Genomic DNA, 913,079 nt, shown 5'->3' on the forward strand with positions numbered 1-913,079 from the left:
CGCTGGGCGCACGCGGCGCAGGTGGACGGGTTCATCGGGATGATCTGGGCGACCAGGATCTTCATCGTCGGGTTGCTGGCGCGCATCTGGCCGACCAGGGTGGTGTAGGCGGCCAGGATGGATGAGGTCGGCAGGTTGCTCCACACGTCGTTGGTGCCGAAATGCATCAGGACGACGTCCGGGCGGGTCGCGGCCAGCCAGTCGACCAGCAGGTCCTGGTTCGCCACGGTGGTGGCCAGGTATCCGCCGTGCCCCTCGTTCTCGCCGTCGTAGGGGAAGCCGCAGCCCTGGCCGGGCAGCGTGCCGACGAAGTCGACCCGGTCGGCCGGGAGCTTCTGCCAGAGCAGCGCGCGCCAGCAGCCGGGGGAGCCGGTGATCGAGTCACCGAGCGCCATGATCTTGATCTTGGATGAAGGCGGGGTCGAAGGCGGCGTCAACGGAGATGTAGCCGGGGACGACGGGGTGACATCCCCGTTGCACGCCACGCCGTTGAGCGTGAAGCCGGTCGGCACCGGATTCGACCCGGTCCACGATCCGTTGAAGCCGAACGAGGCGGTCCCGCCGGTGCCGACCGCGCCGTTCCACGCGGCGTTGCGCACCGTGACCGCGGCGCCGGACTGGCTGACCGAACCGCCCCACAACTGGGTGATGGTCTGCCCGCTGCCGAAGCTGAACCCGAGCGACCACGCGGTGACCGGGTCGCCGAGGTTGGTGATCTCGACCGCGGCGCCGAACCCGCCCGGCCACTGGTTGGAGACGGTGTACTTCACCGAGCAGCCGGCCGCCGCGTTCGCCCGGGTGGCGGTGGCGAACAGGGAACCGGCGAGGAGGACGCAGGCGCTGGCGAGGACGGCCAGCCTTCGTCGATGCATGGTGTTACCTCCGGAGTGCATGGCGGTGGGAGCGCTCCCATCAACATGCATCGATACGCGAGGTGCGGTGCCGGTCCGTGGCGGGCCGCGGAGCCGTAAGCGGCGGTCCGCAGCCGGTCGGCGATCGCTCCGGGCCCGTGCGCGCCGGTCAACGGCCGGTCAGCGGTCGGTCAACGCCCGGTCTGCGGTCGGTCAACGCCCCGTCAGCGTGGCCGCCCCCAGGTTCCGGATCGACGCGTCGAGCACCTGGGCCGTGTGCGCCAGCGCGATCTCCCCGCCCCGCCGCCGGACCGCCGCGGCCACCTGCATCAGGCAGCCCGGGTTCGCCGTGACCAGCACCGCCGCGCCGGTGTCCAGCACCGCGGCGGCCTTCCGGTCGCCCAGCTCGGCGGCCGGCTCCGGGTTCAGCACGTTCCACACCCCGGCCGAGCCGCAGCAGATCTCCGCCTCGGCGATCTCGCGCAGCTCCAGGCCGGGGATGCCGCGCAGCAGCGCCCGCGGCTGGGTCCGGATGCCCTGGGCGTGCCCGAGATGACAGGCGTCGTGGTAGGCCACCGTGATCGGCAGCGGATGCCGCTCGGCGACCGGCCCCAGCTCGTCGAGCAGCTCGGCCAGGTCGCGCACCTTCGCCGCGAAGGCCGCCGCCCGCGCCGCGTAGGCCGGGTCGTCGGCGAGCAGCTCGCCGTACTCCTTCAGCGACGACCCGCACCCCGCCGCGTTGACCACGAAATAGTCCATGCCGGTGCGCTCGAAGGTGTCGATCAGCCGCCGGGCGAACCGCTCCGCCTCGGCCCGCCGTCCGTTGTGCACGCTCAGCGCCCCGCAACAGCCCTGCCCGGCCGGGATCAGCACGTCACAGCCCTCGGCCGCGAGGATCCGCACGGTCGCCGAGTTGACCTCCGGGAAGAACGCCGACTGCACGCACCCGGTCAGCATCCCGACCACCGCGCGGCGGGTGCCCCGGGCGGCGACCCGGCGCGGCGGCCGCGGCACGCCGCGCAGCCGCGGCGCCAGCGAGTCCAGCGTGGCCAGGGTCGGCGCGAGCCGCTCCAGCAGACCGCTCCGCGAGATCAATTTCTGCAGACCCGATTTCTGGTACGCCCACAGCGGCCCCCGCACCAGCCGAAGCCGCCGCGGATAGGGGAACACCGCGAAGATCGCCGCCCGCAGCGCCCGCTCCCGAGCCGTCCGCGGATGCCGCCGCTCCACCTGCGCCCGGGTGTCCTCGATCAACCGGTCGTAGCGCACCCCGGACGGGCACGCGGTCACGCAGGACATGCAGCCCAGACACCGGTCGAAGTGGGTGACCATCGACTCGGTCAGCGGCTCGCCCTCCAGTCCCTGGGCGATCAGATGGATCCGGCCGCGCGGCGAGTCCATCTCCTCGCCCCACAACACGTAGGTCGGGCAGGTGGTCAGGCAGAACCCGCAGTGCACGCAGTCCGACACCAGCTCACCGGAGGGCGGGTGGTGATCGTCGAAGGCTCCCGGCCCGCCCGCGCTCCCGGCGGCTCGCAGCGCGTCGGGCGGGGCCGGAGCGGTGCCCCGGGTGGCGTCCACATCGGCCATCAGATGCCTCCCACGAAACGGCCCGGCGCGAACCGGTGCTCCGGATCGAACTGGTCCTTGACCCGGCGCATCAGCGCCAGCCCGGGCACCGGCCCCCACATGTCGAGGGTCTCCCGCACCCCGGCCGGCGCGGTCAGCACCACGGCGTGCCCGCCGGCGCGGACCGCCGCCGCGCGCAGCAGCTCGACCGCCCGGCCGGCCTCGACCGTCCCGTCCGGGCACTCGGCGACCGGAGGGAAACCGGCGTAGAGCACCCCGGTCCCGGCCGAGCCGCGCACCGTCGCGCCGGCCCCGACCGCGGTCGCCACCAGCGCCGGGACCTGCGACAACCGGCCGGTCAGCTTGATCCCGACGCCGCCGGGCGGCCAGGGCGGCACGTCCCACCACTCCGGCGGGGTGCCGGCCACCGCGCCGTCGAGCAGCGCGGCCACCGCGGCGGCCCGCTCCCGCACGCCGGCCGGGGTGCCCTCCAGCAGGACCGCCAGCTCGGGCTCCGTCCCGGGGGCCGCGCACACCTCGAGGGCGCTGGCCGCGAACTGCCCGGCGAGGACCCGGGCAGCGTGGCCGGGCGGGGCGCAGGCGCGGACGAAAACCGAGGCGGCCGGCACCGGATGCAACCGGAAGACGCACTCGGTGATCAGCCCGAGGGTGCCGAAGGCTCCGGTGTAGAGCTTGCCCAGGTCATAACCGGCGACGTTCTTGACCACCTTGCCGCCGGACTTGGTGATCGTGCCGTCCGGGCGGACGACGGTGATGCCGATCAGCAGGTCACGGGCCGTGCCGTAGCGCAGCCGGCGGGGACCGGACGCGTTCGCCGCGACCGTGCCGCCGGCCGTCGCGGCGGGCGGTGCGTCCAGCGCCAGCTGCTGGCCGGGCAGGCCGTGCAGCTCGGCCATCCGGGTGCCGGCCCGGACCACGGTGATCAGGTCGCCGGCGGCGTGCTCGACGACCCCGGCCAGCCGCCGGGTGTCGATGATCAGGTCCAGCTCGCGGGGCGGGACACCCCAGTCCAGCTTGGTCCCGCCGCCACGGACCACCACGCTGAGCCCGCGCGCCGCCTCGATCAGCGCGGCCGCCTCGGCGGTGTCCCGCGGCGCGGCGACGAGACGGGCCGGCACCCCGGCGACCACGTCGTCGTCCCCGGCCTTCGTCGTCAGCTCGTCCAGCGTCGCCATCAGAAGACCTCCGCCGCCGCCATCAGAAGACCTCCGCGACATCCTGCTCGTGCAGCGGGTGGGCGCCCTTGCGCGGGCCGGGGCGCTCCCCGCACAACCGCGGGGTGGGGAAGACCTTGCCCGGGTTGGCGATCCCGTCCGGGTCGAAGGCGCACCGGACCAGCTGCATGGTGTCCAGGTCGGCGTCGCTGAACATGCGGGGCATGTACCGCGCCTTGTCGACGCCGACGCCGTGCTCGCCGGTGATCGAGCCGCCGTGCTCGATGCACAGGTCGAGGATCGCCCCGGACACCGCCTCGGCCCGCTCGGCCTGGCCCGGCACGGTGTCGTCGAAGAGCACCAGGGGATGCAGGTTGCCGTCGCCGGCGTGGAACACGTTGGCCACCCGGACGCCGTGCTCGGCGGCGACCTCGCCGATCCGGCGCAGCACCTCGGGCAGCGCGGTCCGCGGGATCACCCCGTCCTGCACGATGTAGTCCGGGCTGATCCGGCCGACCGCGGCGAACGCCGACTTGCGCCCCCGCCAGATCAGCGCCCGCTCGGTGTCGTCGGCGGCGATCCGGGTCTCGAACGCGCCGTTGGCCGCGCACAGCGCGCTGACCTCGTCGAACTGGGCCTCGACCTCGGCGGCCGGCCCGTCCAGCTCGACGATCAGCACGGCGCCGGCGCCGGCCGGATAGCCGCACCGGACGGCCGCCTCGGCCGCCTCGATGGCCAGTGCGTCCATCATCTCGACGGCGGCCGGGACCACCCCGGCCGCGATGATCGCCGAGGTGGCGGCGCCGGCCTGGTCGGTGGAGCCGAACGCGGCGAGCAACGTGCGCACCGTCTCGGGCAACCGGGTCAGCTTGACGGTGACCTCGGTGGCCACCCCGAGCGTGCCCTCCGAGCCGACGAACGCGCCGAGCAGGTCGTAACCCGGGGTGTCCGGGGCCGGGCCGCCGAGCCGGACCAGCTCGCCGTCCGGCGCGACCACCTCGAGGCCGGTCACGTGGTTGGTGGTGAAGCCGTATTTCAGGCAGTGGGCGCCGCCGGAGTTCTCCGCGACGTTGCCGCCGATCGAGCAGATCTGCTGGCTGGACGGGTCGGGGGCGTAGTAGTAACCGTGCGGGGTGGCCTCCTTGGTCACCTGCAGGTTGATCACGCCGGGCTGGACCACGGCGCGCTCGTCCTCCGGCCGGACGTCGAGGATCTCGCGCAGCTGGGAGGTCACGATCAGCACGCCGTCGGCGTGCGGCAGGGCGCCGCCGGACAGCCCGGTGCCGGAGCCGCGGGCCACGAACGGGACGCCGGCCGCGGCGCACTCCCGGACCACCTCGGCGACCTGCGCGGCGGTGACCGGGAGGGCGACCAGAGCGGGGATGACCTTGTAGTGCGCGAGGCCGTCGCACTCGTAGGTGCGCAGCTCCTGCCGGTCGGTCAGGACCCGCCGCGCCCCGATCGCGGCCCGCAGCCGAGCCGCCAATGCATCGATGTCGGTCATCGCCGGCCTCCTCGCTGACGCCTACCGCCACGCTATCGGTGATCGCCGCACCGCGCGACGGCTGACCTCGCGCCTGTGGAAAACCGGCCGGGCCGGCACACGCGTTTTTCGCCTGGCGGCCGGAGTCTGTCACTATGGCCGGATGCTCGTGACCGCCAGCCCGCTCCGGGTCGCCCTCGCCGCCGCCTTCGCCCTGGTCGCGGTGGCCGGCTGCAGCTCGGACGACGAAGCGCCGGACGCCGGCCGGATCGAGGTGACCACCATGCGGGGCGCGTTCCTGCAGGCCGCCGACATCGGTCCGACCTGGAGCGCGCCGGAGACCAGCGCCGACCCGCAGCAGATGGTGAGCTTCTGCGGCGGCACCAGCACCCCGCCGTCGTTGCCGCCGGGCGCCGAGCCGGTCGCCGCGTCGTTCGCCGACGAGGGCGAGACCGGTGCGCAGACCCTGGAGCAGCTCGCCCTGGTCTACCCGGATCAGAAAGCCGCGCAGGCCGGTCAGGCGCTGCTGCGCGCGGTCGCCGACGGCTGCCCGCCGAGTGTCTCGGTGCCGGCCACCTCCACCACCGGCAAGTCCGAGCCGGCCTACGCCGAGACGGTCGAGGTGCAGGAGCTCAGCGAGGGGGACTGGTCCGGGTTCGTGCTGCTCCGGCACAAGAAGTACGAGGCCGCCCACCCGGGCACCGCGGACACCGCGGTGGCCGTGCTGACCACGCGCAACGTGGTGCTGGTCGACACCTACGCGATCTACCAGCTGAACAAGTCGACGCCCGCGCCCGGCTTCGAGGCGGACTGGAAGAAGCTGGTCGGTTCGGTCGTCCAGCGGGTGGGATAGACAGGCGGACGCGCTTGGTCTAATGTTCGCGGTGCGCCGTTGCGAGTTCTTCCCCCGTGGAATTCGCAGCGGCGCCCTTATTTTGCCCTCTCATGGGCTACTTCTCCCGGTGAACCTTGAGCGATGCTCAACTCTCGCCTAGGCTCATGCCTGGCTCATCAACCTCAGTTTACGGCCGCCGGCATCGGGGGATGTGCATCAGCGTGCCCGCAGGGCTTCGTTGCTGCCCATGGCGTCCATCTGAGAGGGTCACCGGTGGGGGGTGGTGCGGAGTGGCCGCTACAGAGGGGGTCTTCTCGATCGCGGGGAAGCTGGATCGGCTCTTCCGCACCACGGGCGGGCCGGAGCCCAGCCACATGGCGGTCGCCGAGGCGATCCGGGACGGGCAGGGCGTGCCGATCTCGCACACCTACATCTGGCAGTTGCGCACCGGCCGCCGGGACAACCCGACCGTGCAGCACCTGACCGCCCTGGCCGGCTATTTCGGCGTGCCGGTCGCCTACTTCCTCGACGACGAGCTGGCCGCCCGGGTGGACTCCCAGCTGGAGCTGCTGCGCAGCCTGCGCGCCGCCGGGGTCACCGAGATCGCGCTGCGGGCCGCCGATGTGTCGCCGCGTGGCCGCGAGGCGATCAGCGAGGCGATCCGGCAGGTCTGGGAGTCCGAGCACCCGCCGACCGCCTGAGCACCCGGAAAGCCGCGCTCACCCGGGACAGCCAGGCCACCTCGTCGGCCATCTCCGGGCCGACCGTCGCCCACGATCCGCCCGGGTCGGCCGGCGGCTCGCCCCGCTCCCGTCGCCGCAGCGCCTCGATCAGCGCCCGCGCCTCGGTCACCGCCGGGTCCTCGCCGGGCGGCGCGGCCGGGCAGGCCGGCAGATGCTCGCGCAGCGCCAGCATCCCGTCCCGGATCTCGATCACCCGGCGGTAGACCCGCAGCCGGGCGCCGGCCGAGCCCGGGAACAGCAGCGCCGAGCGGGCCGGCGGCATCAGCACCACCTGCGGGAACGCCTCACGGATCGCGTTCCACAGCGGTCGCAGGACCAGCAGTTGACGGTACGCCCCGAGCGCCGACCGCAGCCGGGCCACCGGGGGAGCGGTGCCCCCGGCGACGAAGAGCACCAGTCCGGCGGCGCGCAGCGCGTTCGGGTACGGCTCCCAGACCGCGAAGTCCAGGTGCACCCCGGCGCCCCGGGTCAGCACGAGCAGGAGTTTGCCGGTGGCGTACCCGGCCATCAGCAGGCTGCCCGCGCCCATCGCCAGCAGCCCGTCGCGCAGTGCCCCGGCCGGGGCGGCCCGCCGGACCGTCGCGCACGCCCAGCCGGCCAGGAACAGCACCGCCGCCAGGTAGCCCTCCAGGACCACCCAGTACGCCGTCTCCAGCGGGGTGAGCCCGGCGGTCAGCCGGGCCGGGCTGGCCGGCACCCCGTGCCGGCCGGCGAGCACCAGGAAGATCAGCGTCGCCGCGGTCAGCCCCCGCTGCCAAGCCACCCGCCCGGACCCGGTGACCAGCGAGATCAGCCGCAGCAGCAGGTACGCCGACACCACCCCGAGCAGCTGCGCCACCATCGGCACGTCCCGCCCGGCGTCCAGCGCCGGCACCGCCACGGTGACCGCGAGCGCGCCGCTGACCAGGCTGCCCCAGAGCACCAGCTGCCGCCGGTTCTGCCGGATCGCGGGCAGCCGGGCCAGCACCCCCAGCCAGAGCACGACGGCCAGCGCGATCCCCGCGGTCACAACGGGTGGGCGCCGAGCGCGGTGGCGAACCGGCCGAGCGGGTCGTCGCGCTCCGGCACGCCGGCCGTCCGGATCATCGAGGCCAGCATCTCGGCCTCCCGTTCGTCGGCGGTGGTGTGCCCGCTGCGGCCCAGCGCCCGGACCACCAGCTCCGGGTCCAGGTCGGGGAAGAGGTGGGAGAACGCCGGGCCGGCCGAGTGCTCGCAGAGGATGTGCGCGATCTCGTGCAGCACGATGTGCTCGGCGTGCAGCGGGGTGGTGCCCGGGTCGTAGAAGACGTAGTCGGCGGCGGGCAGCGCCAGCCACAGCCCGCAGGGGGCGCCGCTGCCCATCCCGGGCAGTGGGCGGCGGTGCAACGGACGGCCGCGCCGGGCCGCCACTTCAGCGCTGAAAACGTCGAGGTCGAAAGGATGCGGAACGCGGATGCCACGCAGCCGCCGTTCGCAACGCCGGCGCAGACCCTCCATTGCCGAAACGGTACCCGGTGGCCGCTCGATGCTCGTAACTGCGCGGAGAGAGCGTGATCCGATCAGCCACCTTCGCGGGGGTGTGTAAAAGTCCACGGGACTGTTAACTATTCGCCGTAGACGTGCTTAGCCTTACGAATCCCGGGGCACGAGCGTATTCAGCCGCGGATTCTTAGGTGGAGGTGGGTGCGGCATGAAGTTCGTCTACGACTTCCATGAGGGCAACAAGGACCTCAAAGACCTGCTGGGTGGCAAGGGCGCCAATCTCGCGGAGATGACGAACCTCGGTCTGCCGGTGCCGCCCGGCTTCACCATCACCACGGAGGCGTGCCAGGAGTTCCTGCGCAACGGCACGCACGTCCCCGGCCTGGCCGCCGAGATCGACGAGCACCTGGCCACGCTGGAGCGGGCGATGGGCCGCCGGCTCGGCGACCCGGAGGACCCGCTGCTGGTCTCGGTACGCTCCGGCGCCAAGTTCTCGATGCCCGGCATGATGGAGACCGTCCTCAACGTCGGGCTCAACGACGCGTCGGTGGCCGGACTGTCCCGGCAGGCCGGTGGGAACGACCGGTTCGCCTGGGACTCGTACCGGCGGCTGATCCAGATGTTCGGCAAGACGGTGTGCGACGTGCCGGGCAGCGAGTTCGAGGACGCGCTGCACGAGGCGAAGGCGGCCAAGGGCGTCAAGGACGACGTCCAGCTCGACGCCGACGACCTGAAAGCACTGGTCACGGCGTACAAGAAAGTCTTCGTCAAACACACCGGGCATGACTTCCCGCAGGATCCGCGGGAGCAGATGGACCTGGCCGTCGCGGCCGTCTTCCGGTCGTGGAACGCGGACCGCGCGGTGCTCTACCGCCGGCAGGAGCGGATCCCGGCCGACCTGGGCACCGCGGTCAACGTGGTCGCCATGGTCTTCGGCAACCTGGGCGCCGACTCCGGCACCGGCGTCGCCTTCACCCGCGACCCGGCCAGCGGCGAGCAGGGCGTCTACGGCGACTACCTGGCCAACGCCCAGGGCGAGGACGTGGTGGCCGGCATCCGGAACACCCTCGCCCTCGCCGAGCTGGAGAAACTCGACAAGCGCAGCTACGACGAGCTGATGCGGATCATGGCCACCCTGGAGGGCCACTACCGCGACCTGTGCGACATCGAGTTCACCATCGAGCGCGGCAAGCTGTGGATGCTGCAGACCCGGGTCGGCAAGCGCACCGCGGCGGCCGCCTTCACGATCGCCGCCCAGCTGGTTGACGAGGGCGTGATCGACCTGGACGAGGCGCTCACCCGGGTCACCGGCAGCCAGCTCGGCCAGCTGATGTTCCCGCGCTTCGACCTGTCGTCCTCGCCGGAGTCGATCACCCGGGGCATCGGCGCCTCCCCGGGCGCGGCCTACGGCGAGGTGGTCTTCACCTCGAAGCGGGCGGTCGAGGCGGCCGCCGCCGGCAAGGCCGTGATCCTGGTCCGCCGCGAGACCAACCCGGACGACCTGCCCGGCATGATCGCGGCCAACGGCATCCTGACCAGCCGCGGCGGCAAGACCTCACACGCCGCCGTGGTGGCGCGCGGCATGGGCAAGACCTGTGTCTGCGGCGCCGACGAGATGGAGGTCGGGCCGGACTACTTCACGATCGGCGCGCAGCGGGTCGACGAGGGCGACGTCATCTCGATCGACGGCACCACCGGCCGGGTCTACCTCGGCGAGGTGCCGGTCCGGCCCAGCGAGGTGGTGCAGTACTTCGAGGGCGACCTGGACCCGGCGCACGCCAACGACCCGCTGGTGGCGGCGGTGCACCGGATCATCACGCACGCCGACGAGAAACGCCGGCTGAACGTGCGCACCAACGCCGACACCGGGACGGACGCGGCCCGGGCCCGGCGCTTCGGCGCGCAGGGCATCGGCCTGTGCCGGACCGAGCACATGTTCCTCGGCGACCGCCGGGAGCTGGTCGAGCGGCTGATCCTGGCGCGCACCGACGCGGAACGCAACGACGCCCTGGCCGCGCTCCAGCCGCTGCAGCGCGCCGACTTCCTGGAGATCTTCCGGGAGATGAACGGGCTGCCGGTCACCGTCCGGCTGATCGACCCGCCGCTGCACGAGTTCCTGCCGTCGCTGGAGGAGCTCGCGGTCAAGGTGGCGGTCGCGCACGAGCACGGCAAGCGGGTCGAGCACGACGAGCAGATGCTCGCCGCGGTCCGCCGGATGCACGAGCAGAACCCGATGCTGGGGCTGCGCGGGGTCCGGCTCGGCCTGGTCATTCCCGGACTCTTCGGGATGCAGGTGCGGGCCATCGCGGAGGCCGCCGTGGCGCTCGCCGCCGAGGGTGGCAACCCGCGACCGGAGATCATGGTGCCGCTGGTCGGCGCGGTGCAGGAGCTGGAGACGGTCCGCGCCGAGGCCGAGAAGATCATCGCCGAGGTGATCGGCGACTCCGGCGTCGAGGTGCTGATCGGCACGATGATCGAGGTGCCGCGGGCCGCGCTGACCGCCGGGCAGATCGCCGAGGCGGCCGAGTTCTTCTCCTTCGGCACCAACGACCTGACCCAGATGGGCTGGGGTTTCTCCCGGGACGACGTGGAGGGCGCGTTCTTCTGGCGTTACCTCGAACTCGGCATCTTCGGGATCAGCCCATTCGAGTCGATCGACACCGACGGGGTCGGTCGGCTGGTCCGGATCGCCGCCGAGGAGGGCCGGGCCACCCGGCCCGGGCTCAAGCTCGGCGTCTGCGGCGAGCACGGCGGCGACCCGGACTCGGTGCACTTCTTCCACGAGGTGGGTCTGGACTACGTGTCCTGCTCGCCGTTCCGGGTGCCGATCGCGCGCCTGGAAGCCGGTCGGGCGGCGGTCGAGTCGGAGGGCTCGGACCACCGCTGACCTCCTGACCCGGGCGGCCCCGCAACCACTACGCGGCGGAAACGGGGCCGCCCGCCTTTCTCTCGGTCGCCTTCCCGGCGCTCCGGGGCAGCGGCCTCAGGCCGCCTCGGGCCGGTACTCCTTCACCCCCAGCAGGGCGAACAGCAGCGGCAGGCGCGGCTGGTCGTCGGGCAGGCGCCAGAAACCGTCGCCGGTCGCGACCATGTGCGGCCAGCGCGGCCACGGGATCCGATCGCTTTCCGACATTTTGCGTACGACGATCCCGGCGCCCACCAGCGCCGAGACGATCTCGCCGAGCCCGTGCTCCCACTCGTAACTGGTCGTCGCCCGCTCCAGCGGCGGCCCGTCGGTGTAGGTGAACGTGGCGTCCAGCTCGATCGCGCCCCGGCCCTCCAGATAGTCGTTGCGCAGCACCAGCTCGCGGTCGTCCGGCCCGCGCGGAACCAGGCCGAGCGAGCGCAGCACCGGGTGGAACTCGACGATGTAGACCGTCCCGCCCGGACGGAGCAGCGCCGCCACCGTGTCGGCCCAGCGCTGCAGGTCGGGCAGGTAGCAGAGGGCGCCCTTGCCGGTGTAGACCACGTCGAAGGTACGGCCACCGAGCGCCGCCACCGCGTCGTAGACGTTCGCCTGCACGTACTCCGGGCGGTTGTGCTCGGGGAAGCGGCCGGCGACCAGCCGGCGGGCCTCGCGGACCGCGGCCTCGGACAGGTCCAGCCCGACCACCGAGCGGGCACCGCGCCGGGCGAACGCGGCCGTCTCGGTGCCCAGGTGACACTGCAGGTGCAGGACGTCCCGGCCGGTCAGATCGCCCAGGTCGGCCCACTCGTAATCGGCGAACCAGCTCTCCGGCGCGCGATTCACCACGTCGTAGAACCGGCTGCTCAGGTGGATCGGGGTGCGTTCGTCCCAGTTCGCGGCGATGGCCGCCATCCGCTGCTCGGTCGCCTCGTCGAAGGTCATCCGGCCTCCCTGGTCTCATCCGGGTTGGGGCTGCGTCGATCCGTCGAAAAATGTCGGGGGGTGGGTTTAGCGTCCGGGGTGACAGCGTTCGATCGCAACTTCTACGGCAAAGGAGCCTGTGATGGCGTCACGCCTCAACCCGTACCTGTCCTTCGACGGCAATGCCCGCGAAGCGATGGAGGCCTATCAGCGGATCTTCGGCGGCGAGCTGCGGATCACCACGTTCGGCGAGTTCGGCGCCCCGGACGAGTCGATCAAGGACAAGGTCATGCACGCGATGCTGGAGACGCCGCAGGGCTACACCCTGATGGCCTCCGACACCCCGCCCGGGATGCCGTTCACCCCCGGCACCACCAGCACGGTCAGCATCTCCGGCGACGCCGGCGACAATCTGCGCGAGTTCTGGGACAAGCTCGCCGAGGGCGCGACGATCAACGTCCCCCTGGAGAAGCAGATGTGGGGCGACGAGTTCGGCCAGCTGACCGACCGCTTCGGGGTCCCGTGGATGGTCAATGTGACGGCTGGGTGAGTTCGGCTCGTCCGTCGGGACGGGGCGCCGGGGGTCGGCTGGGTCGGGGCGGGGTTCCGGGGGCGGCTGGGGCGCCCGGGTGTGTGGGTCGCGGGGCCGCGGGTGGTCCGGATCGCGCGCGGGTCCGGATGGTCCGGGGCTGCGGGGGATCCGCAGCGTGCGCACGGCCGGGGTTCGCGGCGTGCGCGCAGCTGGGGTTCGCGGCGTGCGCATGGTTGCGGCGTGGCGGGGGTTCGCGGTGCGCGTGGCTGGGGTTCGCGGCGTGCGCATGGTTGCGGCGTGGCGGGGGTTCGCGGTGCGCGTGGCTGGGGTTCGCGGCGTGCGCATGGTTGCGGCGTGGCTGGGGGTTAGCGGTGCGCGTGGCTGGGGTTCGCGGTGCGCGCATGGTTGCGGCGTGGCTCGGGTTCGCGGCGTGCGCACGGTTGCGGCGTGGCGGGGGTTCGCGGTGCGCGCGGCCGGGGTTCGTGGCGTGCCCACGGTTACGGCGTGGCGGGGGTTCGCGGTGCGCGCAGCTGGGGTTCGCGGTGCGCGCACGGCCCGGCGACGCTGCGGTGGTCGGCGCACGGTGCGGCGGGGCGGAAGCCGGCGTGCGGTGCGGCCGGGCGCTCGGGCCGGGTGGCTGCCGAGCGCCCGGGTGGCCGCTACTCCGGGCCGTCGTAGTAGTCGTAGGGCTCCTCCGGCGGCGGGAACAGGTCGTCGTCGGGCTCATCAAAATCGGCCATGGTCGTGGGACGGCTCGGTGCGGCGGGAGACTGGGCGCGAGGGCTGGTGAAGAGCGCATCGCCCGGAGGCTCGGCGGCGGACCGATAGCCGGTGGCGGGCCCGGCCGGCGAAGGATCGGCTGTGGAGGGGCCGGTCGACGAAGGATCGGCTGTGGAGAGGCGAACCGACGAAGAATCGGCCGTGGGGAGGCGGACCGACGAAGAATCGGCTGTGGAGGGGGCGACCGGCGAAGGATCGGCTGTGGACGGGCCGGCCGTTGACGCAGGGGCGGAGGGTTCGGTGGCGGACGGGTCGTCGCCGCGGACCACGGCCAGGACGTCGTCGCCGAACTTGGTCAGTTTGCTCTGGCCTACGCCGCTGACGGTGGCCAGCTGGTCCATCGTGGACGGGGAGAGGACGGCGATGGCGCGCAGCGTCTTGTCGTGGAAGATGACGTAGGGCGGGACGCTCTGCTCCTTCGCGGTGGCGGCCCGCCAGGCGCGCAGGCGCTCGAAGAGAGGCTCGGCCTCGGCGGGGAAGTCGGCCGGGGCCGCCGCCGGCGCCCGCGAGCCCGACGCGGACGAGGAGCCGGACGCGGACGAGCGGGAGCCGGCCCGCAGGCGCTGGACCGGGATCTCGCGGCGCATCATCACGGTGACCTCGCCGCGCAGCACCTCGGCGCTGCGGTCGGTGAGGACCAGCGTGCTGTACTCACCCTCGACCGCCAGGTAACCGCCGGCCAGCAGCTGCCGGACCACCCCGCGCCACTCGGTGTCGCGCAGCTCGGTGCCGATGCCGAAGACCTTCAGCTCGTCGTGCCGGAACTGGGACACCTTGTCGGTGCGCTTGCCCAGCAGGATGTCGATCGACTGGCCGGCGCCGAACTTCTGGTTCCGCTCCTTCTTCAGGCGGAAGACCGTGGACAGCAGCTTCTGCGCGGCGACCGTGCCGTCCCAGGACTCCGGCGGGGTCAGGCAGGTGTCGCAGTTGCCGCACGACGCGGCCGGCGCCTCCTGATCGAAATAGGCCAGCAGCTGCCCGCGCCGGCAGGACACCGTCTCGCACAGGGCGAGCATCGCGTCCAGGTGCCGGGCCGCGTTGCGGCGGAACGCGAGATCGCCCTCCGAGCTGTCGATCATCTTGCGCTGCTGCACCACGTCCTGCAGCCCGTAGGCCAGCCAGGCGGTGGACGGCAACCCGTCCCGGCCGGCCCGGCCGGTCTCCTGGTAGTAGCCCTCCACCGATTTCGGCAGGTCCAGGTGGGCGACGAAGCGCACGTCCGGCTTGTCGATGCCCATCCCGAAGGCGATCGTCGCGACCATCACCAGGCCCTCCTCGCGGAGGAACCGGGCCTGGTTGCGCGCCCGGGTCCGCGCGTCGAGACCGGCGTGGTAGGGCAGCGCGGGAATCCCGTTCTGCGTGAGGAACTCGGCGTGTTTCTCCACCGAGGCGCGGGACAGGCAGTAGACGATCCCGGCGTCGCCGGGATGCTCGGTGCGCAGCAGGTCGAGCAGCTGTCGTTTCGGCTCGTTCTTCGGAACGATCCGATACTGGATGTTCGGCCGGTCGAAGCTGGCGGTGAAGTGCCGGGCGTCGGTGAGCCGCAGCCGGGTGGCGATCTCATCCCGGGTGGCGGTGGTCGCGGTCGCGGTCAGCGCGATCCGTGGCACGTCCGGCCAGCGCTCGTGCAGCATCGACAGGGCCAGGTAGTCCGGCCGGAAGTCATGGCCCCACTGCGACACGCAGTGCGCCTCGTCGATCGCGAACAGCGAGATCTTGCCCCGGTCGAGCAGCCGCTGCACCCCGGCGGTGCCGAGGCCCTCGGGCGCCACGTAGAGCAGGTCCAGCTCGCCGGCGACGAACTCGGCCTCGACCAGGCGGCGCTCCTCGAGATCCTGGGTCGAATTCAGGAAGTTGGCCCGGACGCCGAGCGTGCGCAGCGCGTCGACCTGGTCCTGCATCAGCGCGATCAGCGGCGAGATGACCACGCCGGTGCCCGGCCGGACCAGCGCCGGGATCTGATAGCACAGCGACTTGCCGCCGCCGGTCGGCATCAGGACGAGGGCGTCGCCACCGCCGATCACGTGCTCGACGATCTCGCGCTGCTGGCCGCGGAACTCCGGATAGCCGAAGACGCGGTTGAGCGCGTCGACGGCGTCGGACACAGGGATCGGGGGAGCGGAAGTCACCCCGCGATACTAGAGAGCCGGACCGACATTCTGCCCAGCCCTGTGGATGACCCCGGCCGGGTGACGCCCCGGCCCTGTGGACAACGCCACCAGAGGATGGGGGCGCCAAGGAGGAAGAGGCCGGGAGGAAGGGCGCCGGGGAGGAAGAGGCCGGGACGAAGAGCGACGGGGAGGAAGAGCGCCGGGAAGGAAGAGCGCCGGGGAGGAAGGGAGCCAGGAAAGCGACGACTACCGACTGACCGGCAGCCCGACCAGGTCCAGGATCCGCCGCGCGGGGCTGTCCGGGGCCGCGATCAGCGTCAGCGGCGCCTTCTCGTCGTGGTGCCCGGCGACCTGGAACAGCGCGGCCACCCCGGCGCTGGCCAGCAGGGTCACCCCGGTCAGGTCCACGGTCATCGGCACCGTCCCGCCCCGGCTGCGCCGCAGCAGCTCCTGTCGCACCTGCACGGCCGACACGGCGTCCACCGGCCCGTCCACCCGGACCCGCGCCTCGTCGTCGCCGGGCAGCTCGGCGAGGGACATCTCGGTCCGGGCCGGCGGGGCGGGCGGGGCCTCGTCGAAGCTGGCCAGCAGCCGGGCCGGCCGGTTCAGCGGGTGCCGCACGGTGGCCACCGTCCCGGTCTCGCCCGGCTCCACCCGCAGGCTCTCCACCAGCTGCGCGGTCAGCGCCAGGCCACGGCCGCGGACCGGCTGCCGGGCCGGCGCCCGCCACCCGCCGCGATCGGTGACGGTGGCCTCGACCCGGCCCGCGGCGGTCAGCTCCGCCCGTACCGTGATCGGGTCGTGATCGGGGGTGCCGCCGCAGGCGTGCTCGATCGCGTTGGTGGTCAGCTCCCCGAGCGCGTGCTGCAGCACGAACGCGTCGTGCTCGGCCGCGCCCACCGCGGTCAGCCATTTCCCCAGCTCGGCCCGGGCGCCGCGCAACGCCGCCGGGTCCGCCGGCAGTTCCAGGACCAGCTCCGGTACGACCTCGACCCGTTGCGCGGCCAGCAGGGTGATGTCGTCCGCGTGCCCGCCGGCCCGCACCAGCAGCTCGATGGCCTGCGCGCAGACCCGCTCCGCCGCGGTCGCCCCGGGCTCGTGCAGCGCCCGCCCGATCGTCGCGTCGGTGGCCACCCGGGCCAGGTCGGCGTCGGACGCCGGACCGGCGAGCGGGCGCTCCACAATCCCGTCGCTGTAGAGCAGCAGCAGGTCGCCGGGGGCCAGCCGGTCGTGCCGGACCGGGAAGGCGCCGCCGGTGGCGAGCGGCGACCCGCCGGTCGGCGGCAGGTAGCGGCTCTGCCCGGCGGCCGAGATCACCAGCGGCGGCGGGTGCCCGGCCGTGCAGTAGGTCAGCTCGCCGGTGGCCGGGTCGAGCAGGGCCAGGCAGACCGTGGTGGCGTGGGCGGTCCGGATCCGCCCGGCGAACCGGTCGGCCGCGGCGAGCGCCTCGCCGACCGACGCGCCCGAGTCGAGCCGCTCCTGGAGCACCGCCCGCAGCTGACCCATCGCCCCGGACGCGGTGATCCCGTGCCCGACCACGTCGCCGACCAGCAGGGCGACCCGGCCGTCGGCGCGCGGCACCGCGTCGAACCAGTCCCCGCCGGCCGCGGTGTCCGCGTCGGCGAGCAGGTAGCTGGCCGCCATCTGGAGGCCGGGCAGCACCGGCAGCCCGGCCGGCAGCAGCTCCCGCTGCAGCTCGGTGATCACGTCCCGGCTCTGCTCGTAGCGCCGGCGCAGCTGGGCCGCCTCGGTCTCGGCGGCCTGCCGGGTCCGGGCCAGCTCGGTCACGTCGAACGCGGCTCCGATCACCCCGCGCACCGACCCGTCCGGGTCGCGCCACGGCACGATGGTGAACGTCGCGAACATCTCGTGCACCGAGCCGTCCGGCTGGTCCAGGTGGGCCCGCCACTGCCGGCCGGCGATCGGCACGCCGGTGCGGTAGACCTCGTGGTACGCGTCCACGAACTGCTGCCCGACCAGGTCGGACAGCACCTCCTCGATCGGCCGGCCGATCGCCTCCCGGCCCGGGATCACCGCCCGGGTGGCCGCGTTCCAGCCGGCCAGCCGCAGCTCGTCGCCCTCGAAGACGGCGACGATGAACGGCAGCTGGTCGACTGCGGCCAGCATGGCGTCCAGATCGCCCGCCTCCGGAGTGTTCACGCTCGTCACGATGCCATCGTGCCGGAAACGCCGCCAGGCGGGACCGGGCGTCACTCGGCCAGGGGCAGTTCGATGGTGTGCGAGGTGTGCGAGGCCTTGGTCCGCAGGTAACGCACGTTGGCCGCGGAGACGTGCACCCCGGTCGGCACCCGCTGGGTCACCTCGACGCCCAGTTTCCCGAGTTGCGCCGCCTTGTCCGGGTTGTTGCTGAGCAGCCGGATCCGGTCCGCGCCGACGGCCAGCAGCATCTGCGCCGCCGCGGTGTAGTCCCGCTCGTCCTCGCCCCGGCCCAGCGCCACGTTCGCCTCGTACGTGTCCAGGCCGTCGTCCTGCAGCGCGTACGCGTCCAGCTTCGCGTAGAGGCCGATGCCCCGGCCCTCCTGGCGCAGGTAGAGCAGGAAGCCGCCCTGCTCGGTGATCCGCTCGGCGGCCTCGCGCAGCTGCGGGCCGCAGTCGCAGCGCTGGCTGCCGAAGACGTCCCCGGTGAGGCACTCGCTGTGCGGCCGGACCAGCGGCGCCCGGCCCCCGGCGGCCGACTTGGTCAGCGCCCGCCGCCAGTCACCGAGGCCGAGCAGCAGGTGCTCGCGGCCGTCGGCGAGCGAGTCGAAGGTCATCACCTGCGCCGTGGTGCCGTAGCCGTCGGAAAACCGCAGCGGAACGGTCACCTGCCGCCGGACGGTGGCCTTGATCATCGGTCCTCCCCATTGATTGATGCCGCCGGCGGAAGCTGTGCCCGAAGATCGGTCGCCGCACACCGCGGATTATCGTGGACGCCACGATGGCTGAGCGTCCTTACACCTTGTTGAGTTGTGGGATGTCGATCGACGGATATCTCGACGACACCACCGAGGAGCGACTGCTCCTGTCGAACGAAGCTGACTTCGACCGGGTCGACGAGGTGCGCGCGGGCTGCGACGCCATCCTGGTCGGCGCCGCGACGATCCGCCAGGACAATCCGCGCCTGCTGGTCCGCTCGGCCGGCCGGCGTGCCGCCCGGCTCGCCCGCGGCCTGCCGGAGAACCCGGTCAAGGTGACCGTGACCAGCCGCGGCGATCTGGATCCGGCGGCGTCGTTCTTCGGCACCGGCGAGTCGGAGAAGCTTGTGTACTGCGCCACACCGGCGCTGGCCGAGGCCGGTGAGCGGCTCGGCGCGGTGGCCACCGTGGTGGACGGCGGCGACCCGGTCGACGTGCACCGGGTCAGCGCCGACCTGGCCGCGCGCGGGGTGCGCCGGCTGATGGTCGAGGGCGGCGGGATGATGCACACCCAGTTCCTCACCCGCGACCTGGCCGACGAGCTGCAGCTGGTGGTGGCGCCGTTCTTCGTCGGTGACTCGCGGGCGCCGCGGTTCGTGCACGACGGCGTCTTCCCGGCCGGGCCGAAGAACCGCGCCCGGCTGGTCGAGGTCCGCCCGATCGGTGACGTCGTGCTGCTCCGCTACGGCCTCTCCGACCGCTGCGGAGCCTGAGCTCTCCTGGGTCAAACCGCGACCCGCTCCCGGGCCGAGGACCGGTGGGCCCGGGCGGGCTGGGCGGGGCCGGGAGTGCGTACCGGAAGAATGATCCGGGTCCGCAGCGGCGAGGAGGCCGCCGTGGCCGGCCGGACCACCAGCGGCGTCGCGGGTGTGCCGGCGGGCCGGCGCAGCTTCCGCGCGGCCCGGACCGCGACCACGATCGCGCCCGGCGCGGCCGCCACGAAGGCGCAGATGCCGTAGGCCACCGCGATCGTCACACCCTGCTCGGCGCTCAGCCCGGCGGCCCCGAAGGCCCAGGCCAGCACGCCCTCGCGGGGACCCCAGCCGCCGACGTTCAGCGGGATGCCCATCGCCAGCAGGGCCAGCAGCAGCATCGGGGCGAGGGTCAGCAGCGAGGTCCCGTTGCCGGCCACCCGGGCGGCGACCAGGAACGTGGCCAGGTGCCCGGCGAGCACCACGGCCGAGGCGAACAGCACGCCCGGCCAGTTGCGCCGGGCCAGCAGCCCGGAGCGGATCTCGGTGGCACCGGTCCGGACCGCGCCCCGCCGCGCCCGCTTCACCAGGAGGAACAGGCCCAGCGCCAGGACCGCGGCACTCGCGGCGGTCACCGCGACCACCGGGCCGTGCGCCCCGAGCAGGGCCGACACCGGCGACGGTACGGTGACCAGCACCGCCCCGCCGACCACCAGCAGCACGACCTGCCCCGCGGTGCGTTCCAGGACCACCGCGCGCACCCCGCGCCCGACGTCGCCCTCCTCGCGTCCGTGCGAGACGGCCCGGCCGACGTCGCCGAGGACCCCGCCGGGAAGCGCCGCGTTCAGGAAGAGCGCCTGGTAGTAGTCGGCGGTCGCGTCCCGCAGCGTGAGCCGCAGCCCCAGCCCGCGGGCCACCAGGCACCACCGCCAGGCGCTGAGCACCGTGGTCAGCACGCCGATCCCGAAGGCCAGCGTGAGCGTGCCGGCGTCCAGCACCCGCAGCCCGTCCAGGAAGGCGCCGGTGCCCAGTCGCCAGAGCACCAGCGCGATGATCCCGGCGCCGCCGAGCAGGCGGACCCAGGCCCAGAACGATCGGCTCACTTTGTTTCGTCCCCTCGTCGATCCCTCAGGGACTAGTACGCCCGACCGCCGCGCCTTGGTTCACTCGAAGATCGTTAAAACATCCGTGTGCCCGACCGTGACCTCCGGAACGGTCGCCGTCCGGCTCGCCAGGTAGTCACCGAAGTCCAGGTCGGGGCGCTGTTCGGCGGCCGCGCCGACCCAGCCGCGCAGCCACTCGGTGGTCAGTTCCGGACAGTGCGGGCCGAGCCGCCACGGGCTCTCCCGGGTGACCACCTTGGCGCCGGCCCGCTCGAACGCGGCCGCCGCGTAGGCTCCGGCGTCCGGCCCGAGCAGCGCGTTCCGCCGCTGGTGGGCGTTGAACGCGTCGCGCACCTCGGCGTCCCGCGGATCCGCCGGGGTGAACCGGACGTCGCCGGTGACCGAGAGGGTGAACAGCGCGTTCGCCCGGGCCTCGGCGCACACCTCGACCAGCCGGTCGATCTGCGCGGCGGTCAGCAGATCCAGCAGCGCGGAGCAGGTGACCAGGTCGGCGCCGGTCAGGTCGTCCCGGGTGAGCGCGGTGACGTCGCGCTCGTCGATCGCCACGTTGACCCCGTCCGGCATCCGGTCGGCGGCGATCTCCAACAGGTCGTGGTCGCGGTCGGTGAGGATCCAGAACTGCGGGACCGGCAGCCTCGGCGCCAGCCAGCGGCCCAGCGAGCCGGTGCCGCAGCCCAGGTCCCGGATCACCTTGACCGGGCTCGGCAGCAGGCCGAGCAGGTCCAGGGAGCGGGCCTCGGCGTCGGCGGGCTCGCGCAGGGCCAGCCAGTCGGGGCTGAATTCTCCGGTCATGCGGTTCCTTTCTCGATGTCTTCCAGGATGGTGGCCAACTGCCGGGCGGTGTCGTCCCAGCCGGTCAGGGTCTCGCGGCGGGCGCGCGCCCGCGCCCGCCAGCGGTCGCGCAGATCAGGATCGGTGAGCCAGGTCCGCAGCACGGCCGCGAGGTGGTCGGGATCTTCCGGAGGCACCAGGCTTCCCGGTACGCCGGACGGCGCGCTGCCCAGGGCCTCCGGGACGCCGCCGACCTCGGTGGCGACCACCGGGAGCGCGTGGGCCAGGGCCTCGGTGATCACCATGCCGTAGGTCTCGGCTCGGGACGGGAGGACGAAGAGGTCGGCGTTCGCGTAGGCGGCCTCCAGATCCGCGCCCGCCAACGCTCCGGTGAACCGGATGTTTCCGGTGTCCGGGTGAGCGGGGATCGGACCGGCGCCGACCAGGGTGCACTCCCAGCTCAGGTCGGTGAGCTGCGCGAGGGCTCTGATCAGGAGATCCTGGCCCTTGCGGTGGGTCAGCGACGCCACGCACAGCAGGCGGTGGCCGGTCGGGCTCGGCGTGGCCGGTTCGGCGCGGTCGACGCCGGGGAGCGCCACGTGCACCCCGGTGAGGTCGTGCATCGCCGCCACGTGGGCGGCGGCCTGCGAACTCGTGGCGATCACGCCGGCCGCCAGGTGCAGCGCCCGGCGTTCCAGGGCGCGCAGCTCGGCGGCGTCGGCGGCGGAGAGGCCGGTCTCGTCGCTGAGCGGCAGGTGCACCAGGATCACCAGGCGCAGGCGGGCGGCGTGCGGCTCCAGCACCTCCGGGACACCGCAGGCGACCAGGCCGTCGATCAGCACGGTCGCCCGGTCCGGGATCTCGGCGAGCACCCACGACAGCTGCTCGCGGTCGGCCGGGGCGGGGCGGGGCCAGGTGCCGGGGGCGGTGCTCTCGCGTACCCCGGAGGTGGCGGATCGTGACCCGGCGCCTGCCCGCAGCCGGTCGACGACCTCGCGGTCGTAGCGGTTGCCGCCGCTGGGTGCTGCCGGGTCGTCGACGCCGGCCGGCAGCACCACGTGGAGCGGGTGGCTCACCGCAGGGTTCGCTCGTAGCTGGCCCAGGCGATGTGCGACTCGTGCAGGGTGACCTGGATGCCGGTCAGGCCGGACGCGCCCGGGCCGAACTCGCCGGCGCCGATCCGCACGGCCAGCCGGTCGGCGATCACCTTGGCCAGGAACTCGGTGGAGGTGTTCACGCCGGAGAACTCCGGGTCGTCGTCCAGGTTGCGGTAGCTCAGCCCGGAGCAGATGGTGTGCAGCTGCTCGCTGGCCTTGCCGATGTCGACGACGATGTTGTCCTCGTCCAGCTCCGGGCGGCGGAAGGTGGCGTCGACCACGAAGGTGGCGCCGTGCAGCCGCTGCGCGGGTCCGAAGACCTCGCCGGAGAAGCTGTGCGCGATCATGATGTGGTCGCGGACGGTGACGCTGAACAAGGGCTCTCTCCTCGGCTCGCTGATCTCTACTGCTCTAACGGGTACCCGACCCGGGAAGATCAATTCCCGGCCGGGTAGTCGATCACGTGGCAGAGCGCCGGCCGGCTGCCGTCGGCCAGGCCCGGCATCACCTCCGGCAGCTCGTCGAAGGGCGACCGGCCGGTGATCAGCGCGTCGAACCGGTCGTCGCGCAGCAGTTCCAGGGCCAGCGCCAGGCGCTGCGCGTAGCTGCGGCCGCGGGCCGGGGCGATGCCGCCGACCTGGCTGCTGCGGATGGTCAGCCGCCGGGCGTGGAAGTGCTCGCCGAGCGGCAGCGGGACGGTACGGTCGCCGTACCAGCTGAGCTCGACGACGGTGCCCTCGGTGCGGAGCAGGGTCAGGGCGTTGGCCAGGCCGGCCGGGTTGGCGCTGGCGTGGATCACCAGGTCCCGGTCGCCGGCCGCCTCGTCGGGGAGCGCGAACGGGACGCCCAGCGCGTCGGCGGTGCCGGCCCGGGCCGGGTCGGCGTCGACGAGCTGCACGTCGGCGCCGGGATAGCCGGCCAGGATGGCGGCCACCGAGGCGCCGACCATGCCGCCGCCGATCACGGTGATCCGGTCGCCGAGCTGCGGCCGGGCGTCCCAGACGGCGTTGACCGCGGTCTCCACGGTGCCGGTCAGCACCGCCCGGTCGGCCGGAACGCCGTCGGGGACCACGGTGACGCTGTCCGCCGGCACGACGAATCGGGTCTGATGCGGATAAAGGCTGAAAACGGTGCGGCCCTCAAGGTGGGCCGGGCCGGTTTCCACCACACCGACGTTCAGGTAGCCGTACTTCACCGGCGCGGGGAAATCCCCAGCTTGGAACGGTGCGCGCATGGTCGCCCACTGGCTCTCCGGCACCCGCCCCTGGAAGACCAGCGTCTCGGTGCCGCGGCTCACTCCGGAGTGCAGAGTGCGCACCATCACCTCACCCGGACCGGGATCCGGCACCGATTCGGTGCGTATCTCCCCCTGACCGGGGGAAGGCAACCAAAAGGACCTCGCGTCGAACACGAACCAACTCCTCTGAACCGAAAGTCCTCGACAAGCGTGTGAGTGGAGGACAGCGGTTAGACCCTATGTCCAGGAGGCACGGTGACCCTCAGTACCGCCACCACGACCACCCCGTCCCGGGCGCCCTTCGCCGGGTTCGCGGCGCAGCTGGTGCTGCTCGCCGTGCTGGCCGGGACCGCGGGGCTGACGCTGGGCGGGGGGATCGCCGGGATCGCCTACGGCGTGGTCCTGTGCGGTGTGCTCGGCGCCGCCCTGCAGCGGGCCGGGATGACCTTCGTCGGCTGGGCCAACCTGGTCACCTTCAGCCGCGCGATCCTGGCCGGCGGGGTGACCGCGCTGGTCACCAGCGCGGTGCTGGGCCACCCGGTGCCGGTCTGGCTGCTGGTCACGATCGCCACCGTGGCGCTCGCCATGGACGGGGTGGACGGGCAGGTGGCCCGCCGCACCGGCACCAGCTCGGAGTTCGGCGCCCGCTTCGACATGGAGGTGGACGCGTTCCTGATCCTGGTGCTCAGCGTCTACGCGGCGGTCAGCCACGGCTGGTGGGCACTGGCGATCGGCGCCTTCCGGTACGCCTTCGTCGCCGCCTCCTGGGCGCTGCCGTGGCTGAACGCCGCGCTGCCGCCCCGTTTCTCCCGCAAGGTCGTCGCCGCCCAGCAGGGCATCCTGCTCGCCGTGGTCGCTTCCGGCCTGCTCCCGGACTGGGCCTCGGTGACCGTGCTGGCCGTCGCTCTGGCCTCCCTGACGTGGTCCTTCGTCCGCGACATCGTCTGGCTCCACCGGGCCTCGCAGATCCGAGCCGCCGCCCAGACCCGCTGGTCAGCGCCGCGTCACCCGGCCTTGGCCCGCTGATCGGGTCGGTCGTCAGCCGACCCTGGCCACGCCCGGGTGGGTGGCCGGGAAGACCGCCGGGTGCAGGACCGACGCGATCGCTTCGACGCCGTCGATCAGGCGCGGTCCCGGGCGGACCACCAGGCCGTCGCCGTCGATCGCCCACACCTGCGCGTCCGGGAAGTGCGGCAGCACCGCCTCCGCCTGCCGCACCGCGCCGTCCAGGTGGTAGCCGCACGGGGTGACCAGCACGATCTCCGGCCGGGCCGCGGTCAGCTCGGCCCAGGACACCTGCACCGACCGCTTGCCGGGCCGGGCCGCCACCGCCTCGCCGCCGGCCGCGGTGATCAGATCCGGCACCCAGTGCCCGCCGGTGAACGGCGGGTCCACCCACTCCACGACCGCCACCCGCGGGCGGGGCCGGCCGGCCACCGCCGCGGCCACCTCGGTCAGCCTCTTCTCCAGGCCGGCGACCAGGTCCCGGCCCCGCTCCGGCACGCTGGTGGCCGCCGCCACCTCGACGAACGTGGCCAGCACGTCGGCCAGCGAATACGGGTCCAGGCTCAGCACGTCCGCCCGGCAGCCGAGATGGGTGAGCGCCTCGCCGACGTGCCCGGACGGCAGCGCGCACACCCGGCACAGGTCCTGGGTCAGGATCAGGTCCGGCGCCAGCTCGGCGAGCGCGTCGGCGTGCAGCGTGTAGAGGTCGCCGCCGGCCGCCATCTGGGTGCGCACGTAGTCGTCGATCTCGGCCGGCGTCATCCCGCTGGTGTCCCGCCCGCCCACCACCACCGTCTTCGACGAGCGGGCGACCGCCGGCTCGTCGCACTCGAAGGTCACCCCGACCAGGTCGTCACCGAGCCCCAGGGCGTAGACGATCTCGGTGGCGGAGGGCAGCAGAGACACCAGGCGCATGTCCTCAACATAGGCCGAAAGTCTGATATGAGAAGCGGCGAACCCTACTTCGGTCCGATGTGCGCGAAGCGTCGCGTGGCGAGGCTGAACGGCATCGCTGGCACGCTTGGAGGGGGAACCGAGATGACGACAGCCCCGTTGGCTCACGCCGACACCCTGGTGCTCGACTACCTGGCCGCGCTCTGGGCGGCGAGCGAGGACCTGCCGCCGCACCGCCGCGACGAGCTGATGCAGACGGTGACCGACTACCTCGCCATGCGGCACGAGCCGGGCGCCGACCCAACGCCGGTGCTGACCAGGCTCGGCCCGCCGCACGAGCTGGCCGAGGTGACCCGGCGCGGCTACCTGCCGCTGCACCTGCGGCTACCGGCGCCGTCCGCGCCGCCCGCGGCTCCGGCGCCGGCCCGGTCGCCGGTGGTCGCCGGCTCCGAGTCGGCGGCGATCGCACTGTTGATCGGCGGCACGTTCCTGCTGCCCGGGGTGAGCCCGGCCGCGGGCATGCTGATCGCCACCGGGTCGGCCCGGTGGACGGTGGGACAGAAGGCGGCCGGGTGGGTGCTGACCGCCGGGTCGGCCGGGATCGCCCTGCTGGTGGTGCTCGCGCTGGCCGGCTGGGGCGCCGGGGCCGGGGTGGCGCTGCTGTTCGGCTATCTGGCGGCGTGCGCCGGGTCGGTGGTGACCGGGCTCGCCCTGCTCACCGGGATGCGCCGGGACGTCTGAGGATCTCGGTGAGCACCTGGGCCCAGACCGCTCGCGGCGGGACCTCGTGCCCCACCCCTTCCAGCCAGACCAGCCGGGACCCGGGGATCATCCGGGCCAGCTCGCGCGGGTGCTCCTCCGGGAACCGCTGGTCGAGCGTGCCGTGCAGGATCAGCGTGGGCGCGCTGATCCCGGGCAGCCGGTCACGCACCGGTGGGCCGTAACCCGCCCGCCGGTGGTTGAGCCGGGCCGTGCCCAGGTCGGCGGACCGGTCGAAGACCCGCTCGGCGAGGCGGCGCAGGTGTGGATCGTCCGGGGTGAACGGGCCGCCCCGGGCCTTGACCTCGGCGATCAGCCCGGCCACCGCGGCCCGCCGGTCCGACCAGTCCACCTCGTCGGCGGCGGCGCGGACCCGTACCTCGGTGGCGGCCGGCGCGCGCACCGCGACCGCGCCCACCCCGGCCAGCACCGGGGTGGCGTCCGGGCCGAGGCCGGCGCTGGTCGCGATCAGGGTCAGGGTGAGCACCCGGTGCGGGTGCGCGACCGCGATCCGCTGGGCGAGGGCGCCGCCCAGGGAGAGCCCGACCAGGTGGGCGGCGGGCACGCCGAGCGCGTCCAGGACGCCGAGCGCGTCGTTCATCAGGTCCACACCCGAGTACGCCGCGCCGGGTGGGAAGGGCGTGGACCGGCCGGTGTCGCGATGGTCGTAGCGGATCACGAAGCGACCGCCGGCGGCCAGCCGGCGGCAGAACTCGTCGTCCCACCAATCCATCGAGCTGGCCTCCCCGGCGAGGAGCAGCAGCGGCGGATCGGTGCGTTCACCGAAGGTTTCCAGGCACACCTCTATGCCGTTGACCGGCATCATCGTCTCGGTCACCACCAGGCCATTGTGGGGGCGCTGCCCGACAGTCTCGTTACCACCGGATCACAACGGATGACGAGATCGATGTGACCGGGTTCCGGGCCGGGGTGTGCTTGACTATCTTCGTGGATTTACCCGAATTGTCGGAATTCGTGGCGCATCGGACCGAGCACGACGCCGCGTTCGAGGGCCAGCACGTGCCCGGGTTGCGCGCCGAGTTCTTCCGCCGCCCCGAGGGCACCCGGATCGCCAGCGTCGGGCGGTACTCGCTGGGTGACCGGGAACTGCTGATGGCCTGGGGCTTCGTCGACGAGGAGCACTGCCGGCGGCACGCCGTCCGGGACGCCGGCGGACGCTGGCACCCGGCGGCCGACGGCTGCCCGCAGGTCGAGCTGATAAAAGACGGCCAGGCCGTGATCGGCCTGGCCGTGCGCGCGTCCACCGGGGACTGGGTGCGGACCCTGACTTAGCGGTCCGCGGGCGCCAGGGCGGTGGCGCGGGCCTGGTTGCGGACGATCCGCAGCGAGACGGCGGTCAGCGTGATCGCCGCGAGGAAGAGCGCGAGGTGCAGGTAGGGGTTGACGATCGGCACGAAACCGATCACCGCGGCCGGGATCTGCACCACCGCGATCAGAGCCGCCAGCAGCCACTTGCGGTGGCCGCTCCACAGCATCGCGGTCCACACCGGCGCCGAGACGACCAGCAGGGTGAGGCCGTCGAGCACCGCGTGCAGGTAGGTGTTGTGGACGTTGTTGTGGGCGAACGCCTGCGCCGGCGACGCGATCCAGAGACCGGCGAGGACGAGGGCGAGAACGACAGCGGCACGACGCATGGGATCCTCCAGCGCTATCAGACCGTTGCTCCGAGTAATCACGGTATGAAAGCGGCAGGCTTCGCGTAAAGCCTCACGGGGATTCATTCCTCCGGAATGGCACACCGTCACGCTGCGTTGCTTTCCGTACCGGCGATCCTGCCCGAACGGGCCAGTGTGACTCGCAGTGATCATCACTAGCCTCCTCCCGTGCGCTTGATCGAGATGGCAACGGCCTGTGCGGTGACGATGAGTATCGCTGGCACTTCTTACACCGCGTTGAACCCGCCGAAGCTGGAGGCGCAGGCGCGGATGGTCGCGGACAAGGCGACCTGCCGCACGGTGAACACCGCGATCGTCGGCTTCATCGCGATGAACGGCACCGACCCGACCAAGATCGCGCAGCTGCGCCCGTATGTCTCGGGCGATATCTCGCGCTATCGCATCGTGAAAGGGATGGCCGCCGGTCCGGGCTGCTGATCGTCCGGCGGTCTTACCAGCCCATTCTTCAGTGACGCAGGCCTGGCGGGGTGCGGATCGCTAAGTAGCGCGGGCCGGGGGCCGGCGATCAGGACGCTGGCGCGTCCCGGACGATCACCGGCCCCCTTCACTGCCCGCGGGTTGTTCCGGAGCTCAACCCGCGCCGGTGATCAGCCGATGTGGATGGTCTTCGCGACGCTGGGGACTCCCTTGGCGTCCAGGGCGAACAGCATCCAATAGCCCGGCAGGGCGATACCCGGATCGGCCGGGATGGTGAGGCGGTAGCCGCCGGTGACCGCGGTCGGGGTCAGCGACAGGCGGCGCTGATCCGTGTCGACGCTGTGCGTGGCGGTGCCCATCCGGACGATGGCGAACGACTTCACCGCCTTGTCGGTGCTGACCGTGATGCTCGCGCCGTTCGCCGCGCTGGCCGGGGCGGTGGTGATCGACGGGCGCGGGGCCGGCTTGCCGTCCTCGGTGAGCAGGTACGGCGGGGTGAAGATCTCCGCGTCGAAGTGGTTGGTCGCGCACCCGGTGCCGCACAGCCCGCCACCGCCGGTGAACACCCGGGCGTCCGGCATCAGCAGCGCGACGCTGTGGTAGGTGCGCGGGATCGCCGCCGGTGACAGCGTGCTGAACGACTCGGTCGCCGGGTCGAACAGCTCGGCGCTGAGCACCGCGGTGTTGTCCGAGAACGGCACCGGATAGTTCTGCCCGCCGAAGACCGCCACCTTGCCGTCCGGCAGCACCACGCTGTTGTGGAACGCCCGGGTGTTCGCCATCGGCGCCGCCTTCCGGCTGGTCACCGTGGTCCCGTCGATGCTCAGCAGGTACGCGTTCGCGGTGGCGTCGTTGTTCTCGTAGTTCGGCGCGCCACCGATCGTCAGGATCTTGCCGGTGTCGAACATGACCGCGTTGCCGTTCATCGCGTCGCCGTCGTCGCCGCGCGTCCCGGCCGGACTGACCCCGCCGGTGCCGCTGGTGCTGTACCAGTTCATCGCCTTGCTCGGGCCGGCCTGCAGCACCTTCCCGCCGGACCAGGCGAACAGCCACGCGTGGTTGTCCTTGCGGTAGTCGCCGCTCGGGTTGGCGTCCGCGGTCAGCATCGGCGCGGCGTCCGCGCCGGGCAGCGCGGTCCACCCGGCCGACGGCGACCACACCTCGCCGGCCTTGTGCGGGCTGCCGTTGTACCCGCCCCAGCCGCCGCTCCACGAACCGCCGATGGTGAACACCCGGCCGTCACCCAGCGTGGTGCTGGCCTGGTAGCCGCGCGGCGTGGTCATCGCCGGGCCGGCCGTCCAGGCGTCCGTGGCCGGGTCGTAGACGCTGGTCTTCTCGCTGTTGTTGCCGCCGGTCACCAGGATCCGGCCGTCCGGCAGGGTGGAGATGCCGGGGCAGAACATGTCGTGCCCGGTCTCGGTGATCATCCGCTGGGTGACCACGCCGGTCGCCGGGTCGTAGGTGGCGGTCAGGGTCTGCCCGGTGCCGCCGCTGAACGAGTCCGGCCGGAACGCCGACCAGGTCAGGATCTTGCCGTTGGGCAGTTGCGCGGCGGCCACCGGGACCAGCGGGAAGCCGACCGGGGCGCTCCATACGCCGCGTTTCGGGACCACCGAGCCGCTCGGGCCGAGCAGGTCGAGTTCGGCGGCGCTGCTCCACGGGCCGCGGGTGCCGGCCTCGGTGAGCGCGGTGAGCCGGACGTACCGGGCCCGGGCCGGCGGGAAGATCACCGTCTGCCGGGCCGGGCTGTCCGCGAACACGCCGTCGCTGACCCGGTCGGTCCAGGTGGTGCCGTCCGCCGAGGTGGCGATCTGGTAGCGGCCGATCCGCCCGTTCGCCGACGCGGCCGGCCGGGGCAGGTAGGCCAGGCCGCCGACCAGCACCGACGCGTGCAGGTCGACGGTGACCGCGTGGGGCAGCGGGGCCGGGGTGCCGCTCCACGCGCTGTGCCAGATGGTGGCCGGGTCGCCGTCCAGCACGTTGGCCACCGCCCCGTTCTCGGACGCGGTCTCCTGGCTGTCGGCGGTCGCCGTCCAGCCGGTCCGGGCCAGCGTCGGATCGGTCCGGCCGAGCAGATTGATCTCGGCGGCGCTGCTCCACGGGCCGCGGTTGCCCGCCTCGGTGAGCGCGGTGAGCCGCACGTACCGGGCCAGCGCCGGGGCGAAGGTGACGGTCTGCGCGGCCTGGCTGTCGGCGAACGCGCCGGTGGCCGCGGGCGGCGCCCAGCTCACCCCGTCCATGCTGGTCTCCACCCGGTACTGGCCGATCAGGCCGTTCCGGCCGCCGTCCTGCCGGGGCAGGTAGCTCAGCCCGGACACCAGGTTGGTCACCTTCATGTCCACCGTGAAGGTGTGCGGCAGCGGCGCGGCCGGCGCCACGCTCCACGCGGTGTGCCAGATCGACGCGGTGTTCCCGTCCAGGGCGTTCGCGGCGGCGCCGTTCTCGGCGGCGGTCTCCTCGCTGTCGGCCGCCACGGTCCACCCGGTCCGCGGCAGGGCCGGGTCGGTGCCGCCGAGCAGGTTGATCTCGGCGGCCGCCGAGCGGGTGCTGCGCCCGCCCGCCTCGGTCAGCGCGACCAGCCGGACGTGCCGGGTGATCACCGTGGTGAAGGTGACCGTCTTGAGCGTCGCGTCGTCGGCGAAGGTGCCGGTGGCGACCGGCGCGCTCCACGTCGTCCCGTCGTCGCTGACCTCCACCCGGTACTGCCCGATCCGCCCGTTGGCGGTGGTCCGGGGCAGGTAGGTGAGCCCGCTGACGGCCACCCGGTTGCCGGTGTCCAGGGCCACCCGGTGCGGCAGCGCGCCGGTCCCGCTCAGCCAGGCGGTCGTGGTGTCCCCGTCGAGCACCCGGGCCGCGGTCGACTGCCCGCTGTCCGCGGTCGCCACCCAGCCGGTGCGCGGCAGCGGCAGCGGCGTGGTCACCGCCACCGGCACGGCCCGCGGCATGATGTGCCCGGCGTGCGGATCCGGCGGCGCCGGCGGGGCGGCCGGCGCCGGCCGGTGCACCGCCACCGCGACGCCCGCGAACAGACACATCACCAGGGTGGCCGCCGTTCTGGCCCACCACCCGCCATGTATACGCATGCATGTCCCCCCAGATCGATCTCGGGAGAACTCAACAACAGAGGTCGATGCCGGACTATCGGCGAACGGACAGTCCGGTGTGGTTCGGAGGGTCTTTCCCGTGCTGCTGACCGGGCGGCCCGGCGGCCGTCATACGATCGGCCGGGAAACACCGCACAAGGACGGAAACGGGTGACGATGGAGACGTTGGAGTTCCAGGCCGAGGCGCGCCAGCTGCTGCAGCTGATGGTCCACTCGATCTATTCGAACAAGGACATCTTCCTGCGTGAGCTGATCTCGAACGCGTCCGACGCGCTGGACAAGCTGCGCCTGGCCAAGCTGCAGGACGGCCTGGAGGCGGACACCTCCGACCTGCACATCGAGATCGAGGCGGACACCGAGGCGCGGACGCTGACCGTCCGGGACAACGGCATCGGGATGACCCGCGAGGAGGTCGTGGCGCTGATCGGCACGATCGCCAAGTCCGGGACCGCCGATCTGCTGGCCAAGCTCAAGGAGGCGTCCGAGAAGAAGGGCGAGGCCGAGCTGATCGGCCAGTTCGGCGTCGGGTTCTACTCGACGTTCATGGTCGCCGACAAGGTGACCCTGGTGACCCGCAAGGCCGGCACCGAGGGGCACGGCACCCGCTGGGAGTCGGCGGGCGAGGGGACCTACACGATCGACGACGCGCCGGACGCGCCGGTCGGTACCACGGTCACCCTGCACCTGCGGCCGAAGGACGAGGAGGACGCGCTCTACGACTACGCCGACGAGTGGCGGATCAAGCAGATCGTCAAGCGGTACTCGGACTTCATCTCGTTCCCGATCCGGCTCGGCGACGAGACGCTGAACTCGCAGAAGGCGCTCTGGGCCCGGCCGCGCAGCGAGGTCACCGACGAGGAGTACCACGAGTTCTACAAGCACATCAGCCACGACTGGACCGACCCGCTCGAGATCATCAACATGAAGGCGGAGGGCACCTTCGAGTACGAAGCACTGCTCTTCATCCCGTCCCGCGCCCCGCACGACCTGTTCCAGCGGGACGCCCGCCGCGGCCTGCAGCTCTACGTCAAGCGCGTCTTCATCATGGACGACAGCAAGGAGCTGATCCCGGACTACCTGCGCTTCGTCAAGGGCGTGGTGGACGCGGCCGACCTGTCGCTGAACATCTCCCGGGAGATCCTGCAGCAGGATCGGCACATCCAGATGATCCGCCGCCGGCTGGTCAAGAAGGTCCTGTCCACGATCAAGGACCTGATGACCAGCAACCCGGAGAAGTACGCGACGTTCTGGCGCGAGTTCGGCCGGGCGGTCAAGGAGGGCCTGCTCAGCGAGCCGGACAACCACAAGCCGATCCTGGAGATCGCGTCCTTCGCGACCACCGCGCAGGACGAGCCGACCACCCTCGCCGGTTACGTGGAGCGGATGAAGGAGGGCCAGGAGGAGATCTACTTCCTGACCGGGGAGAGCCGCGCCCAGGTGGTGAACTCGCCGCACATGGAGGCGTTCGCCGAGCAGGGGTACGAGGTGCTGATCCTCACCGACCCGGTCGACGAGATCTGGGTCGACGCGGTGCCGGACTTCGACGGCAAGAAGCTGCGCTCGATCGCCCGCGGCTCGGTCGACCTGAAGAAGGACGAGGAGGAGAAGGAGCCGGAGGGCGACTTCGGCCCGCTGCTCGGCTTCCTCAAGGAGAAGCTGGACGAGCAGGTCAAGGAGGTGCGCCTGTCGCACCGGCTGACCACCTCGGCCGCCTGCCTGGTCAGCGACCAGGACGACATCACGCCGGCGCTGGAGAAGATGTATAGGGCGATGGGCCAGGAGGGCCCGCGGGTGAAGCGGATCCTGGAGCTCAACCCGAACCACCCGCTGGTCGCCGGGCTCCGGTCGGCGTACGAGCGCGGCGCCGAGGACCCGGCCCTGCCGGAGACCGCCGAGCTGCTGTACGGCACCGCGCTGCTCGCCGAGGGCGGCGACCTGGAGGACCCGGCCCGCTTCGCGAAGCTGCTGGCCGACCGCCTGGCCCGCACGGTCTGACCGCCGGCCGCCTCGCGGTCCGTCACCCACGGAGCGCGAGGCGGGCGCGGGAACGGAACGGCGCGGCCCCCGCGGGGGCCGCGCCTTCGTTTTTGATCTCCGGAACTACCCGCGGACCGTGCAGGGTGCGGCGATCGTTCTGGACGCGCCAGCGGCCAGATCGCCGTGCCCGGCCCGCGCTACTTAAAGAGAATTTGGTGTACGACCGCGGCCCGGCCAGGCTTGGTCGAGGTGATCGGTAGGGTGCTCAGGCCCGCGCTGCCCACTCATATGGCGGGGTGTGGCTCTCTCCCGGCTTGGACCCTGCCGGTCACCGTGGCGCGGAGTGGCTGAAGAGGGGTTTGCCCAGCTGTAAGTAGCGTTGCCCTCCCGCTGGTGTGGTTCTGCCGCGACGACGGGAAGGTCAACGGGTACATGGGTCAGCTGATCATTGGAGTCGATCCGCACAAGCGGTCCGCGACGATCGAGATCATCAACGAGCGTGAACAGGTGCTGGCCCGTGGCAGGTACGGCACCGACACCGGTGGCTACCAGCAGATGCTCGCCGCCGGCCGCCGTCACGCCGGCCGGGTGTGGGCGGTCGAGGGCTGTAACGGCATCGGCCGGCACCTGGCCCAGCGGCTGGTCGCCGACGGCGAAACCGTGCTGGACGTCCCGGCGAAACTCGCCGCGAAAGCCCGCAACTTTGACACCGGGCACGGCCGTAAAACCGACGGTCACGACGCGCACCACATCGCGGTGACCGCCCTGCGCACCCCGGGCCTGCGCCGCGTTCACGCCGACGGCGCCACCGTCGCGCTGCGGCTGCTGGCCGACCGCCGCGACCAGCTCGGCGCCACCCGCACCGAGACCATCAACCGGCTGCACCAGCTACTGCTCGAACTGATCCCCGGCGGCGCGAAGAAGAACCTGACCACCGACCAGGCCCGCACCCTGCTCGAACGCGTCAGCGTCCCGGCCGGCGACATCGTCACCGCCACCCGCTATCAGCTGGCCGGCGACCTGGCCGACGAGCTCACCACCCTGGACACCAAGATCAAAGCAGCCAACCGGCAGCTGAAGACCGTGCTGGCCGCCACCGGCACCCAGCTGACCAGCCTCAACGGCATCGGCCCCTCCGGCGCCGCCCGCCTGCTCGGCGACATCGGCGACATCAGCCGCTTCCCGACCCGCGGGCACTTCGCCACCTGGAACGGCACCGCCCCCATCGACGTGTCCTCCGGCGACAACCATCATCACCGGCTCAACCGGGCCGGGAACCGGCGCATCAACCGGGTCCTGCACATCATGGCCATCACCCAGCTCCGCTTCGACACCCCCGGCCGCGCCTACTACCAGCGCAAACGCGCCGAAGGCAAAACCGCGATGGAAGCCATGCGAGCGTTGAAACGACGCCTGTCCGACACCGTCTACCGCCAAATGATCAAAGACGACCACACGGCACAACAGACAGCGACGGGTCCGGGAGGACACACGGGGGCGACTCTGAACTCCAGCGCGGCCGACCCAAACCCCAAGATCGACACTTCGGAAAAGTCACAACCCGGACCCGCCAACCACCACCCTAAAACACCCCTCACACCAACCCCTTGACAGAGGGGTGCCGGGAGCATGCGATCCGCACCCCGGCGGACCTGCGTAAATATGGATCTTGATCTTCAGGGGTCAGCCGTTCGCCAGCTCGACGAAGAACGTGCCGATGTTGGTGAAGATGTTGGTGATCCCGTCCCAGATGCTGCGGGCCACGTCGGCGGCCGGTCCGGGGCTCGTGCCGATCCAGAAGACCAGCAGGAACAGCAGGACCCAGCCGAGCACCTTCTTCATGGCAATCCCCACCCCCACATCGCCATCCAAGATCTTCACACAACCAGGGAGAACTGTAGGGAAGACGCGCCAGCCTGAGAGGACTCTGAGGAAACTGGAAGTGACTAGATTTTGAGAGTTACTGTCATTTCATGGCTACTTCCCAGGCGCGCTGGTTCGCGCTCGCCGCACTCTGCTTCTGCACGCTGGCCGTCGGTCTCGACGGCACGGTGCTGAGCGTCGCGCTGCCGACCCTGGCCCGCGACCTCGGCGCCTCCACCGGTGACCTGCAGTGGTTCACCAACTCCTACCTGCTGGTGCTGGCCGCCGCGCTGCTGCCGGCCGGGATGCTCGGCGACCGGTACGGCCGCAAGCGCTTCCTGCTCGGCGCCCTGGCGCTGTTCGGCGCCGCCTCGGCCTGGTGCGCCTACGCCACCACCAGCGGCCAGCTGATCACCGCCCGCGCGGTGCTCGGCCTCTCCTCGGCGGTGATCATGGCGCTGATCGGCGCGGTGCTGACCGTGGTCTTCGACGAGAAGGACCGCCCGCGCGCGCTGACCATCTGGATCACCGCGAACGCGCTCGGCATCCCGCTCGGCCCGCTGCTCGGCGGCTGGCTGCTGGACCACTTCTGGTGGGGCTCGGTCTTCCTGATCAACCTGCCGATCGTGGTGTTCGGCCTGCTGGCCATCGTCGCCTGGGTGCCCGAGTCGCACGGCGACCGGCGCCGCCGCCTCGACCTGCCGGGCGTGCTGCTCTCCGCGGCCGGGCTGGTCGGCCTCACCTACGGCATCATCGAGGCCGGCGAACGCAGCGTGACCGACCCGGGCGCGCTCGTTCCGATCGCCGGCGGCCTGCTCGCCCTGCTGCTCCTGGTCCGGTGGCAGCGCCGGGCCGCCGCCCCGCTGATCGACCTCGACCTGTTCCGCTCCCGGGGCTTCACCGGCGGGGTGGTGCTCGCCACGGTCGCCAGCTTCTCCTTCTTCGGGCTGCTCTTCGCGCTGCCGCAGCTGTTCCAGGCGGTCGGCGGCGAGGACTCGTTCGGCTCCGGCCTGCGCCTGCTCCCGGTGATCGGTGGCCTGCTGGTCGGCGCCCGGCTCGCCGACAAGCTGGTCGCCCGGTGCGGGGCCCGGCTGGTGATCGGCGCCGGGCTGGCCCTGATCGCCGGCGCGCTGCTGGCCGGCTCCCGGACCGGCGTGGACACCGGCTACGGCTACGTCGCCGCCTGGATCACGGTGGCCGGCATCGGGCTCGGCTTCACCCTGCCGCCCGCGATGAACGCGGCGCTCGGCGCGCTCACCCCGGAACGCAGCGGCGTCGGCAACGGTCTGATCCAGGCGATGCGCCAGGTCGGCAGCGCGATCGGGGTGGCCGTGCTGGGCACCGTGCTGAACGCCGGCTACCGCGACCGGGTCGGCGCCGCCGGGCTGCCGGCCGCCGCCCGGGACAACGCCGCCTCCGGGGTCGCGGTCGCCCAGCGGTCCGGCGACCCCGGGCTGCTCGACACGGTGCGGCACGCGTTCACCCACGGCATGGACGCCGCGCTGGTCACCACCGGGGCGGTCGCCGCGGCCGGGGTGCTGCTGGTGCTGATCCTGCCCCGGCACACCCGCCGCCCGGCCGGCGATCCCGAGCAGCCGGTGCTGGCAGAATCGGGGGTATGACAGCCACCCCGAGCCTGCGCGAACGCAAGAAGGCGAAGACCCGGGCCGCGATCCGCGAGCACGCGATACGGCTGTTCGAGGAGCAGGGGTTCGCGTCGACCACCGTGGACCAGATCGCGGAGGCGGCCGAGGTCTCGCCGAGCACGTTCTTCCGGTACTTCCCGGCCAAGGAAGACGTCATCCTGACCGACGACTACGACCCGATGCTGGTCGCCGCGGTCCGCGCCCAGCCGCCCGAGGTGCCGCCGATCGAGGCGGTCCGGCGCGGCATGCGCGAGGTCTTCGCCGGCCTCACCGCCGAGGCGCTGGAGAGCGAGCGCCGCCGGCAGCGACTCCTCTCCGAGGTGCCGGAGCTGCGGGCCCGGGCGATGAGCCAGATCGCCGAAGCGCTCGAGTTGCTCGCCGACGTGGTCGGCGAGCGGTGCGGGCTGCCGGCCGACGACCTGCGGGTCCGGACGATGAGCGGCGCCATCGCCGGCGTGGTGCTGGCCATGGTGCCGCCGGGCCGGATGGCCGGCCAGGCCACCATCGACGACGTCGACTTCGACCGCATGATCGACGCGCTCGACCTGCTTCAGCGAGGTCTTCCGATCAGCTGAGAGCCGCTCGTGCCTCCGTCAGGATCCGCTCGGAGAGACCGGTTCCCGCGGTCGCCCGGGCCAGGATCAGCGCGCCGACCATGGTGCTGACCGCGGCCAGATCCGCTTCGCCGTCCGTGCCGAGCAGCCGGGCGTAGGCCTCGACCCCCGCGGCGTAGGCGTGCCGGGCCGCCTCGCCCCCCGCTGCGCGGGCGACATCGCCCGCGAATCCGGCAGTCGGGCAGCCCACGGCCGGCTCATCCCGATGTCCGATCGAGAGGTACGCGTCCAGCAGCGCCCGCCGCTCCGCGTCGTCCAGCCCGTCCCGTGCCTCCGCCGCTCCCGCGCTCCGCGGCCCGGCGTCGCTCTCGTCACGTCCGCTCCCGAGGCCGGCCGTGAGCCGGGCCGCCTGCTCCGCGAAGGCATACCCGATCGCCTCGGTGACCAGCGCGTCCTTGGACTCGAACTGCTTGTAGAACCCGCCGTGGGTGAGCCCCGCCGCGGCGCTGATGTCCGCGACGCTCACCCCCGCGATGCCCCGCTCCCGGAACAGCCCGGCCGCCGTCGCGACGATCCGCTCCCGGTTCTCCCTGGCCTGCGCCTGCGATACCCGTCCCATGCCCTCAACTATAGATTACGTGTGTCATCTATTACCTTGCCGCCGTTAGATTATGCTCGTAATCTAAACCGCATGGAACTCACCACCGCCACCGCTGTCGTCACCGGCGCCAACCGCGGCTTCGGGCGCCACCTCGCCGCCCAGCTGCTCGAGCGCGGCGCCAAGGTCTACGCCGCGGCCCGCCGCCCGGAGTCGATCGACCTGCCCGGCGCCATCCCGCTGCGCCTCGACGTCACCGACCCGGTCTCGGTCGCCGAAGCCGCCGCGACCGCCGCCGACGCCACCCTGCTGATCAACAACGCCGGCGTCGCCACCGGCCAGCCGTTGCTCGGCGGCGACCTCGACCTGATCCGAGCCGAGCTGGAGACCAACTTCTTCGGTACGCTCGCCGCCACCCGCGCCTTCGCCCCGGTGATCGAGGCCAACGGCGGGGGAGCGGTGCTGAACGTCCTCTCCGTACTGTCCTGGCTGCACCCGGCCGCCTACGGCTCCTACTCCGCGGGCAAGGCCGCCGCCTGGGCGCTCACCAACGCCACCCGTGAACAGCTGGCCCCGCGCGGCATCACGGTGACCGGCCTGCACGTCGCCTACATGGACACCGACATGGCCGCCGACATCCCCGCCGACCGCAAGACCGACCCGGCCGTGGTGGCCAAGCTGGCCCTGGACGCCGTGGAGGCCGGCGCCCCGGAGGTCCTCGGCGACGACCTCACCCGCACGGTCAAGGCGACCCTCGCCACGACGCCCGCCTGACCGCGGACCGGATCCTCCAAGCGCCTCCCACGCCCGATCGTCGGTCCACACCCGCGAAGCGCGCCGTGGTCCAGGCCGCAGCGCGCCTCCCGCCGGTCCGGCTGGGCCTCAGGGGTGTTTCGGCCGCTCCGAGGCACCCGTCAGGCCCAGCCGGTGACCGCGACCGGCGGAGGTCAGGGCTGGAGGAAGAGTTTGGCCCGCTCGCGCGCCTCCGCGTGGGCCAGCGTGCGGGCCGTGGCGGCGTCGGCGGTGGCCAGGTTCGGGCGGAAGTGGATCTCGGCCTGGTCGTGGACGCCGGCCCAGCGGAGCCAGTCGGCGAAGTAGGTGGCCTGGAAGTCGCTGCCGAAGGCCGGCGGGCGGTCCGGGCCGTAGACGGCGCTGGTGTAGACGACCGCCGCCTTCTTGCCCCGCAGCAGACCGGTGTAGCCGTCCGCCGGGTCGAAGCCGAAGACCAGGCCGGGCTGGCTGACCACGTCGATGAACTGCTTGAGGATGTAGGGCACGCCGGCGTTCCACATCGGGACGCTGAACAGGTAGCGGTCGGCGGCGTCGAAACGGTGGAAGGCGGCGATCGCGGCGGCCCAGGCGTCGGCGGCCGGGCCGGTGGGCTCCTCGCCGGCGAAGACCGCCATCTTCGCGGCGGCGGCGTCCGGGCCGAAGGCCGGCAGCGTGCCGTCCCACAGGTTCCACTCCTCGACCTCCAGGCCCGGCTGGGCCTCCCGGGCCGCGGTCAGGAAGGTGTCGGCGAGGGCGAGCGACTCGGACCGCTCGCCGCGCGGGGAGGCGGCGATGTGCAGCAGTTTCACGGTGACTCCTTCAATCGCGATGGAAGTGCGTGCGCACGCACATTTCTACGCCCAGTGCGTGCGCACGCACAAGTTTTCGGTACGCTGAGGTGATGAGCGACACCGACACCGTTGCCTGGGCAGCCCTGCTGCGGGTGCACGCCACCGTCGTGCCGGTTCTCGACCGCACCCTGCAGGCGACCTGCGGACTGCCGCTGACCTGGTACGACGTTCTGCTGGAGCTGCACCACGCGCCGGACGGCCGGCTCAGCATGGGCGAGCTGGGGGAGCGCGCCGTGGTCAGCCGCACCCGGGTCAGCCGGGTCGTCGACCAGCTCGTCGGGGCCGGTCTGGTGGTCCGGGAGAGCAATCCGGACGATCGCCGGTCCGCGCACGCCGCGATCACCGACGCCGGCCGGCAGCGGCTGCGCGAGGCGGCGCCGGTCTATCTGGACGGGATCCAGCGGCACTTCACCGGCCTGATGTCGGCGGCCGAGGCGGCGACCGTGGCTACCGCGTTGGCGAAGGTGCTCCGGAAACAGGAGTGAAACATTCGCCGGATGGGTAACCGCGCGTCATGTCGACCATCACCGATGCCGGCACCGGCCAGCTGATCGTCGCCGCGGTCCTCGGCATCGCGGCGGTGGTCCTCCTGATCGCCTGGGCCAAGTGGCACCCGTTCCTCGCCCTGATCACCGGCTCCGGCGTGCTCGGCCTGGTGGCCGGCGCGGCGCCCGGCAAGGTGGTCACCTCGTTCACCACCGGGCTGGGCAACACCACCGGCAGCGTGGGCGTGCTGATCGCGCTCGGCTCGATGATCGGGGTGCTGCTGGCCGAGTCCGGCGGCGCCGACGGCATCGTGCGCCGGATCGTCGCGGGCGTCTCCGGCGCGGCGCTGCCCTGGGCGATGGCCGGGGTCGCGGCGCTGGTCGGGCTGCCGCTCTTCTTCGAGGTCGGCGTGGTGCTGCTGGTGCCGATGGTGCTGCTCGTCGCCCGGCGCACCAGTGTGCCGCTGCTGCTGATCGGCATCCCGGCGCTGGCCGGCCTCTCCGTGCTGCACGGCCTGGTGCCGCCGCACCCGGGGCCGCTGGTCGCGATCGACAGCTTGCACGCCGACCTCGGGCTCACCCTGATGTTCGGGCTGATCTGCGCGATCCCGACGGTGATCGTGGCCGGTCCGCTCTTCGGCAAGTGGATCGCGGCCCGGGTGCCGGTCGCCGTCCCGGAGCGCGGGATCACCCGGGAACCCTCGGACAACGCGGACGCGGACGCCAACCGGGCCGCCGGGGGACCGGGCAACCCGGCCGATCTCGACGCGGACGGCGTGCCGGACCGTACCGAAAGCCCTCGCCGGAATCCGGGTTTCTGGCCGGCCATCCTGACCGTCCTGCTGCCGATCGTGCTGATGCTGGCCCGCGGCGTCGCCGAGCTGACGATCGACGAGGGCAACAACGTCCGCGACGTCCTCGAAGTGCTCGGCCAGCCGGTCGTCGCGCTGCTCTTCGGCGTCTTCCTGGCGATGTGGACGCTCGGGCACCGGGCCGGGATGGACCGCCGGCAGACCAACGCGGTCATCGGCGGGGCGCTGCCGCCGATCGCCGGCATCCTGCTGATCGTGGCCGCCGGCGGTGGCTTCAAGCAGGTCCTGGTGGACAGCGGCGTGGGCAACGTGATCGCCGACGCGGCCAAGGACGCCAACATCAACGCGCTGCTGCTCGGCTTCCTGGTCGCGGTCGGCATCCGGGTCGCGACCGGATCGGCCACGGTCGCCACGATCACCGCCGCGGGCATCGTCGCGCCGCTCGCCACCAGCCTGGACCGCCCGACGGTGGCGCTGCTGGTGCTCGCGATCGGTTCCGGCTCGCTGTTCTTCTCGCACGTCAACGACGCCGGCTTCTGGCTGGTCAAGGAGTACTTCGGGATGACCGTCGGCCAGACCATCAAGACCTGGTCGGTGATGGAGACGATCATCTCGGTGGTCGGCTTCGCCTGCGTGATGCTGCTCAGCCTGGTCGTCTAGACCCCGGCCGGGACCGGCCGCACCGGAGCCGAGGTGGACGATCAGGGGCGTGCCCAGCGGATCGCGCCGGGCACGCCCCTCGGCCTCAGCCCCGGCCGTTGACGTCGTCGCGCCAGGCCAGGGCCTCGCGCAGCTCGCCCAGGTCGGGTTTGGGGCCGCCGACGCCGATGGTGAAGAGGCGGGCGCCCAGCTCGTGCATCCGGTCCCGGCTCTGCGGGTTGCCGGCCACCGAGACCTCGATCTCGGACGGGTCGCGGCTGACCGTCTCGCAGTGGCCGCGCAGGACGCCGAGCTTGCGCTCGAGCGTCTCGGCGTCGGCGAACGAGTGCCAGATGTCGGCGTGCTCGGCGACCAGGCGCAGCGTCTTCTTCTCGCCGCCGCCACCGATCAGGACCGGGATCTTGCGGGTCGGCGGCGGGTTCAGCTTGCCCCAGCGGGACTCGATGCGGGGCAGCGCGGTGGCCAGGTCGTCGAGGCGGCCGCCGGCCGTGCCGAACTCGTAGCCGTACTCCGTGTAGTCCCGCTCGAACCAGCCCGAGCCGATGCCCAGGATCAGGCGGCCGTCGGAGATGTGGTCGACCGTGCGCGCCATGTCGGCGAGCAGCTCCGGGTTGCGGTAGCTGTTGCAGGAGACCAGCGCGCCGATCTCCACCCGGGACGTGGACTCGGCCCAGGCGGCCAGCATGGTCCAGCACTCGAAGTGCAGCCCGTCCGGCTCCCCGCTCAACGGGTAGAAGTGGTCCCAGTTGAACAGGACGTCGGCACCGGCCTCCTCGGCCTCGGCGGCGGTGCGCCGGATGGTGGCGTAATCCATGTGTTGCGGCTGCAACTGCAGCCCGATCCGAACCGGCCTATCGATCATGAGGAAAGCCTAGGGGCAGGTGCTGTCGATTTTCTGCCCGATGGTGACGAAGTCTCCGTTGAGGAATGCCTTCGGGTCGGGGGACTGGCTGCCCTTGGTGAGGGCGGCGGCCACCTCGTCGACGGCGGCGCGCTGGGCCGGGTCGCTGCTCTTCGCCCCGGCCTCGGTCACCTGGGTGGCCATGTCGGCGAAGGTTTTCTGCAGGCCGGCGGTGGCGTCGTCGCCCTTGCGGGTGGCCCAGCCGGCGGCCTTGACCGCGCCGTCGGTGAGGATCTTGTAGACCGCGGTGCACACGTATTTCGGCTGGTCGGCCGAGGCGGAGGGCACCGGCGCGACGCTGAACGGCGCGGGGATGGTCTCGGGGTCGAGCTCGATCTCGCAACCGGCGGCCAGGGCCGCGGTCGCCAGCAGGGTGACGGACGCGGCGACACGGCGGAGCATCGGCACGGCATTCCCCTTTCTCTATCGCGTACGCGGCAGCATAGTTCGGACCGCCGACAGTCGCCCATCCTGTGCGCCACCTTTGCCCGATCCGGAAGTTAGCTACGGACGTGGCCAATTTCCCGAAAAAAGCCCTTATCGCCGGAATAGCGACTACCCTCGTCGCGGCCGGTGGCACGGCCTTCGCCGAGATCGTCTCGTCCAGCCCGGTGACCTCCCCCTCCTTCAACGGCTCGGTCTACGCGGTGGCCTACCACGGCAGCACCGTCTACGTCGGCGGCGCCTTCACCCGGGCCATCGTCGACGGCCGCAATGTGGAACGTACCCGGCTGGCCGCCTTCGACTCGCGCACCGGCGCCCTGCTCGACTGGAAGCCCAGCGCCGACGCCAACGTCCGGGCGCTCGCCGTGGACGGCGACACGGTCTACGCGGCCGGCGACTTCGACCGGATCAACGGCGAGCCGCGCGACGCGATCGCCGGCCTGACCGCCACCGAGGGCACCCTCACCCCGCTCCAGCACACCGTCAGCGGCCAGCCGAACGCCCTGGCCGCCGGGCACGGCCGGGTCTACCTGGGCGGCCGGATCACCGCGGTGGACGGCACCCCGCGGGCCAACCTGGCCGCGTTCGACACCGCGACCGGGGCGCTCGACGCGTGGGCGCCGACCACCGACGACACGGTGAACGCCCTGGCCGCCGGAACCGACCGGATCTACCTGGGCGGCCGCTTCCACAAGACCAACGGGGCCCGGTCGACGCTGCGGCTCAGCGCGGTGCACCCGGAGACCGGGGTGCTCGACCGGACGTTCCTGCCCAAGCCGGTGTCCCAGGTGTTCGCCCTGGCGACGAACGGCCCGGCCGGGGAGGACGGGGTCTACGCGGCGCTCGGCGGGCAGGGCGGACGGGCGGTCTCGTACGCCCGGGACGGCGCGACCCGCTGGACCCGGGTCTTCGACGGGGACGCCCAGGCGATCACCGTGCTGGGCGGGACGGTCTACGTCGGCGGGCACTTCGACAAGGCGTGCACCACTACGAACAACGGGGTCAAGGGGATCTGCACGGACGGCTCGGCGATCCGCGGCAAGCTGGCCGCGATCGACCCGCAGGGCAACCTCCTGGAGTGGGCGCCGCAGGCCAACGGCGTGGCCGGCACCCGCTCGCTGGCGGCCAGCGCGGAACTCGGCGCGATCAGCGCGGCCGGCGACTTCACCATGGTCGGCGGCTTGCCGCGCAAGCGGTACGCGGAGTTCGGCGCGGTCGCCCCGCGCACCGAGGACGCGCCGGCCGCCGCGCAGTACGTGGCCGCCTACAACTTCGACACCACGATCGCGGACGGGACGTTCGACGACGGCTCGGGGCGCGGGCACCTGCTCCGGATGGTGGCCCGGGCCGGAGGCGTACCGAAACTGGTGCCGCACGGCAACGGGCAGGCCCTGCAGTTCCCGGCGAAGTGCACCGGCGCCACCTGCCCGCGCCTGGTGCTGCAGGGCGAGAGCACGCCGGACCTCAACCCCGGGACCCGACCGCTGCGGTACGGCGCGGGCGTGCTGCTGTCCCCGGCCGAGACGTCCAGCGGCGAGAACATCCTGCAGAAGGGCTACTCGACCGGCGGTGGCCAGTACAAGCTCCAGGTCGACGGCGTCTCCGGCAAGCCCAGCTGCGGTTTCGGCGCCGACACCGTCCACCTGGTGCGCAGCCGGGTGTCGGTGGCCGACGGCAACTGGCACAGCCTGGAGTGCCGGCGCACCGGCCCGACGCTGTCCATCCTGGTCGACGACGTGCTGCAGGCCAGCGTCCCGGTCCCGATCGAGGCCGCGGTGGACACCAGCTCGCCGTTCACCGTCGGCGGCAAGGGCGCCGGCGCCAACAACGACCAGTTCCACGGAACTCTCGATGACGTCTGGGTGCACATCGGCTAACTGTCGTACCGGTCCGGTACCTTGCGCGCATGCCTGATCTCGACCGCCTCCTCCAGGCCGGTGCCCGTTACCTCCAGGACGACGTGACCTATGTCGTCGAGTCGCACCCGCTCGGCGACCTCACCCTGCCCACCGGGCAGCTGGCCGCCTTCGACCCCGGGGTCACCGACGAGGAGGACGAGCCGTTCTCGGTCACCGTTGCGCCGGGGCGCTATCGGATGGTCGGCTGGGTCGCGGTCCTGGAGAAGGAGGAGCGCGAGTGGCAGCGCCGGGTCGCCGCCGTGCAGCTGGTGATCCGCGACGAGCCGGCGGTCTCCTGGGAGCTGGCGCTGGTCGACGGCGACGACCCGGACGCGCTGGAGGAGGGCGAGTTCTACGGTTACGGGGTGGACACCGGCGCCGGCGCGTTCGCCGACATCAGCGTGTCCCGGGCGCTGGCCCGCTGGGACTCGGAGGAGTTCGAGGAGACCTTCGACCCGGAGGACTTCCCGGACGAGCCGGTGCCCGGCCTCTTCGACCGGGTGATCGACCGGCGGACCGGGGGCAACGTGATCATGGTGGAGTCCGGCTGGGGCGACGGCTACTACCCGACCTTCATCGGCCGCACCGCGACCGGCGAGGTGGCGTCCTTCGTCACCGACTTCCTGGTCCTGCCCTGATCGCTTCCGGTCATGCCGCGCACCTATCGCTATGTCGGCCCGGCGGACGTCGCGGCGTCCGCCGGGACCGGCCCGGGCCGGCCGCTGTCCGCTCCCGGTCCGCTCGCACCTGAAGCGCCGGCGGCGCCGGATCCGCTCGGTTCCGGCCCGCCGCCGGGTCCGGGTGCGCTTGTCTCCGGCGACCTCTTGACGTACGTGGTGAGCCCGGCCGGCGTCCTCCTCCTGGCGCCCCGCAACTCGGAGCACGTCGCCTGTGCCGGCGGCGGCCCGGTGCTCGCCGCCGGTGAGATCGGTTTCCGCCGCGACGGCGACGGCTGGCGGGTCGACCAGGTCACCAACCAGTCGACCGGCTACTGCCCGGAGCCGTCCTGCTGGCCCGCCGTCGCCGCCGCCCTGGACGCCGGCGGGGTCCGGCACGACGACGGCTTCACCACCGAGTTCACCTTCCGCCGCTGCCCGCGCTGCCACGCGGTGAACCTGGTCAAGGAGGAGGTCTACGTCTGCGACCTGTGCGACGCCGATCTGCCGCCGGAGTGGAACTTCGCCTAGAGAAGGCACAGCGTGTGCCGGTCGGAGGTCCGGCACACGCTGTCTTCGCTCGCCGGGGGCGGTGAGCGGTGCTCCGCGCTGCGTAGGGTGGCGCTCGCGAGGTTGCGGGGTCGGACCGGCCGGACGAAGCCGGTTCCTCGCGCGCCGGTGCGGCTCGGAATTGAAGGTCATCGTTGCAGCCATGTTGCGTCAGTGCAACAGTTCATCTCGCGTTTGTTTCGGGCTGTCCTGTTCCGATCACCGGCCGTCGCTGCTGACGGGCCTGGCGGAGGAGGAAAACCGGGAGTTCCGGCCGCGGATCGCGCGGGGCGGGGTGCGGGGCAGCCGGGAGTCCCGACCACAGATTGACCGGCGCGGGGCGACTGGGTCCTGGTCGCTGACGGCGCGGCGCGAGGGGATCGGGGTCTTGTTCGCGGACCGTGTGGCGCGGGGCGGCCGGGAGGTCCGGCCGCCCCGCGTCGTACCGGAAATCAGGCCCTGCGGGGGAGGAAGAGCGCCACCACCGCGCCCACCGCGATGATCGCCGCACCGGTCAGCACCGCCGGGCGGGTGCCGTCGAGGAAGGCGTCGAGGCTGGTGTAGCCGCCGAGCGAGCTGAAGATCGAGGACAGCGCCGCCACGCCGGCCGCGACGCCGAACTCGCGGATCGTGTTGTTGGTGCCGGACGCGACGCCCTGCTCGGCCACGTCCACGGTGGCCAGCACCATCGTGGAGACCGGCGCGAAGGTCAGCCCCATGCCGATCCCGGCCAGCACGAACGCGCCGATCAGCGACGGGTAGGACGCGGTCAGCGACAGCCCGAGCGCCATCCAGAACAGGCCGGCCGCCAGGAAGACCTGTCCCGCGACGATCAGCACGCGCTGGCCGATCCGCCCGGCGAACATCCCGGCCAGCGGCGCGACGATCATCGGCGCCGCGGTCCACGGCAGCGTCCGCAGCCCGGACTGCAGCGGGCTCAGTCCCTGCACCACCTGGAAGAACTGGGCGAGCAGGAAGACCGACCCGAACGCGCCGGCCGAGAAGGTCAGGGTCACCGTGTTCACCAGGCTGAAGCCGCGGCTGCGGAACAGGCGCAGCGGCAGCATCGGCGTCCGGTTCCGCGCCTGCCAGAAGAGGAAGCCGGCCAGCAGCGCCACCGCCGAGCCGAGCATGGCCAGCACCCGCGGCGACGTCCAGCCCTTGTCCGGCCCGTCCACCACACCCCAGATCAGCAGCAGCATGCCGCTCGCCGACAGCACCAGGCCGAGCGGGTCGAGCCGGCGGCCGTCGCCCCGGGACTCGTCGAGCACCGTGGCGGCCAGCACCACCGCGAGCACGCCGACCGGCACGTTCAGCCAGAAGATCCAGGACCAGTGCAGGCCGTCGACGACCGCGCCGCCGACCACCGGGCCGACCGCCACGCCGAGGCCGGTGATGCCGCCCCAGATGCCGACCGCCGCGTTGCGCAGCCGGGGTGGCACCGCCCGGGCCAGCAGGGTGAGGGCCAGCGGGGTGATCGCCGCACCGCCCAGCCCCTGCACCGCGCGGGAGGCGGTGAGCTGCCACGCCTCGGTGGAGAGCGCGGCCGCCGCGGAGGCCAGCGTGAAGACGATGATGCCGCCGAGGAACATCCGCCGGCGGCCCAGCCGGTCGCCGAGCGCGGCCGCGGTGAGCAGGAACGCCGCGAACGGCAGCGTGTACGCGTTGACGAACCACTGCAGGTCGGTGATCGACGCGTGCAACTCGGTGCGGATCACCGGCAGCGCGGTGCTGACCACCAGGTTGTCCAGCGAAACCATGAAGGTCGGGATGCCGACCGCGGCGAGCACGGCCGCGAGGGGCCGGGTGGAGCGGGCCCGGGTGGTGGGCCGATCCGAAACGAGAGTGGTCACGTCTTCCCCCTGGAGCGCGCCGTAAGTTGTTATCGACTGATAACTAAGGACGGTAAGCATCAACTGATAACCTGTCAACGTGACTCGGACCCGCCTGACCGCCTCGGAACGCCAGGACCAGATCGTCGAGGCCGCCCTGCAGGCCTTTGCCCAGGGCGGATACGCCGGCACGTCGACCGACCAGGTGGCCCGGCTGTCCGGTGTGTCACAGCCCTATGTGATCCGCATCTTCGGCTCGAAGCAGGAGCTGTTCCTCACCACCGTCCGTTATGCCGGCCGGCGCATCGAGGCGAAGTGGCACGCCGCCGCCGATCGCGAGCCGACCCTGGCCAGCCTCGGCAGCGCCTACAAGGACCTGCTCGCCGAGCGTGAGCTGCTGGTCGTCCTGCTGCACGGCTTCGCCGCCGCCGAGGAGCCGGTGGTCGGCGAGGCCGTCCGCACCTGTTACGGCAGCCTCTACCGGACGGTCCGCGACCTCACCGGCTGCTCCCCGGAGCAGGCTCGTGACTTCTTCGCGATGGGCATGCTGATCACCGTGCTCGGCGCGATGCGCATCCTCGGGCCGGACTCGGTGCCGCCGCAGCCGTGGATGACGTCCCTGCTCGACACCTTCCACGACCACACCGAGCCCTGAGGCCCAGCCGGTGAGCACTGCCGCGGCCGGGACGGTGACCGGCCGCGGGTCTTGCCGGCAGCCACGGGTCGCGCGGATGCGCTGGGACGGGGCTCACGGCGTACCGGAAAGCGGGTTTCAGATGTTGTGGCGCAGGTAGGCCGGTTCGCGCCAGCCCAGCATCGCCTCGGTCATCCGGATGGCGTCGACGGCGGCCCGGACGTCGTGGACCCGCATGATGCGGGCGCCGCGCAGGATGCTGAAGACCACCGTGGCCAGGGTGCCGGCGAGGCGTTCCTGCTGGGGGCGGTCGAGGGTCTCGCCGATGAAGTCCTTGTTGCTCAGGGCGGCGAGCATCGGGTAGCCGATGGCGGCGATCTCGTCGAGGCGGCGGGTCAGCTCGAGCGAGTGCAGGGTGTTCTTGTTCAGGTCGTGGCCCGGGTCGATGATGATCTGGTCCGGGCGGACGCCGCGGGACAGGGCCAGCTCGACCTTCTCCCGGAGGAAGGCGCCGACCTCGGCGGTCACGTCGTCGTAGCGGGGGCTGGGGTGCTCGGTGCGCGGCGCCGCCAGGCTGTGGCAGATGACCAGCTGGGCGTCGGTGCCGGCGACCACGTCGGCCATCGCCGGGTCGCGCAGGCCGGAGGTGTCGTTGACGACGCCGGCGCCGTGCTTGATCACCTCGGCGGCGACCTCCGGGCGGAACGTGTCGACCGAGACGACCGCGAGGCCCTGAGCTGCCTCGACCACCGGCAGCACCCGGTCCAGCTCCTCGGCGGCGGTCACCTCGGGGCCGGGCGCGAACGGCACCCCGCCGATGTCGATCCAGTCGGCGCCCTCGTCGGCCGCGGCCCGGACCGCCTCGGTGGCCTTCTCCAGGGCGAACGTGCGGCCCTTGTCGTGGAACGAGTCGGGGGTCCGGTTGACGATCGCCATCACGACGACCCGGCGGGAGAAATCGAAGGTCCGGCCGCCGATCACCCGGGCGCCGCTGATGTCGCTCACGGTCGCCGACCCTAACAAGGGGTGGTTAGCGTTTTGGCATGCGCATCCCTTTCGCGCGGACCAGCGCCGAGACCACGCTCTTCCTGCAGTTCGCCCGGTGCCCCTGCGGCAACGGTGACTTCCCAGGTCACGGCCTGCCCTGGAGCGCCGCGGTGCTGGCCGTGGGGGAGCAGAACACGCTGCGGTACGACTGGGACTGCCCGGGCTGCGGCCGGTACCGGGAGTACTCGTTCCGCACCCCGGGGGTGCCGGAGCCGTTCCCCCGGGCGGGGGAAATCTTCCGCTGGGGCGACGGCGTCACCCCGTCCCAGCTGCTCGACCCGGGCCAGTGGATGGTGGTCGCCGACCGGTACGCGGACCGGGACGGCGCCCGGGCGGCGGCGGCCGTCGACGAGGTGCTGCTCTTCGTCCGGAAACGGATGCTGGGGCGCTGGGCGGTGCCCCGGACGGCGTTCCGGACCGCCGACGGCTGGCGGAGATATCGCCGGGATCCGCGCGAGTTCACCCGGGATCGTCTGTTGATCGCCCGCGACGGCTACCGGGATGCCACTGTGAAGGGGTGACTCGTCTGCTCGCCGACCGGCGGGTCGGCACCAAGATCATGTTCGCGGTGCTGGTCGTCGCGCTGCTCAGCGTGGTTGACGGGCTGTTCGCGATGAACCGCCTGGGTGTGACGAACGACCAGGTCAAAACGGGCTACCAGCACAGCCTGGAGCTGGAGGCGATCGGGAACCTGCGTAGTGCGGTGAACCGGGCGTGGCTGGCGGTCGGTGACGATCTCCTGGCTGCCGACGACGCCGGCCGGTCGACCGCGACCTCCTCGCTGACCGACGCGGAAGAGCAGGTCAGCGACTACTCCGCGAAATATCGGGCCTATCCGATCAACAACGCGGAAGTGTCCGCCCTGTCGGCCTTCCTCGATTCTTGGGCGAAATATCGGAACATCGTCACCGAAACCTTGCTGCCCCTCGTGGCGAGCGGGAACCGCGCCCGGCTCGACTCCGTGCGCTCGTCCCAGATCGTCCCCGTGATGTCCGAGGTGCGCGACCAGCTCACCAAGCTCTCCGATCTCACCGTGCAAGCCACCGCCGCCCAGGAGGCCGACGCCGAGGGGCGCTACCAGTCCACCAAGTGGCGGGTCCTGCTGCTGCTCACGCTCAGCGCGCTGGTCGGAGTGGCCCTCGCGCTGACCGCCAGCCGGATGATCGTCCGGCCGCTGTCCGCCTGCGTCACCGTCCTGGACCGGCTCCGCGACGGTGACCTGACCGCCCGCGCCGACGTGCACAGCCGGGACGAGGTCGGCCGGATGGCGCAGGCGCTGAACCACACCGCCGAGGCGATGGACGCCATGGTCGGCCGGGTGCGCGGCAGCGCCGACGTGCTCGCCTCCGCCTCGGAGGAGCTGTCCACCGTCTCGGCCCAGCTCTCAGTCTCCGCCGAGGAGACGTCGGCGCAGGTCAGCACGGTCTCCGAGTCGGCCGGGCGGGTGTCCGACGGGGTGCGGGCGGTCTCCGCCGGCGCCGAGGAGATGGGTGTCTCGATCCGGGAGATCGCGAACAGCGCGAACGAGGCGGCCGGCGTGGCGGCCGACGCGGCCCGCACCGCCGAGGTCACCAACAGCAGCGTGTCCCGGCTCGGGGAGGCGTCCGCTCAGATCAGCACGGTGGTCGCGCTGATCACCAGCATCGCCGAGCAGACCAACCTGCTGGCCCTGAACGCGACCATCGAGGCGGCCCGGGCCGGCGAGATGGGCAAGGGATTCGCGGTGGTCGCGGCCGAGGTCAAGGACCTGGCGCAGGAGACCGCGCGGGCCACCCAGGAGATCACCGCGCAGGTGGCCGCGATCCAGACCGAGTCGGACGGAGCGGTGCACGCGATCCAGCAGATCGCCGCGGTGATCGCGACGATCAACGACTACGCGACGACGATCGCGGCGGCGGTGGAGGAGCAGACCGCCACCACGGCGGAGATCGCCCGCAGCGTCGGGCAGGCGGCCGAGGGCTCGACCGCGATCGCCGGGACCATCGCCGGGGTGGCGCAGGCGGCGGCGCAGGTGACGTCCGGGGCCACCGAGACCCAGCAGACCGCGGCCGACCTGGCCCGGACGGCGGCGGAGTTGCAGGCGACGGTGGCGGCGTACCGGACCTGATTAGATCCTGCGGTGGGCGATGTCGAGGTGCGGTTGGTCGGTCCGGGCGGGCTGAGCGCGGTGGATGCGCTGGTGCTGGCGGAGCTGGTCCGGGAGTTGGTGGCCGGGGGAGCGGCGCTGGGGTGGGTCGAGCCGCCGCCGGTGCCGGAGGTGGTGGCGCTGTTCGCCGAGGAGCTGACGCTCGCGGTCGCCTATGTCGGGCTCACGCCGGTCGGGTTCGGGTATTGGCGGCGGTATGCGCGGCCGACCCACCGGGTGAACGCGGACATCGAGAAGGTCGCGGTGAGCCCGAAACATCAGGGCAGGGGGGTGGGGCGGGCGATGGTGAGCGCGCTGATCGAGGCCGCCAGGGAGCAGGGAATCGAGGTGCTGACGCTCGACGTGCGTGGCGACAATGTCCGCGCGGCTGCTCTGTATGAGTCGCTCAGTTTCCGGAGATATGGGGTCTTGGAGCGGTTCGTCGCTTTCGGGGATGACCGCTACGACAAGCTGCTCTACGCTCTCGACCTCCGCGCGGCGTCGAAGACCTGAGCCAGCTCGGCGGCGTCCTCCCCGGCGTGATGCGTGTGCGGAACGTCGGTCAGCCCGAGCTTGTGCTTGATGATCCCCTTGCGGGTCTCCACCCACTCGCTCCCGGTCAGGCCCATCCAGTAGCTGCGGAGATCGACGCCAGACCCGGTGGCGCCGAACGGGTTGTGCCCGACGAACCGTACGAAATACCAGTGGACGAACATGCCGTCCCAGACCGCCGGCGCGGCCAGGAACACCGGACGACCTGTGGTGCGCAGGCCGTTGACCCATCTGGCGGCGATACGCATGGCTTCTTCGGCGGGAGGCGCTTCGCGGAGCAGCCGATCCCGGTCGAGCCCGGAAACGGCCAGCGCGGCCGGCACGAATTCGTCCGAGATCGGCCGCAGCTCGGTGTAGAAATTCAGATCCGGTCTACCCGCGACGGCCATGCCGAGGGACAACATGCTGTAAGGCCCGGGAATCGGCCCGTCCGCCTCGACATCGACGGCGACATAAAGCTCTGGCAGCTGGGGCATTTCGGTAGCATAGTAGCCTACAGGCGATCCTCGAAATTTGCGCCGACCACGGCCTTCGCGCCGGCAGTCAAGAAATGCCGCTGCAGGTCGCGCGCAAGGACGATCTGATGATCCTCGTCCAGATCGCTGCGATATGGCGTGACGTTCAACTCCCATGCGAAATGGAGATACCCATCCGCGGGGTCGGTGGCGAGATTCCGATCGGCGTCCTCGTTGGGAAGGAGTTCCAGCCAATTGCCGCGGAGCCGGCAGGAATGCGCTTTGTGTGCTTCCGCTTCGGGAAATGATCGGAGCAGGTCTTGCATCAGTTGGGCGCGGTCGTTTTCGCTGTCCACCATGATCAAGAATTGGAGCATCGTCTCCACTTCCGAATCTCCTCAGCCTAGGGGATGAACGGGCCGGTGTCGAGCTTACCGCCGATCTGAAGGACGGAGAATTGGACATCGTAGGGAGATTCGGGGTCGAGCAGCGTGTGCCGGAGATTCTGGAAGTCGTGACCTAGGTCAAAGCTCGACAACTGGCCGTTCTTCCTGATCCGGCGCAACATGCGCTCGCGGAGTTTTGTGCCGAGGCGGGCACGGCTGAGCATCTGCTCCGACAGGTCGAAGAAGGTTTGCTCATCGACCCGCAAGGCGACGTCGAGGTCGGATCCGGCCCGCGCTGTGCCCCGGGCCCGGCTGCCCTGCACTACTAAGTCTCCGTCCGGCAGCCCGGCCTGTCGGCGGAGCTGTCGAGCGCCGCGGGCAAGCTTGTTGAATTGTCGATCTGTGAGCCCTTGCGGAACCTGGCGGACATTCTTTGCCGCGGCTTCGACGGCGCCCTGGACCAGGTCTCTAGCTATAACTTCGGTGGCTTCTTTGCCGAATTGTTTGGCAGCCAGCCTGGCGATTATGCCGATGGCCTCCCCGGTAGCTCTTCCACCTTTAACCAAGGATCGCCTCCGTGGCCTTGCCGATTAGGAAATCGATTGCTATGCCAGCGATCTCCTTGAAGGCTGGAACCTCCAGTAACGAGGCGCCGAATGTGATTTCGGCGGTCGCTATTGCTTGAAGGATCTCAACCGCAAGGAGCGCTAGTTGAGTGAAGATTCGTTGAGTAGCTCTGCAAGTTGGTGAGGTAGCTGGATACTCATGAGATAAATTTGGTTACGGCGACGATGTCTTCGCCGTTCGCCTTGTCGGTCTCGTCGAAATCGTCCGCGATGCTGTGGAGAGCGCCGCCGAATCCGGAGATGCTGCGGCTCACCGAGCTGTATATTGCGGCCGCGATCTGGTGTGCTGTCTGGTAGGACGTACCGATGAGTGAGCCGACAGGATCCGTTCCGAAGACTTCGTCGGAGGCGGTGACTTCGGCGATATGATGCTGCCATGCGTTTGTCAAGCTAATGGCACTGTCATGTAAATGGTCGCCGGAAGCTCGTAAGGCTGGCGGGTGGATGTCCACGCCGTTTCCGGGTGTCGCCGTCACCGGTCACGATCCCGGTCGATCCGGGTTGCCACGTGCTGCATGGCCTGCAGGAACATTGTCATGCTGCGTGCCGACTCGTCGCGGATCGCATTCACCTGTTCCGCTAGGTCCTGGCTCACCTCTCGGGCGGCGGCGGCAGTGTCGGCATTTGACGGGCTTATGGCCTCGAACGCCTCGTTGATGGCATAGCGAATCTGCTCGGCCAATTCGGCGGATCCCATCCGCATCGCACGACTGTCGATGGTAAGGGATTCGACCCTTCGCGGGCCGACGCGTGCCCGAATAAGGTGGTCAGCCGCGGTGCCCTCGGCCGTAGGCGTCTCGGCGTTTCCGCCGGTAGCGGCGGCCTTCTTCATCACCTGGGCGACGTTGTCGAGGAGAGCGTCAAGTCGGTGGATGTCGGCAGCGTCGTACGTCATGGCATCCCCGCCTTCCCTGCGATGGGTTTCGCAGAGCGGGTAGCTGGTTCTGTTTTCCTGTCAACCGCTGGAGGCCGGACAGCTGAGTTCGACATTTGGCCATGGTGGGGTGTTTATGGCATTGATGAACCTTATTGTCCTTGATCTGACGGGCGGACCAGCTCGGTGATCCAGTCCAGGGCCACCCGGGCCTGCTCCGGCGGGCCGCTGTGCAGCCCGTCCACGATCAGCCAGATGCGGTCGGCCAGCAGCGCGTCCCCGCCCAGCTCGCTGACCAGCCGGTCGACCACGGCGCGACTGTCCGCCAGATAGCCCCGGGCCACCTGGGCCGGCTCATCCGTCGCGCCCGGGAACTCGGTCAGATAGTTGCGGAAGGCGCAGCCGCGATACCCCGGACGGCGGGTGCTCTCGGCGATCTCGCTGACCAGCGCGATCAGCTGCTCGGCGGGCGTGTTCGCCCAGCGCAGCGCCTCGGCGGCGGCCCGCTCCCGCTCGCGCCGGGCCAGCGTGAGGTAGGCGGCGGCCAGCTCCGCCTTGCTCGGGAAGTGCCGGTAGAGCAGGTTCTTGCCACACCCGGCGACCTCGACGACCTGGGCCATGCCGACGGCGCGGACGCCGTACCGGTAGAACAGCCCGGCGGCCGCGGTCAGGATGGTGTCGCGGGTGCCCGGGACCGGCGTACGTGCCATGATTCCCAGCCTAGATGACCCCGACATTTAGCTTAGCGCTGGACAGTTCGTAAATTTCGTCCACGAGGTCGAGGCCCTCCGTGCGGTGCGCGAAGACCAGCACGGTACGCCCGGACGCCGCGCCCAGCAGGTCGGTCATCAACGCGTGCGCCCCGGCCTCGTCGATCCCCTCGGTCGGCTCGTCCAGGATCAGCAGCGCCGGATCGGCCAGCAGCGCCCGCGCCGTCGCGAACCGCCGCCGCTGCCCGCCGGACATCGTGCTGCCCCCGGTCCCCAGCCAGGTGTCCAGGCCGTCCGCCAGCCCGGCCAGCCACGGCCCGAGACCGACCCGCCGCAGCGCGGCGACAAGCTGCGGATCGGTCGCGGCCGGCATCGCGAGACGCAGATTCTCCCGTACGGTCGACGCGAACACGTGCCCGGTGTCGTCCCCGACCAGCACCACCCGGCCCCCGACCCGGACGTCCCCGGCGCGCGGCGCGAGCAGCCCGCCGAGCACCGCGCCGAGTGTCGACTTCCCCGCCCCGGACCGCCCGGTGACCGCGATCCGCGCCCCGGCCGCCAGCTCCAGATCCACCCCGTCCAGCGCCGGCTCCGCCTCCGGATCCCAGCCCGCCACCAGCCCGGAGACCCGAACCTCCCCGTCCGGTATCCACTCACCCGCAGGCCCGCTCTCGGCGATCCGATTCGCAGCCGTGCCGTCCGTGACACGCGCGCCCGAGCCCGCGCCTGTGCCGTCCGTGATGCGCGCGCCCGTGGCGGTGCCGTCTGTGGCGCCCGCGCCCGCGGCCGTGCCGTCCGGTCGTGTGCCGGTCGCCTGGTCGCCGATGGTCTTGCCGTGTCGCCGCGTGCTCGCGCCGGCCGTCAGGGCGGCGACGCGGCGTTCCGCGCCGGCGGCCTGACGCCGGGCGATCGCTGCCTCCGGGAGGGCGACCAGCGGCTCACCCAGGGCGACGACGCCGAGCAGCAGCACCGCGCCCCACTCCGCGGAGATCCCGGCCCCGGCCAGGACGAGGGCGGTTCCGGCCACCGCGACCGCCCATCCGAGGTGCGCGATCGCGGCGGCGAGCCCGGCGGTCCGGGCCGCTCGCGCCTCCAGGTCCGCGAGCATCCGGCTACGGCTTTCCGGTACGCCGGACCGCCCGCCCCCGGCCCCCAGCTCCTCGACCCCGTCCACCGTCTCGACCATGGCGTCCCGCAGCGCGGCCCGCGCCACCGCGGTGGCCGCGTCCTGCCGGTCCGCCTGCCAGCCCGCCACCAGCGGCGCGATCACCGCGGTGACCAGCACCCCGATCGCCAGCGGCGCCAGCAGCCGCGGCGTGATCAGCACCGCCGCCGCCCCCGCCACGAGCACCGTGACCGCCGCGGTCCAGGCCGGCAGCCATCCGCGGAGCAGCCCGTCCACCCGAGCGTCCACATCGTCGACGAGCCGGGTCAGCAGATCCCCGCGCCGGTGCAGCCGCGGCCCCGGCACCCGCGGGATCAGCTCGGCGTACACCCGCGCCCGCCGCCGCCCCAGCCGCGCGAACGCCACATCGTGCGCCACCAGCCGCTCCAGATAGCGCAGCAGTGGCCGGGCCACCGCACTCCCGCGCACCAGCACCACCGCGGTCGACAGCGTCAGCACCGGCGGCAACGAAGCCGCCCGCACCAGCAGCCACCCCGCCGCCCCGGTCAGCAGCAGCCCACTGAGCACCGCCGCCGCCCCGAGTCCGACCGCCACCCACGGCCGCCGCCACCACCGCTCGGCGGCCGCCCCGGACGCGCTCGCACGTCCGCCGTTGTTGCGCGCGTCCTGAGCCGACGCCGACGCGCCGTCGACCGCGTTTCCGGACTCGTGCGCCGGTCCGCCGACGGTTGTCGGCTTCGGGCCGGAAGCCGACACGCCCTCAACCGTCGCCGCGGACTCGCGTGCGCGTCCCTCGACCTTACTGTCCTCCGAGCCCGCAGTTGATGCGCCCGCCGCAACGACCGGGCGAACGGAGATGCCCGATCGTGCCACGACGCCAGCGGCCGCACCTGGCACAGCGGCAGACAGTGCGGCTGCGCCTGGCCCGGCGGCGGGGTGGGTGACGGCGCCGGCCTCGGACGCCGGCGGGTCCAGGTCGACGACGCGGTCGGCGGCGGCGAGCAGGGCCGGGCGGTGAGCGACTGCCAGCACCGCGCAGCCCCGGCCGGCGAACTCTCGCAACCGGGCCACCACCAGGCGTTCGGCGGCCGGGTCCAGGTGCGCGGTGGGTTCGTCGAGCAAGAGGGTGACGACCGGCATCGGGTGGCGTTTCGGGCCGGGCTCGTCGCGGTGCGGGCGGTCGGCGGCCCGCTGGGTGGCGGCCACCGCGCGGCCCGCCCGGTGCAGCAGCGCGGCCAGTGCCAGCCGCTGGCGCTGACCGGCCGAGATGCCGTGCCCGTGCTCCCCGAGCGGTGTCGCCGGGGTGACCTCGCCGTCCAGCCCGACCAGGCGCAGCGCCGACCGTACCTCGTCCTCGGTCACGTCCTCCGGGAAGGCCTCCGCGACCGTCCGCGCGTGCGGCAGCGCCGGCCGCTGCGACAGGTGGAACGCCCGCCCCACCGCGACCGCCCCGGCGCCGGCCGGGTGCAGCCCGGCGAGCACCCGCAGCGCCGTGCTCTTGCCCGCCCCGGACGGCCCTCGCAGCGCGACCAGCTCGCCCGCCCGCACCGCGAGCTCGTCCAGGTGCACCGCGTCCCCGACGGCGCCCGGGTAGCCGGCCCGCAGCCCGGTCGCGAGCACTCCCCACCGGCCCACCCGAGCCAGCCGGGCCCAGGCCGCTTCCGGCATCCGCCCGGCATCCCCGGCTGCCTCCCGCGCACCGGCGTCAGCCGCGTGCTCCCAGCCGTCCGTGCCCGACCCGTCGGCATCGCGCCGATCCCGCTGGCTGAACGTTCCTGAACGCGGTCCGGTCCGCCCACGTCCCCGTCCCCGCCCACCCAGGGGGAGCCGCCCCGAAGACAGTGTGGTGCGGCTGCCCGAGCGAGCAGCTCCCGCCTGTGGAGGACGCCCTGATGTGGAAAACTCGTCGTCGATCGAAAATTGACCAATCTCGATCGAGCTGCGGAGTTCGTTCGGTCTGCCGGCCGGACGCTGGCCAGCCGACCCCTGCACGTGAGCTGGGCGAACAGCGCTGTCCGGGGCCGAACCGGCTGCGCCGTTGCTCGGCACCGCGCCGCCGCCCGGAACCGCACCGGCCGCACCGGCCGCACCGGTGAGAATCTCGTCCACGTCCGCGATGACCGCCGTGGCGTCCGTGGCGGCGTGATACCGGCCGGCCATCTCCCGCAACGGCCGGTACACCTCCGGAGCGAGCAAAATGGCCAGCAGAGCCGGCGCCAGCGACATCGAGCCACCGGCCACCCGGATGCCGGCCTGCACGGCGATCAGGCCGACCGACAGCGTGCCGACCAGGTCCAGGGCCGTGGACGAGAGGAACGCGACGCGGAGCACGCGCATGGTGGCCCGCCGGTGCCGGTCGGTGAGGTCGGCGATCACGGCGGTCTGGCGTTCGGCGCGGCCGAAGGCCTTGAGCGTGCCGAGGCCGTGCACCACGTCGAGGAAGTGGCCGGCCAGCCGGGCGTCGGCGGCCCACCGCTGCCGGGCGCGGGACTGCGTGGCCCAGCCGATCAGCGCGCCGAGCAGCGGGACCAGCGGCAGGGTGAGCAGGGCGATCAGTGCGGAGGCCGGGTCGACCAGGGCCATCACGACCAGTACGGCGGGCGGCAGCAGGACGCCGAGGACCAGCGACGGCAGGTAGCCGGAGAACCACGGGCGCAGCGAGTCGAGGCCGGTGCCGAGGACCGTGGTGAGGCGGCCGGCGCCGGACGAGGCCACCCACGCCGGGCCGCGCCGGACGATCGCGGCGAGCAGCGAGCGCCGCAGTTCGTCGGTGACCCGGGCCGCGGTGCGGCGGGCCACCACCTGTTCCGCCCAGGAGAACAGGCCGCGGGCCGCGAACGCTCCGGCCAGCAGGGCGATCGCCGCGGTCCGGGAGCCGCCGAGCAGCAGCGAGCGGGAGAGCGACGGGGCGACCACCCAGCAGAGCGCCACCGCGATGGCCAGCGTCGCGGCCGCCTGCCCGGCTCCGATCAGGGCGAGCAGGGCCACTCCGGCCCGCCCGGTACGCGCGTGCCGCAGCAGCCGCGGGTCGACCGGGCCGCGGGCCGGACGCCGGTCGGGGGCTGCGGTCGTACCGGAAAGGGGTCTGCTCGAAACCCGGCGCCGGAGAGCGGACCGCACCCGGAAGCGGGCGGACCGGGGCGCGGGGAGGGTCATGACGGGACCCGTTCGCTCGCGACGCGGCGCCGGAAGACCCAATAGGACCAGGCCTGGTAGGCCAGCACCCCGGGCAGGATCAGCACCCCGGCGACGGTGATCAGCTTGAGCGCGGACGGGCTGGCCGCGGCCGCCTCCCGGGTCAGCGACCAGCGCGGATCCAGGGTGCTGCGCAGCACCACCGCCCCGTGCGCGGTGAAGACCGCGACCACCGACCCGGCCACCCCGAGCGCGGTCGCCGCGAACGCCACGCCCTCCCGTCCTTGCCGGGCCAGCATCCCGGCGATGAGGCAGAGCACCGCGGCGACCAGCGCGAGCCGCGAGCCGGTGGCGATCCCGGCGAGGAGCAGGCCGACCGTGCCGGCGTTGCCGCCGTGCCGGGCCAGGGCGACCGCGCGGCGCCGGACCGGGCCGGTGGTACGCAGCGCCAGGAAGGTCGCGCCGAGCAGCACCGTGCCGAGCAACGCGGCCAGCGCACCGAGCCCGGCGGCCGGGGTGAGCAGCGGAGCCAGACTGCGGCCGAGACCGTTCCCGATCACCACGCCGTCGGCGTCGATCCGCAGGCCGTGGACGAAGACGCCGAGCTGCGCGCCCCAGAGCAGCACCACGCCGGCCGACGACCCGGCGAGCAGCCGGTCGCAGCGGCGGCGCCAGGCGGGGGAGTCGTGCTTGCCGCGGAACTCCAGCGCCGCCCCGCGGACCGCGAGCAGCAGCAGGATGCCGACCATCGGCAGGTAGAGCGCGGACAGCAGGACGGCGTACCAGTCGGGGAAGGCGGCGAAGGTGACGCCGATCGCGGCGACCAGCCACACCTCGTTGCCGTCCCAGAACGGGCCGATGGTGCGGATCGCCGCGCCGCGCTCGTGCTCGTCGCGGCCGAGGAACGGGGCGAGCAGCCCGACGCCGAAGTCGAAGCCTTCGAGGACGAAGTAGAGCACCCAGGCGAGGACGAGGATCGCGAACCAGAAGGTGATCATGCGACGGTCTCCTAGTAGGCCGGGGCGGGCTCGGGAACGGGCGACTTGTCCGAGATCTCGGGACTGAGCGGCTTCGTCGAGAGATGGACGACGAGCTTGAACCAGGCCAGGGCGAGCAGCCCGTAGACGGCGGTGAACCCGGCCAGCGACGCGATGACCTCGGCACTCGTCAACCCGGGGGAGATCCCGTCGGAGACCTTGGAGATCCCGAAGGCGAGCCACGGCTGCCGGGCCGTCTCCGTGAAGATCCAGCCGAACGTGTTGGCCGCGGCCGGCAGCAGCGGCGAGAGCAGCAGGATCCGCTTGGCCCAGCCGGGCACCCCGGCGCCCCTCTGCAGGACGGCGGGAAGCAGCGGGAGTCGTGACTTCTTCTCGGCTGAGGCCCAGAGGTAGTACGCCGCGAGGATCATCCCGGCGATCCCGGCGCCCATCATCAGCCGGAAGGTCCAGAACGCCACCGGGATCATCGGTACGTAGCTGCCCGGCCCGTACTGCGCCACATACTGCGCCTGCAGGTCGTCGATCCCCTGCACCGTCCCGTCGAACGAGCCGGTGCCCAGGAAGGACAGCAGCCGGGGGATCTCCACGGTGAGGAACGGCTTGTCGTGCCCGAGCTTGCCGACCGCGAGAACCGAGAACGGCGCCCCGGTGGTGGTCGAGTAGAGCGCCTCGGCCGCCGCCATCTTCATCGGCTGCACCGCGGTCATCACCTTGCCCAGGTGGTCGCCGGTGAGCGCGGTGAGCGCCCCACCGACCAGGGTCAGCCAGGCGCCGAGCCGGGCCAGCGGCCGGAACCCGCGGTCCGCGGTGAGCCGCCAGACCCCGAGGGCGAGCAGCAGTCCGCCGCCGGCCATCGCCGCGCCGGCCATGGTGTGCGGGAACGCGGCCAGCACCACCTCGTTGGTCATCAGCGCGGAGAAGCTGGTCAGGTGCGCGCGGCCGGTGGTGGCGTCCAGCTCGTACCCCACCGGGTTCTGCATGAACGAGTTGGCCGCCAGGATGATGTAGGCGGAGAGCAGCGTCCCGACCGCCACCACCACGATCGTGGCGGCGTGCAGCTTGCGCGGCAGCCGGCCCCACCCGAAATACCAGACCGCGAGGAAGGTGGCCTCCAGGAAGAACGCGAGCATCCCCTCGACCGCGAGGGTCGGGCCGAACACGTCACCGTAGAACTTGGCGAAGGCGCTCCAGCCCAGTCCGAACTGGAACTCCTGGACGAGCCCGGTGACCACGCCGACGGCGAAGGTGACGATCAAGAGCTTCCCGACGAACTTCGTGAGATCCAGGTACTTCCGCGAGTCGGTGCGCAACCAGGCCAGATGCAGACCGGCCGCGACCGCCGACAGGCTGATCGACAGCGGCACGAACAGGTAGTGATAGATCGTCACGACGGCGAACTGCAGCCGGGTCAGGTCGAGCACGTCCATCGGGTGTCCCCCTCTACGACTCTTCGTAGTAGATACTACGAGACGTAGTACGACTGCCCCTAGTAGGATGGGTCACATGGCACTAGGCGATCTCGAACGCGAGGTCATGACGCAGCTCTGGGACGCTCCCGAGGCGCTGACCGTGCGACAGGTGCACGAGCGGATCAGCAAGAACCGGGATCTGGCGTACACGACGGTGATGACGGTCCTGGACCGTCTCGCCAAGAAGAAGCTGGTCGTCCAGATGAAAGCGGACAGGGCTTACCAGTACGCCGCGGCCCAGTCCCGTGAGGAGATGACCGCGGCCGTGATGCTCGACGCCCTGAGCGCGTCCCCCGATCAGGACGCCGCGCTGGCATACTTCCTCGGTCAGCTGCCCCCCGGCGCGATCCAAGCCGCCCTGAACGCGACGCCGAAAGAGACGTGACCGCACTCCTCCTCGGAACCCTCGGGCTGACCCTGTCGCTGGTCGTCCCGGGCGTTCTGGCCGGCGCCCGCTGGCCGGACCGCGCCCCGGTCGCCGCCGTCCTGCTCTGGCAGGCGCTCACCCTGACCGCGGTGCTCTGCGCGCTCGGCGTGGTCCTGGCCGCCCCGGAGGAGCTGACCCGGGCGGCCGGCGCCGATCACCCGTGGACCGTGGCGGCGCTGGTGTTCTCGCTGGCGGTCGCGGCCACCATCGTGATCCGGCTGCTGATCTCGCTGATCCGGGTGAGTGCCCGGGCCCGGGCCCGCCGCGAGCGGCACCGCACCCTGGTCGACCTGCTGGACCGGGTGGAGCGGCACCGCGAGCTGGGCGGCGCCGAGGTGCGGGTGCTGGACGGCGCGCTGCCGCTGGCCTACTGCGTGCCCGGCCGGGAGCCCCGGGTGGTGCTCAGCGACGCGGTGCTGCGGATCCTGGACCGCGAGCAGGTGGACGCGGTGCTCGCCCACGAGCAGGCGCACCTGCGGCACCGGCACGAGCTGGTGATGGAGTCGTTCACCGCGTTCTACCAGGCGGTGCCGCGCCCGCTGCGGTCCCGGGCGCCGCTGGACGCGGTGCATCTGCTGCTGGAGATGGTGGCCGACGACGCGGCCCGGCGGCGGACCGGGCCGGTCCCGCTGCGCGCCGCGCTGGCCCGGCTGTCCGACGCCGTCCCCCTGGCGGAGGAGGCCCCGGCCGACCCGGCGGGTGAATCGCGCTCCCGCAGGCTCGACCGGCTGGCCGGTCCGGCGCCCACCTCGAGGGGTCTGTCGGTGCTCGCCGGGGTCGCCGCAGCCGGTCTGCTGGTGTTACCCACGGTGATTCTGGTGGTGCCCTGGCTGGGGCAGGCCCTGGATGCCTGGCCGTTCCGGTCACTCTGAGTGCCGCTCGCTGTGCGGGCGGTATCGCCACGCGGGCAAGCTTCATTTGCCCGCATGATCCGAGTACGGTGGTCCCCGGTTCGGCAGCCCCCCATCGTCCAACCGGCCGATCTGACGAACCACCGCCTAATCGCCGCAACGGCGAGCCGGGGACCCAGGTGTGTGGGGTGAAGCCGCGTTCCCGCGGCCGGGCGTGCTTCCCGCTCGAACCCGTCAGCTAACCCGGTCGGCGGCCGAGTGGAAGAAAGGACAACGCACCTACGTGAAACGCGGACTACGCGGCCTGCTTTTCGCGGTGGCCGCTGCCGGACTCGTTCTCACCGGACCTGTCGTTGCCCACGCCACGCCCTCGCCGGGCAGCGTCGAAGATCAGATCGACAAGCAGTGGAACGAGCTCGAGCCCGTCATCGAGGACTACAACGACGTGCACGGCAAGCTCCTCAAACTGCAGAAGCAGCAGAAGCAGCTGAACCAGACGCTCGCTCCGCTGCAGAAGCAGGTCGACGCGGCCCTGGTGGAGGTGCGCGGCCTGGCCTCGGACGCCTACATGCAGGGTCCGCCGAGCGCCCTCGGCGCGATCCTCAGCGGTGATCCGAACGCGCTGACCGAGAAGCTCTCGCTCCTCGAGCAGCTGGCCAGCGACCGTCAGGAGTCGATCGGCGACGTCGTGAAGCTCCGCGACAAGTACGCAGCCGACAAGGAGAAACTGGACGCTCTGGCGTCCGAGATCGCCACTCGGGACACCGACCTCAAGACCAAGAAGTCGGCGATCGAGAAGGAGATCACCTCCCTGCAGAAACTGCGGATCAAGGCGTACGGCGACACGGACGACGGTCCGTTCAAGACCGGTCCGTGCCCGGTGGACTACACCAACGACAAGGGTGGCCGGGCCGCGCAGCGGGCCTGCGACCTGATCGGCAAGCCCTACGTCTTCGGTTCCGAGGGTCCGAACAGCTACGACTGCTCGGGTCTGACGAAAGAGGCGTGGAAGGCCGTCGGCGTGCATCTCGAGCACTACACCAAGGACCAGTGGGGGTCCACGAAATCGGTGAGCCGGAGCGAGTTGAGGCCGGGTGACCTGGTCTTCTACTACTCCGACGTGCACCATGTGGCGATCTACATCGGTGGCGGCATGGTGGTGCACGCTCCGCACACGGGCGACCACGTGCGGATGGCGACGATCGATCGCGGTCCGATCGCCGGCTATCGCCGGCCCGCGGGCTAGCGCTCCGGCTCAGGTGACAGGGCCGCTTCCGGTTTTCTCCGGGAGCGGCCCTGTCTCTTTCACACCCCTGGCGTACGGCCGGAAGCGCCGGCCAGCACTTTCCTCAGCAGCGCGGTGAACTGGTCGCGCTCCTGCGCGGTCAGCGGCGCCAGCAACTCGTCCTGGATCGCCGCCGCCCGCTCGGCCAGCTCCCGCGCCCGCTCCTGACCCTTCTCGGTCACCGTGATGACGTTGCGCCGCCGGTCCGCCGGGTCGGGCGAGCGCGCCACATAGCCGTCCGCCTCCAGCTCGTTGAGCGCGCCCACCAGGTCGCTGAGGTGGATGCCGGTGCGCCGCCCGAGCGCCGCCTGGCTGGCCGGCCCGTCGGCGAGCAGCGACTCCAGCAAGCGGTAGTGATAACCGCGCGCCCCCACCGCGGCGAATCCGTCGCCGACCAGCCGGTGCGCGTGCGCGGCGGTCTGGGTGAGCAGCCAGCTCGGCAGATGGTCCATGTGTCCAGCGTAACATTGGACTGACTAACGTTAGATGCTCTAACGTTAGTCGTATGAACGAATTCCGGCTCCATCTCCCGCAGTCCGATCTCGACGACCTGGCCGACCGGCTGTCCCGCACCCGCTGGCCCGACGAGCTGCCCGGCGCCGGCGACGACTACGGCATCCCGCTCGCCCGGGTCCGTGCCCTCGCCGACCGATGGCTCAAGTTCGACTGGCGCGCCCACGAGGACGAGCTGAACGCGTACCCGCAGTTCGTCACCGAGATCGGCGGCGACCGGGTCGACTTCATGCACCTGCGGCACCCCGACCCGGCCGCGCTGCCGATCGTGCTCACCCACGGCTGGCCCGGCTCCACCGTCGAGTTCCTCGACGTCGTCGACCGGCTCGCCGAGCACTTCCACGTGGTCGTCCCGGCCATCCCGGGATTCGGCCTGTCCGGGCCGACCACCCGGCGCGGCTGGAGCCAGCAGCGGGTCGCCGAGGCGTGGGCCGAGCTGATGGCCTCGCTCGGCTACCGGCGCTACGGCGCACAGGGCGGCGACTGGGGTTCCGGCATCTCCCGGCACCTGGCCGGCGCCGCCCCGGACAACGTGGTCGGCGTGCACATCAACTACCTGCCCACACCCGGCTCGCCGGACGGGCTCTCCCCGGCCGACCAGGCCCGCCTGGCGAAGACCATGGAGCTGGCCAAGAACCGCCATCCGCACCAGCTGCTGTTCGCCTCCGGTCCGCAGACCCCGGCCTACGCCCTCAACGACTCACCCACCGGTCTGCTCGCCTTCTGGGCGGACAAGTTCGACCGCTGGTCCGACCCGGCCACCCCGGTGCCCGACGACCGCATCCTGGCCGACGTCGCCCACCACTGGTTCCACCGGACCGCCGCCTCATCCGCCCGGCTGGTCAAGGAGAGCGGCGTGAACGTCCCGGTGACCTGCGCGGCCCCACTCGGCGTCGCGGTCCTGCCGGCCGACATCACCCAGGCGATCCGCCCGCTGGTCGAGCAGCGCTACGACGTCCGGCACTGGACGGAGTTCCCGCGGGGCGGCCACTTCGCCGCGCTGGAGGTCCCGGACCTGTTCGCCGAGGACGTCACCACGTTCTTCCGCACCCTCGACAACCGCTGACCGCGCGGCTGGTCCGTGCCCGCGTTCCGGTCCGCGCCCATCTTCGTGTTTCGGCCCGCGTTGGGTCCGTGCCCGCGTTGGGTCCGTGCCCGCGTTGGGTCCGTGCCCGCGTTGCCGTCCGCGTTCGCGTTGCGGTCCGTGCCGGCGTTGCGGTCCGTGCCGGCGTTGCGGTCGGTGCCCGCGTTGCGGTCCGTGCCCGCGTTGCGGTCCGTGCCCGCGTTGCGGTCCGTGCCGGCGTTGCGGTCCGTGCTCGCGTTGCGGTCCGTGCCCACCTTCCAGACCCCGCCCACCCAGGGGGAGCCGCCCGAAGACAGTGTGACGCGGAAACGAGATCGCGCGGGGATGGGCTGTGGACAACATGCTGATGTGGATTACTCGCGGCTGAGCCGGCAGTGGCCGCCCTTGGGCCAGCCGGCTGAGTCACCCGTCAAGGCCGGTTTGAGATACCCCTCAGCGCCAGCCGGGGACGGTGGGTGGGCCGGGCGCGGGCATAATCGCGTCTCATGAGCGACGCGTTGATCGACAGCCTCACCGCGGCGGTGCAGGCGCGCCCGGACGACCTGCCGCTGCGGCTGCATCTGGCCGAGTTGCTGGTCGCGGCCGGGCGTGGGGTGGAGGCGATCGAGCACGCCGCTCAGGTGCTCAGCCGGGAGCCGGGCAACGACGCGGCTCGCACCTTGATGGCGTCCGCCCTGGCCGGCCCGGCCTCCGCAGCGCCGTCTGCCGTCTCGCCCTCGACGCCGTCCCCGGGGTCACCTTCCGCCTCTCCGCCCTCGGCCCCGTCTCCCGTGCCATCCTCGGCGCAGTCGCCCGAGCCGCCCTCGGCTCCTTCTCCTGCGCCGCCGTCGGCCTCCCCTTCTGTGCCGCCGTCGGCTCCCTCCAACGGAGCGCCCGTGGACTGGGCCGCCATGGAGCAGCAGTTCGGTGACGTCGTCCCGCCCCGCTTCGCGCGCTCCGGCGACGAACCAGAGCCGGTGACCGGTCACGACGACCGGTCCTTCGACGTCGAGCGGTCCACCGTCACCCTCGCCGATGTCGGCGGCATGGCCGAGGTCAAGAAGCGTCTGGAAGTCTCCTTCCTCGGTCCGCTGCGCAACCCCAAGCTGCGCAGCCTGTTCGGCAAGAGCCTGCGCGGCGGCCTGCTGCTCTACGGCCCGCCCGGCTGCGGGAAGACCTTCCTGGCCCGGGCGGTGGCCGGTGAGATGGGCGCGGCGTTCATCTCGTTGTCGATCACGGACGTGCTGAACATGTGGGTCGGCAGCTCCGAGCGCAACCTGCACGACCTGTTCGAGTCGGCGCGCGGGCACGCGCCCTGCGTGCTGTTCCTCGACGAGATCGACGCGCTCGGGCACAAACGCAGCCAGCTGCACTCGTCGGCGATGCGGACCGTGGTCAACCAGCTGCTCACCGAGCTGGACGGGGTGCAGGGCGGCAACGAGGGCGTCTTCGTGCTGGCCGCGACGAACGCGCCGTGGGACGTGGACGCGGCGCTGCGCCGGCCGGGACGGCTGGACCGTACCGTGCTGGTGTTGCCCCCGGACGGCCCGGCGCGGGCCGCGATCGTCGAGTACCACCTGCGGGACCGGCCGGTGGCCGGGGTCGACCTGGACGCGGTCGCCGCGGCCACCGAGAACTTCTCCGGCGCCGACCTGGCGCACCTGTGCGAGACCGCGGCCGAGTTCGCGATGCGCGACTCGATCGCCACCGGCGAGATCCGCATGATCAACCAGGCGGACATGCTGGCCGCGGCCGGCGAGATCCGCCCGTCCACCGACGCCTGGTTCAGTACCGCGCGCAACGTGGCGATGTTCGCGAACCAGAGCGGCGAGTATGACGACCTGGCCGCCTACCTCAAGAAGCGCAAGTCCCGGTGACGGCGCGTTGACGGCCACCTCGCGGGCCCGGTCGCTCGCCGGTGGCGGGCCCGTGGTGACGGCGGCGTCAGGGGAGCGGCTTGCCGGACGGGTGCGGCAGTGACCGCGGCTTCAGGGGAGCTGCCCGCCGGGACGGGGCGACGGTGACGGCGGCTTCAGGGGAGCTGCCCGCCGGCACGGAGCCGCGGTGACGGCGGCTTCCCGGGCGCGGATGTTCGCCGAGCTCGGCCGGTTCGACCAGGCCGAGGCCGAGCTGCGCCGCGCGCTGCTGAACCGGCCCACGGACGTCGAGCTGCTCGCCCTGCTCGCCGCGGTGCTGCGCCTGTCCGGCCGGCCCGCCGAGGCGCTCGCCGTCGCGGACACTGCGGTCGCGGCGGGACCCGCTGGGGCAGGGGCGCATGCGGAACGGGCCGAGAATCTGATCGCGCTGTCGCGTACGGAAGACGCCGTCGCGGCCGCGAGTGAAGCGGTCCGGTTGCGTCCGGGCGAACCGGAAGCGCATCGCGTGCTGGCCCGCGCCCATGTGGCGGCGCGGGATTTCCGGCGGGCCCGGGTCGCCGCCCGGCAGGCGCTCGCCTTCGACCCGCGGTCGGTGCCCAGCCTGCTCACCCTGGCCGAGGTGGAGCGGGTCGCCGGGCATCGCCAGGCCGCCGCGCGAGCCACCCGGGCGGCCCTGGCCGAGGACCCGGACAGTCCCGGCGGCCGCTGGTTGATCGCGCTGCTCGACGCGGAACGGCTGCACGTCGCGGACGCCATGCGCGGCCTGCGGGAACTGGCCGCCGATCATCCGGCCCGGCTCGGCGGCGAGGCGCTGGCGTGGCCGGTCCTGGGCGTGCTGGCCGGTCTGCGGCGAGGGCTCGGGGCGGGCGTGCCGCTGGTGCTGGCGGTGCGTCTGGCGGCGGTCCGGTGGCCGTTCGCCGAGCCGCTGGCGCAGGGGGTCGCGCTGGTCGTCGCGGTGGTGATGGTCGCCTTCGCGGGCCGGGTGCTGCTGCCGGCCGGACGCCTGCCGTGGCGGTGCCTGCGGTTCCTGCCGCGGCGCGCGGTGATCATCGGATTGGTTGCGGCGGGCGCTTCGGTCGCGCTCCTCTTTTGGTACGCGGTGAGCGCGCTGTGGCCGCCCCTGGTCGCCGCTGCGGTGGCGGCCCTGGTGCTGCTCGTCCCGCCGTTGTCGCAGCGGCCGCGCTGATCGCCTCGCTATTGTCGCCGCGCCTGCGCTGATCGCCTCGCCGTTGTTGCCGCGCCTGCGCTGATCGCCTCGCCGTTGTTGCCACGGCGGCCCTGCTCGTCTCGGTGGTGATCGGGTCGCGGCTGCTGCTCGTCCCGGTGCGGGGAAAGTCACTATCAGGGGCATGAATCTTGCACAACTGGCAAGATCGCCGGATGCTGGGCGTCATGGTTGATTCAGGCTCCGCTTGACCGGTGGACACCCGGACTTTGCCGTCCCGGTGACGCCGCAGGTCGGCGAGGGTGTTGCGAGCCGGTACTAGGGTCACCCCGGTGTCCCGCCATATCGCTCTCCTCCAGCGATGTAGCGACTTTTCTCTTTTTATCGGTTCGTGCCGCCCGTCCTGCCTTTCTCGTCGTCGAGGAGCCTGGTGTGACCGTCGCCCCGCCCGCCGCCACCCGGTCCCGCTGGCTCTCCGCCCTCCGCGAGCTCGGCCTGGTCGCGGTCATGTTCGTGATCTACAAGATCGGCCGGCTGGCCGCGAACGGGCACGTGGGCGAGGCCTTCGACAACGCGAACCGGGTCTGGGACCTGGAACGCTGGCTGCACCTGCCCGGTGAGCTGAGCGTCCAGCGCGGGTTGCTGTCCTGGCCCACGCTGGTCGAGGTGGCGAACAGCTACTACGCCTACGTCCACTTCCCGGCCACCGTCGCCTGCCTGATCTGGCTCTACGTCTACCGCCCGGCCCACTACCGCTGGACCCGCAACGTGCTCGCGCTGGTGACCGGCGCGGCGCTGCTGGTGCACTTCGTGATCCCGCTGGCCCCGCCCCGGATGCTGGCCGACACCGGCATGCTGGACCTGGGCCGGCTCTACGGCCCGGCGGTCTACGGCGCCCCGGAAACCGATCAGCTGTCCAACCAGTACGCCGCGATGCCGTCCTTGCACGTCGGCTGGGCGGTCGTGATCGCGGTAGCCCTGATCGCGGCGACGTCCGCTCGCTGGCGCGCACTGTGGCTGCTGCACCCCTTGATCACCTTGCTGGTGGTGGTAGCCACCGGAAACCACTACTGGCTGGACGCCATCGCAGCCGGCGCCTTGCTGGCCATCGCATACGCGCTGGTACGCACCCACCGTCCCGTCGCCAGCCCCGAGGCGGCAATCCTGCCCCGTCAGCGCGACGGTTCCCGCGAGCCAGCCCTGCGCCCGTAGTCCGCCGGCCCCGGCCCTGCGCTGACGCCTGACTCAGCTTCGCGCTTGTGCCTGACTCAGCTCCGCGATTGCGCCTGCACAGGCCCCGTCTGCGTCAGCTCCGCGTCTGCGTGAGCTTCGCCTGCGTCAGCTTCGCCTGCGTCAGCTTCGCGTCAGCCTCAGCTTGCGTCGACTTCGCGTCAGCCTCAGCTTGCGTCGACTTCGCGTCAGCGCCAGCCCCGCGTGTGCACCGGCCGACGGACAGCGGTGGGCCACTGCGGCCGCCGTCCGGTTGCCGTTGGGTGACCGAGCGATCATGGTGCTGACCTGGGGCGACGGCCATAATGGCGGCCATGAAGATCGCTCGTTGGTTCGTTGGAACCTGGGTTTCGCGGATCTATCTGGCGCTGGTCGCCGCGGTCACGGCCTACGTCGTGGTGTCCGAATCGATCCAGATGGCGCAGTCAGGTCCGACCGACAGCCAACCCGAGATCGTGCTGCTTCCCCTCTCCATGCCCGGGGTGATCCTGACCCTGCCGGTGATCAACACGATGCAGGAGCCCTGGTGGTTGTCCCTCACTCTCTGCGTAGCGGTAGGCGCCTTGATCAACGCGGCGGCGATCAACGGCGTAGCGGCGTTACTGCGGCGATCCCGCACACGCCGCGATGAGGTCAGCGGGCGAGCAGCCAAGGCGGCCGCCTAGTCGGCTTCGCCGGCGCAGCTCCTAGGTGAAGCCTGCCGGCGCTGGTCCAAGGCGAACATGCAGGCGCAACTCTAGGACGAGCATGCCTGCGGAGCTCCAAGACGAGCATGCCTGCGCTGAAAGCGCGTGCGCGCCAGCGTTTGCGGTCCCGTCGACCCGAAGGGATCGAAGCCCGACGACCTCGGCAAAGGGTCGACACGGCCGGCCTCACTGCCACCGCGTCGGCGGCTTGCCGTCCAGCCGCGCGAGTCCCTCCACCTCGGTGGGCTGTCGTCCGTTTCCGAGCCGGCCTGCTCGGATTCGGTGGGTTGTCGTTCGGTGCGGTATCAGTCCCACCAGTTCAGCGGCTTGCCGTCCGAGTCGTAGACATTGCCGTACTCCCAGTGGAAGCCTCGGGGACCGGTCCACTCGTCGATGGCCGCCTCGACCGCGTCGAAACCAGCGGCGGCCGGCACGGTGATCACGATGAAGCGGCGGTCCGGCGGCAGCTCCACGATGCCGCCCAGGTCGTCGAAGCTGTCCCGGAGCGGTGCCAGATCGTCCGGTCCGGGTGGGTCGCCGGGCACCACCAGCAGACAGATGTTGCCGCCGCGCTCGACAACCTCGAAGCCGCCGCCCGCTCGCAGCCGGATCCGGTCACCCGCCGCGATCCCCTCAACGAACGCCGGCGTGCCGAGCACGAGGTGCAGATCCGGCTCGATGGTCCGGGTCAGCACCGTCTCGTAGACAAGTTGGCCACCCGCCCCCAGCCCAGCCACCAGCCGGACGTGCGAGTGCCCCGCCAATTCCTCAACGGTCACGCCGGGCATTCTGGGTCATTTCGGTCACCAATACCCACACAACGCGCCGCAGTCTCGCATATCGTTGCCGACCCGCGATCTTCCCACCCGCCCTCCATCAGCGAACCCGCGGATGCCGCCGCATGGCCTGGCTGACTGCATTTCGCCCTCGCCGCTGGCCGCGGCGAGCCTCCGGTGGCAGGCAGGGTTTTGCGGCGTGGCCATGTCGCGACCGTTGGCAGCCTGCTGCCCGGGTCACGTCTCTCGCCGAAGCGCTGCCTTGCTGGTGGGGAGCCCGCCGGTCAGTGGAATGGGCTGGTGTGAGAGCGGGAGTGCCAGCGCGGCGACGAACCGGCGGGGACCCGTCCCCGGTGGCCGCGGAGCGACGGGACCCGGATGCTGCGGCGTACCGAACAGGGTCTTCATGCATGGCTGAGTACCCGGGCGACGGAGTTGCGGGTCGCCAGGGTGAGGCGATGGGCGGGAACCAGCAGGGTGGCGGCGAGGTGGACGCGACGCTGTTTCTGGGCGGTCAACTTGCGGTGGTTGGACTCATAACGCCGCAGGGCGGCCTGGGGGTCGCCGGGGGAGGCGGCGAGGGCGCTGGCCAACTGGTGGGCGCCGGCGATGGCCATCGTGGAACCGTCGCCGAAGAGCGAGACACAGGACGCGGCGTCGCCCAGCAGGACGATCCGGCCGCGGGACCAGGAGGCCAGACGGACGCGGGTGACCGCGTCGAAGTAGATGTCGTCGGCTTCCTGGAGGCGGTCGAGAAGTTCCGGTACGCGCCAGCCGATGCCCTGGTAGGCCCTCGTGATCACCTGCTTCTGCGCCGTGGAGTCGTGGCGGTCGACGCCGGTCAGCTCCGGGTGCCGGAAGATGAACGCGACACCTGCCTCGCCGCGTGCCGGATGCAGGCCGAGCAGGCGGCCCGGGACGTTGAGCAGCTCGACCTCGTCCGGGTTCGCCGGTGGGCCGCCGAACTGGACGGTCGCGACGTAGAGGCCGAGGTAGTCGGAGAACTCCCGCTCCGGGCCGAAAGCGATCCGGCGGACCGTGGAGTGCAGGCCGTCAGCGCCGATGACCAGGTCGAAACGGCGCGGGCCGGAGCGTTCGAAGGTGGCGTCGACGCCCTCCGGGTCCTGCTCCAGCCCGGTGATGGTGTCGTCGAGGATCAGCTCGGTGTCGTCCTCGGTGGCCGACCAGAGGACTCGGGCCAGGTCGCCGCGCATGACCTCGACGTCGCCGTCCTCGGAGCCCATCGGGAGGCGGGCGATCGGGCGGCCGGTGGGGTCCAGGATGCGCATGCCTTTCGCGTGGGTGGCGACGGCGCGCAGGCCGGGAAGGACGCCCATCTGCTCGGTGACCGGGAGAGCCGGGCCGCGCACGTCAACCGGGTTGCCGCTGGAACGGAGATCGCCGGATCGCTCGACGATGGTGGTCTCCCAGCCGTGCCGGGCCAGCCAGTAGGCGGCTGTCGTGCCGGCGATGCCGGCTCCGGAGATCAGTGCTGTGCGCTTCATGGTCGGTCCCTCTCTGAGGTGCCCGGTTCGGTCTCCACCGATAAAATCGCACTCAGTGCAGAAATGCAATGACTGCTGATTTGCAGCTGGTGCGATATGGTGCGAAGCGTGTCCCTCCGTGATCGCAAGCGCGCCCGGACCCGGCAGGCTCTCGTCGCCGCCGCTGCCGAGCTGTTCGAGTCCCGTGGCTATGACGCGACGACCATCGCGGACATCGCAGCGACGGCGGAGATCGGCACCCGGACGTTCTTCAGCTACTTCGCGAGCAAGGAAGATCTGCTCTTCCCGGATACCGACGGGCGGGTGCGGGCCGCGCTGGAGGCCATCGCCAGCCGCGGACCGGACGACGGGCCGGCCGAGGTGCTGTTGGAGGCGCTTCACCGGATCGGAGACGACAGCGATGATCTGACCGGCCGGGTCGCGGCTCTGCGCCTGCACATGATCCGGACGGTTCCCGCGGTCCGGGGGCGCGGTCTGCAGATCCAGATGGACACGCAGCGCGAGATCGCCCGCCACCTGGCAGCCGCCTTCCCCGACGAGATCGACGAGGTCGGTGCGGCAGCCCTGACCGGCGCTTTCGTCGGCGCGGTGACCGGCGCACTCCAGGTCCTGCTGGAGGACATGGAGCACCCCACCGACCCGACCACCGTCCAGCGGGCGGTCGAGGTGGCGGTGGAGGTGGCGCTGACCCCGTGGTTCCGCAAGTGACGCGGTGACCAGGCCGAGCCGACGATCGCGTGGCGGAGGACCCGTCGCCCGCGGTCCCATCGGCTCGCCGCTCGCCGCCCTATCGGCGTGCCGACTACCCGGCCTGCCAATCGTCCAACCTGCCAACTACCCGGCCTGCCGAACACCCGGCCTGCCGAACACCCGGCCTGCCGCTCTCGGCTCGCCGCTTGGCGTCTCGTCACCTACGGCCCTGCGGCGTGTAGGCCGCGGATGCGAGCAAGCGACCCGACAGGAGAGCGGCGCGATGCTGTGGCTGATCAGGTTGTCGGGCGACTCCAGTGGACGGACAGGCCGGAGGCGGCGCGTTCGGTGCGGATCTCCATGGCTGAGCCGAGCATGGTGGCACGGTCGACGACCAGCGCCGACCCGTCCAAGGCGTAGGTGACCCGCTCGGAGACCAGCACCGGCTCGCCGGCCGGTCGCCGGAGCAGGCCGGCCACCGGCTCGGCGAGCAGGCCGGGTCGCACCACCTCGGAGGCCCGGTGCACCAGGTGGCCATGATCGATCAGCGCGCCGTAGAGCGACGTGTCGCTCAAGTCCGCCGTGGCCAGGTCGGTGCCGCGCACCCAGGACATCTGGTGCACGGCCGGCCGCCCGGCGACCAGCCGCACCCGCTCCAGGCGCATCGCCGGCCCGTCCCCGAGCGCCGTGGCGGCCCAGTCCGGCGGGGCGCCGACGACTTGGTCCAGGATCTCCGTGGTCACGGTGTGACCCTGGGCCCGCAGATCGTCGGCGAACCCGTGCAGCGTGGTGAGCTGATATTTGGCCCGGGGGAACACGAACGTGCCCCGGCCGGGCTCCTGCGACAGCAGGCCCTCGTCCTCCAACTGCTTGAGGGCCTGCCGCAGCGTTGCCAGCGTCACCCCATAGCGCGTGCTCAGCTCTTTCTGCGGGGGCAGGGCGGCCCCGGGCGGCAACTCGCCGTCCCTGATCTTGCTGGTCAGGTCATCGGCGATGACCTGATATTTCGGCGTGCGCGGGGGCAGCGGGCACCTCCTGGTCGACCTGGTCGAGAGCGGCGCGGAACGCGGCGACCTCGGCTCGCAGGTCATCAGGTGACGCACCGTCCAGAACCCTACGCATCAGGGCGGCGCCGATCACCACCCCGTCCCCGGCGCGGGCGGCGGTGGCGGCCTGGGCGGGCGTGGAAATGCCGAACCCGAGCAGCACCGGCAGGTCGGTGACCGCCTTGAGCCGGGCGGCGAGCGGCGCCGCGGTCGTGGCCAGGGCATCGCGCTCGCCGGTGGTGTCCATGACGCTCACCGCGTAGATGAAGCCGCGGCTCCGCCGGCCGATCTCGGCGAGCCGATCGGGTGGCGTGACCGGCGCTGCCAGCAGCACCAGATCGATGCCGGCGGCCGCGGCGGCCGCCTCCAGACGGTCCACCTCGTCGAGCGGCACGTCGGGCACGATCAGGCCGGCGACCCCGGCGTCAGCGAGCCGTCGGCAGAAGGCTTCCGGACCGCCTTCCGTCAGCGTGCGATGGCCTCCTCGGCCGGCGTCTGTCGCGGCTGGGGCGGTGGCGAACGGGTCGCCTCGGAAGACCAGGTTGGCGTAGGTCATCGCGAACAGCGGGATGTGAATGCGATCCCGGGCCGCGGTCAGGTCGGTCAGGATGGACGCGACCGTGGCGCCGCGGCGCAGGGCCTGGTCGGACGCCTGCTGGATGGTGGTGCCGTCGAGCATGGGATCGGAGAACGGCAGCCCGATCTCCACGCCGTTGGCGCCCGCCTCCTGATAGGCCAGCAGGTAATCGATCCAGTCCGGGGTGATGCCGCCGGTGAGGTAAGGGTTGAGCCGCTTCACGCGACCTCACCCGCCAGCGTCGCCATGTCCTTGTCGCCGCGCCCGGAGAGGGTCAGCAGCACCGTCGAGCCGGTGGGCAGGTCGGGCGTGCCGGCCGCACGCAACACCCAGGCCACGGCGTGCGCCGACTCCAGCGCGCAGATGATCCCCTCGCTGCGGGCCAGCCGGCGCACCGCGTCGAGAACCTCGGTGTCGGTGACCGTCCGATACTCCGCGCGGCCGGTGGTGCCCAGATGCGCGTGCTCCGGGCCGACCCCGGGATAGTCCAGGCCGGCCGCGATCGACTCGGCCTCGAGCACCTGGCCGTCGGCGTCCTGCAGCACCAGTGAGCGGTAACCGTGCACCACCCCCGGCCTCCCGTTGGTCATCGCCGCGCCGCCGGCCGCCTCGACACCGATCAGGCGAGCCGGGGTGTCGACGAAACCGGCGAAGGTGCCGGCCGCGTTCGACCCGCCGCCGACGCAGGCCACCACGACGTCGGGAATCACCGGCGTCTGCGCCCGGGCCTCCTCGCCGATCACCCGCTGCAACTCCCGGACGAGCCATGGATAGGGGTGTGGGCCGCCCACCGAGCCGAGACAGAAGTGTGCCTCGTCAACTGCGGCCACCCAGGCCCGCATCGCCTCGTTGGTGGCGTCCTTCAGCGTGCGGCTGCCGCTGGTCACCGGGATGACCTCGGCCCCGAGCAGCTCCATCCGGAAGACGTTGAGCCGCTGGCGGGCGATGTCGCGCTCACCCATGTAGACGGTCGCCCGCATGCCGAACAGGGCGGCCGCGGTGGCCGTGGCGACGCCGTGCTGACCGGCGCCGGTCTCGGCGATCAGCCGGGTCTTGCCCATCCGCTGTGCCAGCAGCGCCTGACCGAGCACGTTGTTGATTTTGTGCGAGCCGGTGTGCGCCAGGTCCTCCCGCTTGAGCAGGAGGGTCACGCCGAGCTGGGCGGACAGTGTCTCCGCCGGGGTGAGCGCGGTGGGCCGGCCGGCGTAGTCCTGCCGCAGGCGGGCCAGGCGCTCGTGGAAGGCCGGGTCGGCCCAGGCGTCGCGGAACGCCGCCTCCAGGGCGGCGCAGGCCGGGACCAGGGACTCGGGCACATAGCGCCCGCCGAACTCGCCGAACCGGCCGGTCGCGGTGGGAACACTCATCGCTGCCACGTCGGGCACTGCTTGCTTCGCCATCTGCCGCTCCAAAGTTATAGAACTCTGCCGCCCAAGCATGCCATGCTGGGCGGCAGAGTTCTAGAACTATTTGGGAGAGGGGGTCAGGCGACCTTGTACAGCGCCTCCGGCGTCACCAGGCCGGCCAGCACCTGTCCGTCGTCGGTGATCAGCACGCTGAAGAGCGATCCGCTCAGCAGCCGTCCCTTGCCCCACGACCCGCTCACCTCGGGCAGCACGCCCAGCAACGCCTGGACCTGCTGGGCCTCCTCGCCCTTGCCCTGGCCGGCCTTGGTCAGCTCGGAGAGGGCGTCCTTCGGGACGGACGCGGAGATGATCGTGGTCCAGCCCTTGCCGATCACCTTCGGCTCGGCCTGCTTCGACCCGGCCGGCGCGGAGGCGTGCGGCACGGGCTTCTTCGCGCCGTTCGACGGGGCGAGGTCCTTCGCGCCCGCCTCGTCGATCTTCGCCCCCGGCGGCGGGTTGAAGGTGAACTGCTGCGCGTCCGGCACGGTGAAGCTGATCGTGTCGAAGGCGACCCGGACCGCCGGCTTCACCGCGTTCTTGGCGTACACCTCGACCCGCAGCGGGATGTGCTGCTCGGCGTCGATCGCCAGCCGCACCTGCCCGACCAGGGACTCGGTGTCCTTCGGGCTGAGCACCAGTTCGTACGCGTCGCGCCCGGCCACCTGCGCCGCGCCCGTCGTCTCCACCTTGGTGGTCGGGTCGATCGCGGCGAGCGCCGCGTCGGCAGCCTCCTGCGGCGTCGACGGCACCGCGCTGGGCAGTGACTGCTTGGCCTTGCCGGCGTCGGCGGGCAGCTTCAGGTGCGTGCCCGTGTTGTCCGAGCTGCTCCACTGCCACACGTCCGACCCGTTGCGGATCACGTCGGTCTCACCCTGCGTCCCCTGCAGGGCGACCCGCACCTTGTCCTCCCCCGCGTACCAGACGCGGGCGGTGTTGCTTCCGGCGATCAGGCTGGTCAGGCCGTTGCCTCCGCCGGCGCCGCCGAGGCTGCTGGCCAGTCCGGCGATCCCGGGCAGCCCGAGGTCGGCGCTCTGCACCACGGTGCCGGAGAGGCCGGCCGGGTTGGCGCCCTGCAGGTCCACCAGCAACTGGGCCGCGCTGCGGTCCGGCAGCGACGGGTCAGCGCTGGCCACGATCGTGCCGGCCGCCGCGCCGCCCCCGATGACGACGAGCGCGGTGGCCCCCGGCACCAGCCAGCGAAGCGCCGGCCTGGATTTCCACACGGACACGATGTCCACCTCCCGTTGGTATGCAGCAATCGTGCTTCGGCACCGCTGTGACCAGGCTGAGAGGGACCCGTAGGGGCCGGGCTCTAGGGGGCCGGGCTGTGAGGTGACTGAGAGCCGATGTACGCGCTGGAGGAGGCATGCCAAGGTGGGTCCGTGCGGTTGCTGGTGGTGGAGGACGAGGAACGGCTGGCCGCCGCGCTGCGTCGCGGCCTGCAGGCCGAGGGGTTCGCGGTCGACGTGGCCCACGACGGCCAGGACGGCCTGGAGATGGCCCGGCACGGTGGGTATGACGCGATGATTCTCGACGTCATGCTGCCGCGGCTCTCCGGATATCGAGTGGTGCGGCAGTTGCGCGCCGAGCGGCATTGGCTGCCGGTGCTCATGCTCTCCGCCAAGGACGGCGAATATGACCAGGCCGATGGCCTGGACTGCGGCGCCGACGACTATTTGACCAAACCTTTTTCGTACGTCGTTCTGCTCGCCCGGCTGCGCGCCCTCTTGCGCCGTGGTACCCAGGCACGTCCCGTGGTGCTCGCGTGCGGTGACGTCGAGCTCGATCCGGCCGAGAAACGCGTGCTGGTCGGCGGGACCGAGGTGACCCTGACAACGCGCGAGTTCGCCCTGCTGGAGTACCTGATCCGCCGCCCCGGCGAGGTGGTCTCGAAAACCGAGCTGCTCGACCACGTCTGGGACGCCGCCCTGGACACCGCGCCGAACGCGGTCGAGGTGTACATCGGTTACCTGCGCCGGAAGATCGGCCGGGAGCGGTTGGAGACGGTCCGGGGCGCCGGCTACCGGCTGGTCGCCGCGGACCGGACCGCCGGGGTCCCGGGGGACTAGATGCGACGGCGGCTTCAGGAGCTCAGCCTTAGGGCCCGGCTGCTGCTGATCTCAGCGGCGGCGCTGGCGTTCGGCCTGGCCGCCGGCGGGGTGCTGCTGGTCACCGCGCTGACCTTCGTGCAGGGGCGAGCGGTGCAGTCCGAGGTGCTGGAGACGGCCGACGGCGTGGCGCGGATGGTCAACGGGGGACAGCTGCCCGAGCGGATCAACGCCCCGCCGCAGATCCAGGTGCAGGTGATCGACGAGCAGGAGCGGGTGCTGGCGGTCTCGGCGACCGCCGACCGGATGCGGTCGATCCTGTATGAGGACGAACTGCGGGACCTTCCCGACCGGGAGGGCAAGGACATCCCGGGCACCCGGATCGGTCTGGACGGGACGGTGCGGGTCATCAAGGTGACCGCGGGGAAGCCGACGCATCCGCTGCGCATCCTGGTGGCCCGGTCCAACAGCCAGCTCACCCAGACCGGGCATCTGCTGCGTGTCACCCTGCTGATCGCCTTCCCGCTGCTGGTGGTGCTGCTGGCAGCCGGGCTGTGGCGGGCGCTGGGCGCGGCGCTGCGGCCGGTCGACGCGCTACGCGCCGGGGCCGAGGAGATCACCGGCGGGACCCGGGCCGGGCGGCTGCCGGTGCCGGACTCGCGGGACGAGATCGGCCGGTTGGCGATCACCCTCAACGACATGCTGCACCGCCTGGACACCGCGCGGGCGCGGCAGCGGGCGTTCGTCGCGGACGCGGCGCACGAGTTGCGCAGCCCGCTCACCAACATGCGCACCGAGCTGGAGGTGGCGCAGCGGCTGCCGGACGACACCGACTGGCCGGCCCTCACCGACGACCTGCTCGCCGACGTGCAGCGGCTGTCGCGGCTGGTGGACGACCTGCTGTTGCTGGCTCGGGCGGACGACGGGGCGGGCCGGGCGGTCGCCGGGCGGCGACCCGAGGAGATCGATCTCGGACAGCTGGTCGGGGAGGTGGCGGCGCGCTACCCCGAGGTGGTGCACGAGGACAGCGGTGAGCCACTGACCCTGACCGCCGAGCCCGACGCGCTCGCCCGGGTGGTGGCGAACCTGCTGGACAACGCCTGCCGGCACCGGCGTTCGGCGGTGACGGTGCGCACCGCGGCGGACGGCGCGGACCTGCTGATCGTGGTCACCGACGACGGGCCGGGGATCCCGGCGGCCGACCGGGAGCGGGTGTTCGACCGGTTCACCAGGCTGGACGATGCTCGGGCGCGGGACGCCGGTGGGTCCGGGCTGGGGCTGGCCATCGTGCGGGAGCTGGTTCGCCGGCACGGTGGTTCGGTCACGCTGGGCGACGCGGAGCCGGGATTGCGAGTCGTGGTGCGCCTGCCCCGGCCTGCGGAGAACGCACCACCTGCCACGGACGCCCCGGCGAAGGCAACGGCAGAGGTGATCACCAACGGGTGAGGTGTGCGGAAAAACGCCGGCGAGGGTGGGAACTTTCCGCATCATCGGGCCGACCAAGGAGCGTGCCCGGCAGCGGGCGACGATACGACGGAAGGTTCCCCCAACAATGTCGCTGCTCAAGCGTTCCGCAGTGGTGGCCGCCGCGGCCGGCTTGCTGACCCTGGCGCTGGCCGGTCCGGCTTCGGCGCACGTGACGGTCAACCCGAACACGGCCACCGCCGGCGGGTACGCGAAGGTGTCCTTCCGCGTGCCGAACGAGTCGGACACCGCCTCCACCGTCAAGCTCGAGGTGAACCTTCCCGCCGACCAGCCGATCGCGTCAGTCTCGGTGAAGCCGGTGCCGGGCTGGACCGCGGTCGCCGTGAAGAGCAAGCTGGCCACCCCGATCAAGGCGCACGACACCGAGATCACCGAGGCGGTCTCCAAGATCACTTGGACCGCGGCCAAGGGCTCGGAGATCAAGCCGGGGCAGTTCCAGGAGTTCGACGTGTCGATGGGCGCGTTGCCGCAGTCCGGGCAGCTGGTGTTCAAGGCGCTGCAGACCTACTCGGACGGCAACGTGGTGCGCTGGATCGACGAGCCGGCCACCGACGGCACCGAGCCGGAGCAGCCGGCGCCGGTGTTGAAGATCGTCCCGGCCGCGAACGGTGGGGCAGCGTCGTCGGCGGGCGCGGTGGCGCCGGTCGCGGAGGATTCCGACGACGACGACTCGGACGGCGGCAACGGCCTCGCGCTGGCCGGGCTCATCGCCGGGCTGCTCGCGTTGGTGCTGGGCGGTCTGGCGTACGCGAAGGCCAGCCGCAAGCCGGACGCGACCGCGCCCGGCAAGCCCGCCGCGAGCTGAAGCAAACCAGCCGGGTCCGAGGCGACCGTGCCGGGCGAGCCTGCCGCGAGCTGAAGCGACCTGCCAAGTTCTGCAGCGACTGCGCCGGGCGAGCCTGCCGCGAGCTGAAGCGACCTGCCGGGTCTGAGGCGATTGCGCCGGGCGAGTCGGCGGCGGGCTGAGCGGGAGCGGGCGTGGCTGTGGCGATTCTTGTCGGTCACTGGGGGCGGGTCTGGGGATTCCCGGGCCCGCGCGGCCGGTGGCCTGCGTTAGGCTGCCGCGGAAGATCATCATGGGCGGTCGACGACGGTGCCGGGAGAGAACATGAAGTCGCGCATCTGGCACGGCACGCTGGCGTTGATCGTTCTTGCGTCGCTGCTCACGCAGATCGTGCTGACGGCCACGGACAGTGCGCCGCACGCCGGGCCGCCGGTGGACGAGAGCGCGGCGACGCGGTTCGTGCGGCTGTTCAGTTACTTCACGATTCAGAGCAACCTGCTGGTGCTGATCGCCGCGGTGGGGCTCGCCCGGGACCCGGGGCGGGACGGGCGGATCTGGCGGGTGATCCGGCTCGACGCGCTGCTCGGCATCGTGATCACCGGGATCGTCTACAGCACGATTCTGGCCGGGCAGGTGGAGCTGCACGGCGCGGCGTACCTCGCCAATCTCGGCTTCCACTACCTCTCGCCGTGGGTGGCGCTGCTCGGCTGGCTGCTCTTCGGCCCGCGGCCGCGGATCGACGCGCGCACCCTAGCTTGGGCGGCGGTCTGGCCGGCGCTGTGGATCGGGTACACGCTGGCGCACGGTGCGGTCACCGACTGGTACCCCTACCCGTTCACCGACGTCACGACCCTCGGCTACGGCCAGGTGCTGATCAACCTGTCGATGGTGGTGCTGATCGCGATGCTGCTCGGCACCCTGCTGCGGGTGCTCGACCCGCGGCTGCGCCCCGGCACGCCGGCGGTCCAGGACGACGCCGCGCCGGTCAGCCTGCCGCGGCAGCGAGAGGCCGCCGACCGCGGCGTCGATCAGGAAGCCTGACCGAGCCCAGACCGCCAGAGCCCCGGCCGGGGAAGGTCAGGAGGCGTAGCGTTTTTCGGCTCGGGCCCGGGCCTTTGCCGCCTCCACCTCGCGGTCCTTGGGCGGGGCCGTGGTGACCAGGCCGTCCAGGAGCTCCTGGGTGGCGGCGGCGATCGCGGCGACCGCCCGGTCGAAGACGGCCTGGTTCGCCTGGGAGGGGCGGGTCGCTCCGGCGACCTTCCGGACATACTGCAGCGCCGCGGCGTGTACCTCGTCCGGGGTGGCGGGCGGCTCGAAGTTGTGCAGCTGGTGGATGTTGCGGCACACGGGCGTCTCCCTCAGCGGTGTCGGTACGTCCCTGTGAATCTATGTGACGTCCGGGGATGTCGTGGGGCGGGCAGGGGACCGCGGACCCGGCCGGACGCGTGGCTTCGGAATTAGGCTGGTGAGATGGACGCATACTGGTACGAGTCGTCGATCGACCGGCAGTTGCGGGACGCCACGGAGCGCGGTGAGTTCGAGAATCTGCCCGGCGCCGGCAAGCCGCTCTCCGGCTACGGCGAGGAGTACGACGAGGACTGGTGGGTCAAGGACTGGCTGCGGCGGGAGGGCGCGACCGCCGGGGTGATCCCGCCGACGCTGGCGGTGCGCCAGGCCGTCGAGGACCTGGAGACGGCGGTCGACCGGCTGCATACCGAGCGTGCGGTGCGTGAGCACGTGGCCGCGCTGAACGCGCGGATCGACAAGGCCCGGTGGGGGCATCTGGACGGGCCGCCGGTGATCGTGCGCCGCTTGGCGGCGGATGCGGTGGTGGCGGCCTGGGCCGCTCGTGCGGCCGCTGTTCGGGACGCGGAGGTCGTCGTGCAGGTCGAGGCCCCGGCTACCCCGCGAAGCCGCCTTGCCCGCCTGCTCGGACGAACCGCCTGAGGAGAACGCGGCTCAGGCGGCACCCTTGGGGAGAACGTCAGCTCAAGCGACACGCCTGGGAGAACGTCGGCTCAAGCGGCACACCTGGGGAGAACGCGGAACGGCCCGGCTGAGAGCAGCCGGGCCGTTCGGTGAGCTAGCGGGGGGATCAGCTCTCGGTGATGGTGATCGGGTCCGCGGTCAGGGTGTCGCAGCTGACGAAGGCCAGGTCGATCGTCACGTTGGTGAACCAGAGGAACGGCAGGGTCAGCGGCGGCGGCTGCTCCGGCGTGAAGGTGATCGGGATCAGGCCGAACAGGTTGCCGGTCATCTTCGGGGTGTAGAACTTGACGTTGCCCTCGGTGACCAGCTTCTTGCTCTTGATCGTGGTGGTCGCGTTGCCCGGCTCGTCGATCACCAGGCTGAACGGCTCGTTGACCGCCTTGGTCATGTTGAGCTGCAGCGCCTTGATCGTGCCGTTCGCGGTGGGCACGTCGGCGACGCCCTCGTAGGTCGAGTTGTAGAGGCTCAGCGAGCTGACCTTCATGACGCCCGGCTTGATCGCCGACCGCGGGATGCCACCGTCGTCGGCGACCTTGTTCTCCTGGCGGGCACCGAGGCAGGGGATCACGTCCGGGTCGGTGCTGGTGCTGACGCTCGCGGAGGGGCTGGTGGTCTGCACCGGGCCGCTGGTCGCGGTGGTGGCGCCGTCGCCGGCCGGGGTGGTGGTGGCCGCGCCGGTCGGCTCGGTGGTCGGCTTCGCCGTCTCGGTCGCCGACGCCGTCGGCGACGCGCTCGGCGAGGACGACTCCTCGTCGCCGCCGATGCCGAGCAGGTTGCCCACGCCGTCGACCACGTCGGAGATGCCGTCAAGGATCGGGTTGCCGTCCTCCTGGGCGGTGGCGGAGGCCGAGGCGGAAGCGGAGGCGGTGCTGGTGGCCTTGCCCGAGTCGGCCGGCGCGGTGGTGGTCTTCTTCGGGTCCGGCTTGCCGGTGTCCTTCGGCTCGCCGGCCTTCTTCTCGGACGTCTTGGCCGCCGACGAGGTGGAGGCCGACGGCGAGACCGAGGTGCTGATCGAGGGCAGGCCCTCGGGGCAGTCGTCGGCGCTGGCCGGGATGCGGCTGCCGATCAGCACCGTGGCGCCCACGAAGGCGGGCACCACGATGATCGCGAGAGCCTTGCGGTTCAGGCCGCGGCGCGGACCGGGCAGATCGCCGCGTGGCTGATCAAAACCGGGCAGGATGCTCGGGTCGCTCTGCGCCGGACGGACCGGGGCGGTCTCGTGCGGGCGGTCGTCGTGACCGGCGATCTGGATCGCCTCGGTGTTCTCGCCCGGGCCGCCGTGGTGCCGCGGGGTGTCGGACGGGCCCTGCGCGTGGTTGTCCGGGCCGATCCCGTCGACCGGACCCTGCCGCGGGATCTCCGGCTGGGTGGGGCGCGGCGTCCAGGCCACCGACAGCGCGCCGCCGATGATGCCGAACAGCATGCCCAGGACCCAGCCGCCGAAGTTCAGGCCGATGAACGAGTAGAGCGCGGTGAGCAGGCCGACGATGCCGTAGAACATCCGCTGCGCCGGGGTGAACCAGACCAGGACGCCGCAGAGCAGCATCAGGGCGGGCAGCACGTAGGACAGGAAGCCCTGCGGCCCGATGTGAATCTCGACCTTCATCTCGGTGAAGACCGAAAGGTTGGAGCTCAGGAGCAGGAACAGCCCAGACAGCACTAGGAACAAGCCGCCCCAGAACGGCCGGCTCCGCCGCCACCGGCGGAACTTGCTCCCGAATTCGTCCGTCGCCACTCGTCCTCCAGCGTTTCTCTTACAGGCTCACAAAGGGATGGGGCTCGCGGAGTGCTGCTCCACGAGCCCCGGAAATCTAGATCAGAAACACTCGTTGCCGGAACCGACGAGCAGCTTGAGGCTCATGCCCTTGAGCTTGAAGCTGGAGGCGGTGGTCAGGTACGCCTTCTGCTTCAGGTTGTCGATGCTGACCTTGCTGGCCTGCTGGCCGAAGCCGCCCTTCTCGCCGTGCTCGGCCTGGCCGTCAGCGTCGAGGGTGGAGGCGTCCACACCGATCTGGATGTTCTTGAACGTGGCGTCACCGCCGAGCTCCGACATACCGATCAGCAGGTCGTCGGCCTGGACCGCGTTCGCCGCCGAGCCGCTCGGGTCCGACGCGTTGAACTTCGCGGTGGTGGCGGCCGTGATCTTCAGGGTGATCGGACCGGCGTTGACCGACTGGCACAGGTTGTACAGGTCGGCGTGGTTGATACCGGACATGGCGGCCGGAATCGAGTTGTTGTTCAAGCCCTTGCTGTACTGCGTGAAGCCGGTGCCCTCGAGGTGGTCGGCCGTCAGCTTGAACTGCGTGCCCGAGACCGTGATGTTCGCGGCCAGGGCACCCTGCGCGAGGGCGACGACGAGACCGGTGGCCACGGCGGTGGGCACGCCCACGGCCACCGCGAACCGGCGCCAGTTGGTGCGTCCAGCGGCCGGAACGCTCTGCGAATCCTCCACGGATCCTCCTATTGAAGAGATGACGGCTGTTCAAACCACACCGCCAATGGCTCGCATCGACGGGCGACACTGGTGCCAACCGTCGACAGTGAGGCAAGTCGATGCCGTCGTCGTAACGTTCGGGAAATGTTGCCGCCCCTGCACGGTGACTACAAGGGCCAGGGCTACTAGTCAGTAACCCACATCACTTGATCTTGATTACGCACCGTGATGTTGCTGTCCGCCGTGTCCGAAATTCCGACAACAAACCGGACAACCAGCCGTTATTGAAGGTCGTGACGGTAACCACAGGTGACACCTCATCGTCGGTCACGGATCGGTAACGAAATCCAGACAACTCTCAGCAACCGGTTTCTCGGGCCGCTACGCCGATGCGTCTCGCCGTTCGGCCGATGTTGATCTCCCCTGAATGGCCGGGCTGCCTCATGTCCGGCCCGGCCCCTGCCGATGTGAGGAACATGATCGCCTCAGAGGAGCGCGGCCGGTGAGGCTGCAGCGCCGGCTCAACCTGGGCTTCGCCGCCCTGTTGGTGCTGTTCACGGCGTTCCTTGTGGTGCAGTTCGGCGTCGGTTCGCGACTGCGCGAGGAGCACGACCGGCGCTCGGCGCGGATCGACGCCGCTCGCGAGGCGAACCGGCTCGCGCTGCAACGGATGACCGATGCCGAGACCGGGGTGCGCGGCTTCCAGCTCACCGGCGAGCGGCTCTTCCTGGAGCCCTACCGCAACGGCCGGGGCGCCGGGCTCGCCGCGCTGGCCCGGGCCGCCGCGCAGAGCCGTGACGTCTCGGCCCGCAAACTGATCGAGGCCGAGCGGCAGGCCGCCAACGACTGGCTCGTCCAGTACGCCGACCGCGCCGCCAGCGGGGCCGACCGCGACAACGTCCTGGGCAAGCAACTCTTCGACCGGCTCCGCGCGGTCAACGCCGCCGCCGACGACGCGCTCGGCGCCGAGTTTCGCGCCGAGCACGCGGCCGCCGCGCGCGACGAACGACTCCTCGCGGCCGTCTCCGGCGTCCTGGTGCTGGCCGTCCTGGTGGCCGGCTATCTGCTGGCCCGGGTCAGCCGCCGGCAGCTGCTGGTCCCGCTCGCCCGGGTCGGCGAGACGATCCGGCGGCAGGCGGCCGGCGACCGGTCGGCCCGCGCGGAGGCGGGTGGCGCGGCTGAACTGAGTACCGTGATCGAGGCGCTCAACGACCTGTCCGCGCAGACCGAGCAGCTGCTCGCAGCCGAGCAGGCCCGGACCGCTCGCGCCTGGCTGTGCCAGGCGGTCGCCGCCGAGCTGCAGCAGGAGGGCGACGACCCGCTGGTGGTCGGCACCCGGGTGGTCGCCCGGATCGGCGGCGCGCTCGGCGCTGACGCGGTGTACGGCAGCCTATTCGTGCCGGGCACCGGTCAGATCTCGGTGCGCTGGCCGGACACCGCCCCGGAGCTGCCCGCGGCGGCCGCGGCCGAGCTGCGCGCGGTGCCGCCCGGCGGCCCGGTGCCGTGCGCCGGTGGCCTGGCCGTGGCGATGGGCGGCGACGCCGAGTGCCCCGGCGGCCAGCTGCTGGTGATCCGGGAGTTCCTGCCGGCCTTCACCGAGCCGGAGCACCGGCTGCTGACCAGCGTGGGCCGGGAGATCGAGCGGGCGCTGCGCCAGCTCAGCATCCGGGTGCATCAGGACCTGCTGATCAGCGAGCTGCGGATGCTCGACCAGCGCAAGGACGTCTTCATCCAGACCGTCACGCACGAGCTGCGGACGCCGCTGACCAGCATCCTCGGGTACGCCGAGATGATCGCCGACGAGGAGGACGAGCTGAACCCGATGCAGCGCCGGTCGGTCAACGCCATCCTGCGCAACGGTCACCGGCTCCAGGACACCATCGGCGACCTGCTGCTGCTCGACCGGCCGGACGACGGGGCGGGCGCGGCCGCCGAGCCGCTCGACGTGGCCACCCTGGCCACCGTGGTGCACGCCGAGCTGGACGCGGCGGCGCGGGCCAAGAATCTGACGGTCAGCTTCGACGCCGGGCCGGCCTGGGTGCGCGGCGACCAGACCCAGCTGCGCCGGGCGCTGCGCAAGCTGATGGAGAACGCGATCAAGTTCACCCCGGCCGGCGGCAGCGTGACCTGGCAGTGCGGCGCTGACGAGCGGACCGTCACGGTCGCCGTCACGGACACCGGCATCGGCATCCCGGCCGAGGACGTGTCCGGCCTGTTCACCCCGTTCCACCGGGCCGGCAACGCGATGGACCAGGCGGTGCAGGGCCCCGGCCTGGGCCTGGCGATCGTCCGGGACATCGTCCGCGACCACGGCGGCAGCATCGCCGTGCAGTCGGTGGTCGGCCGGGGCAGCACCTTCACGATCACCCTGCCGGCGGTCCCGGCGCCCGTCCCGGTCCCGGTTCCGGCCTCCTCACCGGCCTGATCGGAGAGCGGGCCGGCCGGCCTGACCGGCCGCCGAGGGCAGCTTGACCTCCCGCAGACCGGCCAGTTCGGCGGTGCGGTGGGTGATCAGCAGGACGGTCCGGTCGCCGGCCGCCGTGAGCAGATCACGGATCAGGGCCCGGGCCGTGGCGTCGTCCAGGTGCTCGCCCGGCTCGTCGAGGATCAGCACCCGGGCCCCGGTGAGCAGCAGCCGGGCCAGCGCGAGCCGCCGCCGCTGCCCGCCGGAGAGCGCCATGCCGTGCTCGCCGACCAGCGTCTGCAGCCCGTCCGGCAGCGACGCGGCCCAGTCCCGGAGCCGGGCCTGGCCGAGCGCGTCCAGCAGTTCCGCGTCGGTGGCGGCCGGCCGGCCGATCCGCAGGTTGGCGGCGATCGTGGTGTCGAACAGGTAGGCGTCCTCTGGCAGGTAGCCGACGACCTCGCGGACCCGGTCGCCCGGAATGTCGCGCAGATCCACCCCGTCCAGGGTGACCCGTCCGGCCACCGGGTCCAGGAAGCGCACCAGCAGCGCGGCCACCGTGCTCTTGCCCGCGCCGCTCGGCCCGGTCAGCGCCACCCGGGCGCCCGGCGGCAATACAAGATCCACATCGCGGACCGCGACCCGGTCGGGCGTCCAGGCCGCCGTGACGCGTTCCAGGCGCAATTCCGGGACTCGGTTACCGGTGGGGCGCGCCGCGGCCGTAGCGGGGCTCTCAGGGCCGCTACGCAACGGTTCCGGCGCGGCGCTGATCTCGGCGAGGCGGCACAGCGAGGCGCGCGCCGTGGCGTACCGCTGGGCGGCGGCCGGCAGCGGCGCGGCGATCTCGAAGACGGCGAGCGGGGTGAGCACCACCAAGGCCAGCAACTCGCCGGGCAGGTCACCGGCGCGGACCGCGGCGGCGCCGGCGAGCAGGCCGGCCAGCACGGCCGCGCCGGTGGCCAGCGTGGTGACCGCGGCGCCCAGGCCGGCGGTCGCCGCCGAGCGACGCGACGCCGAGGTCAGCCGGGCGTCCAGGTCCGCGAGCCGGTCCCGCAGGACGTCGATCCGCTGGTACGCCAGCAGGTCGGGCAGCCCGTGCACCAGGTCCACCACCGCGGTGGCCAGGCCGGCCCGCAGCGGAGCGAGAGCCCCGTCGGCCCGGCGCGCGGCGACCCGCTGCAGCAGCGGCACCGCCACCCCGGTGACCAGCAGCGCCACCGCCAGCGCCAGCCCGGCGACCGGCACCAGCGCGCCGATCACCAGCACCGAGGCGAGCCCGGTCGCCGCGGCCACGGCGTACGGCAGCAGCACCCGGGTGACCAGGTCGAGCACCGCGTCCACGTCGGCGGCGAGGCGCTGGGCCAGGTCGGCGCGGCGGAAGCCGGCCAGCCCGGCCGGGGCGAGCACCTCGAGCCGGCGGTAGAGGGCGATCCGTACCCCGGCCAGGACCCGGAACGCGGCGTCGTGCCCGATCAGCCGTTCCAGGTAGCGCAGCACGCCCCGGCCCAGACCGCAGGCGCGGACCGCGACGATGGCGACCATCAGGTGCAGGATCGGCGGGTGCAGCGCGGCCCGGGAGATCAGCCAGGCGGACACCGCGGTGAGGGCGACCGCGGCGCCGGCCGCTCCGGTTCCGGCCAGCACGGCCAGCGACAGCCGGCCCCAGGCCGGGCGCAGCACCCGGAGAGTGGAGGTCGTCATGCCGGCTCCAGAACGGTGGCGCCGGTCGTCCCGACCTCGATCACCCGGTCGGCCAGGCTGACCAGTTCCGGTCGGTGGGCGGCGATCAGCACGGTCCGGCCGCGGGCCAGCTCACGGATCGCGGCCATCACCCCGGCCGCGGTCGTCTCGTCCAGGTTGGCGGTCGGCTCGTCGAGCAGCACGATCGGGGCGTCTCGCAGGAAGGCCCGGGCGAGCGCCACGCGCTGGCGCTGCCCGGCCGACAGCCCGGTCCCGGCGTCGCCGAGCAGCGTGTCGTAGCCGTCCGGCAGACCCGCGACGAACCCGGCGACGCCGGCGGCCTCGGCCGCCGCCTCCGGCCGGCCGGAACCGAAGGTGATGTTGTCGCGCACCGTGGCGGCGAACAGGTGCGGCCGCTGCGGCACCCAGGCGAGCCGGCTCCGCCACGCGTCCAGGTCCAGGTCGGTGAGCGGGATGCCGCCGACGGTGACCCGGCCGGCGGTGGGTGTGGCGAAGCCGAGCAGCACGGCGAGGGCGGTCGACTTGCCGCAGCCGGACGGCCCGGTCAGCGCCACCACCTCGCCGGGCGCGACGGTCGCGGTGAGCCGGAGGGCTGGTTCGGCGCGTCCGGGGAAGCGGACTTCGACGTCGTCGAAGACGATCGGTCCGGAGACCGGCGTCCGGGTCCCGCGCGCCGGCTCCGGGCTCTCCAGGATGGTGAAGACCTCCTCGGCGGCGGCCAGCCCCTCGGCGCTGGCGTGGTAGTTCGCGCCCACCTCACGCAGCGGGCGGTACGCCTCCGGCGCCAGGATCAGCACCAGCAGCGCGGTGGTCAGGTCCAGTTCCCCGGCCACCAGCCGCAGCCCGATGCCGACGGCGACCAGGGCCACCGACAGGGTGGCCAGCAGTTCCAGGACCAGCGAGGAGAGGAAGGCGGTGCGCAGCGTACGCATGGTGTGCCGGCGCTGCTCGGCGCTGATCCGGGCGATGATGCCGGCCTGGGCGCGGGCTCGGCCGAGCAGTTTCAGCGTGGGCAGGCCGGCCACCACGTCGAGGAAGTGGTGGGACAGCCGGGACAGCAGCCGGAACTGGCGGCGGTTCTGCGCCTCGGTGTGCATCCCGACCAGCGCCATGAAGACCGGGATCAGCGGCAGGGTGACCATGATCGTGATGGTCGCGGTCAGGTCCGCGGGCAGCAGCCGGGCCAGCACGATGCCCGGCACGAGCACCGCCAGGACCAGCTGTGGCAGGTACCGGGCGAGATAGCCGTCGAGCGCGTCCAGGCCGTGGGTGACCAGGGTGGCGACCTCACCGGCCGGGCGGCGCCGGGCCGGGCCGAGGGCGATCAGGTGGTCCAGCAGCTGACCGCGCAGCTCGCTCTTGACCGCGGCGGCCGACCGGGCGGCGGCCAGCTCCTGGAGCCAGGACACCGCGGCGCGGGCGGCCAGGACCACGGCCAGCAGCGCCCAGGACGGGTGCCGGTGGCCGAGGAAGACCGCGGTGATCGCCTGGGCCAGCAGGGTGGCCTGGGCGACCAGGAGCACGGCGTGGACGACGCCGAGCGCGACGGTGGCCGCCAGGTACGCACGGGTGCTCCGGGCGTACGAAAGCAGTCGTGGATCCAAGGGTTTCATCCGGGGATGTCGCTGAGCTTGAGGCGCTTGCGGAACACCCAGTAGGTCCAGCCCTGGTAGAGCAGGACGAGCGGGGTGAAGAAGACCGCCACCCAGGTCATCACCCGGAGCGTGTACGGCGTCGAGGAGGCGTTGTGCACGGTGAGGCTGTGGGCCGGGTCGAGGGTGGACGGCATGACGTCCGGGAACAGCGTCACGAACAGCGCCGCGACGGCGAGCAGCAGGGTGGCGCCGGTGGCGGCGAAGGCCCAGCCCTCCCGCCGCGCCCGGGTCAGCGGGATCGCGCTGACCAGAGCGATCGCGGCGGCCGCGGAGAGGGTGACACCCCAGCCGTCGGTGTGGGTGATCCCGGTCCAGATCAGGAAACCGGCGGCGACCGGCACCGCGACCAGGGCCAGCGTCTCGGCGATCCGGCCGGCCTGGACGCGCATCGGGCCGTCCGTCTTGAGCGCCAGGAACACCGCGCCGTGCAGGGTGAACAGCGCCAGCGTGGTCAGTCCGCCGAGCAGCGCGTAGGGGTTGAGCAGGCCGATGAAGCCACCGGCGTACTCGTGCTGGGCGTCGATCGGCACGCCGCGCAGGATGTTGCCGAAGGCGACACCCCAGAGGATCGCCGGGACCAGGCTGCCCACGAAGATCGCGAGGTCCCAGCGCTTGCGCCACGCGACGCCGTCCCGCTTGCCGCGGTACTCGAAGGCCACCCCGCGCACGATCAGCGCGACCAGGATCAGCAGCAGCGGCAGGAAGAAGCCGCTGAACAGGGTGGCGTACCACTCCGGGAAGGCGGCGAAGGTGGCGCCGCCGGCGACCAGCAGCCACACCTCGTTGCCGTCCCAGACCGGGCCGATCGTGTTGATCGCCAGGCGGCGGGAGCGTTCATCGGTGCCGACGAAGGGCAGCAGGATGCCGACGCCGAAGTCGAAACCCTCGAGCAGGAAGTAGCCGGCCCAGAGCACAGCGATCAGGGCGAACCAGACAGTGGTGAGTTCCATGGGTGCGTCCTCAGTAGGCGAAGGCGAGCGGCCGGTCCTCGGCCTCGTCGACGGCGGGGATGTCCGGGGCGCCGGCCCGGGCGTACTTCAGGAACAGCCCGATCTCGATCACCGCGAGGACGCCGTAGAGCAGGGTCAGCACGATCAGGCCGGTGGCCGCCTCGCCGGTGGAGACCGCCGGGCTGCCCGACTCGCCGGTCCTGAACAGTCCGAACACCGTCCACGGCTGGCGGCCCATCTCGGTGAAGATCCAGCCGAACGAGTTGGCCAGCAGCGGCATCGCCACCGTGCTGATCCCGGCGATCCACAGCCAGCGGCCGGTTGCCCGCCGCCCGCCGCGGTTGGCCCAGAGCGCGGCCAGGGCGACCAGCATGGCCAGGCCACCGAAGCCGATCATCAGGCGGAACGACCAGTAGGTGACCGGGACGATCGGGGTGTAGTCGCCCTCGCCGTACTTCTCCTGGTACTCGGCCTGCAGGTCGTTGATGCCCTCGACCTCACCGGACGGGTCGCCGGTGGCCATGAAGGAGAGCAGCGACGGGATCCGGACGCTCCACACCTCCTCCCGGCCGTCCAGCGAGCCGACCGTGAAGACCGAGAACGACGCCGACTCGGTGTTCTCGTAGAGCGCCTCGGCGGCGGCCATCTTCATCGGCTGCTGCTCGGTCATCACCCGGGCCTGCAGGTCGCCGCTGATCAGCACGCCGATCCCGGCGATCAGCACCACCCAGGCGCCGAGCCGCAGCGACGGCCGGAAGACCTCCTCCTGGTTGCGCCGGCGCAGGTGCCAGGCGCTGACCGCGAGGAGCAGCGCGCCGGCGGTGAGGAAGCAGGCGGTCAGCGTGTGCGGGAAGGTGACCAGCGTGGTGCTGTTGGTGAGCACCGCCCCGATGCTGGTCAGTTCGGCCCGGCCGGCGCCCATCCGCCAGCCGACCGGGTGCTGCATCCAGGAGTTGGCGGCCAGGATGAAGTAGGCGGACAGCATGGTGCCGATCGAGGCGGTCCAGATGGTGGCCAGGTGCAGGCGCTTCGGCAGCCGGTCCCAGCCGAAGATCCACAAACCGAGGAACGTCGACTCCAGGAAGAAGGCGAGCAGGCCCTCCATGGCCAGTGGGGCGCCGAAGACGTCGCCGACGAACCGGGAGTAGTTGGACCAGTTCATCCCGAACTGGAACTCCTGCACGATGCCGGTGACCACGCCGATCGCGAAGTTGATCAGAAAGAGCTTGCCCCAGAACTTGGTGGCCCGCAGGTAGTGCTCTTTCCCGGTCCGGACCCAGGCCGTCTGCAGACCGGCTACCAGGGCGGAAAGGCCGATCGTGATCGGAACGAAGATGAAGTGATACACGGTGGTGATTCCGAATTGCCACCGCGACAGGTCGAGCGAATCCACCAGAGATCCTTTCCGCAATGTCGTTCCGAGCCTTGACCAGCGGACATCAACACCTCAGGGCCGAAAGACCCGGTTTCGGTACGCGGAAGGTCCCGCGTCCCGGAGTGCCATGATCGGAAACACGCGGCGCGTAGCGTGCGGACGTGGACCTGCACACCGTGACCGAAGTGATCAGCCCGGCCGCGCCCGGGATGTGGCGGCCCGGCGACGCCTGGCTGGGCGGCGGGACAGCGCTCTTCGGTGAGCCACGCCCGCGGATCACCCGGCTGCTCGACCTGCCGTCGGCCGGCTGGCCGGCGATCACCGAGCGGGCCGGCGGCGTGGAGATCGCGGCCACCTGCACGATCGCCGAGCTGTCCGGGCACTTCGCCGGGCATCTCGCCGGAAGTGAGCTGGTCCAGCGGTGCTGCCACTCGTTCCTGGCCTCATTCAAGATCTGGAACGTCGCCACCGTCGGCGGGAACCTGTGCGCGGCGCTGCCGGCCGGGCCGATGATCTCGCTGGGCGCGGCGCTGGACGCGGTGTGCACGCTGCTCGGCGCGGACGGCGGGGAGCGCCGGGTGCCGGTGGCGGAGTTCGTCACCGGGGAGGGGGCGACCGTGCTGCGAGAGGGCGAGCTGCTGCGGTCGATCTTCCTGCCCGGGCCCGCGCTGGCGGGACGGACGGCGTACCGGAAAGGGTCTTTGCATGTGCATGGCCGATCCGCGGCGCTGGTGATCGGCCGGGTGGAGCCGGCCGGAGGACTGACACTCACGGTGACCGCGGCGACCCGGCGGCCCTGGGTCTTCCGCTTCCCGCCCGGGCCGGCGGCGGCCGACGTCGAGGCGGCCCTGGCGACCATCCCGTTCGACGCCTACACCGATGACGTGCACGGCCGGCCGGTCTGGCGCAAGCATCTGACCAGGCACTACGCGGAGCAGATCAGGACGGAGCTGAGCGGATGAGCGTGCAGATCAACGGAACGCCGCACGAGCGCGCGCCCCGCCCCGGTCAGTGCCTGCGCACCTACCTGCGCGAGGAGGGCTGCTTCGGGGTCAAGAAGGGGTGCGACGCCGGCGACTGCGGAGCGTGCACGGTGCACGTCGACGGGCAGCCGGTGCACTCCTGCGTCTACCCGGCCTTCCGCGCGCAGGGGCGGTCGGTGACCACGATCGAGGGCCTCGGCACGGCCGACGACCCGCACCCCGTGCAGCAGGCGTTCCTGGACGCGCAAGGATTCCAATGCGGCTTCTGTACGGCCGGCCTGATCATGACGACCGCGTCGCTCACCGCCGAGCAGCGTGCCGACCTGCCCCGGGCGCTGAAGGGCAACCTGTGCCGCTGCACCGGTTACCGCGCGATCGCGGACGCCGTCGCCGGGCGCTGTCACGTGTGGACCTCCGGCCCGGCGGTCGGCTCGCCGCTCGGCGCCCCGGCCGGGCCACAGGTCGTCACCGGGACCGCGCGGTACACCTTCGACCTGGACGTGCCCGGCCTGCTGCACCTCAAGGTGCTGCGCTCGCCGCACGCGCACGCCCGGATCGTGGCGGTGGACACCGCGGCGGCCGCGCTCGTGCCCGGGGTCGAGCTGATCCTCACCCACAAGGACGCGCCGGACCGGCTCTTCTCCACCGCGCAGCACGAGAACGCGGCCGAGGACCCGGCGGACACCCGGGTGCTGGACGAGGTGGTGCGGTTCGCCGGGCAGCGGGTCGCGGCGGTGGTGGCGACCAGCGAGGCGGCGGCCGAGGAGGCGTGCCGGCGGCTGCGGGTGGAATACGAGGTGCTCCCGGCGGTGCTCGACCCGGTCGCCGCGCTCGCCCCGGACGCGCCGCTGGTGCACGGCGACAAGCTGGACCGGAACGTGGTCGCCGAGCTGCACGCGACGTTGGGCGACGTGGCGGCCGGGTTCGCCGCGGCGGACGAGGTGTACGAGGCGACCTTCACCACGGCCCGGGTGCAGCACGCCGCGCTGGAGACGCACGGGGCGGTGGGCTGGCTCGACGACGACGGGCGGCTGGTGATCCGGTCCAGCACGCAGACGCCGTTCCTGACCCGGCGGGCCGTGGCGCGGCTCTACGACCTGCCGCTGGACCGGGTGCGGGTGCTGACCGGGCGGGTCGGAGGCGGGTTCGGCGGCAAGCAGGAGATGCTGGTCGAGGACCTCGTGGCGCTGGCCGTGCTGCGGACCGGGCAGCCGGTGAAGTGGGAGTACACACGGTCGGAGCAGTTCGCCGGGGCGACCACCCGGCATCCGTTCGTGGTGACCGTCAAGGCGGGGGCGCGGCGGGACGGGACGATCACGGCACTCGGGCTCGAGGTGCTGGTGGACACCGGGGCGTACGGAAATCATGGTCCTTCGGTGATGTTCCACGGGTGTCATGAGTCGGTCGCGGTCTACAAATGCGCCAACATGCGGACGGACGCCCGGACGGTGTACACCAACACCGTGCCGGCGGGGGCGTTCCGTGGCTACGGGCTCGGGCAGGTCACCTTCGCCGTCGAGTCGGTGTTGGACGAGTTGTCACGAAAAATCGGCATGGACCCGGTGGACTTCCGCGAGGTGAACGTGGTGCGCTCCGGGGATGATCTGACCGCTCCCGGTGATCACGTCGATGACCTCGGGATCGCTTCCTATGGGCTGGACCAGTGTCTGGACCGGATGCGGGCCTGCTCCGGGACTGCGGAGGAGGCGCCGGACGGCTGGCTGGTCGGCGAGGGGATGGCGATCGCGATGATCGCGGCCGGGCCGCCCGGCGGGCACTACGCGGACGCGACGATCCGGGCGCTGGGGGAGGGGCGGTACGAGCTCGCGGTCGGCACGGCCGAGTTCGGCAACGGGAGCACCACGGTGCACGCGCAGATCGCCGCCGACGAGCTGGGCACCACGCCGGACCGGATCGTGATCCGGCAGTCGGACACCGACCTGGTGCCGCACGACACCGGGGCGTTCGCGTCGACCGGGGTGGTGGTCGCCGGGGAGGCGGTCCTGCGGGCGGCCCGTGAGCTGCGCGGTTCCGGCGGCGAGGTGGGGCACGGGCACTTCGACGGGACGCCGCGGTCGGTGGCGTTCAACGCGCAGTGGTTCCGGGTGGCGGTCGATCCGGACACCGGCGAGCTGCGGATCCTGGCCAGCGTGCACAGCGCGGACGCCGGGACGGTGATGAACCCGCTGCAGTTGCGCGGCCAGATCGAGGGCGGGGTGGCGCAGGCGCTCGGGGCGACCCTCGCCGAGCACGTGGACCTCGACGCGTCGGGTGCGGTCAGCACGACGACGTTCCGGCAGTACCATCTGCCGACCTTCGCGGACACGCCGCTCACCGAGGTGCACTTCGCGCGGACGTCGGACGCGATCGGTCCGCTCGGCGCCAAGTCGATGAGCGAGAGCCCGTTCAACCCGGTCGCGCCGGCCCTGGCCAACGCGCTCCGCGACGCCACCGGCGTCCGGATGACCGACCTGCCGTTCACCGCCGACCGCATCTGGCTGGCCCTGCGCTCCCGCTGACCGGTTTCGCTTCGCCGGGGTTGGGGCTAGATTGCGGGAAAGGTGATCGACGTCCCTGGATGGCTGCCATGGCGGATGTCCTGCTCGCGGAACAGTTCCAGATCGTTACCGATCCCGTCGCGGACTCCGTGGCGCTGTCGGCGATCTTCGCCGTGCTCGCGCTGCTGACACTGTTCCTGCTGCTCGGGGTGTTCCGGGTGCGGGCCTGGCTGGCCGGGCTGATCTCGCTCGGGGTGGCGCTGATCGTGGCGGTCACCGTCTACTCGATGCCGGTCGGGCAGGCGCTGCTGTCCGCTTCGGAGGGTGCGGCGTTCGGCTTCTTCCCGATCCTGTGGATCGTGATCAACGCGATCTGGGTCTACAACCTGACCGTGGTGAGCGGGCACTTCGACGTGCTGCGGCGGTCGATGGAGCGGGTCAGCCCGGACATGCGGATCCAGGCGATCATCGTGGCGTTCTGCTTCGGGGCGCTGCTCGAGGCGCTCGCCGGGTTCGGCACGCCGGTGGCGGTGACCGTGGTGATGCTGATGGCGCTCGGGTTCCCGCCGATCCGGGCGGCCTCGGTGGCGCTGATCGCGAACACCGCGCCGGTCGCCTTCGGGGCCCTGGCCACGCCGATCACCACGCTCGGGACGGTCACCGCCGGGGCGTCCAGCGACCCGCGGCTGACCACGGAGACCCTCGGCGCGATGGTCGGGCGGCAGACGCCGATCCTGGCGGTCGTCGTACCGTTGGTGCTGGTCGCCGTGGTGGACGGGCGCCGCGGCGTCAAGCAGACCTGGCCCGCCGCGATCGTCGCGGGGGTGGTCTTCGCGGCCGGGCAGTTCGTCGCGTCGAACTACATCTCGGTGCCGCTGACCGACATCATCGCGTCGCTGGCGGCGGCGGCCGCGGTGGTCCTGCTGCTGCGCTTCTGGCAGCCGGCCCGCGTCGACCCGGCCGTGGAACCGGAGCCCGCCGGCGGCGGCACCACCCGCACAGTCGTTCAGCGGGACACCAACGTCGAGGTGCTACGCGCCTACGCGCCCTACCTGATCATCATCGTGATCTTCGCGATCGCCAACCTCGGCCCGATCAAGGACGCCCTGGCCCAGGAGCCCTGGACCGTCGTCTTCCACTGGCCCGGCCTCGACGTCCTGGGCGCCAACGGCAAACCCCTGTCCTCCACCAACTTCACCTTCGGCTGGCTGGCCGCGGCCGGCACTCTGATGATCCTCGCGGGCGTGCTGACCGCGATCGTGCTGCGCGTCCGCCCCGGCGCGGCGCTGCGCGCCTACGGCCGCACCTACGTCGAGCTGCGGCACGCGATCGTCACGGTGATGGCCGTGCTGGCCCTCGCCTACGTGCTGAACCAGTCCGGCCAGACGAACACCCTGGGCGCCTTCCTGGCCACCGCCGGCAGCGTCTTCCTCTTCCTCTCCTCCATCCTCGGCTGGATCGGCGTGGCCGTGACCGGCTCGGACACCTCGTCGAACGCGCTCTTCGGCGCGCTGCAGGTGCAGACCGCGGCGAAGGCCGGCCTGGACCCGCTGCTGCTCGCCGCGGCCAACTCGTCCGGCGGCGTGCTCGGCAAGATGGTCAGCCCGCAGAACCTGGCGATCGCCGCGGCCGCGGTCGGCATGGCCGGCAAGGAGGGCGACATCTTCCGCAAGGTCGTGCTGTGGAGCGCGGTCCTGCTGCTCTTCATGTGCGTGCTGGTCACCCTGCAGGGGACACCGGTGCTGGACTGGATGGTCCCGCGGGGATGATTCCGGACGGTCGGTGGATGAACCTCGGGTCCCCGGAACTGGTACGCATGGGTGGAGTGACCGTCTGGACACTGCCCGTGAGGAGCGTTCCGCATGACCGCCGCCGACCTGATCCTGATCGCGGACCGGATCCACACCCTGGTCCCCGGTCCACAACCGACCGCGATCGCCGTCGCCGACGGGCGGATCGCCGCGGTCGGCGAGCGCGCGGACGTCCGTGACTGGCGCGGGCCGGGCACCCAGGTGCTCGACCTGGGCGCGGCCACGATCACGCCCGGCCTGGTCGACGGGCACGCCCACCCGGTGATGGGGCTGAGCATGACCCGCGGCGTCGACCTGTCCGCGGTGCGCACCCGGGACCAGCTCGTCCAGGCGTTGCGCGGGGCGTCGGCGTCGGACGGGTGGATCGAGGGCTTCGGGCTGAACCCGGACGCGTTCGACGGCGCGCCGGTCACCCACGCGCCGCTGGTCGAGGCGCTCGGCCCGGACGTGCCGGTCTTCCTGGTCCTCTTCGACGCGCACTCGGCGCTGGTCAGCCCGAAAGCGCTGGAGATCGCCGGGATCACCGGGCCGCGCGAGTTCGCCTCCGGGGCGAGCGTCGTCTGCGACGCCACCGGGACGCCGACCGGCCACCTGCTCGAACTCGAAGCGGCCATGGTGGTGCACGCGATGCTCCCCGAGGACCCGCCCGCGGACCGGCGTGCCCGGCTGCACGACCTGATGTCCCGGATGGCCGCCAGCGGGCTGACCGCGGCGAACGCGATGGACTTCGGCCTGGACTCGCTGGAGCTGTTCACCGCCCTGGAGGCGGACGGTGAGCTGCCGCTGCGCTGGCGGTGCGCGCCGTTCGTGATGCCCGGCGACGGCCTGGAGACAGTGGTCGAGCAGCAGCGGCTCAGCGGCCGCCGGTGGCGGGTCGAGGGCGCCAAGTTCATGATCGACGGAACCGTGGACGGCGGCACCGCCTGGCTGGAGGAGCCGGACACGCACGGCGAGTCGACCGCGTGCTTCTGGCCCGACCCGTGGGAGTACTCGGCGGCCGTCGAGGTGCTGGCCGGCCGCGGCATCCCGATCGTCACGCACGCCATCGGCGACGCCGGCATCCGCTTCGTCCTGGACACCCTCAGCCGCCTGCCGCACCCGCGCGTCCCGCACCGCATCGAGCATCTGGAGACGCTGCCGGCCGAGCTGCTCGGCCGCTTCGCCGAGCTGGACGTGACGGCGAGCATGCAGCCGACGCACTGCACGCACTACACCCGGGCCGACCACAGCGACAACTGGTCCCAGCGCCTCGGCGACAAGCGGGCCGACCGCGGCTTCCGGGCCCGCGACCTGCGCGATCACGGTGCGCGGCTGGCGCTGGGCTCGGACTGGCCGATCGCCCACTTCGACCCGCGCGGCATCATCGCGGCGGCCCAGCTGCGCCGCCCGGCCGGCGACCCCGACGTCGAGCCGATCCTGCCCGACCAGGCGCTGACCGCCCGGATGGCGCTGGAGGGCTTCACCACCGAGGCCGCGGCGGCCGCGGCCCGCTCCGACACGGGCCGCATCGCTCCCGGCTGCCAGGCCGACCTGTCGGTCTTCACCCTGGACCCGCTGACCGCCCCGCCGGACGAGTTCGCCGAGTCCCCGGTCCCCCTCACCGTCGTAGCCGGCACCATCACCCACCGCGGCTGAGCCCATCCGGCACTCTCTGACGACGGCTTGGCCGGGTGCGCCCGTGTCGCGCGGTCGCTTGTCCAGCTCCGCCGTTTTTGACGACCGCTTCGTCACCAGGTGGCGGTATCGCTTCCGGCTGCCCGCATTCACTTTCCTGTACGGCCTCGGGCTGCCCCAACCGCAACCACACCGCCCCGAGCTACCCCGCGAGGCAGTCCCACCCGAGACCGACCAGCGACGCACGGGTGTGTCCCGGCGCATCGCGAGGTCCGCTCCGCTCCGGACCGCTGCGCGTCTCCCGGTGTCCCGGTCGCCGTTCCGCCCGGCCTCCCGCGTCCCGTGTCCTTTCGGCCGGCCCTGTCGGTGTCCCGGTGTCCCGGTTCCGTCCGGGCTCCCGCGTCCCGATGTCCTTTCGTCCGGGCTCCCGCGTCCCGGTGTCCTTTCGTCCGGCCTCCCGCGTCCCGGTGTCCTGCTTTCGGCCGGCTCCTCGGGTCCCGGTGTCTCGCTTCCGTCCCGCATCCCGCATCCCGCATGGTGTCCGCAGGTTGGTCATCGCGGCGGGGGATCGGTGGCTCCGGTCAGCGCAAGGCCCACTGCTGATTGGCATCGCCGGTGCAGCGGACGACCACGACCCGGGTGCGGGGACGGGCGCCGCCGGACGGGTCGGTGAGGCACTCGTTGCTCGCCAGGTTGACCAGCTCCCGGTTCCCGGTGGTCCGCCACTGCGACGTGGTCCGCCGGTCGCACTCGGTCAGGTGGACGGTGTCGTCGCCGACCAGCAGCGCGCACCGGCCCATCACCCGCAGCGTCCCGTCGTCGGACAGCGTCCACACCTGGGCGATCGAACGGTTGCAGTCGAACACCTGGAGGGCGTTGTCGTCGGCCGGGATCGCGTTCGGCAGGTCCAGGCAGAGGCCGTTGCCACTGACCAGGAGGCCGGTGCCGGTGGCCAGCGGCGACGGGGCGAGGGCGGCCGGTCCGTTCGTCGCCGACGCGGCGGGCGCCGCCGCGCTGGCTGCCGCCGAGCCGGGCGGCGCGGCCGCCGGTGCGGTGGTCGGGGCGGTCGATCCGGTGGAGGCGGTGGGGTCGCCGGTCGGCTCCGGGTCCTGGCCGGAGCCGCTGTCCCCACCGGGCTGGCCGCCACCGGTCGTGCCGTCGCCCGACTCCTCGTCCGGGGACGGCGACGTGGCGGTGGCGGCCGGGCCGGTCACCGCCGGCAGCGAATGCTCGGGCAGGTCGGCCGAGAGTGTCGGTTCGAGATCGGGCCGCAGCGCCGTGTAGCCGGCCACCGCCAGCACCGTGAGCACCCCGGCGCCGACCCCGGCGACCAGCAGCGGTCGCCGTTTCCGGCGCGGCCCGCGCGGCTTCTTCGCCTCGGCGCCGGAGAAGACCGGAAGGATCTGGGTGGGGGAGTCGGAGGCCGTGCCGGCCGGCCAGGTGGCTCCGGACGAGACGTGCTCCGCGGGCTCGCCGTCCTGGACAACGAACGGACGCACCAGCAACGGGTCTCGGTCGGTACCGAAATCCTCGTCGTCCACGGACGCGCCACCCCCTGGTCAACAATCGATGAATCAACTTACCGGCACTGACGGCTCGGCGTGGGGTCCGTTCGGCTGAGCCGCCCCCAGCCGACCCGCCCACCGGGCTCCGCCCGTTGATCCGAGTCCCGCCCCCGGAAGCGCCCGGTTTGGCCCGTGACGTGCGCCCATGGAGCGCGAACACGCCGTCTGCCATACCCCGCTTCCCGGCCGACCGACCCCACTCCAACTGTCGGGAATTCCACACCTCTCGATGGCCGCATCCGGTCGAGCCCACCCGCATCCGTCCGCGATCCCGAGCGAGCCGGGTCCCCGCCGCGATCTGACCGAACCCTGGCCGAGCCGAACCAGAGCCGATCAGATGTCCCGAACCGCTGTGGCGCCCCGGCCAGGAGCGCGTCCTGGCCGGGGTGGGCATCGGTCATCGGCCGGTCGGCCTGGAGAGCGACCGGCCGGGCTCGCGGCTCCCGGACGGCCGAGGTACTCCGGCCGGAGGCGCCTGGCAACGGGCGGGATGGTGGCGTCGGCCACCGAGCGGCCCGACCAGCGCGCCGGCCGGGCCGGGGAGCGGCCTGGATGCGGTCATCGCTTCCAGAAGGGCTTGGTGGCGGGCTTGGGCGGGGCTGACCCGAACTCGGACAGCACCCGCACGGCCGTGGACCACTTCTCGTCCAGCGAAGCGTCCCCGGTCAGCAGCGTGACCAGGTCGTGCAGCGGCGTGAACGCCTTGTCGGTCAGCGGCGTGAGCAGCACCGCCAACCGGCTGGCCAGGTCGTCGAGCAGGTCGCGGCGCTCGTGACCGGGCCGGTCGGCGGCGTCGTGCAAGCGGGCGGCCTCGACGGCGACCAGCTCCCGGACCTCGGCGAGCGAGGTCTCGCCACCGGCGATGCCGGTCGCCCGGCGGGACCGGCCGAAGCCGCGGCCACCACCCGCGACCGGCGGCGGCCCACCCACGACCGGCGGCCGGCCGGCCGGAGCGGAGGATGCCGGGGCGGAGGGCGCCGGAGCCGGGCCGGCGAGGAACTCCGGCGCGGCGGCGTCGGCGGTGCCGGTCGCGTGGACGGACTTGGTGTGCCGGGTGTTCTCGGCGCGGGCCGGGGCGAACCGCGGGGCGCCCGGCGGCGGCGGGGTCGGCGGCATGATCCGCGGCGCGGCACCCACCGGGCCGCCCGGGAACGGCGACTGCGCCGCGGAGAGGATCATCCCGGCCGCCGCGACCGGCACCGGCGGCGGTTCCCACCCGGACGGCATCTCGACCGGCTGGGTGACCTTACGGACCTGACCGCCCTCGTTCACCACCCGCTCGTCGACCGCCACGTAGGCCGTGAAGCGGCAGAGCACGCCGAACCGCAGCGACGTCTGCACGATCCGTGGCTCCAGAGCGCTGTCGCCGGCCGTGTACGCGTCCTCCATGTCCCGCAGCCGGGCCCGCGCCCACTGCTTGGTGACCGCCGGCTCGGCCCGCTCCCGCACCGCCACCGTGATACGGAATTCCTGCTCGTCCCGGGTCCGCCCGGTGACCGTGAGACTGCCGGCGGCGGCGCCCACATAGCGCCCGGAGAGCACCAGCGGCACGCCCGGGTAGAGCCCGGGGATCCGCTGCGGCGTCCGCGTCCCGTTGACCGGGGAGAACCCCTCGGCTCCCAGCGACAGGCCGGTGACCAGCGGGGCGCCGATCCGGCGGTGGATGTGCTCCATCGCCTCGTCCAGCCGGTCCTCGCTCTCCACCAGCTCGGCCCGGCCGGCGCCGAGCGCGGCGAGCCGGCCGAGGAACCCGGCGTTGACCGCCCGGTCGATGCCGATGGTGTGCAGCCGGGTGCCGCCGATCAGCGGGGTGACCTCGTGGACGATCTGGTCCTCGTTGCCCACCTGGCCGTCGGTGACCAGCACCAGCACCCGGTCCCGCCCGGTGCTGTCGCTGAGCAGCCCGAGCCCGGCGGTGAGCGGGCTGAGCAACTCGGTGCCGCCCCGGGCGTCGGCCCGGGCCAGGTGCTCGACGGCCCGGTAGCGGTTGCGGTCGGTGGCCTCGCTCAGCCCGGCCTCCAGCCCCGGGGGCCGCTCCACCTGGTGGTCGAAGGTCAGCACGGCGAACCGGTCGGCGGTGGTCAGCGTGTCGATCACCCGGGCCGCGGCGCGCCGGGCGGCCACCATCTTCCAGCCGCCCATGCTGCCCGAGCGGTCGAGCAGCAGCACCACGTCCTTGGGGCGGGGCGGCGCGGCCTCGGCCGGCGGGAGCACCACCAGCTGCCAGGTGCCCTCGTCGCCCTCGTCGTCGGGCACCGCCACCGCGGTCTGGCCGCCGGGCGCGTAAGCCAGCCGCAGCACGAAGTCACGGTCGGCGCGCTCGCCGGGAGCGATCCGCAGGGTGCCGTCCTGGTCGGTGACGGCGTGCAGGCTGGACCGCACCTCGCCGAGCTCCAGCCCGGCCGGGTCGACGGTCACGCCGAGGGAGAGCCGCAACGGGTTGGGGAAGCCGGGCAGCAGCACCGGCGGGGAGATCCGGGAGGCGTCCGGCACCGCGTCGGTGTCCGGCGCCTGGCCGTCGCCGGCGTAGGGGCCGGGCAGGGCCGCGCCCGGGAGGTAGCGCGGCGCCACCACCAGCGGGAACCGGAAGGTGGCCGCGCCGTCCTCGAACGGCAGCGGGCCGACCAGCCGCAGCCGCACCACGATCCGCTCGCCGGGCAGGATGTTGCCGGCCCGCATGGTGAACACGTCGGGGCGCTCCTCCTCGGCGATCGAGGCGCGCCGGCCGGCGGCGATGGCGGTGTCGTACTGCTCGCGGGCGGCGGCTCGCTCCTGCAGCTCGGCGGTGACCGTGCGGCCGTCGGCGGTCATCGTCATGCCGGTCACCGCGGCGCGGTCGGGCAGCGGGAAGACGTAGGTCGCCTCCAGCGCGGTGTCGTGCGTGTTGACGAACTCGGCGGTGACCTCGGTGCGGGCCACCAGGCCGCTGATCGCGGCGGACACGTCGAGCCGGTCCAGCGGGAGGTTGCCCCGCTCGGTGCGCATCGAGCCGAGGCCGGACTCCGGCACCTGCCGGACGCGCTCCAGCTCGCCCGGACCCATCGGATTGACGTAGATGATCACTGATCTCTCCTATCGGTGAGCCCACGGGATGCGAGCAGGTCGAGCAGGGGGCGGGCGGCGGTGGCCAGCTCGGCGCGATCGAGGTGGCCGGCGTGCAGGGCGCCCGGCACCAGCAGGATCACGCCCAGGCCGAGCGGCACGCCGGTGAGCACGGCGTCCGTGCCGAGCGGCGTCAGGCCGGGGTCGGTGGGTGGCGGCGGGACGTCAGGCGTGCCGGAAGGCGCGGCCGCGGGCATGCCCGAAGGCGCGGCCGGGGGCGTGTGCGGAAGGGTGCCCGGCGGCGCACTGAAAGAGATGTCGTCGCCTTGCGGGAAGGCCCAATCCGCAACCGGCGGGGTCTTCCAGAACGGCGGCCGGGCCGCCTCCGGCGCCGGTGCCGGCGCGGGATCGTCGGTGAGCAGGTCGGCCGGGACCCGGGCGACCTCGGTGAGCGTCTCCTCCGGCGCGCCGGCCAGCTCGGCCTGGATCTCGGCGAGGGTCCGCCCGGCCGCCTGCAGCCGCTTGATCGCCACCAGCTGGAGCAGGTGCCGGGGACCGTAGAGCGCGGCGCGCCCGCGGGTGCCGAGCGGGCGGTCGACCAGGCCGATCGTCGAATACCACCGGATCGATCGGCGGTCCGGCAGATCCCGGACACGGCCGTTGGGCGCCCCGGAATACTCCGCGGCGAGCGCGACCCGCACCCGGTCGACCAGCTCCTCCATCGTCCACATGCCGCAAGCTTGACACTGTCATCGTGACAGTGTCAATGTCGGAGAGCAGAACCGCCCGCCACCGGACGAGCCGGTGACGGGCAGCCGAGAGGAGTGAGCCGGTGTCAGGGCGTGCCGCTACCGCCGGGCTGCACCACGCCGTCCACGGTCAGGGTGTAAGGGGCGTATTGGGTGACCGCCCCGGTCGGGTCGTCCTGCGCCACGATCGCCACCACCTTGGGATAACCGTGCAGCGCCGCGACCTGGTCGACCGGCACCACGGCGGCCCGCTTCGCGCCGAGCCCGACCAGCGACACGTGCCACCCCCGCACCGGCACCGGATACCACTGGGTCGGCGATTTCCATCCGTCGAGCGCCCCGCTCGCGATCTTGTTCTTCCCGATCGACACCTCGCCGAGGTGCCAGCCGCCCAGCTGCACCGCGGCGTCGCTGACGTATCGGAAACCGAGCAGCACCTTCTTCCCGGCGTAAGCCTTGAGGTCGTAACTGAGCTTGACGTCCGCGGCCTGCCCGGTGATCGCCGCGCCGAGCGGCCCCTTGACCGTCCGGTCCCCGGCCACCGGCTGATAACTCCGGCCGCCGTCCGCCGAGATCGTCACGTAGCCGTAGTCGAAGTCCTTCTCCAGGCCGTAAGTGGCGGTGAAACGCAGCACCGGGTCGTCGGCCGGCACCTCGACCTGCCGGGCCGCCGTCTCGTCGGTGTCCGGCGTGTTCCCGGAGAAAAGCAGGCCGGCGTCGATCTTCCAGGCCAGCGGCGTGGCCGGCAGCGTGGCCGCCCCGCTGAAGGTGACCGTGGACAGCTTGCCGCGCGGCAGCCGGATGAAGTCGGCCCCGTTCGGCGCCGCCCCCGGTTTGTCATAAGCGGCCTTGTTGGCCAGGTTGACCGTGGAGCGCAGCCCGGCCGCGACGACCCGCTCCCGGGGCACCCCGGTGATCGTCCCGCCGGGCGCGCCGACCTCCTTGTCGACCAGCGTCATCAGCTGGAAATCGTGCAGCACGTCGGTGAGCTTGACGCCTTTCGGCAGCGCCGACTGCACCGCGTCGAGCGACTGGTGCTCCTTGTCCCGGTGCAGCTCGGAGAGCAGCTTCGCGCCGAACCGGTCCCGCAGGTAAACCATGAACTGATAGGTGATGCCGTAATCGGCGAGCACCTCGTTCGGGTCGCCCTCGTCCCACAGGTTCAGCGAGTTCTGCGGCCCGCCGCACTCCCGCGGGTTCGCGTTGTAGGTCGTCTTGACGTTGCCGAAACCCTGGTAACAGGCGAGGTGGCTGTCGTAACCGGCGTGGTGCACCCCGATCCGGGCGTCGACGTAACCGACCACGGTCTGCGCGTAATCGGACAGCCCCTCGTTGAGCCAGTCCGCCTCGCCCGGGTCGGCGTAATACTCCAGCAGGTGCTGCCACTCGTGGGCGAAGGTCCCCTCGTACATCCGGGGCCGGGCCGGGCGGCTGGTGCACAGGTCGTCGGTCGGCTCGTTCTTCGGCTCGGCGCCCAGCCGGTGCTGCCAGTCGTAGGCGTCGATGGTCATCACGTTGCGGTCGAAGAGCTCGTTGAGCTGCGCCGAGAAGAAGCCGGCGATGTAGGTGGGGCGCTCCGGGAAATGGAAGTAGTTGTCGTCCCGGACGTTGTCGACCAGCGTCACGGTCTTGTCGCCGTCGCCGGTGAAATCGCCGTCCATCCCCGGGTTGGCCCCGGACCGGTCCGGCGGCGTGCTGAAAGCCGCCGTCTCCTTGGGGTAGATCTGCGTGTCGAACTGGGTGACCAGATCGGCCACCTGCGCGTCGGTCACCTCGGTGGCGTTCTTCCGGCAGTCGCCGGCCGGGAAGGCGATGTCCTTGGCCACCCACACCTCGATGTGCTTCCCGACCGCCCGCAGCGTGTAGTCCTTGCGGTAAAGGTCGCCGTCGGTGTCGTCCAGCCCCACCCAGCTGCGCACGGTGCCGACCGCCGGGGTGCCGGCGATCGCGCGGCGGGCGGTGGGTTGTGGCCGGTAACGCGCCGCCGGCAGGGCCTTGCCCCGCAACTTCAGGCGGGTCCGGGTCAGCTCCCGGCCGTCCTGCGCCGGAAGCACCCCGGCGTGCCGTTGTCCGGCGGTGACGTGTGGCCGCTGCTGTGCCTCGGCCGGGCTGGTGAGAAGCGAGCTGAGGGTCACGATCGCCGCGACGCTGGCGATACCGGTGCGATTCACGAAGCGGACGTTACCTGCACAAAGGTGCGAATGACCCCAACACGCGCAGTCGATCATGACGAGGGGGTGCCGACCGTCTTTCAGGATGGCACCCCGCCCGTCACGACGACCCGGGAATCGCCTCAGACGACCTCGCGCCGCAGCACCCGCACCGCCCCGGCGGCCAGCGGCAGCAGCACCCAGACCGCCACCGAGACGCCGAGCCGGGCCCACTCGCCCGAGGTCATGTCCGGTTCGGACAGCGGCGCCGTGGTCACGTTGATGTCCAGCCACCCGGCCGCCGACTTGAGCCCCTTGATCGTGCTGCCGAGCACGGTCCAGACCATCGGCAGCGCGAAGTACAGCACGATCGCCAGCGGGGTGTTCTGCAGCAGCGCGCCGAAACCGATCCCCATCAGCACGAAGATCACCTGGAGCAGCAGGCCCTGCCAGACCAGCGACGCGTCCAGGCTCCAGGAGCCGTCACCGCCGACCGCGCGGGCGATCACGGTGGCGACCGCGCTGAGCGCCGCCGTCGCCACGGTCGCCGCGATCGCGATCAGCACGCCGGCGGCGATCTTCGCGATCAGCACCCGGCCCCGCTGCGGCACCAGGGTGAAGGTGGCCAGCGCGGTGCGTTGCGACCACTCGCTGGTCACCGACAGCACGCCGAGTACCGGCAGCAGCACCGCGGATGGCGCCAGGCCGAAGGCGAAGAACGCGCCGAAGGTCATCTCCTCGTCCGGGGCCCAGCCCAGGATCACCCCCGAGGTGGCCACGGTGGCCAGCCCGATCACCAGGAGCAGCCAGAAACCGGCCCGGGTGTCGGCGAGTTTGCGCAGCTCGACCAGGGTGAGCCGGGTCGGCGGCAGGGTTGCGGTGACAGTCATCGGGTCGCTTCCTCCAGCTCGGCGCCACCGGTCAGGCGCAAGAACATCTCCTCCAGGCCGCCGGCGCCGGCCGGCCGCAGCTCCAGCAGCACCACCCCGGCCCCGGCTGCGGCCCGGGCGATCGCCTCCGGCTCGGCCGGCACCAGCACGGTGCCGTCCGCCGAGCGGGTGCCGGTCAGGCCCATGGTCCGCAGCACCGCGTCGAAGGCGGCCGGATCGGTCGGCCGGACCACCGTCCCGGCCGCGCTGAGCAGCTCGTTCTTGTCGCCCTGGGTGAGGATGCGGCCCTTGCCGATCACCACCAGCCGGTCGGCGACCGCCTCCACCTCGCGCAGCAGGTGCGAGGAGAGCAGCACCGTGCCACCCCGGTCGGCGAACTCGCGCAGCAACCCGCGCATCCAGTAGATGCCCTCCGGATCGAGGCCGTTGGCCGGCTCGTCGAGGATCAGCACGGCCGGGTCGCCGAGCATCGCGTAGGCGAGCCCCAGCCGCTGCCGCATGCCCAGCGAGTAAGCCCGGACCCGGCGCTTGCCGGCGGTCGCGTCCAGCCCCACCCGGGCCAGCCGCTCCGGCACCCGCCCGGTGTCCAACCCCATGGTCAGCGCGGCCAGCGCGAGCGTCTCCCGCCCGGTCCGCCCGGCGTGCTGCGCCGACGCGTCGAGCAGCACCCCGACGTGCCGGCCCGGGTTGCCCAGCTGCCGGTACGGCCGCCCGCACACGGTCGCCGATCCGGCGCTCGGCGGGGTCAGCCCGCAGATCATCCGCAGCGTGGTCGACTTGCCGGCGCCGTTCGGGCCGAGGAACCCGGTGACCGTGCCGGGCTCGCAGGTGAACGACACGTCATCCACGGCACGCTGGTCGCCGTACCGTTTGGTGAGGTTCTCAACCGCAATCATGGGCATCAGCCTGCGGGGCGGGCGGTGCCCGGCGCGTCGGCCTTCGGTCGATGTCCGGAGACCTTGGTCTACCGGCCGACTACGACTTTGGTCGGTATCGACGGCCGGCGCTGCCCTCGTAGAGTCGACGCGTGGGAACGGTGGAGATGAGCTGGTTGCTGCCGGCCGCGCTGTCCGCCGAGCCGGACGCGCCGCCGCGCCGCTCCACCCGCGACTGGGTGATCGACACGGTCTGCTTCGTGCTCGGTTTCGGCTTCACCGTGCTGGCCACCGCCGACCTGCTCGGCTGGCACACCGGCGTGGTGCGGGAGTGGCATCCCACCGACAGCTGGATGATCTGGCTCGACGGCGTGCTCAGCGGTATCGCCGGGATCGGCCTGTGGTGGCGCCGCCGCTTCCTCTGGCCGCTGGCGACCCTGGCCCTGGTGCTCTCCGCGTTCAGCGTGGCCGGCGCGTTCACCCTGCTCATCCTGATGCTCACGGTGGCCGTGCACTGCCCCTTCCGGGTGCTCGCCGGCTACGCCGCGGCCGCCGCCGCAACAAATCTGATCTTCGCGGCGGCCCGGCCGGACAGCGCCGGCAGCTACTGGGAGACCGTCTGGTGGGGTGTGATGATCGTGGTAATCATCTCGCTCTGGGGGATGGTCGTCCGGGCCCGCCGCGAGCTGGTCGCCTCCTGGCGCGACCGGGCCGCCCGTGCCGAGGCCGAGCAGCAGCTGCGCGTCGAGCAGGCCCGCACGCTGGAGCGCACCCGGATCGCCCGGGAGATGCACGACGTACTGGCTCACCGGATCTCGCTGCTCAGCCTGCACGCCGGCGCCCTGGAGTTCCGGCCGGACGCGCCGCCCGCGGAGATCGCCGGGGCCGCCTCGGTGGTCCGCGCCACCGCCCACCAGGCGTTGCAGGATCTGCGCGAGGTGATCGGCGTGCTGCGCGCCGGGCAGGTCGACGACGCCGAGCCCGCCCCGGAGCGGCCGCAGCCCACCCTGAGCGCGCTGCCCGCGCTGGTCGACGAGGCGCGGCTGGCCGGCGACCGGGTGGCTCTCGACATCCGGGTCGACCTCGGCGAGGTGCCCGCCGGCACCGGCCGCACGGCGTACCGCATAGTGCAGGAGGGTCTCACCAATGCCCGCAAGCATGCCCCGAGCGCGGTGGTCCGGGTGACGGTCGGTGGCGCCTGCGGCGCCGGCCTGCACATCGAGATCGTCAATCCGCTTCCGGTGGGCGTCCCCGGCGGACCGCCGATTCCCGGTACGGGCGTGGGCCTGATCGGCCTCGCAGAGCGCGCCTCGCTGGCCGGCGGTCACCTCACCCACGGCTCGGACGGCGCCACCTTCCGGCTCACCGCCGACCTGCCCTGGCCGGTGTCCCGATGACCCCGGTGCGGGTGCTGATCGTCGACGACGACGCGCTGGTCCGGGCCGGTCTCTCGATGATCCTCAAGGGCGCCGACGACGTGCACGTGGTCGGCGAGGCCAGCGACGGCAGCGAGGTGCCGGCCGCGGTCGCCGAGCACCGGCCGGACGTCGTGCTGATGGACATCCGGATGCCCGGCGTGGACGGCCTGGCCGCCACCGAGACCCTGCGCAACCGGCCGGGCGCCCCCGAGGTGCTGGTGCTGACCACCTTCGACGCCGACGAGTTCGTGCTCCGCGCGCTGCGTGCCGGGGCCGGCGGGTTCCTGCTCAAGGACACCCCGCCCGGCCAGATCCGGGACGCGGTGCTGCGCGTCGCGCGCGGCGAGGCCACCCTGTCGCCGAGCGTCACCCGGCAGCTCATCACGCACGTCACCACCGCCTCGCCGCGGGACCGCAGGGCGGCCGGCCGGCGGCTGGATCAGCTGAGCACCCGGGAGCTGGACGTGGCGCTGGCCGTGGCGCAGGGCAAGTCGAACGCGGAGATCTCCGCCGACCTGTTCATGTCGGTCGCCACCGTGAAGGCGCACGTGTCCCGGCTGCTCACCAAGCTGGACCTGAACAATCGGGTGCAGATCGCCCTGCTGGTGCACGACGCCGGGCTGGCCTGACCGTCACTCGAAGAGGCTGTGCCGCTTGCCGCCCTCGGCGCGCCGCCGGGCCCGGCGGCGCAGCTGGATCACCACCATGTCGGCGACCGCGGCCACCGCCCAGGCGGCCAGCAGCCAGCCCGGCACGGTCCAGCCGGCGCGGAAGAGCAGGATCGACAGGACGGTGCACACCACCAGGCCGATGGCGGCGAGGACGAGCCGCAGGTTCAGCGGACTGTACGGCTCCTCGACAGTGCCGCGGCGGCCGTGCGGCTGCGGGCCGATGGGCATAGGTACGAATCTACCCGTGTCGGGCGGAGCGGAAACAAGCCGCCCCAAGATCGGGTAACTTCGATATGTTCGGCGTCTGGCACTGATCCGCTGTGGACAGGAGGCGCCGTGTCGGATTCGGGGCTCACCGAGCAGACCACTCGCAAACTCGGCACCTGGTCGGTGTTCGTCATCGCGGTCTCCGCGATGACGCCGCTCACCGTCGTCGCCGGCGCGCTGCCCCTGGGCTACGGCGAGGTGAAGGAGAAGGGCATCCCGGTCGCCTACGTGCTGGTGGCCGCGGTGCTGGCGATCTTCACGGTGGGCCTGGTGGCGATGGCCCGGCACGTGCCGAACCGGGGCGCCTTCTACGCCTACGCGGCCACGGGCCTGACCCGTCCGGCCGGCGTGGGCACCGCGTTCATCGCGCTGCTCGCCTACAACGCCATGCAGATCGGTCTCTACGGCGCGTTCGGCGTCGCCGCGCACAACGCCGCCGCGATCTTCGGGCTGAAGATGTCGTGGATCGTCTGGGCGCTGCTCGGCTGGGCGGTGATCGCCCTGCTCGGCCTGCGGCAGATCGACTTCAACGCCCGGATCCTGACCGTGCTGGTCTGCGCCGAGGTGCTCATCGTGCTCACCCTCGACCTGGTGATGGTGGCGCACCCGGCCGGCGGCTCGGTCGCCTTCGACACCCTGAACCCAGGGCTGATCGCCAGCGCCGGTGGGGTGTCGCTGCTGGTCGGCGCGGTCGCCGGGATGGTCGGCTTCGAGGCGCCGCTGGTCTACGCGCCCGAGGCCCGCGACCCGCGCCGCACGGTGGCCCGGGCGATCTTCATGACCCTGGGCGTCGCCGCGATCCTGTACGGCGGGTCCGCCTGGGCGATGTCGGTCGTCGCCGGCCCGGAGCACATCATCGACGTGGCCGCGCAGTACCTCAACGACCTGTTCTTCGTGCTCCCCGACCCGTTCCTGCCGGCCGTGATCACCGACCTGGCCCGGGTGTTCTTCGCGACCAGCCTGTTCGCCGCGATGCTCGCCTTCCACCACACGGTCGCGCGGTACGCGTTGACCGTCGCCCGCGAGGGCGTGCTCCCGCCGGCCCTGGCCCGCACCCGCGACCAGGTGCCGGTCGCAGCCTCGCTGGCCCAGTCCGGGCTGGCCCTGGTGGTGCTGTTGCTCTTCGCGGCGCTGGTCCTGAACCCGACCACCGACCTGTTCTTCTTCGGCACCGTCTCCGGCGGCCTCGGCGTGCTGGCGCTGATGACGATCGCGTCGTTCGCGGTGGTCCGGTTCTTCCGGCGCGACCCGCACGGCGAGACGCGGTGGCGCCGCTCGGTCGCGCCGTGGATCGCCACCGTCTTCCTGACCCTGATGCTGCTGCTCTCGGTGGCGTTCTTCGGTGACCTGCTGGACTCCGACAACCCGCTCAAGGTGTGGTCGCCGCCGCTGGCCTTCCTGATCGTCTACCTGCTCGGCGTCTGGTGGGGCCGCCGGCTGCGGCGGGACCGGCCCGCGGTCTTCGCCGCGATCGGCACCGGCCTGCCGCCCGAGGTCGCGGTGGAGAGCGAACCGGACGCGGAGAACGATCACTCCAAGTGACCTCCCGTGCGGGGTGCGTGCGCCGCGGCACCCGCCGGGGCGCTGCCGCCCGCGCGCACTAGAGTTCCTGCCGTAAGCCGCGTCACCATTCGCTGCCCAGCGCTGGACCCCGGCCCGCAGAACCGTATGATCTTCACCGTCGAGCGGGCCACACCGCTTGTCATCCGGCAGTCGTCGTGAAACCCAAGAAGTTTTACGGCGATGCGTCGGCCGATCCGCCGGTGTCCCCGGCATCCGAACCCACCAGTCGGGCCCCGGCGGATCCGTAAACTTCCCGGCGCCACAAGCGGGCCGGGCTGCTCTGGGCGGCGCGTCAGCGCCGCCCAGACTTGTTACCGGCGGTGACGACACCCGCAACCTCCCCGCACCGGCACGGGCACTTGCCGTGCACCCCACGCCCTGGAATCTCTTCTCATGCCCGGCGGGACACACCGCCGGACAGGTGCCCGGCGGCCAACACCCGCCGGACAGGCCCGGCGGTCTCGGCCGCTGGACAAACGGGGGGATTTCTTCATCTTGATGCGTTCGACGCTGCGCAAGACCGTACTGACGCTGACCGCTCTCGCCGCCGGTGTCACCGGCGCCGTCGCGGCCACGCCGGCACAGGCCGCTACGCAGGCTGCCGACGCGGGATGCGTGACCGGCGCGAAGCTGGTCCCGACCTGTGGCGTTCTGTGGGGCGGTGCCGCTGGTGGCTTCACCAGCGCGCCCCGGGACCAGGCGCTGAAGACGTGGGAGAAGGCGAGCGGCCGGACCGCCAGCATCTTCCACCAGTACCACAAGGGCAACGAGCCGTTCCCGACCAAGGCCGAGATCGCGATGACCACCGACGCCGCCCGCCCGCGGGTGCTGCTGGAGAACTGGAAGATCGCGTACGGCACCACCTGGGCCGCGGTCGCCAAGGGCCAGCAGGACAAGCGGATCGACGCCTTCGCGGCGCGCGCCAAGGCGTACGGCAAGAAGTTCTTCCTGGTCCTGAACCACGAGCCGGAGAACGACGTGGTGGCGAAGGCCGGCTCGGGCATGGAGGCCAAGGACTTCGCGGCCATGTACCGGCACACCATCCTGCGGCTGCGCGCCCAGGGCGTGACCAACGTGGTCAACGTGCTGGCCTACATGGGCAACGAGAAGTGGATGGCGCAGTCGTGGTGGAAGGACCTCTACCCCGGCGACGACGTCGTCGACTGGATGGGTCTGGACTCCTACGTCTCCGTGGAGAAGGGCTACTACCACTTCGGTGACTTCTCGGCGCTGCTCGACCGCAAGGCCAAGGGCGGCGCGCAGGGCTGGTACGACTGGGCCGTCACCAAGCACGCCGGCAAGCCGGTCATGATCGCCGAGTGGGGCGCCTACCACCGCGTGGGCAAGAAGGCCGACAAGTCCTTCGTCTACAACAGCGTCGTCGAGCAGCTGAAGAAGCGGTCCGCGATCAAGGCGATCGTGCACTTCGACACCAAGCACGACGACGAGGGCGACCGCGACATCAGCATCGACAGCACCCCGGCGTCGCTCGCCTCCTTCAAGAAGCTGGCCGCCAACCCGATCTTCAACGTCAAGATCGGCTGAACTTCACTCACCCCCTGAGAAAGCGCCGCCCGGGTCCCCCGCCCGGGCGGCGTTTTCGCTTTCCCGGCGTCCGCTTCACCTGTTCGTCCGCTGAGTTCACGCGGCTGTTCGCCGGCGGGACACCGGCGGGTCGGGACCGGCTGGTGCAATGCGCCGTGTCGTCGAGCCTGATCACCGCGCCGCCGCGAACCACCGCCGCGCCGGCCGCTCCGGAAACGGGGCATCCGAAGTTCCGCCCGGACATCGAGGGACTGCGCGCCGTCGCGGTGACCCTGGTGGTGCTCTCGCACGCCGGCGTCGGCCGGTTCGCCGGCGGCTACGTCGGCGTCGACGTGTTCTTCGTGATCTCCGGGTTCCTGATCACCACGCTGCTGATCGGGGAGCACCGGCGAGCCGGGCGGATCTCGCTGCCCCGGTTCTACGCCCGGCGCGCGCTGCGGCTGCTCCCGGTCGCCACCGTGGTGGTGCTCGCGACCGTGCTGGCCAGCTGGCTGTGGCTGCCCGCCACCCGGTTCAAAGGCATCGCCCTCGACGCGGTGTCCAGCACCTTCTACGGCATCAACTGGCGGCTGGCCGCCGCGGGCATCGACTACCTGGCCTCCGAGACCGACCCCTCGCCGCTGCAGCATCTCTGGTCGCTGGCCGTGGAGGAACAGTTCTACCTGATCTGGCCGCTGCTCCTGCTGATCACGGTGCGCTCGTCGCGGCGGCTGGCGGTGGCGCTCGGCGGCCTGGCCGTGGTCTCGCTCGCGCTCAGCGTCCAGCAGACCGCCACGGTCGCGCCGTACGCCTACTTCGGATCGCACACCCGGGCCTGGGAACTCGGCGCCGGCGCGCTGCTCGCGGTCGGCGCCGCCCGGCTGCGTGGCCTCCCGCGCGCCGCGGCGCTGACGCTCTCCTGGGGCGGGCTGGCCGCGGTGCTCACGGCCGCGGTCCGCTTCGACGAGCAAACCCCCTTTCCCGGGTACGCCGCCGCGCTGCCCGTGCTCGGCGCGGCCGCGGTGATCGCCGGCGGTACGCCGGGCGGCGGCCGGGGCGGAGCGGCGGCGCTGCTCGGCACCCCGCCGATGCAGCTGGTCGGGAAGCTGTCCTACGGCTGGTACCTGTGGCACTGGCCGGTACTGATGATCTGGCCGGCGGTGCTGCCGCGGGACGAGACGACCACGCTCAACCTGGTCTTCGCGGGCGGCGCGCTGGTGCTGGCCTTCGTCACCTACCACCTGGTGGAGAACCCGCTGCGGGCGCAGCCGTGGCTGCGCGGGAAGGCACGCCGCGGCCTGGTCTTCGGGCTCACCCTGTCGCTGATCACCGCGACCGCCGGCCTGGCCGCCGGCAGGCACGTGCCGCCGCTGCCGATCGGGGCGGCCGCGCCGCACGTCGCCACCGAGCTGGCCGCCGCGAGCGACCCGCAGGCCCGGCTCACCGAGCTGATCACCGCGTCGGCGAAGGCGAACCGGATGCCGTCCAACCTGCAACCGAAGCTGACCGAGGCCAACGCGGTGCTGCCGGCGCACTACGCGGCCAAGTGCCACCTGGCCGACTTCCGCTCGGCGGAGCTGGGCGGCGACTGCGTCTACGGCGACCCGGCCGGGGCCAGGACGCTCTACCTGATCGGTGACTCGCACGCGGCGCACTGGTTCCCGGCGGTCGACGAGGCGGCCCGGCAGCAGGGCTGGAAACTGGTGGCGCTCACCAAGGCGGCCTGCCAGGTGCCGTCGGTGCTGGTCCGCAACACCGAGCTGAAGCGGCCCTACACCGAGTGCGTGGACTTCCGCGACAAGGTGCTGAACCGGATCCGCGCGGAACGGCCCGACCTGGTGCTGCTGGTCTCCAACAACGCGGACAACGGCGGTCTGATCGACGCGAGCGGCAAGCCGGTGCCGCGACCCGGCCGCGCGGACGATCCGCTCTGGGCCGAGGGCTGGCGGAAGACCTTCGACCGGCTGTCCGGTCTGGACCTGGTGATGCTGCAGGACACGCCGTGGCTGCACCAGGCCGCCCCGGAGTGCGTCGCGGCCAACGCGGCCCGGATCACCCGCTGCCTGGAGTCGATGAAGGGCAGTGTCACCGAGCCGCACCGCCGCGACCTGGTGGCGGCGGCGGCCCGTGCGTCGGGTGTCCGGGTGGTCGACCCGACCCGCTGGTTCTGCACCGACGTCTGCCCGATGATCATCGGGGACACCCTGGTCTATCGGGACAACAGCCACCTCACGGTCGCCTACACGCAGGCCCTGGCTCCGCTGATGCGCTCCGCCCTCTTCCCGCCGTCCTGACCCACCGCCCGGTGGGGGCGGCGCAGTGCGGGTGGTGGCGCGGCGCGGTGTGGTGCGGGCGGTCGTGCGGGCGGCGGTGCGGTGCGGGCGGTCGTCGTGCGGGTGGCGGTGCGGTGCGGGTGGCGGTGCGGTGCGGGCGGCGGCGGTGCGGGCCGCGGCGGTGCGGGCCGCGGCGGTGCGGTGCGGGCAGCGGTGTGGTGCGGGCGGTCGTCGTGCGGGTGGCGGGTGCGGGCGGTCGTGCGGGCGGCGGTGTGGTGCGGGCGGTCGTGCGGGCGGCGGCGCGGTGCGAGTGGCGGCGCGGTGCGGGGGCGGCGCGGCGCGGTGCGGGTAGCGGCGGGACGGGGTTACCGCGCGGGAAGGGGACACGCGGCAGGGGTTGGCGCGCGGGAAGGCCGCCACGTGAGACCGGCCGCTCGGTGGTGGCGAGCTGCGGCCGGGGCGCGGCCGCACGCGCCCGGTCCGGAATCCCGGGTTCCGGACCGGGCGTGCCGCCGGTCTGCCGCCCGGCTGCGGGGCCACCCCGGGTGAACCGGGGCCCCGCGGGCTCAGGGATGGAGGACGCTGTGCAGGCGCTTCGCCTCCTTGACCAGGCGGGTGGTGCCGGGACGGGCGGCGATCTCGGCGAGGCCCGGGATCGCGCTGCGAGCTCGGACCGCGCCGGCCACCTGGGTGGACAGTTCGAGCAGGTCGGGCAGGCCGCGCTGACCGGTGGGCAGCAGCGGCGGGAGAGCGGCGGTCAGCAGCTCCCACAGCGCCACCGAGGCGCCGGCCAGGTGGATCTCGGCCAGGGCGGGGACCAGCCGGGACAGTTTCACCAGGCCGTCGGCGCACAGGTCGGCGAGGGCCGCGCCGACCGCCGGGGCGAACGGCTCCGGGCGGGCCGCGAGCGTGACCAACGCGTCAACCGCCGCCAACCGGCTCTCCTGGTGCCGGGCGCCCAACGAATATGCCAAGCCGTAGGCCAGGGCCGGGCCGACCGGCCCGCCGCACTCGGCGAGCAGCGGCAGCACCTCGGCGCCGTCGCGCTGGTCCTGGTCGGCGAGCGCGGCCAGCTCCGAGAGCATCCAGGCCGCGGTCACCTCCCGGTGGTGCGGCAGCACCATGGCCAGCACGTCACCGCGCCGCCGGAAGTCGTCCGGCCAGAGCTGGGGGAAGGACCTCGGCTCCAGGGTGAGCAGCTGGCGCTCCAGCCGCAGGCCGCCGTCGCGGGCCGGGCGCACGGCGGCGACCGCCCGCCGAGCGACCGGAGCGTACTGCTGGTCCACCGTGGCCGGTCGCTGCTCCCAGCGGGTGCTCACCGGGTCGGGCAGGCCACCGGCGGCCAGCCAGGCGGCGAACTGCTGACCGGCCGGCGAGGTCAGCTCGGCGGCGCCGGCGACGACCGCCGGATCGGCCTGCCGGGGCAGCCGCAGCAGCGCCTGCTCGAAGTCGACCGGCCACGGCTGCCAGCCCTCCGCCTCGGCCCGCCGCAGCCGGTCCAGCAGCACCGCCGGGTCCAGGCTGCCGGTCACGTGCGTCGGGGTGGCCACCACGGCCGGCACCAGGGTGCGGGTGAGCTGCACCGCGACCTCGGCGACGCGCAGCGCGAGCACGCCGTCCGGGGTGGGGGCGAAAGCCGCGTCCGGACCGCCGCGGACACCGCCCTGCCAGGCGGTGCGCACCGCGTCGAAGGTCCGCTGCGAGACCCGCAGCAGCTGCCGGCCCTCGATCCCGGCCAGCATCCGCCGCCACACACCCGGCCGCTCGGTGTCCAGCGCGGCGCGGATCGCCTCGCCGAGGTAGACGCCGGGGGAGGTCCGGTTCCACGAGTTCTCCGTGAAGGTGGACGGGTAGCGGTCGAGCACCGGCTGCAGGGCGGTGGCCAGCGCCGCCGAGCCCGCCACGGTGTAGAGCGAGACCAGCCCGGCCAGCACCCGCTCCCAGCGGACCGCGGTCTCCTCGTGGCAGAGCGCGACCAGCTCCTCGGCCAGCTCGCCGGCCGTGGCGATCGGCGGCGGCAGCTCGGCCGGCGGGGCGGCCGGCGGCAGCTGCGGGATCGCGGCCGGCGCCTCGGCGACCGTGCCGAACAGCTCGGCGGCCCGGCCCGGCAGGTCGCCGGCCAGGGCGGCGGACGCCTCGGCGAGCCGGCCCACGGTCGCCGGGTCGAGCCGGCCGGCCTGCTTGCCGATCAGGGTCAGCGCCCGCTCCTGCACGTCCAGGGCCGGGTGGCCGAATGCGGCGGCGACCGTCTCCAGCACCTCGCCGGCCCGGTCCGGCTGCCGGCGGGCGACCCTCTCCAGCCAGGAGAGCTGGGCCTTCACCAGAGTTTTCTCGGTGCGGACCAAGGTCGGCTGACTGGCCTCGAGGAGCGTCTCCAGCTCCAGGCGGCCGGCCTCGTCGACGGCCCGCAACGATCTCTGCGCGAGCGTGGCCACCGTGCCCGGCGCCTCCGGCAGCAGCCGGGCGTAGTCCGCGGCGTGCCCGGCCAGCTCGTCGACGGTCGGCGCGAGCGCGTCGTGCAGCAGGACGAACGGGCGCACATCATGCGGCTTGCCGCCGCGCAGCAGCCGGTCGACGGTCAGGTCGAGGATGGCCGGGCGGGCCAGCGTGCCCTCGGCGACCAGCTCGGCGACCACGCCCGGGAAGCGCGGCGCGCTCTCCCACCGGTTGGTCGTCTCGTCCCATGAGCCGCCGGCCACGACGGCGCCGAGCCGGTCGATCTCGAAGACCGCCGGCAGCAGCAGCGGCAGGTAGGGGTCCTCGCGCATGCGCTGGACCAGCGGCGCCCGGCGCTGGCCCCGGCCGGGGGAGTCGAACAGCTCGCCCAGCCAGCCGCGCACGAAGCCCTCGGTGACCGGTGGCTCCACGCCGCCCTCCCGGAGCACCGCGGTGATGAACCGCCAGTCGACGGCCCACGGGTCGCGGGCCGGGATCCGGTCGGCCAGCCGGCGGCCCAGGTCACCCAGCCACGGCAGCTGCCGGGACCGGGCGATCTCCAGGAAGAACTCGGGGGAGCCCTGGGTCCAGAGACGCATGCCGCGCCGGCCCAGCGCCGCGGCGGCCCGGGCGGCGGACGGCATGCAGCCGATCACGGCCAGGGCGTAGCCCGGGTTGGGGTTGCCGCGGCGGCCCCACCAGCGGTCCGGGTCGGCGCTCTTGATGCCGGCGTCCACCGCGGGGGCCAGGGCGACCCGCTCCTCCTCGGGCGTGGCGAGCAGCAGGAGGGTGAGACCCGGCAGATCGTCGTGGCGGGCCAGGTGGTCGATCGCCGCCCAGCTGAGCGGCTCGGTGCGAGTGCGCCGGGCGCGGGCCACCGAGACCGCCGAGATCGAGCCGGTCATGCCGCCGCCTCGGCTTTCTCGATCGTCTCGGCGGTCTCGCCGGCGCGGGCCATCCGGACCGCGAGGACGTGCTTGCACGGGCCGCGGCCACCGCGGTGTTTCGCCCACCACGGGCAGGTGCAGGACTGCGACTCGTGCCGCACGTGGTAGGTCTGGTCGCCGCTGACCACCACCGACACCTCCGGGCCGAGGGTGACCGCGCCGGCGCTGATCAGCGCGCGGGCGCCGGCCAGCCGCGGGTTCATCCGCTCCACCGCGTCCGCCGCGTAGGGCAGGGTGCGGTGGAAATAGCCGGCCTCAGCCACGTCATAACCGACCCGGCCGGCGGTGCCCAGCTGGGTCAGCGCGTCGCGGACCCGAGTGGCGCCCAGCCCGGATGCGGTCGCCAGCGCGTCCACGTCGATCGTCGGGTCCCAGGAGAGCAGGGCGCTGACCAGGTCGGCGTCGTCGGTCACCTCGTCGGAGGCGAGCGACTCCAGGACCGCGCCCTCGCCGGAGAAGCCGCGGTACGGCTCCGGGGAGAGGGTCACCGACAGGCGGAGGGTGGGCATGCTCAGCTCCCAGGTGCTGGCCACCGGGCCACTGCCCGCGGCGACGGCCGGGCCGTAGACGCGCAGGCTCACCGCGTACCGAAGGAAGGGTTTCAGCGCAGCCAGGCGGCCCGCACCGGGCAGGCAGACCGCGCCCGGCACGGGCCGGGAGGTGAAGCGCAGCGAACGACCGGCCGGAACCGCCCAGAGCACCGACTTGTCGGTGGCGGGCAGCCGGTTGACCAGGGCGCGGGCCTCGGCCACGCCGATCTCGGCGCGTGGGTCGAAGCGGGCGGTGAGCACCTGCGCCTCGGCGAAACCGCGCAGCCAGCGGGACGGGAGCGGCACCTTCCGCTCCACCAGCGGACCGTCGAAGGTGGTCACGGTGAGGTCGTCGGGGCCGACCGCGACGTGCATCGGGTCGGACCGGCCGACCCGGGTCAGCGCGCGCTGCAACGGCAGGTTGACGTCGACATTGGTGGTGCCGTGGGCGAGGATCTCGCCGTCCAGCCCGCCGGGGAGCACGTCGAGCCGGGCATAGACGCCGCAGCAGCCGGAGAACGACTCGAACCGCAACCGGTCGGAGCCGGCCGTCACCACCGGGTCCAGGCTGGCCGGCGGCAGCGGCCGGAAATAGCGGGTGCGGGCCACCTCGGCCACGGCCAGCAGGCCGGTCGCCGCGGCGCCGGGCGAGGTGAGGAAACCGGTGAAGAAGCGCGGGTGCGCCGCCGGCCCACCGGAGGTCTGCAAGGTCAGCCGGTCGTCCAGAGTCGACGAACCGAGGTACGTGTAAGCCGCGGTAACCATGCGCGAGAACCTAGGAGAGGGGTACGACAAATTTCAGCCGCGCCGCCGCAGCAGCCGCACCGAACCGATGATGGTCGCGGCGACCAGGCCCGGCGCGACACCCTCGACCCGCCGCCGAGATGTTCAAGATCATCGGCGGATGATAGCTACCGGTGGCGGCGGCGGTAGCCGCGGATCGCCTCGACCACCAGGCCGCCGGCGGCCATCGTGAGCGCGCCGGTGACCAGGTGGACCACGACCGCGCCGGCCGAGTCCTCGCCGAACCGGCCGTCGGCCCACACCTCGATGCCGATCGCGCAGGGGAACAGCAGCAGGGCGGTCAGCACGGCCGCCGCCAGACCGCGGCCGGTCCACACCGGCGTGTCCCGTTCCAGCTCGGCGCGGTCCCCGGTGGCCTCGGCCAGCCGGTCGAGCCCGTCCCGGGTGCCGATCCGGGCCCGTTCCGCCGGGTGCGCCAGGTAGTGCCGGAGCGCGGCGGCGACCAGCTCCGGCCGGATGCCTTCGGTGATCACGGTCCGGCGGCGGACCAGCCGGCCGGTGACCCGGATCAGGTCCGGCCGGTGGTAGTGGATCTCCACCTCGTGCGAGACGACCTTCGGCGGCCGGTCCGGGTCGAGCGCCTCCCAGGGGAAGGTGAGCGAGCCGGTGTACTTGTCGGCGTGCACGCCGTCCGCTGTCAGGGTGACGCCGAGCCCGTACCAGAGCGCGCGGGCGTAGCCGAGCAGGGCCAGCGCGGCGACCGGCACGATGAGCCGGTATTTCGGGGTGTCGGCCGGGATCAGCAGGAGGATGCCGAGCAGGGTCAGGTGGATCACGCCGAACAGCGGCACCACGCCGGTCCGCGGGGTGCGGAACGAGCGGGTGGGCTCGTCGAGCCGTAACCCGGTCCGCTTGCGCCAGACCGGGGCCACCATGATCGGGAACACCAGCAGCAGGGCGACGGCCAGCGGCACGGCCAGTCCGGCGGCCAGCGGGTCCGGGTCCGCGCCGGCGGCGCGCGCGGCCAGGGCGGCGGCGGTGAGCGTGACGGCGGTGAGCACGATCGGTCGCCGGTGACGATCCACCGCGGTCGCCAGCTGCATGATCACTCCGGCAGCCTACAAAGGAGCGGGACGCGCCGGGGCCGCAAAGGTACAGAACGGCAGTGGTCGCCTGCAGCGGGATCAAGGGGACGCGCTGGCGGGTTGCGGTCGTCGTGGGGATAACCTCGCGGTGGGCGCCAGGACGGCTCCGTCTATGAGCCCCACTTCGCCGCGTCCGGCAGCGGTACGTGCCACGATGGGCGAAGTGTGCGAGTGTCCCGGTCCGGAGTGGGAGAGATGAGCGAACACGTTTCCGACAGCGCCGAGTGGCAGGCACTTCAGGGCCACGCGGAGAAGTTCTCGGCGGTCCACCTGCGTGACCTGTTCGGCAGCGACCCGCAGCGCGGCGAGCGCTACGCGGCCGAGGTCGCCGACCTGTACGTCGACTACAGCAAGAACCTGGTCACCGACGAGGTGCTGGCCTCCCTGTTCGCGCTGGCCGGCCGGGCGAAGCTGAGCGAGCGGATCACCGCGATGTTCGCCGGCGAGCACATCAACGTCACCGAGGACCGCGCGGTGCTGCACACCGCGCTGCGCCTGCCGCGGTCGGCCTCGCTGGTCGTCGACGGCCAGGACGTGGTGGCCGACGTGCACGAGGTGCTCGACCGGATGGGCGCGTTCGCCGACAAGGTGCGCTCCGGCGAGTGGGTGGGGCACACCGGGCAGCGGATCACCACCGTGGTCAACATCGGGATCGGCGGTTCTGACCTGGGCCCGGTGATGGCCTACGAGGCGCTGAAGGACTACTCGCAGCGCGACATCGAGTGCCGGTTCGTCTCCAACATCGACCCGACCGACCTGTACGAGAAGACGCGTGACCTCGACCCGGCCACCACCCTCTTCATCGTGGTGTCGAAGACGTTCACCACGCAGGAGACGCTGACCAACGCGCGGGAGGCCCGGTCCTGGCTGCTGCGCGGTCTGTCCGACGAGTCCGCCGTCGCGAAACACTTCGTCGCCGTCAGCACGAACGCCGAGAAGGTCGCTGACTTCGGCATCAACACCGACAACATGTTCGGCTTCTGGGACTGGGTGGGTGGCCGCTACTCGCTGCCCTCCGCGGTCGGCCTGTCCGTGATGATCTCGATCGGCAAGGAGCAGTTCGCCGAGATGCTCGCCGGCTACCACGCCGTCGACGAGCACTTCCGGACCACGCCGATCGAGCGGAACGTGCCGGCCCTGCTCGGCCTGCTCAACGTCTGGTACGACACGTTCCTCGGCGCCCAGTCGCACGCGGTCCTGCCCTACGCGCAGTACCTGCACCGGTTCGCCGCCTACCTGCAGCAGCTGACCATGGAGAGCAACGGCAAGTCGGTGCGGCTCTCCGGCGACCCGGTCACCTTCCAGACCGGCGAGGTCTTCTGGGGCGAGCCCGGCACCAACGGCCAGCACGCCTTCTACCAGCTGATCCACCAGGGGACCAAGCTGATCCCGGCCGACTTCATCGGGTTCAGCAAGCCGAACCACGACATCGGCGAGATGCACGACCTGTTCATGTCGAACTTCCTGGCCCAGACCGGGGCGCTGGCCTTCGGCCGGACCCTGGAGCAGGTGCGGGCCGAGGGCACCAAGCCGGAGGTCGCGCCGCACCGGGTGATGCAGGGCAACCACCCGACCACCACGATCCTCGCCGACAAACTGACCCCGGCGGTGTTCGGGCAGCTGGTCGCGCTCTACGAGCACATCACGTTCACCCAGGGCGTGATCTGGGAGATCAACTCGTTCGACCAGTGGGGTGTCGAGCTCGGCAAGGTGATGGCCAACCAGCTGGCGCCCAAGCTGACCTCGGCGTCCGCGCCCGCCGACGACGCGGACTCGTCGACGAACGCGCTGATCAAGCGGTACCGGGCGGCCCGCGGCCGCTGATTTCTGTCGGACCTTGCTTCTAGGCTCAGTGCCGTGGACACCAACACGGCACTGAGCCTTCGCCTGACCAGCCTCCTGCTCGGTTCCACCGGCAAGGAGTCGGTCCGCGAGGTCACCGAGTGGTTCGGCGCCCTGCAGGCGCAGGATCTCAACAGCGTGCTCTGGTCGCTCGGCGTGCGGCTGCCCGGCCGCACCCGCACCGAGATCGTCGCCGAGACCGAGCGGCGCGACGTGATCCGCACCTGGCCGATGCGCGGCACCGTGCACCTGATCCCGTCCGCCGACGCGCACTGGATGCTCGAGCTGACCGGCGTGCGCGCGCTGGCCGGCGCGGCGAAACGCCGCGAGTTCCTGGGTCTGTCCGAGGCCGATGCGGACAAGGCGGCGGACATTCTCGGCGCCGCCCTCGCGGGCGGCGGCCGGATGACGCGATCAGCGTGCGTGGCCGCGATCAACGAGGGCGGCGTCGCGGTGAGCGGTCAGCTCGGCTACCACCTTCTGTGGTACGCGAGTCAGCGCGGCGTGACGGCGATCGCGCCGAACGAGGGCGCCGAGCAGACGTTCGTGCTGCTCGACGAGTGGGCGCCGGCCCGCAACTCGCCGTCGCGCGAGGAGGCGCTGGGCATCCTGGCGCATCGCTACTTCCGCAGTCACGGTCCCACCACGGCCAAGGACTTCGCCGGCTGGACCATGCTGGCGATGAAGGACGCCCGGGCCGGGATCGCCGCCGCCGGCCTGGTGGCGGTGGACGTCGACGGCGTCGAGATGTGGGCCGATCCGGCCGTCCTGGACGCCGGTCCGGTGCGCGGCTGGCGCGCGCTGCCCGGCTTCGACGAGTTCATGCTGGGTTACAAGGACCGGTCGATGATGGCCACCGTCGACCAGCTGAAGAGCATCGTCCCGGGTGGCAACGGGGTGTTCCAGTCGACGCTGTCGCGCGACGGCAAGGTGATGGCCGTCTGGAAGCGCACGCTCGGCAAGAAAGCGGTCTCCGTGCAGGTTTCGCCCCTGACCGGCTTCACCGCCGCGGACTGGGTCGCGGCGGAGGAGGCGCTGCAGCCGTTCGGGGCCTTCGTCGAGCTGCCGGTGACTGTTAAGAGACTTGCATAATTTACTGTTAAGAACCCTTGATATTTGTGAACGTGAAAGCCACGATGTGGTGGCACAGGTCACGTTCGCTGTCGAGGAGTCGCCATGGGTGTTCGCCGCAAGGTGTTAGCGCTGGTCGCCGGGGTGGGGGTGGCACTCGGCTCGGCCGTGGCGTTCGCCGCCACCGGTGAGGCCGCGGTGGCCTGCTCCTCGACGGTCTGGGCGGAGGGAGTCACCTACACCGCCGGCCAGCAGGTGACGTACCAGTCGAAGCTCTGGCAGGCGCTGGTCACCCACACCGCCTACGCCGGCACCGGCTGGAACCCGGCCGCCACCCCGACGCTGTGGAAGGACCTCGGCGCCTGCAGCGGCGGCGGCACGCCGTCCCCGTCGGTCTCGGCGACCACCAGCAGGCCGCCGTCGCCGTCGCCCTCGGTGACCACCTCGCCCACCGCCAGCCCGTCCCCGACCGCGACCGGCGGGACCTGCGCCGTCAAGGGCCGCCCGGCCGGCAAGGTGCTCCAGGGCTACTGGGAGAACTGGGACGGCGCGTCGAACGGCGTGCACCCCGGCATGGGCTGGATCCCGATCAACGACAGCCGGATCACCCAGCACGGCTACAACGTGCTGATGGCCGCGTTCCCGGTGATCCGCTCGGACGGCACGGTCCTCTGGGAGAACGGGATGGACGCCGGCGTGAAGGTGCCGACCGCCGCGGAGATCTGCGCGGCCAAGGCCCAGGGCGCCACCATCCTGATGTCGATCGGCGGCGCGGCGGCCGGCATCGACCTGAGCTCCAGCGCGGTCGCCGACAAGTTCGTCGCGACCATCGTGCCGATCCTCAAGGCGTACAACTTCGACGGCATCGACATCGACATCGAGACCGGGCTCTCCGGCAGCGGGAGCATCGGCACGCTCTCCGCCTCGCAGTCGAACCTGATCCGGATCATCGACGGGGTGCTCGCCCAGATGCCGTCGAACTTCGGGCTGACCATGGCGCCGGAGACGGCGTACGTGACCGGTGGCAGCGTGACCTACGGCTCGATCTGGGGCTCGTACCTGCCGATCATCAAGAAGTACCTGGACAACGGCCGGCTCTGGTGGCTGAACATGCAGTACTACAACGGCTCGATGTACGGCTGCTCCGGCGACTCGTACTCGGCCGGGACCGTGCAGGGCTTCACCGTGCAGACCCAGTGCCTGAACAACGGGCTGACCATCCAGGGCACGACCATCAAGATTCCGTACGACAAGCAGGTGCCCGGCCTGCCCGCCCAGCCCGGCGCGGGTGGCGGGTACATGACGCCGGCGCTGGTCAGCCAGGCGTACAACTCGGTGCCCGGGATCAAGGGCCTGATGACCTGGTCGATCAACTGGGACGGTTCGAAGAGCTGGACCTTCGGCGACAACGTGAAGGCTCTGCAGGGCCGCTGACCGTACCGACTCCCTGATCACCGGCCCGGACCGTCCCCGGGCCGGTGATCCTTTGTGGGGTCCGGAACCGGTTGTCCACAGGCTGGAGATCAACATCTACGTTGATCAATCAAACTGGCTAGCCTGGCCGCATGCACATCATCTACGCGCCCGGGGGACGCGAGATCGAGGTGCGGCCGCGCAGCCGCGAGGCCACGCTGGCCGATCTTCTCCGGGCGATCGGCGTCCCCGACCCCGGCGTCGCCGGGGTGGACGGGCACCCGGTCGCGACGTCGACGCCGATCGAGGAGTCCGGCCTGCACGAGGGCGCGGTGCTGGACCTGGCGCCGGCGCCGCCGTCCGGTCCGCCGGTCCCGGCGCCCCAGGAGATGGTGCTGGTCGCGGGGCTGGCGGCGGGCCGGGCGTTCCCGTTGCCGCCGGGGCACTGGGTGGTCGGGCGAGGGCCGGCCGCCGGGCTGCGGCTCGACCACGACACCGTCTCGCGCGAGCACTGCCTGCTGACCGTCACGCCGCCCGGTCCACCGGCACCCGGAGCGGCGGGCACGGTGACCGTGACGGATCTCGGGGCGGCCAACGGCGTACAGAGAAATGGGGTGACGGTGACCGAGCCGGTCACCCTGACCGGCGGCGATGTCCTCGGGGTCGGAGCGGTGGCGCTCAGCCTGCGCCCCGGTGGCGAGCGGGACCGCCCGGCCGGCCTGGACCTGCGGCGGCACCTCGGCCGCGGCGGGACCGTGTCGTTCAACCGGCCGCCGCGCGTGGCGCCCCCGGAGCGACCGGGCCCGCTGACCGCCCCCGGCGAGCCGCGCGAGCCGGCGGAACCACACTTCAGCGTCGCCTCCACGCTCGGCCCGCTGGTTCTCGCGGTGGTCATGGTGGCGATCACCCGGGACATCCGGTTCGGCCTGTTCGCGGTGCTCTCCCCGCTGATCGGGATCGGCACCTACCTGGAGTCGCGCCGCCGCAACCGCAAGGAGACCGCCGAGGGGCAGCGGACGTTCGACGAGGGGCTGGCCGAGCTGGAGTCCGGCCTGGCCCGGGCCGGCGAGCAGGAGCGCGCCCGGCTGCGGAGCCTGCTCGGCGACCCGGCCGAGACCCTGCGCCGCGCCGCGCTGCCCAGCACCCGGCTCTGGGAGCGGCGGCCCCGGCACGACGACTTCCTGCTGCTTTACGCCGGGATCGCGGACACGCCCTGGCAGCCCGAGGTGACCGCGTCCACCGGCCGGCTGCCCGACCGGGTGCGCGAGCTGACCGGCCGGGCGGTGCTGCGCGCCGCGCCGGTCCCGGTCGCTCTGGGCGGTGGTGGCATCGTCGGGATCGCCGGCGACCGGGCCGCCGCCCTGGCCGTGGCCCGCAGCCTGCTCTGCCAGGCCGCGGTGCACCACGGTCCGGCCGACCTGACCGTCGCGGTGCTGGTCGACGACGGCCGGGAGCCGGAGTGGGACTGGTGCAAGTGGCTGCCGCACACCCGGCTGCCGGACGACTCCGGCCGCTGGCTCTCGCACCGGCGGGAGACCAGCGAGGCGATGGCCCGGCAGCTGGCGGCCGGCGGCGCGCTCGGCACCGCGCTGGTCGTGCTCGACTCCGACGTGCTCACCGAGGGCACCCGGGCGCCCGCCCGCGACCTGCTCAACCAGGCCCGGCCGGCGACGCCGGACCCGCTGTCGCGCGCCCCGGCGGTCCCGGTCGCCGGGATCGTGCTGGCGGCCAGCGTCGACCGGCTGCCGGCCGCCTGCGACACCGTCATCCAGATCCTCGACCCGGACGGCGACGCCGTGGTCCGCCGGCCCGCCGAGGGCACCGCCGTCGACGACGTGCTGCTCGCCGGCCTGGCCGTGGCCGAGGCCCGGGCCTGCGCCCGGGACCTGGCCCGCTTCGACGACCCGGAGGTGCGGCGGACCGGGGCCGGGCTGCCCGACGGCGTGCGGCTGCTCCCGATGATCGGCCTGGCCCAGGTCGACGCGACCAGCGTCCGGGAGCGCTGGCAGCGGGCCGACCCGGTGGCGATCACCGCGCCGCTCGGCGTCACCGACCGCGGCGTGTTCACCCTGGACCTGATCCGGGACGGGCCGCACGGCCTGATCGGCGGCACCACCGGCTCCGGCAAGAGCGAGCTGCTGCGCAGCCTGGTCGCCGCGCTCGCGGCGAACGCCGACCCGGCCCGGCTCACCTTCGTGCTGATGGACTACAAGGGCGGGGCCGCGTTCGACGAGTGCGCCCGGCTGCCGCACACCGTCGGCATGGTCACCGACCTGGACGAGCAGCTCGGCGAGCGGGCGCTGCGGGCCCTGGAGGCGGAGCTGCGCCACCGGGAGCGGCGGCTGCGCGAGGTGCGCTGCGACAACCTGGTGGAATACGTGCGCAGCGGCGCCGCCCAGGCCGAGCCGATGCCCCGGCTGGTCGTGGTGATCGACGAGTTCGCGACGATGGCGAAGGAGCTGCCGGACTTCCTGACCGCGCTGGTCGGGATCGCGCAGCGCGGCCGGACCCTCGGCGTGCACCTGATCCTGGCGACGCAGCGGCCGTCCGGCGCGGTCAACGACAACATCCGGACCAACACCAACCTGCGGATCGCGCTGCGGGTGCAGGACGCGGCCGACTCGGTCGACGTGATCGGGATCCGGGAGGCGGCCGAGCTGAGCCGGTTGCTGCCCGGGCGGGCCTACGTGCGGCTCGGGCCCGGTGAGGTGGTGCCGATCCAGACGGCGCTGGTCACCGCGGTGTCCGGGGGCGGCGACGACGCTCCGGTGGCGGTGACGGCGTTCACCTTCGGGGCGGTGGCCGACGGCGGGGCGGCGGGGCCGCGTACCGGGAACGGGGTGGAGCAACGCACCGACCTGGCCCGTCTCGTCGACGCGATCGCCGAGGCGGCCTCGGATCTGCCGGCGCCGCGCCGGCCCTGGCCGGAGCCGCTCGGCGGCGATCTCGACCTGGCCACCCTGCCGCCGGAGCCGGGCCGGGCCACCGTGGCGCTCGCCGACGACCCGGACCGGCAGGCGCAGTACCCGGTCGGCTGGGATCCGGCCGAGGGCAACCTGCTGTTGTTCGGGATCACCGGCAGCGGCACCACGACCACCCTGCAGGCGCTCGCGCTCAGCCTCGCCGTGGCCCGCGGGCCGGACCAGCTGGAGCTGTACGCGATCGACTACGGCACCGGTGACCTGGGGATCCTCGAGGGACTGCCGCACACCGGCGCGGTGGTGGCGGCCGACGACCGGGAACGGCAGGTGCGGCTGATCCGGCACCTGCGCGCCGAGCTGGACCGGCGGCGGACCGCGCCGGGCGGGCCGCGCCGCACGATCATCGTGCTGATCGACAACCTGGCGGCGATGCGCGCCGAGTTCGACGACATCGAGGGCCTCACCGTGCTGGACACGCTGACCAGGCTCTACGGCGACGGGACGGCGGCCGGGATCGGATTCGCGGTGACCGCCGACCGGTTCAGCACGGTGCCACCGGCCTGGACCTCGGTGACCACCCAACGGTGGCTGTTCCGGCTGCCGGACCCCTACGACTACGTGCAGGCCGGGCTCGGCCGCAAGGATGTGCCGGCCCGGCTCCCGGGCCGGATGGTCACCCTGCCCGAAGGGCTGCAGGCGCAGGTGGGACGGCCCTCGCCGGGGCCGGCCGCGATGGTCGCGGCGGTGGCCGCGAAATATCCGGACGCGGTGATCCGGGCCGCCCGGATCGGCGTGCTGCCGACCTCGGTGCTCGCCGGCGACCTGCCACCCCCGGCGCTCGACGACGAGCCGTGGCGGCTGCCGGTCGGCATCCGCGAGTCCGACCTGGAGGCCGCCCGGCTGGTCCTCTACGAGGGGGACCACGCGCTGATCGCCGGCCCGGCCCGGTGCGGGAAGAGCACGGTGCTGCTCAGCCTGGCGGCGGTGCTGCGCGGGCGGGCCCACCTGGCCGGGACCGGCGGGCGGCGGTCGCCGCTGCGCGACTGCGCCGACCTGGACCGGTTCGCGCCGGCCGGGGGAGCGGCCGCGGCGCTGCTCGCCGACCTGCGGACGGTCGACGGGCCGGCGGTGCTGTTCATCGACGACGCGGAGGGCTTCGACGACGCGGACGGGGCGATCGCCGGGCTGCTCTCCGCCGGCCGGCCGGAGCTGCACGTGGTCGTGGCCGGGCGGGCGGACGCGTTGCGGTCGCTCTACGGGCACTGGACGCAGACCATCCGGCGGTCCAAGGCCGGGCTGCTGCTGCGGCCCAACATCGACCTGGACGGGGATCTGCTGGGCGTGACGCTGCCGCGGCGGGCGCCGGTGCGCCTCGGGGTGGGCCGCGGTTACCTGATTCACAACGGGGAGTGGGACATCGTGCAGGCCGCCGTTGTGCTGAATGACCATGATGGTGGTCATGAGTGATCTTGCTGGGCTGACCGAGGAAGCCGTCGCGGCACTGACGCCGAAACGGCCGTGCGTGGTGGTGGCCGCGATCGCCGGTGACGAGGTGGTGGTCCGCGGGTCGGCCGGGGTGGACGGGACGACCCGGTTCGAGATCGGCTCGGTCACCAAGGTGTTCACCGCGCTCACCCTGGCCAGCCGGGTGCAGGCCGGCGCGCTGACCCTCGATCAGCCGCTCGGCGATCTGCTGCCGGTGCCGGACGGGTGCCGGATCACGCTGCGGCAGCTGGCGACGCACACCTCGGGGCTGCCGCGGCTGCCACCCGGGATGCTGCTGGACGCGCTGCTGCATCCGGGCAAGCGCGATCCGTACGCGCACTGCTCCGCCGACTTCCTGCTGGGGGCGCTCGGCCGGACCCGGCGACGGGCGCCGGGGAAGGTCCGCTACTCCAACTTCGGCGCCGGGTTGCTGGGGCTGGCGCTGACCCGCCACGCCGGGCTCGACTTCGACGGGTTGGTCACGGCTGAGCTGGGCTCACCGCTCTCCTTGACCGGTACGGCCACCGCCGGCCCGGCCGTCCAGGGCCACCGGCGCAACGGCCGCCCGGCGGCGCCCTGGCACCTGAACGCGCTGGCCGGCGCGGGCGGCCTCCGGTCCACCGCCGACGACCTGGTCCGCTTCGTCCGGGCTCACCTGGGCGAGTCGCCGCTGTCCGGGACTGTCCGGCTGGCGCTGTCGGTGGAGGAGCGGGCCAACCCGTTCCTGACCGTGCACCTGGGATGGATGTCGCGGCGACTCAAGGACGATCGCCGGCAGTACTTCCACAACGGCGGGACCGGCGGGTTCACCTCGTTCGTGGGCTTCGACCCGGCGGCCGGGGCCGGGGTGGTGGCGTTGAGCGCGACGGCGCGCTCGGTGGACGGGCCGGCGGTGAAGCTGCTGACCGCGCTGGGCGCCGCCGGCTGAGTCTCAGTCGTCGGGGTCGAAGAGCATCTCGCGTACTGTCCGCTCCCGATGCTCCCGCGACTCGCGTTCCTCCTCCGGCGTCAGGTCGAGAGGGAAGTCGTCCTCCGGCTCGGCGGCCGGAGGCGGGCCCCACGGCGCGGGCAGCCGCCCCAGCCGCTGCAACCGCCGGCTCCGCGCGCTGTTGTGATATTCGAGTGGGATCTCGTCGAGCGGGACCGGTTCGCCGGTGCGGCGTCGCCAGGCGGAGATGATCTCGACGTACGGCCGGGGTCCCGGCCCGAGGCGGAGCCACTCGGTGAGCGGCGCCGGGACGTTCCCGAACGGGTGGGCGACGGCGACGATCACCTGGTCGTAGTCGGCGGGATCGAGCACGGTGCTCCTCTCAGGGCTTCATGAACGGGTTCGGGATGGTGTCGACGATGTGCTTGACGAGATCCTCTCCGTGATACACGACCTCGGTCTCCGCCCGCGACAGCGCGTTGGAGGCGTCCGGGAAGATCAGCTGTGAGCGGGGTATCCGGAAGGTGCTCATGTCCGGCGCCTGTCGCACGTGCATGACGTCGGCGAGGTGTTTCGGGTGCCCGGTGATGATCTTCCGGAGCCAGTCGTCGGTGGTGTTCGCCCCGGCGTTCGTGTCCAGCAACAGGCTGACGAACGGACTCCGCTGGGTCGCGCCCCGCATGTGCGCCTCCGCCCGGGCAGCGATCTTCGCCGGGGTGTCCAGAGCGCCGCGCACGCTGGCCTGCACCGCCGCCGACTCCAGATTGAGGTTCGACTGCAGGGTGCGCGGGTCGGCCGCGGTGTGGAAGCGGTACACCGTCACCAGGTCGTCGGCCTGCGCCTTCGCCGCGCCCAGCTTGCCGCCGACCCCGCCGGTGACGCCGCCGAGCAGCAGGTCGGTGGCGAGCCCCCGCGGGTCGAACGGGTTCTCGCCGTTGAAGCCGCGGGTGGCCGCGCCGCCGAGCAGGCTCTCCGCGCCGCCGGCGATCGCGCCACGGACGAACGGGCTGGTGGCGGCGAACCGGGCGCCGCCCGCGAGCATGCCCGCGCCCGCGCCGAGCCCGCCACCGGCCGCGCCGATCAGGCCCTGGACCGCGACCTGGCCCCAGTCCACCTCGCCGGTGGTGGCCTTCTGGATGCCGGTGCTGGCGCCCATGCTCAGCAGCGCGCCGCCGATCATCGCGGCGCCGATCGGGCCGCCGACGCCGGTCGCCATCACCGCGATGCCACCGACCACCATCGCGCCCGCGGCGATGTACTCCCAGTTCTCGCCGACCCATTCGCCGGCGTCCTCGAAGAAGCCGCTGGACATCTCGTCGCGGTAGGCGCGCAGGTCGGCATCGCTGACCGGGCGCAGGCCGAGCGGGTCGGCGTGCCCGACCGGGTCGTTCCCGGCGTAGTGGTAGGGGTTCCCGGCGACCGCGGTGCCGGCCGACGGCGGCAGCGGGTCGGTGCTGAGGAACGCGCGGGCCGACGGGTCGTAGACGCGGTGGCGCAGCCAGACCAGCCCGGCGAATTCCAGCTCCCCGCGATAGCCGATGCCCGGTTCGGTGCCGGCCGGAGCGCCCCAGGCGTCCCGGTCGCCGGGCGTACCCTGCCAGTCCGGGGTCAGCGGCGTCGCGCCGACCGTCCAGGGCGTGCCCGGGCCGGTCACCGGGCGGTCGCCGAGCCAGCAGGGCATGCCGGCCGCCCCGGGCTCCCAGAACACCGCCTGCCCGGCGACCTCGGCGAGTTCCCCGAACGGGTCGTGGCGCAGCGTCAGGTCGTCCACCGCGGACAGCCGCCCGAGACCGTCCCAGACGTACCGGCGGTCGCCCTCGCGGGTGCGGCGGCCGGCTCCGTCGTACTCGAAGACGGTCCCGCCTCTGCTGATCAGCTGCCCGGCGGTGTCGTAGGCGTAGACCGAGGCGCCGTCGTGGACCAGCCGGCCGGCCCGGTCGTACCGGAACTCGGTGTCACCGGCGGTGATCAGCTGTCCCGCCGCGTCATACCGGTAGGTGCGCGTTCCGTCGTCGACGACACGCCCGGCGGCGTCGTGCGAGAGGTGGGCGGTACGCCGCCCGGATGGGCCTTCGCAGACGTACGACGCGGGCAGCCCTCCAGCATATTCCCAGGTCATCGTGGTGTCGCCGCCGTCGGCCCGGATCAGGCGGCCGAGGGCATCGCGGCGCAGCGTGATCTCGCCGGCCGCGGCGAGTGCGCCACCCTCGTCGTACCGGTAGGTGACCACCGACCCGTCCGGCCGGGTCAGGGTGATCGGCAGGCCGTCCCGGTCGTAGCCGTGCCGGACGGTCAGCCCGCCGCGGCTGCGGGAGATCAGCCGGCCGGCCGGGTCCCACCCGAGGTCGACGCGCCGGCCGCCCTCCTCCGCGGACACCGGCCGACCCAACCGGTCGCGACGGAAGGTGAGCGTCGCCCCGTCGCCGGCCGTGATCGTGACGATTCGTCCGGACGGGTCGTAGGACCAGCGGAGCGTCCGCCCGGAGCCGTCGGTCCGCGCGAGCATCCGTCCGGCCGGATCGTATTCGGTCGTGGTGCGCCGCCCGAGCGGGTCGATCCGCTCGGTCAGGCGGCCCACCTCGTCGTACCCGAAGGTGGTCACCGCGCCGAGCGGATCGGTGACCGTGGTGACCCAGCCGCGGGGATGGTGCTGGTAGGTGGTGCGGCCGCCGAGCGGGTCGATCGCGGCGGTCATCCGGCCGGCGGCGTCGAACTCGAAGCGCCGGGTGCCGCCGGTCGGGTCGGTGACCGCGGTGATCCGGCCGGCCGCGTCGTGGGCCAGGACGAATCGGCTGCCGTCCGCGGTGGTCTGTGCGACCAAGTGGCCGTCCGGGCCGTACTCGTAGGACTCCTGGAGTTCGCCGCGGACGACCGCGACCAGCATGCCGTCGGCGTCGTAGCGGAAGTCGACGCGCCGTCCCGCGCCGTCGGTGCGGGACGACGGGCGGCCCGCCGCGTCGTACTCGAAAACGGTCACCCGCCCGGCGGGCGACACGGTGCGGGCGACCCGCCCCGCCGGGGTGTACTCGATCCGGCTCCGCCCGCCGTCCGGCCCGATCACCGTGGTCCGGCGACCGCAGCGGTCGTACTCCGCGTGCGCGCCGGTCCCGTCCGGCCGCAGGTGGGCGGTGGCGCGGCCGAGCGCGTCGTACTCGAACGCGCTGCCGGTGAGCCCGTCGTTCACCGCGGCGATCCGGCCGTCGCGGTCCAGGACCGCGCTGCGGCGGACTCCGGCCGGATCCACCGTCGCGGTCAAGGTGCCGGTCGCGTCGTACTCGCGCAGCCAGGTCGCCCCGGCCGGGTCGGTGGCGGCGGTCAGCCGGGACAGCGCGTCGTGGCTGAAGTCCCATTTCGCGCCGCCGGGCAGGACCACCCGGGCCAGGTTGCCGTTGTCGTCGTAGTCCATCGTGGTGCGCTCGCCGAACACGTCGATCACCGCGGAGGTCTCGCCGTGCGGACCGAACTCGGTGGTCCGCCGGGCGCCGCCGGGATCGGTCACGGCCAGCAGCCGGCCGCCGGGGGAGTACTCGTAGCGCCACGTCGCGCCGCCCGGACCGACCCGCTCGGCGAGGCGGCCGCGGTCGTCGTACCGATAGACCGTGCGGCGTCCCAGCGGGCTGATCGCGGCGGTGACCCGGCCGCGGTCGTCGCGTTCCAGCCGAGCGACGTGGCCGAGCGCGTCGGTGGCGCTGAGCAGGCGGCGCGAGTCGTCGAAGCCGAAGTCGAGGGTGACCCCGTCCGGATCGGTGACCCGATGGACCAGGCCGTCGCGCACGTCCAACCGGGTGACACCGCCCTCCCCGTCCACCACCTCGGCGGGGATGCGGTCGGCGCCGGCGTAGCGGTACCGGAACGACGCCCCGGTGCCGGCCGTGACCGCGACCAGGCGGCCCAACTCGTCGTAGGTGTAGTCGAACGCGCCGCGCCGCAACAACCTCCCCCGGTCGTCCCAGCGCATCGTCACCACCGACCCATCACGGTCGGTGACCGTCACCGGGTTGCCCCACTCGTCGTAGGTGCGGCTCAGCGTGTGTCCGTGCGCGTCGGTGACGGACAGCAGCCGGCCCCGGTCGTCGTGCACGTAGACGTCGGTCTCGCCGACCACGGTGACGTGGCCGGGGAGGTAGACGTAGCGGCTCTCCCGGCCGAACCGGGAGACCTGGGTGAGCACCCGGCCGTCGGCGTCGTAGGTGTTCCGGACGTGGACGACGCCGTCGGCGTCGGTGACCGCGGTGATCCGGCCGTCCTCGACGGTGTAGGTGTAGGTGCCGTCGTCGGTCAGGAAGCCGTCGTAGACGAAGGGGACCAGGCCGACCGCCGTGATCCGGTCCCCGGTCCAGCTGATCGGGACGTCGTCCACGCTGGTCAGCCGGCCGTCGGTGTAGCCGAAGGTGAGCCGGTCGGCGCTGCGGATCCGGCCGGTCGCGTCGAAGCGCCAGACCCGGCCGTCGAACCAGCGCAGCTCCAGGCCGTCGTCGACCGGCTCCACGGTGGCGTTGATCCCGACGACCCGTCCGTAGCCGGCGCCCTGCCGGCCGAAGAACGCCGCCTGCCCGTCCGGCCCGGTGTAGGCGACGCCGTCGCTCGACGCCCGCAACCGGACGTCCGCCCACGACGACCAGCCCGGCCCGAACGCGCCGACCACCGTGGACCGGCTGTTGTAGACCCGGGAGAACCCCGGAAGATCAGACACTTTGTGTACGAAGTTCCCGCTCGCCGTGTTGACCGGGTCGTCGGCGAACCCGCTGGTGGGCGGGAATCCGTACGCGACGGGTGCGTCGAAGGTCAGCGACGTGCGGCCCTCGGTGAGCCCGGCGGCCTTGAGGCTGGCGGCGATGGCCGCGTCCGGGAGCCGGCTGATGTCCCCGTCCCCGCCCGCGGCCCGGAACGCCTTGGCGATCGCGGCCACCCAGTCGGCGTCGATCCCGTTCAGCACGATGTAGTTGCCGAACGCGGTGATCAGCGACGACGCGTCGAAGTGCCCCCACTTGTTGCCGTCGGAGAACTCGCCGTAGGCGCTGCGCACCCGGGTGTCGTGGGTGCGCAGCTCGTCGTCGGCCGCCCGGCTGCCGCGTACGAAGTCGTCCAGGTCGTCAGGACGTGCCGAACTGGTCCCCATCAGTCCTCCTCGTCACGTAGCCGCGCAGGAACAGGTCGAGGATCTTGGTGCGGTGATCGACCAGCGTCCGGCAGGCCGCGTGCAGCTCCTCGACGAACTCGCGGTCGGTGATCGCATACCGGTCCGGCAGGACCAGCAGCCGGTCGCTGCCGTTCGGATCCCGGCCCGCCGCGCAGGCCGACGACGTGATCAGCCACTCGCCGGCGCGGTAGGTCAGCTCCAGCAGGTAGTCCAGGGTGAAACCGCTGGCCGGGTGGCGGCCGCTGACATACCACTCGACGCGCAGCCCGAGATCCTTGCGGACCAGGTAGAAGCTCGGTCGCACCTCGGCCATCCCGGACTGCTTGCGCAGCCAGGCGGCCAGGCCGTTCAGGGTGTGCTGCACGTCGGCGGCCGCGGACAGCACGGCCGCGGCGGACGGATGGTCGTCGACACCCATGGTCAGCTCCCTCGACAGACCCGGGTCACTCCCGGGACGGCGCGGTCGGGGCCGCCACGGTGTAGTGCGGTGGGGTGACCGGCGGCGGGATCGGTGGCAGATCGTCCTCGTCCTCGCCCAGGAAGAAGTCACCCACCTTCTCCAGGAAGCTCTCGTCCTCCTGCTCCGCGGCCCAGGCCCGGGCCTTCTCCCGGCGGTCCTGCTCCTCGCGGGCCAGCCGGGCCAGCTCGTCCACCTGGTTGGCCGCGGTGCGCATGGCGGTGGCCAGCCGGCGGGCGTCACCGGTGCAGATGTCCATCCGGCCGCCGAACTGCCGGCCGTAGACACCGCGCCACTCCTGCGACGCGTGCGAGGCGAGCGAGGTGCGCCGGGAGATCTGGCCCTCGCAGGCGTCGGCGGCGGAACGCAGCTGGGTGGCCAGCCGGTCGGCCGCGTCCCAGTCGAACGGAACGTCCTCGGAAATCCCCCGTAGATCGACCATCGTCGTCCCCTGCTGGTTGTCCTCTTTGTTGTCCACAGATATCGAGAGGTGTTTGCGGTGGCGGCTCTCCTGTGACGACAATGGCAGTCCGGGAAGGCGGAGTCAAAATCGATCAACAGAACTCGGGGGAGTGGACCGATGCCGGGACGAGTACTCTCGACTGATCAGGCCAAGACGTCTATCCAGCAGGTTCAAGCGATCATCAACGGCGGGCTCACCGACCAGATATCGCAGCTCGACGCGCAGGGGAAGATGCTGTCCAACCCGGATGTCTGGGACGGTCCGCTGGCTCAGCAGTTCCGCGATCAGACGTGGCCGGAGACCAAGGCCGCCCTCGACAAGGCCAAACAGGAATTGGATCAATTGCGCGAGCAGTTGCAGAAGATCGCGCAGAACATCATGACCGCAGGCGGCGGATCATAATCGGTCGTCCGGCTCTTTAGATCATTTCTGGAAAGGGTACGGGGATGGCCGATCAGGAAGCGCTCGGCCGGGAATACCTGCTGCACGAGGAGATCGGACGGGGCGCTCTCGCGGTGGTCCGGCGGGCCACCCGGCGCTCCGGCGGCCCGTCGCTCGCGGCCAAACTCCTGCGCCCCGAGCTGGCCGGCGACCGCCGGGTCCGCGAGCTCCTGCTGCGCGAGGAGGCGGCGCTCCGCGACCTCGACCATCCGAGCATCGTCGGCCTGCGTGACCTGGTCGTCGAGGGCGGCACCGTGGCCCTGGTGATGGACTTCGTGGACGGCCCCGACCTGCGCCGCCACCTCGCCGCCCGGGGTGGCCGGCTGGGCGCGGCGGAGACCGCCGCGATCATGGCGCAGGTGGCCGGCGCGGTCGCGGCCGCGCACGCGCAGGGCGTCGTCCACCTCGACCTCAAACCCGAAAACCTGCTTCTGGTACGCGACACCGCCCCGCCCGTGACCCGGGTGATCGACTTCGGCGTCGCGGTGCTGCTGCTGGACGCCGACCGCGGGGTGGCCGGCGGCACGCCGGGCTACACCGCCCCGGAGATCTGGCACGGCACACCCCCGACGGCGGCCGCCGACGTCTACTCGCTCGGCGTGCTCCTGGTCGAGCTGATCACCGGCGACATCCAGGGCGACCCGGACGCGCTGCCCGACGAGCTCACCGGCCCGGCCCGGTCCTGCCTGGTCCCCGATCCCCGGCAGCGCCCCACGGCCCGCCGCGTCGCCTCCTACCTGCGCACCCTCGTCGACTCCGGCGCCCTCGACGCCCCGCCGGCCTCCCTCGCCGGCACCCCGGCGCCGCCCAGTGGCGCGGGCCGGGCCGCGCCCGGTCCGGGTGCTGGTGGCGGGGGAGCTGGCGCTGCTCCGGGCGCTGGTGCCGCGGGAGGTGCCGCCGGGCCGGCTGTCGCCGGGGCCGCGGCGGGCTCGGCCGCTGCGGCGTCTGCTGGAGCCACCGGGTTGGCGGGCGGTCCCGCGGGAGCCGCGGGATGGCCCGGCGGAGCAGGTGCCGGCGGCTTCGACCGGGGTGCGCCTCTGGCAGGCGACGCAACGGCCGACCTGCCGGGGCAGGCGCCGCTCTCTCGGCAGACGACGCTGCGCGGGGCTGGAGCCGCGTCTGGGGTGCAGGCCGGCGTCGGAGCCGGCGCGGCAACAGGCGCTGGCGTCGGTGGCTCTCCGGGCGCTGGCAGCGGTGGCGGCAGTGGCGGTTATCCGGGCGCGGGTCCCGGTGGTGACGGTTCGGGTGGGGGCGCCTGGCGGTGGCCCGGTGCCGGGAGCTGGGCCACGAGCGGGCCGGGCGCGCCGCCCGACGCCGGGGCGGGCGATCCGGATCATGTGGGCCTGTGGGCGGGGCAGTTCGGCAGTGGGCCGCCGCCCGAGGTGCGCGAGACCCGGCTGCGGCCCGGGGTGACGCCGCCGGTGAAACCGCCCGCGGCGCCGCCGGCCGGCGGGGGATCGGGCGGCTGGCGGCGCGGGCCGCTGGTCACGCTCGGCGTGGTCGCGGTGATCGCCGCCGCGCTGATCGGGGTGAACGTCTTCCGCGCCGCTGACGAGCGCGCCGACCGCGCCGCCAACGTGGTCGGCGTGACCAGCGCCGCCACCACCGACCCGGCCGGGGCGGTCGGGCAGCAGCCCACGCTGCCGCCCACCGACCCGGTCGCCACCAGCGCCGCCACCACCGCGCCGGCCGCGATCCGGGTGACGCTGGCCGGGTTCGTCGAGGACGACGCCGGCACCCTCGCGCTGTCGATCCGGGACGGCAAGGCGATCGCCTACGTCTGCGACGGCGACAAGGTCGAGGCGTGGCTGCAGGGCACCGCACAGGACGGGAAACTCCGGCTCACCGGCAAGAACGGCGCCAAGATCGTCGGGACGTTCGACGCGCGCAGCGCCAAGGGCGATCTCACCATCCTGGGCGACACCCACGGCTTCACGCTGCGGACCGTGACGAAGCCGTCCGGGCTCTACCGGGCGTCCGCCCGGGTGCGCGGCGCCAAGGTGGAGGGCTCCTGGATCGTGCTGCCGGACGGCCGCCAGGTCGGCGTGCTCACCGAGGGCGACGAGATCGGCCCCGCCCCCAAACTCGACGTCACCAACCGCACCACCGAGGTCGGCGGCACCGAGATCGGCGTCGACCCGATCGACGCCACCACCGGCGCGGGATTCTGACGTGCGCTGCCCCGGAGCTCCTGACACGCGCGGGGCGCTCCGGTGTGCGGGGCACGGCGACCCGCGTGGGGTGCGGGGGTGGGCCGGGCGCGACGACGGGCGGCGGGTGCCGTGCTGCACTGGGCGCGGCGGCATGCAGGAGGCGAGGACGTGACGGCGCCGGTGGCGGCGCGGCGGTCGCTGTGGTGGCTGCCCGCGGTTGCCGGGGTGGGCGTCGCCGTCGGCCTGGGGGTCTACGGCCGCCTGCACGAGCCGTCGGCGCTTGCGTTGTTCGACGTCTTCGGCCGTCCGATCGTCGTCAAGGCCGGCCTGACCAGTGGGGCCGCCTTTCTGGCGCTGGTCCAGTTGGTCTCCGCCCTCGCGCTCTACGGCCGCCTGCCGTCCAAGTCCTGGACCCCGGCCCTGCACCGCTGGAGCGGCCGCCTCGCGGTCGTGCTGTCGCTGCCGGTCGCGGTCCACTGCCTCTACGCCCTGGGGTTCGGCTTCGACAGCCCCCGGGTGCTGGCCCACTCCCTGCTCGGCTGTCTCTTCTATGGCGCCTTCGTCGCCAAGATGCTGATCATCAGCCAGCCGGACAGCGGCCGCCCGTGGACCCTCCCGCTCGCCGGCGGCCTGACCTTCACCGCCCTGACCGGCGTCTGGCTCACCTCCGCCCTCTGGTTCTTCCTCACCTGACCCGAGCTTGTCGGCGAGCTTCACCCCAGCCTGCCGGCGAGCCTGCCGGCGAACTTGACCCCAGCCTGCCGGCGAGCCTGCCGGCGAACTTGACCCGAGCTTGTCGGCGAGCCTGACCCGAGCCTGCCGGCAAGCCTGACCCGAGCCTGCCGGCAAGCCTGACCCGGGCTTGTCGGCGAGCCTGACTCGACCTGGCCCGAGCCTGACCCCAGCCTGTCGGCGAGCGGACCTTGCGTGCGGCGCCGGGCGGGGCCGCCCGCGTACCGGAAAAAGGTCTTGAGGGGCCGGGGGACTTGAGGGAACTCCGGGACGGGACGTGTGACCCCCGCCGCTGCCGAAGTTCTTTGAATCTGAAATAGTTTCTGCGTCAACAACGTTGTGCGGGGCAGTCCGGGACGACCAGCCCCGGCCGGAGGTTTCAGGAGCGGGTCATGCAATTCGGCATCTTCAGCGTCAGCGACATCACCACCGACCCGACCACCGGGAAGACCCCGACCGAGGCCGAGCGGATCAAGGCCATCGTCACCATCGCGAAGCACGCGGAGGAGGTCGGCCTCGACGTGTTCGCCCTGGGTGAGCACCACAACGAGCCGTTCTTCTCGTCGTCGCCGACCACCACGCTGGCCTACATCGCCGCGCAGACCACGACCCTGCAGCTCAGCACGGCCACCACGCTGATCACCACGAACGACCCGGTGAAGATCGCCGAGGACTTCGCGATGCTGCAGCACCTCGCGGACGGCCGGGTCGACCTGATGCTGGGCCGCGGCAACACCGGGCCGGTCTACCCGTGGTTCGGCAAGGACATCCGGGCCGGCATCCCGCTCGCCATCGAGAACTACGCGCTGCTGCACCAGCTGTGGCGCGAGCACGTGGTCGACTGGGAGGGCAAGTTCCGCACGCCGCTGCAGTCGTTCACCTCGACGCCGCGGCCGCTCGACGACGTCCCGCCGTTCGTCTGGCACGGCTCGATCCGCTCGCCGCAGATCGCCGAGCAGGCCGCCTACTACGGTGACGGTTTCTTCGCGAACCACATCTTCTGGCCCGCCTCGCACACCCAGCGGATGGTGAAGCTCTACCGGGAGCGCTTCGAGCACTACGGCCACGGCTCCGCCGACCAGGCCTACGTCGGCCTCGGCGGCCAGGTGTTCATGCGCAAGAACAGCCAGGACGCGGTCAACGAGTTCCGGCCCTACTTCGACAACGCCCCGGTCTACGGCCACGGCCCGTCGCTGGAGGACTTCAGCCGGGAGACGCCGCTGACCGTCGGCAGCCCGCAGCAGGTGATCGACCGGACCCTGAAGTTCCGCGACTACGTCGGCGACTACCAGCGCCAGCTGTTCCTGATGGACCACGCCGGCCTGCCGCTGAAGACCGTGCTGGAGCAGCTCGACCTGCTCGGCTCCGAGGTCCTGCCGGTGCTCCGCAAGGAGTTCGCCGCCCTCAAGCCGGCCCACGTGCCGGACGCCCCGACCCACGCGTCGCTGCTGGCCGCGAAGAACGCCGAGCAGGCCGAGAAGAAGGAAGAGGTGCAGGCATGAAGCAGCGCAACCTCGTGGTGATCAGCGCGGGCCTGAGCCAGCCGTCCTCCACCCGCCTGCTCGCGGACCAGCTGTCCGCGGCGGCGGGGCGAGCCGCCGCCCAGCTCGGCGTCACCCTCGACGTCCAGGTCATCGAGCTGCGCGACCTGGCCCACGAGATCACCGACCACATGCTGACCGGGTTCCCGGCGGCCGCGCTGAAGCAGGCGCAGGAGTCGGTGGCCGCCGCGGACGGGCTGATCGTCGTCACTCCGGTGTTCAGCGCCAGCTACAGCGGCCTGTTCAAGTCGTTCTTCGACGTGCTGGAGCAGGACACCCTGACCGACAAGCCGGTCCTGCTCGCGGCGACGGCCGGCACCGCCCGGCACTCGCTGGTGCTGGAGCACGCGCTCCGGCCGCTCTTCGCCTACCTGCGGGCGGTGCCGCTGCCCACCGCGGTCTTCGCGGCCAGCGACGACTGGGGGGCGAACTCGGTGGAGGGCCCGCTGCGCGGCCGGATCGAGCGGGCGGCCGGCGAGCTGGCCCGGGAGCTGGAGCGGCGGGTGCCGGCCACGGTGGCCGACCCGTTCGCGCTGACCGAGAGCTTCGAGGACATGCTCAAGAGCCTCTGACCGCTGCCATCGAACGGCCCGGCGTCCGCCGGGCCGTTTTGGCATACGGACGGCATCGACGGCGGCACGGTCCGTTGTTCAAGCTGGTCCGGTGGAGCCGGTTCGACGGCATCTCGTCGCCATTGACCGTCACCGCCCGGCCGTCCGGGCGGCGGTCCACCGGCACCTGGTCGCGATCCCCCGGGGCCGGCTCGATCCGGAGCCCACGCTGGTGCTCGAACCGGGTGCCCCGGAGCCCCCGGCAACCCGCTCGGTGCTGGCCGTGCTCGCCTCGTTCGCGCTGCTCAGCCTGCTCTGTTGCGGCGCGGTGGTGTCCGTCCTCCGGGTGACTTGATCTTGTGAGGTGGGTCGCCGCCCCGGCCGTCCAGGGCCGCCCGTATGGTGTGCGACACACCGGCGGCCGCCTCGGGTCACGAGCCCGGATCGAGGCCGTCCGTTAACCGAAGGTTGTACCTGGACCACCCGACCGGGGTGGATTCGCCGATGCCACCGTCTGCACAATGCGACCATGAGGCATCGGATAGCGGCAAAGGAGGCGCTATGACCATGACCGGCGCACGGGGACCGGTACTGGCGGAACGGCCTCGCGCCGACCTGCCGACCACCCCGCTGACCTGGCAGCGGACCGACATCGTCGGGACCGAGCTGGTTTTCCCCCGCGGGTCGCGGCCGAGCGGGTCGGCGATCGTCGCGGGCAAGCGGGCCTACACGCTGACCTGGCAGGCCGAGCTGACCGGCGCCGTCGAGGTCGAGTCGCTGCACGTCACCACCCGGGGCGACGGCTGGAGCCGGGAGCTGCGGCTGGGCCGCGCCGCCACCGGCTGGAGCTGCCGGGCCGAGCACGACGGAGACGCCGGCGATCTGCCGTTCGCCGGCACCGAGCAGCTCGACGCGCTCGACCCGGCGGCCGTGCTGCGTCTCGCCGACTCGCCGATCTTCGTCTCCTGGGCGGTCCGCAAGCTCGGCCTGACGGTGAAGTCCGGCCCGGTCACCGTCCCGGTCGTCCGGGTGGAGGTGCCGTCCCTGGCCGTGGTGCCCGGCACGATGACCTACCACCTGGTCAGCCCGCAGCGGCTGCGGATCAGCGGGGACTTCCCGGCGGCGACGCTGGAGCTGGACGCCGCCGGCATGGCCGTCTACCAGGCCGGCCGGATGCGCCTGGCGCGCTGACCTCGAACGATCGTTCGTTTTTCGGGTAGGCTGGGTGGGTGCCCCGCGTCTCGGAAGCCCACCTCGCCGCCCGCCGCCAGCAGATCCTCGACGCGGCGGTGCGCTGCTTCGCGCGCAACGGCTTCCATCAGACCTCGATGCAGGATGTGATCAAGGAGGCCGAGCTCTCGGTCGGCGCGTTCTACCGCTACTTCAAGAGCAAGAACGAGCTGATCATGGCGATCGCCACCACCAAGATCGGCGAAGTCACCGGGACCCTCGACCACCTGCTCGCCCTCGACCCGATGCCGCCGCTGCCGGTCTTCCTGGACGAGGTGATCACCATGGTCGAGACGGCGCTGAACGCCGACCAGACGGTGCGGATCGCGGTGCAGGTCTGGGGCGAGGCCACCTATGACGACGAGGTGGCCGCGGTGGTGCGGGAGGTCTACGGGCGGATCCGGGAGCGGATGGTCCGGGCCGCGGAGCGCGCCCAGACCGCCGGTCAGCTGCCCGCCGACGCTGACGCGTCCGGCATCGGCGCCGCCGTCTTCGGGCTGATCCAGGGCTACATCCTGCAGAGCGTCCTGATCGGCAACCTGGACCGCGAGACGTATACCGCCGGGGTCCGGGCCCTGCTCGGTGCGGGCCGCTGAGAGGCGAGCCACTTTTCGGTACGAGGTGAGCACCCACCGCGACGCTCCGCCCGTACCGGAAACGCGTGACGATCGGCGCCGGCAGCGGCCTCGCCGATCCGACGTGCCGCTGTCCGGTCGGCGGCGCTGGTCAGCCGGGAGGGGTGAGGCGGCGGCGCTGGTTGGGTGGCGGGGCGAGGCGGTGACGCTGGTCGGGTGGCGGGGCGAGGCGGCGGCGCTGGTCGGGTGGCGGGGCGACGCGGTGACGCTGGTCAGTCGGGCGGGACGAGGCGGCGGATCGCGGCGGTCAACCCCGGCTCGTCCAGCTCGCCCTCGGTGACCAGGGCGCGCAGGATGATCCCGTCGAGCAGCGCGCAGACGTCCCGGGCGGCCGCGGCGCCGATCGCCGGCTCCAGGACCTCCGGCAGACCGTCCATCCAGGCCGCGGCGAGCGGCCGCAGCGCGGCGTCGCGGGCCGCCGCGACACACAGCTCGTACTCGATCCGGACCTGCCGGCGATCGGCCAGATACTCACTGGTCAGCGTGGTCAGCTCGGCCGGCAGGTCGGGCGCCGCCGCGAGCCGCGCCGCCCACTCGTCCAGATCGGCTTGCATCGCGTCGCAGGCGTGCTGCAGGCCGGCGGCGATCAGATCATCCAGGGTGGGGAAGTAGTAGGTGGTCGCGCCGAGCGGCAGCCCGGCCCGGGCGGCGACCGCCCGGTGCGTGGTGCGGCCGACGCCGGACTCCGCGATGACCTCCATGGTGGCCACGGCCAGCGCGGCGCGGCGCGCCTCCGGATCGCGGGCACGCTGGGTGCGGCGCTCGGTCAATGCGCCTCCGCGCCGGTCAGGTTCAGCATCACGACTCCGGCAATGATCAGGACGATGCCGCCCACCTTAACCAGGGTGACCGGTTCGTCGAGGAAGAGCGCCCCGATCACCACGATCGCGGCGGTGCCGACCGCCGACCAGATCGCGTACGCGATACCGACCTGGATGCCGCCCTTGATCGCGTGCGACAGGGCGGTGAACGAGATGGCGTAACCGGCGAGGACGGCCAGCGTGGGCCAGAGCCGGCTGAAGCCGTCGGTGGCTTTCATCATGCTGGTGGCGAAGAGTTCACTCCCGATGGCGAGAGCGAGAAGGACGTACGGCACTGCTATGCACCTCATCTTGTACGTTCGTACAAGTACGATCGTACAAGAAAGTCTCTCGGAAGTCTGCGATCATTTTTCGGTGGCTGACGATGTGCGGGGGCGGCGGATCGCCGCGATGCGGGGGTGTGACCGGCTGCTGTCCGGGGTGCGGCCGGCGACGGTGCGGGAGCGGCTGGCCGAGCTGACCGCGGTGGCCGGGCCCGAGCTGATGCCGGACTACTACGGGGACGGGCTGGTCGGCGATCTGGAGGAGCGAGTCGCCCGGCTGCTCGGGACGCCGGCCGCGGTGTACTTCCCGACCGGGACGATGGCGCAGCAGGTGGCGCTGCGGTACGGCGCCGAGGTCACCGGGCGCCGGGCGGTGGCGCTGCACCCGCTCGGGCACCAGGAGGTGCACGAGCGCCGGGCGTACGCGGACCTGACCGGGCTGCGGTCGGTCCACCCGACGACGGCGCCGCGCAACCCGACGGCGGCGGAGATCGCGGCGCTGGACGAGCCGGTCGGGACCGTGGTGTTCGAGCTGCCGCTGCGGGACGCCGGGTTCGTGCTGCCCGGCTGGGCGGAGCTGGCCGAGGCGGCCGGGGTGGCCCGGGCGGCCGGGGCGCGGGTGCACTTCGACGGGGCGCGGTTGTGGGAGTCGGCGCCGTACCTGGGGCGCGGGCCGGCCGAGATCGCCGGGCTGGCCGATTCGACGTACGTCTCGTTCTACAAGACGCTGGGCGGCCTGAGCGGGGCGGCGGTGGCCGGGACCGACGACTTCGCCGGGTACGCCCGGGCGTGGCGGCACCGGCACGGCGGCCAGCTGTTCCAGCAGTGGCCGGCGGTGCTGTCCGCGCTGGCCGGGATCGAGCGGGAGCTGCCCCTGGTGCCGGAGTACGTGCGGCACGCCCGGGTCGTCGCGGCCGGGCTGGCGAAGCTGCCCGGGGCGGTGGTCTTCCCGCAGCCGCCGCACACCCACCAGTTCCGGCTGTGGCTGCCGCATCCGGCGGCGCGGCTCAACCAGGCGACGCTGGCGCTCGCCGAGCAGGAGGGCGTGTGGTTCGCCGGCGGGTGGCAGGACACCGAGCTGCCCGGGCACGCGATGGCGGAGATCAGCGTGCAGGGCCCGGCCCTGGAGTGGTCGGCCGGCGACGTGCTGGAAACCGGTCTGCGGCTCCTCGACCGGATTCAAGATCGGGCAGCTGGGTAGAGGGAGGGTGTCCCGTTCTCACCGGATGCAGGAGGTTCTGATGACTGCAGTCGCGAACCCGGCCACCGTGCAGGAGTGCCTGCGCGTCGGCGCCGGCTTCTCGCAGGGCGACCGCAACTGGCTCGCCGAGCAGTTCAGCCCGCTCGACGCACGGCTCGCCGCGTTCCACGCCGACGCCACCGAGCTGGAGATCATGGTGAAGGACCGCGACGCCCGCGGCCAGAAGGTCACCCTGGAGTGCTGGATCGGCGGTCGCGAGAAGATCGTCACCACGTCGACGGAGGAGGACCTGCACGCGGCGATCATGGACGTCCGGGACGACCTGCGCCGCCGGCTCAACGACTCGAAGACCAAGCAGGAGCCGCGCCACAACCGGCACCTGCGCGAGGTCCCGCAGGTCGCCGACCTCCCGGAACTCCCGGAGTAGCACCCGTCGCGGCCGGTCGGCTGGGCCTCTGGGGTGCCTCAGCGGCGCTGAGGCACCCCGGAGACCCAGCCGACCAGCCGCGAGGCGCGCTTCGGCCCGGATCCGCAGGCGCGTCGCGATGCGGGCTGGTCGTCAGGGGTGCCTCAAGGGCCTTGAGGCACCCCTGACGACCAGCCCGGGTCAGGGCAGGTCCTTGCCCAGGTAGGTGAGCGGGCCGGGGTCGGGCACCGGCAGCTCGGTGAAGCCGATCCGGTCGTAGAAGCCGCGCGCCCGGACGTTCGCGGTCAGCATCCCCAGATGCACCCGGGGCGCCCCGGCGGCGGCCGCCGCGCGCCCGAAGGCCGCGATCAGCCGCCGGCCGAACCCGCGCCCCTGATAGGGCGGGAGCAGGTCGATGTGCAGGTGCGCCGGCCAGTCCGCCAGCTCCGGGACGATCATCCGTTCCGGCCAGAAGTGCAGCGCCACCATGTCCTGCTCGGCGGTGCGCGGCGGAGGTGGCGGCGCCGGGTACTTGTCGCCGACCAGCGGGATCCACTCCTCCCGGTAACGCTTCACGAATCCGGGGGTGTCCGCGGTCCCGACCACGTAGCCGACCGCGTCCCCGCCGTCGTCCAGCACGAACGCGAGTTCCGGCTCCAGGTGCACGTAGGGCCCGGCGAACAGGTCGCCCATCAGGTCGTCGGTGGAGTACTGCCCGCGGGCGTCCGCGCCGGCGTCGGCGGTGCGGACACAGATGTCGTAGACCGCGGCCCGGTCGGCCGGTCGGTAGGGTCGAATCTCAGGCACTCCCGCACGCTAGGCGGTGGAAGCGCTTCCACCGCAAGCCCCGGTCAGGCCGTCGCCCGGAAGACCGGCGAGCTGGGGAACAGCGTCACCGGCACCGCCTCCCCGAGCGCGCTCCGCGCGGCGGCCGCCGCGATCTCCTCGACCGGATGGGTGGCCGTGGACAGACCCGGGTGCACCGCGCCGGCCAGCGGGCCGTCGTCGAAACCGGTCACCGCGACGTCGTCCGGCACCGGGATGCCCAGCGCCGCCAGCGCTTGCAGGACACCCAGAGCGGTGGCGTCGCTGACCGCGGCGATCGCGTCGGTGTCCGGCCAGCGGCGCAGGATCGCCCGGGCCGCGGACCGGCCCCGCTCGCTGGTGAAGTCGCCGCGCACGATCCGGGCCGGCAGCCCCGCCGACCGGGTCAGCTCCCGGTAGGCCGCGACCGGCGCCGCCGACGCGGCCAGCCACGGCGGGCCGGCGATCAGGGCGATCCGGCGCCGGCCGATCACGTACAGGTGGGCGAGCAGCGCGCCGACGCCCGCCGCGCTGTCGACGTCGGCGCCACCCGCGCCGATCACCGCGGTCCGGCCGCGCAGGCGGGACGGCAGGGCGTCGAGCATCGCCCGGTCGTGCCCGGCCAGCACGAGCGCGGCGAGACCCCGGTCGGTGGCCAGCTCGTCCAGGTCGGGGGCGCAGTCCAGGCTGAGGTGGCGGGACGCGACGCCCAGGCCGTACGGGAAGAGGGCGGTCGCGATCGCGGCCGTGGCCCGCGTGACGAACGGGTCCCGCAGGATGTCCGCGCGCTGGTCGCGCACCGCGAAGACGACCCGGGTCCCGGAGCCGCTGGCCAGCTGCCGGGCCACCGGGTGCGGCCGGTAACCGAGCTGCTCGGCGGCGGCCAGCACGGCCGCCCGGCTGGCCGCCGACGCCGGCCCGGACCCGGTCAGCGCCCGGGAGGCGGTGGCCGGCGACACCCCGGCCCGCCGGGCGACGTCGCTGAGTCCCGCACGCGTCTCTCGCATGTCCCCAGTGAACCACCGCGGTGAGGTCGGGACTTTGGTCCCGACCGGCCCGGGACCGCTGCCCTGGAGCGCGGGCTGCCTGATCGACAACTCTGGGAGGCGAGCACCGTTCACCGACCTGGGAGTGCCGACGTGTCACCCGAACCCGCTGCGCCCTTGCTGGCCGCGCGTCGCTTCCTCACCAGGGAGACGGTTGCCGACCACGGCCGCACCCTGCACCAGGTCAGCGACAACGACTGGGACGCGTTCTACCGCGACCGCTGGAAGTACGACAAGGTGGTCCGGTCCACGCACGGCGTGAACTGCACCGGCTCCTGCTCGTGGAACGTGTTCGTCCGGGACGGGCTGATCACCTGGGAGCACCAGGCCACCGACTACCCGACGACCGGCCCGGACGCCCCGGACTACGAGCCCCGCGGGTGCCCGCGCGGCGCCTCCTTCTCCTGGTACGAGTACTCGCCCTCCCGGGTCCGCCATCCCTACCTGCGCGGCACCCTGGCCGAGATGTTCCGGGAGGCCCGTGCGCGGCTCGGCGACCCGGTGCTGGCCTGGGCCGAGATCGTGGAGACCCCGCTCAAGGCGCGCGCCTACAAGTCGCAGCGTGGCCGGGGCGGGTTCGTCCGGGCCAGCTGGGACGAGGCGATCGAGATCGCGGCCGCGGCGCACGTCTACACCACCAAGACCTACGGACCGGACCGCGTGGTCGGCTTCTCGCCGATCCCGGCCATGTCGATGGCCTCGTTCGCGGCCGGCACCCGCTACCACGCGCTGCTCGGCGGCACCCTGCTCAGCTTCTACGACTGGTACGCGGACCTGCCGATCGCCTCTCCGCAGATCTGGGGCGACCAGACCGACGTGCCCGAGGCCGGCGACTGGTGGAACGCGACGTACCTGATGATGTGGGGCTCCAACATCCCGGTCACCCGCACGCCGGACGCGCACTTCCTGGCCGAGGCGCGCTACAAGGGCACCAAGGTCGTCGCGGTCAGCCCGGACTACGCGGACAACGTGAAGTTCGCCGACGACTGGCTGGCGCCGCACCCGGGCACCGACGGCGCCCTCGCGATGGCGATGGGCCACGTGGTGCTGAAGGAGTTCTTCGTCGACCGTCAGGTGCCCTACTTCCAGGACTACGTCCGGAAGTACACCGACCTGCCGTTCCTGGTGACCATCGCGGACGGCCGGGTGGACCGCTTCCTCACCGCCGCTGACCTGGGCGATCCGGACGGATCGCACAAGACGGTGCTCCTGGATTCCGGCACCGGCGAGGTGGTCGTCCCCAACGGTTCGCTCGGTTTCCGGTACGCCGAGCCCGGTCGCTGGAACCTCGACCTCGGCGACGTCGTCCCGGCCCTCGGCATCGGCGGCGACGAGACGGTGGCGATCGAGCTGGCCCGCTTCGACGTCGGTGACACCGAGGGCGGCGCCACGGTCACCCGCCGGGTGCCGGTCCGCCGGGTCGGCGAGCACCTGGTCACCACGGTGTACGAGCTGGTGCTGGCCCAGTACAACGTCGGCGGCGAGGACGACCTGCACACCCCGGCGTGGCAGGAGCGGATCACCGGCGTCCCGGCCGCGCTCGCCACCCGGATCGGCCGCGAGTTCGCCCGCAACGCCGAGCGCAGCCACGGCCGCTCGATGATCGTGCTGGGCGCCGGGGCGAACCAGTGGTTCCACTCCGACATGACCTACCGGGCGTTCATCTCGCTGGTCACGCTGACCGGCTGCCAGGGCGTCAACGGCGGCGGCTGGGCGCACTACGTGGGCCAGGAGAAGGCCCGCCCGATCACCGGCCAGCAGCACATGTCGTTCGCCTTCGACTGGCAGCGCCCGATGCGGCACCAGGCCTCCACCCCGTTCTGGTACCTGCACACCGACCAGTGGCGCTACGAGCGGGTGCCGGCCGACGAGTTGTCCTCGCCGCTGGGCACCGGCCGGTTCAAGGGGATGGCGTTCGCCGACACGGTCGCCGCCGCGCAGCGGATGGGCTGGAGCCCGGGGCACCCGTTCTTCAACCGCAACCCGCTCGACCTGGCGGACTCCGCCGCGGCCGCCGGCAAGCCGGTCCAGGACTACATCGTCGAGGAGCTCCGGGCCGGCCGGCTCACGCCGGTCGCCGAGGACCCGGACGACCCGGCCAACTTCCCGCGCTGCCTCACCCTGTGGCGGGCCAACCTGCTCGGCTCGTCCGGCAAGGGCAACGAGTACTTCATGCGCCACCTGCTCGGCGTCGAGGGCTCGGCGACCGCCACCGAGTGCGGCCCGGGCGAGCGTCCCCGCGACGTCACCTGGCGCGACGAGGCCCCGGTCGGCAAGCTCGACCTGCTCACCGCGATCGACTTCCGGATGACCAACACCGGCCTGCACGCCGACCTGGTCCTGCCGGCCGCCACCTGGTACGAGAAGCACGACATCTCGACCACCGACATGCACCCCTTCGTGCACGCGTTCAGCCCGGCGGTGGAGCCGGCCGGCGAGGCGCACACCGACTACGACACCTTCCTGGCCCTGGCCGACAAGGTCAGCGAGCTGGCCGTGACCCACCTCGGCACCCGGACCGACGTGCTCGCGGCGCCGCTGCAGCACGACACCCCGGACGAGCTGGCGATGCCGAGCGGCCGGGTCCGGGACTGGAAGTTCGGCGAGTGCGACCCGGTGCCGGGCCGCACGATGCCGAAGCTGATCACGATCGAGCGGGACTACACCCAGCTCGGCGCGAAGATGCGGACGGTCGGGCCGCTCCTCGACAAGCTCGGCACCACGACCAAGGCGATCACCGTCGACGTGCAGCCCGAGATCGACTACTTGAAGCACCAGAACGGCACGATCGACGGCCGTCCGTCGCTCGCCACCGCCGACCGGATGTGCGAGGCGATCCTGGCCCTCTCCGGCACCACCAACGGGCGGCTGGCGCACGCCGGCTTCGCCGAGCTGGAGAAGCGGACCGGCCAGCGGTTCACCGATTACATCGAGGGCCACGAGACCGACCGGATCACCTACGCCGACACCCAGGACGCGCCGCAGCCGGTCTTCACCAGCCCGGAGTGGTCCGGCTCGGAGAAGGGCGGGCGCCGCTACTCGCCGTTCACGATCAACGTGGAGCGGCTCAAGCCGTGGCACACGATCACCGGCCGGCAGCACTTCTTCGTCGAGCACGACTGGGTCGCCGAGCTGGGCGAGCAGCTGCCCGGGTTCCGGCCGCCGCTGAACATGGCCCGGCACTTCGGCAAGCCGGGCGACGCGGTCGACGGCGGGGTGACCGTACGGTTCCTGACCCCGCACGCCAAGTGGTCGATCCACTCGATGTACCACGACAACGAGCTGATGCTCGCGCTGTCCCGCGGCGGACCGGTGATCTGGATGAGCGTCCCGGACGCCCAGAAGATCGGGGTCCGGGACAACGACTGGATCGAGGCGCACAACCGCAACGGCGTCGTGGTGGCGCGGGCCGTGGTCAGCCACCGGATGCCGGAGGGCACGGTCTTCCAGTACCACTCGCCGGAACGCACGGTGAACGTCCCCAAGGCGGAGAAGTCCGGCAGGCGCGGCGGTTACCACAACTCGATGACCCGGCTGCTGATCAAGCCGACCCATCTGGCCGGTGGGCACGCCCAGCTCACCTACGCCTTCAACTACTACGGCCCGATCGGCAGCCAGCGCGACGAGATCACCGTGATCCGCCGCCGTACGCAGGAGGTTGAGTACTGATGCGGATCCGCGCCCAGATGGCGATGGTGATGAACCTCGACAAGTGCATCGGCTGCCACACCTGCTCGGTCACCTGCAAGCAGACCTGGACCAACCGGGAGGGCACCGAGTACGTCTGGTTCAACAACGTCGAGACCAAGCCCGGCATCGGGTACCCGAAGCACTACGAGGACCAGGAGCGCTGGAAGGGCGGCTGGAAACTCGACAAGAAGGGCCGGCTGACGCTGCGCTCCGGCGGCCGGCTGGCCCGGCTCGGGCACATCTTCGCCAACCCGGACCTGCCGTCCATCGACGACTACTACGAGCCGGCCACCTTCGACAAGGACATCCTGGTCAACGCGCCGGGCGGGCTGACCGACACCCCGGTGAAGAAGCCCTACTCGAAGCTCACCGGCGAGCCGATGGCGATCACCTGGGGCGCGAACTGGGAGGACTCGCTCGGCGGCGACACCGCGCGGGAGGACCCGAACCTGCGCCACCTCGCCGACAAGGTCACGTTCGAGTTCGAGAAGACGTTCCTGTTCCACCTGCCCCGGATCTGCGAGCACTGCCTCAACCCGGCCTGCGTCTCGGCCTGCCCGTCCGGCGCGATGTACAAGCGCGAGGAGGACGGCATCGTCCTGGTCGACCAGGACCGCTGCCGCGGCTGGCGGATGTGCGTCTCGGCCTGCCCGTACAAGAAGGTCTACGTCAACCACGCCACCGGCAAGGCGGAGAAGTGCACGTTCTGCTTCCCGCGCCTGGAGGCGGGGCAGCCGACGATCTGCTCGGAGACGTGCGTCGGCCGGCTGCGCTACCTCGGCCTGCTCTGGTACGACGAGGACGCGGTGCTCGCCGCGGCCGGCGTGGAGAACGAAGCGGACCTGCTGGACGCCCAGCGGTCGGTCTTCCTCGACCCGGCCGACCCGGCGGTGCAGCGGGCCGCCCGGGACGCCGGGATGCCGGAGGACTGGATCGAGGCGGCCGCCCACTCGCCGGTCTGGAAGCTGATCGGCGAGTACCGGATCGCGCTGCCGCTGCACCCGGAGTACCGGACGCTGCCGATGGTCTGGTACGTGCCGCCGCTGTCCCCGGTGCTGGACGCGGCCGGGGCCGCCGGGCGCGACGACACCGACGCCGACGACATCTTCCACACCATCCGTGACCTGCGGATCCCGGTCGAGTACCTGGCCGAGCTGTTCACCGCCGGGGACGCCGAGGTGGCCGCCGGGGTGCTGATGAAACTGGCCGGGATGCGGGCCTACATGCGGACCCGGACCCTGGACGGGACGGTCGCGCAGGAGCTGCTCGACGGGATCGGGATGACGGCCGAGCAGGTCGAGGCGATGTACCGGCTGCTCGCCATCGCCAAGTACGACGAGCGCTACGTGATCCCGGTCGCGCACACCAAGCAGGCCGCCGAGCTGGAGGCCCAGGCGACCGCGCAGAACGACTGCTCGCTGGACTGCTCGGGCGGGCCCGGCATGGGTGGGCCGGCCGAGGACTTCCACCTGGTCAAGTCGGACGGCCGCCGCCGGCTGAGCATCAACCCGCTGCGGGGGCGGGCATGAGCGCCCCGGACCGCGCGCGGATCTTCCAGCTCGCCTCGCTGCTGCTCACCTACCCGGACGCCGAGCTGCTCGGGGCCGGCTCGGAGCTGCGGGCCGCCGCTGCGGAGATCGAGGACCGGCGGGCGCGGACGCTGTTCACCGAGTTCCTCGACTGGTGTCTCACGCAGAGCCCGATCGAGGCGCAGCGGCACTACGTGCAGACGTTCGACCTGCGGCGGAAGTCCGGGCTGTACCTGACGTACTACCTGCACGGCGACACCCGGAAGCGGGGGATGGCGCTGCTCATGCTCAAGCAGCGGTACCGGGCGCACGGACTGCGGCTGGCCGGCGGCGAACTGCCCGACCTGCTGCCGGTGGTGCTGGAGTTCGCCGCGACGGCCGGGCCGGGGGACGGGGAGGCGCCGCTGCGGCAGCATCGGCAAGGGCTGGAGCTGCTGCGGGCGGCGCTGGGGGAGACGCTCACGCCGTACGCCAAAGTCCTGGAAGCCGTGTGTGCCGTCCTGCCGCAACTCTCCGATGCCGACCGTGCCGCCCTCGCGGCCCTCGCCTTCGACGGCCCGCCCGTCGAGACCGTCGGTCTCGACGCGGTCGGCCGCGGGCCGGCCCTCGCCCCTCGCGGGCCGGACCTCGCCCCCTATGCCACCTGCGGAACCGCGGAGGTCTCCCGATGAACACCCTGGTCTGGGTGGTGCTGCCGTATGCCTGCCTGGCCGTCTTCGTGGCCGGGCACGTCTGGCGGTGGCGTCATGATCAGTTCGGCTGGACCACGCACACCAGCCAGCTGCTGGAGAGCCGGCTGCTGCGGCTCGGATCGCCGATGTTCCACCTCGGCGCGTTCGGGGTGATCGGCGGGCACGCGATGGGCCTGCTCGTCCCGGCCTCGCTGACCGAGACGCTGGGCATCCCCGAGCACCTCTACCACCAGGTCGCGGTCTGGGGCGGCACGGTCACCGGCATCGTCATGGTGGCCGGGCTGGCGCTGCTGATCGCGCGGCGGTTCGTCAGCGGCCGGGTCCGCCGGGTCACCACCCGGATGGACAAGGTGCTCTACGTCTTCCTGGCCGCCATGGTGGTGCTCGGGATGACCGCGACCGTGGGCGAGAACCTGCTCGGCTCCGGCTACGACTACCGGGAGACGATCGCGGTCTGGTTCCGCGGCGTCTTCTGGTTCCAGCCGCACACCGAGCTGATGACCGGCGCGCCGCTGGTCTACCAGCTGCACGCGATCGGCGGGTTCCTGTTCCTGGCGCTCTGGCCGTTCACCCGGCTGGTGCACGTCTGGTCGGCGCCGCTCGCCTACCTCTGGCGGCCCTACGTCGTCTACCGCGCCCGGCGCGGGCCGGTGCCGGCCGGGCCGCCGGCGCCCGCTGTGGTCCGGGACGCCGCGCGGCCGGCTGCCCGCTGAGACTGTTTTCGGTACGACCGGAGCGGCCGGCGGCCACCGGAAAATGTCACAGGGTCGTCCTAGGGTGAGAGCGACTTCTTCCGATGGGGGTTTTGCCATGACGACTCTGTCCGACCGGCCCGGCACCGCGTTGCTCGTCATCGACGTGCAGCGCGGCGTGCTGGAGGACGCGTTCAACCGGGACGCCGTGATCGCCAACATCGCCGCCCTGGTGGAGCGGGCCCGCTTCGAGCAGGTCCCGGTGGTCTGGGTGCAACACTCCGACGAGGAGAACCTGCCGCTGCACAGCCCCCAGTGGGAGTATGTGGCGGAGCTGCCCCAGGCCGACGGCGAGCCGGTGGTGCACAAGAAATACGGGGACGCCTTCGAGGCCACCGACCTCGAGGAGCGGCTCGCCGAGCGGCGGGTCGGCCGGCTCGTGGTGACCGGCGCGTCCTCCGACGCCTGCATCCGCTCGACCATCCACGGCGCCTTCACCCGGGGCTATGACGTGACGCTGGTCAGCGACGCGCACACCACCGGGGACCTGAGCAAGTGGGGCGCGCCCAGCCCGGAGCTGGTGGTCGCGCACACCAACCTGTACTGGGACTACACGAGCGCGCCCGGCCGCACCGCCGGGACGGCGCCGACTGCGGGGGTCAGCTTCGCCGCCGGATGATCCGTCGTAGCGTGTGGGCATGGACGACGCCTACCTGCCCCAGGTCTATCAGCAGTTCCTCGGCCGCTTCCCGGAGGTGGCCGAGGCGCAGGGCGCGCTCGCGCAGGTGGTGCGCGAGCGCAGCCCGTTCGATCCGCGCACCGATCGGCTGCTCCGGCTGGCCATGGCGATCGGGGCGCAGGCCGAGGGCGCGGTGCGCTCCAACGTCCGCAAGGCGCTCGAGCACGGCGCCACGCTGGACGAGGTGCGGGCGGTGGCCCTGGGCGCGATCACCACGTGTGGTTTCCCCACCGCGATCGCCGCGATGGGCTGGATAGAGGAAGTCGCAGAGGCACAGTGACGGTGGAGAACGGGTGGCTGCGGAAGATCGCCGAGGACCCGGGGCATTCGCAGTGGTACATCAAGCGGTTCCGGGACATGGCCGCCCAGGGGCACGACCTGGTCGGTGAGGCCCGCCTCGTCGACACCATGGTGCCGCGCGGGGCGCGGATCCTGGACGCCGGCTGCGGGCCCGGCCGGATCGGCGGCCACCTGGCGACGCTCGGGCATGAGGTGACCGGCGTCGACCTGGACCCGGAGCTGATCGCCGCGGCCGTCGCCGACCATCCCGGGCCGGAGTGGCTGGTCGGCGACCTCTCCCAGCTGGAGTTGCCCGGGCCGCCGTTCGACGCGATCGTCTGCGCCGGGAACGTGATGACCTTCGCGGCTCCGGGCAGCCGGGTCGAGATCCTCCGGCGCTTCGCCCGGCACCTGGCGCCCACCGGGCGGGCGGCGATCGGCTTCGGCGCCGGCCGGGGCTACTCCTTCGACGAATTCCTGGCGGACGTCGCGGCGGCCAGCCTCACCGCGGACCTGCTGCTGAGCACGTGGGACCTGCGGCCCCTCACCCCGGAGTCGGACTTCCTGGTCGCGCTGCTCCGCCATCCCTGACCGAGCCGCCACCCGCCGCAGCCCTCTACCGCCCGCGGCGGCTTCCGCCCGGCACCCCAGCACCCTTACTGCCCGGGGCGCCTTCCGCTCGGCACCCCCGGCCCCGCAGCGCTCCCAGCCCGGCGCCCTCCGCCTACCCCCCGGCCCCGCGGCGTTCCCAGCCCGGCGCCCTCCGCCTGCCCCCGGCCCCGCGGCGCTCTCAGCCCGGCGCCCTCCGCCTACCCCGGCCGGCGGCACACGGTTGGGAGCGCGCCCGGTTTGGGCGGCCCGTTCCGTTGGTAGCGGGCTTGCTGCGGAGGTGGTGGACGTGGGCCGGGCGGCGGTGACCGGCCCAGAGCGCCCGGGCAGGACAACGCGCGCCGCGGTGGCGCTGGTCCAGTCCGGGCATGTGGCGCTCGGGGTGCTCGACGCGGCAGACCGATCCCGATCAGCCGGTCCGTGGGGACGGGACTTGGGGGTTCCGGAGGACGGGTCCAAGGTCCCTGTCTGCGCCGGTCAGGAGACGGGAGTGTGGTCATGCAGCGCCCGGCCGGTGGCCGGGGCGAGTGACGGACAGTGGAGTGGACCATGAGCACAACCGTGGCCCGGGCGGCAGGCGTCGCCGGCGAGACGGCACCGCGGACGGCGCGGCGAGGGTTGATGCTGGCGCTGGCGACGATCGGGTTCGCCGTGAACTTCTGGGCGTGGGCGCTGCTCAGCCCGCTGGCCGCGAAGTTCCAGGCGGCGCTCGGACTGAGCTCGTTCCAGCAGGCGCTGCTGGTCGCGGTGCCGGTCGTGGTCGGGTCGCTGGGCCGGATCCCGGTCGGGGCGCTGACCGACCGGTTCGGCGGACGGGTCATGTTCCCGCTCGTCTCGCTCGCCACCGTGGTCCCGGTGCTCTTCCTCGGCCTGGTCGGCCACGACTCGCTCACCGCGCTGCTGGTCGGCGGCTTCTTCCTGGGCATCGGTGGAACGGCCTTCGCGGTCGGCGTCCCGTTCGTGAACGCCTGGTTCCCGCCGGAGCGCCGCGGTCTCGCGGTCGGCATCTTCGGCGCCGGCATGGGTGGCACCGCGATCAGCGCGCTCACCACCGTCCGGCTGGTGACCGTGGGCAGCACCGCCACCCCGTTCATCCTGACCGCGATCATGCTGGTCGCCTACGCCGTCGTCGCCTGGCTGCTGCTGCGGGACGCGCCCGGCCGGGTCGTTCCGACGGCGCCGCTGACCCAGCGGCTCGGCGCCACCCTGCGGCTGCGGGTCACCTGGCAGGCGTCGGCGCTCTACGCGGTCGCCTTCGGCGGGTACGTCGCCTTCTCGGTCTACCTGCCGGCCTACCTGAAGACCGCCTACACCCTGACCCCGGCCGACGCGGCCAACCGGATGGCCGGGTTCGTGCTGCTCGCCGTCGTGATGCGGCCGGTCGGCGGCTGGCTGGCCGACCGGTTCGCGGCCAGCCGGGTGCTCGCGGTGGCCCTCGGCGTGGTGGTCCTCGGCGCGGTCGCCCAGGCCTTCACCCCGGGCCTGGCCCCGATCGGCACGGTCGCCTTCCTGGCCATGGCCGCCGCGCTCGGCGCCGGCAGCGGTGCGACCTTCGCCCTGGTCGCCCAGCTCGCCCCGGCCCAGCAGGTCGGCTCGGTCACCGGCGTGGTCGGCGCGGCCGGCGGTCTCGGCGGCTTCGTCCCGCCGCTGGTGATGGGCATGATCTACGGCCACTTCCAGTCCTACGCCCTGGGCCTCGCCCTGCTCGGCGTGGTCGCCCTGGCCGCCCTGCTCCTGGACATCCTGTCGGTCGGCCGCCGCTCGGCCGCCGCTCAGCCCTGACCCGGCCGCCGGGCCGCCCGCCCGGCAGCCGTCGGCCGGGCGGACCGCTCTCGCCCGACCCGGGAACCGCGGCCCGCCGGCCTCATCCACCGGCGGGCCGCGGTCTTTTGCCGTGTCGACGGGGTGGTCAGTGCCAGGTGCGGTGGCGGGCTCGATCGACGGCGATCTGGAAGGACAGCTCGAAGCGGTGGGCCGGGTTGGCGTGGTACCAGCGGAGCGTCTGCAGGACGAGCACCGGGTCCGCGGCCAGCCAGGGGATCTGGATGGTCACGCAGTCCGAGGTCCGGAACAAGGAAGGCCTGACGCGAGCGGTCGGAACAGGGCCTTCTGGGAGCGCGACCAGCGAAAGATCGGCTGAGACCGCGGAGGGGGAGGTAGCGGAAGGGAAGGTCGCGGAGGGGGAGGCCGCGGAAGGGAAAGTCGCGGAGGCGGAGGTAGCGGAGGGGGAAGCCGCAGGGGCCGCTGGGAGCGTGATCACCGGGATGCGGGCCTGCTCGTCCGGGACCACTTCGCGGATCGACTGCCAGGGGACGAACTGCTCGGTCCGGATACCGCGGTGATACACGCCGTCCGGGGTGAGCGCCAGCCGCCCCGGCGCGTGCCGGAGCAGCACATACAGCGCCGACGCGCTGAGCAGCGCTCCCACGGCTAGCGGCGGGGTGCGCAGCGCCAGCGCCGCCTGGGCCAGGGTGAGCAGGGTCAGGAAAGCGGAATACCAGTAGTAGAGCCGCCGCGAGTAGCCGAAGGTCAGCCCGGGCGTGCCGTCGTCGATCCGGGTGATCCGCATCCGGTCGCCGGTGTTGTGCGGGCGCACCCAGAGGTTCAGCAGCAGGCCGAACAGGTGCCCGAGCAGCAGCACGGCGATCCCGCAGGCCAGCGCGGCCCCGGCGTCGCCGGCGATTGCCGACCAGACGGCGGCGGCGAGCAACAACACGGCGACGACGCCGCTGCCGACGGTGGCCTGTGCCAGACGCGGTGACGGGCGGCAGTCCCGCCACGGTGACGGGTCGGCGGTGATCGGGGTGGTGCGCGGCAGGTCGAAGTAGAGGGTCATCGGGCCCGCCGGATCCGGCGGGCCAGGGGAGCGGCCGGTTCGCCACCGGCGACCGACCGGATCGGCGGCTGTGAGGCGGCGCCGACCGGCCGGATCGGCGGGAGTGAGGCAGTGCCGACCGGCCGGATCGGCGAGAGTGAGCCGGCGCCGACCGACCGGATCGGTCGTTCGGGGGCGGCGACCCGGCGGGCGGTCTCGTTGGCCCGCCGGAGACAGTCGGTGATCGTGCGCAGGATGTCCAGGTCGATGCGTGGGCGATCGCTCATCAGGTTCCCTCTTCCGGTCCCCCGGGGTTTCGACGCCCTGGGGTACGGACATCGAGAGCGATCAGTTCAAACGCGTCGTAGCCATGGAAGCGCTCCCGGCAGAAAAATCTAAACGCCCTTAAGTAAGTGGTCAAGAGCAGGCCCGTCCCGCATCCAAGAGAGCCGATGGAAATCGGGCGTCCACCAGGGCGCGGCCGAGTGGGAACTCGGTCGGGCGGACGCCGCCGCCCCGTGTTGGCGGGCGCCGGCCAGACCGGGCACTCGCCCAGACGGCGCACGTAACCGTTCCCGGGCCCGGCCGGGTCCTCCCGCTGTCCACAGTCGGTGACGCGGTCGCCCGTACCCAAAACCGGGGTTTTGCCCCATCCCGCACCTCCCGCTTTCCGGTCGTGCCGGGAAATCGCGCACCGAGCGACGACCCGACATCTCCTCTTGACATCGCAAACTTAAGCCACTTAATAATGGCCCCGTCAAAGGTGAACCTCGCGTGTGGGCTGGGCATGCGCGGGCGACCCGGGCCGATAACCCGCCGCCGGTCACGACGGCGTTGAAGATCGAGGTATTCGCATATGTCCAAGCTGAAGGCCGCGGTCGCCGCGGCTGCCGCGCTGACGCTGGTCGTCGTCGCGGGTTGCTCCGGCGACAAGAGCGACGGCGGCACCAAGGGCAACGCCGGGAACAGTTCGATCACCGTCTTCAACGGCTCGACGGGCACCATCGTCGAGAACTGGAACCCGTTCAGCCCGACCCTGTTGCAGCCCACCCAGGGCCTGATCTACGAGACGCTGTACTGGTTCAACTTCGCCAAGGAGTCCGACCCGACGCCGATGCTCGGGACCGCGTTCTCCTGGGACTCCGCCGGCAAGGTCCTCACCATCACCACCCGGGACGGGGTGAAGTGGTCGGACGGCCAGCCGTTCTCCGCCAAGGACGTGGCGTTCACCTTCGACCTGGTCAAGCGCACGCCGGCGATCAACGCGAGCGGCCTGAAGCTGGTCTCCTCGGTGGCCAAGGACGACAAGACCGCGGTGCTGACCTTCGCGGTGCCGTCGTTCACCGCGGAGGCGGCGGTCATCGCCAACACCCCGATCGTCGCCGAGCACGTCTGGAGCAAGATCGACGACCCGGCGAAGTCGATCAACCCGAACCCGGTCGGCACCGGGCCGTACCAGCTGAAGACCTTCTCCGCGCAGAGCTACGTGATGGAGAAGAACCCGAACTACTGGCAGGCCGGCAAGCCGCAGATCCAGAACGTCCGGTACGTCGCGCTGGCCACCGCCGACGCCGCCACCGCCGCGCTGACCGCCGGCCAGGTCGACTGGATGAGCGCCTTCCTGCCCGGCCTGGAGCAGCTGCTCAAGAATCAGAAGAACCTGACCTACGTGAACACCCCGGCGATGACCACGTCGATCTTCACCTGCGCCGGTGCCGAGCTCGGCTGCGAGGGCCCGCAGACCGACCCGGCGGTACGCCAGGCGATCTACTACGCGCTCAACCGTGACCAGCTCAACAAGCTGGCCGGCGGCGGTTTCGCGGAGACCGCGTCGCCGACGCTGCTGCTGCCCGAGCGGGACAAGAAGTGGATCGCCGATCAGGCGAACGCCACCACCCCGGGCGCGCCGGACGTCGCCAAGGCCAACCAGGTGCTGGACGCGGCCGGCTGGGTCAAGGGCAGTGACGGCATCCGGGCCAAGGGCGGCGAGAAGCTGTCGATGACCATCCAGACGGTGACCGGCTGGAGCGACTACATCTCGCTGAACGACGCGATGAAGCAGGAGCTCAAGGAGGTCGGCATCGAGGTCAAGCCGACCCAGCTGTCGTGGAACGAGTGGAACAACAACCAGGTGCAGGGCAAGTTCCAGCTGTCACTGGACTCGATCGGCCTGGGCGCGTCGACCAACCCGTACTTCACCTACCTGAAGTACACCACCGTCACCACGGCCAAGGTCGGCGAGGCGGCGCAGAACAGCGGCAACTACTCGCGGTACAAGAACCCCAGGGTGGACGCGGCGATCGCGGCGGCGACAAACACCAACGACGAGGCCGCGCAGAAGGCGCAGTACGCGATCATCCAGCAGGAGATCGTCAAGGACCTGCCGTACATCCCGATCTACGTGAACTCGATGCTGACCGAGTTCAGCACCGCGAACGCGGTCGGCTGGCCCACCAACGAGAACAAGTACGCCCTGCCCGCGTCCTGGAAGAGCTGGGACAACGGCGTCGTGCTGAGCAACCTGCAGCCCGCGAAGTAAGGACGGCCGGCCGTGCGCTACCTGCTTCGCAAGTTGGGGTTCTACCTGGTCGCCCTCTGGGCGGCGCTGACGGTGAACTTCTTCGTCCCGCGCCTGATGCCCGGCGACCCGGTCGACATCCTGCTGTCGAAGCTGGGTCAGCGCGGGCCGGTCACCCCGGAGATGCGCGCCTCGACCGAGGCCTTGCTGGGTACCAGCAGCGGCAAGTCGCTCCTGAGTCAGTACCTGGAGTATCTCGGGAACCTGGCACACGGGGACCTGGGCGTCTCGGTGACGTTCTTCCCCGCGTCGGTCAGCTCGATCATCGAGCAGACCCTGCCCTGGACGATCGGCCTGATCGGTCTGGCCACGGTGATCTCGTTTCTGGTCGGCGTCGGTCTCGGCACCGCCGCCGGCTGGAAACGGGGCTCCTGGCTGGACAGCCTGATCCCGGTCACCACGATGTTCCAGTCGGTGCCGTACTTCTGGCTGGCCCTGATCCTGCTCTTCCTGTTCGGCAGCGTCTGGCCGCTCTTCCCGCTCAACGGCGGTTACGACGTCTACACCGTCGAGCCCGGCTGGAACCTCGACTTCATCGGCTCGGTGCTCTATTACGGCGCGCTGCCGGCGCTCACCATCATCCTGTCCAGCGTCGGCGGCTGGATGCTCGGCATGCGCAACATGATGGTCTCCACGCTGTCCGAGGACTACATGGTCACCGCCGAGGCGAAGGGCCTGCGCCCGGGCCGGATCATGCGCCGCTACGCGGCCCGCAACGCGATCCTGCCGTCGGTCTCCGGCTTCGCCATCTCGCTCGGGTTCGTGGTGGCCGGCTCGATCGTCACCGAGGCGGTCTTCTCCTACCCCGGCATCGGCTCCGCGCTGCTGCAGGCGGTCGGCGGCAACGACTACGCCCTCATGCAGGGCATCTTCCTGGTCATCACGCTGTCCGTGCTCGGCGCGAACCTGCTGGTCGACCTCCTGTACTCGGTGATCGACCCGCGCACCCGCGCCCGGGCCTGAGGGAGGCCGACATGACCATGACCACCGAGCTGGCCGACCCGAGCATCGACGCCAATGCCAAGGCGCTCAGCGTACGGAGACTGCGCCTCACCAACCACAAACTCCTGGCCGGACTGATCATCGGCGGCGCCATCCTGCTCTTCGGGCTGCTGGGCCCGCTGGTCTGCCAGGATCCGTCCCTGGTCAACGACATCGGGCTCACCCCGCCGAGCGCGGAGCACTGGCTCGGCACCACGCAGACCGGGCAGGACGTGCTGGCCCAGCTCGCCTACGGCACCCGGGGCTCGCTGGCCGTCGGCGCGGTGGTGGGCGTCCTGACCCTGCTGCTCTCCGCGTTCTTCGGCGTCGTCGGGACCTACGCCGGCGGCTGGGTCGACGAGGCGTTCTCGCTGTTCACCAACGTCGCGCTGGTCATCCCCGGCCTGCCGCTGGTGATCGTGATCTCCAGTTACGTCCCGGACAAGAGCATCTGGCTGGTCTCGCTGGTCCTGGCGATCACCAGCTGGGCCGGCTCGGCCCGGGTGCTGCGCGGCTACACGCTGAGCCTGCGCAACCGCGACTACGTGCTGGCCTCCCAGGTGGCCGGCGAGAAACGCTGGCGGATCCTGACCGTGGAGATCCTGCCCAACCTGATCCCGCTGCTCGCCTCCCAGGTGGTGTTCGCGGTCATCTTCGCGATCCTCGGCGAGGCCGGCCTGTCCTACCTGGGTCTCGGCGCGAGCGGCTCGTTCACCTGGGGCACCATGCTCTACTACGCGCAGAACGGCCTGGCCCTGCGGCTCGGCGCCTGGTGGTGGTTCGTGCCGCCGGGCCTGATGCTGGCGCTGTTCGGCGCCGCGCTCTCGCTGATCAACTTCTCGATCGACGAGATCATCAACCCGAAGCTGCGCCACCAGACCCGGTCCGCCCGGAAGAACTGGCGGATGTCGCGCGAGCAGCTGGACAAGGCGAAGGAGGCCACGCTGTGACGGTCCTGAGCATCGAGAACTTCAGCGTGGACTACCTGGTGGACCCGGTGGTGCACGCGGTCAGGAACGTCTCGCTGGAACTCGAGCGGGGCGAGGTGCTGGGCCTCGCCGGGGAGAGCGGGTGCGGCAAGAGCACGTTGGCGTACGGAATCATCCGTCTCCTGAAACCGCCAGCCATGATCACCTCGGGCCGGGCGGTGTTCCACTCCCGCGAGGGCTACGAGATCGACTGGAACGAGCTGCACGCGGAGGACCTGCGGGCGAACCGCTGGGAGAAGATCTCGATGGTCTTCCAGGGCGCGATGAACTCGCTCAACCCGGTGATCAGCATCCAGGACCAGTTCGAGGACGTCTTCACCACGCACCGGCCCGAGATGGGCAAGAAGGAGCGTCGCGAGCGCTGCGCCGAGCTGCTGGAACGCGTCGGGGTTGACCGGAAACGGCTCCGCTCCTACCCGCACGAGCTGTCCGGCGGGATGCGGCAGCGGGTGATCATCGCGATGGCGATGGCCCTCGAACCGCAGGTGATGATCATGGACGAGCCGACCACCGCGCTGGACGTGGTGGTGCAGCGGGAGATCCTCCGGGAGATCACCCGGCTGCGCGACGAGCTCGGCTTCGCGGTCATCTTCATCACCCACGACCTGCCGCTGCTGCTGGAGATCAGCGACCGGATCGCGGTGATGCGGCACGGCGAGATCGTCGAGCTGGGCGACGCCGTCGATCTGTACACGAATCCGCAACACGACTACACGAAACAGCTGCTGGCGTCCTTCCCCAGCCTGACCGGCGAGCGCGGCTCGTTCGTCCGCGGCGCGATGGACGACCACCTGCTGGCGCTGGACGCGGTCAAGGTCGGGGAGGAGAAGTCGTGACCGAGCTGGAGGTGCGCGGACTCGGCAAGGAGTACCGGTTGCGGGACGGGTGGCGCAGCAGCACGCTGCGGGCGGTCCACGACGTCAGCTTCACCCTCGACCACGGCCGGACGACCGCGCTGGTCGGGCAGAGCGGCAGCGGCAAGTCCACGGTCGCCAAGCTGTTGCTCCAGCTGGAACAGCCCACCACGGGCGAGATCCTGCTGGACGGCGAGCCGGTGGCGCGGCGCGGGGCCGGGCTGGCCGCCTACCGCCGTACCGTGCAGATGGTCTTTCAAGATCCGTTTGCCAGCCTCAACCCCTATCACCCGATCGGGCATCATCTGGCCCGGCCGATCCGGCTGCATCATCCGAGGATGAGCGAGGCGGACGTACAGAAAAGGGTCCTGGAACTGCTCGAAAGGGTCCGCCTGACGCCTGCGGACAACGTCGCGAAAAGGCGGCCGCACGAGCTTTCCGGCGGCCAGCGGCAACGCGTCGCGATCGCCCGCGCCCTCGCACCGGAGCCGGGCGTGCTGATCGCCGACGAGCCGGTGTCTATGCTCGACGTCTCGATCCGGCTCGGCGTGCTCAACCTGCTCGCCAGCCTGCAGCGCGAGGAGGACCTGGGCGTCCTCTACATCACCCACGACCTGGCCACCGCCCGGCACTTCTCCGACGAGATCCTGGTGATGTACCAGGGCGCCATCGTCGAGCGCGGGCCGGCCGACGACGTCATCCTCAACCCGCGGCACGAGGACACCAAGACGCTCGCCGAGGCCGCGCCGAACCCGGAACGGAGGATCGGGCAGCTGCGCTCACCATCGTGAATTTGTCCGGCGCGGCTACCGTGGTTCGTAACGTTCCCGCAGGCAGGAGTGTCGCAGTGGGCTTTGTCAAGCGGATGGTGCTGTCCATGGTGGCGTCGAGACTGGAGCGCCGGGCACAGCACAGCAGGAACCCGATGGTGCACAGCATGCTCCGAGAGGTGAACCACAAGCTCGGCCGGCACGGCGGTTACCCCTACGGTGGCTACCCGACTTATCACGCCGGCCCCGCCTATCACGGGCACTACCGGCACCACGGACATTACCGTCGCCGCTTCTGGTGACAACGGGGTTTACGTTGGGCGGGGTGATCGCTCATCCGGGACTCCGTTTCATCGACCACACCGTGACCGTGCCGCTCGACCACCGACGGCCGGACGGGCCGGGCATCGAGGTGTTCGCGCGGGAGGTGGTCGCCGCCGACCGGGCCGGCGACGACCTCCCCTGGCTGCTCTATCTGCAGGGCGGGCCGGGCGGCAAGGGCCCCCGGCCGCTGCGCGCGGAGGGGTGGATCGGGCACGCGGTGCGGACCCACCGGGTGCTGCTGCTCGACCAGCGCGGGACCGGGCGGAGCACGCCGGTGACCGCCCGTACCGTCCAGGGCCTGTCCGACCCGGACCTGGCGGCCTACCTGCGACATTTCCGGGTCGACAGCATCGTGGCGGACGCGGAGATCCTACGGGCGAAACTCGCCGGCGGCGCCCCGTGGGACACCCTCGGCCAGAGCTACGGCGGCTTCATCACGCTGAACTACCTGGTCAACGCCCCGCAGGGGCTGCGTACCTGCTATGTCACCGGTGGCCTGCCGGGCCTGGACGTGCACGCCGACGACGTCTACGCGATCACGTACCCGCTGGTCGCGGCCCGCAACGCGGAGTTCTACCGGGCTTTCCCTGAGGACCGGGCGCAGGTCCGGCGGATCGCCGACCACCTCGCCGAGCGGGACGTGCGGCTGCCCGACGGCGACCGGCTGACCGTCGGCCGGCTGCGGCTGCTCGGCAACATGTTCGGCGGCAGCACCGGGTACGCCCAGCTGCACTGGATCCTCGACGAGGCCTGGCACGGGACCGAGCTGTCCGACACGTTCCGCCACGAGGTGCTGCGGGCTACCGCGTTCGTCGACGTGCCGATCTTCGCGCTGCAGGAGTTCACCTTCGGTCAGGGCACGAAGCCGACCGCCTGGGCGGCCGACCGGGCGATCAAGAACCATCCGGAGTTCGCGGTCGACGCCGATCCGCTGCTGTTCACCGGCGAGATGATGTACCGCTGGATGTTCCGGGAGATCGCCTCGCTGCGGCCGTTCGCCGGGGCCGCCGACCTCCTCGCCGCGGCCGACGACTGGCCGATGCTCTACGACTCGGCGCGGCTGGCGGCCAACCAGGTGCCGGTCTACGCCGCGGTCTACGCGGACGACATGTATGTGCCGGCCGAGCTGTCGCTGCGGACCGCCGCCACCGTCGGCAACCTGCACACCTGGGTCACCGACGACTACCAGCACGACGCGCTGCGGGTCGCGGGCGAGGCGGTGCTGACCCGCTTGATGGGCATGGCCGCCGCGGGAGCACCCCGATGACGCCGCCGGCCCCCGCCAACACACCGCAGGCCTCGCCCGCCGCCTCGCCACCCCCGCCCGCCGCCTCGCCGCCCCCGCCTGTCGCGCCGCCGCCCCCGCCTGCCGCACCGCCGGCCCCGCCTGTCGCGCCGCCGGCCCCGCCTGCCGCACCGCCGCCCCCGCCTGCCGCGCCGCCGGTCCTGCCTGTTGCGCCGGCGGCCTCGCCGCTCCTGCCTGTTGCGCCGGCGGCCTCGCCGCTCCTGCCTGTTGCGCCGGCGGCCTCGCCGCTCCTGCCTGTCGCGCCGCCGGCCTCGGCCGTCGCGCCGCCGGTCCTGCCTGTCGCGCCGCCGGCCTCGCCCGTCGCGCCGCCGGCCTCGCCCGTCCTGCTGCCGGGATCCGCCGTGACGCCGCCGTCCGTTCCGCTGGGGAGAGCACGGCGCGAGGCTGGGCTGTGGGGGCTGCTCGCCCTGGTGGCGGTGGCCGCGGCGGCCGGTGGCGCCTTCGCCGCGCTCGACACCCGGCCGGCCGGGCCAGGCCCGCAGCCGCGTCCCGGACCGACCGAGATCATGATCCCGCGCCATGGGTCGCCGACCGAGATCCCCATGCCCACGGCCCGCACCCATGACCTGACCGCAGTGCCGGTCGCGACCCGTCTGCCCAGCTGACGGGCCGCTCCTGGGCGCGGTCCGCCGCTTTCCGGTACGCCCACCCCGCCCGCCGTCCCCGCCCGAGCGTGCGCCCCGCCGTGCGCTGCGCTCCGCCGTGCGTGCTCACGCGAGGCCGTCCCGCCCTGCGCAGTTGCGCGCGGTCCCGGGTCGCCGGCTGGGTGTGACGGGTGTTTCGGGGTGGTTGAGGCACCCGTGTGGCGCAGCCGGTGACGGTGAGGCGGGCTGCGGTGTGGGGTGCTGCGGCGGTGTGGTTGTCGGCTGGGCGTGACGGGTGTTTCGGGGTGGTTGAGGCACCCGTGTGGCGCAGCCGGTGACGGTGAGGCGGGCTGCGGTGTGGGGTGCTGCGGCGGTGTGGTTGTCGGCTGGGCGTGACGGGTGTTTCGGAGTGCTTGAGGCACCCGCGTGGCCCAGCCGGTGACCGTGAGCGGCGCTGCGGTCTGGGGTGCTGCGGTGGTGTGGTTGTCCGCTGGGTGTGACGGGTGTTTCGGGGTGCTTGAGGCACCCGTGTGGCGCAGCCGGTGACCGTGAGCCGCGCTGCGGTCTGGGGTGCTTCGGCCGTGCGGTTGCTGGCTGGGCGTGAGGGGTGTCTCGGCGGGGCTGAGGCACCCCTCGGGCACAGCCGGGATTGGCGGCGCGGGGCGGTCGTGCGGCGGGGCGGACTCGAGGGACTGCTTCGGGTACCGGGAAGGGCGTGCCGGAAGGGCGTGCCGGAAGGGCGTGCCGGAAGGGCGTGCCGGAAGGGCGTACCGGCAAGGGTGTGGCGGGAGGGGCGTACCGGGAAGGGGGTGGCGGGAGGGGAGCGGGCCGGCGGTGGGGCTGGGCCGATCAGCAGGTGATCTTGGGGTTGAGGGTGGCCAGTTCGCCGTTGGGGTTCTGCAGGTAGAGCCAGACGTGCAGGTCGTAGTGGACCGGCATGGGCGGGGCGCCGGGCGGCACGTGGTGGCCCTCCATCGGGCCGTCGAACGGGTGGCCGAAGAGGTTCGGGCGGTCGCGGTCGGTGTGCAGGTCGCCGTCGGCGTCCGGGTGGAAGTACTCCAGACCGGTGAGTTGCGGCTTGCCGTGCTTGTCGAGGGCGTAGAGCAGGATCGGCGGCTTGGCCGGGTCGATCCGGGTGGCACTGGTGCGGGCCGGGTTGGCGTAGTGCAGGCCCATGCCCGGCACGCAGTCCTCGGTCGGGAGGTAGCCGGCCTTGATCGCCTTGCGGACGTCGCGGAAGCGGTGGGTGGCGTCGATCAGGAGCTTGCGCTGGGCGTCGGTGAGGTGCTGCGGGCGGGGGCGGGGGCTCGCCGGGGCGCCCGTGGGTGGTTCGTGGCGCGGGGCTTCGCGGAGCGTGGCCTTCTCCGGGACCGCGCCGGCTGCCTCCGCCGGGGTCGCGGCGGTGGACAGGAGGCCCGCGACGGTGGCCGCCGCCGCGACACCCCGGACTAGCTGCGAAATCGTCATGACCCCAGGGTCCAGCGGAGATCGACTTGGTGAAGGGAGGGGCCGTCGCGCTCACTGAGTCGGGTGACGGCGGGGCGGGTGGGCTGCCCGAAGGGTGGGTGACGGGGGTCAGTGGAGGGGGAGGTCGGAGTGGTCGCCGGACGGGCGGGCGCCGAAGATACGGCGGTCGGCCTCGCTGATCCGGACGTCGTTGATGCTGGCCTCGCGGCGGCGCATCAGGCCGCTGCCGTCGAACTCCCACAGCTCGTTGCCGTAGCTGCGCCACCACTGCCCGGTGGCGTCGCGACATTCGTACTGGAAGCGGACCGCGATCCGGTCGTCGCCGAACGCCCACAGCGACTTGCGCAGCGCGTAGTCCTGCTCGCGCGCCCACTTGGCGGTGAGGAATTCGATGATCGCGGCCCGGCCGGTGACGAAGGTGTCCCGGTTCCGCCACACCGAGTCCTCGGTGTACGCCAGGGCGACCCGCTGCGGGTCGCGGGTGTTCCAGGCGTCCTCGGCGGCTTGGACCTTGGCGGCGGCGGTGGCGGCGGTGAACGGCGGCATGCTGGCTCCCGGGTGGAGAACGACGGTTCTCCGGTAGGGTAGAGAACCGTGGTTCTCGAAGTCAACGAGGCGCGCGACCGGGTCCTGGACGCCGCCGAGGAGCTGATCTACGCGCGCGGCATCCGCGCGGTCGGGATGGACGACGTCCGCACCCGGTCCGGGGTGGCGCTGAAACGGCTCTATGCGCTCTACCCGAGCAAGGACGCCCTGGTCGAGGCGGTCCTGGAGCGACGGGACGGCTGGTGGCGCGGGCGGCTGGCCGCCTTCGTCGAGCGGGTGGACGACCCGGTGGAGCGGGTGCTGGCGGTCTTCGACTGGCTCGGCGGGTGGTTCGCCGAGCCGGGCTTCCGCGGCTGCGCCTGGATCAACGCGTTCGGCGAGGCGGGCGCCACCTCGCCGGCCGTGGCGGCCCAGGTGGAGCGGCACAAGCGGGCCTTCGCCGGGCAGCTGGCCGGGTGGGTCGCCGCGGCCGGGCGGCCGCCGGAGCTGGCCGAGCAGCTCTTCCTGCTGGCCGAGGGCGCCATGGTGACGGCCGGCATCCGGGGCAGCGCCGAGCCGGCCAGCACCGCTCGGCAGGCAGCCGCGGCTTTGATGGTTTGAGCCTCAGCACCTGCTCTGATCGCGCGAAAGTCTTCCGCGAAGGTTCAACGATACGGTCGAGGTCATGACTGATCTTCTGGAGATGCTGCCGGTCCGGCCGCGGGTGCTGGCCCTCGGTGAGCCCACGCACGGCGAGGACGTGCTGCTGGAGGTGCGGAACGAGCTGTTCCGGCAGCTGGTCGAGGACGCCGGGTACCGGACGATCGCGCTGGAGAGCGACTGCCTGCGCGGGCTGCTCGTGGACGACCACGTGCGGACCGAGGCCGGCACGCTGGACGAGGTGATGGAGCACGGGTTCAGCCACGGGTTCGGCCGGTCGCCGGCCAACCGGGAGCTGGTCCGCTGGATGCGCGCGCACAACGAGCGGCGGCCGGCCGCCGAGCAGGTCCGGTTCGCCGGGTTCGACGGCCCGCTGGAGACCGCCTTCGCGGCGAGCCCCCGGCAGGCGCTCACCCGGCTGCACGCCCACCTGGCCGAGCGGGTCGACGCCGAGTTGCTGCCGTGCACCGCGGCGACGCTGGACGAGCTGCTCGGCGACGACGACCGGTGGACCGACCCGGCCGCCATGATGGACCCGGCGCGCTCGGTGGGGCGCACGCCCGAGGCGGTCCGGCTGCGGCTGCTCGCCGACGACCTGGTCGCCCTGCTGGACGCGACGCCCGGGGCGGACACCGAGCTCGCCCGGCTGCACGGGCGGACCGCCACCGGCCTGCTGCGCTACCACTACTGGTTCGCCGACTCCTCGCCGGGCCGGCTGCCCTGGGTGCTGTCCGTGCGGGCCGCGATGATGGCCGCCAACCTGCTGGCGCTCGCCGAGCGCGGACCGGTGCTGGCCTTCGCCAACAACGGTCACCTGCAGCGGCACCGGAGCGGCATGAACCTCGGCGGCCGGGAGGTGGCCTGGTGGAGCGCCGGGGCGATGGTCAGCGCCCGGCTCGGCACGGACTACGCCTTCGTCGCCACCGCGGTCGGCGCGATCCGGCACCGCGGGATCGACGTGCCGCCGCCGGACACCGTCGAGGGCATGCTCTACGCCGAGCCGGGCGACTGGCGCCTGGTCGACCCGCGCCGGCTCGGCGGCTCGCCGGTACCCCGGGTGTCGCCCTGGTTCGGCTACACCCCGCTCGACCCGGCGCACCTGACCGGCCACGACGCGATCGTCTTCGTCAGGGACGTGCCCGAGGGCGAGACGTGGTGGCCGGTGTGAGCCGCAGCGCGGTGGGTAGTAGTACGGCCGTTCGAACGATCGGATCGGAAGGTGAACGGCATGGCTGACAACCGGGTGAAGGATCCGCAGGACTGGACCACCGGGGACGAGCCGGCGACCGGGGCGCAGGAGTCGTACCTGAACACGCTGGCCACCGAGGCGCACGAGGACGTCCCGGACGACCTGACCAAGGCCGAGGCCTCCCAGCGCATTGACGAGTTGCAGGAGAAGACCGGCCGGGGCCGGTGACCCCGGAGGGGCGTCGCCCGATGGGGTGACGCCCTCCCGCCCCGGGGCCCGGATGCCCGAGACTGTGACCGCTGCGGGTTGCCTGACCGGGGGAGGGCCATGCGGTCATGACACAGACTTTTGAGTACGTCGCGGCGACCGATCTCGACGAGGTCCTGGCCGCGCTCGCCGACGGGCGTACGTCGGTGCTGGCCGGGGGACAGAGCCTGGTCCCCGAGCTGACCGCGCCGGACGCGCCGCCCCGCCGGGTGGTCGACATCAACCGGGTGGCCGGGTTCGACACCCTCGCCGAGGCGGACGGGTTCCTGCGGGTGGGGCCGCTGATCCGGCACCGGACGTTCGAGTCGGAGGCGGTCGGCGGCCCGCTGGGTGAGCTGCTGCGCGCGGTGGTGCGGCACATCGGGCATCCGCCGATCCGGGCTCGCGGCACGATGCTGGGCAGTCTCGCGTACGCCCATCCGGCCGCCGAGTGGCCCGCGGTGGCCGTGGCGCTCGGCGCGCAGCTGGTGCTGACCGGCCCGGCCGGGCGCCGGACCGTGCCGGCCGCGGAGTTCTTCACCGGGCCGTTCACCACCGCCCGCCGCCCGGAGGAGCTGCTCGCCGAGTGCCGGCTGCCGGTGCTGGCGCCGGGCACCGGGATCGGGTACGCCGAGGACCGGCGCACCACGGTCTTCCCGGAGGCGGCCGCGTTCGCCGCGGTGACGGTGGCCGCGGGACGGGTGACCGCGGCGGCGATCGGGCTGGTCAACGCCGGGCCGTGCCCGGTACGGGCGCGGACCGCGGAGCGAGCGCTGGTCGGGTCGGACTTCTCGGACGCGGCGATCGGGGCCGCGGCGGCGACCGCCGCCGACACGGACGCGGCGTTCGGCGCGGGGGCGGGGACGGCCGCCGACCTGGAGGTGGCCATCGGTTCCGGGCCGGCCGCCGGCCTGGGCACGGCGATCGGGTCCGGGGTGGTCGCGGCCACCGAGACCGTGCGGCGTCTCCGGCGGCAGGCGGTCCGGACCCTGACCCGCAGGGCGCTCTCGCAGGCCCGGGAACGGGCGGTGGCCAGGTGCGAGTGAGGCTCGCCGTGAACGGGCTGCACCGGGAACTGGACGTCGCGCCGCATCAAAGCCTGGCCGCTGTGCTGCGGGAACACCGCGGTGCCGGGGGACCCGGCTGCCCGGACGGCACCTGCGGCGGGTGCGAGGCGACGGTCGACGGCGAGGCGATCCGCACCTGCCTGATCCTGGCGGTGCAGTGCGACGGCGCGCGGGTGCTGGTGGCCGACGAGGAAGCGGCCGCCTGAGGAGCGGCCGGCGGTGAGAAAGGCGACGGTCGGTCAGGCGCGCAGATGGGACTGGAGGACCAGGGCCGCCGCGCCGGTCGCCGAAGCGGTCGCGGCGGCCAGCGAGACCGTCACCGTCACGTTCCGGTGCCAGGTGCGCGCGTCCGCGGTGGCCAGCCGCCGCATGATCGCCGGACCGTAGATCGCCGACGCCGCCGCGAAGCCCGGCCCGGTCAGCACGACCAGGTCGATGTCGAGCAGGTTGACCATCGACTCGGCGGCCGCCGCCACGTAGCGCGCGGAGGACTCCAGCAGCGACCGGCAGTGCGGCGCGCCGGCCCGCGCGGCCCGGGCGACCGCTCCGAACTCGGCGGCCACGCTGCGGATCGGCTGGCTCAGGTCGAGACCGGCCTCGGCCGCGGCGACCCGGTCCGAGCGGGCCGCGGTCACCACGGTCCGCGGGCCGGCCAGCACCTCCAGGCAGCCCCGGCTGCCGCACCAGCACTCCGGGCCGAACACCTCCAGGCAGAGGTGCCCGAACTCGCCGGCGCTGGCGTGGCTGCCGCGCATCGCCCGGCCCTCGACGACGATCCCGGCGCCGATCCCGCCGCCCATGTAGAGCGCCGCGAACGCCCGGTCCGGCCCGACCCGGGCCACCCAGTACTCGCCGACGGCGGCGGCGGTCGCGTCGTTCTCCACCAGCACCGGCCAGCCGGTCGCCGCGGAGAGCCGCCGGCCCAACTCGTCGCCGCGCAGCCCGCGCAGGTGCGGCAGCACGTCGTCGGAGGGCAGGCCGCCGCTGTGCGGGCCCGGCCAGACGATGCCGACGCCCAGGCAGCGGGCCGGGTCGACGCCGGAGCCGGCGAGCAGCACGTCGATGTCGGCGGCGAGCGCGGTCAGCACCGCGTCCGGGTCGTCGCCGAGCGGGGCCGGCCGGGCCAGCCGGGAGATGACACCCCCGGTCTGGCCGGTCAGCACGTACGTCGTGGCGTCCTCGTCCAGGTGCACGCCGACCGCCAGCCGGGCGGCCGGGTCGAGGCGCAGCAGGGTGCGCGGCTTGCCGCCGGTCGGGGTGCGCCCGGTCTCCACGACCAGGCCCTCCTCCAGCAGACGGCGGACCGTCATGGAGACCGCGGCCTCGGTGAGCCCGGTCATCCGGGCCAGCTCGACCCGGCTGAGCGGCTCGGAGGCGCGGATGGCGTCGAGGATGCTCTCCCGGGCGCCGGGGCGACGGCCCCGTCCGGGGCGTCCGGCCGGCGCGGTGGCGCCGACTGCTTCTCTCACTCGGTCACCTTCTCCGGGCCGGAATCCGCTGTGACGCGCACGAGAAGGACGCGATCAGGAAAGAGCACCGGGAGCCGGAGTCCGACGGTGCCGAGCGTGCGGCCGAACAGGTGAACCCCCTGGGGCGTGCACCAGGGTAACTCAGCGCCCCAGGCGGCGGCGTTACCGTCAGCTACGTCACCCGGCGGCTGCGGGCGCACGTGATAGGTCCGGTCCGGGTCGAGGCCGGGCAGGCCGACCGTGCCGGGTGGGTAGGACGCGCTGCTCGACGTGGCGATCATCGCGTAGAGGGCGTCCGATCGGTCCCGGGACACCACGCCGGTCAGGTGGAAGGCGGGATCCGCGAGATCCGCGTGCACCAGCGTCCCGGTGTGCAGCAGCTCGCGGAGGTCCTTGTACAGAGCCACCCATGCGGACAGGTCCGCGATCTCTCCCGGAGAGGCCCGGGTGAGGTCCCACTCGATGCCCAGGTGACCCCAGATCGCCGTCCCGGCGCGCATCGAGAGCGGCAACGAGCGGTGCGTGGTGTGACACAGCGGGGCCCCGATGTGCGACCCGATCAGTTCGAGAGGGATCAGCAGGCTGGTCCACCGTTGGATCATCACCCGCTCGTGCGCGTCGATGCAGTCCGACGCCCACACCCGGTCGGTCCGCTCCAGGATCTCCAGGTCGACCCGCCCGCCCCCGGACGAGCAGGACTCGATCTCCACCCCCGGGTGCCGGAGGCGCAGCTCGTCCAGCAGCCGGTAGACCGCCCGGGTCTGATCGTGCACGCCGGCCCGGCCGCTGCCCGGATGCCCGGCCTCGACCAGGTCCCGGTTGTGGTCCCACTTCAGGTAGGCGATGTCATATTCGGTCAGCAGCGCGTCGAGGCGGCCCAGGATGTAGGCGAACGCGTCCGGGTTGGCCAGATCAAGCACCTGCTGATGGCGGGCCGGCCGGGGGAGCCGTGCGCCGGTCGCCATGATCCAGTCGGGGTGCTTCCGCGCGAGGTCCGAGTCCGGGTTGATCATCTCGGGCTCGACCCAGAGGCCGAACTCCAGGCCCAGCCCGCGCACCACGTCGACCAGCGGGCCGAGCCCGTCCGGCCAGACCTCCGGCGAGACGAACCAGTCGCCCAGCCCGGAGGTGTCGTCGCGGCGCGAGCCGAACCAGCCGTCGTCCAGCACGAACCGCTCGGCGCCGATCGCCGCGGCCGCCTCGGCCAGCTCGGTGAGCCGGCCCAGGTCGTGGTCGAAGTAGACCGCCTCCCAGGTGTTCACCACCACCGGGCGGGGCGTTGCCGGGTGCTGCGGGCGGCCGCGCAGGTGCTGGTGGAAGCGGTCCGAGACACCGTCCAGCCCGGCGTCGCTGTACACCGCGTACAGCCACGGGGTCTGATAGGTCTCGCCCTCGCCGAGGCTCACCTCGCCGGGCAGCAGCAGCTCGCCGCCACCGAGCGCGGACCAGCCGTGATAGGTGCGCTCGGCGATCGAGCGGGCGCCCCCGGAGAAGGCGGTGTGCAGTGCCCAGACCTCCCCGGCGCGGTTACCGACATCGGACGTCCCGGCGCAAAGCAGGTAGGCCGAGTCGTAGCCGGTGCGGCCGGTGCGGTTCTCCCGGACCCGCAGGCCGTGCGTGAAGGCGGTCCGCTGCGGCTGCCGCTCGCGCAGGTGGTGCCCGGTGAAGTCGAGCAGCTCGGCGACCCGCTCGGGCACCGGAAGGAAGACCGTCAGATGTTCCAGCCAGTAGACGCCGGGCGCCGTGCTGGTCAGCGCCGCCCGCGTGCGCAGCACCCCGGCGGGGTGCAGTTCCAGATCGATCGCCAGGTCCAGGCCCGCTTCCGGATCGGTGGCCGTTATGCGTACGGTCCGAGCGTCCCGGTCGATCCCGGTGACCTGAAAAGCCGTGGCCCAGCCCCGCCCGTCCCGATGCCCGGCCAGCCCCGGCGTGCCCAGCCAGCCGGACGACTGCTCGGGCACCAGGGACACCCGCACCTCGCCGTCCACCGAGAAGCCGATCGGCTGCGGAGCGACCGCGGTCAGCAGGTCCGGTGTGATCTGCTCGTCGTCGAGCGCGGCGCCCCAGTGCGCCACCGACGGCAGCCCGGTGCCCCGGCAGTCGAGCACCAGGCTCACCCCGGCAGCGCTCAGGTGTAACAGAGAGGGGTCCACGGGTGTCTCCCTACCAGCGTTGACGGGCTTCGTTCAGTTGCTTAAGAATGTTAGCCGCCCCGCCTGCGGCGGCACTACGACAGGAGCCACTCGACATGCTGAGAACCGACCTGCACGCGGGCTGGACCGTGCGCGCCGCCGGTGGACCGGTCCCGGACGAGATCGCCGCCGAGCGGGTCCGGGCCACCGTGCCCGGCACGGTGCACACCGACCTGCTGGACGCCGAGCTGATCCCGGACCCGTACCTGGGCGAGAACGAGGCGGCGCTGGTCTGGTTCCACCGGGCCGCGTGGCTCTACGAGACGACGCTGCGGGCCGCGCCGGCCGCCGCCGACGAGCGGGTCGACCTGGTCTTCGAGGGGCTCGACACGGTCGCCACGGTGAGTCTGGACGGGGCCGAGCTGGGCCGCACCGCGAACATGCACCGGAGCTACCGGTTCGATGTGCGGGACCGGCTGCGCGACGGCGGGATCCCGCTGGCGGTGCGGTTCGACCCGGCCATCGAGTACGCCGAGGAGCTGCAGAAGGTGATCGGGGAACGACCCCGTCCCTATCCGCACCCGTTCAACGCCGTACGCAAAATGGCCTGTTCCTTCGGCTGGGATTGGGGTCCTGACCTGCAGACGGCCGGGATCTGGAAGCCGGTGCGGCTGGAGCGCTGGCGGGTGGCCCGGCTGGCGTCGGTGCGGCCCCTCGCCACGCTGGACGCCGACGGCACCGGCCGGCTCACGCTGCACGTGGACGTGGAGCGGTCCGGGCTCACCGAGGCGACCGACTTGACCGTGGAGGTGACGCTCGGCGAGCAGGCCACCAGCTTCACCATCAAAAAAGACGAAATTTCGGGCATGATCGAAATTTCGGTGCCGAACGCGCCGGTCTGGTGGCCGATCGGCTACGGCGACCAGCCGTTGGTCGACCTGAGCGTGCGACTGAAAGAAGATCATTATCAGACCCGGATCGGCTTCCGCGCAGTAACGGTGGATGAGACGCCGGACGAGATCGGGAGCGCTTTCACGCTGCACGTGAACGGCCGGTCGATCTTCGTCCGCGGCCTCAACTGGATCCCCGAGGACCACCTGCTCACCCGCCTGACCAGGGACGTCTACGCGGCGGCGATCGACCGGGCGGTCGAGGCCCACACCAACCTGCTGCGCGTCTGGGGCGGCGGCATCTACGAGAACGAGGACTTCTACGACCTCTGCGACGAGCGCGGCATCCTGGTCTGGCAGGACTTCCCGCTCGCGTGCGCGGCCTACGCCGAGGAGGAGCCGCTGCGCTCGGAGATCCTCGCCGAGGCCCGGGAGAACGTCGCCCGGCTCACCCCGCACCCGTCACTCGCGCTGTGGAACGGCGGCAACGAGAACATCTGGGGCCACCAGGACTGGGACTGGAAGTCGAAGCTCGGCGACCTGACCTGGGGTGCGAAGTATTACTACGAGGACTTCCCGGCGCTGCTCGCCGAGCTGGACCCGACCCGCCCGTACCATCCGGGCAGCCCGTCCAGCCCCGGCCACGACCCCGAGGTGGTCCACCCGAACGACGACCGGTACGGCACCCGGCACGAGTGGGAGGCGTGGAACCGGGAGGACTACACCCACCACGACACCTTCCTGCCCCGGTTCTGCTCGGAGTTCGGCTGGCAGGCGCCGCCCACCTGGTCGACGCTGCGCGAGTCGCTCGCCCCGGAGGACTTCGACCAGGAGTCGCCGGCCTTCCTGCGGCACCAGAAGGCGGAGGACGGCAACGGCAAACTGAACCGCGGGGTCGCCCGCCACATGCGGGTGCCCGAGGAGTTCGAGGCGTGGCACTGGGCGACGCAGCTCAACCAGGCGCGGGCCACCTCGTACGCGATCGCGCACCTGCGCGGTCACGCGCCGCGCACCATGGGCAGCATCCTCTGGCAGCTCAACGACTGCTGGCCGGTCACCTCGTGGGCGGTCGTCGACGGCGCCGGCCGGCGCAAACCCGCGTGGTACGCGCTGCGCCGCTCCTACGCGCCCCGGCTGCTCACCTTCCGCGGGCCGGAATTGGTCGCGGTCAACGACACCGGCACGGCCTGGCAGGCGACGGTCCGGTTGCGCCGCGCCGGCTTCGACGGGTCGCTGCACGCGTCGTCGGAGGTCACCGTGGACGTCCCGGCCCGGTCGGTCGCGGCCGTCAAGCTCGGCGAGGCGCTCACCACGCCCGGCGACGCCACCCGCGAGGTGCTGGTCGCGGACGTCGGCGGGCTGCGCGCCACGCACCTGTTCGCCGAGGACTTCGATCTCCGGTACGACCCCGCGGCCCTGACAGCGGACATCAGCGCGGCCGAGGGCGGATACTCCATCACCGTGACCGCTGCCTCGTTCGCCCGTGACATCGCCGTGCTGGCCGACAAGGTCGACCCGGACGCGGTGGTCGACGACATGCTCGTCGACCTGCTGCCGGGCGAGACCCACACGTTCCGGGTGCGGACCGCCTGGGCCGACCCCGACGGCTTCCTCGCCCCGGCGGTGCTGCGCTCGGCGAACACGCTCGCCGCTCCGGCCGGGGCCTGACCGCGGTGGCCGGCGGGCTGATCGGGCTGGTGCTGACCGGCAGCGCCGACCGGATCGGGGTGGAGCCGTTCTTCATGGAGCTGATCGCCGGCATGGAGGAGGCGCTCGCCCCGGCCGGGGTCACCGTGCTGCTGCTGGTGGTCCCGGACCTCGACGCCGAGCTGGCCACCTATCAGCGCTGGGCGCGGGATCGCACGGTGGCCGCCGTGGTGGTGGTCAACCTGGTGCACGACGACGTCCGGCCGGACCATGTGGCCCGGCTCGGCCTGCCGGTGGTGCTGGCCGGCAAGCACCCCGGGCCGTTCGCCAAGGTGGTCACCGACGACGCCGGGGCGATGACCACCGCGATCGAGACGCTCAGCGGGCTCGGCCACCGGGTGATCGGCCGGGTCAGCGGCCCGGCCGAGCTGCTGCACACCGCGGAGCGGACCAGCGCGATCCGGTCCGCGGCCGCGGCGCACGGCGTCTCGGTGGTGATCGTCGAGGGTGACTACAGCGCCGAGGGCGGCGTGCGTGGCCTGCGCGAGCTGCTCGCCGGGTCACCGGCGCCGACCGCGATCGTCTTCGACAACGACGTGATGGCGGTCGCCGCGGAGCAGGAGCTGATCCGTTCCCGGGTGCCGGTGCCCGGCCGGATCAGCCTGCTCGCCTGCGACGACTCGCCGCTGTGCGAGCTGGCCGTGCCGCCGCTGTCGGCGCTCAGCACGGACGTGCACGAGCACGGGCTGACGCTCGGGCGGGCGGTGCTCGACCTGGTCCGGGGTGAGGCCGGGCGGGAGCACCCCGGACCGTCGGTGAGCATCCGGCAGCGGGAGAGCACCGGCCCGGCGCCGGCCCAGGATCTCCTCAGCGGCCGGCGGCCGCCGGGATGACGTGCGCCTCCGGACCGGGGAAGACCAGTCCGGTGTGGCCGTCCGACCACCGGACCTCGTAGGGCGGCGTGCCGTCCTGATGGTGCAGCCGGACGATCGTGCCGACCCGGTCGCCGTCGCCGACGTGCCGCCCGTTGACCACGATCCGGTCCCCTTCGTGCGCGATCATGTGCCTGCCTCCGTTCGGGTTGTCGTCCTGGCAGCATCGCACCGCCGGGCCGTGGTGCGTCCGGATTGCGCCATCTGCCAGGACGGGCATCGTGCCCGAACCCGGTGATCAGCATGAATGCCCAGGTCAGCGCGGAATGTCGGAAGTCTGCCGGAAGCGACTCCCCGGCCGCTCGGGAAGGATGTCCGGAACGGGGATTCAGGTACGGGGGTGCCGATGATGATGATCGTGATCGTCGCGCTGACCGGGTTGGTGGTCGCGCTCGGTCTGGCCTTCTGGCCGTGGCCACGGCGACGGCCGGTGCCCCGGCACACCGGCCGCCTGGTCGCGCCGCCGCCACCCCTGCCGGACAGCCTGGAGGGCGTGCTCACCGCCCAGCTGCTGGCCGGCGAGATCTCGTCGCAGCAGTACGTGCGCGCCCTGGAGCGGATCGCCGCCCGGGACGAGCGCCGGCACCCGATGTCGGTGCCCCGCGACTACCGCCCCTGAGTGGATCATCAGCTGGGCTCGCTCCCAGAATGCAGGTGTGCGCACCACGACACCGGGGTATCGAGGGGCGACCATGACTGTCCGGGGGATGATCGAGATGGTGTTGTCCGTGCTCGGCGGCGGCGTGCTGGCCGCGCTGACGCTGGCCTTCTGGCCATGTCGCCGGGGTGGCCCGGCGGGACCGGTGACCGGCCCCGGCCCGCTCTCCACCGTCCTGCTGCCGGCCGCGGTGGTCGCCGCCCCGCCGCCGGTGCCGCGCGCCGAGAGCACCGAGGGACTGCTGGTCGTCCAGCTGCTGCGCGACGAGCTGAGCCCGGCCCACTACCGCACCGCGATGGCGTCGCTGGCCGCCCGCGAGGAGGCCCGCAACCCGATGCGCCTGCCCGGCGAGATCGGCCCCGCGGCGGACTAGCTAGGCACCGGCACGGCGGTCCAGCGGGCCCCACTCGGCCGAGCCCTGCGACTCGACCAGCTCCCGGGCCTCGTCCAGGGCGGCCAGGTCGATCCAGGCGACCGGGCGGTGGCACCGGACCAGCGGCTCGTTGTCCGGGCCGCGGCCCGCCTCGGTGCCGGTCAGCAGCCACGGGCGCACCCCGGGGCCGCGCAGGTCGCGCAGGTGCAGGTAGTCGTAGAGGCGCCGGGCCACCCACAGCCTCGGCGAGCGGTCCCCCCACCACGGCTCGACGGCGAGCGAGCTGGCGGACAGGCCGGGCAGCCGGATCCCGGTCAGCGAGTCCCGGCTGCTGCCCTCGCCGCACTCCCGCAGATCGGTGGCCGGGCCGCGGGACCAGCGCACGTAGAGGTCGTCGCGATGGGCGCCGAGGGTGGCGGCGACGGCGTCCAGGTCGGGGAGCACGGGCAGGTCGTCGTACGGGTGAGGCACGGACGGCGGATGCCCGCCGGAAGTCCGATCAATCCTGTGCGCGGCGGCACACCGGGCGGCGGGCCCGGCGTGGAAAGGTGGAGCCGGGCGACGAAAGGGCGGGGCATGACGGAGATCGTGCTGATCCGGCACGGGCAGACCGAGTGGAGTGCGAACGGACGGCACACCTCGTTCACCGATCTGGAGCTGACCGGGGAGGGCGAGGCGCAGGCGCGCCGGGCCGGCGAGCGGCTGGGCGGGCGGCGGTTCGCCGCGGTGCTGTCCAGCCCGCGGCGGCGCGCGCTGCGGACCGCCGAGCTGGCCGGGCTGACCGTCACCGAGGTGACCGAGGACCTGGCCGAGTGGAACTACGGGGAGTACGAGGGGATCACCACCAAGGAGATCCGGGCCGGGCGGCCGGACTGGTCGCTGTGGGCGCACGGCTGCCCGGGCGGCGAGTCGCCGGCCGAGGTCGGCGCCCGGCTCGACCGGGTGCTGGCCCGGGCCCGTGAGCTGGACGGCGACGTGGCACTGGTCGGGCACGGGCACAGCCTGCGGGTCGCCGGGGCGCGCTGGGTCGGGCTGCCGCCGAGCGCCGGCGGCTTGCTGAAACTGGACACCGCGACGCTTTCCACGCTCGGTTTCGAGCACGCCGTCGACCCGGTGCTGACCAGCTGGAACGCGCCCTGCTGAGCAGGCGGTGACCCGTCATCGGGCGGCCGGCCCGTCATCGCAGGACGGTTGCGATGACGGGCCGGCCGGCCCGGTCACAGGGTGGCTCGGATGTCGCCCAGGCCGCGAGCGATCAGCAATTGTCCACCGGAGGCACGCTCCCAGTCTCCCGTCGTGGTATTCCACACACGCCACATCCGCGCGTCGGTCGCCACGGTGACCCGGGCCGACTCGCCCGGCGCCACCGTGACGGCGGTCCAGCCGGCCAGCCGGACCGGCTGCTCCGGGTCGTCCGGGCGCAGGTAGACCTGCACCACCTCGCGGCTGGTCCGGGTCCCGGTGTTGGTCACGGTCGCGGTCACCGACGGCGGCTCGCCGTCGATCAGGCGCACGTCGGAGTACTCCCACGCGCCGTAGCCCAGCCCGTGACCGAACCAGAAGGCCGGCTCCGGGGCGCGGCCCGCGTAGTGCCCGCGATAGCCGAGGAACGGACCTTCGGCGTACGCCAGCTTGCCGTCCACCGGCGTCACCGACCAGGCCGGCGACTTCTCGTCGGCGGCCGGGAACGTGGTGACCAGCCGCCCGGCCGGCTCGATGTCGCCGAGCAGCGCCGCCGCGACCGCGTGCCCGCCCTCCTGGCCGGGCAGCCCGGCCCAGAGCACCGCGTCGACCCGGGACAGCCAGGGCATCAGCACCGGGGTCGCGGCGTTGACCACCACGACCGTCCGGCGGGCCGCCCCGGCTACCGCCTCGACCAGCGCGTCCTGCGCGCCGGGCAGGGCCAGCGTCGACTTGTCCACCGACTCGGTCTCCTGCTCCTCGGTCAGGCCGACCACCACCACGGCCACGTCCGCGGTGGCCGCCGCCCGGACGGCGTCGTCCAGCACGTCGACGGTGGAGCGCGGCGCCACGTGCCCGATCAGGCCGAACAGCCCGGTGTTCGCGAACGTGCCGTCGGTGAGCAGCTCGACCCGGGCGGTCAGCAGATCGCCCTCGGCCGCGGTGACCGGGTCGACGCGCAGCGGCGGGGTGAGCACCGGCTCGGCGAACCCGTTCCCGGTCAGGTCGAGCCGGTAGTCCATGGTCTGCCGCCCGGCGCTGACCGACCAGGCGCCGGCGCCGAGGACGCCCAGCTCGACCGGGCCGGCCACGGTGACCCGGCCGGTCAGCTCGGCGGTGTGCACCACGCCGTCGAAGTCGTCGTCCATCCCGACCATGGTCGAGGACTGCGCGCAGTAGCGGCTCTCCAGCTCGGCCCCGTCCGCGTCGAACAGCCGGACCCGGATGCCCGGCCTGCCGCTGACCGGGTCGGTGAGGAAGCCGCCGCGGGCCGGGACCGGGCGGGTGCGCACCTCCACGCCGTCGGTCACCGTCACCTCGTCCAGCAGCGCGGTCATCCCCTCCGCGACGCTCGCCTGGTAGGGCGGGTTGACCTGGGCGGAGCCGCCGCCCATGGCGATGGTCTGCACGGCGTGCCGGCCGATCACCGCGATCCGGGCGCCGCGGGTCAGCGGCAGGGTGTCGTCCTCGTTGCGCAGGACCGTCATGCCGGTCGCGGCGAGCCGGGTGAGCTGCTCCTTGCGCACCGCGCTGTCCGGCGCCGGGAGATCGGCCGGGTAGTCGCGCGGGGTGCCCAGCGCGCCGACCCGCCCGGCCAGCCGGAGCAGCCGCTCCAGGTGGTCGTCGATCACCGACTCGTCGACCTCGCCGCGCTCCACCGCCTCGACCAGGGCCCGGCCCCACGGGCCGCCCGGGCCGGGCATGACCAGGTCCAGCCCGCCGTTCGCGGAGGCCGCGGTGGTCCTGGTGGCGAACCAGTCCGACATGATCAGGCCGCGGTAGCCCCACTCGCCCTTGACGATCTCGTTGTTCACGTGCCGCTGCTCGGTGGCGGCGACCCCGTTGACGTCGTTGTAGGCCGCCATCATGGTCCAGGCGTCGGCCTCCTCGACGGCGATCTCGAACGGCAGCAGGTACACCTCGCGCAGGGTGGCCTCGTCGACCACACTGTCCACGGTGTTCCGCTCGGTCTCCGACTCGTTGGCCACCAGGTGTTTCAGGCAGGCGGCCACGCCCTGGTCCTGCATGCCGCGCACGTAGGCGGCGGCCAGTTTGCCGGTGAGCAGCGGATCCTCCGAGTACGCCTCGAAGAGCCGGCCGCCGAGCGGGCTGCGGTGCAGGTTGATGGTCGGGCCGAGGACCACGTGGACGCGCTGGGCGAGGGCCTCCTCAGCGAGGATGCGGCCGACCTCGTACGCCGCGGTGGTGTCCCAGGCGGAGGCGAGCAGTGTCGCGTTCGGAAAGAGGGCGACCACCCGGCCGCCGCTGAACTTGAGGCCGCGGACGCCGGTCGGCCCGTCGGAGAGCCGGATCTCGTGCAGCCCGATCCCGTCGTGCGGCGCCAGGGTGAACGTGCTGGCGCCGGTGAGCAGAGCGACCTTGGTGGCCAGGTCGAGTGTCATGCGTCCTATGCTGACACGTGTAAGTAGTAAAGTCACCCCATGCCCGAGACCCGCCGGATCACCAGCGCCGATGTCGCCCGCCGCGCGGGCGTGTCCCGGGCCACGGTCAGCTACGTGCTGAACGCCACGCCCGGCCAGAGCATCTCGCCGGCCACCCGGGACCGGGTCCTGCGGGCCGCCGCCGGGCTCGGCTACGCGCCGTCGGCGGCCGCCCGCACCCTCCGCACCGGACGCTCCGACGTGGTCCTCTGCCTGCTGCCGGACTGGCCGATCGGCAACGAGGTGGGCAACCTGCTGGGCAACCTGTCCACCGCGCTCGCCCGGGAGGGGCTCACCTTCGTGGCGCACCCGGGCAGCCGGGCGGACCGGCCGATCGCCGAGATCTGGAAGGCGATCACGCCGGCCGCGGTGCTGTCCTTCACCGACTTCTCCGACGACGAGACCGAGGCGATGCGGGCCGCCGGGGTGGCGCTGGTGGTCGCGCTGCTCGGCCGCGCCGGCCGGCACGGCCGCGAGCTGGAGGTGCCGCAGCAGCTGGTCGGCAGACGACAGGCGGAACACCTTGTGGGTACGGGCCACGCGCGCCTGGGCTACGCCTACCCGGACGACCCGCGCCTGCGGATCTTCGCCGACCCGCGGCTCGCCGGGGTGCGCGCCGCCCTCGGCCGGCAGCCGGTCGTGGAGACGGTGCCGCTCGACGCCGAACCGGCCGCCGAGGCGGTGCGGCGATGGCAGGCGGCCGGGGTGACCGGGGTGTGCGCGTACAACGACGAGGTGGCCCTCGCGGTCCTCGCCGGTGCGCGGACGCTGTCCCTGACCGGCCTCGCCGTGATCGGCGTGGACGACATCCCGGCGGCCCGGCTCGCGGTGCCCCCACTGACCACGGTGACCACGGACCAGCGGACCCTCGCCACCCACCTGGCCACGACGGTGGTCGCCGCGGTCAGCGGCCGCCCGGCCCCGATGCTGCCCACCGCGGACCTGATCCGAGTCGTCACCCGCGAGTCCGCCTGACCCCGCTTCCGGCCGTCGTCTCCCGCGAGTCCGCCTGACCCGGCGTCTCCCGTACCGGCCGTGGCTCAGGCTGCCGTCGTGCCCCGTGTTGTCGCCTCCGGTCCCACGCTGACAACGAACGCACAGGTCCGGCACATGGTCATTTCAGGACCGGGGCGAAGGGTGAAGGCATTACGGGGAACCCAGTCGAGGGGAAGCACCATGATCACCGAGTTGAACCGTGGAGCCGGCACCACCAACTCGACCGCTCCGGCGCCCGCCGCGGATCCGGTCGTCGCCGTGTTCGGCCAGCAGAGCCGGGTCGCCGCGCTGCCGCCGCACCTGCCGTCCGGCTGGCGGATGCGGCAGCTCGGCTCGATCGACGAGGTGCGGCCCGGCGAGCTGGTGCTGCTCAGCGGCGCCCGGACCGAGGACGTGCGGCTGGCCCGCACGGTCCTGCCCCGGGCCACCCGGGTGGTCGCCCTGATCGACGAGTGGGCCCCGGCCGAGCTGGTGGCCGGCGTGCTGACCGCCGGCGCCGACGTCTGCGTGCGCGGCGGCCACCCGGCGATCCTGGCCGGGCACCTGGTCGCCTGCCGCCGCCGCCAGCTCGCCGAGCGCTGGGCCGGCCTGGACCTCGCCGACAACGCCTGACCCCGCCCGAGGGGTCAGCGGGCGGCGAGCAGGTGGGCCATCTCGGTGCGGGACCGGACGCCCAGCCGGGCGAAGACGTTGCGCAGGTGGTGGTCCACGGTCCGGGGGCTGAGGTGCAGCTCCTGGGCCACCTCCCGGTTGGTGGCGCCCTCGGCGACCAGGGCCGCGATCCGCTCCTGCTGGGCGGTCAGCCCGGCGCCGTCCAGCGGCTGCGGCCCGGATCGTCCGGCGGCGGCCCGCGGTGCGGAGCGTTCGCCGGCGGCACGCAGTTCGCGGATGCTCTGCGCCGCCCACGGTTCGGCCCCGAGCAGCCGGAACGTCTCCGCGGCCCGGCGCAGGTGCTCGCGGGCCGCCACGTGCCGGCGCCGGCGGCGCAGCAGCCGGCCGTAGAGCAGCTCGGTGTGCGCCCGCGGGAACCCGGCCTCGCCGACCCGCCGCAGCGCCGCGTGGAAGTGCGCCTCGGCCGCCTCACCGTCCCGGGTGCGCAGCGCCCGGCACCGGTCGCGCAGCGCCAGCCACCCGTCCTGGCCGGTCCGTCCGGCCCAGTCGTCGAAGGCGGCCGCGACCGGGTTCAGCGCCGGTTCCGGTCCGGCCGCCTCCAGCAGGTGCGGGACCACCGCGACGCGCAGCAGCACCGAGCCCCGGCCGGGCGGCCCGGCCACCACCAGGTGCAGCCGTTCGGCGGCGGCGCGGCGCTGCCCGTCGACCAGGTCGAGCACGGCGAGGGCCCATTCGCACAGCGGGCGGGCCTGTTCGGTGCCGGTCGCCGCGCGGATCCGGGCCTGCCCGCTGTCCCGGTCGCCGACCATGGCGGCCAGCACGGCGAGCAGCCCGAGGTGGGTGCCGGCCAGCGCGCTCTGCCCGGTGCCGCGGGCGGTGGCCACACCGTCCAGCGCGGCGGCGGTCGCCGCGTCGTAGTCCCCGGACGCCATCCCGGCCAGCGCGGCCAGTTCGAGCGCGCGCGGCACCAGGCTGTGCGCCCCGTCCGCGCCGGCCAGCACCACGGCCCGCCCGGCGGACGCGGTCGCCATCCGGGCGTCCCCGACGAGGATCGCCGCGGTTGCCGCCCGGATCAGTGGGATCGGTTCGCGCACCGCCCCGGCCAGTTCCAGCTCCTGCCGGAACCGCGCGAACGCCGCCTCCTCGTCCCGGCACGCGATGTCGGCGAGCCCGGCCACGTGGTGGTAGGCCATCGTCACCGCCGCCGCTTCGTCCCCGCGCCGCCCGGCCGCGACCCGGCGCGCGAGCGCCGCATAGCGTCCCTGCTCACCGGCCAGGCCGGCCGCCTCGCCGGCCAGCGACAACGCGTCGAGCGCCGCGACCGGATCGCTCTGCGCCAGGTCCGCCGCGACGTCCATCAGGATCTCCCGGGAGGCGGGTCCGTCCGGCCGCATCTCGGCGGCCAGCCCGCGGGCCCGCACCCGGGTGCGGGCCACCGTCACCTGACGCAGGAGCAGGCCGGCCCGGTGCGGACGGCCGGCCAGCCAGGCGGTGCGGGCCGCGTCGACCAGGGCGGCGTCGCGGACGGTGGGGTCGGTGGAGAGCTGCGCGGCGTACCGGAAAGCCTCTGTCGCCTCGGCCGGCGCGGCCGTCGCGGCCGCCTCGGTGAGCTGGGCGGCGAGCGCGGGATCCGCGGTGGTCGAGGCCGCGGCGCGGTGCAGGAGCGCGTCCAGGCGGCGGCCGTGCGCGGCCGCGACCCCGGCCAGGGCGAGGTGCGCTGTCCTTCTGCCGACCGATGACATCTCCCGGTACGCCACCCCGCGCGCGACCTCCGACCCGAAGTGGACCGCGTCCCCGTCGACCGTGACGAGTCCCGCGCGCTCGGCGGGCCGGAAGTCGGCCAGCCCGGCGTCGGCCGCGGCGAGCAGGTCGGGGAGCGGGGCCGGGGGAGTGGCGGCGGCCAGCAGGAGCAGCCGGCGGGTGGCCGGTGGGAGGGCGGCCAGCTCGGTGTGGAGGCGGCGGCGGAGCGGGCTGTCCGGGTGGAGTTCGGTGGGGAGCGGGGTGTAGCCGCGGCGCTGCTCCGGGGAGAGGGAGCGGGCCAGGTCGACCAGGGCGGCCGGGTTGCCGCCGGACAGGTCGGCCAGGGTGAGTGCGACGTCGGCGGCGAGGTCCGGGGCGTGCTCGGCGAGCAGGGTGCGGCACTCCGGCGGGGTGAGCGGCCGGAGGTGACGGGCCGGCAGGTCGAGGTCGGCGAGGCTGGGCGGGCCGGCGGCCAGGACGGCGATCCGGTGACCGCCGACGCGGCGGGCGGCGTAGCCGATCACCTCGCGGGACGGGGCGTCGAGCAGGTGCGCGTCGTCCAGGAGGCAGAGCAGCGGGCGGCCGGCGGCGGTCGTCCGCAAGAAATCCAGGAGGGAATCGCCCGCGGTGACCACCGCCTCGTCGTCGCGGGCCGCGGGCCAGGTGATCCGGTCGGTGAGGCGGCGCAGGGCGGCGCACGGGAAGGAGCGCTCGGCGGCGTGGCCGGGGACGGTGTGCACGGTCCAGCCGGCGGCGTGCCGGAGCGCGGCGCGGAGCAGGGTGCTGCGTCCGGAGCCGGGGGCGCCGCAGAGGACGAGCGCGCCGCCCTGCCCGGCGGCGGCCGAGTGCAGGAGGCGCTCGACTTCTTGCACTAGTGGTGCATGAAACATGTCGAGAGTGTTGCGCGATCGGGTCCGGCCCGAAAGAACAACATCGATGTCGTGCAAGGGGTGAAATTTCCGGGATGTTGCCAGCTGATGAACGCAAGGCCGGTGATTTCGCCGATGCGTGGCCGCCGAGGCGGTGCGCAGACTGGCGCTCGTCGAACCGTCCCCCCAGGTGAAGGAGTATTCGACGTGCACCGGACTTGGAAACGCATGCTGGTGACCGTGGCGGCCACCATCGCGCTCACCGCGCCGCTCGGCGCCACCGCCGCGCACGCCGCCGACAACCCCTACGAGCGCGGCCCGAACCCGACGCTGGCCGCGCTGCAGGCGAGCCGCGGCCCCTACGCGGTCTCGACCACCTCGGTCTCCCGGCTCAGCGCTGTCGGCTTCGGCGGCGGCACCATCTACTACCCGACCAGCACCGCGGACGGCACCTTCGGCGCGATCGCCATCTCGCCCGGCTTCACCGCCTACTGGTCCAGCATCTCCTGGCTGGGACCGCGGCTGGCCTCGCACGGCTTCGTGGTGATCGGCATCGAGACGCTGACCACCGCCGACCAGCCGGACTCGCGGGGCGACCAACTGCTCGCCGCGCTCGACTACCTGACCAGCCGCAGCTCGGTACGCAGCCGGATCGACTCCAGCCGGCTCGCCGTGGCCGGGCACTCGATGGGCGGCGGCGGCAGCCTGGAAGCGGCCAGCGACCGGCCGTCCCTGCAGGCCGCGGTGCCGCTCGCGCCGTGGAACCTGGACAAGTCGTGGACCGAGCTGCGGGTCCCGACGCTGATCGTGGGCGGCGAGGCGGACACCATCGCGCCGGTGGCCAGCCACTCGATCCCGTTCTACACCAGCATCCCGTCGTCGGCCGAGAAGTCCTACCTGGAGCTGAACGGCGCCAGCCACTTCTTCCCGCAGTCGGTGAACACGCCGACCGCGGTGCAGGCGGTGGCCTGGCTGAAGCGCTTCGTGGACGACGACACCCGGTACAGCCAGTTCATCTGCCCGGGACCGAGCAGCCTGTCGATCTCGGACTACCGGAGCAGTTGCCCGGTGTGAGTGGGTCGCGGTGCTAGCGTACCGCGCTCGCCGGCCCTGGTCACTCGGTCGAAAGACCGTGTCTGACCAGGGCTTATCGCCGTAAGGTCGGTGACCGTCGCCGATCTGTGGAGGAATCCTGAACGTCGCAGAGCTGACCCTGGCCCGACTCCGTGGCCTGGGTCGCAACCCGGCCATCACCGAGCACCTGTTCCGCCGGGTGATCGGCCGTCCCGATCTGGAGGGCTGGTACCGGAGCTGGCTGATCAAGAGTCGTGACCCGTGGACCGACGAGATGTTCGACGCCGTCGCCGCCCACCCCGATCCGCTGGTCCGGGTCGCGCTGGCCCAGTCACCGTACAGCTCCGGAGCGCAGCGCGCCCGGCTGGTGGACGATCCGGACGCGGAGGTGCGCCGCGCGCTCGCCGAGGGACCCGACATGCCGTGCGAGCCGATGCCGGCCGAGGCGTACCGGCGGCTGGCCACCGACCCGGAGCGCCGGGTGCGGCGGATGTTGTGGCTGGTGGACTCGCTGCCCGAGGTGGCCAGGGCGGTGCTGGGCGGCCTGGAGAGCCCGTTCCCGGCCTCGCCGGCCCAGCCCGCGCCACCGCCGGAGCCGGACGTCCTCTCCCCGGCCGAGGTGGAGCGGCTGGTCCGCAGCGAGGACGCGGGGGACCGGTGGCGGGCCGCCCGGTACGCGCCGTCGCCACCGGCGCTCAGCGCGGATCCCGACCCGGGTGTGCGCCTGTGCCTGTCGATGCGGCCGGATCTGACCGAGGAGGAGCGGGCCGCGATCGACTACTACGTCGGCCCGCACGACCGGCTGCCGGTCCTGCCCTGGGTCCGCGATGCCGACGCGCGGACGCTGGACACGTGCGTCCGCTCCCGGCACATCGGGCTGCGCCGCAGCGCGACGCACCATCGGGCGCTGACCGCGGACCAGATCGCGATCCTCGCCGAGGACCCCGACTTCGCGGTCCGGTTGATGCTCTGCGAGCGGCACGACGACGTGCCCGGGCACCTGGTGGTCCGCACCTACCTCGAGGCCCGGGTGATCACCCGGGGCAACCTGCTGCGGCATCCGGCGTTCCCGCGTACCGAACTGGCCCGCTACGCCGACTCACCGCACTGGGAAGCCCGCGCCCTGGTCACCATGGATCCGACCGCCGCGGCCGAGCTGATCGACCGGCTCAGCCGCGACGAGCACCCCGGCGTGCGGGCCTGGATGGCCGCCGACGAGCGGCTGTCCGTCGCGCGGATCCTGGAGTTGCTGGACGACGAGGAGACCGCTGAGCCAGCCGCGGCCAACCCGGGACTGCCCCGTGCGGTGATGGAGCAGATCGTGGATGCCACCCCGTCCGTTCCACCGGACCGGCCGGGGGTGCTCGTGCTCGGGCACACCACCCCGTCGCACCAGGAGCTGACCGGGATCTGATCCGGAGATGACCGTGCCGGCCTCGTCACGACGGGGGGACGAACGAGGCCGGCACGGGGTCTTTCTCAGGAGGCCGCCGAGGGCCGCAGAACCTTGCAGGTCTCGACGGCCTTCTTCGTGGTGGCGTCCGACTCGTCGAGCTTGCCGGTGTCGGTCACGCCGTTGTCCTTGAGGCAGTTCAGGTACGCCGCGTTCGCGCCGTTCCCACCGGTGCCGTTGCCGGGGCCGCGCCCGCCGAAGCTCGGCCGCACCGACGCGCACGCCTCCTGCGCCTTGGCCCAGGTCGCGTCGTCCACGCCGTCCGGCTTCGGGAAACCGCCGCCGCCTCCCGGGAAGCCACCGCGGCCGCCGAAGCTCCCGGAGGGCCGGGGCTGGCCGGACGGACGGGCCTCGCCGGAGGGACGCATCCCGCCGTTGCCCGGGCCACCCGAAGGCATCGTGACGGTCACGCCGTTCTTCGCGAGACACTCGGTGTACGCCGCGAACGCCGAGGTGCCGCCGCCGTTCTGGCCGGCCGTGCCGTTCGCCGAGCTGTTGCTGTCGTCCTGGTCGCCGCACGCCGCGGTGAAGGCCACCGACACGAACGCCACCGCCGCGCACGCCGCGACCCGGCGGGCCACCTTCGACTTGACTACCGGCACAAGCGTCTCCTTGATTCGTCGGGCGGGTACGACGGCATAGCGAACCCGGCGTTCCTATGCGGAAGATCGGACGCGGCTAGGAATTGCCTTTGAGCCGGTCCGGCGGCTCCGAGGGAACTCCGAGGCAGGACCGAGCCGGTGGCGAGGACGGCTCGCCAGACTCCTCGGCCATGGGTGTTGCACTGGCCGGTCGCCGGCGTCTGATCTGGCTCGGCGTGACCGTCGTCGTGCTCGCGTTGCTCGCCTACGGCGTGGTGCGCGCGCTGACGGCGGACGGCGCGGAGGAGTCGAAGGCGGCCGAGACCGTCACCGTGGACCGGGGCGCGGTGACCAGCGAGGTCGCCACCACCGGCACGTTGCAGCCGGCGCAGACACGCAGCCTGTCGTTCGCGGTGGACGGCACCGTGGAGACCGTCCAGGTCCGGGCCGGGACGACGGTGACCGCGGGGCAGGTGCTCGCGGCGGTCGACGACGAGGACGCGCGGGACGCGGTCGACGACGCGCAGGACGCGCTGGACTCGGCGGAGGACTCGCTCGCCGACGCCAAGGAGGCCGCCTCCACGACCTCCACCACCACCGGCTGCGACGCGGCGGCGGCCTATCGGCTGGGGGCCACGGCCACCGCCTCGGCCTCCGGCTCACCCTCGCCGACGGCCACCGCGACGGCTTCCGCCACCCCGACCGCGACGAAGACGGCGCAACCGGCCGCCACCGCCACCAAGACCAAGGGCAGCGGTGGCACGACGGGCGGGACCACCGGCGGCGGCACCACCGGCGGCGGGACCACCGGTGGCGGCGCGTCCGGGGGCGGCGCCTCCGCGTGCACCGGGACCAGCGGCGGCCAGCCGGGCGGTGGCCAGCAGGGCAGCAGTGGCGGTGACGCCATCCTCACCGCGCAGCAACGGGTGAACCAGGCCGAGGTGGCCCTGGAGAAGGCCGAGGACGCCCTGGCGGGCGCCACCATCACGGCGCCCATCGCCGGCAAGATCCTCACGGTCGGCGGCAAGGTGGGCAGCCAGGTCACCGCCGGCTCGGCGTTCATCACCCTGGCCGACGTCTACGACATGCAGATCAGCGCCGCCTTCCCGGAGGCCGACGCGGACCACCTGGCGGTCGGGCAGAAGGCGGTGATCACCCTGGCCGACAAGCCGGGCGAGACGTTCGACGCCACCCTGGTGGTGGTCGACCCGGTCGGCACCAGCGACGGCACGCTCACCACGTTCGGCGTGGTGCTGTCCTTCGTCGACGCCCCGGAGGACCTGCTGGTCGGGCAGAGCGCCCAGGTCAGGGTGACCACCGGCAGCAAGGCGGACGTGCTCCGGGTGCCCAGCACCGCGGTGCACGACGTCTCCGGGACCAACGGGACCGTGCAGAAGGACGGCGCCGTGGCCGAGGTGCGGATCGGCCTGCGCGGCGACCGGTACACCGAGATCACCGCGGGCCTGAGCGAGGGTGATGCGGTGTCCCGATCCTGGTGACAGCGGGCTCATAGCCCACTCAAAGAAAACGTTGATAAGTCTGTGCGGTGCTTTCCGAGACCCGATACCCGATGACCGTCGGCGACACGTCGGCGCGGCCTGCCCGCGTCCTCGTCGTGGACGACGAGCCGAACATCTCCGCGCTGCTCAGCGCCACTCTGCGGCTCGTCGCCTTCGACGTGCGGGTGGCCGGGACCGGCACCGCCGCCCTGGTGGCGGTGAGCGAGTTCGAGCCGGACCTGATCGTGCTCGACGTGATGCTGCCGGACCTGGACGGGTTCGAGGTGGCCCGGCGGCTGCGCGCCGCCGGGTGCCGGACGCCGGTGCTGTTCCTCACCGCGCGGGACGCGGTCGAGGACCGGATCCTCGGGCTCTCCACCGGTGCCGACGACTACGTCACCAAGCCGTTCAGCCTCGAGGAGGTCGTGCTACGGATCCGCGCCATCCTGCGGCGCAGTCAGCCGGAGGACCCGAAACCGGACACCGGGGTGCTCCGGTACGCCGACCTGGAGCTGGACGAGGACGCCCACGAGGTACGCCGGGCGGGTCGCCTGATCGAGCTGTCGCCGACCGAGTTCAACCTGCTCCGGTACCTGATGATCAACGCCGGTCGAGTGGTCAGCAAGGCGCAGATCCTGGACCGGGTGTGGAAGTACGACTTCGGTGGCGACGGCCGGATCGTCGAGTCGTACGTCTACTACCTGCGCCGGAAGATCGACCGGGCCGAGCCGGCGCTGATCCACACCGTGCGCGGCGTCGGCTACGCCCTCCGGTTGCCGCGCGGCGCGCAGGAGTGACCCGCTGGACGCTGCGCTCCCGCCTCGTCCTGGTGGTCGGCGTCCTGGCCGCGATCGCCCTGATCGCCGCGAACGTCGCCGGCGTCGTGCTGATCCGCTCCTACCTGCAGGGGCGCATCGACAAGCAGCTGACCGACATGGCCCGTCCGCTGGAGTTCGCGAGCCAGCAGCAGGACAGTGGTTTCGGCCCGCGAAGCCGCTTCTTCCGAGTCGGCCCGGACCAGGTCGCCTACCTCTACCGGGCGGACGGGACGCTGGACACCGACCGCAGCTATCCCGCCGATGACACCCGGCCGGCCGTGCCGTCGTTCGCTTCGCTGGCCGCGCGCGCCGCGGAGAAGCTGCCCTACACGGTCTCCAGCCCGGACGGCACCGACTGGCGGGTGATCGCCCTTCCGGTCGGCAGCACCGGTGGGTATGCCCTCTTCGGCTCGTCGCTGGACGAGGTGCGGCAGACCACCGACCAGCTCATGCTCATCGACGGCGGGGTGCTGCTGCTGATCCTGGCCCTGCTCGGGCTGGGCGCGGCCTACGTCGTCCGGATCGGCCTGCGTCCGCTGACCGAGATGGAACAGGCGGCCACGGAGATCTCCGGCGGCGACCTGTCGCTGCGGGTGCCCGGCGCCGGCCCGCACACCGAGCCCGGCCGGCTCGGCCTGGCGCTCAACTCGATGCTCAGCCGGATCGAGACCGAGGTGGCCGAACGCTCCGCGGCCGAGCAGCGGCTGCGCCAGTTCGTCGCGGACGCCTCGCACGAGCTGCGCACCCCGCTCACCTCGATCCGCGGCTTCGCCGAGCTGTACCGGCGCGGCGGCGCCCCGCCCGGCCCGCTGCTGGACGAGACGATGAGCCGGATCGAGGCCGAGGCCGGCCGGATGGGCGTGCTGGTCGAGGACCTGCTGATGCTCGCCCGGCTGGACCGGCAGCGCACCCTGGACCTGCGCCGGGTCGACCTGCTGGAGATCGCCGCGGACACCATCCGGGACGCGCACGCCCGGGTGCCCGGCCGGCAGGTGCTGCTCGCCGGGCTCAGCGACGACGAGGACACCTTCGAGCCGGCCACCGTGCTCGGCGACGACCACGGGCTGCGGCAGGTGGTGACCAACCTGGTCGCCAACGCGCTGAACCACACCCCGGACCGGACCCGGGTCACCGTCCGGGTGGGGCAGGCGGGGGAGTCCGCGGTGCTCGAGGTCGAGGACGACGGCCCCGGGGTCGCGCCGGAGCACGCCCCGCGGATCTTCGAGCGGTTGTACCGGGCCGACCCGAGCCGCAACCGGGCCACCGGCGGCGGATCCGGTCTCGGGCTGGCCATCGTGGCGACCATCGTGCACGGGCACGGCGGTGCGATCGAGCTGCGCGAGACCCCGGGCGGCGGGGCCACGTTCCGGGTGCTGCTCCCGTCCGTCGGTGACGGGGCGTGAGATTCAAAGCTGGCTCCGAGGTTCCGCCGAATCTCCTCCCAGGCCGCCCCTCAAAAGTGTCCGGCATGAAGCTACGCAGTGCTGATCCGCGGCGGACGACACCATGAAGAATCGCGTTTGGAGCCGCCACCCGTCACTGGTGGTCAATGCCGTGATCGGCATCGTGCTCGTCGCCGGCGCCATCACGGTGTACGAGACGTTCTCCGGGTCCGGCGACGGGGGAACGGCCGCCGTGGCCTCCGAGCGCACGGTCACCGTCCAGCGGGGCACGGTCACCAGGACGGTGACCGCGGACGGCACCGTGGAGAGCTCGACCACCGCGAGCGCCAGCTTCGAGACCAGCGGAACGGTCACCGCGATCACCGTCAAGGTCGGTGACAAGGTCAAGAAGGGTCAGGTCCTGGCGAAGGTGGACCCGGCCGCGGCCAAGCGCACGCTGGCCGCCGCCGAGGCCGACCTGGACGCCGCGAACGACGCCCTGGAACGGGCCGAGGACGCCGGCTCGGACACCTCGGACGCCGAGAACCAGGTGGCGGAGGCCCAGCTCGCGGTCGACGACGCCGAGGCCGGGGTGGACGGCACGGTCCTCAAGGCACCGATGGCCGGCACGGTCACCGCGGTCAGCGGCACGATCGGCAGCTCCGCCTCGGGCACCGGCTCGTCGAGTTCGTCGTCCTCGTCCGGCGGCGGCGCGCAGGGCGGCGGCGGTTCCGGCAGCAGCAGTTCCTCGGCGTCGACCGGCTTCATCGAGATCGCCGACCTGACCAGGATGTCGGTCTCGGCCAGCTTCGCCGAGGCGGACGCCACCCAGCTCAAGGAGAACCAGGTCGCCACGGTCACCTGGAACGCGCTGAGCGGGACCAGCCAGAGCGCCAAGGTCACCGCGATCGACCCGTCCGGCACCACCACGAACAGCGTGGTCACCTACGGCGTCACGCTCAGCCTGGACAAGGTGCCGACCGGCGCCAAGGTCGGGCAGACCGTCTCGGTCGTGGTCACCACCGGCGCCAAGGCGGACGTGGTCATGGTCAACTCGGCCGCGATCACCACGGTCGGCAAGCGGCACACCGTCACGGTCGTGGCCGGCGGCGTGCAGGAGACCCGGTCGGTGGAGATCGGCTTGGAGGGCGACGCGGCCACCGAGATCACCTCCGGGCTGACCGCCGGCGAGCAGGTCACCGTCAAGACCACCTCGACCGGCGGCAGCGGGACCACCGGTGGCTTCCCCGGCGGCGGCCTCACCGGTGGCGGCGGCTTCCCCGGTGGCGGCGGCAACTTCCCCGGTGGCGGCACCGGCGCCCGGACCGGAGGCGGCCGATGAGCCGCCCGGTCCTCCAGGTTCACGATCTCAAGAAGATCTACGGTACGGGTGAAGCCACGGTCCACGCCCTGCGTGGCGTCTCGATGACCGTGCACCGCGGCGACTACGTGGCGATCATGGGATCGTCCGGCTCCGGCAAGTCGACGCTGATGAACATCCTCGGCGCTCTGGATGTGCCCACCCACGGGTCGTACAAGCTGGACGGCGTCGAGGTGGGCACGCTCTCCGACGGTCAGCTCGCGCTGGCCCGGAACCGGCTGATCGGCTTCATCTTCCAGGCGTTCAACCTGATCCCGCGGACCACGGCGGTGGCCAACGTCGAGCTGCCGCTGGCGTACGCCGGGGTCCGTCCCAAGGAGCGGCGCCGCCGCGCGATGGCGGCCCTGGACATCGTCGGTCTCGCGGACCGCGCCGGTCACGAGCCCAACCAGCTCTCCGGCGGCCAGCAGCAGCGCGTCGCGGTGGCCCGGGCGCTGGTCACCGAGCCGGCCCTGCTGCTCGCCGACGAGCCCACCGGCAACCTGGACAGCAAGTCCACCGACGACGTGCTGCGGGTCTTCGACGACCTGAGCGCGGCCGGCCGGACCATCGTGATCATCACCCACGAGGACGAGGTCGGCGCCCGGGCCAAGCGGCTGATCCGCCTGGTCGACGGCGCGATCGTGACCGACGTCCGGCAGTCCCCGATCGACCGGCCGCCGGTGGGTCATCCGTACTCTCTCGCCGGGCGGCACAGCGCATGAGCTTTCTCGAGGTGATCCGGTTCTCGCTGCGCGGGCTGTCGGCCAACAAGCTGCGCTCGGCGCTCACCATGCTCGGCATCCTGATCGGTGTCGCCGCGGTGATCCTGCTGGTCGCGGTCGGCAACGGCTCGGCCAAGGCGATCAGCGACCGGATCGAGGCGCTGGGCACCAACACGATCACCGTGATGAGCACCGGCCGGGGCGGCTCCAGCAGCACCGCGCTGACCAAGAAGATGGCCGACGCGCTGGTCGACCCGGAGCTGGCCCCGGACATCAAGTCGGTGTCGCCGGTGGTCAGCGCGTCCTCGGCGACGATGACCTACGAGGGCGCCGACCACGCGGTCAGCACCTTCGTCGGCACCACCCCGGACTGGTTCGGCGCGTCCAGCACCCCGGTTGAGACGGGCGCGTCGTTCACCGCGGACGACGTCGCCCAGGGCCGCCGGGTGGTGGTGATCGGGCAGACCGTGGCCGAGGAGCTCTTCCCCGGCGTCGACCCGATCGACAAGCAGGTCACCGTCAGCGGCGCGCTGTTCACCGTGGTCGGCGTGCTCAAGGAGAAGAGCTCCACCGGGTTCCAGGACTCCAACGACACCGCGGTCGCCCCGCTCACCGCGGTCCAGCAGGTGCTGGCCGGGTACGGCTCGCTGACCTCGATCCTCGTGGAGGCCAAGGACCCGGACAAGGTCGACGCGGTGCAGAGCGAGGTCTCCACGATCCTCGACCAGCAGCTCGACGTCTCCTCGTCCACGTCGTCGCGGACCACCGGCACCGGCACCAGCAGCACGCCGTACCGGATCCAGAACGCGTCGTCGCTGCTGGAGACGCAGACCGAGACCGCGGACACGTTCACCACGCTGCTCGGCGCGGTGGCCGCGATCAGCCTGCTGGTCGGCGGCATCGGGATCACCAACATCATGCTGGTCACGGTCACCGAGCGGACCCGGGAGATCGGCATCCGCAAGGCGCTCGGCGCGCCGCGCCGGGTGATCCTGACCCAGTTCCTGATCGAGGCGACCCTGCTGAGCGTGCTCGGCGGCGCCCTCGGTGTGGCCGCCGCCCTGATCGGCAGCCATTTCACGATCGTCGGGGTGAAACCGGTGATCGTGCCCAGCTCGATCGGGCTCGCCGTCGGCGTGTCCGTCGCGATCGGGCTGTTCTTCGGCGGGCTGCCCGCCGCCCGCGCCGCCCGCCTGCGTCCGATCGACGCGCTGCGCTACGAGTGAGGACTCCGCTGTGAACCGGATGAACGACGAGACCGCCCTGCTGCCGGCCGTGCCGGCTCCCGCCCCCGCCGACGCCGACGCCGACGCCGACCACGAGGGTCTGGCCGAGGAGCTGGCGGCGGCCGCGCCGAAGAAGTGGTGGAACAAGGGCACCATCGGGCTCGGCGTCGGGCTGCTGCTGATGGGCGGCTTCCTCGGCGGCGTCCACGCGCAGAAGCAGTGGGGCACGTCGACGGCCACCACCGCCGGCTTCCCCGGCGGCGGCACCCGCGGCTCGGGGAACTTCCCGGGCGGGCTCAGCGCCAGCGGCTTCCCCGGTTTCGGGCAGGGCGCCCAGGGCGGCGGCACCGGCGGCACGACCACCGCGGCGGCCGCCGGCACCACCGGCAAGGTCAAGCTGGTCAACGGCAAGACCATCTATGTGGAGACCGCGGACGGCACCGTGGTCACCGTCAAGACCGACGGCTCGACCGCCGTGTCGACCGCGAAGAAGGGCAAACTCAGCGACGTCAAGGCCGGCGACTCGGTGACCGTCGAGGGCGCCGCCGGCGCCGACGGCGCGGTCACCGCCACCTCGGTCACCGCGCGAGGCAAGTGACGAACTAGTTATTGATGACCACGCCTCTCGCTCCCTAGGCTGAACCTAGATCTAGGGGGTGAGCCGCGTGCAGCGCGACCTGCCCACACTGCACGGCCGGGAGGCGTTGCTCGCGGAGATCGACGCGCGGCTCGCCGCCGGCGGCGGGGTGGCCCTGCACGGGCCGCCCGGCATCGGGAAGACCGCTCTCCTGGACGCCGTCGCCGAGCCCGCCACCGCCCGCGGCGAGCTGGTCCTGCGCCTGCGGCCGGCCCGCGGCGAGCGCACCCTGGCCTGGGCGGGCGTCGCCGACCTGATCCGGCAGATCCCACCCGGCGCGGTGGCCGCCCTCCCGCCCGCCGCCCGGCACTCGCTCGCCGCCCTGCGCCAGGGCCGTCCGCCGCGCACCGGCGTGCCCGCCCTGGCCCGGCGCCTGCTGCTGCCCGCTCTGCTCGCGCACTGCGCCCGCACCGGCCCGGTGCTGCTGGTGCTGGACGACGTGCAGTGGCTCGACCCGGAGTCCGCCGAGCTGCTCGCCTTCGCGATGCGCCGCCGCCCCGGCCCGCGGATCCGGGCGATCACCGCCGAGCGCCGCCCGGACCCGGCCGGCCGCCGCCGCGCCGCCCGGCTCTGCCCGCCCCCGGTCACCGAGATGGCCGTGCCGCCGCTCGCGCCGGACGACCTGACCGCCATGCTGGAGGCCCGCGGCCTGCCCTGCCGCACCGCCAGCCGGCTGCACCGGGCCAGCGCCGGCAACCCGTTCCTCGCCCTCGCGCTGGGCAGCACCGGCGGCGACGGCCCGGCCTGGCGACCGGCGCCGCTGCCGGAGATCGCCCGGGACCTGGCCCGCGAGCGGCTCGGCTGCCTGTCCGCCGAGGTGAACCGGACGTTGCTGGTGGCGGCGCTGGCCACCGACCCGACGGTCACCCTGCTGCTGCGCGCCGGGCGCGCCGACGCCGCCCGGGAGCTGCGGCTGGCCGCCGCGGCCGGGGTGGTGGAGATGACCGGTGAGGCGATCCGGTTCACGCCGCCACTGATCGCCCAGGTGCTGATCGACGAGACGCCGGCGGCCGGGCGTACCCAAATCCATGCCGCACTCGCCGCAGCCGCGCTCGACCCCCTGGACGCCCTGCGGCATCGCGCCCTGCGCGGAGCCCGCCCGGACGCGGCCACCGCCCGGCGGCTCGCGGACGCCGCCGACCAGTGCGCCGCGCGCGGCGCGGACCGGACCGCCGCCGAGTTCTACCTGCTCGCCGCCGACCGCTGCCCGCACCAGCTGGCCGCCGCGCGCCTCGACTGGCTGGTCGCCGCGGCCCGCACCGCGCTCACCGGGGGAGCGCCCGCGCTGGCCGGCCGGGCCGCCGAGGCGGTGATCGCGGCCGACGCCCCGGCCGGGCACCGGGTCCGCGCCCGGGTGGTGCTGATCGACCTGGCCGGGCAGGCGCTCGGCGAGATGGGGGAGATGTTCGCGGCGGCGCTCGCCGAGGCCGGCGACGACCCGGCGCTGCTCGCCCCGGTCCGGCTGCGGCTCACCTGGCAGGCGATGATCACCGGCGACCCGGACCGGGCCGCCTACGAGGCACGCAGCACCGCCGCGATCGCCCACCGGGTCGGCGACGCCACCAGCGAGGCGATGGCGCTCAGCAGCCTGGCCCAGATCCAGCGGATGCGCGGCGAGCCGCAGTGGCAGGACTCGCTGGCCCGCGCCCTCATGCTGCCCGCCTCGCCGGCGCCGGACTGGCTGCACTACGGCCCGCACTACATCGCCGCCCGCTTCGCGCTGATCGACGACCGGCTCGACGAGGCGCGCGCCGAGCTGCTCCGCCTGCTCGCGGTCGCCGAGCACGACCGGATCGGCGAGGCCCGGGTCGAGGTGCTGCGCAGCCTGTCCGAGGTGGCGGCCCGGGCCGGTCGCTGCCGGGAGGCCCTACGGTACGCACACCGCGCGGTGCAGGCAGCGCAGGAGGCCGGCCTGAGCCCCGGCCCGACCTGGTACACCGCCGCGGTGGCCGAGCTGGCCGGGGGCAGCCTGGCCGCGGCCGCCGGTTTCGCCCAGCGCGGCATCCGCGCCTCCGAGCAGGAAGGCGACAACCTCTACCTGCGCCGCCACCTGCACGCGCTGGGCCAGGCCCGGCTCCGCTCCGGCGACACCCGGACCGGGGTGGCCGCGCTGCGCCGGCTGCGCGAGCTGGAGGCCGAGGCCGGCAGCGCCGACCCGATGATCGTCCGCTGGCACGCCGACCTGGCCACCGGGCTGGCCGCGCTCGGCGAGCACGTCGAGGCGGCCGAGACGCTGGCCGGCGCGCGCAAGGCGGCCGAGCGGCTGGGCAGCACCCCGGCGCTGGCCGGATACCTGGACCGGGCCACCGCGATCGTGCACTCGGAGAGCGGCCAGGCGGACTCGGCGGTCGAGCTGTCCACCGCCGCGGCGGCCCTCTTCGAACAGCTCCGGCAGCCGGTGGAACAGGGCCACGCGCTGCTGGTGGCCGGCGGCGCGGAACGCCGCCGCCGCCGCTACGCCGCGGCCCGCCTGCTGATCGGCGCGGCGCTGTCGATCTTCATGGCCGCGGACGCGCGCCCGTGGGCCGAGGAGACCGAGCGGGCCCTCGCCCGCACCGAGGGCAGCCTCGCGCCGGAGCAGGGGCTGACCTCCACCGAGCTGCGGATCGCCGGGCTGGTCCGGGACGGCGCCAGCAACCGGGAGATCGCCACCCGGCTGTACCTGAGCGTGAAGACGGTGGAGGCGACGCTGACCCGGGTCTACCGCAAGCTCGGGGTCCGCTCCCGGACCCAGTTGTCGTCCCGCTTGCAGGCGGTCGAGGTGGGGCCGCTCCCCGAGCCCACCTCCCCGGCCTGACCACCACCCCACCTCACGGTCCGGCGGCCCCGTCTTCCAGCGACCTCCGCGCCTCCCTAGCTCCTTGCCTTTTCACCGGCCTCCGCGCCGATCTGCCCGCGCTTGCCCGCCGGAGTCTGCGCCCACCTGCCCGCGCTTGCCCGCCGGAGTCTGCGCCTACCTGCCCGCGCTTGCCCGCCGGAGTCTGCGCCTACCTGCCCGCGCTTGCCCGCCGGAGTCCGCGCCAACCTGCCTCCGCCTTCGTGCCGGCCTGCCCGCCTGCCCGGTTTCCGGGCCGACTCGTCTCCGCTTCCCTGACTCCCCACTGGCCCTCTTCTCTCCCTTCCGCGCCAGCGTTCTTGTTCCCTCGCTACCGACTCATCGCTTCCTCTCCGCCGGCATGCCGGCCTTCCGCCGTTGCGCCGGACCGCTGGCTGTCGCGTGCAGCGGTGGGCGACGTCACGGCATTCGCCTGACCAGGATTTCCGCGACGGAGAGTGACCTGGGTTACCGCAATACCGTGGCGGCGATCACTTTCATCTTCTAAGTTTTACCTGGTTGATTTGGTGATGAAGCAGAGGCTCGGCATTGTTGTATGCGGAAGCGACGAGGCTTTCTCCGTCACTATCCGTTAGGAGTGCCCGATGCCGTTCATTCGTGAGATCCGTACCGCCATCGTCAACCGCATCGCCGAGCGCCGTGCGCACCGTCAGCTGAGCACCGAGCTGGCCGCCTTCCGCACCGCCGCCGAGCGCACCGAACTCGACCTGATGCTGGGCCGGCACACCGCCGAGGAGACCCGCGAGATCGAGGCCATCCTGGCCCGGCAGGACGCCCAGCGCCGCTACCAGGCCACCGTGCAGTCCGGCGTTGGCGGTTTCCACAGCTGACCCCACACTGAACATCGGGTCGCCAGCCGACCCGGTGGGCCACGCCCGCCTGCCCGGACCGTCCCCGGACAGCGAAGGCCGGCCCACACCCGCCCCCGGCACCCCGTGCGCCGGGGGCGGTGTCATGTCCGGGCCGTTCTCGGGTGGCGGAGATCGGCCCGCGCTCGCCGCCGGTGCCCCGTGCGCCGGGGGCGGTGTCATGTCTGGGCCGTTCTCGGGCGGCGGAGATCGGCCCGCGCTCGCCGCCGGTGCCCCGTGCGCCGGGGGCGGTGTCATGGCTGGGCCGTTCTCGGGCGGCGGAGATCGGCCCGCGCTCGCCGCCGGTGCCCGGTGCCCGGTGCGCCGGGCAGCGCCATGTCTGCGCCTCCCCGGCATCTCCTGTTGTCCGGTTTCGATTGGTGGTCAATGTGCTGCCGAACCTGCGGATACCTTGGTGCTCATCGGCGACGGGCGGAGGTGGTGCATGAGAGCGTCACTGATTCCGCCTTCCGGTTGCACCGTCCGTGCCGGCGGCCATCGCTTCTCGGCGGGTAGCGGTCCGCGTCGCTCAACACCTGCGTGGCGCGGTCGCGTAGTCGCGGGGGAGGTGGTGGCGGCCGTGCGGTTGCGTAGTCGCGGGGGAGGTGGTGGCGGCCGTGCGGTTGCGTAGTCGCGGGGTAGGCGGTGGCACCCGTGCGGTTGCGTAGTCGCGGGGTAGGCGGTGGCACCCGTGCGGTTGCGTAGTCGCGGGGTAGGCGGTGGCACCCGTGCGGTTGCGTAGTCGCGGGGTAGGCGGTGGCACCCGTGCGGTTGCGTAGTCGCGGGGTAGGCGGTGGCACCCGTGCAGTCGCGTAGTCGCGGGGGAGACGGTGCCCGCCGTGCGATCGCGTCGTCCTATTGGAGACGGTGCCCGCCGTGCGATCAGGTCGCCCGATTGGAGACGGTGCGGGCCGTGTGGTCGCGTCGTCGCATGAGAGACGGTGCACCGATCATGCGGGGAGGACGATCGCCCGGCCGCGCGCCGGAACAGGGGCGCGGCCGGGCGTACCGAAAAGGGTCAGTCCTGGGGTTGGCGGTCGGGGTGGCTGTGGAGGCTGCCGGCGTGGGCTTTCAGGGACGGGTCGCGACGGGATTTGATCAGGCTGGCGACGGTGGTGACGACCAGGATCCCGATGATGACGATGAGCGAGACGGGGGTGCTGACTTCGGGGACCGCGTCGCTGAGTGACTTGTGGGCCCAGTGCAGGACGAGTTTCACGCCGATGAAGGCGAGGATCACGGCGAGGCCGGTGGACAGGTAGACCAGGCGGTCCAGCAAGCCCTTGACCAGGAAGAACAGGGCTCGCAGGCCGAGCAGGGCGAAGGCGTTGGCGACGAAGACGATGTACGCCTCCTCGGTGACGCCGAAGACCGCCGGGATCGAGTCGAGGGCGAACAGGATGTCCGTGCTGCCGATCGCCAGCAGCACCAGGAACAGCGGGGTGACCATCCGCCGGCCGTCGACCCGGGTGATCATCTTGCCCTCGACGTAGTCGTCGGTCACCGGGAGGAACCGGCGGCCGGCGCGGACCAGGGCGTTGTCCTCGATGCTCGGGTCCTCGTCGCGGTGCCGGAAGAGCTGCACCGCCGTGTAGATCAGGATCAGCCCGAAGATCAGGAACATGAACGAGAACAGGTTGAGCAGGGTGGCGCCGAGCGCGATGAAGACCACCCGCAGGACCAGCGCGATGATGATCCCGAAGGTCAGCACCTCCTGCTGGTACCGCTCGGGCACGGCGAACGTGCTCATGATGATCACGAAGACGAACAGGTTGTCGACGGACAGGCTCTTCTCGACGATGTACCCGGCGAAGTACTCCGTGCCGTAGGTCCATCCGGCGACCTGCGCGAAGACCAGGCCGAACGCGATCGCGACGACGATATAGAAGATCGACCAGCCGGCGGCCTCGCGGAAACCGACGACGTGCGGACGCAACACCCCCAAAGTCAGGTCGAGGGCGAGCAGGGCGACGATGACGCCGATCGTCAGGGTCCAGCCGAGCGCGGTGACCTCAAGCATCATCAAAGCATCCCCAAAGTTCCTGCAAAATATGCCCGGAACTCCCTGCAAGATCCCTGTAAACAGCGTCAGCGGGCGTCCACGTAGACGAAACCGCCGGAATACGGTCGGAGGCCGAGCCGGATCCGGTACACGCCCGGCCGGTCGAAGCAGAGCGTGCCGCGCGCGCGAGCGGGCACCGGCCCGGCCGGCGTGGCATAGGAGGACCCGGACCGGTTGTCGATCACCACGCAGCCGCCCGCCCGGATGCGCAACCACTCCGGGCGGAACCGGTCCACCCGCACGACAGCGACCGGCGGGCCGCCGTGCGCCAGGGCGGCCGCCGCGCGCTCCGGTTCGGTCACGTGCCAGGGGCGATGCCAGAGAACGACGGCCGCGACCGCGAGGAGCAGGATCAGCGCGACACTGTGCCGGCCGGCCCGGCGCAGCGCGGCGTCGGTGGCGTCCAGGTCCTGCGCCAGCCGGCCGACCGGCCAGCCGTAGAACACGTGCGCGCCGAAGGCGATCAGGATCGGTACGGCGTGACCGGTGAGGCCGTAGCGCGCGGCGAACGGGCTGAGGATCGCGACCGTCTCCAGCAGCAGCCCCCACCCGACACCCCAGGGCCACGGGCGGCGAGCCGCGAGCACCGCGTAGGCGATGCCGAACGTCACGCCGTTCGACAGGTGGTAGAGCCAGCCCAGGGTGCCGGTGAGGGCGGAGGAGGCGGAGGCGTCGGCGATGAGGATCCCGTAGGTCTCGACGGGCGCGAAGACGCGCTGCCCGGCCAGCGCGAACGGGATCCGGACCAGGTCGTAGCCGAGGGTGCCGAGTGCGCCGGCCACCGCGCCGACCCGGATCCTGGCCCGCAGGTCCGCGCCCACACCGGGCAGGACCGGCAGGACCGCGAGGGCGGCCATGGCCGGGACGGAGACCAGCCAGAAGACGGCGTGCATCGGCGCGACACCGTAGAGGTCGGCCAGCAGCGCCGCGATCGAACCGCCGCAGAGCAGGGCGACCGCCAGGCGCGGCGGCCAGGGGTGCGGTGGGCGCTCCTGAGGTGGGGCGGTGGGGCGCGGTGCACCGGGGATCATGGTTCTCGCGGGGGCACCGGTGGCCGGATGCGGTAGCGGCGGCCGGGGTCGGCGCGGCCAGTCGCGGGCGGGGCAGCGTCCGCTTCGTGCTCCTGCTCCCGTGCCCGGTGCCGACCGACCCGCTCCACAGCCTGCGGCCGCCGGCCTTCCTCTACGGCCCGCGGCCGGCGGGCCTGTCCTTCAGCCTGTGCTTCTTCGCCGGTCTGAGGCAGACGGGCTTGTTCTCGAGCCTGTGGCGGGCGGGCTTCTTCCTCGGCCGGTTTCTGGTGGGCGTCGGCTGGGGCGGTTGGTTCCTTGCGTTCGGGCACGTCCGGCATGAAGTCCTCCAGGTCGTCCCACTTGATGCCGGGTGACCGGCCGATCGCCGGGGGACCGGACGCGGGTGGATGGGGGATCGGGTGGACGTCGGCGGGCAGGTCCGCCGAGGCCGAACGGTAGAGGTGTCCGTGCGCCGGGCCGGCCGTGTCGTAGGTGGCGGACCGGTAGATCGTGCCGCCCTCATCCGGTCCGGGCTGCGGCTGGGGGTGGGGCGGCGAATCGGCTCCGTGGCCGGCCGGCACCTCCCACGATGGCGGCTTGCCGTCCGGATGACGCTGCGCCTGGTGGTGCGGGAGCGGTTCAGGCCGTGGCGGTGCTTCCGCGCCGTGGCCGGCCGGCTGGTGGTGTCCGCCGGGCGGCACCTCCCATGGCGGGGCACCGGAACCGTCGGGGCGAGGCGGTGCCTGGTGGTGTGGTCGCGATGGCGTCTCGTGGTCAGGGGGCGCCGACGTGGGTGCGGCCGGTGGTGGTGGCTGCGGCGAGGGGGCAGAGGGCGCCGACGTCGGTGCGCCTGGTGGTGGGTCCGGTGGTTCCGGGGGTGGTGGCTGCGGCGAGGGGCGCGGCAGCGAGGGGGCAGGGGGCGCCGACGTCGGTGCGCCTGGTGGTGGCGCCGGTGGCTCCGGGGGTGGGGGCTGCGGCGAGGGGCGCGGTCGCGGTGCGGGGTGTGGCGGCGAGGGGTCAGGGGGCGTTCGGGTGGGCAGGGGCGGTTCGGGATGAGGCCGCGGCCGCGGGATGCGGGTGGCCGGCCGGCGGCTGTCATCGGCGCCTGAACTGCCGGTCCGGGCGTGCGCGACGGCCGCCGCCGCGCCCAGGCCCAGGCCCAGCAGCACGCCCAGCGCGGCGGACACCCCGCCGATCGAACCCATCGTCAGGACGTGCGAGGCGCCGTCCGATCGCATCCAGGCGAGGACGCCCGCCAGCCCGAGGTCCGCGCACGGACGCCCGTCGGCGGTGACGCACTCCAGCCAGCCGCCGTCGTCGGCGTAGGCGCCGCGGACCCGGAGCACCTGCGCCGCCACCACCGCACCGGCCACCACCAGGACCATCGCGGTCCGGGGGCGCGGCGCGCCGCGGACCAGCAGGAGGGACGCGGCCGCGGCGATCAGCCCAAGACTCAGCTTGATCGGCCAGTTGTCGATCACTCCGTCCACCAGCAGGCCGGCGGCCTCGCCGAGCATCACCATGAACGGGCTGATCATCGCGGCCACCCGGGGGCCGGCCTTGGGCGCCACGATCCCGCACAGGCCGCGCCACACCCGGATCAGCGCGAAGTTCAGCACCACCCCGATCGGTGAGGCGGCCAGTGCCAGCAGCGCCAGTGCGAGGACCTTGGCGACCGCCGAGGAGATCGCCGTGGCGATCACCAGCGCGACGGAGGAACCCCACAGCAGCATGGCGACCGCGCCGGCGGGGTGTTCCGACATGGCGGCGGAGATCCGCCGGGGGAACTCCGCGACGTCGGCTTTGAAGGCGGTCCATCCGCGGGTCCAGGCGTACGTGATCACCGCGCTCACCATCGTGAACAGGATCAGCCAGAACAGTCCGTTACCGGTGTGCCCGTCGGCCGTGGCGGTCGTCGTGTCGCCCGGCGCGACCTGGCTGCCCTCGAGTCCGACCGCCATGGCGTACGTGTTCCAGGCCCAGCCCGTGAAGAACGCCAGCACGCTGAGCGCCAGAGTGAGGCGCCAGTTGGTACGCGTCCAGTGCCGCCACTGGCGCATGACGTCACGGGTCCACCCCAGTGCGTCCTGCAGCGTCATCGTCTCAGCCACGCCGACCACCCACCCGGGATCGGCGTCGGCGCCGTACGGCCGAGGCCGACCACCAACGACGCTAGGCACGGGTGGGGTGCCGTGGAAGGCGGAAGTCGCCTTTCCGTCCCGCGGCCGGGATCGAGCGGACCGGGGCAGGGGACAAAAGCGGCCCGGTGGGGCCGGCCGCGAGGGGAGTCGCGGGCGGCCCCACCGGGCAAGGGGGGCCGGCCGGGCGCAAGCAAAGGGCAAGGCCCGGCGGGAACGAGAGGCAAGGCCAGGCGAAGCGAAAGGCCGGGTCCGGCGGGAACGAGAGGCAAGGTCAGGCGAAGTGAAAGGCAGGGCCGGGCGGGAAGCGAAAGGAAGGCAGTGGTGGAGGCAGGTCGTCAGGCGGTGACGAAGGACCGCTTGGCCAGTCCCATCCAGAAGCCGTCGATCGGCTGAGCGGGGGACTGGTCCGGGGTGCCGGAGGCGCCCAGCGTGAGGAACATCGGGGCGAAGTGCTCGATGGTCGGGTGGGCGTAGGGCATACCGGGGGCGACGGCGCGGAAGTCGGCCAGCTCGTCGACGGCGCCGCGGGCGAGGGTCTCGGCGGCCCAGGCGTCGAACTCGCGGGACCAGCCGGGGGCGGCCGCGTCCGGGCGCCAGTCGCGCAGGAACGGCAGGCCGTGCGTGGTGAAACCGGAACCGACGATCAGCACGCCCTCGTCGCGCAGCGGGGCCAGCCGGGCGCCCAGGTCGAGCAGGCGGTCCGGCTCCAGGGTGGGTAGCGACATCTGCAGGACCGGGATGTCGGCCTCCGGGTACATCACGGTGAGCGGCACATAGGCCCCGTGGTCGAGGCCCCGGCTGGTCCGGGCGACCGTCTCACCGTCCGGCATCAGCGCGGCGACCTGGTCGGCCAGCACCGGCGCGCCGGGCGCCCGGTACTGCACCTCGTAGTAGTGCTGGGGGAAGCCGCCGAAGTCGTAGACCAGCGGGACGGTCTCGGTGGCGCCGAGCATCAGCGGCGCCGACTCCCAGTGCGCGGAGGCCATCAGGATCGCCCGGGGCCGCGGCAGGGCGGCGGCCAGCTCCCGCAGCTGCGCGACCCAGGTCGGGTCGTCCACCAGGGGCGGTGCGCCGTGGCTCAGGAACAGGGTGGGCATCCGCACGGGAACCTCCGTTGAAACTTCAACTACCTGGCACCTACCGTACGCCGAAGTGTTTGATTCTTCAACTATCCCGGCGGAAGATTACTTAACGTAGTATCTGATCTTGATTGGTGACGCTCCGTCCACCATCTCGCGATCTCATGGACATCGATGGACGTTTCCGCGACGTCCCTTCGTAGTTGATCACCAGGTTCGCGGCCGTTTATTGATCAATGCTCGAAATACCAGGCAGAAGGTGTGATCAACTTCGCCCACAGTGGAACACCCTTTTGTCTCTTCTGGACGTTGCGAAGTTCCGGCGGGTTTGGCAGGCTACTCGCGATCGCGCTTCGGGGAGCGGCGACATCAGTGTTCGTGACACCTCACCTTGACTACGTTCGGTGAAATACGCGGGCATTCCCAGGCGTCGAGAGGAGAACCAGCCGTGGCGTTGCCGCCGCAGCTACCGCCCGCGGACGATCTCTACCTGACCGCGCACGACACCATTCGCGGCAAGTCGTTGCTGTCCCCGGCCACCCTCGGCCTGGGCCTCGGCGCGGCGCTGCTCGGCGAGCTGATGCTGTGGCGCCGGATCGACCTGGCCGAGACCGAGCTGCTCGTGATCGACGAGCGCCCGACCGGCGACGCCGCGACCACGGCCCTGCTGGAGCAGATCCGGCGTGAGGCGGGTCAGCACGGCGTCCGCAACTGGATCGCCTATCTCTCCACCGGCATCGCCACCGACCTGGTCGAGCGCCGCCTCGCCCGGGGCGGCCTGATCAAGCGGCAGGAGAAGCGTGGGCTGCTCGGCACCAAGATCTCGATGGTGCCGGCCGACTCGATGACCGCCGGCTGGCCGGCCACCCGGCTGCGCACCAAGGTCTCCCGCGACGAGCAGCTCGACGTGGCCGACCTGCTGCTCGCCGGGCTGATCCTGGCCACCGGCCTGGACCAGCACGTGCTCGCCACCCTCAACGCCCGGGACCGGGCCCGCCTGTTCGACCAGTTCCGCCGGGTGTTCCCGGCGATGCTGCAGCAGCTCGTCGCGCATGCCGAGGCCGCCGTCGGCGACGCCGTGATGGCCCGCCGCGCCTGAACCACCTGAATCACCCCTCCTTTCGCCCCCCTCATCAAATCGGGAGATACGCGTGTCCTCGACCGCAACCCAACCCGCGGAGAGCCAGCTCTCCAACGCCCTGGCCCGGGACCGCCTCGGCGTCGCCGCCGTGGTCTTCTTCGTGATGTCGGCAGCCGCCCCGCTCACCGTGGTCGCCGGGGTGGTGCCCACCGGTCTGGCGGTCACCGGCCTGACCGGCATCTCGGTCGCCTTCGTCGCGGTCGCGGTGGTGCTGGCGATCTTCTCGGTCGGCTACGTCGCGATGGCCCGGCACATCTCCAACGCCGGCGCCTTCTACGCCTACGTGGCCCGCGGCCTCGGCCGGCCCACCGGCGTCGGCGCCTCCTGGGTCGCCCTGCTCGCCTACAACATGTTCCAGGTCGCGTCGTACGGCGGCTTCGGCGCCATCGCTCAGCCGCTCTTCGTCGACTGGTTCGGCCTGGACGCCCCGTGGTGGTCGTTCGCCCTGGTGGCCTGGGCGCTGGTCGCCGTGCTCGGGGTCCGCGACGTCGCGGTCAACGGCAAGGTGCTGGCCACCCTGCTGGTCGCCGAGATCGCGCTGACCGTGGTCTTCAGCGTCGCCGAGATCCTCTCGTCCGGCTTCCACCCGTCGGCCGCCCCGGTCGACGTCTCCACGCTGACCGGTGCCGGCTCCGGCGCGCTGCTGGTCATGGCGATCACCGGCTTCGTCGGCTTCGAGCAGTCGGTGGTGTTCAGCGAGGAGTCGCGCGACCCGCGGCGGACCGTGCCCCGGGCCACCTACATCGCGATCGCGCTGATCGCGGTGCTCTACGCCTTCGCCTCCTGGGCGATGATCTCCGCGGCCGGCCCCGACCAGGTGGTCGGCAAGGCCGCCGAGGAGGGTCCCGAGCTCTTCTTCAACCTGGCCGCCGGCCCGCTCGGCAGCATCGCGCTGCACCTGGGCCACATCTTGTTCCTGACCTCGCTGATCGCCGCGATGATCTCGTTCCACAACATCATCTCGCGGTACATGTTCTCGCTGGGCCGGGAGGGCGTGCTGCCCCGCCTGTTCGGCCGGACCGTGCCGGGCACCGGCGCCCCGAAGAACGGCTCCCTCGCCCAGTCCACCGTCGGCCTGCTGGTCATCGTGCTCTACGCGGTGATGGGCTGGGACCCGCTGGTCCAGCTCTTCTTCTGGGGCGGCACCGGCGGTGGCCTCGGCGTGCTGCTGCTGATCACGCTGACCGCGTTCGCGGTGATCGGCTACTTCGCCCGCCACCCGGAGGGCGAGGACGTGCTGCACCGGATCGTCGCCCCGGTGGTCGGCGCGGTCCTCCTGCTGGTCGTCTCCTACCTGGCCCTGGACAACATCGCCACGCTGCTCGGCGTGGAGCCGGGCAGCAAGCCGGCCGTCGTGGTGCCGGCCTCCTTCGGGGTGCTGCTGCTCGGCGGCATGCTGTGGGCGTTCTTCCTGCGCGGCTCCCGCCCGCAGGTGTACGCCGGGATCGGCCTGGGCGCGAACAGCGCCACCACCGGCGGGGGCTTCGCCGCCGCGCTGAACGAGGGCGCCGACCCGGGGGCGATCCGATGACCGCCGTCATCCGGCCGGCCCGCGCCGACGAGCTCGCCGCGATCGGCGCGCTGATCTCGCACTCGTTCGACCACCTGGCCGCGGACGCGTACCTGGTGCCGGTCCCGGCGGACCGGGAGCGGGTGATGGCCGACTTCTTCACCCTGGAGACCGAGTACGCCTTCAGCCACGGCAAGGTGGAGGTGATCGACCACCCGGACGGCGGGCACGCGGCCGCCGCGGTCTGGTTCGACCGGGTCACCCCGCTGCCCGAGTTCCCCGGGTACCTGGAGCGGCTCACCGCGCTGGCCGGCGACCACCTGGAGCGGTTCGGCGCGCTGGGCGAGCTGTTCGAGAAGAACCACCCCACCGAGCAGCACTGGCACCTGCAGTTCCTCGCGGTCCGGCCGAGCGAGCAGGGGCACGGGCTGGGCGGCGCGCTGATGCGGAACGTGCACGACCAGCTGGACGCGCGGGGGCTGCCGGCCTACCTGGAGGCGACCAACGAGAACAACGTGCGGCTGTACCGCCGGTACGGCTACACCGGGATGGACCCGTTCGAGATCCATCTCCCGGACGGCACCCCGTTCTACCGGATGTGGCGCCCGCCGTCCTGACCGAGGCCACCCGGAGGGGGCATGAGCTGAGGCTCGTGCCCCCTTTCCGTTTCTGTGCAGCTATTGACGTGGACGCACAGCCGTAATTACATCGAAAACAGGTCCACTCAGCGTCGCTGGACGATCACCGACGGCTGACGGCTTGGTTGATCACGTCCGTGACCGCACGGGACCTGACCCTCCCGGGTGGATGGCCGGAGGGACGGCGATGTCCGCACACGAGGTCCTCACGATGGGGCGGATCGGCGTCGACCTGTATCCGGAGCAGGCCGGGGTGGGGCTCGCGGAGGTGCGGACCTTCGCCAAGTTCCTCGGCGGGAGTCCGTCCAATGTGGCGGTGGCCGCCGCGCGATATGGCCGGCGGGCCGCGGTGATCACCCGGGTGGGCGCGGATCCGTTCGGCGGTTATCTGCGGTCGGCGTTGCGCGGCTTCGGGGTGGACGATCGGTTCGTCGCCGAGGTGGACGGCTTGCCGACGCCGGTGACCTTCTGTGAGATCTTCCCGCCGGACCGGTTCCCGCTCTATTTCTACCGCTACCCCCAAGCCCCGGACATGATGATTTTTCCGTACGAACTGGACGCGGCGGCGATCCGGGCAGCGGGGATCTTCTGGGCGACCGGGACCGGTCTGAGCGCGGAGCCGAGTCGAGAAGCCACCTTGACCGCGCTGAGATGTCGCGAAAGAACGGGCGTGACGGTGCTCGATCTGGACTGGCGGCCGATGTTCTGGCAGGAGCCACCCCAGCACGTCTACACCGAGGCCCTGGCCCACGCCACGGTGGCGGTGGGCAACCTCGACGAGGTGGAGATCGCGACCGGCACCCGCGACCCGGAGGCGGCCGCCGACGCGCTGCTGCGGTCCGGTGTGGAGCTGGCCGTGATCAAGCAGGGCCCGGCCGGAGTGATGGCGCGGAGCCGGACCGAGCGGGCCCGGTCCGAGCCGGTGCCGGTCAAGGTGATCAACGGGCTCGGCGCGGGCGATGCCTTCGGCGGAGCCCTCTGCCACGGCCTGCTCGCGGGTTGGCCGCTGCAGGCGTCGCTCGACTTCGCGAACGCGGCGGGGGCGCTGGTCGCCGGACGCTTGGCCTGTGCCGACGCGATGCCCACCGAGCCGGAGGTCCGGGCGATGCTCCGCCCGGAGGAGGGGAACGACAGCCGGGAGAGGGTGGGAGACCACATCCGCGAGGGGCCGGGGGACGGGTGCGGCGGGGGAACCGGGAACGGCTTCGGTGGCAGTGCCGGGGATGGCCTCCGGGAGGGGGCCGGGCATGGCTGAGGCCCGGGCCAATCCGCTGGTCCGCCGGGGCAGCACCGCGGAGCGCCCGTTCGAGGTGGTGGTCAGCCCGGAGAACGCCGGCTGGCGGCACAGCGGCCTGCGGGTGGTGAACCTGCCGGTCGGCGGCCGGGTCAAGTTCCACACCGGCCACGACGAGGTGCTGGTCCTGCCGCTCACCGGCGGCTGCGACGTGGCCTGCGACGACGAGCGGCTCACCCTGACCGGCCGCCGCTCGGTCTTCTCCCGGGTCACCGACTTCGCCTACCTGCCGCGGGACACCGTGATCACCCTGCGGGCGCCGAACGGCGGCCGGTTCGCGCTGCCCGCCGCCCGGGCCCGGCGGCAGCTGCCGTTCCGCTACGGACCGGCCGAGGACGTGCCGGTCGAGCTGCGCGGCGCCGGGCAGGCCAGCCGGCAGGTCAACAACTTCTGCACGCCCGAGTCGTTCGAGGCGGACGCGCTGATCGCGGTCGAGGTGCTCACCCCGGGCGGCAACTGGTCGTCCTACCCGCCGCACAAGCACGACGAGGACTCTCCCGAGGAGAGCCGGCTGGAGGAGATCTACTACTTCGAGGTGGCGCCGTCCCCGTCCGGCCGGCCGGGCTGCGGGTACCAGCGGGTCTACGGCCATCCGGACCGCCCGATCGACGTCTGCGCCGAGATCCGCACCGGTGACGTGGTGCTGATCCCGTACGGCTGGCACGGCCCGTCGATGGCGTCCCCCGGTTACGACCTCTACTACCTGAACGTGATGGCCGGCCCCGGTGAGCGCCGCTGGCTGATCCGCGACGACCCGGCGCACGGCTGGGTCCGCGGCACCTGGACGACCCAGAAGATCGACCCTCGGTTACCGCTGACCACGGCCCGGGAGCGGAGGCGGATGTGAGGCACTGGCTGACCACGGCCCCGGAGCGGAGGCGGATGTGAAGCACCGGCTCACCGTCGCGCAGGCGGTGGTGCGTTTCCTGGCGAACCAGTTCACCGAGCGCGACGGCATCCGGCAACGGGCGGTCGCCGGGTTCCTCGGCATCTTCGGGCACGGCAACGTGGCCGGGATCGGGCAGGCGCTGCTGCAGGCGCAGCGCACCGGGTCCCCGGAGATGTCCTACCTGCTGGCCCGCAACGAGCAGGCGATGGTGCACACCGCGGTGGGCTACGCCCGGATGCGCAACCGGCTGTCCACCCTGGCCTGCACCGCCTCGATCGGCCCGGGCTCCACCAACATGCTGACCGGCGCGGCGCTGGCCACCGTCAACCGGATCCCGGTGCTGCTGCTGCCCTCCGACGTCTTCGCCACCCGGGTCGCCGTCCCGGTGCTGCAGGAGCTGGAGGATCCCCGCTCCGGCGACGTGTCGGTCAACGACGCGTTCCGGCCGCTGTCGAGGTTCTTCGACCGGGTCTGGCGCCCGGAGCAGCTGCCGGCCGCGCTGCTCGGCGCGATGCGGGTGCTGACCGACCCGGTGGAGACCGGCGCGGTCACCGTCTGCCTGCCGCAGGATCTGCAGACCGAGGCGTACGACTACCCCGACGAGCTGTTCGCCGAGCGGATCTGGCACGTCACCCGCCCGGCCCCGGACCCGCTCGCGGTGGAGCGCGCCGCCGCGGTGATCCGGGGTGCCCGCCGCCCGCTGATCGTGGCCGGCGGCGGGGTGATCTACTCGGAGGCGACCGCGCAGCTCGACCGGTTCGCCCGGGAGACCGGCATCCCGGTGGCCGACACCCAGGCCGGCAAGGGCGCGCTCAGCTGGGACCACCCGAACGCGGTGGGTGGCGTCGGCGCGACTGGCAGCCCGGTGGCGAACCGGCTGGCCGGGCACGCCGACGTGGTGCTCGGCATCGGCACCCGGTACTCCGATTTCACCACCGCCTCGCGGACCGCGTTCCGGCATCCGCAGGTCCGGTTCGTCAACCTCAACGTGGCCTCCTTCGACGCCGGGAAACTGTCCGCGCTGCCGCTGGTCGCGGATGCCCGGGCCGGGCTGGCGGCGCTCCGCCCGGCCCTGCACGGACGGCGGTTCACCGGCGACTTCCACGACGACGTGGCCGCCTGGAACGCGACGGTGGACCGGGCGTACCGGGGAAGCAAGAGCAACCACCTGCCCACCCAGGCCGAAGTGATCGGGGTGGTGAACGACGCGTGCGGAGCACGCGACGTCGTGGTGCAGGCGGCCGGCAGCCTGCCGGGCGACCTGCAACGGCTGTTCCGGGCCCGGGACCCGAAGCAGTACCACGTCGAGTACGGCTACTCCTGCATGGGCTTCGAGATCGCCGGCGCCCTGGGGATCAAGCTGGCCGACCCGGCCCGCGAGGTGTACGCGCTGGTCGGCGACGGCTCCTACCTGATGATGGCGCAGGAGCTGGTGACCGCGATCGCCGAGGGCGTGAAGCTGATCGTGGTGCTGGTGCAGAACCACGGCTTCGCGTCGATCGGCGCGCTCTCCGAGCAGGTCGGCTCGCAACGGTTCGGCACCAGCTACCGGTTCAAGAGCGCGCAGACCGGCGACTACGACGGCGCGCTGCTCCCGGTCGACCTGGCGGCCAACGCGGAGAGCCTGGGTGCCGCGGTGATCCGCTGCCGGACCGCGGCCGACCTGGCCGAGGGCCTGAAACGGGCGCGCGAGGCGGACCGGCTGACCGTGCTGCACATCGAGACCGACCCGCTGGCCGGCGGGCCCGGCTCGGAGTCGTGGTGGGACGTGCCGGTGGCCGAGGTGGCCACCCTGCACAGCACCCGGCACGCCCGCACCGGATACCTGGAGGGCAAGCGCGACCAGCGGCATCACCTGCGACCCGGAGGCTGAGGCATGAGCGTGATCGAGCACTGGATCGGTGGCCGGTTCACGGCGGGTGTGTCGACCCGCCGGTCGCCGGTCTACCAACCGGCGACCGGGCTGCGGCAGCACGAGGTGCTGCTCGGCGAACCGGACGATGTGGACGCCGCGGTGACCGCGGCCGCGGCCGCCTTCGAGGACTGGCGCGAGGAGTCGCTGAGCCGGCGCACCAAGGTGCTGTTCGCGTTCCGCGAGCTGGTCAACGCGCGGGCCGGGCGGCTCGCCGAGATCGTCTCGGACGAGCACGGCAAGGTGCTCTCCGACGCGGCCGGCGAGGTCCAGCGCGGCCTCGAGGTGATCGAGTTCGCCTGCGGCATCCCGTCGCTGGTGGCCGGCTCCTACTCGCACCAGGCGTCGGCCGGCGTCGACGTCTTCGACTTCCGCGAGCCGCTCGGGGTCTGCGCCGGCATCACCCCGTTCAACTTCCCGGCCATGGTGCCGATGTGGATGCACCCGATCGCGATCGCCTGCGGCAACACGTTCGTGCTCAAGCCCAGCGAGCGGGACCCGTCGGCGTCCGGCTTCGTGGCCGAGCTGTGGCGCGAGGCCGGGCTGCCGGACGGCGTCTTCAACGTGGTGCACGGCGACAAGGTGGCGGTCGACGCGATCCTGGCGCATCCCGGGATCGCCGCGGTGTCGTTCGTCGGGTCCACCCCGATCGCCAGGTACATCCACCAGCAGGCGAGCGCGGCCGGCAAGCGGGTGCAGGCGCTCGGCGGGGCGAAGAACCACGCGGTGGTGCTGCCCGACGCCGACCTGGACTTCGCGGCCGACCACCTGGCCGCCTCCGCGTTCGGCTCGGCCGGGCAGCGCTGCATGGCGATCTCCGCCGCGGTCGCCGTCGGCGGCGCCGCCGACGAGCTGGTCGACCTGGTCAGCCGCAAGGCCGGCGAGGTGGTGGTCGGCCCGGGCCGGGACCCGGCCAGCGAGATGGGCCCGGTGATCACCGCGGCCGCCAAGGACCGGATCGAGGGCCTGGTCGCGGCGGGGGAGCGGCAGGGCGCGACGCTCGCGGTGGACGGGCGGGGGATCAAGATCCCGGGGTACGAGAACGGCTTCTTCGTCGGCCCGACCGTGCTGGACCGGGTCGCCGCCGGGATGGACGTCTACCGCGAGGAGGTGTTCGGCCCAGTGCTGTCGGTGCTCCGGGTGCCGGGCGTCGACGAGGCGATCGACCTGATCAACAGCAATCCGTACGGCAACGGCACCGCCCTGTTCACCGGCAGCGGCGCGGCGGCCCGCCGGTTCCAGCGCGGCGTGCGGGTCGGGATGATCGGGATCAACGTGCCGATCCCGGTGCCGATGGCGTACCACTCGTTCGGCGGCTGGAAGGACTCGCTGTTCGGGCAGAGCCACATCTACGGGCCGGAGGGAGTGGCCTTCTACACCCGGGCCAAGGTGGTCACCCAGCGCTGGCCGGGCGAGGAGAGCTCCGGGGCGTCGCTGCACTTCCCGACGGCGCGGTGAGCGGCATGCTGCGGCTGGGCAGCTGTCCCGACTCGTGGGGTGTCTGGTACGCCGACGACCCGGCGCAGACCCCGTGGTCCCGGTTCCTCGACGAGCTGGCCGAGGCCGGTTACCGCTGGCTGGAGCTCGGCCCCTACGGCTATCTGCCGACCGATCCGGCGCGGCTGGCCGACGAGCTGGCCGGGCGCGGGCTGCGGTGTGCGGCCGGGACGGTCGGCGGGGTGGGCGGACCGCACCGCGACCTTCCCGCCGTGCTGGCGGAGACCCGGCGCGTCGCTGAGCTGACCCGCGCCGCCGGTGGCCGCGACGTGGTGTTCGTGCCGGTGCCCGGTTACCGGGACGACGCGACCGGCGGGTATCTGGAGGCGTCCACGCTGAGCGACACCCAGTGGCGCGACCTTCTGTCCCATACCGACATTCTGGGCCGGATGCTCGCCGAGGAGTACGGGCTCAGCCTGCGGTTCCATCCGCACGCGGACTACCAGGTGGAGAACCAGGCGCAGGTGGAGCGGTTCCTGGACGGGACCGATCCGCGCTTCGTGTCGTTGTGCCTGGACGTCGGGCACCTGGCGTATCGCCGCGCCGACATCATCGGACTCATCCAGAAATATCCATCGCGAATTGGATATGTCCATCTCAAGCAGATGGACCCGGAACTGGCCCTCCGTGCGGAAGCCGAAGATCTCGCCTTCGCTCAAGCCGTCCGGCTGGGGGTGAGCGTCGCGCCACCGGCCGGCGCACCCGACATGCCCGCGGTGCTGGCCGCCCTCGCCGCCCTGGACACCGACCTCTTCTGCGTGGTCGAGCAGGACATGTACCCGGTGGACTTCGACATCCCGTTGCCGATCGCGATCCATACCCGCAGATACCTCGAGGAGACAGGAGATTTCGACACATGAGGCCATTTCTCGCCGCGGCCGCCGTGGCAGTCCTCTCCCTCGCCGCGTGCAGCAGCGGCGGTCGCGACGACGGCAAGGCCGACAGTGACAGCGGTGGCGGCAACGCCGCCGGCAGCTCCGGTTACACGGTCGCCTTCGTGACCCACGAGACGCCCGGGGACACCTTCTGGGACAAGGTCCGGGCCGGCGCCGAGCAGGCCGCCAAGGACACCGGCGTGACGCTGAAGTACTCCAACGACCCGGACGCCGCCAAACAGGCCCAGCTGATCCAGAGCGCGGTCGACGCCAAGGTCAGCGGGATCGCCACCACCCTGGTCACCCCGGACGCCCTGGCCGGCGCGGTCAAGTCGGCCGGCACCGCGGGCATCCCGGTGGTCGGCCTGAACGCCGGCATCGACCAGTACCAGAAGCTCGGCGCGCTGATGTACTTCGGCTCCGACGAGTCGCTGGCCGGCACCAGTGTCGGCAAGCGGATCGCCGCCCAGGGCGTCAAACACCCGCTCTGCGTGATCCACCAGACCGGCTCGGTGGCCCTGGAGGCCCGCTGCGCCGGCGTCAAGAGCGCCGTCCCGGGCACCGAGAACATCCAGGTGAACGGGGCCGACGACAGCGCCGTGACGACCACCCTGCAGGCCAAGCTGGCGCAGGACAAGTCGATCGACTACGTGGTCGCGCTGAACGCCCAGGTCGCTCTGGACGCGATCAACGCCAAGCAGCAGTCGTCGTCCACGGCCAAGGTGTCCACCTTCGACCTGAACCCGGAGATCGCCAAGCGGATCAAGGACGGCCAGGTCGAGTTCGCCATCGACCAGCAGCCCTACGTGCAGGGCTACCTGGCGGTCAGCTCGCTCTACCTCTACCTGAAGAACGGCAACGACATCGGCGGCGGCAAACCGGTGCTGACCGGGCCGTCCTTCGTGGACTCGGCGAACATCGAGAAGATCCTGCCGTTCACCGAGAAGAACACCCGGTGAGGCGGTCGCTCCGGCTGCTGGCGCGCCCCGAGGCGGGCGCGCTCGCGGCAGCCCTGGTGATCTTCGTGTTCTTCCTGGTGGTGGCGCCGTCGTTCCGCTCGATGGCGGCGTTCTGCACGGTGCTGTACCAGTCGTCGACGATCGGCATCGTCGCGGTCGGCGTCGGCCTGCTGATGATCGGCGGCGAGTTCGACCTGTCGGCCGGCGTGATCACCATCAGCGCCGGGCTGGTGAACTCGATGTTCTGCTGGTACCTGGGCGTCAACCTGTGGGCCGGCGCGCTCCTGTCGCTGGCGTTCTGCCTGCTGGTCGGCTTCCTCAACGGATGGCTGGTGATGCGCACCGGGATACCCAGTTTCCTGGTCACGCTGGGCACCTTCTTCGTCCTGCAGGGTGCCAACCTCGGGGTGACCAAGCTGGTCACCGGGTCGGTGTCGAGCCGCGACATCAGCGCGATCGACGGGTTCACCTCGCTGCAGAAGGTCTTCGCCTGGAGCTTCCCGCTCGGCGCGGCGACCGTCTGGATCACCGTGCTGTGGTGGGCGCTCTTCGTCGCGCTGGCCGCCTGGACCCTGCAGCGCGCCCGGATCGGCAACTGGATCTACGCGGTCGGCGGCGCGGCGGACAGCGCCCGCGCGGTCGGCGTGCCGGTGGTCCGCACCAAGATCGGGCTGTTCATGACGGTGTCGTTCCTCGGCTGGTTCGTCGGCATGCACCTGCTCTACCGGTTCAACACGCTGCAGGCCGGCAACGGCGTGGGCAACGAGTTCCTCTACATCATCGCCGCGGTGGTCGGCGGCACGCTGCTCACCGGCGGGTTCGGCAACGCCTTCGGCGTCGCGATCGGAGCGTTCATCTTCGGTACGACCAGTCTGGGCATCGTCTACGCGGGGTGGGACCCGAACTGGTTCAAGGCCTTCCTCGGCGTCATGCTGCTGCTGGCCGTGCTGGTCAACACGTACGTCAGGCGGCTGTCCTCGGCGCCGGCCCCGGCCGCCCCGGCGGCCGGCCCGCCCGTGCCGGTGCCGGCCGCGTCCGGGAAGGAGGGCTGACGTGACCGACACCCTGGCCGACCACGCGGACCGCGCGCTGCGGCGCGGCGAGCCCCTGGTCGAACTGATCGGCGTGGGCAAGTCCTACGGCCCGATCCGGGCGCTGCGCGACGTCGACCTGGTGGCCGCGGCCGGTGAGGTGACCTGCGTGCTCGGCGACAACGGGGCGGGCAAGTCGACGCTGATCAAAATCATCTCCGGGCTGCACCCGCACACCGCCGGGACGATGCGGGTGGACCGGGTGGAGCGGTCGTTCGGCTCGCCGCGCGAGGCGCTCGACCTGGGCATCGCCACCGTCTACCAGGACTTGGCGGTGGTCCCGCTGATGGAGGTGTGGCGCAACTTCTTCCTCGGCTCCGAGCTGGTCGCCGGGCGCTACCCGCTGGCCGGGATGCGGATCCGGGAGATGCGCCGGATCGCCGACCAGGAGCTGCGCAAGATGGGCATCGCGGTGGCCGACATCAACCAGCCGATCGGCACGCTGTCCGGCGGTCAGCGGCAGTGCGTGGCGATCGCCCGGGCGGTCTACTTCGGCGCCCGGGTGCTGATCCTGGACGAGCCGACCGCGGCGCTCGGCGTCAAGCAGTCCGGGGTGGTGCTGAAATACATCGCGGCGGCCCGGGACGCCGGCCTCGCGGTCGTCTTCATCACCCACAACCCGCAGCACGCCTACCTGGTCGGCGACCACTTCGTGATCCTCAAGCTGGGCGCCGCGGTGCTCGACGCCCGGCGCGGCACGGTCACCCTGGACGAGCTGACCACCCAGATGGCCGGCGGCGACGAGCTCGCCGAGCTGGCCCGCGAGCTGGACCGCCGGTGACCGGCCTGCGGGTCGGGGTGATCGGCACCGGCATGATCGGGCGCGACCACATCCGCCGGATGGGCACCGTCCAGGCCGGCGTCACGGTGGTCGCGGTGACCGATGTGGACGCCGCGCTGGCGGCCCGGGTGGCCGCCCCGCTCGGCGCCGCCACCCACCCGGACGGGCTCGACCTGATCGCCTCGCCGCGGGTGGACGCCGTGCTGGTCTGCTCGTGGGGCGGCGCGCACGAGGAGTACGTGCTCGCCGCGATCGCCGCCGGCAAGCCGGTCTTCTGCGAGAAGCCGCTGGCCACCACGCCGGAGGCGTGCCTGCGGATCGTCGCGGCCGAGACCGGGCACGGCCGCCGGCTGGTGCAGGTCGGCTACATGCGACGGTACGACGCCGCGTACCGGGCGCTGAAACGGGTGCTGGACAGCGGGCTGATCGGGGCGCCGCTGATGATGCACTGCGCGCACCGCAACGCGGGCGTGCCCGATTTCTATCAGCCGGACAACATCATCACCGACACCGCGGTGCACGAGATCGACATGGTGCGCTGGATGTTCGGCAGCGAGGTCGCCGCGGTCCGCGTGCTCCGGCCGCGGGCCAGCCGGAACGCCGGTGAGCTGCCCGATCCGCTGCTGCTCGTGCTGGAACTGGCGAACCGGGTGCTGATCGACGTGGAGATCTCGGTGAACGTCCGCTACGGGTACGACATCCGCGGCGAGATCCTCGGCGAGGACGGCACGGTGTCGCTGGGCGATCCGGGGCTGATCGCGGTGCGGCAGGGCGGGCGGCTGGCCAGCCCGGTGCCGGGGGACTGGCGGGACCGGTTCGGCGCGGCCTACGACGTCGAGCTGCGCGAGTGGGCCGCCGCGGTGGCCGGCGGCGGGCCGCCCGACGGGCCCGGGGCGTGGGACGGTTACGCGGCGGCGGCGGTCTCTGCCGCGGCGGTGCGGGCGCTGCGGACCGGGGAGCGGGTTCCGGTCGACCTGGGGGAGCGGCCCCGGCTCTACGACGCGGGGCGCTGAACGTACCGAAGAAGGAACTGACCGGAAGTGGTCAGCGGACCGGCGCGCGGGAGTGTCATCGCCGACGTCGTTGGCGGCGATGACACCCGGTCTCCGGGCGGATCCGTCCCGCGCGCGGCCCACGGCCGCTGGGGATATTCCTACCCGCCTGATGCCAGGTTAACTCATTGGTCGGCTTGCTCACCTTGATCATCTGTTGTGTCGATTGTCCGAAGTCCGTCGGAGCGGCCGAAGCTGCTCCTTGAATAACTGACCGATAGGTTGGTAAAAAAGAGGGGTGACCGCACCCGCAGACCTGTACGCCACCCACCGCGAGCTCCTCGAGCGCGCGATCGCCGCAGCCGCCGCCCGCGACTACTGGTCCGCGTTCCCGGAGTCGCCCAGCAAGGCCGTCTACGGGGAGGACGCCGCGCCGGCCGGCGAGCGCGCCTTCGCCGCCCTGCTCGGCAAGCCGTTCCCGATCGAGGTGCCCGGTGCGGTCGGCACCGTCGCCACCGAGCGCTCGCCGTTCGGCATCGAGCTGGCCGTCAGCTACCCCCGGGCCGACCCGCTCGCCCTGGTCGCCGCGGCCCGCGCCACCATCCCGGCCTGGCGCGCCGTCGGTCCGGAGGGCCGTGCCGGGATCGCCGCCGAGATCCTGAAGCGGATCAACGCGCGGATCTTCGAGCTGGCGCACGCCGTCCAGCACACCTCCGGCCAGGCGTTCGTGATGGCCTTCCAGGCCGGTGGGGCGCACGCGCAGGACCGGGCGCTGGAGGCGATCGCCTGCGCGCTGGCCGCCACCACCCGGATGCCGGCCCGGGCGTCCTGGTCGAAGCCGCAGCGCGGCGGCGACCCGCTCGCGCTGACCAAGACCGGCACCGTGGTCGGCCGGGGCGTCGCCCTGGTCATCGGCTGCACCACCTTCCCGACCTGGAACAGCTACCCGGGCCTGTTCGCCAGCCTGGTCACCGGCAACCCGGTGATCGTCAAACCGCACCCGGGTGCGGTGCTGCCGCTCGCCATCACCGTGCGGATCTGCCGCGAGGTGCTGACCGAGGCCGGGATCAGCCCGGACGTGGTCACCCTCGCCGCCGAGGAGCCCGGCGACGGCATCGCGGCCACCCTGGCCACCCATCCGGACGTGCGGATCGTCGACTTCACCGGGTCCAGCTCGTTCGGCGACTGGCTGGAGGCGAACGCGCGGCAGGCGGTCGTCTACACCGAGAAGGCCGGGCTGAACACGGTCGTGCTCGACTCCACCGACGACTACCGGGGCCTGCTGCGCAACCTGGCGTTCTCGCTGTCGCTCTACAGCGGACAGATGTGCACCACCCCGCAGAACCTGCTGATCCCGCGCGACGGCATCGACACCGACCAGGGCCGGCGCACGCCGGAGGAGTTCGGCGCCGACCTGGCCACCGCGCTCGACAAGCTGCTCGGCGACCCGAAACGGGCGGCCGGCACGCTCGGCGCGATCGTCAACGACGGCGTGCTGGCCCGGCTGACCGAGGCGGCCGGGTCGCCGGGGGTGGTGCACCCGTCGGCACCGGTGACCGACGAGCAGTTCCCGGGGGCCACCATCCGGACGCCGGTGGTGCTGCGCCTGGACGCGGCCGACGAGAAGACGTACACCCGGGAGTGGTTCGGGCCGGTGTCGTTCCTGATCACCACCGACTCGACCGGGCACAGCCTGCGGATCCTCACCGAGACGGTGCGGGCGCACGGGGCGCTGACCGCGCTGGTGCACTCGTCGTCGCCGGCGGTGCTGGCGGCGGCCCGGGAGGCGGCGCTGGACGCCGGGGTGCACCTGTCGGAGAACCTGACTGGAGGAGTTTTCGTGAATCAGACGGCCGCGTTCAGCGATCTGCACGGGACGGGGGCGAATCCGGCGGCGACCGCGTCGCTCACCGACGACTATTTCGTCGCCGGCCGGTTCTTCACGCTGCAGTCCCGGCGTCACTGCCCGGACGCGTCATGAGCGGCTCCGCGGCGGCCGGCCCGGCGCGGACCGGCGAGGCCGTCTTCACCGAGACCATCGCCCGTGACCAGCGGGTCGAGCCGCGGGACTGGATGCCGGACGGCTACCGGCAGACGCTGATCCGGCAGATCGCCCAGCACGCCCACTCCGAGATCATCGGCATGCAGCCGGAGGGCGAGTGGATCACCCGTGCCCCGACCCTGCGGCGCAAGGCGATCCTGCTGGCCAAGGTGCAGGACGAGGCCGGCCACGGCCTCTACCTCTACTCGGCCGCCGAGACGCTCGGCGCCGACCGGGGTGACCTGACCCGGCGGCTGATCGAGGGCCGGCAGAAGTACTCGTCGATCTTCAACTATCCGACGCTGAGCTTCGCCGACGTCGGGGTGATCGGCTGGCTGGTCGACGGCGCGGCGATCTGCAACCAGGTCCCGCTCTGCCGCAGCTCCTACGGCCCGTACGCGCGGGCGATGATCCGGATCTGCAAGGAGGAGTCCTTCCACCAGCGGCAGGGCTACGAGCTGCTGATGACCATGATGGGCGGCACGCCGGCCCAGCGCGACATGGTGCAGGACGCGGTGAACCGCTGGTGGTGGCCGTCGCTGATGATGTTCGGCCCGCCGGACGGCGACTCGCCGAACTCGGCCCGTTCGATGGCCTGGAAGATCAAACGGCACAGCAACGACGAGCTGCGGCAGCGTTTCGTCGACATGACCGTGCCGCAGGCGCAGGCGCTGGGCGTCACCCTGCCCGACCCGGACCTGCGGTGGAACGAGGACCGGCAGAGCCACGACTTCGGCGAACCGGACTGGTCCGAGCTGAAGCGGGTGATCACCGGGGACGGGCCGCTGAACCGGCAGCGGATCGAGCGGCGCAAGCAGGCGGACAGCGACGGGGCGTGGGTGCGCGAGGCCGCTGCCGCGCACGCGGCGAAACACAGGAGTGGATCATGAGCGAGGACGTCCGGCACGAGTGGCCGTTGTTCGAGGTGTTCGTACGGGCCAAGCGCGGGCTCAACCACGTGCACGTGGGCTCGCTGCGGGCCGCCGACCACCGGATGGCGGTGCACCACGCGCGGGATCTCTACACCCGGCGCAACGAGGGGGTCAGCATCTGGGTGGTGCGCTCCGACGACGTGGTGGCCAGCGATCCCGAGGAGAAGGCGGCGCTGTTCGAGCCGAGCGCCGACAAGGTGTACCGGCACCCGACGTACTACGCCATCCCCGATTCGGTTCCGCACATCTGATGGCCTTCGACGACGCGTACGGCGCGCTGACCGACCACGATGACGACGCCCGCTGGGCGTACGGGACCGGCTTCACCGACCCGCTCCACGGCGTGCCCGCGGAGATCCCGGACGGGGTGGACCGGGCCGGGCTGTTCGCCCGCTGCCTGGCGCTCGGCGACGACGCCCTGATCATGTCGCACCGGCTGCAGCAGTGGGTGACCCGGGCGCCCGAGCTGGAGGACGAGCTGGCCCTGGCCAACATCGGGCTGGACCTGCTCGGCCAGGCCCGGCTGCTGCTCACCCGGGCCGGCGAGGCCGAGGGGGCCGGGCGGGACGAGGACGATCTGGCGTACCGGCGGGAGCCGCACGAGTTCCGCAACGTGCGGCTCGCCGAGGTCGCCGACGCCGACTTCGCGCACCTGGTGGCCCGGCTGCTGGTCTTCGCGACCTGGCGGCTGGCGCTCTTCGACCGGCTGACCGCCGACCCCGACCCGGTGCTCGCCGCGATCGCGGCGAAAGGCGTCAAGGAGATCACCTACCACCGGGACTACGCCGCCCAGTGGGTGGTCCGGCTCGGCGACGGCACCGAGTTGTCGCACGAGCGGATGGTCGCGGCGATGACCGCGGTGGCTCCGCTGATCGACGAGCTGTTCGACGGCGATGCCGGGCTGCGCGCCGAGTGTGACGCGGTGCTCGCCCAGGTGCTCACCGCGGCGACCGTCCCGGCGCCGCCGATCCCGGCCGGATCGGGCCGGCGCGACGAGCACACCGCGGCGCTGACCGAGATCCTCGCCGAGATGCAGCAGCTGGCCCGCGCCGTCCCGGGCGGGTCCTGGTGAACGCGCAGGCCGTGGTCGGCACCGTCACCGACCCGGAGCTGCCCATGGTCACCCTGGCCGAGCTGGGCATCGTGCGCGAGGTGCGGCAGGACGGCGACGGGGTGGTCGTGACGATCACCCCGACCTACTCGGGCTGCCCGGCGATGGAGAGCATCCGGGCCGACATCGCCACCGCGCTGCGCCGGGCCGGGTTCGGGACGGTCGAGGTGCGTACCGTGCTGGCGCCCGCCTGGACCACCGACTGGATCAGCGAGAGCGGCCGCCGCAAGCTGGCCGAGGCCGGCATCGCGCCGCCCGGCGCGGCGCCGCGCCGGGGTGCCGGGCCGATCCCGCTCACCCTGACCCCCCGGTCGTCCGCGGTCCACTGCCCGCGCTGCGGGGCCGCGGAGACCGAGGCGGTCGCCGCGTTCGGCGCGACCGCCTGCCGCGAGCTGCGCCGCTGCCCGGCCTGCCGGGAGCCGTTCGAGCACATGAAGGAGATCTGAGGTGGCGATCGGCGAGTTCCACGCGCTGCGGGTCGCCGCGGTCGACCGGCTCTGCCCGGACGCCGTGGCGGTCACCCTGGCCGTGCCACCCGACCTGGCCGACCGGTTCGCCTTCCGGCCCGGCCAGTCGCTGACCGTCCGCCGGGCCGGCGAGCGCCGCACCTATTCGATCTGCGCGCCGGCCGGCGCCGCGCCGCGGATCGGCGTGCGGGAGGTGCCCGGCGGCGCGGTGTCCAGCTGGATCGTCCATGAGCTGCGGCCCGGCGACGAGGTCGAGGTGGCGCCGCCGTCCGGCACGTTCACCCCCGACCTGGCCACCGGCGGCCGGCACGTGCTGATCGCGGCCGGTTCCGGGATCACCCCGGTGCTGTCCATGGTGGCCTCGCTGCTGCGCCGCCCGGACACCGAGGTGACCCTGCTCTACGGCAACCGCCGGGCCGAGACGGTGATGTTCGCCGAAGAGCTCGCCGACCTCAAGGACCGCTACCCGGCCCGGCTGGAGCTGGTGCACGTGCTGTCCCGGGAGCCGCGCGAGGCCGACCTGTTCTCCGGCCGGCTCGACGCGGCCCGGCTGCGCGCCCTGCTGCCGGCGCTGATCGACGTCCCGGCGGTCGACCACTGGTGGCTGTGCGGGCCGTTCGGCATGGTGACCGACGCGACCGAGGTGCTCGGCGAGGCCGGGGTGGCGCCGGAGCGGATCCACCGGGAGCTGTTCTGGGTGGACGAGGCGCCGCCCGAGCCGGTCCGTCCCGAGGCCGAGTCGCACGGCCCGAGCAGCGAGGTCACCGTGCACCTGGACGGCCGGGCCACCACGGTCACCGTCGAGGAGGGCGTCACCCTGCTGGACGGGGTGCAGCGGTCCCGGCCGGACCTGCCGTTCGCCTGCAAGGGCGGGGTGTGCGGGACCTGCCGCGCCCGGGTGGTCGAGGGCGAGGTGACGATGCGGCGCAACTTCGCGCTGGAGCCGGCCGAGCTGGCCGCCGGGTTCGTGCTGACCTGTCAGAGCACGGCCGCGTCAGCCAAGGTGGTGGTCGACTTCGACGAGTGACAGATACTCGTCGAGGACGAGCCGGAACTCGTCCGGCCGCTCCACCCACGGGTAATGGCCGCACTTCGGCAGCACCTCGGCCCGGCCGGCCGGGAAGAGGCCGGCCAGCGCGACCACCGGGGCCAGCCCGGTCAGGCAGTCCTCGGCGCCGGCGACGACCAGCACCGGGGCGGTCACCCGGCCCAGGCGGGCGGCGAAATCGGCCGGCGGCGGCACGCTGAAGAACGCCACCATGGCCGGCAGCGCGAACTCGCCGACCGCGGCGTGCGCCTGCTCGGCCGGACCCCAGGCGGCGTAGCCGAGGGGCGCGCACACCCGGAACCAGGCGGCGAAGGCCTCCGCGCCGGACAGGTCCGGTCCGGCCTTCGCGGCCGCCGCGGCGGCGTCGAAGACCGGCTCGCCCCGGCGGCGGGCGATCAGCTCCTCGGCGTCCGGCGGCGTGTCGACCAGGTGGGTGGCGGGCGGCGTGATCAGCGCCAAGCCGGCCACCCGCTCCGGGAACCGGGCGGCATAGGCGGTCGCCAGCCGGGTCCCGGCGGAATGTCCGGCGATCACCAGCCGGTCCCGGCCCAGGTGCCGGCGCAGCTCGTCGAGGTCGTCGGCCTGGTCCCAGTAGGAGCCGGACGGCCCGGCCGGGGAGCGGCCGACCCCGCGCAGGTGCGGGACCACGAGGCGGTGCCGCCCGGTCAGCCCGGCCAGGTCACCCAGGTAGTCCGGGTGCCTGGCCGCGCCGCCGGCCAGCACGATCACCGGCGGCCGGTCAGCGGGTCCGTGGTCGTCGTAGTGCAGGGGCGTTCCGTCAGATCCGGAGTAACTCGGCACGCCCCGACCCTAGCGGCTTAGTCCCGGAGCCGGGCCAGCGCGAAGATCTGGCTCTCCTGCGGCCCGTCGGTCGGCGTGAAGAAGACCGTCTCGATGCTCTCCACGGTGAAGCCGTGCGCCTCCAGGACCGCCTTCAGATCCGGCTCCAGGTAACCGGACACGGTCACCGGGACGCCCATGAACTCGATCGGGATGCTGTCCGCGTCGAAGTTGACCATGCCGATCGCGAAGTGACCGCCCGGCTGCAGCCAGCCCGCGACCTTGTCGAGAGTGCGCTCGATCTCCGCCTTGCTCAGCATGAGCAGCGAGAAGAACGCGGTGACCGCCTCGAACCTCCCGAAGTCGGCGGGCAGCTCGGCGAAGTTGCCGTGCACGAACTCGGCCGCGGGCACCTGCTCGCGGGCCAGCCGCAGCATCCCCTCGGCGATGTCCACCCCGACCACCCGATGACCGTCATCGGTCAGGAGCTGGGCGGTCGGGACGCCGGTGCCGCAGCCCAGATCGAGCACCGAGGCAGCGGCCGGAAGCAGCGCGCTGACCTTCTCGATCAGCGCTGTCTGGAACGGATTATGGCTGTGCTCGCCCTGGTATTTCTCAGCGAGTTGATCGAAAACCTCCATGGGCGCACGCTACCGCCCAGACCTTCCACAGTGGAAGAAGATCAGAACACGCATGTCACGCCCTCGGCCGCGATCCGCTCGTCCCGGCGCGACCGATCAAGCCCGGCGCAGAGCACGATCGACGCCCCGGCGGTCAGCGGTGCCAGCAGCCAGATCAGCGGCTCCTCCGAGGCGGCCGCGTCGATCAGCACCCGGTCACCCCGCCGCAGACCGCGCGACCGGGCGACCTCCGCGGCAACCGCGCCGTATGCACCGAAGGTGGTCCCGTCCGTCGCGGCCGGCTCATCGAGCCGGACCCGATCCCGCGGCGGGGCCGCGCCGAGATGCGCGCGCACCGCGGGCAGGAAATCACGGTAATCCTCCGGTACGTCGTCAGCCCCCGCCCCGAGCACGAACCGGTGCCGCGCCGCCGGCACCTCGTCCAGCCAGCTGCCCACCCGGCGCCGCTCGACGAACGTCACGTCCAGCTCCGCACCGCCCGTGCCCGGCCCGGCCGCGTCCCCTCGGCTTCCGCTCAACCCGGCCGGCCCCCAGCCACGGAACGACACCTCGAGCCCGGCCGCCCACGCGCCGAGCAGCACCACCGCCGTCTGCCAGTGCGGCGGCAGCAGCACCCCGGCCCGGCTCCCGGCGGCCAGCCCGCACTCGTCGGCCAGCAGCGCCGCGGTCGCCGCGCTCCACCGGCCCAGCTCGGCCGCGGTCAGCCCGACGCGCTCCCCGCGGGCGTCGTCGTAGTAGGTGATCAACTCGACGGTCCGCTGCTCAACGCTCATCATCGGCCAACCTACCGAGACCGGGCGGCGGTGTCCCACGATGGGGTGATGACCGCGACCGCGACCCGCCATCCCGCCCCCGGTGGCGTCCGCCTCGACGTCCGCGGCCCGGTCCGCCCGGCCCTGCGGATCGAAGCCGCCGGCCGCAAGCGTTTCGTGCTGCGCCAGCCCGCCGGCCCGGTCCTCTTCGGACGCGTCGAGGGCGACTGGTCCGGCGCCGACTATCTGCGCACCGGTCGGTTCCGCTCGCCGATCGGGCCGCTGCGCACGCCTGCGGACCGCTTCGAGGAAGAGGACGATTCCTGGTACGCCCGGTGGGCGCACCACCTGGCCACTGAACTGCTCGCCTCTCCGGACGGCCCGCTCTACACCGGTCAGTGGCTGCTCAGCTCGGCCGTTCGCAGGCTGGCGGTCCGGCCCGGGAGCATGCCGGTCGCCCGGCGCTGGGCTGAGCTGCTGTGCGCCCCGGACCGGGACGAGCTGGACTGGATCTCGCAGGCCGGGCTGTGGCGGGTGCTGCCGCTGCGTGACCTGTCCGCCCCGGACGCCGGGCGGGTCAAGGCGTACCGGAAACAGGCCCGCGCCGGGGTCCTCCCGCCGGTCCTGCTCTGGTGGCTCAGTGCCCTGGAGTGCCATGTCGTGCTGGACGGCCACGACCGCCTGGTCGCGGCGATCGCCGAGGACCGGGAGCCGCCGCTGCTCGGCCTGGCGACGGTCAGACCGGCGGTGGCGGCCCGGGAGGCCGAGGAGGCGGTGGAGCGCTACCTGACCGCGACGGTCCAGCCCTGGGCCGGCTTCGTTCCCGATCTCGGCGACCGGCTCGCCGGTGAGCTGCGGGACGCCGACGCCGCCCCGGCACGGACCCGGGCCTGGCCGCTCCGCGGCGGCTCCGCTGCCTGGTCCGCTTTGGTCGCCGCACACGCCACGGACTGGCCACCGGGCGGCGACGACCGGTAGGCCGCGGCGCTTTGGCCGGCGGGCGGTGACGGTGGTCAGGCCGCGCTGCGGAAGGCGGCCAGGGCGCGGGCCTCGCGGGCGTAGTGGGCGAGCAGGTGGACCGTCTCCGGGCCGGCCTCGCCGTCGGGGTCGATGCCGACCCGGGTCTGGAAGGCGCGGACCGCCTCGATGAGCTCGGCCGGGTCCGGGCCGACCTGGACGCCGAAGTCGGCGAAGTGCGCGCGCAGGCTTTCCGGGTCCGCGGTGGGCGGGGTGTCGGACCAGCCGATCAGGCCGCCGACGGCGGAGCCGACCACGGTGAGCATTCCTCGTGCGGTCATCGTTACCTCCCGGATTCGCTTCGTGATTCCAGGATCGGAATTTCCGCTGTGCCTGACATCTGCCGAGGGGCTCGATCCCCTGTGCGCCCCTCTTACTTTCGGCCGATCGGTTCGGCCGTCCGCAAGGACTACCGGCCGAGCCACCGGCTCCGGGTGGACCCGGAGTCCCCGCAGGTCACGCCGCTCGGGGTCGGGTCCGGCCGGCTCGGGGTGCAGCCGGGACAACGGCCCGCCGGGCCAGCCGTCCGACCCGACGCCGCGGGTCCAGGGACCCGGCCGGGGAGGGACCCGGCTCGGGCAGCTTTTCAGCGGGGGCAGAGGTCGGTGAGGGCGACCTCACGCAGCCGCCGGGCCTGGGCGGCCGAGACCCCGGAGGCGGTCAGCTCGTCCTGCCGCCCCGCCGCGGCCGGCGAGCAGGCGTCGAGGCCGAGATCGGCGATCTCCTCGTCCCGCCGGTCCAGCGCCAGCTCCGGCAGCTCCCGCCGGATGGCCGCGACGAACCGGTCCGGACTCCCCGGCGCCGCCGCCGGGCCGGACCGGGCCCCGGCGGAGGCGGACGGGTAGGCGCGTCCCTCCAGCCAGACCGGCGCCGGCTCGGAACATCCCGCCACCGCGCCCAGCGCCAGCACGGCAAAGCCAACAGAACCGATAATTCGCCCAGAAATCACTCGAGGGACGGTAGACCATCGCACCGCCCGGACCGGTCCGGCACGCCGCGGGCGCACAGCGAAGTCACAGACCGCTCACCGCCCGGGGACAATTTCCGGAGCGACCTTGGATCCCATGAGTGATCCGCTGAACCGCCTCGCCGAGCACCCCTACGTCACCCACATCGCGCCGGTGATGGTCGCCCCGCCGCGCGACCCGCGCTGGAAGCGCCGGCTCGCCGGGGGCGCCGCGGTCCTGGTCCTGGTCGGTGGCGGCGGCACGGCCGGCGCGTTCCTCACCGAGAAGTACCTGGACGGGACCCCGGCCGCCGCGGTGAGCACCGCGACCGGCAGCACCGTCGCCGCCACCACGGTGACCGAGGACGACGAGCTCGCCCCGGTCGTGGCGAAGGTGCAGCCGAGCATCGTGACCGTCCTGGTCGACGGGGCCCGCGAGTCGTCGCTCGGCTCCGGCGTGGTGATCGGCGCCGACGGCCTGATCCTCACCAACAACCACGTGATCGCCTCGACCGGCACGGTCAGCGTGCGGCTCTCCACCGGCGAGACGGTCCCGGCCAAGGTGGTCGCCGCGGACAGCGTCCACGACCTGGCCCTGGTCCAGGCCACCGGGCTGTCCGGGCTGACCCCGGTCACCTTCGCCGCCGACGACAGCGTCGCGGTCGGCGACACGGTGCTGGCCTTCGGCGCGCCGCTCGGCCTGGAGGGCACCGTCACCTCGGGCATCCTCTCCGCCAAGGACCGCAGCCTGAGCACCGGCGAGGAGACCCTCACCGGGCTGCTGCAGACCGACGCCGCGATCAACCAGGGCAACTCGGGCGGCGCGCTGGTCGACACCGCCGGCCAGCTGGTCGGGATCAACGTCGCGATCGCCACCGCCGGGGAGAGCACTGGCAGCGTCGGGCTCGGCTTCGCGATCCCGTCCGGCACCGTGGCCGGCGTGGTCAAGCAGCTCCAGGCTCAGATCGACAGCTGAGGACCACCGAACCAGCGGGTCAGCGCGGTCACCAGCCCCTCGGTGTCCGGCACCGGATCATCCGACGACCAGGCCACGTAGGTGTCCGGCCGGACCAGCATCGCGGTCCCGGACGGCAGCGACGCGGTGACCAGCTCCACCCGGTCCCGCCACGGCGCGACCGTCCCGGCCAGGGTTCCGGTGTTGTCCACCAGCAACGGCCGGCCGGCGTGGGTCAGGGCGCCGAGATCCGGGGCGAGACCGGCCACCCCGTCGTACCGGAAATCCGTCCCCGCGATCAACGCGGCCAGACGCCGGACCACGGCCTCCTCCTCCAGCAACTCGGCGAAGAGCGCGCGCAGCGCGGTCACCGCCGGCCCCGGCCCGGCCAGCACACTCTGCGCCTGGGTGTGCATCACCACCCGCTCGGCCACCGGCCGGCGCTCCGACTCGTAGGTGTCCAGCAACCCGGCCGGCGCCCGGTGGTGAACCTGCGCCGCCAGCTTCCAGCCCAGGTTGATCGCGTCCTGCAGGCCCAGGTTGAGGCCCGGACCGCCGATCGCCGAGTGCACGTGGGCGGCGTCGCCGAGCAGGATGACCCGGCCCCTGCGGTAGTGGTCGGCGATCCGGCTGTTGCCGCCGGCGAGCCGGCGCAGGGTGTGCGGTTCCGGACCGGTCGGCGGCCGCAGTGGCACCGCGACGCCGAGCACGTAGTGCAGCGTGTCGAGCACCTCGGCCAGCGTCACCGGTGCGTCGCCGGCCGGCCGCGCGGTGGTCGCGACAGTGATCAGTTTCCGCCCATCCGGGAACGGCGCGAAGGCCACCATGCCACGCTCGGTGCGGTGGTGCTGGAACGGCGGCACCCGGCCGTACCCGGGAATCAGCAGGCCGCCGGTCTCCGGATCGAGCAGCTCGGCGGGCACGTCGACCACGGCGGTGCGCGACACCGAGTGGTCGTCGGTGACGCCGGGGAAGGCGAAACCGGTCAGCTTCCGGGTCACGCTGCGCCCGCCGTCGGCCCCGACGAGATAGCGGGCCTCGATCCGGTAGGCGCCGTCCGGGCCGGTCACGTCCGCCACCACCCGGTCGTCCTTCTGATCCAGACCGGTCAGCTCGTGTCCACTGCGGACCTGCACGCCCAGTTCGGCGGCGCGCTCGGCGAGCATCGATTCGATCTTCTGCTGCGGCGCGAGCAGGATGTGCATCGGGTTGTCCGAGATCCCGGCCAGGTGCAGGGCGAAAGCGCCGAACACGTGACCCGGCGCCGGTTCCGGCCCGCCGGGGCGGCCGGTCAGCCGCTCGTAGAGGCCGCGCCGGTGCAGCATCGGCACGATCTGGCCGACCAGGCCGTTGGCGCGCTGCTCGGTGGACGGGCCGGTGCGGCGCTCCAGGAGCAGCGGGCGGACGCCGTTGAGGGCGAGTTCGCAGGCGAGCATGAGGCCGTTGGGCCCACCCCCGACGATCACAACATCAAAAGACATGATAAAACCCCTTTTCCCGTACGAAGATGGCCGCGCATCGTGGTCCTCAGTTCTGTCCGGTGTGGCCGAAGGCCGCACCCCACCCCGGGGCGGTCGGAGCCGTGGCTTTGTGGGCCGCACCCTGCTCCCGGCCGGGCAGTGCGGCCGTGGCTTGTGGGCCGCACCCTGCTCCCGGCCGGGCAATGCGACCGTGGCTTGTGGACCGCGCCCTGCTCCGGCCGGGCGATCGGCGGGGCTCGCAAGCCACCCCGGTTTCTCGTCGTGTCCTGCGGTTTGTGGTCGTGCCGTTCCGGCTGCTCGTCGTTCGCTGCTGCTTCTCGCCGTGCCGTGCCGGTTTCTCGCCGTGTCCTGCGGTATCTAGCCGTGCCGCGCCGGTCTCTCGTCGTGCCGTGCGGTTTCTTGCCGGGCCGCGCCGGTCTCTTGTCCTGTCTGCGATTTCCACAGTCATGGGTTGTCCACAGCCCGTCCGGAGTGGGCCTTGGCTTGTCGCGATAATGGCTGTGGCGGGGGTCCCCCCAGGGAGGGTGGGACTTTGTGCTCGGGCCAGGGCGACCCGCGGATGTGAGGCTCGGGCCGGGAGACCCGCGGATGTCGCGCGTGGCCCGGGGAGACCGCGGATGTCGTGCGCGGCCCGGGGAGGCCCGCTCAGATCTGGCGTCAAGGCTGCGGCAGACCCGCCCGCAACTGGCGCAGCGCCTCGGTGAGCAGCTCCGGAACCGTGTGCCAGCGGTCGCCGCCGGACGACTGGAATTGGCGGACGGCCACGTTGTTGGCCGCGAGCACCGCTGCCGCGACCAGTTTCGGATAGAGGTCCCGGTCGACGTCGAGGCCGGTCCGCTCGGCGACGGCGGCGCCGATGGCCCGGGCTGCGTCGTCGCTGCCGCGCAGGATCTCCGCCTGGATGGCCGGCACCGTGACCATCTCGCGGATCCCGGCCAGCCACAGCTCCATGTCCGGTTCCGGGTGGGCGGTGACCTCCGGGCCGGGGGTGAACGCGGTCAGCACGGCCTGGGTGATCGCGTCCCAGAGTGGCTCGTCGGCTGGTCGCTCGCGCAGCGCGTCCGCGACGGCGAAGCAACGGTCGCGGTGCCGGGCCGCGACCGCCTCGGCCTTGCTGGCGAAGTAGTTGTTGAAGGTGCGGGGTGACACCCCGGCGGCCGCCGCGATGTCCTCCACCAGCACCCGGTCGTAGCCGCGCTCGACGATGAGCCGGATCGCGGCCCAGCTGAGCGCGGCCCGGGTGGCCTGCTTCTTGGTCTCCCGGAGTCCCATGCGTCCACCGTAACAAAAACTGCGTGCCCCGCAAAGTTGCGGGGCACGCAGTTTTCTCAGCGCCGTCTCAGCTTGCCGGCGCGCGGCCGGGCTGGCTCCCGCGGGTGTCTCCGCCGTGCGGAGACACCCGCGGGGCACAGCCGGCCACCCGCCGGTGTCAGCCCGCCAGGTGGCCCCAGCGGTCCTCCAGCTCCGGCCAGGTGCCCTGGTCCTCGGCCTTGCCGCCGATCAGCACGACCACCCGGTCGGCCTGGGCCAGCGCCGCCCGTTTCGACGTCGATCCGACCACGGTCACCCCGTGTGAGCGCAGCGCCCGCCAGAGCTCCAGCTCCGTGGTGACGTCCAGGGCGGACGACACGTCGTCCGCGATCAGCAGTTCGGTACGCGGGGCGAGCGCCCGGGCCAGCGCCAGCCGCTGCAGCTGGCCGCCGGAGAGCCGGGTGCCCTTGTGTCCGATCAGCAGGCCGAGGCCGCCGCCGGACGCGGTCAGGTCGTGCTCCAGCTGGGCCACCGAGACCGCGTCGGCCGCGTCCACCTCGTGCCCGAGCTGGATGTTGTCGGCCACCGTCCCGGACAGCACCCGGGGCAGCTGGGCCACGTAGCCGACCTGGTTGGGCCGCAGGAACAGCTCCGGGTCCCGCACCGGCTCGCCGTTCCAGCGCAGGTCGCCGGTGTGGTGCACGATCCCGGCCAGGGCCCGCAGCAGCGACGACTTGCCGGAGCCGACCGGGCCGACGACCAGCACCAGCTCGCCGCGCTGCACGGTCAGGTCGACGTCCCGGACGCCCTGGGCGCCGTTCTCGTGGACCGCGCTGAACCCGCGCAGCTCCAGCGTCCGCAACGGGTTGCGGGGCGCGGCGGGCGGCGCCGGCGCGGTGCCGGCCGAGATGTCCACCCCGGTGACGCCGGACGAGTACTCCGCGGCGCCGGTCATCGCGACCGTCCGGGCCGTCCACACCTTGGCCGACGGGTAGTGCGACACCAGCGACGCGGTCGTCCAGGCGAACCACCGCGCCGAGCCCAGCGTCGCCACCGCGATCAGCGTCGCCGCCGAGCTGAGCCGGTCGGACAGGTACAGCGCCCAGACCGCGATCGGCAGCAGGCCGCTGGCGATCGACGGCGTGGACCGCGCCCACACCTGGATCGCGATCTCCCGCCACTGCAGCTCGCTGCGCTTCGCGTCGAGCCCGGCCAAATGGTCGAGCACCGGCTCGGTCGCGCCGGCCAGCTTCACCGTGCGCGCCGCGGACAGCGACGACACCAGCGAGGTGGCGAACGCCGCGCGGGCTGCCACGGTCCGCCGGGCGGCCTGCTCCAGCCGCGGCCCGAACAGGGTCGCGGCCAGCCCGGACACCAGCATGGTGCCGAGGAAGAACAGGGCCGGCACCAGCGACTGCGAGGTCACCGTCATGGCCACCGCGACGATCAGCGCGACACCGCTGTCGATCAGGTTGTCGGCCAGCATCACCACCCGCTCGGTGTCGCCGCCCTGGGCGACCACCTCGGCCGGGGTGTGCTTGCTGACCCGGCGCGGCCCGATCTGCCCGTGCACCAGGCGCAGGCTGATCCGCAGCATCTGCCGCACCCACCACTCCGGGAACCAGGCGCCGGTGTAGTACAGCGTCGGGATCAGGGCGAGCAGGGCCACCGCGATGCCGAGCGCCGGCAGCATCGGGCTGCCCACACCGTCCACCACGTCCGACCAGAGCAGTGGCAGCACCACCCCGTCCAGTCCGAAGAGGACCAGCAGCACGAACAGGCCGACGGCGCCGAGACCGTACCGGGCGTCGTTGGTGGCCAGCCGGGCGATCTCGCGCATCGTCCGGGTCGGCGGCGGGGTGGGCAGCGGCGGCGGCGCCACCGCGGGCAGCGGGTTGGTCAGCGCGTCCGCGCCGAGCTCCAGCCGCACCGCGGCGTCCCAGTCGCCCGCCTCCTCGTCCTCGACCAGCACCCCGCCGTTTGCCGGCGCGGCCGGCGCCGGGACGGCCAGGTTGCTGCTCGCCATCAGCTCGGCGAACCGGCGGGACTCGCGCAGCGGACCGGCCTCCATCACCTGGCCGTCGGCGAGCACCACGACCTCGTCGCAGCGCTGCACCGAGGAGAGCCGGTGCGCCACGATCACGCCGATCCGGCCGGCCAGCAGGCGGTCGGTGGCCCGCTGCACCCAGGACTCGGTGACCGGGTCCATCCGGGCGGTCGCCTCGTCCAGGATCACCACCTGCGGGTCCCGGACCAGGATCCGGGCGAACGCCACCAGCTGCTCCTGCCCGGCGGAGAGCTTGTAGCCGCCCTCGCCGAGCTTGGTGTCGATGCCGTCCGGCAGCCCGTCGACCCAGGCGGTCAGACCCAGCTCGTCGAGCGCCGCGCCGGCCCGGGGCAGCAGCTCCCGGTCGAAGAGCGCGATGTTCTCGGCGAGGGTGCCGGCCAGGATCTCGGTGCGCTGCGGGACGATCGCGGTCCACCGGCGCAGCCCCTCGACGGCGAGGTCGTTGATGTCGGCGCCGCCCAGGAACACCGTGCCGGACGGCACCTCGACCGCGCGGGTGAGCACCTTGGCCAGGGTGGACTTGCCGGAGCCGGTGCGGCCGATCAGCGCATAGGAACGGCCCCGGGCGAAGGTGAGGGTCACCCCGCGCAGGGCCGGCGGCCGGCTGCTGTCCGCCTCGCCGTACTGGAAGGTCAGGTCTCTGACCTCCAGGTCGCCGTCGGTGGGGGCGGCGCCCTCGGTGGGTTCCTGCGTGACCGCGCGGAGCATCTGCACCCGGCCCCAGGCGCCGAGCGCGTTCTGCAGCTCGGGGACCATCCGGGTGACGTGCTCCAGGGTGCCGCCGAAGCCGAGCGCGAGCAACCAGATGCCGGTCAGCCGGGCGCCGTCGATGTGCCCGGTGACCAGCGCCCAGGCGCCGACCAGGACGAGCGAGGCGATCAGCGAACGGGTGATCGCGCCGGCCCACATGGTGACCCGGGACGAGGAGCGCCAGACCCGGCGGCCACGGGCCAGCACCTCGCGGGCCCGGTCGGCGAAGAGGCGGTGCACGTACGGCGCGGCCAGGCTGGTGCGCACGTCGTCCTGCCCGTGGATCGCCTCCTCCATCACGGCGGCCAGGTCGGACCAGGCCTCCTCCTCGGCGATCCGGACCGGGCCGATCCGCTGGATCGGCTTGTTCATGGTGAGGTAGATCAGGACGCTGACCGCGATCATCGCCAGGCCGGCCGGCCACCAGACGAAGAACGCGGTGACGATGGAGAGCGTGGCCACCGCGAGCGACTGGGCGATCCGGACGCCGCTGCCGCGCAGCTCCGAGCCGACCTGGTAGACGTCCGAGTCGATCCGGTCGAGCAGCTCGCCGACCGGCGTGTTCTCCAGCGTCGGGATGTCCTGGCCGAAGGCGACCCGGTTGAGTCCACGCCGGACCTGGGCGGCCCAGTCGGCGGTCAGCCGGGCGGCGACCAGCCCGACGACGACGTCGCTGACCACCACCGCGACGAGCGCGACGGCCAGCGCCACGAACATCGGGGCGGACCGGTCCACCAGCACCGGGCCGGCCAGCGCGAGGGCCACGGCCGATCCGGCCGCGCCGAGCACGATCAGGAACGCGGCCAGCGCCGTGCGACTTCGGGAGGTAACCCACAGGTCGCTGAGCAGACGCATACGAAGTCCTCTGGACGATGGGAGAAGGGCGGTACCCCATCCTGCTGCGGCCCGTTCGAAGCGCTCAACCGGTTTAAATAGGACATGTCATCCGCCCGGGGGCGGAAAGTGATCATGGCCTCGGGCGACTCGGGAATCGGCTGGCGGTGGCGTCCGCGGGTGCGATGTACTGCCGGCCATGGGCGGAACCGCACTCAGCATCCTCAGCCCGCTGACCGCGGCCCGCGCCGAGCCGATCGTGGTGGCCGAGATGGCCGCCGAGGGCCTGACCCGCTACCCGCCGAGCCCGGACCTGCTGGCCCGCCTCGACCGGGCCGGCCGCTGCCTGCGCAGCCCGGACCTGCACGGCTCGGTGCTGCTGGACGCCCCCGCAGTCGCCGCCTGGCGAGCGCACCCGGACTTCCACATCGTGAAGTAGTCAGGCGGCGCGCAGGGTGAGCAGGGTGATCTCGCTGGGGGCGAAGATACGGAACGGCGGGCCCCAGAATCCGGTGCCGCGGCTGGTGTAGAGCTGGGTGCGCTCGGAGTGCCGGGACAGGCCCTGCAGGACCGGCTGGTCGATCCGGACCAGGTAGTGGAACGGCCACATCTGGCCGCCATGGGTGTGGCCGGACAGCTGCAGGTCGATGCCGTGCGCGACGGCGCCGGAGATCTGCTGCGGCTGGTGGGCGAGCAGCAGCACCGGAAGCTGGGGGTCGGCGCCGGCCAGCGCGGCCTCGTGGTCCATGTGGTGGCCGGGGACGCCGGAGCCGGCCGCGGTGCGGTCGTCGACGCCGGCCACGACGAGCGAGTCGCCGCCGCGGGAGACGACCAGATGCCGGTTGTGCAGGGCCTCCCAGCCGAGCTCGGACATGTGCTCGACCCAGCCCTGGGCGCCGCTCATGTACTCGTGGTTGCCGGTCACGTAGACCCGGGCCAGGCTCGCGCGGACGTCGCCGAGCGGCGCGGCCATCTCGCGGCGCTGGTCGACCTCGCCGTCGGCGATGTCGCCGGTGTGCGCGACGATGTCCGCGTCCAACGAGTTGATCACCTCGGTCACGCCGCGGGACCAGCGTGCCCGGTCGATCGGGCCGTAGTGGGTGTCGGTGATCAGCACCACCCGCAGCCCGTCCAGGCCCCGGCCCAGGCGCGGGATGGTGACGTTCACCCGGCGCACCCGGGAGACCCGCATCGCCTCGGCGTAGCCGTAGACCAGCAGGATCAGCGAGACGGCCAGCACGGTGCCGGTGACCACCCGGGAGCGGACCGGGTCGGCGACCCCGGCGAGGGCCAGGACCAGGCCGAACAGCTGGCCCAGGAGCGACCAGACGAAGAGCACCCAGAGCACGCCGAGCGTGGTGTCGGCGATCCGGGCGGCGGTGTCGTCGCGCCGGCCGTGGCCGCGGAACATCAGCACCGGGAAGGCCGCCGCGACCAGCACGACCAGCACGGTGGCGGTGACGACCACCGGGGTGGGCCAGGCGTTGCCGGACCAGACCAGGGTGGCCCACGGCACCCCGAAGAGCAGGGCGAGGACCGCCACCAGGATCACACCGAACCGGGCGCCCGCCCGTCGCCGCCGGGGCTTGGCCTCGACCGCCTCATCCACTGACATGCGAGCAAGCATGCCACCGCGTCACGGCGAAAACCCGTCCGCCGGATCAGCGCGCAGCGAACACAGCAGCGCGGACGGCACCACCAGGTCGGCCCGGTCCCGGGTGGTGGCGATCAGTGCGGCGTTCCGCTCGTCGGTGCCGGTCGCCCAGGCCCGCGCGGCCTCCGGTGACTTGCCGAAGCGGACGTGCCGGGCGATCAGCCGGCGCAGCCGCTCGGCCGGGTCGAGATCGGTGTACCAGACCTCGCTGAACACCTCCCGCAATCCGGCCCACCGGCCCTCGCCGAGCAGCAGGTAGTTGCCCTCGGTGAGGATCAGCCGGGCGGTGCGGGGCACCCCGATGGCGCCGGCGATCGGCTGCTCCAGGACCCGCTCGAAACCGGGCACGTAGACCATGTCGTCGCGGTCGTCGAGCAGCCGGCGCAGCAGCGCGGAATACCCCCAGCCGTCGAAGGTGTCCGGCGCGCCCTTGCGGTCGCGCAGCCCGAGCCGGTCCAGCTCGACGTCGGCCAGGTGGAAGCCGTCCATCGGCACGTGCGCCACCCAGCCGCCGGCGGTCAGCCCGGCCGGCGGCTCCGGGGCGAGGGCGGCCAGCAGCGACTCGGCCAGGGTGGTCTTGCCGGCGCCGGGCGGTCCGGCGATGCCGAGGACGGCGCGCCGCCCGCCGGCGACGAGGGACCGGGCCCGGCGCACCAGATCGGGGAACGTGCCTGTCATACCGCAGACCGTACCGGGGGTCGGATCTCCGACTGGGACGAGAGATGCGCGGCGGCGCCGTGGACCCTGACGGAGTTCCCGGCTACTACCGAGAGGAATTAGATGATCACGTTCGGCTCGGCGGCGATGGCCGCCCTTCTCGTCGTCCCGGCGCCGGTCGCGCCGTCCGCGGAGTCGCCGGCCGGTGCGGAGGCGGCCGGCGGTTCCGCGGTGACGCGCGGCCCGGACGGCGCCTACTACGTCGGTGACCGGGCCGGCCGCGTCCTGCGGATCGCGCCCGGCCACGTTCCCCAGGTCTACGCCACCGGCCTGCCCGGCCTGGTCAGCCTCGCCTGGGGCGCCGATCACCGGCTCTACGCGCGGGCCACCACCCGTAAGCGCCTGCGCTCCACCGTGCTGATCCAGGTCAGCCGCACCGGCGCACACCGGCTGGTGGAGATCGACCCGGTCCCGGCCCGGCGCTAGGCACGGTCCGCTCCGGGTGCGGGCCGCCGCTTTCCGGTACGCGCGAGGCGGTCCCGGCGCGAGGCCGCCTCGCGCCGGACGGCCGCGGCGGGACCGCTCCGGGCGTACCGTCAATCGGTGGTCCCGATCGGAGCGGACCTGGCGCGGGCCCGCGGACCGGCGGGGGTGCTCAGCCGAGACCGGGGCGCAGCCCGGCCACGCCGGCGGGTTTGCTCAGCCGAGACCGAGGCGCAGCCCGGCCACGCCGGCGGGGGAGAGCGGCCGGGAGGTGGCCCGGGCCAGGTCGGTACGGATGCCGTCGGGGAGTTCCTCGCCGAGCGCGCAGAGCGCCGGGTAGAGGTCGAGGACCTGGCGGTGGCTGAGCGCGCCCGCGCCGATCAGCAGGCCGTTGAGCGCGGTCGGGGTCTGGCTCAGCTCGCCGCACAGTTCGGCGCGCCAGGACGGGTCGTGGACGTGGTCGGCGAACTCGCGGGCGATCCGGTTGCCGGCCGGGGAGCGCAGGCCGCCGAGGGAGCTCTGCCGGTGCCGGCTGATCGGCGGGGCGAGCCGGCAGGCGATCCCGAGCCGGCGGGCCAGCTGCGGCACGGTGAGCACGTCCAGGCCGGCCGCGCATCCCTCGCACAGCCGCTGGAAGGTGGTCGCGTGGATCACCGAGGCGGGCCGCTGGCAGGCGCCGTCCAGGCCGCAGGACGGGTCGAGGATCACCTCGGTGAGGGTGCCCTCGTGGTCGAACCGGCCGACCGCGAAGTAGGTCGCCGGGGCGGTGCGGTAACGGGCCAGCGCCGCGCGGGCGCTGACATAGCCGTCCGGGTCGACGCCGATGCGTGGCACACCGGCGTCGGTGTGCAACTGGATGAGCCGGAACATGGGCACGCTCCCGGGGTGAAGCGAATTCGGTGTCGTCCTCCGGTACGTCAGCCGCGCGGCAAAGGTTCACAAGTCACTCTGTGTCACCAGATCGTGACGGCGTTTGCGCTGGCAGACGTCCCGGATGGGAGCGAAGATTACTCCGGGTAGTGGAAATTGGCTAGGGCGAACGGAGGAGGCCGCAAGATCGGGATTTGGGTACGGTGGGTTGCCGAATGGCGGGACAAAGGGGGACTTTGTGGGCTGGAGCACGTTGCCGGCGCTGATGTATCACTCGGTCTCCGCCGTGGACGGCCCGCTGCGTGATCTCGCCGTCCCACCGGACCGGCTGGCCGAGCAGCTGGAGGCGCTCACCGCCGCCGGCTACCGCCTGGTCGGCCTGACCGAGGCGCTCGACCAGGTGCGCGCCGGCAGCACCGAGAAGCTGCTCGCGGTCACCTTCGACGACGGCTACCGCGACTTCCTCACCGCCGGCGTCCCCGCGCTGCGGGCGGCCGGCGCCGGCGCCACCCTGTACGCGTCGGTCGGCCACCTCGGCGGCCGGGCCGGCTGGCTGGGCCGCTGGTCACCCGACTTCGGCCCGATGCTGACCTGGGAGGAGCTGGCCGAGGTGGCCGCCCAGGGCATCGAGATCGGCAACCACAGCCTGATCCACCACCCGCTCGACGTGCTGCCCCCGGCGCTGCTGCGCGACGAGGTGTACCGCAGCCGCGACGAGCTGGAGCAGCGCCTGCAGCGCGGGGTGCGGTCGTTCGCCTACCCGCACGGCTACAACAGCCGCCGGGTCCGCGACGTGGTCGCCGCGGCCGGGCACGACAACGCCACCGAGGTCGGCTACCGGGTGCACACCCCGCGCGAGCGGCAGTTCGCGGTGCCGCGCTTCCAGCCCACCCCGGACCACACCGGCGCCGACCTGGTCGCGCTGGTCGAGGGCCACGGATCCGGCCTGGTCCCGACCCTGAAGCGGTACGCTCAGCCGGGCTGGCGCCTGGTCCGCAAGCTCGCCCGCGCGACGGGCCGGACCCTGACCTGAGGTGCCCGTGCTGATCTCCCGACGCCACCTGCTGCTGCTCGCCGGGTCCGCGGCGCTGGCCGGCTGCACCGCCCCCGACAAGCCCTCCTGGCCGCCGGTGCCGTCCGCGCTGCCGTCCCCGTCCGCGGTCCGGACCGGCGGCGGACCGGTGCCGCTGCAGCCCGGCAAGGTGATGCTCGGCGCCTACGTCGCGCTCCACGGGATGAGCCCGGCCGGCGGGCTGGCGCTGCGCCGCCGTCAGCTCGGCCACGACCTGCGGATCGTGCACCGCTACTACTCGTGGACCGATCAGCTGCCGACCCGGCTGTCCTACCTGCCGCCGGCGAGCACGCTGATGATCTCCTGGCGCGGCCCGCGGCTCACCGACATCACCACCGGCCGGGCCGACCGGCTGATCACCGCGGCGGCCCGCCGGCTCGCCGCCGGCGACCGGCCGGTCCTGCTGCGCTGGGGCTGGGACATGAACCGCGACTTCTACCGCTGGGGCGGCGCCGCCAACGGCCGGTCGCCGGCCGGCTACGTGACCGCCTGGAAACGGCTGCGCGGACTGTTCGCCGAGGCCGGCGCGGACAACGTCTCCTGGGTGTGGAGCCCGAACTGGAACACCCACCCCGAGGAACCCTGGAACAATCGGGACGGGTACTACCCGGGTGACGACCTGGTCGACTGGGTGGGCGTGTCCGGGTACTCGCAGGGCGAGACCCCGGAGCAGATGTTCGACCCGGTCTACCAGACGTACGCCGCCCGGAAACCCATCATGATCACGGAGGTGGCGGTGGCGGACCGCGGCGGCGCCAGCAAACCGGACTGGATCCGGGACTTCGCGGCCTGGGCGCGGTCCCGGCCCGCGGTCGGCGCCGCCGTCTGGTTCGACACCGACACCCACCCCGGCTCGACGGAGAAGTGGCGGATCGACTCGGACCGGGCCAGCCTGGCCGCGTACCGGGCGATGGCCGGCGATCCGGTGTTCGGCGCGTGAGACGGGTCGTCCTCGCGGTGGCGGTGCTGATCCCGCTGGTGGCGCTGGTCGCCTGGGCGTTCACCCACGAGCCGTCCGGCACCGCCGAGGCGCCCGCCGGCTACTGGGTCTCCGCCTACGGCGACGACGCCGGCGACGGCAGCTCCCGGCACCCGTGGCGCTCGGTCACCAAAGCGGTCAGCGCGGTCCCCGAGGGCGCCACCATCCACCTGCGCGGCGGGGACTACCGCCCGTTCACGGTGGACCGGCCCGGCCTGACGATCACCAGCGCGCCCGGCGAGAAGGCGACGATCGTCGGGCAGTCCGGCACCCGGGACGTCATCCTGGTCACCGACGACCACGTCACGCTGCGGAACCTCGAGGTGCGCGGCTGCGTGCCCAACCCGGCCCCGGACGCGGCGGAGACCGGCGACCACGGCAGCGGCGTGCGGATCCACGGCACCACCGGGGTCACCGTGCAGAACGTGCACGTGCACCACAGCGCCGGGACGACCGCGGCCGGGCTGCCGGTCGGCTGCTACGGCATCCTCGCCACCGACGCCCGGGACCTGACCGTGAGCGGCAACGAGGTGGACCACAACGGCGCCGGGATCGTGGTCTCCGGCGGCGGCCGCGGCGTGCTGGTGGACGGCAACACCGTGCACGACCAGGACCGGATCATCCACAACACGGCGGCGCCGCTGGACGACTTCGGCGGCTACGGGCTGGCCGCGACGTTCGTCGAGGACGACCCGGGGCCGGTCTTCCGGAACAACACGGTGACGCACAACCTCGGGCCGTCCACCGACTACGGCGTCGACGGCGGCGGCATCGAGATCTACGACGCCGGGCACGTGACGATCACCGGCAACACGTTCGCCGACAACGACGGCGCGCTGGAGACCGGCACCGGCTCCGGCGGCGGCTGCGACGGCAACGTCTTCGCCGGCAACACCGTCGCCACCCGCGACCACGGCGACGACCGCTCCACCGGCCTGGTGCTGCGCTGCGCCGCCGACATGCGGGTCACCGGCAACACCTTCGAGAACCTCAGCCAGTTCACCTTCCTGATCTCCACGGACGGCGACTTCGCCGGCCGCATCGACGGTCTCACCATCACCGGCAACGATGTCCGCCAGGCGCCGGGCGTGGTCGTGCACCGCCTCCAGGTGCCCTCGACCGCGTCGCTGCCCCGCATCACGATCGACGCCAACCGCTACCGGCTGGCCGGCGCGTCCTTCGCGGTGATCGGCCCGGACGACTCGCCGGACGCCGCCAACACGGTCGACTTCGCCACCTGGCAGCAGCGCACCCGCTTCGACGCGACGTCCTAGATCCGGACCACCCTCGCTGCCGCGACGCCGCCCTCCCCCTTCCGGATCCTTGTCCGGTACGACTCGGAGCCCCGTGCGAGCCGGCCCGCGATGCCCCGGCCCGCGCAGGACCGCCACGCGTGTCGTGCGGGTCCGCCGGCGGACCGCGACGCCCGCCGCCGGTCACGGCTGCGGCCGCGCCCCCTGTCCCGGGCTGGCTTCCACGGGTGTCTCACAGCGGTCGAGACACCCGTGAGAGCCAGCCGGGGGCGGGAGCCGCGGCCGGGGCCGTGACCAGAAGCGGGCGTCGCGGGCCAGCGGCGGACCCGCACGACACGCGCGGCGGTCGGGGGTGGGCCGCAGCCTCGCGGGCCGACTGTCACGGGACTCCGAGTCGTACCGGACAAAGGATCCGTAAGGCGGAGGGCGGCGTCGCGGCAGCGGGGAAAGGCGACGGCCCCGGCACCTCGGGGTGCCGGGGCCGTGGCGAAGCCGCTATCCGGCCAGCTGGTAGATGGTGACGCCGGGGGCCTGGTAGAAGACCTTCCACGCCGGGGACGCGGACAGGCCCTGCTTCAACGAGGTGAAGGAGCCGTCCGGGAGGGTGCCGAAGTAGGCGGTCTGGCGTTCCATCGAGTCGCTGACCACCAGGTAGTTGGTGGGGTAGTTCATCGCCTTGACGTACTCGGTGAGGTCGGCGATCCGGGAGCTGTTGATGTTGCCGGTGAAGTACGGGTCGCCGATCAGGGAGATGTCGACCGAGACGTGGCCCTTGTTGAAGGAGCCGTAGTTGCCCCTCAGCTTGGTCGGGAAGTTCGGGGCGATCAGGATGACGCCGGAGTCCGGCTTGGCGTGGTCGTAGAGGTAGTTCGCGGCGACGATGTCGGTGCGGGTGACGAAGTGGACCTCGCTCTGGCCCTGCAGGCCCTGCAGGCCGGCGAACATCAGGACGCCGGTCAGGACGCCGGAGCCGGCCTTCCAGTACCAGGAGCGATGCGGCTTGCCGCCGGCCCAGAAGGTGGCGACCAGCAGCGCGGTGAACGGCAGCGAGAAGGCGTAGACCCGGTAGATCGCCTCGCCGCCGTAGCTGCCGCCGGCCAGCGTGGTGATCGGCAGGTAGGCGAGCAGGGCGGCGACCAGCACCGTGCCGAGCTTCTTGCGGGCCCGCCAGACGGTGAACAGGCCGGTGGCCCAGAGGCCGATCGCCAGGGCACGGGCGACCAGGGCGGAGAACTCCTGCTGCGGGGTGCTCCAGCTGGCCGCGTTGCCGGACGCGTTGGCGAACAGGTTGAAGTCGAAGATCGAGTACTGGCTGCTGACCGAGCCGATCCGGGGAGCCAGGAAGGCCACCAGGACGGCGCCGAACAGCACCGCGAGCAGGCGCGGCCGCAGGATGCCGAGCATCGCCAGGACCACCACCGGGACCATCATCATCACCGGGGTGAGCTGGTGCGACACCACGATCGCGGCGTAGATGACGGTGGCCGCGGCGGCCGCCCAGAGCCGGCTGCGGCGGCTGACGTCGGGACGTTCCGGCAGGTCCCGGGTGAGCCAGGCGCGCAGCCGCTCGATTCGCGGGAACCGCTGGATCTCGCCGGTCGGCGGGCCGGTCAGCCAGCGGATGACGATCACCCAGAAGGCGAGCATCAGCGGGTAGACGTAGCCCTGCGGGGAGAAGTAGCCGATGTCCACCCACATGCACGCCTGGGCCATCAGCGTGCCGAGCGCGATCACCCGGCGGTTGGTGGTGAACTGGCGCAGCAGGGCTGCGGTCATCAGGCCGTTGAGCACCATGCAGGCCAGCGACGACCAGGCGGCGAACGAGATCGGGTCCAGGCCGGAGACCTTGGACAGCAGCGCCATCACCGCGAAGAAGCCGGGCCACTGCTGGTAGATGTCGGTGGAGTCGATCAGGTGGCCGTTGTCCCGGATCAGCTCGACGACGCCGAGGTGCTTGTAGGTCCAGGCGTACTCGGTGGTGCCGCTCAGGATCGGGACGGTGGCCTGCATGATCGCCGGGACGGCGAGGATGCCGGCGGTCAGCACCAGCGGGCGGGCCCGGCCGAACAGCTCGGCCGCGAAACCGATGCCGAGCAGCGCGAGCGCCACGAAGAACGGGACGCCCAGGGTGGTGGAGAGGCCGTAGGCGCCGAAGTGGGCGGGGCTGAACCGGACCAGCGTGAAGATCCACAGGGCCAGGCCGGCCGGCAGGGTGACCAGCGGCAGCAGGGCGGTCAGCCGGTCGGCGCCGCGCTCGGCCGGGTCGCTGAGGACCGGGCGGGTGAAGCGGGCGCCGGAGCGCCACTGCCGGGTCAGCTGGACCAGGCCGGCGAGCATGCTGCCGCCGGCCAGCACGCCGAGCGAGGCGGCCGGGTGCCAGAGGTGCAGCCAGAGGGTGAGCACGGCCGGGGCGACGCTGATCGACAGGCTCAGCGCGGTCGCCATCGACCAGGCGGTGAGCCGGTTCTGCAACGGGACGAAGCCGAGTACCGCGGCGCCCGGGGCGACCAGGATCATCGCGAGGAGCAGCAGCAGGCGGGTGCCCGGGTGCGGGACCAGCTCGCCGGCGACGCCGAGCAGCCCGCCGAGGACCGCGATGGCGGCGAACTCCAGCCGGGTGTCCAGCCCCGGGGTGTCGTCGGCCGGGGCGGCCGACGGCTGTGGCCGCCCGGCCTTCACCGGGCGGCGGATCATCTGGGTGACGCTCTCCAGCCGGGGGATCAGCTGGGTGGCGTTCTTGTCGACCTGGGGGATGACCTGGGTGGCGGCGGCCTCCGGAGCGGCCTTCTCGGGCAGCGGGATCCGGACGGTCTTCTCGCCGAGATCCAGGCGCGTCGTCTCCTCGCCGACCGGCTTCGTGGCCGGCGCCGGGATCACCGCGGTCGCCTCCGGGTCCTGGCGGGCCGCGTCCGTACGGATGATGACGGTCGCCGCCGGGTCCGGCGACGATCCGTCCTTGGTCTCGGGCGAGCGCTGCTGCGCCATGCGGTGGGGCCTCCAGAGGTATGTCTGTCGGGTCGGCTCAGGGGCGCCGGCGGAGCGTGGCCCGGGCGGCCCGCCGCCCGCGCAGGTAGGCGCGCGGGCCGGCGATCATTCCCTTTCGGTTGGCGCCGAGCAGTTCACGAGGGAAATCGGCCTGCAGGGTGGCGACCCGCGGGCTGTCCGAGCCGGTCAGATCCCGGTACGCGGTGGGCGCCAGCTTGAGCAGCCGCCAGATCAGCCCCGGCCGCCCGAGCAACAGGCTGGTGTACGCCGCGGTCAGCCCGGTGCCGTACCCGACCATCTGCTTGCGCAGCCCCTCGAAGTCCCGCCGGTGGTAGTGGTGGGTGACCGCGGTCGGCTGGTAGACGATCGTCCCGCCGGCCAGCAGCACCTGGGTGAAGGCGAGAGTGTCCTCGGAGCCCATCGCCGGGGTGCCGGCGCCGAGCGCGGTGTCCCAGCCGCCGACCCGCTCGATCACGCCGGGCCGGAAGGTCATGTTGGCCCCGGTGCCGAACGGCGGCAGCGGGTAGAGCGGGCTCTGCGGGTGCCGCGGCCCGAACACGTCCGGCACGAACCCGCGGCCCTTGCTGTGCCCGCCGAACTGCTCGAACCAGATTTGCGCCCGGGTCTCCAGCTCGGCCGGGACGATCACGCCGGAGACCACGTCCGCCTCCGGGTGCTCGACCAGCGCCCGGGCCACCTCGGCCAGCCAGTGCGGGTCGGCCAGCTCGTCGTCGTCGATCCAGGCCATGATCTCGCCGGGGCAGGCGGCGACCGCCGCGTTGCGGGCGAACGACAGGCCGGCCTTCGGCTCCTTGAGGTAGGTGACCGGGCCGCGCCGGGCCGCCGACCGGACCACCTCGGCGGTGGCCCCGGTGACCGGCGCGTTGTCCACCACCAGGATCCGGAAGTTCGGGTACTGCTGGCCGAGCAGGCTGTCCAGGCAGCGGGCCAGCGCACCAGGCCGCTCCCGGGTGCAGATCACCACGGTGATGTCCGGGGCGGCGGCCAGCACCGCGCGCCGGGAGGCCAGGAACGCGGGCTCGGTGGCCGGGGTGAAGCCGGTGGCCGGGATGGCCGCGCCGCCCAGCCGGGGGCGCACCACGTCGCCCAGCTCGTCGTCGATCGCGGCGGCCAGGTCGACCGGGCTGAGGCCGTACTCCGGGACGTCGACCAGGATGGTGCCGAGCGGCTCGGTGAAGAGCCGGACCAGCGCCCAGGCCTGCTGCACCCGGCGGCCGTCCGCGGTGGTCGCGGAGACCCGGGGCAGCGGCTCGGACAGTTCCAGGTCGAGCACGACGGCGGGGAGCACGGCGTCGGTGGAGAAGACGGGGGCGGTGGTCACTGGGCGGCCTTCACTGCGGGGCGCCGGGCGGACCGGCGCGAGCTGACGGTTTCCACGAGGCCGCCGACCCCGGCGGCGGCCACTCCGGCGACCACCCCACCGGCGCGCAGCAGCTGGTTCACGCCCTGGCCGCGGGCGGCGCCGGCGAGGTGCCGCAGGAACGCTTTGGGCAGCGACCGGAGATAGCTGCGCTCGGCGCCGAGGGCGTCCTGTTCGTGCAGGCCGGCCATCTGCACCTTGCCCCGCCCCTCGGCGTAGCAGCGGCGCACGAAGAACCGGAACGAGGCCCGCTCGGCGGGCACCTCGTGCTGGATGACGGCGCCCGGCACGTACATCCAGCGGCCACCGGCGACCTGGCTCATCCGCAGGCAGAGGTCGGTGTCCTCGGGCCGGTTGCGGTCGCCGAGCTTGCCGAAGCCGACCCGGAACCCGCCGGCCGCGTGGAACGTGTCCCGGCGGACGATCATGTTGGCCGACCAGACGTTGCGGATCGGCGCGGTCTCGGTGGGCATCCCGGCGTACGACCCGCCGACCGCCCACAGGAACTCGGCCGGCATCCAGCGCGGCTCGCCGTCCTCCCAGGCCGGGACGATCGCCCCACCGGTGCCGACCACCGCCGGGTCCGCGAACGGCTCGATCTGCCGGGCCAGCCAGTGCCGGTCGGCGATGATGTCGTCGTCGAGGAACGCGATCAGCGGCGTCCGGGCGTGCTCGGCGCCGGTGTTCCGGTTGCCCGAGACGCCCTGCGGGTAGGCGTTCTCCAGCACGGTCACGCCGGTCAGCTCGTCCGTGGCCCGGGCGTACATCGCCGGGTTGTGGTCGACGACCACGACGACCTCGTCCGGCTGGTGCGTCTGCGCGCGGGCCGACTCCAGCGTGCGCCGCAGACAGTCCCAGCGCTTCTCGGTGTAGGTGGGGATGACGATCGTGGTGGGGTGGGTCACGAGGGGGTGCTCCTGACGGCGGGGCGGGCGTCCTAGTTCTGACGCGACCGCAGGTCGCGGGTAGGACGGGTGCCGAGGTCGTCGATGCCCGGGGCGCGCAGCTGGTTCAGGTCCTGGGTGGGGCGGACGCCGAGGTCGTCGCGGCGGGCCCGGTTGAGGTGGCCGCGCGGGCCGACGGCGTGCGGCCCGGTGACGGCGGCGGCGCGGCGGGCGGCGGCCTGGCCGGCCAGCTTGGCGGCGAACGGCTCGAGGCCGGCCCGGCGGCGGACCCGGGCCCGGCCGAACTCGCTGAAGATGGTGCGCAGCACGCGGAAGCCGTCGCGGAAGGTGTTCAGGTTGCTCTGCCCGTGGATCCGCTCGTGCTCGGTGCTGCCGACCTCGCCGACCTTGAGCTGCTCGGCCACCGCGCGGATGTTGATCATGGTCTCGATCTCGAAGCCGTCGCCCCACAGCTTGCTGCCGTCGGCCGGCCGGGGCAGGTCGACGTCCGGCAGGTCGAGGGCCGGCACCACGTCGCGCCAGAACGCGTTGTAGCCGTAGCAGAGGTCGGTGAACTTCGTCTTGAACAGGACGTTCACCACCAGGTTGAGCCCGTCGTTGCCGAGCTTGCGCAGCCGGGTGATGTCGTGGCTGTGACCGCCGAAGTTGAACCGGGTGCCCTTCACGAACTGGTCGCCGCCGGTCAGCTTGGCCACGAACAGCGGGATCTCGCCCGGGTCGGTCGAGCCGTCGGCGTCGATCATCACGATGATGTCGCCGGTGCAGGCCGCGAAACCGCAGGCCAGGGCGTTGCCCTTGCCGGTACGGGTCTGCTGCACCACGACCACGTCGGGGCGCAGCTCGCGGGCCACCTCGACGGTCCGGTCCTTCGACCCGCCGTCGACCAGGATCACCTCGGTGATCATCGCCGGGAGCTTCGCGAACACGTGCGGCAGGTTCCGCTCCTCATTCAGCGCGGGGATGACCACGCTTACGGTCGGTGACTGCGGCCGGTTACTGTCGGTGCTCGTGTTCACGTGCGAAAGCTCCATGTCGGTCCCTTCCGGGGGCGGCAATACGGCCGGTAACGCGATTTCCTGAATCGGAGTTCACGTGGCCGCTCGCTTCAGGGACCGAATTTAGCAACACATTACGTAGCGTCAACAGCCGTCAAGTTGGTCGCGCGTCACAACCGATCGTCTGAGCGCGGAGGACCGTACGAACGGCTGGCGACCTTGGTCACATCGCTACGGTGGGTAACGGACATGGCGTCGCTCCGTGGATCTTCCGCGCGATTGCCGCGGCGGCCTGCCGATCCCGAGAAATTCGGAAATGCCGGAGATGTTCGGAACGCGGGCATTTGGTCACCCTGCGTGCCGGGGTCCGGCGGGCGTGACGGCCGGTGAGGTGGCACCCTGGTGACTGTGGGAATGACGACCGAGGACGCCGGCTGTGTGTGCGGGCACCCCTTCGCCGCGCACCAGCACTACCGCGCCGGCAGCGAGTGCGCGCTCTGCGGGCCGCAGCGGTGCCCGCGGTTCCGGCGGTCGCGCTGGTGGCGGCGGCTCCTGCCCGCATCCTGAGCGCCGGGTAGCGAAAGCCTATTACTTCTGTAGGCTTAGCTCACTTTGACGCAGGGAGGCACCATGTCACTTCCCGACTTCCTGATCGCCGGAGTCCCCAAGGCGGGCACGACGGCCCTGCACGCGGCCCTGACCGCGCACCCTCAGCTGTTCCTGCCGTCGGTGAAGGAACCCAAGTTCTTCCTCTCCGACGGGCCCCCGCCGGCCCACGGCGGACCCGGCGACGTGCAGACCTACCAGGAGCACGTCTGGCGCCGGACCGACTACGAGGCGCTCTTCGCCCCGGCCCCGCCGGGCGCCGTGAAGGGCGAGGCCACCCCGTTCTACCTGCACGACGTGGCCGCGCACGACCGGATCAAGGCGCTCGTCCCGGACGTGCGGATCATCCTGTTGCTGCGCGACCCGGTGGACCGGGCGCACTCCAACTGGACGCACCTGTGGAACGCCGGCCTGGAGCCGGAGGCGGACTTCCTGGCCGCCTGCCGGGCCGAGCCCAAGCGCCGCGCGGCCGGCTGGGCGCCGTTCTGGCACTACCTCGACCTGGGCCGTTACGGCCACCAGGTGGAGCAGCTCTACCAGCGGTTCCCGCGCGAGCAGGTGCTGCTCCTGCGGTACCGGGAGCTGAAGGACGCGCCGGCCGCCACGCTGGACCGGGTCTGCGCCTTCCTCGGCGTGCGCACCGGCCTGCTCGGCGCCATCCCGAAGGAGAACGTGAACCGGCACGTCGTCGAGGACACCGCGGTCAACCGGGTGCTGCGCGGCCTGCTCCGCTCCGGCGGCACCTTCGGCCACCACTTCCCGGTGCCGCTGCGGCTGGCCGCCCGCGGGCCGCTGCTCACCCTGCTGCACCGCAAGAAGGGCAACCGGCCGGTGACCACCCCGGCCGAACGGGCCGAGCTGCTGCCGCACTTCGCCGCGGACATCGCGCTGCTGCAGGACGTCACCGGCGAGCGGTACGACGACTGGCTCAGCGTGGACCGACACGCCCGGATCGCAGATACCCCACCAGTCCAATAGGTGATGGCAAAATCGTCAGAAACCACTCATTTCTCCCGGAGGCCGCGTTGACCGTCGGAATAACCGCTCTGCCCCTGCCGAGCTGGGAAGACGCCACGGTGGTGGTGGAGCCGCCGAGCACCGAGCCGGGCGCCTGGTCCGGTGCGCCGAGCACGATCACCGTGGACGGGCACATCTACCTGGCCTACCGGGTGCGGCTGCCGATCGGCGCCGGGCGCGGGATCGCCAACGTGATCGCCCGGTCCGCCGACGGCCTGACCTTCACCGTGGTGGCCGAGGTGAGCAAGGACCGGTTCGGCGCCGAGTCGCTGGAGCGCCCGGCCCTGGTGCACACCCCGGACGGGCGCTGGCGGCTCTACGTCAGCGCGGCCACCCCGGGCACCAAGCACTGGCGGGTCGAGCTGATCGAGGCGGACACCCCGGAGGGCCTGGCCACCGCGACGCCCCGGACCGTGCTGGCCGGCGACGAGACGGCCGGGGTCAAGGACCCGGTGCTGCACCACGACGAGCACGGCTGGCACCTGTGGGCGTCGGTGCACCCGCTGGAGTCCTGGGACGACGCCGACCGGATGACCACCGAGTACGCCACCAGCCCGGACGGCGTGCACTGGACCTGGCGGCGGACCGCGCTGGCCGGCCGGCCCGGGCAGTGGGACGCGCGCGGGGTGCGGGTGTCCTCCGTGCAGGTGGTGGGCGACGAGATCACGGTCGCCTACGACGGGCGGGCCACGGCGGGGGAGAACTGGGAGGAGCGGACCGGGACGGCCCGCGGCACGCGCCTGCCGGACGGGTCGTTCGGCGAGCTCACCGCCGAGGAGCGGGAGCCGGTGGGCAGCCCGCACGCGCCGTACGGGCTGCGCTACCTGAGCCTGGTCGAGGCGCCGGGCGGCGGGCGGCGGCTGTACTACGAGGCGACTCGCGAGGACGGGGCGCACGACCTGCGTACCGAGAAGGTCTGAGAGTGCGGTCACTCCCGCCGGGGGTGACCGGAGGCGCCTCGGGAGCCCCGGCCTAGCGTGGTCTCCGACGGCAGATGGTCGCGCACAGCGACGACGCGTCGATGGGCGGAACCGGTCTCACAAGGACCCGGTTCCGCCTTTCCTTTTCCGTACGGCGATTACCGACAGTAAGCGCAGGCCGTCCCGTTTGTCCCGCCTTTGCATTTCCTATGAATAGACACGCGACAATTCTTGAGGCCACTGTGGAATTGTCGGTCGCTCGTTCGGCGGAGATCACGTTTGTCCCACGGACGCCGGGGTATCGCCGAAACCAGCGAAATTTCGGGAGGGGAGCGCCGTGCGGACACTGGGCGGGCGGTATCAACTGGTGCACCGCATCGGCTGGGGCGGCATGTCCGAGGTGTGGCGCGGTCACGACCAGGTCCTCGACCGCCCGGTCGCCGTCAAGATCATGGCGCCGGCGGTGGAGGGCACGCTCGGCGAGGCCGGCGTCGAGCTGATCCGCGCCGAGGCCCGCTCGGCGGCCCGGCTCGCCCACCCGAACGTGGCCGGCGTGCACGACTTCGGCACCTCGCCGGCGCCCGGGCGGCGCGACGTGCCGTACATCGTGATGGAGCTGGTCGAGGGGCAGACGCTCGGTCAGCACCTGGCGCTCGGCCGGCTGGACTGGCGGATCGGGGTGCGGATCTGCGCCGAGGTGGCCGCCGCCCTGGCCGCCGCGCACGCCGAGCAGGTGGTGCACCGCGACATCAAGCCGGCCAACGTGATGCTCACCCCGAGCGGCGCCAAGGTCCTCGACTTCGGCATCGCGGCGGCGGTCGGCGCGCCCGAGCCGGACCCGGACGGCCCGGTGATGGGCACCCCGGCCTACGTCGCCCCGGAGCGCTTCGAGGGCTGCCCGGCCACCCCGGCCTCGGACATGTTCGGGCTCGGCTCGCTGCTCTACCACTGCCTGGCCGGCCGGGTGCCGTGGACCACCAGGTCGCACACCGAGCTGATCCACGCCCAGCGCTACTGGGACCCGGAGCCGCTGCCCCGGGTCGACGGGCTGCCGCCCGAGGTGCTCGACCTGTGCTTCCGCTGCCTGCGCCGGGACCCGGCGGAACGCCCGACCGCCCTGGTCGCCGCGCTGCTGCTGGCCGAGGCGGTGGACGCCCGGGTCTACGTGCCGCTGGCCGACATCGACCCGGCCACGCCGGCCTGGGACCAGGGGGCGATCGACGAGCCGACCTACCACCGCAACTCAGGCGCGCGGAACCACGACCAGTGGCACACCCGCCCGACGGAGCATGCGCCCCGACACGCCGCCGAGTAGCACCCGGCGGGCCGGGCCGTACCCCCGGGAGCCGCAGAACAGCACGTCCAGGCCGGTCAGCGCGGCCAGCTCCTCGATCACGTCGCCGGAACGCAGCTCCCACTCCACGGTGACGTCCGGGACGGTGGCGGCGGCTTTCCGGAGTGCCTCCTCGTAGGTCTCCCGGGCGGTGTCCAGGAAGGCCCGCTCGGCGTCGTCGCCGATCATGAACGGCAGCGCCGCGTCCCCGCCGGCCACCACGGTGACCAGCAGCAGCGGGCTGCCGGTCCGCCGGGCCAGCCCGGCCGCCGCGTCGAGCGCCGCCCGGCCGTCCGGGGTGTCCACGTAGGCCACCCCGATCCGGCCGGCGGTGCCGGGCGGCGCCGCGCAGCCCGCCGGGGTGACCGCGACCGGGCAGACGCTGCCGGCCAGCAGCCGCTCGGCGGTGCTGCCGGCGAAGATCCGGGCGGCCGGCGCGGCCGTCCCGGACCCGACCACCAGCAGCGCCGCGCCGGACTGCTCGGCCAGGTCGTGCAGGCCGTGCGCGGCCGAGCTGGACGCGACGATCCGGTAGTCCACCCCCGGTGGATCGTCCAGGGTGGCCCGGGCCTCGGCCAGGATCCGCTCGGCGGCCCGGTGCCGGTCGGCGATCCACTCGGCGTCGACCCGGCCGGAGCCGAGCGCCGACGGGGCCGGGTGCACCACCGCGACGATCAGGCCGGTGGCGTAGGCGCCGGCCAGCCAGCGCCCCAGCGCGAGGGCGTCGGCCGTCCCCGCGCCATGGTCCGCGCCGACCACCACCGGCGCGCTCATGATCCGGACCGTTCCGGCGAGCGCAGCCGGGAGTGCCGGTAGCCGTAGAGGCCGTAGATGAGCAGGCCGACCGCCAGCCAGGCGACGAACCGGACCCAGGTGTCCCACGGCAGGTCGGACATCAGGTAGACGGCGAACGCCACGCCGATCAGCGGCAGCACCGGCGACCACGGCACACGGTAGGGCCGGGGCATGTCCGGGCGGGTCCGGCGCAGGATGATCACCCCGATGTTGACCAGCACGAAGGCGAACAGCGTGCCGATGTTGACCAGCTCGACGATGGTGCCCAGCGGCACCAGCGCGGCCAGGATCGCGATCAGCCCGCCGAGCACGAAGGTGAGCTTGGCCGGCGTGCCGTAGCGCGGGTGCACGGTGGCCATCCGGCGGGGCAGCAGACCGTCCCGGCACATCGCGAAGAAGATCCGGGTCTGACCGTAGAAGATCACCAGGACCACGCTGGTGATCGCGATGACCGCGCCCAGCGCCAGGATGCCGGCCGCCCAGCTCATCCCGGCGCCCTCGTCCAGCGCCGCGGCGAGCGGGGCGTCGCTGTCCTTCATCTGGTCCGGGCTGGCGATGCCTAGCGCGCCGACCGTGGTGAGCACGTAGAACACCGTGCAGATGGCGAGCGAGCCGATGATCGCCCAGGGCAGGTCGCGGGCCGGGTTGCGGGCCTCCTCGCTGCCGGTGGAGACCGCGTCGAACCCGATGTACGCGAAGAAGATGATCGCCGCGGCCGCGGTTATCCCGTCCACGCCGGCCGGGGCGAACGGGTGGAAGTTGCCGGTCCCGAAGTTGGCGAACGCCACCACGATGAAGAAGACCAGCACGACCAGCTTGATCACGACCATCACCAGGTTCACCCGGGCGCTCTCGGTGACGCCGCGGACCAGCAGGAACGTGATGGCCAGGACCACGAAGACGGCCGGCAGGTTGAACATGCCGCCGTCCTCCGGGGACTTGGCGATCGCGTCCGGCAGGCTGAACCCGAACGCCGCGTCCAGGAACGCGTTCAGGTTGCCGCCCCAGCCGATCGCGATGCCGGCCACCGAGACGCCGTACTCCAGGATCAGGTCCCAGCCGATGATCCAGGCGACGATCTCGCCGAGGGTGGCGTAGGTGTAGGTGTACGCGCTGCCGGAGACCGGGATCGACGAGGCCAGCTCGGCGTAGGACAGTGCGGAGAACGCGCAGGCCACCGCGGCCAGCACGAAGGACAGGATGACCGCCGGCCCGGCGATGCCGGAACCCTTGCCGATCACCACGAAGATGCCGGTGCCGATGATCGCGCCGACCCCCATCGCGGTCAGCTGGGTCACCCCGACCGCCTTCTTGAGCTCGGTGCCCTCCTCGGACGTCTCGTGGATCAACGATCCGACGTCCCGGATGGCGAACAGTCCGCTTCCGGCCATGCCGCGCCCCCTTTCGCTGCCTCAGGCCACCGTCATCCCGCGATCACCCCGCCCGCAAGCCGGGCGGGGAGACGATCGGCGCGATGTGGGAAGTTCGGTTGCCCGGCTTGCCTACTGACCAGCGCGGTGGGTGAAAAACCGTTCGGCGTACGGGTTGTGCGCCGTCCCCGACAAACCGCGCGGCAGCCTGCGAGGGGTACGGCGGGGCGGGTACGGTGGGGTGAGAAGGGGCAAATCGCCTCTTTGGGTCAGTTCGGCCGGCTCGGGTCTCCCCGGCCGGCCCAGGCCGGTTCTTCAATCTGCCCGGAGCGTCCGGCTCGGGGCTTCTCCTGGGGGGACGCGATGGGGCAGGCCGTGATGACGACACGGCGACAGGCCGACGGCGCCACCGTCGTCGACGTGCGCGGCACCCTGGACGCCGCCACCGTCGACGCCCTCCGCGAGATCCTGGTCGACACCCTGCAGCGCGACCGCCCCACCGCGATGATCGTCGACCTCACCTACGTCACCTTCATGGACTCGGTCGGCATCGGCGCCCTGGTCGCCGGCCAGCGCGCGGCCCGCGACATCGGCGCCCGCTTCCAGCTGCGCAACCCGAGCGACTTCGTCCACCGCCAGCTCCGCGTCACCGGCCTCACCGACCTCCTCGGCTGCATCTGACCGGGCTGTCGTCCCGGCCGCTCGCGGTCCGCCTCTCGTCCCCGACAACCATCCCGCTGCCGCGACGCCGCTCCCCAGCTCGCGGTCTTCTTTCCGGTACGACTCGCAGCCCCATGGCAGCCGGCCCGCGATGCCCGGCCCCCTCGCGGCCGCAGCGCGGCGCACGGTCCCGGCTGGTTCTCACGGGTGTCTCAGGGCGGTTGAGGCACCCGTGGGAGCCAGCCGGACGACCGTTGCGCGCGGCTGGGCGGTGCGGTGCACGGTCCGGGCTGGTTCTCAGGGGTGTTTCAGGGTGGTTGAGAGACCCGTGGGAGCAAGCCGGACGACCGCTGCGCGCGGCTGGGCGGTGCTGGTCCTGAGGGGTGTTTCAGGGTGGTTGAGAGACCCGTGGGAGCCAGCCGGACGACCGCTGCGCGCGGCTGGGCGGTGCGGCAGGGTGGCCGGGCGGCGTCAGCGCGTGGCGGGGCGGCTTCGGGCGTACCGGAAACGGGGTAGGCCATGAGCGGCGGCGGTCTTGCGCCGGGGGTGGGGGTTCAGCGGGGGGTGAGGACTCGGGCTCGGAGGGGGAGGGAGAGCGGGCCGCGGATGATGCTGGCGTCGCGGCGGCGGAGCGGGCCGGCTCGGCGGAGGTCGGGCAGGCGTTCGGCGAGCATGCGGAGGGCGATGCCGGCTTCCAGGCGGGCCAGCGGGGCGCCGACGCAGTAGTGGATGCCACTGGAGAAGGCCAGGTGGTCGGCTTCCGGGACGCGGTGCAGGTCGAACTGGTCGGCGCGGGCGTAGACGGCCGGGTCGCGGTTGGCGCCGCCGAGCAGGGAGACGACGAACTGGCCGCGGCGGACCGGGACGCCGGCCACCTCGACGTCCTCGCGGGCGCAGCGGGCGGTGCGCTGCACCGGCGGGTCCCAGCGCAGCGTCTCCTCGACCGCGGCGTCGGCCAGGCCGGCCGGGTCGGCGCAGAGCGCGGCCCACTGCGCGGGGTGGTCGAGCAGCGCGCCGACCGCGTTGCCGATCAGGTTGACCGTGGTCTCGAAGCCGGCCACCAGCAGCAGGCGGCACATCGGCAGCAGCTCGTGCGCCTGGATCTGGTCGCCCTCGGCGGCCAGGATGCGGCTCACCGCGTCGTCGGCCGGCTCCCGGCGGCGCAGCACGAACAGCCGGATGAAGACCTCGTCGATGGCGTCGCTGGCGGCCTTGAGCCGGGCCGCGTGGCGCAGCGAGCGGACCCCGTCCAGGGCGCTGCCGACCACCGCGCCGTGCGCCGCGAACGCCTCGGCGTCCGCGTCCGGGATGCCCATCAGGTCGGTGATCACCGCGATCGGCAGGGGCGCCGCGAAGTCGCTGACCAGGTCGAAGGTGCCCTTGGCAGCGGCCTTGTCGAGCAGTTCGCCGACCACCCGCTCGACGCGGGGGCGGTAGCCGGCGATCTCCTTGGGGCTGAACGCCGGCTGGGCGACCCGGCGCAGCCGGGTGTGCTCGGGCGGGTCCTTGTCCAGGAACGACATGTCGATCTCGTCGCCCGGCGCGCCCGGCCCGTTCATCGCCACCGCGCGGGGGCCGAACCGGCGGTCGCGCAGCACGCTGTTGCAGACGGCGTGGGTGGCGGTGGCGTAGTTGCCGAGCCGGGTCGGCATCAGCGGGCCGTGGGCCCGGACCTCGTCGTAGACCGCGTACGGATTCTCCCGGCCCTCGGCCAGGTGCAGGCGGGACAGTGGATCCCGCCGCACCCGGCCCCAGTAGTGGATGGCGAGCTGGCGCCCGTAGAGGGCGGCGGCGAATCGCAGCACGTGCATGGTGGGCACGTTACGCCACGAGACGCCGCCGTCGCGGTAGGTGATCTAGTGGAGTTCGGCGACGTACCCGGTCAGGCGGGCGAGCGCCGCGTTCCAGTTGATGGTCAACTCGTTGGTGGACCAGGACTGGATGTCGTCGATGTAGCAGAACTGGCCGACGCAGCCCTTGAGCTTCTCCTGCGCGAGCGGGTCCTGGATCGACGAGTTCGGGCCACCGGCCAGGCTGCCGGCCGGCGGGTGCGGCAGCGCCGGGTCGAGCTGGGCGGCGTACCAGCGGCTGTGCTCGTTCTGCGCGCTGACCTCGCCGTAGCCGGTCACGTAGGAGCGGTTCAGCGCGTTCCGGCCGAACAGCCAGTCGAGGCCGGTGAGCACGCCGTACTCGTACTTGTACGTGCCGGTCAGCTGGTGCGCGGCGGTCAGCACCACCAGGTTGTTGGCGATGATGCTGGACGAACCCCAGTCCCAGACGTTGTTCGGCGGGGCGTAGGCGACGCCGTACGGGTGCGCCTCCTGGATCGCCAGGTACTTGTCGGCGCCGGCCAGCACCTGCGCCTTCACCTTGCCGAGGCCGGGCAGCTTGTTCGGGATCAGCGCCAGGTCCAGCTTGGCCGGCACGGCGGTGGCCGCCCAGTCGAAGGCGACCGGCCCGAACGAGTCGGCGGTGTGCTCGGGCGAGGTCAGCACGTCGGTGGCGTACTGGTGCTCGCCGGTGGTCAGGAACAGCTCGGCGGCCGCCCAGTAGAAGTCGTCGGAGACCTTGGTGTCGTTGTAGGCGCCGCCGCCGACCCCGTCGGACTCCGGCGCGAGGACGATCGGGTTGGTCTTGGCGGCGGTGTACGCCTTCTTCGCCGCGGCCAGCGCCCGGGTGGCGAACGCCGGGTCGTAACGCTTGTAGACCCGGGCCGCCTGGGCCGCGGTGGCGGCCAGGTTCAGCGTCGCCGCCGTGGAGACCGGGTGCAGCTCCCGCGGCTGCGGGTCGGCCGAGGGCAGCAGCGGCAGGCCGGTCCACGCCTGGTCGTGGATCTTGTGGTGCACCATGCCGTTCGGCGCCTGCATCTTGAGCAGGAAGTCCAGCTCCCAGCGGGCCTCGTCGAGGATGTCCGGGGTCCGGTCGCCGCTCTCCGGGATGGTCAGGCTGACCTTGCGGACCTGCTTGGACTGCTCGTACTCGCTGAGCAGGCCCCAGACCGAGATGCCGCCGTTGACCACGTACTTGCCGTGGTCGCCGGCGTCGTACCAGCCGCCGCGCACGTCCAGCCGGTAGTCGCAGACGCCGGGCTGGCAGGGGACGTTGCCGTCACCCTGGTTCGGGGCGACGTCGACGTGCCCGGCGGCGCGGCCGTAACCGGGGCGCAGGGTGTCGTCGATCGCGATGCCGGAGCGCTGCGTGTAGAAGAACTTCAGCGAGTCGGCGCGGAGCCGGTCGTACGCGTCGCCGCCGATGTCGAACGGCCGGGAGGTCTCCCCGTCGACGGTCAGCGTGTAGCCGGTGCCCTTGCGGCTGTTCCCGGAGAAGTCGACGGTGTGCACGTTCTGCCCGGACGACACGTCCAGGCCGCGCGGCTCGCTGCGGCCGGTGTCGACGACCTTGCCGGCGGCGTTCCGCAGCTCCCACAGCAGCGGGGTGGTCTCGGTGGTGACCAGGGTGGCGACCTTCGGGCCGGACGGCAGGTAGCTGACCTGGTTGACCCGGATCCGCGGCCCGGTGTCCGGGACGTAGACCTCCGGCGGCACGCCGCCGACCAGCGAGACGTTGTCGACGCAGAAGTGCCACGGCTCGGCGCTGCCGCCGACCTGGAAGGCCACCTGGCCCTGCGCGGTGGTGGCGCTCGCGGTGAAGGTGTATTCGTAGTGCTGCACGGCGCCGAGCACCGGTGACTGTTCGAAGTACGTGTCGTAGGGGCTGACCGCGAGCCCGGTGACGGCCCGGACCACGTGGCCGGCGTCGCCACTCGCGTCGAAGCTGAACCGGTACGTCTCGCCGGCCACGAGGTCGATGTCGTTCTGCCCGACCGCGGCGTCCCACCGGTTGGCGGTGCCGCCGGGCACGTCCACGCAGGCCCGGCCGTCGCTGAGCGCGATCGGCATGCCGCTGGTGGACCAGAAGGGGTCGGAGGTGCCGTCGAAACCGCCGTTCACGACCTGCTCGACCTCGTCGGCCTGAGCGGGGGTCACGGCGGCGCCGACCAGTAACAGGGTCGCCGCGGAGAGGGCGAGGGAGCGCTCCCATAGATGCATGGAGACATACTGATGACCAACATGTGACCACGTCAACGCCCTTGGTCACGAATCCAGGCGTCGATCAGGCCGCCGAAGTGCCCGAGGAACCGTTCGTGCTCGTGCACCGGGTAGGTGGCCCGCACCGTCTCGCGCAGCAGCGACCGGAACTCCTCCGAGGTCACCCAGTCGTAGACGATGTCGTCGACGTTGCTCAGGTGCTTGTCGCAGAACTCGCGGTACCGGTCGATCTCGAAGTAGCGGTCGGCCAGCTCGCGATAGCCGGCCAGCTTGTCCGCGTACGACCGGGCCGGGTCGTCGGCGATGTCGAAGTAGTCCCGGGTGTCGGTGTCCAGCCGCATCCGCCGCCCGGTCACCACGCAGAACACCGTCCAGCGCAGCAGCGCGGTCATCGCCCACGGGAAGTAGTAGTGCAGCGAGGTGAGCGCCACGTCCGGGCAGGCGTTGGCGTAGTCGATCGGGTGCACCTCGTCGCCGCGGACCAGCGACTCGCACGAGTTGAACTCCCACCGGAAGAACGCGTTGACCAGCCGGGACACGGTCACCACCTCGTCGCCCGCGGCGTCCGAGAGGAAGTCGTGCTCGACCTGGTAGCGCAGGTGCATCGGCTGGTCCGGGCGGAACCGCATCACCATCGTCTCCGGCCCGATGGTCAGCGAGCGGGCGAACACGTCGTAGTCCTCGACCGACGCCTGCAGATGCATCAGCCGCTCGCCGGAGGCGTCGTACGCGGCGTGCAGCTCCCGCTCGTTCCGGATCTTCGAGACGCCCACCCAGGCGCCGCCGTCGTAGGGCTTCATGTAGAGCGGGTAGCCGACCGACGCGGCCGTCGCCTCCAGGTCGAACGGCCGGTTGTAGCGCGCCGCGGTGTACGCCCACCGGGAGTTGTCCAGCGGGTTCTTGAACGGCACCAGCACCGTCTCCGGCACCTTCAGCCCGAGCCGCATCATCGCGCAGTACGCCGCGTGCTTCTCCATCGACTGGAAGGTGAACGGGCTGTTCAGCAGGTACACGTCGTCCATCAGCGCGATCTTCTTGAGCCACTCGCGGGGGTGGTAGTACCAGTACGCCAGCCGGTCGATCACCAGCTCGTGCTTCGGCTTGTCACGCAGGTTGAACGGCTCGATGGTGACCCGCACCGGCCGGGTGCGGTGGGTGCGCCCGTCGGCCGCGGTGACCGTGCCCAGCCGGCGCAGCAACGCCTCGTAGGCGCGTGGCCAGTCGTCCTCGGTGCCCAGCAACAATCCGATGGTGTGCTCGACGTCGGCCACGGTCGCCTCCGATCAGTCCGGCCAGACCCGGCTCAGCAGGGTGGTCAGGTGCGGGTCCAGGGTGTTTCGCCAGGTGCTCCAGTCGTGCCCACCCGGGCCGACGGCGAGATCCACTGGATACCCCTGTTTCGCCAGGGCATCCGTCATGTCCCGGTTGTTCGCCAGGTTCTCCTCGCCGGCGCCGCACGTCAGGGTGGCCGGCACGGCCGGGCCGCTGGCCGCGGTGCGCACCCGCCGGACGTACCGGATGATCCGTGACCAGTGCCGGAAGCCGGACTCCTGCCGGTCGTGCCGGGGCTGGAAATAGCTGCCCGACTGCAGGTAGAGCCCGGCGAAGCCGGCCGGGTGCGAGCGCTGCGCGTGCAGCATGGCGAGCGCGCCGAGACTGACCCCGGTGCCGACCGCCCGGCCGGCGCCGAGCCGGGCCCGCAGCCGGGGCAACACGTCCAGGGCGAGCGAGTCGGCCCAGGCCGGGCAGGCCGAATACCAGTTCTCGCGGTCGCCGGGCGGCAGCAGCACCAGGTGGTAGCGGCCGGATGCCGCGGCGTGCTCGGCCAGGCCGCCGCGCGACCGGTACTCCGGGCCGTCGTGGGCCACCAGCATCCGGTCGCAGTCCCGGTCAGGTGACCAGACGTCGGCGGTGATCGTCGACCGGAGCCGGGGCAGCGGCAGGCGGACCCTGCGCCATCGGCCCGCTCCCATGAACGCACATTAACGCCGCGCCGCCGATCCCGCCGCTCGTGCCCGCGAACCCAACTCGGACATCCGCGCCGACACGTCGTCGACCAGCGCCGGATCCCCGGTCGCCGCGGCGGCCGCCAGCAGCACGGCCAGCGCCGCCGCGCTCCGCTCCGCGGCGCACTCCGGCAGCAGCGCCGGCAACCGCGCGGTGAGCAGCTCCACCGCCGCCCGCGGATGCCCGCGCCGCCGGTGCAGGAACGCGCCGCGCATGGTGACCGCCTCGATCGCGTTGTCCGGCCCGACCGAGGGGTGCGCGGCCAGCTCGGCCGCGTGCCGGGTCAGCCGGTCCACCCGGCCGCTGTCGCCGCGCAGCCCGGCCGCGTCCGCCCGGTTCAGCACCGACCGCAGGTAGTCGTCCAGTGCCTCCGGCAGCACGCTGCGGAACAGCCGCTCGGCCGCCGCGAAGTGCGCCTCGGCCTCGTTCAGGTGCGGCTGCGGCGGCCCGCCGGTGACCCGCGCCAGCTCCACCTCGACCACCCCGAGATTGTCGTAGGTGATCGCCCGCCCGACCGGATCCCCGACCAGCGGCCCGACCTCCAGCGACCGCACCAGGTAGCGTTTGGCCAGCGCCAGCTCGCCCCGCTCGTGCGCGCTCAGCGCCAGGTTGTTCAGGATCGCCGAGTGCGTCCCGGGATCCGCGTCGATCACCCCGTCCAGCATGGCCAGCGCCCGGGCGAAACACTCCGCCGCCTCGGCCGGCCGCCCGGCCCGCCGCAGCAGCTCGCCCCGCTCGTTCTCGGCGGCCGCCCGGCTCACGGCCGCGTGCGCGCTGCGATAGACCTCGGCGCCGGGCGCGCCGCCCTCGGCCGCCCGCGCGCTGCGATGGGTCGCGGTCGCCGCCGCGTGCGCACTCCGGTAGACCTCCGCCACCCCGCCATCATAAAAGCGGCATTTCGGATAAATGCCTCCGAAGGCAGGCGTTTCCCTCCAGCACAATCCCTTTTTCGTACGCACAACGCAGACTCCCCGCCTCGCCGCCCCGTCCGCTGCGCGCGTTTCGGACGGGTCGGTGCGCTGCGGGCGTACCGGGATGGGGCGGCGACGGGAGCGGGCTTCGGACGGGTGGGTGGGCGCCGGGCGTACCGGGAAGGGGGTCAGCCGGACGGGGAGCGGACCGGGAGTGGGGGCCGGGCCTAGGGTTGAGGGGTGCGGATCCGGATCGAGGGGCGAGAGCTTCCACAGTCGCCGGAGCTGCGGCTGAACAACGTGCACGTCGGGATGCAACGGCGCGCCGAGGTGGTCGAGCGGGTCCCGGTGACCGAGAACCAGGCGGTCTGGGAGCTGGAGGTGGCCGGCCGGGAGGTGGACGGGCTGCTCGACGTCGGCGGGCCCTGGGTGCACGGGCCGCCCGGAGCGCGCTTCCTCTATCTGAGCTGGGGCGCGGTGCACGGGGCCGACTTCGTCATGTTCCGGCGGGCCAAACTGCTGTTCGGGGATGTGCCGACGGAGCTGTTGCGGGCCGCCTTCGACGACGAGGGTGTGCTGGTCGGGCGGCTGACGCTGACCGACGGGGCGGGCGATCCGCGCTGCGCCCGGGTCCGGCCGCCGGTGATCAGCTGGACGCTGGAGTGAGCGGTGACCGGTTCGGCGCGCCGGCCGTACCGGAAAGTGTCGGAGGGTCCGCCTAGAGTCGTCCGCGTGCCTGACCTGCTGCCCGCCTCCGAGCCCGCCGTGCGGGTGCTCCATGGCTTCGTCTCGCGGGACGGGTCGCTCAACCTGTGGGCCGAGGGTGGCGCCACCGGGCCGGGCGGTGGCCGGGGAGTGCCCCGGCATCCGTTCGCCGTTCCGGCCGAGGCGCTGCCGGCCGGCGAGGCGCGCGAGCCGGCGCTGCTGCTCCTGCCCTCCACCGGGGCCGGGCCGCTGCCGTCGCCGCAGGTCGGCCTGCCACCCCGGCGCGGGGTGCGGCGGGCCCGGGTGTGGCGGGTGCCGGCGGTCGGCGTGCCGTTCCTCGACGCCGACCTGGCCGCCGAGTTCGACGGGCGGCTCGCGCCGAGTGTCCGCTGGCTGATCGAGCTGTGCGGGTTCGCCGCGAGCCTGGTCCGCCGGGGCCGGGTGCTGCCCGCCGTCCGGGTCGACGGGCCGCGTCCGGCGGCCTGGTGGCGGCCGGTGCTGATCGGCGCCGACGCGGCCCGGCACGCCACCCTGCTGGACCGGATGCCGCCGGCCTGCCGCGCCGAGTCCGCCCCCGGCGCGGAGACCCGGCCGGCCCGGATCGGCGACACCGCCCCGCCCGTCGCGAGCCCCGCCGAGCTGCTCACCGCGGCGCTGGAGCGGCTGGTCGACGGCCTGGTCCGGACCCGGCTGGCGGAGGCCGGCGTGACCCTGGCCGACGGGGGCTGGCTGGCCGCGCTGACCGGCGAGCCGGAGTTCGCGGCGCCGCCCGACGAGCTGGACGAGCTGATCCGGGCGCTGGACGCCTGGTTCGCCCAGGCCGCCCGGGGCGCCGAGGTGCGGGTCTGCTTCCGGCTCAGTGACCCGCGCGAGCACGAGCCGGTGCTGCCCGGCGAGGTCGCGCTGCCCGAGGCGGCCTGGCGGCTGGAGTTCCTGCTGCAGGCCGCCGACGAGCCGAGCGTGCTGGTCCCGGCCGCCGACCTGTGGCGGGACCGGTTCGCCCCGCTGCGCCGGTGGACCCGGCACCCGCAGGAGCGGCTGCTAGCCGGGCTGGGCCGGGCCGCCCGGCTCTACCCGGCGCTCGGCGACGCCCTGCACACCGCCCACCCGACCGAGATGATCCTGGACACCGAGGGGGCGCACGGCTTCCTCAGCCACGCGGCGCTGCTCGAGGAGGCCGGCTACGGCGTGCTGCTGCCGGCCTGGTGGCGGCGCCGCTCCGGGCTCGGGCTGGCGCTGCGGGTGCGCACCCGGGAGCCGATCGCCCGGGTGATGCGGGACCGCACGACCGGGTTGCGCGACCTGGTCGACTACCGCTGGGGGCTGGCGCTGGGCGGGCGCACGCTCACCGAGGACGACCTGGCCGACCTGGCCAAGGCCAAGGTGCCGCTGGTCAAGCTGCGCGGGCGGTGGGTGTTCCTGGACGCCGACCGGCTGGCCGCCGGGCTGGCGTTCCTGAGCCGCGGCGGCGGCACGATGACCGCCGGCGACGCGCTGCGGGTGACCCGGCTGCTGCCGCCCGAGGAGCTGCCGCTGCCGGTCACCGACGCGCGCGGCGAGGGGTGGCTCGGTGACCTGCTCAGCGGGGAGCTGGACGAGCGGCTGGAGCTGATCGAGCCGCCGGACGGGCTGCGGGCGACGCTCCGGCCGTACCAGAGACGGGGTTTCTCCTGGCTGGCCTTCCTGGACTCGCTGGGGCTGGGCGCCTGCCTGGCCGACGACATGGGGCTGGGCAAGACGATCCAGCTGCTCACCCTGCTGCTGCACCGGCGGGACGGGCCGGCGCTGCTGGTCTGCCCGCTGTCCGTGCTGGGCAACTGGCAGCGGGAGGCGGAGCGGTTCGCGCCCGGCCTGCGGGTGCGGGTGCTGCACGGCGCCGACCGGACGCTCGCGGTGGACGACGTCGATCTGGTGCTGACCACGTACGCGACCGCGGTGCTGGACGCCGACGCGCTCGCCGCGATCAGCTGGGACCGGGTGGTGCTCGACGAGGCGCAGCACATAAAGAACAGCGCGGGCGCGGCGGCCCGGGCGGTGCGCCGGTTCCCGGCCCGCAACCGGATCGCGCTGACCGGCACCCCGGTGGAGAACCGGCTGGCCGAGCTCTGGTCGATCCTGGACTTCGTCAACCCGGGGCTGCTCGCGTCCGCGCACATGTTCCGGGCCCGGTTCGCCGTCCCGATCGAGCGGTACGAGGACGAGGAGGCCGCCGCCCGGCTGCGCCAGGCCACCCGGCCGTTCCTGCTCCGGCGGACCAAGGCCGACCCGGGCATCGCCGGCGACCTGCCGGTCAAGCGGCACGTCCGGCACCTGTGCGGGATGACCACCGAGCAGGTCAGCCTCTACCGCGCGGTCCTCGACGACCTGCTCGAGCGGCTCGCCGAGCACAACCAGGCCCGGCACAAAGGCCTGGTGCTGGCCGCGATGACCAAGCTGAAACAGGTGTGCGTGCACCCGGCGCTGCTGCTCAAGGACGCGTCCCCGCTGCCCGGCCGGTCCGGCAAGATCGACCGGCTGGAGGAGATCGTCGACCGGGCGCTCGGGGCGGGGGAGAGCGTGCTGGTCTTCACCCAGTTCGCCCGGTTCGGCGGGATGCTCGCGCCGCACCTGGCCGCCCGGTTCGGGGTGCCGGCGCCGTTCCTGCACGGCGGCACCCCGCGCGGCGCCCGGGACGCGATGGTCGCCGAGTTCCAGCAGGAGCGGCGGCCGGGGGTGTTCGTGCTGTCGCTGAAAGCCGGCGGCACCGGGCTGAACCTGACCGCCGCCAACCACGTGGTGCACGTGGACCGCTGGTGGAACCCGGCGACCGAGACCCAGGCCAGCGACCGGGCGTTCCGGATCGGGCAGCGGCGCGACGTGCACGTGCACACGCTGGTCTGCCTGGGCACCCTGGAGGAGCGGATCGACCAGCTGCTGGTCGACAAGGGCGCGCTGGCCGAGCGGGTGGTCGGCTCCGGCGAGGGCTGGCTGACGGCACTGTCCACGAGCGAGTTGCGTGACCTGTTCGCGCTGGCCCCGGAGGCGATCGTTGACTGACCTGTCCCGTACGGCTCCGGAGGCGACCCGTGACTGACTTCGCGCCCGCGTTCCTCGGTATGTTCGAGTCGCTGCGGATGGGGTCGACGTTCTCCCGCGGCCGGCGCGACGAGCGGGCCGGGCACGTCCGGAGTTTGACCGTGTCGTCCAGCCTGGCGGTCGCCCAGGTGCGCGGGCCGGACGACCCGGTCGCCTTCCGGGCCCGGATCGCGGTCCGGGCGTTCGGCGCGTCCGACTGGGCCCGGGTCGAGTCGGCGCTGGTCAAGGAGGCGCGCTACCTGGCCGGGCTGCTCGACGGGCGGATGCCGCCGGGGATCGAGGCGGTCTTCGCCGAGTCCGGGCTGACGCTGTTGCCGCTCTCGCTGGACGAGGTGGCGATGGACTGCACGTGTGAGCGCTGGCCGATGCCGTGCATGCACCTGGCCGCGACGTGTTACGCGCTGGCCCGGGCGTTCCAGACCGATCCGTTCGAGGTGTTCGCCTGGCGGGGGCGGCATCGCGACGAGTTGCTGATGCGGCTGCGGCGGTTGCGGGAGGCCGCGGCCGTCGACGAGGCGGCTGCCGCGGCTACCGGCGGGGCTGCCTCGGCGGAGCCGTCCTCGACCCGGGGCGGGTTCGCCGGTGCCGCCTCGGCCGGATCGTCCTCGACCCGGGGCGGGTTCGCCGGTGCTGCCTCGGCCGGATCGTCCTCAACCCAGGGCGGGTTCGCCGGTGCTGCCAAAACGGCCAGCGGGGCGGAAAGCTCCGCCGCCGCCGACGAGCAGCTGATCGATCCGGATGATCCGGACCGGTTCTGGGGGACCTTTCTGGACCTCGGCGAAACGCCTGATCAGGCGATGTCCGGCGGGCGGTCCGACGCGTTGCTCGACCAGCTCGATCCACCGCGGCTCAGGCATCACGGGCGTCCCATAAACGAGGTGCTTCGTGTCGCCTTCCAGAACCTTTCGGACACGCCGGGGGTCGGCCGAACGGATTAGATCCCGGGAAACCGCGAAACGCCTTCGGCGGCCATGATGCGCTAAGCACGTAATGGCGTTATGTCCGAAAAAGGTGTGACATGAACAAGGCACAGCGTTTCCTCGCGCTCACCGGCATGGGTATCGCCGCGGGCGCGATGATCGGCATGGGCCCGGCGCAGGCCGCCCCGTCCACGACCCAGGCGTCCGCCACCGGCGGTGGCACCACCCGGGTATCGGACTGGGACGGCGAGTACGTGGTCGGCTACTACCGCACCGAGTGGGCGTGCGAGCGGGCCGGCTGGACCGGACGGCGGCACGGGGCGTGGGACGCCTACGACTGCGACCCGGTCCGCTACGGCTGGCGCGGCTGGGTGTTCCGGCTGGTCGTCGAGGAGGACGACTGGCAGTGGGACGACTGGCGCGGGCCGTGGCCGGGCGACTGGCCGTACCGGCCGGACTACGCCGGGCGGCCGTTCCACATCCGCGGTGGCGGACACCACGGACCGCATGGCGGACCCTGGGGCCATCACGACAACGACGGTCCCAAGGGCGGTGACAAGGACTGGCCCAAGGGCGGTGACAAGGACTGGCCCAAGGGCGGTGACAAGGACTGGCCCAAGGGCGACGGACCCAAGGGGATGCCGGACGGCCCGAAGGACCTGAAGGACAACCCGCCCAAGGGGATGCCGCCGAAGGGGCCCGGCGACAAGGTCGGGTGGCCGAAACCGTAACCCGCTCGCGGGCCGCACCCTCTCGGGTGCGGCCCGCGGCCGTTTCTACCGGTAAGGCCCCGGCAGCGGCCGTTTCCAGGGGTGAAGCCCCGGGCAGCGGCCGCTGCCCGGCACGGTCCCGGCAGTGGCCGTTTCGGCGGCGCCGGCCCAGGAAGCCCGCTCCTACCAGGCGACCGGGGCGTAGTCCTTGAGGAAGCAGCCGTAGACGTCCTCGCCCTGCTCGCCGCGGACGATCGGGTCGTAGACGCGGGCCGCGCCGTCGACCAGGTCCAGCGGGGCGTGGAACCCCTCCTCGTGCAGCCGCATCTTGGTCGGGTGCGGGCGCTCGTCGGTGATCCAGCCGGTGTCCACGCTCGTCATCAGGATGCCGTCGGCGAACATGTCGACCGCGCTGGTCCGGGTCAGCATGTTCAGCGCGGCCTTCGCCATGTTGGTGTGCGGGTGGCCGGCGCCCTTGTAACCGCGGTTGAAGATGCCCTCCATGGCGGAGACGTTCACGACGTACCGGCGGGGGAACTTCGATCGGGTCATCGCCGGCCGCAGGCGGCTGACCAGGATGAACGGCGCGGTCACGTTGCACAGCTGGACTTCCAGCAGCTCCAGCGGATCGACCTCGTGGACCCGGTCGCTCCAGCTGTTGGTCGGCGTGGTGTCCGGCACCAGGCCGCCCGCGTCGATCTCGACGGAGCGGGCGGTGAGCGCCAGCTCGGTGATCTGCTGGGCGGTGAGCGCCGACGTCCCCGCGGTCAGCACCGCGGCCGGCGAACTCCCGGCACTGCCGAAATACTCCAGCTCGGGCAGCTTGCCGCTGGGCAGCGGCTCGGACTCGGCGGCCGCGATCGCCGCGTACGACCCGGCGGTCCGCCGCACCGTCTGTGCCGCGTTGTTGATCAGGATGTCCAGCGGGCCGCGCGCCGCCACCGAGTCGGCCAGCCCGACCACCTGCGCCGGGTCGCGCAGGTCGATGCCGACCACGTGCAGCCGGTCGATCCAGTCGGCGCTGTCCGGCATCGCGGTGAACCGCCGCACCGCGTCGTGCGGGAACCGCGTGGTGATGGTCAGGTCGGCGCCGTCGCGCAGCAGCCGCAACGCGATGTACATGCCGATCTTGGCGCGGCCGCCGGTGAGCAGCGCGCGCCGCCCGGTGAGATCGGTCCGGGCGTCCCGGCGATCGTGGTTGATCTTGGCGCAGTCCGGGCAGAGCTGGTGGTAGAACGCGTCCACCACGGTGTAGCGCTGCTTGCACACGTAACAGCCGCGGGCCTGCTTCAGCACCCCGGCGCTGGCGCCGGCCGTGGCGCTCTTCAGCGGGATCCCGGCGGTCTCGTCGTCGATCCGGCCCGGCGCCCCGGTCGCGGTCGCCGCGGTCACCGCCCGGTCGTTGGCCAGCACCGCCTCCCGCCGCTCCTTGCGCCGCTGCATCTTCACGGTCTTGAACAGGCCGGCGGTCGCCCGCCGTACCGACACCGCGTCCGGATGCTCCGGCGGCAGAGCCTCCACCTCGGCCAACACGGCGAGACAGACCGCCAGGCGGTCCGGGTCGACGCCCACGGTCGGGTCACTGCCGGTCATCCGTAACTTCCCCCTCTGCACTGCACTGACGGAGGCACTGTATTACCCTGCGCTCCTATCGGCCGCCTCGCGCGTCTGCGAAGGGGTCCGGGTCACCCGGCTCCCCGGCCCGGCGAGGCGGTGACTCAGCCGACTCCTCGGCCCGGTGAGGCCGTGACTCACCCCGCTCAACGGCCCGATGGGGGCCGTGACCACCGGCTCCCCGGCTCGGCGGGGTGCGCAGCCGCCCGGTCCTTCGGTTCGGCGGCAGTCCGCGGCGCGGGTCAGAACAGCCGCATGCCCGCCCGGCGGGGCCGGACGGGCATGCGGGTCGGTCGGGGTCAGGACGCGGTCGGGTCCGGGTCGGTCTCGCGGTCGGGGTGGCGGTCGGTTGCGGCGGGACCGGTGTTGGTGGGGCGGTCGCCGGTCTCGGTGCGGTCGTTGCCTCCGGGACGGTCCTTGCTCACGGAACGGTCGTTGCCGCCCGGCGTGGTGGTGGCCGGGCCGCCGTTGGCCGGGCGGGAACGGTTCGGGTCGGGAGCGTGGTCGGCCAGCGAGGCCGGGCGGCGGGTCGGTGCCGGGGGGTTTCCGCCGCTCAGCCAGTCGCTGAGGCTCTGGGGCCGGGGCCCGGCGGAGCTGACCGGTCGGTTGTCGCCGGTCGGTAGGTCGCCGAGGGTCTGCGGCCGGGGTGCGGCGGAGCTGACCGGTCGGTTGTCGCCGGTCGGCAGGTCGCCGAGGGTCTGCGGCCGGGGTGCGGCGGAGCTGACCGGTCGGTTGTCGCCGGTCGGCAGGTCGCTCAGGCTCTGCGGGCGGGGTGCGGCGGAGCTGACCGGGTGGTTCTCGCCGGTCACCCAGTCGTCGAGACTTTGGGGGCGGGGCTGGGCGGGATTGCCGTGCAGCCACTCGTCCAGGGTCTGGGGACGGCGGGGCGCGGCCGAGCTGACCGGGATCGAGCTCACCGGGGAGAGGTCGCCCAGGGTCTGCGGGCGGGGTTGCGGCTCGGTCGCGGAGGTCGGTTCGCTGCCGGACAGCCACTCGTCCAACGTCTGCGGGCGACGACCATGGCCGGGGGCGCTGCCCGGCGCGGCCGCGGGGGGCTCAGCGGCGGCCGTCTTTTCGTCCGGGGCCGGTGCCTGGGCGTCGGTGGAGACGTGGCCGGGGACCGGCTCCTCGACGATCGATGCGGCGGGTGTCTCGGCAGGGACCCGCAGCGCTGCCTCGGAGAGGCCGTCGTTTGCGGCCGAGGCATCCACAGCGTCGACGTCCGGCGGGGTGGTTGCCACGTCGGCCTGCTCGGCTTCCGTGATCGACTCGACCGGGCGGGTGGGCTCGTCGGCCTCGGCCGGCTTGTTCGCCGCTGGGTCGGCAGGCTGCGCGGCGTCCGGTGCCGTCGACACTGTTTCGGTGACAGTGGGCGCGGCGGGCTGGGCTTCCGTGGTGGCTGAGGGTTCAGCGGTCGTCGGAGCTGCGGGCTGGACCTCCGCGACGGCCGGTTCCGGGGACGGCGGCTCCGTAGCGATGGAGGCTGCGGGCTGGGCTTCCATGGCGGCCGGTTCCGGGGATGACGGCTCCGCGGTGGTCGGGGCTGCGGGAATGGTCGGCTCGGCGGTGGGGGATTCCTCCGCCGCGGCCTCCTGAGTGCGGCGGCGCGGAGGAGTGGGGAGGTCGCCCAGGGAGGCGGGACGGTTCTGCCGAGCAGCGGGTGCGGCGAGGCGGTCCTGGGCGGGCGTGCCGGTGGGCTTGCTGCCCAGCCAGTCGTCCAGAGTCTGCGGGCGGCGGAGGTCCGGCTGCGGTGCGGCCGCTGGTTCGGGAGCGGTGGCGGGCTCCGGCGTTGCGGCGGGCTCGGGGTTGGTGGCGGGCTCCGGCGTTGCCGCGGGCTCCGAGTCGGCAGCGGCGTCCGGCGGGGCAGCCGACCGGGCGGCGGTAGTGGTGGGCAGAACGGTTGTCGGGCCGGTCAGCCAGGTGAAGTCCGGGTCGGTGGTGTCGCTCGGGGTTTCCTCGCCGCCGACGATCCCGGCGATGCGAGGGTCGGACATCCAGGTGAACGCGTCAGCGACTGCCTCGGGGATCGCACTGACCGGCGCCGCGATCGCGGGTGATTCGGCTGTCGGCTGGGCCGGTGTGGGCTCCGCCGGTGCGGGTTCCGCTGGGGTGGGCTCGACCGGGGTGTGGTCGTCGGGGCCAGTCGCCTCTTGAGCGGCGGCCTTCGAGGCGCCGTCCGGCTCGGGGGTAGCGGCGGGGGAGTCGGCGGCTGCGGCTTCCGTGCCGGCGGCCAGCGTCGCTTCGACCTGGGCCCAGAGTGAGTCGCTGTCGAAGGTTCCGGCCGGTTCCGTGGCAGGCAGGACTTGTTCCGCAGACGGAAGCGGGTCCGCCTCGGCCGGGGACTCGGCGGCCGAAAGCGCGGCGTCCACGGGCAGCGACTCAGCGGTCTCGGCGTCCGCGCCGGCTTCGGCGGATGCCGCAGCCTCAGCCCGGGCGGGCTCCGTGTCTGCGGCGTCCGCGGTGAGTTCGCTGTGCTTGGGGGTCTCGGCTTCGAAGGCGGACTCGCCGGGCTCCGCGTCCGCGGCTTCCGCAGTGGGCTCGCTGCGTGTCGCGGTCCCGGCTTCGGCTTCGAGCGCGGCGTCGTCGAGCTGGGTGGTCGACGCCGCCGAGCTGGACGGAGCGGGCTGGTAGAGGGGGAGCACCTGAGTGGCATCGGCCGGGGTGGGCTTGGCCGACTCGGGGGAGAGGTCTTCCGAGAGGACCGGGAGGAGCTGGGTCCGGCCGGCGGCCTCTGTCGGCTCGATGGAAGGCGCGGTTTGACCGGAAACGATCACGCCGCCTTCCGGATCACCGTTGTCGATCGGCGCCGGTTCGTCAGACGGGGTGTTGTCCGTGGTTACTTCGCTGCCGGAAACCTCGTCGGCGGACGCGGTGCCGGCGGTCGAGGCGGCCTCCACCGCGGTCGCGGCCGACTCGGCGGGCGATGTGTCACCTGCGGGAGAGATGTCCTCCGGCGAGGTACCAGCGGCGGAGTCGTCCTGGACAGCGTCCTCCGCGGCCGGATCCGAGGCGGGAGTGTCCGCCAAGACCGGATCGGAGGCAGGCGAGTCCTTCGTAACCGATTCGGCGGCGGGTGAGTCGGCCGCCTCCGCATCGGCGGTGGATGAGTCGGCCGCGTCCGAATCAGCGGCGGGTGAGTCGGCCACGCCCGGGTCCGCGGCGGGTGAGTCGGCCGCGACCGGGTCCGCGGCGGGTGACTCCTCCGCGACCGGATCCTCGGCGGAAGACTCCTCCACGACCGAGTCGGAGGCGGGGGAGTCCTCCGCGACGGAGTCCTCCTCGGCACGGTCCGAGCCGGGCGCTTCGTCACCCTCGACAGGATCCGGCCCCACCACGTCCGAGGCGGACGGGTCGTCGACCGTGCCGGCCGCTTCCGCCTCGTCCTCGCCCCACACGATGATGGAGGTCTCGTCCGGGGCGGTGACCAGCGGCTCCTCCGCCGGCTTGATCACCGGCAGGACGGTGGTGGCCGCGTTCGAGCCCGCCAGCGCAGCCGACATGTGCGCCGCCACGGCCGCGTAGTCCAGGACTTCTGTCTCGGCGTCGGCGGGCGTACCGGAAAGCTCCGGAAGCGGACCGGAAGCCGGCAGCGGACCGGAAGCGGGCAGCGGACCCGTGTGTTCCGCGAGGCCCGCCCTCTCCTGGAGGCGCCGCAGCGGCCCGGGCGCCCACCAGGCCGCGTCCCCGAGCAGCGCCAGCACCGCCGGGACGAGCAGCATCCGGACCACCGTCGCGTCCAGCACCAGCGCGATGATCATGCCGACGCCGATGAAGCGCATCGTGGTGATCGCGGACAGGGCGAACGCGCCGGTGACCACGATGAGCAGCAGGGCGGCGGCGCTGATCACCCGGCCGGTGCTGGTCAGGCCGGTGCTGATCGCCTCCTTGGTGGCGGCGCCGCGGGTGCGCGCCTCCACCATCCGGGACAGCAGGAACACCTCGTAGTCGGTGGACAGGCCGAACACCACGGCGGCCATCAGCACCACGATCCCGGCCTCCAGCGGGGCCGGGGTGACCGACAGCAGGCCGGAGCCGTGGCCCTGCTGGAACAGCCAGACGAGCACGCCGAAGGTGGCGCTCAGGCTGAGCGCGCTCATGATCACCGCCTTGATCGGCAGCAGGATCGAGCCGAAGGCGAGGAACATCAGCAGCAGGGTGGCCCCGACCAGCAGGCCGATCATCAGTGGGAGCTGGTCGGCGATCGCGTCCAGGCTGTCCACGTTGCGGGCGGTGACCCCGCCGACCAGGATCTCGCCGCCGGCCGGGGCGGGCAGCGCGCGGATCGCGTCGACCACCTGCCGGGCCTCGGCGCTGAACGAGTCCGCGCCGGTCAGCGCGGCGTTGAGGACGGTGACGTTCTTCGCCGAGCCGGCCCGGTCGACCGAGGTGACGCCGGGGATCGCCGCGATGGCCGAGGCCAGGTCGCCGGCCGGGCCGCGCACCACCACCTGCACGCCGTCGCTGCTGAACTGCGGGTAGGACGCCTTGAGCGTCTCCACCGCGACCCGGGCCGGGTCGCCGGCCGGCAGCACCCGCTCGTCGTTCTCGCCGAACCGGACGTCCTTGATCGGCAGGGCCAGCACGATCAGCCCGGCCAGGATCGGGATCGCCACCAGCACCGGGCGGCGCAGCACGAAGGCGGCCAGCCCCTGCCAGCCGCGGCCGGACCGGGCCGCGAACGGCAGCCGGATCGGCAGCTTGTCGACCCGCGGGCCGAGGATCGCCAGGATCGCCGGGAGCAGGGTGAGGGAGAGCAGCATGGCCAGGAAGACGGCGGCCAGGCCGCCGTAGGCCAGCGACTTGAGGAAGCCCTGCGGGAAGAGCAGGAGGGTGGCGAGCGCGGTCATCAGCAGGGTGGCGGAGAAGACCACGGTACGGCCGGCGGTGCCCACCGTACGCCGGACGGCCTCGGCCGGGTCGTGCCCGGCGGCCTGCTCCTCGCGGAAGCGCCCGACCATGAACAGCCCGTAGTCGATCGCCATGCCGAGCCCGAGCAGGCTGGCCACGTTGACCGCGAACGAGTTCACCTCGGTGCCGAGCGCGACGGCGTGCAGCACGCCCAGCGAGCCGAGCACCGCGGCCCCGCCGACCATCACCGGCAGCGACGCCGCGACCAGCGAACCGAAGATGAACAGCAGCAGGATCAGCACCACCGGCATCGAGATCAGCTCGGCGAACGCCAGGTCGTCGGTGGAGCGCTGGTTGGAGGCGTGGGTGAGCGGGATGCTGCCGGCCAGCTGCACGGTGGCGCCGTCGACGGCGAAGTTGTGCTCGATCTCGGCGTACGCGTCGGTCTTCGCCGCCGGGTCGTCGCCGGCCAGGGTGAGCACCGCGACCGCACTGGACTTGTCCTCGGCGGCGTACGCCGGGTTCTTCTTGTCCCAGAACGACGTGGTCGCGGTGACCGCGTCCGCCGGCAGCGCGGCCAGCCGCTCCTTGATCCGCTTGGTCAGCGCGGCGTCGGTGATCGCCGTCCCGGTGGCCGGGGTGTAGATGGCGATGACGTCACCGTCCTGCCCGCCGGTAGCGGCGGCGGCCACCTCGGCGGCCCGGGCCGACTCGCTCGTGGGATCGGCGTAGCCACCCTCGGTGAGCTGTCCGAAAACGCCCAAGCCCCAGATGCCGGCGCCGAGAACCGCCACGAGCGTGACGATCAGCACCGGCCAGCGGAGGCGGGCGACCCGCGATCCCCAGCCCGCGAACACCCTGTTCCCCTTTCCCGGCAGACACCGGTTAGTCACGAAAAATGCTTAGAAAAGAGTGGCGGCTTGCAGGGCCACCCCACCGCAGTCCGCGGCGAACGACTCGTCGGTGATCCACTCGATGGAGATCTTGCCAGCCTTGGTGGCCTGGTAGTCGATGGTGTACTTGGCCGTCTCCAGCGAGCTCCCGCGCTGGGTCATCTCGGTGGTGACCGTCTTGCCGCCGCTGGAGAGCTTGAGCTTGAGCAGCCCGGTCGCCCCGGAGACGCCCAGGTAGAGCCGCAGCCGCATCGGATTGGTGGTGGCCGGCGCGGAGAGGCGGAACCCGTTGCCCTCGCCGCAGGTCCGCACCCCGCTGGTCGTCCCGCTGTTGCCGGCCGCCGGGGTGCCGCCGGTCCACCGGAACCGCTGCGGGCTGAGCGTGTGCCGCTCGCGCGGCGCGTCCGGGGTGCCCTCCAGGATCGCGAACCCGCCCCGGGCGCTGCGCTCCATCGCGTAGGGGCCGGCCTCGCCCCAGTGCACCCAGTCGATCTTGCCTTCGGCGGCCAGGTCGACGGTGTCCGGGACGCCGCCCTCCTCGACCACGATCGAGTTGACCGGCACCGGGGTGGTCGACACGGACGGGCTGGGCAGCGGGATCGGCACCTGCGCCACCGGCGCGTCGGTGACCTCGGCGACCACCGGCTGGGTGTGCACCGGCTCGGCCGAGCGGCTGGCCCGGACGCCCAGGCCGACGGCGACCACGGCGAGCACGCCGACCAGGATCACCGCGGCCGGGACGAGGTGGTCCCGCCAGCGCGGCCGGCCGGTTTCCAGGAGCACATTCGGCACCTCGGGGCGTCGACGGCGCAACGGTTCTCCAGTGTTCGGTGCGGGGAGGCGCTGAAACGATCTCATCTTCACCGCGGCGGGTGAAGGGCGGGTTCGGGTACGGACCGTACGGTTGATCAACCGCATCGGTGATTCGGCGGAGGTTCTTCGCGGCATTCCTACCGGCTGCGAGTACGGTGTCCGGAGTTTCCGAACTGATCACCGGAGGGCGTGCGGATGAGTGACCGGACCGTTGCGGCGAGCAAGCGTCGCAGCCAGGCGATCGCGGGCGGGGTGGCCGGCGCGCTCGTCTTCGTGGTGCTGGCGATCGTCTTCTTCGTGGTGCGTTCCGGCGACGACGACAAGCAACCGGTGGCGTCCGCGACCGCCACCACCGCCGCCACCGCCGACGCGGCCGCCGCTCCGGAGCCGGCCGCCAGTGCGGAGCCGACCGCCAGTTCGGCGCCGGCCGCGGCGGGCAGCGGCGCCGCCGCCGGCACCCTGTCGCCCGAGCTGTCCAAGGAGCCGGAGATCAAGCCGGGCACCGGCGGCCCGCTCAGCAAGCTGGTGATCACCCCGCTGGTGAAGGGCACCGGCCCGGTCGTCAAGGCCGGTCAGACGGTGACCTTCAACTACAAGCTGATCCCGTACGCCGGCGGCGCCGTGATGGACTCCTCGTGGAGCCGCGGCCAGCCGTTCACCTCGGTGATCGGCGCCGGCCAGCTGATCGCCGGCTGGGACCAGGGCATCCCGGGGCAGAAGGTGGGCAGCCGGATCCAGATGGACATCCCGGCCGCCCTCGCCTACAAGGACCAGGACCTCCGCTTCATCGTGGACATCCTGGACGCGAAGTAGCCCCGCGGGCCTACAGTTCCGCGACGACGACGTCGAGCCGGCGGGGCTTTCCCGCCGGCGCCGGCTCCTCCTCGACCGTGAAGCCCAGGTCCCGGATCGCGGTGATCAGCTCGTCCACCGACTCCGGCGCGGCCTGCCCGGCGGCGAGCGCGCGCACCAGCCGCCCCTTGGTGGCCTTGTTGAAGTGGCTCACCACGGACCGTTTCGGCACCCCGCCGACCACCTTCTCGTGCAGCACCCGCAGCGCCGCGACCCGGTCCGCGGCCCCGGCCGGCGGCGCCCACATCGCCGCGTAGGCGCCGGACCGCAGATCCAGCACCGGTCCGCCGGCCGCCGCCTGATCGAGGGCCGTCCGCAACGCCTTCTTCCAGTACGCGGTGAGCCCGCCCAGCACCGGCAGCGTCACCCCGACCGAACACCGGTAGGCCGGGATCCGGTCGCCGAGCCGCACCACGCCCCACAGCCCGGAGAACACCACCGCGGTCTCGAACAGCCACTTGCGCGCCGCCTCGTCCAGCGTCCCGGCGTCCAGCGCCTCGTAGAGCACGCCGGTGTAGACCTCGACGGCCGGCGCGGCGGGCGCCACCGGCAGCTCCGCGTTGCGCGCCAGCTCACCGCGCTGCCCGTCGCTGAGCCCGAGCACGCTCAGCGAGTCGGCCACCGAACGCGCGCTGGTGCGCTTGCAGAGCGCCACCAGCCGGCTCTGCACCCGGGACCGGGCCGGGCCCAGCTGGGGCAGCCAGAGCGTGGCGTGGTCGACCGGATCCCCGGTGGTGGCAGGGGTCTTCCCCTCGGACGGCGGCAACAGGATCAGCACGCCGCGACACTAGGACATGTCACCGGCTGGCGGTCCGCGGACCCGCGCACCGATCGCGGCGACTTGTCACAGGTCGTCGGCGCGGCCGGCCAGCGCGTCGCCGACCGTCGGGTAGACGCCGAGGCGGCTGGCCAGCCCGAGCGTGTCGAGCAGCCGCTCCAGGAACTCGCCGGGCGAGGCGAGCCGCAGCCAGCCGCCGGCCGCCTCGGCCCGCTTGAAGCCGACCACGAACGTGCTCAGCCCGATCGAGTCGCAGAACTCCACGCCGGCCAGGTCGACCACGATCCGCGGGTGCGGCCCGGTGAGCGCCTCGTCCAGCCGGGCGGCCAGCTCGGGCGCGCTGTCCAGATCGAGATTCCCCCGGACCTGCACGATCACCGCGCCGGCCCGGTGGACGAGCGAGACATCCATGCCCGCTGCTGTGCCCAGAAACCGCCCGGCTGTCACCTCCGCCCGCGCCGATGTCAAAGAAGTTTGACATCGGTGCTACCTTCGAGATGTCAAACATTTTTGACTTGGGGAGGGATCGTGGACGAGATCGACGACGAACCGCTGCGCACGACCAGGGAGGAGCGGCAGATCTGGGCCGGTCTGGTGAACGTGGTGGTGTCCTCGGCGGTGTATTTCGCCTATCTGGCACCCGAGGTGCGGCGTACCCCGATCGGGGAGATCTCCTGGATCGGGCCGATGGCCTGGTCGATGGTCGCCGGGATCGCCGGCACCATCGTCACCGCGATCGTGCTGGAGATCGTCGTGGGGGTCCGGCGCCGGAGCGAGCTCGGCGAGGTGGCTGTCGACGTGCGCGACCGGGAGATCGGCCGGCGCGGCGGCCGGTTCTCGACCCCGATCCTGGCGACCGGGATGACGCTCGTCCTGATCCTGGCGTCGGCCGACGCGGACGGGTTCTGGATCGGCAACCTGGTGTTCCTGTGCGGCCTGCTCACCGCGGTGGTCGAGGCGGCCGCGAAGCTCCGCTACTACCGGCGAGGATTCTGAGTCCGATGGCCCCGAAACCGACCAAGGTCACCAATCGGATCCGCGCGCTGCGGGCCGCGGCCGGCGGCATGACCCAGGCCGACCTGGCCCGCGAGCTGGGCGTCACCCGGCAGACCGTGATCGCCATCGAGCAGGGGAAGTACTCGCCGTCGCTGGAGCTGGCGTTCCAGATCGCCCGGCTCTTCCGGCAGCCCCTCGACGAGGTCTTCCAGTACGACGAGGAGGCCTGATCCGTCAAGGCGACGGCGAGGTGGCCTGATTCAGCACCGAGGTCACCATCTGGTGGACCCGGGCCGGGCCGGGCCGCTCGCCGGTGCGGTCGGCGAAGAGCAGGTGACCGGTCCCGATCAGCATCGCCGCCAGCACCTCCACGTCGGTGCCGGCCGGGACCCGGCCCCGCTCCCGCTCGGCGGCCAGGTAACCGGCGATCATCTCGGCCGCCTCGGTGAGCACCGGCACCCCGGCCGGCCAGGTGTGGCGCAGCCGGGCACGCAGCCCGTCGCGGAAGGTGATCAGCGCGACGATGGCCACCGCCACCGACTCGAAGACCGCGATCAGCGCGGTGGTCAGGTTGCCGGCCACGGTGCCGGTGCCGGCCGTCTCGCGCAGCGCGGCCGTCTCCGGGGCGAGCCGCTCGACCCGGTCCAGCACGTAGTCGGCGAGAAACGCGTCGAAGTCGTCGAAGTGCCGGTGCAGCACGCCCTTGGCGCAGCCGGCCTCGGTGGTCACCGCCCGGCTGGTCAGCGCGCTCGGCCCGGCTCGCAGCAGGATCCGGTCGGCGGCCTCGAAGAGCTGGCGGCGCACGTCGCGAAGGGCAACCCCGGTTGGCACCAGGTCAACCTACCGCCTTCCCTAGTGGGCGCTTGCCCACTAGAGTGGGCGCATGCCCACTCATCACCTCCGGCAGACCGCCGAGTCGTTCGGCGTCGACGCCGCGCGCTACGACCGCACCCGCCCGCCCTACCCGGTCGCGCTCCTCCGGCGGATCGTCGACCGGTCCCCGGGCCGCGCGGTGCTGAACGCCGGCTGCGGCACCGGCATCGAGTCCCGCCAGCTGCGCGAGCTGGGCTGCACTGTGCTCGGCGTCGAGCCGGACCCGCGGATGGCCGATGTCGCCCGGTCCACCGGGATCGCCGTCGAGGTGGCCACATTCGAGGACTGGGAGCCCGGCGGCCGGGAGTTCGACCTGGTCGTGGCCGGGACCGCCTGGCACTGGATCGACCCGGTGGCCGGCGCGGCCAAGGCGGCGGCGGTGCTGCGGCCGGGCGGGCGGCTCGCGCCGTTCTGGCACACCTTCCAGCTGCCCGACGAGCTGGCCGCCGGGTTCGCGGAGGCTTACCGGCGACTGCTGCCGGACTCGCCGTTCCAGTTCGGCCAGACGCCGGCCGCCTCGGCGCTGGACGGTTACCGGCCGATCCTGGACCGGGCCGCGGAGGGCATCCGGGCGGCCGGCGGCTTCGGCGAGCCGGAGGTGTGGCACGTCGACTGGGAGCGGGTCTACTCCCGGGACGATTATCTGGACCAGCTCCCGACGTCCGGGGCGCTCACCCGGGCCACCCCGGCCCAGCTCGCCGAGATCCAGGAGGCGGTCGGCGCGGTGATCGACCGGCTGGGCGGCAGCTTCGTCATGCGCTACACGTCCGCCGCGGTCACCGCGGCACGCGACTGATCCGGACGCCGCCGTCGCGAGGCCCGTGGTGGGTCCGGACCGAAGCGCGCCGCTGGTTGTCCGGCTGGTCCTCAGGGGTGTCTCACGACGCGTGAGACACCCCTGAGGACCAGCCGGGACCGCGTGGCGCGCAGCGGTCCGGACCGGGCGCGGGCCTCGCGACGGCGGCCGGCGGTCAGGCCTTCGGGGGGACGGTGACGGTGGTCTTGACCGTGGCCCGGTTCAGGTCGTCGACCCGGATGGTGAAGGCGATCTCGTAGGTGCCGGGCAGCGGGAAGGAGATCGACCCGAGCGCGTGGTGCGGCGGGTCCAGCCCGAGCAGCGGCTCCTTCACCGCCTCCAGGCCCTGACCGGCCAGCTGGGTGCTGATCTGCCACTCGGCCGGCGGCAGCGGCTTGCCCTCCGGTGTGTAGAGGAAGGCGTGCACGGTGTTGTACTCGCCCAGCTCCACCGGATAGATGTTGAACTGCAGCGTGTAGAGCGGGCTGGTCAGCGTCTCCGACACCCCGTTGCCGGTGACCGCGCCGGCCTGGGCGCCCGCGGTCCGGCCCGGGTCGACCTGGACCAGGACCGCGCTCATCGCCAGGATCACCGCGGTGGCGGCCACCTCGATGCCGATCGTACGGCGCAGCCCGGCGCCGGCCGCCGAGCGGCTGACCAGCCGGCGGGCGACCGCGGCGGCGGCCAGCACCAGGACCAGGACGCCGAGCTTGGCGAGCAGCAGCCGGCCGTACCCGGTCCGGACCAGCGCCTCCGGGGTGCCGACCTGGACCGCGGCCTGCACCAGGCCGGCCAGCGCCAGCCAGATCACCGACAGCGCGGCCCAGCGCGACCAGACCGGCAGCAGCACCCGGAGCACCCGGCGGTCGGTGCCGCGCAGCAGGACGCCGAGCAGGGTGATCAGGCCGCCGATCCAGATACCCATGGCGGCCAGGTGCACCACGCCGACGGTCACCGTGACCGCGGGCAGCGGAGCGGCGATCGCGTGCCCGGTCAGCGGCCAGGTGGCCAGCGCGGCGATCCCCAACACCAAGATCAAGATCCGTTGGGGGTACGTCCGCCGCGCCCGTTTCCCGCCCGGCTCCCGCGACCGCTCCTCGTGCGGCCCGGGCTGCTCGCTCTCGTCCGGCTGGCGAGCCGGGCTCTCGTGCGGGCGGCGCTGCTCGCTGAGCAGGGGGTGCAGGAGGGCGGCCAGGACCAGCAGGATCGCCAGCCGGGCCAGCAGCAGCAGGCCGAACCTGCTGGTCGCCACCTCGCCCAGCTCGGCGGCCGAGACCTGCCAGAGGGCGGCGCCGCTGCCCTGTTGCGCCTGGGTGCCGAGCGCGCCGAGGGTGGCCACCACGGTCAGCGCCAGGCCGATCCGGACCAGCCGGATGCCGCCGGTCCGGGCGCGGCGGCGGGGCCAGAGGAACAGCAGGAACATCAAGGGGCCGACGACCAGCGTGATCCCCGCGTACCCCAGGAATCGCAGCGCCGGCACAGCGGCCCGCACCGTGGCATCGGTCTCGATCGTGCTGGTGGCCTCCGGTCGCGCCGAGGGCGCGCCGACCGAGAAGGTGATCGCGCCGCCCACCGGATGGCTGTCCGCGGAGATCACCCGGAAGCTGATCAGGTAGGTGCCGAGCGGGCGCTTCGCGGTGCGGACCGGGATGTGCAGCACCGCGCCGCGGGCCGTGGCCAGGCCGGAGATCCGCTCGCCGTCCGGCGCCACCACCTGGATCCGGCCGGCGACCGGGGTGATCGTCTCGCTGAAGGTGACCGTGACCTCGGTCGGGGAGGCGCCCACCACGCTGCCCGGCGCCGGGCTCGACCCGACCGTGGCGGCGTGCGCGAGGGCCGGTTCCGGGATCGCCAGGAACGCTCCCAGGGCGATCAGGAGCAGCACGAACAGGCGCGGAAGTTTCCCGGTCACGCAGGTTAGTTCGGATGGGGGTGCGGAAAGGTTCAAGAGGTGCCCGGGTCGATACCATCCGGGGACAGCTTGAGGAGGCTTGATGTCCGTCCACTCCCGTGCCGGCCGGCCCGCCGAGCCGTCCGATCTGATCGACGTGCCGAGGGTCGTCTCCCGGTACTACACCGAGCACCCGGACCCGGCCGAGGTGGGCCAGCGGGTCGCCTTCGGCACCTCCGGGCACCGCGGGTCCAGCCTGCGCACCGCCTTCAACGAGGACCACATCGCGGCGACCAGCCAGGCGATCGTGGAGTACCGGCGGGAGCAGGGCACCGACGGCCCGCTCTTCCTGGGCCGGGACACGCACGCGCTGAGCGAGCCGGCGCAGGTGACCGCGCTGGAGGTGTTCGCCGCCAACGGGGTCACGGTGCTGATCGACAGCCGGGACGGGTTCACCCCGACGCCCGCCGTCTCGCACGCCATCCTGTCGTTCAACGCGAAGAACCGCGCCAAGGCGGACGGCGTGGTGGTCACCCCGTCGCACAACCCGCCGGACGACGGCGGCTTCAAGTACAACCCGCCGAACGGCGGTCCCGCCGACACCGACGCCACCAAGTGGATCCAGGACCGGGCGAACGAGCTGATCGCCGCCGGGCTCAAGGACGTCCGCCGGGTGAGCGCCGTGCGGGCCCGCGAGTCGGCCACCATCTCCGGCTACGACTTCCTCGGCAGCTACGTCGACGACCTGCCCTCGGTGATCGACATCGAGGCGATCCGGACCGCCGGGGTGCGGATCGGGGCCGACCCGCTCGGCGGCGCCAGCGTGGCGTACTGGGGTGAGATCGCCGACCGGCACGGCCTGGACCTGACCGTGGTCAACCCGGCCGTCGACCCGCGCTTCGGCTTCATGACGCTGGACTGGGACGGCAAGATCCGGATGGACTGCTCGTCGCCGCACGCGATGGCCTCGCTGATCGCGCAGAAGGACCGTTTCCAGATCGCCACCGGGAACGACGCCGACGCCGACCGGCACGGCATCGTCACCCCGGACGGCGGCCTGATGAACCCGAACCACTACCTGGCCGTCGCCATCGACTACCTCTACCGGGCGCGCGACGGTTGGCGGGCCGACGCCGGCATCGGCAAGACCCTGGTCTCCTCCTCGATGATCGACCGGGTCGCCGCCGACCTGGGCCGCAAGCTGATCGAGGTGCCGGTCGGCTTCAAGTGGTTCGTGCCCGGCCTGCTGGACGCGTCGATCGGGTTCGGCGGCGAGGAGAGCGCCGGGGCGTCGTTCCTGCGTCGCGACGGCGGGGCGTGGAGCACCGACAAGGACGGCATCCTGCTCGACCTGCTCGCCTCGGAGATCATCGCGGTCACCGGCAAGACGCCGAGCGAGCACTACCGGGCGCTGGCGGGGCGGTTCGGCGAGCCGGCGTACGCGCGGATCGACGCCCCGGCCACCCGCGAGGAGAAGGCGATCCTGGGCAAGCTGTCCCCGGAGCAGGTGACCGCCAAGGAGCTCGCCGGGGAGCCGATCACCGCGGTGCTGACCAGCGCGCCGGGCAACGGCGCGGCGATCGGCGGGCTCAAGGTGGTGACCGGGAACGGGTGGTTCGCCGCCCGGCCGTCCGGCACCGAGGACGTCTACAAGATCTACGCCGAGTCGTTCCACGGGCCGGACCACCTGACCCGGATCCAGGAGGAGGCACGCGCGGTGGTGTCTGCCGCGCTGCAAGGCTGATTTTCGCTCAGTTCCGGCCGGGGGCGGCCGACTGGTAAGCCATCATGAGCGGACGCGAGACTGCCGGCGACCGGCTACGACCCGGTGGGCTCGCGCCCGCCGCGGTCGCGCTCGCCGCCACCGTGGCGGTGCTGATCTGGCTGCTGCTCGGCGCCCCCGGCACCCTGTACCTCGGCTACGCCGGGGCCCCGATCGCGATGCTGCCGGCGGTGCTCGCCTGCCGGTCGATCGGCTCCCAGGTGCGGCTGCCGCCCCCGGTCCGCTCGTTCTGGCGGCAGATCCAGCTGGCCTGCACGTTCCTGTTGGCCGGCACGGTGATCGCGCTGTTCCGGGCGAACAACAACACCGGGATGTCGCCGTACGTCGGGGTCCCGATGCTGGCCGGCGTGCTGCTGCTGATGGTCGCCTTCCTGCGCCTGCCGATCGGCGAGCGCACCCCGCTCGGCTGGTGCCGGGCCCTGCTGGACGGCGCCACGGTCGCGGTCGCCAGCACCCTGATCTTCTGGTACGTCGTGCTGGACCTGGCCCCGGCCGGGACCTCGCTGGTGGCCCGGGTGGCCGCCGCGGTGCTCGGCGTCGGCGGCGTGCTCCTGCTCGTGGTGATCGGCAAGGCGGCCGCCGCGCCGGGAGCCGCCGTGCACCCCGCTTCGCTGCGCCTGCTCACCATCTGCCCGCTGGCTGACATCGCCGGCACCGTCCTGCTGCTGGCCGGGCCGGACTGGAGCCGGCTGGCCCTGTCGGTGCTGGCACTGCCGCTGGTCGGGGTCGCCGTGACGGTCGCCGCCCTGCTGCAGCAGCGTTCGCTCGACGCGCCCGGCCCGGCGGCCGGCGGGGTGACCGGCCGCTCGGTGTTCAACCTGCTGCCGTTCGTCGCGGTCACCGCCACCGCGATCCTGGTGATCAGCGTCAGCGCCCAGGACCTGAGCGCCCGCCAGCGCACCGTGATCATCGGTGCGGTGCTGATCGCCGGGTTCGTGGTCGCCCGGCAGCTGCTCAGCCTGCGGGAGAACACCGTCGCGCTGCGCGGCATCCGGGAGCAGCAGGCCGAGCTGGAACGGCTCGCGCTCAGCGACAACCTGACCGGCCTGCCGAACCGCACCAAGTTCGGCGTCGCGCTGGCCGAGCGGATCGACGCGCGCCAGCCGGCCACCGCCCTGCTGATCGACGTCGACGACTTCAAGATGATCAACGACACGCTCGGCCCGGCCGCCGGCGACCAGCTGCTCTACCACGTGGCGCAGCGGCTCCGGCAGCACTGCGTGCCCGGCGAGCTGCCGGCCCGGCTCGGCGGCGACGAGTTCGCCGTGCTGCTGCCGGTCGACGAGCCGGCCGCGGCGGAGACGGCCGCCGCCCGGCTGCTGGCCGCGCTCGGCGAGCCGTTCCGGGTCGGCGACCAGCAGCTGCTGCTGCACGCCAGCGCCGGCATCGCGGTGGCCTGCGGCGGCGAGACCGCCGACGAGGTGCAGCGCAACGCGGACATCGCGATGTACGCCGCCAAGGAGTCCGGTAAGGCGTCCTGGGTCCGCTTCGAGCCGCGGATGCGCCAGGACATGGTGCACCACGCCCGGCTCGCCAGCGAACTGCACAACGCGATCATCCGCGGCGAGCTGCGGCTGCTCTACCAGCCGGTGTTCGATCTGGTCACCGGCCGGGTGGCGGGCGCCGAGGCACTGGTCCGCTGGCAGCACCCGACCCGCGGCTTCGTCTCGCCGGCCGACTTCATCCCGGTCGCCGAACGCTCCGGCCTGATCGTCCCGCTCGGCGCCTGGGTGCTGCGCGAGGCGTGTGCCCAGCTCTCCCGCTGGCGCGCCGAGTTCGGCCCGGACGCCATCGAGTCGGTCAACGTCAACGTGGCGGTCCGCCAGCTGCGCGAGACCGGCTTCGTCGACGAGGTGGCCGCCGTCCTCAGCGACCACGGCCTCACCTCCCGCAACGTGATCCTGGAGGTCACCGAGTCGTCGGTGGTCGACGGCTGGCAGGTCCGCGACACCCTCGAGGCCCTGCACGAGATGGGCGTGCACCTGGCCCTGGACGACTTCGGCACCGGCCAGTCCTCGCTCAGCCTGCTCCGCCAGTTCCCGGTCGACGTCCTCAAACTCGACAAGTCCTTCGTCGACGGCATCGCCTCCGGTGCCGACCGGGGCCGCCTGGCGGTCGCCGCCGCGGTCGCCCAGCTGGCCGAACACCTGCAGCTGAAGGCGGTGGCCGAGGGCATCGAGAACGAAGAGCAGCTGGACCGCCTGCGCGAGATGGGGTATCGCTACGGCCAGGGCTACTTCATGGCCAAGCCGCTCCCGGCTGCGGAATGCGGGGCGCTGATGTCCGGAGCCGGCCGCTCCTTCGCCGCTTGACGCGGAGCCGTCGCCGCTGCCTCCTTCGCCGCTGCCCGTTCGCCGCTTCCTGCCTTGCCGCTGTCTGTTCGCCGCTTCCTCCCTCGCCGCTGTCCGTTCGCAGCGGCCCCTTGCCGCTGCCTCCTCGCAGTTGCCTCCTTCGCTGCTTGATCCATGGCCTGAAGATCAACTTCAAGACCTTCATCTACGCAGGTCCGCTGGGGTGCGGATCGCATGCTCCCGCGCGGGCCGGGCGGGCTGATCTGGCCGCTGGCGCGTCCATGACGATCAGCCCACCCTTTGCTGTCCGTGGGTGGTCACCGAAGATCAACTTCGGGACCGGCCCAGGACAGTGAGGGAGGCGAGGCCGGCTACGGCTTGGAGGTCCACGCCGGTCCGAGGGCTGCCCGGGCCGGTGGCGGTGCTGCCCGGGCCGGTGTTGCCCGGGTCATCGGCGGTGCTGCGCGGGTCATCGGCGGTGCTGTCCCAGCCGTTGGCGGTGAAGGCTCGGCCCGGGGCGATGCCCTGGTGGGTGGCGCCGCCGACGGTGACCTGGCCGGCGCCGGACTCGACGCGGACCCGGACCGGGGTGGTGTCCGGGAGGGTGACCCGGAACTGGTCGACGCCGCCGGTCATCCGGACCGGCAGGACGCCGCGCGGCTCGGGCAGCGACAGGTCGATCCGGCTGGCGCCGCCGTTCAGGTCCAGGGCGGCGAGATCAGCATCGGTCAGGTCGAGGCGGCTGTGCGCGGCGCCGCCGTCCAGGCGCAGGGTCCAGCGGACCGCCGAGCTGAGCACGATCGTGACCACGGCCGAACCGCCGCTGCCGTCCGAGCGCAGCCGCAGCCGGACCGCGTCGCCGTCCTGGTCGACCGCCGGGGTCAGGCCGCTGTCCCGCGGGGTGCTGATCCGGAACAGGTCGTCGCCCAGGTCGCCGGCGCTCAGCTCGACGACGGTGGCGCTGTCGACGAGGTCGAAGGAAGCCTCGGTACGGTCGCCGGCCGGCGCGGTGATCGGCTCGCCGGGGGCGTTGTCGGCGGGCGGGTTCGCGGTCCGCTGCGCGGGGGCGGTGGCCGCCGCGGCGGCCCGGGACGGGCCGGCGTCCTGGCGGGGGACCAGCAGGAACGCCGCGACCAGGGCGGCCAGTCCGAGGGCGGCGGCGGCCAGCAGCAGGGGCCTGCGGCGGCGGGCCGGGCCGGGGAGCGGTTCGAGGTCCGGTGGGGCGGTCCAACCGGGCAGGGGATAGGCCGAGGTGAACCCGGGATCGTCGAACGGGTCGGTGGCCGGGGGATAGGGCGCTCCGGAGACCGGCGCGAACCCCGCCGGGTCGGTGTCCTCCTCGGCGAACCCGGCCGGGTCCGGCGGGGGCCACTCGCCGGTCGGCTCGATCTCCGGCCACTCGCCGGTCGGCTCGGATGTCGGCCGCTCGCCGGCCGGGTCGGGTGTCGGCCGCTCGTCGGCCGGGTCGGGTGTCGGCCGTTCGCCGGTCGGATCGAGGGGTGGCCGTGCACCGGTCGGATCGAGAGGCGGCTCCCCGCGGGACGCCTCGGGGAGCGGCTCGCCATCGGCGTCGGCCAGGGTGGCCGGTCGTGGTGCCGGGACCGGATGGCCGCCGGGGAGGAACCGCACCGGCTGATCGTTTTCGGCCGCCGGATCGCCGGCCGGATCGTCGCTCATCGCTCCTCCTGGTGCCGTGGTCTCGACCATGACTACGGAGCGGGACGGGCCGCGGATCGAAAACGTCGCGCGAGGGCGCCGGTGGGGACGGCGAGACGCCCCGGCCGGAATGGCCGGGGCGTCTCGCGTACCGAAAAGCGGGTCGTGAAGGATCAGGCGTCGACCTCGGGACGGTCGTCGGTCGCCCAGAGGGTGTGGAACGACCCCTCCTTGTCCACCCGGCGGTAGGTGTGCGCCCCGAAGAAGTCCCGCTGCCCCTGGATCAGCGCGGCCGGCAGGCGCTTCGCCCGCAGACCGTCGTAGTAGGCCAGCGCGGACGAGAAGCCGGGCGCCGGGATGCCCTGCTGCGCGGCGGTGACCACGACCCGCCGCCAGGCGTCCTGGGCGCCGCTGACCGCGTCCAGGAAGTAGTCGTCGACCAGCAGCGTGGCCAGCTCCGGGTTCTTGTCGTAGGCCTGCTTGATGAAGTCCAGGAACTTGGCCCGGATGATGCAGCCGGCCCGCCAGATCTTGGCCATCGCGCCCGGGTCGATCGCCCAGCCGTACTCCTTGCTGGCCGCCTGGATCTGCTGGAAGCCCTGCGCGTACGCCACGATCTTGGAGGCGAACAGCGCCTGCTCGACGTCCGCCCGCAGGTCGCCGCCGACGTGCTCGGACCCCGCCGACGGGCCCGGCAGACCGGCGTCGGCCGCCGCCTTGCGCACGTCCGCGCCGCCGGAGAGGGCGCGGGCGAACACCGACTCGGCGATGCCGCTGACCGGCACGCCCAGGTCCAGGGCGGCCTGCACGGTCCAGCGGCCGGTGCCCTTCTGCTCGGCCTGGTCGGCCACGATGTCCACGAACGGCTTGCCGCTGGACGCGTCCACCTGCTTGAGCACCTCGGCGGTGATCTCGATCAGGTACGACCCGAGCCGCCCGGCGTTCCACTCGCCGAAGACGCCGGCGATCTCCTGCGGGGACAGCCCGCCGACCTGGCGCAGCAGGTCGTACGCCTCGGCGATGAGCTGCATGTCGGCGTACTCGATGCCGTTGTGCACCATCTTGACGAAGTGGCCGGCGCCGTCCGGGCCGACGTGCACGCAGCACGGCTCGCCGTCGACCTTGGCGGCGATGTCCTCGAGCAGCGGGCCGAGCGCGTCGTACGACTCCTTCGGCCCACCCGGCATGATGCTCGGGCCGTGCAGCGCGCCCTCCTCGCCGCCGGACACCCCGGCGCCGACGAAGTGCAGGCCCTTGGCCTTGAGCGCGGCCTCCCGGCGGCGGGTGTCCGCGTAGTGCGCGTTGCCCGCGTCGATCAGCATGTCGCCCTCTTCGAGCAGCGGGGCGAACTCGTCGATCACGGCGTCGGTGGCCGGGCCGGCCTTCACCATGATCACCACGCGGCGGGGGCGCTCCAGGCTCGCGACGAACTGCTCGGCGGTCTCCGCGGGCAGGAAGGTGCCCTCGTGACCGAACTCCTCGACCAGCTCCTTGGTCCGGCCGTAGGAGCGGTTGTGCAACGCCACGGTGTGACCGTGCCGGGCAAAGTTGCGGGCCAGGTTGCGGCCCATCACCGCAAGGCCGGTGACTCCGATCTGCGCTTTCTGCGACATCCCTACGTCCTTTCGTTACCGGCCCGTGACGGGCCCCGCATTAGTTTCTACGGGATCGGGGAGTTCGAGGTTCGATCCCGTCCACGTGGTGAACAGCTCAGCCACGCGGGGCGGGGCGGACGCGACGGAGATCCGCGCGGCGGTACGCTTCGTGCCATGCCGAACCGGACCGTGCCGTCATCCGGTTGGTGCTGACGTGCGCCGGGGCGAGATCTGGACCATCGGCGATCGCTCCGATCTGCGGTACCGCGTGCTCGTGCTCTCCGCCGACAGCTACAACGAGCGGGACAACGCGTCGCCTTACTGCGCGCCGATCGTCCGCCAGCGTGGCGTGACCGAGCTCCCACCGTACGCGGTCGCCCTCACCGAGCAGGACCCGATCACCGGGGTCGTGGTGGTGAACCGGATGCGCCGCCTGCCGGCGTCGGTCGGCGCCGAGCGGATCGGGATGGTGACCGGCGCGAGCATGGCCCGGCTGGCCGAGGCCGTGCGCGATCTGTTCGAGCTGTGACGCCGCCGGCCGCGCCGCGTGACCGAAAAGACCGCGCCTCGCCGCCGATCAAGCCTGACCAGCCCCCGAAAGCCTTACGCCTGACCGGGTGACCTGTCCGTCGATGCCCGCAGGCAGCGCCCCGCCCCGGATGATCGGGGGATGCGACCGTCCGCGCGCTGGCGTAAGCAAGAGGCCAGAGGCAGGCGGGGAGGTTCGGCAGTGGGTTCTCAGGCGTTCGCGGAGACGGCGAGCGATCGACGGCTGGCCGCCGGCACGGCGGTCGAGCGAGCGGTCGGCCTGCTCGCCGGGCGGGCCAGGTGCCGGGCGGTCGACGCCTACCGGCACCTGATGCGGATCGCCGCCGAGCAGCGCCGCGAGCCGGCCGAGGTGGCGGTCCGGATGCTCGGGCTGCTGGACAGCGCGGCGGGTCCCGGCCCGCTCGACCCGGCCACCGACCGGCTCGCCGCGGTGGAGCGGCTGGCCAGCCTCGGCTGGGGCGAGTGGGATCTGATCACCGGCGAGGTCTACTGGTCGCCGCAGCTCTACCGGATCTACCAGCGTGACCCGGCGCTCGGCCCGATGACCCCCGCCGAGGGGCGGCGGGTGGCGGTGGACGGCGAGCACTCGCTGCGCGAGGCGGCGCTGACCGCGTCGCGCGGATCGGATCGGTTCGAGCTGCTGACCCGGGTCCGGATCGCCGGCCGGATCCGCCGGCTGCGGACCATCGCGGAGACCCTGCGGGACGCCGACGGCCGGCCGGTCCGCCTCTTCGGCATCGTCCAGGACGTCACCGAGCAGCAGGTCAGCGCGCAGCAGCTGGCCAAGGTGGAGCACGAGCTGGACGAGCAGCGCCGGGCCGCGGACGCCGAGCACGACCTGGCGCTGCGGCTCCAGGAGATCATCCTGCCGATCCCGGACGAGCCGATCGAGCTGCCGGGGCTCAAGGCCGCGGTCCGCTATCTGCCCGCCGGGCAGGACTCGATGGTCGGCGGCGACTGGTACCACGCGGCCGCGCTGCGCGACGGGACGGTGCTGCTCGCGGTCGGTGACGTGACCGGGCACGGCACCCAGGCGGCCAGCAACATGGCCCAGCTGCGGCACGCGCTGCGCGCGCTGACCGTGGTGGACAGCGATCCGGCCACCCTGCTCCGGCACCTCAACCGGCTCACCTGCGAGCTGGAGCGGGAGTCGCCGGAGCTGGCCGCGACCGCGGTGATCGCCCGCTTCGACCCGGCCCGCCAGGAGCTGACCTGGGCACAGGCCGGCCATCCGCCGCCACTGCTGTGCCGGGCCGGCCGCACCGCGCCGCTGAGCCGCCCGGCCGGGCCGATGCTCGGGGTGATGGAGGACGCCCGCTACGCCTCCGCGGTGACCGTCTTCCGCCCCGGCGACGTGCTGCTGCTCTACACCGACGGCCTGGTCGAGTACCGCGGGCAGAGCCTGGACGCCGGCCTGGACGCGGTGATCGGCGCGGTCGACGACGCCGTCCGCACCGCCCCCTACCAGCCGCTCGCCGAGCTGGTCGGCCGTCTGCGCCGGGCCAACCCGGACGACGACACCTGCATCCTCGCGGTCCGCCCGGCCACCGGACACACCGGCGACCTGCGCCGCCTGATGACCCGCCGCTGACCGGCTCGGTCAGTGCCACCTCCGGTGCGGACCGTGTCACGTATCGCGTTGTCGGCACCCCGTACTGTCATCGGCAGTTGTCTGTGAACCCAGGGGGTGGGCGTTGCCGACAGTCCTGCGCCGTCTCGCCACGCCGGACCTCTATCGCCTGATCGCGGTCGCCCTGATCGTGCTCGGCGTCGGTCTGGGTGGCACCGCGCTCGCCACGGTGCACCATCGCGCCGCGCTGACCGAGGACATCACCACGCTCAGCGGGCCGCTCAGCGTCGGCGCCCAGGAGCTCTACCGCTCGCTGTCCGACGCGGACGCGACCGCCGCCACCGCCTTCCTGAGCAACGGCGCCGAGCGGACCGAGCTGCGCCGGCGCTATCTGGACGACATCGCCCGGGCCAGCGCCGCGCTGACCGTCGCCACCCGGGACGCCGACGACGCGGACGCGGCCCGGCTCGCCGTGCTCACCGCGCAGCTGCCGGTCTACACCGGGCTGGTGGAGACCGCCCGGTCGTACAACCGGCTCGGCACCCCGCTCGGCGGGGCCTACCTGCGGGAGGCGTCCGCGCTGATGCGCCAGACGCTGCTGCCGCAGGCGCAGGGGCTGTTCGCCTCGGCGCAGGGCCGGGTCGACGGCGCGCAGCGGGACGCCACCGGGTTCCCGTGGCCGGTGCTGCTGCTCGGGGTGCTCACCGTGGCCGGGCTGGTCGGGGCGCAGGTGCTGATCGCCCGCCGGACCAACCGGGTGTTCAACGTCGGCCTGGTCGCGGCCAGTCTGGTCGCGCTGGTCGTGCTGGCCTGGTCGGCCACTGCGCTGAGCGCCGCGGCCGGCCGGGTGGACGCCGGCCGGGGCGAGGGGTCGGCGCTGGTCTCGGCGCTCGCCGACGGTCGCCGGCTGGCCCTGCAGGCCCGCGCCGACGAGGCGCTCACGCTGATCGCCCGGGGCAGCGGCGCCGCGTTCGAGAAGGACTACGTCGCGGTGATGGCCGACCTGGACCGGGTGCTCGGCACCGCGGCGGCGCACGCCCCGGCCGCCGACCGGCGGCTCATCGAGCAGGCCCGCGAGCACGCCGACCGCTGGTCCGACATGCACCGCAACCTGCGCGAGCTGGACGACCGCGGCGACTACCTGGGCGCCGTGGCGCAGGCCACGGCGACCGGCAAGACCGACCTGCCGGCCGCCTTCGAGCAGCTGGACAGCGCGATCAGCACGGCGCTGGCCACCGCGAACGAGCGGGTGGACAAGCAGGCCGGGCAGGGTGACTCGGCGTTGACCGGCTTGGAGATCGGCCTGCTGCTGCTCACCGGCGGCCTGGCCGCCGCGGTGATCCTCGGCTTCCGCCCGCGCCTCCGGGAGTACCGGTGACCACCCCGGCCCTCCGTCCCGCCGGCCCCCCGGTTCCGGCTCGACGACTACCTCGAGGAGTGCCCATGAAGCCGGTCGTCGCCGCGTTCACCCTGCTCGCGCTGCTCACCCCGCTCGCCGCCTGCGGCTCGGAGGCCACCCCGCCGGCCTCCGCCGAGGGCGTCCGGGCGTCCCTGCCGCTCCCGGAGAACGTGCAGGACCCGGCCGAGATCCCGAGCGCCAAGCCGGCGCCGGACTGCGATCCGCGGGCCAGCCTGCGCCCGGCCGGCGCGCTGCCCGCCCCCGGCAGGATGCCGGCCGGCTCGACGATGGCCAAGATCGTCGCCCGGGGCCGGTTGATCGTCGGCATCGACCAGAACGCGTACCTGTTCGGCTACCGCGACCCGAACACCGGGGACCTGGTCGGCTTCGAGATCGACATCGCCCGGGCGATGGCCCAGGCGATCTTCGGGGACGCCAAGAAGATCCAGTTCCTGGCGATCACCACGGCCGACCGGATCCCGGTGCTGCAGAACGGGAAGGCCGACATGGTGGTCCGGACCATGTCGATGACCTGTGAGCGCTGGCAGCAGGTGTCGTTCTCCACCGAGTACCTGACCTCGCACCAGCGCCTGCTGGTCCGCAAGGGCTCCGGGATCAAGGAGTTCACCGACCTGGGCGGCCGCAAGGTCTGCGCCACCCGGGGAAGCACCAGCATCGTCACCATCGCCGAACAGCCGTCCAAGCCGATCCCGGTGGCCACCGACAGCACCCTGGACTGCCTGGTCATGCTCCAGCAGGGCCAGGTGGACGCGGTGTCCACGATCGACGTGCTGCTGGCCGGCCTGGCCGCGCAGGACCCGAGCACCGAGGTGGTCGGCAAGGACAGCTCGAACGAGCCGTCCGGCGTCGGCATCTCGAAGAACTCGCCCGACCTGGTCCGCTTCGCCAACGGCGTCCTGGAGAAGATGCGCGCCGACGGCTCCTGGACCACCATCTACAACCGCTGGCTGCGTCAGCCCCTCGGCCCGGCCCCGGCACCCCCGGCCCCGGTCTACCGCGACTGACCGATGCCCGCGCCGGCCGGCCCGTCGCCGGGCGCCACCGGATCCGGTGTGGCCGGCCGGGCCGCGGGCACAGCCGGCGGCGGAGAGGCCGTGGCGGAAGGTTCGTCTGGCTGAGCCGGGGGTGTCGCCGGGGCCGGTTGGCGCAGGCGGGTGGCGAGCAGGGCGGACAGGAGCATCAGGACCGCCGCGGCCGCGAAGACGGTGTCCACGCCGGCGGTCAGGGCCTCCGGCGTGGCGGCCGACGCGGCGACCGGCAGGCCGCCGGATCGGGACCGGATGACGGCGGTCAGCAGGGAGCCGAAGGCGGCCGCGCCGATCGCGCCGCCCAGCGACTGGAAGAACCGGACGCCGGTGGTGGCCGCCCCGAGCTGGTGCCGCGGCGCGGCCCGCTGCACCACCATGATCAGCTTGCCGAGGAGCTGGCCGAAGCCGATGCCGAGCAGGACCAGTTCGGCGCGGATCAGCCACAGTGGGGTGCCGGTCCGGGTGAGCGCGAGCGCTCCCAGGGCCAGCGCCGCGCAGCCGGTCCCGGCCACCATGGTGGTCCGCAGCGACCAGCCCAGCCGGGCCAGGGCGATGCCGGACAGCGCGATCCCGGCGGCCAGGAACGCCGGGTAGGTGCCCGCCGCGCCGGCGCTGATCCCCCGGCCGACCTGCAGGTAGACCATCAGGTAGACCATCACGCCGACCAGCGCCATGCCGACCAGCGCCTGGATCACGAAGCTGTCCCGGACGGCGGCGATCCGGAACAGGCCGGGCGGCAGGATCGGGTCCGGGCTGCGCCGCTGCCACCACAGGAAGGCGGCCAGGCAGGCGACCGCGGCGGCGGCCAGACCGAGGACGGCCGGCGACGACCACGGGTAGCGCTCGCCGCCCCAGTCGCAGACCAGCAGCAGGGCCGCCGCGAACCCGCCGACCAGGGCCGCGCCGGGCAGGTCGAGGTGGGTGCCGGCGCCGTGCCGGGGGAGCCGCAGCACGATCAGGGCGCCGGTCAGGATCAGCGCGCCGAGCGGCACGTTGACGTAGAAGATCCAGCGCCACTCCCCGTGGTCGGCGAAGAACCCACCGATCAGCGGGCCGATCGCCATGCCGAACCCGCCGACCAGCCCGGCCACCCCACCCGGGCCGTGCCGGTCACCGGGCCGGCGCAGCTGCGCCATCACCACCATGGAGACGCTCATCAGGCCGCCCGCGCCCAGCCCCTGCACCGCCCGGAAGGCGATCAGCTGGCCCATCGTCTGCGCCGCCCCGCAGAGCACCGAGCCGATCAGGAACAGCAGCACGGTGCCGAGGAAAACCCGTTTCGGCCCCCAGGCGTCGCACAACCGCCCGTAGAGCGGCAGCACCACGGTGGCCGCCAGGGTGAACGCGGCCACCAGCCAGGCGACCTGGTCGACGCCGTGCACCGGGTCCAGGTCGCGGACGATCGGGACGATCGCCGCGGACACGATGTTCTGATCCAGGATCGCCAGCACGATCGTCGCCAGGCACAGGGCCATGCCGATCGCGCGTTCCACTCTGCTCATCTCGGTCATGCTCCGACCGTACGGAAGAATTTTGGTCTCGGTCAAGGTTTTGTCTGCGACCAAATTTGACTCTGGTAAAGTTCCGGCATGGACGTCGGCCTTCGGGAACGCAAGAAGCTGGAGACCCGCCGGGTGCTCTGGGAGACCGCGCTGGACCTGTTCGCCGAGCGCGGCTTCGACAACGTCGCGATGGCCGAGATCGCCGCCGCGGCGAACGTCTCCAAGACCACCGTCTTCAACTACTTCGGCAGCAAGGAAGACCTGGTCATGAGCCCGGTCGAGGAGCACCTCGACGAGCCGGCCCGGGTCGTCCGGGACCGGGCGCCGGGCGAGTCGCCGGTGGCCGCGCTGCGCCGGCACTTTCTCGCCGCGCTCGCCGCCCGGGACGCCGCGACCGGGATCAGCGACCAACCCAACGTGCTGCGGGTGCAGCGCCTGATCACCAGCACCCCGGCGCTGCTGCCGCGGCTCTACACCGCCGCCGCGCGCACCCAGGAGCTGCTCGCCGCCGAGCTGGCGACGGTGCTCGACGAGCCGACCGCGCGGCTGGCCGCGGCGCAGATCGCCGCCACCCGGATGGTGCTGGTGATCGAGAACCGGGACCGGGTGCTGGCCGGCGAGCCGGCCGACCAGGTCTACCCGGGGGCGGTCAGCCGGGCCGCCCGGGCCTTCGACCTGCTCGACGGGGGGTTAGCGGTGCTCTTTCATCAGGTGGACCAGGGTTAGGTCGAGGCGGATCTGCTCGCGGTGCGTCTCGGCGTAACCGGCGCGCTGGTAGAGCCGGATGTTGCCGTCGCTGAGATGGCCGGTGAAGAGGGCGAACCACTCGGCCCGCCCGTCGGCGGCGGCCTCGATCGCGGCCAGCAGCCGGGTGCCGACGCCGCGGCCCTGCTGGTCCGGGGCGACCACCAGGCGGCCGATCCGCAGCACCGGACCGTCCAGTTTGCCGCGGACCGCGCCGACGATCCGGTGGCCGAGGACGGCCTTCACCGAGTGATCCTCGGCCAGTTCGGCGGTCAGCTCGTCCAGGGTCTGGGTCAGCGCCGGCAGATGCGGGTCGTCGTAGAGCTGCGCCTCGACCACGTAGGCGGCCCGCTGGAGGGTGAGGATCTCGCCGGCGTCGGCCGGGCCCGCCGGGCCGTACACGATCTCAGCCATGCGCCCCATGATCCTCCGTGCCGCCCGGTTTGACAGGATGTCCCGGTGAAACCCTCGGTGTCCTGTGTCTTCGTCTGCCACGACGGGGCCGGTCGGATCCTGCTGGCCCAGCGCTCGGCGCGGGCCCGCGACGAACCCGGCGCCTGGGACTGCGGGGCGGGCGCGCTCGAGTTCGGCGAGACCTTCGAGGAGGCGGTCACCCGCGAGGTCGTCGAGGAGTACGTCGCGGCGCCCCTGGAGATCACCCAGCTCGGGGTGCGCAACGTGCTGCGGGCCGATCCGCCGTCGCACTGGGTGGCGGTGGTCTTCGCGGTGCGGGTCGACCCGGCCGCGGTCCGGATCGGCGAGCCGCACAAGTTCGACGAACTGACCTGGTGCACGCCGGACGCGCTGCCGAGTCCCCGGCACTCCCAGCTCGCCGAGACCCTCGCCCTGCTGACGGCCGCCGCCCCGGGCACGGTCCCCGGCTGGTCCTGACGGGTGTCTCAAGCACGCCGAGACACCCGTGAGCGCCAGCCGACGACCGCGAGCGGTTCGCTTCGGGTGCGGGGACGGGTTTTCGGTACGCCGGAAGTGCCGCCCGCACGGCCGGGCCGCGGGCGTACCGGAAAGCGGCGGCCGCGAGAAACAGCGGACCTCGCGCGGAGGCCGGGTCCGGGTCCGGCTCGGGGCGTCGCCGGGATCGCGGGCGGCGACTAGCCTCGGCGTCGATGAGCGTGGAGCTGACCCTATTGACGCGGGTGTGCCACCGTGGCGTGGAGATCGGCGGTTCCCGGCTGGGTGACCTGCTCGCGCTGCTGGCCGGGGAGCCGGCCGGGTGCGGCGCGGCTCGCCTGATCGCCGAGCTGTGGCCCGCGGAGCAGCCCGAGCATCCCGCGAAGGCGCTGCAGACCCTGGTCGCGCGGGCCCGGGCGAGGCTCGGCGCGGAGTCGATCGTGAGCACGCCGACCGGCTACCGGCTGGCGCTCGGTCCGGAGCGGGTGGACGCCTCGGCGGTGCTGCTGCGGGCGGCGGCGAGTGAGCGGCATGCCCGGGCCGGGGAGCATGCCGCGGCGCTGGCCGAGGCCGAGGCCGGGCTGGCGCTGTTCGGCGGGGAGGCGGCGGACGGGCCGCTCGGTGAGTTGCGGGCGGCGCGCGAGGCGACCCGGCGCGAGCTGGTCAGGGCGCGGGCGCTGGCGCTGGCCCGGCTGGGCAGGCCGGACGCCGGGGCGATCGAGGAGGTGCTCGCGGACCGGCCGCGCGACGAGGAGGTGCTGCTCGAACTGCTGCGCGGCGAGGCCGCGACGCAGGGCCCGGCGGCGGCGCTGGCCCGCTACGACGCCTATCGCCGGGCGCTGCGCGACGAGCTCGGCGCCGATCCGGGTCCGGCGCTGCGCGCGGTGCACCGGGAGCTGCTGCTCAGCGACGCGCCGATGGTCCGGCAGGGCCTGCGCCACGAGCCGAACGAGCTGCTCGGCCGGGACGCGGACGTCGCCGCGGTCGGGGCGCTGCTGCGTACCCGGCGGGTCGTCTCGGTGGTCGGCGCCGGCGGACTCGGCAAGACCCGGCTGGCCCAGGCGGTCGGCCGGCGCGCCGGGCACCGCCTGGTCTACCTGATCGAGCTGGCCGGGGTGAGCCGGGACGCCGAGGTGCTGGGCACGGTCGCCGCCGCGCTCGGCGTGCCCGAGGCGGCCGGGGTGAGCGGGCTGGCCGCCGCCCTGGAACCCGGGCCGGCCCTGCTCGTCCTGGACAACTGCGAGCAGGTGATCGACGGCGTGGCCGGCCTGGTCCGGGACCTGGTCGGGCTGGCCGGCGGGCTGACCGTGCTGACCACCAGCCGGGCGCCGCTCGGGCTGTCCGCGGAGACCGTCTATCCGCTGCCCGAGCTGGACCTGCCGACCACGGTGGCACTGTTCACCCAGCGGGCCCGGGCCGCCCGGCCGGGCGCCGAGCTGCCGCCGGACGCGGTCCGCGACCTGTGCCGCCGCCTCGACGGGCTGCCGCTCGCCGTGGAGCTGGCCGCGGCCCGGATCCGGATCATGTCGCCGGCCGAGATCGCCGGCCGGTTCTCGCTGCACCAGGGCGGCAGCCGGGACCTGCCGGAACGCCACCGCACCCTGCACGCGGTGATCGACTGGAGCTGGCACCTGCTGGACGCGGACGGCCAGGCCGCGATGCGGGCGCTGTCGATCTTCCCGGGCGGGTTCACCGCGGACACCGTGCGGCAGGTGCTCGGCGACGACGCGGTGGTCGGGCAGCTGGCCGACCAGTCGCTGGTCAAGGTGGTCGACAGTCCGGCCGGCACCCGGTTCCGGATGCTGGAGACGGTGCGTGAGTTCAGTGCCGCCCGGCGCGACGAGGCCGGCGGCACCGAGGCGGCGACGGAGCGGTTCCTGGCCTGGGCGCGGGCGCTGGGTGTCCGGGAGCGATCGGACTACGCGGCCGCCCTGGTGTTCGCCGCCGAGGAGATCCGGGCCGAGCAGGACAACCTGGTGCTGGCGTTGCGGCTCGGACTGGACCGGGGTGACGGGGCGACCGTGGCGGCGGCCGGAGCGCTGCTCGGGGCACTGTGGCTGACCGATTCGAACCTCGGCCGGCTGACGTCGCTGGCCGGCGACGTGCCGGAGGTGCTGGCCCGGTTCCGGCCCGGCCCGGCGTACGTCGAAGCCACCCGCACCACCGCGGTCTGGTGCGCGATGACCGCCTTCATCACCCGCGGTCCGCGGCCGTTGCGGGCCCTGGCGGTCCTGCGCCGGCTGCCGCGGCCGGAGCCCGGCACGCTGATCGGCGCGGCGCAGGCGGTGCTCGGCGCGGACGACCCGCGGGTGCTCGCCGACAGCGCGGATCCGCTGCTGGCCGGGCTGGCCTGGTACGCCTTCTCCTACCGGGCCGAGAACGCCAACGACTCGGAGTCCGCGCTGCTCGCCGCCCGCCGGATGCTGGCCCGGGTGGCCGGCCTGGACCCGTGGCTGCGCGCCCTCGCCCACGCCCGGATCGGCGAGTTGTGCCTGCAGGCGGCGCCGGGCGAGGAGGCGTTCCGGCACCTGGACACGGCTCTGTCGATCATGGAGGAGCTGGGCGCCTGGTCGAGCGCCGCCCGGGCCCGCTGGGCGATCGTGCTCGCCGACCTGCAGCGGGGCGCGCTGGACCGGGCCGAGCAGGGCCTCGAACACCTGAGCCGCGGGGTGCTCACCGAGGAGGCCGGGACGATGATGTTCGACCTGTGCAGCCGGGCCGAGATCCGGCTCGGGCGCGGCGACGTCGACGGCGGGCTGCGGCTGTGGCGCCAGGCGGCCGACGGGTTGCGGACCGACGAGGGGCTGTGGGCCGGCGAGGTGCTCGCCGTCGCGGTGATCGTGCACTGCCGGCACGGCCGGTCCGGGCCGATCGCGGACATCGCCGGGCTGGTGATCCGGCGGCTGCGGGCGGCGCTGCCGGACGCGCCGGTCGCGGTCTTCCGGATCCACGGCGTGATGCTGGTCGCGGCGGCGGCGTTCGCGCAGGCCCGCGGCTTCACCGCGGAGGCCGGGAGGTTGGTCGCGGTCGCCGGCCGATTCGGATTCTCCGGTACGTTCCCGTCGGTGCCGATCGCGGCCGAGGCGGCCCGGGAGGCGGGTGGGCCGGCGTACCCCGCGGCGGTGGCGGAGTACGCCGGCCTGGAGCCCGCCGCGCTCCGGGCGGCCGCCATCCGGCTACTGGGCCGGATCTCGCCGGAAGAGCAGGCGGGCCCATAGATAACCGGCGGTCGCCAGGAGCAGGCACCAGCCCACCGCGAGCGGGCCGCTGCTCCCGATCGCTCCGCCCAGCAGCAAGCCGCGCAGGCTGTCGATGATCGGCGTGAACGGCTCGTGCGCGGCGAACCAGCGGACCGCGCCGGACATCGACTCCGGCCGGACGAAGGCGCTGCTCAGGAACGGCAGCACCTGCGCGATCAGGGTGAACGGCGCGGTGCCCTCGGCGGTCTTCGCGGCCAGCCCGACCGCCACCCCGATCCAGGTCATCGCGACGGTGAGCAGGGCCAGCACCCCGGCCGCCGCGAGCCAGCGGACCGGGTCGCCGGTCGGCCGGAAACCCAGCGCCAGCGCCACGGCCACCACCAGCACCGCGCTCAGCAGCGTCCGCAGGGTGGAGCCGGCCACGTGCCCGGTCAGCACCGACGCGCGCGAGATGGCCATGGTCCGGAACCGGTTGATGATGCCCTGGGTCATGTCCCGGTTGACGGCCAGCGCCGTGGTCGTGGAGCCGTAGCCGACCGTCATCAGCAGCACCCCGGCGACCAGGTAGTCGATGTAGTCGTCCTGGGACATCCCGGCGCTCAGCGTCCCACCGAGGACGCCGACGAAGAGCAGCAGCAGGACCACCGGCATGCCGACGGTCATGATGATGGTGCCCGGGTTGCGGGCGGTGTGCCGGGCGTTGCGCCGCAGCATGGTGATCGCGTCACGCATCAGGCCACCGCTTTCCGCTCGGTCAGGGCCAGGAAGACGTCCTCCAGATCGGGGGAGTGCACGGACAGCTCCTCGGCCTCGATCCCGGCCCGGTCCAGCTGGTCCAGCAGCTCCCGGGGCTTCGTGGTGGGCAGCCGGAGGGCGAGCGCCTCGTCGTCGCGTTCGCTTCCGCTGAACAGCGCCGCCGCGGCGGCGAGCGTCCCGGCGTCGGCGAACCGCAGCCGGACGTGGCCGCCCGGCACCCGGCTCTTCAGCTCGGCGGGGGTGCCGGCCGCGACGATCCGGCCGTCGTCGAGCAGCGCGACCCGGTCGGCGAGCTGATCCGCCTCCTCCAGGTACTGCGTGGTCAGGAAGATCGTGACGCCGCCGGCCACCAGCTCCCGGACGGTCTGCCACATCATCCGCCGGCTGCGCGGGTCGAGCCCGGTGGTCGGCTCGTCCAGGAAGATCAGCCGCGGCTGCCCGACCAGCGTCATCGCCAGGTCCAGCCGCCGCCGCATCCCGCCGGAGCAGGTGGCGGCCGGCTTGCCCGCCACCGCGCCCAGGTCGAACCGATCGAGCAGCTCGCCGACCCGCCGCCGCCGGGCGGTCCGCTCCAGGTGGTGCAGGTCGGCCATCAGCTCCAGGTTCTCCGCGCCGGTCAGCAGGTCGTCGACCGCGGAGAACTGCCCGGTCACCCCGATCATCCGCCGGATCGCCTCGGGCTCCCGCCGCAGGTCGTGCCCGCCGATCGTCACCTCCCCGCCGTCGAACCCGATCAACGTGGACAGGATCCGCACCGCCGTCGTCTTCCCCGCCCCGTTCGGCCCGAGCAGCGCGAACGTCGTCCCGCCCGGTACCGCGAAGTCGATCCCACCGAGCACCACCTTGCTCCCGAACGACTTCCGCAGCCCGCTGACCGCGACTGTCATGGCTCTCCCCTCTCCTCGTGCTGAGGGGAGGAAGCCTGCGCGGCCCCGGCTTCACCCCGGTGTCATCCCGGCGTCAGCGCGGCTCCACGCCGATCCGGTGCTCGGTGAGCAGACCCGGCGGACAGCCGGCGGTCAGGCGTGCCCGGCCACCGCCGAGTCGTGCCGGACGACCTCGCGGTGGTCTCCGTGACTCATGCCGGACATTGCGTCGGGGGCGGATCGAGTAGCGTCACGGGGCGTCGTCGGGGGGCGGACGGGAGGGGGTCGTTCGTGGAGCAGGTGTCGCCGGCGGTCGGGTACGGGCATCCGGACGGGGTGCGGATCTCGCCGGAGGTGAGTCCGTTCGGGCGGCTGGCCGGGCAGGTCATCGACGCGGTGCTGTTCGTCGGGACGGCCGGGGTCGGGTGGCTGGTGTGGGCGGTGCTGGTGGCCGGGCGGGGGCAGACGCCGGGGCGGCAGCCGCTCGGGCACGCGGTCGCCGACGTGCGCACCGGGCGGCCGGTCGGGCGGGGCCGGATGGTGGTGCGCGAGCTGCTGGCCAAGTGGCTGCTCTGGGCCGTGCTCGGGGTGCTGACCCTGGGCGTCTACCCGGTGGTCGACGTGCTGTTCGTCTTCGGGGACCGGCAGCGGACGTTGCATGACCGGATCGCCGGGACCATCGTCGTCCACAAATGGGGTGTTGATCTCTGACCGCCCCGAGGTCCCGGTGCGGCGCGGGTGGGCGGCGGCCAGTATCGTCACGCGCCATACCGCGGGTCGCACACCCGCCAGATACAGGGAAGTGACAGACGTCATGAAGGCTGCAACCCGCGTCGGCCTGGCCGCGCTGACCATCACCGCCGCGCTCCTGGCCGGCTGCGGCAATGGCGACAAGCCGGACGACTCGGCCCCGGCCAAGGCGGCCGCCAACGGCGTCGCCGACCTGGCGGCCCCGGCGATCCTGGACAAGGCCAAGGCCGCGCTCAAGGCGGCGTCGTCCTTCCACGTCAAGGGCGCGATGAGCGAGGACGGCGACGTCACCCAGATCGACCTGAAGGTGGCCGGCAAGGACCTGGCCGGTTCGATCCAGATGGGCGAGGCCAAGCTGCAGATGCTGTCGGTCGCCGGCGCCCGCTACATCAAGCCGAACGACGCGTTCTGGACGATGATCGACTCCTCCGGCGCCACCGCGAAGCTGATGAAGCAGGCGGTCGGCGACAAGTGGATCAAGCCGACCGCGAACGACGCCAGCCTGGGCTCGTTCTTCTTCGGCGAGTCGGACATCGACGAGATGCTGACCCCGGGCGGCGCGGTGACCAAGGGTGAGGCCAAGGCGGTCGACGGCGTGCCGGCGATCGGCCTGGTGGACAGCTCGGACACCAAGACCGTGCTGTACGTGGCGACCAGCGGCGAGCCCTACCCGATCAAGATGGAGCGGCCGGCGCCGGAGGGCCTGACCTTCAGCGAGTTCAACCAGACGTTCGCCGAGATCAAGGCCCCGGCCGAGACCGACGTCGTCGACCAGTCGAAGATCCAGAAGAAGTAGTCCCGGTCAGTCCGGCAGCAGCGGGCGCATGAAGGTGCGCTCGTAGCGGAGCACGCAGCCGGACTCGTCGCGGATCCGGTCGGCGGCGATGAACTCCGGGTCGCTGCCGAACCGGGTGCGGTACTGCTCGTAGGCGGCCAGGCTGGGGAAGCTGAACAGCGCCTCGGCCCGGTCGCTGGCCCCCTCGGCGGGCAGGAAGTAGCCGTGGTGGACGCCGCCGTGGGCGCCGACCAGGCGGATCCACTCGCGGGCGAAGCGCTCGAACGCCTCGATCTGCCGGGGGTCGATGGTGTAGTGCACGACGCAGGTGATCACCGGGACAGTGAACCCGACCACGACCACCGCGGCATCGGCGAGTCGGGCGGCACGGTCGCCGAGGTCGGGAAGATGCCGGCCACCTCGCGGGTCGCGCAGTGCATGTAGTCGTGCAGGACGGCCTGCAACTCCGCGTCGTCCGGCAGGGTGTGCGCCACCGCCTCGTCGAAGACCTCGGCGAACCGTTGCGAGAACGGGTCCTCGTCGCACTGGTTGGCGTGCACCCGCAGCATCGCCGGGTGCCCGCCGAACCGCTCCGAGTAGACCGGCGGCCCGCCGAGCACCTCACCCCAGTAGTCGGCCAGCCGCTGCACGTGCTCCGGGTTGCCGACGTGCGAGAACGGGTGCTCCAGGACCGGGTCGGCCAGGCAGCGGGCGTGGAAGTCGGTGGCCAGGGCGAGCATCGCCGGCGCTCCGCCGGCGGCTTCGAAGAGCGTAGGGCGTTCCATCCGCTCATCATGCCAGCCGGACAAAGTCTGACGTATGGGGCGAACTGCCGAGGGTAATCCTCGGCGAATGATCCGGTACGGGGACGAGGTGGCGTCGATCTCCCGGGAGCTGAACGACCCGGGCGACCTGGAGATCCTGCTCGACCGCGCGGACTCCGCGCGGGTCGTGATGATCGGCGAGGCCACCCACGGCACGCACGAGTTCTACGCCTGGCGGGCGGCCCTCACCCAGCGGCTGATCACCGAGCGCGGCTTCTCCTTCGTCGCGGTCGAGGGGGACTGGCCGGACTGCCAGCGGGTGGACGAGGCGGTCCGCGGCGCGCCGGGTGCGCCGGACGACCCGCGGTCCGCGCTGATCCGGTACGACCGCTGGCCCACCTGGATGTGGGCCAACGAGGAGGTCGTCGACTTCGCCCGGTGGCTGCGCGGGCACAACGCGGTGATCCCGGACGAGGACCGGGTCGGTTTCCACGGCCTGGACGTCTACTCCCTGTGGCAGTCGATGCGCGAGATCCTCACCTGGCTGCGCGAGCACGACCCGGACCTGGTGCCGGTCGCGCTGGACGCCTACCGCTGCTTCGAGCCGTTCAACGAGGACCCGAACGCGTACGGCTGGGCCACCCAGTTCGTCGGCGCCACCTGCGAGCAGAAGATCGTCACCATGCTCGCCGAGCTGCGCGACCGGGATTTCGGGGTGTGGCAGAACGCGGCCGTGGTGGCCGGCGCGGAGAGCTACTACCGGAGCATGGTCCGCGGCGGCCCGGAGGCCTGGAACGGCCGCGACCGGCACATGGACGAGACCCTGGACCGGCTGCTCACCCGCTACGGCCCGGACGCGAAGGCGGTGGTCTGGGCGCACAACACGCACGTCGGCGACGCCCGCGCCACCGACCAGGTGGACCACGGCGAGCTGACCCTGGGGCAGCTGGCCCGGGACCGGTTCGGCTGGGACGAGGTGCTGCTGGTGGGCATGGGGTCGTACCGCGGCAGCGTGGTGGCCGGCTCGGAGTGGGGCGCGCCGATGGAGGCGATGCCGGTGCCGCCCGGCCGGTCCGGCTCGCTCGAGGAGATCCTGCACCTGACCGCGCCGCGGAACGCGCTGTTCGTCTTCCCGGCCGGCGACGACGCCCCGGACCTGCTCACCACGGTGCTGCCGCACCGGGCGATCGGCGTGGTCTACCGCCCGGAGCGGGAACGCTGGGGCAACTACGTGCCGACCGTGCTCGGCGACCGGTACGACGCCTTCCTCTGGTTCGACGAGACGCACGCCCTGCGACCGCTGCACACCCTGCGGGTCAACGCGCACGAGCCGGAAACGTATCCGAGCGGTGTGTAATCACATTTGAAGAAGCGATTAAATCGATCTTTCGAATGGCGAGTATGCATCAGCCTAGTGACGTGCGCCAATGAATGATCGTTTCGGATGCCTGGCCGGGGAATGGTCCCCTTCCGACTGTGATCCGCATTACGCTGAGCCATCAGCAGCCGATCATCCACATCGGAGCTTCCTCGGAACTGGGGTGTCCATGAACACAATCGTCCGCCTGATCCTGGCCGCGGTGCTCGGCGCGATCGGGATCCTCGCCGCGGCTGTCCCACCGGCCTCCGCGGCTCTCGCACCAGGCATCGTGCTGAGCAGCTCGACCGCCACCCTTCCGGCCGAGCTGTCCGCGCTGGCGACCGGGAAACGCATCCAGTACACCTCCACCTCGATCACCGGCAGCACGATCACCGCGACCGGTCTGGTCATGACGCCGAAGGCCGGGAAGAAGAACAAGATCGTCGCCTGGGCGCACGGGACCACCGGCCTGGCCGACCAGTGCGCGCCCTCCACCAACCAGGCGGTGTTCTGGGAAGAGGCGCGGATCGCGGTGGCCGAGCTGCTCAGCCGCGGCTGGACGGTGGCCGCGACCGACTATCCCGGCCTCGGCACGGTGCTGCCGCACCCCTACCTGATCGGCGCCAGCGAGGGCCGGGCGATCATCGACAGCGTCAAGGCGGCCCGCAACCTGGACCCGTCGCTGAGCACCCAGTACGCGATCGACGGGCACTCGCAGGGCGGCCAGGGCGCGCTCTTCGCCAGCCAGCTGGCCCCGTCCTACGACGGGAACCTGGTGCTCAAGGGGACCTCGTCGATCGCCCCGGTCTCCAACACCGACACCATCGTGCCGCTGATCCCGGGCACCCCCGGGCAGGGCTACCTGGTCATGGCACTCTTCGGGCTGGCCACCGTCGACTCGTCGGTGCAGCCGCTGACCATCCTGGCCGCCCCGGCCAAGGCCAAGCTCGGCGTGCTGAGCTCCGGCTGCCTCAACGAGATCCTCGCCGCCTACCAGGACCTGACCGCGAGCCAGCTGGTGGTCGGCGGCACCGTGCCGGACGCGGTGCTGGCGAAGTTCGCCCAGTATGACAATCCGGCGCAGACCGCCCCGAGCGCCCCGATCCTGGTGGTGCAGGGCACCGACGACGACGCGGTGCCCTACTTCGTCACCGCGGACCTGCTGATCCCGCAGCTGGAGGCGTACAGCCAGCCGGTCACCTTCGTGCCGATCGAGGGCGCCACCCACGACACCTCGGTGATCCTCTCCGCCGATCTGGTCGCGGACTGGATCGCGGCCCGCTTCGCCTGACGGCCCGCTTCCGGAAACGGTCGCCTCGCCTGACGGTGCGCTGTCCGGCGCGCGGAGGCGGCTGGTCCGGGTCCGGCAGAGCGCTTGACGGTACGGCCGGAGCGCCCGTTCGCACGCAGCTGTGGGCGGGGTGCTCCGGCCGTACCGAAAGTGGTGTCAAGCGTGATCGGCAGCGGTCTCGCGCGTGCCGGAGGGTGTCCCGGATCCGGAGGCGACGCGGGTCAGGATGCGGTCCAGAGTCGCCAGGTCGGCGGCGGGGAGAGCGAGCAGCTCGGGCGGGGGAGTGCCCAGGATGCGGTCGGCCTCGGCGGCGGCCAGGTGACCGGAATCGGTCAGGGTGACCAGGCGGGAGCGGCCGTCGGCCGGGTTGGGCTCGCGGCGGACCAGGCCACGGGCCGCCAGGTCGGCGGTGATCACCGTGGCGTAGGGCGGGTCGCAGGCCAGGGTGGCGGCCAGCTCGCGCAGCGTCCGCGGGCCGGCCGCGAGCAGGCCGAGGGCCTTGACCCGGACGAAGCTCATGCCGAGCGCTTCACAGACTCGCGTCTTGGTGTCGTGCTGCTCGGTGACCAGCGACCGCATCAGCCGCCAGGCGTGCCGGGCGGCCGCGTGCGAGGGGTCCGCGAGGGTCGCTTCTCCGGCGGCCGGGTGCGAGGGGTCCGCGCGGGTCGCCTCTCCGGTGGCCGGGTGCGAGACGTCCGCGAGGGTCGCTTCTCCGGCGGCCGCGGGCGAGGGGTCCGCGAGGGTCGCTTCTCCGGCGGGCGGGTGCGAGACGTCCGGGGGAGCGGGGCGATCGGGAGTCATGCCGGGACGTTAGCCGGAGTGTGGGCGTGCTCGCGGGCCCAGGCACCGGTGCTGGCCCGGCCGAGGACCAGGACCGCGACGCCGAGGCCGGTCAGGATCCACGCGCCGGCGTGCCCGCCGCCGGAGGCCAGCACCGCGCCGATCACCGCGACGCCGAGGGCGCTGCCCACCTGCCGGCTGGTCGAGGCGATCGCGGCGGCCACCCCGGCCCGCTCGCGCGGCATGCCGGAGACCGCGGTGGTGGTGATCGGCGTGTTCACCATCCCGAAGCCGACCCCGAACAGCAGGTAGCCGACCAGCAGCGGCCAGACCGGGGTGGCCGGGCCGGCCCAGGTCAGCGGCAGCACGCCGAGCGCCATCCCGCTGCCGGCGATCAGCAGCGGCAACCGGGTACCCCGGGTGCCGACCAGCCTGCCGGCCAGCGGCGAGACCAGCGCGGTGGCCGCCGCCATCGGCAGCGTGCAGAGCCCGGCCTGCCACGCCGACAGGCCCCGGGTCTCCTGCAGGTACAGCGTGTTCAGGAAGAGGAAGCCGCCCAGGGCGGAGAACGCGCAGATGGCGATCACCACGGCCCCGGAGAACGGTGGACTTCGGAACAACGCGAGGTCGATCAGCGGCTCGGCGCGCCGCGGCTCCCACCACAGCAGCCCGAGCAGGGCCAGCGCACCGGCCCCGAAGCAGGCGATGATCTCCGGCGACGACCAGCCGGCCGCCGGCCCCTCGATGATCCCGAAGGTCACCCCGGCGAGCAGCAGGAGCACCAGCAGCTGGCCGACCGGGTCCAGGCGGCGCGGGTGCGGCGCGCGCGACTCGGGGACGAACAGGGCGGTGAGGACCAGCGCCGCCACCCCGACCGGCACGTTGATCCAGAAGATCGACCGCCAGCCCAGCCCGTGCACCAGGAAACCGCCGACCAGCGGGCCGATCGCCATGCCGAAGCCGGTCACCGCGCCCCAGACGCCGATCGCCCGGGCCCGCTCGCGCGGCTCGGTGAAGGTGTTCGTGATGATCGACATGGCGACCGGGTTGAGCATCGAGCCGCCGATCGCCTGCAGGATCCGGAAGCCGATCAACGCCTCCAGGTTCGGCGCGACGCTGCACAGCAGGGAGGCGACGGTGAAGACGGCCAGCCCGGTCTGGAAGACCCGGCGGCGGCCCACCCGGTCGGCGGTCGACCCGGCCAGCACCAGCAGGCTGGCCAGCACCAGCGTGTACGCGTCGATGGTCCACTGCAGGCCGGAGACCGGGGCGCCCAGGTCGTCCCGGATGGCGGGCAGCGCGATGTTCATGATGGTGACGTCCAGGCTGATGATCAGCAGACTCATGCAGCAGATCGCCAGGACGAGGTAACGGCGGGGCACGGGTTTAGTTGTACCCGTACAACTAACTGGCTAGACCGCCGGAACGCCCTTGACTGTCGTGCCGTCGCTCACATCGCGGACGACGCAGCCGTTGGCGCCGACCCGGGCCCCTTCGCCGACCGAGCGGCCCTGCAGCACCGAAGCGTTCGTGCCGATCAGCGCCCGGCTGCCGATCCGGCAACTGCCGGAGACCGCCGCGGACGGATTGACCTGCACGCAGTCGCCGAGCACCGTGTCGTGCCCGACCGTGGCGTTCTGGTTGAGGTGCACGTGCCGGCCGAGCGTGACGTTGGTGGTGACCCGGGCACCGGCGAACAGCACCACGCCCTCGGCCAGCGTGTTCGCCAGGCCGACGGTGGCCGCCGGGTGCACCAGCGGGGCGGCGGGCCGGGCGACGCCGTCGAGCCGCGCGGCGACCGTGGCGCGGATCCCTGGGTCGCCGATGCCGATGACGTAGTCGGCGTCGAGCTGGGTGAGCAGGTCGCTCGGGCCGAGCCAGGAGGTGCCGAGCGGGTCGAGGCGGCGCAGGTTCTCCTCGGACGGGGCGTCGTCGACGAAGCCCACGACCTTCCAGGGCGCGTCGCCCGCGGCGTTGACGGCGGCGATGATGCCGAAGATCTCCCGGCCGTGGCCGCCGCAACCCACGATCACGATCGGCTGGTCTCTAACGCGAATAAATCCCATGATATCCGGCTTTGACCGCCTAGGCTGAGCGGCGAGTCACATCGACACCGCGTTTTCGAGCGGCGAGCATGTGGGCATGGCAGGCGGCATGAAAATCTGGCCGGGCAACCCGTACCCGCTGGGCGCGACCTACGACGGCGGCGGCACCAACTTCGCCATCTACTCCGAGGCCGCCGACCGGGTGGAGCTGTGCCTGTTCGACGACGCGGGCAACGAGACCCGGGTCGACCTGCCGGAGCGCGAGGCGCTGGTCTGGCACGGCTACCTGCCCCGGGTCACTCCCGGCCAGCGGTACGGCTTCCGGGTGCACGGGCCGTACCAGCCCGGCCAGGGACTGCGCTGCAACCCGAGCAAGCTGCTGCTGGATCCGTACGCGAAGGCGATCGACGGCGACTACCGCTGGGATCAGGCCCTGTTCGCGTACAACTTCGGTGACCCGGCGTCGTACAACGACACCGACTCGGCCCCGTTCGCGCCCCGCTCGGTGGTGATCAACCCGTTCTTCGACTGGGGCAACGACCGCCCGCTGAAGATCCCGATGTGGCAGACGGTGATCTACGAGGCGCACGTCAAGGGCATGACGATCAACCACCCGGCGATCCCCGAGGACGTCCGGGGCACGTACTCCGGCCTGGCCCACCCGGAGATGATCAAGTATTTCCAGCGGCTCGGGATCACCGCCGTCGAGCTGATGCCGGTGCACCAGTTCGTCCACGACAGCGGCCTGGTCGAGCGCGGCCTGACCAACTACTGGGGTTACAACACCATCGGCTTCTTCGCCCCGCACAACGGCTACTCGTCGTTCGGCGGCAGCGGCGGCCAGGTGCAGGAGTTCAAGTCGATGGTCAAGGCGCTGCACCAGGCCGGCATCGAGGTGATCCTGGACGTGGTCTACAACCACACCGCCGAGGGCAACCACCTGGGCCCGACGCTGTCCTTCCGGGGCATCGACAACCCGGCGTACTACCGGCTGGTCGACCAGGACAAGAACTACTACTACGACACCACCGGCACCGGGAACAGCCTGAACGCCCGGCACCACGAGTCGCTGCGGCTGATCATGGACTCGCTGCGCTACTGGGTGACCGAGATGCACGTCGACGGCTTCCGGTTCGACCTGGCGTCCGCGCTGGCCCGGGAGTTCCACGAGGTGGACCGGCTGGCCGCGTTCTTCGACCTGGTCAACCAGGACCCGGTGGTCTCCCAGGTGAAACTGATCGCCGAGCCGTGGGACGTCGGCGACGGCGGCTACCAGGTGGGCGGCTTCCCGCCGAACTGGACCGAGTGGAACGGCAAGTACCGCGACTCGGTCCGCGACTTCTGGCGCGGTGAGCCGTCCAGCCTCGGCGAGTTCGCCTCCCGCTTCACCGGCAGCTCCGACCTCTACCAGGACGACGGCCGGCGCCCGATCGCGTCGATCAACTTCGTCACCGCGCACGACGGCTTCACCCTGCACGACCTGGTGTCGTACAACGAGAAGCACAACGACGCGAACGGCGAGGGCAACCGCGACGGGGAGAGCTACAACCGGTCGTGGAACTGCGGCGTCGAGGGGCCCACCGACGACCCGGAGATCGTCATCCTGCGCGAGCGGCAGAAACGGAACTTCCTGGCCACCCTGCTGCTCAGCCAGGGCGTGCCGATGATCGCGCACGGCGACGAGCTGGGCCGCACCCAGCACGGCAACAACAACGTCTACTGCCAGGACAGCGCGCTGAGCTGGGTGGACTGGGTGGCGGCCCGCGAGGAGGACCCGCTCACCCACTTCGTCCGCCTGCTGCTGAAACTGCGCGCCGAGCACCCGATCTTCCGCCGCCGCCGGTTCTTCACCGGCGAACCGGCCGGCGACTCGAAACTGCCGGACATCGCCTGGCTGCGCCGCGACGGCGAGGTGATGACCGAGGCGGACTGGAACACCCGCAGCGGCATGACCATGACCGTCTTCCTGAACGGGCACGGCATCCCGGAACGCGGCCCGCTCGGCGAGGAGATCACCGACGATTCGTTCCTGCTGCTGTTCAACCCGCTCGACGAGGACGTGTCGTTCACCCTGCCGGCCCGCGACTACGGCAAGACCTGGGAGATCGTCGCCCACACCGCCGACCCGCTGCTGGCCCGCCGGCGCAAGACCGCCCGAGCCGGCAGCCGGGTCGACGTCATCCGCCACGCCCTGGTCGTGCTCCGCTGCCGTTACTGAGAACCGGTTCTCGGTACGCCCGGCGCGCCGCCGGCGACCCGGCGGTGCGTCAGGTCCCCTGGCGGCTGACCATCTCGGCGATCCAGACCGGGGCGAACGGTGATGTGCAGCCCGGTGGCGTCGGGTAGTCCTTGAGCACCTGCAGGCGCTCGCCGATCTCGACGGCCCGGGCCCGCTGCTCCGGATGCGAGATGCCGATCTGGGCCAGGCAGTGGTTCATCGCCCACTGCAACCGGTCCGGCGCGTCCTTCATCTCCGCCTCGACCCGGTCCAGCAGCGCGGCCAGGTCGAGCCCGTCCGGTCGCCGCGCCACCCGCTCGGTGGTCAGCGCCCACCCGGCGCTGGCCACCACCGGGTCCGGGTCGGCGAGCCAGGCCAGCCGCAGCTCCTCGGCGTGCGGGCTCTTCTTCACCACGTAGTTGACCAGCCAGTCGTGCACCTTGGGGGTGCGCGCCTCGCGCAGCATGGCGTCCAGCTCGTCGCGCCCGAACAGCCTCGGCCGGCAGATCAGCAGGGCCAGCAGCCGGGCCGCCGAGTCCCCGGTCGCCCACAGCGCGACGGCCAACTCCTGCTGCGTTTTCAGCCGTTTCGCGATCGCCCGCAGCCCGCCCAGATTGACCCCGTGATCGTCCCCGTGCCGCTCGTTGACCGCCCGCACCCTCGGATCGTCCAGCGCGGCCAGCTCGGCGAGCAGCTCATCGACCGTGGTCCCGCCCATCCCGCCCTCCCGGTTCTCCCGTAGCGCACCCAGGCTACGAGGACCCTCCGACAAAACCCGCCGACGGGACGCTCAGGCCGTACCGAAAATCTGTAGTCGTTGCCGGATTCCGGGCCTGCGCCGCTTTGATCGCTCAGCCGGACGCCGATAGGAAGACCGAGACACCCGGGAGTGGTGCGCTCACCGCATCGATCGCCGAGGGAAAGTCGATGAGTCGCCGCAGCCCCGATCTGTCCCCGTGGGTTTTGCGGTCCGTCGCCATCGCAGCCGTGGCGGCCGCCCTGGTAGCGGTGCCGCTGGTGCGCGCCCATCGTGTCTCGGAGGGCACCGCCGCTGGTGATGCCGCCCTGTTCTCCGTGGCGCGGAAGCTTTGCGGCGGCGGCGAAGGTGCCGATGTCGAACCGTATCCGGGTTCGTGGGCGAGCCGGCCGTGCGAGGCGGAGCAGTTCGCCAGCGAGGCGAGCACCACGAGATTCCTCATCGGCGCGGGGTTCTTCATCGATCCGGAGCCACCCGTGCGGGCGGTGGCCTGGCAGGTGCGGGCGGACCGCGGCGGCGTACGGATCAATGTCGTCGGTTCCCGCCCGGCCGTGCTGGAGTTGCAGGCCCGCCAGCGGTGGCCGGGCCTGCTGGGCTGACCTCCAGCGCCGTACGTCAGTAGTTGTTGTACTTCTCGGAGTGTTGCCAGGCGCCGCATGGGGTGTCGTAGCGCTTCTTGATGTAGTCCAGGCCCCACTTGATCTGGGTGGCCGGGTTTGTCTTCCAGTCGTCGCCGAAGGCGGCCATCTTGCTGCCGGGCAGGGACTGCGGGATGCCGTAGGCGCCGGAGCTGCGGTTCTCCGCGCGGTAGTTCCAGCCGCTCTCCTTGGCCCACAGCTTGTTCAGGCAGGCGAACTGGTCCAGGCCGAAGCCGGCCTGCAGGGTGAGCGCGCAGCCGATCGCCCGGCTGCCGCTGAACTCGTTGCACGACTTCGGGATCGGGCCGGCGAAGGCCACCGGACCGGCCGCGGCGGCCGCGGCCGCCTGCTTGGCCTTGGCGACGCTCTTGTCCAGGTCCTTGGCGTGGGCGGCGGCGGTCCGGGCGACCTCGGTGGCCTTCTGCTGCGCGGCGTTCTCCGCGACGGTCTGCCGGGCCCGGGCCGCAGCGTGCTCGTTCTGGCGGTCCTTGAGCAGCTGCATGTCGGCGATCTCGGCCTGTGCCGCGCTCGGCGCGGGGTCGTCGGCCGGCCGCTGCTGTCCCACGTAGACCCCGCCGGCGAGTCCGGCCAGCAGCAGCGCGACGGACGCACCGCGGATCGCGATCCGGGTCACCGAGCCTCCTTCAGCCGAGCGGTCTCGGCACGGTACCAGGCGATCTTGTCGCGCACCCGGGCCTGCTCCGCCCGCAGCTGCGCCACCTTCTCGTCGATCTCCCGGTCGTGCTCGGCGAGCAGCTCGACGCGCTGCTCGGCGGCGCCCGGCCCGTCGTGCAGCAGCTCGGCGAAGCGCCGCAGCCGGGCGATCGGCATGCCCGAGTCGCGCAGGCAGCGCAGCAGCCCGATCCGGCCGAGGTCGTCGTCGGAGAAGACCCGCTGGCCGCCGGCGGTCCGCTCGATGCCGTGCAGCAGCCCGATCCGCTCGTAGTAGCGCAGCGTGTCGATACTGACGCCGATCTTTCCGGCGACCTCACCCGGCGTGTAGGGCATCCCCCGACCTCCCCGTCAGAAGAGGTGACCGTACCCGGATACCGTTCCGGTGTGCGATCCGGTGTCCAGGCCCTGCATGTGGGCTGCGCGATGTGGTCCCTGAAGTCGTGGCCGTTCTCCCGGCCGGCCACCGGGAAGCTGCGCGCCTATGCCGGGTGGTGCAACGCGGTGGAGGGCAACACCACGTTCTACGCCACCCCGGCCCGGCCGACCGTGGCTTCCTGGGCCGAGCAGACCGGCCCGGACTTCCGGCTGATCCCGAAGATCCCCAAGCGGATCACCCACGAGCTGCGGATGACCGGCGCCGAGGAGGAGCTGCGGATCTTCCTGGACGCGATCGAGCCGCTCGGCCCGCGCGCCGCGGCGCTGTGGATCCAGCTGCCCGGGTCCTTCGGACCCGCCGACACCGCTGTCCTGTCCCGGTTCCTGCGCTCCTTGCCCGCCGATTTCCGGTACGCCGTGGAGGTCCGCCACCCGGATTTCTTCGCCGACCCGCGCGGCCTGGAACGGGTCCTGTCCGAGCACGGTGCCGAGTGGGTCCCGTTCGACACCGTCGCGTTCTTCGACAGCCCGCCGACCAGTGACGCCGAGCGGGACGCCTGGCTGAAGAAGCCCCGGATGCCGCGCCGCGACACCGCCCTCACCGACCGCCCGATCGTCCGTTACCTGGGCCGCGACGACACCGCCCGGACGGTGGCCGGCTGGCAGCCGTGGGTGGCGACGGTGGCCGGCTGGCTGCGCGAGGGCCGCTCACCCACGGTCTTCCTGCACACCCCGGACAACGCCGACGCGCCGGAGCTGGCCCGCCGTTTCCACGCCGAGGTCCGCGCCCGCGTGCCGGAGCTGCCGCCGCTGCCCGACCCGGCCCCGCTGCCGGAGCCGGACGAGCCGCTAACCCTCTTCTGACGGCGGGCGGGATCCGGTGAACCCGCGGCGGGCCATGCGGTTTCCGGTGCCGCCTCAGCGGGACGGGCTGCCGCGTGCGGTGTGTGCTGATCCCTCTCGCGCGGTGCGCTGACCCTTTTCCGACGCGCCTTGCATGCCTGCGGGAGGCAGCCCGCGGGCTTCCTTCGGTGGGCGAAGCGCCGAAGCACGCTTCATCCGGGCTTCAGCGCCCGCTTCACCCGGGATATCAGGCGCGTTTTCGCCCCGTGTGAGGCGCACGCGCGAACGCACGTGCATCGATTGTGCCGTTCCCGAACGTGAGACAAATCTCGGACAGTCTGAGATCTGAGCAATGCTCAGAATGTGCCAGGAGGTGCGAGATGACAGAGAAGACCTATGCCGCGAAGTTCGACCGGCGCACGGCGGTCTGGCGCCGGAGCACCCGGAGCTACTCGGACAACTGTGTCGAGGTGGCCGACCTGCCCGACGGGGGACGCGCGGTCCGCGACTCGAAGAATCCGGACGGACCGATCCTGTTCTTCACCCCGTCCGAGTGGGCCGCGTTCGTCGGCGGCGCGAAGGACGGCGAATTCGACAACTGACCCGCTTTGGCACTCTGCGCTCTGGCGCCGGCGACCCGGCGATGTTACGCAGAGGCATGGATGTTGAGCAGGGCGTGGGGCTCCGGCCCCGGATGCACTTCACACCGCGCGACGGCCGGGTCGGCGATGTGCTCGGGGTGCTCCGGGTCGACGGGCGGTACCACCTGTTCTACGAGCACCGCACCGCCGACGACGAGGCCATGGGCTGGGGGTCGGCGGTCTCCGACGACCTGGTGATCTGGCGGGAACGCCCGGTCGCCCCGGCGCCGGCCGACCAGGGGCTGCCGCGCTGCGGCTCGGTCGTGGACGGTCCGGGCGGCCCGGTGCTGTTCCACGCCCGCGAGGGCGACGGGGTCTGGCGCGCGACGGCCGCGCCGGGCCTCGGCGGCTGGCGGGCCGAGCCGGCCCAGCCGGTGCTCGGCCCGGTCACCGAGGGCTTCACCGGCCTGCGGGACCCGTTCGTCTGGGCGGCCGGCGACGGCTGGCGGATGCTGGTCGTGGCCACCCCGCCCAACGGCGGCTCCGCGGTCCTGCACTACCGCTCGGCCGACCTGCTCGCCTGGGACTACGACGGGGTGCTCGCGGCGCGCGCGGACGCGGCGTGGGGCTGCCCGCGGCTGTTCCAGGTGGACGGCGAGTGGGTGCTGCTGGTGGCCGGCGCGGACCCGTCGTACGCGATCGGGGTCTATGACGGCCGTGACTTCACCGCCCGCACCTGGGGCGTCTTCGGCCGGGGCCGGCTCGGCCCGGCCGCGCCGTTCCTGGACGCGGCCGGCCGCCGCTGCGTCCTGGCCCGCGTCGGCGGCGCGGAGAGCGACGGGTCACTGTGGGCGGGCACGCTCAGCATTCCCTGGATCCTTTCGGTACGCGGTGAGCACCTGATCGCCACCCCGCACCCGCACCTGGACCGCTACCTGGTCAACGGGATCGCCGGGATGACCGCGGTGGACGGCGAACTCCGCGACCACGGCGACCTGATCCTGCGCATGCCCCCGGGCGGCGAAACCACCGTCCTGGCCGACGCGGACATCGTCGAGGTGACGGTCGAGGGCGTCAGCGGACTGGGCGCGGCCCGCCGCTCGGTCCCCGGCGACCCGGGCGCCCACATCGCCCGTATCGCGGGTCCCGGCTGGTCGGCGGCCTAGCATCGGACGGATGAGTGACCTGGAACGGTTCGTCCGCGCGCAGGACGGCGTCTACCAGCAAGCCCGCGCCGAGCTGGCCGCGGGCAGCAAGCGGTCGCACTGGATGTGGTTCGTCTTCCCGCAGCTGGCCGGTCTGGGATCCAGTCCGACCGCGCGGGCCTTCGCGATCCGGGACCTGGACGAGGCGCGGGCCTATCTCGCGCACCCGGTGCTCGGGCCGCGGCTGATCGAGTGCGCCGAGACGCTGCTCGCCGTCGAGGGCCGGACCGCCGCGCAGATCTTCGGCTACCCGGACGATCTCAAGCTCCGCTCGTCGATGACCCTGTTCGCCGAGGCGGCGACCGATCCGGGGGTGTTCCGGCAGGTGCTGGAGCGCTACTACGACGGCCCCGACCCGCGGACCCGGGAGCTGCTCGGACTCGAGCCCACCGGCGGGTGACGCGGCTGCTCGGAGCGAGCGCGTCGGTGGGTGACGCGGCTGCCCGGAGCGAGCGCGCCGGTGGGTGACGCGGCTCATCGGAGCCGGCCTGGCTGCTCGGATAGGGTCGCGGCATGGTCGACACCGCCCCGTTCCCGTTCGATGCCGTGCTGTTCGACTGTGACGGGGTGCTGGTCGACTCCGAGCGGATCACCAACGGGGTGCTCCGGGCCATGCTGCACGAGCTGGGCTGGATGGTCAGCGAGGCGGACTGTTTCCGGCTCTTCGTCGGGCGGGCGCTGGCCGACGAGGTCGGGGTGATCACGGCGCACACCGGGTTCACCGTCACCGCCGAGTGGATCGCCGAGTTCCGCCGGCGGCGCAACGAGGCCCTCGCCGCGGACCTGCGGGAGATCCCCGGGGCGGTGGCCGCGGCGCACGAGATCGACCAGCTCTTCGCCGGGCGGCTGGCCTGTGCCAGCGGCGCCGACCGGGCCAAGGTCGAGCTGCAGCTCAGCAAGGTGGGGCTGGACCGGGTCTTCGCCGGCAAGATCTTCAGCGGGATGGAAATGCCGCGCAGCAAACCCGCCCCGGACGTCTATCTGGCCGCGGCCGCCGCGCTCGGCGTCGACCCGGCCCGCGCCGCGGTCGTCGAGGACACCGCGACCGGCGTGCGCGCGGGTGTCGCGGCCGGCGCGGTCGTCTTCGGCTACTGCCCGCCGGACAGTCTGGCGCACCACGAGCCCCGGGTGCTGCTGGAGGCGGGCGCCACGCACATCTTCACCCGCATGGCCGACCTGCCGGCCCTGCTCACCCGGGCCGCGTCACCCACCGCCCACTGAGGCCGTCCCGCCGTCGCGGTGACCTGGCTCACAACGTGTCACGGCGTACCGGGCCGGTGGTGTCCCGTGGCCATGAACATCGCACTGTGGATCGCCGGTGGCCTGCTCGCCCTCGTCGCCCTGGCCGGCGGCCTCACCAAGACGTTCGTGCCCCAGCAGAGGCTGGCCGCGCAGCACGGCGGCGAGTGGACCGCCAACGCCGGCGTCGGCTTCGTGAAGGGGCTGGGCGTACTGGAAATCCTCGCCGCGGCCGGCCTGATCCTGCCGGCCGTGACCGGCATCGCGCCGGTCCTCGTGCCGATCACCGCGGCCGGCTGGATCCTGCTGATGATCGGCGCGCTGATCACCCACCTGCGCCACGAGGGGGTCAGCACACTGATGCTGCTGCACGTCGGCTACCTGGCGCTCGCCGCCTTCATCGTCTGGGGCAGGTTCGGCCCCGAGTCGTTCACCGCCTGAACCGCCCGGCCGCACCGCCGACCCGACCCGGAAGGTACCGAGAGTGATGCCCGACCCGGCCACCGAGGCGTTCGTGACGCACCGGAACCTGCTCTTCACCGTCGCCTACGAGATGCTCGGATCGGCCGCCGACGCGGAGGACGTGCTGCAGGAGACGTGGCTGCGCTGGGTCCAGGTCGACCTCGATCAGGTTCAAGATCAAAGGGCCTATCTGGTACGTACGACGACCCGCCAAGCCCTGAACCGGCTGCGCACCCTGAGCCGGCGCCGCGAGTCGTACGTCGGACCGTGGCTGCCCGAGCCGATGCTGACCACCCCGGACGTCGCCGAGGACGTGGAGCTGGCGGAGAGCGTCTCGATGGCGTTGATGCTGGTCCTGGAGACGCTGACGCCGACCGAGCGGGCCGTCTTCGTCCTCCGCGAGGCGTTCGACCTGGGGTACGACGAGATCGCCGCCGCCGTGGACAAGTCCCCGGCGGCGGTCCGCCAGATCGCGCACCGCGCCCGTCAGCACGTCGACGCCCGCCGCCCGCGCGCGGCGGTCACCGCGGCCGAGACCCGGGCCGCCCTGGAGTCGTTCCAGCGGGCGCTGGCCACCGGGGACCTGCAGAGCTTCCTGGACGTCCTGGCCCCGGACATCGTCCTGGTCAGCGACGGCGGCGGGATCAAGCAGGCGGCGGTCCGCCCGATCCTCGGCGCCGACAAGGTGGCCCGCTTCATGCTCGGCGGCCTGCGCAAGACCGCCGAGACGATCACCCTGGAGCCGACCGTGGTCAACGCCGGCCCGGCCCTGCTGGTCCGCCTCGACGGCGACCTCGACGGCGTCCTGGCCGTCCGGGTCGAGGAGGGCCGGATCACCGGTCTGTACTACGTCCGCAACCCGGAGAAGCTCACCCGCGTCACCGCCGAAACCCCACTGACCCGCCGCTGACCAGCCGCCGGAGCGCCGCACCCTCCGGATGGCCGATGGAGCCGGCGCGGTGGCGGGTTATCCACATCAGCGCGCCGTCCACAAGCCGCCCCTTCGCGGCCGCCCCTCCGCGCGACACTGTCATCGGGCAGGCCCCCCTGGGCGGGCGGGGTTCGGGAAGTGGCCGGATTGCTTTGTGTCCGCGCCGGGTCGGCCAGCGGGACCGGTTCCGGATTGCTTTGTGCCCGTGCCGGGTCGGCGAGCAGGACCGGTTCCGGATCGCTTCGTGCTCGCCCCACATCGGCCGGCAGGACTGGCCCCGGATTGCTTCGTGCCCGCGTCGGCCAGCCGGACGGCCCGGAACGGCCGGCCAGGGCGCGGGAGCGGCTGGCGAGCGGACCCGCGGGGGCGGGGGTGAAGATCCGTCTGGGAGAGTCGGGGGATGTCCGGTCTGCTGTACGACGTCATTCATCGCCGCCGGGACGTGCGGGGCGAGTTCACCGGCGAGGCGCTCGCGGAGGGCGTACTGGAACGGGTGTTGACCGCGGCGCATGCGGCGCCGAGCGTCGGGCTCTCGCAACCGTGGGATTTCGTGGTGATCCGGGACCGGGAGGTGCGGGCGGATTTCCACCGGCACGTTCATGAGGAGCGGGAGGTCTTCGCGGGCACGCTGAGCGGCGCGGAGGCCGAGCGGTTCGCACGGATCAAGATCGACGGGATTCTGGAGTCGACGCTGTCGGTCGTGGTCACCTACGACCCGGACCGGGGTGGGCCGGCGGTGCTCGGGCGGCACGCGATCGCGGACGCCGGGCTCTACTCGGTCTGCCTCGCGGTGCAGAACCTGTGGCTGGCGGCGACCGCGGAGGATCTCGGGGTCGGCTGGGTCTCCTTCTACCGCGAGGAGTTCCTGCGGAAGCTGCTCGGCATCCCGGAGCGGATCCGGCCGGTCGCCTGGCTCTGTCTCGGCCCGGTCACCCGCCTGCAGGACGTCCCCGACCTGGAACGCCACGGCTGGCGCACCCGCCGCCCACTCGACGCGGCCCTGCATCAGGACCGCTGGTGACCGCGACACCGTGAAAGGCGCCGCCACAACGCGCCATGGCCTAGCCGGCAGGTCGTTGAACGCGGTGCCTGCCCGATGACGAGCGCGGCGTCGTGGACGGGTGAGTGTGGGTGGTCGGTGCGGCGGTGAGGGTGGGCGGTCCGTGCGGCGGTGAGGGTGGGCGGTCCGTGCGGCGGTGAGGGTGAGTCGTCGGTGTGGCGGTGAGTGTGGGTGGTCGGTGTGGCGGTGAGTCCGCTGCCGGCGGTGCGGGGGAGCGGGGTGGCGGCGGGTGCCAGACGGCGCGGGTGTGGTCAGGGGGCGGGGTCGGTGGTGAGCTCGGCTGGGGCGCGCATCTGCCAGGCGTCGGTGACCAGCTCGGTCAGCCGGTCCACGTCGACCGCCGGCAGCCGCAGCATGACCAGCGGCAACCCGTCATAGCCCGGGACCGTGAAGAACAAGTCGGGCTCGCCGAGCAGCAACGCCTGTTTCTCCGCCTCGTCGCCGACGAAGAGCACCGCGACGTCGGTGCGGATCACCCGGGGCTTGCCGGGGAGGCGCTCCGGATAAGACCAGACGAACCCCTTGCCGCCCACCCGGAAGTCGAAACCGTCACTGTCGATCTCCACCACCCCGGGCAGGCTCAGCGCGAGCCGGCGCACGTCATCCGCATCAGCCATGCCCGGAACACTAGTGTGACCCTGTGACAGAAACCGTCTGCGAAGTGGTGATCACCGCGAGCGACGCGGAGTGGCTGGCCGCGTTCACCCGGCGGCTGGTGGAGCGGCGGCTGGTCGCCTGCGGGCACACCATCACGGCGATCCGGTCGATCTACCGGTGGCAGGGCGCGGTGGAGGACGAGGCGGAGGCCCGGGTGGCGCTGCACACCCGGTTGTCGCTGGTCGACGAGATCGTCGCGGTGGCCGAGCGGGAGCATCCCTACGACGTGCCGTGCGTGCTGGCCATGCCGGTCGCCGGGGGGAACCCGCGCTACCTGCGGTGGGTGCTCGACGAGACGGCGGCTACCGGATGACGACCTCGGCGAGCCGGGACTGATCGTTCACCGCGTTACCGGCCAGCGTGACGATCCGCACCGCTGCGGCGCGCCGCGGGGCAAATCTCGTGATGTGCCGGACGGCGGTGTTGCCGCGCACCGATCGCACGGTCACCCATCCGTCCGGGGCGGCGACCTGCACGTCCCAGTCCCGCAGGCCCCACTCCGCGGTCGTCACCACCTCGACCCGGCTGATCCGGCGCGGCCGGTCCCAGTCGAGCTGCCACCAGTCCGGCCACCGTTTGCCGGTCGCGTCGTTCCAGATGGTCCCGGGATCCCCGTCGATCGCCGCGCACACCGGCCCGGTGGCTCGCGCGGAAGAGGCGGTGACCCGGGTCGCCAGGCGCATCAGCCCGGCATCCGGCGGTGGGGCGCTGACTTTCACCGGGACGTCCACGCTCGTTCCGGCGCTGCTGATCCGGAGGTGATAGGTGCCCGGCTTGGTCCGGTCCGCCGCCCGGACCGCGACCGGCACCTTCCGGGTGTAGCCGGGCGGCAGCCAGCTGGAGATCAGCCGGCGGGGGAGGTGCAGTGCGGGGTCGGCCGCCAGCCACGCGTCAGCATAAATCGGCTTTGTCGTCGTATTGGTGAGGTGGACCAGAAGATCCCGCCCGTTGCACTGACCCGTCATGATCGCGAGTGACCCTGGCTCGGCCGCCACCGGGCCAGGGTCCCCACCAGACGAGGAAGTCCCGGCGGCGAGGGCCAGGGACGGCGAGGAAGTCCCGGTGGCGGGGCCCGTGGACGGTGAGAAGGTCCCGGCGGAGAGGGCTACGGGCGGCGAGAAAGGAGGCGTGGCCGAGGCGGTGGGTGACCAGAACGCGCCCCCGGCCGGACCGGCTGCCAGGGTCAGGGCCAGCAGCGCCGCTGTCCGGTTCATGCCGGTACCAGCCCCGGCTCAACCCGCTCCGACACGAACGAGGCCCGCGTCGAGATCGTCCCCCCACGCCGGGTGACCTGCGACATCACCCGGAAGTCCGCCCGCAGCCGGTCCCGGGTCAGCTCGCACCGCACATACCCGCGCTGCGCGTTCGCCAGCCGCAGGTGCGGATTGTGCTTCAGCTGCATGTCCAGTTGCGGGGTGCTCTCGCTCCCGTCCCCACCGCTGGTGATCGACGTCCCGACCAGCTCCACCGCCACCGCCGGCCGGTCCGGCCGGAGCCGCAGGTCGGCCGCGTAGTTGTAGTGGATGTCGCCGGACAGCGCCACGGTTCCGGGCATCCGGGCGGCGAGCGCCAGGATCCGCTCCCGGTCCGCCGCGTACCCGTCCCACTTGTCCATGTCGAGGCGGTTCGCCGGGCCGCCGTACCGGCACTCGGCCATCATCACCTGCTGGGCGAGCAGGTTCCAGCGCGCCTCGGATCGGCCCAGCTTGTCCAGCAGCCAGTCCCGCTGCGGGGCGCCGAGCAGCGTACGCGAAGGGTCGTCCCGGTCGGCGCAGCCGGCCCGCAGGTTGTCCCCGCACGCCTGGTCGGACCGGTACTGCCGGGTGTCCAGCACGTAGGCGTGCGCCAGGTCGCCGAAGCGGAACCGGCGGTAGAGCGACATGTCCGGCCCGGCCGGTTGCCGGGGCGGCCGCAGCGGCTGGTTCTCCCAGTACGCGCGGTAGGCGTCGGCCCGGCGGAGCGGGAAGTCCGGCGTGGTGGGGAAGCGCGGCACCCCGGCCGCGTAGTTGTCCTGCACTTCGTGGTCGTCCCAGGTCAGCACCCACGGGCCGGCGGCGTGCGCGGCCTGCAGGTCGGGGTCGGTGCGGTAGAGCGCGTACCGCATCCGGTAGAGGTCGAGCGTGTCGGTCTCCAGCTCGAAGGTGTCCGGCAGGTTCAGCGTGGCGTCCATCCGGTTGCCGCCGGCGCTGGTGATCGCGCCCTCGTAGATGTAGTCGCCGAGGAAGAAGACGACGTCCAGGTCCTCCGCGGCCAGGTGCCGCCAGGCCTCGTAGTAACCGTCGGCGTAGGACTGGCAGGAGGCGATCGCGAACCGCATGGACGCCGGTGACGCGCTCTTGGCCGGGGCGGTCCGGGTCCGGCCGGCCGGGCTGAGGTGGCCGCCGCTGCGGAACCGGTAGAAGTACTCCCGGCCCGGACGCAGGCCCTGCACGTCGAGGTGGACCGCGTGGCCGTACTCCGGGCGGGCCACCGTGTCGCCGGAGCGGACCACCCGGCGGAACGCGCTGTCCTCGGCGACCTGCCAGGACACCGGGTAGCGGACCGGCGGCAGCCCACCGGCCGGTTCCAGCGGCCGCGGCGCGAGCCGGGTCCAGAGCAGCACCCCGGTCGGCAGTGGATCCCCGGACGCCACGCCGAGGGTGAACGGGTAGGCGAGGCTCGCCGGCGGCAGTCCCGCGACCAGGGCCGCGCCGCCCAGCGTGAAGAGGCGCCGCCGGGGCAGTCGCAGCATCCAAACTCCCATATAACGAAATTTCCGGACAACCGAGGCTACTGCGTGAACCGGGCAGAACGACGATGACCGGCCGCACCCCTCAAGATCCGATCAAGACCCGATTTCCGTACGGCCGACGCGGCCTCCCCGTTCGAGGGAACCCCGGCACGATGGTGCGCAACGTCACCGCGATGGTCCTCACGGTGCGTGACCAGTGTGGATCGTCGGTCCGCCGCCGGTCAGAGCGCTGACCTGGTGATCCAGAGGGGTGCCGAAGCCGCTGAAGTGCCGCGGGGCCGGACAGGGGTGACAATTGGTTCATGCGGCCACCAGCAGGTAGCCTCGCCCGCGCCATGCCAGACCTTTCCTCCGCCTCCGCCCCCGTCCTCGCCCCGGTCGTCGGGTCCCCGCCGGCCCACCCGTCGCGCCGCCGCCTGGCCCTCGTGCTCGGCGCGGTGGTGGCGATCCTGGCCGCGGTCAACGTCGCCGACAAGTACGGCCCGCACCACACCGGCCTGATCGCCGGGCCGATCGTCGCGCTCACCCTGGTGCTGATCGCCCGCCGGGCCGGTCTCACCTGGCACGACCTGGGCCTGTCCCGGCGCACCTTCCTGCCCGGCCTGAAGTACGCGGTCGGCGCCGTCCTGATCGTCGCGGTGGTCTACGCGATCGGCGCGGCCATCCCGGCCACCCGGGTCGCCTTCCACGACGTCCGCTACCACCTGCACCCGGGCGCCGCCCTGCTGACCGCGTTCGTGGTCGTCCCGCTCGGCACCGTGCTGCTGGAGGAGGTGGCCTTCCGCGGCGTACTGATGGGCCTGGTCAATCACCACCGGGGCGCCACCTGGGCGAGCATCACCTCGTCGGTCCTGTTCGGCCTCTGGCACATCCTGCCGTCGCTGCGCCTGGCCCAGGTGAACCAGGCGGTCGGCGCCACGTTCGGGGTCGGCGCCACCGGGCGGGTGCTGGCCATCCTCGGGGCGGTGGCCTTCACCGCGCTGGCCGGCCTGCTGCTCTGCGAGCTGCGGCGCCGGTCCGGGAGCCTGCTCGCGGCCGCCGCGCTGCACTGGGCCACGAACGGGATGGGGCTGCTGGTCGCCACCGCGCTGGCCGCGACGAGTCTGAGCTGAGCCCGGCCGCGACGAGTCTGAGCTGAGCCCGCGGCGGTGCTTCCGGCCGTACCGTCAACCGGTCTGGACCGGGCCGGCGAGCGGACCGGGGGCGGGCGGCGGCGGGTAGGGTCGGGCCATGCGTGTTCCCACCGCGGTGATCACCGCAGGCTCTCTGATCGGTGGCTGGCAGCTGGCCCGCCGCACCGGCATCCGGCCCCTGGGCGGCGCGGTCCTCGCCGCCGGTGGCGTGCTGGCCGGGCGCGAGTGGGCCCGGCGGACCAGCCCGGGCGTGACCGCCGCGCTGGCCACCACCTATGTCGGCGCCTTCGGGCTGTCCCACCCGCTGGCCAAGCGGATCGGTTCCTGGCCGGCCGTGCTGGCCGTCTCCGCGGTCACCGCCGCGGCCTCCTACGCCGCCGCCGACCGCCGCACCCCGCGCTGACATGCGGGAGACTCCCGACCAGCTCGCCGAGCTGCAACGTCTGCTGGAGACCTCGCTCGCCGGGTCGACCGCGCACCTGCGGTCGATCGTCACCGAGCGGACACTGACCGCCGAGCAGGTGACCGGGGTGCTGACCGGCATGTGCACGCTGTCGCTGGCCACCGTCACCGCGCGGGGCGAGCCGCGGATCAGCGCGGTCGACGGGCACTTCCTGCACGGCCGCTGGATCTTCGGTACGGCCCGCACCGCCGCGAAAGCCCACCACCTGGCCGCCCGGCCGGCCGCCAGCGTCTCCCACCTGCGCGGCGAGGACCTGGGCGTCTTCGTGCACGGCCGGGCCGAGGCGATCGACCTGACGGCCGAGCCGGAGGTGCTGGACTACCTCAAGGAGTTCTACGGGGCGGACGCCTTCGACTGGACCACCGAGGTCGTCTACTACCGCCTGCATCCGCACTTCATGACCGTCTACTGCCCGGATCTGCTGAAGCTGAGCTGAGGTGACCGCGGCAGGGCCAGGGGGCCGGCCCTGCCGCGGCGTCCCTCACTGGTAGACGCGCACGTAGTCGACCAGCATCCGGCTGGGGAACGGGGTGGTCGCGTCGATCGGACCGGGGAAGTCGCCGCCGACCGCCAGGTTCAGGATGAGGTAGAACGGGTGGTCGTAGATCCACGGGCCGCGGGTGTTCTCCACGGTGTCCTTGGCGGCGGTGAAGACCAGCGTGTTGTCGAGGAAGAAGCGCATCCCCTTGCTGTCCCACTCGACCGCGTAGACGTGGAAGTCCTGGGACAGGTCCACCGATGAGGTGTACTTCTGGCCGTAGCCGCCGGCCCCGTTGTACGCCGGCGCGTGCAGCGTCGTGTACAGCTCGTTGGTGTTGCGACCGAGGATCTCCATGATGTCGATCTCGCCGTTGTAGGGCCACGGGCGGCCCTGCAGGAAGTCGGCGCCCATCATCCAGAAGGCCGGCCAGAGCCCGTTGCCCTTCGGCACCTTGATCCGGGCCTCGACCCGGCCGTACTGGGTGTGGAACTTGTTGCTGGTGTTCATCCGGGCCGAGGTGTACTGCCGGCCCTGGTAGTCCTGCTTCCGCGCTTCGATGACCAGCTGGCCGGCGCCGTTCATCGCCGCGTTCTCGCTGTTCGGCGTGTAGTACTGGATCTCGCCGTTCTGCGGGACGCCCGGGTCGTAGGTCCACTTCGCGGTGTCCGGCTTGGCGCCGTTGCCGCCGTTGAACTCGTCGGCGAAGACCAGGCGGGTGGCCGGGAAGCTCGGGTCGGCCGGCTTGGCGGGCGGGTCGACCGGGTTGCCGCCGGTGCCGTAGACGCTGAACTCCCAGAGCGAGTAGCCGTACGGGCCGCTGCGGGCGGTGCCGTACATCCGCACGTAGCGGCCGGAGCCGGTGGCGGTGATGACGTCCTTCAGGCCGTCACCGGTGGTCGTCGAGTAGACGCTGGTCCAGGCGGTGCCGTCGTTCGACACCTGGATCTGGTACGACTTGGCATACGCCGGGTCCCACTGCAGCACCACCTGGCTGATCTGCGCGGTGGCGCCCAGGTCGACGGAGATCCAGCCCGGGTCCACCCAGCCGGTGGTGGAGCTGGTCGCCCAGCGGCTCGCCGGGTCGTTGTCGAAGGCCTTGTCGGCGGTGCACGGGTTGCAGTTGACGTCGTTCTGCTCGGACGAGGCACGGGCGGGTTTCCCGTACGAGAGCAGCCTGGTCGTCGGGTTGGTGGGGCCGTCCCCGGAGAACACCTGGAACTCCCAGAACGAGTATCCGTAGAGCTCCAGGGCGCGCTGGGTCAGGTTGATCCGGACGTAGCGGGCGGTGCCGCTGACCGGGATGCTCTGCTGGCCGCCGGTCCCGGTGCTGGTCGCGTAGGCCTGGGTCCACGCGGTGCCGTCCGCGGAGAACTGGATGGTGAACGCCTTGGCGTAGGCGTTCTCCCAGTTGATCGCGATCCGGCTGATCGAGGTGGCGGCGCCCAGGTCGACCTGGTACCACTGGCTGGCGGCGAACGCGCTGGACCACCGGGTGCCGGTGTTGCCGTCGTTGCCGGAGGCGGCCGGGGTGCCGGCCCACTCCGAGGACGAGGCGGTGGCCGGCTTGTTCTGTGAGACCAGGGTCTCGGCGGCCTGGGCGCCGCTCGGCGCGCTGACCAGCGCGGCGAGGAGGCCGGTCGCGGCCGCGACGGCCCATTTCCGGGCAGGGGACATCGGGGACTCCTTGGGGATGGAAGATGTGACGGAGCCGTTGCGGGTGGGGGAACACCCTGTGAAATCGCTCTCTTGCCGGACACTGTGTCCTCGCCACCAACCGGTGTCAATGCCTCCCGGAACCGGTTCCGGCAGCGGTTCCGGCATTGGCCCTGCTCACGCCGTGCTTTCCCGGAGAAGTTCCGGAACCTCGGAGGCCTATGTGTACGCTCGTACACATGACTTCGATGCGTGAGCGGATGCTCGCCGGCGAGCTCTACCTCGCCGACGACCCGGAGCTGGCCGAGGCCGCCCTGCGGGCCTTCGAGCTGACGGACGAGTTCAACGCGACCCCGATCCGGGACGGCGACCGGCGGCGGCAGCTGCTCACCGAGCTGCTCGGCGAGGTCGGCGAAGGGGTGGAGATCCGGCCGCCGCTGCGCGTCGACTACGGCCGGCACCTCCGGATCGGCGCCCGCACCTTCGCCAACTTCGGCCTGGTCGCGCTGGACGTCGCCCCGATCACCATCGGCGCCGACGTGCAGATCGGCACCAACGTCCAGCTGCTCACCCCGACCCACCCGATCGAGCCGGGCCCGCGCCGGGACAAGTGGGAGGCGGCCAAACCGATCACCATCGGCGACAACGTCTGGCTCGGCTCCGGCGCGATCGTCCTGCCCGGCGTCACCATCGGGGAGAACACCGTGGTCGGCGCCGGCGCGGTGGTGACCAGGGATCTGCCGGCCGACGTGGTGGCGGTGGGCAATCCGGCGCGGGTGATCCGTAACATCGGCGCGGATGACTGACCGAGAGGCGATGCGGCACGATCCCGGGCGGCGCGGATGACTGACCGACGGACCCGGCGGCACGATCCCGGGCGCCGCGACCGGCTGATCGACGCCGCCCTGCAGGTCATCGCCGAGCGGGGCGTCGCCGGCACCACACACCGGGAGATCGCCCGGGTGGCCGACGTGCCGCTCGGCTCGATGACCTACCACTTCGGCTCGCTCGACGAGGTCCTGGCCGAGGCGTTCGGGCGGCACGCGGCGGCCGCCGCCGACGTCTTCGACGCGCGGCTGGGCGCCGCCACCGACCGGGACAGCGCCATCGAGGCGGTCATCGCGCTGATCCGCGACGACCTGATCGGCTCCCCGAAAGACCTGGTCATGGCGGTCGAGCTGTACGTCGCGGCGGCCCGCAACCCGGGCTTGCGGGCGGTCACCCAGGCCTGGATGCAGCGCAGCCGGGACGCCCTGGAGACGCACTTCGACCCGACCACCGCGCGCGAGCTGGACGCCCTGATCGAGGGCCTGGTCCTGCACAGCGTCCTGTCCACCGACCCGATGACCCCGGACCAGATCCGCCACGCCGTCGAGCGCTACCTCCGCTGAGCCGGCCCGCCCCCCGCGGTTTCCTTCGCCTGGACGGGACGGCTGACGTCGAGGACGAACGGACGTACGTCGTAGCCGGCCGGCGCCTCCGACGCCTGGCGCTCCAGCTCGGCCAGGAGTCCGGCGGCAGCGGGGTGCGCGGGAGTGCGTTCCCGCCAGCGGGCCGGACGCTGGTCGGGCCGGACCCAGTACACCAGGAGCAAGCCGTGACGCAGCCCCATCGCGGTGAGGTAACGGTCGATGAGCTGATTCCGCGTCGCCGTCTCGATCTCGGGGTTGTTGACCAGCTTGGCCTCGATGACGACCCGGGCGGTGTCGACCGTGGCGGTGGCCGAGCGCGCGGAGACCGTCAGATCCATGCGAGTGCCGATGCCGGATGCGCTGCGGCGCTGAACCTGGACCTCGCGGTCGATCGTGCCGCCGTTGAGCCGCTTCTCGAGGTGTCGCTGGACCCAGTCGGAGATGTCGTCCTCGCTGCCGATGTCGGTGAGATCGCGTGACCAGAGATCACGGAACGCGTTCCGGTGGGTCAGTTCATGCTGCAGCTCCACCAGGTGATCGATGACGGCGTCGAGCAGATCTCGCGCGTCCTGGACGAGCCGGACATCGGACCGGCCCAGTACGACGAGCAGATGTTCCGGGGTCAGCCGGGCCATTCTGGTGTCGGCGGCTATCGCCTGTGCTGACTCGCTGAAATGTCGGAGATAACGGATCTCGAAAGCCGTTCGGCCTTCCGCGAGACGTTCCAGAGTCCGTGCCTCACCCCGTTCCATCAATACTTGGAGGGCGCCCTTCCGAGCCTGGACGCCAGGATGGTCGAAGCTCTTCTCGAACGGTGGGTCGTCAGCGGGCGGGAAGCGGTCGAACAGGAAACGGGTGAGATCGCCCAGGGTGTGCGTGTCCAGCTCGCTGAGATGCAGCCCGGCGATGCGTTTCTCCACGACCGCACGGTCGGCGTCCCCGGCCAGGACGGCCTCGGCAACCTTCTGGGGCTCCGTCTCGGCGAGATGCCTCCTGGCTCTTCGAGCGAGCGGGGAATCGTCGTCACTGGCCAACGAACGACACAAGCCGGCCACTTCCGCCGGGGTGAATTCCAGCAGGAAGCCGAGAATGTCCGCGCTCGTCGTGTCGTCGAACCGTCGGTGCCGCAGGTAGCCGACCAGCGTCGGCGCCAGGTCCTGGGCGAAGTACTCCTGCACAGGCGTGCGCCACCATCCCGGCCGGGCGTCCATGACGCGCCGGACGGTGGTGAGTACCTGCTCCCTGGGGTCGCCGGGCATCAGAGCGATCAGCTTCTTCAGCGGTTCGCCCTCGTAGTAGGGATGAACGCCGCCGATGACCGGCGCCCACGTCGACCAGCACGCGCCGGGCAGCCCAGCCAGTCGCTCGGGATGGTGCTCCGCCACCGTGGTCAGCAGGTACACGCCGGCCCAGTCCCGGTATGCGTCCCGTGAGACCGCCGCTGAGTCCAGCCATGTCTCCGGATCCGGCCGATGCCGGATGACGTACTGCCAGCCCAGATCGATGACTTCCCGCTGTTCCTCCGCCGTCAACAGCGACCAGCCCGGTCGTGCGGTCAAATCGAAGGACCACATCTCGGGTGAGGACTCGCCGCTCAACGCGATCACTGTCCGCCACCAGCCGAGGAGATCCTGACGAGCGGCGACCAGGGATTCGCGGATCCGGCGGGACTCAGGGCGCTCCTCGGGGACGGCGGGATCCCCCGGCGGTTCGTTGATCTTCGCGAGGCACCGATCGAGCGCGGCCCGGGCCGCAGCCGGGAAGGTGCCCGCGTCGTCCGTCAGCCATGCGGCGTCCTCGGGGGTCACCAGACCGGAACGGAGAAGTTCCCACCAGCGACCCTCGCAGCGTTCGGCGACCGCCACGGCGAGTTCGCGACGGCGGCGCCGGTCGCCCGTCCAGGGCGGATCGAACCGTTGGCCCAGTGGTGCTTCGGCAAGCAGCGAACTGAGGGCTTCGAGCTGCCCGGGCTCGTGCAGATGGTCGAAGGCCCGGGTGACGGCCGTGGTCAGGAACTCGTTGACCCAGTAGGCGAACTGGAATCTGTCGTCCTCCGTGCGCTGCGTGGCCCAGGAGAGCAGCATGGGCAGGTCGGAGGGGGCGACCCTGTCCGGGAACTCGCCGAGGAGCTTCTTGTAGGCGCCGATGTAATTGTTCGTCCGGGGCGCATGCAGCATCGGCAGGATCTCGGCGAGCGGCAGATGCCTCGGAAACATCCCGTCGATGAACGCGGCGCGCAACTCGTCGTCCGGATCGGCCTTCTCGGTCAGGTCCAGCCGGGAGCGCAGGGCCTGCCGGTCACTGTCCGTACCCAGTTTCAGGATCAGGGTGATGGCGGGGCGCCGTGCCCAGGCGAACCATTCCCGCTCCCCGGCCACCCGGGTAGCGAAGGGAAGCATCTCGGTCACCCGGCACGCGAGGGCGATACGGCAGATCCACCACGATTCCAGTTCTGCGACGGAGTGTTCCGCCGCATGAGCCGTCAATTGGCGGGAGAGATCAGGATGGTCGAGCAACGAGAGGTCGACGGACCACACCGGTGCGAGCCGTGCCTCTCGTGCCGCGTGGAGCAGCGCACCGACAAGCGCGGCTCGCACGGGGGCCGGGAACTCGACTCCCGATGCGAGCAGCGCACCGACGTTCTTCGGAGCCAGCAGGTCGACGGCTTGTGGGCGCAGCGCGGCAACCCACGCGGCAACGCTGCGCATCGCTCGCGGGAGAACGCCGTCCGTCATGCTCAGCACCTCGGTGAGCTGACGCGACGTCGGCTCCCGGCCGGCCACGTACGCCGCGGCCAGATAGTCGGTATAGACCTGATGGCGGAAGACCACACTGCCGGGCGCCCCGGACTCGAACAGCGCGCTGCCGAGCACCTCCTTGTGGATCTCATGGCCGAAGGTGTGATCCGGGCGGTCCGGCTCGGCGGTCGAGGGCAGGTCGCCCAGGCTGACGTCGGCACCCGTGGGTGTGCCGCGAAGGGTGAACCGGGTGACTCCGGAGAAGACGCTGAAGGCGGCGAGCCGACCGGCTGCCCGCCGGCGCAGGTCGGCCGGAACGCGGAGTGACTCCCGGCCGTCCTCCCGCTCGGCCAGCAGCCTGACGATTTCGTTCTCCAGGATGTCGGCCTGCCGCGCCGGGAGATGACCGAGTTGTTGCCAGCGCTGCGCCGCCGCGACGAAGTGCAGCGCCGATCCGGTCAGCCGAGCGGATCCGGCCCGCCCGAGCGCGTCGAGGAACCCCTCGTCCACCCCGGCCGCCGTCAGCCACTCCGTTGCCGCGTCCCGGCTGAGCGGGAGCAGCCGGTATGTCGCCAGATCAGGCATGCCGAAGTCGTTCCACGCGGCCGGCCGGCAGGCGAGCCGCCAACTGACCCCGGCCGCCTCCGGCCGTTGCATCGCTCGTTGCAGGCGCCGGAACATCGCGGGCTCGAACGCGTCAGCCTCGTCGAGGGAGTCGAGGTAAACCGGTCGAGACGTGGCGACGGCAGCGGCGACGGCCGGTTCGATCTCGCCTCGGTCCAACCCGACCAGATCGACAGCGACGCCACCCTCCAGATCTCTGAGCTCGTGGAGAATTGTCGACTTCCCGGCACCTCCCGGGGCCAGGAGCACGTAGCCGCCCGCGGCTCCGGCCAGGTCCGTCGCGGGGACCACCCCGGCTGCGGCCGGGTCAAGAAAGCCATCGCGCCCGAGAGGCGTCTGGGGTGTTGCGCTTCCCGGTGGGATCAACTGGACGTGACGTCGGATACGCGAGTCTGGCAACCGTCTTCCTCGAGCCTGGGGAGAGCACCAGTTTACCGGCGGGGAGGTCCCGGACCGGTGGGTCATGACAAGCGTTTCCGGGCCGAGGCAAGATCGCACGGTGGAACAGCTGAGCAGTCGCGTGGTCTATCGGAATCCGTGGATGACCGTGCGGGAGGACGAGATCCGGCGGCCGGACGGCAGCGCGGGGATCTACGGCGTCGTCGAGAAACCGGACTTCGCGCTGGTGCTGCCGCGCTGGCGGGACGGGTTCTGGCTGGTCGAGCAGTTTCGCTATCCGGTCGGGCGGCGGGCCTGGGAGTTTCCGCAGGGCAGCTGGGGGAGCGGGGCGGGCGGCGACCAGCTGGCTCTGGCCCGGCGGGAGCTGGCCGAGGAGACCGGGCTGCGGGCCGGCGCCATGGTGCACCTCGGGCACCTCTACGAGGCGTACGGGTACTCGACCCAGGGCTTCGACGTCTACCTGGCGACCGATCTGGCCGAGGGCGAGCCGGACCGAGAGGTCACCGAGCAGGACATGGTCCACCGCGCGGTCACCGACGCGGAGATCACCGGGATGATCCGGTCCGGTCAGATCGTCGACGCGCCGTCGCTGGCCGCGCTCACTCTGTACCGGCTCGGGTCCTGAGCCAGCAGCGCGTCCAGTACCGGGTTCGCGATGTCGCCGGCCAGCAGCCGCGCGGCGTCGTGATCCCCGGCGTGCCCGAGCGCCGCGCCGTGCCACATCGCCCGCACGATCATCTCCCGCATCCCGGTCCGGGACGCCAGGCGCCGCAGCGCCCCGACCCAGAGCGGGGCGTTCGGATGACCGTGCCGCCGGCCCAGCTCGCACTGCGCGTCGAGGATGTAGGCGTCCAGCCAGACATACGAGTCGGCCATCCGGTTCGACCGCCGCCGGGCGTCGGCGAGCAGCGCGAAGGCCTCGGCGGTGCGGCCGGCCGCTTCGGCGGTCAGGGCCAGCGACCGGGCGGCGATGCCCTCCCAGCAGGGATCGCCGAGCTGGCAGGCGCGGGCGAAGGCCTGCTGGAGCACGGCGGCGGCCGCCGCGGTCTCGGACGCGGCCAGGTGCACCTCGCCACGCAGCGCCTGCGGCCAGGGCAAAAAGGCCAGCCAGTGGTCCCGCTCGGCGAGCCGGATCGCCGCGTCGAGGTGCTCGGCGGCCGGTCCGACCGCCCCGGTGAGCAGGTGCACCCGGCCGAGCATGGACAGCGCGTACGCCTCGGTGCGCGGGTCGGCGCAGGAGCGGGCGAGCCCGGCGGCCCGGTCCAGCAGCCGGACGGCGGAGGCGTAGGCGGCCCGGTCGCTCTCCACCGCGCCGAGATAGGTGGTGGCCCGGGCGGCGATCGGCCCCGAGCCGCCGGCCACGGTGAGCGCGTCGGTCAGCCGGCGGTGGCTGCGGTCGTACCGGGCGCGGAGGAAGTCGACGTAGCCGATCTCGGCGCGGGCCCGGGCCACCGCGGCCGGATCACCGTCGGCCAGGCCGAGCCGTTCCGCCTCGTAGAGGACGGCAAGCCCCTCCTCGTCCATCCCGCGCGTCGAGTGGATCAGCGCCTCGGCCAGCCGCAGCCGGGCGGCCAGCCGGGACGGCGCGTGCCCGGACCGGTCGGCCAGCCCGATCGCGGTGCGCAGCGACCGGACGCCGGTCTCCACCGCGCCGGCCGCCACCGCCGCCGCGCCCGACTCCACGATCGCCTCGACGGACGCGTCGTCCGCGACCACCTCCCGGTGCCGCCGGCCCTCCGCCATGGCCTGCTCGACCGCCCGGCCCGGCGCGACCCCGAGCTCCTTGCGGAAGAGCGCGGTGACCGCCGCGAACTGCTGCTCCGCCGCCCGGTCGTCGCCGGCGAGCCGGTACAGCCGGATCAGCAGGGCCTGGTGGTTCTCGTCCAGCGGGCTCATCGCGGCGGCGCGCACCGCCAGCCGGCTCGCCGCCTCCAGATCGTCCTCGGCCAGCCGGCCCAGGGCGGCCTCGTGCAGAATCGCCTCGGCCGCCGCGGCGATCCGCCGCCGCTCGGAGAGCAGCCACGACTCGAACGCCGGCGCGTCCCGGACGGTGACGCCCTCGAGCAGGTCGGCACCGAGGCCGGGCAGGTCGACGGCGGCCGCCCAGGCGCCGTGCGTGAGGACGGTGACGTCGACGACGGCGTCCGGTGGCAACCCCAGCACCACCGGATCGCCGTCCAGGGTGACGCCCAGGCAGCGGCGGATCTCGGCCAGCCCCCAGCGCAGGGCCCGCATCGGGTCCTGCGCCTCGGCGTACAGCAGGCCGGCGAGCCGGCTCCGGGTCGGCGGGCGTTCGCCGAGGACCAGGCAGGCCAGCAGCGCCCAGCTCTTGCGGCTGCGCATCTGGTGTCCGTCCCCGTCCGGCCGCTCGACCCGGGGTGGACCGAGCAGGTGCACGGTGAGACCCATCGCCGGCCCGGTCCTCTCGCCTCGTTCAGCCCTGCGCGCTGATCGGGTAGATCTCGTCGGCCACCAGCCCGTGCGCCTTGCGGTGCACGGTGGCCGCGGCCTCCGCGTCCGGCGCCTCGACCAGGCAGAAGATCTTCCCGCCGGCCTCGTCCACCCAGTACTTCAGGTAGTTGACCCCGAAGCCGTCCTGCACGGCCAGGTCGGCCTCGTGGGCGGCGGCGACATCACTGGCCAGCACACCGTCGCCGACATTGTGGACATCCATGAACAGCGGCACTGTCGTCTCCTGACACTAGCGGCCCGGGCGCTTCCCGGGCCCCTGCGTCAGATCAGACAGCCGGGCCGTTTGACGCGCCGTTTGACGGATGGCGTCAGGCCGCGGCGCCGGCGGCCCGCGGTTCCAGGGACTCCTGCCAGATCGCCCAGCGGGTCTCCGGGCCGAGCGCCTTGGCCCGGTACATCGCCAGGTCGGCCCGGTGCACGATCTCGTCGTGGGTCAGCTCGCCGGGCCCGGACACGGCGACGCCGATGCTCGCGGCCAGCTCGATCAGCCGGTTGTCGATCACCACGGGGCCCATCGTGGCGGCGATCAGGCCGGCCACCTGGTAGGCCTGCTCCGGGTGGTCCAGGTCGGTCAGCAGCACCGAGAACTCGTCGCCGCCCATCCGGCAGGCCAGGCCCGGCGCCCGCACGCAGTGCTCGAGCACCTTGGCGAACTCGACCAGCACCAGGTCACCGGACTTGTGCCCGAGGGTGTCGTTGACCTCCTTGAACCCGTTCATGTCGATGACCAGGACGGCCGAGTGCCGGCCGGTCCGGGCGGTGCGGGCCAGGTTCCGGTACGACGTGGCCCGGAACCGCGATCGGTTGCCCAGCCCGGTCAGCCCGTCGGTCATCGGGACGACCGCCCGCCACGCCTGCCGCAGCCGGGGACGCCGGGCCCGCGACCGGGACGCCCGGATCCCGGCGGCCAGGCCGATGACCCCGACGACCAGCGCGGCGCCCTCGATGACCTCGACCAATGCCCCTCCTCCGCCGTGCTGACCCGCGTTTGATCGGTCACCGTGCGGGCCACTTGAGAAACGGCCGCGATCGTAGGATCGGTGGATGTCCGTTCCCCAGACGCACGACGAGGCGGTCACCGCCGCCCACCGGCTCGCCGCCGGGCTCGCCCCCGGCGCGATCCAGCGCGACCGCGACGGCGCGACGGTGATCCCGTCCGAGGCACTCGCCGCGCTCGACTCCTCCGGCCTGCTCGCGATCACCGTCCCGGTTGCCGACGGCGGTCCCGGGCTCGGCCCGCGCACCCTGGCCGAGGTCGGCCGGGTCATCGCGGCCGCCGACCCGTCGATCGCCCAGGTCCCGCAGGCACACTTCCTGCTGGTCGACGTGCTCGCCGTGCACGGCGGCCCGGAGGCCCGTAAGCGCCTGTTCGGCGAGGTCCTGGCCGGCCGCCGCTTCGGCAACGCGCTGGCGGAGCGAGGCGGAAAACACGCACAGGACTTGCGTACGAAGATCAGCGGCGGCCTGCTCGACGGCGTCAAGTACTACACCACCGGGGCCCTGACCAGCGCCTGGATCGCGGTCAGCGCGCTCGACGAGCAGGGCAGGCTGGTGCTCGCCTTCGTCGCCCGGGACGCCGCCGGGGTGGCTGTCGACACCGACTGGGACGTGATCGGGCAGCGCGCCACGATCAGCGGGACGGCCACCTTCACCGGTGTGCCGGTCGAGCCGGGGCTGCGGCTGGACTACGCGCACGCCTACGAGCAGCCGCAGCAGCTCGGGGCGCGGGCGCAGCTCTACCACGCGGCGATCGAGGTGGGCATCGCCGGCGCGGCGCTCGCCGACGCCCGGGACTATCTGCGGACCAAGGCGCGCCCGTCGACCGAGGCGGTCCGGGCCGGCGCGTCCACCGCGGCCGACGATCCGCACGTCCGGCACCGGTACGGCCGGCTGGCCAGCCGGGTGCGGGCCGCCGAGGCGCTGCTCGAGTCGGCGGCCCGGACCCTCGAAGAAGTGACCTTGTTCCCGGCGGACGCCGACGCCGCCGCCCGGGGGTCGCTCGCGGTCGCGGCCGCGAAGGCCTTCGGCAGCGAGATCGCGGTCGAGGCCGGCTCGGAGCTGTTCCAGCTGTGCGGCACCAGCTCCGCCGCCGCCAAGTACGACCTGGACCGCCACTGGCGCAACGCCCGGACCCACAGCGTCCACGACCCGCTCGACTGGAAGTACGCCCACATCGCCGCGTATGAGCTGGCCGACGTCCTCCCGCCCAATCACGGCCAGCTCTAGCAGCCGTCATGCGGGCCGGCGGCGTCCGCGCGAACACGCCGCCACCAAGCCGAGTCACCGTCCCGGCCGCGGCTCCGCTCCCGGGCTGGCCCTCACGGGTGTCTCAAGACCCTCGAGACACCCGTGAGGGCCAGCCGGGACCGTGCGTGGCGGCTGCGACCGCGGGGCGCGGCGGGTCGTGGCGGGCTCCCGGCGGGAGCGGCACGGCGGCTAACTCGGGTTGATCACCAGGTCGAGCAGGAGCGCGGCGAGGAACAGGAAGAAAGATCCGGTGGCCAGGACCGTGCTGAGGGTCCACCTCTCGCTGCCTGCGGCGTCGGCGCACGTGGCCGCGGTGACCAGGGAGCCGAGGATCAGCAGCGTGAGGAAGTAGCGGAAGCGGGCTCGGCGGTGACCGGCGGTCCGTTCTCTCATGGCCGCTGATCCTAGGCGGCCGCGAGGGGCAGCCGGGCCCGCACGACGCGCGTAGCGGTCGTGCGGGGGCCGGGCCGCGCGGGCCGACCGGCACGGGACTCCGAGTCGTACCGAAAAATCGGACCGCGGCCGGGACGGGGGAGCGGACCGTGCGCGAGCCGGTGCGGCGGAGGCGGACGGCGGACCGGAACCGGCCGGGCGCCTCCGGCGAGCTAGCCGGTGTAGCGGAAGCTCGTGAAGACCACGTCGGCGCTGTGTTCGAAGCCGAGGCGCTCGTAGAGGCGGATCGCGTTGTCGTTGTCGTGCACGGTGTGCAGGAACGGCAGCTCGCCGCGGGCCAGGATGCCGGCCGCGACCGCGAGGGTGAGGCGGGCGCCGAGGCCCTGGCCGCGGAACTCCGGGTCGGTGCAGACCGCGGAGACCTCGGTCCAGCCGGGCATCCGGAAACGCTCGCCGGCCATCGAGATCAGGCGGCCGTCGCGGGAGCGGATGCCCAGGTAGCGGCCCAGGTCGATGGTGCGTTTGCGGAACGGGCCGGGCTGCGCGCGGGCCACCAGGTCGAGCATCTCCGGGACGTCGTGCTCGGTGAGCGGGACGGCCTCCGGGTCGTCGACGGCGGTCATCGCGGTGCCGACCATCTGCACGCCCTGCGTCCGGACGTCCTCCACCCAGCCCGGCGGCGGGGCCAGCGCCGGGCCGGTGAGCAGCGCGTAGTCGGTCAGCGTGGCCAGGTCGCGCCAGGCTGCCGGGTCGGCCGGGTCGCTCACGGCGCAGAACGGGGCGATGTCGGGCTGGTATCGGGCGGCGTCTCCGGCGGCTTCGGCGTAACCGGCCTGCGGCCCGGAGAGGGCGGCCCACACGGGGTTGTTCAGCACCCCTGTGACCCTGCCCCTTCCGGGCCGGACGCGCCAGTCGTTAACCGGTACCTCACCCTGTCAGTGAATGTTCAGTTACTGACAGTGGACAATAAAGCGGACTTCCCGCGCCTAAGGTGGATCGTTGCAGGATCGGCGGGTTCAGCTCACGCGCTGAGCGCGGCCGGCCGGGCCGCCGCGACCAGCGCCGGGATGTCCACCGGCCAGAGCGGCTTGGCGAAGTGGTAACCCTGTCCGTACTGGCAGCCCATGGTGTCCAGGGCGATCCGCTGGCCGGGCTCCTCGATGCCCTCGGCGACCACGGCGAGGTCCAGGTTGCCGGCGAGCGTGACGATCGCGTCGACCAGGGCGTGCTGCTGGCGGCTGGTAAGAATGTCGTCGATGAACGACTTGTCCAGCTTCAGCACGTCCACCGGCATCTGCCGCAAATAGCTGAGGGAGCTGTAGCCCGTACCGAAATCGTCGATCGCCACCCGGACCCCCAGGGCGCGCAACGCGCGCAGGTCCTGGACCACCTTGGCGGCGTCCTTGAGCACCAGGCTCTCGGTGACCTCCAGCAACAGCCACTCCGGCCGGGCCCCGGCCGAGGCCAGCGCCGAGCGGACCTGCTCGACGAAGTCCGGGGCGCGGAACTGCCGCGGCGACACGTTGACGCTGATGTAGCGCAGCGAGGTGTCCGGGTCCTCGGCCTTCCACGCGGCGAACTGGCGCAGCGCCTCGCGCATCACCCAGCCGCCGATCCCGATGATCGTGCCGTTCTCCTCGGCCGCCTCGACGAAGTGGAACGGGCTGAGCAGCCCGCGCGCCGGGTGCTGCCAGCGGACCAGCGCCTCGACGCCGGTGACCCGCTGGTCGGCCAGCTCGACGATCGGCTGGAACTGCAGCACGAACTGCTCGTCCTCGATCGCCTCGTGCAGCTGGGTGCGCAGCTCCAGCCGCTGCACCATGGCGTGCGCCAGGTCGCTCTGGTAGCGCTGCCAGCCGCCCTTGCCCATCCCCTTGGCCAGGTAGAGCGCCAGGTCGGCGTGCCGCAGCAGCTCGGTGGCGTGCTCGGCGTCCCGGTTGGTCGCGACGCCGATGCTGACCTGGCCGCTGACCAGGTGCAGGCCGCCCTCGCCGTCGGGCACCTCGAGGGGCGCTTCCAGCTCGGCGACGATCCGGGCGGCGACCTCCTCGGCGGCGTCCGCGCTGTCGCTCTGCTCGACCAGGATGGCGAACTCGTCGCCGCCCATCCGGGCCGCGGTGCTGCCGGCCCCGATGATCGCCGAGATCCGCTGCGCCACGGCGAGCAGCAGCTGGTCGCCGACCGCGTGCCCGAGGGTGTCGTTGACCTCCTTGAAGTCGTCCACGTCGACGAAGAGCACGCCGAGCGTGGCACCGTCCCGCTCGGCCACCATGAACGCCTGCTCCAGCCGGTTGCGGAACAGCACCCGGTTGGCCAGCCCGGTCAGCGAGTCGTGGAACGCCTGGTGGGTCAGGTCGTCCTCGAGGCGGCGCTGCTCGGTGACGTCGCGCAGGGTGACGACCAGGCCGTTCACCGTCGGGTCGTCGAGGTGGTTGCGCAGGTCGCACTCGAGCAGCATCCGGCGGCCGCCGGCGCCCCGGGCGGTCAGCTCGACGCCGGCCAGCCCGCCGTGCCCGCGGCGCAGCCGGGACAGCACGTCGCGCAGCGCCTCCTGGGCGTCCTCGGTGATCAGCGCGGCCATTGGGGTGCCCACCGGCAGGATGGCGCCGAACAGCTTGATCCCGGACGGGCTGGCGTACCGGATCGTGTCGTCGCCGTCCAGGATCAGGATGACGTCGGCGGTGCTCTGGATCAGGGTGCGGAAGTACGCCTCGCTGTCCCGCTGGTTGATCTCCGCGGTCAGCGAGATCCGCTCCAGCACCACGGCGATCTGCGCGCCGAGGGTCTCCAGCGACGGGCGGACCGCGTGCAGCACGTCCTCGGCCGCGCCGAGGATCAGCTGGCCGTGCCGCTCGCCGCCGGGCACCGGCTGGGTGGCGAACAGCACCGTCGGGAACCCGCCCGCGTCGATGCCGACCGGCAGGTCGGCGGCGGCCCGCCAGTGCACGGCCACCTCCGCGGTGCCCGGCACCTGCGGCGGCAGCACCAGGTGGTACGGCTCGTTCGGCGGCATCAGGCGGCCCACCGCCTGGCGCAGCGCCGCTACGACGTCCCGCTCGGAGGTCGCCGCGAACAGCAGCGACCCGGCCTCGCGCAGCGCCCGCTCCCGGGCCATCGCCTGCCGCTGGGCCATCGCCAGGTCCGCGACCCGGGCCAGGACCAGCAGGAACATCACCGCCGCGGCGGCCGCGATGATCGGCGCGTCGACGATGCCGCTGCGGGCGATCTCGGCCGGCCGGCCCTGCAGGTACTCCAGGCAGAGCACCGCCGGGGCGATCAGCGCGGCCGCGGTCAGCCAGACCAGCCGGTGCCGGCCCATCTCGCCGCGGGACCGGCCGGCCCGCTCGCTGAGCTCCCGCATCGACGGGCGCAGCGCGGTGTACCCCATGGTCGCGTAGAAGACGATCCAGCCGAGGTCGACCGGGCCGCCCAGCGTCCAGTCGCTGCGCAGCTGGGACTGGCCGTAGAAGACGTCCGAGATGAGCAGACCGACCATGGCCAGGCCGAGGCCACCGAGCGCGGCCGGGCGCCTGCCGGTGGCGGTGAACATCCGCAGGACCATCGCCAGCGCCAGCACGTCCCCGAGCGGGTAGCCGACCGAGACGACCTTCTCCAGGACGGAGAGGTCCTCGGCGCGGGTGAACGGGGCGATCCAGTAGACCCAGGCCACCAGGCCCAGGCCGACGGTCGGGACGAGCGCGTCGAGCAGTGCCGCCTTGTTGTCCCCGCGGCCCCGGCGGGCCCGGACGAAGATCAGGAACGCGGCGGTCAGCAGCGGGTAGACGAGCAGGTAGAGGACGTCGTTGACGGCGGGGAAGCCGGGCTGGCCGCCACGCGCGAGGATCAGGTTGTACCAGCTGTCGCCGGTGGTGAAGAAGGCCAGCGCGGCGCTGATCAGATACCACGGCAGGCGCTGGGCCGGCCGGTGGAGACGCACCCCGGCCAGGATCGCGACCGCCGACGAGTACCCGAGCAGCGCCCAGGTGTACAGGTGGGCGTCCGGGAACGCGTAGTACAAGCAGACCAACGCCAGGATCCAGGCGCTGAAGCACGCGCGAGCGGCTCGCGTCGTCATGCTTGCTCCGTTCGAGAGGGTGGTTCCGACTCTGGCGTTATCGGGCCCGGCGGCATCGGCCTGAGGGCTGGCGTCAGGTCGCACCCACTTGGCAACATAGACGGATGTCTTTCCTTAACCTCGCGGCAACGTGGTGTGTCGGAACCTGTTGATGATCTTGGGAAGGATGCGGGCATGTCCCTTCGGCGTATCGGGATCGCTCTGGCGTCCCTCGCTCTCCTCGGCGTCGCCACGCCGCCACCGGCCCAGGCGGCCGCCGCGGTGCCGGCCTTCGACCACATCGTCCTGGTGATGTTCGAGAACAAGAGCGCCTGGCAGCTCACCTCCTCGTCCTCGCCCTACTTCACCTCGCTGGCCGGACAGGGCGCCAAGTTCACCCAGTCCTACGCGATCACCCACCCCAGCCAGCCGAACTACATCGCGCTGTTCTCCGGCGGCACCCAGGGCGTCACCAACGACGACTGCCCGAAGAACTTCACCGGCGACAACCTGGGCAACCAGCTGATCTCGTCCGGGTTGTCGTTCAAGGGCTACTCCGAGGCGATGCCCTCGGACGGCTACACCGGCTGCTCCAGCGGCACCTACCGGCGCAAGCACAACAGCTGGGTCGACTTCAGCAACGTGCCGGCCAGCAGCAACGTGACCTTCGCCAGCTTCCCGAGCGACTACAGCAAGCTGCCCACCGTCTCGTTCGTCAGCCCGGACATGTGCAACGACATGCACGACTGCTCGATCGGGACCGGCGACGCCTGGCTCAAGAACAAGCTCGACGGGTATGCCCAGTGGGCCAAGACGCACAACAGCCTGCTGATCGTCACCTTCGACGAGGACAACTACCTGGCGCTGAACCGGGTGTACACGTTCTTCGTCGGGGCGCACGTCAAGCCCGGCTCGTACTCCTCGAAGATCACCCACTACACCGTGCTGCGCACCATCGAGACGGCGTACGGCCTGCCCGCCCTGGGCGGCGCCGCGAACGTCTCGCCGATCACCGACGTCTGGCAGTAACCGCATGTACCTGGCCTCGGTGGAGAAGCCGGCCGCCGGCCGGACCGACCGCACCAAGCGCGTCGCCGGCACGGTCCTCGCCCTCGGCACGGTCAGCCTGATCACCGACGTGTCCAGCGAGATGGTCTCGGCGATCCTGCCGCTGTACCTGGTCGCCGGCCTGGGGCTCAGCCCCGCCGTCTACGGGCTGATCGACGGCCTCTACACCGGGGCCACCGCCCTGCTGCGCCTGGCCGGCGGCTATGTCGCCGACCGGGCGCGGCGTCGCAAGGCGGTCGCCGCAGTGGGGTACGGACTCTCCGCGTCGATGAAATTCGGCCTGCTCGCGGCCGGTACCTCGGTGCCCTGGCTGAGCGCCGCGATCGTCGCCGACCGGGCCGGCAAGGGGCTGCGCACCGCGCCCCGGGACGCGCTGATCACCCTGTCCACGCCCGCCGGTCAGCTGGGCCGCGCGTTCGGCGTGCACCGCGCGATGGACACCGCGGGCGCCTTCGCCGGACCGCTCGTGGCGCTCGCCGTGCTCGCCGCCTCCGGCCAGGCCTACGACTCGGTCTTCGTGGTCAGCGGCTGCATCGCGGTGATCGGCGTGCTGGTGCTCGTCCTGTTCGTCGGTGACCACCGCGGTCCGCGCCCGCCCGCGGCCGCGGTCAGCCTGACCGCGGCGGCCGCCCTGCTGCGCCGCCGGCCGATCCGGATGCTGCTGCTCGGTGCGGTGCTGCTGGGCCTGAGCACGATCGGTGACGGCTTCGTCTTCCTGCTCCTGCAACGCCAGGAGAACCTCGCCTCCGGCTGGTTCCCGCTGCTCGCGGTCGGCACCAGCCTGACCTACCTCGCCCTGGCCGTGCCGTTCGGCACCCTGGCCGACCGGATCGGCCGCGCCCCGGTGGTCCTCGGCGGCTACGCCGCCCTGCTGATCGTCTATCTCCTGCTCGGGTCCGGGTGGGGCGGTCCGGTCACGGTCGTCGTCGTTCTCGTCCTGTACGGCGGGTACTACGCGGCGACGGACGGCGTGCTGATGGCGCTCGCCGGTCCGTTGCTCCCCGCCGAGCTGCGCACCACCGGGCTGGGCTTGATCCAGACCGGTCAGGCGCTCGCCTACCTGGTGTCGTCGGTGCTGTTCGGGCTGGCCTGGCAGCGCTGGGACGCTGCCGGGGCGATCCACGCGGCGACCGCGTTCGGGTTCGTCACCCTGTCGATCTCGGCGATCCTGCTGTTGCGGCGGCCCGCCGATGCCTGAGCGGATGTCGCTGACCGGGCGGATCCTGCTGCTCGGCCTGGTCGTGGTGGTCGTGCTGGGCGGCGCCCTCGGCTACGTGATGAACCACGCGAACCGCCCGGGTCTCGCCGCGACGTCGGCGGTGGACGCGAGCCCGGGGGACCGGGTGCTGTTCCGGAACACGGCGGCGTCCGGGTACGGGCACGTCGCGAGCGTGGCCCGGGGCGGTGAGGCGGGCGTACGGCAAGTGTCCGATCTTGCTTGTGATCGTCTGTACGCGGCCGCCGGGCGCGGGGTCTGCCTGCGGCCGGACGGGTCGCTGGCCACCTATCAACTGGCGGTCCTCGACTCCTCGGTGCGGGTGCGGGACACCTATCCGGTGGTCGGGGTGCCGAACCGGGCCCGGGTCTCGCCGAGCGGCAACGTGGTCGCCTGGACGGTCTTCGTGACCGGGGACTCCTACAACGGCGGGAGGTTCTCCACCCGGGCCGGCATGATCAATCTGGCTACCGGCGAGACGGTGGACTCGCTGGAGCTGCTGTCGATCACCCGGGAGGGGCAGCCCTACCACGCGGTGGACGTCAACTTCTGGGGTGTGACGTTCGCCGACGACCAGCACTTCTACGCGACCATGTCGACGGCCGGCCGGCGCTACCTGGTGGCCGGGGACGTGGCCGCGCGGTCGGTGCGGACCCTCGCCGCGAACGTGGAGTGCCCGTCGCTGTCGCCGGATCGGACCCGGATCGCGTTCAAGGAGGCGATCGGCGGGGATCCGGCCAAGGGGTGGCGGCTGACCGTGCTCGATCTGGCCTCGATGCGGCGGACCGCGCTGGCCGAGACGCGCAGCGTCGACGATCAGGCCGCCTGGTACGACGCGGGCACCGTGATGTACGGCATCCGCCGGGGCACCCGGCAATCGGACGTGTGGGCGGTGCCGGCCGACGGTGGCGGCGCGCCCCGGCTGCTGATCCCGGACGCGGAGTCGCCGGCCGCGCTGTGGAACTGAGTTTTGACCCGTCCCGCGCCGGGCACTGCTGCGGCATGTTTCCCGCGGAGAACCTGCGTGACTGGCGTGGCCAGAAAGTCATCGACCCGGACGGCGACAAGATCGGCGAGCTGGAGGCGGTCTACGTCGACACGGCCACCGACGAGCCGTCCTTCGTCACCGTGCGGGTCGGCTTCATCGGCCGGCACCGGCTGGTCTTCGCGCCGCTGACCGGCGCCACGGTGAAGCCCGACGCGCTCCGCGTCCAGTACGCCAAGCAGCAGGTCGGCGACGCTCCGGCGATCGACGTCGACGGGGAGCTGGCGGCGGTGGACGAGCCGCGGATCTTCGCGCACTACGGGCTGCCCTATGTCCCGGGCGCCGGTGGCGAGCGCCGTCTCGCCCGCCGCTGACCTTTTTCTGCGGGAGTAGGCCGTCCGGACGGTTGTGGCGCCTTCCGGCGCTTTGTACGGTTGGCCGCCATGGAGCTCGATCAACGCGACCAGACCGCCCTCGCCGCGGGCGCCCGGCTGGCCCTCGACCGGTGGTCCCGCCGTCTCGGCTCGCCGGCCGCGGAGCCCGGCCTGCTGGCGTTGCTGGACCAGCACACCGCGCGGATCCGCGAGGCGCTCGGCGGGCGGGTGGACGCGGTGAACCTGGCGGCGTACGCGGACGGGGTCGCCGACACGGCGGCCGCGCGCGGCTGGCCGGTGCCCGACGACGGCGGCCTCGACTGGCGGCAGGCGCCCTGGCCGGCCGTGCACCTGCTCGCGGTGTGCCGGCTCGCCACGGAGACGGCCCCGCCCGGATGACCGGACGGGGCCGTGCTGTCGTCGCGCCGCTCAGCCGAGCCGGCGGCGGCCCTCCTCGCCGGGCAGGTCGGCCTCGATCCGCTCCTTGCGGACCTCGCCGCCCACGGTCTGCTCCTCGGTGACCGTCTCCTTGCCGAGGCGCACCCGCTCCACCGGAACGGTCTCGGTGTTCACCACCGGGCGCTCCTCGTGCAGGGTCACCTCGTGCTCGGACTCGGTCAGGTCCGGGCCGCGGAAGGCGCTGTCCCGGTTCGCGTCGGTCACCGGCTCACGCTCCAGCCGGACCTCCTCCCGGGTGACCGGCACACTCACCTGCTCCTGCTCGGTGACCACGTACTTGCGCAGCCGGGCCCGGCCGGTCCGCTCCCGCTCGGTGCCGACGTCCAGCCGCTCCTCGGAGCGGGTCATCGCGTCGTCGCCGGTCCGGTAGTGGCCGTCGCCCTGACCGGCGCCCCGCTCGTAGTCGGTGGGGCGGGGGTCGCTGTCCCGCGCGAAGTCGGCGTCCCGGCGGTGGTCGACGTCCCGGGCGAAGCCGGACTCGCCGCCCGCGTAGTTCTGGCCGGTTGCGGTCGCGCCGGCCTGGTAGGACCGGTAGCTGTCGTGGTGGCTCAGGCCGTAGTAGGCGTAGAGCTGGTCCACCTCGTCCTGGGTGAGCGGCTCGTCGTGGTCGGCGTCCACGTTCGGCGCCTCCTTGACCTTCGCCTTGTCGAACGGCACCACCAGGCGGTCGCCCTGCAGATCGGCGTCCTGCAGCGGGATCAGCGACTCGTGCAGCCCGAACAGGCCGGTGCGCACGCTGATCCAGGTGGGCAGGCCGGCCGCGTCGGTCCACACCTGGCCGGCCGAACCGATCTTGTCGCCGTCCCGGTCGTAGACGGTGGTGCCCTGCAGCGTGCTGATGTTCTCCTGCGTGATCACGGGGGGTCTCCCATCACTCGGGGTTCTCTACGTCTTGCACACCTTTTGCGATGATGTGTGGGGTTTTGAGCACCCGAGTTAGTTGTGCCCACCGCCGCGCGGATCTAACAAAATCGGTCGACTCATTCATGCGCCGGGGTAGCCGGCCAGCAGTCGGCGCAGCTGGGAGCGGACCGCGTCGGCGGGGGAGCCGTCCCCGGTCATGCCCCAGGTGATCAGCGCGCCGTTGTAGGCCGCGTGCACCGCCCGGGGCAGCTCCGGATCGGTGCTGCCGAGCACGCCGGCGATCGCCCGCTCGACCGCCCCCGCGTAACCCCGGGTCACCTCGCAAAAATCCGGGTCGGCGACGTCGAGCAGCAGGAACTGCAGGTGGTTGGCGAACTCGGCCGGACCGGAGATGCCCCCGGCCAGCGCGGCGAACAACTCGATCAGCGCCGCGGCGTCGGGCGCCGCGGCCAGCCGGGCCGGCAGCGTCTCCGACTCGCGCCGGGCCAGCGCCAGCAGCAGCTCCCGCTTCGAGCCGAACCGCTGGGACAGCGCGCCCGCGGTGACGCCGGCGCGCCCGCCGATCTGGGCCAGGGTGACCGCGGCCGGGCCGGACTCGGCGACGGCGGCCGCGGCGGCGTCGAGGATCGCGTGGTCGGAGACGGTACGGGGACGGGCCATGTTCCCCATATTACTAAATGATGGTTCACTAACTCCATGCAGACTCTTCACGGACGCGTCGCGCTGGTGGCCGGCGGCACCCGGGGCGCCGGGCGCGGGATAGCCGTCGAACTGGGAGCGGCGGGAGCAACCGTCTACGTCAGCGGGCGCAGCACCCGGGAACAGCGGTCGGACATGGACCGGCCGGAAACCATCGAAGAAACCGCGGAGCTGGTCACCGCGGCCGGCGGCGACGGCATCCCGGTGCGCTGCGACCACGGCGACCCGGGCCAGGTGCGGGACCTGGCCGAGCGGATCACCGCGACGCACGGCCGGCTGGACATCCTGGTCAACGACGTGTGGGGCGGCGACCCGCTGAGCGAGTGGGGCACGCCGTTCTGGGAGATGGACCTGGACAAGGCTCGGGCCATGTGGGAGCGGGCGGTCTTCACCCACCTGGTGACCAGCCGGCACACCGTGCCGTTGATGCTCCGCACGCCGGGCGGCCTGATCGTCGAGATCAGCGACGGGCTCGGCCGCGAGTATCGGGGCAATTTACCGTACGACCTGGTCAAGACCGCCGTGAACCGGCTCGCCCTGGCCCAGGCCGAGGAACTGCGGGAGCACGGCATCACCGCGGTCGGGGTGACACCCGGCTTCCTGCGCAGCGAGGCGATGCTCGACCACTTCGGGGTGACCGAGGCGAACTGGCGCGACGGCGGCCGGACGGACCCGCACTTCCTGGCCTCCGAGACGCCGCACTACGTGGGTCGGGCGGTCGCCGCACTGGCCGCGGACCCGGCGGTGTCGAAGCGGTCCGGCCAGGTCCTCACCTCGTGGGACCTGGCCGAGGAGTACGGCTTCACCGACGTCGACGGCCGTCGCCCGCACTGGGACCGCCACATGCGCGGGGAGCCGGAGCTACCCGCCCGCTGACCAGCACAGGCGCTGCCGGAGGCGGCATCGACAGCCTCCGGCCCGCCTGTCCGCCGGCCCACCGCGCAGTCCCCGCCCGCCCTGGGGGGCCTGCCCAGTGCCAGCATGACGGTTATTCGCGATCTTGGTTCGCCGGACTGTGGACGACGTGCTGATGTGGACAACCGGCACTCGCCGCCCCGAGCGGCCGGCAGAGCCCGGACTCCGTCAGCCGGCCAGGGCGTCCACCAGGCGGCGGGCGGAGCCGGCCAGGTTCCACCGCTCGGCCAGGGCCAGCAGCGCGTCCGGGTCGCGGGGCTCGCGGGGCAGCGCCGGGTCGAAGTCGGGCAGCTTGACGTCGAGAGCGACCCGGCAGACCGGCAGCGCCCTCGCCAGGTAGTCCCGGGAGGCGTCCAGCTTGGTCCGGACACCCGGGGCGAAGCCGGACGCCGGGTCGTCGAGCGCCGCCATGATCTCGGCGATCCCGCCGTAGCGCTCGATCAGGCGGGCCGCCGTCTTCTCCCCGACGCCCGCGACGCCGGGCAGGCCGTCGCTGGGGTCGCCGCGCATCGCCGCGAAATCCGCGTACCACCGCGCGGCCACCCCGTATTTCGCCTGGACCAGGGCCTCGTCGGCGTCCTCGAGCTTGGCCACGCCCCGGCCGCAGTAGAGCAACCGGGTGCCGCGGGCGTCGTCGACCAGCTGGAACAGGTCACGGTCGCCGGAGACCACCTCGACCGGGGCGGCCTGGGTGGCGGCCAGGGTGCCGAGCACGTCGTCCGCCTCGTAACCCGGCACGCCGAAGGCCGGGATGCCGACCGCGGCGAGCACCTCGAGCAGCACCGGCACCTGGCGCTCCAGCGACGCCGGCACCTCCTCGACGTCACCGTGGGCGACCCGATGCTTCTTGTACGACGGGAGCAGCTCGACCCGCCACGCCGGGCGCCAGTCGGCGTCGAGCGCGCAGACCAGGCGGTCGGGGCGCCTGGTCCGGACCAGCTGGGCGATCATGTCGAGGAAGCCGCGGATCGCGTTGACCGGCTCCCCGGCCTCGGTCCGGGCCGCTTTCTCCGGGATGCCGTGGAACGCGCGGAAATACAGGCTCGGGGCGTCGACGGCCAGCAGTGGTCGAGTCACCCGCTAACCCTGCCACACGGGTCCGACAAAACCTCAGTGACCGATCACCGCGTGCGGCCGGTAGGGCGCCTCCAGGCGGGCGATCTCCTCCTCGGTCAGTTTCAGGCCGACCGCGGCCACCGCGTCGTCGATGTGTCGCTCCTTCGACGCGCCGATGATCGGGGCGGTCACCGCCGGCTTGGCCAGCAGCCAGGCCAGCGCCACCTGGGCGGCCGGCACCCCGCGGGCCGCGGCCACCTCGGCCACCGCGTCGGCGACCAGGAAGTCCTCCTCCTGGGAGAGCCGCGCCACCAGCGGATCGGTCTGCGCCCGGCGGCTCTCGGCGGTCCGGCCACGGGCCAGCACGCCCTTGGCCAGCGGGCTCCACGGGATCACCCCGACCCCGGAGTCCAGGCAGAACGGCAGCATCTCCCGCTCGTCCTCCCGGTACGCCAGGTTGTACTGCGGCTGCATCGACACGAACCTGGTCCAGCCGTGCCGCTCGGCCACGTGCTGCGCCTTGGCGAGCTGCCACGCGTACATGCTGGAGGCCCCGATGTAGCGCGCCTTGCCCGCCCGGACCACGTCGTGCAGCGCCTCCATGGTCTCCTCGATCGGCGTGCTCCGGTCCCAGCGGTGGATCTGGTAGAGGTCGACGTGGTCGGTGCCGAGCCGGCGCAGCGAGGCGTCGATCGCCGCCATGATGTGCTTGCGGGACAGGCCCCGGTCGTTCGGCCCCGGGCCGGTCGGGAAGAAGACCTTGGTGGCCAGCACGTAGTCGTCGCGGCTGGCGAAGATCGAGCGCAGCAGCCGCCCGGTGATCTCCTCGCTGACCCCGTCGGAATACATGTCCGCGGTGTCGAAGAAGGTGATGCCGAGCTCCGCCGCCCGCCGCACGATCGGCCCGGCCGCCTCCTCGTCGAGCACCCAGTCCCGCCAGCCGGCCGAACCGTACGTCATCATGCCGAGGCAGATCCGGGACACCTGGAGTCCCGTCCCGCCGAGTCGGGTGTAGTCCATGATCCGCACCCTATTCGTCCGGCGTGGGGACCGTCTGCCCGGTTTTCGCCGGGCAGACGGTGCCCTGCGTCACTCGCTGTGCAGCACCTGGGCGATCGTCAGCCGGGCCGCGGCGCGGGCCGGGAGCAGCGCGCCCGCCACCGCGATCAGCACCCCGGTCAGGACCAGCACGATGACCAGGCCCGGGCTCCAGACCGCCGCCACCGACATCGGCAGGTGTGCCTGTGCCGCGCTGGACACCATGGTCAGCACCAGCCGGTGCGCCACCATCCCGAGCGGCAGGCCGAGCAGGCCGCCGATCGCCCCGAGCGCCGCCATCGAGGTGACCATCATGGCCACCACCTGCCGCGGGGTCATCCCGATCGACTTGAGCATGCCCAGGTCGCGCCGGCGCTCCAGGGCATTGAGCGCGACCGTGTTGAGCACGCCGAGGGCCGCGACCAGGGCGAGCAGCACGCCCAGCACGGTGGAGAAGCCGGTCACGATCACCGCGAAGTCGTCGGTGCCGACGTTGTTCCACACGTCCAGGCCGATGTCCGCCGCGCCCACCGCGGCGACGAAGCCGTCCAGGTCGGTGCCCGGGGTGACCTGCACCTGGTAGAGGAAGTCGCTCGGCTCGAGGCGCACGCCGGGGACCGCGCCGGCCAGCGCCGTCCACTCGGCGAACAGGGCCGGCGGCCCGGACGGCCCGCGCACCGTCTCCCCGACGATCCGGAACGTGGTGCGCCGGCCGCCGGACTCGACGGTGATCGGATCACCCACCGTCAGCCCCCGCTGGAGCAGCAGTTTCGACGGGGCGACCACCTCGTCCGGCGCCGACATCCAGCGACCCTCGAGAAGCTGGGCCCGGTAGCCCAGGTCGGCCACGTCGCCGCGGCCGAAGTAGACCGGGAGCGGATTGCTGCTGCCCGGCACGCTCAGGTCGACGCCGGCGAACACCCCGACCCGGGCCGCGCCTGGCAGGCCGCGCAGCATCTCCTCGACCTGCGCGTCGGTGCGGCTGGTCGGGGTGCCGAAGGCCGGGCTCAGGCCGCGCACCCCGATGTCGCCGCTGACCTGGTTGTCGATCGCGGTCACCCGGTTGAGCGTGCTGCCCAGGCCGGTCGCGAAGGTCACCGTGGTCACCCCGAGCAGCAGCGCCGCCATGGTCAGCGCGGTCCGCCCGGGCCGGGCGAACGGCAGGCCCAGGCCGAGGCTGACCGCCCGCGGCAGGCGGGACGCACTCAGCGCCCGCTGGACCCGCAGGGCGCGCCCGCGCCGCTGCGCGCTGCCGGCACTGATCGCCTGCGCCGCGGAGAGCGAGTGCGCCCGGCGGGCCGGCACCAGGGCCGCGACCAGCACCAGCAGCGGCACGCCGAGCAGCGCGGCCAGCCACACCCACCAGCGGATCGAGGTGTCCCCGAACCCGAAGCCGCGGAACGCCTGCTCGATCAGGCCCTGCCCGCCCAGGGCGCCGATCGCCGCGCCGGGCACCGCGCCGGCCACCGCCGGGACCGAGGCCATCAGCAGGTAGACCGCGACGACCTGGCGCGGGGTGAAGCCGATCGCCTTGAGCACGCCGATGTGCCGGTACCCCGAGACCACCGCGCCGGAGACCACGTTGGCCACGATCAGCACCGCCACCAGCAGCCCGAACACGCCGAACGCGCCGAGCAGCGGAAGGTAGGTGCCGAGGTCCTGGGCGGCGTCCTCCTTGACCGCGAGGTACGGCTCGGCGGCGATCAGCGCGCCGCCGGGGAGCCCCGTGGTCACCCCGGCCAGGCGTGCGGTCACCGCCTCGCGGGTCGCCACGTCACCGGCGAACCGGTAGAGCATCTGCCACCCGGTCGGGCGCAGCGCCCGCACCTGCGCCGGGGTGACCCAGGCGTCCGCCGACTCGGTGATGCTGTCGGCGAACCCGACCACCCGGAACGTGACCCCGCCGGCGGTGACCGAGGTGAGCTCGGCGAGCGGGCCCATGCTGAAGTCGTCGTCCGGCGGGAAGGCCAGCACGATCTCGCCGGGGGCGGACGGCCAGCGCCCGTGCCAGACGTCGAGCCGGTCGACGGCGCCGCCCGGGTCGGCCCGGCCGACCACGGTGAGCGGGCCGGGCAGCGGGAGGAACTGCCCGTTCCGGTCCGGATCCAGCACCACCTGGCCGAACGGGCCGGCCGCGGCGGTCACCCCGGACCGGGCCGTGGCCAGCTGCGCCTCGGTCACCTGGGCCGGGTCGAAGACGGCGGCCGCGTGCGCGCCCTGCCGGGTCCCGAAGGCCCGGTCGAACGGCGCCGACGACGCGTCCAGCAGGGCCAGCGAGACCACCGTCGTGGCGCTGCAGAGCAGCACCACCAGGGCGATCAGGAAGGTCTGCAACCTGCGGCGGCGGACCGCGGCCCGGGCCGCCCGCCAGACGGCGCTCACGCCCGCTCCAGGGCGGCCTCGCGGGCGATCCGCCCGTCGCTCATCTCGATCAGGCGGCTCGCGCAGCGGTGCGCCAGCCGCTCGTCGTGCGTCACGATCAGCAGCGTCTGACCGATCTGGTTCAGATCCAGCAGCAGGTCCATCACCTGCTCACCGGCCTTGGAGTCGAGCGCGCCGGTCGGCTCGTCGGCGAGCAGCAGGGCCGGCCGGTTCATCAGCGCCCGGGCCACCGCGACCCGCTGCCGCTCGCCGCCGCTGAGCGCGGCCGGATAGACGTCGCGGCGGTCGGCGATGCCCAGCTCGTCGAGGAGTTCCAGGGCGCGCTTGCGGGCCGGGCCGGCCTTGCCACCGGTCAGCTGGGCGGCCAGCGCCACGTTGTCCAGCGCGGGGAGGTCGTCCAGCAGGTTGAAGAACTGGAAGATCATCCCGAGGTGGTGCCGGCGGAACAGGGCCAGCCCGGTCTCGGTCATCGTGTCCAGCCGCTCGCCGTGCACCCGGACCGTGCCGGCGGTCGGCCGGTCCAGCCCGGCGATCATGTTGAGCAAAGTGGACTTGCCGCACCCGGAGGGGCCCATCACCGCCACCGCCTCACCGGGGTGGATCTCCAGTGACACCCCGTCCAGGGCGACGGTCTCGCCGTACTCCTTGCGCACCCCGTCCAGGCGCACCACCGTCTCGTTCGTCATGGCCGGACCGCTCCTCTCGTCATGGCCGGAACGCTACGGAGGCCGTCCGGCATCGGCATCGGACCGGGGGTTGACATCCGGGGGACGTACCACCCGGGATGTACGCGGCCTCGGCGCCGGGGATGATGTGCCCGCGCCCCGCTTCTGCCAAGGTGTCTCCCGTGGGGACGCTGGTGCTGGCCGGAGCGCTCGCGGTGGCCGTGCTGGCCGCCGCCGGACTGGGGATCGCGCTGGTCCGCGCCCGGCGCCGGCACGAGCGGGCGATGGGCGAGCGGGGCTGGCTGCTGGAGCGGGAGCGGGAGACCGCCGCGCAGGCCGCGGTCGGTGAGGAGCGCGCCCGGATCGCCCGCGAGCTGCATGACATCGTCTCGCACAACGTGAGCGTGATGATCGTGCAGACCGCCGCCGCCCGCGAGGTGCTCACCTCGATGCCGGAGACCGCGGCGGGCGCACTGGCCGAGGTGGAGAAGGCCGGCCGGACCACGATGACCGAGCTGCGCCACCTGCTCGGCCTGCTCGCGCCGGACGCCGCCGGGACCGACGCGGACGACGATCTCACCCCGCAACCGACGCTGCGCTCCCTCGGACCGCTGGTCGACCGGATCGCCTTCGCCGGGCTGCCGGTCGAGGTGCGGGTCTCCGGTGCGGCCCGTCCGCTGCCGACCGGCGTCGACGTCACGGCTTACCGGATCGTCCAGGAGGCGCTGACCAACGCGCTGAAACACGGCGCCGGCGGCAAGGCGGAGGTGACCATCCGCTACGCCGAGCGGGCCCTGCGGGTCGAGGTGCTGACCACCGGGCCCAGCGTGCTCACCGGGGATGCCGTGCCGCGAGGCGGCGGCGCCGAGGACTCCGGCGCCGGTCGCGGTCTGCTCGGCTTGCGGCAGCGAGTTGCGGTGTACGGCGGGGAGCTGGACGCGCGGCGCCGGCTCGGTGGCGGGTTCCGGGTGCGGGCGAGGATTCCGGTGTACGGGGCATGACGGCGTACCGAAAGGATCCGGAGATCTCCGGGAGCGCGCCGCCTCCGGTGGGCGAGCCCGCGCCGCGCGTGCTCGTCGTCGACGACCAGGAGCTGATCCGGGCCGGGTTCCGACTGATCCTGACCGCGCGGGGGATCGACGTGGTGGGTGAGGCCGGCGACGGCGCCGAGGCGGTCGAGGCGGAGCGGCGGCTGCGGCCGGACGTGGTGCTGATGGACATCCGGATGCCGGTGCTGGACGGGCTGGAGGCGACCCGGCGGATCCTGGCCCGCAGCCCGCACTGCCGGGTGCTCATGCTGACCACCTTCGACCTGGACCGGTACGTCTACGCCGCGCTCGCCATCGGGGCCAGCGGCTTCCTGCTCAAGGACGTCACCGCCGACCACCTCGCCGCGGCGGTCCGCCTGGTCGGGACGGGCGACGCGCTGCTCGCGCCGTCGATCACCCGGCGGCTGGTGCAGCGGTTCGCCGGCGCCCAGCCGGCCGTGCACCGCGACCTGTCGCCGCTGACCCCGCGCGAGATGGAGGTGCTCGCCCTGCTCGGGCGCGGCCTGTCGAACGCGGAACTGGCCGCGGAGCTGACCCTCAGCGAGGCGACGGTGAAGACGCACGTCGCCCGGATCTTCGCCAAGCTGGAGCTGCGGGACCGGGCGCAGGCGGTGGTCCTGGCGTACGAGACCGGGCTGGTCACGCCGGGGTCGTGAGAAAAAGTGTCGGACCGCTGGTCTAGCTTTCCGGCCATGGTTCTCGGGTGGGAAGTCTTCGACGAGCGGGTCCGCGACGGCGACGTCAGCGGGGCGGCCCGGCTGCTGCGCGAGGCGACCGAGGCCGAGCGGCTGGCGTTCGGACGCGAGGTCAAGGCGCACTTCGCGGGCATCACGGCACCGGTCTGGTGGCGGGGCCGGATCGACCCGAGCGGGTCCTGGGGACTGGCCGTGCTCGGCTCGATGCCGTCCGCCGCGGCGACCATGACGCTGCTCCGGCGTCCGGACATGCGGGAGAAATGGGGCCGCATCCCGGTCGCCGAGGCGGTCGCGGTGCTCCGCGCCCGCCGGCTGCCCTGGCTCGCCGACCTGACCGGGCGGATGGCCGCCCGGCTGGACCGGGGAAATCCGTGGCCGCACGGCTGGGCGCTGGTCGCCGCGCTCTGCGCCGAGGCGGGCACCGTGCCGCCGGTCACCGAGGACGTCACCCGCAGCTGGATCGCCGAGCTGCAGTGGACCGGGCCGGGCGCCGGTCCCGGGACCTTTCTCGACCGGCTCCGCGCCAGCCCCCACCTCGACCTGCTGCTGCCGTCCGTTTTCGAGCTGGACGGCAACGTGGTCGGCTCGGTGATCGACGACGCGACCTTTCCCGCGGCGTTGGTGGCGCTGATCACCGAGGGGCGGCTGGACCGCACGACGATCCTGGCCGCGACCGTCGACCGCCTGTCCCGGCCCGGCAGCTCAGCGGCGCTGCGGCCGTTCCGGCTGCTGCACGACGCCCTCGCGCCGACCGGGGCGGAGGCCGCCGAGCAGGCGGCGGCGTATGCGCGGATGCTGGCCTGGTCCGCGTCCGGCCCCGCCGGGATGGCCCAGCGGGCGTTGCGGGTCGCCGACGAGGCCGGTTCGCTCGATCTCGAGGTGGTGCTGGAGGTCAGCGCCCCGGCGCTGATCCGCAAGGAGAAAGCCCTGGTCAAGGCGCAACTGGGCTGGCTCGATCAGGTGGCCCGCCGCCGGCCGGACCGGGCCGGCGAGATCGCGGAGGTGGTCGCGGTCGCGTTCGAGCACCCGGCCCTCGACGTTCAGGACCGGGCGTTGCGGCTGGTGGACCGCGAGCTGCCGGGGCTCGACCCGGACGTGCGGGCCCGCCTGGCCGCGGCCGCCACCGCCCTGGAGGGTGACCTGGCCGCTCGTGCGGCAGCGATCTTCCGCATCGCGGACTCCCCGGCGGCCGTTCCCGACGTTCCCGCTGCTTCACCACCGGTCCTGGGTGCGGCGCCGATGCCGCCGCCGGTTCCGGGAGCGGCGCTGATGCCGCCGCCGGTTCCGAGTGCGGCGTTTTTGCCGCCGCCGGTCGGTGGTCCGGCCGAGCTGGCCGAGGAGATCGCCACGCTGCTGGCGGGCGGGGAGACCCCGGTTCGCTGGGAGCGGGTGCTGGCCGGGCTGGTCGCGCTGCGACCCGGCGACGACACCGCGCCGCTGCGGCATCTGCTGGAGCGCTATCACCCCGGTCACGAGCTGCCGTTCCCGCGGTCGCCGCACTTCACCTACTTCCTGCCGCTGGTCCAGCGCGCCGTCGACCCGTCCGTGGCGACCCCGCCGTTGCTGTCCGACCCGGTTCCGTCCGGCGCACCGGACCGCTTGCTCGCCCTGCGGATCGTCGAGATCTACACCGGCCTGGGGCCCTCCGCGGTCCGGGCGGCGTCGCTGGTGGCGACGCCGACCCGGACCGACGGCAGCCTCGACGCCGAGGAGCTGGTCGCGCGGCTGCGGCAGGCCGCCGAGGAAGGCTGGGAGCCCTGGCCGATAGACCTCGAGCAGGCTTTCCTCAGGCTGCCGCGGGACACCGCGCCGGAGGTGGCGGACGATCTCGGCTCGGGGCCCGGGCAGCGGCTGCGGGCCTGGCTGGCCGGTGGTCGCCTGGCGGACCCGGTGAGCACCCGCGTCGAGCAGCGTCAGGGCAGCTCGGGTCCGGTCGCCCGGCTGGTCGTCGACCTCGCGCCGCCCGGGCCCGCCGATCTCGCCCCGCCTGGGCCCGTCGATCTCGCGTCGCCTGGGCCCGTCGATCTCGCGCTGCCCGGGTGGGCCGGCGGCGCCGAGCAGGGGGTCGCCCGGCAGTGGTGGACGCTCAACTGGTACCGGGACGTTCGGTGGGACCGGGGGCGGTGGATTCCGCAGCCTCCGCTGCTGACCGCCACGTTGCCGCACCATCCGGAGGTGAACGCGGCCTGGGCGATGGCCGGCTTCGCCGCCGCGGCCGTCGACGATCAGCGTGGCTACGGTGACCTGCTGCCGTTGCTGGCCGAGAGCGACGGTCCGTTCGGGCCGGCGATGGCGTTGGCCGTCGCCTACGGCCTGGCGGCGCGGTATCCGGAGGACCGGGTCGCCGCCACCGACGCCTTCCTGATCCTGGCCGGCCGGTCGCAACCGTTCACGCCGCCGGGCCATGCGGCTGTGGCGGCGGGCCGTGCCGGCGCTGCGGCGGGTGGTGCACAGGCGCCGCCGGGTGCACAGGCGCCGGTGGGTGCGGAGGCGCCGGTGGGTGCGGAGGCGCCGGTGGCTGCGGAGGCGTCCGCCGGTGCGGAGGCGTCGGCGGGTCGTGCAGAGGCGGCGGGTTGTGCCGGGTCGTTCGCGGCGGCGGTCGGGGGGCAGCTCGCTGACCTGGCCGGGCTCGGGCTGATCAAGCTGCCGCGCGTGGTGGCGGCTCTGCGTGACGCTCACCAGGCGGGTGCGACCGGGGCCGTCTGGGAGCTGCTCGCCGCCGTGCTCCCGGGGCTGATCCCGCAGTGTCCACGCGGTTTGCCCGAGGTTCTCGCGCTGGCCAGCCGAGTCGCGGCCGTGCTCGGCATCCGAGGGGCGATCCCCGGGCTCGCCGACCTGGCCGCGAACCGCGGTGCCACACGCCTGCTGACCGAGGCACGCCGCTTGCACACCGTGGTGACGGGCTGAGGCGGGAGCGGGGGGGCGGCGCGGGCAACGGGAGGGCTTCGGGCGTACCGAAAGAGGGTGAACCGGAAGGGGAGCGGGCCGGAAGGGGAGCGGGCCGGAAGGGGAGTGGGCCGGAAGGGGAGCGGGCCGGAAGGGGCGGGGCGGATGGGGGGCGGGGCGGATGGGGAGCGGGGCGGATGGGGAGCGGGGCGGATGGGGAGCGGGGCGGATGGGGAGCGGGGCGGAAGGGGAGCGGGCCGGATGGCGGTGGGCGGAGCAGGGGGATTTGCGCCGCCGGGGGGTCGGGGTCGGGGTGAGCGTGCCATCTCCGGGGCGAGGAGGTGGGCGGGGTGTTCGCCGGGGGTGAACGACCGTTAAGCTGGCCTGGTGACAGTGGATCGACTGCTTCCCACCCCTGAGGCACACGACCTGCTCGACCTGACGCGTGAGCTCGCCACCCGAGAGCTGGCCGGCAAGGTCGACGACTTCGAGGCGCGCGGCGAGTTCCCCCGGGAGGTGCTGCGGACGCTCGGGCGTGCCGGGCTGCTCGGCTTGCCCTATGCCGAGGCCGACGGTGGCGCCGCCCAGCCGTATGAAATCTATCTCCAAGTCCTGGAGATCCTCGCCGGAACGTGGCTCGGCATCGCCGAGGCGGTGAGCGTGCACACGCTGTCCTGCTTCCCGGTGGCCGGGTTCGGCAGCGAGCGGCAGCGCAAGGCGTTGCCCGACATGCTGGGCGGCGAGCTGCTCGGCGCCTACTGCCTGTCCGAGCCGCAGGGCGGGTCGGACGCGGCCAACCTGACCACCCGGGCCGTGCCGGACGGCGACGACTGGCTGGTCAACGGGACGAAGGCGTGGATCACCCACGGTGGCTACGCCGACTTCTACAACCTCTTCGTGCGCACCGGCGGCCCCGGGCCGAAGGGGATCTCCTGCCTGCTCGCCGACGCCGGCACGCCGGGCCTGCTGCCGCAGGCCCGGGAGCGGCTGATGGGCCTGCGCTCGTCGGCGCCGGCGCAGATCGTGCTGGAGGACGCCCGGGTGCCGCACGACCGGCTGGTCGGCCGGGAGGGCGAGGGGTTCGCCATCGCCATGCAGGCACTGGACGCCGGGCGGCTCGGCATCGCGGCGTGCGCGGTCGGGCTGGCCCAGGCCGCGACCGACTACGCGGTGGCCTATGCGAGGGAGCGGGAGCAGTTCGGTCAGCCGATCGGGCGGTTCCAGGGGGTCGGCTTCATGCTCGCCGACATGGCCACCCAGGTTTCCGCGGCCCGGGCGTTGCTGCTGGCCGCGGCCCGGTTGAAGGACGCCGGCCGGCCGTTCTCGATCGAGGCGGCGAAAGCGAAGCTGTTCGCCACCGACGTCGCCATGCGGGTCACCACCGACGCCGTGCAGGTGCTGGGCGGATATGGGTACAGCGCCGACCACCCGGTCGAGCGCTGGTTCCGCGAGGCGAAGGTGCTGCAGATCGTCGAGGGCACCAACCAGATCCAGCGGATGGTGATCGCCCGGTCGCTGACCGGCTGAGACCGGCGGTTCGCCCGGTCGTTACTCTTACCGGCGTGGAAGAGATCGACCGGGCGATCGTGTCCGCCCTGACCGTGGACGGCCGGCTGTCGTACACCGACCTGGCCGAGCGGGTGGGCCTCAGCGTCTCCGCCGTGCACCAGCGGGTGCGGCGGCTGGAGCAGCGTGGGGTGATCTCCGGGTACACGGCGAAGGTGTCCTACGAGGCGCTGGACCTGCCGTTGACCGCGTTCGTGGCGATCCGGCCGTTCGACCCGTCGCAGCCGGACGACGCGCCGGAGCGGCTGGCGCACCTGGCCGAGATCGACTCCTGCTACTCGGTGGCGGGGGAGGACTTCTACATGCTGCTGGTGCGGGTGAAGAGCCCGGCCGACCTGGAGCGGCTGCTGCAGGACATCCGGACGGCGGCGAACGTCACGACTCGGACGACGGTGGTGCTCTCCACGCCGTACGAGAATCGGCCTCCGCGGATCGCGCCGCCAGCGGCCGCTGAGTGAGGCCGCGGCCGCTGGTGATCGCGGCCGCTTGTGTTTCTGGTGCTTCTGATCCTGCGCTTTTGATCGCGTCCGCGCCGAAGCGATCCGTTCCTGATCGATGCGGCCTCCAAGAGCCGCTCCTTTAGGCTAGCCTCCTAGGATGGTCTAGACGGTGTGCGCTGGGGCGCCACGGAACTGGCAAGCTGAGAAGCATGGATGCGAGCTCCGTCGAATCAGCCCTCGACGACCTGCGCCGAGCGCTGGCCCCGCACACCGCCGCTGACTGGACGGTCCGGGCCGGTGACCTGGACTGGACTTGCCGGGACACCGCCGCGCACATCGCCCACGACCTGCTCGCCTACGCCGCCCAGCTGGCCTCCGGGGCGGACGACGGCTACCTCCCGCTCGACCTGACCGTCCGGCCGGACGCGGCACCGGCCGAGATCCTCCGGGTGATCACCGCCGCCGGGACCCTGCTCAGCACCCAGCTGCGGGCCGCGAAGCCGGACGACCGCGCCTGGCACTGGGGGCCGACCGACCCCTCCGGCTTCGCCGCGCTCGGCGTCAACGAGATCCTGCTGCACACCTACGACATCACCCGGGGCCTGCGGACCGGCTGGCTGCCGCCGGCGACCGCCTGCGCCGCGGTACTGGCCCGGCTCTTCCCGGACCACCCGGCCGGCGATCCGGTCCAGGCGCTGCTCTGGTGCACCGGCCGGATCGCCCTCCCGAAGCTTCCCCGCCGCACCTCGTGGACCCTGCGGGCCGCCGTGGAGTGATGCCCGTGTCGGGTCCGCCGGGTGCGCGTTGTCCCCACGACATCGGCGAAGGGCGGACGGACAGATGCGACGACGAACCCTGCTGGCCGCCGGAGCGGTGGTGGCCTCGGCGTCCGCGGCCGGCGCGTGGGCGTACCGGTCCGGTCAGGCGGCCGTGACGCCGCTCGGCGTGCCGTCGGTGCCGCCCGGCCCAGAGCGCTGTGAGCTGCGGTATTCCAAGGCGCGCGGCTCGACCGTCGACTTCTACACCGCGGTGCCGGCCGGGCACGGGGACGGCGCCGGGCTGCCGGTCTGCCTGGTGCTGCACGGGGGGTCGAAGCGGCCGGCCGACTTCGCCGGGCTGGGGCTGGGCCGGTTCCTGACCGACGCGGTGAACCGGGGTGCGGCGCCGTTCGTGCTGGCCGGGGCTACCGGTGACCGGCTGGCCTGGCAGCCGAGCGGGCGCGACGACCCGCAGCGGATGCTGCACGACGAGCTGCCGGCCTGGTGCGCGGCGCGCGGTTTCGACGCCGGGCGGCTGGCCGCGTGGGGCTGGTCGATGGGCGGTTACGGGGCATTGTTGCTGGCCGAGGCGTTTCCGCGGTTCGTCCGGGCGGTGGCGGCGTTCTCCCCGGCGGTGGTGCCGGGCGACGCGGTGTTCGACGGCGTCGATCGGTTGGCCGGCACGCCGGTCGGGTTGTGGTGCGGGCGGGCGGATCCGCTCGTGTCGCATGTGCGGGCCCTGCGGAGGGCGTTGCCGGGGCCGCCGGTGGCCGGGGGGTTCGGGCCGGGGAAACACAATTTCGAGTACTGGAGCACGGTCATTCCGGCGGCTTTCACGTTCGTCGCGGCGCGGCTGTCCGTCGGCTAGCTGTGCTGTCGCCGCGTGATCTCGGGCCTTCGCGCGGTGGCGGGTCCAACTCGACGGTGACGAGGGCGGGCGGGGATCGCGTCGCCGCCGGCCCGCGTCGAGCGGCTGGCCGAGCGGTGAGCCCTGCTCCTGGACGCGCCGCCGCTGCACGGCGCTCAGGCGTTGGTGCTGCCCGGGTGAGCGGCGACGGTTCGCCCGGGGCCGAACGGTGCGGGTTCTAGCTTGGCGGGGCTGATGGCGTACCGAAAGGAAACGACGCGATGCCGGAACCGGGCCGCATGATCGAGCAGGCTGTCTCTCATGCTCTGCGCCTCGCGCGGAGCTGGCCGGCGTGGGACGGGACGCCGATTCCGGTCGATGATCGGGTGTTCACGCCGCACAAGGTGGTCCGGCGGATCGCCGACCATCTGATCGACCATCTGGCCGAGGTGGAGGCGCGGCTGGCCGGGGTGCCGACGATTCCGGATCACTGGCATGCCTCGGCGAGCACCACGCCGGGCGATCTGGCGCCGTTCACCGAGGCGGACCTGGACGAGGCGCGCAGCAGGTTGACCCGGCTGGCGCAGATCTGGGTGGTGCGGCTGGACTCGCTCAGCGAGGAGCGGCTGGACCGGGAGGAGCCGGGGGCGTGGACGATCCGGCAGATCGCGGAGCATCTGTCCGACACCTACTACGCGGACGCGGTCGGTGAGCTGGGCCGGTGACCTCGCCGGCCGCTTCGGTGCGGGGAAACTGTCGCACGTGGACCGTATGGTGCCGGCAGGGGTTTCGCCCGGGGTGGTGAGGAGGCGCTGTGCGGGATCGCTTGGTGGAGGCGTGGCTGCTCGAGATCGACGACCGGGGTGGTTTCCGGTCCGCGGGTCCGGTGGTGCCGGCGACCTTCGTCGACCTGGTCGAGCAGGGGGTGCTGACCGTGCGGCCGGGCGGGCCGGGCGTGCTGGTGACGCTCGCCGACCCGGGCCGGGCCGACGGGGAGGCGGCTCGGGGGCTGCTGGCGATGATGTTCCCGGCCGGGCGGACCGAGGTGCTGCTGACCCGGGGGAGGTTCGCGGCGACGGTCGCGCCGTTGCGCAGGGCGGCCCGGCGGCGGGCCCGGGAGGCCGGGCTGTGGCGGCTCGCGGTGTCGGTGCCGCGGGTGCTGATCGCGGTGCTCGGCCTGTGCCTGGGTGCCGGCCTGCTGTGGTCGCTGGCGGCGGCCTCGTTCATGCCGTCCTGGGTGTCGCCGGCGGTGACCGCTGGGCTGTTGCTCACGGTGCCGCTGGCGGCGCTGCAGCTGCGGGACTGGGCGGCGCCCCGGGTGCTGACGCCGGCCGGTCAGGCGGTGGCCGACGAGGCGAGGGCACACATCGAGGCGTGCCGGGCCGATCCGGCGGCCGGGTTCGGCGACCGGGTGGCCTACGGGTTGGTGGCTGACTGGCGGGACGGGGAGGGTGAGCCGCCGGTGTGGGCGGCCGGGTTCGCGGTGGCCCGGGCGCCGGGTGCGGACCCTGCCGATGATCTCGGGGGAGCCGAGGTCGTGGCGGCCGACCGGCAGGCGACCGTGGCGTTGGTGCGGTCGATCAGAGACGCCTTCGCCGATGCGGCGCGGGGCCCGGAGTTCGCTGGTGGCGGGGGCGGAGGTGCCGGGTCCTGACACCCCTGCCCGCCGCCACGTCGGGTCGTCAGCCGGGTGGCCGCAGCCGCAGGACCGGGTCGGACCAGCCGGTGTCGGGGACTCCGGCGGCGAGGGCGGCGTGGAGGGCACGCTCCTCGTAGCGGAAATGCGACTCCATGATCGCGGTGAGCCCGTCCAGCTCGCGGCGGATGGCGTCGGGGTCGATCGCTTCCGGCGCGCCGCTGGAGTCCTTGGTCCGTGGCGCGCGGGTGCGGTCGCTCGGTCCCGCCGCGACCTCTGGCGCCCGGGTGGGATCGGCGGTTCCCGGCGCGGTCCTTGGCGCTCGGGTAGGCGCGGTGACCCCCATCGCGATCTGTGGTGCCCCGGTGGGCTCGGTGGCTGGCGGGGTGACCGGTGCGGCGCCGGTGGGTCTGGCGGTTGCCAGCGGGTGGCGGTCGTGGGCCGCGGGGTTGCCTTCGGCCAGGTCGGCGATCCGGGTCAGGATGTGGGTGATCAGGTCGTGGTCCTGGATCAGCTTGGTGATGGTCGGGGCGAGGTCGGGTCGTTCCCGCAGCAGCGCGGTGAAGAGGCCGTTGTCCTCACCCTGGTGGTGGGTGGTCAGCGCGGTGCAGAAGGCCGGGCAGTGGCTGCGCAGGTCATCCGGTCCGAGCCGGCCGTCCTTGAGCGCGGCGAGACGCCGCCGCAATTCCTGATGTGCTTCGGCGAGCTGTGCGGTGAGTGCCGCGATCCGGTCGCCGGTGGGGGAGGCCACGTCGGGCAGTCCCTTCGGTTCCACACCTCCATGCCCGGCGCAGTCCGCCGCCGACACGCGATGCTGCCCGCCATCCGATCACACCCACCCGCACCCCGGCAACCTCCCCGCGCCGGCACCATCGCGTCTGACGAGCCTCTGTCCAGCACCGTGGTTCCGGCCGACCGCTGGCGCCTGGTACCGCGCGTGTGGCCCACCGTTTCCGGCACTGCCCGCGTGTGACGCGCCGTTTCCAGCACTGCCGCACGCCGCACGCCGCACGCCGCACGCCGCACGCCGCACGCCGCATGCCGCGGGGCGCACGCCGCCGGGGGGCGCACGGGTGCGGGCACGGTTGGAATCGGGCGAGTGGATGGCGGGCTTGTGATGGAGGTGCCGGAGCCCGGGCTGCGGAGGGGCGTGCCGGTGGGGCCTGGGACCGAGTGCTGGGGTCAGGCGGGGGATTTGGTGGCGAGCCACTGTTCGTGGGCGGTGGTGAGGCGGGACCAGAGGGTGTCCCGGCCGGCGGGGGAGACGTCGGCGAAGGTGATGCCGAAGATGTCGGCCATCGCGGTGAAATAGTCGCTTCGGGTGGTCAGCTCGGTGCGGGCCGGGTGGTCGCCGACGCGGGTCAGCACCAGGGTGCGGAGGATGTCGACGCCGGTCGCGTCGCGGCGGGCGGCGGTGGCGACGCGCACGAAACCGGACTCCGGGGACGTGGACAGGTGCCGGTGCTGGTCGGCGAAGGCGGCCATGGTGGTCGGCTCGGCGCGGAAGTCCATGCCGACGAACGAGCCGCGCGGGTCGTGGTCGAAGCGCCAGCCGCCCGGTTCGGCCTCGGACGGTCGCAGCCGATAGTGGAATCCGCCCTGCTCGTAGTCGCCGGCGACCAGCGGCAGCGGCGCGTGCAGGCCGTCACCCATACCGAGGTCGACGAGCCAGGCGCCGTCCGGCGACTGCGGGGCGGGCAGGCCGGTGACGGTGAGGACGAGGTGGTTGGCGGTCGCCCCGGCCGGATCCGTTGCGCTGCCCTGGACCCCGCCGACGTGCCGGGTGACCTGGTAGCCGAGGGCCCGCAGCAGCTCGGCGAAGGCGCCGTTCAGGTGGAAGCAGTAGCCGCCGCGCCCGGCCACGATCCGGCGTGCCGAGTCGAGCGGGTCGATGGTGGTGGGGCGGTCGAGCCAGATCTCCAGCACCTCGTAGGGCACCCGCTCGGCGTGTGCCGTGTGCAGCGCGTGCAGAGCGGGCAGGCTGGGGGGCTGCCCGGTGAGGTCGCCGAGTCCGAGCCGGTGCAGGTATCCGGGAACGTCCACGATCGAACCCTATCCACCGGAGGTCGAGTGATCATCATCGCTGGAGAGCTGCGGGTCGCCGCCGAGGACCGCGATCGGTATCTGACCGCGGTCGCCGAGGTGGCCCGCGCGGCTCGCCGCGCGCCGGGCTGCCACGATTTCGCCCAGTCCGCGGACCCGACCGAACCGGATCGCATCCTGGTCTACGAGCGGTGGTCCTCCGACGAGGCGCTGCTCGCCTTCCGGAACGCCGACGCCCCCGCCCTCGACCTCCCTCCCCTGCTATCCGCCGATGTCAGTAAATATCGGATTTCCGCGGTGGAGGCGCCGTAGCGGGCGGGGTGAGGAGCCCGCGAGACACGGCCGGCGCAGATAGCAGAGACGGCCTGTGCGCGACAGCGGTGGTGGCGGCGGAGGGTATGCCGGCGGGTGCGGGGGCCGGGTTGCCGGGCCGGGTGCGGGCCGGGCGGCGGGTCGGGTGTGGGCCGGGTCGGGTGCGGGGGATTTGGGGTACGGCCGGAGCCGGGCGATCAGGCCGGCAGCTCCGCATACGCGCATTCGGTGAGGTAGGGCAGGGTGTAGGTGTCCCGGCCGAGCAGGGCCGGGTGGGTGCTGGTGAGCTGGCGGACCTGGGCGAGGACGGCGGCCCGTTCGTCGGCGGGCAGCAGGATGTTCCCGCTGCGCGAGGCGACCAGGTCGAGCAGCTCGCCGGGGCGCAGGGTGTGCGTCCAGCCGATCTCGGCGCGGGTGACCGGGCCGAACGGCGCTCCCATCGTGGTGTCCCGGGCCCGGTCCTCGCGGCCGATGATGGTGCCGAGGCGGTGGACCCAGTCGGTGCTCTCGTCGCGGACGTTCCAGATCAGGCCGAGGCGGCCGCCGGGGGTGAGCACCCGGGCGATCTCCGGCAGGGCGTGGGCCGGGTCGACCCAGTGCCACGCCTGGGCGACCAGCACCACGTCGACGCTGGCGTCCGGCAGCGGGAGCTGTTCGGCGGTGCCGACGTGGGCGGGTACGCCGGGGACGGCGCGGCGCAGCTCGGCGAGCATCCCGTCGGACGGGTCGACGGCGGTCACGTCGAGGCCGCGGGCCCGGATCTGCCGGGTCAGTTTGCCGGTGCCGGCGCCGAGGTCCAGCACGCGTGGCCGCCCGGCGGGCAGCAGGAAGTCGAGGGCGGCCTCGGGGTAGGGCGGCCGGCCCCGCTCGTAGGCGTCGGCGGCCGCGCCGAAGGAGGCGGCGGCGGGGGGCGGGGCGGCAGCGGCTTCATGATCCACAAAGGTGATGGTATTTCGCATTGCCGCCGGCTGCCCGTACAGCGGGTGCGTTTCAGGATCCGGGCCGGTGGGCATGTCGCTGGTCGAGGCACTTCAGCCAGAGACGACCACGGAGGGTTGACCAGTGAGCTTCACCGACAAGGTCAAGAACAAGGCCGAGGAGCTGGCCGGCAAGGCCAAGCAGGGCGTGGGCGAGGCGACTGACAACCCGCGCCTGTACGCGGAGGGTGAGGCCCAGGAGGCCGCCGCCCACACCAAGCAGGCCGGCGAGCACGTCAAGGACGCGGGCCGCGACGTCCGCGACGCCTTCAGCTGACCCCGGCCGCGCCGGGAGGCGCGACAAGCCGAGTACACGGAAACGGGCCCCCGGTGCGGGGGCCCGTTTCCGTGTGCGCGATCAGGCCGGGGTGGTGGCCTGCTGCTTGCGCCACCACTGCTGCCCGGCCTCCGGCAGCGTGTCGATCGGGTCGTAGTAGGCGTAGAGCTTGGACAACGCCTCGCTGTCGTCCTTCTCGATCGACGTGCGGTAGTTCTTCGTCCAGTAGGAGATGCCGTTCTCCCGGTCGTACTCGGCGACCATGTGCACCCAGCGCTTGCCGACGAACGGCACGTCGCAGACGATCCGCGGCGTCGCGTACCCCGGCAGGTAGCCCATCAGGTCGTGCTGCAGCTGCTGGGCGTGCCAGACCGGCACCCGCCAGTGCTCCGCGTTCGGGATCATGTCGCACATGTAGAAGTAGTACGGCAGGATCCCGGCCTCGCCCTGCAGCCCGAAGCACAGGTCGAGCAGGTCCGCCGCGGTCGCGTTCACCCCGCGCATCAGCACGCCCTGGTTGCGCACGTCGCGCACGCCGATCTCGAGCAGCGTCTGCGCGGCCCGGGCCACCGCCGGGGTCAGCGAGTTCACGTGGTTGACGTGGGTGTGCACGGCCAGGTTGACCCCGCGCCGCTGGGCGGTCACCGCGACCCGGTGCATCCCCTCGACCACGTCGTCCTGCAGCCAGTGCTGCGGCAGGCCCATCAGCGCCTTGGTCGCCAGGCGGATGTCGCGGACGGTCGAGACCGAGAGCAGACCCATGAGGTACGCCTCGAGCTGCTTCCACGGCACGTTGGCGACGTCGCCGCCGGAGACCACCACGTCGCGGACGCCGGGGTGGGCTTTCAGGTAGTCGAGGTGCGCGGCGTACCGGTCGACCGGTTTCTGCAGCAGCTTGAGCTTGGCGACCGCCGGGGTGCTGTTGCCGACCAGGTCCATCCGGGTGCAGTGCCCGCAGTACTGCGGGCAGGTGGAGAGCAGCTCGGCGAGCACCTTGGTCGGGTAGCGGTGGGTCAGGCCCTCGGCCACCCACATGTCGTGCTCGTGCAGCGAGTCGCGGCTGGCGTTCGGGTGTGACGGCCAGTCCTGGCGGCGGTCGGAGGCGACCGGCAGCATGTAGCGGCGCACCGGGTCGGCGTAGAACGCGGCGGTGTCCGGCACCGCGTGCGGCACCATGGTGTTCAGCATCTGCGGCGGGAGCAGCATCGACATGGTCGCCAGGTGCTGCTGGTCGGCCTCCAGGTCGGCGTAGAAGGTCTCGTCGACCAGGTCGCCGAGCACGGTCCGCAGCTGCTTCACGTTCTTCACGCAGTTGACCCGCTGCCACTGCGCGGAGTCCCACTGCGCGGCGGTGACGTCACGCCAGCCGGGGAAGCGGGTCCAATCCGGCTCCACCAGCTCACGCCGCTGGTACTCGTAAGGCTGTCCGGCGGAGAGCTCGGTCACCGCGTCCTCCCTGAAATGGCGTGGCCGGCCCGACGGCTCCGGGTCGCGGGGCCGGCGAGACGACCGGTTTTGCTCGGTCGGCTTGACGAGAACCCAACGTACTGGAGAATCTTCGGTCTAGAAACCCAAGGTACGAAAGATTTACGGTAGTGCGGCACTTGCAGGCGAGGGTTTAACGTGAGGGAGCTGTTGATGGCGGGATCGGTGGGTCTGAACCGGGTGCTCGAACCGGCCGGGGTGCTGCCCCAGGCCGCCTGGCGCCTGGACGCCTCCCCGCAGATCGGCCCGGACGAGGTGCGGATCCGTGTGCAGCGGCTCAACCTCGACGCCGCCAGCTATCGGCAGCTCGCCGAGAAACATGCGGGGGACGGGGAGAACATCCGCGCCGAGGTCCTGGAGATCGTCGAGACGCGCGGGAAGATGCACAACCCGGTGACCGGTTCCGGCGGCATGCTGATCGGCGTGGTCGAGGAGGTCGGGCCGGAGTCGCCGCTGCCGGTCAAGGTCGGTGACCGGGTCGCCACCCTGGTCAGCCTGACTCTGACGCCGCTGCGGATCACCGACGACCTGCAGGGCTGGGACGGCCTGTCCGAGCAGGTCCCGGCGGACGGCACGGCGATCCTGTTCGGCCGCTCGATCGTCGGCGTGCTCCCCGACGACCTGCCCCCGGAGCTGGCCCTCGCGGTCTACGACGTGTGCGGCGCGCCGGCGCTGGTCGACCGCGTCGTCCGGCAATACCGGGACCCGTCCGTCGTCGTGCTGGGCGGCGCCGGCAAGAGCGGCTCGCTGTCGCTGGCCGCCGCGAGGCGCGCGGGGGCGCGTACCAAAGCCATCGTGGTCTCCGAGGCGGAGCGCGACGCGCTGAGCGAGGCCGGGCTGGCGGACGAGATCGCGATCGCCGATGCCCGCGACGCGGTCGCGGTGGCCGCCGCGGCCGGCCCGAACGACATCACCGTGGTCTGCGTGGACGTGCCGGGCTGCGAGCACGGCGCGATCCTGGCCACCGCCCCCGGCGGCACCGTGATCTTCTTCTCGATGGCGACCAGCTTCGCGGCCGCCGCGCTCGGCGCCGAGGGCCTGGCCGCCGACGTGACCATGCTGGTCGGCAACGGGTACGTGCCCGGGCACGCCGAGTTCGCGGTCGATCTGCTGCGCACCACGCCCGCGGTCCGGCGGTTGTTCGAGAAGCGGATCGCGGGAGACTGACCGCATGACTATTCCCCTGGTCCGCTACACCAACGGTCGCTTCTACTCCGCCGCCGAGCCGCGCGCCACCGCGATGCTGGTCCGCGGCGGCACCATCGCGTGGCTGGGTGACACGGCCGACGCGCCCGCCGCCGACCGCACCGTCGACCTGGACGGCGCGCTGGTCACCCCGGCGTTCGTCGACGCGCACCTGCACGCCACCGACACCGGGCTGGCGTTCGACGGGCTGGACCTGTCCGGGGTGCGCTCGGCCGGCGAGCTGCTGGACGCGGTGGCGGCGTTCGCGGCGACCCGGCCGGCCGGCGGGGTGGTGCACGGGCACGGCTGGGACGAGTCGACCTGGGCCGAGCAGACCCCGCCGACCGCGGCCGAGCTGGACCGGGCGGCCGGTGGCCGCAGGGTGTACCTGTCGCAGGCCTCGGTGCACTCGGCCCTGGCCAGCTCGGCGCTGCTGCCGGCGGCCGAGGGCGTGGACGGCTACCACCCGTCCGGCTGGGTGCGCGAGCAGGCGCACCACGCGGTCCGGGCGGTCGCGCTCGGCGCGCTGACGCCGGAGCAGCGGACCGCGGCGCAGCGGACCGCGCTGCGCCGGGCCGCCGGGATGGGGATCGCCGCGGTGCACGAGTGCGGCGGGCCGGGCACCTCCAGCGAGGCCGACTTCCAGTCGGTGCTGGCGCTGTCCGGGCAGGGCCTGCCGCAGGTGTTCGGCTACTGGGGTGAGCTGGGCGGCGCCGAGAAGGCCCGCGAGCTGGGCGCGCACGGCGCGGCCGGCGACCTGTACGCGGACGGCGCGCTCGGCTCCCGGACCGCGTCGCTGCGCACGCCCTACCGGGACGGCGACCACGGCTGCGGCGAGGCGTTCCTGACCGCCGAGCAGGTCGGCGAGCACCTGCTGGACTGCGTCCGGATCGGTTTCCAGGGCGGCTTCCACGCGATCGGCGACGCCGCCATCGAGACCGTCCTGGACGGCTTCGCCCTGGCCGCGAAGCAGGTCGGCGTGGACACGCTGCGCGAGGGGCACCACCGGATCGAGCACGTCGAGCTGATCGACAAGGCGATGATCGCCCGGATGGTCGAGTTCGGCGTGATCGCCTCGGTGCAGCCGGTCTTCGACGCCCTGTGGGGCGGCACCGACCGGATGTACGCCCAGCGCCTCGGCGTCGAGCGCGCCCTGGCCAGCAACCCGATCGGCGCCATGCACGCGACCGGCGTGGCCCTGGCCTTCGGCTCGGACTCGCCGGTGACCGCGCTCGACCCGTGGTCGACCGTGGTGGCCGCGGCCGCCCCGCGCAACCCGGTCTACCGGATGAAGGTCCGGGCGGCGTTCGCGGCGGCCAGCCGCGGCGGCTGGCGCGGCGCCGGGGTCGGCGGGGTGGGCGTGCTCGCCCCCGGCGCCTCGGCCACCTTCGCCGCCTGGGACACCCCGGGCGGGCTCAGCGAGGGCCTGCCCGCGCTGCTGCCGGACCTCGACGGCGTGGTCCCCGCGCGGCCGGTCTGCCGGCGCACGGTGCTGCACGGCGAAACCATCTACGAGAAATAGGAGTTCCTTCGTTGGCCGGGAAGCTGGATCTGGACCCGCGGATCGTCGCGCGGGCGCGGGCGCTCGCCGTCAAGGCCGGGCAGCCCGTCGTCGACCTCGCGCGGTCGCACACCACCGTGTCGGTGGAGCGGGCGGTGCTGCGCCTGGCCGGGGTGCACGGCGCCGACTCGGACGGCATCCCCTGGGTGAACCGTCTGGTCGACGCCGTGCGCGCCGACGTCGGGCTGGGGCACGGGGTGGCCGTCCCGGTCTTCCACGCCGCCGCCACCACGGGCGTCGACGACCTCACGGTGCTGGCGCAGAAGGCGGCGGCCGGGGCGGTGCGGTTCGACGTACCGGAGAAGAAGGCCGACGTGGCCGCGGCCCGGCGGCGGGCCAAGAAGGCCGCCGCGGGCGGCATCAAGATCGTGGATCGGCGGCGGGCCGAGCGGGACCGGCTGATCAAACGGTACGGCGACCCGGCGCAGCGCCCGTGGATCTACCTGATCGTGGCGACCGGCGACATCTACGAGGACATCCCGCAGGCGCAGGCGGCGGCCCGGGCCGGCGCGGACATCATCGCGGTGATCCGGTCGACCGGGCAGTCGCTGCTGGACTACGTGCCGGAGGGCGCGACCCGGGAGGGGTTCGCCGGCACCTACGCCACGCAGGAGAACTTCCGGCTGATGCGGGCCGCCCTCGACGAGACGTCCAAGGAGCTCGGCCGCTACATCCGGCTGACCAACTACGCGTCCGGTCTGTGCATGCCGGAGATCGCGGCGCTGGCCGGGATGGAACGCCTGGACATGATGCTGAACGACTCGATGTACGGCATCCTGTTCCGCGACATCAACCCGATCCGGACCTTCGTCGACCAGCGCTTCTCGCGGCAGGTCCACGCCCGCGCCGGCATCATCATCAACACCGGCGAGGACAACTACCTGACGACGGCGGACGCCGTCGACGCCGCGCACACGGTCACCGTCTCGCAGTTGCTCAACGAGTACTTCGCGCACGAGGCGGGACTGGAGGACTGGCAGCTGGGGCTGGGGCACGCCTTCGAGATCAATCCGGATCTGCCGGACTCGTTCCGGCTGGAGCTGGCCCACGCGCTGCTGGCCCGGGAGCTGTTCCCGGACGCGCCGCTGAAGTGGATGCCGCCGACCAAGCACATGACCGGTGACGTCTTCCGCGGCAACCTGCTCGACGGCTTCTTCAACCTGGCCGGCGCGCTCACCGGGCAGGGCATCCTGCTGGTCGGCATGATGACCGAGGCCGTCGTCACCCCGTTCCTGTCCGACCGCGACATCGCCCTGCAGAACGTGAAGTACGTGCTCAACGGCGCGGGCAACCTGCACGAGGACTTCGTCCCCGGCCCGTTCATCAAGGGCCGCGCGAACCAGGTGCTCGGCGAGGCCATCGACCTGCTCGAGCGGATCGTCGACGACACCCTGATGGACGCCATCGCGGACGGCACCTTCGGCCTGATGAAACGCCCCGCCGACCGCGGCAAGGGCCTCGACGGCGTCGCGAAGCAGGAAGCCGACTACTACAACCCGGTCACCGAGGAGCTGGCATGAGCATCGTCCGTCCCTACGGGGACACCACCGGCGACGGCATGGTGCAGCTCTCCTTCACCCTGCCGATCCCGCACGACAAACGCGCCGAGGGCGCCGCCCTGCAACTGGCCGGCAAGATGGGCATGGACCCGGCGATGCTGGTGCACGCCAAGCAGATGGGCGACGGGTTCACCTTCTTCGTCGTCTACGGCAAGGTCACCCACCTGGTCGACACCGACAAGGTGCAGGTCGTCGAGCGCGACTTCCCGCTGCTGAGCGCCAAAGAGGTGAACGCGGCGATCAAGAAGGGGCTGCGCCGCCCGCTGAACGTGGTCGGCGCCTGCATCGGCACCGACGCGCACACCGTCGGCATCGACGCCATCCTCAACCTCAAGGGCATCGCCGGCGAGAAGGGCCTGGAGTACTACTCCGAGGTGTCGGTGACCAACATGGGCGCCCAGGTGTCGGTGCCCGACCTGGTGGAGACCGCCCGGGCGAAGAAGGCCGACGCGGTGCTGGTCTCGCAGGTGGTCACCCAGCGCGACGCGCACCTGCACAACACCCGGGCCATGTCGGCCGCCTTCCGCGAGGCGCTGCCGGCCGGCAAACGCCCGCTGCTGATCGTCGGCGGCCCCCGCTTCGACGAGCTGATGACCGGCGAGCTCGGTGTCGACCGGATCTTCGGTCGCGGCACCACCCCCCGCGAGGTCGCCTCCTACCTGGTCCACGCCCTGATTGCGAGCAAGAGTTGATCACCGTCACGCACCGCCGCTACGTCCCCTACTCGCACGCCCACTACGCCGGGAACCTGGTCGACGGGGCGTACTCGCTCGGCCTGTTCGGCGACGTCGCCACCGAGGTGTGCATCCAGCTCGACGGCGACGAGGGGCTGTTCGCGTCGTACGACGACGTGCAGTTCAAGGCGCCCGTGCAGGCCGGCGACGTCCTGGAGATCACCGCCCGGGTGGTGCACATGGGCACCCGCAGCCGGCGGATCGAGTTCGCGTCGACCGTGGTGTGCCGGGGGACCGGCGGCTCGGCGGCCCGGGTGCTCGACGAGCCGATCGTGGCGGTGACCGCGGTGGGCACGGTGGTCGTGCCACCCCGGGCGTGAGTGTCGCTGTCTGCGTCGACGTCGGGTCGACGTACACCAAAGCCGCCAAGATCGATCTCAGCGGCGCGGGACTGATCGAGCGGACCGAGGTCCCGACGACGTCCGGCACGGACGTCCTGGACGGGCTGAACGCGGCCGTGGCCGCGGTCGGCGGCCACGGCGCGCCGCTCTACGTCTGCTCGTCGGCGGGCGGCGGGCTGCGGCTGGCCGTGGTCGGCTACGAGAGCCTGGTCACCGCGGAGGCCGGGCACCGGGTCGGGCTGTCGGCCGGCGCCCAGGTGGTGCACGTCGCCGCCGGTCCGCTGACCGGCGCCGCGGTGACCGCGCTGCGCGCCGCCCGCCCCGACGTGGTGCTGCTGGTCGGCGGCACCGACGGCGGCGACGGCGAGGTGCTGCTGCACAACGCCCGGCGGCTGGCCGCGCAGCGCCTGCGGGTGCCGGTGGTGCTGGCCGGCAACGCCGACGTGCGCCCGGAGGCCGCCGCCGCGCTGACCGCCCGCGGCGTCCCGGTGACGGTGACCGGCAACGTGCTGCCCCGGATCGGCGTGCTCGACCCGCTGCCGGCCCGCGCCGCGATCCGCGACGTCTTCCTGCGGCACGTGATCGGCGGCAAGCGGCTGTCCAAGGGGTCCCGGTTCGCCTCGCTGGTCCGCGCCGCCACCCCGGACGCGGTGCTGGCCGGGGTGGAACTGCTCGCCGACCGGGCCGGCGCCGGCGTCCTGGTGGTCGACGTCGGCGGGGCGACCACCGACGTCTACTCGGCGCTGGTCCCGGACGCCGAGGCGGAGACCGGTCCGCGCCGCGACGTGGCCGGCACCCTGTGGCGGTCCCGGACGGTGGAGGGCGACCTCGGCGTCGCGGTCGGCGCGGACGGCACCCGGGCGGCGGCCGCCACCGAGAAACTGCCCCCACCCGGCGACGACCGGGACCTCGCCGCGACCGCCGCGACGATCGCGTTGCGCCGGCACGCGCGTGGTCACTCGTCCGGTCCCGGCTTACCCCGCACGGGTGGCCGGGACCTGCGCGACGTACGGATCGTCATCGGTTCCGGCGGGGTGCTGCGGCACGGCGGGGGCGATCACGTGCTGGGCGCCGTACTGGCCGACACGGCCGGCGGCTGGGCCCTGCCGGACCGGGCCCGGACCATCGTCGACCGCGAATACCTGCTCGCCGCGGCCGGGTTGCTCGCCGTCGATCACCCGGCGGCGGCGGCCGGGCTGGCCGGCACGCTGCTCGGCTGACCGGTCCATCGACGGCGTGCATTTTCGGACACGCCGAGAAACGCGACACGCCGGAAGGCGCACCACCCGGTTGACAGACCGCCCCCGTCCGGACGTACCGTCTTCAGGTCCTGTTTCACGGCATGCGACCGTGTTCCGCTTCGTTCCCCCACTCACTGGCCCGCAGTCCTCGCCGGGGTCGCGCGTTCAGCCAGGTCCAGGGGGTGGGGGTGCGCGGGCGGCGCGGACCGGGTCGCGACACCGGGAGTCGAGACGAGCCGAGCCTGGCCAGTAGACAACGGCGCGGCGTGGGCAGCCAGCCCGCGGCGAGTCGGTCCGAAGGTCAGCGGGAGGGTCGCTGGGCACACCGGCCGGAGCGGACAGAAGCACCCCGAGGGGCGCGGCCACTGGACGCCGCGCCCCTCAGCAAGCTCTCCCCACCCGTTCCCAGCGGTTTCCCATCCGCTCGGTACCGTTTCGCGGCCGACTGCCCGGCGGGACCGTCCCCAACCAGCAGGTAGCCTGCCTGGCGTGGAAATGACGATGCCGCCACCCGACCTCGCGCAGCCGGGGCCCGGCACCCCGCCGGCGGCCGGGCCGGGGCCGCTGCGGCTCCCGGTCGCCGCTGCCCTCGCGGTGGCCGCCGGCCTGGCGCTGCTGCTCGCCCTCCCGCCGTACGACGTGTGGTGGCTCGCCCCGGCCGGCGTCGCCCTGCTGGCCGCGGCAGTGCACCGGCGGCGCCTGCGGGCCGGGTTCGGGCTCGGCCTCGTCACCGGGCTGGTGCTGTTCTACCCGCTGCTGGAGTGGACCCGGATCGCGGCCGGCTGGCTGCCCTGGGCGCTGCTGTCCACCGCGCAGGCGGCGGTGCTCGGCCTGACCGGCCTGGCCGCCGCCTGGCTGTCCCCGCTGATCGACCGGTGGCGGGCGCTCTGGCCGCTGCTGACCGGCCTGCTCTGGGTGGCCGACGAGGCGCTGCGCGACCGGGCCCCGTTCGGCGGCTTCCCGTGGGGCCGGCTGGCCTTCAGCCAGGGCGACGCGCCGTCGCTGCGGCTGGCCGCCTGGGGTGGCGCGCCGCTGGTCACCTTCACGGTCGCGGCGGCCGGTGGGGCCCTGGCGGCGCTCGCCTGGCGCCGCTGGGACCGGGCCGGGCTGCTCGGCGCGGCCGGGTTCGCGGTCACCGCCGGGGTGCTGATCGGCGCGCCGGCCGCGGTGCCGCTGTCCACCCCGCCCGGCCCGGCCTCCACGGTCGCCCTGGTGCAGGGCAACGTGCCCCGGCTCGGCCTGGACTTCAACGCGCAGCGCCGGGCGGTGCTGGACAACCACGTGACCGCCACCCGGCAGCTGGCCGCCGACGTCGCCGCCGGCAAGCAGCCGAAACCCGACCTGGTGGTGTGGCCGGAGAACTCCAGCGACATCGACCCGCTGCGCAACGCCGACGCGGCCCAGGAGATCTCCGACGCGGCCCGCGCGATCGGCGTGCCGATCCTGGTCGGCACGGTGCTGCGCACCGACACCCCGGGCGACATCAAGAACGCCGGGCTGCTCTGGATGCCGGTCACCGGGCCGGACCTGGACCAGACCTACGTCAAGCAGCACCCGGTCCCGTTCGCCGAGTACATGCCGCTGCGCTCGGTCGCCCGGCTGGTCAGCGACAAGGTCGACCTGGTGCGCAACATGCTCCCCGGCGACCACGCCGGGGTGATCGACACCGGCGCGCTCACCCTGGGCGACGTGATCTGCTTCGAGGTCGCCTACGACGGGATCGTCCGCGACACCGTGCGGCAGGGCGCGCAGATCCTCACCGTGCAGACCAACAACGCCACCTTCGACGAGGGCGAGGCCCGCCAGCAGCTGGCCATGGTCCGGTTGCGGGCGGTCGAGCACGGCGTGGACTCGCTGATGGTCTCCACCGTCGGCATATCCGCGTTCGTCGATACGACGGGTGGGGTGCATGGTGCCACGGCGTTCAACACCGCGAAAGTGGTAACCCATAGGATGGCCGTGGGGGGTTCGCGTACGCTGGCGACTCGTTCGGGCATCTGGCCCGAAACCATCGCGGTCGGACTGGCCGTGATCGCACTGGCTGGCGCACTGCCCCTGCGTCGCCGGCGCAGCACTGACATGGACCGCACGGTCGACGGAGCAGGTACGGAGGAACGGTGAGCGAGGCCGAAGGCTACCCGGGAGTGGGACGGGTCCTCGTGATCATTCCCACGTACAACGAGGCGGACAACGTCCGTCTGATCACCGGGCGGGTCCGTGCCGCGGTGCCGGACGTCGACATCCTGGTCGCCGACGACAACTCACCGGACGGCACCGGTGACATCGCCGACGAGCTGGCGCTCGCCGACGACCACATCTTCGTGCTGCACCGGGCCGGCAAGGAGGGCCTGGGCGCCGCCTACAAGGCCGGTTTCGCCTGGGCCAAGGACAAGGGCTACGACGCGGTCGTCGAGATGGACGCGGACGGCTCGCACGCCCCCGAGGAGCTGCACCAGCTGCTCGACGCGCTGGCCGGCGCGGACGCGGTGCTCGGCACCCGCTACATCCCCGGCGGCAGCGTGCACAACTGGCCGGTGCACCGGCTGCTGCTCTCCCGCGGCGGCAACATCTACATCCGGATGGCGCTGGGCATGCCGTTCCGCGACGCGACCGGCGGCTACCGCGCCTACCGGATGACCGTGCTGGACGCCATCGACGTGCCGAGCGTCGCCTCCACCGGCTACTCGTTCCAGGTCGAGCTGGCCTGGCGGGCCTACCGCGGCGGGTTCCGGGTGGTCGAGGTGCCGATCACGTTCACCGAGCGGGAGCACGGCGTCAGCAAGATGAGCGGCAACATCTTCAAGGAGCAGCTGCTCCGGGTCACCCTGTGGGGCGCCCAGGCCCGTAAGGAGTCCCTGCTCAACGTGCTCGGCCGCAAGCCGAAGCGCGAGCAGACCTGGCCGTGACGGCGCACTCAGGCAGGTCGCAGGTTCCGGTGTCATGCTGGAGAGGTATCGCATGACACCGGGAGGACTCTGATGCGTCGCAGCCGGATGGCTTACCTTCCCTTCGTCTTCCCGCTGCTCGCGTTCGCCGAGATCTCGGCCTTCGTGGCGGTGGCCCACCTGATCGGCGCGGGCTGGGCGTTCCTGCTGCTGGCCGGGTTCACCCTGGCCGGGTTCGCGCTGCTGCGCCGGGAGGGCATCCGCGGCTGGCGGTCCTTCCAGCAGGCCGCCGCGGCCGGCCGGCCGCCCGGCGCCGAGGTGGCCAATTCGCTGGTCGGGCTCGGCGGGGCGCTGCTGCTGGCACTGCCCGGCTTCGTGACCGGCCTGGCCGGGCTGGTGCTGCTGGTGCCGCCGGGGCGGGTCCTGGGCCGCCGGGCGGTGGAGCGGTTCGCCGAGCGCCGGCTCGGTGGGGCGGCCGCCGGCGACCTGTTCGGGCCGCGCAAGGTGCGGGTGCGGGTCGACGACCCGACCGTGGTGGAGTCGTCGGTGGTCGACGACGCGCCGCCGGCGCCGCGGCAGCCGGTCGCCGCGATCGAGGGCGAGATCGTCCGATAGGACATGACGACAAGGGCCGTCCCCGCGGGGACGGCCCTTGTCGCGTGTGGTGTTCGCTGCGGTCAGCGGCCCCGGCGGGTCCGCACCTCCTGCAGGCGCTCGTTGAGGATGTCCTCCAGCTCGGCGATCGAACGCCGCTCCAGCAGCATGTCCCAGTGGGTGCGCGGCGGCTTCGCCTTCTTCTGCTCCGGCTCGCTGCCGTCGACCAGCCGGGCCACGCTGCCGTCGAACTTGCACTCCCAGGTGGTCGGCACCTCGGCGTCGACGGCGAACGGAACCTCGAACTGGTGACCCTTGACGCACAGGTACTCACGGGTCTGTCGGGGCGCCAGCTCGGTGTTACGGTCGGACTCGTAGCTGACTGCGCCAAGACGGCTGCCGCGCAGCATGCGTTCGCCCATGATCGGCTTCCCCTCGCTCGTGGTGCTGCTCTCGTTGGTGTAACGAAAGGGGCGGCCGCCGGATTCCTGCGCCCGCCGAGTATCTATCGGTCTTTTACCCGCCCGGTAAAGGCGTTGTAACGCTACGAGCGTAACCGGCCAGCGACCATACCCCGTAATTTGAACGCTCGTGAAGTGGACCTTGGTCCAGTTTACGAGCGTTTGACCCGTCTACGGGTGGTGCGATGTCGGTCACTCGGACGTTCACCACCCATTAACCCGCCGTTGTCGGTGACCGCGTGGTAGCGGACCGCGACCCGGCTCAGCCCTCCGGCGACGTGGCCTGGGCCGGCGCCGGGGCCGGCCGCGCCGACCCGAGCGCGGCCAGCGCCGAGGCCAGATCGCTCACCTGGCCGGTGAGTTGCGCCACCCGCTGGTGCGCGGCGTCCGCGTCGGCCCGCGCCGCCGCCAGCCGCCGCTCCAGATCGGCCCGCTCGTCGGCGGCCCGCGCCAGATCCGTGCGAACCCGGTCGAGATCGTCTAGCTGCCGCCGCAGCCCGTCCCGGTCCGCCGCCACCGCGGCCAGCTCCCGCCGCACCTCGGCCACCTCCGCCGCGGACTGCTCCGCGCGCGCGACCGCCGCCGCCGTCGCCTCCTCGGCCCGCGCGACCGCCGCCGCGGCCGTCTCCTCCGCGGCCTGCGCCCGGCGGTCCGCCTTCCCGGCCGCCTCCCGCAGCTCCGCGGCATCCTTGCGGGCCACCGCCAGCGCCTCGTCGGCCCGCGCGGTCGCCTCCTCCGCCGCCCGCCGGAACTCGTTGTGCTCGCGCAACGCCGCCGCCAGATCCCGCTCGGCGCCGTCCCGCTGACCCTTGGTCTCCTGCAGCTCCCGCCGCGTCGCGGACAACTCGTCGGCGGCCGCGTCCCGCTCCGCCTCGGCCCGCTCCCGCAGCGCCGCCGCGGCCGTCGCCGCCCGCACCGCCTCGTCCCGCGCCGCGACCGCGGCCTGCTCCCGCTTGCCGGCCTCCTCGGCGGCCCGCTCCGACTCGACGGCCCGCTGCCGGGCCTCGTCGCGCTCCGCGGTCGCCGCCGCCGCGATCTGCTGCGCCGCCGCCGTCGCGGTCGCCGCCTGCTCGGCGTCCCGGCGCGCGTCGTCCCGCTCGCCGTGCGCGGCCGCCACCGCCCGCGAGGTCTCCGCGCGCACCTCGGCGACCTGCCGTTCCACCCCGGCCGGCGACATCTCCGAATGCAACGCCTCGGTCAGCGTGCCGACCATCTGGTCGAGGCGGTCCACCACCTCCCAGGTGCGGGCCACCGAACCGGCCAGCCCCGGCGAGGAGCGATGCCGCATCCGCACGTTGCGCGAGGCACGCTGGCACTCACCGTCGTTGTCCCGGCAATACCGGAACGGCCGGCCAGCAGAGGCCCGCTGCGGCACGGGACGCCCACAGTGGGCGCAGGGTCGAGTCTCGAGCGCCTCACCGGCGTCCTGATCCGTCGTCATAGCAGCTACCACCCTAGGCGCACTGCCGATCTTCCCGCCGTCACCACACCGACGCCCCATCGACGCGCCACCCACACCGTCCGACACCCCCCCCACCCAATCGCCCCGCCCCCAACCACGCCACCCGTCGTTACCTCCGCCCCGAGCCACGCCATCCCGTCGCTACCCCGTCCCGAGCCACGCCATCCCGTCGTTACCTCCGCCCCGAGCCACGCCATCCCGTCGTTACCTCCGCCCCGAGCCACGCCATCCCGTCGTTACCTCCGCTCCGAGCCACGCCATCCCGGCGCTACCTTCGCCCCCGCTGCCGCGCCGCATCCGCTCTCCTTTTGCTGTCGCATAGCACCGGCGCCACATCCGCCGGGCAAACCACCCTCGCTGCCGCGGCGCCGCCCGCTCGCTTCCGGATCTTTTCCCGGTACGACTCGTGGCCCCGTGGCAGTCGGCGCGCGATGCCCGGCCTGGGTCACGACCGTGCCGCGTGTCATGCGGGTTCGCTCGCCCACCGCGATGCCGCGGCCCGCTCCGGGTCGCAGCGCGTCTCGCGGTCCCAGCTGGCTCTCGCGATGCCGCGGCCCGCTCCGGGTCGCAGCGCGTCTCGCGGTCCCGGCTGGCTCTCGCGATGCCGCGGCCCGCTGCGGATCGCAGCGCGTCTTACGGTCCCGGCTGGCTCTCACGGGTGTCTCAACACGGCTGAGACACCCGTGAGGACCAGCCCACCGGCGTGACCGGCGTGGCGTTCCTCCAGGCGGGGGCACCGTCTCCGGGCTCGCTCTGGTGGGGGACGCGAGCGGGATGTCGTGGCCTGCTCACGGTCGTGGCGCGACTCGCGGTCCCGGCTGGCTCTCGCGATGCCGCGGTCCGCTGCGGATCGCAGCGCGTCTAACGGTTCCGGCTGGCTCTCACGGGTGTCTCAACACGGCTGAGACACCCATGAGGACCAGCCCACCGGCCTGACCCGTGTGGCGTCCCTCCAGGCGGGGGCACCGTCTCCGGGCTCGCTCTGGTGGGGGACGCGAGCGGGATGTAGCGGCCTGCGCACGGTCGTGGCGCGACTTGCGGTCCCGGCTGGCTTTCAGGGGTGTTTCAGCCGCCCCGAGACACCCCTGGGGACCAGCCGGGACCGTGAGTCGCGCTGCGGTCCGGAGTGGGCCGCAGTGTCGCGGTGGGCGAGCGAACCCGCATGACACGCGTGGCGGTCTGGACGGGGTGCGGCCTGGCGTGCCGACTGCCACGGGGCTCCGGTCGTACCGAAGAAATGGGTCAGCGGGAGCCGAGCGGACCATGCGGGTGACGGGCCGGGACGCGTCAGTGGGATCGGAGCGGACCGGGCGGGTGATTAGGCCTGCGGGCCGGGACGCGTCAGTGGGGTTTGAGCGGACCGGGCGGGTGATGAGGTGTGCGGGTCGGGACGCCTCGGTGGGAGCGGAGCGGACCGGGGCGGACCGGGGCGGGGGATGGGGGCTGCGGGCCGGAGGCCTCGGTGGGAGCGGAGCGGACCGGGCGGGGGATGGGGGCTGTGGGCCGGAGGCCTCAGTGGGGGCGAGCGGACCGGGATGGGAGGAGCGCGGGGGTGTGGGGCGGGACGGATGTGGCTTGGATGAGACGGATTTGTCTCGGGTGGGTTAGGGTTGTCTCATGGGTGGTGAGGAGATTCTGCGGGCGGCGGCGGAGTTCTTGGGGCGGCGGCCTAACGCGACTCAGGACGAGATCGCGGAGGCGGCGGGGGTCAGCCGGGCGACGTTGCATCGGCACTTCGCGGGGCGGAAGGCGCTGCTGGAGGCGATTGACGCGCTGGCGGTTCGGGAGCTGCGGCAGGTGCTGGCGGAGGCGCGGCTTGACGAGGGGACCGCGGGGGAGGCGCTGACCCGGCTGATTGTGGCCAGTGAGCCGGTTTCGCCGTTTTTGTCGCTGCTGTATTCGCAGAGTCAGGCTTTTGAGACCGACGAGATCGACGGGGACTGGATCGAGTTGGACGAGGCGCTTGTCGCGCTGTTCCGGCGGGGGCAGGAGGCGGGGGAGTTCCGCACCGATCTGAGTGCGGCGTGGTTCACCGATGCGCTGTTCGGGCTGGTGGCGAGTGCTGGCTGGTCGGTGAAGGTGGGGCGGTCGGCGGCCCGGGACTATGCGGCGATGCTGACCGGGCTGCTGCTCGACGGGGTGCGGCGGTGAGCGGGCGCGATGAGCGGGGTGCGCCGTCGAACGGGCGCGACGGCCGGGAAGCGGGGGTGAGTGGGCGCGGCGGCTGGGAGGCGGGGGTGAGCGGGCAGGACGGGCGGGAAGTGGTGGTGAGGGGGCGCGGGGAGCGGGAGACGCGGGCGGGCGGGGGCTGGGCGGGGCGAGCGGGGGACGGGGGGACTCGGCTGGCACGGTGGGCGGCGTTCAGTGTGCTGGTGCTGGCGGTGCTGCTGATCGCGGTGGACGCGACGGTGCTGAGTCTGGCGACGCCGTTCATCAGCCGGGACCTGGCACCGACCGGGACGCAGCTGCTCTGGATCGGCGACGTCTACTCGTTCGTGCTGGCCGGGCTGCTGGTGACGATGGGCAGCCTGGGCGACCGGATCGGGCGCAAGCGGCTGCTGCTGATCGGGGCGACCGGGTTCGGCGCCGCGTCCGCGCTGATCGCCTACGCGCCGACGGCGGAGGTGCTGATCGCGGCCCGGGCGTTGCTCGGCGTCGCCGGCGCCACCCTGATGCCGTCCACGCTGGCGCTGATCCGCAACATCTTCACCGATCCACGCGAGCGCAGCACCGCGATCGGCATCTGGGCGGCCAGCGCCTCGGCCGGCGCCGCCTTCGGCCCACTCGTCGGAGGGTTCCTGCTGGAGCACTTCTGGTGGGGTTCGGTCTTCCTGATCAACGTGCCGGTGATGGCGGTCCTGGTCCCGGTCGGCCACCGGCTGCTGCCCGAGTCCCGGGATCCGGCGCCCGGCCCGTGGGATCCGGCCAGCGTCCTGCTGTCGCTGACCGGCATGATCGGCACGGTCTACGCGATCAAGGAGGTCGCCGCGCACGGCCCCCGCCCGGCGGCCGCGGTCGCGGCGGTGCTCGGCCTGGGCGCGCTGACCCTCTTCGCCCGGCGGCAGTTGCGGCTGCCGCACCCGCTGATCGACGTCCGGCTGTTCCGGCACAAGATCTTCGCCGGGGTCATCGGGGCGAACCTGGTCTCCGTGCTCGGGCTGGCCGGCCTGGTCTACTTCCTGTCGCAGTACTTCCAGCTGGTCGCCGGCTACAGCCCGCTGCGGGCCGGGCTGGCCGAGCTGCCGGCCACCGTGGCCGCCACGGTCTCCGGCGTGCTGGCCGGCGCGCTGGTCCGGCGCACCTCGATGCGGGCCGCGCTGGCCGGCGGCATCGGGCTGACCGGGCTGGCCATGGCGGTGCTGACCGTGCTCCGGCCGGACACCGGCTATCCGCTGCTCGGGGCCGCGCTGTTCGTGCTCGGCGCCGGTGTCGGGATCGCCTTCACGCTGGCCAGCGACGTGGTGCTGAGCAGCGTGCCGAAGGAGCAGGCGGGCGCCGCGTCGGCGGTCTCCGAGACGGCCTACGAGCTGGGGATGGCGCTCGGGATCGCGACGATCGGGTCGATCGTGGCGGGCGTCTACCGGACCATGACGGTGCCGGCCGGGGTGCCCGGCGGCGTGCGCGAGTCGCTGGCCGCGGCGGTGGACACCGCGTCCGGGCTGCCCGCCGGACCGGCCGGGGAGCTGCTGGTGGCGGCGCGGGAGTCGTTCACCAGTGGGCTCGCGGTGGCGTCCGGGATCGGGGCGGTGCTGCTGCTGGCGGCGGCCGGGGCGGTGTGGGTGGTGTTCCGGGACCATCCGTGACCAGCGGCGGACCCGCACGACACGCGCTGCGGTCCGGGGTGGCCGCGGCCTCGCGGGCCGGGTGGCACGGGGCTCCGAGTCGTACCGGAAAATGGGGTCAATGCTCCTGAAGTGGGGATCGCCGCAGGTGGGCGGCGTTCCAGCGGAGGTCCACGGTGGTGCCGTCCGCGCCGGCCAGGCCGAGGTAGAGCCAGGCGTGGTAGGCTGGGGTGATCAGCCGGCGCTCCAGGTCGGACAGCGGGCGCACCTCGTGGTAACCGCTGATCACCGCATCCTGGTAGCCGCGCCAGGCCAGCGCGAAATCGGCCACCAGGAAGCTGCGGTGGCTGGCCTCGAAGTCCAGCACGCCGGTCAGCCGGTCACCCTCGAAGAGCAGGTTCCACGGGGTGAAGTCGCCGTGCAGCACGCCGCGCGGGGCGGCATCGGCCGGGTTCGCCGCGAACCAGGCGGCGACCGCCTCGCGGCCCGCCCGCAACAGGGCGCCGTCGTCCGGATGCAGTTTTTCGTACGCGACAAGCGTCCCCTCCACCGCCGGGTCAGTGACCACCTCGGCCGGTTCCCGGAAGCCACCGCGCTGCCCGGTGATCCCGCTCCCGGCCAGGGTGGCGTGCAGCTCGGCGAGCCGCCGCCCCCGGTCCCGCTGCTGCTCCGGGCTGTCCGCGCCGGTGCTGACCCGGGGCCGGCCCGGCAACCGGAAGGTCAGCAGCCAGACGCCGGTCGGGGTGACCCGGGGTTCCTCGGCGAGCTCCGGAGCCGGCCAGCCGTGCGCGCGCAGCGCCGCCGCGACCCGCAAGGGGTACCGCCAGTCCGGCTGGTCGGCCGGGTCGACCCGCTGCAGGATGTGCGGGCGGCCGTCGCGGGTCACCGCCCAGGTATGGGTGGAGCGGGCGCTCAGCAGCGGACCCGGGGTCAGCCGCCATCGCGCACAGGTCTCCGGATCCGGCCCGGTCACCCGTTGTCGCCGTCGTAGCAGTACTCCCGATCCCCGCCGGGCAGCCGGATCTCGTGCCCCGGGGACGGCCGGGCCAGCCGCAGCCCGTCGTCGGCGACCGGCATCCGCATCCGCTCCACCGCGTCGTGCACGGCCATCGCGAAGATCAGCCCGCCGGCCAGCACCACCACGGTCAGCACCAAACCGAGCCCGCTGGTCGTCGCGCTCCGCGCCGCCCAGCCGAACCCGACCAGCCCGCACAGCACCGCCCCGGCCCGCAACGCCCGCAGCAGCAGCCGCCGCCGGTGCGCCCGCGCCCGCCGCCGGTCCCGGACCGCGATGCTGCTCACCACACACGCGACCGGCTCGTCGCAGGTGCCGCAGGCCACCACCGCCACGACCTCCCCGGCGACCGGCCGGTCGACCGGCACCGGATGCAGCTCGAACCACTGCGCCACCCCGGCCGGTGGCCGCGGCAGCCGATGCCCGAGCCGCCACGACGGCCGCAGATCCCCGTCCGCCATCGGTTGATCCGCCATCCGCTCCCCCGAATCGCCGGCGATCATCGATCGAGCCGAGGGTAGCGTCTTCGATGCGTTCCGTGGTGTCGTGGAGGAGACTGATGATCGCGCGGATCTGGCGGGGCTGGGCGCCGGCCACGACGGCCGACGACTACCAGCGGCACTACGCGGCCGAGGTGGCTGGGGAGCTGCGGCGGGTGCCGGGCTTCCGTGGGGCGCGGCTGCTGCGGGTCGGGGAGGGCGACGAGGTCCGGTTCACCTCGATCGTGTTCTTCGCCGGGATGGACGACGTGCGGGCGTTCGCCGGGCCGGACCTCGAGTGGGCCGTCGTCGCGGAGCCGGCCCGGCGGGCGCTGAGCCGCTGGGACGAGCACGTGGTGCACGAGGAGGTGGCGCTCACGATCACGGCGGGCTGACCCGCGCAGGTCGGCGGCGGATCACGCCGGGCTGACCGGCGCGGGCTTGCGGCGGGGGAGCAGCAGCACGCAGAGCATGGTGCCGACGCCGGCCACGCCGATCGCCAGGGCCGGGGCGGTGAGCTGGGCCAGGGTGCCGAGGAGCACCGGGGCGACGCCCTGCAGGGTCATCAGGCCGGTGGAGAGCAGCGCGAACATCTGGCCGCGGCGGGATTCCGGGGTGGCGTCCAACAGCGGGCGTTGCAGGCCCAGCTGGAAGGCGTGGCCGGCGCCGGCCAGCAGCAGCACGGCGAGGGTGGCGCCGAACGGGACGCCGGCGGCCAGCCCGGCGAGCGGGGCGCCGGCCAGCAGGACCAGCGGGCGGGAGAGACGTTCGCGCGTCGCCGGGCGCACCCAGCGGCCCACGATCAGGTCGCCGAGCAGCATGCCGACCGGGAGGGCGGCCATCAGCGCGCCCGCCGAACCGGCCGGGAAGGCGCGCGCGGTGGCGTAGGCGACCAGCAGCGCCTCGGCGCCCGCCACGCACGCCGACGGCAGCCACTGGACCAGCAGCAGGCGGCGGATCAGCGGGTCGCCGAGCAGGTCGCGGACGCCGGTCAGGCTGGCCCGGACCGCCGAGCCGCGATCACCGGGCAGGGCGGCCAGGTCGGGAAGGCCGAACCGGACGATCAGCGCGGCCAGCACGTGCCCGCCGGCCGCGATGAGCAGCGCCTGCCGCGGCCCGGCCGTGGCGACCAGCACGCCGCCGAAGGCGAGTCCGAGCAGTTGCGCACCGGACGACGCCACGGTGAACACCGAGCGGCCCAGCACGTAGGCGTCCCCGGTGAGCACCTCGGCGACCAGCCGGCTGGCCGCGCCCATGAACACCGGCGTCCCGCAGGCGACCCCGCCGATCACCGCGAGTTGCAGCGCGACCGGCATCGGCGTCACCGCGATCAGCAGCGCCGCCGCCCCGCCGGCCAGATAGCCGGCGACGATCAGCGGCCGCGGCCGGATCCGGTCGGTCAACGCCCCCAGCAGCAGCCCGCCGGCCAGCTGCGGCAGGAACCCGGCGGCGAACGCCAGCGCGCTCCACAACGCCGACCCGGTCCGCTCGAAGACGAACACCGACAACGCGAAGATCCGCAGCGATTCGGCGGCGATCCCCGCGGTCCGCGCCAGGAACAGCACCCGGAACCGCGGTTCGGCGAAGACCTCTCGATAGGTCGCGCCCCGCTCGGCAACAGTCATGCCCCGACGATGTCGCCGGCGTCGCGGGGGCGCGACTGATTCGCCAGGGGGCGTAACGTCGGGGCGGTGATGCGCTTCGAGGTGGGCGCCGAGGACCTGCTGCGGACCCGGTTCGCGGTCTCGCCGATCTTCGAGCTGCAGTCGCTGATCCGGGTCCTCGCACTGCCCGCGCCGGGCCTGCCGGAGACCTGGCTGTCCCGGTTCCGGCCCGCTTTTGATCAGCTGCGCGAGCATCCCGGCCTGGCCGTCACCCTGGCCCTGAAGACCGCCAAGTCCGGCGCGAACTTCTACGCGCCGCCGCCGCGCGGCATGGATCAGACCATCGAGCGGGACCTGGCCGCGATCCGCGCCTGGCCGCTGGCCGCGGCCCGCGAGGAGATCGCCTGGTATCTGGCCCGCCGCCGGGTCACGGCCACGACCAAAGCTTTCCTGTACGCCGAGGAGCTGCTCGACCGGCTCGCCGACTTCCTGGAACTCGCCTGGTCGACCCTGCTCGCCGCGGAATGGCCGCAGATGCGCGCGGTGTGCGAGCGCGACGTCGTGCACCGCGCCGCCGAACTCGGCCGGGCCGGCTGGGCGGCGGCGCTGGCCGGGCTCGGCCCACGGGTCCGCTGGCACGACGGCGGCATCGAGCTGACCGCGCACCACGGCCCGGCCGGGGCGCTCGGCGGGACCGGTCTGCTGCTCGTACCGTCAATGGTGATCTGGCCCGGCACCGCGGTCTTCGGTGACGACCCCTGGCCGAAAGCGATCATCTACCCGGCGCGCGGTGTCGGCGCCCTCTTCGAACCCGCGCCGGCCGCGGTCCCGGACGCGCTCGCCGCGCTGCTCGGCCGCAGCCGGGCCCAACTGCTCGCGGCGCTCGCCGAGCCGGCCAGCACCACCCAGCTGGCGGCGGTCCTCGGGCTGGCCACCGGCGCGGTCGGCGACCACCTCGCGGTCCTGCTCCGGGCTGGGCTCGTGATGCGGGCTCGCTCGGGGCGGTCGGTGCTCTACAGCCGTACGGTGCTCGGTGATCAGGTGATGCGTGGCGCCGCGGGTCTGTAGGTTGGCGGGGCGGACTCGGCTGGGCTGTTCGTGGTGGCTGTCGTCGGTTTGGCGGGAAGTTGTCCACATCGGCGCGTTGTCCACAGTGCGGGCCCGGGTGATCTGGTTTCCGCGTCACACTGTTCTTGGGCGGAGGGGCGGGCGGGGACTGGGACGTGGGCGGGCACTGGGACGTGGGCGGGCACTGGGAAGTGGGCGGGCACTGGGAAGTGGGCGGGCATTGGGAAGTGGGCGGGCACTGGGAAGTGGGCGGGGACTGGGACGTGGGCAGGCCGCCCGCGACGCCCGCTGCACTCCCGGCCGCCATGCGCGTCACGGTTTCGGCTGGGCGTGACGGGTGTTTCGAGAGGGCTGAGACACCCGTCAGGCCCAGCCGGACCACCGCGAGGCGCGCTGCGGTCTGACGGTCAGCGGGCCTCGCGGTCGGTTCGGCGTGCAGCGCGCCTCGCGGTCGGTTCGGCGTGCAGCGCGCCTCGCGGTCGGTCCGGCGTGCAGCGCGCCTCGCGGTCGGTCTGGCGGGCAGCGGCCGTCGGTCCGGCGTGCAGCGCGCCTCGCGGTCGGTCTGGCGGGCAGCGGCCGACGGTCCGACGTGCAGCGCGCCTCGCGGCTGGTGCTGGGATCAGGGGCTGGACAGGGCTCGGCGGGCCCAGGCGCGGACGTCGGCGTCGGCGTCGGCGCTGGCGTCGGTCAGGGCGGCGCGGACGTCGTCGCGGTCCGGCCAGGTGGACAGGGAGCGGATGGCGGCCTTGCGGACGTCGAGGTTCGCGTCCTTCGCGGCGGTCAGCAGCACCGGGACGGCCAGTTCGGCGGGGGCCGCGGCGAGGGCCTTGGCGGCGCCCTCACGAACCTGCCAGGCCGGGTCGTCCAGGCGGGCGATCGCCAGTGAGGCCAGCGGCGGCGGGCAGCCGATCGCGGCGGCGGCGGCCAGCGCGGCGGCCTGGACCAGCAGGTCCTCGTCACCAGCCAACCGCTCCAGGGCGGCGGCAGCCCGCGGATCGCCGACCGCGCCAAGACCGTGCGTGGCGGCGGCCTGGAGGTCGCCGACCGTGCCGGGTCCGTGCGTGGCGGCGGCCTGGGACTCGCCGACCGCGCCGGGATCGTGCGTGGCGGCGGCCCGGGGCTCGCTGAGCGTGCCGGGACCGTGGGCGGCGGCGGCCCGGGGGTCGCTGAGCGTGCCGGGACCGTGGGCGGCGGCGGCCCGGGACTCGCCGACGGTGCCGAGGCCGTGGGCGGCGGCCACCCGCACCTCGCGGGCCGGGTCGAGCGCGGCCGCGGCCAGACCGGGGACGTCGTCGCGGCGCACCAGGCCGCGGATGGCCTGCAGCCGGACCGCTACCTCGACGTCCTCGGCGGCCGCCCGGAAGTCGGCGGCGGTGCCCAGACCGATCACCCGGAGCAGTTCGACGACCACCTCGCGGACGGCCGGGTCGGTGCCGGCGTAGGCGCTGCGCAGCCGCTGCGCCAGGTCCTCGGCGGCCGGCAGCACGTCGGCCAGTTCGCGCAGCCCCGCCACGGCCGCCGCGCGGACCGCGGGGTCGGCGTCGGCCAGCGCGGTGACCAGGGCGTCCGCGACACCCGTCGGGGCCACCTCGGTGAGTGTGGTGACGGCGGTTCGGCGGACTCCCGGGTCGGGGTCGGTCAGGTAGGGCTCGAAGGCGGCCAGAGCGGGCTGGTCCTCGACCGAGGCGAGGGCGAGAACCGCGACGATACGGTCTGCCGCAGGCGCGACGGCGGTGTGCTCCGGGCGTACCGAAAGCGGGTTGTGGGTGACGGTGCCGAACTGGCGGACCTCGGCCACCGGGGTCTGCTCGGGCCCCGCCAGGGGCTCGAAGCCGTCGACCGGGAACAGGTAGGCGGCGACCGGGCGCTTGACGAACTCCATCTCGCCCTCCGCATTGCGCCGCAGGTTGAGGTGGTAGAGCCACTCGGCGTCGTCGCGCTGCGGGTGGTCGGCGCGCTCGTGGTAGAGGCCCCAGCGGCTCTCGGTGCGGACCAGCGAGGCGCGGGCGGCCATCTCGGCGCAGTCCCGGATGAAGCTGACCTCGACGCAGCGCATCAGTTCGTGCGGGGTGCGGCCGCCCATGCCGTCGATCTCGGTGGTCATCCGTTGGAAGGTCTCGACCGCGATCTCGAGTTTGGCGGCGGACTTGGGCGGGGCGACGTAGTCGTTGACGAAGCGACGGAGTTTGTATTCGACCTGCTGTTGCGGCGGGCCGTCGGGGTGGTCGAGGGGGCGGTAGATCAGTTCCTTCGCCGCCGAAATTTGATCTTGCGGCAGGTCGGCAGGATCGACTGACCGGGAGGCGGCGTGCGTCCCGGCCAGATCGCCGAAGACGAACGCGCCGATCATGTAGTTGTGCGGCACGCACGCCAGATCCCCGGCCGCATAGAGCCCCGGCACCGTGGTCTGACCGTTTTCGTCCACCCACACACCGGACGCCGAGTGCCCGCCGCACAGCCCGATCTCGGAGATGTGCATCTCGATGTCGTGGGTGCGGTAGTCGTGGCCGCGCCCGGCGTGGAAGGTGCCGCGGGACGGCCGCTCGGTGGTGTGCAGGATGCCCTCGATCGCGCTGATCGTCTCGTCCGGCAGGTGGCTGAGCTTGAGGTAGATCGGGCCGCGGTCGGAGTCCAGCTCGCGGGCCACCTCGGACATCATCTGCCCGGACCAGTAGTCGCAGTCGACGAACCGCTCACCCCGGTTGTTGACCTGGTAGCCGCCGAACGGGTTGGCGACATAGGCGCAGGCCGGGCCGTTGTAGTCCTTGATCAGCGGGTTGATCTGGAAGCACTCGATCCCGGACAGCTCGGCGCCGGCGTGGTACGCCATCGCGTACCCGTCCCCGGCGTTCGTCGGGTTCTCGTAGGTGCCGTAGAGGTACCCGCTGGCCGGCAGGCCGAGCCGCCCGCACGCCCCGGTCGCCAGGATGACCGCTTTTGCCCGCACCGTGACGAACTCGCCGGAGCGGGTGTCGAACCCGGCCGCGCCGACCGCCCGGCCCTCGGCGGTCAGCACCCGGACCGGCATCACCCGGTTCTCGATCTGGATCTTCTCGCGCATCTCCCGGCGGCGCAGCTGGCGGTAGAGCACCTTCTTGACGTCGCGGCCCTCCGGCATCGGCAGCACGTACCGGCCGGAGCGGTGCACCTGGCGAACCGCGTACTCGCCGTACTCGTCCTTCTCGAACTTGACGCCGTAGCGCTCCAGGCGCTGCACCATGGCGTGCCCGCGGGTCGCGGTCTGGTGCACGGTGCGCTGGTTGACGATGCCGTCGTTGGCCCGGGTGATCTCCCGGACGTAGTCCTCCGGGGTGGCCTTGCCCGGGATGACCGCGTTGTTCACCCCGTCCATCCCCATCGCCAGGGCGCCGGAGTGCCGGACGTGCGCCTTCTCCAGCAGCAGCACCCGGGCGCCGTGCTCGGCGGCGGACAGCGCGGCCATCGTGCCGGCCGTGCCGCCGCCGATCACCAGGACGTCGGTTTCCAGTTCGCGGGTCACGCGGCGTTCCTCTCGAAGAGCGCGGCGAGCAACTCGTCCCGGGCCTCGCGGACCAGGGGAGTGCCGCGGGTGGCCGGGTCCCGGGGCTCCGGGACCTCGACCAGGGTGCGGATGCCGGCCGGGGTCAGTACGGCCACCCGGTCGGCCACGAACAGCGCCTCGTCGACGTCGTGCGTGACGAAGACGACGGTGGCCGCGGTGCTGCTCAGCACGTCGGCGAGCAGCCGCTGCATGGCGCCGCGGGTCTGCGCGTCCAGGGCGCCGAACGGCTCGTCCATCAGCACCGCGCGCGGCTCACCGGCCAGCGTGCGGGCCAGCTGGACGCGCTGGCGCATGCCGCCGGAGAGCTGGGCCGGCAGCCGGTCGGCCTGATCGGCCAGGCCGACCCGGTCCAGCCACTGCTCGGCGCGCGCCCGGCGGTCGGTGCGGGACAGGGCGCGGATCGCCAGCGGCAGCTCCACGTTGCGGCGCACCGAGCGCCACGGCAGCAGGGCGTCGTCCTGGAACATCAGGGCCCGGTCCGGGGACGGGGCGAAGATCGGCTTGTCGTCCGCGAACAGCGTGCCGTCCTGCACCCGGAGCAGCCCGGCGATGCTGCGCAGCAGGGTGGACTTGCCGCAGCCGGACGCGCCGAGGACGGCGAAGACCTCGCCCGGGCGTACCTCGAAGGAGAGGTCTCGCACCACCAGCCGTGAGCCGTGGCCCAAGCTGACCCGGTCGGCGCGCAGCGCCAGGCCGCTCATCGTTCCTCCCTGAGGTGTTTCGGCAGCCACCGGGTGACCCGGCGGCCGAGCAGCTCGACCGTCCCGGCGGTGGCCCAGCCCAGCACGCCGATCGTGATCATCCCGACCAGGACGGCGGGGTAGTCGACGATCGTGTAGGCGTGCCAGGTGCGGTAGCCGACCCCGAAGTCGCCGGAGATCATCTCGGCGGAGATCACGCAGATCCAGGCGACGCCCATCCCGACCGACAGGCCGCCGAAGACACCCGGCAGGGCGCCCGGCAGCACCACGCTGACCAGCACCCGCCAGCGGCTGCCGCCCATCGTGCGGACCGCGTCCTCCCAGACCGTCGGCAGGGCGCGGACCGCGTGCCGGGTGCTGACCAGGATCGGGAAGAACGCGGCGGTGCAGGTGATGAAGACGATGCCCTGCTCGTTCTGCGGGAAGATCAGGATGGCGACCGGGACCAGGGCGATCGCCGGGATCGGGCGGACCACCTCGAAGAGCGGCTGCAGCAGGTCGGCCAGCAGCCAGGAGCGGGCGACCGCGATGCCGGCGCCGATGCCCAGCACCGCGGCCAGGGCGAAACCGGTCAGGATGCGGACCAGGCTCTGCGCGATGTCCTGGTAGAAGACCGGCTCGCGGAGCAGGGTGGTGAGCTGGTCGGCCACCTCGAGCGAGGTGGGCAGGCGGTCGAAGCGGAGCCAGAGGTCGATGTCGGCGGCGGTCAGCCACTGCCAGAGCAGTAACGCGGTGATCAGGGACGCCGCGCGGAGGAGCCAGCGGAGTCGGGGGCGTCTCCGACTGGTCCGGAAAAGTGGCTTGATAGCGGTCAGGGTGGTCATGCGGCGGCCACTGCCTGGGCGTAGGTGATGACGGTGCCTTTTCCGTATCTGTTCGCTCCGGCCCGCGTCGTGAAGGGGAGCAAGCGAGCGCCGTCCTGGACCCAGACGCTCTTGTCGGCGAACCAGCGGGTGCCGGTGGCGGTGTCCGGGACGTAGGCGGCCCGTACCTTCTTGCCGGACTTTTCGGCATTTTTGATCGCGCGCAGCAGGCAGGTCGGGTCGGCGGCCGGCTGCGTGACCTCCTCACCGGTGAGCCAGAGCTCGCCCGCACCGCCGCCGACCGGCGTCTTGCAGATCGGATCGATTCCGGACAGGACCGCGCCGTTCGACCCGGTGACCTCCGGCAGGTAGGAATCGTCGATGAACGCGTCCAGATCGATGCCCTGCAGCACCCCGATCGACTTCAGGAACGGGACGTCGTTCCGCAGGGCCTGCGTCAGCGAGGACTTCAACGGCAGCTCGAAGGTGGCGATCCCGTTCGCGCCGTTGTAGAGATAGACCACCTCGGCGGGCAGCCCGGTCTGCTCAGCGACGATCTCCGCGGCCTTCAGCGGCTGCTGCCAGAGGAATGCGGTGGCGTCCTGCTGCGCCTTGAGGAACGCCTTGACCACGTCCGGGTGGTCGGTGGCGTACTGCTGGCGGACCACGGTGCCGTGCAACGTCGGCACGTTCAGCTCGCCGCCGTCGTAGAGCACCTCCGCCTCGCCGCGGTTGACCAGCAGGCCCGGCCAGGCGACGAACTGCGACAGCGCGGCCACGTTCCCGGACTGCAGGGCCGAGGCGCCGACCGGCGGCTGCTGGTTCTCCACCTTGACGTCCTTCTCCGGGTCCACGCCGGCCTTGCGCAGCGCCTGCACCAGCAGACCGTGCGCGGCCGAGCCGACACTGGTGGAGACGGTCTTGCCGCGCAGGTCGGCCAGACTCCTGATCGGCGAGCCGGGCGCGACCACCACGGTGTTCAGCGCGCCGTGCGGGTTGTAGCCGGTGATCGCGATCATCTTGGTCCGGGTCTGCTCGGACTGCTGCCCGTGCGACCCGTTGATCAGCAGCGGGTAGTCGCCCATCGAGCCGATGTCGATCTTCCCGGCCATCATCTGCGCGGTGATCGGCGCGCCGGTGTCGTAGTCCTGCCAGACCACGCTGACCTTCCGGCCGGTCTCGGCCAGCCGCTTCTCCAGGAAGCCCTGCGCGCGCAGCAGCGTCCCGGCCGTGACCGTGTTGATCGTCTTGGACTGGTAGCCGACGACGAGCACCTCGGCGCCGTCCTCGGCCGCGTTCCCCGCCACCGTGCAACCCGCGCTCAGGGCCAGGACCAGCGCGGCGATCCCGGCGCCGGCCGCTCGCGAGAACTTCGCGGCGCCGCGGCGGGCCGCATCGTCCGTCGCCGGCCTCATCGGATCAGCACCGGCATGTTGACGGTGACCGCGCCGGTGGGGCAGCGGGCCGCGCACGGCCCGCAATACCAGCATTCATCCACGTGCATGTAGGCCTTGCTGGTCTCCGGGTCGATCGCCAGGGAGTCCAACGGGCACATGTCGACGCAGAGGGTGCACTCGTCGATGCAGAGGCTCTTGTCGATCGTCACCGGAACGTCGACCCGCTGGTTGACCAGCGCCATAATGCCCTCCTGAGCTTTCGTGTTCCATCGTTGTCAAGATCAACTTCAAGATCGGGAGATCCCTGACTCGGATCCGCGCTGATCACTGATCGCCGCTCCCGCCAGGGACCCTTCCGGGCCGGGCTGGCCGCTACGCGTCCAGAACGCCCGGCCCTCCAGGGCGACGCCCGTGGCTGGTCACGATCCGCCAACCCCCAACCCCGCGATGCCCGCCCCACCCCGGGACCGCCACGCGCCTCCCGGCAGTCCGGCTGGCCGTCACGGGTGCCTCAACCCTGCTGAGACACCTCCCAGGCCCAGCCGGTCGACCGCGACGCGCGCTGCGGCCCGGACCGCGACGCGCCTCGCGGTGGGTCCGGCTGGCCGTCACGGGTGTCTCAACCCTGCTGAAACACCTCCCAGGCCCAGCCGGTCGACCGCGACGCGCGCTGCGGCCCGGACCGCGACGCGCCTCGCGGTGGGTCCGGCTGGCCGTCACGGGTGCCTCAACCCTGCTGAGGCACCTCCCACGCCCAGCCGGCTGACCGGGACATGGACCGGTGACCCGATGCCGCTCGGTCCGGGATCGTCCGGGCGGAGGTGGCTGGGTGACGGGGTCAGCCGGCGCGGGGCTGCGAGTCCGGTGGGGTGGCGGTGAGGTGGGCCGGGGTGGTGCGGCGTAGCTGGGTCTGCAGGGTGAGGCGGTCGCCGCGGAAGCGGATCCACTCCAGGTCGACCGGGCGCCCGTCGGCCAGGTGGGTGACCCGCTCGACCATGAGCAGGGCGGCCCGGTCGGTCACGTCGAGCAGGGCGGCGCAGTGCGGGTCCGCGTTGACCGCTTCGACGCTGACGTCGGCGTGCCCGAGGCTCTGCCCGGTCAGCTCCTCGATCAGCACGAACACGTCGCGGTGTGCCAGGTCCTCGCCGAGCAGCGGGACCCCGATGTCCTGCGGCAGGTAGGTCAGGTCGAGCGAGACCGGCACCCCGTTCAGGCTGCGGACCCGTTCCAGGTAGACCACCTGCTCGCCGTCCGGTACCCGCAGCCGCCGGGCCACCACGGCCGGCGGGTGGATCACGGTCAGCGTGCGTACCTGGTTGGTGATCTCGCCGTGCTCGTGCAGCGTCTCGGCGAGCCCGGCCAGCCGGTTCAGCCCGTGCCCGTACTTCCCGGAGACGACCAGCGTGCCCACGCCGGGCAGCCGTTCCACCAGGCCTTCGGCGGCCAGCAGCCCGAGCGCCTCGCGCACGGTGTTGCGGGAGGCGGCGTAGTCCCGGCACAGCATCGACTCGCCGGGCAGCGCCCCGTCCCCGAACGCCCCACCGAGCACCTGATGGCGCAGCACGTCGGCGACCTGCCGGGCGCGGTCGGCCCGGCGGCGGCGCGCCTCGGTCAGCGCCGTCGTCTGCGGTTGCGGTGTCATCCCCTCCACGCCGTGAAACCTATTAACCTCATAGGAAAAGTGGAAGAGGCATGCGCCTGCGCCACCTTTGTGCCCCGTCGTCGCGTCGATGACCAGCGCAAATGCTCGTCTCCGTGGTAGTTGCGCCGCGAAAGACGTCCGCATGCTGGAACCAGTCAGCCCACCGGATGTCACCAGGTCACCGAGGCGCAACCGAAGGTTGCGCTTTGGAGGGGATCGGCCTACCGTAAGCCGCAACAAAAGGTTGCGGGAGGGTGTTGTGGAGCTGGGGACCATCGAGCGGGAGATCTACATCGACGCCACGCCTGAGGTGGTGTTCGACGTGGTCAGCAGTCCGGAACATGTCAAGGGGTGGTGGCCGGACGACGCGGACTACGACCCGGTGCCCGGCGGCGCCGGCACGATCAGGTTCGGTGACTGTGCCGCCGGGGGGAAGGTCGAGCAGTTCAGCGTGGTCGACGCGATCCCGCCGAAGCTGTTCGCCTTCCGCTGGACCCACGAGCTGGGTGAGCCGGCCACCGAGGGGAACTCGCTGCTGGTCACCTTCGAGCTGACGCCGTCCGGGAGCGGCACGCTGCTGCGGATGACCGAGACCGGCTTCCGGGAGCGCGGCTGGTCGCAGGCCGTGCTGGAGCAGTGCTACCGGGAGCATGTCACCGGCTGGGACCACTTCCTGCCGCGGATCGCACCCTACGCCGCCACGCTGCGGGGCCGGGCGTGACCACCGCGGTCGACGACGATCTCTGGTCGGCGATCGGCGACCCGACCCGCCGCCGGATGCTCGACCTGCTGCTCGCCGACGGCGAGGGCACCGCCACCACGCTCAGCCAGCAGATGACCGTCACCCGTCAGGCGATCGCCAAGCACCTCGCCGTCCTCGACCGGGTCGGCCTGGTCCAGGGCACCCCCACCGGCCGGGAGAGGCGGTACCGCGTGGACGACCAGCAACTGGCCCGAGCCGTCGCGCAGCTCACCTCGGTGGGCTCCGCCTGGGACGCCCGCCTGCGCCGCATCAAGCGCATCGCCGAGGCCGTGCAGAAGACCAAGAATCCTTAAGACCGATTTCGGTACGCGGAAAGCACCGTGGCGCCGGGGCGATCCAGGCCCCGGCCCCGCGGCGTCCCGTGATCGACGGTGGTCAGTCCAGGCAGAACTCGTTGCCCTCGGGATCCGTCATCACGATGTGTCCGGCCTCCAGCGGCGGCGCCGGCTCCCGCCGGTTCACCCGGGTGGCGCCGAGCCCGATCAGCCGCGCCGCCTCCGCCTCCAGGGCCGCCATCCGCTCGTCCCCGGTGAGCCCGGGCGCCACGCGCACGTCGAGATGCACCCGGTTCTTGGCGGCCTTCCCCTCCGGAACCCGCTGGAAGAACACCCGCGGCCCGGCGCCTTTCGGGTCGACCACCGCGTTGGCGTCGTTGTGGCGCTCCGGCGGAATGTTCATCGCCTCCAGGGCCTGCACCCACGAGTCGAACCCGGGCGGCGGCCCCTGCGTCTCATAGCCGAGCGCCTCCGCCCAGAACCCGGCCAGCCCCAGCGGGTCAGCGCAGTCGATCGTGATCTGAACCTCACGTGCAGTCTCAGGACTCATCCGGCAAGCCTCCCGCACATTGCGGCCACCTCCTGTCCTGAAGCCGAGAATCGTCGAGGGGCTGGGCGTGACGGGTGTTTCGGGGGTCGTGAGGCACCCGTGGGAGCCAGCCGGAGTGCCGCGAGGCGCGCTGCGGTCCGGGCCAAGAGCGCGTGTCGCGGTGCTGGGCTGGGCGTGACGGGTGTTTCGCGGGGTGTGAGGGACCCGTGAGAGCCAGCCGGGCTGCCGGGAGGCGCGCTGCGGTCCGGGGGCCAGCGCGTGTCGCGGTGGTGGGCTGGGCGTGACGGGTGTTTCGGGGGGTGTGAGGGACCCGTGGGGGCCAGCCGGACTGCCGGGAGGCGCGCTGCGGTCGGGGCCACGAGCGTGCCTCGCGGTGCGGGCGGCGGACCCGCACGACGCGCGTGGCGGTCGTGCGGGGGCCGGGCCTCGCGGGCCGGCTGCCACGGGGCTCCGAGTCGTACCGGAAAAGGAACCTGGAACGGGCGAGGCGGCGTCGCGGCAGCGGGGATGGTGGTCAGGCGGCCGGCGGGCCGACGTGGTCGTCGAGCCAGTGGCGCAGCGGCAGGCTCCCGCGGAGGAAGTCGACGATCTTCTTCTGCGCGGCGGCGGTGCCCAGCCACGCGGCCGGCGGCCACTCCTTCCAGGTGATCAGGCCCTTGTGGCGGAGCAGCTCGATCCGCGGATGATCTTTCGGGTAGCCGCGCGGCGCGGTCTTCAGGGTGCCGTGCCCCTGGACGCCGAAACCGGCCTTCTCAATCCGGGCGATGACCTCGGTCAACTCGGCGCCGGTCCGGTCGTCCACGACGGCCCGCCGATAGCGGTCCAGCTGAGCGGGGTCCATCTGGTAGTACCCGGACCCGGCCGCCAGCCCGTCCGCGGACAGTTGCAGGTAGCCGCCCGCGTTCAGCCACGCCCCCAGATGCGTCTTGTAGGGCGACTTGTCCTTGCTGAACCGCACGTCCCGGTACGGCCGGAAGATCTTGCCCGGACCGAACTCCGGCTCCAGCGCCGCCAGCAGCTCCTCCATCGGGCCGCGCACCCGGGTCTCGTAGAACTCGAGGTGCTTGGTCCAGTACGTCTTCGAGTTGTCGGCGGCGAGGCCCTCGTAGAACTCGAGCGCCTCCGCCGGCCAGCCGCGGAACGTCATGGGTGTAAAGGTATGGCATGTTCACGGTCTTCCTCGTCGCGCTGTGCCTGCGCCCGGCGATCACCGCGGTGGGCCCGCTGCTGCCGCAGATCGGCGTGGCCGAGGGGCTGGGGGAGACCGCGCAGGGCGTGCTCGGCGCGCTGCCGCTGCTGGCGTTCGCCGCGGTGTCACCGCAGGTGCACCGGCTGTCCGGGCGGCTCGGGATGGAGCGCGCGGTGCTGGTGGCGCTGCTGGTGCTGGCTGCCGGGGGGATCGTCCGGTCGTACACCGGGCCTGCCGGGCTGTGGGCCGGCACGCTGATCGTCGGCTGTGCGATCGCGGTCGGCAACGTGCTGGTCCCGGCGATCGTGAAGCGTGACTTCGCGAGCAACGTGTCCCGGGCGACCGGGGTCTACACGGCCTGCCTGACCCTCGCCGCGGCGACCGCCTCGGCGGTGGCGGTGCCGCTGGCCGACGCGGCCGACTGGCGGCTGTCGCTGGCGGTCTGGTCCGGGCCGGCGCTGGCCGTGGCCGTGGCGTGGGCTCCGCGCGCTCGTCACCCGACACCCCATGTCACGAAAAATCCGGCAAGAGTCTGGCGGCAGCCACACGCCTGGGCGCTGACCGCCTTCATGGGGTTGCAGTCGACCACGTTCTACCTGCTGGTCACCTGGCTGCCGACGATCGAGATCGCGGACGGCGTCCCGGAGCGGACCGCCGGCCTGCACCTGTTCGTCTACCAGGGGATGGGCATCGTCGGCGGGCTGACCATCCCGCTGCTGCTGCGCGACCCGCGGCGGCGGATCGCCGGCGCGGTCACCTCCAGCGTCCCGGTGCTGGTCGCCGTGCTCGGCCTGCTGTTCGCCCCGGCGCTGACCGTGCTCTGGGTGGTGGTCGCCGGCCTCGGCCAGGGCGCCGCGCTGGTCGCCGCCCTGACCCTGATCACCCTGGGCGGGCGCACCCCGGCCGAGACCACCAAGCTGTCCGGGATGGCGCAGTCGCTGGGCTACCTGCTGGCGGCGACCGGCCCGGTGCTCGCCGGGCTGCTGGCCGAGCGGACCGGCGGCTGGACCGCGAGCCTGGTGGCGGTCGCCGTGCTGGCGTTGCTCCAGCTGACCGCCGCGGCGGTGGCCGGCCGCGGCGACCGCCGGCGCCACGAGCTGGTGACCGCCGCCGGTTAGTGCGACGGCAGGCCGAGCCGCTCCAGGATCTCCCGGAGCCGGTGCCGGCCGGCCATCGACTCCGGGCCGCGCAGCCGGGCCAGCACCCGGTCGCTCCAGCCGCCGGCCAGGCCGTACCTCTCGTTGTAGGCGGCCAGCCGCGCGTCGTAGGCCGGGATGTGCGCGTCCGCCTCGTCGGCCCGGTAGACCTCGTGGTGCAGGACCGCCGCCTGCGGCAGCCGCGGTTTCACCCCGGCCGGCTCGTCCGGGTCCGGCGTGCCGACGGCCAGGCCGAAGGCGGCCACCGTGTGCGGCGGCAGCCGCAGCTCGGCGGCGATCTCCTCGGGGTGGTTGCGGACGCCGCCGACGAAGACCGAGCCGAGGCCCAGCGACTCGGCGGCGAGCACCGCGTTCTGCGCCGCGAGTGCCGCGTCCACGAAGGTGAGCACGGTGCTCTCCAGGTAGTCCGCGGCCTCGACCGCGGTGCCGGCGCGCCGGGCCAGCCGGCGGGCCCGGTCCAGGTCGGCGATCCAGACCAGGAAGAGCGGGGCCTGGGCGATGAACGCCTGGTTGCCGGCCAGGGCGGCGAGCCGGGCCCGGCGGTCCGGGTCGCGGACCGCGACCACGCTCCAGGCCTGCAGGTTCGACGAGGTGGGGGCGGACTGCGCGGCGGCGACCAGCGCGGTCAGCTCGTCGGCGGTGACGTCGCGGCCGGTGAAGCGGCGCACCGAGCGGCGGGCCAGTTGCAGCCGCAGCGTGTCGGTGAGCACGCCGAGGCGGGCTTCGGGGTCGCCGTAGCGGGCGGTGGTGAGCAGGTCGGACACGGGCACTCCTTGCGTCGGGCGGCTTCCATATATTAGCTATAGAGTGAATAGGAAATACGCCGGGAGGCCGCTGATGAGTTCCGAATTCCTCTGGTACATCCCCAACCAGGACCGTCCCGGACACCGCGGCGACGACGTGGTCGCCGGGCACAACAGCCTGGACACCCTGACCAGCCACGCGCTCGCCTGCGAGCAGCACGGCTGGGGCGGCGCGCTGATCGGCACCGGCTGGGGCCGCCCGGACACCTTCACCGTGGCCACCACGCTGGCCGCCCGCACCACCACGTTCCAGCCGCTGATCGCGGCCCGCCCGGGTTACTGGCGGCCGGCCCACTTCGCCTCGTCCGCGGCCACCCTGCAGCACCTCACCGGCGGCCGGGTGCTGATCAACATCGTGTCCGGCAAGGACAATCTGGCCGCCTACGGCGACACCGAGGGGGACCAGGCCCATCGGTACGGCCGGACGCGCGAGTTCCTGCGCATCGTGCGCCGGCTCTGGACCGAGGAGAACGTCACCTACCAGGGCGAGCACTTCCAGGTCACCGACGCCACCGTGGTGCCCCGGCTGGCCAAGCCGCCACGGCTGTACTTCGGCGGCGCCTCGCCGGCCGCCGAGCGGGTCGCCGCGGCGGAGGCGGACGTCCAACTGTTCTGGGGCGAGCCGCTGGACGGCGTACGGGAAAGGATCGACCGTCTCCGGCAGCTCAGCCGTGAGCTGGGCCGCGAGCATCCGCCCCTGGAATTCGGCCTGCGGGTGACCACGCTGGTCCGGGACACCACCGAGCAGGCCTGGGCGGACGCCGAGGCGAAGGTCGCCGAGATGGCCCGCACGGTCCAGGCCGACCCGATCCGCAAGGGCGCGGTCGGGCAGCAGCGGCTGCTCGACCTGGCCGAGCGCGGCGAGGTCCTGGACGACAACCTCTACACCGCGCCGGGCCGGTTCGGTGGCGGCGGCGCCGGCACCACCTGGCTGGTCGGCTCGGCGCAGGACGTGGCCAAGTCCCTGCGGAAATACCAGGACCTGGGGATCAGTCACTTCGTGCTGTCCGACACGCCCTACCTCCCGGAGATCAGAAGGCAGGGCGATCAGCTGCTGCCGCTGCTCAGAGCCTGAAGCCGGCGACCAGTTCGCGCAGCTCGCTGCTGGTCCGGGCCAGGTTGGCCGCGTTCTGCTGTGCCTGGTTGACCACCGCGGTGGTGGTGCCGACCGCGGTCGCCACCCCGGCGATGCTGGTGGCGATCGACGTGCTGCTGTCCGCCACCTCGGCCACGTTGCGGCCCATCTCGCTGGTCGTGGCGGTCTGCTCCTCGACGGCCGCCGCGATCAGCGTCTGGAAGTCGCTGATCCGGGAGACCACCTCGCCGATCTGCCCGATCGCGCCGACCGCGTCCGCCGAGTCGGCCTGGATCGCCTGGACCAGCCGGCTGATCTCGTCGGTCGCCTTCGCGGTCTCCTGGGACAGCTCCTTCACCTCGCCGGCCACCACCGCGAAGCCCTTGCCCAGCTCACCGGCGCGGGCCGCCTCGATGGTCGCGTTCAGCGCGAGCAGGTTCGTCTGCTCGGCGATCGCGGTGATCATCGCGACCACCTTGCTGATCTCCGCGGACGACTCGCCCAGCTTGCCGACGGTCTGGTTGGTGCGGTCCACCACGCCGACCGCCTCGCCGGCCACCTTGGCGGCCTCGCCGGCGTTGCGGGCGATCTCGTCGATCGCCTGGGTCATCTCCGAGCTGCCGGCCTGCAGGGTCTGCACGTTGCCGGAGACGTGGTCGGCCGAGCCGGCCACGGCGGTGGCCTGGGAGTCCATCTCGGCGCTCGCCGCGGCGATCCGCGCGGACACCTCGGACAGCTCGCCGGAGGCGGTGGAGACGGTGCCGGCGTGCCCGGCGATCGCCGACATCGTCGCGCTGAGCGACTCGGCGGTCCGGTTCACCGCCGCACCGAGGCGGCCCAGCTCGTCCTTGCGGTCCAGCTCGACGCGCACGGTCAGATCCCGCTCGGCGAGTCGCTTGAGCGCCTCGACCACCCGGGCCAGCGGGCCGGTCACCGATCGGGTCACCCAGATGCCCATCAGCACCGCCAGCACCACCGCCAGGGCCAGTGCGATGGCGAGCATGCGCAGCGCGGCGTCGCGGATCCGCTGCACCTCCGCGCGCAGCGCGTCGGCCCGGGCGTTGACCGATTCGTCCAGGGCCGCGGTCACATCCAGGACTTTTCCGTACGCGGCCCCGGCGTCCCCGCCGTTGATGCTGTCCATGGCCTTCTTCCGGCCGGCCTGGTCGTCGGTCGACAGCCACTCCATGACCTTGTCGTCCCAGACGAAGAAGCCGTCCCAGGCCGGCTTGAGCTTGGCGAACTCGGCCCGCTCCGCCTCGGTCATGTCCCCGGTGTGGGTGGTCCGGAGCCCGTCGTAGGTGGCGTCCTTCGCCTTCAGCTCACCCTGCCGGTTGTAGCCGTCCGGTCCGACGGCGAACGCGTAGCCGTACGCGCCCGCGTCCCCGACCACCAGAGCCTGCCAGCCGGTCACGTCCGCGGCGTTGAACTTGGCGGCCTGGATGTCGTCGCGCAGCCGCTCCAGCGCGGCCAGATCCTGCTCGGCGCCGACCTGCTGCCGCATGCCCCACCAGCCCACCCCTGCGGAGGTGACGATGAGGGCGGTCAGGACAAGATAGGACGCGCCGAGGCGTTTGCCGACGCTGACGTCACCGATGCGCATGAACCTCTCCCGGACTGTGGTACCAGTCAGTCGGCAGGAAACGCCCCGGGCTGAGCTTCCGGCCTGTGATCCACCCCCCCAGCCTTCCCGCACGGTCCGCCGCGCTTCCGCTCCGCCATCTCCGGTACGCCGGGAGCCTGGTCCCGCCAAGCCGCTCCGCACGGCCGCCTCCCCCCGAGGCCACCCCGCGCCTCGGATGTCCGGCTGGTTCTGAGAGGTGCTTCCACGAGCCCGAGACACCTCTCAGAACCAGCCGAGGCCGGGGCAGCCCCGCGAGGAACCGGCTACTTGGTGAGCGGCGCCAGCTTCGGGTCGTCGGCGTAAGCCTCGGCGGCGTTGGCCTTGGTGACGATGACCGGCGGGAGCAGGTAGGCCGGGACGACCTTGACCCCGTTGTTGTACGACTGGGTGTCGTTGACCTGCGGACTGTTGCCGGCCTGCAGGCTCTTGACCATGGTGACCGTCTCAGCGACCAGCTTGCGGGTGTCCTTGTTGATCGTCGAGTACTGCTCACCGGCCATGATCGACTTGACCGACTCGACCTCGGAGTCCTGGCCGGTGACCACCGGGATCGGCTTGCCGGCGCCCTTGACCGAGGTGATGATCGCGCGGGCCAGGGTGTCGTTCGGCGACAGCACCCCGTCCAGTGTCTTGCCGCTGTTGTAGGTGCTGTTCAGCAGCGAGTCCATCCGGCTCTGCGCGTTCTCCGCCTTCCAGCCCTGGGTCGCGGTCTGCTTGATCTCCGTCTGGCCGGAGCCGACCACCACGTCACCCTTGTCGATGGCCGGTTTGAGCACGTCCATCGCGCCGTTGAAGAAGACGCCGGAGTTGTTGTCGTCGGGCGAGCCGGAGAACAGCTCGATGGTGTAGGGCCCCTTCGGCTTCTTGGCCTTCATGCCGTCCAGCAGCGCCTGGCCCTGCAGCTGGCCGACCTTGAAGTTGTCGAAGGCGATGTAGTAGTCCACGTCCGGCGTCTGGGTGATCAGCCGGTCGTAGGCGATCACCGTGGCGCCGGCCTGCTTGGCCGCGGCGACCTGGGTGGCGAGCTGGGCGGCGTCGGTCGCGCCGATCACGATCACCTTGGCGCCGTTGGTGACCATCGCGGTGATCTGGTTCTGCTGGTCGGCGACCGTGGTGGAGGCGCCGGCGTACTGCACGTCGGACTTGAAGCCGGCCTCCTTGAGGCCGTTGGTGAACAGATCGCCGGCGAGCACCCAGTTCTCCGACGTCTTCGAGGGCAGAGCGACCCCGATCAGGGAGTCGGCGGGGAAACCCTTGGCCGCGGTGCCGCTGTCGCCGCTGCTGGACTTGTCACGTTCGGTGGAGCAGGCGGTCAGCGCGAGCAGAGCGGTGGCGCTGACAGCCAGACTTTTGATCAGGAAGGTGCGCACGTGGATCCAACCCTTCTATATCCGGGCCTTCTCCCGATCGGCTGAGGCGGGCTTCTCGGGCGACGCCGAGGGACCGGGACGGAACTGGCGCATCAGGGATCCGATGATCGAGAAACGACCCTGCTTCTTGTTGTAGACATCCAGGGCGACGGCGCCGAGCAGGAACAGACCCTTGATGATCTGGACCATGTCGGTGCCGGTGCCGGTCAGCTGCAGACCGTTGGTGAGCACGGCCATCACCAGACCGCCGACGATGGCGCCGCCGATCGTGCCGAGGCCGCCGGCGACGGCCGCGCCTCCGATGAACACCGCGGCGATCGCGTCCAGCTCCCAGTTGAGGCCGTCCTGCGGCCCGGAGGCGGTGGACCGGGCCACGAAGATCATCCCGGCCAGCGCGGCGAGCACGCCCATGTTCATCATCACCAGGAAGTTGACCCGGCGGAGTTGCACGCCGGACAGCTCGGCGGCCCGGGAGTTGCCGCCGACCGCGTAGATGTGCCGGCCGCCCGAGGTGTTGCGGGTGTAGAACGAGTACGCGAGCACCAGGACGGCCAGGATGATGCCGGAGACCGGGAAGCTGGTGCCGACCCGGCCGCCGGCGAACCGCAGCGTGGCGAAGATGATCACGCCGATCATCACCGCCATCCGGATCACCGAGATCCACAGTGGTGTCGGCCGGGCGCCCTCCATCTTCTTGCGGACCTGCCGGGCGCGCAGCTCCCGCCAGACCACCGCGACGCAGGCGAGCAGCCCGAGCAGCAGGGTGAGGTTGTTGTACCCGGTGTCCGGCCCGACCTCGGGCAGGTAACCGGCGCCGATGGTGCGGAAGCCGGGCGGCACCGGGACCGTGTCGGCGTTGCCGATGTACTGGTTGCCGCCGCGGAACAGCAGCATGCCGGCGAGCGTGACGATGAAGGCCGGGATGCCGACGTACGCGACGAAGAAGCCCTGCCAGGCGCCGATCGCCGCGCCGACCAGCAGGCCGAGCAGGATCCCGGCCGGCCAGGGCAGGTCGTGCTCGGCCATCGCCTTGGCCACCACGATGCCGGTGAACGCGGCCACCGAGCCGACCGACAGGTCGATGTGCCCGGCGACGATCACCATCAGCATGCCGACCGACAGCACCGAGATGTAGGCGTACTGCTGGGTCAGCGCGATCAGGTTGCCCGAGGTGAGGATGATCCCGTCGGTCCGGATCTGGAAGTACAGGATCACCGCGATCAGCGTGAAGATCATGCCGAACTGGCGGGCGTTCGAGGTGGTGCCCCCGAACAGGTTCTTCTGCAGCTCTTTCATCCGACTCATGGGGTGGCCAGCCTCTTCGTGGAGGTCATCTGCTTCATGAGCAGTTCCGGGTCGGCGTCGCGGCCCGGCAGTTCGCCGGTGATGGCGCCTTCGAAGACCGTGTAGATCCGGTCGCAGAGCCCGATCAGCTCGGGCAGCTCGGAGGAGATCAGCACGACGCCGCGGCCCTCCGAGGCGAGCCGCTGGATGATGCCGTAGATCTCGTACTTGGCGCCGACGTCGATGCCGCGCGTCGGCTCGTCGAGGATCAGCAGGTCCGGGTCGGTGAACATCCACTTGGCCAGGACCACCTTCTGCTGGTTGCCGCCGGAGAGCTTGCTGACCCCCTCGTCGACGCTCGGCGTCTTGATCCGCAGATTCCTCCGGTACGCCTCCGCCTCGTGATATTCCGCCGCCTCGTCGATCACCCCGTTGCGGGTGATCTTCGACAGCTTGGCGGCGACCACCGAGGTCTTCACGTCGTCGAGCAGGTTCAGGCCGACCGCCTTGCGGTCCTCGCTGACGTACGCCAGGCCGTGCCCGATCGCCTCGGCCACCGAGCGCAGCTGGATCTGCCGGCCGTCCTTGAACACCCGCCCGCCCAGCCAGACCCCGTACGACCGGCCGAACAGGCTCATCGCCAGCTCGGTGCGCCCGGCGCCCATCAGCCCGGCGAACCCGACGATCTCCCCGCGCCGCACGGTGAAGCTGGAGTTCTTGCAGACCAGCCGCTCGGTCGAGATCGGGTGCCGGACCGTCCAGTCGCGCACCTCGAAGAACACCTCGCCGATCCGCGGCTCGTGCTCCGGGAACCGGCTGCCCAGATCCCGCCCGACCATGCCGCGCACGATCCGGTCCTCGTCCGCGCCGTCGCGCGCCACATCGATGGTCTCGATCGTCCGGCCGTCGCGCAGAATGGTGATCGAGTCGGCGATCGCCTCGATCTCGTTCAGCTTGTGCGAAATCATGATCGACGTGATGCCGCGTTTCTTGAAAACGCGGAGAAGATCGAGAAGGTGCCGCGAATCGGTCTCGTTCAGCGCCGCGGTCGGCTCGTCCAGGATCAGCAATTGCACGTCCTTGGCGAACGCCTTGGCGATCTCCACGAGTTGCTGTTTACCGACCCCGATGTCCTTGACCAGGGTGTCCGGATCCTCGTTCAGCCCGACCTCGGCCATCAGCCGGAGCGCCTTGCTGTTCGCGGCCTGCCAGTCGATCCGGCCGAACCGGCGCGGCTCGTTGCCGAGGAAGATGTTCTCGGTGATCGACATGCCCGGGACCAGGGCCAGCTCCTGATGGATGATGACGATCCCGGCGTGTTCGCTGGCCCGGATGTCGGCGAACCTGGTCTCCGCGCCGCGATAGACGATCGAGCCCTGGTACGACCCGTGCGGGTGGACGCCGCTGAGCACCTTCATCAGGGTCGACTTGCCGGCCCCGTTCTCCCCGCAGATCGCGTGGATCTCGCCGTCCCGGACGGTCAGGTTCACTTCGGACAGGGCCGTGACACCGGGGAAGGTCTTGGTTATCGACCGCATCTCCAGCAATGGCGGAGCAGCACCCATGCCGCCTCCCAACAGGCGTTACGCAAAGATCAAAGTCAATGGCGTCGGCGTTTCCAGACTGTAAATCTTATTTATTTACTAAGTCAACGGCCCGGTGGCATCATGGTCGGCATCGATCTCGTAACGGGTCACCGAAGCAGACCGGGAGGCGTTTCTCCGGTGCGGCGCACAGGAACCAACCTGCCGAAAGTCGGCCAGTACAACCGGGCCGTCGTGCTCGATCAGATCCAGCTGACCGACGGCATCAGCCGGGTGGAGATCGCCGAGCTGACCGGGCTGACCCCGCAGACGGTGTCCGGCATCGTCCGGCGCCTGATCGGCGAGGGCATCGTCCGGGAGGACGGCGCCGCCGTCTCCAACGGCGGCAAGCCACGCACCAAGCTGCGGGTCAACGCGGCCGCCGGGCTCGCGGTCGGCGTCCACTTCGACCCGTCCGAGTTGTCCTGCGTGGTCGCCGACCTGCTCGGCCGCCCGCTGGCCACCCGGCAGCAGCCGGTCCGGCCGGGCGCCACCCCCGGCGAGGTGGTCGCCGCGGTCACCGGGCTGGTCGACGAGGTGCTCGGCACGGCCGGCGTGGACCGCGGCCGGGTGCTCGGCCTCGGCCTGGCCACCCCGGGCCCGATCGACCAGACCCTCGGCTCGCTGGTCGGGCCGCCGCAGCTGCTCGGCTGGACCCGGGTGCCGATCAAGGACATGCTGGCCGCGGCGACCGGGCTGCCGGTCACCCTGGACAACGACGCCACGGCCGCCGCGATCGGCGAGTGCTGGGCTGGGGCGGGGCGCGGCGTGGCCGATTTTGCCTACTTCTTCTTCGGCGCCGGGGTGGGCGGCGGCCTGATCCTCGGCCACCAGGTCTACCGCGGCGGCTCGATGAACGCCGCCGAGTTCGGCCACCAGTCGGTGCAGCCCGGCGGTCCGGCCTGCTACTGCGGCAACCGCGGCTGCCTGGAGCGTCTGATCAGCCCGAAAGCGCTGGTCGAGGCGACCGGGCTGGCCGACTATGACGCGGTCCGGCGGGCCGCGACGGCCGGCGACCCGCTGGCCGTCGCGGCGGTCGAGGCGGCCGCCGGGCACCTGGCCACCGCGGTGGTGAACGTCGCCAACATCCTGGACATCGACCTGGTGGTCCTCGGCGGGCACGGCCTGCGCCACCTCGAGGACCGATTCCGTACGGCGGTGGCAGAGGCCCTGGCCACCCGGCCGCTGGCCCGCCGGATCCGCGCCGTGCGGGTGGAGGTGTCGCCGCTCGGCGCCGACGCCGCGGTGGTCGGCGCCGCCGCGCTGGTCCTGCACACCACCTACGCCCCACAGGTGTCCGAGCTGCTGTCGCTGTGAGCGATCACGCCCCGCGCCATCGGGGAGCGTGATGTGATCACAGCATGACGTCGCCCGGGCGCCGGATCGCGCACCTGATCTCGGACGGCGTCCCGGACACGGCCGCCGCCAAGTTCGCCGCGGTCGTCGCGGGCGCGGTGCGGGCGCCGACCGTGCTGATCCTGCTGGCCGACGGCGACCGGCTGCGGATCGCCGGCACCGCCGGCGTCCCCGAGCACTGGCCACGCAGCGGCACCGCGCCGGCGCGCTCGACGCTGGCCGGGCTGGTGGTCACCGAGAACCACCCGGTGATCATCACGGACCTCGGCGACGACCCGCGGGTGCCGGTGGCGGCGCCGGCCGTGGACCTCGGGGCGCGCGGCTACGCCGGATTCCCGATCCGCGACCCGGACGGCGGGATCGTCGGGGTGCTCGCGGTGGTCGATCTGCAGCCGCGATCCTGGTCGCTGGAGGAGCTGGCGGTGCTCGACGACGCCGCGCAGGCGTGCGCCGCGTTCGTGGCCGTGCAGTGCGCCCGGGAGGCCGCCGACCGCGAGCACCGTTTCCTGGACGCGCTGCTGCAGAGCCTGCGGGTCGGCGTGGCCGCCTGCGACGCCGACGGGCAGATGATCTTCACGAACGAGGCGATCCGCCGGCTGACCGGGCACCCGGCCACCCCGCAGGGCCAGGCCGACTGGACCCGGCGGACCGCCCTGATCGACGGGCACGGCCGGCCGTTGCACCCGGAGCAGCTGCCGCTGATCCGGGCGCTGCGCGGGGAGACGCTGCGCGACGTGGAGTTCCGCGCCGAGACCCCGGACCAGAGCATCCGTACGGTCAGCGCGGACGCCCAGCCGATCGAGAGTGCCCAGGGCGACTGCCTGGGCGCGGTCGCCTGCATCCGGGACGTCACCGACCAGCGCCGGGCCGAGGAACTGGCCACCGCCCTGGCCCGCTCCAAGGACGAGTACCTCACCCTGGTCGGGCACGAGCTGCGGACCCCGCTCACCTCGATCGCCGCCTACGTCGACCTGCTGCGCGACACCGACCCGGCCACCGTCGCCGACGAGCTGCCCGGGATCCTCGACGTGCTCGGCCGCAACGGCGCCACCCTGCGGCACATCGTCGACGACCTGCTCGACCTGGCCGGCATCGACAACGGGCACACCGATCTGGCCGACGAGGTGGTCGACCTGGCCGCCACGGTGACCGACGCGGTCCGGGCCGCCGAGGCCGACGCGGCCGCGGCCCGGGTCACGCTGGTGCTCGACGTCTGCCCGGACGGGCTGGTCACCGGCGACCCGAAACGGCTGCGCCAGGTGGCCGACCACCTGCTCGCGAACGCGATCAAGCACAGCCCGCCGCACAGCGCGGTCACCGTGTCGCTCACCCACGCCGGCCCGGCCGCGGTCGAGCTGACCGTCACCGACGACGGTCCGGGCATTCCCAGCGACGAGCAGGACCGCGTGTTCGGCCGGTTCTACCGTTCCCGGCAGAGCCGCGAGCAGCGGGTTCCGGGCACCGGGCTGGGCCTGACGCTGAGCCGGGCGATCGTCGAACGCCACCACGGCAGCATCCGCTTCGTGGCCGGCCCGCCGCCCGGCGCGCGGATCACGGTCCGGCTGCCGTCGCTCAGCCGGACGCGGTGACCAGCGCCCGCACCGACTCGACCAGGCCCTGCGGGGTGAACGGCTTGGTGATCACCGCGGTCGCCTGCGCCCGCGCCGGCCGGTCGTCGCCCGGCATCAGGCTGCCGCTCACGAAGAGCACCGGCAGGTCCCGGGTGGCCGCGTCCGCGCGGATCTCCCGGCACAGGTCGACGCCGGACATCACCGGCATGTCGATGTCGCTGACCACCGCGGCCGGCGTCTGCTCCCGCACCGCCCGCAGCGCCTCGGCACCGTCGGCGGCCTCGACCACCGTGTAGCCGGCCCGGCGCAGCACCCGCGCCATGATCATGCGGATGTCGTCATGATCGTCGGCGACCACGAGAGTTGTCATGTCAGATCGTTCCTAGCGCGTAGATCGCTTGACCATTCCACGCCGGAGCCGGTTCAAACCCCGCCGCCAAGTCGGCATCCCGTCAACGCGCACCACCGGCACCACCGGCCTCACTAGGCTGTCGGCACGGGGAAAATAAGTCCCTTCCCGATCCAGGTGACGCCATGCCGGCGACAACCCGATCACTGCCGATCGCCACGGCGATCGTGCTCGCTTGCTGCTCCTGCGCGGCCCCGGCGCCGGTGCTGCCGAGGACCACGGCACCACAGCCGTCCGGTGCCGGGCCGGCCGCCGCGGCCCGCGCCGGCTTCGACCGGCGGGTCGCCGGGGCGATGACCCGCGCCGACCGGTTCTGGGCCGGGTACTTCGCCGCGCGCGGCCTGCGCTACCAGCCGGTGCGCGGCCACCGCGGCTACGACGCGACGCACCCCGTCGACTGCGGGTCGGCGCCGCTGCGCCGCACCGACGCGATCTACTGCCCGGCCGAGGACGTCGTCGCCTTCGACATTCCCTGGCTGCGCGAACTCGACGCGACCGCCGGCGGCGACGCGGTCGCCCTCGTGATCGCGCACGAGGTCGGGCACGCCGTGCAGGCGCGGCTCGGCCTCGGCGGCGGCCCGCCGGTCCGGCGCGAGCTGCAGGCCGACTGCCTGGCCGGCGCCTCCACCGCCGCGGTCGCCGGCGCGGACCGGGCCTTCGCCGGCCTGGCGGCCACCGCCGATCCCGCCGACCAGTGGTGGATGCCCGACTTCCACGGCACCGCCGCCGAGCGGGTCGCCACCTTCCGGGCCGGGTTCCTGGGCGGCGTCCCGGCCTGCGATCCGTACCAGGGGGGTACCTGATGACATCCGGACAACCCGGCGTCCTGGCCCTGTCCGAACTCGTCCTGGGCCAGCTCAGCCCGGCCGAGGTGCCGCTGGTCCAGGCGGTCGGCCCGCGCCTGCTGTCGGCCCGCCGGCGGTGGTGGCAGCGACGTCCCCGGGACGGCGCGCTGGGCATCGGGGTGGACGAGTTCGCCTGGACCGTCGCCGTGCTGCCGGTCGCCAACCACGTCGTCACCTGGCTCTTCGACCAGGCGAAGGAGTTCGCCGGCGAGGAGCTCGGCAAGGGCGCGCGCCGGGCTCTCGACTGGCTGAGCGGCCGCGACGCCGGCGCCGCGGCCGATCACGCGGAGTCCGCCCCGCACCTGCCGGTTCGCCAGGCCATCGAGCTGTGGTGGGTGACCTACCGCAACGGCCTCGCCGTCGGACTGGACGAGCAGAAGGCGCGGCTGCTGGCCAACGCCACCGCCGGACCGTTCGGGGCGCCCGCCGATCCCGCCGACCCGGGATGAATCTCAAGGCCCTGCCGCACGAGACGACGCTGCGCTTCGTCCTGCTGATCGCCGTCGCCTTCGCGCTCGCCCTGGACGTGGCCGACCGGCTCTCCTGGCACGTCTTCCTGGCCGCCACGGACCAGGGCCGGGACCAGTGCCGGGCGGCCGGCGTGGTCCTCGCCGAGCTGGACGCCTGCATGATCGAGTTCACCCGGGCCCGGCTGCGGTGGGACCTGGCGGTGGCGCTCGGCGTGCTCGCTCTCGGGGTGGCCGTCGCGCTCGTCGCGTCCGTGGTGCGGCGCCGGGGGCTGGAGCCGGCCCCACCGCAGGTCGTCGCGGCGCTCCAGCAGGCCGGCGGACCGGACCCGCGGCCGCCCCTGCTGAGCAGGTCGGGCGTCGATCGGGTGTCCGCCGCCCGGGCCGACGGCATCCGGCGTCCGTACGTGGAGATCAGCGCGGGCTTCATGGGGTCCGGCCTGGCCCGGCCCCAGGCCGGACTGGCCAAGCTCCGGCACGAGTACGCCCATCACGAGCTGGGCGACGTTGTCCCGACCCGGATCACCCTGTGGTTGCCGTGGGTGCTGGTCGCCATGGTGGGCACGGTCCTGGTCCTGCCGCAGCCGGCGGCCTGGCGCCCGGTGATGCTCGGCACGGTGCCCCGCACCCTGCTGCTCGTGATGCTGATGTTCCTGATCCGGGCGTCCTTCCTGCGGGCCCGGGAGATCGCCGCCGATCACGAGGCCCGCGAGCCGGACCCGGACGATCTGCTGACCGTCCTCCGCTCGGTCCGCACCCCGGACGCGTGGTGGCGGCGGCCGTTCGCGTCGCACCCGGTCTGGTCCTGGCGCGAGCAGGCGCTGCGCGACCCGGCGGCGGCCTGCCGGGTCACCGCCGCCGACGGGCTCCTGCTCGGCCTGGTGACGGCCGCCTGCGGCACGGTCGTCAGCGGGGTGCTGGTCGCCTGGACCGGCTGGCAGCCGGCCGACCCGGCCGCCGCGCCGGTCGTCTGGGGAGTGCTGGGCGGCGCGCTCGGCTACTGGGTCGCCGCGATGATCTTCCGAGTGGTGGCCGCCGCACGTTGCGGCCGGGACGTCTCGCCGGCCGGGTTCGCCCTCGGGCTGGGCGCCGGCGTCGCGGTCGGCGGATTCCTGCTGCTCGGCCAGCCCGGCACCCCGGGCATCTCGTTCGGCGTGCTCACCTGGGCGGCCGCCGCGCTGCTCGGTGCGACGGCCGTCGCGCTGGCCGGCTGGCTCTGGAGCGCGGCCCACTGGTGGCTGGACCTGGACCTCGCCGACCGGGGCGCGGCGTGGACCGAGCGGGGCGTCCAGCTCGTCGGCGTCGTCGCCGGCGGCGCGCTGCTCGGCGCCGCGGCACAGCTGCAGGTGCAGGCCTGGACCGCGGTGGACCGGATCGCGATCTTCCTGGCCGAGCACTCGATCAACGAGCATTCCGGGTACGACCTGCTCGCCGTCCTGGTCGTCGCCGGCCTGCCGCTGTGGTTCCTCAGCCGGCCGCGCCGACCTCTCGGCGGCGTCCCCGGGTGGCTCTCCCGGTCGCCGCGGACCGACGCCGTCCCGGCCGCCCCGGCGATCCGGCCCGGCCTGCGCACCGCGGTGATCGGTGGCCTGGTCGCGACCGGCGCCTACGCTGGGGCGGCGGCCGTCTGGACCCGGTCGATCCCGCGGCCGGAATCCTGGTTCGCCGCGCTGATCGAGGCGCCGACCGTGCTGCTCGCCCCGGCTGGGGTCGTGGCGGTCACCGTCGTGGGCGCCGCGCTGCGGGCCGGCCGGTGCCGGCTCGCGGCGGCCATGGTGCCCGGCTGCCTGGCGGTGGCGGTCGCCACGCTCGGCATCGTCGCCTGGCGCAGCGTGCTCGGCGGCCGCCCGGACTGGCCGGCGATCGAGTACGTCCTGGCGAACCTGGCGGTCGGCGGCCTGCTGGGCGGCCTGGTGCTGGCCGCGGTGGTGCTGCCCGTCGCCCGCTCCGGCCCCGCGCCGGTGCTGCTCGCCCTGCCGGTCCTGGCCGCCGTGGCCGGGGTGGCGCTGGTCGCCGGCGCGGCCCGGCTGTCGCTGTCCCCGGTGTCCGACCTGCATCAGGTCGGCTTCGTCCACCAGGTCGTGAACAGCGCCGCCGCGGACGCGCGCGATCAGTGCCGGGGCGAGCCGGTGACCGCCGACGGCGCCCGTCAGGCGCGGGCCGCGGTCGACCGGCTGCACGAGCGCGACGCCGGCCCGGTCACCGCCGACGTCCGCCGTGCCCACCTGCGCCGGGTGGCGATGTGGCAGGCGTGCGCGGCGGCGATCGAGGCGGCGCTGGCCGAGCGCCGCCCGACGACCACTTCCGACCAACAACGGCAGTTCATCATCGTCGACGGCGGCACCGTCTGGCTCCGGCTGCCGTCGCTCTGCGAGCGGTGGGCCGACCTGAACGCGCCCCGGGTCGCGGTCACCTGCGATTGACCGATCAGGCGCGGATCGCGTGGACCGCCGGGCCCGCGGTGGCCCGGCGGGTGGTGCCGAGCAGGGCCGCTCCGGTCAGCAGGATCGCGATCAGGACCACGGAGGCGTACGCGAGAAGGTCTTGATCGGGCCACATGCGCCGGCTCGCCGGGGTCCTGCGGATGCCGACCATGTCGCTCTACCGGCACGTCGCCGACCGGGACGAGCTGATCCTCCCGATGATGGCCCGGTTCCTGGCCGCCGAGGATCACGAATTCGATCTCGACATCCTCGTCGAGTTCGGCCTGCAGAGGATTCTCGACGGTCTGGAAGGAATGATTTCCGGGCGGCGCGCCGAAATGTGAGTTACGACCTTGGCGGCGCCGGCCATACAATTCGCCGTCACTTTACAATTGATCATTAATCGGAGAGCTTCATGGCTGCCGAATTCGAGATGCTCGCCACCTCCGCCGCCACCACGATCGTCGGGCTGATGGCCACCGACGCCTGGCGGCAGGCCCGCTCGCTGCTCGCCGGCGTGTGGCGCCGGAACCTTCCGGACCAGGCCGGACGCCTGGAACAGGACCTGGACGGCGCGGACCGGATCGTCGCGGTGGCCCGGCAGGGCGGCGCCGACGCGGTCGAGGACGCGGTCCGGACCGACTGGCGCCGGCGGATCACCGATTTCCTCGCCGAGAACCCGGACGCCCGCGACGATCTCCGGGAGGCATTGCGGCAGATGCCCGAGCCGCCCCGCCAGGAATCGAACAGAACCACGTTCATGTATTCCCGGGTGCAGGACTTCGGCCGCAATTATCAAACGGCCGGCAACATGGAGATCCACGAGTGAGCTGGTTCGGGATGCGGGCCTCGTCGCGCGGGCACGGCCGGACCTACATGGCCGGCGGCGACATCTCGTTCTCCGGCACCCACCACCACCGGCACGAGCACCACCGCGACGAGGGACCGTTCCAGGCGTTCTTCGTCGGCGCCGGACCCGGGCGGATCCTGATCGCGGCCGGCATGCTGATCGCCGCGGCCGGGTTCACCGGCTGGGCCTCGATCATCTTCGGCGAGCGGTCCGGCAGCAGCTTCCTCGGCGCCACGCTGCCGTCCGGGGTGCCGGTCGGGGTGGTCTACTTCCTCGGCTTCGGCCTCGGCGGCGTGCTGGTCGCGGTCGGGTCGTCGATGGCCAAGGCGGCGTTGCACGGCGGCAGCCGGATCGCCCACTACGTGATCACCGCGGTGCTGCTCGGCGGCAGCGCGGGCGGGCTGAACCTGGCCCTGGCCGGGGCGCCGCTGTCCACCCTCACCCCGAGTTTCGGTCCGCGCGACGCCGGCCCGGTCGAGGTGGTCTCGACGAGCGAGCGCACCGGGCGCAGCGGCGGCCTGATCATGACGGTGACCGGCATCGAGAACGCCGGCGGGACCGGCCGGGTGCACCTGCGGGTGACCAACAACTCCGGGGAGAGCCTCACCCTGCAGGCCGCGCTCTTCCAGCTGTCGGACGCCGAGGGACGGACCTACGCCGGGGACCACTTCGGCTCGGACTGGGAGGCGGACATCGGCGACGGCGCCACCCACACCGGCGTGATCCGGCTGGCGAAGCGGGTCGTGCCCGGCGCCGGGCCGATGCGCGCCGAGTTCACCACGGTGTTCGGGATGAGCGTCCGCTCGATCAAGGTCACCAAGATCCCGGCCTGACGCCGCTGCGCGATATCGATTGACGGGCGTGACAGGGTGAGCGCATGTCGGTCACTGTCAGGGCGATGAGCAGCGCGGATGTGGCGCAGGTGGTGGAGTTCTCGGTGCGGGCCTGGGAGCCGGTGTTCGCGTCGTTCGCGAAGGTGCTCGGGACGGAGATCTACCAGCGGGTCTACCCCGACTGGCGGGAGTCGCAGGCCCGCGACGTGGCTCGCACCTGCACCGAACACCTGGCCACCACCTGGGTCGCGGACGTGGCCGGCGCGCCGGTCGGCTTCGCCGTGGTGATCTTCGACGAGGAGCGGAGCGCCGCCGAGATCGAGATGCTCGCGGTCGACCCGGACCACCAGCGGCAGGGCATCGCCGGCACGCTGATGGAGTTCACCTTCGCCCGGATGCGCGAGCGCGGCGTCCGGCTCGCCGGCGTCGGCACCGGCGGCGACCCGGGCCACGAGCCGGCCCGGCTCGCCTACGAGAAGGCCGGCTTCACCCCGCTGCCGCTGGTCCACTACTACAAAGCCCTCTGACAGGTGTGACCCGAACCCGCAACCGGTGACCGGCCAGCTGCCGTTCGCGGCGCTGGCCGACGCCGTCGACGCGGCGGGCGTTCACCGTGGCCCCGGCTGCTGCGGACAGGCCCGGTCCGCTTCAGCTCACGGCCGCCATGTCCCGGTACGCGGCGAGCCGCCCGCCGCCCGTCCGCGAGACGCGCTCGCCCCGAGACCGCACGGCGACTGCCGCCCGGTCGGCTGGTCCTGACGGGTGTCTCGGCGCTGCCGAGACACCCGTCAGGACCAGCCGACCGGGCGGAGGGCGCGGGGCGGGCCTGGGGCGGAGGCGGTCTCGCGTGGGGCTTGGCGGGACCTTGCTCGGGGCGTACCGGAAAGGGTGTGGCGGAAGGGGAGCGGGCCGGGCGACGCGGGCGGTCAGGAGGCCGGCTCGACCATGGCGAAGGATGCGTTGAGCAGGCCCTTGCGGGTTTGGACCTGGTAGCGGCTGCGGCCCTGTTTGACGATGGTGCCGACCAGGCCGCCGTACTTGCCGGCGCCCTTGAGGCGGACCCGGGCGCCGACGGTGAGGCCGGGGGCGGGGGAGGCGGCGGTGCGCAGGCGGCCCAGCTCGGCGACATACCCGGGGTGCAGCGGGGCGGGATGGCCGCGGTAGGTCCAGGCGAACAGGGCGGAGCGGTCGAAGGCTCGGGAGCACTGGCGGCAGGAGCGGACCCGGACCGGGCGGCGGTGCGCGGTGGTGCGGTGGCCGGAGCGGCAGACGCCCTCCCAGGCGCCGTCGACCCGGGGCGCGTCCTCCGGGACGCAGCGGCGGCCGGAACACCCGATCCGGACGGCGATCCGCCGCCAGGTCGCGTCGTGGCCGTGACCGGGGCCGGCGAGCGCGTGCGCGATCTCGTGCAGGATCGTCTCGGTGACCTGCTCAACCGAGTAGAGCCTGATCAGCGGGCGGGACAGGCCGATCTCGCGCCGCTCGACCCGGCAGACACCGGCCCGCGTCTTGGCGTCGTCGAAGGTGAGCCGCCACCCGGTGAGCTCGTGCTTGGCCATCAGGCCGGCGGCAAGCTCACGCGCCTCGATCAGATCCAACCGTGCCGCTCCATCATCTCCGCTTCTGCCGGGGAACATGGTATCGCTGCGCGGTGGGGTGGGCTATTCGAGGAGTTTGTCGGGGCGGGCCGGGAGGTGGCGGATGCGGGTGCCGGTGGCGTGCCAGACGGCGTTGAGGATGGCGGCCGGGGAGCCGACGATGCCGATCTCGCCGATGCCGCGGGCGCCGATCGGGTTCAGGTCGTGGTCCGGGGTGTCCAGCCAGGCGGCGTCGATCCACTCGACGTCGGCGTGCGTGGGGATGTGGTACTCGGCCAGGTCGTGGTTGACCCAGGTGCCGACGGCCGGGTCCAGGACCGACTCCTCGTGCAGGGCCATGCCCATTCCCATGATCATCGCGCCGAGGAACTGGGAGCGGGCGGTGCGCGGGTTCAGGATGCGGCCGGCGTCGTACATGCCGAACAGGCGGGAGACCCGGACCTCGCCGGTGACCGCGTCGACGCGTACCTCGGCGAAGTGCGCGCCGCAGGCGTGCCGGTTCTTCTCGTTCTGCTGCTCGACCAGGTCGGTGGTGTCGAAGACGGCCTCGCTCCGCTTGGAGGCGACCAGGTCCCGGCAGGCGCCGGTGACCGCCCAGCCCCAGGAGGCGCTGCCCGAGGAACCGCCGGCCACCGACGCGGCCGGCAGGGTGCTGTCGCCGATCCGGATCCGGATCTGCTCGACCGGCACGCCGAGTTCGTCGGCGGCGATCTGGGCCAGCACGGTGCGCGCCCCGGTGCCCAGGTCGGCCGCGCCGATCGCCACCTCGTAGCCGCCGCCGTCCAGCGCCCGGACCCGCGCGGTGGACGGCATCGCGGTCGCCGGATAGGTCGCGCCGGCCACCCCGGTGCCGATCCACCAGTCGCCCTCGCGGCGCTGCCGGGGCCGCGGATCCCGGCCGGACCAGCCGAACCGGTCGGCGCCGGCGCGCAGGCAGGCGGCGTGGGCCGGGTCGGCGGCCCGGATCCGCAGGTCGAGCGGGTCGGCGTTGAGCTCGGCGGCGAGCTCGTCGAGCGCGCACTCCAGGGCCACCATCCCGGGCGCCTCGCCGGGCGCGCGCATCCAGCGCGGGGTGGGCATGTCCAGCGGGACGACGCGGTGCGCGGTGCGCAGGTTCGGGACCGGGTACATCGAGCGGGTCACCACCGCCGCGGACTCGACGAACTCGTACAGGCGGCTGGTCTGCGTCCACGTCTGGTGATCGATCGCGGTCAGCGTGCCGTCGGTGCCGGCGCCGATCCGGAGCCGCTGGACGGTCGGGGCGCGGTGCCCGACGACGCTGAACATCGCCTGCCGGGGGAGCGCCACCTGGACCGGGCGCTCGATGACCGAGGCGGCCAGGGCGGCCAGCACGGCGTTCGGGCGGGCGGTGCCCTTCGAGCCGAAGCCGCCGCCGACGTGCTCGGTGATCACGTGGACCCGCTCGGCGGTGAGGCCGAAGACCGCGCCGACCGCCTCGGCGATGCCGGACGGGTGCTGGTTGGAGTCGTACAGGACCAGCTCGTCGCCATCCCAGCGGGCGATCGTGGCGTGCGGCTCCATCGGGTTGTTGTGCAGCGCCGGGATCGTGTACGTCACGTCGACGGTGACCGGCGCGGCGGCCAGCGCGGCCTCGACGTCACCCTCGGCGGTGTCGGCCGGGACGTCCGGATTGACCTTCTCCGGCCGGTAGTGATCAGGATGGTCGGTGCGCAGCGCGACGTCGTGGTCCTCGGCGGTGATCTCCAGCTGCAGCACCTGCGCGGCGCGCCGGGCCGCCTCCAGGGTGGTCGCGACGACCAGGGCGAGCGGCTGCCCGCGGTAGGCGATCCGCTCCGACTGCAGCACGGCCAGTTCGGCGTCGTCGGAGCCTCGCAGCCGCGGGGCGTTGCCGTGCCAGAGGACCGCGAGCACGTCCTCGGCGGCCGGGTCGGTGAGGACCGCGTCCAGGCGGCCGCGGGGGACCGGGGACGGGACGATCCAGCCGTACGCTAACTGATCTTGTGGGTATTCGGCCGCGTAGCGGGCCGCGCCGGAGACCTTGGCCGGGCCCTCCAGGCGCGCGACCGGCGTGCCGACGGCGCGCGACAGCATGGACGTCATCGGACATCTCCGCTCAGCGAGGTCAGCACGGCCGCGGTCAGGTTCCGGATCAGGGGGATCTTGTACGCGTTGTCCCGCAACGGCGTGGCGGCCGCCAGCTCGGCCTCCGCGGCGGCCCGGAACCGCTCCTCGGTGGCCGGCTGCCCGCGCAGCGCCGCCTCGGCCACGGTCGCCCGCCACGGCTTCGGCGCGACCGCCCCGAACGCCAGCCGAACGTCGCTGACCAGCCCGTCCTCGACCGACAGGGCGGCCGCGACGGACCCGATCGCGAAGGCGTAGGAGGCCCGGTCGCGGGCTTTCCGGTACGCCGACCGCGCCGCCACCGGCAACGCCGGCAGATCCACCGCGGTGATCAACTCGCCGTGCGCGAGCGTGGTGTCGTGCTCCGGAGTGTCCCCGGGCAGCCGATACAGATCGGTCACCGGGATCGACCGGGCGCCGGTCGGCCCATCGATCTGGATCACCGCGTCGAGCGCCGTCAAGGCGACCGCCATGTCCGACGGGTGGGTCGCCACGCACGCCTCCGAGCCGCCCAGGATCGCCAGGTTGCGGTGATCGCCGTCGCGGGCCGGGCAGCCGGAGCCGGGCCGGTGCTTGTTGCACGGCATCGTGGCGTCCATGAAATATCGGCAGCGGGTGCGCTGCAGCAGGTTGCCGCCGGTGGTGGCCATGTTGCGCAGCTGTCCCGAGGCGCCGGCCAGGAGCGCTTGGCTGAGCACCGGGTAGGCGGCCCGGATCCGGCGATCCGCGGCGAGGTCACTGTTGCGTACGCCGGAACCGACCCGGATCCCGCCGGCCGGCAGCTCGTCGATCCCGTCCAGCGGCAGCTTGTTGACGTCGACCAGCACGTCCGGGGTGGCGATGCCGAGCTTCATCAGGTCGACCAGGTTGGTGCCGCCGGCCAGGAAGACGGCACCCGCCTCAAGGCCGTCGGCGGGGGCGGTGGCGGTGCGGTACTCGAAGGTCTTCATCGGCCGGCCGCCTCCGTCGTCCCCTCGGCGGTCGTCGCGGCGGCCGCTTCCCGGATCGCCGGGATCATGTTCGGGTACGCGCCGCACCGGCACAGGTTGCCGCTCATCCGCTCCCGGATCTCCGCGTCGCTGAGCAGGTCGTCGTCGTTCCTGGTCACCGCGCTCGGCCAGCCCCGGGCCACCTCGGCCAGCATCCCGACCGCCGAGCAGATCTGCCCCGGCGTGCAGTAGCCGCACTGGAAGCCGTCGTGCTCCAGGAACCCCCGCTGCACCGGATGCGGCTCACCCCGGTGCCCGAGCCCCTCGACCGTGGTCACCTCGGCGTCCTGCTGGCTGATCGCCAGGATCAGGCAGCTGTTCACCCGGCGGCCGTCGAGCAGGACCGTGCACGCTCCGCACTGGCCGTGGTCGCAGCCCTTCTTGGTGCCGGTCAGGTGCAGCCGTTCGCGCAGCACGTCGAGCAGCGTGGTGCGCGGATCCAGCCCGACCAGGTGGTGCTGGGCCCCGTTGACGGTGAGACGCATGTCCCGGCGTTACCCGCGCAGCAGCGCCTCAACCGCCTGGCCGGATCCCGTTGATCGAGGGCATTCGAGCCGCTGTCGGCGGCCGTTGCGGCTCCCTGGGTGCGGGGCATGCCGGTTGTCGCCCCGATCCTCGTCGGGATCGTCTTCGTCCTGTTCATGTCGCTGCTCCCGGACCGGCCGCGGCTCGAACTCAACGCGGTGCTGGTCGCCGGGGCGGGCGCGGTCTACTGGACCGGCTGGGCGCCTGGGAGTTCGTCTTCGGGACGGTGCTGGCCTACGTCGCGTATCGCGGGCTGGAGTCGTGGCACTGGCTCGGCGCCGGCAGTCCGGCTGGCTCTCACGGGTGCCTCACGTTGTCCGAGACACCCGTCACGCCCAGCCCATCACCGCAACCTGCGCTCGTGGCCCGGACCGCAGCGCGCCTCGCGGCGGTCCGGCTGGCTCTCACGGGTGCCTCAAGCGCTCCGAGGCACCCGTCACGCCCAGCCCATCACCGCGACCTGCGCTCGTGGCCCGGACCGCGGCGCGCCTCGCGGTAGTTCGGCTGGTTCTCATGGGTGCCTCAAGCGCTCCGAGACACCCGTCACGCCCAGCCCATCACCGTGACCTGCGCTCGTGGCCCGGACCGCAGCGTGCCTCGCGGTAGTTCGGCTGGTTCTCACGGGTGCCTCAAGCGCTCCGAGACACCCGTTATGCCCAGCCCACCACCGCTGTGGTGGTTTGCCGGCGGGCTGTTGGTGCTGCGGGGCCAGCGGTCACTCCGGTGGCGGCATTGACCGGGTGCTCTCCGGGACGATGCGGCTGTCGTCGGACTCAGCGGTGCCGTCCGCCGCGACGTCCGGATGCGCGACCCGCCGATGATCCTCGATCTCGTCGTCGGCGAAGTCCCGATGACACAGGTTGCAGGTGGCCATCCACCCACCCAACCAGATCCCGCCCCGGACCGTGGCACCATGCCGGGATGATGATCATCGAGCGTGCTGTCGTCGTCGCGGTGTGCGGCTCGCCGGGTGCCGGGAAGACGACGACCGCCCGGAAGGCGGCCGCGCGGCTCGGGGTCCCGCTGCTGAGCCGGGACGAGATCGCCGACGGACTCCGGTTGTCCGGTGTCGCCGCCGAGGCGATCCGGGGCCGGGCCGAGACGTTGCTGGTGGAGGCGGCGGTCCGGTTCGCGGCGGCCGGCCTGAGCTTCGTGCTGGACAACTCGGTGCTGTCCCGTTCGCTGGTGGAAGGTCTGCTCGGCGTCGAGGCTCGGGTGCTCGCGGTGCACGTGATCGCCCGGGACGAGGTCATCGGCGCCCGGCTGCGGGAACGGGTGACCGCGGGCCGCGGCGGTCGTGGGGACGTGGCGGGTCCGGGTCTCGCGGGCGGTGAGGGCGAGCCGGGGTCAGGGGATACGGCGGCACCGCGAGGTGGGGTGCCGACCGTGGTCCGGGACGGGGACCGGCGGCTGCTCGCGTTGTTCGAGCAGGGCGAGATGCCGAGGTCGATCTTCGAGCCGCCGGTCGGGCCGCATGCGGTGGTCGAGCTGGACACCTCTGACGGGTCGCCCGCCGTCGAGCCGATCGTGGCGGCGGCGATTGCCTTGCGCGGCAACGGATTGCGTTGAACCTTTTCGGACAGAATCCGTTTCATGAAGTGTCCGGGCGCGTGCGACCCCAGCGCCGCGCCCGGACGTCTGCCCGCGCCTGGTGTGCTCTTCTCGGCTGTCCACACGAGCTACGGCAGCGAGCAGCAGCGCGGCCGGCTGTCTTCCGAGCTTCTGGGCCGAGGCGACGGACAAGCGTGGTGTGGCCGGCCCGCTCGGGCTCCTGACGGCCGGCGATCCGGGCAACACGGAAACGGTTCGGAGAGCTGGGCGGAGGCTGCGATCATCCGGCGATGGAGATCTGGTCCCACGAGGGCAAGCGGTACGAGCTCATCTCGACGTACAGCGGCTCCGATGACGCCTGGTACTACCAGGTTCGAGGGTTGGCTGAGTCATGCAGCGCCGAGCCGAACCTGACCGTCGCGATTCCCGACGCCACTCCGGAGGGGTCGTTCACGCCGATGTCGGCTCAGCACATCGTCTTCTATGCCGACGGCGGTGTCCTGCCCTGGCCGATCCTCGGCAAGCTGATTCACCTGCTCGAATCCAGGGGCGATCTGGTGGAGGAACAGCGCGACCGGTCGAGCGAGGCGATCGCGCTCCCGCTGACGCTCACCAGCTGGTCGCACGACGGCCGGCGGTTCGAGGTCAACCAGTTCCACCACGGTGACGCCGGATCATGGAGCTACGAGCTGTACGAGCTCGACTCCGACACCCCCGGGAACAACTACATCGAGGTCCGGATCCCGGACGCCTCACCGGAGTCCGGCTCGTTCGTCCCGATGCCCGCCGCGCACGTGACGCTGACCATGCACGGACACTGGGCGCTCCCGTGGCCGGTCTTCCGCCGCTTCCTCGACGCCATCCAGGCCGCCGGAGACATCGTCGAGCCCAGCGACGAACCGCCGATCGTGCCCTGAGCAGGCAACCCTGGCGGGCCAGGCCAGGAGCAGCGGTCTCCCGATCTGTGACCTGCGTGACTCGGCGTCACAGAACGGGGGGCTGCGCTGTCCTGTTCACGTGCGAACGATTCTGGTTGTCGGCGGTGGATACGCCGGGTTCTACGCGGCGTGGGGGCTGGAGCGGAAACTCCGGCGCGACGAAGCTCGGGTCATCATGGTCGACCCGCGGCCCTACATGACCTATCAGCCGTTCCTGCCCGAGGTGCTGGCCGGGTCGGTGGAGGCCCGGCACGCCGCGGTCTCGCAGCGACGGCACCTCAAGAAGACCACGATCATTTCCGGTACGGTCGTCCGGATCGACCATGCCGCCCGTGCGGTGACGATCCGCCCCGCGGAGGGTCCCGAGTACCTTCTCGGCTACGACGTGATCGTGGTGACCGCCGGCGCGGTGACCCGGAAGCTGGCCGTTCCCGGCGTGGCCGACCAGGCGATCGGCCTCAAGCACGTGGAGGAGGCGGTCGCCATCCGGGACCGGCTGCTCACCGCGTTCGACCGGGCCGCCACCCTGCCGCCCGGCCCACGCCGCCGGCGGCTGCTCACGGTCACCTTCGTCGGCGGCGGCTTCTCCGGCGTCGAGGGCTTCGGCGAGCTGCTGTCGCTGGCTCACGCGCTGGTCCGGCGCTACCCGGAGCTGGATCCCGCGGAGCTGGGTTTCCACCTGGTGGAGGCCCGGGACCGGATCCTGCCCGAGGTGTCCGACAAGCCGGGCCGGTGGGTGGTCCGCTCGCTGGAGAAGCGCGGCGCGCATGTGCACCTCGGCGCCCAGGTGCGGTCCGCCCGGGACGGGCACGTGGTGCTCTCCACCGGCGCCGAGTTCGACTCGGACCTGATCGTCTGGACCGCCGGCAACGCCGCCAATCCGATGGTGCACAACCACACCGACCTGCCGATCGACGCCCGCGGGATGCTGGTGGTCCGGGCCGATCTGCGGGTCGGGACCGCGGACGCGCCGGTCCCGGACGCCTGGGGCGCCGGTGACGACGCGGCCGTCCCGGACCTCGCGGCCGGCGACGGCCGGGCGACCGTGCCGAACGCGCAGCACGCCGTGCGCCAGGGCAAGCTGCTGGCCCGCAACCTGATCGCCGACCTGCGCGGACGCCGGACCAAGGAGTACTTCCACCGGAGCCTCGGCACGGTCGCGACGCTCGGCCTGGGCCGGGGGATCTTCGAGTGGAAGTTCATCGTGATCAAGGGCTTCCCGGCCTGGCTGATGCACCGCGGCTACCACGTGCTCGCGGTGCCGAGCTGGGAGCGCAAGGTCCGGGTGCTGCTGATCTGGGTGGCCGCGGCGCTGTTCGGCCGGGACATCGTGTCGCTCGCGTCGGTGCAGCATCCGCGCCGGGCCTTCGTCGCCGGCGGCGAGCCGGAGCCGGTCCTGGCCACCGCCGACCGGTCCGGCGAGGGGTGACAGGGTCCGGATCCGGCTCTTACCCGATCCTGACAAAGCCGGCCTAGCGTCGCCGGCATGACCGAACGCGCCGAGGTGTCGCACCTGCTCCGGAGGCTGACCTTCGGCCCGACCGCGGCCGAGGTGGACGCCGCCGTGCGGGCCGGCCGGGACGCCACGCTGCGCACGCTGCTGAGGCCGGCCGGTCCGGTGACCGGTCCGGATCTGGGTGAGCCGCGGCAGGACGCCGCCGGGCAGGAGGCGAAGAAGCAGCGGAAGGATCAGGCGGCCACGGCCACCAGCTGGTGGCTGCGGCAGCTGGCGACCGGTGGCGCGGCCGAGAAGCTGACCTTCTTCTGGCACGGGCACTGGGCGACCAGCGTACGGAAGGTGAAGTCGGCGCCGTTGATGCTGGGTCAGCTGGCGACCTTCCGGCGCTACGGGCACGGCGACACCGGCGCGCTGGTCCGGGCGATGCTGCGGGACCCGGCGCTGATCCTCTGGCTGGACGGGCAGCGGAACACCCGCAAGGCGCCGAACGAGAACCTGGCCCGCGAGGTCATGGAGCTGTTCACGCTCGGGATCGGCGCGTACACCGAGGACGACGTGAAGGCCGGCGCCCGGGTGCTGACCGGTTGGCAGGTGGACCGGGCGGCCGGGACCGCGCGGCTGGCGCCGAAACGGCACGACGGGCGGCCGGTGACGCTGCTCGGGCGGACCGGGACGGTCGACCTGGACGGGTACGCCGACCTGCTCGTCCGGCATCCGGCGCACGTGCCGTTCCTGGTCCGGCGGCTGTGGGTCCGCTATGCCGCGGGTGCCGGCCCGTCCCCGGCGGCGGCCGCGCGGATCGCCGGCGCCGGCCGGGACACCACCGCGCTGCTCACCGCGCTCGGCACCGATCCGGAGTTCGCCGCGACCAGCGGGACGCTGGTCAAGCAGCCGGTCGAGTGGCTGCTCGGCGCGGTCCGGCAGCTCGGCGTCCCGGTGCCGGAGCAGGCGATCGGGATGTTGCGCGGGCTCGGCCAGCTGCCGTTGCGGCCGCCGTCGGTGGGCGGCTGGCCGGTCGACCGGGCCTGGCTGACCACCTCGGCGACGGTGGCCCGGCTGCGGGCCGCGCAACGGCTGGTCGCCTCCGCGCCGGCCGCCGTCGACCAGGTCACCGACCCGGAGGCGCTGGCGCATCTGCTGGTCGTGGACACCTGGACCGACCGGACCCACGCGGTGCTGCGCGAGGTGAAGGACCCGAAGCGGCTGCTGGCGCTCGGCCTGGTCAGCCCCGAGTACACGGTGCACTGAGGAGTCAGCTGATGGACACGCTCACCCGCCGCCGCTTCCTGGTCGCCAGCGGCGTCACCGGCGCCGCCGCCCTGGCCGCCGGCGGCACCCTGGGACTGCGGGAGCTGCTGGCCACCGCCGGTGACCGGGACCCGGCCGCGAAGACCCTGGTCCTGGTCACGCTCTACGGCGGCAACGACGGGCTGAACACGTTGATCCCGTACGCCGATCCGGCCTATGCCGCGGCCCGCGCCGACCTGGCCTACCAGCCGGACGAGCTGCTCCGGCTGGGCGACCGGTTCGCGCTGAACCCGGGACTGGCCGGGCTGCACCGGCTCTACCAGGACGGCGGGCTGGCGATCGTGCGCGGCGTCGGCTACCCGAAACCGGACCGCAGCCACTTCCGGTCGATGGACATCTGGCAGACCGGGCAGCCGGCCCGGCCGGAGGGCACCGGCTGGCTGGGCCGCTGGCTGGACGCGGCGGGCGGCGACCCGCGGCTGGCCGTGTCGTTCGAGCCGGTGCTGCCGCCGCTGCTGGCCGGCGCGACCAGCGCGGGCGCCACGGTGCCCGGCGGCGAGCTGAAGCTGCCCGGCGTGATCACCCCGGCCCAGGTGCGCCGGCTGGGCGCGGCCGCGCCGGGGGAGTCGCCGGCGGCGGCCCGGGCGGCCGCCTGCTTCGCCGATCTGGTGCGGATCCAGGACCTGATGAACCGGGTGGCCGAGGGTGCCGCCGACGAGGAGGCCGAGGACGACGACGCGGACCCGGCCACCGCGACCGGCGGCGGCGCGCCGCCGCTGGACCAGCAGCTGGCGCTGGTGGCCCGGTGCGTCGAGGCGGGCGTGGCGACCCGGGTCTACTCGGTGTCGCTGGGCGGGTTCGACCTGCACGCCGGCGGCAAGGTCGCGCAGCGGTCGATCCTGGCCCGGCTGGACAAGCCGCTCGCCGCGTTCCGCGAGCGGATGGCCGGCAAGGGTGTGGTGGTCGCGGTCTACTCGGAGTTCGGCCGGCGGGTGCGGGCCAACGCCTCGGAGGGCACCGACCACGGGACGGCCTCGGACATGTTCCTGCTGGGTGACGGCGTCAACGGCGGCATGTACGGCGAGGCGCCCAGCCTGACCGACCTGGACGACGGCGACCTGAAGTACACCGTGGACTTCCGTGACGTCTACGCCACGCTGCTCGCTGGCGTGCTGGGCAGCGACCCGGCACGCATCTTGGACGGCTGGACCGGGCGGATCGACGAACTGCTCTGACAGAACCTTGCGCCGCAAGGTACTGTGCGGCGCATGACAGAGCACCTGCGAGTAGCGGCGCTGGACGTCAGGTACGGCCGGCGGCACGCGGTCCGGTCCGTGTCGTTCGCCCTGGGCGCCGGCGTGACCGGTCTGCTCGGCCCGAACGGCGCGGGGAAGTCGACCCTGCTGCGCACCGTCGCGACCGCGCGGCGACCGGACGCCGGGTCGGTGACGATCGGCGGGATCGACGCGACGACATCCCGTCATCACCGCCGGGTCCGGCGCGGTATCGGTTACCTGCCGCAGCAGCCGGGCTTCTATCCGGGCAGCACCGTGGCGGCTTTCGCCGAGCACATCGCGATCCTGCGGGAGATCGGCGGCCGGGCCGCGCGGCGGGCCGAGGTCGACCGGGTGCTGACCGCGGTCGAGCTCGGTGACCGGCGCACCGACCGGATCCGGTCGCTCTCCGGCGGCATGCGCCAGCGTCTCGCCCTGGCCTGCGTCATGCTCGGCGACCCGCGGCTGCTGATCCTCGACGAGCCCACCGTCGGCCTCGACCCGGAACAGCGGATCAAGTTCCGCGGGATCATCGCCGAGCTGGGCCGCACCCGGGCGGTCCTGCTCTCCACCCACCAGACCGACGACGTGGCCTCGCTATGCTCCCGGGTGATCGTCCTGGACCAGGGCACGGTCCGGCTCGACGACACCCCGCGGGCGCTGGCCGAGGTGGCCCGCGGCCGGGTGTGGGAGAGCGCCGACCGGGCGCCCGGTGTGCTCGCCTCGTGGACCACCGGCGACGGGACCCACCGCAACATCGGCACGCCGCCGCCCGGCGCGACGCCGGCCACGCCGACCCTGGACGACGGCTACCTGATCCTGATGGACTCCGGCTCCCGGCCGGTCACCGCGGCGGGAGCGGGCCGATGAGCACCGGGCTGGCCAGCCGGTCGTCCACCGGCGTGGATCCGGTCCGGCGGGTGCCCGGGGTCTGGGCCGGGCTGCTGCTGGCCGAGACGCGCGGGCTGCTGCTGCACCCGGCCACCGTGGTGACCGTGCTGCTCGCCCTGGCGCTGTGGCTGATTCCCGGCGTCCCGGCGTTTCCCGACGTGACCAGCACGTCCTGGGAGGTGCAGTACACCCTCGCGGTGGTCGCCGGCGGCGTCTTCGTCGCGGCGAACCTGCGGGCGCTGCGACCGTACCGGCACCGGACCGCGGACTTCGAGGGCGTGCTGAGCCTGCCGATGGGGCAGCGGACCGCGGCCGCGCTGCTGGCCCCGCTCGCTCCGGCCGCGCTGGCCCTGGCGGCCGGCGCGGCGCGGATCCACGTGACGTCGCTGCGGCGCGGGGCGACCGGCACGGTCCAGATCGGCGAGCTGCTGACCGTGCCGGCCGTGATCGTGCTCGCCGGGATCCTCGGGCACCTGGTGGCGGCGGCCAGCCGGAACACCGCGGCCGGCCTGGTCGCCCTGGTGGTGCTGGGCATCGCCGGACTGGCCGGGATGGCGAGCGCGCCGGCCCGGTGGCGCTGGTTCACGCCGGTGGCCGGCGAGGACCCGTTCGCCGCCCCGCCGCTGCCGGCCGGCCTGGTCGACCGCCCGGAGTGGTGGCACCTGGCCTGGCTGCTCGGGCTGGCCGCGCTGGCCGCGGGCGGGGCGCTGCTGCTGGCCGGGGCGGGGCGGGTGGTCGTACCGGGAATCCTGGTCCTCGGGGTGATCCTGGCCGGCGTGGGTGGGGTCATGCAGACGCGACCGGCGTCCGCGGAGTTCGCGGCGCAGCTGGCCGCGGCGCGCGACCGGCCGTCGGCGACGCAGGTCTGCGAGACCCGGGGCGCGGCGACCTATTGCGCGTTCCCCGAGTTCCGCGGGCGGATCGGGGAGTGGGCGCGGATCGTGGAGGCCCAGGACGCACTGGTCCCCGGCCCGGCGGCGCGTCTCACCGTGCGCCAGCACCTGCAGGTCCCGATCGGCGACCAGGGGTTCGTGCTGCCGTTGCCGGCCGGCACGTGGGCCGCCGACGACCGGGCGGCCGGCACCCCGGACGCCATCCCGGTCTCCACCCGGTGGGCGGCCGGCGGCAGCGGCGGCTTCGCCGAGAGCGAGGTGATCGGCTTCTCCGCGCAGGTGGCCATCCGGCTGGTCACCGGCGGGCCGGTCGAGGCGGAGGGGCCGACCGTGTGCGGCGGGCGCGGCGCGCTCATCGTCTGGCTGGCCGCGACCGCCACCCCGGACACCCGGGCGGCGCTGCGCACCCTGCAGTCGCACACCAGCGGCGGCGCCGGGCTCGACCTGGCGGTGCTCAACTCCAGGTCCGGGTTGCGTACCGGCGAGCGGGAGACCGCGCTGGCGATGGCCCTGCTCGACGCCGACCAGGCCACGGTCCGCCAGCTGGTGGCCGAGCAGTGGTCCGAGCTGACCGCGCCGCGGACGGACGTCGACACGGCCGCCGAGGCGCTCGGCATCGGCGCGGTCAGCACGCGGCTGACCCCCGGCGGCGGGATCTGCGTGTGATCGCCGCGGTCACCGGAACCGTCGTCCGGCACACCCGGCTGGCGCCGCTGGCGGTCTGCGCGGCGCTCAGCGTGCTGATCCTGGCGGCGCCGATCGCGCTCGGCGCCGAGCTGGACTTCCTGGACGCCACGCTGGCCCTGCGCCTGGCCCTGGTCGCGCTGCTCACCGGGGCGGCGTTCGTGCTCGACGACCCGGCCCGGGTGACCACCGAGACGCTGCCGATCTCGGCGCGGCGGACCACCGGCATCCGGATGCTGGTGGCGCTGGCACCGGTCAGCGTCTGCTGGGCGGTGCTGCTGTGGCTGGCGCCGTACACCGTGGCCAGCACGGCCGGCTATCCGCGCGGCGGACTGGTGATCGAGGCGTTCGCGCTGCTGGCCTGGGCCTGGGCGGTCGCGGCGCCGGCCGGCGGCACCCGGGCCGGGCCGTTCCTGCTGATCCTGACGGTGGCGCTGGCGATGCTGCCGGACCGGCTGGCGTTCTTCGTGTCGCCCGGCGCGCCCGGGTATGACGCCTCCCGGGTCCGCTGGGCGGTTTTGCTGATCGCTGGTTGTGTCCTCCTGGCGCTGACCAGCGGGACTAGCCTGCAAGGAAAGATCTCGGCAAAACGGCATTAGGGGTCAGGATGGGCCGCCGATCGCGATCGCCCTACGTCATGGTCTCGTTCGTGACGGTGACCGTTCTCGCGGGGGTCGCCGCGATGGCACCCCCGGCGAAGCTCACCTTCGGCATGGTGGCCCTCGGGCCGGCGCTGGCCGGAGCCACCGCCAACCCGCCGGCCGTGCTGGCCGTCGGCGGCTACGCGTTCGCCCTGGCCTTCGCCATCTCCAGCTGGCAGGGGCTGCTCGGCACCACCGACCAGGTCTCCCGGCTGCTGGTGGTGCTCGGCGCCACCGCGATCGGCTGGGGCATCGCCCGGCACCACCGTGCCCTGCTGCGCGAGTCGGCCGAGGCGGCCCGGGAGCGCGAGATGCTGGCCGTGGTCGCCGAGCAGTCCGCCGACGCGATCGTCGCGAGCACCCTGGACGGGGTGGTCACCGCGTGGAACGCCGGCGCGGAACGGATGTACGGCTGGCCGGCCGGTGAGGTGATCGGCCGCCCGATCGCCGAGCTGATCCTGCCCGAGGACCACGGGCCGGACCTGGAGCGGGCGCTCGCCGACCTGGCCGCCGGGCGGCAGCTGCACTTCGAGGAGTCCCGCCGGGTCCGCCGGGACGGCACGTCGCTGCTGGTCGAGGTCAACGTGTGGCCGATCCGCGACCAGAACGGCATCGTGGTCGCCGCGGCCGCCACCGAGCGGGACATCACCGAGCGGAAGCAGGCCCGGGAACGCTCCGCGCGCGCCGACCGGCTGGAGAGCCTGGGTCAGCTGGCCGGCGGGGTGGCGCACGACTTCAACAACCTGCTGGCGATCATCCTGAACTACGCCGACTTCCTGGCCGACGAGGTGACCGGCGACGCCGCCGACGACCTGTCCCGGATCCGCAACGCCGCCGACCGGGCCAAGTCGCTGACCGGACAGCTGCTGCTGTTCGCCAAGCGGGAACCCACCCAGGTGGAGATCATCGACCTGAACCAGGTGGTCACCGAGGCGGACGAGCTGCTCAGCCGGACCATCGGCGAGAACATCCGGCTGGTCAGCCGCCCGGGCGCGGGGACCATGCCGGTGCGGGCGAACCGCGGCCGGCTCGACCAGATCCTGCTCAACCTGGTGATCAACGCCCGGGACGCGATGCCGGACGGCGGCGTGGTGGTGGTCGAGACCGACTGCGTGGAGACCGACGGCATCGCCTTCGCCCGGCTCACCGTCAGCGACACCGGCATCGGGATGACCGCCGAGGTCCGGGACCGGCTCTTCGAACCGTTCTTCACCACCAAGCCGGCCGACCGGGGGACCGGGCTGGGACTGTCCACCGTCTACGGCATCGTCGGCGAGGCGAACGGGCACATCGGCGTCGACTCGGCGCCCGGGGTCGGCACCACGTTCCGGATCCTGCTGCCGTCGGCGGCCGCGCCGGCCGGCCGGCGGTCCGACAGCCCGGAGCAAGAACTCGCGTACGGCCACGGCGAGCTGATCATGGTGGTCGAGGACGACGACTTCGTCCGGGACCTGGTGATCCGGATCCTGCGGGACAACGGGTACCGGGCCACCGCCCTCGGCGACGGCTCGCTGGCCGATCTGGACCTGCACGACGTCGCCCTGCTGATCACCGACGTGGTGCTGCGCGGCCGGTCCGGCCCGGCACTGGCCGGGCGGCTCCGGGCCCGCCGGGCCGACCTGCGGGTGCTGTTCATGTCCGGGTACAGCGACGCCGAGGTGCGCCGGGAGCACGGCATCGACCCGGCGGTCCGGATCGTGCAGAAGCCGTTCACCGCGGTGGAGCTGCTCGCCGGGGTGGGCGAGGCGCTGTCCGACGTTCCGGCCGCCCATCACGCACCGCGCACCTGACCGCCACGCGATGTTGACATTGACGGTGAGCAGCGGGTCTACTTCGTGACGACGTCGTCAGCGGTGTGGGATCGTGCACAGAAAGGCGGGTCGTCACCTTGCTCACCCCGGCCCAGATCGGCAGTGTCGCGTTCCATCGGCCACCCGCGGGTGCGCGGGGATACCACCCGGACGAGGTCGACGCGTTCCTCGGGGACGTGGCCGGCGAGATCCAGCGGCTGGCCCGGGAGAACCGCGAGCTCAGCGACCAGCTCACCCCGCACGACCTGGCCGAACGGGTCCGCCGCCTGGAACTGGAGTACCTGGACGTCCAGGAGCACGTGACGATGCTGGAGGCCGAGCTGGAGCGGTTCCGGCGCCCGGCCGACACCCGGATGCTGGCGGTCGCCCAGCGCAACGCCGACGACCACGTGGCCGAGGCCCGGCAGCAGGCCGAGACCGTGCTGAGCCAGGCCACCACCAAGGCCGCCCAGCTGATCAGCGAGGCCGAGCTGAAGGCGTCCACGATCGTGGCGGACGCCCGGCACGCGCACGCCGAGGCGGTCGCCGGGCTCGCGGCGAAACGGGCCGCCGCGCTGGACGAGATCGCCGAGCTGCGCGCCGAGGTGGAGCGGCAGCGGGCGGCGCTGGCCGAGGACATGCGCGAGCGCCTCGCCGAGTTCACCGGCTGACACCGGGCCCTATCGTCGGACCCGTGACCGAACCTGCCCGGAACCCGCGGGACGCCCGCGTCATCCTCGTCGGCATCGATGACTACCGGGGCGGCCCCGGCTGGTCGCTGCGCGGGCCGGTGGACGACGCCCTCCGGTTCGCCGAGTTCTTCGTCGCCCAGGGCGTGCCACCGGAACGGGTGACGGTGCTCACCGCGCCGGCGGCGGCTCCGGACCGGCTGCCGTCCGGGGTGGACTCGCGACCCGCCGACCGGGCGACGATCCGCGAGGTCCTCGTCCGCGAAACCGGTCCCCAGACACCGGACGGCGACCTCTACGTGCTCTGGGGCGGGCACGGTTTCGTGGATCTGGACCGGCGCCGGCGGCTGCTGTATCCGGACGCCACCGAAGCCGACCCGCTCGACCTGGACCTCGACTCGCTGCTGCGCCGCTACCGCTCCGACCGGGTGTCCGGACTGGACCGGCAGACCTGGCTGATCGACGTCTGCCAGGTGCACGAGCCGGAGGGGCTGGACGCGACCGGCCACGAGACGTTCGCGGCCGGCACGGACGTGCCCTACCGGGTCCAGGAGGTCTACCTGGCCGCCGCCCTCGGCCAGCCCGCGGTGAACCTGGGCCGGCAGCGCACCGGCCTGTTCAGCCGCGAGGTGCTGCGCCTGCTGGCGACCGGCGGGCTGGACCTGCTGGCCGACCCCCGGCGGCTGGCCACCGCGATCGAGGACCGGTTCACCGAGCTGCGGGCCGGCGGCGCGATCGACCAGACACCCACCTACCTGTGGTACCGGGACGCGCTCGGCCGCGAGGAGGGGCAGTTGCTGCGGCGCCGCCCGCCGTCCCTTGCGGGCACCCGGCCGGAGCCGCCGGCGACTAGACTGAAGCCGGTGGTGGACGCTCTCGTCGACCTCCCCGAGTTCCGCCGGCCGGCCGACCGGGAGCACATCCTGTCCCTGCTCAGCGCCTCGGTGTATGGATCGATCCGGCGCAACGATCAGACCCGGTTCGACGCGGTCGGCATCATTCGCGGCTGTTCGCGTCATTCGGGTGGTCTGGCGGAGTTGGTGGAGGCGGTGCGATTCTTCGTACCGGAGGGCACGGCTGTCGATCGGTTCGCGTCCGCGGTCAGCCACCTCCAGGCTTGATCCGGGCGCAACGGTGCGGACCGGGTGGCCCCGCGTAACGCTATCGTCGCAGTCAGGAGATAGGCGATGATGGCTATCGACATCACTGTCCTGGAGGGCTACCGCGGATGGAAGAAACCTCGGCCGCAATGGAGTCCGAGCTGCTCGATCTCTCGGCGGAGAACGTGGCGACCCTGCGCTCCGTCGAGCTGGCCGGCATCACCGCCGCGATCGCGCGGGTGAAGGAGACGATCGCTGACTCAGAGGGCAGCATCAGTGGCTTCAACCCTTCGTTCACGAGCCGTCCGGGGGACAGCGGCTCGGAAGCGGAAGACCATGTCGCTTGACCGGGGCAGCGGCCCGGTCGAGGCATAGATTCGACCCCGGACACTTCGAGATCCTGGCCGCGGGCGGTGGCGACGGCCAGGTCGTGGCCCGCTTCTGGGCGTCCGAGCGCAGCTGGCGGCTGACGGTGCTGCTCACCCTCGTCGAGGTGTGCTCCGCCGTGCCCGGGGTGACCGGTCCGCTGCCGTCCCTGGACACCACCCTGGACCTGCTCAGCCAGGCCTACCGCGCCGACCCCGGGGTCTGCGAGGACGTGCTGTCCCAGCCCCAGGTCGGCGTCTGGGCGGCGTGGACGCTGCGCCGGGCCGGCGAGCCACGGGCGGACCGGCCGCTGTGGACGGACCTCGGCTATCTGCACGCCCTGGCGGTCGCCTGCGCGGTCCGGGCCGGGGTGCCGTTCGAGCTGGCCGTGCCGATCCGGCACGGCGTGGCGGTGGTGCCCACGGTCGGGGCGGCCAGCTTTCCCGGGCCGGCCGGGCACGCGCGGGCGTCCAGCGACGGGAAGGTGCTGGCGCTCGACGACGGCACGGTGACCGTGCACGCGACCGCGGAGGATCCGGGCTGGCGCGACCCGGTCCGGGTCGAGGTCGAGGCCGGCGGGCTGGACCTGAGCGTGGCGCTGCTCGACCACGACGCGTACCGGGACCTGCGCCGGCCGTCGGCGCCCCGGCCACTGGCGCCGGAGGAGACCCGCCGCTGGCGGGCGCTGCTCGGCGACGCCTGGCGGCTGCTGGTGCGCGAGCAGCCGGAGCGGGCCGCCGGGATCGCGGCCAGCCTGCGCTGCCTGGCGCCGGTGCCGCGGCAGGCGCCGTACCGTCAGCTGTCCGCCTCCGGCGCCGAGGCCTTCGGCGGGGTGCTGCTCTCCGAGCCGGACGACGCCACCCAGCTCGCGGTCACCCTGGTGCACGAGGCGCAGCACCACAAACTCGGCGCCCTGCTGCACCTGTTCACGCTGGTCGAGGCCGATCCCGCGGTGCGCTACTACGCGCCCTGGCGCGATGACCCGCGCCCGCTCGACGGGCTGCTGCAGGGGGTCTACGCGTTCGCCGGGATCACCGACTTCTGGCGGGTGCACCGGGAGTTCGCGGCGGGGCGTGAGGCGGCGCTGGCCCACTTCGAGTTCGCGCTGTGGCGGCGGCAGACGTTCGGGGCGGTCCGGGTGCTGGCCGATTCCGGGAAGCTCACCCCGCACGGATCGCGGTTCGTCGGCCGGTTGCGCGAGCGGGTGGCCGGTTGGCAGGACGAACCGGTGCCGGTCGAGCTCGCGGAGGCGGCGGAGGGGATGGCGCTCGATCACCACGCCGGGTGGCGGGCGTCGAGCATCCGGGTGGATCCGGCGGCGGGGGACGCGCTGGTGGCGGCGTTCCGGCGAGGGGAGCCGGTGCCGGGTGCGGTGCTGGAGGCCACGGACCGGGCGGTGGTGAAGCTGCCGGAGGTCCGGTGGCTTGATGGGCGGGCGGTGCTGCTGCGGCATCGGCTGGCGGGGCAGGAGCCGGGGGAGATCGCGGGGACTTCGGCGGCTGACTTCGATCTGGTGGCGGGGCGGGTGGACGCGGCTCGGGCGGGATATCTGGGGGCGTTGGCGCGGGATTCTCGGGACGCGCATGCCTGGATCGGGTTGGGGCTGACGCTGGATCGCAGGGTGGATCCGGGTGCTCGGGCTCTGCTCGGGCGGCCGGAGCTGTTGGTGGCTATGGCTGGGGCTGGGGCGGATCCGGTCGCGGTTGCTCGGTGGCTTGGGGGTGGGCTGTCCGGGGAGCTTGGGGAGCCTCGGCCGGGTGGGTGGGGTTTGTAGCGGCTTGGCGAGCCAGGCGCCCTGGGGCTGCTGGCGGCGGTCGCTTGCGGGCCGTGGGTGGCTGGGGTTCGCGTGCCAGGCCCCGGGGCTGTTGGTTGCGGTTGCGGCCGCCGCTTGCGGTTCGTGAGTGGCTGGGATGGGTTGCGGTGCGCTCACGGCGAGCGGTTCGCGCTTGTTCGGGTTTGTGCCCGGTTTCGGTACGGCCGCCGCACCGGATTCTGCGCGCGGTGGCCCTCCGGCCCTGGATTGCCACGGGTGCGTGCCCGGTCGGGAGTGGGCGGGGCGGGGTTCGTACCGGGAACTGGGGTCCGCGGCCTGGTGGGGCCGCGGACCGTGGGCGTGGGCTGGGTCAGAGCGGGAGCGGGTCGATGTCGCAGTTGGCTCGGACGCCGGCGTCGGCTGCGGTGGTGGCCGGGTGGTCGGCGCCCAGGCTGTCCCGGAACTTGTCCATGGTGTCCTCGAACAGCGTGCTCGCCTCGGCGTCCTGGCCCAGGCCGCGCATGTCGGCGGCCAGGTTGACGCCGCAGGCCAGGGTGGTCGGGTGGGTGGGGCCGAGGACCTCGCGGCACTGGGCGAAGCTGGACAGGTCGAGCGCGTGGGCTTTCTCGAAGTCGCCCAGCTCGAAGTGGTCGCTGGCCAGGTTGATCCGGGCCGCCAGGACCAGCGGGTGTTTGTCGCCGAGGCGGTCGGTCAGTGCTCGGACGGCGCGTTCGTTCTGCTCCCGGGCGTCCTCGTAACGGTCCAGCAGCCGCAGCGTGACGCCCAGGTCGGAGCGGGCGCCGGCGGTGTGCGGGTGGTCGTCGCCGTAGAGCGAGCGCAAGCCCTCGACCGCCTGCACGCCGTTCTCCCGGGCGGCGGCCAGGTCGCCGGTGACCCGCTGGTCGATCGAGACGGCCAGCAGGGCCAGGACGGTCTCCGGGTGCTGCCGGCCGTACCTGTTCTGGAACCGGCGGAGGACGTCGCTGGACAGGTCCAGCGCGTCCTGGTGCAGCCCGGCCTTGCGGCGGAAGCTGGCCAGGTGGTGGTTCTGCCGCAGCAGGTCCGGGTGGTCGTCGTAACGCAGCAGCCGGCGGCCGGTGGCGACCACCGTCTCCTGGTCGACGTGCGCGGTCACGTAGTCGCCGCGCTCCCGGCGGTCCAGGTTGATGCCGCCGTAGGTGAGCAGGCTGTCCGAGTGGTCGGTGCCGTAGATCTGCACCAGCCGGTGGTAGGTCTGGTTGTCCAGCTGCAGGGCCCGGCCGAAGTAGCCGGACAGCCGCATGCTGACCGCCAGGTTGTGCGCCGCGCGCAGGGTGAACGGCACGTCCGGGCCGAAGTTGTCCAGCGCCCGCTCGTAGACCGTCTGGGACAGCTCGAGGGCGCGGTCGAAGTTGCCGATCACCCGGTGGTCGGCGGCCACAAAGCCGATCACCTGCAGGGTCTGCTCGTCGTCCTCGCCGAGCGCGTCCCGGTAGAGCTCCAGGGTGCGGGAGTTCAGTTTCCGGGCCGCGGCGTAATCGCCGACCACGAAGTGCATGGCGCCCAGCCACTGGGCCATCCGCAGGCTGTCCGGGTGGGTCTCGTCGCCGTTCGCGATCCACGAGGTGTAGGCGCGCTGCGCGAGGGCGTGCGCCTCGGCGTGCTCGCCCCAGCGCCAGAGGTAGACCGCCTCGTTCAGGATCATGTCGCGGACCAGCTCGTCCAGGCACTCCTCGGCGCCGGACGCGACGATGTGCGGGTACAGCTCGGCGTACCGTCCCCAGTGCTCGGCGTTGTCCGGCTGGTCCGGGTCGTTGCCGGCGAGCAGCAGGTGCGCGGCGTGCCGCATGTCCTCCCGGGTCTGCGCGTCCATCTGGTGGACCAGCACCCGCTGCACCAGCCGGTGCATCTGGAACGAGCCGGTCCGGTGGTCGATCCGGGCCAGCGCCAGCTTGCCGATCGTCGCGATCGCCTGGTCGCGCTGGGCCTTGTTGCGCATCAGCTGGTCGAGCTCGGGGTCGATGCGCAGTGCCCGCGGCTTGGACAGCAGGATCCGGCTGATCGGCTCCGGGGCGAAGAAGGCGCACAGCTGGAGCAGCCGCAGCGCGGACGGTTCCAGGCCGCGCAGGCCGTCCAGCGTCACGTTCCACACCGCGGCGACCTCGATCGGGAAGTCGCGGATGTCGTCGGCCGGGGTCTCCGCGGCCAGTCGCCGCCGGCTGTCCTGGAAGTGCGCCATGTACTCCGGCACGGTCAGGTTCATCTCGGCGCGCCAGGCGGCCGCCGCCTCGATCGCCAGCGGCAGGTCGCCGAGCGCGGCGGCCAGCTGGTTCGCCTCCGGGCCGGGCAGGTCCGGGTCGCGGCGGCGCATCAGCTCGATGCTCTCCTGCCGCTCGAAGACGTCCACCGGCAGCGTGCTCGCGATCCCGCTCCAGCTCGGGTTGCGCGAGGTCACCACGATGCTGCCCGGGCCACCCACCGGGAAGAACCGCTTGACCTCATCCGGGTCCTCCGCGTTGTCGAAGATCAGCAGCCAGTTGGAGTAGCGCCGGCCCTTGCTCAGGTAGTCCAGGACCGCGGGCACCGCGGTGTTCGCGGTCGACGGCACCGGCAGGTCGAGGCGGCCGGCCAGCTCGGCCAGCGCCGACTGGATCTGCGCGGGCCGCTCGGCGGGGATCCACCAGATCAGGTCGAAGTCCTGTTGGTGCTGATAGACGTACTCGATCACGAGCTGCGACTTGCCGACCCCGCCGGCGCCGTGCACCGCCTCCGGCAGCACCGCGGTGGTGCCCGCCCGCAACCGCTGGTGCAGCGCGTCGAGCAGCTCGCGGCGGCCGGTGAAGTTGGCGTTGCGCAACGGCAGGCCACCGACCACGGCCGGCAGCCGGGGGTCGCGCGTTGGAGTCGTCCGCAAGCCGTCGGTGGTGACCGGCACCGTGTTCCCTTCCGGATCATGGCCGGTCCGCAGCGTCGACGGTCCGGCTTCCTGCGGGTTCACAGAACCCTGCGAAGGTAGTATTTCAGACACTGCGGACTCCAGGCGTGAATCAGGCAAAGCGTTTTGATGGGGGAACCTGCGCCTCTGCGCGGGCGCGGGAATGCCGATCTTGGGACCGAGCTGCCGGGCGGCGTTCAGGTTCGGGCCGCCGAGCGCGACGTGCACGGCGTACTCCACCCGGAGGTAGGGCAGTGCCGCCGGGCTCGGGCGCTGGTAGGCGGCGCGGCGCGGATCCTTGACGCGCAGCGCCAGGTTGCGGACCGCCTCGACGTCGCGGGCCAGGGTGCTCTCCACGATGTGCTGGACCTCGATCGTGCGGTCCCGGTAGGCGTAGGAGAGCAACTGCTGACGGACGCCGTAGACGAACTCGTACACGATCCGGGTGTCGCCGGTCGTGGTCCACTGCCGCACCGGGCGCAGCAGCTCGCTGGTGAGCACCTCGGTCAGCGGCCCCGGCCCGGTCAGCCGGCTCATCCGCTGCACGGCGCGCATGGTCCGCACGTTCAGTGGCGCGGCGGCCAGCCGGGTGGCCAGGCCGAACGCGGCCGGCGAGGCGCCGGCCCGGAACCGGGCCACCAGGGTGCGCGCCGATCGGGCCGGGTCCGGCTCGGCGGTGTCGTCCGGCGCGACCAGTAGCGCCGGCATCCGGATCGTCCGCGCCTCCGGGCCGCCGGACAGCCGGGTCCACCGGTCCAACCAGTCGGCGCCGCGCTCCAGGATCGGCACCGCCGTCCGGCCGGGGTCGCCGCTGCGCTCCTCGGCCGAGCGGAGATCCAGGCCGGCCACCCGCCACGGGGTCGCGGCGGTCGGCGCCGGCTCCTCGCCCGGGGTCCAGGCCACCTCGGTGACCCGCAGGCCCCGGTCGTGCCAGTGCTGCTGGGGCAGCAGGTTGACCACGGCGACCTGGCCGTCCCGGGCCCAGCGGGTGAGCAGGCCGGCGATCAGGCCGCGCCGCCAGGCGAGCGACCGGCCGTGGGTGACCAGCAGGACGGCGCGCGGGCCGAGCGGGCCGGAGCCGAGCGAGCCGGGATCGTCCGGGCTGCCGGCCAGGGCGATCCGGTCGCCGGGGCCGGCGGACAGGGTCCGGGTCTCGATCGAGGAGAAGGCGCCGGTGTCCCGCAGTCGGGATCGGAACTCGTCGATCTCGGCCGACCAGAACTCCATGACCGGGTCGTCGTCGAGGACGACGACGGCCTCCCGCTGCCGCCCGGACGGCGGGGTGGCCGGGGTGGGGATCTGCGCGAGCTGACCGTCCCTCATCGGGCGGCCACCGGTCTGCCGGACCCGGCGACCTCGACCGCGAACAGCTCGGACCGGGCGGCCACGCCGCGCGTCCCCCGGTGACTGGTCCCGGTCATGCGCGAACCTCTCCCGTGTCCCTGCCGGGCTGCCGTTCAGGATCGTCCCACAAGATCACTAACCCGTGACCGATCCGCCCTTCCCGTTCGTCTGGATCCTCGTCCCACGCCGTCCGTCTCAACTCTGCGACACCGTGCGGCAGGAACGCCAGTCCGGCGGGTTGGTCATCCAGGCCGACCTCAATCATCGATTCGACAACCTCGCACAATGCCTCCTGAGAACCGGAATTACGGTTCCAGACCATAACCGGCATACCGGACCTAAAGCCCGCTAGGAGCTGTCTCTCGCCGGTCGTGTCCGGCAACGGCGGCTCGCTGAGCACCATGACGACCGCCTTGCCGTCCCGGTTCAGCGCCGCCTCCAGCTGCACGTCGGCGTGCCCGGCCGCGGCCCGGTGGACCAGCCCCGGCGGGACGGCGCCCTCGGTGACCGCCCGCCACCGGCCGCGCCAGACCCGGTGCCACTGCACCGCGCGGATCCGCTCCAGGCTCCGGATCACCAGCGGGAACTGGATCGCCAGCCGGCGGGGACTGGCCGAGTCCAGCTCCCAGCGCCACCGGTCGACCGGCTCGTTGAGAAGCTGGCTGGGCAGCACGAACTCGATCGCGACCGGGCCCTGCAGATGCGCCCAGCGCCGCTCGGTCTCCAGCACCACCTTGTCGACCTCCGCCTCCAGCTGGTCCCGTCGCACGCGACGGTCCTCGCCGCGGCACGGCTCCCAGGTCGATGACGCCCACTGATACCAGTGCGACATGATGAACGTGTCGTCGTCGGCGCCGTACTTCTCGAACTGGAACACCAGATAGGCGGTACGGATCGGAGCGCCGATCGGGATGTGTGCCGGCGCCGCGGATGCCGGCTCGGCGTCCCACTCCTCGGACAGCGTGGCGATCAACTCGCGCAGCCGGGCCCGGGACCGGTCCGGCATCCGGCCCGCCATCTGATCCAGGAAGCGCAGCCAGACCGGCCGGCCGCCGGTCGGCGGATCGCCGGTCAGATGGGCGAAGACCTGCCAGGCCGACTCGCAGTAGTCCGGCACCGGCTCGACCCGGTGCTCGGCGACCAGGGCCCGCACCCGGCCGTCCGCCGCGATCTGGACCAGATCGGCCCGCATCCACTGCAGACGGTGCCCGGTCAGCAGCTCCACCGCCTGCCACTCGTCGGCCAGCCGGAGCAGCGCGGTGACCAGGTCGGCGTCCGCCTCGATCATGTCCAGGCAGTCGGCCAGGTGGCGCAGCCCGCCGGTGTGGTCGATGCAGACGGTCACCAGCGCCACGGCCTGCGCCCGGAACGACGGCAGCCCGGTGAACTGCGGCCGGGTGCCCAGCGCCCGCTCCAGCTCGTCCTGCAGCAGCAACTGGCTGCGCGCGTCGCGCATCGTCTCGGACCGGGTCAGGCGGTCGACGGCCGCCTTGATGATCCGCCGGCGGTCCCCGGCCGGGGCGGCCGGCAGTCGCTCGGCATCACGCAGGGTCATTGGGAGTCCGGTTGCCGATGGCTCCGTCCCGGCCCGACCGCTGCAGACATGGGGCCATCGTATGGGCTGCGCTCACCGGTTGTCTGCTGTCGGCAAGGAGACAGTGGACAATCGTGATCGGCTCGTCGGCCGACCGGGTGATCGGTTCCACCCATCGAGATAGTTGACTGCCTAGGTGGTCAGGCCGAGCGCAGCCGTTCCGGCTGGCGGGTGGCACCGGACAGCGCCATCCCGCTGGTGTAGCCGCGGACGTCGCCGCCGCCGTCGTGCTTCGCGGCGTACATCGCGATGTCGGCCCGCCGCAGCAGCTCACCGGACTCCGCACCGGCCCCGCCGGCGATCCCGATGCTGGCCCGGACCAGCAGGTCGTGGCCCTCCGCGACGACCGGCTCGGCGAGCGACGCGATCATCCGGCGGGCCACCCCGGCGGCCTCCTCCGGATCGAGGCCGAGGATCAGCACGACGAACTCGTCGCCGCCCAGCCGGGCCACCGTGTCGCCCGGGCGCAGGCAGCCGGAGAGCCGGTCGGCGGTGGTGGTGAGCAGGACGTCCCCGGCGCCGTGGCCGAGCGTGTCGTTGACCGTCTTGAAGTCGTCCAGGTCGATCAGGGCCACGCTGACCGGGCGGCGCGGGTCGGCCAGCGCGGCGGTCAGCCGGGCGGTGAACAGCGCCCGGTTCGGCAGCCCGGTCAGCGCGTCGTGCGTCGCGGTGTGGTCCAGCCGGGCGACCAGCTCGGCGTTCTCCCGCATCGCGGTGAGCTGCCGCCACATCACCAGCGCGGTCAGCACCACCACGGCGAGCACCACCATCCGGGCCGCCGGGTACGGCCAGCAGGTCACCACCAGCAACCCGTCGACCGCGACCACCGCCAGGTAGGGCAGCACGCTGAACGGGCGCCGATTCCCGGCCGGCCGGGCCGCGTCGGACGGGCAGCTGCGCAGTTGCACCACGGCGGCCGCGGTCGCACAGACCATGATCAGCGGGATGCCGAGCGGGCCCACGTTCAGATCCGGCCGGTCCGCGATGAACCGCTGCGAGAGCCCGATCAGCACCCCGCCGAGCAGCCCGAGTGCGAACAGCCGCAGCGCACCCGGGGCGATGTAGCGGTGCCCGGCCAGCGCCACCTTGGCGATCGCGAAGACGGTGACCAGCATCAGCACGGTGGTGAAGCCGATCACGACCGGCGAGCCGGCCCCGCGCTGGAACTGCCACATGAAGATCGCCGCGGCGAGCAGCACGGTGCCCGCGTCCAGCCCGATCCGCAGCCGGTCACCGGTGCCGGACGAGCCCATCGGCAGCCGGAACATGCCGGACATCAGCGCCACCACGCACCCGGCGTAGGCGGCCACCGTCGCCGGCGACATGGCCTGGGTCAGCACCGGGCCGCCGACCGCGTCGACGGTGTTCAGCACCCCGCCGACCCCGGCCAGCCCGGCGCAGGCGGCCAGATGAGCCCAGAACACCCGGGTCGGACGCGGGAACCCGGCGGCCCGGGCGATCCGCACGGCGAGCATCACCGGGATCGCGCAGGACGGTGGGACGGCCAGCCAGAGCAGCACCGGCGGACCGTACGGACCGGCCCACCGGGCGGCGAACACGGCCACGGCGACCAGCGCCAGCGCGATGGACGCCAGCACCGGGCGCGGCGCCCGCCGCAGACTGGTGATCACAAGTCCTCATTCCGGCCGATGGTCAACGGTCTGCTGTTCGCCCGTTTCGCCGGCGATCTGAGGAATCGGCCGGGACCTCTCCCGCGGGCGGCGCGCCGGCGGCGCCGCTAGCGTGGGGCGATGCGCGTGCGCGAAGTGAGGCTGCCGGACGGCTGGACGCCCTACGCGGTCGCCGCCGGGCCGGACGGCATGATCTGGACGACCGTGCTGGACCCGCCCGCACTGGCCGGTCTGCGGGACGGCGTGGTGGTGCGGCGGCATCCGCTCCCGGACGAGGTCCGGCCGATGCTGCTCACCGCCGCCCCGGACGGCACGATCTGGTACACCCGCACCGACGACCGGGTCGGCCGGATCGGCCCGGACGGCGACGAGACGTTGTTCGCGCTGCCGGCCGGCGCCGCGCCGTACGGGATGGCACTGGCGCCGGACGGCGCGGCCTGGTTCAGCGCGCCCGGCGCCGAGCGGATCGGCTTTGTCACCGCCGGCGGCGGGATCCGCCTGGTCGAGCTGCCGGTGCCGGACGCGCGGGCCGCGATGGTGACGGTCAGCGCGGACGGTGTGGTGTGGGTGGCGCTGAACGGCGCCGCGGCGCTGGCGGGCTTCGACGGGACGGGTTTCCGGATCGTCGAGCTGGGCGCGGGAGCCGCGCCGGTCGGCATCGCCGCCGGCGGCGACGGCATCTGGTTCGCCGACATCGCCGGGGGAGCGGTGGGCCTGGTCCGCCCGGACGGTACGCCCATCCGCGTCCCCTTCGACGACCCGGGATCCCGCCCGCACGCCGTGGCCCCCGACCCGGCCGGCGGCTGCTGGGCCACCCTGTGGGGCGCCGGCGAGCTGGCCCGGGTCACCGCCGACGGCGAGGTGATCCGGCACCCGCTGCCCGGCAAGGAGCCGCACGGCCTGGCCTTGACCGACGCGACGGTCTGGGTGGCGATGGAGAGCGGCTCGCTGGTCGCCCTCGACCGGGACTAGCGGGCTGCCCGGCCCCGGTGGGCGCGTCGGGGCAGACGGACGCCGCTCAGCGTGTGCAGGGCGGCCGGGCCGCGCGGACGGCGCGGGCGAATCGTGACCGGCGCCGCGTCCGCGGTCAGCAGGTCCGCCGCCGGCGCGTCCGCGGTCAGCGCGTCCTTGGTCGGCGCGTCCGCCGCCGGGGTCGCCGGGCGGCGGACGTCGATCTCGATCGTCTCCCGGGTGCGGATCTCCGCCTCGGCCAGCGGCGCGGCCATCAGGAACGCCTCGGGCAGCGGCGACGGCAGAGCGGACGGCGTCTCGGCCTCGGCGGCCGGCTCGGCGCGGTGGATCAGGGTGGCCGCGCCCACGTTGGCGACCGCGACCAGCGCGCTGAGGAAGGCCAGCAGCGGGGACGAGTCGGCCGCCGCGGCGGTCAGCAGGCCGGTGGTGACCGCGATGCCGGAGGCGGCCACCACGCCGACCTGGCGGTCCCGGTGGTTGCCGCGGGAGCCGATCAGGAACGCGGCGGCCGCGGACGCCGAGCCGAGCACGGCGGAGATCACGCACACCGCGCCGAACGGCCACAGCCAGCCGACCGAGGCGTCGTCGTCGGCCGCGAAGAACATCAGCAGCGGCGTCCCGATCAGCGCGGTCATCAGGAAGACGACCGCCTCGACGGTCAGCACCATGGCGCCGCCGGTGAGCGCGTCCATCCGCTGCAGCCATCCGTCGCGCCGAACTCCGGCGATCTCCGCCATGTGTGACCTCCCCGTGGCATCTTGATCGAGCACCGTACCTTATCGATCCGGTAACACCTCCAAGAAAGTTGTGCGGCTGTCATGCCTCTCGCTCCGGGCGATCTCTTCGCCGTTCCGCTGCCCGACGGCTTCGGCGCGCTCCAGGTGACCGCGCTGACCCCGGACGGCGCGGTGGTCTGCCTGCTCGACTGGCACAGCGCTGGACTTTTCACCGCCGACGACGTGGCCGAGGCGGGGCTGTTCCGGCTCACCCACCACGGGCACACCGGCGGCCGGCAGACGGTGCACGTCAGCGAACCGCCGCCGGGCGAGTTCCTCCTGGTGGGCAACGGCCCGGTCGCCGATCGGCCGACCGGGACGAACGTCTTTTGCGCGCTGGCCGCCCGGGCCGGCGTCGCCGAGGCGGACGCCGACCGGTGGTTCGACGAGTGGCGGGACTTCTAGCGCGCTGCGGCGGCGACCCGCCGGGCCCGGTTGTCGCGCAGCCCGGCGACCACCGCGATGTAGAGGGCGAATCCGGAGCCGACCCCGGCGATCAGCCCGATCGTGGCCGCCGAGGCGCCGGCCGCGTAGGCCACGAAGCCGGCCACGCCGAGCACCGCCATCGCGCCGCCGACCCCGTAGTAGAGCGGCATCCGCCAGGCCCAGGCGAGCGGGAAGAAGTGCAGGCCGACCACGACGGCCACCCAGGCGACCGCGACCTCCGGCTTCTTCAGCACCCCGTTGATCACGTAGAGGCCGCCGAACAGGGCGACGACCTCGAAGAGCACCGCGTACCAGTAGCGCCGGTCGGCGAAGCCCTGGATGTCGCCCTCCTCCGACGGCGCCCCGGCGCGCTCGGCCCGGATCACCAGCGCCAGGAGCGTGACCGCGACCAGCACCGCGGCCACCCGGATCACCAGCCGCCACGGGGACGGCAGCGCCGCGCTGTTCACCACCACGAAGACCGTGCCCATGCTGAGTGCCACCAGCGAACCGATCATCAGCCCGCTGAGCCGTCGCCTGTCGTCCGTTTCCGTCATGCCGCCATCCTGCCGCCCGGCCCGATTTCCCGCTGCCCCAAGATCGACGATCAGCTGTCCCGGACGGCCGTGGTCAGCCAGCCCGCACCGACCGCCAGCACGGCCCACCCGGCGGACACGGCCAGACCTGCCGGACCGGTGAGCGCCGCCGGCGCGGCCAGCCCGACCAGGCTCAGCGTGGCCTCGTGCGGCAGCAGCCGGACCACCCCGGGCAGCAGGCCGCGGAGGATCGGGGAGAGGAGCACCGGCAGCGTCACCAGCACGACGAGCGGCGTGACCACCGACCGCGCCGCGGCCGCGAGACCGAACCCGATCAGGCCCAGCAGCAGGTACCCGAGCACCCGGGCCGCCGCCCCGGTCACCGTGCTCGCGGCGCCGTGCTGCAGCACGTACCCGGGAAGCACCACGACGACCGCCGCGACCGCCGAGACGACCGTGACCACCAGCGATTTCGCGCCGAACCAGCGGTGCCGGGACGGCGCCGCGAGCAGGCTGATCCGCAGCTGACCGGCGCGGTGCTCGCTGCCCGCGGCGAGCACCGGCGCGGCCAGGAACAGGTAGGCCGGGGCGAGCATCAGCGTGCCGATCCGGGCCGTCGGCGTGCCCGCGGCGAACCAGCCGAGCAGGGCGTTCGCCAGCAGGGCGGCCAGCACCGCGGCCCCGGCGGCCGGCAGCGTCCGGATCTTGGTGAGCTCGGCCGCGGCGATCCCGGTCATCGGGCGTCCCGCCGGCTCAGCGCCATCCCGGCCGCGGCCAGCGCCAGCACCGCCCAGCCGGTCAGCACGGCGAGGGCCTGCCCCGGCCCGGCGGAGAGTTCGGCCGCGGCCGGATCCAGCAGCAGGTTGCGGCCGGCGCTGAGCGGCAGCAGCGCGTCCAGGGCCGGCGCCGGCCCGGCCAGCACCTGGGTCATGGTCAGCGTGGTCAGCCCGACGGTGCTCAGCACCCCGGGCAGCGTGCCCCGGCCGAGCACCGTGAAGGCCAGGCTGACCAAGCCGGTGAGCACCGCGAACGCCAGGAACTTGGCCTGCCCGCGCCAGGCGTCCGCGCTGATCACCAGGCCCGGGTCCCAGTCGCGCGCGGCGGCGTGCAGGAAGCCGGCGCTGATCGCCGCGACCACCATCGCGACCAGCAGCAGGAACCCGGCGGCCGCGACCGTCTTGGCGAGCATCAGCCGGCCGCGGCGGGGCGCCGCGAGCAGGCTCTGGCCGAGCTGCCGGGCGCGGAACTCCTGCCCGCCGATCATCGCGCCGAGCACCGGCAGGAAGATGCCGATCTGCAACGACGAGGCGACCAGCATCTCCAGCAGCGCCCGCCGGGCCGGCTGCGGATCGCCGAGGAACAGCTCGATGGTGCCCCGCGGGGTGATCGCCGCGACCGCGTCCCGGGTGACCCCCAGGTTGGCCGACTGGACCAGCACGTGCAGGGCCAGGATCAGGCCGGTGGCGAGCCAGGTGGACCGCAGCGTCACGATCTTCGCGACCTCGGCCCGGAGCAGGCTCACCTGCCGGTCAGCGCGAAGAACGCCGCCTCCAGGGACCGGTGTCCCGCGGTCACCTCGGCCAGCGGGCCAGCCGCGACGACCCGGCCGCGGGCGATCACCACCAGGTCGTCCGCGGTCTCCGCGGTCTCGGCCATCAGGTGGCTGGAGACCAGCACCGTCCGGCCCGCCGCCGCGGAGTCCCGCAGCAGCTCCCGCACCCAGCGGATGCCGTCCGGGTCGAGACCGTTGACCGGCTCGTCGAGCACCAGGATCGCCGGGTCGCCGAGCAGCGCGGCGGCGATCCCGAGCCGCTGCCCCATGCCCAGCGAGTACCGCCGCACCCGGGTCCGGGCGACCGCGGTCAGCCCGGCCAGGTCGAGCACCTCGCCGACCCGGCGCCGGGGGATCCGGTTGCTCTGCGCGATCCAGGTCAGGTGGTCGACCGCCCGGCGCTCCGGCACCGGCCCAGCCCCGTCCAGCAGCGCGCCCACCGTCCGCAGCGGATGCCGCAGGTCCCGGTAGCGGCGGCCGTTGAGCAGCGCGGTCCCGCCGGACGGCCGGTCCAGCCCGAGCAGCAGCCGCAGGGTGGTCGACTTGCCGGCGCCGTTCGGCCCGAGGAAACCGGTGACCCGGCCGGGCCGGGCGGTGAAGCCGACCCGGTCGAGCGCGGGTCGTTTGCTGAGGTCGCGGATCTCGATCACCACCGCAGCCTGCCGAGCATCCGGGTTCCGCCGCGTCCCCCGGAAGTGGACATCAGCGCTGCTCGTGCAACAAGCCGGCCTGATGAGCGAGCACGGCCAGCTGGGTCCGGTCGGACACCTCCAGCTTGATGAACATCCGCCGCAGATAGGTCCGCACCGTCTCCAGGCTGAGGAACAGCTCGTCGGCGATCCGCTGGTTCGAGAAGCCGCGCGCCACCAGCCGGATCACCTGCAGCTCCCGGTCGGAGAGCAGCTTCCCGGCGAACGCGTGCGGCCGGGCCGGGCGGCGCGGCGCGAACCGCTCCAGCAGCCGCGCGGTCACCTCCGGCGCCAGCATCGCGTTCCCGGCGTGCACGGTCCGCACCGCGTGCAGCACCTCGGCCGGCGCGGCGTTCTTCAGCAGGAACCCGGCGGCGCCCAGGGTCAGCGCCTCGTGCACGTACTCGTCCAGGTCGAAAGTGGTCAACATGATCACCCGGGGGCCGCCGGCGGCGAGGATCCGGCGGGCCGCCGCCAGGCCGTCGGTGCCCGGCATCTGCACGTCCAGCAGGACGACGTCCGGCCGGCGGCGGGCCACCAGCTCGGCCGCGGCGGCCCCGTCGGCCGCCTCGCCGGCGAACCGGAACCCGTCGCTGCGCTCGAACAGCTTCCGGTAGGCGGCCCGGAACCGGGCGTCGTCGTCGGCCAGGAACACCGAGATCATGCCGGCTCCTCGACCGGCAGCCGGGCGGTCACCGCGAACCCGCCGCCGGGGCGCTCACCCCAGCTGACCGTGCCGCCGGTCGCCGCCACCCGTTCCCGCATCCCGATCAGCCCCAGCCCGCTGCCCGGCGGTCCGGCCGGCCGGACCGCGCCGTCGTCGCGGACCTCGACCAGCACCGAGCCGCCCACCCGCCGCACCGACACCGAGCACGACGACCCGGGCGCGTGCCGCATCACGTTGCTCAGCCCCTCCTGCACCACGCGGTAGGCCACGCCGCTCACCGGCACCTCCTCGTCGGCGTCCAACTCGACCCGCACCCCGGCGGCCCGCGCGCCGGCTGCCAGCGCGGTCAGATCCCACCGCTGCGGCGCGCGCAACGACCGCACCAGCGCCTGCACGTCCACCAGCGCCGTCCGGGCGTGGCCGGCCACGCCGGCCAGCGTCTCGCGCAGCTCCTCGGCCGGCGCGTCGGGCAGGCTCAGCACCACGCCGGCCTCGGCCGCGATCACCCCGAGCGCGTGCCCGACCACGTCGTGCACGTCCCGGGCGAGGGCCAGCTGCACCCGGGCCCGCTCCGCCTCCCGGGCGGCGGCCAGCTGCCGGCCCACGGCGGTCCCGAGCAGCCAGGCGGTGCTGAGCGCGGCGACCGCGACCACGATCCGCACCCCGAGGTCGTGCCCGGTCCCGTCCGGCACGCCGGCGACCAGCGCCAGCGCGGTGACCAGCAGCGCCGTCGCGATCACGAGGCGCCGGGCCCGGGCGGCCCGCTCGATCGCCAGTGGATAGAGGCACCAGGCGGTGGCCAGCATCGGGTCCTGGCAGACGCCCAGCGCGGTGCCGGCCAGGGTGGCCGCGCCGGCGGTCAGCGTGGCGGCGAGCGGCGCCCGCCGGCGCAGCAGCATCGCGGCCGCGACGACCAGCGCCAGCACCACGCCGGTCAGGATCCGCGGCACGCTGTCCGCCCGCGCGGCGGGCAGCACCCAGAACAGCCCGGCCAGCGCCACGGTCACGGCGGCATTCCACACAGGAGAGACGGTACGTCAGCCCCACCGGGCGAACTGGGCCCGCGCCTGCCGTTCGCCCCGGGCCAGCAGCAGCCGCCGGCCGCCGGGGAGCCGGCCGAGACCGTGACTGATCAGCAGGTTCGCGGCGACCCGGGCCAGGCCGTACCACGGCGGGCGCCAGGGCAGCCGCAGATCCCGCATGGCGCCCCGGCCGAGCAGCCAGGTGCTCACCGAGAGGGCGCGTTCGCGTTCGTAGATCCGCCGCCAGCCGCGCGCGAACTCGTCGCTCATCGCGATCAGGGCGCGGGCCAGCGCGACGCTGTTCCGGTCCGGCGGCGGGTCGTAGGACAGGAAGTGGTAGAGCTGCCGGCGCCCGATCCGCTCGGTGAACGGCAGCCACTGCTCGTCCACCCCGAGCAGCCAGCCGACGTAGCACCAGAGATGCATCACCGCCCGTGCGTCCGCCCGGGAGACGCGCACCCCGAGCAGCCGCAGGTGCAGCAGGAAGCTGGTGGAGAAGACGCCCAGGGTGCTGGCCTGGTCGTACTGGTTGATCGGCAGCCCGCGGAACTCGTGGTCCCAGGTCGGGTCGGCCTCCAGTTGGGCGTTGACCAGGGCGTGCATCACCCGGACGTGCAGGGTGGCGCGGAACCCGGCGCCGTCCGGGGCCAGGCCGCCCGGCGCGGTCACCGCGCGCCACCAGTGCGAGGTCTCCCGGATCCGGCGCAGGGTCTCGCCGCCGGTCAGCCGGCCGGTGCGGACCAGCGGCTCCAGCGCCGCACCGGTCCGGTAGCCGCCGAGCAGCGACCCGTAGGCGAGCACCAGCCCGGCGTCCATGCCGAAGGCCCGGCAGGCCTGCGCTCCGCGGGCCAGCAGATCGTCGTCCAGCCAGGCGGGCCGGTCACTGACCGCGGCGAAGAAGGTCCGGACGGCTTCCGGTACGTCCTCCGCCGGCCCCGCGGCGACCAGCCGGTGCAGGTCCCGGATCGTCAGCCCGGGCGCGTCCCGCACCGCCCGGACCAGCGCGGCCGCCACCTCGTCCCGCCGGTTCAGACCGCTGCGCAGGGCGGCGATCTCCGGTCCGGTCGGCCGCGCGCCGCCACCGGCCAGCAGCCGCAGCGGCCGCGCCGCCCGCTCGCCCCACGCCCGATCCGCCCCGAACCGCCCCGGCACCATGCTCCGACGATAGGAACCGCCGCCCGCCGGCGGAAGCGCCCGGCCCCCGTAAAGTGATCAACTGTGCGGGACGACGAGGCGGACGGGTGCACGGTCACGGTGTGCCGGGACTGCTGCTGCGGCAGCCTGAGCAAGCACCCGGCGGTCGACCACGACCGGCAGATCGAGCGGCTGCGTGCCGCGCTGGCCCCGGCGCACCGGGTCCGGACCAGCCTCTGCCTGGACGCCTGCTCCCAGTCGAACGTGCTGGTCGTGCAGCCCGCTCCGGACGCGCGGCGGGCGGGCGCCCGGCCGGTGTGGTTCGGCCTGGTCCTGGACGACCCGGTCCTGGACGACATCGCCGGCTGGGTGGCGGCCGGCGGCCCGGGCCGCGCCGAGCTGTCCGCCGTCCTGGAGCTGTCCCGGATCGACCCGCCCTGAGCCGCACGCGGAACGGCGGCTGAGGATCGCCGCCGTGGCGGCGCAGGGGAAATCGGGGTCAGCGGTTGAGGATCGCCTGCCGGTGGCGGTGACGCCCGGCGTCCGGGGTCAGCGGTTGAGGACCGCCTGCCAGTGGCGGCGCCGCTCGGCGTCCGGGGTCAGCACGCAGTCCCCGCACGTCCCGCCGCCCGGGATCCGGTAGTAGAGGCAGCAGTTGCGCCGCACCAGGAACCACCGGTCCCGCCCGGGATCCGGCCGGACCAGCTCCGCCGACGCCCGCAACGGGGCCAGCCGCAGCGCCGCCTCGACGATCGCCGCGCCGCGCGCCGCGCTCTCCGGCCGCCCGTCCGCGATCATCCCGGCCGCCCCGCCGAGCGCCGACGCCACGTTGCCCCAGAGCACCCGCGGCGACAGCGCGAACCGCTCCCGGAACACCGTCAGCAGCGGCTCGACCAGGTCGATCAGACCGGCCTCGGCGATCCGGTCCGGCGCCCAGCCGGCGCACGGCGCGGCCGTCAGGTCCCGGAAGGCGAACGGCAGCGGCCCGCCCGGCGCCGCCCGCCACCACAGCCGCTCCGGGTCCGGCCGGACCGCCGCCCCGCCCACCGCCGCGGCCGCGAGCAGCGGCGAGAGCAGCCGGGACGCCAGCCCGAGGAAGGTGATCGAGGCCACCTCCCGCTCGCCGATCGCCGCCGGTTCCCGCCCGGACATCCGCACCAGCGTGTCCCGCCCGAGCGCGACCCGCTCCGCCACCACCCGCTCGTCCAGCAGCTCGCCGAACGGCCGCCACCCGGCCGACCCGTCCCACGGCTCCCAGGCGAAGTAGGCCCCGAGCTCCGCGGCGGCAGCCAGCGCGGTCGACGCGTCCCGAAGTGTCATAGGTGTCCACTATCGTCGCCGCAGACCACGAGGGGGGATGACGATGGGTGTGTTGTACGACTACTTCCGGGCGCCCGGCCCGGCCGAGGTCCGCCGGCACCTGGACGAGAACGAGGGATCGTCCCCGGCGGAGGTGTTCGAGAGCGTCGACCTGAAGATGATCGACCCGGGCGTCGCCCTGTCCCAGGTCCTGGAGTTCGCGACCGGGCGGAAGGCGCCTGGTCGGGAACGACTGATCTGGCCGGTCGGCGTCGCGGACGATCCGGACTACCTGGGGCCGTGGGTGACCGTGCTCGCCGACGAGGCGCGCGACATCCTCGCCGCCATCCCGGCCGGCCGGGTGTCCGAGCTGGCCGAGCGCTGGACCGGCATCGAGGAGTTCAGCGGTTTCCTGGACGCCGAGTTCCTGAGCGGGGTGCTCACCGACCTCACCGCGCTGGCCATCCGCGCCCGCGAGCAGGGCGAGTCGCTCTACTGCTGGTGCTGCCTCTGATCCCTGAAACGTTTCCTACGCCACATCGGGATCGCTCAGACGTTTCCGGTGGCGGCCGATGGAAGCGTCATGAGAGTGGATGTGCGACGGCTGTGGCCGATCCTCGGCGCGCTGACCGCGTGCGTCCTCGGGTTCCTGCTGCTGCGTCAGGTGGCCACCGGCGCGTTCGGTGACCTCGAGGCCCGGCAGGTGGGCCAGGACGCCGACCGGATCCGGATCGGGCTGGACGGGCAGGCCCGGCTGCTGACCGCGTTCGGGGTCACCAACAGCATCTGGGACAACGCCTACCAGGACATCGCGCGGGCCGACCAGGACGCCTTCGCCGAGGACTTCCCGCCGGACACCCAGCACGACGCCAACGACCTGGACGGCGTGCTCGGCATCGGTCCGGACGGCCGGCTCCGGGTCGGTGGCCTGACCACGGCCGCTCCCGGGTTCGGCGCGCTGCCCGCCGCGCTGGCCGACCCGGCGCTGCTCAAGACGCTCTACGACCCGGACGCCGAGGCCGGCGCCGCGCGCTGCGGCATCGTCGACGCCGGCGACGCGTACCTGTACTGCGGGCTGGGCGCCTTCCCGAGCTCCGGCGAGGGCCGGTCGTCCGGCGGGTTCATCCTGCTCAAGCAGCTGTCGCCGGAGCGCCTCGGCGCGCTCGGCAAGGACATCGGGCTGACCATCGCCACGGTGGGCGCGGCCCGCCCGGGCGCGGTGACGCAGCCGTCGCTGGCCAGCATGGTCGGCACGATCGACGTGCACACCGCGGTGCTCGGCGACGACCGGATGGCCCTGGACGCCACCATGCCGACCGTCGGCGGCGGCACGCTCACCCTGGAGGCGGTCCAGCCACGGCCGATCTACCAGGCCGCGAGCAGCACCGCGAAGCGGCTGTTCGGCCTGATGGCGGTGGCCACCGTGCTGTTGGTCCTGCTGCTGCGCTGGTCCACCCGGCGGGCGCTGCGCAACCGGGTCCGGCCGCTGCGCGAGACCACCGAGAAGATCATCGCGTCCGGCGACCACCAGCTGCGGATCGACGCGCGGGGCACCGACGACATCGCGGCGCTCGGCCGGGCGATCGACGGGATGCTGGACACGATCAGCGCCACCGACGAGCAGATCCGCACCGAGCAGGAGCAGCGCCAGCGTGAGCTGGAGCGGGCGCACGAGGAGCAGACCGCCGCCCAGCGGCAGGCTCAGCAGGCCGCCCAGGAACTGGTGACGAACACGTCGTCGGTGGTCAGCGGCCAGCTGGCCGACGTCTCCGAGCGGGCCGGCACGGTCAGCGCCGCGGCGTCCCGGATCGAGGGGCAGGTTGCCGACGTCCGGACCGCCGCCGGCCGCCTGTTGACCAGCAACGGCTCGGCCACCGCCGCGGTCGGGATCCTGCACGACAGCCTGCGCCGGGTGGACGAGGTGGCCCGGTTCATCGGTGGCATCGCCAAGCAGACCAACCTGCTGGCCCTGAACGCGACCATCGAGGCGGCCCGGGCCGGCGAGGCGGGTACCGGGTTCGCCGTGGTCGCCAACGAGGTCAAGACGCTGGCCTCGACCACGGCCGAGTCCACCGAGACGATCACCGCGACCCTGGACGAGCTGAACGAGCACGTCGGTGCGGTCGTCGAGATCATGGCGGCGATGAGCGAGGCGATCGGCGACATCGACGTCACCACCGCCCGCGCTCAGGAGATGACCGTCGAGCAGGCCACCACGCTCGTCGCCCTGTCCGAGCAGGTGGCGGCCGCCATGCGCCGCCTGGAGCAGCTGACCTGAGAAGCCCCGGGCCGGCCGGCTTGCTGAGCCGGCCGGCCCGGGGCGGCGGATCAGGCGGCGACCTGTGCCAGCAGCTGGTCGCAGAAGGCCGGCAGGTCGTCCGGCTTGCGGCTGGTGACCAGCGAGCCGTCCACGTGCACCTGCTCGTCGACCCAGGTCGCGCCGGCGTTGGTGACGTCGGTGCGTAGGCTCGGCCAGCTGGTCAGCGTGCGGCCGTCGACCACGCCCGCCTCGACCAGGGTCCACGGGCCGTGGCAGATAGCGGCGACCGGCTTGCCGGTGGCCACGAAGTCGCCGACGAACCGGACCGCGGCCGGGTCGGCGCGCAGGAAGTCCGGGTTGGCGACGCCGCCCGGCAGGACCAGGGCGTCGTAGTCGGCCACGTGGGCGTCCTTGACCAGCCGGTCCACCGGGTACGTCCCGGCCTTGTCCAGGTGGTTGACGGCCTGGATCGCGCCGTCCTTGATCGAGATCAGCTCGGCGGTGCCGCCGGCGTTCTCCACCGCCTTGCGCGGCTCGGTGTACTCCACTTCCTCCACGCCGTCGGTGGCGAGGAACGCGACCCGCTTACCGGTGATGGACGTAGGCATGCTGCCTCCCTTGTCGGCGTTGTCGGATGGTGAATCGGTGCCCGGCACTCGCCCGGGTAAACCCGGCCGCCGCGGGTAAGGCATCGGGCATGACCATTCCCACCTGGGTGACGACCACGGCCGCGGTGGTCGCGGCGGCCGGCGCCGGCTCGCTCGCCACCGACCCGAAGTCGGCCTGGTACCGCACGCTGCGCAAGCCGTCCTGGCAGCCGCCACCGGCCGCGTTCCCGGCGGTGTGGACGCCGCTCTACGGGCTGATCGCGGTGGCCGGCGCCCGGGCGCTGGACCGCAGCCCGGACCCGGCGAGCCGGCGCGCGTTCGGCCGGGTGTTCGCCACCGATCTGGGCTTGAACGCGGCCTGGACGCTGCTCTTCTTCGGAGCCAAGCGGCCCAAGGTGGCTCTGGCCGAGATCCTCGCGCTGAACGTGGCCAACGTGCTGCTCTGGCGGCGGGCGGCGAACACCGATCGGCTGGCCGGCGCGGCGCTCGCCCCCTATGTCGCCTGGTGCCTGTTCGCGACCGCGCTGAACAGCGAAATCGTCCGCCTGAACCGCCGGGTATCGGGGTAGCTAGATTTTTCGATCACTGCCGTTATTGTGAGGCGTCCTTACTGCCACGGGGGAGTCTCACATGTCTGCCGCCAGCCGTTTCGCCGCGATCACCACGTCCGAGCCACCCGCCGGGACCCGGGTGCTGTTCCGCACCGCTGTCGTGCTCGGCGGCAGCGTCGCCGGGCTGATGGCCGCCCGGGTGCTCAGCGACCACGCCGACCACGTGCTGATTGTCGAGCGCGACGACCTGGCCGCGCTCGACGTCTCCGACGAGCAGCTGGCCGCCGACCCGGTCGGCGCGACCGGTCCGCGGCCCGGGGTGCCGCAGGGCAGCCAGGTGCACGCCCTGCTGCCGTCCGGGCAGCGGCAGCTGGAGCGGTTCTTCCCCGGCTTCGGGCAGCAGGCGCTGGACGCCGGCGCGGTCGACCCGCCGCCCGGCACCAACCGGTTCTACATGGACGGTGAGCTGCGCGACGACCCGCCGACCGGCCCGGCCGCCCAGGCGCTGATCTCCAGCCGGCCGTTCCTCGAGGCGCTGATCCGCAACCGAGTCCTGGCCCTGCCGAACGTCCGGGCCGTGCACGGCCGGGCCGAGGGCCTGCGGATCGAGAACGGCGCGGTGACCGGCGTCCGGGTCGACGGCGCCGAGCAGGACGCCGACTTCGTGGTCGACGCGACCGGCCGGTCCAGCCGGCTCAGCGACTGGCTGGAGGCGGACGGCTTCCCGCGCCCGCCGATGCAGCGGATGGGCATCAAGCTCAACTACGCCACCCAGCTCTTCCAGCGTCCGGCCGACGCCCCGGTCTGGACCTGCATCTCGATCGCCAACCCGGGCCCGGGCAAGGTGGCCCGGATCGGCGGCTTCACCCCGATCGAGGGGGACCGGTGGACGATGCTGGTCTCCGGTTACGCCGACGACAAGCCGGGCCGCGACGCCGACGAGTACCGGGAGCGCTGCGTCCGGGACTTCCCGGCGGAGTTCGGCCGGGTGGCGACCGGGTCGGCGGCGGCCGGCGAGGTGGTCACCTACCACCAGGCGGACAGCCGGCGCCGCGACTTCCACGTGCTGCGCCGCTTCCCGGCCCGGCTGGTCGCCGCCGGCGACGCGGTGGCCTCGTTCAACCCGGTCTACGGCCAGGGGATGACCTCGGCCATGCTGCACGCCTCCTGCCTGTCCGAGTACCTCCGCGGCGCTCCGGCGCTCGACCGGCCGGCGCTCTCCTACTTCGCCGACGTCAAGGTGGTGGTCGACGCCGCCTGGCAGGTGTCCACCATGGCCGACCTGGCGCTGCCGCACGTCGACGGCCCCTACCCGCGCGGCTACAAGATGATCCAGCGGATCAGCGGGCTGATCTTCAAGGCGTCGATGCGGGACCGCCGGATCAACCTGCGGCTCGGCGAGGTGACCACGATGCTCGCCCACCCCAGCGCGCTGACCAGCCCCGGCTTCCTGCTGCGCGCGGTGGCGATCGGCGCCCGGGCCTGACCGTTCCCGGTCCGCGGGCACGCGCCGGGTCCGCCGCGGCTCCGGACCGCCGCTTTCCGGTACGGCGGAAGCTCCCGCCGTACCGGAAAGCAGTCGAAGCGAACCGTGACCTCAAGCGGCCATCTCGACATGCCAGAGCATGACCGTCGGCGTGCCGGCGAAGGCGCCCGCAGGGCCGCCGATCAGATGCGGCCGGGTGGCTCGAAGCGCAGCCGCCGGACCATCTCCAGCCGCACGGCCAGCCGCCCGGCCGTGAGGTCCCGCCACGGCGGGCGCGGGGCGAGCCAGTCGCGCAGCGGCCGCCAAGCCTCGGCGGCCGTCCCCTCCGGCTCGTCGGCCACGGCGCCCAGGGTGGCCGGGACACTCGCGGCCGCCTTGGCGAAGACGGCGTCGGCCACCGTGGACGGTCCGGCGTTGATCGCCGCCAGCAGGCAGACGACGTGCCGCTCCGGCGGGAACCGGTCACCCGGCTGCAGCGGCGGCCGCATCGCGAGCAGCAGCTGGCACGTGTTGACGAACCGTTTGACCTGGCGGGGCGTGTCCCCGACCAGCGGCGCCAGCGACTCGATGAACTCCAGGTCCGGTGGGCTGAGGCTGAGCTGGCTGGTCTCGATCCGCAGCGTCGACGAGCGCTGTCCGAGCATCAGCTTCAGCACCTCCCGCTCGCGCTCGCCGACGTGCAGGTCGACGACGCCGGACGGGACGGGATCTCCGGCCGGGCCCCGGGTGCTCGCCGTGAGCAGCCCACGGACCAGCTGCATCCGGGCCTCGGCGGTGAGCGGCTGCACCCAGTACGGCAGCTGGAAGATCTTCTCCAGGTAGTGGCGCGGCGCCGGGCGGCGGTCGTCCTGACCGGTTTCGGTCAGCACGGGAAGCTGGTCGGTGAGCGCCGCGCTCAGCCACCGGGTGTCCACCGCGACCACCACCACGAACATCTCGAAGGCGAGCAGCAGGTGCACCGCCTCGAGCACCTCGACAACCTTGTCCGGCGGGCAGCGGTCCAGGTCGTCGATGTAGAGCACGATCCGGTTGGGCAGGGCCGGGTCGCCCTTGCCGGCCAGCCGGTCGGTGTTGTTGGCGCCCAGCTGGTTCTGGATGTCCAGCAGATCCCGCCGGACCCGGGACAGCAGACCCAGCCGGCGCCGGTAGTCCGAGCTGCGCTCGTCGGCGAACTGGACGAAGACCCGCTCCGGCGTCAGCTCCGCGATCCGCTGCCGCAGCGACTCGGTGCGCCGATCCAGCACCTCCCGGGCGGCCTGGGCGGCGGCCAGCCGTTGCTCGGCGTCGTCGAGCCGGCGGGCGGCCTCGTCGGCCCGGCGGTCGCGGTCGGCCAGCTCGCGCGCGATGTCCTCGCGGACCTTCGCCTCGGCCGCCTCCAGATCGGCGATGACCCGCTGGGACCAGCCGGTGGCGGCGCGGATCGCGCCGGTCGCCACCGGGACCACCGCGGTCAGGCCGCCGAGCAGCGAGACCAGCGGCGGCACGTCCAGGACGGTCAGCACCCACGCGACCACCGGGATGACCGCGGCGCCCAGGCTGAGCAGCACGATCCGCGAGCGTTTCCGCCAGTACGGCCCGACCGGCTTGCGCAGTTGTGTCTTCGCCTCGCTCACCGCGTCCAGCAGCGCCGCGCCGTCCTGACCGACGATGTCCAGCCGTCGCTCCGCCCAGGCCGCGCCGAGCGCTTCGCGCAGGGCGTCCCGGCCCTGGTCGGCGAGCAGCGCCTCGGTCCGTGCGGGCGCGGCGTCCCGGGCCGCCATCGCCTCGTTCATGGCGAACGCCAGCTCCACCGTCGCGTCCCACACCTCGCTGGCGCGGGCGCCGACCTGTTCCGCCGACTGACCGACGCGTTCCTGCTCGGCCTGCAACTCCGCTTCCAGCGGCTTGCGGGCGGTGTCCACCAGATTGGTCGGCAGTCTCGGGGTGCCGAGCTCGCCGAAGATCCGTTCCAGCAGGCCGGCCCAGAGGTCGCCCTGCACGTACTCCCAGGCGTTGAACTCGATCTGCCGGATCTGCTGCCAGACCGGCGCCTGGTCCTGCTCCGTCCCGTCGACCAGCTCGCCGAGCCGGTGGATCCGGGTCTTGACCGCCTGCATCAGGAAGCTCTTGCCGCTGCCCCAGTCGCCGAACAGCCCGATCGCCAGCGGTGGCGTCAGATCCCGGGAGGCCAGCAGGTAGGCGAAGGCGTCCGCCTCGGCGTCGATGCCGATCAGGTCGTGCCCGGCGTCGATCCGGTCGGAGGCGTAGGCCGGCAGGTCCACCGGCTGCCGCGGGTTGGTGCCACGCAGCCACGCGCGCAGCGACACACCGGCCCGGGGCGCTTGGTCCGCCTCGGTCCGCAGCCACCTTTCGTACGAGGTGCGCACCGCGTCCAGGGTGTCGCCGCCGGCGGCCAGCGCGCCGGTCAGCGGCCCGGTCAGCTCGGTGTCCCCGCCGAGCAGCGCACCGAGCACGTGGTAGAGGCGGACCTTGTCGCTGGCCCGCCGCGGCAACCGGTCGAAGACCGCCTGGGTGAGCGGGGACAGGTCCGGCGGGCCGGTCACCTCGGCGGCCCGGCGTTGCAGCTCGTCCGGCGCGACGCGGGGATAGGTCGGCGGCAGCACGTCGCGGGCGGTCAGTCCGAAGTGGTCGAGCAGCACGAACGCCTCGCCCTCGGCGTCCGGATGGGCCAGCAGCAGCCCGACCAGCAGGTCGAAGCCGGTGACCGGCGGTCCGTCCGGGCCCGGCGGCCGGCCCTCCCGGTGCGCGGCGGCGGCGCCCGCCCAGCGCAGCGCCCGCTGGGCGGAATCGGAGAGCTGGCGGTAAACGGTGGTCGGAACGGCCATGGCGGACTCCTGGCCTCGGACAGACGAGAGCCCCAGCCTGGCACCAGCCCGGCCGGGGCTCTGTCACCTGCGGGACACGTGCGACGGCGAACCGGCCGGGTCGGATTGCATCACCACAGCAGGGCCAGCACAGCGACCCCGATGCCGAGCGCGGCGCCGAAGGCGATGCCGGACCGCATCACGACACCGGGCAGCGCGGCGCCGTCCAGCTGGGTCAGCCAGCCGGCGAGGACCGCGGTCAGCAACGCCACCAGGACGACGATCGTCGCCAGCAAAGCCCGGATCACCATCACTGCCTGCACCATGTTCCCCCGTCTTGATACGAAGCTGAACACGGGAACGCTATATGCTGCGAGCCAGGCGTTATGTTCGACTGAATAATGTCGAACGAAAGCGAACATCCGGGAGGCGGGCGTGGCCGAAGAAGACGATCTGACGGTTCTCGCGATGGAGCTGAACCGGCTCATGGCCGCCAAGAACTGGCAGATCGCCACTCTGGTCCGGGAGTCCGCACGTGGACGGACTGCGGTCAGCCAGGCCCTGAACGCGCGCCGGGGACGGCCGGTGCCGTCGGTGGGCACCGTGGTGGCCATCTGCCGGGCGCTCGGGGTCGACGATCAGCCTCTGGTCGATCTGCTGCGCCGAGCCCGGATGACGCCGAGCACGACGACGCCCGTGCCGACGGTGGGCGACAGACCCGGTGCGGCAGGCGTGGCAACGGCGTCGAGCGGCACGGTATTCAACCCGTTGGATCTGCGAAACTTGGTACGCAGCGTCGAACGGGAACTTGAGTCCGTGCCGCCCGTGCCGCTCGACGCGGAGGTGTTCTCCGACGACGACGGTCTATTCGCCCTCTACTACACCGGTAAGCATCCGCTGTACCGACCGATCTCCTCGCCGCAGTGCGTCACGCCGATCTACCTGGGTTCGGTCCGTGTCGCACGGTCGCCGTCGGTCGTCTCGCGAAGCGGTCTCCGGGTCCGGGCGGCGGCTCACCGGCGCTCGATCGAGCAGTGCTCCGATCTGAAGACGGCCGACTTCCGGGTGCGCGCGCTGCCGACCGTGGCGATGTTCATCCCCGAAGCCGAAGGCCTCATGCGGAGCCGGCACCGGCCTGTGTGGAACGCGGTGGTGACCGGATTCGGGAATCATCCGGGTGGCACGGGCCGATTGGGCGCCCCGCGCAGTGATTGGGACGAGTTGCATCCGGGCCGGCAGTGGGCGGCGCCGATGGCGTCGAGTCGACGGACCGCGGGGGAACTACGAGAAGCCGTCGAGCGGCACTTCTCGGAGCACCCGCCGGCCTGACCCAGCGCCGGTGGCGCCGGCATCAGCCGGCGCCACCGGGGTGGGTGCGGTCAGCCGACCACCGCGCGCAGCGGGATGCCGGCCGCCTTCAGGTCGGTCACCAGATCACGCAGGAACGGGTGCTCGTCCGGCTGCAGGCCGTCCGGGTTGGGGATGGTGAGGTAGCCGGAACCGCCGATCACCGAGGCGGTCGCGGCGCCGGTGTGGCGGTTCACCACGGCCTGCGCCCGGGCCAGGTCGGCGGCGGCCACCTGGATCCGGCTGGGCCGCCACTCGCCGCCCAGGTTGGCCGGGGCCGGCCGGCTCGCGGCGGCGGCGCGGGCCGGGTCCGGGCTGGTGGCGCGCAGCGCGGACGGGGTGCCGGCCGGGGCGAGCAGCGTGTTGGCGAGCAGGTGCTGGCCGCTCTCGTTGTAGCCGCGGAACAGCGGGTTGAAGGCGAACAGCACGGCGCGCCCGGCGCCGGTCGGTTCGTCCACCACCACGGCGGTGCCCTGGAGCAGGTCGTCGCCGACGGTGTAGCCGTTGTGCCAGAACGTGTCACCGGCCGGGTAGCGCAGCACGTTCACGCCGGTGCTGCTCGGGGTGAGGATCGGGTCGTCGTTGTTGAACTCGAAGTCCTCGGCCGGGCGGCCCGCCGCGACCGGGCTGGCCGGGTCGACGTCGACCCGGAAGTGCGACCCGATCACCAGGTAGTCGTCCGGCTTGGCGACCTCCGTGGTGGAGGTCAGGCCGGCGGCCCGGGCCAGCCGGGTGCCCTCGTTGCGCAGCCCGACGTAGGTGTGCCCCTGGGCGATCCAGGCCCGCAGGTTCGCCTGGCCGGCCGCGGTGAGGCCACCGGTCGGGTTGCTGCCGTCCGGGACCAGCAGCACCGTGCGGCCGGTGAACGCCGGGGTGTTGTCGTTGATGTCGGCGGTGGTCACCGGCTTCAGGTCGAGGCCCCACCGGCTGCCCAGCACGTAACGCGCCTCGCCGTAGGAGCCGGAGGTGGTGGAGATGCCGGCGCCGCGGAACAGGCCGACGTCGGGCCGGGTGAGCGCGGCGCCGGCGGCCGGCTTGCGGCTCGGGGTCAGGGTCACGCCCAGTGAGCGGGCCAGCCGGTCGGTGTCCCGGGTGATCGCGGCGGCCGGCACCCGGACCAGGGCGCCGTCCCGGACCGGCCCGGCGCCCTGGCCGAGCAGCCGGAAGGTGAGCTGCGCGGCGGAGGCCGAGTCGAGCGGGTAGCTGTAGGAGCCCTTGGCCGGGGCGTGCCCGGCGCGACCGCCCTCGATCCGCCGGACCAGGTCGGCGCGGGGCCGGACGGTGTCGCCGGTGTAGAGGGTGTCGATGCCCATCAGCAGCGGGTTGCTCCACGAGGACACGTCGTAGAAGTACGGGAACGGGACGTACGGGTCCTCGCCCAGGGTGGCCTGGATCCAGTGCTTCTGCGGCTGCTCCATCGGGATCCAGTAGGCGCCGGCCGGCACGGTGACGTTCTTCGCGGTGCGGCCGCCGAAGACGTGCGCGTCGCGTACCGTAACCGGCTTTTTGATCTCATAGACCTCGACGTCCATCCCGCGCAGCCGCTCGACCAGACGGCGCACGTCGCCGAGCTGACGGTCCGGCAGCAGGAAGTACGACCTGATCTTGAGATTCGGGACCGGGAACTGGACGGTGTTCTCCGGCTGGACCACCTCGTTCGGTTCCAGCGTGCCGGCCCGGCCCTCGGCCAGCGCGTCCGCCCAGATCTTGTAGTAGCCGCTGAGCACCTCGCGCTTGTTGGCGGCCGCCCAGCCGAGCGTCGCCCACTGGGTGTTGAACTGCTGCTGCACCCGGTCCTGGACCGCGGAGGCGCTGCCCTTCTCGTAGGTCATCCCGGCCGCGCCGAACCCGGTCGCCGGAACCGTGTCGCCGTAACCCATGTAGAACAGGTCATAGGTGTCGTAGTTGAAGTAGCACTCGGTGGTGACCGTCTCGGTGCAGGCGCCGTTGTAGCCGAAACCGGCCTTGTTCGCCGCGCCGATCCGGTTGATCCAGTCGACCGGCTCGTCGGCGATCTCGTGGTGGATCGGGTCCGCGTTCGGCGGGAAGAAGTACTGCCGGCCGCCCATCTCGTGAGCGTCGATGAAGACCTGCGGCGGATACTTCCGGAGCAGGTCGATCTTGCGGTCGGTCTCCGGCTGGGTGCGCGCGAACCAGTCCCGGTTCAGGTCGAAGCCGTACTCGTTCTGCCGCCGCACCGCGTCCCGGCCGTCCGGGTTCTGGGTCGGCAGGATCACCGTGATCAGGTTGTCGTTGCGCTCCTGGACCGCGCAGGACAGACCGGCGGCCAGCTCGTAGAGCGTCTTCAGCGAGGCGTCCGCGCCGCTGGTCTCGCCGCCGTGCACGTTGCCGGCGATCCAGACGACGGCCGGTTCGCCGGCCGCGGTCCGCCGGGCCTGGGTCGCGCTGGTCCGCCGCGGGTCGCGCAGGTCGCGCAGGTCGTCCAGGGTGCGCTGGGTGACCCGCTTGCCGGAGACCACCGCGTAGTTCAGCGGCTGGCCGAGGACGCTGGTGCCCATCGTGCCGGTGGTCACCCGGTTCGAGGCCTGATCGACGGCGCTCAGGTAACCGCGGATCTCGGTGTTGGTGACCACCCGCTGCTGGCCGAGGCCGAGCGGGAAGCCGAGGAACTGCTCCGGGCTGGGCACGTCGCCGAGGTGCGCGGCCGGGTCGGTGCTGCACTTGGCGCCGGCGTTCGCCGGGGTCCCGGCGAGGTGCGGGGTCAGGGCAGCCACCAGGAGCACTGCCAGAGCCGAGGGTTTCAGAAGCCGCATCGTGTCCCCGTTCCGTCGGGCGATGAGTGACGCGAAACGATCAGCAGCCTATGTCCTGCCATTTGGGACGGTCAATGAACCGGCGAATCCGCATTGTCGCGGACGAATGGGTTGCGCCGCGGGTCCTGGGCTGGTGGTGGCCGGCGACCACGGACCGGCGTGTGGCCCTCCAGTCCTGGTTGGAGCGTCGGCCGGCGTGCTCAGCGGGCGATCAGCTCGTCGATCAGGTTGTCGGCCAGCCGCTGGGTGCGGGCCTCGACATGGTCCAGCGCGATCACCACCAGGCCGGCACGCTGCGCGGGCAGCCGGGCGATCTGGGCGCTCAGGCCCGCCCACAGGCCACCGTGGCGGTGCAGCGGGAAACCGGCCCGGGTCAGCACGTCGACACCCCAGCCGTACGGGAGGGGCGTGCCGTCGTCGAGCCGGCCCGCCGTGTGCATGAGGCCGGACACGCCCAGCTCGTCGTTCGCCAGGGCCTCGTTCCAGCGCATCAGGTCGGCCGCCGTCGACCAGACGCCGCAGTCACCCAGCGACAGCGGCGCCGGCGAGCCCAGCTCGGTCGGCGTGGCGCCGGGCGGGAACGGCTCCGGGCCGGGCCAGTAGCGGGTGGCGGCCATGCCGAGCGGCTCGAACAGACGCGAACGCGCGAAGTCGGGGAACGGCTCGCCGGCGATCCGTTCGACGATGACCGATAGGCAGGTGTAGCCGGGGTTGCGGTAGCTGAACGCGGTTCCCGGTGTGCTCTCCAGGCTCTCGTGCCCGCCCAGCTCGGCCAGCATGCCGGCGACGGTCCGGTCCCGCCCGGCCTTCTGGAGCGCGAAGAAATCGCCGCTCTCGGGCAGTCCGCCGGTGTGGTGGATCAGGTGCCGCACCCGCACGGTGGCCGCCCACGCCGGCAGCTCGGGGATCCAGGCGGCCAGCGCCGACTCGACGTCGAGCTTGCCCTGCCGGACGAGCAGCGCCACGCACGCGGCCGTGATCTGCTTCGACACCGACGCGACGCAGGCCGCCGCGAACGGCTCGCCGTGACTCACGTACACCGGCGGCCCGTCCCCGTGCCGCAGCCCGACCACGACCCGGTCGCCGTCGCCGTACCCCGCCGACTCGATGAGCGCGGCGGCCCGCTCGGAAAGCCCTTGATCCACCGGCGCAGTATGGGCGGCGGCCGCGACCGGGTACACCGATTTAAGGTGTCAGGCGGTGCAGGGTGACCCTGGCGCGGCGACGCTCAGGTCCATGATGAAAGACCCAGAAGTGCCCGTGCGTCTCCCCATTCGGAATGTCGCGGACCCCTGCCGAATAGATGTGGCCCATCGCCGATGCGGTTGGTCCAAAAAACGCGGCGGAGTATCGCATAGGTGACCCATCGGCCGGGGCGATGCGATGCGTACAGTGGCTCCCGTGAAGATGACCTTCGACGTCGGTGTTGCCGAGCGTCACACCGTCGAGTTCTCCTTCAACAAGTTCTGGGGCAACCTGTCGATCAAGGTCGACGGCATCAACATCGTCCGTACGATCCGCTTCCAGTCGTTCAGCCTGGTGAAGAAGTACGACTTCCGGGTGGGAACGAACGAACAGCACTTCGTGACCATCGAGAAGCACAGGGCGCAGTTCTTCGCCGGTTTCCGTCCTCAGCCGGTCCATGCGTATGTGGATGGTCAGCTGGTCGCTCAGGGCGTCGCCTAGCTTGGCACTGCACCCCACATGATGTGGTGATCGGGAGTGCGCTTCTGTTCTCGGACGACGAAGAAAGCGCCGGGCCGGCTCAGCGGGGTGGCAGGCGGTGCAGGGTGACGTCGCTGAGCTGGCCGGCGTCGGCGGTCGCGGTCAGGTAGGTGCAGTGCGGCTGGCGGCGGCGGTCGGTCGGGGAGCCCGGGTTGAGCAGGCGCAAGCCGCCCGGCGCGGTGCTGTCCCAGGGGATGTGCGAGTGGCCGAAGACCAGCACGTCGGTGTCCGGGAAGCGGGCCGCGCAGCGCTGGTCGCGGCCGCCGGACGGGCCGGTCTCGTGCACCACCGCGAACCGCAGGCCGCCCAGCTCGGCTCGGGCCACCTCGGGCAGCCGGGCCCGCAGCGCCGCGCCGTCGTTGTTGCCGTAGCAGCCGATCAGCCGGGTGGCCCGCTGCTCCAGCGCGTCGAGCAGCGCCACGTCGACCCAGTCGCCGGCGTGCAGCACCACGTCGGCCTCGTCGACCGCGGCCCACAGTTGCGGAGGCAGGTCCCGGGCCCGCTTCGGCACATGGGTGTCGGCGATCAGCAGCAGGCGCATCCGCCCAGCCTAGGGCGGAATCGCCGGGTAACGATGTCTTTCCACGATCCGTAAGGCCGCTGTGCCGGAGGCCGGGGTTCCGGGAGGGTCGGTGCATGTTCGAGCGACCCCTCAGCCGCCGCGCCTTCCTGCGCGCGGTCGGGCTCACCGGCGGCGCCGGCACGATGTTCGCCACGATGGGTGCGCTGGGCCTGGCGCCGGCCGCCGCCGCGACGCCGCCGTTCGATCCGCCGAAGCCCGCCGACTTCCACCTCACCGGGCGCCGCCCGGGCACCGTGATCGTCCTCGGCGCCGGTATCGCCGGGCTGGTCAGCGCGTACGAGCTGGGCAAGGCGGGCTACCGGGTGACGGTCCTGGAGCCGCGTGACCGGGCCGGCGGCCGCAACCTGACCGTCCGCGGCGGCGACGAGCTGACCGACCTGCACGGCTTCCACCAGCGCGCCCGGTTCACCGCCGGGCAGTACATGAACGCCGGCCCGGCCCGGATCGCCCCGTGGATGGTCACCCTCGACTACTGCCGGGAGCTGGGCGTGCCGGTCGAGGTGTTCACCAACGGCAACGCGGACGCGTACATCTACCACAGCTCGATGCCGGCCGGGCAGCCCGTGCGGTACCGCACCGCGAAGGCCGACACCTACGGCTACGTCAGTGAACTGCTCGCCAAGGCCACCGACCAGGGCGCCCTGGACGCCGAGCTGACCGCCGAGGACCGGGCGCGCCTGGTCGAGTTCCTCACCGACTTCGGCGATCTCGGCGAGGCCCGGGAGTACCTGGGTTCCAGCCGCCGCGGTTTCACCAGCTGGCCGGGGGAGGCCGGGGCGCCCGGCGAGATGCTCGGCGACGTGCCGGCGGCCTCGGCGGTGTTCGCCTCCGGCGTCGGCCGGCACTTCTCCTTCGAGTTCGGCTTCGACCAGGCGATGCCGATGTTCCAGCCGGTCGGTGGCATGGACCGGCTGCCGGGGGCGCTGACCCGGGCGATCGGCCCGCGGCGGATCAAGCTCGGCTGCCGGGCCACCTCGCTGATCCAGAAGGGGTCCGGCGTCACCGTCACCTACACCGACGCCACCGGCTGCGCCCACGCGATGACCGCCGACTACGTGATCGCCGCGATGCCGCCGCACCTGCTCACCGGGCTGGTCCACAACCTCGGCGCCGACGTGGTCGCCGCGCTCGGCGCGATCCGGCCGTTCTCCGCCGGGAAGATCGGCCTGGAGTACCGGTCCCGCTGGTGGGAGACCGACCACCGGATCTTCGGCGGGATCACCGAGACCGACCTGGACCTGGCGCACGTCTGGCACCCGTCGCACGGTTATCTCGGTGACCGCGGCGTGCTGATCGGCTACTACCACTACGGCGCGACCGCCGACCGCTACTCGGCGATGTCCCCGAAGGACCGCGAGACCAGCGCCGTCACGCTCGGCGAGCGCATCTACGGCGCGAAGTACCGCACCGAGCTGGACTCGTCGTTCTCAGTGGCCTGGCGGGAGGTCCCGCACCTGCGCGCGGCCTGGCACGACTTCGCCGGCGAGTCGGCCCAGTCGCCGATCTTCAAGCCGCTGGCCGAGCCGACCGGCCGGGTGCTGTTCGCCGGCGACTGGCTGAGCAACATGGACGCCTGGCAGCACGGCGCGATCGTGGCCGCCCGCAAGGCGGTCACCACGCTGCACGCCCGTGCGCTGAAGTAGTCACCGCCACTCGGGCGCGAGGATCGCCCAGACCTGCTTGTCGTAGCGGACGCCCTGGAACGGCCAGGCTTCCCGGCGGACGCCCTCCAGCGTCATGCCGAGCCGCTCGGCGACCGCCGCGCTGCGCTTGTTGTCGGCCCGGCAGTGCCACTCGGCGCGGTGCAGGCCGCGTACCGAAAATGCCCAGTCCAGCAGCAGACCGCAAGCCTCGGTGATCCACCCGTGCCCCTCCGCGGCCGGCTCCAGCCAGCAGCCGATCTCGCACCCGCCGAAGGCGGTGTCGAAGGACGTGAACATCACCCCGCCGCGGAGCTGCCCGTCCTGCCAGATGCCGTAGAGCCGGACCCCGTCGGCGGCCTGCCGGTCGGCGTAGCGCCGCAGGGTGGCCGCGGTGTCGGGGGAGATGAACGCCGGGCCGACCCACGGGCGGATGTGCTCCCGGGCCCGGTCCAGGTGCGCGGCGAACTCCTCGGCGTGCCAGACCTCCAGCGGCGCGAGCCGGGCGCCGGCGCGCAGCGGTAGCGAGAACATCGGTACCTCCCCATTCACATAACAACTGTTGTGGGAATGTACCGTGAGCGGATGGCACGCACCAAGGGAGATCACGAGGCGCGCCGCCGCGACGTCTCCGAGGCGGTCTGGCGGGTGCTGGCCGGCAAGGGCTTCACCGGTCTCACGCTGCGCGCGGTCGCCGCCGAGCTGGGTGCCACCACCGGCCTGCTGACCCACTACTTCCCGACCAAGCAGGCCCTGGTCGGTTACGCCCTGGACATCCTGGAGCAGCGCACCCTGGGCCGCCCGCGCCGCACGGGCGGCGACGGCCTGGCCGCGTTCCGGGACGCGCTGCTGGACATCCTGCCGCTGACCGCGGCAGCCACCGACAGCAACCGGATCTGGGTGTCCTCGTGGGACACCGCGCTCTCCGACGCCGGTCTGAGCGGCGACTACGCCCGCAAGTACGCGGCCGGCCGGGACCGGCTGCGTGACCGGGTGGCCGCCGCGCAGCAGCTCGGCGAGCTGCCGCCCGGCGACCCCGGCGCGATCGCGGCCGGCGCCCAGGCCTTCGTCCTGGGCCTGGTGGTGCAGGCCCTGTTCGACCCGGCGGCGTTCCCGCCGGAGCGGCAGGTCGCGATGCTCGACACCTACCTGGCCGCCCTCACCCGCTAGCGCCTAGTTGTCCAGGGTCACGTCGTCGAACCAGACGGTGCCGGCGTTGTCGCCGGACTTGAGGTGCAGCTGCACGGCAGCCGCGTCCGGCGGGGCGACCGTGTAGATCGCCAGCCTGGTCCAACCGGTGGTGCCCACCGGCAGCCGGGCCGACACGTCCTGGCCGATCCAGCGGCCCCGGGCGTCGAACCAGCTCAGCGCGATCTCGGTGACCCCGGTCGCGTCCTCGCCGCGGGCCCAGGCCGCCGCGTGCCAGAACTGGCCCTGCTGGATCGGGATGATCGGGGAGATCCGCAGCGACGGCAGCCCGCTCTTGCTCCGGCCGGTGCCGGAGAACCGCACCGAGCGCCGGCCGGCGTGCGCCACCGCGTCGGTGGGCTGGGCGGCGCCGTACTGCGGCAGGTTGTCCCGCCACGGCGAGTCGTCCGGGTCGCCCTCGAAGCTGAGGTCGAGCACGTCGGCCGGCTGGTCGGCGCCGGACCAGGCGGCCCGGACCACCGAGGCGGCCGGCTTCGGGGTGCCGTCGGTGCGGTACAGGCCGTACCGGTACTGCGCCGGCATCCGGGAGACCGCCGCGTTGCTCGGGATGGCGTCGTCGGCGAAGTCGGTGAGCGTCCACGGCGCGACCGACTCGACCCCGGCGGTGGCCGCCGCCCGGAACACCCGGGCCAGGTACGCGGCCTGCTCGCCGGGGCTGCTCGCGGCGGTGCTCAGCCCGGTCTCGCCGATCACCATCGGGTCCGGCGCGGCCGCCGCCCGGGCCCGTTCCAGGTCGGGCAGCGCCTGCTCGGACGCCCCGTAGAAGTGGTAGTCGTAGTAGTCCAGCGGGGTGTCCGCCAGTTCCGCCCGGAGCCGGGCCAGGCCGTCCGGCCCGCTGTTCACCGAGACGGTCAGCGGCATCGCCGGGGCGGCCTCGCGGACCTCCGGGATCAGCCCGCGCACCCAGCGGATCGCCGGTTCGTCGTCCGGCGCCATCTCGTTCTTCAGCTCCACGGTGAGCACCCGCGGGTCGTCGGCGTACCGGCCGACCACCGCGTTCGCCCAGGTGGCACTACCGCCCGTGTCGCTGTAGCGGGACCACCAGTCGAACAGGGTGAGCTTCACGGTCATCCGGTGCGAGTCGGCGATGCTGACGAACTTGTCCAGCTTCGCCAGGTACTCCGGTTTCGGCTCGGGGAAGCCGAAGACCTGCGGGAAGACCACCACCCGCACGTTGTCCGCACCCAGCTCGGCGGCGCGGGCCAGGTCCTCGTCGACCCGCACCGGGTTGAACCGGGTCCACATCGCCGACCAGCCGGCGTCCGACGGGTAGTAGTTGATGGTGCGTGCGGTGCGGACCGCGGCGAGGCGGTCGGCCAGCGTGGTGCCCGGATCGGCGGCGGCTGGCGCCGGCGGTGCCAGCACACCGGCGCTCAGCAGGCAGGACAGGGCCACAGCGGTGGTTTTCGAGATACGTCCGGTCACGACCTCCGCTTCGTCCGCGTGCTGATCACCCCGAGTTCAAGCCGGGTGCAGACCGGGATTCGTATGGTGCCCATAGGATTTCGGCGTGCTGGACCGCATCGCGCTGATCTCCGACGTCCACGGCAACCTGACCGCGCTCGAGGCGGTGCTCGCCGACATCGACGCCCGTGGCATCGAGCGGATCTACAACCTCGGCGACTACGTCGGGAAGGGACCGCGTGGCCGCGAGGTGATCGAGTTGTGCCGGCAGCGGTGCGCGGTGCACGTCCGCGGCAACTGGGACGACTTCCTGCCCGACCCGGCCCGGACCGACGACAGCGAGGGGATGGCCTGGTGGCTGGCCCAGCTCGGCGAGGGCCAGGGCGAGTGGCTGCGGTCGCTGCCGTTCTGCCACGACTTCCGGCTCAGCGGGCGGTGGATCCGGCTCTTCCACGCCTCGGCGACCAGCGTCCACCACCGGGTCCGTTTCGACCACGACGAGGCGGAGTTCGCCGGCATGTTCGCCAACACCCCGGCGACCGGCCTGACCGGCCCGGCGCCCACGGTGGTCGGCTACGGCGACACGCACGATCCGTTCTACGAGGTCGGGCCGGGCGGACTGACGCTGTTCAACACCGGCAGCGTGGGCAACTCGATGGACGATCCGACCCCGGTCTACGTCATCCTCGAAGGCGTGCTGGACAGTCCTGACCCGGCGCCGTTCGGCATCCAGTTCGTCCGGGTGCCCTATGACGCCGAGGCCGAGATCGCGGTGGCCACCCGGATGGGGATGCCCGAGCTGGACGGCTATGTCAAGGAGATCCGGCACGGGATCTATCGCCGCCGGGTGACCCCGAGCTATCACCGTCCGGCACGGCAGGCTGTCGCTGCCGGTTAGAGCGATTTTCGGTACGGCCTGGGGCGCGCGCTGCCGGCGTACCGAAAAATGGGGTGGCCAGGCGGCCGGAAGCGGACCGTGCCCGGCGGTCCCCGGGGCGGCCCGGGTGTCCGGCCAGTCGCTTCCACGGGGGCGACCGGGGCGCCCGGCGCGGCAGAGTGGGTCCCGTGAGGCCGGAGCGGTATCCGGCACCGTGGGAGGAGCTGACGATGGTGGACTTCAAGGTGGAGATCGTGGTCCTGCCGGTCGCGGACGTGGACCGGTCGAAGGCGTTCTTCACGAAGCTGGGCTGGCGCGAGGACGTCGACTTCCAGGGCCCGGACGGGTTCCGGGTGGTGCACTTCACCCCGCCCGGCTCGGCGGCGTCGATCATCATCGGCAGCGGTGTCACCGAGGCCGAGCCCGGATCGGCGCGCGGCGTCGTGCACTTCGTGGTCGACGACATCGAGGCGGCCCGGGCCGACCTGATCGCGCACGGTGTCGAGGTGAGCGAGGCGTTCCACGACGCGGGCGGCGTGTTCCACCACGCCGGCGGCGCCGACCGGGTGCCCGGGCCGCACCCGGACCGGCAGTCGTACGGGTCGTTCGCGTCCTTCGCCGACCCGGACGGCAACGTGTTCTTCCTGCAGGAGGTCACCAGCCGCCGCCCCGGCCGGGTCAGTCACGTGGTCTACGGCTCGGTCGCCGAGCTGGAGGCGGCCCTGCGCGACGCGGCCGCCGCCCACGGCCGGCACGAGGCCGAGGAGCTGGACGGCAAGTACGACGAGAACTGGCCGGCCTGGTACGCCCAGCACATGGCCGAGGCCGCCGGCCTGAACGCCTGACCCAGCGATCGTTCCCCGCCCCGGCGGCCGTCATCGGCCGCGGGGCGGCTCATTGATAGGGGTCGGTGATCTCGCGCAGCCGGGTGAGGGCCTGGCGGAGCTGCGTGACGCCGCGCTGCCCGAGATGCTCGGTCCACTCGGCCTCGACCTCGGCCACGATCGCGGCGGCCACCGGGATGGCGGCCGCGCCGCGGGCCGCGATCCGGACCAGGCGGGCGCGGGCGTCGGCCGGGTCCGGCACCCGCTCGACGTAGCCGGCCCGCTCCAGCTGATCGACCAGGAAACCGGCGGACTGCTTGGTGATCTGCGCCTGCTCGGCCAGCTCGGTCAGCCGGGTGCCGTCCGGCCCGATCCGCTGGAAGACCCGCGCCTGGGCCGGGGTGAAGTCGTCGAACCCGGCCGCCGCCAGCCCGGCGAAGACCCGCGCCTCCATCGCCCGGTACGGGATGAACAGCAGCAGTCCCAGGTTCATCCCGGTGCTCCTTGACGTGGTCAGAGTCTCTGACTAATTTAGTAAGAGACTCTGACCATATCAGAGGGGGTGCCGGATGGATCCCGAGGCGAGCTGGCAGGCGATCACCGGGATGCGGCTGCGGCTGGCCGACCTGCTGGAGTCGCTCGGCGAGGCGGACTGGGAGTCGCCGTCGCTCTGCGCCGGCTGGCGGGTCCGGGATGTGGCGGCGCACGTCGCGCTCGCCCCGCAGCCGCCCGGCATGCCGGCCATGCTGGCCTCCGCGGTGCGTGCCGGTGGCCGGTTCCACGTGCTCAACCACGATGTGGCGGTGCGCCATGCGGCCGCCCGGTCATCCGCCCGGTTGGTCGCCGAGCTGCGGGAGCACGCCGCGTCGCGCCGCCTGCCGGTGGTGACGAACTATCGCAACATCCTCTTCGACGTGCTGGTGCACAGCCAGGACGTGGCCGTCCCGCTCGGCCGGGAGCTGCCGGCGCCCCGGGACGCGGCGGTCGCCGCCGCGACCCGGGTCTGGGCCATGGGCTGGCCGTTCTGGGCCCGGCGGCGGCTGCGCGGGCTGCGGCTGACCGCGACCGACGCCGACTGGGCGGCCGGTCGCGGCGCCGCCCTGGACGGGCCGGTCGAGGCGCTGGTGCTGCTGCTCACCGGCCGGGTCGCGGCCGCCGTGCCCCGGCTGACCGGGCCCGGCCGGGCGCTGCTCAGGCCGGCCGGGAGTCCGTCGAGCGGCTGAGTTCCGCCCACCTCTCCGCCTCGGCGTTGCGGGCCGCGCCCGCCTCCGGGGCGGCCCGGGAGGCGCCAGGGTGCCGACCGGTGCGGTGCGCTCGGGGCACCCGGCCGGACCCGCCGCTTCCGGGCCCGGTCAGGCCGGGTCGTAGCCGCCGGCCGCGATCTCCTGCAGCAGCGACCGGCGGGACGGCTTCCAGCCCAGCTCCAGGCGGGCCTTCTCGCCGGTGGCCTGCTGGTCGAGCAGCAGCGCCTCGCCGAACCCGCCGAGCCGCTCGACCAGGGCGGCGGGGTCCTCGGGCACCACCCGGCCGCCGAGACCCAGCCGGTGGGACGCGGCCTCGCCCAGCTCGCGGACCGTCACGCTGTCGCCGTTGACGCCGAGGTAGACCGAGCCGTTCTCGGCCCGGTCCAGCGCGGCGACGTACAGCTCCGCCAGGTCGTCGACGTGCACGCTGGTCCAGTGCTGGGTGCCGGGGCCGACCAGGCGCAGCGCGGCCGGCTCGCCGACCCGCTCCCCGGCGAACAGCACGTTCGGGATGCCGGCGCGGTTGCCGTAGACGGTGCCCGGCTCGATGAGGACCGACCGGATCCCGGGCGCGCTCAGGACCCGGGAGTCCAGCGCCTCGCGCCAGGCGACCAGCGGCGGCGCGTTCCGCGGGGTCGCCTCGGTGACGTCCGGCGCCGACCCGTGCACCCAGACACCACCGGTGCGCAGGAAGGTGGCGCCCGGCCGCAGGCCGTCGAGGACCGCCTCGGCGAACGCGGTCTCCACCGCGCTGCTGGTCGCGTCGCCCGGCGACGCCGTGGCGAGCACGGCGTCGGCGTCGGTGGCCAGCCGGCGGACCAGGTCCTGGTCCTGGATGTCGCCGACGACGACCTCCGCGCCGGCGGCCGCTTTCCTCTCCGAGCGGACCAGCGCCGTGACGGAGTGGCCGGCGGCGATCAGGGCGGGCAGGACCGCCGAGCCGATGTGTCCGGTGGCGCCGGTCAGGAAGACCTTCATGGTGACGAGCTCCTCAGTCAAGATCGGATGTCTGGCCCCAGCCTGCCGTGGACCGATGTTCGCCTCCAACGAATAGTTCCGATATCGGCTATCGCCCCGAGCGATAGGATCGGCGGGTGGAGGAGCGTCAACTGCAGTACTTCGTGGCCGTCGCCGAGGAGCTCAGCTTCACCCGGGCCGCCCAGCGCACCCATGCCGTGCAGTCGACGGTCTCGGCGAGCATCCGGGCGCTGGAGCGGCACCTCGGCGCACCCCTGTTCGAGCGCAGCACCAGCAAGGTCGCGCTGACCGAGGCCGGCAGGGCGCTGCTGCCCGAGGCGCGCCGGGCGCTCGACGCCCTCGACCAGGCCCGCGCCGCGGTCGCCGGCCTGCGCGAGGGGCTGACCGGCAGCCTGCGCGTCGGCACGCTCTCCGGCCTGACCGCCGTCGACCTGCCCGGGCTGGTCAGCGACTTCCGCAGCCGGCACCCGGGCGTGCGGCTGAGCCTGAGCATGGCCGCCGGGGGCACCGACGGGCTGCTGGCCGCCCTGCGCGCCCGGGAGCTGGACGTCGCGTTCGTCGCCGTGCAGGTCGCCAGTGTGCCCGACCTGCACCTGGAGGCGATCGCCGAGTTCCAGCCGCGCCTGCTCGTCCCGGCCGGCCACCCGCTGGCCGGGCAGACCGCGGTGAGCCCGGCCGCGCTGGCCGACGAGCCGTTCGTCGACCTTCCGCCCGGCTTCTGCAACCGGATCCGCACCGACCACGACTTCCGCCGGGCCGGCGTCACCCGCACGATCGCCGTCGAGGTCAGCGACATCACCACCATTCCGGGGTACGTCGAGTCCGGCATCGGCCTGGCTCTGGTTCCACCGCTGGCCGCCGAGGACGGTCACCGGGTCGCCCCGGTCGCCCTCGACCCGCCGGCCGCGTCGTGGACCCTGGCCGCGGCCAGTCTCGGTGGCCCGGCGCCGCGGCCGGCCGTGCGCGCCTTCCTGGACCTGGTCGACGCGCACGTCGTCCGCCGGGACCGTTACTGACCCGGATGGCTCGGCAACCGCACGACCGTCTGCACCGAGTCCCTCAGACCGTGACGACGATCTTGCCGACGTGGTCCGCGGCGGCCAGGTAACGGTGCGCCTCGACGATCTCGGTGAGGTCGAAGGTGCGGTCCACCACCGGGGTGAACGAGCCGGACGCGAGACCCGCGTTGACGAAGGCGACCGCGCGGCGCAGCCGCTCCGGGTCCGTGGTGATCTCGTGCAGCGTGTAGGTGCGGGTGGACAGCGCCGGATAGGACCGCGCGTTCGGCAACGGGGTGGTCCGCGGGTCGAGAGCGCCGTAGACGACCAGGCTGCCGCCGGGGGCGATACCTCGCGCGAGGGTCTCCACGCCCGGCCCGGCGACCGGGTCGAAGGCCAGCCGCACCCCCTCGCCGCCGGTGATCTCCATGATCCGGGCGGGGACATCCTCCTGGTCGGTGACTATGACGTGGGCGGCGCCCGCGTCCAGCAGGCGCTGCCGCTTGGCGGCCGACCGGGTGGTGGCGATCGGGATCGCGCCGACGTGCCGGGCGATCTGCAACGCGGCCTGCCCGACGCTGCTCGCGGCCGCGGTGATCAGCACGTGGTCGCCCGGGCGCACCTCGCCGCTCTCCGCCAGCGGCCCGTAGGCGGTGATGTAGGCCATCCAGACCGCGGCGGCGGTGACCGGGTCCACGGTGGACGGGCGGGGGACCACGGCCGAAGCCGGGACGATCACCAGGTCGCCGTAGGTGCCGTAGTCGTTCAGCGAGAAGGACGGGACCACCGCGACCGGGTCGCCCGGCGCGAAGCCGGTCACGCCCGGCCCGGCCTCGTCGACCACGCCGGCCGCCTCGTAGCCCAGCGTCGACGGGAACCGCGGCTGCAGGAAATAGCCGCCCTCACGGAACATGATCTCGGCCCGGTTCAGGCCGATCGCCTGCACCCGGATCCGCACCTCGCCGGCTCGCGGCGCGCCGGCCTCGACGTCGCGGAGGGTGAGGACTTCGGGGCCACCGAGCCGGTCGAACTGCACGATTCTCGCCATGGAACGGACGCTACTCATAAGTTCGATCAGCGTCAAACTTCGACAGCGTACGGAATATGTACCTAGCGGGTCTCGGCGGCCACGACCGAGGTCAGCACGCCGGGGAAGCGGGTCTCCAGCTCGTCGGCGCGCAAGGCGTTCAGCTTGGTGGTGCCCGAGTACCACTGCCGGATCACGCCGGCCTCGCGCAGCACGTTGAAGTGGTGCGTCAGCGTCGAGTCGGACACCGAGGTGTCGAAGGAGCCGCACGCCATCTCGGCGCCCTTGGCGGTCAGCTGCACGACGATCGACCGCCGCACCGGGTCGACCAGCGCCTCCAGCAGCTGCTGCAGCGACACCTCGGTGACCTCGGGGTGCGTGATGATCCGGGCGGCGGCGCGGGGGCGAGGCACGAGAACTCCTTCGAGGTGAGCGGCCCACCCATGCTACGACCTCCATCGAAATAAGCTCACCGTTCCCGCCGGTGGTGCGAGGTCTGCCGGGCCGGGGCGCTGGACCGGGTGGAGCTCGTAGTTCCAGGTCGGGAGGATGCGGGAGAAGGCGCTCGTCAGGATCCATGCCATAGAGACACGGTCGCGCGCCAAGGTGGTCGCTGACGCCAGGGAGAGGTCCTGGCCGGCGGATCCCCGGGGGTCAGGTGTTGGCGCCGCGGGCGGCGACCGGCCAGCGGTCGACCTGGGTGCCCTCGGAGAGGACGAGCAACTCGTCGGCGAGGTTGACGGTGGCGCAGACGTGGTTGGGGACGACTCGGAGCACCTCGCCCAGCGACGGGACCGGGGCGCCGTCCGGGAAGAGGACCGTGGCGTGGTGTTCGGAGAGGGCGGTGATCCGGGCGTCCGGGTGGTCGAGCAGGCGGCCGAAACCGGTGGTCCAGGACTGGTGGTCGGCGCCGAGCACCTTGCTGCCGGCGTCCAGGATGACCTTCGGGCCGGAGCGGCTGACCACGGTGGACGCCACCGTGAGGGCCACCTCGGTCCAGTCGCAGGTGCCGAGTTCGAGCTGCTGGGCGTCGCCGAAGACGTAGACCCCGGGCCGCATCTCGGTGAGCGCGCCGGGCGAGGTCGGCGTGCCCGGCGAGGTGGGCGCGCCCTGCGCGCCGGGCGCGGCGGCGACGCCGGTGAAGGTGGCGGTCGGGGTGGAGCCGCCGCTTCGTACGCCGGCGTCCAGGCCCGCGGCGGTGACCGCGTCGGCGGCTTCGGTCAGGGCGGCTGCCTCCTCCGTGGCGGCCGGTCGCTGCCGTCCCGGACCGTAGGCGTGACCGGGGAAGGTGAAGACGCCGCGAACCCGCAGGCCGGCCCGGTCCGCGGCGACCGCGACCTCGCCGGCGGACCGTGGCTGCACGCCGCTGCGGTGATGTCCACTGTCCACCTCGACCAGCACCTCCAGGCCGGGCACCGCCCGCCCGAGCGCCTCCGCGCTCGCCACCGAGTCGACGCCGACCCGCAACGCCACCCGGCCGGCCAGGGCGCGCAGGCGGGCGGCCCGCTGCGGGGACGGCCAGATCGGGTACGCCAGGAACAGGTCGTCGAGCCCGCCGCCGGCGAACACCTCGGCCTCGCCGATGGTGGCCACGGTCAGCCCGGCCGCCCCGAGCTCGACCTGCCGGCGGGCGATCTCCAGGCACTTGTGCGTCTTGGCGTGCGGTCGCAGCGCCAGTCCGCGGGCGGCCGCCCGGGTCGCCATGGCCTGCAGGTTGCGCTCCAGCACGTCGGCGTCGACGGTCACGCGGGGGGTGGGCAGTTCAGGCGTCACGGTGGCCTCCGGGTCGGGTGCGGGGTGCCGGTCCAGTAAAGATCATGCGGCGGAAAAATCTCGCCGAAGCGCTTGGCACTCCTGGCGGAGGAGTGCTAAAAAATTACTTGTCGCTGCTGGTCGATCGCGGTGATGCACCGCGAGACCACCGGCCGCGACCTCGGCAGATCCGATCTTTAGCCGAGCGCCACGGTCCGCCGGAGAGCCCGGCGGACGTCCTGAGGAGGTGGTCGTGGTGCTGACTTTCGATCCTTTCCGCGAGTTCGACCGTCTCGCCGGCCAGATGATGGGCAGCGGCGCTGCCGCCGGCCTGGCGATGCCGATGGATCTCTACCGTTCGGGTGACCACTTCGTCCTGCACTGTGACCTCGCCGGTGTCGACCCCGGCTCGGTGGAGATCGACGTCGACAAGCGAGTGCTGACGATCCGCGCCGAGCGTTCCGCTCGCACCGACGACGACGTGCAGTGGCTGCGCCGGGAGCGCCCGACCGGCACCTTCGAGCGCCGGATCACGCTGGGCGACGGCCTGGACCTCGACAAGATCGCCGCGACCTGGCAGGACGGGGTGCTGACCCTGACCATCCCGGTCGCCGAGGCGGCCAAGCCGCGCCGCATCGCGATCAACACCGGCGCCCGCCAGGAGGTCGTCGAGGGCACGTCCACGCCGGCCCTGACCGAGTCCTGACCGGTCCGCAGACACGAAGCCGGGCCTGGCCGGCCCGGCCGCACGAAACCCCCAGCACCGGGCCGGGGCGGGAGGTGCTCCCGCCCCGGCCACCCGCACGATGCTCAGGAGCCGGTGAGCCGCCCGCCCTCCAGCCGCAGCCACCGCGTGATCCCGATCTCCGCCAGGAACCGCTCGTCGTGGCTGACCACCACGAACGCCCCCTGATACGCGGCCAGCGCCGCCTCCAGCTGCCCGACACTGTCCAGGTCGAGGTTGTTGGTCGGCTCGTCGAGCAGCAGCAACTGCGGCGCCGGCTCGCCGAACAGCACGCAGGCCAGGGTGGCTCGCAACCGCTCGCCACCGCTGAGCACCCGGACCGGCAGGTGCGCCCGCGCGCCCCGGAACAGGAACCGGGCCAGCAGGTTCATCCGCTCCGCGTCCGGCAGGGCCGGCGCCCAGGCCGCCAGGTTCTCCGCGACGGTACGGTCCGGGTCGAGCAGGTCGAGCCGCTGCGACAGGTACGCCACCCGGTGCGACGTGTCCGCCGCGGCGATCATCCGCATCAGCGTGGACTTGCCGGCCCCGTTCGGGCCGACCAGGGCGATCCGTTCCGGCCCGCGGATGTCCAGGTCGAGGCCGTCACCGGCGAAGACCGGGCCATCGTCGTACGCGACCTGCAACCGCTCCCCGTGGAAGACCGTGCGTCCCGCCGGAACCGTGGTCCCGGGCAACTCCAGGGCGATCTTGTCGTCCTGCCGCGCCGCCCGCGACGCCTGGTCATAGCGGGCCTTGGCGTCATCGACCCGGTTCGCGTGCGTCTCGTTGGCCTTGGCCGCGGACACCTGCGCGTCCCGTTTCAGCCCGCCGGCCACGATCCGGGCCAGCCCGGCGTCGCCCAGGTTGCGGGCGGCGTTCGAGGCGCGTTTCGCGGCCCGCTCCCGGGCCTGCTGCATCTCCCGCTTCTGCCGCTTGAGGTCCTGCTCGGCGTTGCGGACCTGACGCTCGGCGACCTCCTGCTCGGACTGGCGCGCCTCCTGATAGGCGGTGAAGTTCCCGCCGTACCACCGGATCGCGCCGTGGTCGAGGGCGGCGATCCGGTCCATCCCGTCCAGCAGCGCCCGGTCGTGGCTGACCACCAGCAGGCACCCGGACCAGGAGCGCAGCACCTCGGTGAGCCGCTCCCGGGCTGGGCCGTCCAGGTTGTTGGTGGGCTCGTCGAGCAGCAGCGCGTCGGGGCGTTTCAGCAGCTGGGCGGCGAGGCCGAGGGAGACCACCTGGCCGCCGCTGAGGGTGCCCAGCGGCCGGTCCAGGTCGATCCCGCCGAGGCCGAGCCGGTCCAGCTCGGCGCGGGTGCGCTCCTCGATGTCCCAGTCGGTGCCGATCGTGGTGAAGTGCTCCTCGGCCGCGTCACCGGACTCGATGGCGTGCAGCGCGGCCAGGATCCGGTCGACGCCGAGCACCTCGGCCACGCTCTGACCGGAGGTGAACGGCAGGTGCTGCGGGAGGTAGCCGAGCACCCCGTCGACGACGACGCTGCCGCCGGTCGGCCGCAGCTCGCCGGCGATCAGGCGGAGCAGGGTGCTCTTGCCGGAGCCGTTCGCGGCGACCAGGCCGGTGCGGCCCTCCGGCACGCTCACCGACAGATCGTCGAAGACCGGGGTGTCATCCGGCCAGGAAAACGACAGACTGGTGCAAATGATAGACATGCGCAGACCTTGGAGGCTCGAAGAAAAGGGAACGACGACAGAGGCCACGCGGACGCGCCGGTGATCAGCACGTCGGTGGCCGCAGCGGGGGATTCACCCTGAGATGTCGTCGTCCACTGACACGGCTGCTCCGATCTTCGAGTCGCTGCCGATATTAGCGCGGCCCGGGCCGTCCGAAGGGGCGTCGGTGGTGAGCGTCGCGCGACTGAACTGCGGCCGGGCGGAATCGCCGGACCGGGCATGAATGTCAGCCTTGCCCTTCTCGGCCTGGTCGGCGTATGGCACAGCCGGGGCCGGGGCGGGTTGCGGTCCGGACCGGGCGCGGACCCGGCGCGGTGCCGGGGCGGCTGCTCAGGCGGGGCCGAGCAGGTCCCACTGGTTGCCGGCGATGTCCAGGAAGACGGCGACCCGGCCGTAGGGCTCGGCGCGCGGCGGGCGGGTGAAGGTGACGCCGGCGTCGAGCAGGCGCTGGTGGACGGCGTCGAAGTCGTCCACCCGGAGGAAGAAGCCGACCCGGCCGGCGGTCTGGGCGCCGACCGCCGCGCGCTGCCGGTCGCCGTCGGCGCGGGCGAGCAGCAGGCCGGTCTGCGCGCCGGGCGGGCGGACCACGACCCAGCGTTTGGGGCGGCCGTCGGTGGTGGTGGACGGGGAGTCCTCGGCGAGCTCGAAACCGAGCAGGCCGGTGAAGAACGCGATCGCCGGGTCGTACTCGTCGACGATCAGGGTGACCAGGTCGAGCTGCACCGGCGCAGCCTACCGGGGAGGCGGGCGCTGCGGGCGTACCGGAAGCCCGGACGAACCGGACGGGAAAGCGGACCGGAGGCGATCGGCGGGCCTCGACCGGTCCTGATTGGACTGACCTGCGGATAGGCTGCGCGGCATGCGGCTTGGGGTGAATCTTCCACAGACCAACAAGTACGACCTGGCGCGGGACGTGACCGAGTTCGCCCGGGCGGCCGAGGAGATCGGCTATGACAGCCTCTGGGCCTACGAGCGGATCCTGGCGCCGGAGGACAGCAGCGGGGCGCACGGGCTCTACGGGGTGCCGGACCTGCCCTGGCCGGACAGCTACTCGCACACCACGGACGCGCTGGTCACGCTGACCCTGGCGGCGGCGGTGACCCGCCGGGTGGAGCTCGGCACCGGGGTGCTGGTGCCCGGGCTGCACCTGCCGTTCCGGCTGGCCCGCAGCCTGGCCGCGCTGGATGCGGCGTCCGGTGGCCGGGTGATCGCCGGGCTCGGCAGTGGATGGTCGATCGACGAGTTCGCGGCCACCGCCCCGCGGCCGATCGAGGAGCGGGGCGCGGCGCTCGACGAGTTCCTGGACGTGGCGGCGGCGGTGTGGGGGCCGGACCCGGTCTCCTTCGCGAACGAGCGCTACCGGGTCGCCCCGAGCCGGGTGAACCCGAAGCCGGCCCGGCGGGTGCCGATCTTCCTGGCCGGCGGCAACCGGACCGCGCTGTCCCGGATCGCCCGGCGGGCCGACGGCTGGCTGCCGACCGCGATCCCGCCGCGGCAGGTCGGCGCGGTGCTGGCCGGGCTGCGGGAGCAGGCGGCCGCGGCGGGGCGGGATCCGGCTGCGGTCGGCTGCGTCTTCCAGCTGGGGGTGCGCAGCCTGGCGGAGGTCCCGGACGCGGGGCGGCAGCCGTACACGGGGGGTCCGGCGCAGATCGCGGAGGACCTCGTGGCCCTGGCCGAGGCCGGCGTGGACCACGCCTATGTGACCCTGGCGTCGGCGGCCCGCGACCTCAAGGACCTGATCACCGCGGCGCAGCGGCTGCACAAGGAGGTGCGCGCGGCCGGCCTCTGACAACGCGGTCCCGGTGCGCCCGGGGGGACAACACTGGTCGGCCAGGGCACGTGCCCTGGCCGACCAGTGATCAGTGCTGGACCGGCGGGTGGTTGCCGCGGCCGGTCAGCTCCCGGAGATGGTGAACTGCGAGCCCGGCTGGATGACGACGGTGCCGTCGGCCGCGTTGGTGATCGTGACGCCGGACAGCACCGCGTTGCCGCGGGCCCCGCCCATCGCCAGGATGCCGGCGCCGTTGTTCGACCGGTCGATCCGCACGTTCGTGATGGCGACGTTCGGCATCGCGCCGCCGCCGTTCTTGAACTGGATGCCGTCGAAGGTCGAGTCGACGATGTCGGTGTCCCGGATGGTGACCCCGGTGATGTCCCTCGTGGACGGGAACAGGGTGATCGCGCCGAACTCCTGGGCCTCGTTCCAGAACCGGCCGCCGGTCCGGTAGAGGCCGTTGTTGGCGACCAGCGTGGTGCCGGAGAACGGCAGCGGGCTGTGGTCGGTGGCCAGCATGATGCCCGGGTAGTTCGCGGTGTCGTACACCAGGTTGTTCTCGGCCGAGTTGGCGTAACCCCCGTAGATCGCGATGCCGTTCGCCCGCCAGGGCAGCTGGACGGTGTTGTTCACGAAGTGGTCGTCGTGGTTGACGTCGACGCTCTGGTCCTTGACGTACGGGTTGGCCCAGATCGCCAGGGCGTCGTCGCCGGTGGTCCGGAACGAGGAGTTGAAGACCCGGGAGTTGCGGGTGCCGTTGGAGAAGTTGATGCCGTCGGCGTAGGTGTCCCGGATCCGCATTCCGGTGAACTCGACCCCGTCGCCCGGGTTCCAGTAGGCCGGCGTGTCCGAGTAGTCCCGGCCGACCCAGGCGCCCACGTTGACGTGCTCGATCCACACGTTGCTGATCTTGGTGTTCTTGCCGAACCGGCCGTTCAGGCCGTGGCCGCGGTTCGCCCGGTTCTGCGTGTTGCCGAAGATCGCCAGGTCGGAGATCTGGGTGTTGTCGTCGATGTCGAAGCCGACGTTGCCCTCGTGCGGATGGTTGATGTTGCCGGTCACGTTCTGCGGCTGGGTGTCCGAGTAGAGCCGGGTGTGCCACATGCCGGCGCCGCGGATCACGGCGTTCCGGATGCCCTTCTGGTTGTACTGGTTCCGGGCCGGGTCGGGGGAGAGGATCTTCTGCTCCTGCCGCCACTGGCCGGCCGGGATCCACACACAGGGGATCACGCCGTTCTCGTCGTCGGTGACCGCCCTCTGGATCGCGGCGGTGTCGTCCAGCCCGTCGTTGGCCACCGCGCCGTAAGTGGTGATCGAGACGCAGCCGGCCGGCTGGCTCAGCGGCGCCGCCACCTGCTCCAGGTCGATCAGGTCGATCACGTAGAAACTGGCCGTGTCACCGGCGTCGCGCTGCACCTTGAACCGGGTGCCGGCCGGGTAGGACTGCCCGAGCAGCGCGTTCGACTCGTCGAAGAGCCGCCGCGCGTCGGCCGACGGGGTGTTGGACAGTGACTCGGTGTCGTCGGTGGTGCCGTAGACCCAGCTGTTGCGCGAGCTGAGGGTGAGCTTGCGGGCGAACACGTCGTTGACGTAGAGGCTGATCGTCCAGTCCTGGCCGCCGCCGTTCGGGGCGTCCGGCACCGAGTTGCGGACCACGATCGAGTTGGCCGGGCCGGTCGAGGTGACCTCGACGAACTGGCCGGTCCCGGTGAGCCGGACCGACTGCCGGCCGGACGACTCGGACGCGTAGTTGGTGTGCCCGAAGGTGCGCAGCGGGTCGGCCTGCAGCAGGGTGCCCTGGTAGCGCCCGGCCTCCGCCTCGTACTCGGTGTACGGCACCGCGGCGCCGCGCCCGACCACGATCGGCTTGGACAGCGTGTTGTTGTTCTCGTTGGTCTCGGCGACCACCCCGGCCGCGTCCGCGGTGGCCACGGCGGTCGCGCCGCCGCTGGTCGCGGTCCAGGTCCCGCCGATGGTGACGGTCGTGGTGGCGCCGGCCGCGATCGCCGGGGTGGCGCCGGTCAGCGTGGTCCCGCCGACGACGACGCGGGTGGTGCTGGCCCCGGCCGTGCTGGTGCCGCGGTTCTGCACCGCGGCCGTGAAGCTGACCGCCGCGCCGGCCGCCGGGTTGGCCGGGTTCAGCGAGATCGCGGTGACCTGCAGGTCCGGTCCGGGCGCCTGGCCGACCACCAGCGGGGCGATGGCGGTGAAGGTGTTGCTGCCGACGGTCGCGGCGAGGGTGTAGCTGCCCTGGGCCCGGGGGCTGACGTTCCCGGTCACGGTGGCGGTGGCGCCGGCCGCCAGGGCCGGCACGTTCGCGGTGGCCACGACCGCGCCGTTGAGCTTGAAGTCCAGCGTGGTTGCGGTCGAGGCCAGGGCGCCCGAGTTGCGGACGCCGGCGCTCAGGGTGATCGCCGAGGTCTCGTCCGGGGCCGCCGGGCTCCAGGTCGCCGAGGTCACGACCACGTTCGGGGCGGGCGCCCAGGCGCCGATCACCTGCAGCTCGGCGACCTGGCCGCCGGGCGCGCCGGTGTTGCCGAAGACCTGCAGCCGGACGTCGGACGCCGTGCCGCTGACCGGGATGGTCACCGTGTTCTGGTTCGTCGACGGGTGGAAGGCGTAGTCGGCGCGGGCCTTGAGCTCGGTGAAGCCGGTGGCCGAGCCGGCCCGGCCGAGCACCTGGATGCTCTGGCTGCGCGGGCCCCAGGCCGGGTCCGGGTTGAGCTTGACCACGACGCCGGTGACGTTCGCGTCGGCGCCGAGCTTCACGGTCAGCGTCGACGGGAAGCCGGCCGACTCCCAATAGGTGCCGGTGGTGCCGTCGGTGGCGTTGGCCGCCACGAAGTTCTGGGTGACCGAGGACGCTTCGGCCGCCTTGCCGGTAGCCAGGTTCGTGCCGGTCGGCGGATCCGGGTCGGGATCCGGGTCGGTCGGGCCGGCCACGCCGTAGACCTCCAGCTCGGACAGCTGCCCGGCCGGCCAGCCGGTGTTCGCGGTGACGTGCACCCGGACGAAGCGGACGGTCGCCGCGGTCAGGTTCACCGTCACGGTGTTACCGGTCGCCGGGTTGAACACCCGCCCGGCCGACGCGGACAGCGTGCTGAACGCCGACCCGTCGGTGCTGCCCTGCACGCTCAGCGTCTCGGTGCGGGTGGCCCAGGCGGTGGCCGGCGGCAGCTTCAGCACCACCTGGTCGATCGCGACCGGGCTGCCCAGGTCCACCTGGACCCACTGCGGGAAGGCGTTGTTCGGGCTCTCCCAGTAGGAGTTCGGGTTGCCGTCGTTGACCGCGGAGGCCGGCTGCGCGCCGAGCGCGCCGCTGGCGGTGACCGTCTTGCCGAGCGCGAGGTTGGGCCCGCCGGCGGCGTGCGCGGCCACCGGTGTCAGGCCGAGCACGGCCAGGCCGGCCGCGAGGGCCGTGCTGACCAGCCGGCGGCCGAGGGAGAGGGGCGTCATGAGGTCCGTCCTGGGGGAGAGGCTCGGTTTTCCAGCAAGTCCGAACAGAATTTCGTCGATCTGTTCACTTCTTGCGGAGGGGGGCATCCAAAGTTTCAGATATGTCACTGGTTTGTCAACGGCAACCGCCCTCGGCCGAACGCTGCCCGGACACGACGAAGGCCGGACGCGCTGGGCGTCCGGCCTCCCCCCGTACCGAAAAGCCTGGTCCTGATCCTCAGGCCGCGGTGCTGACCGTGCGGTTGTGCGGGACCAGCTCGTGCGGCGGGCGGTTCGGATCGTCGATGCCGAAACTGATGATGCGGCGGGCCCGGATCCGGATGATCGGCTCCGGGGTGCCGTACGCGGAGTCGGCGGGCTGCTCGATCGCCTCGGCCCGGCCGCGGATCTCCAGGCAGCGCACCCGCCACGGGTCGGTGGAGTAGAGGTCGTCCACCACGAACGCCACCTCACCGGTCGCGGCGACGTTCCGGAACTTGTGACTCGCGGCGAGCCGGAAGCCGACGATGTCGATCGTCTCGGTGGCCGGGTTGTAGCGGAAGCCGACCGGGCTGTTCTGCAGGGTGCCGTCCGGGCGCAGGGTGGCCAGGCGGCCGAGACGTTGCTCGGCCAGGTAGGCGATCTCGAAGTCGGTGAAGGTCATACTGCCACCCTGCGACCTCAATCAAGGTTGAGGTCAACCCGTCAGAGCGAGGCGGTGAACGTGAAACTTCCGGCGCCCACCACGTAGGACGTGCCGCCGACCGGGACCGCCTCGGCGGGCGCGGAGGTCACGGCGGCGCCGGGTACCCGTACCGTCGCCGTGGTCCCCGGCGCGACCACCACCTGCAGCGTGATCGCGGACCCGGACCGGCTCCAGGCGCTGCGGACCCGGCCGTAGGCCGTGGTCAGCTCGGACGACGCGGACGTCAGCGTGCCGCCCGGCTTCGGCGCGAGCAGCACCCGGGCATAGCCGGGCGCGGCCGGAGCGACGCCGCCGACCTGGCGGTAGAGCCAGTCGCCGACCGAGCCGAGCCCGTAGTGGTTGAACGAGTTCATCCCCGGGTCCTGCAGGCTGCCGTCCGGGCGGATGCCGTCCCAGCGCTCCCAGATCGTGGTGGCGCCCCGGGAGATCATGTAACCCCAGCCGGGATAGCCGGGCTGCTGCAGGATCCGGTACGCGGTGTCCACGTGCCCGTGGTCGGCGAGCACCGGCAGCAGGTTCTCCACGCCCATGAAGCCGACCGACAGGTGCCCGTCGCGGGACGCCACCTTGGCGGCCAGCTTGTCGGCGACCGCCTGCGTCCGGTTCGCCGGGACCAGGCCGAAGGCGAGCGCCAGGACGTACCCGGTCTGGCTGCCGGTCCCCACGGTTCCGTCGGCGGCGACGAACCGGCTGGTGAAGGCGGCCGCGACCTGATCGGCGAGGGTGCCGTAGGACGCGGCCTGCGCGGACCGCCCGGTGGCCGCCGCCATCCGCGACACCAGCCGTGCCGACCAGCCGAAATAGGCCGTGCTGGTCAGGTCGTTGCCGGTGCCGTCGTTGACGTTCAGCCAGTCGCCGTAGGTGTCCTGGTCGCGGATCAGGTCGGCGCCGGCCGTCGACCGCAGATAGTCCACCCAGCGGGCCATCGCGGCGAAGGTCCGGTCGGCCGGGCCCAGGTCGCCGTAGCGCTGCCAGATCGTGTACGGCACGATCACCCCCGCGTCGCCCCAGCCCGCCTTGCCCGCGCCGCCGAGCACGTCCGGCGCCACGTCGGTGAACGCGCCGTCCGCGCGCTGCGCGTCCACCAGGTCGGTGGCGAACTTGTTCAGCAGCCCGTAGGTGTCGAAGTTGAACGTCGAGGTGGCGCCGAACGCGGCGATGTCGCCGGTCCAGCCGAGCCGCTCGTCGCGCTGCGGGCAGTCGGTCGGGATCGACAGCAGGTTCGACCGGGCGCCCCAGAGGATCGCCTGCTGGACCTTGTCCAGGGTGGTGTCCGAGCTGGTGAAGGTGCCGGTGGCCGGGCCGTCGGTCCAGGCCGCGAGCCCGGTCAGGCTGTCCGCGGCCGGGGTGCCCGGGAAGCCGGTGATCTCCACGTAGCGGTAGCCGTGCACGGTGAACCGGGGTTCGAACGTCTCCGCTCCGGTGCCGGCCAGGGTGAAGCGGTCGGTGGCCTGCGCGGCCCGCAGGTTCGCGGTGTAGAGGGTGCCGTCGGCGTTCAGGATCTCGCCGTGCCGCAGGGTGATCGTGGTGCCGGCCGGGCCGCTCGCCCGCAGCCGGTCCCAGCCGGTGAAGTTCTGGCCGAGGTCGGCGATGAAGACGCCGGGCTTGGGCTGGGTGATGCTGACCGGGCGCAGTTCCTGCTGCACCGTTACGCCGGGGTCGAGCTGGGGGACCAGGGTGGGGCGAGTACCCGGCTTGACGACTACCGGGGTCCAGCCGCTGTCGTCATAACCTTCTCTGTTCCAGTTCGGGGTTGTCTGCCGGGCATCCTGACTCTCGCCGGCATAGAGGTCATCGGTCTTGATGTTGCTCGACTTGGTGCGCCACGACCCGTCGGTCTGCACGGTGGCCGACGTCCCGTCGGTGTATTCGATGATCAGCTGGGCGGCATACCAGGGTTGGGTGCCATACCGCTGACTCCCGGCGAATCCGAGGTTTCCGGAATACCAGCCTCGGCCGAGCTGCGCCGCGAGCGCGTTGTCACCCTGCTTGATCGCCGAGGTGACGTCGAAACCCCGGTACTGCAGCCGCTTGGTGTAATCGGTCCAGCCCGGCGCGAGCCGCTCGACGCCGACCCGGGCGCCGTTCAGGTAGGTGTCGTGCAGTCCGAGCGCGGTGGTGAACAGCCGCGCCCGGGCCACCGGCTTGCCGACGGTGAATCCTTTGCGCAGGTAGGGCGCTGGTCCCGGGATCTGCACCTGGCTGCCCCACGGCCCGCTGCCATAACTTGCCAGGACCTTCGCGGCCGCCCACCCCGAGTCGTCGAAGCCCGGCTGCTGCCATCCGCTCGGCCCGGACTGCGAGGACTTCCACGAGCCGTCGGTGACCGTCCCGCCCAGCTTGGCGATCAGTCCCGCCGGGCTGACCGTGGTGTTGCTCGCCGCGATCGCGATCGTGCTGGTCCCGGCCGGCACGGTCACGGTCGCCGCGGTCTTCCACGAGTCGGTCACCCGCGGACTGGTGCTCACCGGGACGCCGTTGATCCACACGTCGGCCGTGTCGTCGCCGGTCACCACCAGCGGGGTGCTCGCCGCCAGGCTGACGGTCCGCCGGAAGTACCGGGTCGCCACCGGCGCGCTCGACGCCGGGTCGCCCTCCGGGTACCAGATCCAGCCGGCCCCGGACAGGTCGCCGGCCGGTGGGGCGCCGACGAAGGCCGCGGTCATCGTGATGCCGGTGTCGAACCGGGCGCTCGGGCTCCACCCGCTCGGCCGCCCCTGCGCGTCCCAGACCCGGACCCGCCAGTGGTAGGTCCGGTTCGCGGCGAGGGCGGGTCCGCCGTACCCCAGATCGGTCTGTCGCGGCGAAGCGACCGTGCCGCTGTCCCAGACGTCGGCCGCGCCCGGCGCGGTGCCCACGGTGAGCTGATAGCGCCCCTGCATCTGCCCGCCGATCCCGGAGGCGAGCCGCCAGCCGAACCGTGGCGCGTCCACCCCGACCGGGTTGACCTGCCGGTTCACCGTCAGGCCGGTGACGCTGACCGGCGACGCCGCGGCGGTGTCCGGCAGGCTCACGTTGCTGCCCCACTGCCCGGCGCCATAGGCGCCGAGATCCCTCGCGGTGGTCCAGGAGGCGTCGGAATAGTCCGGGTCAGACCAATTTTCCGGTACGGCGGAAGCCGCCCGCCACGACCCGTCGGTGATCAGGTCGACCGCGCCGGCGTGCAGCCGCCCGAGCACGCCGGCCGGCCCGCCGCTGTTGCGGGCGGCGAGCGCGACCGTGTTCGTCCCGGTGTGCAGCGAGCCGCTCAGGTCGACGTAGATCGCCCGCTTCCAGGAATCGGTCGTCCGCGGCGAGCCCGCCAGCCGGACCCCGTTGACCCAGACGTCCACGGTGTCGTCCCCGGTGACGACGAGCTGCGCGTTCGCGATGTCCCCGGCGGCGACGGTGAAGGTGCGGCGCAGGTAGCGGGTGGCGACCGGCGCGCTGCTCGCCGGATCGCCCTCCGGGTACCAGATCCAGTGCGCCCCGCCGAGACTGACCGGCGGATCCGCCGCGGCGGCCACGGCGGGTGTCGGGGTGAGTAGGAGTGCGGCCGTGAGCGCCGCGAGCGGACCCTTCATCCGGACCTCCTGAGTATCTGAAACGTTTCATAGCGATACTCATCGATCCTATGGCGGGTAACGCTCCCGAAACAAGGCGGCAATCGATACTTTCGCCCCGGGTCAGCCGTGGTGGTGGCCGGTGGCCAGGGTGCGGGAGACCTGGGACTCGGTGCCCGGCGCGACGACGACGAACTGGCCCATCATGCCGCGGTCCTCGTGCCGCAGGATATGGCAGTGATACATGTACGGCATCGTCGCGTCGGTGTATTTCCCGAACGAGATGGAAAGCCGGACCCGGGCCTTCTTCGGAATGAACACGGTGTCCTTCGGCCCGGCCTGATATTCCGGCGGCGGGGCGCCGTTGATGTCGAGAATGCGAAACGTCACGTCGTGGACATGGAAATTGTGCGCGTAGGTGGTGTTGTCGATCTCCCAGATCTCGTGGGCGCCGGCCGGCACCACCTCGTCGATCCGGGCCAGGTCCATGTCCCGGCCGTTGATCTCCGAGCCGCTCAGCGAGAACCGGCGGACCCGGGCGCCCGGCGGCACGACCGGTGGCGGCCCGCCGCCGAGCGCGGCCGGGATCGCCGGGGACGGGGCGAGGCGACCGGCGGCGACGACGGTCAGCAGGTCGAAGTCCTCCTCCTCGATGTCGTTGGCCTGCCTCGCCGGCTCGCCGCGGCTGTCCATCACGACCGTCTCGCCCGGGACGAAGGCGACGACGATCTCGGCCCGCTCACCCGGGCTGATCTTGACGCGGTCGGTGGTCACCGGGCGGGCCAGGGGACCGGAGTCGGTGGCGACCACCCGGAACGACCGGCCGTCGGCGAAACCGGCCCGGTACACCCGGGCGTTGGACGCGTTGAGCAGGCGGAACCGGACCAGCGAGGTGGTGGCCTCGAAACGCGCGCCGGCCGTGCCGTTGACCAGCACGGTGTCGCCGAGCATGCCGAACGTGCCACCGAACCCGCCGGTGGTGAACTCGCCGTCGCCGTCGAACGCCTTGTCCTGGACGATCAGCGGGATGTCGTCGACGCCGTACCGGGAGGGCAGCGGCGGGCCGGCCGGATCGTCGACCAGGAACAACCCGGCGACACCGCGGTAGACGTGCATCGCGGTCCGGCCGTGCGGGTGCGGGTGGAACCACGAGGTCGTCGCGGGCTGGTCGACAGTCCACTCCGGTGTCCAGGTGGCCCCCGGCTCGATCATCTGATGCGGGCCGCCGTCCATCCGGGCCGGCAGGTACAGACCGTGCCAGTGCAGCGTGCTCGCCTCGGGCAGCCGGTTGGTGACCGCGATCCGGACCCGGTCGCCGCGCCGCACCCGCACCACCGGCCCGAGATGCAGGCCGTTGATCCCCCAGGTGGCGGTGCTCCGCCCGGGAAGGATCTCGCTGCGGCCGGTCTGCAAGGTCAACGCGAACTGGCGGGCACCGTCCGGTCCGGTCGTCGCCGGCGCCTGATCCGGAATGCGGAGCCGATGGGAGAAAGTGGGTTTCCCGGTTCCGGAAGAACAGGCGCCGAGGGTGGCGAGGGCGGCCAGGGAAAGCAAGTCACGGCGTTTCATGAAGCAAATTCTGGTGCGCCGGGAACCATTCCGGATCCGTTGTTCTCCCGCATTCCCGACGCCGGTCGGTACCTCTCGCGAGGTATTCGCGCGGGCGGTGACCGCTACCGCGGATGTAGCCAGCCGGGCAGCGCGCGCCCCGACTCGTAGGCCCAGACGACCAGCTGGGCCCGGTCCCGCAGCCCGAGTTTGGTCAGGATCCGGCTGACGTGGGTCTTGGCGGTGGCATGGCTGATCGCCAGCCGGCCGGCCACCTCCTCGTTGGACAGGCCCTGCGCCACCAGATCGGCGATCTCGGCCTCCCGGGAGGTGAGCGCGCCGAGATCCGGGGCCGGCGGCGGCACCCGCCGCACCGCCACCTCGGCGATCAGCCGCCGGGTGACCGAGGGCGCCAGCAGCGCCTCCCCGCCGGCGACCACCCGGACCGCGCGGATCAGGTCGGCCGGCTCGGCGTCCTTGAGCAGGAACCCGCTGGCGCCGGCACGGATCGCGGCGAACACGTTCTCGTCGGTCTCGTAGGTGGTCAGCATGATCACCTTCACCGCGGCCAGGTCCGGGTCCGCGCCGATCAGCCGGGTGGCCGCGAGCCCGTCCAGCACCGGCATCCGGATGTCCATCAGCACCACGTCCGGCCGCAGGTCGCGGCTCAGCGCCACGGCCCGCTCCCCGTTGTCGGCCTCACCGGACACGATCATGTCGGGCTCGCCGGACAGGATCGACCGGAAGCCGGCCCGCACCAGGGTCTGGTCGTCGGCGAGCAGCACCGAGATCATCGGGCGCCGCCGATCGGCAGCCGGGCGCGGACCCGGAACCCGCCGTCCGGGCGGGGGCCGGCGTCCACGGTGCCGCCCGCTGCCGCGGCCCGCTCGGCCATGCCCCGCAGCCCGGTGCCGTTGCTGCCGCCGCGTCCGGTGTCGCTGTTGCCGCCCTCGCCGCTGCCGCTGCCGCTGCCGCTACCGCCGCTGCCGCCGCTGCGTCCGCTGCCGATGTTGCCGCTGCTGTCGCTGTTGCTGCTGCCGCTGCTGCCGCTGCTGCTGTCGGCGTTGCCGCTGCCCCCGCTGCCTTCGCTGCTGTCGCCGCTGTTGCCGCGCAGACCGCTGCCGCCGGGGCGTCCGGCGGCCTCGGCCGCTGGCCCGCCGTCGTTCTCGACCAGCACCACGACTTCGTCACCGGTGCGGCTGATCGCCACCTCGGCGCTGGTGGCCGTAGCGTGCCGGACGGCGTTGGTCAGCGCCTCCTGCACGATCCGGTACGCGGTCGTCTCGACCGCGGCGGGCAACGCGGCCGGTCCCACGTCGACCCGAATCCGGACCGGCAACCCGGCGCTCTCCGTCCGCCGGACCAGCTCCGGCAGCCCGGCCAGCGTGTGACCGTCCCCGCGCAACACCCCGAGCACCGTCCGCAGCTCCGCCAGAGCCTCCTTGGACGCCGCCCGGACCGCCTCCAGCGCCTCGAACGACTGCTCCGCCGACCGGGTGTGCAACGCCGCGCCCGCCTGCACGCTGATCAGCGACAGCTGGTGACCCAGGGAGTCGTGCAGGTCGCGGGCGATCCGCAGCCGCTCGTCCACTGCGGCCCGCTCCCGCGCCTCGGTCACCGCCCGGTCCCGGCCCCGCGCCACCTCGCCGGTCAGCACCGCCAGCGAGACGATCACGGAGACCCCGGCCGCCGCCGCGACCGCGTCCCGCCGGCCGGCGCCGAGCAGCCCGAACGCCGCCACGATGACGACGGCGGCGGGAACCGACCAGCGCAGCCCGCGCCGGCGCCCCACCGTGTAGAGCGCGACGATGAAGGTGAGCGCCATCGCCGAGTCGGGGAAGCCGAGGGGGTAGTAGAGCAGCGCGGCCGCGCTCGCCACGGCCAGTGTCACGACGGGGAACCGGCGCCGCCAGAGCAGTGCGACCACCGCCGCGGCGATCAGCGCCCAGCCCCAAGGAGCCATCGGCCGGCTGCTGTTTTCGCTGGTCAGCGCCGTCGCGCCGGCCACCAGAGCGATGAGGCCGGCGACGCCCGCATCGATCGCCAGCACCCGCATGCCCCCACCCTAGACGGGCGTCGCAGCTTCGAATCAGGTGAGCGGCGCTGTCGGGGTGCTGGATTTTGGTCCGCGGTGGATTCGCTGTCCGGGTGGCGGGTCGGGGTTTGCCCTCGCTGTCCGTGGGGCGGGTTCTGGTTTGCGGTGGATTTGCTGTCCGTGGGGCGGGTTCTGGTTTGCGGTGGATCCGCTGTCCGTGGGGCGACTTTTTGTTTGCGGTGGAATCGCTGTCCGGGTGGCGCGCTACCTTTCAACGCGGCCCGAGAGATGGGGGAGCCCCTGGTGAGCGTGTCAACGAGGAGCAAGCCGGAGCAGGACACTGGCATCGGCTCGCTCGAGGTGCTGGCCGGGGTGCTGGTCGCGCTGGTGCTGTTGCGCGGGCATCTGGCCGGGTTGTTGTCCGGCCCAGGCCTGCAGACGTGGGCGACGGTGTTCGTGTCGGTGCTGGTGCAGGCGGTGCCCTTCCTGGTGTTCGGGGTGGTGCTGTCCGCGGTGATCGCGGTGTTCGTGCCACGCGGTTTCTGGGCGCGGGCGCTGCCGAGTCATCCGGCCCTGGCCGTGCCCGCGGCCGGGATGGCCGGGGTGATCCTGCCCGGCTGCGAGTGCGGCAGCGTCCCGATCGCCGGGTCTCTGATCCGGCGCGGCGTCACCCCGGCAGCGGCGCTGGCCTTCCTGCTCGCCGCCCCGGCGATCAACCCGATCGTGCTGACCGCCACCGTGATCGCCTTCCCCGGCCAGCCACAGATGGCCGTCGCCCGCGGCCTGGCCAGCCTGGTCGTCGCCGTCGTGATGGGCTGGCTCTGGCTGCGCCTGGGGCGCCCCGAGTGGATCCGGCTGCCGCACCGGCCCGACCTCGACGACACCTCCAAGGCCCGGGCGTTCTGGGCCGCCTGCCGCCACGACGTCATGCACGCCGGCGGCTTCCTGGTCCTCGGCGCCGCCGCCGCAGCCACCATCAACGTGGTCATCCCCGCCGCCTGGCTGCAAACCCTCGCCGACAACCCGATCATCTCCATCATCGCCCTGGCCACCTTGGCCGTCCTGCTGTCGATCTGCAGCGAGGCCGACGCGTTCGTGGCCGCGTCCCTGACCCAGTTCTCCCTGACGTCCCGCCTGGTCTTCCTGGTCGTCGGCCCGATGGTCGACCTCAAACTGATCTCCATGCAGACCGGCGTCTTCGGCCGCCGCTTCGCCGCCCGCTTCGCCCCCACAACTTTCCTCGCGGCCATCCTGCTCGGCACCGCCTTCGGGTTGGTCCTCCTATGAGCCCCATGACCCTCGCCACACCCGCCACACCCGCCACACCCGCCACACCCGCCACACCCGCCACACCCGCCGCACCGGCGGCACCCGCAGCACCCGCAGCACCGGCAGCACCGGCCGCACCGGCTGCAGCCGCACCGGCCGCACCGGCCGCAGCGGCACCGGCGGCACCGGCCGCACCGGCGGCACCGGCCATACCCGCCGCAGTTGCCACACCGGCCGCACCGGCCACACCAGCCACACCGGCAATATCCGCCACAGCGGCCACAGCCACACCCGCCGCCGCTGCACCGGCCACACCGGCCACACCGGCACCACCGGCAACACCGGCCACACGGGCCATACCCGCCACATGCGGCACGGCCCGACACCGTCCGCAGGATGGCGCTGCCGATGACTGCGCGGTCCGCCTACTCGCAGCCGTGCCCGTTCCGGCCGCGCCTGCCTCAGTTCGGCGGCGCCTTCGGCCGGGTGTTGCCGTGAGTCGCGCGGTCCGGCATGTCTCGGTCTTGGTCGTCGCCGCGTCTGTCTCGGCCTTAGTCGTCGCCGCGGCCCTGTCTGACGGCGTTTTCGAGGTGTTGCTGTGAGCCGGATGACCCAGGCAGTGATCATGCTGCTGTTCGGCGGCGCCATCATCAAGGCGACCGTCACCGACGTCTTTCTCCGCTACGTCAAGGAAGGTCTGCGACCGTTCCTCCTGCTGGCGGGCATTGTCTTGGTCGCAGCCGCAGTCATGACCATCTGGTATGACCTCCGCGCCCTGCGCACCGCCCCCAAGACGAAAGCCCCCAGCCGCCGCAGCCAGCGGCCCAACGTCACTGTGCCCGGCGGTGACCCCACACGTGACGGCGGCACCAATGGAGGCGGTCCTGGTCATGGCGGCGAACCGGGCCCTGTCGGCGAACCGCGTCATGACGGCGAGCAGGAAATTGGCGGCGGTTCTGGTCGTGGCGGCGGTTTCGGGGACGGGCACGATGATGGCCACGGGCATGCGCACCACGAGCCTCGGGTCGGCTGGTTGCTTCTGCTGCCGGTGCTCGGCTTGTTGTTGATTTCGCCGCCGGCGCTGGGGTCGTTCGCGGCTGGGCAGGCGGGTAGTGTCGGGCCGGCCGCGGCCTCGGACTATCCGCCGCTGCCGGCCGGCGACCCGGTCGAGGTGAGCCTGCTCGACTACGCCTCGCGGGCGGTCTTCGACGGCGGCAAGAGCCTGGCCGGGCGCAACGTGAAGCTGACCGGCTTCATCACCCCGGGCCCGGACGGCAAACCGATGCTGGCCCGGATGGTCCTCACTTGCTGCGCCGCCGACGGCCGCCCGATCAAGATCGGTCTCACCGGCGCACCGATCGACGCCCCCGCAGACGCCTGGGTCCAGGTGATCGGCGTCTACAGCACCCAGATCGGCACCGACCCGGTCAACCAGGCCCAGGTCGCCTTCTTCGACGTCCATTCCTGGCAGGAGATCGAGGAGCCGAAGCAGCCCTACGCCTGACCATCCTGTCCCCAGCCGACCAGCCACGCCGCTGACTGAGTCGCGCCGCCAGCAGGTCGCGCTGTTGTTCGGTCGCGCTCGCCGTCGACCATTGCCGGGTCGTCGGCTATTGCTGGGCCGTCCGGCACTGCTGGGCCGTCGGCTGGCGGGTCGTGGGGGCTGGCGAAGCCGCCGCCCGCGACCTGCTCGCCAGCGCTCCGGACAGCTGACCGGTATCGCGCGTAGTCCTGCCCGGGAGGGGTCAGATGGTTCGGAGGTCGAGGGAGTTGCGGATGAAGGAGGACTGGTCGCCGGTGGACCACCAGAGGACGCCGGCTCGGTATGTGATGTTGCCGGCATCCGGGCTGACCAGGATTGTCTGGCGGGTTTTCAGGTCGTGGATCAGGAGTTCCTGGTTGCCGCTCAGTTCGGACTGGGGGCCGACTCGGGCAAGTACCTCGAAGCGATCCAGGACGGCTACGTCGGTGATGGCGGTGGCTACCGTGCCTTCGGCTACCTTGCGGCGGGCGGAGCCGTCCGGGTGGGACAGCTCCATGCGGGAGTAACCGTCCGCGTTGAGAGAGACCATCTGGCACCAGGCTGGGCTGCAGGCGGTGACGGTTCGGTCGGCTGACGGGACGGCGATGCGCTGGCCCGTCGCGAGGTTGCGCAGCGTGGTGGCGCCGCGGGCGGAGGTCTGGCCGTCGACCGCCCAGGGCCAGGCGGACAGGGCCCAGGTGCCCGGTGATCGGGTGACGTTGACCTTGCCGCCGGCCAGCGGCACCGAGCGGAACTCGGTCTGATCCCCGAAACCGCTGGCCACCCAGTGCACCGCGCCGTCCGCGATCACCAGGTCGTATTGCGAGTCGTAGAACTGCATCGCACCGACATCGGCGGTCACCATGCGGGCCGGCTGCCGCAGCCCGCCGGTCCACAACTGCTGCTTCCCATCAACACTCTCCACCCAGACCAGACTGTCCCCAGCGCCGCTGCTCGCCGCCGCGCCGGTGGTGGGCGCGGCGCCGACGCCAGGCACCGAGCCACCGCTCGGGCTCGTGGCAGCCCCGGTGCTGGAGCTGGGTGCCGGGTCGAGGCTGGGGCTCGTGGCGGACCCGGTGTTGGAGCTACGCGCCGGTTCAGGGCTCGCGCTCGTGGCAAACCCGGTCTTGGAGCTGGGCGCCGGTTCAGGGCTGGGGCTCGTGGTGGACCCGATGCTGGAGTCCCGTGCCTGGTCGGGGCCTGAATCCGTGGCGGACCCGGAGCTGGAGCCGGGCGCCGAGTGGCGGCTTGCGCCTGTGCTGGCGTCGGCGCTGGTGCTCGTGCCGGAGATTGCGGCGCTGGTGCTTGTGCCGGAAGTTGCGACGGCGCTGGTGCTCGGGGCGGGGATGGCGGCGGGGGTGGGGTTGACGCTGGTCAGGGCGGCGAAGGGGGCTCGGTCTTTGGCGGGCACCTTGCGTAGTTCGCGGATGGTGCCGTCGGCCTGGCGGAGGATCAGGCGCAGAGTGTGGCCGTCCGGGCTCTGGACGGTGCCGGCTGAGGTCTTCGCGTCGAGAAAGAGGGCGGGGGAGTACTCGCTGCCGTCCGGCAGCTTCGACGGGACGCTGCCGCGCTGCGCCTGCGGCCAGGTGGCGGCCAGGGGGAGTGGTTGCGGCTCGCCGGACTGTGCGGGCGCGCCGAAGAGCAGGGCCGCGCCTGCGGCGAGCGCCACACCCAGACCCGTCAGCGTACGAAATAGGTGTCCACGCTCCGGCACCCCGCGATGCTAACGCGCTTCCCCGCTACGGCCACCTGCCCTGCACCCACACCCACCCTGGCCGGCGAGGGATGCGACGCGTTCGGGCCAGGGCTGGGGCGGTGGGCGTCCCCGTTCGGGCGGGGATGGGGGCGGTGAGGGTCCGCAGCCGAGCGAGGGTGAGTCGGCTGGTGGGTGGTGGCTCGCGGCGATGGCTGGGTGGGGAGATGGCGCGGGGTGGGTGGGGAGATGGCGCGGGTTGGGTGGGGAGACGGCGCGGGTTGGGTGGGGAGACGGCGCGGGGTGGGTGGGGAGATAGCCGGGGGATGGCCGGGGAGGCGGCGCGGGGTGGGGGAGAGGGAGGGGGACGGCGGGGCGGCGGGCGTACGCGAAGGGGTTTGGTCAGTCGCCTTTGACGTTTACCAGCTGGCGTAGGGTGTGGCGGATTTCCACCAGGCTCGCGGCGTCCTGCATGACTACGTCGATGGGCTTGTAGGCCTGGGGGATCTCGTCCAGGAAGGCGTCCGTGTCGCGGAACTCGATGCCCTTCATGGCGGTGCGCAGCTGCTCGCGGGTGAAGGTCTTGCGGGCCTTCGAGCGGGAGTAGGCGCGGCCGGCGCCGTGCGGGGACGAGTTCAGCGAGGTGGCGTCGCCCTTGCCGGACACCACGTAGGAGGCGTCGCCCATCGAGCCGGGGATCAGGCCGGGCCGGCCCTTCTCGGCGTTGATCGCGCCCTTGCGGGACAGCCACACCTGCTTGCCGTAGTGCGTCTCCTGCTCGGTGTAGTTGTGGTGGCACTGGACCCGCTCGCGTTCCTCGACCGGCCCGCCGGCGAACTCGGCGAAGCAGGCGATCACCCGGTCCATCATCTCGTCCCGGTTGGCCAGCGCGAACTCCTGCGCCCAGCGCAGCTCGGCGAGGTAGGCGGCGAACTCCTCGGTGCCCTCTTCGAGGTAGGCCAGGTCGCGGTCCGGCAGGGTGATGCCGCGCTTGGTCATCAGGTCCTGGGCGATCCGGATGTGATGGCTGGCGATCTTGTTGCCGACGCCGCGCGAGCCGGAGTGCAGGAACAGCCACACCCAGCCGTGCTCGTCGCGGCACACCTCGATGAAGTGGTTACCGCTGCCGAGCGAGCCGAGCTGCAGCTGCCAGTTCTTCGCATAACGGGCCGGATCGAAGGTGGCGCGCGCGGTCAGCTGCTGCACGCGCTTCTGGGCAGAATCGGTCAGCCGGGTGTTGTAGCCGCCGGCCGACAGGGGGATCGTCCGCTCGATCGCGAGCCGGAGTTCGCCGCGGTCCGGGCGCAGGTCCTCGACCCGGTACTGGGTGCGGACGGCGGCCATCCCGCAGCCGATGTCGACGCCGACCGCGGCCGGGATCAGCGCGCCGAGGGTCGGGATGACCGAGCCGACGGTGGCGCCCTTGCCCAGGTGGGCGTCCGGCATCAGGGCGATGTGCGGATGGATGAAGGGGAGCCGGGACGCCTTCTCGGCCTGCTGGAGGGTCTCCGGCTCGATCAGGCTGGCCCAGTTGACCAGGCGTTCGTTGATCCGCTGCACGTGGTGGCTCCTCCCGTGATCGGAGCAGATCCTGCCACGGCGGCCGGCCCGGGACACCGGAATGACGGTGGGCCACTCCGGAGCGGAGTGACCCACGGCGGTGCGCCGGTCGGACCCGGGAGGAGTCACTTGAGAACCGGAGCCGGGAAGCTCCGGTCGTACCGGAAATCGGTCTAGGAATTGGTGGCGGGCTCGCCGGTGAGCGTCTCCTCCAGGTGGGTGACCTGCAGCAGCATGCGGACCATCGGCCCGAAATCGCGCAGCCGGAAGGTGACCCCGCGGGCCTCGGCGGCCTTGCGCGCCGCGACGAAGACCCCCAGCCCGGTGGAGTCGAGGAAGGCGACCTTGTGCAGATCCACCTCCACGTGGGCGAAACCGGTCGTCTCCACGGCCTGCCGGAGGACCTGCCGGAGCGCGGCGGCGCTATCCGCGTCGATGTCTCCGTCGGGCACGACGACGACCCGATCGTCGTGCCGTTCGATCGTGCACTCGAACTCCATCTGCCTGTCCCCCTGTCGCGAAACGGTTTGGCCCGCGCCGTTGCCCAGAATCCCGATCCGTCAAACTTATGGGTGCTATCTGCATGACTTCATACTTTCGGCTAGCCGGATGTCAGCTCTACGGCTAAGGTTCGGCCATCGGTCAAACAGGGTGCCGAGAACGATCCAGGTGTGCTTCAAGGCATCGGGACGTGTCTCTGGTGCCGCGAACCGGCCCGTGCGCGACCCCCGGCGCCTGATTGAGGGGATGTCATGCGCTCGTCCACTGTTCTTCCGTCCGCCGATTTCGACGATCCCTGCTTGGAAGAACTGGCCGCCACCTCGCGGACCGATCCGGACTGGCCGGTGGTGCGCGAGCGGGTGATCAACGCCTGGCTGCCGATGGCCCGTCGGCTGGCCCGGCGCTACGCCAACCGCGGCGAGGATCTCGACGACCTGACCCAGGTCGCCACGGTCGGGCTGATCAAGGCGGTGGACGGGTTCGATCCGGAGCGCGGCGGCGAGTTCGCCGGCTACGCCATCCCCACCGTGCTGGGCGAGCTGAAGCGGCACTTCCGGGACCGGATGTGGAACATCCGGGTGCCGCGCCGGCTGCAGGAGCTGAACATGGCGATCAACCGGGCCCGCGGGGAGCTGGTGCAGACCCTGGGCCGGGCGCCGACCGTCGCGGACATCGCGGGTCACCTGGGGATCAGCGAGGAGGACGTGATCGAGGGGCTGGAGGGCGCCTACGCCTACCGGCCGACCTCGTTGTCCACCCCGGTCGGCCCGGAGGGCGACGCCGAGCTGGGCGACACGATCGGCGGCACCGACCCCGGTTACGCGCTGACCGAGCTGCACATCACGCTGGGCCCGGCGCTGGCCCGGCTGACCGAGCGGGAGCAGCAGATCATCGCGCTGCGTTTCCACGGCAACCTGACCCAGAGCCAGATCGGCGAGCAGATCGGGGTGTCCCAGATGCACGTGTCCCGGCTGTTGACCGGCGCGCTGGGCAAGTTGCGCGAGTTCATGAACTGACCGGCGTCACCCGGGCAGGCATCGCCGCGGAGGTCGGACGGCTGCATCAAGGTGGTTCTCAGGCTCTGATCAGCAGGGCCCGGCCGAACCGGGCCTCGAGCACGGCCGCACCTCGGACGACCGCGGGCAGGGTGATCGCGAAGACCACGCTGAGCGCCAGGTAGAAGAGCACGATGCCGCCATAGCTGTCGGTGATGCCGAGCAGCTCCGGCAGCTCGTGGTTGCCCGGGCCGTCCGGCAGCGACCAGCCCCAGGCACCCCAGGTCAGCGAGCCGAGCATGGCCGACCACCAGGTCGCGGTCAGCACGAACGCGATGGTGCTCGGGATCCACCGGAGCAGGGCGTGTGCCACGTCGCGCCAGCTCTGCGGGTGGGTGAGGCGGGCCTTGATCGTCGTCGGGTAGGCCGGCCGGCGCACCGCGGTGCCGAGCACCGTCGCGATGCGGGCCCGCTCCAGGTCCGCGAAGCGGCGCGCGACCGCCATCGCGAAGATCAGCAACGGTACGCCGATCCAGACCACCGCGAGGCCGAGGCCGGCGGCGAACGGGGTGACCGCGACGATGACCGAGGCCACCGCGAGCGGAAGCCCGGTCAGCGCGTAGCGGGTGTCGGAGAGCAGCCGCGGCAGCAACCGTGCGGCCGGCGCCGGGACCAGGTTCACTTCGAGCTGCGTCGTTGTCATGGGACAGACGCTAGTGACGCCGGCCGACCGCTTCGATGGTGCAGCCGGATCAACCGGTGGTGGGGCTGACCCCACCATCGGCCTTCGTGGAACCGATCCAGTTTGGCCCGGGCGGGCCAGGGTATGCGAGGACGGCCGCATTCCCTTATCGAGAGGTTTGTCCGGATGGAATCCCGAACGCCCGCTGAAGTGATCAAGGATGCCGCGGAGGCTGCCGTGGGTGCGGTGACCGGCGCGACCAAGCCGGACGTGCCCGGGAAGCCGGGCCCGGCCCAGCCCACCGTCGAGGAGCCGACCACGCCGGCCGGACCGCTGCCGCCGAAACAGGAGCAGGGTCAGCCGGACACCCGCACGCCGACCGGCGCGGAGACCGGGGCGCCGCCGACCGCCTTCGCCCAGCAGGGCGCCTACCTCACCACCGCCCAGGGCGCCCGGCTGCGGGACACCGACCACTCGCTGAAGGCCGGCCCGCGCGGCCCGATCCTGCTGCAGGACCACCACTTCCGCGAGAAGATCACCCACTTCGACCACGAGCGGATCCCGGAGCGGGTGGTGCACGCCCGCGGCGCCGGCGCGCACGGTGTCTTCACCAGTTACGGCACCGCGGCGAACCTGACCCGGGCCGGCTTCCTGAAGAAGAAGGGCAAGGAGACCGAGGTCTTCGTCCGCTTCTCCACGGTGCTCGGCTCGCGCGGCTCGGCCGACACGGTTCGCGACACCCGCGGGTTCGCCACCAAGTTCTACACCGACGAGGGCACCTTCGACCTGGTCGGCAACAACATGCCGGTGTTCTTCATCCAGGACGCGATCAAGTTCCCGGACATCATCCACGCCGCCAAGTGGCACCCGGATCGGGAGATCCCGCAGGCGCAGAGCGCGCACGACACGTTCTGGGACTTCGTCTCGCTGCACACCGAGGCGCAGCACCACACCATGTGGAACATGTCGGACCGGGGCATCCCGCGCTCGTACCGGATGATGGAGGGCTTCGGCGTCCACACCTTCCGCCTGGTCAACGACGCCGGCGAGACGGTGCTGGTGAAGTTCCACTGGAAGCCGAAGCTGGGCGTGCACTCGCAGGTGTGGGAGGAGACCCAGATCACCGGCGGCGTCGACCCCGACTACCACCGCCGCGACCTGTACGACTCGATCGAGGCCGGCGCCTACCCGGAGTGGGAGCTGGGCCTGCAGGTCTTCCCGGACACCCCGGAGGAGACGTTCGCCGGGATCGACCTGCTCGACCCCACCAAGATCGTGCCGGAGGAGCTGGCGCCGGTGCAGCCGGTCGGCAAGCTGGTGCTGAACCGGACGCCGACCAACTTCCACGCCGAGGTCGAGCAGGTCGCCTTCCACCTGGGCAACCTGGTCCCCGGCATCGACGTCACCAACGACCCGCTGCTGCAGGGCCGGCTCTTCTCCTACCTGGACACCCAGCTCACCCGGCTGGCCGGGCCGAACTTCCACCAGATCCCGATCAACCGGCCGCACGCGCCGGTGAACGACATGCTGCGGGACGGCTTCCACCAGCACGCGGTGCACGGGGGCGTGGCGCCGTACAAGCCGAACTCGCTCGACGGCGGCAACCCGTTCCCGGCCGGCGACAAGGAGAACGCCTTCGTCGACACCCCGGTCGTGGTGACCGAGGCGCCCAAGGTCCGCGACCTGCCGGTCACCTTCAAGGACCACTGGACCCAGGTCCGGCTGTTCTGGCTGAGCATGACGCCGATCGAGAAGGAACACATCATCCGGGCGTACGCCTTCGAGCTGGGCAAGTGCTACCACCAGGAGATCCGCGAGCGGCAGCTGCAGTGCCTGGCGAACATCGACCCGGTGCTCTGCGAGCAGGTGGCCACCGCGCTCGGCCTGCCCGCTCCGCAGCCGACCATCGAGCTGCCCGAGGTCACGCCGAGCCCGGCGCTGTCCCAGGTGGGTCAGCAGTGGCCGGCCGACGGCCGGATCATCGGCATCGTGGTCGACGACACCGACCTGGACGGGGTGGCCGAGGTCAAGGAGGCGATCACCGCGGCCGGCCTGGTTCCGCTGATCATCGCCCCGCACGGCGGCAAGGTCGGCGGCCTGACCGTGCAGCGCACCTTCGCCACCGCCCGGTCGGTCGAGTTCGACGCGCTGCTGCTGGCCGCCGCGCCGGTGCCGGCGCCGGACGCGATCCCGGCCCGGGACGAGAAGGCCGGGGCGCCGCGGACCGCCGCCGTCGACCCGCGGGTCAACCTGCTGGTCGACGAGTGCTGGCGGCACGCCAAGGCGATCGGCGGCTGGGGGCCGGGCGCCGAGTTCCTGAGCGGGATCGGCCTGACCGAGACGCCGGGCGTGGTCACCCACGAGACCGGCGCCGGCACGCTGGCCGCGGTGCAGCAGCTGATGGCGTCGCACCGGGTCTGGGAGCGGTTCCCGGCGACTGTCGGCTGACCGGGCCGGCGTGTCCGGTAGCGGAGGAGGAGCGGGGGCTCGGTCACAGGGGAGGAAGCGGGACTCATGGGTCAGCGGTTGCGGCGCAGCGTACTGAAGAAGCCTGGTTTCAGCCGGCAGCGGTCCGGGCGCGGCTTCCGCTACCTGGACCCGGACGGGGCCGCCGTCCGGGACCCGGAGACGCTGGACCGGATCAAGGGTCTGGTCATCCCGCCGGCCTGGACCGACGTCTGGATCTGCCCGGACCCCCGCGGGCACATCCAGGCGACCGGGCTGGACGCGGCCGGCCGCAAGCAGTACCGCTACCACCCGGACTGGCGGACCGCCCGGGACGAGGCGAAATTCGATCGGGTACGGGAGGTGGCCGGCCGCCTCCCGAAGATCCGCGACCGGTTGTGCGAGGATCTGACGACCGGTCGCGGACTGACCCGGGAGCGGGTGCTCGCCGCCATCGTCCGGCTGCTCGACCTGGGCATGTTCCGGGTCGGCGGGGACGCCTACGCGAGCCGGGACGAGGATCCGTCCTACGGGCTGTCCACCCTGCGGCCCGAGCACGTCCTGCGCCGCGGTGGCGAGCTGTTGCTGGAATTCCCCGGCAAATCGGGCGTGGAGCACTCGCGCGTCGTCGACGACGGCGAGGTGGCCGAGGTGCTCAGCGCGCTCAAGCGCCGCCGCCGCGGACAGGACCGGCTGTTCGCCTACTGGAACTCGGCCACGAAGAGCTGGCAGGAGATCCGCGCCGACGCGGTCAACGAGTACCTGCGCGAGATCAGCGGCGCGCCGATGACCGCGAAGGACTTCCGCACCTGGCACGGCACCGTGACGGCCGCCGCGGAACTCGCCGAGGCCGGGCCGCAGCCGACGAAGACGAAACGGCGCAAGGTCGTCGCCCAGGCCATGCGCGAGGTCGCCGACAAGCTCGGCAACACCCCGGCGGTGGCCCGGGCGTCGTACGTCGACCCGCGCCTGCTGGAGAAGTACGAGAACGGCGAGGCCCCGAAACGCGGCGACGAGCGGGAGGTGCGGCGCCTGCTGGACGACTCAGCCTCGTCCTGAGCGCGATTGATCGACTGTCACGTATAAGCTGCCGCGGTGCTTGGCGTGGCTCTGCTGACGATCCGTGGCGCAGCCGACCCGCGTTGTAAATATTTCGTCAGATGTCGGACTTCTCATCTGATCGCCGGGCGAGCCGATGAGACCTTCGTGACGAATCCGCCGAGGGTGCCGCCCTTTCGGCTGACGCGTACCCTCGCGGTCGCCGGTGGGCTGGTGGCGGTCGCGGCGATCTGGTTCTGCGTCGGCCTGTTCCACCGCACGCCGCCGGTGTTCGGCTGGCTGCCGCTGCTGGCCGCGGTGCCGATCGCCGCGGTGACCTCGTGGCGGGCCGCCGACCAGGGCCGGACGTTGTGGCGTTACGTCTCGGCCGGCATCCTGCTGATCGGCCTGGGCGCGGCCGGCAACGCCTTCGACTACTTCAGCGGCCGCCAGCAGGGCCAGCACATCAGCGGGTGGACCGCGGGCGTCTACACCGCCGGGCTGGTCGCCATCCTGCTCGGCGTGCTGCGCATCCCGGGCGCCCGCCGGACCCGGATCGAATGGGTCCGGTTCGGCCTGGACATCGCCACCGTGATCGTCACCGTGCTGACCTTCTGCTGGCACCTGATCTACCCGCGCTGGGAGAGCTGGCTCAGCGACAGCGTGGGCGGGGCGATCACCGTGCTGATCGTGGTGGGAGCCGGCTTCATCTGTGTCTTCGCCTTCGTCAAGGTGGCCTTCACCGGCACCGGGCTGATCGACCGGCGGGCGCTGCACCTGCTCGCGCTGACCGGGGCGGTCGGGGCCGGCGGCGGGTCGCTGGCGCCGCTGCTCGCCGACCGGCCGTACCTGAACACCGCGCACGTGCTGCTGCCCTGCACCTGCATGTGCCTGTGCTTCGCCGCCGACCGGCAACTGCGGGCCACCCGGGCCGGCCGGCCGCAGCCCCGCCCGCTGAGCCGGCGGCTGAGCGTGATGCCGTACGCCGCCGTCCTGGCCACCGGCGGCCTGCTGCTGTCCAGCGCGGTCAGCCACACCGCCGACCTGGTGGTCATCGCGATCGGCTCGGTCACCGTGACGGTGCTGGTCGCCGGCCGGCAGGCGGTCGCGCTCCGGGACAACGCGCTGCTGCTCGACGACCTCGACGCCCGGCAGCGGGAGCTGGCCCACCAGGCCACCCACGACGTGCTGACCGGCCTGCCGAACCGGACCGTGCTGGTCCGGGAGATCACCGAGGCGCTGGCCGCCGACCCGGAGTCGGTGAGCGTGGCGCTGATCGACCTGGACGACTTCAAGGAGATCAACGACGACCTCGGGCACGCGGTCGGCGACGCGCTGCTGGTCGCGGTCGCCGAGCGGATCAGCGCCGAGCTGCCGGCGGACGCGATGGTCGCCCGGCTCGGCGGCGACGAGTACGCGCTGCTGCTGCGCTCCGGCGACCACGCCGCCGTCCTCGGCGCGCTCGCCGCGCAGCTGCGCCGGCCGGTGCACGCGGCCGGCCACGAACTGGTCGTCGAGGCCAGCACCGGGCTGGCCCCGGCCCGGGCCGGGGAGACCGCCGACGAACTGCTGCGCCGCGCCGACGTGGCGATGTACGAGGCGAAGGGCCAGGGCAAGGGCCGCCTGGTCGGGTACACCGCGGAGATGGACCAGCGGACCGCCGAGCAGTCCCGGCTCGCCGCCGACCTGCGCACCGCGCTCGACACCGACCAGCTGCACCTGCTCTACCAGCCGATCGTGGCGATGCCCGGCGGCGAACTCTACGGCGTCGAGGCGCTGGTCCGCTGGACCCACCCGGAACGCGGCCCGGTCGGCCCGGCGACGTTCATCCCGGCCGCCGAGCGTACCGGGCTGATCGTGCCGCTCGGCTCGTGGATCCTGCAGGAGGCGTGCCGGCAGGCGACCGCGTGGCTCGCCACCCTCGGCGGCGCCGCGCCGCGCACGGTCACCGTCAACGTGTCCGCCCGCCAGCTGCGCGAAGCCGGGTTCGCCAAGGAGGTGGAGGCGGTCCTGCACCGGACCGGCCTGCCGCCGCACGTGCTGACCGTGGAGGTGACCGAGACCGCGGTGTTCGACGGCGGCACCGCGCTGACCGAGCTGCGGGCGATCGCCGAGCTCGGGGTGAACATCGCGCTCGACGACTTCGGCACCGGGCACTCCTCGCTCGGGCTGCTGCGCACCTGCCCGGCGGACATCCTCAAGGTGGACAAGTCGTTCGTCGACGACATCACCGAGGGCGGCCAGAACGCGGTCGTGGTGGCCGCGCTGATCGGCATCTGCGACGGGCTGCACCTGCGGGCGGTCGCCGAAGGGGTGGAGACCGCGGAGCAGGCGGCCGAGCTGTACCGGCTCGGGTACCGCTACGCGCAGGGCTACTACTACGCTCGGCCGTTGCCGGCCGCCGAAATCGAGGCCCGGTCGCGGTGCGGCGTCGCCGCCTGACCGACATTCACGGTACGGACACCGCCCGTTCGTCTCGCCCCCGTAGTGTCGGCGCGCCCTGGATCATGAACAGTCCCCTGGGAGCGTCCCGATCAGCATCGCCACCACCCGGTCCGCCGTCCTCGCCGGTCTGGTCGCGGCGGCCCTCGCCGGCTGGCGGCTGACCGGTCCCGCCCTCTGGGCCGACGAGCTGGCCACCTGGGGCGCGGTCCGGCTCACCTGGACCGAGCTGCTCCGGCTGTCCGGGACGGTGGACGCGGTGGTGACGCCGTACTACGCGGCGATGAAGCTGTGGACGACGGTGGCCGGGACCGGGACGCCGGCGCTGCGGCTGCCGTCGGCGCTCGCCATCGCCGGGACCGCGATCCTGGTGGCGGTCATCGGGCGCCGGACCGGCGGGGAGCGGACCGGGCTGGCCGGTGGGTTGCTGTTCGCGGCGATCCCGGCGGTCTCCCGCTACGCCCAGGAGGCCCGGCCGTACGCGATCGCGATGTTCTTCGCGGCGCTGGCCCTCTGGTGTCTGCTCCGGATCATCGCGCGGCCGGCCGTGGGCGGGGCAGCCGGGTATGCGGCGGCGGTGGCGGCTACCGGGCTGGCGCACCCGCTCGGCGGGCTGCTGATGGTGGCCGGGCACGCGCTCGTGGTACGTCGGCTGCGCTGGTGGTGGGCGGTGCCGGCGGCGGTCGGCAGTGTGCCGGCGGTGCTGCTGGCGGTGGCCGGGGCGGGGCAGAGCGGGCAGGTCTCGTGGATCCCGGTGGCCGACCTGAACACCTGGCAGGGGTTGCCGCAGACCGTGTTCGGGTCGGCGGCGATCGGTGGGATGGTGATCGTCCTGGCGGTCCTCGGGGTGCGGTGGGACCCCGCTTTCCGGGTGCTGGCGGGAGCTGCCTTCGTGCCGCCGGTGCTTCTGCTGATGACCGGAATGGTCTATCCGATCTGGGTGGCGCGGTATGTGCTGGTCGCCCTCGCCCCGATGGCCGTGCTGGCCGCGTCGGGGCTGCTGCGGGCCGGTCGGGTGCGAGCTGGGGCGGTGGTGGCGCTGGCGCTGCTGGTGTCCTTTCCGGTGCAGCTCGAACTGCGCGAACCGGCCGGGCACGCCGAGGACTCCACGAAGATCGCGCAGGTGATCGGGCCGCGCTACCGGCCGGGGGACGTAGCCGTCTTTCCGGACACGCATCCCAGCATCCCGTGGGCGCCGCGCGACATCTACCAGCGGTATCTCCCCGCGCCGCGGCCGCCCGACGTGCTCGCGACCCGGCCGCAGCGCGCCGACGGCCGGCTGCTCGCCCGGGAGTGCCCGGCCGCGGCGTGCCTCGGCGACCCACCGCGCATCTGGGTGATCCGGGTGGACGACGCGAGCGATCCGCTCCGGAACATGGCACCCGGGAAGCGGCAACGGATCAGCCGGGACTACCGGGCCGTGTCGAGCTGGAAGTATCCGCTGCTCAGCATCACGCTGCTGGAGCGTCGCGGTTAGCCGCCGGTTCCGATCCACCCCATTTTTCGGTACGGACAGAGCGCTCCGTGCGGGCGTCTGGCGTTGCCGGAGCGCTGCGGCGTACCGAAAACTCGCGGCCCGCGCCCGGAGCGGACCGTGTGCTGGGGCCGATCCGGAACGGGCGGGAGCCACGCGGCCGGCCGGCCATGGTCCGGATCGGACCTGTCAGAGGCGCGTCGCGGTCCGGACCAGAGCGGCCAGCGCGCGGGAGCGGCTGTGCGGCGGCCAGGCGATCACGGTGGTGACCCGCGGCGCGTCCGAGACCGGGACGGCGACCAGCCCGTCGTGCAGCTGCGCCCGGACCGACTCCGGGGCGATCACGCAGGCCCGGCCCAGGGACACCAGCTGCATCAGCTGCGTCTGGTTACGGACCTGCGGGCCCGGCCCATCCGGGTAGCTGCCGTCCCGCTCCGGCCAGCGCGGCAGCGGCAGGTCCGGCAGATCCTCGACGTCCGCCATCCGCACCTGATCGCGAACGGTCATCGGGTGCCCGGCCGGCAGGATCACCACCTGCCCCTCGGCGCCCAGCTCCTCGACGTCGAAGCCGGCCGTCGCATCGAAAGGCTGGTGCAGCAACGCCACGTCGGCCCGGCCGTCGCGGAGCAGCTGTTCCTGCTCGCCGACCCCGCACAGCACCACGTCGACCGGAACCGCCTCCGGCTCGCCGGCGAAGGCGTCGAGCAGCTTGGCGAGCAGTTCGCTGGACGCCCCCGCCTTGGCCACCAGCACCAGCCCGGACCCGGCCGACGCCGCGCGCCGGGTCCGCCGCTCGGCCGCCTGCACCGCGTCGAGCACCGCGCGGGCCTCCCGGAGCAGCACCGCCCCGGCCTCGGTCACCGTCGCACCCCGGCTGGTCCGCTCCAGCAGCGTCACCCCGAGCCGCCGCTCCAGCTGGCTGATCGCCCGGGACAGCGGCGGTTGCGCCATCCCGAGCCGCTGCGCCGCCCGCCCGAAATGCCCTTCCTCGGCCACCGCGACGAAATACCGCAGCTCCCGCGTCTCCATCCCGCAAGGCTAGCCCTGCCGCCCCTTCGTCCCGCCGCGCTGCCGCCTTGCCGCGCCGCCGTCCCGCGCCGCCGTCCCGCGCCGCCGTCCCGCGCCGCCGTCCCGCGCCGGCGCCGCGCTGCTGTCCCGGGCCGTTGGCGCGCTGCTGTCCTGCGCCGGCGCCGCGCTGCTGTCCCGGGCCGTTGGCGCGCTGCTGTCCTGCGCCGGCGCCGCGCTGCTGTCCCGGGCCGTTGGCGCGCTGCTGTCCTGCGCCGGCGCCGCGCTGCTGTCCCGGGCCGTTGGCGCGCTGCTGTCCTGCGCCGGCGCCCGCGCTGCTGTCCCGGGCCGTTGCCGCGCTGCCGTCCCGCGGCCCCCCTTGCTCCGCCGCGCGCCTGTCGCCGTGTCCGCTCGCGCTCCGCCAATCCAGGCATCACTGTCGGCGGCCTGTCGCGCGTCTTCCCCGGGGCAGCACCTGTCGGTGTCGGCGCGGCCGTCGGGGTTGCTTCATACCTTGTGGGTATCGGGGACTACCCGATCGGTGTTGGAGGTCGGATCGTGCCGCGGACAGGATCGATGGCATGAGCGAACGAAAGATTGCACTGGTTACCGGCGCGAACAAGGGCATCGGCTACGAGATCGCGGCCGGTCTCGGCGCCCGCGGGCTGACCGTCGGTGTCGGTGCCCGGGACGCGGAACGCCGCGACGCCGCCGTGGAGAAGCTGCGAGCGGCCGGAGTGGACGCCTTCGGCGTGCCGCTCGACGTGACCGCCGACGGCAGCGTGACCGCGGCCGCCGCGCTGATCGAGGAACGGTTCGGCCGGTTGGACGTGCTGGTCAACAACGCCGGCATCACCGGCGACCGCCCGCAGGAACCGACGGTCGTCGACCCGGAGATCATCCGCACGGTGGTGGAGACCAACGTCATCGGCGTCGTCCGGGTCACCAACGCCATGCTGCCGCTGCTGCGCCGCTCCCGGTCCCCGCGGATTGTCAACATGTCCAGCAGGGTCGGCTCGCTGACCAGGCAGACCGCCCCGGGCGCGGAGACCGGCCCGATCGCAGCCGCCTACTCCCCGTCGAAGACCTTCCTGAACGCGGTCACCGTCCAGTACGCCAAGGAGCTGGCCGGCTCGAACATCCTGATCAACCTGGCCTGCCCCGGTTACTGCGCCACCGACCTGAACGGCTTCCGCGGACACCGGACGCCGGAGCAGGGCGCCACCGCCGCGATCCGCCTGGCGACCCTGCCCGACGACGGCCCCAGCGGCGGCTTCTTCGACGAGGACGGCCCGATCGCCTGGTGATGCTCCCGCCGCCGGACTCGCCGATGACCACCCCGGCCGCAGCCGACTCCCTCCCGGCCGGGGCGGTCAGGTGCCGCGCGGGAAGACGGTGAACAGGTCGGCGGTCGCGGTCAGGTGCCGCGCGGGAAGACGGTGAGCAGGTCGGCGGTCGCGGTCAGGTGCCGAGGCGGAGGGCGGTGATCAGGTCGGTGGTGGCGGTCAGGTGCCACGCGGCAAGCGGTGGCCAGGTCGGCGGTCGTGGTCGGGCGTCGGGGTGGAGCGGTGGTCATGATCGGGTTCCAGGGTGGAGCGGTGGTCGTGGTCGGGTTCCAGGGTGGAGCGGTGATCAGGTCGGCGGTGGTGGTCGGGTGCCGAGGTGGAGGGTGGTGCCCAGGCCGGTCCGAAGTCTATGCGGCCGCACCCGCACAAAGGTTCCGCGAAGCGAACCTCACCGAACGACCGGGATCGGCCCGATCGTGATGGGTGGACCGGACTCCCGGTGGCACCACAACCCAGCGCCGGATCAGACGTAAGTGGGCAGCGGCCCGCCGTGGTAGGCGACCGCATCCGAGAACGCCGCGATCAGATCCAGCTCCGCACCCTGCTGGTCGGCGTAGTACCGGTGCAGGTTGAGCACGATCCGCTCGGCGTCCGCCCACCCGGCGAACTCGCCCAGGTCCACCGCGCGGGCCGCCTCCAGCGGGGACAGCCCCTGCTCGATCCCGTTCGCGCCGGCCCGCAGCACCAGCCGGTAGTACCGCCGGTGCTCGTCGAGCACCCGGGCGATCTCGGCGCCGGTCAGGATCGGACCGTGCCCGGGCACCACCACCTCCGGCTCGAACCCGGCGAGCCAGTCCACCGCGGCCAGCGCGCCCGGCACCGACCCCATGAAGACCAGCGGGGTCAGCCCGGCGAAGACCAGGTCCCCGGTGAACAGCACCCGCTCGTCCGGCACCCAGGCGATCAGGTCGCCGGTGGTGTGCGCCGGCCCGCCGGGGTGCCGCAGCTCGACCCGCTTGTCGCCGAGGTGCACGGTCAGCGCGTCGGTGATCGTGAGGTCGGGCAGGCGCCGCCGCACGTCACCCCAGTCCGGCACCGGGCTCCAGAACGGCGGGCAGCCGTCGATGATCGGGTCGACCCGCAGCCCCTCCCGCATCTTCTCCTGGCCGATCAGCGTGGTCGTGGCGGGGAGCAGGCTGTTCCCGTACGTGTGGTCGCCGTGCTGATGCGTGTTGACCGCCAGGGTCGGCGCCTGACCGGTGGCCGTGGCCAGCGCGTCCAGGAACCGCCGGGCCCGGGTGGCGGTGGCGCACGTGTCGACCACCAGCTGCCCCGCCGCCGTGGTGATCGCGCCCGCGTTGTTCAGCCACCAGGACCCGTCCGGCTGCACCCAGGCGTGGATCCTGGGCCGCACCTCGACCAGCTCCGCCTGCTTCGCCACGTCTTCGCTCATGCCGCGAAGGCTATCGCCCGGCCCGGTCGCCTTCTCAGAACAGCAGCCCGCTCAACACGGCGGGGTGCTTGGCCGCGTAGCCGAGCACCCCGGCGGTGCCGCTCACGATCCGCTCCTTCACCCACGCGGCCGGCCGCCCGGTGAGCACCAGGTCCCGCGGCCGGTCGTCGGCATGCAGCACCTGGACCAGGCCGTCGGACCGGCCGAGGCTCATTCAGACCAGCACGTACCTGAGCCGGAACGGCCGCGCTGCCGCCCCGCGCGCCTCCCGCAGGAGGGTGTCGGCCGCGTGGGCCCCGGTCGGCATGGCGGTCGCGCAGGCCATCCGCCAGCCCGCGCCGGCGTCCCCGGCCACCACGATCTCCGGGCGGGTGACCGACCGCAGCGCCGCGTCGACCCGGATCCGGCCCTGCTCGTCGAGTGCCAGGCCGGCCTCGGCGGCCAGCTCGGTGGCCGGGGTCATGGCCGCCGACCAGAGCACCGCGTCCGCGTCGACCTGGCGCGGATCGTCCACGGTGGCGCCCTCCTCGACCGTGACCCCGAGCCGGTCGAACGTGGCCCGCAGGTGGCGGCGGGCCGGCTCGGAGAGGGTCGGCGCCAAGCCGCCGGCGGTGAGCAGCCGGACCTGCCAGCCCGGGTGCGCCTCGGCGAGCTCGGCCGCCATCTCGATGCCGGTCAGCCCGCCCCCGACGACGGCGAGCCGCCCGCTCCGCCCGGCCATCCCGGTGGCCAGGCCGGCCGCCGTCTCCGCGGTGTAGACCGGCGTCGCGCCGGCGTCGCCGGCGGCCGGAATCAGCGCCGGCACCCTGGTCCGGCTGCCCAACGCGTACACCAGGCGGTCGTAGCCGAGGTCGAGCCGCTGCCCGTCGCCCGTCTCCACCGCGACCCGGCCGCCGGCCGGATCGAGCTCGGCCGCGCGGCCGGTGACATGCCGGATCCCGGTGCCGGCGAGAAGTTTCCGGTACGGCCGGACCGTCCCGGCCTGCCCCGCCGCGACCTGGTGCAACCGGACCCGCTCGACGAAGTGCTCCCGGGGGTCGACCAGCGTCACCCGGTGCCGCGGAGCGAGCCGGAGCGCGGCGGTGATACCGGCATAGCCACCACCGAGGACCACGATGTCGGTACGCGTATGTGCTGTCATGCCCACCAGACACCGCCCCGGCCCGCCGCGTGACAGTGACCCACGTCACCCCAGCGCTCGATCCGCGGCATCGGGCGCGCGCCGGCCGACGGATCCGGCACGGGCCGGCAGCACGCTGGCGAGCAGCCCGAGCAGCAGGCACAGCCCGACCACCCCGGCGATCACCGGCCAGGACAGCACCAGCGGAACCGGGGCACCGGTCTGCTCACTCAGCCCGGCGCGGACGGCCAGCAACGCCCCGGCGGCGACCAGCCCGCCCAGCATCGTGCCGATCGCCACCACCAGCGCCGACTCGGCGGCCAGGTAGCCGGTCACCTGCCGGCGGGTCGCCCCGGCCAGGCGGATCACCCGCAGGTCGGGCGCCCGCCCCGCGGCGGCCATCAGCAGCGTGTTCGCGACGGCGATCGCGCCGTAACCGGCCGACACCGCGATCAGCATGAGCGTGAACAGCCAGACCAGCCGGTCCTCGGCGCGGTCCGCCTCCGCCGCCCAGGTGGCCACATCGATCACCCGCGCGCCCGGACCGGCCGCCGCGTCACCGGTCAGATGCACCGCCGCGGTGAGCGCCGAGGGATCGTGGTGCCGCACGGTCGCCCGGGACATCAGCAGGTCGCCGCGGATCGACCGGTCGGCGACCACGCCGACCACCCGCAGCGACACGGTCTGCCCGTCGGCGAAGGTCACCGGGCAGGCGGCGCCGACGGCGAGGCGGGCCGACTCGGTGACCACCACGGTGTCCGCGGCGTGGAGACCGTCGAGGGCACCGGCGACCACGTCGGCTGCCCGGTCGGTCGCGACGAAGGCCCGCGGGTCGACACCGATCGCGTTCAGCGCCCGCCGGTCCGGGCCGAACACGGTGGCCGGCAGGATCGCGGCTCCGGCGGCGCCGGACACCGCGGCGTCGGAGAGCCCCGGCGTGTGCTCCGGCACCAGCACCCGGCCGGTGGCGACGTCCGCCGCGCGGCCTGCCGCGTAGGCCGCCGCCGAGGTGCGGACCATGCCCGAGACCAGCACCGCGAAGGCGACCGTGAGCAGCACCGGGGCCGCCGTGGACGCGGTCCGGCGGGTTGCCGTCAGCGTGCTCTCCCGGACCAGCATGCCGATCGCGCCGCCGCCGCGCCACAGCCGCAGCAGCGGCGGGATCGTGGCCGGCGCCAGCGTGGCCATCCCGACGATCAGGGCCATCGCCGCGTACAGCACATAGGTCGCCCCCTGCTGGGCGTCGTCCGAGGCCGCGGTGGCGACGGCCAGCGCGACGCCGGCAGCCAGCGACACGCCGCCGGCGGTCCACCGGGCCCGGCCCATGCGGCGCTGTTCGACGGCCGCCTCGCGGAGCGCCTCCAGGGGGCGCACCCGGGCGGCCCGGCGCGCCGCCGAGCCGGCCCCGGCCAGCGCCACCAGCGGGCCGAGCAGCAGCGCGGCCAGGATCGGCAGCGCGGCGAACCGCACCTGATAGCCGGCCGGCTCGAACCCGGCCGTGACGAGCAGCCGGGCGGCCGCCGGGGACAGCGCGGCGCCGGCGAGCACGCCGAGGACCGCTCCGGCGCCGCCGACCAGCAGAGCCTCACGCTGGACCAGGCGCCGCACCTGGCGTGGCGTGGCGCCGACGGTCCGCAGCAGCCCGAGTTCCCGCCGGCGCTGCGCGACGGTGAAGGCGAACGTCGACGCCACCACGAACACCGTGACGAACCCGGTGAGCACCGCGACGCCGGTCAGCACCTGCATGCCGATCCAGCGGGTCCGGGCGTCGCCGCGCGGCTCCAGGGCGCCGCGCCCGTCCCCGGTGAGCACCTCGCCGTCCGTGCCGACGATCCGGCCGGCGGCGGCCGCGACCGCTCCGGTGTCCGCACCGGGCTCCAGGACCAGGCCGATCGCGGTCACGCCCGGCGCGAAGCGGGCGGCCACCCGGTCCGGCACCAGGACACCGGGTGCGTCGGCCAGACCGGTCACCCGGTGACGCTCCGGACCGGCCGCGGTCAGCAGCGTCATCAGGTCGCCCGGTCGCAGACCCAGCGCCTCGTCCACCACGACCTCGCCGGCCTGTCGCGGCGGGGCGCCGGAGGTCAGCCGCACCCCGCCGAGCCGGGCCGATGACCAGCCCGACGCCGGGACGGCGGACTCGACGGGCCGCCCGTCGACGATCGCCTGCGCGTAGAAGGACCGATCCGGAACCGCGGCCGTCACCCCGGGCAGCGCGGCGAGCCGGCCGCCCAGTTCGTCGGCGTGCGCGCCGGGCCACGGCACGGCCGGCGGGAACGGATCGGCCGGGCTGTGAGCCGGCCGGGCCTGGACGACGACCGCTGCCCCGACCCACCGGTCCGGAGTCTGCGGGCGGCCCGAGACGAGCAGCAGCAGGGCCGTGGTGACCAGGGCGATCCCGATGGTGACGGCGATCAGCGCGCCGGCCGTCCGGCGCAGGGTCAGCACGGTCCCGCCACCAGCCGCGCGGTCCGGGCGGCGATCTGCTCCGGAGCGAGCGGGGAGCGCACGTCGTCGGCGATCCGGCCGTCGGCGAGGAACACGATCCGGTCGGCGCGGGCGGCGGCGACCGGGTCGTGGGTCACCATCACCACCGTCTGGCCCTGCTCGTCGACCAGGCCCCGGAGCAGGTCGAGGATCTGCCGCGAGGTCACGCTGTCCAGGGCGCCGGTCGGCTCGTCGGCGAACACCACGGCGGGCCGGCTGAGCAACGCCCGGGCCACCGCCACCCGCTGCTGCTCGCCGCCGGACAGCTCGCTCGGGCGGTGCCGGCGGCGACCGGCCAGCCCGACCGCGGCGAGCGCGGCCGCGACGTCGGCGGCCGGCGGGCGGCGGCCGGCCAGCCGGGCCGGCAACGCGACGTTCTGCTCGGCGGTGAGCGCGGAGACCAGGTTGAACGCCTGGAACACGAAGCCGACCCGGTCGCGCCGCAGCCGGGTGAGCTGATCCTCGGTGAGGTCGTCGAGCCGGACGCCGTCGATGCTGACCGAGCCGGCGAGCGGGCGCTCCAGGCCGGCCGCGCAGTGCAGCAGGGTCGACTTGCCGGAGCCGGACGGGCCCATCACGGCGGTGAAGGTGCCGCGGTCGAAAGCCACCGAGACGCCGTCGAGGGCGACCAGCTGACGGTCGCCGGTGCCGTAGCCGGCCCGGATGTCGTGCAGAACAGCCGTCTGTGTCGTCATGCCGGACACGATGCCGCCGGCGGGGTGGACGGCACATCGGACCGGGAACGACACCTCACGTTCCGGCCACAGTGGTAAGCCGTACCGGAAATCGGGGTGTGGTCATCCCTGGGGATGACGGCCCGTGGGCCGACGCGCGGGCCCGCCGCGGACGTTACGGTCGTGCGCATGGATGCCGCTCGACTCGTCCGGCGCTTCCGTCCGGTCGAGTGGTATGTCCTCGACGTGCTGGCGGCGGCGGGCGCCGTACTGATCTCCTACGCGGGCGCTCTCGACGCGCCGATGGACCGGCAGCCGATCGAGCCGGGCTGGCTCTCCTGGGTGGCCGCGCTCGCCATCGGGCTGCCGGTTGCAGTCCGTCGGCGCCGGCCCGCCGCGGTGGCCGTGATCGTCACGGTCGCCGCCGCGGCGGCGCTCGGCACCGAGATCATCCCGACCTTCGCCGCTCCCGGTCCGGCCGGTGCGCTGGCCCTGGTCTTCTACACCGTGGGGCTGAGCGTGCCGGCCCGGCGTGCCCTGCTGGTCGTCGCGATCTGCGTGGTGCTGATGAGCGCCGGCATGGTGGCGCCGACCATCCTCGCGGGGCCGGCCGGTCCGCCGCAGGACGCCCCGTCGACGCTCCTGAGCGCGGTTTTCGGGGCCCTGATCATCGCGCCGTCGGCCATCCTCGGGTTCGCGATCGCGGAGCGGCGGGCGCGGCATGCCGCGCGCGGCGAGCAGGACCGCCGTGCGGCCGTGCTGGCGGAGCGGCTCCGGCTGGCCCGTGAGCTGCACGACGTCATCGCCCACACGATGACGGTGATCGTGGTCAAGGCGTCGATCGGCAACCACGTCGCCGAGACGGACCCGGCCGAGGCGCGGGACGCGTTGCGGGTCATCGAGAAGACCGGCCGGGCGGCGATGGCCGAGGTCCGTGGGGTGCTCGACATGCTGCGCGAGGACGCGCCCTATGCGCCGACCCCGGGCCTCGACGACCTGCCCGGCCTGGTCGAGTCGGCGGCGGTGAGCGACGCCCGGGTCACCCTGACCGTGGACCGGGCACCGGCCGCCGCGGTCTCCGAGTCGGTGCAGCTCGCGGTCTACCGGATCGTGCAGGAGGCGGTGACGAACGTGGTCCGGCACGCGGCGCCGGCCCACTGCCGGGTCAACGTGGTCGTCGGACCGGAGCAGATCCGGGTCGAGGTGGACGACGACGGCACCCGGCCGCCGGGCGGCACGGGCTCCGGGCACGGGCTGATCGGGATGCGCGAGCGGGTGGCGCTGCACGGCGGCACCTTCCGCGCCGGTCCCCGAGCCGGCGGCGGGTTCTCGGTGCGGGCGTTGCTGCCGGTCACGGCTCGCGAGCGGGGGGACGTTTGATGATCCGGGTGCTGATCGCCGACGACCAGGCGCTGCTGCGTGGCAGCTTCCGGGTGCTGGTCGACCGCAGCGGTGACTGCGAGACGGTGGGCGAGGCGCGGAACGGCGCCGAGGCGGTCCGGCTGGCCGCCGAGACCCGGCCGGACGTGGTGCTCATGGACGTCCGGATGCCGGAGATGGACGGTATCGAGGCCACCCGGCGGATCTGCCGGGAGCTGCGGCTGCCGGACGTCCGGGTGCTGATCCTGACGACGTTCGACCTGGACGAGTACGTCTACGGCGCGCTGCGGGCCGGCGCGAGCGGCTTCCTGCTCAAGGACACTCCGCCGGCCGAGCTGCTGACCGGCATCCGGATCGTCGCCGACGGCGAGGCGCTGCTCGCCCCGTCGGTGACGCGGCGGCTGATCTCCGAGTTCGCCGCCCGGCCGCGGTCCGAGCGGCCGATCCCGCGGCTGCTCGACGCGGTGACCGGGCGCGAACGCGAGGTGCTGACGCTGATCGGTCGCGGGCTCTCGAACACGGAGATCGCCCAGCACCTGTCGCTGAGCCTGGCCACGGTGAAGACACACGTGGGGCGGATCCTCGCGAAACTGGACGTCCGCGATCGGGCCCAGCTGGTCATCGTCGCCTATGAGACCGGATTGGTCACGGTCGGTGGCTGAGCGATTCCGCAAGATTTCCGGTACGGCCGGAGCGAAAGAGAAATCGTTGCGCCGAATGGAAACGGCACGTTAACGCAGCGGCGTAACCGCTGGAAATTCCACGGCTCGGGAGGTGTCCGGCAACAAATCATTGTGGTTGTCCGGAGGTGCGCGAGGCTGACAGGATCGCGCCCATGGGTCGCATTTCTGAACGTGTTTCGAGCATCGCCGAATCGGCAACCATGGCGGTCGACGCCAAGGCCAAGGCACTGCGCGCCGCGGGCCGGCCGGTGATCGGTTTCGGCGCGGGGGAGCCGGACTTCCCCACCCCGGACTACATCGTGGAGGCGGCCGCGCGAGCGTGCCGGGAGCCGTGGACGCACAAGTACACGCCGGCCGGCGGCATCCCGGCGCTGCGCGAGGCGATCGCCGGGCTGCACCGGGTGAGCCCGGCCCAGGTGGCCGTGACCAACGGCGGCAAGCAGGGCGTCTACCAGGCTTTCGCCACCATTCTCGACCCGGGCGACGAGGTGCTGATCCCGGCGCCCTACTGGACCACCTACCCGGAGGCGGTGCGGCTGGCCGGCGGCGTCCCGGTCCCGGTCACCACCGACGAGTCGACCGGTTATCTGGTCACCGCCGCCCAGCTGGAAGCGGCCCGCACCCCGCGCACCAAGGTGCTGCTGATGTGTTCACCGTCCAACCCGACCGGCGCGGTCTACCCCCGGGACGCGCTCGAGGAGATCGGCAAGTGGGCGGCCGCCAGCGACCTGCTGGTCGTGACCGACGAGATCTACCAGCATCTGGTCTACGGCGACGCCGAGTTCCACTCGCTGCCGGCCGTGGTGCCGGAGCTGGCCGACCGGACTCTGATCCTGAACGGCGTCTCGAAGACCTACGCCATGACCGGCTGGCGGACCGGCTGGATGACCGGCCCGGCCGACCTGATCAAGGCCGCGCTGAACCTGCAGTCCCACCTCACGTCGAACGTCTGCAACGTGGCTCAGGCCGCCGCGCTCGCCGCGGTGACCGGTGACCTCTCCGCCGTGGCCGAGATGCGCCGCGCCTTCGACCGGCGCCGGCAGACCATCGTGCGGCTGCTCAACGACATCCCGGGCGTGGTGTGCCCGGAGCCGGAGGGCGCCTTCTACGTGTACCCGTCGGTGAAGGGCCTGCTCGGCCGGCCGCTGCGGGGGCGCCGCCCGGCCACCTCCGCCGAGCTGGCCGAGGTGATCCTGGACGAGGCGGAGGTGGCCGTGGTGCCCGGCGAGGCCTTCGGCACCCCGGGCTACCTGCGGTTCTCCTACGCGTTGAGCGACGCCGACCTGACCGAGGGCGTCACCCGCATCGCCGACCTGGTCCGCGGCTCCGCCTGACCCAGGCCCGGGACGGCGGCTGGGCGTACCGAAAAAATGGCCTGCCCACGCGCCGTGAGCGCGTGGGCAGGCCGGAGGGCGGGCGGATCTAGCTCTTCTTCTTGCGCTTGGCGTCGGAGGGGCGGTCCCGGTCCGAGGCGATGTCCTCGGCGTAGGTGGCGCCGCCGTCCGACTCACTGGTCAACGGCCGGGCGCCGCCCTCCGGCGGCCCGGCCAGCGACTGCTCACCGGCCGCCAGGTGCGGGAACTTGAGGTCGAAGGCGGGCCGCTCGGAGCGGATCCGCGGCATGCTGTCGAAGTTGCGCAGCGGCGGCGGGGTGGTGGTCGCCCACTCCAGCGAGTTGCCGTGACCCCACGGGTCCGGCGCGGTGACCACCTTGCCGACCTTGTAGGACTTCCACACGTTGTAGAGGAACGGCAGCGTCGCGGCGCCCAGGATGAACGAGCCGATCGAGGACAGCGTGTTCAGCCCGGTGAAACCGTCGGTCGGCAGATAGTCGGCGTACCGCCGGGGCATGCCCTTCGTGCCGACCCAGTGCTGCACCAGGAACGTCATGTGGAAACCGATGAAGGTCAGCCAGAAATGCAGCTTTCCCAGCCGTTCGTCGAGCATCCGGCCGAACATCTTCGGGAACCAGAAGTAGATCCCGGAGAAGACCGCGAACACGATCGTGCCGAACAGCACGTAGTGGAAGTGGGCCACCACGAAGTACGAGTCGGAGACGTGGAAGTCCATCGGCGGGGACGCCAGCAGGATGCCGGACAGGCCGCCGAACAGGAAGGTGACCAGGAAGCCGACCGCCCAGACCATCGGCGTCTCGAAGCTGACCTGGCCGCGCCACATGGTGCCGATCCAGGTGAAGAACTTCATGCCGGTCGGCACGCCGATCATGAAGGTGAGGAAGCTGAAGAACGGCAGCAGCACCTGGCCGGTCGCGTACATGTGGTGGGCCCATACGCTCATCGACAGGGCGGCGATCCCGATCGTGGCCGCGACCAGGCCCTTGTAGCCGAACAGCGGTTTGCGGCTGAAGACCGGGATGACCTCGGTGATGATGCCGAAGAACGGCAGGGCGATCACGTACACCTCGGGGTGGCCGAAGAACCAGAACAGGTGCTGCCAGAGCATCGGCCCGCCGGTGTCCACGTCGAAGACGTGCGCGCCGACCACCCGGTCGGCGGCCAGGGCGAACAGCGCCGCCGCCAGGAACGGGAAGATCAGGATCACCAGCAGGCTGGTGATCAGCATGTTCCAGGTGAGGATCGGCATCCGGAACATGGTCATGCCCGGGGCACGCAGGGTCAGGATCGTGGTGATCAGGTTGACCGCGCCGAGGATCGAGCCCAGACCGCCGATGGCCAGGCCGACCACCCAGGCGTTGCCGCCGATGCCCGGCGAGTGCAGCGAGTCGCTCAGCGGGGTGTAGGCGAACCAGCCGAAGTCCGCGGCGCCGCCCGGCATCACGAAACCGCTCATCGCGATCAGCGTGCCGAACAGGTACAGCCAGTAGGCGAACGCGTTCAGCCGGGGGAACGCCACGTCCGGCGCGCCGATCTGGATCGGCACCACGTAGTTGGCGAAGGCGAACACGATCGGCGTGGCGAAGAACAGCAGCATCGCCGTGCCGTGCATGGTGAACAGCTGGTTGAACTGCTCCGGCGAGAGGATCTGCATCCCGGGCCGGGCCAGCTCGGCGCGCATCAGCAGGGCCATGATGCCGCCGACGATGTAGAAGATGATCGACGTGATCATGTAGTTGATGCCGATCTGCTTGGCATCGGTGGTGCGCAGGATCCGGGCCAGCGCGGATCCTCTCACCTGCCGGCGGACCGGATGCGGCCGGACAGGGGTCGGCCTCGCGGCGACGGTGGTCATCCAGCCTCCTCGGCTGCACATACGGTGAACTATTGCTCACCCTCTGTTATAGGCTTCGGAGACGGCAATTCGTGCCAGATCAGCTATTCCTCTTTCATCCGTCGAGGGGGAGTCGTGCTGGAGGAGAAGGACCGCCGCGTCCTCGCCGACATCGAGCAGCATCTGTCCGCCGGCGACCCGGCCTTCGCCCGGCGGATGCGCGCCGACGCGGTGCCCGCCTGCCCGTTCCCGACCGTGTCGATGCTCTGCGTGGGCACCTTCCTGTCGATCCCGTTCCTGGCCCTCTTCCTCGGCCCGCGAGCGGTCCTGATCCTGCTGACCGTGACCGCCGTGCTGGTCATGACAGTCCTGCTGAGCCGCAGCTTCGGCGTCGACCGCCGCTGACGCACGGTCCGCCTTCTCTCGCGGTCCGTTTCTTCTCGCGGTCCCCTGACGCACGCCATGGCCGACGCCGGCCTCGGCGCCCGCGGCCGGGTCGAAGTGACCCCCTGATCGGGACGTCGGCACCTGCCCGGCGGGCCGGTGGAGCCCTACCGTCAGGAGTGACCCGAAAGGAAGACGCCATGTCCACACTGAGCGTTTTCGATCAATTGGCCCTGCACGACTTCGCCGCCGACCTGCCCGCCGAGCTGCTGCACCGGCTCTCCGTGCACGGCCGCCCGGTCTTCCACGCCAGCCGCTACCGGCTGTTCTCGGCCGGTGCCCCGGCCGAGCGGTTCTGGCTGCTGAACTCCGGCGCGGTGGCGCTCGACATGACCGTTCCCGGTCGCGGCGACATCGTCATCGAACGGCTGCGGCCCGGGGCGGTGATCGGCTGGTCGTGGCTGATACCGCCGTACCGGTGGCGGTTCGGCGCGGTGGTGGCCGAGGACATCCACGCGCTGGAGTTCGACGCCGCGCGGATCCGCGAGCTGATCGCCGAGGACCCGGCGATCGGGCGGGACCTCACCACCCGCTTCCTGACCGTGCTCGCCGACCGGCTGGAGGCGTCCCGCCACCGGCTCGCCGAGCTCTACGCCTACCCGGACACCCCGGAATAGACCCGTTTCCGGTACGGCGGGGAGCCTCCCGCCGTACCGGAAACCGGGTTTGGTCTATTCGGTGTGGGCCTGAGCAGTCTCCGACAGCATGCCCCGACCATGGCCAGCCGCCCCGGACCACCGCCGCTGATCAGGCCGAACGTGGCGTCATCCGCCGGTAGCCGACCTGCCACAGGGCGAGCAGCAACAGCCCGGCGACCAGCACCCAGACCGGCAGGTGCGTGCCGAAGATCCCGAGCAGGACCGCGCCCGCGGCCGCCGGCAACGCCCAGCCGAGCGTCCACCGCAGCGCCGCCCCGGAGAACCCGAGCGGGCCGGCGACCAGGAAGTACACCGCCGCGCCGCCGCACATCACCCAGCGCACCGCGGCGCCCGCGTGCTCCGCCTCGCCGGCCAGACCACCCAGCCCGGCCGCGATCGCGACGATCGCCGCGGTGGTCAGATAGTGCACCGGCATGGTCGCGCGCAGCGCCCGCGTCCAGGCTCCGGCGACCGGCGCCGCAGCGGAGCCGTACTGCAGCGTCAGCCACCACAGCGCGACCAGCAGACCAAAACCGGTCAATACCAGGAGCCAGATGTCGTACGACCAGAGCGTCACGTCGGCGGCCTCGTTGACCAGCTGCGCGACCGCCTCGCCGAGCACGATGATGACGAACAGGCCGAGCCGCTCACCCAGGTGCGGCCGGTCCGCGGTGACCGCCCGCGGCTCGGGCAGCACCGGCGGCGTGGCCGTCCGGCCGAAGCGGCGGCGGGCCAGCCGGGCCGTCCACCGGCGCTGCCGGCGATCCCGCTCCTCGCGCTCCTCGGCCATCAGCCGGTCCGGGTGCCGGGCAGCGAGCAGCGTGAAAGCCAGGTCGAAGGCGATGCCGGCGGCCCACAGCCAATAGCGGACCGGCGCCTCGAAGCCCAGCGAGGCCACCCAGGGGATCAGCCCGACCGCCTGGTGCACGCCCGGCCACTCGGTCATCACCTCGGCCGACTTCTTCCACGAGGCGATCGCCAGCATCCGGCAGGCGACGTAGGCGATGATGAATCGCTGCGGGTGGTCGTCGTCGACCAGCGGGGTCACCGAGGCGGCCATCACCGCGATGCCGAACATCGCGCCGAGCATGGTGACCAGGCGGATCCGGGTGGCGGCGACGTTCGCGTACAGGGTGAAGCCGGTCCAGACGCTCCACATCGCGTAGTAGAGGATCCCGAAGATCAGCAGCCGCTCGGCGTCCGGCTCGTGCAGCAGGTGGGCCAGCTGGGCCACCGCGGCCACGATGACCAGATCGAAGAAGAGCTCGAGCCAGGTGGCGTGCCGCTCCTCGGCGGCCGGTTCCGACATGATCGCGAACCTATCGTGCGCGGCCTTCCGCGTGGTGCCCGGCTCTTTCTGTGGCCTTTTCCGTGGTGCCCGGCTGCCGGCCGGGCACCACAGTGGATCAGGCCTGCTTGGTCTCCCAGAAGATCTTGGAGATCTCCTCGATCTTGCCGAGCAGCTGGTCGGCGATCGCCGGGTCCACCGAGCCCTTGGCGCCCGCCGCGCCGGCGAGCTTGGTGGCCTCGTTGAACAGCTGGTGCAGGTTCGGGTACTTCTCGAAGTGCGGAGCCTTGAAGTAGTCGGTCCACAGCACCCACAGGTGGTGCTTGACCAGCTCGGCCCGCTGCTCCTTGATGATGATGGCCCGGGTGCGGAACTCCGGGTCGGTGTTGCCCTGGTACTTCTCGGCGATCGCCTTGATCGACTCGGCCTCGATCCGGGCCTGGGCCGGGTCGTAGACGCCGCAGGGCAGATCGCAGTGGGCGCTCACGACGGTACGCGGGCGGAGAAAACGCATCAGAGACCTCTCGTGTGAAAATCGCGGGCGTGGTGGATCAGCGGATGATCCTCGGGGCCGTGGAAGACCTCCAGGATCGACGCGACGACCAGGGTCGACCCGCCCACCGGCAGCCGGTGCAGGGCGGTGCCGCGCAGCGCGGCTACCGCGTCGGACAGGATCGGCTCGCCGGTCGGCAGCACACTCCAGCCCTGATCCGCGGTGAACCGGTCGCCGCCGCTGTGCGAGAACTCCCGGGCCAGCGCGGCATGCCCGGCCCCGAGCAGGTGCACCACAAAACTCGGTGCGGCCAGCAGGAGCCGGGCGGTGCGGGTGCCCATCACCGAGAAGGACAGCGCCGGCGGGTCCACCGCGACCGAGGCGACGCTGGACGCGGTCAGCCCGATCGGGCCGTCCGGTCCGGCGGCGCTGATCACGGCGACGCCGGTCGGGTACCGGCGGAACGCGTCCTTCATCCGCTCGCCGACAGCCGATTCGCGCACAGTTCCCAGATCCACGGCAAGCACGCTAAAACCTCAAGCCGACTTCATGTCAAAGCGTTCTTGATCACTCAGTGTGCTCTCGGTCGCTCCGCCGGCCTTCTCCCCGTGCCGGGTTCCACACGCTGCCGGCCTCTTGTACCGAGCTGGCTTCGCGCGGTGCCGGCCTACCACCGGCCCGGCCTGTCGCCGGGCCGGTTCTCACCGTCGCGGTCGTTTCCCGTCGCGGCTGCCTTCCCAGCGCGGCCGCTTTCCGGCGCTGGCCGCTTCACTCCTTCCCCCGCCGCGGCCGCTCTCACTCCGGCAGAGGGCGGGTGACGTAGACCGGGCAGGCGGCGTGGTGCAACAGCTGCAGGCTGGTCGAGCCGACCAGGGTGCCGGTGACCAGTCCGTGGCCGTGACTGCCGACGATCACCAGACGGGCCGTGCGGGACGCCTCCACCAGGGCGGCCGGCGGGCTGGCCGGCGACAACACCACGTCGACCGGGACGTCCGGGAACTTCGAGCGCCACGGTTCCAGCTGCTCGGCCAGCCGGTCCGCCCGGTCGGCGTCCACCGCGGCGCTGTCCGGGGTGAGCCACGGCGGGATCACCGGCGGGCAGGCGTGCACGATCCGGATCGGCGCACCCTGGGCGTCGGCCATCGTGAACACGGTCTCCAGGACCAGGTCGGCGCTGGGGGAGTCGTCCACCCCCGCGGCGATCGGGCGGTTATCACCTGCGGTGGTCGAGCGGTGGTCGCCGGTGGCGGTCGGGACGTCGTCCGCGGCCGGCTGTGGGCCGACCACGACCACCGGGCAGGGCGCGTGGGTGGCGACCCGCTGGCTGGTCGAGCCGAGCAGCATGCCGGCGAAACCGCCCCGGCCACGGCTGCCCAGGACCATCAGCTGGGCGCCGCGGGCCGATTCGAGCAGGCGGGGGACGGCCTGCCCGATCAGCGTGAAGGTCTGAACGGCCAGGTCCGGGGCGATCCCCTGGACCCGCTCGACCGCGGCGGCGATCACCCCTTCGGCCTGCTGGCGGGCCGCGTCGACGTACTCGTTCCCGACCTCGAAGCGGGACTCCCGCCAATCCCAGTCGAAGGCGTGCACGATCCGCAAGGCCACACCGCGCCGGTGTGCCTCCCGAGCCGCCCAGTCGACGGCGAGGTCGCTAGTGTCCGTGCCGTCAGTGCCGACGACGATGCCAGTGGTCCGCATGGCAGGTTCCCTTCGTCTCTGCCCTCGATCCTCGGCGGTCCCGATCATGGGTGGCAGGGTCTTAGGTCCGTCGGCTCGGGCACTATGTGGGCATGGATTCCGGCACGCCCCACACCCCGTCCCCGGACCCCGCCCCGTCCGCGCCCGCGCGCCCTGTCCCGGACCCTGCGCCGTCCGCCTCTTCGCGCCCCGCCCCGGACCCCACCCCGTCCGCGCGCCCTGTCCCGGACCCTGCGCCGTCCGCCTTTTCGCGCCCCGCCCCGGACCGCGCGCCGTCCGCGTCCTCGGATGCCACGTCGTCTGCGTCCGCTGCACCGGTATCCGCCGGTCCGGAGGCTGTGCCGGGCGGGCGGGTCAGCCGGGACCGGGACGCTGCCGGGCGGGCGAAGAACGCGCGGCCCCGGGACGGGCTCGGGCGGCCACTCCCGCACGGCCTGACCGGGGTGCCGACCACGCCGGAAGACCTGGTGCTGCCGCCGGACGAGGCGCTCCGCGAGGCGCAGCGCCTGCTCGACGCCGGGCGGCCGTTCCACGCCCACGAAGTCCTCGAAGGCGCCTGGAAAGCCTGCGACGACGACAACCGCGAACTGTGGAAGGGACTCGCCCAACTGGCCGTCGGCATCACCCACCTGCGAAGAGGAAACGAGGTGGGTGCCGTCCGCCTGCTGACCCGTGCGGCAGAGCGCATCTCGGCGTACGCCGAAAATCCCCCACACCGGATCGCCGCCGCCGCGCTGACCACCTGGGCCCAGGACCTCATCGCGCGCATCGGCACCGGCCCGGTCCCAGCCGACCTCCTCGCCCCGCGCCTGGTCGCCTAGCTCGACCCGTCCCGTGCCTGGTCACGCGGCCCTCGGCTGTCCTGCTCGCCGCGTGCCTGGTCGCCTGGCTCGCGGCCGTCCTGACGATCTGCCGGTCCCGGGGATGACCGTCCGCAGCTAGATCCTCGGGATGACCTTCTGCGCGACCTTCTTGGCGCCGGCCAGGTTCCGCTCGTCGCTCGCGCCCCGCGAATAGACGTCGACCTGCACGGTCCCGTAGAGCACGTAGAGATGCCCGGAGTGCCAGTAGGCGTCCTCGCCGACCCCGTCGACCGTCTCCGCCTCGGCCACCGTGACCCGGAACTCCTCGGCCGTGGTCCGGCTCAGGAAGAGCGCCAACTGCCCACCCTCCTGCTGCCACTGACAGAACCGGGCCACGTCCCCGGCACTCGCCCCGTCCGGGTCGACCTGCGTCACACCCCGCCCGGTCAGCGCGCGAACCTCCGCCCCCGACAGCAGCGTGCACGGATCCGGAATGTCCCCGGCGTCACGAACCGACCCGCTTTCCCGGCCACCGCCCTCACGGGGTGTCGGCAGTGCCGACCCGATCGCCGCGGTAGCAGCGGCGGCCGGCGCCGGCTCGTCCGCGTTGTTGACGACCCCGCAGCCCCCACCGGCGAGCACCGCAATCCCGACCAGCCCAGCGATCCGCTGCTTCACCAGATTCTCCTCACCACGCGACCCCGCCAAATCGCACCACATCCACCCCAACCCACCCCAGACCCACCGGCCCGAAGTCACCCGGGAGCGTTGCCCCCACCCGATGAACCGGGCGGCGGCGGAGGGCGTACCCATCTGTGTCAGGTGTTCCCAGCGATCGATGAAGCCAGCGTCCGCGCGAGACGGGGAATCGGCGGTCCACCGTGATCAGTGCAGTGCAGGAGAAGGACGCCAGGCGTTTCTGGCGCAATCTGGAGGATGCGGTCGCGCAGACCCGCCCGGGCCAGCCGGTCCCGGGGCTGTCGTCCATCGAGGGATCGGACAACTCCGGGACGGTGTACTGCGTGGTGGATCTCGGCGGAGATCCGATCCGGGTGGAACTCTTCAACGGCTGGTGGGACACGGTCGGGCCGACCCGGGTCGGACCCGCGGTGCTGGACGCGTTTCGCTTCGCCAGGGAGAAGGCCGGTCTGGCATCCCTGCTGCTGAGACGCCATCGGCTGCCGCGACGAGGCCCACGGCGTCGCCTCGAAGTCGCGACTCTGATGCCCGCCTTCGGCGCGTCGGACGGCGCCGCGGAGTTGCGACGAAGCATGGTGCGGGCCGCTGACCAGGCGGAGGCGGTGCTCGGTCTCGTCGAAGCATCGCGAGGTGGGCGGCGGCGGGAAGTGCACGGTCCGCGCGGACTGTTCTCGGTGACGATGGACGGCTGGCAGATCACGTCCGCTGCAGTGATCGACCGGGTGCGTGCCGATGATGGCGAGGCTCTGGCCATGGACGCGTGTGATGCGTTGCTTGCGGCGTGCCCTCGGAAACTGCGATAGGAGGCGACTGTGAGCGACAGCGACTTCGCCTGGTACGACCCGGATGTGGTCGAGGTCGCCGTGGAAGGACTGCGTGACGAGTCCAGGAAGTGGCACGACCTTTCCGACCGGATGGGTGTCGTCGCGCGTCGTGCACAGCATCTGAACCTGAGCGAAAGCGCGTTCATGGTGTCCGACGCGCTGGTGGGCCCGGTCACGGCGGGCGATCTGCTGCGCGGTTACACCGCGATGCAAGACCTGCTGGCCGGGCTGTTCGAGCAGGGGGTGCAGCAGTTCGAGTCGATGGCCGACGCCCTCCGGAAGAACGCTGACGAGTACGAACATGCCGATCGTGCGTCCGCCAAGTCCTTCGACGACATCGCGGTCTCTTGATCGAGGGGGTGAGGACATGACCCAACCGGGCACCCCGGCACAGGCCGGGAGCGAGGTCGGCTTCATGCCGGAGGCGTTGAACCTCTTCCGGAAGGCTGTGGAGGGTCTGGAACTTGGTATCAAGGCGCTCCGCGCCGGACTGACCACCTTCGTCAACGAGGTCGATGCGTTTCTGGCCCGGGCCGAGGAAGGATTGCGGAACGGGCACTGGTGGGACAAGCTCGCCGAATGGGTCACCAGCACGATCGCGGATGTCCTCGCGCACATCCGTGACCTGCTGGAGGACGTGCGGCAGAAAGTCGACCAGATTCTGGCGATGGCGGAGAAGGCGGTTGTCGGCACCACCCCGGTGCTGTCGTTGTTCTCCGCCGGCATGGACTGGGCGACAAAGGTCAACACGCCCCTGTCCGAGGTCGGGCCGGACCTCTCCGCGTCGGGGAAGATCGACTTCTGGCGGACGCCGGCATACCTGACGTTCAAGACCCGGGTCGAGGATCAGGCTGATGCGATCACCTCGGTGGTGGAGAAGGTGAAGGCCACCAGTCGTTGGCTGTCCGATGTCGCCGAGGCCAACACCAGCTACATGGTGGGTCTGGCGGGATATGCCTCCGACGTCGGCGGAGCCCTCGCCACCGCCGCAGCCGATGTGGCACAGATCGGTGCCGGCAACGCGGTCGCGGCGGAGGAGGCTGTGCTGGACATGTCTGATGTCGTCGGTCAGACCGTGACGGCGATCGGCAAATATGTCTCGGGCGTCGTCGGACGGCTCGCACAGGTCATGAACCAGGTCAATGAACTTGTCACCGAATACGGCGATCACTCCGGTCTGCCGGGCGGTCGCTGGCCGAAGGCGGTCCAGGCATCATGAGATCCACCTACCTTGTCGTTACCGCCGCTGTTCTGGTGCTGGCGGGATGTTCGGGGCCGGACGCTGTGCCGGCCGATCCCGCGGCGTCCGGGTCGGTTGCCGGAGGACCGCAAGGTTCACCGTCGGCGGGCCGGCACTGGAAAGGGCTGGCGGCGCAGTGCCCGGAGCTGACCGGTGACGCGGCCAAGGACCTCGGCGTCGGCGGGGCCGGAGTGCCGGGGGACGGGTATCAAACCAATCAGCTCTTCACGAGAGCGGCCTGTCGCTGGGGTGGCGCGGACGGGACGGGCAACGCCGTGGAGGCGGACGTCGGTATCTATCCCGGGAAGAACGGGCAGGTCGGAGCCGACGCGGCGTGGCAGGTGCTGAAGGGGTTCTCCGGGACACCGGTGCCGGTCGGGGACGAGGCTCTGCTGAACGACGAACTCGGGGCCGTTGTGGTGCGGGTGCGGTCCGGGAACGTGGTGGCCACCGTGCGGCTGATCCCGCCGTCGCGCGGAACTGATCCGGCGCCGTTGCGGAAGTCGGCCGTGGCTGTCACCGGCGACGTCCTGGACGACCTCGTCGAGGGTTGACGGGCCGGAACGGCTTCGGGGCCGCTTGTGGGCGGCCCCGAAGGGGTCGGGTCAGCATGGGCCGGGCGGCCGTTCAGGGACGGAGAACCGCTCGACCAGAACTGCGGTGGGGCAGGGCGGGCTGACCGTCAGTGGGGGCTGACTCGGACCTCCGGAGCCGGCAAGCCGTCGAACCAGGAGGCCTCGCGCAGGGTGTCGAGCAGGCGCTGCCGGCCGGCCGGGTCCTGGCGGTCGATGAACAGGATGCCGTCCAAGTGGTCGGTCTCGTGCTGCACGCACCGGGCCAGCAGGCCCGCGCCCACCACCTGGACCGGGTCGCCGTGCGCGGTCTGGCCCTTGGCCACCACGTTCATCCGGCGCTTGGTGTCCAGGTAGATCCCCGGGATGGAGAGGCAGCCCTCCGGGCCGTCCTGCTCCTCCTCGTCGGGGAAGGACACCACCGGGTTGACCAGGTGGTCGAGCTTGAGATCGTTGCCCGGGAGGTCCGGGTTGATCGCGAAGACCCGCAGGCTCACCCCGATCTGCGGGGCGGCCAGCCCGGCGCCCCGGGACTCGGCGAGCGTCTCGGTCAGGTCCTGGACCAGCCGGCGCAGCTCGGCGTCGAACGTGGTGACCGCCTCGGCCGGCCGGCGCAGCACCGGATCGCCGACCTTGCGGATGGAAAGCACCGTCACAGCGGACCTCCGGTAGGGAACAGAGCCGGTCCCGACGCTACCCGGTGGATGTGACAAACCGTCCCGGGTGTGCGCGACCGGCAACCCGGGTACCGCGCAACCGTGGACGTAGACCAGTCACGTGTGGACCAGGCCGGCGGTGTTCGTACCAAAAAGACCCCGGACCACGGGGAGAGCACCTGGACGGTGATCGTCGCGGTGGCCGCGAACGCGGCCATCGCGATCGCGAAGATCGTCGCGGGCCTGTTCACCGGCAGCGCCTCGATGTGGGCCGAGGCCGCCCACTCGATCGCCGACACCGGCAACGAGATCCTGCTGCTGGTCGGGTTGAAGCGCTCGTTGCGCGAGCCGGACCGCCGGCACCCCTTCGGGTACGGCCAGGAGCGCTACTTCTGGACCTTCCTGGCGGCGCTCGGGATCTTCCTGGTCGGCGGCGTCCTGTCGATCGGCGAAGGCGTGCGCAGCCTGCTGATGCCGGAGCCGGTGGAGAGCCTGTGGGTCGGCGTCGGCGTGCTGGTGGTGGCCGCCGGGTTCGAGAGCTACTCCTGGTACACCGCGCACAAGCAGCTGCGCAAGGAGGCCCGCGAGCAGGACCGGTCGATGCGGCACCACCTGCGGCACGCCTCCGACCCGAGCGCCACCACGGTCTTCCTGGAGGACACCGCCGCGCTGATCGGTCTCGCCATCGCCCTGGTCGCCCTGGTCCTGCACGCCGTCACCGGCTGGGCCGGCTGGGACGCGATCGGCAGCATGTCGATCGGCCTGCTGCTGATCGTGGTGGCCTACCTGCTGGCCCGCCGCTCGAAGGGGCTGCTGCTCGACGAGTCGGCGCCGGCCGACATCCTCGACCCGATCCGGGAGCGGGTCGAGTCCGAGCGCTGGATCGCGACCGTCCAGGACCTGCAGGCGGTCTGGGTGGGCCCGTCCCAGCTGATGGTGAACATGTGGGTGGTCCCGGCCGACTCGAACCACCTGGTCGAGCGGGTCGCCGGGCTGCGCCGGGAACTGCTCGAGGATGACACGGTCGCCCAGGTCACGGTGACCCTGATGCCGGGCTGAGCGGGCGCGTCCCCATAACCGGGGCGCAGCGTCACCCGCAGCCGCTTCAGGTCGGTCCGCGGCGGGAACCAGGTCCGGAAGGCCGACGAACCGGTGGAGTCCCGAGGTCCGCTGGCGCCGGGTCGGCGCGGGCACTGCCGCGACGGGGATTGAGCCGTCGGTGAAATGAACTTGGCCGATCCGGACCGCCCGACCAGGATCGTGATCATGACGAGTGAGCAGCGCGTGGTCGGCTACGGCGGGATGTGGGCGCGGCCGGAGGACGATCCGCGGGAGAGCGGCAACCCGGTCGGCGAGCTGGCGACGATCCGCGAGTACCTGACGAACTACCGGAGAACGCTCGCCCTCAAGTGCGAAGGACTCACGCCGGAGCAGCTGGCCACCCGGTCGGTGCCGCCGTCGACGATGAGCCTGCTCGGGCTGGTCCGGCACATGGCCAAGGTGGAGCACGTCTGGTTCCAGCTGGCCCTGGAGGGCAAGCGTGAGCCACGGCTGTTCTGGTCGGCGGAGGTGCGGGACGTGGACTTCGACGGCGCGGTCGCCGACCCGGCGGTGGTCGCGGAGGCGTTCGCGGCGTGGCAGGCGCAGATCGCCGCGGCCGACGAGTGGCTGGACCGGGCGACCGACCTCGGAGCCACGGTGACGCTCTCCTGGAACGGGGACTCGTCGAGCGTGCGGGACATCCTGATCCACATGATCGAGGAGTACGCGCGGCACTGCGGCCACGCCGACCTGCTCCGCGAGTGCATCGACGGCCGCACCGGACAGTGATCCCGCCTCGGGTCCGCCGCCGGTCACGGTCAGACCATTTTCCGGTACGACTCCGTCCCGCCCGTCCCCGTGCCGCGGCTGAGGCCGCTTGAGGTTTGCCGCAGGGCGAGACCAAGTCCCGCACCGCGTGGCAGATCCGTCCCGCGCTCGCGTGGCAGTCCCGGGTCTTGCGTCGCCGGGCGCTCACCGCGCTCACGTGGCAGCCCCGGGTCTTGCGTCGCCGGGCGCTCACCGCGCTCGCGTGGCAGTCCCGGGTCTTGCGTCGCCGGGCGCTCACCGCGCTCGCGTGGCAGTCTCGGGTCCTGCGTCGCCGGGCGCTCACCGCGCCGCGTGGCGGATCGCCCGCGCCCGCCCGGCAGAGGCTGCTTACATCGCGGCGTGGCGGGAGCGCTCCGGGCGTACCGGAAATCGGCGGACGCCAGGAGAAGCGGACCCCGCGCCGGCCCGCGGCCTGAAGCAGCCGGTAGTCCAGCGGACCTCGCGCCGATCCGCGGCCCGGACCGGACGGCGGAGCGGCCCGGACCGGACGGCGAAGCTACCTGGATCAGCCTGCGGAGCGGCCCGGATCGGACGGCGGAGCGGCCCGGTGGCGCGGCGAACCGCGCCGCCGGGCCGGAGCCGGACGGTCGGATCTCAGGAGGCGTAGGTCTCGAACTCGGCGACCTTCGGCGTCCCGGACGCGCTCACGATCTTGAAGGTGATCTTGGTGAGCGAGGTGGCCGGGAAGGTGATCACGCCGGAGCCGGTGCCGGACGTGAGGACCGCGCCGGTGCTGCCGTTGACGACCTGGTAGGAGCCGATCACGCCGCTGGTGACCTCGCGGAGGTTGATCCGGGAGACGGTGGTGGCCGCACCCCACTTGATCGAGATGTCACCGGTGCTGCCGCTCGGCGACCAGTAGGTGCTCAGGCTGCCGTCCTTGACGTTGCCGTAGCTGGTGCCGCTCGCCTTGCTCGACCCGTCCGCGCCGGCCCCGCTGGCCAGGCTCAGGTTGGTGCCGCTGGGCTGCTGGGTCGGGGTGGTGCTCACGCTCGGGCTGGGCGTCGGGCTGCTGCTGCTCGGCTTGACCGTCGGGCTGGTCGTGGTGGCCGAGCAGTTGCCGTTCGAGGTCTTCAGGCCGGTGTTCGCGCCGGCGGTCTGCTGCACGATGGCCGGCACGCAGGAGGCGCCGTCCAGGGTGAACGAGTACGGGATGCTGACGCTGGTGTTCGACACCGGGTTCGGGCCGGCCGGGTTCTCGTCCTCGGTGGCTTCCCACGTCACGTTGTCGAAGATGTTGCCGGAGACCTGCCAGTAGCCGGGCAGATCGGTGTAGAACGTGCCGAGCGGGTTCAGCGAGTCCTTGAAGTAGTTGTTGTCCACCCGGGCCTTGCCGCCGGCCCGCGCGTTGATCCCGGACTCGTTCAGCGAGTGGTAGTAGTTGTTGTAGATGTGCGCGGTGGCGCCACGCAGCAGCGGAGTCCGCGAGTCGATGTTCTCGTACCAGTTGTGGTGGAAGGTGACCGGCCCGTTCGCCAGGTCGCTGTCGCTGGAGCCGATCAGCCCGCCGCGGCCGGAGTCGCGCAGGACGCTGTAGGACAGCGTGACGTACTTGGTGTTGTCCTTCATGTCGAACAGGCCGTCGTAACCGGCCGACTCGCCGCCCGAGGCGATCAGCGTGGCGTGGTCCACCCAGACGTGGTGCACGTCGGTCTCCATGCCGATCGCGTCGCCGCCGTTCGAGGTCGGCGAGCCGGACTTCTTGACGTTCTGCACGGTCACGTTCTGGATGATGATGTTGCTGGCGTTCCGGAGGTGGATGCCCAGCTGGTCGAAGACCGCGCTGCCCACGCCGACGATGGTGACGTTGCTGACGTCCTTCAGCTCGATCCGGTCGGCGGCGGTGTTGCAGCTGTCGCCGGAGACCTTCGTGGTGTTCCCGTGGTTGATCGTGCCGGACACCTCGATGGTGATCGGGGTGCTGCTGCTGGCCCGGCTGCACAGCGCCTGGTGGATCTGAGTGCCGGTGGTGGCCCGGACGGTGGCCCCGCCGGCGCCGCCGGTGGTCCCGCCGTTGACGCTGGCGAACCCGGTGGCGGTGCCGGTCACGGCCGCGGAGGCCTGCGGGTTCGGCAGGAAGAGGGCGATCGCCCCGGCGGTGATCGCGGTGCCGGCGGCGGCCGCCAGTCGAAGTCTGGTCATCGGTACGCGCTCCTGGGGATGCGGCATTGGGATGCGGGAAAGCGCTTTCCTCACCGAGTATGGAGCGGCGTCGATTAACACACAAGAAACTTCGGCGTTTGCATTTTGTTGCATTCCGCGGGCCCGGGCCGCCGCCCGCCGCCGGGTCCGGCATGCCTTGGCCGGGCCGGGCTCGGGTGGTTGCTCGCTCCCCGGTCCGACATGCCCCGGCTGGGCCCGGGCCGCTGCCCGCTGCCGTGCCCGGCGTCCCTCAGGTGCGCTCGGGCCGCTGCTTCGGCCGGGTCCGCTGGGCTTGCGATCGGCGCTTTCCGGTACGCGGCCGCGCGCCCTGCCGTCGCCGGCCGTCCCCGCCGTGGCTTGCCGAGGGAGGCGCGTGGTTGGCGTGGCGGCGAGGTTCGGCGGGTCGGTGGTGTGGCGCGGTTCGTCGGGCGGGTGGTGTGGCGCGGTTCGTCGGGCGGGTGGTGCGGCGCGGTTCGTCGGGCGGGTGGTGCGGCGCGGTTCGTTGGGGGAGTGGTGCGGCGGGGGTTCGTCGGGCGGGTGGTGCGGCGGGGTTCGTCGGGCCGGTGGCGCGGCGGGGTTCGGTGGGCCGGTGGCGCGGCATCATGAGGGGATGAGTCGGTATTTCAAGGTCGTTCCGGAAGGATCGGTGGCTTCGCCGGCGGCGTCGGCGGACAAGTTCGACGGAGCGGTGTGGCAGGCCGAGATGCTCACCCGGCAGCGGGAGGACGGGCTGCGGGGGCATCGGTTCGCCTATGCGCCGGGTGGCCGGTCGCACTGGCACGTGCACACCGGGGAGCAGGCGCTCATCGCGGTGTCCGGTCGCGGGCTGATCCAGTGGGAGGGCCTGGACGAGCCCCGCGAACTGCAGCCCGGCGACTGGGTGCACGTGGAGCCGGGGGTGCCGCACTGGCACGGCGCCGCTGACGACAGCTTCTTCGTGCACCTGGCCGTCACCGCCACCGGCGAAACGGAGTGGGGCGACCCGGCCGGTCGCTGAGCCCACCTCCGGCGGTGACCGGTGGGCCCGCGTCCCGAGGATGGGCGCCGGGTGGTCGGCAGTGCGGCTGCGGGCAGGGGGTGCCGCACCGTGGGCCTCAGCTGGTGGGCTGCGGCGTCGGGAGGCGGTGCCGCACTGTGGGCCTCCGCTGGTGGGCTGCGGCGTGGAGAGGCGGTGCCTTGTGGGCATCCGCTGGTGGGCTCCGGCGTGGGGAGGCGGTGGCGCACTGTGGGCATCAGCCGGACGGCTGCGGCTGGGGAAGCGGTGCCGGCGAGGCGGGGAAGAGGTGCCGGCGAGGCCGGGGTGGGGTTGGTGTGATGCCGCGGGGGTGGCGGAAGGCGGCGTGCCGGGAAGTAGGTGTGGCGCTGCGGGCATGGGAAGCGGCAGCGGGGGGATCCGGGGTGTTTCGTGGCGGAGGGGCGGGGAATGCCGCGGGCATGACTGCGACCAAAGAAGACCGGCAGGCCGACGAGCGGCAGCAGCGGCCGCCCGGTCACACCACACGGATGGACCGTAAGCCGGATCATGGCGAGGAGAGCTACCGCGGATCCGGGCGGATGACCGGGAAGAAAGCGGTGATCACCGGCGGGGACAGTGGGATCGGGCGGGCCGTCGCGCTCGCGTTCGCCCGGGAGGGCGCCGACGTGCTGATCTCCTATCTGCCCGAGGAGCAGGACGACGCGCGGGAGACGGCGGCGCTGGTCGAGGCGGCCGGGCGGAAGGTGGCGCTGGCGCCCGGCGACCTGACCGACCCGGCGCAGAGCAAGAAGATCGTCGAGCAGGCGGTGCGGGACCTCGGCGGGATCGACGTGCTGGTGAACAACGCCGCTTACCAGATGACCCACGAGACCGTCGAGGAGATCACCGACGAGGAGTGGCAGCACACCTTCGACACGAACATCGCCGCGATGTTCCGCCTGGTGAAGGCCGCGCTGCCGCATCTGGAGGCGGGCGCCTCGATCATCAACACCAGCTCGGTGAACTACGACATGCCGAAGCCGACGCTGCTGCCCTACGCCACCACGAAGGGGGCGATCGCGAACTTCACCGCGGGGCTGGCGCAGATGCTCGGCGACCGGGGGATCCGGGTGAACGCGGTGGCGCCCGGGCCGATCTGGACGCCGCTGATCCCGTCGACGATGCCGCCCGACCAGGTCGCCGAGTTCGGCAAGAACACGCCGCTGGGGCGGGCCGGGGAGCCGAAGGAGGTGGCGCCGGCCTACGTGCTGCTCGCCTCCGACGAGGGCAGCTACATCTCCGGGGCGATCATCCCGGTGACCGGCGGCAAGCCGATCCTCTGAAGGCACGCGAAGGGCCACGGGAAGCCGACGGCCGCGCGGAACAGGTGAGGGCCGCGCGCACGAGCGGGAGCTGCGGGCGTACACGAAACAGGCCGCCGGAAGAACCGGCGGCCTGTTGCCGTAGCGGAAATCAGCGCTTGCCGCGCCGAGCGGCGGTCTTCTCGTCCTTGACGCCGGCCGTGGCGAGCGTCCCGTCCGCCGACTCCAGGTGGGCGCGGACGAACCAGTGGTACTGCTCCAGCTGCCCGGCCTGGGCGATCAGCAGGTCCTCGGTGACCGGGTCGGCCTCGCCGGTCTTCTCGATCGCGGCCCGGTGCGACTCGATCACTCCGCTGTAGACCACGTCGAGCGCGGCCAGGTGCGAGTTGGTGTCCGCCCGGCCGATCGAGTAGTCGTCCCAGGACCGCTGCGCGACGAGCGCGCCCGGCGTGCCGACCGGCGAGCCGCCCAGCGTGGCGATCCGCTCGGCCAGGTCGTCGACCATCTCGCGGACCGCGTCGACCTGCGGGTCGAGCATCTGGTGCACCGCGATGAAGTGCGGGCCGACGACGTTCCAGTGCACGTGCTTCAGGGTCAGCGCCAGGTCGTTCAGGGCATTGAGGCGGTCCTGCAGCACCGCGATGACGTCACCGGCGACGTCCGGCTTGATCCCGGGAACGGTGTAGCTCGGGCTGGTAGTGGGCTGGGTCTTGCGTGCGGCCATCGCTGTCTTCACTCCTTCACCAGGGTTCACGAGAGAAGTGCCCCGGCCCGCGCGGGACAAAACCGCAGCGAGGTTGGTCCGCGTCACAGCGGGTACGCGGCGCCGATGGGTGAGCGCGGAGTCGTGGTGGTCGGTCAGCTGGCGCGGGACGTCGTGGTGCGGGTCCGGGAGCTGCCCGCGGCCGGTACGTCGGCGCAGGTCACCGACCGGCGGGAGACGCTGGGCGGGAAGGGCGCCAATCAGGCCGTCGCGGTCGCGCAGCTGGGCCTGCCGGTGAGCCTGGTGGCGGTGGCCGGCGACGACGTGATCGGCGACCATCTGCTGGCCCAGGCGGCCGCCGACGGCATCGACATCCGGCACGTGGTCCGCCGGCCGGGCACGCTCAGCGGGCTGATCGTGGAGGTGCTGGAGGCCGGTGGGCGGTGGCGCTACCTGGAGGATCTGCCGGATCCGGTGCGGCTCACCCGGGCCGATGTGGAGGCTGCCGAACCGGTGCTGAAGAGCGCCGCGGCGGTGCTGGTCCAGTTGCAGCAGCCGGCGGCCGCGACCCGGGAGGCGGCCCGGCGCGGCCGGGAGGCGGGGGCCCTGGTCGTGGTCGACGGGGTGGCCGACGCCGAGATGGCGTCGCTGGCCGACGTGGTGCGCGCCGACGAGCACGAGGCGGGGTTGCTGCCGGACGACCTGCTGACGCTCGGGCCCCGGCTGGTGGCGCTCGGGGTGGACGGCGGGAACCGGTTCTTCTGGGCGGGCGGTGGGGTCTTCCTGCCGCACCCGGACGGGCCGGTGGTGGACACCACCGGGGCCGGGGACGCCTTCACCGCGGCGCTGGCGGTGGCGCTGGTGCGCGGCGAGTCGCCGGAGTCGGCGGCGCGCCGGGCGGTGGCGGCGACGGGGCAGTCAGTGGGCCGGCCCGGGGGCCGGCCCGCGCTACGACCTTGGTGACTCAGACGTGCTGCGTCTCGGTGGTCGAGGGGTGCAGCTCGGCGGTGGTCTTCTTGACGAAGCGGCCGGTGCTGGTGCTGCGGTGCACCTCCCGGTCGCCGTGCCCCTTGCCGACGTGCTCGGTGGACGTGGTCTTCGGTTCTCGCTCGGCGGTGGTCTGCTTGACGAAGCGACCCGAGCGGGCGCTGCGGTTCACGTCGTGTTCCTTGCGGGCCATTGCCGGTGCCTCCTTGCGATCGGGGGGTTCTGCCCTTTCGAATTCCCCGCCGGGCCGCCCGGAAACCGCACCGTCCGGAAACCGCCCCCGCCCGGAAACCCGCCCCCCGGATCGCCCGGATCGCCCGGAGCCGCCTCAGGCTTCCACCACGGTCACGTCGGCCGCCCGGAGCGCGCGCAGCGCGGGATGCGCGGGATCGGCGTCGGTGACGATCCCGGTAACCTCGGCGGGGGCGAGCACGGTGAACGGTGACGCCGTCCCGATCTTCTCGCTGCTGGCCAGCACATAGGTCTCGGCGGCCCGGCCGGCCAGGGTGCGCTTCAGAGCCGCCTCGTCCGGGTCGCCGGTGGTCAGCCCGGCCTCCTCGTGCACGCCGGTCACGCCGAGCAGGAACAGGTCGGCGGTGATCGCCCGGGCCGCCTCGGCGGTGGCCGCGCCGCAGGTGACCGCGGAGTGCTTGAAGAGCCGGCCGCCCAGCACGTAGACGTCCACGGTGGGGTGCGCGACCAGCGCGGCGGCCACCGTGGGGCTGTGCGTGACGACGGTCGCGGCCAGGTCGGCGGGGAGCGCGGCGGTGACCGCGAGCGCGGTGGTGCCGCCGTCGAGCAGCACGGTGCTGCCCGGCCGGATCAGCGCGGCGGCCGCGGCGGCCACCCGCTCCTTGCTGGAGGTGGCCACCGTGGTCCGGGTGGCGTAGTCGGCGACCGCGGGGGAGACCGGCAGCGCGCCCCCGTAGACCCGCTGGCAGAGCCCGGCGGCGGCGAGCTCGCGAAGGTCCCGCCGGATCATGTCCTCGGTGACCCCGAGCTCGGCGGCGATCTCCTTGGCCACCACCTTGCCGGCGGTGTGCAGGCGGGACAGCAGCACGTCACGACGCTCGGCGGCCAGCATCCGTGTTTCTCCTCATTGTTGTCGACTGTTGCGCGTTTCCGAGTGTACGGTGCGGCCATGACGAAACCGATCGAGGGCATCGACGTGCCGGACGCCCGGGGCCGGACCGGCCTGGACCGGGTGGGGCGGGAGCTGAGCGGCAACCCGGACGTGCGGGTGCGGGACGTGGAGCTGCTCGCCGCGGGCTGGCACGTGCTGCGCCGGACCACCTTCGACTACCGGCGGCGGGACGGCAGCTGGAGCCGGGAGCAGCGGGAGACCTACGACCGCGGGGACGGCGCGACCGTGCTGCTCTACGACGCGGACCGGCGGACCGTGCTGCTCACCCGGCAGTTCCGCTATCCGGTCTACGTGAACGGGCACCCGGACGGGATGTTCGTGGAGGCCGCGGCGGGGCTGCTGGACGGCGACGACCCGGCGGCGGCGATCCGGCGCGAGGCGAGCGAGGAGCTGGGCGTGCTGATCGGCGAGCTGGAGCCGGTCTTCGCGGTGTGGACCAGCCCGGGCTCGGTGACCGAGCGGGTGCACTGCTTCGCGGCGCCGTACACCGCGGCGTCCCGGGTCGGGCCGGGCGGCGGCCTGGCCGGCGACGGCGAGGACATCGCGGCCGTGGAGCTGCCGTTCGAGACCGCGCTGGCGCAGGTGGCGAGCGGGGAGATCGCCGACGCGAAGACGATCCTGCTGCTGCAGTGGGCGGCGCTCCGCGGGCCGTTCAGTCGCGAAGCTGCTGGATCTTGTCCTTGACCAGGGTGGTGGCGATCGACGCCTTGTTCGGCTGACCCATCAGGAACGAGGTGGCGAACTTCTTCGCCTGGTCGTAGGTGACCTTCCCGGGCAGCGGCGGCTCGTCCGGGTTGACCGCGACGTCGACCAGGGCGGGACCGTCGTGGGCCAGGGCCTCCCGGAGCGCCGCGGGCACCTGGTCCGGCTTGTCGACGCGTACCCCGAAACCGCCGCAACCGGCGGCCCACCCGGCGTAATCCGGCAACGGCTCGCCGAAGCGGACCCCGTGCTCGGGGAAGCCGAGCACCATCTGCTCCCAGAGGATCTGCCCGAGCGAGTTGTTGTTGTTGATCACGACCTTGACCGGCAGCCGGTAGCGGACCGCGGTGTGGAACTCGGCCATCAGCATGGCGAACCCGCCGTCGCCGACGTAGGCGATCACCTGCCGGCCGGGGTGGGCGTGCTGGACGGCGAGCGCGTAGGGCAGGCCGGGCGCCATCGTGGCCAGCGTCCCGGACAGGTAGAACTCGCGGGTCCCGCGGATCTGCCAGTGCCGGGCCGCCCAGGTCGCCACGGTGCCGGAGTCGCAGCACAGCACCGCGTCGTCGGCGGCCAGCACGTCCAGCTGGTGGGCCAGGTACTGCGGCGCGATCGGGTCCCGGTCGGGTGACTCCAGCGCGGCCATCGCGTGCTGCCAGTCGGCGAACTTCTCCCGGTAGGCGCGCAGGTGGCCGCCGTCCTTGCGGTCCAGCATCGGCAGCAGCGCCCGCAGCGTGCCGGCTACATCACCGATCAGGGGCAGGTCGGTGGGGATCCGGGTGCCGGCCCGGGTCGGCTCCAGCTCGACCTGGACCACCTTGGCCTTGCCGGGTTCCGGGAGGAACTTGGTGTAGGGGAAGTTCGTCCCGAGCATCAGCAGCGTGTCGGCCTCCTCCATCAGTTCCTCGCTGGGCCCGGTGCCGAGCAGGCCGAGGCCGCCGATCACGTAGGGCGAGTCGTCCGGGACGACCATCTTGCCGAGCAGCGACTTGACGATCGGCGCGCCGAGCCGGGCCGCGGTCTCCTCGACCAGCGGCCCGGCCCCGCGGGCCCCGATCCCGGCGAGGATCGCGACCTTCTCCCCGGCGTTCAGGATGTCGGCGGCCCGGCGCAGGTCGTCGTCGTGCGGGCGGACCACCGGGGTGAGCTGGACCGGGGCGGTGGCCGGCGGCCGCACCGGGGCGACCGTCTGGTAGGGGTCCTGGTGGGCCGGGGCGATCTGCACGTCGTTCGGGAAGGTGAGGTGGGCGACGCCGCGGCGGGCGTAGGCGGTCCGGATCGCGATGTCGACCAGGGCCGGCACCTGCGCCGGGTTCATCACCACCTGGTTGTACTCGGTGACGTCCTCGAACAGCCGGTCCAGCGCCACCTCCTGCTGGTACGCGGTGCCGAGCACGCTGCTCTCCTGCAGCCCGGTGATGGCCAGCACCGGGGCGTGGTCCAGCTTGGCGTCGTAGAGCCCGTTGGCCAGGTGGATGCCGCCCGGGCCGGAGGTGGCCAGGCAGACCCCGATCTTCCCGGTCGCCTTGGCGTAGGCGGTGGCCATGAAGGCGGCCGCCTCCTCGTGGTGCACCAGCACGAACCGGACCTGGTCGGCGTGCCGCCGCAGCCCCTCCATGATCCCGTTGATGCCGTCGCCGGGCAGCCCGAACACGGTGTCGACGCCCCAGGCGGCCAGTCGTTCGATCAGGACTTCCGCAGTCAGCTCTGCCACACGCGGGGCGTACCCGCTATCCGGCGGCCCAATCGTCGAGCGCCTTGGCGGTCAGCTCACGACCGACGTCGATCATCTCGGCCGCGCGGTGGAAGTCCATCACCCGGCAGGCGCTGACCGGGATGGCGATCTGGATGTCCGGCGGCAGCCCGGCCATCCGGTACCGGGCGATCAGGTCCTGCATGGCGTCCAGCGAGAGCGACAGCACGTCGGCGATCCGCAGGTCGGCGGGGAGCACGTCGGCGATCGCCTCGGTCACCACGTCGGCGACCGTCTCGGCCGGGGCGTCGGTGGCCGGCCGGCGGAAGACCTGCCGCAGCCGGACCGCCCAGTCCTCCAGCCAGTGCGACTCGGCGGTGGCCCGGACCGGCGCGGCCGGTTCCGACGGCGGGCGCGGGGCCTGCAGCGACACCGCGATGGTGAGGTCGGCGCCGGCCGCCGCGGTCGGCTCGATCGGCACCGGGTTGAGCATCCCGCCGTCGGCCAGCAACCGGCCGTTGATCACCACTGGGGTGATCACGCCGGGGATGGCGATCGAGGCGCGGACCGCGGAGCGCAGCGGACCCTTCTGGAACCAGACCTCGCGGCGCGCGGCGATGTCGGTGGCCACCGCGGTGTACGGGATCGGCAGGTCCTGGATCTCCACGTCGGTGAGGAAGTCGTTGAGCCGGTTGACCAGCCGGTCGGCGGCCATCGCACCGGGCGAGGCCCATTTCGGGTCGATCAGCCGGAGCACGTCGCGCTGTTTGAGCCCGGACGCCCAGTCGGCGAACTCGGTCAGCCGCCCGGCTGCGAGGACCCCGCCGACCAGCGCGCCCATCGACGAGCCGGCCACCGCGGCGACCTCGAACCCGCGCTCGGCCAGCACCTGCACGGCGCCGATGTGCGCGTATCCGCGGGCGCCGCCGGATCCCAGGGCCAGCGCGACCCGCCTCGTCCGGGACATGGGCCGATGCTAACCACCGGGCCGGGGACGCCGGGCGGCGGCACACGAACGGCTGAATTCCGCGGATCCCGGCCGGGCCCGGCCGTCCGATTCGTCGCTTCTCCACAGGCCGGCACGCACGGGCCGGCCGGACCCGCCAGTGGATCGGTCAGACGCTTCCTGGTAGGCGATTAGCGTGACCGACTACTTCGCGATCGTGCCGGGCCCGGTCGAGGCCGCACCGGACGGCCAGACCACCATCCGGGTCCGGCTGGCCGGCTCCCTGGACCTCGGTACCGGCGGTGAGCTGCGCGAGGCGCTGCGCCGCGTGGTCGGGGAGGGCGGCGCCGACCGGATCGTGGTGGACCTGGCCCGGGTGAACTTCATCGACTCGGAGGCGATCAGCGCGCTGATCGCCGGCTATCACGCCGCCGAGGACGCCGGCGTCACCTTCCGCCTGACCGGCCCGGCCGGCATCGTGCAGCGCGTGCTCACCGTCGTCGGCCTGACCGATCTGATCGATTAGGAGCAGGACCAGGTCCGGTACGCGGTGAGCGCCGTGCCTGCCGCGTACCGGAATCGGGTCTGAGCGGGCGCGCGGGTCAGCGGGCCGGAAGTGGCAGGTCTGCCGTGAGGACGATCGGCTCCTCGATCAGATGCGGGCGCAGCCGGCCGGCCGGGGTGAGCCACGGCTCGTGCGCGGCGCCGTCCGGGTTCGCGGTCCACCTGCGTGCCGCGCGGCGCACGCCGATCGGATAGATGGTCAGCGTGCCGTCCGCGGTGATGTGCATCCGCAGGAACGACTTCGAGTCGATGATCCCCTGGGCGGAGAAGAGTTCGTTGAGGTTCACGTCGAAGCGGGCGGCGATCAGCAGGTAGACCGCGGTCAGCTCGGTGGCGGCCAGGCCGGCCGCGACGCCGTAGAGGCCCAGCGCGGCGAGCAGCGACCACGGCCACGGCCAGGCGTGCGGTGGCAGCTCCCACCAGAGCCAGGTGCCGAGCGCGGCCAGCCCGAGGTGGGCGGCGCCGTGCAGCAGGCCCAGCACGCGGCGGCGGAGATGGCCCTGCACCGAGTCGCTCAGGTGCGCGAAGGCGTAGCAGCCGGACATCACCATGGCGACCAGGATGACCAGCGGGACCAGCGAGAACTTCTGCAGCGGGCTGCCGAACCCGCTGGTGATCACGCCGCTGGTGGCGAGCATCAGCGCGACGTGCACCGCGCCGACCATCGCGATGAAGCTCGGGTTGTCCTTGGGCAGGCCGGCGACGATGCTGGCCGCGTAGGCCTGGGAGAGGCGCTTGCCGGGGAAGCGCGAGCGCAGCTGGTACTTCTCCCGCTCGGACGGCGACGGCAGGTCGGCCGGCGGCACCTCGATGGTCTCCGGCAGCTGGTGGGTGGGGTAGAGGTAGGCGCCCCCGCCACCGCAGGTGATCAGGTCCCGGTTCTCGTTGCTGTAGCGGGCGTAGTGGTGCCAGTCGCCGGAGACCATCAGCCGGATCTGCGCGCCGGTCGGCTCCAGCACCGCGCGGACGAAGTAGTCCAGCGAGGCGTAGACCTGCGGCACGTCGTCGCCCTGCACCCAGGTCGGGCTGGCGGTCGCGACGATCACCTTGGACCGCGGCCCGAACCGGGCGGCGACCCGGCTGAAGTAGGCCAGCTGCGGGTCGTCGATGTAGGTGGAGTCCTGGTCGTCCAGCGCCAGCAGCCACCAGTCGCCGGGCAGCTCGACGGCGAAGTAGGAGCGGTGCTGCGGCAGCCGCCAGCCGCCGATGCCGGTGCGGCGGGTGCCGGTGAACAGGCGGAGGAAGGCGGTCAGGCCGTCGTACCAGTCGTGGTTGCCGGGCAGCGCGTACATGGCCGGGCCGTCGCCGGCGCCGGGCGGGGTGGCCGGCAGCGCCGCGCGGTACGGCCCGACCAGCTGGTTCTCGTACCGTTCGGCGCTCGGCGTCGGGTAGACCTCGTCGCCGCCGAGCACCAGCGCCTGCCCGCGGGGCAGCTCCCGTTCGCCGACCGTGAGGGTCTCCTGGGCCAGCAGGTAGGCGACCGAGTAGGTGGCGTCGAACCCGTCGCCGAGGTCGGCCACGAAGTCGATCCAGCAGTCGCCGTCCGGGCCGACCTCGCGGTGCACGTCGTCCGGGAAGGCCGCCTGCAGCTCCCGCTTGTCCAGGTAACCGCCCTGGATCGAGGCGAGCGCGACGCGCAGACCGGTGCCGGCCAGCTGGACCGGGGACAGCCAGGCGACCGGCTGGGCCGGGGTGAAGCCGAGCTCGGCGGGGGTGACGTCGCGTGGCCGGCGTGTCGGGTTGGGCATGGCCTGCTCGGGCCCGTGGGTCATGGTTCCGGTTCCTCCCCTGAGTGCTGCGACACAACTACCAGAACGTGAGGACCTCCCATTAATCGATGGGTGACGATACGGTGTGGCGATGCGACTTGCTGCATCGATCGTGGCGATTGCCATGCTCCTGGCGCCGGCGCCCGCGGCGGCATCGGAGGCCCGGCCGACGTACGACTACGCGACGGCCGTCCGGGAGGAGGTCTGGGTGCGGACCGGTGTCGACAGCGACGCCGACGGGCGGCCGGACCGGGTCGCGGTGCGGATCATCCGCCCGGCGACCAGCACCAAGGTCCCGGTGATCTTCCAGGCCAGTCCGTACTACGCCGGCCTGAACGACGTGCCGAACCACGACGACGTCGACCGGAGCGGGATCACCAGCCTGGCGGCGTCGATCTCGTTCGCCGGCTACCTGGACAACTACTTCGTGCCGCGCGGCTACGCGGTGGTCTTCGCGGACAGCCTGGGCACCGGCGGCTCGGACGGCTGCCCGACCTCCGGCGGGCGCAACGAGACGCTCGGCATGAAGGCGGTCGTCGACTGGCTGAACGGGCGGGCGTCCGCGGTGGACGCGGCCGGCAACCCGGTCCGGGCCGGCTGGACCACCGGGCGGACCGGCATGATCGGCGTCTCCTACAACGGGACCCTGCCGAACGCGGTCGCCGCCACCGGCGTCGAGGGCCTGGAGACCATCGTGCCGATCGCCGGGATCTCCAGCTGGTACGACTACTACCGGGCCAACGGCGGGGTGGTGGCGCCCGGCGGCTTCCCGGGCGAGGACCTGGACGTGCTGGCCCGGGCCGTGCTGACCCGGCAGAACCCGGAGGTCTGCGCCCCGGTCATCGACGCCATCGAGAAGGCGCAGGACCGGGAGACCGGCGACTACAGCCGGTTCTGGGCGGAACGCGACTACCTGCGCGACGTGGGCAAGGTGAAGGCCAGCGTGTTCCTGGTGCACGGGCTGCACGACCTGAACGTGCGGACCGGGCAGGCCGGGCAGTGGTGGGACGCGCTGAGCCGGCGGCACGTACCCCGCAAGATCTGGCTGCACCAGGCGGCGCACACCGACCCGTTCCACGTCCGGCGCGACGTGTGGCTGGCGACGCTGGGACGCTGGTTCGACTACTGGCTCCAGCGGATCGACACCGGGATCATGCGGGAGCCGATAGCCGACGTGGAGGTCGCGCCGAACCAGTGGGAGACCTCCCGGACCTGGCCGCTGCCCGGCTCGTCGGCCCTGCGGCTGCCGGGCAGCGGCACCCAGTCGTTCGTCGACGACCCGGCGCGGACCGCGGAGGAGATCGTCGCGGACGGGGGCGGGCTGGTCTACCAGTTCCCGGCCCTGACCGAGGAGACCCGGCTGACCGGGACACCGGAGATCACCGTACGGGCCGCGCTGAGCGGTGCCTCGCCGTACCTGACCGCGCTGCTCGTCGACTACGGCGCCGCCGAGCGGTACGCCGGGCTGCGGACGCTGCCCGAGCAGGACTGCGTGGGCCCCGGCATCGAGGGCGACCCGGGCTGCTTCAACCGGCGCGAGTACGTCACCGCGACCACCCCGTTCGAGATCGTCACCCGCGGCTGGCTGGACACCCGGAACCGCCTGTCGCCGGCGGTGACCACCCCGATCGTGGCCGGGCGGGAGTACACGTTCCGGTGGAAACTGCAGACCACCGACCACGTGTTCGCGGCCGGCCACCGGATCGGGGTGGTGCTGATCTCGACGGACCGGGCCCACACGCTGCGCTATCCGGCCGGCACCGTGGTCACCGTCCGCCTCCACCTGTCGAAACTGGAGTTGCGCCTGGCCGGTACCCATGGCTGATGGAGACGATCCGGCCGATTGACCTCCCGTTCGAGTGCCACCGGTGCGGGCACCGGCAGCGGGCCGCGTGGTCGCTGGTCACCCGGGTGTCCGCGGACGACTCGTGGCAGCAACTGCGGGCGGTGCTGGAGGTGGTCTGCCCGCAGTGCGGCGGGAGCCGCGTCCCGGCGCTGCCGGCCGTGGTGCTGGAGGGCTCGGACGACGAGGTGCGGCACACCCTCGCCGTGCTGCCGCCGGGCATCGACGACCTCGGCCCGCTGCGCGACTTCCTGCCGCCGGAGGCGATCACCCCGCTGCTGCCGGTGCCGTGGCCGGCCGGTCCGGCGGCGGGCCGGCCGATCGTCGAGGCGGCACGGGACCATCCGGAGACGGCCGCCCGGGCGCGGCGCAACCGGATCATGGCGGGGCTGGAGCGGCTGCTCGGCTCGCCGACCGCGCACGACGCCGGGCGGGCCGTAGCCGACTGCCCGGAGCTGCGGACGCCGCTCGCCGCCGAGGTGGGCGCCGAGTGGGTCGCGCTCATCCCGCCGGAGGGCGACGCGCTCGGCCAGGCGATCACCCGGCTGCTCGCCGAGCTGGCCGGCGGCGCCGACGTCGCCACGGCACACCAGCGATACCTCGACGACTCGACGGCCGCCCGGGAAGCCATCCGGGACGCCGCCCTGGACCACGTGGAGTGGCTGACCGCGCACCCGGACGCCCCGGTGGACGAGTGGGACGCGCTCGCCGAGCGGACCCAGCACCTGTTCGGGATCGCCGGCGACACCGATGAACTCGCCCGGCACCTGCTGCGGGTCGGCAACACCCTGCTGCTGCGCCCGGACCGGACCCGGGACGACCACGCGCGCGCGGCGGCGCTGCTGGAGCGGAGCCATCAGCTGGCGGCCACGCTGGACGACGCCGAGCTGTCTGCCGCGGTCGCGTCGAGTCTGGCCCACGCGATCGGCCGGACCGACATCCCGACCGAGACCGACCTGCGCCGGGCGGCGGCGCTGCAGGACGAGGTGGTGCGCGGCCAGCGGGCGGCCGGTGACCCCGCCGCCCTGGCGATGGCGCTGACCAACCACGCGGTGGTGCTGCTCCGGCTGGCGACCTTCCGGCGCGACGCGGCGCGGGAGGAGACGTTGCGGCAGGGCGTGACGTTGCTCGAGGAGGCGCTGCCGTTGCGGACGCCGGAGCGTGACCCGCTCGGCTGGGCGTACACCGCGGCGAACCTGGCGCAGACCCGGCGGATGCTGGGCGACGACGACCCGGCCCAGGCCGCGCGGGTGCAGCGAGCGGCCGCGGACATCTTCGCCGCGGCGGGCGAGACGGAGAACGCCGTGGAGGCCCGGATCCACCTCGGCCGGGCCCTGGTCGACCGGGCGCGGGCCGGCGGCGCCGACCGCGACGCCCTGCTGGCGGAGGCCGCCGCGCTCGCCGAGCAGCCCGGGAACCCGCTGCAGCTGGCACAGTTCGCCCAGATCAGCGTCCGTGTCGCCGAGGAGCGGCACGGACGCACGCCGGAGCTGGTCGAGCCGCTCGCCACCGCACTCGGCCGGATCGATCCGCGCTGGGCGCCGGACGAGGCGCTGTCCACCGCCGAGCAACTGGCCACGCTGCACGCCGAACTGGACCAGTGGCCGGAGGCGTGCCGGGCCTACGACCACTGCCTCGCCGTCCAGGAGGCGGTGCTGGACGCCTCGCCGGACCGGGGCGTCCGGCTCGACATGCTGGCCGCCGCGCCCCGGCTGGCTCGCGGCGCCGCGTTCGCCCGGGTCCGGGCGGGCGACCCGACCGGCGCGGTGGAGCTGCTGGAACGGACCCGGCTGCGGGCCTTCGAGGCGATCGGCGGCGACCTGGCCGCCGGGCTGAGCCTGCTCACCTGGCAGCAGCCCACGCTGGCGGACATCGGCCAGGCCGCCACCCCGGACTGCCCGCTCACCTACGTGGTCACCACCCCGGGCGGCTCGGCGGTCCTGCTGGTCCGCCGCGACGAGACCGGCCAGGTTGTCGCCGAGGCCCACGACTCGGAGCTGACCTCGGCGACCTTCATCGACCTGCTGCTCGACGTCGGGGAACCGGAACGCGGCCTGATCACCGCGCAGGCCGCCGGGGAGCCGGTGCACGCGGCCGTCGAGCGGCTCGCCGAGCCGCTCGGCCGGCTGCTCCAGCCGGTCGTCGACGCCGCCGCCCCGGACCGGCTGCTGCTCGTCCCGTGCGGCCCGATGGCGCTGATGCCGTGGCCGGCCGCCCGGCTGCGGGACGCGCCGGTCATCTCGGTGGTGCCGTCGGCGGCCGCCGCGGTGCTGAGCCGCCGCCGGATCGACGCGGCCGCGAGCGGCCGGCACACCGGGCGGGTGGTGGTCTTCGCCGACCCGGCGCGCGACGACGTCCCGCCGCTGCGCGGGGCCCGCGCCGAGGCCGAGCGGATCCACGCCGAGTTCGGCGACCGGGTGGTGGTCCGCGGCGGGGCCGAGGCGACCCGGGACGAGCTGATCCGGCTGGCCCCGGACGCCTGGCTGCTGCACCTCTCCTGCCACGGCTACAACGACCCGATGGGCTACGAGGCGATGCGCCTGCTGCTCAGCGGCGGCGACCTCACCCTCGACGACCTGCGCGCCATGCCCCGGCTGCGAGCCCGGCTGGTCACCCTGAGCGCGTGCCAGACCGGGCACGCCGACCTGGTCCGGCTCTCCGACGACATGATCGGGCTGCCGGTCACCCTGCTGGCCGCCGGCTCGGCCGCGGTCCTGGCCACCCTCTGGCCGGTGCACGACCGGGCCACCGCGAAGCTGATCGACCGGATGTACCGGGAACTTGCCCGGATGATCGCGGCCGGCGAACCGGACGACGTGCCGCTCGCGCTGCACCGCGCCCAGCGGTGGCTGAGCACCCAGCCGCGGTACCGGCACCCCGCCTACTGGGCCGCCTTCTACCTGCTCGGCGTCTGACCAGCCGGCCCGGATAACCTCAGGCACAGGTCGTGGGGGAGGGACTGAAGCTTGGTGAGCGAGGACGACCTGATCCTGCTGCGGGCGTACGAGCCGGTGGCCCGGTTCACCGAGGGCGAGTGGTTCTACCCGGTCTCCGTCGAGCGCTACGTCAGCCGGGCCGGCCTGTGGCGTTCGGTGCCCGGCACCGGCCCGGTCCGGGTGGCCGAGGCCGGCGACCTGACCCTGGAGAAGCTCGCGGCGGCCGGCACCGGCGCGCTGTCCGGGATCAGCGGGACCGAGAAGCACCTGGCGCACATCCCGCTGCGGGAGCGCCCGCCGCATCTGCCCCGGGCCAGCCGGCTCGCCTCGGTCGGGCTGACCGCCCGGCTGGTCGACGCGCTGAACCGGTTCTCGCTGCTGTTCCGGGGCAGCCTGCCGGGCGGCAGCGCGGCCCACTCCTTCCTGCTGCAGCGTGACCATCTGGAACCGCACCGGCCCACCTACTACGGCCGGGTGCTGCGCGACGACCCGTGGATCGTCTGCCAGTACTGGTTCTTCTACAGCTTCAACAACTGGCGGTCGGCGTTCGGCGGGGTCAACGAGCACGAGGGCGACTGGGAGCAGGTCACCGTCTACCTGGACGGGACCGGGGTGACCGACCGGGACGGGCTGCCGCCGGCCCGCTGGGTGGTGTTCTCCGCGCACGACGAGGTCGGCGACGACCTGCGGCGCCGCTGGGACGACCCGGACCTGACGCTGGCCGAGGACCGGCATCCGGTGGTGTTCGTCGGGGCCGGCTCGCACTCCGGGGCGTACCTGCCCGGCGACTACCTGATCACGGTGAAGCCGCCGAAACTGCGCGGCCTGGTCACCGCGCTGCGCTGGTCGGCGCGGCTGCTCGCGCCCTGGTCCGCGGAGGACCGGCGGACGCTGGGGATCCCGTACGTCGACTACGCCCGCGGCGACGGCCGGGCGATCGGGCCCGGCCAGGACGAGGGCTGGCACCCGGTGCTGATCGGCGACGACACGCCGTGGGTGCGCGACTTCCGCGGGCTGTGGGGCCGGGACACCCGGGACCGGCTCGGCGGGGAACGCGGGCCGGCCGGTCCGCGCTACTCCCGGGACGGGATCGTGCGGCCGGCCTGGTCCGACCCGGTGGGCTGGGCCGGCCTGGCCAAGGTGGTGCCGAACCCGGCCGCCGGGCAACGGCTCGTCGAGATCCGTACCAAACGGAACAACGACCGGCTGGCGGCCCTGGACCGCGAGATCGACACCCTCCGCGACGACCTGGCGGTGGCCGCGGCCGGCCTGCCGGCGGCCGCGCCCGAGGTGCGTGCCCTGGCCGCCGCCGAGCAGCGGCTGCTCGCCCTGCGGATGGAACGCACCCGGCTGGCCGACGAGCAGCAGCGGACCGCGACCGCCGGACCGGTCGCCGAGGATCCGCACGCGCACCTGATGCACCGGCGGCTGCCGATGGAGAGCGCGACCGGCTTCCTCGGCCGGGCCCGGTCCTGGTGGGCGGTGCTGAGCACGCCGCTGATCCTGTGGGCGATCGGCGCGCTGGTGTCGCCGCTGCCGATCGCCGGCAAGCAGACCGCGCTGATCCTGCTCCTGCTGCTGCTCGTGGTCGAGGGCCTGGTCCGCGAGAAACTGCTCGCCGTGCTGCTGCGCCTGGTCCTGGCCGGCGCCCTGCTGGCCACCCTGGCGCTGCTCTGGTTCGACGGCCGCTACGTGGTCAACTTCGCCTTCTTCTTCGCCGCCGTCCTGGTCCTGCTCGTCAATCTCCGCGAGGCCTGGCGCCGCTAGGGCGGGTCACGAGACACGCCCTAGGTGACTGGTGTTAAACGCGGGTTGATCAGAGTCTTGATCGGCCCGCGTTGTTGTTGAGCGGTGGTTGTGGGTCGGGGTTTGTCCTGTTGGCGGGTTGGAGAGTTGCTGGTGAGCGGTGGGTTCCGACTGTCAGGTGAGGGCCCAGCCTTGGAGTTGGTGGGTGAGGCCGAGGGCGGCGAGGCGGGCGAGGTTGGTGGCGGCTGCTAGGAGGGTGAAGTCGGCGGCGACGCGGTGGAGTCCGCGCATGCGGGCGTGGCGTCCGCCGTGGCGGCGGCGCATCAGGTGGGCGATCTTGCGTTCGACTTTGGGTCGGGTGGCTTGGTAGTCGGCTTTCCAGGCGGGGTCGGTCTGTCGGGTGCGGGCGGCGGCCAGGTGGGTTTCCCAGCGGCTGATGGTGATGTGCCGGCCGGTTTTCGCTGTGGTGCATTGCGGGCGTAGCGGGCAGTCGGTGCAGGCGGCGCCGAAGTCGGCTTGGCCGGCGTGCCGGTCATGGCCGGTGATCGGGCGGATCGTGGTGGTGACCTGGTTCGGGCAGGTCACCGTGGCGTTGTCGAGGTTGACGGTGAACTGGTCCTTGGTGAATTTGCCGCCGGGGGCGACCGGGGCTTGGACCTTGGTTTTGATGTCGATCTCGGCGTGGTGCAGCAGTGCGAGGACTTCGCCGGCGCCGTAGGCGCTGTCGCCGTAGACCGCTGGGTCACCGGCCGGTGTGGTGTCGCAGTCGTCGGCGGGTGCGCTGGTGAGGTCGGTGATCAGGTTCGGGGCGGCTGCGGCGTCGCCGGTGTTGCCCGCGGTGACCTGGGTGGCGGTGATGATCTCGCTGTCCGGGTCGATGGCGAGGTGGGCTTTGTAGCCGTCGAAGCCGTGGTGCTGGGTTTTGTGGCCGTGCCGGGCCTGCGGGTCAACAGTGGAGATCACCCGGTCGGCGGCGACTTTGCGGGCGATCCGCAGCCTGCCGTCGTCGCCGGTTTCCAGATCCTGACCCAGCACGGTGGCCAGCAACGTCATCGCCTCAGCGACTGGTGCCGGAAGTTCTTCACGGCCGTCAAGAGCGGCGAGTAGCGCATAGCCGTCCCGGGCCCGGGAATCGATCACCGCTTCCCGGGCGGTCTTGTCGTCCCAATCCACCACCGGTTTCCCGGTGCTGGTGTAGTCGTCGCCGCTGGTCAGCAGACTGCGTAGCTCAGCGGCCAGGTCACGGCCGGCGGCGGTGAGCAGGCCGCGGATCGCCGAGCGGAGCAGCGTGATCGTGTCCATCGTGGCAACTGCGTCATACAACGGTGTCGAGTCCAGGACCCGGCGCCGGCCCAACAGCCCCGCCTGGCGGGCCGCGGCGAGCGCCACCTCGAAGATCCGGTCCGGACGCGGCGAGCGGCGTAGCCGTTCGCGCATGTCGACCAGCACCGTGTGCACGAACCCGACCCGGCCGGTGTCCCAGTCACCGACCCCGGCCGCGTACCGCCAGCGGGCATCGAAGGTGAACCGGTCGACCGCTTCCCGATCCGACAACCCTTCCAGACGCTGCAGCACCATCACCGTCGCGACCACCGACGGCGGCACCGACCGCCGCCCGACCTGCGCGAACAGGTCAGCGAACAGGCCGTCCGGGAACAGCCGGTCCCGATGCTCGTGCAGGAACACGAAGATCGAGTTAGGGGCGAGAACGTCCCCGCAGAACCGGCTGATCGGGTCGGCAAGGCCTGACTGCTGCGACGCCCTACCCAACGTCATCCCAGCAAACTATCTAAAATAGAAGCAAAGCTATATCCATTACGCGAGTGACAAACCAGCGTTTAACACCAGTCACCTAGCCGAGGTCGACCGTCACCGGCTCGCCGGTGCGATAACCGAACAGGCGCCGGCGGCGGACGCGGGCGGTGACCGTGATCCCGGTGCGGACCGCGGCGCCGGCCGGGCTGCGCACCACCATGACGAACCGGTACGCCCCGGCGACCGGCGTGTGCCGCCCCCGCCGGATGATCCATGCCGGGTCGGCGCGCAGCGGCCGCAGTGCCTCGACCAGCGGCTCCGAGCCCTGCCGCACCCGGGTCCGCTCCACCGACCCGAGCGACGCCTCCACCCCGAGCAGGCTCAGCTGCGGCCCGAACCGGAACCGGTCGGTGAGCTGCGCGGTGTCGGTGACCCGGTCCGGCGCCATCGACCAGGCCACCGCCTCACCGTCGTCACAGGTCAGCGCGACGCCCAGGGTGACCGAGGCGAACGGCGCGTCGTCGTCACCGGTCACCGTCAGCGCCAGATGGGTCAGCCGGTAGTCGAACGCGCCCGCCTCGGCGGCCAGGAACATACGCCCGTCGTCGTCCAGGTCGCCCGGGCCGAGCGGGACGGCCAGCGGGCCGCCCAGGAACAGCCGCCCGGACAGTTCCGCCGGGCCGGCCGGCTCGCCCGGGCCGCGCACCTCGACCGGCTCCCGGAGCAGGGTGATCGGCTGCCGCTCGAGGTGCGGAAGGACGAGTTCCGGCATCGGGTCTCCTCGCAGGACGGTGGGTTAGATTGATGGCCATCCCAGCCTTCTCCAGTGCAGAAGAAGGAGGACCGCCCCGTGACTCCGGACCAGATGACCGTGTTGCGGCTGCTCTGCGACACCGTAGTCCCCTCGATCGACCATCCCGACGACGCCGACGGCTTCTGGGCGCGCCGCGCCACCGACCTCGGGGTCGACCAGGCGCTGCTGGCCACCCTGCCGCCCGAGCAGCTGCCGCTGATCGCCGGCCTGCTGGACGCCCTCGCCGGGCAGGGCTTCCTGACCGCCGCGCAGGCGCAGCGCGAGCAGATCCTGGCCGCCGTGGCGGACGCGGTCGCCCCGCTGACCGCGGCGATCCTGCTGCTGCACTACGGCCTGACCGACGCGCACGGCACCAATCCGAACTGGACCCGGTTCGGCTATCCCGGCCCGGCCGGCCCGGTCCCGCAGGCCGACCCGCCGGCCATCGTCCCGCTGCGCCCGGACGGCGACCTGGATCTGCGGGCCGACGTCGTGGTGGTCGGTTCCGGGGCGGGCGGTGGCCTGATCGCCGGCCGGCTCGCCGCGACCGGCGCCCGGGTGGTGGTGCTGGAGGCCGGGCGGTACCGCACCGAGGCCGACTTCCAGCAGCTGGAGCTGCTGGCGTACCGGAAATCGTACCGGCGCGGCGGCCCGGCCCCGACCGGCGACCTGAACGTCACGCTGATGGCCGGGTCCGGCCTCGGCGGCGGCACCGTGATCAACTGGACGAACTGCATCCGGACCACCGACCGGGTCCGCCGGCAGTGGGCCGAGCACGGCCTGACCGACCTGGCCACCCCGGCCTACGACAAGCACCTGGACCGGGTCTGGCAGGAGCTGTCGGTGACCGACCGCTGCTCCGAGTTCAACCGCGCGCACGAGGCGATGCACCGCGGCGCCGAGGCGCTCGGCTGGTCGTTCGCCACCGCGTTCCGCAACTGGGACGAGAAACGGCACGACACGCTGCTCGCCGGGCACCTCGGGTTCGGCGACCCGTCCGGGGCGAAACGGTCGACGCTCAAGGTCTACCTGGAGCCGGCGGTCACCGAGCACGGCGCCCGGGTGGTCGACGGCTGCCGGGTCGACCGGATCTTCACGGAGAACGGCCGGGCGGCCGGCGTGGCCGGCCACTGGACCAGCGAGGACGGTTCGCGGTCCGGCACCGTCCGGGTGGTCGCGCCGACCGTGGTGGTGGCGGCCGGCTCGCTGGACTCGCCGGGGGTGCTGCTGCGGTCCGGGATCGGCGGCCCGGCCGCCGGGCAGTACCTGCGGCTGCACCCGTGCACGGTCACTCTCGGCGACTACGGCACGGACATGCAGGGCTGGTCCGGTCCGCCGCAGGCGGCGCTGGTCGACGAGTTCGCCGCGGTCGAGGACGGCTACGGCTTCCTGATGGAGAGCGTGCAGTACACCACCGGGCTGGGCGCGTCGGCGGTGCCGTTCACCACCGGCGCCGAGCACAAGCGGGCGATGGCCGACTACCGGAACTACGTCTCGTTCATCGGCCTGGTCCGGGACCGCGGGCACGGCCGGGTCACCGCCGACGACGACGGCGGCGGGACCACCGCGTGGTACTCGATCGACGACGAGCTGGACCGGCGCAACACCCAGCGGGCCATCGAGGCGGAGATCCGGCTGCACCACGCGGCCGGGGCGCGCGGGATCCGGGTGCTCGGGCACGGCCTGCCGCCCTGGGAGGCCGAGTCCGGCGAGGACCTGGAGGCGTACATCGCGCGGGCGCGGGAGATCCCGCTGCGGGCCGGCGGGGCGGTGCTCTTCTCCGCGCACCAGATGGGCAGTTGCCGGATGGGTGACGACCCGGCGACCAGCGTCGCGGACCCGCGCGGCGAGCTGCACGACACCCCCGGCGTGTGGATCGGTGACGCCTCGGCGTTCCCGACCGCGTCCGGCACCAACCCGATGATCACGATCATGGCGCTGGCGTCACGCACCGCCGAGCACATCAGCGAGGCCGCTCGCTGACAGATCAGGATCAAGATCCGCTTGGGGTACGGGGTGAGCGCTCACCCCGTACCCCAAGCGGTGCCCGCGGACCTAGACGGTGACGACGATCTTGCCGGCGTGGGTGTTCGTCTCCATCAGCCGGTGCGCGTCGCCGATCCGGTCCAGCCCGTCGAAGACCTCCGCGACGACCGGGCGCAGACTGCCGTCACGCACCCCGGCGTCCAGGTGGTGCCACATCCGGCGGCGGCCGTCCGGGGTCGCCGAGAGCTGCGGGTTCGCGTAGCCGCGCACGGTCAGCGGCCAGTTCAGCGGCAGCGTCATGCCGGCCCCGCCGAGCCAGCCGTAGACCACCACGGTGCCGTTCTCGGCCGCCGCCGCGCCGAGCGCGGCCAGCCCCGGCCCGCCGACCGGATCGAAGATCAGCGCGACGCCGGTTCCTCCGGTCAGCTCGCGGGCGGTCTCCGGTACGTCCTCGGCGCCGTCCACGATGACCTCGGCGGCCCCGTTGGCCCGCAGCACCCCGGCCTTCGCCGCGCTCCGGGTCACCGCGATCGGGATCGCCCCGGTCCGGGCGGCCACCTGCAGCGCGGCCAGGCCCACCCCGCTCGACGCCGCGGTGATCAGCACGTGGTCGCCGGGCCGCAGCCCGCCGGTCTCCAGCAACCCGCCGTAGGCGGTCGAGTAGGCCACCCAGGCCGCCGCGCCGCGGACCGCGTCCAGCCCGCCCGGCCGGCGCAGCACCGACGTGGCCGGCAGCACGATCCGGTCGGCGTGCACCCCCTGCGCGCTCATCTCGATCCCCGGCCCGGCCAGCACCGGGTCCCCGGCGGCGAAGGCGGTCACGCCGGGCCCGGTCGCGGTGACCACGCCGGCCGCCTCGTAACCGAGCCGGGACCCGGGCAGCGCCGGCTGGTAGTAGTAGCCGCCGGACCGGAACAGCGCCTCGGCCCGGTTCAGTGCGACCGCCTCCACCCTGATGGCGACCTCGCCGAGCCCGGGTGCGGTCACCGGCAACTCGTCGATCTTCAGTACCTCGGGGCCGCCCAGCTCGTCGAACCGGACGACACGTGCCATCTCGCTCATGGATCCGACGCTAGGTCCGCCCGGTGAGACGATCCATGCCGTGCGGTCTCGCTGACATGTCCGATAGTCTCGGCGGGGTGGACGTGCTCAGCGACGCGATCACCGCGATGCGCACCGGGGTGCCGCACGCCTCGCGCACGCTCAAGGTCGCGCCGTGGGGGTTGCGGTTCGGGGCGTCCGACGGCGCCGGCTTCCACGTCGTGCTGGACGGCGCGGCCTGGCTGCTCCCGGTCGCCGCGGCGCCGATCGCGCTCGGCCCCGGCGACGTGGTGTTCCTGCCGCACGGGCACGGCCACGCCCTCGCCGACCATCCGGACAGCCCGCTCGCCGAGGTGCGCCCGCTGCCGGACGGCCGCTGGACCGTGGCCGCCGGGCCGGACCGCGGCGCCGCCGGGGTCCAGCTGATGTGCGGGGCCTACCGGCTGCGCCGGTCCCAGGCGCATCCGCTGCTCACCGGCCTGCCCGAGGTGGTGCACGTGCCGGCCGGCGACCCGGCGCTGGACGCGGCCGTCGGGCTGCTCGCCGGCGAGCTGTCCGACGGCGGGCCGGGCGCGGCCGCGGTGGTCCCGGCGCTGCTGGACACGCTGTTGCTCTACATCGTCCGGGCCTGGCTGCGCGCCGACGCCGGGCGGACTGCGACCGGCTGGGCCGCCGCGCTCGCGGACCCGGGCCTGGCCGCCGCGCTGCACGCCGTGCACGAGGACCCGGCCCGCCCGTGGACGGTGCGCGAGCTGGGCGCGGTGGCCGGGTTGTCCCGGGCGGCCTTCGCCCGCCGGTTCAGCGCCGTGGTGGGCCAGCCGCCGCTGACCTATCTGACCTGGTGGCGGATGACCCTGGCGCGCCGGCTGCTGGCCGCCGGCGACCTGCCGCTGCGGGTGGTGGCGGCCCGCAGCGGCTACGCGAACGAGTTCGCCTTCGCCAAGGCGTTCAAGCGCGAGGCCGGGATCGCCCCGGGCGGTTATCGGATCCGCCGATCCGGCGCCTGAGGGTCAGCGGTCCAGGTCCGGGCAGCCGTGCTCGCCGGGCAGCAGCGGGCGGGCCAGCACCGTGTAGATCTTGCCGCCGCTGCTCCACCGGGACGCGTCCTGCGGCAGCCCGGCCAGCGGGGCGGCGTCGCCGGCGACCGTGCAGCGTCCCTGCTGGGTGCGGACGCCCTGGTCGAGGGGTGTGCCGGGCCAGGGGCGTACCGGCGGCTCGGACCCGGCGCCGGCGACCGCGAGCAGCGCGACCGCCGGTGGCCGGTAGGCGGCCGCGTCCGCCGGGGCGGCGGGCAGGGCGCGGACGAAGGACTCGATCCGGGAACGGTCGCCGCCGCCCGCGTCCGGCGCGACGACCCGGGTGGTCCGCACGCCGTCCGCCGTGGCCAGGGTGATGACCAGCAGCGACGCGTCGGTGTGCGGCTCGTCGGCGATCTCCTCGCCCCGGTCGAGGCGGGCCTCGTAGGCGCGGTCGACCACGTCCCGGAAGGCGTCCGGGGAGAGCTGGAACTCCCGGGCGGAGCGCAGCGCGGCGCTGCCTCCGGCCGGGACGATGACCCGCCCGCTGCCGTAGAGCGAGAACTCCGGCAGCGGTCCGAGGTCCCACGGGTGCGGGATGCTCCGCTGCTCCGCCACCTGGAGCACCAGGACGTCCGGGTCGGCCGGCAGGTCGTCCGGCGCGGCCCGGCCACCGCAGGCGGCCATCCCGGCGAGCAGCAGCACGGCGAGCACAGAGATCCGCATGCCGGGTTGGACGGCGCCCGGCGGCCCGGGGTTCCCGGGCCGCCGGATCTTGGGTGCCGGTCTCAGGACTGGGCCACCGTGTAGGTGCCCGACCCGGCCCGGTTGATCAGGACCACCCCGTAGCAGCCCTCCTGCTGGTCGAAGGTGATCGACTCGGGCTGGCCGGGGCCGTTGCCGACCGATTCGGCGGCGGCCTGGTAGCGGCCGATCGCCCAGCTGGCCGGGTTGGCCGGGTCGGACTTGAGCAGGAACAGCTCGGCGTCCTGACCGGGGTCCGACGGGGTGACCGTGATGGTCGTGGTGGCGGCGGCGCTCGGGCAGTAGTCCCAGACCGCGACCACGTCGTTCGCCCCGTTCATCGCCTGGGTGGCGCTGCCGACCAGCAGCCGGGCGGTGGCGGCCAGCTCGATCCGGTAGTCGCCGGTGCCGGTGGAGCTGGACGGGCGGCGGACCACCGGGTAGTAGTCGCCCAGCGGGCGCCGGCCGCTGTCCACCGCGACGAAGTCGATCGTGTCGCCCGGCAGCACGCTGGACGCGAGCTGCTGCTGCAGCGCCGAGTCATCGTAGAGGTCCAGGTCGTAGTCGACGTTCGCGGGCGGGCGCAGGGCCACCACCGACCAGTACGCGTACTGGGTCTCGTACCGGAAATTGTTCGGGGTCTCCGGGGTGGGCCGGGTCAGCGCCGTCCCGTCGGCCAGGCCGAACCGGAAGCCGTAGTCGATCCCGTTCTGGAAGAGCGCCCCGGCCGGGCCGTCGCCGACGTTGTGCCCCTCCAGCCCGCGGTTCGTCCAGAACTCCCGGAACGTGGTGGAGCGCCGGTCCAGCATGGTGTCCCAGATGGCGTTCTTCCCGTCCTCCTGCCAGGTGTCCCAGCCGTCGTCGGCCGCGTCGATCAGGTCCCAGAGCGAGCCGGTGACCCGGCCCTCGGTGCTGTCGCCCGGCGCGTAGTCCGAGGTGTCCTCGACGTGCCAGCCGCGGTACTCGTCGTCGTGGTAGATCGCCATCGGGTACCAGTTGGCGAAGCCCTCGGTCCAGGCGCAGCCCGGCGAGCTGGCCCGGTTCATCGCGTGCGGGCTGCAGTTCGGGTGCTCCGGCCAGTTGTCCTCGTAGAGGTCGCCCATCACCGCGTGGCCGTACTCGTGCACCGCGTCGGTGCGGTCGTCGGGCGTGGCCGGCTCCAGCCGGACGGTCCGGTCGTTCTGCGAGTAGCGGCTGTTGTCGTTGTCGTCGTCGTCCGGGTAGACGATCTCCATCCGGCGGCAGTCGCCGGTGTCCCGGGCGTCCCAGCACTCGCCGGGCGTCCACTCCTGAGCGTCGTTGGCCTGGTCGAAGGCGTGCAGCACCCGGTGCAGCGCCTGGTCCGCGGGCGCCAGCCGGCCGTAGTCGACGGTCCGGCCGTTCGCCAGGTTGTCCTTGCGCGCCGAGTTGAAGTCGTAGACGTCGCGGACCCCGAGGAAGCCCTCGTCGCTGACCCGCCACAGGCCGTTCTCGGCGACCACCTTGACGTAGACGTCCTGCCCGCCGGACACGTCGGTGCTGTTGTCGAAGCAGAGCTGGTAGCCACCCGATCCGTTGGCGAGCGCCACCGCCAGCAGGTCGTCGCTGCCGATCGAGTCGTAGTCCCAGGCCTGCACCTGGATGTTCGGCGACGGGTGCCCGGTGCCGGCCGGCGCCTCGTAGCCGACCGTGCCGGTGACGCAGGTCAGCGCCTGGATGCTGGCCCCGCTCGGCGGCGGGTCGTCGCTGTGCGGCTCGGGCAGGCCGTCGGCCGGCACCGGCTGGAACGGCAGGTGCGGGCTGGCCGGGACGAGCGGCATCGCGTCCGGCAGCGTCTCCAGCGCGTCCGAGTTGCGCTCCGGGTCCAGGCCGAGGTGCGACTCGGCGGCGGTCGCGCCGACGCTGAGCAGCAGCATGTTCTCGTCGTCGTCCAGCGGCGAGGCGGCCGGCCCGGTCACCCGGGCCCGCAGCGAGGTGGACGCCGCCGCGGCGCCGCGCACCTTCGCCTTGTAGCGCTGGGTCTTCCCGGCCTTGAGATCCACGGTCCGGGAGGCGCGCCGCACGCCGGCGCCGTCCTCGGGCAGCAGCGGGCCGAGGTCGGTCAGCTGCCAGCCGGCCGGCGTGCTCTGCCAGTCGAGCGCGGCCGGCAGATCCGCCTCGATCCGCGCGCCGGTCACGTCGACCAGTGCCTTCACCTCGACGGTGAGCTGCGCGGTGGCCCCGACGGCCGGCGCCCGGTCCAGCCGGGCGACCACCTGGACACAGGACGACCAGTCCGGCGGCACCTCGCATTCGGGCTCGGTCCCGGCGCCCGGCGGCGCCGCGGAGGCGACGCTGCCGGCGCCCAGCACCGTCATGGTCAGCACCGCAGCGGACAGCGCGGCGCCGGTGAAGATTCTGTGTCTACGCACGTGTTCCTCCTGGTTCCTCCGCGGCGCGCGAGGCAGGAAACACTGCGTGAAGACCGATCTGGCCGCCCCCGCGATCCAGCCGCAACTCGGCACAACGTAGCGACCAGGATCGATATAGGCAATAGAAAGCTGTCGATAACTATGACGTCGCGAGCGGCAGCCAGTGCAGCCGCTCGCCGAGGCCGTCCGGTGCCCCGGCGAAGGCCCGCTCCACCGCGTCGCGGCCCTGGCTGAAGTGCGACCAGCCCTCGTAGTGCACCGGGATGATGGTGCGCGGCCGGACCAGCCGGCACAGCTCGACCGCGTCGGTGGCGGTGAGGCTGTAGTGCAGGCCGCCGGTGATCGGGAACCGCACCGCGCCCAGGTGCAGCACCACGGTGTCGACCGTCAGTCGGCGCGGCACCTCGCGCACCCCGTCGAAGAGCACGGTGTCGCCGGTGACCCAGAGGACGCCGTGCTCCTGGCCGGGCCAGGCGAGGGCGAAACCGATCACCTGGCCGACGATCGGCCGGCTGAGTACCGGGCCGTGCCGGCACGGGGTGGCGGTCAGCGTGATCTCCGACTTGTCGGGGTGGGTCAGGGTGAAGGTCTCCCACTCGCGCAGGCCGTGCCCGCCCACCCGGCGCGCCCCCGCCGCCGTGGTGATCACGACCGGCGCCTCCTGAAGGAGTGCCTTGCCGCGATCATCCAGGTTGTCCGCGTGATGGTCGTGGCTCAGTAGCACCGCGTCGACCGGCCCGATCTCCTCGGGGGTGAGCGCCGGCCCGGCCTGCTTGCGCGAGCTGGTACCCCAGCCGAACGAGTACCGGCGCCCGGGCGGGTCGAACGTCGGGTCGGTGAGGATCCGCCACTGGCCGATCTCGATCAGGGTGGTCGGCCCGCCGACATGCGTCACCCGTACGTCTTTCATGCCCCGACCCTGCGCGGTCGAGCGGCGCCGCGCATCCGTCAGTTGACTGATCTTTTTGCTTACAGAGACGTATTCAAGTTTACGATGATCAGGTTGCACCGTCGTACGCTCCTGACCGTGGCCGCCGCCTCCAACCGGTCGGCTCCGCCGACCACGTCTGGACGTTCCAGGACAGCGGAGGTGGCTACTTCCGGATCGTGGCCCGACCTCGGCCTGGCCAACCAGCGCCGGCGCATCATCCCGGCCTGACCGTCCGACTACTTCGATATATGTCGACCGGACGATATGCTTCGCACCCATCACTGCGACGGCACGGGGGTGCGCCGGTGGCCGAGGCCGATGTGCAGAATTCGCTGGCCCAGGTCAGCAAGGCCGCCGAGCTCTACGGCGTGACCGAGGGAGACGTGGACCGCTGGCGCGCCGGCATCGACGAGCGCCCGGCCTGGGCGCAGCGGGCCCACGTCTCCGGCATGCTCGCCCAGCGCCTGGTGATGACCGCGCTGGAGCACCGCCAGGAGTGCGAGCGCGCCGACTGCCGCACCTGCGCCGGGCTGCGCGAGATGCTGATGATCGCGCTGGCCGGGGTGCGTACCGTGGTCGACGACCGGCTCGACGAACTGTACCGGCGGCCGGCCCGCTGGCCCTGGCGGCGCCGCAGCTTGTAAATCTCTTAGGAACCTTGCGGAGTGACCTTGCATCCCATCGTGATCAAGGTATTTACTAGCGTCGCTCTGCGTTGATCCACGTAGGACGCTATGCCCGCTCAGGCAACTCTGGCCCGAGCGGTAATTCGCCGTGCCCGCAGCGGGGTCCGCCGCGCGCGCACCTCGCTAGGGGAGAGGGTGACACTGCCGCATGTCCATCGATAGATTCGGCTACCAGCAGCAACTGCGGCGCGAGTTGCGGATTCGCGACCTGATCGCGTACGGGCTGGTCTTCATGGTGGTGATCGCGCCGTTCGGGATCTTCGGCAGCGTGTTCCAGGCCAGCGGTGGCATGGTCGCGCTGGCCTACGTGGTGGGCGCCGCCGCGATGATCCTGACCGCGTCGTCGTACGGCGTCATGGTCAAGAAGTACCCGGTGGCCGGCTCGGTCTACGGCTACGCCGGCCGGGCCATCGCGCCCGCCGTCGGCTTCCTCACCGGCTGGGCCATCCTGCTCGACTACGTCTGCATCCCGCTGCTGCTGTCGCTGGTCGCCGGCGCCGCGATGAACTCGATCGTGACCAGCGTCCCGGTCTGGGCCTGGGTGATCATCTTCGTCCTGGTGAACACCGTGACGAACGTGCTCGGCATCAAGACCACCAAGCTGCTCAACTGGCTGTTCCTCGCCGCCGAGCTGGTCATCCTGGTGATCTTCCTGATCTTCGGCCTGAAGGCGATCGCGGACGGCAAGGGCCACGGCTTCAGCCTCGACCCGTTCTACAACGGCAGCACCAGCTTCACCTGGACGCTGGTGCTCAGCGGCGTCTCCATCGGCATGCTGTCCTACCTCGGCTTCGACGCGCTCGGCCTGCTCGCCGAGGACGCCGCGGACGGCGCCCGGACCATCCGCCGCGCCATGTACCTGTCGCTGATCGTGGTGGCCGCCCTGTTCGTCGCGCAGACCTACGTCGCGGCGCTGCTGGTGCCGGACCCGGACGGCCTGATCGCCAACGGTGACCCGTCCGGCTCCGCCTTCTACGACGCGGCCGAGGTGGCCGGCGGCGCCTGGCTCGCCAAGCTGACCGCGCTGGCCACCGCGCTCGCCTGGGGTATCGCGAACAACATGGTCGCCCAGGTGGCCACCAGCCGCCTGCTGATGGCGATGTCCCGGGACGGGCAGCTGCCCAAGTTCCTCTCCCGGGTGTCGCTGACCCGTTCGGTGCCGACCAACGCCATCCTCACCACCGCGGCGATCTCGCTCGGCATCGGCCTCTGGATGGCCAGCCGCGACGACGGCATCACGCTGATGAGCGCGATGGTGAACTTCGGCGCCATGATCGCCTTCATCGTGCTGCACGTCTGCGTGATGTGGGAGTGGTTCAAGAACGGCCGGCAGGGCAGCCCGCTGAGCAACCTGATCGTCCCGGTGCTCGGTGCGGTCGTGCTGATCGCGGTGATCTGGAACGGCAACCTGCTCGCCCAGACCGTCGGCCTGATCTGGCTCGCGGTCGGCGCCGTCGTGCTGGTGGTGCTGCTGGCCACCGGCCGCAAGCCGACCCTGCCCGAGGTGCCCGGCGACGACGAGCCGCTGACCAGCCCCCGGACGGTGGAGAATGTCTGAGCCACTGCACCTGCCGGCCGACCCCGGTCAGTACGGCTACACCTTCGGCGGGCGGGAGGCGATCGCCTCGGTCAAGCCGGGCGACACGCTCACCCTGCGCACCCTGGACTGCTTCGGCGGCAAGGTGCGCTCGGTGAACGACCTGCCCAGCCAGGTGTGCGAGTTCCCGTACCTGAACCCGGTCACCGGCCCGCTCCACGTCGAGGGAGCGGAACCGGGCGACACCCTCGCGGTGCACGTGGTGTCGCTGACCCCGGCCTCCCCGGTCGGCATCTCCTCGACCTTCCCGCACTTCGGGGCGCTCACCTCGACCGGGTACACCCGGACCCTGCAGGCCCCGCTCGAGGAGCGGGTCTGGCTCTACGACATCGACCTGGCCGCCGAGACGGTCCGCTTCCAGGCCCGGAACAGCGACTTCACGGTCGACCTGCCGCTCGCCCCGATGCTCGGCACGGTCGGCGTCGCCCCGGCCGCCCACGAGGTGCGCCAGACCATCGTGCCGGACGTGCACGGCGGCAACCTGGACACCCCGCTGCTCGGCCCGGGCGCCACCCTCTACCTCGGAGTCAACGTCCCGGGCGGGCTGCTCGCCCTCGGCGACGGCCACGCCCGGCAGGGTGACGGCGAGGTGTGCGGCGTCGCGGTCGAGGTGGCGATGGACGTCACCATCCGGGTCGACGTGATCTCCGGGGTGCCGACCGGCACCCCGCGCCTGGAGACCGACACCCAGCTGGTGTCGCTGGGCGCGGCCCGGCCGCTCGAGGACGCCTTCCGGATCAGCCAGGACGACCTGGTCCGGCACGTCGCCGAACTGACCGGACTGGACTTGCTCGATGCCTACCAGCTAGTGTCCCAGACCACCAGCGCCCGGGCCGGCAACGTCGTCGACCCGCAATACGTGATGAGCGCCGGCATCGACAAGAAGTACCTGCCCGGGGTCGCCGCCTACAGCGGTGTCCACGAGCGCCTGCGGAACGGCTGACAGAAGGACTATGTGGCGTCCCGGACTCGACCCGACCCTCGTCCGTGAGCAGTTCTACCTGCTGGCTCACGACGAAACCCGGCAGATGCGGCCCCACCTGCATCTGCCGGCCCTGTCCGCCGGCCTGGCCGGCGCGACGGTGATGGACCTGCTGATCGCTCAGCGGGTGACGGTCGAGTCCGGGTCGCTGCGCCCGGACTGGTACCAGCGTGCCTCCACCGGCGACCCGATCACCGACGACGTCCTCGCCCTGATCATGGAGACCGCGCCCGGCCCGGCCCTGCCGGCCCTGATCCGCGCCGCCTCCGCCGGTCTCTACGAACGCACCACCGCCGCCCTGGTCCACAAGGGCGTGATCGTCGAGGGCCCGCCCCGCCGCTGGCGCAAGGGCCGCGACTACGCGATCGCCCACGAGGGCATCGCGGTCCGGGCCCGCGCCCGAGTCGGCTACCGCATGGAGGGCCGCGACGGCCCGTCCCCGGAAGCCGACAGCCTGTGCACCCTGGTCTCCGCCCTGGGCCTGCACGCGGTCCTGGTCCGCGGCACCCGCTCGGAGGTGGAGCCGCTGCTCCAGCGAGTCGTCCGAGACCTCCCGGAGAACGCCGCCGGCCACCCGGTCGGCGAAGCCCCAGCCGTCGCCGCGGCCGTCCTCAAGGTCATCCAAGACATGGCCACCTCCGCCATGATGTAGCCCCCGCACCAGCATCCGTAATCCCCACCCGCACCCCGCCGCGGCCACACCCCGTCCGCGCACGGCCCGCCCAAACCGCGCCTGTTCCGCTTCGGCTGGCGGCTCGCCCTATGCCGTGTCCGGTTCGCGTCATGCCGCGTCCGGCGCGCTTCCGCTGGCGGCTCGCCCTATGCCGTGTCCGGTTCGCGTCATGCCGCGTCCGGCGCGCTTCCGCTGGCGGCTCACCCTACGCCGCGTCCGGTCCGCGTCATGCCGCCTCCGGTCCGCCTCCGCTGACGGCTCGCCCCCATGCCGCGTCTGGTCCGGGTCATGCCGCCTGCGGGTCCGCCTCTGCTAACGGCCCGCCCGCACCGCGTGCGGCCTGCTTGTGCTCGCGGTCCGCGCGCAATACCCACTTCAACCCCATTCCCGGTACGGATGACTGCCCCGTCCGCACCCCTGCGCGAGGCCCCTTCCACCCCGGACCGCAGCGCGACTCATGCGGGCCCGCCGCCGGTCCAGGTCGCCCAACCGCGTCCGCACCTCCACCCCGCGCGACGAACCCCCGCGCTCAGACTCCGGCCGCGCCGCCAGGCCCCGGCTGGCTCTCACGGGTGTCTCGCAGGTCCTGAGAGACCCCTCACGACCAGCCGGCCGCTCGGTCGCACGGCTTCGGTGTCCACTCGCGCGCGGAGCTGCGGGGTTCGGGCGCGCCTGCGCGGAGCTGCGGGGTTCGGGCGCGCCTGCGCGGAGCTGCGGGGTTCGGGCGCGCCTGCGCGGAACTGCGGGTTCGGGCGCGCCCGCGTCGCCAACCTCTGCTGACTCTCGGGGTGCCCGGCTCCGCTGGTCAATTCGGTGTGGGCTCAGCCCGGCCAACTTTGCAGTCCCCGCCCGCCCCTCAGGGGGGCCGCCCCGAAGACAGTGTGGCGCGAGAGCGGCCTCTCCCGCGGCCAGCCTGTGGACAACGCGCTGATGTGGACAACGCGCCGCCGAGCTCATCGGCTGCCCTGGATCGACTACCGGAGTCGCCCCTGAGGATCATCCAGCTGCAGCCGATTGCGGACCGCATGCCGTCAGCCGGGCCGCTGCCGGCGTGGGTGCCGGAGGGCCGGTCCGATCGAGGCCCCGTCACGGCCGGCGCCCCGAGGGCGGCCAGGGCTGCGCGGCACGCAGAGGGCGTACCGCAAACGGCTGACCGAAAGGGACAGCGGACCCGGACGCGGAGCGTGCCTGGACGGGCGGCGGACCCGGACAGAGGGGCGGGCTGGACCGGGGTGCCCGGGACGCGGAAACGGGCTGGGATGGAGCGGCCGGAGGTGGATCCGGGCTGGGATGGAGCGGCCGGAGGTGGATCCGGGCTGGGACGGAGCGGCCGGAGGTGGATCCGGGCCGGAATGGAGCCGCCCGAGGTGGATCCGGGCTGGGATGGGGCGGCCCGAGGTGGATCCGGGCTGGGATGGGGCGGCCCGAGGTAGATCAGGGCTGAACGGAGCGGCCCGACGTGGATCAGGGCTGGGACGCGGTGGGGACCGACGGGACCTCCGGCTCGCGGGCGGGTTCGATCGTGACCGCGGGGGCTTCGGCCGGGATGGTGGCGATGCCGGCCAGGATCAGGGCGCCGCCGGTGATCTGGAGGAAGGTGAGGTGTTCGCCGACGACCAGCCAGGCGAAGATCGACGCGAAGATGACCTCCAGCAGGCCGACGAAGGAGGCCAGCCGGGAGCCGAGGCGGCTGGAGCCGAAGATGCCCGAGGCGTACGCGATGGCGGTGCCGAAGACGGCGACCACGGCCAGCGGCACCCACCACGGGGTGGACGCTCCGAGCAGCGTGACGTCGCCGAAGGTGGCGGTCATCGGGACCGGGTTGGCGAAGCCGAGCCCGGCGGCGGCGCGGCCGGCCAGCCCGAGCAGGCCGAGGGTGGCGCCGCCGAGCAGCAGGCCGACGCCGGCCAGGGCGACCGGCGGGAGGCCGTCGGCGGGGCGGGCGGCGACCAGGAAGTAGACGGCGCAGCCGAGTGCGGCGGCGAAGGCCAGGGCGACGCCGAGCACGTCGACGGCGCGCAGCGCGCCCGGGCCGATCACCAGGATCAGGCCGCCGACGGCGAGCAGGGAGCCGAGCAGCACGGCCGGGCGGGGCGGACGCCGGGTGGTGGCCCACGCCCAGAGGACCAGGAGCAGCGGCGCCAGGTACTCGATCAGCAGGGCGGTGGAGACCGGCACCCGGCGGATCGCGGCGAAGTAGGCCAGCTGGGTGAAGGCGACGGCGATCAGGCCCATGCCGAGCAGCCGCCAGCGGGCTCGCCACAGGGTGTCCCAGCGGCCGTGCAGGGCGACCAGCACGAACGGCAGCAGCAGGAGCCCGCCGCTGAACGCCCGGGCGGTGACCGCGGCGGCGGGGGACCAGCCGGCCTCCAGCAGTGGTTTGACGAATGCCCCGGACGTGCCGAACGAGGCGGCCGAGACGACCGCGGCGACCAGCCCGGCGGACTGCGGCGTGAGCTTCACGGCGACTCCTCTGTCATGGGCTAAATTCGGTATACCGCTGACGCTAGGCCGGGTGGAGTGAGGAGTCAAATTGCTGTTTGCCCCTGACACGGAGGAGGCGCTGGAGTTCGCCGTGGTGCTGGCGAACACCGCCGCGACTGCCTCCCGCTCCGGCCGGGACGAGTTGGCCACCGTCGCTGACCTGGAGCGACTGCTGCGGGTCAACGTGTTCTCCGGCCGCATCGACCGGGACGAGACCGAGCTGCGCGAGGTGCGCGAGGCCCGCGAGCAGATCCGGGAGATCTGGACGCTCGGGCGTGACGAGGCGGTCGACGCGGTGAACCGGATGCTCCGGGAGGCGCACGCGCTGCCCTATCTGACCCGGCACGACGGGTCGGACTGGCACATGCACGCCACCGAGCCGGACGCGCCGCTGGCCGAGCGGATCCGGGTGGAGGCCGCGCTCGCCCTGATCGACGTGATCCGGATGAACGAGACCGGCCGGCTGCGGGTCTGCGCGGCTGACGACTGCACCGGCCGCTTCGTCGACCTGTCCCGCAACGGCTCCAAGCGCTTCTGCTCGGTCCGCTGCGGCAACCGGATGAACATGATCGCCTTCCGCGCCCGCAAGGCCGATTCCTGACAAACCATCCCCGCTGCCGCGACATCGCCGGCACGTCTCGGTCTTTGTTTCGGTACGACCGGAGCCCCGTTCCGGCCGGCCCGCGAGGCCCCGCGGTCAGAGGCGGAACTGGCCGACCAGTTCCTCCAGCTCGTGGGACATCCGGGACAGCTGCTCGGCGGTCTGCCGTGACTCGCTCACTCCGTGCGCCGTGTCCTGCGCCGCAGTCGCCACCCCGGTGATGCCGACCGCGATCTGACCGGAACCGGTCGCCGCCTCCACCACGTTCCGGCTCATCTCGGCGGTGGTCGCGGTCTGCTCCTCGACGGCCGCCGCGATCGTCGTCGAGTGCTCGTTGACCTCGTTGATGATCTCCGCGATCCGGTTGATCGCCTCGATCGCGGCCTCGGTGTCGGACTGGATGGCCTGCACCCGGGCGTCGATGTCGACGGTGGCCCGGGCGGTGGCCTGGGCCAGGTCCTTCACCTCGCCGGCCACCACGGCGAAGCCTTTGCCCAGTTCGCCGGCGCGGGCCGCTTCGATGGTGGCGTTCAGGGCGAGCAGGTTGGTCTGCTCGGCGATCGTGGTGATCAGGTTGATCACGCCGCTGATCTCCGCGCTGGACCGGCCCAGCCTGCTGATCGTGTCGGTGGCGGCGCGGACGCTGTCGACGCCGGTGGCGGCCACTCCGGCGGCCCGCGAGGCGCCGTCGGCGATCTCCCGGATCGCGGCGGTCATCTCCTCGGTGCCGGCCGCCACGGTCTGCACGCTGCGGGTGACCTCCTCGGCCGACGAGGCGACCATGTCGGACTGGCCGGACGCGGTGTCGGCGGCGTCCGCGATCCGGGCCGAGGTGGCGGTCAGTTCGGTGGCGGCGGCGGCGAGCGTGTGGCTGTTCTCGTTCAGCGTGGCGAACGCCGTCCGGAGCACATCCAGGGTCCGGTTCATCGCCCGGCCCATCGAGCCCAGCTCGTCGCGGCCCTGGTCGGGCACCCGGACGCTGAGATCCTTTTCGGCCACCGTCTTGAGCGCCGCCACCGTCCCGGCGAGCGGCCGGGTGATGCTGCGGGTCACCACCACCGCGACCAGCACGGTCAGCACCAGGCAGAGCAGCCCGGCCATGATCATGAACCGTTGCGCGGTGGCGGCCGCGTCGTCGGCCTCGCCCCGCGCGGCCTGGGCCCGCTTGCCGGTCAGCTCGACCAGCTGGTCCACCGAGCCGATGATCTTGCCCATCCATTCCAGCGACTCCCCGGAGGCGAGTTCGTTGGCCTGCGCGATCCCGGCTCGGGTCCCGGTCCGGTAGCCCGCGACGATCCGCTGGTCGACCGCCATGAACTGCTCGAACGACTGCCCGATCGCGTCGACCAGCGACCGTTCCGCGCCGGCCAGCGGCTGCGCGGTCAGGTGCGCCAGGTCGTCGCGGAAGGCGCTGGTCGAGGCGAGGAACTCCTTGCGCTGGCCGACCGTGTCGTCGGTGGCGCCGGCCACCCCGCGCAGGGTGTCGAACGCGTAACCGGTCTGCCAGCCGGCGAAGTCCGCGGTGCGGAACTTGGCCACCAGCGCGGTCTGGCTCACCTCGTCGGCGGCGGCCAGGTCGCGGGTGGCGGCACGCGCGCTCCGCCCGCCCTGCAGGCCGATCCCGATCGCGGCGAACATGCACAGGCAGATGCCGGTGAACGCGATGCCGAGGCGCACACCGATCTTGAAATTGGTGAGGAACCGCACTACTGGCACGTTACGGACCATCGGTGTCCGGACCGCTCGGTCCCGCGCTCGGACCGAGCGGTCCGGCAAAACTCAGTACACGTACGGCCAGCCGGACGAGTCCCAGCCGAGCAGGTTGATGCCGAGTCTCGCCGCGCCGGACGAGGTGTAGTAGTGGTAGACCAGCACGTCCGCGTCACTGTCGGTGAAGACCGCCGGATGCCCGGGGCCGTACACGCTGCCGTGCGTCGCCAGGATCTCGGTGCCGCCGCCGGCCGTGGCCGGCGTCCCGGCCCGGTCGCGGTAGGGCCCGGTGATCGACGTCGACCGGGCCACCATGGTGCGGTAGGTGCTGGACGCGCCCCGGCAGCAGAAGTCGAACGACATGAACAGGTAGTAGTAGCCGCCGTGCCGGAAGACGAACGGCGCCTCGACCGACTTGCTGTTCACGAACCGCTCGGCGACGTTGTGGACGGTGCTGTCGGCGCGCTTGCCGGTCGACGGGTTCAGCTTCACCATCTTGATCCCGGACCAGAAGGAGCCGAAGGTCAGCCACCACTCGCCGGAGGCGGTGACGGTCAGGTTCGGATCGATCGCGTTCCAGTTGCTGCTGCTGGTCGACTCGATCACCTTGCCGTAATCGGTCCAGGTGCCGGCCGCGCCGGTGGTGCTGGCCGCCATGAAGATCGCCGACTTGCTGGAGCCGAAGGTCGACGCGGCGTAATACATCAGGTATTTCCCGCCGTGGTAGGAGAGGTCCGGGGCCCACAGGGTGGCGCTGCCACCGGTGTAGGCGCTGGCCCACGGGGTCCCGTTCGGGAAGGCCTTGCCGGCGTCGGCGAAGGCGGTCCGGTCGGCCGAGGTCTTCAGCGTGATGCCGTCGCCGGTGGTGGCCATGAGGTAGCCGCCACCGGGCCGTTTGACGATCGACGGGTCGTGCGCCCCGGTCGAACCGGTCACCACGCCGGGGTTCGGATAGGCCGCGGCGACGGCCGGTTGCGGGGTCAGGGCGAGCAGGGCCACCGCCAGCAGCAGGAAGCGAGACTTCACGGGGATTCGCCTTCCGTTGAGGGGGTGGCGGCCCCGATCGGGGAATCGGGGCCGCCGTGGGGGACGGGGTCAGCGCGGCCGCACAGTCATCGAAGTCAATTCGATGACATGTATGTTAACGATCACATTTGACAAGTCAAGAAGCAGGTGGAGCGCCTGCGCAGCGCTAACACAAAGGATTCTTAACCGGCCTGGCCCGGGCGTCTCCCAGCCGCTGGCTCGGCCGCGATGGCCGCCGGCATCACCCCGGTCGTCGCCGGGGCAGCCCGGCCGCCGCCATCCCGAGGAGCAGCCGCTGTCGCTGTCCGCCGGTGGCCACCGAAGACGAGCCGCCCACGCACCCCGGCGAATCTAGGTCACCGGGATGCCGTGCCGGTGCAGCAGGCCCATGAGGTTGTCCAGGAAAGCATCTCGGTTGTCGACCAGGATCACCGGGATGTTGATCGGTTTGCGGCCGCGCGGCACGAGTTGGTAGTTGACCAGCTGGCCCTTGCGCAGCAGCGGCTTGCACTCGGCGATCTCGGCCCAGGTGAAGGCCTGCGCCCGGTTGTTGCGCACGTGCACGAAACCGCCGGTGAAGACGTGGAACGACTGGGCGCCCTGAATGAAGATCCGGATGCCCATCGCCAGCGAATAGACCATCAGGAAGCAGAAGAACAGGCCGACCAGGCGCAGCAGTCCGTAGACGATGCCGTCGGTGTCGTGACCGAGGCTGGCCAGGAAGAGCAGCAGCAGGCTGACCGCGGCGACGGCCAGCCAGCTGCCGCCGGCCTTCAGCGGGCTGGGCAGCGACCGGTCGGCCACTTGGTGACCGAGGCCGCGGGAGTAGGCGAGAGAGCTGACGTCGGCGGGCGTTTCCATGACCGGGATCCCCTTCCCGAGTGGACAGTCGCCCCGGTGTACCGCCCGGCAAGCCGGGAGGTTCAACCCACGTCTTCGGTACGCCCCGCGCGTCGCGTACCGGAAACCGCTCTTATCGGGTCTGGCCGGCGTGCAGCATCTCGATGGTCTTGGCGACCCGCTGCTCCCGGGTGGCCTCCCGCTTGGCCTCGGTGATCCAGCGCACGAACTCCTTGCGGTGCGAATAGGCCAGCTTGTCGAACGCCGCCCGCGCTCCGTCGTCCCCGGCCAGCGCGGCCGCCAGCTCCGGCGGGACCTCGACGGCGCGCTCCCCGGTCTCGGCGGCGATGATCACCGCGTAGTCCGCGCCGATCTCCACGCCGGCCTGGGCGCGGGCCGCCTTGGCCAGGCCGATCATGTTCTCCCCGCCCATCCGGGCCAGGCGCAGCGGCAGGGTCACCCCGTTCACGGTGACCTGGACCGGGAAGGCCTTGCGCCCGTCCCCGACGGCAGCCACCTGCTCGTCGGTGAGGACGAAGGCCCCGGCCGGCCCGCGCGATTGCAGTGTCAGCGTCAGTTCCAGTGTCTCGGCCACGCTGACACGCTAGTCAGTCGCGGCGGCGATCGGTGGTGAACTGCCGGGTGAGCATCGCGGCGAGTCCGACGCCGACCACCGCGATGGCGACCTGCACCCCGACCACGGCCCAGTCGAAGGTCCGGCCGGACACCGTGAACATGTGGTCGCTGTGCAGGTCCCACCGGTCGGACGCCCAGGTCCCGGCGACCGCGGCGCCCATCCCGATCAGCACGGTGGCGATCAGGCCGATGTTCTGCCGGCCCGGCAGCACGAGCCGGGCCACCACCCCGATGATCGCGCCGAACACGATCGCCGCCACATAATCCTGACCGTCCACTGCGACCTCCTGTGAGTGCATCCGACGATGCCCATGGTGGCGGCCGCGTCAAGCGTGGATCAGCCCCACTGGCCGGGCACGTAGTCGCCGGCCGGCCGCTGGAGGATCACGTTGAGCCGGTTCCACGCGTTGATCACGGCGATCTGCGCGACCAGCGCGGCCAGCTGCTCCTCGTCGAAGTGCTTGGCCGCGTTCGCCCAGACGTCGTCCGGGACGCCACCGGCCGCGTCGGCGATCCGGGTGCCCTGCTCGGCCAGCTCCAGCGCGGCCCGCTCCGCCTCGGTGAAGACGGTCGCCTCCCGCCAGGCCGCGACCAGGTGCAGCCGGGTGTCGGTCTCGCCCTCGTGCGCGGCGTCCTTGGTGTGCATGTCGACGCAGTACCCGCAGCCGTTGATCTGGCTGGCCCGGATCTCGACCAGGTGCCGGACGGTGGCCGGCAGCGACGAGCCGTTGATCGCCTTGCCGGCGCCGAGCAGGGCCTTCACGACGTCTCCGGCGAGCGGGATGGTCTGGGCGTTCAGCCGTGCGCTCATGGTGTCTCTCCTGTTCCGATGGGCGTGAGTCACCACTAGGACACCGTGGCGCCGAGATTTGTGACTGTGATCTGGCTCTCCTAACGGCACCGGCCGCGGGCCGGCTGCGCGACACCCTGCACCGGCCGGGGGACGCCGCGTTCCGTCTCGGCCCGCCGCCCGGAGCGAATCGCGATGACAGTGCCAGGGCGGTTCCGTGCGGAACCGTCCTGGCGCGATCAGCGTGCCGCGGCTGAGGCACCGGTCCGCCGGAGGACGCGGAGCAGGTATTCCTTGCGGTCGAGTGGATCCGGGCCGGTTCGGGCGCGGGACGGGATCGGGCCGCGCACCGGCGCGTAGTGGTCGAAGGCGCTTTCCAGCACGCCCTCGCCGCGGGTCAGGCCGGGCAGGCGCCGCTGCAGTTCGTGCACCCGGGCCGCCGGGATCTCACCGGAGATGACCGCCGGCTCGGTCGACAGCGGAATCGCCCGCAGACGTGCCAGCAAGGGCAGCACCGCCGGCACGGTGTCGGGCGGCACCTCGGCCCGGAACGTGTGGATCGGCTCCAGCACGTCGGTTCCGGCCCGCCGCAGAGCCGCCATCAGCACCAGTGGTGTCAGGTTCCGGAAATCGCCGGCCGTGCTCGACATGCTCTTGTCGAAGATGGCATGCGCATGGGACTGCCGGGCCGAATACCCGGAATGCGTCATCGCGACCAGCACATCCGGCACCGGCCAGCCCCGCAAACCCTGCCGCAGCGTCTCGTGCACCGTCTGCTCCACCGCCGTGAAGAACGCCGGCGGCATCGACCCGGGCTCCACCTCCAGACCGAAACTGACACCCGCCCCCACCGGCGCGGGCGCGACCCGAAGCCCGATCGTGGCCAGGAACGGGTTCGGCGCCACCTTGTTGAACTCCACCGCCGCCCCAACCCCGAGAACCCGCTCGACGTGCAGCGTCGTCGTCTCCCGGAAGCTCACCCGCAGCCCGTACTGCTCGGCCAGGGTGGCCCCCACCACCTCCTTCTGCACCTCGCCGTAGAGCGACACGTAGATCTCCTGCCGCTCGTCGTCCTGGCGCAGATTGATCAGCGGATCCTGCTCGGCGAGTTCGGCCAGGGCGGCATGCAGGGCACCGCGCTCCGCGCGCCGGGACGCGACCACCGCTGTCTCCAGGCTGGGCGGCGCGAATTGCGCGCGGCGGGCGGCTTTCCGGCGTACGAACGAAGCGTCGTCCTCCGGCGGCGGAGCGGGCTCGTCGCGTACCCCTAGATCGGCGCCGACCCGAGCGGAGCCGAGCCCGCGGACGCGCCCGATCTGACCGGCCGTGATCGCGCCGCAGGCGCGGGCGGCACCGTTCGTGAAGACCTCGATGCCGGTCACCCGCTCGTCCCCGAGCATGTCCCGGACGTGCAGCGTGCCGCTGAACATCCGCAGGTAGGCGAGGCGTTCGCCGGCCGGGCCGCGCTCCACCTTGAAGATCGTCCCGATCGGCGGGCCGGCGGCGTGCCCCGGCGCCGGCGGCAGCAGCCGGGTGATCCCCCGGACCAGGTCGTCGATGCCGGCGCCGGTGATCGCCGAGCCGAAGTAGACCGGATGCACCCGGCCCCGGACCCGGATCGGCGGCGCCGGCCGGTCCTCGACCAGCGCGGCGAGCACCGCGTCGTCGTGGTCGGCGAGCCGGGTCAGGTCGATGGCACCGTGCACTTCCGCGTCCCGGGCGCCGATCCGGTCGACCCGGCTCATCGGCACGATCGCCGGGCTGATCCGCGTCCCGATCTCGTTCAGGACGCCGGAGAAACGGGCGCCGGCCCGATCCACCTTGTTCACGAAAAGGAGCGTCGGAATGCGCAGCCGGTGCAGCGTCCGGGCCAGCACCCGGGTCTGCGCCTGCACGCCCTCGACCGCCGAGACGACCAGGATCGCGGCGTCCAGAACGGCGAGCGACCGCTCCACCTCGGCGATGAAATCCGGGTGTCCGGGCGTGTCGATCAGATTGACGGTACGGCCGTCGAGGGTGAACGAGACGACCGCGGATTTGATGGTGATGCCGCGGCGGCGCTCCAATTCCAGGGTGTCGGTCTGCGTGCTGCCGTCGTCCACGCTGCCGATCTCGTCGATCACCCCGGCGGTGTGCAGAAGCCGCTCGGTGAGGCTGGTCTTACCGGCGTCGACGTGCGCCAGAATGCCGAGATTGAGGATGCTCAAGCGTCATGTCCCTAACGGTGAAGTGGACTCCTTCCGGATGTGACATGCACGCTGCTCGCATCGCTCTGATCTCTTTCCGCTCGGGGCTTCCGACCCGACCACCCCACCAGGAGCGCCGGGCCCCGGGCAACCGAATTAGCCGGCCTCAACCGGCTCGATCCGGTGCCGATAGAGGGCGCGACGAAAGACTGACCGCTCGTCCGGTCCCTCCCGGCCGCGGCTCGTCCCAGGCGATGCTCCTTCCCGAGCCGCTCCTTTCCTACGCGCCTTCTAGGGGCCGCCCATTTCCAAGCCGGCCTTCATTCGGGGGCGCCGTTGCCGAAGTGTGGTCCTTGCGGCCCGTTCTCCTCGCGAAGCCCCGTCCGGGATGGTTCCGGGCGGGGCTTCGTCGTGCGGTCGTCATCGGTTCGCGACATCGGACCAAGGTTCGCGACATCAGACGAAAGTTCGCGACATCGGGCCACGGGGAGCGGGATCAGGCCGGCCCGCGCGGCCGGTCAGAGATAGCGGACCACGGAGCCGGACATCCGGTCGTGCAGGGTCCGCTGACCGTCGCTGAAGACCATGAAGGCGTCGACAAGCGCGTAGAAGCCGAAGGTGAACAGGTTCAGCACCCAGGCGAGCAGCCCTTTGACGCAGAACTCCCGCAACGCCATCCGCCCCCAGTCGAACGGCACCCCGGTCCGCGCGTCGACCACCACGTGCCCGAGCAGCTTCTTCCCCGGCGACTGCCCGTCCGCCCAGGTGAACATGGCCCAGACCAGCCACCCGATCCACAACGTCACCATGATCAGCAGTGCGTCGAGCAGCACCGCGCCGATCCGCCCGCCGGCCGACACCAGCACCGCACCACCCGGCCCGGACTGCGGCACCCCGACCGGCCCGGCCGCGTACGGCGAGTAGGGCGCGGGCAACCCGCCGGCCCCGGAATACGGCATCGGCATCGCTCCGGGCGCACCGGAATAGGGAACCGCCGACCCGGGATGAGGCGCCACCGCACCGGGATGCTGCGCCGGCGCGGAGTAGGCAGCCGGCTGCGGTATGTAGGCGGTCGGTGAATCGCCGTACCCGCCCTGCGGTGAGTAGGCGGCTGGCGGACCGGTGTATGGCCCCGGTGAATAGGGAACCGGCGGTTCCCGAGGTGGCATCGGACCTGTCGGCGGCGACGGGTAGGAGAGTCCCGGACCCGGATAGGGGACCGCCGGGTCCTGGTAGGGCGTCTGACCGGCTGGCGGCGGCGAGTAGGCGACCGGCGGCGCCGGATGCGGATACTGTGTCGCGGGCGGGCCCGGATAGGGGGCCGGCGCATCCGGCTGCGGTGTCTGTCCGGCCGCGGACCAACCCGGCATTTCGCTCATCAGCCATCTCCCCCGGTTCCGCGCGCGGATCCCTTCCTCAGCATTGCCCCAGGCTGTCCGAAATCGCGCCGCCGGAACATCCCTCACCCGGGTATCCGCCCGCCGCCGACGCGCCACCTCGGCCCCACCCGGAGGACGACACTTGTCGCCCTTCGCCGGATCCATTCCGGACCGCGGGTAAGCCGCGGAGTGGATCGGCGTGCCGTGGCGTGGAGAGGCGATCGGCATCGCCATGCGGCGGTTGGGGAGAGGGCGGAGGTCGGGTGCCGGGGCTCGGCGGCGTACCGGGAAGCGGCGGTCCTCGGGAGAAGCGGCCGTGAGCGGGCGGCGGGTCCGCGGGCGGGTGGGGTCAGGCGCCGCCTACTCGGAGGATCTCGCTCAGGCGTCGGCGGCGGCGGACGGCTGCCTCGGCGGGGACCAGGACGGCGACCATGACCGGGAAGGCGGCCGCGACCAGGGTCAGGCCCAGCCACGGGAGGACCAGGGACGGGTCCTCGGTCTGGGCGGTCAGCAGGTGCAGGCCCAGCGGGGCCAGGGTGAGCTGGGCCAGAACTACGCCGAGGAGTGGGCCGGCGACGGCGGCCAGGAGGGCCAGGGGGAGGAGCTCGGCGGCGGCTACCTGGCGGGCCTCGCGCGGGCGGAGGCCCAGGGTGCGCAGCCGGCTCAGGATCTGCCAGCGGTCCTGGGCGCCGGTTGCGGCGCTCAGCGCGAAGCCGAGCAGGCCCAGGGCGAGCAGCGTGCCGGCGGACGCCCATGCCAGCTGGAGCAGGCCGGTCACCAGGGGTGCGTGGCGGCGGGTGCGTTCCAGGTCGGCGCGGATCGTGACGGTGGCGGCGTTGGCGTGCGCGGCCTGGGCTGCGCCGGGGCCGGTGATCCAGATGGTGTTCGGCGGGACGCTGACCCCGGCGGCGGTCATCGCGGCCGCGTCCACCAGGACCACCTCTTCGGCGCCGTCGATCGCGGGGGCGCCGCCCACCGCCGTGAACGGGATCGCGGGAGCGCCGTCCTGGGGCAACCGGAGCGTGCTGCCGATCGGGAGATTCCCGGCCGCGGAACGGACCAGCGCGGGCACGGCGGACCCGGCGCCCGCCGGAGCCGGCAGGGACGGCAACTGGGGGAGCGGCGTGTCGGCCAGCAACTGCCGGAACGAGGCGGGATCGACGACGACCAGACGAGCCGGCCGCTCGGCGTCGCCCACGATGAACGGCGCGTTGTCGGTCACCGCGCCGGTCGCGACGTGCCGCACCCCGGGCGCGGCCGCGATCCGCGCGGCCAGTTCCGGCGTGGACCCGGCAGCGTCCCGCGCCACGTCCACCCGGGCGTCCGCGCCCACCGCCCGCCACGCCCCGTCGGTCAGCCCGGTCCCGGCCGTGGTGCTGAGCGTGAGCGCGAACGCCGCCAGCGCCGCCGCCCCCGCCACGGCCAGCACCGGCAGCGCCCGGGTGGACACCGAGGCGGCGCGGGCCGCGCCGAAGACCGCCAGGGGCCGGGACGACCGCAGCGCCCGCCGCAGCACCAGCCCGGTCACCAACGGCAGCGCCCGGAGCAGCAGCAACCCGCCGACCAGCACGCCGAGCGTCGGCGCCGCGGCCGGCAGCAGGACCGTCCCGCCCGCCGACGGCAGCACCCCGCGCTGGTGCAGCACCACCACCGCGATGGCGGCCGCGGCCAGCACGGCCGCCTCCAGGGTGAGCCGCCGCAGGGCCGCGGTCCGCCGCGCCCGGCGACGGGCGCCGCGGTTCGCCGGGACCCGCCGGTCCCGGGTCGCCCGGTCGGCGGTGACCAGGCCGAACGCCGGCCCGGCGAGGACCGCGGCGAGCACCACCGGGAGCAGCCAGGCCCCGGCGACCGACGGGACGAAGAGCCGGGCGACGAGCCCGCCGATCCCGGCGGAGAGTGCCGCGACCAGCACTGATTCGAGGAGCAGCTCACCGCCGAGGCCGACCAGCGAGGCGCCCCGCTGCCGGGCCACGGTCAGTGCCGGCGCGCGCCGGGCGACCAGCAGTTCGGCGGCCAGCAGCAGGATCAGCACGGCCACCACGGATACCGCGGTGAGCAGCACCGAGGCCTGCGCGGTGGCCGCCTCGATCTGGTCCTGGACCTCGCGCAGCACGAAGTCGAGCTGGGTCTGCCAGTGCGCGGCGGTGCCGCGGTTCGCCGACGAGCCGGAGGACGCCTTGAGCGCCACCACGGTCGCCGCGATCCGCTGCGCGGAGTCCCAGGTCAGCACGTCCGGGTCGGGGCTGAACCGGACGGTACGGGTCATGTCGTCCCGGCCGAACGCCAGGCGGGCGTCCGGCAGCGACTCGTCGGAGAGCAGCCCGCCGAACCGGGTGGTGCCGGTCCCGTCCGACCCGGAGGTCGGGTTGAGCAGCCACGGGGCGAGCCGCCAGGCCGGGTCGGCCGGGTCCCGCGGCCGGAAGACGCCGCTGATCCGTACGTCCTTGGGGTTGCCCTTGTCGTCGGCGACCCGGAGCCGGTCGCCGGGCTTGACGCCGAGCGCCGCGGCGCCGCTCTCGGAGAGCCCGGCCTGCACCGGCCAGGGCGGACCGTTCCACGGCACCTCGACGTCGGCCTGCTTCGGCGTCGCGGCCGGGGCGCTGCCGGCGATCCAGGTGACGGCCGGCCCGGAGGCGTTGGACAGGTAGTCGAGCTGGAAGGTGCGCAGCACGCTGCCGTCGGTCACCTTGAGGGTCGGGGCGGCCGAGAAGCCGACCGGTGGCTGCAGCACGTCCCGCAGCGGGCCGAGCTCGGTCAGCGAACGGTTGGCCAGGTCGAACAGTTCGGCGCCGAGCTGCGGGTTGCGCATCCGGCCGCCGTTGAAGCCGTCGTCGGCCTCCCAGCGCGCTTCGACGCGTACGTCAGCCTGATCCGCGGCCGACCGGACCGCCTGCCGCACCGCCTCGTCGGCCGTGCTGCGCAGCAGCACCGGCACCGCGCCCGCCAGCACCGAGACCACCGCGACCACCAGCGCGGACAGCAGCAGCGGCCCGGCGTCGGCCCGGGCGCGGCCCCGGATGCTGGCCGCGTGCAGACCAAGACCGCATCGCGTCATGAGACCACCCGCAACTGGGCCGCGCCGGCGCGGCGCGACTGGATCGTGGCGACGATGCCGACCGCGAGGGTGCAGCCACCGGCCAGCAGCCCGAGCAGCAGCGCCTCGACGGCCCACGGCCAGTCCGGAACGACCGCGGGCATCGGCGGCGCCCCGGTCTCCGAGCGGATCAGCAGCGGGGAGATGAGCCGGGTGCCGAGCGTCCCGACCAGGGTGCCGGCGGCGAGCAGCGGCAGCAGGATCGCCGCGTGCTGCCCGAGCAGCGTGGTCCGGATCTCCCGCCGGGTCATCCCGATGCCGCGCAGCCGGGCCACCTCCACCGCGCGTTCCCGCAGGTCGTGGGTGACGTGCAGGAGCACCCCGGCGAGCAGCAGCAGGACCGCGGCCGGGACCAGCAGCCGGAGCACGGCCGGCAGCCCGGCGCTGAGCGGGCCGGCGGTCAGCCGCGCCGTCTCCCCGGCCCGGGTGGTGGCTACGCCCAGGTGCAGCCCGGCCACGTCGTCCCGGCGGGGCTGCCCGGCCCACCAGGCGTCCACCGGCGATTCCAGGTCACCGCGCACGGTCAGCACCCGGGACAGCGCGTCCAGATCCGCGAGGGCCGCGGCCGCTCCCGGCGCGCTGGGCACGACCGGCACGACGCCGACGATCCGCATCGGTACGGCGGTGAACCCGACCGTCACGTCCATCGTCGACCCCACCCCGACCCCGAGCCCCTCCGCCAGCCGTGCCGAGACCACCACCGGCACCGCGGCCGGCGCCTTGAACGCCGTGCTGACCAGCGTCAGCGCCGCTTCCGGTGGCCCGCCGAGCACCGCTGTCCCGGTGAACCGCAGGCTGTTCCCGGCGCCGCGCAGCACCGGGTCCTGGAACTGCCCGGCCGCCGGTTCCGCCGAGACGGTCGTCCAGCCGGTCACGTCGGCGGCCGGCCCGGGCAGCCCGAGCGTCACCGCCACCCGGCTGCGCGTCGCCTCCAGGAGGTAGCCGGCGTCGTCCCGGACCGGCAGCGCCACCGCGACCAGCCGCATCCCGTCGACCGGCGCGCACCCGGTGATGCTCCGGCGGGTGCCGTCCAGCGGCATCGGCGCGCTGGTGCACAGCGTGCGCAGCCCGGCCGGATCCTGCAGCAGCAGTTCCGGCGTCACGGTCAGCGGGACCGGCCCGGTCGCCGTCCCGGCCAGGCTGACCGTGCCGCCGGCCGGCACCGGTACGCCGTCGGCCGGACCGTCCGGGGCGAGCCCGCGGGTGACCGTGGACCAGTCGGTCCCGTCCGGCAGCCGGCCGCGCAGCAGCTCCGCCGCGCGCGTGGTGTCGACCGCCACCAGCTGCGGCGGGTCGCCGGCGGTGCCCAGCCACTGCCCGATGGCCAGCGGCCGGCGGGTGACCGGGCTGACCACCGAGGCACCGGTGGCGGTGGTGATCGCCGCGCCCTGCCCGCCGACCGGCGGGGTGCTCAGCCCGATCGCCAGGTCGGTGCCGACCGCGAGGTCGGCCTGGTCGCGCTGGGATCGCTGCCAGGTCGCGTCGAACGCCACCCCGAACGTCGCCACCGCCGCGGCCAGGCAGATCAGCAGCCCGGCGGCCGCGGCCTGTGGCCTGCGGGCGGCCTCGAACGCGGCGAGCGGCAGCGGCAGCCCGTCGGAGCGGCGGGCCAGCCGGTCGGCGACGCTCAGCGCCGGCGGCACCAGCCGCAGCGCGACGGCCGCCCCGGCGGTCAGCAGCAGCGCCGGGGCCAGGCTGTCGAGCAGGCCGGGGGTGGCCGAGCCGGCGTGCAGCTGCCACCAGCCGAGCCCGGCGAACGCGACCAGCAGCACGTCGGCACCGGACCGGGCGAGCGCCTCCCGGCGGCCGCCCGGCGCCTCGGTGCGGACCGCGACGAGCACCAGCAGCACGGTGAGCCCGAACGCCCCGGCCAGCACGGCGAGCACCTGCGCGCCGCCGATCGACGGGCCGGTGGCCAGCCCGGCGCCGGCCATCGGCGGCAGGTGGCTGAGCGCGGCGTGCAGCAGCGCCGAGCCGGGCACCGCGAAGGCCGCCGCCAGCAGCGCGAGCAGCCCGGCCTCGACGGCCGCGGTGACGGCCAGCTGGACCCGGCTGGCCGTCACCGCGGACAGCAGCGAGGTCTCGCCGGCCCGCAGCCCGGCGGTGAGCCGGCCGGCCAGCGCGAGCGCAGTCACCGTGAGCACCGTGCCGAGCACCGCGACGGCGAGCACCGCGGACTGCGTGACATTCTGCTGGTGGCGGGCCGCGCGCAGGGTGTCCGGCAGCGCCGACGCCACCCGGGTGAATCGGGCTCTCCCGTCCAGCGAGCCGGTGAGCCGGGCGTCCGCGTCGAGCACACCGCCGGTCACGGCGCGGAGCTGGGCCGGGGTGGCGTGGCGCAGGTCCGGCCGGGCGTTGATCTCCATCCGGCTCAGCGACGAGCCGCCGCCGAGCAGGTCGTCCAGGTCGACCAGGAACGGCCCGTACGCCGGGAAGGTCCGCGAGCTGCTGCCGTCGTTGTGGTCCGGGTCGAACCCGGCACCGCCGAGCAGATCCCGGTCCCAGCCGGCGCCGGGCAGCGGCCGGGCGATGCCGACCACGGTCAGCTCGACGGCCGGCGCCGGGTCGTCCGGTGGTTTCGCGGCCAGCCGGACCCGGCTGCCGGCGCGCAGGCCGAGCAGCTTGGCGGTCGGCTCCAGCAGCACCGCCTCACCCCGCCCGGCCCGCGGCCAGCGGCCGGTGACCAGCGCGGCCCGCTCCGGCAGGCCCTCGACCGCGGCCAGATAGGTCCGGGCCCCGTCGGTCCGCCCGGGCAGCTCGCGCATCACCGAGGAGGCGCGCGCCGCCGTCGACGCCGGGAACGGGGCGAGCGCCGAGGTCAGCACCCCGCGGGTCCGGTCGGTGACGGCGCGCGAGTCGGTACCCAGGATGTTCGAGGTGTACGCGGTGACCGTCATGCCCGCCGGGTCGGCCTCCGCGGCCGCCACCCCGAGGGCGAGCGACGCGCTCCGGGTGACCAGCAGTGCGCACACCCCGAGCAGGGTCGCGCCGAGGGTGACCACGGCCAGCAGCGCGGCCAGCACCGGCCACTGGGCCCGGGTCCGCTGCCGGAGCAGGCCGATCACTCGTGCAGCCGCCCGTCACTGATCCGGATCACCCGGTCCGCCATCGCCATCATCACCGGGTCGTGGGTGGAGATCAGCGCGGTCACCCCTTCCGACTCGACCACGCCGCGCAGCAGCGCCATCACCGACCGGCCGGTCTCCGCGTCCAGCTGCCCGGTCGGCTCGTCGGCGATCAGCAGCCGGGGCGAGGCGGCCAGCGCGCGGGCGATCGCCACCCGCTGCTGCTGGCCGCCGGAGAGTTCGCCGGGCCGCTGCTCGGCGTGCTCGGCCAGGCCGACCAGGTCGAGCAGCAGCCGGACGCGTTGCTCCCGGTCGGCGGCCGGGGTGCGGGTCAGCCGGAGCGGGGCGCCGACGTTCTCGGCGGCGGAGAGCACCGGGATCAGCCCGAAGGTCTGGAAGACGTACGACACCCGGTCGCGCCGCAGCTCGGACAGCCCGTCCTCGTCCAGCGCGGTGATCTCCGACCCGTCCAGCTCGACGGTGCCCGCGTCCGGGCGGTCCAGGCCGCCGATCACGTTGAGCAGGGTGGTCTTGCCCGAACCGGAGCGGCCGACCAGGGCGACCATGGTGCCCGGCTCGACGTCGAACGAGACGTCCTGGAGGGCGGCGACCGCGGTGGCTCCGGCGCCGAAGGTGCGGCTGACCTGTCGTACCGAAAGAATCGGATTTTTCATTGAAGGTCCTGATCCGGGTGGATCTGCACGTGGGTGGACTCCAAGGCGAGCCGCACCCGGCGGGTCAGCTGGAGCGCCTCGCGGTACTCGCGCGGGATCTGGACCCGGCCGGCCCGGTCCATCACCGCGTACTCCTCGGCGATCACGTGGGTGTCGCCGTCCTCGGTGGTCGCCGTGCGGCGCAGCACCTCGCTGCTGGTCCGCCCGTCCCGGATCGCCACGGTCCGCTCCACCTGCCCGCTGACCTCGGCGTCGTGGGTGACCACCACGACAGTCACGCCGAACCGCTGGTTCACGTCCCGCAGCGCGCCGAACACCTCGGCCGACGTCGCGGTGTCCAGCTCGCCGGTCGGCTCGTCGGCGAACAGCACGTGCGGCCGGTTCGCCAGCGCCACCGCGATCGCCACCCGCTGCTGCTGCCCGCCGGACATCTGGCTCGGCTTGCGGTCCGCGCAGTCGGTCACGCCGAGCGCGTCGAGCAGCTCGTCGGTACGCTCCCGGCGCTCCCTCGCCGGCTTGCGGGCGGCCACCATCGGCAGGTCGATCACCTGCCGGGAAGTCAGGTAGGGCACCAGGTTGCTGGCCGTCTGCTGCCGCACGAACCCCACCGTGTGCCGCCGGTAGCGCACCCGGTCGGCCCGCGACATGGCGAGCAGGTCCCACTCCTCGACCCGGGCCTTCCCAGCGGTCGGCGCGTCGATCCCGGCCAAGATGGACAGCATCGTCGACTTCCCGGACCCGGAGGCGCCCACCACGGCGACCATCTCGCCCCGGTTCACCACCAGGTCGAGCCCCTGCAACGCCTGCACCTCGATCGACCCGGTCTGATAGATCCGCACCAGGCTCTCGCAGACGATCAACGCCTCGGACATCGTCCCCCCATGATCTTGGGCGTGCCTTTCTACCACGTTCCTCACCGTTCCGGCACCGCCCGCCGGAGGCCCCGGACAGCGCGACAACCCCCTGTCCCTGCCGCTTTCCCTCACTGTTCTTTTCCGGTACGACCGGTAGCCCCGTGGCAGTCGGCCCGCGACGCTCCGGCCCCCTCCCGGCCGCCACGCGTGTCGTGCGGGTCCGCCGGCGCATCGCGACGCCCAGCCCGCTCACGGTCCGCTGCGCGGCCTACGGTCCCGGCTGGTCCTCACGGGTGTCTCCGGGTCGTCGAGACACCCGTGAGGACCAGCCCGCCACCCGCGAGCGGCCCTCGTCAATCGGTGCGGTAGCGGCCCGGGGTGGTGCCGAACAACGAACGGAACGCCTCGATGAACGCGCTCGGGCTGCGGAAACCGCAATCGGCCGCCACCCGGGTGACCGGATGCCCGGCGGCGAGCAGGCGCACCGCGTGGTGCAGGCGCAGCTGTGCCCGCCACTGCGGGAAGGTCAGCCCGGTCTCGGCCCGGAACAGCCGGCTCAGGGTCCGCTCCGCGGCGCCCACCTCCCGGCCCAGCTCACCGAGCGACCGCTGGTCGGCCGGGTCGTCGGCGAGCAGTTCGCAGAGCCGGACCAGACGCGGGTCGGTGGGCGCGGGCAGCAGCAGCGGCAGTTGTTCGGCGGACCGCACCTGATGCAGCGCCACCTGCTCCAGGTGGTGGCGGTGCGCGGCGGTCAGCGGCGGCCGCGCGTCGTGCTCGTCGCTCAGGGTCCGGATCACCTCGCGCAGCAGCGGGGCGACGACCAGCACGGTCGGCTCCGCGAAGACCGGCTCCTCGAAGATCAGCGACCGCATCTCGGTCGGCCCGTCGGCCCGGTGCGCGTGCGGGACGGTGGCCGGGATCCACACCGCGCGGTTCGGCGGCACCACCCAGGAGCCGCGCCGGGTGGACACCCGCAGCACCCCGCGCACCGGATGGACCAGCTGGTGCACCACGTGGTCGTGCCAGTCGATCCGCTCCCGGTGGCCGAGGGGCCGGATCGTCGGCCCGGTCAGGATTTGGCGTTCCACCGACACAACGCGGCAGAATATCGGAAGTCCGCACGCCGCCGAGCCGGAAGTCTCGGAGGCATGAGTTCTTCCTGGCGACGGATGCGGCTGTGGGGCACCGCGCACGCCGTCGACGACCTGTACCAAGGCCTGGTCCCGGCCACCCTGCCCTACTTCGTCCTCGATCACCGCTACGGCTACGTGGCGATCTCCGGGCTGACCCTGGCCGCCGCGCTCGGCAGTTCGATCCCGCAGCCGTTCATCGGGGTGCTGGTCGACCGGTACCGCCTGGACTGGCTGGCCGCCGCCGGGGTGGCCGTGGCCGGGCTCGGCTTCGGGCTGTCCGGCCTGGTCGGCGGGTGGTATCCGGCGGTGTGGACGCTGATCCTGCTGTCCGGGCTGGGCGTGGCGATGTTCCACCCGGCGGCCGGGCGGGCGGCGCGGGCCGCGGCCGGGGACAGCGCCGGAGCGATGAGCATCTTCGCGGCCGGCGGCAGCGTCGGCTTCTTCCTCGCCCCGGTCCTGGCCACGCCGCTGCTGGTGCGTTTCGGGCTGTCCTCGACCGCCCTGTTCGTGCTGCCCGCGCTGGTCGTCGCCGGGTTCCTCGTGCGCCGGCGTCGGGTCGCCCCGGCAAGCAAGGCCGCGCCGATCGGCAGCGGAGATCAATGGCGGCCGTTCATCGCGCTGACCGGCATCGAGGTGGTCCGCTCCGCCGCGTTCTTCGCGGTGAACACCTTCATCGAGCTCTACTGGCTGCGTCACCTGCACGCCGGCCGCGGCCCGGCCGGGGTAGCGCTCGCCGTCTTCCTGGTCGGGGGAGTGGCGGGCACGCTGCTCGGCGGCCGGATCGCCGACCGGGTGGGTGCCGTCCGTACCGTGCAGTGGGGTGCCCTCGCCGGACTGCCGGCACTGGCCGGACTCGCCTTCACCAGCGGTCCGGCCCTGCCGTTGATCTTCGCCGGGCTGGCCGGCGTGGCCCTCAACATCCCGTTCGCCGTGCTGGTCAAACTCGGTCAGGACTACCTGCCGTCCCGGCCCGGCACGGCCGCCGGGGTGACCCTCGGGCTCGGCGTCAGCATCGGCGGCCTGTTCGCCCCGCTGTTCGGCCTGACCGCCCAGGCGCACGGCCCGGAGGGCGTCTTCGCGCTGCTCTGCCTGACCCCGATCCCGGCGTTCCTGCTGGGCCTGCTGCTGACCGATCCAGATCGCTCAGCTCGTCAGGATCACCAGCTGCTGGGTGGCCCGGGTCATCGCGACGTAGCGGTCGACCGCCCCCTCGATCCCGTCCCCGAACCGCTCCGGGTCCACCACGACGACCAGGTCGAACTCCAGTCCCTTGGCAAGCGTCGGGGTCAGCGACCGCACCCGGTCGGTGCCGGCGAAGGCGGGATACCCGATCACGCAGGCGATCCCCTCGGCGTTTGCGGCGAGCCATCCGGCAAGGATTGAATCAAGATCAACGACCGATTTGTGTACGACCGGAATGCCGCTGCTCCGGATCGACGTCGGAACGTTGGCATCGGGCAGCGCCGCCCGGATCACCGGCTCGGCCTCGGCCATCACCTCCTCCGGCGTCCGATAGTTGATCGTCAGCGACGCCATGGTCACCTGGTCCAGCCCGACCCGGCGCAGCCGTTGCTCCCAGGTCTCGGTGAACCCGTGCCGGGCCTGCGCCCGGTCGCCGACCACGGTGAAGCTGCGCGACGGGCAGCGCAGCAGCAGCATCTGCCACTCCGCGTCGGTCAGCTCCTGCGCCTCGTCCACCACGATGTGCGCGAACGGCCCGGCGAGCAGGTCGGCGTCGGCCGGCGGCAGCGCGCTGCCCTCGGCCAGCACGTCGCGCAGGTCCTGCTGGCGCAGCATGGTCATCAGGCCCTCGCCGTCGTCGTACTCGTTCGAGGCGATCAGGTCGTCGACCACCCGGTCCATCCGCTGGCGCCCGGCGGCGAGGGCGGCCCGTTCCCGGGTCCGGCGCTCGGCGGCCGACGGGTCGCCGAGCCGCTGCCGGACCGCGTCCAGCAGCGGCAGATCGGCCTCGGTCCAGGCCCGCGGGTCGTCCCGCTGCAGCCGGCGGATCTCCTCGACGCTCAGCCAGGGCGCGCACCTGCGCAGGTAGGCCGGCACCGACCAGAGATCGGCCACCAGGTCGGTGGCCTCCAGGATCGGCCAGGCCCGGTTGAGCGCCGAGCGCAGCTCCCGGCTGCGGGCCGGCGCGGTGCCGTCCCGCTCGGCGAGGATCGCCAGCAGCTCCTCCCAGATCTGCTCGCGGGCCTCGTTGTGCGGGGTGCCCGGGTCCGGCGCCTCGAACGCCGCCGCCCAGTCCCGCGCGGTCACCCGCACCTCGCCGTCCTCGGTCGCCGCGGTCATCGCCGTCGAAGGCGGTTCCTCGTAGAACCGGACCGCGGTCTCCATCGCCCGGACCAGGTCGGCCGACGCCTTGAGCCGGGCCACCTCGGGATCCGTCTCGGGCCGCGCCGCCGGGCCCTCCGGGAGCAGGTCGCGCAGCGTGCAGGTCTGCACGTCCTCCTCGCCGAGGTTGGGCAGCACGTCCGCGACGTAGGCCAGGTACGGCTCGTGCGGGCCGACGAAGAGCACCCCGCCGCGCCGCTGCCCGAGCCGCGGGTCGTGGTAGAGCAGGTACGCGGTCCGGTGCAGCGCCACCACGGTCTTCCCGGTGCCCGGCCCGCCGTCGACGACCAGCGCGCCGCGCGACCCGGCCCGGATGATCGCGTCCTGGTCGGCCTGGATGGTGCCGAGCACGTCGCGCATCCGCGGCGACCGGCTGGTGCCCAGGCTGGCGATGAACGCCGACTGGTCGTCCAGCGCGGCGTGCTGGTGTTCCAGGCCGTCGGCGGTGAACAGCTCGTCCCAGTAGTCCACGATCCGGCCCTCGACCCACCGATACCGGCGCCGGCTGACCAGGTCCTTCGGGTCGGCGTGGGTGGCGCCGAAGAACGGCTCGGCGGCCGGTGACCGCCAGTCGAGCAGCAGCCGGCCGCCCTCGCCGTCGGTCAGCCCGAGCCGGCCGATGTAGACCGTCTCGCCGTCCTCCCGCACCATCCGGCCGAGGCAGACGTCCAGGCTGAACCGGCGCAGCGCGCGCAGCCGCGCGGTCATCCGGCGGACCGCGTCGTCCCGGTCGACCGCCTGCCGCCCCTTGCCGGCCGGCGCCCGCCGCTCGGCCTCCAGGCGGTCGGACAGCTCGGCGATCGACCGGGTCAGGTTCTCGGCGATCAGGGTGAAGTGCTTCTCGTCCGCGGCGATCAGCGCAGGGTCGTTCTTGGCGGTGTCCGGAAGGGCGAAGACGCTCATCGGCGGTACTCCTCGATCAACATCTCGGCGGCGACGGCCGCGCCGTCCTCGACCATCGCGGCGGCGACGGCGGCCGCGGTCGCGGCGGTCTCCGGGGACAGGGCGGTCTTCAACGCCGTCTCGATCGAGCCGTCGGAGGAGGCGGCGCCGATGCCGAGGGCGGTCACCCGGCTCGCCCAGTAGGGCTGGTCACCGCTGTACGGGACGATCACCTGCGGGGCGCCGGCCCGGGCCGCGGTGTGCGTGGTGCCGGAGCCGCCGTGGTGCACCACCGCGGCCACCCGCCGGAACAGTGCCGGGTGGCTGGCCTCGCCGATCACCAGGCAGTCCTCCGCCTCGAGGCCGGCCCAGCCCCGGGACAGGATCACCCGGTGGCCCTGGGCGCGGACCGCCTCGACCGCGGCCCGCCCGGCGTCACCCATCGGCATGCTGCCGAACCCGACGTAGACCGGCGGCTCGCCGTCGTCGAGGAAATCCTCCAGCTCATCGGAGAGCGGGCCCTCGTCCGGCAGGATCCAGGTGCCGGTCTGCACCACCTCCAGCTCGGACGGCTCCGGCCACGGCCCGAGCAGCGAGTCGGTGGCCAGCCAGGGCAGCTCGGTGAACCCGTGGTCCCGGACGTTGCCGACGGGCGGCAGGCCGTGCCCGGCCCGTTCGGCGTTCAGCAGGTCGCGGAACAGCTCGTTCGCGGCCCGGGCGTCCTGCTCCCAGAGCGCGCGGTTGTCGGCGCCGGCCGGTGTCACGCCCGGCCGGGTGATCGGGGCGTGGTGCGGCGACGGCAGCGAGTTCGGCTGGAAGGCCGCGTAGACGTACGGGATCCCGCGTGACTCGGCCACCGACCGGGCGCCCAGCACCGACGGCAGGATCCCGGTCGCCACGATCAGGTCGGCCTCCGGCAGCTTCGCGAACTGCTCGGCGATCAGCGCGGCCGCCCGGTCCCTGATCGTGCCGGTCTTCGGCGCCCGGACCGGTTCGCCGACCGGCAGCAGCGTGACGCCGGCCGCGGCGAAGCGCTCCGGATCGTCGGCCGGGGCGCCGACGGTGACCCGCACCCCGTGTCCCTGCAAGCGCACCGCCAGACCGATCAGTGGTTCGACGCCCCCGCGCGAGTCGTACGTCGACAGCACCACGTGCACTCTGGTTCCCCCATTTTCGCAGCTCACAGCGTTTGACTCGACGATTGTGCGGGAGAACCCGGGTCTTGCCGCAAGACCCCCGGTCTGCTATAGCTTAGAAATGGGAAGAGGTGTGTTCTCCCTTTCCCGGCCCCTTTATCAGCGCCCATGAATGGCGTAACTTCACCATCATGTCCACCGGGCCTCGGTTCCGGTTCGATCAGGCGCTCGCCGACGTCTACGGCGACCTGCGGCTCACCCCGGTGCTGCGCCGCACGCTCCGGCACACCCAGCGGCTGACCGGTTCGGCCGCCGCCAGCGTTTCGCTGATCGACGCCGACCACGGCCGGTACCTCAAGGCCGCGGAGTACGGCGCGTCCTGCCGGCTCGGCCAGACCTTCCCGCTCGACGAGGGTGCCACCGGCCGGGCCGTCGCGCTGCGCCGCCCGGTCGTCATCCCGGACTACGCCCGGCTGCGCTCCGGGCACCTGGCCGGCGCGAACCCGGGCCGGGCGGTCGCCGTCCCGATCTGGTGGCGCGGCGAGGTGATCGCCGTGACCGTGGCCTTCGGCACCCCGGCCGACCTGGACGTCGACGAGCTGGAGGCGTTCGTCCAGTCGGTGGCCGGCGCGATCGTCGAGTCCCGCCGCCGGGCCCCGGTCCACGCCGGCGGTTTCCCGGGCGCGCCGTTCACCCCGCGCGAGACCGACGTGCTGGCGCTGCTGCGCTCCGGGCGCACCGACCGGGAGATCGCCGCCCGCCTGGTCCTCTCGCCGCGGACCGTGGAGAAGCACGTCGCCGCGATCCTGCGCAAGACCGGCGCCGGCAACCGGACCGCCGCGGTGCTGACCGCGATGGACAACGGCTGGATGGGGGAAATCACCCATACCCGAGGGGCGAGCCACGCGGTTTGACTGGTGGCGTGCCCGTGGTGCCGATGAAAGAGCTGCTGGACCGCGCCCTGGCCGACCGTTACGCGGTCGGCGCTTTCAACATCGTCAATGACCTGACCATCGAGGCGGTGCTGGCCGCCGCCGTCGCCGAGCGCGCGCCGGTCATTCTGCAGACCTCGGTCAAAACCGTTCTGCAGTACGGCCGGAGTCGCCTGTTCGGCATCGTCCAAGCCCTGGTCGAAGACGTTCCGGTGCCGGTCACGCTGCACCTGGACCACTGTCCCGACCGGGCGGTGATCAGCGACTGCCTGGCCGGCGGCTGGAACTCGGTGCTGTTCGACGCGCACGAGCTGACCGTCGCCGAGAACCTGCGGCAGACCACCGAGGTCGTGGCCGAGGCGCGCGAGGTCGGCGCGCACGTCGAAGGCGAGATCGAGGGCATCCAGGGCGTCGAGGACGGCGTCGGCTCGGACGCCGCACCGGCCGTCTACGCACTGGACGTGGCCGTCGACTTCATCAAGCACACCGGGGTGGACTGTTTCGCCCCGGCCATCGGGAACGCGCACGGGCAGTACAAGAAGGCACCGACCCTGGACGCGCAACGGGTCAGCGACCTGGTCGCGGCGACCGGGGTGCCGATGGCGCTGCACGGCGGCACCGGCCTCTCCGACGCGCAGTTCACCGATCTGATCGCGCGCGGCTGCGCCAAGGTGAACATCTCCACGGCGCTCAAGGAGAGCTTCATGAAATCCGGCGCCGCCTTTCTCGCCGACGCGGCCGCCCGGGACAGATGGGATCCGCCGGCGCTGTTCACCCAGCAGCGGGAAGCGGTGACGGAGATGGCGCGACGGCACATCCGGCTGTTCGGCGGCTCGGGGCGGGCCTGGTGACCGCGCTCATCTTCGACTGCGACGGGGTCCTCGCCGATACCGAGCGGCACGGGCACCTGCCGGCGTTCAACGCGACCTTCGAACGGTTCGGGCTGCCGGTGCGCTGGAGCGAGGCCGAATACGGGCGGAAACTGCGGATCGGCGGGGGCAAGGAGCGGCTCGCCAGCCTGTTCCAGGACGGGTCGCTGGCCGTGGGCGGAGATCGTACGCAAACCATCGCGGCCTGGCACCGGGCGAAGACGGAGATATTCACCGACCTGGTGTCGTCGGGCCGGATTCCGGCCCGTCCGGGCATCGCCCGAACCATCTCCGCGGCGCTCGCGGCCGGCTGGACCGTCGCGGTCGCCTCCACCTCGGCGGAGGTCTCGGTACGCGCGGTCCTCGCCCACGCGGTCGGCGCCGGCCTGGCCAGGCGCATCCCGGTGTTCGCGGGCGACGTGGTGCCGGCCAAGAAACCGGACCCGGCGATCTACACGATGACCGTCGAGCGGCTCGGGCTCGACCCGGCGGACACCCTGGTCGTCGAGGACTCGCGGAACGGCCTGCTGGCGGCCGCCGGGGCCGGGCTGACCTGCCTGATCACGGTCAACGACTACACCCGGGACGAGGACTTCGGCGAGGCGGTCCTGGTGGTGTCCGAACTGGGTGATCCGTGGCGGCCGCCGATCGAGGTGCTGGCCAATCGGGGCGCGGCGAAACCCGGCGACTACGTGACCCTGAACGACCTGCGGGCGTGCCTCCCGGAAAGGGGCCTGGAATGAACCGGACCGAACTCGTGGTGCGCACCATCGCGGAGACGGCGATCGCCAACGAGAAGTATTTCGGGGACCTGGACGCGGTCGTCGGGGACGGCGATTTCGGGTATTCGCTGGCCCGCGGATTCGAGAAACTCCTGGACGGGTGGGACGACCTCGATCGGACCGATTCCGGGACCTTTCTGAAACGCTGCGGGATGACCATCGCGTCGCGGATCGGAGGGACTTCCGGGCCGCTCTGGGGGACCGCTTTCCTGCGTGCCGGGGCGGCCGCCGTCGATCCGCTGGACCGGGCTCGGGTGGTGACGATGCTGCGCGCCGCGATCGACGGGATCAAGGCGCGCGGCCAGTCGGACCTCGGCGACAAGACATTGCTGGACGCTCTGGTCCCCTTCACCGACTTCCTGGAGAAGAGCGACGACATCTCGGGCGCGGCTCAGGCCGCGCGGCAAGCGGCCGAGGCGACCAGTTCCATGGTCGCGAAACGGGGACGGGCGGCCTACACCGGCGAACGGAGCCGGGGCTCGGTGGACGCGGGGGCCATGGCGGTGGCGGTCATCGCCGAACGCATCAGCGACGTGTGGCAGGGAGCCGGATCATGAAGAAGTTCGTCAACGACCCCAAGAACTTCGTGCCCGAGATGCTGGAGGGCCTCGCGCTCGCCCATCCGGACACGCTCAGGTACGTACCCGCCTACAACCTGATCATGCGGGCCGACGCGCCGCGCGAGGACAAGGTGTCGATCGTGCAGGGCTCCGGGTCCGGGCACGAACCGGCGCACGTCATGGTGGTCGGTAGCGGACTGCTCGACGCGGCCTGCCCCGGTGACGTCTTCGCCGCGCCGCCGATGGACTACGTCTACGAGACGGCGAAGCTGCTGGCCTCCCCGAAAGGCGTACTGCTGCTGGTCAACAACTACACCGGGGACCGGATGGCGTTCGACATGGGCAAGGAGATGGCCGACGCCGACGGTGTCCGGACCGAGATCCTGACGATCAACGACGACGTCGCGGTGACCGACTCGCTCTACACGGTCGGCCGGCGCGGCGTGGCCGGCAACTTCTTCGTGATCAAGGCGGTCGGGGCGGCGGCCGAGCAGGGCGCGTCCCTCGACGAGGTGGTCCGGATCGGCCGCAAGGTCAACGACGTGACCCGGACCATGGGCGTCGGGCTGACCGCCTGCACCCCGCCGGCGAAAGGCTCGCCGCTGTTCGAGCTCGGGCCGGACGAGATGGAGTTCGGCGTCGGCATCCACGGCGAGCCGGGCCGCGAACGCCGCCGGCTGACCGACGCGGACGCCATCGTGGACGCCCTGCTCGACGCGGTGGTCCCGGACCTGCCCTACCGCTCCGGCGACCGGGTCGCCCTCATGATCAACGGCCTGGGCGGCACCCCGATCAGCGAACTGTACGTGGCCTACCGCCACGCCCACCGCCGCCTGGTCGACCAGGGAATCCAGGTGGCCCGCTCCTACGTGAACGAATACTGCACGTCGCTCGACATGGCCGGCGCGTCGCTCACCCTGGTCCGCCTCGACGACGAGATCGCGCAGCTGCTCGCCGCCCCCGCCGACGCCCCGGTGAACCCGTTCTGACCGCCCCGCCACCGCAAGGCCCGCCGTGGTCCGGACCGCAGGGCGCCTCGCCGTTGCCCGGCTGGTTCCCAGGGGTGTTTCAACCGCCGTGAGACACCCGTGGGGCCCAGCCAAGCAACCGCGGGGCGCGTCGTGGTCCGGGCCGCGGCGCGCCTCGCGGTGGTTTGGCTGGCTCTCTGGGGTGTTTCAACCGCCGTGAGACACCCGTGGGGCCCAGCCGGACAACCGGGCGGCGCGTCGTGGTCCGGACCAGGGCGTGCCTCGCGGTCAGTGGGCGAGGAGGACGGCGAGGAGGGCCAGGGCGGCGGGGACGGTCTGGACGTAGAGGATGCGGCGGCTGGCGGTGAGGGCGCCGACCACGCCGGCCACCGCCACACAGATCAGGAAGAAGAGCTTGGCGGCGAAGCCGGTGTCGCCGCCGGCGATCAGACCGGCGATCAGGCCGGCGGCCAGGAAGCCGTTGTAGAGGCCCTGGTTGAGGCCGAGGACCTTGGTCTGCTCGGCGAACTCCGGGGTGAGGTTGAACGCCTTGCGGCCCGGCGGCTTGGTCCACAGGAACATCTCCAGCACCAGGATGTAGAGGTGGATCAACGCGACCAGCGCTACCAGGATGTTCCCGACGATGATCATGGCGCGAGGCTACCCGGGCGGCCGGCCGCCGCGCGGCGTGCGGTCGGCGGCCGGGGGTCGCGAGGGTGGTCGGCGGTCGGGGAGTGGGGGGCGAGGTGCCCGGTGCCGGGGTGGGTCAGGTGCCGCAGAAGGTGCGGTACGGCCCGAAGTCGCCGGGGGCCGGGTCGGCGTAGCGGGCCAGGCCGGGGCGTTCCTCGAACGGGGCGGCGACCACCTCGACCAGGCGCTCGACCGGGGCGAGGTCGCCCTCGGTGGCGGCGGCCAGGGCCTCCTCGACCAGGTGGTTGCGCGGGATGTAGATCGGGTTCACGCGGTCCATCACGGCGGCGTCCGGCTTCAGCGCCAGCCAGCGGGGGAGCCAGGAATCAAAATCGGTCGGGTCCGGGAAGAGGGCACGTGCCGGGTCCGCTTCGCCGCGGGCCGCGCGGGCCAGCGTACGGAAGAAGCTGGTGTAGTCGACCCGGGCGTCGCGCAGTATCGCCGCGAGATCGGTCACCAGCGCCTCGTCGGCGTCGGAGTGAGCGGCGACGTCCGGGTCGGCGGTGGCGGCCTGGGCGCGGGCCGTGGTGAGGCCCAGCTTCTCGTGCATGCCCGCCGTCCACGCCGCGTCGAACAGGCCGCCGAAGCGCTCCAGTGACGACACCGCCAGCGGGACCGCCTGCTCCTGGTCGTCGTGCAGGAGCGGCAGCAGCGACTCGGCGAACCGGGCCAGGTTCCACTGGGCGATGGCGGGCTGGTTCCCGTACGCATACCGCCCGCCGGTGTCGATCGAGCTGTAGACGGTGGCCGGGTCGACCGCCTCCATGAACGCGCACGGGCCGTAGTCGATGGTCTCGCCGGAGATGGTCATGTTGTCGGTGTTCATCACGCCGTGCACGAAGCCGACCAGCATCCAGCGGGCGATCAGCGATGCCTGGGCGGCCACCACGGCGTCGAAGAAGCCCAGGTAGTCGCCGGTCAGCTCGGGGTAGTGCCGGCTGATCGCGTGGTCGGCCAGCCGGCGCAGCAGGCCGGTGTCGCCGGTCGCCCGGGCGAACTGGAAGCTGCCCACCCGCAGGTGGCTGGCCGCGACCCGGGCCAGGACGGCGCCCGGCAGCGGGCCCTCCCGGTGCACCGTGCGGCCGGTGGCGACCACGGCGAGCGACCGGGTGGTCGGGATGCCGAGCGCGTGCATCGCGGTGCTGACCACGAACTCGCGGAGCATCGGGCCGACCGCGGCCAGGCCGTCGCCGCCGCGGGCGAACGGGGTCCGGCCGGAGCCTTTCAGATGCAGGTCGCGGCCGTCGATCTCGCCGAGCAGCAGGGCCCGGCCGTCGCCGAGCCGGGGCGAATAGCCACCGAACTGGTGCCCGGCGTACGCCTGGGCGACCGGGTGCGCCCCGGCCGGCGGCTCGGTGCCGGTGAGCAGGCCGGTGGTCAGCTGCTCCGGGGCCAGGCCCAGCTCGGCGGCGAGCCGCTGGTCGGCGATCAGCACGCGCGGCGCCGGGCAGTCCTCGGCCCGCCAGGCGATGGCCAGCTCGGGCAGCTCGTCGGCGAAGCGGTGGGTCAGGGTCACGGCCGGAGCGGAAACGTCCACCCATCGACGTTAACCCGTTCTGAGCTGGTCTAACCTCCCGGCATGCGGGCGGTCAATCTCACACTGCGATTCGTGCTGGAACTGTGCGCGCTGGCTGCTCTGGCGTACGGTGGCTGGCGCCTGCCCGGGCCGATCGCGGTCCGGATCCTGGCGGCGGTCCTGCTGCCGGTGGCCGCGGCCCTGATCTGGGGCCGCTGGGTGGCGCCGCGCGGCAGTCACCTGCTGCCCGACCCGCAGCGGCTGATCCCGGAGTGGGTGGTCTTCGGCGGGGCCACGGTCGCGCTGATCCTTTGCGGTCATCCGGCGCTGGGTGCGGCGCTGGCCGTGCTCGCCGCGCTGAACCGCTGGCTGCTGCACGTGCTCGGGACGTCGACCGGCGGCGAGCGGCGGGGCTGACCCCGGTCGTGTGAAGGTTGCCGATCCGAGACCTGCGGGGGCAGCGGCAGCCATTGATCAACTAGTAACCTGACGCGCTCACAGGTTCTTTTCAGCACGAGGTGACCATGTCGCAGCCGCAGCCTGCCCCGTGGGGTGGGGCGCCCGCCGATCCCGCTCCGGGCGGATACCCCGCTCCCGGCGCCTATCCTGCCGGGCAGCCGGCTGGTTACCCGGCTCCCGGGGCCTACCCCGGTCAGCCCGCGCCGGGTGGCTACGCCGCGCAGCCGGTGGCCGCCGGACAACCGGGCCACCCCGCACCCGCCGGATACCCGGCTCCAGCCCAGGCCGGGCCCGCCGGCTATGCCGCCCCGGGGCAGGTCGCGCCGGGTGGCTACGCCCAGCCGGGTCAGGCCGGGCCGGGTCAGTACGGGCAGCCGGTGCCGGCGCCCTACGCGGGGCAGGGCGACCCGGGTCAGGGCGGCTACGGCGCGCCGCCGGCCGGGTATCCGCCGCAGGGCATGCTGGCCTGCCGGTTCTGCGGCTCGGTGCCGGCCGTGCAGACCAAGTTCCGCGGGCACCAGGGGATGCTGGTGCTGATGCGGTTCCTCAGCAACGAGGGGCCGTTCTGCCGGGACTGCGGGCTGGGCGTTTTCCGGCACATGACCTCGCGGACGCTGATCCAGGGGTGGTACGGCTACGCGTCGTTCATCATCACGCCGTTCACCGTGCTGATGAACCTGTTCCGGCGCACCAGTGTGGCGAACCTGCCGGCGCCGCAGCCGAACCCCTACGGCCCGAGCCGGCCGCCGATGGACCCGGGCCCGCGCCTGCTGCAGCGCCCGATGACCTGGGCGGGGCTGCTGGTGCCGTTCGCCCTGGCCGCTCTGATCATCTACGCGGCCTCACAGAACTGACCTGACGCGGCGACCGAGGCGGCCGGCGGAGCGGGGCCGCCTCGGTGCGCCGGCACGGTGCTCCGGCCGTACCGGAATCGGCTATTGCTCGTGGTCCTCGATGTATTTCTTCGGGTCCTTGTTGTGGAAGTCGAGGCCCTTGCCCCGCGGATGCTCGGCGAAGAATCGGAGCCACCGCGCGCCCAGCTCGATCCGCAGCTCCATGCTCGCGTGCTTGCGGAAGTCGGGCAGCACCTCGTCCTCCTCCTCGGCCAGGTGCTCGCTGTTCTCGGTGCGGGCCGCCCACACCCCGGCCCACCACTCGTCCGAGCCGATCGGGTGCCCGGCCGCCGCCACGATCCCGTCGCGGATCTTGTTGTGGTCGCGGATCGCGTCGTCGGTCTCCTCCTCCGCGTCCTCGCCGCCGCTGTCGGTCAGCAGGTGCGGGTAGAGGATCTTCTCCTCGGCGTCCGCGTGGATCTCCAGGTGCAGGGCCAGCGGCTCCCAGATCGCGCGGAGCTCGGCCTCGCCCTGCGCGTCGTCGAGCCGGGCGAACCCGACCCGGAACGCGTGGTGATCTTCCATGATCAGCGCGGTGATGTCGTCCATGCAGGCACCCTAATGCGGGTTGCGGTTCCGGGCTGGGCCTCAGGGGTGTCTCAAGGCCCTTGAGACACCCCTGAGGCCCAGCCCGGGCAACCGTGACCGGCGGAACGGCCGTGAGCAACAGCGGACCCGGCCGCCGGGACGAGGTCAGAGGAACTCGCGGCGGTACAGGTCGATGAGCTCCCGGTAGTTCGGCCCGATGTTGGCGATGTAGACCTCGTCGAAACCGGCCTCCTGGTAGGCCTTGAGCTGCTCGGCGTGCCCGGCCGGGTCCGGCCCGCAGACGATCGACTGCTTCGTCATCTCCGGCGTGACCAGCTCGCTGGCCTGCTCGAAGTGCCGGGGCGAGGGGAGCACCTGGGACAGCTCGCCGGGGACCCCGGCGTTCGCCCAGAGCCGGTGCGCGATCTCGGCGCCCTCGTCCTCGGTCGGTGCCCAGCAACCCTTGAACCCGCCCTGGACCGGCTTGCCCGTGCCGCCCGCGTCGCGGAACTGCTGGACCAGGTCGCCGTCCGGCATCGTGGAGACGTAGCCGTCGCCGATCCGGCCGGCCACCTCCAGCGCCTTCGGGCCGAAGGCGGAGACGTAGACCTTCGGCGGCGTCTCCGGCAGGGTGTAGAGCCGCGCCTGGTCGACCCGGTAGTGCTTGCCGTGGTGGGTGACGAACTCGCCGCCCCACAGCGCGCGCATCACCTCGACGGCCTCCTCCAGCATCTCCAGGCGCTCGTCGGCGAACGGCCAGCGCTCGCCGGTGATGTGCTCGTTGAGCGCCTCGCCGGTGCCGACGCCGAGCACGAACCGGCCGTCGTGCAGGACCGCGCTGGTCGCCGCGGCCTGGGCCACCACGGCCGGGTGGATCCGCTGGATCGGGCAGGTCACCGCGGTGGTGACCGGGATGCTGACCACCTGGCTGAGCGCGCCGATGATCGACCAGACGAACGGGCTCTGGCCCTGCGCGTCGTTCCACGGGTGGTAGTGGTCGGAGATCCACAGGCCCTGGAAGCCGGCGTCCTGGGCCAGCTTGGCCTGCTCGATCAGCTGGGCCGGGGTGTATTCCTCGCAGGACAGGAAGTATCCGATTCGCATACCGCCCCGATACCCGGTCGGCGGGGGCTCATGCCGGTTCGTCCATGTCCGCGCCGAGCGGCTGGCGGGCGGCGCTGAGCGCGTCGTCGGCGGTGCGCCGACCGTCCATGTCGTGCTTCGGGTCGGCGGCGATGGTGGGTGCTGAGGCCGTACCGGAAAATGCTTTGACCTGGAGCGAAAAGCGCGGCTTGTCCGATCGATGTGGGAATCTGGGGGACAGATGTGTGAAATCGGCCCGGGTGGGCATACTGCCGGATGGCAGGGCGACAGGTGGCAAATCCTATGTGGTGTTTGCCAGGACCTACGGCAAGAATGACGAAATGGCGGCCATCAGCTGCGCGGTGAGCCAGGTCGGCACCAGGACTCTGGTGCGGATCCATGGCGAGCTGTCCACGGCGAGCGCCCCGCAGGTCCGCACCATTCTGCTCAAGTGCCTGGTGGAGCGGCCGGACGCGGTGATCGCCGAGCTGGCCGGGCTGCGGGTGCTGGAGCCGGTCGCGCTGTCGGTCTTCGGCGTGGTGGCCCGGCAGGCCGCCATGTGGCCGGGGACGCCGCTGCTGCTCAGCGCACCCGGGAGGGAGGTGGCCACATGGTTTTCCTCGGGGCGCTATGGCCGGGTGCCGGTGCTCGCCAGCACCGCCGAGGCCCTGGACGTGGAGCCGCGTGAGCGGATGCCGGCGCTGGCCGACAGTCTGTTGCCGGTCGCCGGAGCGGCCGCGCACGCCCGGCGCCTGGCCGCCGAGGCCTGTGCCCGGTGGGGGCTGGACGAGCTGACCGACGCGGCCCGGATCGTGGCCGGCGAGCTGGTCACCAACGCGATGGTGCACGCCGGCACGATGATCGACCTGCGGTTCTCGCTCGGCCGGCGATACCTGATGATCACCGTGCGGGACGGCTCCCGGGAGATGCCGGAGATCTCCCCGATGGCGTCGGTGGATCCGCTGGCACCCCGCGGGCTGCTGCTCGTCGAGCAGTTCGCCCGGCGCTGGGGCGCCGTCCCGGCCGAGGGCGGCAAGGTGGTCTGGGCCAGCCTCAGCGGTGTGCCGGAGCCCGGCGCACGACGGTCTGGAAGAGGCTGAGCAGCCCGGCGGTGGCCAGCACCCCGTGCACCACCCCGCGCGCGTTCACCACCTGGTACGAGCGGGCGTGCTGGAGCGCCGCGGCCCGCCCCTCGAGCAGCGCGCGGATCCCGGCCGCGGCCAGGAACGGCACCCGCTCCAGGTCGACGATCACCACGGTCACCCCGGGCTGGGCGGCGGCGTTGCCGATGATCTGGGCCAGCACGTCGCTGACCTCGTCGTCGATCTCGCCGCGAACCGCGAGCCGGATGAGGCCCGCGCCCTCGTCGTGCTTGCTCACCGCGAACGCGCCCGTCATGTTCCCCCCGCCCGGATAAGGCTCTGCCAGGGTTTCCCATCGCTGATGATGACCCGTGCCGGGTCGTCCGCGTGGACTTGTCACCCTAACCATGGCGGGGCGGATCCGCACGGGGTCGGCGTTTCGGCCGATTGTGATGGGGAACCCGAACGGTATGCCGATCCTCAACCGCTTGGAAGAAGCCCGCGGGCTCGACGGTGTCAGCGATAAACTGCAGGCCGCGGTCACCGCCGCGGTCCGCCCGCAGCGGCTGCGCGATCTGCTGCACGGCACCTGGCTGGGCCACCCGCTGCACCCGGTGCTGGTGCAGGTCCCGGTCGGCGCCTTCGTATCCACCGCGATCCTCGACCTGCTGCCCGGCGCCCGCAAGGCGGCCACCACGCTGCTCGCCACCGGCACCGCGGCCGCCGTCCCGGCGCTGGCCGCCGGCTGGGTGGACTGGTCGCAGCTGACCCCCGAGCGGCGCCGGGTCGGCCTGGTGCACGCCGGGGCGAACGCGGTGGCGCTCGGCCTCTACACGGCGTCGCTGCTGGCCCGGCTGAGCGGCCGGACCGCCCGCGGCAAGGCGCTCGGTTTCGCCGGCCTGACCGTGGCCGGCCTCGGCGCCTACCTGGGCGGGCACCTCGCCTACGCGCAGGCCGCCGGCACCAACCAGGCCGCCCCCGACCTGGCCCGGCTGCCCGCCGAGTGGACCGAGGTGTGCTCGCTGGCGTCGGTCCCGGAACGCCGGACCGTGGTGCGCCTGGTCGGCGACGTGCCGGTGCTGATCTACCGGATCGGTGACCGGGTCTCCGCGCTGGTCGAGCGCTGCGGTCACGAGACCGGCCCGCTGGGCGAGGGCGAGGTCACCGGCGAGGGCTGGAACGCCTGCGTGGTCTGCCCCTGGCACGGCAGCACGTTCCGGCTCAGCGACGGCGCCGTGGTGCACGGCCCGGCCGCCAACAACCAGCCGATGATCCCGGTCCGGGTGGTCGCCGGCCGGATCGAGATCCGGCAGCCCTGATCCATTCTTCCGAGGAGGTCTCATGCCCGCGCGTGAGGACATGCCGTCCACGCTGAAGCGATCCCCCAAGAAGGCGCAGGACACCTACGCCAAGACCCACGACTCCGCGGTCGAGCAGTACGGCGAGGGCGAGCGGGCGCACCGCACCGCCTTCTCCGCGGTGAAACACTCGTTCGAGAAGGTCGGCGACCACTGGGAGCCGAAGGCCAAGAAGGGCCCGAGTGACGCCAAGGCCGCCGGCGGCCGCGACACCAAGGCGGCAACCGCTGGTGGCGTCGACGCGAACGCCAGCAAGGCGCACCTGATGGACATCGCGAAGCGGCTCGACATCAGCGGCCGCTCCCGGATGACCAAGGATCAACTGGTCGAGGCGATCCAGAAGGCGAACAACCGGGATACCCGGAAGGCGCGCGCCTGATCGCGGTCCATCGCGCGCTGCGATAGCGTGGCGCGCGATGGACGAGGTCGACAGTCAGTTCGAGGCGTTGCTCACCTACTTGAAGGAGGCGCGCGGCTTCGACTTCACCGGGTACAAAAGGTCAAGCCTGATCCGGCGGGTCAACCGCCGGATGTCGCAGGTCCCGGTCAGTGGTTACGCGGAGTATCTGGACTATCTCCAGGTCCATCCGGACGAGTTCACCGCGCTGTTCAACACCATCCTGATCAACGTGACCGGCTTCTTCCGCGACCCGGAGGCCTGGGACCAGCTGCGCACCGACGTGCTGATCCCGCTGGTCGCCGCGAAAGCGCCGGCCACCCCGATCCGGATCTGGAGCGCCGGCTGCGCCTCCGGTCAGGAGGCCTGCACGCTGGCCATCCTGCTGGCCGAGATCCTCGGGCCGGAGGAGTTCCGGGCCCGGGTCAAGATCTACGCCACCGACGTGGACGAGGAGCAGCTCGCCGAGGCCCGGCACGCCAGCTACAGCCTGCGCGACGTGGCCGGCGTTCCGCCCGAGCTGCTGGAGCGCTACTTCGAGCCGGCCGGCAACCGGCACGTGTTCCGCAAGGACATGCGACGGTCGGTCATCTACGGCCGCAACGACCTGGTGCAGGATGCCCCGATCTCCCGGGTCGACCTGCTCACCTGCCGGAACACGCTGATGTACTTCAACGCGGAGACCCAGGCCCGGATCCTCGGCCGGTTCCACTTCGCCCTGGCCGACGGCGGGATCCTGTTCCTCGGCAGGGCCGAGATGCTGCTCAGCCACAGCAGCCTGTTCCTGCCCACCGACCTGAAACGCCGGATCTTCCGGAAGGTGTCCCGCGGCCTGTCCCCGATCGGCCCGGTCCGCCCCGAGCAGTCCGCGCCGCCCCGGCAACCCGAGCCGACCGGGCTGGACCAGATTCGCAACGCCGCCCTGATGGCCGCCCCGGCCGCCCAGGTGGTGGTCAACGCGGACGGGCTGGTCGCGCTCAGCAACCGGCAGGCGGAGGCGCTGTTCGGCGTGTCACCGCGCGACGTCGGCCGGCCGTTCCGCGACCTGGACGTCTCCTACCGGCCGGTGGAGCTGCGCCGCTACATCGAGCAGGCGCAGGTGGAGCGGCGTGCGGTGCACGTCACCGACATCGAGTACACCCGCGGCACCGGCGCCACCGTGCACCTGGACATCCAGGTGAACCCGCTGGTCGACGCGGACGCCGGCCTGCTCGGCGTAGGCCTGGTCTTCCACGACGTGACCGCGGCCAAGCAGCTGCGGACCGAGCTCGAGCACGCCAACCGGGAGCTGGAGGCGGCCTACGAGGAGTTGCAGTCGACCAACGAGGAGCTGGAGACCACCAACGAGGAGCTGCAGTCCACCGTCGAGGAGCTGGAGACCACCAACGAGGAGCTGCAGTCCACCAACGAGGAACTGGAGACGATGAACGAGGAGCTCCAGTCGACCAACGACGAGCTCCAGGGCATCAACGAGCAGCTCCAGCACAGCAGCGCCGAGCTGGACGGGGCGAACGCGTTCCTGGACGCGATCCTGTCCGGGTTGCGCGCCGGGATCGCCGTGGTGGACCGGGATCTGCGGGTCCGGGTGTGGAACCGGCAGGCCGAGGAACTGTGGGGGCTGCGCGCCTCCGAGGCGGTCGGCCAGCACCTGCTCAATCTGGACATCGGGCTGCCGGTGGACCGGGTCCGGCCGCTGGTCAAGCAGTCGCTGGCCGGGGAGACCGAGACCAAGGCGGTGGAGCTGGAGGCGGTCAACCGGCGCGGCCGGCCGATCACGGTGCGGGTCGCGTGCAGTCCGCTCCTCGATCGTTCGGGCGGTCCGGAGGGTGCCATCATCGTGATGGAGGCGGATTAGTTTGACCGCCGCCTCGACGGGCATCCGGTGTTTCTTCGGACGAAAGGCGGTCGGTCGAGCATGACATCGCTGACCTGGACCACCACCGAGCGGGAGGGGTGTGCGATCGTCGGCGTCGACGGCCGGCTCGACCTCGCCGCTGCCCCCGGCCTGCGGACCGCCCTGTTGAAATGCCTCGCCGAGCAGCCGCGCGCGCTGCTCGTCGACCTGTCCCGGATGTCGCTCGGCGACGGCACCTCGCCGGCCGTGTTCACCGCGGTCACCCGGCTGGCCACCGACTGGCCGGGCACACCGGTGCTGCTCTGCGCGCCGCGGCCGGAGGTGGCGCTGCTGCTCGGCCGCGGCCGGTTCGGCTCGCTGCAGGTCCGGCCGGACGTCGACGGCGCGATCCTCGAGGTGCGGCGGAACGGCGCCGCCGCGCCGATGATCACCGATCAGCTGCTTCCGGCCGTGGGTGCCGCACGGCACGCACGGGACCTGGCCGCCGAGGCTTGCGTACGGTGGGGCGTCCCGCATCTCGTCGGCCCGGTCAGCGTGATCGCCACCGAGCTGGTGTCGAACGCCGTCGAGCACGCCGGCACGATGATCACCATCCAGTTCGTCCGCCGCGCCCGTTACCTGCACGTGGTGGTCCGGGACGGCTCGCCGGCCATCCCGGTGGCGGCCAGCGACGGCACCGACCGCGGTCGCGGGCTGCTGCTGGTGGAGAGCCTCGCGGTGCGCTGGGGCACGCTGCCGGCCCGGGACGGCAAGGTGGTCTGGGCCACCCTCGCGGCCTAGGTCCGCTCGGTCACCGGCTCCGGCTGGTCGGCCAGCAGCTCGCGCAGGCCGGAGATGGCCAGCACCCGGGCCACGTAGGGCTGCACGCCGGTCAGCAGCACCCGCACGCCCCGGCCGCGGGCCACCTCGTGCACCGCGTTCAGCATGCCGATCCCGGCCGCGCTCAGCAGCGGCACCCCGGTCAGGTCGACGGTCAGCCGCCGGCCACGCCCGCAGGTGCTCGCCGCGCTCAGCAGCTCGCGGCGCACCTGGTTGGCGTTGTCCCGGTCGATCTCGCCGTGCACCGCGGCGCACACCCCGGCCGGGCCCGCGGTGACCAGCACCCGGTGCTCCGGGCCGCCCGCGCCGGACCACGGCGGCGTGGCGTCCGACAGCATCGCCTCGCGCAGCCAGGTCAGCGTGCGGCTGAGCAGCCGGGACACGTGCATCTGCGAGATGCCCAGCTCCTCGGCGATCTCCACCTGGCTCAGGTTGCCCCAGAAACGCAGCGCCAGCAGCCGCCGCTCCCGAGGCGGCAGCTCGCAGACCAGCGACTCGATCGTGGTCCGGTCGTCGACCAGGTTCAGGTCGAAGTCCAGGGCGCCGACCATGTCGCCCAGCTCGGCGCCGTCCGGACTGTCCCCGATCGGCGCGTTCAGCGACTCGGTGTTGTGCGCCGCCGCCGACGTCTGGGTGCCGCGCACCTCCGCCTCGTCGACCCCCAGGCGCCCGGCCAGCTCGGCGATCGTCGGGGTGCGGGCCAGTTCGCTGGTCAGCGCGGCGCGGGCGTGCACGAACTCGAGCACCCGGTCCTGCTGGCCGCGGGGCACGTGGACGCCCCAGGTGTGGTCCCGGAAGTGCCGCTTGATCTCGCCGGTGATGGTGAGGATCGCGTACGCGGTGAACGAGCCGCGCTCCGGGTCGAACCGGTCCATGGTTTTCACCAGTCCCAGCCGGGCGACTTGCTCCAGGTCCTCCGGTGGCTCGCCCCGGCCCCGGTAGCGGCGGGCCAGGCGGCCGGCGAACGGCAGCGCCTCCCGGACGAAGTCGTCGCGCAGGCGCTCCCGGGTGGGCCGGTCCGCCGAGGCGCAGGCATGCGCGTAGCGGGCGGCGAGCACGTCCAGGTCTTCCAGCGGTTCCAGCCGGTCGTTGTCCGGCATCGGCGCCATCCTTCTTCTCGACGGGACCGGGTGGTTCGCATCCCATCACCTCTGCCCGGTCCGGCGCAGCGGCAAACCTCCGCAACCATCCCGGTTGCGTTCCGGTAGCGCGTGCCGCCAGGGCCGAAGCGCACCCCCGGCACTGCCCGAAGGGTCTGACAGCGCCGAGAGCCGGCGCTGTCGCATTTCCTGGGGGTATCGCCGCCTTGGCTCCGATGTTCGCACCGTTGAAGGAGCGCAACTACCGGCTCTGGGCCGCCGCCGACCTGGTGTCGACGGCCGGCACCTGGATGCAGGTGCTCGGACTGAACTGGCTGATCCTGTCGGACACCGGCTCGGCCGCCACCATGGGCCTGGTCGTCATGCTCCAGGCGCTGCCGGTGCTGGTGCTCGGCACCTGGGGCGGCGCGCTCGCCGACCGGCTGCCGGCCCGCCCGCTGCTGATCGCCTCCCAGGCGATCCGCGCGCTGCTCGCCCTGGCCCTGGTCGCGCACGGCGGCCACGCGCTGATCTTCGCGGTGGCGCTGGCCTCCGGCGTGATCAGCTCGTTCGAGGGCCCGGCGCTCGGCCGGTTCGGCTCGGCGCTGGTCAAGCCGGAGGCGCTCGGCTCGGCCCTGGCGCTCGGCTCGGTGCTCAGCTCGGCCGGCCGGATCGGCGGCATGGCCCTCGGCGGCGTCCTGGTCGGCATCACCGGCCCGGCGGTGCTCTTCGCGATCAACGCGGTGTCCTACCTCGCGGTGATCGGCGCGCTCGCCGCGATGCGCACCGGCGAGATGCGCGACCTGCCGACCGCGGCGGCCGGGGAGCGCGGCGTGCTCGCCGGGCTGCGTTACATCACCCGCCAGCCGGTCGTGCTGATCGTCCTGGCGCTCTCCTTCGTGCTCGGCTCGCTGGGCCGCAACTACCAGGTCAGCATGGCCGCCATGACGGCCGGCCCGCTGCACAGCGGCTCCGGCGGGTACGGCCTGCTCTCCACCGTCTTCGCGGTCGGCGCGGTCCTCGGCGGCCTGCTGCTGGCCGGCACCGGCCGGTCCACGCTGCGCGTCCTGCTCGGCACCGGGGTGGCCATCAGCGCCCTGCAGATCTGCTCCGGCCTGGCCCCGAACCTGCTCACGTTCGCCGCGGTGATCCTGCCGATCGCGGCCGGCGCGGTGGTCTTCGACACCGTCGTCTCCACCCGCATCCAGCTGGACACCCGGGAGGACATGCGCGGCCGGGTGCTGGCCGCGGTCGGCATCGTGTCGTCGCTGTCCGGCATGGTCGGCGCCCCGGCGGTCGGCTGGCTCTGCGACACCATCGGCGCCCGCGGCGCCCTGCTCACCGGCGGCGTGATCACCACGGTGGCGGCGGTGGCCGGCGCCCTCGCCATCGCCCGCGTCCAGGGCCGCAAGCTGCACCTCCCGCACCCGCACATGCCGCACCTGCCGCAGCTCCCGCACCCGCACCTGCCGCAGTTGCCGCAGCTTCCGCATGCCGAGGCGCTTCGCCCCGCCGAGCAGATGGCCTGACCCAGCCCAGTCCCATCATCTGCTGATCCACCCCGTTCCCTTCACCCGGAAGCCCGGCGCCGATCTGGTGCCGGGCTTCCGCGCGTTCTGGGCTTCCACGCGTCCCTGGCCTCGTCCTCGACCCGCCGCCCCCGTTGGGCGCCGCTTTTCGCCGCTTCTTTCTGTTACGCCGCTTTGCTCCTTCCGCGCCGGGTGCTACCTGCCGTGCCGCGCTCCACCTCCGTCTGGCGCCTGATCAGCGCGGGTCCCTCGGCCGGGCGAGCCGGTTCGGCCCCGGCGACTGAATCCGGCCAGAAGGGGTATGCGCCGCGCCATGTCCGTGATCAACAGGCCGGCAGCGCCGGTCGGCATCGAAACCGACGAGGTCACCGTGGTGGTGGCCACCCGCAACCGGCCCGACCGGCTGCGCCAGACCGTCCCGCACCACCACGCCCCGACGATCATCGTCGACAACGCCTCCGACCAGCCGCTGCCCGGTGCCACCTTGGCGCGGGATGCCTTCGATGGGCCGCTGCCCGGCGTCGCCGTGGCGCGGGACGCCTTCGATGGGCCGGTGCCCGGCGTCGCCGTGGCGCGGGATGCCTTCGATCGGCCGGTGCCCGGCGTCGCCGTGGTGCGGCTGGCCGAGAACATCGGCGCGGCCGCCCGCAACGTCGGCGTGCGGCAGGCCAGCACGCCTTACGTGGCGTTCGCGGACGACGACTCGTACTGGGAACCGGGATCTCTCGCCCGAGCCGTGGAAATCTTCCGCAACCACCCGCGGGCCGCCCTGCTGACCGCCAAGGTGCTGGTCGGCCCGGAGGGCCGCCTCGACCCGGTGTCCGCGTGCATGGCCGCCGCCCCGATCGGCACCCCGCCCGGTGCGGCCGGCCCGTCGGTCCTCGGCTTCCTCTCCTGCGCGGTGGTGGTCCGGCGAGACGCTTTCCTCGCGGCCGGCGGTTTCCAGCCCAAACTCTTCGTGTACGGCGAGGAGGCCCTGCTCGCGATGGACCTGGCCGCCGCCGGTCACCAGCTGTCCTACGTCCCGGAGCTGGTCGTCCGCCACTTCCCGGAACCGGCCGGCCGCGACAACCGGGCCCGCTCCCGCCGCGAGGCCCGCAACCGGGCCCTGACCGCCCTGCTCCGCCGCCCGCCCACGGTCATCGCCCGCACCCTCGCCGAAGTGGCCCGCACCCAGCCGGCCGCCCTCACCGACCTCGCCCGCGACCTGCCCTGGGCCCTGCGTCACCGCCGCCCGCTGCCGGCCCCGCTGGAGGCCGCCCTCGGCATCCTGTCCCGCGGCTGAGCCACTGCCCGGCACCGGACGATCGCGGGGCGCTGCAGCCCGCGCCTTTGTCTCGCACGCCGCGTCGGGCCGGTCCCGTCCGGTCCGAGTGCCGGTCGGTCCGTCCACTTCCCAGTCCCCGCCCACCCAGGGGGAGCCGCCCGAAGACAGTGTGACGCGGAAACGCGATCGCGCGCGGCGGGCCTGTGGACAACGCGCTGATGTGGATGGCGCACCGCTGAACCGGTGAATTGGGGGCGGTGCCGCGGAGGGGGGTGTCTCAGGAGCGCTGAGACACCCCTGGAAGCCAGCCGGACGGCGGCATCCGTGGGAGCCTGCCGGACGGAGGCACCCCTGGGAGCCTGCCGGACGGCGGCACCCCTGGAAGCCAGCCGGACGGCGGCATCCGTGGGAGCCTGCCGGACGGAGGCACCCCTGGGAGCCTGCCGGACGGCGGCACCCCTGGAAGCCAGCCGGACGGCGGCACCCGTGGGAGCCTGCCGGACGGAGACACCCCTGGGAGCCTGCCGGACGGCGGCACCCCTGGAAGCCAGCCGGATTGCAGAACCCTGGGAGCCAACCGGACGGCGGCACCCCGGATGCCAACCGGACGGCCGCGACCCGGCGCTGCGGTGACGGCTGGGGGTGAGGGGTGCCTCGAGGGTGGGGAGGCACCCCTCACGGACAGCCGGAGACCGTTACCAGCCGGACGGCGGGGACTGCAGGTGGACGGCCTTGGTGCAGGTCAGCTCGTCGAGGAGTTCGGGGCCGTAGCCGAAACCGGAACCGCTCAGGCCGCGCGGGTGGGCCGCGCCGCCCGGGGCGCCGCCGAAGACCGCGTTGACCTTGACGGTGCCGACCGGGAGGGTGCGCCAGGCCTGCTGGGCGTTGCTCATCGACGGGGTCAGCACGGTCGCCGCGAGGCCGTAGGTGGAGGTGGCGGCGCGGCTCAGGCCCTCCTCGAAGGTGTCGACGACGGCGACCGGGGCGACCGGGCCGAAGGTCTCCTCGCGCAGCACCGCCATCTCGTCGGTGCAGCCGGACAGCACGGTCGGCGGGTAGTACGCGCCGGGGCCGACCGGGATCGAGCCGCCGCGCAGCACCGTCGCGCCGTCCTTGACCGCCTGCTGGACCTGGTCGTCGACGGCGTCGCGCAGCCGCCGGTCGACCAGCGGGCCGATCCGCGACGCCCAGCCGTCCGCCTCGGCCGCCAGGGCGTCCAGGAACGCGTCGGCCACCGAGGCGTGTACGTAGATCCGTTCGACGGCCACGCAGATCTGCCCGGAGTTGGCGAAGGCGCCGAGCGCGGCCTGCTCGGCGGCCCACCGCGGGTCCACGCCGGCATCGACCAGCAGCGGGTCCTTGCCGCCGTTCTCCAGCAGGGCCTTCGCGCCGGTCCGGGCGCAGGCCGCGGCGATCGCCCGGCCGGTGGCGGTGGAGCCGACGTGCGCGACCACGTCGACCGGGGCGGCGGCGAGCAGGGCGCCGGTGGCGCCGTCGCCGTTCACCAGGTTCAGCACGCCGTCCGGGAAGTGCAGGGCGAACAGCTCGACCAGGCGGTGGCCGGTGGCCGGGGTGCGCTCGCTCGGCTTGTGCACCACGGTGTTGCCGGTGACGAGGGCGGCGCCGAGCAGCCCGCAGGCAACCGCGACCGGGTCGTTCCACGGGGTGATCACCGCCACCACGCCGCGCGGCCCGTACGCCATCAGGTCGATCGCCGCGTGGTCGCCGGCCAGCGCCCGTCCTCGGTGGACCGGCCCGAGTTCGGCGTACTGGCGCAGCGTGCCGACGCCGGCCAGCACCGAGTCGCGGGCGTCGCCGACCGGCTTGCCCATCTCCGCCGAGATCAGCCCGGCCAGTTCGTCGGCGGCCGCCTCGACCGCGTTCGCGGCGGCGTGCAGCGCGGCGGCCCGGGCGGCCGGGGCGGTACGCGCCCAGCCCGGTGCGGCGTCCCGGGCGGCGGCGACCGCGGCGTGCACGTCGCCTTCGTCGGAAACGGTCATCCGGGAGACCGGGGTGTCGTCGGCGGGGCTGAGCACGGTCAGGTCGCGGCCGGAGCCGCCGGGGCGCCAGGAACCGGCGATGAATTGCGTGACGTCCTGCATGTGCGCCCGCTTGCCCGCTGCTGACCGGGGCAAACGCAAAAAACTTCGACCGTCGAAGTTTTTTTGGTGATCTTGGAATGTTGCGGAGATCGCCGGGTATCCGCCGCCACATGCGAGTCCTGGGAATCAACGCGATCTTCCACGATCCGGCCGCGGCGCTGATCGTGGACGGGCAGGTGGTGGCCGCCGCCGAGGAGGAGCGGTTCAGCCGCCGCAAGCATGGCAAACGTCCGGTGCCGTTCGCCGCGTGGGAACTGCCCGAGCTGTCCGCCGCGTGGTGCCTGGCCGAGGCCGGCCTGGAGCCCGGCGACCTGGACGCGGTCGCCTACTCGTTCGACCCGGGGATCAGCCGGGACGCCGCCGACCTGGGCCTCAACGACCCATGGGACCACCTGCGGGTGGACTACGCCCGGCGGGCCCCGCAGTTCCTGGCCAGCGCACTGCCCGGACTGGACCCGGAGCAGGTGCGGTTCGTGCCGCACCACGTGGCGCACGCCGCCTCGGCCGGACTGTCCGTCCCGGACGACAACGCGGTGCTGGTGCTGGACGGGCGCGGCGAGGTGGCCGGGCACCTGGCCGGGGCGTACCGGGACGGCGAGCTGACCGTGCTGCGCACCCAGGAGCTGCCGCACTCGCTCGGGCTGCTCTACGAGGACCTGACCCGGCACCTGGGCTTCCTGCACTCCAGTGACGAATACAAGGTGATGGCGCTCGCCTCGTACGGAAAACCGAGGTTCCTGGATCTTCTCCGGGAGCTGGTGAAGCCGACCGGCGACGGCGGGTTCACGGTGGACCGGATCGACTGGAGCGCCCTCGCGAAGCCGGGCACGCCCGGCGGGGACCTCGGCGACGAGCACGCCGACCTGGCGTCCAGTGTGCAGAAGCGGCTCGAAGAGGTGATCCTCGACCTGGCCCGGTGGACCTTCGAGGCGTCTGGCGGGCTGCCTACCCTGACCATGGCCGGCGGCACCGCGCTGAACTGCGTGGCGAACGGGCGGGTCGCCGCCGAGGGACCGTTCCAGCGGGTCTGGGTGCAGCCGGCGGCCGGCGACTCGGGGACCGCGCTCGGGGCGGCGCTGGCCGTGCACGGGCAGAGCATCCCGTTCACCACGGCGGCGCTCGGTCGTGGCTGGAGCGACGACGAGCTGGAGGCCGAGCTGCGGCGGGCCGCGCTGCCCTACACCCGGCCCGCGTCGATCGCCGCGGAGGCCGCCGAGGTGCTGGCCCGCAACGGGATCGTGGCCTGGTACCAGGGGCGCAGCGAGTACGGCCCCCGGGCGCTCGGGCACCGCTCGCTGCTCGCGCACCCGGGCGACCCGGACACCCAGCGGCGGATGAACGACGTGAAGGGCCGCGAGCAGTTCCGGCCGATCGCGCCGATGGTCCGCGCCGAACGCTTCCACGACATCTTCGACGGAGTCTTCCCGAGTGAGCACATGCTCTTCGTGCACCGGGTCAAACCTGACTGGCGGGATCGGATCCCGGCGGTGGTGCACGTGGACGGCACCGCCCGGGTGCAGACCGTGCACGCCGAGACCGAGCCGGTGGTCGCCGAGATGCTCGCCGAGTTCGAGAAGCGGACCGGGCTGCCGGTGGTGGTGAACACCTCGCTGAACACCGCCGGGCGGCCGATGGTCGACACCCCGCGCGAGGCGATGGAGCTGTTCGGCTCGGCGCCGGTCGACCTGCTCGCCATCGGGCCGTTCGCGGTCCACCGGGCCGGGGCGTTCGGCAAGTGATCAGCGTTGTCATCCCGACCCTGGGCCGGCCCAGCCTGCACGAACTGCTGGACCGGCTGGACGACCCGTCACTGGAAGTCATCGTGGTCGACGACCGGCCGGTCAAGGAACCGATCCCGCGGGTGAAGGCCAGGATCATCGCCGGGCCGGCCCGCGGCCCGGCGGCGGCCCGCAACGCCGGCTGGCGCGCCGCCCGGCACGACTGGGTGGTCTTCCTCGACGACGACGTGCTGCCCGACCAGGACTGGCCGCGGCGGCTGCGGGCCGACCTGGCCGCGGCCGGCCCGGAGATCGGCGGCGTGCAGGGCGTGCTGCGCGTCCCGCTGCCCGCCGACCGGCGGCCGACCGACTGGGAACGGGTCACCGCCGGGCTCGCCGACGGCGCCTGGATCACCGCCGACATGGCGTTCCGCCGCGCCGCGCTGGCCGCCGTCGGCGGCTTCGACGAGCGGCTGCCCCGGGCCTTCCGGGAGGACGCCGAGCTGGCCTTCCGGGTCCGGCAGGCCGGGTGGTCGCTGCGCCGCGGCGACCGCCGGACCACCCATCCGGTACGGCCGGAGAGCCGCTGGGTCAGCCTGCGCACCCAGCGCGGCAACGCCGACGACGCGCTGCTCCGCCGCCTCTACGGTCCACGGTGGCGGGACCTGCTGGCCGTCCCGCCCGGCCGCCGGCCCCGGCACGCGGCGATCACCGCGGCCGGCGCGCTCGCCCTGGCCGCCGGGGCGACCGCGGCGGTCACCCGCCGGCCCGGCTGGGCGCTCGCCGCCGCGGCGGCCGGCACGGCGTGGGCGGCCGGGACCGCCGAGTTCGCCGCCGCCCGGATCGCCCCCGGCCCGCGCGACCGGCAGGAGGTCACCACCATGCTGCTGACCAGCGTGGCGATCCCGCCGGTGGCGATCGCGCACTGGCTGCGCGGCTGGTGGCGGTGGCGGTCCGCGGAACCGGCCTCGGCCCCGTCCGGAGCGCCGGCCGCCAGGGCGGTGGCCGCTTGATGTCACGGCTCTACGACGCCGTCCTGTTCGACCGGGACGGCACGCTGATCGTGGACGTGCCGTACAACGGTGACCCCGGCAAGGTCACCCCGATGCCCGGCGCGCGCGCCGCTCTCGACCGGCTGCGCGCCGCCGGCCTGCGCCTCGGCGTGGTCACCAACCAGTCCGGCCTGGCCCGCGGCTCCTTCACCGCCGCGCAGCTGAGCGCGGTCAACCGCCGGGTCGAGGAGCTGCTCGGGCCGTTCGAGACCTGGCAGATCTGCCCGCACGACGACACCGCCGGCTGCGACTGCCGCAAGCCGCGGCCCGGCCTGGTCGAGGCCGCCGCCCGGGCCCTCGGCACCACCCCGGAACGCTGCCTGGTGGTCGGCGACATCGGCCGGGACATGACCGCCGCGCTCGCCGCCGGGGCGGCCGGCATCCTGGTGCCGACCCCGATCACGCTGCCCGAGGAGGTCGCGGCCGGGCCGACCGTGGTCGCCGACCTGGCCGCCGCCGCGGACCTGATCCTGCGGCGGGAGGCGATGGTCCGGCCCGCCGAGCACCGCACGGCCGGGACCGTCCTGGCGGTCCGGTCCGACTCCGCCGGGGACGTGCTGGTCACCGGCCCGGCGATCCGGGCGCTCGCGCACCACAGCGACCGGGTGGTACTGCTCTGCGGGCCGCGCGGGCGGGCGGCGGCCGAGCTGCTGCCCGGCGTCGACGAGCTGATCGAGTGGCGGCTGCCCTGGATCGACCCGCAACCCGACCCGGTCGCCGAGGCCGACCTGCCCGGGCTGACCGAGCGGATCCGCGCCGCCGGGGTCGACGAGGCGGTGGTGTTCACGTCGTACCACCAGTCGGCGCTGCCGCTCGCGCTGCTGCTGCGCACCGCCGGGGTCGCTCGGATCACCGCGATCAGCGAGGACTACCCCGGGTCGCTGCTGGACGTGCGGCACCGCGGCGTCCCGGCCGGGGTGCCGGAGCCGGAGCGGGCGCGCAGCGTCGCGGCGGCGGCCGGCTTCGGGCTGCCCGAGGACGACGACGGGGGACTGCGGATCCGCGGGGTGCGCCGGCGGGGGCCGGGCGACTACCTGGTGGTCCACCCGGGAGCCAGCGTCGAGGCGCGGTCCTGCCCGCCGGAGGTGCTGCGCGAGGTCGTGCGAGCCCTGGAGGAAGCCGGGCACCGGGTGGTGGTGACGGCCGGGCCGGGGGAGCGGGTGCTCGCTTCGTACGTCGGAGGCTCTGTGGTGGAACCGGCCTCCTTGACCGATCTCGCCCACCTGGTGGCCGGCGCGTCCTGCCTGGTCGTCGGCAACACCGGCCCGGCCCACCTGGCCGCGGCCGTCGGCACCCCGGTGGTGAGTCTCTTCGCGCCGACCGTCCCCTACGCCCAGTGGGGCCCCTACCGGGTCCCGGCGATCCGTCTCGGCCGGGCCGGCGCTCCCTGCCGCGACACCCGGGCCACCACCTGCCCGATCCCCGGTCATCCCTGTCTGTCCACCGTCGACCCGGCCGACGTGCTCGAGGCGGTCACCCGCCTCGGCGCCCGGCCCGTCCGCCAAGAAGAAGAGGCCGCCGCGTGAACATCCTGCTCTGGCACGTGCACGGCTCCTGGACCACCTCGTTCGTCCAGGGCAAGCACCGTTACCTGATCCCGGTCAACGAGGCCCGCGACGAGTGGGGCCGCGGCCGCGCCCGGACCTTCGACTGGCCGGACAGCGTCGAGGAGCTGCCGCTCGACCAGATCCGCGACGCCGACGTCGCGATCGTCCAGCGCCCCGAGGAGATCGACCTGGTACCACCCAGCCTGCCGGTGATCTACGTGGAGCACAACACCCCCAAGGGGGACGTGCCGAACACCCGGCATCCGCTGGCCGACCGGGACGACGTGGTGATCGCCCACGTCACCCACTTCAACGAGCTGTTCTGGGACTGCGGCGGCACCCGGACCACGGTCATCGAGCACGGCATCGTGGAGCCGAAGGCGCGCTGGACCGGCGAGCTGGAGCGCCTCGCGATCGTCACGAACGAGCCGATCCGCCGCGGCCGGGTGACCGGAACCGATCTCTTCGAGCGGTTCAGCCGGGTGGCGCCGCTGGACGTCTTCGGGATGGGCGTGGCCGGGCTGCGGGGCGAGCGGATCACCGCGTACGACGACCCGCCCCAGGCCACCATGCACGAACAGGTCGCCCAGCGCCGCGCCTACCTGCACCTGTGCCGCTGGACCTCGCTCGGGCTGAGCCTGATCGAGGCGATGCAGATGGGCATGCCGGTGCTCGGCCTGGCCACCACCGAGGCGATGGCCGCCGTGCCACCCGACGCCGGCGTGCTGTCCACCCGGGTCGACACGCTCGTCGAGGCGGCGCAGTGGCTGATCGACGAACCCGAGGAGGCCCGCCGGATGGGCGAGCGCGCCCGCCGGATCGCCCTCGCCCGCTACGGGCTCGACCGCTTCCTCGCCGACTGGGATCACCTTCTGGAGGAGCACACATGCGGATCGCGATGATCTCGGAACACGCCAGTCCGCTGGCCGCGCTCGGCGGGGTGGACGCCGGCGGGCAGAACACCCACGTCGCCGAACTCGCCGCGGCCCTCGCCGCGGACGGCCACGAGCTGCGCGTCTACACCCGGCGGGACAACCCGGACCTGCCGGCCGTGGTGCCGATGCACGAGCGGATCGACGTGGTGCACGTGCCGGCCGGGCCTGCGTCGACGCTGCCGAAGGACGAACTGCTCCCGCACATGGGGACCTTCGCCGAGTGGATGGCAGCCGACTGGGACGACTTCGCGCCGGACGTCGCCCACGCGCACTTCTGGATGAGCGGGCTGGCCGCGGTGACCGCCGCCCGGCGGCGCCGGGTGCCGGTGGTGCACACCTACCACGCGCTCGGCACGGTGAAACGACGCCACCAGGGCGCCGCCGACACCAGCCCGGCGCACCGGATCGGCTACGAGCGGGAACTCGGCCGGGTCGTCGACCGGGTGATCGTGCAGTGCCAGGACGAGCTGCGCGAACTGGTCCGCCTCGGGGTGCCGCGCAGCCGGACCACGCTGGTGCCGTCCGGGGTCAACGTGGAACGGTTCCGCAAGGAGGGCCCGGTCGCCGAACGCTCCGACCGGCCCCGCATCCTCACCGTCGGCCGGCTGGTGCCGCGCAAGGGCTTCGAGGAGCTGATCGCCGCGCTGCCCGAGGTGCCCCGCGCCGAGCTGGTCATCGCCGGCGGACCGGAGCCGGCCGAGCTGGCCACCGACGAGTACGCGCAGCACCTGCTGCAACTGGCCAAGGACAGCCGGGTCGACGACCGGGTCCGGCTGCTCGGGGCGGTCCCGGCGCACCGGATGCCGGAGTGGTACCGCTCCGCCGACGTGCTCGCCGCCACCCCCTGGTACGAGCCGTTCGGCCTGACCCCGCTGGAAGCGATGGCGTGCGGGGTGCCGGTGGTCGCCACCGCGGTCGGCGGCCTGACCGACACCGTGGTCGACGGCGTCACCGGCGACCTGGTGGCGCCGCGCGACCCGCACGGCCTCGGCCAGACCCTGCGCAAACTGCTCACCGACCAGCACCGGCGACTCGGCTACGCGGCCGCGGCGGTGGACCGCGCGGTGCACGCCTACGCCTGGCCGCAGATCGCGGCCCGGATGAGCGCGGTCTACGCGAGCGTGGCCTCGATCCCGGCGGTGGTCGCGTGACGGACCCGATCGAGAACCACCTGGCCGGGATCGCCGCGGCGCTCGGCCCGTTCCGCACGGTCGCCCCGCGGCTCGCCGACTGGGGCGCCGAGCTGGCCCAGCACCTGGGAAGCGGCGGCCGGCTGCTGGTCGCCGGCAACGGCGGCAGCGCGGCCGAGGCCCAGCACCTGGCCGCCGAGCTGGTCGGGAAGCTGCGCGAGGACCGGATGCCGCTGTCCGCGATCGCGCTCACCCCGGACTCGTCGGCGGTCACCGCGATCAGCAACGACTACGGGTTCGACGAGGTGTTCGCCCGGCAGGTGCGGGCGCACGGACGGCCGGACGACGTGCTGCTGGTGCTCTCCACCAGCGGCCGCAGCCCCAACCTGGTGGCCGCGGTCCGGGCCGCCAAGGAGTGCGGGATGCGCACCTGGGCGATGGTCGGTGCCGGGGCCAGCCCGGTCGGCGACGCCTGCGACGAGGTGCTGCACTGCCCGTCGCCGGACTCCCAGGTGGTCCAGGAACTGCACCTCGTCTCGGTCCACCTGATGTGCGAATACCTGGACCGCGCCCTGGCGAAGACGGAGGAGGAGAAGCGCGTGACCAAACCGCTGCTGGTCGTCGTCGGCGACACCCTGCTGGACCGGGACGTCGACGGCGAGGTGCACCGGATCGCGCCGGACGCCCCGGCGCCGGTCCTCGACGAGAAGTCGGTGCGGGAACGCCCCGGCGGCGCCGGGCTCGCCGCGCTGCTCGCGGCCGGCTCCGACGACTACGACGTCGCGCTGGTCACCGCCCTGGCCCCGGACGCGGGCGGGGCACGGCTGAGCGAGATGCTCACGGCCGCGGGCATTGCGACGTACGCCCTCCCGCTGCCCGGCGTGACCCCGCAGAAGATCCGGCTCCGGGCCCGCGGACAGGTGCTGCTGCGCCTGGACCGGGGCGGCGCCGCCCAGCCGCCCGGTGACGCCCCGGACGGCCTGCTCGACGTGCTCGGCTCGGCGACCGCGATCCTGGTCAGCGACTACGGCCGGGGCGTCGCGGCGCATCCGGCGGTGCGCGCCGCCCTGGAGAAGGCGAGCGCCCCGATCGTCTGGGACCCGCACCCGAACGGCCCGCCGCCGGTGCCCGGGGTCGCGCTGGCCACCCCGAACCTGGCCGAGGCGGTCAAGGTCACCGGGGACGCGGCACACGGCACGACCTTGTCCACCGCGCAGCGGACCGGCCACAAGCTGCGGGAACACTGGCGGGCCCGGGCGGTCGCGGTCACCTGCGGCGGCGACGGCGCGGTGCTGTGCCAGGCCGGTCCCACGCCGCTGGTCGTGCCGGTCGGCGCGGACGCCGGGGACGCGGACACCTGCGGCGCCGGCGACCGGTTCGCGGCCACCGCCGCGCTGGCCCTGGCCGGCGGAGCGCTGGTGTCCGAGGCGGTGCAGGACGCGGTCGCCGCCGCGACCGCCTACGTGCTGGGCAACGCCGCCGGGTCGCCGGCGCCGGCCTCCGCCGGGTCGCCGGCGTCGGCCGAGGGAAAGCCGGAACGCGTCGGCGCCGACGCGGCCGGGCAGCTCGTCGCCGAGGTGCGGGAACGCAACGGCGTCGTGGTCGCCACCGGCGGCTGCTTCGACCTGCTGCACACCGGGCACCTGGCCACCCTGCGCGCCGCCCGGCAGCTCGGCGACTGCCTGATCGTGTGCCTGAACAGCGACGACTCGGTGCGCGGGCTGAAGGGGCCGGACCGGCCGCTGAACTCGCAGACCGACCGGGCCCGGCTGCTCGCCGCGCTGGACTGCGTGGACGCCGTGGTGATCTTCGACGAGCCGACGCCCGAGGCGGTGCTGTCCTGGCTGCGGCCGGACGTGTGGGTCAAGGGCGGCGACTACGCCGACGGCGGTCCCTCGCTGCCCGAGGCCGAGCTGGTCAAGCGCTGGGACGGGCAGACCGTGATCGTGCCGTACCTGGACGGCCGGTCCACCACCAAGACGATCGCCGCGGCGCAGGCCGCGACGGCGGGAAGGTAGAGAGAACATGGACGCAGTCATTGTCACCGGCGGCTCGAGCGGGCTCGGGGCGGCGGTCGCCGACAACGTGATCAAGGCGGGCGGCCGGCCGTTCGTCATCGACCGGCAGAAACCGGCCCGCGACGACGTGCCGTGGATCGAGTGCGACCTGGCCGACACCCGGGCCGCCGAGCAGGCCACCCGCAAGGCGATCGAGATGGCCGGCGGCAGCATCTCCGGGGTGGTCACGGCGGCCGGGTTCGACGTGCCGGGCGCCCTCGACGACGTGCCGGGGGAGGTGTGGGACCGGATCGTGGCGGTCGACCTGCTGGCCACCGCGGCGGTCATCCGGGCCGCGCTGCCCGAGCTGAAGGAGTCGCACGGCGGGATCGTCACGGTGGCGTCCACGCTCGGGATCAAGGCGGTGTCCGACGCGACCGCGTACTGCGCGGCCAAGTTCGGGGTGGTCGGGTTCACCCGGGCGCTCGCCGCCGAGCTGGCCGGGCAGGTCGGGGTCACGCTGATCATCCCGGGCGGGATGCGGACCAAGTTCTTCGACGAGCGCGAGGACCGGTACAAGCCGGGACCGGACGCCAAGCTCAACGACCCGTGCCACGTGGCCGACGCGATCCTGTTCGCGTTGCGGCAGCCGGCCGGGTGCGCGGTGCGGGAGCTGGTCATCGCGGGCGAGACGGAGAGCTCGTACCCGTGATCCTGGTCCTCCGCGCGCTCGGGGTGGGCGACCTGGCCACCGGGGTTCCGGCGCTGCGTGCCCTGCGCGCCGCGTTCCCCGGTGAGGAGCTCGTGCTGGCCGCGCCGACCTGGTTGACGCCGCTGATCGACCTGATCGGCGGCGTCGACCGCGTCCTCCCCACCAGCGGCCTCGACGACCCGTCCGCCACCGCTCCCTCAGCGGCCGCTTCCTCTGCGGTCGCTTCCCCGGCCGCTTCCTCTGCGGTCGCTTCCCCGGCCGCTTCCTCTGCGGCCGCTTCCCCGGCCGCTTCCTCGGCGGCCGCTTCCTCCTCGGCCGCCTCCTCCTTCGCCGACCGCCTCTCCGAGCCGCCGCGGTTGGCGGTCAACCTGCACGGCAGCGGTCCGGAGTCGCACCGCCTGCTGCTGCGGGCCCAGCCGAAGGAGCTGTGGGCCTTCCGCAACCCCGCGGCCGGCCACCTCGACGGCCCGGACTGGTCCGACGAGGAGCACGAGGTCCGCCGCTGGTGCCGGTTGCTGCGCCACTATGGGATCGATGCGGACGAGACCGATTTAACCCTCAAAACGCCATTGGGGTACGCCGGGAGCGCGCTCACCATCGTCCACCCGGGAGCGAAGTCCCCGTCCCGCCGCTGGCCCCCGGAACGCTACGCCGAGGTGGCCCGCCGCCTGCGGGACACCGGCCACCACGTCGTGATCACCGGAAGCCCCGCCGAGCAGGACCTCACCGCGAAGATCGCCGCCGACGCCGGCCTCGGCCCGGAAGCCCTGCCCGCCACCGACGACCTGGCCACCCTGGCCGGCATGATCGCCAACGCCCGCCTCCTGATCAGCGGCGACACCGGCGTCTCGCACCTGGCCACCGCCTACGGCACCCCGTCGGTCACCCTCTTCGGCCCGATGTCCCCGGCCCGCTGGGGCCCACCCGACCGCCCCCAGCACCGGGCGATCTGGCACGGCACCCGCAGCGAGCGAGGCGACCTCCCCGGCCCCGAGGTCCACCCCGCCCTCCTCGCCATCACCGTCGACGAAACCCTCGCCGCCGCCCACCAGGCCCTCCTCCCCACCTGACCGCAGCCCCGCCCACCCGTCGGCTGGCCCCCAGAGGTGTCTCCGGCCTGTCAAAGCACCCGTGACACCCAGCCCAACCCCCGCAAGGCGCGCCGCGGACCCGCCCCGGCCCCGCTCGCGGTGGTTCGGCTGGGCGTGACGGGTGTTTCGACGGCGGTGAGGCACCCGTGAGGGCCAGCCCAACCCCCGCAAGGCGCGCTGCGGTTCCGGTCCCGGCTGCGCTCGCGGTGGTTCGGCTGGGCGTGACGGGTGTTTCGACGGCGGTGAGGCACCCGTGACAGCCAGCCCAACCCCCGCGAGGCGCGCTGCGGTCCCGGCCCCGGCCCCGCTCGCGTGGTTCGGCTGGGCGTGACGGGTGTTTCGACGGGGGTGAGGCACCCGTGAGGGCCAGCCCGAGCACCGCAGGGCGCGCTGCGGTCGGGGCCCGGCTGGGCTTGCGGTGGTTGGGCTGGGTGTGACGGGTGTTTTGATGGGGGTGAGGCACCCGTGAGGGCCAGCCGGGGGCGGGGAGCGCGGCGGGACGTTGGGTTCGGGCGGGTCTCGCGCGCGGTTGTCACGGGAGTGGGTCGACTGCGGGGGCTGGGCTGGATGGTGGTTGGGGTTGATCTCCGGGACCACCCGCGGACAGTGAAGAGGGTGGCGATCGCTTTGGACGCGCAGCGGCCAGATCGCCGCCCTCGGCCCGCGCGGGAGCATACGATCCGTACCCCGGCGGACCTGCGTATCTGAAGATCTTGGGGTGGATTCTGAGCTTGGCGACGGTGCTGCCGGATTAGCCTCTTGGCATGCCTGAGGACGGCGTGCGCGGGCCCGAGGGCGGGGTGCGGAGCGGGCATGTGATCGTGTGCGGGCTCGACGACGTCGGGCTGCGGACCGTTGAGCAGCTCTATCACGCGGGCGTGCGGGTGGTCGTGGTGGAGGACGACGCCGATCCGCGGCTGGTGCGGGTGGTGCGCGGGTGGGGGGTGCCGATCGTGGTCGGCAGTCCGCGGCTGCGCGAGACGCTGGACGAGGCGGGTCTGCCCGGCGCGGTCGCGGTGATCTGCGTGCTCGCCGACGACCTGCACACCTTGGAGGCGGCGCTGCTGATGCGCGAGCAGCGGCCCGAGGTGCGGGTGGTGGTCCAATTGCGCAACCCGGCGGTCGGGCGGGCGCTGGCCGACATGCGGATCAGCGTGCTCGACGTGGCGGGGCTGTCCGCGCCGTCGGTGGTCGAGGCCTGCCTGCGGACCGGGTCGCACGAGCTGGACCTGGACGGGGACCGGTTCGTCGCGGCGCAGGTCACGGTGGACTTCGCCGGGACGCTGCGGTCCCGGTACGGTTCGCTGGCCCCGCTCGCGGTCACCCCGGCCGGCGGCGGCGAGGTGGTCATCTCACCCGGCCGGGACCATCAGGTGCGGCCCGGCGACCTGGTCACGCTGCTCGGCACGCCGGAGGAGCTCGCCGCGGCCCGGGTGGTCGACCGGGACCGGGAGCGGGCGGATGCCGGGCCTGGGCGGTGGGCGCGCGGGCTGCGGCTGGCCGGTTCGGTGCTGCGGGCGATGGACCGCCGGATCGGCTACGCGTTGATCGCGCTGGTGCTGCTGCTCAACTGTTCGATCGTGGTGCTGCAGCTCGGCTACCGGGAGCCGGACGGCACCCGGATGTCCCTGCTCGACGCGGTCTACTTCTCGGTCGAGTCGATCGCCACGGTCGGTTACGGCGACTTCAACTTCCGGGACCAGCAACCCTGGCTGCGGATCTTCGCGATCGGCCTGATGATCCTCGGGGCCTGCTTCGCCGCCACGTTCATCGCCCTGCTCACCAACGTGCTGGTGTCGATCCGGATCCAGGAGGCGCTCGGCAACCGGCTGCTCGACCGGCTCAGCGACCACGTGGTGGTGGTCGGCATCGGCTCGGTCGGGGTGCGGGTGGTGGAACGGCTGCGTGCCACCGGCACCGAGGTCGTGGTGATCGAGGCCGACGAGAACAACCGGTATCTCGACGAGGTCCGCGACAGCGGGGTGCCGGTGGTGATCGCCGACGCCACCCTGCCCCGCACCCTGGACCGGGTGCAGCTCGCCTCGGCCCGCGCGGTCGCCGTGCTGACCAGCGACGACCTGGTCAACCTGGAGACCGGCCTGGCGGTCCGGGACCGGCTGGGGGAGCGGTGGGGCCGGGTGCCGGTGGTGCTGCGGCTGTTCGACCGGACGCTGGCGGCCACCGTGGAGCGGACCTTCGGCCTGGGGCTGGCCCGGTCGACGGCGGCGCTGGCGGCCCCGTGGTTCGTCGGGGCGGCGCTCGGGTTGGACGTGCTGGCCACGTTCTATGTCGGCTCGCGGCTGATGCTGGTGGGGCGGCTGACCGTGGCGCCCGGCGGCGGGTTGGACCGGCTGGCGATGCGGGAGCTGTCGGCTCGGATCCGGGTGGTCGCGATCCGCCGTGCGGAGGTGCTGGAGCACCCGCCGCGCCGGGACAGCCGGTTCGCGGCGGGGGACCAGGCGTATCTGATCGGGCCGTACGAGGAGCTGCTGCAGGTGCTGCGCCGGGACGCCGCCGATCTCAGGCGTGGTGGCCGACCTGCTGGAGGACACTGAGTGCCTGGCCGCCGCCCCGCCCTGCTCGTCTAGCGCCGCCGCAGCAGCTCGTGCATCCGCTGGCGGACGTTCATGTCCGGCTCGGCCGGTAGGGCGTCCCGGATCATCGGCCAGGCCTCCGCCGGGATGGTCTCCGTCGGCCACGCCGCCAGCGCTCTGACAGCCATGGCCCGGTTCCGGACGGTCGCGTTCCGCAGCGCCGTGCTGATCAGCGGCCAGCCCTTGCCGGGATGCTCGTCCAATCGGCTGACCACCAGGTCGAGAACGTGCTCGGGCCGGTTCCAGCCCACGCCCGGTTCCGTGCCCGGTCCGGTGACCAGGTCGGACAGCGGCAGCAGCGCACCGGCCAGCCGGACGGTCAGATCGATCTCCTGAGGATCGTCGACCAGGCTGTACCAGAGGCCGGCGTCGTACGGCCGGCGCCGCACCTGCCGGACCAGGTGCTCGGTGAAGCGCATCCGCAGCTGTTCCGCGGGCCGGACAGCCTGATCAAAAACGGCCGGGTCGTCCGCCTCCAGCCCGGCCTGCACCACGGCACGCCACTCGGGCCGGGAGGTCAGCGTCGCCGCCCGGGCCTGCACCCGGACCCGCTGGCGCGGCGCCCACGGCAGCGGATCGGCCCGCGCCGAGTCGACGAACCCGAGCAGGCTCCCGGTCACCCCGATGCGCATGAGCACCGGCGGGTGCAGCCCGGCGTGGTGCAGGTAGCGCTCGATCGCCCCCGGCCCGTCCGGGTAGTCGGTGATGTCGGCGGCCGGCCCGTCCTCGCACAGGGCCAGCAGGATCCCGCCGGCCCCGTCCAGCAGGTCCTCGTCGATCGACTCGGCCGCCAACGCGTCGGCCAGCCCGCCGGTGGTGGCCGCGGTCCAGGCCAGATATTGATCGAGGATGTCGTTGCGGAAGCCGCCGCGGAGCAGCCAGGCCCGGATCCGCTCGTCGGTGGTGCCGGCCAGCCGCTGGACCGTGTGGATCCGGCCCCACCCGGTCACCCGCTGGGCGAGCGCGAAGAGATCGGCATGCCGGGAGCCGAGCGCCACCGCGGCGTACAGCGTCAGCTCCTCCATGGTCCCGAGCCGGAGCAGCAGGTCGCGGTCCCGGGCATCGCCGGTCAGGCCGAGCAGGACGAGTCCGATCGCCACCGCGCCCCGCCGGGTGCCGTGGGACGCGAGCCACCGCCCGAGCTGCCGGACCCGTGGCGGCGGCGTGTTCCGCCGCCGGAGGTCGTTCAGGATGGCGTCGGCCACGGACAGCGGTGACACTTCCGCGGCCGCGTCGTGCAGGGCCGTGAGGTCGGTGAGGTCGGGCCGGCGCCGGGTCAGGGCGTCGATGCGCTCGGCGAGCGGACCGGCCTCGTCGCTGTTCGCACGGACGGTGTGGTGGGTCCGGATGCCGTCCATGACGGCGTCGGAGATGAGGCCGCCGGCCGGCGGGGTGTCCGGCCACGGGCCGGGGCCGTGCGTGCGGGCCAGGGCGCGGGCACGCGCCAGATAGGTGGAACGGTCCTGCGAGGGGCGTGGCAGCCGCCACGCGTGGGCGCTCATCGCGCGGGGCGGAGGCCGCCCTTCCGGTCGGAAGTCATCCGACCATCATGCCGGGTCGACTGTCCGGATGGGGACTCGCCCCTCGCCCTCAGGAATGATCACTGAGAGTATCGAAAGTCTCACCTTCGGCTGAGGAATGTATCTCACGGCGTCCGCGCCGTCTCTTCATCTCTTACCGACCACCGGATTTGAGGTGTCCCATGACTCACCGACTCAGCTGTGTCACCCCGCCCTACATCCTCACCAGGCTTCTGGAGAGCGAGAACCACGAGATCCGCGACGCTGCCCTGTCCACCCTGCTCACCACCGCCCAGCTGTCCGGCGAGCGCAACGTGCGCGGCCTGATCGCCGGGGCGCTGGCCGCTTCCGAGGACGGCCGGCGCAGCATCTACGACTGCCGGCACAGCACCTTCCTGCCGCTGGCCCGGCTGGTCCGTTCGGAGGGGCAGAAGCCGGTCGCCGACGCCTCCGCGAACCGGGCCTACGACGGCTTCGGCGACACCCGGCAGTTCTACCGGGACGTCTTCCAGCGGGACTCGATCGACGGCCGCGGCATGCGGCTGCGCGGCTATGTGCACCGCGGCCGCCGCTACAACAACGCGTTCTGGGACGGCCAGGAGATGGTCTTCGGGGACGGCGACGGCCAGGTCTTCACCGACTTCACCGGCTCGCTCGACGTGATCGCGCACGAGCTGGGGCACGGCATCACCGAGCACACCGCCGGCCTCGAATACCGCAACCAGTCCGGCGCCCTGAACGAGTCGCTCTCCGACGTGGCCGGCTCGATGGTCAAGCAGTGGAAGCTGCAGCAGACCGCCGAGCAGGCCGACTGGCTGATCGGCGCGGAGGTCTTCACCCCGACGATCGACGCCGACGCGCTGCGCTCGATGAAGGCGCCCGGCACCGCGTTCGACAACAAGCTGTTCGGCAAGGACCCGCAGCCCGACCACATGAGCCGCTTCGTGAAACTGCCGGACACCCCGGACGGCGACAACGGTGGCGTGCACATCAACTCGGGCATCCCGAACAAGGCGTTCTACCTGGTCGCCACCGGCATCGGGGGATTCTCCTGGGACGCGCCCGGGCACATCTGGTATGAGTCGTTGAAGGCGTCGACGGCGACCACCGAGTTCCAGGAGTTCGCCGACACGACGTACCGCAAGGCTGAGGAGCTCTACGGCTCCGGCAGCACCGAGCAACAGGCGGTCAAGGAGGCCTGGTCCGAGGTGGGTATCCCGGTCACCACGACACCGACGCTGGCGGGGCGCCGCTAGATGCGGGTCACGCTCACGACGCGCGGCGGGCTGGCAGCGGCGATCACCCCGCAGCTGCCACCCACCGTCGTCGACACCACCGACCTGAAACCGGACGCCGCCGCCGAGCTTCGCGCCCTGATCGCGGCCGCCGCCTCGGCCGCGCCGGTCGCCCCGAACCCCCGGGTCCGCGACGCCATGACCTACACCGTCCTGGTCGAGGACGACGGCGACACCACCACCCTGACCGCCTCCGACGCCGCGATGACCGCCCCGTTCAGCGCCCTGCTGAGCTGGCTCGAGGACCAATGACAAGACCCGATTTCGGTACGCCCTGAGCGCTGCCGAGGATCTCGGCGATCGTCCCCAGCTCGTCCGTGTCACCGACCCGGACGTGGCGTGGCATCCACGCCTCAACGGGATCCAGGCCGTGGGTTCGAGCAGCGCGCCTGGGCTCAGCGGCGACGTGCGACCAGCCATCCGATCACCACACCAGCAGCGGCGGCAGATGCGGGGCCTGCCCAGCCGCGTTCCTGATTCCGGCGACCGTCAGCCGAGGCGACTCCGACGATCATCTCGGCGGACGGCGGTCCCATCGCTACGGCCGTATGGAACTCCTCGTCAACGATCCGGGCGAAGCGCCGGTAGGTCCGCGACGTGTCGTCATGTAGCCAATGGCGCCGGGAAGCCGCCCAGTGCTGCCGCGCCGCCGCGTTAGCGAAGTGTTTGGGCAGCGCTTCCAAGCGCAGACTGTCCTCTGAGTAGGTGCCGTTCTCGTAGCTCATCCTGAGGTAGTTCAGGAGCATGAGGCAGAAGAATCGGCGGCGCATGTCGAGCGGAGTCATGGCGGCCACGATCGGCCCGAACATGACTCCGTAGGTCTCCGGGTCTTCGGAAGCAAGCGCCATCAAGCGTTCGTGCTTCTCGCGGGTCACCTGAATGCGCTGCAAACGCAGCTGGCGAGCCTGATACAGCAGCCCTGCGGCTATCCCGATGAAGGCGAGGGCCGAGAACAAGGCGGAGGCGGCGCCGTATGCCTGGCCGATGTTGGCGAGTTGCACCCAATCGGTCTCCCACCAGTGGCCGGCCGCGGCGAGTATCAGTGGCGAAGCGGCGGCGCACGTGAGCACGACCGCGGCGAGGACACCCAGGACAAGATCGCGAGTTCGAGGACGCATGGCGGCTCCCGGTACGGCGGGCTGTGAATCCTCATGGTGGAGCGTGTCGGCCAGCGTTCGGATCAGGACGCCGCTGTCCCCAGATCGCGAAATTCTCACTGAGTCAGTAGGTGCCCTGCGGCCTGCAGCTTGCTCGCGCCACAGGTTCGCGCGGCCGGTCGCAGCCTGCCCATAAACAGTTTTGAGTGTTACAGAGTCGCGACGACTGTTCATCGATCTGTCTCGTTGAGGTTGATCGCTCCTACGTTCTGCCGCACAGCAGTGACGAAGGAGGAGATGCCTCGTGTGGCGACGTCTTTCGACAGCCGGCCTGGCCCTGGTCACGGTCGTGACCGGCCTGGCCGCCGGCGGGAGCCCGGCGGCCGCGGACCCGGCCGGGCCGGTGCTCTACGCGGACAGCCCGGGCGCGGTGCCCGGGCGGTACATCGTGACGCTCAAGGATCACGCGTCGATCGGCAATCAGGCGAGCACGCTGGCCCGGCGGTTCGACGGGCAGCTGCGGCACGTCTACGACCAGGTGCAGCACGGCTTCTCGGTGGCGCTGCCGGAGAGCCGGGCGCGCCGACTGGCCGCCGACCCGGCGGTCGCGTCCGTCGAGCAGGTGCAGCGGATCACCGTGCAGGACACCCAGAGCAACCCGCCGAACTGGGGTGACGACCGGATCGACCAGCGCAGCCTGCCGCTGGACCGGGCGTTCACCTATCCGGCGAACCCGGGGCAGGGCGTGACCGTCTACGTCCTGGACACCGGGCTGAACGCGAGCCACACCGACTTCACCGGCCGGGTCGGCCAGGGCGTCGACATCGTGGACGGGGACAGCAACCCGGCCGACTGCCACGGGCACGGCACGCACGTCGCCGGGACCGCGGCCGGCACCACCTACGGCATCGCCAAGAAGGCCCGGATCGTCTCGGTGCGGGTGCTCGACTGCCAGGGCACCGGCACCAACGACGACCTGATCGCCGGGATCAACTGGGTGCGGAGCAACGCGCAGAAGCCGGCCGTGGCGAACTACAGCATCGGCTGCGGCAGCCGCTGCACCAGCCAGGCGATGGACAGCGCGGTGTCCAGCCTGATCAGCTCCGGGGTGCAGTTCGTCCAGGCGGCCGGCAACTCCGGCGACGACGCCTGCTACTACTCCCCACAGGCGGTCGCCGCCGCGATCACCGTCGGCAACAGCACCAGCGCCGATGCCCGGAACAGCACCAGCAACTACGGTTCCTGCCTGGACCTGTTCGCGCCGGGGACCAGCATCGTGTCGGCGTCCTACGCCAGCAACACCGGCAGCGCCACGATGACCGGCACCTCGATGGCGTCCCCGCACGTGGCCGGCGCCGCGGCCGCCTATCTGGGCGCGAATCCGTCGGCGACCCCGGCGCAGGTCCGGGAGGCGCTGGTCGGCAACGGCAGCACCGGCAAGATCACCAGCCCGGGCAGCGGGTCCCCGAACGTGCTGCTCTACACCGGTTTCATCGGCGGCGGCACGCCCGCCGATCCGGTGATCACCAACCCGGGCGCGCAGCGCATGGCGGCCGGCCAGGAGGCCGAGCTGCAACTCACGGTCACCGGCGGCACGAAACCCTACTCCTGGCAGGCGTCCGGCCTTCCCGCCGGGCTCGCGATCGGTGCGGACAGCGGACAGATCTCCGGTACGCCCTCCGCGCCCGGAACCTCGAACGTCACGGTGACCGTCACCGACAGCGCCGGCCGGTCCGGGTCGACGACCTTCACCTGGACCGTCACCTCCGGCGGCGGCTGCCCGCCGGCCCAGCCGATCGGCAATCCCGGCTTCGAGAACGGCACCACGCCGTGGACCGCCACCGCGAACGTGATCGGCACCTGGTCGCAGTACCCGGCCCGGACCGGCACCCGGAACGCCTGGCTCAACGGGGGTGGCCAGGTCCAGACCGACACCCTCGGGCAGCAGGTCGCCCTGCCGGCCTGCGGCAGCGTGTCGCTGCGCTTCTGGCTCCGGATCACCACCGCGGAGTACGACGGCGGCGTCTACGACAAGCTCACCCTGACCGCGGGCAGCAGCACCGTGGCCACCTGGACCAACCTGGACCAGACGTCCGGGTACGTGGAGAAGGTGGTCGACCTGACCGCCTTCGCCGGGCAGACGGTGAACCTCAAGTTCACCGGCGTGGAGGACTGGTCGCTGCAGACCAGCTTCGTGATCGACGACGTGACCGTCAGCGCGTCCTGATCATCTCTGCCCGGCGGGAGTGGGCGGCCGGGATCCGGCCGCTCACTCCCACTCCCAGCGCATGCCGGCGATGCCCGGGGCGACGTCCGCGGCGACCAGGTGGGCGCCGTGCGTCGAGCCGATCCACGCCTCCCAGACGCCCTGCTCCGGGGCGTTCAGCGCGCGCCGCTGGAAGCGGTGGCAGCGGGCCGGGACCGCGTCGTGGTGGAACTGGACCTGCAGCACGTACTCGTTCACCGGGGTGGTGAACGCTCGGTAGTAGTTGTCGGTCGGCACCCGCGACTCGCTGCGGTACTCGTGCTCGATCACCACGGTCTCGCCCTGCGACAGCATCCGGTCGAAGACGATCTCGGCGGCCAGCAGCCCGGATCCGGGGTCGCTGCGGGTCCGCCCGATCCGGCAGTTGCGGATCGCGGCGATCGAGGTGGTCGCGGCCAGGTCGTCGCTGGAGAAGATGCCGACCGTCCGGGACACCCGGTCGACGTTGGCCCGCAGCACCTGCCGGCAGGTCAGGCTCACCTCCTGCCGGTCCGGCCCGACCGTGTAGAGGTCGTGCAGGCTGAGCCGGGTCAGCTCGTGGTACATCCACCGGTCCAGCCCGCCGATCGCCCGGGCCACGCTGACCCCGTCGGAGAACAGCCGGTCCACCTCGATCGTGCCGGGTGGCCGGGTCAGCCACCGCCCACGCGGCCGGCGCGGTCCCAGCTGCACCATCAGCGAGTCCTCGGGCAGCGTGAGGATCCGCTCCAGCAGCCGGACCGCCTTGAGCGACTCGGGCCGCTCCGGCCGGCTGCGCCCCCGCCGCCAGTAGCTGAGCGTGGTCAGGCTCAGGTTGATCCCGGCCGCCGCCAGCTGCTCCTGGATCTCGTCCAGCCGCACCCCACGGTCCTCGATCGCCAGGTGCAGCGCCGCCGAGAACGGCCCGGTCCGCAGCGCATGCGCGAGGTCCCGCCCCAGCTCGGCCCGCCCGTCCTCCATGCCGACCGAGTATCGTCCCCGATCGATCGGATTCAAAGACCTCCGACGTACGCGGCGATCGCCGCGGCGGCCCCGGCGCGCCGGGACAGCTCGGCGACGGCGGTACAGCGACCAGTGCCCGGGCCCCCACCTGGGACACCAACTCGGTGGTCTCCCCGAGGCGGGCGAAGAGCCCGAAGTCCCGGGGTACGCGGGGGCGTGCTCCGCGTCAGCTGGTGGACGCGGCGCGGTCCGCGCGGATCACGGCTTGGGCGGGCATGCTCGCGCGGATCACGGCGCAGGTGGGGCGTGCTCCGCGCGGACGGGGCGTGCTCCGCGGGAATCAGGGCACGGACGGGGCGTGCTCCGCGCGGATCAGGGCGCGGGCGGCGGCGACCGCGCGGGCCGCCACCGCGTCCACCGTCGACGAGCCGCGGGCGAAGAAGCCATCCGCGAACAGTGACGTGTAGCCGTGCCCGACCGCGATGATCGCCTCGACCAGGGCGACGCTCTGCTGGTAGGTCGGGACGTCGGTGGCGGCGGCCAGCTCCAGGACCGTGTCCATCAAGGCCCGGGTGTGCTCCCGCCGACCCTCGTCAGGCACCCGGTACAGCTCAGGGGCGTAGATGACGTGCAGGCCGGCGCCGGTGCGCACGACGTACCGGAAATAGGCGCCGGCGACCGCGGCCAGACGATCGGCCGGGTCCGGACCGGAGTCCTCGGCGGCCGCGAGGATCGCGGACCGCAGGTCGCGCGCGGCCGTGGCGGAGACCGCGGACAGCAGGTGGTCGCGGTCCGGGAAGTGCCGGTACGGCGCGGCGGAGCTCACGCCCAGCCGCCGGGCCACCGCGGCCACCGAGAAGCGGCGCAGCCCCACCTCGGCGAGCAGCTCGAAGCTGGCGCCGATCAGGGCGGCACGCAGGTCACCGTGGTGGTAGGCGCGTTCCCGCGACATGCCCGCCTCCCCGCGGCCGCAGTGTAAGTCCCCTCTTACATTACAGCCCCTCAGCGATCGCCGCCGTGGCCCGCGGCCGGGCCGCCGTCACCGCCCCTCAGCGATCACTGCGGTGGCCCGCAGCCGGGCCGCCGTCACAACCCCTCAGCGATCGCCGCCGTGGCCTGCAGCCAGGCCGCGTGGCTGGCCGAGGAGAGCGCGTCGTAGGCGATCGGCCCGCCGCCGATCAGCGCCGGGTCGTACGGGATGTCGACGACCGCCCGGGTCAGCTGGCCGAAGTGCCGGTGCAGCCGGGCCCGCAGCGCCTTGTCCGGGACCGCGGCCGGCTCGGCCAGCACGGTCACCGCCTTGGCCACCAGCTCGCCGCGACCGGAGGTGTTCAGCGCGTCGGCCATCCAGGCGGCGCTCTGCGAGGTGTCCTCGCGCACCGTGGAGACGATCACCAACTGGTCGGCCTCGGCGACGGCCGCCTCCCAGTTGCTGGCCCGCATGTTGTTGCCGGTGTCGACGACCATCACCCGGTAGAACCGGCTCAGCGTCCGGTGCAGATCCTTGAAGGCCGCGGCGTCGATGCTGGCCGAGGACTCCGCGTCCTCGTCCGAGGCGAGCACGTCGAACTGCGCGTCGCCCTGCGACCGCACGTAGTTGTCCAGGTCGCCGACCCGGGCGCTGCGCACGTCGGCGAACCGGTCCAGGTCGCGCAGCAGGTCCACGGCGGTGTTGGTGTGCCGGGCCGGGTTGGCCCGCCAGCCCATGGTGCCCCGGGTCTCGTTGTTGTCCCAGCCCAGCACGTAGCCGCCGCGGTGGATGCCGAGCGTCCGGGCGATCATCAGGGTGGTGGTCGTCTTGATCGCCCCGCCCTTCGGGTTGACCACCACCACCGTTTTCGGGCCGTTCAGGCTGCGCTGCACGGCCGCGACCGCGGTGCGGTGCCGCACCTCGGCCGGTCCGGGCGGCAGCGCCACCACCCCGGCGGAGGCCCGCCGGACGATCGCCCGCCACCCGGTCTTGGCCGGGCCCATCGGCGGCGCGGGCCGGTCGGCGAGCAGGTCGTCCAGGGTCGGCGGGGTCACCTTGACCGGGGCGGGAGCCGCCGGCTGCGCGGGCGCCGGCAGGGCCGACCACGGCGCGGCCGGCTCCGCCTTGTCCCGGGCCAGCAGGGTGGCGGGTGGCGGGGGCAGCGCCGCCCACGGGCCGGCGGCGGAGCGTTCCTCCGTGCCCGCCTCGGTCCCGGTGTCCTGCACCCACGGCGGGTAGCTGCCGTTGTCCGTTGACATGTCGCCTCCAGCGCCTTCGAGACCAATGCCCCCTATCAATATCAAAGAGCGCCCAGCAACGTCGGACCGCACGCCGGTGCGAGTGGCCTTTTACCTTCGCGCCACGCCGCCGGCTGCCTGCCCCGGTGGTCAGAGCCGCATGTCGGTGACGAAACAGACGACCTCGCCGTCCTGGTCGCGGCCGATCCACGTCGGGTAGGCGCCGTCGCCCCACCCGCTCGAGTAGGCGATCAGCTCGCCGCCGTCCAGCATCGCGAAACCGCCCTGATCGAACTCCAGGAGTTCGTCGGGCAGGTCGTCGTCGAACCAGGCGGCGTAGTGTTCGCGCTGCTCGGCGTCGAGGAAGCAGGCCAGGCCGGCGTCCACCGAGACGCCGTAGTAGTAGCCCTCGCGCAGGTCGAGCGGATCCTGTCCGTCGCACAGTACCAACTCCCAGCGGGCCACCGGCCGATCGGCCACGGTGAGCCGGGCGGCCGCGATCCGGACGTGCTCCTCGTCGCCGGCGAGGTGCGCCCGGCTGATCGTCACCGGATAGCTCCCCGGCGCCACGGTGACCAGGTAGGGCGCCTGGTCGTCGGAGAGCCAGCCGGGGTCGGCCGCGACCAGCCGGCCGGACGGCAGCCGCAGGTCGCCGGCGGCGACGACCTCGATCCGGGCCGTCGTCCGGCCACCTGCCACCGGGCGGACAGCGCCCTCGGTGAACAGGCCGGCCACGTCACCGGGCTGAAGGGAACGTGGCGGCTGCCAGGGCACCGCGCTGTCGTGGACCACCGGCAGGTCGTGCGTGTCGGACTCGACCACCTCCGCCGGTCCGGCCCCGATCAGGGTGAGCAGTCCGGCCCAGTCACCGGGACCCGGCCTGGGCAGCCGGGGTGCCGCCTCGAACCCGGTCTGGGTCCGCAGGCCGCCGCCTTCGCCGTTCGGACGCTCCTCGATCAAAAGACGTCCGTCCGACCGGTAGTAGGTGGCGAAGCGCTGGGCCGCCCGCCGTTCGTACTCGTCACCGACCAGGTCGTCCGGCCCGTCCCAGGTGGCGGCGGTCCACAGGGCCAGACCCCCGTCGGCCGACGGGCGGAACTCGTGCTGAGCCACCTGGCGGCCCCGATCGTCGTAGCGGACCGCGGCGAGGTAGCTGTCCGCCCAGGCGACCCGGATCTCCAGCCGCACCCGGCTGCCGTCGAGGAGTACGACCGCGTACGTGTCGCGGGTTGCCGCCTCGGCCCGGCTCATTGGGTTGACCAGCGCGCGGCCGTCCCAGCCGGCGCCGTAGACCGCCACCAAATTGATCATGGCCGGGGACTCTACGGCCAGCAGCCGCTCCGGTGAAGACGCGGTTCTCGGCGGGAACCGTCCGTGCCCGCTGTCCGACCCGGCCGACGCCTACTTGACCCGGACGGTCGTGGTCTTGGCCGAGCGGTCGGGGAGGACCGAGACCCCTTTGATCTCGTAGGTGCCGGGCTTGGTCACGGTGATGCTGTACGTGTCGTCGGTCGCGGTGAACACGTGCTTCACCGTCTTGCCGCCGAGCTTGGCGTAGACGATGTTGTAACCGCGGTCCTTCCACCGGGGGTCGACGAACTTGCCGGAGATCACCCGGCCCCTGGCCGTCGCGCTCAGGGTGAGCTTCGGTGCCGTAGTCGGGGGCGCCACACCGAAGTCGACCGGGACCGTGTTCCAGTCGGTGCTGAGGTACGGCGTCTGCCAGTTGTAGACGATGGTGACTTTCACGGTTCTGCGGCCGTACTCGCCGTAGCTCGGGCAGAAGTCGAACGTCGTGCGGCCGTTCGCATACTCCGGGTTGCTGACTCTGCGGAGTGGCCCGGCGTTGGAGGCCACGCCGCCGATGAGCACGTAGTCGGCGACGGAGCGGTGGTAGACCGCGAAGTGGACCATCCGGGTGCAGCCGTACCCGGAGCCGAACGTGCTCGCGACCCGGATGTTCCGGTCCTCGGCGGCCTGCGCCGGGGCGGCGACGGCGATCGAGGCGGTGCCGGCGAGAAGCGCGGTGAGGGCGGTGACGAGTTTCTTCATGCCTGGGATGGTCGGTAGGTGACGCGTGCCACTCAAGGTTTCCGGCCGGGCCGGCGAGGTGCTGTCCGGGTGCGGCCCGTTCCCTTCCGGTGCGGGTTGTGCATGGCGCGGCGCCTCACCCACGGGCAACGAATCGCCTCCGGCTGCGGAGGGTCAGGTACCGCACGGGACGGTCAGCCAGTCGGTGGCGGGGATGGCGGTGCGGGACCGGTCGAGTTGGGTCAGGATGCGGTCGAGGTCGTCGGGGGACTGCAGGAACTCCAGGACGGCGCGGTAGAAGGCGTTGGTCATCGCGCTGGGCATGAGGTCGGAGGCGTCGAAGCACAGCCTCGCCTCCCCGGTCAGCGTCTCGGCGATGCGGCGGGTCACCGGGTCGTCGTAGATGGCCGGGTCGACGCCCCGGTTCGCGGAGAACACCGAGCCGTGGCTCGCCGCCGGCCAGATGCTCTGCGCCTCGTCGGTGGCCAGGAAACGGATCAGCTCGCGGGCCTCCGGCTTGTCGGTGAACAGGGCGGCCAGGTCGGCGGACACCTCCCACGCCCGGTCCTCGGCGGACGGGAACGGCACGAAGTCCCGGCCGGCGGCGTCGCCGGCCACGAACGACGCCTGGTGGTGCAGGAAGCATCCGGGTGGGTTGGCGGACATCGCCCGGCCCGCGTCGGCGAAGTTGGTGAACAGCAGGCCCGGCGCGCCGCCGCGGACGAAACCGGGCCGCAGCGCGATCCGGCCCCAGGCCTGCCACGCCTGTTTGATCTCCGGGGCGGTCCAGGCCAGCTTTCCGGCGGCCCAGCGCTGGTACGCCGCGGGGCCGGCCTGGTGCAGCACGAAATCCTCGATCCAGTCGGTGCCGGGCCAGCCGGAGACCGGGGTGGACCCCATGCCCATGCACCAGGCCGCGGCGCCGCCCGTGCTGAGGCGTTCGCTGATCTTGACGAGCTCGTCCCAGGTCGGCGGCCGGTCACCGGACAGGCCGGGGACCCGGCTCGGGTCGTACCAGATCAAGCTCTTGAGAGAGGTTTTGACCGCGACCGAGTAGCGAGCGTTGTCCATCTGCTCCAGCCGCAGCCACTGTGCGCTGTGCGACTGCTCGGCGCCGGCGTCGATCACGTCGTCCAGCCGGCGCACCGCGGAACGGCGCACGTAGCCGGCAAGATCGCCCAGGCTGGGCAGCACCGCGATGTCCGGCGGCGTACCTTTCTGCACCTCGGCGGTCAGCACCTGGTTGAGCGCGCGGGTGCCCTGCAGCTCCACCCGGATGCCGGTCTTGTCGGTGAACCGGTCCAGCACCTGCCGGAACGCCGCCGCCTCGCCGCCGGTCCACGACGCGAGCACGGTCACCGCCGCCCGGTCGTCGCCGGTGCACGCCGCGGTTGCGGTGAGCAGGACGGCGACGGCTGCCAGTGTCACTGCTCGTACGATGCGCATCGCCGCCCCTACCGATACTCGTTGATGCGTGGATAGAGGCCGAGCGGCACCAGCGCCATCGCGATCAGTGCCGCGAGCAGGAGCAGCAGCAGCCGCCCGGTCGTCGCGGTGGCCGCCGCGGCATGCCCGTCCACGTCCTTGATGCGGGCGGTGAGCGCCTCCTCCGCGGGTGGCTCGGCGGCGGCTTTCGCCACGACCATGTCACCGCAAGCACCACGGCACGCCTTCGCCACCGCCTCGCCGAGCATCTTCTGCCCACGCTGGTCGGCGGCGTCGATGCGCGCGTGCCACACCCCGACCAGTGTGGTGCCCGCCTGCCGGGTCGCGGTCAGCTCGCCGCGAGCGGCGAAATCGAAGGACATCCCGGCGGCCAGGGCCAGCACGGCGAGAGTCGCGGCGATCAACGGCGGATTGAAGGTACGGCGGAAGCGCCGGCTCAGGAACACCTGCGTGGCCAGCAGCAGTCCGAGCAGCACGGTCACCGGCACGATCCAGACGGCCACCCAGCCCGGCGCCATCCGGCCGGTCGTGAGCTGCCGGTCGAGGGTCCGCTGCTCGACGGCCAGCAGGTCGTCGAGCTGGTCCAGGATGCCGTCGGGCATGTGCAGCAGGCGCGAGGCGTACCACAGATCGGCGACGGCCAGGACCGACGCGGGATCCTTGCGGAAGTGCGCGTCGGCCTGCTCGATCAACCCGGAGTACGCCGCCAGCTGGCCCTGCACCAGCTGGATGCTCTGACCGACCCCGGCGCCCGCGACGCTGTCCACGGCGAGCTGGGTGAGACTCTGGCCGGCGAGGGCGATCTGGTTCTGATATCGCTCGCCGGGGCCGGTCAGCCCCACCGCCCCGCTGCGGAAACTGGCGACGGCGGCCTGGTCGGCCTCCACCAGCGCGGCGTGTGCGGCCAGAACGTGCTGGATCGACGGCACCGAGTGGCTCCCGACGCGCTCGGCGGTCGCGCGGGTGCCCTGAAAGACCCACGCCGAGGTGCCGAGCACGATCAGCAGCGCCAGCTCCAGCACGACCAGCGCACGCCACAGAGCGGACCGGGTCGTACCCGTATGGATCCCGAACCTGATCAATGGCTGCCCTCCCGCGAGGAACAGTACCAACGGTGTCCACACGACTACCCGAAGTCGATCATCGCCGGTCCGGCGGCCGGCCCCTCAGGGCAGAACCCGGTTCTCGCTGTCGCGATCAGGTGGGACGGCGCAGCGCCGCCCGGTCAGCGGAGGGCGGCGGCGATCGCTTCCGCCGGGGTCGTCGTCGGCCGTCCGATCAGGCGCCGCAAGTCGCCGGAGCCGGTGAACATCTCGTCGTGGCTCATCGCGCGGTCGGCGTCCGCCAGGACCTGCGCCAGCTCGGCGGGCACGCCCGCGCCGACCAGCACCTGGGCGAACTCGTCGACCGGCAGATCGGTGTAGCCGATCCGCTTGCCCGTCGCGGCCGAGATCGCCGCGGCCAGTTGCGTCAGGGTGAAGGGTTCGTCGCCGCCCAGCTCGTACGCCTTGCCGTCGTGGCCTTCGGTCGTCAGCACGACCGCGGCGGCGTCGGCGTAGTCAGCTCGGGTCGCGGCGCTGATCCTGCCCTGGCCGGCGGCCCCGACGAGCGTTCCGCCCCGCAGGATCTGAGGGAGCTGGTCGGTGTAGTTCTCCAGGTACCAGCCGTTGCGCAGCATCACGCTGGGGAGGCGCTCGCGCAGGTACTCCTCGGTGGCCCAGTGGGTCGGAGAAAGGGTGGTGGTGGACGTGTCCGCGTGCAGCATGCTGGTGAACGCGACCAGCGACGCGCCCGCCACCACCGCGGCGTCGATGGCGCGGCGGTGGTTGGCGACGCGCTCGCTCGGGGTCGTGGTGGAGATCAGCAGAAGCTTGTCCACGCCCTCGAAGGCTGCGGGGAGGCTGCCGGGCTCCGCGAAGTCGGCCCGGCGGATCTCGACACCGCGGTCGGCGAAGTCCTTGATCCTGCTGATGTCACGGCTGGTCGCAACGATCTCGGAGGCCGGCACCCCACGGGTCAGCAGCGCTTCGACAGTGAGCCGGCCCAGATTTCCGGAGGCTGCGGTGACAACGATCGACATGGCGGTTTCACCTTTTCTGCCGCGGACCTTCCGCGACGTGAACCCACGATGACCTGGTCGCTCTCCTTTGGTAAGGGCGAACTTTCGGGTAAGGTGCCCACCCGGGCGAAAGGATCCAGGTGAGATTCATGGCGACGGTCGGTGAAGTGAGCGAGTCCACACCATCGTGGGACCCGTATACGCGCGGCTGCCCGTCGCGTGACGTGCTCGACCAGATCGGCAGCAAATGGGCTGTCCTGGTGATGGGCGAGCTCGGCAGGCATGGGGCGCGTCGGTTCACGCAGCTGCGGCAGCAGCTCGGGGGGATCAGCGAGAAGATGCTCACCCAGACGCTGCGCACGCTCGAACGCGACGGGCTGATCCTGCGGACGGTGTATCCGGAGGCGCCGATCCGGGTGGAGTACGAGCTGACGCCGCTCGGCCAGACCCTGCGCGGTCCCCTGAAGGCGCTCACCGAGTGGTCGACGCAGCACATCGAGGAAGTTGTCGACGCCCGCAAGAAGTACGACGAACGTACCGAAAAATAGCGGGCCCCTCCGGAGAAGCGGGGTGATCTCGCCGGCACCCGCCTTCTCGGGGAGGCATGGCGGTTGACTGTCTTGCCGTGCTGGTCGATGGGTCAGGCGATGGCGGTGCGCAGCGCGATGGAGATGCCGATGCAGTGCGCCGCGAAGGCGGTGATCGTCAGGGCGTGGAAGACCTCGTGGAACCCGAACCAGCGCGGGCTCGGGTCGGGCCGTTGGAAGCCGTACACCACGGCGCCCAGGGTGTAGAGGGCGCCGCCGAGAACGAGGAACGTGACGACCGGTGCGCCGCCTGCCTGCCAGAATGCGGGTAGGTAGAGCACGGCCACCCATCCGAGGGCGATGTACACCGACACGTACAGCCAGCGTGGGGCGCCGATCCACAGCACTCGGAAGCCGACCCCGGCCAGCGCGCCGGCCCACACGATCCACAGCAGGGTCCGGGCGTGGCCCGGCGGTAGCAGTAACACGCAGAACGGCGTGTACGTACCGGCGATGATGAGGAAGATGTTGGCGTGGTCGAAGCGCCGCAGGACCTTCTCGGCGCGCCCCACCCAGGCGCCGCGGTGGTACAGCGCGCTGATGCCGAACAGCAGCGCCGCCGACAGGCTGAAAAGTGCCAGCGCCAGCCGGGTGCGGGCGTCCGGGGACAGGACCGTCAACAGCGCTCCGACGGCGACCGCGACGGGGAAGGTGCCGGCATGCAGCCAGCCCCGCAGCCGGGGCCTGATGGCGGCGCTGAGGTGGTCCAGGCCCTGCTCGACCCGGTCCTCGAACCGGTCCATGCCGGTGTCCGGGCGGCCGCCGTCCGATGCCTGCCGGGAACGCTCGATACTCACGCCAGCCGGTTACCCGTTTGACCGGTGGCAAACGGAAAGTTGTTCGCCGGTCGAAATTGCCCCCACTTCGCCCCGGGGCAGCGACCTGCACGGAGATGCCTTACGGCTTCGGCTCAGAGACGGAGGCTGAAGGGCCATGCCCGTCAAGCTTCGTTCTCTCGCCGGTCAAGCAGTCGTGCTTGCTGATCGAGCGCTGCTTGCCGATCGTCGAGCGCGGTCTCCCGCTGTGCCTGCGCGTGGTCGCGGCGATCGGCAGCGTCGGCACGCCGAACCAGCGCGTCGTCACGGACGTTCAGGGCTGCAGTGCGACGCTGCACGGCGTCGTCAGGCAGATCGGCGGCGTGTTCCAGGCGTTGCAGATCGGCCTGGCGCTCATCACTGAGCCTGCGTAGCCGCGCCAGCGATGCCGCCATCTCGCCGGTGGAGTCGAGGTCCTCGGGCATGGTTCAACTGTCCTCCGCGGCGACGCGCCGCGGGCCGATACCGCCGTATGCGGCCCCGCGGAGCGGGATCCCGGTCGGGGCGTCGGTGTTGGCGGTGGTCAGCCACCGCATTGCGGAGAGTATCCGCAGGTCAAGAGTGCGGCCGCCGGGTCCGCTCCTTCTCCGGCCGGGTGGGTGTAAGTTAGCTCTTACATTCCTTGTGAGAGTCCTCTTACATCGTTGGAGGCAAGCGTGAGCATCCGGCTCGGGTATCAGATTCCGAATTTCACCTATCCCGGCGTGCCGGTCGAGCGGCTGTTCGACACGGTGGTGGCGCAGGCCCGGGAGGCCGAGACGGCCGGCTTCGACACGGTGCTGGTGATGGACCACTTCTACCAGCTGCCGGGGATCGGCACGCCGGATCAGAACATGCTCGAGGCGTACACCACGCTCGGCGCGCTCGCGTCGGCCACCTCGACGATCCAGCTGTCCACGCTGGTGACCGGCAACACGTACCGTAATCCTGCTCTGCTGGCGAAGACCGTGACCACTCTCGACGTGGTGTCGAAGGGGCGCGCCATCCTCGGCATCGGGGCCGGCTGGTTCGAGCGGGAGCACCACGACCTGGGCTTCGAGTTCGGCACCTTCGGGCAGCGGTTCGAGCGGCTCGAGGAGGCGCTGACCATCATCGCGCCGATGCTCAAGGGTGAGCCGGCCAGCTTCGAGGGCAAGTGGTACGTGGCCCGCGGCGCGATGAACAATCCGCGACTGCGCCCGAGCATCCCGATCATGCTGGGCGGTTCCGGCGAGCAGAAGACGTTCCGGCTGGCGGCCCGCTTCGCCGACCACATGAACATCATCTGCGACGTCGACGACCTGGCCCGCAAGGTCGGCGTGCTGCGCGAGCGGTGCGCCGAGATCGACCGCGACCCGGCCACCCTGGCCACGAGTTACCTGGTCATGGGCATGGTCGGCGAGGACGAGGCGGAGGTGAAGGAGCTGGCCGCGTCGATCCCGGAGGACCGGCGCAACCGGGCCTTCCTCGGCACCGCCGAGCAGGTCGCCGAGCAGCTGCACGAGAAGGTGATCGGCGCGGGGATCGACGGGATCACCATCAACCTGATCCGTAACGGTCACCGGCCGGGCCTGGTCAGCCAGGTTGCCGAGGCGCTCAAGCCGATCGTCAAGGCCTGACCGGAGCGACCCGCCGGGGCCGGGCCGAGCCCGGCGCCCGGTCCGGGCGGGTAGCGTGACGGAATGGACCAAGCGCGTGTTCTTGTCGTGGGCGGGCACGGGAAGGTGGCCCGGTTGCTCCTGCCCCTGCTGACCGGGGCGGGGCACGAGGTCACCGCGGTGTTCCGCAACCCGGAGCACCGCGCCGACGTCGCCGCGACCGGGGCGACGCCGCTGGTCGCCGACGTGGAGCAGCTCGGCGTCACCGAGCTGGCCGAGCTGTTCGCCGGGCACGACGCGATCGTCTGGTCGGCCGGGGCGGGCGGTGGCAATCCGCCGCGGACCTACGCGGTGGACCGGGACGCCGCGATCCGCTCGATGGAGGCGGCGCAGCGCGCCGGCGCGCGCCGCTACCTGATGGTGTCCTACTTCGGTTCCCAGCTCGATCACGGCGTGCCCGCGGACAGCGCCTTCTTTCCGTACGCGGAGGCCAAGGCCGCCGCCGACACCCATCTCGCGCGGACCGGTCTGGACTGGACGATCCTCGGGCCGAGCCGGCTCACCGACGACCCGCCGACCGGCCGGATCGAGACGGCCGCCGAGGGCGCGACGGCCGGTGCGGTCAGCCGGGCCGATGTCGCCGCGGTGGTGGTGGCCGCTCTGCACGACCCGGGCACCGTGCACCGCACGATCCGCTTCAACGCCGGGGCCACCCCGATCGCCGACGCCCTGCGCGAGTGATCCGCAGCTCCCCGATCAAGATCAAAATCCGCTTGGGGTACGCCGCAGCGCCGTGAATCCCCTGGTCGTTTGGCCTCTGACGAAGCGGGTAAGCGGATCTTGAAGCCCGTCCCGCACCGGGGCGGACCCGCCGCGAGGGAGCCCTGATGCCGATCGAACGCCTGCCGTCCGACCCGGACCGCTACCCGCCGCTGGATCCCGGAGCGCCGATCCCCGACGACCCGGGCGAACTGTCCCCGGACAGCCCCGACCCGCTGCCGCCGGCCCCGTCCGAGCCGATCCCGATGGAGCCGGACCGGGAGCCCGAGCCGGCCTGACGCGCGGCCCCGGTCAGTCCCAGAAGCCCGCGTGCACCTCGGTGGCGGCGGCCAGGGCGACCGGGCCGTCGACGGTGATCGGGCGGCCGCCGCGGGCGAACACCTCGCGGGACGAGAGGCGCAGCGGCGGCTGGCCCGTCCCGTCGGGAAGCATGGCGGTCAGGTCGGCGGAGGAGAGGGCGAAGACCACCCGGCCGATGCCGGACCAGTAGATCGCGCCGGCGCACATCGCGCACGGCTCGGTGCTGGTGTAGAGGATGCTGGCGGCCAGCGTCGCCGGGTCCAGGCGCCCGGCCAGCCGGACCACGTTGGTCTCCGCGTGACCGGTCGGGTCGGCCTCGGTGACCACGGTGTTCTCCGCCTCCAGCACCGACCCGTCCGGCGTCACCAGCAGCGACCCGAACGGATGGTTGCCGTGCTCACGGGCCGAGCGGGCCAGCCCGATCGCCCGTTCCAGGTAGGCCGCGTCGGCCGTGGTGATCGTGGTCATCGGGGTCCCCTTCCGCCCGGGACAGCGTACGACGGACTCACTGTGCGACTTCGGGAACATCATTTCGGCGAGTCGAGTAGCCGATAAACGCGACGCCACACTGTTGACCTTCGATGCCCTGACCTGCGGGAAGGGCTGATCCGGTCCGGGTGGCCGGGTCGTCTCGGTGACGCTAAGTGGCTATCTCGTCATCGACCGTCGACTACCCGCCGTGGCCGCCGACATCTACGGTGCGAGAGAACCGCCCCGCCTTTTGCCGAAGGATGCCGGATGGTGATCTCGCAATACTCCCTGACCGCCCGGCCGGTGATGGCCGGGTGAGATGGCGTGGACTGACCGGTGTGCTGAGCTCGCAGGCCTGCACGTTGTCCGCCAACCGGCTGCTCACCGTCGCGGTGCCCTGGCTGGTGCTGGACCGGACCGGCAGCGCGGCGCAGACCGGGCTGGTGGTGGCGTGCCAGGTGCTGCCGTACGCCTTCACCCAGTGGCTGGCCGGCCCGCTGCTGGACCGGATCGGGCCGCGCCGGATCAGCATGGCCGGCGACCTGGCGTCGGCGTCCGTCCTGATCATCCCGGCGATCTTCGGCACCCCACCGCTCTGGCTGCTCACCCTGATGCTGGTGGTGGTCGGCTGCGCGGACGGGCCGGCCAGCGCCGCGAAACGGATGTTGGTGCCGTTCGCCGCGGCCGACGCCGGCCAGTCCACCACCCGCGGCGTCGGCCTGGCCACCGCGGTGGAGCGGACCGCGACCGCGGCCGGCACCGCGCTGGCCGGCTGGCTGGTCGCCACCCTGGGCGGGGATCGCGCGCTGTGGGCGGCCGCCGCCATGCTCGGCGTGGCCACCCTCATCGTCACGCTGACCGTGACCGACCCGGTGCGCGACCGCGGCCGGGACGACGAGACGTACCTCGACCGGCTGCGCACCGGCGCCGCGTTCCTGCGGCACAGCCGGCCGTTGCGCGCCCTGACCGCGATGTTCGTCATCACCAACCTGCTCGACCAGGCGCTGATGGCGGTGCTGCTGCCGGTCTGGGCCCGGGCCGGCGGGCACGACGCGACCGTGGTCGGGCTGGCGCTGAGCACGGTCGGGCTGGCGTCGATCGCGTCCGCGCTGGCCTCGGCCGGCTTCGGGACCCGGTTGCCGCGCCGGGCGACGTACCTGATCGGGGTGCTCAGCAGCGGGCCGACCCGGATCATCGTGCTGGCGCTGGACCTGCCGCCGCAGGTGGTGATCGGGGTCTACGCGCTGGCCGGGATCGGCTCCGGGCTGTTCAACCCGCTGCTGGAGACGGTGCAGGTGGAGCTGATCCCGGCGGCGCTGCGCGGCCGGGTGCAGACCCTGATCAGCGCCTGGGCCTGGGCCGGCATCCCGGTCGGCGGCCTGCTCGGCGCGGTGCTGCTGAACACCGGCGGCCTGCACGCGGCCCTGTGGATCTGCGGGCTCGCCTACCTGGCCGCGGTGCTCCGCCCGGCCTGGCGGATGGACTGGTCACGGCCGTCGGCACCGGCGCCGCCCGGTGACGGGATCCGGCTGGTCCCGGCCGGCCGCAACCGGATCACCCGGATGCTCCGCGAGCGCCCCTGCCCGCCGAACCGGGACGAGCACCGCCACCTGCTCCGGCGCCGCTCCGGCGGCGAGGTGACGCTCCACCGGTGACTCACCGGCGGGCGGTGGCCAGCATTGTGGTGACGGCGGCGGCGAGCATCAGCGCGTGCGGCACCAGGTGCTCCAGGTCCGGCCACGTTCACCATCGGCGCCGCGCCGGCCGCGGCGACGCCTATGCTGCCGCAGGCACCTCCACCTCCACGGTGAGCACCTGCCCGGTCCGGGCCGCGGCGTTGGCGTCGATGTTCTCGAAGCCGCTCCATTCCGAGGCCAGCGCGAACAGGGTCCGGCCGGCCGGCCCGCCGAGCGCGCAGGAGAAGACCGGCCGGTCGAACTCGACCCGGTCGGTGATCTTCCCGCCCTCCCGGACCCGGATCAGCGCGCCGCCGGGCGCGTCCGGCCCGCCGCCGAGCATCCGGATCCCGGGCGCCCCGCACCAGACCGCGCCCTCGGCGTCGATGCAGATGCCGTCCGGCGCGACCCGGTCGGCCCATACCCGCCGGTTGGTGAGCGTGCCGCCGGCCGCGATGTCGAACGCCGTGATCCGGCTCGCGAACGACTCGCTGACCAGCAGTGTCCGCCCGTCCGGGGTGATCACCATGCCGTTGGCGAACTGCAGGTCGCCGGCCACGATCCGGGTGGCGCCGTCCGGCGCGACGTGCGCGATCACGCCCGGGTTCGGCGCGCCGCCACCGACCAGGTCGAACGCGAACCCGTTCACGTAGACGTCGCCGCCCGCGGTGGTGACGATCTCGCTCCAGCCATGCTCGGCCACGTCGGCGAGATGCCCGTAGGTGGTCCCGTCGGCCAGGGTCAGCCCCGGCCCGGTGGTGAGCAGCCGCCCGTCCGGGAGCCAGTCGAACGCCCAGCCGTACCCGGGTGGGGCGTCGGCCACCCGCTCGGTCGTCCCGTCCATGCCGATCGCCACGATCTCCCCGGACGCCCAGTGCGCCACCCAGAGCCGCCCCTCGTGCCACCGGCCGGATTCGAGCATGGTGAATCCCTCGGCCAGCAGTTCCGGTGTAGATGTCGTCATAGCGCGATCCTGCGCCTCGGCGGCCGCTTCGTGCCAGCGACCGCTAGGTGACTGGTGTTAAACGCGGGTTGATCAGAGTCTTGATCGGCCCGCGTTGTTGTTGAGCGGTGGTTGTGGGTCGGGGTTTGTCCTGTTGGCGGGTTGGAGAGTTGCTGGTGAGCGGTGGGTTCCGACTGTCAGGTGAGGGCCCAGCCTTGGAGTTGGTGGGTGAGGCCGAGGGCGGCGAGGCGGGCGAGGTTGGTGGCGGCTGCTAGGAGGGTGAAGTCGGCGGCGACGCGGTGGAGTCCGCGCATGCGGGCGTGGCGTCCGCCGTGGCGGCGGCGCATCAGGTGGGCGATCTTGCGTTCGACTTTGGGTCGGGTGGCTTGGTAGTCGGCTTTCCAGGCGGGGTCGGTCTGTCGGGTGCGGGCGGCGGCCAGGTGGGTTTCCCAGCGGCTGATGGTGATGTGCCGGCCGGTTTTCGCTGTGGTGCATTGCGGGCGTAGCGGGCAGTCGGTGCAGGCGGCGCCGAAGTCGGCTTGGCCGGCGTGCCGGTCATGGCCGGTGATCGGGCGGATCGTGGTGGTGACCTGGTTCGGGCAGGTCACCGTGGCGTTGTCGAGGTTGACGGTGAACTGGTCCTTGGTGAATTTGCCGCCGGGGGCGACCGGGGCTTGGACCTTGGTTTTGATGTCGATCTCGGCGTGGTGCAGCAGTGCGAGGACTTCGCCGGCGCCGTAGGCGCTGTCGCCGTAGACCGCTGGGTCACCGGCCGGTGTGGTGTCGCAGTCGTCGGCGGGTGCGCTGGTGAGGTCGGTGATCAGGTTCGGGGCGGCTGCGGCGTCGCCGGTGTTGCCCGCGGTGACCTGGGTGGCGGTGATGATCTCGCTGTCCGGGTCGATGGCGAGGTGGGCTTTGTAGCCGTCGAAGCCGTGGTGCTGGGTTTTGTGGCCGTGCCGGGCCTGCGGGTCAACAGTGGAGATCACCCGGTCGGCGGCGACTTTGCGGGCGATCCGCAGCCTGCCGTCGTCGCCGGTTTCCAGATCCTGACCCAGCACGGTGGCCAGCAACGTCATCGCCTCAGCGACTGGTGCCGGAAGTTCTTCACGGCCGTCAAGAGCGGCGAGTAGCGCATAGCCGTCCCGGGCCCGGGAATCGATCACCGCTTCCCGGGCGGTCTTGTCGTCCCAATCCACCACCGGTTTCCCGGTGCTGGTGTAGTCGTCGCCGCTGGTCAGCAGACTGCGTAGCTCAGCGGCCAGGTCACGGCCGGCGGCGGTGAGCAGGCCGCGGATCGCCGAGCGGAGCAGCGTGATCGTGTCCATCGTGGCAACTGCGTCATACAACGGTGTCGAGTCCAGGACCCGGCGCCGGCCCAACAGCCCCGCCTGGCGGGCCGCGGCGAGCGCCACCTCGAAGATCCGGTCCGGACGCGGCGAGCGGCGTAGCCGTTCCCGCATGTCGACCAGCACCGTGTGCACGAACCCGACCCGGCCGGTGTCCCAGTCACCGACCCCGGCCGCGTACCGCCAGCGGGCATCGAAGGTGAACCGGTCGACCGCTTCCCGATCCGACAACCCTTCCAGACGCTGCAGCACCATCACCGTCGCGACCACCGACGGCGGCACCGACCGCCGCCCGACCTGCGCGAACAGGTCAGCGAACAGGCCGTCCGGGAACAGCCGGTCCCGATGCTCGTGCAGGAACACGAAGATCGAGTTAGGGGCGAGAACGTCCCCGCAGAACCGGCTGATCGGGTCGGCAAGGCCTGACTGCTGCGACGCCCTACCCAACGTCATCCCAGCAAACTATCTAAAATAGAAGCAAAGCTATATCCATCACGCGAGTGACAAACCAGCGTTTAACACCAGTCACCTAGGGTGGCTCGGGTGACTGACGAAGCCCCGGGCCGGGACGCCATGCGGATCGCCAGCGGCACGGCTGGGCGGTGAGCGTGCCGCAGCTCGCCCCGCACACCGTCGCCACGGTCGCCGCCGACCTGCGCGCACTGGGCCTGACCGGCGGCGACACGGTGATCGTGCACAGCTCGGTGCGTTCGATCGGGTTCGTCGCCGGCGACGTGCAGGCGGTGGTGCGGGCGCTGCTCGACGTGCTCGGGCCGGCCGGGACCCTGGTCGTCCCGACCCACACGCCGGGCAACACCGACCCGGCGGACTGGGTGAACCCACCGGTCCCGGCCGACTGGTGGCCGGTCATCCGGGCGAACGGTCCCGGCTTCGACCCGCTGCGCACCCCGAGCCACCGGATGGGCATCCTGCCGGAGACGGTCCGGACCTGGCCGGGGGCGCGGCGCAGCGATCATCCGCAGGTGTCGTTCGCCGCGCTGGGCGCCGAAGCGGCCGAGATCGTCGCGGACCACGCGCCGGCCGAGGCGTTCGGGGACGGCTCGCCGCTGGGCGCGATCTACCGGCTCGGCGGCAAGGTTCTGCTGATCGGCTGCGGTCACCGCCGCAACACCTCGCTGCACCTCGCCGAGGCCCGGCAGGAGCAGCCGCCGATGACCGACTACGGGTCCGCGGTGCTCGGGCCGGACGGCGCGGCCCGCTGGCTGACCTGGACCGCGCCGGACCACGACGTCGTGCACTTCGAGGAGATCGGCGCGGCCTTCGAGGCGACCGGCGCGGTCACGATCGGGACCGTCGGCGAGGCCACCGCCCGGCTGATGCCCCAGCGTGAGCTGGTCGACTTCGCCACCGGCTGGCTGGCGCGGGTCAGCTGAGCGAGCGGCCGGCCGCGACGATCGCCTCCTCGGCGGGGCGCGGCTGCCAGCCCAGCACCCGCCGCGCCTTGTCGTTCGAGATCTGCTTCCGGTAACCGAGCTCGCCGACGAACGCCCGCATCGCCGGGGTGGTCCGCACCACCTCGTCCGGGATGGTCGCGGCCGGCACCCGGGCGGCCCGCTCGCCGAGGTGCTCGCGCAGGGTGGCGCCGATGTCCTTGAGGGCGATCGCCGGACCGTTCGCGATCAGGAACCGCTCGCCGTCCACGCCGGGGGTCACCATCGCCCGCACGTGCGCGTCGGCCACGTCGCGGACGTCCACGACCGGGAGGTAGATGTCCGGGAAACCGGGCATCTGCCCGGTCAGCATCCGCTGCACGATGTGGTTGCCGCCGGAGATCTCGCTGCCCAGCACCGGTCCCAGCACGGCCACCGGGAGCAGTGTGGTCAGCTCCATCGCGCCCCGGTCGAACTCCCAGGCGGCCCGCTCGGCGAAGACCTTGCTCCGCCCGTAGGCGTCCATGCCCGGCCCGTCGAGCACCGACCAGTCGTCCTCGGTGAAGACGTGACCGGTGTGCGGGTGACCGAATCCGGCCGCGTGGAACGCCGACGTCAGCACCACCCGCCGCACCCCGGCGTCGCGGGCCGCGCGCAGCACCCGCACGGTGCCCTCGCGGGCCGGGACGATCAGGTCGTCCTCGTTCGCGACCGGCCCCGGCCGCACCGGCGACGCCACGTGCAGCACGTGGTCGACGCCGGCCACGGCCTCCGCCCAGCCCGCGTCGTCCAGCAGGTCGGCCTGGACGAACTCCACCCCGTCGAGGTCCGGTTTCCGCGACCGCACCGTGGCCCGCACCCGGTAGCCCCGGCCGAGCAGTTCCCGGATGACATGGCCGGCGATGAACCCGGCGCCGCCGGTGACAAGCACTCGTTCTTCGTTCATGTCGTCACCATGCGCTCGGCGGACCGGGCCGGCCAGGGCCGTGCCGGGAGGGGGGTCCGCCAGGACCCCCGCTCCGGGTGGCCGCGCGCCCTACCGTGGGGGCATGACTGCCAGCCTGGGCGAATTCCTCCGCGCCCGCCGCGAACTCGTCACCCCTGAGGAGGCCGGGATCCCGGTGGTCGGCGTCCGCCGGGTGCCCGGCCTGCGCCGCGAGGAGGTCGCGATGCTCGCCGGGATCAGCGCCGACTACTACCTGCGGCTGGAGCGCGGCCGGGACCGGCACCCGTCGGTGCAGGTCCTGGACTCCCTGGCCCGGGTGCTCCGGCTGGACGACGACGCCCGCGCGCACCTGCTCGGCCTGGCCGCCGACCGGCCCCGGCGCCCGCGCCGGCCGCGCCGGGAGACCGTCCCGGCCAGCACCGCGGCGCTGGTCGCGACGCTGCCGCTGCCGGCCTTCATCGAGGGCCGGCACATGGACGTCCTGGCCGCGAACCCGCTGGCCACCGCCCTGTCCCCGCGCCTGGTGGCGGGCGGCAACCGGCTGCGCGACGTCTTCCTCGACCCGGCGGAGCAGGCCCTCTTCCCGGATTTCGAGCTGGCCGCCGCCCATCTGGTCGCCGGCTTCCGCGAGTCGGTCGGCACCGACACCGACGATCCCCGCTGCATCGAGCTGGTCGGCGAGCTGTCGCTGGCCAGCCCGCTGTTCCGGCGGCTCTGGGCACGCCACGACGTGCGGTCGCGGGCCGGCGCGGTGGTCACCTTCACCCACCCGCAGGTCGGCGAGCTGCGGCTCAACCGGGAGAAGCTGCTGATCACCGGCACCGACGGCATCCTGCTGGTGGTCTACCACCCCGATCGCGGCTCCGCCGACGCCGAGAAGCTCGCCTTGCTCGGCTCCGCGACCCAGACCCCGCAAACCCGGATTCAGGTACGGCTGGAGCCCCGCAGCGACGCGAACACCACGACGTTGTCCACGTAGTGCCCGGTCTCCCGGTCGAAGTCCCCACCGCAGGTGACCAGGCGCAGCCCGGCATGGTCGATCGGCCCGTAGACCGCCTCGGTGGGGAACGCCCGCTTCGGATACCGGCCGATCCGGTCCACCGCGAACACGGCCACCGTCCCGTCCCGCCGGGACACCCGCACCGGATCACCCGGCCGCAGCTCCGGCAGCCGGGCGAACGAGCCGGCCCGGCCGCGGTAGTCGACGTGCCCGGCGAGCACGGCCGGACCGAGCGAGCCGGGCGCCGGCGCGCCGCTGAACCAGCCGACCGTCCGGGCGTCGGCGGGCACCTGCATGGTCCCGTCCGGCGCCAGGCCCAGCTCGGTCACCGGCGCGGTGACCCGCAGGGCCGGGATCTCCAGCCGGGTCGGTGGCGAACTCGCCAGCTCCGGCCCGGAGGTGAACGCGGAGGCGCTGACGACGGCGATCGGCAGGACCGGCGCCGGTGTGGTGCGGGAGCCGGCCACCGGGGCGGCGGGACGGGCGACGAGCAGGGCGGCCACCCCGCTGAGGGCCAGGACCAGGGTCGCGGTCAGCACCGCGGAGCGGCGGTTCATCGCTCGGCGCGGGGCAGGCGGAAGGCGCGGCGCCGGCCGAGGAGCACGCCCGCTGCCAGGGCGAGCACGACCAGGGACGCATACCCGATCAGCGCGCTGCGGCCGTACCGTGAATCGTTTGTGGGGTGCGTGCTCCCGTCGCCGGCGGCGATGCCGCCCACCGGGACCGACCCGGCGGCCGCGCCGGACACCATGCCGCAGAGCGCCGGATCGGTCGCCTCCTCGGGGATCCCGGCCAGCCCGGCCGCGGCGGCGAACGTGGATTCGCCCAGCCCGTCCAGGTCGTACCTCGCGTTCCGGTTCGCGTCGACGCCGTGCTCGACGATGTGCAGGTCCCGCAGGTGGTCGAGGGTGCCGGGCGGCAGGTCGGCGGCCGGGATGACCCGGTCGTAGGCGAGGCGGCCGTGGGCGTCGGCGGCGGGCATCCGGTCGACGGCGAGGCCGCTGGCGCGCGAGGTGTCGCCGCGGGTGGTCAGCGAGAGGAAAATGTCGCCGTAGGACGGCATGCCCTCCTCGGTGGTGACGTAGCCGTCGCCGTCCCGGTCGGCGGACCGGTCCGGGCAGTGGAAGTCCATCCCGGTGGTGGACCCGTGCAGGTGCTGGGCGTGCGCGGCCCGCGGGACCAGGCCGGTGGAGCGGATGCTGACCTTGAGGTCGCCGGTGGGCAGGGCGGTCAGCGTCGCGGTGCCGGTGGCGCCGGAGCCGTTGAGCGGGAGGAGCCGGACCTGCACCGCGGTGTCGGCGGCGGCGGCGGCCGGGGTGGCCAGCAGCAGCACGGTCACGGCCAGGGTCAGGTGGCGGAAGCGCATCACGATCTCCTTGACTCGGGTGGTCAGCGGGCGGAGGCGAACAGGTCGACCAGGTGGCGCTGCAGGGCCCGGGAGGCGGGCCAGTCGGCGTCAGTGACCGCCCAGCGCAGCAGATAGGAGCGGCCGTCACCGACGGCCAGGAGCACCCGGCGCTCGTGCCGGACGGTGTCCGAGTCGGGGCGCCAGGTGTACTCCCAGTCGGCGCCGCCGTCCCGGAGCAGCAGCACCCCCATGCTGATCCGGGCGTATCCCGGCAGGCTGCCGGCGGCCAGGTCGGCCCGCTCCCGGCCCTGCCAGTAGGCGAGCGGGCGCCGGGTGACCACCGGGGACATGGTCACCGTGAACGCCCGCCGCCCCTGCGGGTCGCTGAAGCAGACGTCGTTCCCGGTCACCGCGCGCCGCCATCCGGCGGGCAGGGCCAGCGCGAACCCGGACGGGTCGCGGAACCAGACCCATCCGGCGGGCAGCCTGGTCGGGACGTTCCGGTCGGCGGCGGTCACCGGCGCGGGCGTGCCGGGTCCGCAGGCCCCGATCCGGGGCGGGGCGGCCAGGGCCTCGGACATCATCGCGGCCGGGGTCACGGTGCGTGCGCGCTCGTCGGACCGCTGACCGATCACGATCAGGCCGGCCGCGGTCAGCAGTGCCGCCGTGCCGGCCAGCACCAGCCGCACCCGCCGGGTCCGCGGTGGTGCCTCCCCGACCGCCGCGCCGTCCGGCCGTGCCCCTGCCGGACCGGACACGATCCCGCGCAGGCGGGCATCCAACTCGGCCGGGCCGGACACGATCGCGCGCAGGCGGGCATCCACCTCGGCGGCGCCGGGACGCTCGGCCGGGTCCTTGACCAGCAGGTCCAGCAGCAACGGTGCCATCGCTCCGGCCCGGACCGGCGGATCCGGCGGCTCGTCGAGCAGCGCCCGCAACGCCGTCCCGGCATCCGCCCGGGCGAACGGGGTCCGGCCCTCCACCGCCGCGTACAACGTCGCGCCGAACGACCACAGGTCCGACGCGGCACCGGCGTCCGCGGCCCGCAACCGCTCCGGCGCGATGAAGCTCGGCGACCCGAGCCGCGGATCCGGGCCGTCCACACCGGCTCCGAACGTCGCCAGCCCGAAATCGGTCAGCACCACCCGACCGTCGGCGGCGAGCAGCACGTTGTCCGGCTTCACGTCCCGGTGCAGCACCCCGGCCGCGTGCGCCGCCCGCAACGCGGCCAGCATCCGCAGCCCGATCCGGGCCGCCTGGTGGACCGGCAGCGGCCCGTCGTCCCGGATGACCTGCTGCAGCGACCGGGACGGGACGTACTCCATCACGATCCAGCAGCGCCCCCGCCGCCACACCACGTCGAAGACCTTCACCACGCCGGGATGGTCGAGCCGGGCCGCCGCCCGGGCCTCCCGCATCGCCTCGCTGACCAGCGGCGCCGCCGACGGCACGGCGACCTCCTTGACCGCCACGGTGCGCAGCAGCAGGTCGTCCTCGGCCCGCCAGACCCGGCCCATCCCGCCGGACCCGACCACTTCCAGCAGCCGGTAGCGGCCACCCACCCGATCGTCGGTCCCGTCCACAGCCATCCCCACACCCCCGAAATCCCGGCGTCACCAGGGATTCGCCACGGGCGCGGCTCCGGATGGGTGCGAATTCACATGCGGAGATTCCTGACTCGGGCCCCGCTGATCACGGATCGTCGCCTCCAGGGCGACGTCCGCGGGTGGTTGCGGAAACCCGACCCGTGCTCAGGTCAGGTTGACCTGGGCCTCGAGTGGGGTGGTGGGGGTGGTGGAGGCGGGGGCCTTCTCGACCGTGACGCCGACCGCGGTGGCGCTCGGGAGGCCGTCGACCACCTGGGTGGCGACCGACTGGCCCTCGCCGAGCGCGCCGGCCGACGCCGCCTTGCCGGAGCGGATCGTCCAGAGCTGGTAGACGCTGCCGCCGGCCGGCGGCCGGGTGGCGTCCAGCTGGATGACCCCGGCATCGCGCAGCCGCGAGGTCGCGACCCGTACCGTGCCGCCGCCGGCCAGGGGCTGTTCGTGCCAGACCACGTCGGGCGCGGTCAGCACGGACCGGACCTGGTCGGCGACGGCGGTCTGCTGCTGGCGTACCCGCTGGTCCTGCACCACGTAGACGGCCGTGCCCGCGCCGGCGGCCGCGACCACCGCGGCGGCCGCGGCCACCCACCGCGTCCGGCGCGGCGCCCGCAGGCGCAGCGGCGACCGGCGCGGCGCGGCGGCCGGCAGCTGCGGGGTCGTCGCGATGGCTGCCAGCACGGTGTCCCGCATCCCGGGCGGCGGCGCCGACCACACCCCGTCGGCGAGCAGCGACGCGGTCTCCCGCAGCTCGTCCGCCTCGATCCGGCACGCCTCGCAGTCGCGCAGGTGCCGGTCGAACGCGGCCCGTTCCAGGTCGTCGAGCGCGTCCAGCGCATAGGCGCCGACCAGCGCGTGGATGTCCGCGGTCACGCCGCCGCCCCCATCCCGAGACAGTCCCGCAGCCTGATCAGACCGTCCCGCATCCTGGTCTTCACGGTCGGCAGCGACACGCCGAGCAGCTGGGACACCTGCGGATAGGAGTGGCCCTGGTAGTACGCCAGGGTGACCGCCTGCCGCTGCAGCTCGGTGAGGTCGTCCAGGCAGTGCCGCACCTGCTGGCGCTCGATCCGGCCGGTCACCTCGTCGGCGACCGCGTCGTAGGGGGTGTCCAGCGAGGCGGCGCCGGCCCGCAGGGTCCGTGCGGTGGCGGCCTGCTCGGCGCGGGCCCGGTCGACCGCCCGGCGGTGCGCGATCGTGAAGATCCAGGAGGTGGGCGAGCCGCGGGAGGGGTCGAACCGGGCCGCGGTGCGCCAGATCTCGACGAGCACCTCCTGAGCCACCTCCTCGGCCTGCGCCGGGTCGCCGAGAATCCGCCGGATCAGGCCGAAGACGCGGGGGGCGAACAGGTCGTACAGCCGGCCGAAGGCCTGCTCGTCGCCGCCGGCGACGGCCTTGAGGAGGTCGCCGGCATCGGGCGGCGCGGTCCGATGCTCCTGGCGGCCTTCGACGCCACTGTCTGCCATGGCTCCTCAGCCTACGGTCCGCGCGCCGCTCCGGGCTGTCACTGATGCGTCGCTCATTCCCGCGCCGGCTCGCGGCATCGGTTACCGTCGTTCTCCGGCGTCCGGAACGCCATCGGACGGGCCCTTCCTGGGGGAGCGATGACGGCTGCCTTCGTGCTCCTGCACAGTCTGCTGCTGGGTCCGCTGACCTGGTCCTCGGTGGCGTCCCGGCTGCCCGCCCGCACCGTGGTCCCGGTGCTGACCGGAGTGACCGCCGGCGACCCCCCGTTCTGGCCGCATGTCGCCGGCCGGGTCAACGACGCCCTCGCCACACTGCCGGCGGAGCAGCCGGTCGTTCTGGTCGCGCACAGCAATGCCGGCCTGATGGTCCCGCCGGTGGTCGCGGCGGCGTGCCGCCCGGTCGTCGGCTGCGCGTTCGTCGACGCGACCCTGCCGGCCCGGACCGGCCCGACCCCGGTGACCTCCCCGGAGCGGCTGGCGGTTCTGCGCGGGATGGCCGTCGACGGCCGCCTGCCGCCCTGGACGACCTGGTGGGACGACGTGGCGGAGCTGTTCCCCGACGAGGGCACCCGGGCGGCGGTCACCGCCGAGCAGCCCCGGCTCCCGCTCTCCTACTACGAGCAGCGGATCCCGGTCCCGGCCGGCTGGGATGCCCGTCCGTGCGGTTATCTGCTGTTCAGCCCGGCCTACCAGCCGGTGGCGCGGGAGGCGGCCGGGCGCGGCTGGCCGGTGACCCGGGTGCCCGGCGGCCACCTGCATCAGGTGGTCGATCCGGACGCGGTGGCCGGGCAGCTCACGGCGATGACCGCCGGGTTCGGGTAGGCCGGCGCGGCGCCGGCGGTCGGGGCTCGGGGCGGCGGTGGGTGAGCGGGCCGAGCAGGCGGCCGGTGAGGCCGAGGGCGATCGCGAGGTGTCTCATGTGGCCAATCTAGGAAGCCACTGGCCCATCGATATAGTCCAGATCCATGGCGGAGGAGTGGGCCAGAAACGGGTTGGATCTGCACCTCGGCATCGATCGGGTGCGGGGGCTGCGGGCCGGGCTGGAGGACGCGCTGCGGACCGCGGTGCGCGACGGGCGGCTCGCGGCGGGGGATCGGCTGCCCAGCTCACGGGCGCTGGCGCAGGAGCTCGGCGTGGCGCGCGGGACGGTCACCCAGGTGTACGAGCAGCTCACGGCGGAGGGCTATCTGACGTCGCGGGCGCGCTCCGGCGTACGGATAGCGCCGCGCCCGCGCCCGGAGAGCACCGTGAGCGTCCCCGCGGTCTCGCCCTGCCCGCCGCTGCCCGGCGGATTCGATCTGCGGCCCGGCTTCCCGGACCTGTCGATGTTTCCGCGCCGCGAGTGGCTCGCGGCCACCCGGCACGTTTTACGGACCATGCCCAGCACCGCCTTCGGGTACGGCGACCCGGCCGGCGATCCAGCTCTGCGTTCCGCCCTGGCCGGCTATCTGGGACGGTCCCGTGGCGTGCTGACCGGTCCGGATCAGATCATCGTGTGCGCCGGCTACACCCACGCGCTGCGGATCATCTGCCAGGCGCTGGGTGGCACGATCGGGTTCGAGGACCCGACCCGGCCGGACTATCCGGCGATGGCCGAGCGGCTCGGCCTGGGCGTGACCCGGCTCCCGGTGGACGCCGACGGGTTGGTCGTGAACGCGCTGGCCGGCGAGGCGGCGGTGGTGGTCACCCCGGCGCACCAGTTCCCGCTCGGCGTGACGCTCAGCCCGCAGCGGCGCCGTGACCTGCTCGACTGGGCCCGGCGGACGGACGCGGTGATCGTCGAGGACGACTACGACGGCGAGTTCCGCTACGACCGGCAACCGGTCGGCGCCCTGCAGGGGCTGGCGCCGGAGCGGGTCATCTACGCCGGGACGGTGAGCAAGACGGTCGCCCCGGGGCTGCGGATCGCGTGGCTGGCGGTGCCGGTCGGACTGGTGCCGGCGCTGCGGGCGGTGCTGCGGTTCGACGAGGCGTACGTCAATGTCATCGATCAGCTGGTCCTCGCCCACCTGATCGGGCGCGGCGACCTGGACCGGCATCTGCGGCGCTGCCGGGTCCGCTACCGGCAGCGCCGGGATCTGCTCGGCCGGGCGGTCGCGGCCCGGCTGCCGGCCGCCCGGCTGTCCGGGATCTCGGCCGGTCTGCACGCGACGCTGAGCCTGCCCGGCTGCTCGGAGCCGGAGCTGCTCGGCCGGCTGGCGGCCCGCGGCGTGGTGACCGAGGGGATCGGCTCGTTCTACCGGGATGCCCGGGACGCGCCGCCGGGCGTCGTGATCGGCTACGCGACGCCGCCGCAGCACGCCTATGCGCGCGCGATCGACGCGTTGCTGGCAGTCTGTGCCGGTGACGACGGAGTGGCGGGTGCGGTTCCCGGTTGACGACCGTGAGGTGAGCCTGCTGCACGCGCGGGCGTTCGGCGGCGATCCGGTCGAGGTCCGGCCGTGGGCGGCGCGGCTGGACCGGTACGCCCTGACCTGGGTCGGGGCGTTCGACGACGGGCGGCTGGTCGGGTTCGTCCAGGTCTGCTGGGACGGTGGGCCGCACGCGTTCGTGCTGGACACCGCGGTCGACCCGGACTGGCAGCACCGGGGGATCGGGACGGCGCTGGTGAAGGCGGCGGCGGAGGAGGCGCGGGCGGCCGGGTGTGAGTGGCTGCACGTCGACTTCGAGCCGCATCTGGAGCACTTCTACGTGGAGCAGTGCGGCTTTCGTCGTACCCCGGCCGGGTTGATCGCGCTCTGACCGTTCAGCCAGTCGATCTCGGCCACTCCGATGATCTTGAGAATCCCAGGACGTTCGTACGGTGAAGAGTCCGCCTCGTCACCGCACGTCATTGGAGCCCGATGTTCACCCCTGACCAGTCCCTCCTGCGCGGCGCCACCCAGCGGAGGCTCGGCCGTCGCGACGCGCTGCGCCTCGGCGGCCTGTCCGCGCTCGGCGCGGCCCTGGCGGCGTGCGGGGTGCAGGGCAAGGGGTCCCCGGAGGTCAGCGTCGACGCGGGCACCCTGGCGAACTTCTGGCAGGGCAAGAAGCAGAACGGCAAGCTCGACTTCGCCAACTGGCCGCTCTACATGGACCCGGAGCGCCCGGAGCTGAAGAAGTTCACCCAGCGGACCGGCATCCAGGTGAACTACCAGGAGGTCATCCAGGAGATGGGCCCCTGGTTCGCCAAGGTGCAGCCGCAGCTGTCGGCGAAGCAGCCGATCGGCTTCGACCTCATGGTGATCACCAACGGCATCCAGTTCGGTCAGTTCCGCTCGGCCGGCTTCCTGGCCCCGCTCGACCACGCCCAGCTGCCGAACTTCACCAAGAACGCCGCCCCGAAGTACGCCCAGGAGGCGTTCGACCCGGGCAACGTGTTCAGCGTGCCGTGGGCGTCCGGGATGACCGGCATCGCCTACGACCCGGCCAAGACCGGTCGCGAGATCACCAGCCTGGCCGACCTGTGGGACTCGAAGTTCAAGGGCAAGGTCGGCATGATGTCCGACCTCACCGAGCTGGCCAACTTCGGCCTGCTGGCGGCCGGGATCAAGCCGGCCGGCTCGACCGAGGAGGACTGGAAGAAGGCGGCCGCCAAGCTCAAGAAGCAGAAGGACGCCGGCATCGTCCGCAAGTACTACGAGCAGGACTACGTCGACGCGCTCGGCAACGGCGAGCTGTGGATCAGCCAGGCCTGGTCCGGCGACGTCTTCCAGAAGAACCTCTCCGACGGCACGAACCTCAAGTTCGTGATCCCGCAGGAGGGCGGCACCATCTGGACCGACAACTTCGCCATCCCGGTCACCGCAGCGAATCCGGTCGACGCCCTGATGCTGATCGACTTCTTCTACGAGACGGAGAACGCGGCGTCGCTCGCCGAGTACATCAACTACGTCTGCCCGGTGCCCGGCGCGCAGGCGCAGATCAAGAAGGACGCGGCCGCGCTGTCCGGTTCCGATCGTGCCGAGATGCAGCAGGTCGCGTCCAGCCCGCTGGTCTTCCCGAGCGACGCGGATTACGCGAAGCTGCACTACTACGTCAACTTCAACACCGCCGAGGAGCAGCAGATCTTCTCGTCGATCTTCGACCCGATCGTCCTGGGCTGATTCCGTCCTGGCGTTCGTCCTCCTGGCCGCTTCTTCCCGATCAAGATCAAGACCGGTTTTCGGTACGCCCTCAGCCCCGTCCGACGTAGGCCAGGGCGAACCCGGCCGTGGGGATGGCGAACAGCAGGGACAGCACGGCCAGCCGGGGGATCGTCGGGTTCCGGGTCAGCGCGGCGTAGCCGGCCACCAGGACCGGCACCGTCACCAGCTGCGGGACCAGGGTCTCCCGCGGCACCAGCACGTCGGCCGCGGCGCTGAGCAGGCACACCGCCAGCGCCGCGCCCCACAGTGCCAGCCCCAGCCGATAGGCCGTCCGGGCGCCGAACCGCACCGCGAACGTGGTGTCCCCGGCCCCGGTGTCGGCGGCCAGGTCGGTCACCGTGGTCGGCACGTAGAGCGCGGCCGCGAACAGCACCCCGATCAGCCCGAACCGCCACGGGAACTCCCATGGCGCCCGGGTGATCGCCCAGCCCGCGGCCGGCGAGACCAGGCCGACCACCAGCGCGTTCACCGCCACGTCCCAGCCCGGCCGGGTCTTCAGGCGCAGCGGCGGCACACTGTAGGCCCAGCCGAGCGCCAGCACCCCGGCCACGCCGAGCACGAACAGCGGGCCGACGTAGAGCGCCGCGCCGACCGCCGCCAGGGCCAGCCCGCGGTACCAGGCTCGCAGCCTCCGTGCCGAGACCGCGCCGGTGACCAGCGGCGCGGTCGCCTTGCGCGGATTGGCCCAGTCGCTGGGCAGGTCGTGCAGATCGTTCTGGGCGAGCACCGCGCCCCAGACCAGCGGTCCGAGAACGATCAGCGCGACGAGCGCCCGCCCGGCGTCCGCCCGGTCCGGCAGCCAGGCGTGCCCGGCCAGCACCGTGCCGAGATAGGCCGGCACCCAGGAGACCGGCCAGAACCACGGACGGGACACCGCGATCAGTACGGCGGTGGGGCGCTCGATCAATGCCGTCATGGCTCGCATCGTGGTCGACGCCGCCTGTGCGGGCGCTGAGCCGTCAGTCGTCCGTCGCCCGCCGGGCGCGCAATGCCCGCAGCTTGTGCCGGTTGCCGCAGCGCTCCATCGCGCACCAGCGGCGGGCGCCGGGCCGGGACGAGTCGACGAAGACCAGCGGGCAGTTGTCGCCGGCGCACTGCCGGATGCGCCCGCCGAGCGGGCCGGTCAGCAGCCCGATCATCTCCCGGGCCAGGGTGGACAGCGCCTGGCCGGCCCGCACCGGGGACGCCCACCGCGACGCCGTCCCGTCCGCGGCGAGCTCGGGGACCAGCGGCGGCGCGGCGGCGAACCGGTTGAGCGCCGCGACCGCGCCGGCGCCCAGCGGCTCACCGGCCGCCCGCTCGTGTGCCGCCACCCAGATCGCCTGCCGGAGCTCGCGTGCCGCGGACAGGTCGGCCGCGGTCACCGCGACCGTCAGGGAGGCGGCCAGCGGCGGCACGGCCAGCCAGGCGGCCAGGTCGTCCGGCTGGTGCAGCGTCTCGAACACCGCGTAACGCCCCTCGCCGCCGGTGTGCGCGAAGTCCAGGCAGAGGGCGCCGGCGTCGAACCAGAACGACCCGCCCTTGGGGTCGTGCAGCATCCGTCCGGTTGCATCGGTCCGCATGTAACCACTATAACTGGTGTTGTTCGGGTAACCCCTATAACCGGTTTCGTGATGCGTGGAGGGTGACATGAGCAAGCGGCACATCAACCCCGAGGGACTGCACCGCAGCCCCGCCTTCAGTCAGGCGGTCGTGGTCGAGCAGCCGGCGAAAACCATCTACGTGGGCGGGCAGAACGGTGTCGGGCCGGACGGCAAGGTGGTCGGCTCGACACTCGCCGAGCAGGCGGTCCAGGCCCTGCGCAACCTGGCCACCATCCTGGAGAGCGAGGGGGCGCGGCTGGCCGACGTGGTGCACTGGCGGATCGCCATCGTGGACGGGCAGCCGGTCGCCGACGGGGTGGCCGCCTTCCAGCAGGTGTGGGATCCGGCCGACCCGCCGCCGGCGATCACCGTCCACATCGTGGCCGGCCTCGGCCCGGACTTCCTGGTCGAGATCGACGCCGTCGCCGCCGTCTGAGCCAGGGACCGGTCAGTCGATCAGCCAGCCGGCGAGCGACTGGCCGGCCGTGGTCAGCGACACCACCATGACCAGCACCAGGGCGGCGACGCCGCCGAGCAGCGGCCGGCGGTGCCGGGTGCGGCCGAGCACGGCCAGCATCCCGACCACGAAGAGTCCCAGGCCGGCGACCAGCGGCGCGGTCGGGACGGTGAACAGCACCGGTGTGCTCCACGTCCAGCCGGCGTTGACGTCGGCGTTCGCGGTGTAGACGTCGTTGGCGGACGGCAGATACCAGTGGCCGGCGAGGTCGGCGGCCCGGGCCAGCGCCAGGCAGAGACACAGGGCGTACCAGGCGGCGTAGCCGTACAACGCCGCGACCAGCACCCATCCGCCGGTCCGGGATCCTGCCGCCGCGCTGCCGCGCCCCGCCACCATGGTCATCGGCGCATCGTAGCGGCCGCGTTCCCGCTGAGCTTTCCGTCCGTGCGCGTTCTTCGTCCGTGCGGTTCCCCGGTCGGCGCGGGGGTCATCGGTCCCCGCGGGGTCTCCGATTCGCGCGGCTCACTTCGCCGGGGGACCGGCCTCCCTCTCGGGAGGGATCGATTCCGGGCCGGTTTCGCCGAGCGTTGGGGGCAACCCGGCAGCGAGCGTCGCGCCAGGGTCGGATCGGATCGGGGGAAGACCGTGGCCGAGATGCTGGGCCGCTCCGCACGCCGTCGCCGGTGGGCGGCGGCGTGCGGAGCGTTCGTCGCAGGTGAGCTGGCCCTGCGCCTGTACTGGCTGGCGGGCGGCCGCTGGGCCTACACCGCTTGCGACCGCACCCACCTGACCGACCCGTCCGGCGGCTGCGGGGCCGACCGGGTCGGCGTGCTGCCGTTCTGGCCGGGCTGGGGGAGCGTGGCCGTGGGCGCCGCCCTCGCGGTGCTGGTCGCGGTGGCGTTCCGGCGACCCGGCCGGTCGGTGGCCGCCGGCTCCTGGGCCGCGGCCGTGCTGTTGCTGGTCGCCGCCTTCCCGCTGCACCTGCTCTTCGAGATCCCGGCCGCCCTGGCCGGCCGCCCCGCGGACTGGCGCGACCTCGGCGCCCGGCTCGCCCTCGCCGTCGGCGGCGCCCTCTTCGCCACCCTGGCCAGCGCCGCCGGCCCGCCCCGTGAACCGTTGACCCCCGGCTACCGTCCGGTGCCCCGCTGGACCCGCCGCTGGGCCTACGCCGCGGTCGCCCTGCCCGTGGTCGGCTGGGCCGTCCCGCACGGCCTGTGGCTGCTCGACGTCCCGTTCGGCGTCTCCGGCCCGAAGCTGGCGGAGATCCACGACGGCATGTCCTCGATGGCCGGCCTGGCGATCACCCTGGTCCCGCCGCTGGCCGGCCTGCTCGTCCTCGGCCTGGTGCAGCGCTGGGGCCAGGAGTTCCCCGGCTGGCTGCCGTTCCTGGGCGGCCGCCCGGTCCCGCGCCTGCTCGCCATCGTCCCGGCCGCCGTGGTAGCCGCCGCCCTGATCACGTACGGCCTGCTGAGCTCCGCCCTCTTCACCGCCGACCTGCTGGCCGGCAAGGTCACCTGGCCGGAGATCCGAGCCGGCTGGGCCGTCACCGCCACCCTCCTGGTCTTCACCGCGTGGGGCGCCACCCTGGCCGTCACCACCGCCGGCTACGCCCTGACCACCCGCCCCCGCGAGAGACCAGACACCCGAGATCCGATGGCCACGGCTTCGTTGCGCTGACGGATCCCGCGCGGGTTCTCTTCTCCTTCGCTCCCGGCACGCGACGTCCCGCACGCGCCGAGTCCCGGCGATTCGGTGATCCTTGTCAGGGCTCGACGCGGGGTAGCCCGGTCGCCCGATGCTTCCGTAAGGTGGCGTCGGTCGGCACTGGAGGGATTTGTGATGGACCCGGTCACGATCGGCACCGTTGTTGCATCGATGCTCAGCACCGCATTCGCGCAGGGGGTCGGTGGTGAGGCCGCAAAGCACGCGGTCCAGTCCATAGTCGGATTGGTACGTGGTCGCTTGACCGGTAACGGCAGAGGCGACACCGAGCTGGCCGCGCTCGAGCAGAATCCCGCGGACGGCGACGCTGTCGCAGCGGTGGGCCGGATCATTGACGCCGAGGCGGCGGACGAGACGTTCCGTCAGCAGTTGAGAGCCTTGATCTCCGAAGCCCGGCAGGACGCGGCGATGAACAATTTCGTCACCAACGTGGAGAGCGGCGCCAACGTCGGGAAGATCGTCAACATCGGTCACATTGACAACGCGCAGTTCTGAGGCTTTCCGTGACCGATGGACCGGAGGATGCGGGTGCTCAGGCTGCGGTGGCGGCGCTCCGTGCCCGAGTGGCCGTCTCGGGTGTGGACCTGGAGGTGGGCGAGAGCGACGCCGAAGGTGACGTAGCCGCGGCGATGTCAGCGATGCGAGTGCTGGCCCTCCGCTCGGATTCGCCACCCCAGGTGCTCAATTACATCGCCGCCGGAGGCTCCGTCCGGAAATTGGTCACCATCGCGCGAGCCGACAACGTGACCATCAACATTCCGCGACCTTCGACCTCTCGCAATCTCCCGGCCGGCAACCCGAACTTCACCGGTCGTCGAGCTGAACTGGCCGCGTTGGTGCCGGTTCTCGACCCGGCGGACGGTGACCGCCGTGCGCAACGGGCGGTGCTGCTCCGCGACGGTCCCGGCGTCGGCAAGACGACCCTGGCGTTGCAGCTCGCACACCTCGTGTCGGCTTCCTACCCGCGGCATCACTTGTTCCTCCGGCTGACCGACGCCGCGCACCGGCCGCTTCCGATCTCGGTGGCGCTCGAATCCCTTCTCGTGGCGATGGGAGTGGATCGTCGTGAGATTCCCAGCGACCTCGGCGAGCGGCAGGCGTTCTACCAGTCCGAGCTTGCCGATTCACTCCTGGTTCTCGACGATGCCGTGGACGAGCCGCAGACCCGGCCTCTCCTGCCGGAACGCGCCGGCTGTGGTGTGATCATCACATCGAGACGGCAGCTGACGGGATTGACCATGGCTTTCACGTACGACGTCGAGCGCCTTCCCGACGACGAGGCGTTGGCGTTGCTTGCCCGGTTGATCGGGCAGAGCCGGGTGGAGAACGACCCGCAAGCTGCTCGCATGATCGTGAGTTCCTGCGGCAACCTGCCGTTGGCGATCTGGATTGCGGGCGCCACGCTGAACGCGACCTCGCGTCTCCGGGCGCCGCTGGCACGTTTCGCTCAGCAGCTTGCCGATGAGCGACACCGGTTGAACCTGCTGCGGGCCGGCGATCAAGCAGTGCGCGCCAGTTTCGACCTCAGTTATCGCCAGCTTTCTGCCGAAGCGGCGAGGATGTTCCGTTGGCTGTCCCTGCTGCAAGCTTCCGAAATCGGCGTTCCCATGCTGGCAGTTCTGGTCGACCGGCCGGAGGCTGAGGTGGAGATGATTCGGGACGAGCTGGCGGATGCGCATGTGATCGAACTGGCCGGCGAGTTTGCCGATCGCATCAAAATGCATGACCTCCTTCGCTTGTTCGCCGGTGAGTTGTTCGCCGAAACTGAGACGGAGAATGACAGGAATGCCGCTCTCGACCGTGTCTATCGGTGGATGCAGCGATTGGTGGACGACCAGACCGCGGCATTGGCTCCCGGCGCAGACCCGCAGGTATCTTCGTCGGATCGCTCGGCCCGCAGGCACGCCGCCCTGCAGTGGCTCGATCTTGAACGCCGGAACATCATGGCGCTTCTCCGGCAGGCGGCAGCCGAAGGCCGTCTCCCGTCGGTGATCTCGCTGGCCGCAGCCCTGACGAGGTACTTCGAGATCGGTAGCCACTGGAGCGACTGGGTGGAGAGTGCGGAAGCCGCGCTCAGCGCTGCTCGCAGCATCCACGACGAGCGCGCCGAGGCGGAGTGTCTCGCCTCCCTCGGCCGGGTGCATCGGCTGCGGCGGCAGCCCGACCAGGCCATCGAGAACTTCGACAGGGCGATCCGTCTCTTCGGCGCGCTCGGCATGTCGCAGGACCAGGCCTCAGCTGCGGGGAACCGTGGGATCGCCTACCGCGAGCAGCATCGTTTCGCCGAAGCGGCTGCCTCGTTCGAGAAAGCTCTGGCGCTGTATCGGCAGGTTGACGACCGGCGAGGGGCCGCCGAGACGCTCAACAACATGGGTTATGCCTATCGTTACCAGCGGCGAACTGATGAGGCGATCCGTTGTCATGATCAGGCGATCCCGGTCTTCCGGGAGATCGGCGATATCGAAGGGCTGGGGTGGGCCTACAGCAATCTCATCGCGGTTTATCGCTTCCAGCGGCGGTTCGACGAGGCGTTCCGAAGTTTCGAATCCGCTATGGACGCCTTCACTGAGATCCATCAACGGCACGGGCAGGCCTGGGCGCACAACCACATCGGCGCCGTTCATCGTGAGCGTGGAGACTTGCGGCAGGCGCGCGACAGCCATCAACGTGCTGAGCGCGTCTTCCAGGAGATAACGGACGCTTATGGCGAAGGATGGGCGGCAACGTATCTCGCACTGGTCGAGCACGATGCCAACAATCTGGACCTGGCCAAGGCGCATGCCGAGCGTGGACTGGACATCTTCGCCGGCATGCCGGACACCTATGGGCAGGCGTGGACACGGCTGTACCTCAGCGACATCTGCCTGGATCTCGACGACCATGCCCAGGCGATCGACCACGCGAGTCAGGCTCTGGAGCTGTTCGACAGCATCCGCAACACGCCCGGACGTGCTCGTTCCCAGTACCAGCTCGGAATGATCTTCGCTCGACAAGGTGATCAGCGGGCGGCCGAACAGTTGACGGCGGCGATGGCGACGGCCGAACACGGTGCCGACGGTTACACCGCAGCCCTGGCCAAACTTGCCGTCACCGACGCCGATGCCCTCACCGAGTTGACCACGTTGGCCTCGGCCTTCGCGACGATGTCCGCTCCCGCCGCGGAGGCCTTGGCGGCTTTGAAGATCGCACGAGCGGAGCAGTCGAGGGGGGATCGGGACGCCGCCGAGCGATGGCGAATGCGAGCACGCGAGCTTGTTCCTGCCCTCGTTCCTCGCCGAGCCGGGCATATCACCCAGTTGCTCGAAGGAATCTGATCTCCTGAAGGGGGCCGCTGGACATCCGCATCACTCCGAGAGGCGCCGTTCCACAGGTTTCAAAGTCCGGCGGCAAGGTACCTAGCTGGGTGGCGTCCGAGCACTCTGTACTCAGGCCGTCCCTGTCCGAGTCAGCAAGGAGAAGCATGGTGTCCCATCCTGACGTTGCCACCGGCGAGAACGCGGCCAGCCCTGATCCGTCGCGGTGGTACGCAGAGAATGTGGACGTTCTGATCTCCGCGGTGCACTCGTCCTTCGCCGCAGGCGCATATTCGGTGACGTGGCAGCTGGCCGTCGCGCTGGCGCCCTACTTCGAAACAGCAGGTCGCTGGGACGACTGGAGGGACACCCATCGCGAGGCGCTGAAGGCCGCTCAGGAACTGGGCGACGACTCGGCCCAGGCTGACGTTCTGGTCAGCACCGCGAACGTGAAACGGCTCGGTCGCCATCACGATGCTGCCGTCAGCAGTCTGGAGGCCGCGCTCGGGCTGACCCAGAAGCTCGGCGACCGGGGCCGGGAAGCCCGGATCCTGAGCCAACTCGGCATCGTTCACCGTGAACGCCACGATTTCGATACCGCGACCGAGGTCCTGCGGCGGGCCTTGGAACTGCAACGTCAGATCGGTGACCGCCCGGGTGTTGCGGAGACGCTGAACAACCTCGGTTACGCCTATCGGTACCTGGGCCAGTACGAGCAGGCGCGCGATGTGCACGAGGAGGCGCTGCCGTTGTTGCAAGCGCTGAACGACGTGGCCGGTCAAGGATGGGCGCACAGCAACCTTGCCGAGGTGGAACGAACCGACGGCAACGTCAGCCAGGCGTTGGACCACGCACGGCGGGCGCTGTCCCTTTTCGAGAGCCTCCAGCACCGTCAGGGCACAGCGTGGGCTCATCATCGGATCGGCACTCTGCTCAACGAACGTGGGGATCATCGGGACGCGATCGACGAACTGACCGAGGCACGGAAGCAGTTCCGAGCGATCGCTGATCGGTACGGCGAGGCGCGTACCGCAGCCGGCCTTGCCACCGCGATGGCCGATGCCGGCCGGTCCGACGAGGCCAGGGATCTTTATCAGGAGGCCATCACGGGATTCCGGGCGGTCGATGACCGGTACCGGGAGGTGGAGTCGGCGATCGCCTTGATCGTCGCATCACGTCCCCAGCCCGAGGCGCTTCCCGGTGAACTGCGGGATGCGCTCGACACCCTGGACCAGGTCGAGGCGGACAGGCTGCGACAACGAGCCGCCGCGGCCGGATTGGTCGTCTGAGGTCGCTGCGGTGCTGTCCGCAAACCATCCGGCACACAGGTAAACCCGCGTCACCGGCCGCCGGGAGAGGGGAGAACGTGGCCGGTGGGGGCCCTAACCTGAGGGGCATGCCGTACGTTGCCGCCCGTGATGGCCGCCGGAATCGCAGCGCCGCCAACCGGGCCCCAGCCGTCCCTGACCGGATCGACGACCTGCACGGGAACAGCCTCGGCGTGCTCGAGGTCCCGCATCACATGGCCTGCGGGCATGCCAGCCGCCGCCGCTACGAGCTGGACGATCCGGCCCAGCTGCGGCACGCCTACGAGCGGGTGCTCTGCGAGGCGGCCGGGTGCGGCGAGATCGAGGAGCTGATCAACCCGATGATGCTCCGCCGGGTCTGGCGTGACCTGCACCTGCCGTCCCGGGTCCGGGAGGCGTGGGAGACCCGGCACCCCAGCCTGCGCCGCACCGTGAACCGCACCAACTCCGGCCCCGGAGCCGGCGAGGTCATCACCCGCACGGTCAGCGCCGGCCCGGCCAACCGCGGCTTCGCCCGCCGCGGCCGCGCCCAGGTCGCCCGCACCGCCACCGCCCGCACCGCGGCGAGGCCGGGCATCGCCGGCTGACCCGCAGCGCCCACCAAGAACCCGGCAGGCGTCCAGCCAATGCCCGGCTGACATCCAGCGGGCCCCCGGCAGTGACACCGCGAGCGCCCGGGCCATCCAGCCCGGACGCCCGGCCCGAGTGACGCCGCGGGTCAGCCGCCGGTGATGGACCAGTGCCACGCCTCCGACGGGAGGTTGACCAGGCCGTACTCCTTGGCGTGCACGGTCAGCCACTTGTAGGCCGGCGTCGACCTGCTGATCGTCCGGCCGCCGGACGAGATGTCGATGGCCAGGCCCAGCTCGTGCAGGGAGCGGCCGGGGATGGCGGTCGGGACGCGGCAGGACGACGCCGGGGCGGTCCACACGTCCGGGCAGCCGTTGATCGTACGCAACTCGATCTGCCGTTCCTTGGTGCGGAAGCCGCCGCCGGAGATCTGGACGCCGTCGGCCTTGGCGTCGTCGATCATCCGTTTGACGGTGAAGGCGATCGTGCGGTTCACCGTGACGCCGTAGACCTGGGTGGTGTCGGCGAGCTTGAAGGTCGGGCGGACCTGGTCGACGACCGTGCGGCTGAGCGAGCCGGCCTGGCCGGCCAGGGCGGCGGCGGTGGGCAGCGCGGCGATCGCCTGCTTGGTCCGGGCAGCCGCCGTGGTGTAGGCGCCGACCTTGGCGTTCGCGGTGGTCACCCGGGTGGTGGCGGTGGCCGCGTCGGTGCGGGCGGTGCTCAGCGCGGTGGCGTAGACCCGGTACTGCTGCTTGCGGGTGGCGACCGCCTTGGTCGCGGCGGTGACCGCGTTGGTGGCCCGGGTCACGGCGGCCTTGCTGCGCGGCTTCTGCTTGCCGGCCGTACGCAAAGTCTGTTGTGCCGTGGTCAGGGCCTTGCGCGCCGCGGCGTGCCGCAACCGGGCGTTCTTCTCGGCGGTGGTGGCCGCCGTCAGGCGGGTCTGCGCGGTGGTGGCGGCCTTGGTCGCCACGGTGACCTCGGCCGCCCACTGGCGCACCGCCTTCTGCTGTCCGGAAAGGCTGGTGCGCAGCGCGGCGAGCTGCTGGTCGTGGGTGAGGCTGCGGTACATCAGGCTGGACCAGGTCGAGGCGACCTTGGGGGCCGCGGCCTGGGCCGGAGCGGGCATGCCGATCGCCGAACCGGCGGCCGTCAGCGCGATGATCGCCGCGGCGGCGGAGCTCTGCAGAGTTCGCTGTCGTGTCGTCACCCGGCGACTGTGAAAGCCGACGGGTCCCCGTTGCGTTCCCGATCGGGTCCAGCTTGGTTGCCAGCGGTCAGTTCGGCGTGAAGAGACCCTGGATACCGACCACGACGGCGATCACTCCGAAGATCGCGACAGCCAGCGCCCAGCCGGCCGGCTCGCTCGTGCCGGTCGTGCCCGGTGCCCGGCGGCCGGTGAACTTCTCCCAGGTCAGCAGCAGGCCGACGGCCAGCCCGACCACTTCGAAGTGCAGGATCCGGCCGTCGAAGAGATGCACGATCAGGAAGAAGCCGGCGGCGACCAGCGCGACGATCCCGATCAGCCAGGACCAGCGGGCCACCCGGTCGGCGAACCGCTCCAGGCCGCCGCCGACGCTCGGCACCCGGCGCAGCAGCGGGACGGCGAGCAGCAGTCCGCCGAGGATGTTCGCGAAGTCCAGCAGGTAGGCCATGGCGCAGAGGGTAGCGGGAGCGCTCCCAATCGGCTATCCGAGCGACAGTTTTCGATCAGCGATCCCGACGCGCACGCGCTGGCCCCAGGAGAGCTCCAGCGCGTCCGCCTCCAGGCCGTCGGCGAACACCACGAGACGCTCGCTCTCGCTGGTCAGCTCCAGTTCCCGCCCCGGGGCCAGGCGGCCGGCCACGTTGCGGACCCCGGTGGCCGGGGACGGCCAGGCCTCCCGGACGAACCAGCACAGCGCCGCCTCGTCCGGCCCGGGCAGGGGTGGTGCGCCGACCCGGTCCCGGGCGATCGACGCGCACCACCCGGTCGCCCCGGTGCCGGTCCCGACGATCACGCCGGAGGACGACTGCCGCTCCCGCCCGCCGTCCGGCACACCGATCACGTACCGCGCCGACTGGTGACCGGCGTGTCCGATATAGATCTCGTTGAGGCCGAACAGCTCCTGCCCGTCGTCGAGCCGGGCCACCACCATCGTCCGGTCCTGCCGGGGGAAACCCTTGCGCAGCAGGCCGCCGACCGCGGCAGGGGAGTGCCGGACCAGCACACCCGGGTTCCGCCCGGGCTCCGGGTCGACGCCGATCACCGGCTGGCCGTCCAGGTACTTCGCCACGTTCGCCACCAGGCCGTCCTGGCCGACGGCCACCACGATGTCCTCCGGCGCGAACAGGAAACGGGGCAGATCCGCTCGCTCGACGTGGCCGCGCCGCCAGTCGGCCGGGACCGCGCCGCCCACCTCGACCAGCGCGGCCCGCAGCGCCTCGTGCCGCGCGGTGACCTCGTCCAGGTCGCGCCCGCGCTGCTTGAGGAAGTAGGCGGCGGCGCCCCGGGTGCCGTGCCGGGCGAGCAGCTCGTCCAGCTCGCTGCGCCGCGACACGACCACCACGCGGGGGCTGAGCGAGCTCATCCGATCCGTCCGATCAGCTTGGTGAGCAGGTCAGGGGTGACGGTGAGCTCCTTGATCGCCGGCAGGTGCGTGGCCAGCTCGCGCAGTGCGAGCGCCTGCAGCACCTCGGCCGGCAGGTCCCGGTACGCCGCCAGCCGGGCCGCCTCGGTCTCCGCCTCGGCCAGGCCGACCACCCGGGCGCCGGCCGCGCGGGCCTCGTCGCGCAGCCGCTCGGCGTCGGCCGCCGCGCTCGCCGCGAGCCGCTCCCGCTCGGCCTCGCCCTGGGCCGCGACCAGCTGCGACTCGGCGTCCAGCTCGGCGCCCCGGCGGGCGTTCGCGCCGTGCTGCTCGACCAGGTGCTGCTCCTGGCGGGCCAGCTCGATCTTGCTCTGCAGCTCGTTCTCGGCGATCGACCGCTCCTGCTGCACCGCGTGCGCCCGCCGGGCGTAGGTGGCCCGGTCGGCGTCCTGCTGCACCTTCTCCCGGGTCGGGGTCTGCAGCGCCCGCTCCAGCTCCGGCTCCGGCCGCAGCGCCACCACCCGGGCGCTGACCACGGTCACCCCGGTCTCGGCCAGCCGCGGATCGGTGGCCAGGGCGTCCGCGACCGACTGCCGGACCGGGGCGATCCCGGTGGTCAGCGCCTCGGCCAGGGGCAGCCGGGCGAGCACGTCCAGAGCGGGCTGCTGGGCCAGCTCGGCGAGCAGCGTGGCGACCTGGTCGAGCGGCTGGCTGTTCCAGCGGCCCTGGTAGGGATCGATCGAGAAGTCCAGCCGGGACGCGGCCGCGGCCGGGTCGCTGAACCGGTAGGTCACCGTGGCCTGCACGGTCACGTCGGCGAAGTCCTCGGTGCGGGCGTGGAACAGCAGCGGCAGCTCCCGGTCGTCGACCGGCACCTCGGAGAGGACCGCGGTCAGCGGCCGGTACCAGAACGCGAGGCCGGTGCCGGCGCGCTTCGCCTTGCCCTGGACGGTGTGGCTGACCCAGCTCGTCGGGGCGGAGCGCAGGTGACGCAGGTGCAGGCGGCGTTTGATGTCGGCCATCGGGGGGTCCTTCCTCGTTTTCGTCATCATGACGATAAAGCCTCCGGGGTATTATCGTCAACATGACGCTAAACATGGCGGCGATCACCGTCGATCTGGTGCTGCTGACCATCCGGCAGGCCGGCCTCCAGGCGCTGCTGATCCGGCGGGGCATCCCGCCGTTCCAGGGGCAGTGGGCGCTGCCCGGCGGCTTCGTCCACGACGACGAGGACCTGGACGCGGCGGCGGTCCGCGAGCTGCGCGAGGAGACCGGGGTGGACCCGTCGGCCGGGCACCTGGAGCAGCTCGCCACCTACGGCACGCCGGGGCGGGACCCGCGCGGCCGGGTGGTCACCACCGCCTACCTGGCGCTGCTGCCGGACCTGCCGGCGCCGGTCGCCGGCAGCGACGCCGCGCACGCCGACTGGCGCCCGGTCGACCAGCGCGGCCTGGCCTTCGACCACGACCGGATCCTGGCCGACGGCGTCGAGCGGGCCCGCGCCAAGCTGGAGTACACGCCGCTGGCCACCGCCTTCTGCCCGCCCGAGTTCACCGTCGCCGAGCTGCGCGCGGTCTACGAGACGGTCTGGCGGACCACCCTCGACCCGCGCAACTTCCACCGCAAGGTGACCACCGCCGAGGACTTCATCGAGCCGACCGGCCACAGTGTCACCCGCGACCGTGGCCGCCCGGCCCAGCTCTACCGCCGGGGACCGGCCACGCTGTTGCATCCGCCACTCCTGCGCCCCTGAGCGCCGATCGCATCGTCCAAAAGTCATAGCCGAAAGTCGTAGGGGTGGACCTGATGTCCGACCATCGGCAGATGTCGGTGGCGCCGCCGGTGCGACAGGCTCCACGATGCGATTCAACCGGGGGGAGACAGGGAGATGACGGTGCTGACGGAGCGTGCGGCCGAGGTCCGGGACGAGGTGCAGCCCCGGTGGGAGCGGCCACCGTCCTCGCGCCGCGTCGTCGCCCGCCTGGTCCAGTTCGTCGGCGCGGCCAGCGCCGTCTTCTCGGTGCTCCCGCCGCACCACCACCGGTTCGGGCTGCTCGCCGACATGGTGCCGACCGCCGGGCTGCTCACCGCCCGGGTCGCCTCCGCCGTGGTCGGCGTGCTCCTGGTCTACCTGGGCGCCGGCCTGCGCCGCGGCAAGCGTCGCGCCTGGCAGCTGGCCCTGCTGCTGTCCCTGATCGGGGTGGCGCTGCACCTGGTCAAGGGTGGCCTGGTGCCGATGGTCTTCGCCGGCGCGATCGTCGCCCTGCTGGTCGCCAAGCGCGACGAGTTCACCGCGGACGGCGCCCCGCGTCACCGGCTGCGGGCGTTCCGGGCCTGCGCCACGTTCCTGAGCGCCGGGTTCGTCCTCGGGTTCGCCGAGATCGCCGTCCGGGTCAACCACCTGGAGGGCCGGCCCGGCGTGCTGAGCTGGGCCGGCCATGCCGCGCTCGGCCTGATCGGGGTCACCGGCCCGGTCCACTTCGTCTCCCCGATCGGCGGGCTCACCGTGTCGATCACCACCGGCGCGTTCGGGCTGCTCGCCTTCGGCGCCGGCGGTCTCCTGCTGCTGCGCCCGAGCACCGGCGGCCGCTGCGACGGCGCGGCCGGCCAGGCCCGGCTCCGCGAGGTGCTGGACAAGCACGGCGACGGCGACTCGCTCGGCTATTTCGCGCTGCGCAGCGACAAGCAGCTGGTCTGGGCCCCGTCCGGCCGCGCCGCGGTGGCCTACCGGGTGGTCAACGGGGTGAGCCTGGCCTCCGGTGACCCGCTCGGCCTGCCGTCGGAGTGGCCGCGGGCGATCGGGCAGTGGCTGACCGACTGCGCCGCGCACGGCTGGACGCCGGCCGTGCTGGCCTGCGGCACCCAGGGCGGCCGCGCCTTCCAGAAGGCCGGGCTGGACTGCATCGAGCTGGGCGACGAGGCGATCGTCGACGTGGCCGGCTTCGCGCTGACCGGGCGGCCGATGCGCGGCGTGCGGCAGGCGGTCGCCCGGATGCGCCGGGCCGGCTACACCTGCCAGGTGGTCCGCCAGCGCGACCTGCCGGCCGACACCCTCGCCGAGGCGGTGGCGTGCGCGAACGCGTTGCGCGACGGCAAGGTGGAGCGTGGCTTCTCGATGGCGCTGTCCCGGCTCGGCGACCCGGCCGACGGCGACTGCCTGCTGGTGCTGTGCCGCGACGAGGAGCAGGCGCTGCGCGGCGTGCTGCACTTCGTGCCGTGGGGCCGGCGTGGCCTCTCCCTCGACCTGATGCGCGGCGACCGGACCGCGCCGAACGGTCTCACCGAGCTGATGGTGGTCTCGGCGATCGAGGCCGCCCCCGGCTTCGGCGTCGACCGCATCTCGCTGAACTTCGCGGTGCTCCGCTCGGTCTTCGCCCGCGCCGAGGAACTGGGCGCCGGCCCGGTGATCCGGCTCTGGTGCCGGATCCTGCGCGCCGCCTCCCGGCTGTGGCAGATCGAGTCGCTCTACCGGGCCAACGCGAAGTACCAGCCGGACTGGCAGCCGCGCTTCCTGTGCTTCCCGTCGGCCCGCGACCTGCCGCGGATCGCGGTCGCCGCGCTCCGCGCCGAGGCGTTCCTGCCGGCCCGCGCCGACGACGCCCGGTGAGGCTCACCGGCATCCCGCTGTTCCTGCTGGTGGCGACGGCGGCGGTGGGCACGATGGCGGCCACGGTGCGCGGCTGGCGGCGGCTTCCGGTCCGGATCGCCGGCCTGCTCGCCGTCGAGATCCTGGCCGTCGCCGCGATCGGCCTCTGGGTCAACCGGTCGCAGCGGTTCTATCCGACCTGGGAGTCGCTGACCGGCGCGTCCCAGGTCGCCGCGGTCACCGAGACCGCGGCCGGCCGCCTGGACCCGCGACTGGCCGGCGCCACCGCGGTCGCCTGGAAACCGGCCGAGGCGGCCGCCTGGCACCTGGCCCGGCCGCCGCTGCTGCTCGCCCCGCCCGACTACGCAGAACAGCCGGATCGCACGTTTCCGCTGCTCGTGGTGCTCGGCGACGACCCCGGCACCCGGCCGGCCGGCGTGCTGACCGTGGTCCTCGCGCCGACCCGGGCCACCACCGCCGCCTCGCTCGGGACGCTGCGCGCCGCGGTCGCCCGCGACGCCCGCAGCGCCGACGCGCTGGCGGTCGTGGCCGGGCCGCGCTGGCACGCGCTGGCCGCTGCCTGGCCCGGCCACCCGGCCGTGGCGACCGGGATCGATCAGGCGGTGCGCGGGTTGCCGGCGCCGCTGGCCGCCCCGCAGAGGCTGCCCTCATGAGCATCGACGGCACCGCGACGGTGCTCCTCGCCGTGCTGCTCGTGGTGGCGATCACCGTGCTGCTGGCGCTGCTCTGGCCCCGGATCCGGGTGCTCGCCCGGGTCGCGCTGGTCGCGGCCGTGCTGCTGAGCGTCACCGCGGCGTCGCTGCTCGAGCTGAACCGGCTCACCGAGACCTATCCGAGCTGGGCTGAGCTGGCCGGGTCCAGCCCGGAGGCGGCACCGCGGACGGTGCTGCCCGGTCACGGCCGGCTGGAGACCTACCGGGTGCCGGGCCCGGCCAGCGGGATGAACCAGGCGATGATGGTCTACCTGCCGGCCGCCTACTTCACCCCGGAGGGCGCGCGGTTGCGGTTCCCGGTGATCGAGGCGCTGCACGGCTATCCCGGCACGCCCGAGTCGTGGGTGCGGCGGCTGGACATCGTCGACCACCTGGACCGGGAGATCACGGCCGGGCGGATGGCGCCGACCGTCGTGCTGCTGCCGCGCCAGACGCCGGACCGGTTGCTGGACACCGAGTGCACGAACCTGGTGGGCGGGGCGCAGGCCGAGACGTACCTGACGGTGGACGTACCGGACTGGGCCCGCACCCATCTGCGGATCCGCACCGACGCCGCGGCCTGGGGGTTGATCGGCTATTCGGCCGGCGCGTTCTGCGCGATGAACCTGGCGCTCAAGCATCCGGACCGCTACACCGCGGCGGCCAGCCTGTCCGGTTTCGCCGACCCCGGCATCAAGGTGGGCGACCACAGCGAGAAGACCACGAACAACATCGCGTGGCGGCTCGCCCATCTGCCGCAGCCGCCGATCGCGCTCTGGATCGGCTGGGCCGCCGACGACCACGGCGCCAGCCGAGGCTCCCGGGACGTGGTCCGCCTGGCGCGGGCGCCGCTGACGGTGACCACGGCGATCGTTCCGAAAGGCGGGCACAGCCACGCTACGTGGCAGGAGATGGAGGCACCCGCCTTCGACTGGCTCTCCGCCCACCTGGCCCGCCCGGCCCCCTGATCACGCGTCGAGCGGGCCGGGCAGGCCGGCCGGGTGTGCCCGATCAGCGGGCCGAGCCGGCGGCCACGGGTGTCATGGCCAGGCCACGTCGTCGAAGGACAGCCAGGGCGCGGCGGCCACCCCGGCCGGGCTGAGCCCGGTGAACGCGAGCACCTCCCGGTGCAGGTGCGACTGATCGGTGTAGCCGCCCTCGGCCGCCACCCCGGCCGGCGGGTGCCCGGCCGCGAGCAGGTGGGCGGCGTGGTCGAACCGGATCAGCCGGGCGGCGTGTTTCGGGGTGATCCCGAGTTGGGCGCGGAACCGGGACCACAGCCGCTGCCGGCTCCAGCCGACCTCGTCGGCCAGCCCCGCCACCCGCAGCCGGCCCCGGGCGCCCAGGGTCCGTCGCCAGGCGTGGGCCACCTCCGGATCGACCCGCCGGGCGGCCGCCCGGCGGGTGACCAGCTCCGCCGCGAGGGCGAACCGGTCGTCCCAGGAGGTGGCCGCCCGCAACCGGTCCTCGACCCGGACCGCCTCCGCGCCCCAGATCTCGTCGAGCGCGACAACCGCGCCGGTGAGCTCGGCCGCCGGGCCGAGGACGGCGGCCGCGGCGACCGGCTCGAGGCGGATCTGCAGGCAGTCCACCCGGGCCAGGCCGGTGGCGTGCAACTCACCGGGAAGGAGTCCGACCACGACGCTGCCGCGCCGGGCCGCACCGTTCACGTCGAAGCTCAGACTGGCATCCTGGCTGAGATCGATCAGCAGGGTGACCGCCGGATGAGCGATCATGCCGATGTCCCGCCGCACCGGGGCGCGCTGGCGGAACCCGGCCATCCGGACCGCCGGCAGCCGCCGGGCCGGGACCGCGATCTCCACCTCGGTCGCATCGAACCGCACCCGGCCAGCCTAGGACCGGGTGGCGAGCGCGAAGTCGAGGAGCAACCCGCTGGTGATCTCCGGGGCTTCCAGGATCGGCACGTGGCCGACGTCCGGCAGGACCTCGACCCGGGCGTCCGGGATCCGCTCGTACTGGCGGGCCGAGGCCGGATCCCACTTGCGGTCGGCGCCGCCGCAGATCGCCAGGACCGGGACGCCGAGCCGGCTCAGCCGGTCCGGAACGCTGCGGTCGGCCAGCCAGGTGAGGTTGGCCCGGAGCACCTGACGCATGGTGCGGTAACTGATCCCGCGAATCCCGGCGACCATGTCGTCCGGCACCTCGACCGGGCGGGCGGCGGTCGCGTTGACCCCCTTGCGGACCGGCCCCAGGAGGCGCCGGACGCACCCGATCCATGGATCAGCAGCAGCGGCGGGGCCTGCCGCGGGCCGTCGTGGACGACGTGCATGCCGTGCTCGGTCATGCCGCCAGCCTGCACAGCCGGCCGCCCGCCGGTCTTGGAGAAATGTCCGGACGAGCTTTCGCCGGGCGGATCGAACCGGATCGGTGTCCGGGGGTGTATCCACCGGCGAGACAGGTCGTCAGGGGGAGAGAGCAGATGAGCCAGGGGCCGCAGTACCCGTCGTGGGATGAGCCGCAACCGGCGATGCCGGCGGCTCCGTGGAATCCGCCTCGACCGGCGCGGGCGTCCGCCCCGGTGTGGGAGCACCCGGCGCCGACCGCCGTCCCGGTGTGGGAGCACCCGGCGCCGACCGCCGTCCCGGTGTGGGAGCACCCGGCGCCGCCCGCGGCTCCGGTGTGGAATGACCCGGCGCCGGCGCCGCCGCGGTGGGATCCGCAGCCGGTCGTCCAGCCCGGCTACTACGGCGGGCCGCAGCCCGGGTACCAGCCGGCCGCCGGCTCGGCGATCGCGATCACCATGCGGTACGCCCCGATCGCCTTCCTGCTCGGCGTCTTCACCCCGGTGCTCACCATCGACAACCAGCCGATCCAGGCCGGCTGGCGGCGCCGGATCGTCGTACCGGTCAGTCCGGGTCCGCACTACCTGCACGCCCACGTGCCGTACCTGATCCCGCGCCGGATCGGCAAAGCCGATCTGCCGGTCAGCGTCGCGCCCGGCGAGACGATCTCGCTGGAGTACCGCGCCCCGGTGATCGTGTTCCTGCGCGGCGCGTTCGGCGGCCCGCCGCAGAAGTATCCGGGCCTGGTCGCCGCCGTCCTGCTCTCGCTCGTGCTGCTGGTGCTGGCGCTCGGCTCCGGCATCGCCGCCGCGCAGAACCGGGCGCTGCCGCTGGGCCCGCCGGCCCGGCCGGCGACGCCGCCGACCTTCACCGCGCCCGCGTTCCCGGTCGACCCGACCGGCCCGGCGGTGCCGACCTTCCCGGGCGCGGGCGGCGACAAGAACGGCGCGAAGCCGGAGCTGCGTCCGGACGCCGAAACCCGCACCGTGGTGGGCGCGACGTTCGGCGCCGGCGACCAGACGTTCACCATGGCGTTCGGGGGCTGGCCGTTCGCCTTCCGCGCGCCGGACACCTGGGGCTGCCGCGCGGCCCGCACCGACCTGCCGGAGGCGCAGGCCTGGCTCTGCGTCGACGAGCGCGACCGGACCGGCGGCGAACGCACCGGCGTCGTGCTGCGCGCCTGCCCGGGCACCTGCGCCGCCGCCGACAAGGCCCGGCTGGTCACGCAGTGGCTCGGCGACGCCCCCGGCATCCGCAAGGCCGGCGGCAACACCCGTTTCCGGCAGCTCGCCACCAACCTGAACGGCAAGTACGAGCTGAAGCTCAGCCACTTCTTCACCGACCCGGCGTCCGGCCGCAAGTTCCAGGTCGGCGTGCAGGCCGAGGCGCTCACCGCGAAGAAGGCCGTGGTGCAGAAGGTGGTCAACGAGATCCTCTCGCAGAGCAGCTTCTGACCGGTGATGACCAGCAGACCCGCGGGTCGGCCCCGGCCGCGACGGCGGCCGGGCCGCCCGCCCAGCCCGATCCGCCGACGGCGACGGCGACGGTTCAGGCGGGGAGGCTGAAGGTGAACCGGGCACCCTTCCGGTACGCCGGGTCCAGGGCGATCTCGCCCCCGTGGTGCTCGACCACCTTCTTGCACACCGCCAGGCCGATCCCGGTCCCGTCGTAGCGGTCGCGCGGATGCAGCCGCTGGAAGATCACGAAGATCTTGTCGGCGAACTCCGGGTCGATCCCGATCCCGTTGTCGCTCACGGTGAACGCCCAGCTCGCGCCGTCGGCGGCGGCGGTGATCTCGACGACCGGCGGCTCGTCCGGGCGGCGGAACTTGATCGCGTTGCCGAGCAGGTTCTGCCACAGCATGGTCAGCAGCGTGGCGTCGCCGGCCACCACCGGCAGCCGCGGCCGGACGATCCGCGCCCCGGTCTCCCCGATGCTGACCGCGAGCGAATCCTCGACCCGGTCGACGATGTCGTTGAGGTCGACCGGCCGCTCGTCGTCGTAGAGCCGGCCGATCCGGGAGAAGGTCAGCAGATCGTTGATCAGCCGCTGCATCCGGGTGGCGCCGTCCACCGCGAACCCGATGTACTGCTTGCCCCGCTCGTCGAGGGCGGCGGCGTACCGGCGCTCCAGCATCTGGCAGAACGAGGCCACCTTGCGCAGCGGCTCCTGCAGGTCGTGCGAGGCGACGTAGGCGAACTGCTCCAGGTCGGCGTTGGACCGGCGCAGCTCCGCCTCGCGCTGCTCCAGGTCGTCGCGGGCCTGCTGGGTGACGGTCAGCGCGTCGACCAGCCGGCGCCGCATCGCCTCCACGTCCCGGCCGAGCTGGGTCACCTCGATCGGCCCGTCCGGGGCCAGCTCGTGGGTGAAGTCCCCGTCGGCGACGCGGCGGGCCGCCGCGCCGAGCCGGTGCAGCGGCTGCACCACGGTGGTACGTAGCAGCACCGCGATCACCACGATCAGCAGCAGCAGCGCGCCGACCGCGGCCAGGAAGACGGTGTTGCGCAGCTCGCGGGCCTCGCCGAGCGCGGCCCGGCCCTCCTGCCGCGCGGTGGACAGCCGCTGGTCGAGGGTGGCGAGGCGGCCGCGGACCGGGTCGAACGCGGCGGTGCTCACGTCCCGGTCCCGGGTCCGCAGGGCCGGCTCGGCGATCCCGGTCCGCCAGCGCGCGGCCTCGTCCTCGATGGCGGCCAGGTCGGCGAGCGGCCCGGCCTCCCCGGCGAGGACGTCGCGCAGGGCGGCGGCGGCGGTCGCCTCCTCGGTGACGCTCTGCCGGTAGAGGTCGAGCAACTGCGGCGCGCCGCTGAGCAGGTAGCCGCGCAGCGCGGTGTCCTGATTGCGCAACGCGTCGCCGAGCTGCACGACGGCGGTCCGGGCCGGCGAGATCCGGTCGTTGAGCCGGTTCGACACCTGCGTGGTCCGGTTCAGCGCCTGCGCCCCGAAGGCCGCCGCCCCCAGGATGAGCACCACCATCGCCACCAGCACCGCCGCGAACCACTGCTGCGTCGTCCACCGCGTCTTCGTCACATCGGCACGGTAGAGGATGCGGAGATCGTCGGCTCGCTCGGCCACGTCCGCGGCTCCCGGCGCCAGGCAGTCTCTCCCCTTGCTCTCGAACCTTTTCTGGTACGACTCGGAGTCCCGTGCCGGTCGGCACGCGAGGCCGCGTCCCCGCACGACCGCAGCGCGTGTCGTGCGGGCAGGCTGTGCCTCCCGGGTGTCTCGGCGCCGCCGAGACACCCGGGAGAGCCAGCCGGGAACCGTGCGCCGCGCTGCGGTCCCGAGGGTGCGCGGCCTCGCGTTGTCTCGGCGGACCCGCACGACGCGCGCTGCGGTCCGGAGTGGGCTGGGCCTCGCGTGCCGACTGCCACGGGACACCCGGTCGTACCAGAGAAATCAGATCCGCAAGGAAGTAGGCGGTGTCGCGGCAGCGGGGGTGGTTGTTGCGCCGAGTTTTCGGCGGCAGGTTCCGGAACCGTCCGGGGGACAGCTCGCTGAGCTGCGGTTACGGCGCCGGTACCGGTTTCGGCGCATTGACATCGGTTAACCGCGCGTTCACAGTGGCGGCGAGAGAGCGCTTTCTCGACACCCCTCCGTCCTCCGTGGCTGGAAAGGCTCGTCAACCATGCGAAAAAGTCCCCTGCTGGCCGGCGTCCTCGGCGCCGTGCTGGCCACCTACGTGCTGGTCGCCGCCACCGCGGCCAGCGCCGCCGACACCCTGCTCTCGCAGGGCAAGAGCGTGACCGCCTCGTCCACCGAGTCGGCCGCCTTCCCGGCCGCGAACGCCGTCGACGGCAACGTCGGCACCCGCTGGTCCAGCGCGTTCAGCGATCCGCAGTGGCTGCAGGTCGATCTCGGCGCGAGCGCCACGATCACCTCGGTCACGATCGACTGGGAGGCCGCCTACGCGAAGTCGTTCACCCTGCAGAGCTCGGCGAACGGCAGCTCCTGGACCACCCTCTACAGCACCACGAGCGGCGCCGGCGGCCGGCAGACGCTGTCGGTCAGCGGCACCGGCCGCTACGTCCGGCTGACCACCACGGTCCGGGCCACCCAGTGGGGTGTCTCGCTCACCGAGTTCCAGGTCTTCGGCTCCGGGGGCGGCGGCACCGGCACGCCGACCATCCCGCCGGGCGCGGTCCGGGTCGCCGAGTTCCTCGCCGACTGCCCGTTCACCCATCGGCTGCCGGACGACCCGATCGTGTTCCCGAACCTGCCCGGCGCCTCGCACATGCACAGCTTCTTCGGCAGCGAGGTGACCAACGCGTCGACCACGGTCACCGACCTGCTCAACGCGAACAGCAACTGCAACCCGTCGATCGACAAGTCGTCCTACTGGATCCCCACGCTGTACCAGGACAACGTGCCGGTCGAGCCGACCACCGGGATCTTCTACTACCTGGGTGAGGGGGTCTCGGACGCGCTGATCGCGCAGACCCAGCCGTTCCCGCTCGGGCTGCGGGTGGTGGCCGGCAACGCGAAGGCGACCGGTCCGGCCGACAACACCATCGCCCGCTGGTCCTGCCTGCACCACGGCGAGGTCAACCCGTCCAGCGACTTCGTGAACTGCCCGGCCGGGTCGATGCTGGAGTCGTACCTCGACTTCCCGCACTGCTGGGACGGGCGGAACCTGGACTCGGCCGACCACAAGAGTCACATGGCGTACCCGGTCGGCAACGCCTGCCCGGCCAGCCACCCGGTGGTCGTGCCGAAGCTGCGCCAGGTGATGCGCTACCCGGTCAACGGCGACCCGGCCCGGCTGCGGCTGGCGTCCGGCCGCGGCTACACGATGCACGGCGACTTCTTCAACGCCTGGCCGGTCGACGAGCTGGCCCGGCGGGTCAACGACTGCATCCGGATCATCGTCAAGTGCGGCGTCGACGGCCGTCCCTGACCGTTGCGGATCAGCCCCCGTCCCGGGGTCGTAAGGCCCTGGGGCGGGGGTCCCGCGGCGGGCTAGCTTGACCTCATGCGATTCAGCCGGCGGAGATTCGTGCCGCCCCAGCACGGCGCCTGGGCGATGCTGCTCCTGCCCTACCTGATCGGCGTGGTGACCGCCGGTTTCCGCTGGCCGCACGTGCCGCTGCTGCTCGCCTGGCTCTCCGGCTACCTGCTGTCCTATTACGCTCTGCTGGCGGTCAAGTCGCGACGGCCGCGGAAATTCCAGGACCAATTGCTGGCGTACGGGGTGAGCACCGCGCTCTTCGGTCTCCTGGTCGTCCTCGCCGGCCCGCGGGTGCTGCTCTATGGCCCGCTGTTCGTGGTCCTGCTCGGCGTGAACACCTGGTATGCCTGGCGCCGCCAGGAGCGCGCCATGCTCAACGACCTGGTCTCGGTCGTGCAGAGCTGCCTGATGGTCTTCGTGGCCGGCACCGTCGCCGGCGTCCCGCCCGCCGACGTGGCGGTCCCGTTCACCGTCGCGCTGCTCTACTTCACCGGCACCGTCCTCTACGTGAAGACGATGATCCGCGAGCGGGGCAGCGTCGCCCACTACCGCGCCTCGGTCGCCTACCACCTGGTCGCGGTCGCCGTCGCCACCTGGCTGAGCTGGCCGCTCGGCGTGCTGTTCGGCGTGCTCGCGCTGCGCGCCGTGGTCCTGCCCCGCCGCCCGCTCACCCCGAAACAGGTCGGGCTGCTGGAGATCGGCGCCTGCCTGCTGATCGGCACCCTGGTCCTACAGTGATCGGATGTGGCGCCGCACCTATCGTGACGTGGACGGCCTGCGGGTCGAGGGCGTCGGGGAGACCGTCCTCGTCCGCAACGGGGGCAGCTACTACCTGCACGACCTGCGGATCTACGCGGACGGCCGGATCGACAGCGGCAGCGGCCCACTGGTCGACCTCGACGGCCTCCGCGCGGAGTTGCTGAGCGGCCGGGTGGCGACCGCGCCGGCTGAGGGTGCCCGGGGTGCCAGTCCGTATGCCGAGTGGCGATTCGCCGACGTCCGCAGCCGTGTGGACGCGGACATGTTCCTCGGCGAGGTCGCCGACCGGATCGACCGGCTGAACCACCGCCCCGACTCGGCACAGCGCTGCCGAGCGGCTCTCGACACCTACCTGGCCGACCCGACCGAGGAGAACCGGCTGGGATTGAGAGAACGATATGAGGCAGTGCCCCGGCATCGGCGCCGGGGGAGTCTCGGGGCCGGCGTCGACGCCGCTCTGCGGACGCTGACCGCCGATGTCGGATCGCTGTTGCCCGCCCTCTTCGAAGGGCAGCCCGGGGAACCGGTGACTGCGGAGAGCCATGCGCGGGCGGTGGCCGGCATCCGTGTCAACGACCAGTGTCAGGCCGATGTTGTTGCCCACAACGTCGACCGCGAAGTCCGCACGCAGGTCGACGGCCCGGCCTCGGCGCCCAGCCACACCGTCTACGCCTACCACGATCCCGCGAAGCAGACCGGCCTGCACAACGGCGACCTGATCCCGGTCACCGTCGAGGGCGTCACCTATCCGAGCGTCACGCATGCCTACTGGGCGCTGGCCACCGGCGACCCGCAAGGCATCCTCGCCGAGCCCGATCCGCATGCGGTGGGCCGCCTGGGTCAGAAGACTCCGATCCCGCCGGGCTGGTCCGCCCGCCGGCTCGCCGTGATGGCCGAACTGCTGCGCGCCAAGGTCGCGCAACACCCGGCGGTGGCCGCGACCCTGCTCGCCACCGGGGAGTCGCCGATCCTCTACCAGGAGGTCTACGCCGGCGACTTCTGGACCTCGGCCGGCGCCAACTGGACCGGCCGCCTGCTGCAACTGATCCGCGCCGAGCTGGCCGACTGACTCCCGGGCGAGTGGGGATTCGTTCGGAGCTAGTCGGCTGGCTCCCGGGCGAGGTGCGCCTGGAGCGCGGCCGCGATCTCCGCGGCGGCGGTGAGCTGGGCCGGGGTGAGCGCGTCGACGAACAGCTCCCGGATCGCGGTGAGGTGCGGCACGGTGGCGGCGTCGAAGGCGGCGGCGCCGGCCGGCTCCAGGATCGCCTCGGCGCCGCGGCTGTCGGTGGCGCACTCCTCGCGGCGCACCAGCCCGCGCCGCTCCATCCGGCCCAGGTGGTGGGAGAGCCGGCTGCGCTCCCAGCCGATCCGGGCGGCCAGGTCGGACGAGCGCATCCGCTGCCGCTCGGCCTCGCTGAGCGCGAGCAGCACCGCGTAGTCGCCGGGGGAGAGACCGGTGTCGGCGTGCAGCCGGCTGGTGAGGCGGCCGCGCAGCGCGTCGGTGCTCTCGATGAAGGCGCGCCAGGCGTCCAGCTGAGCGCGGTCGGGAAGTCTCCGGGACCGGGGCATAAAACCGCACCTCCGATAGTTGACGTGTCCATCATAGCGATTGACGTGTCAATCAACGGGAGGCGAGAGCCATGACCGACCTGATCCTGGGCCTGGACACCTTCGGCGACGTGCCGGAGGACGACACCGGCCGGCTGGTCTCGCACGCGGCCGCGATCCGCCAGGTGGTCGAGGAGGCGGTGCTCGCCGACGAGCTGGGCGTGGACGCGATCGCGCTGGGCGAGCACCACCGCCCGGAGTACTCGATCTCCACCCCGGAGACGGTGCTGGCCGGGATCGCCGGGCGCACCTCCCGGATCCGGCTCGGCTCCGGCGTCACCGTGCTCAGCTCGGACGATCCGGTCCGGGTGTTCCAGCGCTTCGCCACGGTGGACGCGCTGTCGCACGGCCGGGCCGAGGTGATCCTCGGGCGCGGGTCCTTCACCGAGTCGTTCCCGCTGTTCGGCTACGACCTGAGCGACTACGACGTGCTGTTCGAGGAGAAGCTCGACCTGTTCGTGAAGCTGCTCGACGAGCAGCCGGTCACCTGGAGCGGCACCACCCGCCCGGCGCTGACCGGCGCCGAGGTGTTCCCGAGGACCGAGTCCGGCCGGCTGACCACCTGGGTCGGGGTGGGCGGCTCCCCGCAGTCGGTGGTCCGCACCGCCCGGCACGGGCTGCCGCTGATGCTGGCCATCATCGGCGGGCAGCCGGAGCGCTTCGCGCCCTACGTCGAGCTGTACCGGCGGGCCGCCGAACAGCTCGGCACGGTCGCGCACCCGGTCGGCATGCACTCGCCGGGGTTCGTCGCGGACACCGACGAGCAGGCGAAGGAGCTGTTCTACCCGCACTACAAGACGCAGCGGGACCGGATCGGCGCGCTGCGCGGCTGGCCGCCGCTGCGCCGGGCCGAGTTCGACGCCGAGGTGGCGACCGGGTCGCTCTACGTGGGCGCGCCGGAGACGGTGGCCCGCAAGATCGCCCGCGCGGTCAAGGCGCTCGGCGTGGGCCGGTTCGACCTGATCTACACGGTCGGGGCGCAGCCGGTCAGCCCGCGGCTGCGCGCGGTCGAGCTGTTCGGCGCGAAGGTGCTGCCGATGGTCCGCGACCTGATGACGGAGAAGTGATGACCACCCTGGGGATCCTCGGCGCCGGCAAGCTCGGCACCGTGCTGGCCCGGCTGGCCGTGGCGGCCGGATACGACGTGCTGGTGGCCGGCTCCGGCGACCCGGCGAGGATCGCCCTGATCGTCGAGGTGGTCACCCCGGGCGCGGTCGCGGTGACCGCGGCCGAGGCGGCCGCGCGGGCGGACATCGTGGTGCTCGCCCTGCCGCTCGGCAGGTACCGCGAGGTCCCGGCCGAGCTGCTGGACGGCAAGCTCGTCGTGGACGCGATGAACTACTGGTGGGAGGTGGACGGCGTGCGCGACGACCTGACCGACCCGCGGCGGTCGTCGAGCGAGGTCGTCCAGGACTTCCTGACCGGCGCCCGGGTGGTGAAGGGCCTCAACCACATGGGCTATCACGACCTGGAGGAGGGTGCCCGGCCGGCCGGGTCGCCGGGCCGCAAGGCGATCGCGATCGCCGGGGACGACCCGGGGTCGGTGGCCGCGGTCGCCGAGCTGGTCGACACGCTGGGTTTCGACCCGGTGGTCGCCGGTCCGCTCGCGTCCGGGGCGGCGATGGGACCGGGCGCCGAACTGTTCGGCGCGAACACCGACGCCGCCGAGGTCCGGGCGATGCTGGACCGGTTCGCCCCACCGGCCCGGCGGTAGCGGCCCGGCGGGGTGCCGAAACGTCGTTTGAACGCGGCCGCGAAGGCGAACTCCGAGCCGTACCCGATCGCGGTGGCGACCGCGCCCAGCGGGGCGTCCGTGGTGGTCAGCAGCCGGGCCGCGAGGGTCATCCGCCACCAGGTCAGATAGGTCAGCGGCGGCTGGCCCAGCAGCTCGGTGAAGCGCCGGGCGAACGGGCTGCGCGACATCCGCGCCTCGGCGGCCAGGGCGGCGACCGTCCACGCCCGGCCGGGCGCGTCGTGCACGGCCCGCAGGGCGGCGGCGATCGGCGGATCGTTCAGCGCCGCCGCCCAGCCGGTCCGCTCGCCCGGCGCGCGGTCGATCCAGGTCCGCAGGATGTGCAGCAGCAGCGTGTCGAGCAGCGCCGGGACGATCGCGTCGGTGCCCAGCCGGGGCCGTTCCAGCTCGCCGGCCAGCAGGTCGACGGTGGCCCGCAGCTCCGGGCGCAGGCCGAGCCGGGGCAGGTGGATCAGGTCGGGCAGCCCGGTGAGCAGCGGATGAGCCCGGCCGGGGGCGAGCCGGTAGCCACCGCACAGGACGACGGCGGCCGGGTGTGCCACGGTCCGGTTCGCGTAGCGGGCCGCGAACCGCGGGTCGTCCGGGTCGCAGGCCGGCTCGTCCGGCACGGTCGACGGGCTGTCGGCGAGGGTGTGCCCGTCGCCGTGCGGCCGGAACACCACGTCGCCGGCGGCCAGCTCGATCGGGTCACGGCCCGGCCGGGTCAGCCAGCACGTCCCGGAGAGGACCACCTGCAGGCCGGCGGCGCCCGGCACGGCCGCGAACTCCTGCGCCCACGGCGCCGGCCACTCCACCCGGGCCGAGCGCGGCTCGCCGGTCCGCATCACCGCGATCACGTCGCTCAGCACGTCCACCGGGCCGAGCCTAGCGGGACGATCGCGCAGGAAACCAGGCCGCTGACGCATGGATCGTCCCGCGACGGCTGCCTAGGTTCAGGTCATGCGAGCAATGCGAATTCATCGGTACGGCGACCCGTCGGTGATCCAGGACGATGACGTACCGGAGCCGGAACCCGGCCCGGGCGAGGTGCTGATCCGGGTCGCCGGCACCTCGTTCAACCCGTCCGACCTCGGTGTCCGCCGCGGCCTGCTGAGCGACGTCCTGCCCATCGAGCTGCCCTGCACGCTGGGTGGTGAGGTGGCCGGCACGGTGGTCGGGACCGGTGACCGGGTCATCGGCCGGGTCACCGGAGCGGCCGCCGACTACGTGGTCGCTCCGGCCGGCTCGCTGGTCGCCGCCCCGGCCACGATGCCGCTGGCGCACACGGCCGCCGTCCCGATCGCCGGTCTCACCGCCTGGCAGGCGGTCTTCGAGCACGCCGAGGTCAAACCCGGGCAGCGCGTCCTGATCAACGGCGCCGGTGGCGGCGTCGGCGGGTTCGCGGTCCAGCTGGCCAAGCACGCCGGGGCGTACGTGATCGCGACCGCCTCGCCGCGCAGCGCCGAGGCGGTCCGCGGGCAGGGCGCCGACGAGGTGGTGGACTACCGGAGCACCCCGCTGCCCGGCGGGGCCGACGCCGTCCTCAACCTGGTCGACATCGGCCCCGCGCAGGTCGCCGAGCTGCTCTCGAAGGTCCGGCCGGGCGGTGTCCTGGTCTCGGTCACCGTCCCGGTCGGCGTGCACTTCGTGGCCCGCGACGACCCCGGTCAGCTGGCCGAGCTGGTCGCGCTGATCGACGCCGGGGTGGTGCGGGTGGACATCGCCGGCAGCCGCCCGCTCACCGAGCTGGCCGCGGTGCACCGCGACGCCGAGGCCGGCCGGCTGCGGGGCAAGACGATCCTGACCCCCTGAGGCACGCGGTCAGCGATGGCTGGTGACGGTGATCGGGGGTGCTGACCACCGTGGCGCTGAAGGCAGGGGCACGCTCCGGCAGAACCGGAGGAACTGTCAGCAAGCAGGACGCAGGAGGTCGGTACGCATCCGCGGCTCGAACGCCCGGCAAGTGCCCGGACGGGTCTTCTTGGCCCGGTACATCGCCAGGTCCGCGTCCTCCACGAGCCGCTCCGCGGTCCGTCCCGGCCCGCTGTAGGCGATCCCCACGCTGGCCCGGGTGAGCACCTGCCGGCCGGCGATCTCGAACGGCTCGCCGATCGCGTCGATCACCCGCTGCGCGATGTCCCACGCCTGCTGCTCGGCCGCGATCGGCTCGAGCAGCACCGCGAACTCGTCGCCGCCGAACCGCGCCGCCATGTCGGACTCCCGCACCGCCGCGCGCAGCCGGTCCGCCACCCCGCGCAGCAGCTCGTCCCCGGCGGCGTGCCCGAGCGTGTCGTTGACCTGCTTGAACAGATCCAGGTCGAGGTAGAGCAGGGCGGCCCCGGTGTTCTCCGCGAGCACCCGCTCGACCCGCTGCAGGAACAGCGTCCGGTTCGGCAGGCGGGTCAGCGGGCAGTGGTGCGCCTCGTGCATCGCGGCCGCGGTGTGCGCGCCGGTCAGCGCCAGGCTGGCCTGCTCGCTGAACGCCGCCAGCACGTCGCGCCGCTCGGCGTCGCGCACCTCGGCGCCCTCGCCCTTGTTCAGCACGAACGCGCCGGCCACCCGGTCGCCGATGTGCACCGGAGCGGCGGCCAGCAGGCCGTTGCCGACCGGCCGGGCGGTCGCCATCGCCCGGTCCGCCGCGTGCAGGATGTCGTCGCGGTGCCGGAAGACGCCGGCCAGCGACGCCACCGTGAGCACGGCCGGGTCGGCCACGTCGTGCAGCACCAGCGCGGCGCCGCCGTCCACCTCCAGCAGCGCCCGCGCCCCGGTGGTGATCGAGTCGAGCAGCTCGCCCAGCGGGGCGCCCTGGCCGGCCGCCCGCTGCACCCGCAGCAGCGTCTCCAGCAGCAGCTCGCGCCGCTCCAGCGCCTCCACCAGCACCAGCCGGGCCGCCGCCTCGCGCTCCCGCTCCAGGCGCAGCTGCTGCTCGGCGGCGAGCGTCCGTAGCCCGCGCAGGGCCAGCCCGAGCACCTTCGCCATGCCCTGCAGCATCTGGCGTTCCTCGGCGCTGAACGGCTCGCCGGCGCGGGCCAGCACCAGCCGCTCGCCGTGGACGCCGGCCAGCGCGTGGACGGTCACGAAGGCGTCCCCGACACCCGGGAACGTGGCCGTCTCGGTGCCCGACCGGATGCCGGCGAACAGCGCCGGGTCCGGCGAACGGCCCAGCCCGACCGAGGCGGCCAGCACGTCCCCGCAGATCACCGCGCCCAGCTCGGCGTCGGTGGCCTCGGTGGCGCGCTGCACCGCGACCCGGGTGGCGGTGGGCTCGTCACCGGCCCGGGTGATCGCGCTGAAGTACTCGCTGAGCTGGAGCATCGACCAGGCGGTCATGGCGTCAGCTCACAGCGAGGGCGGCCACCGTCAGGTGGTGCATACCCTTCGCGCCGCCCTGCCGGACGATCTCGCCATTGGAATAGAAGCCGCCGAACGGGATCGGCTTGAGCCGGTCCCGGAGCCGCTCGGTGGCCAGGTCCGTGTGGTCCGGGCCGAGCGCGATCGGGCGTACGCAACAGTCGAAGACCAGCACCCCCAGCGGCGCGGCGCCGTCGACGGCGTCCGCGGCGGCCCGGGCGGCGTCCGCCGCCGCGTCCACCACCTGGTCGGTCTCGCCGGCCATGAACCAGACCATCGCGCCCTCCGGCGTGTCGGCCAGGCCGGAGATCGACCGCTCCTCGCCGTCGCACTCGAAGATGATCCGGACGTCCTCCCCGGTACGCCGGGCCAGCCCGAGCGGCCGGATCGTGGCGAACTGCAGGAACGCCTCCGGGTCCGCGGCCAGCTCGGCCGCCCCGCCGGTCCGCCGCAGGTAGACGTCGAGCGCCGGCTCCCCGTCCAGCTCGTAGATCTTGCCGCCCTCGCTGCGGGTCACCACCATCGGCTCGCCGATCCGGTGCCAGCCGTGCGCCAGCCCGATCCCGAACGGCGACGGCGAGCCCAGCGCGGCGCCGAGCACCGCGTTCGGCAGCACCCGCACCTCGCCGCCGTCGCTGAAGAACGCGAACGTGCCGGTCTGCGTCACGTTGTCGCCCGCGCAGCCGCCGACCAGCGGGACCTGGGCCCCGCTGATCGCGTAGGCGCCGCGGACCACCTCCTGCTGGTCGCCGCTGCGCCCGTCGCCGAGCATCAGCAGCACCCGGTGCTCCGCCTCGACGTCGTCGAGCGCGGACGCCACCGTCTCGCCGGCCGCGTAGAGATCCATGCTGTCGTGCGGAACCGCCCGCACCGCCGCGGCGTAGCCGCCCAGCGCGTTGACCACCACCCCGGCGACCGGCCCGTCGGTGGTGTACTCGCCGGACGTCGAGCAGCCGATCATCAGCACGTCACCGCCGGCCGCGGCGTGCACCGCGGCGGCCATCTCCGGCGTCGAGTGCGACAGCGACGCGAAGACGATCACCAGCGCGGCCCGGCGGCCGCCGAGCGCCTCGCGGCACGCCTGGGCCCCGGCCTCGGCCGGGTCGGCCAGAAGGCTGCGCCCCACCCCGAACCACCGCTGTTCCGATCCGCTCATGATCGCTCCCCAGTCGCGCCGCGCTTCCGGGGTGCGAGATCGGTCGGGCCACCCCGGTCCTGAGCGAAACCGGGGCGGCGGGTCTCGACATCGCCGGGCATGATGGCCGGATGGGGATCGACATGGATTTCGACACCGCGGTCGGCTCGCTGTTCCAACCGGAGGGGCGGATCGATCCCTACCCGGCCTATGACGTGCTCCGCGCGCACGCGGCCGCCTTCCCCGGCATGGAGAACCAGTGGTGGGTCACCTCGCACGCGCTGGTCAGCCGGCTGCTGCGGGACCCGAGCCTGCGGGTCGCCGACAAGAGCGACTACGACCAGTTCTGGCCGGACTGGCGGGACAACCGGGGAGTCGCCTCGGTGGTGCTGTCGATGCTGCAGACCAACCCGCCGGACCACTCCCGGATGCGCCGGGCCGCCGCCGCCACCTTCACCGCCCGCCGGGTCGCCGCGATGCGCGACGTGATCACCGCGCAGGTCCACGAGCTGATCGATGAGCTGCCCGCGGAGACCGATTTCGTCAGCTCGTTCGCCTACCCGCTGCCGATCGCGGTGATCTGCGCGCTGCTCGGCATCCCGGAGTCGGAGCGGCACTGGTTCCGGCAGCGGGCCGCCGACCTGACCGTGGTCCTCGAGCCGATCAGCAGCGAGGAGGAGATGAGCCGCGCCGACAAGGCCGGGCGCGACCTGGAGGACTACTTCGTCGGCCTGGTCGCCGACCGGCAGCGGTCCCCGGGCGACGACCTGACCAGCGCGCTCGTCCAGGCCGCCGGCGCCGAGGACGCCGTGCTCACCGGCGAGGAGCTGCTGGCCAACCTGGTGCTGCTGCTGGTGGCCGGCTTCGAGACGACCACCAACCTGCTCGGCACCGGCCTCCAGGTCCTGCTGGACCATCCCCGGGAAGCTGACCGGTTGCGATCAGACGCGGAGCGCGCGCCCGCTGTCGTCGAGGAGATCCTCCGGTACGACTCCCCGGTCCAGCTCACCTCCCGCTTCACCACCACCCCGCTCGACCTGGGCGACGGCAAGCACCTGGGCACCGGCACCATGCTGACCATGCTGCTCGGCTCGGCGAACCGGGACCCGGAGCGCTACCCCGACCCGCACCGCTTCGACCCGGACCGGCCGAACATCCAGCCGGTCTCGTTCGGCGGCGGCGCGCACTACTGCCTCGGCGCGCCGCTCGCCCGGCTGGAGGCGCAGGTGGCGTTTCCGCTGCTGCTGACCAGGCTGCCCGGGCTCGCCCTGGCCGGCGAGCCGGTCCGCCGGGACCGCCTGGTGCTGCGCGGCTACGCCAGCCTGCCGATCACCACCGGGGCCTGATCTCGCTCCGTCCGGCTTGATCGCGGTCGGTCACCACCGGGGCTTGATCTCGCTCTGGAAGAAGTCCATGAACCCGTCCGGGTCCGGTCCGGCGTTCTGCAGCACCAGGTGATCAAAACCGGCCTCGGCATAGGTCCGCGCCGCGTCCAGGTAGGGCTGCGCGTCCGGACCGCAGACGAACTTCTCCCGTACGTCCTCCACGCGCACGGTCTGCGAGGCGGCGTCGAAGTTCACCGGGTTGGGCAGCTCGGCCATCACCTTCCAGCCGGTCAGCGCCCACCGGGAGGTGCGGTGCGCCTCCTCGGCGGCGGCGTCCGCGGTCGGTGCCCAGGCCATCGGGATCTCGGCGTACTTCGGGCCGTCCCCGCCGGCCTTCTCGAAAGCGGTGACCAGGTCGGCGCGCGGCTCGGTGGCGAACAGTCCGCTGCCGTGCGTGCCGGCCAGGGTGGCCGCCTGGGAGCCGCCGGCCGCGACCGCGACCACCGGCAGGGTCTCCGGCAGGTCCCACACCCGGGCGTCCTCCAGCTGCAGGTGCTTGCCCTGGTAGGACCGGTAGCCGCCCTGCCAGAGCAGGTTGATGATGTCCAGCGCCTCGGCCAGCATCTCCTGCCGGACGTCGATGCCCGGCCACGGCCGGCCGACGACGTGCTCGTTGAGCCGCTCGCCGGAGCCGATGCCCAGGGTGAACCGCCCGTCCGAGATGATCGCCAGGGTGGCTGCCGCCTGCGCGATGATCGCCGGGTGGTAGCGGACCGTCGGGCAGGTCACCCCGGTGGCCAGCCCGAGCCGGTCGGTGCGGGCGGCGATCGCGCTCAGCACGTTCCAGGCGAACGGGGAGTGGCCCTGTTCCTCGAGCCACGGGTGGTAGTGGTCGCTGATCTCGACGAAGTCGAATCCGGCCTGCTCGGCGCGGACCGCCTGGCGGATCAGTTCCTTGGGGCCGAACCCCTCGGCCATCAGCTTGTATCCGAATCGCATGCTGATCGCCTTCCCCGGCCGGTGCCCGGGAAACGTGCCAGTGTCGCGAAATCGGGGTAAGGGACACTTCGTGACAGGTTACCGAGGCCAGGTTCGGCGCTACGCTCGATGCTGGTTCGGCCGGGCCGGGGCCCGGGCCGATCCGAGGGCAGTGGCCGGCCTCAGCACGCGCCGGCCCCGGAGAGACGGCCGGAGGGCCAGGAGGCAGCCGATGTTCGGCGCAGCGCGGCCCGGCCGCCTGCGGGGGAGCGGCCACGAGGCGGTGCGATGACCGCCTTCGATCATCCCGGTCTGCTGTACCACAACACCGCCGACTACCTCGCCGGTACGACGGCGTTCGCCCGGGCCGCGGTGGCCGCCGGCGAGCCGGTGCTGGTCGCGGTGCCCGGCGACAACCTGACGATGCTGCGCGACGAGCTCACCGATCTCGGCGACGCGGTGACCTTCGCCGACATGGCCGAGGCCGGGCGTAACCCCGGCCGGATCATCCCCGGGGTGCTGCTGGCCTTCGCCGCCCGGCACCCGGGGCGCCGGGTCGCCGCGATCGGCGAGCCGATCTGGCCCAGCCGGTCCGGCATCGAGTACCCGGCCTGCGCCGCCCACGAGGCGCTGATCAACGCGGCCTTCGCCGGCGTGGCGGCGACCGTGCTGTGCCCGTACGACGCGGGCCGCCTGGACCCGGCGTGGGTCGACGACGCCTGGCACACCCACCCCGTGATGATCGAGTCCGGGCAGCGCAAGCCCAGCCCTTGGTACACCGACGGGGTGACCGCGGCGGCCGCCTTCAACCAGCCCCTGCCGCCGATCCCGGACGCCGCCGCCACCTGGGAATACACTGCGGCCCGGGAGCTGTCCGCGGTGCGCGCCTTCGCCCGCGGGCAGGCCCGGGAGGCCGGGCTGCTCGGCGACCGCGGTGAGGACTTCGTGCTGGCGGTCAACGAGCTGGCCGAGAACACCATCCGGTACGCGCCCGGCGGCGGCGTGATCTCCACCTGGACCGAGCCGGGGCGGCTGGTCTGCCAGGTCGACGACGGCGGTCACCTGACCGATCCGCTCGTCGGGCGGATCCCGCCGTCGGTCAACCGGGAGGGCGGGCGCGGGTTGCTGCTCGCCAATCAGGTGTGCGACCTGGTACGCATCCACACCGAGCCGGGCAGCACCAGCATCCGCCTGCACATGCTGCTCTAGCCGGTCCGGGGCGTGTGGTCAGGTCCGCTCCAGGACGACGATCGGGATCTCGCGGTCGGTCTTCTTCTGGTACTCGTCGTAGTCCGGCCAGGCCTCCACCATCTTCGCCCACATCGCCGGCTTCTCCGCCGGGGTGGCGACCCGGGCCGTCGCCGGGAAGCGGTCACCCTTGATCTGCACCTCGACCCGGGGCTGCGCGGACAGGTTGACGAACCAGGCCGGCGGCGCGGCCGCGCCACCCTTGGACGCGACCACCAGGTAGGCACCCTCGTGCTCCCGGAAGATCAGCGCATGCGACCGCTCCTCGCCGGACTTGCGCCCGGTGGTGAACAGGATCAGGATCTCGGTCCCGTTACGCCAGTGGAACCCGTCCGCACCGTCGGTCTCCAGGTACCGGGCGACATGCGGATCACCGTGCAACTCCATCGCGGAAACCATGCCGTCCAACGTACCCAAATCCTCCCGGCGTAGCCGTCATCGCCACCACCAACCACCCGCCACCGGAAGTCCGCCGCCACCATCCGCGGCCCCGCGCAACCATCCGCCGCGCTCCGCGGCCACCTGCGGTCCTCCGCCACCATCGGCGGCCCTGCGCAACCATCCGCCGGTCTCCGCGGCGACCCGCGGTCCTCCGCCACCATCGGCGGCCCCTGCGCAACCATCCGCCGGTCTCCGCGGCCACCGGCGGTCCTCCGCCACCATCGGCGGCCCCCGCGCGAGCCGCGGCCCCGGCGGTCTGTCGCGCCGGTGAGCGGGTCGCTCGGGCGGCATAGGCTCCGCGGCGTGACGGGATTCGACTGGGCGAGGATCGAGCCGGTGGCGGACGCGACGCCGGACGAAGCGGTGGAGATGATCGAGCGCACGCTGCGGATCCTGGAGGACCTGCTCTGCGGGACGAACCACTCGGTCAGCCTCCGGCTCAGCCAGCAGCCGCTGATCAAGGGCAGCGTGTCCAGGTCGGCCGAGGCGCTGCTCGGCGACGGGCTGCGACCCACGCTGAGCCCGCTCGCGTCCTGGTCCCGGGCGATCCTCGACGTGCTGCCCGGCTGGTTCGCCCCGGCGCACGCGGCCGAGGGCTCGCCGCCGCGCCGGCTGGCCGAAGGGCTGACCGAGTGGCTGGTGGCGCTGCTCGGCCAGGTGTGGCCGCCCGGGGTCGAGGCCTACCTGATGGACGTCAAAGCGGTCGAAAAAGGTGCGTTCTGGGACGTCGACTACGTCGACATCGTGGTGCGTGTCGGCGCGAAGGTCTGGCACCTGCACATCGGCCGCTCCGACTGAGGTCCCGGGGTGCGGCAGCGGGGCGGGCTACTTGAGGTTTCCTGTGCGGGTGAACCGAATGGCAACCGGGGTGTGACCGGTCTGCACTCCGGGCGGTGGTGGATCGCCCGAAGTGTGGGGCATGACCGACACGATGGTGGTTGAGCTGGGGCTGCAGGCGATGACGATCGCGGCGAAGCTGTCCGCGCCGGTGCTGCTGACCGCGCTGGCGGTCGGGTTCGCGATCTCGTTGTTCCAGTCGGTGACGCAGATCCAGGAGGCGACGCTGTCGTTCGTGCCGAAGGCGGTGGCGATCGGCGCGGTGCTGCTGTTCACCGGCAACTGGATGCTGCACGAGATGATCACCTACACGACGCAGCTGTTCGACCGGATCCCGGACCTGCTGCGCTGATCCGCCCCGCACGTCGAAAGCTGATCCGCCCCGCACGTCGAAAAAGGCCGCCCGTCGGGCGGCCTTTTCGCGTCTCGCGGTTGTCCGGCTGGGTGTGAGGGGTGTTTCGGGTGGTCGAGGCACCCGTGAGGGCCAGCCGGGGGAGCGTGGGGCGCGTTGCGGTCCGGCGCGTGTCGCGGTTGTCCGGCTGGTTGTGAGGGGTGTTTCGGGGTGGTCGAGGCACCCGTGAGGGCCAGCCGGGGGAGCGTGGGGCGTGCTGCGGTCCGGCGCGTGTCGCGGTTGTCCGGCTGGTTGTGAGGGGTGTTTCGGGGTGGTCGAGGCACCCGTGAGGGCCAGCCGGGGGACCGTGGGCGCGCTGCGGTCCGGGCGTGGAGCGGGCGTTGCGGGCGTACCGGAAGAGGGTGACGCGGACCTCGGGCCGGCGCTGGGTTAATCGGTGGACCGGGCTGCGAGGATTTCGGCATGCGGAAGATTCCTACGGTGTTCCGGCGGGACCCGGACGATCGCCGGCGGGTGCTGCCCGAGGCCGACCCGGAGTGTCAGTGGGTGCTCGACGGGGCGGGAGTCGCGACCCGGAAATATGACGGGACCTGCGTTCTTCTGGACGAGGACGGGGTCTGGTGGGCGCGCCGGGAGGTGCGGCCGGGGCGGAACCGGCCGGCCGGGTACCGGGCGGTGATGACCGATGAGAACACCGGGAAGACGGTGGGCTGGGAGCCGGTCGCACAGTCGTCCTACGCGGCGTGTCACGTCGAGGCGGTGGCGCGGAGCGGGCGGTGGGCGCCGGGGACCTACGAGCTGATCGGTCCGAAGATCAACGGTAATCCGGAGCGGGTGGCCGGGCACGAGCTGGTCGCGCACGCCGACGCGGAACGGTTCGAGGTGCCGCGGGACCTGGACGGGCTGCGGGCCTGGATCCTGGCGCACCCGGAATATGAGGGCATCGTGTGGCACCACCCGGACGGGCGGCGGGCGAAGCTGAAGTACCGGGACTTCGCCTGACCGCTCGCACGAGTGGGTGGGGCGGCCGGCCGGGGTTACTCGTCCGGGGCGACCCAGTAGAGCTGCTTGTGGCCACGGGCCTCCAGCGTGGCCGCCAACTCGTCGGCCTCGGCGCGGGACCGGCCGCGGGCGACCACGTAGCGGTTGCCGTTGTCGTCCTGGCGCCAGACGACCCACCGCTGCTCCGGGGACGCTGTCACGGGACCAGGGCGACGGCGGGCTGGGCGGATCGGGCGCGGCTCTCCATGCGCTGACCGTAGTAGGTGCCGGCCAGCACCAGGACGATGCCGGCGGCCGCGGCGACGCTGAGGTGTTCGCCGGCCAGGAGGACGCCGATCAGGACGGCCCAGACCGGCTCGGTGCCGAGCAGCAGGCTGGCCCGGGCGGCGGAGGTGCGGCGGATCGCCCACAGCTGCACCACGAAGGCGAAGACGCTGCAGCCCAGCGCCAGGTGGAGCACGCCCAGCCAGGCGCCGGCGTCCAGGGCGGCGGCGCCCGGGAGCAGCGACGAGCCGGCCGCCGCGGTGAACAGGACGGCGCCGACGACGGTCTGCAGGGTGGTCAGCGTGGTGGTCCGGAAGGCGTGCCCCCGGGTCAGGTGCGCGGACAGGGTCACGTGGACGGCCCGGACCACGGCGGCGGCCAGCATCAGCGCGTCACCGAGGGACGGCGCGCGCAGGCCGGGCCCGGCGACCAGCAGCACCACGCCGGCCACCGCGACGCCGGCCGCCAGGAAGAACCGGGCCGGCAGCCAGCGCCGGGCGACGAGACCTTCCAGGATCGGCGTGAGCAGGATGGTCAGGCTGATCAGCACGCCGGCGTTGGTCGCGCTGGTCAGCGACACGCCGTACGTCTCCAGCACCAGGACCGAAGCCTGCGTGACGCCGAGCAGGATGCCGATGCCGGCCTCGGGCCGGCTCGGCCGGTGCCGGACGAGCAACGGCAGCATGGCGGCCGCCGAGACCAGGAAGCGCAGCGCCAGCACGACCAGCACGCCGCCCGCGACCACCAGGGTCTTCGCGGTCAGATAGCTGCTTCCCCAGACCACGGCGACGGCCAGCAACAGGACGTCACCCACACGCGTTGTCGACACAGGGTGAGCCTCAGCCCGGTCGATCCGGTAGACAAGACACCAACCTCTGAATCGACGATGTAGTGGAGCCTGATGGATCCGCACCACCTGCGGCTGTTGCGCGAGCTCGGGGACCGGGGCAGTGTCGCGGCGGTGGCCCGCGCGCTGCACATCACGCCGTCCGCGGTGTCCCAGCAGTTGAACACGCTGCAACGGTCGGCGCGGGTGCCGCTGACCGAGCGCAGCGGCCGCCGCCTGGTGCTCACCGAGGCCGGCCGGGCCCTGGCCGCGGCGGCGGTCGAGGTGATGACCGCGCTGGACCGGGCCGACCGCGCGGTCGGCGCCTACCTGGACGATCCGGCGGCACCGGTCACCGTCTCGGCCTTCCACAGCGCCGCGCTGACCTGGTTCCCGCCGCTGGTCCGGCGGGTCCCACAGGTGCGCTGCGCGGACGAGGACGTGGCGCGCGTCGACTTCCCCGGCCTGGTCGGCGACTACGACCTGGTGATCGCGCACCGGCTGGCGCACAGCCCGCCCTGGCCGGCCGAGCGGCTGACCGTGGTGCCGCTGGTCTACGAGCCGCTCTACGTGGCGATGGCCGCGGACTCGCCGCTGGCCGGCAAGCCCCGGCTGACCGCCGCCGACGTGGCCGGCGAGCCGTGGGTCAGCGTGCACGAGGGGTTTCCGGTCGAGGGGGTGCTGACCGCGATCGGGGCGGCGGCCGGGCGGCCGCTCGACATCGCGCACCGGATCAACGAGTTCACCGTGACCGCGTCGATGGTGGCCGCCGGGGTGGCGCTGGCGCTGCTGCCCGGGTATACGACGGTGCCCGACCCGCGGCTGGTGCTGCGGCCCCTGGCCGACCTGCCGGCCGGCCGCCACATCGACGTGCTGACCAGGCCGGAGACCCTGCACCGGGCGGCCGTGCGGGCGGTCCTGGACGCGTTGCGCGAGGTCAGCCGTGCCGGTGGTGCTTCTTGACGAAGGTGTAGCCCGGGGGCAGCTCCTCGTCCTCGTCGATCAGCTCGTTCTCCACCGCGCGCTGGTAGGCGGAGAGCTGCTTCTCGGACGGCTGGGCGCCGGGCGGAAGCTTGCGGACGAAACCCTTGACCCAGTGCTCGCGGCGGTCATGGTGCTCCGGGTCCCCGTCCGGCTCGCTGGGATGCTGCGCCGGCTCCACCAGCGGGGCGTAGAACAGCAGGTCCACCGGCTCCTCGCCGTCGACGGCCGGATAGGACGGATGGCCGGCCGGGTCGAGGCTGCCCTCGACCCGGGTCACGTAGCCCTCCCGGATCAGCTGGTCGACCGCGTTCTTCAGCAGGAACGCGCCCTTCTGGCCGCGGCCCAGCCCGGACCGCCGGGCCAGCTCGGACTCCGGGAAGACCGCGCTGCCGTCCTCGAAGACCCGGCCCAGCTTGCGGATCGTGGTGAGCACCTGGGCCCGGTTCGACGGGCGGGCCTCGAAGTCGCGGGTGACGGTCTTCGGGTCGTACTCGTGGTAGTAGTTGACGCCGTCGATGCGCATCGGGTCGTCCAGCACCTTGGTGCGGATCACCACGGCGTCCCGGCCGGACTGCCAGGAGATCGTGACGACCATGCCGGTGCGCAGGTCGTCCGGCCAGGTGATCCCGGTGAACTGCCAGGTGATGTCCTGCTCCAGGCGTGCCTCGAAGACCTCCCGGGTCGGGGTCACCCCCTTGACCCGGTGCTCCAGCACGACCACCACCGGGTCGCGGCCGCGCAGCACCTCGGCCAGCTCGTCCGGGGCGGTGCACGCCGAGCCGTCCAGGTCGGCATGGCGCAGCGTGACCCGGCGCGTGATCGTCCGCATCTCCACCCCCGTAACCGCAGGTCAGATCAGCATGGTCGCACAACGGCCGGGGACACCGCGGTGCGGTGGGGCCGTCCCGACACGCCCGTTTTTCCCTAAAAAAGCAATTTTGGTACGGAAGTTGCTACTGTGAACGGGTGCCGGCCTGTGGTGGCCGGCACTTTCTTTTCCCCTCTCGTGCCGTCCAGGCGCTCAGTCGAAGTGCAGGCCCCCCGTCCGGGTGCGCTTGAGCTCGAAGAACCCGGGGTGGTTCGCCAGCGTCCGGGCGGCGTCGAACAGCCGGGCCGCCTCCTCGCCGCGCGGGATCCGGTTCAGCACCGGCCCGAAGAACGCCACCCCGTCGATGTGGATGGTCGGCGTGCCGACGTCCTCGCCGACCGGGTCCATCCCCTCGTGGTGCGACTTGCGCAGCCCCTCGTCCCACTCGGTGGTCCCGGCCGCCTCGGCCAGCGACGCCGGCAGCCCGGCCTCGGCCAGCGCCTGCCGGATCACCGCGGTGAAATCCTTGTTTCCCTGCTGGTGGATGCGGGTGCCGAGCGCCGTGTAGAGCTCGCCGAGCACCTGCTCGCCGTGCAGCTGCGCGGCCGCGGTGACCACCCGGGCCATCCCGAGCGAGCGGTCCACCAGGTCGCGGTACCAGTCGGGCAGCTCGCGGCCCTCGTTCAGCACGAACAGGCTCATCGGCCGGAACCGCAACTCGAGGTCGCGCAGCGGCCGCACCTCCAGGATCCAGCGCGACGTGATCCAGGCGAACGGGCAGGCGGCGTCGAAATACAGATCGACGGAAGTCATGATCAGGCTCCTCACGGGTTTCGCCGACCACGCTAGATCCCAGATTGGCCTGCCGGGTGTGCCAATTCCAGGCCGAATGGATGGGCCAATCATTGGTCCGGGCGCCCTGTCTTGCCGGAGGCTGGTAGCTTCCCGGCTCATGGAGATCAACGAGGTGCTGGCGGCCGAGGCCGGGTCCGGCTGGGGTGGGCTGCTGCTGCCGGCGCTGCTGGCCTTCGCGGTGCTCGGCGGCTTGCTGACGCTGGCCCTCGGCGTGGCCCTGCTGCTCCGCCTGACCCGCTCCCGCTGACGCGGTCGCGCGGACCCGCTCCGATGGGCGCCGCCAGGTGGCGGGAGGGGCCGGGTGGCGGGACGGTCAGGTGGCGTCGAGGATGCCGTAGCGGGCCATCACCATGGCTCGGCGGGAGCTGTTGACCGTGCGGACGCGGCGGGCGATGAAGAAAGCGTCGAGCAGGGTCCACACGCCCAGGCCGCCCAGGGTGAACAGCATCGCTATCGACTGAAGCGTGTCGCCGAGGTAGAAGCGGTGGCCGCCGAAGACGCCGGTCACGCACCACAGGGCGTACGCCAGCCTGGGGTTCTTCTTGATCGCGTCGAACTCGGACTCGGCGCGCAGCAGGCGCAGGCGCTCCCACTCCGGGAGGGTGGCCTGTTCCGGGGAGGGGATCACGCGCGCAACGATAGCGGCCCGGACGGCGAGCGTGATCCAGCCGCCGGTCCGCGCGGGGTCAGGGTTTGCGGGCCACCGCGCCGGACACCGAGGCCTCGACCGGGGTCGGGTGCTCCGCGGCGGACGGGTCCGGGCGGGCCCGCGACAGGCGCCCGGATCCGCGGGGAGAAGGGAGCTTCGGAGGAGGAAAGGGCGGGGCGCGCGATCACTGCAGGTGGCGGGCCGGATGCCGAGAGTGCGGGGATTTGTGAACCGGTCGGTGGCGCGGCAGTATGCACGGGTGCAGCGATACCGGGTGGCGATTATGGCTGTGGCGGCGGCCGTGGTTCTCGGCGGAGGCGGCCTGATCTACGCCGGCCTCAGCGAGGACGACGGCACCGACGGCGGGGGCGTGCTGCCGAGCGCGCTGAGTCTGGGCGGTGGGTCGTCGCCGACCGCCTCGCCGACCCCGACCGGGCCCAGCCCCGAGGAGCTGGCCAAGGCCGAGCGGGCGAAGCGGAAGAAGCAGCTGGACGCCGCGCTGAAGAAGCTGTCCGCCAGTTCGCCGGAGTTCTCCGTCGCGGTGCAGGACCTGACCACCGGCGAGACCTACGCCTACCGCGGCGACGAGCACTACGACACGGCCAGCATCGTGAAGGCGCAGATCCTCGCCTGCATGCTGCTCAAGGACCAGGACGCCGGCCGGGAGCCGAGCACCAGCGAGATGGCCCTGGCCAAGCCGATGATCCAGCTCAGCGACAACAACGCGACCACCTCGCTGTTCCAGCGGCTGGGCGGCAAGAGCGCGGTCACCAAGTGCAACAAGCGGCTCGGCCTGACCGACACCGTGGTCAACAGCTCCTGGGGCCTGACCCGGACCACCGTCGACGACCAGCTGAAACTGCTGGCCAAGCTGGTCGACACCGAGGGCCCGCTGGACGCCGGCTCGCGCAAGACCGCGTTCAAGCTGATGAACACGGTGAACGAGGCGCAGGACTGGGGCGTCCCGGCGGTGGCCAAGTCCGGCGAGACCACCACGGTCAAGAACGGCTGGGACACCCGCTCCGCCGACGGCGGCCTGTGGGCGGTCAACACCATCGGCCGGGTCACCTCCGGCGACGACGTCAACGTCTCGGTCGCCGTGCTGTCGCACAACAACAAGTCGATGGAGGGCGGCATCGCCCTGGTCGAGAAGGTCGCCAAGCTGACCCGGCAGTACCTCAAATACTAGAAATCCCGCTTACGGTACGACCGGGAGCGCCCGCCGCGGAGACAGCCGGGGCGGGCGCTTTCGCGTACCGGAAAGGCAGTGGCCGCGGGTGGAGCGGACCCGTCGCCGGCCGAGTCGAGCGACCGGGCGGCGACGGACCGGCCCGCCGGGGTGCGAAAGATCGCTGATGTTGGCAGACTGCGCTGAGTGAGCATCGGCGGAGGTCTGTTTCTCAACGGGCGCTACCGGCTGCTGGACCAGCTCGGCGAGGGCGGGATGGCCGTCGTCTGGCGGGCGCGGGATCTGGTGCTGGGGCGCGACGTCGCGGTCAAGCTGATGGCCACGCTGCGGTTCGGTGACCGGATCCGGCAGGAGGCGCTGGCCGCGGCGGCGCTGTCGCATCCGAACATCGCGCAGGTCTACGACTACGGCGAGACCGAGCACGACGGGCGCCTTCTCCGGTACGTCGTGATGGAGCTGGTCCCCGGTGGCACGCTCGCCCAGCGGCTGACCGCCGGGCCGCTGCCGCCGCGGTTCGCCATGCGGGTCGGCGCGGAGATCGCGGCGGCGCTGGCCGCGGCGCACGGCGAAGGGCTGGTGCACCGGGACATCAAGCCGGGCAACGTGATCCTCGGGCCGACCGGGGCCAAGGTGGTGGACTTCGGGATCGCCGCGGCGGTGGCGCCCGAGGGGACCGGGTCGCCGGACACCGAGGTGCTCGGGACGCCCGCCTATCTCGCGCCGGAGCGGCTGTTCGGGGCGGCGGTCGCGCCGCCGGCCGACGTCTACGCGCTCGGGGTGCTGCTCCACCTGGCGTTCACCGGACATACGCCGTGGACGGCGGAGAACACCCGGCAGATGCTGGAGGCGCACGTCTACGTGGAGCCGGCCCCGCTGCCGCCGGTGCCCGGGGTGCCGGGGCACGTGGTCCGGCTGTGCGACCGCTGCCTGGCCAAGGACCCGGCGGTCCGGCCGAGCGCCCGCGAGGTGGCCGGGGTGCTGGCGGTCGCCGCGGGCCTCCGGATGATCACCGATGAGCTGCCGGTGGCGGCCGCCGGGGTGCCGCCGGTGCCCGAGCCGACGCTGCTGGTCCGGCCGCCGCAGGGCACCCAGCAGCTGCCGGCCGCGGTCCCGGCTCCAGCCCCGGCTCCGGGCCCGGTCCCGGCCGCCCTCCCGGCTCCGGTCCCGGCCTCGAAGCCGCGCCGGCCGCTCGTGGTCGCCGCCGGGGTGGTGGTGGCGGTGCTGGCCGCCGGCGGCTGGCTGCTCTTTCCCGACCGGGACGGCGGCGGCGTCACGGGCGCGGCGACGCGGGGCACCTCCGGACCGTCCGCGGCCCCGGTACCGCCGGCACCGTCGCAGGAGCCGGGCGCGGCCGGGCCCGCGTCCGCGGCGGTGCAGGCCGGCCGCACCGAGCGGTCCGCGCCGGCCCCGGCCGCGACGGCGGGGACCACCACGAGCCCGGTGCCGACGACTCCCGGGGCGACCCCGGCCACGCCGCCGCCCGCCACGCCGACGACCCCGACCCCGCCGGCGACGCAGCCGACGACCGCGACGCCGGTCCAGCGGACGCTCACCACCAGCGCCGGAACCGTGAAGGCGAGCTGCCCGTCGCCCGGCACCGCGCAGGTGCTGTCCTGGACGGCGGCCAGGACGTACAAGGTCCAGTCGGCCGACGAGGAACCCGGACCGGCCCCGGCGGTCGTCTTCAAACACGGCTCGGCGCAGGTCACCGTCACGGTGACCTGCGCCGGATCGGAACCGTCGGCGTCCGAGAGCTGATCAGCCCCAGGTCGAGCCGGACCAGTCCTCCGAGGACCAGAACCGGCCGGACCACGCGCCCGCCGACCAGAAGCGGCCGGACCAGAAGCGACCGGTCCAGTTCGGGTCGGTCCACGAGCTGGCGCCGCCCCACGGGGTGCCCGCCCAGGTCGCCGGTGCCCACGTCCTCGAGGCGAACGACGAGCCGGTCCAGCCGTCGCCGGCCATCCGCATGCCCATCCACTGGCCGCCCTGCCAGGACGCGCCGGTGGACGAGAAGACCGCCCAGTTCGCGCTGTGGAACGGCCCGAAGATGGTCATCTCGCCGCTGAGCGGGACGTTGTTGCTGACCACCCGGCTGTCGCCGCGGGCGTCGTCGAGGTTGCCGCTGCCGTTCGACGGGGTCCAGGTCTGCTGGCTGGACGACGACGGGGTGAGGCCGAGCGCGGTGCCGACGTTGATCTGCTTGAGGCCCAGGGTGGCCGCCTTGCCGGTGACCGCGGTGCCCCGCTTGAGCAGATCCTTCACCTGGTCCGGGGTGAGCGACGGGCGGGCCTGCAGGAGCAGCGCCACGGCGGCCGAGGTGACCGCGGCGGCCTGCGAGGTGCCGCTGCCGCGGAACAGCGTGGTGCCGGTCCGGGCGCCCGGGTAGTTGTTGTCGATGTTCGAGCCCGGGTCGCGCAGCGACGCGATCGACTCGCCGGGAGCGAGGACGTCCGGCTGCTTCTCCTGGGTGGCCAGGTTGGTGTAGGTGGCCAGGGTGTCGTCGCCGGCCGCGGTGGTCCCGTTGGTCGCGGTGGCGCCGACCGACAGCACGAACGGGTCGGTGGCCGGGTTCGCCAGCGTGGTGCTGCCGTTGCCGTCGTTGCCGGCCGCGGCGACCACCACGATGCCGGCCTTCCAGGCCTGCTCGGCGGCGTACTGCAGCGGGTCGGTCCAGGCCGCCGGGTTGCCGCCGCTGCCGTAGGACAGGTTCAGCACCCGGGTCGGGTTGGCCGGGTCGTCGTTGCGGTGCTCCACCACCCAGTCGATCGCGGCGATCACCTGGGACACGTCGACCGCCCCGTTCGCGGTGCCCAGCTTGACCGAGGTGAGCTTGGCCTTCGGTGCGAGGCCGACGCTGCCGCTGGCCGTGTCGTTGCCGATGATGATCCCGGCCAGGTGTGTCCCGTGACCGTAGGTGTCCAGGTAGCGCAGCTCGTCGGACTGCGACTCGAAGGACAGGTCGGGCCCGTTGACCAGCTGTGCCGCCGGGATCCCGGGCACCGGGGCGACGCCGGTGTCGAGCAGCGCCACGCCGACGCCGGCGCCGGTCAGCGAGGCGGCGGCGCCCGAGTCCGCGCCGATGATCCGGCGGACGTCCCTGAGCGCGGTCCCCGCCGTACCGGTGGTGCCGGAACTCAGCCAGGTCCCGGACCAGCCGCCGCCCGGCGCGGACCGGCTCGCCGCCGCGGCCGGGACGGCCGGGGCGAGCAGGGTGAGGGGCAGCAGCGCCGCTGCGGTGGCCCGGGAAAGCCGGCGAGCGCGGCCGGAACTCGAAGTGGGCACCAGATGTCCTTCCAACGACCGAACCTGACCACGTGCGGTGGTCACGTCCACCACGATCGGTAGCGGAACGGGTGTGCGTCCAGCCCCGGGACCGGCTTCCGGACGTTCGGATGATCAGGGTCGGTGTCCGCCGGCCGGGATCGCGGAAGAACTCTCAGGTCGCCGTCCCGGGCGCCGATGGGCGCTCTCCGCAGAAGCGAGCGAGAGGACGGCGGCATGGGCGGCACGCTGACGCTGGACCCGGTCACCGGCACCGCCGGACGCGCCGATCTCGCCGCCCGGCTGGCCGCGGCGCTGCGCGGGCGCCGCTGCTCGCTGTTCCTCTTCGACGTCGACCACTTCAAGACGGTCAACGACGTCTACGGCCACCAGCGCGGCGACGCGGTGCTCCGGGAGATCGCCGGCCGGGCGGTGACCGCGGTCGGCACGGCGGGCACGGTCTTCCGGTACGGCGGCGACGAGTTCGTCGTGCTGCTCCCGGACCTCGCCCCGGCTGACGCCCTGCGGCTCGCCCTGCGGCTGAGCAGCGCGATCCGGGACCGCCCGTACGGCGCCGAGCCACCCCTGCACCTGACGGTCAGCCTCGGCGTGGCCAGCTACCCCGAGCACGCGGACTCCGCGGACGCCCTGGTCGCCGCCGCCGACCGCCGCAACTACCTGGCCAAACGCCGTGGCCGCGGTGGCGTGGTGGCGGACGACGCGGAGACCCCGGCGGACGGCGGCTCGTCCCGGCTCTGGGAACGCGACACCGCGCTGGCCGCCGTCCACGACTTCCTCACCGAGCTGTCCCTGCGCGGGCACGGCGCGCTGCGGATCACCGGACCGCCCGGCGCCGGGCACACCCGTTTCCTGGACGAGGTGGGCCGGCTGGCCAAGCTGCGCGGGTTCGGCCCGGACCGGCTGCTGCTCGCCGACCTGGACACCGACCCGGCGGCGCTGCTCGGCGGGCGGGTGGGCGGCATCGCGTACGCGACCACCGGCCCGCCCGCCGGCCTGGGCGTCCCGGAGCTCGGGGTGGCCCGGCTCGACCCGTGGTCGCCGGCCACCGTGCACATCTGGCTGCGCGCCGCGCTGGCCGGGGAGCCGTCGCCCGCGCTGGTCGGCGAGGTGGTCCGGCGCAGCGGCGGGCTGCCCGCCGCGGTGGTGCGCACCCTGGACCGGCTGCGCGAGCGGGTCGAGGTGATCCCGGACGGCGCCGGCGGCTGGACGCTGACCGGCACCGCGGCCGGCCGGCCGGCGCGGCGGCTGCGGCTGCCCGCCGAGCTCACCTCGCTGGTCGGCCGGCAGCCGGAACGCCGCCGGGCGGCCACGCTGCTCCAGACCCACCGCCTGGTCACGCTGGCCGGGCCGGGCGGCATCGGGAAGACCCGGCTGTCCGTCGTGGTGGCCCGGGAGGTGGCCGGCGACTACTCGGACGGGGTGCTCTTCGTGCCGTTCGCGGACACCACCGACACCGCCGAGGCGGTCCGGGCGCTGGCCGCGGCGCTGCAGGTCGACGACGTGCCCGGGGTGGACCTGGCGGACGCCCTCGCCGAGGTGCTGGCCGACGCCGAGCTGCTGCTCGTCGCCGACAACCTGGAACAGGTGCCCGGGCTGGCGCTCACCCTGGCCCGGCTGCTCGCCGAGGCGCCCGGGCTGCGGATCCTGGCGACCAGTCGGGAGCCGCTCGGGGTCTACGGCGAGCAGGTCTACCGGGTGCCGCCGCTGCCGGCCGGTGACGCCGAGTCGCTGTTCACCCAGCGCGCCCGGGCCGCCGACGCCGACTTCGTGGCGGACCGGGCCGAGGTCGTCGCGCTCTGCGAACGGCTGGACCGGCTGCCGCTGGCCATCGAACTGGTCGCGGCGCGCGCCGGCGCCTACTCGGTGCCGCACCTGCGGACGCTGCTCGACCAGCATCTCGACCTGACCGGGCCGCGGGACCGGCCGGAGCGGCAGCAGACCCTGCGCGGGGCGATCGGGTGGAGTTTCGGGCTGCTGGACGCGGACCAGCGGCGGATCTTCACCGGGCTGGCGGTGTTCGCCGGCGGGTGCACCGCGGAGGCGGCCGAGGCGGTGCTGCCCGGGGCGGCCGCCGGGATGGCCCGGCTGGTGGACAAGAGCCTGCTCACCGTGGAGACGCCGTCCGGACGGTTCCGGATGCTGGCGACGATCCGGGCGTACGCCGAAGAGCTCCTGGCCGTGAGTGAGGCGGACCTGGCGGCGGTGCGGCGGCGCCACGCCGGGTACTTCGCCGATCTGGCCGCCCTGGCGGCCGACGGGATGACCGGCGCTGATCAGCAGGCCTGGGCGGAGCGGCTGGACCTGGAGTACCCGAACCTGCGCGACGCGGTGCGCAACGCGCTGGACGCCGGCGACACCGCGACGGCGGCCCGGATCTGCCGCGGGCTGTGGCGGCACTGGCGCAACGGCAACCACATCGCGGAGGGCCGGCAGTGGCTGGATCGGCTGCTCAGCGTGCCGGACGGGCTGCCCGACACGGAGCGGGCCGAGCTGCTCTACCCGGCCGCCGTGCTGGCCGCGACGCAGGACGACAACACGACCGCGGCGGACTACGGGACGCGCTGCCTGGCGCTGGCCGTGCGCGTCGGGGAACGGCAGATCGAGGCGCAGGCGCGCAACATCCTGGGCGTGGCGGCGCTGCGCTCCGGGGACTTCGTGGCCGCTGCTGATCACTTCCGGTTCGGACTCGACGTGTGCCGGGAGCTGGACCAGCCGGCCGGGGTGGCGGTCGCGCTCGGCAACCTGGCGAAGCTCGCGCTGCGGCAGGGCGAGATCGGGCCGGCGGCCGGCTACATCGATCAGTGCCTGGAACTGGAGCGGGCCGCCGGGAACAGCCGGGGCGTGCTGCTCGGCCTGGAGTGCCGGACCGACATCCGGCTGGCGCAGGGCGACCCGGCCGGCGCGCGCGAGTCGGCCGCCGAGGCGCTGGCGCTGAGCCGGGAGCTGGGCGACCTGTTCGGCGAGGCGATGGCGCAGCACCAGCTGGGGCTGGCAGCGCAGGCCGAGGGGGATCCGGGGGAGGCGGCCCGGCTGTTCCGGGCCGGGCTGGACCGGCGCCACGAGATCGGCGACCGGGAGGACCTGGCCAATTCGTTCGAATGCCTGGCCTCGGTGCTGGTGGCGACCGAGCCGGCGCGCGCGGTGCGGCTGGTCGCGGCGGCCGGCGAGCTGCGGCGCAAGCACCACCTGGCCGAGCCGGCCGAGGCCGCGACGCGGCGCGACGCGGTGTGCGCGGCGGGACAGGCCGCGCTGGGGGACCGCGGCTTCGCCGGCGCCTGGCGGGCGGGGACGGCGATGAACCTGGACGAGGTGGTCGCGTCCGCCCGGTGAGGCCTCGGCGGCATCCGGATGTCGACGATGACCACGTCCGGGGTCAGCGCGGCCACCGCCCGCCGCGCGGCGTCGGCGTCGGCGCAGGCGGCCACCACGTCGAAGCCGGCCTCACGCAGCATCCCCGCACCCCATCGCGTCATCCCGGCCGTTCCGGGGATGACGTGCGTGCGGAAAAGTGAGGGCTGACGCATCGGTGATCATCTGTTTGACTTGGTGACATGCGTTTGGCGATCGACTACGGGACCGCCTGCACCCGCGCGGTCCTGGTCTGGCCGGAGCGTCCCTGGCACCCGCTGGTGATCGAGGGCACGCCCGAGCCGTCCAGCGCCGTGCACGTCGCCAAGGACGGGACGATCACGGCCGGCGGCGAGGCGTGGCGGCTGGCCGTCGACGACCCGGACGGGTTCGTCGGGGCGCCGCTCGGCGAGGGGACCGGCACGGTGCGGGTGCACGGGCGGACCGTCCCGATCGCCGACCTGGTCGCCGCCACCCTGCGCCTGGTCGCCGACGAGGCGGTCCGGATCGCCGGGGTGCTGCCGTCCGACGTCCGGATGAGCGTGCCGGCCGGCTGGGATCCGGGCCGGCGGACCTGGCTGCGCCAGACCGCGCACCAGGCCGGGCTGGGCCGTCCGCAACTGATCGAGGCGCCGCTCGCGGCGATCCTGTCCACCCAGGCCGGTCCGCTGCCCGCACCGGGCCCGCGCGTTTCCGGGCCGTCGCTTTCCGGTACGCCGTCAGCCGCCCCGCAATCCGCGTTCGTGCTGGTCTGCGACGTGGGCGCGACCGCGGAGGTGAGCGTGGTCCGGGCCGGACCGGACCGGACCGAGGTGCTGTCCACGGTCTCCGGGGTGGACGCCGGTGGCTGGGCGATCGACGAGCGGCTGGTCGCGATGCTGCTGACCACGGCCACCTCCGGCCCGGACACCGACGCCGGTTCCGGGGTCGAGGCGGTGCTCCGGGCGGCGTCACCGGCGGCCGTGGCGGTCCTGCGTACCGGAAAGGAAGCGGTCTCCCAGCAGCCCGCCGTGACCGTGCCGCTTCCCGCGCGTGGCGCGGCGGTCGTGCTCAGCGCGACCCTGGTCGAGCAGGCGGCCGAACCGGCCCTGCGACGGCTCACCGAGCTGACGTCGGAGGCGTTGACCGCGGCCGAGCTGGGCCCGGCCGACCTGGCCGCGGTCTACGCGGTCGGCGCCACCGCCGCGATGCCCGCGGTTCCCCGGGTGCTGGAGCGGCAGCTCGGCGTGCCGGTGCGGACGGCGGCGATGCCGGGCGCGGCGGTGGTGCTCGGGGTGGCCGAGGCCGAGGGTGCGGCCGCGCCGGTCACCGAGCCGGCCCCCAAGGCGCCGAAGCTGACCGTGCTGCGAGCGCTGGGTCTGCTCGCGCCGGGCCTGGCGTCGGTCGGGCTGTTCAGTCATTTCGTGTTCACCGCGCGCGGCGCGACCGCGTCCAGTTGGGCGGAGCTGGCCCTGGCCGGCGTACTGGGGCTGGTGCTGTGCCTGGCGGCCGGCCCGTGGATCGGCGCGGCGCTGGGCCGGGACGCCGGGATCCGCGGCCGGTGGGACGCGGCCGCGCAGATCTCGGCGGGCCTGCTCACCGCGGACGCGTTCGGGGTGACCGTGGCCGCCCTGTACGCGGTGGCCGCCGGCCTCTATCTGGTGGCGCCGTTCGGCGAGCCGTTGCAGTGGTCGCTGTTGCCGGTGCTGCCGGCCGCGCTGCTGGCGGCGGCCGTGGCGGTGCTCATCCGGCGCCGGCTGACACCCCCGGTGGTCGTCGAGTTCCCGCTGGTGGCGACGCTGATCCTGAGCGTCGGGAGCGTGCTGTTCGCGGTGACCGCGGCGGAGACCGGCGCCGAGCCGTGGGTGGAGCTGGCAAGCCGGGCCGGTGGCGCGCTGATCGGGGTCGGGGTGGCGTTCCTGCTGTTCCGCATCCGGGTGCTGCAGGCCCTGGCGGCGGTGGTGCTGGGCGTGTTCGGTTTCTTCATCGCCGATCCCCGAGCCATCGGCGTCTTCGGCGTGGGCGTCGGGATCGCGGTCGCGGTGTGGTGGGGTCAGCGCTTGCTGGCCCTGGTACGCACCTGACCGGGCCACCCACCGTCGTCGGCCAGTCGAGCGTGCCGCCATTGAACCGCGCAGCGACGGAGGGCGTTCCCCTCAATGGACAGAGGTTGCCGGATCGCTATCGGACGGAGATGGCGAGCGGTCGGTCAGTCCAGGTGATGGGGAGAGCGCGGGGAGCGATCATGCCCAAGGAGCACGAAGAACTCGGGGTCGACCTGTACCACCTGTGGCTGGCGGGTGACAAGTTCCTCCCGGCCGTGGCGGCACAGTTCGAGGGTGCACGGCGCGAGTTGTTCGCGTCGGAGACGGCGGACCAGTGCTTCCGGCGTCCCACGGAGTTTCACAGTGGTGATGTGGGACCGGTGCTGGGATCGCTCACCCAGTTGCGCCAGATGCTGGCCGGTGTCCTTCAGGACAGCGCCGAGAACCTCCATGCCGCGGGGGACGCGCTCAAGCTCGCGTCCGAGGTCTACGCCGAGACTGATCTGCGTGCGGCCCGGGAGTTGTCCGATCTGCGGGACGATGCCGGGAAGGGCGAGTTCTGACCATGGCCGACGAGCAGCCCCGGTGGATGTGGAGCTACGAGACCCTGCCATTGGGTGTGGAGGAGCTGCGCAGGGTCGCGATCGAGACGGCGTGCAGGCAGGCCGCGATCCCGGCCGACCCGGCGGGACAGTCCGCCCGGCAGCGGGAGGACATCGCGACGATCGAGTCGATGCTCGCGGGTATTCATGACATGTTCTGGCCGTTCATGTCGTCCATGCCGGCGCCCACCGATTTCGATCCGTTGCTCGACCACCTGCGCCGTGCGGCGCAAGCGCTCGCATCGACGCAGCCTTCCGCGGATCCGAAGCTGGGACTGAAACCGGCGGATCTCAGCCTTTCCAAAGCGACGACGGTGGGCGACTACCTCACCACGTGGAGCGGGGCGGCGGCACGGGAGTTCAAGGCCCGATACCTCGATCCGCTCCCGACGCAGGCGGCGAGCACGTACAACGCGATCGTGTTCGCGAGCAAACTGATCGAGCTGGAGCAGGGCGTCTGGGCGGGGGCGCGCACCGACATCACGAGCATCCTCAACGATGCCATCTTCACGTTGTCGAGCATGCAGACGTCCTATGACAAGGACAGCATGAACACGGTTCTGACCACGGTGGCGGCCTTCGCCACCATCGCCGCGGTGCCGCTGTCACCGATCGGCACCAGTCTTGCCGTCGGCTTGGCGGTGGCTGACGGGGGCGCCTCCATCGGCGCGACGCTCCTGCCCGAGGATCCGCCGCAGAACCTGCCGTTCTCGGCGCCGACCGCATTCGCGGTCATCGACGCGGTGCGCCAGGCCATCGCCGCGTTGTGCACCCGGATCAACGAACAGGAACACAAGATCGCGCGAGTCCTCGACTCGGCTACCGAGGTGATCGGCCAGGAGCGTGACTCGTACGTGCCGCCGCTGCCGATGCTCGCCAAGACCAACCGGCGGAATGCCACCGATCAGGATTTCCTGGGATTCGCGAGCTGAGGGGCTGGACGTGCACTCTTTGATCGACCGATGCGACACCATGGCGGTGCATGCCTCCGCTCCCGCCGGGGGCGTGCACGGCGAGGCGCGATGGCCGGGCAAGGTGGAGATCTCCTTCTCCTCCGGCTGTTACGGGCAGATCAGTGACTCCGAGGTGGAACGCCGTCTGGCGCAGGTCATCCAGTTGCTCTGGACCCGCTACCTGGAGAGGCAACGTGCCGTCCGGGCCGAGTTCGGCGTCCACGAGATCGAGGACGACCCGGTCCGCGACAACGTGTTCCGAGCCGACCGCGACCGGATTGTGGCGGTCGGGCAGTCGGACGACGGCCGGGTCGTCGTGTCCGCTGAGGGCATCCACCGGTGGCGGGTCGTCGTGGCCGACGGGACGGTTCGTGTTCTGACCGAGCGGGATTTTCGTGCCGCGGTGAACACCGCGGTCATGCGTCTCGTTGCGGATCAGGCTCGGCAGGTGCTCGAGTTGAAGGGGCGCGTGTACGGATGATGAGGCGGACTGCCGCGGTGGGTGTCTGCGTGGCGTTGCTCGTGGCCGGTTCCAGCGCGGCCGCCTGTGACGACAGTGGCGAGCCGGTGAACAGCACATCATGCCCCTTTCCCACGCCGCCCGCGCCGGGGCAGGCGGCGATCGGGGTGCCGGGGGTCGGCGGCCAGTCGATCCCGGCGCCGCCCGGGGGAAGCGGGATGATCAAGGTCGTCGAGACCGGCTTCAGCCAATTCGATGACGGGAGCAAGGTGACGATCGGCGCGGTGGTGGAGAACGGAACCGGCCAGGTGGCCTACCGGACCCAGGTCATCTTCCGGGCGGCGACCGGCGGCGGAGAGCCGGGCATCGACAAGGACGAGACGAATCGGCACCTGTTCGAGATCCCGATCCTCCGGCCGGGTCAGCGTGCCGTGATCGGCAATTTCGCCAACGTCGACGACGCCGCGCTCGCCGCGACGGGCAAGTACCCCTCGATCGCCCGCGCGGGCCTCGATCTGCTGCGCACGCAGTGGATCCCGGCGCAGGACACGAACTCCTATCCGACGATCACCACGACGGTGACCGCGCCGGCGAGTGTCGCCGCCGCGAACGCGGACGGCATTCCGGTCGCCGCATCGTCGGACGCCTGCCATGACCTGAGGGATCGAGGGGCGAGCATGGTGTACCGCACCAGCGCGGGGAAGATCGTGGGCGGGACCTTCGACGTGTACGACAAGCTGGGCCTGTGCCGGACACCCGCCGGGCAGCGGTCGATCCTGCCCTTCCCGGCGGTGCCGGCGGGCGCCGACCTGAAGCGCACCGAGGCCACCGCGATGTGCGACGTGACCGGACCAGGTTCGCCGTCGGCGGCGGGACCGGACGGGCCGGTCAACTGAGGCGCGGCGAAGGTCGGACCGGGAAGTGGTTCCGCGTCAGTAGCGGAACTGGCTGACCAAGGTCTGCAGGTTGTTGGCCATGGTGCTCAGCTCGGTGACCGCCTGCTGCGACTGGGCGATCCCCTCCGTGCTCACCTGGGTCGCGGTCGCCAGGCCGGTGATGTTGGCGGCGATGTCGCCGGCGCCGGAGGCGGCCAGGGCCACGTTGCGGGTCATCTGTTCGGTGGTGGCGGTCTGCTCGGCGACCGCCGAGGCGATCGTGGCCTGGTAGTCGTTGATGTGCGCGATGACCGAGGTGATCTCGCCGATGGCGGTGACCGCGCCGGCCGTGTCGGACTGGATGGCCTGCACCCGGCGGGAGATGTCCTCGGTGGCGCGGGCGGTCTCTTGGGCGAGTTCCTTGACCTCGCCGGCGACCACGGCGAAGCCCTTGCCGGTTTCGCCGGCCCGGGCCGCCTCGATGGTGGCGTTGAGGGCGAGCAGGTTGGTCTGCTCGGCGATGGCGGTGATCACCTTGATCACGGTGGCGATCTCGGCGGACGACTCACCGAGCTTGCCGACCTGGGCGGTGGTGGCGTCGGCGACCGCGACGGCCTGTTCGGCGACCCGGGCGGCCTCGGTGGCGTTGTGCGCGATGTCGCGGATCGACGAGCCCATCATCTCGGTGCCCTCGGCGACGCTGGAGACGTTGGCGTTCACCCCGTCGGCCGCTTCGGAGGCGGTGCGGGCCTGGTCGGCGGCCTGTTCGGCGGAGCGCGACATGGTGCCGGCGGTGGCGGTGAGCTGTTCCGCGGCGGCCGCGACGGCCTGCGCGGACCCGGCCACCGAGGAGACCACCCGGCGGGTGTTGGCCTGCGCCTCGTCGAGGGCGCGGGCCATCTGGCCGACCTCATCCTGGCCGCGGACCTCGGCGGCGACGGTCAGGTCACCGCCGGCCATCGCCTGCAGCGCGCCGCGGACCCGCTGCAGCGGCCGGGTGATCGACAGGACGACGAGGCGGGCCAGCACGATGACGGCGATCGCGGCGATCGTGGCGGCCAGCCAGAGGATGCGTTCGGCGGTGGCCCGGCGGTCGGAGGCGTTCTTGTTGGCCCGGGCGACGGTGTCCAGGAACAGCGCCCGTTCGTTGGCCAGCACCGCGCTCATCAGGTAGTTGTCGACGCCGACCTGTTCCCAGGCGAGCCGGGCACCGGCCTGGTCGGCGGCGGCCGAGTCGACGAAGCGTTTCAACGTGCTGGTGTAGTCGGCGGTGACGTCCTTGATCCGCTGGACGGCGGCGTTCAGGCCGCTGGGCAGGGCGATCGCTTCCAGGCGGCGGAGCAGGTCGTTCGCCGACTCGATCCGGTTCTGCAGCAGCTCGCCCTGTTTGGCCGGGTCGCTGCGCACGATCGACTGGATGCCGTTGGCGCGCATCTCGCTGGCCTCGCGGTCGAGTTGCAGGACCAGGGCGCTGGCCGAGTTCAGGTTCTCCAGGTCCCGGGCGGTGTTGCTGGCGGTCCCATCGTTGACGACCGTGACGCCGAGGCAGACCCCGAGCGCGAGCAGGCTGGCGGCGACCAGCACGGTCAGTTTGGTGCGGACCGACAGGTCGAGGAAGCGCTGGATCATCGTGGTCACCCGGCCAGTTGGTCAGCGGTGTAGAAGCCGCCGTCGACGAGGATCCGGCGGTAGTTGCCGCGGTCCACGTTCACCGGCTGCAGCAGGAAGGTGGGGACGACCTTGACGCCGTTGTCGTACTGTTTCTCGTCGTTGACCTCGGGGACGCCGCCGAGCAGCAGCGAGTTGGTCATCTGGACGGCGACTTTGGCGAGTTCCCGGGTGTCCTTGTAGACCGTCTGGGTCTGTTTGCCGGCGGCGATCAGCTTGGCCGATTCGAGCTCGGCGTCCTGCCCGGTGATCACCGGCAGTTTGCGGCCGTCCTCCTGGAGCGCTTCCAGCACGGCGCGGGCGATGCCGTCGTTGGGGCAGAGCACCGCGTCCAGCCGTTCGCCCCGCAGCGGCCCGGCGAGCAGGCGTTTCATCCGCTTCTTCGCCACCGCGTTGTCCCACCGCTGGGTGGCGACCGTCGGGAACGCGGTCTCGCCGCTGACCACCCGCAGCCGGCCGGACTTGAGGTACGGCCTGAGCAGGCTCATCGCCCCGTTGAAGAAGAACGTGGCGTTGTTGTCGTCCGCGGAGCCGGCGAACAGCTCGATGGTGTCGGTGCCGCCGGTGCTGTTCAGCTTGAGCGTCTTGATGATCGTGGTGGCCTGCAGCACGCCGACCTTGTAGTTGTCGAAGGTGGCGTAGTAGGTGATGTCCGGGGTGTCGCGGATCAACCGGTCGTAGGAGATCACCGGGATCTTCGCGGCCGCCGCGTCGGCCAGCACGTCCTTGAGCGCGGTGCCGTCGATCGCGCCGACCACCAGCGCCCGCACGCCGTCCTTGATCATGCCGGTGATCTGCTCGATCTGCCGGTCGATGTCGTCCTCGGCGTACTCCAGGTCGGTCTGGTAGCCGAGCAGCTGGAACTGGCGGACGATGCTCTCCCCGTCGCCGACCCAGCGGATCGACGTGGTGGTCGGCATGGCGATCCCGATGGTGCCCCGGTCCGGCTGCTCGACAGTCGTCTCCGCGGCGCTGGAGCAGCCGGTCACCGAGGCGAGCACCATCGTCGCGACCACCAACCACCGCATGGGCGCACACCTCCTCCTTGCCCTGTTCGGCCGAACAGGGCAGGAGATGAGGCCTATGCGCGAGTTTTCCGGCCGGCTTGGCGCCCGGCGGCCCGAGCTTTCTGGTCGCGCCGGATCACGCTGAGCGCGCCGTTCGGGTGACGGACATACCAGCCGGAGGTGAAGGCGATGTTTTCCACACCAGCACGGTCGGCCGCGCGCCCCGGCCGCTGGAGTGCGGTTCCGGTGCCGATCCGGCGCAGAACCGGGGCCGCTGCCCGCCATCAGGCCGCGGCCGGGTCTCTCTCACCCCAGTTTTCGGTACGCCGTGAGCGCCCCGGTCACCCGGTGCGCCGGGAGACCCGCAGTTTTCGGTACGCCGTGAGCGCCCCGGTCACCGCTGCGCCGCGAGCCACGCCCGGACCACGGCGAAGTCGTCCCCGGTCAGCCCGGCCAGCGGGTCGACCCGGTGCAGCAGCGCCGCGCCCGGATGGTGGTCCCGCACCCACCGCCGATCAACCTCGGTCAGCTCGTCGTCCAGCCAGACGAACGGCCGGCCCGCCGCCCACACGGTCAGGAACCCGGTCTTCCAGTGCAGGCCGCGAACCGGTTCCTCGTCGAGATCCGGCCACTCGACGACGGGCAGCTCGGGCAGTCCCAGCCGCGGCGCGACCACCTCGTTGGCCTCGCCCATCCACGTCGTGGCCCACACCAGCTCGGCGTCGAGCGCCAGCAGCCGCCGCCCGTCCGCCGGGTCGATCCGGTCCAGCAGCGGGTTCCCCTCGTCGGGCACCGCGCCGGGCACCCGCCGTGCCCGCAACGGGATCACCGGCCCGTCCACATCCAGAAACACCACCGGCCGTCCCGTCACGCCCGCAACCCTACGACCGATCTCGTCGTGCCGCGGAGGGGCCGGTCACGCTGCCCGGGCGGCCCCGGACAGCGTGACATGCGTCGGTCGGCCGCTATTTGCTGCTGAACGCCGCGTCGAAGGCCGCGGTCGGCGCGTCGAAGAGGTGCTTGCGGACGAACTCCAGCGCGGACGGCGCCCCGACCAGCCGGTCCATCCCGGCGTCCTCCCACTCCACCGAGATCGGGCCGTCGTAGCCGATCGCGTTCAACGCCCGGAAGCACCGCTCCCACGGGACGTCGCCGTGCCCGGTGGACACGAAGTCCCAGCCGCGCCGCAGGTCCGCCCAGGCCAGGTGCGACCCGAGGCGGCCGTTGCGGCCGTTGCCGACGGCAAGCTTCACGTCCTTGCAGTCCACGTGGTAGATCCGGTCGGCGAACTCCAGGATGAAGTCGGCCGGGTCCAGGTCCTGCCAGATGAAGTGCGACGGGTCCCAGTTGAGCCCGAAGGCCGGCCGGTTCCCGATCGCCTCCAGCGCCCGGCGGGTCGTCCAGTAGTCGTACGCGATCTCACTGGGGTGCACCTCGTGCGCGAACCGCACGCCGACCTCGTCGAACACGTCGAGGATCGGGTTCCACCGGTCGGCGAAGTCCTGGTAGCCGGCGTCGACGGCCTGCTGCGACACGGGCGGGAACATCGCCACGTACTTCCAGATCGACGACCCGGTGAAGCCGACGACGGTGTCGACGCCGAGCCGGGCGGCGGTCCGAGCGGTGTCCTTCATGGCCTGGGCGGCCCGTTGCCGGACGCCCTCGGGAGAACCGTCACCCCAGACCGCGGCCGGCAGGATGTCCTGATGCCGCTGGTCGATCGGGTCGTCGCAGACGGCCTGCCCGGTCAGGTGGTTGGAGATGGCGAAGACCTTGAGGCCGTACTTCTCCAAGATCTCGCGCTTGGCGGTGATGTAGGAATCGTCCGAAGCGCCGAGCGCGACGTCCAGATGATCACCCCAGCAGGCGATCTCCAGACCGTCGTAGCCCCAGCCCGCGGCCAGTTCGCAGACCTCCTCGAAAGGCAGGTCCGCCCACTGCCCGGTGAACAGCGTGATCGGTCGGGTCATGGCAGCCCTTTCACAGGGAGACGGGTTCGACGGCGGTCCACGCGGACGTCTCGGCGGAGCGGGCCACCGCGTCCAGGACCAGTTGCACCTGCAGGGCGTCGCTGAACGACGGCGCCGGATCCTGGCCCGCGGCGATCGCCTGGACCAGGTCGTGGGCCTGGTGGGTGAAGGTGTGCTCGTAGCCGATCAGGTGCCCGGGCGGCCACCAGGCGGCCAGGTAGGGGTGGGCCGGCTCGGTGACCAGGATCCGGGTGAAGCCCTGCTCGGTCTCCGGCACGTCGCGGGAGTAGAACTGCAGCTCGTTCATCCGCTCGAAGTCGAAGACCAGCGTGCCGAGCGACCCGTTGATCTCCACGTGCAGGCCGTTCTTGCGCCCGGTCGCGAACCGGGTCGCCTCGTAGCTGGCCACGACGCCCTCGCCGAGCCGGGCCAGGAACAGGGCGGCGTCGTCGACGGTGACGTCGCCCATCTCGGCGTCGCCGCCGGTCGCGGACAGCCCGGTGGACGCGGCGGGCAGCGGCCGGCGTTTCACGAACGTCTCGGTGAGCGCGCTGACCTCGGTGATCAGCCGGCCGGTGACGTACTGGGTCAGGTCGACGATGTGCGCGCCCAGGTCGCCGAGCGCCCCGGACCCGGCGACCTCCCGTCGCAGCCGCCAGACCAGCGGGAACGACGGGTCCACGATCCAGTCCTGCAGATAGGTGGCGCGGACGTGCCGGATGGCGCCGAGCCGGCCCTCGGCGATCATCTGGCGCATCAGCGCGACGGCGGGCACCCGGCGGTAGTTGAAGCCGCACATCGCGCGTACCCCGGAAGCTCGGGCCGCGAGCGCGGCCGCAGCCATCTTGCGGGCCTCGGCCACCGAATTGGCCAGGGGTTTCTCGCAGAGCACATGTTTGCCCGCGGCCAGGGCGGCGATGGCGATCTCGGCGTGCGTGTCGCCCGGCGTGCAGATGTCGATCAGATCGACGTCGTCGCGGGTGAGCAGCGTGCGCCAGTCGTCGGTGTGCCCGGACCAGCCGAGCCGGGCGGCCGCGGCCGCCACCGACGCCTCGGTGCGGCCGCTGACCACCCGCATCTCGACCGGAGCCGGCAGATCGTAGACGTGGTTGACCGTGCGCCACGCCTGCGAGTGCGCGGCCCCCATGAACGCGTAGCCGACCATGCCGACCCGCAGCGGTTGCGACATGAGACCCCCTAGAAGCCGAGCGGCGCGTACTTCGACGCGTTGTCCTTGGTGATCGTCTCCGACGCGAGCGTGATCTCCTTGGGTACCTGCAGCTCCACCAGGTCGGACATGCCCTTGCCCTGGCCGATCAGCCGGGCCAGGCTGATCGCCGAGGAGGCCATCGACGGGCTGTAGGTGACGGTCGCCTTGAGCACCGTGTCGTCCTTGGCGATGCCGTCGATCGCCGATTTCGAGCCGGCGCCGCCGACCATGAAGAACTCGCTGCGGTTGGCCTGCTTGATCGCGGCGAGCACGCCGATGCCCTGGTCGTCGTCGTGGTTCCAGAGCGCGTCCATCTTCGGCAACGCCTGCAGCAGCGCGGTCGCGGCGGCCTGCCCGGAGTCGGCGGTGAACTCGGCCGGACGCCGGTTGGCGACCTTGAAGCCGTAGACGGCGAGCGCGTCGTTGAAGCCCTTGGTGCGTTCCTGGGTCAGCTCCAGCGAGTCGATGCCGGGGATCTCCCCGATGATCGGGTTGCTGACGCCCTTGGCCTTGAGCTGGTCGCCGATGTACTTGCCGGCGGCCAGGCCCATGCCGTAGTTGTCGCCCTTGATCTGCAGCCGGTAGGCGGCCGCGGACGGGAACGCCCGGTCCAGGTTGACCACCGGGATGCCGGCCTGCATCGCCTCCAGCCCGGCGGCGTTCAGCTCCTTGCCGTCGTAGGGCAGCATCACGATGACGTTCGGTTTCTGGGCGATCAGGGTGGACAGCGCGGCCCGCTGGGCGGCCGCGTCGGTGCCCGCCTCGACGGTCCGCAGCTCCACGTCGGAGTACTGCTTGGCCTGCGCCTTGGCGTTGTTGGTGATGGCGGCGATCCAGCCGTGGTCGGCGGCCGGGGCGGAGAACCCGATGATCACTTTCTGGCCGGCGGCGGCGTTGGCGTTGCCGCTGGTGTCGGTCTTCACCTGGGCGTTGCTGGCGGGATCGTTGCTGGTGCAGGCGGTCAGCGCCAGGCCGGCACCGGCTGCCGCGCTACCGAGAAGGATGTTGCGACGGCTTATCTGGGTCATTTCTCCTCCTGAGGAGGTTGGTGAGGGAGCGGTAACGGAATTGCTGGATGAGCACGGCGGCCACGATGATGCCGCCCTTGACCATGTTCTGAACCTCGGTGGAGAGGTTGTTGATCGCGAACAGGTTGGTGATGGTGGAGAACACCAGCACCCCGAAGAGGGCGCCGACGATGGTGCCGCGGCCGCCGGAGAGCAGCGTGCCGCCGATGATCGCCGCGGCGATCGCGTCGAGTTCGTAGAGGTTGGCCATCGCCGCCTGGGCGCTGGTGGCCTGCGAGGTCAGCATGATCGCGGCGATCCCGCAGCACAGCCCGGAGAGCATGTAGAGCAGCAGGGTGTGGCCCTTGACGTTGATGCCGGCCAGCCGGGCCGCCTCCGGGTTGCCGCCGACCGCGACGGTGCGCCGGCCGAAGGTGGTCCGGTTCAGCAGCACCCAGCCGGCCAGCACGACCAGCCCGAGGATCCAGACCAGCAGCGGGATGCCGAGCAGTTTGGTGCTGGCGATGCTGTTGATCGTCTCGTTCGTCGAGACCTGCGTCTGCTTGCCGGAGATCTGCGCCGCGAGACCGCGGGCCGACACCAGCATCGCCAGGGTCGCGATGAACGGGACAAGTTTTCCGTACGCGATGAGCACGCCGTTGACCAGGCCCACAGCGAGCCCCACCACGAGCGCCGTGAAGATCATCCCGGCGGCGCCGTAGCTCTGCGTGGCGAGCGTGGTCGCCCAGACGCCGGCCAGCGCGATGATCGCCCCGACCGACAGGTCGATGCCCCCGCCGATGATCACGAAGGTCATCCCGACGGTGACCACCCCGATCGCGGAGGCCTGTTGCAGGATGGTCAGGAAGTTGTTCTTCACCCAGGTCGGGTCGGAGTACAACTCCGGTCTGGTGATGATCCCGATGACCACCAGCAGGAGCAGCACCCCGACCAGGCCCAGGTTGCGAACCACCCCGTCGTCTAGTTTGTGGGTTTTCTCTACTCTGGGAAGCGCCGACTCGGTGATCACGCGGCTTCTCCCTCCATCAGCGACCCCGCCATCACGAGGTCGAGCACGGCGTCCTCGTCCAGTTCTCCGGCCGGCGCCTCGCGGATCATCCGGCCCTCCCGCATCACCAGCACCCGGTCGGCGAGGCCGAGCACCTCGGGCACCTCGCTGGAGACCAGCAGCACCCCGACCCCGTCCGCGGCCAGGTCGTGGATGACCTGGTAGAGCTCGGCGCGGGCGCCGACGTCGACGCCGCGGGTGGGTTCGTCGAGCAGCAGCAGCCGGGTGTGCCCGAGCAGCCAGCGGCCGACCACCACCTTCTGCTGGTTGCCGCCGGACAGCGTGCGGGCCGGCCGTTCCACGTCGCGCGGCCGCAGCTCGAGGGAGTCGGCGGTGCGCAGGGCGGCGGCCCGCTCGTCCCGGGCGGCGGTGAACCCGGCGCGGGCGAACCCGGCGAACGAGGCGAGCGTCATGTTCTTGTAGACCGGCTCGTCGAGCAGCAGGGCCTGGCTCTTGCGTTCCTCCGGGGCCATCCCCATGCCGTGCTTGACGGCCTTGCCGACCCCGGTGATCTGGTGGCCGTGCAGGGTGACGGTGCCCCGATCCGGATTACGCGCCCCGAAGATCGTTTCGAGCAGTTCGGAGCGGCCGGAGCCGACCAGCCCGGCGATCCCGACGATCTCGCCGGGCCGGACGGTCAGGCTGACGTCGGCGAACTCCCCGGCCCGGCTGAGGTTGTCCACGGTGAGCAGTGGCTCGGACTCGTCGGCTGCCACGCGCGGCGGGAAGACGTACTCGAAAGGTCGTCCGGTCATGTTGCCGACCAGCTCCCTGGTCGGCGTGCTGGCCGGCAGGTTGGCGGCGGTGGTGCGGCCGTCCTTGAGCACGGTGACCCGGTCGCCGATCTCGCGGATCTCGGCGAGCCGGTGCGAGATGTAGACGACGGCGATGCCGTTGGCGGTCAGCTCCCGGATGATCCGGAACAGGTTGGCCACCTCGTCGTGGGCCAGCACCGCGCTGGGCTCGTCCATCACGATCAGCTTGGCGTCGTGGGACAGCGCGCGGGCCATGCTGACGATCTGCTTGCCGGCGGCCGGCAGATCCTTGATCAGCCGGCGGGGCGGGATCTCCGGGTGACCGAGTTTGGTCATGATGGTGCGGGTCTCGGCGGCGGCGCTGCGGCGCCGGGTGAAACCGAACCGGCTGGGCTCGTGGCCGAGGAACACGTTCTCCGCGACGCTCAGCTCGTCGACCAGGTCCAGCTCCTGGTAGATGGTGGCGATCCCGGCGCGCATCGCGGCCTGCGGGTTCGCCGGGGCGAACGGCTCGCCCTGCCAGAGGATCTCGCCGGAGTCGGCGTGGTGCACCCCGGCCAGCGTCTTGATCAGGGTGGACTTGCCGGCGCCGTTCTGCCCGAGCAGGCAGTGCACCTCGCCCGCCTCGACCTCCAGGTGCACGCCGTCCAGGGCGCGCACCCCGGGGAACGTCTTGACCACGTCGGTGAGTCGCAGGACCGGGCGTCGCTGCGGGCCCTCGGCCCGGCCCGCGGGGTCGCTGGTCAGCTCGCTCATGGGATCTGCTCGAACGCCGCGTCGCTGGCCAGCACGGCGGCGCCGGTGACGCCGGCCCGGCCTTCCAGCTCGGAGAGCACCACCGGGAGGTTGCCGGTGGCCAGCGGCAGCGACCGCCGGTAGACCACGCTGCGGATCTCGGCTAGTAGTACGTGGCCGAGCTGCGCCAACCCACCCCCGATCACGATCATCGACGGATTGGCGAAGCTCACCAGCGCCGCGAGGACCCCGCCGAGGCGGCGGCCGCCCTCCCGGATCAGCTGGATGCAGACCACGTCCCCCTCGGCCGCGCCGTCCGCGACGTCCTTGGCGGTCAGTTCGTGGGTGTCCGCCCGGTGCGCCCGGGCCAGGCGCTCGGCCAGCGCGGGGGAGGTGCCGGAGCGGGCCGCGGCGAGCGCGTCGCGGGCCAGCGCGGCGCCGCTGAACACCGCCTCCAGGCAACCGGTGTTGCCGCACGAACAGGTCGGCCCGGACGCGTCGACCTGGATGTGCCCGATGTCGCCGGCGCATCCGTCGACCCCGCGGTAGACACCGCCGGTGAGGTGGATGCCGCAGCCGATCCCGGTGCCGATCTTCACGAACAGGAAGTCGTCGACCGACCGGGCGACGCCGCCATGGCGTTCCCCGACCGCCATGATGTTGACGTCGTTGTCCACCACGACCGGGCAGCCGTGCTCGCGGGCGAGCAGCTCGCGCACCGGATAGCGGTCCCAGCCGGGCATTATCGGCGGCGACACCGGCACCCCGTCGCGGAAGCTGACCGGGCCGGGCACCCCGATGCCGACCGCGTCGAGCCGGTCGTAGACGCCCTCGGCGCGGGCCTTGGCGAGCAGCTCGCTGACCCGGTGCAGGATCGCTTTCGGACCCTTGCGGATGTCGGCCGGTTCCCGGTACGCCACCAGCGGCTCCAGCCGCCCGTTGACCACCTCGACGTCGATCGATCCGGCCCCCAGGTCGACCGCCGCGAACCGCAGCCGCGGATGGATCTCGACCAGCGTGGAGCGTCGCCCGCCGCGCGAGGCGGCCATCCCCGCCTCGGCCAGGAACCCGGCCTTGACCAGGCGCTCCACCTCGGACGTCAGCCGCGGCCGGGTCAGCCCGAGCCGGTCACCCAGCTCGGCCCGGGACACCGGCCCGTCGTCCCGGAGCGCACGAAGTATCGGTAACACGACGGACCCCTCACTTTCCGTGCTGTGTTCGCCGTCACGGTAGGGCCCTTCCGTCGCCCAGGTCCATAGCTTCGTGCTGTTTGGACAGAACTTTTGTCGCTCCGTGCAAAAGTCTGATCGCGTTATCGCGAAAATGATGCTGGTGGGAAGCCGATCAGCAAGATCAAATTCAAGAGCGTGATGACTCGGATCCGCGCTGATCACTGATCGTCGCTCCCGCCAGGGACCCTTCCGGGCCGGGCTGGCCGCTACGCGTCCAAAACGCCCGCCCCTCCAGGGCGACGCCCGCGGTTGGTCACGACCACCCCCGCGACGCCCGCGGTTGGTCACGACCGCCACCCCGCGACGCCCGCGGTTGGTCACGACCGCCACCCCGCGACGCCCGTTCCACCCCGGACCGCACCGCGACTCCCGGCCGTCCGGCTGGGCGTGAGGGGTGTCTCGGGCCGGTTGAAACACCCGTCACGCCCAGCCGGGACACCGCAAAGCGCGGCGGTGCCTCGGCCGCTCCGAGACACCCCTCAGGCCCAGCCGACAGGGCGCAACGTGCGCAGCGCCGCGGCGGTCGTGGCGCGGCTTGCGGTTGTTCGGCTGGGTTCCAGGGGTGCCTCGGTCGTCCGGAGACACCTTTCAGGCCCAGCCGGTCGAGCGCAACATGCGTGGTGGCGTGGCGGTTGGGGCGGGGTTGACGTTGGCCGGCTGCGTTTCCGGGGTGCTTCGGCTGCATCGAGACACCCTCCAGGACCAGCCGACCAACCGCGACGTGCGCGGCGGTCGGGGCGCGGTTTGCGGTTGGTCGGCTGGGCCTCACGGGTGTCTCGGAGCGGCCGAGGTACCTCTCAGGCCCAGCCGGTCGAGCGCGACGCGTGTGGTGGCGTGGCGGTCGGGGTGCGGTTGGCGGTTGGTGGGCTGGGTCTCAGGGGTGTTTCGGTCGTTCGGAGGCACCCGTCAGGCCCAGCCGGTCGAGCGCAACGCGTGTGGTGGCGTGGCGGTCGGGGTGCGGTTTGTGGTTGGTCGGCTGGGTCTCACGGGTGCCTCGGTCGCCTCGAGACACCCCTCAGGCCCGGCCGGTCGAGCGCGGCGCGCGTGGCCGCTTCGGTGGCGACGTGGCAGGCGGTTCGTCGACGGGGAGGGGTGGCGGAGGGTCTCGGACGGGTGGGCGTTCCCGGCGGCGGGTGGGTGGGGTTGAGGTGCGGCTGCCGCTACCGGGAGGGGCAGCGGATCGGGGTCGCGTTGCGGTCTGGAGAGGGGGCGCCTCGCGCGGGCGGGGGTGGGGCGGGACGGAAGGCGTACCGGAGAAGGGTGAACCGCAAGCCGGAGCGATCCGCGAGCGGGCCGGGGTCGGGTCGGAGCGATCTGCGAGCGGGGTCGAGTCGAGGCGGTCAGCGGGCTGGAGTGGGCCGCGGGTCGGGGTCAGCGAGCGGGCAGAACCAGGACGGTCGGCGAGGGGAGAACGGTCGGCACGGGATCGCTTAGGCGAAGGGGCGGTCGGCACGGGAACGTTGGGCGGCAAGGGAGCGGTCGGGGCAGGGAGCGGTCGGGGAAGAGGGCGGTCGGCGAAGGGAGCGGTCGGGGAAGGGAGCGGTCGGGGAAGAGGGCGGTCGGCATGGGATCGCTTGGCGAAGGGGCGGTCGACACGGGAGGGGTCGGGGAAAGGGCGGTCGGCGGGAGGGAGGCGCAAGAGAGGAGGCGGGGAGGAGGGGGTCAGGGGGCGGGGAGGGTGAGGGTGAAGGTGGAGCCGTGGTCGGGGGCTGGGTGGTAGGCGACGTCGCCGTGGTTGGCGCGGGCCAGTTCGCGGACGATGTAAAGGCCCAGGCCGGTGCCGGGGACCTGGGTGGCGGTGGGGGCGGCTCGGGAGAAGCGGTCGAAGAGGTGGTCGCGGAAGTCCGGGGGGACACCCGGGCCGTGGTCGGAGACCTCGACGGTGACCGGGCCGGCGGTCGTGCCGTGCGCGGTGATCGCGCTGACGCCGCCGCCGTACTTGGCGGCGTTGCTGATCAGGTTGGTGAGGATCTGGTCGACGTGGCTGGGCTGGGCGGTGGCGACCAGGTCGGGCGGGCAGCAGACCGGGACCGTGCCGGACGCGGTCGCGGTCAGCGCGGACGCGATGTGGTCGGCGATCCGGATCGGGCGCGGCGCCGCGGTGATCCGGCCGGCGTCGATGCTGACCAGGGCGAGCACCTCGTCGACGATGGTGGTCAGCCGCAGCGTGGTGACGCGCACCCGGGTCAGCAGCTGCTCGGCCGACGGCGGCAGCGGGTCGCCGGTGAGGACCAGGTCGAGCGAGCCGAGGATGGTCCCCAGCGGATTGTTGATCTCGTGGCCGAGCATCCCGATCAGGTCGGCTTTGAGCTGGTTGGCCGACTTCAGCTCGCGGTTGCGGTCGGCGAGTTCGGCGGTCCGGGCCCGCACCTCGCTCTCCAGCGATTCGTGGACCAGCGCGTTGTCCAGCGACACGGCCAGCTGCCCGGCGATCAGCTCGACGGCTTCCAGCCGGCTGGTGGAGAACACGCCAGGCTGCCGCTGGTTGGCCAGCACCAGCACCGCGTCCTCGGCGTTGTGACAGGTCACCGGCAGTACGAGCAGGCTGCACGCGTCCAGGCCGGCGAAGTAGCGGTCGCCGGCGAACCGGTCGTCGCCGGTCGCGTCGGCGACCAGCAGCGGCTGGTGGGTGCGCCGGACGTAGCGGACCGCGGACATCGGGACGTCCGGGTCGACCTGGTCGCGCAGCGCCAGCCGGACGTCGGTGGCCCCGGTGATCGCGCTCAGCACGTCGCCGACCTGCGCCTTCAGCCCGGCCAGGGTGGTCTGGGAGCTGAGCGCCCGGGACGCCCGCAGGATCGCCATCAGGTCCAGCCGGTCGGCGCCGACCGCGGCGGCGCGGGTTCCGGCGCGCAGGAACGGGTGCTCGGCGTGCAGCCGGGCGACCGGGCCGTCCGCGCCCCACGCCCGGTAGGCGTCCCGGGCCTCGGCCAGCAGCCGGCGTCCGGCGTGGGTCAGGCCCTGGTCCAGCTGGTGCCGGCCGGCCCGTTCGGCGAGCAGCGCGTGCTGCCAGGGCCGGCCGCCGGTCTCGTGCAGCGCCTCGTCGAACAGCCGGGTGGCGGCCGTCCGGTCGCCGCGGGCGCGGGCCGCCTCGGCGTCGACCAGCAGCAGCAGTGGCCGGAAGTTGCGGGGCGCGTCGGCGGCCCGGCGGGCCAGCCAGTCCCGGTCGGCCGGCGCGCAACCGTCGGTGCTCAGGCAGCGGGCCACCCGGGCCAGGGCGGAGGCGTAGAAGCCGCGGATCACGTCGTACCGGATCGCGGCGGCGTGCTCGCGCAGCGCCGGCGGATCGTTGTTGAGCAGTGCGGCGAGCGCCCGGGTCTGGTGGTAGGTGGCCAGCGCCGGCGGGAAACCGGCGATCTCGTCGAGGTCCAGGCCGGTCCGGTCCGGGCTGGCCCGCAGCGACTGGATCAGTTGCTGGTGGGCGAGCGCGATCAGCCGGGCGTACCGGTTGCCGGTGCGCTCGGCGAAGGCCAGCACCGCCGCGGTCTCCTCGGCGCTGGTCTCCAGGCTGTCCTCGGTCTCGAAGAGCAGGGCCAGCATCCGCGCCCAGTGCAGCCCGGCGACCTGCACGTCGCCGGCCTCGAGGAGGTCGTCGCGGGCCTGCCGGGCCGGTTCGGCGATCTCCTCCAGCGGTTCGAACCAGTGCGCGCCGAGCAGCAGGTGCAGGTAGCCGGCGACGGCGCCCTCCTGCTGGTAGCCGTGCCGGCGGGCGGCGGCCAGCGCCTGCTGGGTGAGCAGGTAACCGGTCCGGTAGTCGTCGAACAGGGCCACCGTCACGCAGATCATCGAGCCGAGCGTGCCGGTCAGCGGGGCGCACACGCCGTAGCGTTGCCACAGCTCGTGGGCCTGCAGCACGAGCCAGGTGTGCCGGTCGGGGTCGATCAGGAAGGCCGGCGCGGTCAGCCGGTGCACGATCCGGGCGACCGCGCGGATCCGCGGGTCGGTGGCCTCCACGTCCGGGTAGGCCGGACCGGCGCGGGCCAGCCGGTCGCGCAGTTCGACGACCGCCCGGCGGTTCCATGAGGGCAGGTCGGCGGGCGGTTGCACGCCGAAGCGGCGCAACGCGTCCAGACCGAGGGCGATCGCGGCGCGCGCTTCGCCGCGCTGGGTCAGGCTGTTTATCTGTACGGCGGTCGCCCCGGCCAGCGTCAGCGGCGCCGCGGAGCGCGCCACCAGGTCCCGGTAGACCCGGTCGGCGTCGGCGTGCCGTCCCAGGCAGTACAGCGCGGCGTGCCGGTCGACCGCGATCGCGTCCCGCTCCGCCCGGTCCACCGGCGGGCAGAGCCGTTCGGCGGCCGCGAGCAGCTCGTCGGCGACCAGATAGTTGGTCAGCCCGGTGGTGCGCCGCCCGGCCCGGTGCAGCAGCCCGGCCGCGGTCCGGCGTTCCGCCTCGTCACCGATCAGGCCGGTGACCGCCAGGTACTGCTCGGCGGCCTCCTGCTCGAAGTCGGCGTACCCGGCCAGCCGGCGGGCCATGGCCAGCTGCAGCCGGTCCAGGTCGGCGGCCGGCAGCAGCTCCCGGGCGGCCTGCGAGACCAGGTCGTGCCGGAACCGGATGACGCCGTCGACGCTGATCAGGCCGGCGGCGGCGGCCGGGGCCAGCCCGGCCGGGTCGGCGGCGGTCGCGGCGGCGAACAGCTCCGGGCGGACCTCGGCGCCCAAGCAGGTGAGCGCGGCGAGCAGCAGCCGGGTGACCGGTGGCTGGTGGCCGAGCCGGACGGCGAGCAGCCGGGGCAACTCGTGCTGGGCGACGAACCCGCGCACCGCGTCCGGGTCCCAGCGCCAGCCGGTGGCGTCCGGGGTCAGCAGGCCGGCCGCGCGCACCGCGTTGATCAGTTCGACGGTGGCGTACGGGTTCCCGCCCCCGGCCGCCCCGATCAGCTCGGCGAGCCCGGCCGCGTCGGTCACCGGCAGCCGCAGCACCGCCCCGGTCAGCGCGGCCAGCCCGGCCCGGTCCAGCCCGGCCAGCCGGATCGGCGCCGCGATCAGCCCGTCCCGCTGCCAGCGGCCCGGATCGAGCTGCCCCTCCCGGAACGTGCCGACCAGCAGCAGCCCGGTGATCGGCTGGTCCGCCAGGATCCCCTCGAAGATCCGCAGCGACGAGCTGCTCGCCCACTGCAGGTCGTCGACCAGCACCACCAGCCGGTGACCGGCCGCGACCGCGCGCAGCAGGGCGCCGACCGCGGCGCTGAGCCGGGCCGGTGCGGTCAGCGGATCGCCCGGCCCGGCCGGTGCCTCGCCGCCCAGCAGCGCGCCCAGTTCGGGGATGGCGCCGACCAGCACCGGGGCGTTCGGGCCGAGCGCGGCGAGGATCCGGGCGCGGTCCTCGGCCAGCCGCCGCTCCGGCTCGGCCAACAGCAGCCGGGCCAGGGCGCGCAGCATCCGGGCGATGCCGCCGCTGTTGGTGCCGGTCCGGAACTGGTCGTACTTGCCGGCCACGAACCAGCCGCCGCGCTCGGCGATCCGCGGGCGCAGGGTCCGGACCAGGGCGCTCTTGCCGATCCCGGGCGGGCCGGTGACCAGGATCGGCGGGGTGCCGGTGACCATCGCACGGTCCAGCGCGGCGTCGAGCAGGCCGATCTCCGGGTCCCGGCCGACCAGCTCCGCGGGCGGCGGCAGGAACGCCGGGAAGTCCCGCTCACCCAGCCCGCCGGCGCCGTCCGGGTCGTCGACGCAGCGGTCCAGGTCGTGGGCGAGACCCTCGGCGCTCTGGTAGCGGCGGTCCGGGTCCTTCTCCAGCAGCCGCAGCACGATCGCGGCGAGCCGGGGCGGCAGGTCCGGGGCCGGCGGGACGCGCAGCAGCGTGTCCCGGACCAGCTCGAGCGGGTCGTCGCCGGGGACCGGGGGAGTGCCGGTGGCCAGGGCGTAGAGGGTGGCGCCCAGCCCGTACAGGTCGGCGCGCCGGTCGACGGCCAGCCCGGTCCGGCCGGTCTGTTCCGGGGCCAGGTAGCCGAGTGTGCCGACCGGGCCGTCGGCCGGTTCCGGGACGCCGACCACGGCGAGGTCGAAGTCGATCAGCACCGGTCGGCCGGCGCTGCTGATGATCAGGTTGGCCGGGGTGATGTCGCGGTGCAGCACCCCGGCCCGGTGGATCGCGGCCAGGGTGCCGGCCAGGTCGCGCGCGAGGCGCAGCAGATCCGCGGGCGGCATCGGGCCGCGCGGCGGCCCGGCGCCGCCGTCGTCGGCCAGGACCAGCGTCCGGCGCGGTTGGCGGTCGGCCAGGCGGGGGATGCCGGGGACGGTTGCGAGCATTTTCAGTACGGCCCGCTCGTGCTCGACGCGACGCTGCGCGCCCGGTCCGGTGGCCCGCTTGTGGATCTCGTGGGAGCCGTGGGGGCGGGTGACCTGGGTGCGGTCACTCCGGTACAGCAGCTCATCCCCCACATAACGGATGATGCCCCGCTTAGCAGGATTTTTCTCTTAGTTCCGGTGGGTCGCCGGGGGTCGGGGCGGCACGGCAGAATGCCGCCATGGATGAGTTCGAGGTGGTGGTCGGCGCCGGATCGTTGCGGTCGGCGCGCGGGGAGGCGGTCCGGTTCCCGCACCGGTGGACCCCGGAGGGGGTGACCGTCGAGGCCGACTTCACCGGCGCGCACCTGCTGCACCTGGCCGCCGCCGGCTGCGTGCTCAACGACGTCTACCGCGAAGCCGCCGCCCTGGACCTCCCCGTCGACGGCGTCCGGGTGACCGCGGCCGGCGGCTTCGACATGTCCACCTGGGCGTCGAGCGGTATCACGTACCGGGTCGAGCTGGCCTCCCCGGCCTCACCCACCGATCAGGCTGCGTTGCTGGCCCGGGTCGACGAGGTCGCGGAGATCCCCCGGGCCATCCGAGCCGGCGCCCCGGTCGAACGGCAGCCCCGATGACCCCCACCGACCCTCCCCGCGCGCCTCTGACGCCCGGCGATTCTGCTGGCGCCCCTATGACCCCCGCCGATTCTGGCCGCGCGCCGATGACGCCCGCCGACTCTCCCCGTGCCCCTCTGACGCCCGGCGATTCTGCTCGCGCGCCGATGACGGCTGGCGGTTCTGGCCGCGCGCCGATGACGCCCGCCGAAGTCGTCCGGGCGGTCACCGCGGGTGTCGGCCGTCTGATCGCCGGCAACCTCAGCGAGGCCGACCGCGAGCGCGAACTGGACCAGCTGGCCGCCCTCTACGCCGAGCGGACCGACGTGCGGCACCCGCTCCGGCCGCTCGGCGACACCCCGCTGCGCACCCGGGCCGAACTGCGCAAACACTTCGCCGAGGGCCCCGGGGCAGCCCGCGCGGAACGCTTCGAAGCCGTCGGCGAGGTCCGCGAGACGGACGACCCGGAGCTGGTCGTCTACGAGTTCTGCTACGAGGTCACCGTCAACGGCCGCTCGTTCTCCCTGCCGTGCGTGTTCGTCACCCGGGTCCGCAACGGCGAGATCGTCGAGTCCCGCGACTACAACGACCACCTCGGCATGGCCCGGGCCTTCAACTTCCTGGACTCGCTGGCCGCCCAGCTGACCACTCACTGACGGCCCGCTTCTCTTCCGGCCACGCCTTCCCGGTACGCCCGCAGCCCCCGCCCCGACCCACCCTTCTGTGACAGCCCGCCCGCAAGGCGATCCCGAAACCGGTCCGCGGCGCGCTCGCGGGCTCCGGCTGGTGCTCAGGGGTGTCTCGGCGTGGCCGAGACACCCCTGAGCACCAGCCGGAGCCCTGGCCCGCGTCGCCATCCGGAGTGAGCTCGCGCGTCGCGCGTCGCGCGTCGCGGTGGCGGGTGGCGTCCGGAATGACTCAGCTCGGCGCTTAGCCACTAATGAAATATTTCGGAGATTTCGCCCGGAATGGCTTGGTGGGCAGTGCAGCCGAGAAGCAGTCTGGCCAGGGCGTGCAGCCGCGAGTGGTTCAGCTGGGAGTGGTTCCGCCGGGGGCGTGGTGCTGGGAGTGGTTCCGCCGGGGGCGTGGTGCTGGGAGTGGTTCCGCCGGGGGGCGTGGTGCTGGGAATGGTCCCGCCGGGGAGCCGGGTGCCGGGCGGGGTTCAGCGGGGGCGGTGGGCTCCTGGCCAAGGGCCGGGAGGGTCGGTGGGGAGCGTGGTGGGGGCGGGCTCGGTTTCAGTGCGGTAGATGGTCAGGCCGCGGGCCTGGTAGTTGGCCAGGGCGGTGGGGCCGTCGAGGCTGCAGGTGTGCAGCCAGACGCGTTCCACCGGGGCGAGGTCGGGCCAGCGGGTGCGGAGTGACCAGGCCTTCTCCAGGGCGGTGGTGAGCAGGAAGCCGCCGATCCGCTTACCGGCGAACTGGGGGAGCAGCCCGAAATAGGTGACCTCGACGGCGCCGGGCTGGCTGCCGTCGAGTTCGATGTAGCCGGCCGGGGTGCCCCGGACATAAGCCACCCAGGTCTCCACGCCGGGGCGGTCCAGGTGGTCCTGCCACTGCTGCCAGGTCCACGGCAGCCGGTCGGTCCAGGTCCAGTCGCCGCCGACCGCGGTGTAGAGGAATCGGCTCAACTCCGGCGACGGAATCTCGGCCCGCACCACGTCGACGGGAACGGTGGGTTCGCCACCCTTCTTGATCAGCGCGGCGTCGGTCTGCTCCAGGTACCAGGTCGTGATCTCCACCCCGCCATGATCCCGTGGCAACGACCAGCCGCGCGGTGATGCCGGCCACCACCCAGCACGAACGGCCCGGCGGAGACGCACCGCCATCGTGCGGCCAGAGGTCAGAAGCGCCCGATGATGGCGATGGCGTCCGCGGTAGCGGCCGACCCAGCGGCAGTGTTGGCGGTGGCAGCCTGCACAGCGACAGCGTCCCGGGCGGCGATGGCGATGACGGCCAGCACAGCGACAACGGTGGCGGCCGGCGCAGCGACAACGGTGGCGGCCGGCGCATGGACGGCGGTGCCGGTCGGCGCAGCAGCAGCGTTGGTGGTCGGCGTATGGACGGCGGTGGCGGTCGGGCAGCGGTGGCTGCTGGTGCAGCGTCGGCGTCGGGGGTGGCGGTGGCGGCCGGCCTGGCAACAGCGGCAGCGGTGGCGATCAGGTGTGCCGCGTGGCTGAGTGGGCGGACGCGGGTGGCGCGGGTCACTGTCACAAACGACGGTGCTGGGCGGTCCCTTTCGTGAAACCGAGAAGTAGTGCGTTGCGGAGGTGGGCGGGATGCGGATCGCGGTAGCCGGTGGGACCGGTTGGGTCGGCAAGCTGGTGGTGGCGGAGGCCGAGCAGGCCGGGCACCAGGTGGTGGTGATCGCGCGGTCGCGGGGCATCGACGTGATCAGCGGCGCTGGGCTGGAGGAGGCGCTGCGCGGGGTCGATGTGGTGATCGACGTGACGAACCTGGCGACGCTGAGCGGAACGAAGGCCACCGCGTTCTTCGAGACGGTGACCCGGAACCTGCAGGAGGCCGAGGCCCGCGCCGGGGTGAAGCATCACGTGCTGCTCTCGATCATCGGGGTGGACCGGGTGGAGTGGGGTTACTACCGGGCGAAACTCAACCAGGAGAAGGTCGCGCTGGCCGGGCCGGTGCCGACGACGGTGTTGCGGGCGGCGCAGTTCCACGAGTTCGCGGTGCAGTCGCTGACCCGGATGGGCGGCCCGGTCGCGGTGGTGCCCAAGATGCTCAGCCAGCCGGTGGCGGCCCGCGAGGTGGCCACCGAACTGGTCCGGCTGGCCGAGGGCGCGCCGGCCGGGATGGCGCCGGAGATCGCCGGCCCGGAGACCCTGGAGATGAGCGACCTGGTCCGCAAGGTCTCCCGCGCGCACGGCCCGCACAAGTGGGTGCTCAGCTTCCCCTTGCCGGGCAAGGCCGGCAGGGCGATGGCCACCGGCGGCAACCTACCGACCACCCCGGGTGTCCGCGGCACCGAAACCTTCGCCCAGTGGCTGACCCACCAGCGATGAACCCGTCAACGGACCTGTCAGCGACGACGCCAGAAGCGAGCCGGACGGCGGCGCGGGCGGTGATCGGAGCGGTCGCCGCGGGGGTGCTGGCGCTCAACGGGGCGCTTGTCGGGGTTTGGGCAGGGGCCTTCCCGCTTTCGTTCTACCGCGATTTCCCCTGGCCGGGGGCTCACTGGGTGTCGGCGCTCGGGCCTTACAACGAGCACCTGGTGCGCGACGTGGGTGGGCTTTACCTCGGGCTGCTGGTGCTGTCGGTCGCGGCGCTGCGGCGGCCGGCGCTGCGCGGTGTGGCCGGAGGAGCCTGGCTGGTCTTCAGTGCCGAGCACCTCCTGTGGCACGCCTTCCACCTGGATGCCTTCCCGCGTTTCCACCAGGTCGCCAGCGTGGTGGCCCTGTCCGTCCCGCTGGTGCTCTCGGTGCTGTTGCTGCTGCCCGGCCGCGCCGCCGCACCCGCGGACCGGCGCACCTGATCGTGGGCGGTCGCTCCGGACCGCCCACGAAGACGGCCATCAGCAGCGCGAACAGCTTGGTCACCGCCACGGCCAGCAGCACAGAGAGCACGAGAGTGAGCGCGTCGTTACTCATGCATCCATTCTCGACCGCGGGTACGACAGAAATCGCCCACGATCGACACCTGACCGGATCACGACAGAAAGATCCAGCCGCCATCCGCGCCGAGCCGGCGATCTCTGTGCCGGCGGGCCGGACCGGGATCGCGATCAGGGTGGCGGTGCCCGGCCGCACCCCGATGAGAGAGGTCGCAGCCGGAAGAACCGGCGGGGCTCGGGTGAGGGCGCGGCCGGAGGCTGCACGGCCAAGAGGGCCCGGCTGAGGAAGGCGGAGGGCGGCCGGCACGGCCCGGCACGGAAAGCCAAGGCCAAGAAGGCGCGGCTGGCAAGGTGCGGCGGAGAAGGACGGCTGGCGGAGATACGGCCGGCGAGAGGCGGGCTGGACAAGGCCGTGTCGGAGGGTCCGGCCGGGGTCGTGGTGCAGGGCCCGGCCGGACCGCGGTAAGACTCAGCGCAGCAGGGAGGGCATCGCCTCGCGGAGCATCGAGCGCCACTCCGCCAACGGCGCGATGCCCGTCTCCGCCCACCGATCGTGACCGAGGACGCTGTAGGCGGGCCGCCGCGCCGGCCGCACGAACCGGTCACTGGTCGTCGGCCGCACCCGCGCGGGGTCCAGCCCGGCCTCCTCGAACACCGCCCGGGCCAGCCCGAACCACGTGGTCGACCCGGCGGCCGTGCCGTGGTAGACACCCGGTGCCGCGGACGACCGGCCCAGCGCCACGAGCTGCTCGGCCAGCGCGTACGACCAGGTCGGCGGCCCTTCCTGGTCGTCCACCACGTCGACCGTCTCCCGCAGGGCGGCCAGCCGCAGCATCGTCGCCACGAAGTTCGGCCCGTGCGCGCCGTACAACCAAGCCGTCCGCACCACGAACCCGCCCGCCGCCAGCACCGCGGCCTCGCCGACCGCCTTCCCTCGGCCGTAGGCGTTGATCGGCGCCCGCGTCGCGTCCTCCGGGATCGGCGAGCGTGCCGACCCGTCGAAGACGTAGTCGGTGGAGACGTGGACGAGCCGCTTCCCGGCGGCCGCCGCGAGGTTGGCCGCGCCCTGGCCGTTGACCGCGGTGGCCTGCGCTTCCGCCGTCTCCGCACCGTCCACGTCGGTCCAGGCCGCCGCGTTGATCACGACGTCCACCCCGGCGACCGCGTCGCGCACCGCGGCGGGAGACAGGATGTCCAGGTCCGCCCGGGTGGCCGCGACCACGTCGGAGCCCTGGAGGACCGCGAGCAGGTCCTGCCCGAGCATCCCGCCGGCCCCGGTGATCAGCCAGCGCATCAGAGTCCGGCCCGCGCCTTGAGCGGCTCCCACCAGTCCCGGTTCTCGCGGTACCAGGTGACCGTCGCGGCGAGGCCGTCAGCAAGGGTGACCTGCGGCTCGTACCCCAACTCGTTCTTGATCTTGGTGATGTCCAGCGAGTAGCGGCGGTCGTGACCCTTGCGGTCCTCGACCGGCGTGACCATGTCCCAGTCGGCGCCGCACGCGCTCAGCAGCAGGCCGGTCAGCTCCTTGTTGGTCAGCTCGGTGCCGCCGCCGATGTTGTAGACCTCGCCGGCCCGGCCCTTCTCCAGCGCCAGCTGGATGCCGCGGACGTGGTCGGTGACGTGCAGCCAGTCGCGCACGTTCCCGCCGTCGCCGTAGAGCGGCACCTTCTTGCCGTCCAGGAGGTTGGTCACGAACAGCGGGATGACCTTTTCCGGGAACTGGTGGCTGCCGTAGTTGTTGGAGCAGCGGGTGACCACCACGTCCATGCCGTGCGTCCGGTGCGCGGCCAGGGCGAGCAGGTCGGAGCCGGCCTTCGAGGCGGCGTACGGCGAGTTCGGCGCGAGCGGCCAGGTCTCGGTCCAGGAGCCCTGGTCGATCGAGCCGTAGACCTCGTCGGTGGAGACGTGCACGAACCGGCCGGTCCCGGCGGCCCGGGCGGCGTCGAGCAGCACCTGGGTGCCGAGCACGTTGGTGGTGACGAACGGCACGGCGCTGTTGATCGACCGGTCCACGTGCGACTCGGCGGCGAAGTGCACCACGGCGTCGTGGCCGGGCAGCAGGTCACGCAGCAGGTCCGCGTCGCCGATGTCGCCCTGCACGAACCTCAGTCGGGAATCCGTCACCGGGAGATTGGCGAGGTTGCCCGAATAGGACAACAGGTCCAGGACGGTCACCGATGCGCCAACCGCACCTGGGAATTCATCCTTTAGTACGGCACGCACGTAGGCCGAACCGATGAAACCGGCTCCACCGGTCACAAGAATCTGCACAGCGGCCGAGTGTACTACCGCTTCCACTGTGTTTAGTCTTCCTCGGTGCGCGGAATTCTCCTGGCCGGTGGCACCGGCTCCCGGTTGTGGCCGATCACCATGGCCATGTCGAAACAGCTCATGCCAATTTTTGACAAACCGATGGTGTACTACCCGTTGACCACACTCGTCTCCGCCGGAATTAGGGAGATCCTGGTCATCACCACACCGGAGGATCGACCGCATTTCCGGCGTCTACTGGGTGACGGTGACCGTTTCGGGCTGTCCCTTTCATATGCGGAACAGCCGAAACCGGACGGCATCGCCCAGGCCTTCCGGATCGGGGCGGATTTCATCGGCGACGAGCCGGTCGCGCTGATTCTGGGCGACAACATCTTCCACGGGGTGGGCCTGGGCCGGCAGCTGGCCGCGTTCACCGCGCCGGTCGGTGGGCGGGTGTTCGCCTACCCGGTGGCCGACCCGGAGCGCTACGGCGTGGTCGAGTTCGACGAGGCCGGCAAGGTGCTGTCCATCGAGGAGAAGCCGGAGAAGCCCAAGTCCCGGTACGTGGTGCCGGGCCTCTACTTCTACGACGCGGACGTGGTGGAGATCGCCGGCCGGCTGCGGCCCAGCGCGCGGGGCGAGCTGGAGATCACCGCGGTGAACGAGGAGTACCTGCGCCGCGGCCGCCTGGACGTGACCGTATTGGATCGGGGAACGGTGTGGTTGGACACCGGCACCTTCCAATCCATGGTGCAGGCGTCGGAGTATGTCCGGGTGATCGAGGAACGGCAGGGCCTGAAGATCGGATGTGTCGAGGAGGCCGCCTGGCGGCTCGGCTTCATCTCCGACGATCAGTTGCGTGAGCTGGCCCAGCCTCTGCTGAAGAGCGGCTACGGCGTCTATCTGGAAGGGCTGCTGGAGAGGGGTGTCCGGTGAAGATCCGGCCGCTGACCATCGAGGGCGCCTGGGAGGTGACCCCGGTGCAGCACGGCGACGACCGGGGCACGTTCCTGGAGTGGTACCGCTTCGATCACCTGGCCGCGGTGGTCGGGCATCCGCTCGACCTGGCCCAGGCCAACCTGTCCACCTCGGCCCGGGGCGTGGTGCGCGGCGTGCACTTCGCCGACGTACCGCCCGGCCAGGCGAAATACGTGACGTGCGTCTCCGGCGCGGTGCTCGACGTGGTGGTGGACCTCCGGGTCGGCTCACCGACCTTCGGGCAGTGGGAGGGGGTGCCGCTGGACGACGTGGACCGGCGGGCCGTCTACCTGTCCGAGGGGCTCGGGCACGCCTTCTGCGCGCTGACCGAGGGGGCCACGGTGGCCTACCTCTGCTCGGCGACCTATCGGCCCGGGCACGAGCACGGGGTGCACCCGCTGGACCCGGATCTGGCGATCTCCTGGCCGGTCGAGGCGCCGTCGCTGTCGCCCAAGGACGCCGCCGCGCCGTCGCTGACCGAGGCGCGGGAGAGCGGCCTGCTGCCGAGCCTTGAAACATGCCGTGACTATGTCAAAACAATGCGTCATTTTGATGACACTCAATAGTCCGGTGTGGATGATTGACTCGCGTAGATCCCTGTAGTAAGACATCCCGGAATTTGGACAGGTCCGAACTGGACGCCTTGCGCGTCTTCGTCAAAGGGACCTCATCCGAATAGCCATTCGCGTCGTGCGGAAAGCTGTAGCGCGGGACGGGTAGGGTTCAGCAGTCTGTCTCTTGTGTCCGGTGGGTCTCCGTCGCGTGACCGGCCGGTCACTGCTGAGTGCGGTTAAGTGCCTCGGCGTCATGAGGTGACCGGCATGTCCGGTTTGCCAGTTAAATTAGGTAATGGATTGACCGCAGCCAATGGGGGCAGAGGCGTGCAGACAATCGAGTCGCTGGCCACCGTCGACCTCAGCGATCGTGCTGATCAGGTCCGGCGGGGACGACGTGCCGGCGAGACCCGGGCCGGCTGGCAGAGCCGCTATGCCCGGGTGCTCTACCTCATCGACTATGCCGTCGGACTGGGCGCCGCCTGCTGGGCGCTGGTCCTGCGGTTCGGCCCGGACAACCAGACCGAGCCGAACATCAAGGGCTACGTCCTGCTGACCGCGGTCCTGCCGATCGCCTGGATCATCTGCCTGTCGGTGAACCGCGCCTACGAGCCGCGGCACCTGTTCGTCGGCACCGACGAGTACGCCCGGGTCTTCCGCTCCGGGCTGGCGCTGATGGCCGTGCTGGCCATCGTCTCGTTCGCCTTCGACCTGCGGCTGGCCCGCGGTTACGTGAGCATCGCGCTGCCGCTGGCGATCGTCGTCGACCTCGGCGCCCGCTACCTCTACCGGCAGCGGCTGCACCGGGTCTGGGCGCGCGGCGACCGGCTGCACCGGGTGCTGCTGGTCGGCCACGAGAAAGCCGTCTCGGACATGACCCGCCGGCTGCGCCGCGAGCGCTACCACGGGATGGGCGTGATCGGCGCCTGCCTGCCGGTCACCCCGAACCCGAAGGCGTTCAGCGCCGGCATGCCACCGGTCTACGGCACCTTCGACGCGGTCGCCTCCGCGGTCACCCGCTCCGACGCGGACACCGTGATCGTGCTGGCCTGCCCGGAGATCGACGGCGCGGCCCTGCGCCGGCTCGCCTGGCAGCTGGAGCGCGACGAGATCGACCTGATCGTGGCCAGCACCCTGGTCGACGTGGCCGGCGACCGGACCACCATCCGCCCGGTGGACGGCCTGCCGATGCTGCACGTCGAGCACCCCAAGCTCAAGGGCAGCGCCCGGGTGGTCAAGGACGCCTTCGACCGGATCGGCGCCGCGCTGCTGCTGTTCCTGCTCTCCCCGCTGCTGCTGGTCACCGCCGGCCTGGTGATGTTCGGCAAGGGCGGCCGCGGCCCGGCGATCTTCAAGCAGGAGCGGGTCGGCAAGGACGGCCGCACCTTCATGCTCTTCAAGTTCCGCACCATGGTGGTCGACGCCGAGGCCCGGCTCGCCGAGTTGCAGGCACTCAACGAGCACGACGGCGAGCTGTTCAAAATCAGGCAGGACCCGCGGATCACGCCGATCGGCCACTGGCTGCGCCGGTTCTCCATCGACGAGCTGCCCCAGCTGCTCAACGTGCTCAAGGGCGACATGTCGCTGGTCGGCCCGCGCCCGCCGCTGGCCCGCGAGGTGGCCGGCTACCCGTCCGACATGCTCCGCCGGCTGGTCGTCAAACCCGGGCTCACCGGCCTCTGGCAGGTGTCCGGCCGCTCCGACCTGTCCTGGGAGGAGTCGATCCGTCTCGACCTCAGCTATGTGGAGAACTGGTCGCTCGCCATGGACGTCGCCATCCTGTTCCGTACCGTCAGCGCGGTCCTGCGCAGCTCGGGGGCTTACTGATGACCATCCGTCCGCGCCTGACCGTGATCGGCACCGGGTACCTCGGCGCCACCCACGCGATCTGCATGGCCGTCATGGGCTTCGAGGTGCTCGGCGTCGACGTGGACGCCAGCAAGATCGAGAAGCTGAGCGCCGGTGCGGTCCCGTTCTTCGAGCCCGGCCTGCCCGAACTGCTCACCAAGGCCCTGGAGTCCGGCCGGCTGCGGTTCAGCACCGACTTCCAGGAGGCCGCCGCCTTCGGCGACGTCCATTTCATCTGCGTCGGCACGCCCCAGGCCGCGGGTTCCGAGGCCGCCGATCTGCGGTACGTGGACAGCGCGGTCACCACGCTCGCCCGGCACCTGACCCGTCGCGCCCTGGTGGTCGGCAAATCCACCGTCCCGGTCGGCACCGCGGCCCGGCTGGCCGGCCTGCTCCGCGAGCTGGCCCCGGCCGGCGACGCGGTCGAGCTGGCCTGGAACCCGGAGTTCCTGCGCGAGGGCTTCGCCGTCGACGACACCATGAAACCCGACCGGATGGTCTTCGGGGTCACCTCGGACTGGGCCGAGCAGCAGCTGCGCACCGCGTTCGAGCCGGTCCTGGCCCAGGGCGTCCCGGTCAAGGTGACCGACCTGCAGACCGCCGAGCTGGTCAAGGTCGCCGCCAACTCGTTCCTGGCCACCAAGATCTCCTACATCAACGCGATGGCCGAGATCTGCGAGGCGACCGGCGCCGACGTGCACGACCTGGCCGAGGCGCTGGCCTACGACGAGCGGATCGGCGGCCGGTTCCTGCGCCCGGGGCTCGGCTTCGGCGGCGGCTGCCTGCCCAAGGACATCCGCGCGTTCGCGCACCGGGCCGAGGAGCTCGGCGTGGGCCAGGCGGTCGGCTTCCTGCGCGAGATCGACGGCATCAATCGGCGGCGACGGGCTCGTACCGTGGACCTGGTCGTCGAACTGTGCGGCGGCGACGTGGCCGGCAAGCGGATCGCCGCGCTCGGCGCCGCGTTCAAGCCGAACTCCGACGACATCCGGGACGCGCCCGCCCTGGACGTGGCGGCCACCCTGCACCGGATGGGCGCCGACGTGGTGGTCTACGACCCGGCCGCGATGGACAACGCCCGCCGGGTGCACCCCGAGCTGTGCTACGCCACCAACGCCCTGGACGCCGCCCGGGACGCGGACGTGGTGGTGCTGCTCACCGAGTGGAACGAGTTCCGCGAGATCGAGCCGTCGGCGATGGCCGCCGTGGTGCGCCGTGCCAAGATCGTCGACGGGCGGCACGCCCTGGTCCCGGCGAGCTGGCGCGCCGCCGGCTGGGAGTACCGCGCCCTCGGCCGCCCCATCGTTCCGTCCGCTCAGGGAGCTCAGTAGTGAAGATTTCCGTGGTCCGCCCCGACGAGCTGGGCCCCGGTGAGCTGACCGCCTGGCGACAGTTCCAGAAGGACCAGCCCGAGCTGCAGAACCCGTTCCTCGCGCCGGAGTTCACCGTGGCCGTTTCTCATCAGCGGCCGACCGCCCGGGTGGCGGTCCTGGAGGACTCCGGTGGCATCGCCGGGTTCTTCCCGTTCGAGGTGCGCAACCGGGTGGTCGGGGTGCCGGTCGGGTTCGGGATCACCGACTGCCAGGGGCTGGTGCACCGGGCCGGGTTCGAGTGGGACGCGCTGGCGCTGCTCAAGGCGTGCAAGCTGCCGGTCTGGGAGTTCGACCACCTGATGGCCGGGCAGACCGCGTTCGCCGGTTACCACGCGGAGACCACCGGGTCGCCGCTGATCGACCTGCGGGCCGGCTACCCGGCGTACGTCGAGAATCGCAACAGCGGCGGCGACGTGGTCAAACAGACGCTGCGCAAGCAGCGCAAGATGGCCCGGGAGGTGGGCGAGGAGCGGTTCGTCTGGGACGACCGCGACCCGGGCGCGCTCGCCGCGCTGCGCGAGTGGAAATCCGCGCAGTACCGGCGCACCCAGCAGTACGACCGGTTCGACACCCCGTGGATCGAGGGCGTCCTCGAGGAGCTGCTCGCCTCGACGTCCGACGACTGCCGCGCGGTGGTCTCCACCGTCTACGCCGGGGACCGGCCGGTCGCCGCACACCTGGGCCTGCGCAGCCCGTCGGTGCTCGCCTACTGGTTCCCCGCCTACGACCTGGACCTGTCCAAGTACTCCGCCGGAATCCTGCTCTGCCTGCGGATGGCCGAGGCCGGCGCGGCCGACGGCATCCAGACCATCGACCTGGGCAAGTCCGAGGCGCTCTACAAGACCCGGCTGATGAACGCCGAGACCCCGGTCGCCGCCGGCCGGGTCGGCCGCCCCGGGCTGGTCAGCACCGCGCGGCGCACCCAGACCGCCCTGGCCCGCTCGATCAAGCAGGGCGCGCTGGGGGAGAAGCTCAAGAACGGCCGCACCGGCAAGGTGCTCCGCGGACTGAAGGCGAGGCTGGCCTCCCGATGACGGTGCTGGTCGCAGTGGTCACCTACAACAGCGAGCGGCTGCTCGCCGACCTGATCGACGGGCTGCGCGTCGGCCTGGACGGGGTCAAGTGGCACCTCACGGTCGCCGACAACGACTCCAAGGACGACAGCGTCGCCACCGTCCGCCGGCTCGCGCCGGAGGCCACCGTCGTCGAGATGGGGCGCAACGCCGGGTACGCCGCCGGGATCAACGCGGCGGTGGCCGCCTCCCCCGCACACGACGCGATCCTGGTGCTCAACCCGGACGTCCGGCTCACCCCGGGCTGCATCACGATCCTGCTGGACGCGCTGACCGAGCCGGGCACCGGCATCGCGGTGCCGAACATCGTGGACGGCGACGGCGAGCTGATCTACACGATGCGGCGCGACCCGAGCGTGCTGCGCACCCTCGGCGACGCGTTCCTCGGCGCCCGCCGGGCCGGGCGGTTCGGGCCGCTCGGCGAGGTGGTCGCCGACGAGCGGCTCTACGCCCAGGAGCGGTTCGCCGACTGGGCCGAGGGGTCCACCATGCTGGTCAGCGCCGAGTGCTGGGAGCGGTGCGGGCCGTGGGACGAGTCGTTCTTCCTCTACTCCGAGGAGACCGACTTCGCCCTGCGGGCGAGAGACGCCGGTCTGCGGACGAGGTATGTCCCGTCCGCCAAGGCCACGCACCTCGAAGGCGACTCCCGGGTGTCCCCGGGGCTGTGGTCGCTGCTCACCCTCAACAAGGTCCGGCTGCACCGCAAACGCCACGGGCGGGCCCGGGCGGGCGCGCTGTGGGCGGCCCTGCTGCTGCGCGAGTCGAGCCGCGCCGTGCTCGGCAAGAAGCCCAGCCGCGCCGCGACCCGGGACCTGCTCACCCCGTCCCGGATGCGCGAGACTCCCGGCCCGGCCAGCGTGATCCGCTGGTCGTGACCTAGCTGACTGGTGCTGAACGCGGGCCGATCAAGACTTTGATCAACCCGCGTTCAACGCCAGTCACCTAGCCGGTCGAACAGGCCGGCATCCCGGCCGGCGGGTGCGCCCGGGTGAACACGTCGGCGCCCGGCAGGAAGCCCCAGCCGTCCCACTCCTGCCCGGCGCCGGCCTCGGTACGGTCGCCGCGGGTGTAGTACCAGATCGTCCCGGTCTCCGGGTCGGCCGACCAGCACACGAACCAGCTGCGCGGGGCCTCCATGACCGCGACCTCGCGGGCGCCACCGGGCATCGGATGGAGCACCGCGCCCGCGCGGTTGTCGCAGACGTAGTCGGTGTGCCAGACGCGTCCGCCGAGGCGCGAGTCGACATGGTTCACCCCGGACCGTTGCTCGCACGCTTGTGCCCGGGGACTATCCGCTCCGGTGGCGTTGACCGCGTAGGCGGCACCACCCACGCCGCCCAGCGTGATCAGCGCGCCGAGCACGGCGAACCAGGGGCGCCGGCGGCGAGCCCCGCCGGCGGTGGTTGTCTCGGCGGCCGTACTCGTCTCGGTGACCGGGTCCGGCTCGGTGACCGTGGCCGCCAGCCACAGACGTTCCAGGTCGGCGAGTTCCTCGGCGGTCGCCTCGCACTCGCGGGCCCAGTCCCGGACGATGTCCCATCGTGGCGGCACGGCGTCGCCGGCGGCATAACGGTGCAGCGCCGACTTGCTCACCGCCAGACGTCGCTCCAGTGCGGCGAAACTCCGCCCGCTGCGCCGCTTCAGCGCGGTGAGTGCGGAGTCCAAGGTCTGTTCTCGCAGTCTCTCCTGCATCGATGTCCCCCGTGGATTGGTCCCGTCTCGTTCCGTCCCCTCCCGTCCCGTCCCGTCGACCGGCCGCGGGATGGTGGGACGACGCACGCTCTGACCCAGGATGAGCCGCCGCGGCAACCGTTTCCGTGGCGGCCGACAACGATCGACGTCAGGAGATCAGCGTGCCAGGAAACCCGAATCCGTCCCGGATCACCGACGCGTCATGGTGGCTCATGCAGCAGCTGCTCGCGTTGCAGCCGGGCACCGTGAACGGTGGCATCTACGCCAACAAGTCGGGCTACCACAACACCCGGGCAGCCAACCAGTCGAGCTGGCCGGACAACTACTCCATCCGGGACGCCGAGGACCGGGGTGGCCCGGCCGACAAGGCGGCCGCGTACGACTGGACCTTCCCGGACGCCCAGGGCGGGAACTACACCACGATCGCGAAGTACAGCCGGCGGCTGCTCGACTCCGGGCGCGACGCCGGCGACCCGCGGCTGAACGGCTGGCGCGAGTTCTTCGGACAGACCGACACCGATGGCGAGGTGGAGGGCTGGGACTTCCGCCGCGGCCGGGCCGCGTCGTCGGACAGCTCGCACCTGTGGCACATCCATCTCAGCGAGGACCGCGACAAGGTCACCGACCTGGAGAACAAGAAGGCGGTGCTGAGCGTGCTCCGCGGTGAAACCGTGGCTCAGTGGCGGGCCGGCTCGGGCCGGACCCTGACCGGCAGGCTCGCTGACATCAACGGTGACGGCCGGGTCGACCTTCTGGCTCGTTTCCCGGACGGGAATCTGTTCGTGTATCCGGGCACCGGTAAGTCGGGGACGGAGACGTTCGGGGAGCGGTACCAGGTCGGTATCGGTTGGAACGAGGCTACAGCGATCACGGTCGCGGACGTCAACGGTGATGGCCGGGTCGACCTTCTGGCTCGTTTCCCGGACGGGAATCTGTTCGTGTATCCCGGTACCGGTAAGTCGGGGACGGAGACGTTCGGGGAGCGGTACCAGGTCGGTATCGGTTGGAACGAGGCTACAGCGGTCACGGTCGCGGACGTCAACGGTGATGGCCGGGTCGACCTTCTGGCTCGTTTCCCGGACGGGAATCTGTTCGTGTATCCCGGTACCGGTAAGTCGGGGACGGAGACGTTCGGGGAGCGGTACCAGGTCGGTATCGGTTGGAATGACGCCACGGCGATCACGGTCGCGGACGTCAACGGTGACGGCCGGGCGGACATCCTTGCTCGTTTCCCGGACGGGAATCTCTACGTCTATCCCGGCACCGGCAGGTCGGGGACGGAGACGTTCGGGGAGCGGTACCAGGTCGGTATCGGCTGGAATGACGCCACGGCGATCACCGTCGCCGACATCAACGGCGACGGTCGCGCCGACCTTCTGGCTCGTTTCCCGGACGGGAACCTCTACGTCTACCCCGGCACCGGCAAGTCCGGCACGGAAACCTTCGGCGAGCGTTACCAGGTCGGCACCGGCTGGAACGTCGTCACCGCCCTCACCTGAAAGGACCAACCATGCCAGCGTCCAAGCCTTGTTCGCCGGGCGGCGCCAGCGCCGGCGACACCGCGACAGCCGACCAGTTGCGACCCCGGATGAACGGTCCGCGGCTCGGCCGTCGTATCAGTGGCAACAACGTCTGCTGTGCCCGGGTCATCGTGAACGCCGTGCGGAGCCGGGGCCTGCCGGTCCGGGCCGCGGTCATCGCGGTCACCACGGCGATCACCGAGACCAGCCTGAACAACTACACCGAAGCGGTCGACCACGACAGCCTGGGCCTGTTCCAGCAGCGGCCGTCGCAGGGCTGGGGTTCCCCGGCGCAGCTGACCGATCCGGTGTACGCCACCAACGCCTTCCTGAACGCGATGCTCCGCAAGTACCCGAACAACGGGTGGATGACCGGCGACATCGGCGCCATCTGCCAGCGGGTGCAGGTGTCGGCGGTTCCGGACGCCTACGGCCGGGAGGTGCACGACGCTCAGCTGCTGGCGGACGCGTTGTGGAGTGGCTCCGGCCGCACCCTGACCGGCAGGCTCGCCGACATCAACGGTGATGGCCGGGTCGATCTTTTGGCTCGTTTCCCGGACGGGAATCTGTACGTGTATCCCGGTACCGGTAGGTCGGGGACGGAGACGTTCGGGGAGCGGTATCAGGTCGGTATTGGTTGGAACGAGGCCACGGCGATCACGGTCGCGGACATCAACGGTGATGGCCGGGCGGACATCCTTGCTCGTTTCCCGGACGGGAATCTGTACGTGTATCCCGGTACCGGTAAGTCGGGGACGGAGACGTTCGGGGAGCGGTATCAGGTCGGTATTGGTTGGAACGAGGCCACGGCGATCACGGTCGCGGACATCAACGGTGATGGCCGGGCGGACATCCTTGCTCGTTTCCCAGACGGGAACCTGTACGTGTATCCCGGTACCGGTAAGTCGGGGACGGAGACGTTCGGGGAGCGGTACCAGGTCGGCATTGGTTGGAATGACGCCACGGCGATCACGGTCGCGGACATCAACGGTGACGGGCGGGTCGACCTTCTGGCTCGTTTCCCGGACGGGAACCTGTACGTGTATCCGGGCACCGGTAAGTCGGGGACGGAGACGTTCGGGGAGCGGTACCAGGTCGGCATTGGTTGGAATGACGCCACGGCGATCACGGTCGCGGACATCAACGGTGACGGGCGGGTCGACCTTCTGGCTCGTTTCCCGGACGGGAACCTCTACGTCTACCCCGGCACCGGCAAGTCCGGCACGGAGACGTTCGGTGGGCGGTACCAGGTCGGCATCGGCTGGAACGAGGCCACCGCGATCACCTGAGACAACGGTCCTATCCGAACGGGGTGCGGTCGAAGCTGATCCCACCCCGTTCGGCCATCCGCAGCCGGCGGCGGCCGAGCACCGGTGGCCGGCGCACGACCAGCCCCCAGCCGACCGCGGTGAAGCTCAGCTCGAGTTCGCTCCCGCGCAGGTGCCAGCTGTCATGCTTACCCGGCTCCCGGGTCATCACCGGCCGGTCCAGGTCCATCCGCCGGCACAGGGAGCGGAACCCGCCGTTGACGTCCCAGACGCTGGAGAAGGTCAGGGTGGCCGGGGCGACCCAGAAGTCGACGCTGCGCCACTGCCCGTGCTCCACCCGGCCGACGATGTAGTCCAGGTCGAAGTGCAGCTCCACGGCGGACGGCGCGGTCGGATCGATGTCGTCCCATTCCGCGAACTCCTCGGGCGACAGGTCGTCGGGCGGCCCCTCGTCGTCGGTCACCGCCAGGGCATGCACCTGACAGCGATCCCAGTACATGGCGTCCAGATCCTGATCCGTCCAGCGGGCCTTACGGAGCCCGGACGCGGGGTGCAGCGGAGTCTCCATGGGACGATTGTCGCCCCGTTCGCCGCTCAGGCGGTGGTGGCCGCAGGCTCGGGTAGGTGGGCGGCTTCCAAGGCGGTGACCACGCTCCAGCCGAGCCGCTGGTAGAGCGCGCGCCCGTCGTCGGTGGCGACCAGGACGCCGTGCGGCATGCCGTGGCGCACCGCGTGCTCGGCGAGCATGCCCATCACCGTGCTGCCCAGGCCGCGCCGCCGGTGCGCCGGCGCGGTCTCCACCCGGTCGATCACGGCGATCGAACCGGCGGGCGCCAGGAAGGCGGACGCCGCGGTCGCTCCGTCGGCGTCACGGACCCGCGCCTCGACGACCCGGCCGTCGGTGCGGATCTCCCCGATGTACGGCTCCGGCACCCTTCCGGCACCGGCGCCGAACCGGGTGCTCATCACGTGCAGGGTCTCCGCCGGCACCCAGCCCGCGGGCAGCGCCGCCCGCAACCGGCCGGCCGGCGTGACCGCCTTGATCCAGGTCCCGGGCGAATGCGGGGCGTCCGCCAGGCCGGCGAGGTCGGCGCCGGTCAGCACGTAGCGGATCCGGTGTCCCGGCAGGCCCACGTGGATGCGCCAGCCGCCGGGCACCGCAGTCGGCGCCGGGGTGGCGCGGGAGGTGGCCCACCCGTGCACCCACGCGGTCATCAGGTTCGGCAGATCGTCCGGCACGGACGCTTGACTCGTCGGCACAGATGTCAAGATTCCGTAGTTGCCAGCGATTTGCAATAAGAGTCAGCGCCAGCGTTTGACGACGCCGGCGGCGGCGTTGCGGAGCCGTGGCCGCAGCGACCGGGATCGCTGGACGGCCGCGCGGACCGACTCCGGGGTGTCGTCGCGGTAGACGCTGAAGCGCGGCTGCAGCCAGCGCCCGGGCCGGGCCGGGCGGCGGTCGCTGGTGAAGACCGTGGTGTAGCCGAGCCGGCGCAGCGCGGCCAGCGTGGTGCGGTCGTAGCGGCCCAGCGGGCAGGCCGCCCGGGTGACCGGCCGGCCGATGACCGAGGAGATGCGGTCCCGGGCCTCGGCCAGCTCGGCCCGCGTGGTGGCGTCGTCCATGCCGCGCCACGGGTGGTGCCACATGCCGTGGTTGGCCACCGGCATACCGTTTTTGATCAGCGTGCGCAGGTCGTCGGCGCCCAGGCTGCCGGGCTGGTCGAGGCGGCCGGCCAGGACGAAGAACTCGGCGGTGAGGCCACGCTCCAGCAGGGCCGGCAGGGCGATCTCGACGTCCGAGGTGTTGCTGTCGTCGAAGCTGAGGTTCACGTCGGGCCAGCCGGCGACCTCGTCGAGGATCGCCGCGAAGGCCGCCTCGGAGATCCAGTACTGGTCCTCGCCGGGCTCCAGCTCGCGCTGCGGCTCGCCGATGCCGTGGAACAGGATGTTGATCTGCTCAGGCACGCGACTCCTCCTGGATCCGGGAGGACTCGTCGCGGCCCCAGCCGCCGTCCGGCCGGCGCTTGGCCTGCGCCGCCGCGTACAGGGTGATGCCGACGTAGCACACCGCGGCGGGAGCCAGCCACGGGCGGCGCAGAACCACATCCTTGAGCCAGGAGGAGCGGCCGGAGGGGCGTACCGAAGCGGTGATTTCGCCTCGGGCCGCGGCCTCCCGCATCGCCGCGTTGCCGGCCCGCACCCGGATCAGCCGGCGGATCAGATCCCGCGTCCTGCGCGGGGTCGCCACCAGCGACGGGACCGACGCCACCTGGGTCTTTTCGTCCACAGTGAACAATGAGTCGACGAACAGGTCGTCGGCCACCATGTCGGGAAATTCCCCGAATCGCGCCCGGCCGGCCTCGGACAGCACGATCACACCGCGCCCGAACAGCCCGGTCTGCAGTGCGGGGAGGTGCCGGTGGACGCTGAAGTAGGCCCGGACCAGCAGCGGCCGCCCGGTCAGGTCCAGCTCGCGCCGGGCCGTGGCGGCCGGCGTCTGCCGGGTCGCCGCGGCCAGCGCGCGCAGTCCCTCGGTGCTGACCATGATGTCGGCGTCCAGATAGACGCGCGGAAAACCGGCCGCGGCCGCGTCGCCCGCATTGAGGGCGCCGGGTTTGCCCGGGTCCGGGAGATCGATTATCCGTACGCCCCGAGCCGCCGCGACGGCAACGGTGTCGTCGGTGCACCCGTTCGCGGCCACGGTCACGTCGAACTCGCCGGGCCGCGCGTCCGCCAGCAGCGTGTCCAGGCAGCGGCCGATCACCGCGGCCTCGTTGTGCGCGGCGATGACGACACTGGTCACGGCGCGTCCGCCCGGCTGGCCTCGTCGACCGGCTGCCGCTGGGCCGGGATGGCGGCGGCGGGCACCTTGAGCAGCTCGCGCCAGACCGCGATGTACTTCTCGGCCTGGTGCTCCCAGGACAGGAAGTCGCGGAAGCGCTCCTTGCCGACCTGGTGCATGTGCTGCCGCAGCGCCGGGTCGTCGAGCAGCGTGTTGATCGCCTCGGCGAACTCGGCCGGGTCGCCGTTTTTCACGTAGAGGCCGGCCTCGCCGACGCTGGCCCGGGTCTCGATCAGGTCGACCGCGACCACCGGCACGCCGCGGCCCAGGTACTCCACCGTCTTGGCCATCGTGGAGAGCTGGTTCATCCGGGTCGGCAGGTCGGGCTGGATGGCCACGGTGGCGTCGCGCAGCAGCGCGTCCACCTCGGGCCCGTTGAGCCAGCCGGTGAACTCGACGACGTCGGTCAGGCCACGCTCGGTGGCCAGCTCGCGCAGCGCGGCGGCGGTCTCGCCGTCGCCGGCCAGGACCATCCGCCAGCCGGTCCGGCCGCGCAGCTTGATCAGCTCCTCGGCGGCCAGCACGGCGCCCTCGACGTTGTCCTGGGGGCCGAAGACGCCCAGGTAGACCACCCGGTGCGGACCGTCGGCCGGAGCACCGGAGGCGGCCGCCTTGGCGGCGATCTCGGCGTGCGCGGGACCGTTGCGGACCACGGTCACCTTGGCCGCGTCGACGCCGCGGCGGACCGCGTTGTCCTTGAACGACTCGTTGGTGGCGAACACCGCGGTCGCGGTGCGCAGGGTCAGCCACTCGAAGGCGACCAGCAGCTTGGAGACCAGCGGGTTCGGCTCGCCGCCCCGGGAGATGTAGACCTCCGGGGACAGGTCGTGGTGGTCGAAGACCCACGGCTTGCCCAGCGCCCGGACCAGCAGCGCCAGCGGGAAGTAGACGTCCGGCGGGTTGCACACCTGCACGGCCTGCGCCCGGCCGCGGACGATCTCGCCGAGCACCCGGATGGTGATCCAGAAGAAGGACCAGAGGAACTCCGCGGCGAACGAGACGAACCCGCTGCCGTAGAGCAGCACCGGGTACGGCCGCAGCCGGGTGCGCTGGCTGCCGGGGAGGATTCTGAGACTACGGTCACCGCGCGGTGCGATCACCGTCACGTCGAAGCCGGCGGCCTCCAGGCTGAGGCATTCGCGAATGACCCGGCGGTCCTTCTCGGCGGGCAGGTTGGCCACCAAAATCGCGACGCTCGGTCGGCGGTTCGATCCCATCACGCGAACAACATTTCAGAAACGTGCTCGCGTAGACATGCCGCGTCGGTCACAGCTAAGGGGCTGAACGGACTAGTTGATCAGTCCGATGTGGCGAATCCGCCGTGGCAGCGGCGTTCTTCGCGCGTCGCCGCCGGCGGCCCAGCAGGGCGTCTGTCCAGAATGCGACAGCGCAGGTCCCGACCGCCCCGAGCAGCCCGACGCCGATCAGCGAGCGCAGCGGCGAGTGGGTCAGCAGGGTGGAGCTCGGCGGGACCAGCAGGGCGACCGTGATGCGCAGCCCCTTCTTCACGTTGTACTCGTCCTGCATCTCCTTGAGCTCCTGCTCATAGGTGGTGCGCAGGATCGCCAGCGAGCGCAGCCCGGCCTGCTCGTCGGTGCTGATGTTGGTGATCGACATCGATCCGATCACGTACCGCGGCTCCTGCCGGGTGCCGGTGTTGCGCGGTTCGAACTTGTACGTCCCGGTGACCCCCTTGCCCTTGAACATCTCCTGGGCGTCGGCGGTGTTCAACCTGTTCGCCACGGCCGCCGCGGTCACCGCGATGGACGGGTAGAGCCCGGTGACCGGGTTCGGCGCGTACTCGGAGACCGGGGGCTGGATCATCAGCACCTCGGAGGCCAGGTAGCGGTCCTGGGTGTGCACCGCCGGGTTGGCCGCGGCCGCGGTGAGCAAAGCCCCGGCAAGGATCACATACCACCGTCGTTCCAGCACACCGGCCATATCGGACAGATACATCGTTTTCCCGCTCCCTGCGCCTGACCTGCTGGGGGACTCCTTAGCGCGCCGACCTCGATCTCGTCAACTTCGATTGCAGACGGATGTCCAATAGCCACCCGTGCCTTCGTCGTATAACTTGGCGATCGTGTGTCGGGGGGCACCGGTCGCCCCTCCGTTATGGAACTCCGTGGCGACGAAAGACGTCCTGGCGGAATTTGGAGAAGGCGTCCGTGGACCTCGGCGAGATCCTGCGCATCCTGCGCAACCGCTGGTACATCGTTGTGCCCATGTTGGTACTGGCGGTGGGCCTCGGCATCGGCACCTACATCATGGTGCCGACCACCTACACGACCTACACGATGGTCAGTCTGCTGGCCGCGCCGACCACGAGCAAGGCCACCGCGGTCAACACCGGCCAGGACAACCCGTTCCTCAACTTCAACGGCTCGCTCGTGGCGACCGCCGACTTCCTCGGCCGCCGGCTCGCCTCGACCGACACGGTCCTCGAGCTCAAGGCCACCGGGATCACCGAGAAGTACGAGGTCGCCCTGGCCGAGAACGCCCAGGGCCCGTTCCTCACCATCACTCTGACCGGGGGCGAGGACCGGGAGCACCTGCTCGCCTCGGCGAACCAGCTGGCCGCCTTCGCCGACAAGACGCTCTCCGAGATCCAGAAGCAGAACAACGTCGCCGAGAAGGACCGGATCACGCTGACCCAGGTGATCCCGCCGCAGAAGCCCGAGGCCGAGACCAAGGAGAAGCTCAAGCTGGTCATCGTGGCCGGCGGCGGCGCCGCGGCGCTCGCCTTCGTGCTGACCTTCGTGGTGGAGAGCATCAGCCGGGCCCGCCGCCGCAAGGCGCTCGGCGACGCCGCGGTGCCGGCCGCCTCGGGCGCGGCCACCGCGACCCCGGACATCGAGGGCACCGTGGTGCTGCAGCTGCCGCCCAGCGCGCCGAAGGCGGCCGCCGCGAAACCGGCCGTCGCCAAACCGGCGGCGTCCAAGGCGTCGGCCGCGGTCACCCCGCCGCCCACGGACCCGGAGAAGACGCAGCGTCTGCGGATCCCGTCGCGTCCGGTGAGCAACCCGCCGGCCGAGAACCGGTCGCAGCCGCGTGCCGCCACGACCTACCAGTCGAACGGCGGGGACCGTAGGGGTCAGGATGCCGGCCGCGTCAACGGCAGCTGAGGCGTCCCGCACGGTCCCGGCCACCCCCAGCCGGAACGGCGCCCTCTACCGCTCCCAGCAGCGGCTCCGGACCCTCGGCCCGGATTCGCTGCTGGCCGTCTACATCGTGCTGCTGCTGGTGCTGCCGTCCCGGCTAGTGGTCGCCAGCATCGGCGCGACCGGCACGGTGGCCAACCTCTTCCTGCTGGTGTCGCTGCTCTGGTTCGCGCTGAGCTGGCTGATGCGGCGGGTGTCGACCGCGCCGTTCACCCGGCCGGCCCGGCTGGCCCTGCTCGGTTACGCGGTGGCGGTGCTGCTGGCCTACGTCGCGGTCGGCCGCCGCGACGCCGACCCGACCGAGTACAGCGCCGCCGACCGGGGCCTGCTGCAGCTGCTCATCTGGCTGCCGTTGATCCTGCTCACCAGCTCGCTGACCGAGTACCGGCAGATCGACCGGCTGCTGCGGCTGTTCGTCCGGCTCTGCGCCGGGGTGGCCCTGGTCGCGATGCTGGAGTTCGTCTTCAAGACCAGCCTCACCTCGTGGATCGTGATCCCCGGCCTGTCCAGCAACTCGGCGGCCGAGCTGATCTCCCGGGGCGACTTCGTCCGGCCCACCGCGACCGCGGCGAACACGCTGGAGCTGGCCACCACCATGGTGATCGCCCTGCCGTTCGCCATCCAGCAGGCGTTCCACGGCGAGGGCCGCAGCCTGTGGCGGCGCTGGGTGCCGGTCGGCCTGATCTCGCTGGCCGCCGTGATGACCGTCTCGCGGACCTCGGTGATCGGCCTGATCATCACCCTGGCCGTGCTGCTGCCCACCTGGGAGCTGTCCCGGGTCGGCCGGTTCGTGCTGGTGATGATCCCGGCGCTGGGCGCGGTCCGGGTGCTGGTGCCCGGCCTGGTCGGCACGCTGGTCGGCCTGTTCACCGCGATGCTCGACGGCGGCGACAACAGCACCCAGTCCCGCGAGGCGACCAGCGCCGACGTGGGGGAGTACAGCGCCGGCCACACCTGGTTCGGCCGCGGTCCCGGCACGTTCCTGCCACTGCTCTACCGCTACACCGACAACCAGTACCTGCTGGCGCTGCTGGAGATCGGCGTTGTCGGAATTGTCGCCATCGTCGCCATCTATGTGACGATGATCCACTGTGGCGGCGCCGGACGCCGCCGGTTCACCGATCCGGCACGCCGGGAGACCGGTCAGGGTTTCGTGGCCGTCGGGTTCGTGCTCCTCGTCGTAACGGCCACATTCGACACGCTGAGCTTCCCGATCGTCGCCGGATCCACTTTCCTGATGTTGGGCCTGTCCGGTGCTTATCTGAGCGTGGCCCGCCGCGAACAGGCGCTAATGGGAGATCTTCCACAGTGACGGATTTGAACCGACGGGTGGCCACGGCCGCCCGCTGGAGCCTTGTCAACACCATCGTCCGGCGGCTGGGCACCTTCGCCGTCGGCGTGGTGTTGGCGCGCCTGTACTTCGGGCCCTACGAGTGGGGCCTCTACTCCGTCGGCCTGCTCGTGCTGGCGATGCTGCTCTCGCTCAACGAGATGGGCGTCAGCCTGGCGCTGGTCCGGTGGGAGGGCGACATCCGCCGCTTCGCCCCGACCGTGCTGACGTTGTCCACCCTGTCCAGCTCGGCGTTCTACCTGTTGCTCTACTTCACGGCGCCGACCGTGGCCCGGCTGCTCGGCTCGCCGGACGCCACCCTGATGCTGCGGGTGCTCTGCCTCACCGTGATCATCGACGGCATCGCCTGCGTCCCGCTGGGCCAGCTGAACCGCGAGTTCCAGCAGTTCCGGCGGACCGCGGTGGACATCCTGAACTTCGTGGTCAACACGGTCGCCACGATCGCGCTGGCCGCGGCCGGGGTGGGCGCCATGGCGTTCGCCTGGGGCTCGCTGGCCGGCAACCTGGTGGCGCTGGCCGGCTTCGCGCTCTGTGCGCCCGGCATGCTGCGCTTCGGGTGGAACAAGGAACAGGCCCGGCAACTGCTTCGGTACGGCCTGCCGCTCGCCTCGGCCAGCCTGCTCACCCTCGGCATCGTCAACGTCGACTCGGTGGTCGTCGGCTCGGTGCTCGGTCCCGCCGCGCTCGGCATCTACGCGATGGCGTTCAACATGTCGAGCTGGCCGGTCCGGATGGTCTCGGAGACCGCCCGGCGGGTGTCGTTCGCCGGCTTCTCCCGGCTCGCCGACTCGTCGCCGGCCGAGTTCGCCAGCGGCTTCGTCCGGGCCTTCACCCTGGTCATCGCGGCCGCGGTGCCGATCTGCGTGGTCCTCGGCGTGCTCGCCCTGCCGATCATCACGTTCGTCTACGGCGACCAGTGGGCGGCCGCCGCGCTGCCGCTGCAGTTCCTGGTCGGCCTGGGGCTGCTGCGCACCGCGGTCGAGCTGTCCTACGACGGGCTGGCCACCCGGGTCCGCAAGACCCTGATGGTGATGCAGGCCTGGTGGCTGCTCGCGCTGATCCCGGTGCTGCTGCTCTTCGCCCACCGGTGGGGCGTGCCGGGCGTCGCCGCCGGGCACGTGGTGGTGGCCGGCCTGCTGGTCGCCCCGGTCTTCCTGTGGGCGCTGGTCCGGCTCGGCATCCCGGCCGGCCAGATCCTGCTGGCCTGTGTCCGCCCGGTGCTCGGCGGCGTGGCCATGGGCGTGGTCGCCTGGGCCGTGCACCGGTGGCTCGGCGGCGGGTTCGTCGGCCTGACCGTGGCCGGCCTGGCCGCCCTCGCCGCCTACGTGCCGTTCGTGCTGCCCATCGTGAAACGCCTCCGGTCCGGAGCGGCCGGCGCCGACCCGGCGCCCACCGGCGAGCCCGCGCTCGCCGTCACCGCCGCCGACCCGTCCTAGCCCTGGGAGAACGAGACAGATGCGTTCGTTGAAGCGGCGACTGCGAGCCCGATACGGCTGGCTGCCCCTCGAGGAACTGCGCAACAAGGTGGTGCTCGGACACACCGCGATCGGCCTGGGCCGGTTCGAGCGGTCCGAGATCCGGCGCCTGCTGGCGACCATGCCGGGCGGGGTCCGCCCGCGCGCCCGGGTGGCCACCGTGGTGCTCACCTACAAGCGCCCGGACGGCGTGCTGCGCGCCGTCGAGTCGGTGCTCGCCCAGACGGTCCGGGATCAGGTCGTGGTGGTCGTCGACGACGGCGGCGGCCAGCTGCCGGAGTTCCCGGCCGACCCGCGGCTGCACGTGGTCAGCCTGCGGCACAACATCAACGTGCTGGGTGTCAGCCGCAACGTGGGCATGGGCATCACCGACTCGGACTACGTCGCCTTCCTCGACGACGACAACACCTGGCACCCGCACCACCTCGAGACCACGCTGAAGCGGCTCGACGAGGGTGGCCCGGACGCCGTCTACACCGCCATGCGCCGGGTGCTGCCGGACGGCACCGAGCGCGACATCCTCTCCGTCGACTTCGACCGCAAGCTCGCCTGGGAACGCTGCTTCCTGGACACCAACCCGCTGGTCGTGCGGCGGCTGCCGGGCGTCCGGTTCAGCCGGCTGCGGCGGCACGGGAAGGTCGCGCCGAAGGAGGACTGGGAGTTCGTCTACCGGTTCAGCCGCCGGCACCGCGTCGAGCACATCCCGGAGCCGACGGTCAACTACGCCATCAATCCGGACAGCTACTGGACCGCCTGGGAGATGACATCATGACGGCCGGCAAGCGCAAATTCGTCATTCCCGCCATTCTGGCGGCGCTGCTGGCGGCCGCGGTCGCCGTCGTCGTGTGGCAGCGGGGCTCCGACTCCGGGCAGGCGGTCGGCACGAGCGCCACGGCGAACGGCACCGAGGCCGGCACCGTGCCGGCCACCAGCGGGCCGCGGTCGTCCCCGGCGCCCAGCGCCGGCGCACCGTCCGCCTCGGTGTCGCCCCCGGCCTCCGAGCCGACCGGCGTGCCGTCGGCCACCGCCAAGCCCAAGCCGCTGCCGGCCAACGCCACCGGCGGCGGGCGCTACCCGGCCCGGTTCGCGGTCGGCGCGCCCGGGGTGAAGCCCTACAAGCAGTCGGACGCCGCGCTGCCGGTGCCCAAGGGCTACAAGGTGGTGAAGGCGAGCAACAAGGAAAGCAAGGAGTGGGACCTCTACGACTGCAACGGCACGGTCAACCTGGACCGCAAGTACTTCAAGGCGTTCATCTACATCGGCACCGGCTGCCACGGCACGGTCAACATCACCAACTCGATCATCGCGCCGCCGGCGGGCTCGGCGAACCGCGCGATCCTGGTGAACACCGACGGCTCCGGCAGCCTGAAGCTCAACCTGACCAACGTCACCATCCGGCCGGAGCCGGTGGGCAAGGGTGAGAAGAGCGCGCCGCTCAACGACCACGCGATCAACGACTGCGCCACCTGCACCATCTCGCTGAACCGGGTGGACGTGGCGAACACCGGCGGCATGTGTCTGTGCGGCGCCCGGACCACGATCCGGAACAGCTGGCTGCACGACAACTACATCGCCAACCTCACCGACGTGGCCGCCGCGCACACCGGTGGCGTCTTCCCGTACGGCGGCACCGGCCCGGTGACCATCGAGAACAGCCGGCTGGAGCCGGGCATCGAGGCGCACAGCGGCAAGCCGGTCAAGGACTACTGGAAAGCGATCACCGCCGTCCTGTTCACGCAGAGCGTCGACGGTTCGGTGCTGCGCAACTATTCGGTGCGCAACAGCTTCATCTCGCTCGGCGCGTACGGGCTCTACGCCCAGAACGGCGCCGATCTGAAAATCACGGACAACGTCTTCGGCCCCACCCATTGGGATGCCGCGGGCGGATGCGACAAGAACTGTTCGGTCACGTTCGGGGAGTGGTCGAACAACGTGGTGGGGAGTATCGACGGGGTGCCCACCAAGAAACAGGTACCGAAGCCCAACTGAGTTCTGCCACGAAAAGAGCCGACATTGCGATCCAAAATAATTTCCGGCGCCATTTCGGCGCTGATCGTCGGGGCGGTGATCGCGCTGCCAGGCGCGGTCCTCGCGGCCGACGACCCCTGTGGCGTCAACTCCAATCCGATCGTGTGTGAGAACTCCAAGGAGGGCACGCCGCTCGAGGACTGGTACGGCGACGCCGCGTGGGGCGACATCTCCGGGTTCACCACCAAGGTGAGCGTGCAGCCCGGCGAGACCCTCAAGCTCAAGGTGACCTCGCCGACCACGTTCACGGTCACCTTCTTCCGGCTCGGCTACTACGGCGGTGACGGCGCGCGGAAGATGCCGACCTCGCCGACCACCACGTTCCCGGCCAAGGTGCAGGACGCCTGCCTCAAGGACCCGGCCAGCGGCCTGGTCGACTGCGGCAACTGGACCGCGAACGTCTCCTGGACGGTGCCGTCCGACGCGGTCTCCGGCGTCTACCTGGCGATGCTCGACCAGGGCGGCGGACAGGGCTTCATGCCGTACCCGTTCGTGGTGGCCAACGACAACAGCCACTCCGACATCCTGGTCCAGACCTCGGACCAGACCTGGCAGGCGTACAACTCGTGGGGCGGCCAGAACCTCTACGAGGGCGGCGGCCCGGCGCCGGACGGTCGCGCGTACAAGGTCAGCTACAACCGGCCGCTGCGCATCGCCGGTGACAACGCGATCCTGTCCAGCGAGTACCCGATGATCCAGTGGCTGGAGCGCAACGGGTACGACGCCAGCTACGCGTCCAACATCGACGTGTCCACCAAGCCGGCCCTGCTGCCCAAGCACAAGATCTACCTGTCCTCCGGGCACGACGAGTACTGGGACCAGGGCATCTGGGACAACGTCAAGGCGGCCCGTGAGTCCGGCGTCAACCTGGCGTTCTTCAGCGGCAACGAGGCGTTCTGGCGGACCCGGCTGGAGCCCTCCCTGGCCGCCGACGGCGGCGCGAACCGCACCCTGGTCAGCTACAAGATGACCAAGATGGCGCAGACCCCGCCGAACGGCATCGCCGACCCGAGCGGTCAGTGGACCGGCACCTGGCAGGACCCGGCCGGGGCGGGCAAGGGCGGCAACAAGCCGCAGAACGAGATCACCGGCACGCTGTTCACGGTCAACGGCTACCGGCACGACGCCATCACGGTGTCCTCGCAGTTCAAGAACCTGCGCCTGTGGCGGGACACCACGATCAAGAACCTGGGCTCCGGCGAGGTGGCGACCTTCCCGGTCGGCACCCTCGGTTACGAGTGGGACTCCGACGTGGAGAACGCCGCCCGGCCGCCGGGCGCCGTCCAGTTCTCCTCGACCACCCTGCAGATCACCGACGGCACGCTGCTGCTCGACGAGGGCAACAACTACGGCAACGGCGTCGCCACCCACAACATCATGATGTACCGCGACGAGTCGTCCGGCGCGCTGGTCTTCGGCTCCGGCACGGTGCAGTGGTCGTGGGGCCTGAGCACCCTGCACACCGGGCCGGCGAGCTCCGAGGACCCGCGCATGCAGCAGGCCACCGCCAACCTGCTGGCCGACATGGGCGCGCTGCCCAAGACGCTGCAGTCGAACCTGCACGCGGTCAGCAAGTCGACCGACACGGCCGGTCCGGTGGTCACTGTCACCGCGCCCGCGGCCGGTGCCACGGTGCCGGTGCTCGGCGCGGTCACGATCAACGGCACCGCGTCGGACACCGCCGGCCAGCTCGGCCGGGTGGAGGTCTCCACCGACGGCGGCACCACCTGGTACGCCGCGAACGGCCTGGCGAACTGGACCTACACCTGGACGCCGGTGACCCAGGGCGCCGCCACGATCAAGGTGCGGGCGATCGACGACAGCCTGAACTTCGGGGCGGTCAAGACGGTCAACGTGACGGTCGGGCCGCAGCAGTGCCCGTGCACCACGTACAAGACCAGTGATGTGCCGGCCTTCGCCGACTCGCGCGACGCGTCGCCGAACGAACTGGGCGCCAAGTTCCAGGTGTCGGTCCCGGCCACGGTGACCGGCGTGCGGTTCTACAAGGCCGCCACGAACACCGGCACCCACGTCGGCAAGCTCTACACCACCAGCGGCAAGCTGCTGGCGAGCGGCACCTTCAGCAACGAGACGGCCAGCGGCTGGCAGACCATGACGTTCAGCCAGCCGGTGACGATCGCGGCGAACACGCCGTACGTCGTCTCCTACTACACGCCGTCCGGGCACTACTCGTACAGCAGCGCCTACTTCACCGCCAAGGGCGCCGGCGACGGCGTGGTGAAGCAGCTGCAGTCCGGCGTCGCCGGGCCGAACGGCGTCTACAAGTACGGCACCGGCGGTGGCTTCCCGAACCAGACGTGGGGTGACACCAACTACTGGGTGGACGTGGTGGTGGACACCTCGACCGCGGTCACCACCCCGCCGGTGGTGACGGTCAAGTCGCCGGCCGCCGGGGACGCCGGGGTGGCCCGCAACGCCGCGGTCACCGCGACGTTCGACCACGACGTCGACCCGGAGAAGCTCGCCTTCACCCTGAAGACGGGCGGCACCACGGTCACCGCGAAGGTGTCCTACGACGACGCCACCCGCAAGGCGACCCTGCGGCCGGACGCCGCCCTCGCCGCGAACACCCAGTACACCGCGTCGGTGCAGGCCACCGACGTGTGGGGTAACGCGATGACGGCGCCGACCACCTGGAGCTTCACCACCGGCTCCGGCGTCACCTGCCCGTGCACGGTGTTCAGCCCGGCCTCCACGCCCGACGTGGAGAGCGCCGGCGAGGCCAACTCGCTGGAGCTGGGCATGCGGTTCACCTCGGACGTCGACGGCTACGTCACCGGCGTCAAGTTCTACAAGGGTGACCGCAACACCGGGACGCACACCGGCACGTTGTGGACCGCCACCGGCCAGGAGCTGGCCACCGGCACGTTCCAGAACGAGACGGCGAGCGGGTGGCAGACGCTGCAGTTCGCCACCCCGGTGGCGATCGACAAGGACACCGCGTACGTGGTGTCCTACCACACCAGCGTGGGCTTCTACTCGTACAGCGGCGGCTACTTCTCGCAGGCCCGGAGCTCGTACCCGCTGACCGGCGTGGCCGACTCCAGCACCGGGCGCAACGGGCTGTTCAAGGCGACCGCCAACCGCGAGTTCCCGACGTCCAGCTGGAACGCCACCAACTACTGGGTCGACGTCATCTTCAGCACGACCGCTTCGTGATGCCGGCGGGCCCGGCGCTTCCCGGCGCCGGGCCCGCCGCTCCTTTCTGCTTCACCACTGGGGAGAGAACAGAGTGAGCTCGGTCAGCGTCGTGATCCCGTGCTACAAGTACGGCGATTACCTGCGAGCCTGTGTCGACAGCGTGCTCGACAACCCGGGCCTGGACGTCCGGGTGCTGATCATCGATGACGCCTCGCCGGACGACTCGGCCGAGAAGGCGCACGCGATCGCGGCCGGCGACCCGCGCGTCGAGGTGCGGGTGCACCAGCAGAACAAGCGGCACATCGCCACCTACAACGAGGGCCTGCTCGAATGGGCCGACGGCGACTACGTCGCGCTGCTGTCCGCCGACGACATGCTCACCCCGGGCGCGCTGAACCGGGCGGTCGCCCTGCTCGACGCGAACCCGAACGTCGGCTTCGCCTACGGCCACCCGGTGCACTTCCAGCACCCCGGCCCGCCGCCGCCGGCCAACACCGGCACCGGCGAGACCGCGATCTACAACGGTCACTGGTGGCTGGAGCGCCGCTTCCGCGAGGGCACCGGCTGCATCACCTCCCCAGAGGTGGTGGTCCGCACCGACCTGCAGCGCAAGGTCGGCGGCTACGACCCGGACCTGCCGCACGCCGGCGACATCGAGATGTGGATGCGTTTGGCCGCGCACGCCGACGTCGGCTACGTCAAGGCCGACCAGGCCTACTACCGCCTGCACGGCAAGAACATGTCGGCCACCGACTTCGCCGGTCAGCTCGACGACCTGCGGCAGCGCAAGACCGCCTACGAGGCGGTGCTGACCAAGACCCGCGACCTGCTGCCCGAGGCGGACCGCTGGGACGCCATGGTGCACCGCCGGCTGGCCCGGTTCGCCCTGCGCCGCGCGGTCCGCGCCTACGACCGGGGCCGCACCGCCACCGTCCCGGAGGAGGAGCTGGTCGCCTTCGCCGCCGAGTGCTGGCCGGACTACAAGTCGCTCCCGGAGTACCGGGGCCTCCAGGTCCGCCGCCGCGTCGGCGCCAAGACCATGCCGTACCTGCAGCCCCTGGTCCTCTCCGCGGTCGCCGCGAAAGGTCGCGAGTGGCTCTGGTGGCGCTCCTGGGAACGCCGCGGCATCTGATCCGTTCCGGACGGCGCCTTCCGATCACCTTTCCGGTACGGCCGGGAGGCGCCGTGCCGGTCAGGAGCAGAACACGGTGGTGATCGCCGTGAAGAAGGCCGGACGGGCGTCCGGGATGGGCGGCTGGGCCGGGTCGTGCTTCTTGTCGATCCCCAGGTCGAAGACGTTGGCCGCCAGGACGAGCTGGTGGGACGTGTCGGCGCTGGTCATCGACATCCCGTTGAAGCCCGGGCCGCCGCCGTCGGTCTCCCAGACCGTCACGTCCCCGGTCTCGCAGGGGACGGTGAGCCGCTTCACGCCCAGCCCGTAGTCCTCGCCGGGCACGGTGGCCAGCAACTCGCGCTGCTGGGCCGGCGGCAGCAGCCGGCCGCCGAACAGCGCCCGGCCGAACCGGGCCAGATCTCTCGTCGTGGAGACCATCGCGCCGGCCGTCCACTCGCCGGAGGGGTTGAAGCCGGTGACGTCGCGGCCGCTCAGGTCGTACCCGCGCAGGTGCGGACGGGGGAGGGACGGGTCGTCGAGCGGGAAGGACGTCCCGGTGAGCCGGAGCGGCTGGATGATCCGCCGCTGGATCTCCCGGTCCGCCCGGTGGTGGGTGACCGCCTCCAGGACCATCCCGGCGAGCAGATAGTTGGTGTTGGAGTAGCTGTAGCCCTGTCCGGGCGGGAACACCGGCGGGTACGCGAGGGCGGCGTCGATCGCCTGTCGCGGGGTGTGACCGCCCCGGTCCGTACCGAAATCGGGGTCGGCAATGCCGCTGGTGTTGTTGAGCAGCTGCCGCACGGTGACCTTCCGGCCGTCGTTGCCGTTGCCCCGCACCACGCCGGGCAGCCACCGCTCCACGCTGTCGTCGAGGCTCAGCCGGCCCTCGGCGACGAGCTGCAGCAGCACCACCGACACGAACGACTTGGTGTTGCTGAAGATCCGCCAATGGTCGTCGGGCCGGGCCGGGCGTCCGGTGGCCAGGTCGGCGACACCGGCGGCGAGACGCCACTGCCGGTCGCCCTGCCGGGCGTAGGCGAGCACCGCGGGGTTGCCGGCCTGGACCGCATCCTGAAGCGCGGCCCGCAGCGCGGCCGGTGGGGCAGCCCGCAGGGCGGCGGCCGGCTGGCTCTCCGACGAGTCGAGCGGCCGGGTGGCCCCGTGCGCGGTTCCGCCGGCGGCCGTCACGGCGGCGAGCGCCGTGGCGATGCAGGCGGTCCGGAGCGCGGCCCTGGTCATGGTGGACATCTGGCGGTCCCTTCGTCGGTGATCGTGCGACGAGACCGACTCTTCCGGCCCGGCGGCGCCGGATCGACCAGGCAGACCCCCGTCTCCGACCCCGGGGACAACCCGGTCGGACAACGGGGGCCGACCGGGTGCCCCCGGATGCCGGCCGTCGTCCATCCTGGATGCCGACAGGCGAGCGGACCCACGACGACGGAGGAGCCGGGATGGCGACGACGCACCCCGCAGCGGCCCGGCTGCTCTATGCCGTGGTGGGACTTCCGCTGGCCCTGATCGGTCTGGTCCACGTCCTGGTCACCGTGGTCGGCGGCGCCGCGCTGTCGCTGACCGTGATCGGCCTGCCGCTGCTCAGCGCCGGTCTGCGAGGTGCCCGCCGGCTCGGCGGCCTGCACCGCGAACTCGCCCGGCGACTCCTCGGGGTGCCGGCCGGGGAGCTGCCCCCGCCGCGTCGCGCCGCGGGTGCCGTCGACTGGATCCGGGTCGGGCTGACCGATCCGGCCGGCTGGCGCTCCGCACTGTTCCTCGTGGCGAAAGTGCCGCTCGGCTACCTCGCCATGGCGGTGGTCGTCGTCCTCTATGGCTATGGTCTCGGGGCGCTCACCTATCCGGCCTGGTGGCGCCTGGTCCCGCCGCAGACCGACAACGCGGGGGTGCCCCAGGCCGGTCTGTCGCTGCCCGGCGACCTCCCCTTGGACACCTGGCCGAAGGCTCTGCTGACCGCCCTGGCCGGCGTCCTGCTGCTGCTGGCCGCGCCGCGGGTCCTGCGGGCCGTGCTGGTGCTGGATCGGCTGGCCGTCGCCGGCCTGCTCGGCCGGGGCCGGCTGCGCGACCGGGTCCGCGAGCTGGAGGAGAGCCGGGCGTTCGCGGTGCAGGACTCCGCCGCCGCGCTGCGCCGCATCGAGCGGGACCTGCACGACGGTGCCCAGGCCCGGCTGGTGGCGCTGGCGATGAACCTCGGCGCGGCCAAGGAGCAGCTGGCGCACCCCGACGCCGATCCGCAGGCCCGCGAGCTGGTCGGCAGCGCGCACCGGGACGCCAAGGCCGCCCTGGTGGAGTTGCGTGACCTGGTCCGCGGCATCCACCCGCCGATCCTGGACAGCGGCCTGCCCGACGCGCTGCGCACCCTGGCCGCCGGCAGCCCGGTCCCGGTCGAGCTGGCCGTCACCCTCACCGCGCGGCCGGACCCGGCGGTCGAGACGATCGCCTACTTCTGTGCCGCCGAGCTGCTCACCAACGTCGCCAAGCACAGCGGCGCGGCACGGGCCGAGATCGTCGTCGAGGAGGCCGGCGGCCGGCTGTGGCTGCGGGTCACCGACCACGGCCGGGGCGGGGCCCGGCCGCGCGGCGGGCTGGCCGGGCTGGCCGACCGGGCCCGCACCGTCGACGGCCACCTGGCGATCGACAGCCCGCCCGGTGGCCCTACGGTGGTGACCGTGGAGTTGCCGTGCGGATCGTGATCGCCGGTCCTGGTGGGCCTGTCCCGGGGAGCGTGGAGTTGCCGTGCGGATCGTGATCGCCGAGGACGCCGCGGTGCTGCGCGACGGCCTGACCCACATCCTGACCAGCCGGGGCCACCAGGTCCCGGCCGCGGTGGGGAACGCCGCCGACCTGCTGACCGCGGTCGCCGAGCACCGGCCGGACGTGGCGATCGCGGACATCCGGATGCCGCCGACGCACACCGACGAGGGGCTGCGCGCGGCCATCACCATCCGCCGGGAGCACCCGGGGACCGGGGTGCTGGTCTTCTCCCAGTACATCGAGACCCGCTATGCCGCCGACCTGCTGGCCGGCGGCGCGCAGAAGGTCGGGTACCTGCTGAAGGACCGGGTCGCCGACGTCAGCGACTTCATCGACGCGCTGACCCGGGTGGCCGGCGGCGCCACCGTGCTCGACCCGGACGTGGTCACCCAGATGTTCGCCGGCAGCCGGCAGTCCGCCGACCTGGCCGTGCTGACTCCCCGGGAGCGGGAGGTGCTGGCGCTGATGGCCGAGGGCCGCTCGAACACCGCGATCGCCGAGGACCTGGTGCTCGCCTACGGCTCGGTGGAGAAGCACATCACCAGCATCTTCACCAAGCTCGGCCTGCCCGCCTCGGCCAACGACCACCGCCGCGTCCTGGCGGTCCTGCAATACCTCCGCGCCTAGCGACCGCTCGGGGCGGACGTGACAGCCCTGGTCCGGGCCGCGGCGGGAACCGCGGCCCGGGAAACGGTCAGCGGCGCAGCGGGACGACCGTCGTTGTGACGATCTTCGTTTTGACCACGTGTTCGGCGGGGACCGAGGCGGTCAGGACCGCGCCCGAGGCGACCGCCACGTCGTCGCCGATGACCACGTCGGGCTCGATGACGATGCCGGTGCCGAAGCGGGTGCGGTTGCCGATGGTGACCTTGCCCGAGGTGTAGACCGACGGGCCGGTGGCGTTGTCGTCGCCGATCACGCTGTGGTGGTCGAACGAGTTGTAGGCGGAGAAGAAGTTGTTGTCGCCCACCTTCACCCCGGTCGCCACATGGCAGAACGCGCAGATGATGTTGCCCTGCCCGAGCTGGGTGTCGGTGGCGATCTTCGCGGTCGGGTCGATCGCGTTGGCGAGCGGGATGCCGGCCTGCTCACAGACGCCGCGGAACTTGGCGCGGACCGCCGGCGACTTGCCGATCGCGATGATCGCCGCGTCGAAGACCCCGGCCGCGAACAGCTCGGTGAGCCGGCCGCTGCCGCCGACGACCGGCACCCCGTGCACCTCGGCGCCCCACCGCGACGTGTCGTCGTCGACGATCGCGACCGCCTGCTGGGTGGTGCTGCCGGCCAGGATGTCCAGCACCTGGGTGGCGCCGAGCGCCGCCCCGATGATCAGGATCCGCTGCCGGCCGGGCGCGCCGGCCAGCGGGGCGGGCAGGTCGGCGGGCGCCGGGGCAGCCACCGAGACCGAGGCCGCCGCCTCCACGTCCTTCACCGTGATCAGCCGGTCCAGGCCGAGCGACGCCAGGTCGACGCCCAGCTCGGCGGCGCGCTGCACGGCCTTCACCGTGGCGCGCGGGCCCTCCGCCGGCCGCTCGGCCGCCTCCCGGAGGGAGGAGGCCAGATAGGCGTCGCGCGCCGCGAGGTCGTCGAACAGCATCGCGATCGGCTGCTTGAGCGGCACCTCAGCGCCCTTGCCGGCCTGGTGCAGCAGCACCCCGGCGACCGGCGCGACCACCTCGAGGACCGCCTTGCTCGTCTCCACCTCGGCGAGCAGCTCATCCTTCTCCACCTGGGCGCCGTCGTCGGCGAACCACATCACCAGGATGCCGTGCTCGCTGTTGACGTCGTTGGTGGGAACCAGGACCGGATTCAACGCGACTCTCCTCTAACGGGCGGCGGCGCGCACGGCCGCCTCGATCCGGGCGCTGCCGACCAGCACGTCGGCTTCCTTGGGCTTCGACGACGGGATGATGGTGGGCTCGCTGGCCACCACGTCGACCGGCTGCCGGAGTTTGCCGAAGAGCCGCCGGGAGATCACCGACGCCGCCTCGGAGCCCCAGGACCAGCCGTCGGCGCCCTCCTCGACGGTGACCAGCCGGCCGGTGACCGCCACCGACCGCTCGACCGGCGCCCAGTCCATCGGCGCGATCTGGGCCGGCACCACCAGCTCGGCGAAGATCTCCTCCTCGATGGCGAGCCGCTCGATCACCTGGGCGGCCAGCATCGCCTGGTAGCCGTAGGCCAGCACGGTGACCGTGCAGTCCTCGGCCGGCACCGCGGAGAGCCGGACCGTCGGCAGCATGCCCGGCGCGTTGTCGCTGGTCGCGATCAGGTCGCCGACCCGGCCGCCGACCGGCGGCGTCAGGTGCTGCGGGTAGAGCAGCTTGTGCTCCACGTAGAGCACCGGCTCGTCCCGGCCGAGGAAGTCGGCGAAGACCACCCGCGGGTCGTGGTAGAGCGAGGCGGCGACCACCCGCAGGTGCGGGACGCCGAGGAAGTGTTTCTCCAGGCTCTGGCTGTGGGTGGGCCCGTAGCCGCGGTGCCCGCCGGTGGCCGCGCGGATGATCACCGGGCAGGTGGCCTGCTCGGCGTACATCTTCTGGTATTTGGCGATGTGGTTGACGACCTGGTCGAACATCAGCGTCAGGAAGTCGCCGAACATCACCTCGGCGATCGGCCGGTAACCGGCCAGCGCCAGGCCGGCCGAGATGCCGGCGATCGCGCCCTCGCTGATCGGGGTGGTCCGCACCCGCTGCGGGAAGGCCGTGGAGAGGCCGCGGGTGACCTTGAAGGCGCCACCGTACGGATCGGCGATGTCCTCCCCGAGCAACACCACCCGCTCGTCGTCGCCGAGCGCCCCGCGCAGCGTGTCACCCAGCTCCTTCGCGAAGATCACGCGCTTGCCCTCGCCGTCGCCACGACCTCGCTCAGCGCGGTCTCCACCTCGTCCTCGATCCGTTTCCGGTCGCTCTCGTCCAGCCGGCGCCCGTGCACCAGCAGCGGCTCGACCAGCCAGCGCTCGGCGATCTCCTGCTCCGGCCGCTCGTCGTCGCTCTTGGAGTGGTGGCACAGCCGGTACGTGTGGATCAGCAGCACCCGTGGCCCGGCCCCGGACCGCACCGCCGCCACCTCCTCGCCGGCGATCCCGCTCAGCTCCTCCACGTCGGTGCTGTCCACCTCGCGCACCGGCACGCCGAACGCGGCGAACCGGGACGCCATGTCGCCGGCCAGGTTGGCCGCGATCGGGGTGCTCTGCGCCCACCGGTTGTCCTCGCAGACCACCAGCAGCGGCAGCTTCCACAGCGCGGCCATGTTCAGCGTCTCGTAGACCACGCCCTCGCCGAGCGTGCCGTCCCCGATGAACACCACGCTGACCGCGTCGTTACCGGAGAGTTGATTCGCGAGGGCGATCCCGGCCGCGTTCGGCACGATGCCGCCCTGCACGCCGTTGGACTTGAAGCCGGGCGCGCAGATGTGCTGGCTGCCGCCGAGCCCGCGGCAGACGCCGGCCTCCTTGCCCATGATCTCGGCCATCAGGCCCAGGGCGTCGCCGGAGTGCGCCAGGTAGTGGCCGTGACACCGGTGGTTGCTGAAGATGTGGTCACCCTCGACGAGGTGCTCGGTGACCGCGACCGCGTCGGCCTCCTGGCCGATGCAGGCGTGCGTGGTCCCGTTGAGCGCACCCTCCTCGAACAGCTGCAACAGCGTCTCTTCGAATCGCCGGATGAACCGCATGCGCCGGTACCGCCGGTGGGCGAGCGGCTCGCCGGGGATCCCGGTGAGCCGCTCGTCGGTCCCGTCCTGCGCCGGCGCGAGCGCCGTCGACATCAAAATGTGCCTCCCCCTGGCCGCCCCGCGGGGCGGGTGATCCCATCGCGCCGACGATACCGACGGGAGGTGGTCCGATGGAGACACCTTCAGCCATCGTCGATGCGCCGGGGATCGTCTAATTTGAGCCGAACGGTCGGCGCTCCCCACCCAACGGATGGGACCGGCCCGCGTACGGCGGTGACTACAGTAGTCGAGTCGATCACGACGTACCGTGACGTAATCGGGGTTGCCGGAAAGCCGTCACAGTGCTGCCGGGACCACCCCCGCGGCGGTACCGTCCGACCACTCGAAACGGACCCCGGGAGTGCATTCACCATGATTCCGCTCGTCGATCTGCAAGCTGCCCACGCCGAGGTCGCCGAGGAGGTGGACGCCGGATTCAAGCGGGTGCTCGCCACCACCGGGTTCATCGGCGGCGGCGAGGTGGCGGCGTTCGAGCGTGAGTTCGCCGACTTCTCCGGCGCGGCCCACTGCGTCGGTGTGGCCAACGGCACCGACGCGGTCGAGCTGGCCCTGCGCGCGGCCGGTGTCGGCCCGGGTGACGAGGTCGTCGTGCCGGCCAACACGTTCGTCGGCACCGCGGAGCCGGTCGCCCGGATCGGCGCCCGCGTGGTGATGGCCGACATGGACCCGGAGACCTACCTGGTCGACGTCGACAAGATGCTCGCCGCGGTCGGCCCGAGGACCAAGGCGGTCGTCCCGGTGCACCTCTACGGCCAGCTGGCCGACGCGCCGCGGCTGCGCGCCGAGCTGGCCGGCAGCGGCGTCGCGGTGGTCGAGGACGCCGCCCAGTCCCAGGGGGCGCTGCGGCACGGTCGCGGCGCCGGCGCCGACGGCATCGCCGCCACCAGCTTCTACCCGGGCAAGAACCTGGGCGCCTACGGTGACGCCGGGGCGGTGCTCACCCCCGATCACGATCAAGCGACTTTCGTACGCACGCTGGGCAGTCACGGCGGCCTGCAGAAGTACATTCACGAGGTGGTCGGCGTGAACAGCCGCCTCGACGCGCTCCAGGCCGTCGTGCTGCGGGCGAAGCTGGCCCGGCTGGGCGCGTGGAACAAGCTGCGCCGGGCCGCCGCCGACCGCTACCACGAGCTGCTCGCCGACCTGGACGTGGTCCGCCCGGCCACCCTGGACGGCAACGAGCACGTCTGGCACCTCTACGTGGTCCGGATCCCGGGTGGCCCGCAGCGGCGTGACGCCGTGCTGGCCAGGCTGCACGAGTCCGGTGTGGGCGCGGGCATCCACTACCCGTACCCTCTGCACCTGACCCCGGCCTTCGCCGACCCGAAGTACCCGGCCGGCAGCTTCCCGCACGCCGAGAAGGCGGCCGGCGAGATCCTCTCGCTGCCGCTCTACCCGCAGATCACCGTGGACCAGCAGGAGAAGACCGTGGCCGCCCTCGCGACCGCGCTGGAGGGTTAGGTAACACCGTGTACCTCTCTATTCGGGACCGGCCCGCCGGCGAGAAGGCGGCCGGTTCCCGTGTAGCGACCACCGTGGTGCTGCTCGGAGTGGTCAGCCTGCTCACCGACATCTCGTCGGAGATGGTGGCCGCCGTCCTGCCGCTCTACATGACCGCCGAGCTGGGCCTGAGCCTGCTCGCCTACGGTGTGGTCGACGGTCTGTACCAGGGGGTCAGCGCCCTGGTCCGGATCTTCGGCGGCTACCTGAACGACCGGACCAACCGGCCGAAGTGGGTGGCCGTCTTCGGCTACGGGATCTCCGCGCTGAGCCGGATCGCGCTGGTCCCGGCGCACAGCTTCGCCGCGATCACCGCGGTGATCACCGCCGACCGGCTCGGCAAGGGCTTCCGGACCGCGCCGCGCGACGCGCTGATCGCCGACGCCTCCGAGCCGTCCATGCTGGGCCGGGCGTTCGGCGTGCACCGGACCCTGGACACGATCGGCGCGGCGCTCGGCCCGCTGGTCGCCTTCGGGCTGCTGCTGCTCGTGCCGGCCGGCTACAGCGCGGTGTTCGTCGCGTCGTTCGCGTTCGCCCTGCTCGGCGTCGCGATGCTGGTGCTGTTCGTACCCGACCTGCGCACCTCCGGTAAGGGCCTGCCGGTGCGCCGGATGGTCGCCGAGCTGGCCAGCCCGCGGCTGCGCAAGCCGCTGCTGGCCGCCGGCCTGCTCGGCCTGTGCACCGTCAGCGACGGGTTCCTCTACCTGTCCCTGCAGGACAGCGGCGACTTCGCGGCCCGCTGGTTCCCGCTGATGTACGTCGGCACCAACCTCGTCTACCTGTCCCTGGCGATCCCGTTCGGCCGGCTCGCCGACCGGGTCGGCCGGGCGCGGGTGTTCCTCGGCGGGCACGTCGCGCTGCTGCTGACCTACCTGGTGGCCGGCGGCTCGGACGGCGGGCTGATCGCCACCCTGGTCGCGCTCGGCCTGCTCGGCGCCTACTACGCGGCCACCGACGGGGTGCTGCCCGCGCTGATCAGCCGCCGGGTGTCGGCCGACGCCCGGGGCAGCGGGATCGCCGCCGCGCAGACCGTGGTGGTGCTGGCCCGCTTCGCGGTGTCGCTGGCCTTCGCCGGACTGTGGGAGGCACTGGGCCCGTCCCCGGCGCTCCTGTTCGCCGCTGGTTTCCTCATGGCCGGGATCGGAGCGGCCTCCTGGCTGCTGAAAGGCATCGACAGGTGAGTCTGCGAACCAAACTGGCGGCGTTCGCCGCCGTCCTCGTGCTGGCGGTGGCCGGCACGGTGCTCTACATCGTCGACGTGCGCGAGACGCGGGCCGAGCAGGTGGCCTCGGCGCCGCCGGTGCCGGTGGCCGACCTGGCCACGGTGACCGCGGCGCCGCACATCGTCTTCCGCAGCACCGCGATCGGCGACGAGTACGGCAAGGTGGCGATGGTGTCGCTGCGCGATCCGGCCGGCCCCCGGGCGTTCACCCGGGTGGCCTGCGACCGGGTCTACGCGCACCGCGACGCGGCGGTCTGCCTCTACTCCAAGCCGAGCTTCGTGACCACCTACCAGGCCGAGGTGCTCGACGCGAACTGGGCGATCCGCCGGGAGCTGCCGCTGGCCGGGGTGCCCAGCCGGACCCGGCTCTCCCCGGACGGGGCGTGGGCGGCGACCACCACCTTCGTCTCCGGGCACGCCTACTCGTCGCCCGGTGACTTCTCCACCGAGACGCGGATCAGTTCGCTGCGCGGCGGCCCCAGCCTGAACCTGGAGACCGACTTCCGGCTGATCGTCGACGGCCGGCGGAACACCGCCAAGGATCGCAACCTGTGGGGTGTCACGTTCGCCCGCGACGGCGACACGTTCTACGCCACCGCCGCGTCCGGGACGAAGACCTGGCTGGTCAAGGGCAGCCTGACCGGCCGCGAGCTGGTCGCGCTGCGGGAGGACGCCGAGTGCCCGTCGCTGTCGCCGGACGGCGCCCGGCTGGCTTTCAAGACCCGCAACGGCAAGCCCGAGGGGCAGTGGGCGATCGCCGTCTACGACCTGGCCGCCGGCAAGACCACGCTGCTCACCGAGCAGCACAGCGTCGACGACCAGATCGAGTGGCTCGACGACGCGCAGGTGCTTTACGGGTTGCCGCGCTCCGGCACCGGCCCGTCGGCCAGCGACGTGTGGGCGGCCTCGGCGGACGGCACCGGCACCCCGCGACTGTTCATCCCGGACGCCTGGTCCCCGGCGGTGGTCCGCTGACATCAGGGTCCGTCCTGCCGATCACGCGGGGCTGCGGCGTGGCCCAGGTGGCGCCTGCCGGCGGGTGCGGCAAGGCCACATACAAACCCGGTATGCGACCTTGCCGCACCCGACGTCAGCCCCCACCTGGACCTCGCCTCGCACTCGCGTGATCGGCAGGACGGACCCTGGGCGTCCAGTGCTTGTAGGACATCGCCGGGCGTTCCACGAAGTGCCAGGACGGGATGGCCAGGGCGAGGGTGCCGACGGTCGCGACCGCGATGTACGGCAGCAGACCCCACTTCGGGACGCCGACCAGGGCGAGCAGCTGCTGGACCGGGAAGGCGTAGATGTAGAAGCCGTAGGAGTAGTCGCGGCGGACACCGATCCGCTGGAACGGCCGGGGCAGCCGGACCGCGAGCCACAGCACCAGGTAGGCGAAGGCCGGGTAGCCGAAGACGTCGAAGCCGCCGAACTGCAGCGTGTTGACCAGGACCAGGACGGCCAGCAGGGCGCCGGCGTCGTTCAGCACGATCCGCCGGCGGTAGAGCTCGACCAGGGCGCCGAGCAGGAACACGTAGGTCAGATAGATCAACGAGTACGAGTCGAGGCCGCCGATGCCGAGGAACGGACCGTGCTCGCCCTGCGGGCCGGGGATCCGCTCGGCGGTCAGGAAATCCCGGACGATCACCGCGAACAGGGCGGTGGTCAGCAGGATCACCAGCCAGCGGGCCCGGCGGAAGACACCCGCCACGGCCAGCGCGGCGACCATGAAGTAGCAGAGCACCTCGTACATCAGGCTCCACAGGGAACCGTCGAAGACCGAGTTGCCGGTGAGCCGCCCGTACGGCGTGTCGATCAGCAGGCCGGAGATGCCGTACTGCCGGACGGCGACGGCGGCGTTGTTCAGCACGTAGCCGAACGGGCCGCCCGGCTCGCTGAAGACGCCGGCCAGGCTGCCCCGCTCGATCAGCGCGATCACCGGGGCGAAGACGAACGCCGTGACGATCAGGCACACCCACAGGCCGGGCAGGATCCGCAGGCCGCGGTGCCACAGGTAGCGGGGGAGCGGGACCCGGGTGGCGCTGCGGGTGATCAGGAAGCCGGAGATGGTGAAGAAGCCCAGGATGCCGATCTCGCCGAGCGCGGTCTGCCCGTGGGTGATCCCGCCACCCGGATCCTCCTCGCCGAAACCCAGCGGCAGCGAGTGCGAGACGAGGACGGCGAAGGCGAACAACAGGCGAAGGAAACCGAAACTGTTGTCCGGAGTGGAGAAGGCCGAGTCGACGGTTCGCCGGGACCAGATCCGAGCCAGCATCTCCGTAGTGAACCACGCGCCGAGAACGTATTTCCAGCAGGTCGGGAGAATGACAGAAATGCGCGGCTAATGTCGCTTTTCGCCGGTCCGGCCGCGCTTTCTTCGGTCCCCGGTGGAGACTAGGGTAACCGTATGATTGGAATTGAGCGGTGAGGTCGTTCCTCGCAGTTTCCGGGGCGGCCCCGCGGGCCGACATTCTGGCGCATCTGTCCGGCGATCCGGTCATCTCCCGCACGGCCACCGGGTGGGTCGCCACCGACGAGCCGGTGAGTGGCGCCTTCACCGTTCCGATCGGCAAGGCCGCCCGCACCCGCGGCGGTGACGTCTCCACCGAGGCGCTCGGCGTGCTGCTGCGCGAGGGGGCCAAGGTGGACGGCTCGCTGCTGGCCGCGCTGGTCCCGCCGTTCGCGGCCGCGCACTGCGACGGCTCGACGGTGGTCGCGGCCACCGACTGGCTCGGGTTCCAGCAGCTCTTCTGGTGGCAGGGCGACGGCGTCGCCGCGGTCGCCACCAGCGCGCTCGCCCTGGCCGCGCTGGCCGGCGCCGACCCGGACCGGCAAGCCCTCTCGGTGCAGAGCCTGGTCGGCTGGCAGGTCGGCCTGCGCACGGTCTTCGCCGGCGTGCACAAGGTGCCGGCCGGCTGCCTGGCGATCCTCGAGGACGGGCGGGTCACCCTGCACCGCTACGTCGAGGAGTCGCTCGCCGTGGACGGCCCGGCGCCCGGCGTCGAGGAGGCCGCCGCCGAGCAGGCCGAGCTGATGATCGACTTCCACGAGGCCTACCTGCGTGACCACCCGGAGTCGGTGCTGCAGCTGACCGGCGGCCAGGACACCCGGGTGCTGCTCGCCGCGATCCGCCCGGCGGCGCGCCAGGGCCTCGCCGCGCTGACCCTGGACGTGCACGGCGGCACCGACTCCCGGTTCGCCAACCGGCTCGCCGCGATGACCGGCATGAAGCTGCACGTGCACTGGATGGACGACGGCCCGCGGGTCACCCCGGCCGAGGCGCACGACCTGGCCGTCCGGGCCGCCCGCGACCTGGACTGCATGGCCAGCCCGCTGGCGCTGGCCCCGCTGCTGCGCGCCGAGGCGCAGCTGGAGCAGGGGCACCGGCTCTCCGGGCTGGGCGGCGAGACCTGCCGCGGGTTCTACTACTTCGGGCAGCCCAGCGGCGCCACCACCGGGCCGCGGCTGATCGAGAAACTGGCCACCTGGCGGCTCTACGCCAACGAGGCGGTCCAGACCGAGGCGCTCGCGCCGGAGTTCGCCGCGTCCGCCCGGGCCGCCGCGCTGGAGCTGATCACCGAGTCGTTCGACGGCTACCCGGGCGACTGGCTGGCCGCCACCGACCACTTCTACCTCTACCAGCGGATGCAGCGCTGGTCCGGCGCGCACGGCTCGGTGGCCGCGGCCAACCGGCACTTCATCAACCCGATGTTCGACCGGCGGTTCATCCAGCTGGCCCACGCGGTCAAGCCGGAGGAGAAACGGGGCGGGCTGCTCACCGGCCGGCTGATCAGCCTGCTCGACCCGGAGCTGGCCGCCGTACCGCTGGATTCCGGTCTGATCCCGAACCGGCTCGGCCGGCCGGGCCTGGCCGCGCGGACCGCGGCCTACCGGGTGACCGCGCAGAAGGCGGCCCGCAAGATCCGGCAGAAACTCCGCGGTCAGGGTCGTCCCCAGCTCGGCGCCGCGGAGACCGCCGCCCTGGTGGTGGCGCACTGGCGGGCCGAGCCGGAGGTGGTCGCCCCGCTGCGCGCCACCGGCCTGGTCCGCGACGCCTGGCTGGACGACGTGCTCGCCGGTCGCGCCACGCCGGAGCCGGCCACCGTCGCCTTCCTGATCAACCTGCTGGTGATCGGCGGCGTCCGGTGAGATCGCGTCAGCTGACGTACCAGGACCCGGCGTCGATCCCGGCGTCGATGGCCGTGCCCTTCGTCGTGTCGATCACCGCGATCCTGATGTCGTAGCCGTCGATCGTGCTGACGTAAAGGCGGGTGCCGTCCGGGCTGAGCACCATCGAGGACGGGCGCGGCCCCACGACGATCGGCTGACCGATCCGCTCGCCGGAGGCGGCGTCGTGGATCGCCACGACGTTGGACGACTCGCACCCGACGTAGAGGCGCGTGCCGTCGGCGCTGATGGCCAGAGCCTGAGGGCGGGTGCCGCAGCCGGGGCTGAAGCTGCGGGCGACACCAGGTTGATCGGTGTTCCCCACGTCGATCCGGTCGGCGCCGTAGGCGGCCAGGTAGACATGCTTGCCGTCGCGGCTGATCACCAGGTCACGCGGGCCGGCGCCGACGGTGAAGGACGGATCCGGTGTGCTGGCGCCGAGGTCGAACCGGGCGCCGGCGGCGGGTGGGCCGCCGGCCAGGTAGAGGTACTTCCCGTCCGGGCTGGGCACGAACACCCGGACTGCCAGGGGCACGGTGAGCGTGCTGACCGGCGGGTTAACGAGATCCTTGCCGATCTCGGCCGACCAGAGTCTGCTGCCGCTGTCGTCGGAGACGAACAGGTGCTTGCCGTCCGGGGCCAGCGCGATGCTGCGGTTCCCGGTGCGGTCGCCAGGGGCCCCCGGTAGGTCGAATCCGGAGATGTCCTTCGGGTGCGCGCCGAGCTGGAAGATCGTCGCGACCCCGCTTTGCAGGTAGGAGACCGCGTACAGATGCTTGCCGTCGGCGCTGAGCACGGCGTCGCCCACTCCCGGCGTGACATCCATGGTGCCGCTGACCTTGCGCGTCCGGGTCTCGATCGACACCAGCTTCCCGAGCGGCGCCGGACCGGAGCCGGAAGCCTGACGGTTGATGGTGACGTAGAGCCACCGGCCGTCAGGACTGATGGCGAGTCCGGGTGCGGTGAGGTTGTAGGGCAGGGACCCGCCGCTGGAGGACGATCCGTTGCCGTCCTGCCGGGCGAGGTGCACGATCAGGAGCACCGTGGCAGCCACCAGGACGGCTGCGCCCGCGGCGACCAGCCCGAGCCGGCGCCACCAGGGGATCGGCGTCTCGGCGGGTGGTTCCGGCGTGTCCGGATCGGATCCTGCTGTGGCCGGCGGGTTCGGTGTGGGCCCGGTCCGGGCCAACGGTGGGGGCGGGGCGGGTTCGGCCGGCGCCACTGGCGGGCTCGGCCCGGTCTCGGCTGCCGGAGCGGGCTGCGGTTCGGCGGGCGCCGGGTTCAGCGCCTGCAACCACTCCGTGGCCGCCGCCGAGACCCGCCTGCTGTCATCCTGCGCGAGACGTTCGATCTCTTCCCGTACGCGACCCCGCACCGTCGAGTTCCCCACCCGGTACAGCCGCGCCAGCTGGTCGATCACCGCCAGCCGATCGGCGGCGATCGGGCTGTCGATCGCGTGCCGCAGGTAGTCGGGCAGCGTCCACCCGACGTTGCGCGCGATGACGATCCGCCCCTCGACGTCGTCCTGCTTCTTCGGGCGCTGCTGCGGCATCTCCGCCACCACCCGGTCGTGCACGTAGGAGTACAGCTCGTCGAGCGTGATGTCGCCGTCCCCGTCCAGGTCGGCGCTGCCGTCCCGGAGCCCCTCGACGAGGTAGCGGGTGAACACCGACCGTGCCGCCGCCCCGCTCGTCCGATCCCCCTCGAACGAGTACTGCGTGGCGTCCGAGGCGGTCAGCACCGTCCGCCCCCGCCCCTGGAACCGCTCCAGGGTGTGCACCCCCTCGTCCGCCTTGGCCAGCCGCCCGGCCGGGAACGCCCCGCTGTAGCAGCAGTCCAGGATCAGCACCTTGCGGCGCGACGCGCAACCCTCCAGGGCCCGATCGATCTGCTCCGCCGAGATCGCGCTGAACAGCAGCGAGTCCCGGCGGGTGTCGCTGGTCGCCAGGTAGAGCCGCCCCTCGTCGTCCTTGAGCCCGTGCCCGGTGAAGTAGAGCAGCGTCAGGTCGTCGCGGCGGCGGTCCCGGCACAGCTCGCCGATCGCCGCGCCGACCCGGTGATGCGGCTCGTTGATCAGGGTGGTCACCTCGAACCCGGCGATGGCCGGGTCGCGCAGCACCGCCCCGAGCGCCTCGGCGTCGTGCCCCGGAGCGGTCAGCCGGCGCAGTCCCTCGTCCGCGTAGTCGTACGCGGCGACCAGCAGCGCCAGCCGGCGGCCCATCAGTCCGCCCGCTCACCCGAATGCCGTCGCACGAACGCGTCGATCAGCGCTTTCTGCTCGGCGGCGGTGGCCCGTTCCAGCTCGATCGAGTCACCACCGACGGTCACCGTGATCCGGTGCCGGCCGGACTGCCGGTCCAGCCACGCCCCGAGCGTCCCGACCAGCGTGGTGAACACCCCGCCGGAGGCGCTCAGCGCGACCAGCAACGCCCCGACGGTGACCGGGTCGGCGCCCTTGGCCCCGGCCGGCACCGCGCCGTCCGGCATCGGGCGGACCGCGTCGACGTCGAGATCGTCCAGCTCGGACCGCAGGCGCCGGACGACCCGGTCCGCCTCGGACTCGTCGCTCTCGGGATCGGTCTGGACGACCAGCAGAACCCGCATGGCGCGAGAGTAGTCGCGCCGCGACGGGTGGTAGTACCTCCGCTCGGTCAGTCGGCGCGACCGTCCGGCTGCCCGGGGTCGGTGCCGGCCATCAGGTCGGCGAAAGCGGTGGCCGCGGCCGGGCTGGTGAACAGCCGGTCCAGCCGGGCCAGCGCCAGCCTCCGGCGGAACGGCTGGGACTCGTCGCCGGCCTCGTGCACCATCTCCGCGTACCACCGGGAGAACTCCTGGTAGTCCCAGGTGCGGCGCAGGCAGACCGCGGAGTACTCGCGCAGGCCGGTCTCGTCGCCCTGGTGCACGGCCGCGGTCAGCGCGCGGGCCAGCACGGACGCGTCGGTGAGCGCCAGGTTCATCCCCTTGGCGCCCATCGGCGTGATGATGTGCGCGGCGTCGCCGACCAGGAACAGCCGGCCGTGGTCCATCGGCTCAGCGACGAAGCTGCGCATGTCGACCACCTCCCGGCCGGTGATCGGCCCGGCAACCAGGTCCGGGTCGCCGAGCCGGAGCCGCAGCTGCGCCCAGGTGTGCTCGTCGGTCCACTGCCGCGGGTCCTCGCCCGGCTGGTACTGCAGGTAGAAGCGGCTGGCGTACGGCCCGCGCGCGAACTGGGCGGCGAACCCGTGCCGGCTGACGCCCATCAGTGGATACCGTGGCGGCGGGGCGTCGGCCAGCACCGAGAACCAGCCGATGCCGTGGTCGAAGCTGTAGGTCCGCAGCGCCTCGGCCGGGATGCTGCGCCGGCTCACCCCGTGGAAGCCGTCGCACCCCGCGAGATAGGCGGCGTGCACCTCGCCGCCCCGGTAGGTGACCCGCGGGCGCGGCCCGGTGAGGTCGTGCACGGCCACGTCGGCCGCGTCGAAGCGCAGGTCACCGCCGCCGTCCAGGAAGGCGGCGATCAGCCGGCGGACCAGCATCTGCTGCGGGACGAGCCGGCTGGGCCGGCCGCCGGCCAGCGCCGGAGTGTCCAGGAACCGCGGGACGCCGTCGGTCCGGATCTCCATCAGGGTCTCCACCGGGCCGTCGCCGACGATCCGGTCGGCCAGCCCGTACTCCTCGAAGATCCGCCCGGCGTGGTGGTCGATGATGCCGGCCCGCTGCCGGTTCTCGACGTAGGCGCGGTCCCGCGCCTCCAGGACGACGCAGTCGACGCCGGAACGCTGCAACAGATTGGCCAGGGTCAGGCCGGCCGGCCCGGCCCCGATGATCGCGACGGTGGTCTCGTCAGGCATCCGACCATTGTGGATCAACGCATTGACGGAAGGCCACCGCCGAATGGACGGTGGCCTTTCCGAGGAATTGCTTTACGCGAGGTCGCGCAGGACGCCGACGATGTGATTCTGATCCGCTTCGGTGATTTTGTGATGCAGCGGCAGGATCAGCGAATCCCGGGTGATCCGTTCGGTGACCGGCAGCGGCGCCGGAGTGACATCCGCGTAGGCCGGCTCCAGGTGCGCCGCCATGATGCCGCGCCGCGCCGAGACGCCGCGCTTCGCCAGCTCGGCGAGCAGCTCGTCCCGGCTGGTGCGGTAGTCCGGCGTGAGCAGCACCCAGAACGACTGGTAGTTCGTCGTGCCGTAGGCCGGGTCGCGGACCGGGACCACACCGTCGATGCCGGCGAGCAGCTCGTGGTACCGGGCCGCCAGCTCCCGGCGCTGCGCCACCAGCCCGGCCAGCCGGCCGAGCTGGACCAGGCCGACCGCCGCCTGGATGTCGGTCATCCGGTAGTTGTAAGCCGTCTCCAAGTACGCCTCGAGCACCGGCTGCGAGCTCTTGTGCCGGTCCGCCGCGGACACGTTCATGCCGTGCTCGCGCAGCCGCCGCAGCCGCACGGCCGCCTCGGCGTCGTCGACGGTGACCATGCCGCCCTCGCCGGTGGTGAGCACCTTGCGCGGGTGGAACGACCAGGCAGCGACCGCCGCGCCGGTGCCGGCGGGCGTACCGTAAGCGGTTGATCCGGCCGCGCAAGCGGCGTCCTCGACGAGCGCCAGTCCCCAGCCCTCGGCGGCCTTGCGGAGCCCGACCGTGTCGAACGGCACGCCGCCCTGGTGCACCGCGATGATCGCTGTCGTCCGCGGCGTGCGGACCGCGTCGATCGTCTCCACCGTCAGGTTGCCGGTGGCCAGGTCGACGTCGGCGAAGACCGGCGTCGCGCCGACATAGCGGACCGCGTTGGCGGTCGCGATGAACGACAGCGACGGGACGATCACCTCGTCACCCGGCTGCACGCCGTGCAGCACCAGGGCCAGGTGCAGCGCGGTCGTGCAGGAGCTGACCGCGACGCCGTGCCCGGCACCGACCGTGGCCGCGAACTCCTTCTCGAACTGCGCGACCCGCGGGCCCTGGGCGACCCAGCCGGAACGGACCGCGTCCGCTGCCGCCTGGGCCTCCTCCTCCCCGAGCATGGGGATCATCACCGGGATCACTTGGACGACCGCCACCAGTCGACGAGCTGCTCCAGACCCTCGTTGAGGCCGATCTCGGCGCGGAAGCCGATGGTCCGGGCGGTGTGCTCGGTCTCGGCGAGCCGGCGGGTGACGCCGTTGACCGCGCGCGCCGGGCCGTGCTCCGGCACCAGGTCCGACTTCATCACCGTGGACAGCGCGGCGGCCAGCTCCTTGAGGCTGGTCTCCTCGCCGGAGGCGATGTTGAACACCTCGTCGGTGACGTCCGCCTGCGCGGCCAGGATGTTGGCACGGGCGATGTCGGCCACGTGCACGAAGTCCATCGTCTGCAGGCCGTCGCCGAGGATCAGCGGGGGAGTGCCCGACTCGATCCGCTCCATCCAGCGGATCAGCACCTCGGTGTAGAGGCCGTAGATGTCCATCCGCGGGCCGTAGACGTTGAAGTAGCGCAGCGCCACGTAGTCCAGGTCCTTCATGGCCTTGAAGCTGCGCAGGGTGGCCTCGTTGAACGCCTTGGCCGCGCCGTAGAACGTGTCGTTGTTGTACGGGTGGTGCCGCTCGGTGGTCGGGAACTCCTCGGCCAGCCCGTAGACCGACGCCGACGAGGACGCGATGACCTTCTTGACGCCGGCCTCGGCCGCCGCCTCGATCACGTTGAACGTGCCGTCCACCAGCACCTCGTTGGCCAGCCGCGGCTCCTCGGCGCACTGCGTGATCCGGATCGCGGCCAGGTGGAACACCAGGTCCTTGCCGGCGGTCACCGACCGCACCAGCTCCACGTCGCGGATGTCGCCCTCGACCAGCGTGACCGGCCCGTTCTCCAGCGCCCAGGCCAGGTTCTCCCGCCGGCCGCGGACGAAGTTGTCCAGGACCACGATCTCCGCGGCCCCGCCCCGGACGAGTTCGTCGACCACGTGCGAACCGATCGTGCCCGCCCCGCCGGTGACCAGGGCGCGCGCGCCCTCGATCGATACTGCCGTCACGCCATGCGCCCTTCGTTGAGCTTGATCATCGTGCCGCCCTCGGCGAGGCTACGGGACGCCGCCTGGAGCAGCTCCAGCACCCGCAGCCCGGAGCGGCCGTCGGTGAGCGCGGGCGTCTTCGTGGTGATCGCCCGGGCGTATTCCTCGACCATGGTGCGCAGCGCCTCCCGCTCGGTCAGCGCCGGCGCCACCATGTCGCCGGACCGGTACGAGATCAGGATGTCCCGGCGCTGCTCGTCGCCGAGCTCGTCCGGCGACGCCACGTCGACGCCCCGGTCGTAGATGGCCAGCCGCTGGCTGGGGTTCAGGTCGTCCCAGACCAGGGTCCGCTTGGAACCGCCGAAGATCGCGGTGCGGATCTTCACCGGGGACAGCCAGTTGACGTGGATGTGCGCGATCGCGCCGTTGCTCAGCTGCAGCGTGAGATAGGCCACGCAGGCCCGGCCGGCGCCGATCCCGTCCGCGCCGTGCGCCGCGACCGCCACCGGGGTGAGCCCCGCCGGCAGCACGAAGTCCAGGATCGACAGGTCGTGCGGGGCCAGGTCCCACAGCACGTCGATGTCCCGCTGGACCAGGCCCAGGTTGATCCGGACCGAGTCGAGGAAGTGCAGCTCACCCAGCTCGCCGGCGTGCAGCAGCTCACGGATGCGCAGCACCGCGGGGGTGTAGCAGTAGGTGTGGTCGCACATCAGGGTCAGGCCGCGCTCGTCGGCCTCCTCGACCAGCTGCCGGCCCTCCTCGTAGGTGGCCGCGAGCGGTTTCTCGACCAGCACGTGCTTGCCGGCGCGCAGCGCGGCCAGCGCCACCTTCAGGTGGGTGCCGGCCGGGGTGGCGATCGCCACCGCCTGCACCTGTGGGTCGGCCAGGACCTCCTCGAGGTCGGCGGTGACCTGGACGGTGGAGTATCCACCGAGGACCCGGTGGGCCCGCTCGACGTCGAGGTCACAGAGCCAGTGCAGCCGGAACTGCGGGCTGGCCTGGAAGTTGCGGACGAGGTTGGGGCCCCAGTACCCGGCCCCGATGACGGCGATGCCGATCGGCTCGGACGCGTTCAACAGACTTCCGATCTTTGTCAGGTCAGCACGGACTCACAAACCCTTGGCAAGCTATCGATCCCCTTAGGAGGCGCGCTAGATCGCTGACGGATTTCCGGCGGGGGCGCAGCCGAAGCCGATCCGTTCGGCCGTTCGAGGTACGCCTGTCGGCCACCCCGCGGGCCGCCCAACGGTCACTTCGGAGGAAGTCGTCGTGTTGCTGACATCGCGCGAGCCCCGTTCCGTCTACCCTGGCCCGGATCTTGACTCTCCGGAAAGGGATCCGATGACCGACGTCACCGTCGCGCCCACCGCCGACCTCGACCCGCGCGCCGAGATCGGCGACGGCACCCGGATCTGGCACCTGGCCCAGATCCGCGAGGACGCCCGGCTCGGCCGCAACTGCACCATCGGCCGTGGCGCCTACGTCGGGCCCGGCGTGGTCATCGGCGACAACGTCAAGCTGCAGAACCATGCCCTGGTCTACGAGCCGGCCCGGCTCGGCGACGGCGTCTTCGTCGGACCGGCCGCGGTGCTCACCAACGACGAGTACCCGCGTGCGGTCACCCCGGACGGCCGGCTCAAGACCGGTGACGACTGGACCGCGGTCGGCGTGACGATCGGTGAGGGCGCGGCGATCGGGGCCCGCGCGGTCTGCGTCGCCCCGGTCACCGTGGGCCGGTGGGCGCTGGTCGCGGCCGGCGCCGTGGTGACCACGGACGTACCGGATTTCGCCCTGGTCGTCGGCGTGCCGGCGCGCCGGATCGGCTGGGTCGGGCGGGCCGGCCGGCCACTGACCGCGAAGGACGGCGGGGTCTGGGTGTGTCCGGAGACCGGCGCCGAGTACCACGAGGCCGAGGGCGTGCTGACCGAGGCGTGACGCGCGGTCCGCGTCCGCTTCAGATCACCCCGCTTCCGGTACGCCGACCGCCGTCCCCGTCGTCGCCAGCTCGCGCCGGCGGCCGTCGTCGCGCTTGCCTCCCGCGGCCGTCGGCGATGCCGGCGGGCTGATCTATTGCGGACGTAGCACCATCAGCGTTTCTGCGGGCGCCGCACGATCAGCGCTTGTGCGCGCGCAGCACCATCAGCGGGCCCTCCGCCGCCGCCACCATGGCGAACCCGAACCGGTCGGCCTCCAGGCAGAGCGGCACGTCGTCGGCATGCATCCCGGGGAAGCCGCTCCGCACCCCGTCCGCCAGATCGGCGGCCGCCTTGGACCCCGCGGCCCGCGCCAGGAACCCGTCCGGTGCCGGCTCGGTGCCGGCCGCCACCTCGGCGATGTACTGCGCGCAGGCCAGATCCTCCTCGGCCCGCCCCCGCCCGCCGGTCACCACGAAGGTCACCCGCCGGTCGCCGTGCGCCCGCAGCGCCGCCGCGGTCGCCCCGGCCACCACGAAACTCGCGCACAGCAGCAGCGACGCCCCCTTGGCCGCGTGCACGCCGACCGTCCCGTTGGTGGTCTTCTGCACCACCGTCCGCCCGGTCAGGTCCATCGACCGCAGCAGCCCCGGCGAGTTGACCAGGTCGAATCCGGGCGCCGGCGGGCCGTCCTTGAGCGTCACCCAGTCCGGATGGCCGGCCTTGAGGTCGAGCGCCTCGTCCAGCGAGGCGGCGAGCACCACCTTCTCCGCCCCGCGGTCGAAGGCCCAGGCGGTCACCGTGAAGGCGCGCATCACGTCGATCACCACGGCGACCGGCGGAACCTCGGTGATCTCGGCGATGCCGGCGAAACGAGCGTCCATCCTGACGATCATCGCCGATCCGGAATGCGGTCGTGCCGCCGAGGTCCGCTGGGTACCGTCTGCTCCCATGGGCACCCGTTTCCACGATCCGACGGCGGACCATTCGCTGTACGCCCTCGCGCACCAGCCGATCGACGTGGTCTGCCCGCGCTGCGCCGCGCACGCCCAGGTGGTCGCCGCCCCGTCCGGCCACGACCGGCGCCTGGTCTGCCCGGCCTGCAGCCACACCCGCACCTGGTCGTCGCGCACCGATTCGTCCCGCTGGAGCGGGCTCGTCGACCCGTTCTTCCGCCGGCCGTTGTGGCTCACCACCACCGTCCGCGGCCACGGCCTGTGGGCCTACAACCGCGCCCACCTGGACCTGCTGACCGAGTTCGTCGCCGCCTCCCTGCGCGAGCGCGGCCCTGGCGGCGGCTGCTCGATGTCCCTGATCGAGAAACTCCCGCCGTGGATGAAGTCGGCCCGCAACCGCCCCGACCTGCTGGCCGCCCTGACCCGGCTGCGCGCCCGCCTCGACGCTGATCCCTCCCGGTCACGGTGACGGAGGGTTCCGCCATGGGCATGTATTTCTACGTGGGCACCGCGCCCACGACGCCGGAGGAGTATCGATCTCTGTCGCGTGGCCCGGAGATCTGGGATCGCAGCTGGAACACCAGCTTCATGTTCTGCGCCCAGATCGCCGCCCTGGCGGAGATGCTCAAGCTCCCGAGCGGCGTCCACGACACCGGCATGGACGAGGTCTACATCGACCCGCCGGTGCTGCGCGCCTTCCTGGCCGCCACCTTCGACTACCTGTCCCGCAGCGGTTCCCTCCCGCTGCGCCGCATGCTCATCGGCGTCGTGCAGACCGCCCTGTTCCTGGACGCCCGAGCCACCGGCACCCCGTTCCCGATCCCGCCGGGCTTCGACGACATCGAACAGGACCTCGACGACATCTCCTGACTCCCGGCCCGCTCCCCACCGGACCGCCCCTTCCCGGTACGCCCGCCGCCCGTCCCTATCCGGCACGCCAGCCGCCCGCTTCTTTCCGGCACGCCCGCCGCCCGCTTCTTTCCGGCACGCCCGCCGTCCGCTTCTTTCCGGCACGCCAGCCGCCCGCGCGACTCACCGCGGCTGGAGGACCAGATAGGTCAGTTCGCGCAGCATCCCGGCGTGCAGGCGCAGCCCGGTGACCCGCTCGGCGAGGGCCAGCGCGCGCACCTCCGCGTCCTCGTCGAACTCCGCGTCCGGGTCGAACTCACCGTTGCCGCTCAAGTCGAAGCCCAGCTCAACCATGTCCGCCAGCAGTGCGTCCGGCTCGCGGCCCGTCCGCCACCCGGCCGACCCCGGGTCGAACGACACCCGGACCTCGCCGTCCGACACCCAGAGGAACGCCGGATCGTTGTGCTCCGACTCGTAGACCACCGCCACACTCGTGCCCCGGGACACCGGACCGTACGCCTCGGCGAAGGTCAGCCGGCCGCGGATCGCCTCGACGATCACCGCGCCGCCCGGCAGGTCGGCGACCGCGAGCCACGGGGAACCGGCGGGCAACTGCTCCAGCCCTCGCACCCGACCGGTCTCGGCGGCGCCGAGCCGCGAAGCGACCTCGCCGGCGGTCAGCCCGCGCACGAAGGTCAGGCAGTGGTCGAGCCCCAGTTCTTCCTCGCGCACGTCGCAGCGCCCAAGATCCATCGCCGCAGCGTAGCGACCGGGTCCGACAACTTTTCCGTGGACGCTTTAGACGTTTTGCCAGGTAGCTCCGTTTATCTGAGCAAAGGCGGTGAGCGAGGCAGCACCACCGCCGGAGCAAGAGTCACGGGGGAAACGTGGACATTTGGGGGCCGTTGATCAGCGCGCTGATCGGCCAGCTGATCAGCTTGGTAAGGGCCGGGCTGGGCGGCGAGGGTGGCAACCGCCATCCCGTCCGGGCCCGCCGGCAGCGTTCTTATCTGGAGGTCCGGGTCACCTGGCGGCGCGGCGGAGGCAGATCGGGCCGAACCTCATGGTGACGCTCGCGAGCACCGAGGCGCCGGGCGAGGACGGCGACCATCCAGCCAGCCGGACCGCCTCGAAAGGGACCACCGGTGACCGGGAGGGCAGCTTCGCGCTGTTCTTCCGGGAGGCCTATCCGCGGCTGGTCGGCCGGGCGGTCCTGCGCGGCCTGAGCCGGGACGACGCGGCCGACGCGGCGCAGGAGGCGTTCGTCGGCGTCTACAAGCAGTGGGCGATGTTGCATCCGCAGCCGCCCGACGCCCGGTTCCGCTATGCCGCGCGGGCCCTGGAGAACGCGGTCACCAACGTGCGCCGGTCCCGCGGCCGGGACACCGATCTGTCCAAGGAGCTGTGCCCGTTCGTGCGGTTCACCGAGGACGACTGCGCCGGCACCGACGCGCTGGATCTGGTGCGCCGGCTGCCGGAGCGGCAGCGCACCGTGGTCCTGCTGCTCGACGAGGGCTGGACGGCGAACGAGATCGCCACCCGGTTGCGGATCGGCGCCACCTCGGTGCGCACGCATCTGCAGCACGCCCGGAAGACGTTGCGAGAGAAACTCCGGAAGGAAGGCGACCGTGGATAGGCCGCTGTTGACGCCCGAGGAACGCGAGCTGCTGGCCGAGGCGGAGCGGCAGGCGACAGCCGGGCTGACCGTCGACGTCCCGGCCGCGCTCGCCGACCTGAAGCGACGAGCCCGAAGATCCAAGATCAAAAAGTCCGCTTTCGGTACGCCGTCAGCCTGCCGCCGAGCGCTCCCCCCACCACACCGGGCCGAGCGGGCCACCCGGAACCGGCTGCGTCCCGCGGTGCTCGGCTTCGCCGGCCTGGTCGTCGGTTCGCTGATGCTCGGCACCGCGGTGACCACGCAGGCCCTGGTGCGGACCCCCACCGACCAGCTCCCGCGGCCCGCGGTGGTGGACGTCCCGCACGGATCCACGGCGAGCGGCCTGCTCGGCGACGGCGGCCCAGCCCTGGTCCACCCCGCGAAGCGAACCGCCGGACCAGCCACCGCGTCCAGCCCGGTGTCCGGCGCACCCGGCGACAGCACCGCGCCCACCGGCAGCACCGCGTCCGGCAGCACCGCGTCCGGCAGCACCGCGTTCGGCAGCACCGCGGCCAACGGGAGCGCCGCGCCCGGCAGCACCGGGCCCAACGGCAGCACCACGCCCGGGAGCATCGCGTTCGGCGGCAGCACCGGGTTCGGCGGCGGCAGCGTGCCCGGGTCCGGATCGTCCGGCGCACCCGGCGGAAGCGCCGCGTCCGGGCCTGGATCGAGCGACGGCTCCGGCGGGCTCATCACGGTCGTGGGCCGCCCCGACCGCACGCCCGGTCACCGCCCGCCGGTGACCCCGGTCCGGCCGGCTCCCCACAACCCGGCCCCTGGACTCGGGGCCGGACCGACCCCGCCACCTCCGGCCCGCCCTACGTCGGCTCCCGAACCCACCGCCCCGCCGGCCGCGCTTCCCGGCACCCCGGCCGCCGACGAGTTCCGCCTGCTCTACCAGGCCACCAAGGTCACCGTCCCGCTGGTGCACTCGCAGTCCCGGCCGATCGACCTGGTGCAGCCGCACCTCAAGGTGGACGGCGAGGGCGGCGGCGACGTCCGGATCTCCGAGTCGACCGGTTCGCTCTACCTCTACACCGGCGACGACGTGCGGGCCGCCACCGTCCGCGGCGACACGGCGACCCCGGCCGAGTGCGCGGCCGCGTTCCAGGAGGCCCCGTCCCGGTCCACCGTCGAACTCAACGAGGAGGACACCTACTGCCTGATCACCCCGAGCGAGGAGATCCCCGGGCGCGCGCTGATCCGTCTCAACGTCCTGGAGCCCCCGCCCGGTGCGGAGAAGGTGACTCTCAAGATGGCCGCCTGGGACACCGAGCCGTCCTGAGACCCAGAAAGCGACCGTCAGGCGACGGCGACCGTCAGGCGACGGCCCGGAAGAACGCGTAGCGCCCGATGACCGGCCGCTCCCCGTGACCGTTCTCGGTCACCTCCCGCAGACCCGCCGCCCGCATCGCGTCCCCGATGCGGGCGGGGGTGTGCCCGGCCAGCCGGGGATGCCGGTGGTTGCGTCCGCCGGCGTGCGGCGTCCCGTCCGCGTCCACCAGATGCAGCTCGCCACCCGGCCGTAGCACCCGCAGCACCTCCCGCATGGCCGCGACCTGCGTCTCCGGGTCCAGGTGGTGCAGCATGTACGAGGACAGCACCCGGTCCACACTGTCATCCGGCAGGGGCAGCTGCTCGGCGTACCCGAGCTCGAATCTCATCGCCAGGCCGCGGCGCGCGGCCTTGCGGCGGGCCTTGCGCAGCGCGGCCGGATCCGGGTCGATGCCGGTCAGCGTGGCGCCGGGCACCCGGCGGCCGAGCTGGATCAGCAGGTCGCCGGGCCCGCAGCCGATCTCCAGCACGGTGTGGCCGGGCTGCACGCCGGCCCGGTCCAGCAGCTGCCCGTGCACCCGGGAGACGCCTGCCACGCGGGCGAACGGGTCGTAGAGGAACAGCATCCAGTGGCGGCCCATCGCCGGGATGTACGGCCGGGCGGTTTCGGTCATGACGGCTCCCGCTCTGGTGATCGGACGAAACGTGGTCGTACTCTCAGGTTCGTGCCTGTAGAGAACGGCGGCATCGCCGGATCCGTGGCGGGGATAGGACATTCTTCGGATCCGCCACCGCATGCCCGCCCGACCCGGATGGACCGGCGGACGGCCGGCGGCGTGCCGGTCGCGGTCTTCCGGCGCGCTCCCGGGACGCCGCCGGTGGCCGTCACCCGCCTCCCGGAGCAGCCGCTGATGCCGAGCGCGCTGCCCGGCCCGCAGACCCACACGCACGACTTCCTGGTGCTCTTCTACGCCGCGCGCGCGGACGGCACGATCCTCATCGACGACCGCGAGTGGTCAGTCACGGACGGCGACCTGTTCGTCATCGCGCCGGGCCAGGTGCTGTCCTTCCCGGCCGGAGAGCCGTCACCGGCTGGAGGTCCCGAGCCGGCCGGAGAGATCGTCGAGGACGGCTGGGTGATCTTCTTCCCGGCCGACGTGATCCGGACCGGGGTGTCCGCGTCCTGGCGGGCGCACCCGCTGCTGTTCCCGTTCGCCTGCGGCGCGGACCGTGCCCAGCGGCTGCGGATCCCGGCCGCCGACCGCCCGGCCTGGCTGGCCCGCGTCGCCGCGCTCGACGCCGAGCTGCGGGAGCGCCGCACCGGCTACCCGGAGGCCGCGCTCGCCCACCTGACCTTGTTGCTGGTCGCGGTGGCCCGGCTGGCCGGCGAGCTGAACTCGGCGGAGGAGCCGTTGCTCGCCGCGGTCTTCGAGGTGATCGAGCGGCGGTTCGCCGAGCCGATCTCGCTGGCCGACGTGGCGGCCGAGCTGGCGCTGACCCCGGGGCACCTGACCACGCTGGTGCGCCGCAAGACCGGCCGCACCGTGCAGCAGTGGCTCGGGGAGCGGCGCATGCAGCAGGCCCGCCGGCTGCTGACCGACACTGATCTGACCGTCGCGGCGATCAGCCACCGGGTCGGCTACCCGGACGTCAGCTACTTCATCAGGCGGTTCCGCGCCGATCACGACGTCACGCCGGCGCGGTGGCGTCAGAACGCCTCGCCGGCCACCCCGCTGAACCCGCGCAGCTGATACTTCTCGGCCAGCTCGAAGATCCCCTCCAACCGGCCCAGCATCCGCAGCGGCAGGGTGAGCAGGACGTATTTCGCCCCGTCGTCCGGGTCGTCGATGACGTCCTGCTCGATCGGCTCGAGCACGTCGACCAGGTCGGGCCAGCGCTTCAGCAGCTCGCCGCGGAAGGCGACGACGTCCGGGTGCGGCTGCAGCCCGCTGCTCAGGCCCTCGGCGAGACTGTCGTAGGTGTCCTCCGGAACCGGGACGGCGGTCTTCCAGAACGCGAAGTCACTGCTCACCGCCTCAGCCTCGCACGAGACCCGGCGGTTCGCAGGTCAGGCGGGGACGTCCCGGCGGGACAGCCGGTTCAGGGCCATGCCGATCAGGGCGAACACCACGCCGAGCCCGACCGCGAGGGCGGCCACGCCGAACGCGACGACCGAGGTGAACAGCGACGCCCGCGGGAACGACGCGTCAAACACGGACTCTTGGTTCGGGTCGTCGCGCGGCGATCCGGCGCCCGCTGCCTGCCATGCCGCCACGGTGGCGCCTCGCGGCGGCCGGCATCGTCCACCCGGGATGAAGACCGTCGATGGTCACGCGGTCGCGAGCCGGGCGTCCTGCTCGATCTCCTCCGGGTCGGCCTTGAGGTCCCGGGTGGTGATCTTCTCGGCCTGCACCATCACCTGTTCCACCTTGGCGCCCATGTCGGCGACCGCCACCACGACCAGCCCGGCCTGCCCGGCGTCCAGGTATTCGCCGAGTTCCTTGAGGTCGTGCCGGCTCATCCCGCCGGCCGCGTGCCCGGCCAGGGCGCCGATCAGCGCCCCGCCGCCGGTGCTCGCGGCGAGCAGCCCGCCGCCCAGCCCGGCGATCGGGAACAGCGCCACGACCAGGCCGGTGGCCAGGCCGACGCTGCCGCCCAGCACGCCACCGGCCCGGGTCGGCGTCTCGTGCTTCTTGACGATCTTCGTCTTGCCGTCGTCCCGGCGCTCCAGCACCGCGGCGTCGTAGGCGTCGATCAGCCCCGCGTCCCGATGCAGCGACTTGACCGCGTCGTAGTCGCTGAGCGCGGCCTCCACCGTCGGGTACACACCCACATAGACCAGAAATGTGTCGATAGCCATGCCCGGAACGGTGGCCCAGCCGCCCGTCCCGCACCTCATCCCTGCGGGATGGCCGGCGCCTCGGAGCTCAACCCCCGATTTCGGTACGCCGTGCGCGCTGGAACAGCTGGCGTCCTCAGATCGCCTGCCCGGAGATGAACGGCAGCCAGCCCGCATACCACCCGGAGAGCACGGCGAGTGAGCCCAGCACGATGACCAGGTTCCGGGTCGAGGTGCGGGCCAGCAGGATCGCCGGGATGAGCAGCACCGGGAACGCGGGCATCAGGTGCCGGCCCACCATCGAGATGTGCGTGCTGGTCCCGGTCGCGAGCACCAGCATCGCCGCCGCGAAGACCACCAGCGGCCACGGCGCTCGCGGCACCAGCAGCGCGAACAGCACGATGAACCCGGCCAGGACCAGCACCGACAGCACCCGGATCGGGTGCGCCGCGTTGTCGTCGTCCACCCCGACCAGGATGTCCGACACCATGCCCCAGGTGTTCGCGCCGTTGTCCCAGCGCGCGCCGAACGTGTTGTGGTGGATGTCGACGTACTTGCCGAAGCCACCGAGCCGGTGGGACGCGAAGGCGAAGTAGGCGAGCAGGCCGGCCGGGGCGAGCAGCATCGCGGCGTACGGCCGCCAGCCACCGCGCCGGGAGATCGCGGCGACCAGCGCGGCCAGCCCGACGGTGCCGATCAGCGCCGCCGCGGTCGGCCGGCTCAGCCCGCTCACCGCGGCGAGCGCCCCGGCGAGCAGCCAGCGTTCGGTGAGGACCGCGTAGAGCGCCCAGGCGGCCAGCGCGGTGAAGAGCGATTCGGTGTACGCCCCGTTCTGCGTCATCGCGGCCGGGACCACCGCCCACACGGCGGCCAGCATGATCCCGGCCCGGTGCCCGGCCACGTGCCGGCCGACGGCGTAGAGCCCCCAGGCCGCGGCGATCGCGGCGAGGAACGAGACGATCAGGCACGCGGTGGCCGGCGAGACGAACGGCAAGAAGGTGAGCGGGCGGGCCAGCCACGGGTAGAGCGGGAAGAACGCCAGCCGCAGTTCGTACGGCACCCCGTCGGCGTCGACCGCGCCGACCGGGCCGCCCAGCCCGCCGCCGGCGATCTTCGCGTACCACTGGCCGTCCCAGGAGAGCAGCGCGTCGCGGAAGGAGGTGAAGCTGCGCCACTGGTTGTTGATCGACCCGTCCGGGTAGACCTGCCGGCCCGGCGCCCGCGCGTGCGCGTGGCTGGCCAGCACGTACATGACTTCCAGGCTGAGCATCCGCAGCATCAGGTACAGCCCGATGGCCGGCGCCGCCAGCCGCAGCGCGCTCCTGCCCACCGGCTCCGGCTTCTCGCTCACCGGCGTGCCATCCTCCGCCCCGTCCGCGCGGACCGACACGGCACCGGACATGGCACCACCTCCCGACCCCGCCCTCCGGGAGCGCTCCCAGGGCGCACAGTAAATCGATCCTCGTCGTTGTCGGAGCGTAGCGCATCGGCACCCTCCGTCACGGCCCGACCCACCGCGGGCAACCGTCGGGTGTGGACCGTCCGGCCGCCGCCGTCTCCCGGCTGCCCCCGGACGTGCTGCGCCCGTCGAGCCCGGCCGGGCCATGCCGGCGCACCACCGCGTCCACCTCGACCCGGGCCTGCCTCAGGTCTCTGCGATCCTGCCGGATGTCCACTCCCTGGCGATCCCGGCCCGCCCATGGCACGCCGTGCCCGGCGCGTCGTCACCGGCAGGCGAGGAAGCCATCGGAGCCGCGACCGCTGACCAGGCCGGCGCCCGCGCCCGGGATCCCGCGGAGCGGGGCCGGGAAGTCGTCGGACGCGGCGGCCGGCGGTGTCCCGGCTCCGGCCAGGCGAGATCGTGGGCGCCGGGATGGAGGTGGACCAGGCGGCGGCGCGCCTGGATGACCACGGGCCGCGGTCTAGAAGTCGTCCAGGGTGGGGGACTCGCCGGCGTCGTGCGCGGCCAGCAGCGCCGCGAAGCGGTCCGACGGCATGATCCGCAGGCCCAACTCCTCCGCCTTGACGGCCTTCGAACCGGCGCCGTCGCCGACCACGACCAGGTCGGTGCGCTTGGAGACCGAGCCGGACGACTTGCCGCCCAGGCGCTCGACGGCCTCGTTGCCCTCGTTGCGGGTCAGGCCGGGGACCGAGCCGGTGACCACGACGGTCATCGGGGTGCCGTCCTCCTTCCGCAGCGGGAGGCGCTCGCCCTCGGTGGGCGCCTCCGCGAGAGTGCGCGAAGCGTAGGGCGTCACGCCCGGCTCGACCATGGTGATGCCGCGCTCGGTGAGCTTGGCGATCACCGGGGCCAGGTCGGCCAGCTCGGCGGCGATCGTCGCGGCGCGCTCCGGGCCGACCGCCTCGACCTCCTGCAGCTGCTCGACGGTGGCCGCGCAGAGCTCCGCCATCGTGCCGAAGTGCCGGGCCAGGCGGCGGGACATGGAGCGGCCGGTCATCCGGACGCCGAGACCGGTCAGCACCCGGGACAGCGGCTGCGCCTTGGACGCCTGAATGTTCGCGATCAGCTTGGCGGCCGAGGTGCGGCCGAGCCGCTCCAACTGGGAGACCGCCTCGACGTCCAGGTCGTAGAGGTCGGCCGGGTCGGTGACCAGGCCGGCCGCGACCAGCGCGCGGATCACCTTGTCGCCGAGGCCCTCGATGTCCATCGAGTCGCGGGCCGCGAAATAGGCCAGCGACTCGGTGGCGCCGCAGGCCCGGCCCTGCACGCACCGCCAGCGTTTCTGCGAGCGGTCGATCTCGCCGCCGCAGCGCGGGCAGACCTCCGGCGCCTGGAACGGCTCGGCGTCCGCCGGGCGCTCGTCCAGCTTGGCCCCGGTGATCTCCGGGATCACCTCGCCGGCCCGCCGGACGAAGACCGTGTCCCCGACCCGAACGTCGCGGCGGACCAGGTCGCCGAAGTTGTGCAGGGTGGCCGAGGTGACCACCACGCCGCCGACCTGCACCGGCTCGATCACCGCGACCGGGGTGATCAGGCCGGTCCGGCCGACCTGCACCTCGATGCCGACCAGCCGGCTGGTCCGGGTGTCGGCCGGGAACTTGTAGGCGATCGCCCAGCGCGGCGCCCGGCTGGACGAGCCGGCCGCCTCCCGGTCGGCGGAGGAGTCCGCCTTGATCACTACGCCGTCGATGTCGAAGCCGAGCTTGTCGCGCAGGGCGCCGAGCGCGGCGATCGCCGCGACCAGCTCGTCGACCGTCGTGCAGAGCGCCATGCCGGCCGCCGAACCGCCGGTGGTGGCCACGCCGAGCCGCTCGATCGCGGCCATCGCGTCGCTGTGCGTGAGCGCCTCACCGGTCGGCAGGTCGTGCACCGCGTAGGCCAGGAAGGAGAGCGGGGCCAGATAGGCCCGGTCCTGGGCGCGGAGCGTGCCGGCGGCGGCGTTGCGCGGGTTGGCGAACGGCTGACCGCCGTGCGCGGTGCGCAACTCGTTGGCCCGGGCGAAGTCCTCGTCGGTCATGAACACCTCGCCGCGGACCTCGACCGTCACCGGCTCGGTGAGCCGGGCGGGCAGGCCGGCCACCGACCGGGCCTGCGCGGTGACGTCCTCGCCGGCCCGGCCGTCGCCGCGGGTGGCCACCTGGACCAGCTCGCCGTCCACATATCGCGCGGCGATCGCCATGCCGTCGATCTTGGGCTCGACCGTGTAACCGGCGGCCGGGCGGCCGATCACCTTGTCCAGCCGGGCCGCCCAGGCGCGCAGCTCCTCCTCGTCGAACACGTTCGCCAGGCTCAGCATCGGGGTGCTGTGCTCGACGTCGCCGACCACGCCGCCGCCGGCCGCGACCACCCGGGCCGGCGAGTCGGCCACCACCCAGCCGGGCTGCGCCTCCTCGGTCGCGGTGACCCGGGCCAGCAGCGCGTCGTAGGTCGCGTCGTCCATGGCGAGGTCGGCACCCTCGTAGTACGCCGCGGCGGCCGCCCGGATCCGCTCGACCGCCGCGCGATAGTCGTCGGCGGTGTCGAACGGCGCGGCGTGTGCCGCGTCGACGACGGGGGCGATGTCCGGCTCGGTAGGCATCTCGTACTCGTTTCGTTCGGTCCCCTGTGAGAATGACCTTGATTCAACAGGAGGGGTATGACAATAAAGGTGCTCGTCGTCGACGACGAGGAAGTGGTGCGGTCCGGGCTGCGGATGATCCTGGGGGCGGCGCCCGACCTCGAGGTGGTCGCGGCGACCGGTGGGGGTGACGCCGTGGCGGCGGTCCGCGAGCACCACCCCGACGTCGTGCTGCTCGACATCCGGATGCCTGACGTGGACGGCCTCACCGTGCTGGCGCAGCTGCGCGGTCTGCCCGAGCCGCCGGCGGTCGCGATGCTGACCACGTTCGACGCCGACGAGTACGTGATGACCGCCCTGCGCGACGGCGCCGCCGGTTTCCTGCTCAAGGACACCGACCCGGAGGACATGGCGAACCTGGTCCGCACCCTGGCCTCCGGCGGCGTGGTGATGTCGCCGACCGCCTACCGGACCATGTGGCGCACCCTGGACAGCGAGCGGTGAGCCGCCGGCGGAAGCTGATCCAGGCGGCGCTGGTCGCGGTGGCCGCCTTCGACGTGTGGTTCGGGCTCGGCCAGGACAAGGCGCTGGACATCGCCATCGGCGTGGTGGCCTGTCTCGCGGTGCTCCTGCGGCACCGGTTCCCGGTGGTCGCGTTCCTGCTCACGGTGCCCGCGGTGCTGACCCAGGCGGCCCTGGTCGCGCCGTTCGCCACGCTCTACAGCTATGCGGCGCAGTCCCGGAACCGGCGGCCGCTGATCGCCTGCGCGGTGGTCGCGGCGCTGGCCGCGGCGGTGCCGTCGCCGCTGGCCGAGGACCCGGTCTGGGACAGCGGGAACCTGGTCACCTTCGGATACGCGCTGGGCACCGCGGTGCTGCCGATCCTGCTCGGCCAGCTCGTGCAGACCCGGTACGACCTGCGGCAACGCATCGTGGAGATCGAGCAGGCGAAGGAGAAGGAACGGGTCCGGCACGCCGAGGCGGTGCTCGCCCGGGAGCGCGCGCAACTGGCCCGGGAGATGCACGACGTGGTGTCGCACCAGGTCAGCCTGATCGCGGTGCAGGCCGGCGCGCTGCAGGTGGTGTCCGCCGACCCGGCGGTCAAGGAGGCGGCCCGCAGCATCCGGCGGCTCAGCTCCGGGACGCTCGACGAGCTGCGCACCATGGTGTCGCTGCTGCGCGCGTCGGGGGAGGGGCACACCCCGCTCACCCCGCAGCCCACGCTCGCCGACCTGCCCGCGCTGATCGAGGCCAGCGGGATCACGGTGGAGTTCGACGGCGACGTCGACGCCGAGGTGGGGACACCCGCGCAACGGGCGCTCTACCGGACCGTGCAGGAGGCGCTGACGAACGTCCGCAAACATGCCCCCGACGCCAGCGCGCGGGTCGAACTGTGGCGCGACGAGGCGTACGTCGGCGTCTCGGTGACCAACAGTGCGCCGTCCCGGCCGGCGCTCCCGCTGCCCGGCAGCCACCTGGGCCTGATCGGTCTGCGCGAACGCGCGGAACTGCTGCACGGGACGGTCGAGTCGGGTCCCACCGAGGAGGGCGGTTTCCGGGTCCGGATGCGTCTGCCGCTAGCCGGCGACGTGGTCCAGCAGCCGTAGCGCGCGGTGCACGTGCCCTTCGGTCTCGGCCAGCGCCCGCCCGGCGATCTCCGCGGTGGTGCCGGCGATCAGCGTGACCACCGCGATCTTGGCGTCGCCCCCGGCCTCCAGCAGCGCCTCCCGGCAGCGGTCGGTGGCCGCGCCGGTCGCCTCGGCGAGGATCCGCAGCTGCCGGTCGCGCAGCTTGGCGTTGCTGGCCAGCATGTCGGTCATCAGGTTCGAGTAGGTCCGGCCGAGTCGCACCATGGTCGCCGTGGAGAAGGCGTTGAGCACGAGTTTCTGCGCGGTGCCGGCCTTCATCCGGGTGGATCCGGTGAGCACTTCCGGTCCGGTGTCCGGCGCCACGTGCACGTCGACGGCCGGTGCGATCGGGGACGCCGGGTTCGCCGAGATCAGGACGGTCCGCGCGCCGCGCGACCGCGCTTCGCCGAGAGCGGCTTTGACGTACGGCGTCCGCCCGCTCGCCGTGACCCCGACCACCAGATCGCCGGCCACCACGTCACCGGCCGCCGCCGCGCCCGCCGCCTCGTCGTCCTCGGCGGCCTCGGCCGGCCGGGTCAGCGCCCGCGTGCCGCCCGCGAGGTGCGCGACCACCCGCCCCGGCTCCAGCCCGAAGGTCGGGATCAGCTCGGCCGCGTCCAGCACCGCGATCCGCCCCGAGGTGCCCGCCCCGAAGTAGTGCACCCGGTGCCCGGCGGCGAGCGCGGCCACCGCGAGGTCGACCGCGGCGGCCAGCTCGGGCAGCACGCCGGCGACCGCGATCGGCACCTGCCGGTCCTCGGCGTTGATCAGGTGGAGCAGTTCCAGGGTGGGCATCCGGTCGATCGCGGCGCTGCGCGGGTTGCGCTGCTCGGTTCGCGACAGCGGCACCTCGTCCACCGGCCTCACCCGCGACCACCACGGTCGTCCGCGGCTGCGCCGCCGCGCCGGCGCTCGGTGTCGATCCGTCTGCCCCGGACCGCCGCGTAGGTGGCGTCCAGCGCGGTCCGGGTCTGCTGGTAGGTCCGTTGTGCCACGCCGACGAAGACGCAGTCGATCACGGTCAGCTGGGCCAGCCGGCTGGCCATCGCGCCGGACCGGAACGTGGTCTCCCGGGCCGCGGTGGTCAGCACCAGGTCGGCGACCCGGGTGATCGGCGACTTCGGGAAGTTGGTCAGCGCGACCAGCCTGGCGCCGTGCCGGCCCGCCTCGGCGAACGCGTCGATGGTGTCGCTGGTCGTGCCGGTGTGCGAGATGCCGAACGCCACGTCCCGCTCGTCCAGCAGCGCGGCGCTGGTCAGGGCCAGGTGGGTGTCGCTCCAGGCGAACGCGATCCGGCCGATCCGGTGCAGTTTCTGCTGGAAGTCCAAGGCCACGAAGGCGCTCGCGCCGACCCCGTAGATGTCCACCCGGCGCGCCCCGGCGACCAGGTCGACGACCTGCGCCAGGACCGCGACGTCGATCTGCGAGGCGGTCTCCTCGACCGCCCGGGCGTCGGCGAAGGCGATCTTCTTGACCACCTGGGTGAGGTCGTCGGTCTCGCTGATGTCGCTGCCCACCGCCGCGTCGGCGGCGGTCCGCCCGGCCTGCCCGGCGCCGGCCTCGGCGGCCAGGGTGAGCCGCAGCTCGGAGTAGCCGGCGAAGCCCATCGCCCGGCAGAACCGGATCACCGTGGTCTCGCTGGAGCCGGCCCGCTCGGCCAGGTCGGTGATGGTGAGCCGGGACGCGGTGGCCGCCTCGTCGATGATCACCTGGGCCACCCGCTGCTCGGCCGGGGAGAGCGACGGCAGCAGGCCGCGCGCGCGAACCACCGTCTCGGCCGTCGGTGGGGAGGGTGGCAGGCGGCGCGTTCGGCCAGTCATGGAGAAAATCTTCCTTTGCTCGGCTCTGATGGTCAATATTCTTCACCTATGAGCGCGATGGTGATCGGAGTCGATGCGGGCGCCACGACCACGCGGTGTGTGGTCGCCACCCTCGACGGCGTCGTGGCCGGCCGGGGTAGGGCCGGGGGCGCGAACGCCAACAGCAGCGGCGGGGAGATCAGCGCGACCCTCGGGATGGCGCTGGCCGCGGCGCTGGACACGGTTGATCGTACGGCGGTGCGTTTCGGCGTTCTCGGGGCGGCCGGGTCGGCCGGCGCCGGCCGGGAGAGGTTCCGGGCGGCGGCCCGGCAGGCGTGGCGCGAGGCCGGGCTGGGCGGGGAGATGGCCACGGTGACCGATCTGGAGGTGGCCTTCGCGGCCGGGACCGCCCAACCGGACGGGGTGTTGCTGCTGGCCGGGACCGGGGCGCTGGCGGCGCGGTTCCGCGACGGTGTCCTGGAGCGCCGGTGCGACGGATATGGCTGGTTGCTCGGCGATGAGGGGTCGGCGGTGTGGATCGGGGTGCGGGCGCTGCGGGCCGCCCTCGCCGCGCTGGATGGTCGCGGCGAGCCGACCACGTTGGTGACCACGATGAGGGCCTATTTCAACATCGAGGCGGCCACCGGCGAGGAGGTGGCCCAGGCGTTGCTCCACCAGGCCTTCGCCGTGCCGCCCGCCGAGTTGGGCCGGCTCGCGCCCCTGGTCAGCGAGGCGGCGCACGACCCGGTAGCCGCGAGGATCTGCGCCCGAGCCGCCGGCAAGCTGCTGCACACCTACGACAGCGTCGGTCCGGGGGAGGGCGTCACGGTCATCGCCGGTTCGGTGCTGCTGAATCCGGGCCCGGTGAGCCGGGCGGTGCGCGCCGGACTGCTGGCACGCACCGCCACCCCGCCCCGGCCGGCGCTCGACGGCGCCGCCGGGGCTGCCGCGCTGGCCGTCGGGCGGCTCACCGGCACCCCCGTGCCCCCGGTGGTGCACGCCCGGCTGACCGGTTCCACTCATGACCCGAGCCGGGAGTAGAGCAGATACGGCCGGCGTTGCCGGTCGAACGCGGCCAGTTCACCGGCCCAGGCCCCGACCACCTCGTCGGCCGCCGCGCCCGCGTCGATCATCGTGCGCAGCCGTGCCGACCCGGTGAGCAGGTCGATCCAATGGCGGGCGCCGTCCAGCCGCCAGCTGAACGCCGCCTCCTTGCGCGCCTCCACCAGCATCCCGACCGCGGTCCGGATCGGGTCGAAGGCGGCCTGGTCGGTCACCTTCACCTCGACGCCGGCGCACAGCTGGCCGGTGAACTTGTTGAACGTCGGCGTGAAGTAGGCCTCCCGGAACGCCACGCCGGGCAGGTTCAGCGCGGCCACCCGGTCACCCCAGCGGTAGTCGAAGCCCGGCCCGCCGATCAGCTCGAACGGCCGGGTGGTGCCGCGCCCCTCGGAGAGCGACGACACCCCCTCGAACATGCCGGTCCCCGGGTAGACCACCGCGGTGTCCGGAGTGGGCATGTTCGGGCTGGGCAGCACCCAGGGCAGGTCGGTGTCGCCGGCCCGGAGCCGCCCGGACCAGCCGGTGCAGGCGATCACCTCGAGCTTGACCGGGGTGGTCAGGAACTCGCCGTTGTAGAACCGGGCCAGCTCGCCGACGGTCATCCCGTGCTGCTGCGTGATCTTGAGGCGGCCCACCCCGGAGGTGTAGCCGTCGGTCATCATCGGGCCGTAGGCGCGCCCGCCGATCGGGTTGGGCCGGTCCAGCACCACGTAACGCAGGCCGAGCTGGGCGGCCGCGGCCATCGAGTCGTACAGCGTGTAGATGTAGGTGTAGAAGCGGGCGCCGACGTCCTGGATGTCGAAGACCACCGTGCGCACGCCGGCCGCGGTGAACATCTGCACCCATGTGGCCTGCGACGCCAGGTAGGCGTCGTAGACGGTCAGCCCGGTGCGGGCGTCGGTGCCGGTGCCCTCGCTGCCGCCGGCCTGCGCCGAGCCGCGGAAGCCGTGCTCCGGGCCGAAGACGCCGCCGATCGTGACGCCGTCGGCGTGCATCCGGTCGACCAGGTGCCGGTACTCGCGGTCGACGCCGGTCGGGTTGGAGATCACGCCGATCCGCTCACCCTTGACGGCGGCCCAGCCGGCCGCGGCGAGCCGGTCCAGCCCGGTCTTCACCGGGAGCCGGGGGAGCAGGCCGGGCTTGGCGGAGACCGGTCCCGGGGCGATGAACGCGCCGGCCAGTCCCGCGGCGAGCAGTCCACGACGCCTCATCCGACGCTCCAGGTGAGGCCATGTCCGTACGGATAGATGCCGGGAATCTCGACCGGCAGCTTGCCGCGCGGAGCGGACGCGCCGGTGATGACCTTGGCGAGGGACCGCATGGACACCGCGGTGGAGCTGTAGGTGGCCAGGTAGGTCGGCGCCGTCGGGAACCGGGCGAGGTCGTAGGGGTTGCGGACGGCCACCACGACGATCGGCCGGCCGGTCGCGAGCAGGGCGTCGACCAGCGTCTGCTGGGCCGAGCCGGCGCTGACGTTGCTGGTCAGCACCACGGTCAGGTCGTGGGTCTGTGCGGCGGCCACGGCGGCGTCCTTGGTCGGGGCGACCAGCGGCGTGGCGTTCAGCGCGGTGGCCAGCGAAGTCACCGCGCTCGCCCCGGTGACCAGGATCGACTTGCCGGTGGCGGCGTAGGGGAGCAGCCCGGCGTCGTTGCGGATCGCGGTCACGGTCCGGTCGGTGACGGACTGAGCGACCTTCACATGCTCCGCCGAGCCGACCGTCCGCTCGGCGGCGGAGGGGTCCAGCGGGGTCCAGGTGAGCAGGCCGCGCTTCTGCTTCAGGGCGAGGATCCGGCGTACCGACTGATCGATCCGCTTCTCGGTCAGCTCGCCGGAGGCGACCGCGTCGAGCACCGCGTGGTAGGCCACGTCGAAGTCCGGCGGCATCAGCAGCATGTCGACGCCGGCCTTGAGGGCGAGCACCGGCACCCGGGCGTCGCCGTACTTCTCCCGCACGCCGGCCATCTCCAGCGAGTCGGTGACGATCACCCCGCGGTAGCCGAGCTCCTCGCGCAGCAGCCCGGTGATGATCGGCCGGGACAGCGTGGCCGGGTCCCCGGACGCATCGAGCGCCGGCACCACGATGTGCGCGCTCATGATCGCGTCCACCCCGGCGGCGATCGCGGCCTTGAACGGCGGCGCGTCGATCCGGTCCCACTCCTCGCGGGTGTGCGTGATCACCGGCAGTCCGGTGTGGCTGTCGGTGGCCGTGTCGCCGTGCCCGGGGAAGTGCTTCGCCGCGGCCGACGTGCCGGCGCCGAGCTGGAAGCCGAGCACCTGGCTCGCGGTCATCGCCGCCACCAGGCCCGGGTCGCTGCCGAACGAGCGGACCCCGATCACCGGGTTGGCCGGGTTCACGTTGACGTCGGCGTCCGGCGCCCACGCCTGGTTGATCCCGACGGCGCGCAGCTCCCGGCCGGTGACCTGCCCGGTGCGGTACGCGTCCACCGGGTTGCGCCCGGCGCCGAGCGCCATCCCGCCCGGGAACGGGGTGGCCGGAGCCGGCATCCGCGAGACCACGCCGTGCTCCTGGTCGGTGGCGATGGTGAGGGGCACGCCCTCGGCGGCGGCCTGTAATCCGTTGCTGAGCGTAGTGACCTGCCGGATGTTCTGCAGGCTGTTCGTCCAGGCGAAGTAGATGATCCCCCCGAGGTGGTACTTCCTGACCACTTCGGCGGGTGTGTCGACGCCGTACAGCCGACGGTTGTCAGCGGACGTGGTGTTCGCGTCGTTTCCGTAGACGTAGGTGGTGAAGAGCTGACCGACCTTCTGTGGCAGCGTCATCCGGGACATGATGGCATCGATGGGCGACGATGCGTTGACCGGCGTGGCCGGGATCGTCACGCAGAGAGCCGCGAGGGCGAGGAGAGCGACGGGACGCGTTCGCATGGTGCCCGAAGGTAGCCGGGTCACCGGTGCATGGCAATAACCTTCGCTCCCCTTGCAAGTAGCGAAGGAAACATTCATCCTCTACGGATCGATGTATGGAGAGCCGTTGATGATCAAGGTAGCGCTCAGCATGGTGGCCGGTCTCGTCATCGGCCTGCCCACGGTCACTCCGGCGGACATCCACTTCCGGCACGACGTGCTGCGCCCCGGCACCGCGCGGCAGGCCGGTCTGATTCCCGACACGATCGCGGAGCTGCCCGCCATCGCCGCCGCCTACCTGGCGCCGACCCCCGACCATCCCGGCCACCCCGCCTACGCCGGCGCCACCGTGCTCGCCGCGCACCACGGCATCGTGGTGTCCCGGTTCGCGGTCGGCGACGCGGTCCGCTACACCGCGGACGCGAGCGGGATCGCCGAGCTGCCGCCCGAACAGCGCGTCCCGGCCCGCACCGACACGCTGTGGGACCTGGCCTCGATCTCCAAGCTGTTCACCACCATCGTGGTGCTCCAGCAGGCCGAGGCCGGCCGGGTGGACCTGGACGCGCCGGTGGCCACCTACGTCCCGGAGTTCGCGGCCGGTGGCAAGGCGGCGGTGACCGTGCGGCACCTGCTCACCCACACCTCCGGGCTGCCCGCCTTCCTGCCGTTCTACTCCCGCTACCCGACCCCGGAGACCCGGCTGGCCGCCGCGCTCAGCACCCCGGTCACCGCCGGCAGCTCGCCCGGCAAGCAGTACGTCTACTCCGACATCGGGCTGATCGCGCTCGGCGCGCTGATCGAGCGGGTCACCGGCACGGGCCTGGCCGACGCGGTGCACGACGGGGTCACCGGGCCGCTGCGGATGCGCGACACCGGGTACCGCCCGGGGCCGGAGCTGCGCGACCGGACCGCCGCCACGGAGTACCAGCCCGCGGTGCACCGCGGGATCGTCCGCGGCGAGGTGCACGACGAGAACGCCTGGTCGCTGGGCGGCGTCGCCGGCCACGCCGGGATCTTCTCCACCGCCGACGACCTGGCCGTCCTCTGCCAGACGCTGCTCGACGGCGGCACGTACCGCGGCACCCGGATCCTGTCCACGCCGATGGTCCGCCAGGCGCTGGTCAACTACAACGCGGAGCTGCTGCCGCAGTACCCGGACAGCGCCCGCGGGCTCGGCTTCGAGCTGGCCAAGCACTGGTACATGGACGGGATGACCTCGCCGGTCAGCTTCGGGCACACCGGCTTCACCGGCACCTCGATCGTGATCGACCCGCTCGACCAGTCGTTCCTGATCCTGCTCAGCAACCGGGTCCACCCGGACCGCGCCTGGGGCAGCAACAACGTGGCCCGCCGCGCCCTGGCCAGGGCCTTCGCCGCCGCCCATCCGATCCGGCCGCTGCCCGGCGGCCACCCGTGGCGCACCGAGACCCGCGACGGCGCCGACCTGACCCTGACCGCGCCGCTGCGGCGCGCGGCGGGCGAGCAGGCGCGAGGTTCCTTCCTCTTCTGGTACGACACCGAACCCGGCTACGACACCGTCAGCCTGGAGTCCTCACCCGACGGCGCGACCTGGACCCCGGTACCGATCGCCCTGCCCGGCGTCGAGCCGCAGGCCCGGCTCTCCGGTTTCGGCGGCCGCCACTGGTGGCCGATCACGATCACCGTGCCGGCCGGGTCCACCCGGCTGCGCTTCACCTACCACACCGACGCCGGCTCGCAGGGCCGCGGCGTCCTGGTTGACCGTCTCCGGGTCGTCGAGCCCGGAGCGATTCTCGTCGACGGCCGCACCACGTTCGCCGCCGACGGCTGGCACCTCTGACGGGGAGTGGAGAGAGATGACATACGGGATCAGCCGCCGCGGCCTGTTGCACGGCGCGGCGGGCGTCGCCGCGGTGAGCGCGCTCGGCGGGTGCGCGATGGGTGGCGACGACGGCAACGACACCGGCGGCGGCAGCAAGGGCGAGGTCAGCGCGGCCAACCCGCTCGGCGTCAAGGAGGACGCGCCACTCGAAGTGGTGATCTTCAACGGCGGTTTCGGCGAGGAGTACGCCAAGGCCCACGAGGCGATGTACCGGGAGCGCTACCCGAAGGCGGAGATCAAGCACTCGGCCACCCAGCAGATCGCCGAGACGCTGCAGCCCCGGTTCGTCGCCGGTGACCCGCCGGACGTGGTGGACAACTCCGGCGGCAGCCAGATCGACTTCAACGGGCTGGTCTCCCAGGGCGCGCTGACCGACCTGGGCGAGCTGCTCGACGCGCCCAGCCTGGACGATCCGTCGAAGAAGGTCCGGGACACCCTGCTGCCGGGGATCGTCGACGTCGGGTCGTACGACGGGAAGTTCCTGACCTTGAACTACGCCTACTCGGCGTACGGGATCTGGTATTCGCAGAAGCTCTTCGAGGCCAAGGGCTGGGCGTATCCGAAGACCTGGGCCGAGATGATCGCCCTGTGCAAGAAGATCAAGGCGGCCGGGATCGCGCCGTGGGCCTACACCGGCGTGCACGCCCGCTACATGAGCTGGCCGATCCTCACCGCGGCCGGCAAGCTCGGCGGCCTCGACGTGCTCAAGGCGATCGACAACCTGGAGCCCAACGCCTGGAGGAACGACTCGGTGAAGGCCGCCGCCGAGGCCTACTACCAGCTCGCCGTCGACGGTTTCCTGCAACCGGGCGCCGAGGGGATGGACCACATCCAGGCGCAGACCGAGTGGGCCCGCGGGCACGCCGCGTTCGTCTCCTGCGGATCGTGGCTGGAGAACGAGATGAAGGCGGTCACCCCGCCGGACTTCCGGATGGCGGTCGCGCCCACGCCCAGCCTGACCACCGGCGACAAGATGCCCTACGGCGCGTTCCGCGGCACCGGGAGTGAACCGTTCATCGTCCCGGCCAAAGGCAAGAATGTCCGGGGTGGCATGGAATACCTTCGCGTCATGCTCTCCAAGAAGGCCGCCGCCGACTTCACCGGCAAGGTCAGCAGCCTCACCGCGGTCACCGGCGCGGCGCAGGGGCTCACCCTCGGTCCCGGCCTCACCTCGGTGACCAAGCTGATCGAGGACTCCCAGGGCTCGGCGTTCACCTGGCTCTACTCCACGTACTACCGCAAGCTGGAGCGGGAGCGGGTCAACGCGGCCACCCTGGAGCTGCTCACCAAGCGGATCAACGCCGCGCAGTGGTGCGACAAGGTGCAGAAGGCCGCCGACGAGTTCGCCGCCGATCCCGCGGTCAAGAAGTACAAGCGGGCCTGACGTGCGAGGCAAGCGGCTGTTCATCGCCGTCTTCCTGCTCCCGCCGCTGCTGCTCTACGGCATCTTCGTGGTCTCGCCGTACGCGCAGGCGTTCCCGATCGCCGGGACGAACTGGAGCGGGCTGTCCCCGACGTATGACTTCGTCGGGCTGGACAACTTCGCGCGGCTGCTGGACGACGGATACTTCTGGACCGCGCTGCGGCACAACGGGCTGCTGCTCGTGCTGCTGCCGGTGGCGACGATCGTGCTCGGGCTCTTCTTCGCCTCGATGATCAGTGTGGGCGGCCGCGCCGACCGGGTGGGCGTGCACGGCGTCCGCGGAGCCGGGTTCTATCGGGTCGTCTACTTCTTCCCGCAGGTGCTGTCGGTGGCCATCATCGGCGTGCTCTGGAAGCAGATGTACGCCCCGAACACCGGCCTGATCAACGGTTTCCTCCGCGGCGCCGGGCTGGACGGCCTGGCGGTCGCCTGGCTCGGCGACCCCCGGTTCGCGTTCTGGTGCGTGCTGGCCGTGCTGGTCTGGATGAACGTCGGCTTCTACGTCGTGCTGTTCGGCGCGGCCATGCAGTCGATCCCGCGCGATCTCTACGAGGCGGCCCTGCTGGACGGCGCGAACCGGCTCACCACCCTGGTCCGGATCACCGTGCCGCTGGTCTGGGACACCATCCAGGTGGCCTGGGTCTACCTGGCGATCATCGCGATCGACGGGTTCGCCATCGTGCAGATCGTCACCGACGGCGGGCCCAGCTCGTCCTCGGACGTGGTCGGGTTGCGGCTCTACAAGACCGCGTTCGCGGACGGGCAGTTCGGGTACGCGTCGGCGATCGGCGTGGCGATGTTCTTCCTGACCTTGACGGTGGCCGTGATGTTCCTGCGGGTGACCCGGCGCGAGAGGGTGGAGTTGTGACGGCCGTGCTGACCCCGGCGCCGGTGGAGACAGCGGCGGAAGCGCCGCCGGCCCCGAGCCGGACGTTCCCGCTCATCTCTCACTTTTTCCTGGTCTGCTGGGCGCTGCTGACCACGCTCCCGCTCCTCTGGGCGGTGCTCAGCTCGTTCAAGAGCGACAACGAGATCCTCACCAGCCCGTGGGGCCTGCCGTCCGAGCTGCGCTGGGCGAACTGGGCGCGCGCCTGGAACGAGGCGCACATCGGCCGGTACTTCCTGAACAGCGCCGTCGTGGTCACCGGTGCGCTGGTGCTCACCATGCTGTTCGGCGCGATGGCCGCCTACGTGCTGGCCCGCTACCGGTTCCGGGGCAGCCGGATCGTCTACTTCGCCTTCGTCGGCGGCATGATGTTCCCGGTCTTCCTGGCCCTGGTCCCGCTCTTCTTCGTGGTCCGCGACCTGGGCCTGCTCGGCACCCTGCCCGGCCTCACCCTGGTCTACGCGGCCTACTCGCTGCCGTTCACGGTCTTCTTCCTGACCGCTTTCTTCCGCACCCTGCCCACCTCGGTCGCCGAAGCCGCGATGGTCGACGGCTGCGGCCACTTCGGCCTGTTCTTCCGGGTGATGCTGCCGATGGCCCGCCCCGGCCTGGTCAGCGTCGGCATCTTCAACTTCCTCTTCCAGTGGAACCAGTACATCCTCCCGCTGGTCCTGATGCAGGGCTCCGGCGCGGAACAGAAGTGGGTGCTCGCCCAGGGCCTGGCCGCCCTCGCCGTCAACGAGGGCTACCAGGGCGACTTCAGCGGCCTGTTCGCCGGCATGACCATCGCCATGCTCCCGGTCCTCATCGCCTACTTGCTCTTCCACCGCCAGTTCCAGTCCGGCCTGGCCGCCGGCCAGCTCCGCTGACCGCCGCCGGATCTACTCCCTCACGGTCAGACCGGTTTCCGGTGCCGGGTCTGCTCTCTCACGGTCAGACCGGTTTCCGGTGCCGGGTCTGCTCCCTCCCGGTCAGACCGGTTTCCGGTACGCCCGCAGCGCCCGTCCGTGCGTACCCCGCGCGAGGCGATCCCGGCTCACGGCCTTGCCGCGCCCCCCGACCTCGGCTGGTTCTCATGGGTGTCTCACGGCCCGTGAGACACCCATGAGAACCAGCCGGCACCCGGGGGCGCGCTGCGGTCCGGACCCCGGAGCGACCTGGCGTCGGCGTGCCACGGCGGGGCGGCGGCCGTACCGAAGCGGATTTGATCATCTCGGGCGGGCGTGATGGGATCGGCAGCCCTGACACCGCGATCCGGGAGCCGACGATCTTCTTCTTCGAGGGCGAGCGCGCCGGGCTGAGCAAGCCCCGGACCCCGCTGGCCGGTTTCTGGTCACTGTCGGTCGGCGCCGGCCTGCTCACCTATCTCACGATGGTCCTGCAGCCGGCCACCACCGTGCGGGGTTGCTCGAACTACGGCGGCAACGGCAACGGCACCCCGTTCTCCGACGGCATCTGGGACCTGGTCTACCTGCTCCTCCTGCTCCTGTGGAGCACGGCGGTGATCGTCGAGCAGCTCCTCCCGGTCACCTGGAACGGCCGCAGAGCCGGCCCGATCCTCGCCCGCGCCCTCCTCGCCGTCACGGCGGTCGTCGTCGCCTCCTGCAGCGTGGAGCTGAAGCTGCTCGTCCTCTGCCACTGACCACCCCGAGTGCCAAGTGCCGGTAGTGGCGCGGCTTGCGGTTCGCCGGCTGGGTGTCAGGGGTGTCTCGGGACGGCTGAGACACCCCTGACACCCAGCCGGGCCGCACGACACGCGCTGCGGCCCGGAGTGGGCCGCAGCCTGGCGAGCCGACTGCCACGGGGCGCCCAGTCGTACCGGAGAAGGATCCGGAAGAGACCGGGCGGCGTCGCGGCAGCGGGGATGGTTTCAGGCGGTTGCGGGGGAAGCGGGCGTCGGCTGCGGGGTGAAGGCGTCGGCGAAGGTGTGGGCGAACTCGGCTATGCCCCGGGCGGGACGGCCGAGGAGGGTCGGTACGTCGGTGGTGACCCGGTCGAAGCCGCCCTCGCGGAGGACGCCGAAGACGCCGGCCAGCTGGGTGGTGAGCCAATCCGGCAGGGCGGCGGCGGCGAAGCGGGGGCGGGCCTGCTCCTCGGTCAGGTCGAGTGAGGTGATCCGGCGGCCGGTGGCTGCGGTGAGCGCGGCGGCCACCTCGGCGAACGTGATCGCTTTCGGACCGGTCAGCTCGTAGATGTGGCCGGCGTGCGGGTCAGCCAGCAGGGTCACCGCGGCGACCGCCGCGACGTCCCGGATGTCGATCATCGCGGCGCGGCGGCCGGCGGTCGGGGCGGCCAATGTGCCGGTCTGGGCCACGCCGGCGGCGACCATCAGCAGGTTGGTCATGAAGAACGCCGGGCGCAGCACCACCGCCGGCACGCCGCATCGGTGCAGGTGTTCCTCGATCTCGCCGTGCCAGCGATAGGCGGGCAGCGGCGACGCGGGATCGGCGTGCAGGGCGGAGAGTTTCACGATCCGCTCCACGCCGGCCGCGGCGGCTGCGTCGATCACCGCGGTCTCGTGGGCGACCTTGCGCGGGCCGTCGGCGGCGCACAGGTAGACCCGGGTGACGCCGTCGAGGGCGCGCCGCAGGGACGCCGGATCGTCGAAGTCGCCGTGGGCCAGTTCGGCGTCGCCGAGCCGGGCGGCGGCCGCGGTCGGATCGCGGACCAGGGCCCGGACCGGGGCGGAGCGGGTCCGCAGCTCGCGGACCAGGTGGGCGCCGACGTTGCCGGTGGCGCCGGTGATCAGGACGCGGTTCATCGGAGATCCTTTCGAGTGGTGGCGGGCGGGATGTGGTGGCCCAGGTGGAAGACGTCGTCCGGGTCCCAGGTCCGCTTGAGCTCGGTCAGCCGGGCGTAGTTGCTGGGGGTGAACGCCGCCCGGGTCCGGGCCGGGTCGGTGAGCAGGCTGAGCAGCGGCCCACCGGTGGCGTGCGGGCGCAGCCGGGCGGAGAGCCGGTCCAGGGCCGCGTCGACCGGGCCGCGGTCGGGGGAGAGGTAGGCCGCGACGCCCTGCACCGAGAACGGCACGCCGCGGTGCCCGGCCGGCCCGGCGTCCGGTCCCGGGTCGGCCATCGCGCCACCCCAGTGCCGCACGTCGACGAAGGCCAGCGGCGAGTCGGCGGACCCGGCCTCGACGACCGCGTGCAGCACGTCGTCCGGCAGGCCGGGCAGCATCTCGATCTCCTGCCGGTTGGGCATCGGCGGTGCGTCCGGCCCGTTCGTGGCCTGGCTCGCGGCCGGGAAGTCGCGCACCGCGAACGCGTCCACCAGCGGCGGCCCGGCCGCGGCCAGCAGTGGGGCGAGCGTCCGGCGGCCGTCGTCGCCGTGGTGGAACGCGCGGATGGCCAGCACCCGCCGGCCCGCAGCCGGCTCGCGGAGCAGCAGGACGGCGGTGTTCATCGCCTCCGGCTCGCCCGGCGCCCAGTCCCGGTAGGCCGCGAGCGTGTCGAAGGCCCGCTCGATCGGGTAGAACGACATCCCGCACCAGACCCGGGCCACCGGATAGAGCCGGAACTCCAGCGCGGTGACCAGCCCGAAGTTCCCGCCGCCGCCGCGCAGCGCCCAGAACAGGCCGGGATGCTCGTCCGCGGACACGGTCCGGGCGACCCCGTCCGCGGTGACGATGTCGGCGCGCAGCACGCTGTCCGCCGCGAATCCGAAGGTCCGGGACAGCCAGGACTGGCCGCCGCCGAGGGTGTACCCGGTGACGCCGACCGTGCCGCAGCGGCCGGCCAGCCCGGCCAGGCCGTAGCGGGCGGCGGCCCGGTTCACGTCGGCCCACCGCGCGCCCGGCCCGACCCGGGCGGTCCGACGTTCCGGGTCGATCGTCACCTGGTCGAGGGCGGTCGTCTTGAGCAACAGCGCGCCGTCGGCCGGGGCGATCAGGCCGTGCCCGGTGGCCTGGACGGCGAGCGGCAGGCCGCGTTCCCGGGCGGCGAGCAGCGCGAGACGCACGTCGGCGCCGGTCGCGGCGGCGACGATCAGGGCGGGCCGCGAGTCGACGGTCCGGTTCCAGCCGAGGCGGTGCTCGTCGTAGCCGGGCTCGCCGGGACGGAACACGGCGCCGGTCAGCACAGTGTCGTGGATGGTCATGCGGCGAAGCTAGGCGCGCCCCGGCCGGGCCCGGATGTGGTCCGGATGTGGCTACGCTGAGTCGCGTGATGGTGCGGGTGCTCGGCACGGCGGGCGTGCACGCCCCTGATGTCGCCGCGCCGCGCCTGGAGCGCAAGGCGCGGGAACTGCTCACCGTGCTGGCCCTGCGGGCCCCGGCCGCGGCCGGGCTGGACGAGCTGGCCGGGCTGCTGTGGGACGATCCGCCGCCGTCGGCGGTCAAGACGGTCCGCGCGCACCTGTCCCGGATCCGGGCCGCGCTGCGTGCCGCCGACCCGGAGGCCGGCGTGGACCGGGTCGGGCGGGACGGCTACCGGCTCGCCGTGCCGGCCGGGCGCACCGACGTCGGCCTGGTCGCCGCCGCCCGAGCGCGGGCCCGCCGGCTGCTCGCTGACGGCCGGCCGGACGAGGCCGCCGCCGTGCTGGGTGAGGCGCGTGAGCTGTGGTGCGGCGAGCCGGAGCTGCCGGACACCACCGCGGCAGCCGCTCTGCGCCAGGGCTGGCACCGGGAGCGGCGGCTGCTGGTGCAGGAGCATCTGGGCTGCCTGGCGGCCGGCGCCGACCCCGGCGCGGCGCTCGGCGAGCTGGAGCAGCTGACCGCCGCCGACCCGCTCGACGAGCCGCTGTGGGTGCACTACGTCCGGGCCCTGCACCGGGCCGGCCGGCAGACCGAGGCGTTGCGGGCCGTCGCCACGGCCCGCGCCGCGCTGGTCGAGATGGGCCTCGACCCGTCGGCCGCGTTGCGCGACGCGCAGGCCGAGGTGCTGCGCGCCCCGGCGCCGCCCGCGGCCGCCGTGCCGGTCCGGTACGCCGGCTCCACCGCCTACACCCGGTTCTCCACGACCGGCCGGGACCTGCTCGTGCTGAACCCGGCCATGCTCACCATCGACGGCCTGCTCGACGAGCCGCACGCGCGCGGTGGGCTGGCCACCCTGGCCGGGCACGCCGCCGTGGTGTGCCTGGACCGATCCGGGATCGGCCTGTCCGACCCGCTCGACCCGGCCCGGTCACCGCTGGACCAGTGGGTCGACGACGTGCAGCGGGTGCTGGACGCCCTGGGGATCGGCCGGGCCGACCTGTTCGCCAACTTCGACACCGGCTTGATCGCGCTGGAGTTCGCGGCCCGGCACCCGGAGCGGGTCCGGTCGCTGGTGCTGGCCCAGTGCTATCCGCGCTACACCCGGGCCGCCGACTACCCGTACGGCCTGGACAGCGGCACCACCGCGACGCTGATCCGTGACACGGTGACGCCGGCTGACCCGGATCACGGGGTGGACTCGGTCGCCCAGGCCGCGCCCAGCGTCGCCGCCGACCCCGCCTTCCGCGAGTGGTGGAACCGGATCGGCCGCCGCGCCGCCGGCCCGTCGGTCGCCACCGCGATCCGCACCGTCGCCACCGGCACCGACCTGCGCCACCGCCTGCCCGAGGTGACCGCCCCGACCCTGGTCCTGCACCGCCGCAACTGCCTCAACGTCGACGTCGGCCACGCCTACCACCTGGCCGAGCACCTGCCGCAGGCCCGCCTGCGCACCACGGCCGGCACCGACGCCCTGTGGTTCACCGACTCACCGGAGCTGGTCGACCACGCGGTCGCCTTCCTCACCGCCGACTCCCGGTGACGGGTCCGTCCCGGTTCCGCGTCAGACCGGTTTCCGGTACGCCGGTCCCGTCCGCTGCCCTTCGCGCGGCGGTCAGGGCGGGTGCCGCGGGCCGTACTCATAGCCGGTTCGAACAGCCCCACAGATCAACTTCCATCGCTTAAGATCACCGCCTTGGCGTTGTCCACTCTGGAATGTCGCGGCCACGGGGGCTGCGTGACGACGGGGGCGGGTATGGATGCTGATCGGGAGCGACCTGAGGTGCGGCTGCTCGGCCCGGTCGAACTCGTCCACCCCGACGGCGTCCGGGTCGAGCTGCAACTGCAGTGCCGCAAAGTGCTCGCGCTGCTGGTCACGGCGACTGGCCGGCCGGTGCCGACCGGGCAGCTGGTGCGCTGGATCTGGGGCGACGACGGCACGCCGTCGCACGCGCCGCAGATGGTGCGTTCGCACATCCGGATGCTGCGCGGCGCGCTGCGCGACGGCGCCGGGCGGATCCTGACCACCGGCTCGGCCGGCTACCGGATCGCGCCGGACGGGTGCGCCGTCGACGCCTACCGGTTCCGGGCGCTGCTCGGCCAGGCCGGACAGTCGCTGTCCCGGGACGTGCCCGCCGCCCTCCGGCTGGCCCGGGCCGCGCTCGGTCTCTGGCGGGGCACCGAGGCGATGCCGGACGTGGCCGGCGTGCGGCATCTCCGGGCCGAGGCGGCCTATCTGGAGGAGCAGCGCTGCCAGGCGGAGGAGATGGTGGTGCTGGGCGGCCTGATCTCCGGCCGCGCCGAGCACGTGCTGCCCCGGGCCCGCAAGCTGGCCGAGCTGTATCCGAAGCGGGAACGGTTCTGGCTGCAGCTCATGGTCGCCGAGGCACTCAGCGGACGGCTCGTCGAGGCCACCACGGTCACCTTCTGGCGGGCCCGCCGCAACCTGGTCGAGGAGACCGGCCTGCACGCGGCCGGCCTGGACACCCTGCAGCGGGAACTGCTCAACGGCACCTGCGCGGCGGATCGGCTGCTGGACCTGGTCACCCGGCGTCATCGCGACATCGCCTGACGTGACTTACGCCGGAATGACCTTGCAAACTACGCCGCAGCCGCAGGCTTCTCAGCATCGGAGCCGGTCGGCTCCGCCAGGGATAGGAGGCGAATTGTCACCGAGCAGTTCGACACTGCGCTGGTCTCGGGGGGTGGCGGCGGCCGGGTTCGTGTCCGGCGCGGTTCTTTTCGGGACCGCGATGCCGGCGTCCGCCAACACCAACTTCAACGCGAAATGTGAGTCCTCGGAGGCCTGCGTCTTCGATTGGGACTACTTCGAAGGTCCGCGCTGGGACTACGAGGGCACCGACACCAACTTCTCCAACAACTACTACCCGGACACCTCGCAGTACGGCGAGGGTCCGCCGCTGAACGACTCCGCCGCGGGCCTGCACAACCAGGGTGTCTCCTGCACCGCCGTGTTCGGCCAGAACGCCGGTGGCGCCTCGGCCAGCGGCTGGAAGGTCAGGCACCTGCCGGGCAAGGGCGCCGGCCTCCCGGCCGAACGGGAAGACCGGGTCTCCTCGCTCTACTGGGAGTGCTGAGCCAGCACCGGACGTCCGGGCAGGGGTGGCGCCCGTCGCCCCTGCCCGGCACCTCGACGACGCACGGACCAGTGGACAGGGTGAGACCGACCGCATGAAACGACTTGTCACGACCGCACTGACGGTCGGCTTCCTGGCGACCGCAGGCTGCTCCGGCGGCGGCTCGCCGAGCCCGGCCGAGACCCGGCACCCCGGTGGCGCGCCACTGTCGCCGCCCGCCGTGACCGCCTCGCCCACCGTGTCCAGCCTGAACAGCGCCAGCCTGCCGCTGGACCGCTACCTCACCACGGTGGACGAGTTCATCGAGCTGAACTACGCCTCGAAGCTGATGACCAGCGAGTGCACGAAGCGTTTCGGCATCACCTGGAACCCCGGCGAGCGGCTCAAGCTGCTCGCCTCCCGGGACCGGACCAACGACCTGGGCCTGGTCGACGAGGCGCAGGCGGCGCGGCTCGGCTACCACATGGATCCGGCGCTCTACTCAAAACATGACAAGAAGTACAACCCCGACCCTACCCCGGCCCAGGAACTCATCCTCTTCGGCGACCGGGCCGGCAAGTCCGGCAACCGGGACATCCCGAAAGAGGGCTGCATGGGGGAGGGGTACCGCAAGGTCGGCTGGAACACCGACGACGACGTGTGGCTGCAGGACCTGGTCAACGACGCGAAAGCGCGCGCCTTCGCGGACCAGCGGGCGGTCGCCCTGATGGCCGGCTGGAGCACCTGCATGCGCGAGTCCGGCTACCGGTACGACACCGTGGACGACGCGAACAACGACCAGCGGTGGTGGAAGGACGAGAGCGCCCCAGCCACCGCGGCGGAGAAGAACACCGCGGTCGCCGACGTGCGCTGCAAGAAGAAGCTCAACTATCTCGGCACCATGACCTCGATCCTGGTCGCCTACCAGCAGCAGATCGTGGAGCGCGACCTGGAGCGGCTGGAGTCGGTGCGCGCCGGCACCCAGCAGGCGTTGAAGAACGCCGCGGCGGTGCTGGGTGGACGCTGACACCCCGCCGCCGGCGCCGCTGCGCGCCCGGCGCCGGTTCCTGCTCGGCCTGGTCACCGGCGCGGTGGTGATGGCGCTCGCCGGGCTGGGCGCGTCCACCTTCGTCAAGTCGCCGCAGCAGGCCGCCGCGGAGGCCGCCGCGCCGCCACCGAGCCTGATCACCGCGACGGTGGAACGCCGGATCCTGCGCGAGGACGTGGTGCTGCGCGGCACCGTGGAACCGGACCGGGCCCTCGAGGTCAAGCCGGTGCTCGGCAGCGGCCGCTCGGTGATCTCCCGCCGCGTGGTCAAGGCCGGCGAGCGGGTCGGCGCGGGCAGCGTGCTGGCCGAGATCTCCGGGCGGCCGGTCGTCGCGCTGACCGGGCGGGTCCCGCCGTACCGGGACGTGCACGCCGGGATGACCGGCTCGGACGTGAAGCAGCTGCAGGCGGCGCTGCGCGAGCTCGGATACGCGATCAGCGACCGGGCCGGGGTGTTCGGCGCCTCGACCGGGCGGGCGATCCGCCGGATGTACCAGGCCCGCGACTACGACCCGCCGCTGGAGGACGCGCCGGCGGCACCGGGCCCGGCCCCGTCGGCCAGCGCGAGCGCACCGGCCGTCACCCCCGCCAAGCAGGTCTACCTGCCGATGAGCGAGGTCTACTTCGTCAAGACGCTGCCGGCCCGGGTGGCCGCGGTCCAGGCCACCCTGGGCGCCGAGGTGACCGGACCGGTCCTCACCCTGTCGGTCGGTGACCTGGTGGTGCGAGGCACGCTGCCGCCCGCCGACCGGGAACTGGTCGAGCCCGGCATGCCGGTGGAGATCTTCGACGAGACCGGCGGCACGAAGGCGCCCGGCCGGGTGACCACGATCGGCGAGCTGCGCCAGGGCGAGGGCTCGGAGACCGGCCACCCGATCACGATCAGCGCCACCGGCACGCTGCCGGCCTCGTTCGCCGGCCAGGACGTACGGCTCACCGTCACGTCCGCCACCACGGGCGAGGACGTCCTGGTGGTGCCGGTGTCGGCGATCTTCTCGGCGGCCGACGGCGGCACCCGGGTGCTGCGGGTGCGCGGCGACCGGCGGGAGCCGGTGACCGTGCGCACCGGCGCGTCGGCCGGCGGATACGTCGAGGTCGACGGCGTCGGACTGGCCGAGGGCGACCAGGTCGTGGTCGGCGAGCGGACCGGTGGCACGGGCCTGGACGGCACCGGGTGACGCCGGTCGTCGAGTTCGCCGGTGTGACCCGGGCCTATCCCGGCCCGCCGCCGGTGCAGGCGTTGCGCGCCGCCGACCTGGTCGTCGGCGCCGGCGAGTACGTGGCGGTGACCGGCCCGTCCGGCTCCGGCAAGTCCACCTTCCTCAACGTGGTCGGGCTGCTCGACCGGCCGACCGCCGGCGTGTACCGCCTCGACGGCATCGACACCGCCACCCTGCCCGAGCGGGACCGGACCGCGCTGCGCGGCCGGCGCATCGGTTTCGTGTTCCAGTCGTTCCACCTGCTCCGGCACCGCTCGGTGGTGGAGAACGTGACGATGGCGATGGTCTACACCGGGGTGGCCAGGCCGGCCCGGGCCGGCCTGGCGCTGGAGACGCTGGAGCGGGTCGGGCTGACCCACCGCGCGCACGCTCGCGCCGGCCACCTCTCCGGCGGCGAGTCGCAGCGGGTGGCGATCGCCCGGGCCCTGGTGAACCGGCCGTCGCTGCTGCTCTGCGACGAGCCGACCGGCAACCTGGACAGCGCCAGCGCGGCCGCCGTGCTCGCCCTGATCGAGGAGCTGAACGACGGCGGCCTGACCGTGCTGATGGTCACCCACGATCAGCAGGTGGCTGGCCGGGCGCACCGCTCGGTCCTGATCAAGGACGGGATCCTGCGGTGAGGCGGACGCCATCGGTGGTCCCGGCCACCCGGCTCCGGCTGGCCGACGTGGTGGACGAGGCGGTCGCCGGCATGCTGGCCCGGCCCGGGCGGGCCGCGCTGACCGTGCTGGGCACCCTGCTCGGCGTCGCCGCATTCGTCACCGTGCTCGGCCTGACCAGCACCGTCGAGGGGCAGATCAGCAGCCGGTTCACCGCGCTGGTGGCCACCGAGGTGGTCGTGCAGGACGGCGCCGAACAGGCCGCGGCCGGCGCCGAGCAGGCATTCCCGGCCGACGCCGAGCAGCGGCTGGCCGCGCTGAACGGGGTGCGCGACGCCGGGGTCTTCTGGGAGGTGCCGGACGTGGGCCGGGTCGCCGCCCGCCGCGCGTCCGCGGAGGACCCCGGCGAGCAGCTCCGGGTGCTGGCCGCCTCCCCGGGATACCTGCGGGCGATCCACGCGCACCTCGCCGCCGGGCGGCTCTTCGACGCCTGGCACGACCGCACCGGCGAGCGGGTCGTGGTGCTCGGCTCCGGCGCCGCCGGCCGGCTCGGCGTCACCTGGGTGGACGACCAGCCGGCAGTCTTCATCGGCGGGGCGCCGTTCGCCGTCATCGGGATCGTCGACGATGTGGACCGCAAGGCCGACACCCTGCTGAGCGTGGTGCTGCCGGCCGGCACGGCACGGGCGGTCTGGGGCGACCCGCCGGTCGGCGGCAGCATGTCCGTCCAGGCGATGATCGACACCGAGATCGGCGCGGCCCAGCAGGTCGGGGCGGAGGCGCCGCTGGCACTGCGGCCGCAGGACCCGGCCCGGTTCAAGGTGGTCACCCCGCCCGACCCGCGCCAGCTGCGCGAGGGGGTGAACACCGACCTGGGCACGCTGTTCCTGGCCCTGGCCGCGGTCTGCCTGGTGATCGGCGCGGTCGGGATCGCGAACACCACCCTGGTCGCGGTCCTGGAACGGGTCGGCGAGATCGGCCTGCGCCGCTCGCTGGGCGCCCGCCGGCGACACGTGGCCGTCCACTTCCTCGCCGAGTCCGGCACCCTCGGCCTGGTCGGTGGCCTGATCGGCACCAGCCTGGGTGTCGCCGCCGTGGTCGCGGTCGCGCTGTGGCGGGACTGGACGCCGATCCTGCACTCAGCCACGGTGCTGCCCGCCCCGCTGGTCGGCGCCGCCACCGGCTTGCTGGCCGGCCTCTACCCGGCGTGGCGCGCGTCCCGGATCGAGCCCGCCGACGCCCTGCGCCGCTGACCCGCGGACCTGGGCTGGTTGTCAGGGGTGCCTCAAGGCCCTTGAGGCACCCCTGACAACCAGCCCGTGCCGGGAGGCGCGCGGCGGTCCGCAGCCGGGATCGCCTCGCGTCCGGGGTGCCACGACTGCTCCGGGCTGCTCCACGCGGTCTTCCGCCGCCACGGCGTGCGGATCCCGCGCGACGCCCGGGACATGGCCGGCGTCAGCGCCGGTCTGTCCGCCGCCGAGGCCCGGCCCGGTGACCTGGTGCCACTCACCAGGCCGGACACCGGCGTGCTCTACCACGTGGCGCTTGCCCTGGACCTGCCCCGGGCGCTCCACGTCTCCGAGCCGGACCGGGCCTGCGCCGACACCCGGCTCAGCGAGGCCCGGGAGGTCAGTTGATGTGGAACGGGTCGCCGTAGACCTTGAAGTCGAGCGGGGTGTTCAGGTCGAAATTGCCGTTGTTCAGGAAAACGCGCTGGGCGGTGTCCACCCGTGAGGTGTCCGAATGCGCCTCCTCCTTCTTCATCTCGGCCACCCGCTCGTTCAGGAAAGTGTTCAGCCAGGTACGTTCGTCGCCGCCCTGGGCCGGCGGTTTCGCCTTGCGCAGGGCCCGGCTGCGAATGGCGCGCATCCCTTCGTAACCGTGCATCACCGCCGCGTCGTAATAGGCGAACTGGCCGAGCGCCCGTACCCCGTCCGCCTTTCCGTCGCGCACCGACGGGGTGAAGTAGACCCGGTCCCGTTCGGCCTCCTGAGCAGCCCGGAAGACCGGATCGGCGGCCGCCGTCCGCCAGTCCCGGGTGAAGTTCGGGTCGAGCCCGGAATGCGAATCCGTGCCGTTCACCCGGCGCAGCGCGGGCAGATACCGGGCGAGCACATTCGACGGTTTGGTGGCGGTGTACGCCTCGACGAGGTCGAGCATGTCGCCGGTGCCGGAACAGAAACCGATGATGCCCGCGGTATATCCGCGGCCGTCGTCGATGTCCTCGATGTAGGCGAACTGCGCGCGCCAGTTCAGCGACGAGTTCTCGGCGGCCGAGACGATCTGCATGGCGACGTCTTTCTTCACCGGGTCGTCCAGGTTCTTCGGGGCGGTTCCGGCGCTGGCCGGCAGCAGCCCGACGGCCACGGCCAGGCCGGAGATGAGCAGGCCGATCGTGGCATAGGTGAGGGTTCTGGCGCGTTTCATGGCGCTCTCCATCCGTGGGGGGACGACGGGATGGGGAGCGACGCTACGACTGTTAACTTGATTTATCAATAGGGGTCGATCGGTAAGATCGCACCCCGGAGCGCCCTTGACACGGGTCGATGCGCGAGACCAGGATGAGCGAACTGTTAGTCAGTTTGCCTATCAATCAAGGGAGCGCCCGATGACCCGTCTGGCCGGCTCGTCCAAGCTGCTGCGCGCCATGAACGAGAGCGCGGCGCTCGGGCACCTGCTCGACCCGGGCCTGCTCACCCGCTCCGACCTGCGCAAACTCACCGCACTCTCGATGCCGACGATCTCCGAGGTGCTGCGCCGGCTGACCGACGCCGGCCTGGTCACCGTGGTCGGGCACAGCAGCGGCAAGCCGGGGCCGAACGCGGAGATCTACGCCGCCAACCCGGACGCCGCCTACGCCGTCGCGGTCTCGGTGCGCGACGTCGGCACCAGCGGCACCCCGTCGATCGCCGCCGCCCTCTGCGACCTGACCGGCGCGGTCCGTGCCCGCTTCGAGTCCCGGGTCGACTTCCTCACCGCCGACCCGGTCAGCACGCTGACCGAGGTGGTCGCGCGGTTGCGGGAGCAGGCCGCGGTCCCCGCCGACCGGATCCGCCACGTGCACCTCAGCGTGCCCGGCGCCTACGACCCGCGGACCGAGACCATCCGGCTCGTCGACGTGCCCGGGTTCGCCCGCCCCGGCCTGGTCCCGGAGATCGCCGCCGCGCTCGGCACCGACGTCAGCGTCGACAACGACGTGAACCTGGCCGCGGTCGCCGAGCGCCGGCGCGGCGCGGCCCACGACGCGGAGAACTTCGCCCTGCTCTGGCTCGGCCAGGACGGCCTCGGTCTGGCCATCGACATCAACGGCACCCTGCTGCGCGGCACCCGCGGCGCGGCCGGTGAGATCGGCTACCTGCCGCTGCACTCGCCCAACCGCAAGCTCGACCTGCAGGACCTGTTCGGCGGCGGCGCGATCCTGGAGCTGGCCCACGAGCACGGGATCACCGGCGAGAACCCGGCCGCGATCGTCGCCACCGCGGCGGCCGAGTCGCCGGAGTTCATCGCCGCCTTCGCCGACCGGGTCGTGGTCGGCCTGGCCGCCGTGGTCGCCGTGCTCGACCCGTCCCTCGTGGTGCTCGCCGGCCCGACCGCCCAGGCCGGCGGTGCCCCGCTGCTCACCGCCGTGAACGAGGCGTTCCGCCGGGCCGCCCCGCTGGAGTGCCCGGTCGCGGCCACCACCCTCGACGACGACGCGACCCTGCTCGGCGCGCTCGACGCCGGTCTCGCCGCGGTCCGCGAGGCCCTGATCACCGCCATCCGCGAAAGCTGACTGTTCTGTGAGGCGCACCGTGAACAAAAGGACCCTTCTTGCCCTGACCTCCACCGTTCTGCTGGCCGCCGCCTGCACCCCGGCGCCGAAGGAGAACAAGATCGCCGACCCGGGCACGCAGGTCTCCGGGACCGTCGAGCTGTGGCACTTCTTCACCGAGCGGGAGGCGGACGCCATCCAGCAGGTGATCACCGACTTCCAGAACAGCCACCCGAACATCAAGGTGACCGTCAAACCCGGCCAGGACGACTCCAAGGTCACCCAGGCGATCGGCGCCGGGAACGGGCCGGACGTCGGGCTCTCCTACTCCACCGACATCGTCGGCAAGTTCTGCTCCTCCGGGGCGTGGGTCGACCTGAAGCCGTACATCGAGCGGGACAAGGTGGACCTCGCTGAGCTCAACGCGACGACCCGGTCGTACACCGAATTCGACGGCAAACGGTGTGCCATGCCGTTCCTCGCCGACGCGTACGGGATGTACTACAACAAGGACCTGTTCGCCAAGGCCGGGCTCGCCGGGCCGCCGAAGACACTCGACGAGCTCACCGCGTACGCGAAGAAATTGACCGTCAAAAATGCCGATGGGTCCCTCAAGACCGTCGGGTTCCTGCCGCTCTACGACTTCTACGAGAACGCGGCCGCGCATCTCGCGCCGGCCACCGGCGCCAAGTGGCTGACCGAGGACGGCAAGAGCGCGGTCGGCAGCGACCCGAATTGGAAGGCCCTGATCAGCTGGCAGAAGGACCTGGTCGACTGGTACGGCTACGACAATCTGACGAAGTTCAAGGCCAGCCTCGGCGACGAGTTCAGCGCCGACAACGCGTTCCAGAAGGGCCAGGTGGCGATCAACATCGACGCCGAGTACCGCCTGGCCTTCCTCAAAGATCAAAGTCCGAATCTGCGGTACGGCGTAGCGCCGCTCCCGACCACCGACCCGGCCCGTTACGGGGGCGGCTACGTCACCGGCAACATCGTCGGCATCTCCAAGAACGCCAAGAACCCGGAGGCGGCCTGGGAGCTGATCAAGTACCTCACCACGAACGACACGGCGGTGATCAAGCTGGCCGGCCTGCTCAAGAACGTGCCGACCACGACGAGGGCGATCGCCGACCCGTCGTTGAACGCCGACCCGGACTTCAAGGCGTTCATCGACATCTTCAACAACCCGAACTCGCAGACCTCCCCGCCGTCCGCCTCCGGCCCGGCCTACCAGGAGACCTTCGGGCAGTTCCTGACCAGCTACCAGTCCGGCAAGGTGACCGACCTCGATCAGGGTCTGGCCACCGCCGACCAGCAGATCAACAGCGTCATGTCGCTGGGCGGCTGACCGGTGGACGCGGTCCGCCTGCGCCGGGGCCTGGTCACCTTCTCCTTCCTCGCCCCCGCACTGCTCGGCATCGGCATCTTCTTCCTCTATCCGCTGCTCTCCGCGATCTATTTCTCCTTCACCAAGTTCGATCTGCTCTCCGTGCCGCAATGGGTCGGGCTGGACAATTACCGGCACATGGCGGACGACCCGTTCCTGCTCCAGGCGGTGCGCAACACGCTGTGGATGGTGGTGGTCTTCGTCCCGGTCCGGATCCTCGGCGCGATCGGGCTCGCCATGCTCCTGGTGCGATTCAAAAGAGGAGCAGGCGTCTTCCGTACGATCTACTACCTGCCCGCCCTGGTTCCGCCGGTGGCCGCCACCATCGCGTTCGTCTACCTGCTCAAGCCGGGCACCGGCCCGGTCAACCATCTCCTCGAGATGATCGGCGTCGACGGCCCGCTCTGGTTCAACTCGCCGGCCTGGGCCAAGCCGTCGCTGGTCCTGCTCGGCCTGTGGGCGATCGGCGACCTGATGATCATCTTCCTGGCGGCGGTGCTCGGCGTCCCGGAGAGCCTCTACGAGGCCGCGTCGCTGGACGGCGCGAACGCCTGGCACCGATTCCGGTCGATCACGCTGCCGTCGATCCGGCCGGTGATCCTGTTCGCGGCGGTCACCGGCGTGATCTACACGCTGCAGTACTTCGACCAGGCGGCGGTGGCCGGCTCGATCGCCAGCGGGCAGGCCACCGTCGGCGCCGGCATCTCGCAGTCCTTCGGCTACCCGGAGGGCTCCACCTTCACCTATCCGCTCTGGCTCTACACCATCGGCTTCCGCTACAGCGCGCTCGGCTACGCCAACGCCCTGGCCATCGCCCTGTTCGTGGTCGCCCTGGCGGTCACCGTGATCCTGCTGCGCCGCGCCAAGGCGTTCTCCGGGGAGGAATCGTGACTCTCGCGCTGGACCGCCCGCTGACGGCGGCCGTGGAACGCCGGCGCATCCGGCTCGCCTGGATCGCCCGGCACAGCATCGCGATCGCCCTCGCGGTCATGTTCGTCACCCCGGTCGTCTACCTGGTGCTGCTCTCGCTGATGACCAGCGATCAGGCGCTGACCAGCGACTACTGGCCGAACACCTGGCACCCGGAGAACTACCTCAAGGTCTTCGAGGCCACCCCGCTGCCGCACTACCTGCTCAACACGGTGCTCTACGCCGGCACCGCCACCGCGCTCACCCTGCTGTCCAGCGTCCCGGCCGCGTACGCCCTGGCCAAGCTCAAGTTCCGCGGCCGCAACGCGCTGTTCCTCGTGGTGATCTGCGTGATGATGCTCCCGCCGCAGGTGGTCACCGTCCCGCTCTACCTGATGTGGGCCCGCTACGGCCTGACCGGCTCGCTCGCCCCGCTGATCATCCCGGCCCTGTTCGGTGACGCGTTCTGCATCTTCCTGCTGCGTCAGTTCCTGCTCACCATCCCGAGCGAATACCTCGACGCGGCCCGGGTGGACGGCTGCGGCGAGTGGCGCACCCTGCTGCGCGTGGTGCTGCCGATGGCCCGTCCCGGCATCGCGGCGGCCGGCCTCTTCCAGTTCTTCTACTGCTGGAACGACTACTACGGGCCGCTGCTCTACACCAGCGAGAACGAGAGCTCCTGGACCCTGTCGCTGGGCCTGGCGTCGTTCCGCACCGTCCACCACGTCGACTGGAACCTGGTCACCGCGGCCACCGTGCTGGCCATGGCGCCACTGATCATCATCTTCTTCTTCGCCCAGCGCGCGTTCGTGCAGGGCATCACGCTGACAGGATTCAAGGGTTGAAAATCGCGGTCATCGGTGGTGGATCCACCTACACCCCGGAGCTGGTCGACGGGTTCGCCCGGCTCGGCACCACGGTCTCCGAGCTGGTCCTGATCGACCCGGCCGCCGAGCGCCTCGACGTGGTCGGCGCGTTCGCGGCCCGGATCTTCGCCCACTACGGGCATCCCGGCAAGGTGACCTGGACGTCCGACCTGGACGCCGGGGTCACCGACGCCGACGCGGCGGTCATCCAGCTGCGGGTGGGCGGGCAGCGGGCGCGGATCAGCGACGAGACGTTCCCGCTGGACTGCGGCTGCGTCGGGCAGGAGACGACCGGGGCGGGCGGGCTGGCCAAGGCGCTGCGGACGGTGCCGGTGATGCTGGACGTCGCGGCGCGGATCCGGGACCGGGCGAAGCCGGGGGCGTGGATCGTCGACTTCACCAATCCGGTGGGGATCGTGACCCGTGCCCTGCTGGACGCCGGGCACCAGGCGGTCGGGCTGTGCAACGTGGCGATCGGGTTCCAGCGCCGGTTCGCCGGTCACCTCGGTGTCGATCCCGGGGCGGTGGTTCTGGACCACGTCGGTCTCAACCATCTGACGTGGGAGAGGGCCGCCTATGTCGACGGCGTGGACCGGCTCCCGGACCTGCTCGGCGCACACCTGTCCGAAATCTCGGATATGGTGGACGTGCCGGCGGAGATCATCACGATGCTCGGGGCGGTGCCGTCGTACTACCTCTCCTACTTCTACAAGCACGACGAGCACGTACGGGAAAGCCTCGGGCAGCGGACCCGCGGGCAGCGGGTCGCCGAGATCGAAGCGATCCTCCTCGACATGTACCGGGACGTCACGCTGACCACCAAGCCGGCGCTGCTCGGCGAACGCGGCGGTGCCTACTACTCGGAGGCGGCGGTCGGGCTGCTCGGATCGCTGTTCGGGCTCGACGACACGGCGGTCCACTCGGTCAACGTGCGCAACGACGGCACGCTGCCCTTCCTGCCCGACTCGGCGGTCATCGAGGTGTCGGCCCGGGCGGGCCTGCGCGGCCCGGATCCGCTGCCGGTCGCGGCGGTCCCGCCCGATCTGGCCGGTCTCATCTCCCATGTGTACGGGTACGAGGAACTCGCGCTCGACGCCGCCCTGCGCGGTGGCCGGGACCGGGTCTACCGGGCGTTGCTGGCGCACCCGCTGATCGGGCAGCACTCGCGGGCCGACGCGCTCGCCGACCGGTTGATCGCGGCCGGGCGTGAGCATCTCGCGTGGGCCCGATGAGCACGGTCGACGAGGGGGGTCTCCCGGCCGTCGATGGCTTGTCCCCGGTGCTCGGCTCTCCGGCGGTCGGCGGCTCTGCGGCGGTCAACGGTCTGTCCTCGGCGGTCGATGGCCCTCCGGTGGCCAACGGTCTGTCCTCGGCGGTCGATGGTCCTGCGGCGGTTGGCGACGTGTCTCCAGCAGCCGGCGACCTGTCCTTGGCGGCCGACGGCTTCGCTCGGCCCTCTTCCCGGGCGGCCGCTGCTGGCTCCTTGTCCCGGGCGGTCGGCTCTCTGTTCCTGGCCGTCGACGGGGGGAACTCGAAGACCGACGTGCTGCTCGGGGACACGTCCGGCCGGGTGCTCGCCGTCGTCCGCGGCGGCACCTCCTCCCCGCACAACATCGGGCTGCCCGGCACGATCGAGGTGCTCGGCAAGCTGATCGCCGCGGCGTACGCGCAGGCCGGGCTGCCCGCGGACCTCCCGGTCGACGCGATCGCGGTCTACCTGGCCGGCGCCGACCTGCCGATCGAGGTAACCCGGCTGCGGGAGGCGATCGCCGCGCAAGGCTGGGCCCGGCACACCCAGGTCGACAACGACTGCTTCGCCCTGCTGCGGGCCGGCACCTCGATGCCGGACGCGGTCACCGTGGTCTGCGGCGCCGGCAACAACTGCGTCGGCCGGGCCGCGGACGGCCGGACCGCCCGGTTCGTCGCTCTCGGCCCGATCTCCGGTGACTGGGGCGGCGGCCACGACCTGGCGGACTACACGCTGCGCGCGGCCGCCCGCGGCGAGGACGGCCGGGGCCGGCCCACCGCGCTGTCCGCCGCGGTAGCCGCCCACTTCGGCCTGCCGACGGTCGAGGCGGTGAGCATCGCCCTGCACCTGGGCGACCTGCCGATGACCCGCATCCCGGAACTCACCCCGCTGCTCTTCGAGGTAGCCGCGACCGGCGACGACGTGGCGTCCACCCTGATCACCCGCCAGGCCCGCGAGATCCTGGCCCAGCACCGTGTCGCCGCCACCCGCCTCGACCTGCTCGCCCGCCCGCACGCCCTGGTCCTGGGCGGCGGCGTCCTCCAGGCCCGCCATCCCCAACTCCACGACCAGGTGCTGGCGGGCGCCCAAGCCCAGGCCCCGCTCGTCGAGGTCACGGTCCTGTCCACCCCGCCGGTAGCCGGCGCGGCCTTGCTGGCGCTGGATGCCTTAGGCGCGCTGCCACCCGCCGAACACGCCCTCCGCCAAGCCGTCACGCGGCACCAGCCCCGGCCGGCCAACTCCACCGCCGGGTAGTCATCAGCAACCGGTGGTCGTCAGCAACCGGTGGTCGTCAGCGACCGGTAGTCGTTAGCGACCGGTGGTCGTCAGTAGGCGGTAGTCGTCTGCGACCGGTAGTTGTCAGCCACCGGTAGTCGTCGGCGGCCGGTAGTCGTCAGCGGCCGGCGGCCAGGGCGGCGAGTCGGGGTAGCAGCCATGGGGCGATGACTCGCTGGACGCCGGACGGGGTGAAGTGCAGGCCGTCGCTGCGCATCCGGACGTCGCGGACGTGCCAGGTGAACTTGCCGTCCGGGCAGGTCACGGCGTTGAGGTCGAGGACCGTGACAGTGCCGGGGTGGCGGTCGGCGACCCGGTGGAGGAGGCGGTTCCAGGCGTCCACGCGCTCCGGGCGGTCCTCCGGGTAGAGGCCGCCGTCCGGGCGTTCCGCACGGCGGGTGTAGGCGGCGGTCAGCAGGGCGACGGCGGCCCCGCGCGAACCGGCCACGCGGACCGCCCGCTCCAACTGCCCGATCAGGTAGTCGTCGTAGGCGGGTTCGCCGACATGCTGGTAGCGGCCCTGGTAGCGGCGGTCCATCAGCTCCCAGCGGTTCAGCTCGACAACCGCCACGTCCGGGTTGTCCCGGTCGACCGCGCGCTGCCAGCGCCGCGGCCAGGAGGTGCAGCCCGGATAGTTGGTGTGCGGGCTGCCCAGCTGCAGGATCTCCGGCAGGGTGGCGATGCCGCAGCCTTGAATCGCCCGGACGCTGGTCCACATGCCCGGGTGCTCCGGCAGGTAGCTGCCGATCGTCCAGGACACCGAGTCGCCGAGGAAGGTGACCCGCGGCTCCCGGCCGGGCGGGCGTCCCGGCCGGTCGATCGGCGCCGGGCGGCCTTGTGGGGCAGGTCCGGGGTCGTCGCCGCTCGGGCGGTCTTGTGGGGCAGGTCCGGGGTCGCTGTTCGGGCGGTCTTGTGGGGCAGGCCGGGCGTCGCCGCTCGGGCGGTCTTGTGAGGCAGGTCCGGGGTCGCCGCTCGGGCGCCCCTGTGCGGCGGGCTCGATGTCGCCGTTCGGGCGGGCGTGCGAGGCGGTCCCGGGATTCAGGCCCGGCTGGGCGGGGGCGTCGAGCGGGGCGATGACGATCGGTGCCGCGGCGGTGGCCGGCTCGGCGGGCGTGACAGTGCACCAGCCGATCGCGACGGCGACGGCGGCGACCGTCGCCGTGGTGGCTGCCGCTGGTACCCGCCGGGGCAGCAGCCGACCGAGTGCGCCGTGCCGGACCGGCTGTTCGACGAGGTGGTAGCTGACAACGGCGACGGCCAGGGTGCCGGCCAGCCGGACGGCCAGCAGCGGCCAGCGGGACAGTCCGGTCAGGTCGGTGGTGACGAAGGTGAACAGCGGCCAGTGCCACAGATAGACCCCGTAGGAGATGCGCCCGAGCCGCACGAGGGGCGGCACGCTGAGCAGCCGGGCGAGCAGACCTCGGGGATGCCGGACCACGTCGACGATGACAGCCGCGGCAGCGAGTGCGGCAAGCGTGAGGCCACCCCGGTAGAGCCATGCCGAGTGTTCAGAGGCGGTGTGCCAGAGAACGACCGTGCCGCCGACGCCGGCCCACGCGAGCGCGCCGGCGTACCGGAACCGAGTCGATCTCGCGGCGGGCGCGCTGGTGTACCGGGGCCGGGTTGATCTCGCGGTGAGCGCGCTGGTGTACCGGGACCGGGTTGGTCTGGCGGTGAGCGCGCTGGCGTGCCGGGGCCGGGTTGATCTCGCGGTGAGCGCGCTGGCGTACCGGGACAGGGTTGATCTCGCGGTGGGCGCGCCGACGTACCGGGGAGGGGTTGATGCTGTCGCGGCGGGGGCCGTGAGCAGCGCGGCGACCGCGCCGATCAGCAACGCTTGAGCGCGGGTGTCGGTGCCGAAGTAGGCGCGGCCGATCCCGGATGGCTGGTAGAGCAGTGCGCACAGCACCTGCGAGGTGACCGCCCCGGTGACGCACAGGGCGACCAGGACGGCGCGCGCCCGGCGGTGCACGAGCCAGATCAGCACGCCGGCGACCAGCAGCGGCCAGACCAGGTAGAACTGCTCCTCGATCGCCAGCGACCAGGTGTGTTGCAGCGGGGAGGGCGCGGCGGTCGCGGCCAGGTAGCCGGTGCCACGGAAGATCATCCGCCAGTTGGCGGCATAGCCGAGCGCGGCCCAGGCATCCGCCCGCAGCAGACCGAGGGCGTCACTGTCCAACAGGAAGCGTGCGGTGACGACTGTGGCGACCAGCATGGCCAGCAGCGCGGGCAGCAGCCTACGGGCCCGGTGCAGCCAGAACCGTCCGAGATCGATCCGCCCGCTCCGCTGGTGTTCGGCCAGCAGCAGCGACGTGATGAGGAACCCGGATAGCACGAAGAACGCGTCCACGCCCAGGAACCCGCCGTCCGTGCCGGGGACCCCGGCGTGGAACAGCAGGACTGCGGTGACGGCGAGGGCGCGGACGCCGTCCAGCGCCGGGCGGTATTCCCACACGTCGCGCGGATACCACTCCCGCTCCGGGATAAACCGGGCCGATCACCCCCCCAACTCCCGCCGCCGGTCACGCCGGCTGGGCTTGCCGCAAGGGCACCTCCAACCGCGAGCTGAGCTCCTCGACCGTGATCCCGAACGTCTCCCGCACCACGACGCCCTCGTCGGTGATCAGGAAGGTGGCCAGGTCGGTGTAGACCCGGCTGATGCACCGCAGCCCGGTCAGCGGATAGGTGCACTCGGGCACCAGTTTCGGCGTCCCGTCCTTGGTGAACAGCGTCATCATCACGTAGACGCTCTTGGCCCCGGCCGCGAGGTCCATCGCCCCGCCGACCGCTGGGATCGCGTCGGGCTCGCCGGTGTGCCAGTTCGCCAAGTCGCCGGCCGCCGACACCTGGAACGCGCCGAGCACGCACACGTCGAGGTGCCCGCCGCGCATCATCGCGAACGAGTCGGCATGGTGGAAATACGCCGAGCCGGGCAGCTCGGTCACCGGAACCTTCCCGGCATTGGTCAGGTCCGGGTCGATCTGGTCGCCGACCGCGGCCGGGCCCATGTTCAGCATGCCGTTCTCGGTGTGCAGGACGATGCCCGCGTCGGCCGGCAGGTGGTCGGCGACCAGGGTCGGCTGCCCGATCCCCAGATTGACGAACGAGCCGGGCTCGATGTCCCGGGCCACCAGCGCGGCCATCTCGTGTTTGTTCAGGCTCATGCCGCCACCACCCGGTCGACGTAGATGCTCGGGGTAACGACCACTTCCGGGTCGAGCGTGCCGGTCTCCACCACCTCGTGGACCTGCGCGATCACCAGCGATCCGGCGGTCGCCATCACCGGACCGAAGTTCCGCGCGGTCTTGCGGTAGACGAGGTTGCCCATCCGGTCCGACCGGTACGCCCCGATCAACGCGACGTCCCCCTTGATCGGGAACTCCAGGACATAGGTCCGGCCGTCGATCACCCGGGTCTCCTTGCCCTCGGCCAGCGGCGTCCCCACCCCGGTCGGGCAGTAGAACGCGCCGATCCCGGCCCCGGCCGCCCGCATCCGCTCGGCCAGGTTGCCCTGCGGGACCACCTCGAGCTCGATCTTCCCGGCCCGGTAGAGACCGTCGAACACCCAGGAGTCGGCCTGCCGTGGGAACGAGCAGATCATTTTGCGCACCCGGCCCTTGGCGAGCAGCGCGGCGAGGCCGGTGTCCCCGTTACCGGCGTTGTTCGACACCACGGTCAGGTCGGTGGCGCCCTGCTCGATCAGCGCGTCGATCAGCTCGACCGGCATCCCGGCCATGCCGAACCCGCCGATCAGCACGGTCGACCCGTCCCGGATCCCGGCGACCGCCTCGGCCGTGCTGTCGCAGATCTTCGCGGTCACGCCACATTCTCCAGGACCACGGCGAGGGCCTGGCCGACGCCGATGCAGATCGCCGCGACGCCCCAGCGGCCACCGGACTCCTTGAGCCGGGCGGCCAGGGTGCCGAGGATCCGGCCGCCGGACGCGCCGAGCGGGTGACCGATGGCGATCGCCCCGCCCTTGGCGTTGACGATCTCCGGGTCGATGTTCCACGCGTCGAGGCAGGCGAGCGACTGCACCGCGAACGCCTCGTTCAGCTCGACGGCGGTGACGTCGTCCCAGGTGATGCCGGCCCGGGCCAGGGCCCGCTCGGCGGCCTCGACCGGCGCGTAGCCGAACATCTGCGGCTCGATCGCGGACACGCCGCGCCCGGCGATCCGGGCGATCGGGGCGCTGCCGATCCGCTCGGCGGCCGCCTCGCTGCCCAGCAGGACGGCCGAGGCACCGTCGTTGAGCGGGGAGGCGTTGCCGGCGGTGATGGTCCCGGCAGGGCGGAAGGACGGTTTCAGCTTCGCCAGTTTCTCGGTGCTGCTGTCCGGGCGGATGCCCTCGTCGCGGGTGAGATCGCCGACCGGGACCACCAGATCCGAGTAGAAGCCCTCATCCCAGGCCGCGGCCGCCAGATTGTGTGACCGCGCGGCGAAGGCGTCCTGCCGCTCCCGGGAGATGGAGAATTTCTCGCCGAGCATCTCGTTGCACTCGCCCAGCGAGGCCGTCCACTCCTTCGGCATGTTGTCATTGACCAGCCGCCAGCCCAGCGTGGTGGACACCGCGGTCACGTTGCCGGCCGGGAAGGCCCGGGACGGCTTCGGCATCACCCACGGGGCACGGGTCATCGACTCGACGCCGCCGGCCACCACCACGTCGGCGTCGCCGGACTCGATGGCCCGCGACCCGATGATCGCCGCGTCCAGCGACGAGCCGCACAGCCGGTTGACCGTGGTGGCCGGCACCGACACCGGCAGCCCGGCGAGCAGCACGGCCATCCGCCCGACATTCCGATTGTCCTCACCCGCCTGGTTGGCGCAGCCCCACACCACGTCGCCGATGGCGGCCGGGTCCAGGCGGGGCGCGGTGGCCAGCACACCCCGCAGGGCGGTGGCGGCCAGGTCATCCGGGCGGACCTCGGCGAGGGCGCCGCCGAAACGGCCGAACGGTGTGCGCGCCGCGGCGTACAGGAAAGCGGAAGTCATGCGTCCAACCTAGGCCCGCCCCACCGATCAAGGCCAATACTGAATCCGACTCGATTGATAGCCTCAATGCATGGAACTGCGGCACCTGCGATCTTTCGCCGCGCTCGCCGAGGAGCGGCACTTCGGTCGCGCCGCCGAGCGCCTGCACATCGCCCAGCCGGCCCTGTCCCAGCAGATCAAGCAGCTGGAGCGGGAGTTCGGGGTGGAGTTGGTCAGCCGGACCACCCGCCGGGTCGAGCTGACCGAGGCCGGCCAGCGGTTCGCCGAGCACGCCCGGGCGGTGCTCGGCTCGGTCGAGCGGGCCGCCACCGACATGTCCATGGTCGCCTCCGGGCACGCCGGCCGGGTGTCGGTCGGCTTCATCGGCACCGCCACCTACGACCTGTTGCCGCAGGCCACTCGCGAGGTTCGCCGCCTGCTCCCGGACGTCCGTCTGGAGCTGCACGGCGAGCTGCTCAGCCCGGCGCTGCTGGACGGGCTCGTCGACGGCACCTATGACCTGGTGGTGTTCCGCCCGGACGGACTGGCCCGCCCGGAGATCGACGTCCGGGTGCTGCGCTCGGAGCGGCTGATCGCGGTCCTGCCCGACTGGCACGACCTGGCCGATCGTGAGCGCGTCGACCTGGCCGAGCTGGCTCCGGACCCGTTCGTCATGCACTTCTCCGGCCACCGCTCCTCGGTGCACGAGCACGTCCTGGCCGCCTGTGCCGCGGCCGGCTTCCGACCGACTTCGATCATGGAGGTGGGGGAGACCGCGACCCTGGTCGTCTTCGTCGCCGCGGGTCTCGGCGTCGCCCTGGTCCCGGAGGCGGTCCGCAGCCTCGACCTGGAGGGCGTCGCCTATGTGCTGCTCACCGACGCCCCCACCATCGACCTGGCGATCGCCACCCGGACCGGCGAGACCTCGCGTGCGGTCCGCCAGGTCGCCGACATCGTGATCCGCTGTTCCGAGTCCGGTCGCGATTAGGTCCGCGGGCACGCGCGAGGCGCGCTTCCCTTCCGGAGGCTGATGTCCGGTACGCCACCAGCCCTGTGGCGCCGGAGTCCTGATCAGCGCCAGGTGTGCTCCGGTTCGTAACCGAGCAGCCGGCGCGCTTTGTCGATGGAGAGCAGCGTCTCGTGCTCGCCGAGTTCCTTGGTCACCGGAACGTCCGGATAGACCTCGGCGGCCAGGCTCGCCGACGATCGGCTCATCACCGTGTCCGCGTTCGCGATGATGAAGATCTCCACGCCGGTGGCCGGATAGGCGAGCGCTTTGCGGACCGCCTGGGCGCCGTCACGCGCGTCGATGTAACCCCACAGATTCCATTTCCGCAGGAGCGGGTCGGCGTCGAAGGAGGGGAACTCGGCATAGTCGGCCGGTTCCATGACGTTCGAGAACCGCAGGCCGACCATCTTCAGCGCCGGATCCCACCGGCAGAACTGCTCGGCCATCGTTTCTTCGAGATGCTTCACCAGGGCGTAGCGGGACTCCGGCCGGGCCGGGTATTCCTCGTCCAGCGGAATGTAGGGCGGCGGGGTGTCGAACGGGATGCCGAGCAGCGTCTCGCTGGACGCCCAGACCACATTCGTGATCCGGGCGGCCTTGGCGGCGGCGAAGACGTTGTAGGTGGCGGTGATGTTGTTCTGGAAGGTGGCCGCGTTCGCGGTCAGGCCGGGCGCCGGGATCGCGGCGAGATGCACGACCGCGTCGATCCCGTCGTAACGGTCGTCGATCGCGGTGAGCGCCTCGATCGTCTGCCCGTAATCGGTGAGGTCGATCCGGATGTCCGGGCGCTGCGCGGCGGCATCCAGGTTGACCACCTCGTTGCCGTGTTCCCGCAGATCGGCGACGACCGCCCGGCCGAGTTTGCCGGTGCCACCGGTGACCGCGATCCGCATGCTGGAGCCTTTCGTGAAATGACGTGCCACTGCTGAAGACTAGGCCTTGCCGAAGAGGCGGCGTTCCAGGTTGACGACGAACTTCGGGTAGTAGCGGGGCAGGAACCGGACCAGGCGGTCGGCCATTTTCGCGTCGTTGCCGACCCGGATCCGCGGCGCGCCCTTCTGCACGCCGTCCACGATGATCCGGGCGGCCTGCTCGGCCGGCATTTTCAGCAGTTTCTCGTTGTAGGTGCGCATCCGCGCCTTCTCCGCGGCGGACACCTCGTAGCCCTCGGTCTGCGCCATTCGCAGCGTCGCCGACGCGATGTCGGTCTTCACACCGCCCGGGTGCACGACGGTGACCTTGACCGGATGACCGCCATTGATCATCTCGGTACGGAGCACCTCGGTGAACCCGCGCACCCCGAACTTGCTGGCGCAGTAGGCGCCCAGCGTCGGCTGCGCCATGATCCCGTTGAGGCTGGAGATGTTCACGACGTGCCCGTCGCCGGAGGCGATCAGGTGCGGCAGGAACGCCTTGGTGCCGTGGATGACGCCGAACAGGTTGACCGCCAGGGTCTGATCGATCGCCGCCCAGTCGCTGTCCACGATGGTGCGGCCGCCGCCGCTGATCCCGGCGTTGTTGTAGATCTGGTGGACCACGCCGTAGTGGCCGGCGACCGTGCCGGCGTAGGCCACCACGGCCTCCCGGTCGGTCACGTCCAGGTGCGCGGTGTGCACCTCGGCACCGAGGGCCTTCACCTGCTCGGTGGTCTCGGCCAGGCCGGCGTCGTTGACGTCGCTCAGCGCCAGGCGGGCGCCGCGGCGGGCGAGCTCCAGGGCGAGGGCACGGCCGATGCCCGAGCCGGCGCCGGTGATCACAGCGACTTTGTCTTTCACAGCGAATCTCCCTGCGTGAGGGCGGCCACACGATCGAAGTGCAGCTCACGGTCGGTGACATCGTCGGCGCGCAGCAACTTCACGTCGGACTGGTAGTCCATCGAGGTCAGCCACGGCATCCGGGCGCCCTGGCGGGGCAGCTGGCCGACTACGCGCTGGATGTATCCGGCGCCGAAATCCAGGAACGGGCGGGTCGGCATGTCCGGGTCGGCGACTTCCGGGCGGCAGATGTCGTACCCCTGCGCTTCCATGTGCCGCAGCAGCCGGCAGAAGTGCTCGCAGAGGAGGCCGATCTTCAATGTCCACGACGAGTTCGTGTAACCGATGGCGTAGGCGAAATTCGGCACGCCGGACAGCATCATCCCCTTGTAGGAGACGGTGTCGGGGAGCGCCACCGGACGACCGTCCACGGTGACCGGCACCCCGCCGAAAGCCTGCACGTTCAGGCCGGTGGCGGTCACCACGATGTCCGCGTCCAGATGCTTGCCCGAGTCCAGCAACAGCCCGGTCGGGGTGAACCGGGTGATCCGGTCGGTGACCACCGAGGCCCGGCCACGTCGGATCGCCTTGAAGAGGTCGCCGTCCGGCACCGCGCACAGCCGCTGGTCCCACGGGTCGTAAGGAGGGTTGAAGTGCTCGTCCACCGGAAAACCGGCCGGCAGCTGCTTGGCGTTGACCCAGCGGATCACCTTGCGGGCCGCCTTCGGGTAACGCTGGCAGAAAGACCAGATCGCCTTCTGCTGCGCGATGTTCTTGCGACGGGTCCAGGCGTAACCGCGTTCCGGCCCGAGGTACTTCTTCAGCGCGTTGGCGATCGGGTCCTTCCGGCCCACCGGCATGATGTAGGTCGGGGTGCGCTGCAGCATGGTGACGTGCGCGGCCTCGCCGGCCATCGCCGGGACGATGGTGACCGCGGTGGCGCCGCTGCCGATCACCACCACCCGCTTCCCGGCGTAATCGAGGTCCTCGGGCCAGTGCTGCGGGTGCACGATCTGCCCGCGGAAATCGTCCCGGCCGGCGAAATCCGGGGTGAAGCCCTCGTCGTAGCGGTAGTAGCCGCTGGCCGAGAAGAGCCAGCCGCAGGTCAGCGTGATCCGCTCGCCGGTGTCGGCGCGTTCCACCTCGACGGACCACCGGGCCCGCTCGGACGACCAGGAGGCGGCCAGCACCCGGTGGTGGAAACGGATGTGCCGGTCCAGGCCGTTCTCGGTGATCGTCTCGCGGAGGTAATCGAGGATCCGCGGCGCGTCGGCGATCGACTGCTCGTCCCGCCACGGCTTGAACTCGTAACCGAAGGTGTGCAGGTCCGAGTCCGAGCGGATGCCGGGATAGCGGAAGAGGTCCCAGGTGCCACCGGACGCCGCGCGGGCCTCCAGGATGGCGAAGGACTTGCCCGGCAACTCGGTCTTCAGGTAACGCCCGGCACCGATGCCGGAGATGCCGGCGCCGACGATCAGCACGTCCAGGTGCTCAACGGTGGTCACGCTGTCAAGAATCGGTGTCCGGGCGGTGTTGCGCTAGCGCGAAACGCACCATCATCATCACGATATGGTGCAGAGTGCCGCATGGCCCGAGATCCCGTCCCGCGTCGCGGAGCTGTTCCGGCGAGGCGCCGAGATCGCGCTGGAGCCGCCCGCCGACTGGATCGAGGGCCTGCACGAGGCGTCGCTCAGCGGCGAGCGGATGCGGCCGGTCGCCGAGGACCCGGTGCTGGTCGCCGCGGTGCGCCGGGCCAACGTGGCGAACCTGCGGCAGTGGATCGCGGCCAACGTCCGCAACCCGGGCGCCCGGGTGCCGGCCAACCTCGGCCCGGAGGTGCTGGACACGGCCCGCGACCTGGTGCGCCGGGGGCTGGATCAGCGGGCGCTGGATTCGTACCGGACCGGGCAGAGCGTGGCCTGGCGGCGGTGGATGGAGATCTGCTTCACGCTGGACGCCGAGCCGGGAGAGCTGCGGGCGCTGCTCGACATCTCCAGCCTGTCGATCTCGACGTTCATCGAGGACACCATCGCCGCGGTGTCCGCCCGGATGGAGAGCGAGCGGGCCGAGCTGACCCGGGGCGCGCACGCCGAACGGCGGGCCGCGGTGACCCTGCTGCTGGAGGGCGCGCCGATCAGCCGGGCCCGGGCCGAGGCGCAGCTCGGTTACCGGCTGACCGGCCCGCACACCGCGGCCATCGTCTGGACCACCGCGACCGCCGCGCCGGACCGGCTGGAGGCAGCGGCCGAGGAGCTGATGCGCAGCAGCGGGGCGGCGCACCGGCTGACGATCGTGGCCGGCGCCGGGGTGCTGTGGCTGTGGCTGCCGGTCGGCGCGGTGCTCACCCCGGACGGGGAGGACCCGGAGGTCCGGGTCGCGATCGGCCGCCCGGGGGCGGACGTGGCCGGGTTCCGGCGCAGCCACCTCGACGCGGTGGCCACCCAGCGGATGCTGATGCGGCTCACCTCGCCGCAGCGGGTCGCCCGGTACACCGAGATCCAGCTGGTCGCGCTGCTCACCGCGGAGCCGGCGCAGACCGACGAGTTTCTCGCCGACACCCTCGGCGAGCTGCGCCACGCCGACCCGGAGACCCGCGAGACGGTCGCCACCTACCTGCGCGAGCAGTGCAGCATGAGCCGGACCGCGGAGCGGCTCTTCACCCACCGCAATACGGTCCTGCGCCGCCTGGCCCGCGCCGACAAGCTGCTGCCACAGCCGCTCGCCGACAACGTCCTGGCGGTCGGCGCCGCCTTGGAGGTGCTCCGCTGGCGCGGCTGACCGCCGATCCCGCCGGCAGCCCGCGGGTGGCTGGGGCTGACACCGAGGTGCCGCCGGTAGCCCGCGGGTGGCCGGGGTTGACACCGGGGTGCCGCCGGGAGCCCGCGGGTGGCCGGGGTTGACACCGGGGTGCCGCCGACTGCTCGGCACCCCGGTGTCAGCGGGTCAGTTCCGGTATCGGTAGAGGATCCGGCCTCGAGTCAGGTCGTAGGGCGAGACCTCCACGAGGACACGGTCGAAGGGGAGGATCTTGATGTAGTTCTTCCGGATCTTGCCGCTGATGTGGGCCAGGACCTGGTGACCATTGGGCAGGTCGACCCGGAAGGTGGCGTTGCGCAGGCACTCGACCACCGTGCCCTCCAGCTGGATGCCGCCGTTCTCCCTGGTCATCGCAGCACCAGCTCGAGGTTGCTGCCGGCCCGCCGGGCGCCGACGCTCTCGAAGAGGGCGATCGCCGGGTGGTTGGCCTGGTGCACGTCCGCCGACGCGGTCGCGATGCCGCGCCGGTGGGCTGCGCCCAGCACCTCGGCCAGCAGCGCCCGGGCGATGCCCCGGCGACGCCGGTCGGCCCGGACCGCGATCAGCCCGATCCGCGGTTGCCGGGGGAGCGGTGCCACCCGGGCCAGCCCGACATACCGGCCGGCTTCGGCAGCCACCACGTACCGCGCCGGGTCCGGTGGCGGTGACAGCACCTCGGCCGGCATGTTCTGCCAGCCCAGCGTGGCCTCGACCTGGTCACGGATGACCTGGTCGAGTTCGCGGAGCGCTCCTGCCTCCGCCTGGCCGGCCGGCAGCACGGTGAGCCCGCCGAGCCGCGCGCCGGCGTTTCCCGGCGGTGTCGGGTTGTTTCCGGTGAGCCGTGGGTTGGTGGAAGGGGCGCTGTGCACCGGCGGTGGGGTCGGGTTGTGTCCGAGGAGGTGTGCGTCGGGTGGCGGGATGGTGGGAGCTGCCGGTGGCGATGGGGTGTGTCCGAGGAGGTGTGCGTCGGATGGCGGGATGGTGGGAGTTGCCGGTGGCGGTGGGGTGTGTCCGAGGAGGTGTGTGTCGGGTGGCGGGATGGTGAGAGCCGCCGGTGGCGCCGGGTTGTGTTCGGTGGACCGTGGGTCGGTGAGTGGGAGAGTGCGGGCCGGTGGGTTGGTGTCGAGGCCGGTGAGTTGTGGGTCGGTGGGCATGACGTATTCCCACTCTCGGCGGCGGGGGCCGAAACCGAGCTGTTCCCAGCTGGACAGCAGGTCCAGGTCGGCCTCGTCCACGACGGTGTAGAGCGGCCGGGGCAGCCGGGTCAGCATGGCCTCGGCCAGCTGGTCGAAGACGCTGTCGTGCCAGGCGTCGATGCTGAGGAAGCGGCGGCCGTCGGGCCGGTGGGTGACCTCGCCGCGGCCGACCACCCGGTCGTCGTCCAGAGCGTGCCAGTGCCGCTCGGAGACCTGGGTGACCGCGGTCAGAAATGCGGATTCCATGGTGGTGTCGCCTTTCCGGAGAACCTGGATGCGGCGCTCCGAGGCGACACCTACGTCAGGTCGCCGAACCGTGACGACGAGGGGAGCACCCACATCGAAACATCGTTCACGGTGCTCACCCCCTCAAGTCGTGCCACGGCCGACGGCAGGCTATCCGCGCGCCGCCCCACCCGTCCAACCATTTATCGAGAAGGCCATGCCGCGAGAAGGCCGTGAGGGGGGGGCAGCGCGGTGGCGGGTGGGCGAGGGGAGGAAGCCGTGAGGGGGGAGGCAGCGCGACGGCGGGCGGCCGGGCGAGGGGAGGCCGTGCGGGAGGAGGCAGCGCGGCAGCGGGCGCGCGAAGGGGGAGGAGGCCGTGAAGGGGAGCCAGCGCGGGGGTGGGCGGGCGAAGGGAGGAGGCCGTGAGGGGGAGGCAGCGCGGGAGTGGGCGGGCGAAGGGAGGAGGCCGTGAGGGAGAAGGCCTGCGGGTGGCACGCAGTGTGAAGGAAGAGCGCGCGGAGGGGAACGCCGCCGGGGAGGGGGCGGCCGGCGTCGCGGAGAGGCTGGTGGGGAGCAGAGGTCGGCGGGCGGCGACCGGCGGTGCGCTATGACGACGTGCGCTGGCGGGCTGGGCGCCGGGTTGCGGTGTCCTGGGTGGGGCGGGTGCTGTGCTTGTGCTGGTACATGTCCATGTCGGCGGCGTGTAGCAGGGCGTCCGGGTCGTAGTCCGCGCCGGTGCCGGTGGCCACGCCCACGCTGGCGCTTAGGGACAGCTCGGCCGCGCCGATCAGGACCGTGCCGGAGAGGGCCTCGCGCAACCGGCCGGCGAGCGCGGCCGCTTCCGGCCCGGAGAGCCCGGTGGCGAGCACGGCGAACTCGTCGCCGCCCAGCCGGGCCACCGTGCCGCCGTCCCCGACCCGGGCGCGCAACCGGGCCGCCACCTCGACCAGCAGACGGTCCCCGGTGGCGTGGCCGAAGGTGTCGTTGACCGGTTTGAACCGGTCCAGGTCGATCAGCAGCACGGTGGTCGGCGCGTCCCCGTAGAGGCTGCCGGTCAGCGTCCGCATGAACCCGGTCCGGTTGACCAGCCCGGTGAGCCCGTCGTGGAAGGCCAGGTCGGTCAGCCGGGCGGTCAGCTCGTCGCGCTCGGCGAGCAGCTGGTTGATGTGCTGGAAGGCGAGCAGCTGACGGCAGATGATCAGCATGGTGGTGACCATGGTCCCGGCGAGCACCGCCCAGCAACGCCAGGTCAGGCCCTGCCCGATCAGGATTACTCCGGACAGGGCCCAGGTGGCGGCCATCGCGGCGTACGGAAGACGGCTGAAGGGGTGATCGGGCCGTGCCGTGGTCGCCACCTCGGGGGGAGCGGCCGGCCGGTCCTGGAGGCGGGCGCCGATCGCGGCCAGTCCGCAACCGATCAGGTTGGCGCCGTAGAGGGCGAAGTTCGGGTGGCCGTCCGAGACGTAGAGCGACTCGGGGAGGACCTGGGTGACCGCCTGGGTCACCGCGGCGACCCCGAGGATCAGTCCGACCCGCCGGCTGAACGGGCTGACCCCGCCGAGGCCCAGCCGCACCACCCCGAACAGCAGCACCAGGAACAGGACCGACTGGGTGAGCATGGTGAGCGCGAAGTCCAGCACCCAGGCGCCCCCGGAGACGGATGCCGGCAGCTGCACGACCAGCAGGCCGAAGGTGGCCGCCCCGGCCAGCACGGTGGCGGCGTCGACCCGGAGTCGGGCCCGCCCGTGGGAGGAGAAGCCGGGGTAACGCAGCAGACCGGCGGTGATCAGCAGAATGCCGGCCACGATGGTGCCGAGCAGGAAGCCCGACCCCATGTAGGCGGCCCGGTCGAGCGGCCCGGAGACGACCTCGGCCACCTGCACCACGTTGCCCAGCGCCATGACGGCGAAGGCGAACGCGCAGTACCCCCAGAACCGCCGCCCGGCCCGGCTCACGTCATCGGTCGCCCCGGCCTGGAAACGCCGGGACAACCGGCCCGCGAACACCGCGAACGCCGCCTGGAAGACCAGCATCATCGCCCAGTAGAGGGAGAGCAGCACCCGTTCCGGAGCGTCGCTGAACCCGAACCCGGGCACCACCGCGACGGTCAGCACGACGAGCAGGAGCAGCACCGGATCCGGGCGCACGGATTTGCCGCCGATCGTCATGCCACCTCCCCGGATCCGGTCCTCTCATCGACCGGCACGGAAGGAGTCTGAGAGTTCCGCCGGGGAAACCGGCGGACCTATGTACGGCCGTACGCATGCTATGTACGCTCGTACACATGCCGGAACAATCAATCAGGGCCGCCACCACGGCAACCTACGCCGCCTTCATCGGCTCCGGGTTCGCCTTCGCCAGCTGGGCCTCGCGCATCCCGCAGGTCCGCGACCAGCTCGGCCTCGACGCCGCCGGGCTCGGCCTGGTGCTGCTCGCGATCGCGGCCGGCTCGCTGCTGGCCCTGCCGCTGTCCGGCCCGGTGGTCACCCGGATCGGCTCGTCCCGCACGGTGATGTCGATGGCGGTGCTGCTCGGCGTCGGCCTGACCACCGCCGCGCTCGGCTCGCACGCCGGGGTGCCGCCGGTGGTGATCGGCCTGTTCCTGCTCGGCTTCGCCAACGGCGCCTGGGACGTGGCGATGAACGTGCAGGGCACCGTCGTCGAGCGCCGCCTCGGCAAGTCGATCATGTCGCGGTTCCACGCCGGGTTCAGCCTCGGCACGGTGGCCGGGGCGCTGGCCGGCGCCGCCATGGTCGCCGCGCACGTCTCGGTGGCCGCGCACCTGATCGGGGTGGCGGTGCTCGTGGTGGCCGCAGTGGTGTGGCAGGCCCGGCACTTCGTCGCCGACCACGACCAGGCCGAGCCGGCTGCCGCCGGCGAGACCCCGCGGGTCAGCGCGCTGGCCGCCTGGAAGGAGCCGCGCACCCTGCTGATCGGCCTGTTCGTGCTGGCGTTCGCGTTCACCGAGGGGGTCGGCAACGACTGGATCAGCGTCGCCGCGATCGACGGGCACCACGTCTCGCCGACGCTCGGCACGCTGGCCTTCGCCGGCTTCCTGACCGCGATGACGGTCGGCCGCTGGTTCGGCCCGGGGCTGCTGGACCGCTACGGGCGCACCCCGGTGGTCCGGGTGCTCGCGCTGATCGGCATCGCCGGGGTGGCGCTGTTCGTGTTCGGCCCGTCCCCGGCCTACGCCTACCTCGGCACGCTGCTCTGGGGCCTGGGCGCCTCGCTCGGCTTCCCGGTCGGGATGAGCGCCGGCGGCGACGACCCGCGGATGGCGGCCGCCCGGGTCAGCGTGATCGCCTCGATCGGTTACTGCGCGTTCCTCGGCGGCCCGCCGACCATCGGTTTCCTGGGCGACCACGTCGGCGTGCTGCGCGCCCTGATCGTGGTGGCCGCGCTGCTCACCGTCGCTGTGCTGATCGCCACGAGTGTCCGTCCGCTGCCCGGGAGCGGCGTGCGGCAGGATGATACGGTGACGAAGTCCGATCGAGTCGCTTGAGGTCGTACCGAAGATGAAGGTCGTGAAAACGGACCGGCTGATCCTGCGCGGCTGGCGGGAGGACGATCTCGAGCCGATGGCCGAGGTCAATGGCGATCCGGAGGTGATGCGCTACATCTCCGACGGTTCGGTGCGCGATCGCGCCACCACCGCCGACAATCTCGCGAAATGGACCCGCAGCTGGCAGGAGAACGGTTTCGGCCTGTTCGCCGTCGAGATCGCCGACACCGGTGAGCTGGCCGGATTCACCGGTCTGGCGATTCCGGAATTCCTGCCCGAGGTGCTGCCGGCCGTGGAGATCGGCTGGCGGCTGGGCCGCCGTTTCTGGGGCCGCGGATATGCGACCGAGGCCGCCACGGCGGCCCTCGACTTCGCGTTCCGCGAGTGCGACCTCGACCGGGTCATCAGCATCCGGCACATCGACAACGTGCGGTCCGGCCGGGTCATGGAGAAGATCGGTCTGCGGTACGCATTCCGCACCGTGGTCCCCGGCGTTCAGCAGCCGGTCGCCGTGCACGCGCTCGCCAGGAGCGAGTTCGACTTCTGATTTTCCGCGCACAGGTGCATCCATCCGGGTCGCGCCGAGCGAAGCACGGGGGAGAACCTGTGCGCGGGAGGGAGGTCGATTGAGTTCCGACGACGAGCTCGCCGAGCGATGGCGCGACGGCGACGAGAAAGCGCTGCGGACGGTCTACGACCGGCACGGCGCGGCCGTGCTCTATCTGGCGCAGCGCCTGCTCGGCAACCGGTCGGACGCGGAGGACGTCACCCAGCTGACCTTTGTGGCGGCCTGGGGCGGGCGGGACACGTTCGATCCGCAGCGCGGCACGCTGCTGGGCTGGCTGCTCGGCATCGCGCGGCGCAAGGCCGTCGACCGCATCCGGTCCGCGGCGCGTGACGACCGCTTGACCGAGACGGTACGGGCGCAGCTCACGCCCTCGGACGAGCGGGAGACGCCGGAACGCATCGTCGACCGTCTCGTGGTCGCCGACGAACTGGGCCGGCTGCCCGACGAGCAACGCCGCACCCTGGAGCTGGCGTTCTTCGACGACCTCACGCATCCCCAGATAGCGGCGGTCACCGGGCTGCCGCTCGGTACCGTCAAGAGCCATATCCGCCGCGGAATGGCCAACCTGCGACGTCGATGGGAGGTGGACGGTGCAGCATTTGGATCCCGATCGGCTGGTCCTTCTCGCGCTCTCTGAGGAGGAGACCGAGACCGCCGAGGCGGAACACCTGATGGGCTGTGCCGGCTGCCGGCACGACTTCGAGGCGCTGCGGACGGTGGCCGACCTCGGCGCGCAGGCCGAGGAGCTGCGTGACCTGCCGCCCCCGCCGGAGCGGATCTGGCACGCCATCGAGGCGGACATCGCCGGCCCGGCGCCCCGGCCGGCCCCGGTGATCGATCTGGCCGGCCGGCGGAGCCGGCTCCGCCGGATGCTGCCGGTCCTCGCCGCGGCCGCGGCCGTGGTGCTGGCGGTGGCCGGCACGGTGGTCGTCGACCGGTTCGTGTCCCGGCCCCCGGCCAAGCAGGTGGCGGCCCGGGCGACGCTCAGCCCGCTGCCCACCGTCCCGGCGTCGGCCGGCGGCAGTGTGACGGTGCTGACCGACGGCGACATGCGCATCGACGTGCGCAACCTGCCGCTGACCACCGGCTTCCACGAGGTCTGGCTGATCGACCCGGACGACCTGACGAAGATGGTGGCGCTCGGCAACCTGACCGATCGGGCGGACGCGGTGCTGCCGGTGCCGCCGGGCACCGACCTGAACCGGTACCGCCTGGTCGACATCAGCGACGAGCCGCACGACGGCGACGCCGCGCACTCCGGCCGCAGCCTGCTCCGCGGCACCCTCACCAACTAGGTGCCGGAATCGGCCATCCGACCGGCCACCCCGGACAGATCGTCGGGGTGGCCGGTCGGGCCGTTTCCGGTACTGCATTCCGGGCGGTAGCGCTCAGTAATCTGTCCGTCAGTGACCAGTGACATCGGTGCGAGTCGAGATCCGGTTGCCGGCGACAGGGAGGCGCGTGTGACCACGCCCGAGGAGACCATCACAGAGGACGCGGACGTTGGCGAGGCGCCGGACGCCCTGGCGGAGATCCGGGCCAGGCTCGACGGGCTGGCCGGGTACGTGGAGAAGGCCGACGAGTTCCGCCGGCTACGCGAGCGGGACGCCGAGTTCGTCGATCAGCTGCACCGGGAGAATGACGAACTCCGCAAGGACCAGCTCACCCAGGCGATGTGGCCGCTGTTCCAGGGCTACATCAAACTCTACGACCTGATGACGGCGGCCCCGGCCGGCGACGAGACGACGCCGATGCTGATCCGCCAACTGGTGCAGATCCTCGACATGAACGGCGTCACCGTCTACGAGCCGGAGCCCGGGGAGACCTTCGACGGTCAGTGGCAGGAGGGCATCCCCGTCGACACTGTCGAGCCGGACGCTGCCGGGACGATCGCCTGCTTGCGCAGGGCCGGCTTCCGGCGCTCCACAACGGTGCTCCGCGTCGCCCAGGTGGAGGTGTATCGCCTGGCCCGACCAGCGGATTCGGCGACAGCTCAGTAGCGGCTCATGGAGATCAGTGTGGGCAAAGTCTTCGGCATCGACCTGGGCACCACCTATTCGTGTATCGCGGCCATGGACAAGTGGGGTCGTCCCGTCGTCTACAACAACCGGGACAACCAGGCGACGACGCCGTCCGTGGTGCGGTTCACCGAGGACAACGAGGTGGTGGTCGGTCTCCAGGCGAAACGCAGTGCCCTGGTGCACCCGGACGAGGTGGCCAGCGTCGTCAAACGGAAGATGGGTGATCCCGACTGGCGGTTCCGCGCCTGGGGCACGGATTACGCCGCTCCGTCGATCTCCAGCCAGGTGCTCAAGAGCCTGGCTCGCGACGTGGCGGAGCAGGATCAGAGCGGTGCCACCGTCACCGAGGTGGTCATCACGGTGCCGGCCTATACCGGGCACGAGTTCCGCGAAGCCACCAAGTTCGCGGGTGAACTGGCCGGGCTGAAGGTCATCGACATCATCAACGAGCCGACCGCCGCGGCCTTCGCTTACGGATTCCTCCAGGAGGGGAACACCGCACAGACTGTCCTGGTCTATGACCTGGGCGGCGGCACGTTCGACGTCACCGTGATCCGTCTGGCGGAGAAGAAAATCCAGGTGGTCGCCACCGACGGCGACCCCAAGCTTGGTGGCGTCGACTGGGACGAGGCGATCGCGGCGTTCCTGGCTGACAGGTTCGCCGAGATCCATCCGGACGCGAGACGACCCTCCGACAGTGCCGTGGGCTCCCAGCACCTGATGAACCTGGCCGAGGAGGTGAAACAGTCGCTGAGTCAGCGAAGTTCGTACCTCGCCGTGGTGCAGCACGACGGGGTGCAGGCCGAGATCACGATGACCCGTGACGAGTTGGAGGAACTCACCGCGGGCCTGCTGCACCGCACCATCGACTTGACGCGCCGGGTCCTGGAGAAAGCCGCGACGAAGGGCGTGACCGCCGTCGACCAGATCCTGCTGGTCGGTGGCATGAGCAAGAGCCCGGCGGTGAAACAACGCATCCAGGCGGAATTCGGGATCGACACCAGGCTCACCGACCCGGACCTGGCGGTGGCCAAAGGCGCGGCGATCTTCGGGCAGAAGCGTGAGCTGGAGAGCTATGTGTTGGAGAGCCTTCGCAGCCGTGGCGCGCTGACCGAGGACGAGCAACTGGAGGACGCCGATCCGGCCACGCTGGCGGAGGTGCTCCGGGTCACGGCCGATGAGCGCGCCATGGGCCGCGAGGAGGTCGGTGACCTGGTGGCCACCCAGATCAGCAACGTCACCAGCCGTGGTTTCGGGGTGCAGGTGCTCGACCGGAAAAGCGGCGAGCACCGCGTGGAGTTCCTCGCGCACGCGCAGGACGAGCTGCCGATCAGCGTCGAGCAACAGTTCTACACCTCGGCCGACAACCAGACCGCCGTGCTGATCAAGGTGTTCGAGCAGAACAGCGGGGACGAGTCGCAGGGCCTCGACGCCAATACCGCGATCATCAGCGGTGAGATCACCGGAGTTCCGCACGGATGGCCGAAGGACACGCCGGTCGATGTGCGGCTGGACATGGGCACCGACCAGGTGATCACGGTGACCGCTCGCCACCGCGCGGTCAACGAGCCGCTGGTGCTGACGATCAAGGTCGGCGCCGCGTCTGCGGCGATGCGGGAGGTCGAGCGCGCCAAGGTCGACGAGCTGAAGCAACGCGAGTGATGAGGTTCGACCCCGAGGACTATCGCGCCCGGGTGCTCTCTCGGCTGCAGCGGGACGGCACGTTGGCCGATCCGCAGGACGGCGACCCCTTCCTGGTCTGCGCGATCAGCCTGGACGCGACGACGAAAGAGGTCGCCGAGGGTCTGGACCACATCGTGGCCTTCTGGCGGAAGGAGGAGACCAAGTTCGCCTACCGCGTGGTCACCGGCGAGCTGCTGAGGAACCAGGAAGCCTACCGGCGGCTTCTCGGTCCGGCCGCTAGCCGAGTCGGCGCGGCGGCCCGGGTGCGGCAGCGGCGAGCGGCAGAGGACCAGGCGGCGCGAGCCGAGCTGGACCGGCTCGCCGGCCTGCTGCGCAAGGAGCACGGAGCGCTCCACCGGGACAAGGTGAAGGTCCTCGAATCGATAGCCATCGAGGAGGGCATGAGCCGGTCGGGGTTCGCGACGTGGTTGTCCCGGCAATCGGTGGCCGACCGCCTGCCGGCCGCCCAGCCCTGGGACACGATGGTGCGCCGACGGATCCGGTCCGCCCTGGACGAGCTGGCCCGCATCGACAAGCCGCGGGCCGGACGTTACCGGACCCTGTTCACCTTTCTCGCTGTTCCGTCGGCGCCGTCCCGCGCGGCGCTGGAGGCGGCGCACGAGGAGTTGTCGCGTCAGCGGCTCTCGATGGTGCGGGAGACACCGATCGCGACCCGGACCCACGACGTTCTCACCGAGGTCAAGCTGCGGCTGCTGGTCGACGGTGGCATCGAGAGATATGCGGCCAGCGTTCGCGCCGACGCTCAGGACATGCTCGCCACCGAGTTGCGCCGCCGGGCGAAGCTCACCGGGGTACTGCACGCGGACGAGGTGGAGGCGATGGTCGGCCGGATCGTCCAGCTGCGATGGGGGATCGAGCAGGACGAAGCGACCAGTCTGGTCCGAGCGGCCGCAGCCGCCGAGAAACTCGCGGTCGAGGTGAACATCGCGGTGCGGCTGATCGTGTGCGGCGCCTGCGGACGACCGCAGACAGCCGACGGGCAGGACACCTGCGTGTACTGCGCCGAGCTGCTGTACGTCGGCTGCCTGGCCTGCGGCGAGTCGATCCCGCGGGCCGCCGAGATCTGCCCGCGCTGCACCGCCCCGATAGCCGCACTGCGCCTGGCCGAGACCATCGCGCCGGCGCTTCGTCAGGCCCTCGACGAGGGGCGGGCGGCTCAGGCATACCGGCTGGCGTTGGATATCAACCCGCTCAGGGATCATCCGGCGGCCTCCCGCGGCCTGGTCGCGCTGATCGCGGAGGCGGAGCAGCGCCACGCCGAAGCAGGCCGGCGCTGGACCGCCCTGCTTGCCGACATCCGGCGCGGCGCCTGGTGGAGTGCGATGACCGCGGCCCAGTGGCTGACCACGCAGGCCGGCGACGTCGTCTCGCCGGAACCCGCGTCGCCGTGGTCCGCCGCCGCCCGGCTGAAGCAGATCGAGGAGGCTCAGCGCGCGGCGATCACCGCGGTCCGGCGGGCCGCGGCGCTCCCGGCCGAGTCCAGGGAGGAGGAGCTGCAGCGGCTGCTGACGGCCAACCCGGACTGCCCGGAGGCGATCGACGCGCTGGCCAGGATTCCGCTGCGCCCGCCGGAGAGCCCGGAGCTGGTGGTCACCGAGGACGCCGCGCAGCTGTCCTGGCGTCCGGTCCGCGGCGCGTCGCCGGACGTCGTTTACCACGTGCAGCGGCACGTCGAGTGGCCGGAGCATCTCGCCGAAGTGACGTCGGTGGGCCGGACCAAGAGTACGCGGGTGCGGGACGCGTGCGCGCCGGGCGGGACGGTCGTGCGGTACACAGTCACCGCGGCCGACGGTGATCGGGTCTCACCGAGCGTCGACGTCGGGTCGTCCTGGTTCGTGACCCGCGATGTGCTGCTGGTGCACGCCACGGCGGTCGGGCGGCGTGCCGTCCAGCTGGAGTGGCCGCCTGAGTACCTGGGGGCCGCGGAGGTGCTGGTCGAGCGCCGGTTGGACGCGGAGACCGACGGTGGCGGGCCGGTCAAACGGTTCCGGCCGGCGGCCGCCGGCCGGTACTTCGACGAAACCGTGGAGCTCGGCGTGGCGTACCGGTACCGGGTTTGTCTGGCCTACCGCGACCGGGTGGGCACGGTGACCCGGACGGCTGGCCGGGAGGCCGTGATGACCGTCCATCCGGCGCCGGAGCCGGTGCGTGAGCTGCGGGTGGTCACCGGCGGCGACGGGCGGACCGTGATCTCTTACGACAGCCCGCCGGCCGGCACGGTGCGGGTCTACGCGACCGCCGGCACCAGGCCCCCGGAGGGCCGCACGCTGCGTCAACTCGAGGCATCCGGCGCCCGCCCGGTCGGCGAGGGTGCTGAGCAGGTCGTCGACGACTCCGGGCGCGGCCTGGTGACCTACCGGGCGGTGACGGTGTCCGGGCCGGATATCGCGCTCGGGGCGTACCTCACGCACGTGGCGGCCGAGACGCCCGGCCGGCTGCGGGTGATCGACGACAGCGATGGCCGGCTGCGGCTCGGCTTCGACTGGCCGGTCGGCGTATCCACGGCCGTGGTGCGGTGGAGCCGGCTCGGCCCGCCCGGCGAAGGGGCCGATCAGGCCACGGTGACCGCCGCACAGCTGGCGGGCGACGGCTATCCGATCGAGGTGCCCGCCGACGGTCGGGCGGTGCACGTGGCCGTGCACGCGGCGATACCGTCCGGCGGTTGGCCGGTGGTCGCGTCGGCCGGCGCGACCATGCTGGCCCGGCCCGCGGTGCCGCTGGTCGTGCGCTACTCGGTGAACGTGCGGAGGTTCCTCGGCCCGCGGGTTGACATCGACGTCAGCACGGCGGGCGGGGGCCCGCTGCCGGCCGTCGTCGTGGTGCTGCGGGGCGACGGCGAGCCGGCCGGGCCGGACGACGGCGTGACCGTCTGCTCGTACCCCGGTGGCAGCTCCAGCGTGGAACTGCAGATCAAACGGGCCGATCTGGTCGATGGGCACCTGCGGCTGTTCGCCCGGCCGGAGCCCGGCTTCGTGGTGGAGGTCCAAGACCCGCCGCTGACCAGCCGGCGGGTAGTGCTGTGACGGCCTCGGCTCCGGTGGTGCCGGGCCGGGGCCGTCGTGATCAGGCGGGCCGGCGCCGGTGGGACGGGTCGAGCGCCGGCGGCTGGTAGCCCTGGTCGCGGGCGGACAGCGTGACACCCGGCGGCACGATCTTGTCGATCTCGTCGAGGACGTCCGGGGTGAGCCGGGTCTGCGCCGCGTCGAGCTGACTTTCCAGCTGCTCGAAGGTGCGCGGCCCGATGATCGGCGCGGTCACCGCCGGGTGTTCCAGCACGAACGCCAGCGCCAGGTGGATCAGCGAGATCCCGGCCTGGTCGGCCAGCTGGGCGAGGGCCTCGACGGCGTCCAGCTTGGCGGCGTTCTCCGGCGCGTCGATCTGGAAGCGTCCGGGCTGGTGGGCGCCGCGGCTGGTGGGCGGCTGGGCCCCGCCCTTGCGGAACTTCCCGGTCAGCCAGCCGCCGGCGAGCGGGCTCCACGGGATCACCGCGAGGCCGTACTTCTGGGCGATCGGCAGCACCTCGCGTTCCACGCCGCGGGCCAGGATCGAGTACGGCGGCTGCTCGGAGACCACCCGCTCCCGGCCCCGGCGCTCGGCGAGCCACTGGCCCTCGACGATCGCGGACGGCGGGAACGTGGACGTACCGAAATATCTGATCTTGCCGTGCCGGACCAGATCGGACAGCGCGCCGAGAGTCTCGTCGAAATCCGTGTCCGGCTCCGGCCGGTGCACCTGGTAGAGGTCGAGGTGGTCGGTCCGCAGCCGGCGCAGGCTGTCCTCCACCGCGCGGATGATCCACCGGCGCGAGTTGCCGGCGTGGTTCGGGTCGTCGCCGATCTGACCGTGGAACTTGGTGGCCAGGAAGACGTCGTCGCGCCGGCCCTCCAGGGCCTTGCCGACGATCGTCTCCGACTCACCCTGGCTGTAGACGTCGGCGGTGTCGATCAGGTTGATCCCGGCGTCCAGCGCCCGGTGGATGATCCGGATGCTGTCGTCGTGGTCGGGGTTGCCGCGCGGGCCGAACATCATGGTGCCCAGCGCCAGCGCGCTGACCTTGACGCCGGTCCGGCCGAACGGCCGCAGCGGGATGCTCACTGGCTGATCAGCTCCAGACGGTCGGCGGGGCGGGGGAGTCCGTAGTGCTCGCGCAGCGTGGTGCCGGTGTACTCGGTGCGGAACAGGCCGCGCTCCTGCAGGATCGGCACCACCTTGGTGGCGAACGCCTCGATGCCGGAGGGCAGCACGGCCGGCATGATGTTGAAGCCGTCCGCGGCGCCGTTCTCGAAGTAGTGCTGGATGGTGTCGGCGATCTGCACCGGGGTGCCGGTGAAGGTGCGGTGCCCGCGGCCGCCGCCGAGCTTGCCGATCAGCTGGCGCACGGTCAGGTTCTCCCGCCGGCCCCAGTTCACGATCAGCGTGTACCGGCTCTTCATCCCCTCGATCTCGTCCTCGTCCGGCAGGTCGGCGGGCAGCGGCTCGTCCAGCCTGAGCCGCTCGCGGTCGATCCGCAGGATCGTGGCGAGCTGGGCGAGCGCGTGCTCGGGCGAGATCAGCCGCTCCAGCTCGGCGTCCAGCTCGCGGGCCTCGGCCTCGGTGTCGCCGATCACCGGGACGATGCCGGGCAGGATGACCACCTGCTCCGGGTCCCGGCCGGCGGCCACCACCCGGCGCTTGAGGTCGGCGTAGAAGGCCTGGCTCTCGGCCAGCGTGGGCTGCGCGGTGAAGACCGCCTCGGCCCACTTCGCGGCGAAGTCCTTGCCGTCCTCCGAGGAGCCGGCCTGCACCAGCAGCGGGTGCGCCTGCGGCGAGCGGGGCACGTTCAGCGGACCCTCGACCCGGAAGTGCACGCCGTGGTGGCCGATCGCCCGGATCCGGTCGCCGTCCGCGTGGATGCCCGACTCCTTGTCCGCCAGGATCGCGTCGTCGGCCCAGCTGTCCCAGAGCTTCGTGGAGACCTCGAGGAACTCGTCGGCCCGGTCGTACCGGCTCCGGTGCAGCGGCTGGTCCTGCAGGCCGAAGTTGCGCGCGGCCGCCTCACCGGCGGTGGTGACGATGTTCCAGCCGGCCCGGCCGCCGGACAGGTGGTCCAGCGAGGCGAACCGCCGGGCCAGGTTGTACGGGTCGTTGTAGGAGGTGGAGGCGGTCGCGATCAGCCCGATCCGGCTGGTGGTCACGGCGAGCGCGGCCAGCAGCACGGTCGGCTCCAGCTTGCCGGACGGGCGGCGACCCGGCTCGCTGAACAACGCCGGCCCGTCGGCCAGGAAGACCGAGTCGAACTTGGCGTCCTCGGCCACCCGGGCCAGGTGCTGGTGGGCGGCGAGCGACAGGTTGGCGTGCGGGTCCGATTCGGGCAGCCGCCAGGACGCCTCGTGGTGGCCGGTGTCGTGCAGGAACAGGTTGAAGTGGAGTTGCCGGGTCATCGAACGCTCGTCTCCAGGTGATTGATGGGGCGTGGCAGGCCGTAGTGGTCCCGCAGGGTGGTGCCGTCGTACTCGGTCCGGAACCGGCCCCGCTCCTGCAGGATCGGCACGACCTTGTCGACGAAGGCGGTCAGGCCGGACGGCAGCACCGCCGGCATGATGTTGAAACCGTCCGCGGCGCCGTTGTCGCACCACTCCTCGATCGCGTCGGCGACCTGGACCGGGGTGCCGGCGAAGGTGCGGTGGCCGCGACCGCCGCCGAGGCGGCCGATCAGCTGGCGGACGGTCAGGTTCTCCCGCCGGGCCAGGTCGACGATCAGGGTGTACCGGCTCTTGGCGCCCTCGATCTCGTCCTCCGCCGGCAGGTCGTCCGGCAGCGGCTGGTCCAGGTCGAGGTCGTCCGGGTCGAGCTGGAAACGCTCGGCCAGCTGCCGTTTCGCGTACTCCGGGCTGATCAGCCGCTCCAGCTCGGCGTCCAGCTCGCGGGCCTCGGCCTCGGTGTCGCCGATCACCGGCACGATGCCGGGAAGGATCTTGATGCCGTCCGGGTCGCGGCCCAGCGCGGCGGCCCGTTCCTTCAGGTCGCGGTAGAACGCCTGCGCCTCGGCCAGGGTCTGCTGGGCGGTGAAGACCGCCTCGGCCCAGCGCGCGGCGAACTCCTTGCCGTCCTCGGAGGAGCCCGCCTGCACCAGCAGCGGGTAGCCCTGCGGCGAACGCGGCACGTTGAGCGGCCCGTCCACCCGGAAGAACCGGCCGCGGTGGTGGATCGCGCGCACCTTCTCGGCGTCGGCGTGCACCCCGGCCGCCTTGTCGGCGAGCACCGCGTCGTCCGCCCACGAGTCCCACAGTTTCGTGGCCACCTCGAGAAATTCGCCGGCCCGCGCGTAGCGCTCGGCGTGCAGCGGCACGTCGTCCAGGCCGAAGTTGCGGGCCGCGTCGGCGCCGGCCGTGGTGACGATGTTCCATCCGGCCCGGCCGCCGGACACGTGGTCGACCGAGGCGAACCGGCGGGCCAGGTTGTACGGCTCGTTGTACGACGTCGACGCGGTGGCGATCAGCCCGATGTGCTCGGTGACCGCGGCGATCGCGGTGAGCAGCACGGTCGGCTCCAACCGGCCGGCCGGGCGGCGTCCCGGGTGACCCTGCAGCACCGGGCTGTCGGCGAAGAAGATCGAGTCGAGCTTGCCGCGCTCGGCGATCCGGGCCAGCTCCTGGAAGTGCCGGACGTCCCAGCTGGCGTACGGATCGCTCTCCGGCAGCCGCCACGACGCCTCGTGGTGCCCGACACCCATCAGGAACGCGTTCAGATGAAGACGGCTCACCGGCGGCTCTCCTCGTCGACGCCCAACTCGTCCAGCAGGAAGGTGCGCAGCTCGGCGAAGGCCGGGGCGGACCGGGACCGGTCGGCGAGCTCCACCCGGACGTCGGTGCGGACCACGCCGCCGTCCAGCAGGATCACCCGGTCGGCCAGCACGATCGCCTCGTCCACGTCGTGGGTGACCAGCAGCACCGCCGGCCGGTGCGTCTCGCACAGCTTGCGCAGCAGGGCGTGCATCTTGATCCGGGTGAGCGCGTCGAGCGCGCCGAACGGCTCGTCGGCCAGCAGCAGCTGCGGCTCCCGGACCAGCGACCGGGCCAGCGAGGCACGCTGCTGCTCGCCGCCGGAGAGCTGGTAAGGCCAGGCCCGTTCCCGGCCGGCCAGGCCGACCTCGGCGAGCGCCTGCCGGCCCCGCTCGGCGGCGCCCGGGCCGCGCAGCCCGAAGGTGACGTTGTCCAGGATCCGTTTCCAGGGCAGCAGCCGGGAGTCCTGGAAAACCACCGACACCGAGCCGGGCACCGCGATCCGGCCGTGGCCGGCCACGTCGCGGTCCAGCCCGGCCAGGGCGCGCAGCAGGGTGCTCTTGCCGGTGCCGGAGCGCCCGATCAGCGCCACGAACTCGCCGGCCGCGATGTCCAGGTCGAGCCCGTTGAGCACGCCGCCGTTCCTGCTGAAGCTGCGGTGCAGGTTGCGGACCCGGACGGCCGGCTCGGTGATCAGTCCTCCAGCGTTCGCCGCCACGACAGCACCTTCCTCCCGGTGAAGCGGACCGCGGTGTCGGCGAGGTAGCCGAAGACTCCGTAGATGACCAGGCCGACCACGATCACGTCGGTCTGGCCGTACTGCCCGGCGAGCGTCATCATGTGGCCGATCCCGCTGGTCGCGTTGTACTGCTCGACCACCACCAGGCCGAGCAGCGACGAGGTGACCGCGAACCGCATGCCGAGCAGGAAGCCGGGCAACGCGCCGGGCAGCACGATGTGCCGGATGAACTCGGCGCGGCCGATCCCGATGGTCTCGGCCAGCTCGGCGTACTTGCCGTCGATGCTGCGCAGGCCGTTGTGCGTGTGCACGTAGATCGGGACCAGGCTGATCAGCGCGATGGTCACCACCTTCATCTCCTGGTCGATGCCGAACCAGGCGATGAACAGCGGGATCAGGGCCAGCGTGGGGATCGAGCGCTTGATCTGGATGGGTCCGTCGAACACCGATTCGCCGATCCGGGACAGCCCGGAGACCAGCGCCAGCAGGACCCCGCCCAGCACCCCGAAGGCCAGGCCGAGCACGGCCCGGTTCAGCGAGGAGAGGATGTTGCCGAGCAGGTCGTGCTCGGCCCACTGGTTCTGGAAGGCGGCCACCACGTCCCACGGCGCGGTCAGGATCGCCGGGCTGATCACACCGGCGGCCGAGCCGGCCGCCCAGATGGCCAGCACCAGCAGCGGGCCCACCCAGAAGGCGAACCGGATCCGCCGGCCCGGCCCGAGCCGGCGCCGGACCACCCGCTCGTCGACCGTGTCGCCGGGGTCGGTGACCCGCTGCTCGACGTGCACCGTGGCGGTCATGCGGCATCACCGGTGACCACCTGGGAACCGGCCGCGGCCGTCTCCACCGGCTCGAACCGGCGGTCGACCAGCGTGGTCACGTCGAGCTTGTCGTGCTTCTGCTCGGTGGCCAGCAGGTCGGCGCTCTCCTGCAGGCGGGTGATCGCGTTGTCCCAGCTGGCCGGGATGGCCTTGTCGCCGTAGAGCTCGACGACCGCCTTGGCGTCGGCCGGGGTGAGGCCCTGGCTGTCGACGTAGTACAGCTTGGCGTACTCGTCGGGGTGGGTGTTCTGCCAGAGCAGCGCCTTGGTGCGGACGCTGACGTAGACCTTCAGCGCGGCCGCCTTGGCCGCGTCCTGGACCGACTTGGTGAGGCAGTACACCGTGGCCGCGTCGTCCCGGATGCCGGTGTCGATCGCGCCGGCCCCCGGGTACTTCGCCTCGTAGATCTTGACGTTCTGCGCGCCGAGCGGGGCCACGTCGACCGCCTTGGTGCCGAGCGCGGTCACGTACGAGTCGCCGGTGCTGGTCAGCTCGACCAGCTGGACGTCCTTCTGGGACAGCCCGGCTTTCTGCAGCACCCGGAGCACCAGCGCGCCCTGCGCCTGCCCGGCGCTGTAGGCGATCTTCTTGCCGCGCAGGTCGGCCAGGGAGGTCACGGACACCCCGGGCGCCACGCCGAGCTTGTAGATCGGGTGCTGGAGCGGGTCTGCGCCGACCGACTGGAACACGATCTTGGTGGAGGTGCCAGTCCAAGCGGCGAAGAGTGACGGGATGTCGGCGACCGAGCTGCAGTCCAGCTTGTCGGCGCGGAACGCCTGGATGCTCTGCGGGCCGCCGCTGATGTTGGCCCACTCGACCTTCACCCCGGCGGCGGTCAGCTCCTTGTCCAGGCCGGCGGCGCCGAGCACGGCCTGGACGGCCGGGTCGCCGATCCGGAGGACGGTGCCGCTGGGCACCTGCTCCGGCAGCGCGGCGCTCAACTCGAGGGTGGCGGCGGGATCGTCGTTTCCGCAGGCGGCGGTGCCGATGGCCAGGACCGCGGCCAGTACGGCGGCGGCCGCCTTTCGGGGGGTCATGATCATGGTGTCCTGTTCCGGTCGCAGCGAGGGACGTCAGAGAGCGTGGAAGGTGCCGTCGTGATAGAGCAGCGGCGCGCCCGGCTCGGCCAGCCCGGCCTCCTCGACCCGGCCGATCACCAGGTGCGAGCCGCCGGCCGGGTGGCGGTGCTCGATGGCGATCCGCAGCCAGGCCGCGGCGTCGTCGAGGACCGGCTCGCCGGTGGGCAGCCGGCGCCAGCGGGTGGGCGCGCCGAACCGGTCGATGCCGCTGGTCGCGAAGGTCCGGGCCAGCTCGGTGTGCCCGGCGCCGAGCAGGTGCACCACCGCGGTCTCCGCGTCCCGCAGATGCGGCCAGGTGGAGGCGGTCGCGGTGATGCTGAACGAGAGCAGCGGCGGCTCGGCGGAGAGGGAGGCCAGCGAGGTGACGGTGACCCCGGCGGGACCGTGTCCCGCGTCGGTGGTCACCACGGCCACCCCGGCGGCGTGCCGGCGGAACACCTGACGGAAGAGCGTGGCGTCGACCGGTGCCGAGGCGATCGGCGCGGAAGTCAAAACGGTCATGGCGGGGCTCCGATCAGACGTGCAAGCAGGACGCGCTGTCAGCTGGAATTCATACTATGCCTCTAGGATTAGAGGGCAAGTTTGCGTCGTGCTGAATTAACTAAGCGCAGGTGACGCCGCGTACACCTGGTGCAGCGCGACGGCGCCGCCGGCCACCGCGAGCACGTTCCCCGGGAAGCTGGACGGGTGCACGGTGGCCAGCACATCGACGCCGGCCGACGAGCCCGCGGCCACCTCGGCACGCAGCGTGGCCAGCGAGGCCGGCAGCCGGTTCGCGCCCGCCTCGGCCACCACCAGCACGTCCGGGTCGAACAGGTCGAGCAGCAGCGCCGCCGCCCGGCCGACCAGCCGGGCCCGCTCCCGCAACAGGGCGATCGCCTCGGGATGCCCGGTCGCGGCCACGTCGACCAGGTCATTGATCTCCGGCCGGTCGATCAGCCCGGCGGCCCGCGCGCGGCGCACCAGCGCCCGCTCCGAGACGGCGGCCTGCAGACAGCCGACCCGGCCGCACGGGCAGAGCTCGGCGCAGCCCTCGACCGGCAGGTGCGCGACCGCCCCGGCCGCCGACCGGGGACCCTGGTGCACCACCCCGCCGGCGGCGAACGCGACATCGACCACGTTGCCCGCGAACAGGTGCACGGCGCTCTCCCGGGCCCGGCCCGCCACCGCGCCGAAGAGCTGTTCGGCGCTGAGCAGCGCCCGCGAATTGCTGTCCACCCGCACCGGCAGCCCGGTGGCCTCGGCGAGCGCCGCGCCGACCGGGACGTCACGCCAGCCCAGGAACGGGTGCTCGACGACCGTGCCGTTCGCGGTGTCCACCCACCCGCCGGTCGCGACCCCGAGTCCGAGGATCCGCCGCCGCCCGCCGTGCCGCCGCCGCAGGGCGGCGATCCGCCCGGCCAGGGCCGGCAGCACGCTGGCCGGATCCCGCCCGTCGTGCGGATCGCGGCGCTGCGCGATGATCCGGCCGCGCAGGTCCAGCAGGGCGACCGTGGTGCGCGGCACCGCCACGTGCACGCCGATCACCGCCACCGCGTCGGCGGCCAGGTCCAGCGGCACGTGCGGCCGCCCGATCCCCGGCGGGCCGGCCGCCTCCGGCGCCTCCCGGATCAGCCCCCGCTCCATCAGGGAGGCGGCCACGCCGGTCACGGTGGCCGCGGACAGCCGGGTCACCCGCGCGATCGAACTCCGCGCGATCGGCCCGTGATCGAGCACGGCCCGCAGCACCGCCGCCGCCGAATCCGCCGACCGGCGCGTCTCCACCGGCGGCAGATCCCCGCGCCGGGTCCCGCGCCGCACGCCGACCGGCCCGCTCACGGGCGGCCTGGGTGCGGGCGGATCATTCCGCGAATCTATCCCGGCACCACGGGCCACGCCCCGTTCGGTTACCAGTCGTTTCACGGTCGGTAACACCAGGACCGGCGCGAGGTCCGCGCCGGTCCGACTCACCCCATTTTCCGGTACGCCCTCAGCGCCCGCCGTCCGCTCAGGCGATCAGCGGCTGGGCGGGCCGTCGAAGGGGAACCACTCGACGGCCCGGAAGTCGCCGGTCTCCACCCACTCGTAGGGCGCGCCGCTCACGCACTGCGGCACCGACTCGGTGCTGCCCGGGTCGAGCACCCAGCTGTACCCGACCCGGTCGTGCCGCCCATTGTCGAAAACGGTCATCCCGCGGCGCACCCCGATCCACTCCGGCTTGCTGCTCTCGGTGATCACGCCGGTCACCACCGCCACCTTGCCGCCGACCACCAGGCAGTCGACCTTGCCCTTGACCCAGGCGCCCTCCCCGTTCAGGTAGTGGCTGACCTCGAACGTCCCGCGCACGTCCAACCCGAACCCGTGCGTGTCGAAGGCGAACCGGATGTCGTCCCCGGTCGGCCGCCACAACGTCGCCGACCCGACCAGACTCGCCTCGGTCGGCTTCGGCCGCCCGGCCTTCCCCGCAGCCGGCTTGGGCTGCCCGGCCTTTCCCCCGGCGGCCCGCAGCGGCGCCGCATCCGCCGTGCCCGCCAGGCTCGTGGCCGGCTCGGGCGGCGCCGCGCTCACCGGCGCGGCCACCCCCACCAGGGCCACCGCCGTCACGAGACCCGCCATGACCTTCCGCATCTGCCTTACCTCCCTGTTCGAATCGGACAGGAATCAGCCTCGCCGCCGCGCCACCCGCGAACCTCCCGCCCACGAGGGGACCGCGTCCCCCGGGCGGGGGAGCGGCCCACGGTTGATCCACCGGCCGGGAGGGGGTGGCACGCGGGCGGAGCTGGCGATCAGTGGGGGTGGCGCCCGGCCCGGCCAGTCGGTTGGCGGCGGTCGGGCCGGGGCGGCATGATCAGTTCGCGGGCGGCCGGACGTGGGTGTTCGGCCCGGGTGCGCGGTGGTCCGACAGTGCGGTGGTCGCTTCGCGGGCTCGGTGGGGTGTGGTCAGTGGCGGCCGGCGAGGGCTTCGCCCAACGGAGTGCGGGTGTGCAGGACGCGGCCGCCGGCGCGTCGGCTGTCGACCAGGCCGGCGTCGCGCAGCACGGTCAGGTGATGCGACGCGGTGGACGCGGCGAGGCCGGTGAGCTGGGCGCACTCGGACGTGGACAGCGGCTGCTGGAGCTCGATGACCAGGCGGGCGCGGGCCGCGCCGAGCAGGGCGGTGAGTGCGTCCAGGGCGGCCGACCCGGGACGGTGCCAGGTCTCCGAGATCCCGTGCGCCGGATAGAAGATCGTCGGCTGGGTGGGCGGCTCGTCCAGCACGAAGCAGCGGCGGGTGGCCATCACCGAGGGCACCAGCACCAGGCCGGTGCCGCCGCAGTCCACCGAGTTCGCGTAGTGCGGCAGCTCGACCCGGACCACATCGTCCCGCCAGGTGACCGTCGAGTGCAGGGTGGCGGCCATCTCGGCGATCCCGGCGTCACCGATCCGCCGGGCCCGGACCGCGATGTCGGCGCGCATCAGGCGCAGCATCTGCGGCCAGACCGGCGCCAGCAGCGTCGCCCACACCTCCTGCCAGGCCGCGACGATCGTCGCCCGGGCCCGCGCCGGATCGGCGATCAGCTCCCGGATCTCCCGCTGCCGGGCGCCGCCCGACCGCAGCACCATCTTGTGCAGATCGGCCCGCAGCTGCTCGTCCGGCACGCGACGCAGCCGCTCCAACTCCTCCTCGGGCGTCATGTCCCCGGAGGGCGCCGAGGTGAGGAAGTCCGGCAGGTAGCCGTCGACACCGCTGATCGTCGCCAGCACGCGGAACGCCGCGCTCGCCGGCTCATCGCGCAGCGTGCGGAACCAGCCCCAGTGCAGCGGCGCGACCTGCGGGCGCAGTGCGACGCGCACCGCGTGGACCAGCTCGTACCCGGGGGAGATGCCGAACCGGACCGCGGAGACGTCGGCCGGGTCGAGCCGGAATTCCACCACCTTTCGATCCACATCGAAAGCCTAGTCGGCGCACCGCCCGCTCCCGGAGAGTGAGGACCGCACCGACGGCCGGACCGGCCACGACAGAAAGAGGACCGTCCCATGGCTCAGTACTTCCTCACCGTCCCGGGCGACGCGGCCGCCGAGCCGACGCTGGCGTCCCTGCACGAGACCGACCCGGCCGAACTGGCGGCGCTGGTGGCCGCCGTCGGCCGGGTGAACGCGGCGCTGCACGAGGCCGGCGCCTTCGTGCACGCCGGAGGGCTGCACCCGCCGTCGACCGCGGTCACCGTCGACGCCACCGGCGCCGAGGCCGAGCAGATCCCCGGACCGTTCGCCAGCGCGGACCAGTACGTCAGCGGCTTCTGGATCATCGACGTCCCGGACCGGGAGGCGGCACTCAGCTGGGCCGGCCGGTGCTCGGCCGCGGCCCGGTCGCGGATCGAGGTCCGTGCCCTGCAGGGCTGAGCGCCCAGCGCCGCCGCCTCGCGGTCGCGCCCACCCAGCGGACCCGGCGCCTGCGCCGCTGGGGCGCCGCCACCGGCACGCCTGGCCCGCGCCGCCGCCGGAATGACTTGATCCGCCCGCGTCGATGGGCGTTATCGTCACGGGTATGAACAAGCAGCGTCCGACCCTGGCCGACGTGGCCCGGGTGGCCGGCGTCTCGCGGGCGACCGCGTCGCGCGCGATCAACGGTGAGTACGGCACCTCGGAGGAGTCCCGCGACCGGGTGCGCGCGGTCGCGGCCCGGCTCGGCTTCGAACCGAACGCGGTGGCCCGGGCGCTGGCCACCGGCCGGGGCAGCGCCGGGCGGCGGGAGCGGATCGAGATCCTGATCGTCGACGACGATCCGGACGCGATGAGCGCCAAGCCGTTCTACGGCCGGGTGCTGACCGGCGCGATGCGGGCGGTGGGTGACCGGGACATCGCGGTCGAGGTGCGGCAGGTCGCCCGCCCGCCGGCGCTCGACGACAACGTGCCGTTCGGCCGGCTGCTGGTCAACGTCGCCGGCGAGGCCGGCGCGGCCTACGCCCGGCAGGGCCGGACGATCGCGCTGGGCCGGTCCGCGCCGGGCGTCACCTACGTCGCCCCGGACAACGAGGGTGGCGGGTTCCAGGCCGCCGCGCACCTGGTCAACACCGGCCGCAAGCGGATCGGCGCGGTCTTCGGCCCGCAGACCCCGTGCGCCCAGGAGCGCAAGGCCGGCTTCCTGCGCGTGACGACCGGCGCGGCCCGGGCCGTGGTCTCGGTCGACGGCGACTTCACCCGGGCCACCGCCTACGCCGCCGCCAAGGAGCTGCTGGCCCGCGAGCCGCTGCTGGACGCGGTCTTCGCCGCCTGCGACGTGACCGCGATGGGCGTGCTGCGCGCGTTGCGCGAGGCCGGCCGCCGGGTGCCGGAGGACGTCGCGGTGGTCGGCTTCGACGGCAGCACCCTGGCCGAGGCCGCCGACCTGTCGTCGGTCTACATGCCGGTCGAGGAGGAGGCCGCCTCGGCGGTCCGCCACCTGCTGGACCCGGCCCTGCCACGCCCGGGCCGCCTGCCGACGTCCCTCACGGTCCGCAGCTCCAGCTGACCGCCTCTTTCGGTACGAGCTGAGCACCGTCCGTGCCGCTGCCATCGTGGTCGACGCTGATGACTTGGCAGATGCATCGTGGGGCGGGGCTCACGCCTGCGTGCACTGTCGGGAGGACCGTTCCCGGTGCCGTCGTCGTTCTTCGTGCCGCTACGTCTGATGATCCCGTGCCGATGCGCTTCCGGGCAGGCGAAGGTGCCGACGGCGGACGCGGGCGGGGGGTGATCATCTCGGTGATCATGCACACGGCGCCGCTCGCCCATGCCACCAGGAAGCCTGATCGTGACGGACCCTGCCCTCCTGTGCTGGAACTGATATGGCGCGCCTACTTCCGCTCAGGTGCTTCCGTCGCGCGACGTACGGGAATCTTCGCGACTTCGACAACCTTTTTCTCTTGGAAGAAGTCGTCATCTCCGAAAAAGTCGTCGTACTCCCGAAGTGCAACTCGTGGTTACGGCTTCCGATGCGAGCCGTGCGGGACAGGCGTATTCCGCTGGCAGCGATGAGGGCGCCGGTGGCGCTTGCGCCGGATCCAGCCCGCCAGCCGGCTACGCGGTTCCGGGAGAGGCCGCTAATGTTCGGACATCGCCACGATGAGCGCTCACCGCTGCAACGGGCTCTGGAAGCCGCCGCGTCATTGAAGCCGGGATCGTGGGAGAGCGTGGAGTCGCTGGCGGTGCTCGCCCGTCGAGTGCATGGGGACGCCCCAGGCGGAGCAGCGCTATCAGGCGGCATCCGGTGCGGCAGCACAACGGAGAGCGGGCACGTACGACGCCGTCCGCGCCCTGGCGTGGCTCAGCCGCGCCGGCCGCGAACTGCACGGCGCCTGACGTTCTCGGGCGGTGGGTCACGGCTGAAGATGCCGACGTGCCGGTCCACGCGGGTCAGGCGTGCTCGGGCCGGCCTCGCCGAGGAGCGCCGGGTGTCGGGCTGAACCGCGGGAATCCGGCGGCGGGTGTCCATGGCATTCGGAGAACCGGAGCGGACCATGAGGGCGGCGGTCTGGTGGCGAAGAGGGCGATTCGGCCGGCGCTGTGGCGCGTTCATGCGTATGGATATCATCTGTCGTCCTTGATGGATGATGCGGGGAGAATCTGAGATGTGGCGCCCTATCGCAACAATTGTTGCAGCATTAATGCTGCTGACGACGGGTTGCGGCAATCCAGAACACGATGGTTCTGAGCCTTCCACCGTCCTCGATGACGGTGTCGCCGAGGAATCCAGCATGCCGGCGACTGAGCGGCCGTCAGGTCTGGTGTTCGCCTCGGGCAGCATCCTCACGACGGGCGATGCCGCCCTCTCCGCCTACGATCCGGTCAGTGGCCGGTCGGCGGGTGTCTATCAGCTGCCGGACGAGCTGCACACGGCTCCTGATCGCGCTCAATTCGATGCGGCCCTGACTCGGTTGGCCTACGCCAACGACTGCAAGGTTCACGTTGCCGTCTTGTCGGGAACCAGCTACGAGCCGACGGCCGAATGGTCTCCGGCCCAGGCATACGGCAAGGATCAGCAGTGCTATCGGGACCCAGTTTTCGTGGACGGAAGGATCCGGGTGCGGATGGGCCCGTCCAAGTCCCCCGACTCCTACCACGTGATGTCGTTGGACCCTGACAACCCGGCTACGCCTCCCGTCGACCAGGGACCTGGTCGTCCGTACGAGGAGCAGCAGTACACCGATGCCGGTGGAAGCGACTTCGACGCACGCGTCTACCTCAGGGACGGATCTGTCAGCAACGTGTGGATCATCGGCTATCTGCCATTGAAGAAGGGCCAGTACCTCGGTGACTCCTTCGAGTACAACTGCCGCGTTCACGTCGACGACACGACCTTGCTGTGCACTTCTGGCAATGGCAAAGCACAGCCGTACGGCAGCGTTGCGGTCGCCACGGTGAACACCTCGACCCGAAAGATCGGCCTCAGGAAGGTGCTTCCGGACACCGAGGCCGGCGGAACAGCGGTGTTCCTGAGCCCGGACAAGAAGCAAATCTCCGTTCATGACAACTCCGGCTGGTACGTGGCGCCTGCCGACGGCTCATCGCTTCCTCAGCGCAGCGCGCTGAGTGAGCAGAAACTTGAGGGTGAGCCGCTTTTCTGGAGCTGAGAGACCTTCCGCCCGGCAGGCTGCCGTTCCGCCGGGATCGCGCAGCGTCCCGGCTGGTCCGGGGCGCTCGCCCGGAAAGGCCGTGCGCTTACCGCGTACCGGAAGAAAGCGTCAGGTGACGAAGAGGACGATGGCCACGGCGGTGGCGAAGACGACGATGGTCCAGCGCAGGACCTCGGACGGCAGGCGGCGGGCCAGGCGGGCGCCGAAGAAGCCGCCGACGACGGTGGCCGGGGCAAGGACGGCGACGACCGCCCAGTTCACCGGGCCGAAGGCGCTGTAGATCAGGACCGTGGTGACGCCGACTATCGCGGAGAAGACGTTCTTCAGGGCGCTGATCCGCTGCAGGGTCTCCGCCAGGACCAGGGCCAGGGCGGCGATCAGCAGGACGCCCATCGCGGCGTTGAAGTAGCCGCCGTAGAGGCCGCAGAGCAGGACCGCGAGGCGGAACCGGAACGCGGTGCGGCCCGGGTCGGGGTGGCCGGTCAAGGAGCGCAGCCGGTTCTGGAAGGCCATCAGGGCGGCGGCGGCCAGCAGCAGGAACGGCACCACCACGTCGAAGACCGCGTGCGGGGTGAACAGCAGCAGCGCGCTGCCGCCGAGCGTGCCGAGCACCGCGACCGGGATCAGCGTGCGGATCCGGCGGCCCTGGCCGGTCAGGTCCGGGCGGCTGCCGGCGGCGCTGGCCGCGTAGCCCGGGGCGACCGACAGCGCGTTGCTGACGTTGGCGGCGACGCCGGGCAGGCCCAGACCGACCAGCAGCGGGAAGGTGACCAGGGAGCCGCCGCCGGCGATCGCGTTGATCGCGCCGGCGACCAGGCCGCCGCCGAGCAGCACGAGCGTCTGGCCGGGCGTCATCCGATCATTCTGCGGCCGGCGGAGCGGGGCCGCTGGTCAGCCGGCCCGCGGGTCACCCCGTGTAGCGCGGCTCGGTCAGGCGGCGGCGGAACTCGGCGTGCGCCGACTGGAAGACGGCGTTGAGCCGCTCCAGCTCGGCCTCGGTCGGCTCCCGGCGCAGCTCCACGTTGATTTTGAAGTCGTCGTCGACGATCGCCACGTCCAGGTCGGCCAGCAGGTCGGTGGGCAGCCGGGTGAGGACGAACTCGCGGAACGCCTCGGCGATCGTGCCGGCCATGTCGCCGCAGCCGCAGGTGCGGCCCTCCAGGACGGCGCCCAGGTGGCTGCGGCCGACGATGGCGTCCGGGTGGGCCGGGCCGAGCAGCGGCAGCGTCTCCTCCAGCACCGTGCGCGCCTCCGGCAGCCGCTCCTCGTGCTGCAGGAACAGCCCGAGCGCCACCCCGGCCCGGCCGACCGTCTCGTGGTCGGCGCCGCGCCGGGCCTGCGCCAGCGCCTCGGTCAGCCGCTGCTCGGCCGGGCCGGGCCGGCCGGCCTCGCGCAGCGCGATGCCCCAGTTGCGCAGCACCTGGCTCTGCAGCTCGGGCCGGCCGATCCGCTCGGCCCGCTGGTAGGCCGCGGCGTACGTGTCCAGCGCCCCGTCCGGGTCGCCGGCGTCGTCCCGGGCCATCGCCAGCCCGAGCGCCGCCATCACCGCCTCCTCCTGCCGGCCCTGCCGGTCGTAGGCGGCCAGCACCCGCTCGATCGCCTGCACCCGGCCGGCCTGGTCGCCCAGGTCCTGACCCAGGTTGGCGAGCACCGACAGCGCGTTCAGGGTGGCCTGGTGGTCCGGGCCGAGCCGCTCCTCGACCGCCGCGACCAGCAGCGCGACCAGATCGCGGGACGCCGGGTCCTGGTGGTCGGCGGCCTGCAGGACGGCGTGCGCGATCTGCTCGACCACCTCGTCCGGCAGCTGGGCCAGGCCGACGAAGACCGGGTCGGTGGAGTCCGAGGCGTGCACCACCATGGCCCGCAACGCCAGCGCGGAGGCGACCCGCTCGTGGCCGTTGGCCCACAGGTTCCGCACCGCCTCCTCGACGACCTGCCGGGCCTCGGCGTGGTTGCCGCGGTGCAGCAGCAGGTCGGCGAGCGGCTCCAGGCCGAACGCGAACCCGGCGTGCTCGCGGCCGTAGAACGCCAGCCGCTCCTGGACGCCCTGCCGCAGCTCCCGCTCGGCCTCGTCGAGCCGGTCGGCGAAGCGCAGCGCCATGCCCAGGTTCAGCCGGTAGGTCAGCTGGTCCTTGTGCGACTCCTGGTCGCGCGGCGGCGCCGAGGCGGCCAGCCGGAAACACTCGATGGCCCGGTCCAGCTGGTCCGCGTTGAGCAGCACGTTGCCCAGGTCGCACTGGGCGGAGGCCCAGGCCGGGCTGCCGGCGCCGTGCCGCTCGGTGGCGGTCTGCAGCTCGCGGGCCATCACGTTCTCGGCGTCGACCAGGCGGCCCTCGCGCAGCAGGGCGAAGGCGACATCGACCGGGGTGGGGGCGGTGGTCACGCGGGGCAGTCTACGAGGTCCGGGTGTCGCGGGATTACCATGCGGCGATGATCGATCTGCCGCCGACGGTAACCCTGTTCACCACCCCGGGCGGGGTGGAGGTGGCCGGGTTCCCGGCGGCCGGCGACGAGGCGCTGCGCTGGTGGGAGCGGCTGCGGGCGGCCTACCCGGCGAGCGGCCGCTGGCCGCTGCTGATCGAGGACGACACCCCGGAATATCTGGAGGACTCCTTCACGTACGCCTCCGTCGCGGAGTCCCTGGAGCAGGCGCGCACCCTGGACGGCGCCGCGCTGCTCGCCGCCGACGGTGAGCGGGAGCTGGCCGGGCTGCCCGCCGATCTCGCCGTCGCGGTGCGCCGGGAACTGGCCGGCGAGGGGACCTGGCCGGCCGAGCCGGAACGCCCCGGGTTCGGCCTGCCGTTCTTCCGGAGCGGGCAGCCGGCCCAGGTGACCGTGGCGCTGGTGCCGGTCGCCGAGCCGTGGCTGATTCCGGTCACCCTGCACTACGGCGGCTGGAACAAGTATCCGGCCCCGGGCGAGCACGCCGCGATCATGCGGTACTGGCAGCAGCGGTACGGCGCCGAGCCGGTGGTGCTGACCGGCACCACCGTCGAGTACGCGGTCGCCCGCCCGCCGCTGACCCGGCCGGACGCTCTCGCGCTGGCCTGGGAGTACCGGCTCTACAACGACGGCGAGTACGACCTCTACCGCGCCGAGACCCTGACCGACCTGGCCGGCGGGCTGCTCGGCAACCCGGTCTGGCGGATGTGGTGGGACTGATCCGAGGGTGGTGAGCGACCGGGTCGCCCACCACTCTCCACCCCCGATGACCTGCCCGTTCAGCCTCGGTCAGAGGGTCCTCGCCGATCAAGCACATTCCGTCCTGGCTAAAACAGCACAGTGGACGCCAGGATGGGACCGTGTTGCGCATCCACTTCACGGTCGCCGACGCCACGAAGGTCCGGGTGGCCGTGCTGGGGCCGCTCGCCGAGCTGCAGCTGAGCCTGCACCGGCTGCGGCGGCCGGGACACCAGGGCTGGTTCGACCGGTGGCGGGCGCCGACCGTGGCCGGCGCCCGGACGCTCTCCCCGGACGTCGGTGAGCTGGCCCGCTTCCTCACCCCGGCGGCCGGGCTGGTCGACCTGTTCACCCTGGTCGGGCCGGTGGACGACTACGCCGACGCGGTGGACCGGCTGTGCCGGGCGCCGGCCGGGCCGCTGCGCGACGAGTTCTCCTTCGCGCCGGTGGTGGCCGGGGTCCGGGCCGGGTGGATCGGCGACTTCGCGCACGGCGACCGGGCCGCCCGCTCCCGGCTGGTCCGGGCGCTGGACGACTATCACGGCCTGGCGATCGAGCCGTACTGGCCGCGGATCCGGGCGCTGCTCGACAACGAGCGGGCCGCCCGGATCGACGTGATGGGCACCCACGGGCTGGACGCGATGCTGGCCGGGATGGCGCCGACCCTGCGGTGGAAGGCGCCGGTCCTGGAGGTGCCCGGCTATGTCGGGGTGAACCGGGCGGGCGCCGGCAAGGTCACCGAGGTGCACCTGGACGGGCGCGGCCTGGTGCTGGCCCCGTCGGTGTTCAGCGACACCGACCCGGGCCTGTTCGAGCCGCTGAACGACGACCCGGCGGTGCTGCTGTACCCGATCGGCCTGGACCCGGCTGCCGCGCTGCGGCTGTGGCGGCGGGACGGCGAGTCCGGCGAGCGGGCCCTGGCCGGGCTGCTCGGCGGCACCCGGGCGGCCGCGCTGCGGGTGATCGCCGACGGCTGCACCACCTCCGAGCTGGCCCAGCGGATCGGCATCTCGCCGGGTGGCGCCAGCCAGCACGCCACCGTGCTGCGCGAGGCCGGCCTGGTGGTGAGCCACCGGCACCGGAACACCGTCCGGCACACGCTGACCGGTCTCGGCGCCGGGCTGCTGAACGCGCCCTGACGCTCAGGGGCCGGTCGCGGCCTGCACGAGCAGGGCCAGCCGCACCCGGTTCTGGGTGGCGGTCTTGGTCAGGATGGTGCTGACGTAGCCCTTCACGGTCGGCACGGTGAGGGTGAGGCGGGCGGGGCGTGCTTGAGCGGGTAGCCGATCGCGCCGGCCCGGATCGCCCGAGCCACCAGGTCGTGGTCCTCGACGGTGGTCAGCACGATCACCGCCGGGCCGGCCCCGGCGGGCAGGGTGAGAAGCTGCAGGAACGGTGCAGGATCATGCAGCGGGGGCTCGGTCGGCCGGATGCTCACCGCGTACCCAGAACTGATCTTGAATCTGGGTTGCCGGCTGCCTAGCGTGATCGGGATGCGGGTGCTGGTGGTGGGTGCGGGCGCGATCGGGCTGACGGTGGCGCACGAGCTCGCCGTGGCCGGGCACCGGGTGCGGATCGTGGCGGAGCGGCCGGCGCGGGAGAGCGTCTCGGCGGTCGCGGCGGCGATCTGGTTCCCGCACGACGTGGCGGTCGACCGGGACGTGCTGGAGTCGGGGCGGGTCACCTACGAGAGGCTGGCGAGGCTGGCGGGCGATCCGGCGACCGGGGTGGTGCTGCGCGACGGGCTGGTGCGGGTCCGGCGCGCCGGGACGGATCTGTCCTGGACGGCCGCGGTGCCCCGGCACGAGCGCGTGGCGGACGGGGTGCGGTGCACGCTGCCGGTGGTGGAGACCGGGCGGTACCTGGCCTGGCTCGGTGACCGGGTCGCCGCGCTGGGCGTGCCGACGACGTGGGGCGAGGTCCGGGTGCCGGCCGGGCAGGACCTGGTGACGGCGGCCGGATCGGTCGTGGGGGAGGAGCCGGAGGTCGTCGTGGTGGCCGCCGGGCTCGGATCGGGGCGGCTGCTCGGCGACGACGCGGTCCATCCGATCCGCGGCCAGGTGGTGCGGTTGGCCAACCCCGGCCTGACCGCGTGGGTGCTGGACAGCGACAACCCGGGCGGGCTGACCTACGTGGTGCCGCGGGCCGGCGACGTGGTGTGCGGCGGGACCGGGCAGGTCGGCGACTGGAACGAGCAGGTCGACCCGGAGACCGAGGACGCGATCCTGCGACGGGTGCGGGCTCTGGTGCCGGCGCTGGCCGGGCAGCCGGTGCTGTCCCGGGCGGTCGGCCTGCGACCGGCCCGGACCACCCGGCGGCTGGAGCGGATCGGGCGGGTCGTCGCGTGTTACGGGCACGGCGGCTCGGGCTTCACGCTGTCCTGGGGCGACGCGGCCCGGGTGGCCGCCCTCTGTCACGAGCTGCGGTAGTGACCGGTGTTGTCCGGCAGCGGCCGCAGCTTGGCGCCGCGCACCAGGGCGGTCCGGCGGCCGAGCTCGCGGCCGTCCGGGCTCATCTCGACGCCGTCGACCTCGTACCAGATCTCCGCGTTCAAGCGGTGCGGGGTGTCCCAGCGCACCCGGAGGACGATCATGCGGAGCGGGCCGGCGCCGGACCGGTAGTCGGTCTCGGCGAAGGTGAGGACCGGCCGGGTCGGGCCGCGATTAGGTCGTTTACCCCACTTGCTCACTGATCAGCCTCCTTTCCGCTTCTGTCAGACAATCTGCTCTGCTGCGCTGGCAGATTCAAGCGCCGATGCACGTGCAGCTGCACATGTCGAGAGAGTGGGACGGTTCGGCCCAGCGCCGGTTGACCGAAAGGTTGAACCTTTCTGGATCTACCTCGCGTCGTTCACCGAGGACGCCGCCCCGGCGAAGGTCACCGTGACCCTGACCCCGTTCGACTGACCCGGCGGCCCGGCCTCCTCCAGAATTCCGGCATGCACACCGTCGAACTGCTCCTGGACCCGGCGCTCGAGCGCGGCGTCCGGGACCTGTGGGAGACGCTGCGGGAAGCCGGGCTGCCGAGCCTCGCCGGCCACCCCCATCCGACCAACCGGCCGCACCTGACGCTGCTCACCGCCCGGTCGCTGGCCGGGTTGCCGCCGCTGCCGCTGCCGGTCGCGGCGCGGCTCGGGCCGGTCCGGATGCTCGGCCGGGCGCTGGTCCGCGAGGTGGAGCCGACCGCCGAGCTGCGGGACCTGCAGGGCGCGGCGTCGGCGGCGCTGGCCGCGGCCGAACCGTGGCCGCCGCCCGGCGGCTGGGTGCCGCACGTCAGCCTGGCCCTCAAGGTCCCGCCGGACCGGATCGAGCCCGCGCTGCGCGTGCTCGCGGACCTGCCGCCGGCCCGGGGGCGCTTCGTCGCGGCCCGCAGTTACGACACCCGGTCCCGCACCGTCACCGGCCTGTGACCGGGGACTCGCCGCCGACCAGGCCCGGTGCGGTCGCCGTCTCCGGGGCGCGATGGGCGCGGGGCAGGCTCAGCACGAACCGGCTGCCGTGCGGGACTTCGGCCTCGTACCAGACCTGGCCGTGGTTGGCCTCGGCGAGCAGCCGCGAGAGGTAGAGACCGAAGCCGGCGCTGTTCCTCGTCCCGCCGGACCGGTCAGCCTGGCTGAACCGGTCGAACAGGTGCTCGACGAAGGGGGGTGGGACCCCGTTCCCCTCGTCGGTGACGGCGAACAGGATGTCGTCGCCCGTGTCGTCCAGGGTCACCGACACGTGGATGTCGCCGGGACTGTATTTGATCGCGTTCGTGACGAAGTTGGTCAGCACCTCGTGGGTGTGTACCGGATCGGCCAGCACGGCCACGCCGGGCGGACCGGTGCTGACGCTGACCCGCATGCGGGCCGGCCTGGTCAGGTTGTCGGTGACCCGGGCCAGCGCCTGCTCGACCGGCACAGCGACCGGTTGGGCGTGCAGATCGCCCGGCTCCGCGTGGCAGAGCACGAGCAGGTGCGCGGCCATGTCGAGCAGCTGGTTGACCCGGCTGCCCAGCGCCTCGACGGCAGCGCGTCGTTCCTGTTCGGTGATCACGTCCCAGTCCTGGGTCAGCTCCTCGGAGCAGGCCGAGATCACCGCCAGCGGCTGGTTGATCTCGTGGGAGAGCGTGGCGATGATGTCGCTCTTCCAGGTGCCGGCGACCTCCAGCTCCCGATTGGCGGCGGTCAGGTGCTCGGCCCGGCGGCTCAGTTCACGGTGCGCCCGGTCGAGATCCCGGTGGGCTGCCGACAGTCTGCGGTAAAGACCCGCGGTCTCGGTGAGCAGGGCCAGCAGCACCACCCCGGAGGAGACCAGCAGGGTGACCCGGGCGACGTAATAGCCCAGCGTGTAGCGGTGCGGAGCGGCCAGGTACAGGATCGCGGTGGCCAGCGACGCGCTGATCGCCACCACCACCCACTGCTCCACCGGCGGCCGGTGGCGCAGGTTCCGGACCACCGCCAGCAGGGTGCCCGCGATGATCAGCAGCGTCGCGCCCACCACCCATCGGCCGGCCGCGGTGGGGGTGTCGCCCTGATACATCCGGGGCAGCCGGCCCGCGGCGCCGACGACCACGCCGGTGACCGCGACCACCAGCGCGAACACCGCCGTGACGGTGACCACGACGGCAGCCACCGGCCGGCTCCGGGCGAGCCCGCCCAGCCGGTCCGGCAACGCCGCCACCGTGTACTGCTGGGCCGCCACCAGGACCGAGAAACCGCAGAGCAGGGCGATGAACAGCCACGGCCCGCGAACCTCCGCCCAGATCGAGTCGGCGCCCGCCCGCCGGATCCGGGCGAAGACGACGGCGTACGGCACCATCATCAGCGAGGAGTAGATGTACGCCGAGGAGAGGCCCAGCGTGCTCAGCCGGCCGCCGGCCAGGAACTGCTGCACCAGCAGAACGGCGGTCAGCAGATCCGCCGAGGCCATCAGCACGAAGAACGTGTTGATCAGGTTCGGGTGGACGGCCAGGCGCTGGCCGGCGAGCGGCACGACCAGCAGGGAGGCGGCAACCACCGCGACCGCGTAGACCCACAGACCGCGGCGCACCGGGATCCCGTCCGGGTCCACGGCCCTCGCCTCCCGCCCTCCTGGGAACTGCTTCGATAAAACGCACTTTACAAGGATTTATGCGGTGCGGACCCGGGACGGGCGGGCTCGGGACTGATACGTCGGATGGGCGATCGGCCGGGCCGCATCAGGACGTCGCCGCCGCGCGTCTCTGATGCGACGCGCTTCCGCCGGGAGCGCACGACCGGAAGGACACCCGACATGCTCAAGACCAGGACCACCTACCGGAGTCTCGAGTCGTTCCGCAAGGCCCACCCGCTCGTCACGGTCCCCGGGGACGGTTTCTTCGCCAACAAGACCGAGGCCGAGCTGCAGCAGATCGTCAAGCAGACCCTCACCTCGCTGAAGAAGAAGCGCGTCATCACCGGGCCGAAAGGACAATCGGTCGCCGTCAAGGCCGCGGAGGACCTGCTCAAGGCGGCCGGCCCGGACGACGCGCGGACCGTCTACGTGCGGTGGGACATCCACCAGGCCGAGGCCGGCGTGGCCCGCGGCGGCGGGGACATCACGATGAATCACTTCAGCGTGGAGAACCCGGGCGGCGGCAACGACTGGCACCTCTACGTCGACAAGGGCGAGGCCACCATCATCGCGATGAGCCAGGACCCGGCCGTGATCCTGCGGATCGACAACGTCTGACGGACCGGGCCGTCCGAAGCGCACGGTACGTTTGTTGACTATGGACGCCGTGCGCAGGTGGGCCCTCGTGCTCGTCGGCACCCTGGGCCTGGTCGCGGTGCCGGTGGTGCGCAACGCGTGGCCGGTCCGCGCCGCCGCCCCCGACCCGGCCCGGATCGCCGCCTCGGCCGCCCGGCCCTACCACGGGTACGTGCAGAGCACCGGTCTGCTCGGCCTGCCCGCCCTGCCCCGGCTGCAGCAGGTCACCGCCCTGCTCAGCGGCACCACCGAGATGCGCGCCTGGTTCGCGGCGCCGGACCGCTGGCGGGTGGACGTGCTGGGGCCGGGCACCGAGACCGACTTCTACCGGACCCCGGACGCCGAGTTCACCTGGGACTACGGCGACAACCAGCTGACCCGGATCACCGGTGAGCCGCCGGTCCGGCTGCCCCGCGCCGCCGACCTCACCCCGCCGGAGCTGGTCCGCCGGATCCTGAGCAGCGCCGGCGGCGACCGGGTCGAGCCGCTGCCCGCAAAGCGGGTCGCCGGGATCGCCGCCGGCGGGCTGCGGCTGATCCCGTCCGACCCGGACACCACGGTCGCGCACGTGGACGTCTGGGCCGATCCGGGCGGGCTGCCGCTGCAGGCGGAGATCACCGCGAAGGGCGGGGCCCGGCCGGTGTTCGTCACCCGCTTCCTGGAGGTGCACGCCGAGGCGCCGGACGAGGGCGTGCTGACCCCGCCGGCACCCCGGCCGGGCATCGGCTACACCGAGACCGAGGCCCCGGACCTCTTCCGTACGATCAACCGCTGGCAACCCGCCGCCCTGCCGGACACCCTGGGCGGCCGGACCCTGTCCCACGCCACCTCGGTGGCCGGTCTGTACGGCCGCGGCCTCACCGGCTTCGTGGTGATCGCCCTCCCGGACCGGCTGGGCGCCGCCGCCTACCGGCAGATCAGCGCCTACGGCCAGCAGCTGCCCGGCGGTTCCGCCGCGACCATCACCACCGGCCTGCTCAACCTGCTGGCGGTGCGCGCCGACGACCACACCTTCCTGGTCGCCGGCCTGGTCAGCCCGGCCCTGCTGCGCCAGGTCGCCACCGAGGTCCGCCGATGATCGTCACCCACGACCTGACCAAGCGCTACGGCCGGGTGGTCGCCGTCGACTCGGTCGACCTGGACGTGCGCGAGGGCGACCGCTACGGCCTGCTCGGGCCGAACGGCTCCGGCAAGACGACGCTGGTCCGGATGCTGCTCGGCCTGGTCTACGCCACCCGCGGCACGATCGAGGTGCTCGGCCTGCCGATCCCGAAACGGGTCCACGACGCGCTGCCCGACATCGGCGCGCTGGTCGAGGGCCCGGCCGCCTATCCGCACCTGTCCGGCCGGACCAACCTGGCCCTGTTCGACGCGGCCGGCCCGGGCAGCCGGCGGGGCCGGAAAGCGCGGGTCGCCGAGGCCCTGGAGCGGGTCGGCCTGGCCGGCATCGACCGCCGGCCGGTGCGCGCCTACTCGCTCGGCATGCGGCAGCGGCTCGGCCTGGCCGGCGCCCTGCTGCGCCGCCCCCGGCTGCTGATCCTGGACGAGCCGACCAACGGGCTCGACCCGCGCGGCATCCGCGAGATCCGCGACCTGCTCACCGAGCTGAACCGGGACGGCACCACGGTCTTCCTCTCCAGCCACCTGCTCGCCGAGATCGACGCGCTGTGCACCCGGGTCGGGGTGATGGACCGCGGCCGGCTGGTGCTGCAGGACGACCTGGCCCGGCTGCGGGCGCCGACCGGCCGGGTCACCGTCGGCACGCCGTCCCCGGAGCGGGTGGTGGCGCTGCTCGACGGCCGGGTCGAGCACCGCGACGGCCACACCCTGACCGTCCGGCACGACGACCCGGGCACGCTCAACGCCGAGCTGGTCGCGGCCGGGGTCACGGTCACCGCGATCGGCGCCGAGCGGCGCACCCTCGAACAGGTCGTCCTGGAGGCGACCACCACCAGCGCCGACCGGGTGGAGGCCGGATGATCCGGGTCGAACTGGCGAAAGTCTTCCGGCGGCCACGCACCTACGTGATCGCCGGACTGCTCTGCGCGCTCCCACTGATCGTGGCGATCTTCCTGGCCACCACCCGGATCCCGCCGCCGCCCGGGCAGGGCGGCGCGTTCCTGTCCGCGGTGCTCAGCAACGGCGCGCTCTACCCGGCCGCGGCGATGGCCCTGGTCCTGCCGATCTTCCTGCCGGTGTCGGTGGCGGTGCTGGCCGGCGACGCGGTGGCCGGGGAGGCGTCCGGCGGCACCCTGCGCTACCTGCTGATCCGCCCGGTCGGCCGGACCCGCCTGCTGGTCGCGAAGCTGCTCGCGCTGGTGACGTTCGTCCTCTTCGCGATCGTGGCGGTGGTGCTCACCTCGTACGCGAGCGGGGTCCTGCTCTTCGGGGTGTCGACCAGCTCGGCGGGCGTGACGCTGCCACCGGACGTGACGTCGCTGTCCGGCGTCACGATCAGCCCGGCCGGTCTGGCGCTGCGCCTGCTCGGCACGGTCGGCTACATCGTGATCTCGATGCTCGGCGTGGCGGCGATCGCGCTGTTCCTGTCCACGGTCACCGACTCCGCGCTCGGCGCCGCGATGGGCGCGCTCGCCGTCCTGGTCACCAGCCAGGTGCTGGTCACCCTGGACGCGGCCGCGGCGATCCGCCCCTACCTGCCGACCCGCTACTGGCTGGCCTGGGTCGACTTCTTCCGCGACCCGGTGCTGTGGCGCGACATCGAGCGCGGCGCCGGCATCCAGCTGGTCTATCTGGTGGTGCTGCTCGGCGCCGCCTGGGCCAACTTCCTCACCAAGGACATCACAACCTGATTCCGGTACGCCCTCAGCCCCGCGCCCGCCCCTCGAACCGCCGCCAGCCCCGTCGTGGCCAGGACCGAAGCGCGCCCCGCGGTTGTTCGGCTGGCCCTCACGGGTGTCTCAAGGACCTTGAGACACCCGTGAGGGCCAGCCGGCTTGCCGCGAGGTGCGCTTCGGTCCGGGCCGAAGCGGGGCTTGCGGGGTCAGTCGGGGCAGGTGGTGGGGGTGGTCAACGGGGCGGGGCTGAGGGCGGCCAGGACCAGGGCGGTGACATCCGGGTCGGTGGGGAGCTGGCTGTGGGCGACTCGGGCGGCCGGGCAGAGCTGCTGCAGGGACAGGTTGATGGCGCCGTCCAGGCGGGCTGAGTCGGGGGGCTGCACGGTCTCGTCGTTCTCCGTCCAGATGGACAGCCACGGCAGGCCGTCGGGGAGCGGCTCGTCGAGGTCGCGCAGCAGGTCGCTGCCGGGGGCCAGCTGGCGGCAGGCGGCGGGGCAGGAGCCCGGGGCCAGCGCCGCACCGAGCCCGGCCAGGCGGGCGCCGTGCAGCGGCGAGCCGAGGGTCACCACCCGGCGGGCGACCTCGGCGCCGGCGTGCCGGTCCACCCACAGCCGGGTCACCACGCCGCCGGCCGAATAGCCGACCACGTCGACGGAGGGCGCGCCGGCGCGCAGCGCCTCGCGCACCGCGACGTCCAGCACTTGGGCCTGCTGCAGCAGGTCGCCGTCGCCCTCGCCGGGCAGGGTCAGCACCCGCGCGGTACGCCCGGCGGCCTCGATCCGCTGGGCGAGCCGGGTCAGCGCGGTCCGGCTGCCGCCATAGCCCGGCACCAGCAGCACGGTGCCCGGCCGGGCCTGGTCCGGGCGGGGGCCGTCGTCGCCGTCGCGCAGCCACCGGACGGTCAGCCCGGCCAGCACCGCGACCGCCACCAGGCAGGCAACCCCGAGCAGCAGGGCCCGCCGTCGTGGTGACACCTCTTCATGATGCCGGGAATTCTTCTTGTCCGCGGCGGCACGCTGCCGATGATCGGGCCATGACCGAACAGGCGGACCGCTTCACGCTGACGATCGGCCCGGACGGACGGGGGCTGCTCACCCTGGCCCTGCGGCGCCTGCCCGGGGCGAACGCCGACGGCTACGCGCGGGCGCAACGCTACTGGGCGTGCGCACCCGCCGGCACCCGGCCACGCTGGCTCGCGCTCTCCGGCGCGCCGCACGTGCTGCAGCGTCCCGGCGAACACGTCGACGATCCGCGCGAGGCGGCCGGCGCGCACGCCGCCGCCGAGGCCTACCTGCCCGGGGTGGCGTGCTCCCGGTGCGGCGGCAAATGGTGGAAGCCGGCCAACCGCGAGGCGGTCACCCGGTACGTGCTGACCGGCCGGACCGAGGGCTGCCTCAGCTGCGAGGAGCAGCCGGTGGTCGCCGCCGCGCCCGCCGCCGTCACCCGGCCGGCGCCGGTGCCCGCCCCGGTCGCGGCCCCGGTCTCCGCCCCGGCTGCCGCTCCGGCCGCCGGGTGGACCCCGATGGACTTCGGGCCTCCGCAGACCGTCGACGCGCGCATTCTGACCGGCGTGAACGTGCACCTGGACGGGGCCGCCGCGGCCATGCTGCTGTCCGCCTCCGGTGGCGACACCCGGACCATGTCGTCGCTGGTCAGCGATCTGATCACGCGGACGTTCAGCGTTCCGCGGACCACCGACGTGCTGATCTGACCGATCCGGTGCCGTTCATGGGCATCCGGCCCGCTCACCACCCGGTGCGGCTGGGGGACCGACGGTGCCAGGCGGCTTGGTCGTCGGTGTCCACTGCGGTCCTGCGGCCGGCTGCGGCGGGCGGGTCCGTCGGCAGACCGTGACGGCGCGCCGCTGACGCGCGGTCGCCGCCGGTCGGCTGGCGGTCAGCCGCTGCCGTAGCAGCCGAACGCGGCGGCCGTGGCGAGGCGCGCGTCCGCTTCGCCGTCCGCGCCGGCCACCGCGACCTGGGCGGCGGCCAGCGCCGCGGCCGGGCGGGCGCCGGCGGCCAGCCGGCGGTGCAGGTCCACCATCAGTTCCAGGGCCACCGCGTCGCGGGCCGGGAGGACGCTGGCCAGCACGGTGGCGGTGCCGAGCCCGAGCAGCGCCGAGGTGAGGCCCATCAGTTCCTCGCCCGGGTGCACCGCGGACAGGCCGACGTCGCAGGCGGACAGCACGACCGTCTGCGGCGGCCGGGCGAGCCGCTCGATGTCGTAGACGGTGAACGGCCCGTCGGCGAGCAGCACGTGCGAGAACATCGCGTTGTCCGACCGGAACGCGCCGTGCGCGGCCAGGTGCGCCAGCCGTGCCCCGTCGAGCGCCCGCCGCACCACCTCGGCCCGCGCCCGCTCACCGAGCAGCACGGTCGCGGCCGGGTGCAGCTCGCGCAGCCGGCGGACCTCCGGCTCGGCGTGCGCCAGCCCGGGCCCGGCAGCCAGCAGGATGTGCCCACCGCTCCCCGGCCGGGTCGGCCCGTCGTTCGGCGGCGGGATGTGCCGGCCGCTCACCGGCCGGGCCGGCCCACCGGCCGGGAGCGGGGCGGTGTCCGCGGCCAGCCAGGCGGTTGCCGACGGGGCCACCACCAGGGGACGGCCCCAGCAGGAGGCGGTCAGCGCCCACGGGGTGGCGTGCAGCGGCCCGGCCGGCACCAGCACCAGCCCGGCCGGGACGGTGCTGCCGAGCGCGTCCAGCATCGGGGCGAGCACCAGCGCGTCCAGCCGGTGCGCGGCGTGCCGGGCGCTGGCCGCCGCGGCCCGCCGGGTGGCGGCGGTCCCGCCCGGCAGCAGCAGCCGGCGCAGCGAGAACCGCAGCAGCGTCGACTCCTCGACCGGGGCGGCGACCGGTCCCAGCGGGCGCACCACGCAGCCGTCGGCGCCGACCGCGACGGCGTGCAGCGTACCGTCCACGTTGACCAGCTCGATCAGCGTGCGCCCGGCCAGCCGGTCCCGGATCCGGACGGTGAGTTCGGCCGGGCGCGGCGGCTGCGTCGGGCTGCCCGCTGCGCCGGTCGCCGCGGCCTGCCAGCTGCGCCGCCGGATGCGTTCCTCGACGGCCCGCTGGGCCCGCCACTGCCCGCCGTCCCGGCCGGGCCGCGGGCCGCCGGGCGCCGCCGAGGCCAGGCCGCGGAGCCGGTCGAGGTCGGCGGCCAGGTCGTCCTCCCGGGGCGGCCGGGTCGGCGGCAGCCGCAGGGCGACCGCGCGGCGGCGTTCGGCCCACCACAGCACGCCGGCCGGGCGTCCGCCGCGCAGCGCCAGCCGTACCCCGGTGGTGATCAGATCGGCGGCGTAGCTGCCGGCCAGCGACCGCAACTCGGTGGCGCCCAGCGCCGCCTGGTAGGCGTCCAGCACCCGGATGCCGGCCAGCAGCGCCCGCCGCGCCCCGGCCGTGTCGCCCGCCGCGTCGCGCAGCAGCGCGGCCGCGTGCCAGGCCCGGGCGCGCAGCGCGGCCGGGCCCCGGCGCCCGGCGGTCAGCACCACCCGCAGGTCCTCGGCGGCGTCCGGCCGCCCGGCGGCCAGGCTCGCCGCGAACAGGCGCGCGTCCAGGGCCGCCGCGGGCAGCCCGGCGTCGGCCAGTTCCGCCGCGACCGCGCGGACCGCCCGCAGCCGGGCCGCCGGGGTGCCCGCGGTGTCCGCCCGCAGCCGCAGGTACTGCGCCATCGCCGTCCACGGCCGGAACCGCTGGCGGGCGAAGGACTGCCGGGCGGCGGTCGCCTCGCGCATCGCCCCGGCCGGGTCACCGTCGGCCAGCGCGATCCGGGCGTACATCAATCGGGCTTGTGCCTCGTGCAGCCGCATCGTGCCGCGCTGGGCCTCGGCCACCGCGGCCTGCGCCGCCTCGCGCGCCTCGGGCAGCAGCTGGGCCTGCAGGAACAACTCGCTGCGGCCGATCAGCGCCATCGGGGACCGGCCGTGCACCCGGAAGTAGTCGTCGGCCCGGTCGTACCAGTGGATCGCCGCGAGCAGGTCGCCCGCGCACGCCGCGGCGTACCCCAGATTGTGCTCCACCTGCGCGGCCGCCAGCTGCTGGCCGAGCTCGCGGTAGAGCCGGTGGGCGGCGAGCAGGTCGAGCCGGGCGGCGGTGATCGCCGGGCGGTGGATGTGCAGGTTGCCGCGGTTGGTCAGGGCCCGGGCCAGCCACAGCCGGTCGCCGGCCGCGGACAGCTGCTGGATCGCCGCGGTGTACTCGGCCATCGCCACGTCCAGGTGGCCGAGCCGGTCCAGGATCAGCGCCCGCTGCATGCGCAGCCGGGTCCCGTCCAGGCCGTCCAGGTGCGGGGCGGCCGCCTCGATCTCGGCCAGCGCCTGGGTCGGCCGGCCGGACTCCATCAGCATCAGGGCCAGGCTCATCCGGGCCTGGGCGGCGAAGACCGGACCGGGCGCGCGGGCGCCGGCCCGCACCGCCCGGCGCAGATGGCGCAACGCGTCCCGGGCCTCGCCGTGCTCCCGGGCGGCCAGGCCGAGGGCGCGCAGCGCGGTCGACTCGGCGGCCGGATCACCGGCCCGCCGGGCCGCCTCACCGGCCCGCGCGGCCAGCTCGGCGGCCCGTTCCGGATCGGCGGTGACCTGCTCCAGCGCGAACCGGGCCGCCTTGTGCGGGTCGTCCAGGGCATCGACCGACACGATGGAGTCCTTCCGCCGCCGCGAGAAAACCTCAGCCTTCTCGTATCAGGGCCTGATCGGCACCGTCTGACTGGTGGGACTCTTTGTCCATTGTGACGCCGACCTGCCGTGAAGGAGCCTTGCCATGCCATCGGACGCCCGCCTCAGCGCCTACCGGAACCGCCGCCGGCAGCGGATGGAACGACTGCCCCAGCTGCGCTCGTCACGCTCCGCCGCGGGCGCCACCGCCTGGCACGTGACCGGCGAGCTGCTGGTTCTCGACGACGGCCGGCGGGCCGCCGAGCGCCATCTGGCCGGCGGCGGCATCGACGTGTCCGGCGACGAGGAGCTGATGCCGGGCCTGCGCCGCTACATCGCCCCGCACGCCGACGTGCCGGCCACCGTCGCCGCGGTCCGCGCCGAGGTGGCCGGCCCGGACGCGGTGGTCGCGCCGAACCACGTGTTCGTCGCCACCGGCAACGTGTTCGGGCACGGCGGACCGTACGGGCCGCCGGAGCCGGCCGCGCCGGCCGCCCTGCTGAGCCCGGGCACCGCGGCGGGCCGGGTGCCGGTCGCCGTGGTCGACACCGGACTGTGGAAGGACAGCCCGCTGCCGCCGGCCTGCTACGCCGCCGGCACGGTCGACGTGGAGACCGACACCGACGTCGACAACGACGGGGTGCTGGACGGCGACGTCGGGCACGCCAACTTCATCGCCGGGGTGATCGCGGCCCGCACCGGCCGGACCGGCATCAGCGTGATCCGGGTGCTGGACACGTTCGGCATCTGCACCGAGGACGGGCTGATCCGGGGCCTGGGGCGGGTCGGCCCGGAAGTCCGCGTGGTGAACCTGTCGCTGGGCGGTTACAGCGTCGGCGACACGCCGCCGATCGGGCTGCGGATGGCGCTGCGCCGGCTGCTGAGCACCGGCGACCGGGTGGTGGTCGCGGCGGCCGGCAACGACGGCAACGCCACCGACCCGTTCTGGCCGGCCGCGTTCGCCGGCACCGGCGCGTCGTTCGCCGACCGGGTCGCCGCGATCGCCGCGCACGACGGCACCGGGCTGTGCGACTGGAGCAACTCCGGGGACTGGCTCACCGCGGCCGCCCCGGGCGCCGACGTGGTCAGCACCTACATCGCCCACCAGCAGTTCCCGACCGGCTGGGCGAGCTGGAGCGGCACGTCGTTCGCGACCCCGTACGTGGTGGCCGCGGTGGCCGAGCGGATCGCCCGGGGCAGCACCGCCCGGGACGCGCTGCGCGACGTGGTCGCGGCCGCCGGGCGCCGGTTCGACGACCTCCCGGCGCTCTGATGACGGCCGCCGCCGCGCCGACACCGGACGAGGTCGCCGGCTGGTTGCGGGCCGCCGCCGACGGCGACCGCGCCGCCTGGGCGCAAATCGTGCACCGGTACGCGAACCTGGTCTGGTCGATCGCCGGAAGCTTCCGCCTGGACGCCGCCGACGTCGCCGACGTGAGCCAGATGACCTGGCTGCGGCTGGTCGAGCACCTCGGCCGGATCCGCCGGCCGGAGCGGCTGGGCGCCTGGCTGGCGGCCACCGCCCGGCGCGAGTCGATCAACGTGCTGCGCCGCCGGGAGAGCCCGGCCGCCGAGCACACCTTCGTCAACCTGCTCGACGACGGCCCGCCGCCGGGGCAGGAGATCGTGCTGGCCGACCGGGACCGGGAGCTGTGGACCGCCTTCGCCCGCATCTCGGACCGCTGCCAGGCCCTGCTGCGCCTGCTGGTTGTCGACCCGCCCAGCGGCGGCTACGCGGAGGCGGCCGACCGGCTCGACATGCCGGTCGGCAGCCTCGGCCCGACCCGGGCCCGATGCCTGACGGCGCTCCGTGCGGCCCTCTCCGAAACCGCGGCCACCCCATGACAGGAAGCGCCTCCCTCTCCGCAATGGCGGCCACCCCATGACACGAAGCGCCTCATGACAGGAAGCGACGACATGACCGACGACGAACTCCTCCAGCGCCTCAGCGCCATGCTCGACGGCGCCGACCCGGCGCCACCCCAGGTCGTCGAGGCGGCCCTGGCCGCGTTCGACTGGCGGGACATGGACGCCCAGCTGGCCCACCTCACCGACAGCACCGCGCTGGCCACCGCCGAGGTCCGCGGCGGCTACGGCGTGCTGCGCACCTACCGGGTGAACGACCTCGACATCGACATCGAGGTCACCATCGACGGGCGGCACGTCACCGTGCTCGGGCAGCTGGCCCCGGCCCGCCAGGTGCAGGTCCGCGCGGAGCAGCCGGGCGGCGTCCGAGCCACCGTCACCGACACGTGGGGCCGGTTCGCCTTCGACGGCCTGAGCCCCGGGCCGACCCGGTTCGCCCTCCACGACGGGACCGGCCCGGTCGGCACCACCCCGTGGATGGTCCTTTAAGCGGGGCGGATCGGCTTCCCGGAGCGTGACCCGCGAGGCTTGTCGCTCAGCCGGGTGAGTGAGGTGGTCATCGCTGCGACGAACCGGTCCCGGGTGTCCGCGTCGATCCGGTCGAGTGACAGGTACGGGTTGAGGTCCTCCAGCTCGACCAGCAGCAACGCGCCGTCCCGGGTCCGGCAGGCGTCGACCCGCTGGATGCCGTGGTCGATGTCGTTCCAGTCGATGAAGCGCTGCGCGAAGGCCAGGTCGGCCTCGTCGGGCTCGTAGGGTTCCAGTTCCCACCGCCGGTCCGGCCGGGGCGCGTACAGGGCGTACTGGAAGTCGTGGTCGAGGTAGTAGAAGGACACCTCGTAGGTGAAGTCGACGTGCGGCTGGACCAGCAGATCCGGGTGGTCCAGCCGGGGCAGGCCGGCCCGGTCGACGACGGTCAGGCCGACCGAGTCAGCGCCGTACTTCGGCTTGACGACGTACTTCTCGCTCGCCGGCAGGCGGTCGATCTCCCCGGGCCGGTCGACGGTGGGAATCACCGGATACCCCTGGGCGAACAGATCGATCAGATACTGCTTGCCGGCGGCGTCGCCCTTGCCGGTCAGCTCGGTGAAGACCCGCGCGCCCGTCTCGCCGGCAGCCGCACGGAACGCCTGGTACTCGGCCTGGTAGCCGAGCACCGGGCCGCTGTTGCGGACGACGACCAGGTCGAAGTCGGGCATCAGGGCGCGGGCGTCCAGCGGGTGGCAGATCGCCAGGCCGAAGGCGGCGCGCAACCGCGAGGTCAGATAGATGTCCTCGTCGCAGTAGCGGCGGCCCCGGGCGTCATAGGCCAGATCGCTGACGTAGAGGATCCGGGGCCGATCGGACGTCATCGGCTGATCTTCACACATTGGTGTCGTGTCACGGGCGTACACCGGTTCCTGTCGTTACCCTCCCGAGCTTTCCGGGTAGATCAACTTCGCCATGGTGGTGACGACGGAGGGCGATGGGATGCGATTACGGGTGCGGTCGGCGGCGCGACGTCTGCGCGAGGCGGCGCGGCCGACCGGCGAATCGATCATCGCCGCCGCGCTGGCCTGGGCCGTCGCGGTGTACGTGATCGGCCACCCGGACCCGGTGGTGGCCCCGTCCACCGCCTTGATCATCGTCGGTGAGTCCCGCGGCCGCCGGCTCCGGCAGACCGCCGAGATCGTGCTCGGGGTCGCGGCCGGCGTGCTCGTCGCCGAACTGGTCATCCACGTCCTCGGGCCGAGCGTCGGCACGGTCCTGACCGTCCTGCTACTGACCATCGGGCCGATGGTCGCCGCCGGCGCGTCCAGCACCCTGGTGGTGCAGGCCGCAGTGTCCGCGCTCTACCTCGTCGCGGTCGCCGACCCGGCGGATCAGCTGCTGCCCTTCCGGTTCGTCGACGCGCTGGTCGGCGGCGCCGTCGCGCTGGCCGTCAGCCAGCTGGCCACCGCCCGCGACCCGCTCGCGCCGCTGGTCACCGAAGCGCGGTCGGCCTTCGCCGATCTGGCCGGGGTGCTCACCGACATGCAGCGGGCGGTGGCCGGCTGCGACGAGCGGGCCGCCCAGAAGGTGCTGGACCGAGCCCAGCAGATCACCGGGTGCGTGCACCGGTTGCGGGCCGCGGCGCTCGCCGCCGGCGAGACACTGCGCCTGAGGGTACGCCGCCGCCGGCGTTTGCAGCAGGTGCAGCAGGTCGAAGCGACCACCGACCAGCTCGATCACGTCGTCGGCAACATCTGGATCCTGGCTCGCAACGCCGTGACGCTGACCCGGCTGCACGCCGACACCCCGGAGCAACTCGGCGAAGCACTCACCGCGCTCGCCGACGCGGTCCGCGCGGCCGGCGAGTCCCTGGCGACCGACCTCACCGGCGCCGACGACCCGGGCAAGCACGCCGATCGGGCCGACGCCGCGGCGCTGCACGCCGTCCGGATCGCCGCCGAGCTCCTGGAGACGCAGCCCAGCCTGCCGGTGACGATGATCGTCGGGCAGATCCGCACCACCGCCGTCGACCTGCTGCGCGGCGTCGGCCAGGACGACGATGTCCTCGGCCGGGTCGACGACGCTCTCGGCCTTCACCCGATCACCACGGGCGGATAGCCCGGCGGAGCACCGGACGGGTCCGACTGGCCGGACAACGATTGAAATCCGGGCGGCGGGCTATTCCACGCCTGTAGCTCGACCTATGCAGGAGGCGCGCCATGAGCGTGAAGAATCGTCGTGACCACGGGTCCGACTCGGTCGCGACCACCCGGACGGGGGACGACAAGCCCTACGACCTGTCCGCTCCGCCGCCGGAGGCCGGCCCGGACAGCCCCGCCGAACTGAAGGGTACCGGCCTGTTCGCCGCGCTCAAGCGCACCGTCAAGCAGTTCTCCCAGGACAACGTCTCGGACTGGGCGGCCGCCTTGACCTACTACGGGGTGCTGTCGATCTTCCCCGGGCTGCTGGTCATCGTGTCGCTGCTGGGCATGCTGAACGACAACGGTCAGCAGACGGTCCAGGACGCGGTGCACGATCTGGCGCCGAGCCAGCAGCTGCGGGACCTGGTCGACACGGTGCTGACCCAGGTGCAGGACCCGGGCAAGGCCGGCGTCGCCGCGATCTTCGGGTTGCTCGTGGCGTTCTGGTCGGCGTCCGGCTACACGGCGGCGTTCATGCGGGCGTCCAACGCCATCTACGACGTGCCGGAGGGGCGCCCGATCTGGAAGACGCTGCCGATCCGGGTCGGCGTCACCGCCGTGGTCGGGCTGGTGCTGGTGATCTCCGCGGCGATCGTCATCTTCACCGGTGATCTCGCCCGGATCGTCGGTGACAAGCTCGGGCTCGGCTCGGCGGCCGTGACCACCTGGAGCATCGTCAAATGGCCGGTGCTGCTGGTCCTGGTCAGCCTGATGTTCGCGATCCTGTACTGGGCCTCGCCGAACGCCAAGACCGGCGGGTTCCGCTGGGTCAGCCCCGGTGGCCTGTTCGCCGTCGTGGCCTGGGTCCTGGTGTCCGTCGCGTTCGCGATCTACCTGGCGAACTTCGCCAACTACAACAAGACGTACGGCACGCTGGGCGGCGTGATCGCGTTCCTGGTCTGGATGTGGATCAGTAACATCGCGATCCTGCTGGGCGCGGAACTGGACGCCGAGCTGCAGCGCGGCCGGGCGATCGCGGCCGGTCACGACCCGACCGACGAGCCGTTCCTGGAGCTGCGCGACGACCGGAAGATCAAGCCGGGCAGCGAGCAGGGGCTGAGTACCAACTGAGGGCCCCCGGCCGGCGATCGCCGGGAGCCGTCAGCGCAGCCCGGCGAACAGGTCGTCCTCGGGCAGCGGCGCGCCGGTGGTGTCGTACACCCGCAGGAACGTCTCGACCCCCATCAGGTCGGTGAAGCGCTCCTCGCCCATCCGCAGGAACTCGATGTTCTCGCTCTGGCTGGCGTGTGCCGCGAGCGCCTGGTACTTCTGGGCGCCGAAGGCGCGGGTGTCCACCCAGGTAGTGATCTCCGCGTCGGGCATGCCGATCTGCGGGCCCGGGGTGTCCTCGGCCACCTCGTCCTCGGCCCAGTCGACCCCCAGCTCGCGCAGCGCCTCGCCGAGCGCGGCCATCCCGGAGTGCGGGGCGGTGGTCCAGTACACCTTGGCCGGCACGCCGGTCAGCGCGACCGCCGCCATGGTGACGCGGTGCGCCTGGATGTGGTCGGGGTGGCCGTAGAAGCCGTTCTCGTCGTAGGTGACGACGACGTCGGGCCGGTACTGCCGGATGAGGGCGGCGAGCCGCTCGGCCGCCTCGGCGACCGGCACGCCCCAGAACGAGCCGGGTGCGTCGTTGGTCGGCCAGCCCATCATCCCGGAGTCGGCGTAACCGAGCAGCTCCAGGTGGGTGACCTTGAGGGCGGCGCAGCTGGCCTCGAGCTCCTCGCGACGCATCGCGGCCACCGCCACCGGGTCGTGCCCGGGCGCGCCCGGCTTGACCCCGCCCGGCCCGTCCCCGCACCGGCCGTCGGTGCAGGTCACGAGCACGGTCGTGATCCCCTCCGCGGCACAGCGGGCGAGGACCCCGCCGGTGCTCGAAGCCTCGTCGTCGGGGTGGGCGTGCACCGCCATCAGCGTCAGGGATCGATCAACCATGCCGACACCCTACGACCCTGCCGACACCGCGATCCCGTGGCGCCGGTCCGCCTACCCGGCGGGTGCGGCCGGGGCACCGAAGCGTCCGGCCCGGTTGAGCACCATGGCGTTGTCGCCGGAGTCGATGGCGAGAATCATCACTTTGCGTAAAGGGTCAATCACTAATAGTGGGCGGCTCATGGCGAATCCTTTACGTCTTATCCGTCCTCGAGGCCCAGTGGCCCGGGCCATCGGCCGGCGACAGGACAGCCCGTGCGAAAAAAGCGACAGATTTATCGGCGTCTTTGCCTACGCATGGGTGATCCGGACTCGGGAAAGAGATACCATTCAGGGACAGATCGGTGATTCGTACCCCGCCTTGTTGCCATGACGGTGACTTGCGGCCGCGGACTTTGCTCGCGTGGGTTCGAAGAAGGTAAAGATCTGATGCAGCACTCTCAGCCTCGTGGCACACCATCATCGAAGCGGGCGGCGAGACTGGCCGGCGACGGCCTCGCCGTCGCCCTGAGCTGGGCGGCACTGAGCTGGGATGCCGCGGAGAGCGAACAGGAGACGCTGGAGGCGATCGTCGCGGCCGCCGTGGAGATCGTTCCCGGCGCGCAGTCCGCGGGTCTCGTGGTCCGCCGTCATCGCCGGCTCACTCCCGGCGCGGCCACCGACGAGGCGGCCCGGTGGCTGGACCAGGTGCAGTGCGACAGCGGCCGCGGCCCGTGCCGGGACGCGGTGCGGCAGCAGCGCGGCATCCGGCTGGCCGACATCGCCGGCGCGCAGCGGTGGCCCGAGGTCGAGGCCCGGGCCGCCACGCTCGGCGTGCACAGCCTGCTCGTGCTGCCGCTCGAGGTGGAACGCGGCACGCTGGGCGCGCTCACCCTGTCCTCCCGGCACCCGGGCGCCTTCGACGCCGCCGGGGAGCACGTGGCGACGTTGTTCGCCGTGCACGCGGCCGTCGCCATGTCGAGCGCCCAGCACCAGGAGCAGCTCGGCCAGGCGGTCCAGGTGCGCGACACGGTCGGCCAGGCCAAGGGCATTCTGATGGAACGGTTCGGGCTCACCGCCGATCAGGCGTTCGGCCTTCTGGTCCGGACCAGTCAGCACTGCGAGCGTCCGCTGCTCCAGGTGGCCCGGGAGCTGGCCGAGACGATCGAACCCGGCCCGCTGAATCAGCGCCGGCGGACCGGCTCGTGACAAACGACTCCGGCGCATCGGCGCGCATAACAATTCCGGTGAATCAATAGCGCGCTTTTCCCGGCGGGGTGAGCAGCCCAAACACGCGCCATGGCATTAATGGGAGCGCTCCCGTATGCTCCGGTCCGGACTATTTCTCATCCCCATCGCACGAATTCCCCGGACGTGCGACCCGGTCGACGGTCCGCACCACACGCCGGTCGGAAGACCAATGGCGAGCCGGCTGCGCCCGACGGCCCGAAGGAGGAACCATGACGCAGGATCAGCAGGAGCCGGGAAGTGGCGAGCGGAGGCTGCTCAGCCGCCGGACCGTCCTGACCACGATGGGCGCCGTGCCGGTCATCACCGTCGCGGCGTCGGTGGTCGCGGCGACCGAGGCCTCGGCCGCGGCGGCGAACGTCAACCCGTCCGCGCCACGCCAGACGATCAAGGGCTTCGGCGCGATGGCGCACGCGGCCTGGATCGGCGACCTCACGGCCGCCCAGCGCGACACGGCGTTCGGCACCGGCGAGGGCCGGCTGGGCTTCTCGGTGCTGCGGATCCCGGTCGGGGAGAGCCCGGCGGACTGGGGTCGTGACCTGGCCACGGCGAAACGGGCCGTCGAGCTCGGCGCCACCGTCTTCGCCTCGCCGTGGAATCCGCCCGCCGGCATGACCGAGACCTTCACCCGCGGCAGCCAGACCGACGCGAAGCGCCTCAAATACGGTTCGTACGCCGCCTACGCCCAGCATCTGAACGACTTCACGGCCTACCTGCGGAACAACGGGGTGAACCTGTACGCCATCTCGGTGCAGAACGAGCCCGACTACGCGTCGGAGTGGACCTGGTGGACCAGCGCGGAGATCACCCGGTTCCTGCGGGAGAACGCCGGCTCGATCAGCACCCGGGTGATGGCGCCGGAATCCTTCCAGTACGTCAAGTCGATGTCCGACCCGATCCTGAACGACGCCGCCGCGCTCGCCAACGTGGACATCATCGGGGCCCACCTGTACGGCACCCCGTACGCGAACTTCCCCTACCCGCTGTTCAAGCAGAAGGGCGCCGGCAAGGAACTGTGGATGAGCGAGGTGTACTACCCGAACAGCACCGCCAATTCCGGGGACGCCTGGCCGGAGGCGCTCGACGTGGGCGAGCACATCCACCACGCCATGGTGGACGCCGAGTTCCAGGCGTACGTGTGGTGGTACCTGCGGCGCAGCTACGGCCCGATGCGGGAGGACGGCCAGATCAGCAAGCGCGGTGCGATGATGGCGCACTTCGCCAGGTTCGTCCGCCCCGGCCAGGTCCGGATCGACGCGACGGCGAACCCGGCGTCGAACGTCTACGTGTCGGCGTACCGCGACGGTGACACCGTCGTCATCGTCGCGATCAACAAGAACACCTCGGCGGTCAGCCAGCAGTTCACCCTGGCGAACACCACCGCGTCCGGCAGCGTCGCGAACTGGCTGACCGACGGCAGCCGCACCGTCGCGCCGCAGACCGCGCTCACCATGGCGAACGGCTCGTTCACCGGGCTCCTCCCGGCCCGCAGCGCGATGACCTTCGTGACCAGGATCGGTGGCGGCACCCCGTCGCCCAGCGCCTCGCCCGTCCCGAGCGGCGGCACCGGCCCGCGGGTCGCCTACACGATGAGCACCTGGAGCTCCGGCTTCACGGCCGCGATCACCATCACCAACACCGGCACCTCGGCGATCGACGGCTGGACGCTCGGCTTCGCCCTCCCCGCCGGGCAGGCCATCACGTCCGGCTGGAACGCCACCTTCGCCTCCGCGAGCGGTCAGGTGACCGCGCGCAACGTCAGCTACAACGGCACCCTCGCGCCCGGGGCCGGCGTCGACATCGGCTTCCAGGGCACCCACACCGGGAACACCGCCGAACCGGTCGCTTTCACCCTCAACGGCATCCCGTGCACCGTGGTCTGATCACCGCCGGGGTGCTCAGGACACCGGCACCCGCACCGCGCCGCTGAGGATCCGGTACCGGGCCTTCTCCATCCCCGACTGGTACGGGCCGAGTTGCTGGTTCGAGGTGGCGTAGCCGACACCGTCCACCTTGAGGTCGTAGCGCTTCTTCCCGCCGGCCCGGTCGCCCTTGACGAACGCCTGGATCTCCTGGAAGACGCCGTTGTCGACGCGTTTGAGCATCGAGGTGAGGATGCGGGAGCGGACCGCCTCGTCGGCGGTGGCGTACTGGTCGGAGTCGACCCCGATCGCCCACGCCTTCCGGCCGGCCGCGACCGCCTGGAAGACGCCGGAGCCGGAGCCGCCGGCCGCCGCGTAGACCACGTCGGCGCCGCCGGCGATCAGGCGCGCCGCGGCGGCCTTGCCCTTGGCCGGCGCGCTGAAGCCGCCGAAGTCGGGCGGCCTGGTCAGGTACCGGACGTCGACCCGGATGCCCGGGTCGACGCTGTGCACCCCGGCGACGTAGCCGGCCTCGAACTTGTGGATCAGGGCGACGTCGACGCCGCCGACGAAGGCCACCCGGTCCTTGCGGGTGGCCAGCGCGGCCGCCACCCCGACCAGATAGGAGCCCTGCTCCTCGGAGAACAGCAGCGACACCACGTTGTCCGCGGTCACCGAGTCGTCGTCGATGATCGCGAAGAGGGTGCCGGGGAACTCCTCGGCGACCGTGCCGACCGCGGTGGCGTACAGGAAACCGACCGCGATGACCGGGTTGCTGCCGCCGGCGGCGAGCCCGCGCAGCGCCTCGGCCCGGGCCTCGTCGGTCTCCGCCTGCGTCTTCGCCTCCGACGCCTCGATCAGCAACTCCTGCTTGGCCCGGTCGATGCCGGCCGCGGCCGCGTCGTTGAAGCTCTTGTCGCCGCGCCCCGCGCTGTCGTAGGCGATCCCGACGCGCACCGTCTCGCGGCCCAGGCCGGACGAGTCGGCCGGCGAGACCGGCACCATCACCGCCGAACACCCGGTCAGCAGCAGGGTGAGGGCCGCGGCGAGCACCCCGGCGCGGAAGCGTTCGATCATCGTCCCCTCCTCAGTACCGGAACTGGGCGACCGCGTCGCGCAGCTGGGTCGACATCCGGCTCAACTCGGCGGCTGCCTCCCGGGAGCGGGCCACCTCGGCCGAGGTGGCGGCGGACGCGGCGGCGACCGCCCGGATGTTCTCGGCGATGCTCGCCGTGCCGCCGGCCGCGGCGGTGGCGCCCCGGTTCATCTCGCCGGTGGTGGCGGTCTGCTCCTCCACCGCGCCGGCGATGCTGGTCTGGTAGTCGCTGATCCGGCTCACCACCTCGCCGATCATCTCGATCGCGGTGACCGCCGCCGCGGTGTCCGACTGGATCGCCTGGACCAGCGAGTCGATCTCGTCGGCCGCCCGGGCGCTCTCCTGCGCCAGGTCCTTGACCTCGCCGGCGACGACCGCGAAGCCCTTGCCCATGTCGCCGGCCCGGGCCGCCTCGATGGTGGCGTTGAGCGCGAGCAGGTTGGTCTGCGCGGCGATGCTGGTGATCAGTTTGACCGCGTCGCCGATCGCGGACGACGAGGTGCCCAGGTTGCCGACCGTCTGGTTGGCCGAGTGGGCCGCGGCCACCGCCTCGGCGGCCACCGCCGCGGCCTCGGCGGCGTTGCGGGAGATCTCCTCGATCGAGGCGCCCATCTCCTGCGATCCGGCCGCCATCGTGTCGACGTTGCGGTTCACGTCCTCGGCCGCCCCGGCGACCAGCCCGGCCTGCTCGCTGGTGTCCCCGACCGACTTGGCGAAGGCGCCGGACACCGCGTCCAGCTCCGCCGAGGTCCGGGTCAGGATCTCCGCCTGCTGGGCCACGTCGGAGACGATCGTGCGGACCGCGACCATCGCCTGCCCGAGCGCCGCCGACATCTCGGCCACCTCGTCGCGGCCGTCGTCGGCGGGCGGTTCGACGGTCAGATCGCGGTCGGCCATCCGGCGCAGCGCGTCGCGGGCCGATCCGACCGGCCGGACGATGCTGCGGGTCACCACGACCGCGGAGGCGGCGCCGAGCGCCAGGGCCAGCCCGGTGACCACCATGATGATCAGCTCGGCCCGGGTGGCGTCCTCGGCGGACGCGCGCACCGCCGCCACGCTGCGGGCGTCGACCGAGGCGGCCAGCTTCTGCGCGGCGACCATGATCCGGTAGTAGCTGTTCCAGCTGTCGTACAGGGCGATCTGGTCGGCGTTCCACAGCGCCTGCGCGGTGCCCGGGCGGTAGGCCGCCACCACCTTGTCGTTGACGGCGACGTACGTCGAAAGCTCTTGGTTCAGGGTGTCGAAGACGTCGCGCTCGGCGCCGGTCATGCTGCCGGTGTCGACCTGCCCCAGATAGGTGCGGAACGCGTCCCGCTCCTGCTGCCACGCCTTGTAGGCGACCGAGTCCCCGCCCAGCGCCCGCCCGGCCCCGAGCCGGTAGATGTCGTTGATGAAGCCGGCCTGCCAGCCGTTGAGCGTGGTCGCATGGGTCTTGATTTCGTCGGCCTGCCGGGTCAGCAGCTCCAGCCGGCGCACGTCGGTGGCCGCGTCCCGCTGCGAGACGATGGTCGCGTAGGCGACCACGGCGATGGCGAACAACAGGGCGAGCACACCGGCGAACGCCCCGGACAGCCGGGCGCCGATACTGAAACGCCGCACCGAGGCACCTTTCGTCGACGGGTCCCCCCGTCCTGCCTTTCGGCAGCGGGCGGCCGTCGCTTAGCGGATCCGGCGGTCAGCCGGTGCTGGCGCGGACCTCGAGCTGGTGGGCGACGACGTGGCGGGCCGGCGCCGGCCCGCCGCCCGCGGTGAGCCGCGCGGCGAGGCAGTCCAGCGCGGCCCGGGCGATCGCCACCTTGTCCGGCGCCACCGTGGTGAGCGCGGGGGTGGCGAACCGCCCGTCCTCGATGTCGTCGAAGCCGGCGACCGCCAGGTCGGCCGGGACCCGCAGGCCGTGACCGGCGGCCGCGTGCAGCGCGCCCAGGGCGAGCTGGTCACTGAAGCAGAACACCGCGTCGACGGCGGTCCCGGCGCTGAGCAGCTCGCGCATGGCGGCCGCCCCGTCGGACCGGTGCAGGTGGGCGACCGGCACCTCCAGGGCCGGATCGGCGGGCAGGCCGGCCTCGCTCAGCGCCTGCCGGTAACCGGCCAGCCGCTGGGCGGCGGTGCCGTTGGTCAGGTGCGGCTGCGGGCCGATCGCGGCGATCTTGGTCCGGCCGGTCGCGATCAGGTGCCCGGTCAGCTGCCGGGCGGCGGCGACGTTGTCGATCACCACGTGGTCCAGCAGGCCGTCGGCGTCCTGCTCGCCGAGCAGCACCAGCGGGGCGGCGTCCGGGCGGCGGCGCAGGTCGGCGGGGGAGAGCGCCCAGGGGCTCATCACCAGGCCGTCGACCGCCTGGCCGTGCACGCCGTCGAGCAGCTCACGCTCCCGGCGGGGGTCGCCGCCGGTCTGCTGCACCAGCATCGTCCAGCCACGTTTCTCCGCCTCGTCGGCCAGGTGACCGGCCAGCTCGCCGAAATAGGGCGAGGCGATCTCCGGGATGACCAGCGCGATCAGCCCGGACCGGCCGCCGCGCAGGTGCCGGGCGGCGGCGTTCGGCCGGTAACCCAGCTCGTCGAGCGCCCGCTGGACCCGCTCCCGGGTCTCCGGCGCGACCAGGGCGAAGCCGGAGACGACGTTGGAGACGGTCCGGACGGACACGCCGGCCCGCTCGGCGACCTGACGGAGATTCGCAGCCACGGAAACATCGTACTCAGCACTTGCAACGTTGCATGCCACGTTGCAACATGGCCTTCATGACGTCACTCATCGATGCGGAAGCCGGGCCGGCGGCCCGGGAGGCGATCTACACCGACGGCATCACCGCCCTGCGCGGCGCGTTCAGCAGCGCCTGGGCCGACCGGATGCGGGCCGACGTCGAGACCGCCTTCGCCGAGGCCAAGGCCCGGCCGGGCGGCGCGGTCGGCCGCGGCCCGCACCGCTACTACGTGGAGATCCACCCGGAGCAGCTGAGCGGCTTCGTCGAGCTGGTCACCCACCCCTGGGTGACGGCGGTCTGCACGGCCGTGCTCGGCGCCGACTACAAGATCGTCGAGCTGGGCTTCGACATCCCGTTCCCCGGCGCGGTCAACCAGCCGTGGCACCGGGACTTCCCGATGCCCGAGGTGACCCGCGCCGGCGGCCGGCTCGACTCGCTCGCCTTCAACCTGACCGGGGTGGACACCACCGACGAGATGGGCCCGTTCGAGATCGCGCCCGGCACCCAGTTCGACGACGAGCCGGACTTCGAGCACGGCATGTTCCCGCCGAAATCGCGGTACGCCCGCTACGAGGAGCTCGCCGTCCGCAAGTACCCGCAGCGCGGGGACATCTCGGCGCGGTCCGCGCTGACCATCCACCGCGGCACCAAGAACCTGTCCGAGCTGTCCCGCCCGGTCCTGGTGCTCGGCGTGGACGCGGCGGACGGCACCAACAGCGACAAGCACGACCTGGCCGTCACCAGGGAGTTCTGGGAGCGGCTCCCGGCCGAGGTGCGCGACCACCTGGACTGCCCGGTCGTCGACCGGCTCACCCCGATCACCCAGAAGCACACCATCGAGGGCCTGGTCATGGGCGAGGCGTGAGCTGCGGCTGGAGCCGGGCGGCGCCGATCACGTTGAGCAGTGCACCCCAGAGCAGCGCCGCGGCCGCCCAACTCGCCCACCCGCCCCCGGCGAACAGCTCCTGCGCCGCCCCGTACGGAGTGAGCCAGGGCCGGGCCGCGGCGAGCGGGGCGAGCACGGTGTAGGTGCCGAGCGGCAGCACGATCGTGGCCAGGCAGCCCCACACCGGCCGCGCGATCAGCAGGCCCAGGCCGGTGCCGACCGACTGGGCGAGCACCTGCGCCAGCACCCCGGCCACGGCGATCCGGCCGGCGTGCGCCCACGGGTCGGGCGCACCCGAGCCGGACGCGGCCAGGGCGGCGACCGAGAACAGGACACCGAGGAGCCCGGCGACCACGGCGATCACCGCGGCCCCGGCGAGCGTCGGCAGCACCCGGGCGCCCGGCGTCCGGCGCAGGTCATGGGCGAGCAGGACACCGACGAACGGCAACGGCACCGAGATCAGCAACTGCACCTGCTCGCTGAGCTCGGCGAAGGTGACCTGGCCGGACGGCAGCGCGCCGGGCAGCGCCACCGCGGCGAGCAGGCCGATCCCGGCCGTCACCCCCAGCAGGATCCGGCGACCTCGCGTGCCGGCCGCCCGTCGCAGCGTGCCGGTGATCGTCTCGTTCACTTCCGCCTCCCCGTGATCGTCTGTCCGTTGGACAAGTCGACGATCGCGGATGGACGGACCGGCGCGCACGAGCCGGAGGATGCAGCCGTGACCCTACTTTGGTAGGGCCCGGCGTTCGTCGAGCTGGTTGCCGCCGTCGACGACCAGCACCTGACCGGTGATGTAGGCGGCCCGTGGCGAGGCCAGGAAGGCGACCGCCGCCGCCACCTCGTCGGGCCGTCCCGGGCGGCCCACCGGGGTGGCCGCACCGGCCCGCAGCTCGTCCGGCGTGCTGGACGCGGTGGCGATCCAGCCGGGCGCCACGCTGTTCACGGTCACCCCGTGCGGCCCGGCCTCCAGTGCCCAGGTCCGGGTCAGACCGTCCATGCCGGCCTTCGCCGCGGCGTACGCCGACTGGCCCGGCACGCTGACCAGCGGGCCGGTCACCGAGGAGATGTTCACGACCCGGCCGTACCCGCGCTCGACCATCCCGGGCAGCACCAGGCGGGTCACGTTGAAACAGGTGGTCAGGGTGACGGCGAGCTGCCGGTCGAACTCGGCCGGGTCGAGAGTGGCCAGCTCGGCGGAGCGGTCGGCGTGCCCGGTCTGCGCCATGCCGGCGTTGTTGACCAGCACGTCCAGCTCGCCGACCGCCGCCCGGGCCTGATCGACCAGGAGTCGCGCCTGGTCACGGTCGCGGAGGTCGGCGACCAGCCCGACCGTGCCGTGGCCCAGCTCCGCCGCCCGCTCGTGCACCCGCGCGGTGGTCGCCGTGATCGCCACCCGGAAGCCGGCCGCGACCAGCTCCCCGGCGATCGCGAACCCGATCCCGGCCGGGCTGCCGGCCCCGGTCACCAGCGCCGCCGGGATCCTGCCGTCCTGCTGCGTCATGATCACATCATCGGTCAGAGATCCCCGGCCAGGACGGTCTCCGCGGCCACCCGCACCGAGCGGCCCGACTCGGCGGCCATCCCGACCAGCCGGTGGTAGGCGTCCTGCATCGTCTCCGCGTGCCGCTCCCGGAGCAGCGCGAGGGCCTGCTGGATCCGGGAGCGGACCGCCACCGCGGCCGCGAAGCCGGCCAGCAGCTCACGCGCGCCGTCATCGGCCGGCTCCGGCCGGCGCACGCCGGCCGGCAGGTCGCGGTCCGGGTCGTAGACGTCCCAGACCCCGGCGATCAGCGGAGCCATCGCCCGGTCGTCGCGGCCGTGCAGGTTGAGCGACGCCACGGCCGCGCCGCCGGCGGTGAACAGCGGCAGCGACACCGAGGCGCGCAGACCCAGCCGCAGCGCCACCCGGGCGAAACCGGGCCAGCGCACCGAGGTCGCGATGTCCGGAACGGTGACGGCGCGGTTCTCCCGCAGCGCCTCCAGGCACGGCCCGTCCTTGTCGTCGTACTGGATCTGGTCGACCGCCCGGACCAGCTCGCCGCTGCACGCCACCGTCGTGTAGGACCCGTCCCGCAGCGTGGTCACCGAGGCGAAGTCGGCCGCGGCCACCCGATCCACGGCCAGCCGCGCGATCCGCGCCAGCCGCTCGTCCAGATCGCTCGCCTCGTCCGGGGTGCCGGCCAGCGCGACCAGGGCTCCCGCCAGCGAATCGTCCGCGAAGTCCGCACCCATGCCGTCACCCTTTCCGCGGCGAGCGCGGGCAAACCCCGGGTGCCCCCAACGAATGACCGCCGTTCGCTCCCGGCCCGCGCCGCTTCCGGTCCGACCGCTTTCCGGTACGACCACCGCGTCCCGGCCGGCGTCATCCCAGCGAAGGTCAGGCGCGTCTCGCGTCTCGCGGAGTACCTGCACGCGACTGGCGGAAACGCCGCGCCCAGCGTCCCGGCCTCCTGCACCTAGGGGTCGCTCGTCTCCCGAGGGCCCAACGGCGAGGACAGCAAGGTCCTGGACGTGGCGGAGTGGCTCCCGGCTCCGGGCAGCTGGAACCAGGCCTGGTTCTGACCGGCAAGGGGCGCCTCGTGACGGTTCCGCCACGGGGCGCCTCTCCCCGCGTACCGGAAATCGGTCTTGATCGTCAGAAGCCGGGGAACGTGGTGCGCAGGTCGTCGAGGGAGACGGCGCCGGTGGCGTCGACGCCGGGTGGGGTGTGGCGCGGGCTCAGCCGGCCGTAGACGAGCCGGACCGCGGCCTCGAGCGGGCCCGTGAAGGTGGCCGTGACCGGCAGGTCCTCCGTGGTCAGTCGGGCCTTCTCGTCGAGGACGAGGCGGTAGGGGGTCTTCGCGATCTCGACGACGACCGGCCGGCGCAGCGACTCCGGCTTGCCGATGAAGCCGAGCATGAAGCCGATCCCGGCGCTGAGGTGCTCGGCGAGCAGGGCCGCGGACGCCTCGGGCAGCGTGGCCGCCGGATCGATGCCGGCGCGCACGTCCCAGCTGTGCAGGAGGACCTCGCTGAGCCGCATCGCGGTGAACGACGCGAACGGCAGCGGCTCGGGCAGGAAACCCATGTCCACCCGGAGGTCGTCGTGCCGCTCGGCCGGCACCGCCTCGAGCGCGGCGACCAGCGTCTCGTCCGATCGCGACCAGCCGGCCGCCTGGTCCTGCGGGGCGAGCGCGTTCCACCGGTCCCAGACGCTCTGGTTGAAGCCCGGACCCGGTTTCTCGCTCTCGCCCAGCGCGGCGCGCACCGTGGCGAGGTTGATCTCGGCGCCACTGCCCAGATGCGACAGGACGTCGGCGACGGTCCACTCGGATGCCGCGGACGGCCCGGTGAGCTGCTCGGGGGAGAGGGTGGGGAGCAGACCGGCGAGGGTGTCGTGGTCGGAGCGCAGAGCCGCGATCGTGCGGCCGGCAAGGGATGTCATTCGGCAAAGCGTACTTCCGGATCCGGCCGGCTGACGCGTTTACTGAGCATTGATGTCCGTCGCTGGGCGGGCTCGTCAACACATCGACGACGATGGAGGAGACGCGATGATCCGTGATGTGCGCCGATGGACCTCACCGGTGGTGGCCGGGGTGCTGGCCACCGCGAGTGTGGCCCTGGTCAATCCGTTGACCTCGGGCGACGCCGGCCCCGGGGCGGGCGGGCACCCGGTGGTCCGCAACGTCATCTTCATCAACGGCGACGGGATGGCGGCCGCGCACCGCGAGGCCGCCCGCCTCTACTACGCGGGCCTCGGCGGGCAGCTGGTGATGGACGGCTTCCCGGTCTCCGGCCAGCTGACCACCAGCCCGGACGACCCGGAGGACGTGGTGACCGACTCGGCGGCCGGCGCCAGCGCCTGGGCCACCGGCGTGGCCACCTACAACGGCGCGATCAGCGTCGACACCGCCGGCAACCCGCTGCCCACGCTGGGCGCCCAGGCCAAGGCGGCCGGCAAGGCGACCGGGCTGGTCACCACCGCGCAGGTGACCGACGCCAGCCCGGCGGCGTTCTTCAGCAACGCCGTCGACCGGGCCGCGCAGGACGACATCGCCCGGCAGTACCTGCAGGTCTCCAAGCCGGACGTGATCCTCGGCGGCGGCGAGGACTGGTGGCTGCCGGCCGGGAGCCCGGGCGCCTACCCGGACCAGCCGCCGGAAGACCCGACCGAGGGCAGCCGCGGCACCAAGGGTGACCTGATCGCGCAGGCCCGCGCCGACGGCTACCGCTACGTCTCCACGCCGGCCCAGCTCGCCGCCGCCGGCCGGGGCAAGCTGCTCGGGCTCTTCGCCAACCAGGAGATGTTCCAGCAGCGCCCGGAGGGTCAGGGCGACGTGTACGCCCCGGTGGTCGACCTGGCCACGATGGCCCGCAAGGCGCTGGCCACCCTCTCCGCCGACCGGGACGGCTTCTTCCTGCTGATCGAGGAGGAGGGTGTCGACGAGTTCGCGCACAACAACAACGGCAGCCGCACCCTGCAGGCGATGGGCGAGCTGGAGAAGGCGGTCGCGGTGGCCAAGCAGTTCGCCGCCACCCACCGGGACACCCTGGTCGTGGTGACCGGCGACCACGAGACCGGCGGCCTGGCGGTCGAGGACGTGAACGCCGCCGACGAGTCGGGCACCGGGACCTCCGCCGAGGACGGGCCGTTCCCGGTCCGGGGCAGCGACAAGTCGTTCGTCATCGACTGGACGACGACCGCGCACACCGGGCAGGACGTGCCGGTCACCGCTTACGGCCCGCTGGCCGGCCGGTTCACCGGCAAACACCCCAACACCTATGTGTACGACGTCCTGCAGCCGTTGCTGACCCGCTGACCCGGTCGTCACCCGAGCCGCAGGGTGCTCGTCGTCCGGCCCGGCGCGGTGATCGCCAGGTGCGCGGTGCGGCCCGCGCAGCGCACCTGGTAGTCGCCGAGGAAGCCGCGCACCGGGAAGCCTCCGGCGTCGTCGGTCCGCAGCGTCGTCGGTGGCCGCCACCACTCGCCTTTCACCAGGTCCCGCAGCGCGTGGTAGGCCGGTTTCGGTGTCCCGTCGGCGCGCACCAGGCCGGCCGGGGCGCCGAGCCACGCGCCCCGGTCGGTCAGCCCCCAGTAGGTGATCGCCTGCACGCTCGGGTGGGCGAGCAGCGTGCGGTAGTGCCGGACGATCTCCTCGGCCTGCCGCTGCTCGCCCTCCGGGGTGGAGGGCCAGGACGGCGGCTGGTAGTCGTTGAGGTCCTCGATCTCCGGCGGCATCAGGTCGCCGGAGAGCAGCGTCGTCTCGGTCAGGTGCAGGGGCAGCCCGTACCGGGCGAACCGCTCCAGGATCGCCAGCGTCCGTTCCTCACCCCAGTAGCCCTGGTGCATGTGGCTCTGCAGGCCGATCGCGTCGATCCGGACGCCGGCTTCCAGGACCCCTTCGATCAGGCATTCGTACGCCGTGGAGGTGTCGAAGTCGTTGAGCACCAGCGTCGCCGTGGGGTCGGCGGCGCGCGCCTCCTGGAACGCGAGCCGGATGGTCGCGATCCGGCCCCACGCCCGGGCCAGCCGGGTGATCTCGTTGGGCCGCTCCTCGTTGCGGAACACCGGCATGATCACCGCTTCGTTGATCGCGTCCCAGGTGTGCACGACGTCGGCGAAGTCGGCCACCTCGCGCCGGATCCGGGCGCGCACGGCGGCCTCGACCTCATCGATCCGCAGCCCGCTCAGCCAGCCGGGCGTCAGGGTGTGCCAGACCAGCGGGTGGCCCTTCACCCGGCAGCCACGGGCGGTGAACCATTGAGCGGTCCGGCGCAGCCGCCGGGTGTCCGGCCGGCCGCGCTCCGGCTCGAACCCGGCCCAGTAGAAGGGCAGCGTCGCGGTGTTGAAGACGTCGAGCCACAGGTCGGCGAGCGCGCCGGCCGGCTGGCCGGGCTCCCCGTTGGCCAGCGGGACGAAGTCGAAGCCGATGTTGCCGAAGGCGAAGGCGTGGGTGCGCTGCTCGACGACGACCTCGCGGTCCCGCAGTGGCTGGCCGCCGGCGTCGACCACGGTGGCCAGCACCTCGCCGGAACGATGCCTCATCAACCCGACCTCTCGTCGTCAAAACTTCCAGCAAAAGCCCCGCAACTTACGACCGCCTACGGTGTCGTTCTTGAGGTGGACGACCTTATCTTGACAGCGCAAATGCTGTCTCCCTAGGTTGAGGAACGTGTTCGGCCGGATCCCGAAACTTACGAAAGGTGCCCCAGGATGACATCGCTGCACGTGGCGACCACCGGGTCGGATGCCGCCGACGGCTCGGCGGAGCGGCCGTTCCGGACGATCAACCGGGCCGCAGCGCTCGCCCGGCCCGGCGACACCGTGGTCGTGCACGCCGGCGAGTACCGGGAGTGGGTGACGCCCCGGCGTGGCGGACTGAGCGACAGCCGGCGCATCACCTACCAGGCCGCCGACGGCGAGCACGTCGTGATCAAGGGGTCCGAGCGGGTCACCGGCTGGGAGCCGGACGGCGGGACGGTGTGGCGGGCGACCGTGCCCACCACGCTCTTCGGTGACTTCAACCCGTTCGCCGAGGAGATCGCCGGCGACTGGGTGGTGCACGAGCCGGAGGCGCCGCGCAAGCATCTCGGCGACGTCTACCTCAACGGCGTCAGCTTCTACGAGGTGGGCTCGCGCGCCGAGGTGTCCGCGCCGGAGAAGCGGACCGAGGTGATCGACCACTGGACCGGCGTCGCCGACCGGGTCCGGGACCCGGAGCGGACGCTGCTGGTCTGGCACGCCCGGGTGGACGCCGGGGAGACGACGATCTGGGCGAACTTCCAGGGCGCCGACCCGAACGCCGAGCTGGTCGAGATCAACGTGCGGCGGTCGGTGTTCTACCCGCTGGTGCCGCACCTGGACTACATCACCGTGCGCGGTTTCGAGCTGGCCCAGGCGGCCACCCCGTGGACCCCGCCGACCGCCGACCAGCCCGGCCTGATCGGGCCGAACTGGGCCAAGGGCTGGATCATCGAGGACAACGTGATCCACGACGCGAAGTGCTCGGCGATCTCGCTCGGCAAGGAGGCGTCGACCGGCCACAACTACGCCACCGAGCGTGGCGACAAGCCCGGCTACCAATACCAGCTGGAGTCGGTCTTCACCGCCCGGC

Annotated in this window: 814 protein-coding genes, 6 pseudogenes and 1 riboswitch (2 of these 821 cut by a window edge); of the genes and pseudogenes, 435 read left to right on the forward strand and 385 right to left on the reverse strand. The window is 72.7% G+C overall.

The genetic code is table 11. The features are described from left to right. From BJY16_RS21245 to BJY16_RS21260, 4 genes are all read right to left on the reverse strand, one after another. Positions 1-872: the 5' portion of a cellulose binding domain-containing protein gene (locus BJY16_RS21245; RefSeq protein ID WP_185041338.1), read on the reverse strand. 196 nt of this gene lie to the left of the window's left edge; 872 of the gene's 1,068 nt are visible here — the first part of the coding sequence; the start codon lies at positions 870-872; its stop codon lies off the left edge, out of view. A gap of 192 nt (positions 873-1,064) precedes the next feature. Further along, positions 1,065-2,441 (reverse strand): (Fe-S)-binding protein, encoded by a 1,377-nt coding sequence (locus BJY16_RS21250; protein ID WP_185041339.1) that lies wholly within the window; start codon positions 2,439-2,441, stop codon positions 1,065-1,067. Then, complete coding sequence (locus BJY16_RS21255; protein WP_185041340.1) at positions 2,441-3,616, reverse strand: FAD-binding oxidoreductase; 1,176 nt, start codon at positions 3,614-3,616, stop codon at positions 2,441-2,443. The genes BJY16_RS21250 and BJY16_RS21255 overlap by 1 nt, the downstream gene beginning before the upstream one ends. A gap of 22 nt (positions 3,617-3,638) precedes the next feature. Beyond that, complete coding sequence (locus tag BJY16_RS21260) at positions 3,639-5,099, reverse strand: FAD-linked oxidase C-terminal domain-containing protein (RefSeq protein ID WP_185041341.1); 1,461 nt, start codon at positions 5,097-5,099, stop codon at positions 3,639-3,641. 142 nt (positions 5,100-5,241) lie between these two features. Between BJY16_RS21260 and BJY16_RS21265 the strand changes: the two genes are divergently transcribed. Both BJY16_RS21265 and BJY16_RS21270 read left to right on the forward strand, forming a co-directional pair. Then, positions 5,242-5,931, forward strand: a complete 690-nt coding sequence (locus BJY16_RS21265; RefSeq protein ID WP_185041342.1) for a hypothetical protein — start codon at positions 5,242-5,244, stop codon at positions 5,929-5,931. A gap of 272 nt (positions 5,932-6,203) precedes the next feature. Then, positions 6,204-6,614 carry a helix-turn-helix domain-containing protein gene (locus tag BJY16_RS21270; RefSeq protein WP_185041343.1) on the forward strand — a complete coding sequence of 137 codons (411 nt, stop codon included), beginning with the start codon at positions 6,204-6,206 and terminating at the stop codon, positions 6,612-6,614. On the opposite strand, the gene BJY16_RS21275 is transcribed toward BJY16_RS21270, so the two are convergent. After that, on the reverse strand, positions 6,562-7,665 hold the full coding sequence (locus BJY16_RS21275) for an MAB_1171c family putative transporter (RefSeq protein ID WP_185041344.1): 1,104 nt from the start codon (positions 7,663-7,665) through the stop codon (positions 6,562-6,564). The genes BJY16_RS21270 and BJY16_RS21275 overlap by 53 nt on opposite strands. Then, positions 7,662-7,997: a hypothetical protein gene (locus BJY16_RS21280; RefSeq protein ID WP_203759182.1), complete on the reverse strand. Its 336-nt coding sequence runs from the start codon at positions 7,995-7,997 to the stop codon at positions 7,662-7,664. The genes BJY16_RS21275 and BJY16_RS21280 overlap by 4 nt, the downstream gene beginning before the upstream one ends. Positions 7,998-8,325: 328 nt before the next feature. On the opposite strand from BJY16_RS21280, the gene ppdK reads away from it, so the two are divergent. Further along, positions 8,326-11,004, forward strand: a complete 2,679-nt coding sequence (ppdK, locus tag BJY16_RS21285; protein WP_185041346.1) for a pyruvate, phosphate dikinase — start codon at positions 8,326-8,328, stop codon at positions 11,002-11,004. 96 nt (positions 11,005-11,100) lie between these two features. On the opposite strand, the gene BJY16_RS21290 is transcribed toward ppdK, so the two are convergent. Continuing rightward, entirely contained in the window at positions 11,101-11,967 is an 867-nt protein-coding gene (locus BJY16_RS21290) for a class I SAM-dependent methyltransferase (protein WP_185041347.1), read from the reverse strand. A gap of 121 nt (positions 11,968-12,088) precedes the next feature. On the opposite strand from BJY16_RS21290, the gene BJY16_RS21295 reads away from it, so the two are divergent. Continuing rightward, positions 12,089-12,496, forward strand: a complete 408-nt coding sequence (locus BJY16_RS21295) for a VOC family protein (RefSeq protein ID WP_185041348.1) — start codon at positions 12,089-12,091, stop codon at positions 12,494-12,496. Between the two features lie 1,016 nt (positions 12,497-13,512). On the opposite strand, the pseudogene recQ reads toward BJY16_RS21295, so the two are convergent. The 3 genes and pseudogenes from recQ to BJY16_RS21310 form a co-directional block, all read right to left on the reverse strand. Then, positions 13,513-15,387, reverse strand: a pseudogene (gene recQ, locus BJY16_RS21300) (DNA helicase RecQ); the annotation flags it as partial. A gap of 228 nt (positions 15,388-15,615) precedes the next feature. Next, the gene (locus BJY16_RS21305) at positions 15,616-17,538 is read right to left on the reverse strand and encodes a SpoIIE family protein phosphatase (RefSeq protein ID WP_239177860.1); all 1,923 of its coding nucleotides are present in this window, start codon (positions 17,536-17,538) and stop codon (positions 15,616-15,618) included. Between the two features lie 41 nt (positions 17,539-17,579). Then, on the reverse strand, positions 17,580-18,221 hold the full coding sequence (locus tag BJY16_RS21310; RefSeq protein WP_185041350.1) for a GTP cyclohydrolase II: 642 nt from the start codon (positions 18,219-18,221) through the stop codon (positions 17,580-17,582). A gap of 86 nt (positions 18,222-18,307) precedes the next feature. Between BJY16_RS21310 and BJY16_RS21315 the strand changes: the two genes are divergently transcribed. Then, the gene (locus tag BJY16_RS21315; RefSeq protein ID WP_185041351.1) at positions 18,308-18,997 is read left to right on the forward strand and encodes a RibD family protein; all 690 of its coding nucleotides are present in this window, start codon (positions 18,308-18,310) and stop codon (positions 18,995-18,997) included. An 11-nt stretch (positions 18,998-19,008) separates the two neighbouring features. Here BJY16_RS21315 and BJY16_RS21320 read toward each other — a convergent pair whose 3' ends face one another. Genes BJY16_RS21320 through BJY16_RS21340 form a run of 5 tightly spaced genes read right to left on the reverse strand, consistent with a single transcriptional unit; the run spans position 19,009 to position 23,289 of the window. Next, positions 19,009-20,079: a lysylphosphatidylglycerol synthase transmembrane domain-containing protein gene (locus BJY16_RS21320; RefSeq protein WP_185041352.1), complete on the reverse strand. Its 1,071-nt coding sequence runs from the start codon at positions 20,077-20,079 to the stop codon at positions 19,009-19,011. Between the two features lie 60 nt (positions 20,080-20,139). Continuing rightward, on the reverse strand, positions 20,140-20,892 hold the full coding sequence (locus tag BJY16_RS21325) for a class I SAM-dependent methyltransferase (protein WP_185041353.1): 753 nt from the start codon (positions 20,890-20,892) through the stop codon (positions 20,140-20,142). Continuing rightward, positions 20,889-21,947, reverse strand: coding sequence for a glycosyltransferase family 4 protein (locus BJY16_RS21330; RefSeq protein WP_185041354.1), 1,059 nt, complete (start codon positions 21,945-21,947; stop codon positions 20,889-20,891). The genes BJY16_RS21325 and BJY16_RS21330 overlap by 4 nt, the downstream gene beginning before the upstream one ends. Then, complete coding sequence (locus BJY16_RS21335) at positions 21,944-22,345, reverse strand: 6-pyruvoyl trahydropterin synthase family protein (protein WP_185041355.1); 402 nt, start codon at positions 22,343-22,345, stop codon at positions 21,944-21,946. The genes BJY16_RS21330 and BJY16_RS21335 overlap by 4 nt, the downstream gene beginning before the upstream one ends. Positions 22,346-22,404: 59 nt before the next feature. After that, positions 22,405-23,289 carry a zinc-dependent alcohol dehydrogenase gene (locus tag BJY16_RS21340; protein WP_239177859.1) on the reverse strand — a complete coding sequence of 295 codons (885 nt, stop codon included), beginning with the start codon at positions 23,287-23,289 and terminating at the stop codon, positions 22,405-22,407. Between the two features lie 171 nt (positions 23,290-23,460). Here BJY16_RS21340 and BJY16_RS21345 point away from each other — a divergent pair, with 171 nt between their 5' ends. Beyond that, on the forward strand, positions 23,461-24,231 hold the full coding sequence (locus tag BJY16_RS21345; protein WP_185041357.1) for a CDP-alcohol phosphatidyltransferase family protein: 771 nt from the start codon (positions 23,461-23,463) through the stop codon (positions 24,229-24,231). 12 nt (positions 24,232-24,243) lie between these two features. Here the strand turns inward: BJY16_RS21345 and BJY16_RS21350 are convergent, their stop codons facing one another. Beyond that, complete coding sequence (locus BJY16_RS21350) at positions 24,244-25,125, reverse strand: ABC transporter substrate-binding protein (protein ID WP_185041358.1); 882 nt, start codon at positions 25,123-25,125, stop codon at positions 24,244-24,246. 123 nt (positions 25,126-25,248) lie between these two features. Between BJY16_RS21350 and BJY16_RS21355 the strand changes: the two genes are divergently transcribed. Further along, positions 25,249-25,845, forward strand: a complete 597-nt coding sequence (locus BJY16_RS21355) for an HAAS signaling domain-containing protein (RefSeq protein ID WP_185041359.1) — start codon at positions 25,249-25,251, stop codon at positions 25,843-25,845. On the opposite strand, the gene BJY16_RS21360 is transcribed toward BJY16_RS21355, so the two are convergent. After that, complete coding sequence (locus tag BJY16_RS21360; protein ID WP_239177858.1) at positions 25,820-26,704, reverse strand: alpha/beta fold hydrolase; 885 nt, start codon at positions 26,702-26,704, stop codon at positions 25,820-25,822. The two genes, BJY16_RS21355 and BJY16_RS21360, sit on opposite strands and share 26 nt — an antisense overlap. 134 nt (positions 26,705-26,838) lie before the next feature. On the opposite strand from BJY16_RS21360, the gene BJY16_RS21365 reads away from it, so the two are divergent. After that, positions 26,839-27,156, forward strand: coding sequence for a hypothetical protein (locus BJY16_RS21365; RefSeq protein ID WP_185041360.1), 318 nt, complete (start codon positions 26,839-26,841; stop codon positions 27,154-27,156). On the opposite strand, the gene BJY16_RS21370 is transcribed toward BJY16_RS21365, so the two are convergent. Continuing rightward, positions 27,153-27,518 (reverse strand): hypothetical protein, encoded by a 366-nt coding sequence (locus BJY16_RS21370; RefSeq protein ID WP_185041361.1) that lies wholly within the window; start codon positions 27,516-27,518, stop codon positions 27,153-27,155. The two genes, BJY16_RS21365 and BJY16_RS21370, sit on opposite strands and share 4 nt — an antisense overlap. A 189-nt stretch (positions 27,519-27,707) precedes the next feature. Between BJY16_RS21370 and BJY16_RS21375 the strand changes: the two genes are divergently transcribed. Beyond that, a complete protein-coding gene (locus BJY16_RS21375) occupies positions 27,708-27,977 on the forward strand; it encodes a hypothetical protein (RefSeq protein WP_185041362.1) in 270 nt (89 codons plus the stop codon). A gap of 170 nt (positions 27,978-28,147) precedes the next feature. Here the strand turns inward: BJY16_RS21375 and BJY16_RS21380 are convergent, their stop codons facing one another. Further along, on the reverse strand, positions 28,148-31,060 hold the full coding sequence (locus tag BJY16_RS21380; protein WP_185041363.1) for a galactose oxidase family protein: 2,913 nt from the start codon (positions 31,058-31,060) through the stop codon (positions 28,148-28,150). 171 nt (positions 31,061-31,231) lie between these two features. Between BJY16_RS21380 and htpG the strand changes: the two genes are divergently transcribed. Both htpG and BJY16_RS21390 read left to right on the forward strand, forming a co-directional pair. After that, complete coding sequence (gene htpG / locus BJY16_RS21385; protein ID WP_185041364.1) at positions 31,232-33,076, forward strand: molecular chaperone HtpG; 1,845 nt, start codon at positions 31,232-31,234, stop codon at positions 33,074-33,076. 375 nt (positions 33,077-33,451) lie between these two features. After that, on the forward strand, positions 33,452-34,669 hold the full coding sequence (locus tag BJY16_RS21390) for an IS110 family RNA-guided transposase (RefSeq protein ID WP_311775284.1): 1,218 nt from the start codon (positions 33,452-33,454) through the stop codon (positions 34,667-34,669). Between the two features lie 72 nt (positions 34,670-34,741). Here the strand turns inward: BJY16_RS21390 and BJY16_RS21395 are convergent, their stop codons facing one another. Further along, entirely contained in the window at positions 34,742-34,939 is a 198-nt protein-coding gene (locus BJY16_RS21395) for a hypothetical protein (RefSeq protein ID WP_185046997.1), read from the reverse strand. A gap of 92 nt (positions 34,940-35,031) precedes the next feature. On the opposite strand from BJY16_RS21395, the gene BJY16_RS21400 reads away from it, so the two are divergent. Beyond that, a complete protein-coding gene (locus BJY16_RS21400; RefSeq protein ID WP_185041365.1) occupies positions 35,032-36,543 on the forward strand; it encodes an MFS transporter in 1,512 nt (503 codons plus the stop codon). Then, positions 36,540-37,142 carry an acyl-CoA-like ligand-binding transcription factor gene (locus BJY16_RS21405; RefSeq protein WP_185041366.1) on the forward strand — a complete coding sequence of 201 codons (603 nt, stop codon included), beginning with the start codon at positions 36,540-36,542 and terminating at the stop codon, positions 37,140-37,142. Before BJY16_RS21400 ends, BJY16_RS21405 begins: the two co-directional genes overlap by 4 nt. On the opposite strand, the gene BJY16_RS21410 is transcribed toward BJY16_RS21405, so the two are convergent. After that, positions 37,135-37,740, reverse strand: coding sequence for a TetR family transcriptional regulator (locus BJY16_RS21410; protein ID WP_185041367.1), 606 nt, complete (start codon positions 37,738-37,740; stop codon positions 37,135-37,137). The genes BJY16_RS21405 and BJY16_RS21410 overlap by 8 nt on opposite strands. Before the next feature lie 72 nt (positions 37,741-37,812). Here BJY16_RS21410 and BJY16_RS21415 point away from each other — a divergent pair, with 72 nt between their 5' ends. Beyond that, on the forward strand, positions 37,813-38,493 hold the full coding sequence (locus BJY16_RS21415) for an SDR family oxidoreductase (protein ID WP_185041368.1): 681 nt from the start codon (positions 37,813-37,815) through the stop codon (positions 38,491-38,493). A gap of 173 nt (positions 38,494-38,666) precedes the next feature. Here BJY16_RS21415 and BJY16_RS21420 read toward each other — a convergent pair whose 3' ends face one another. Further along, positions 38,667-39,299, reverse strand: coding sequence for an FMN-dependent NADH-azoreductase (locus tag BJY16_RS21420; protein ID WP_185041369.1), 633 nt, complete (start codon positions 39,297-39,299; stop codon positions 38,667-38,669). 92 nt (positions 39,300-39,391) lie between these two features. Between BJY16_RS21420 and BJY16_RS21425 the strand changes: the two genes are divergently transcribed. Then, the gene (locus tag BJY16_RS21425) at positions 39,392-39,826 is read left to right on the forward strand and encodes a MarR family winged helix-turn-helix transcriptional regulator (protein ID WP_185041370.1); all 435 of its coding nucleotides are present in this window, start codon (positions 39,392-39,394) and stop codon (positions 39,824-39,826) included. Between the two features lie 29 nt (positions 39,827-39,855). Next, a complete protein-coding gene (locus BJY16_RS21430) occupies positions 39,856-41,298 on the forward strand; it encodes a GntP family permease (protein ID WP_185041371.1) in 1,443 nt (480 codons plus the stop codon). A gap of 85 nt (positions 41,299-41,383) precedes the next feature. Here BJY16_RS21430 and BJY16_RS21435 read toward each other — a convergent pair whose 3' ends face one another. Both BJY16_RS21435 and BJY16_RS21440 read right to left on the reverse strand, forming a co-directional pair. After that, entirely contained in the window at positions 41,384-42,160 is a 777-nt protein-coding gene (locus BJY16_RS21435) for an LLM class F420-dependent oxidoreductase (RefSeq protein WP_185041372.1), read from the reverse strand. 9 nt (positions 42,161-42,169) lie between these two features. Next, positions 42,170-42,601 (reverse strand): hypothetical protein, encoded by a 432-nt coding sequence (locus tag BJY16_RS21440; RefSeq protein ID WP_185046586.1) that lies wholly within the window; start codon positions 42,599-42,601, stop codon positions 42,170-42,172. 209 nt (positions 42,602-42,810) lie between these two features. Between BJY16_RS21440 and BJY16_RS48480 the strand changes: the two genes are divergently transcribed. The 3 genes from BJY16_RS48480 to BJY16_RS21455 are packed head-to-tail and all read left to right on the forward strand — an operon-like array spanning position 42,811 to position 45,728. Further along, positions 42,811-44,520 carry a LamG domain-containing protein gene (locus tag BJY16_RS48480; protein WP_239176699.1) on the forward strand — a complete coding sequence of 570 codons (1,710 nt, stop codon included), beginning with the start codon at positions 42,811-42,813 and terminating at the stop codon, positions 44,518-44,520. Between the two features lie 29 nt (positions 44,521-44,549). After that, a complete protein-coding gene (locus tag BJY16_RS21450; protein WP_185041374.1) occupies positions 44,550-45,179 on the forward strand; it encodes a DUF4241 domain-containing protein in 630 nt (209 codons plus the stop codon). Between the two features lie 12 nt (positions 45,180-45,191). Further along, the gene (locus tag BJY16_RS21455; protein ID WP_185041375.1) at positions 45,192-45,728 is read left to right on the forward strand and encodes a hypothetical protein; all 537 of its coding nucleotides are present in this window, start codon (positions 45,192-45,194) and stop codon (positions 45,726-45,728) included. A gap of 470 nt (positions 45,729-46,198) precedes the next feature. On the opposite strand, the gene BJY16_RS21460 is transcribed toward BJY16_RS21455, so the two are convergent. Further along, positions 46,199-47,599, reverse strand: coding sequence for a DHA2 family efflux MFS transporter permease subunit (locus BJY16_RS21460; protein ID WP_185041376.1), 1,401 nt, complete (start codon positions 47,597-47,599; stop codon positions 46,199-46,201). Positions 47,600-47,678: 79 nt separating this feature from the next. On the opposite strand from BJY16_RS21460, the gene BJY16_RS21465 reads away from it, so the two are divergent. Then, positions 47,679-48,233, forward strand: a complete 555-nt coding sequence (locus BJY16_RS21465) for a TetR/AcrR family transcriptional regulator (protein ID WP_185041377.1) — start codon at positions 47,679-47,681, stop codon at positions 48,231-48,233. Between the two features lie 117 nt (positions 48,234-48,350). On the opposite strand, the gene folP is transcribed toward BJY16_RS21465, so the two are convergent. Continuing rightward, entirely contained in the window at positions 48,351-49,208 is an 858-nt protein-coding gene (gene folP, locus BJY16_RS21470) for a dihydropteroate synthase (RefSeq protein ID WP_373873414.1), read from the reverse strand. Positions 49,209-49,255: 47 nt separating this feature from the next. Here folP and BJY16_RS21475 point away from each other — a divergent pair, with 47 nt between their 5' ends. The 3 genes from BJY16_RS21475 to BJY16_RS21485 are packed head-to-tail and all read left to right on the forward strand — an operon-like array spanning position 49,256 to position 51,897. After that, a complete protein-coding gene (locus BJY16_RS21475) occupies positions 49,256-49,780 on the forward strand; it encodes a hypothetical protein (RefSeq protein WP_185041379.1) in 525 nt (174 codons plus the stop codon). Beyond that, on the forward strand, positions 49,777-51,366 hold the full coding sequence (locus tag BJY16_RS21480) for a methyl-accepting chemotaxis protein (protein ID WP_239176701.1): 1,590 nt from the start codon (positions 49,777-49,779) through the stop codon (positions 51,364-51,366). Before BJY16_RS21475 ends, BJY16_RS21480 begins: the two co-directional genes overlap by 4 nt. Before the next feature lie 12 nt (positions 51,367-51,378). Next, complete coding sequence (locus BJY16_RS21485; RefSeq protein ID WP_185041380.1) at positions 51,379-51,897, forward strand: GNAT family N-acetyltransferase; 519 nt, start codon at positions 51,379-51,381, stop codon at positions 51,895-51,897. Here BJY16_RS21485 and BJY16_RS21490 read toward each other — a convergent pair. The 9 genes from BJY16_RS21490 to BJY16_RS21530 form a co-directional block, all read right to left on the reverse strand. After that, positions 51,861-52,412: an exonuclease gene (locus BJY16_RS21490; RefSeq protein ID WP_185041381.1), complete on the reverse strand. Its 552-nt coding sequence runs from the start codon at positions 52,410-52,412 to the stop codon at positions 51,861-51,863. The genes BJY16_RS21485 and BJY16_RS21490 overlap by 37 nt on opposite strands. Before the next feature lie 17 nt (positions 52,413-52,429). Beyond that, positions 52,430-52,777 carry a hypothetical protein gene (locus BJY16_RS21495; RefSeq protein ID WP_185041382.1) on the reverse strand — a complete coding sequence of 116 codons (348 nt, stop codon included), beginning with the start codon at positions 52,775-52,777 and terminating at the stop codon, positions 52,430-52,432. A gap of 17 nt (positions 52,778-52,794) precedes the next feature. Beyond that, positions 52,795-53,343 carry a nucleotidyltransferase domain-containing protein gene (locus BJY16_RS46530; RefSeq protein WP_203758830.1) on the reverse strand — a complete coding sequence of 183 codons (549 nt, stop codon included), beginning with the start codon at positions 53,341-53,343 and terminating at the stop codon, positions 52,795-52,797. 197 nt (positions 53,344-53,540) lie between these two features. After that, positions 53,541-53,879: a hypothetical protein gene (locus BJY16_RS21505; RefSeq protein ID WP_185041384.1), complete on the reverse strand. Its 339-nt coding sequence runs from the start codon at positions 53,877-53,879 to the stop codon at positions 53,541-53,543. Further along, complete coding sequence (locus BJY16_RS21510) at positions 53,876-54,298, reverse strand: YbaB/EbfC family nucleoid-associated protein (protein ID WP_185041385.1); 423 nt, start codon at positions 54,296-54,298, stop codon at positions 53,876-53,878. The genes BJY16_RS21505 and BJY16_RS21510 overlap by 4 nt, the downstream gene beginning before the upstream one ends. A 131-nt stretch (positions 54,299-54,429) precedes the next feature. Next, positions 54,430-54,987, reverse strand: a complete 558-nt coding sequence (locus BJY16_RS21515; RefSeq protein ID WP_185041386.1) for a TetR/AcrR family transcriptional regulator — start codon at positions 54,985-54,987, stop codon at positions 54,430-54,432. A gap of 10 nt (positions 54,988-54,997) precedes the next feature. Continuing rightward, positions 54,998-59,269, reverse strand: coding sequence for a thiol reductant ABC exporter subunit CydC (gene cydC, locus BJY16_RS21520; protein WP_185041387.1), 4,272 nt, complete (start codon positions 59,267-59,269; stop codon positions 54,998-55,000). Beyond that, on the reverse strand, positions 59,266-60,246 hold the full coding sequence (gene cydB / locus BJY16_RS21525; protein WP_185041388.1) for a cytochrome d ubiquinol oxidase subunit II: 981 nt from the start codon (positions 60,244-60,246) through the stop codon (positions 59,266-59,268). The genes cydC (BJY16_RS21520) and cydB (BJY16_RS21525) overlap by 4 nt, the downstream gene beginning before the upstream one ends. Before the next feature lie 11 nt (positions 60,247-60,257). After that, on the reverse strand, positions 60,258-61,673 hold the full coding sequence (locus BJY16_RS21530) for a cytochrome ubiquinol oxidase subunit I (RefSeq protein ID WP_185041389.1): 1,416 nt from the start codon (positions 61,671-61,673) through the stop codon (positions 60,258-60,260). A gap of 76 nt (positions 61,674-61,749) precedes the next feature. Between BJY16_RS21530 and BJY16_RS21535 the strand changes: the two genes are divergently transcribed. From BJY16_RS21535 to BJY16_RS21545, 3 genes are all read left to right on the forward strand, one after another. After that, the gene (locus BJY16_RS21535) at positions 61,750-62,100 is read left to right on the forward strand and encodes a BlaI/MecI/CopY family transcriptional regulator (protein WP_185041390.1); all 351 of its coding nucleotides are present in this window, start codon (positions 61,750-61,752) and stop codon (positions 62,098-62,100) included. Continuing rightward, complete coding sequence (locus tag BJY16_RS21540; protein WP_185041391.1) at positions 62,097-63,014, forward strand: M56 family metallopeptidase; 918 nt, start codon at positions 62,097-62,099, stop codon at positions 63,012-63,014. Before BJY16_RS21535 ends, BJY16_RS21540 begins: the two co-directional genes overlap by 4 nt. Positions 63,015-63,127: 113 nt before the next feature. Further along, a riboswitch (cyclic di-AMP (ydaO/yuaA leader) is annotated at positions 63,128-63,261 on the forward strand. A 15-nt stretch (positions 63,262-63,276) separates the two neighbouring features. After that, positions 63,277-64,239 (forward strand): C40 family peptidase, encoded by a 963-nt coding sequence (locus tag BJY16_RS21545; RefSeq protein ID WP_239176707.1) that lies wholly within the window; start codon positions 63,277-63,279, stop codon positions 64,237-64,239. A 59-nt stretch (positions 64,240-64,298) separates the two neighbouring features. Here the strand turns inward: BJY16_RS21545 and BJY16_RS21550 are convergent, their stop codons facing one another. Continuing rightward, a complete protein-coding gene (locus BJY16_RS21550) occupies positions 64,299-64,730 on the reverse strand; it encodes a MarR family winged helix-turn-helix transcriptional regulator (protein ID WP_185041392.1) in 432 nt (143 codons plus the stop codon). Between the two features lie 53 nt (positions 64,731-64,783). Here BJY16_RS21550 and BJY16_RS21555 point away from each other — a divergent pair, with 53 nt between their 5' ends. The 5 genes from BJY16_RS21555 to BJY16_RS21580 all read left to right on the forward strand — a co-directional run bounded on the left by BJY16_RS21555 (position 64,784) and on the right by BJY16_RS21580 (position 70,791). After that, positions 64,784-65,857 carry an epoxide hydrolase family protein gene (locus BJY16_RS21555; RefSeq protein ID WP_185041393.1) on the forward strand — a complete coding sequence of 358 codons (1,074 nt, stop codon included), beginning with the start codon at positions 64,784-64,786 and terminating at the stop codon, positions 65,855-65,857. 503 nt (positions 65,858-66,360) lie between these two features. Further along, positions 66,361-67,731 (forward strand): tetratricopeptide repeat protein, encoded by a 1,371-nt coding sequence (locus BJY16_RS21565; RefSeq protein ID WP_185041394.1) that lies wholly within the window; start codon positions 66,361-66,363, stop codon positions 67,729-67,731. 187 nt (positions 67,732-67,918) lie between these two features. Beyond that, the gene (locus BJY16_RS46535; protein WP_203758831.1) at positions 67,919-68,917 is read left to right on the forward strand and encodes a tetratricopeptide repeat protein; all 999 of its coding nucleotides are present in this window, start codon (positions 67,919-67,921) and stop codon (positions 68,915-68,917) included. Between the two features lie 411 nt (positions 68,918-69,328). Further along, entirely contained in the window at positions 69,329-70,108 is a 780-nt protein-coding gene (locus BJY16_RS21575; RefSeq protein WP_203758832.1) for a phosphatase PAP2 family protein, read from the forward strand. 332 nt (positions 70,109-70,440) lie between these two features. After that, a complete protein-coding gene (locus BJY16_RS21580) occupies positions 70,441-70,791 on the forward strand; it encodes an SCO4225 family membrane protein (protein WP_185041395.1) in 351 nt (116 codons plus the stop codon). 326 nt (positions 70,792-71,117) lie between these two features. Here the strand turns inward: BJY16_RS21580 and BJY16_RS21585 are convergent, their stop codons facing one another. Beyond that, positions 71,118-71,591 carry a DUF4265 domain-containing protein gene (locus tag BJY16_RS21585; protein WP_185041396.1) on the reverse strand — a complete coding sequence of 158 codons (474 nt, stop codon included), beginning with the start codon at positions 71,589-71,591 and terminating at the stop codon, positions 71,118-71,120. Between the two features lie 401 nt (positions 71,592-71,992). After that, positions 71,993-73,093, reverse strand: a complete 1,101-nt coding sequence (locus BJY16_RS21590; protein ID WP_185041397.1) for an FAD-dependent monooxygenase — start codon at positions 73,091-73,093, stop codon at positions 71,993-71,995. Positions 73,094-73,201: 108 nt separating this feature from the next. On the opposite strand from BJY16_RS21590, the gene BJY16_RS21595 reads away from it, so the two are divergent. Further along, positions 73,202-73,801 carry a TetR/AcrR family transcriptional regulator gene (locus tag BJY16_RS21595; RefSeq protein WP_239176709.1) on the forward strand — a complete coding sequence of 200 codons (600 nt, stop codon included), beginning with the start codon at positions 73,202-73,204 and terminating at the stop codon, positions 73,799-73,801. Positions 73,802-74,079: 278 nt separating this feature from the next. On the opposite strand, the gene BJY16_RS21600 is transcribed toward BJY16_RS21595, so the two are convergent. The 4 genes from BJY16_RS21600 to BJY16_RS21615 form a co-directional block, all read right to left on the reverse strand. Further along, the gene (locus BJY16_RS21600; protein WP_307835698.1) at positions 74,080-74,886 is read right to left on the reverse strand and encodes a GntR family transcriptional regulator; all 807 of its coding nucleotides are present in this window, start codon (positions 74,884-74,886) and stop codon (positions 74,080-74,082) included. Then, a complete protein-coding gene (gene trpA, locus BJY16_RS21605) occupies positions 74,768-75,628 on the reverse strand; it encodes a tryptophan synthase subunit alpha (RefSeq protein ID WP_185041400.1) in 861 nt (286 codons plus the stop codon). The genes BJY16_RS21600 and trpA overlap by 119 nt, the downstream gene beginning before the upstream one ends. Then, a complete protein-coding gene (trpB, locus tag BJY16_RS21610) occupies positions 75,625-76,770 on the reverse strand; it encodes a tryptophan synthase subunit beta (protein ID WP_203758833.1) in 1,146 nt (381 codons plus the stop codon). Before trpB ends, trpA begins: the two co-directional genes overlap by 4 nt. A 116-nt stretch (positions 76,771-76,886) precedes the next feature. Next, entirely contained in the window at positions 76,887-78,038 is a 1,152-nt protein-coding gene (locus BJY16_RS21615; RefSeq protein ID WP_185046590.1) for a LolA family protein, read from the reverse strand. 153 nt (positions 78,039-78,191) lie between these two features. Between BJY16_RS21615 and BJY16_RS21620 the strand changes: the two genes are divergently transcribed. From BJY16_RS21620 to BJY16_RS21635, 4 genes are all read left to right on the forward strand, one after another. Continuing rightward, on the forward strand, positions 78,192-78,878 hold the full coding sequence (locus tag BJY16_RS21620; RefSeq protein ID WP_185041402.1) for a response regulator transcription factor: 687 nt from the start codon (positions 78,192-78,194) through the stop codon (positions 78,876-78,878). Then, a complete protein-coding gene (locus BJY16_RS21625; protein ID WP_185041403.1) occupies positions 78,879-80,303 on the forward strand; it encodes a sensor histidine kinase in 1,425 nt (474 codons plus the stop codon). Positions 80,304-80,409: 106 nt separating this feature from the next. Beyond that, the gene (locus BJY16_RS21630) at positions 80,410-81,147 is read left to right on the forward strand and encodes a YcnI family protein (RefSeq protein WP_185041404.1); all 738 of its coding nucleotides are present in this window, start codon (positions 80,410-80,412) and stop codon (positions 81,145-81,147) included. A gap of 303 nt (positions 81,148-81,450) precedes the next feature. Further along, on the forward strand, positions 81,451-82,167 hold the full coding sequence (locus BJY16_RS21635) for a Pr6Pr family membrane protein (RefSeq protein WP_185041405.1): 717 nt from the start codon (positions 81,451-81,453) through the stop codon (positions 82,165-82,167). A gap of 36 nt (positions 82,168-82,203) precedes the next feature. Here the strand turns inward: BJY16_RS21635 and BJY16_RS21640 are convergent, their stop codons facing one another. After that, positions 82,204-82,473, reverse strand: a complete 270-nt coding sequence (locus BJY16_RS21640) for a DUF2277 domain-containing protein (RefSeq protein WP_185041406.1) — start codon at positions 82,471-82,473, stop codon at positions 82,204-82,206. A gap of 123 nt (positions 82,474-82,596) precedes the next feature. Between BJY16_RS21640 and BJY16_RS21645 the strand changes: the two genes are divergently transcribed. Continuing rightward, on the forward strand, positions 82,597-83,073 hold the full coding sequence (locus BJY16_RS21645; RefSeq protein WP_185041407.1) for a DnaJ family domain-containing protein: 477 nt from the start codon (positions 82,597-82,599) through the stop codon (positions 83,071-83,073). 148 nt (positions 83,074-83,221) lie between these two features. Here the strand turns inward: BJY16_RS21645 and BJY16_RS21650 are convergent, their stop codons facing one another. Together BJY16_RS21650 and BJY16_RS21655 are read right to left on the reverse strand one after the other, a co-directional pair. Continuing rightward, a complete protein-coding gene (locus tag BJY16_RS21650; RefSeq protein WP_185041408.1) occupies positions 83,222-84,850 on the reverse strand; it encodes a DUF6114 domain-containing protein in 1,629 nt (542 codons plus the stop codon). A gap of 81 nt (positions 84,851-84,931) precedes the next feature. Continuing rightward, a complete protein-coding gene (locus tag BJY16_RS21655) occupies positions 84,932-85,567 on the reverse strand; it encodes a DUF6230 family protein (RefSeq protein ID WP_185041409.1) in 636 nt (211 codons plus the stop codon). A 484-nt stretch (positions 85,568-86,051) separates the two neighbouring features. On the opposite strand from BJY16_RS21655, the gene BJY16_RS21660 reads away from it, so the two are divergent. Next, complete coding sequence (locus BJY16_RS21660; RefSeq protein WP_185041410.1) at positions 86,052-87,974, forward strand: sensor histidine kinase; 1,923 nt, start codon at positions 86,052-86,054, stop codon at positions 87,972-87,974. On the opposite strand, the gene cydC (BJY16_RS21665) is transcribed toward BJY16_RS21660, so the two are convergent. From cydC (BJY16_RS21665) to BJY16_RS21680, 4 genes are read right to left on the reverse strand one after another with little or no spacing between them, the layout of a single operon-like run. Further along, positions 87,963-89,651, reverse strand: a complete 1,689-nt coding sequence (gene cydC, locus BJY16_RS21665) for a thiol reductant ABC exporter subunit CydC (RefSeq protein ID WP_185041411.1) — start codon at positions 89,649-89,651, stop codon at positions 87,963-87,965. The two genes, BJY16_RS21660 and cydC (BJY16_RS21665), sit on opposite strands and share 12 nt — an antisense overlap. Further along, positions 89,648-91,264, reverse strand: coding sequence for a thiol reductant ABC exporter subunit CydD (cydD, locus tag BJY16_RS21670; protein WP_185041412.1), 1,617 nt, complete (start codon positions 91,262-91,264; stop codon positions 89,648-89,650). The genes cydC (BJY16_RS21665) and cydD overlap by 4 nt, the downstream gene beginning before the upstream one ends. Next, positions 91,261-92,256, reverse strand: coding sequence for a cytochrome d ubiquinol oxidase subunit II (gene cydB, locus BJY16_RS21675; protein ID WP_185041413.1), 996 nt, complete (start codon positions 92,254-92,256; stop codon positions 91,261-91,263). The genes cydD and cydB (BJY16_RS21675) overlap by 4 nt, the downstream gene beginning before the upstream one ends. A gap of 10 nt (positions 92,257-92,266) precedes the next feature. Next, positions 92,267-93,649, reverse strand: a complete 1,383-nt coding sequence (locus BJY16_RS21680) for a cytochrome ubiquinol oxidase subunit I (RefSeq protein WP_185041414.1) — start codon at positions 93,647-93,649, stop codon at positions 92,267-92,269. A 143-nt stretch (positions 93,650-93,792) separates the two neighbouring features. Between BJY16_RS21680 and BJY16_RS21685 the strand changes: the two genes are divergently transcribed. The 4 genes from BJY16_RS21685 to BJY16_RS21700 all read left to right on the forward strand — a co-directional run bounded on the left by BJY16_RS21685 (position 93,793) and on the right by BJY16_RS21700 (position 100,558). Continuing rightward, positions 93,793-94,593: an FAD binding domain-containing protein gene (locus BJY16_RS21685; RefSeq protein ID WP_185041415.1), complete on the forward strand. Its 801-nt coding sequence runs from the start codon at positions 93,793-93,795 to the stop codon at positions 94,591-94,593. After that, a complete protein-coding gene (locus tag BJY16_RS21690) occupies positions 94,590-97,133 on the forward strand; it encodes a molybdopterin-dependent oxidoreductase (protein ID WP_185041416.1) in 2,544 nt (847 codons plus the stop codon). Before BJY16_RS21685 ends, BJY16_RS21690 begins: the two co-directional genes overlap by 4 nt. A 68-nt stretch (positions 97,134-97,201) precedes the next feature. Further along, positions 97,202-98,881 carry an L-lactate permease gene (locus BJY16_RS21695; protein ID WP_185041417.1) on the forward strand — a complete coding sequence of 560 codons (1,680 nt, stop codon included), beginning with the start codon at positions 97,202-97,204 and terminating at the stop codon, positions 98,879-98,881. Between the two features lie 93 nt (positions 98,882-98,974). Continuing rightward, positions 98,975-100,558 (forward strand): amidohydrolase, encoded by a 1,584-nt coding sequence (locus BJY16_RS21700; protein ID WP_185041418.1) that lies wholly within the window; start codon positions 98,975-98,977, stop codon positions 100,556-100,558. Between the two features lie 560 nt (positions 100,559-101,118). Here BJY16_RS21700 and BJY16_RS21705 read toward each other — a convergent pair. The 6 genes from BJY16_RS21705 to BJY16_RS21730 all read right to left on the reverse strand — a co-directional run bounded on the left by BJY16_RS21705 (position 101,119) and on the right by BJY16_RS21730 (position 109,829). After that, complete coding sequence (locus tag BJY16_RS21705; RefSeq protein WP_185041419.1) at positions 101,119-102,078, reverse strand: ricin-type beta-trefoil lectin domain protein; 960 nt, start codon at positions 102,076-102,078, stop codon at positions 101,119-101,121. Between the two features lie 582 nt (positions 102,079-102,660). Beyond that, positions 102,661-105,165, reverse strand: coding sequence for a VIT domain-containing protein (locus tag BJY16_RS21710; RefSeq protein WP_185041420.1), 2,505 nt, complete (start codon positions 105,163-105,165; stop codon positions 102,661-102,663). Beyond that, positions 105,162-105,875, reverse strand: a complete 714-nt coding sequence (locus BJY16_RS21715) for a helix-turn-helix domain-containing protein (RefSeq protein WP_185041421.1) — start codon at positions 105,873-105,875, stop codon at positions 105,162-105,164. The genes BJY16_RS21710 and BJY16_RS21715 overlap by 4 nt, the downstream gene beginning before the upstream one ends. A 104-nt stretch (positions 105,876-105,979) precedes the next feature. Further along, a complete protein-coding gene (locus tag BJY16_RS21720; protein WP_239176711.1) occupies positions 105,980-108,064 on the reverse strand; it encodes a M6 family metallopeptidase in 2,085 nt (694 codons plus the stop codon). Between the two features lie 122 nt (positions 108,065-108,186). Then, positions 108,187-108,933, reverse strand: a complete 747-nt coding sequence (locus BJY16_RS21725; protein WP_185041423.1) for an ABC transporter permease — start codon at positions 108,931-108,933, stop codon at positions 108,187-108,189. Further along, positions 108,930-109,829, reverse strand: coding sequence for an ABC transporter ATP-binding protein (locus BJY16_RS21730; RefSeq protein WP_185041424.1), 900 nt, complete (start codon positions 109,827-109,829; stop codon positions 108,930-108,932). Before BJY16_RS21730 ends, BJY16_RS21725 begins: the two co-directional genes overlap by 4 nt. Positions 109,830-109,975: 146 nt before the next feature. Here BJY16_RS21730 and BJY16_RS21735 point away from each other — a divergent pair, with 146 nt between their 5' ends. Continuing rightward, positions 109,976-111,205, forward strand: a complete 1,230-nt coding sequence (locus tag BJY16_RS21735) for a sensor histidine kinase (protein WP_185046591.1) — start codon at positions 109,976-109,978, stop codon at positions 111,203-111,205. After that, on the forward strand, positions 111,202-111,855 hold the full coding sequence (locus BJY16_RS21740; protein ID WP_185041425.1) for a response regulator: 654 nt from the start codon (positions 111,202-111,204) through the stop codon (positions 111,853-111,855). The genes BJY16_RS21735 and BJY16_RS21740 overlap by 4 nt, the downstream gene beginning before the upstream one ends. Before the next feature lie 3 nt (positions 111,856-111,858). On the opposite strand, the gene BJY16_RS21745 is transcribed toward BJY16_RS21740, so the two are convergent. Continuing rightward, positions 111,859-112,125, reverse strand: coding sequence for a hypothetical protein (locus BJY16_RS21745; RefSeq protein WP_185041426.1), 267 nt, complete (start codon positions 112,123-112,125; stop codon positions 111,859-111,861). Positions 112,126-112,233: 108 nt separating this feature from the next. Here BJY16_RS21745 and BJY16_RS21750 point away from each other — a divergent pair, with 108 nt between their 5' ends. The 3 genes from BJY16_RS21750 (at position 112,234) to BJY16_RS21760 (ending at position 117,545) form a co-directional block, all read left to right on the forward strand. Further along, a complete protein-coding gene (locus BJY16_RS21750; RefSeq protein ID WP_239176713.1) occupies positions 112,234-113,706 on the forward strand; it encodes an APC family permease in 1,473 nt (490 codons plus the stop codon). Between the two features lie 519 nt (positions 113,707-114,225). Beyond that, positions 114,226-115,272 (forward strand): glycoside hydrolase family 26 protein, encoded by a 1,047-nt coding sequence (locus BJY16_RS21755; protein WP_185041427.1) that lies wholly within the window; start codon positions 114,226-114,228, stop codon positions 115,270-115,272. 155 nt (positions 115,273-115,427) lie between these two features. Further along, positions 115,428-117,545: an acyltransferase family protein gene (locus tag BJY16_RS21760; protein ID WP_185041428.1), complete on the forward strand. Its 2,118-nt coding sequence runs from the start codon at positions 115,428-115,430 to the stop codon at positions 117,543-117,545. 545 nt (positions 117,546-118,090) lie between these two features. On the opposite strand, the gene BJY16_RS21765 is transcribed toward BJY16_RS21760, so the two are convergent. From BJY16_RS21765 to BJY16_RS21775, 3 genes are all read right to left on the reverse strand, one after another. After that, positions 118,091-120,865, reverse strand: coding sequence for a DUF6493 family protein (locus BJY16_RS21765; protein ID WP_185041429.1), 2,775 nt, complete (start codon positions 120,863-120,865; stop codon positions 118,091-118,093). Then, positions 120,862-122,202: an SWIM zinc finger family protein gene (locus tag BJY16_RS21770; protein ID WP_185041430.1), complete on the reverse strand. Its 1,341-nt coding sequence runs from the start codon at positions 122,200-122,202 to the stop codon at positions 120,862-120,864. Before BJY16_RS21770 ends, BJY16_RS21765 begins: the two co-directional genes overlap by 4 nt. A 146-nt stretch (positions 122,203-122,348) precedes the next feature. Continuing rightward, complete coding sequence (locus tag BJY16_RS21775) at positions 122,349-123,290, reverse strand: hypothetical protein (RefSeq protein WP_185041431.1); 942 nt, start codon at positions 123,288-123,290, stop codon at positions 122,349-122,351. A gap of 231 nt (positions 123,291-123,521) precedes the next feature. On the opposite strand from BJY16_RS21775, the gene pgi reads away from it, so the two are divergent. From pgi to BJY16_RS21800, 5 genes are all read left to right on the forward strand, one after another. Continuing rightward, a complete protein-coding gene (pgi, locus tag BJY16_RS21780) occupies positions 123,522-125,150 on the forward strand; it encodes a glucose-6-phosphate isomerase (RefSeq protein WP_185041432.1) in 1,629 nt (542 codons plus the stop codon). A 33-nt stretch (positions 125,151-125,183) separates the two neighbouring features. After that, positions 125,184-126,260 (forward strand): winged helix DNA-binding domain-containing protein, encoded by a 1,077-nt coding sequence (locus BJY16_RS21785; RefSeq protein WP_185041433.1) that lies wholly within the window; start codon positions 125,184-125,186, stop codon positions 126,258-126,260. Positions 126,261-126,344: 84 nt separating this feature from the next. Then, a complete protein-coding gene (locus BJY16_RS21790; RefSeq protein WP_185041434.1) occupies positions 126,345-127,673 on the forward strand; it encodes a carbohydrate-binding protein in 1,329 nt (442 codons plus the stop codon). 131 nt (positions 127,674-127,804) lie between these two features. Then, the gene (locus tag BJY16_RS21795) at positions 127,805-132,040 is read left to right on the forward strand and encodes a type VII secretion EssC family protein (RefSeq protein ID WP_185041435.1); all 4,236 of its coding nucleotides are present in this window, start codon (positions 127,805-127,807) and stop codon (positions 132,038-132,040) included. Then, positions 132,033-132,986, forward strand: a complete 954-nt coding sequence (locus tag BJY16_RS21800; RefSeq protein WP_185041436.1) for a serine hydrolase domain-containing protein — start codon at positions 132,033-132,035, stop codon at positions 132,984-132,986. The genes BJY16_RS21795 and BJY16_RS21800 overlap by 8 nt, the downstream gene beginning before the upstream one ends. A gap of 3 nt (positions 132,987-132,989) precedes the next feature. Here the strand turns inward: BJY16_RS21800 and BJY16_RS21805 are convergent, their stop codons facing one another. The 4 genes from BJY16_RS21805 to BJY16_RS21820 are packed head-to-tail and all read right to left on the reverse strand — an operon-like array spanning position 132,990 to position 139,061. Further along, positions 132,990-133,358: a hypothetical protein gene (locus BJY16_RS21805; RefSeq protein ID WP_185041437.1), complete on the reverse strand. Its 369-nt coding sequence runs from the start codon at positions 133,356-133,358 to the stop codon at positions 132,990-132,992. 10 nt (positions 133,359-133,368) lie between these two features. After that, positions 133,369-138,105, reverse strand: coding sequence for a DUF6531 domain-containing protein (locus tag BJY16_RS21810; protein ID WP_185041438.1), 4,737 nt, complete (start codon positions 138,103-138,105; stop codon positions 133,369-133,371). Further along, complete coding sequence (locus BJY16_RS21815; RefSeq protein ID WP_185041439.1) at positions 138,080-138,544, reverse strand: hypothetical protein; 465 nt, start codon at positions 138,542-138,544, stop codon at positions 138,080-138,082. The genes BJY16_RS21810 and BJY16_RS21815 overlap by 26 nt, the downstream gene beginning before the upstream one ends. Positions 138,545-138,569: 25 nt before the next feature. Then, entirely contained in the window at positions 138,570-139,061 is a 492-nt protein-coding gene (locus BJY16_RS21820; protein WP_185041440.1) for a WXG100-like domain-containing protein, read from the reverse strand. Between the two features lie 102 nt (positions 139,062-139,163). Here BJY16_RS21820 and BJY16_RS21825 point away from each other — a divergent pair, with 102 nt between their 5' ends. The 8 genes from BJY16_RS21825 to BJY16_RS48490 all read left to right on the forward strand — a co-directional run bounded on the left by BJY16_RS21825 (position 139,164) and on the right by BJY16_RS48490 (position 146,290). Beyond that, positions 139,164-139,448: a pyrophosphorylase gene (locus tag BJY16_RS21825; RefSeq protein WP_185041441.1), complete on the forward strand. Its 285-nt coding sequence runs from the start codon at positions 139,164-139,166 to the stop codon at positions 139,446-139,448. A gap of 44 nt (positions 139,449-139,492) precedes the next feature. After that, on the forward strand, positions 139,493-141,658 hold the full coding sequence (locus tag BJY16_RS48485; RefSeq protein ID WP_185041442.1) for a serine/threonine-protein kinase: 2,166 nt from the start codon (positions 139,493-139,495) through the stop codon (positions 141,656-141,658). 150 nt (positions 141,659-141,808) lie between these two features. After that, the gene (locus tag BJY16_RS21835; protein WP_185041443.1) at positions 141,809-142,333 is read left to right on the forward strand and encodes a DUF6529 family protein; all 525 of its coding nucleotides are present in this window, start codon (positions 141,809-141,811) and stop codon (positions 142,331-142,333) included. A gap of 431 nt (positions 142,334-142,764) precedes the next feature. Next, the gene (locus BJY16_RS21840) at positions 142,765-143,874 is read left to right on the forward strand and encodes an LLM class flavin-dependent oxidoreductase (protein ID WP_185041444.1); all 1,110 of its coding nucleotides are present in this window, start codon (positions 142,765-142,767) and stop codon (positions 143,872-143,874) included. Next, complete coding sequence (locus tag BJY16_RS21845) at positions 143,871-144,485, forward strand: FMN reductase (RefSeq protein ID WP_185041445.1); 615 nt, start codon at positions 143,871-143,873, stop codon at positions 144,483-144,485. The genes BJY16_RS21840 and BJY16_RS21845 overlap by 4 nt, the downstream gene beginning before the upstream one ends. 91 nt (positions 144,486-144,576) lie before the next feature. Continuing rightward, a complete protein-coding gene (locus BJY16_RS21850) occupies positions 144,577-144,819 on the forward strand; it encodes a hypothetical protein (protein WP_185041446.1) in 243 nt (80 codons plus the stop codon). A gap of 206 nt (positions 144,820-145,025) precedes the next feature. Beyond that, on the forward strand, positions 145,026-145,655 hold the full coding sequence (locus tag BJY16_RS21855) for a putative glycolipid-binding domain-containing protein (RefSeq protein ID WP_185041447.1): 630 nt from the start codon (positions 145,026-145,028) through the stop codon (positions 145,653-145,655). Positions 145,656-145,693: 38 nt separating this feature from the next. Continuing rightward, on the forward strand, positions 145,694-146,290 hold the full coding sequence (locus tag BJY16_RS48490; protein ID WP_185041448.1) for a TetR/AcrR family transcriptional regulator: 597 nt from the start codon (positions 145,694-145,696) through the stop codon (positions 146,288-146,290). A 251-nt stretch (positions 146,291-146,541) separates the two neighbouring features. Here BJY16_RS48490 and BJY16_RS21865 read toward each other — a convergent pair whose 3' ends face one another. Both BJY16_RS21865 and BJY16_RS21870 read right to left on the reverse strand, forming a co-directional pair. After that, complete coding sequence (locus BJY16_RS21865; RefSeq protein ID WP_185041449.1) at positions 146,542-147,099, reverse strand: TetR/AcrR family transcriptional regulator; 558 nt, start codon at positions 147,097-147,099, stop codon at positions 146,542-146,544. Then, entirely contained in the window at positions 147,096-147,425 is a 330-nt protein-coding gene (locus BJY16_RS21870) for a DMT family transporter (RefSeq protein WP_185041450.1), read from the reverse strand. The genes BJY16_RS21865 and BJY16_RS21870 overlap by 4 nt, the downstream gene beginning before the upstream one ends. A gap of 79 nt (positions 147,426-147,504) precedes the next feature. On the opposite strand from BJY16_RS21870, the gene BJY16_RS21875 reads away from it, so the two are divergent. Further along, positions 147,505-148,614: a threonine aldolase family protein gene (locus BJY16_RS21875; protein ID WP_239176715.1), complete on the forward strand. Its 1,110-nt coding sequence runs from the start codon at positions 147,505-147,507 to the stop codon at positions 148,612-148,614. Positions 148,615-148,654: 40 nt separating this feature from the next. Further along, entirely contained in the window at positions 148,655-149,041 is a 387-nt protein-coding gene (locus tag BJY16_RS21880; RefSeq protein ID WP_185041452.1) for an HPF/RaiA family ribosome-associated protein, read from the forward strand. A 180-nt stretch (positions 149,042-149,221) separates the two neighbouring features. On the opposite strand, the gene BJY16_RS21885 is transcribed toward BJY16_RS21880, so the two are convergent. Together BJY16_RS21885 and BJY16_RS21890 are read right to left on the reverse strand one after the other, a co-directional pair. After that, positions 149,222-149,827: a GNAT family N-acetyltransferase gene (locus BJY16_RS21885; RefSeq protein ID WP_185041453.1), complete on the reverse strand. Its 606-nt coding sequence runs from the start codon at positions 149,825-149,827 to the stop codon at positions 149,222-149,224. Between the two features lie 44 nt (positions 149,828-149,871). After that, positions 149,872-150,831, reverse strand: a complete 960-nt coding sequence (locus BJY16_RS21890) for a LacI family DNA-binding transcriptional regulator (RefSeq protein WP_185041454.1) — start codon at positions 150,829-150,831, stop codon at positions 149,872-149,874. A 156-nt stretch (positions 150,832-150,987) separates the two neighbouring features. On the opposite strand from BJY16_RS21890, the gene BJY16_RS21895 reads away from it, so the two are divergent. The 8 genes from BJY16_RS21895 (at position 150,988) to BJY16_RS21930 (ending at position 160,882) form a co-directional block, all read left to right on the forward strand. Then, entirely contained in the window at positions 150,988-154,539 is a 3,552-nt protein-coding gene (locus BJY16_RS21895) for a nitrate reductase subunit alpha (protein WP_185046592.1), read from the forward strand. After that, positions 154,539-156,089, forward strand: a complete 1,551-nt coding sequence (gene narH / locus BJY16_RS21900; RefSeq protein WP_185041455.1) for a nitrate reductase subunit beta — start codon at positions 154,539-154,541, stop codon at positions 156,087-156,089. Before BJY16_RS21895 ends, narH begins: the two co-directional genes overlap by 1 nt. Further along, on the forward strand, positions 156,086-156,760 hold the full coding sequence (gene narJ / locus BJY16_RS21905) for a nitrate reductase molybdenum cofactor assembly chaperone (protein ID WP_185041456.1): 675 nt from the start codon (positions 156,086-156,088) through the stop codon (positions 156,758-156,760). The genes narH and narJ overlap by 4 nt, the downstream gene beginning before the upstream one ends. After that, complete coding sequence (narI, locus tag BJY16_RS21910) at positions 156,757-157,494, forward strand: respiratory nitrate reductase subunit gamma (RefSeq protein ID WP_185041457.1); 738 nt, start codon at positions 156,757-156,759, stop codon at positions 157,492-157,494. Before narJ ends, narI begins: the two co-directional genes overlap by 4 nt. Positions 157,495-157,591: 97 nt before the next feature. Beyond that, complete coding sequence (locus BJY16_RS21915; protein WP_185041458.1) at positions 157,592-158,152, forward strand: isochorismatase family protein; 561 nt, start codon at positions 157,592-157,594, stop codon at positions 158,150-158,152. A 19-nt stretch (positions 158,153-158,171) separates the two neighbouring features. Then, complete coding sequence (locus BJY16_RS21920; RefSeq protein WP_185041459.1) at positions 158,172-158,492, forward strand: carboxymuconolactone decarboxylase family protein; 321 nt, start codon at positions 158,172-158,174, stop codon at positions 158,490-158,492. Between the two features lie 77 nt (positions 158,493-158,569). Continuing rightward, a complete protein-coding gene (locus tag BJY16_RS21925; RefSeq protein ID WP_203758839.1) occupies positions 158,570-159,082 on the forward strand; it encodes a class I SAM-dependent methyltransferase in 513 nt (170 codons plus the stop codon). Between the two features lie 567 nt (positions 159,083-159,649). Then, positions 159,650-160,882 (forward strand): MFS transporter, encoded by a 1,233-nt coding sequence (locus BJY16_RS21930; RefSeq protein WP_239176717.1) that lies wholly within the window; start codon positions 159,650-159,652, stop codon positions 160,880-160,882. Between the two features lie 127 nt (positions 160,883-161,009). On the opposite strand, the gene BJY16_RS21935 is transcribed toward BJY16_RS21930, so the two are convergent. Both BJY16_RS21935 and BJY16_RS21940 read right to left on the reverse strand, forming a co-directional pair. Then, positions 161,010-161,936, reverse strand: coding sequence for a hypothetical protein (locus BJY16_RS21935; protein WP_185041461.1), 927 nt, complete (start codon positions 161,934-161,936; stop codon positions 161,010-161,012). Next, the gene (locus BJY16_RS21940) at positions 161,933-162,202 is read right to left on the reverse strand and encodes a hypothetical protein (RefSeq protein WP_185041462.1); all 270 of its coding nucleotides are present in this window, start codon (positions 162,200-162,202) and stop codon (positions 161,933-161,935) included. Before BJY16_RS21940 ends, BJY16_RS21935 begins: the two co-directional genes overlap by 4 nt. A gap of 569 nt (positions 162,203-162,771) precedes the next feature. On the opposite strand from BJY16_RS21940, the gene BJY16_RS21945 reads away from it, so the two are divergent. The 8 genes from BJY16_RS21945 (at position 162,772) to BJY16_RS48495 (ending at position 170,322) form a co-directional block, all read left to right on the forward strand. Further along, entirely contained in the window at positions 162,772-164,454 is a 1,683-nt protein-coding gene (locus BJY16_RS21945; protein ID WP_185041463.1) for an ABC transporter substrate-binding protein, read from the forward strand. Positions 164,455-164,466: 12 nt separating this feature from the next. Beyond that, positions 164,467-165,456 (forward strand): ABC transporter permease, encoded by a 990-nt coding sequence (locus BJY16_RS21950; RefSeq protein ID WP_185041464.1) that lies wholly within the window; start codon positions 164,467-164,469, stop codon positions 165,454-165,456. A gap of 11 nt (positions 165,457-165,467) precedes the next feature. Beyond that, positions 165,468-166,424, forward strand: coding sequence for an ABC transporter permease (locus tag BJY16_RS21955; RefSeq protein ID WP_185041465.1), 957 nt, complete (start codon positions 165,468-165,470; stop codon positions 166,422-166,424). Next, on the forward strand, positions 166,421-167,299 hold the full coding sequence (locus BJY16_RS21960; protein WP_185041466.1) for an ABC transporter ATP-binding protein: 879 nt from the start codon (positions 166,421-166,423) through the stop codon (positions 167,297-167,299). The genes BJY16_RS21955 and BJY16_RS21960 overlap by 4 nt, the downstream gene beginning before the upstream one ends. After that, on the forward strand, positions 167,296-168,108 hold the full coding sequence (locus tag BJY16_RS21965) for an ABC transporter ATP-binding protein (protein ID WP_185041467.1): 813 nt from the start codon (positions 167,296-167,298) through the stop codon (positions 168,106-168,108). Before BJY16_RS21960 ends, BJY16_RS21965 begins: the two co-directional genes overlap by 4 nt. 86 nt (positions 168,109-168,194) lie before the next feature. Then, positions 168,195-168,389, forward strand: a complete 195-nt coding sequence (locus BJY16_RS21970; protein ID WP_185041468.1) for a hypothetical protein — start codon at positions 168,195-168,197, stop codon at positions 168,387-168,389. 23 nt (positions 168,390-168,412) lie between these two features. Continuing rightward, the gene (locus tag BJY16_RS21975) at positions 168,413-169,678 is read left to right on the forward strand and encodes an alpha/beta fold hydrolase (RefSeq protein ID WP_185041469.1); all 1,266 of its coding nucleotides are present in this window, start codon (positions 168,413-168,415) and stop codon (positions 169,676-169,678) included. Between the two features lie 380 nt (positions 169,679-170,058). Further along, on the forward strand, positions 170,059-170,322 hold the full coding sequence (locus BJY16_RS48495) for a hypothetical protein (protein WP_185041470.1): 264 nt from the start codon (positions 170,059-170,061) through the stop codon (positions 170,320-170,322). A gap of 828 nt (positions 170,323-171,150) precedes the next feature. Here the strand turns inward: BJY16_RS48495 and BJY16_RS21985 are convergent. Then, positions 171,151-171,768, reverse strand: a complete 618-nt coding sequence (locus tag BJY16_RS21985; RefSeq protein WP_221502019.1) for a hypothetical protein — start codon at positions 171,766-171,768, stop codon at positions 171,151-171,153. A 108-nt stretch (positions 171,769-171,876) separates the two neighbouring features. Then, positions 171,877-172,314, reverse strand: a complete 438-nt coding sequence (locus tag BJY16_RS21990; RefSeq protein ID WP_185041471.1) for a nuclear transport factor 2 family protein — start codon at positions 172,312-172,314, stop codon at positions 171,877-171,879. Positions 172,315-172,362: 48 nt separating this feature from the next. Here BJY16_RS21990 and BJY16_RS21995 point away from each other — a divergent pair, with 48 nt between their 5' ends. The 5 genes from BJY16_RS21995 to BJY16_RS22015 all read left to right on the forward strand — a co-directional run bounded on the left by BJY16_RS21995 (position 172,363) and on the right by BJY16_RS22015 (position 175,661). Next, positions 172,363-172,914, forward strand: coding sequence for a TetR/AcrR family transcriptional regulator (locus tag BJY16_RS21995; RefSeq protein ID WP_185041472.1), 552 nt, complete (start codon positions 172,363-172,365; stop codon positions 172,912-172,914). Between the two features lie 64 nt (positions 172,915-172,978). Continuing rightward, the gene (locus BJY16_RS22000) at positions 172,979-174,121 is read left to right on the forward strand and encodes an erythromycin esterase family protein (protein ID WP_185041473.1); all 1,143 of its coding nucleotides are present in this window, start codon (positions 172,979-172,981) and stop codon (positions 174,119-174,121) included. Positions 174,122-174,181: 60 nt separating this feature from the next. Beyond that, positions 174,182-174,370, forward strand: a complete 189-nt coding sequence (locus BJY16_RS22005) for a DUF3072 domain-containing protein (RefSeq protein WP_185041474.1) — start codon at positions 174,182-174,184, stop codon at positions 174,368-174,370. 107 nt (positions 174,371-174,477) lie between these two features. Then, the gene (locus BJY16_RS22010) at positions 174,478-175,434 is read left to right on the forward strand and encodes an FAD binding domain-containing protein (protein ID WP_185041475.1); all 957 of its coding nucleotides are present in this window, start codon (positions 174,478-174,480) and stop codon (positions 175,432-175,434) included. Next, positions 175,425-175,661 (forward strand): 2Fe-2S iron-sulfur cluster-binding protein, encoded by a 237-nt coding sequence (locus BJY16_RS22015; protein WP_185041476.1) that lies wholly within the window; start codon positions 175,425-175,427, stop codon positions 175,659-175,661. The genes BJY16_RS22010 and BJY16_RS22015 overlap by 10 nt, the downstream gene beginning before the upstream one ends. Before the next feature lie 33 nt (positions 175,662-175,694). On the opposite strand, the gene BJY16_RS22020 is transcribed toward BJY16_RS22015, so the two are convergent. Both BJY16_RS22020 and BJY16_RS22025 read right to left on the reverse strand, forming a co-directional pair. Beyond that, positions 175,695-176,924, reverse strand: a complete 1,230-nt coding sequence (locus tag BJY16_RS22020; RefSeq protein WP_185041477.1) for an ROK family transcriptional regulator — start codon at positions 176,922-176,924, stop codon at positions 175,695-175,697. Next, positions 176,921-179,077 (reverse strand): alpha-galactosidase, encoded by a 2,157-nt coding sequence (locus BJY16_RS22025; RefSeq protein WP_185041478.1) that lies wholly within the window; start codon positions 179,075-179,077, stop codon positions 176,921-176,923. The genes BJY16_RS22020 and BJY16_RS22025 overlap by 4 nt, the downstream gene beginning before the upstream one ends. A gap of 95 nt (positions 179,078-179,172) precedes the next feature. Here BJY16_RS22025 and BJY16_RS22030 point away from each other — a divergent pair, with 95 nt between their 5' ends. After that, positions 179,173-181,614 (forward strand): glycoside hydrolase family 2 protein, encoded by a 2,442-nt coding sequence (locus BJY16_RS22030; protein WP_185041479.1) that lies wholly within the window; start codon positions 179,173-179,175, stop codon positions 181,612-181,614. 5 nt (positions 181,615-181,619) lie between these two features. Next, the gene (locus BJY16_RS22035) at positions 181,620-182,486 is read left to right on the forward strand and encodes a LacI family DNA-binding transcriptional regulator (protein WP_185041480.1); all 867 of its coding nucleotides are present in this window, start codon (positions 181,620-181,622) and stop codon (positions 182,484-182,486) included. On the opposite strand, the gene BJY16_RS22040 is transcribed toward BJY16_RS22035, so the two are convergent. Continuing rightward, positions 182,461-182,655 carry a DUF1918 domain-containing protein gene (locus BJY16_RS22040; protein WP_185041481.1) on the reverse strand — a complete coding sequence of 65 codons (195 nt, stop codon included), beginning with the start codon at positions 182,653-182,655 and terminating at the stop codon, positions 182,461-182,463. The genes BJY16_RS22035 and BJY16_RS22040 overlap by 26 nt on opposite strands. Before the next feature lie 216 nt (positions 182,656-182,871). On the opposite strand from BJY16_RS22040, the gene BJY16_RS22045 reads away from it, so the two are divergent. Continuing rightward, positions 182,872-183,144, forward strand: coding sequence for a hypothetical protein (locus tag BJY16_RS22045; protein ID WP_185041482.1), 273 nt, complete (start codon positions 182,872-182,874; stop codon positions 183,142-183,144). 73 nt (positions 183,145-183,217) lie between these two features. Beyond that, complete coding sequence (locus BJY16_RS22050; protein WP_185041483.1) at positions 183,218-183,556, forward strand: hypothetical protein; 339 nt, start codon at positions 183,218-183,220, stop codon at positions 183,554-183,556. Here the strand turns inward: BJY16_RS22050 and BJY16_RS22055 are convergent, their stop codons facing one another. Beyond that, the gene (locus BJY16_RS22055) at positions 183,557-184,027 is read right to left on the reverse strand and encodes a DUF6098 family protein (RefSeq protein WP_185041484.1); all 471 of its coding nucleotides are present in this window, start codon (positions 184,025-184,027) and stop codon (positions 183,557-183,559) included. Between the two features lie 105 nt (positions 184,028-184,132). Between BJY16_RS22055 and BJY16_RS22060 the strand changes: the two genes are divergently transcribed. Next, positions 184,133-184,699, forward strand: coding sequence for a histidine phosphatase family protein (locus BJY16_RS22060; RefSeq protein ID WP_185041485.1), 567 nt, complete (start codon positions 184,133-184,135; stop codon positions 184,697-184,699). 74 nt (positions 184,700-184,773) lie between these two features. Here the strand turns inward: BJY16_RS22060 and BJY16_RS22065 are convergent, their stop codons facing one another. Continuing rightward, positions 184,774-187,140, reverse strand: coding sequence for a beta-glucosidase family protein (locus tag BJY16_RS22065; protein WP_185041486.1), 2,367 nt, complete (start codon positions 187,138-187,140; stop codon positions 184,774-184,776). A gap of 39 nt (positions 187,141-187,179) precedes the next feature. Here BJY16_RS22065 and BJY16_RS22070 point away from each other — a divergent pair, with 39 nt between their 5' ends. Together BJY16_RS22070 and BJY16_RS22075 are read left to right on the forward strand one after the other, a co-directional pair. Continuing rightward, positions 187,180-188,154: a LacI family DNA-binding transcriptional regulator gene (locus BJY16_RS22070; protein WP_185041487.1), complete on the forward strand. Its 975-nt coding sequence runs from the start codon at positions 187,180-187,182 to the stop codon at positions 188,152-188,154. Positions 188,155-188,355: 201 nt separating this feature from the next. Further along, the gene (locus tag BJY16_RS22075; RefSeq protein ID WP_185041488.1) at positions 188,356-188,787 is read left to right on the forward strand and encodes a hypothetical protein; all 432 of its coding nucleotides are present in this window, start codon (positions 188,356-188,358) and stop codon (positions 188,785-188,787) included. A gap of 14 nt (positions 188,788-188,801) precedes the next feature. On the opposite strand, the gene BJY16_RS22080 is transcribed toward BJY16_RS22075, so the two are convergent. Next, on the reverse strand, positions 188,802-191,399 hold the full coding sequence (locus tag BJY16_RS22080; protein ID WP_185041489.1) for a helix-turn-helix transcriptional regulator: 2,598 nt from the start codon (positions 191,397-191,399) through the stop codon (positions 188,802-188,804). Positions 191,400-191,624: 225 nt separating this feature from the next. Between BJY16_RS22080 and BJY16_RS22085 the strand changes: the two genes are divergently transcribed. Further along, on the forward strand, positions 191,625-192,470 hold the full coding sequence (locus BJY16_RS22085; protein ID WP_185046595.1) for an alpha/beta hydrolase family protein: 846 nt from the start codon (positions 191,625-191,627) through the stop codon (positions 192,468-192,470). 199 nt (positions 192,471-192,669) lie between these two features. Further along, complete coding sequence (locus tag BJY16_RS22090; RefSeq protein WP_185041490.1) at positions 192,670-193,884, forward strand: hypothetical protein; 1,215 nt, start codon at positions 192,670-192,672, stop codon at positions 193,882-193,884. A gap of 65 nt (positions 193,885-193,949) precedes the next feature. On the opposite strand, the gene BJY16_RS22095 is transcribed toward BJY16_RS22090, so the two are convergent. Beyond that, positions 193,950-194,525, reverse strand: a complete 576-nt coding sequence (locus BJY16_RS22095; protein ID WP_185041491.1) for a hypothetical protein — start codon at positions 194,523-194,525, stop codon at positions 193,950-193,952. 170 nt (positions 194,526-194,695) lie between these two features. Between BJY16_RS22095 and BJY16_RS22100 the strand changes: the two genes are divergently transcribed. From BJY16_RS22100 to BJY16_RS22140, 9 genes are all read left to right on the forward strand, one after another. Continuing rightward, positions 194,696-196,003, forward strand: a complete 1,308-nt coding sequence (locus BJY16_RS22100) for an efflux RND transporter periplasmic adaptor subunit (protein ID WP_185041492.1) — start codon at positions 194,696-194,698, stop codon at positions 196,001-196,003. Positions 196,004-196,074: 71 nt separating this feature from the next. Next, positions 196,075-196,800 carry a response regulator transcription factor gene (locus BJY16_RS22105; protein ID WP_185046596.1) on the forward strand — a complete coding sequence of 242 codons (726 nt, stop codon included), beginning with the start codon at positions 196,075-196,077 and terminating at the stop codon, positions 196,798-196,800. Further along, complete coding sequence (locus BJY16_RS22110) at positions 196,797-198,224, forward strand: sensor histidine kinase (protein WP_203758835.1); 1,428 nt, start codon at positions 196,797-196,799, stop codon at positions 198,222-198,224. The genes BJY16_RS22105 and BJY16_RS22110 overlap by 4 nt, the downstream gene beginning before the upstream one ends. Before the next feature lie 103 nt (positions 198,225-198,327). Continuing rightward, positions 198,328-199,545, forward strand: a complete 1,218-nt coding sequence (locus tag BJY16_RS22115; RefSeq protein WP_185041493.1) for an efflux RND transporter periplasmic adaptor subunit — start codon at positions 198,328-198,330, stop codon at positions 199,543-199,545. Beyond that, positions 199,542-200,288, forward strand: a complete 747-nt coding sequence (locus BJY16_RS22120; RefSeq protein WP_239176720.1) for an ABC transporter ATP-binding protein — start codon at positions 199,542-199,544, stop codon at positions 200,286-200,288. Before BJY16_RS22115 ends, BJY16_RS22120 begins: the two co-directional genes overlap by 4 nt. Next, a complete protein-coding gene (locus BJY16_RS22125) occupies positions 200,285-201,514 on the forward strand; it encodes an ABC transporter permease (RefSeq protein ID WP_185041494.1) in 1,230 nt (409 codons plus the stop codon). Before BJY16_RS22120 ends, BJY16_RS22125 begins: the two co-directional genes overlap by 4 nt. Before the next feature lie 19 nt (positions 201,515-201,533). Further along, positions 201,534-202,112 carry a hypothetical protein gene (locus BJY16_RS22130; RefSeq protein ID WP_185041495.1) on the forward strand — a complete coding sequence of 193 codons (579 nt, stop codon included), beginning with the start codon at positions 201,534-201,536 and terminating at the stop codon, positions 202,110-202,112. A gap of 58 nt (positions 202,113-202,170) precedes the next feature. Continuing rightward, positions 202,171-204,948 (forward strand): helix-turn-helix transcriptional regulator, encoded by a 2,778-nt coding sequence (locus BJY16_RS22135; RefSeq protein WP_239176722.1) that lies wholly within the window; start codon positions 202,171-202,173, stop codon positions 204,946-204,948. A 623-nt stretch (positions 204,949-205,571) separates the two neighbouring features. Continuing rightward, positions 205,572-205,817 (forward strand): hypothetical protein, encoded by a 246-nt coding sequence (locus BJY16_RS22140; protein WP_185041496.1) that lies wholly within the window; start codon positions 205,572-205,574, stop codon positions 205,815-205,817. A 1,036-nt stretch (positions 205,818-206,853) separates the two neighbouring features. Here BJY16_RS22140 and BJY16_RS22145 read toward each other — a convergent pair. The 4 genes from BJY16_RS22145 to BJY16_RS22160 form a co-directional block, all read right to left on the reverse strand. Further along, entirely contained in the window at positions 206,854-207,855 is a 1,002-nt protein-coding gene (locus tag BJY16_RS22145; RefSeq protein WP_185046599.1) for a TerC family protein, read from the reverse strand. Positions 207,856-207,923: 68 nt separating this feature from the next. Beyond that, complete coding sequence (locus BJY16_RS22150) at positions 207,924-208,928, reverse strand: hypothetical protein (protein WP_185041497.1); 1,005 nt, start codon at positions 208,926-208,928, stop codon at positions 207,924-207,926. After that, the gene (locus BJY16_RS22155) at positions 208,925-211,018 is read right to left on the reverse strand and encodes a hypothetical protein (RefSeq protein ID WP_185041498.1); all 2,094 of its coding nucleotides are present in this window, start codon (positions 211,016-211,018) and stop codon (positions 208,925-208,927) included. The genes BJY16_RS22150 and BJY16_RS22155 overlap by 4 nt, the downstream gene beginning before the upstream one ends. A gap of 365 nt (positions 211,019-211,383) precedes the next feature. After that, complete coding sequence (locus tag BJY16_RS22160; RefSeq protein ID WP_185046600.1) at positions 211,384-212,145, reverse strand: dioxygenase family protein; 762 nt, start codon at positions 212,143-212,145, stop codon at positions 211,384-211,386. A 430-nt stretch (positions 212,146-212,575) separates the two neighbouring features. On the opposite strand from BJY16_RS22160, the gene BJY16_RS22165 reads away from it, so the two are divergent. From BJY16_RS22165 to paaE, 18 genes are all read left to right on the forward strand, one after another. Then, positions 212,576-213,226, forward strand: coding sequence for a GOLPH3/VPS74 family protein (locus BJY16_RS22165; RefSeq protein ID WP_185041499.1), 651 nt, complete (start codon positions 212,576-212,578; stop codon positions 213,224-213,226). 52 nt (positions 213,227-213,278) lie between these two features. After that, positions 213,279-214,799: an APC family permease gene (locus BJY16_RS22170; RefSeq protein WP_185041500.1), complete on the forward strand. Its 1,521-nt coding sequence runs from the start codon at positions 213,279-213,281 to the stop codon at positions 214,797-214,799. Beyond that, the gene (locus tag BJY16_RS22175) at positions 214,796-215,395 is read left to right on the forward strand and encodes a GNAT family N-acetyltransferase (protein ID WP_185041501.1); all 600 of its coding nucleotides are present in this window, start codon (positions 214,796-214,798) and stop codon (positions 215,393-215,395) included. Before BJY16_RS22170 ends, BJY16_RS22175 begins: the two co-directional genes overlap by 4 nt. Before the next feature lie 208 nt (positions 215,396-215,603). Further along, positions 215,604-216,671, forward strand: coding sequence for a 5-dehydro-2-deoxygluconokinase (gene iolC, locus BJY16_RS22180; protein WP_185041502.1), 1,068 nt, complete (start codon positions 215,604-215,606; stop codon positions 216,669-216,671). After that, a complete protein-coding gene (iolB, locus tag BJY16_RS22185) occupies positions 216,664-217,557 on the forward strand; it encodes a 5-deoxy-glucuronate isomerase (protein ID WP_185041503.1) in 894 nt (297 codons plus the stop codon). The genes iolC and iolB overlap by 8 nt, the downstream gene beginning before the upstream one ends. Positions 217,558-217,594: 37 nt before the next feature. Then, positions 217,595-219,472 (forward strand): 3D-(3,5/4)-trihydroxycyclohexane-1,2-dione acylhydrolase (decyclizing), encoded by a 1,878-nt coding sequence (gene iolD, locus BJY16_RS22190; RefSeq protein ID WP_185041504.1) that lies wholly within the window; start codon positions 217,595-217,597, stop codon positions 219,470-219,472. A 3-nt stretch (positions 219,473-219,475) separates the two neighbouring features. After that, a complete protein-coding gene (locus BJY16_RS22195; RefSeq protein WP_185041505.1) occupies positions 219,476-220,969 on the forward strand; it encodes a CoA-acylating methylmalonate-semialdehyde dehydrogenase in 1,494 nt (497 codons plus the stop codon). Between the two features lie 5 nt (positions 220,970-220,974). Further along, complete coding sequence (locus tag BJY16_RS22200) at positions 220,975-221,868, forward strand: sugar phosphate isomerase/epimerase family protein (RefSeq protein WP_185041506.1); 894 nt, start codon at positions 220,975-220,977, stop codon at positions 221,866-221,868. Next, positions 221,865-222,842 carry a sugar ABC transporter substrate-binding protein gene (locus BJY16_RS22205; RefSeq protein ID WP_185041507.1) on the forward strand — a complete coding sequence of 326 codons (978 nt, stop codon included), beginning with the start codon at positions 221,865-221,867 and terminating at the stop codon, positions 222,840-222,842. Before BJY16_RS22200 ends, BJY16_RS22205 begins: the two co-directional genes overlap by 4 nt. Beyond that, positions 222,839-223,894, forward strand: coding sequence for an ABC transporter permease (locus tag BJY16_RS22210; protein WP_185041508.1), 1,056 nt, complete (start codon positions 222,839-222,841; stop codon positions 223,892-223,894). The genes BJY16_RS22205 and BJY16_RS22210 overlap by 4 nt, the downstream gene beginning before the upstream one ends. Position 223,895: 1 nt before the next feature. Next, on the forward strand, positions 223,896-224,714 hold the full coding sequence (locus BJY16_RS22215) for an ATP-binding cassette domain-containing protein (RefSeq protein ID WP_185041509.1): 819 nt from the start codon (positions 223,896-223,898) through the stop codon (positions 224,712-224,714). Further along, on the forward strand, positions 224,711-225,727 hold the full coding sequence (locus BJY16_RS22220) for a Gfo/Idh/MocA family protein (protein WP_185041510.1): 1,017 nt from the start codon (positions 224,711-224,713) through the stop codon (positions 225,725-225,727). The genes BJY16_RS22215 and BJY16_RS22220 overlap by 4 nt, the downstream gene beginning before the upstream one ends. A gap of 277 nt (positions 225,728-226,004) precedes the next feature. Beyond that, positions 226,005-227,687: a phenylacetic acid degradation protein PaaN gene (paaN, locus tag BJY16_RS22225; protein ID WP_185041511.1), complete on the forward strand. Its 1,683-nt coding sequence runs from the start codon at positions 226,005-226,007 to the stop codon at positions 227,685-227,687. Further along, positions 227,684-228,637 carry a 1,2-phenylacetyl-CoA epoxidase subunit PaaA gene (gene paaA, locus BJY16_RS22230; protein ID WP_185041512.1) on the forward strand — a complete coding sequence of 318 codons (954 nt, stop codon included), beginning with the start codon at positions 227,684-227,686 and terminating at the stop codon, positions 228,635-228,637. Before paaN ends, paaA begins: the two co-directional genes overlap by 4 nt. Beyond that, positions 228,634-228,930, forward strand: a complete 297-nt coding sequence (gene paaB, locus BJY16_RS22235; RefSeq protein WP_185041513.1) for a 1,2-phenylacetyl-CoA epoxidase subunit PaaB — start codon at positions 228,634-228,636, stop codon at positions 228,928-228,930. The genes paaA and paaB overlap by 4 nt, the downstream gene beginning before the upstream one ends. Continuing rightward, on the forward strand, positions 228,930-229,751 hold the full coding sequence (paaC, locus tag BJY16_RS22240) for a 1,2-phenylacetyl-CoA epoxidase subunit PaaC (RefSeq protein ID WP_185041514.1): 822 nt from the start codon (positions 228,930-228,932) through the stop codon (positions 229,749-229,751). The genes paaB and paaC overlap by 1 nt, the downstream gene beginning before the upstream one ends. Beyond that, entirely contained in the window at positions 229,745-230,236 is a 492-nt protein-coding gene (gene paaD, locus BJY16_RS22245; RefSeq protein WP_185046601.1) for a 1,2-phenylacetyl-CoA epoxidase subunit PaaD, read from the forward strand. Before paaC ends, paaD begins: the two co-directional genes overlap by 7 nt. Before the next feature lies 1 nt (position 230,237). Next, positions 230,238-231,284 (forward strand): 1,2-phenylacetyl-CoA epoxidase subunit PaaE, encoded by a 1,047-nt coding sequence (gene paaE / locus BJY16_RS22250; RefSeq protein WP_185041515.1) that lies wholly within the window; start codon positions 230,238-230,240, stop codon positions 231,282-231,284. Here the strand turns inward: paaE and BJY16_RS22255 are convergent. Genes BJY16_RS22255 through BJY16_RS22265 form a run of 3 tightly spaced genes read right to left on the reverse strand, consistent with a single transcriptional unit; the run spans position 231,252 to position 233,502 of the window. Next, positions 231,252-232,106, reverse strand: coding sequence for an alpha/beta fold hydrolase (locus BJY16_RS22255; protein WP_185041516.1), 855 nt, complete (start codon positions 232,104-232,106; stop codon positions 231,252-231,254). The genes paaE and BJY16_RS22255 overlap by 33 nt on opposite strands. Before the next feature lie 17 nt (positions 232,107-232,123). Beyond that, positions 232,124-232,726 carry a class I SAM-dependent methyltransferase gene (locus BJY16_RS22260; protein ID WP_185041517.1) on the reverse strand — a complete coding sequence of 201 codons (603 nt, stop codon included), beginning with the start codon at positions 232,724-232,726 and terminating at the stop codon, positions 232,124-232,126. A gap of 41 nt (positions 232,727-232,767) precedes the next feature. Then, positions 232,768-233,502 carry a TIGR03089 family protein gene (locus BJY16_RS22265; protein ID WP_185041518.1) on the reverse strand — a complete coding sequence of 245 codons (735 nt, stop codon included), beginning with the start codon at positions 233,500-233,502 and terminating at the stop codon, positions 232,768-232,770. Between the two features lie 45 nt (positions 233,503-233,547). On the opposite strand from BJY16_RS22265, the gene BJY16_RS22270 reads away from it, so the two are divergent. Continuing rightward, on the forward strand, positions 233,548-234,456 hold the full coding sequence (locus tag BJY16_RS22270; RefSeq protein WP_185041519.1) for a hypothetical protein: 909 nt from the start codon (positions 233,548-233,550) through the stop codon (positions 234,454-234,456). 35 nt (positions 234,457-234,491) lie between these two features. Here the strand turns inward: BJY16_RS22270 and BJY16_RS22275 are convergent, their stop codons facing one another. Both BJY16_RS22275 and BJY16_RS22280 read right to left on the reverse strand, forming a co-directional pair. Further along, positions 234,492-234,776 (reverse strand): peptidoglycan-binding protein, encoded by a 285-nt coding sequence (locus BJY16_RS22275; protein WP_185041520.1) that lies wholly within the window; start codon positions 234,774-234,776, stop codon positions 234,492-234,494. 305 nt (positions 234,777-235,081) lie between these two features. Then, positions 235,082-235,405 carry a hypothetical protein gene (locus BJY16_RS22280; protein WP_185041521.1) on the reverse strand — a complete coding sequence of 108 codons (324 nt, stop codon included), beginning with the start codon at positions 235,403-235,405 and terminating at the stop codon, positions 235,082-235,084. A gap of 154 nt (positions 235,406-235,559) precedes the next feature. Here BJY16_RS22280 and BJY16_RS22285 point away from each other — a divergent pair, with 154 nt between their 5' ends. After that, positions 235,560-236,417, forward strand: a complete 858-nt coding sequence (locus BJY16_RS22285) for a S1C family serine protease (protein WP_185041522.1) — start codon at positions 235,560-235,562, stop codon at positions 236,415-236,417. Here BJY16_RS22285 and BJY16_RS22290 read toward each other — a convergent pair. From BJY16_RS22290 to BJY16_RS22300, 3 genes are all read right to left on the reverse strand, one after another. Then, positions 236,402-237,877 (reverse strand): FAD-dependent monooxygenase, encoded by a 1,476-nt coding sequence (locus BJY16_RS22290; RefSeq protein WP_185041523.1) that lies wholly within the window; start codon positions 237,875-237,877, stop codon positions 236,402-236,404. The two genes, BJY16_RS22285 and BJY16_RS22290, sit on opposite strands and share 16 nt — an antisense overlap. Positions 237,878-238,534: 657 nt before the next feature. Further along, positions 238,535-239,149, reverse strand: coding sequence for a TetR/AcrR family transcriptional regulator (locus BJY16_RS22295; RefSeq protein WP_185041524.1), 615 nt, complete (start codon positions 239,147-239,149; stop codon positions 238,535-238,537). Positions 239,150-239,306: 157 nt separating this feature from the next. After that, positions 239,307-242,801, reverse strand: a complete 3,495-nt coding sequence (locus tag BJY16_RS22300) for an ATP-binding cassette domain-containing protein (RefSeq protein WP_185041525.1) — start codon at positions 242,799-242,801, stop codon at positions 239,307-239,309. Positions 242,802-242,979: 178 nt separating this feature from the next. On the opposite strand from BJY16_RS22300, the gene BJY16_RS22305 reads away from it, so the two are divergent. Continuing rightward, positions 242,980-243,219 carry a hypothetical protein gene (locus BJY16_RS22305; protein WP_185041526.1) on the forward strand — a complete coding sequence of 80 codons (240 nt, stop codon included), beginning with the start codon at positions 242,980-242,982 and terminating at the stop codon, positions 243,217-243,219. On the opposite strand, the gene BJY16_RS22310 is transcribed toward BJY16_RS22305, so the two are convergent. Then, positions 243,220-244,395, reverse strand: coding sequence for a metallophosphoesterase (locus tag BJY16_RS22310; RefSeq protein WP_185041527.1), 1,176 nt, complete (start codon positions 244,393-244,395; stop codon positions 243,220-243,222). 21 nt (positions 244,396-244,416) lie between these two features. Next, the gene (locus BJY16_RS22315) at positions 244,417-245,112 is read right to left on the reverse strand and encodes a nucleoside/nucleotide kinase family protein (protein WP_185041528.1); all 696 of its coding nucleotides are present in this window, start codon (positions 245,110-245,112) and stop codon (positions 244,417-244,419) included. A gap of 102 nt (positions 245,113-245,214) precedes the next feature. Here BJY16_RS22315 and BJY16_RS22320 point away from each other — a divergent pair, with 102 nt between their 5' ends. Further along, on the forward strand, positions 245,215-245,577 hold the full coding sequence (locus BJY16_RS22320) for a hypothetical protein (protein ID WP_185041529.1): 363 nt from the start codon (positions 245,215-245,217) through the stop codon (positions 245,575-245,577). Positions 245,578-245,790: 213 nt separating this feature from the next. Here BJY16_RS22320 and BJY16_RS22325 read toward each other — a convergent pair whose 3' ends face one another. Beyond that, the gene (locus tag BJY16_RS22325; RefSeq protein ID WP_185041530.1) at positions 245,791-246,444 is read right to left on the reverse strand and encodes a hypothetical protein; all 654 of its coding nucleotides are present in this window, start codon (positions 246,442-246,444) and stop codon (positions 245,791-245,793) included. Between the two features lie 238 nt (positions 246,445-246,682). On the opposite strand from BJY16_RS22325, the gene BJY16_RS22330 reads away from it, so the two are divergent. From BJY16_RS22330 to BJY16_RS22340, 3 genes are read left to right on the forward strand one after another with little or no spacing between them, the layout of a single operon-like run. Further along, on the forward strand, positions 246,683-247,477 hold the full coding sequence (locus BJY16_RS22330) for a polysaccharide deacetylase family protein (RefSeq protein ID WP_185041531.1): 795 nt from the start codon (positions 246,683-246,685) through the stop codon (positions 247,475-247,477). Position 247,478: 1 nt separating this feature from the next. Next, positions 247,479-248,456, forward strand: coding sequence for a glycoside hydrolase family 26 protein (locus tag BJY16_RS22335; RefSeq protein ID WP_185041532.1), 978 nt, complete (start codon positions 247,479-247,481; stop codon positions 248,454-248,456). After that, complete coding sequence (locus BJY16_RS22340; RefSeq protein WP_185041533.1) at positions 248,453-249,769, forward strand: right-handed parallel beta-helix repeat-containing protein; 1,317 nt, start codon at positions 248,453-248,455, stop codon at positions 249,767-249,769. Before BJY16_RS22335 ends, BJY16_RS22340 begins: the two co-directional genes overlap by 4 nt. A 474-nt stretch (positions 249,770-250,243) precedes the next feature. On the opposite strand, the gene BJY16_RS22345 is transcribed toward BJY16_RS22340, so the two are convergent. The 4 genes from BJY16_RS22345 to BJY16_RS22360 are packed head-to-tail and all read right to left on the reverse strand — an operon-like array spanning position 250,244 to position 256,050. Further along, positions 250,244-252,733: a hypothetical protein gene (locus tag BJY16_RS22345; protein WP_185041534.1), complete on the reverse strand. Its 2,490-nt coding sequence runs from the start codon at positions 252,731-252,733 to the stop codon at positions 250,244-250,246. Between the two features lie 37 nt (positions 252,734-252,770). Then, positions 252,771-254,075 (reverse strand): glycosyltransferase family 2 protein, encoded by a 1,305-nt coding sequence (locus BJY16_RS22350; RefSeq protein ID WP_185041535.1) that lies wholly within the window; start codon positions 254,073-254,075, stop codon positions 252,771-252,773. Continuing rightward, positions 254,072-255,019: a glycosyltransferase family 2 protein gene (locus BJY16_RS22355; RefSeq protein WP_185041536.1), complete on the reverse strand. Its 948-nt coding sequence runs from the start codon at positions 255,017-255,019 to the stop codon at positions 254,072-254,074. The genes BJY16_RS22350 and BJY16_RS22355 overlap by 4 nt, the downstream gene beginning before the upstream one ends. A gap of 32 nt (positions 255,020-255,051) precedes the next feature. Beyond that, the gene (locus tag BJY16_RS22360) at positions 255,052-256,050 is read right to left on the reverse strand and encodes a glycosyltransferase family 2 protein (RefSeq protein WP_185041537.1); all 999 of its coding nucleotides are present in this window, start codon (positions 256,048-256,050) and stop codon (positions 255,052-255,054) included. Between the two features lie 378 nt (positions 256,051-256,428). On the opposite strand from BJY16_RS22360, the gene BJY16_RS22365 reads away from it, so the two are divergent. The 4 genes from BJY16_RS22365 to BJY16_RS22380 all read left to right on the forward strand — a co-directional run bounded on the left by BJY16_RS22365 (position 256,429) and on the right by BJY16_RS22380 (position 259,872). Next, complete coding sequence (locus tag BJY16_RS22365) at positions 256,429-256,581, forward strand: hypothetical protein (protein ID WP_221502020.1); 153 nt, start codon at positions 256,429-256,431, stop codon at positions 256,579-256,581. 63 nt (positions 256,582-256,644) lie between these two features. Beyond that, positions 256,645-257,598 (forward strand): sulfotransferase family protein, encoded by a 954-nt coding sequence (locus tag BJY16_RS22370; RefSeq protein ID WP_185041539.1) that lies wholly within the window; start codon positions 256,645-256,647, stop codon positions 257,596-257,598. A gap of 47 nt (positions 257,599-257,645) precedes the next feature. Then, positions 257,646-258,557 carry a glycoside hydrolase family protein gene (locus BJY16_RS22375; RefSeq protein WP_185041540.1) on the forward strand — a complete coding sequence of 304 codons (912 nt, stop codon included), beginning with the start codon at positions 257,646-257,648 and terminating at the stop codon, positions 258,555-258,557. A gap of 337 nt (positions 258,558-258,894) precedes the next feature. Then, on the forward strand, positions 258,895-259,872 hold the full coding sequence (locus tag BJY16_RS22380; RefSeq protein WP_239176728.1) for a serine/threonine-protein kinase: 978 nt from the start codon (positions 258,895-258,897) through the stop codon (positions 259,870-259,872). On the opposite strand, the gene BJY16_RS22385 is transcribed toward BJY16_RS22380, so the two are convergent. Both BJY16_RS22385 and BJY16_RS22390 read right to left on the reverse strand, forming a co-directional pair. Then, a complete protein-coding gene (locus BJY16_RS22385; RefSeq protein WP_185041541.1) occupies positions 259,801-260,664 on the reverse strand; it encodes a universal stress protein in 864 nt (287 codons plus the stop codon). The two genes, BJY16_RS22380 and BJY16_RS22385, sit on opposite strands and share 72 nt — an antisense overlap. After that, positions 260,661-262,076 carry an amino acid permease gene (locus BJY16_RS22390; protein ID WP_185041542.1) on the reverse strand — a complete coding sequence of 472 codons (1,416 nt, stop codon included), beginning with the start codon at positions 262,074-262,076 and terminating at the stop codon, positions 260,661-260,663. Before BJY16_RS22390 ends, BJY16_RS22385 begins: the two co-directional genes overlap by 4 nt. A 357-nt stretch (positions 262,077-262,433) precedes the next feature. Between BJY16_RS22390 and BJY16_RS22395 the strand changes: the two genes are divergently transcribed. Next, positions 262,434-262,736, forward strand: coding sequence for an STAS domain-containing protein (locus BJY16_RS22395; protein ID WP_239176730.1), 303 nt, complete (start codon positions 262,434-262,436; stop codon positions 262,734-262,736). A 533-nt stretch (positions 262,737-263,269) separates the two neighbouring features. Here BJY16_RS22395 and BJY16_RS22400 read toward each other — a convergent pair. From BJY16_RS22400 to BJY16_RS22420, 5 genes are read right to left on the reverse strand one after another with little or no spacing between them, the layout of a single operon-like run. Further along, on the reverse strand, positions 263,270-264,526 hold the full coding sequence (locus tag BJY16_RS22400) for a cytochrome P450 (RefSeq protein WP_185041544.1): 1,257 nt from the start codon (positions 264,524-264,526) through the stop codon (positions 263,270-263,272). A gap of 45 nt (positions 264,527-264,571) precedes the next feature. Then, on the reverse strand, positions 264,572-266,764 hold the full coding sequence (locus BJY16_RS22405; RefSeq protein ID WP_185041545.1) for a glycoside hydrolase family 9 protein: 2,193 nt from the start codon (positions 266,762-266,764) through the stop codon (positions 264,572-264,574). Between the two features lie 32 nt (positions 266,765-266,796). Then, a complete protein-coding gene (locus BJY16_RS22410) occupies positions 266,797-268,035 on the reverse strand; it encodes an ATP-grasp domain-containing protein (RefSeq protein WP_185041546.1) in 1,239 nt (412 codons plus the stop codon). 12 nt (positions 268,036-268,047) lie between these two features. Beyond that, positions 268,048-268,737: an alpha/beta hydrolase gene (locus BJY16_RS22415; protein WP_185041547.1), complete on the reverse strand. Its 690-nt coding sequence runs from the start codon at positions 268,735-268,737 to the stop codon at positions 268,048-268,050. 9 nt (positions 268,738-268,746) lie between these two features. Continuing rightward, entirely contained in the window at positions 268,747-269,646 is a 900-nt protein-coding gene (locus BJY16_RS22420) for a tetratricopeptide repeat protein (protein ID WP_185041548.1), read from the reverse strand. 276 nt (positions 269,647-269,922) lie between these two features. On the opposite strand from BJY16_RS22420, the gene BJY16_RS22425 reads away from it, so the two are divergent. The 4 genes from BJY16_RS22425 (at position 269,923) to BJY16_RS22440 (ending at position 275,113) form a co-directional block, all read left to right on the forward strand. After that, entirely contained in the window at positions 269,923-270,348 is a 426-nt protein-coding gene (locus BJY16_RS22425) for a DUF5990 family protein (RefSeq protein WP_185041549.1), read from the forward strand. Positions 270,349-270,414: 66 nt separating this feature from the next. Continuing rightward, a complete protein-coding gene (locus BJY16_RS22430; protein ID WP_239176732.1) occupies positions 270,415-273,423 on the forward strand; it encodes a DEAD/DEAH box helicase in 3,009 nt (1,002 codons plus the stop codon). Between the two features lie 29 nt (positions 273,424-273,452). After that, positions 273,453-274,400, forward strand: a complete 948-nt coding sequence (locus tag BJY16_RS22435; protein WP_239176734.1) for an SWIM zinc finger family protein — start codon at positions 273,453-273,455, stop codon at positions 274,398-274,400. Between the two features lie 80 nt (positions 274,401-274,480). Next, positions 274,481-275,113, forward strand: coding sequence for a hypothetical protein (locus BJY16_RS22440; protein ID WP_185041550.1), 633 nt, complete (start codon positions 274,481-274,483; stop codon positions 275,111-275,113). Positions 275,114-275,275: 162 nt separating this feature from the next. On the opposite strand, the gene BJY16_RS22445 is transcribed toward BJY16_RS22440, so the two are convergent. The 3 genes from BJY16_RS22445 to BJY16_RS22455 form a co-directional block, all read right to left on the reverse strand. Next, the gene (locus BJY16_RS22445) at positions 275,276-276,685 is read right to left on the reverse strand and encodes an SDR family NAD(P)-dependent oxidoreductase (protein ID WP_185041551.1); all 1,410 of its coding nucleotides are present in this window, start codon (positions 276,683-276,685) and stop codon (positions 275,276-275,278) included. Positions 276,686-277,005: 320 nt separating this feature from the next. Next, positions 277,006-282,411: an MMPL family transporter gene (locus BJY16_RS47320; protein ID WP_311775326.1), complete on the reverse strand. Its 5,406-nt coding sequence runs from the start codon at positions 282,409-282,411 to the stop codon at positions 277,006-277,008. 45 nt (positions 282,412-282,456) lie between these two features. Then, positions 282,457-283,230 carry a hypothetical protein gene (locus BJY16_RS22455; protein WP_185041552.1) on the reverse strand — a complete coding sequence of 258 codons (774 nt, stop codon included), beginning with the start codon at positions 283,228-283,230 and terminating at the stop codon, positions 282,457-282,459. A gap of 225 nt (positions 283,231-283,455) precedes the next feature. Here BJY16_RS22455 and BJY16_RS22460 point away from each other — a divergent pair, with 225 nt between their 5' ends. Continuing rightward, positions 283,456-284,073, forward strand: a complete 618-nt coding sequence (locus BJY16_RS22460; RefSeq protein ID WP_185041553.1) for an FKBP-type peptidyl-prolyl cis-trans isomerase — start codon at positions 283,456-283,458, stop codon at positions 284,071-284,073. A gap of 10 nt (positions 284,074-284,083) precedes the next feature. Here BJY16_RS22460 and yaaA read toward each other — a convergent pair whose 3' ends face one another. Both yaaA and BJY16_RS22470 read right to left on the reverse strand, forming a co-directional pair. Further along, on the reverse strand, positions 284,084-284,890 hold the full coding sequence (gene yaaA, locus BJY16_RS22465; protein ID WP_185041554.1) for a peroxide stress protein YaaA: 807 nt from the start codon (positions 284,888-284,890) through the stop codon (positions 284,084-284,086). A gap of 66 nt (positions 284,891-284,956) precedes the next feature. Next, positions 284,957-285,301, reverse strand: coding sequence for an STAS domain-containing protein (locus BJY16_RS22470; protein ID WP_185041555.1), 345 nt, complete (start codon positions 285,299-285,301; stop codon positions 284,957-284,959). 117 nt (positions 285,302-285,418) lie between these two features. Here BJY16_RS22470 and BJY16_RS22475 point away from each other — a divergent pair, with 117 nt between their 5' ends. Next, on the forward strand, positions 285,419-285,886 hold the full coding sequence (locus BJY16_RS22475; protein WP_185041556.1) for a hypothetical protein: 468 nt from the start codon (positions 285,419-285,421) through the stop codon (positions 285,884-285,886). A gap of 5 nt (positions 285,887-285,891) precedes the next feature. After that, the gene (locus BJY16_RS22480) at positions 285,892-286,116 is read left to right on the forward strand and encodes a helix-turn-helix transcriptional regulator (protein ID WP_185041557.1); all 225 of its coding nucleotides are present in this window, start codon (positions 285,892-285,894) and stop codon (positions 286,114-286,116) included. Positions 286,117-286,120: 4 nt separating this feature from the next. Here BJY16_RS22480 and BJY16_RS22485 read toward each other — a convergent pair whose 3' ends face one another. Continuing rightward, positions 286,121-286,717 carry a TetR/AcrR family transcriptional regulator gene (locus BJY16_RS22485; protein ID WP_185041558.1) on the reverse strand — a complete coding sequence of 199 codons (597 nt, stop codon included), beginning with the start codon at positions 286,715-286,717 and terminating at the stop codon, positions 286,121-286,123. 52 nt (positions 286,718-286,769) lie between these two features. Between BJY16_RS22485 and BJY16_RS22490 the strand changes: the two genes are divergently transcribed. Beyond that, positions 286,770-287,555 carry a class I SAM-dependent methyltransferase gene (locus BJY16_RS22490; protein ID WP_185041559.1) on the forward strand — a complete coding sequence of 262 codons (786 nt, stop codon included), beginning with the start codon at positions 286,770-286,772 and terminating at the stop codon, positions 287,553-287,555. Between the two features lie 175 nt (positions 287,556-287,730). On the opposite strand, the gene BJY16_RS22495 is transcribed toward BJY16_RS22490, so the two are convergent. Further along, positions 287,731-289,467 (reverse strand): copper resistance CopC/CopD family protein, encoded by a 1,737-nt coding sequence (locus BJY16_RS22495; protein ID WP_239176738.1) that lies wholly within the window; start codon positions 289,465-289,467, stop codon positions 287,731-287,733. An 82-nt stretch (positions 289,468-289,549) separates the two neighbouring features. Between BJY16_RS22495 and pgm the strand changes: the two genes are divergently transcribed. Together pgm and BJY16_RS22505 are read left to right on the forward strand one after the other, a co-directional pair. Further along, positions 289,550-291,190, forward strand: a complete 1,641-nt coding sequence (gene pgm / locus BJY16_RS22500) for a phosphoglucomutase (alpha-D-glucose-1,6-bisphosphate-dependent) (RefSeq protein ID WP_185041560.1) — start codon at positions 289,550-289,552, stop codon at positions 291,188-291,190. Between the two features lie 44 nt (positions 291,191-291,234). Then, positions 291,235-293,541, forward strand: a complete 2,307-nt coding sequence (locus tag BJY16_RS22505) for a putative bifunctional diguanylate cyclase/phosphodiesterase (protein ID WP_185041561.1) — start codon at positions 291,235-291,237, stop codon at positions 293,539-293,541. A 306-nt stretch (positions 293,542-293,847) separates the two neighbouring features. On the opposite strand, the gene BJY16_RS22510 is transcribed toward BJY16_RS22505, so the two are convergent. After that, positions 293,848-295,197: a hypothetical protein gene (locus BJY16_RS22510; protein ID WP_185041562.1), complete on the reverse strand. Its 1,350-nt coding sequence runs from the start codon at positions 295,195-295,197 to the stop codon at positions 293,848-293,850. Between the two features lie 152 nt (positions 295,198-295,349). Further along, positions 295,350-296,789, reverse strand: a complete 1,440-nt coding sequence (gene gnd, locus BJY16_RS22515; RefSeq protein ID WP_185041563.1) for an NADP-dependent phosphogluconate dehydrogenase — start codon at positions 296,787-296,789, stop codon at positions 295,350-295,352. A 196-nt stretch (positions 296,790-296,985) separates the two neighbouring features. Here gnd and BJY16_RS48500 point away from each other — a divergent pair, with 196 nt between their 5' ends. The 4 genes from BJY16_RS48500 (at position 296,986) to BJY16_RS22535 (ending at position 301,314) form a co-directional block, all read left to right on the forward strand. Next, complete coding sequence (locus BJY16_RS48500; protein ID WP_185041564.1) at positions 296,986-297,300, forward strand: type II toxin-antitoxin system PemK/MazF family toxin; 315 nt, start codon at positions 296,986-296,988, stop codon at positions 297,298-297,300. Between the two features lie 201 nt (positions 297,301-297,501). Next, a complete protein-coding gene (locus BJY16_RS22525; RefSeq protein WP_239176740.1) occupies positions 297,502-298,911 on the forward strand; it encodes a PP2C family protein-serine/threonine phosphatase in 1,410 nt (469 codons plus the stop codon). A 103-nt stretch (positions 298,912-299,014) separates the two neighbouring features. Further along, the gene (locus tag BJY16_RS22530) at positions 299,015-300,268 is read left to right on the forward strand and encodes a GlnX family signal transduction membrane protein (protein WP_185041566.1); all 1,254 of its coding nucleotides are present in this window, start codon (positions 299,015-299,017) and stop codon (positions 300,266-300,268) included. A gap of 65 nt (positions 300,269-300,333) precedes the next feature. Beyond that, positions 300,334-301,314: a glutamate ABC transporter substrate-binding protein gene (locus tag BJY16_RS22535; protein WP_185041567.1), complete on the forward strand. Its 981-nt coding sequence runs from the start codon at positions 300,334-300,336 to the stop codon at positions 301,312-301,314. On the opposite strand, the gene BJY16_RS22540 is transcribed toward BJY16_RS22535, so the two are convergent. Next, positions 301,302-302,840 (reverse strand): MFS transporter, encoded by a 1,539-nt coding sequence (locus tag BJY16_RS22540; RefSeq protein WP_203758842.1) that lies wholly within the window; start codon positions 302,838-302,840, stop codon positions 301,302-301,304. The genes BJY16_RS22535 and BJY16_RS22540 overlap by 13 nt on opposite strands. 87 nt (positions 302,841-302,927) lie before the next feature. Between BJY16_RS22540 and BJY16_RS22545 the strand changes: the two genes are divergently transcribed. Continuing rightward, complete coding sequence (locus BJY16_RS22545; RefSeq protein WP_185041568.1) at positions 302,928-303,566, forward strand: TetR/AcrR family transcriptional regulator; 639 nt, start codon at positions 302,928-302,930, stop codon at positions 303,564-303,566. Here the strand turns inward: BJY16_RS22545 and BJY16_RS22550 are convergent. Then, positions 303,531-303,998, reverse strand: a complete 468-nt coding sequence (locus BJY16_RS22550) for a GNAT family N-acetyltransferase (protein ID WP_185041569.1) — start codon at positions 303,996-303,998, stop codon at positions 303,531-303,533. The genes BJY16_RS22545 and BJY16_RS22550 overlap by 36 nt on opposite strands. A 45-nt stretch (positions 303,999-304,043) precedes the next feature. On the opposite strand from BJY16_RS22550, the gene BJY16_RS22555 reads away from it, so the two are divergent. After that, positions 304,044-304,475, forward strand: a complete 432-nt coding sequence (locus tag BJY16_RS22555) for an NUDIX domain-containing protein (protein ID WP_185041570.1) — start codon at positions 304,044-304,046, stop codon at positions 304,473-304,475. Between the two features lie 233 nt (positions 304,476-304,708). After that, complete coding sequence (locus BJY16_RS22560; RefSeq protein ID WP_185041571.1) at positions 304,709-307,711, forward strand: ATP-binding protein; 3,003 nt, start codon at positions 304,709-304,711, stop codon at positions 307,709-307,711. On the opposite strand, the gene BJY16_RS22565 is transcribed toward BJY16_RS22560, so the two are convergent. Together BJY16_RS22565 and BJY16_RS22570 are read right to left on the reverse strand one after the other, a co-directional pair. Continuing rightward, on the reverse strand, positions 307,670-308,425 hold the full coding sequence (locus BJY16_RS22565; protein WP_185041572.1) for an ABC transporter permease: 756 nt from the start codon (positions 308,423-308,425) through the stop codon (positions 307,670-307,672). The two genes, BJY16_RS22560 and BJY16_RS22565, sit on opposite strands and share 42 nt — an antisense overlap. Beyond that, on the reverse strand, positions 308,425-309,336 hold the full coding sequence (locus BJY16_RS22570) for an ATP-binding cassette domain-containing protein (protein ID WP_185041573.1): 912 nt from the start codon (positions 309,334-309,336) through the stop codon (positions 308,425-308,427). The genes BJY16_RS22565 and BJY16_RS22570 overlap by 1 nt, the downstream gene beginning before the upstream one ends. Positions 309,337-309,606: 270 nt before the next feature. Here BJY16_RS22570 and BJY16_RS22575 point away from each other — a divergent pair, with 270 nt between their 5' ends. After that, positions 309,607-310,026, forward strand: a complete 420-nt coding sequence (locus BJY16_RS22575; RefSeq protein ID WP_185041574.1) for an RDD family protein — start codon at positions 309,607-309,609, stop codon at positions 310,024-310,026. A gap of 103 nt (positions 310,027-310,129) precedes the next feature. Beyond that, positions 310,130-310,861 carry a hypothetical protein gene (locus BJY16_RS22580; RefSeq protein ID WP_185041575.1) on the forward strand — a complete coding sequence of 244 codons (732 nt, stop codon included), beginning with the start codon at positions 310,130-310,132 and terminating at the stop codon, positions 310,859-310,861. A gap of 6 nt (positions 310,862-310,867) precedes the next feature. Here BJY16_RS22580 and BJY16_RS22585 read toward each other — a convergent pair whose 3' ends face one another. Together BJY16_RS22585 and BJY16_RS22590 are read right to left on the reverse strand one after the other, a co-directional pair. Beyond that, positions 310,868-311,176, reverse strand: a complete 309-nt coding sequence (locus BJY16_RS22585; RefSeq protein ID WP_185041576.1) for an NIPSNAP family protein — start codon at positions 311,174-311,176, stop codon at positions 310,868-310,870. Continuing rightward, positions 311,173-311,625 (reverse strand): group II truncated hemoglobin, encoded by a 453-nt coding sequence (locus BJY16_RS22590; RefSeq protein ID WP_185041577.1) that lies wholly within the window; start codon positions 311,623-311,625, stop codon positions 311,173-311,175. Before BJY16_RS22590 ends, BJY16_RS22585 begins: the two co-directional genes overlap by 4 nt. A 67-nt stretch (positions 311,626-311,692) precedes the next feature. On the opposite strand from BJY16_RS22590, the gene BJY16_RS22595 reads away from it, so the two are divergent. Together BJY16_RS22595 and BJY16_RS22600 are read left to right on the forward strand one after the other, a co-directional pair. Further along, the gene (locus tag BJY16_RS22595; RefSeq protein ID WP_185041578.1) at positions 311,693-312,961 is read left to right on the forward strand and encodes an erythromycin esterase family protein; all 1,269 of its coding nucleotides are present in this window, start codon (positions 311,693-311,695) and stop codon (positions 312,959-312,961) included. A gap of 190 nt (positions 312,962-313,151) precedes the next feature. After that, positions 313,152-314,255, forward strand: coding sequence for an alpha/beta fold hydrolase (locus tag BJY16_RS22600; RefSeq protein WP_185041579.1), 1,104 nt, complete (start codon positions 313,152-313,154; stop codon positions 314,253-314,255). Positions 314,256-314,411: 156 nt separating this feature from the next. Here BJY16_RS22600 and BJY16_RS22605 read toward each other — a convergent pair whose 3' ends face one another. The 3 genes from BJY16_RS22605 to BJY16_RS22615 form a co-directional block, all read right to left on the reverse strand. Then, positions 314,412-315,056 carry a MarR family winged helix-turn-helix transcriptional regulator gene (locus BJY16_RS22605; protein ID WP_239176742.1) on the reverse strand — a complete coding sequence of 215 codons (645 nt, stop codon included), beginning with the start codon at positions 315,054-315,056 and terminating at the stop codon, positions 314,412-314,414. Further along, positions 315,053-316,381, reverse strand: a complete 1,329-nt coding sequence (locus tag BJY16_RS22610; protein ID WP_185041580.1) for an MFS transporter — start codon at positions 316,379-316,381, stop codon at positions 315,053-315,055. The genes BJY16_RS22605 and BJY16_RS22610 overlap by 4 nt, the downstream gene beginning before the upstream one ends. 66 nt (positions 316,382-316,447) lie before the next feature. Next, positions 316,448-317,068 carry an acetyltransferase gene (locus BJY16_RS22615; protein WP_311775327.1) on the reverse strand — a complete coding sequence of 207 codons (621 nt, stop codon included), beginning with the start codon at positions 317,066-317,068 and terminating at the stop codon, positions 316,448-316,450. Positions 317,069-317,189: 121 nt separating this feature from the next. On the opposite strand from BJY16_RS22615, the gene glgX reads away from it, so the two are divergent. Then, the gene (gene glgX, locus BJY16_RS22620; RefSeq protein ID WP_185041582.1) at positions 317,190-319,298 is read left to right on the forward strand and encodes a glycogen debranching protein GlgX; all 2,109 of its coding nucleotides are present in this window, start codon (positions 317,190-317,192) and stop codon (positions 319,296-319,298) included. A gap of 49 nt (positions 319,299-319,347) precedes the next feature. On the opposite strand, the gene BJY16_RS22625 is transcribed toward glgX, so the two are convergent. Further along, positions 319,348-320,016 (reverse strand): DNA alkylation repair protein, encoded by a 669-nt coding sequence (locus tag BJY16_RS22625; RefSeq protein ID WP_185041583.1) that lies wholly within the window; start codon positions 320,014-320,016, stop codon positions 319,348-319,350. Positions 320,017-320,225: 209 nt separating this feature from the next. On the opposite strand from BJY16_RS22625, the gene BJY16_RS22630 reads away from it, so the two are divergent. Further along, a complete protein-coding gene (locus BJY16_RS22630) occupies positions 320,226-320,654 on the forward strand; it encodes a hypothetical protein (protein ID WP_185041584.1) in 429 nt (142 codons plus the stop codon). A 16-nt stretch (positions 320,655-320,670) separates the two neighbouring features. Here BJY16_RS22630 and BJY16_RS22635 read toward each other — a convergent pair whose 3' ends face one another. After that, positions 320,671-321,327, reverse strand: a complete 657-nt coding sequence (locus BJY16_RS22635) for an aggregation-promoting factor C-terminal-like domain-containing protein (protein ID WP_185041585.1) — start codon at positions 321,325-321,327, stop codon at positions 320,671-320,673. Beyond that, on the reverse strand, positions 321,324-321,701 hold the full coding sequence (locus BJY16_RS22640) for a MerR family transcriptional regulator (RefSeq protein WP_185041586.1): 378 nt from the start codon (positions 321,699-321,701) through the stop codon (positions 321,324-321,326). Before BJY16_RS22640 ends, BJY16_RS22635 begins: the two co-directional genes overlap by 4 nt. Before the next feature lie 51 nt (positions 321,702-321,752). Between BJY16_RS22640 and BJY16_RS22645 the strand changes: the two genes are divergently transcribed. The 8 genes from BJY16_RS22645 (at position 321,753) to bluB (ending at position 328,025) form a co-directional block, all read left to right on the forward strand. Continuing rightward, positions 321,753-322,607 (forward strand): DUF72 domain-containing protein, encoded by an 855-nt coding sequence (locus tag BJY16_RS22645; RefSeq protein ID WP_507762596.1) that lies wholly within the window; start codon positions 321,753-321,755, stop codon positions 322,605-322,607. A gap of 359 nt (positions 322,608-322,966) precedes the next feature. Next, on the forward strand, positions 322,967-323,188 hold the full coding sequence (locus BJY16_RS22650) for a DUF397 domain-containing protein (protein ID WP_185041587.1): 222 nt from the start codon (positions 322,967-322,969) through the stop codon (positions 323,186-323,188). A 56-nt stretch (positions 323,189-323,244) separates the two neighbouring features. Then, entirely contained in the window at positions 323,245-324,333 is a 1,089-nt protein-coding gene (locus tag BJY16_RS22655; RefSeq protein WP_185041588.1) for a glycoside hydrolase family 32 protein, read from the forward strand. Between the two features lie 10 nt (positions 324,334-324,343). Beyond that, complete coding sequence (locus tag BJY16_RS22660) at positions 324,344-324,772, forward strand: DUF1810 domain-containing protein (protein ID WP_185041589.1); 429 nt, start codon at positions 324,344-324,346, stop codon at positions 324,770-324,772. 113 nt (positions 324,773-324,885) lie between these two features. Continuing rightward, positions 324,886-325,593, forward strand: coding sequence for an HAD family hydrolase (locus BJY16_RS22665; protein WP_185041590.1), 708 nt, complete (start codon positions 324,886-324,888; stop codon positions 325,591-325,593). Positions 325,594-325,665: 72 nt separating this feature from the next. Continuing rightward, the gene (locus BJY16_RS22670; RefSeq protein ID WP_185041591.1) at positions 325,666-326,052 is read left to right on the forward strand and encodes a DoxX family protein; all 387 of its coding nucleotides are present in this window, start codon (positions 325,666-325,668) and stop codon (positions 326,050-326,052) included. Between the two features lie 46 nt (positions 326,053-326,098). Next, positions 326,099-326,983, forward strand: a complete 885-nt coding sequence (locus BJY16_RS22675) for an RNA polymerase sigma-70 factor (RefSeq protein WP_185046608.1) — start codon at positions 326,099-326,101, stop codon at positions 326,981-326,983. Between the two features lie 421 nt (positions 326,984-327,404). Further along, positions 327,405-328,025: a 5,6-dimethylbenzimidazole synthase gene (gene bluB / locus BJY16_RS22680; protein ID WP_185041592.1), complete on the forward strand. Its 621-nt coding sequence runs from the start codon at positions 327,405-327,407 to the stop codon at positions 328,023-328,025. A 290-nt stretch (positions 328,026-328,315) separates the two neighbouring features. Here the strand turns inward: bluB and BJY16_RS22685 are convergent, their stop codons facing one another. Continuing rightward, positions 328,316-328,681, reverse strand: coding sequence for an MmcQ/YjbR family DNA-binding protein (locus BJY16_RS22685; protein ID WP_185041593.1), 366 nt, complete (start codon positions 328,679-328,681; stop codon positions 328,316-328,318). 23 nt (positions 328,682-328,704) lie between these two features. On the opposite strand from BJY16_RS22685, the gene cutA reads away from it, so the two are divergent. Then, entirely contained in the window at positions 328,705-329,034 is a 330-nt protein-coding gene (gene cutA / locus BJY16_RS22690) for a divalent-cation tolerance protein CutA (protein WP_185041594.1), read from the forward strand. On the opposite strand, the gene BJY16_RS22695 is transcribed toward cutA, so the two are convergent. Together BJY16_RS22695 and BJY16_RS22700 are read right to left on the reverse strand one after the other, a co-directional pair. Beyond that, complete coding sequence (locus BJY16_RS22695) at positions 329,024-329,686, reverse strand: discoidin domain-containing protein (RefSeq protein ID WP_185041595.1); 663 nt, start codon at positions 329,684-329,686, stop codon at positions 329,024-329,026. The two genes, cutA and BJY16_RS22695, sit on opposite strands and share 11 nt — an antisense overlap. 245 nt (positions 329,687-329,931) lie before the next feature. Further along, positions 329,932-331,452 (reverse strand): alkaline phosphatase D family protein, encoded by a 1,521-nt coding sequence (locus BJY16_RS22700; RefSeq protein ID WP_185041596.1) that lies wholly within the window; start codon positions 331,450-331,452, stop codon positions 329,932-329,934. A gap of 335 nt (positions 331,453-331,787) precedes the next feature. Here BJY16_RS22700 and BJY16_RS22705 point away from each other — a divergent pair, with 335 nt between their 5' ends. The 3 genes from BJY16_RS22705 (at position 331,788) to BJY16_RS22715 (ending at position 333,484) form a co-directional block, all read left to right on the forward strand. Continuing rightward, entirely contained in the window at positions 331,788-332,564 is a 777-nt protein-coding gene (locus tag BJY16_RS22705; RefSeq protein WP_185041597.1) for a CPBP family intramembrane glutamic endopeptidase, read from the forward strand. Between the two features lie 118 nt (positions 332,565-332,682). Further along, on the forward strand, positions 332,683-332,988 hold the full coding sequence (locus BJY16_RS22710; protein WP_185041598.1) for a hypothetical protein: 306 nt from the start codon (positions 332,683-332,685) through the stop codon (positions 332,986-332,988). 1 nt (position 332,989) lies between these two features. Then, on the forward strand, positions 332,990-333,484 hold the full coding sequence (locus tag BJY16_RS22715; protein WP_185041599.1) for a pyridoxamine 5'-phosphate oxidase family protein: 495 nt from the start codon (positions 332,990-332,992) through the stop codon (positions 333,482-333,484). A gap of 45 nt (positions 333,485-333,529) precedes the next feature. On the opposite strand, the gene BJY16_RS22720 is transcribed toward BJY16_RS22715, so the two are convergent. Further along, a complete protein-coding gene (locus BJY16_RS22720) occupies positions 333,530-335,203 on the reverse strand; it encodes a discoidin domain-containing protein (protein WP_185041600.1) in 1,674 nt (557 codons plus the stop codon). 218 nt (positions 335,204-335,421) lie between these two features. Between BJY16_RS22720 and BJY16_RS22725 the strand changes: the two genes are divergently transcribed. Together BJY16_RS22725 and BJY16_RS22730 are read left to right on the forward strand one after the other, a co-directional pair. Beyond that, positions 335,422-335,988, forward strand: coding sequence for a sugar O-acetyltransferase (locus tag BJY16_RS22725; RefSeq protein ID WP_185041601.1), 567 nt, complete (start codon positions 335,422-335,424; stop codon positions 335,986-335,988). Between the two features lie 36 nt (positions 335,989-336,024). Continuing rightward, positions 336,025-336,573 carry a TetR/AcrR family transcriptional regulator gene (locus BJY16_RS22730; RefSeq protein WP_185041602.1) on the forward strand — a complete coding sequence of 183 codons (549 nt, stop codon included), beginning with the start codon at positions 336,025-336,027 and terminating at the stop codon, positions 336,571-336,573. Here the strand turns inward: BJY16_RS22730 and BJY16_RS22735 are convergent. Then, positions 336,561-340,247: a DUF8371 domain-containing protein gene (locus tag BJY16_RS22735; protein ID WP_185041603.1), complete on the reverse strand. Its 3,687-nt coding sequence runs from the start codon at positions 340,245-340,247 to the stop codon at positions 336,561-336,563. The genes BJY16_RS22730 and BJY16_RS22735 overlap by 13 nt on opposite strands. 172 nt (positions 340,248-340,419) lie before the next feature. On the opposite strand from BJY16_RS22735, the gene BJY16_RS22740 reads away from it, so the two are divergent. Then, positions 340,420-340,980 carry an NUDIX hydrolase gene (locus tag BJY16_RS22740; RefSeq protein ID WP_185041604.1) on the forward strand — a complete coding sequence of 187 codons (561 nt, stop codon included), beginning with the start codon at positions 340,420-340,422 and terminating at the stop codon, positions 340,978-340,980. Here BJY16_RS22740 and BJY16_RS22745 read toward each other — a convergent pair. From BJY16_RS22745 to BJY16_RS22755, 3 genes are all read right to left on the reverse strand, one after another. Continuing rightward, positions 340,923-342,764 (reverse strand): AfsR/SARP family transcriptional regulator, encoded by a 1,842-nt coding sequence (locus BJY16_RS22745; RefSeq protein WP_185041605.1) that lies wholly within the window; start codon positions 342,762-342,764, stop codon positions 340,923-340,925. The genes BJY16_RS22740 and BJY16_RS22745 overlap by 58 nt on opposite strands. A 25-nt stretch (positions 342,765-342,789) precedes the next feature. Further along, a complete protein-coding gene (locus BJY16_RS22750; protein WP_221502021.1) occupies positions 342,790-343,029 on the reverse strand; it encodes a DUF4242 domain-containing protein in 240 nt (79 codons plus the stop codon). A 106-nt stretch (positions 343,030-343,135) separates the two neighbouring features. Next, entirely contained in the window at positions 343,136-343,786 is a 651-nt protein-coding gene (locus BJY16_RS22755; RefSeq protein WP_239176745.1) for a GGDEF domain-containing protein, read from the reverse strand. 85 nt (positions 343,787-343,871) lie between these two features. On the opposite strand from BJY16_RS22755, the gene BJY16_RS22760 reads away from it, so the two are divergent. Then, complete coding sequence (locus BJY16_RS22760) at positions 343,872-345,053, forward strand: acyl-CoA dehydrogenase family protein (protein ID WP_185041607.1); 1,182 nt, start codon at positions 343,872-343,874, stop codon at positions 345,051-345,053. 210 nt (positions 345,054-345,263) lie between these two features. Here BJY16_RS22760 and BJY16_RS22765 read toward each other — a convergent pair whose 3' ends face one another. The 3 genes from BJY16_RS22765 to BJY16_RS22775 all read right to left on the reverse strand — a co-directional run bounded on the left by BJY16_RS22765 (position 345,264) and on the right by BJY16_RS22775 (position 349,542). After that, positions 345,264-345,467 carry a hypothetical protein gene (locus tag BJY16_RS22765; protein ID WP_185041608.1) on the reverse strand — a complete coding sequence of 68 codons (204 nt, stop codon included), beginning with the start codon at positions 345,465-345,467 and terminating at the stop codon, positions 345,264-345,266. Positions 345,468-345,679: 212 nt separating this feature from the next. Then, entirely contained in the window at positions 345,680-346,342 is a 663-nt protein-coding gene (locus BJY16_RS22770; RefSeq protein WP_185041609.1) for a GNAT family N-acetyltransferase, read from the reverse strand. 146 nt (positions 346,343-346,488) lie between these two features. Further along, positions 346,489-349,542 (reverse strand): putative bifunctional diguanylate cyclase/phosphodiesterase, encoded by a 3,054-nt coding sequence (locus tag BJY16_RS22775; RefSeq protein WP_185041610.1) that lies wholly within the window; start codon positions 349,540-349,542, stop codon positions 346,489-346,491. Positions 349,543-349,716: 174 nt separating this feature from the next. Here BJY16_RS22775 and BJY16_RS22780 point away from each other — a divergent pair, with 174 nt between their 5' ends. The 5 genes from BJY16_RS22780 (at position 349,717) to BJY16_RS22800 (ending at position 353,563) form a co-directional block, all read left to right on the forward strand. Beyond that, the gene (locus tag BJY16_RS22780; RefSeq protein WP_185041611.1) at positions 349,717-350,550 is read left to right on the forward strand and encodes an alkaline phosphatase family protein; all 834 of its coding nucleotides are present in this window, start codon (positions 349,717-349,719) and stop codon (positions 350,548-350,550) included. A gap of 4 nt (positions 350,551-350,554) precedes the next feature. Next, positions 350,555-351,787 carry an MFS transporter gene (locus BJY16_RS22785; protein WP_185041612.1) on the forward strand — a complete coding sequence of 411 codons (1,233 nt, stop codon included), beginning with the start codon at positions 350,555-350,557 and terminating at the stop codon, positions 351,785-351,787. Beyond that, positions 351,780-352,772 (forward strand): TolB-like translocation protein, encoded by a 993-nt coding sequence (locus BJY16_RS22790; protein ID WP_239176747.1) that lies wholly within the window; start codon positions 351,780-351,782, stop codon positions 352,770-352,772. The genes BJY16_RS22785 and BJY16_RS22790 overlap by 8 nt, the downstream gene beginning before the upstream one ends. A gap of 35 nt (positions 352,773-352,807) precedes the next feature. Beyond that, positions 352,808-353,164, forward strand: coding sequence for a PRC-barrel domain-containing protein (locus BJY16_RS22795; protein WP_185041613.1), 357 nt, complete (start codon positions 352,808-352,810; stop codon positions 353,162-353,164). Positions 353,165-353,233: 69 nt separating this feature from the next. Continuing rightward, complete coding sequence (locus tag BJY16_RS22800) at positions 353,234-353,563, forward strand: DUF6401 family natural product biosynthesis protein (protein WP_221502022.1); 330 nt, start codon at positions 353,234-353,236, stop codon at positions 353,561-353,563. A 30-nt stretch (positions 353,564-353,593) separates the two neighbouring features. Here the strand turns inward: BJY16_RS22800 and BJY16_RS48505 are convergent, their stop codons facing one another. Together BJY16_RS48505 and BJY16_RS22810 are read right to left on the reverse strand one after the other, a co-directional pair. Further along, positions 353,594-354,481 carry a DUF2382 domain-containing protein gene (locus BJY16_RS48505; protein ID WP_185041614.1) on the reverse strand — a complete coding sequence of 296 codons (888 nt, stop codon included), beginning with the start codon at positions 354,479-354,481 and terminating at the stop codon, positions 353,594-353,596. A gap of 126 nt (positions 354,482-354,607) precedes the next feature. Further along, positions 354,608-355,147 carry a TetR/AcrR family transcriptional regulator gene (locus BJY16_RS22810; protein ID WP_185041615.1) on the reverse strand — a complete coding sequence of 180 codons (540 nt, stop codon included), beginning with the start codon at positions 355,145-355,147 and terminating at the stop codon, positions 354,608-354,610. Between the two features lie 36 nt (positions 355,148-355,183). Here BJY16_RS22810 and BJY16_RS22815 point away from each other — a divergent pair, with 36 nt between their 5' ends. Next, positions 355,184-356,062, forward strand: a complete 879-nt coding sequence (locus tag BJY16_RS22815; RefSeq protein ID WP_185041616.1) for an SDR family oxidoreductase — start codon at positions 355,184-355,186, stop codon at positions 356,060-356,062. A gap of 207 nt (positions 356,063-356,269) precedes the next feature. Here BJY16_RS22815 and BJY16_RS22820 read toward each other — a convergent pair whose 3' ends face one another. The 4 genes from BJY16_RS22820 to BJY16_RS22835 form a co-directional block, all read right to left on the reverse strand. Next, positions 356,270-357,178: a 5'-3' exonuclease gene (locus tag BJY16_RS22820; protein ID WP_185041617.1), complete on the reverse strand. Its 909-nt coding sequence runs from the start codon at positions 357,176-357,178 to the stop codon at positions 356,270-356,272. Between the two features lie 33 nt (positions 357,179-357,211). Continuing rightward, positions 357,212-358,177: an aldo/keto reductase gene (locus BJY16_RS22825; RefSeq protein ID WP_185041618.1), complete on the reverse strand. Its 966-nt coding sequence runs from the start codon at positions 358,175-358,177 to the stop codon at positions 357,212-357,214. A 69-nt stretch (positions 358,178-358,246) separates the two neighbouring features. Next, positions 358,247-360,577 (reverse strand): ABC transporter permease, encoded by a 2,331-nt coding sequence (locus BJY16_RS22830; protein WP_185041619.1) that lies wholly within the window; start codon positions 360,575-360,577, stop codon positions 358,247-358,249. Beyond that, a complete protein-coding gene (locus BJY16_RS22835; RefSeq protein WP_185041620.1) occupies positions 360,574-361,263 on the reverse strand; it encodes an ABC transporter ATP-binding protein in 690 nt (229 codons plus the stop codon). The genes BJY16_RS22830 and BJY16_RS22835 overlap by 4 nt, the downstream gene beginning before the upstream one ends. Before the next feature lie 263 nt (positions 361,264-361,526). On the opposite strand from BJY16_RS22835, the gene BJY16_RS22840 reads away from it, so the two are divergent. The 9 genes from BJY16_RS22840 to BJY16_RS22880 all read left to right on the forward strand — a co-directional run bounded on the left by BJY16_RS22840 (position 361,527) and on the right by BJY16_RS22880 (position 371,137). Next, the gene (locus BJY16_RS22840) at positions 361,527-362,243 is read left to right on the forward strand and encodes a sensor histidine kinase (protein ID WP_239176757.1); all 717 of its coding nucleotides are present in this window, start codon (positions 361,527-361,529) and stop codon (positions 362,241-362,243) included. Continuing rightward, the gene (locus BJY16_RS22845; protein ID WP_185041621.1) at positions 362,240-362,947 is read left to right on the forward strand and encodes a response regulator; all 708 of its coding nucleotides are present in this window, start codon (positions 362,240-362,242) and stop codon (positions 362,945-362,947) included. The genes BJY16_RS22840 and BJY16_RS22845 overlap by 4 nt, the downstream gene beginning before the upstream one ends. Before the next feature lie 36 nt (positions 362,948-362,983). After that, entirely contained in the window at positions 362,984-365,893 is a 2,910-nt protein-coding gene (locus tag BJY16_RS48510) for an amino acid adenylation domain-containing protein (protein ID WP_185046998.1), read from the forward strand. 366 nt (positions 365,894-366,259) lie between these two features. Next, positions 366,260-367,399 carry an acyl-CoA dehydrogenase family protein gene (locus BJY16_RS22855; protein WP_185041622.1) on the forward strand — a complete coding sequence of 380 codons (1,140 nt, stop codon included), beginning with the start codon at positions 366,260-366,262 and terminating at the stop codon, positions 367,397-367,399. A gap of 35 nt (positions 367,400-367,434) precedes the next feature. Beyond that, positions 367,435-367,896, forward strand: a complete 462-nt coding sequence (locus BJY16_RS22860) for an Lrp/AsnC family transcriptional regulator (protein WP_185041623.1) — start codon at positions 367,435-367,437, stop codon at positions 367,894-367,896. A gap of 191 nt (positions 367,897-368,087) precedes the next feature. Then, a complete protein-coding gene (locus BJY16_RS22865) occupies positions 368,088-368,654 on the forward strand; it encodes a maleylpyruvate isomerase N-terminal domain-containing protein (protein ID WP_185041624.1) in 567 nt (188 codons plus the stop codon). Positions 368,655-368,718: 64 nt separating this feature from the next. Then, positions 368,719-369,504 carry an alpha/beta hydrolase gene (locus BJY16_RS22870; protein ID WP_185041625.1) on the forward strand — a complete coding sequence of 262 codons (786 nt, stop codon included), beginning with the start codon at positions 368,719-368,721 and terminating at the stop codon, positions 369,502-369,504. A gap of 278 nt (positions 369,505-369,782) precedes the next feature. Then, entirely contained in the window at positions 369,783-370,208 is a 426-nt protein-coding gene (locus tag BJY16_RS22875; protein ID WP_185041626.1) for a DinB family protein, read from the forward strand. Positions 370,209-370,297: 89 nt separating this feature from the next. After that, entirely contained in the window at positions 370,298-371,137 is an 840-nt protein-coding gene (locus BJY16_RS22880) for a hypothetical protein (RefSeq protein ID WP_185041627.1), read from the forward strand. 28 nt (positions 371,138-371,165) lie between these two features. Here BJY16_RS22880 and BJY16_RS22885 read toward each other — a convergent pair whose 3' ends face one another. Together BJY16_RS22885 and BJY16_RS22890 are read right to left on the reverse strand one after the other, a co-directional pair. Next, entirely contained in the window at positions 371,166-371,894 is a 729-nt protein-coding gene (locus BJY16_RS22885; protein WP_185041628.1) for a hemerythrin domain-containing protein, read from the reverse strand. A 407-nt stretch (positions 371,895-372,301) separates the two neighbouring features. Next, positions 372,302-373,162 (reverse strand): arylamine N-acetyltransferase family protein, encoded by an 861-nt coding sequence (locus tag BJY16_RS22890; protein ID WP_239176751.1) that lies wholly within the window; start codon positions 373,160-373,162, stop codon positions 372,302-372,304. 27 nt (positions 373,163-373,189) lie between these two features. Here BJY16_RS22890 and BJY16_RS22895 point away from each other — a divergent pair, with 27 nt between their 5' ends. Then, entirely contained in the window at positions 373,190-373,474 is a 285-nt protein-coding gene (locus BJY16_RS22895) for a putative quinol monooxygenase (protein WP_185041629.1), read from the forward strand. 197 nt (positions 373,475-373,671) lie between these two features. Here BJY16_RS22895 and BJY16_RS22900 read toward each other — a convergent pair whose 3' ends face one another. Further along, complete coding sequence (locus BJY16_RS22900) at positions 373,672-374,412, reverse strand: class I SAM-dependent methyltransferase (protein ID WP_239176753.1); 741 nt, start codon at positions 374,410-374,412, stop codon at positions 373,672-373,674. 124 nt (positions 374,413-374,536) lie between these two features. Between BJY16_RS22900 and BJY16_RS22905 the strand changes: the two genes are divergently transcribed. Beyond that, complete coding sequence (locus tag BJY16_RS22905; RefSeq protein WP_185041631.1) at positions 374,537-374,728, forward strand: CsbD family protein; 192 nt, start codon at positions 374,537-374,539, stop codon at positions 374,726-374,728. Positions 374,729-374,809: 81 nt separating this feature from the next. Here BJY16_RS22905 and BJY16_RS22910 read toward each other — a convergent pair whose 3' ends face one another. Next, entirely contained in the window at positions 374,810-376,174 is a 1,365-nt protein-coding gene (locus BJY16_RS22910; protein WP_185041632.1) for a KamA family radical SAM protein, read from the reverse strand. Between the two features lie 192 nt (positions 376,175-376,366). Here BJY16_RS22910 and kdd point away from each other — a divergent pair, with 192 nt between their 5' ends. The 9 genes from kdd to BJY16_RS22955 all read left to right on the forward strand — a co-directional run bounded on the left by kdd (position 376,367) and on the right by BJY16_RS22955 (position 386,334). Continuing rightward, a complete protein-coding gene (kdd, locus tag BJY16_RS22915; RefSeq protein ID WP_185041633.1) occupies positions 376,367-377,380 on the forward strand; it encodes an L-erythro-3,5-diaminohexanoate dehydrogenase in 1,014 nt (337 codons plus the stop codon). A 4-nt stretch (positions 377,381-377,384) separates the two neighbouring features. Continuing rightward, positions 377,385-378,920: an amidohydrolase gene (locus BJY16_RS22920; protein WP_185041634.1), complete on the forward strand. Its 1,536-nt coding sequence runs from the start codon at positions 377,385-377,387 to the stop codon at positions 378,918-378,920. Positions 378,921-378,931: 11 nt separating this feature from the next. Next, positions 378,932-380,479, forward strand: a complete 1,548-nt coding sequence (kamD, locus tag BJY16_RS22925; RefSeq protein WP_185041635.1) for a lysine 5,6-aminomutase subunit alpha — start codon at positions 378,932-378,934, stop codon at positions 380,477-380,479. Continuing rightward, positions 380,476-381,210, forward strand: a complete 735-nt coding sequence (gene kamE, locus BJY16_RS22930) for a lysine 5,6-aminomutase subunit beta (protein WP_185041636.1) — start codon at positions 380,476-380,478, stop codon at positions 381,208-381,210. The genes kamD and kamE overlap by 4 nt, the downstream gene beginning before the upstream one ends. After that, on the forward strand, positions 381,207-381,572 hold the full coding sequence (gene kal, locus BJY16_RS22935) for a 3-aminobutyryl-CoA ammonia lyase (protein ID WP_185041637.1): 366 nt from the start codon (positions 381,207-381,209) through the stop codon (positions 381,570-381,572). Before kamE ends, kal begins: the two co-directional genes overlap by 4 nt. Beyond that, the gene (locus tag BJY16_RS22940; RefSeq protein ID WP_185041638.1) at positions 381,569-382,813 is read left to right on the forward strand and encodes a glutamate mutase L; all 1,245 of its coding nucleotides are present in this window, start codon (positions 381,569-381,571) and stop codon (positions 382,811-382,813) included. Before kal ends, BJY16_RS22940 begins: the two co-directional genes overlap by 4 nt. A 516-nt stretch (positions 382,814-383,329) precedes the next feature. Next, positions 383,330-384,955 carry an apolipoprotein N-acyltransferase gene (lnt, locus tag BJY16_RS22945; RefSeq protein WP_239176759.1) on the forward strand — a complete coding sequence of 542 codons (1,626 nt, stop codon included), beginning with the start codon at positions 383,330-383,332 and terminating at the stop codon, positions 384,953-384,955. Next, on the forward strand, positions 384,952-385,740 hold the full coding sequence (locus tag BJY16_RS22950; protein WP_185041639.1) for a polyprenol monophosphomannose synthase: 789 nt from the start codon (positions 384,952-384,954) through the stop codon (positions 385,738-385,740). The genes lnt and BJY16_RS22950 overlap by 4 nt, the downstream gene beginning before the upstream one ends. Before the next feature lie 87 nt (positions 385,741-385,827). Next, entirely contained in the window at positions 385,828-386,334 is a 507-nt protein-coding gene (locus BJY16_RS22955) for an FxsA family protein (protein ID WP_239176755.1), read from the forward strand. Positions 386,335-386,396: 62 nt separating this feature from the next. On the opposite strand, the gene BJY16_RS22960 is transcribed toward BJY16_RS22955, so the two are convergent. Both BJY16_RS22960 and BJY16_RS22965 read right to left on the reverse strand, forming a co-directional pair. Next, on the reverse strand, positions 386,397-386,735 hold the full coding sequence (locus BJY16_RS22960) for an RNA polymerase-binding protein RbpA (protein ID WP_014689763.1): 339 nt from the start codon (positions 386,733-386,735) through the stop codon (positions 386,397-386,399). Positions 386,736-387,036: 301 nt separating this feature from the next. Further along, positions 387,037-388,062, reverse strand: a complete 1,026-nt coding sequence (locus tag BJY16_RS22965; RefSeq protein WP_307835709.1) for a coiled-coil domain-containing protein — start codon at positions 388,060-388,062, stop codon at positions 387,037-387,039. Positions 388,063-389,853: 1,791 nt separating this feature from the next. Between BJY16_RS22965 and BJY16_RS22970 the strand changes: the two genes are divergently transcribed. Next, a complete protein-coding gene (locus tag BJY16_RS22970; protein WP_185041642.1) occupies positions 389,854-390,387 on the forward strand; it encodes a TetR/AcrR family transcriptional regulator in 534 nt (177 codons plus the stop codon). Between the two features lie 221 nt (positions 390,388-390,608). Further along, positions 390,609-392,039: an MFS transporter gene (locus BJY16_RS22975; protein WP_221502023.1), complete on the forward strand. Its 1,431-nt coding sequence runs from the start codon at positions 390,609-390,611 to the stop codon at positions 392,037-392,039. Positions 392,040-392,136: 97 nt separating this feature from the next. Here BJY16_RS22975 and BJY16_RS22980 read toward each other — a convergent pair whose 3' ends face one another. Beyond that, entirely contained in the window at positions 392,137-392,991 is an 855-nt protein-coding gene (locus BJY16_RS22980) for a phosphotransferase enzyme family protein (protein WP_185041643.1), read from the reverse strand. Continuing rightward, on the reverse strand, positions 392,988-393,494 hold the full coding sequence (locus tag BJY16_RS22985; RefSeq protein ID WP_185041644.1) for a hypothetical protein: 507 nt from the start codon (positions 393,492-393,494) through the stop codon (positions 392,988-392,990). Before BJY16_RS22985 ends, BJY16_RS22980 begins: the two co-directional genes overlap by 4 nt. A 98-nt stretch (positions 393,495-393,592) precedes the next feature. Between BJY16_RS22985 and BJY16_RS22990 the strand changes: the two genes are divergently transcribed. Then, complete coding sequence (locus tag BJY16_RS22990; protein WP_185041645.1) at positions 393,593-393,907, forward strand: antibiotic biosynthesis monooxygenase family protein; 315 nt, start codon at positions 393,593-393,595, stop codon at positions 393,905-393,907. Positions 393,908-393,928: 21 nt separating this feature from the next. On the opposite strand, the gene BJY16_RS22995 is transcribed toward BJY16_RS22990, so the two are convergent. Then, the gene (locus tag BJY16_RS22995) at positions 393,929-395,137 is read right to left on the reverse strand and encodes an MFS transporter (protein WP_185041646.1); all 1,209 of its coding nucleotides are present in this window, start codon (positions 395,135-395,137) and stop codon (positions 393,929-393,931) included. A 69-nt stretch (positions 395,138-395,206) separates the two neighbouring features. On the opposite strand from BJY16_RS22995, the gene BJY16_RS23000 reads away from it, so the two are divergent. Then, positions 395,207-396,184: an ArsR/SmtB family transcription factor gene (locus tag BJY16_RS23000; protein WP_221502952.1), complete on the forward strand. Its 978-nt coding sequence runs from the start codon at positions 395,207-395,209 to the stop codon at positions 396,182-396,184. Positions 396,185-396,803: 619 nt separating this feature from the next. On the opposite strand, the gene BJY16_RS23005 is transcribed toward BJY16_RS23000, so the two are convergent. The 6 genes from BJY16_RS23005 to BJY16_RS23030 form a co-directional block, all read right to left on the reverse strand. Then, entirely contained in the window at positions 396,804-399,683 is a 2,880-nt protein-coding gene (locus BJY16_RS23005; protein ID WP_221502024.1) for a fumarate reductase/succinate dehydrogenase flavoprotein subunit, read from the reverse strand. After that, the gene (locus BJY16_RS23010) at positions 399,680-400,426 is read right to left on the reverse strand and encodes an ABC transporter ATP-binding protein (protein ID WP_185041648.1); all 747 of its coding nucleotides are present in this window, start codon (positions 400,424-400,426) and stop codon (positions 399,680-399,682) included. The genes BJY16_RS23005 and BJY16_RS23010 overlap by 4 nt, the downstream gene beginning before the upstream one ends. Continuing rightward, positions 400,423-401,250, reverse strand: coding sequence for an ABC transporter permease (locus BJY16_RS23015; RefSeq protein WP_185041649.1), 828 nt, complete (start codon positions 401,248-401,250; stop codon positions 400,423-400,425). Before BJY16_RS23015 ends, BJY16_RS23010 begins: the two co-directional genes overlap by 4 nt. Then, entirely contained in the window at positions 401,247-402,644 is a 1,398-nt protein-coding gene (locus tag BJY16_RS23020; RefSeq protein ID WP_185041650.1) for an ABC transporter substrate-binding protein, read from the reverse strand. Before BJY16_RS23020 ends, BJY16_RS23015 begins: the two co-directional genes overlap by 4 nt. Next, the gene (locus BJY16_RS23025) at positions 402,641-402,868 is read right to left on the reverse strand and encodes a 4Fe-4S dicluster domain-containing protein (protein ID WP_185041651.1); all 228 of its coding nucleotides are present in this window, start codon (positions 402,866-402,868) and stop codon (positions 402,641-402,643) included. The genes BJY16_RS23020 and BJY16_RS23025 overlap by 4 nt, the downstream gene beginning before the upstream one ends. A gap of 596 nt (positions 402,869-403,464) precedes the next feature. Beyond that, entirely contained in the window at positions 403,465-404,268 is an 804-nt protein-coding gene (locus tag BJY16_RS23030) for a GntR family transcriptional regulator (RefSeq protein ID WP_185041652.1), read from the reverse strand. Between the two features lie 259 nt (positions 404,269-404,527). On the opposite strand from BJY16_RS23030, the gene BJY16_RS23035 reads away from it, so the two are divergent. Beyond that, entirely contained in the window at positions 404,528-404,989 is a 462-nt protein-coding gene (locus BJY16_RS23035; RefSeq protein WP_185041653.1) for an SRPBCC domain-containing protein, read from the forward strand. Further along, positions 404,986-405,324 (forward strand): ArsR/SmtB family transcription factor, encoded by a 339-nt coding sequence (locus BJY16_RS23040; RefSeq protein ID WP_185041654.1) that lies wholly within the window; start codon positions 404,986-404,988, stop codon positions 405,322-405,324. Before BJY16_RS23035 ends, BJY16_RS23040 begins: the two co-directional genes overlap by 4 nt. Positions 405,325-405,406: 82 nt before the next feature. Here the strand turns inward: BJY16_RS23040 and BJY16_RS23045 are convergent, their stop codons facing one another. Both BJY16_RS23045 and BJY16_RS23050 read right to left on the reverse strand, forming a co-directional pair. Next, positions 405,407-405,856, reverse strand: coding sequence for a VOC family protein (locus BJY16_RS23045; RefSeq protein ID WP_185041655.1), 450 nt, complete (start codon positions 405,854-405,856; stop codon positions 405,407-405,409). Between the two features lie 514 nt (positions 405,857-406,370). Continuing rightward, positions 406,371-407,003, reverse strand: coding sequence for a DUF2461 domain-containing protein (locus BJY16_RS23050; protein ID WP_185041656.1), 633 nt, complete (start codon positions 407,001-407,003; stop codon positions 406,371-406,373). A 17-nt stretch (positions 407,004-407,020) separates the two neighbouring features. On the opposite strand from BJY16_RS23050, the gene BJY16_RS23055 reads away from it, so the two are divergent. After that, the gene (locus BJY16_RS23055) at positions 407,021-408,163 is read left to right on the forward strand and encodes an MFS transporter (protein WP_185041657.1); all 1,143 of its coding nucleotides are present in this window, start codon (positions 407,021-407,023) and stop codon (positions 408,161-408,163) included. Here BJY16_RS23055 and BJY16_RS23060 read toward each other — a convergent pair. Further along, positions 408,160-408,966: an NADPH-dependent oxidoreductase gene (locus tag BJY16_RS23060; RefSeq protein ID WP_239176762.1), complete on the reverse strand. Its 807-nt coding sequence runs from the start codon at positions 408,964-408,966 to the stop codon at positions 408,160-408,162. The two genes, BJY16_RS23055 and BJY16_RS23060, sit on opposite strands and share 4 nt — an antisense overlap. A gap of 73 nt (positions 408,967-409,039) precedes the next feature. Between BJY16_RS23060 and BJY16_RS23065 the strand changes: the two genes are divergently transcribed. Beyond that, a complete protein-coding gene (locus BJY16_RS23065; RefSeq protein ID WP_185041658.1) occupies positions 409,040-410,080 on the forward strand; it encodes an LLM class flavin-dependent oxidoreductase in 1,041 nt (346 codons plus the stop codon). On the opposite strand, the gene BJY16_RS23070 is transcribed toward BJY16_RS23065, so the two are convergent. From BJY16_RS23070 to mmsA, 4 genes are all read right to left on the reverse strand, one after another. Beyond that, positions 410,070-411,683: a methyl-accepting chemotaxis protein gene (locus BJY16_RS23070; RefSeq protein WP_185041659.1), complete on the reverse strand. Its 1,614-nt coding sequence runs from the start codon at positions 411,681-411,683 to the stop codon at positions 410,070-410,072. The two genes, BJY16_RS23065 and BJY16_RS23070, sit on opposite strands and share 11 nt — an antisense overlap. 284 nt (positions 411,684-411,967) lie before the next feature. Beyond that, positions 411,968-413,074, reverse strand: coding sequence for a substrate-binding domain-containing protein (locus BJY16_RS23075; protein ID WP_185041660.1), 1,107 nt, complete (start codon positions 413,072-413,074; stop codon positions 411,968-411,970). Positions 413,075-413,089: 15 nt separating this feature from the next. Next, the gene (gene mmsB / locus BJY16_RS23080) at positions 413,090-414,379 is read right to left on the reverse strand and encodes a multiple monosaccharide ABC transporter permease (RefSeq protein WP_185041661.1); all 1,290 of its coding nucleotides are present in this window, start codon (positions 414,377-414,379) and stop codon (positions 413,090-413,092) included. Then, complete coding sequence (mmsA, locus tag BJY16_RS23085) at positions 414,376-415,923, reverse strand: multiple monosaccharide ABC transporter ATP-binding protein (RefSeq protein WP_185041662.1); 1,548 nt, start codon at positions 415,921-415,923, stop codon at positions 414,376-414,378. The genes mmsB and mmsA overlap by 4 nt, the downstream gene beginning before the upstream one ends. A gap of 159 nt (positions 415,924-416,082) precedes the next feature. Here mmsA and BJY16_RS23090 point away from each other — a divergent pair, with 159 nt between their 5' ends. Then, complete coding sequence (locus BJY16_RS23090; RefSeq protein ID WP_185041663.1) at positions 416,083-417,258, forward strand: ROK family transcriptional regulator; 1,176 nt, start codon at positions 416,083-416,085, stop codon at positions 417,256-417,258. Positions 417,259-417,302: 44 nt separating this feature from the next. Further along, positions 417,303-418,886, forward strand: coding sequence for a sensor histidine kinase (locus BJY16_RS23095; RefSeq protein ID WP_185041664.1), 1,584 nt, complete (start codon positions 417,303-417,305; stop codon positions 418,884-418,886). On the opposite strand, the gene BJY16_RS23100 is transcribed toward BJY16_RS23095, so the two are convergent. Continuing rightward, complete coding sequence (locus BJY16_RS23100; RefSeq protein WP_185041665.1) at positions 418,870-419,238, reverse strand: response regulator; 369 nt, start codon at positions 419,236-419,238, stop codon at positions 418,870-418,872. The two genes, BJY16_RS23095 and BJY16_RS23100, sit on opposite strands and share 17 nt — an antisense overlap. Positions 419,239-419,402: 164 nt before the next feature. On the opposite strand from BJY16_RS23100, the gene BJY16_RS23105 reads away from it, so the two are divergent. The 3 genes from BJY16_RS23105 to BJY16_RS23115 are packed head-to-tail and all read left to right on the forward strand — an operon-like array spanning position 419,403 to position 423,012. Beyond that, a complete protein-coding gene (locus tag BJY16_RS23105; RefSeq protein WP_185041666.1) occupies positions 419,403-420,080 on the forward strand; it encodes a neutral zinc metallopeptidase in 678 nt (225 codons plus the stop codon). Beyond that, on the forward strand, positions 420,080-420,571 hold the full coding sequence (locus BJY16_RS23110; RefSeq protein ID WP_185041667.1) for a hypothetical protein: 492 nt from the start codon (positions 420,080-420,082) through the stop codon (positions 420,569-420,571). Before BJY16_RS23105 ends, BJY16_RS23110 begins: the two co-directional genes overlap by 1 nt. Further along, a complete protein-coding gene (locus BJY16_RS23115; protein ID WP_185041668.1) occupies positions 420,568-423,012 on the forward strand; it encodes a hypothetical protein in 2,445 nt (814 codons plus the stop codon). Before BJY16_RS23110 ends, BJY16_RS23115 begins: the two co-directional genes overlap by 4 nt. A gap of 4 nt (positions 423,013-423,016) precedes the next feature. Here BJY16_RS23115 and BJY16_RS47345 read toward each other — a convergent pair whose 3' ends face one another. Continuing rightward, a complete protein-coding gene (locus BJY16_RS47345) occupies positions 423,017-423,148 on the reverse strand; it encodes a hypothetical protein (RefSeq protein WP_260418302.1) in 132 nt (43 codons plus the stop codon). On the opposite strand from BJY16_RS47345, the gene BJY16_RS23120 reads away from it, so the two are divergent. From BJY16_RS23120 to BJY16_RS23135, 4 genes are all read left to right on the forward strand, one after another. Continuing rightward, on the forward strand, positions 423,147-423,356 hold the full coding sequence (locus BJY16_RS23120; protein ID WP_185041669.1) for a hypothetical protein: 210 nt from the start codon (positions 423,147-423,149) through the stop codon (positions 423,354-423,356). The genes BJY16_RS47345 and BJY16_RS23120 overlap by 2 nt on opposite strands. 71 nt (positions 423,357-423,427) lie before the next feature. Beyond that, a complete protein-coding gene (locus BJY16_RS23125; protein ID WP_185041670.1) occupies positions 423,428-423,841 on the forward strand; it encodes a hypothetical protein in 414 nt (137 codons plus the stop codon). After that, positions 423,838-424,695, forward strand: coding sequence for a DUF4352 domain-containing protein (locus BJY16_RS23130; RefSeq protein WP_185041671.1), 858 nt, complete (start codon positions 423,838-423,840; stop codon positions 424,693-424,695). Before BJY16_RS23125 ends, BJY16_RS23130 begins: the two co-directional genes overlap by 4 nt. 65 nt (positions 424,696-424,760) lie before the next feature. Beyond that, positions 424,761-425,222, forward strand: coding sequence for a GNAT family N-acetyltransferase (locus tag BJY16_RS23135; protein WP_203758848.1), 462 nt, complete (start codon positions 424,761-424,763; stop codon positions 425,220-425,222). 399 nt (positions 425,223-425,621) lie between these two features. On the opposite strand, the gene BJY16_RS23140 is transcribed toward BJY16_RS23135, so the two are convergent. The 4 genes from BJY16_RS23140 to BJY16_RS23155 form a co-directional block, all read right to left on the reverse strand. Then, the gene (locus BJY16_RS23140; RefSeq protein WP_185041673.1) at positions 425,622-426,293 is read right to left on the reverse strand and encodes a SprT-like domain-containing protein; all 672 of its coding nucleotides are present in this window, start codon (positions 426,291-426,293) and stop codon (positions 425,622-425,624) included. A 63-nt stretch (positions 426,294-426,356) separates the two neighbouring features. Then, positions 426,357-428,375, reverse strand: a complete 2,019-nt coding sequence (locus BJY16_RS23145) for a xanthine dehydrogenase family protein molybdopterin-binding subunit (RefSeq protein WP_185041674.1) — start codon at positions 428,373-428,375, stop codon at positions 426,357-426,359. Continuing rightward, on the reverse strand, positions 428,372-429,346 hold the full coding sequence (locus tag BJY16_RS23150) for an FAD binding domain-containing protein (protein ID WP_185041675.1): 975 nt from the start codon (positions 429,344-429,346) through the stop codon (positions 428,372-428,374). The genes BJY16_RS23145 and BJY16_RS23150 overlap by 4 nt, the downstream gene beginning before the upstream one ends. Continuing rightward, complete coding sequence (locus BJY16_RS23155) at positions 429,343-429,870, reverse strand: (2Fe-2S)-binding protein (RefSeq protein ID WP_185041676.1); 528 nt, start codon at positions 429,868-429,870, stop codon at positions 429,343-429,345. Before BJY16_RS23155 ends, BJY16_RS23150 begins: the two co-directional genes overlap by 4 nt. Positions 429,871-429,978: 108 nt before the next feature. Here BJY16_RS23155 and BJY16_RS48985 point away from each other — a divergent pair. Then, positions 429,979-430,409 (forward strand): annotated as a pseudogene (locus BJY16_RS48985) (DUF6010 family protein). Between the two features lie 216 nt (positions 430,410-430,625). On the opposite strand, the gene BJY16_RS23160 reads toward BJY16_RS48985, so the two are convergent. Then, entirely contained in the window at positions 430,626-430,784 is a 159-nt protein-coding gene (locus tag BJY16_RS23160; protein WP_185041677.1) for a hypothetical protein, read from the reverse strand. 47 nt (positions 430,785-430,831) lie between these two features. Between BJY16_RS23160 and BJY16_RS23165 the strand changes: the two genes are divergently transcribed. From BJY16_RS23165 to BJY16_RS23225, 13 genes are all read left to right on the forward strand, one after another. Beyond that, complete coding sequence (locus BJY16_RS23165) at positions 430,832-431,479, forward strand: P-loop nucleotide/nucleoside kinase family protein (protein ID WP_185041678.1); 648 nt, start codon at positions 430,832-430,834, stop codon at positions 431,477-431,479. A 272-nt stretch (positions 431,480-431,751) separates the two neighbouring features. Continuing rightward, on the forward strand, positions 431,752-432,378 hold the full coding sequence (locus BJY16_RS23170; protein ID WP_185041679.1) for a hypothetical protein: 627 nt from the start codon (positions 431,752-431,754) through the stop codon (positions 432,376-432,378). 100 nt (positions 432,379-432,478) lie between these two features. After that, positions 432,479-433,828, forward strand: coding sequence for an NAD(P)/FAD-dependent oxidoreductase (locus BJY16_RS23175; protein ID WP_185041680.1), 1,350 nt, complete (start codon positions 432,479-432,481; stop codon positions 433,826-433,828). A 57-nt stretch (positions 433,829-433,885) separates the two neighbouring features. Beyond that, positions 433,886-435,106, forward strand: a complete 1,221-nt coding sequence (locus tag BJY16_RS23180; RefSeq protein WP_185041681.1) for a DUF1800 domain-containing protein — start codon at positions 433,886-433,888, stop codon at positions 435,104-435,106. A gap of 11 nt (positions 435,107-435,117) precedes the next feature. Continuing rightward, on the forward strand, positions 435,118-436,341 hold the full coding sequence (locus BJY16_RS23185) for a DUF1501 domain-containing protein (RefSeq protein WP_185041682.1): 1,224 nt from the start codon (positions 435,118-435,120) through the stop codon (positions 436,339-436,341). A 33-nt stretch (positions 436,342-436,374) separates the two neighbouring features. Further along, complete coding sequence (locus BJY16_RS23190; protein ID WP_185041683.1) at positions 436,375-437,250, forward strand: ATP-binding cassette domain-containing protein; 876 nt, start codon at positions 436,375-436,377, stop codon at positions 437,248-437,250. Next, positions 437,247-438,830 carry a hypothetical protein gene (locus BJY16_RS23195; protein WP_185041684.1) on the forward strand — a complete coding sequence of 528 codons (1,584 nt, stop codon included), beginning with the start codon at positions 437,247-437,249 and terminating at the stop codon, positions 438,828-438,830. The genes BJY16_RS23190 and BJY16_RS23195 overlap by 4 nt, the downstream gene beginning before the upstream one ends. After that, positions 438,827-439,447, forward strand: coding sequence for a hypothetical protein (locus tag BJY16_RS23200; protein WP_185041685.1), 621 nt, complete (start codon positions 438,827-438,829; stop codon positions 439,445-439,447). Before BJY16_RS23195 ends, BJY16_RS23200 begins: the two co-directional genes overlap by 4 nt. Before the next feature lie 50 nt (positions 439,448-439,497). Further along, positions 439,498-441,279 (forward strand): ATP-binding response regulator, encoded by a 1,782-nt coding sequence (locus BJY16_RS23205; protein ID WP_239176764.1) that lies wholly within the window; start codon positions 439,498-439,500, stop codon positions 441,277-441,279. A 98-nt stretch (positions 441,280-441,377) separates the two neighbouring features. Then, positions 441,378-441,950, forward strand: coding sequence for a DivIVA domain-containing protein (locus tag BJY16_RS23210; protein ID WP_185041687.1), 573 nt, complete (start codon positions 441,378-441,380; stop codon positions 441,948-441,950). Between the two features lie 23 nt (positions 441,951-441,973). Continuing rightward, positions 441,974-443,089, forward strand: coding sequence for an effector-associated domain 2-containing protein (locus BJY16_RS48515; protein WP_185041688.1), 1,116 nt, complete (start codon positions 441,974-441,976; stop codon positions 443,087-443,089). 107 nt (positions 443,090-443,196) lie between these two features. Beyond that, positions 443,197-443,415, forward strand: a complete 219-nt coding sequence (locus BJY16_RS23220) for a hypothetical protein (RefSeq protein WP_185041689.1) — start codon at positions 443,197-443,199, stop codon at positions 443,413-443,415. After that, positions 443,412-445,208, forward strand: a complete 1,797-nt coding sequence (locus BJY16_RS23225) for an HEXXH motif domain-containing protein (protein WP_185041690.1) — start codon at positions 443,412-443,414, stop codon at positions 445,206-445,208. Before BJY16_RS23220 ends, BJY16_RS23225 begins: the two co-directional genes overlap by 4 nt. 349 nt (positions 445,209-445,557) lie before the next feature. On the opposite strand, the gene fxsT is transcribed toward BJY16_RS23225, so the two are convergent. From fxsT to BJY16_RS48520, 3 genes are all read right to left on the reverse strand, one after another. Next, positions 445,558-449,424: an FxSxx-COOH system tetratricopeptide repeat protein gene (gene fxsT / locus BJY16_RS23230; protein ID WP_185041691.1), complete on the reverse strand. Its 3,867-nt coding sequence runs from the start codon at positions 449,422-449,424 to the stop codon at positions 445,558-445,560. A 94-nt stretch (positions 449,425-449,518) separates the two neighbouring features. Further along, complete coding sequence (locus BJY16_RS23235; RefSeq protein WP_185041692.1) at positions 449,519-451,000, reverse strand: VMAP-C domain-containing protein; 1,482 nt, start codon at positions 450,998-451,000, stop codon at positions 449,519-449,521. A gap of 179 nt (positions 451,001-451,179) precedes the next feature. Continuing rightward, the gene (locus BJY16_RS48520) at positions 451,180-452,670 is read right to left on the reverse strand and encodes a GGDEF domain-containing protein (RefSeq protein ID WP_185041693.1); all 1,491 of its coding nucleotides are present in this window, start codon (positions 452,668-452,670) and stop codon (positions 451,180-451,182) included. A 120-nt stretch (positions 452,671-452,790) separates the two neighbouring features. Here BJY16_RS48520 and BJY16_RS23245 point away from each other — a divergent pair, with 120 nt between their 5' ends. Next, positions 452,791-453,642 carry a Vgb family protein gene (locus BJY16_RS23245; protein WP_185041694.1) on the forward strand — a complete coding sequence of 284 codons (852 nt, stop codon included), beginning with the start codon at positions 452,791-452,793 and terminating at the stop codon, positions 453,640-453,642. On the opposite strand, the gene BJY16_RS23250 is transcribed toward BJY16_RS23245, so the two are convergent. Further along, complete coding sequence (locus BJY16_RS23250; RefSeq protein WP_185041695.1) at positions 453,639-454,379, reverse strand: hypothetical protein; 741 nt, start codon at positions 454,377-454,379, stop codon at positions 453,639-453,641. The two genes, BJY16_RS23245 and BJY16_RS23250, sit on opposite strands and share 4 nt — an antisense overlap. An 81-nt stretch (positions 454,380-454,460) precedes the next feature. On the opposite strand from BJY16_RS23250, the gene BJY16_RS23255 reads away from it, so the two are divergent. Continuing rightward, positions 454,461-454,823: a hypothetical protein gene (locus BJY16_RS23255; RefSeq protein WP_185041696.1), complete on the forward strand. Its 363-nt coding sequence runs from the start codon at positions 454,461-454,463 to the stop codon at positions 454,821-454,823. On the opposite strand, the gene BJY16_RS23260 is transcribed toward BJY16_RS23255, so the two are convergent. Genes BJY16_RS23260 through BJY16_RS23290 form a run of 7 tightly spaced genes read right to left on the reverse strand, consistent with a single transcriptional unit; the run spans position 454,820 to position 460,465 of the window. Beyond that, positions 454,820-455,401 (reverse strand): hypothetical protein, encoded by a 582-nt coding sequence (locus BJY16_RS23260; RefSeq protein WP_185041697.1) that lies wholly within the window; start codon positions 455,399-455,401, stop codon positions 454,820-454,822. The genes BJY16_RS23255 and BJY16_RS23260 overlap by 4 nt on opposite strands. 50 nt (positions 455,402-455,451) lie before the next feature. Next, on the reverse strand, positions 455,452-456,117 hold the full coding sequence (locus BJY16_RS23265; protein ID WP_185041698.1) for a hypothetical protein: 666 nt from the start codon (positions 456,115-456,117) through the stop codon (positions 455,452-455,454). Further along, positions 456,114-456,902, reverse strand: coding sequence for an ABC transporter permease (locus tag BJY16_RS23270; RefSeq protein WP_185041699.1), 789 nt, complete (start codon positions 456,900-456,902; stop codon positions 456,114-456,116). The genes BJY16_RS23265 and BJY16_RS23270 overlap by 4 nt, the downstream gene beginning before the upstream one ends. Continuing rightward, a complete protein-coding gene (locus BJY16_RS48525; RefSeq protein WP_185041700.1) occupies positions 456,899-457,582 on the reverse strand; it encodes an ABC transporter ATP-binding protein in 684 nt (227 codons plus the stop codon). Before BJY16_RS48525 ends, BJY16_RS23270 begins: the two co-directional genes overlap by 4 nt. 52 nt (positions 457,583-457,634) lie before the next feature. Continuing rightward, positions 457,635-458,285 carry a response regulator gene (locus BJY16_RS23280; protein ID WP_185041701.1) on the reverse strand — a complete coding sequence of 217 codons (651 nt, stop codon included), beginning with the start codon at positions 458,283-458,285 and terminating at the stop codon, positions 457,635-457,637. Further along, positions 458,282-459,310 carry a sensor histidine kinase gene (locus BJY16_RS23285; protein ID WP_185041702.1) on the reverse strand — a complete coding sequence of 343 codons (1,029 nt, stop codon included), beginning with the start codon at positions 459,308-459,310 and terminating at the stop codon, positions 458,282-458,284. Before BJY16_RS23285 ends, BJY16_RS23280 begins: the two co-directional genes overlap by 4 nt. Positions 459,311-459,325: 15 nt before the next feature. Then, a complete protein-coding gene (locus BJY16_RS23290) occupies positions 459,326-460,465 on the reverse strand; it encodes an oxygenase MpaB family protein (RefSeq protein WP_185041703.1) in 1,140 nt (379 codons plus the stop codon). A 63-nt stretch (positions 460,466-460,528) separates the two neighbouring features. Between BJY16_RS23290 and BJY16_RS23295 the strand changes: the two genes are divergently transcribed. Next, positions 460,529-460,885: a hypothetical protein gene (locus tag BJY16_RS23295; protein ID WP_185041704.1), complete on the forward strand. Its 357-nt coding sequence runs from the start codon at positions 460,529-460,531 to the stop codon at positions 460,883-460,885. A 108-nt stretch (positions 460,886-460,993) separates the two neighbouring features. On the opposite strand, the gene BJY16_RS23300 is transcribed toward BJY16_RS23295, so the two are convergent. Next, positions 460,994-461,764 carry a (2Fe-2S)-binding protein gene (locus BJY16_RS23300; protein ID WP_185041705.1) on the reverse strand — a complete coding sequence of 257 codons (771 nt, stop codon included), beginning with the start codon at positions 461,762-461,764 and terminating at the stop codon, positions 460,994-460,996. 37 nt (positions 461,765-461,801) lie between these two features. On the opposite strand from BJY16_RS23300, the gene BJY16_RS23305 reads away from it, so the two are divergent. Together BJY16_RS23305 and BJY16_RS23310 are read left to right on the forward strand one after the other, a co-directional pair. After that, positions 461,802-462,257 carry a hypothetical protein gene (locus tag BJY16_RS23305; protein ID WP_239176766.1) on the forward strand — a complete coding sequence of 152 codons (456 nt, stop codon included), beginning with the start codon at positions 461,802-461,804 and terminating at the stop codon, positions 462,255-462,257. 69 nt (positions 462,258-462,326) lie between these two features. Continuing rightward, entirely contained in the window at positions 462,327-464,021 is a 1,695-nt protein-coding gene (locus tag BJY16_RS23310; RefSeq protein ID WP_185041706.1) for a methyl-accepting chemotaxis protein, read from the forward strand. Between the two features lie 50 nt (positions 464,022-464,071). Here the strand turns inward: BJY16_RS23310 and BJY16_RS23315 are convergent, their stop codons facing one another. Further along, a complete protein-coding gene (locus BJY16_RS23315; protein ID WP_185041707.1) occupies positions 464,072-464,611 on the reverse strand; it encodes a type 1 glutamine amidotransferase domain-containing protein in 540 nt (179 codons plus the stop codon). 89 nt (positions 464,612-464,700) lie between these two features. Between BJY16_RS23315 and BJY16_RS23320 the strand changes: the two genes are divergently transcribed. Both BJY16_RS23320 and BJY16_RS23325 read left to right on the forward strand, forming a co-directional pair. After that, positions 464,701-465,180, forward strand: coding sequence for a TspO/MBR family protein (locus BJY16_RS23320; protein ID WP_185041708.1), 480 nt, complete (start codon positions 464,701-464,703; stop codon positions 465,178-465,180). A gap of 61 nt (positions 465,181-465,241) precedes the next feature. Further along, on the forward strand, positions 465,242-466,648 hold the full coding sequence (locus tag BJY16_RS23325) for an FAD-dependent oxidoreductase (RefSeq protein ID WP_185041709.1): 1,407 nt from the start codon (positions 465,242-465,244) through the stop codon (positions 466,646-466,648). 182 nt (positions 466,649-466,830) lie between these two features. On the opposite strand, the gene BJY16_RS23330 is transcribed toward BJY16_RS23325, so the two are convergent. Then, positions 466,831-469,473: a P-loop NTPase fold protein gene (locus BJY16_RS23330; protein WP_185041710.1), complete on the reverse strand. Its 2,643-nt coding sequence runs from the start codon at positions 469,471-469,473 to the stop codon at positions 466,831-466,833. A 110-nt stretch (positions 469,474-469,583) separates the two neighbouring features. Further along, positions 469,584-469,778, reverse strand: a complete 195-nt coding sequence (locus tag BJY16_RS23335; RefSeq protein ID WP_185041711.1) for a hypothetical protein — start codon at positions 469,776-469,778, stop codon at positions 469,584-469,586. A gap of 109 nt (positions 469,779-469,887) precedes the next feature. On the opposite strand from BJY16_RS23335, the gene BJY16_RS23340 reads away from it, so the two are divergent. After that, positions 469,888-470,781: an Eco29kI family restriction endonuclease gene (locus BJY16_RS23340; RefSeq protein ID WP_185041712.1), complete on the forward strand. Its 894-nt coding sequence runs from the start codon at positions 469,888-469,890 to the stop codon at positions 470,779-470,781. 50 nt (positions 470,782-470,831) lie between these two features. Here BJY16_RS23340 and BJY16_RS23345 read toward each other — a convergent pair whose 3' ends face one another. After that, on the reverse strand, positions 470,832-473,543 hold the full coding sequence (locus tag BJY16_RS23345) for a M14 family zinc carboxypeptidase (protein WP_239176768.1): 2,712 nt from the start codon (positions 473,541-473,543) through the stop codon (positions 470,832-470,834). 230 nt (positions 473,544-473,773) lie between these two features. Further along, positions 473,774-474,718 (reverse strand): serine hydrolase domain-containing protein, encoded by a 945-nt coding sequence (locus tag BJY16_RS23350; protein ID WP_185041714.1) that lies wholly within the window; start codon positions 474,716-474,718, stop codon positions 473,774-473,776. A gap of 262 nt (positions 474,719-474,980) precedes the next feature. Between BJY16_RS23350 and BJY16_RS23355 the strand changes: the two genes are divergently transcribed. Then, a complete protein-coding gene (locus tag BJY16_RS23355; protein WP_239176785.1) occupies positions 474,981-475,259 on the forward strand; it encodes a hypothetical protein in 279 nt (92 codons plus the stop codon). Positions 475,260-475,338: 79 nt separating this feature from the next. On the opposite strand, the gene BJY16_RS23360 is transcribed toward BJY16_RS23355, so the two are convergent. Next, positions 475,339-475,839: a metallophosphoesterase family protein gene (locus tag BJY16_RS23360; RefSeq protein WP_185041716.1), complete on the reverse strand. Its 501-nt coding sequence runs from the start codon at positions 475,837-475,839 to the stop codon at positions 475,339-475,341. A 95-nt stretch (positions 475,840-475,934) separates the two neighbouring features. On the opposite strand from BJY16_RS23360, the gene BJY16_RS23365 reads away from it, so the two are divergent. Continuing rightward, positions 475,935-477,524 (forward strand): flavin monoamine oxidase family protein, encoded by a 1,590-nt coding sequence (locus BJY16_RS23365; protein WP_185041717.1) that lies wholly within the window; start codon positions 475,935-475,937, stop codon positions 477,522-477,524. On the opposite strand, the gene BJY16_RS23370 is transcribed toward BJY16_RS23365, so the two are convergent. Next, positions 477,525-478,055: a GNAT family N-acetyltransferase gene (locus BJY16_RS23370; RefSeq protein ID WP_185041718.1), complete on the reverse strand. Its 531-nt coding sequence runs from the start codon at positions 478,053-478,055 to the stop codon at positions 477,525-477,527. Between the two features lie 51 nt (positions 478,056-478,106). Between BJY16_RS23370 and BJY16_RS23375 the strand changes: the two genes are divergently transcribed. Beyond that, positions 478,107-478,691 (forward strand): TetR/AcrR family transcriptional regulator, encoded by a 585-nt coding sequence (locus BJY16_RS23375; protein WP_185041719.1) that lies wholly within the window; start codon positions 478,107-478,109, stop codon positions 478,689-478,691. 3 nt (positions 478,692-478,694) lie between these two features. Here the strand turns inward: BJY16_RS23375 and BJY16_RS23380 are convergent, their stop codons facing one another. Continuing rightward, positions 478,695-480,155, reverse strand: coding sequence for a cellulase family glycosylhydrolase (locus tag BJY16_RS23380; RefSeq protein WP_239176770.1), 1,461 nt, complete (start codon positions 480,153-480,155; stop codon positions 478,695-478,697). 85 nt (positions 480,156-480,240) lie between these two features. Here BJY16_RS23380 and BJY16_RS23385 point away from each other — a divergent pair, with 85 nt between their 5' ends. After that, positions 480,241-481,032, forward strand: coding sequence for a metallophosphoesterase family protein (locus BJY16_RS23385; protein ID WP_203758851.1), 792 nt, complete (start codon positions 480,241-480,243; stop codon positions 481,030-481,032). Positions 481,033-481,199: 167 nt separating this feature from the next. Beyond that, the gene (locus tag BJY16_RS23390; protein WP_239176771.1) at positions 481,200-481,856 is read left to right on the forward strand and encodes a VOC family protein; all 657 of its coding nucleotides are present in this window, start codon (positions 481,200-481,202) and stop codon (positions 481,854-481,856) included. Between the two features lie 49 nt (positions 481,857-481,905). Here BJY16_RS23390 and BJY16_RS23395 read toward each other — a convergent pair whose 3' ends face one another. Continuing rightward, positions 481,906-482,328, reverse strand: coding sequence for a MarR family winged helix-turn-helix transcriptional regulator (locus BJY16_RS23395; RefSeq protein ID WP_185041720.1), 423 nt, complete (start codon positions 482,326-482,328; stop codon positions 481,906-481,908). A gap of 76 nt (positions 482,329-482,404) precedes the next feature. Between BJY16_RS23395 and BJY16_RS23400 the strand changes: the two genes are divergently transcribed. Continuing rightward, on the forward strand, positions 482,405-483,058 hold the full coding sequence (locus BJY16_RS23400; protein WP_185041721.1) for a maleylpyruvate isomerase family mycothiol-dependent enzyme: 654 nt from the start codon (positions 482,405-482,407) through the stop codon (positions 483,056-483,058). Between the two features lie 129 nt (positions 483,059-483,187). Here BJY16_RS23400 and BJY16_RS23405 read toward each other — a convergent pair whose 3' ends face one another. Further along, the gene (locus tag BJY16_RS23405; RefSeq protein WP_239176772.1) at positions 483,188-484,078 is read right to left on the reverse strand and encodes an NAD-dependent epimerase/dehydratase family protein; all 891 of its coding nucleotides are present in this window, start codon (positions 484,076-484,078) and stop codon (positions 483,188-483,190) included. A gap of 95 nt (positions 484,079-484,173) precedes the next feature. Between BJY16_RS23405 and BJY16_RS23410 the strand changes: the two genes are divergently transcribed. Further along, a complete protein-coding gene (locus BJY16_RS23410; RefSeq protein WP_185041722.1) occupies positions 484,174-485,073 on the forward strand; it encodes a LysR family transcriptional regulator in 900 nt (299 codons plus the stop codon). 43 nt (positions 485,074-485,116) lie between these two features. On the opposite strand, the gene BJY16_RS23415 is transcribed toward BJY16_RS23410, so the two are convergent. The 3 genes from BJY16_RS23415 to BJY16_RS23425 all read right to left on the reverse strand — a co-directional run bounded on the left by BJY16_RS23415 (position 485,117) and on the right by BJY16_RS23425 (position 487,855). Then, positions 485,117-486,103 (reverse strand): zinc-dependent alcohol dehydrogenase family protein, encoded by a 987-nt coding sequence (locus tag BJY16_RS23415; protein WP_185041723.1) that lies wholly within the window; start codon positions 486,101-486,103, stop codon positions 485,117-485,119. A 62-nt stretch (positions 486,104-486,165) separates the two neighbouring features. Next, a complete protein-coding gene (locus BJY16_RS23420) occupies positions 486,166-486,495 on the reverse strand; it encodes an ArsR/SmtB family transcription factor (protein WP_185041724.1) in 330 nt (109 codons plus the stop codon). A 241-nt stretch (positions 486,496-486,736) separates the two neighbouring features. Further along, entirely contained in the window at positions 486,737-487,855 is a 1,119-nt protein-coding gene (locus BJY16_RS23425) for an alanine racemase (RefSeq protein WP_185041725.1), read from the reverse strand. 232 nt (positions 487,856-488,087) lie between these two features. Between BJY16_RS23425 and BJY16_RS23430 the strand changes: the two genes are divergently transcribed. After that, positions 488,088-488,540 (forward strand): Hsp20/alpha crystallin family protein, encoded by a 453-nt coding sequence (locus tag BJY16_RS23430; protein ID WP_185041726.1) that lies wholly within the window; start codon positions 488,088-488,090, stop codon positions 488,538-488,540. Positions 488,541-488,644: 104 nt separating this feature from the next. On the opposite strand, the gene BJY16_RS23435 is transcribed toward BJY16_RS23430, so the two are convergent. Together BJY16_RS23435 and BJY16_RS23440 are read right to left on the reverse strand one after the other, a co-directional pair. After that, positions 488,645-490,228, reverse strand: coding sequence for an ABC-F family ATP-binding cassette domain-containing protein (locus BJY16_RS23435; RefSeq protein WP_185041727.1), 1,584 nt, complete (start codon positions 490,226-490,228; stop codon positions 488,645-488,647). Between the two features lie 351 nt (positions 490,229-490,579). Continuing rightward, positions 490,580-490,972, reverse strand: coding sequence for a VOC family protein (locus BJY16_RS23440; protein ID WP_185041728.1), 393 nt, complete (start codon positions 490,970-490,972; stop codon positions 490,580-490,582). Between the two features lie 136 nt (positions 490,973-491,108). Between BJY16_RS23440 and BJY16_RS23445 the strand changes: the two genes are divergently transcribed. Continuing rightward, a complete protein-coding gene (locus BJY16_RS23445; RefSeq protein ID WP_185041729.1) occupies positions 491,109-492,038 on the forward strand; it encodes a TIGR03619 family F420-dependent LLM class oxidoreductase in 930 nt (309 codons plus the stop codon). Positions 492,039-492,143: 105 nt separating this feature from the next. On the opposite strand, the gene BJY16_RS23450 is transcribed toward BJY16_RS23445, so the two are convergent. The 6 genes from BJY16_RS23450 to BJY16_RS23475 form a co-directional block, all read right to left on the reverse strand. Further along, positions 492,144-495,479 carry a discoidin domain-containing protein gene (locus BJY16_RS23450; RefSeq protein WP_185041730.1) on the reverse strand — a complete coding sequence of 1,112 codons (3,336 nt, stop codon included), beginning with the start codon at positions 495,477-495,479 and terminating at the stop codon, positions 492,144-492,146. Between the two features lie 217 nt (positions 495,480-495,696). Next, the gene (locus tag BJY16_RS23455) at positions 495,697-496,122 is read right to left on the reverse strand and encodes a PPOX class F420-dependent oxidoreductase (protein WP_185041731.1); all 426 of its coding nucleotides are present in this window, start codon (positions 496,120-496,122) and stop codon (positions 495,697-495,699) included. A 41-nt stretch (positions 496,123-496,163) separates the two neighbouring features. After that, positions 496,164-499,727, reverse strand: a complete 3,564-nt coding sequence (locus tag BJY16_RS23460) for a family 78 glycoside hydrolase catalytic domain (RefSeq protein WP_185041732.1) — start codon at positions 499,725-499,727, stop codon at positions 496,164-496,166. Positions 499,728-499,829: 102 nt separating this feature from the next. Continuing rightward, on the reverse strand, positions 499,830-501,275 hold the full coding sequence (locus BJY16_RS23465; RefSeq protein ID WP_185041733.1) for a multicopper oxidase family protein: 1,446 nt from the start codon (positions 501,273-501,275) through the stop codon (positions 499,830-499,832). A 104-nt stretch (positions 501,276-501,379) separates the two neighbouring features. Continuing rightward, a complete protein-coding gene (locus BJY16_RS23470; RefSeq protein ID WP_185041734.1) occupies positions 501,380-502,048 on the reverse strand; it encodes a response regulator in 669 nt (222 codons plus the stop codon). Continuing rightward, positions 502,045-503,310, reverse strand: coding sequence for a sensor histidine kinase (locus BJY16_RS23475; protein WP_185041735.1), 1,266 nt, complete (start codon positions 503,308-503,310; stop codon positions 502,045-502,047). The genes BJY16_RS23470 and BJY16_RS23475 overlap by 4 nt, the downstream gene beginning before the upstream one ends. Positions 503,311-503,577: 267 nt before the next feature. Here BJY16_RS23475 and BJY16_RS23480 point away from each other — a divergent pair, with 267 nt between their 5' ends. Next, positions 503,578-504,576, forward strand: a complete 999-nt coding sequence (locus tag BJY16_RS23480) for a permease (protein ID WP_185041736.1) — start codon at positions 503,578-503,580, stop codon at positions 504,574-504,576. On the opposite strand, the gene BJY16_RS23485 is transcribed toward BJY16_RS23480, so the two are convergent. Beyond that, the gene (locus BJY16_RS23485) at positions 504,571-504,909 is read right to left on the reverse strand and encodes a hypothetical protein (RefSeq protein WP_185041737.1); all 339 of its coding nucleotides are present in this window, start codon (positions 504,907-504,909) and stop codon (positions 504,571-504,573) included. The genes BJY16_RS23480 and BJY16_RS23485 overlap by 6 nt on opposite strands. A gap of 256 nt (positions 504,910-505,165) precedes the next feature. Between BJY16_RS23485 and BJY16_RS47370 the strand changes: the two genes are divergently transcribed. Further along, the gene (locus BJY16_RS47370; protein WP_260418800.1) at positions 505,166-506,062 is read left to right on the forward strand and encodes a TIGR03943 family putative permease subunit; all 897 of its coding nucleotides are present in this window, start codon (positions 505,166-505,168) and stop codon (positions 506,060-506,062) included. A 241-nt stretch (positions 506,063-506,303) separates the two neighbouring features. Here the strand turns inward: BJY16_RS47370 and BJY16_RS23500 are convergent, their stop codons facing one another. From BJY16_RS23500 to BJY16_RS23510, 3 genes are all read right to left on the reverse strand, one after another. Beyond that, on the reverse strand, positions 506,304-507,794 hold the full coding sequence (locus tag BJY16_RS23500) for a hypothetical protein (RefSeq protein ID WP_185041738.1): 1,491 nt from the start codon (positions 507,792-507,794) through the stop codon (positions 506,304-506,306). Positions 507,795-508,175: 381 nt separating this feature from the next. Further along, on the reverse strand, positions 508,176-509,333 hold the full coding sequence (locus BJY16_RS23505) for an RtcB family protein (protein ID WP_185041739.1): 1,158 nt from the start codon (positions 509,331-509,333) through the stop codon (positions 508,176-508,178). Between the two features lie 173 nt (positions 509,334-509,506). Further along, positions 509,507-509,833, reverse strand: a complete 327-nt coding sequence (locus BJY16_RS23510; protein ID WP_185041740.1) for an STAS domain-containing protein — start codon at positions 509,831-509,833, stop codon at positions 509,507-509,509. Between the two features lie 252 nt (positions 509,834-510,085). Here BJY16_RS23510 and BJY16_RS23515 point away from each other — a divergent pair, with 252 nt between their 5' ends. Further along, the gene (locus BJY16_RS23515) at positions 510,086-510,850 is read left to right on the forward strand and encodes a SigB/SigF/SigG family RNA polymerase sigma factor (RefSeq protein ID WP_185041741.1); all 765 of its coding nucleotides are present in this window, start codon (positions 510,086-510,088) and stop codon (positions 510,848-510,850) included. Positions 510,851-510,908: 58 nt separating this feature from the next. On the opposite strand, the gene BJY16_RS23520 is transcribed toward BJY16_RS23515, so the two are convergent. After that, positions 510,909-511,532 carry a sensor domain-containing protein gene (locus BJY16_RS23520; RefSeq protein ID WP_185041742.1) on the reverse strand — a complete coding sequence of 208 codons (624 nt, stop codon included), beginning with the start codon at positions 511,530-511,532 and terminating at the stop codon, positions 510,909-510,911. 165 nt (positions 511,533-511,697) lie between these two features. On the opposite strand from BJY16_RS23520, the gene BJY16_RS23525 reads away from it, so the two are divergent. From BJY16_RS23525 to BJY16_RS23540, 4 genes are all read left to right on the forward strand, one after another. Next, on the forward strand, positions 511,698-513,959 hold the full coding sequence (locus BJY16_RS23525) for a catalase (RefSeq protein WP_185041743.1): 2,262 nt from the start codon (positions 511,698-511,700) through the stop codon (positions 513,957-513,959). Positions 513,960-514,025: 66 nt separating this feature from the next. Then, a complete protein-coding gene (locus BJY16_RS23530) occupies positions 514,026-515,015 on the forward strand; it encodes a DNA topoisomerase IB (RefSeq protein ID WP_185041744.1) in 990 nt (329 codons plus the stop codon). 165 nt (positions 515,016-515,180) lie between these two features. Next, entirely contained in the window at positions 515,181-517,436 is a 2,256-nt protein-coding gene (locus BJY16_RS23535; RefSeq protein WP_185041745.1) for a putative bifunctional diguanylate cyclase/phosphodiesterase, read from the forward strand. Between the two features lie 259 nt (positions 517,437-517,695). Then, positions 517,696-518,913 (forward strand): glycosyltransferase family 39 protein, encoded by a 1,218-nt coding sequence (locus BJY16_RS23540; RefSeq protein ID WP_185041746.1) that lies wholly within the window; start codon positions 517,696-517,698, stop codon positions 518,911-518,913. A gap of 186 nt (positions 518,914-519,099) precedes the next feature. Here BJY16_RS23540 and BJY16_RS23545 read toward each other — a convergent pair whose 3' ends face one another. Continuing rightward, positions 519,100-519,939 carry a LysR family transcriptional regulator gene (locus BJY16_RS23545; protein WP_185041747.1) on the reverse strand — a complete coding sequence of 280 codons (840 nt, stop codon included), beginning with the start codon at positions 519,937-519,939 and terminating at the stop codon, positions 519,100-519,102. Positions 519,940-520,496: 557 nt separating this feature from the next. Here BJY16_RS23545 and BJY16_RS23550 point away from each other — a divergent pair. Beyond that, positions 520,497-521,222: an SDR family oxidoreductase gene (locus BJY16_RS23550; protein WP_185041748.1), complete on the forward strand. Its 726-nt coding sequence runs from the start codon at positions 520,497-520,499 to the stop codon at positions 521,220-521,222. Positions 521,223-521,724: 502 nt separating this feature from the next. Here the strand turns inward: BJY16_RS23550 and BJY16_RS23555 are convergent. The 5 genes from BJY16_RS23555 to BJY16_RS23570 are packed head-to-tail and all read right to left on the reverse strand — an operon-like array spanning position 521,725 to position 526,956. Next, positions 521,725-522,654, reverse strand: coding sequence for an MBL fold metallo-hydrolase (locus BJY16_RS23555; protein ID WP_185041749.1), 930 nt, complete (start codon positions 522,652-522,654; stop codon positions 521,725-521,727). Between the two features lie 34 nt (positions 522,655-522,688). After that, positions 522,689-522,868 carry a hypothetical protein gene (locus BJY16_RS46545; protein ID WP_203758853.1) on the reverse strand — a complete coding sequence of 60 codons (180 nt, stop codon included), beginning with the start codon at positions 522,866-522,868 and terminating at the stop codon, positions 522,689-522,691. Further along, positions 522,869-523,795: an NAD(P)/FAD-dependent oxidoreductase gene (locus BJY16_RS23560; protein ID WP_203758854.1), complete on the reverse strand. Its 927-nt coding sequence runs from the start codon at positions 523,793-523,795 to the stop codon at positions 522,869-522,871. A gap of 45 nt (positions 523,796-523,840) precedes the next feature. Continuing rightward, complete coding sequence (locus BJY16_RS23565) at positions 523,841-526,222, reverse strand: ABC transporter permease (RefSeq protein WP_239176788.1); 2,382 nt, start codon at positions 526,220-526,222, stop codon at positions 523,841-523,843. Beyond that, positions 526,216-526,956, reverse strand: coding sequence for an ABC transporter ATP-binding protein (locus BJY16_RS23570; RefSeq protein WP_185041750.1), 741 nt, complete (start codon positions 526,954-526,956; stop codon positions 526,216-526,218). The genes BJY16_RS23565 and BJY16_RS23570 overlap by 7 nt, the downstream gene beginning before the upstream one ends. A 168-nt stretch (positions 526,957-527,124) precedes the next feature. Between BJY16_RS23570 and BJY16_RS23575 the strand changes: the two genes are divergently transcribed. The 3 genes from BJY16_RS23575 to BJY16_RS23585 all read left to right on the forward strand — a co-directional run bounded on the left by BJY16_RS23575 (position 527,125) and on the right by BJY16_RS23585 (position 530,332). Then, a complete protein-coding gene (locus BJY16_RS23575; protein ID WP_239176789.1) occupies positions 527,125-528,315 on the forward strand; it encodes a sensor histidine kinase in 1,191 nt (396 codons plus the stop codon). Further along, complete coding sequence (locus BJY16_RS23580) at positions 528,315-528,977, forward strand: response regulator transcription factor (RefSeq protein ID WP_185041752.1); 663 nt, start codon at positions 528,315-528,317, stop codon at positions 528,975-528,977. The genes BJY16_RS23575 and BJY16_RS23580 overlap by 1 nt, the downstream gene beginning before the upstream one ends. 173 nt (positions 528,978-529,150) lie before the next feature. After that, entirely contained in the window at positions 529,151-530,332 is a 1,182-nt protein-coding gene (locus BJY16_RS23585; protein WP_185041753.1) for a pyridoxal phosphate-dependent aminotransferase, read from the forward strand. Between the two features lie 88 nt (positions 530,333-530,420). On the opposite strand, the gene ctaD is transcribed toward BJY16_RS23585, so the two are convergent. Next, positions 530,421-532,208 (reverse strand): aa3-type cytochrome oxidase subunit I, encoded by a 1,788-nt coding sequence (ctaD, locus tag BJY16_RS23590; RefSeq protein WP_185041754.1) that lies wholly within the window; start codon positions 532,206-532,208, stop codon positions 530,421-530,423. A 114-nt stretch (positions 532,209-532,322) separates the two neighbouring features. Here ctaD and BJY16_RS23595 point away from each other — a divergent pair, with 114 nt between their 5' ends. Together BJY16_RS23595 and BJY16_RS23600 are read left to right on the forward strand one after the other, a co-directional pair. Continuing rightward, complete coding sequence (locus BJY16_RS23595) at positions 532,323-532,592, forward strand: DUF3040 domain-containing protein (protein ID WP_185041755.1); 270 nt, start codon at positions 532,323-532,325, stop codon at positions 532,590-532,592. A 179-nt stretch (positions 532,593-532,771) separates the two neighbouring features. Beyond that, positions 532,772-533,248 (forward strand): Crp/Fnr family transcriptional regulator, encoded by a 477-nt coding sequence (locus BJY16_RS23600; RefSeq protein WP_185041756.1) that lies wholly within the window; start codon positions 532,772-532,774, stop codon positions 533,246-533,248. 130 nt (positions 533,249-533,378) lie between these two features. On the opposite strand, the gene BJY16_RS23605 is transcribed toward BJY16_RS23600, so the two are convergent. From BJY16_RS23605 to BJY16_RS23620, 4 genes are all read right to left on the reverse strand, one after another. Beyond that, the gene (locus BJY16_RS23605) at positions 533,379-534,578 is read right to left on the reverse strand and encodes a low temperature requirement protein A (RefSeq protein ID WP_185041757.1); all 1,200 of its coding nucleotides are present in this window, start codon (positions 534,576-534,578) and stop codon (positions 533,379-533,381) included. Positions 534,579-534,675: 97 nt separating this feature from the next. Further along, positions 534,676-535,071, reverse strand: a complete 396-nt coding sequence (gene sodN, locus BJY16_RS23610) for a superoxide dismutase, Ni (RefSeq protein ID WP_185041758.1) — start codon at positions 535,069-535,071, stop codon at positions 534,676-534,678. Next, on the reverse strand, positions 535,071-535,568 hold the full coding sequence (locus tag BJY16_RS23615; protein WP_239176791.1) for a flavin reductase family protein: 498 nt from the start codon (positions 535,566-535,568) through the stop codon (positions 535,071-535,073). The genes sodN and BJY16_RS23615 overlap by 1 nt, the downstream gene beginning before the upstream one ends. A gap of 277 nt (positions 535,569-535,845) precedes the next feature. Beyond that, positions 535,846-536,748, reverse strand: coding sequence for a universal stress protein (locus BJY16_RS23620; RefSeq protein ID WP_185041759.1), 903 nt, complete (start codon positions 536,746-536,748; stop codon positions 535,846-535,848). Positions 536,749-537,086: 338 nt separating this feature from the next. Here BJY16_RS23620 and BJY16_RS23625 point away from each other — a divergent pair, with 338 nt between their 5' ends. Then, complete coding sequence (locus BJY16_RS23625; protein WP_203758855.1) at positions 537,087-537,569, forward strand: DUF309 domain-containing protein; 483 nt, start codon at positions 537,087-537,089, stop codon at positions 537,567-537,569. Between the two features lie 117 nt (positions 537,570-537,686). Here the strand turns inward: BJY16_RS23625 and BJY16_RS23630 are convergent, their stop codons facing one another. Then, a complete protein-coding gene (locus BJY16_RS23630; RefSeq protein WP_185041761.1) occupies positions 537,687-538,229 on the reverse strand; it encodes a hypothetical protein in 543 nt (180 codons plus the stop codon). 215 nt (positions 538,230-538,444) lie between these two features. Between BJY16_RS23630 and BJY16_RS23635 the strand changes: the two genes are divergently transcribed. From BJY16_RS23635 to BJY16_RS23650, 4 genes are all read left to right on the forward strand, one after another. Beyond that, entirely contained in the window at positions 538,445-539,053 is a 609-nt protein-coding gene (locus BJY16_RS23635) for a hypothetical protein (RefSeq protein ID WP_185041762.1), read from the forward strand. A 9-nt stretch (positions 539,054-539,062) separates the two neighbouring features. Beyond that, positions 539,063-539,425: a hypothetical protein gene (locus BJY16_RS23640; protein ID WP_185041763.1), complete on the forward strand. Its 363-nt coding sequence runs from the start codon at positions 539,063-539,065 to the stop codon at positions 539,423-539,425. A gap of 16 nt (positions 539,426-539,441) precedes the next feature. Continuing rightward, on the forward strand, positions 539,442-540,293 hold the full coding sequence (locus BJY16_RS23645) for a hypothetical protein (RefSeq protein WP_185041764.1): 852 nt from the start codon (positions 539,442-539,444) through the stop codon (positions 540,291-540,293). A 296-nt stretch (positions 540,294-540,589) separates the two neighbouring features. Continuing rightward, entirely contained in the window at positions 540,590-540,868 is a 279-nt protein-coding gene (locus BJY16_RS23650) for a hypothetical protein (protein ID WP_185041765.1), read from the forward strand. A 128-nt stretch (positions 540,869-540,996) separates the two neighbouring features. Here BJY16_RS23650 and def read toward each other — a convergent pair whose 3' ends face one another. Then, positions 540,997-541,542, reverse strand: coding sequence for a peptide deformylase (def, locus tag BJY16_RS23655; protein ID WP_185041766.1), 546 nt, complete (start codon positions 541,540-541,542; stop codon positions 540,997-540,999). A 102-nt stretch (positions 541,543-541,644) separates the two neighbouring features. Here def and BJY16_RS23660 point away from each other — a divergent pair, with 102 nt between their 5' ends. Both BJY16_RS23660 and BJY16_RS23665 read left to right on the forward strand, forming a co-directional pair. Further along, complete coding sequence (locus tag BJY16_RS23660; protein ID WP_239176793.1) at positions 541,645-542,601, forward strand: cation diffusion facilitator family transporter; 957 nt, start codon at positions 541,645-541,647, stop codon at positions 542,599-542,601. A gap of 207 nt (positions 542,602-542,808) precedes the next feature. Then, positions 542,809-543,372, forward strand: coding sequence for a DinB family protein (locus tag BJY16_RS23665; RefSeq protein ID WP_185041767.1), 564 nt, complete (start codon positions 542,809-542,811; stop codon positions 543,370-543,372). Positions 543,373-544,005: 633 nt separating this feature from the next. Here BJY16_RS23665 and BJY16_RS23670 read toward each other — a convergent pair. Beyond that, on the reverse strand, positions 544,006-545,553 hold the full coding sequence (locus tag BJY16_RS23670; RefSeq protein ID WP_185041768.1) for a pectate lyase family protein: 1,548 nt from the start codon (positions 545,551-545,553) through the stop codon (positions 544,006-544,008). Positions 545,554-546,163: 610 nt separating this feature from the next. Between BJY16_RS23670 and BJY16_RS23675 the strand changes: the two genes are divergently transcribed. Next, entirely contained in the window at positions 546,164-546,550 is a 387-nt protein-coding gene (locus tag BJY16_RS23675; RefSeq protein ID WP_185041769.1) for a cupin domain-containing protein, read from the forward strand. A gap of 437 nt (positions 546,551-546,987) precedes the next feature. Further along, positions 546,988-547,851, forward strand: coding sequence for an SDR family oxidoreductase (locus BJY16_RS23680; RefSeq protein WP_185041770.1), 864 nt, complete (start codon positions 546,988-546,990; stop codon positions 547,849-547,851). A 130-nt stretch (positions 547,852-547,981) separates the two neighbouring features. On the opposite strand, the gene BJY16_RS23685 is transcribed toward BJY16_RS23680, so the two are convergent. Beyond that, positions 547,982-548,554 carry a Dps family protein gene (locus BJY16_RS23685; RefSeq protein ID WP_185041771.1) on the reverse strand — a complete coding sequence of 191 codons (573 nt, stop codon included), beginning with the start codon at positions 548,552-548,554 and terminating at the stop codon, positions 547,982-547,984. 105 nt (positions 548,555-548,659) lie between these two features. Between BJY16_RS23685 and BJY16_RS23690 the strand changes: the two genes are divergently transcribed. Then, the gene (locus tag BJY16_RS23690) at positions 548,660-549,496 is read left to right on the forward strand and encodes a PfkB family carbohydrate kinase (protein ID WP_185041772.1); all 837 of its coding nucleotides are present in this window, start codon (positions 548,660-548,662) and stop codon (positions 549,494-549,496) included. A gap of 1 nt (position 549,497) precedes the next feature. On the opposite strand, the gene BJY16_RS23695 is transcribed toward BJY16_RS23690, so the two are convergent. Next, positions 549,498-549,713, reverse strand: a complete 216-nt coding sequence (locus tag BJY16_RS23695; protein WP_185041773.1) for a hypothetical protein — start codon at positions 549,711-549,713, stop codon at positions 549,498-549,500. A gap of 135 nt (positions 549,714-549,848) precedes the next feature. Continuing rightward, positions 549,849-550,604, reverse strand: coding sequence for a DeoR/GlpR family DNA-binding transcription regulator (locus tag BJY16_RS23700; RefSeq protein WP_185041774.1), 756 nt, complete (start codon positions 550,602-550,604; stop codon positions 549,849-549,851). 57 nt (positions 550,605-550,661) lie between these two features. Between BJY16_RS23700 and BJY16_RS23705 the strand changes: the two genes are divergently transcribed. Next, the gene (locus BJY16_RS23705; protein WP_185041775.1) at positions 550,662-551,348 is read left to right on the forward strand and encodes an NUDIX domain-containing protein; all 687 of its coding nucleotides are present in this window, start codon (positions 550,662-550,664) and stop codon (positions 551,346-551,348) included. On the opposite strand, the gene BJY16_RS23710 is transcribed toward BJY16_RS23705, so the two are convergent. Both BJY16_RS23710 and BJY16_RS23715 read right to left on the reverse strand, forming a co-directional pair. After that, complete coding sequence (locus BJY16_RS23710) at positions 551,317-553,080, reverse strand: thiamine pyrophosphate-dependent enzyme (protein WP_185041776.1); 1,764 nt, start codon at positions 553,078-553,080, stop codon at positions 551,317-551,319. The genes BJY16_RS23705 and BJY16_RS23710 overlap by 32 nt on opposite strands. Positions 553,081-553,096: 16 nt before the next feature. Further along, a complete protein-coding gene (locus BJY16_RS23715; RefSeq protein ID WP_185041777.1) occupies positions 553,097-554,026 on the reverse strand; it encodes a patatin-like phospholipase family protein in 930 nt (309 codons plus the stop codon). Positions 554,027-554,201: 175 nt separating this feature from the next. On the opposite strand from BJY16_RS23715, the gene BJY16_RS23720 reads away from it, so the two are divergent. After that, positions 554,202-554,531 (forward strand): STAS domain-containing protein, encoded by a 330-nt coding sequence (locus BJY16_RS23720; RefSeq protein WP_185041778.1) that lies wholly within the window; start codon positions 554,202-554,204, stop codon positions 554,529-554,531. A 76-nt stretch (positions 554,532-554,607) separates the two neighbouring features. Here the strand turns inward: BJY16_RS23720 and BJY16_RS23725 are convergent, their stop codons facing one another. Further along, positions 554,608-556,341, reverse strand: coding sequence for a metallophosphoesterase family protein (locus BJY16_RS23725; protein ID WP_239176794.1), 1,734 nt, complete (start codon positions 556,339-556,341; stop codon positions 554,608-554,610). A gap of 88 nt (positions 556,342-556,429) precedes the next feature. On the opposite strand from BJY16_RS23725, the gene BJY16_RS23730 reads away from it, so the two are divergent. From BJY16_RS23730 to BJY16_RS23740, 3 genes are read left to right on the forward strand one after another with little or no spacing between them, the layout of a single operon-like run. Further along, entirely contained in the window at positions 556,430-558,163 is a 1,734-nt protein-coding gene (locus tag BJY16_RS23730; protein WP_185041780.1) for a Xaa-Pro dipeptidyl-peptidase, read from the forward strand. Continuing rightward, positions 558,163-561,096 (forward strand): CHAT domain-containing protein, encoded by a 2,934-nt coding sequence (locus tag BJY16_RS23735; RefSeq protein WP_185041781.1) that lies wholly within the window; start codon positions 558,163-558,165, stop codon positions 561,094-561,096. The genes BJY16_RS23730 and BJY16_RS23735 overlap by 1 nt, the downstream gene beginning before the upstream one ends. Positions 561,097-561,150: 54 nt before the next feature. Further along, positions 561,151-562,884, forward strand: a complete 1,734-nt coding sequence (locus BJY16_RS23740; protein WP_239176796.1) for a hypothetical protein — start codon at positions 561,151-561,153, stop codon at positions 562,882-562,884. A gap of 153 nt (positions 562,885-563,037) precedes the next feature. Here BJY16_RS23740 and BJY16_RS23745 read toward each other — a convergent pair whose 3' ends face one another. Both BJY16_RS23745 and BJY16_RS23750 read right to left on the reverse strand, forming a co-directional pair. Further along, positions 563,038-564,639: an IS1182 family transposase gene (locus BJY16_RS23745; RefSeq protein WP_185041783.1), complete on the reverse strand. Its 1,602-nt coding sequence runs from the start codon at positions 564,637-564,639 to the stop codon at positions 563,038-563,040. A 76-nt stretch (positions 564,640-564,715) separates the two neighbouring features. Further along, on the reverse strand, positions 564,716-565,390 hold the full coding sequence (locus BJY16_RS23750) for a hypothetical protein (protein WP_185041784.1): 675 nt from the start codon (positions 565,388-565,390) through the stop codon (positions 564,716-564,718). Between the two features lie 78 nt (positions 565,391-565,468). Between BJY16_RS23750 and BJY16_RS23755 the strand changes: the two genes are divergently transcribed. Continuing rightward, positions 565,469-567,394 carry a GMC family oxidoreductase N-terminal domain-containing protein gene (locus BJY16_RS23755; protein ID WP_203759322.1) on the forward strand — a complete coding sequence of 642 codons (1,926 nt, stop codon included), beginning with the start codon at positions 565,469-565,471 and terminating at the stop codon, positions 567,392-567,394. Between the two features lie 72 nt (positions 567,395-567,466). On the opposite strand, the gene BJY16_RS23760 is transcribed toward BJY16_RS23755, so the two are convergent. Further along, positions 567,467-568,459 (reverse strand): zinc-dependent alcohol dehydrogenase family protein, encoded by a 993-nt coding sequence (locus BJY16_RS23760; protein ID WP_185041785.1) that lies wholly within the window; start codon positions 568,457-568,459, stop codon positions 567,467-567,469. A 77-nt stretch (positions 568,460-568,536) separates the two neighbouring features. Here BJY16_RS23760 and BJY16_RS23765 point away from each other — a divergent pair, with 77 nt between their 5' ends. Then, a complete protein-coding gene (locus BJY16_RS23765; RefSeq protein WP_185046626.1) occupies positions 568,537-569,445 on the forward strand; it encodes an AraC family transcriptional regulator in 909 nt (302 codons plus the stop codon). 3 nt (positions 569,446-569,448) lie between these two features. Here BJY16_RS23765 and BJY16_RS23770 read toward each other — a convergent pair whose 3' ends face one another. The 3 genes from BJY16_RS23770 to BJY16_RS23780 form a co-directional block, all read right to left on the reverse strand. Continuing rightward, positions 569,449-570,180, reverse strand: a complete 732-nt coding sequence (locus BJY16_RS23770; RefSeq protein WP_185041786.1) for a hypothetical protein — start codon at positions 570,178-570,180, stop codon at positions 569,449-569,451. A 62-nt stretch (positions 570,181-570,242) separates the two neighbouring features. After that, positions 570,243-572,588, reverse strand: a complete 2,346-nt coding sequence (locus BJY16_RS23775; RefSeq protein WP_185041787.1) for a hypothetical protein — start codon at positions 572,586-572,588, stop codon at positions 570,243-570,245. A 139-nt stretch (positions 572,589-572,727) separates the two neighbouring features. Then, a complete protein-coding gene (locus tag BJY16_RS23780; RefSeq protein ID WP_185041788.1) occupies positions 572,728-573,498 on the reverse strand; it encodes an MBL fold metallo-hydrolase in 771 nt (256 codons plus the stop codon). Between the two features lie 326 nt (positions 573,499-573,824). Here BJY16_RS23780 and BJY16_RS23785 point away from each other — a divergent pair, with 326 nt between their 5' ends. The 4 genes from BJY16_RS23785 (at position 573,825) to BJY16_RS23800 (ending at position 577,436) form a co-directional block, all read left to right on the forward strand. Then, a complete protein-coding gene (locus BJY16_RS23785; protein WP_185041789.1) occupies positions 573,825-574,163 on the forward strand; it encodes a hypothetical protein in 339 nt (112 codons plus the stop codon). A gap of 190 nt (positions 574,164-574,353) precedes the next feature. Then, positions 574,354-575,763, forward strand: coding sequence for an APC family permease (locus BJY16_RS23790; RefSeq protein ID WP_185041790.1), 1,410 nt, complete (start codon positions 574,354-574,356; stop codon positions 575,761-575,763). Continuing rightward, positions 575,756-576,745 (forward strand): acetamidase/formamidase family protein, encoded by a 990-nt coding sequence (locus BJY16_RS23795; RefSeq protein ID WP_185041791.1) that lies wholly within the window; start codon positions 575,756-575,758, stop codon positions 576,743-576,745. Before BJY16_RS23790 ends, BJY16_RS23795 begins: the two co-directional genes overlap by 8 nt. Before the next feature lie 10 nt (positions 576,746-576,755). Then, positions 576,756-577,436, forward strand: coding sequence for a GOLPH3/VPS74 family protein (locus BJY16_RS23800; RefSeq protein WP_185041792.1), 681 nt, complete (start codon positions 576,756-576,758; stop codon positions 577,434-577,436). Between the two features lie 1,485 nt (positions 577,437-578,921). On the opposite strand, the gene BJY16_RS23805 is transcribed toward BJY16_RS23800, so the two are convergent. Next, positions 578,922-579,920, reverse strand: a complete 999-nt coding sequence (locus BJY16_RS23805) for an EamA family transporter (protein WP_185041793.1) — start codon at positions 579,918-579,920, stop codon at positions 578,922-578,924. Positions 579,921-579,990: 70 nt separating this feature from the next. Between BJY16_RS23805 and BJY16_RS23810 the strand changes: the two genes are divergently transcribed. Further along, positions 579,991-580,542 (forward strand): CGNR zinc finger domain-containing protein, encoded by a 552-nt coding sequence (locus tag BJY16_RS23810; protein WP_185041794.1) that lies wholly within the window; start codon positions 579,991-579,993, stop codon positions 580,540-580,542. 96 nt (positions 580,543-580,638) lie between these two features. Here the strand turns inward: BJY16_RS23810 and BJY16_RS48530 are convergent, their stop codons facing one another. From BJY16_RS48530 to BJY16_RS23875, 13 genes are all read right to left on the reverse strand, one after another. Next, entirely contained in the window at positions 580,639-582,258 is a 1,620-nt protein-coding gene (locus tag BJY16_RS48530; protein WP_239177967.1) for a methyl-accepting chemotaxis protein, read from the reverse strand. A 63-nt stretch (positions 582,259-582,321) separates the two neighbouring features. Then, on the reverse strand, positions 582,322-583,278 hold the full coding sequence (locus tag BJY16_RS23820; RefSeq protein ID WP_185041796.1) for an arabinan endo-1,5-alpha-L-arabinosidase: 957 nt from the start codon (positions 583,276-583,278) through the stop codon (positions 582,322-582,324). Between the two features lie 351 nt (positions 583,279-583,629). Continuing rightward, positions 583,630-584,139 (reverse strand): hypothetical protein, encoded by a 510-nt coding sequence (locus BJY16_RS23825; protein ID WP_185041797.1) that lies wholly within the window; start codon positions 584,137-584,139, stop codon positions 583,630-583,632. A 112-nt stretch (positions 584,140-584,251) separates the two neighbouring features. Then, positions 584,252-584,713, reverse strand: coding sequence for a YdeI/OmpD-associated family protein (locus tag BJY16_RS23830; RefSeq protein ID WP_185041798.1), 462 nt, complete (start codon positions 584,711-584,713; stop codon positions 584,252-584,254). A gap of 13 nt (positions 584,714-584,726) precedes the next feature. Next, positions 584,727-585,032: a GlsB/YeaQ/YmgE family stress response membrane protein gene (locus BJY16_RS23835; protein WP_185041799.1), complete on the reverse strand. Its 306-nt coding sequence runs from the start codon at positions 585,030-585,032 to the stop codon at positions 584,727-584,729. A 59-nt stretch (positions 585,033-585,091) separates the two neighbouring features. Beyond that, complete coding sequence (locus BJY16_RS23840) at positions 585,092-585,565, reverse strand: carboxymuconolactone decarboxylase family protein (protein WP_185041800.1); 474 nt, start codon at positions 585,563-585,565, stop codon at positions 585,092-585,094. A 218-nt stretch (positions 585,566-585,783) separates the two neighbouring features. Then, on the reverse strand, positions 585,784-587,751 hold the full coding sequence (locus BJY16_RS23845; protein WP_185041801.1) for an elongation factor G: 1,968 nt from the start codon (positions 587,749-587,751) through the stop codon (positions 585,784-585,786). A gap of 497 nt (positions 587,752-588,248) precedes the next feature. Further along, positions 588,249-588,689: an RDD family protein gene (locus tag BJY16_RS23850; RefSeq protein ID WP_185041802.1), complete on the reverse strand. Its 441-nt coding sequence runs from the start codon at positions 588,687-588,689 to the stop codon at positions 588,249-588,251. Between the two features lie 769 nt (positions 588,690-589,458). Further along, on the reverse strand, positions 589,459-592,164 hold the full coding sequence (locus tag BJY16_RS23855) for an FtsX-like permease family protein (RefSeq protein WP_185041803.1): 2,706 nt from the start codon (positions 592,162-592,164) through the stop codon (positions 589,459-589,461). Beyond that, positions 592,161-595,268, reverse strand: coding sequence for an FtsX-like permease family protein (locus tag BJY16_RS23860; protein WP_185041804.1), 3,108 nt, complete (start codon positions 595,266-595,268; stop codon positions 592,161-592,163). Before BJY16_RS23860 ends, BJY16_RS23855 begins: the two co-directional genes overlap by 4 nt. Continuing rightward, positions 595,265-595,942, reverse strand: a complete 678-nt coding sequence (locus BJY16_RS23865) for an ABC transporter ATP-binding protein (RefSeq protein ID WP_185041805.1) — start codon at positions 595,940-595,942, stop codon at positions 595,265-595,267. Before BJY16_RS23865 ends, BJY16_RS23860 begins: the two co-directional genes overlap by 4 nt. Continuing rightward, the gene (locus tag BJY16_RS23870; RefSeq protein ID WP_185041806.1) at positions 595,939-596,814 is read right to left on the reverse strand and encodes an ABC transporter ATP-binding protein; all 876 of its coding nucleotides are present in this window, start codon (positions 596,812-596,814) and stop codon (positions 595,939-595,941) included. The genes BJY16_RS23865 and BJY16_RS23870 overlap by 4 nt, the downstream gene beginning before the upstream one ends. A gap of 335 nt (positions 596,815-597,149) precedes the next feature. Next, positions 597,150-597,884, reverse strand: coding sequence for an AraC family transcriptional regulator (locus tag BJY16_RS23875; protein ID WP_239177966.1), 735 nt, complete (start codon positions 597,882-597,884; stop codon positions 597,150-597,152). Between the two features lie 81 nt (positions 597,885-597,965). On the opposite strand from BJY16_RS23875, the pseudogene BJY16_RS23880 reads away from it, so the two are divergent. Beyond that, positions 597,966-599,024 (forward strand): annotated as a pseudogene (locus tag BJY16_RS23880) (MFS transporter); the annotation flags it as partial. A 48-nt stretch (positions 599,025-599,072) separates the two neighbouring features. Here the strand turns inward: BJY16_RS23880 and helR are convergent. After that, the gene (helR, locus tag BJY16_RS47380; protein ID WP_239177965.1) at positions 599,073-601,175 is read right to left on the reverse strand and encodes an RNA polymerase recycling motor ATPase HelR; all 2,103 of its coding nucleotides are present in this window, start codon (positions 601,173-601,175) and stop codon (positions 599,073-599,075) included. Next, a complete protein-coding gene (locus BJY16_RS23885; protein ID WP_185041809.1) occupies positions 601,172-602,311 on the reverse strand; it encodes a glycosyltransferase in 1,140 nt (379 codons plus the stop codon). Before BJY16_RS23885 ends, helR begins: the two co-directional genes overlap by 4 nt. 170 nt (positions 602,312-602,481) lie before the next feature. Here BJY16_RS23885 and BJY16_RS23890 point away from each other — a divergent pair, with 170 nt between their 5' ends. From BJY16_RS23890 to dhaK, 5 genes are read left to right on the forward strand one after another with little or no spacing between them, the layout of a single operon-like run. Further along, positions 602,482-603,204, forward strand: coding sequence for a helix-turn-helix transcriptional regulator (locus tag BJY16_RS23890; RefSeq protein WP_185041810.1), 723 nt, complete (start codon positions 602,482-602,484; stop codon positions 603,202-603,204). An 8-nt stretch (positions 603,205-603,212) separates the two neighbouring features. Further along, positions 603,213-604,073: a class II fructose-bisphosphate aldolase gene (locus BJY16_RS23895; protein WP_185041811.1), complete on the forward strand. Its 861-nt coding sequence runs from the start codon at positions 603,213-603,215 to the stop codon at positions 604,071-604,073. Further along, a complete protein-coding gene (locus BJY16_RS23900) occupies positions 604,070-604,834 on the forward strand; it encodes an HAD-IA family hydrolase (protein WP_185041812.1) in 765 nt (254 codons plus the stop codon). The genes BJY16_RS23895 and BJY16_RS23900 overlap by 4 nt, the downstream gene beginning before the upstream one ends. Then, positions 604,831-605,430, forward strand: a complete 600-nt coding sequence (gene dhaL / locus BJY16_RS23905) for a dihydroxyacetone kinase subunit DhaL (RefSeq protein WP_185041813.1) — start codon at positions 604,831-604,833, stop codon at positions 605,428-605,430. Before BJY16_RS23900 ends, dhaL begins: the two co-directional genes overlap by 4 nt. Continuing rightward, entirely contained in the window at positions 605,427-606,422 is a 996-nt protein-coding gene (gene dhaK, locus BJY16_RS23910; RefSeq protein ID WP_185041814.1) for a dihydroxyacetone kinase subunit DhaK, read from the forward strand. The genes dhaL and dhaK overlap by 4 nt, the downstream gene beginning before the upstream one ends. A 267-nt stretch (positions 606,423-606,689) precedes the next feature. Here the strand turns inward: dhaK and BJY16_RS23915 are convergent, their stop codons facing one another. Further along, positions 606,690-607,052 carry a DUF1304 domain-containing protein gene (locus BJY16_RS23915; protein ID WP_185041815.1) on the reverse strand — a complete coding sequence of 121 codons (363 nt, stop codon included), beginning with the start codon at positions 607,050-607,052 and terminating at the stop codon, positions 606,690-606,692. Between the two features lie 115 nt (positions 607,053-607,167). Next, on the reverse strand, positions 607,168-608,628 hold the full coding sequence (locus BJY16_RS23920) for a protein adenylyltransferase SelO (protein ID WP_185041816.1): 1,461 nt from the start codon (positions 608,626-608,628) through the stop codon (positions 607,168-607,170). Between the two features lie 42 nt (positions 608,629-608,670). On the opposite strand from BJY16_RS23920, the gene BJY16_RS23925 reads away from it, so the two are divergent. Together BJY16_RS23925 and BJY16_RS23930 are read left to right on the forward strand one after the other, a co-directional pair. After that, entirely contained in the window at positions 608,671-609,024 is a 354-nt protein-coding gene (locus tag BJY16_RS23925; RefSeq protein ID WP_185041817.1) for a YrdB family protein, read from the forward strand. Positions 609,025-609,131: 107 nt separating this feature from the next. Then, on the forward strand, positions 609,132-609,920 hold the full coding sequence (locus tag BJY16_RS23930; protein WP_185041818.1) for a toxin-antitoxin system, toxin component: 789 nt from the start codon (positions 609,132-609,134) through the stop codon (positions 609,918-609,920). An 81-nt stretch (positions 609,921-610,001) separates the two neighbouring features. Here the strand turns inward: BJY16_RS23930 and BJY16_RS23935 are convergent, their stop codons facing one another. From BJY16_RS23935 to BJY16_RS23945, 3 genes are all read right to left on the reverse strand, one after another. Continuing rightward, positions 610,002-610,508, reverse strand: a complete 507-nt coding sequence (locus BJY16_RS23935) for a hemerythrin domain-containing protein (protein WP_185041819.1) — start codon at positions 610,506-610,508, stop codon at positions 610,002-610,004. A gap of 144 nt (positions 610,509-610,652) precedes the next feature. Then, positions 610,653-611,591 carry a TIGR03557 family F420-dependent LLM class oxidoreductase gene (locus BJY16_RS23940; protein WP_185041820.1) on the reverse strand — a complete coding sequence of 313 codons (939 nt, stop codon included), beginning with the start codon at positions 611,589-611,591 and terminating at the stop codon, positions 610,653-610,655. Positions 611,592-611,619: 28 nt separating this feature from the next. Beyond that, entirely contained in the window at positions 611,620-611,838 is a 219-nt protein-coding gene (locus BJY16_RS23945; RefSeq protein WP_185041821.1) for a hypothetical protein, read from the reverse strand. A gap of 73 nt (positions 611,839-611,911) precedes the next feature. Between BJY16_RS23945 and BJY16_RS23950 the strand changes: the two genes are divergently transcribed. Beyond that, on the forward strand, positions 611,912-612,670 hold the full coding sequence (locus BJY16_RS23950) for an ATP-binding protein (protein WP_185041822.1): 759 nt from the start codon (positions 611,912-611,914) through the stop codon (positions 612,668-612,670). On the opposite strand, the gene BJY16_RS23955 is transcribed toward BJY16_RS23950, so the two are convergent. Beyond that, on the reverse strand, positions 612,624-612,968 hold the full coding sequence (locus tag BJY16_RS23955) for an STAS domain-containing protein (RefSeq protein WP_185041823.1): 345 nt from the start codon (positions 612,966-612,968) through the stop codon (positions 612,624-612,626). The genes BJY16_RS23950 and BJY16_RS23955 overlap by 47 nt on opposite strands. A gap of 154 nt (positions 612,969-613,122) precedes the next feature. Here BJY16_RS23955 and BJY16_RS23960 point away from each other — a divergent pair, with 154 nt between their 5' ends. From BJY16_RS23960 to BJY16_RS23975, 4 genes are read left to right on the forward strand one after another with little or no spacing between them, the layout of a single operon-like run. After that, complete coding sequence (locus BJY16_RS23960) at positions 613,123-613,971, forward strand: Rieske (2Fe-2S) protein (protein ID WP_185041824.1); 849 nt, start codon at positions 613,123-613,125, stop codon at positions 613,969-613,971. Positions 613,972-613,993: 22 nt separating this feature from the next. Then, positions 613,994-614,389, forward strand: a complete 396-nt coding sequence (locus BJY16_RS23965) for a ChaB family protein (protein ID WP_185041825.1) — start codon at positions 613,994-613,996, stop codon at positions 614,387-614,389. 37 nt (positions 614,390-614,426) lie between these two features. Beyond that, positions 614,427-616,262, forward strand: a complete 1,836-nt coding sequence (locus BJY16_RS23970) for a CheR family methyltransferase (protein WP_185041826.1) — start codon at positions 614,427-614,429, stop codon at positions 616,260-616,262. A 60-nt stretch (positions 616,263-616,322) separates the two neighbouring features. After that, complete coding sequence (locus tag BJY16_RS23975) at positions 616,323-617,042, forward strand: ATP-binding protein (protein WP_185041827.1); 720 nt, start codon at positions 616,323-616,325, stop codon at positions 617,040-617,042. Here BJY16_RS23975 and BJY16_RS23980 read toward each other — a convergent pair. After that, on the reverse strand, positions 617,039-618,181 hold the full coding sequence (locus BJY16_RS23980) for a sigma-70 family RNA polymerase sigma factor (protein ID WP_185041828.1): 1,143 nt from the start codon (positions 618,179-618,181) through the stop codon (positions 617,039-617,041). The genes BJY16_RS23975 and BJY16_RS23980 overlap by 4 nt on opposite strands. A gap of 215 nt (positions 618,182-618,396) precedes the next feature. On the opposite strand from BJY16_RS23980, the gene BJY16_RS23985 reads away from it, so the two are divergent. Then, complete coding sequence (locus tag BJY16_RS23985; RefSeq protein WP_185041829.1) at positions 618,397-619,689, forward strand: MFS transporter; 1,293 nt, start codon at positions 618,397-618,399, stop codon at positions 619,687-619,689. Between the two features lie 313 nt (positions 619,690-620,002). Then, positions 620,003-620,974, forward strand: coding sequence for a glycosyltransferase family 2 protein (locus tag BJY16_RS23995; protein ID WP_239177964.1), 972 nt, complete (start codon positions 620,003-620,005; stop codon positions 620,972-620,974). A gap of 677 nt (positions 620,975-621,651) precedes the next feature. Here BJY16_RS23995 and BJY16_RS24005 read toward each other — a convergent pair. Beyond that, a complete protein-coding gene (locus BJY16_RS24005) occupies positions 621,652-623,058 on the reverse strand; it encodes an aldehyde dehydrogenase family protein (protein ID WP_185041831.1) in 1,407 nt (468 codons plus the stop codon). A gap of 110 nt (positions 623,059-623,168) precedes the next feature. On the opposite strand from BJY16_RS24005, the gene BJY16_RS24010 reads away from it, so the two are divergent. The 10 genes and pseudogenes from BJY16_RS24010 (at position 623,169) to BJY16_RS24050 (ending at position 635,795) form a co-directional block, all read left to right on the forward strand. Next, complete coding sequence (locus tag BJY16_RS24010) at positions 623,169-624,797, forward strand: carbamoyltransferase family protein (protein ID WP_185041832.1); 1,629 nt, start codon at positions 623,169-623,171, stop codon at positions 624,795-624,797. Further along, positions 624,794-625,789 carry a glycosyltransferase family 2 protein gene (locus tag BJY16_RS24015; RefSeq protein WP_185041833.1) on the forward strand — a complete coding sequence of 332 codons (996 nt, stop codon included), beginning with the start codon at positions 624,794-624,796 and terminating at the stop codon, positions 625,787-625,789. The genes BJY16_RS24010 and BJY16_RS24015 overlap by 4 nt, the downstream gene beginning before the upstream one ends. Continuing rightward, positions 625,789-627,354, forward strand: a complete 1,566-nt coding sequence (locus BJY16_RS24020) for an HAD-IIIA family hydrolase (RefSeq protein WP_185041834.1) — start codon at positions 625,789-625,791, stop codon at positions 627,352-627,354. The genes BJY16_RS24015 and BJY16_RS24020 overlap by 1 nt, the downstream gene beginning before the upstream one ends. Beyond that, positions 627,351-628,277 (forward strand): glycosyltransferase, encoded by a 927-nt coding sequence (locus BJY16_RS24025; RefSeq protein WP_185041835.1) that lies wholly within the window; start codon positions 627,351-627,353, stop codon positions 628,275-628,277. Before BJY16_RS24020 ends, BJY16_RS24025 begins: the two co-directional genes overlap by 4 nt. Next, positions 628,262-629,461 (forward strand): glycosyltransferase, encoded by a 1,200-nt coding sequence (locus BJY16_RS24030; RefSeq protein WP_185041836.1) that lies wholly within the window; start codon positions 628,262-628,264, stop codon positions 629,459-629,461. Before BJY16_RS24025 ends, BJY16_RS24030 begins: the two co-directional genes overlap by 16 nt. Then, a pseudogene (locus BJY16_RS47385) lies at positions 629,458-630,015 on the forward strand (D-sedoheptulose-7-phosphate isomerase); the annotation flags it as partial. The gene BJY16_RS24030 and the pseudogene BJY16_RS47385, both read left to right, overlap by 4 nt. 24 nt (positions 630,016-630,039) lie before the next feature. Beyond that, positions 630,040-631,458: a PfkB family carbohydrate kinase gene (locus BJY16_RS24035; RefSeq protein WP_239177968.1), complete on the forward strand. Its 1,419-nt coding sequence runs from the start codon at positions 630,040-630,042 to the stop codon at positions 631,456-631,458. A 7-nt stretch (positions 631,459-631,465) separates the two neighbouring features. Continuing rightward, positions 631,466-632,149 carry an SDR family oxidoreductase gene (locus BJY16_RS24040; RefSeq protein ID WP_185041838.1) on the forward strand — a complete coding sequence of 228 codons (684 nt, stop codon included), beginning with the start codon at positions 631,466-631,468 and terminating at the stop codon, positions 632,147-632,149. Further along, a complete protein-coding gene (locus BJY16_RS24045) occupies positions 632,146-633,219 on the forward strand; it encodes a glycosyltransferase family 9 protein (RefSeq protein WP_185041839.1) in 1,074 nt (357 codons plus the stop codon). The genes BJY16_RS24040 and BJY16_RS24045 overlap by 4 nt, the downstream gene beginning before the upstream one ends. Before the next feature lie 785 nt (positions 633,220-634,004). Beyond that, a complete protein-coding gene (locus tag BJY16_RS24050) occupies positions 634,005-635,795 on the forward strand; it encodes an NAD-binding protein (protein ID WP_185041840.1) in 1,791 nt (596 codons plus the stop codon). A gap of 29 nt (positions 635,796-635,824) precedes the next feature. Here BJY16_RS24050 and BJY16_RS24055 read toward each other — a convergent pair whose 3' ends face one another. Continuing rightward, entirely contained in the window at positions 635,825-637,336 is a 1,512-nt protein-coding gene (locus tag BJY16_RS24055; protein WP_185041841.1) for a hypothetical protein, read from the reverse strand. 200 nt (positions 637,337-637,536) lie between these two features. Between BJY16_RS24055 and BJY16_RS24060 the strand changes: the two genes are divergently transcribed. Together BJY16_RS24060 and BJY16_RS24065 are read left to right on the forward strand one after the other, a co-directional pair. After that, entirely contained in the window at positions 637,537-638,610 is a 1,074-nt protein-coding gene (locus BJY16_RS24060; RefSeq protein WP_185041842.1) for a M4 family metallopeptidase, read from the forward strand. Further along, complete coding sequence (locus BJY16_RS24065) at positions 638,611-638,901, forward strand: protealysin inhibitor emfourin (RefSeq protein ID WP_185041843.1); 291 nt, start codon at positions 638,611-638,613, stop codon at positions 638,899-638,901. Between the two features lie 143 nt (positions 638,902-639,044). Here BJY16_RS24065 and BJY16_RS24070 read toward each other — a convergent pair whose 3' ends face one another. Beyond that, positions 639,045-639,767, reverse strand: a complete 723-nt coding sequence (locus tag BJY16_RS24070; RefSeq protein ID WP_185041844.1) for a DUF6082 family protein — start codon at positions 639,765-639,767, stop codon at positions 639,045-639,047. A 283-nt stretch (positions 639,768-640,050) separates the two neighbouring features. On the opposite strand from BJY16_RS24070, the gene BJY16_RS24075 reads away from it, so the two are divergent. Continuing rightward, entirely contained in the window at positions 640,051-641,973 is a 1,923-nt protein-coding gene (locus BJY16_RS24075) for a S8 family peptidase (RefSeq protein WP_185041845.1), read from the forward strand. A 42-nt stretch (positions 641,974-642,015) separates the two neighbouring features. Here BJY16_RS24075 and BJY16_RS24080 read toward each other — a convergent pair whose 3' ends face one another. The 8 genes from BJY16_RS24080 to BJY16_RS24115 form a co-directional block, all read right to left on the reverse strand. Continuing rightward, a complete protein-coding gene (locus BJY16_RS24080) occupies positions 642,016-642,951 on the reverse strand; it encodes a hypothetical protein (RefSeq protein ID WP_185041846.1) in 936 nt (311 codons plus the stop codon). Positions 642,952-643,273: 322 nt separating this feature from the next. Next, positions 643,274-643,885 (reverse strand): TetR/AcrR family transcriptional regulator, encoded by a 612-nt coding sequence (locus BJY16_RS24085; RefSeq protein WP_185041847.1) that lies wholly within the window; start codon positions 643,883-643,885, stop codon positions 643,274-643,276. 134 nt (positions 643,886-644,019) lie between these two features. Next, positions 644,020-645,162, reverse strand: coding sequence for a MinD/ParA family ATP-binding protein (locus tag BJY16_RS24090; RefSeq protein ID WP_185041848.1), 1,143 nt, complete (start codon positions 645,160-645,162; stop codon positions 644,020-644,022). Positions 645,163-645,291: 129 nt separating this feature from the next. Continuing rightward, positions 645,292-646,452: a DUF4241 domain-containing protein gene (locus BJY16_RS24095; protein ID WP_185041849.1), complete on the reverse strand. Its 1,161-nt coding sequence runs from the start codon at positions 646,450-646,452 to the stop codon at positions 645,292-645,294. Between the two features lie 90 nt (positions 646,453-646,542). Continuing rightward, on the reverse strand, positions 646,543-647,193 hold the full coding sequence (locus BJY16_RS24100; protein ID WP_185041850.1) for a hypothetical protein: 651 nt from the start codon (positions 647,191-647,193) through the stop codon (positions 646,543-646,545). A 153-nt stretch (positions 647,194-647,346) separates the two neighbouring features. Further along, positions 647,347-648,600, reverse strand: a complete 1,254-nt coding sequence (locus BJY16_RS24105; RefSeq protein WP_203759316.1) for an ABC transporter substrate-binding protein — start codon at positions 648,598-648,600, stop codon at positions 647,347-647,349. 26 nt (positions 648,601-648,626) lie between these two features. Then, positions 648,627-649,640: a GlnX family signal transduction membrane protein gene (locus BJY16_RS24110; protein WP_185041852.1), complete on the reverse strand. Its 1,014-nt coding sequence runs from the start codon at positions 649,638-649,640 to the stop codon at positions 648,627-648,629. A gap of 203 nt (positions 649,641-649,843) precedes the next feature. Next, positions 649,844-650,698 (reverse strand): SDR family oxidoreductase, encoded by an 855-nt coding sequence (locus BJY16_RS24115; RefSeq protein WP_185041853.1) that lies wholly within the window; start codon positions 650,696-650,698, stop codon positions 649,844-649,846. Positions 650,699-650,826: 128 nt separating this feature from the next. On the opposite strand from BJY16_RS24115, the gene BJY16_RS24120 reads away from it, so the two are divergent. Continuing rightward, complete coding sequence (locus BJY16_RS24120; protein ID WP_185041854.1) at positions 650,827-651,225, forward strand: winged helix-turn-helix transcriptional regulator; 399 nt, start codon at positions 650,827-650,829, stop codon at positions 651,223-651,225. A gap of 92 nt (positions 651,226-651,317) precedes the next feature. Here BJY16_RS24120 and trhA read toward each other — a convergent pair whose 3' ends face one another. Then, positions 651,318-652,061, reverse strand: coding sequence for a PAQR family membrane homeostasis protein TrhA (gene trhA / locus BJY16_RS24125; RefSeq protein ID WP_239177963.1), 744 nt, complete (start codon positions 652,059-652,061; stop codon positions 651,318-651,320). A 143-nt stretch (positions 652,062-652,204) separates the two neighbouring features. Further along, entirely contained in the window at positions 652,205-652,504 is a 300-nt protein-coding gene (locus tag BJY16_RS24130; RefSeq protein WP_185041855.1) for a hypothetical protein, read from the reverse strand. A gap of 231 nt (positions 652,505-652,735) precedes the next feature. Here BJY16_RS24130 and BJY16_RS24135 point away from each other — a divergent pair, with 231 nt between their 5' ends. The 3 genes from BJY16_RS24135 (at position 652,736) to BJY16_RS24145 (ending at position 654,714) form a co-directional block, all read left to right on the forward strand. After that, complete coding sequence (locus BJY16_RS24135; RefSeq protein ID WP_185041856.1) at positions 652,736-653,677, forward strand: LLM class F420-dependent oxidoreductase; 942 nt, start codon at positions 652,736-652,738, stop codon at positions 653,675-653,677. 63 nt (positions 653,678-653,740) lie between these two features. Then, positions 653,741-654,397: an SDR family oxidoreductase gene (locus BJY16_RS24140; RefSeq protein ID WP_185041857.1), complete on the forward strand. Its 657-nt coding sequence runs from the start codon at positions 653,741-653,743 to the stop codon at positions 654,395-654,397. A 146-nt stretch (positions 654,398-654,543) separates the two neighbouring features. Continuing rightward, the gene (locus BJY16_RS24145; protein ID WP_185041858.1) at positions 654,544-654,714 is read left to right on the forward strand and encodes a hypothetical protein; all 171 of its coding nucleotides are present in this window, start codon (positions 654,544-654,546) and stop codon (positions 654,712-654,714) included. 13 nt (positions 654,715-654,727) lie between these two features. Here the strand turns inward: BJY16_RS24145 and BJY16_RS24150 are convergent, their stop codons facing one another. After that, the gene (locus BJY16_RS24150) at positions 654,728-655,204 is read right to left on the reverse strand and encodes a nucleoside deaminase (protein WP_185041859.1); all 477 of its coding nucleotides are present in this window, start codon (positions 655,202-655,204) and stop codon (positions 654,728-654,730) included. 317 nt (positions 655,205-655,521) lie between these two features. Here BJY16_RS24150 and BJY16_RS24155 point away from each other — a divergent pair, with 317 nt between their 5' ends. Then, positions 655,522-656,862: an MFS transporter gene (locus tag BJY16_RS24155; RefSeq protein WP_239177962.1), complete on the forward strand. Its 1,341-nt coding sequence runs from the start codon at positions 655,522-655,524 to the stop codon at positions 656,860-656,862. 121 nt (positions 656,863-656,983) lie between these two features. Here the strand turns inward: BJY16_RS24155 and BJY16_RS24160 are convergent, their stop codons facing one another. Continuing rightward, positions 656,984-657,847 carry an SMP-30/gluconolactonase/LRE family protein gene (locus BJY16_RS24160; RefSeq protein ID WP_185041860.1) on the reverse strand — a complete coding sequence of 288 codons (864 nt, stop codon included), beginning with the start codon at positions 657,845-657,847 and terminating at the stop codon, positions 656,984-656,986. Between the two features lie 176 nt (positions 657,848-658,023). Further along, positions 658,024-659,625: an IS1182 family transposase gene (locus tag BJY16_RS24165; protein WP_185041783.1), complete on the reverse strand. Its 1,602-nt coding sequence runs from the start codon at positions 659,623-659,625 to the stop codon at positions 658,024-658,026. 149 nt (positions 659,626-659,774) lie between these two features. Here BJY16_RS24165 and BJY16_RS24170 point away from each other — a divergent pair, with 149 nt between their 5' ends. Then, entirely contained in the window at positions 659,775-660,566 is a 792-nt protein-coding gene (locus BJY16_RS24170) for an AAC(3) family N-acetyltransferase (protein ID WP_239177961.1), read from the forward strand. Here BJY16_RS24170 and BJY16_RS24175 read toward each other — a convergent pair. After that, the gene (locus BJY16_RS24175; protein WP_185041861.1) at positions 660,559-661,509 is read right to left on the reverse strand and encodes an SDR family oxidoreductase; all 951 of its coding nucleotides are present in this window, start codon (positions 661,507-661,509) and stop codon (positions 660,559-660,561) included. The two genes, BJY16_RS24170 and BJY16_RS24175, sit on opposite strands and share 8 nt — an antisense overlap. 103 nt (positions 661,510-661,612) lie before the next feature. Here BJY16_RS24175 and BJY16_RS24180 point away from each other — a divergent pair, with 103 nt between their 5' ends. Further along, entirely contained in the window at positions 661,613-662,488 is an 876-nt protein-coding gene (locus tag BJY16_RS24180; protein ID WP_185041862.1) for a helix-turn-helix transcriptional regulator, read from the forward strand. On the opposite strand, the gene BJY16_RS24185 is transcribed toward BJY16_RS24180, so the two are convergent. The 5 genes from BJY16_RS24185 to sigK all read right to left on the reverse strand — a co-directional run bounded on the left by BJY16_RS24185 (position 662,434) and on the right by sigK (position 666,924). Beyond that, complete coding sequence (locus BJY16_RS24185) at positions 662,434-663,066, reverse strand: class F sortase (protein WP_185041863.1); 633 nt, start codon at positions 663,064-663,066, stop codon at positions 662,434-662,436. The two genes, BJY16_RS24180 and BJY16_RS24185, sit on opposite strands and share 55 nt — an antisense overlap. After that, positions 663,063-663,875, reverse strand: coding sequence for a hypothetical protein (locus tag BJY16_RS24190; RefSeq protein ID WP_185041864.1), 813 nt, complete (start codon positions 663,873-663,875; stop codon positions 663,063-663,065). The genes BJY16_RS24185 and BJY16_RS24190 overlap by 4 nt, the downstream gene beginning before the upstream one ends. 23 nt (positions 663,876-663,898) lie before the next feature. Next, positions 663,899-665,446 carry a serine/threonine-protein kinase gene (locus tag BJY16_RS47390; RefSeq protein WP_185041865.1) on the reverse strand — a complete coding sequence of 516 codons (1,548 nt, stop codon included), beginning with the start codon at positions 665,444-665,446 and terminating at the stop codon, positions 663,899-663,901. 162 nt (positions 665,447-665,608) lie between these two features. Further along, positions 665,609-666,331, reverse strand: coding sequence for an anti-sigma factor (locus BJY16_RS24200; RefSeq protein WP_185041866.1), 723 nt, complete (start codon positions 666,329-666,331; stop codon positions 665,609-665,611). Beyond that, positions 666,328-666,924, reverse strand: a complete 597-nt coding sequence (gene sigK, locus BJY16_RS24205; protein ID WP_185041867.1) for an ECF RNA polymerase sigma factor SigK — start codon at positions 666,922-666,924, stop codon at positions 666,328-666,330. The genes BJY16_RS24200 and sigK overlap by 4 nt, the downstream gene beginning before the upstream one ends. A 138-nt stretch (positions 666,925-667,062) precedes the next feature. On the opposite strand from sigK, the gene BJY16_RS24210 reads away from it, so the two are divergent. The 4 genes from BJY16_RS24210 (at position 667,063) to BJY16_RS24225 (ending at position 671,009) form a co-directional block, all read left to right on the forward strand. Next, entirely contained in the window at positions 667,063-667,746 is a 684-nt protein-coding gene (locus BJY16_RS24210) for an alpha/beta hydrolase (RefSeq protein ID WP_185041868.1), read from the forward strand. A 143-nt stretch (positions 667,747-667,889) separates the two neighbouring features. Then, positions 667,890-669,302, forward strand: coding sequence for a MocR-like pyridoxine biosynthesis transcription factor PdxR (gene pdxR / locus BJY16_RS24215; RefSeq protein WP_185041869.1), 1,413 nt, complete (start codon positions 667,890-667,892; stop codon positions 669,300-669,302). Further along, the gene (locus BJY16_RS24220; RefSeq protein ID WP_239177960.1) at positions 669,286-669,666 is read left to right on the forward strand and encodes a GNAT family N-acetyltransferase; all 381 of its coding nucleotides are present in this window, start codon (positions 669,286-669,288) and stop codon (positions 669,664-669,666) included. Before pdxR ends, BJY16_RS24220 begins: the two co-directional genes overlap by 17 nt. Positions 669,667-669,767: 101 nt before the next feature. Continuing rightward, positions 669,768-671,009, forward strand: a complete 1,242-nt coding sequence (locus BJY16_RS24225) for a polyamine ABC transporter substrate-binding protein (protein WP_185041871.1) — start codon at positions 669,768-669,770, stop codon at positions 671,007-671,009. 70 nt (positions 671,010-671,079) lie between these two features. On the opposite strand, the gene BJY16_RS24230 is transcribed toward BJY16_RS24225, so the two are convergent. Together BJY16_RS24230 and BJY16_RS24235 are read right to left on the reverse strand one after the other, a co-directional pair. After that, a complete protein-coding gene (locus tag BJY16_RS24230) occupies positions 671,080-671,967 on the reverse strand; it encodes a UbiA prenyltransferase family protein (RefSeq protein ID WP_185041872.1) in 888 nt (295 codons plus the stop codon). Positions 671,968-672,010: 43 nt separating this feature from the next. After that, on the reverse strand, positions 672,011-672,613 hold the full coding sequence (locus BJY16_RS24235; RefSeq protein WP_203759314.1) for a CGNR zinc finger domain-containing protein: 603 nt from the start codon (positions 672,611-672,613) through the stop codon (positions 672,011-672,013). 67 nt (positions 672,614-672,680) lie between these two features. Here BJY16_RS24235 and BJY16_RS24240 point away from each other — a divergent pair, with 67 nt between their 5' ends. Further along, a complete protein-coding gene (locus BJY16_RS24240; protein WP_185041873.1) occupies positions 672,681-673,070 on the forward strand; it encodes a RidA family protein in 390 nt (129 codons plus the stop codon). Positions 673,071-673,082: 12 nt separating this feature from the next. On the opposite strand, the gene BJY16_RS24245 is transcribed toward BJY16_RS24240, so the two are convergent. Then, a complete protein-coding gene (locus BJY16_RS24245) occupies positions 673,083-673,493 on the reverse strand; it encodes a hypothetical protein (RefSeq protein ID WP_185041874.1) in 411 nt (136 codons plus the stop codon). A gap of 252 nt (positions 673,494-673,745) precedes the next feature. Between BJY16_RS24245 and BJY16_RS24250 the strand changes: the two genes are divergently transcribed. From BJY16_RS24250 to BJY16_RS24270, 5 genes are all read left to right on the forward strand, one after another. Next, entirely contained in the window at positions 673,746-674,768 is a 1,023-nt protein-coding gene (locus BJY16_RS24250) for a hypothetical protein (protein ID WP_203759311.1), read from the forward strand. A gap of 162 nt (positions 674,769-674,930) precedes the next feature. Then, entirely contained in the window at positions 674,931-675,308 is a 378-nt protein-coding gene (locus tag BJY16_RS24255) for a hypothetical protein (RefSeq protein ID WP_185041876.1), read from the forward strand. Positions 675,309-675,391: 83 nt separating this feature from the next. After that, positions 675,392-678,127, forward strand: a complete 2,736-nt coding sequence (locus BJY16_RS24260; protein ID WP_221502034.1) for a tetratricopeptide repeat protein — start codon at positions 675,392-675,394, stop codon at positions 678,125-678,127. Positions 678,128-678,348: 221 nt separating this feature from the next. Then, a complete protein-coding gene (locus tag BJY16_RS24265) occupies positions 678,349-679,395 on the forward strand; it encodes a tetratricopeptide repeat protein (protein ID WP_185041878.1) in 1,047 nt (348 codons plus the stop codon). Positions 679,396-679,502: 107 nt separating this feature from the next. Further along, on the forward strand, positions 679,503-680,000 hold the full coding sequence (locus BJY16_RS24270) for a hypothetical protein (RefSeq protein WP_185041879.1): 498 nt from the start codon (positions 679,503-679,505) through the stop codon (positions 679,998-680,000). Positions 680,001-680,131: 131 nt separating this feature from the next. Here the strand turns inward: BJY16_RS24270 and BJY16_RS24275 are convergent, their stop codons facing one another. From BJY16_RS24275 to BJY16_RS24290, 4 genes are all read right to left on the reverse strand, one after another. Beyond that, the gene (locus BJY16_RS24275) at positions 680,132-681,190 is read right to left on the reverse strand and encodes a M15 family metallopeptidase (protein WP_239177959.1); all 1,059 of its coding nucleotides are present in this window, start codon (positions 681,188-681,190) and stop codon (positions 680,132-680,134) included. Positions 681,191-681,257: 67 nt separating this feature from the next. Then, positions 681,258-681,635: a hypothetical protein gene (locus BJY16_RS24280; protein WP_185041880.1), complete on the reverse strand. Its 378-nt coding sequence runs from the start codon at positions 681,633-681,635 to the stop codon at positions 681,258-681,260. Between the two features lie 33 nt (positions 681,636-681,668). After that, positions 681,669-682,550: an NAD(+)/NADH kinase gene (locus BJY16_RS24285; protein WP_185041881.1), complete on the reverse strand. Its 882-nt coding sequence runs from the start codon at positions 682,548-682,550 to the stop codon at positions 681,669-681,671. Then, positions 682,547-683,569, reverse strand: a complete 1,023-nt coding sequence (locus tag BJY16_RS24290) for an SPFH domain-containing protein (RefSeq protein ID WP_185041882.1) — start codon at positions 683,567-683,569, stop codon at positions 682,547-682,549. Before BJY16_RS24290 ends, BJY16_RS24285 begins: the two co-directional genes overlap by 4 nt. Positions 683,570-683,631: 62 nt before the next feature. Between BJY16_RS24290 and BJY16_RS24295 the strand changes: the two genes are divergently transcribed. The 4 genes from BJY16_RS24295 (at position 683,632) to BJY16_RS24310 (ending at position 687,814) form a co-directional block, all read left to right on the forward strand. Next, the gene (locus tag BJY16_RS24295) at positions 683,632-684,300 is read left to right on the forward strand and encodes an NUDIX hydrolase (RefSeq protein ID WP_185041883.1); all 669 of its coding nucleotides are present in this window, start codon (positions 683,632-683,634) and stop codon (positions 684,298-684,300) included. A 141-nt stretch (positions 684,301-684,441) separates the two neighbouring features. Continuing rightward, positions 684,442-686,154, forward strand: coding sequence for a phosphatidylglycerol lysyltransferase domain-containing protein (locus BJY16_RS24300; protein ID WP_239177958.1), 1,713 nt, complete (start codon positions 684,442-684,444; stop codon positions 686,152-686,154). Continuing rightward, entirely contained in the window at positions 686,151-686,807 is a 657-nt protein-coding gene (locus BJY16_RS24305; RefSeq protein WP_185041885.1) for a hypothetical protein, read from the forward strand. Before BJY16_RS24300 ends, BJY16_RS24305 begins: the two co-directional genes overlap by 4 nt. Next, complete coding sequence (locus tag BJY16_RS24310; protein WP_185041886.1) at positions 686,804-687,814, forward strand: alpha/beta hydrolase; 1,011 nt, start codon at positions 686,804-686,806, stop codon at positions 687,812-687,814. The genes BJY16_RS24305 and BJY16_RS24310 overlap by 4 nt, the downstream gene beginning before the upstream one ends. Before the next feature lie 72 nt (positions 687,815-687,886). Here the strand turns inward: BJY16_RS24310 and BJY16_RS24315 are convergent, their stop codons facing one another. Both BJY16_RS24315 and BJY16_RS24320 read right to left on the reverse strand, forming a co-directional pair. Then, positions 687,887-688,690: an AraC family transcriptional regulator gene (locus BJY16_RS24315; RefSeq protein ID WP_239177957.1), complete on the reverse strand. Its 804-nt coding sequence runs from the start codon at positions 688,688-688,690 to the stop codon at positions 687,887-687,889. 9 nt (positions 688,691-688,699) lie between these two features. Continuing rightward, on the reverse strand, positions 688,700-689,254 hold the full coding sequence (locus BJY16_RS24320) for an alpha/beta fold hydrolase (RefSeq protein WP_185041887.1): 555 nt from the start codon (positions 689,252-689,254) through the stop codon (positions 688,700-688,702). Positions 689,255-689,286: 32 nt separating this feature from the next. Here BJY16_RS24320 and BJY16_RS24325 point away from each other — a divergent pair, with 32 nt between their 5' ends. Further along, positions 689,287-690,603, forward strand: coding sequence for a hypothetical protein (locus BJY16_RS24325; protein ID WP_185041888.1), 1,317 nt, complete (start codon positions 689,287-689,289; stop codon positions 690,601-690,603). A gap of 94 nt (positions 690,604-690,697) precedes the next feature. Here BJY16_RS24325 and BJY16_RS24330 read toward each other — a convergent pair whose 3' ends face one another. Next, positions 690,698-692,176: a sensor histidine kinase gene (locus BJY16_RS24330; protein WP_185041889.1), complete on the reverse strand. Its 1,479-nt coding sequence runs from the start codon at positions 692,174-692,176 to the stop codon at positions 690,698-690,700. Between the two features lie 598 nt (positions 692,177-692,774). Between BJY16_RS24330 and BJY16_RS24335 the strand changes: the two genes are divergently transcribed. The 3 genes from BJY16_RS24335 (at position 692,775) to BJY16_RS24345 (ending at position 695,922) form a co-directional block, all read left to right on the forward strand. Continuing rightward, the gene (locus BJY16_RS24335) at positions 692,775-694,043 is read left to right on the forward strand and encodes a DUF1996 domain-containing protein (protein ID WP_185041890.1); all 1,269 of its coding nucleotides are present in this window, start codon (positions 692,775-692,777) and stop codon (positions 694,041-694,043) included. A gap of 75 nt (positions 694,044-694,118) precedes the next feature. After that, complete coding sequence (locus tag BJY16_RS24340; protein WP_185041891.1) at positions 694,119-694,832, forward strand: YwiC-like family protein; 714 nt, start codon at positions 694,119-694,121, stop codon at positions 694,830-694,832. A 4-nt stretch (positions 694,833-694,836) separates the two neighbouring features. After that, the gene (locus BJY16_RS24345) at positions 694,837-695,922 is read left to right on the forward strand and encodes an NADAR family protein (protein ID WP_185041892.1); all 1,086 of its coding nucleotides are present in this window, start codon (positions 694,837-694,839) and stop codon (positions 695,920-695,922) included. 29 nt (positions 695,923-695,951) lie between these two features. Here the strand turns inward: BJY16_RS24345 and BJY16_RS24350 are convergent, their stop codons facing one another. Next, positions 695,952-696,422 (reverse strand): MarR family winged helix-turn-helix transcriptional regulator, encoded by a 471-nt coding sequence (locus BJY16_RS24350; protein ID WP_185041893.1) that lies wholly within the window; start codon positions 696,420-696,422, stop codon positions 695,952-695,954. Positions 696,423-696,493: 71 nt separating this feature from the next. On the opposite strand from BJY16_RS24350, the gene BJY16_RS24355 reads away from it, so the two are divergent. Together BJY16_RS24355 and BJY16_RS24360 are read left to right on the forward strand one after the other, a co-directional pair. Beyond that, positions 696,494-697,528, forward strand: a complete 1,035-nt coding sequence (locus tag BJY16_RS24355; protein WP_185041894.1) for an LLM class flavin-dependent oxidoreductase — start codon at positions 696,494-696,496, stop codon at positions 697,526-697,528. Beyond that, complete coding sequence (locus BJY16_RS24360; RefSeq protein ID WP_185041895.1) at positions 697,528-698,175, forward strand: NADPH-dependent F420 reductase; 648 nt, start codon at positions 697,528-697,530, stop codon at positions 698,173-698,175. The genes BJY16_RS24355 and BJY16_RS24360 overlap by 1 nt, the downstream gene beginning before the upstream one ends. Here the strand turns inward: BJY16_RS24360 and BJY16_RS24365 are convergent. Further along, positions 698,166-699,068: pseudogene (locus BJY16_RS24365) on the reverse strand (AraC family transcriptional regulator); the annotation flags it as partial. The gene BJY16_RS24360 and the pseudogene BJY16_RS24365 overlap by 10 nt on opposite strands. Positions 699,069-699,153: 85 nt before the next feature. Here BJY16_RS24365 and BJY16_RS24370 point away from each other — a divergent pair. Further along, positions 699,154-700,005: an NADP-dependent oxidoreductase gene (locus tag BJY16_RS24370; RefSeq protein WP_185041896.1), complete on the forward strand. Its 852-nt coding sequence runs from the start codon at positions 699,154-699,156 to the stop codon at positions 700,003-700,005. 96 nt (positions 700,006-700,101) lie between these two features. Here the strand turns inward: BJY16_RS24370 and BJY16_RS24375 are convergent, their stop codons facing one another. Both BJY16_RS24375 and BJY16_RS24380 read right to left on the reverse strand, forming a co-directional pair. Further along, positions 700,102-701,523 carry a GGDEF domain-containing protein gene (locus tag BJY16_RS24375; RefSeq protein ID WP_185041897.1) on the reverse strand — a complete coding sequence of 474 codons (1,422 nt, stop codon included), beginning with the start codon at positions 701,521-701,523 and terminating at the stop codon, positions 700,102-700,104. Positions 701,524-701,527: 4 nt separating this feature from the next. Beyond that, complete coding sequence (locus BJY16_RS24380) at positions 701,528-702,700, reverse strand: FIST signal transduction protein (RefSeq protein WP_185041898.1); 1,173 nt, start codon at positions 702,698-702,700, stop codon at positions 701,528-701,530. A gap of 122 nt (positions 702,701-702,822) precedes the next feature. On the opposite strand from BJY16_RS24380, the gene BJY16_RS24385 reads away from it, so the two are divergent. Further along, a complete protein-coding gene (locus BJY16_RS24385; protein ID WP_185046634.1) occupies positions 702,823-704,025 on the forward strand; it encodes a cytochrome P450 in 1,203 nt (400 codons plus the stop codon). Positions 704,026-704,055: 30 nt separating this feature from the next. Here the strand turns inward: BJY16_RS24385 and BJY16_RS24390 are convergent, their stop codons facing one another. Then, complete coding sequence (locus BJY16_RS24390; protein ID WP_185041899.1) at positions 704,056-705,003, reverse strand: TIGR03557 family F420-dependent LLM class oxidoreductase; 948 nt, start codon at positions 705,001-705,003, stop codon at positions 704,056-704,058. A gap of 267 nt (positions 705,004-705,270) precedes the next feature. Between BJY16_RS24390 and BJY16_RS24395 the strand changes: the two genes are divergently transcribed. After that, on the forward strand, positions 705,271-706,191 hold the full coding sequence (locus BJY16_RS24395) for an anti-sigma factor RsbA family regulatory protein (RefSeq protein WP_185041900.1): 921 nt from the start codon (positions 705,271-705,273) through the stop codon (positions 706,189-706,191). Between the two features lie 18 nt (positions 706,192-706,209). Here the strand turns inward: BJY16_RS24395 and BJY16_RS24400 are convergent, their stop codons facing one another. After that, positions 706,210-706,629 (reverse strand): nitroreductase family deazaflavin-dependent oxidoreductase, encoded by a 420-nt coding sequence (locus BJY16_RS24400; protein WP_185041901.1) that lies wholly within the window; start codon positions 706,627-706,629, stop codon positions 706,210-706,212. 345 nt (positions 706,630-706,974) lie between these two features. Between BJY16_RS24400 and BJY16_RS24405 the strand changes: the two genes are divergently transcribed. From BJY16_RS24405 to BJY16_RS24415, 3 genes are all read left to right on the forward strand, one after another. Then, a complete protein-coding gene (locus tag BJY16_RS24405) occupies positions 706,975-707,469 on the forward strand; it encodes a hypothetical protein (protein ID WP_185041902.1) in 495 nt (164 codons plus the stop codon). A gap of 121 nt (positions 707,470-707,590) precedes the next feature. After that, the gene (gene fliQ / locus BJY16_RS24410; protein ID WP_185038766.1) at positions 707,591-707,860 is read left to right on the forward strand and encodes a flagellar biosynthesis protein FliQ; all 270 of its coding nucleotides are present in this window, start codon (positions 707,591-707,593) and stop codon (positions 707,858-707,860) included. 462 nt (positions 707,861-708,322) lie between these two features. Beyond that, positions 708,323-708,862: a hypothetical protein gene (locus BJY16_RS24415; protein ID WP_185041903.1), complete on the forward strand. Its 540-nt coding sequence runs from the start codon at positions 708,323-708,325 to the stop codon at positions 708,860-708,862. Between the two features lie 35 nt (positions 708,863-708,897). Here BJY16_RS24415 and BJY16_RS24420 read toward each other — a convergent pair whose 3' ends face one another. Further along, the gene (locus tag BJY16_RS24420) at positions 708,898-709,062 is read right to left on the reverse strand and encodes a hypothetical protein (RefSeq protein WP_185041904.1); all 165 of its coding nucleotides are present in this window, start codon (positions 709,060-709,062) and stop codon (positions 708,898-708,900) included. Further along, positions 709,059-709,955, reverse strand: a complete 897-nt coding sequence (locus BJY16_RS24425) for a DMT family transporter (protein ID WP_239177955.1) — start codon at positions 709,953-709,955, stop codon at positions 709,059-709,061. Before BJY16_RS24425 ends, BJY16_RS24420 begins: the two co-directional genes overlap by 4 nt. A gap of 72 nt (positions 709,956-710,027) precedes the next feature. Here BJY16_RS24425 and BJY16_RS24430 point away from each other — a divergent pair, with 72 nt between their 5' ends. Beyond that, positions 710,028-710,915 carry a LysR family transcriptional regulator gene (locus BJY16_RS24430; RefSeq protein WP_185041905.1) on the forward strand — a complete coding sequence of 296 codons (888 nt, stop codon included), beginning with the start codon at positions 710,028-710,030 and terminating at the stop codon, positions 710,913-710,915. Here the strand turns inward: BJY16_RS24430 and BJY16_RS24435 are convergent. Together BJY16_RS24435 and BJY16_RS24440 are read right to left on the reverse strand one after the other, a co-directional pair. Next, the gene (locus BJY16_RS24435; RefSeq protein WP_185041906.1) at positions 710,890-711,765 is read right to left on the reverse strand and encodes a hypothetical protein; all 876 of its coding nucleotides are present in this window, start codon (positions 711,763-711,765) and stop codon (positions 710,890-710,892) included. The genes BJY16_RS24430 and BJY16_RS24435 overlap by 26 nt on opposite strands. 192 nt (positions 711,766-711,957) lie before the next feature. After that, positions 711,958-712,557 carry a mycothiol-dependent nitroreductase Rv2466c family protein gene (locus BJY16_RS24440; protein WP_185041907.1) on the reverse strand — a complete coding sequence of 200 codons (600 nt, stop codon included), beginning with the start codon at positions 712,555-712,557 and terminating at the stop codon, positions 711,958-711,960. Between the two features lie 139 nt (positions 712,558-712,696). On the opposite strand from BJY16_RS24440, the gene BJY16_RS24445 reads away from it, so the two are divergent. Continuing rightward, entirely contained in the window at positions 712,697-712,846 is a 150-nt protein-coding gene (locus BJY16_RS24445) for a hypothetical protein (protein WP_185041908.1), read from the forward strand. A 66-nt stretch (positions 712,847-712,912) separates the two neighbouring features. Here BJY16_RS24445 and BJY16_RS24450 read toward each other — a convergent pair whose 3' ends face one another. Beyond that, positions 712,913-713,227, reverse strand: a complete 315-nt coding sequence (locus tag BJY16_RS24450; RefSeq protein ID WP_239177954.1) for a TM2 domain-containing protein — start codon at positions 713,225-713,227, stop codon at positions 712,913-712,915. A gap of 304 nt (positions 713,228-713,531) precedes the next feature. On the opposite strand from BJY16_RS24450, the gene BJY16_RS24455 reads away from it, so the two are divergent. Together BJY16_RS24455 and BJY16_RS24460 are read left to right on the forward strand one after the other, a co-directional pair. Then, a complete protein-coding gene (locus BJY16_RS24455) occupies positions 713,532-714,437 on the forward strand; it encodes a serine hydrolase (RefSeq protein ID WP_221502035.1) in 906 nt (301 codons plus the stop codon). A gap of 186 nt (positions 714,438-714,623) precedes the next feature. Continuing rightward, the gene (locus BJY16_RS24460; RefSeq protein WP_185041909.1) at positions 714,624-716,195 is read left to right on the forward strand and encodes a serine/threonine-protein kinase; all 1,572 of its coding nucleotides are present in this window, start codon (positions 714,624-714,626) and stop codon (positions 716,193-716,195) included. On the opposite strand, the gene BJY16_RS24465 is transcribed toward BJY16_RS24460, so the two are convergent. After that, the gene (locus BJY16_RS24465) at positions 716,196-717,722 is read right to left on the reverse strand and encodes a S8 family serine peptidase (RefSeq protein WP_185041910.1); all 1,527 of its coding nucleotides are present in this window, start codon (positions 717,720-717,722) and stop codon (positions 716,196-716,198) included. It lies immediately after the preceding gene. 216 nt (positions 717,723-717,938) lie between these two features. Here BJY16_RS24465 and BJY16_RS24470 point away from each other — a divergent pair, with 216 nt between their 5' ends. The 6 genes from BJY16_RS24470 to BJY16_RS24495 all read left to right on the forward strand — a co-directional run bounded on the left by BJY16_RS24470 (position 717,939) and on the right by BJY16_RS24495 (position 726,005). Next, complete coding sequence (locus tag BJY16_RS24470; RefSeq protein ID WP_185041911.1) at positions 717,939-721,052, forward strand: diguanylate cyclase; 3,114 nt, start codon at positions 717,939-717,941, stop codon at positions 721,050-721,052. A 221-nt stretch (positions 721,053-721,273) separates the two neighbouring features. Continuing rightward, positions 721,274-723,133, forward strand: coding sequence for an Hsp70 family protein (locus BJY16_RS24475; protein ID WP_185041912.1), 1,860 nt, complete (start codon positions 721,274-721,276; stop codon positions 723,131-723,133). Between the two features lie 161 nt (positions 723,134-723,294). Further along, positions 723,295-723,657 (forward strand): hypothetical protein, encoded by a 363-nt coding sequence (locus BJY16_RS24480; RefSeq protein ID WP_185041913.1) that lies wholly within the window; start codon positions 723,295-723,297, stop codon positions 723,655-723,657. A gap of 2 nt (positions 723,658-723,659) precedes the next feature. Then, positions 723,660-724,628 (forward strand): hypothetical protein, encoded by a 969-nt coding sequence (locus BJY16_RS24485; RefSeq protein WP_185041914.1) that lies wholly within the window; start codon positions 723,660-723,662, stop codon positions 724,626-724,628. 10 nt (positions 724,629-724,638) lie between these two features. After that, entirely contained in the window at positions 724,639-725,130 is a 492-nt protein-coding gene (locus tag BJY16_RS24490) for a hypothetical protein (protein ID WP_185041915.1), read from the forward strand. 29 nt (positions 725,131-725,159) lie between these two features. Continuing rightward, positions 725,160-726,005: a hypothetical protein gene (locus BJY16_RS24495; protein WP_185041916.1), complete on the forward strand. Its 846-nt coding sequence runs from the start codon at positions 725,160-725,162 to the stop codon at positions 726,003-726,005. A 36-nt stretch (positions 726,006-726,041) separates the two neighbouring features. On the opposite strand, the gene BJY16_RS24500 is transcribed toward BJY16_RS24495, so the two are convergent. From BJY16_RS24500 to BJY16_RS24545, 10 genes are all read right to left on the reverse strand, one after another. Further along, positions 726,042-727,613: a methyl-accepting chemotaxis protein gene (locus tag BJY16_RS24500; protein WP_185046638.1), complete on the reverse strand. Its 1,572-nt coding sequence runs from the start codon at positions 727,611-727,613 to the stop codon at positions 726,042-726,044. 5 nt (positions 727,614-727,618) lie between these two features. Beyond that, on the reverse strand, positions 727,619-728,680 hold the full coding sequence (locus tag BJY16_RS24505) for a substrate-binding domain-containing protein (protein WP_185041917.1): 1,062 nt from the start codon (positions 728,678-728,680) through the stop codon (positions 727,619-727,621). A 373-nt stretch (positions 728,681-729,053) separates the two neighbouring features. After that, entirely contained in the window at positions 729,054-729,530 is a 477-nt protein-coding gene (locus BJY16_RS24510) for an HAD domain-containing protein (protein ID WP_185041918.1), read from the reverse strand. A gap of 94 nt (positions 729,531-729,624) precedes the next feature. Next, positions 729,625-730,629 carry a sugar phosphate isomerase/epimerase family protein gene (locus BJY16_RS24515; protein WP_185041919.1) on the reverse strand — a complete coding sequence of 335 codons (1,005 nt, stop codon included), beginning with the start codon at positions 730,627-730,629 and terminating at the stop codon, positions 729,625-729,627. A 10-nt stretch (positions 730,630-730,639) separates the two neighbouring features. After that, the gene (locus tag BJY16_RS24520; RefSeq protein WP_185041920.1) at positions 730,640-731,818 is read right to left on the reverse strand and encodes a Gfo/Idh/MocA family protein; all 1,179 of its coding nucleotides are present in this window, start codon (positions 731,816-731,818) and stop codon (positions 730,640-730,642) included. Between the two features lie 8 nt (positions 731,819-731,826). After that, a complete protein-coding gene (locus BJY16_RS24525; protein WP_185041921.1) occupies positions 731,827-732,867 on the reverse strand; it encodes a substrate-binding domain-containing protein in 1,041 nt (346 codons plus the stop codon). Further along, positions 732,830-733,876, reverse strand: a complete 1,047-nt coding sequence (locus BJY16_RS24530; protein WP_185041922.1) for an ABC transporter permease — start codon at positions 733,874-733,876, stop codon at positions 732,830-732,832. Before BJY16_RS24530 ends, BJY16_RS24525 begins: the two co-directional genes overlap by 38 nt. After that, positions 733,873-735,426, reverse strand: coding sequence for a sugar ABC transporter ATP-binding protein (locus BJY16_RS24535; protein ID WP_185041923.1), 1,554 nt, complete (start codon positions 735,424-735,426; stop codon positions 733,873-733,875). Before BJY16_RS24535 ends, BJY16_RS24530 begins: the two co-directional genes overlap by 4 nt. Further along, positions 735,423-736,595 (reverse strand): ROK family transcriptional regulator, encoded by a 1,173-nt coding sequence (locus BJY16_RS24540; protein WP_185041924.1) that lies wholly within the window; start codon positions 736,593-736,595, stop codon positions 735,423-735,425. The genes BJY16_RS24535 and BJY16_RS24540 overlap by 4 nt, the downstream gene beginning before the upstream one ends. 1,704 nt (positions 736,596-738,299) lie before the next feature. Next, a complete protein-coding gene (locus BJY16_RS24545; RefSeq protein ID WP_185041925.1) occupies positions 738,300-743,021 on the reverse strand; it encodes a sensor histidine kinase in 4,722 nt (1,573 codons plus the stop codon). Positions 743,022-743,107: 86 nt separating this feature from the next. Between BJY16_RS24545 and BJY16_RS24550 the strand changes: the two genes are divergently transcribed. Further along, the gene (locus BJY16_RS24550) at positions 743,108-743,503 is read left to right on the forward strand and encodes an OsmC family protein (protein WP_185041926.1); all 396 of its coding nucleotides are present in this window, start codon (positions 743,108-743,110) and stop codon (positions 743,501-743,503) included. A 176-nt stretch (positions 743,504-743,679) separates the two neighbouring features. Then, a complete protein-coding gene (locus tag BJY16_RS24555) occupies positions 743,680-744,138 on the forward strand; it encodes a nuclear transport factor 2 family protein (protein WP_185041927.1) in 459 nt (152 codons plus the stop codon). A 506-nt stretch (positions 744,139-744,644) separates the two neighbouring features. Here the strand turns inward: BJY16_RS24555 and BJY16_RS24560 are convergent. Then, on the reverse strand, positions 744,645-745,220 hold the full coding sequence (locus BJY16_RS24560) for a GNAT family N-acetyltransferase (protein ID WP_185041928.1): 576 nt from the start codon (positions 745,218-745,220) through the stop codon (positions 744,645-744,647). A 537-nt stretch (positions 745,221-745,757) separates the two neighbouring features. Between BJY16_RS24560 and BJY16_RS24565 the strand changes: the two genes are divergently transcribed. Next, complete coding sequence (locus tag BJY16_RS24565; protein WP_185041929.1) at positions 745,758-746,498, forward strand: SDR family oxidoreductase; 741 nt, start codon at positions 745,758-745,760, stop codon at positions 746,496-746,498. A 209-nt stretch (positions 746,499-746,707) separates the two neighbouring features. Then, positions 746,708-746,968, forward strand: coding sequence for a hypothetical protein (locus tag BJY16_RS24570; protein ID WP_239177953.1), 261 nt, complete (start codon positions 746,708-746,710; stop codon positions 746,966-746,968). A 547-nt stretch (positions 746,969-747,515) separates the two neighbouring features. Here the strand turns inward: BJY16_RS24570 and rfbD are convergent. Together rfbD and rfbB are read right to left on the reverse strand one after the other, a co-directional pair. Beyond that, positions 747,516-748,340 carry a dTDP-4-dehydrorhamnose reductase gene (rfbD, locus tag BJY16_RS24575; protein ID WP_185041930.1) on the reverse strand — a complete coding sequence of 275 codons (825 nt, stop codon included), beginning with the start codon at positions 748,338-748,340 and terminating at the stop codon, positions 747,516-747,518. Further along, complete coding sequence (gene rfbB, locus BJY16_RS24580; RefSeq protein WP_185041931.1) at positions 748,340-749,317, reverse strand: dTDP-glucose 4,6-dehydratase; 978 nt, start codon at positions 749,315-749,317, stop codon at positions 748,340-748,342. Before rfbB ends, rfbD begins: the two co-directional genes overlap by 1 nt. A gap of 45 nt (positions 749,318-749,362) precedes the next feature. Here rfbB and rfbA point away from each other — a divergent pair, with 45 nt between their 5' ends. The 6 genes from rfbA to BJY16_RS24610 all read left to right on the forward strand — a co-directional run bounded on the left by rfbA (position 749,363) and on the right by BJY16_RS24610 (position 756,000). Next, positions 749,363-750,235, forward strand: a complete 873-nt coding sequence (rfbA, locus tag BJY16_RS24585; RefSeq protein ID WP_185041932.1) for a glucose-1-phosphate thymidylyltransferase RfbA — start codon at positions 749,363-749,365, stop codon at positions 750,233-750,235. Then, positions 750,232-750,843 carry a dTDP-4-dehydrorhamnose 3,5-epimerase family protein gene (locus BJY16_RS24590; protein ID WP_185041933.1) on the forward strand — a complete coding sequence of 204 codons (612 nt, stop codon included), beginning with the start codon at positions 750,232-750,234 and terminating at the stop codon, positions 750,841-750,843. Before rfbA ends, BJY16_RS24590 begins: the two co-directional genes overlap by 4 nt. 315 nt (positions 750,844-751,158) lie before the next feature. Next, complete coding sequence (locus BJY16_RS24595) at positions 751,159-752,658, forward strand: sugar transferase (protein ID WP_185041934.1); 1,500 nt, start codon at positions 751,159-751,161, stop codon at positions 752,656-752,658. Continuing rightward, a complete protein-coding gene (locus BJY16_RS24600; protein WP_185041935.1) occupies positions 752,658-754,010 on the forward strand; it encodes a UDP-glucose dehydrogenase family protein in 1,353 nt (450 codons plus the stop codon). The genes BJY16_RS24595 and BJY16_RS24600 overlap by 1 nt, the downstream gene beginning before the upstream one ends. Beyond that, complete coding sequence (locus tag BJY16_RS24605; RefSeq protein ID WP_185041936.1) at positions 754,010-755,086, forward strand: GNAT family N-acetyltransferase; 1,077 nt, start codon at positions 754,010-754,012, stop codon at positions 755,084-755,086. Before BJY16_RS24600 ends, BJY16_RS24605 begins: the two co-directional genes overlap by 1 nt. Further along, positions 755,083-756,000, forward strand: a complete 918-nt coding sequence (locus BJY16_RS24610; protein WP_185041937.1) for a glycosyltransferase — start codon at positions 755,083-755,085, stop codon at positions 755,998-756,000. The genes BJY16_RS24605 and BJY16_RS24610 overlap by 4 nt, the downstream gene beginning before the upstream one ends. A gap of 67 nt (positions 756,001-756,067) precedes the next feature. On the opposite strand, the gene BJY16_RS24615 is transcribed toward BJY16_RS24610, so the two are convergent. Beyond that, entirely contained in the window at positions 756,068-756,790 is a 723-nt protein-coding gene (locus BJY16_RS24615) for a helix-turn-helix domain-containing protein (protein ID WP_185041938.1), read from the reverse strand. Between the two features lie 194 nt (positions 756,791-756,984). Here BJY16_RS24615 and BJY16_RS47405 point away from each other — a divergent pair. The 3 genes and pseudogenes from BJY16_RS47405 to BJY16_RS24625 all read left to right on the forward strand — a co-directional run. Further along, a pseudogene (locus BJY16_RS47405) lies at positions 756,985-757,503 on the forward strand (hypothetical protein); the annotation flags it as partial. After that, positions 757,489-758,316: an FG-GAP-like repeat-containing protein gene (locus tag BJY16_RS47410; protein WP_311775363.1), complete on the forward strand. Its 828-nt coding sequence runs from the start codon at positions 757,489-757,491 to the stop codon at positions 758,314-758,316. The pseudogene BJY16_RS47405 and the gene BJY16_RS47410, both read left to right, overlap by 15 nt. 11 nt (positions 758,317-758,327) lie before the next feature. Then, entirely contained in the window at positions 758,328-759,626 is a 1,299-nt protein-coding gene (locus tag BJY16_RS24625; RefSeq protein ID WP_185041940.1) for an FG-GAP-like repeat-containing protein, read from the forward strand. A gap of 10 nt (positions 759,627-759,636) precedes the next feature. Here BJY16_RS24625 and BJY16_RS24630 read toward each other — a convergent pair whose 3' ends face one another. From BJY16_RS24630 to BJY16_RS24655, 6 genes are all read right to left on the reverse strand, one after another. Next, complete coding sequence (locus BJY16_RS24630; RefSeq protein WP_185041941.1) at positions 759,637-760,173, reverse strand: hypothetical protein; 537 nt, start codon at positions 760,171-760,173, stop codon at positions 759,637-759,639. A gap of 26 nt (positions 760,174-760,199) precedes the next feature. Continuing rightward, positions 760,200-760,844: a GNAT family N-acetyltransferase gene (locus tag BJY16_RS48535; RefSeq protein WP_185041942.1), complete on the reverse strand. Its 645-nt coding sequence runs from the start codon at positions 760,842-760,844 to the stop codon at positions 760,200-760,202. Between the two features lie 63 nt (positions 760,845-760,907). Next, entirely contained in the window at positions 760,908-761,570 is a 663-nt protein-coding gene (locus BJY16_RS24640; protein WP_185041943.1) for a polysaccharide deacetylase family protein, read from the reverse strand. Further along, positions 761,563-762,408 (reverse strand): glycosyltransferase, encoded by an 846-nt coding sequence (locus BJY16_RS24645; RefSeq protein ID WP_185041944.1) that lies wholly within the window; start codon positions 762,406-762,408, stop codon positions 761,563-761,565. Before BJY16_RS24645 ends, BJY16_RS24640 begins: the two co-directional genes overlap by 8 nt. Then, positions 762,405-763,664: a glycosyltransferase family 4 protein gene (locus tag BJY16_RS24650; protein WP_185041945.1), complete on the reverse strand. Its 1,260-nt coding sequence runs from the start codon at positions 763,662-763,664 to the stop codon at positions 762,405-762,407. Before BJY16_RS24650 ends, BJY16_RS24645 begins: the two co-directional genes overlap by 4 nt. A gap of 55 nt (positions 763,665-763,719) precedes the next feature. Continuing rightward, entirely contained in the window at positions 763,720-764,403 is a 684-nt protein-coding gene (locus BJY16_RS24655) for a hypothetical protein (RefSeq protein ID WP_185041946.1), read from the reverse strand. A gap of 212 nt (positions 764,404-764,615) precedes the next feature. Between BJY16_RS24655 and BJY16_RS24660 the strand changes: the two genes are divergently transcribed. From BJY16_RS24660 to BJY16_RS24690, 7 genes are all read left to right on the forward strand, one after another. Further along, positions 764,616-765,572, forward strand: coding sequence for a YveK family protein (locus BJY16_RS24660; RefSeq protein ID WP_185041947.1), 957 nt, complete (start codon positions 764,616-764,618; stop codon positions 765,570-765,572). Further along, a complete protein-coding gene (locus tag BJY16_RS24665) occupies positions 765,547-766,920 on the forward strand; it encodes an O-antigen ligase family protein (RefSeq protein WP_185041948.1) in 1,374 nt (457 codons plus the stop codon). Before BJY16_RS24660 ends, BJY16_RS24665 begins: the two co-directional genes overlap by 26 nt. Further along, complete coding sequence (locus BJY16_RS24670; protein WP_185041949.1) at positions 766,917-768,395, forward strand: oligosaccharide flippase family protein; 1,479 nt, start codon at positions 766,917-766,919, stop codon at positions 768,393-768,395. Before BJY16_RS24665 ends, BJY16_RS24670 begins: the two co-directional genes overlap by 4 nt. Positions 768,396-768,414: 19 nt before the next feature. After that, a complete protein-coding gene (locus BJY16_RS24675; RefSeq protein ID WP_185041950.1) occupies positions 768,415-769,206 on the forward strand; it encodes a glycosyltransferase in 792 nt (263 codons plus the stop codon). Next, complete coding sequence (locus BJY16_RS24680; protein ID WP_185041951.1) at positions 769,203-770,423, forward strand: hypothetical protein; 1,221 nt, start codon at positions 769,203-769,205, stop codon at positions 770,421-770,423. The genes BJY16_RS24675 and BJY16_RS24680 overlap by 4 nt, the downstream gene beginning before the upstream one ends. 75 nt (positions 770,424-770,498) lie before the next feature. Continuing rightward, positions 770,499-773,642 (forward strand): DUF4082 domain-containing protein, encoded by a 3,144-nt coding sequence (locus BJY16_RS24685; RefSeq protein WP_239176999.1) that lies wholly within the window; start codon positions 770,499-770,501, stop codon positions 773,640-773,642. A 73-nt stretch (positions 773,643-773,715) separates the two neighbouring features. Further along, the gene (locus BJY16_RS24690; protein WP_239177001.1) at positions 773,716-774,756 is read left to right on the forward strand and encodes a glycosyltransferase family 2 protein; all 1,041 of its coding nucleotides are present in this window, start codon (positions 773,716-773,718) and stop codon (positions 774,754-774,756) included. Between the two features lie 60 nt (positions 774,757-774,816). On the opposite strand, the gene BJY16_RS24695 is transcribed toward BJY16_RS24690, so the two are convergent. Then, complete coding sequence (locus BJY16_RS24695; protein ID WP_239177002.1) at positions 774,817-775,986, reverse strand: serine hydrolase domain-containing protein; 1,170 nt, start codon at positions 775,984-775,986, stop codon at positions 774,817-774,819. Positions 775,987-776,189: 203 nt separating this feature from the next. Between BJY16_RS24695 and BJY16_RS24700 the strand changes: the two genes are divergently transcribed. Next, positions 776,190-777,440, forward strand: coding sequence for a sensor histidine kinase (locus BJY16_RS24700; protein ID WP_185041952.1), 1,251 nt, complete (start codon positions 776,190-776,192; stop codon positions 777,438-777,440). 43 nt (positions 777,441-777,483) lie between these two features. Further along, positions 777,484-778,128, forward strand: a complete 645-nt coding sequence (locus BJY16_RS24705; RefSeq protein WP_185041953.1) for a response regulator — start codon at positions 777,484-777,486, stop codon at positions 778,126-778,128. Between the two features lie 67 nt (positions 778,129-778,195). Here BJY16_RS24705 and BJY16_RS24710 read toward each other — a convergent pair whose 3' ends face one another. Genes BJY16_RS24710 through BJY16_RS24720 form a run of 3 tightly spaced genes read right to left on the reverse strand, consistent with a single transcriptional unit; the run spans position 778,196 to position 781,269 of the window. Further along, the gene (locus tag BJY16_RS24710; RefSeq protein WP_185041954.1) at positions 778,196-779,314 is read right to left on the reverse strand and encodes a biotin/lipoyl-containing protein; all 1,119 of its coding nucleotides are present in this window, start codon (positions 779,312-779,314) and stop codon (positions 778,196-778,198) included. Between the two features lie 12 nt (positions 779,315-779,326). Continuing rightward, positions 779,327-780,337, reverse strand: a complete 1,011-nt coding sequence (locus BJY16_RS24715; RefSeq protein ID WP_185041955.1) for an alpha-ketoacid dehydrogenase subunit beta — start codon at positions 780,335-780,337, stop codon at positions 779,327-779,329. Continuing rightward, complete coding sequence (locus tag BJY16_RS24720; protein ID WP_185041956.1) at positions 780,334-781,269, reverse strand: thiamine pyrophosphate-dependent dehydrogenase E1 component subunit alpha; 936 nt, start codon at positions 781,267-781,269, stop codon at positions 780,334-780,336. Before BJY16_RS24720 ends, BJY16_RS24715 begins: the two co-directional genes overlap by 4 nt. Positions 781,270-781,587: 318 nt before the next feature. On the opposite strand from BJY16_RS24720, the gene BJY16_RS24725 reads away from it, so the two are divergent. Genes BJY16_RS24725 through BJY16_RS24735 form a run of 3 tightly spaced genes read left to right on the forward strand, consistent with a single transcriptional unit; the run spans position 781,588 to position 784,933 of the window. Further along, the gene (locus tag BJY16_RS24725; RefSeq protein WP_185041957.1) at positions 781,588-782,697 is read left to right on the forward strand and encodes a DegT/DnrJ/EryC1/StrS family aminotransferase; all 1,110 of its coding nucleotides are present in this window, start codon (positions 781,588-781,590) and stop codon (positions 782,695-782,697) included. A gap of 8 nt (positions 782,698-782,705) precedes the next feature. After that, positions 782,706-783,917: an MFS transporter gene (locus BJY16_RS24730; RefSeq protein WP_185041958.1), complete on the forward strand. Its 1,212-nt coding sequence runs from the start codon at positions 782,706-782,708 to the stop codon at positions 783,915-783,917. Beyond that, entirely contained in the window at positions 783,914-784,933 is a 1,020-nt protein-coding gene (locus BJY16_RS24735) for a TolB-like translocation protein (RefSeq protein ID WP_185041959.1), read from the forward strand. Before BJY16_RS24730 ends, BJY16_RS24735 begins: the two co-directional genes overlap by 4 nt. Before the next feature lie 115 nt (positions 784,934-785,048). On the opposite strand, the gene BJY16_RS24740 is transcribed toward BJY16_RS24735, so the two are convergent. Then, positions 785,049-786,230 carry an acyltransferase family protein gene (locus tag BJY16_RS24740; protein WP_185041960.1) on the reverse strand — a complete coding sequence of 394 codons (1,182 nt, stop codon included), beginning with the start codon at positions 786,228-786,230 and terminating at the stop codon, positions 785,049-785,051. A 149-nt stretch (positions 786,231-786,379) separates the two neighbouring features. Here BJY16_RS24740 and BJY16_RS24745 point away from each other — a divergent pair, with 149 nt between their 5' ends. Next, on the forward strand, positions 786,380-788,104 hold the full coding sequence (locus BJY16_RS24745; protein WP_185041961.1) for a class II glutamine amidotransferase domain-containing protein: 1,725 nt from the start codon (positions 786,380-786,382) through the stop codon (positions 788,102-788,104). Positions 788,105-788,111: 7 nt separating this feature from the next. Here BJY16_RS24745 and BJY16_RS24750 read toward each other — a convergent pair whose 3' ends face one another. The 6 genes from BJY16_RS24750 to BJY16_RS24775 all read right to left on the reverse strand — a co-directional run bounded on the left by BJY16_RS24750 (position 788,112) and on the right by BJY16_RS24775 (position 795,166). Then, the gene (locus tag BJY16_RS24750; protein ID WP_185041962.1) at positions 788,112-790,343 is read right to left on the reverse strand and encodes a caspase, EACC1-associated type; all 2,232 of its coding nucleotides are present in this window, start codon (positions 790,341-790,343) and stop codon (positions 788,112-788,114) included. Further along, the gene (locus tag BJY16_RS24755; protein ID WP_185041963.1) at positions 790,343-790,726 is read right to left on the reverse strand and encodes an effector-associated constant component EACC1; all 384 of its coding nucleotides are present in this window, start codon (positions 790,724-790,726) and stop codon (positions 790,343-790,345) included. Before BJY16_RS24755 ends, BJY16_RS24750 begins: the two co-directional genes overlap by 1 nt. A 47-nt stretch (positions 790,727-790,773) precedes the next feature. Further along, on the reverse strand, positions 790,774-791,955 hold the full coding sequence (locus BJY16_RS24760; RefSeq protein ID WP_185041964.1) for a 4-hydroxybenzoate 3-monooxygenase: 1,182 nt from the start codon (positions 791,953-791,955) through the stop codon (positions 790,774-790,776). Between the two features lie 72 nt (positions 791,956-792,027). Further along, positions 792,028-793,164, reverse strand: coding sequence for a DegT/DnrJ/EryC1/StrS family aminotransferase (locus tag BJY16_RS24765; RefSeq protein WP_311775329.1), 1,137 nt, complete (start codon positions 793,162-793,164; stop codon positions 792,028-792,030). Beyond that, positions 793,146-794,111, reverse strand: coding sequence for an NAD-dependent epimerase/dehydratase family protein (locus BJY16_RS24770; protein ID WP_203758915.1), 966 nt, complete (start codon positions 794,109-794,111; stop codon positions 793,146-793,148). Before BJY16_RS24770 ends, BJY16_RS24765 begins: the two co-directional genes overlap by 19 nt. After that, entirely contained in the window at positions 794,108-795,166 is a 1,059-nt protein-coding gene (locus BJY16_RS24775; protein WP_185041965.1) for a Gfo/Idh/MocA family protein, read from the reverse strand. Before BJY16_RS24775 ends, BJY16_RS24770 begins: the two co-directional genes overlap by 4 nt. Positions 795,167-795,431: 265 nt before the next feature. On the opposite strand from BJY16_RS24775, the gene BJY16_RS24780 reads away from it, so the two are divergent. Continuing rightward, positions 795,432-796,025: an acyltransferase gene (locus BJY16_RS24780; RefSeq protein ID WP_185041966.1), complete on the forward strand. Its 594-nt coding sequence runs from the start codon at positions 795,432-795,434 to the stop codon at positions 796,023-796,025. Between the two features lie 178 nt (positions 796,026-796,203). On the opposite strand, the gene BJY16_RS24785 is transcribed toward BJY16_RS24780, so the two are convergent. Beyond that, a complete protein-coding gene (locus BJY16_RS24785; RefSeq protein WP_185041967.1) occupies positions 796,204-796,887 on the reverse strand; it encodes a 2-phosphosulfolactate phosphatase in 684 nt (227 codons plus the stop codon). A gap of 67 nt (positions 796,888-796,954) precedes the next feature. Here BJY16_RS24785 and BJY16_RS24790 point away from each other — a divergent pair, with 67 nt between their 5' ends. Together BJY16_RS24790 and BJY16_RS24795 are read left to right on the forward strand one after the other, a co-directional pair. Next, a complete protein-coding gene (locus tag BJY16_RS24790) occupies positions 796,955-797,428 on the forward strand; it encodes a TFIIB-type zinc ribbon-containing protein (protein WP_185041968.1) in 474 nt (157 codons plus the stop codon). 14 nt (positions 797,429-797,442) lie between these two features. Next, positions 797,443-797,829, forward strand: coding sequence for a DUF6086 family protein (locus BJY16_RS24795; RefSeq protein ID WP_185041969.1), 387 nt, complete (start codon positions 797,443-797,445; stop codon positions 797,827-797,829). 162 nt (positions 797,830-797,991) lie between these two features. Here the strand turns inward: BJY16_RS24795 and BJY16_RS24800 are convergent, their stop codons facing one another. Beyond that, positions 797,992-798,561, reverse strand: a complete 570-nt coding sequence (locus BJY16_RS24800; protein WP_185041970.1) for a DUF6461 domain-containing protein — start codon at positions 798,559-798,561, stop codon at positions 797,992-797,994. Between the two features lie 310 nt (positions 798,562-798,871). Here BJY16_RS24800 and BJY16_RS24805 point away from each other — a divergent pair, with 310 nt between their 5' ends. Beyond that, the gene (locus BJY16_RS24805) at positions 798,872-799,444 is read left to right on the forward strand and encodes an RNA polymerase sigma factor (protein ID WP_185041971.1); all 573 of its coding nucleotides are present in this window, start codon (positions 798,872-798,874) and stop codon (positions 799,442-799,444) included. Further along, positions 799,437-800,750, forward strand: coding sequence for a hypothetical protein (locus BJY16_RS24810; protein WP_185041972.1), 1,314 nt, complete (start codon positions 799,437-799,439; stop codon positions 800,748-800,750). Before BJY16_RS24805 ends, BJY16_RS24810 begins: the two co-directional genes overlap by 8 nt. A gap of 34 nt (positions 800,751-800,784) precedes the next feature. Here BJY16_RS24810 and BJY16_RS24815 read toward each other — a convergent pair whose 3' ends face one another. Continuing rightward, the gene (locus tag BJY16_RS24815; RefSeq protein WP_185041973.1) at positions 800,785-801,414 is read right to left on the reverse strand and encodes a class I SAM-dependent methyltransferase; all 630 of its coding nucleotides are present in this window, start codon (positions 801,412-801,414) and stop codon (positions 800,785-800,787) included. Positions 801,415-801,576: 162 nt separating this feature from the next. Between BJY16_RS24815 and BJY16_RS24820 the strand changes: the two genes are divergently transcribed. Continuing rightward, entirely contained in the window at positions 801,577-802,491 is a 915-nt protein-coding gene (locus BJY16_RS24820) for an AraC family transcriptional regulator (RefSeq protein ID WP_373873428.1), read from the forward strand. Here the strand turns inward: BJY16_RS24820 and BJY16_RS24825 are convergent. The 5 genes from BJY16_RS24825 to ligA all read right to left on the reverse strand — a co-directional run bounded on the left by BJY16_RS24825 (position 802,449) and on the right by ligA (position 807,619). After that, entirely contained in the window at positions 802,449-802,772 is a 324-nt protein-coding gene (locus BJY16_RS24825; RefSeq protein WP_185041974.1) for a hypothetical protein, read from the reverse strand. The two genes, BJY16_RS24820 and BJY16_RS24825, sit on opposite strands and share 43 nt — an antisense overlap. Positions 802,773-802,808: 36 nt before the next feature. Further along, the gene (locus tag BJY16_RS24830) at positions 802,809-802,955 is read right to left on the reverse strand and encodes a hypothetical protein (RefSeq protein ID WP_185041975.1); all 147 of its coding nucleotides are present in this window, start codon (positions 802,953-802,955) and stop codon (positions 802,809-802,811) included. Between the two features lie 114 nt (positions 802,956-803,069). Then, positions 803,070-803,600 carry a DUF1269 domain-containing protein gene (locus tag BJY16_RS24835; protein WP_185041976.1) on the reverse strand — a complete coding sequence of 177 codons (531 nt, stop codon included), beginning with the start codon at positions 803,598-803,600 and terminating at the stop codon, positions 803,070-803,072. A 115-nt stretch (positions 803,601-803,715) separates the two neighbouring features. After that, positions 803,716-804,981, reverse strand: coding sequence for a glycosyltransferase family 39 protein (locus BJY16_RS24840; protein WP_185041977.1), 1,266 nt, complete (start codon positions 804,979-804,981; stop codon positions 803,716-803,718). A gap of 520 nt (positions 804,982-805,501) precedes the next feature. Continuing rightward, positions 805,502-807,619 carry an NAD-dependent DNA ligase LigA gene (ligA, locus tag BJY16_RS24845; protein ID WP_185041978.1) on the reverse strand — a complete coding sequence of 706 codons (2,118 nt, stop codon included), beginning with the start codon at positions 807,617-807,619 and terminating at the stop codon, positions 805,502-805,504. A gap of 57 nt (positions 807,620-807,676) precedes the next feature. On the opposite strand from ligA, the gene BJY16_RS24850 reads away from it, so the two are divergent. Then, positions 807,677-808,102, forward strand: coding sequence for a response regulator (locus tag BJY16_RS24850; RefSeq protein WP_185041979.1), 426 nt, complete (start codon positions 807,677-807,679; stop codon positions 808,100-808,102). Next, positions 808,099-809,205: a sensor histidine kinase gene (locus BJY16_RS48540; protein ID WP_185041980.1), complete on the forward strand. Its 1,107-nt coding sequence runs from the start codon at positions 808,099-808,101 to the stop codon at positions 809,203-809,205. Before BJY16_RS24850 ends, BJY16_RS48540 begins: the two co-directional genes overlap by 4 nt. Here the strand turns inward: BJY16_RS48540 and murQ are convergent. Together murQ and BJY16_RS24865 are read right to left on the reverse strand one after the other, a co-directional pair. Next, on the reverse strand, positions 809,176-810,084 hold the full coding sequence (gene murQ, locus BJY16_RS24860) for an N-acetylmuramic acid 6-phosphate etherase (protein ID WP_307835712.1): 909 nt from the start codon (positions 810,082-810,084) through the stop codon (positions 809,176-809,178). The two genes, BJY16_RS48540 and murQ, sit on opposite strands and share 30 nt — an antisense overlap. Positions 810,085-810,089: 5 nt before the next feature. Beyond that, positions 810,090-811,046, reverse strand: coding sequence for a MurR/RpiR family transcriptional regulator (locus BJY16_RS24865; protein ID WP_185041982.1), 957 nt, complete (start codon positions 811,044-811,046; stop codon positions 810,090-810,092). Positions 811,047-811,094: 48 nt separating this feature from the next. Here BJY16_RS24865 and BJY16_RS24870 point away from each other — a divergent pair, with 48 nt between their 5' ends. Then, entirely contained in the window at positions 811,095-812,066 is a 972-nt protein-coding gene (locus BJY16_RS24870) for an N-acetylglucosamine kinase (RefSeq protein ID WP_203758917.1), read from the forward strand. On the opposite strand, the gene BJY16_RS24875 is transcribed toward BJY16_RS24870, so the two are convergent. Then, a complete protein-coding gene (locus tag BJY16_RS24875; RefSeq protein WP_185041983.1) occupies positions 812,045-813,298 on the reverse strand; it encodes an exo-beta-N-acetylmuramidase NamZ family protein in 1,254 nt (417 codons plus the stop codon). The two genes, BJY16_RS24870 and BJY16_RS24875, sit on opposite strands and share 22 nt — an antisense overlap. Then, a complete protein-coding gene (locus tag BJY16_RS24880) occupies positions 813,295-814,974 on the reverse strand; it encodes a glycoside hydrolase family 3 protein (RefSeq protein WP_185041984.1) in 1,680 nt (559 codons plus the stop codon). The genes BJY16_RS24875 and BJY16_RS24880 overlap by 4 nt, the downstream gene beginning before the upstream one ends. A gap of 109 nt (positions 814,975-815,083) precedes the next feature. Here BJY16_RS24880 and BJY16_RS24885 point away from each other — a divergent pair, with 109 nt between their 5' ends. The 5 genes from BJY16_RS24885 to BJY16_RS24905 all read left to right on the forward strand — a co-directional run bounded on the left by BJY16_RS24885 (position 815,084) and on the right by BJY16_RS24905 (position 820,765). After that, positions 815,084-816,772, forward strand: coding sequence for a serine hydrolase domain-containing protein (locus BJY16_RS24885; protein WP_185041985.1), 1,689 nt, complete (start codon positions 815,084-815,086; stop codon positions 816,770-816,772). Positions 816,773-816,788: 16 nt separating this feature from the next. Continuing rightward, complete coding sequence (gene ngcE / locus BJY16_RS24890) at positions 816,789-818,198, forward strand: N-acetylglucosamine/diacetylchitobiose ABC transporter substrate-binding protein (protein WP_185041986.1); 1,410 nt, start codon at positions 816,789-816,791, stop codon at positions 818,196-818,198. Position 818,199: 1 nt separating this feature from the next. Beyond that, positions 818,200-819,105 carry a carbohydrate ABC transporter permease gene (locus BJY16_RS24895; RefSeq protein WP_185041987.1) on the forward strand — a complete coding sequence of 302 codons (906 nt, stop codon included), beginning with the start codon at positions 818,200-818,202 and terminating at the stop codon, positions 819,103-819,105. Next, positions 819,102-819,992 carry a carbohydrate ABC transporter permease gene (locus BJY16_RS24900; protein ID WP_373873427.1) on the forward strand — a complete coding sequence of 297 codons (891 nt, stop codon included), beginning with the start codon at positions 819,102-819,104 and terminating at the stop codon, positions 819,990-819,992. Before BJY16_RS24895 ends, BJY16_RS24900 begins: the two co-directional genes overlap by 4 nt. A gap of 335 nt (positions 819,993-820,327) precedes the next feature. Next, positions 820,328-820,765 (forward strand): hypothetical protein, encoded by a 438-nt coding sequence (locus tag BJY16_RS24905; protein WP_185041988.1) that lies wholly within the window; start codon positions 820,328-820,330, stop codon positions 820,763-820,765. A gap of 228 nt (positions 820,766-820,993) precedes the next feature. On the opposite strand, the gene BJY16_RS24910 is transcribed toward BJY16_RS24905, so the two are convergent. Both BJY16_RS24910 and BJY16_RS24915 read right to left on the reverse strand, forming a co-directional pair. Next, positions 820,994-821,884, reverse strand: a complete 891-nt coding sequence (locus BJY16_RS24910; RefSeq protein ID WP_185041989.1) for an NmrA family NAD(P)-binding protein — start codon at positions 821,882-821,884, stop codon at positions 820,994-820,996. Further along, the gene (locus tag BJY16_RS24915; protein WP_185041990.1) at positions 821,881-823,218 is read right to left on the reverse strand and encodes an FAD-binding oxidoreductase; all 1,338 of its coding nucleotides are present in this window, start codon (positions 823,216-823,218) and stop codon (positions 821,881-821,883) included. The genes BJY16_RS24910 and BJY16_RS24915 overlap by 4 nt, the downstream gene beginning before the upstream one ends. Before the next feature lie 68 nt (positions 823,219-823,286). Between BJY16_RS24915 and BJY16_RS24920 the strand changes: the two genes are divergently transcribed. The 8 genes from BJY16_RS24920 to BJY16_RS24955 all read left to right on the forward strand — a co-directional run bounded on the left by BJY16_RS24920 (position 823,287) and on the right by BJY16_RS24955 (position 830,892). Further along, complete coding sequence (locus BJY16_RS24920) at positions 823,287-824,855, forward strand: bifunctional AfsR/SARP family transcriptional regulator/alpha/beta hydrolase (RefSeq protein ID WP_239177042.1); 1,569 nt, start codon at positions 823,287-823,289, stop codon at positions 824,853-824,855. Positions 824,856-825,068: 213 nt separating this feature from the next. Continuing rightward, on the forward strand, positions 825,069-825,884 hold the full coding sequence (locus BJY16_RS24925; RefSeq protein ID WP_185041992.1) for an AfsR/SARP family transcriptional regulator: 816 nt from the start codon (positions 825,069-825,071) through the stop codon (positions 825,882-825,884). Between the two features lie 133 nt (positions 825,885-826,017). Next, a complete protein-coding gene (locus BJY16_RS24930) occupies positions 826,018-826,410 on the forward strand; it encodes a hypothetical protein (RefSeq protein ID WP_185041993.1) in 393 nt (130 codons plus the stop codon). Between the two features lie 94 nt (positions 826,411-826,504). Next, positions 826,505-827,416: a hypothetical protein gene (locus BJY16_RS24935; protein WP_185041994.1), complete on the forward strand. Its 912-nt coding sequence runs from the start codon at positions 826,505-826,507 to the stop codon at positions 827,414-827,416. Further along, complete coding sequence (locus BJY16_RS24940) at positions 827,406-828,614, forward strand: peptidoglycan-binding protein (RefSeq protein WP_185041995.1); 1,209 nt, start codon at positions 827,406-827,408, stop codon at positions 828,612-828,614. Before BJY16_RS24935 ends, BJY16_RS24940 begins: the two co-directional genes overlap by 11 nt. Then, positions 828,611-829,276 carry an ABC transporter ATP-binding protein gene (locus BJY16_RS24945; protein WP_203758920.1) on the forward strand — a complete coding sequence of 222 codons (666 nt, stop codon included), beginning with the start codon at positions 828,611-828,613 and terminating at the stop codon, positions 829,274-829,276. Before BJY16_RS24940 ends, BJY16_RS24945 begins: the two co-directional genes overlap by 4 nt. Beyond that, a complete protein-coding gene (locus BJY16_RS24950) occupies positions 829,273-830,508 on the forward strand; it encodes an ABC transporter permease (RefSeq protein ID WP_203758922.1) in 1,236 nt (411 codons plus the stop codon). The genes BJY16_RS24945 and BJY16_RS24950 overlap by 4 nt, the downstream gene beginning before the upstream one ends. 66 nt (positions 830,509-830,574) lie before the next feature. Continuing rightward, positions 830,575-830,892 (forward strand): C40 family peptidase, encoded by a 318-nt coding sequence (locus BJY16_RS24955; protein ID WP_185041996.1) that lies wholly within the window; start codon positions 830,575-830,577, stop codon positions 830,890-830,892. Here the strand turns inward: BJY16_RS24955 and BJY16_RS24960 are convergent. Continuing rightward, entirely contained in the window at positions 830,885-831,682 is a 798-nt protein-coding gene (locus tag BJY16_RS24960; RefSeq protein ID WP_239177003.1) for a chitosanase, read from the reverse strand. The genes BJY16_RS24955 and BJY16_RS24960 overlap by 8 nt on opposite strands. Positions 831,683-831,863: 181 nt before the next feature. On the opposite strand from BJY16_RS24960, the gene BJY16_RS24965 reads away from it, so the two are divergent. The 6 genes from BJY16_RS24965 to BJY16_RS24990 all read left to right on the forward strand — a co-directional run bounded on the left by BJY16_RS24965 (position 831,864) and on the right by BJY16_RS24990 (position 838,671). Beyond that, positions 831,864-833,027 (forward strand): ROK family transcriptional regulator, encoded by a 1,164-nt coding sequence (locus tag BJY16_RS24965; protein WP_185041998.1) that lies wholly within the window; start codon positions 831,864-831,866, stop codon positions 833,025-833,027. Between the two features lie 19 nt (positions 833,028-833,046). Next, positions 833,047-834,354 carry an ABC transporter substrate-binding protein gene (locus BJY16_RS24970; protein WP_185041999.1) on the forward strand — a complete coding sequence of 436 codons (1,308 nt, stop codon included), beginning with the start codon at positions 833,047-833,049 and terminating at the stop codon, positions 834,352-834,354. A 3-nt stretch (positions 834,355-834,357) separates the two neighbouring features. After that, entirely contained in the window at positions 834,358-835,284 is a 927-nt protein-coding gene (locus BJY16_RS24975) for a carbohydrate ABC transporter permease (RefSeq protein ID WP_185042000.1), read from the forward strand. After that, positions 835,281-836,147: a carbohydrate ABC transporter permease gene (locus tag BJY16_RS24980; RefSeq protein WP_185042001.1), complete on the forward strand. Its 867-nt coding sequence runs from the start codon at positions 835,281-835,283 to the stop codon at positions 836,145-836,147. The genes BJY16_RS24975 and BJY16_RS24980 overlap by 4 nt, the downstream gene beginning before the upstream one ends. Continuing rightward, positions 836,144-837,400, forward strand: a complete 1,257-nt coding sequence (locus tag BJY16_RS24985; RefSeq protein WP_185042002.1) for a family 4 glycosyl hydrolase — start codon at positions 836,144-836,146, stop codon at positions 837,398-837,400. Before BJY16_RS24980 ends, BJY16_RS24985 begins: the two co-directional genes overlap by 4 nt. A 170-nt stretch (positions 837,401-837,570) precedes the next feature. Further along, on the forward strand, positions 837,571-838,671 hold the full coding sequence (locus tag BJY16_RS24990) for an N-acetylglucosamine kinase (RefSeq protein WP_239177005.1): 1,101 nt from the start codon (positions 837,571-837,573) through the stop codon (positions 838,669-838,671). A 139-nt stretch (positions 838,672-838,810) separates the two neighbouring features. On the opposite strand, the gene BJY16_RS47425 is transcribed toward BJY16_RS24990, so the two are convergent. The 4 genes from BJY16_RS47425 to BJY16_RS25010 form a co-directional block, all read right to left on the reverse strand. Beyond that, positions 838,811-841,147 carry a DUF459 domain-containing protein gene (locus tag BJY16_RS47425; RefSeq protein WP_239177007.1) on the reverse strand — a complete coding sequence of 779 codons (2,337 nt, stop codon included), beginning with the start codon at positions 841,145-841,147 and terminating at the stop codon, positions 838,811-838,813. Between the two features lie 67 nt (positions 841,148-841,214). Next, positions 841,215-841,856, reverse strand: a complete 642-nt coding sequence (locus BJY16_RS25000) for a 3-oxoacid CoA-transferase subunit B (protein ID WP_185042003.1) — start codon at positions 841,854-841,856, stop codon at positions 841,215-841,217. Beyond that, positions 841,853-842,512, reverse strand: coding sequence for a 3-oxoacid CoA-transferase subunit A (locus BJY16_RS25005; RefSeq protein WP_185042004.1), 660 nt, complete (start codon positions 842,510-842,512; stop codon positions 841,853-841,855). Before BJY16_RS25005 ends, BJY16_RS25000 begins: the two co-directional genes overlap by 4 nt. Further along, a complete protein-coding gene (locus BJY16_RS25010; protein ID WP_185042005.1) occupies positions 842,509-843,684 on the reverse strand; it encodes a thiolase family protein in 1,176 nt (391 codons plus the stop codon). The genes BJY16_RS25005 and BJY16_RS25010 overlap by 4 nt, the downstream gene beginning before the upstream one ends. A 70-nt stretch (positions 843,685-843,754) precedes the next feature. Between BJY16_RS25010 and BJY16_RS25015 the strand changes: the two genes are divergently transcribed. Beyond that, positions 843,755-844,651, forward strand: a complete 897-nt coding sequence (locus BJY16_RS25015) for a LysR substrate-binding domain-containing protein (RefSeq protein ID WP_185042006.1) — start codon at positions 843,755-843,757, stop codon at positions 844,649-844,651. A gap of 83 nt (positions 844,652-844,734) precedes the next feature. Here the strand turns inward: BJY16_RS25015 and BJY16_RS25020 are convergent, their stop codons facing one another. From BJY16_RS25020 to BJY16_RS25030, 3 genes are read right to left on the reverse strand one after another with little or no spacing between them, the layout of a single operon-like run. Then, positions 844,735-845,595: an NAD-dependent epimerase/dehydratase family protein gene (locus tag BJY16_RS25020; protein WP_239177008.1), complete on the reverse strand. Its 861-nt coding sequence runs from the start codon at positions 845,593-845,595 to the stop codon at positions 844,735-844,737. 9 nt (positions 845,596-845,604) lie between these two features. Beyond that, complete coding sequence (locus BJY16_RS25025) at positions 845,605-846,447, reverse strand: SDR family NAD(P)-dependent oxidoreductase (protein WP_185042007.1); 843 nt, start codon at positions 846,445-846,447, stop codon at positions 845,605-845,607. Then, positions 846,444-847,931, reverse strand: coding sequence for a flavin-containing monooxygenase (locus BJY16_RS25030; protein ID WP_239177010.1), 1,488 nt, complete (start codon positions 847,929-847,931; stop codon positions 846,444-846,446). Before BJY16_RS25030 ends, BJY16_RS25025 begins: the two co-directional genes overlap by 4 nt. 64 nt (positions 847,932-847,995) lie before the next feature. On the opposite strand from BJY16_RS25030, the gene BJY16_RS48545 reads away from it, so the two are divergent. After that, a complete protein-coding gene (locus tag BJY16_RS48545; RefSeq protein ID WP_185042008.1) occupies positions 847,996-849,204 on the forward strand; it encodes a PucR family transcriptional regulator in 1,209 nt (402 codons plus the stop codon). A 165-nt stretch (positions 849,205-849,369) separates the two neighbouring features. Here BJY16_RS48545 and infA read toward each other — a convergent pair whose 3' ends face one another. The 3 genes from infA to BJY16_RS25050 all read right to left on the reverse strand — a co-directional run bounded on the left by infA (position 849,370) and on the right by BJY16_RS25050 (position 852,811). After that, complete coding sequence (gene infA / locus BJY16_RS25040) at positions 849,370-849,594, reverse strand: translation initiation factor IF-1 (protein ID WP_185042009.1); 225 nt, start codon at positions 849,592-849,594, stop codon at positions 849,370-849,372. Next, positions 849,591-850,664 carry a GNAT family N-acetyltransferase gene (locus tag BJY16_RS25045; protein WP_239177012.1) on the reverse strand — a complete coding sequence of 358 codons (1,074 nt, stop codon included), beginning with the start codon at positions 850,662-850,664 and terminating at the stop codon, positions 849,591-849,593. Before BJY16_RS25045 ends, infA begins: the two co-directional genes overlap by 4 nt. Positions 850,665-851,248: 584 nt before the next feature. Continuing rightward, positions 851,249-852,811 carry a GGDEF domain-containing protein gene (locus BJY16_RS25050; RefSeq protein ID WP_185042010.1) on the reverse strand — a complete coding sequence of 521 codons (1,563 nt, stop codon included), beginning with the start codon at positions 852,809-852,811 and terminating at the stop codon, positions 851,249-851,251. A 116-nt stretch (positions 852,812-852,927) separates the two neighbouring features. On the opposite strand from BJY16_RS25050, the gene BJY16_RS25055 reads away from it, so the two are divergent. The 7 genes from BJY16_RS25055 to BJY16_RS25085 all read left to right on the forward strand — a co-directional run bounded on the left by BJY16_RS25055 (position 852,928) and on the right by BJY16_RS25085 (position 861,464). Continuing rightward, positions 852,928-854,148 carry an MFS transporter gene (locus tag BJY16_RS25055; protein WP_185042011.1) on the forward strand — a complete coding sequence of 407 codons (1,221 nt, stop codon included), beginning with the start codon at positions 852,928-852,930 and terminating at the stop codon, positions 854,146-854,148. A gap of 13 nt (positions 854,149-854,161) precedes the next feature. Continuing rightward, the gene (locus BJY16_RS25060) at positions 854,162-854,695 is read left to right on the forward strand and encodes a GNAT family N-acetyltransferase (RefSeq protein ID WP_185042012.1); all 534 of its coding nucleotides are present in this window, start codon (positions 854,162-854,164) and stop codon (positions 854,693-854,695) included. Positions 854,696-854,774: 79 nt separating this feature from the next. Further along, on the forward strand, positions 854,775-855,353 hold the full coding sequence (locus BJY16_RS25065; RefSeq protein WP_185042013.1) for an RNA polymerase sigma factor: 579 nt from the start codon (positions 854,775-854,777) through the stop codon (positions 855,351-855,353). Next, the gene (locus BJY16_RS25070; protein ID WP_185042014.1) at positions 855,307-856,011 is read left to right on the forward strand and encodes an anti-sigma factor; all 705 of its coding nucleotides are present in this window, start codon (positions 855,307-855,309) and stop codon (positions 856,009-856,011) included. Before BJY16_RS25065 ends, BJY16_RS25070 begins: the two co-directional genes overlap by 47 nt. 168 nt (positions 856,012-856,179) lie before the next feature. Continuing rightward, positions 856,180-856,716, forward strand: a complete 537-nt coding sequence (gene grpE / locus BJY16_RS48550; protein ID WP_185042015.1) for a nucleotide exchange factor GrpE — start codon at positions 856,180-856,182, stop codon at positions 856,714-856,716. Positions 856,717-856,722: 6 nt separating this feature from the next. Continuing rightward, positions 856,723-858,399, forward strand: coding sequence for an Hsp70 family protein (locus tag BJY16_RS25080; protein ID WP_203758924.1), 1,677 nt, complete (start codon positions 856,723-856,725; stop codon positions 858,397-858,399). Next, a complete protein-coding gene (locus tag BJY16_RS25085; protein WP_185042016.1) occupies positions 858,399-861,464 on the forward strand; it encodes a hypothetical protein in 3,066 nt (1,021 codons plus the stop codon). The genes BJY16_RS25080 and BJY16_RS25085 overlap by 1 nt, the downstream gene beginning before the upstream one ends. Positions 861,465-861,504: 40 nt before the next feature. Here BJY16_RS25085 and BJY16_RS25090 read toward each other — a convergent pair whose 3' ends face one another. The 10 genes from BJY16_RS25090 to BJY16_RS25135 all read right to left on the reverse strand — a co-directional run bounded on the left by BJY16_RS25090 (position 861,505) and on the right by BJY16_RS25135 (position 871,747). Next, positions 861,505-862,530, reverse strand: coding sequence for an aldo/keto reductase (locus BJY16_RS25090; protein ID WP_275408055.1), 1,026 nt, complete (start codon positions 862,528-862,530; stop codon positions 861,505-861,507). Between the two features lie 2 nt (positions 862,531-862,532). Continuing rightward, on the reverse strand, positions 862,533-863,861 hold the full coding sequence (locus BJY16_RS25095; RefSeq protein WP_185042017.1) for an LLM class flavin-dependent oxidoreductase: 1,329 nt from the start codon (positions 863,859-863,861) through the stop codon (positions 862,533-862,535). Continuing rightward, positions 863,858-865,183, reverse strand: a complete 1,326-nt coding sequence (locus BJY16_RS25100; RefSeq protein ID WP_239177014.1) for an LLM class flavin-dependent oxidoreductase — start codon at positions 865,181-865,183, stop codon at positions 863,858-863,860. The genes BJY16_RS25095 and BJY16_RS25100 overlap by 4 nt, the downstream gene beginning before the upstream one ends. Next, entirely contained in the window at positions 865,180-865,920 is a 741-nt protein-coding gene (locus tag BJY16_RS25105) for an ABC transporter ATP-binding protein (protein WP_185042018.1), read from the reverse strand. The genes BJY16_RS25100 and BJY16_RS25105 overlap by 4 nt, the downstream gene beginning before the upstream one ends. Continuing rightward, the gene (locus BJY16_RS25110; protein ID WP_185042019.1) at positions 865,896-866,741 is read right to left on the reverse strand and encodes an ABC transporter permease; all 846 of its coding nucleotides are present in this window, start codon (positions 866,739-866,741) and stop codon (positions 865,896-865,898) included. Before BJY16_RS25110 ends, BJY16_RS25105 begins: the two co-directional genes overlap by 25 nt. Continuing rightward, a complete protein-coding gene (locus tag BJY16_RS25115; protein WP_239177016.1) occupies positions 866,738-867,799 on the reverse strand; it encodes an ABC transporter substrate-binding protein in 1,062 nt (353 codons plus the stop codon). The genes BJY16_RS25110 and BJY16_RS25115 overlap by 4 nt, the downstream gene beginning before the upstream one ends. A 36-nt stretch (positions 867,800-867,835) precedes the next feature. Further along, positions 867,836-868,342, reverse strand: coding sequence for a flavin reductase family protein (locus tag BJY16_RS25120; protein WP_185042021.1), 507 nt, complete (start codon positions 868,340-868,342; stop codon positions 867,836-867,838). Positions 868,343-868,438: 96 nt separating this feature from the next. Further along, positions 868,439-869,659: an ROK family protein gene (locus tag BJY16_RS25125; RefSeq protein ID WP_311775331.1), complete on the reverse strand. Its 1,221-nt coding sequence runs from the start codon at positions 869,657-869,659 to the stop codon at positions 868,439-868,441. 177 nt (positions 869,660-869,836) lie between these two features. Beyond that, positions 869,837-870,448 (reverse strand): hypothetical protein, encoded by a 612-nt coding sequence (locus tag BJY16_RS25130; RefSeq protein ID WP_185042022.1) that lies wholly within the window; start codon positions 870,446-870,448, stop codon positions 869,837-869,839. A 312-nt stretch (positions 870,449-870,760) separates the two neighbouring features. Further along, entirely contained in the window at positions 870,761-871,747 is a 987-nt protein-coding gene (locus BJY16_RS25135; protein WP_185042023.1) for an ArsR/SmtB family transcription factor, read from the reverse strand. Between the two features lie 90 nt (positions 871,748-871,837). Here BJY16_RS25135 and BJY16_RS25140 point away from each other — a divergent pair, with 90 nt between their 5' ends. The 3 genes from BJY16_RS25140 (at position 871,838) to BJY16_RS25150 (ending at position 875,412) form a co-directional block, all read left to right on the forward strand. Further along, positions 871,838-872,203 (forward strand): YciI family protein, encoded by a 366-nt coding sequence (locus BJY16_RS25140; RefSeq protein WP_185042024.1) that lies wholly within the window; start codon positions 871,838-871,840, stop codon positions 872,201-872,203. Between the two features lie 145 nt (positions 872,204-872,348). Then, positions 872,349-873,311, forward strand: coding sequence for a LacI family DNA-binding transcriptional regulator (locus BJY16_RS25145; RefSeq protein WP_185042025.1), 963 nt, complete (start codon positions 872,349-872,351; stop codon positions 873,309-873,311). A gap of 1,135 nt (positions 873,312-874,446) precedes the next feature. Then, the gene (locus tag BJY16_RS25150) at positions 874,447-875,412 is read left to right on the forward strand and encodes a hypothetical protein (RefSeq protein WP_185042026.1); all 966 of its coding nucleotides are present in this window, start codon (positions 874,447-874,449) and stop codon (positions 875,410-875,412) included. Positions 875,413-875,523: 111 nt separating this feature from the next. Here BJY16_RS25150 and BJY16_RS25155 read toward each other — a convergent pair whose 3' ends face one another. Together BJY16_RS25155 and BJY16_RS48555 are read right to left on the reverse strand one after the other, a co-directional pair. Further along, positions 875,524-876,270, reverse strand: coding sequence for a sulfite exporter TauE/SafE family protein (locus BJY16_RS25155; protein WP_185042027.1), 747 nt, complete (start codon positions 876,268-876,270; stop codon positions 875,524-875,526). 52 nt (positions 876,271-876,322) lie between these two features. Continuing rightward, positions 876,323-877,798, reverse strand: coding sequence for a tetratricopeptide repeat protein (locus tag BJY16_RS48555; protein WP_185042028.1), 1,476 nt, complete (start codon positions 877,796-877,798; stop codon positions 876,323-876,325). A 47-nt stretch (positions 877,799-877,845) separates the two neighbouring features. On the opposite strand from BJY16_RS48555, the gene BJY16_RS25165 reads away from it, so the two are divergent. Together BJY16_RS25165 and BJY16_RS25170 are read left to right on the forward strand one after the other, a co-directional pair. Continuing rightward, entirely contained in the window at positions 877,846-878,577 is a 732-nt protein-coding gene (locus tag BJY16_RS25165) for a DUF4253 domain-containing protein (RefSeq protein ID WP_185042029.1), read from the forward strand. 140 nt (positions 878,578-878,717) lie between these two features. After that, a complete protein-coding gene (locus tag BJY16_RS25170; protein WP_185042030.1) occupies positions 878,718-879,734 on the forward strand; it encodes an ArsR/SmtB family transcription factor in 1,017 nt (338 codons plus the stop codon). Positions 879,735-879,826: 92 nt separating this feature from the next. Here the strand turns inward: BJY16_RS25170 and BJY16_RS25175 are convergent, their stop codons facing one another. Beyond that, positions 879,827-880,033 (reverse strand): response regulator, encoded by a 207-nt coding sequence (locus BJY16_RS25175; RefSeq protein ID WP_185042031.1) that lies wholly within the window; start codon positions 880,031-880,033, stop codon positions 879,827-879,829. A gap of 55 nt (positions 880,034-880,088) precedes the next feature. Between BJY16_RS25175 and BJY16_RS25180 the strand changes: the two genes are divergently transcribed. After that, positions 880,089-881,024 (forward strand): FAD-dependent oxidoreductase, encoded by a 936-nt coding sequence (locus BJY16_RS25180; RefSeq protein WP_185042032.1) that lies wholly within the window; start codon positions 880,089-880,091, stop codon positions 881,022-881,024. Here BJY16_RS25180 and BJY16_RS25185 read toward each other — a convergent pair. Beyond that, positions 881,009-881,284: a hypothetical protein gene (locus BJY16_RS25185; RefSeq protein ID WP_185042033.1), complete on the reverse strand. Its 276-nt coding sequence runs from the start codon at positions 881,282-881,284 to the stop codon at positions 881,009-881,011. The genes BJY16_RS25180 and BJY16_RS25185 overlap by 16 nt on opposite strands. A gap of 249 nt (positions 881,285-881,533) precedes the next feature. On the opposite strand from BJY16_RS25185, the gene BJY16_RS25190 reads away from it, so the two are divergent. After that, entirely contained in the window at positions 881,534-882,004 is a 471-nt protein-coding gene (locus tag BJY16_RS25190) for a 2'-5' RNA ligase family protein (RefSeq protein ID WP_185042034.1), read from the forward strand. Here BJY16_RS25190 and BJY16_RS25195 read toward each other — a convergent pair. Next, complete coding sequence (locus tag BJY16_RS25195; RefSeq protein WP_185042035.1) at positions 881,991-883,646, reverse strand: sensor histidine kinase; 1,656 nt, start codon at positions 883,644-883,646, stop codon at positions 881,991-881,993. The genes BJY16_RS25190 and BJY16_RS25195 overlap by 14 nt on opposite strands. A 201-nt stretch (positions 883,647-883,847) precedes the next feature. Here BJY16_RS25195 and BJY16_RS25200 point away from each other — a divergent pair, with 201 nt between their 5' ends. The 4 genes from BJY16_RS25200 to BJY16_RS25215 are packed head-to-tail and all read left to right on the forward strand — an operon-like array spanning position 883,848 to position 887,113. Beyond that, positions 883,848-884,285, forward strand: a complete 438-nt coding sequence (locus BJY16_RS25200; protein ID WP_185042036.1) for a hypothetical protein — start codon at positions 883,848-883,850, stop codon at positions 884,283-884,285. Positions 884,286-884,319: 34 nt separating this feature from the next. Further along, positions 884,320-885,381, forward strand: coding sequence for a hypothetical protein (locus BJY16_RS25205; RefSeq protein WP_185042037.1), 1,062 nt, complete (start codon positions 884,320-884,322; stop codon positions 885,379-885,381). Beyond that, complete coding sequence (locus BJY16_RS25210; protein WP_185042038.1) at positions 885,378-886,283, forward strand: ABC transporter ATP-binding protein; 906 nt, start codon at positions 885,378-885,380, stop codon at positions 886,281-886,283. Before BJY16_RS25205 ends, BJY16_RS25210 begins: the two co-directional genes overlap by 4 nt. Then, a complete protein-coding gene (locus BJY16_RS25215) occupies positions 886,280-887,113 on the forward strand; it encodes an ABC transporter permease (protein WP_185042039.1) in 834 nt (277 codons plus the stop codon). The genes BJY16_RS25210 and BJY16_RS25215 overlap by 4 nt, the downstream gene beginning before the upstream one ends. A 191-nt stretch (positions 887,114-887,304) precedes the next feature. On the opposite strand, the gene BJY16_RS25220 is transcribed toward BJY16_RS25215, so the two are convergent. Further along, positions 887,305-888,072 carry an esterase/lipase family protein gene (locus BJY16_RS25220; RefSeq protein WP_239177020.1) on the reverse strand — a complete coding sequence of 256 codons (768 nt, stop codon included), beginning with the start codon at positions 888,070-888,072 and terminating at the stop codon, positions 887,305-887,307. Between the two features lie 59 nt (positions 888,073-888,131). On the opposite strand from BJY16_RS25220, the gene BJY16_RS25225 reads away from it, so the two are divergent. Then, positions 888,132-888,809 (forward strand): hypothetical protein, encoded by a 678-nt coding sequence (locus BJY16_RS25225; RefSeq protein ID WP_185042040.1) that lies wholly within the window; start codon positions 888,132-888,134, stop codon positions 888,807-888,809. A 185-nt stretch (positions 888,810-888,994) separates the two neighbouring features. Here the strand turns inward: BJY16_RS25225 and BJY16_RS25230 are convergent, their stop codons facing one another. Then, the gene (locus BJY16_RS25230) at positions 888,995-891,730 is read right to left on the reverse strand and encodes a CHAT domain-containing protein (RefSeq protein WP_373873429.1); all 2,736 of its coding nucleotides are present in this window, start codon (positions 891,728-891,730) and stop codon (positions 888,995-888,997) included. Positions 891,731-891,851: 121 nt separating this feature from the next. On the opposite strand from BJY16_RS25230, the gene BJY16_RS25235 reads away from it, so the two are divergent. From BJY16_RS25235 to BJY16_RS25245, 3 genes are read left to right on the forward strand one after another with little or no spacing between them, the layout of a single operon-like run. After that, positions 891,852-893,018 (forward strand): S8/S53 family peptidase, encoded by a 1,167-nt coding sequence (locus tag BJY16_RS25235; protein WP_185042041.1) that lies wholly within the window; start codon positions 891,852-891,854, stop codon positions 893,016-893,018. Further along, positions 893,018-893,590, forward strand: a complete 573-nt coding sequence (locus BJY16_RS25240) for an RNA polymerase sigma factor (protein ID WP_185042042.1) — start codon at positions 893,018-893,020, stop codon at positions 893,588-893,590. The genes BJY16_RS25235 and BJY16_RS25240 overlap by 1 nt, the downstream gene beginning before the upstream one ends. A 54-nt stretch (positions 893,591-893,644) precedes the next feature. Then, positions 893,645-894,100, forward strand: coding sequence for a hypothetical protein (locus tag BJY16_RS25245; RefSeq protein WP_185042043.1), 456 nt, complete (start codon positions 893,645-893,647; stop codon positions 894,098-894,100). On the opposite strand, the gene BJY16_RS25250 is transcribed toward BJY16_RS25245, so the two are convergent. After that, positions 894,097-894,963, reverse strand: coding sequence for an ATP-grasp domain-containing protein (locus tag BJY16_RS25250; RefSeq protein WP_185042044.1), 867 nt, complete (start codon positions 894,961-894,963; stop codon positions 894,097-894,099). The two genes, BJY16_RS25245 and BJY16_RS25250, sit on opposite strands and share 4 nt — an antisense overlap. 118 nt (positions 894,964-895,081) lie before the next feature. On the opposite strand from BJY16_RS25250, the gene BJY16_RS25255 reads away from it, so the two are divergent. Both BJY16_RS25255 and BJY16_RS25260 read left to right on the forward strand, forming a co-directional pair. After that, positions 895,082-896,200, forward strand: coding sequence for an FUSC family protein (locus BJY16_RS25255; RefSeq protein ID WP_185042045.1), 1,119 nt, complete (start codon positions 895,082-895,084; stop codon positions 896,198-896,200). Between the two features lie 101 nt (positions 896,201-896,301). After that, on the forward strand, positions 896,302-897,354 hold the full coding sequence (locus BJY16_RS25260; protein ID WP_185042046.1) for a YihY/virulence factor BrkB family protein: 1,053 nt from the start codon (positions 896,302-896,304) through the stop codon (positions 897,352-897,354). 30 nt (positions 897,355-897,384) lie between these two features. On the opposite strand, the gene BJY16_RS25265 is transcribed toward BJY16_RS25260, so the two are convergent. Then, positions 897,385-898,218 carry a PIG-L family deacetylase gene (locus BJY16_RS25265; RefSeq protein ID WP_185042047.1) on the reverse strand — a complete coding sequence of 278 codons (834 nt, stop codon included), beginning with the start codon at positions 898,216-898,218 and terminating at the stop codon, positions 897,385-897,387. A gap of 426 nt (positions 898,219-898,644) precedes the next feature. Here BJY16_RS25265 and BJY16_RS25270 point away from each other — a divergent pair, with 426 nt between their 5' ends. Further along, positions 898,645-899,403, forward strand: coding sequence for a GAF and ANTAR domain-containing protein (locus tag BJY16_RS25270; RefSeq protein WP_185042048.1), 759 nt, complete (start codon positions 898,645-898,647; stop codon positions 899,401-899,403). A gap of 251 nt (positions 899,404-899,654) precedes the next feature. After that, a complete protein-coding gene (gene xynC / locus BJY16_RS25275; protein ID WP_185042049.1) occupies positions 899,655-901,325 on the forward strand; it encodes a glucuronoarabinoxylan endo-1,4-beta-xylanase XynC in 1,671 nt (556 codons plus the stop codon). A 15-nt stretch (positions 901,326-901,340) separates the two neighbouring features. Here xynC and BJY16_RS25280 read toward each other — a convergent pair whose 3' ends face one another. The 3 genes from BJY16_RS25280 to BJY16_RS25290 form a co-directional block, all read right to left on the reverse strand. After that, positions 901,341-902,381 carry a BMP family lipoprotein gene (locus tag BJY16_RS25280; RefSeq protein ID WP_185042050.1) on the reverse strand — a complete coding sequence of 347 codons (1,041 nt, stop codon included), beginning with the start codon at positions 902,379-902,381 and terminating at the stop codon, positions 901,341-901,343. 10 nt (positions 902,382-902,391) lie between these two features. Further along, positions 902,392-903,999: a methyl-accepting chemotaxis protein gene (locus BJY16_RS48560; RefSeq protein ID WP_185042051.1), complete on the reverse strand. Its 1,608-nt coding sequence runs from the start codon at positions 903,997-903,999 to the stop codon at positions 902,392-902,394. 76 nt (positions 904,000-904,075) lie between these two features. Continuing rightward, a complete protein-coding gene (locus BJY16_RS25290) occupies positions 904,076-905,080 on the reverse strand; it encodes a LacI family DNA-binding transcriptional regulator (protein WP_185042052.1) in 1,005 nt (334 codons plus the stop codon). Between the two features lie 56 nt (positions 905,081-905,136). Here BJY16_RS25290 and BJY16_RS25295 point away from each other — a divergent pair, with 56 nt between their 5' ends. Beyond that, entirely contained in the window at positions 905,137-905,964 is an 828-nt protein-coding gene (locus BJY16_RS25295) for a phytanoyl-CoA dioxygenase family protein (RefSeq protein WP_239177028.1), read from the forward strand. Here BJY16_RS25295 and BJY16_RS25300 read toward each other — a convergent pair. The 4 genes from BJY16_RS25300 to BJY16_RS25315 form a co-directional block, all read right to left on the reverse strand. After that, positions 905,948-906,616 (reverse strand): hypothetical protein, encoded by a 669-nt coding sequence (locus BJY16_RS25300; RefSeq protein WP_185042054.1) that lies wholly within the window; start codon positions 906,614-906,616, stop codon positions 905,948-905,950. The genes BJY16_RS25295 and BJY16_RS25300 overlap by 17 nt on opposite strands. A gap of 93 nt (positions 906,617-906,709) precedes the next feature. After that, positions 906,710-907,486 carry an SDR family NAD(P)-dependent oxidoreductase gene (locus BJY16_RS25305; RefSeq protein WP_185042055.1) on the reverse strand — a complete coding sequence of 259 codons (777 nt, stop codon included), beginning with the start codon at positions 907,484-907,486 and terminating at the stop codon, positions 906,710-906,712. A 14-nt stretch (positions 907,487-907,500) separates the two neighbouring features. Then, complete coding sequence (locus tag BJY16_RS25310) at positions 907,501-908,217, reverse strand: GAF domain-containing protein (RefSeq protein ID WP_185042056.1); 717 nt, start codon at positions 908,215-908,217, stop codon at positions 907,501-907,503. Positions 908,218-908,620: 403 nt separating this feature from the next. Then, a complete protein-coding gene (locus BJY16_RS25315) occupies positions 908,621-909,409 on the reverse strand; it encodes a maleylpyruvate isomerase family mycothiol-dependent enzyme (RefSeq protein WP_185042057.1) in 789 nt (262 codons plus the stop codon). Positions 909,410-909,515: 106 nt separating this feature from the next. Here BJY16_RS25315 and BJY16_RS25320 point away from each other — a divergent pair, with 106 nt between their 5' ends. After that, positions 909,516-910,784: an alkaline phosphatase gene (locus BJY16_RS25320; RefSeq protein WP_185042058.1), complete on the forward strand. Its 1,269-nt coding sequence runs from the start codon at positions 909,516-909,518 to the stop codon at positions 910,782-910,784. An 8-nt stretch (positions 910,785-910,792) separates the two neighbouring features. Here BJY16_RS25320 and BJY16_RS25325 read toward each other — a convergent pair whose 3' ends face one another. Further along, complete coding sequence (locus BJY16_RS25325) at positions 910,793-912,010, reverse strand: endo-1,4-beta-xylanase (RefSeq protein WP_185042059.1); 1,218 nt, start codon at positions 912,008-912,010, stop codon at positions 910,793-910,795. A 168-nt stretch (positions 912,011-912,178) separates the two neighbouring features. Here BJY16_RS25325 and BJY16_RS25330 point away from each other — a divergent pair, with 168 nt between their 5' ends. After that, positions 912,179-913,079, forward strand: partial view of a right-handed parallel beta-helix repeat-containing protein gene (locus BJY16_RS25330; protein ID WP_185042060.1) — the beginning only. The gene runs 1,067 nt beyond the window's last position; 901 of the gene's 1,968 nt are visible here — the first part of the coding sequence; it begins with the start codon at positions 912,179-912,181; the stop codon falls past the right edge of the window.

This window comes from Actinoplanes octamycinicus, from assembly GCF_014205225.1.
Classification (GTDB): domain Bacteria; phylum Actinomycetota; class Actinomycetes; order Mycobacteriales; family Micromonosporaceae; genus Actinoplanes; species Actinoplanes octamycinicus.

What these genes read in the sequence shown, in the direction of transcription:
- BJY16_RS22545 (WP_185041568.1), top strand. Translation starts at nt 302,928, where the DNA reads ATGGACGTCGGCCTTCGGGAACGCAAGAAGCTGGAGACCCGCCGGGTG.
- BJY16_RS23265 (WP_185041698.1), bottom strand. Translation starts at nt 456,117, where the DNA reads ATGACCGGGATCGCCGCGGCCGAGCTCACCAAGATCCGGACGCTGCCG.
- BJY16_RS22995 (WP_185041646.1), bottom strand. Translation starts at nt 395,137, where the DNA reads ATGACTGTTGCCGAGCGGGGCGCGACCTATCGAGAGGTCTTCGCCGAA.
- BJY16_RS21435 (WP_185041372.1), bottom strand. Translation starts at nt 42,160, where the DNA reads ATGATCGATAGGCCGGTTCGGATCGGGCTGCAGTTGCAGCCGCAACAC.
- BJY16_RS23450 (WP_185041730.1), bottom strand. Translation starts at nt 495,479, where the DNA reads ATGACGCCCCTCTCCCTCGGCCGCCGGCTGGTCAGCACGGCCCTCGCG.
- BJY16_RS24235 (WP_203759314.1), bottom strand. Translation starts at nt 672,613, where the DNA reads ATGCGGACCGATGCAACCGGACGGATGCTGCACGACCCCAAGGGCGGG.
- BJY16_RS24960 (WP_239177003.1), bottom strand. Translation starts at nt 831,682, where the DNA reads ATGAAACGCGCCAGAACCCTCACCTATGCCACGATCGGCCTGCTCATC.
- BJY16_RS22625 (WP_185041583.1), bottom strand. Translation starts at nt 320,016, where the DNA reads ATGGGCGGGACCACGGTCGATGAGCTGCTCGCCGAGCTGGCCGCGCTG.
- BJY16_RS21800 (WP_185041436.1), top strand. Translation starts at nt 132,033, where the DNA reads ATGAGTGATCTTGCTGGGCTGACCGAGGAAGCCGTCGCGGCACTGACG.
- BJY16_RS22415 (WP_185041547.1), bottom strand. Translation starts at nt 268,737, where the DNA reads ATGGGAGCGGGCCGATGGCGCAGGGTCCGCCTGCCGCTGCCCCGGCTC.
- BJY16_RS23605 (WP_185041757.1), bottom strand. Translation starts at nt 534,578, where the DNA reads ATGTCGGAACCGGCCGCCGAGGAGCGGCACGCCACCTGGCTCGAGCTC.
- BJY16_RS23105 (WP_185041666.1), top strand. Translation starts at nt 419,403, where the DNA reads ATGCCGGCGACAACCCGATCACTGCCGATCGCCACGGCGATCGTGCTC.
- BJY16_RS23330 (WP_185041710.1), bottom strand. Translation starts at nt 469,473, where the DNA reads ATGGCCGTTCCGACCACCGTTTACCGCCAGCTCTCCGATTCCGCCCAG.
- BJY16_RS24500 (WP_185046638.1), bottom strand. Translation starts at nt 727,613, where the DNA reads ATGATCCAGCGCTTCCTCGACCTGTCGGTCCGCACCAAACTGACCGTG.
- BJY16_RS23250 (WP_185041695.1), bottom strand. Translation starts at nt 454,379, where the DNA reads ATGGCGGAGATCGCCGGAGTTCGGCGCGACGGATGGCTGCAGCGGATG.
- BJY16_RS22490 (WP_185041559.1), top strand. Translation starts at nt 286,770, where the DNA reads ATGCCCACTCATCACCTCCGGCAGACCGCCGAGTCGTTCGGCGTCGAC.
- BJY16_RS21565 (WP_185041394.1), top strand. Translation starts at nt 66,361, where the DNA reads ATGAGCGACGCGTTGATCGACAGCCTCACCGCGGCGGTGCAGGCGCGC.
- BJY16_RS22365 (WP_221502020.1), top strand. Translation starts at nt 256,429, where the DNA reads ATGACGACCGAGGACGCCGGCTGTGTGTGCGGGCACCCCTTCGCCGCG.
- BJY16_RS25295 (WP_239177028.1), top strand. Translation starts at nt 905,137, where the DNA reads ATGACGTCACTCATCGATGCGGAAGCCGGGCCGGCGGCCCGGGAGGCG.
- BJY16_RS21590 (WP_185041397.1), bottom strand. Translation starts at nt 73,093, where the DNA reads ATGAAGCGCACAGCACTGATCTCCGGAGCCGGCATCGCCGGCACGACA.
- BJY16_RS24270 (WP_185041879.1), top strand. Translation starts at nt 679,503, where the DNA reads ATGCCGTACGTTGCCGCCCGTGATGGCCGCCGGAATCGCAGCGCCGCC.
- BJY16_RS23280 (WP_185041701.1), bottom strand. Translation starts at nt 458,285, where the DNA reads ATGATCTCGGTGTTCCTGGCCGACGACGACGCCCGGTTCCGGGCCGCC.
- BJY16_RS22715 (WP_185041599.1), top strand. Translation starts at nt 332,990, where the DNA reads ATGCGGGAGACTCCCGACCAGCTCGCCGAGCTGCAACGTCTGCTGGAG.
- BJY16_RS23890 (WP_185041810.1), top strand. Translation starts at nt 602,482, where the DNA reads ATGTCCACCGGGCCTCGGTTCCGGTTCGATCAGGCGCTCGCCGACGTC.
- BJY16_RS21790 (WP_185041434.1), top strand. Translation starts at nt 126,345, where the DNA reads ATGGGTGTTCGCCGCAAGGTGTTAGCGCTGGTCGCCGGGGTGGGGGTG.
- mmsA (WP_185041662.1), bottom strand. Translation starts at nt 415,923, where the DNA reads ATGGGTGCTGCTCCGCCATTGCTGGAGATGCGGTCGATAACCAAGACC.
- BJY16_RS22265 (WP_185041518.1), bottom strand. Translation starts at nt 233,502, where the DNA reads ATGATGAGCGTTGAGCAGCGGACCGTCGAGTTGATCACCTACTACGAC.
- BJY16_RS21770 (WP_185041430.1), bottom strand. Translation starts at nt 122,202, where the DNA reads ATGGTTACCGCGGCTTACACGTACCTCGGTTCGTCGACTCTGGACGAC.
- BJY16_RS24430 (WP_185041905.1), top strand. Translation starts at nt 710,028, where the DNA reads ATGGATCCGCACCACCTGCGGCTGTTGCGCGAGCTCGGGGACCGGGGC.
- BJY16_RS24700 (WP_185041952.1), top strand. Translation starts at nt 776,190, where the DNA reads ATGGCGACGACGCACCCCGCAGCGGCCCGGCTGCTCTATGCCGTGGTG.
- BJY16_RS23245 (WP_185041694.1), top strand. Translation starts at nt 452,791, where the DNA reads ATGCGCGTGCGCGAAGTGAGGCTGCCGGACGGCTGGACGCCCTACGCG.
- BJY16_RS21350 (WP_185041358.1), bottom strand. Translation starts at nt 25,125, where the DNA reads ATGCGCCTGGTGTCTCTGCTGCCCTCCGCCACCGAGATCGTCTACGCC.
- BJY16_RS21945 (WP_185041463.1), top strand. Translation starts at nt 162,772, where the DNA reads ATGTCCAAGCTGAAGGCCGCGGTCGCCGCGGCTGCCGCGCTGACGCTG.
- BJY16_RS24800 (WP_185041970.1), bottom strand. Translation starts at nt 798,561, where the DNA reads ATGGATCTTGGGCGCTGCGACGTGCGCGAGGAAGAACTGGGGCTCGAC.
- BJY16_RS22790 (WP_239176747.1), top strand. Translation starts at nt 351,780, where the DNA reads ATGCCTGAGCGGATGTCGCTGACCGGGCGGATCCTGCTGCTCGGCCTG.
- BJY16_RS23370 (WP_185041718.1), bottom strand. Translation starts at nt 478,055, where the DNA reads ATGTTCTCGCTACCGCTGCGCGCCGGCGCCCGGCTCGCGCCGCTGGAG.
- BJY16_RS24190 (WP_185041864.1), bottom strand. Translation starts at nt 663,875, where the DNA reads ATGCGCTTCCGCCACCTGACCCTGGCCGTGACCGTGCTGCTGCTGGCC.
- BJY16_RS22780 (WP_185041611.1), top strand. Translation starts at nt 349,717, where the DNA reads ATGTCCCTTCGGCGTATCGGGATCGCTCTGGCGTCCCTCGCTCTCCTC.
- BJY16_RS24285 (WP_185041881.1), bottom strand. Translation starts at nt 682,550, where the DNA reads ATGAGCTCGCTCAGCCCCCGCGTGGTGGTCGTGTCGCGGCGCAGCGAG.
- BJY16_RS21990 (WP_185041471.1), bottom strand. Translation starts at nt 172,314, where the DNA reads ATGCCGCCGTTCACCGCCGCCACCGCCGCCGCCAAGGTCCAAGCCGCC.
- BJY16_RS22590 (WP_185041577.1), bottom strand. Translation starts at nt 311,625, where the DNA reads ATGGAACGCCCTACGCTCTTCGAAGCCGCCGGCGGAGCGCCGGCGATG.
- BJY16_RS21260 (WP_185041341.1), bottom strand. Translation starts at nt 5,099, where the DNA reads ATGACCGACATCGATGCATTGGCGGCTCGGCTGCGGGCCGCGATCGGG.
- BJY16_RS23750 (WP_185041784.1), bottom strand. Translation starts at nt 565,390, where the DNA reads ATGCCGGAACTCGTCCTTCCGCACCTCGAGCGGCAGCCGATCACCCTG.
- BJY16_RS24180 (WP_185041862.1), top strand. Translation starts at nt 661,613, where the DNA reads ATGACTGCCAGCCTGGGCGAATTCCTCCGCGCCCGCCGCGAACTCGTC.
- BJY16_RS22960 (WP_014689763.1), bottom strand. Translation starts at nt 386,735, where the DNA reads ATGGGCGAACGCATGCTGCGCGGCAGCCGTCTTGGCGCAGTCAGCTAC.
- BJY16_RS24655 (WP_185041946.1), bottom strand. Translation starts at nt 764,403, where the DNA reads ATGTATCTGTCCGATATGGCCGGTGTGCTGGAACGACGGTGGTATGTG.
- BJY16_RS23290 (WP_185041703.1), bottom strand. Translation starts at nt 460,465, where the DNA reads ATGGTGCCGGGGCGGTTCGGGGCGGATCGGGCGTGGGGCGAGCGGGCG.
- BJY16_RS23985 (WP_185041829.1), top strand. Translation starts at nt 618,397, where the DNA reads ATGTTCGCACCGTTGAAGGAGCGCAACTACCGGCTCTGGGCCGCCGCC.
- BJY16_RS22115 (WP_185041493.1), top strand. Translation starts at nt 198,328, where the DNA reads ATGAAGAATCGCGTTTGGAGCCGCCACCCGTCACTGGTGGTCAATGCC.
- BJY16_RS24245 (WP_185041874.1), bottom strand. Translation starts at nt 673,493, where the DNA reads ATGACCATGGTGGCGGGGCGCGGCAGCGCGGCGGCAGGATCCCGGACC.
- BJY16_RS23670 (WP_185041768.1), bottom strand. Translation starts at nt 545,553, where the DNA reads ATGACCAGACTTCGACTGGCGGCCGCCGCCGGCACCGCGATCACCGCC.
- BJY16_RS22610 (WP_185041580.1), bottom strand. Translation starts at nt 316,381, where the DNA reads ATGAGTCTGCTGATCATCAGCCTGGACGTCACCATCATGAACATCGCG.
- BJY16_RS25130 (WP_185042022.1), bottom strand. Translation starts at nt 870,448, where the DNA reads ATGCGGAAGGTCATGGCGGGTCTCGTGACGGCGGTGGCCCTGGTGGGG.
- BJY16_RS25280 (WP_185042050.1), bottom strand. Translation starts at nt 902,381, where the DNA reads ATGATCGAACGCTTCCGCGCCGGGGTGCTCGCCGCGGCCCTCACCCTG.
- BJY16_RS21755 (WP_185041427.1), top strand. Translation starts at nt 114,226, where the DNA reads ATGCGTTCGACGCTGCGCAAGACCGTACTGACGCTGACCGCTCTCGCC.
- BJY16_RS21355 (WP_185041359.1), top strand. Translation starts at nt 25,249, where the DNA reads ATGACGACAGCCCCGTTGGCTCACGCCGACACCCTGGTGCTCGACTAC.
- BJY16_RS21935 (WP_185041461.1), bottom strand. Translation starts at nt 161,936, where the DNA reads ATGACCCTCTACTTCGACCTGCCGCGCACCACCCCGATCACCGCCGAC.
- BJY16_RS23305 (WP_239176766.1), top strand. Translation starts at nt 461,802, where the DNA reads ATGACGATGGGTGTGTTGTACGACTACTTCCGGGCGCCCGGCCCGGCC.
- BJY16_RS21700 (WP_185041418.1), top strand. Translation starts at nt 98,975, where the DNA reads ATGACCGCCGCCGACCTGATCCTGATCGCGGACCGGATCCACACCCTG.
- BJY16_RS23580 (WP_185041752.1), top strand. Translation starts at nt 528,315, where the DNA reads ATGATCCGGGTGCTGATCGCCGACGACCAGGCGCTGCTGCGTGGCAGC.
- BJY16_RS21985 (WP_221502019.1), bottom strand. Translation starts at nt 171,768, where the DNA reads ATGACGATTTCGCAGCTAGTCCGGGGTGTCGCGGCGGCGGCCACCGTC.
- BJY16_RS25110 (WP_185042019.1), bottom strand. Translation starts at nt 866,741, where the DNA reads ATGACCGCCACGGTGCACGTCGAGCAGCGGGTCACCGACCCCGGCGAC.
- BJY16_RS24760 (WP_185041964.1), bottom strand. Translation starts at nt 791,955, where the DNA reads ATGCCTGACGAGACCACCGTCGCGATCATCGGGGCCGGGCCGGCCGGC.
- BJY16_RS24050 (WP_185041840.1), top strand. Translation starts at nt 634,005, where the DNA reads ATGCCTGAGGACGGCGTGCGCGGGCCCGAGGGCGGGGTGCGGAGCGGG.
- BJY16_RS22100 (WP_185041492.1), top strand. Translation starts at nt 194,696, where the DNA reads ATGGGTGTTGCACTGGCCGGTCGCCGGCGTCTGATCTGGCTCGGCGTG.
- BJY16_RS22750 (WP_221502021.1), bottom strand. Translation starts at nt 343,029, where the DNA reads ATGGATGTCCACAATGTCGGCGACGGTGTGCTGGCCAGTGATGTCGCC.
- BJY16_RS24750 (WP_185041962.1), bottom strand. Translation starts at nt 790,343, where the DNA reads ATGGGCCGCCGGCTGGCGCTGCTGGTCGCCGCGTACGACTACGCGGAC.
- BJY16_RS24880 (WP_185041984.1), bottom strand. Translation starts at nt 814,974, where the DNA reads ATGCGAACGCGTCCCGTCGCTCTCCTCGCCCTCGCGGCTCTCTGCGTG.
- BJY16_RS23320 (WP_185041708.1), top strand. Translation starts at nt 464,701, where the DNA reads ATGACCATTCCCACCTGGGTGACGACCACGGCCGCGGTGGTCGCGGCG.
- BJY16_RS24395 (WP_185041900.1), top strand. Translation starts at nt 705,271, where the DNA reads ATGACCGCCTTCGATCATCCCGGTCTGCTGTACCACAACACCGCCGAC.
- BJY16_RS23870 (WP_185041806.1), bottom strand. Translation starts at nt 596,814, where the DNA reads ATGTCCGAGGCGTTGATCGTCTGCGAGAGCCTGGTGCGGATCTATCAG.
- BJY16_RS23935 (WP_185041819.1), bottom strand. Translation starts at nt 610,508, where the DNA reads ATGGACGACATCACCGCGCTGATCATGGAAGATCACCACGCGTTCCGG.
- BJY16_RS22085 (WP_185046595.1), top strand. Translation starts at nt 191,625, where the DNA reads ATGCTGGTGACCGTGGCGGCCACCATCGCGCTCACCGCGCCGCTCGGC.
- BJY16_RS24850 (WP_185041979.1), top strand. Translation starts at nt 807,677, where the DNA reads ATGACAATAAAGGTGCTCGTCGTCGACGACGAGGAAGTGGTGCGGTCC.
- BJY16_RS24295 (WP_185041883.1), top strand. Translation starts at nt 683,632, where the DNA reads ATGACGCTAAACATGGCGGCGATCACCGTCGATCTGGTGCTGCTGACC.
- BJY16_RS22300 (WP_185041525.1), bottom strand. Translation starts at nt 242,801, where the DNA reads ATGCGTCTGCTCAGCGACCTGTGGGTTACCTCCCGAAGTCGCACGGCG.
- BJY16_RS22570 (WP_185041573.1), bottom strand. Translation starts at nt 309,336, where the DNA reads ATGACAGTCGCGGTCAGCGGGCTGCGGAAGTCGTTCGGGAGCAAGGTG.
- BJY16_RS23840 (WP_185041800.1), bottom strand. Translation starts at nt 585,565, where the DNA reads ATGAGCGCACGGCTGAACGCCCAGACCATCCCGCTCGCCGGAGACGTC.
- BJY16_RS22560 (WP_185041571.1), top strand. Translation starts at nt 304,709, where the DNA reads ATGAGCGTGGAGCTGACCCTATTGACGCGGGTGTGCCACCGTGGCGTG.
- BJY16_RS23190 (WP_185041683.1), top strand. Translation starts at nt 436,375, where the DNA reads ATGACAGAGCACCTGCGAGTAGCGGCGCTGGACGTCAGGTACGGCCGG.
- BJY16_RS25225 (WP_185042040.1), top strand. Translation starts at nt 888,132, where the DNA reads ATGACCGAACAGGCGGACCGCTTCACGCTGACGATCGGCCCGGACGGA.
- BJY16_RS24875 (WP_185041983.1), bottom strand. Translation starts at nt 813,298, where the DNA reads ATGAGGCGTCGTGGACTGCTCGCCGCGGGACTGGCCGGCGCGTTCATC.
- BJY16_RS25060 (WP_185042012.1), top strand. Translation starts at nt 854,162, where the DNA reads ATGAAGGTCGTGAAAACGGACCGGCTGATCCTGCGCGGCTGGCGGGAG.
- iolB (WP_185041503.1), top strand. Translation starts at nt 216,664, where the DNA reads ATGGCTGAGGCCCGGGCCAATCCGCTGGTCCGCCGGGGCAGCACCGCG.
- BJY16_RS23145 (WP_185041674.1), bottom strand. Translation starts at nt 428,375, where the DNA reads ATGACGTCCATGCTGTCGCGCGCCGTCGGCACGCCGGTCGCGCGCCTG.
- BJY16_RS25190 (WP_185042034.1), top strand. Translation starts at nt 881,534, where the DNA reads ATGCACACCGTCGAACTGCTCCTGGACCCGGCGCTCGAGCGCGGCGTC.
- BJY16_RS22290 (WP_185041523.1), bottom strand. Translation starts at nt 237,877, where the DNA reads ATGTCTTTTGATGTTGTGATCGTCGGGGGTGGGCCCAACGGCCTCATG.
- BJY16_RS21290 (WP_185041347.1), bottom strand. Translation starts at nt 11,967, where the DNA reads ATGACCTTCGACGAGGCGACCGAGCAGCGGATGGCGGCCATCGCCGCG.
- BJY16_RS24535 (WP_185041923.1), bottom strand. Translation starts at nt 735,426, where the DNA reads ATGAGCGAGCTGACCAGCGACCCCGCGGGCCGGGCCGAGGGCCCGCAG.
- BJY16_RS23150 (WP_185041675.1), bottom strand. Translation starts at nt 429,346, where the DNA reads ATGAAGACCTTCGAGTACCGCACCGCCACCGCCCCCGCCGACGGCCTT.
- BJY16_RS22030 (WP_185041479.1), top strand. Translation starts at nt 179,173, where the DNA reads ATGCTGAGAACCGACCTGCACGCGGGCTGGACCGTGCGCGCCGCCGGT.
- BJY16_RS24630 (WP_185041941.1), bottom strand. Translation starts at nt 760,173, where the DNA reads ATGGAGACTCCGCTGCACCCCGCGTCCGGGCTCCGTAAGGCCCGCTGG.
- BJY16_RS24790 (WP_185041968.1), top strand. Translation starts at nt 796,955, where the DNA reads ATGGGCACCCGTTTCCACGATCCGACGGCGGACCATTCGCTGTACGCC.
- BJY16_RS21405 (WP_185041366.1), top strand. Translation starts at nt 36,540, where the DNA reads ATGACAGCCACCCCGAGCCTGCGCGAACGCAAGAAGGCGAAGACCCGG.
- BJY16_RS22835 (WP_185041620.1), bottom strand. Translation starts at nt 361,263, where the DNA reads ATGACGAACGAGACGGTGGTGCGCCTGGACGGGGTGCGCAAGGAGTAC.
- BJY16_RS21715 (WP_185041421.1), bottom strand. Translation starts at nt 105,875, where the DNA reads ATGTGGACGATGGAGGAGCTGGTCGACCGGGTGCGGGTCGCGCTCGCC.
- BJY16_RS22785 (WP_185041612.1), top strand. Translation starts at nt 350,555, where the DNA reads ATGTACCTGGCCTCGGTGGAGAAGCCGGCCGCCGGCCGGACCGACCGC.
- BJY16_RS21815 (WP_185041439.1), bottom strand. Translation starts at nt 138,544, where the DNA reads ATGGGTGTCGACGACCATCCGTCCGCCGCGGCCGTGCTGTCCGCGGCC.
- BJY16_RS25095 (WP_185042017.1), bottom strand. Translation starts at nt 863,861, where the DNA reads ATGACCCGGCAACTCCACTTCAACCTGTTCCTGCACGACACCGGCCAC.
- BJY16_RS22990 (WP_185041645.1), top strand. Translation starts at nt 393,593, where the DNA reads ATGATCGCGCGGATCTGGCGGGGCTGGGCGCCGGCCACGACGGCCGAC.
- BJY16_RS25245 (WP_185042043.1), top strand. Translation starts at nt 893,645, where the DNA reads ATGACAGGAAGCGACGACATGACCGACGACGAACTCCTCCAGCGCCTC.
- BJY16_RS24100 (WP_185041850.1), bottom strand. Translation starts at nt 647,193, where the DNA reads ATGAAGAAACTCGTCACCGCCCTCACCGCGCTTCTCGCCGGCACCGCC.
- BJY16_RS23735 (WP_185041781.1), top strand. Translation starts at nt 558,163, where the DNA reads ATGGAGACGATCCGGCCGATTGACCTCCCGTTCGAGTGCCACCGGTGC.
- BJY16_RS21925 (WP_203758839.1), top strand. Translation starts at nt 158,570, where the DNA reads ATGGCCGCCCAGGGGCACGACCTGGTCGGTGAGGCCCGCCTCGTCGAC.
- BJY16_RS22150 (WP_185041497.1), bottom strand. Translation starts at nt 208,928, where the DNA reads ATGATCCCCGGTGCACCGCGCCCCACCGCCCCACCTCAGGAGCGCCCA.
- BJY16_RS23730 (WP_185041780.1), top strand. Translation starts at nt 556,430, where the DNA reads ATGCGACTTGCTGCATCGATCGTGGCGATTGCCATGCTCCTGGCGCCG.
- BJY16_RS25240 (WP_185042042.1), top strand. Translation starts at nt 893,018, where the DNA reads ATGACGGCCGCCGCCGCGCCGACACCGGACGAGGTCGCCGGCTGGTTG.
- BJY16_RS21645 (WP_185041407.1), top strand. Translation starts at nt 82,597, where the DNA reads ATGGACGCATACTGGTACGAGTCGTCGATCGACCGGCAGTTGCGGGAC.
- BJY16_RS21855 (WP_185041447.1), top strand. Translation starts at nt 145,026, where the DNA reads ATGACCATGACCGGCGCACGGGGACCGGTACTGGCGGAACGGCCTCGC.
- BJY16_RS21730 (WP_185041424.1), bottom strand. Translation starts at nt 109,829, where the DNA reads ATGATTGCGGTTGAGAACCTCACCAAACGGTACGGCGACCAGCGTGCC.
- BJY16_RS22505 (WP_185041561.1), top strand. Translation starts at nt 291,235, where the DNA reads ATGAGCGGACGCGAGACTGCCGGCGACCGGCTACGACCCGGTGGGCTC.
- BJY16_RS24445 (WP_185041908.1), top strand. Translation starts at nt 712,697, where the DNA reads ATGGAGATCAACGAGGTGCTGGCGGCCGAGGCCGGGTCCGGCTGGGGT.
- BJY16_RS21455 (WP_185041375.1), top strand. Translation starts at nt 45,192, where the DNA reads ATGCCGCGCACCTATCGCTATGTCGGCCCGGCGGACGTCGCGGCGTCC.
- pdxR (WP_185041869.1), top strand. Translation starts at nt 667,890, where the DNA reads ATGGCGGAGGAGTGGGCCAGAAACGGGTTGGATCTGCACCTCGGCATC.
- BJY16_RS22765 (WP_185041608.1), bottom strand. Translation starts at nt 345,467, where the DNA reads ATGAGAGAACGGACCGCCGGTCACCGCCGAGCCCGCTTCCGCTACTTC.
- glgX (WP_185041582.1), top strand. Translation starts at nt 317,190, where the DNA reads ATGAAAATCTGGCCGGGCAACCCGTACCCGCTGGGCGCGACCTACGAC.
- BJY16_RS23335 (WP_185041711.1), bottom strand. Translation starts at nt 469,778, where the DNA reads ATGGTGCAGGCAGTGATGGTGATCCGGGCTTTGCTGGCGACGATCGTC.
- BJY16_RS23395 (WP_185041720.1), bottom strand. Translation starts at nt 482,328, where the DNA reads ATGAACCTGGGACTGCTGCTGTTCATCCCGTACCGGGCGATGGAGGCG.
- BJY16_RS24780 (WP_185041966.1), top strand. Translation starts at nt 795,432, where the DNA reads ATGACCGACGTCACCGTCGCGCCCACCGCCGACCTCGACCCGCGCGCC.
- BJY16_RS22000 (WP_185041473.1), top strand. Translation starts at nt 172,979, where the DNA reads ATGACTGATCTTCTGGAGATGCTGCCGGTCCGGCCGCGGGTGCTGGCC.
- BJY16_RS24505 (WP_185041917.1), bottom strand. Translation starts at nt 728,680, where the DNA reads ATGCGGTGGTTGGTGGTCGCGACGATGGTGCTCGCCTCGGTGACCGGC.
- BJY16_RS22390 (WP_185041542.1), bottom strand. Translation starts at nt 262,076, where the DNA reads ATGGCCGGAAGCGGACTGTTCGCCATCCGGGACGTCGGATCGTTGATC.
- BJY16_RS24210 (WP_185041868.1), top strand. Translation starts at nt 667,063, where the DNA reads ATGACGGCTGCCTTCGTGCTCCTGCACAGTCTGCTGCTGGGTCCGCTG.
- BJY16_RS21625 (WP_185041403.1), top strand. Translation starts at nt 78,879, where the DNA reads ATGCGACGGCGGCTTCAGGAGCTCAGCCTTAGGGCCCGGCTGCTGCTG.
- BJY16_RS24380 (WP_185041898.1), bottom strand. Translation starts at nt 702,700, where the DNA reads ATGAGCGGATCGGAACAGCGGTGGTTCGGGGTGGGGCGCAGCCTTCTG.
- BJY16_RS21745 (WP_185041426.1), bottom strand. Translation starts at nt 112,125, where the DNA reads ATGCCCATCGGCCCGCAGCCGCACGGCCGCCGCGGCACTGTCGAGGAG.
- BJY16_RS24185 (WP_185041863.1), bottom strand. Translation starts at nt 663,066, where the DNA reads ATGAACCGCCGCTCCGCGGTGCTGACCGCGACCCTGGTCCTGGCCCTC.
- BJY16_RS25250 (WP_185042044.1), bottom strand. Translation starts at nt 894,963, where the DNA reads ATGACGTCCGATCGGCCCCGGATCCTCTACGTCAGCGATCTGGCCTAT.
- BJY16_RS22795 (WP_185041613.1), top strand. Translation starts at nt 352,808, where the DNA reads ATGTTTCCCGCGGAGAACCTGCGTGACTGGCGTGGCCAGAAAGTCATC.
- BJY16_RS23095 (WP_185041664.1), top strand. Translation starts at nt 417,303, where the DNA reads ATGACGTCGCCCGGGCGCCGGATCGCGCACCTGATCTCGGACGGCGTC.
- BJY16_RS23915 (WP_185041815.1), bottom strand. Translation starts at nt 607,052, where the DNA reads ATGATCATCGTCGGGAACATCCTGGTAGCGCTGGTCGCGTTGATCCAC.
- BJY16_RS21825 (WP_185041441.1), top strand. Translation starts at nt 139,164, where the DNA reads ATGCCGGGACGAGTACTCTCGACTGATCAGGCCAAGACGTCTATCCAG.
- BJY16_RS21535 (WP_185041390.1), top strand. Translation starts at nt 61,750, where the DNA reads ATGGCACTAGGCGATCTCGAACGCGAGGTCATGACGCAGCTCTGGGAC.
- BJY16_RS23850 (WP_185041802.1), bottom strand. Translation starts at nt 588,689, where the DNA reads ATGCCGTATTCCGGGGCCGGCGGGTTGCCCGCGCCCTACTCGCCGTAC.
- BJY16_RS22815 (WP_185041616.1), top strand. Translation starts at nt 355,184, where the DNA reads ATGCAGACTCTTCACGGACGCGTCGCGCTGGTGGCCGGCGGCACCCGG.
- BJY16_RS24485 (WP_185041914.1), top strand. Translation starts at nt 723,660, where the DNA reads ATGGCCGACGAGCAGCCCCGGTGGATGTGGAGCTACGAGACCCTGCCA.
- BJY16_RS24325 (WP_185041888.1), top strand. Translation starts at nt 689,287, where the DNA reads ATGAGCCAGGGGCCGCAGTACCCGTCGTGGGATGAGCCGCAACCGGCG.
- BJY16_RS47390 (WP_185041865.1), bottom strand. Translation starts at nt 665,446, where the DNA reads ATGGCTGTGGACGGGACCGACGATCGGGTGGGTGGCCGCTACCGGCTG.
- BJY16_RS23000 (WP_221502952.1), top strand. Translation starts at nt 395,207, where the DNA reads ATGCGCTTCGAGGTGGGCGCCGAGGACCTGCTGCGGACCCGGTTCGCG.
- fliQ (WP_185038766.1), top strand. Translation starts at nt 707,591, where the DNA reads ATGACCGACACGATGGTGGTTGAGCTGGGGCTGCAGGCGATGACGATC.
- BJY16_RS23480 (WP_185041736.1), top strand. Translation starts at nt 503,578, where the DNA reads ATGGGGGAGCCCCTGGTGAGCGTGTCAACGAGGAGCAAGCCGGAGCAG.
- BJY16_RS22105 (WP_185046596.1), top strand. Translation starts at nt 196,075, where the DNA reads ATGACCGTCGGCGACACGTCGGCGCGGCCTGCCCGCGTCCTCGTCGTG.
- BJY16_RS23675 (WP_185041769.1), top strand. Translation starts at nt 546,164, where the DNA reads ATGAGTCGGTATTTCAAGGTCGTTCCGGAAGGATCGGTGGCTTCGCCG.
- BJY16_RS22400 (WP_185041544.1), bottom strand. Translation starts at nt 264,526, where the DNA reads ATGCACGTGCTGCGATTCGCCGCCGCCCTCTACGGGCGCCAGCTCGCC.
- BJY16_RS23455 (WP_185041731.1), bottom strand. Translation starts at nt 496,122, where the DNA reads ATGACCTTCACCGACTTCGAGATCGCCTACCTGGCCGAGCAACGTCTC.
- BJY16_RS24480 (WP_185041913.1), top strand. Translation starts at nt 723,295, where the DNA reads ATGCCCAAGGAGCACGAAGAACTCGGGGTCGACCTGTACCACCTGTGG.
- BJY16_RS22825 (WP_185041618.1), bottom strand. Translation starts at nt 358,177, where the DNA reads ATGGACTACACCCGACTCGGCGGGACGGGACTCCAGGTGTCCCGGATC.
- BJY16_RS24415 (WP_185041903.1), top strand. Translation starts at nt 708,323, where the DNA reads ATGCGGAAGATTCCTACGGTGTTCCGGCGGGACCCGGACGATCGCCGG.
- BJY16_RS21490 (WP_185041381.1), bottom strand. Translation starts at nt 52,412, where the DNA reads ATGCCCCAGCTGCCAGAGCTTTATGTCGCCGTCGATGTCGAGGCGGAC.
- narI (WP_185041457.1), top strand. Translation starts at nt 156,757, where the DNA reads ATGAACACCCTGGTCTGGGTGGTGCTGCCGTATGCCTGCCTGGCCGTC.
- BJY16_RS22510 (WP_185041562.1), bottom strand. Translation starts at nt 295,197, where the DNA reads ATGAGCGACGATCCGGCCGGCGATCCGGCGGCCGAAAACGATCAGCCG.
- BJY16_RS24795 (WP_185041969.1), top strand. Translation starts at nt 797,443, where the DNA reads ATGGGCATGTATTTCTACGTGGGCACCGCGCCCACGACGCCGGAGGAG.
- BJY16_RS25155 (WP_185042027.1), bottom strand. Translation starts at nt 876,270, where the DNA reads ATGACGCCCGGCCAGACGCTCGTGCTGCTCGGCGGCGGCCTGGTCGCC.
- BJY16_RS22125 (WP_185041494.1), top strand. Translation starts at nt 200,285, where the DNA reads ATGAGCTTTCTCGAGGTGATCCGGTTCTCGCTGCGCGGGCTGTCGGCC.
- BJY16_RS24090 (WP_185041848.1), bottom strand. Translation starts at nt 645,162, where the DNA reads ATGTCAACGGACAACGGCAGCTACCCGCCGTGGGTGCAGGACACCGGG.
- BJY16_RS24160 (WP_185041860.1), bottom strand. Translation starts at nt 657,847, where the DNA reads ATGACGACATCTACACCGGAACTGCTGGCCGAGGGATTCACCATGCTC.
- BJY16_RS24250 (WP_203759311.1), top strand. Translation starts at nt 673,746, where the DNA reads ATGCTGGGCCGCTCCGCACGCCGTCGCCGGTGGGCGGCGGCGTGCGGA.
- BJY16_RS22440 (WP_185041550.1), top strand. Translation starts at nt 274,481, where the DNA reads ATGAACAAGGCACAGCGTTTCCTCGCGCTCACCGGCATGGGTATCGCC.
- BJY16_RS23365 (WP_185041717.1), top strand. Translation starts at nt 475,935, where the DNA reads ATGTTCGAGCGACCCCTCAGCCGCCGCGCCTTCCTGCGCGCGGTCGGG.
- BJY16_RS22540 (WP_203758842.1), bottom strand. Translation starts at nt 302,840, where the DNA reads ATGAGCAGAGTGGAACGCGCGATCGGCATGGCCCTGTGCCTGGCGACG.
- BJY16_RS24120 (WP_185041854.1), top strand. Translation starts at nt 650,827, where the DNA reads ATGGCGACGGTCGGTGAAGTGAGCGAGTCCACACCATCGTGGGACCCG.
- BJY16_RS24375 (WP_185041897.1), bottom strand. Translation starts at nt 701,523, where the DNA reads ATGACCGCCTGGTCGATGCTCCAGCTCAGCGAGTACTTCAGCGCGATC.
- BJY16_RS21695 (WP_185041417.1), top strand. Translation starts at nt 97,202, where the DNA reads ATGGCGGATGTCCTGCTCGCGGAACAGTTCCAGATCGTTACCGATCCC.
- BJY16_RS22445 (WP_185041551.1), bottom strand. Translation starts at nt 276,685, where the DNA reads ATGACCGGCAGTGACCCGACCGTGGGCGTCGACCCGGACCGCCTGGCG.
- BJY16_RS25140 (WP_185042024.1), top strand. Translation starts at nt 871,838, where the DNA reads ATGGCTCAGTACTTCCTCACCGTCCCGGGCGACGCGGCCGCCGAGCCG.
- BJY16_RS23700 (WP_185041774.1), bottom strand. Translation starts at nt 550,604, where the DNA reads ATGCTGGCCGCCGAGCGTCGTGACGTGCTGCTGTCCCGCCTGCACACC.
- BJY16_RS23685 (WP_185041771.1), bottom strand. Translation starts at nt 548,554, where the DNA reads ATGGCCGCACGCAAGACCCAGCCCACTACCAGCCCGAGCTACACCGTT.
- BJY16_RS22670 (WP_185041591.1), top strand. Translation starts at nt 325,666, where the DNA reads ATGAACATCGCACTGTGGATCGCCGGTGGCCTGCTCGCCCTCGTCGCC.
- BJY16_RS22985 (WP_185041644.1), bottom strand. Translation starts at nt 393,494, where the DNA reads ATGGCGGACGGGGATCTGCGGCCGTCGTGGCGGCTCGGGCATCGGCTG.
- BJY16_RS25120 (WP_185042021.1), bottom strand. Translation starts at nt 868,342, where the DNA reads ATGACCGTTTTGACTTCCGCGCCGATCGCCTCGGCACCGGTCGACGCC.
- BJY16_RS24085 (WP_185041847.1), bottom strand. Translation starts at nt 643,885, where the DNA reads ATGTCGCGGGAACGCGCCTACCACCACGGTGACCTGCGTGCCGCCCTG.
- BJY16_RS24255 (WP_185041876.1), top strand. Translation starts at nt 674,931, where the DNA reads ATGGACCCGGTCACGATCGGCACCGTTGTTGCATCGATGCTCAGCACC.
- BJY16_RS23925 (WP_185041817.1), top strand. Translation starts at nt 608,671, where the DNA reads ATGCGGGCGGTCAATCTCACACTGCGATTCGTGCTGGAACTGTGCGCG.
- BJY16_RS23770 (WP_185041786.1), bottom strand. Translation starts at nt 570,180, where the DNA reads ATGCGGATCTCTGTGCTCGCCGTGCTGCTGCTCGCCGGGATGGCCGCC.
- lnt (WP_239176759.1), top strand. Translation starts at nt 383,330, where the DNA reads ATGACGATGCCGCCACCCGACCTCGCGCAGCCGGGGCCCGGCACCCCG.
- BJY16_RS21970 (WP_185041468.1), top strand. Translation starts at nt 168,195, where the DNA reads ATGGTGGCGTCGAGACTGGAGCGCCGGGCACAGCACAGCAGGAACCCG.
- BJY16_RS21920 (WP_185041459.1), top strand. Translation starts at nt 158,172, where the DNA reads ATGGACGACGCCTACCTGCCCCAGGTCTATCAGCAGTTCCTCGGCCGC.
- BJY16_RS25200 (WP_185042036.1), top strand. Translation starts at nt 883,848, where the DNA reads ATGCTCAAGACCAGGACCACCTACCGGAGTCTCGAGTCGTTCCGCAAG.
- BJY16_RS23940 (WP_185041820.1), bottom strand. Translation starts at nt 611,591, where the DNA reads ATGCGAATCGGATACTTCCTGTCCTGCGAGGAATACACCCCGGCCCAG.
- BJY16_RS21370 (WP_185041361.1), bottom strand. Translation starts at nt 27,518, where the DNA reads ATGCGTCGTGCCGCTGTCGTTCTCGCCCTCGTCCTCGCCGGTCTCTGG.
- BJY16_RS22710 (WP_185041598.1), top strand. Translation starts at nt 332,683, where the DNA reads ATGCGTGTTCCCACCGCGGTGATCACCGCAGGCTCTCTGATCGGTGGC.
- BJY16_RS22070 (WP_185041487.1), top strand. Translation starts at nt 187,180, where the DNA reads ATGCCCGAGACCCGCCGGATCACCAGCGCCGATGTCGCCCGCCGCGCG.
- BJY16_RS24675 (WP_185041950.1), top strand. Translation starts at nt 768,415, where the DNA reads ATGCGTTCGTTGAAGCGGCGACTGCGAGCCCGATACGGCTGGCTGCCC.
- paaC (WP_185041514.1), top strand. Translation starts at nt 228,930, where the DNA reads ATGGCCTTCGACGACGCGTACGGCGCGCTGACCGACCACGATGACGAC.
- BJY16_RS23780 (WP_185041788.1), bottom strand. Translation starts at nt 573,498, where the DNA reads ATGAAAGACGTACGGGTGACGCATGTCGGCGGGCCGACCACCCTGATC.
- BJY16_RS24440 (WP_185041907.1), bottom strand. Translation starts at nt 712,557, where the DNA reads ATGACTTCCGTCGATCTGTATTTCGACGCCGCCTGCCCGTTCGCCTGG.
- BJY16_RS46545 (WP_203758853.1), bottom strand. Translation starts at nt 522,868, where the DNA reads ATGAGCCTCGGCCGGTCCGACGGCCTGGTCCAGGTGCTGCATGCCGAC.
- BJY16_RS23975 (WP_185041827.1), top strand. Translation starts at nt 616,323, where the DNA reads ATGACATCGCTGACCTGGACCACCACCGAGCGGGAGGGGTGTGCGATC.
- BJY16_RS23135 (WP_203758848.1), top strand. Translation starts at nt 424,761, where the DNA reads ATGAGCAGCGCGGATGTGGCGCAGGTGGTGGAGTTCTCGGTGCGGGCC.
- helR (WP_239177965.1), bottom strand. Translation starts at nt 601,175, where the DNA reads ATGAGCGTCTTCGCCCTTCCGGACACCGCCAAGAACGACCCTGCGCTG.
- BJY16_RS24080 (WP_185041846.1), bottom strand. Translation starts at nt 642,951, where the DNA reads ATGGAGGACGGGCGGGCCGAGCTGGGGCGGGACCTCGCGCATGCGCTG.
- BJY16_RS25235 (WP_185042041.1), top strand. Translation starts at nt 891,852, where the DNA reads ATGCCATCGGACGCCCGCCTCAGCGCCTACCGGAACCGCCGCCGGCAG.
- BJY16_RS21310 (WP_185041350.1), bottom strand. Translation starts at nt 18,221, where the DNA reads ATGATCAAGGCCACCGTCCGGCGGCAGGTGACCGTTCCGCTGCGGTTT.
- BJY16_RS22305 (WP_185041526.1), top strand. Translation starts at nt 242,980, where the DNA reads ATGGGCGGAACCGCACTCAGCATCCTCAGCCCGCTGACCGCGGCCCGC.
- BJY16_RS23170 (WP_185041679.1), top strand. Translation starts at nt 431,752, where the DNA reads ATGGAGATCTGGTCCCACGAGGGCAAGCGGTACGAGCTCATCTCGACG.
- BJY16_RS22315 (WP_185041528.1), bottom strand. Translation starts at nt 245,112, where the DNA reads ATGACAGGCACGTTCCCCGATCTGGTGCGCCGGGCCCGGTCCCTCGTC.
- BJY16_RS23010 (WP_185041648.1), bottom strand. Translation starts at nt 400,426, where the DNA reads ATGAGCGGCCTGGCGCTGCGCGCCGACCGGGTCAGCTTGGGCCACGGC.
- BJY16_RS24610 (WP_185041937.1), top strand. Translation starts at nt 755,083, where the DNA reads ATGACGGTGCTGGTCGCAGTGGTCACCTACAACAGCGAGCGGCTGCTC.
- BJY16_RS24725 (WP_185041957.1), top strand. Translation starts at nt 781,588, where the DNA reads ATGATTCCGCTCGTCGATCTGCAAGCTGCCCACGCCGAGGTCGCCGAG.
- ngcE (WP_185041986.1), top strand. Translation starts at nt 816,789, where the DNA reads ATGACATACGGGATCAGCCGCCGCGGCCTGTTGCACGGCGCGGCGGGC.
- BJY16_RS25215 (WP_185042039.1), top strand. Translation starts at nt 886,280, where the DNA reads ATGATCCGGGTCGAACTGGCGAAAGTCTTCCGGCGGCCACGCACCTAC.
- BJY16_RS23515 (WP_185041741.1), top strand. Translation starts at nt 510,086, where the DNA reads ATGCGCTCGTCCACTGTTCTTCCGTCCGCCGATTTCGACGATCCCTGC.
- BJY16_RS23715 (WP_185041777.1), bottom strand. Translation starts at nt 554,026, where the DNA reads ATGTCCCGGACGAGGCGGGTCGCGCTGGCCCTGGGATCCGGCGGCGCC.
- BJY16_RS22675 (WP_185046608.1), top strand. Translation starts at nt 326,099, where the DNA reads ATGCCCGACCCGGCCACCGAGGCGTTCGTGACGCACCGGAACCTGCTC.
- BJY16_RS23965 (WP_185041825.1), top strand. Translation starts at nt 613,994, where the DNA reads ATGCCCGCGCGTGAGGACATGCCGTCCACGCTGAAGCGATCCCCCAAG.
- ppdK (WP_185041346.1), top strand. Translation starts at nt 8,326, where the DNA reads ATGAAGTTCGTCTACGACTTCCATGAGGGCAACAAGGACCTCAAAGAC.
- trpB (WP_203758833.1), bottom strand. Translation starts at nt 76,770, where the DNA reads ATGAGTGTTCCCACCGCGACCGGCCGGTTCGGCGAGTTCGGCGGGCGC.
- BJY16_RS23315 (WP_185041707.1), bottom strand. Translation starts at nt 464,611, where the DNA reads ATGCCTACGTCCATCACCGGTAAGCGGGTCGCGTTCCTCGCCACCGAC.
- kamE (WP_185041636.1), top strand. Translation starts at nt 380,476, where the DNA reads ATGAGCATCGTCCGTCCCTACGGGGACACCACCGGCGACGGCATGGTG.
- BJY16_RS22660 (WP_185041589.1), top strand. Translation starts at nt 324,344, where the DNA reads ATGAGTGACCTGGAACGGTTCGTCCGCGCGCAGGACGGCGTCTACCAG.
- BJY16_RS22370 (WP_185041539.1), top strand. Translation starts at nt 256,645, where the DNA reads ATGTCACTTCCCGACTTCCTGATCGCCGGAGTCCCCAAGGCGGGCACG.
- BJY16_RS22075 (WP_185041488.1), top strand. Translation starts at nt 188,356, where the DNA reads ATGATCACCGAGTTGAACCGTGGAGCCGGCACCACCAACTCGACCGCT.
- BJY16_RS22200 (WP_185041506.1), top strand. Translation starts at nt 220,975, where the DNA reads ATGCTGCGGCTGGGCAGCTGTCCCGACTCGTGGGGTGTCTGGTACGCC.
- BJY16_RS22845 (WP_185041621.1), top strand. Translation starts at nt 362,240, where the DNA reads ATGACGGCGTACCGAAAGGATCCGGAGATCTCCGGGAGCGCGCCGCCT.
- BJY16_RS24865 (WP_185041982.1), bottom strand. Translation starts at nt 811,046, where the DNA reads ATGACTGGCCGAACGCGCCGCCTGCCACCCTCCCCACCGACGGCCGAG.
- BJY16_RS22040 (WP_185041481.1), bottom strand. Translation starts at nt 182,655, where the DNA reads ATGATCGCGCACGAAGGGGACCGGATCGTGGTCAACGGGCGGCACGTC.
- BJY16_RS22725 (WP_185041601.1), top strand. Translation starts at nt 335,422, where the DNA reads ATGACTTCGATGCGTGAGCGGATGCTCGCCGGCGAGCTCTACCTCGCC.
- BJY16_RS23180 (WP_185041681.1), top strand. Translation starts at nt 433,886, where the DNA reads ATGACCGAACGCGCCGAGGTGTCGCACCTGCTCCGGAGGCTGACCTTC.
- BJY16_RS25165 (WP_185042029.1), top strand. Translation starts at nt 877,846, where the DNA reads ATGATCGATCTGCCGCCGACGGTAACCCTGTTCACCACCCCGGGCGGG.
- BJY16_RS22480 (WP_185041557.1), top strand. Translation starts at nt 285,892, where the DNA reads ATGGCCCCGAAACCGACCAAGGTCACCAATCGGATCCGCGCGCTGCGG.
- BJY16_RS23050 (WP_185041656.1), bottom strand. Translation starts at nt 407,003, where the DNA reads ATGACGTTCCGCGGCTGGCCGGCGGAGGCGCTCGAGTTCTACGAGGGC.
- sodN (WP_185041758.1), bottom strand. Translation starts at nt 535,071, where the DNA reads ATGCGTTTTCTCCGCCCGCGTACCGTCGTGAGCGCCCACTGCGATCTG.
- BJY16_RS23465 (WP_185041733.1), bottom strand. Translation starts at nt 501,275, where the DNA reads ATGAAACGCCGTGACTTGCTTTCCCTGGCCGCCCTCGCCACCCTCGGC.
- BJY16_RS23950 (WP_185041822.1), top strand. Translation starts at nt 611,912, where the DNA reads ATGGCGGCCATCAGCTGCGCGGTGAGCCAGGTCGGCACCAGGACTCTG.
- BJY16_RS22320 (WP_185041529.1), top strand. Translation starts at nt 245,215, where the DNA reads ATGATCACGTTCGGCTCGGCGGCGATGGCCGCCCTTCTCGTCGTCCCG.
- BJY16_RS24095 (WP_185041849.1), bottom strand. Translation starts at nt 646,452, where the DNA reads ATGATCAATTTGGTGGCGGTCTACGGCGCCGGCTGGGACGGCCGCGCG.
- BJY16_RS22175 (WP_185041501.1), top strand. Translation starts at nt 214,796, where the DNA reads ATGACCGCCGTCATCCGGCCGGCCCGCGCCGACGAGCTCGCCGCGATC.
- BJY16_RS24130 (WP_185041855.1), bottom strand. Translation starts at nt 652,504, where the DNA reads ATGCCCGAGGACCTCGACTCCACCGGCGAGATGGCGGCATCGCTGGCG.
- BJY16_RS22010 (WP_185041475.1), top strand. Translation starts at nt 174,478, where the DNA reads ATGACACAGACTTTTGAGTACGTCGCGGCGACCGATCTCGACGAGGTC.
- BJY16_RS22640 (WP_185041586.1), bottom strand. Translation starts at nt 321,701, where the DNA reads ATGCCCTACACGCCGGGTGAGGTCGCCGGAAAGATCGGCGTCAGTATC.
- BJY16_RS24565 (WP_185041929.1), top strand. Translation starts at nt 745,758, where the DNA reads ATGCGGATCGCGGTAGCCGGTGGGACCGGTTGGGTCGGCAAGCTGGTG.
- BJY16_RS22685 (WP_185041593.1), bottom strand. Translation starts at nt 328,681, where the DNA reads ATGGCTGATGCGGATGACGTGCGCCGGCTCGCGCTGAGCCTGCCCGGG.
- BJY16_RS22740 (WP_185041604.1), top strand. Translation starts at nt 340,420, where the DNA reads ATGACAAGCGTTTCCGGGCCGAGGCAAGATCGCACGGTGGAACAGCTG.
- BJY16_RS22720 (WP_185041600.1), bottom strand. Translation starts at nt 335,203, where the DNA reads ATGTCCCCTGCCCGGAAATGGGCCGTCGCGGCCGCGACCGGCCTCCTC.
- BJY16_RS25010 (WP_185042005.1), bottom strand. Translation starts at nt 843,684, where the DNA reads ATGACTTCCGCTTTCCTGTACGCCGCGGCGCGCACACCGTTCGGCCGT.
- BJY16_RS22060 (WP_185041485.1), top strand. Translation starts at nt 184,133, where the DNA reads ATGACGGAGATCGTGCTGATCCGGCACGGGCAGACCGAGTGGAGTGCG.
- BJY16_RS21795 (WP_185041435.1), top strand. Translation starts at nt 127,805, where the DNA reads ATGCACATCATCTACGCGCCCGGGGGACGCGAGATCGAGGTGCGGCCG.
- BJY16_RS22205 (WP_185041507.1), top strand. Translation starts at nt 221,865, where the DNA reads ATGAGGCCATTTCTCGCCGCGGCCGCCGTGGCAGTCCTCTCCCTCGCC.
- BJY16_RS24355 (WP_185041894.1), top strand. Translation starts at nt 696,494, where the DNA reads ATGACCGACCTGATCCTGGGCCTGGACACCTTCGGCGACGTGCCGGAG.
- BJY16_RS24400 (WP_185041901.1), bottom strand. Translation starts at nt 706,629, where the DNA reads ATGGTTTCCGCGATGGAGTTGCACGGTGATCCGCATGTCGCCCGGTAC.
- BJY16_RS24435 (WP_185041906.1), bottom strand. Translation starts at nt 711,765, where the DNA reads ATGCGGACGATCACGCGCCGGGTCACGCTGCGCCATGCCGACCTGGAC.
- BJY16_RS21735 (WP_185046591.1), top strand. Translation starts at nt 109,976, where the DNA reads ATGAGCTGGTTGCTGCCGGCCGCGCTGTCCGCCGAGCCGGACGCGCCG.
- BJY16_RS24965 (WP_185041998.1), top strand. Translation starts at nt 831,864, where the DNA reads ATGACCCGTCTGGCCGGCTCGTCCAAGCTGCTGCGCGCCATGAACGAG.
- BJY16_RS23585 (WP_185041753.1), top strand. Translation starts at nt 529,151, where the DNA reads ATGGGTCGCATTTCTGAACGTGTTTCGAGCATCGCCGAATCGGCAACC.
- BJY16_RS23995 (WP_239177964.1), top strand. Translation starts at nt 620,003, where the DNA reads ATGTCCGTGATCAACAGGCCGGCAGCGCCGGTCGGCATCGAAACCGAC.
- BJY16_RS25305 (WP_185042055.1), bottom strand. Translation starts at nt 907,486, where the DNA reads ATGACGCAGCAGGACGGCAGGATCCCGGCGGCGCTGGTGACCGGGGCC.
- BJY16_RS23400 (WP_185041721.1), top strand. Translation starts at nt 482,405, where the DNA reads ATGGATCCCGAGGCGAGCTGGCAGGCGATCACCGGGATGCGGCTGCGG.
- BJY16_RS24055 (WP_185041841.1), bottom strand. Translation starts at nt 637,336, where the DNA reads ATGAGCGCCCACGCGTGGCGGCTGCCACGCCCCTCGCAGGACCGTTCC.
- BJY16_RS21845 (WP_185041445.1), top strand. Translation starts at nt 143,871, where the DNA reads ATGAAGCAGCGCAACCTCGTGGTGATCAGCGCGGGCCTGAGCCAGCCG.
- BJY16_RS22405 (WP_185041545.1), bottom strand. Translation starts at nt 266,764, where the DNA reads ATGCATCTATGGGAGCGCTCCCTCGCCCTCTCCGCGGCGACCCTGTTA.
- BJY16_RS21580 (WP_185041395.1), top strand. Translation starts at nt 70,441, where the DNA reads ATGAAGATCGCTCGTTGGTTCGTTGGAACCTGGGTTTCGCGGATCTAT.
- cydC (WP_185041387.1), bottom strand. Translation starts at nt 59,269, where the DNA reads ATGACCCTCCCCGCGCCCCGGTCCGCCCGCTTCCGGGTGCGGTCCGCT.
- cydC (WP_185041411.1), bottom strand. Translation starts at nt 89,651, where the DNA reads ATGACGACCTCCACTCTCCGGGTGCTGCGCCCGGCCTGGGGCCGGCTG.
- BJY16_RS47370 (WP_260418800.1), top strand. Translation starts at nt 505,166, where the DNA reads ATGACCCAGGCAGTGATCATGCTGCTGTTCGGCGGCGCCATCATCAAG.
- BJY16_RS24525 (WP_185041921.1), bottom strand. Translation starts at nt 732,867, where the DNA reads ATGACCCAGATAAGCCGTCGCAACATCCTTCTCGGTAGCGCGGCAGCC.
- BJY16_RS23855 (WP_185041803.1), bottom strand. Translation starts at nt 592,164, where the DNA reads ATGACGCGATGCGGTCTTGGTCTGCACGCGGCCAGCATCCGGGGCCGC.
- BJY16_RS25045 (WP_239177012.1), bottom strand. Translation starts at nt 850,664, where the DNA reads ATGGAATCCGCATTTCTGACCGCGGTCACCCAGGTCTCCGAGCGGCAC.
- BJY16_RS24555 (WP_185041927.1), top strand. Translation starts at nt 743,680, where the DNA reads ATGACGCCCGCCGAAGTCGTCCGGGCGGTCACCGCGGGTGTCGGCCGT.
- BJY16_RS23745 (WP_185041783.1), bottom strand. Translation starts at nt 564,639, where the DNA reads ATGACGTTGGGTAGGGCGTCGCAGCAGTCAGGCCTTGCCGACCCGATC.
- BJY16_RS23575 (WP_239176789.1), top strand. Translation starts at nt 527,125, where the DNA reads ATGGATGCCGCTCGACTCGTCCGGCGCTTCCGTCCGGTCGAGTGGTAT.
- BJY16_RS25115 (WP_239177016.1), bottom strand. Translation starts at nt 867,799, where the DNA reads ATGACCCCCCGAAAGGCGGCCGCCGCCGTACTGGCCGCGGTCCTGGCC.
- BJY16_RS23510 (WP_185041740.1), bottom strand. Translation starts at nt 509,833, where the DNA reads ATGGAGTTCGAGTGCACGATCGAACGGCACGACGATCGGGTCGTCGTC.
- BJY16_RS22065 (WP_185041486.1), bottom strand. Translation starts at nt 187,140, where the DNA reads ATGACACTCGACCTGGCCACCAAGGTCGCTCTGCTCACCGGCGCCAGC.
- BJY16_RS21550 (WP_185041392.1), bottom strand. Translation starts at nt 64,730, where the DNA reads ATGGACCATCTGCCGAGCTGGCTGCTCACCCAGACCGCCGCGCACGCG.
- BJY16_RS22955 (WP_239176755.1), top strand. Translation starts at nt 385,828, where the DNA reads ATGGCTTACCTTCCCTTCGTCTTCCCGCTGCTCGCGTTCGCCGAGATC.
- cydD (WP_185041412.1), bottom strand. Translation starts at nt 91,264, where the DNA reads ATGAAACCCTTGGATCCACGACTGCTTTCGTACGCCCGGAGCACCCGT.
- kdd (WP_185041633.1), top strand. Translation starts at nt 376,367, where the DNA reads ATGGCGGGATCGGTGGGTCTGAACCGGGTGCTCGAACCGGCCGGGGTG.
- BJY16_RS23520 (WP_185041742.1), bottom strand. Translation starts at nt 511,532, where the DNA reads ATGACAACGACGCAGCTCGAAGTGAACCTGGTCCCGGCGCCGGCCGCA.
- BJY16_RS24175 (WP_185041861.1), bottom strand. Translation starts at nt 661,509, where the DNA reads ATGAACGAAGAACGAGTGCTTGTCACCGGCGGCGCCGGGTTCATCGCC.
- BJY16_RS23470 (WP_185041734.1), bottom strand. Translation starts at nt 502,048, where the DNA reads ATGATCTCGGTGCTGCTCGCCGACGACCAGACCCTGGTGCGGGCCGGC.
- BJY16_RS21555 (WP_185041393.1), top strand. Translation starts at nt 64,784, where the DNA reads ATGAACGAATTCCGGCTCCATCTCCCGCAGTCCGATCTCGACGACCTG.
- BJY16_RS21315 (WP_185041351.1), top strand. Translation starts at nt 18,308, where the DNA reads ATGGCTGAGCGTCCTTACACCTTGTTGAGTTGTGGGATGTCGATCGAC.
- BJY16_RS22195 (WP_185041505.1), top strand. Translation starts at nt 219,476, where the DNA reads ATGAGCGTGATCGAGCACTGGATCGGTGGCCGGTTCACGGCGGGTGTG.
- BJY16_RS25210 (WP_185042038.1), top strand. Translation starts at nt 885,378, where the DNA reads ATGATCGTCACCCACGACCTGACCAAGCGCTACGGCCGGGTGGTCGCC.
- iolC (WP_185041502.1), top strand. Translation starts at nt 215,604, where the DNA reads ATGTCCGCACACGAGGTCCTCACGATGGGGCGGATCGGCGTCGACCTG.
- BJY16_RS24240 (WP_185041873.1), top strand. Translation starts at nt 672,681, where the DNA reads ATGAGCAAGCGGCACATCAACCCCGAGGGACTGCACCGCAGCCCCGCC.
- sigK (WP_185041867.1), bottom strand. Translation starts at nt 666,924, where the DNA reads ATGGCAGACAGTGGCGTCGAAGGCCGCCAGGAGCATCGGACCGCGCCG.
- BJY16_RS23560 (WP_203758854.1), bottom strand. Translation starts at nt 523,795, where the DNA reads ATGACAGCACATACGCGTACCGACATCGTGGTCCTCGGTGGTGGCTAT.
- BJY16_RS24925 (WP_185041992.1), top strand. Translation starts at nt 825,069, where the DNA reads ATGGATGCTGATCGGGAGCGACCTGAGGTGCGGCTGCTCGGCCCGGTC.
- BJY16_RS24010 (WP_185041832.1), top strand. Translation starts at nt 623,169, where the DNA reads ATGCGAGTCCTGGGAATCAACGCGATCTTCCACGATCCGGCCGCGGCG.
- BJY16_RS21250 (WP_185041339.1), bottom strand. Translation starts at nt 2,441, where the DNA reads ATGGCCGATGTGGACGCCACCCGGGGCACCGCTCCGGCCCCGCCCGAC.
- BJY16_RS21380 (WP_185041363.1), bottom strand. Translation starts at nt 31,060, where the DNA reads ATGCGTATACATGGCGGGTGGTGGGCCAGAACGGCGGCCACCCTGGTG.
- BJY16_RS24840 (WP_185041977.1), bottom strand. Translation starts at nt 804,981, where the DNA reads ATGTCCGGTGCCGTGTCGGTCCGCGCGGACGGGGCGGAGGATGGCACG.
- BJY16_RS22285 (WP_185041522.1), top strand. Translation starts at nt 235,560, where the DNA reads ATGAGTGATCCGCTGAACCGCCTCGCCGAGCACCCCTACGTCACCCAC.
- infA (WP_185042009.1), bottom strand. Translation starts at nt 849,594, where the DNA reads ATGACCAGGGAGAACGGCGGCATCCAGCTGGAGGGCACGGTGGTCGAG.
- BJY16_RS24470 (WP_185041911.1), top strand. Translation starts at nt 717,939, where the DNA reads ATGGGCGGCACGCTGACGCTGGACCCGGTCACCGGCACCGCCGGACGC.
- BJY16_RS22865 (WP_185041624.1), top strand. Translation starts at nt 368,088, where the DNA reads ATGGATGCGAGCTCCGTCGAATCAGCCCTCGACGACCTGCGCCGAGCG.
- BJY16_RS25315 (WP_185042057.1), bottom strand. Translation starts at nt 909,409, where the DNA reads ATGACATCCCTTGCCGGCCGCACGATCGCGGCTCTGCGCTCCGACCAC.
- BJY16_RS24550 (WP_185041926.1), top strand. Translation starts at nt 743,108, where the DNA reads ATGGATGAGTTCGAGGTGGTGGTCGGCGCCGGATCGTTGCGGTCGGCG.
- BJY16_RS21930 (WP_239176717.1), top strand. Translation starts at nt 159,650, where the DNA reads ATGAGCACAACCGTGGCCCGGGCGGCAGGCGTCGCCGGCGAGACGGCA.
- BJY16_RS25085 (WP_185042016.1), top strand. Translation starts at nt 858,399, where the DNA reads ATGAGGTTCGACCCCGAGGACTATCGCGCCCGGGTGCTCTCTCGGCTG.
- BJY16_RS21890 (WP_185041454.1), bottom strand. Translation starts at nt 150,831, where the DNA reads ATGCGAGAGACGCGTGCGGGACTCAGCGACGTCGCCCGGCGGGCCGGG.
- BJY16_RS21325 (WP_185041353.1), bottom strand. Translation starts at nt 20,892, where the DNA reads ATGACCGGAGAATTCAGCCCCGACTGGCTGGCCCTGCGCGAGCCCGCC.
- BJY16_RS24040 (WP_185041838.1), top strand. Translation starts at nt 631,466, where the DNA reads ATGGACGCAGTCATTGTCACCGGCGGCTCGAGCGGGCTCGGGGCGGCG.
- BJY16_RS24805 (WP_185041971.1), top strand. Translation starts at nt 798,872, where the DNA reads ATGGTGACGCTCGCGAGCACCGAGGCGCCGGGCGAGGACGGCGACCAT.
- BJY16_RS21430 (WP_185041371.1), top strand. Translation starts at nt 39,856, where the DNA reads ATGTCGACCATCACCGATGCCGGCACCGGCCAGCTGATCGTCGCCGCG.
- narH (WP_185041455.1), top strand. Translation starts at nt 154,539, where the DNA reads ATGCGGATCCGCGCCCAGATGGCGATGGTGATGAACCTCGACAAGTGC.
- BJY16_RS23800 (WP_185041792.1), top strand. Translation starts at nt 576,756, where the DNA reads ATGTGGCGTCCCGGACTCGACCCGACCCTCGTCCGTGAGCAGTTCTAC.
- BJY16_RS23025 (WP_185041651.1), bottom strand. Translation starts at nt 402,868, where the DNA reads ATGGCGCTGGTCAACCAGCGGGTCGACGTTCCGGTGACGATCGACAAG.
- BJY16_RS25080 (WP_203758924.1), top strand. Translation starts at nt 856,723, where the DNA reads ATGGAGATCAGTGTGGGCAAAGTCTTCGGCATCGACCTGGGCACCACC.
- BJY16_RS25180 (WP_185042032.1), top strand. Translation starts at nt 880,089, where the DNA reads ATGCGGGTGCTGGTGGTGGGTGCGGGCGCGATCGGGCTGACGGTGGCG.
- BJY16_RS22580 (WP_185041575.1), top strand. Translation starts at nt 310,130, where the DNA reads ATGAAGGCTGCAACCCGCGTCGGCCTGGCCGCGCTGACCATCACCGCC.
- BJY16_RS22535 (WP_185041567.1), top strand. Translation starts at nt 300,334, where the DNA reads ATGAAGCCGGTCGTCGCCGCGTTCACCCTGCTCGCGCTGCTCACCCCG.
- BJY16_RS24785 (WP_185041967.1), bottom strand. Translation starts at nt 796,887, where the DNA reads ATGGACGCTCGTTTCGCCGGCATCGCCGAGATCACCGAGGTTCCGCCG.
- BJY16_RS21425 (WP_185041370.1), top strand. Translation starts at nt 39,392, where the DNA reads ATGAGCGACACCGACACCGTTGCCTGGGCAGCCCTGCTGCGGGTGCAC.
- BJY16_RS22395 (WP_239176730.1), top strand. Translation starts at nt 262,434, where the DNA reads ATGACGACACGGCGACAGGCCGACGGCGCCACCGTCGTCGACGTGCGC.
- BJY16_RS21510 (WP_185041385.1), bottom strand. Translation starts at nt 54,298, where the DNA reads ATGACGTACGACGCTGCCGACATCCACCGACTTGACGCTCTCCTCGAC.
- bluB (WP_185041592.1), top strand. Translation starts at nt 327,405, where the DNA reads ATGTCCGGTCTGCTGTACGACGTCATTCATCGCCGCCGGGACGTGCGG.
- BJY16_RS24455 (WP_221502035.1), top strand. Translation starts at nt 713,532, where the DNA reads ATGGCTGTGGCGGCGGCCGTGGTTCTCGGCGGAGGCGGCCTGATCTAC.
- BJY16_RS23725 (WP_239176794.1), bottom strand. Translation starts at nt 556,341, where the DNA reads ATGACCCACGGGCCCGAGCAGGCCATGCCCAACCCGACACGCCGGCCA.
- BJY16_RS24910 (WP_185041989.1), bottom strand. Translation starts at nt 821,884, where the DNA reads ATGAACCGCGTCCTGATCACCGGCGCCACCGGCAACGTCGGCGCCCAC.
- BJY16_RS24720 (WP_185041956.1), bottom strand. Translation starts at nt 781,269, where the DNA reads ATGTCGACGGCGCTCGCGCCGGCGCAGGACGGGACCGACGAGCGGCTC.
- BJY16_RS22810 (WP_185041615.1), bottom strand. Translation starts at nt 355,147, where the DNA reads ATGGCCCGTCCCCGTACCGTCTCCGACCACGCGATCCTCGACGCCGCC.
- BJY16_RS25310 (WP_185042056.1), bottom strand. Translation starts at nt 908,217, where the DNA reads ATGGGTGCGGACTTCGCGGACGATTCGCTGGCGGGAGCCCTGGTCGCG.
- BJY16_RS22345 (WP_185041534.1), bottom strand. Translation starts at nt 252,733, where the DNA reads ATGGCGCAGCAGCGCTCGCCCGAGACCAAGGACGGATCGTCGCCGGAC.
- BJY16_RS25265 (WP_185042047.1), bottom strand. Translation starts at nt 898,218, where the DNA reads ATGGTTGATCGATCCCTGACGCTGATGGCGGTGCACGCCCACCCCGAC.
- BJY16_RS21630 (WP_185041404.1), top strand. Translation starts at nt 80,410, where the DNA reads ATGTCGCTGCTCAAGCGTTCCGCAGTGGTGGCCGCCGCGGCCGGCTTG.
- BJY16_RS24065 (WP_185041843.1), top strand. Translation starts at nt 638,611, where the DNA reads ATGCGGGTCACGCTCACGACGCGCGGCGGGCTGGCAGCGGCGATCACC.
- BJY16_RS24475 (WP_185041912.1), top strand. Translation starts at nt 721,274, where the DNA reads ATGCGTTTGGCGATCGACTACGGGACCGCCTGCACCCGCGCGGTCCTG.
- BJY16_RS22260 (WP_185041517.1), bottom strand. Translation starts at nt 232,726, where the DNA reads ATGGAGGTTTTCGATCAACTCGCTGAGAAATACCAGGGCGAGCACAGC.
- BJY16_RS22045 (WP_185041482.1), top strand. Translation starts at nt 182,872, where the DNA reads ATGATGATGATCGTGATCGTCGCGCTGACCGGGTTGGTGGTCGCGCTC.
- BJY16_RS21810 (WP_185041438.1), bottom strand. Translation starts at nt 138,105, where the DNA reads ATGGGGACCAGTTCGGCACGTCCTGACGACCTGGACGACTTCGTACGC.
- ligA (WP_185041978.1), bottom strand. Translation starts at nt 807,619, where the DNA reads ATGCCTACCGAGCCGGACATCGCCCCCGTCGTCGACGCGGCACACGCC.
- BJY16_RS48485 (WP_185041442.1), top strand. Translation starts at nt 139,493, where the DNA reads ATGGCCGATCAGGAAGCGCTCGGCCGGGAATACCTGCTGCACGAGGAG.
- gnd (WP_185041563.1), bottom strand. Translation starts at nt 296,789, where the DNA reads ATGTCGCAGAAAGCGCAGATCGGAGTCACCGGCCTTGCGGTGATGGGC.
- BJY16_RS22965 (WP_307835709.1), bottom strand. Translation starts at nt 388,062, where the DNA reads ATGCGGCATCGCTCCTCGCCGGGGCTGGCCGGTTCGGTGGCCCGCACC.
- BJY16_RS22325 (WP_185041530.1), bottom strand. Translation starts at nt 246,444, where the DNA reads ATGTTCCGGCTCATCCAGTTGCACACCGACGCCGGTGTGCCACGCATC.
- BJY16_RS25145 (WP_185042025.1), top strand. Translation starts at nt 872,349, where the DNA reads ATGAACAAGCAGCGTCCGACCCTGGCCGACGTGGCCCGGGTGGCCGGC.
- BJY16_RS22595 (WP_185041578.1), top strand. Translation starts at nt 311,693, where the DNA reads ATGATCCGGTACGGGGACGAGGTGGCGTCGATCTCCCGGGAGCTGAAC.
- BJY16_RS23460 (WP_185041732.1), bottom strand. Translation starts at nt 499,727, where the DNA reads ATGAAGGGTCCGCTCGCGGCGCTCACGGCCGCACTCCTACTCACCCCG.
- BJY16_RS23100 (WP_185041665.1), bottom strand. Translation starts at nt 419,238, where the DNA reads ATGACAACTCTCGTGGTCGCCGACGATCATGACGACATCCGCATGATC.
- BJY16_RS23825 (WP_185041797.1), bottom strand. Translation starts at nt 584,139, where the DNA reads ATGGAAACGCCCGCCGACGTCAGCTCTCTCGCCTACTCCCGCGGCCTC.
- BJY16_RS22130 (WP_185041495.1), top strand. Translation starts at nt 201,534, where the DNA reads ATGAACGACGAGACCGCCCTGCTGCCGGCCGTGCCGGCTCCCGCCCCC.
- BJY16_RS23125 (WP_185041670.1), top strand. Translation starts at nt 423,428, where the DNA reads ATGGCTGCCGAATTCGAGATGCTCGCCACCTCCGCCGCCACCACGATC.
- BJY16_RS24885 (WP_185041985.1), top strand. Translation starts at nt 815,084, where the DNA reads ATGATCAAGGTAGCGCTCAGCATGGTGGCCGGTCTCGTCATCGGCCTG.
- BJY16_RS23115 (WP_185041668.1), top strand. Translation starts at nt 420,568, where the DNA reads ATGAATCTCAAGGCCCTGCCGCACGAGACGACGCTGCGCTTCGTCCTG.
- BJY16_RS23030 (WP_185041652.1), bottom strand. Translation starts at nt 404,268, where the DNA reads ATGACACCGCAACCGCAGACGACGGCGCTGACCGAGGCGCGCCGCCGC.
- BJY16_RS24915 (WP_185041990.1), bottom strand. Translation starts at nt 823,218, where the DNA reads ATGACCATCCACGACACTGTGCTGACCGGCGCCGTGTTCCGTCCCGGC.
- BJY16_RS25260 (WP_185042046.1), top strand. Translation starts at nt 896,302, where the DNA reads ATGAGCGTGAAGAATCGTCGTGACCACGGGTCCGACTCGGTCGCGACC.
- BJY16_RS22145 (WP_185046599.1), bottom strand. Translation starts at nt 207,855, where the DNA reads ATGCTTGAGGTCACCGCGCTCGGCTGGACCCTGACGATCGGCGTCATC.
- BJY16_RS25050 (WP_185042010.1), bottom strand. Translation starts at nt 852,811, where the DNA reads ATGACGATCGGCGGCAAATCCGTGCGCCCGGATCCGGTGCTGCTCCTG.
- BJY16_RS24650 (WP_185041945.1), bottom strand. Translation starts at nt 763,664, where the DNA reads ATGGGATCGAACCGCCGACCGAGCGTCGCGATTTTGGTGGCCAACCTG.
- ctaD (WP_185041754.1), bottom strand. Translation starts at nt 532,208, where the DNA reads ATGACCACCGTCGCCGCGAGGCCGACCCCTGTCCGGCCGCATCCGGTC.
- BJY16_RS23220 (WP_185041689.1), top strand. Translation starts at nt 443,197, where the DNA reads ATGGAAGAAACCTCGGCCGCAATGGAGTCCGAGCTGCTCGATCTCTCG.
- BJY16_RS22310 (WP_185041527.1), bottom strand. Translation starts at nt 244,395, where the DNA reads ATGTCAGTGGATGAGGCGGTCGAGGCCAAGCCCCGGCGGCGACGGGCG.
- BJY16_RS22140 (WP_185041496.1), top strand. Translation starts at nt 205,572, where the DNA reads ATGCCGTTCATTCGTGAGATCCGTACCGCCATCGTCAACCGCATCGCC.
- BJY16_RS24665 (WP_185041948.1), top strand. Translation starts at nt 765,547, where the DNA reads ATGCCGGCCGCGTCAACGGCAGCTGAGGCGTCCCGCACGGTCCCGGCC.
- BJY16_RS25320 (WP_185042058.1), top strand. Translation starts at nt 909,516, where the DNA reads ATGATCCGTGATGTGCGCCGATGGACCTCACCGGTGGTGGCCGGGGTG.
- BJY16_RS24520 (WP_185041920.1), bottom strand. Translation starts at nt 731,818, where the DNA reads ATGTCGCAACCGCTGCGGGTCGGCATGGTCGGCTACGCGTTCATGGGG.
- BJY16_RS23360 (WP_185041716.1), bottom strand. Translation starts at nt 475,839, where the DNA reads ATGCGCCTGCTGCTGATCGCCGACACCCATGTGCCGAAGCGGGCCCGG.
- xynC (WP_185042049.1), top strand. Translation starts at nt 899,655, where the DNA reads ATGACGCAGGATCAGCAGGAGCCGGGAAGTGGCGAGCGGAGGCTGCTC.
- BJY16_RS24290 (WP_185041882.1), bottom strand. Translation starts at nt 683,569, where the DNA reads ATGGCCGACATCAAACGCCGCCTGCACCTGCGTCACCTGCGCTCCGCC.
- BJY16_RS23530 (WP_185041744.1), top strand. Translation starts at nt 514,026, where the DNA reads ATGGGTCAGCGGTTGCGGCGCAGCGTACTGAAGAAGCCTGGTTTCAGC.
- BJY16_RS25255 (WP_185042045.1), top strand. Translation starts at nt 895,082, where the DNA reads ATGCGATTACGGGTGCGGTCGGCGGCGCGACGTCTGCGCGAGGCGGCG.
- BJY16_RS24310 (WP_185041886.1), top strand. Translation starts at nt 686,804, where the DNA reads ATGAGCATCGACGGCACCGCGACGGTGCTCCTCGCCGTGCTGCTCGTG.
- BJY16_RS23020 (WP_185041650.1), bottom strand. Translation starts at nt 402,644, where the DNA reads ATGAGGCCGGCGACGGACGATGCGGCCCGCCGCGGCGCCGCGAAGTTC.
- BJY16_RS23545 (WP_185041747.1), bottom strand. Translation starts at nt 519,939, where the DNA reads ATGGAGACGCGGGAGCTGCGGTATTTCGTCGCGGTGGCCGAGGAAGGG.
- BJY16_RS24140 (WP_185041857.1), top strand. Translation starts at nt 653,741, where the DNA reads ATGGACCAAGCGCGTGTTCTTGTCGTGGGCGGGCACGGGAAGGTGGCC.
- BJY16_RS25325 (WP_185042059.1), bottom strand. Translation starts at nt 912,010, where the DNA reads ATGAGGCATCGTTCCGGCGAGGTGCTGGCCACCGTGGTCGACGCCGGC.
- BJY16_RS25150 (WP_185042026.1), top strand. Translation starts at nt 874,447, where the DNA reads ATGCTGCTGACGACGGGTTGCGGCAATCCAGAACACGATGGTTCTGAG.
- dhaK (WP_185041814.1), top strand. Translation starts at nt 605,427, where the DNA reads ATGAAGAAGTTCGTCAACGACCCCAAGAACTTCGTGCCCGAGATGCTG.
- BJY16_RS25055 (WP_185042011.1), top strand. Translation starts at nt 852,928, where the DNA reads ATGCCGGAACAATCAATCAGGGCCGCCACCACGGCAACCTACGCCGCC.
- BJY16_RS21280 (WP_203759182.1), bottom strand. Translation starts at nt 7,997, where the DNA reads ATGGGCAGCGGCGCCCCCTGCGGGCTGTGGCTGGCGCTGCCCGCCGCC.
- BJY16_RS21635 (WP_185041405.1), top strand. Translation starts at nt 81,451, where the DNA reads ATGAAGTCGCGCATCTGGCACGGCACGCTGGCGTTGATCGTTCTTGCG.
- BJY16_RS22605 (WP_239176742.1), bottom strand. Translation starts at nt 315,056, where the DNA reads ATGACTCCCGATCGCCCCGCTCCCCCGGACGTCTCGCACCCGCCCGCC.
- BJY16_RS24345 (WP_185041892.1), top strand. Translation starts at nt 694,837, where the DNA reads ATGTGGCGCCGCACCTATCGTGACGTGGACGGCCTGCGGGTCGAGGGC.
- BJY16_RS21740 (WP_185041425.1), top strand. Translation starts at nt 111,202, where the DNA reads ATGACCCCGGTGCGGGTGCTGATCGTCGACGACGACGCGCTGGTCCGG.
- BJY16_RS21940 (WP_185041462.1), bottom strand. Translation starts at nt 162,202, where the DNA reads ATGAGCGATCGCCCACGCATCGACCTGGACATCCTGCGCACGATCACC.
- BJY16_RS22970 (WP_185041642.1), top strand. Translation starts at nt 389,854, where the DNA reads ATGGGTGGTGAGGAGATTCTGCGGGCGGCGGCGGAGTTCTTGGGGCGG.
- BJY16_RS24360 (WP_185041895.1), top strand. Translation starts at nt 697,528, where the DNA reads ATGACCACCCTGGGGATCCTCGGCGCCGGCAAGCTCGGCACCGTGCTG.
- BJY16_RS24150 (WP_185041859.1), bottom strand. Translation starts at nt 655,204, where the DNA reads ATGACCACGATCACCACGGCCGACGCGGCCTACCTGGAACGGGCGATC.
- BJY16_RS22840 (WP_239176757.1), top strand. Translation starts at nt 361,527, where the DNA reads ATGGGCGAGCGGGGCTGGCTGCTGGAGCGGGAGCGGGAGACCGCCGCG.
- BJY16_RS22600 (WP_185041579.1), top strand. Translation starts at nt 313,152, where the DNA reads ATGAACACAATCGTCCGCCTGATCCTGGCCGCGGTGCTCGGCGCGATC.
- BJY16_RS23665 (WP_185041767.1), top strand. Translation starts at nt 542,809, where the DNA reads ATGACGAGTGAGCAGCGCGTGGTCGGCTACGGCGGGATGTGGGCGCGG.
- BJY16_RS23355 (WP_239176785.1), top strand. Translation starts at nt 474,981, where the DNA reads ATGACCTTCGACGTCGGTGTTGCCGAGCGTCACACCGTCGAGTTCTCC.
- BJY16_RS23165 (WP_185041678.1), top strand. Translation starts at nt 430,832, where the DNA reads ATGATGATCATCGAGCGTGCTGTCGTCGTCGCGGTGTGCGGCTCGCCG.
- BJY16_RS23415 (WP_185041723.1), bottom strand. Translation starts at nt 486,103, where the DNA reads ATGGCGAGAATCGTGCAGTTCGACCGGCTCGGTGGCCCCGAAGTCCTC.
- fxsT (WP_185041691.1), bottom strand. Translation starts at nt 449,424, where the DNA reads ATGAGGGACGGTCAGCTCGCGCAGATCCCCACCCCGGCCACCCCGCCG.
- BJY16_RS24740 (WP_185041960.1), bottom strand. Translation starts at nt 786,230, where the DNA reads ATGCTGGCTCGGATCTGGTCCCGGCGAACCGTCGACTCGGCCTTCTCC.
- BJY16_RS21400 (WP_185041365.1), top strand. Translation starts at nt 35,032, where the DNA reads ATGGCTACTTCCCAGGCGCGCTGGTTCGCGCTCGCCGCACTCTGCTTC.
- BJY16_RS21340 (WP_239177859.1), bottom strand. Translation starts at nt 23,289, where the DNA reads ATGGTGCGCACTCTGCACTCCGGAGTGAGCCGCGGCACCGAGACGCTG.
- BJY16_RS48510 (WP_185046998.1), top strand. Translation starts at nt 362,984, where the DNA reads ATGGTTCTCGGGTGGGAAGTCTTCGACGAGCGGGTCCGCGACGGCGAC.
- BJY16_RS23945 (WP_185041821.1), bottom strand. Translation starts at nt 611,838, where the DNA reads ATGCCCACCCGGGCCGATTTCACACATCTGTCCCCCAGATTCCCACAT.
- pgm (WP_185041560.1), top strand. Translation starts at nt 289,550, where the DNA reads ATGTCCGTCCACTCCCGTGCCGGCCGGCCCGCCGAGCCGTCCGATCTG.
- BJY16_RS22360 (WP_185041537.1), bottom strand. Translation starts at nt 256,050, where the DNA reads ATGGAGCTTTCGCACGTGAACACGAGCACCGACAGTAACCGGCCGCAG.
- BJY16_RS24335 (WP_185041890.1), top strand. Translation starts at nt 692,775, where the DNA reads ATGCGAAAAAGTCCCCTGCTGGCCGGCGTCCTCGGCGCCGTGCTGGCC.
- BJY16_RS24935 (WP_185041994.1), top strand. Translation starts at nt 826,505, where the DNA reads ATGAAACGACTTGTCACGACCGCACTGACGGTCGGCTTCCTGGCGACC.
- BJY16_RS23550 (WP_185041748.1), top strand. Translation starts at nt 520,497, where the DNA reads ATGAGCGAACGAAAGATTGCACTGGTTACCGGCGCGAACAAGGGCATC.
- BJY16_RS25270 (WP_185042048.1), top strand. Translation starts at nt 898,645, where the DNA reads ATGCAGCACTCTCAGCCTCGTGGCACACCATCATCGAAGCGGGCGGCG.
- BJY16_RS21255 (WP_185041340.1), bottom strand. Translation starts at nt 3,616, where the DNA reads ATGGCGACGCTGGACGAGCTGACGACGAAGGCCGGGGACGACGACGTG.
- BJY16_RS21915 (WP_185041458.1), top strand. Translation starts at nt 157,592, where the DNA reads ATGACGACTCTGTCCGACCGGCCCGGCACCGCGTTGCTCGTCATCGAC.
- BJY16_RS24060 (WP_185041842.1), top strand. Translation starts at nt 637,537, where the DNA reads ATGACTCACCGACTCAGCTGTGTCACCCCGCCCTACATCCTCACCAGG.
- BJY16_RS23195 (WP_185041684.1), top strand. Translation starts at nt 437,247, where the DNA reads ATGAGCACCGGGCTGGCCAGCCGGTCGTCCACCGGCGTGGATCCGGTC.
- BJY16_RS23600 (WP_185041756.1), top strand. Translation starts at nt 532,772, where the DNA reads ATGTCCACACTGAGCGTTTTCGATCAATTGGCCCTGCACGACTTCGCC.
- BJY16_RS21515 (WP_185041386.1), bottom strand. Translation starts at nt 54,987, where the DNA reads ATGGCACGTACGCCGGTCCCGGGCACCCGCGACACCATCCTGACCGCG.
- BJY16_RS23070 (WP_185041659.1), bottom strand. Translation starts at nt 411,683, where the DNA reads ATGCGCATCGGTGACGTCAGCGTCGGCAAACGCCTCGGCGCGTCCTAT.
- BJY16_RS24370 (WP_185041896.1), top strand. Translation starts at nt 699,154, where the DNA reads ATGCGAGCAATGCGAATTCATCGGTACGGCGACCCGTCGGTGATCCAG.
- BJY16_RS22470 (WP_185041555.1), bottom strand. Translation starts at nt 285,301, where the DNA reads ATGGATGTCTCGCTCGTCCACCGGGCCGGCGCGGTGATCGTGCAGGTC.
- BJY16_RS23570 (WP_185041750.1), bottom strand. Translation starts at nt 526,956, where the DNA reads ATGACGACACAGACGGCTGTTCTGCACGACATCCGGGCCGGCTACGGC.
- BJY16_RS24230 (WP_185041872.1), bottom strand. Translation starts at nt 671,967, where the DNA reads ATGACGGCATTGATCGAGCGCCCCACCGCCGTACTGATCGCGGTGTCC.
- BJY16_RS23955 (WP_185041823.1), bottom strand. Translation starts at nt 612,968, where the DNA reads ATGACGGGCGCGTTCGCGGTGAGCAAGCACGACGAGGGCGCGGGCCTC.
- BJY16_RS22460 (WP_185041553.1), top strand. Translation starts at nt 283,456, where the DNA reads ATGAGTGACCGGACCGTTGCGGCGAGCAAGCGTCGCAGCCAGGCGATC.
- narJ (WP_185041456.1), top strand. Translation starts at nt 156,086, where the DNA reads ATGAGCGCCCCGGACCGCGCGCGGATCTTCCAGCTCGCCTCGCTGCTG.
- BJY16_RS23435 (WP_185041727.1), bottom strand. Translation starts at nt 490,228, where the DNA reads ATGTCTATCATTTGCACCAGTCTGTCGTTTTCCTGGCCGGATGACACC.
- BJY16_RS24625 (WP_185041940.1), top strand. Translation starts at nt 758,328, where the DNA reads ATGCCAGCGTCCAAGCCTTGTTCGCCGGGCGGCGCCAGCGCCGGCGAC.
- BJY16_RS24515 (WP_185041919.1), bottom strand. Translation starts at nt 730,629, where the DNA reads ATGACCCGACCGATCACGCTGTTCACCGGGCAGTGGGCGGACCTGCCT.
- BJY16_RS23695 (WP_185041773.1), bottom strand. Translation starts at nt 549,713, where the DNA reads ATGGCCCGCAAGGAACACGACGTGAACCGCAGCGCCCGCTCGGGTCGC.
- BJY16_RS21475 (WP_185041379.1), top strand. Translation starts at nt 49,256, where the DNA reads ATGCGCATCCCTTTCGCGCGGACCAGCGCCGAGACCACGCTCTTCCTG.
- BJY16_RS21690 (WP_185041416.1), top strand. Translation starts at nt 94,590, where the DNA reads ATGAGCGTGCAGATCAACGGAACGCCGCACGAGCGCGCGCCCCGCCCC.
- BJY16_RS21410 (WP_185041367.1), bottom strand. Translation starts at nt 37,740, where the DNA reads ATGGGACGGGTATCGCAGGCGCAGGCCAGGGAGAACCGGGAGCGGATC.
- BJY16_RS23525 (WP_185041743.1), top strand. Translation starts at nt 511,698, where the DNA reads ATGGAATCCCGAACGCCCGCTGAAGTGATCAAGGATGCCGCGGAGGCT.
- BJY16_RS23705 (WP_185041775.1), top strand. Translation starts at nt 550,662, where the DNA reads ATGACGAAACCGATCGAGGGCATCGACGTGCCGGACGCCCGGGGCCGG.
- BJY16_RS21765 (WP_185041429.1), bottom strand. Translation starts at nt 120,865, where the DNA reads ATGACCGGCTCGATCTCGGCGGTCTCGGTGGCCCGCGCCCGGCGCACT.
- BJY16_RS22295 (WP_185041524.1), bottom strand. Translation starts at nt 239,149, where the DNA reads ATGGGACTCCGGGAGACCAAGAAGCAGGCCACCCGGGCCGCGCTCAGC.
- BJY16_RS22270 (WP_185041519.1), top strand. Translation starts at nt 233,548, where the DNA reads ATGACCGCGACCGCGACCCGCCATCCCGCCCCCGGTGGCGTCCGCCTC.
- BJY16_RS22120 (WP_239176720.1), top strand. Translation starts at nt 199,542, where the DNA reads ATGAGCCGCCCGGTCCTCCAGGTTCACGATCTCAAGAAGATCTACGGT.
- BJY16_RS24350 (WP_185041893.1), bottom strand. Translation starts at nt 696,422, where the DNA reads ATGCCCCGGTCCCGGAGACTTCCCGACCGCGCTCAGCTGGACGCCTGG.
- BJY16_RS22565 (WP_185041572.1), bottom strand. Translation starts at nt 308,425, where the DNA reads ATGCGTGACGCGATCACCATGCTGCGGCGCAACGCCCGGCACACCGCC.
- BJY16_RS23310 (WP_185041706.1), top strand. Translation starts at nt 462,327, where the DNA reads ATGAGAGTGGATGTGCGACGGCTGTGGCCGATCCTCGGCGCGCTGACC.
- BJY16_RS24870 (WP_203758917.1), top strand. Translation starts at nt 811,095, where the DNA reads ATGAGCGCGATGGTGATCGGAGTCGATGCGGGCGCCACGACCACGCGG.
- BJY16_RS24340 (WP_185041891.1), top strand. Translation starts at nt 694,119, where the DNA reads ATGCGATTCAGCCGGCGGAGATTCGTGCCGCCCCAGCACGGCGCCTGG.
- BJY16_RS22655 (WP_185041588.1), top strand. Translation starts at nt 323,245, where the DNA reads ATGGATGTTGAGCAGGGCGTGGGGCTCCGGCCCCGGATGCACTTCACA.
- BJY16_RS25000 (WP_185042003.1), bottom strand. Translation starts at nt 841,856, where the DNA reads ATGAGCCTGAACAAACACGAGATGGCCGCGCTGGTGGCCCGGGACATC.
- BJY16_RS22630 (WP_185041584.1), top strand. Translation starts at nt 320,226, where the DNA reads ATGAGTCGCCGCAGCCCCGATCTGTCCCCGTGGGTTTTGCGGTCCGTC.
- BJY16_RS22160 (WP_185046600.1), bottom strand. Translation starts at nt 212,145, where the DNA reads ATGCCCACCCTGTTCCTGAGCCACGGCGCACCGCCCCTGGTGGACGAC.
- BJY16_RS24385 (WP_185046634.1), top strand. Translation starts at nt 702,823, where the DNA reads ATGGATTTCGACACCGCGGTCGGCTCGCTGTTCCAACCGGAGGGGCGG.
- rfbD (WP_185041930.1), bottom strand. Translation starts at nt 748,340, where the DNA reads ATGCGCTGGCTGATCACCGGGGCCGGCGGGATGCTCGGGCAGGACCTG.
- BJY16_RS21450 (WP_185041374.1), top strand. Translation starts at nt 44,550, where the DNA reads ATGCCTGATCTCGACCGCCTCCTCCAGGCCGGTGCCCGTTACCTCCAG.
- BJY16_RS24600 (WP_185041935.1), top strand. Translation starts at nt 752,658, where the DNA reads ATGACCATCCGTCCGCGCCTGACCGTGATCGGCACCGGGTACCTCGGC.
- BJY16_RS24225 (WP_185041871.1), top strand. Translation starts at nt 669,768, where the DNA reads ATGTTCACCCCTGACCAGTCCCTCCTGCGCGGCGCCACCCAGCGGAGG.
- BJY16_RS22800 (WP_221502022.1), top strand. Translation starts at nt 353,234, where the DNA reads ATGGAGCTCGATCAACGCGACCAGACCGCCCTCGCCGCGGGCGCCCGG.
- BJY16_RS23865 (WP_185041805.1), bottom strand. Translation starts at nt 595,942, where the DNA reads ATGAAAAATCCGATTCTTTCGGTACGACAGGTCAGCCGCACCTTCGGC.
- BJY16_RS22920 (WP_185041634.1), top strand. Translation starts at nt 377,385, where the DNA reads ATGACTATTCCCCTGGTCCGCTACACCAACGGTCGCTTCTACTCCGCC.
- BJY16_RS23960 (WP_185041824.1), top strand. Translation starts at nt 613,123, where the DNA reads ATGCCGATCCTCAACCGCTTGGAAGAAGCCCGCGGGCTCGACGGTGTC.
- cydB (WP_185041388.1), bottom strand. Translation starts at nt 60,246, where the DNA reads ATGATCACCTTCTGGTTCGCGATCCTCGTCCTCGCCTGGGTGCTCTAC.
- BJY16_RS24835 (WP_185041976.1), bottom strand. Translation starts at nt 803,600, where the DNA reads ATGGCTATCGACACATTTCTGGTCTATGTGGGTGTGTACCCGACGGTG.
- BJY16_RS24680 (WP_185041951.1), top strand. Translation starts at nt 769,203, where the DNA reads ATGACGGCCGGCAAGCGCAAATTCGTCATTCCCGCCATTCTGGCGGCG.
- BJY16_RS24005 (WP_185041831.1), bottom strand. Translation starts at nt 623,058, where the DNA reads ATGCAGGACGTCACGCAATTCATCGCCGGTTCCTGGCGCCCCGGCGGC.
- BJY16_RS23795 (WP_185041791.1), top strand. Translation starts at nt 575,756, where the DNA reads ATGTCTGAGCCACTGCACCTGCCGGCCGACCCCGGTCAGTACGGCTAC.
- BJY16_RS23300 (WP_185041705.1), bottom strand. Translation starts at nt 461,764, where the DNA reads ATGACACTTCGGGACGCGTCGACCGCGCTGGCTGCCGCCGCGGAGCTC.
- BJY16_RS23620 (WP_185041759.1), bottom strand. Translation starts at nt 536,748, where the DNA reads ATGCGGACCACTGGCATCGTCGTCGGCACTGACGGCACGGACACTAGC.
- BJY16_RS23235 (WP_185041692.1), bottom strand. Translation starts at nt 451,000, where the DNA reads ATGACCCTGCGTGATGCCGAGCGACTGCCGGCCGCCCCGGCCGGGGAC.
- mmsB (WP_185041661.1), bottom strand. Translation starts at nt 414,379, where the DNA reads ATGAGTCGGATGAAAGAGCTGCAGAAGAACCTGTTCGGGGGCACCACC.
- BJY16_RS23065 (WP_185041658.1), top strand. Translation starts at nt 409,040, where the DNA reads ATGAGTTCCGAATTCCTCTGGTACATCCCCAACCAGGACCGTCCCGGA.
- BJY16_RS21265 (WP_185041342.1), top strand. Translation starts at nt 5,242, where the DNA reads ATGCTCGTGACCGCCAGCCCGCTCCGGGTCGCCCTCGCCGCCGCCTTC.
- BJY16_RS23015 (WP_185041649.1), bottom strand. Translation starts at nt 401,250, where the DNA reads ATGACCACCCTGACCGCTATCAAGCCACTTTTCCGGACCAGTCGGAGA.
- BJY16_RS22700 (WP_185041596.1), bottom strand. Translation starts at nt 331,452, where the DNA reads ATGCTGCGACTGCCCCGGCGGCGCCTCTTCACGCTGGGCGGCGCGGCC.
- BJY16_RS24030 (WP_185041836.1), top strand. Translation starts at nt 628,262, where the DNA reads ATGCGGATCGCGATGATCTCGGAACACGCCAGTCCGCTGGCCGCGCTC.
- BJY16_RS22705 (WP_185041597.1), top strand. Translation starts at nt 331,788, where the DNA reads ATGCCAGACCTTTCCTCCGCCTCCGCCCCCGTCCTCGCCCCGGTCGTC.
- BJY16_RS22760 (WP_185041607.1), top strand. Translation starts at nt 343,872, where the DNA reads ATGTCCGTTCCCCAGACGCACGACGAGGCGGTCACCGCCGCCCACCGG.
- BJY16_RS48545 (WP_185042008.1), top strand. Translation starts at nt 847,996, where the DNA reads ATGGTGCAGAGTGCCGCATGGCCCGAGATCCCGTCCCGCGTCGCGGAG.
- paaA (WP_185041512.1), top strand. Translation starts at nt 227,684, where the DNA reads ATGAGCGGCTCCGCGGCGGCCGGCCCGGCGCGGACCGGCGAGGCCGTC.
- BJY16_RS23045 (WP_185041655.1), bottom strand. Translation starts at nt 405,856, where the DNA reads ATGAGTCCTGAGACTGCACGTGAGGTTCAGATCACGATCGACTGCGCT.
- BJY16_RS23760 (WP_185041785.1), bottom strand. Translation starts at nt 568,459, where the DNA reads ATGAGCGAGATGGCACGTGTCGTCCGGTTCGACGAGCTGGGCGGCCCC.
- pgi (WP_185041432.1), top strand. Translation starts at nt 123,522, where the DNA reads ATGAGCGAACACGTTTCCGACAGCGCCGAGTGGCAGGCACTTCAGGGC.
- BJY16_RS23645 (WP_185041764.1), top strand. Translation starts at nt 539,442, where the DNA reads ATGACCCAACCGGGCACCCCGGCACAGGCCGGGAGCGAGGTCGGCTTC.
- BJY16_RS24390 (WP_185041899.1), bottom strand. Translation starts at nt 705,003, where the DNA reads ATGCGATTCGGATACAAGCTGATGGCCGAGGGGTTCGGCCCCAAGGAA.
- BJY16_RS24070 (WP_185041844.1), bottom strand. Translation starts at nt 639,767, where the DNA reads ATGCGTCCTCGAACTCGCGATCTTGTCCTGGGTGTCCTCGCCGCGGTC.
- cydB (WP_185041413.1), bottom strand. Translation starts at nt 92,256, where the DNA reads ATGGAACTCACCACTGTCTGGTTCGCCCTGATCGCTGTGCTCTGGGCC.
- BJY16_RS23375 (WP_185041719.1), top strand. Translation starts at nt 478,107, where the DNA reads ATGGCACGCACCAAGGGAGATCACGAGGCGCGCCGCCGCGACGTCTCC.
- BJY16_RS23325 (WP_185041709.1), top strand. Translation starts at nt 465,242, where the DNA reads ATGTCTGCCGCCAGCCGTTTCGCCGCGATCACCACGTCCGAGCCACCC.
- BJY16_RS22870 (WP_185041625.1), top strand. Translation starts at nt 368,719, where the DNA reads ATGCGACGACGAACCCTGCTGGCCGCCGGAGCGGTGGTGGCCTCGGCG.
- BJY16_RS22745 (WP_185041605.1), bottom strand. Translation starts at nt 342,764, where the DNA reads ATGGGTCTCACCGTGCACCTGCTCGGTCCACCCCGGGTCGAGCGGCCG.
- BJY16_RS23555 (WP_185041749.1), bottom strand. Translation starts at nt 522,654, where the DNA reads ATGAGCGAAGACGTGGCGAAGCAGGCGGAGCTGGTCGAGGTGCGGCCC.
- BJY16_RS24695 (WP_239177002.1), bottom strand. Translation starts at nt 775,986, where the DNA reads ATGTCCACCATGACCAGGGCCGCGCTCCGGACCGCCTGCATCGCCACG.
- BJY16_RS23680 (WP_185041770.1), top strand. Translation starts at nt 546,988, where the DNA reads ATGACTGCGACCAAAGAAGACCGGCAGGCCGACGAGCGGCAGCAGCGG.
- BJY16_RS23255 (WP_185041696.1), top strand. Translation starts at nt 454,461, where the DNA reads ATGCCTCTCGCTCCGGGCGATCTCTTCGCCGTTCCGCTGCCCGACGGC.
- dhaL (WP_185041813.1), top strand. Translation starts at nt 604,831, where the DNA reads ATGAACCGGACCGAACTCGTGGTGCGCACCATCGCGGAGACGGCGATC.
- BJY16_RS23160 (WP_185041677.1), bottom strand. Translation starts at nt 430,784, where the DNA reads ATGGCCACCTGCAACCTGTGTCATCGGGACTTCGCCGACGACGAGATC.
- BJY16_RS22005 (WP_185041474.1), top strand. Translation starts at nt 174,182, where the DNA reads ATGGCTGACAACCGGGTGAAGGATCCGCAGGACTGGACCACCGGGGAC.
- BJY16_RS22695 (WP_185041595.1), bottom strand. Translation starts at nt 329,686, where the DNA reads ATGACGGGTCAGTGCAACGGGCGGGATCTTCTGGTCCACCTCACCAAT.
- BJY16_RS23445 (WP_185041729.1), top strand. Translation starts at nt 491,109, where the DNA reads ATGCGGCTTGGGGTGAATCTTCCACAGACCAACAAGTACGACCTGGCG.
- BJY16_RS23055 (WP_185041657.1), top strand. Translation starts at nt 407,021, where the DNA reads ATGTTCACGGTCTTCCTCGTCGCGCTGTGCCTGCGCCCGGCGATCACC.
- BJY16_RS21955 (WP_185041465.1), top strand. Translation starts at nt 165,468, where the DNA reads ATGACCATGACCACCGAGCTGGCCGACCCGAGCATCGACGCCAATGCC.
- BJY16_RS22650 (WP_185041587.1), top strand. Translation starts at nt 322,967, where the DNA reads ATGACAGAGAAGACCTATGCCGCGAAGTTCGACCGGCGCACGGCGGTC.
- BJY16_RS23980 (WP_185041828.1), bottom strand. Translation starts at nt 618,181, where the DNA reads ATGCCGGACAACGACCGGCTGGAACCGCTGGAAGACCTGGACGTGCTC.
- BJY16_RS21880 (WP_185041452.1), top strand. Translation starts at nt 148,655, where the DNA reads ATGACTGCAGTCGCGAACCCGGCCACCGTGCAGGAGTGCCTGCGCGTC.
- BJY16_RS24115 (WP_185041853.1), bottom strand. Translation starts at nt 650,698, where the DNA reads ATGTCGATCGTTGTCACCGCAGCCTCCGGAAATCTGGGCCGGCTCACT.
- BJY16_RS23930 (WP_185041818.1), top strand. Translation starts at nt 609,132, where the DNA reads ATGTCGCAGCCGCAGCCTGCCCCGTGGGGTGGGGCGCCCGCCGATCCC.
- BJY16_RS22730 (WP_185041602.1), top strand. Translation starts at nt 336,025, where the DNA reads ATGACTGACCGACGGACCCGGCGGCACGATCCCGGGCGCCGCGACCGG.
- BJY16_RS23120 (WP_185041669.1), top strand. Translation starts at nt 423,147, where the DNA reads ATGCGCCGGCTCGCCGGGGTCCTGCGGATGCCGACCATGTCGCTCTAC.
- paaB (WP_185041513.1), top strand. Translation starts at nt 228,634, where the DNA reads ATGAGCGAGGACGTCCGGCACGAGTGGCCGTTGTTCGAGGTGTTCGTA.
- BJY16_RS24145 (WP_185041858.1), top strand. Translation starts at nt 654,544, where the DNA reads ATGCCGATCGAACGCCTGCCGTCCGACCCGGACCGCTACCCGCCGCTG.
- BJY16_RS23690 (WP_185041772.1), top strand. Translation starts at nt 548,660, where the DNA reads ATGGGTGAGCGCGGAGTCGTGGTGGTCGGTCAGCTGGCGCGGGACGTC.
- BJY16_RS21415 (WP_185041368.1), top strand. Translation starts at nt 37,813, where the DNA reads ATGGAACTCACCACCGCCACCGCTGTCGTCACCGGCGCCAACCGCGGC.
- BJY16_RS21440 (WP_185046586.1), bottom strand. Translation starts at nt 42,601, where the DNA reads ATGCTCCGCCGTGTCGCCGCGTCCGTCACCCTGCTGGCGACCGCGGCC.
- BJY16_RS22875 (WP_185041626.1), top strand. Translation starts at nt 369,783, where the DNA reads ATGATCGAGCAGGCTGTCTCTCATGCTCTGCGCCTCGCGCGGAGCTGG.
- BJY16_RS22050 (WP_185041483.1), top strand. Translation starts at nt 183,218, where the DNA reads ATGACTGTCCGGGGGATGATCGAGATGGTGTTGTCCGTGCTCGGCGGC.
- BJY16_RS22275 (WP_185041520.1), bottom strand. Translation starts at nt 234,776, where the DNA reads ATGACCGCACGAGGAATGCTCACCGTGGTCGGCTCCGCCGTCGGCGGC.
- BJY16_RS21530 (WP_185041389.1), bottom strand. Translation starts at nt 61,673, where the DNA reads ATGGACGTGCTCGACCTGACCCGGCTGCAGTTCGCCGTCGTGACGATC.
- BJY16_RS24280 (WP_185041880.1), bottom strand. Translation starts at nt 681,635, where the DNA reads ATGGCCTACCTGCTGGACTTCGCGAACATCCTCGGCGGACTGCTGCTC.
- BJY16_RS21725 (WP_185041423.1), bottom strand. Translation starts at nt 108,933, where the DNA reads ATGACTGTCACCGCAACCCTGCCGCCGACCCGGCTCACCCTGGTCGAG.
- BJY16_RS23110 (WP_185041667.1), top strand. Translation starts at nt 420,080, where the DNA reads ATGACATCCGGACAACCCGGCGTCCTGGCCCTGTCCGAACTCGTCCTG.
- BJY16_RS22775 (WP_185041610.1), bottom strand. Translation starts at nt 349,542, where the DNA reads ATGACGACGCGAGCCGCTCGCGCGTGCTTCAGCGCCTGGATCCTGGCG.
- BJY16_RS24165 (WP_185041783.1), bottom strand. Translation starts at nt 659,625, where the DNA reads ATGACGTTGGGTAGGGCGTCGCAGCAGTCAGGCCTTGCCGACCCGATC.
- BJY16_RS47345 (WP_260418302.1), bottom strand. Translation starts at nt 423,148, where the DNA reads ATGTGGCCCGATCAAGACCTTCTCGCGTACGCCTCCGTGGTCCTGATC.
- BJY16_RS23155 (WP_185041676.1), bottom strand. Translation starts at nt 429,870, where the DNA reads ATGCGTCTCACCGTCAACGGGGCCCAGCACCACCTGGTCGGGCTGGAT.
- BJY16_RS23790 (WP_185041790.1), top strand. Translation starts at nt 574,354, where the DNA reads ATGTCCATCGATAGATTCGGCTACCAGCAGCAACTGCGGCGCGAGTTG.
- BJY16_RS24920 (WP_239177042.1), top strand. Translation starts at nt 823,287, where the DNA reads ATGGTGCGGGTGCTCGGCACGGCGGGCGTGCACGCCCCTGATGTCGCC.
- BJY16_RS23260 (WP_185041697.1), bottom strand. Translation starts at nt 455,401, where the DNA reads ATGACGGAAACGGACGACAGGCGACGGCTCAGCGGGCTGATGATCGGT.
- BJY16_RS24020 (WP_185041834.1), top strand. Translation starts at nt 625,789, where the DNA reads ATGTCACGGCTCTACGACGCCGTCCTGTTCGACCGGGACGGCACGCTG.
- BJY16_RS22550 (WP_185041569.1), bottom strand. Translation starts at nt 303,998, where the DNA reads ATGGCTGAGATCGTGTACGGCCCGGCGGGCCCGGCCGACGCCGGCGAG.
- BJY16_RS24815 (WP_185041973.1), bottom strand. Translation starts at nt 801,414, where the DNA reads ATGACCGAAACCGCCCGGCCGTACATCCCGGCGATGGGCCGCCACTGG.
- BJY16_RS22665 (WP_185041590.1), top strand. Translation starts at nt 324,886, where the DNA reads ATGGTCGACACCGCCCCGTTCCCGTTCGATGCCGTGCTGTTCGACTGT.
- BJY16_RS21840 (WP_185041444.1), top strand. Translation starts at nt 142,765, where the DNA reads ATGCAATTCGGCATCTTCAGCGTCAGCGACATCACCACCGACCCGACC.
- BJY16_RS22385 (WP_185041541.1), bottom strand. Translation starts at nt 260,664, where the DNA reads ATGAGCGCGCCGGTGGTGGTCGGCGCGGACCATGGCGCGGGGACGGCC.
- BJY16_RS24755 (WP_185041963.1), bottom strand. Translation starts at nt 790,726, where the DNA reads ATGCGGGTTCTGCTGGTCGTCCAGACCGATCCCGAGAGCGACGAGTCC.
- BJY16_RS23970 (WP_185041826.1), top strand. Translation starts at nt 614,427, where the DNA reads ATGGACGAGGTCGACAGTCAGTTCGAGGCGTTGCTCACCTACTTGAAG.
- BJY16_RS23475 (WP_185041735.1), bottom strand. Translation starts at nt 503,310, where the DNA reads ATGCGGGTGCTGGCGATCGATGCGGGCGTCGCCGGCCTCATCGCTCTG.
- BJY16_RS23185 (WP_185041682.1), top strand. Translation starts at nt 435,118, where the DNA reads ATGGACACGCTCACCCGCCGCCGCTTCCTGGTCGCCAGCGGCGTCACC.
- BJY16_RS25015 (WP_185042006.1), top strand. Translation starts at nt 843,755, where the DNA reads ATGGAACTGCGGCACCTGCGATCTTTCGCCGCGCTCGCCGAGGAGCGG.
- BJY16_RS21295 (WP_185041348.1), top strand. Translation starts at nt 12,089, where the DNA reads ATGGCGTCACGCCTCAACCCGTACCTGTCCTTCGACGGCAATGCCCGC.